The 922,746-nt window shown below is 32.7% G+C and carries 772 protein-coding genes, 6 tRNA genes, 1 pseudogene and 1 riboswitch (2 of these 780 running past the window's edge); of the genes and pseudogenes, 371 read left to right on the top strand and 408 right to left on the bottom strand.

Annotated features, from left to right (window positions below; translation table 11 throughout):
• Nucleotides 1–315 carry the 5' end (the start) of an ABC transporter ATP-binding protein gene (locus AB3G33_RS08705; protein WP_367768303.1) on the bottom strand. It extends 1,446 nt beyond the left edge of the window, so 315 of the gene's 1,761 nt are visible here — the first part of the coding sequence; the start codon lies at nucleotides 313–315; its stop codon lies beyond the left edge, outside the window.
• Nucleotides 316–518: 203 nt separating this feature from the next.
• On the opposite strand from AB3G33_RS08705, the gene AB3G33_RS08710 reads away from it, so the two are divergent.
• From AB3G33_RS08710 to yajC, 3 genes are all read left to right on the top strand, one after another.
• Nucleotides 519–1,625 (top strand): Glu/Leu/Phe/Val dehydrogenase, encoded by a 1,107-nt coding sequence (locus AB3G33_RS08710; RefSeq protein ID WP_367768306.1) that lies wholly within the window; start codon nucleotides 519–521, stop codon nucleotides 1,623–1,625.
• Between the two features lie 198 nt (nucleotides 1,626–1,823).
• Complete coding sequence (gene nusB / locus AB3G33_RS08715) at nucleotides 1,824–2,735, top strand: transcription antitermination factor NusB (RefSeq protein WP_367774126.1); 912 nt, start codon at nucleotides 1,824–1,826, stop codon at nucleotides 2,733–2,735.
• 30 nt (nucleotides 2,736–2,765) lie between these two features.
• Nucleotides 2,766–3,038, top strand: a complete 273-nt coding sequence (gene yajC, locus AB3G33_RS08720) for a preprotein translocase subunit YajC (RefSeq protein WP_367768308.1) — start codon at nucleotides 2,766–2,768, stop codon at nucleotides 3,036–3,038.
• A 74-nt stretch (nucleotides 3,039–3,112) separates the two neighbouring features.
• Here yajC and AB3G33_RS08725 read toward each other — a convergent pair whose 3' ends face one another.
• The 3 genes from AB3G33_RS08725 to pepT all read right to left on the bottom strand — a co-directional run bounded on the left by AB3G33_RS08725 (nucleotide 3,113) and on the right by pepT (nucleotide 5,580).
• Nucleotides 3,113–3,529, bottom strand: a complete 417-nt coding sequence (locus tag AB3G33_RS08725; protein WP_367768310.1) for a hypothetical protein — start codon at nucleotides 3,527–3,529, stop codon at nucleotides 3,113–3,115.
• A gap of 191 nt (nucleotides 3,530–3,720) precedes the next feature.
• Entirely contained in the window at nucleotides 3,721–4,308 is a 588-nt protein-coding gene (locus tag AB3G33_RS08730) for a YdeI family protein (RefSeq protein WP_367768312.1), read from the bottom strand.
• On the bottom strand, nucleotides 4,309–5,580 hold the full coding sequence (gene pepT, locus AB3G33_RS08735; RefSeq protein WP_367768314.1) for a peptidase T: 1,272 nt from the start codon (nucleotides 5,578–5,580) through the stop codon (nucleotides 4,309–4,311).
• Between the two features lie 282 nt (nucleotides 5,581–5,862).
• On the opposite strand from pepT, the gene AB3G33_RS08740 reads away from it, so the two are divergent.
• Together AB3G33_RS08740 and AB3G33_RS08745 are read left to right on the top strand one after the other, a co-directional pair.
• A complete protein-coding gene (locus AB3G33_RS08740) occupies nucleotides 5,863–6,384 on the top strand; it encodes a DUF6799 domain-containing protein (RefSeq protein ID WP_367768317.1) in 522 nt (173 codons plus the stop codon).
• Between the two features lie 211 nt (nucleotides 6,385–6,595).
• The gene (locus AB3G33_RS08745) at nucleotides 6,596–7,618 is read left to right on the top strand and encodes a quinone-dependent dihydroorotate dehydrogenase (protein WP_367768320.1); all 1,023 of its coding nucleotides are present in this window, start codon (nucleotides 6,596–6,598) and stop codon (nucleotides 7,616–7,618) included.
• 64 nt (nucleotides 7,619–7,682) lie between these two features.
• Here the strand turns inward: AB3G33_RS08745 and AB3G33_RS08750 are convergent.
• Nucleotides 7,683–7,826 (bottom strand): annotated as a pseudogene (locus AB3G33_RS08750) (DUF3307 domain-containing protein); the annotation flags it as partial.
• Nucleotides 7,827–8,007: 181 nt separating this feature from the next.
• Between AB3G33_RS08750 and AB3G33_RS08755 the strand changes: the two are divergent.
• The 4 genes from AB3G33_RS08755 to guaB all read left to right on the top strand — a co-directional run bounded on the left by AB3G33_RS08755 (nucleotide 8,008) and on the right by guaB (nucleotide 12,546).
• A complete protein-coding gene (locus tag AB3G33_RS08755) occupies nucleotides 8,008–8,871 on the top strand; it encodes a hydroxymethylglutaryl-CoA lyase (protein ID WP_367768323.1) in 864 nt (287 codons plus the stop codon).
• 83 nt (nucleotides 8,872–8,954) lie between these two features.
• Nucleotides 8,955–9,518 (top strand): hypothetical protein, encoded by a 564-nt coding sequence (locus tag AB3G33_RS08760; RefSeq protein WP_367768325.1) that lies wholly within the window; start codon nucleotides 8,955–8,957, stop codon nucleotides 9,516–9,518.
• Complete coding sequence (locus AB3G33_RS08765; RefSeq protein ID WP_367768328.1) at nucleotides 9,515–10,903, top strand: DUF5723 family protein; 1,389 nt, start codon at nucleotides 9,515–9,517, stop codon at nucleotides 10,901–10,903. The genes AB3G33_RS08760 and AB3G33_RS08765 overlap by 4 nt, the downstream gene beginning before the upstream one ends.
• 170 nt (nucleotides 10,904–11,073) lie before the next feature.
• Complete coding sequence (gene guaB / locus AB3G33_RS08770) at nucleotides 11,074–12,546, top strand: IMP dehydrogenase (RefSeq protein ID WP_367768331.1); 1,473 nt, start codon at nucleotides 11,074–11,076, stop codon at nucleotides 12,544–12,546.
• Nucleotides 12,547–12,607: 61 nt separating this feature from the next.
• On the opposite strand, the gene AB3G33_RS08775 is transcribed toward guaB, so the two are convergent.
• The 3 genes from AB3G33_RS08775 to AB3G33_RS08785 form a co-directional block, all read right to left on the bottom strand.
• A complete protein-coding gene (locus AB3G33_RS08775) occupies nucleotides 12,608–14,845 on the bottom strand; it encodes a cation:proton antiporter (protein ID WP_367768334.1) in 2,238 nt (745 codons plus the stop codon).
• 332 nt (nucleotides 14,846–15,177) lie between these two features.
• Nucleotides 15,178–16,524 carry an adenylosuccinate lyase gene (gene purB, locus AB3G33_RS08780; protein ID WP_367768337.1) on the bottom strand — a complete coding sequence of 449 codons (1,347 nt, stop codon included), beginning with the start codon at nucleotides 16,522–16,524 and terminating at the stop codon, nucleotides 15,178–15,180.
• Between the two features lie 67 nt (nucleotides 16,525–16,591).
• Nucleotides 16,592–17,284 carry an NAD-dependent deacylase gene (locus AB3G33_RS08785; protein WP_367774128.1) on the bottom strand — a complete coding sequence of 231 codons (693 nt, stop codon included), beginning with the start codon at nucleotides 17,282–17,284 and terminating at the stop codon, nucleotides 16,592–16,594.
• Between the two features lie 303 nt (nucleotides 17,285–17,587).
• Here AB3G33_RS08785 and AB3G33_RS08790 point away from each other — a divergent pair, with 303 nt between their 5' ends.
• Nucleotides 17,588–18,250: a TrmH family RNA methyltransferase gene (locus AB3G33_RS08790; protein WP_367768340.1), complete on the top strand. Its 663-nt coding sequence runs from the start codon at nucleotides 17,588–17,590 to the stop codon at nucleotides 18,248–18,250.
• Nucleotides 18,251–18,844: 594 nt separating this feature from the next.
• Here the strand turns inward: AB3G33_RS08790 and secA are convergent.
• The 5 genes from secA to AB3G33_RS08815 form a co-directional block, all read right to left on the bottom strand.
• A complete protein-coding gene (gene secA / locus AB3G33_RS08795) occupies nucleotides 18,845–22,189 on the bottom strand; it encodes a preprotein translocase subunit SecA (protein WP_367768343.1) in 3,345 nt (1,114 codons plus the stop codon).
• Between the two features lie 87 nt (nucleotides 22,190–22,276).
• On the bottom strand, nucleotides 22,277–22,498 hold the full coding sequence (locus AB3G33_RS08800; RefSeq protein ID WP_007138072.1) for a DUF2795 domain-containing protein: 222 nt from the start codon (nucleotides 22,496–22,498) through the stop codon (nucleotides 22,277–22,279).
• 142 nt (nucleotides 22,499–22,640) lie between these two features.
• Nucleotides 22,641–23,210, bottom strand: a complete 570-nt coding sequence (locus AB3G33_RS08805) for a cob(I)yrinic acid a,c-diamide adenosyltransferase (protein WP_367768346.1) — start codon at nucleotides 23,208–23,210, stop codon at nucleotides 22,641–22,643.
• Between the two features lie 54 nt (nucleotides 23,211–23,264).
• On the bottom strand, nucleotides 23,265–24,122 hold the full coding sequence (locus AB3G33_RS08810) for a RimK family alpha-L-glutamate ligase (protein WP_367751891.1): 858 nt from the start codon (nucleotides 24,120–24,122) through the stop codon (nucleotides 23,265–23,267).
• 58 nt (nucleotides 24,123–24,180) lie between these two features.
• A complete protein-coding gene (locus AB3G33_RS08815; RefSeq protein ID WP_367751893.1) occupies nucleotides 24,181–24,867 on the bottom strand; it encodes an ABC transporter ATP-binding protein in 687 nt (228 codons plus the stop codon).
• Nucleotides 24,868–25,203: 336 nt separating this feature from the next.
• On the opposite strand from AB3G33_RS08815, the gene AB3G33_RS08820 reads away from it, so the two are divergent.
• Nucleotides 25,204–25,863: a DUF6565 domain-containing protein gene (locus AB3G33_RS08820; protein WP_367751895.1), complete on the top strand. Its 660-nt coding sequence runs from the start codon at nucleotides 25,204–25,206 to the stop codon at nucleotides 25,861–25,863.
• Nucleotides 25,864–25,943: 80 nt separating this feature from the next.
• Here AB3G33_RS08820 and AB3G33_RS08825 read toward each other — a convergent pair whose 3' ends face one another.
• Both AB3G33_RS08825 and AB3G33_RS08830 read right to left on the bottom strand, forming a co-directional pair.
• Nucleotides 25,944–26,573, bottom strand: coding sequence for a carbonic anhydrase (locus tag AB3G33_RS08825; RefSeq protein ID WP_367768348.1), 630 nt, complete (start codon nucleotides 26,571–26,573; stop codon nucleotides 25,944–25,946).
• 31 nt (nucleotides 26,574–26,604) lie between these two features.
• The gene (locus AB3G33_RS08830; RefSeq protein ID WP_367768352.1) at nucleotides 26,605–27,384 is read right to left on the bottom strand and encodes an O-methyltransferase; all 780 of its coding nucleotides are present in this window, start codon (nucleotides 27,382–27,384) and stop codon (nucleotides 26,605–26,607) included.
• Between the two features lie 159 nt (nucleotides 27,385–27,543).
• Here AB3G33_RS08830 and AB3G33_RS08835 point away from each other — a divergent pair, with 159 nt between their 5' ends.
• Both AB3G33_RS08835 and katG read left to right on the top strand, forming a co-directional pair.
• Nucleotides 27,544–29,091, top strand: coding sequence for an SDR family oxidoreductase (locus AB3G33_RS08835; RefSeq protein WP_367774131.1), 1,548 nt, complete (start codon nucleotides 27,544–27,546; stop codon nucleotides 29,089–29,091).
• A 203-nt stretch (nucleotides 29,092–29,294) separates the two neighbouring features.
• Complete coding sequence (katG, locus tag AB3G33_RS08840) at nucleotides 29,295–31,511, top strand: catalase/peroxidase HPI (protein WP_367768355.1); 2,217 nt, start codon at nucleotides 29,295–29,297, stop codon at nucleotides 31,509–31,511.
• A 143-nt stretch (nucleotides 31,512–31,654) separates the two neighbouring features.
• Here the strand turns inward: katG and AB3G33_RS08845 are convergent, their stop codons facing one another.
• A complete protein-coding gene (locus tag AB3G33_RS08845; RefSeq protein WP_367768358.1) occupies nucleotides 31,655–32,812 on the bottom strand; it encodes a GAF domain-containing protein in 1,158 nt (385 codons plus the stop codon).
• Between the two features lie 530 nt (nucleotides 32,813–33,342).
• Between AB3G33_RS08845 and AB3G33_RS08850 the strand changes: the two genes are divergently transcribed.
• Nucleotides 33,343–33,648 (top strand): hypothetical protein, encoded by a 306-nt coding sequence (locus tag AB3G33_RS08850; RefSeq protein ID WP_367768360.1) that lies wholly within the window; start codon nucleotides 33,343–33,345, stop codon nucleotides 33,646–33,648.
• Between the two features lie 133 nt (nucleotides 33,649–33,781).
• Here the strand turns inward: AB3G33_RS08850 and AB3G33_RS08855 are convergent, their stop codons facing one another.
• Complete coding sequence (locus AB3G33_RS08855; RefSeq protein ID WP_367751905.1) at nucleotides 33,782–35,644, bottom strand: ABC-F family ATP-binding cassette domain-containing protein; 1,863 nt, start codon at nucleotides 35,642–35,644, stop codon at nucleotides 33,782–33,784.
• An 81-nt stretch (nucleotides 35,645–35,725) separates the two neighbouring features.
• Nucleotides 35,726–36,691, bottom strand: a complete 966-nt coding sequence (locus AB3G33_RS08860; RefSeq protein WP_367768363.1) for a T9SS C-terminal target domain-containing protein — start codon at nucleotides 36,689–36,691, stop codon at nucleotides 35,726–35,728.
• A gap of 204 nt (nucleotides 36,692–36,895) precedes the next feature.
• Here AB3G33_RS08860 and AB3G33_RS08865 point away from each other — a divergent pair, with 204 nt between their 5' ends.
• From AB3G33_RS08865 to AB3G33_RS08940, 16 genes are all read left to right on the top strand, one after another.
• Nucleotides 36,896–38,059 carry a glycosyltransferase family 2 protein gene (locus AB3G33_RS08865; RefSeq protein ID WP_367768366.1) on the top strand — a complete coding sequence of 388 codons (1,164 nt, stop codon included), beginning with the start codon at nucleotides 36,896–36,898 and terminating at the stop codon, nucleotides 38,057–38,059.
• Between the two features lie 84 nt (nucleotides 38,060–38,143).
• Nucleotides 38,144–39,451, top strand: coding sequence for a dihydrolipoamide acetyltransferase family protein (locus AB3G33_RS08870; protein ID WP_367768368.1), 1,308 nt, complete (start codon nucleotides 38,144–38,146; stop codon nucleotides 39,449–39,451).
• Nucleotides 39,452–39,569: 118 nt separating this feature from the next.
• Nucleotides 39,570–40,340: an exonuclease domain-containing protein gene (locus AB3G33_RS08875; protein ID WP_367768370.1), complete on the top strand. Its 771-nt coding sequence runs from the start codon at nucleotides 39,570–39,572 to the stop codon at nucleotides 40,338–40,340.
• A 76-nt stretch (nucleotides 40,341–40,416) separates the two neighbouring features.
• On the top strand, nucleotides 40,417–41,028 hold the full coding sequence (locus tag AB3G33_RS08880) for a fumarylacetoacetate hydrolase family protein (protein ID WP_367768372.1): 612 nt from the start codon (nucleotides 40,417–40,419) through the stop codon (nucleotides 41,026–41,028).
• A complete protein-coding gene (locus AB3G33_RS08885) occupies nucleotides 41,028–41,372 on the top strand; it encodes an Hpt domain-containing protein (RefSeq protein WP_367751916.1) in 345 nt (114 codons plus the stop codon). Before AB3G33_RS08880 ends, AB3G33_RS08885 begins: the two co-directional genes overlap by 1 nt.
• Before the next feature lie 92 nt (nucleotides 41,373–41,464).
• Nucleotides 41,465–42,718, top strand: coding sequence for a CinA family nicotinamide mononucleotide deamidase-related protein (locus tag AB3G33_RS08890; protein WP_367768374.1), 1,254 nt, complete (start codon nucleotides 41,465–41,467; stop codon nucleotides 42,716–42,718).
• A 71-nt stretch (nucleotides 42,719–42,789) separates the two neighbouring features.
• Nucleotides 42,790–43,026: a 50S ribosomal protein L28 gene (gene rpmB / locus AB3G33_RS08895; protein WP_072941276.1), complete on the top strand. Its 237-nt coding sequence runs from the start codon at nucleotides 42,790–42,792 to the stop codon at nucleotides 43,024–43,026.
• A 31-nt stretch (nucleotides 43,027–43,057) separates the two neighbouring features.
• The gene (gene rpmG / locus AB3G33_RS08900) at nucleotides 43,058–43,240 is read left to right on the top strand and encodes a 50S ribosomal protein L33 (RefSeq protein WP_108740707.1); all 183 of its coding nucleotides are present in this window, start codon (nucleotides 43,058–43,060) and stop codon (nucleotides 43,238–43,240) included.
• 72 nt (nucleotides 43,241–43,312) lie between these two features.
• The gene (locus AB3G33_RS08905) at nucleotides 43,313–43,465 is read left to right on the top strand and encodes a DUF4295 domain-containing protein (protein ID WP_073370281.1); all 153 of its coding nucleotides are present in this window, start codon (nucleotides 43,313–43,315) and stop codon (nucleotides 43,463–43,465) included.
• A gap of 129 nt (nucleotides 43,466–43,594) precedes the next feature.
• The gene (gene ftsY, locus AB3G33_RS08910) at nucleotides 43,595–44,548 is read left to right on the top strand and encodes a signal recognition particle-docking protein FtsY (RefSeq protein ID WP_367768377.1); all 954 of its coding nucleotides are present in this window, start codon (nucleotides 43,595–43,597) and stop codon (nucleotides 44,546–44,548) included.
• A gap of 256 nt (nucleotides 44,549–44,804) precedes the next feature.
• Entirely contained in the window at nucleotides 44,805–45,902 is a 1,098-nt protein-coding gene (locus AB3G33_RS08915) for a sensor histidine kinase (RefSeq protein WP_367768379.1), read from the top strand.
• Nucleotides 45,902–47,239: a sigma-54-dependent transcriptional regulator gene (locus AB3G33_RS08920; RefSeq protein WP_367768382.1), complete on the top strand. Its 1,338-nt coding sequence runs from the start codon at nucleotides 45,902–45,904 to the stop codon at nucleotides 47,237–47,239. The genes AB3G33_RS08915 and AB3G33_RS08920 overlap by 1 nt, the downstream gene beginning before the upstream one ends.
• 202 nt (nucleotides 47,240–47,441) lie before the next feature.
• Nucleotides 47,442–47,666, top strand: coding sequence for a hypothetical protein (locus AB3G33_RS08925; protein WP_367768385.1), 225 nt, complete (start codon nucleotides 47,442–47,444; stop codon nucleotides 47,664–47,666).
• A gap of 6 nt (nucleotides 47,667–47,672) precedes the next feature.
• On the top strand, nucleotides 47,673–48,953 hold the full coding sequence (locus tag AB3G33_RS08930) for a Glu/Leu/Phe/Val dehydrogenase (RefSeq protein WP_367768388.1): 1,281 nt from the start codon (nucleotides 47,673–47,675) through the stop codon (nucleotides 48,951–48,953).
• A 90-nt stretch (nucleotides 48,954–49,043) separates the two neighbouring features.
• On the top strand, nucleotides 49,044–49,469 hold the full coding sequence (locus AB3G33_RS08935) for a GreA/GreB family elongation factor (protein WP_367768390.1): 426 nt from the start codon (nucleotides 49,044–49,046) through the stop codon (nucleotides 49,467–49,469).
• On the top strand, nucleotides 49,457–49,876 hold the full coding sequence (locus AB3G33_RS08940) for a hypothetical protein (RefSeq protein ID WP_367768392.1): 420 nt from the start codon (nucleotides 49,457–49,459) through the stop codon (nucleotides 49,874–49,876). Before AB3G33_RS08935 ends, AB3G33_RS08940 begins: the two co-directional genes overlap by 13 nt.
• Before the next feature lie 61 nt (nucleotides 49,877–49,937).
• Here the strand turns inward: AB3G33_RS08940 and AB3G33_RS08945 are convergent, their stop codons facing one another.
• Nucleotides 49,938–51,014 (bottom strand): serine hydrolase domain-containing protein, encoded by a 1,077-nt coding sequence (locus AB3G33_RS08945; protein ID WP_367768395.1) that lies wholly within the window; start codon nucleotides 51,012–51,014, stop codon nucleotides 49,938–49,940.
• Here AB3G33_RS08945 and AB3G33_RS08950 point away from each other — a divergent pair.
• From AB3G33_RS08950 to AB3G33_RS08960, 3 genes are read left to right on the top strand one after another with little or no spacing between them, the layout of a single operon-like run.
• Complete coding sequence (locus AB3G33_RS08950; RefSeq protein ID WP_367768398.1) at nucleotides 50,998–51,225, top strand: hypothetical protein; 228 nt, start codon at nucleotides 50,998–51,000, stop codon at nucleotides 51,223–51,225. The two genes, AB3G33_RS08945 and AB3G33_RS08950, sit on opposite strands and share 17 nt — an antisense overlap.
• A 4-nt stretch (nucleotides 51,226–51,229) precedes the next feature.
• Nucleotides 51,230–51,670 (top strand): lipocalin family protein, encoded by a 441-nt coding sequence (locus AB3G33_RS08955; protein ID WP_367768401.1) that lies wholly within the window; start codon nucleotides 51,230–51,232, stop codon nucleotides 51,668–51,670.
• On the top strand, nucleotides 51,651–51,947 hold the full coding sequence (locus AB3G33_RS08960) for a DUF721 domain-containing protein (protein ID WP_367768404.1): 297 nt from the start codon (nucleotides 51,651–51,653) through the stop codon (nucleotides 51,945–51,947). Before AB3G33_RS08955 ends, AB3G33_RS08960 begins: the two co-directional genes overlap by 20 nt.
• Nucleotides 51,948–52,104: 157 nt before the next feature.
• Here AB3G33_RS08960 and AB3G33_RS08965 read toward each other — a convergent pair whose 3' ends face one another.
• Nucleotides 52,105–52,524, bottom strand: coding sequence for a nucleoside-diphosphate kinase (locus AB3G33_RS08965; protein WP_367768408.1), 420 nt, complete (start codon nucleotides 52,522–52,524; stop codon nucleotides 52,105–52,107).
• A gap of 84 nt (nucleotides 52,525–52,608) precedes the next feature.
• A complete protein-coding gene (bshC, locus tag AB3G33_RS08970) occupies nucleotides 52,609–54,198 on the bottom strand; it encodes a bacillithiol biosynthesis cysteine-adding enzyme BshC (RefSeq protein WP_367768411.1) in 1,590 nt (529 codons plus the stop codon).
• 104 nt (nucleotides 54,199–54,302) lie between these two features.
• Here bshC and AB3G33_RS08975 point away from each other — a divergent pair, with 104 nt between their 5' ends.
• Entirely contained in the window at nucleotides 54,303–55,586 is a 1,284-nt protein-coding gene (locus AB3G33_RS08975) for an MFS transporter (RefSeq protein ID WP_367768413.1), read from the top strand.
• Between the two features lie 5 nt (nucleotides 55,587–55,591).
• On the opposite strand, the gene AB3G33_RS08980 is transcribed toward AB3G33_RS08975, so the two are convergent.
• Both AB3G33_RS08980 and AB3G33_RS08985 read right to left on the bottom strand, forming a co-directional pair.
• Entirely contained in the window at nucleotides 55,592–57,685 is a 2,094-nt protein-coding gene (locus AB3G33_RS08980; protein WP_367768416.1) for a T9SS type B sorting domain-containing protein, read from the bottom strand.
• Between the two features lie 63 nt (nucleotides 57,686–57,748).
• The gene (locus AB3G33_RS08985; protein ID WP_367768418.1) at nucleotides 57,749–61,816 is read right to left on the bottom strand and encodes a T9SS type B sorting domain-containing protein; all 4,068 of its coding nucleotides are present in this window, start codon (nucleotides 61,814–61,816) and stop codon (nucleotides 57,749–57,751) included.
• A 168-nt stretch (nucleotides 61,817–61,984) separates the two neighbouring features.
• Between AB3G33_RS08985 and AB3G33_RS08990 the strand changes: the two genes are divergently transcribed.
• The 4 genes from AB3G33_RS08990 (at nucleotide 61,985) to AB3G33_RS09005 (ending at nucleotide 67,933) form a co-directional block, all read left to right on the top strand.
• On the top strand, nucleotides 61,985–64,213 hold the full coding sequence (locus AB3G33_RS08990; RefSeq protein ID WP_367768420.1) for a radical SAM protein: 2,229 nt from the start codon (nucleotides 61,985–61,987) through the stop codon (nucleotides 64,211–64,213).
• A gap of 101 nt (nucleotides 64,214–64,314) precedes the next feature.
• Complete coding sequence (locus AB3G33_RS08995) at nucleotides 64,315–64,800, top strand: acetyl-CoA carboxylase biotin carboxyl carrier protein subunit (protein ID WP_367768424.1); 486 nt, start codon at nucleotides 64,315–64,317, stop codon at nucleotides 64,798–64,800.
• Between the two features lie 100 nt (nucleotides 64,801–64,900).
• Nucleotides 64,901–66,340: an acetyl-CoA carboxylase biotin carboxylase subunit gene (accC, locus tag AB3G33_RS09000; RefSeq protein ID WP_367751941.1), complete on the top strand. Its 1,440-nt coding sequence runs from the start codon at nucleotides 64,901–64,903 to the stop codon at nucleotides 66,338–66,340.
• A 51-nt stretch (nucleotides 66,341–66,391) separates the two neighbouring features.
• Nucleotides 66,392–67,933, top strand: coding sequence for an acyl-CoA carboxylase subunit beta (locus tag AB3G33_RS09005; protein ID WP_367768428.1), 1,542 nt, complete (start codon nucleotides 66,392–66,394; stop codon nucleotides 67,931–67,933).
• A 51-nt stretch (nucleotides 67,934–67,984) separates the two neighbouring features.
• Here AB3G33_RS09005 and AB3G33_RS09010 read toward each other — a convergent pair whose 3' ends face one another.
• The gene (locus AB3G33_RS09010; protein ID WP_367768431.1) at nucleotides 67,985–68,479 is read right to left on the bottom strand and encodes a nuclear transport factor 2 family protein; all 495 of its coding nucleotides are present in this window, start codon (nucleotides 68,477–68,479) and stop codon (nucleotides 67,985–67,987) included.
• 51 nt (nucleotides 68,480–68,530) lie between these two features.
• The gene (locus tag AB3G33_RS09015) at nucleotides 68,531–68,983 is read right to left on the bottom strand and encodes a DUF3291 domain-containing protein (RefSeq protein WP_367768434.1); all 453 of its coding nucleotides are present in this window, start codon (nucleotides 68,981–68,983) and stop codon (nucleotides 68,531–68,533) included.
• Nucleotides 68,984–69,293: 310 nt separating this feature from the next.
• Between AB3G33_RS09015 and AB3G33_RS09020 the strand changes: the two genes are divergently transcribed.
• From AB3G33_RS09020 to AB3G33_RS09035, 4 genes are all read left to right on the top strand, one after another.
• On the top strand, nucleotides 69,294–70,388 hold the full coding sequence (locus tag AB3G33_RS09020; RefSeq protein WP_367768436.1) for a GDSL-type esterase/lipase family protein: 1,095 nt from the start codon (nucleotides 69,294–69,296) through the stop codon (nucleotides 70,386–70,388).
• Nucleotides 70,378–71,757: a sialate O-acetylesterase gene (locus tag AB3G33_RS09025; RefSeq protein WP_367768439.1), complete on the top strand. Its 1,380-nt coding sequence runs from the start codon at nucleotides 70,378–70,380 to the stop codon at nucleotides 71,755–71,757. The genes AB3G33_RS09020 and AB3G33_RS09025 overlap by 11 nt, the downstream gene beginning before the upstream one ends.
• Nucleotides 71,758–71,917: 160 nt before the next feature.
• Nucleotides 71,918–74,212 carry a beta-glucosidase BglX gene (gene bglX / locus AB3G33_RS09030; protein ID WP_367768442.1) on the top strand — a complete coding sequence of 765 codons (2,295 nt, stop codon included), beginning with the start codon at nucleotides 71,918–71,920 and terminating at the stop codon, nucleotides 74,210–74,212.
• Between the two features lie 126 nt (nucleotides 74,213–74,338).
• On the top strand, nucleotides 74,339–75,295 hold the full coding sequence (locus AB3G33_RS09035; RefSeq protein WP_367768444.1) for an aldo/keto reductase: 957 nt from the start codon (nucleotides 74,339–74,341) through the stop codon (nucleotides 75,293–75,295).
• Between the two features lie 57 nt (nucleotides 75,296–75,352).
• On the opposite strand, the gene AB3G33_RS09040 is transcribed toward AB3G33_RS09035, so the two are convergent.
• From AB3G33_RS09040 to AB3G33_RS09065, 6 genes are all read right to left on the bottom strand, one after another.
• Nucleotides 75,353–76,912, bottom strand: coding sequence for a glycoside hydrolase family 28 protein (locus AB3G33_RS09040; RefSeq protein WP_367768447.1), 1,560 nt, complete (start codon nucleotides 76,910–76,912; stop codon nucleotides 75,353–75,355).
• A gap of 91 nt (nucleotides 76,913–77,003) precedes the next feature.
• A complete protein-coding gene (locus AB3G33_RS09045; protein ID WP_367768450.1) occupies nucleotides 77,004–78,293 on the bottom strand; it encodes a cellulase family glycosylhydrolase in 1,290 nt (429 codons plus the stop codon).
• Nucleotides 78,294–78,466: 173 nt separating this feature from the next.
• Nucleotides 78,467–79,669, bottom strand: coding sequence for an AGE family epimerase/isomerase (locus AB3G33_RS09050; protein ID WP_367768453.1), 1,203 nt, complete (start codon nucleotides 79,667–79,669; stop codon nucleotides 78,467–78,469).
• A gap of 2 nt (nucleotides 79,670–79,671) precedes the next feature.
• Nucleotides 79,672–80,868: a glycosidase gene (locus tag AB3G33_RS09055; RefSeq protein ID WP_367768456.1), complete on the bottom strand. Its 1,197-nt coding sequence runs from the start codon at nucleotides 80,866–80,868 to the stop codon at nucleotides 79,672–79,674.
• A gap of 23 nt (nucleotides 80,869–80,891) precedes the next feature.
• Nucleotides 80,892–82,283 carry an MFS transporter gene (locus tag AB3G33_RS09060; RefSeq protein WP_367768459.1) on the bottom strand — a complete coding sequence of 464 codons (1,392 nt, stop codon included), beginning with the start codon at nucleotides 82,281–82,283 and terminating at the stop codon, nucleotides 80,892–80,894.
• A 29-nt stretch (nucleotides 82,284–82,312) separates the two neighbouring features.
• Nucleotides 82,313–83,461 (bottom strand): glycoside hydrolase family 26 protein, encoded by a 1,149-nt coding sequence (locus AB3G33_RS09065; RefSeq protein WP_367768461.1) that lies wholly within the window; start codon nucleotides 83,459–83,461, stop codon nucleotides 82,313–82,315.
• Nucleotides 83,462–83,736: 275 nt separating this feature from the next.
• Between AB3G33_RS09065 and AB3G33_RS09070 the strand changes: the two genes are divergently transcribed.
• From AB3G33_RS09070 to AB3G33_RS09100, 7 genes are all read left to right on the top strand, one after another.
• Entirely contained in the window at nucleotides 83,737–84,615 is an 879-nt protein-coding gene (locus AB3G33_RS09070; protein WP_367768463.1) for an AraC family transcriptional regulator, read from the top strand.
• Between the two features lie 391 nt (nucleotides 84,616–85,006).
• Complete coding sequence (locus AB3G33_RS09075; RefSeq protein ID WP_367768466.1) at nucleotides 85,007–88,198, top strand: SusC/RagA family TonB-linked outer membrane protein; 3,192 nt, start codon at nucleotides 85,007–85,009, stop codon at nucleotides 88,196–88,198.
• A 19-nt stretch (nucleotides 88,199–88,217) separates the two neighbouring features.
• A complete protein-coding gene (locus tag AB3G33_RS09080; RefSeq protein WP_367768468.1) occupies nucleotides 88,218–89,810 on the top strand; it encodes a RagB/SusD family nutrient uptake outer membrane protein in 1,593 nt (530 codons plus the stop codon).
• 18 nt (nucleotides 89,811–89,828) lie between these two features.
• Nucleotides 89,829–90,869 carry an IPT/TIG domain-containing protein gene (locus AB3G33_RS09085; protein WP_367768471.1) on the top strand — a complete coding sequence of 347 codons (1,041 nt, stop codon included), beginning with the start codon at nucleotides 89,829–89,831 and terminating at the stop codon, nucleotides 90,867–90,869.
• A gap of 86 nt (nucleotides 90,870–90,955) precedes the next feature.
• Nucleotides 90,956–92,194, top strand: coding sequence for a glycoside hydrolase family 27 protein (locus tag AB3G33_RS09090; RefSeq protein WP_367768474.1), 1,239 nt, complete (start codon nucleotides 90,956–90,958; stop codon nucleotides 92,192–92,194).
• Between the two features lie 9 nt (nucleotides 92,195–92,203).
• Entirely contained in the window at nucleotides 92,204–93,166 is a 963-nt protein-coding gene (locus AB3G33_RS09095) for a glycoside hydrolase family 5 protein (protein WP_367768476.1), read from the top strand.
• Nucleotides 93,167–93,600: 434 nt separating this feature from the next.
• Nucleotides 93,601–94,626, top strand: a complete 1,026-nt coding sequence (locus AB3G33_RS09100) for an outer membrane beta-barrel protein (RefSeq protein ID WP_367768479.1) — start codon at nucleotides 93,601–93,603, stop codon at nucleotides 94,624–94,626.
• Between the two features lie 197 nt (nucleotides 94,627–94,823).
• On the opposite strand, the gene AB3G33_RS09105 is transcribed toward AB3G33_RS09100, so the two are convergent.
• The 5 genes from AB3G33_RS09105 to AB3G33_RS09125 all read right to left on the bottom strand — a co-directional run bounded on the left by AB3G33_RS09105 (nucleotide 94,824) and on the right by AB3G33_RS09125 (nucleotide 100,402).
• Nucleotides 94,824–95,726 carry an N-acetylmuramoyl-L-alanine amidase gene (locus AB3G33_RS09105; protein WP_367768482.1) on the bottom strand — a complete coding sequence of 301 codons (903 nt, stop codon included), beginning with the start codon at nucleotides 95,724–95,726 and terminating at the stop codon, nucleotides 94,824–94,826.
• A gap of 36 nt (nucleotides 95,727–95,762) precedes the next feature.
• Complete coding sequence (locus tag AB3G33_RS09110) at nucleotides 95,763–96,242, bottom strand: hypothetical protein (RefSeq protein ID WP_367751987.1); 480 nt, start codon at nucleotides 96,240–96,242, stop codon at nucleotides 95,763–95,765.
• Between the two features lie 46 nt (nucleotides 96,243–96,288).
• Nucleotides 96,289–97,602, bottom strand: a complete 1,314-nt coding sequence (gene rimO / locus AB3G33_RS09115) for a 30S ribosomal protein S12 methylthiotransferase RimO (RefSeq protein ID WP_367768485.1) — start codon at nucleotides 97,600–97,602, stop codon at nucleotides 96,289–96,291.
• Between the two features lie 255 nt (nucleotides 97,603–97,857).
• Entirely contained in the window at nucleotides 97,858–99,360 is a 1,503-nt protein-coding gene (locus AB3G33_RS09120) for an OmpP1/FadL family transporter (RefSeq protein ID WP_367768488.1), read from the bottom strand.
• Between the two features lie 31 nt (nucleotides 99,361–99,391).
• Entirely contained in the window at nucleotides 99,392–100,402 is a 1,011-nt protein-coding gene (locus AB3G33_RS09125) for a hypothetical protein (protein ID WP_367768491.1), read from the bottom strand.
• A 101-nt stretch (nucleotides 100,403–100,503) separates the two neighbouring features.
• Between AB3G33_RS09125 and proS the strand changes: the two genes are divergently transcribed.
• The 5 genes from proS (at nucleotide 100,504) to rpsT (ending at nucleotide 102,648) form a co-directional block, all read left to right on the top strand.
• Nucleotides 100,504–101,982, top strand: coding sequence for a proline--tRNA ligase (gene proS, locus AB3G33_RS09130; protein ID WP_367768494.1), 1,479 nt, complete (start codon nucleotides 100,504–100,506; stop codon nucleotides 101,980–101,982).
• Nucleotides 101,983–102,059: 77 nt separating this feature from the next.
• Nucleotides 102,060–102,131: transfer RNA gene (locus AB3G33_RS09135), tRNA-Glu, on the top strand.
• A gap of 47 nt (nucleotides 102,132–102,178) precedes the next feature.
• A tRNA-Glu gene (locus AB3G33_RS09140) sits at nucleotides 102,179–102,250 on the top strand.
• A gap of 39 nt (nucleotides 102,251–102,289) precedes the next feature.
• Nucleotides 102,290–102,361: transfer RNA gene (locus tag AB3G33_RS09145), tRNA-Glu, on the top strand.
• Between the two features lie 35 nt (nucleotides 102,362–102,396).
• Nucleotides 102,397–102,648 carry a 30S ribosomal protein S20 gene (gene rpsT / locus AB3G33_RS09150; protein WP_072941373.1) on the top strand — a complete coding sequence of 84 codons (252 nt, stop codon included), beginning with the start codon at nucleotides 102,397–102,399 and terminating at the stop codon, nucleotides 102,646–102,648.
• A 98-nt stretch (nucleotides 102,649–102,746) separates the two neighbouring features.
• On the opposite strand, the gene AB3G33_RS09155 is transcribed toward rpsT, so the two are convergent.
• Both AB3G33_RS09155 and AB3G33_RS09160 read right to left on the bottom strand, forming a co-directional pair.
• Nucleotides 102,747–103,157 carry a response regulator gene (locus tag AB3G33_RS09155; protein ID WP_367768496.1) on the bottom strand — a complete coding sequence of 137 codons (411 nt, stop codon included), beginning with the start codon at nucleotides 103,155–103,157 and terminating at the stop codon, nucleotides 102,747–102,749.
• Between the two features lie 3 nt (nucleotides 103,158–103,160).
• Nucleotides 103,161–104,873 carry a PAS domain-containing protein gene (locus tag AB3G33_RS09160; RefSeq protein ID WP_367768497.1) on the bottom strand — a complete coding sequence of 571 codons (1,713 nt, stop codon included), beginning with the start codon at nucleotides 104,871–104,873 and terminating at the stop codon, nucleotides 103,161–103,163.
• Between the two features lie 171 nt (nucleotides 104,874–105,044).
• Here AB3G33_RS09160 and typA point away from each other — a divergent pair, with 171 nt between their 5' ends.
• Entirely contained in the window at nucleotides 105,045–106,841 is a 1,797-nt protein-coding gene (gene typA, locus AB3G33_RS09165; RefSeq protein ID WP_367752001.1) for a translational GTPase TypA, read from the top strand.
• Nucleotides 106,842–106,934: 93 nt separating this feature from the next.
• Here typA and AB3G33_RS09170 read toward each other — a convergent pair whose 3' ends face one another.
• The 7 genes from AB3G33_RS09170 to AB3G33_RS09200 form a co-directional block, all read right to left on the bottom strand.
• A complete protein-coding gene (locus tag AB3G33_RS09170; protein ID WP_367768499.1) occupies nucleotides 106,935–109,721 on the bottom strand; it encodes a T9SS type B sorting domain-containing protein in 2,787 nt (928 codons plus the stop codon).
• A 95-nt stretch (nucleotides 109,722–109,816) separates the two neighbouring features.
• Nucleotides 109,817–114,301 (bottom strand): T9SS type B sorting domain-containing protein, encoded by a 4,485-nt coding sequence (locus tag AB3G33_RS09175; protein WP_367768502.1) that lies wholly within the window; start codon nucleotides 114,299–114,301, stop codon nucleotides 109,817–109,819.
• Between the two features lie 23 nt (nucleotides 114,302–114,324).
• Nucleotides 114,325–116,658, bottom strand: coding sequence for a choice-of-anchor L domain-containing protein (locus tag AB3G33_RS09180; protein WP_367768504.1), 2,334 nt, complete (start codon nucleotides 116,656–116,658; stop codon nucleotides 114,325–114,327).
• Nucleotides 116,659–116,673: 15 nt separating this feature from the next.
• Nucleotides 116,674–117,510, bottom strand: a complete 837-nt coding sequence (locus tag AB3G33_RS09185; RefSeq protein WP_367752008.1) for an ABC transporter permease — start codon at nucleotides 117,508–117,510, stop codon at nucleotides 116,674–116,676.
• Nucleotides 117,511–117,515: 5 nt separating this feature from the next.
• On the bottom strand, nucleotides 117,516–118,430 hold the full coding sequence (locus AB3G33_RS09190; RefSeq protein WP_367768506.1) for an ABC transporter ATP-binding protein: 915 nt from the start codon (nucleotides 118,428–118,430) through the stop codon (nucleotides 117,516–117,518).
• Nucleotides 118,431–118,502: 72 nt separating this feature from the next.
• Nucleotides 118,503–118,892 (bottom strand): response regulator, encoded by a 390-nt coding sequence (locus tag AB3G33_RS09195; RefSeq protein ID WP_367768508.1) that lies wholly within the window; start codon nucleotides 118,890–118,892, stop codon nucleotides 118,503–118,505.
• Complete coding sequence (locus AB3G33_RS09200; RefSeq protein ID WP_367768510.1) at nucleotides 118,882–120,711, bottom strand: PAS domain S-box protein; 1,830 nt, start codon at nucleotides 120,709–120,711, stop codon at nucleotides 118,882–118,884. The genes AB3G33_RS09195 and AB3G33_RS09200 overlap by 11 nt, the downstream gene beginning before the upstream one ends.
• A 299-nt stretch (nucleotides 120,712–121,010) precedes the next feature.
• Between AB3G33_RS09200 and AB3G33_RS09205 the strand changes: the two genes are divergently transcribed.
• Nucleotides 121,011–122,075, top strand: coding sequence for a hypothetical protein (locus AB3G33_RS09205; protein ID WP_367752016.1), 1,065 nt, complete (start codon nucleotides 121,011–121,013; stop codon nucleotides 122,073–122,075).
• A gap of 51 nt (nucleotides 122,076–122,126) precedes the next feature.
• Nucleotides 122,127–123,011 carry an SdiA-regulated domain-containing protein gene (locus AB3G33_RS09210; RefSeq protein WP_367768512.1) on the top strand — a complete coding sequence of 295 codons (885 nt, stop codon included), beginning with the start codon at nucleotides 122,127–122,129 and terminating at the stop codon, nucleotides 123,009–123,011.
• Here AB3G33_RS09210 and AB3G33_RS09215 read toward each other — a convergent pair.
• The gene (locus AB3G33_RS09215; RefSeq protein WP_367768515.1) at nucleotides 122,994–126,722 is read right to left on the bottom strand and encodes a metallophosphoesterase; all 3,729 of its coding nucleotides are present in this window, start codon (nucleotides 126,720–126,722) and stop codon (nucleotides 122,994–122,996) included. The genes AB3G33_RS09210 and AB3G33_RS09215 overlap by 18 nt on opposite strands.
• A 23-nt stretch (nucleotides 126,723–126,745) precedes the next feature.
• Between AB3G33_RS09215 and AB3G33_RS09220 the strand changes: the two genes are divergently transcribed.
• Nucleotides 126,746–127,936: a Pycsar system effector family protein gene (locus tag AB3G33_RS09220; protein WP_367768518.1), complete on the top strand. Its 1,191-nt coding sequence runs from the start codon at nucleotides 126,746–126,748 to the stop codon at nucleotides 127,934–127,936.
• On the opposite strand, the gene AB3G33_RS09225 is transcribed toward AB3G33_RS09220, so the two are convergent.
• The 10 genes from AB3G33_RS09225 to AB3G33_RS09270 form a co-directional block, all read right to left on the bottom strand.
• Nucleotides 127,933–130,296: a GAF domain-containing protein gene (locus AB3G33_RS09225; RefSeq protein WP_367768521.1), complete on the bottom strand. Its 2,364-nt coding sequence runs from the start codon at nucleotides 130,294–130,296 to the stop codon at nucleotides 127,933–127,935. The genes AB3G33_RS09220 and AB3G33_RS09225 overlap by 4 nt on opposite strands.
• 160 nt (nucleotides 130,297–130,456) lie before the next feature.
• Nucleotides 130,457–130,696, bottom strand: a complete 240-nt coding sequence (locus tag AB3G33_RS09230) for a hypothetical protein (RefSeq protein WP_367768523.1) — start codon at nucleotides 130,694–130,696, stop codon at nucleotides 130,457–130,459.
• 788 nt (nucleotides 130,697–131,484) lie between these two features.
• A complete protein-coding gene (locus AB3G33_RS09235; protein WP_367768525.1) occupies nucleotides 131,485–132,543 on the bottom strand; it encodes a nucleoid-associated protein in 1,059 nt (352 codons plus the stop codon).
• 62 nt (nucleotides 132,544–132,605) lie between these two features.
• Entirely contained in the window at nucleotides 132,606–132,965 is a 360-nt protein-coding gene (locus AB3G33_RS09240; RefSeq protein WP_367768527.1) for a four helix bundle protein, read from the bottom strand.
• A 63-nt stretch (nucleotides 132,966–133,028) separates the two neighbouring features.
• Nucleotides 133,029–133,568, bottom strand: a complete 540-nt coding sequence (locus AB3G33_RS09245; protein WP_367752029.1) for a hypothetical protein — start codon at nucleotides 133,566–133,568, stop codon at nucleotides 133,029–133,031.
• Nucleotides 133,569–133,674: 106 nt separating this feature from the next.
• The gene (locus tag AB3G33_RS09250) at nucleotides 133,675–134,277 is read right to left on the bottom strand and encodes an HPP family protein (RefSeq protein ID WP_367768530.1); all 603 of its coding nucleotides are present in this window, start codon (nucleotides 134,275–134,277) and stop codon (nucleotides 133,675–133,677) included.
• A 6-nt stretch (nucleotides 134,278–134,283) separates the two neighbouring features.
• Entirely contained in the window at nucleotides 134,284–135,564 is a 1,281-nt protein-coding gene (locus AB3G33_RS09255) for a chloride channel protein (RefSeq protein ID WP_367768533.1), read from the bottom strand.
• Between the two features lie 151 nt (nucleotides 135,565–135,715).
• The gene (locus AB3G33_RS09260) at nucleotides 135,716–136,105 is read right to left on the bottom strand and encodes a VOC family protein (RefSeq protein ID WP_367768535.1); all 390 of its coding nucleotides are present in this window, start codon (nucleotides 136,103–136,105) and stop codon (nucleotides 135,716–135,718) included.
• A 1-nt stretch (nucleotide 136,106) separates the two neighbouring features.
• Nucleotides 136,107–136,367 carry a hypothetical protein gene (locus AB3G33_RS09265; protein WP_367752037.1) on the bottom strand — a complete coding sequence of 87 codons (261 nt, stop codon included), beginning with the start codon at nucleotides 136,365–136,367 and terminating at the stop codon, nucleotides 136,107–136,109.
• A gap of 3 nt (nucleotides 136,368–136,370) precedes the next feature.
• Entirely contained in the window at nucleotides 136,371–136,928 is a 558-nt protein-coding gene (locus tag AB3G33_RS09270; protein ID WP_367768538.1) for a sugar O-acetyltransferase, read from the bottom strand.
• A 270-nt stretch (nucleotides 136,929–137,198) separates the two neighbouring features.
• On the opposite strand from AB3G33_RS09270, the gene AB3G33_RS09275 reads away from it, so the two are divergent.
• The 9 genes from AB3G33_RS09275 (at nucleotide 137,199) to AB3G33_RS09315 (ending at nucleotide 146,371) form a co-directional block, all read left to right on the top strand.
• A complete protein-coding gene (locus AB3G33_RS09275; protein ID WP_367768541.1) occupies nucleotides 137,199–139,358 on the top strand; it encodes a TonB-dependent receptor in 2,160 nt (719 codons plus the stop codon).
• 252 nt (nucleotides 139,359–139,610) lie between these two features.
• Nucleotides 139,611–140,261: a hypothetical protein gene (locus AB3G33_RS09280; protein WP_367768544.1), complete on the top strand. Its 651-nt coding sequence runs from the start codon at nucleotides 139,611–139,613 to the stop codon at nucleotides 140,259–140,261.
• A gap of 46 nt (nucleotides 140,262–140,307) precedes the next feature.
• Nucleotides 140,308–141,645 (top strand): histidine kinase, encoded by a 1,338-nt coding sequence (locus AB3G33_RS09285; protein WP_367768546.1) that lies wholly within the window; start codon nucleotides 140,308–140,310, stop codon nucleotides 141,643–141,645.
• 221 nt (nucleotides 141,646–141,866) lie between these two features.
• The gene (locus AB3G33_RS09290) at nucleotides 141,867–142,766 is read left to right on the top strand and encodes an alpha/beta hydrolase family protein (RefSeq protein ID WP_367768548.1); all 900 of its coding nucleotides are present in this window, start codon (nucleotides 141,867–141,869) and stop codon (nucleotides 142,764–142,766) included.
• Nucleotides 142,767–143,015: 249 nt separating this feature from the next.
• Nucleotides 143,016–143,327, top strand: coding sequence for a 2TM domain-containing protein (locus AB3G33_RS09295; RefSeq protein ID WP_367752048.1), 312 nt, complete (start codon nucleotides 143,016–143,018; stop codon nucleotides 143,325–143,327).
• 17 nt (nucleotides 143,328–143,344) lie between these two features.
• Nucleotides 143,345–143,650: a 2TM domain-containing protein gene (locus AB3G33_RS09300; protein ID WP_367768551.1), complete on the top strand. Its 306-nt coding sequence runs from the start codon at nucleotides 143,345–143,347 to the stop codon at nucleotides 143,648–143,650.
• A 17-nt stretch (nucleotides 143,651–143,667) separates the two neighbouring features.
• Nucleotides 143,668–144,021, top strand: a complete 354-nt coding sequence (locus AB3G33_RS09305) for a 2TM domain-containing protein (protein ID WP_367768554.1) — start codon at nucleotides 143,668–143,670, stop codon at nucleotides 144,019–144,021.
• 58 nt (nucleotides 144,022–144,079) lie between these two features.
• Nucleotides 144,080–145,570: an ArnT family glycosyltransferase gene (locus tag AB3G33_RS09310; protein ID WP_367768557.1), complete on the top strand. Its 1,491-nt coding sequence runs from the start codon at nucleotides 144,080–144,082 to the stop codon at nucleotides 145,568–145,570.
• Nucleotides 145,571–145,615: 45 nt separating this feature from the next.
• Entirely contained in the window at nucleotides 145,616–146,371 is a 756-nt protein-coding gene (locus AB3G33_RS09315) for a LytR/AlgR family response regulator transcription factor (RefSeq protein ID WP_367768560.1), read from the top strand.
• A gap of 91 nt (nucleotides 146,372–146,462) precedes the next feature.
• Here the strand turns inward: AB3G33_RS09315 and AB3G33_RS09320 are convergent, their stop codons facing one another.
• The 9 genes from AB3G33_RS09320 to AB3G33_RS09360 form a co-directional block, all read right to left on the bottom strand.
• Nucleotides 146,463–147,236: a CDP-alcohol phosphatidyltransferase family protein gene (locus AB3G33_RS09320; RefSeq protein WP_367768563.1), complete on the bottom strand. Its 774-nt coding sequence runs from the start codon at nucleotides 147,234–147,236 to the stop codon at nucleotides 146,463–146,465.
• A 63-nt stretch (nucleotides 147,237–147,299) separates the two neighbouring features.
• Complete coding sequence (locus AB3G33_RS09325; RefSeq protein ID WP_367768566.1) at nucleotides 147,300–148,322, bottom strand: COX15/CtaA family protein; 1,023 nt, start codon at nucleotides 148,320–148,322, stop codon at nucleotides 147,300–147,302.
• Nucleotides 148,323–148,371: 49 nt separating this feature from the next.
• Nucleotides 148,372–149,793, bottom strand: a complete 1,422-nt coding sequence (locus AB3G33_RS09330; RefSeq protein WP_367768569.1) for a CCA tRNA nucleotidyltransferase — start codon at nucleotides 149,791–149,793, stop codon at nucleotides 148,372–148,374.
• A 29-nt stretch (nucleotides 149,794–149,822) separates the two neighbouring features.
• Nucleotides 149,823–150,206 (bottom strand): GxxExxY protein, encoded by a 384-nt coding sequence (locus AB3G33_RS09335; RefSeq protein ID WP_367752062.1) that lies wholly within the window; start codon nucleotides 150,204–150,206, stop codon nucleotides 149,823–149,825.
• A gap of 58 nt (nucleotides 150,207–150,264) precedes the next feature.
• On the bottom strand, nucleotides 150,265–150,831 hold the full coding sequence (locus tag AB3G33_RS09340) for an L-threonylcarbamoyladenylate synthase (RefSeq protein WP_367768571.1): 567 nt from the start codon (nucleotides 150,829–150,831) through the stop codon (nucleotides 150,265–150,267).
• A gap of 145 nt (nucleotides 150,832–150,976) precedes the next feature.
• A complete protein-coding gene (locus tag AB3G33_RS09345) occupies nucleotides 150,977–151,750 on the bottom strand; it encodes a glycosyltransferase family 2 protein (protein ID WP_367768574.1) in 774 nt (257 codons plus the stop codon).
• A 40-nt stretch (nucleotides 151,751–151,790) separates the two neighbouring features.
• Nucleotides 151,791–152,855, bottom strand: coding sequence for a glycosyltransferase family 9 protein (locus AB3G33_RS09350; protein ID WP_367768576.1), 1,065 nt, complete (start codon nucleotides 152,853–152,855; stop codon nucleotides 151,791–151,793).
• A gap of 19 nt (nucleotides 152,856–152,874) precedes the next feature.
• Nucleotides 152,875–153,855, bottom strand: coding sequence for a glycosyltransferase family 2 protein (locus AB3G33_RS09355; protein ID WP_367768579.1), 981 nt, complete (start codon nucleotides 153,853–153,855; stop codon nucleotides 152,875–152,877).
• A gap of 33 nt (nucleotides 153,856–153,888) precedes the next feature.
• Entirely contained in the window at nucleotides 153,889–154,704 is an 816-nt protein-coding gene (locus tag AB3G33_RS09360; protein WP_367752071.1) for a 2,3,4,5-tetrahydropyridine-2,6-dicarboxylate N-succinyltransferase, read from the bottom strand.
• Nucleotides 154,705–155,048: 344 nt separating this feature from the next.
• Between AB3G33_RS09360 and AB3G33_RS09365 the strand changes: the two genes are divergently transcribed.
• From AB3G33_RS09365 to AB3G33_RS09380, 4 genes are all read left to right on the top strand, one after another.
• Nucleotides 155,049–155,282, top strand: a complete 234-nt coding sequence (locus tag AB3G33_RS09365; protein ID WP_367752073.1) for a hypothetical protein — start codon at nucleotides 155,049–155,051, stop codon at nucleotides 155,280–155,282.
• Nucleotides 155,272–155,553, top strand: a complete 282-nt coding sequence (locus tag AB3G33_RS09370; protein ID WP_367752075.1) for a type II toxin-antitoxin system RelE/ParE family toxin — start codon at nucleotides 155,272–155,274, stop codon at nucleotides 155,551–155,553. The genes AB3G33_RS09365 and AB3G33_RS09370 overlap by 11 nt, the downstream gene beginning before the upstream one ends.
• 1 nt (nucleotide 155,554) lies before the next feature.
• Entirely contained in the window at nucleotides 155,555–155,971 is a 417-nt protein-coding gene (gene ruvX, locus AB3G33_RS09375; RefSeq protein WP_367768583.1) for a Holliday junction resolvase RuvX, read from the top strand.
• Nucleotides 155,972–156,090: 119 nt separating this feature from the next.
• A complete protein-coding gene (locus AB3G33_RS09380; RefSeq protein ID WP_367768586.1) occupies nucleotides 156,091–157,590 on the top strand; it encodes a malate:quinone oxidoreductase in 1,500 nt (499 codons plus the stop codon).
• Nucleotides 157,591–157,630: 40 nt separating this feature from the next.
• Here the strand turns inward: AB3G33_RS09380 and AB3G33_RS09385 are convergent, their stop codons facing one another.
• On the bottom strand, nucleotides 157,631–159,862 hold the full coding sequence (locus tag AB3G33_RS09385; protein WP_367768588.1) for an FUSC family membrane protein: 2,232 nt from the start codon (nucleotides 159,860–159,862) through the stop codon (nucleotides 157,631–157,633).
• 201 nt (nucleotides 159,863–160,063) lie between these two features.
• Here AB3G33_RS09385 and def point away from each other — a divergent pair, with 201 nt between their 5' ends.
• From def to mazG, 3 genes are all read left to right on the top strand, one after another.
• The gene (gene def / locus AB3G33_RS09390) at nucleotides 160,064–160,651 is read left to right on the top strand and encodes a peptide deformylase (RefSeq protein ID WP_367768590.1); all 588 of its coding nucleotides are present in this window, start codon (nucleotides 160,064–160,066) and stop codon (nucleotides 160,649–160,651) included.
• Between the two features lie 89 nt (nucleotides 160,652–160,740).
• Nucleotides 160,741–161,214, top strand: coding sequence for a DUF5606 domain-containing protein (locus AB3G33_RS09395; RefSeq protein ID WP_367752085.1), 474 nt, complete (start codon nucleotides 160,741–160,743; stop codon nucleotides 161,212–161,214).
• An 84-nt stretch (nucleotides 161,215–161,298) separates the two neighbouring features.
• Complete coding sequence (gene mazG / locus AB3G33_RS09400; protein ID WP_367768593.1) at nucleotides 161,299–162,081, top strand: nucleoside triphosphate pyrophosphohydrolase; 783 nt, start codon at nucleotides 161,299–161,301, stop codon at nucleotides 162,079–162,081.
• Between the two features lie 209 nt (nucleotides 162,082–162,290).
• On the opposite strand, the gene AB3G33_RS09405 is transcribed toward mazG, so the two are convergent.
• Nucleotides 162,291–162,971 carry a Crp/Fnr family transcriptional regulator gene (locus AB3G33_RS09405; protein WP_367768595.1) on the bottom strand — a complete coding sequence of 227 codons (681 nt, stop codon included), beginning with the start codon at nucleotides 162,969–162,971 and terminating at the stop codon, nucleotides 162,291–162,293.
• A 106-nt stretch (nucleotides 162,972–163,077) separates the two neighbouring features.
• Here AB3G33_RS09405 and AB3G33_RS09410 point away from each other — a divergent pair, with 106 nt between their 5' ends.
• The 9 genes from AB3G33_RS09410 to AB3G33_RS09450 all read left to right on the top strand — a co-directional run bounded on the left by AB3G33_RS09410 (nucleotide 163,078) and on the right by AB3G33_RS09450 (nucleotide 172,155).
• A complete protein-coding gene (locus AB3G33_RS09410; protein ID WP_367768598.1) occupies nucleotides 163,078–165,480 on the top strand; it encodes a heavy metal translocating P-type ATPase metal-binding domain-containing protein in 2,403 nt (800 codons plus the stop codon).
• A gap of 69 nt (nucleotides 165,481–165,549) precedes the next feature.
• Nucleotides 165,550–165,741 (top strand): cbb3-type cytochrome oxidase assembly protein CcoS, encoded by a 192-nt coding sequence (gene ccoS / locus AB3G33_RS09415; protein ID WP_367768600.1) that lies wholly within the window; start codon nucleotides 165,550–165,552, stop codon nucleotides 165,739–165,741.
• Nucleotides 165,742–165,743: 2 nt separating this feature from the next.
• Nucleotides 165,744–167,927 (top strand): cytochrome-c oxidase, cbb3-type subunit I, encoded by a 2,184-nt coding sequence (gene ccoN / locus AB3G33_RS09420; protein ID WP_367752095.1) that lies wholly within the window; start codon nucleotides 165,744–165,746, stop codon nucleotides 167,925–167,927.
• Between the two features lie 83 nt (nucleotides 167,928–168,010).
• Nucleotides 168,011–168,181 (top strand): CcoQ/FixQ family Cbb3-type cytochrome c oxidase assembly chaperone, encoded by a 171-nt coding sequence (locus tag AB3G33_RS09425; protein WP_367752096.1) that lies wholly within the window; start codon nucleotides 168,011–168,013, stop codon nucleotides 168,179–168,181.
• A 25-nt stretch (nucleotides 168,182–168,206) separates the two neighbouring features.
• Nucleotides 168,207–169,106, top strand: a complete 900-nt coding sequence (locus tag AB3G33_RS09430) for a cbb3-type cytochrome c oxidase N-terminal domain-containing protein (protein ID WP_367752098.1) — start codon at nucleotides 168,207–168,209, stop codon at nucleotides 169,104–169,106.
• A 69-nt stretch (nucleotides 169,107–169,175) separates the two neighbouring features.
• Complete coding sequence (ccoG, locus tag AB3G33_RS09435; protein ID WP_367768603.1) at nucleotides 169,176–170,594, top strand: cytochrome c oxidase accessory protein CcoG; 1,419 nt, start codon at nucleotides 169,176–169,178, stop codon at nucleotides 170,592–170,594.
• Nucleotides 170,595–170,641: 47 nt separating this feature from the next.
• On the top strand, nucleotides 170,642–171,091 hold the full coding sequence (locus tag AB3G33_RS09440; protein ID WP_367768606.1) for a FixH family protein: 450 nt from the start codon (nucleotides 170,642–170,644) through the stop codon (nucleotides 171,089–171,091).
• An 84-nt stretch (nucleotides 171,092–171,175) separates the two neighbouring features.
• Nucleotides 171,176–171,877: a sulfite exporter TauE/SafE family protein gene (locus AB3G33_RS09445; protein ID WP_367768609.1), complete on the top strand. Its 702-nt coding sequence runs from the start codon at nucleotides 171,176–171,178 to the stop codon at nucleotides 171,875–171,877.
• Nucleotides 171,878–171,918: 41 nt separating this feature from the next.
• Nucleotides 171,919–172,155 carry a YdcH family protein gene (locus AB3G33_RS09450; protein WP_367752106.1) on the top strand — a complete coding sequence of 79 codons (237 nt, stop codon included), beginning with the start codon at nucleotides 171,919–171,921 and terminating at the stop codon, nucleotides 172,153–172,155.
• Nucleotides 172,156–172,285: 130 nt separating this feature from the next.
• Here AB3G33_RS09450 and hemN read toward each other — a convergent pair whose 3' ends face one another.
• The 6 genes from hemN to AB3G33_RS09480 all read right to left on the bottom strand — a co-directional run bounded on the left by hemN (nucleotide 172,286) and on the right by AB3G33_RS09480 (nucleotide 181,332).
• On the bottom strand, nucleotides 172,286–173,650 hold the full coding sequence (hemN, locus tag AB3G33_RS09455; RefSeq protein WP_367768612.1) for an oxygen-independent coproporphyrinogen III oxidase: 1,365 nt from the start codon (nucleotides 173,648–173,650) through the stop codon (nucleotides 172,286–172,288).
• 139 nt (nucleotides 173,651–173,789) lie between these two features.
• Nucleotides 173,790–175,796 (bottom strand): DUF349 domain-containing protein, encoded by a 2,007-nt coding sequence (locus AB3G33_RS09460; protein ID WP_367768615.1) that lies wholly within the window; start codon nucleotides 175,794–175,796, stop codon nucleotides 173,790–173,792.
• 354 nt (nucleotides 175,797–176,150) lie between these two features.
• Nucleotides 176,151–176,903 carry a shikimate dehydrogenase gene (locus AB3G33_RS09465; RefSeq protein ID WP_367768617.1) on the bottom strand — a complete coding sequence of 251 codons (753 nt, stop codon included), beginning with the start codon at nucleotides 176,901–176,903 and terminating at the stop codon, nucleotides 176,151–176,153.
• On the bottom strand, nucleotides 176,896–178,299 hold the full coding sequence (locus AB3G33_RS09470; RefSeq protein WP_367768619.1) for a tetratricopeptide repeat protein: 1,404 nt from the start codon (nucleotides 178,297–178,299) through the stop codon (nucleotides 176,896–176,898). The genes AB3G33_RS09465 and AB3G33_RS09470 overlap by 8 nt, the downstream gene beginning before the upstream one ends.
• Before the next feature lie 129 nt (nucleotides 178,300–178,428).
• A complete protein-coding gene (locus AB3G33_RS09475; protein ID WP_367768622.1) occupies nucleotides 178,429–179,625 on the bottom strand; it encodes an aspartate aminotransferase family protein in 1,197 nt (398 codons plus the stop codon).
• Nucleotides 179,626–179,700: 75 nt separating this feature from the next.
• Complete coding sequence (locus AB3G33_RS09480; protein WP_367768624.1) at nucleotides 179,701–181,332, bottom strand: OstA-like protein; 1,632 nt, start codon at nucleotides 181,330–181,332, stop codon at nucleotides 179,701–179,703.
• 260 nt (nucleotides 181,333–181,592) lie between these two features.
• Here AB3G33_RS09480 and AB3G33_RS09485 point away from each other — a divergent pair, with 260 nt between their 5' ends.
• Nucleotides 181,593–183,461 (top strand): alpha-amylase family protein, encoded by a 1,869-nt coding sequence (locus AB3G33_RS09485; RefSeq protein WP_367768627.1) that lies wholly within the window; start codon nucleotides 181,593–181,595, stop codon nucleotides 183,459–183,461.
• Nucleotides 183,462–183,546: 85 nt separating this feature from the next.
• Here AB3G33_RS09485 and AB3G33_RS09490 read toward each other — a convergent pair whose 3' ends face one another.
• From AB3G33_RS09490 to rsfS, 7 genes are all read right to left on the bottom strand, one after another.
• Nucleotides 183,547–184,323, bottom strand: a complete 777-nt coding sequence (locus tag AB3G33_RS09490) for a superoxide dismutase (protein ID WP_367752130.1) — start codon at nucleotides 184,321–184,323, stop codon at nucleotides 183,547–183,549.
• A gap of 7 nt (nucleotides 184,324–184,330) precedes the next feature.
• Nucleotides 184,331–184,600 (bottom strand): acyl-CoA-binding protein, encoded by a 270-nt coding sequence (locus tag AB3G33_RS09495; RefSeq protein WP_367752132.1) that lies wholly within the window; start codon nucleotides 184,598–184,600, stop codon nucleotides 184,331–184,333.
• The gene (locus tag AB3G33_RS09500; protein ID WP_367768629.1) at nucleotides 184,600–185,253 is read right to left on the bottom strand and encodes a phosphatidylserine decarboxylase family protein; all 654 of its coding nucleotides are present in this window, start codon (nucleotides 185,251–185,253) and stop codon (nucleotides 184,600–184,602) included. The genes AB3G33_RS09495 and AB3G33_RS09500 overlap by 1 nt, the downstream gene beginning before the upstream one ends.
• Nucleotides 185,243–186,088 (bottom strand): phosphatidate cytidylyltransferase, encoded by an 846-nt coding sequence (locus AB3G33_RS09505; protein ID WP_367768631.1) that lies wholly within the window; start codon nucleotides 186,086–186,088, stop codon nucleotides 185,243–185,245. Before AB3G33_RS09505 ends, AB3G33_RS09500 begins: the two co-directional genes overlap by 11 nt.
• A 1-nt stretch (nucleotide 186,089) precedes the next feature.
• Entirely contained in the window at nucleotides 186,090–186,692 is a 603-nt protein-coding gene (locus tag AB3G33_RS09510; protein ID WP_367752138.1) for a lactate utilization protein B/C, read from the bottom strand.
• Nucleotides 186,693–186,809: 117 nt separating this feature from the next.
• On the bottom strand, nucleotides 186,810–188,735 hold the full coding sequence (gene ftsH / locus AB3G33_RS09515) for an ATP-dependent zinc metalloprotease FtsH (protein WP_367752140.1): 1,926 nt from the start codon (nucleotides 188,733–188,735) through the stop codon (nucleotides 186,810–186,812).
• 15 nt (nucleotides 188,736–188,750) lie between these two features.
• Nucleotides 188,751–189,122 (bottom strand): ribosome silencing factor, encoded by a 372-nt coding sequence (rsfS, locus tag AB3G33_RS09520; RefSeq protein WP_187016767.1) that lies wholly within the window; start codon nucleotides 189,120–189,122, stop codon nucleotides 188,751–188,753.
• Between the two features lie 95 nt (nucleotides 189,123–189,217).
• On the opposite strand from rsfS, the gene AB3G33_RS09525 reads away from it, so the two are divergent.
• Entirely contained in the window at nucleotides 189,218–189,946 is a 729-nt protein-coding gene (locus AB3G33_RS09525) for a biotin--[acetyl-CoA-carboxylase] ligase (RefSeq protein ID WP_367768634.1), read from the top strand.
• Here AB3G33_RS09525 and AB3G33_RS09530 read toward each other — a convergent pair.
• From AB3G33_RS09530 to pyrE, 3 genes are all read right to left on the bottom strand, one after another.
• Nucleotides 189,940–190,461, bottom strand: coding sequence for a GNAT family N-acetyltransferase (locus AB3G33_RS09530; protein WP_367768638.1), 522 nt, complete (start codon nucleotides 190,459–190,461; stop codon nucleotides 189,940–189,942). The two genes, AB3G33_RS09525 and AB3G33_RS09530, sit on opposite strands and share 7 nt — an antisense overlap.
• A gap of 83 nt (nucleotides 190,462–190,544) precedes the next feature.
• Nucleotides 190,545–190,937 (bottom strand): SRPBCC family protein, encoded by a 393-nt coding sequence (locus AB3G33_RS09535; protein ID WP_367768641.1) that lies wholly within the window; start codon nucleotides 190,935–190,937, stop codon nucleotides 190,545–190,547.
• A gap of 12 nt (nucleotides 190,938–190,949) precedes the next feature.
• Entirely contained in the window at nucleotides 190,950–191,600 is a 651-nt protein-coding gene (pyrE, locus tag AB3G33_RS09540) for an orotate phosphoribosyltransferase (RefSeq protein WP_367768643.1), read from the bottom strand.
• A gap of 7 nt (nucleotides 191,601–191,607) precedes the next feature.
• Here pyrE and AB3G33_RS09545 point away from each other — a divergent pair, with 7 nt between their 5' ends.
• Both AB3G33_RS09545 and AB3G33_RS09550 read left to right on the top strand, forming a co-directional pair.
• The gene (locus AB3G33_RS09545; protein ID WP_367768645.1) at nucleotides 191,608–192,222 is read left to right on the top strand and encodes an NUDIX hydrolase; all 615 of its coding nucleotides are present in this window, start codon (nucleotides 191,608–191,610) and stop codon (nucleotides 192,220–192,222) included.
• A 187-nt stretch (nucleotides 192,223–192,409) separates the two neighbouring features.
• Nucleotides 192,410–193,756, top strand: coding sequence for a DEAD/DEAH box helicase (locus tag AB3G33_RS09550; protein ID WP_367768648.1), 1,347 nt, complete (start codon nucleotides 192,410–192,412; stop codon nucleotides 193,754–193,756).
• Nucleotides 193,757–193,840: 84 nt separating this feature from the next.
• Here the strand turns inward: AB3G33_RS09550 and eutC are convergent, their stop codons facing one another.
• From eutC to AB3G33_RS09570, 4 genes are all read right to left on the bottom strand, one after another.
• On the bottom strand, nucleotides 193,841–194,581 hold the full coding sequence (eutC, locus tag AB3G33_RS09555; RefSeq protein WP_367768651.1) for an ethanolamine ammonia-lyase subunit EutC: 741 nt from the start codon (nucleotides 194,579–194,581) through the stop codon (nucleotides 193,841–193,843).
• Nucleotides 194,582–194,596: 15 nt separating this feature from the next.
• Nucleotides 194,597–195,973 (bottom strand): ethanolamine ammonia-lyase subunit EutB, encoded by a 1,377-nt coding sequence (locus AB3G33_RS09560; RefSeq protein ID WP_367768654.1) that lies wholly within the window; start codon nucleotides 195,971–195,973, stop codon nucleotides 194,597–194,599.
• A gap of 44 nt (nucleotides 195,974–196,017) precedes the next feature.
• Nucleotides 196,018–197,322, bottom strand: coding sequence for an ethanolamine permease (gene eat, locus AB3G33_RS09565; protein ID WP_367768656.1), 1,305 nt, complete (start codon nucleotides 197,320–197,322; stop codon nucleotides 196,018–196,020).
• Nucleotides 197,323–197,542: 220 nt separating this feature from the next.
• A complete protein-coding gene (locus tag AB3G33_RS09570) occupies nucleotides 197,543–198,121 on the bottom strand; it encodes a PhnA domain-containing protein (protein WP_367768658.1) in 579 nt (192 codons plus the stop codon).
• 187 nt (nucleotides 198,122–198,308) lie between these two features.
• Here AB3G33_RS09570 and AB3G33_RS09575 point away from each other — a divergent pair, with 187 nt between their 5' ends.
• Nucleotides 198,309–198,839, top strand: coding sequence for a hypothetical protein (locus AB3G33_RS09575; protein ID WP_367768660.1), 531 nt, complete (start codon nucleotides 198,309–198,311; stop codon nucleotides 198,837–198,839).
• A 177-nt stretch (nucleotides 198,840–199,016) separates the two neighbouring features.
• Here the strand turns inward: AB3G33_RS09575 and coaD are convergent, their stop codons facing one another.
• On the bottom strand, nucleotides 199,017–199,478 hold the full coding sequence (coaD, locus tag AB3G33_RS09580) for a pantetheine-phosphate adenylyltransferase (protein WP_367768663.1): 462 nt from the start codon (nucleotides 199,476–199,478) through the stop codon (nucleotides 199,017–199,019).
• A 50-nt stretch (nucleotides 199,479–199,528) separates the two neighbouring features.
• Complete coding sequence (locus tag AB3G33_RS09585) at nucleotides 199,529–200,497, bottom strand: D-alanine--D-alanine ligase (protein WP_367768665.1); 969 nt, start codon at nucleotides 200,495–200,497, stop codon at nucleotides 199,529–199,531.
• Between the two features lie 228 nt (nucleotides 200,498–200,725).
• On the opposite strand from AB3G33_RS09585, the gene AB3G33_RS09590 reads away from it, so the two are divergent.
• Both AB3G33_RS09590 and AB3G33_RS09595 read left to right on the top strand, forming a co-directional pair.
• Complete coding sequence (locus AB3G33_RS09590) at nucleotides 200,726–201,343, top strand: PASTA domain-containing protein (protein ID WP_367768668.1); 618 nt, start codon at nucleotides 200,726–200,728, stop codon at nucleotides 201,341–201,343.
• Entirely contained in the window at nucleotides 201,333–202,373 is a 1,041-nt protein-coding gene (locus AB3G33_RS09595) for an RluA family pseudouridine synthase (protein ID WP_367768671.1), read from the top strand. The genes AB3G33_RS09590 and AB3G33_RS09595 overlap by 11 nt, the downstream gene beginning before the upstream one ends.
• Before the next feature lie 163 nt (nucleotides 202,374–202,536).
• Here the strand turns inward: AB3G33_RS09595 and AB3G33_RS09600 are convergent, their stop codons facing one another.
• From AB3G33_RS09600 to truA, 8 genes are all read right to left on the bottom strand, one after another.
• Nucleotides 202,537–202,797, bottom strand: a complete 261-nt coding sequence (locus tag AB3G33_RS09600) for a hypothetical protein (RefSeq protein WP_367768674.1) — start codon at nucleotides 202,795–202,797, stop codon at nucleotides 202,537–202,539.
• Nucleotides 202,798–203,072: 275 nt separating this feature from the next.
• Nucleotides 203,073–203,690 carry a trans-aconitate 2-methyltransferase gene (locus AB3G33_RS09605; protein ID WP_367768676.1) on the bottom strand — a complete coding sequence of 206 codons (618 nt, stop codon included), beginning with the start codon at nucleotides 203,688–203,690 and terminating at the stop codon, nucleotides 203,073–203,075.
• A gap of 122 nt (nucleotides 203,691–203,812) precedes the next feature.
• Nucleotides 203,813–204,019: a GDCCVxC domain-containing (seleno)protein gene (locus AB3G33_RS09610; protein WP_367768679.1), complete on the bottom strand. Its 207-nt coding sequence runs from the start codon at nucleotides 204,017–204,019 to the stop codon at nucleotides 203,813–203,815.
• A gap of 11 nt (nucleotides 204,020–204,030) precedes the next feature.
• Entirely contained in the window at nucleotides 204,031–205,200 is a 1,170-nt protein-coding gene (locus AB3G33_RS09615; protein ID WP_367768682.1) for a dipeptidase, read from the bottom strand.
• 356 nt (nucleotides 205,201–205,556) lie between these two features.
• Nucleotides 205,557–207,467, bottom strand: coding sequence for an SPFH domain-containing protein (locus AB3G33_RS09620; protein ID WP_367768685.1), 1,911 nt, complete (start codon nucleotides 207,465–207,467; stop codon nucleotides 205,557–205,559).
• A 326-nt stretch (nucleotides 207,468–207,793) separates the two neighbouring features.
• Nucleotides 207,794–209,182, bottom strand: coding sequence for a dihydrolipoyl dehydrogenase (gene lpdA, locus AB3G33_RS09625; protein ID WP_367768687.1), 1,389 nt, complete (start codon nucleotides 209,180–209,182; stop codon nucleotides 207,794–207,796).
• A gap of 219 nt (nucleotides 209,183–209,401) precedes the next feature.
• Nucleotides 209,402–211,156 (bottom strand): ABC transporter ATP-binding protein, encoded by a 1,755-nt coding sequence (locus AB3G33_RS09630; RefSeq protein WP_367768690.1) that lies wholly within the window; start codon nucleotides 211,154–211,156, stop codon nucleotides 209,402–209,404.
• Between the two features lie 109 nt (nucleotides 211,157–211,265).
• Nucleotides 211,266–212,006 carry a tRNA pseudouridine(38-40) synthase TruA gene (gene truA / locus AB3G33_RS09635; RefSeq protein ID WP_367768693.1) on the bottom strand — a complete coding sequence of 247 codons (741 nt, stop codon included), beginning with the start codon at nucleotides 212,004–212,006 and terminating at the stop codon, nucleotides 211,266–211,268.
• 159 nt (nucleotides 212,007–212,165) lie between these two features.
• On the opposite strand from truA, the gene AB3G33_RS09640 reads away from it, so the two are divergent.
• Nucleotides 212,166–212,663 (top strand): metallophosphoesterase, encoded by a 498-nt coding sequence (locus AB3G33_RS09640; RefSeq protein WP_367768695.1) that lies wholly within the window; start codon nucleotides 212,166–212,168, stop codon nucleotides 212,661–212,663.
• On the opposite strand, the gene AB3G33_RS09645 is transcribed toward AB3G33_RS09640, so the two are convergent.
• The 3 genes from AB3G33_RS09645 to AB3G33_RS09655 form a co-directional block, all read right to left on the bottom strand.
• Nucleotides 212,664–214,364 carry an ATP-binding protein gene (locus AB3G33_RS09645; protein WP_367768698.1) on the bottom strand — a complete coding sequence of 567 codons (1,701 nt, stop codon included), beginning with the start codon at nucleotides 214,362–214,364 and terminating at the stop codon, nucleotides 212,664–212,666.
• Nucleotides 214,365–214,432: 68 nt separating this feature from the next.
• Complete coding sequence (locus tag AB3G33_RS09650) at nucleotides 214,433–215,095, bottom strand: response regulator (RefSeq protein ID WP_367768701.1); 663 nt, start codon at nucleotides 215,093–215,095, stop codon at nucleotides 214,433–214,435.
• A 149-nt stretch (nucleotides 215,096–215,244) separates the two neighbouring features.
• Entirely contained in the window at nucleotides 215,245–215,658 is a 414-nt protein-coding gene (locus AB3G33_RS09655; RefSeq protein ID WP_367768704.1) for a DUF4293 domain-containing protein, read from the bottom strand.
• A 182-nt stretch (nucleotides 215,659–215,840) separates the two neighbouring features.
• Between AB3G33_RS09655 and rho the strand changes: the two genes are divergently transcribed.
• Nucleotides 215,841–217,595, top strand: coding sequence for a transcription termination factor Rho (gene rho / locus AB3G33_RS09660; RefSeq protein ID WP_367768707.1), 1,755 nt, complete (start codon nucleotides 215,841–215,843; stop codon nucleotides 217,593–217,595).
• A 141-nt stretch (nucleotides 217,596–217,736) separates the two neighbouring features.
• On the opposite strand, the gene AB3G33_RS09665 is transcribed toward rho, so the two are convergent.
• From AB3G33_RS09665 to AB3G33_RS09675, 3 genes are all read right to left on the bottom strand, one after another.
• Nucleotides 217,737–219,002, bottom strand: a complete 1,266-nt coding sequence (locus AB3G33_RS09665) for an RsmB/NOP family class I SAM-dependent RNA methyltransferase (protein WP_367768710.1) — start codon at nucleotides 219,000–219,002, stop codon at nucleotides 217,737–217,739.
• A gap of 139 nt (nucleotides 219,003–219,141) precedes the next feature.
• A complete protein-coding gene (locus AB3G33_RS09670) occupies nucleotides 219,142–221,103 on the bottom strand; it encodes a KUP/HAK/KT family potassium transporter (protein WP_367752193.1) in 1,962 nt (653 codons plus the stop codon).
• A gap of 126 nt (nucleotides 221,104–221,229) precedes the next feature.
• Nucleotides 221,230–222,540, bottom strand: a complete 1,311-nt coding sequence (locus AB3G33_RS09675) for a hypothetical protein (RefSeq protein WP_367768713.1) — start codon at nucleotides 222,538–222,540, stop codon at nucleotides 221,230–221,232.
• 144 nt (nucleotides 222,541–222,684) lie between these two features.
• Between AB3G33_RS09675 and AB3G33_RS09680 the strand changes: the two genes are divergently transcribed.
• The gene (locus tag AB3G33_RS09680; protein WP_367768716.1) at nucleotides 222,685–223,728 is read left to right on the top strand and encodes an oxidoreductase; all 1,044 of its coding nucleotides are present in this window, start codon (nucleotides 222,685–222,687) and stop codon (nucleotides 223,726–223,728) included.
• A 38-nt stretch (nucleotides 223,729–223,766) separates the two neighbouring features.
• Here the strand turns inward: AB3G33_RS09680 and AB3G33_RS09685 are convergent, their stop codons facing one another.
• The 5 genes from AB3G33_RS09685 to AB3G33_RS09705 form a co-directional block, all read right to left on the bottom strand.
• On the bottom strand, nucleotides 223,767–224,225 hold the full coding sequence (locus tag AB3G33_RS09685; RefSeq protein ID WP_367768719.1) for a sensor of ECF-type sigma factor: 459 nt from the start codon (nucleotides 224,223–224,225) through the stop codon (nucleotides 223,767–223,769).
• 48 nt (nucleotides 224,226–224,273) lie between these two features.
• Entirely contained in the window at nucleotides 224,274–224,690 is a 417-nt protein-coding gene (locus AB3G33_RS09690) for a hypothetical protein (RefSeq protein WP_367768721.1), read from the bottom strand.
• Nucleotides 224,691–224,723: 33 nt separating this feature from the next.
• Entirely contained in the window at nucleotides 224,724–225,266 is a 543-nt protein-coding gene (locus AB3G33_RS09695) for an RNA polymerase sigma factor (protein ID WP_367752202.1), read from the bottom strand.
• A gap of 64 nt (nucleotides 225,267–225,330) precedes the next feature.
• Nucleotides 225,331–226,527 carry an SRPBCC family protein gene (locus tag AB3G33_RS09700; protein ID WP_367768723.1) on the bottom strand — a complete coding sequence of 399 codons (1,197 nt, stop codon included), beginning with the start codon at nucleotides 226,525–226,527 and terminating at the stop codon, nucleotides 225,331–225,333.
• Between the two features lie 250 nt (nucleotides 226,528–226,777).
• On the bottom strand, nucleotides 226,778–226,966 hold the full coding sequence (locus tag AB3G33_RS09705; protein ID WP_367752206.1) for a hypothetical protein: 189 nt from the start codon (nucleotides 226,964–226,966) through the stop codon (nucleotides 226,778–226,780).
• An 81-nt stretch (nucleotides 226,967–227,047) separates the two neighbouring features.
• Between AB3G33_RS09705 and AB3G33_RS09710 the strand changes: the two genes are divergently transcribed.
• The gene (locus AB3G33_RS09710) at nucleotides 227,048–227,434 is read left to right on the top strand and encodes a hypothetical protein (RefSeq protein ID WP_367768726.1); all 387 of its coding nucleotides are present in this window, start codon (nucleotides 227,048–227,050) and stop codon (nucleotides 227,432–227,434) included.
• A gap of 111 nt (nucleotides 227,435–227,545) precedes the next feature.
• On the opposite strand, the gene AB3G33_RS09715 is transcribed toward AB3G33_RS09710, so the two are convergent.
• Entirely contained in the window at nucleotides 227,546–228,613 is a 1,068-nt protein-coding gene (locus tag AB3G33_RS09715; protein ID WP_367768729.1) for a branched-chain amino acid aminotransferase, read from the bottom strand.
• Nucleotides 228,614–228,921: 308 nt separating this feature from the next.
• Between AB3G33_RS09715 and mnmD the strand changes: the two genes are divergently transcribed.
• The 4 genes from mnmD (at nucleotide 228,922) to AB3G33_RS09735 (ending at nucleotide 230,722) form a co-directional block, all read left to right on the top strand.
• The gene (mnmD, locus tag AB3G33_RS09720) at nucleotides 228,922–229,587 is read left to right on the top strand and encodes a tRNA (5-methylaminomethyl-2-thiouridine)(34)-methyltransferase MnmD (RefSeq protein WP_367768731.1); all 666 of its coding nucleotides are present in this window, start codon (nucleotides 228,922–228,924) and stop codon (nucleotides 229,585–229,587) included.
• Nucleotides 229,588–229,727: 140 nt separating this feature from the next.
• Complete coding sequence (locus AB3G33_RS09725; RefSeq protein ID WP_367752214.1) at nucleotides 229,728–229,925, top strand: hypothetical protein; 198 nt, start codon at nucleotides 229,728–229,730, stop codon at nucleotides 229,923–229,925.
• 230 nt (nucleotides 229,926–230,155) lie between these two features.
• On the top strand, nucleotides 230,156–230,353 hold the full coding sequence (locus tag AB3G33_RS09730; RefSeq protein WP_367752216.1) for a hypothetical protein: 198 nt from the start codon (nucleotides 230,156–230,158) through the stop codon (nucleotides 230,351–230,353).
• Nucleotides 230,354–230,524: 171 nt separating this feature from the next.
• Nucleotides 230,525–230,722 (top strand): hypothetical protein, encoded by a 198-nt coding sequence (locus tag AB3G33_RS09735; protein WP_367752218.1) that lies wholly within the window; start codon nucleotides 230,525–230,527, stop codon nucleotides 230,720–230,722.
• 16 nt (nucleotides 230,723–230,738) lie between these two features.
• Here the strand turns inward: AB3G33_RS09735 and AB3G33_RS09740 are convergent, their stop codons facing one another.
• Entirely contained in the window at nucleotides 230,739–231,680 is a 942-nt protein-coding gene (locus tag AB3G33_RS09740) for a LysR substrate-binding domain-containing protein (protein WP_367752220.1), read from the bottom strand.
• A 96-nt stretch (nucleotides 231,681–231,776) separates the two neighbouring features.
• Between AB3G33_RS09740 and AB3G33_RS09745 the strand changes: the two genes are divergently transcribed.
• The 4 genes from AB3G33_RS09745 to can all read left to right on the top strand — a co-directional run bounded on the left by AB3G33_RS09745 (nucleotide 231,777) and on the right by can (nucleotide 235,127).
• Nucleotides 231,777–232,250: a Dps family protein gene (locus tag AB3G33_RS09745; RefSeq protein ID WP_367768733.1), complete on the top strand. Its 474-nt coding sequence runs from the start codon at nucleotides 231,777–231,779 to the stop codon at nucleotides 232,248–232,250.
• Between the two features lie 204 nt (nucleotides 232,251–232,454).
• Entirely contained in the window at nucleotides 232,455–232,670 is a 216-nt protein-coding gene (locus tag AB3G33_RS09750) for a hypothetical protein (protein ID WP_367768736.1), read from the top strand.
• An 81-nt stretch (nucleotides 232,671–232,751) separates the two neighbouring features.
• Nucleotides 232,752–234,407 (top strand): SulP family inorganic anion transporter, encoded by a 1,656-nt coding sequence (locus AB3G33_RS09755; protein ID WP_367768738.1) that lies wholly within the window; start codon nucleotides 232,752–232,754, stop codon nucleotides 234,405–234,407.
• Nucleotides 234,408–234,491: 84 nt separating this feature from the next.
• Entirely contained in the window at nucleotides 234,492–235,127 is a 636-nt protein-coding gene (gene can / locus AB3G33_RS09760) for a carbonate dehydratase (protein WP_367752228.1), read from the top strand.
• 34 nt (nucleotides 235,128–235,161) lie between these two features.
• Here can and AB3G33_RS09765 read toward each other — a convergent pair whose 3' ends face one another.
• The 8 genes from AB3G33_RS09765 to AB3G33_RS09800 all read right to left on the bottom strand — a co-directional run bounded on the left by AB3G33_RS09765 (nucleotide 235,162) and on the right by AB3G33_RS09800 (nucleotide 244,135).
• Nucleotides 235,162–236,361, bottom strand: a complete 1,200-nt coding sequence (locus AB3G33_RS09765) for an LETM1-related biofilm-associated protein (protein ID WP_367768740.1) — start codon at nucleotides 236,359–236,361, stop codon at nucleotides 235,162–235,164.
• 81 nt (nucleotides 236,362–236,442) lie between these two features.
• Nucleotides 236,443–237,012, bottom strand: coding sequence for a YdeI family protein (locus tag AB3G33_RS09770; protein ID WP_367768742.1), 570 nt, complete (start codon nucleotides 237,010–237,012; stop codon nucleotides 236,443–236,445).
• Nucleotides 237,013–237,036: 24 nt separating this feature from the next.
• Nucleotides 237,037–237,564 carry a superoxide dismutase family protein gene (locus AB3G33_RS09775; RefSeq protein ID WP_367768744.1) on the bottom strand — a complete coding sequence of 176 codons (528 nt, stop codon included), beginning with the start codon at nucleotides 237,562–237,564 and terminating at the stop codon, nucleotides 237,037–237,039.
• A gap of 132 nt (nucleotides 237,565–237,696) precedes the next feature.
• Nucleotides 237,697–239,487: an acyl-CoA dehydrogenase family protein gene (locus tag AB3G33_RS09780; RefSeq protein ID WP_367768747.1), complete on the bottom strand. Its 1,791-nt coding sequence runs from the start codon at nucleotides 239,485–239,487 to the stop codon at nucleotides 237,697–237,699.
• Between the two features lie 39 nt (nucleotides 239,488–239,526).
• On the bottom strand, nucleotides 239,527–239,880 hold the full coding sequence (locus AB3G33_RS09785) for a four helix bundle protein (protein WP_367768750.1): 354 nt from the start codon (nucleotides 239,878–239,880) through the stop codon (nucleotides 239,527–239,529).
• 36 nt (nucleotides 239,881–239,916) lie between these two features.
• The gene (locus AB3G33_RS09790; RefSeq protein WP_367752240.1) at nucleotides 239,917–241,098 is read right to left on the bottom strand and encodes an acetyl-CoA C-acyltransferase; all 1,182 of its coding nucleotides are present in this window, start codon (nucleotides 241,096–241,098) and stop codon (nucleotides 239,917–239,919) included.
• Between the two features lie 90 nt (nucleotides 241,099–241,188).
• On the bottom strand, nucleotides 241,189–243,579 hold the full coding sequence (locus tag AB3G33_RS09795) for a 3-hydroxyacyl-CoA dehydrogenase NAD-binding domain-containing protein (protein ID WP_367768754.1): 2,391 nt from the start codon (nucleotides 243,577–243,579) through the stop codon (nucleotides 241,189–241,191).
• Nucleotides 243,580–243,652: 73 nt separating this feature from the next.
• Entirely contained in the window at nucleotides 243,653–244,135 is a 483-nt protein-coding gene (locus tag AB3G33_RS09800; protein WP_367752244.1) for a MarR family winged helix-turn-helix transcriptional regulator, read from the bottom strand.
• Nucleotides 244,136–244,546: 411 nt separating this feature from the next.
• Here AB3G33_RS09800 and AB3G33_RS09805 point away from each other — a divergent pair, with 411 nt between their 5' ends.
• Nucleotides 244,547–245,095 (top strand): hypothetical protein, encoded by a 549-nt coding sequence (locus tag AB3G33_RS09805; protein ID WP_367768757.1) that lies wholly within the window; start codon nucleotides 244,547–244,549, stop codon nucleotides 245,093–245,095.
• Between the two features lie 154 nt (nucleotides 245,096–245,249).
• On the opposite strand, the gene AB3G33_RS09810 is transcribed toward AB3G33_RS09805, so the two are convergent.
• Nucleotides 245,250–245,507 carry a hypothetical protein gene (locus AB3G33_RS09810; protein ID WP_367768760.1) on the bottom strand — a complete coding sequence of 86 codons (258 nt, stop codon included), beginning with the start codon at nucleotides 245,505–245,507 and terminating at the stop codon, nucleotides 245,250–245,252.
• Nucleotides 245,508–245,630: 123 nt separating this feature from the next.
• On the opposite strand from AB3G33_RS09810, the gene AB3G33_RS09815 reads away from it, so the two are divergent.
• The 4 genes from AB3G33_RS09815 to AB3G33_RS09830 all read left to right on the top strand — a co-directional run bounded on the left by AB3G33_RS09815 (nucleotide 245,631) and on the right by AB3G33_RS09830 (nucleotide 249,297).
• Entirely contained in the window at nucleotides 245,631–246,719 is a 1,089-nt protein-coding gene (locus tag AB3G33_RS09815; RefSeq protein ID WP_367768763.1) for a DUF262 domain-containing protein, read from the top strand.
• A gap of 2 nt (nucleotides 246,720–246,721) precedes the next feature.
• A complete protein-coding gene (locus AB3G33_RS09820) occupies nucleotides 246,722–247,279 on the top strand; it encodes a hypothetical protein (protein ID WP_367768766.1) in 558 nt (185 codons plus the stop codon).
• Between the two features lie 185 nt (nucleotides 247,280–247,464).
• A complete protein-coding gene (locus AB3G33_RS09825; RefSeq protein ID WP_367768769.1) occupies nucleotides 247,465–248,103 on the top strand; it encodes a hypothetical protein in 639 nt (212 codons plus the stop codon).
• A gap of 249 nt (nucleotides 248,104–248,352) precedes the next feature.
• On the top strand, nucleotides 248,353–249,297 hold the full coding sequence (locus AB3G33_RS09830; RefSeq protein WP_367768771.1) for a hypothetical protein: 945 nt from the start codon (nucleotides 248,353–248,355) through the stop codon (nucleotides 249,295–249,297).
• Here the strand turns inward: AB3G33_RS09830 and AB3G33_RS09835 are convergent.
• A complete protein-coding gene (locus tag AB3G33_RS09835) occupies nucleotides 249,291–251,516 on the bottom strand; it encodes a DNA cytosine methyltransferase (protein WP_367768773.1) in 2,226 nt (741 codons plus the stop codon). The genes AB3G33_RS09830 and AB3G33_RS09835 overlap by 7 nt on opposite strands.
• A gap of 373 nt (nucleotides 251,517–251,889) precedes the next feature.
• On the opposite strand from AB3G33_RS09835, the gene AB3G33_RS09840 reads away from it, so the two are divergent.
• The 8 genes from AB3G33_RS09840 (at nucleotide 251,890) to AB3G33_RS09875 (ending at nucleotide 259,732) form a co-directional block, all read left to right on the top strand.
• Nucleotides 251,890–253,431: an IS1182 family transposase gene (locus AB3G33_RS09840; protein WP_367768776.1), complete on the top strand. Its 1,542-nt coding sequence runs from the start codon at nucleotides 251,890–251,892 to the stop codon at nucleotides 253,429–253,431.
• Nucleotides 253,432–253,638: 207 nt separating this feature from the next.
• Nucleotides 253,639–254,541, top strand: coding sequence for an NAD(P)H-binding protein (locus tag AB3G33_RS09845; RefSeq protein WP_367768779.1), 903 nt, complete (start codon nucleotides 253,639–253,641; stop codon nucleotides 254,539–254,541).
• A gap of 14 nt (nucleotides 254,542–254,555) precedes the next feature.
• A complete protein-coding gene (locus AB3G33_RS09850) occupies nucleotides 254,556–255,293 on the top strand; it encodes an SDR family oxidoreductase (protein WP_367768782.1) in 738 nt (245 codons plus the stop codon).
• Nucleotides 255,294–255,325: 32 nt separating this feature from the next.
• A complete protein-coding gene (locus AB3G33_RS09855) occupies nucleotides 255,326–256,237 on the top strand; it encodes a helix-turn-helix domain-containing protein (RefSeq protein WP_367768785.1) in 912 nt (303 codons plus the stop codon).
• Nucleotides 256,238–256,573: 336 nt separating this feature from the next.
• Nucleotides 256,574–257,023, top strand: coding sequence for a hypothetical protein (locus tag AB3G33_RS09860; RefSeq protein WP_367768788.1), 450 nt, complete (start codon nucleotides 256,574–256,576; stop codon nucleotides 257,021–257,023).
• 146 nt (nucleotides 257,024–257,169) lie between these two features.
• Entirely contained in the window at nucleotides 257,170–257,946 is a 777-nt protein-coding gene (locus tag AB3G33_RS09865) for a toll/interleukin-1 receptor domain-containing protein (RefSeq protein WP_367768790.1), read from the top strand.
• Between the two features lie 657 nt (nucleotides 257,947–258,603).
• Nucleotides 258,604–259,089: a hypothetical protein gene (locus tag AB3G33_RS09870; RefSeq protein ID WP_367768793.1), complete on the top strand. Its 486-nt coding sequence runs from the start codon at nucleotides 258,604–258,606 to the stop codon at nucleotides 259,087–259,089.
• 160 nt (nucleotides 259,090–259,249) lie between these two features.
• Nucleotides 259,250–259,732, top strand: a complete 483-nt coding sequence (locus AB3G33_RS09875; protein WP_367768796.1) for a hypothetical protein — start codon at nucleotides 259,250–259,252, stop codon at nucleotides 259,730–259,732.
• 224 nt (nucleotides 259,733–259,956) lie between these two features.
• Here the strand turns inward: AB3G33_RS09875 and AB3G33_RS09880 are convergent, their stop codons facing one another.
• The 7 genes from AB3G33_RS09880 to AB3G33_RS09910 all read right to left on the bottom strand — a co-directional run bounded on the left by AB3G33_RS09880 (nucleotide 259,957) and on the right by AB3G33_RS09910 (nucleotide 268,458).
• Nucleotides 259,957–261,009: a proline iminopeptidase-family hydrolase gene (locus tag AB3G33_RS09880; RefSeq protein WP_367768799.1), complete on the bottom strand. Its 1,053-nt coding sequence runs from the start codon at nucleotides 261,007–261,009 to the stop codon at nucleotides 259,957–259,959.
• Nucleotides 261,010–261,031: 22 nt separating this feature from the next.
• Nucleotides 261,032–262,807 (bottom strand): long-chain fatty acid--CoA ligase, encoded by a 1,776-nt coding sequence (locus tag AB3G33_RS09885; RefSeq protein ID WP_367768802.1) that lies wholly within the window; start codon nucleotides 262,805–262,807, stop codon nucleotides 261,032–261,034.
• A gap of 184 nt (nucleotides 262,808–262,991) precedes the next feature.
• Nucleotides 262,992–263,417 carry a hypothetical protein gene (locus AB3G33_RS09890; RefSeq protein ID WP_367768806.1) on the bottom strand — a complete coding sequence of 142 codons (426 nt, stop codon included), beginning with the start codon at nucleotides 263,415–263,417 and terminating at the stop codon, nucleotides 262,992–262,994.
• Between the two features lie 55 nt (nucleotides 263,418–263,472).
• Nucleotides 263,473–265,749 (bottom strand): GH92 family glycosyl hydrolase, encoded by a 2,277-nt coding sequence (locus AB3G33_RS09895; protein WP_367768809.1) that lies wholly within the window; start codon nucleotides 265,747–265,749, stop codon nucleotides 263,473–263,475.
• Between the two features lie 251 nt (nucleotides 265,750–266,000).
• Nucleotides 266,001–267,191 carry an NAD(P)/FAD-dependent oxidoreductase gene (locus AB3G33_RS09900; RefSeq protein WP_367768812.1) on the bottom strand — a complete coding sequence of 397 codons (1,191 nt, stop codon included), beginning with the start codon at nucleotides 267,189–267,191 and terminating at the stop codon, nucleotides 266,001–266,003.
• A 150-nt stretch (nucleotides 267,192–267,341) separates the two neighbouring features.
• Complete coding sequence (locus AB3G33_RS09905; protein ID WP_367752258.1) at nucleotides 267,342–267,854, bottom strand: hypothetical protein; 513 nt, start codon at nucleotides 267,852–267,854, stop codon at nucleotides 267,342–267,344.
• A 283-nt stretch (nucleotides 267,855–268,137) separates the two neighbouring features.
• A complete protein-coding gene (locus AB3G33_RS09910; protein ID WP_367768815.1) occupies nucleotides 268,138–268,458 on the bottom strand; it encodes a GYD domain-containing protein in 321 nt (106 codons plus the stop codon).
• 381 nt (nucleotides 268,459–268,839) lie between these two features.
• On the opposite strand from AB3G33_RS09910, the gene AB3G33_RS09915 reads away from it, so the two are divergent.
• Nucleotides 268,840–269,667: an alpha/beta hydrolase family protein gene (locus tag AB3G33_RS09915; RefSeq protein WP_367768818.1), complete on the top strand. Its 828-nt coding sequence runs from the start codon at nucleotides 268,840–268,842 to the stop codon at nucleotides 269,665–269,667.
• Between the two features lie 249 nt (nucleotides 269,668–269,916).
• On the opposite strand, the gene AB3G33_RS09920 is transcribed toward AB3G33_RS09915, so the two are convergent.
• The 3 genes from AB3G33_RS09920 to AB3G33_RS09930 form a co-directional block, all read right to left on the bottom strand.
• Nucleotides 269,917–273,192 carry a T9SS type B sorting domain-containing protein gene (locus AB3G33_RS09920; RefSeq protein WP_367768821.1) on the bottom strand — a complete coding sequence of 1,092 codons (3,276 nt, stop codon included), beginning with the start codon at nucleotides 273,190–273,192 and terminating at the stop codon, nucleotides 269,917–269,919.
• 221 nt (nucleotides 273,193–273,413) lie between these two features.
• On the bottom strand, nucleotides 273,414–277,067 hold the full coding sequence (gene purL, locus AB3G33_RS09925; protein WP_367768824.1) for a phosphoribosylformylglycinamidine synthase: 3,654 nt from the start codon (nucleotides 277,065–277,067) through the stop codon (nucleotides 273,414–273,416).
• A 140-nt stretch (nucleotides 277,068–277,207) separates the two neighbouring features.
• Nucleotides 277,208–278,722 (bottom strand): hypothetical protein, encoded by a 1,515-nt coding sequence (locus AB3G33_RS09930; RefSeq protein WP_367768827.1) that lies wholly within the window; start codon nucleotides 278,720–278,722, stop codon nucleotides 277,208–277,210.
• Nucleotides 278,723–278,859: 137 nt separating this feature from the next.
• Here AB3G33_RS09930 and AB3G33_RS09935 point away from each other — a divergent pair, with 137 nt between their 5' ends.
• From AB3G33_RS09935 to AB3G33_RS09950, 4 genes are all read left to right on the top strand, one after another.
• Nucleotides 278,860–279,297 (top strand): PaaI family thioesterase, encoded by a 438-nt coding sequence (locus AB3G33_RS09935; RefSeq protein ID WP_367752270.1) that lies wholly within the window; start codon nucleotides 278,860–278,862, stop codon nucleotides 279,295–279,297.
• Nucleotides 279,297–280,382, top strand: a complete 1,086-nt coding sequence (locus AB3G33_RS09940) for an isochorismate synthase (protein WP_367768829.1) — start codon at nucleotides 279,297–279,299, stop codon at nucleotides 280,380–280,382. Before AB3G33_RS09935 ends, AB3G33_RS09940 begins: the two co-directional genes overlap by 1 nt.
• Nucleotides 280,383–280,437: 55 nt before the next feature.
• A complete protein-coding gene (gene bshB1, locus AB3G33_RS09945) occupies nucleotides 280,438–281,154 on the top strand; it encodes a bacillithiol biosynthesis deacetylase BshB1 (protein ID WP_367768832.1) in 717 nt (238 codons plus the stop codon).
• A 74-nt stretch (nucleotides 281,155–281,228) separates the two neighbouring features.
• A tRNA-His gene (locus AB3G33_RS09950) sits at nucleotides 281,229–281,304 on the top strand.
• A 146-nt stretch (nucleotides 281,305–281,450) separates the two neighbouring features.
• On the opposite strand, the gene AB3G33_RS09955 is transcribed toward AB3G33_RS09950, so the two are convergent.
• From AB3G33_RS09955 to AB3G33_RS09965, 3 genes are all read right to left on the bottom strand, one after another.
• Nucleotides 281,451–282,467, bottom strand: a complete 1,017-nt coding sequence (locus AB3G33_RS09955) for a M28 family peptidase (protein WP_367768835.1) — start codon at nucleotides 282,465–282,467, stop codon at nucleotides 281,451–281,453.
• 20 nt (nucleotides 282,468–282,487) lie between these two features.
• Nucleotides 282,488–283,261: a dienelactone hydrolase family protein gene (locus AB3G33_RS09960; RefSeq protein ID WP_367768838.1), complete on the bottom strand. Its 774-nt coding sequence runs from the start codon at nucleotides 283,259–283,261 to the stop codon at nucleotides 282,488–282,490.
• 96 nt (nucleotides 283,262–283,357) lie between these two features.
• Nucleotides 283,358–283,810 (bottom strand): Lrp/AsnC family transcriptional regulator, encoded by a 453-nt coding sequence (locus tag AB3G33_RS09965; protein WP_367752280.1) that lies wholly within the window; start codon nucleotides 283,808–283,810, stop codon nucleotides 283,358–283,360.
• Between the two features lie 226 nt (nucleotides 283,811–284,036).
• On the opposite strand from AB3G33_RS09965, the gene rocD reads away from it, so the two are divergent.
• From rocD to AB3G33_RS10070, 21 genes are all read left to right on the top strand, one after another.
• Nucleotides 284,037–285,287 (top strand): ornithine--oxo-acid transaminase, encoded by a 1,251-nt coding sequence (rocD, locus tag AB3G33_RS09970; protein WP_367768840.1) that lies wholly within the window; start codon nucleotides 284,037–284,039, stop codon nucleotides 285,285–285,287.
• Nucleotides 285,288–285,297: 10 nt separating this feature from the next.
• Complete coding sequence (locus AB3G33_RS09975) at nucleotides 285,298–286,260, top strand: arginase (protein WP_367752284.1); 963 nt, start codon at nucleotides 285,298–285,300, stop codon at nucleotides 286,258–286,260.
• A 416-nt stretch (nucleotides 286,261–286,676) separates the two neighbouring features.
• On the top strand, nucleotides 286,677–287,849 hold the full coding sequence (gene glp / locus AB3G33_RS09980; RefSeq protein WP_367752286.1) for a gephyrin-like molybdotransferase Glp: 1,173 nt from the start codon (nucleotides 286,677–286,679) through the stop codon (nucleotides 287,847–287,849).
• An 8-nt stretch (nucleotides 287,850–287,857) separates the two neighbouring features.
• Nucleotides 287,858–288,604 carry a sulfite exporter TauE/SafE family protein gene (locus tag AB3G33_RS09985; RefSeq protein ID WP_367768842.1) on the top strand — a complete coding sequence of 249 codons (747 nt, stop codon included), beginning with the start codon at nucleotides 287,858–287,860 and terminating at the stop codon, nucleotides 288,602–288,604.
• 327 nt (nucleotides 288,605–288,931) lie between these two features.
• Complete coding sequence (locus AB3G33_RS09990) at nucleotides 288,932–289,504, top strand: molybdenum cofactor guanylyltransferase (RefSeq protein WP_367768844.1); 573 nt, start codon at nucleotides 288,932–288,934, stop codon at nucleotides 289,502–289,504.
• 6 nt (nucleotides 289,505–289,510) lie between these two features.
• Nucleotides 289,511–290,308 (top strand): uroporphyrinogen-III C-methyltransferase, encoded by a 798-nt coding sequence (cobA, locus tag AB3G33_RS09995; protein ID WP_367768846.1) that lies wholly within the window; start codon nucleotides 289,511–289,513, stop codon nucleotides 290,306–290,308.
• A complete protein-coding gene (locus AB3G33_RS10000) occupies nucleotides 290,305–290,541 on the top strand; it encodes a MoaD/ThiS family protein (RefSeq protein WP_367768849.1) in 237 nt (78 codons plus the stop codon). Before cobA ends, AB3G33_RS10000 begins: the two co-directional genes overlap by 4 nt.
• 14 nt (nucleotides 290,542–290,555) lie before the next feature.
• The gene (gene moeB, locus AB3G33_RS10005; protein ID WP_367768851.1) at nucleotides 290,556–291,635 is read left to right on the top strand and encodes a molybdopterin-synthase adenylyltransferase MoeB; all 1,080 of its coding nucleotides are present in this window, start codon (nucleotides 290,556–290,558) and stop codon (nucleotides 291,633–291,635) included.
• Nucleotides 291,636–291,646: 11 nt separating this feature from the next.
• Nucleotides 291,647–292,084, top strand: a complete 438-nt coding sequence (locus tag AB3G33_RS10010; protein WP_367752298.1) for a molybdenum cofactor biosynthesis protein MoaE — start codon at nucleotides 291,647–291,649, stop codon at nucleotides 292,082–292,084.
• 73 nt (nucleotides 292,085–292,157) lie between these two features.
• Entirely contained in the window at nucleotides 292,158–293,075 is a 918-nt protein-coding gene (gene moaCB / locus AB3G33_RS10015) for a bifunctional molybdenum cofactor biosynthesis protein MoaC/MoaB (protein ID WP_367768854.1), read from the top strand.
• The gene (gene moaA, locus AB3G33_RS10020) at nucleotides 293,062–294,069 is read left to right on the top strand and encodes a GTP 3',8-cyclase MoaA (RefSeq protein WP_367768857.1); all 1,008 of its coding nucleotides are present in this window, start codon (nucleotides 293,062–293,064) and stop codon (nucleotides 294,067–294,069) included. Before moaCB ends, moaA begins: the two co-directional genes overlap by 14 nt.
• A gap of 406 nt (nucleotides 294,070–294,475) precedes the next feature.
• Nucleotides 294,476–294,781 (top strand): hypothetical protein, encoded by a 306-nt coding sequence (locus tag AB3G33_RS10025; RefSeq protein ID WP_367768859.1) that lies wholly within the window; start codon nucleotides 294,476–294,478, stop codon nucleotides 294,779–294,781.
• On the top strand, nucleotides 294,738–295,490 hold the full coding sequence (locus AB3G33_RS10030) for a hypothetical protein (protein WP_367768862.1): 753 nt from the start codon (nucleotides 294,738–294,740) through the stop codon (nucleotides 295,488–295,490). Before AB3G33_RS10025 ends, AB3G33_RS10030 begins: the two co-directional genes overlap by 44 nt.
• Nucleotides 295,487–297,091, top strand: a complete 1,605-nt coding sequence (locus AB3G33_RS10035; protein ID WP_367768864.1) for a hypothetical protein — start codon at nucleotides 295,487–295,489, stop codon at nucleotides 297,089–297,091. Before AB3G33_RS10030 ends, AB3G33_RS10035 begins: the two co-directional genes overlap by 4 nt.
• A 305-nt stretch (nucleotides 297,092–297,396) precedes the next feature.
• The gene (locus tag AB3G33_RS10040) at nucleotides 297,397–297,810 is read left to right on the top strand and encodes a transposase (protein ID WP_367768866.1); all 414 of its coding nucleotides are present in this window, start codon (nucleotides 297,397–297,399) and stop codon (nucleotides 297,808–297,810) included.
• A complete protein-coding gene (locus tag AB3G33_RS10045) occupies nucleotides 297,792–297,962 on the top strand; it encodes a hypothetical protein (protein WP_367768869.1) in 171 nt (56 codons plus the stop codon). Before AB3G33_RS10040 ends, AB3G33_RS10045 begins: the two co-directional genes overlap by 19 nt.
• A 674-nt stretch (nucleotides 297,963–298,636) precedes the next feature.
• On the top strand, nucleotides 298,637–299,050 hold the full coding sequence (locus tag AB3G33_RS10050; RefSeq protein ID WP_367768866.1) for a transposase: 414 nt from the start codon (nucleotides 298,637–298,639) through the stop codon (nucleotides 299,048–299,050).
• Nucleotides 299,032–299,202 (top strand): hypothetical protein, encoded by a 171-nt coding sequence (locus tag AB3G33_RS10055; RefSeq protein WP_367768870.1) that lies wholly within the window; start codon nucleotides 299,032–299,034, stop codon nucleotides 299,200–299,202. Before AB3G33_RS10050 ends, AB3G33_RS10055 begins: the two co-directional genes overlap by 19 nt.
• Before the next feature lie 599 nt (nucleotides 299,203–299,801).
• On the top strand, nucleotides 299,802–300,062 hold the full coding sequence (locus tag AB3G33_RS10060; RefSeq protein ID WP_367768873.1) for a hypothetical protein: 261 nt from the start codon (nucleotides 299,802–299,804) through the stop codon (nucleotides 300,060–300,062).
• A 153-nt stretch (nucleotides 300,063–300,215) separates the two neighbouring features.
• Nucleotides 300,216–300,977 carry a DUF4382 domain-containing protein gene (locus AB3G33_RS10065; protein WP_367768876.1) on the top strand — a complete coding sequence of 254 codons (762 nt, stop codon included), beginning with the start codon at nucleotides 300,216–300,218 and terminating at the stop codon, nucleotides 300,975–300,977.
• Between the two features lie 368 nt (nucleotides 300,978–301,345).
• Complete coding sequence (locus tag AB3G33_RS10070) at nucleotides 301,346–302,404, top strand: two-component regulator propeller domain-containing protein (protein WP_367768879.1); 1,059 nt, start codon at nucleotides 301,346–301,348, stop codon at nucleotides 302,402–302,404.
• Between the two features lie 427 nt (nucleotides 302,405–302,831).
• Here the strand turns inward: AB3G33_RS10070 and AB3G33_RS10075 are convergent, their stop codons facing one another.
• Complete coding sequence (locus AB3G33_RS10075) at nucleotides 302,832–303,260, bottom strand: MarR family winged helix-turn-helix transcriptional regulator (RefSeq protein ID WP_367768882.1); 429 nt, start codon at nucleotides 303,258–303,260, stop codon at nucleotides 302,832–302,834.
• Nucleotides 303,261–303,343: 83 nt separating this feature from the next.
• Here AB3G33_RS10075 and AB3G33_RS10080 point away from each other — a divergent pair, with 83 nt between their 5' ends.
• Both AB3G33_RS10080 and AB3G33_RS10085 read left to right on the top strand, forming a co-directional pair.
• Nucleotides 303,344–303,820 (top strand): GNAT family N-acetyltransferase, encoded by a 477-nt coding sequence (locus tag AB3G33_RS10080; RefSeq protein ID WP_367768885.1) that lies wholly within the window; start codon nucleotides 303,344–303,346, stop codon nucleotides 303,818–303,820.
• A gap of 451 nt (nucleotides 303,821–304,271) precedes the next feature.
• Nucleotides 304,272–305,576, top strand: a complete 1,305-nt coding sequence (locus tag AB3G33_RS10085) for a M28 family peptidase (RefSeq protein WP_367768888.1) — start codon at nucleotides 304,272–304,274, stop codon at nucleotides 305,574–305,576.
• Nucleotides 305,577–305,817: 241 nt separating this feature from the next.
• On the opposite strand, the gene AB3G33_RS10090 is transcribed toward AB3G33_RS10085, so the two are convergent.
• The 19 genes from AB3G33_RS10090 to AB3G33_RS10180 all read right to left on the bottom strand — a co-directional run bounded on the left by AB3G33_RS10090 (nucleotide 305,818) and on the right by AB3G33_RS10180 (nucleotide 329,702).
• Nucleotides 305,818–306,366 (bottom strand): acyl-CoA thioesterase, encoded by a 549-nt coding sequence (locus tag AB3G33_RS10090; protein ID WP_367768890.1) that lies wholly within the window; start codon nucleotides 306,364–306,366, stop codon nucleotides 305,818–305,820.
• Between the two features lie 196 nt (nucleotides 306,367–306,562).
• Nucleotides 306,563–308,005, bottom strand: a complete 1,443-nt coding sequence (locus AB3G33_RS10095; protein ID WP_367768893.1) for a rubredoxin — start codon at nucleotides 308,003–308,005, stop codon at nucleotides 306,563–306,565.
• A gap of 59 nt (nucleotides 308,006–308,064) precedes the next feature.
• Nucleotides 308,065–311,577 (bottom strand): molybdopterin-dependent oxidoreductase, encoded by a 3,513-nt coding sequence (locus tag AB3G33_RS10100; protein WP_367768896.1) that lies wholly within the window; start codon nucleotides 311,575–311,577, stop codon nucleotides 308,065–308,067.
• A gap of 362 nt (nucleotides 311,578–311,939) precedes the next feature.
• Nucleotides 311,940–312,761: an ABC transporter ATP-binding protein gene (locus AB3G33_RS10105; RefSeq protein ID WP_367768899.1), complete on the bottom strand. Its 822-nt coding sequence runs from the start codon at nucleotides 312,759–312,761 to the stop codon at nucleotides 311,940–311,942.
• A 38-nt stretch (nucleotides 312,762–312,799) separates the two neighbouring features.
• The gene (locus AB3G33_RS10110; RefSeq protein ID WP_367768902.1) at nucleotides 312,800–313,639 is read right to left on the bottom strand and encodes an ABC transporter ATP-binding protein; all 840 of its coding nucleotides are present in this window, start codon (nucleotides 313,637–313,639) and stop codon (nucleotides 312,800–312,802) included.
• Between the two features lie 129 nt (nucleotides 313,640–313,768).
• Entirely contained in the window at nucleotides 313,769–314,857 is a 1,089-nt protein-coding gene (locus AB3G33_RS10115; protein WP_367768905.1) for an ABC transporter permease, read from the bottom strand.
• A gap of 171 nt (nucleotides 314,858–315,028) precedes the next feature.
• Nucleotides 315,029–316,402, bottom strand: coding sequence for a CmpA/NrtA family ABC transporter substrate-binding protein (locus AB3G33_RS10120; RefSeq protein WP_367752318.1), 1,374 nt, complete (start codon nucleotides 316,400–316,402; stop codon nucleotides 315,029–315,031).
• Nucleotides 316,403–316,429: 27 nt separating this feature from the next.
• Nucleotides 316,430–317,689 carry an alginate export family protein gene (locus tag AB3G33_RS10125; protein ID WP_367768908.1) on the bottom strand — a complete coding sequence of 420 codons (1,260 nt, stop codon included), beginning with the start codon at nucleotides 317,687–317,689 and terminating at the stop codon, nucleotides 316,430–316,432.
• 319 nt (nucleotides 317,690–318,008) lie between these two features.
• Nucleotides 318,009–318,707 (bottom strand): Crp/Fnr family transcriptional regulator, encoded by a 699-nt coding sequence (locus tag AB3G33_RS10130; protein ID WP_367752321.1) that lies wholly within the window; start codon nucleotides 318,705–318,707, stop codon nucleotides 318,009–318,011.
• A 121-nt stretch (nucleotides 318,708–318,828) separates the two neighbouring features.
• Entirely contained in the window at nucleotides 318,829–320,310 is a 1,482-nt protein-coding gene (locus AB3G33_RS10135) for a nitrate/nitrite transporter (RefSeq protein ID WP_367768911.1), read from the bottom strand.
• A gap of 284 nt (nucleotides 320,311–320,594) precedes the next feature.
• Nucleotides 320,595–321,254, bottom strand: a complete 660-nt coding sequence (locus AB3G33_RS10140; protein ID WP_367752325.1) for a response regulator — start codon at nucleotides 321,252–321,254, stop codon at nucleotides 320,595–320,597.
• A gap of 94 nt (nucleotides 321,255–321,348) precedes the next feature.
• Nucleotides 321,349–323,157, bottom strand: a complete 1,809-nt coding sequence (locus tag AB3G33_RS10145) for an ATP-binding protein (protein ID WP_367768914.1) — start codon at nucleotides 323,155–323,157, stop codon at nucleotides 321,349–321,351.
• 12 nt (nucleotides 323,158–323,169) lie between these two features.
• Nucleotides 323,170–323,757 (bottom strand): DUF4202 domain-containing protein, encoded by a 588-nt coding sequence (locus tag AB3G33_RS10150; protein ID WP_367752329.1) that lies wholly within the window; start codon nucleotides 323,755–323,757, stop codon nucleotides 323,170–323,172.
• Between the two features lie 30 nt (nucleotides 323,758–323,787).
• The gene (gene nirD, locus AB3G33_RS10155) at nucleotides 323,788–324,165 is read right to left on the bottom strand and encodes a nitrite reductase small subunit NirD (RefSeq protein WP_367768917.1); all 378 of its coding nucleotides are present in this window, start codon (nucleotides 324,163–324,165) and stop codon (nucleotides 323,788–323,790) included.
• A gap of 75 nt (nucleotides 324,166–324,240) precedes the next feature.
• The gene (nirB, locus tag AB3G33_RS10160; protein ID WP_367768920.1) at nucleotides 324,241–326,748 is read right to left on the bottom strand and encodes a nitrite reductase large subunit NirB; all 2,508 of its coding nucleotides are present in this window, start codon (nucleotides 326,746–326,748) and stop codon (nucleotides 324,241–324,243) included.
• Between the two features lie 325 nt (nucleotides 326,749–327,073).
• Entirely contained in the window at nucleotides 327,074–328,144 is a 1,071-nt protein-coding gene (arsB, locus tag AB3G33_RS10165; RefSeq protein ID WP_367768922.1) for an ACR3 family arsenite efflux transporter, read from the bottom strand.
• Nucleotides 328,145–328,146: 2 nt separating this feature from the next.
• The gene (locus tag AB3G33_RS10170) at nucleotides 328,147–328,779 is read right to left on the bottom strand and encodes a low molecular weight phosphatase family protein (RefSeq protein WP_367768925.1); all 633 of its coding nucleotides are present in this window, start codon (nucleotides 328,777–328,779) and stop codon (nucleotides 328,147–328,149) included.
• Between the two features lie 19 nt (nucleotides 328,780–328,798).
• Complete coding sequence (locus tag AB3G33_RS10175) at nucleotides 328,799–329,269, bottom strand: DUF6428 family protein (protein ID WP_367768929.1); 471 nt, start codon at nucleotides 329,267–329,269, stop codon at nucleotides 328,799–328,801.
• Between the two features lie 100 nt (nucleotides 329,270–329,369).
• Nucleotides 329,370–329,702 (bottom strand): ArsR/SmtB family transcription factor, encoded by a 333-nt coding sequence (locus AB3G33_RS10180; RefSeq protein WP_367768932.1) that lies wholly within the window; start codon nucleotides 329,700–329,702, stop codon nucleotides 329,370–329,372.
• 178 nt (nucleotides 329,703–329,880) lie between these two features.
• On the opposite strand from AB3G33_RS10180, the gene AB3G33_RS10185 reads away from it, so the two are divergent.
• The 4 genes from AB3G33_RS10185 to AB3G33_RS10200 all read left to right on the top strand — a co-directional run bounded on the left by AB3G33_RS10185 (nucleotide 329,881) and on the right by AB3G33_RS10200 (nucleotide 336,134).
• Nucleotides 329,881–331,416, top strand: coding sequence for an FAD-dependent oxidoreductase (locus AB3G33_RS10185; protein WP_367768934.1), 1,536 nt, complete (start codon nucleotides 329,881–329,883; stop codon nucleotides 331,414–331,416).
• 6 nt (nucleotides 331,417–331,422) lie between these two features.
• Nucleotides 331,423–332,241, top strand: coding sequence for an SDR family oxidoreductase (locus AB3G33_RS10190; RefSeq protein WP_367768937.1), 819 nt, complete (start codon nucleotides 331,423–331,425; stop codon nucleotides 332,239–332,241).
• A 32-nt stretch (nucleotides 332,242–332,273) separates the two neighbouring features.
• Nucleotides 332,274–334,901 (top strand): glucosidase, encoded by a 2,628-nt coding sequence (locus AB3G33_RS10195; RefSeq protein WP_367768939.1) that lies wholly within the window; start codon nucleotides 332,274–332,276, stop codon nucleotides 334,899–334,901.
• A gap of 66 nt (nucleotides 334,902–334,967) precedes the next feature.
• Nucleotides 334,968–336,134, top strand: a complete 1,167-nt coding sequence (locus AB3G33_RS10200; RefSeq protein WP_367768941.1) for a sugar MFS transporter — start codon at nucleotides 334,968–334,970, stop codon at nucleotides 336,132–336,134.
• A gap of 17 nt (nucleotides 336,135–336,151) precedes the next feature.
• Here the strand turns inward: AB3G33_RS10200 and AB3G33_RS10205 are convergent, their stop codons facing one another.
• A complete protein-coding gene (locus AB3G33_RS10205) occupies nucleotides 336,152–336,412 on the bottom strand; it encodes a heavy metal-associated domain-containing protein (RefSeq protein ID WP_367768943.1) in 261 nt (86 codons plus the stop codon).
• Nucleotides 336,413–336,581: 169 nt separating this feature from the next.
• On the opposite strand from AB3G33_RS10205, the gene AB3G33_RS10210 reads away from it, so the two are divergent.
• Nucleotides 336,582–336,938 carry a hypothetical protein gene (locus tag AB3G33_RS10210; protein WP_367768946.1) on the top strand — a complete coding sequence of 119 codons (357 nt, stop codon included), beginning with the start codon at nucleotides 336,582–336,584 and terminating at the stop codon, nucleotides 336,936–336,938.
• Between the two features lie 48 nt (nucleotides 336,939–336,986).
• On the opposite strand, the gene AB3G33_RS10215 is transcribed toward AB3G33_RS10210, so the two are convergent.
• The 7 genes from AB3G33_RS10215 to AB3G33_RS10245 form a co-directional block, all read right to left on the bottom strand.
• Nucleotides 336,987–337,817, bottom strand: a complete 831-nt coding sequence (locus AB3G33_RS10215; protein ID WP_367768949.1) for a protein-glutamine glutaminase family protein — start codon at nucleotides 337,815–337,817, stop codon at nucleotides 336,987–336,989.
• A gap of 102 nt (nucleotides 337,818–337,919) precedes the next feature.
• Nucleotides 337,920–338,789 carry a transglutaminase N-terminal domain-containing protein gene (locus AB3G33_RS10220; protein WP_367768952.1) on the bottom strand — a complete coding sequence of 290 codons (870 nt, stop codon included), beginning with the start codon at nucleotides 338,787–338,789 and terminating at the stop codon, nucleotides 337,920–337,922.
• Nucleotides 338,779–341,370, bottom strand: coding sequence for a circularly permuted type 2 ATP-grasp protein (locus AB3G33_RS10225; RefSeq protein ID WP_367768954.1), 2,592 nt, complete (start codon nucleotides 341,368–341,370; stop codon nucleotides 338,779–338,781). Before AB3G33_RS10225 ends, AB3G33_RS10220 begins: the two co-directional genes overlap by 11 nt.
• 77 nt (nucleotides 341,371–341,447) lie before the next feature.
• Nucleotides 341,448–344,864 (bottom strand): DUF2126 domain-containing protein, encoded by a 3,417-nt coding sequence (locus AB3G33_RS10230; RefSeq protein ID WP_367768956.1) that lies wholly within the window; start codon nucleotides 344,862–344,864, stop codon nucleotides 341,448–341,450.
• 261 nt (nucleotides 344,865–345,125) lie between these two features.
• A complete protein-coding gene (locus AB3G33_RS10235) occupies nucleotides 345,126–346,211 on the bottom strand; it encodes a DUF3667 domain-containing protein (protein WP_367768959.1) in 1,086 nt (361 codons plus the stop codon).
• 370 nt (nucleotides 346,212–346,581) lie between these two features.
• Complete coding sequence (locus AB3G33_RS10240; RefSeq protein ID WP_367752360.1) at nucleotides 346,582–347,787, bottom strand: ammonium transporter; 1,206 nt, start codon at nucleotides 347,785–347,787, stop codon at nucleotides 346,582–346,584.
• Nucleotides 347,788–347,822: 35 nt separating this feature from the next.
• Entirely contained in the window at nucleotides 347,823–348,161 is a 339-nt protein-coding gene (locus AB3G33_RS10245; RefSeq protein ID WP_367768961.1) for a P-II family nitrogen regulator, read from the bottom strand.
• A gap of 848 nt (nucleotides 348,162–349,009) precedes the next feature.
• On the opposite strand from AB3G33_RS10245, the gene gnd reads away from it, so the two are divergent.
• The 14 genes from gnd (at nucleotide 349,010) to AB3G33_RS10315 (ending at nucleotide 366,362) form a co-directional block, all read left to right on the top strand.
• Nucleotides 349,010–349,909 carry a phosphogluconate dehydrogenase (NAD(+)-dependent, decarboxylating) gene (gene gnd, locus AB3G33_RS10250; protein WP_367768964.1) on the top strand — a complete coding sequence of 300 codons (900 nt, stop codon included), beginning with the start codon at nucleotides 349,010–349,012 and terminating at the stop codon, nucleotides 349,907–349,909.
• A 53-nt stretch (nucleotides 349,910–349,962) separates the two neighbouring features.
• Nucleotides 349,963–351,282 carry a gluconate:H+ symporter gene (locus AB3G33_RS10255; RefSeq protein WP_367768967.1) on the top strand — a complete coding sequence of 440 codons (1,320 nt, stop codon included), beginning with the start codon at nucleotides 349,963–349,965 and terminating at the stop codon, nucleotides 351,280–351,282.
• Nucleotides 351,283–351,295: 13 nt separating this feature from the next.
• Nucleotides 351,296–352,723 (top strand): gluconokinase, encoded by a 1,428-nt coding sequence (locus AB3G33_RS10260; RefSeq protein WP_367768969.1) that lies wholly within the window; start codon nucleotides 351,296–351,298, stop codon nucleotides 352,721–352,723.
• 124 nt (nucleotides 352,724–352,847) lie between these two features.
• Nucleotides 352,848–353,786: a nuclear transport factor 2 family protein gene (locus AB3G33_RS10265; protein WP_367752370.1), complete on the top strand. Its 939-nt coding sequence runs from the start codon at nucleotides 352,848–352,850 to the stop codon at nucleotides 353,784–353,786.
• 338 nt (nucleotides 353,787–354,124) lie between these two features.
• Nucleotides 354,125–354,805 (top strand): response regulator transcription factor, encoded by a 681-nt coding sequence (locus tag AB3G33_RS10270; protein WP_367752372.1) that lies wholly within the window; start codon nucleotides 354,125–354,127, stop codon nucleotides 354,803–354,805.
• Entirely contained in the window at nucleotides 354,802–356,076 is a 1,275-nt protein-coding gene (locus AB3G33_RS10275) for a sensor histidine kinase (protein WP_367768971.1), read from the top strand. Before AB3G33_RS10270 ends, AB3G33_RS10275 begins: the two co-directional genes overlap by 4 nt.
• 48 nt (nucleotides 356,077–356,124) lie before the next feature.
• Nucleotides 356,125–357,237, top strand: a complete 1,113-nt coding sequence (locus tag AB3G33_RS10280) for a serine hydrolase domain-containing protein (protein WP_367768974.1) — start codon at nucleotides 356,125–356,127, stop codon at nucleotides 357,235–357,237.
• Between the two features lie 105 nt (nucleotides 357,238–357,342).
• Nucleotides 357,343–357,762 carry a PepSY-like domain-containing protein gene (locus AB3G33_RS10285; protein WP_367768977.1) on the top strand — a complete coding sequence of 140 codons (420 nt, stop codon included), beginning with the start codon at nucleotides 357,343–357,345 and terminating at the stop codon, nucleotides 357,760–357,762.
• Between the two features lie 129 nt (nucleotides 357,763–357,891).
• Entirely contained in the window at nucleotides 357,892–358,605 is a 714-nt protein-coding gene (locus tag AB3G33_RS10290; protein WP_367774134.1) for a phosphatase PAP2 family protein, read from the top strand.
• A gap of 38 nt (nucleotides 358,606–358,643) precedes the next feature.
• On the top strand, nucleotides 358,644–359,663 hold the full coding sequence (locus tag AB3G33_RS10295) for a YncE family protein (protein WP_367768980.1): 1,020 nt from the start codon (nucleotides 358,644–358,646) through the stop codon (nucleotides 359,661–359,663).
• Between the two features lie 32 nt (nucleotides 359,664–359,695).
• A complete protein-coding gene (locus AB3G33_RS10300; protein WP_367768982.1) occupies nucleotides 359,696–360,934 on the top strand; it encodes a TolC family protein in 1,239 nt (412 codons plus the stop codon).
• Nucleotides 360,903–361,853 (top strand): efflux RND transporter periplasmic adaptor subunit, encoded by a 951-nt coding sequence (locus AB3G33_RS10305; RefSeq protein WP_367768985.1) that lies wholly within the window; start codon nucleotides 360,903–360,905, stop codon nucleotides 361,851–361,853. Before AB3G33_RS10300 ends, AB3G33_RS10305 begins: the two co-directional genes overlap by 32 nt.
• A gap of 84 nt (nucleotides 361,854–361,937) precedes the next feature.
• A complete protein-coding gene (locus AB3G33_RS10310; RefSeq protein WP_367768988.1) occupies nucleotides 361,938–364,991 on the top strand; it encodes an efflux RND transporter permease subunit in 3,054 nt (1,017 codons plus the stop codon).
• Nucleotides 364,992–365,189: 198 nt separating this feature from the next.
• Nucleotides 365,190–366,362 carry an acyl-CoA dehydrogenase family protein gene (locus tag AB3G33_RS10315; RefSeq protein WP_367768991.1) on the top strand — a complete coding sequence of 391 codons (1,173 nt, stop codon included), beginning with the start codon at nucleotides 365,190–365,192 and terminating at the stop codon, nucleotides 366,360–366,362.
• On the opposite strand, the gene AB3G33_RS10320 is transcribed toward AB3G33_RS10315, so the two are convergent.
• From AB3G33_RS10320 to AB3G33_RS10340, 5 genes are all read right to left on the bottom strand, one after another.
• On the bottom strand, nucleotides 366,354–366,914 hold the full coding sequence (locus AB3G33_RS10320) for a 2'-5' RNA ligase family protein (protein ID WP_367768994.1): 561 nt from the start codon (nucleotides 366,912–366,914) through the stop codon (nucleotides 366,354–366,356). The genes AB3G33_RS10315 and AB3G33_RS10320 overlap by 9 nt on opposite strands.
• Nucleotides 366,915–366,968: 54 nt before the next feature.
• Nucleotides 366,969–367,529 (bottom strand): DUF6642 family protein, encoded by a 561-nt coding sequence (locus AB3G33_RS10325; RefSeq protein WP_367752390.1) that lies wholly within the window; start codon nucleotides 367,527–367,529, stop codon nucleotides 366,969–366,971.
• Between the two features lie 205 nt (nucleotides 367,530–367,734).
• Nucleotides 367,735–368,793 (bottom strand): NAD(P)-dependent alcohol dehydrogenase, encoded by a 1,059-nt coding sequence (locus tag AB3G33_RS10330; protein WP_367768997.1) that lies wholly within the window; start codon nucleotides 368,791–368,793, stop codon nucleotides 367,735–367,737.
• A 10-nt stretch (nucleotides 368,794–368,803) separates the two neighbouring features.
• Nucleotides 368,804–369,976 carry a carboxymuconolactone decarboxylase family protein gene (locus AB3G33_RS10335; RefSeq protein ID WP_367769000.1) on the bottom strand — a complete coding sequence of 391 codons (1,173 nt, stop codon included), beginning with the start codon at nucleotides 369,974–369,976 and terminating at the stop codon, nucleotides 368,804–368,806.
• A gap of 65 nt (nucleotides 369,977–370,041) precedes the next feature.
• Nucleotides 370,042–370,881, bottom strand: coding sequence for an SDR family oxidoreductase (locus AB3G33_RS10340; RefSeq protein ID WP_367769003.1), 840 nt, complete (start codon nucleotides 370,879–370,881; stop codon nucleotides 370,042–370,044).
• Between the two features lie 176 nt (nucleotides 370,882–371,057).
• Here AB3G33_RS10340 and AB3G33_RS10345 point away from each other — a divergent pair, with 176 nt between their 5' ends.
• The 3 genes from AB3G33_RS10345 (at nucleotide 371,058) to AB3G33_RS10355 (ending at nucleotide 372,565) form a co-directional block, all read left to right on the top strand.
• Entirely contained in the window at nucleotides 371,058–371,954 is an 897-nt protein-coding gene (locus tag AB3G33_RS10345; protein ID WP_367769006.1) for a helix-turn-helix domain-containing protein, read from the top strand.
• A 129-nt stretch (nucleotides 371,955–372,083) separates the two neighbouring features.
• Nucleotides 372,084–372,332: a hypothetical protein gene (locus tag AB3G33_RS10350; protein WP_367769009.1), complete on the top strand. Its 249-nt coding sequence runs from the start codon at nucleotides 372,084–372,086 to the stop codon at nucleotides 372,330–372,332.
• Entirely contained in the window at nucleotides 372,308–372,565 is a 258-nt protein-coding gene (locus AB3G33_RS10355) for a hypothetical protein (protein WP_367769012.1), read from the top strand. Before AB3G33_RS10350 ends, AB3G33_RS10355 begins: the two co-directional genes overlap by 25 nt.
• A 206-nt stretch (nucleotides 372,566–372,771) precedes the next feature.
• Here the strand turns inward: AB3G33_RS10355 and nagB are convergent, their stop codons facing one another.
• From nagB to AB3G33_RS10380, 5 genes are all read right to left on the bottom strand, one after another.
• The gene (gene nagB, locus AB3G33_RS10360; protein ID WP_367769015.1) at nucleotides 372,772–374,709 is read right to left on the bottom strand and encodes a glucosamine-6-phosphate deaminase; all 1,938 of its coding nucleotides are present in this window, start codon (nucleotides 374,707–374,709) and stop codon (nucleotides 372,772–372,774) included.
• A 63-nt stretch (nucleotides 374,710–374,772) separates the two neighbouring features.
• Complete coding sequence (locus AB3G33_RS10365; RefSeq protein WP_367774136.1) at nucleotides 374,773–375,360, bottom strand: amidohydrolase family protein; 588 nt, start codon at nucleotides 375,358–375,360, stop codon at nucleotides 374,773–374,775.
• Nucleotides 375,361–375,373: 13 nt separating this feature from the next.
• Nucleotides 375,374–376,519, bottom strand: coding sequence for an alpha/beta fold hydrolase (locus AB3G33_RS10370; protein ID WP_367769016.1), 1,146 nt, complete (start codon nucleotides 376,517–376,519; stop codon nucleotides 375,374–375,376).
• Between the two features lie 244 nt (nucleotides 376,520–376,763).
• The gene (locus AB3G33_RS10375; protein WP_367769019.1) at nucleotides 376,764–377,369 is read right to left on the bottom strand and encodes a TetR/AcrR family transcriptional regulator; all 606 of its coding nucleotides are present in this window, start codon (nucleotides 377,367–377,369) and stop codon (nucleotides 376,764–376,766) included.
• 335 nt (nucleotides 377,370–377,704) lie between these two features.
• Nucleotides 377,705–378,946 (bottom strand): site-specific integrase, encoded by a 1,242-nt coding sequence (locus AB3G33_RS10380; protein ID WP_367769022.1) that lies wholly within the window; start codon nucleotides 378,944–378,946, stop codon nucleotides 377,705–377,707.
• 996 nt (nucleotides 378,947–379,942) lie between these two features.
• Between AB3G33_RS10380 and AB3G33_RS10385 the strand changes: the two genes are divergently transcribed.
• Genes AB3G33_RS10385 through AB3G33_RS10400 form a run of 4 tightly spaced genes read left to right on the top strand, consistent with a single transcriptional unit; the run spans nucleotide 379,943 to nucleotide 381,551 of the window.
• Entirely contained in the window at nucleotides 379,943–380,698 is a 756-nt protein-coding gene (locus tag AB3G33_RS10385; protein ID WP_367769025.1) for a hypothetical protein, read from the top strand.
• A gap of 1 nt (nucleotide 380,699) precedes the next feature.
• Nucleotides 380,700–381,119 carry a DUF5675 family protein gene (locus tag AB3G33_RS10390; protein WP_367769028.1) on the top strand — a complete coding sequence of 140 codons (420 nt, stop codon included), beginning with the start codon at nucleotides 380,700–380,702 and terminating at the stop codon, nucleotides 381,117–381,119.
• A gap of 32 nt (nucleotides 381,120–381,151) precedes the next feature.
• The gene (locus AB3G33_RS10395; RefSeq protein ID WP_367769031.1) at nucleotides 381,152–381,385 is read left to right on the top strand and encodes a hypothetical protein; all 234 of its coding nucleotides are present in this window, start codon (nucleotides 381,152–381,154) and stop codon (nucleotides 381,383–381,385) included.
• A complete protein-coding gene (locus AB3G33_RS10400; protein WP_367769034.1) occupies nucleotides 381,375–381,551 on the top strand; it encodes a hypothetical protein in 177 nt (58 codons plus the stop codon). The genes AB3G33_RS10395 and AB3G33_RS10400 overlap by 11 nt, the downstream gene beginning before the upstream one ends.
• Before the next feature lie 67 nt (nucleotides 381,552–381,618).
• Here the strand turns inward: AB3G33_RS10400 and AB3G33_RS10405 are convergent, their stop codons facing one another.
• The 24 genes from AB3G33_RS10405 to AB3G33_RS10520 all read right to left on the bottom strand — a co-directional run bounded on the left by AB3G33_RS10405 (nucleotide 381,619) and on the right by AB3G33_RS10520 (nucleotide 424,850).
• Nucleotides 381,619–383,874, bottom strand: coding sequence for a hypothetical protein (locus AB3G33_RS10405; protein ID WP_367769036.1), 2,256 nt, complete (start codon nucleotides 383,872–383,874; stop codon nucleotides 381,619–381,621).
• 34 nt (nucleotides 383,875–383,908) lie between these two features.
• Nucleotides 383,909–384,328 carry a hypothetical protein gene (locus AB3G33_RS10410; RefSeq protein ID WP_367769039.1) on the bottom strand — a complete coding sequence of 140 codons (420 nt, stop codon included), beginning with the start codon at nucleotides 384,326–384,328 and terminating at the stop codon, nucleotides 383,909–383,911.
• 802 nt (nucleotides 384,329–385,130) lie between these two features.
• On the bottom strand, nucleotides 385,131–385,421 hold the full coding sequence (locus AB3G33_RS10415; protein ID WP_367769042.1) for a helix-turn-helix domain-containing protein: 291 nt from the start codon (nucleotides 385,419–385,421) through the stop codon (nucleotides 385,131–385,133).
• Nucleotides 385,422–385,476: 55 nt separating this feature from the next.
• On the bottom strand, nucleotides 385,477–385,728 hold the full coding sequence (locus tag AB3G33_RS10420; protein ID WP_367769045.1) for a helix-turn-helix domain-containing protein: 252 nt from the start codon (nucleotides 385,726–385,728) through the stop codon (nucleotides 385,477–385,479).
• A 127-nt stretch (nucleotides 385,729–385,855) separates the two neighbouring features.
• Complete coding sequence (locus AB3G33_RS10425) at nucleotides 385,856–386,998, bottom strand: hypothetical protein (RefSeq protein ID WP_367769047.1); 1,143 nt, start codon at nucleotides 386,996–386,998, stop codon at nucleotides 385,856–385,858.
• Between the two features lie 273 nt (nucleotides 386,999–387,271).
• Nucleotides 387,272–387,697: a hypothetical protein gene (locus tag AB3G33_RS10430; RefSeq protein WP_367769050.1), complete on the bottom strand. Its 426-nt coding sequence runs from the start codon at nucleotides 387,695–387,697 to the stop codon at nucleotides 387,272–387,274.
• Nucleotides 387,698–387,699: 2 nt separating this feature from the next.
• Nucleotides 387,700–388,122 (bottom strand): multiprotein-bridging factor 1 family protein, encoded by a 423-nt coding sequence (locus AB3G33_RS10435; protein WP_367769052.1) that lies wholly within the window; start codon nucleotides 388,120–388,122, stop codon nucleotides 387,700–387,702.
• Nucleotides 388,112–388,612: a hypothetical protein gene (locus tag AB3G33_RS10440; protein WP_367769054.1), complete on the bottom strand. Its 501-nt coding sequence runs from the start codon at nucleotides 388,610–388,612 to the stop codon at nucleotides 388,112–388,114. Before AB3G33_RS10440 ends, AB3G33_RS10435 begins: the two co-directional genes overlap by 11 nt.
• A gap of 342 nt (nucleotides 388,613–388,954) precedes the next feature.
• Entirely contained in the window at nucleotides 388,955–389,524 is a 570-nt protein-coding gene (locus tag AB3G33_RS10445) for a hypothetical protein (RefSeq protein ID WP_367769056.1), read from the bottom strand.
• Nucleotides 389,525–389,641: 117 nt separating this feature from the next.
• Nucleotides 389,642–391,735: a UvrD-helicase domain-containing protein gene (locus tag AB3G33_RS10450; RefSeq protein WP_367769059.1), complete on the bottom strand. Its 2,094-nt coding sequence runs from the start codon at nucleotides 391,733–391,735 to the stop codon at nucleotides 389,642–389,644.
• Nucleotides 391,732–398,055, bottom strand: coding sequence for a DEAD/DEAH box helicase (locus AB3G33_RS10455; protein ID WP_367769061.1), 6,324 nt, complete (start codon nucleotides 398,053–398,055; stop codon nucleotides 391,732–391,734). Before AB3G33_RS10455 ends, AB3G33_RS10450 begins: the two co-directional genes overlap by 4 nt.
• Nucleotides 398,056–398,158: 103 nt before the next feature.
• Nucleotides 398,159–402,847, bottom strand: a complete 4,689-nt coding sequence (locus AB3G33_RS10460) for a DUF3883 domain-containing protein (RefSeq protein ID WP_367769064.1) — start codon at nucleotides 402,845–402,847, stop codon at nucleotides 398,159–398,161.
• A 27-nt stretch (nucleotides 402,848–402,874) separates the two neighbouring features.
• Complete coding sequence (locus AB3G33_RS10465; RefSeq protein ID WP_367769066.1) at nucleotides 402,875–404,671, bottom strand: AAA domain-containing protein; 1,797 nt, start codon at nucleotides 404,669–404,671, stop codon at nucleotides 402,875–402,877.
• 3 nt (nucleotides 404,672–404,674) lie between these two features.
• A complete protein-coding gene (locus tag AB3G33_RS10470; protein WP_367769068.1) occupies nucleotides 404,675–410,041 on the bottom strand; it encodes an ATP-binding protein in 5,367 nt (1,788 codons plus the stop codon).
• Between the two features lie 16 nt (nucleotides 410,042–410,057).
• On the bottom strand, nucleotides 410,058–410,768 hold the full coding sequence (locus tag AB3G33_RS10475; RefSeq protein WP_367769071.1) for a hypothetical protein: 711 nt from the start codon (nucleotides 410,766–410,768) through the stop codon (nucleotides 410,058–410,060).
• A gap of 3 nt (nucleotides 410,769–410,771) precedes the next feature.
• The gene (locus AB3G33_RS10480; RefSeq protein WP_367769074.1) at nucleotides 410,772–411,524 is read right to left on the bottom strand and encodes an HNH endonuclease; all 753 of its coding nucleotides are present in this window, start codon (nucleotides 411,522–411,524) and stop codon (nucleotides 410,772–410,774) included.
• A gap of 3 nt (nucleotides 411,525–411,527) precedes the next feature.
• Nucleotides 411,528–416,369, bottom strand: a complete 4,842-nt coding sequence (locus tag AB3G33_RS10485; protein WP_367769077.1) for a hypothetical protein — start codon at nucleotides 416,367–416,369, stop codon at nucleotides 411,528–411,530.
• 8 nt (nucleotides 416,370–416,377) lie between these two features.
• Nucleotides 416,378–419,260, bottom strand: a complete 2,883-nt coding sequence (locus AB3G33_RS10490; protein ID WP_367769080.1) for a helicase-related protein — start codon at nucleotides 419,258–419,260, stop codon at nucleotides 416,378–416,380.
• A gap of 381 nt (nucleotides 419,261–419,641) precedes the next feature.
• Nucleotides 419,642–420,277: a hypothetical protein gene (locus tag AB3G33_RS10495; protein ID WP_367769083.1), complete on the bottom strand. Its 636-nt coding sequence runs from the start codon at nucleotides 420,275–420,277 to the stop codon at nucleotides 419,642–419,644.
• Between the two features lie 89 nt (nucleotides 420,278–420,366).
• Nucleotides 420,367–421,026, bottom strand: a complete 660-nt coding sequence (locus AB3G33_RS10500; RefSeq protein WP_367769086.1) for an ATPase — start codon at nucleotides 421,024–421,026, stop codon at nucleotides 420,367–420,369.
• Entirely contained in the window at nucleotides 421,010–421,960 is a 951-nt protein-coding gene (locus AB3G33_RS10505) for a transcriptional regulator (RefSeq protein WP_367769089.1), read from the bottom strand. Before AB3G33_RS10505 ends, AB3G33_RS10500 begins: the two co-directional genes overlap by 17 nt.
• Before the next feature lie 99 nt (nucleotides 421,961–422,059).
• Complete coding sequence (locus AB3G33_RS10510; protein WP_367769093.1) at nucleotides 422,060–422,362, bottom strand: helix-turn-helix domain-containing protein; 303 nt, start codon at nucleotides 422,360–422,362, stop codon at nucleotides 422,060–422,062.
• A gap of 301 nt (nucleotides 422,363–422,663) precedes the next feature.
• Nucleotides 422,664–423,503 (bottom strand): RteC domain-containing protein, encoded by an 840-nt coding sequence (locus AB3G33_RS10515; RefSeq protein WP_367769096.1) that lies wholly within the window; start codon nucleotides 423,501–423,503, stop codon nucleotides 422,664–422,666.
• Nucleotides 423,504–423,602: 99 nt separating this feature from the next.
• Nucleotides 423,603–424,850, bottom strand: a complete 1,248-nt coding sequence (locus tag AB3G33_RS10520; protein WP_367769098.1) for a site-specific integrase — start codon at nucleotides 424,848–424,850, stop codon at nucleotides 423,603–423,605.
• A gap of 1,005 nt (nucleotides 424,851–425,855) precedes the next feature.
• Between AB3G33_RS10520 and AB3G33_RS10525 the strand changes: the two genes are divergently transcribed.
• From AB3G33_RS10525 to AB3G33_RS10540, 4 genes are read left to right on the top strand one after another with little or no spacing between them, the layout of a single operon-like run.
• On the top strand, nucleotides 425,856–426,611 hold the full coding sequence (locus AB3G33_RS10525; RefSeq protein ID WP_367769101.1) for a hypothetical protein: 756 nt from the start codon (nucleotides 425,856–425,858) through the stop codon (nucleotides 426,609–426,611).
• A gap of 1 nt (nucleotide 426,612) precedes the next feature.
• Nucleotides 426,613–427,038: a DUF5675 family protein gene (locus AB3G33_RS10530; protein ID WP_367769104.1), complete on the top strand. Its 426-nt coding sequence runs from the start codon at nucleotides 426,613–426,615 to the stop codon at nucleotides 427,036–427,038.
• 15 nt (nucleotides 427,039–427,053) lie between these two features.
• Entirely contained in the window at nucleotides 427,054–427,332 is a 279-nt protein-coding gene (locus AB3G33_RS10535) for a hypothetical protein (protein ID WP_367769107.1), read from the top strand.
• Nucleotides 427,319–427,495, top strand: coding sequence for a hypothetical protein (locus tag AB3G33_RS10540; RefSeq protein ID WP_170066898.1), 177 nt, complete (start codon nucleotides 427,319–427,321; stop codon nucleotides 427,493–427,495). Before AB3G33_RS10535 ends, AB3G33_RS10540 begins: the two co-directional genes overlap by 14 nt.
• A 71-nt stretch (nucleotides 427,496–427,566) precedes the next feature.
• On the opposite strand, the gene AB3G33_RS10545 is transcribed toward AB3G33_RS10540, so the two are convergent.
• The 14 genes from AB3G33_RS10545 to AB3G33_RS10610 all read right to left on the bottom strand — a co-directional run bounded on the left by AB3G33_RS10545 (nucleotide 427,567) and on the right by AB3G33_RS10610 (nucleotide 452,913).
• Nucleotides 427,567–427,986, bottom strand: coding sequence for a hypothetical protein (locus AB3G33_RS10545; protein ID WP_367769110.1), 420 nt, complete (start codon nucleotides 427,984–427,986; stop codon nucleotides 427,567–427,569).
• Between the two features lie 1,056 nt (nucleotides 427,987–429,042).
• Complete coding sequence (locus AB3G33_RS10550; RefSeq protein ID WP_367769113.1) at nucleotides 429,043–430,422, bottom strand: ATP-binding protein; 1,380 nt, start codon at nucleotides 430,420–430,422, stop codon at nucleotides 429,043–429,045.
• Between the two features lie 8 nt (nucleotides 430,423–430,430).
• Nucleotides 430,431–434,873: an NACHT domain-containing NTPase gene (locus AB3G33_RS10555; RefSeq protein ID WP_367769115.1), complete on the bottom strand. Its 4,443-nt coding sequence runs from the start codon at nucleotides 434,871–434,873 to the stop codon at nucleotides 430,431–430,433.
• A gap of 12 nt (nucleotides 434,874–434,885) precedes the next feature.
• A complete protein-coding gene (locus tag AB3G33_RS10560; protein WP_367769118.1) occupies nucleotides 434,886–438,047 on the bottom strand; it encodes a TaqI-like C-terminal specificity domain-containing protein in 3,162 nt (1,053 codons plus the stop codon).
• A 161-nt stretch (nucleotides 438,048–438,208) separates the two neighbouring features.
• Nucleotides 438,209–440,227 carry a heavy metal translocating P-type ATPase gene (locus tag AB3G33_RS10565; RefSeq protein ID WP_367769121.1) on the bottom strand — a complete coding sequence of 673 codons (2,019 nt, stop codon included), beginning with the start codon at nucleotides 440,225–440,227 and terminating at the stop codon, nucleotides 438,209–438,211.
• 18 nt (nucleotides 440,228–440,245) lie between these two features.
• Nucleotides 440,246–441,472 (bottom strand): efflux RND transporter periplasmic adaptor subunit, encoded by a 1,227-nt coding sequence (locus tag AB3G33_RS10570; RefSeq protein ID WP_367769123.1) that lies wholly within the window; start codon nucleotides 441,470–441,472, stop codon nucleotides 440,246–440,248.
• An 11-nt stretch (nucleotides 441,473–441,483) separates the two neighbouring features.
• Nucleotides 441,484–445,806 (bottom strand): CusA/CzcA family heavy metal efflux RND transporter, encoded by a 4,323-nt coding sequence (locus AB3G33_RS10575; protein WP_367769126.1) that lies wholly within the window; start codon nucleotides 445,804–445,806, stop codon nucleotides 441,484–441,486.
• A gap of 147 nt (nucleotides 445,807–445,953) precedes the next feature.
• Nucleotides 445,954–446,220 (bottom strand): hypothetical protein, encoded by a 267-nt coding sequence (locus tag AB3G33_RS10580; RefSeq protein WP_367769129.1) that lies wholly within the window; start codon nucleotides 446,218–446,220, stop codon nucleotides 445,954–445,956.
• Nucleotides 446,221–446,449: 229 nt separating this feature from the next.
• Complete coding sequence (locus AB3G33_RS10585; RefSeq protein ID WP_367769131.1) at nucleotides 446,450–447,091, bottom strand: hypothetical protein; 642 nt, start codon at nucleotides 447,089–447,091, stop codon at nucleotides 446,450–446,452.
• A gap of 101 nt (nucleotides 447,092–447,192) precedes the next feature.
• Nucleotides 447,193–447,678, bottom strand: coding sequence for an ATPase (locus AB3G33_RS10590; RefSeq protein ID WP_367769134.1), 486 nt, complete (start codon nucleotides 447,676–447,678; stop codon nucleotides 447,193–447,195).
• A gap of 160 nt (nucleotides 447,679–447,838) precedes the next feature.
• The gene (locus AB3G33_RS10595) at nucleotides 447,839–448,759 is read right to left on the bottom strand and encodes a transcriptional regulator (protein ID WP_367769136.1); all 921 of its coding nucleotides are present in this window, start codon (nucleotides 448,757–448,759) and stop codon (nucleotides 447,839–447,841) included.
• Between the two features lie 69 nt (nucleotides 448,760–448,828).
• The gene (locus tag AB3G33_RS10600) at nucleotides 448,829–449,119 is read right to left on the bottom strand and encodes a helix-turn-helix domain-containing protein (RefSeq protein WP_367769139.1); all 291 of its coding nucleotides are present in this window, start codon (nucleotides 449,117–449,119) and stop codon (nucleotides 448,829–448,831) included.
• A gap of 391 nt (nucleotides 449,120–449,510) precedes the next feature.
• Entirely contained in the window at nucleotides 449,511–450,344 is an 834-nt protein-coding gene (locus AB3G33_RS10605) for an RteC domain-containing protein (RefSeq protein WP_367769142.1), read from the bottom strand.
• 121 nt (nucleotides 450,345–450,465) lie between these two features.
• Complete coding sequence (locus AB3G33_RS10610) at nucleotides 450,466–452,913, bottom strand: aminotransferase class I/II-fold pyridoxal phosphate-dependent enzyme (RefSeq protein ID WP_367769144.1); 2,448 nt, start codon at nucleotides 452,911–452,913, stop codon at nucleotides 450,466–450,468.
• 257 nt (nucleotides 452,914–453,170) lie between these two features.
• Here AB3G33_RS10610 and AB3G33_RS10615 point away from each other — a divergent pair, with 257 nt between their 5' ends.
• From AB3G33_RS10615 to AB3G33_RS10630, 4 genes are all read left to right on the top strand, one after another.
• Nucleotides 453,171–453,548, top strand: coding sequence for a hypothetical protein (locus AB3G33_RS10615; RefSeq protein ID WP_367769146.1), 378 nt, complete (start codon nucleotides 453,171–453,173; stop codon nucleotides 453,546–453,548).
• 37 nt (nucleotides 453,549–453,585) lie between these two features.
• Nucleotides 453,586–454,497 (top strand): helix-turn-helix domain-containing protein, encoded by a 912-nt coding sequence (locus AB3G33_RS10620; protein ID WP_367769149.1) that lies wholly within the window; start codon nucleotides 453,586–453,588, stop codon nucleotides 454,495–454,497.
• Nucleotides 454,498–454,664: 167 nt separating this feature from the next.
• A complete protein-coding gene (locus AB3G33_RS10625) occupies nucleotides 454,665–456,206 on the top strand; it encodes a MauE/DoxX family redox-associated membrane protein (RefSeq protein ID WP_367769151.1) in 1,542 nt (513 codons plus the stop codon).
• Between the two features lie 78 nt (nucleotides 456,207–456,284).
• Nucleotides 456,285–456,551 (top strand): DUF6520 family protein, encoded by a 267-nt coding sequence (locus tag AB3G33_RS10630; protein ID WP_074722541.1) that lies wholly within the window; start codon nucleotides 456,285–456,287, stop codon nucleotides 456,549–456,551.
• Between the two features lie 305 nt (nucleotides 456,552–456,856).
• On the opposite strand, the gene AB3G33_RS10635 is transcribed toward AB3G33_RS10630, so the two are convergent.
• The 3 genes from AB3G33_RS10635 to AB3G33_RS10645 are packed head-to-tail and all read right to left on the bottom strand — an operon-like array spanning nucleotide 456,857 to nucleotide 463,930.
• Nucleotides 456,857–459,481 carry a prolyl oligopeptidase family serine peptidase gene (locus AB3G33_RS10635; RefSeq protein WP_367769154.1) on the bottom strand — a complete coding sequence of 875 codons (2,625 nt, stop codon included), beginning with the start codon at nucleotides 459,479–459,481 and terminating at the stop codon, nucleotides 456,857–456,859.
• A gap of 1 nt (nucleotide 459,482) precedes the next feature.
• Nucleotides 459,483–460,874, bottom strand: coding sequence for a RagB/SusD family nutrient uptake outer membrane protein (locus tag AB3G33_RS10640; RefSeq protein ID WP_367769157.1), 1,392 nt, complete (start codon nucleotides 460,872–460,874; stop codon nucleotides 459,483–459,485).
• 20 nt (nucleotides 460,875–460,894) lie between these two features.
• On the bottom strand, nucleotides 460,895–463,930 hold the full coding sequence (locus tag AB3G33_RS10645; protein ID WP_367769160.1) for a SusC/RagA family TonB-linked outer membrane protein: 3,036 nt from the start codon (nucleotides 463,928–463,930) through the stop codon (nucleotides 460,895–460,897).
• Between the two features lie 1,527 nt (nucleotides 463,931–465,457).
• Here AB3G33_RS10645 and AB3G33_RS10650 point away from each other — a divergent pair.
• Both AB3G33_RS10650 and AB3G33_RS10655 read left to right on the top strand, forming a co-directional pair.
• The gene (locus tag AB3G33_RS10650) at nucleotides 465,458–466,135 is read left to right on the top strand and encodes a hypothetical protein (protein ID WP_367769163.1); all 678 of its coding nucleotides are present in this window, start codon (nucleotides 465,458–465,460) and stop codon (nucleotides 466,133–466,135) included.
• A 182-nt stretch (nucleotides 466,136–466,317) separates the two neighbouring features.
• Complete coding sequence (locus AB3G33_RS10655; protein ID WP_367769165.1) at nucleotides 466,318–467,196, top strand: hypothetical protein; 879 nt, start codon at nucleotides 466,318–466,320, stop codon at nucleotides 467,194–467,196.
• A gap of 263 nt (nucleotides 467,197–467,459) precedes the next feature.
• On the opposite strand, the gene AB3G33_RS10660 is transcribed toward AB3G33_RS10655, so the two are convergent.
• Together AB3G33_RS10660 and AB3G33_RS10665 are read right to left on the bottom strand one after the other, a co-directional pair.
• Nucleotides 467,460–469,307 (bottom strand): UvrD-helicase domain-containing protein, encoded by a 1,848-nt coding sequence (locus tag AB3G33_RS10660; protein WP_367769167.1) that lies wholly within the window; start codon nucleotides 469,305–469,307, stop codon nucleotides 467,460–467,462.
• Nucleotides 469,300–471,300, bottom strand: coding sequence for an ATP-dependent endonuclease (locus AB3G33_RS10665; RefSeq protein ID WP_367769169.1), 2,001 nt, complete (start codon nucleotides 471,298–471,300; stop codon nucleotides 469,300–469,302). The genes AB3G33_RS10660 and AB3G33_RS10665 overlap by 8 nt, the downstream gene beginning before the upstream one ends.
• Before the next feature lie 757 nt (nucleotides 471,301–472,057).
• On the opposite strand from AB3G33_RS10665, the gene AB3G33_RS10670 reads away from it, so the two are divergent.
• The 9 genes from AB3G33_RS10670 (at nucleotide 472,058) to AB3G33_RS10710 (ending at nucleotide 480,694) form a co-directional block, all read left to right on the top strand.
• Nucleotides 472,058–473,116 carry a DUF4917 family protein gene (locus tag AB3G33_RS10670; protein WP_367769171.1) on the top strand — a complete coding sequence of 353 codons (1,059 nt, stop codon included), beginning with the start codon at nucleotides 472,058–472,060 and terminating at the stop codon, nucleotides 473,114–473,116.
• Between the two features lie 3 nt (nucleotides 473,117–473,119).
• Nucleotides 473,120–473,407 (top strand): DUF6150 family protein, encoded by a 288-nt coding sequence (locus tag AB3G33_RS10675; RefSeq protein ID WP_367769173.1) that lies wholly within the window; start codon nucleotides 473,120–473,122, stop codon nucleotides 473,405–473,407.
• A gap of 12 nt (nucleotides 473,408–473,419) precedes the next feature.
• Nucleotides 473,420–473,692: a CRISPR-associated protein Cas2 gene (locus AB3G33_RS10680; RefSeq protein ID WP_367769176.1), complete on the top strand. Its 273-nt coding sequence runs from the start codon at nucleotides 473,420–473,422 to the stop codon at nucleotides 473,690–473,692.
• 231 nt (nucleotides 473,693–473,923) lie between these two features.
• Nucleotides 473,924–474,499, top strand: coding sequence for a hypothetical protein (locus tag AB3G33_RS10685; RefSeq protein WP_367769179.1), 576 nt, complete (start codon nucleotides 473,924–473,926; stop codon nucleotides 474,497–474,499).
• A 181-nt stretch (nucleotides 474,500–474,680) separates the two neighbouring features.
• A complete protein-coding gene (locus AB3G33_RS10690; RefSeq protein ID WP_367769181.1) occupies nucleotides 474,681–475,640 on the top strand; it encodes a hypothetical protein in 960 nt (319 codons plus the stop codon).
• A gap of 211 nt (nucleotides 475,641–475,851) precedes the next feature.
• Nucleotides 475,852–476,895 carry a hypothetical protein gene (locus AB3G33_RS10695; RefSeq protein WP_367769184.1) on the top strand — a complete coding sequence of 348 codons (1,044 nt, stop codon included), beginning with the start codon at nucleotides 475,852–475,854 and terminating at the stop codon, nucleotides 476,893–476,895.
• 597 nt (nucleotides 476,896–477,492) lie between these two features.
• Nucleotides 477,493–478,110 carry a hypothetical protein gene (locus AB3G33_RS10700; RefSeq protein ID WP_367769187.1) on the top strand — a complete coding sequence of 206 codons (618 nt, stop codon included), beginning with the start codon at nucleotides 477,493–477,495 and terminating at the stop codon, nucleotides 478,108–478,110.
• A 236-nt stretch (nucleotides 478,111–478,346) separates the two neighbouring features.
• Nucleotides 478,347–479,912, top strand: a complete 1,566-nt coding sequence (locus AB3G33_RS10705; protein ID WP_367769190.1) for an SIR2 family protein — start codon at nucleotides 478,347–478,349, stop codon at nucleotides 479,910–479,912.
• A gap of 44 nt (nucleotides 479,913–479,956) precedes the next feature.
• Nucleotides 479,957–480,694, top strand: coding sequence for a hypothetical protein (locus AB3G33_RS10710; protein WP_367769194.1), 738 nt, complete (start codon nucleotides 479,957–479,959; stop codon nucleotides 480,692–480,694).
• A gap of 81 nt (nucleotides 480,695–480,775) precedes the next feature.
• On the opposite strand, the gene AB3G33_RS10715 is transcribed toward AB3G33_RS10710, so the two are convergent.
• The 16 genes from AB3G33_RS10715 to AB3G33_RS10790 all read right to left on the bottom strand — a co-directional run bounded on the left by AB3G33_RS10715 (nucleotide 480,776) and on the right by AB3G33_RS10790 (nucleotide 497,566).
• Nucleotides 480,776–480,901: a hypothetical protein gene (locus AB3G33_RS10715; protein ID WP_367769197.1), complete on the bottom strand. Its 126-nt coding sequence runs from the start codon at nucleotides 480,899–480,901 to the stop codon at nucleotides 480,776–480,778.
• Between the two features lie 225 nt (nucleotides 480,902–481,126).
• Entirely contained in the window at nucleotides 481,127–482,374 is a 1,248-nt protein-coding gene (locus AB3G33_RS10720) for a site-specific integrase (RefSeq protein WP_367769199.1), read from the bottom strand.
• Between the two features lie 258 nt (nucleotides 482,375–482,632).
• A tRNA-Ser gene (locus tag AB3G33_RS10725) sits at nucleotides 482,633–482,720 on the bottom strand.
• 166 nt (nucleotides 482,721–482,886) lie between these two features.
• Complete coding sequence (ribB, locus tag AB3G33_RS10730; RefSeq protein ID WP_367769201.1) at nucleotides 482,887–484,020, bottom strand: 3,4-dihydroxy-2-butanone-4-phosphate synthase; 1,134 nt, start codon at nucleotides 484,018–484,020, stop codon at nucleotides 482,887–482,889.
• A 9-nt stretch (nucleotides 484,021–484,029) separates the two neighbouring features.
• A complete protein-coding gene (locus tag AB3G33_RS10735; protein ID WP_367769203.1) occupies nucleotides 484,030–485,469 on the bottom strand; it encodes an LptF/LptG family permease in 1,440 nt (479 codons plus the stop codon).
• Between the two features lie 8 nt (nucleotides 485,470–485,477).
• Nucleotides 485,478–486,119, bottom strand: coding sequence for an outer membrane lipoprotein carrier protein LolA (locus AB3G33_RS10740; protein WP_367752519.1), 642 nt, complete (start codon nucleotides 486,117–486,119; stop codon nucleotides 485,478–485,480).
• Nucleotides 486,120–486,123: 4 nt separating this feature from the next.
• Nucleotides 486,124–488,559, bottom strand: a complete 2,436-nt coding sequence (locus AB3G33_RS10745; RefSeq protein ID WP_367769206.1) for a DNA translocase FtsK — start codon at nucleotides 488,557–488,559, stop codon at nucleotides 486,124–486,126.
• A 17-nt stretch (nucleotides 488,560–488,576) separates the two neighbouring features.
• Complete coding sequence (locus AB3G33_RS10750; protein WP_367769209.1) at nucleotides 488,577–488,951, bottom strand: diacylglycerol kinase family protein; 375 nt, start codon at nucleotides 488,949–488,951, stop codon at nucleotides 488,577–488,579.
• A 10-nt stretch (nucleotides 488,952–488,961) separates the two neighbouring features.
• Nucleotides 488,962–489,459 carry a thiol peroxidase gene (gene tpx / locus AB3G33_RS10755; protein ID WP_367769211.1) on the bottom strand — a complete coding sequence of 166 codons (498 nt, stop codon included), beginning with the start codon at nucleotides 489,457–489,459 and terminating at the stop codon, nucleotides 488,962–488,964.
• Nucleotides 489,460–489,645: 186 nt separating this feature from the next.
• A complete protein-coding gene (locus tag AB3G33_RS10760; RefSeq protein ID WP_367752527.1) occupies nucleotides 489,646–489,903 on the bottom strand; it encodes a hypothetical protein in 258 nt (85 codons plus the stop codon).
• A 125-nt stretch (nucleotides 489,904–490,028) separates the two neighbouring features.
• Nucleotides 490,029–490,337, bottom strand: a complete 309-nt coding sequence (locus AB3G33_RS10765) for a thioredoxin family protein (RefSeq protein WP_367769214.1) — start codon at nucleotides 490,335–490,337, stop codon at nucleotides 490,029–490,031.
• Between the two features lie 158 nt (nucleotides 490,338–490,495).
• Nucleotides 490,496–491,134, bottom strand: coding sequence for a peroxiredoxin (locus tag AB3G33_RS10770; protein WP_367752531.1), 639 nt, complete (start codon nucleotides 491,132–491,134; stop codon nucleotides 490,496–490,498).
• 192 nt (nucleotides 491,135–491,326) lie between these two features.
• Nucleotides 491,327–492,784, bottom strand: a complete 1,458-nt coding sequence (nhaC, locus tag AB3G33_RS10775) for a Na+/H+ antiporter NhaC (RefSeq protein ID WP_367769217.1) — start codon at nucleotides 492,782–492,784, stop codon at nucleotides 491,327–491,329.
• Between the two features lie 211 nt (nucleotides 492,785–492,995).
• Nucleotides 492,996–494,594: a glycoside hydrolase family 3 protein gene (locus AB3G33_RS10780; RefSeq protein WP_367769220.1), complete on the bottom strand. Its 1,599-nt coding sequence runs from the start codon at nucleotides 494,592–494,594 to the stop codon at nucleotides 492,996–492,998.
• 145 nt (nucleotides 494,595–494,739) lie between these two features.
• Nucleotides 494,740–496,005, bottom strand: coding sequence for an MFS transporter (locus tag AB3G33_RS10785; protein ID WP_367769223.1), 1,266 nt, complete (start codon nucleotides 496,003–496,005; stop codon nucleotides 494,740–494,742).
• Complete coding sequence (locus AB3G33_RS10790) at nucleotides 495,992–497,566, bottom strand: glycoside hydrolase family 10 protein (protein ID WP_367769226.1); 1,575 nt, start codon at nucleotides 497,564–497,566, stop codon at nucleotides 495,992–495,994. The genes AB3G33_RS10785 and AB3G33_RS10790 overlap by 14 nt, the downstream gene beginning before the upstream one ends.
• A 376-nt stretch (nucleotides 497,567–497,942) precedes the next feature.
• Between AB3G33_RS10790 and AB3G33_RS10795 the strand changes: the two genes are divergently transcribed.
• Together AB3G33_RS10795 and AB3G33_RS10800 are read left to right on the top strand one after the other, a co-directional pair.
• Nucleotides 497,943–500,858, top strand: coding sequence for an FAD-binding and (Fe-S)-binding domain-containing protein (locus AB3G33_RS10795; protein WP_367769229.1), 2,916 nt, complete (start codon nucleotides 497,943–497,945; stop codon nucleotides 500,856–500,858).
• 271 nt (nucleotides 500,859–501,129) lie between these two features.
• Nucleotides 501,130–503,088, top strand: a complete 1,959-nt coding sequence (locus AB3G33_RS10800) for an amino acid permease (protein ID WP_367769232.1) — start codon at nucleotides 501,130–501,132, stop codon at nucleotides 503,086–503,088.
• Between the two features lie 169 nt (nucleotides 503,089–503,257).
• Here AB3G33_RS10800 and AB3G33_RS10805 read toward each other — a convergent pair whose 3' ends face one another.
• Nucleotides 503,258–504,460 (bottom strand): aminotransferase class I/II-fold pyridoxal phosphate-dependent enzyme, encoded by a 1,203-nt coding sequence (locus tag AB3G33_RS10805; protein ID WP_367769234.1) that lies wholly within the window; start codon nucleotides 504,458–504,460, stop codon nucleotides 503,258–503,260.
• Nucleotides 504,461–504,759: 299 nt separating this feature from the next.
• Here AB3G33_RS10805 and AB3G33_RS10810 point away from each other — a divergent pair, with 299 nt between their 5' ends.
• The 3 genes from AB3G33_RS10810 to AB3G33_RS10820 all read left to right on the top strand — a co-directional run bounded on the left by AB3G33_RS10810 (nucleotide 504,760) and on the right by AB3G33_RS10820 (nucleotide 507,454).
• Nucleotides 504,760–505,218 carry an Lrp/AsnC family transcriptional regulator gene (locus AB3G33_RS10810; protein WP_367769237.1) on the top strand — a complete coding sequence of 153 codons (459 nt, stop codon included), beginning with the start codon at nucleotides 504,760–504,762 and terminating at the stop codon, nucleotides 505,216–505,218.
• 150 nt (nucleotides 505,219–505,368) lie between these two features.
• Nucleotides 505,369–506,772, top strand: a complete 1,404-nt coding sequence (gene lpdA, locus AB3G33_RS10815; protein WP_367769241.1) for a dihydrolipoyl dehydrogenase — start codon at nucleotides 505,369–505,371, stop codon at nucleotides 506,770–506,772.
• A gap of 148 nt (nucleotides 506,773–506,920) precedes the next feature.
• Nucleotides 506,921–507,454, top strand: coding sequence for a lipocalin family protein (locus tag AB3G33_RS10820; protein ID WP_367769243.1), 534 nt, complete (start codon nucleotides 506,921–506,923; stop codon nucleotides 507,452–507,454).
• A 71-nt stretch (nucleotides 507,455–507,525) separates the two neighbouring features.
• On the opposite strand, the gene AB3G33_RS10825 is transcribed toward AB3G33_RS10820, so the two are convergent.
• Together AB3G33_RS10825 and AB3G33_RS10830 are read right to left on the bottom strand one after the other, a co-directional pair.
• On the bottom strand, nucleotides 507,526–507,903 hold the full coding sequence (locus AB3G33_RS10825) for a DoxX family membrane protein (RefSeq protein ID WP_367769246.1): 378 nt from the start codon (nucleotides 507,901–507,903) through the stop codon (nucleotides 507,526–507,528).
• A 37-nt stretch (nucleotides 507,904–507,940) separates the two neighbouring features.
• Nucleotides 507,941–508,345 (bottom strand): VOC family protein, encoded by a 405-nt coding sequence (locus tag AB3G33_RS10830; protein WP_367769249.1) that lies wholly within the window; start codon nucleotides 508,343–508,345, stop codon nucleotides 507,941–507,943.
• A 132-nt stretch (nucleotides 508,346–508,477) separates the two neighbouring features.
• Between AB3G33_RS10830 and AB3G33_RS10835 the strand changes: the two genes are divergently transcribed.
• Genes AB3G33_RS10835 through AB3G33_RS10845 form a run of 3 tightly spaced genes read left to right on the top strand, consistent with a single transcriptional unit; the run spans nucleotide 508,478 to nucleotide 513,158 of the window.
• Complete coding sequence (locus AB3G33_RS10835) at nucleotides 508,478–509,764, top strand: anthranilate synthase component I family protein (RefSeq protein WP_367769252.1); 1,287 nt, start codon at nucleotides 508,478–508,480, stop codon at nucleotides 509,762–509,764.
• 47 nt (nucleotides 509,765–509,811) lie between these two features.
• A complete protein-coding gene (gene tilS, locus AB3G33_RS10840; RefSeq protein WP_367769254.1) occupies nucleotides 509,812–511,122 on the top strand; it encodes a tRNA lysidine(34) synthetase TilS in 1,311 nt (436 codons plus the stop codon).
• Nucleotides 511,122–513,158, top strand: coding sequence for a protein-disulfide reductase DsbD family protein (locus AB3G33_RS10845; RefSeq protein WP_367769257.1), 2,037 nt, complete (start codon nucleotides 511,122–511,124; stop codon nucleotides 513,156–513,158). The genes tilS and AB3G33_RS10845 overlap by 1 nt, the downstream gene beginning before the upstream one ends.
• Before the next feature lie 143 nt (nucleotides 513,159–513,301).
• Here AB3G33_RS10845 and AB3G33_RS10850 read toward each other — a convergent pair whose 3' ends face one another.
• The 5 genes from AB3G33_RS10850 to tsaD all read right to left on the bottom strand — a co-directional run bounded on the left by AB3G33_RS10850 (nucleotide 513,302) and on the right by tsaD (nucleotide 518,473).
• Nucleotides 513,302–514,252, bottom strand: coding sequence for a zinc metalloprotease (locus tag AB3G33_RS10850; protein WP_367769259.1), 951 nt, complete (start codon nucleotides 514,250–514,252; stop codon nucleotides 513,302–513,304).
• 350 nt (nucleotides 514,253–514,602) lie between these two features.
• Nucleotides 514,603–515,553 carry a zinc metalloprotease gene (locus AB3G33_RS10855; RefSeq protein ID WP_367752569.1) on the bottom strand — a complete coding sequence of 317 codons (951 nt, stop codon included), beginning with the start codon at nucleotides 515,551–515,553 and terminating at the stop codon, nucleotides 514,603–514,605.
• Nucleotides 515,554–516,086: 533 nt separating this feature from the next.
• On the bottom strand, nucleotides 516,087–516,725 hold the full coding sequence (locus tag AB3G33_RS10860; RefSeq protein WP_367769262.1) for a DUF4159 domain-containing protein: 639 nt from the start codon (nucleotides 516,723–516,725) through the stop codon (nucleotides 516,087–516,089).
• Nucleotides 516,726–516,739: 14 nt separating this feature from the next.
• Nucleotides 516,740–517,447, bottom strand: a complete 708-nt coding sequence (locus AB3G33_RS10865; protein ID WP_367769265.1) for a 16S rRNA (uracil(1498)-N(3))-methyltransferase — start codon at nucleotides 517,445–517,447, stop codon at nucleotides 516,740–516,742.
• A 3-nt stretch (nucleotides 517,448–517,450) separates the two neighbouring features.
• Nucleotides 517,451–518,473, bottom strand: coding sequence for a tRNA (adenosine(37)-N6)-threonylcarbamoyltransferase complex transferase subunit TsaD (gene tsaD / locus AB3G33_RS10870; protein ID WP_367752575.1), 1,023 nt, complete (start codon nucleotides 518,471–518,473; stop codon nucleotides 517,451–517,453).
• A 185-nt stretch (nucleotides 518,474–518,658) separates the two neighbouring features.
• Here tsaD and AB3G33_RS10875 point away from each other — a divergent pair, with 185 nt between their 5' ends.
• From AB3G33_RS10875 to AB3G33_RS10895, 5 genes are all read left to right on the top strand, one after another.
• Nucleotides 518,659–523,110, top strand: a complete 4,452-nt coding sequence (locus tag AB3G33_RS10875; RefSeq protein ID WP_367769267.1) for a translocation/assembly module TamB domain-containing protein — start codon at nucleotides 518,659–518,661, stop codon at nucleotides 523,108–523,110.
• 402 nt (nucleotides 523,111–523,512) lie between these two features.
• On the top strand, nucleotides 523,513–524,499 hold the full coding sequence (pfkA, locus tag AB3G33_RS10880; protein WP_367752579.1) for a 6-phosphofructokinase: 987 nt from the start codon (nucleotides 523,513–523,515) through the stop codon (nucleotides 524,497–524,499).
• Nucleotides 524,500–524,573: 74 nt separating this feature from the next.
• Nucleotides 524,574–525,578: a type I glyceraldehyde-3-phosphate dehydrogenase gene (gene gap / locus AB3G33_RS10885; protein ID WP_367769269.1), complete on the top strand. Its 1,005-nt coding sequence runs from the start codon at nucleotides 524,574–524,576 to the stop codon at nucleotides 525,576–525,578.
• A 134-nt stretch (nucleotides 525,579–525,712) separates the two neighbouring features.
• Complete coding sequence (locus AB3G33_RS10890; protein WP_367769272.1) at nucleotides 525,713–526,564, top strand: N-acetylglucosamine kinase; 852 nt, start codon at nucleotides 525,713–525,715, stop codon at nucleotides 526,562–526,564.
• 12 nt (nucleotides 526,565–526,576) lie between these two features.
• Nucleotides 526,577–526,951 carry a methylglyoxal synthase gene (locus AB3G33_RS10895; protein ID WP_367769275.1) on the top strand — a complete coding sequence of 125 codons (375 nt, stop codon included), beginning with the start codon at nucleotides 526,577–526,579 and terminating at the stop codon, nucleotides 526,949–526,951.
• A gap of 144 nt (nucleotides 526,952–527,095) precedes the next feature.
• Here the strand turns inward: AB3G33_RS10895 and AB3G33_RS10900 are convergent, their stop codons facing one another.
• A complete protein-coding gene (locus AB3G33_RS10900) occupies nucleotides 527,096–527,476 on the bottom strand; it encodes a RidA family protein (protein WP_367769278.1) in 381 nt (126 codons plus the stop codon).
• A 116-nt stretch (nucleotides 527,477–527,592) separates the two neighbouring features.
• Nucleotides 527,593–530,343 (bottom strand): putative LPS assembly protein LptD, encoded by a 2,751-nt coding sequence (locus AB3G33_RS10905; protein ID WP_367769281.1) that lies wholly within the window; start codon nucleotides 530,341–530,343, stop codon nucleotides 527,593–527,595.
• An 82-nt stretch (nucleotides 530,344–530,425) separates the two neighbouring features.
• Here AB3G33_RS10905 and AB3G33_RS10910 point away from each other — a divergent pair, with 82 nt between their 5' ends.
• The 8 genes from AB3G33_RS10910 (at nucleotide 530,426) to AB3G33_RS10945 (ending at nucleotide 540,223) form a co-directional block, all read left to right on the top strand.
• Nucleotides 530,426–531,589 (top strand): N-acetylmuramoyl-L-alanine amidase, encoded by a 1,164-nt coding sequence (locus AB3G33_RS10910; RefSeq protein ID WP_367769283.1) that lies wholly within the window; start codon nucleotides 530,426–530,428, stop codon nucleotides 531,587–531,589.
• A gap of 48 nt (nucleotides 531,590–531,637) precedes the next feature.
• A complete protein-coding gene (locus AB3G33_RS10915; RefSeq protein ID WP_367769286.1) occupies nucleotides 531,638–532,597 on the top strand; it encodes an MlaD family protein in 960 nt (319 codons plus the stop codon).
• Nucleotides 532,598–532,608: 11 nt separating this feature from the next.
• Complete coding sequence (locus AB3G33_RS10920) at nucleotides 532,609–533,946, top strand: 4Fe-4S dicluster domain-containing protein (RefSeq protein WP_367769288.1); 1,338 nt, start codon at nucleotides 532,609–532,611, stop codon at nucleotides 533,944–533,946.
• A gap of 87 nt (nucleotides 533,947–534,033) precedes the next feature.
• Nucleotides 534,034–534,825 (top strand): (Fe-S)-binding protein, encoded by a 792-nt coding sequence (locus AB3G33_RS10925; protein WP_367752597.1) that lies wholly within the window; start codon nucleotides 534,034–534,036, stop codon nucleotides 534,823–534,825.
• A 173-nt stretch (nucleotides 534,826–534,998) separates the two neighbouring features.
• Nucleotides 534,999–535,481, top strand: a complete 483-nt coding sequence (locus AB3G33_RS10930) for an ABC transporter ATPase (protein WP_367769291.1) — start codon at nucleotides 534,999–535,001, stop codon at nucleotides 535,479–535,481.
• Nucleotides 535,482–535,496: 15 nt separating this feature from the next.
• Nucleotides 535,497–538,490 carry a glycoside hydrolase family 3 N-terminal domain-containing protein gene (locus tag AB3G33_RS10935; RefSeq protein WP_367769294.1) on the top strand — a complete coding sequence of 998 codons (2,994 nt, stop codon included), beginning with the start codon at nucleotides 535,497–535,499 and terminating at the stop codon, nucleotides 538,488–538,490.
• 111 nt (nucleotides 538,491–538,601) lie between these two features.
• Entirely contained in the window at nucleotides 538,602–539,771 is a 1,170-nt protein-coding gene (bshA, locus tag AB3G33_RS10940; RefSeq protein WP_367769296.1) for an N-acetyl-alpha-D-glucosaminyl L-malate synthase BshA, read from the top strand.
• 23 nt (nucleotides 539,772–539,794) lie between these two features.
• Nucleotides 539,795–540,223 (top strand): protease complex subunit PrcB family protein, encoded by a 429-nt coding sequence (locus AB3G33_RS10945; RefSeq protein WP_367769299.1) that lies wholly within the window; start codon nucleotides 539,795–539,797, stop codon nucleotides 540,221–540,223.
• Nucleotides 540,224–540,272: 49 nt separating this feature from the next.
• Here AB3G33_RS10945 and AB3G33_RS10950 read toward each other — a convergent pair whose 3' ends face one another.
• Both AB3G33_RS10950 and AB3G33_RS10955 read right to left on the bottom strand, forming a co-directional pair.
• Nucleotides 540,273–540,776, bottom strand: coding sequence for a hypothetical protein (locus AB3G33_RS10950; RefSeq protein ID WP_367752607.1), 504 nt, complete (start codon nucleotides 540,774–540,776; stop codon nucleotides 540,273–540,275).
• Nucleotides 540,777–540,963: 187 nt separating this feature from the next.
• Nucleotides 540,964–541,788 (bottom strand): UDP-2,3-diacylglucosamine diphosphatase, encoded by an 825-nt coding sequence (locus AB3G33_RS10955; RefSeq protein WP_367769301.1) that lies wholly within the window; start codon nucleotides 541,786–541,788, stop codon nucleotides 540,964–540,966.
• A 183-nt stretch (nucleotides 541,789–541,971) separates the two neighbouring features.
• On the opposite strand from AB3G33_RS10955, the gene aroC reads away from it, so the two are divergent.
• The 3 genes from aroC to AB3G33_RS10970 all read left to right on the top strand — a co-directional run bounded on the left by aroC (nucleotide 541,972) and on the right by AB3G33_RS10970 (nucleotide 546,839).
• On the top strand, nucleotides 541,972–543,030 hold the full coding sequence (gene aroC / locus AB3G33_RS10960; RefSeq protein ID WP_367752611.1) for a chorismate synthase: 1,059 nt from the start codon (nucleotides 541,972–541,974) through the stop codon (nucleotides 543,028–543,030).
• Between the two features lie 104 nt (nucleotides 543,031–543,134).
• Entirely contained in the window at nucleotides 543,135–544,421 is a 1,287-nt protein-coding gene (locus AB3G33_RS10965; RefSeq protein ID WP_367769304.1) for a dicarboxylate/amino acid:cation symporter, read from the top strand.
• A gap of 204 nt (nucleotides 544,422–544,625) precedes the next feature.
• Nucleotides 544,626–546,839 carry a response regulator gene (locus AB3G33_RS10970; protein ID WP_367769307.1) on the top strand — a complete coding sequence of 738 codons (2,214 nt, stop codon included), beginning with the start codon at nucleotides 544,626–544,628 and terminating at the stop codon, nucleotides 546,837–546,839.
• 70 nt (nucleotides 546,840–546,909) lie between these two features.
• Here the strand turns inward: AB3G33_RS10970 and AB3G33_RS10975 are convergent, their stop codons facing one another.
• The 3 genes from AB3G33_RS10975 to AB3G33_RS10985 form a co-directional block, all read right to left on the bottom strand.
• Nucleotides 546,910–547,386 (bottom strand): Hsp20/alpha crystallin family protein, encoded by a 477-nt coding sequence (locus tag AB3G33_RS10975; RefSeq protein WP_367769311.1) that lies wholly within the window; start codon nucleotides 547,384–547,386, stop codon nucleotides 546,910–546,912.
• 170 nt (nucleotides 547,387–547,556) lie between these two features.
• Complete coding sequence (locus AB3G33_RS10980; RefSeq protein ID WP_367769313.1) at nucleotides 547,557–548,816, bottom strand: DEAD/DEAH box helicase; 1,260 nt, start codon at nucleotides 548,814–548,816, stop codon at nucleotides 547,557–547,559.
• A 121-nt stretch (nucleotides 548,817–548,937) separates the two neighbouring features.
• Nucleotides 548,938–549,966: a formimidoylglutamase gene (locus tag AB3G33_RS10985; protein ID WP_367769316.1), complete on the bottom strand. Its 1,029-nt coding sequence runs from the start codon at nucleotides 549,964–549,966 to the stop codon at nucleotides 548,938–548,940.
• Nucleotides 549,967–550,059: 93 nt separating this feature from the next.
• On the opposite strand from AB3G33_RS10985, the gene AB3G33_RS10990 reads away from it, so the two are divergent.
• Complete coding sequence (locus AB3G33_RS10990; protein WP_367752623.1) at nucleotides 550,060–550,944, top strand: hypothetical protein; 885 nt, start codon at nucleotides 550,060–550,062, stop codon at nucleotides 550,942–550,944.
• A gap of 299 nt (nucleotides 550,945–551,243) precedes the next feature.
• On the opposite strand, the gene AB3G33_RS10995 is transcribed toward AB3G33_RS10990, so the two are convergent.
• The 6 genes from AB3G33_RS10995 to AB3G33_RS11020 form a co-directional block, all read right to left on the bottom strand.
• Nucleotides 551,244–552,548: an ammonium transporter gene (locus AB3G33_RS10995; protein WP_367769319.1), complete on the bottom strand. Its 1,305-nt coding sequence runs from the start codon at nucleotides 552,546–552,548 to the stop codon at nucleotides 551,244–551,246.
• Nucleotides 552,549–552,857: 309 nt separating this feature from the next.
• Complete coding sequence (locus AB3G33_RS11000) at nucleotides 552,858–553,931, bottom strand: alanine/ornithine racemase family PLP-dependent enzyme (RefSeq protein ID WP_367769322.1); 1,074 nt, start codon at nucleotides 553,929–553,931, stop codon at nucleotides 552,858–552,860.
• Nucleotides 553,931–555,082 carry an alanine racemase gene (gene alr / locus AB3G33_RS11005; RefSeq protein WP_367769325.1) on the bottom strand — a complete coding sequence of 384 codons (1,152 nt, stop codon included), beginning with the start codon at nucleotides 555,080–555,082 and terminating at the stop codon, nucleotides 553,931–553,933. Before alr ends, AB3G33_RS11000 begins: the two co-directional genes overlap by 1 nt.
• Entirely contained in the window at nucleotides 555,072–556,223 is a 1,152-nt protein-coding gene (locus AB3G33_RS11010; protein WP_367769328.1) for an amidohydrolase, read from the bottom strand. The genes alr and AB3G33_RS11010 overlap by 11 nt, the downstream gene beginning before the upstream one ends.
• Nucleotides 556,224–556,229: 6 nt before the next feature.
• Complete coding sequence (locus AB3G33_RS11015; RefSeq protein ID WP_367769331.1) at nucleotides 556,230–556,664, bottom strand: GNAT family N-acetyltransferase; 435 nt, start codon at nucleotides 556,662–556,664, stop codon at nucleotides 556,230–556,232.
• On the bottom strand, nucleotides 556,645–558,114 hold the full coding sequence (locus AB3G33_RS11020; protein ID WP_367769334.1) for a sodium:solute symporter: 1,470 nt from the start codon (nucleotides 558,112–558,114) through the stop codon (nucleotides 556,645–556,647). Before AB3G33_RS11020 ends, AB3G33_RS11015 begins: the two co-directional genes overlap by 20 nt.
• Nucleotides 558,115–558,552: 438 nt before the next feature.
• Between AB3G33_RS11020 and AB3G33_RS11025 the strand changes: the two genes are divergently transcribed.
• Complete coding sequence (locus tag AB3G33_RS11025; RefSeq protein WP_367769336.1) at nucleotides 558,553–560,088, top strand: YifB family Mg chelatase-like AAA ATPase; 1,536 nt, start codon at nucleotides 558,553–558,555, stop codon at nucleotides 560,086–560,088.
• Between the two features lie 224 nt (nucleotides 560,089–560,312).
• Entirely contained in the window at nucleotides 560,313–561,011 is a 699-nt protein-coding gene (locus tag AB3G33_RS11030; protein WP_367769339.1) for a pseudouridine synthase, read from the top strand.
• A gap of 484 nt (nucleotides 561,012–561,495) precedes the next feature.
• Here the strand turns inward: AB3G33_RS11030 and AB3G33_RS11035 are convergent, their stop codons facing one another.
• From AB3G33_RS11035 to AB3G33_RS11090, 12 genes are all read right to left on the bottom strand, one after another.
• Nucleotides 561,496–562,785: a DEAD/DEAH box helicase gene (locus AB3G33_RS11035; protein ID WP_367769341.1), complete on the bottom strand. Its 1,290-nt coding sequence runs from the start codon at nucleotides 562,783–562,785 to the stop codon at nucleotides 561,496–561,498.
• A 214-nt stretch (nucleotides 562,786–562,999) separates the two neighbouring features.
• Complete coding sequence (locus tag AB3G33_RS11040) at nucleotides 563,000–563,365, bottom strand: hypothetical protein (protein WP_367769344.1); 366 nt, start codon at nucleotides 563,363–563,365, stop codon at nucleotides 563,000–563,002.
• Between the two features lie 205 nt (nucleotides 563,366–563,570).
• Nucleotides 563,571–564,431, bottom strand: coding sequence for a neutral zinc metallopeptidase (locus tag AB3G33_RS11045; RefSeq protein WP_367769347.1), 861 nt, complete (start codon nucleotides 564,429–564,431; stop codon nucleotides 563,571–563,573).
• Between the two features lie 43 nt (nucleotides 564,432–564,474).
• Nucleotides 564,475–567,762 (bottom strand): PAS domain S-box protein, encoded by a 3,288-nt coding sequence (locus tag AB3G33_RS11050; RefSeq protein ID WP_367769350.1) that lies wholly within the window; start codon nucleotides 567,760–567,762, stop codon nucleotides 564,475–564,477.
• A gap of 883 nt (nucleotides 567,763–568,645) precedes the next feature.
• Nucleotides 568,646–569,428: a hypothetical protein gene (locus AB3G33_RS11055; RefSeq protein ID WP_367769353.1), complete on the bottom strand. Its 783-nt coding sequence runs from the start codon at nucleotides 569,426–569,428 to the stop codon at nucleotides 568,646–568,648.
• Between the two features lie 37 nt (nucleotides 569,429–569,465).
• Nucleotides 569,466–570,203 (bottom strand): nitroreductase family protein, encoded by a 738-nt coding sequence (locus tag AB3G33_RS11060; RefSeq protein WP_367769355.1) that lies wholly within the window; start codon nucleotides 570,201–570,203, stop codon nucleotides 569,466–569,468.
• The gene (locus AB3G33_RS11065; RefSeq protein WP_367769358.1) at nucleotides 570,194–571,522 is read right to left on the bottom strand and encodes an aldehyde dehydrogenase; all 1,329 of its coding nucleotides are present in this window, start codon (nucleotides 571,520–571,522) and stop codon (nucleotides 570,194–570,196) included. The genes AB3G33_RS11060 and AB3G33_RS11065 overlap by 10 nt, the downstream gene beginning before the upstream one ends.
• A gap of 72 nt (nucleotides 571,523–571,594) precedes the next feature.
• Nucleotides 571,595–572,284 (bottom strand): RluA family pseudouridine synthase, encoded by a 690-nt coding sequence (locus tag AB3G33_RS11070; RefSeq protein ID WP_367769361.1) that lies wholly within the window; start codon nucleotides 572,282–572,284, stop codon nucleotides 571,595–571,597.
• A 17-nt stretch (nucleotides 572,285–572,301) separates the two neighbouring features.
• Nucleotides 572,302–573,720 carry an ArnT family glycosyltransferase gene (locus AB3G33_RS11075; protein ID WP_367769364.1) on the bottom strand — a complete coding sequence of 473 codons (1,419 nt, stop codon included), beginning with the start codon at nucleotides 573,718–573,720 and terminating at the stop codon, nucleotides 572,302–572,304.
• Between the two features lie 16 nt (nucleotides 573,721–573,736).
• Complete coding sequence (locus AB3G33_RS11080) at nucleotides 573,737–574,495, bottom strand: glycosyltransferase (protein WP_367769367.1); 759 nt, start codon at nucleotides 574,493–574,495, stop codon at nucleotides 573,737–573,739.
• Between the two features lie 60 nt (nucleotides 574,496–574,555).
• The gene (gene panB / locus AB3G33_RS11085; RefSeq protein WP_367752660.1) at nucleotides 574,556–575,374 is read right to left on the bottom strand and encodes a 3-methyl-2-oxobutanoate hydroxymethyltransferase; all 819 of its coding nucleotides are present in this window, start codon (nucleotides 575,372–575,374) and stop codon (nucleotides 574,556–574,558) included.
• Between the two features lie 134 nt (nucleotides 575,375–575,508).
• A complete protein-coding gene (locus AB3G33_RS11090; RefSeq protein WP_367769370.1) occupies nucleotides 575,509–577,974 on the bottom strand; it encodes a glycoside hydrolase family 3 N-terminal domain-containing protein in 2,466 nt (821 codons plus the stop codon).
• A gap of 157 nt (nucleotides 577,975–578,131) precedes the next feature.
• Here AB3G33_RS11090 and AB3G33_RS11095 point away from each other — a divergent pair, with 157 nt between their 5' ends.
• Entirely contained in the window at nucleotides 578,132–578,878 is a 747-nt protein-coding gene (locus AB3G33_RS11095) for an NUDIX domain-containing protein (protein ID WP_367769373.1), read from the top strand.
• A gap of 101 nt (nucleotides 578,879–578,979) precedes the next feature.
• On the opposite strand, the gene AB3G33_RS11100 is transcribed toward AB3G33_RS11095, so the two are convergent.
• From AB3G33_RS11100 to AB3G33_RS11130, 7 genes are all read right to left on the bottom strand, one after another.
• Nucleotides 578,980–579,447 (bottom strand): hypothetical protein, encoded by a 468-nt coding sequence (locus AB3G33_RS11100; RefSeq protein ID WP_367769376.1) that lies wholly within the window; start codon nucleotides 579,445–579,447, stop codon nucleotides 578,980–578,982.
• A gap of 214 nt (nucleotides 579,448–579,661) precedes the next feature.
• Nucleotides 579,662–580,018: a type II toxin-antitoxin system HigA family antitoxin gene (locus AB3G33_RS11105; RefSeq protein WP_367769379.1), complete on the bottom strand. Its 357-nt coding sequence runs from the start codon at nucleotides 580,016–580,018 to the stop codon at nucleotides 579,662–579,664.
• 5 nt (nucleotides 580,019–580,023) lie between these two features.
• Entirely contained in the window at nucleotides 580,024–580,317 is a 294-nt protein-coding gene (locus AB3G33_RS11110) for a type II toxin-antitoxin system HigB family toxin (protein ID WP_367769382.1), read from the bottom strand.
• 303 nt (nucleotides 580,318–580,620) lie between these two features.
• A complete protein-coding gene (locus AB3G33_RS11115; RefSeq protein WP_367769384.1) occupies nucleotides 580,621–581,220 on the bottom strand; it encodes a hypothetical protein in 600 nt (199 codons plus the stop codon).
• A gap of 340 nt (nucleotides 581,221–581,560) precedes the next feature.
• On the bottom strand, nucleotides 581,561–581,986 hold the full coding sequence (locus tag AB3G33_RS11120) for a hypothetical protein (protein WP_367769386.1): 426 nt from the start codon (nucleotides 581,984–581,986) through the stop codon (nucleotides 581,561–581,563).
• 165 nt (nucleotides 581,987–582,151) lie between these two features.
• On the bottom strand, nucleotides 582,152–582,673 hold the full coding sequence (locus AB3G33_RS11125; protein WP_367769389.1) for a hypothetical protein: 522 nt from the start codon (nucleotides 582,671–582,673) through the stop codon (nucleotides 582,152–582,154).
• Between the two features lie 158 nt (nucleotides 582,674–582,831).
• Nucleotides 582,832–583,650, bottom strand: coding sequence for a hypothetical protein (locus AB3G33_RS11130; RefSeq protein WP_367769391.1), 819 nt, complete (start codon nucleotides 583,648–583,650; stop codon nucleotides 582,832–582,834).
• Nucleotides 583,651–583,760: 110 nt separating this feature from the next.
• Between AB3G33_RS11130 and AB3G33_RS11135 the strand changes: the two genes are divergently transcribed.
• A complete protein-coding gene (locus tag AB3G33_RS11135) occupies nucleotides 583,761–585,299 on the top strand; it encodes an IS1182 family transposase (protein ID WP_367769393.1) in 1,539 nt (512 codons plus the stop codon).
• Nucleotides 585,300–585,548: 249 nt separating this feature from the next.
• Here AB3G33_RS11135 and AB3G33_RS11140 read toward each other — a convergent pair whose 3' ends face one another.
• The 4 genes from AB3G33_RS11140 to AB3G33_RS11155 form a co-directional block, all read right to left on the bottom strand.
• The gene (locus tag AB3G33_RS11140) at nucleotides 585,549–586,082 is read right to left on the bottom strand and encodes a YbbC/YhhH family protein (RefSeq protein WP_367769396.1); all 534 of its coding nucleotides are present in this window, start codon (nucleotides 586,080–586,082) and stop codon (nucleotides 585,549–585,551) included.
• Nucleotides 586,083–586,135: 53 nt separating this feature from the next.
• Nucleotides 586,136–587,038: a helix-turn-helix domain-containing protein gene (locus AB3G33_RS11145; RefSeq protein WP_367769399.1), complete on the bottom strand. Its 903-nt coding sequence runs from the start codon at nucleotides 587,036–587,038 to the stop codon at nucleotides 586,136–586,138.
• A 23-nt stretch (nucleotides 587,039–587,061) separates the two neighbouring features.
• Entirely contained in the window at nucleotides 587,062–587,961 is a 900-nt protein-coding gene (locus AB3G33_RS11150; RefSeq protein ID WP_367769401.1) for an NmrA family NAD(P)-binding protein, read from the bottom strand.
• A gap of 261 nt (nucleotides 587,962–588,222) precedes the next feature.
• The gene (locus tag AB3G33_RS11155) at nucleotides 588,223–589,674 is read right to left on the bottom strand and encodes a caspase domain-containing protein (RefSeq protein WP_367769404.1); all 1,452 of its coding nucleotides are present in this window, start codon (nucleotides 589,672–589,674) and stop codon (nucleotides 588,223–588,225) included.
• Nucleotides 589,675–589,809: 135 nt separating this feature from the next.
• On the opposite strand from AB3G33_RS11155, the gene AB3G33_RS11160 reads away from it, so the two are divergent.
• Nucleotides 589,810–591,348, top strand: coding sequence for an IS1182 family transposase (locus AB3G33_RS11160; protein ID WP_367769407.1), 1,539 nt, complete (start codon nucleotides 589,810–589,812; stop codon nucleotides 591,346–591,348).
• 230 nt (nucleotides 591,349–591,578) lie between these two features.
• Here AB3G33_RS11160 and AB3G33_RS11165 read toward each other — a convergent pair whose 3' ends face one another.
• Both AB3G33_RS11165 and AB3G33_RS11170 read right to left on the bottom strand, forming a co-directional pair.
• Nucleotides 591,579–592,634, bottom strand: a complete 1,056-nt coding sequence (locus AB3G33_RS11165) for a serine hydrolase domain-containing protein (RefSeq protein WP_367769410.1) — start codon at nucleotides 592,632–592,634, stop codon at nucleotides 591,579–591,581.
• A gap of 140 nt (nucleotides 592,635–592,774) precedes the next feature.
• Nucleotides 592,775–593,911 carry a helix-turn-helix domain-containing protein gene (locus AB3G33_RS11170; RefSeq protein ID WP_367769413.1) on the bottom strand — a complete coding sequence of 379 codons (1,137 nt, stop codon included), beginning with the start codon at nucleotides 593,909–593,911 and terminating at the stop codon, nucleotides 592,775–592,777.
• Nucleotides 593,912–594,065: 154 nt separating this feature from the next.
• On the opposite strand from AB3G33_RS11170, the gene AB3G33_RS11175 reads away from it, so the two are divergent.
• Nucleotides 594,066–595,604, top strand: coding sequence for an IS1182 family transposase (locus tag AB3G33_RS11175; protein ID WP_367769393.1), 1,539 nt, complete (start codon nucleotides 594,066–594,068; stop codon nucleotides 595,602–595,604).
• Nucleotides 595,605–595,796: 192 nt separating this feature from the next.
• On the opposite strand, the gene AB3G33_RS11180 is transcribed toward AB3G33_RS11175, so the two are convergent.
• A complete protein-coding gene (locus tag AB3G33_RS11180) occupies nucleotides 595,797–596,333 on the bottom strand; it encodes a hypothetical protein (protein ID WP_367769416.1) in 537 nt (178 codons plus the stop codon).
• Between the two features lie 130 nt (nucleotides 596,334–596,463).
• Here AB3G33_RS11180 and AB3G33_RS11185 point away from each other — a divergent pair, with 130 nt between their 5' ends.
• Nucleotides 596,464–597,228, top strand: a complete 765-nt coding sequence (locus AB3G33_RS11185; protein ID WP_367769420.1) for a site-specific DNA-methyltransferase — start codon at nucleotides 596,464–596,466, stop codon at nucleotides 597,226–597,228.
• Nucleotides 597,229–597,362: 134 nt separating this feature from the next.
• Here the strand turns inward: AB3G33_RS11185 and AB3G33_RS11190 are convergent, their stop codons facing one another.
• The 23 genes from AB3G33_RS11190 to AB3G33_RS11300 form a co-directional block, all read right to left on the bottom strand.
• The gene (locus AB3G33_RS11190) at nucleotides 597,363–598,607 is read right to left on the bottom strand and encodes a DUF1036 domain-containing protein (RefSeq protein ID WP_367769423.1); all 1,245 of its coding nucleotides are present in this window, start codon (nucleotides 598,605–598,607) and stop codon (nucleotides 597,363–597,365) included.
• Nucleotides 598,608–598,804: 197 nt separating this feature from the next.
• Nucleotides 598,805–599,305 carry a hypothetical protein gene (locus AB3G33_RS11195; protein WP_367769426.1) on the bottom strand — a complete coding sequence of 167 codons (501 nt, stop codon included), beginning with the start codon at nucleotides 599,303–599,305 and terminating at the stop codon, nucleotides 598,805–598,807.
• Nucleotides 599,306–599,376: 71 nt separating this feature from the next.
• On the bottom strand, nucleotides 599,377–601,131 hold the full coding sequence (locus tag AB3G33_RS11200; protein WP_367769429.1) for a tyrosine-type recombinase/integrase: 1,755 nt from the start codon (nucleotides 601,129–601,131) through the stop codon (nucleotides 599,377–599,379).
• A 535-nt stretch (nucleotides 601,132–601,666) separates the two neighbouring features.
• A complete protein-coding gene (locus tag AB3G33_RS11205; RefSeq protein WP_367769432.1) occupies nucleotides 601,667–603,094 on the bottom strand; it encodes an L-serine ammonia-lyase in 1,428 nt (475 codons plus the stop codon).
• A 175-nt stretch (nucleotides 603,095–603,269) separates the two neighbouring features.
• Nucleotides 603,270–605,585: a BamA/TamA family outer membrane protein gene (locus tag AB3G33_RS11210; RefSeq protein WP_367769435.1), complete on the bottom strand. Its 2,316-nt coding sequence runs from the start codon at nucleotides 605,583–605,585 to the stop codon at nucleotides 603,270–603,272.
• Nucleotides 605,585–610,549 (bottom strand): translocation/assembly module TamB domain-containing protein, encoded by a 4,965-nt coding sequence (locus AB3G33_RS11215; protein ID WP_367769437.1) that lies wholly within the window; start codon nucleotides 610,547–610,549, stop codon nucleotides 605,585–605,587. The genes AB3G33_RS11210 and AB3G33_RS11215 overlap by 1 nt, the downstream gene beginning before the upstream one ends.
• Before the next feature lie 166 nt (nucleotides 610,550–610,715).
• Nucleotides 610,716–612,398, bottom strand: coding sequence for a Na/Pi cotransporter family protein (locus tag AB3G33_RS11220; RefSeq protein ID WP_367769439.1), 1,683 nt, complete (start codon nucleotides 612,396–612,398; stop codon nucleotides 610,716–610,718).
• A gap of 102 nt (nucleotides 612,399–612,500) precedes the next feature.
• Nucleotides 612,501–612,875 (bottom strand): group 1 truncated hemoglobin, encoded by a 375-nt coding sequence (locus AB3G33_RS11225; protein WP_367769442.1) that lies wholly within the window; start codon nucleotides 612,873–612,875, stop codon nucleotides 612,501–612,503.
• A gap of 301 nt (nucleotides 612,876–613,176) precedes the next feature.
• Nucleotides 613,177–613,476, bottom strand: a complete 300-nt coding sequence (locus AB3G33_RS11230) for an HPF/RaiA family ribosome-associated protein (protein ID WP_367769445.1) — start codon at nucleotides 613,474–613,476, stop codon at nucleotides 613,177–613,179.
• A gap of 273 nt (nucleotides 613,477–613,749) precedes the next feature.
• Nucleotides 613,750–614,544: an NIPSNAP family protein gene (locus AB3G33_RS11235; protein ID WP_367769448.1), complete on the bottom strand. Its 795-nt coding sequence runs from the start codon at nucleotides 614,542–614,544 to the stop codon at nucleotides 613,750–613,752.
• Nucleotides 614,545–614,608: 64 nt separating this feature from the next.
• The gene (locus AB3G33_RS11240; protein WP_367769451.1) at nucleotides 614,609–615,298 is read right to left on the bottom strand and encodes an aspartate/glutamate racemase family protein; all 690 of its coding nucleotides are present in this window, start codon (nucleotides 615,296–615,298) and stop codon (nucleotides 614,609–614,611) included.
• 120 nt (nucleotides 615,299–615,418) lie between these two features.
• Nucleotides 615,419–615,976, bottom strand: a complete 558-nt coding sequence (locus AB3G33_RS11245; protein WP_367769454.1) for a hypothetical protein — start codon at nucleotides 615,974–615,976, stop codon at nucleotides 615,419–615,421.
• Between the two features lie 81 nt (nucleotides 615,977–616,057).
• Nucleotides 616,058–616,978 carry a helix-turn-helix domain-containing protein gene (locus tag AB3G33_RS11250; protein ID WP_367752698.1) on the bottom strand — a complete coding sequence of 307 codons (921 nt, stop codon included), beginning with the start codon at nucleotides 616,976–616,978 and terminating at the stop codon, nucleotides 616,058–616,060.
• A 68-nt stretch (nucleotides 616,979–617,046) separates the two neighbouring features.
• Nucleotides 617,047–618,057 (bottom strand): aldo/keto reductase, encoded by a 1,011-nt coding sequence (locus tag AB3G33_RS11255; RefSeq protein WP_367769456.1) that lies wholly within the window; start codon nucleotides 618,055–618,057, stop codon nucleotides 617,047–617,049.
• 126 nt (nucleotides 618,058–618,183) lie between these two features.
• Nucleotides 618,184–618,621: an acyl-CoA thioesterase gene (locus AB3G33_RS11260; protein WP_367769459.1), complete on the bottom strand. Its 438-nt coding sequence runs from the start codon at nucleotides 618,619–618,621 to the stop codon at nucleotides 618,184–618,186.
• 87 nt (nucleotides 618,622–618,708) lie between these two features.
• Nucleotides 618,709–619,080, bottom strand: coding sequence for a glyoxalase (locus AB3G33_RS11265; protein ID WP_367774139.1), 372 nt, complete (start codon nucleotides 619,078–619,080; stop codon nucleotides 618,709–618,711).
• 28 nt (nucleotides 619,081–619,108) lie between these two features.
• Nucleotides 619,109–620,578, bottom strand: coding sequence for a serine hydrolase (locus AB3G33_RS11270; RefSeq protein WP_367769462.1), 1,470 nt, complete (start codon nucleotides 620,576–620,578; stop codon nucleotides 619,109–619,111).
• Nucleotides 620,579–620,640: 62 nt separating this feature from the next.
• Nucleotides 620,641–621,030, bottom strand: coding sequence for a DUF1398 domain-containing protein (locus AB3G33_RS11275; RefSeq protein ID WP_367769464.1), 390 nt, complete (start codon nucleotides 621,028–621,030; stop codon nucleotides 620,641–620,643).
• Nucleotides 621,031–621,236: 206 nt separating this feature from the next.
• Nucleotides 621,237–621,737: a hypothetical protein gene (locus AB3G33_RS11280; RefSeq protein ID WP_367769467.1), complete on the bottom strand. Its 501-nt coding sequence runs from the start codon at nucleotides 621,735–621,737 to the stop codon at nucleotides 621,237–621,239.
• 233 nt (nucleotides 621,738–621,970) lie between these two features.
• Nucleotides 621,971–623,569: a hypothetical protein gene (locus tag AB3G33_RS11285; protein WP_367769470.1), complete on the bottom strand. Its 1,599-nt coding sequence runs from the start codon at nucleotides 623,567–623,569 to the stop codon at nucleotides 621,971–621,973.
• 599 nt (nucleotides 623,570–624,168) lie between these two features.
• Nucleotides 624,169–624,906: a hypothetical protein gene (locus tag AB3G33_RS11290; protein ID WP_367769472.1), complete on the bottom strand. Its 738-nt coding sequence runs from the start codon at nucleotides 624,904–624,906 to the stop codon at nucleotides 624,169–624,171.
• Between the two features lie 277 nt (nucleotides 624,907–625,183).
• Nucleotides 625,184–626,086 carry a GyrI-like domain-containing protein gene (locus tag AB3G33_RS11295; protein WP_367769474.1) on the bottom strand — a complete coding sequence of 301 codons (903 nt, stop codon included), beginning with the start codon at nucleotides 626,084–626,086 and terminating at the stop codon, nucleotides 625,184–625,186.
• Entirely contained in the window at nucleotides 626,083–626,772 is a 690-nt protein-coding gene (locus AB3G33_RS11300) for a DUF2461 domain-containing protein (protein ID WP_367769476.1), read from the bottom strand. Before AB3G33_RS11300 ends, AB3G33_RS11295 begins: the two co-directional genes overlap by 4 nt.
• A gap of 162 nt (nucleotides 626,773–626,934) precedes the next feature.
• On the opposite strand from AB3G33_RS11300, the gene AB3G33_RS11305 reads away from it, so the two are divergent.
• The 15 genes from AB3G33_RS11305 to AB3G33_RS11375 all read left to right on the top strand — a co-directional run bounded on the left by AB3G33_RS11305 (nucleotide 626,935) and on the right by AB3G33_RS11375 (nucleotide 651,785).
• Nucleotides 626,935–627,402 (top strand): transcriptional regulator, encoded by a 468-nt coding sequence (locus AB3G33_RS11305; RefSeq protein ID WP_367769479.1) that lies wholly within the window; start codon nucleotides 626,935–626,937, stop codon nucleotides 627,400–627,402.
• A gap of 3 nt (nucleotides 627,403–627,405) precedes the next feature.
• Nucleotides 627,406–628,038, top strand: coding sequence for a nucleotidyl transferase AbiEii/AbiGii toxin family protein (locus tag AB3G33_RS11310; RefSeq protein ID WP_367769481.1), 633 nt, complete (start codon nucleotides 627,406–627,408; stop codon nucleotides 628,036–628,038).
• Between the two features lie 345 nt (nucleotides 628,039–628,383).
• Nucleotides 628,384–630,267, top strand: coding sequence for a molecular chaperone DnaK (dnaK, locus tag AB3G33_RS11315; RefSeq protein ID WP_367769484.1), 1,884 nt, complete (start codon nucleotides 628,384–628,386; stop codon nucleotides 630,265–630,267).
• A gap of 239 nt (nucleotides 630,268–630,506) precedes the next feature.
• Nucleotides 630,507–631,577, top strand: coding sequence for a magnesium/cobalt transporter CorA (corA, locus tag AB3G33_RS11320; RefSeq protein WP_367769488.1), 1,071 nt, complete (start codon nucleotides 630,507–630,509; stop codon nucleotides 631,575–631,577).
• A 134-nt stretch (nucleotides 631,578–631,711) separates the two neighbouring features.
• Nucleotides 631,712–633,805, top strand: coding sequence for a phosphate acetyltransferase (gene pta, locus AB3G33_RS11325; protein ID WP_367769491.1), 2,094 nt, complete (start codon nucleotides 631,712–631,714; stop codon nucleotides 633,803–633,805).
• A gap of 117 nt (nucleotides 633,806–633,922) precedes the next feature.
• Nucleotides 633,923–635,107, top strand: a complete 1,185-nt coding sequence (locus AB3G33_RS11330) for an acetate/propionate family kinase (RefSeq protein ID WP_367769493.1) — start codon at nucleotides 633,923–633,925, stop codon at nucleotides 635,105–635,107.
• 101 nt (nucleotides 635,108–635,208) lie between these two features.
• On the top strand, nucleotides 635,209–637,953 hold the full coding sequence (locus AB3G33_RS11335; protein ID WP_367769496.1) for a LuxR C-terminal-related transcriptional regulator: 2,745 nt from the start codon (nucleotides 635,209–635,211) through the stop codon (nucleotides 637,951–637,953).
• Between the two features lie 241 nt (nucleotides 637,954–638,194).
• The gene (locus tag AB3G33_RS11340) at nucleotides 638,195–641,182 is read left to right on the top strand and encodes a SusC/RagA family TonB-linked outer membrane protein (protein ID WP_367769498.1); all 2,988 of its coding nucleotides are present in this window, start codon (nucleotides 638,195–638,197) and stop codon (nucleotides 641,180–641,182) included.
• A gap of 4 nt (nucleotides 641,183–641,186) precedes the next feature.
• Nucleotides 641,187–642,641 (top strand): RagB/SusD family nutrient uptake outer membrane protein, encoded by a 1,455-nt coding sequence (locus AB3G33_RS11345; RefSeq protein WP_367769501.1) that lies wholly within the window; start codon nucleotides 641,187–641,189, stop codon nucleotides 642,639–642,641.
• Nucleotides 642,642–642,659: 18 nt separating this feature from the next.
• Complete coding sequence (locus tag AB3G33_RS11350) at nucleotides 642,660–643,637, top strand: LamG-like jellyroll fold domain-containing protein (RefSeq protein WP_367769504.1); 978 nt, start codon at nucleotides 642,660–642,662, stop codon at nucleotides 643,635–643,637.
• 66 nt (nucleotides 643,638–643,703) lie between these two features.
• On the top strand, nucleotides 643,704–645,092 hold the full coding sequence (locus tag AB3G33_RS11355) for a glucoamylase family protein (protein WP_367769507.1): 1,389 nt from the start codon (nucleotides 643,704–643,706) through the stop codon (nucleotides 645,090–645,092).
• A gap of 6 nt (nucleotides 645,093–645,098) precedes the next feature.
• Entirely contained in the window at nucleotides 645,099–645,800 is a 702-nt protein-coding gene (locus AB3G33_RS11360; protein WP_367769510.1) for a prolyl oligopeptidase family serine peptidase, read from the top strand.
• A gap of 3 nt (nucleotides 645,801–645,803) precedes the next feature.
• Entirely contained in the window at nucleotides 645,804–648,101 is a 2,298-nt protein-coding gene (gene bglX / locus AB3G33_RS11365; RefSeq protein ID WP_367769511.1) for a beta-glucosidase BglX, read from the top strand.
• A 133-nt stretch (nucleotides 648,102–648,234) separates the two neighbouring features.
• Complete coding sequence (locus tag AB3G33_RS11370; protein ID WP_367769514.1) at nucleotides 648,235–650,331, top strand: glycoside hydrolase family 97 protein; 2,097 nt, start codon at nucleotides 648,235–648,237, stop codon at nucleotides 650,329–650,331.
• Between the two features lie 74 nt (nucleotides 650,332–650,405).
• Nucleotides 650,406–651,785 carry a M28 family peptidase gene (locus AB3G33_RS11375; protein ID WP_367769517.1) on the top strand — a complete coding sequence of 460 codons (1,380 nt, stop codon included), beginning with the start codon at nucleotides 650,406–650,408 and terminating at the stop codon, nucleotides 651,783–651,785.
• Nucleotides 651,786–651,851: 66 nt separating this feature from the next.
• Here AB3G33_RS11375 and AB3G33_RS11380 read toward each other — a convergent pair whose 3' ends face one another.
• The 5 genes from AB3G33_RS11380 to AB3G33_RS11400 form a co-directional block, all read right to left on the bottom strand.
• Nucleotides 651,852–652,940, bottom strand: a complete 1,089-nt coding sequence (locus tag AB3G33_RS11380; RefSeq protein ID WP_367769520.1) for an AI-2E family transporter — start codon at nucleotides 652,938–652,940, stop codon at nucleotides 651,852–651,854.
• Nucleotides 652,941–653,026: 86 nt separating this feature from the next.
• Nucleotides 653,027–654,127: a PAS domain S-box protein gene (locus AB3G33_RS11385; RefSeq protein WP_367769523.1), complete on the bottom strand. Its 1,101-nt coding sequence runs from the start codon at nucleotides 654,125–654,127 to the stop codon at nucleotides 653,027–653,029.
• A gap of 225 nt (nucleotides 654,128–654,352) precedes the next feature.
• Nucleotides 654,353–655,198 (bottom strand): hypothetical protein, encoded by an 846-nt coding sequence (locus AB3G33_RS11390; RefSeq protein ID WP_367769526.1) that lies wholly within the window; start codon nucleotides 655,196–655,198, stop codon nucleotides 654,353–654,355.
• Between the two features lie 17 nt (nucleotides 655,199–655,215).
• A complete protein-coding gene (gene kdsA / locus AB3G33_RS11395; protein ID WP_367752755.1) occupies nucleotides 655,216–656,034 on the bottom strand; it encodes a 3-deoxy-8-phosphooctulonate synthase in 819 nt (272 codons plus the stop codon).
• A gap of 182 nt (nucleotides 656,035–656,216) precedes the next feature.
• Entirely contained in the window at nucleotides 656,217–656,675 is a 459-nt protein-coding gene (locus AB3G33_RS11400) for a 2-dehydro-3-deoxyphosphooctonate aldolase (protein WP_367769529.1), read from the bottom strand.
• 152 nt (nucleotides 656,676–656,827) lie between these two features.
• Between AB3G33_RS11400 and AB3G33_RS11405 the strand changes: the two genes are divergently transcribed.
• Nucleotides 656,828–657,385: a YeeE/YedE family protein gene (locus AB3G33_RS11405; protein WP_367769531.1), complete on the top strand. Its 558-nt coding sequence runs from the start codon at nucleotides 656,828–656,830 to the stop codon at nucleotides 657,383–657,385.
• Between the two features lie 3 nt (nucleotides 657,386–657,388).
• Entirely contained in the window at nucleotides 657,389–657,802 is a 414-nt protein-coding gene (locus AB3G33_RS11410; RefSeq protein WP_367769533.1) for a DUF6691 family protein, read from the top strand.
• 33 nt (nucleotides 657,803–657,835) lie between these two features.
• On the opposite strand, the gene AB3G33_RS11415 is transcribed toward AB3G33_RS11410, so the two are convergent.
• From AB3G33_RS11415 to AB3G33_RS11455, 9 genes are all read right to left on the bottom strand, one after another.
• Nucleotides 657,836–658,522, bottom strand: coding sequence for a lysoplasmalogenase (locus AB3G33_RS11415; protein ID WP_367769535.1), 687 nt, complete (start codon nucleotides 658,520–658,522; stop codon nucleotides 657,836–657,838).
• Nucleotides 658,523–658,531: 9 nt separating this feature from the next.
• On the bottom strand, nucleotides 658,532–659,803 hold the full coding sequence (locus AB3G33_RS11420) for a sterol desaturase family protein (RefSeq protein WP_367769538.1): 1,272 nt from the start codon (nucleotides 659,801–659,803) through the stop codon (nucleotides 658,532–658,534).
• Between the two features lie 99 nt (nucleotides 659,804–659,902).
• On the bottom strand, nucleotides 659,903–660,178 hold the full coding sequence (locus AB3G33_RS11425; protein ID WP_367752767.1) for an ATP-dependent Clp protease adaptor ClpS: 276 nt from the start codon (nucleotides 660,176–660,178) through the stop codon (nucleotides 659,903–659,905).
• 40 nt (nucleotides 660,179–660,218) lie between these two features.
• On the bottom strand, nucleotides 660,219–661,052 hold the full coding sequence (gene prmA, locus AB3G33_RS11430) for a 50S ribosomal protein L11 methyltransferase (RefSeq protein ID WP_367769541.1): 834 nt from the start codon (nucleotides 661,050–661,052) through the stop codon (nucleotides 660,219–660,221).
• A gap of 106 nt (nucleotides 661,053–661,158) precedes the next feature.
• Complete coding sequence (gene tpiA / locus AB3G33_RS11435; RefSeq protein ID WP_367752771.1) at nucleotides 661,159–661,911, bottom strand: triose-phosphate isomerase; 753 nt, start codon at nucleotides 661,909–661,911, stop codon at nucleotides 661,159–661,161.
• Between the two features lie 53 nt (nucleotides 661,912–661,964).
• Complete coding sequence (locus AB3G33_RS11440) at nucleotides 661,965–662,459, bottom strand: TlpA family protein disulfide reductase (protein WP_367769544.1); 495 nt, start codon at nucleotides 662,457–662,459, stop codon at nucleotides 661,965–661,967.
• Nucleotides 662,460–662,657: 198 nt separating this feature from the next.
• A complete protein-coding gene (locus tag AB3G33_RS11445; protein WP_367769547.1) occupies nucleotides 662,658–663,113 on the bottom strand; it encodes a hypothetical protein in 456 nt (151 codons plus the stop codon).
• A 53-nt stretch (nucleotides 663,114–663,166) separates the two neighbouring features.
• Nucleotides 663,167–664,267, bottom strand: coding sequence for a BT_3928 family protein (locus AB3G33_RS11450; protein WP_367769550.1), 1,101 nt, complete (start codon nucleotides 664,265–664,267; stop codon nucleotides 663,167–663,169).
• Entirely contained in the window at nucleotides 664,267–664,812 is a 546-nt protein-coding gene (locus AB3G33_RS11455) for a DUF1599 domain-containing protein (RefSeq protein ID WP_367752779.1), read from the bottom strand. Before AB3G33_RS11455 ends, AB3G33_RS11450 begins: the two co-directional genes overlap by 1 nt.
• A gap of 148 nt (nucleotides 664,813–664,960) precedes the next feature.
• Here AB3G33_RS11455 and folP point away from each other — a divergent pair, with 148 nt between their 5' ends.
• Together folP and AB3G33_RS11465 are read left to right on the top strand one after the other, a co-directional pair.
• Nucleotides 664,961–665,785, top strand: a complete 825-nt coding sequence (folP, locus tag AB3G33_RS11460; protein ID WP_367769553.1) for a dihydropteroate synthase — start codon at nucleotides 664,961–664,963, stop codon at nucleotides 665,783–665,785.
• 2 nt (nucleotides 665,786–665,787) lie between these two features.
• Nucleotides 665,788–666,417, top strand: a complete 630-nt coding sequence (locus tag AB3G33_RS11465; RefSeq protein ID WP_367769555.1) for a hypothetical protein — start codon at nucleotides 665,788–665,790, stop codon at nucleotides 666,415–666,417.
• A 38-nt stretch (nucleotides 666,418–666,455) separates the two neighbouring features.
• On the opposite strand, the gene rlmH is transcribed toward AB3G33_RS11465, so the two are convergent.
• The 5 genes from rlmH to AB3G33_RS11490 form a co-directional block, all read right to left on the bottom strand.
• A complete protein-coding gene (gene rlmH, locus AB3G33_RS11470; RefSeq protein WP_367769557.1) occupies nucleotides 666,456–666,929 on the bottom strand; it encodes a 23S rRNA (pseudouridine(1915)-N(3))-methyltransferase RlmH in 474 nt (157 codons plus the stop codon).
• Nucleotides 666,930–666,977: 48 nt separating this feature from the next.
• Nucleotides 666,978–667,286, bottom strand: coding sequence for an antibiotic biosynthesis monooxygenase (locus tag AB3G33_RS11475; RefSeq protein ID WP_367769560.1), 309 nt, complete (start codon nucleotides 667,284–667,286; stop codon nucleotides 666,978–666,980).
• Between the two features lie 7 nt (nucleotides 667,287–667,293).
• Nucleotides 667,294–668,715 (bottom strand): adenosine deaminase, encoded by a 1,422-nt coding sequence (locus AB3G33_RS11480; RefSeq protein ID WP_367769563.1) that lies wholly within the window; start codon nucleotides 668,713–668,715, stop codon nucleotides 667,294–667,296.
• Between the two features lie 219 nt (nucleotides 668,716–668,934).
• Nucleotides 668,935–670,842, bottom strand: a complete 1,908-nt coding sequence (locus tag AB3G33_RS11485) for a mechanosensitive ion channel family protein (RefSeq protein WP_367769565.1) — start codon at nucleotides 670,840–670,842, stop codon at nucleotides 668,935–668,937.
• Between the two features lie 29 nt (nucleotides 670,843–670,871).
• Nucleotides 670,872–672,122: a DUF2254 domain-containing protein gene (locus AB3G33_RS11490; protein WP_367769567.1), complete on the bottom strand. Its 1,251-nt coding sequence runs from the start codon at nucleotides 672,120–672,122 to the stop codon at nucleotides 670,872–670,874.
• A gap of 503 nt (nucleotides 672,123–672,625) precedes the next feature.
• Between AB3G33_RS11490 and nadC the strand changes: the two genes are divergently transcribed.
• The 4 genes from nadC (at nucleotide 672,626) to priA (ending at nucleotide 677,526) form a co-directional block, all read left to right on the top strand.
• Nucleotides 672,626–673,483 carry a carboxylating nicotinate-nucleotide diphosphorylase gene (gene nadC / locus AB3G33_RS11495; protein WP_367769570.1) on the top strand — a complete coding sequence of 286 codons (858 nt, stop codon included), beginning with the start codon at nucleotides 672,626–672,628 and terminating at the stop codon, nucleotides 673,481–673,483.
• Nucleotides 673,484–673,533: 50 nt separating this feature from the next.
• Nucleotides 673,534–674,469, top strand: a complete 936-nt coding sequence (locus AB3G33_RS11500) for a YihY/virulence factor BrkB family protein (RefSeq protein ID WP_367752797.1) — start codon at nucleotides 673,534–673,536, stop codon at nucleotides 674,467–674,469.
• Between the two features lie 108 nt (nucleotides 674,470–674,577).
• Nucleotides 674,578–675,006, top strand: a complete 429-nt coding sequence (locus AB3G33_RS11505; protein ID WP_367769572.1) for a DUF2147 domain-containing protein — start codon at nucleotides 674,578–674,580, stop codon at nucleotides 675,004–675,006.
• A gap of 36 nt (nucleotides 675,007–675,042) precedes the next feature.
• Nucleotides 675,043–677,526, top strand: coding sequence for a primosomal protein N' (gene priA, locus AB3G33_RS11510; RefSeq protein ID WP_367769575.1), 2,484 nt, complete (start codon nucleotides 675,043–675,045; stop codon nucleotides 677,524–677,526).
• Nucleotides 677,527–677,535: 9 nt separating this feature from the next.
• On the opposite strand, the gene AB3G33_RS11515 is transcribed toward priA, so the two are convergent.
• The gene (locus AB3G33_RS11515; RefSeq protein WP_367752803.1) at nucleotides 677,536–678,231 is read right to left on the bottom strand and encodes a LytR/AlgR family response regulator transcription factor; all 696 of its coding nucleotides are present in this window, start codon (nucleotides 678,229–678,231) and stop codon (nucleotides 677,536–677,538) included.
• 165 nt (nucleotides 678,232–678,396) lie between these two features.
• Between AB3G33_RS11515 and rpsF the strand changes: the two genes are divergently transcribed.
• The 5 genes from rpsF (at nucleotide 678,397) to AB3G33_RS11540 (ending at nucleotide 683,557) form a co-directional block, all read left to right on the top strand.
• A complete protein-coding gene (gene rpsF, locus AB3G33_RS11520; RefSeq protein WP_072944700.1) occupies nucleotides 678,397–678,738 on the top strand; it encodes a 30S ribosomal protein S6 in 342 nt (113 codons plus the stop codon).
• A gap of 5 nt (nucleotides 678,739–678,743) precedes the next feature.
• A complete protein-coding gene (rpsR, locus tag AB3G33_RS11525) occupies nucleotides 678,744–679,040 on the top strand; it encodes a 30S ribosomal protein S18 (RefSeq protein ID WP_066077030.1) in 297 nt (98 codons plus the stop codon).
• Between the two features lie 66 nt (nucleotides 679,041–679,106).
• The gene (rplI, locus tag AB3G33_RS11530) at nucleotides 679,107–679,544 is read left to right on the top strand and encodes a 50S ribosomal protein L9 (protein ID WP_367769578.1); all 438 of its coding nucleotides are present in this window, start codon (nucleotides 679,107–679,109) and stop codon (nucleotides 679,542–679,544) included.
• A 99-nt stretch (nucleotides 679,545–679,643) separates the two neighbouring features.
• A complete protein-coding gene (locus AB3G33_RS11535) occupies nucleotides 679,644–682,802 on the top strand; it encodes a carboxypeptidase regulatory-like domain-containing protein (protein WP_367769581.1) in 3,159 nt (1,052 codons plus the stop codon).
• Nucleotides 682,803–683,002: 200 nt separating this feature from the next.
• Complete coding sequence (locus AB3G33_RS11540; protein ID WP_367769584.1) at nucleotides 683,003–683,557, top strand: fasciclin domain-containing protein; 555 nt, start codon at nucleotides 683,003–683,005, stop codon at nucleotides 683,555–683,557.
• Between the two features lie 120 nt (nucleotides 683,558–683,677).
• Here the strand turns inward: AB3G33_RS11540 and pheT are convergent, their stop codons facing one another.
• The gene (gene pheT, locus AB3G33_RS11545; protein WP_367769587.1) at nucleotides 683,678–686,098 is read right to left on the bottom strand and encodes a phenylalanine--tRNA ligase subunit beta; all 2,421 of its coding nucleotides are present in this window, start codon (nucleotides 686,096–686,098) and stop codon (nucleotides 683,678–683,680) included.
• Nucleotides 686,099–686,362: 264 nt separating this feature from the next.
• Between pheT and AB3G33_RS11550 the strand changes: the two genes are divergently transcribed.
• Both AB3G33_RS11550 and AB3G33_RS11555 read left to right on the top strand, forming a co-directional pair.
• A complete protein-coding gene (locus AB3G33_RS11550; RefSeq protein ID WP_367752814.1) occupies nucleotides 686,363–687,868 on the top strand; it encodes an aldehyde dehydrogenase family protein in 1,506 nt (501 codons plus the stop codon).
• A 74-nt stretch (nucleotides 687,869–687,942) separates the two neighbouring features.
• Nucleotides 687,943–688,317, top strand: a complete 375-nt coding sequence (locus AB3G33_RS11555; protein ID WP_367769590.1) for a DUF779 domain-containing protein — start codon at nucleotides 687,943–687,945, stop codon at nucleotides 688,315–688,317.
• Nucleotide 688,318: 1 nt separating this feature from the next.
• On the opposite strand, the gene AB3G33_RS11560 is transcribed toward AB3G33_RS11555, so the two are convergent.
• The 10 genes from AB3G33_RS11560 to recG form a co-directional block, all read right to left on the bottom strand.
• Nucleotides 688,319–689,236: an AraC family transcriptional regulator N-terminal domain-containing protein gene (locus AB3G33_RS11560; protein ID WP_367769593.1), complete on the bottom strand. Its 918-nt coding sequence runs from the start codon at nucleotides 689,234–689,236 to the stop codon at nucleotides 688,319–688,321.
• A 483-nt stretch (nucleotides 689,237–689,719) separates the two neighbouring features.
• On the bottom strand, nucleotides 689,720–691,561 hold the full coding sequence (locus tag AB3G33_RS11565) for a cystathionine beta-synthase (protein ID WP_367769595.1): 1,842 nt from the start codon (nucleotides 691,559–691,561) through the stop codon (nucleotides 689,720–689,722).
• A 201-nt stretch (nucleotides 691,562–691,762) separates the two neighbouring features.
• The gene (locus AB3G33_RS11570; RefSeq protein ID WP_367769598.1) at nucleotides 691,763–692,410 is read right to left on the bottom strand and encodes an HAD family hydrolase; all 648 of its coding nucleotides are present in this window, start codon (nucleotides 692,408–692,410) and stop codon (nucleotides 691,763–691,765) included.
• Nucleotides 692,411–692,558: 148 nt separating this feature from the next.
• A complete protein-coding gene (locus AB3G33_RS11575) occupies nucleotides 692,559–693,356 on the bottom strand; it encodes a DUF1853 family protein (protein ID WP_367769601.1) in 798 nt (265 codons plus the stop codon).
• A gap of 65 nt (nucleotides 693,357–693,421) precedes the next feature.
• Nucleotides 693,422–694,879 carry an FAD-dependent oxidoreductase gene (locus tag AB3G33_RS11580; protein WP_367769603.1) on the bottom strand — a complete coding sequence of 486 codons (1,458 nt, stop codon included), beginning with the start codon at nucleotides 694,877–694,879 and terminating at the stop codon, nucleotides 693,422–693,424.
• A 710-nt stretch (nucleotides 694,880–695,589) separates the two neighbouring features.
• Entirely contained in the window at nucleotides 695,590–696,447 is an 858-nt protein-coding gene (locus AB3G33_RS11585) for a bestrophin family protein (RefSeq protein ID WP_367769606.1), read from the bottom strand.
• 156 nt (nucleotides 696,448–696,603) lie between these two features.
• Nucleotides 696,604–697,908 carry a TolC family protein gene (locus AB3G33_RS11590; RefSeq protein WP_367769609.1) on the bottom strand — a complete coding sequence of 435 codons (1,305 nt, stop codon included), beginning with the start codon at nucleotides 697,906–697,908 and terminating at the stop codon, nucleotides 696,604–696,606.
• 10 nt (nucleotides 697,909–697,918) lie between these two features.
• Nucleotides 697,919–701,014 carry an efflux RND transporter permease subunit gene (locus tag AB3G33_RS11595; protein WP_367769612.1) on the bottom strand — a complete coding sequence of 1,032 codons (3,096 nt, stop codon included), beginning with the start codon at nucleotides 701,012–701,014 and terminating at the stop codon, nucleotides 697,919–697,921.
• A 69-nt stretch (nucleotides 701,015–701,083) separates the two neighbouring features.
• Nucleotides 701,084–702,142 carry an efflux RND transporter periplasmic adaptor subunit gene (locus AB3G33_RS11600; RefSeq protein WP_367769614.1) on the bottom strand — a complete coding sequence of 353 codons (1,059 nt, stop codon included), beginning with the start codon at nucleotides 702,140–702,142 and terminating at the stop codon, nucleotides 701,084–701,086.
• A 279-nt stretch (nucleotides 702,143–702,421) separates the two neighbouring features.
• Nucleotides 702,422–704,527 carry an ATP-dependent DNA helicase RecG gene (recG, locus tag AB3G33_RS11605; protein WP_367769616.1) on the bottom strand — a complete coding sequence of 702 codons (2,106 nt, stop codon included), beginning with the start codon at nucleotides 704,525–704,527 and terminating at the stop codon, nucleotides 702,422–702,424.
• Between the two features lie 181 nt (nucleotides 704,528–704,708).
• Between recG and AB3G33_RS11610 the strand changes: the two genes are divergently transcribed.
• The 9 genes from AB3G33_RS11610 to AB3G33_RS11650 all read left to right on the top strand — a co-directional run bounded on the left by AB3G33_RS11610 (nucleotide 704,709) and on the right by AB3G33_RS11650 (nucleotide 712,493).
• The gene (locus tag AB3G33_RS11610) at nucleotides 704,709–705,203 is read left to right on the top strand and encodes a TlpA family protein disulfide reductase (RefSeq protein ID WP_367769619.1); all 495 of its coding nucleotides are present in this window, start codon (nucleotides 704,709–704,711) and stop codon (nucleotides 705,201–705,203) included.
• 125 nt (nucleotides 705,204–705,328) lie between these two features.
• Entirely contained in the window at nucleotides 705,329–705,799 is a 471-nt protein-coding gene (locus tag AB3G33_RS11615; protein ID WP_367769621.1) for a hypothetical protein, read from the top strand.
• A 14-nt stretch (nucleotides 705,800–705,813) separates the two neighbouring features.
• Complete coding sequence (locus AB3G33_RS11620; RefSeq protein ID WP_367769624.1) at nucleotides 705,814–706,443, top strand: hypothetical protein; 630 nt, start codon at nucleotides 705,814–705,816, stop codon at nucleotides 706,441–706,443.
• A gap of 93 nt (nucleotides 706,444–706,536) precedes the next feature.
• A complete protein-coding gene (locus AB3G33_RS11625) occupies nucleotides 706,537–708,255 on the top strand; it encodes a serine hydrolase (RefSeq protein ID WP_367769627.1) in 1,719 nt (572 codons plus the stop codon).
• Nucleotides 708,256–708,311: 56 nt separating this feature from the next.
• Nucleotides 708,312–709,049, top strand: a complete 738-nt coding sequence (gene bla, locus AB3G33_RS11630) for a BlaB/IND/MUS family subclass B1 metallo-beta-lactamase (RefSeq protein WP_367752846.1) — start codon at nucleotides 708,312–708,314, stop codon at nucleotides 709,047–709,049.
• A 148-nt stretch (nucleotides 709,050–709,197) separates the two neighbouring features.
• Nucleotides 709,198–709,644, top strand: coding sequence for a YhcH/YjgK/YiaL family protein (locus AB3G33_RS11635; protein WP_367769629.1), 447 nt, complete (start codon nucleotides 709,198–709,200; stop codon nucleotides 709,642–709,644).
• Between the two features lie 150 nt (nucleotides 709,645–709,794).
• A complete protein-coding gene (locus AB3G33_RS11640) occupies nucleotides 709,795–710,340 on the top strand; it encodes a DUF1697 domain-containing protein (protein WP_367752849.1) in 546 nt (181 codons plus the stop codon).
• Nucleotides 710,341–710,418: 78 nt separating this feature from the next.
• A complete protein-coding gene (locus AB3G33_RS11645) occupies nucleotides 710,419–710,847 on the top strand; it encodes a hypothetical protein (RefSeq protein ID WP_367769632.1) in 429 nt (142 codons plus the stop codon).
• 161 nt (nucleotides 710,848–711,008) lie between these two features.
• Entirely contained in the window at nucleotides 711,009–712,493 is a 1,485-nt protein-coding gene (locus AB3G33_RS11650) for an aminopeptidase P N-terminal domain-containing protein (protein ID WP_367769634.1), read from the top strand.
• A 59-nt stretch (nucleotides 712,494–712,552) separates the two neighbouring features.
• Here AB3G33_RS11650 and AB3G33_RS11655 read toward each other — a convergent pair whose 3' ends face one another.
• Nucleotides 712,553–713,290 carry a diphthine--ammonia ligase gene (locus AB3G33_RS11655; protein WP_367769637.1) on the bottom strand — a complete coding sequence of 246 codons (738 nt, stop codon included), beginning with the start codon at nucleotides 713,288–713,290 and terminating at the stop codon, nucleotides 712,553–712,555.
• Between the two features lie 101 nt (nucleotides 713,291–713,391).
• On the opposite strand from AB3G33_RS11655, the gene AB3G33_RS11660 reads away from it, so the two are divergent.
• Together AB3G33_RS11660 and AB3G33_RS11665 are read left to right on the top strand one after the other, a co-directional pair.
• Nucleotides 713,392–715,458 carry a M1 family metallopeptidase gene (locus tag AB3G33_RS11660; protein ID WP_367769640.1) on the top strand — a complete coding sequence of 689 codons (2,067 nt, stop codon included), beginning with the start codon at nucleotides 713,392–713,394 and terminating at the stop codon, nucleotides 715,456–715,458.
• Nucleotides 715,459–715,476: 18 nt separating this feature from the next.
• On the top strand, nucleotides 715,477–716,373 hold the full coding sequence (locus tag AB3G33_RS11665; RefSeq protein WP_367769642.1) for a patatin family protein: 897 nt from the start codon (nucleotides 715,477–715,479) through the stop codon (nucleotides 716,371–716,373).
• A gap of 4 nt (nucleotides 716,374–716,377) precedes the next feature.
• On the opposite strand, the gene AB3G33_RS11670 is transcribed toward AB3G33_RS11665, so the two are convergent.
• Complete coding sequence (locus AB3G33_RS11670) at nucleotides 716,378–716,899, bottom strand: hypothetical protein (protein ID WP_367769644.1); 522 nt, start codon at nucleotides 716,897–716,899, stop codon at nucleotides 716,378–716,380.
• A gap of 146 nt (nucleotides 716,900–717,045) precedes the next feature.
• On the opposite strand from AB3G33_RS11670, the gene AB3G33_RS11675 reads away from it, so the two are divergent.
• The 5 genes from AB3G33_RS11675 (at nucleotide 717,046) to AB3G33_RS11695 (ending at nucleotide 722,108) form a co-directional block, all read left to right on the top strand.
• On the top strand, nucleotides 717,046–717,816 hold the full coding sequence (locus AB3G33_RS11675) for a sulfite exporter TauE/SafE family protein (protein ID WP_367769646.1): 771 nt from the start codon (nucleotides 717,046–717,048) through the stop codon (nucleotides 717,814–717,816).
• 118 nt (nucleotides 717,817–717,934) lie between these two features.
• The gene (locus AB3G33_RS11680) at nucleotides 717,935–720,271 is read left to right on the top strand and encodes an ATP-dependent helicase (protein ID WP_367769649.1); all 2,337 of its coding nucleotides are present in this window, start codon (nucleotides 717,935–717,937) and stop codon (nucleotides 720,269–720,271) included.
• 70 nt (nucleotides 720,272–720,341) lie between these two features.
• Nucleotides 720,342–720,962, top strand: coding sequence for an L-threonylcarbamoyladenylate synthase (locus AB3G33_RS11685; RefSeq protein ID WP_367769652.1), 621 nt, complete (start codon nucleotides 720,342–720,344; stop codon nucleotides 720,960–720,962).
• A gap of 84 nt (nucleotides 720,963–721,046) precedes the next feature.
• Entirely contained in the window at nucleotides 721,047–721,289 is a 243-nt protein-coding gene (locus AB3G33_RS11690; protein WP_367769655.1) for a carboxypeptidase-like regulatory domain-containing protein, read from the top strand.
• A 33-nt stretch (nucleotides 721,290–721,322) separates the two neighbouring features.
• The gene (locus AB3G33_RS11695; protein WP_367769658.1) at nucleotides 721,323–722,108 is read left to right on the top strand and encodes a hypothetical protein; all 786 of its coding nucleotides are present in this window, start codon (nucleotides 721,323–721,325) and stop codon (nucleotides 722,106–722,108) included.
• Between the two features lie 370 nt (nucleotides 722,109–722,478).
• Here AB3G33_RS11695 and AB3G33_RS11700 read toward each other — a convergent pair whose 3' ends face one another.
• The 3 genes from AB3G33_RS11700 to AB3G33_RS11710 all read right to left on the bottom strand — a co-directional run bounded on the left by AB3G33_RS11700 (nucleotide 722,479) and on the right by AB3G33_RS11710 (nucleotide 724,833).
• Nucleotides 722,479–723,309: a flagellar motor protein MotB gene (locus AB3G33_RS11700; protein WP_367769660.1), complete on the bottom strand. Its 831-nt coding sequence runs from the start codon at nucleotides 723,307–723,309 to the stop codon at nucleotides 722,479–722,481.
• Between the two features lie 74 nt (nucleotides 723,310–723,383).
• Nucleotides 723,384–724,370: a glycosyltransferase family 2 protein gene (locus AB3G33_RS11705; protein ID WP_367769662.1), complete on the bottom strand. Its 987-nt coding sequence runs from the start codon at nucleotides 724,368–724,370 to the stop codon at nucleotides 723,384–723,386.
• A gap of 13 nt (nucleotides 724,371–724,383) precedes the next feature.
• On the bottom strand, nucleotides 724,384–724,833 hold the full coding sequence (locus tag AB3G33_RS11710; protein WP_367769664.1) for a type I restriction enzyme HsdR N-terminal domain-containing protein: 450 nt from the start codon (nucleotides 724,831–724,833) through the stop codon (nucleotides 724,384–724,386).
• 94 nt (nucleotides 724,834–724,927) lie between these two features.
• Here AB3G33_RS11710 and holA point away from each other — a divergent pair, with 94 nt between their 5' ends.
• The 7 genes from holA to ettA all read left to right on the top strand — a co-directional run bounded on the left by holA (nucleotide 724,928) and on the right by ettA (nucleotide 734,662).
• Nucleotides 724,928–725,932, top strand: a complete 1,005-nt coding sequence (holA, locus tag AB3G33_RS11715) for a DNA polymerase III subunit delta (protein ID WP_367769666.1) — start codon at nucleotides 724,928–724,930, stop codon at nucleotides 725,930–725,932.
• 43 nt (nucleotides 725,933–725,975) lie between these two features.
• Nucleotides 725,976–726,158: a CAL67264 family membrane protein gene (locus AB3G33_RS11720; protein WP_367752879.1), complete on the top strand. Its 183-nt coding sequence runs from the start codon at nucleotides 725,976–725,978 to the stop codon at nucleotides 726,156–726,158.
• A 93-nt stretch (nucleotides 726,159–726,251) separates the two neighbouring features.
• Nucleotides 726,252–730,307 (top strand): response regulator, encoded by a 4,056-nt coding sequence (locus AB3G33_RS11725; RefSeq protein WP_367769669.1) that lies wholly within the window; start codon nucleotides 726,252–726,254, stop codon nucleotides 730,305–730,307.
• Nucleotides 730,308–731,120, top strand: coding sequence for a protein-glutamate O-methyltransferase CheR (locus tag AB3G33_RS11730; RefSeq protein ID WP_367769672.1), 813 nt, complete (start codon nucleotides 730,308–730,310; stop codon nucleotides 731,118–731,120).
• Nucleotide 731,121: 1 nt separating this feature from the next.
• On the top strand, nucleotides 731,122–731,679 hold the full coding sequence (locus tag AB3G33_RS11735; protein WP_367769675.1) for a chemotaxis protein CheB: 558 nt from the start codon (nucleotides 731,122–731,124) through the stop codon (nucleotides 731,677–731,679).
• Nucleotides 731,669–732,772, top strand: coding sequence for a response regulator (locus AB3G33_RS11740; RefSeq protein ID WP_367769678.1), 1,104 nt, complete (start codon nucleotides 731,669–731,671; stop codon nucleotides 732,770–732,772). Before AB3G33_RS11735 ends, AB3G33_RS11740 begins: the two co-directional genes overlap by 11 nt.
• A 195-nt stretch (nucleotides 732,773–732,967) precedes the next feature.
• Entirely contained in the window at nucleotides 732,968–734,662 is a 1,695-nt protein-coding gene (ettA, locus tag AB3G33_RS11745) for an energy-dependent translational throttle protein EttA (protein ID WP_367769681.1), read from the top strand.
• 52 nt (nucleotides 734,663–734,714) lie between these two features.
• Here the strand turns inward: ettA and AB3G33_RS11750 are convergent, their stop codons facing one another.
• From AB3G33_RS11750 to AB3G33_RS11760, 3 genes are all read right to left on the bottom strand, one after another.
• A complete protein-coding gene (locus AB3G33_RS11750; protein ID WP_367752891.1) occupies nucleotides 734,715–734,843 on the bottom strand; it encodes a hypothetical protein in 129 nt (42 codons plus the stop codon).
• Between the two features lie 74 nt (nucleotides 734,844–734,917).
• Nucleotides 734,918–735,331, bottom strand: a complete 414-nt coding sequence (locus AB3G33_RS11755) for a thiol-disulfide oxidoreductase DCC family protein (protein ID WP_367769683.1) — start codon at nucleotides 735,329–735,331, stop codon at nucleotides 734,918–734,920.
• Between the two features lie 251 nt (nucleotides 735,332–735,582).
• The gene (locus tag AB3G33_RS11760) at nucleotides 735,583–737,751 is read right to left on the bottom strand and encodes a DNA mismatch repair protein MutS (protein ID WP_367769686.1); all 2,169 of its coding nucleotides are present in this window, start codon (nucleotides 737,749–737,751) and stop codon (nucleotides 735,583–735,585) included.
• A 70-nt stretch (nucleotides 737,752–737,821) separates the two neighbouring features.
• Between AB3G33_RS11760 and AB3G33_RS11765 the strand changes: the two genes are divergently transcribed.
• Genes AB3G33_RS11765 through ung form a run of 3 tightly spaced genes read left to right on the top strand, consistent with a single transcriptional unit; the run spans nucleotide 737,822 to nucleotide 739,143 of the window.
• Nucleotides 737,822–738,112: a nucleotidyltransferase family protein gene (locus AB3G33_RS11765; RefSeq protein WP_367752899.1), complete on the top strand. Its 291-nt coding sequence runs from the start codon at nucleotides 737,822–737,824 to the stop codon at nucleotides 738,110–738,112.
• On the top strand, nucleotides 738,105–738,470 hold the full coding sequence (locus tag AB3G33_RS11770; RefSeq protein WP_367752901.1) for a DUF86 domain-containing protein: 366 nt from the start codon (nucleotides 738,105–738,107) through the stop codon (nucleotides 738,468–738,470). The genes AB3G33_RS11765 and AB3G33_RS11770 overlap by 8 nt, the downstream gene beginning before the upstream one ends.
• A gap of 1 nt (nucleotide 738,471) precedes the next feature.
• Nucleotides 738,472–739,143, top strand: a complete 672-nt coding sequence (gene ung / locus AB3G33_RS11775) for a uracil-DNA glycosylase (protein ID WP_367769689.1) — start codon at nucleotides 738,472–738,474, stop codon at nucleotides 739,141–739,143.
• Between the two features lie 151 nt (nucleotides 739,144–739,294).
• On the opposite strand, the gene AB3G33_RS11780 is transcribed toward ung, so the two are convergent.
• The 5 genes from AB3G33_RS11780 to AB3G33_RS11800 all read right to left on the bottom strand — a co-directional run bounded on the left by AB3G33_RS11780 (nucleotide 739,295) and on the right by AB3G33_RS11800 (nucleotide 743,675).
• Nucleotides 739,295–739,669, bottom strand: a complete 375-nt coding sequence (locus AB3G33_RS11780; RefSeq protein WP_367769691.1) for a DUF4258 domain-containing protein — start codon at nucleotides 739,667–739,669, stop codon at nucleotides 739,295–739,297.
• A 37-nt stretch (nucleotides 739,670–739,706) separates the two neighbouring features.
• The gene (locus tag AB3G33_RS11785; RefSeq protein WP_367769694.1) at nucleotides 739,707–740,906 is read right to left on the bottom strand and encodes an alanine dehydrogenase; all 1,200 of its coding nucleotides are present in this window, start codon (nucleotides 740,904–740,906) and stop codon (nucleotides 739,707–739,709) included.
• Nucleotides 740,907–741,002: 96 nt separating this feature from the next.
• Nucleotides 741,003–741,476: a GNAT family N-acetyltransferase gene (locus tag AB3G33_RS11790; protein ID WP_367769697.1), complete on the bottom strand. Its 474-nt coding sequence runs from the start codon at nucleotides 741,474–741,476 to the stop codon at nucleotides 741,003–741,005.
• 10 nt (nucleotides 741,477–741,486) lie between these two features.
• Nucleotides 741,487–741,894, bottom strand: coding sequence for a tRNA (adenosine(37)-N6)-threonylcarbamoyltransferase complex ATPase subunit type 1 TsaE (tsaE, locus tag AB3G33_RS11795; protein ID WP_367769700.1), 408 nt, complete (start codon nucleotides 741,892–741,894; stop codon nucleotides 741,487–741,489).
• A 227-nt stretch (nucleotides 741,895–742,121) separates the two neighbouring features.
• On the bottom strand, nucleotides 742,122–743,675 hold the full coding sequence (locus AB3G33_RS11800; RefSeq protein WP_367769703.1) for a PglZ domain-containing protein: 1,554 nt from the start codon (nucleotides 743,673–743,675) through the stop codon (nucleotides 742,122–742,124).
• Between the two features lie 402 nt (nucleotides 743,676–744,077).
• Between AB3G33_RS11800 and AB3G33_RS11805 the strand changes: the two genes are divergently transcribed.
• The 16 genes from AB3G33_RS11805 (at nucleotide 744,078) to AB3G33_RS11880 (ending at nucleotide 760,560) form a co-directional block, all read left to right on the top strand.
• Nucleotides 744,078–745,148 carry a type I restriction endonuclease gene (locus AB3G33_RS11805; RefSeq protein WP_367769706.1) on the top strand — a complete coding sequence of 357 codons (1,071 nt, stop codon included), beginning with the start codon at nucleotides 744,078–744,080 and terminating at the stop codon, nucleotides 745,146–745,148.
• Nucleotides 745,149–745,469: 321 nt separating this feature from the next.
• Nucleotides 745,470–746,573 (top strand): DUF4236 domain-containing protein, encoded by a 1,104-nt coding sequence (locus AB3G33_RS11810; protein ID WP_367769708.1) that lies wholly within the window; start codon nucleotides 745,470–745,472, stop codon nucleotides 746,571–746,573.
• A gap of 302 nt (nucleotides 746,574–746,875) precedes the next feature.
• On the top strand, nucleotides 746,876–748,024 hold the full coding sequence (locus AB3G33_RS11815) for a hypothetical protein (protein ID WP_367769709.1): 1,149 nt from the start codon (nucleotides 746,876–746,878) through the stop codon (nucleotides 748,022–748,024).
• Nucleotides 748,025–748,240: 216 nt separating this feature from the next.
• Nucleotides 748,241–748,789, top strand: a complete 549-nt coding sequence (locus AB3G33_RS11820) for a transposase (protein WP_367769712.1) — start codon at nucleotides 748,241–748,243, stop codon at nucleotides 748,787–748,789.
• A 156-nt stretch (nucleotides 748,790–748,945) separates the two neighbouring features.
• A complete protein-coding gene (locus AB3G33_RS11825) occupies nucleotides 748,946–749,743 on the top strand; it encodes a prolyl oligopeptidase family serine peptidase (RefSeq protein WP_367769714.1) in 798 nt (265 codons plus the stop codon).
• Between the two features lie 93 nt (nucleotides 749,744–749,836).
• Nucleotides 749,837–751,396, top strand: coding sequence for a serine hydrolase (locus AB3G33_RS11830; protein WP_367769717.1), 1,560 nt, complete (start codon nucleotides 749,837–749,839; stop codon nucleotides 751,394–751,396).
• A gap of 377 nt (nucleotides 751,397–751,773) precedes the next feature.
• Nucleotides 751,774–752,619, top strand: coding sequence for a transglutaminase family protein (locus tag AB3G33_RS11835; RefSeq protein ID WP_367769719.1), 846 nt, complete (start codon nucleotides 751,774–751,776; stop codon nucleotides 752,617–752,619).
• A 185-nt stretch (nucleotides 752,620–752,804) separates the two neighbouring features.
• On the top strand, nucleotides 752,805–753,614 hold the full coding sequence (locus AB3G33_RS11840) for a helix-turn-helix domain-containing protein (RefSeq protein WP_367769722.1): 810 nt from the start codon (nucleotides 752,805–752,807) through the stop codon (nucleotides 753,612–753,614).
• 75 nt (nucleotides 753,615–753,689) lie between these two features.
• Entirely contained in the window at nucleotides 753,690–755,354 is a 1,665-nt protein-coding gene (locus tag AB3G33_RS11845; RefSeq protein WP_367769725.1) for a serine hydrolase domain-containing protein, read from the top strand.
• 277 nt (nucleotides 755,355–755,631) lie between these two features.
• The gene (locus AB3G33_RS11850) at nucleotides 755,632–756,051 is read left to right on the top strand and encodes a MarR family winged helix-turn-helix transcriptional regulator (RefSeq protein WP_367769728.1); all 420 of its coding nucleotides are present in this window, start codon (nucleotides 755,632–755,634) and stop codon (nucleotides 756,049–756,051) included.
• Between the two features lie 2 nt (nucleotides 756,052–756,053).
• Nucleotides 756,054–756,476: an organic hydroperoxide resistance protein gene (locus AB3G33_RS11855; RefSeq protein WP_367769731.1), complete on the top strand. Its 423-nt coding sequence runs from the start codon at nucleotides 756,054–756,056 to the stop codon at nucleotides 756,474–756,476.
• Between the two features lie 61 nt (nucleotides 756,477–756,537).
• Nucleotides 756,538–757,173 carry an NAD(P)H-dependent oxidoreductase gene (locus AB3G33_RS11860; RefSeq protein WP_367752942.1) on the top strand — a complete coding sequence of 212 codons (636 nt, stop codon included), beginning with the start codon at nucleotides 756,538–756,540 and terminating at the stop codon, nucleotides 757,171–757,173.
• A gap of 346 nt (nucleotides 757,174–757,519) precedes the next feature.
• Entirely contained in the window at nucleotides 757,520–757,792 is a 273-nt protein-coding gene (locus AB3G33_RS11865) for a DUF4242 domain-containing protein (protein ID WP_367769734.1), read from the top strand.
• A gap of 230 nt (nucleotides 757,793–758,022) precedes the next feature.
• Complete coding sequence (locus tag AB3G33_RS11870; protein ID WP_367769737.1) at nucleotides 758,023–759,123, top strand: Gfo/Idh/MocA family protein; 1,101 nt, start codon at nucleotides 758,023–758,025, stop codon at nucleotides 759,121–759,123.
• A gap of 4 nt (nucleotides 759,124–759,127) precedes the next feature.
• Nucleotides 759,128–759,610, top strand: coding sequence for a GNAT family N-acetyltransferase (locus AB3G33_RS11875; protein ID WP_367769739.1), 483 nt, complete (start codon nucleotides 759,128–759,130; stop codon nucleotides 759,608–759,610).
• A gap of 155 nt (nucleotides 759,611–759,765) precedes the next feature.
• On the top strand, nucleotides 759,766–760,560 hold the full coding sequence (locus AB3G33_RS11880) for a DUF1080 domain-containing protein (RefSeq protein WP_367752950.1): 795 nt from the start codon (nucleotides 759,766–759,768) through the stop codon (nucleotides 760,558–760,560).
• 94 nt (nucleotides 760,561–760,654) lie between these two features.
• Here the strand turns inward: AB3G33_RS11880 and AB3G33_RS11885 are convergent, their stop codons facing one another.
• Genes AB3G33_RS11885 through AB3G33_RS11900 form a run of 4 tightly spaced genes read right to left on the bottom strand, consistent with a single transcriptional unit; the run spans nucleotide 760,655 to nucleotide 766,880 of the window.
• Nucleotides 760,655–762,055: an efflux transporter outer membrane subunit gene (locus AB3G33_RS11885; RefSeq protein ID WP_367752952.1), complete on the bottom strand. Its 1,401-nt coding sequence runs from the start codon at nucleotides 762,053–762,055 to the stop codon at nucleotides 760,655–760,657.
• On the bottom strand, nucleotides 762,045–765,215 hold the full coding sequence (locus AB3G33_RS11890; protein ID WP_367769741.1) for an efflux RND transporter permease subunit: 3,171 nt from the start codon (nucleotides 765,213–765,215) through the stop codon (nucleotides 762,045–762,047). The genes AB3G33_RS11885 and AB3G33_RS11890 overlap by 11 nt, the downstream gene beginning before the upstream one ends.
• A gap of 33 nt (nucleotides 765,216–765,248) precedes the next feature.
• The gene (locus tag AB3G33_RS11895) at nucleotides 765,249–766,355 is read right to left on the bottom strand and encodes an efflux RND transporter periplasmic adaptor subunit (RefSeq protein ID WP_367769744.1); all 1,107 of its coding nucleotides are present in this window, start codon (nucleotides 766,353–766,355) and stop codon (nucleotides 765,249–765,251) included.
• Nucleotides 766,356–766,385: 30 nt separating this feature from the next.
• Nucleotides 766,386–766,880 (bottom strand): GbsR/MarR family transcriptional regulator, encoded by a 495-nt coding sequence (locus AB3G33_RS11900; protein WP_367769747.1) that lies wholly within the window; start codon nucleotides 766,878–766,880, stop codon nucleotides 766,386–766,388.
• A gap of 214 nt (nucleotides 766,881–767,094) precedes the next feature.
• Here AB3G33_RS11900 and AB3G33_RS11905 point away from each other — a divergent pair, with 214 nt between their 5' ends.
• The 14 genes from AB3G33_RS11905 (at nucleotide 767,095) to AB3G33_RS11970 (ending at nucleotide 781,790) form a co-directional block, all read left to right on the top strand.
• Nucleotides 767,095–768,324 carry an HD domain-containing protein gene (locus tag AB3G33_RS11905; RefSeq protein ID WP_367752960.1) on the top strand — a complete coding sequence of 410 codons (1,230 nt, stop codon included), beginning with the start codon at nucleotides 767,095–767,097 and terminating at the stop codon, nucleotides 768,322–768,324.
• Between the two features lie 39 nt (nucleotides 768,325–768,363).
• A complete protein-coding gene (gene lpxD / locus AB3G33_RS11910) occupies nucleotides 768,364–769,407 on the top strand; it encodes a UDP-3-O-(3-hydroxymyristoyl)glucosamine N-acyltransferase (RefSeq protein ID WP_367752962.1) in 1,044 nt (347 codons plus the stop codon).
• Complete coding sequence (locus AB3G33_RS11915) at nucleotides 769,400–770,788, top strand: bifunctional UDP-3-O-[3-hydroxymyristoyl] N-acetylglucosamine deacetylase/3-hydroxyacyl-ACP dehydratase (RefSeq protein ID WP_367769750.1); 1,389 nt, start codon at nucleotides 769,400–769,402, stop codon at nucleotides 770,786–770,788. Before lpxD ends, AB3G33_RS11915 begins: the two co-directional genes overlap by 8 nt.
• 78 nt (nucleotides 770,789–770,866) lie before the next feature.
• Nucleotides 770,867–771,652: an acyl-ACP--UDP-N-acetylglucosamine O-acyltransferase gene (gene lpxA, locus AB3G33_RS11920; protein WP_367752966.1), complete on the top strand. Its 786-nt coding sequence runs from the start codon at nucleotides 770,867–770,869 to the stop codon at nucleotides 771,650–771,652.
• A 120-nt stretch (nucleotides 771,653–771,772) separates the two neighbouring features.
• Nucleotides 771,773–772,339: an elongation factor P gene (efp, locus tag AB3G33_RS11925; RefSeq protein WP_367752968.1), complete on the top strand. Its 567-nt coding sequence runs from the start codon at nucleotides 771,773–771,775 to the stop codon at nucleotides 772,337–772,339.
• 78 nt (nucleotides 772,340–772,417) lie between these two features.
• Nucleotides 772,418–773,347 (top strand): UDP-3-O-(3-hydroxymyristoyl)glucosamine N-acyltransferase, encoded by a 930-nt coding sequence (locus tag AB3G33_RS11930; RefSeq protein WP_367769753.1) that lies wholly within the window; start codon nucleotides 772,418–772,420, stop codon nucleotides 773,345–773,347.
• Nucleotides 773,348–773,349: 2 nt separating this feature from the next.
• Complete coding sequence (locus AB3G33_RS11935; RefSeq protein ID WP_367769755.1) at nucleotides 773,350–773,712, top strand: nuclear transport factor 2 family protein; 363 nt, start codon at nucleotides 773,350–773,352, stop codon at nucleotides 773,710–773,712.
• Nucleotides 773,713–773,796: 84 nt separating this feature from the next.
• A complete protein-coding gene (sucD, locus tag AB3G33_RS11940; RefSeq protein WP_367752974.1) occupies nucleotides 773,797–774,669 on the top strand; it encodes a succinate--CoA ligase subunit alpha in 873 nt (290 codons plus the stop codon).
• A gap of 88 nt (nucleotides 774,670–774,757) precedes the next feature.
• On the top strand, nucleotides 774,758–775,180 hold the full coding sequence (locus AB3G33_RS11945) for a hypothetical protein (RefSeq protein ID WP_367769757.1): 423 nt from the start codon (nucleotides 774,758–774,760) through the stop codon (nucleotides 775,178–775,180).
• 122 nt (nucleotides 775,181–775,302) lie between these two features.
• A riboswitch (SAM-I-IV-variant riboswitch) is annotated at nucleotides 775,303–775,399 on the top strand.
• 59 nt (nucleotides 775,400–775,458) lie between these two features.
• Nucleotides 775,459–776,781: a Na+/H+ antiporter NhaC family protein gene (locus tag AB3G33_RS11950; RefSeq protein ID WP_367769759.1), complete on the top strand. Its 1,323-nt coding sequence runs from the start codon at nucleotides 775,459–775,461 to the stop codon at nucleotides 776,779–776,781.
• A gap of 185 nt (nucleotides 776,782–776,966) precedes the next feature.
• Nucleotides 776,967–777,713 (top strand): 3-oxoacyl-[acyl-carrier-protein] reductase, encoded by a 747-nt coding sequence (gene fabG / locus AB3G33_RS11955; protein ID WP_367752977.1) that lies wholly within the window; start codon nucleotides 776,967–776,969, stop codon nucleotides 777,711–777,713.
• Nucleotides 777,714–777,792: 79 nt separating this feature from the next.
• The gene (locus tag AB3G33_RS11960; RefSeq protein WP_367769761.1) at nucleotides 777,793–779,820 is read left to right on the top strand and encodes a hypothetical protein; all 2,028 of its coding nucleotides are present in this window, start codon (nucleotides 777,793–777,795) and stop codon (nucleotides 779,818–779,820) included.
• A gap of 20 nt (nucleotides 779,821–779,840) precedes the next feature.
• Nucleotides 779,841–780,740, top strand: a complete 900-nt coding sequence (locus AB3G33_RS11965) for a LysR family transcriptional regulator (RefSeq protein WP_367769764.1) — start codon at nucleotides 779,841–779,843, stop codon at nucleotides 780,738–780,740.
• 72 nt (nucleotides 780,741–780,812) lie between these two features.
• Entirely contained in the window at nucleotides 780,813–781,790 is a 978-nt protein-coding gene (locus tag AB3G33_RS11970) for a YeiH family protein (RefSeq protein ID WP_367769767.1), read from the top strand.
• On the opposite strand, the gene AB3G33_RS11975 is transcribed toward AB3G33_RS11970, so the two are convergent.
• Nucleotides 781,787–782,524 (bottom strand): YoaK family protein, encoded by a 738-nt coding sequence (locus tag AB3G33_RS11975; protein ID WP_367769770.1) that lies wholly within the window; start codon nucleotides 782,522–782,524, stop codon nucleotides 781,787–781,789. The genes AB3G33_RS11970 and AB3G33_RS11975 overlap by 4 nt on opposite strands.
• 97 nt (nucleotides 782,525–782,621) lie before the next feature.
• On the opposite strand from AB3G33_RS11975, the gene AB3G33_RS11980 reads away from it, so the two are divergent.
• Complete coding sequence (locus tag AB3G33_RS11980) at nucleotides 782,622–783,626, top strand: zinc dependent phospholipase C family protein (protein WP_367769773.1); 1,005 nt, start codon at nucleotides 782,622–782,624, stop codon at nucleotides 783,624–783,626.
• A gap of 54 nt (nucleotides 783,627–783,680) precedes the next feature.
• Here the strand turns inward: AB3G33_RS11980 and AB3G33_RS11985 are convergent, their stop codons facing one another.
• The gene (locus AB3G33_RS11985; RefSeq protein ID WP_367769776.1) at nucleotides 783,681–785,777 is read right to left on the bottom strand and encodes an LTA synthase family protein; all 2,097 of its coding nucleotides are present in this window, start codon (nucleotides 785,775–785,777) and stop codon (nucleotides 783,681–783,683) included.
• 204 nt (nucleotides 785,778–785,981) lie between these two features.
• On the opposite strand from AB3G33_RS11985, the gene AB3G33_RS11990 reads away from it, so the two are divergent.
• The 25 genes from AB3G33_RS11990 to AB3G33_RS12110 all read left to right on the top strand — a co-directional run bounded on the left by AB3G33_RS11990 (nucleotide 785,982) and on the right by AB3G33_RS12110 (nucleotide 813,598).
• Nucleotides 785,982–786,416: a thioredoxin family protein gene (locus tag AB3G33_RS11990; protein WP_367769779.1), complete on the top strand. Its 435-nt coding sequence runs from the start codon at nucleotides 785,982–785,984 to the stop codon at nucleotides 786,414–786,416.
• Nucleotides 786,417–786,421: 5 nt separating this feature from the next.
• Nucleotides 786,422–787,411, top strand: a complete 990-nt coding sequence (locus tag AB3G33_RS11995) for an FAD:protein FMN transferase (protein ID WP_367769781.1) — start codon at nucleotides 786,422–786,424, stop codon at nucleotides 787,409–787,411.
• Nucleotides 787,404–787,613, top strand: coding sequence for a DUF4266 domain-containing protein (locus AB3G33_RS12000; RefSeq protein WP_367769783.1), 210 nt, complete (start codon nucleotides 787,404–787,406; stop codon nucleotides 787,611–787,613). The genes AB3G33_RS11995 and AB3G33_RS12000 overlap by 8 nt, the downstream gene beginning before the upstream one ends.
• 10 nt (nucleotides 787,614–787,623) lie before the next feature.
• The gene (locus AB3G33_RS12005) at nucleotides 787,624–789,069 is read left to right on the top strand and encodes a DUF3570 domain-containing protein (protein WP_367769785.1); all 1,446 of its coding nucleotides are present in this window, start codon (nucleotides 787,624–787,626) and stop codon (nucleotides 789,067–789,069) included.
• Between the two features lie 13 nt (nucleotides 789,070–789,082).
• Nucleotides 789,083–789,745: a response regulator transcription factor gene (locus tag AB3G33_RS12010; protein ID WP_367769788.1), complete on the top strand. Its 663-nt coding sequence runs from the start codon at nucleotides 789,083–789,085 to the stop codon at nucleotides 789,743–789,745.
• 5 nt (nucleotides 789,746–789,750) lie between these two features.
• Nucleotides 789,751–791,130, top strand: a complete 1,380-nt coding sequence (locus tag AB3G33_RS12015; protein WP_367769791.1) for an ATP-binding protein — start codon at nucleotides 789,751–789,753, stop codon at nucleotides 791,128–791,130.
• An 84-nt stretch (nucleotides 791,131–791,214) separates the two neighbouring features.
• Entirely contained in the window at nucleotides 791,215–795,549 is a 4,335-nt protein-coding gene (locus AB3G33_RS12020) for a CusA/CzcA family heavy metal efflux RND transporter (protein WP_367769793.1), read from the top strand.
• A gap of 10 nt (nucleotides 795,550–795,559) precedes the next feature.
• On the top strand, nucleotides 795,560–796,678 hold the full coding sequence (locus AB3G33_RS12025) for an efflux RND transporter periplasmic adaptor subunit (protein WP_367769796.1): 1,119 nt from the start codon (nucleotides 795,560–795,562) through the stop codon (nucleotides 796,676–796,678).
• 9 nt (nucleotides 796,679–796,687) lie between these two features.
• Entirely contained in the window at nucleotides 796,688–797,806 is a 1,119-nt protein-coding gene (locus tag AB3G33_RS12030) for a VIT1/CCC1 transporter family protein (RefSeq protein ID WP_367753005.1), read from the top strand.
• 102 nt (nucleotides 797,807–797,908) lie between these two features.
• Nucleotides 797,909–798,430, top strand: coding sequence for a DUF2231 domain-containing protein (locus AB3G33_RS12035; RefSeq protein ID WP_367769799.1), 522 nt, complete (start codon nucleotides 797,909–797,911; stop codon nucleotides 798,428–798,430).
• Between the two features lie 280 nt (nucleotides 798,431–798,710).
• Complete coding sequence (gene hisG, locus AB3G33_RS12040) at nucleotides 798,711–799,568, top strand: ATP phosphoribosyltransferase (protein ID WP_367753009.1); 858 nt, start codon at nucleotides 798,711–798,713, stop codon at nucleotides 799,566–799,568.
• 112 nt (nucleotides 799,569–799,680) lie between these two features.
• Nucleotides 799,681–800,964 carry a histidinol dehydrogenase gene (gene hisD / locus AB3G33_RS12045; protein ID WP_367769802.1) on the top strand — a complete coding sequence of 428 codons (1,284 nt, stop codon included), beginning with the start codon at nucleotides 799,681–799,683 and terminating at the stop codon, nucleotides 800,962–800,964.
• A 103-nt stretch (nucleotides 800,965–801,067) separates the two neighbouring features.
• A complete protein-coding gene (gene hisC / locus AB3G33_RS12050) occupies nucleotides 801,068–802,117 on the top strand; it encodes a histidinol-phosphate transaminase (protein ID WP_367769805.1) in 1,050 nt (349 codons plus the stop codon).
• Nucleotides 802,118–802,146: 29 nt separating this feature from the next.
• Nucleotides 802,147–802,572, top strand: coding sequence for a DUF2846 domain-containing protein (locus AB3G33_RS12055; protein WP_367769807.1), 426 nt, complete (start codon nucleotides 802,147–802,149; stop codon nucleotides 802,570–802,572).
• Between the two features lie 187 nt (nucleotides 802,573–802,759).
• Nucleotides 802,760–803,896 carry a bifunctional histidinol-phosphatase/imidazoleglycerol-phosphate dehydratase HisB gene (gene hisB / locus AB3G33_RS12060; protein ID WP_367769810.1) on the top strand — a complete coding sequence of 379 codons (1,137 nt, stop codon included), beginning with the start codon at nucleotides 802,760–802,762 and terminating at the stop codon, nucleotides 803,894–803,896.
• Nucleotides 803,897–803,988: 92 nt separating this feature from the next.
• A complete protein-coding gene (gene hisH / locus AB3G33_RS12065; protein ID WP_367769813.1) occupies nucleotides 803,989–804,576 on the top strand; it encodes an imidazole glycerol phosphate synthase subunit HisH in 588 nt (195 codons plus the stop codon).
• 96 nt (nucleotides 804,577–804,672) lie between these two features.
• Nucleotides 804,673–805,404: a 1-(5-phosphoribosyl)-5-[(5-phosphoribosylamino)methylideneamino]imidazole-4-carboxamide isomerase gene (gene hisA / locus AB3G33_RS12070; RefSeq protein ID WP_367769816.1), complete on the top strand. Its 732-nt coding sequence runs from the start codon at nucleotides 804,673–804,675 to the stop codon at nucleotides 805,402–805,404.
• Between the two features lie 64 nt (nucleotides 805,405–805,468).
• Entirely contained in the window at nucleotides 805,469–805,780 is a 312-nt protein-coding gene (locus AB3G33_RS12075; protein ID WP_367774141.1) for a four helix bundle protein, read from the top strand.
• A 33-nt stretch (nucleotides 805,781–805,813) separates the two neighbouring features.
• A complete protein-coding gene (gene hisF / locus AB3G33_RS12080; protein ID WP_367769819.1) occupies nucleotides 805,814–806,569 on the top strand; it encodes an imidazole glycerol phosphate synthase subunit HisF in 756 nt (251 codons plus the stop codon).
• 63 nt (nucleotides 806,570–806,632) lie between these two features.
• Nucleotides 806,633–807,232 carry a bifunctional phosphoribosyl-AMP cyclohydrolase/phosphoribosyl-ATP diphosphatase HisIE gene (gene hisIE / locus AB3G33_RS12085; protein ID WP_367769822.1) on the top strand — a complete coding sequence of 200 codons (600 nt, stop codon included), beginning with the start codon at nucleotides 806,633–806,635 and terminating at the stop codon, nucleotides 807,230–807,232.
• A gap of 138 nt (nucleotides 807,233–807,370) precedes the next feature.
• Nucleotides 807,371–808,507 carry an alpha/beta hydrolase gene (locus tag AB3G33_RS12090; protein ID WP_367769825.1) on the top strand — a complete coding sequence of 379 codons (1,137 nt, stop codon included), beginning with the start codon at nucleotides 807,371–807,373 and terminating at the stop codon, nucleotides 808,505–808,507.
• A complete protein-coding gene (locus tag AB3G33_RS12095; protein ID WP_367769828.1) occupies nucleotides 808,508–809,938 on the top strand; it encodes a M17 family metallopeptidase in 1,431 nt (476 codons plus the stop codon).
• 5 nt (nucleotides 809,939–809,943) lie between these two features.
• A complete protein-coding gene (locus tag AB3G33_RS12100; protein WP_367769831.1) occupies nucleotides 809,944–811,158 on the top strand; it encodes an acetyl-CoA carboxylase biotin carboxylase subunit family protein in 1,215 nt (404 codons plus the stop codon).
• A 50-nt stretch (nucleotides 811,159–811,208) separates the two neighbouring features.
• Nucleotides 811,209–812,864 carry a M1 family metallopeptidase gene (locus tag AB3G33_RS12105; RefSeq protein WP_367769833.1) on the top strand — a complete coding sequence of 552 codons (1,656 nt, stop codon included), beginning with the start codon at nucleotides 811,209–811,211 and terminating at the stop codon, nucleotides 812,862–812,864.
• A 59-nt stretch (nucleotides 812,865–812,923) separates the two neighbouring features.
• Nucleotides 812,924–813,598 (top strand): DUF4240 domain-containing protein, encoded by a 675-nt coding sequence (locus AB3G33_RS12110; RefSeq protein ID WP_367769836.1) that lies wholly within the window; start codon nucleotides 812,924–812,926, stop codon nucleotides 813,596–813,598.
• Between the two features lie 12 nt (nucleotides 813,599–813,610).
• Here AB3G33_RS12110 and AB3G33_RS12115 read toward each other — a convergent pair whose 3' ends face one another.
• Nucleotides 813,611–814,447 carry an AraC family transcriptional regulator gene (locus AB3G33_RS12115; protein ID WP_367769839.1) on the bottom strand — a complete coding sequence of 279 codons (837 nt, stop codon included), beginning with the start codon at nucleotides 814,445–814,447 and terminating at the stop codon, nucleotides 813,611–813,613.
• Between the two features lie 157 nt (nucleotides 814,448–814,604).
• On the opposite strand from AB3G33_RS12115, the gene AB3G33_RS12120 reads away from it, so the two are divergent.
• Nucleotides 814,605–815,603 carry a phytanoyl-CoA dioxygenase family protein gene (locus AB3G33_RS12120; RefSeq protein WP_367769842.1) on the top strand — a complete coding sequence of 333 codons (999 nt, stop codon included), beginning with the start codon at nucleotides 814,605–814,607 and terminating at the stop codon, nucleotides 815,601–815,603.
• Between the two features lie 36 nt (nucleotides 815,604–815,639).
• Here AB3G33_RS12120 and AB3G33_RS12125 read toward each other — a convergent pair whose 3' ends face one another.
• The 15 genes from AB3G33_RS12125 to AB3G33_RS12195 all read right to left on the bottom strand — a co-directional run bounded on the left by AB3G33_RS12125 (nucleotide 815,640) and on the right by AB3G33_RS12195 (nucleotide 831,664).
• Nucleotides 815,640–816,515 (bottom strand): sugar phosphate isomerase/epimerase family protein, encoded by an 876-nt coding sequence (locus AB3G33_RS12125; RefSeq protein ID WP_367769845.1) that lies wholly within the window; start codon nucleotides 816,513–816,515, stop codon nucleotides 815,640–815,642.
• 18 nt (nucleotides 816,516–816,533) lie between these two features.
• Nucleotides 816,534–817,430: a hydroxypyruvate isomerase family protein gene (locus tag AB3G33_RS12130; RefSeq protein WP_367769848.1), complete on the bottom strand. Its 897-nt coding sequence runs from the start codon at nucleotides 817,428–817,430 to the stop codon at nucleotides 816,534–816,536.
• Nucleotides 817,431–817,441: 11 nt separating this feature from the next.
• Nucleotides 817,442–818,677, bottom strand: coding sequence for an MFS transporter (locus AB3G33_RS12135; RefSeq protein WP_367769850.1), 1,236 nt, complete (start codon nucleotides 818,675–818,677; stop codon nucleotides 817,442–817,444).
• Between the two features lie 61 nt (nucleotides 818,678–818,738).
• Nucleotides 818,739–819,422 carry a DUF1080 domain-containing protein gene (locus tag AB3G33_RS12140; protein ID WP_367769852.1) on the bottom strand — a complete coding sequence of 228 codons (684 nt, stop codon included), beginning with the start codon at nucleotides 819,420–819,422 and terminating at the stop codon, nucleotides 818,739–818,741.
• Nucleotides 819,423–819,432: 10 nt separating this feature from the next.
• Nucleotides 819,433–820,902: a Gfo/Idh/MocA family protein gene (locus tag AB3G33_RS12145; RefSeq protein ID WP_367769855.1), complete on the bottom strand. Its 1,470-nt coding sequence runs from the start codon at nucleotides 820,900–820,902 to the stop codon at nucleotides 819,433–819,435.
• 43 nt (nucleotides 820,903–820,945) lie between these two features.
• On the bottom strand, nucleotides 820,946–821,998 hold the full coding sequence (locus AB3G33_RS12150; protein WP_367769858.1) for a sugar phosphate isomerase/epimerase family protein: 1,053 nt from the start codon (nucleotides 821,996–821,998) through the stop codon (nucleotides 820,946–820,948).
• Between the two features lie 27 nt (nucleotides 821,999–822,025).
• Nucleotides 822,026–823,192, bottom strand: coding sequence for a Gfo/Idh/MocA family protein (locus AB3G33_RS12155; RefSeq protein ID WP_367769861.1), 1,167 nt, complete (start codon nucleotides 823,190–823,192; stop codon nucleotides 822,026–822,028).
• A gap of 8 nt (nucleotides 823,193–823,200) precedes the next feature.
• Nucleotides 823,201–824,904 carry a GMC oxidoreductase gene (locus AB3G33_RS12160; protein WP_367753053.1) on the bottom strand — a complete coding sequence of 568 codons (1,704 nt, stop codon included), beginning with the start codon at nucleotides 824,902–824,904 and terminating at the stop codon, nucleotides 823,201–823,203.
• Nucleotides 824,905–825,006: 102 nt separating this feature from the next.
• A complete protein-coding gene (locus tag AB3G33_RS12165) occupies nucleotides 825,007–825,567 on the bottom strand; it encodes a gluconate 2-dehydrogenase subunit 3 family protein (RefSeq protein ID WP_367769864.1) in 561 nt (186 codons plus the stop codon).
• Between the two features lie 489 nt (nucleotides 825,568–826,056).
• On the bottom strand, nucleotides 826,057–827,250 hold the full coding sequence (locus tag AB3G33_RS12170; protein WP_367769867.1) for a hypothetical protein: 1,194 nt from the start codon (nucleotides 827,248–827,250) through the stop codon (nucleotides 826,057–826,059).
• A 14-nt stretch (nucleotides 827,251–827,264) separates the two neighbouring features.
• Nucleotides 827,265–828,095 carry a type 1 glutamine amidotransferase gene (locus tag AB3G33_RS12175; RefSeq protein ID WP_367769870.1) on the bottom strand — a complete coding sequence of 277 codons (831 nt, stop codon included), beginning with the start codon at nucleotides 828,093–828,095 and terminating at the stop codon, nucleotides 827,265–827,267.
• A 42-nt stretch (nucleotides 828,096–828,137) separates the two neighbouring features.
• A complete protein-coding gene (locus AB3G33_RS12180; RefSeq protein WP_367753061.1) occupies nucleotides 828,138–829,244 on the bottom strand; it encodes a carboxylate-amine ligase in 1,107 nt (368 codons plus the stop codon).
• A 109-nt stretch (nucleotides 829,245–829,353) separates the two neighbouring features.
• The gene (locus AB3G33_RS12185) at nucleotides 829,354–830,301 is read right to left on the bottom strand and encodes a RimK family alpha-L-glutamate ligase (protein ID WP_367753063.1); all 948 of its coding nucleotides are present in this window, start codon (nucleotides 830,299–830,301) and stop codon (nucleotides 829,354–829,356) included.
• Between the two features lie 41 nt (nucleotides 830,302–830,342).
• Nucleotides 830,343–831,056 carry an esterase family protein gene (locus AB3G33_RS12190; RefSeq protein WP_367769872.1) on the bottom strand — a complete coding sequence of 238 codons (714 nt, stop codon included), beginning with the start codon at nucleotides 831,054–831,056 and terminating at the stop codon, nucleotides 830,343–830,345.
• A 212-nt stretch (nucleotides 831,057–831,268) separates the two neighbouring features.
• Entirely contained in the window at nucleotides 831,269–831,664 is a 396-nt protein-coding gene (locus AB3G33_RS12195; RefSeq protein ID WP_367769874.1) for a glyoxalase, read from the bottom strand.
• A gap of 68 nt (nucleotides 831,665–831,732) precedes the next feature.
• On the opposite strand from AB3G33_RS12195, the gene AB3G33_RS12200 reads away from it, so the two are divergent.
• Nucleotides 831,733–832,116 carry an acyl-CoA thioesterase gene (locus AB3G33_RS12200; RefSeq protein WP_367769876.1) on the top strand — a complete coding sequence of 128 codons (384 nt, stop codon included), beginning with the start codon at nucleotides 831,733–831,735 and terminating at the stop codon, nucleotides 832,114–832,116.
• A gap of 6 nt (nucleotides 832,117–832,122) precedes the next feature.
• Here AB3G33_RS12200 and AB3G33_RS12205 read toward each other — a convergent pair whose 3' ends face one another.
• From AB3G33_RS12205 to AB3G33_RS12220, 4 genes are all read right to left on the bottom strand, one after another.
• A complete protein-coding gene (locus AB3G33_RS12205; protein ID WP_367769879.1) occupies nucleotides 832,123–832,515 on the bottom strand; it encodes an ACT domain-containing protein in 393 nt (130 codons plus the stop codon).
• A 1-nt stretch (nucleotide 832,516) separates the two neighbouring features.
• Nucleotides 832,517–832,756, bottom strand: coding sequence for a hypothetical protein (locus tag AB3G33_RS12210; protein ID WP_367769882.1), 240 nt, complete (start codon nucleotides 832,754–832,756; stop codon nucleotides 832,517–832,519).
• Between the two features lie 166 nt (nucleotides 832,757–832,922).
• The gene (locus tag AB3G33_RS12215; protein WP_367769884.1) at nucleotides 832,923–834,179 is read right to left on the bottom strand and encodes a mechanosensitive ion channel family protein; all 1,257 of its coding nucleotides are present in this window, start codon (nucleotides 834,177–834,179) and stop codon (nucleotides 832,923–832,925) included.
• Nucleotides 834,172–834,456: a DUF3817 domain-containing protein gene (locus AB3G33_RS12220; RefSeq protein ID WP_367769887.1), complete on the bottom strand. Its 285-nt coding sequence runs from the start codon at nucleotides 834,454–834,456 to the stop codon at nucleotides 834,172–834,174. Before AB3G33_RS12220 ends, AB3G33_RS12215 begins: the two co-directional genes overlap by 8 nt.
• A gap of 102 nt (nucleotides 834,457–834,558) precedes the next feature.
• Between AB3G33_RS12220 and AB3G33_RS12225 the strand changes: the two genes are divergently transcribed.
• From AB3G33_RS12225 to AB3G33_RS12240, 4 genes are all read left to right on the top strand, one after another.
• Nucleotides 834,559–835,086: a DUF6155 family protein gene (locus AB3G33_RS12225; protein WP_367769890.1), complete on the top strand. Its 528-nt coding sequence runs from the start codon at nucleotides 834,559–834,561 to the stop codon at nucleotides 835,084–835,086.
• 95 nt (nucleotides 835,087–835,181) lie between these two features.
• Nucleotides 835,182–836,726 carry a DEAD/DEAH box helicase gene (locus tag AB3G33_RS12230; protein WP_367769893.1) on the top strand — a complete coding sequence of 515 codons (1,545 nt, stop codon included), beginning with the start codon at nucleotides 835,182–835,184 and terminating at the stop codon, nucleotides 836,724–836,726.
• A 131-nt stretch (nucleotides 836,727–836,857) separates the two neighbouring features.
• Entirely contained in the window at nucleotides 836,858–838,195 is a 1,338-nt protein-coding gene (locus AB3G33_RS12235) for a DEAD/DEAH box helicase (RefSeq protein WP_367769895.1), read from the top strand.
• A gap of 97 nt (nucleotides 838,196–838,292) precedes the next feature.
• Nucleotides 838,293–839,573 carry an NAD(P)/FAD-dependent oxidoreductase gene (locus tag AB3G33_RS12240; RefSeq protein WP_367769897.1) on the top strand — a complete coding sequence of 427 codons (1,281 nt, stop codon included), beginning with the start codon at nucleotides 838,293–838,295 and terminating at the stop codon, nucleotides 839,571–839,573.
• An 8-nt stretch (nucleotides 839,574–839,581) separates the two neighbouring features.
• On the opposite strand, the gene AB3G33_RS12245 is transcribed toward AB3G33_RS12240, so the two are convergent.
• Together AB3G33_RS12245 and AB3G33_RS12250 are read right to left on the bottom strand one after the other, a co-directional pair.
• Nucleotides 839,582–840,811, bottom strand: coding sequence for a multidrug effflux MFS transporter (locus AB3G33_RS12245; protein ID WP_367769899.1), 1,230 nt, complete (start codon nucleotides 840,809–840,811; stop codon nucleotides 839,582–839,584).
• Between the two features lie 87 nt (nucleotides 840,812–840,898).
• A complete protein-coding gene (locus tag AB3G33_RS12250; RefSeq protein ID WP_367769902.1) occupies nucleotides 840,899–841,636 on the bottom strand; it encodes an NUDIX hydrolase in 738 nt (245 codons plus the stop codon).
• A gap of 401 nt (nucleotides 841,637–842,037) precedes the next feature.
• On the opposite strand from AB3G33_RS12250, the gene AB3G33_RS12255 reads away from it, so the two are divergent.
• The 7 genes from AB3G33_RS12255 (at nucleotide 842,038) to AB3G33_RS12285 (ending at nucleotide 851,225) form a co-directional block, all read left to right on the top strand.
• The gene (locus tag AB3G33_RS12255) at nucleotides 842,038–843,420 is read left to right on the top strand and encodes a carbohydrate porin (protein WP_367769905.1); all 1,383 of its coding nucleotides are present in this window, start codon (nucleotides 842,038–842,040) and stop codon (nucleotides 843,418–843,420) included.
• Between the two features lie 32 nt (nucleotides 843,421–843,452).
• The gene (locus AB3G33_RS12260) at nucleotides 843,453–844,316 is read left to right on the top strand and encodes a sugar phosphate isomerase/epimerase family protein (protein ID WP_367769908.1); all 864 of its coding nucleotides are present in this window, start codon (nucleotides 843,453–843,455) and stop codon (nucleotides 844,314–844,316) included.
• Nucleotides 844,317–844,345: 29 nt separating this feature from the next.
• The gene (locus AB3G33_RS12265; RefSeq protein ID WP_367769910.1) at nucleotides 844,346–845,278 is read left to right on the top strand and encodes a carbohydrate kinase family protein; all 933 of its coding nucleotides are present in this window, start codon (nucleotides 844,346–844,348) and stop codon (nucleotides 845,276–845,278) included.
• Between the two features lie 16 nt (nucleotides 845,279–845,294).
• Nucleotides 845,295–846,620 (top strand): L-fucose:H+ symporter permease, encoded by a 1,326-nt coding sequence (fucP, locus tag AB3G33_RS12270; protein ID WP_367769913.1) that lies wholly within the window; start codon nucleotides 845,295–845,297, stop codon nucleotides 846,618–846,620.
• A gap of 185 nt (nucleotides 846,621–846,805) precedes the next feature.
• Nucleotides 846,806–848,173 carry an NAD-dependent succinate-semialdehyde dehydrogenase gene (locus tag AB3G33_RS12275; protein WP_367769916.1) on the top strand — a complete coding sequence of 456 codons (1,368 nt, stop codon included), beginning with the start codon at nucleotides 846,806–846,808 and terminating at the stop codon, nucleotides 848,171–848,173.
• Between the two features lie 536 nt (nucleotides 848,174–848,709).
• Nucleotides 848,710–850,626, top strand: a complete 1,917-nt coding sequence (locus tag AB3G33_RS12280) for a DUF294 nucleotidyltransferase-like domain-containing protein (RefSeq protein WP_367769919.1) — start codon at nucleotides 848,710–848,712, stop codon at nucleotides 850,624–850,626.
• Nucleotides 850,627–850,628: 2 nt separating this feature from the next.
• Nucleotides 850,629–851,225, top strand: a complete 597-nt coding sequence (locus tag AB3G33_RS12285) for a PolC-type DNA polymerase III (protein ID WP_367769922.1) — start codon at nucleotides 850,629–850,631, stop codon at nucleotides 851,223–851,225.
• Between the two features lie 6 nt (nucleotides 851,226–851,231).
• Here AB3G33_RS12285 and AB3G33_RS12290 read toward each other — a convergent pair whose 3' ends face one another.
• The 14 genes from AB3G33_RS12290 to AB3G33_RS12355 form a co-directional block, all read right to left on the bottom strand.
• Nucleotides 851,232–851,711, bottom strand: coding sequence for a 4'-phosphopantetheinyl transferase superfamily protein (locus AB3G33_RS12290; RefSeq protein WP_367769925.1), 480 nt, complete (start codon nucleotides 851,709–851,711; stop codon nucleotides 851,232–851,234).
• Nucleotides 851,708–851,962 (bottom strand): acyl carrier protein, encoded by a 255-nt coding sequence (locus AB3G33_RS12295; protein WP_367753101.1) that lies wholly within the window; start codon nucleotides 851,960–851,962, stop codon nucleotides 851,708–851,710. The genes AB3G33_RS12290 and AB3G33_RS12295 overlap by 4 nt, the downstream gene beginning before the upstream one ends.
• Nucleotides 851,963–851,972: 10 nt before the next feature.
• A complete protein-coding gene (locus tag AB3G33_RS12300; protein WP_367769928.1) occupies nucleotides 851,973–853,247 on the bottom strand; it encodes a beta-ketoacyl synthase in 1,275 nt (424 codons plus the stop codon).
• A 69-nt stretch (nucleotides 853,248–853,316) separates the two neighbouring features.
• Nucleotides 853,317–853,745 (bottom strand): 3-hydroxyacyl-ACP dehydratase FabZ family protein, encoded by a 429-nt coding sequence (locus tag AB3G33_RS12305; protein ID WP_367769931.1) that lies wholly within the window; start codon nucleotides 853,743–853,745, stop codon nucleotides 853,317–853,319.
• A 23-nt stretch (nucleotides 853,746–853,768) separates the two neighbouring features.
• Entirely contained in the window at nucleotides 853,769–854,821 is a 1,053-nt protein-coding gene (locus AB3G33_RS12310) for a type III polyketide synthase (RefSeq protein WP_367769934.1), read from the bottom strand.
• The gene (locus tag AB3G33_RS12315; RefSeq protein ID WP_367769936.1) at nucleotides 854,818–855,531 is read right to left on the bottom strand and encodes a methyltransferase domain-containing protein; all 714 of its coding nucleotides are present in this window, start codon (nucleotides 855,529–855,531) and stop codon (nucleotides 854,818–854,820) included. The genes AB3G33_RS12310 and AB3G33_RS12315 overlap by 4 nt, the downstream gene beginning before the upstream one ends.
• 8 nt (nucleotides 855,532–855,539) lie before the next feature.
• A complete protein-coding gene (locus tag AB3G33_RS12320; protein ID WP_367769939.1) occupies nucleotides 855,540–856,664 on the bottom strand; it encodes an NAD(P)/FAD-dependent oxidoreductase in 1,125 nt (374 codons plus the stop codon).
• A gap of 109 nt (nucleotides 856,665–856,773) precedes the next feature.
• A complete protein-coding gene (gene acs, locus AB3G33_RS12325; protein WP_367769943.1) occupies nucleotides 856,774–858,681 on the bottom strand; it encodes an acetate--CoA ligase in 1,908 nt (635 codons plus the stop codon).
• Nucleotides 858,682–859,206: 525 nt separating this feature from the next.
• Nucleotides 859,207–860,679 carry a ketol-acid reductoisomerase gene (gene ilvC, locus AB3G33_RS12330; protein ID WP_367769946.1) on the bottom strand — a complete coding sequence of 491 codons (1,473 nt, stop codon included), beginning with the start codon at nucleotides 860,677–860,679 and terminating at the stop codon, nucleotides 859,207–859,209.
• Between the two features lie 10 nt (nucleotides 860,680–860,689).
• Nucleotides 860,690–861,217 carry an acetolactate synthase small subunit gene (gene ilvN / locus AB3G33_RS12335; RefSeq protein WP_367753114.1) on the bottom strand — a complete coding sequence of 176 codons (528 nt, stop codon included), beginning with the start codon at nucleotides 861,215–861,217 and terminating at the stop codon, nucleotides 860,690–860,692.
• Between the two features lie 4 nt (nucleotides 861,218–861,221).
• A complete protein-coding gene (ilvB, locus tag AB3G33_RS12340) occupies nucleotides 861,222–862,916 on the bottom strand; it encodes a biosynthetic-type acetolactate synthase large subunit (RefSeq protein WP_367753116.1) in 1,695 nt (564 codons plus the stop codon).
• A gap of 72 nt (nucleotides 862,917–862,988) precedes the next feature.
• Complete coding sequence (gene ilvD / locus AB3G33_RS12345) at nucleotides 862,989–864,662, bottom strand: dihydroxy-acid dehydratase (protein WP_367769949.1); 1,674 nt, start codon at nucleotides 864,660–864,662, stop codon at nucleotides 862,989–862,991.
• Between the two features lie 46 nt (nucleotides 864,663–864,708).
• A complete protein-coding gene (gene leuB / locus AB3G33_RS12350) occupies nucleotides 864,709–865,824 on the bottom strand; it encodes a 3-isopropylmalate dehydrogenase (protein ID WP_367774143.1) in 1,116 nt (371 codons plus the stop codon).
• Nucleotides 865,825–865,847: 23 nt separating this feature from the next.
• On the bottom strand, nucleotides 865,848–867,023 hold the full coding sequence (locus tag AB3G33_RS12355) for a 2-isopropylmalate synthase (RefSeq protein WP_367753120.1): 1,176 nt from the start codon (nucleotides 867,021–867,023) through the stop codon (nucleotides 865,848–865,850).
• 154 nt (nucleotides 867,024–867,177) lie between these two features.
• On the opposite strand from AB3G33_RS12355, the gene AB3G33_RS12360 reads away from it, so the two are divergent.
• Nucleotides 867,178–868,722: a hypothetical protein gene (locus AB3G33_RS12360; RefSeq protein WP_367753122.1), complete on the top strand. Its 1,545-nt coding sequence runs from the start codon at nucleotides 867,178–867,180 to the stop codon at nucleotides 868,720–868,722.
• 65 nt (nucleotides 868,723–868,787) lie between these two features.
• Here AB3G33_RS12360 and AB3G33_RS12365 read toward each other — a convergent pair whose 3' ends face one another.
• Both AB3G33_RS12365 and AB3G33_RS12370 read right to left on the bottom strand, forming a co-directional pair.
• The gene (locus tag AB3G33_RS12365) at nucleotides 868,788–869,078 is read right to left on the bottom strand and encodes a putative quinol monooxygenase (RefSeq protein WP_367769952.1); all 291 of its coding nucleotides are present in this window, start codon (nucleotides 869,076–869,078) and stop codon (nucleotides 868,788–868,790) included.
• A 2-nt stretch (nucleotides 869,079–869,080) separates the two neighbouring features.
• A complete protein-coding gene (locus AB3G33_RS12370) occupies nucleotides 869,081–869,674 on the bottom strand; it encodes an NAD(P)H-dependent oxidoreductase (protein WP_367769954.1) in 594 nt (197 codons plus the stop codon).
• Between the two features lie 96 nt (nucleotides 869,675–869,770).
• Between AB3G33_RS12370 and AB3G33_RS12375 the strand changes: the two genes are divergently transcribed.
• Together AB3G33_RS12375 and AB3G33_RS12380 are read left to right on the top strand one after the other, a co-directional pair.
• A complete protein-coding gene (locus AB3G33_RS12375) occupies nucleotides 869,771–870,664 on the top strand; it encodes a LysR family transcriptional regulator (protein WP_367769957.1) in 894 nt (297 codons plus the stop codon).
• 94 nt (nucleotides 870,665–870,758) lie between these two features.
• Nucleotides 870,759–870,899, top strand: a complete 141-nt coding sequence (locus tag AB3G33_RS12380) for a hypothetical protein (protein WP_367757991.1) — start codon at nucleotides 870,759–870,761, stop codon at nucleotides 870,897–870,899.
• A 33-nt stretch (nucleotides 870,900–870,932) separates the two neighbouring features.
• Here the strand turns inward: AB3G33_RS12380 and AB3G33_RS12385 are convergent, their stop codons facing one another.
• A complete protein-coding gene (locus AB3G33_RS12385; RefSeq protein WP_367769959.1) occupies nucleotides 870,933–872,681 on the bottom strand; it encodes a DUF885 domain-containing protein in 1,749 nt (582 codons plus the stop codon).
• Between the two features lie 69 nt (nucleotides 872,682–872,750).
• Entirely contained in the window at nucleotides 872,751–874,727 is a 1,977-nt protein-coding gene (locus AB3G33_RS12390) for a thiamine pyrophosphate-dependent enzyme (RefSeq protein WP_367769962.1), read from the bottom strand.
• A gap of 174 nt (nucleotides 874,728–874,901) precedes the next feature.
• Between AB3G33_RS12390 and AB3G33_RS12395 the strand changes: the two genes are divergently transcribed.
• From AB3G33_RS12395 to AB3G33_RS12420, 6 genes are all read left to right on the top strand, one after another.
• Nucleotides 874,902–875,852 carry an isopenicillin N synthase family dioxygenase gene (locus AB3G33_RS12395; RefSeq protein ID WP_367753133.1) on the top strand — a complete coding sequence of 317 codons (951 nt, stop codon included), beginning with the start codon at nucleotides 874,902–874,904 and terminating at the stop codon, nucleotides 875,850–875,852.
• Between the two features lie 188 nt (nucleotides 875,853–876,040).
• Nucleotides 876,041–876,370, top strand: a complete 330-nt coding sequence (locus tag AB3G33_RS12400; RefSeq protein WP_367769964.1) for a translation initiation factor — start codon at nucleotides 876,041–876,043, stop codon at nucleotides 876,368–876,370.
• A gap of 68 nt (nucleotides 876,371–876,438) precedes the next feature.
• Nucleotides 876,439–877,308, top strand: coding sequence for a nucleoside phosphorylase (locus tag AB3G33_RS12405; protein ID WP_367769967.1), 870 nt, complete (start codon nucleotides 876,439–876,441; stop codon nucleotides 877,306–877,308).
• 98 nt (nucleotides 877,309–877,406) lie between these two features.
• Nucleotides 877,407–877,934: a GNAT family N-acetyltransferase gene (locus AB3G33_RS12410; RefSeq protein WP_367769969.1), complete on the top strand. Its 528-nt coding sequence runs from the start codon at nucleotides 877,407–877,409 to the stop codon at nucleotides 877,932–877,934.
• Between the two features lies 1 nt (nucleotide 877,935).
• Nucleotides 877,936–878,787 carry a substrate-binding domain-containing protein gene (locus AB3G33_RS12415; protein WP_367769972.1) on the top strand — a complete coding sequence of 284 codons (852 nt, stop codon included), beginning with the start codon at nucleotides 877,936–877,938 and terminating at the stop codon, nucleotides 878,785–878,787.
• 21 nt (nucleotides 878,788–878,808) lie between these two features.
• The gene (locus AB3G33_RS12420; RefSeq protein WP_367753141.1) at nucleotides 878,809–879,741 is read left to right on the top strand and encodes a transglutaminase; all 933 of its coding nucleotides are present in this window, start codon (nucleotides 878,809–878,811) and stop codon (nucleotides 879,739–879,741) included.
• 9 nt (nucleotides 879,742–879,750) lie between these two features.
• On the opposite strand, the gene AB3G33_RS12425 is transcribed toward AB3G33_RS12420, so the two are convergent.
• From AB3G33_RS12425 to AB3G33_RS12450, 6 genes are all read right to left on the bottom strand, one after another.
• Nucleotides 879,751–881,055 carry a TolC family protein gene (locus AB3G33_RS12425; protein ID WP_367769975.1) on the bottom strand — a complete coding sequence of 435 codons (1,305 nt, stop codon included), beginning with the start codon at nucleotides 881,053–881,055 and terminating at the stop codon, nucleotides 879,751–879,753.
• Nucleotides 881,048–883,468, bottom strand: coding sequence for an ABC transporter permease (locus AB3G33_RS12430; protein WP_367769978.1), 2,421 nt, complete (start codon nucleotides 883,466–883,468; stop codon nucleotides 881,048–881,050). Before AB3G33_RS12430 ends, AB3G33_RS12425 begins: the two co-directional genes overlap by 8 nt.
• 43 nt (nucleotides 883,469–883,511) lie before the next feature.
• Nucleotides 883,512–885,953 (bottom strand): ABC transporter permease, encoded by a 2,442-nt coding sequence (locus tag AB3G33_RS12435; RefSeq protein ID WP_367769982.1) that lies wholly within the window; start codon nucleotides 885,951–885,953, stop codon nucleotides 883,512–883,514.
• A gap of 2 nt (nucleotides 885,954–885,955) precedes the next feature.
• Nucleotides 885,956–888,379 carry an ABC transporter permease gene (locus tag AB3G33_RS12440; protein WP_367769985.1) on the bottom strand — a complete coding sequence of 808 codons (2,424 nt, stop codon included), beginning with the start codon at nucleotides 888,377–888,379 and terminating at the stop codon, nucleotides 885,956–885,958.
• 117 nt (nucleotides 888,380–888,496) lie between these two features.
• On the bottom strand, nucleotides 888,497–889,198 hold the full coding sequence (locus AB3G33_RS12445) for an ABC transporter ATP-binding protein (protein ID WP_367769988.1): 702 nt from the start codon (nucleotides 889,196–889,198) through the stop codon (nucleotides 888,497–888,499).
• 64 nt (nucleotides 889,199–889,262) lie between these two features.
• Nucleotides 889,263–890,501: an efflux RND transporter periplasmic adaptor subunit gene (locus tag AB3G33_RS12450; protein WP_367769990.1), complete on the bottom strand. Its 1,239-nt coding sequence runs from the start codon at nucleotides 890,499–890,501 to the stop codon at nucleotides 889,263–889,265.
• 140 nt (nucleotides 890,502–890,641) lie between these two features.
• Here AB3G33_RS12450 and AB3G33_RS12455 point away from each other — a divergent pair, with 140 nt between their 5' ends.
• Nucleotides 890,642–891,991 carry a sigma-54-dependent transcriptional regulator gene (locus AB3G33_RS12455; protein ID WP_367769993.1) on the top strand — a complete coding sequence of 450 codons (1,350 nt, stop codon included), beginning with the start codon at nucleotides 890,642–890,644 and terminating at the stop codon, nucleotides 891,989–891,991.
• A 151-nt stretch (nucleotides 891,992–892,142) separates the two neighbouring features.
• The gene (locus AB3G33_RS12460; RefSeq protein WP_367769996.1) at nucleotides 892,143–893,327 is read left to right on the top strand and encodes a PAS domain-containing sensor histidine kinase; all 1,185 of its coding nucleotides are present in this window, start codon (nucleotides 892,143–892,145) and stop codon (nucleotides 893,325–893,327) included.
• Nucleotides 893,328–893,390: 63 nt separating this feature from the next.
• Here AB3G33_RS12460 and AB3G33_RS12465 read toward each other — a convergent pair.
• Nucleotides 893,391–893,465, bottom strand: a tRNA-Val gene (locus tag AB3G33_RS12465).
• 216 nt (nucleotides 893,466–893,681) lie between these two features.
• On the opposite strand from AB3G33_RS12465, the gene AB3G33_RS12470 reads away from it, so the two are divergent.
• The gene (locus tag AB3G33_RS12470; RefSeq protein ID WP_367753158.1) at nucleotides 893,682–895,466 is read left to right on the top strand and encodes an ABC transporter ATP-binding protein; all 1,785 of its coding nucleotides are present in this window, start codon (nucleotides 893,682–893,684) and stop codon (nucleotides 895,464–895,466) included.
• A 101-nt stretch (nucleotides 895,467–895,567) separates the two neighbouring features.
• Here AB3G33_RS12470 and AB3G33_RS12475 read toward each other — a convergent pair whose 3' ends face one another.
• Nucleotides 895,568–896,737, bottom strand: a complete 1,170-nt coding sequence (locus AB3G33_RS12475) for a proline dehydrogenase family protein (protein ID WP_367769999.1) — start codon at nucleotides 896,735–896,737, stop codon at nucleotides 895,568–895,570.
• 163 nt (nucleotides 896,738–896,900) lie between these two features.
• Here AB3G33_RS12475 and AB3G33_RS12480 point away from each other — a divergent pair, with 163 nt between their 5' ends.
• From AB3G33_RS12480 to AB3G33_RS12510, 7 genes are all read left to right on the top strand, one after another.
• Nucleotides 896,901–899,297, top strand: a complete 2,397-nt coding sequence (locus AB3G33_RS12480; protein ID WP_367770002.1) for an O-antigen ligase family protein — start codon at nucleotides 896,901–896,903, stop codon at nucleotides 899,295–899,297.
• A gap of 10 nt (nucleotides 899,298–899,307) precedes the next feature.
• On the top strand, nucleotides 899,308–900,387 hold the full coding sequence (gene aroB, locus AB3G33_RS12485; RefSeq protein WP_367753163.1) for a 3-dehydroquinate synthase: 1,080 nt from the start codon (nucleotides 899,308–899,310) through the stop codon (nucleotides 900,385–900,387).
• 288 nt (nucleotides 900,388–900,675) lie between these two features.
• On the top strand, nucleotides 900,676–902,076 hold the full coding sequence (locus AB3G33_RS12490; RefSeq protein ID WP_367753165.1) for an arginine decarboxylase: 1,401 nt from the start codon (nucleotides 900,676–900,678) through the stop codon (nucleotides 902,074–902,076).
• Between the two features lie 95 nt (nucleotides 902,077–902,171).
• Nucleotides 902,172–903,143, top strand: a complete 972-nt coding sequence (locus tag AB3G33_RS12495) for a deoxyhypusine synthase family protein (protein ID WP_367753167.1) — start codon at nucleotides 902,172–902,174, stop codon at nucleotides 903,141–903,143.
• A gap of 9 nt (nucleotides 903,144–903,152) precedes the next feature.
• Nucleotides 903,153–903,554: a DNA primase gene (locus AB3G33_RS12500; protein ID WP_367753169.1), complete on the top strand. Its 402-nt coding sequence runs from the start codon at nucleotides 903,153–903,155 to the stop codon at nucleotides 903,552–903,554.
• A gap of 125 nt (nucleotides 903,555–903,679) precedes the next feature.
• Nucleotides 903,680–905,794 carry a DNA helicase RecQ gene (recQ, locus tag AB3G33_RS12505; RefSeq protein ID WP_367770005.1) on the top strand — a complete coding sequence of 705 codons (2,115 nt, stop codon included), beginning with the start codon at nucleotides 903,680–903,682 and terminating at the stop codon, nucleotides 905,792–905,794.
• 7 nt (nucleotides 905,795–905,801) lie between these two features.
• Nucleotides 905,802–906,275, top strand: a complete 474-nt coding sequence (locus AB3G33_RS12510) for a DNA-deoxyinosine glycosylase (RefSeq protein WP_367770008.1) — start codon at nucleotides 905,802–905,804, stop codon at nucleotides 906,273–906,275.
• A 3-nt stretch (nucleotides 906,276–906,278) separates the two neighbouring features.
• Here AB3G33_RS12510 and AB3G33_RS12515 read toward each other — a convergent pair whose 3' ends face one another.
• From AB3G33_RS12515 to AB3G33_RS12530, 4 genes are all read right to left on the bottom strand, one after another.
• The gene (locus AB3G33_RS12515) at nucleotides 906,279–906,794 is read right to left on the bottom strand and encodes a DinB family protein (protein WP_367770012.1); all 516 of its coding nucleotides are present in this window, start codon (nucleotides 906,792–906,794) and stop codon (nucleotides 906,279–906,281) included.
• A gap of 11 nt (nucleotides 906,795–906,805) precedes the next feature.
• Nucleotides 906,806–909,391, bottom strand: a complete 2,586-nt coding sequence (locus tag AB3G33_RS12520; protein WP_367770014.1) for a phosphoenolpyruvate carboxylase — start codon at nucleotides 909,389–909,391, stop codon at nucleotides 906,806–906,808.
• Between the two features lie 101 nt (nucleotides 909,392–909,492).
• A complete protein-coding gene (locus tag AB3G33_RS12525) occupies nucleotides 909,493–909,972 on the bottom strand; it encodes an Lrp/AsnC family transcriptional regulator (RefSeq protein WP_007139244.1) in 480 nt (159 codons plus the stop codon).
• 77 nt (nucleotides 909,973–910,049) lie between these two features.
• Entirely contained in the window at nucleotides 910,050–911,204 is a 1,155-nt protein-coding gene (locus tag AB3G33_RS12530; protein ID WP_367770016.1) for a M14 metallopeptidase family protein, read from the bottom strand.
• Nucleotides 911,205–911,514: 310 nt separating this feature from the next.
• Between AB3G33_RS12530 and AB3G33_RS12535 the strand changes: the two genes are divergently transcribed.
• On the top strand, nucleotides 911,515–911,964 hold the full coding sequence (locus tag AB3G33_RS12535) for a helix-turn-helix domain-containing protein (protein ID WP_367770018.1): 450 nt from the start codon (nucleotides 911,515–911,517) through the stop codon (nucleotides 911,962–911,964).
• 34 nt (nucleotides 911,965–911,998) lie between these two features.
• On the opposite strand, the gene AB3G33_RS12540 is transcribed toward AB3G33_RS12535, so the two are convergent.
• Complete coding sequence (locus tag AB3G33_RS12540; RefSeq protein WP_367770021.1) at nucleotides 911,999–912,550, bottom strand: 1-acyl-sn-glycerol-3-phosphate acyltransferase; 552 nt, start codon at nucleotides 912,548–912,550, stop codon at nucleotides 911,999–912,001.
• A 61-nt stretch (nucleotides 912,551–912,611) separates the two neighbouring features.
• Here AB3G33_RS12540 and AB3G33_RS12545 point away from each other — a divergent pair, with 61 nt between their 5' ends.
• From AB3G33_RS12545 to AB3G33_RS12555, 3 genes are all read left to right on the top strand, one after another.
• Nucleotides 912,612–913,277, top strand: coding sequence for a spermidine synthase (locus AB3G33_RS12545; protein ID WP_367770023.1), 666 nt, complete (start codon nucleotides 912,612–912,614; stop codon nucleotides 913,275–913,277).
• Nucleotides 913,278–913,403: 126 nt separating this feature from the next.
• On the top strand, nucleotides 913,404–915,281 hold the full coding sequence (locus AB3G33_RS12550) for a glycoside hydrolase family 3 protein (protein WP_367770025.1): 1,878 nt from the start codon (nucleotides 913,404–913,406) through the stop codon (nucleotides 915,279–915,281).
• 149 nt (nucleotides 915,282–915,430) lie between these two features.
• Nucleotides 915,431–916,141, top strand: coding sequence for a potassium channel family protein (locus AB3G33_RS12555; protein WP_367753189.1), 711 nt, complete (start codon nucleotides 915,431–915,433; stop codon nucleotides 916,139–916,141).
• On the opposite strand, the gene kdsB is transcribed toward AB3G33_RS12555, so the two are convergent.
• From kdsB to AB3G33_RS12570, 3 genes are all read right to left on the bottom strand, one after another.
• Nucleotides 916,142–916,867, bottom strand: a complete 726-nt coding sequence (gene kdsB / locus AB3G33_RS12560; protein WP_367770028.1) for a 3-deoxy-manno-octulosonate cytidylyltransferase — start codon at nucleotides 916,865–916,867, stop codon at nucleotides 916,142–916,144.
• Between the two features lie 70 nt (nucleotides 916,868–916,937).
• Nucleotides 916,938–917,768 (bottom strand): 4,5-DOPA dioxygenase extradiol, encoded by an 831-nt coding sequence (ygiD, locus tag AB3G33_RS12565; RefSeq protein ID WP_367770031.1) that lies wholly within the window; start codon nucleotides 917,766–917,768, stop codon nucleotides 916,938–916,940.
• Nucleotides 917,769–917,889: 121 nt separating this feature from the next.
• Nucleotides 917,890–918,768, bottom strand: coding sequence for an SDR family oxidoreductase (locus AB3G33_RS12570; protein WP_367770034.1), 879 nt, complete (start codon nucleotides 918,766–918,768; stop codon nucleotides 917,890–917,892).
• 118 nt (nucleotides 918,769–918,886) lie between these two features.
• On the opposite strand from AB3G33_RS12570, the gene AB3G33_RS12575 reads away from it, so the two are divergent.
• On the top strand, nucleotides 918,887–919,249 hold the full coding sequence (locus AB3G33_RS12575) for a winged helix-turn-helix transcriptional regulator (protein WP_367753196.1): 363 nt from the start codon (nucleotides 918,887–918,889) through the stop codon (nucleotides 919,247–919,249).
• A 13-nt stretch (nucleotides 919,250–919,262) separates the two neighbouring features.
• Here the strand turns inward: AB3G33_RS12575 and AB3G33_RS12580 are convergent, their stop codons facing one another.
• Nucleotides 919,263–920,684, bottom strand: coding sequence for an ATP-dependent RecD-like DNA helicase (locus AB3G33_RS12580; protein WP_367770037.1), 1,422 nt, complete (start codon nucleotides 920,682–920,684; stop codon nucleotides 919,263–919,265).
• A gap of 153 nt (nucleotides 920,685–920,837) precedes the next feature.
• Between AB3G33_RS12580 and AB3G33_RS12585 the strand changes: the two genes are divergently transcribed.
• Together AB3G33_RS12585 and AB3G33_RS12590 are read left to right on the top strand one after the other, a co-directional pair.
• Nucleotides 920,838–921,659 carry a DUF3822 family protein gene (locus AB3G33_RS12585; RefSeq protein WP_367770040.1) on the top strand — a complete coding sequence of 274 codons (822 nt, stop codon included), beginning with the start codon at nucleotides 920,838–920,840 and terminating at the stop codon, nucleotides 921,657–921,659.
• Complete coding sequence (locus AB3G33_RS12590) at nucleotides 921,656–922,249, top strand: RsmD family RNA methyltransferase (RefSeq protein WP_367770043.1); 594 nt, start codon at nucleotides 921,656–921,658, stop codon at nucleotides 922,247–922,249. Before AB3G33_RS12585 ends, AB3G33_RS12590 begins: the two co-directional genes overlap by 4 nt.
• Before the next feature lie 74 nt (nucleotides 922,250–922,323).
• Here AB3G33_RS12590 and AB3G33_RS12595 read toward each other — a convergent pair whose 3' ends face one another.
• On the bottom strand, nucleotides 922,324–922,746 hold the 3' end of the coding sequence (locus tag AB3G33_RS12595) for a ketopantoate reductase family protein (protein WP_367770046.1). The gene runs 516 nt beyond the window's last position; the window shows 423 of its 939 coding nt (coding positions 517–939); its start codon lies beyond the right edge, outside the window; the stop codon is at nucleotides 922,324–922,326.

A 922,746-nucleotide genomic window follows, 5' to 3' on the forward strand; every position in this document is an offset into this window, starting at 1 on the left:
AAAAACTTCATTTTTTAAATCAAATTCAATGTGTCTTGACATTACGATTAAGGTTTGCCTCATTAAAAAGGTAAGAAAACCAGCAATTATGGTGGTGGCAATTATCAATAAAACATTAGAAATTAACTCTTGACGTATTACTTCGGAAGCAACGGTTTTGTCTTTTGAAAATTCTTCAATCGCCTTAAATGATTTGCTTATCAGTTTAGGTGTGAATAACATGAAGATTTGTGCGATTATTGTGAACAAAATTCCCAGTGAAAAACTGTATTTGTATTTTATAAAATATTTGTTTAAATAACTTAATTCTTTCATTTTTTTATGATATTCGGTATTATGATTCTCTTATTTTTTGATTAATTGTTGTTGTATTGTTAATTTTAGAAAAGTGATTAAAAGTAGTAAACATGTGAATTGCTTATTTTTTTTATAAAAAAATGAAATTTATTCATTTTTTATGTAAATTTGACTTGTCTTTTTGACAAATTCATAATTTTATCACTATAAAAATTAACGCTATGGATGCAACTTTCACAACAGGAAAGGAACTTCAAAAAATGGATCCCGTTTTTGGACAATTATCATTTGATGATCACGAACAAATTGTATTTTGCAATGACAAAGATACAGGTTTAAAAGCAATTATTGGTATTCATAATTCGGTAATGGGACCTGCTTTAGGTGGGACTCGAATGTTTGATTATGCAAACGAGTGGGAAGCCTTAAATGATGTATTGCGTTTGTCACGTGGTATGACGTATAAAGCGGCTATTACAGGATTGAATATTGGTGGAGGAAAAGCCGTTATTATGGGCGATGCTAAAACCAAGAAAACGCCTGAATTGATGCGTAAATTTGGAGAATTTGTACATTCATTAAGCGGAAGATATATTACTGCTGAGGATGTGGGAATGGAAACTAGAGATATGGACATTGTAAGAGACGTTACTCCTTATGTTACCGGAATATCTGAAGAAAGAGGAGGAGCCGGGAATCCTTCGCCAGTTACTGCTTTTGGAGTATATATGGGAATGAAAGCAGCTGCAAAACATAAATTTGGTTCTGATTCTCTTGCTGGAAAGAAAGTATTGGTTCAAGGGATCGGTCATGTTGGTGAAACATTAGTTGACTATTTAACTAAAGAAGGTGCTATTGTTACTATTGCTGACATCAATGAAGAAAAACTATACGAAGTAGGGACAAAATATAATGCAACTATTTATACAGGAGCTGATTTATATACTGCTGATGTTGATATCTACGCACCTTGTGCTATGGGAGCAACTATTAATGATACTACAGTTAATAAAATCAAAGCAAAAGTAATTGCTGGTGCTGCTAATAATCAATTGGCTAATGAAGATATTCATGGTGCTATTTTACAAGAAAGAGGTGTTTTATATGCGCCAGATTTTTTGATTAATGCTGGTGGAATTATCAATGTTTATGCTGAACTTGCTCATTATGGTAAAGCTGAAATTATGAGTAAAACAGAAAATATCTACAATACTACTTTGGAGATTTTTGATTATGCTGTTGCAAATAATATCACCACACACCATGCTGCACTTAGAATTGCTCAAAACCGCATTGATCAAAGAAAAATAGAAAACAGTAAAAAATAGGTTTTTAGTACTGTGAATTATTCCGTGTTGCGTTTTTTTTTGATAGTTAATTATCAATTATATAAAAACGGAACACGGAATACTTTTAAAATAAGCAATTATATATTTTATTATAAACAATGAAATACTTATTTTTGCACCCTAATTAATAAAAGTTCTTACAAGGTGGTAAACAGAAGACACATTCGCGTTAAAGTAATGCAATCCATTTATGCGATGCATCAAAACGGTTCTGATAATCTAGAGAAGGAAGAAAAATTTCTTTTTTATAGTATCGATAATATTCAAGATTTATACCTTACCATGATTTCTTCCTTAATGGAAATTGGTAAAAAAGAAGCTGAATTCTTGCATAAATCAAGTCTTAAACATCTTGCAACTCCACAAGAGCGTAAACCAAACGAAAAATTTATTAAGAATAGTATTTTCCAAATTCTTGCCGAAAACAATTCTTTAAGCATTGCTTTAGAAAATCGCAAAATTGATGCTTGGACTCTTAATGATGATTATATTGTGTTATTACTAAATGCTATAAAAGCGAGTAATCATTATATAACTTATATGGATAATCCTGAAAGTTCTTTTGAAGAGGATCGAAAGCTTATTGTTGATCTGTTTATGGATGTAATTGTACCTAATGAAAAATTGTACGAATATTTAGAAGACGATAAATTGACTTGGATTGATGATATTCCATTAGTAAATACACATATTATTAAGCAATTGAAATCCATGAAGCCTATTATGGACGATAATTTTACTGTTCCTAAGGTATATAAGGATGCTGAAGATAAAGCTTTTGTTAAAGATTTATTTAGAAAAACAGTTTTAAACGAGGTTGAATTAGCTAAAGAATTTGTTGATAAAACACCCAACTGGGATAGTGATCGAATTGCTGAGGTAGATACAATTATTTTAAAAATGGCGATTTGCGAGTTTTTAAAATTCCCTTCCATTCCTGTTAAAGTAACTTTAAATGAATATTTAGAACTGGCGAAAGAGTATTCTACTCCAAAAAGTAGTATTTTTATCAACGGAATTTTGGACAATTTAGTTAAAGAACTAGAAACCAATAAAAAAATGATTAAAGCCGGTCGCGGTTTAATGTAATAGTAATAAATAAAAAAAGAATTCAAAATTATGGAACAATTAACTCAATTTGCACCGTTTTTATTAATGTTTGTCGTAATCTATTTCTTTATGATTAGACCACAACAAAAAAGAGCTAAAAACGAAAAAGAATTTGAAAGCAGTCTTAAAGTTGGTGATAAAATCATTACAAAAAGTGGTCTTCACGGTAAAGTTTCTGAACTTGCTACAACTACGGTTATTGTAGAGACAATGTCTGGAAAATTAAAAATGGAGCGTTCTGCAATTTCTATGGAAATGAGTGCAGCTTTAGCAAAAAAATAATCCTTATTTTTAAGGTTATAAAAAAGTCCCAATCGAAATTTTCGTTTGGGACTTTTTTAGTTTTATGAAAAGTTTTATTTCTTTTTCTTTTTATTTTTCTTTGCTTTTTTAGCTTTCGCCTTTGCTTTTTTATCCTTAATTTTCGCTTTGGCCCTAGCTTTTTTCGCTTTGTCTTTTTTCGCTTTCTTGGCCTTTGCTTTTTTCGCTTTTGCTTTTAGTTTGGCGACTTCTTTGACAACTAGTTTTTTTATTAGTCCCTTTTCTTTCTGTTTTTCCTTCTTCAGTTTGTCTTTTTCTTTTTTCTTTTCATCCTTAGTTTCGTCAAGAGTAGTTCCTTTTGGCGTTTCACTTGTTTTCTTTTCTGTAATTGCTTTGGGAATAACTTCGGCAACAGGTTTGGCAACTTTGGGTTTTCTGGATTTAGCGGGTGCTTCTTTTTTATTTGTAACTGCTGTTTCTGGAGTGGTTACCTCTTCTTTCTTCTCATCCATAATACTATATTTAGGTTATTAATATTTTGCTTTTATTGGGTTGTAATGAATTTATTAGCAAGGTATTAGTAAATATACTAAATAAAAGAACAAGATAATGTTAAGCTTTTGCCTACAAGTTTAATTTATTCTGGGTAAGAAAAATAAAAGTGGGTATTAAAATAAGAAAAGCCCCATGATTGGGGCTTTTCTTATTTGTATTTATCATTCAAACTAATATTGGCTAGAATCATTGGTGTTATTTTTTCAATTCTCGAAAGTTTTGTGGGCTCTCGTTTTGCTTCTTCAATGTATTCGTGGAATTCCCGTTGTTTGGCTAATGAAAATTTTTGAAAGGCTTCCGCCAATATACTACTGGAATCTATTGCGAGTTGTAATTCTGTCGATACAAGTGTTTCTTTTGCTGTAGCTTTAATTACTTTTCCTTTTTTTTCATTTTCAATTGCTTCCAAGATATAAGTTAATACTTCTTTATCATTAACCTCTTCTTTTGAATTAAAACGCCATTGTCGTAAAGCTTTTGTTATGCCTTCTTGAGCATTTACTAATACTTTTTTTTCATCTTTAAGAAAAACACCATTAAAGAACCAAATTCCAAAATAACTCTTAAATCCACCAATACCAATCACATTTTTATTGTTCAAAACATAAACAGGACCACCCCATTTTGTAGTTTCAATCAATTCAGTTTGGGCAAGAATTTCTTTCAGTAGATGTAACTCTTCTGTCCAGTTATTATTCTTGTCCCAAGTATGTTTTTTTGGTGTGGATGTGTCCAATTATTTTCTCTTTTTAGATAGTTCTAATCCAAAGTTAGGCATTGAAGTTAGTTCAGCGATTTTTACAATTACGTCAACCGCTTTCTGCATGCTTTCAACAGGAACATATTCATATTTTCCATGAAAGTTGTGTCCTCCTGCAAAAATATTAGGACAAGGTAATCCCATATAGGATAATTGACAACCATCAGTTCCCCCACGAATAGGTTTAATCAATGGTTTGATTTCTAGTTCTTTCATTGCTTTTTCGGCAATGTCAACAATATGTTTTACGGGAACCACTTTTTCTTTCATATTGTAATACTGGTCTTTGATCTCAGCAATCACAATGTCTTCCCCAAATTGTTTCGCAAATTTCTTATTGATTTTGCGACTTATTTTTTCAATTTTTTCTTTTCGTTTTTCGAATTTTATCTTGTTATGATCTCTAATGATTAATTCCAAGACAGTTTCCTCAATGCTCCCTGTTAAATGGTGTACATGATAAAAACCCTCATATCCTTTTGTCTCTTGTGGCGTTTCATCAGAAGGCAAAGCATTGATAAAATCATTGGCAATCAACATGGAGTTGATCATTTTTCCTTTGGCATAACCTGGATGCACACTTTTTCCTTTAAAAGTAATTTTGGCTCCAGCCGCATTAAAATTCTCATATTCTAATTCACCTATTTGACTTCCATCCATTGTGTAAGCCCAGTCAGCACCAAATTTATCTACATCAAAATGATGTGCTCCGCGACCAATTTCTTCGTCAGGTGTAAACCCAACTCTAATTTTCCCGTGATTGATGTCTGGATTTTTGATTAGGAATTCCATTGCAGTTACTATTTCAGTAATTCCCGCTTTATCATCTGCTCCTAAAAGGGTTGTTCCGTCAGTTGTAATTAATGTTTGTCCTTTGTATTGTAATAAATCCTTGAAATAGCTTGGAGATAAAATGATGTTTTGTTCTGCATTTAAAACAATGTCTTTACCGTCATAATTTTTTATGATTTGTGGGTTTACATTGGCTCCAGTAAAATCTGGTGTGGTGTCAAAATGAGAGATAAATCCAATAGTTGGTACCTCATGATCGACATTGCTTGGTAAAGTTGCCATGATATATGCTTTATCATCTATGGTTACTTCTTGCATACCAATTGCTTTTAATTCGGCTACTAATTTATTGGCTAAGTCCCATTGTTTTGCAGTACTTGGAGTTGTGTCTGAACTTGCGTCAGATTCGGTGTCAATCGTTACATAACTAATGAAACGGTCAATGATATGTTGCATAAAAGTATATTTATATATGAGGGACAAATATACAGTTTATTTACAAACTGAATTCGTAAGATGGCTTTGGTCTTTTGTTAATTAGGTATAATAAAGAAAGAGAAGCCTATTTACAATTGTTTTGTTTTTTAGCAGAAGGATAAAATTATACAGTAAAATTAGATTTTATTTAAAGTATGTTTCGTTAAACTTAAAAAGCGTTAAAAAAAACGGATTGACCACTTTTTTTTGTAAATTTAATAGTCGTTAGAATAAACGTATAATATTAAAAATCAAATCATTATGAAAAATTTATTATTATTTATCATCGCTGTGTTATTTTGTTCAGGAGTAGAAGCCCAAGATAATAAAATGCAAAAAGAAAAGATGCATGATGCTAAAATGGCACAAATGAAAGAGTATTTGAAAATGAAGGACGGTAAGGTAATGATGATGAAAGAGGGTAAGATGATGATGATGAATAAAGAGATGACATTGTCTAACGGTACTGTGGTTGCTCCAAATGGAATGATGAAAATGAAAAATGGCCAGTCTATGATGATGAAAAATGGCGAAATGATGAATATGCAAGGCATGATGATGAAAAATTATGTAAAAATGAAAGATGGTAAAATGATGATGATGAAAGAGGGCAATATGATGATGATGGATAAAGAAATGAAAATGTCTAACGGTGCAATGGTCTCTCCAAACGGAATGGTTAAAATGAAAAATGGGAAAACCATGATGATGAAAAATGGGGAGAAAATGGATATGGACGGTATGATGATGGAGAAAATGGAAATGAAAAAAGACAAAAAATAAAACGCTTTGAAGTTCAGTTTTTGATTAAAAAAAAACAGTTAAAGTGGTAGTTTTTACAACCGAAGCCTATTATTAGGCTTCGGTTTTTTTATTTCATTTAAAACTCTAGCCTATAGAACCCTTTAATTTTAGTTGAATAATAAATTTTAGTTTACAAATATTTATTTATCGACTATATAATTCTATTTTTGCACAACACAACTAAATATACATGTACAAACTTCTTATTCGTCCGCTATTTTTCTTATTTGATCCTGAAAAAATACATTATTTCACTTTCTCGCTGGTTCGCATTACTTCTAAAATTCCTGGTTTTTCGGCAATTTATCGTTCGCTTTATCTGGTAAATGATAAGCGTTTAGAAACCGAAGTTTTTGGATTGAAATTTAAAAACCCAGTAGGTCTTGCCGCTGGTTTTGATAAGGATGCCAAGCTGTATAAAGAGTTGTCGAACTTTGGTTTTGGATTTATAGAAATTGGTACTTTAACACCAAAAGGACAAGATGGAAACCCTAAAAAGCGTTTATTTCGTTTGAAAGAAGATTCGGCAATTATTAACCGAATGGGTTTTAATAATGGAGGAGTTCTGGAAGCAGTAGATCGATTGAAAGCAAATAATGGCGTTTTAATTGGTGGAAACATTGGTAAAAATAAATTGACACCAAATGAAGAAGCGACATCTGATTACGAAATATGTTTTGATGCTTTGTATGATTATGTTGATTATTTTGTAGTGAATGTAAGTTCGCCAAACACACCAAATTTGCGTGCGCTGCAAGATAAAGAGCCATTGACTCAGTTGTTGCAAACACTTCAAAATAAAAATTTGGCAAAACCAAAACAAAAGCCTGTCCTTTTAAAAATTGCTCCTGATTTAACAGATGAACAGTTATTAGATATTATTGATATTGTGGCTGAAACTAAAATTGCGGGTGTAATTGCAACCAATACAACTATCTCGCGTGAGGGATTGCAATCAGTCAATAAATCCGAAATGGGGGGATTGTCTGGGAAACCATTAACAAAACGTTCGACAGAAGTAATCCGATTTTTATCTGAAAAAAGCAATAAAGCTTTCCCTATTATTGGAGTAGGAGGAATCCATTCTGCTGATGATGCTATAGAAAAACTAGAGGCTGGAGCAAGCTTGATACAGTTGTATACCGGTTTTATTTATGAAGGACCAGCATTAGTAAAAGCGATAAATAAAAAGATTTTGGAACGATTGAAATAATTCGTTTCTCAATATATATATAGAAGTCCGTTAGAAAGTTTCTATCGGACTTTTTTATTTTCTATTAGGAGAGAATTTGTACAATAAGTCCTGTAAGTAGAGCAATTCTGAAACTTAATAAAGTACCTATTAATACATATTCGGTTAATTTTTGGTCTTTGGCCTCTTTCAAATCTCCAAAACGAAAAATAGATTTGGCTGCCAATAAAATGGAATCGCTTATAAAGGGTTGCGATAATAAAGCTAAAATAAATAAGTGACCTAATATTTAATATTACCAAATTATGTAATATTTATTTGTATTACCAAAATACAGAATACGTTAAAGTTCTTAAAATTTAAAAGGCATCATTTAGAAATCCTAATTGTTTTTCTATCTTTGAAACTATATGAAGCAAGTGAAAATTATAGAATGTCCTCGTGATGCTATGCAAGGCATTAAACCTTTTATTCCTACAGATAGGAAGGTGGCCTACTTACAATCTTTATTGCGTGTTGGGTTTGATTCCATTGATTTTGGAAGTTTTGTTTCTCCAAAAGCGATTCCGCAAATGGTGGACACTGCCGAAGTTTTAGCACAACTAGATCTTTCGGAAACCACCAGTAAACTCTTAGCCATCATTGCAAATACAAGAGGTGCTGAAATGGCTTCTAAGCATGCTGAAATACAATATTTAGGGTTTCCTTTCTCGATTTCCGAGAATTTTCAAATGAGGAATACACATAAAACTATAGCCGAATCTTTAGTTACACTTACCGAAATTTTAGAAATTGCGGATCAAACCAATAAAGAAGTGGTTGCTTATTTATCAATGGGATTTGGTAATCCATACGGTGATCCATGGAATGTAGATATAGTAGGAGAGTGGACGGAAAAAATGTCTAACATGGGAGTTAAAATACTATCCCTTTCTGATACTGTGGGTAGTTCTACTCCTGATGTGATTAGCTACTTATTCTCCAATTTAATTCCAAAATATCCTGAGATTGAATTTGGTGCTCATTTGCATACCACTCCTGATAAATGGTTTGAAAAAATTGATGCGGCTTATAAAGCGGGATGTACTCGTTTTGATGGTGCTATTCAAGGTTTTGGTGGTTGCCCAATGGCCAAAGATGATTTAACGGGTAATATGCCAACTGAGAAATTATTATCTTATTTTACTGCAAATAAAGTAGAAACCAACTTGAATCCGTTGAGTTTTGAAAGCGCGTATAATGAAGCGTCCAAGCTATTTGGTAAATTCCATTAATTCATAAATAAAGACACAAAAGTTAATAATAAGTATACATAGAAAGCGTTAATACTATTCTAAATAGATTTACTTTTATATTTATGATTTTTAGAATAAAAAAATACTGCAATCTTACTGTTTTAGTTACAGTATTATTTACTTTTTTTTCGGTTTCTTGCTCCAGTGATTTAGATTTTAATCAAGCGAATAACCTTAAATTAGAACCTGTTATTGTTGCTAATTTAACTTATTTTGATATTTCTGAAAATGGATTTATTGATAATGGAATTGAGCAAAAAGTAGCTTTTGATGCCCAAGATTTTGATGTTTTTCGGGACTCTTTCTTTCGAGATAATTTAAAAAGGGCTGACTTTTTTTTTGAAATCAATAACACTGTAAATAGAATGTTTACAATAAATATTGTGCTTTTAGATGGAAATGACCAGCCACTTTATTTCATTCCTTTTACTGTACCAGCCTATAATGGTACTCCTAATACCATAACTAAAACGGAAGTTTTTGAAAATTTAAATTTGGAGTTACTTAAGAGCACTAAAAGAATGGGCTTTGTAATTGCTATGGCTCCTGGTGCACCATTGGATGGTAGTGGTCAAGGAAGTTTAAAACTACGCTCAAGTGCAACTGTTTATTTTGAAATAAAATGAGGAAAGTATATTTATTAGGCTTACTATTCCTTTCTATTAGTAGTTTTAGTCAAAACAAACAAATTCTATATAATTTTACTTCGGTGCCTCAATCTTTAATGAGTAACCCTGGCGCTGATGTTAAGTACAAATATTATTTTGGAGTTCCTCTGTTATCTGGAATTTCAGCTAATATAGGTTCGTCAGGATTTTCAGCTTATGATTTATTTGCAAATGACGGAGTCGATTTTAATACCAAGTTGCAAAATGTTGTATTGTCTACTTCAAGAAATGATAAAATTGCTTTAAATGAACAAATAGAATTGTTTACTGGAGGTTTTCAAGTGGGTAATTGGGAGAGTAAAGGATATGTTTCTTTTGGAATGTATCAAGAATTCGATTTCTGGTCTTACTTGCCACAAGATTTGGCTACACTTGCCCTGTACGGAAACAAAGATTATATAGGCAAAGTGTTTAATTTGGGAGATCTAAGTATAAAATCTGAATTGCTTTCAGTATTGCATATTGGTTTCCATAAAAATATAAAGGAGAATCTTATTATTGGAGGAAGAGCCAAATTGTATTCGAGTGCTTTTAATGCAAGGTCTACAAATAACTCGGGATATATTTATACTATTCCTTCAACGACCACTGTTTATGAACAAGTCATTTATTCCGATTTGCAACTCAATACTTCTGGTATTTCTAAATATTTAGAAAAAGGATATCAAGGAAATATCGGTAGTGATATGCAAAAGAAAGCATTATTTGGTGGTGATATGGGATTGGGATTCGATTTAGGATTTACATACTATCCAGAAAAAAACATTCAAGTTACAGCAAGTGTAATTGATGTAGGATTTATAAAACATAGCAAAGATGTTGAAACATTTACATATAAAGGTTCTTATAAATATGAAGGGATAAATCCAAAGTTTGACGGGAATGCTAATCCTAAAAATGTGTTTGAAGAATTTCAAGCGGCCATTCCTCGAGATACACTTTATGCAGGATATACAACTTTGCGTCCAGTTAAATTCAACGCATCGTATCAATATTCATTTAATGATTCAAGAGGAGGAGACTGTAATTGTAGTGGTGAAGAATCGGAATATAAAAACGCAGTAGGTGGTCAATTGTTTATGATGACTACACCAAGAGCGCCAATAGTTGCTTTGACAGGTTATTACAGACGAAATGTTTTACAAAATTTACAAATGAAGGCAACGTATACTGTAGATACTTTCTCGTATACTAATATTGGTTTAGGACTTTCTGGAAATTTAGGAAAGTTTAATTTGTATTTTTTGGCTGATAATCTCTTGGAATATCGGGATCTGGCTAAAGCCAATAGTTTGTCTTTTCAATTCGGATTTAATTTTATTTTTAAAGAAAGTGATGACTAATTAGTATAGTAACAAGGAACTATTTGATTTTATAATTGCAATACTCTTTCGAAAAAGATCTATGCTAATTTTTAATGATTAAAAATAACTTGAATATTATTCACTAGTTTTTCAAACATTTAATCAAATAATTCACTATATTTGCACGCAATTCAACTAGAAATTGCACCATGATAGCACACAACTCCAAGATTATCGGCGAAGGTTTAACTTACGATGATGTATTATTAGTTCCTAATTACTCGAATGTGCTTCCTCGCGAAGTGAGTATCCAATCAAAATTTTCAAGAAATATAACGCTAAATGTTCCTATTGTATCCGCAGCTATGGATACCGTTACTGAAAGTGCTATGGCTATTGCTATGGCTCAAGAAGGAGGGATAGGTGTATTACATAAAAACATGACTATCGAGCAGCAAGCAGCTAAAGTTCGTAAAGTGAAACGTGCTGAATCAGGTATGATCATTGATCCAGTAACTTTACCGCTTACTTCTACTGTTGCTGATGCTAAAAATGCGATGAAAGAATACGGTATCGGTGGAATTCCTATTGTAGGGGTAAACCAAATACTTAAAGGAATTGTTACTAATAGAGATTTACGTTTTGAAAAAAACAATGCAAGACCTATTATTGAAGTAATGACAAGCGAAAATTTAATTACTGTTGCCGAAGGAACTTCTCTTGAGCAAGCTGAAGTAGTGTTACAAGGTCACAAAATAGAAAAACTTCCAGTAGTAAACGCAGCTAATAAATTAGTGGGTTTAATTACTTTTAGAGATATCACTAAACTAACTCAAAAACCTATTGCTAACAAAGATGTTTTCGGACGTTTGCGTGTAGCGGCAGCTATTGGTGTGACAGGAGATGCAATAGATAGAGCTGAAGCTTTAGTAAATGCGGGTGTAGATGCTATCATTATTGATACTGCACACGGACATACACAAGGTGTAGTGAATACATTAAAAGAGGTGAAAACTAAATTTCCTCAAATCGATGTTATCGTTGGTAACATTGCGACCCCTGAAGCCGCTAAATTTTTAGTTGAAAATGGTGCAGATGGAGTAAAAGTTGGAATTGGGCCTGGTTCAATTTGTACTACTCGTATCGTTGCAGGTGTTGGTTTTCCTCAGTTTTCTGCAGTGTTAGAAGTAGCTGCTGCATTAAAAGGAACAGGTGTGCCCGTTATTGCTGATGGAGGGATTCGTTACACAGGAGATATTCCTAAAGCTATCGCTGCAGGTGCTGATTGTGTGATGTTAGGATCACTTCTTGCAGGTACAAAAGAATCTCCTGGTGAAACAATCATTTTCGAAGGTAGAAAATTTAAGTCGTACCGAGGAATGGGTTCTGTAGAAGCAATGGAAACGGGTTCTAAAGACCGTTATTTCCAAGATGTTGAAGATGATGTGAAAAAATTAGTTCCTGAAGGAATTGTAGGTCGTGTACCGTACAAAGGAGAGTTAAACGAAAGCATGTTACAATTCATTGGTGGTCTTCGTGCCGGAATGGGGTACTGTGGTTCTAAAGACATTCCTACTTTGCAAGAAACAGGACGTTTTGTTCGTATCACTGCTAGCGGAATCAATGAAAGTCACCCACATAATGTTACTATTACAAAAGAAGCTCCTAATTATTCAAGATAATTAAGTAATTCTATAGTTATAAAAAAAAGGCAAAAGTGTTTCACTTTTGCCTTTTTTGTTTCTATTCAGGGAATAAAGAATTCATTAATTTATTGTTTCCTACGATCCATAAAATATCATCTTTTTGAAGTACAATATTGGATTCAGGATTTAGTATTCGTTGTCCATTACGTTCAATTCCTACCAGTAAACCATTCGTTCGTTCCCTAAGTTTTGATTGTCCTACGCTTATTCCAATGAATTCGGCGTTATTCAATTCGATCTGTTTTAAAACAAGGTTATTGTCTACTTTTGTAGGTTCTTTAATTTCATTTTCCTTCAAATAATTAGAAAATTGTTCTACTTGTTCATCGGTACCAATGACGCAAATCTCGTCACCTGGAAACAGACGTTCTAGTTTGTTTGGAATTTGAATGGTCAATTCACCACGTTTTATAAAAGCAATATTGATCCCCAGATCTTCTCGAACTTGCAATTCACGCAACGTTTTTCCTGCCAAATTAGATTCGGCTGCAATTTCAAATGTTGACATATGCCCGTCCCAAGGCGTTAAATTTGCATGGCGGCGGTCTACTTTTTTTATTTCTCTGTTGTTGAGGTTTTTCAAAAAGTGATTTTCAATTTTATGATACTGTGCATGCAGTTGCTTTGGAAAAAAGAAATACAACGTAACCGATGCTACCAAAGCAAAGAATGCAATAATAGGGGAGAAGAAAATATTCAATAAAAATCCAATGTAAAACAAAGCAAGCCCCATTCTAAAAAAGATCATCATCAATATAGGTCCACGGTATTTACGTTCTTTATATAGCGCATCTACTTGCTCTACTGCAACACGACGCAACGATAATGCCCATAAAAATGGCGAAATAACAATAATAGTAATTAAGGCGGCAATCGCGTTTCCAAATTTATTATCAGCCACTAAGGGTAAAACGTAATTTGCCGATAGTAAAATGATCGATGTGATAATGATCGTGTTTAAAATAATTTGCATTAAGTATGCACGTATGACAATTTGCCAAGTACTAACGGCTCGTATAGCTTGCGCATTAGTACTATATCTAGCAATGTTTTTCAACCATTTTTTAGGCAATTTTCTTTCTAATATTTCCGAAAAAGGTACTGCCATCTTCACCATGAAAGGTGTTGTAAATGTTGTAATTGCAGATACCGCCACAACGATAGGGTATAAAAACGAACTCGTCACATTCATTGACATTCCTAGAGTCGCAATAATAAAGGAGAACTCCCCAATTTGCGACAAACTCATTCCTGTTTGTACCGATTGTTTCAAAGGTTGCCCTGATATTAAAGCACCAATAGTCGAACTGATCGATTGACCAAAAATGGTCACAAAAGTCAGGATCATTACTGGTACAGCATGTTCGTACAATGTAACAGGATCAATTAACATCCCAACAGATACAAAAAATATAGCACCAAATAAATCTTTTACGGGTTTTACTAGATGTTCAATATGCTCGGCTTGCGTGGTTTCGGCAATGATGGATCCCATGATAAAAGCACCCAAAGCAGGTGAAAAACCAACATTTGAAGCCAGCATTACCATCATCAAGCAAAGCGCAAGCGAGATAATCAATAGCATTTCATCGGTTAATAAGTCTTTTGCTTTTTTTAATAATGAAGGAATAAAGAAGATTCCACCAATGAACCAAGCGGTCAAAAAGAATACAAGTTTTAAAACCGACATTAATAATTCGGTTCCTGAAAATTTCTGACTCACCGCTACAGTAGATAGTAAAACCATCATTAAAATGGCAACAATATCTTGAACAATCAGCGATCCAATTACGATTCCGGCAAACTTCTTTGCTTTTACGCCCAGTTCGTCAAAGGTTTTGAGGATGATCGTTGTCGAGGAAATCGAGAGGATCACTCCTAGAAAAATCGAGTCCATTTGGCCCCAGCCCATCCATTTCCCTACAAGAAAACCCATTAAAACCATCGTGACAATTTGTGTGACGGCAGTAATAGAGGCAGTTCCGCCCACCTTCATTAGTTTCTTAAAACTAAATTCGAGCCCTAGGCTAAACAGTAAAATAATAACCCCAATCTCGGCCCAAACCTCGACACTCTTGATGTCCTTAACTGATGGGAAAAAGTCAAAGTGATTTCCAGCCAAAAAACCCGCAATAAGATACCCCAAAACCAATGGTTGTTTCAGTTTCTTAAATATTAAAACGGCAATCCCTGCCGTCATCAGGATCAATCCTAAGTCGGTAATAAGTGGTTCAAGATGCGTGCTCGTTTCGGCTACTGTTGCTGCGGTACTCATAATATATTGTTGTAGCTATTCCAGCTTTTCATTTCAAGCTATTGGTCACAAAACTTTTTTATTAGGCATGGTCAGGAGTTTCCTTTGGTCACTCTGCCCACTGCCATAAAAATAGTTTTCTTCCCGCTAGGCTTTCCATTACAATCTGGGCTAGTTATGATTGTATTTATTAATTTCGTTTTTTGAACCTCAAAAGGAGCAATTCAAAAAAAAAGCTATCGATAAAGATAGCTTTTTTCAAAGATTATTTTTCTATAATTTGAACGTTTTGGCCAGTTTTGCCATATTCAAAAAAATAGAAACCTAGAATTTGCAATTTTGCGCATTCTCTTTTAGATTCCTAAGAAATTACTTGGTGTAATTTTCATTAATTCAGCTTTTATTTCTTCAGAAACATCAAGTGTTGCTATAAAACCATGAATCGCTTTTTTATCAATTGCTTCATTAGTTCTTGTCAATCCTTTTAATGCTTCGTATGGATTTGGATACCCCTCACGACGTAAAATCGTCTGGATTGCCTCAGCAACTACTGCCCAGTTTTTCTCTAAATCCTCGTGAAATTTAGATTCGTTCAATAGTAATTTGTTCAATCCTTTCAAAGTAGCTTCAAAGCCTATGATGGTGTGACCAATTGGCACACCTACGTTTCTTAAAACAGTACTATCTGTTAAATCACGTTGCAATCTTGACAACGGTAATTTTGCCGAAAGGTGCTCAAAAATAGCGTTTGCTATTCCTAAATTTCCTTCTGAGTTTTCAAAGTCAATTGGATTCACTTTATGTGGCATAGCCGATGAACCAATTTCTCCTGCTTTGATTTTTTGCTTGAAATATTCCATTGAAACATACGTCCAAATATCTCTATCTAAGTCAATTATTATGGTGTTGATCCTTTTTAAAGCGTCAAAAAACGCTGCAAAGTGATCGTAATGTTCTATTTGTGTGGTTGGGAAGGAGTGGTGTAAACCTAAGATGTCTTCAACAAATTTACCTCCAAATTGTTTCCAGTCAATCTGTGGGTAGGCTACATGATGTGCATTGTAATTTCCTGTTGCTCCACCAAATTTAGCGGCAAACGGAATATTAAATAACAAACGCATTTGCTCTTCAAGACGCTCTACAAAAACACCAATTTCTTTACCCAAACGAGTAGGGGAAGCCGGTTGTCCGTGTGTACGTGCTAGCATAGGAATGTCTTTCCATTCTACACTTAAGTCTTTCAACTTTGAAGTTAAAGTAATTAAGGATGGCATGTATACTTTTTCAAACGCTTCCTTTGTAGAAAGTGGAATCGCAGTATTATTGATATCTTGAGAAGTCAACCCAAAGTGGATGAACTCTTTATATTGAGACAAACCTAATTTTTCAAAAGCATCTTTGATAAAGTACTCTACCGCTTTAACATCGTGGTTGGTTACTTTTTCCGTTTCTTTGATCCAAAGTGCATCTACAGTAGAAAAGTTTTTATAGATGTTACGTAAGCTTTCAAATAAATCTGGGTTTACTCCTTTAAGTTGTGGCAAAGGAATTTCGCACAAAGCAATGAAATACTCGATTTCAACTAATACGCGGTATTTGATTAATGCTTCTTCTGAGAAAAAAGGAGCTAAAGAAAGAGTCTTGTTTCTATATCTTCCGTCGATTGGAGAAATAGCATTCAATTCGTTTAAAGTAGTCATTGTTTTGTTGTTTGTTCGAAAGGCACAAATATAAACTTTTCGTGACAAAATAGAAAACGAATGGTTTTTAAATAAGGTCGATTAGCTTCTTTTTTAATATTTTCATTCCTTCAGAAGCCACTTCTGGAATCACTTCCAGTGGATTTCTCAAATTCGGGATTTTAATGGGTTTTGGATCGATGTAAAAAAGAGGCGTTTCTGGATGTGTAAAATCGATTAATCCTGCGGCGGGATAAACTTGTAATGAGGTACCAATAACAGCAAAATAATCGGCGATTTCAGTAATACGTATCGCCTCTTCCAGTGCGGGAACATCTTCCCCAAACCAAACAATATGAGGTCGTAATTGATTTTGATTGCTATCTAAATCACCAAAATTCAAATCTTCGGTCCAATCTAGGATGTAATTTACGTTTTTTGTACTTCGTACTTTTAATAACTCGCCATGTAAATGCAAAACATTGGTGCTTCCAGCGCGTTCATGTAAATCATCTACGTTTTGTGTAATAATATATACCTCAAATTCATTTTCTAATTCAGCCAGAATTTGATGGCCTAAATTCGGTTGTACTTCTTTGAGTTGTTTTCGTCTTTGGTTATAAAAATCCAGTATTAAGGCAGGATTTTTATGCCAGCCTTCGGGAGTCGCCACATCCATCACGTTATGTCCTTCCCAGAGGCTGTCGCTGTCACGGAAAGTCTTGATGCCACTTTCGGCACTAATTCCTGCTCCCGTTAAAACCACTAATTTCTTTTTCATCATTATTATGAAGTTTTGTCACTAATCCACAAATTTACTATAAATCTGTTTTCAAACTGCCGTTTAATAATGTTGTTTAAAAAAATGGAACGCAGATGACTCGGATTTAAACGGATTGTTCTAAATTTTTGATTTCAATAAAAAAAAGTAATCTGTGAATCCGTGGCTATTTTTCTTTAACTAATAAATTTGCGAATTTGCGGTTAGTTTTCTCGACACAGTTTTTAAAGAATTAGTTAAATATAAATCTGTGAATTCGTGGCTATTTTTTCTTTTTACTATTTTTGCAAAAAAAACTTCTCCATGGTTGATATCGATTACCTTAATTTTCTTGAAAATATCCTGACTGATAACCGCAAAGAGAAATTCCTGAAAGTATTAGAAAACAGAACCAATCATTTTACTATAGCTGTTGAAGATATTTTTCAAATGCACAATACCAGTGCAGTAATGCGCAGTTGTGAAGTTTTTGGAATTCAAGAACTCAATGTTATTGAGCAACGGTACGGGAAAAGTATCGATAAGGAAATTGCGATGGGAGCTCAAAAATGGGTGGATATCAATACCTATGATAGTATAACAGACTGTGTGGATACGTTAAAAAACAAAGGCTACCAAATCATTGCCACGACTCCTCATGACAATGATTGCTTGATGGATGATTTTGATATAACAAAACCCAGTGCCTTATTTTTTGGAACTGAAAGAGACGGACTATCCGAAGAAATTTTAAAACGTGCCGATGGTTTTCTTAAAATTCCTATGGTAGGTTTTACGGAGAGTTTGAATATCTCGGTTTCGGCTTCAATAATCATTCAAAACTTAACCAATAGATTGCGTAATTCCAACATAGATTGGCATCTTTCCGAAGAGGAAATTTTGGTAAAAAGATTGGCTTGGGCCAAAAACTCCATTAAAGATATCAAAAGAATTGAAGCTAGGTATTTTGAGGAAAACCCAATCTAGTATATCAAACACTTAAAAGAGCTTTTAACCGTTAGCTGAGTCATTGCGAGGAACGAAGCAATCGCATCCCGTTTTTCGACAAAGTATGTAATGAGCTTAAGTAAGTAAATAAAGTTTTTTATCATAAACCGCGTTGCAAACGCTACGATTTGTTTTCTAATTTAGGCAGGGTCATTACGAGGAACTAAGCAATCTCATCTAGTATATTCGTAGCAAAAGATTTTGATTGTAGATATGTTTTAGTGGGATAGCTTCGTTCCTCGCTATGACTTTAATTGTGGTGAACTGTTTAGTTTTTGGAATTTTTATTATCGATATTCTTTGTATTTATGGATTGAAAATCCGCGCTATCGTGTTATTAACATTTTGAAATTCATTGTAATCAAATATATATTCTTAAATTGTACTATCCTTACGGGAAACCTCATTCACGTACTTAAATATACAAAACCTCTAGCCCCGATAGCAGTGGAAATCCTCTGGTATTGTGCTAACAAACACCAGAGATTGCAACGAATAGCGGGATTAGCTCAAAAAAAAATCCCCAACTACTTTCGTAATTGAGGAATTTAATTTTATAAAGAAATGAAGTTATTATCCGTTTACAATAACCCATTGACCTGATGCGATTAAGCTTTCAGCTTTTTTGTATTTCATTTCTTGTGTTTGTCCGTTGGCCACGTTTTGAATGGTAACGTTGTCATTGCGATTGATTTTTGGCATATCTCTCACGATAGTCTCTGTAACTTGACGTTGCTGAGTTTGTCCCGCTTCTTGATTGGCCGCTTCGCTATTTGGAATTTCGTCTTTACTTAATTTGTAATCTTCTTTTTGACGTACTTCTACTGCTTCTTGAATTTGCTGATTTTGTTGTGCAGGTAAGTCACCTTTGAACAAGAACGAAATTACTTCTTTATTGATACCATTCAACATAGCATTAAATAAGTTGAAGGCTTCAAATTTATAGATAAGCAATGGATCTTTTTGTTCGTGAACGGCTAGTTGAACCGATTGTTTCAATTCGTCCATTTTGCGTAAGTGCTTTTTCCAAGCTTCATCCACAATTGATAAGGTGATGTTTTTCTCGAAATCAGCGACTAATTGCTTTCCTTCTGTTTCATATGCTTTTTTCAAATCAGTTACTACGTTTAGTGATTTCACACCATCCGTAAATGGAACTACGATACGCTCAAACTGATTGTTTTTGTCTTCGTATACTTCCTTGATGATAGGGAAGGCTTCTCTTGCGCTACGGTCTGTTTTTTCGTTGTAATATTTTAAAGCTTCTTTGTATACTTTTCCTGTTAACTCAATATCAGTTAATTTTACGAAATCACTTTCGCTAACTGGAGAAGTTATAGAGAAATAACGAATTAAATCAAACTCGAAATTTTTGAAATCATTAGATGGTTTTGTATCCTGAATGATCAACTCACAAGTGTCATACAACATGTTAGCAATATCCAGTTTTAGACGTTCTCCAAACAAGGCATGACGACGACGCTTGTACACTACTTCACGTTGTGCATTCATTACATCATCATACTCCAATAAACGCTTACGAACACCAAAGTTGTTTTCTTCTACTTTTTTCTGTGCACGCTCGATTGATTTAGTCATCATCGAATGTTGGATTACTTCTCCTTCTTCTAATCCCATTCTGTCCATTACTTTAGCTACTCTTTCAGAACCAAATAAACGCATTAAGTTATCTTCAAGAGAAACATAAAATTGAGAACTTCCCACATCTCCTTGACGACCAGCACGACCTCTTAACTGACGGTCAACACGACGTGAGTCATGACGTTCCGTACCGATGATTGCCAATCCACCAGCGGCTTTCACTTCGGCAGATAATTTAATATCCGTTCCACGACCTGCCATATTGGTTGCAATGGTTACGATACCAGGTTTTCCAGCTTCTTCAACGATTTGTGCTTCTTGCTTGTGCATTTTGGCATTCAATACATTGTGCGCAACCCCTCTCATTTTTAGCATTCTACTCAATAATTCAGAAATATCAACTGAGGTTGTACCAATAAGAACTGGTCTTCCTGCTTGTGATAAGGCAGTTACATCTTCGATTACTGCATTGAATTTTTCACGAGTTGTTTTGTAGATAAAATCTTCTTTGTCAAGTCGAGCCATTGGTCTATTAGTAGGAATTTCTACTACATCCAATTTATATATTTCCCATAATTCTCCTGCTTCTGTAACCGCCGTTCCAGTCATACCCGCTAATTTGCTGTACATTCTGAAATAGTTTTGTAGTGTTACCGTTGCAAAAGTTTGAGTAGCCGCTTCGATTTTCACATTCTCTTTGGCTTCAATCGCTTGGTGTAGTCCGTCAGAGTAACGACGACCATCCATAATACGACCTGTTTGCTCATCTACAATCATGATTTTGTTATCCATGATTACGTATTCTACATCTTTTTCAAATAAAGAGTACGCTTTTAATAGTTGAGTCAACGTATGAATACGCTCGCTTTTAATAGCAAAATCTTGAAATAATTTTTCTTTTTCTTCTGCTTCAGCGTCTTTGTCTAATTTTTTCTTCTCGATAATTGCAATCTCAGTTCCAATATCTGGAAGAACGAAAAAGTCAGTATCAGTATCTCCTGATAGGTATTTGATACCATTATCAGTCAATTCAACTTGGTTATTTTTTTCTTCAATTACAAAGTACAATGCTTCATCAATCTTGTGCATTTCACGGTTGTTGTCCTGCATGTATTGATTCTCCGTTTTTTGAAGTAGTTGTCTGATTCCTTCTTCACTTAAAAACTTAATCAAAGCTTTGTTTTTAGGTAAACTTCTATAGGCTCTTAAAAGTAAAACACCACCTTCTTTAGTATTTCCTTCTTTGATTAATTTTTTGGCTTCTGATAAAAAGTTGTTGGCCAATTGACGTTGTAAACTTACTAAGTTTTCAATTTTTGGCTTCAATTCATTGAACTCATGACGATCTCCTTGTGGTACTGGACCAGAAATAATTAATGGTGTTCTTGCATCATCAATTAATACAGAATCGACCTCATCGACAATAGCATAATTGTGCTTTCTTTGAACCAAATCATTTGGAGAATGGGTCATGTTATCTCTTAGGTAATCAAAACCAAATTCATTATTAGTTCCGTAAGTGATATCAGCATCATATGCTTTTTTTCTAGCTTCTGTACTTGGTTGGTGATTGTCAATACAATCTACAGTCATACCATGGAATTCAAATAAAGGGGCTTTCCAAGTACTATCACGTTTTGCTAAGTAATCATTTACCGTTACTAAATGCACACCGTTACCAGTCAAAGCATTCAAGTAAAGAGGTAAGGTTGCTACTAATGTTTTTCCTTCTCCCGTTTGCATTTCGGCAATTTTACCTTCGTGCAATACCATTCCACCAATCAGCTGAACATCATAATGAATCATATCCCAAGTAATTTCTTTACCTGCTGCATTCCATTTATTTTGCCATACTGCATTTTCTCCAACAATTGAAACGTAAGGCTTAGCTCCAGAGAATTCTCTGTCTTTGGCTGTAGCAGTAACTGTAATTTCTGAATTGTCTTTGAAACGTCTTGCTGTTTCTTTTACTACTGCAAAAGCTTCAGGAAGAATTTCAAGTAATGTTTTCTCCGATAAATCGTAAGCTTCTTTTTCTAAAGCGTCGATAGCTAAATAAAGGTCTTCTTTTTTATCAATGTCTTCAATGCCTTCAACTTCTTGTTTAAGTGTAGCAATTTTACCGTCAATACCTGCACGAGCTTGTTTTAGCTGGTCTTTGAAAAAGTAGGTACGTGCTCTTAATTCATCATGAGATAATGAAATTAAATTGCTTTCGAAAGTTTTTATTTTATTTAAATAAGGTTGTAAAGCTTTTACATCTTTATCAGATTTGTCTCCAACAAAGGCTTTAATAATGCTGTTTATGAAACTCATAATTATATCGTATTTCTAATTTTATTTTATCGTGTAAATTTAACCAAAAAAAAAGCCTCTTTTGAGACTTTTTCTTTTGTTTATTCTTTAATATTCATCCTCATTCCAAAGATAATCTTCGTCAGTAGGGTAATCAGGCCAAATTTCTTCCATTGACTCGTATATCTCGCCTTCATCTTCAATAGACTGTAGGTTTTCTACTACTTCTAAAGGAGCACCAGCACGTATAGCGTAATCAATAAGTTCATCCTTGTTAGCAGGCCACGGCGCATCACTAAGATAGGATGCTAATTCTAATGTCCAATACATCTTTTGTCGATTTAGTTTTGTGCAAAAATAATTTTTTTACTGAAAAAGACAAGTAAAAAATCATTTATTTTATAAAAAAGTTAAGAACGTGTTTTTTAGTTTAAAGTTTCAGTCTTAAAGTTTTAAGTTTTTGACCAGAAATTTACTTCCTTGGAATCCATTTAACTTCCTCGGCGTTCAAATCTAGAGACAACTTTCGTGCCAACACAAAAAGGTAGTCAGAAAGTCGGTTGAGGTACTTAATTGCGATATCAGCGACAGGCTCATTATGGCTTAAATGCACTGCCAAGCGTTCTGCGCGACGGCAAACACATCGGGCTATATGACAATATGACACTGTAGTATGTCCTCCAGGCAATACAAAATGAGTCATTTGTGGAAGCGCTTCTTCCATGCTGTCAATTTCATTTTCTAATAATTCGATATCACTCTCCACGATTCCTAATTTTTGTAATCGCAGTTCTCCGTTTTTCATTACCTCTTTTTCTTGTGGTGTGGCGAGAATCGCACCCACAGTAAACAAACGATCTTGAATTTCGGCTAATATTTCTTTATAATGAATGTTCATTTCTTGGTCACGAACAAGTCCTATATGAGAGTTTAATTCGTCTACAGTTCCGTAACTTTCAATTCTAATATGATCTTTTGGGACTCTAGTTCCTCCAAAGAGGGCTGTAGTTCCTTTATCACCAGTTTTAGTATATACTTTCATTTTGAGGATATTTGTTTATGCGTGGATTTGTTTCGTTTTTTGTAAAAAACAAAATTACTGTATTAATTCGAGTACTGCATTAACATATCTGGTCAATGCACCTTGAGATAAATTGAAATACAAATCAGGTTCTATACATTCTACTTCCATAAGATGCAATTCGTTTTCAATGATAATTCCGTCTACGCGAGCATACAATAAATTATTAGGAAAAGTATTTACTATTTTTTGCGCTTTTTCGATTAGCTCTTGCGATGGTTCAATCAATTTGTATTTTCCACCAAACTGAACTTGAATTCTAAAATCACCATCTACAGGTTTTTTATTAACTGCATGCGAGAATTTTTTATTGAAAAAGATAAAGGAAGTTTCGCCCAAAGTTTGGATTTCAGGCATGAATTCTTGCAGTAGCAATTCTTTTTCGGAAGCAATGGCTTTGTATTGCGTATTGATTTTTTCAATATCCTTCAGTTCAAAAACTTCAGTTTGATAAGATCCAGCAGAAAAAGCAGGTTTCAATACCATTTTTTTCCAATGTGTAGGAATTATTTTGGAAAGATTTAAATCCTTTGTTTTTTCTAAGAAAACAGTGGGCAGGATTATAATCCCTTTCTTTTCCATTTCACGCAAATAGAACTTGTGCTTGTTGTTTTTTATGATATCAATTGAATTGAGGGTTTTGATTCCCAATTGTTCAATATGGTCTAACCAATTGTTGAATGCGGTTTCTTTCTCGAAATAATCCCAAGTATTACGGAAAATTAAATAATCAAAATCACTCCATTGAATGCTTTTATCATCCCAAATAGCAGCGGTAGCAGTAATGTTGTGTTTGGCTAATTCGGGTAATAATAATTGGTCTTCTGGGGTTAATTCAGGAAGTTTTTCACAAGTCAATATGCCAATTTTCATTTTGTTTTATGGGTTTTATATCATTCGAATGTGGTGCGCGACTGACTTAATAAATACTTTATTTTGTAGTGTCACTTTCTACCATTCCATCTCGCAACCTAATGATGCGATGAGCATATTCAGCAATTTCCTCTTCGTGAGTAACTAAGATGACAGTGTTACCATTAGCATGAATCTCATTAAAAAGCTTCATGATTTCTAATGATGTTTTACTGTCTAAGTTTCCTGTAGGTTCATCAGCAAGTATTATCGAAGGGCTATTTACCAATGCTCTAGCAACCGCTACACGCTGTCTTTGTCCACCAGAAAGTTGGTTGGGATGGTGATCCATTCTATCTGATAATCCAACTTGAGTCAATACTTCTTGTGCTCTAGCTCTTCTATCTGTTTTTGAAAACCCTGCATAAATCATGGGTAAAGCCACATTGTCTAGAGCTGTTGTTCTAGGCAAAAGGTTAAAAGTTTGAAAGACAAAGCCAATCTCTTTATTGCGAATTTCGGCTAATTCATCGTCTTTCATTTTACTAACATCTTTACCGTTAAGAATATAATTTCCAGACGTTGGTGTGTCTAAGCAGCCTAAAAGATTCATTAAGGTCGATTTTCCAGAACCCGAAGGTCCCATAAGTGCAACGTATTCTCCTTTATTAATTTGTAAATCTATGCCTTTTAAAACATTTACAATTTCTTCTCCAAGTACAAAATCTCTTTTGATATTGGTTATTTTTATTAATGGGTTTGCCATTGCTGTCTACTATTGATGAATTATGGTTTCTAGGTTTTAAAAGTACAAAAGACTTTCGAATTAAATATAAGTTGTCCAAAATACATTTTTGTTACAAAATAAGTTAGATATAATATGAGGAAGTTGCAATCAGTAGTTTTTTGTTTTTCGAAAGAAATACTATCATAAAACACTAAGGAAAAAGTGTTATATAATTTTGTGTCATTGTTATGTAATTCACACTTTTTTTAAAATTTATCACAATTTTATTAATTATTTACAACATTCACATATTTGTATTGAATATAATGCAAAGGTAGGTACATTTGTTGAGTAATAATTAATAAATCAGAAATTATGAAAAGTAGAAATTTAGTATTAGGAATGGCGGTTATCGCACTAGGGTTTACATCTTGTAAAGATGAGAAGAAAGAAGCAGCAGAAAAAACAGTTGATACCTATGTTGTTTATGTTGATTCATTAGGTAATGTTGCAAAAGAAGATGCTAAAGCAAACTGGCAAGCTATTGAAGCAACTTATGAATTAAAAAGTAGTCAAGCAGAAACTGCGTTGTCAGATCTTAAAGAAGATATGAAAGCGAAAGAAAAAATAGAAGCTAGTAAAGCTAAATATGAAGCATTGAAAGCAATGATGATGGCTGATATGGAAGCTTCAAAGCCAAATCCTAAACAACAAATGAGAAATGCTTTGTTTGGTGAAGGAAAAGTAGGAACAGATATGAATTTTGATTGGGTAAATGCAGGAAATATTCACAGTGTGTACCAACAATTTGTTCATACAGTTGAAGATAATAAAGATAGCTATTCTCGAGAAGATTGGGATGAAATCAAATTGATGTATGAAGCATTAGACAGTAGAAAAAATACAGTAGAAAAAGAAGGTCTTTCATCTGAAGATAATAGAAAAATTGCTGGTTTAAAATTGAAATTTGCACCAATGTATACTTTAAATAGGATGGGAGCAAAATCAGAAGAAATGGAAAAAGCTAAACAATAATAATTGGTTATTTTTGTTAAAAAAAGACAGTCAGAAATGGCTGTCTTTTTTGTTTCTTAATTTTTTCTCTAGTAAGGTCTCTAGTTTGTTATTTTATAGATTGCCATAATGTCTTTTAATATTTCATCAAAATTGATATTAAGATCTATTAATTTTCCAGTATGAATATCAAATATCCAACCATATACTTTTAAATTTCGTTCCGTATTTGCTTTTTGAACCTCGGCCGTTTTGATAACATTGATACATTGTTCTTGTACATTTAACTCTACTAATCGTTTGTATTTTTCTTCTTCATTAGTGATAGCTTCTAATTCTTTTCTATGAATTCGATATACATCACGAATATTTCGAAGCCAAGGATTTAAAATTCCTAAGTCAGACTGTTGCATCGCAGCATGTACTCCTCCGCAACCATAATGACCACAAACAACAATATGATTTACTTTGAGATGCATGACTGCATAATTAATTACTGACATCGAATTGAGATCAGTATTGGGAACCATATTCGCAATGTTGCGATGTACAAAGACATCTCCTGGTTGCAGTCCCATAAGTTCTTCCGCAGAAACTCGACTATCTGAGCAGCCAATGTATAAGAATTCAGGAGATTGTCCTGCACCAAGTTTGTCAAAATAATTTTCGTCTGTTTGAAGTTGTTTAGCAATCCACTTGCTATTGTTTTCGAAAATTTGTTTTATATCCATAAATTGATTTTTTAGGATTAAAGATATTTATCTATGTTCTAATTGTAAAATGTTCTTTGGGCTGTTCTCTTCTAAAGAATATGAATCCCCACTGAAAAGTATCTATCGTTACGGTTACTTTTGGATGTGTTTTTATGATTTTCCAAGCATCTTCCATACCGGCTGACCAATGAATATCGTCAAAAATCCAAACGGTATCATTTGTTACAGTGGGCAGTAATTGTTCAAAATAAGCTAAAGTGGCTTTTTTCGAATGATTCCCGTCGAAAAAAATCAGTTTAAAGTTTAAAGTTTCTATTTTCAAGTCGTCCAAATAACGTTCAAATGGAGTCACAACAGAAGTTATATTGGTTAATTCAAATTCTTGAAATTGATTTTGAGCAATATTTGCTGTTTCGGGGCAACCCTCTAGCGTGGTTAATTTTGCATTTTTACTTCCCAATGCCATAGCAGCTGTAGCGAGACCTAATGAAGTTCCTATTTCTAGTATTGATTCTGACTGAAAATAATTGGTAATTCTAAATAATAATTCAGCTCGTTTTGAAGTAATTCCTGCTGTTTTGACAATTTGGGCTATTGCCCTAGTGTTCGATTTGAAAACTTTGGATCCCGCGCCAAAGTCGGTTACTTCTATGGTATTCGGATTTGCTAAAAGTGATTTTCTATAATTATTCAAAACCGTGTATTCTGGTTTTGGTTTTCGATCATAAAAACATTTGGTGATTAAATTAAATACAAAAGGCGAATGAACTGCATGCTCATTTTTAGAATGCCAAAGGAATTGTAAGTACGATTTTATTTGGAAAAACATATTTTTATAAGCTTCAAAGTAGCAAAGGTACAAAGATTATGAGTGATACTGAGTTGGGTTTTTAAGTTTAAATATACTTATCACTTCAAAAATTAAGTCATTTCAAAAAAAACTATATTTGCGCTCTTAAAATCAATAGCCATACAATTTCAGAAGATGATGAACGAAGAACAAATACATGGAGGAGTAATCACATCGGAAGAAATTAACCGTTGTATTGCGATTCTCGCTCAATTAAATATGGATACTGATCAAATATTTGATATCCCAAAAGAACAAAGAACGGCTTTAATAAAAGCGGCAGGTCAATTCTCGAGACCAGATCGAGACGAGCTTTCTCGTAGAAAAAAAGACGGAAAAGCAGTTGCAAAACGTAAAAAAGAAAAGCAAGATAGAACGGCACGTAAAGAAACTGGAATTAGATATGCGCGTGAAGCAAGTGTTTTTGTTGCGCCAAAATTACTGGCTTTTAATGATTTAGAAAGCAAAGAGCAGTTAGAGTTAGAAACGTCTAGGAATTGCTATGTATGTAAAACGTCGTTTACTAAAATGCATCACTTTTATGATACTATGTGTACTGATTGTGGCGATTTTAATTATGCCAAACGTTTTCAAAGTGCTGATGTAAAAGGACAAGTAGCTGTTATTACCGGTTCTCGATTAAAAATTGGGTATCATATTACATTGATGCTACTACGAGGAGGAGCAACGGTTATTGCAACGACACGTTTTCCAGTTGATTCAGCTTTGCGTTTTGGGAAAGAACCTGATTTTATGGATTGGGGACACCGTTTAAAAATCCATGGATTGGATTTAAGACATATTCCTAGTGTTGAGATTTTTTGCAATTTCATAGAGCAGAAATACGAGCGATTGGATATTTTGATTAATAATGCGGCGCAAACTGTTCGACGTCCTGCTGGGTTTTATACCCACATGATGGAGAATGAAGAGCGTCCAATTCATACTTTGCCTAAACAAGCACAAGAATTATTACTAGATCATATTAATTGTTTGGATGAATTAAAAGTACTGACTTCGGGAGCTTCTTCGACTGAAAATATGCCAGTAACTTGGCATGGTCCAGAACCGGGAATTGGTTTGCGGGCTTCCGCCAAATTATCTCAGATCCCTTATTCATTTGACAACGCACTTGTCGCTAACGAGGTCTTTCCTGAAGGAGAACTCGATGCCGACTTGCAACAAGTAGATTTAAGAAAGACGAATAGCTGGCGTTTAAAGTTGGGCCAAATAGAAACTACCGAAATGATTGAAGTACAATTGGTGAATTCAGTTGCACCGTTTGTATTATGTAATCGTCTTTCGGAAGTAATGAAAAAAGACAATACGGGACAAAAGCATATTATTAATGTCTCAGCTATGGAAGGGAAGTTCCATCGTTTTTTTAAAGAAGCCCGACATCCACATACTAATATGGCTAAAGCTGCTTTGAATATGCTTACGCATACCGCTGCTGGTGAATTGGCGAAAGCCGGAATATTTATGAATGCCGTAGATACGGGTTGGGTGACTGATGAAGATCCTGCCGAATTAGCCAAGAAGAAACAAGAACTCGAAGATTTTCAACCCCCTTTAGATATTGTGGATGGTGCGGCTAGGGTTATGGATCCGTTATTTGATGGTATTAATACTGGAAAACATTGGTGTGGGAAGTTCTTGAAAGACTACAACCCGATTCCTTGGTAAAAGCATGTCCCCCTTCAATAGGGAATTCTAATAATTTATAAAATAGAGCCACAACAGAATATAATTTTGTTGTGGTTTTTTGTTGCTACTTATTACGTGCATAGAATATATTCATAGTTTTTATCTATTGAAAAAATATTTTTGATAATAAATTTTATGTAAATTAGCATAGAAACTTTATAGAACAAAAATCATATATAATTATGGAAAACAACAATAATCCAAACGGTGAAAGTAAATGTCCGTTTTCAGGAAGTGCTACAAAGCAAAGTGCAGGTTCAGGGACAAGAAACAATGATTGGTGGCCAAATCAGTTAAAATTAAGCATCCTACGTCAGCATGCTGATCTGTCTAACCCAATGGGTGAGGCGTTCAACTATGCAGAAGAGTTTAAAAGTCTTGATTTAGCAGCCCTTAAGGAAGATATTTTTGAATTAATGACAAACTCTCAAGAATGGTGGCCTGCCGATTATGGTCATTATGGCCCATTTTTTATTCGAATGGCATGGCATAGCGCAGGAACGTATCGTATCGCTGATGGTCGTGGTGGAGCGGGTTTTGGAACACAACGATTTGCACCGCTGAACAGTTGGCCAGATAATGTGAATTTAGATAAAGCACGTTTGTTATTATGGCCAATTAAACAGAAATATGGTAAGAAAATTTCTTGGGCCGATTTGATGGTGCTTACTGGTAACTGTGCTTTAGAATCAATGGGGTTAAAGACTTTTGGTTTTGCCGGTGGACGTGCTGATGTATGGGAACCAGCTGAAGATATTTATTGGGGTTCTGAAGGGAAATGGTTGGATGACAAGCGTTATACAGGAGATCGTGAATTAGAAAATCCATTGGCTGCTGTTCAAATGGGACTTATTTACGTAAACCCAGAAGGACCTAATGGAAATCCTGACCCATTGGCTTCAGCTCGTGATATTAGAGAAACTTTTGCTCGTATGGCAATGAATGATGAAGAAACTGTGGCGCTTATTGCAGGTGGGCATACTTTTGGGAAAACGCACGGAGCTGCTGATCCAAACGAATATGTAGGTCCAGAACCCGCAGCTGCACCTATTGAACAACAGGGACTTGGGTGGAAAAACACTTTTGGTACTGGAAATGGAGAATATACAATAGGAAGCGGTCTAGAGGGTGCTTGGACAACAACACCAACAAAATGGAGTAACAACTATTTTGAAAACTTATTCGGATTTGAATGGGAGTTAGCAAAGAGTCCAGCAGGCGCTCATCAATGGAAGCCAAAAGCGGGAGCAGGTTCAGGTACAGTACCAGATGCTCATAATCCATCAAAAAGTCATGCGCCAACCATGCTTACTGCTGATCTTGCCTTGAGAGCTGATCCTATTTATGAGACTATTTCAAGACATTTCTTTGAAAACCCGGATGAATTTGCGGATGCATTTTCTCGAGCATGGTTTAAATTGACGCACCGTGATATGGGGCCAATAGAACGTTACCTTGGACCAGAAGTACCGCAAGAAGAATTGATCTGGCAAGATCCAGTTCCAGCGGTTAACCATGAGCTAATCGATGCAAATGACATCGTTGCTCTTAAAAGTAAAATATTGGATTCAGGACTTTCGGTATCTCAATTGGTGTCTACTGCTTGGGCTTCGGCATCAACATTTCGTGGTTCTGATAAAAGAGGTGGGGCTAACGGAGCGCGTATTCAACTCGCGCCACAAAAAGATTGGCAAGTAAATAACCCTGCTCAGTTAGAGAAAGTATTAGAAACACTTAAAGGAATTCAAGCAGCGTTTAATAATGCACAAGCAGGAGGAAAAAAAGTGTCTCTAGCGGATTTAATTGTTTTGGCTGGTTGTGCAGGTGTTGAAAAGGCAGGAGCAAATTCAGGTCATAATGTTACAGTTCCATTTACTCCAGGAAGAACAGATGCTTCGCAAGAACAAACAGATATTGAATCATTTGCAGTTCTAGAGCCAGAAGCAGATGGATTCCGAAATTATATGAAGGCAAAATACACCACATCAGCTGAAGAAATGTTAGTGGATAAAGCACAACTGTTGACTTTAACAGTACCAGAGATGACCGTATTAGTAGGTGGACTGCGTGTTCTTAATACTAATTTTGATCATTCAAAAAAAGGGGTATTCACTAGTCGTCCAGAGGTGTTAACTAATGATTACTTTTTAAATCTTTTGGATTTAGGTACAACATGGAAAGCAGCTTCTGATTCTCAAGACGTTTTTGAAGGTCGTGATCGCAAGACAGGAGAATTAAAATGGACTGGAACACGTGTCGATTTGATATTTGGATCTAACTCTGAGCTTAGAGCAATTGCTGAGGTTTATGGGTGTGAAGATTCTCACGAGAAGTTCTTAAATGACTTTGTTGCAGTTTGGAATAAAGTGATGAATTTAGGGCGTTATGACTTAGTTTAATCAGTCTAAAAAGACTAAAGAGATTGTGTTATTTTATAAAACCACAGCGGAATCTAGGATTCTGTTGTGGTTTTTTTTCTTTATATTTTATAATTAGTAATTTTGTCGAGTTAATTTAAAATATACTTTCAATTAATAGCAGTTTAATCTTGACTATTAATTATTGCTGTATTTATATTATTCCGTCTTTTTAAGTTATAATCAACAATGTTAACCCATTTGTTATGGTAAGTAGAATTAAGATCTTTTGTAAACCTGTTCAATTCTTCTGAAACGATTTCAATATATTCCGCATAAGTTTTTAGATCTAGTTCACTTAAGTTTTGTTCTTCTTTTATTAAAGCCGATAGACCCATTAAGTTGGCAACAGGTTTTCTAAGCACGTGCGAAATGTCAAATGAAATTTGTTCCATTGTTTTTTCGTAGGCAATGTGGCTGCTGATTTCATGATACATACCATACCAAACGACTTCATTATTAGGTAATCTTTCAGGCTCAGCTTTCACCATATACCATTTGGTTACATTATCTATTTCAATTTTATATTCAAAATACCAAGTAGTAAGTGTTTTGTATGATGTCTCTAAGGCTTTTTTGAATTTAGTTTGGTAATCTTTGTGAATTAAATTAAATCCATCAAATGGTTCTAAAACTTTTTTATCTTCATCAAGATTTTTAGGTAATTTAAAATCGCCTAAACTTAGAAAGTCGTATATAAATTCCCCATTAGATCTTCTTCTTAATTGAAAAATAGTAGAAGGAATGTTATCTGTAAGTTTTATTAGGTTCTCAGCACTTTTGGCAATGTAATTTCTTTGTTCAAGCATTAGCTTTCTAATATTCAAAAAATCCATTGTCTTTTTTGCCAATATTTGTAATGCTTTTTTTTGATTCTCGGTAATAAACCTTGGTTTACTATCAAGAACACATAAAGTACCTAATACATTTCCTTCTGGTGTCACTAATGGGGCTCCTGCATAAAACCGAATGTTAAGTGGACCAGTTACAGTAGGATTATTTGCAAATCGTTTATCTGTATAAGTATCTTCAATAACAAGTACTTCATTTGGTTTCGTTAAGGTATACTTACAAAAGGAATACTCTCTTTTAGTTTGTTGTTGATGGACTCCCTTCCTGGCTTTAAACCATTGCCTGTCTTTATCAACCATTGTTATTAAAGAAATTGGCATGTCAAACACCAGGGAAACTAATTCAGTTATTTCATTTAATTCCTCCTCAGGATCTGTGTCTAAAATGGCATAACTTAACAAATCTTCAACACGATTTTTGTATTTCTTCACGGTTCTTTAAATAGGTTAGTTAGTTTTAATAAAAATACTAATATTATTAAAAAAAAACAATTCCATTTAACGCCACTTTTTTACTATTCATCTATATAAAATGGCTTTTTTAGATATAATCAAAAAAATTAACAGCTTTAAATGAATATCTAATCGTTAAAATTTATTAATTCCACTTATTTAATTGTTTTATGTTTTTATTAATTATAGTAAGTTTTAATGCTACCAAATAGATTATTTCAATGAATTACTTTTGGAGCCATTAAAATGCGGTTTTATACTATTTATTATGAAAAATCAGGGTTGTTTTTTATAACATTAATTGTAGCTAAATAGAATCGTTTTATTGTAGGATAGTTGTGTATTTGAATATTAGGTAAAGTAAAAGTTTATTTAGTATTATTAAATTTGTAAATTATTCTTAATTTTTTACTTCTGTTTTATTTTTTTACTAATTTTACAACTCAATAAAGAGAATATAATAATAAGACTTTCAATTTTAGTTTAACTGCATTTTAAAAATTAAAAATATGGTAGTACAATATCAAGGACAACAAAAAGGAATTCCGACAAAATTTACGGTAAGAATCAACCGAAATAATATATTGAAAAATGGGTCAAAATACCGAATGGATTTATTGGTAGGAGAAAAGCAATTACCCTCTTTTAAGACATTAAATCATAAAAGTCTATCTGATTGTTTAAAAGAAATGTACCTGTTCAGAAAATTCAACAATATAGAGTTAGAAGCTTCTTCAGAAAAAGTTGAACCTACTTTTATTCCTTCGGATTCGATTTTATACAACAACTATAAGCAGACTTTATTTATGGCATAATACCATTTATAAGTTATAAAATCAAAAAGCCACAATAGAATTAATTTCTATTATGGCTTTTTACTATTCAAATATGTGGACAAGAATAAAAATTTGGGAGGCTCTATTCTTTCTCTTTCTGATATAATTAATATCATCCTTCCATCTTGGCACTCAATTCAAACCATCGTTCTTCTTTAGCTTCCATTTTATTGATAAGGTTTTGTAATTCTTTAGCTTTTTTCTCAATATCGGTATCAGCTACTTTTCCTTCAGAAAATAAAAGCTCAATCTTGGCTTTTTGTTCTTCTAAATCTTTGATTTCGCGTTCTGTTTTTTGGAATTCTTTTTGCTCGTTGAAAGTTAAGTTTCCAGTTGGATTGTTTTGTTTCCAGTCTTTTTTCTCCGCTTTGTTTTCTTCTTTTTGTGCCACATCAGCACTGTCTTCATAGGCTCTAAAATCAGAATAGTTTCCAGGAAAATCTTCTACAACACCATCACCTCTAAAGATAAATAAGTGATCTACAATTTTATCCATGAAATACCTATCGTGAGAAACCACTAATAAACATCCAGGATAATCTAGAAGGAAACTTTCTAGCACATTCAAAGTCACAATGTCTAAATCATTCGTTGGTTCATCCAGAATCAGGAAGTTAGGATTCTGAATCAAAACTGTACACAAGTACAAACGTTTCAACTCTCCACCACTTAAACGATCTACAAAATCGTATTGTTTTTTTGAGTCAAATAAGAAACGCTCTAATAATTGAGAAGCCGAAATTAATTTCCCTTTCATCAACGGAATAAATTCTCCATATTCTTTAATGACATCTATTACTCGTTGTCCTGGTTTTGGGTTGATTCCACTTTGGGTGTAATAACCCACTTTTATGGTTTCACCCACAATTACTTTTCCTCCATCAAGTGGTAAAGTTCCTGTCAATAAATTCAAGAAAGTCGATTTTCCAGTTCCGTTTTTACCAATGATTCCAATGCGTTCTCCACGTTGAAAGTCAAAACTAAAGTTGTCCATGATGACATGGTCCTTGAATTTTTTGGAAATTTTGTGAAGCTCAATAATTTTGCTTCCCATGCGTTCCATATTAATTTCAAGCTCTACTTTATTTTCACGACGGCGACTTTGTGCTTTTTCTTTGATGTCGTAAAAGTCATCCTGACGCGATTTAGATTTGGTTGTTCTCGCTTTTGGTTGGCGACGCATCCATTCTAATTCTTTTACAAATAAATTCTGTGCTTTATCAACACTCGAATTTTCTGAGGCAATACGCTCTTCTTTTTTTTCTAAGTAATAAGAGTAATTTCCTTTGTATTGGTATAATTTTCCGTTGTCTAGTTCAATGATTTCATTACAAACACGTTCTAAGAAGAAACGGTCGTGCGTCACCATAAACAACGTAATGTTTTCTTTGGCAAAATAACTTTCTAACCATTCGATCATCTCTAAATCCAAGTGATTCGTAGGTTCATCTAGAATCAATAAATCAGGACGGTTAATCAAAATAATAGCAAGTGATAATCTTTTTTTCTGTCCACCAGAAAGATTTTTCACTTTCAATTTGAAATTTTCTAACTTCAGTTTGAACAAAATTTGTTTGTACTGTGTTTCAAAATCCCATGCATTGTGTTGATCCATTCCATCAAAAGCTTTTTGATACGCTTCTTCATCTTCTGGATTTTCTAATGCTTTTTCATAGGCTTCAATCACTTTCAAAGTCTCATTATCCGATGCGAAAATACTTTCCTCAATCGTCAATTCTTCTTGCAAATTATTGTTTTGCGACAAGAATGCCATTTTGATCCCTTTTCTTAAAACTACTTGACCAGTATCCGACTCTTCTAAGCCGTTAATGATACTCATTATAGTAGTTTTTCCAGAGCCATTTTTGGCAATAAAAGCGATTTTTTGGTCTTTATTTATTCCAAACGAAATGTTGTCAAATAAGGTTCTTTCACCAAATGATTTCGAGATATTTTCTACAGAAAGGTAATTCACAAGTCTAAATTTTTTGCAAAAGTAAACTTTTAAATGTCGATTTACGAATTGTTTAACTTATTCTAAGTTTTTTGAGCTTAATTATTTTATCAGATACAAAGACAAATAAGCACTTAAGTCAAATTGATGTAATTTTTGGGGAGAATTTACAAATGGTTTTCTAGTAAAATTTTCATTGGTTAAATAATAATGCAACCCGTCTGCAGTCGCAATTCCTTCAACTTGATGAAAAGGAAGTTGGAGTTTTATTTTTCGCTTATTTCCATTAAAAAAACTGGTTTTAGTGTAATTATAAAGCAGGTAAATAAAAGGGTGTAAAGTTTTGCTGTAACCACATAAAGCAATACTGTTTTGTGAAGGTAAATAGGTTGCTCCTGTGACCAATCCTTTTATTTTAAAGGTCTCTTTGTATTGTGCAATATAATTTCCGGGTGTTTTTGGTAAAGAGTAAACGCTGGTGTTTTGTTTATTCCATTTTTTGGTAAACAAATAAATACTGTCGTTTGTAACAATAAAAGCTTCACAGTCAAAATTGGTAGTATTGGGTTGTAAGGGAGTGAAATCAGTTTGGTCAGAGTACGAAAAAGAAATAGTATCTATTTTTTGGTTGAGTGATTTTAGCGACTTTTTTTCTACTTTTAAAATGTGTAAGTCCTTTCGGTTCCCAGATACATTATTCCCAAAATCACCAATGTAAAAATAAGAACTGTCTTGTGAAATTTCTTCCCAGTCTTTATTGGATACGTTTTTTAGCACCACTTTTTGTTTGATATTTCCTGAAGTATCTAGCGCATAAAGTGCAGTATCGGTATCGTCATTAATAGTCCATAACAGCGAATTACTTTGGGTTAAACCCGAACTTTCATTTAAATTTTTAGGAAGAGAAGCAGAATAAACTGGCTTAATTTTCGTAGAACGATAGCGACAACTGCCGTCATTTATTGTGGCTAATGAATTGTAATTTATAGAAAGTGGATCAGTACAACCCGAAATTTGGGCATATGTTGCCGTTATAAAAAGGAAAAAGAATAGGAGTACTGTTTTCATATTTTCAAAAGTAATCGTTTCTAAATGATTATTTTAATAATTTGGAGCGAATCATTAGGCATTATTTGCAGGCAAAGTTCCTGCTTTCACCTTTATCTTTGCTCGTTCCTCGCAAAGGATATCGGTTCTATCAGGGCTAAATTGGAAATAGTGTTTTTAATTTGAAACTTTGTGTCTTTGATTCATTAGATATATCTTTGATTCATGCAATTATCAGTAATCATCCTTAATTATAATGTCCGCTATTTTTTAGAACTCTGTGTTTTAAGTGTGCAAAGTGCGCTTACAAATATTGATAGCGAAATTATTGTAATTGACAATAACTCGGATGACGGTAGTTGTGAGATGATTAAAGCACTATTTCCCCATGTCAAACTCGTTCAAAATAAAGAGAATGTAGGTTTTTCTAAAGGAAATAATATTGGAGTAGCAGAAGCAAAAGGAGAATTTATATGTATTCTTAATCCAGATACAGTAGTTGCGGAAGATACTTTTGTTAAAATTTTAGCTTTCGCTAAAGGTCAAGACAACCTAGGAATTGTGGGGTGTCGATTTATTGATGGTTCAGGGAATTTCTTGCCAGAATGTAAACGAGGAGTTCCAACACCATGGGTTGCTTTTACCAAAATCGCAGGTTTGTATAAAATTTTTCCTAGATCAAGAATTTTCGGGAAATATTACGCCCAACAGCTATCGAAAAATGAAAATGGAAAAGTGGATATTTTAGTTGGTGCTTTTATGGTAATGAAAAGAGGATTCTATCAGGAGCTTGGTGGATTTGACGAAGATTGTTTTATGTATTCCGATGATATTGATTTATCTTATAGAGCTTTGAAAAAGGGTAGTTTTAATTATTATTTTCATGAGACCACTATTATCCATTATAAAGGAGAGAGTACTTTAAAAGATGAAATCTACATGAAACGATTTCAGGAAGCCATGCAGTTTTTTTATAAAAAGCATTTCAAAGTTGCCCCGCTATTTACACTTTTTATGAACATAGGTAGTTATTTTTTTTCTTTCGCAAAAAGAATACAGGGGCATTCTATAATTAAAAAAGCTCCAAAATCGTATCTGCTTTATTCTTCAGATGAAGAATTGGCAAATAAGCTGACTTTAATTTTGCAAAAAAAAGTGGTGTTTCACAATTTGAAAACAGAAAAAATGGTAATTTCGTCTTCTTATAGAAGCGCTAAAGCGGTCGAAATTATTCTAGATAATGAATTTATTTCTTTTAAAGAATGTATAGCAATTATTGAATCTTCTAAAAGTAAGGAGCTTACCTTTAAAATGCGCCCTAAAAAAGCTAATTTTTTGATAGGAAGCAATAATAGTAATGAAAGAGGTGAGATTATAAAAATCGAATGAAAAATTACACTTAATGTAATTTATATATAAAATATTTAGTAATTTCGCAAACTGTAAAACAAAATCACCTTTTAGGTTAACAATATGGCAAGATTTGAATTAAAACTTCCTAAAATGGGAGAAAGTGTAGCAGAAGCAACCATTACAAATTGGTTGAAAGAAGTAGGTGATGCAATCGAAGCAGATGAGGCGGTGCTCGAAATTGCTACTGATAAGGTAGACAGCGAAGTGCCTAGTGAAGTTTCTGGGATTCTAGTTGAAAAATTGTTTGGAAAAGACGATTTAGTTCAAGTGGGACAAACAATCGCTATCATTGAAACGGAAGGTGGAGATGTAACTCCTGTTGTTAGTGAAGCTGAAGCTCCGGCTGAGGTGGCAGCAGTGGAAAAAACGGTGGACGCAGCTAAAGAAAGTGTTGCAACCTCTGATTATTCAGAATCTGATAAATTCTTTTCTCCATTGGTCAAGAATATTGCTAAAGAAGAAGGCGTTTCTGTAGCGGAATTAGAATTGATTGCAGGGACAGGCAAAGATGGAAGAGTTACAAAAAGTGATATTTTAGAATACGTTAAAAATAAAGGAAATCAATCAGTAGCTGCTCCAGTAAAAGCGATAGAAACTCCTGATTCAGTTCAAACTTCTGCACCAGTTGCACAAAAAGCAGCACCAGTTTCTTTAAGTGGTGGTGATGAAATTGTCGAGATGGACAGGATGCGTAAGTTGATTGCGGGTTATATGGTTGCTTCAGTGCAAACGTCAGCCCATGTACAATCATTCATTGAAGTTGATGTGACAAACATCGTAAAATGGAGAGAGAAAAATAAATTGGCTTTCGAAAAGAGAGAAGGAGAGAAGTTGACTTATACTCCTATATTTATGGAAGCAGTTGCAAAAGCGATAAAAGATTACCCTGGAATGAATATTTCTGTGGATGGTGATTTTATAATCAAAAAGAAAAATATTAACCTTGGTATGGCTGCTTCATTGCCAAACGGGAATTTAATTGTTCCTGTTATTAAAAATGCAGATCAGCTGAATCTAGTAGGAATGGCAAAGGCAGTAAATGATTTAGGCGGACGTGCTAAAGCAGGAAAATTAAAACCAGACGATACACAAGGCGGAACGTATACGGTGACGAATGTGGGGACTTTTGGAAGTGTTTTTGGAACGCCAATTTTGAATCAACCACAAGTAGGGATTCTAGCACTTGGTGCTATCAGAAAAATGCCGGCAGTTATTGAAACTCCAGAAGGAGATTTTATAGGTATTCGTCAAAAGATGTTTTTGTCACACAGTTACGATCATCGTGTTGTAGATGGAGCTCTTGGAGGTAGTTTTGTAAAAAGAGTTGCTGAGTATCTTGAAGCATTTGATGTAAATAGAGATGTTTAATTCACACAATAATTAAGAAGGAACCCGATAAATTTTATATTTATCGGGTTTTCTTTTTTAATGTTATACCGAATTTTGAACCCAATTTTCTATATTTGTAGACACACAAAATTAAAAAATGGAACTTAAACTCAGTAAACCAATTTGCTTTTTCGATCTTGAAACTACAGGAATTGATATTGGAAAAGACAGAATTGTAGAAATATCAATATTCAAAGTTTTTCCAAACGGAAATAAAGAAAGTAAAACTTGGTTAGTGAATCCTACGATTCCTATTCCTCCACAAACTACTGCGGTTCATGGAATCACTGATGAGAAGGTGGCAAATGAACCCACATTTAACGAGTTGGCTGCGGCGGTTTATAATATGATCAAAGACAGTGATTTGGCAGGGTTTAATTCTGATCGATTCGATATTCCATTATTAGCGGAAGAAATGTTGCGAGCGGGAGTTGATTTTGACATGAAAAATCGTGTTTCAGTTGATGTTCAAACTATTTTCCACAAAAAAGAAGAACGTACTTTAAGTGCTGCTTTGAAGTTTTACTGTGGAACAGATTTAGAAAATGCGCATTCAGCAGAAGCAGATACTATGGCGACCTATGAAATTCTTAAAGCACAATTAGAACGTTATCCAGATTTAGATAATGATATGAAATTATTGTCTGAATTTTCTACTAGAAAAAAAATAGCTGATTTTGCTGGAATGATATCTTTTGATAAAGAAGGGAATGAAATATTTTCTTTTGGAAAACATAAAGGAGTAAAAGTAGATACTATTTTAGAGAAGGAACCAGGCTATTTTAGCTGGATTCAAAATGCTGATTTTCCTTTATATACTAAAAAAGTTTTAACGGCAATCAAACTTAGAAAATTGAATACTAAATAGGTATAAGGTTGTCGGTATTGGGTGTTAGGTATTCTCAAAACCCAGAACTGATAAGCTAATAATAAAAAACCAAGATATGAAAATCATCTGCATTGGTAGGAATTATGTCGACCATATAGAAGAATTGCAAAATGAGCGTCCTGCGGAACCCGTAGTTTTCATGAAGCCTGATTCAGCAATTTTATTAAAACAACATCCGTTTGTGATTCCTGAATTTTCGGAAGATATACATCACGAAATCGAAATTATTGTAAAAATAAATAAGGTTGGAAAGTATATTGAGTCAAAGTTTGCTCATAAGTATTATGATGAAATTAGTGTTGGAATCGATTTTACGGCTAGGGACTTACAACAGTCTTTAAAAGCAAAAGGATTGCCTTGGGAGAAAGCTAAAGCATTCGATGGGTCAGCAGTTATAGGAGATTTTTTACCAAAAGAGCAATTTAGTTCGTTAGAAAATATTACTTTTGAACTAACTAATAATGACAAATCAGTTCAAATAGGAGATTCTAGTTTAATGTTATGGAATATTGACGAGCTTATTTCTCATGTTTCTCAATATTTTACATTAAAAATAGGGGATATTATTTTTACGGGAACGCCAGCAGGAGTTGCTGCCGTAAAACCAGATGATGTATTAGAAGGATTTTTAGAAGGACATAAACTATTTAGAATACAGGTAAAATAATGGCTTTAAATTACAACCTTTCAAAAGTGTACGCACTTTCAGATAACGATTCAGAATTTGTAAATGAAATTCTGACCTTGTTCGTAACCGAAGTTCCAGATGATTTATTGCAAATCAAAGAAGGAATTAAAAAGAAAGACCATAAGCATGCGTATGCTTATGCGCATAAAATAAAACCAACTCTAGATCTTTTAGGGTTGAATGTTGCTTTTGAAGAAATTCTTCAATTGGAAGCTTGGACAAAAACGGAAGGAAAAAAGAAAGATATTGAAGATACTTTTAAAAGTATTAAAACACAAGTTAATGACGCTATAAAAGAAATAAAGAAAGACTTTGATCTTTAGTTTATTAGTCTTTTTTAAGTAATATAAATCAACATTCATTTTTAATGAATGTTGATTTTATTTATACAGCAAATCCTAAATTCATATCGATAATGAAAGCAACCATAGTTACTATAGGTGATGAAATTTTAATAGGGCAAATTGTAGATACTAATTCTGCTTTTATTGCTAAATCCTTAGATAGGATAGGAGTAGAAATTAATGAAATGGTTTCTATAAGTGATGATAAAAATCATATTTTGGATACGTTTTCAGCACTTCAAAATAAAGTTGATCTAGTTATTATAACAGGTGGATTAGGGCCTACAAAAGATGATGTGACCAAAAAAACTTTTTGTGATTATTTTGAAGATGAATTGGTTGTAAATCAAGAGGTTTTAGCTCATGTTACTCAGTTAATTGAGGGCTTCTATAAACGAGAAATAACGCAAATCAATAAAGACCAAGCGCTTGTTCCTTCAAAATGTACTGTGCTTCATAATCAAGTAGGTACAGCTCCAGGAATGTGGATGAAAAAAGAAAACACTGTTTTTATTTCGCTACCTGGTGTGCCTTATGAAATGAAATACTTGGTTGAAAATGAAATTATTCCAAAAGTTGTAAAAGAATACAAACGACCTTATATAATCCATAAAACAATTCTTACCTATGGACAAGGAGAAAGTATGGTTTCGGAACGAATTGAAAACTGGGAAAACAGTCTTCCTGAATTTTTGAAGCTAGCTTATTTACCAAGTCCAGGAAGAGTAAGATTGCGTCTTTCGGCACGTGGTACAAATAAAGAATTGTTAGAGAATGTAATCGAAGAATATATCGTTTCACTAGATGCAATTATTCATGATATTATTGTAGGATTTGAAGAGGAGGAAACAATTGAGGTAATCATAGGGCAAATGCTCAAGAAACAGGGTAAAACGATAGCTACTGCCGAAAGTTGTACAGGTGGTTCGATTGCAGCGCTACTGACATCTGTTCCTGGAGCATCAAATTATTTCAAAGGGAGTGTGGTTTCGTATGCTACAGAAACTAAAATTGCTGTTTTAGGTATCTCAGAAGAGCTGATAATGGAGCATTCTGTAGTGAGTAGTGAAGTAGTTTCGGCAATGGCTTTGAGTGTAAAAAGATTGATGAAAACAGATTATGCAATTGCGACAACAGGAAACGCTGGACCAACAAAAGGAGATGGAAATGCTGAAATTGGGTCGGTTTTTATTGCATTGGCAACTCCAAGCGAAGTAATTGTTGAAGAACATAATTTTGGCCAACCACGTGAAAAAGTGATAGATAGAGCAGTGTTTAAGAGTTTAGAATTATTAAGGAAAGAAATTTTAAAAAATGTGCTGTAATTTTTTGCTTCATCCGTTTATTTTTCTTTTCTTTGCACCCTGATTTTGAATAACGATAAAAGATAAGTATAATGTCAAGAGTTTGTGACCTTACAGGTAAAAGAGCGATGGTAGGAAATAACGTTTCTCACGCTATGAATAAAACTAAGAGAAAATTTTCTGTTAACTTAGTGAAAAAGCGTTTTTATCTTCCAGAAGAAGATAGATGGATTACTCTTAGAGTAGCAGCATCTACGATAAAAACAATTAACAAAAATGGAATTGCAGCTGTTTTGAAAAAAGCACAGTCACAAGGATTTATTAAATAATCTTTAAATTCCAATATAAAAAAATAGCAAGATGGCAAAGAAAGGTAATAGAATCCAAGTAATTTTAGAATGTACTGAGCACAAAACAACTGGTGTTGCTGGAACTTCAAGATACATTACAACTAAGAACAAAAAAAATACTCCAGATAGATTAGAGATTAAAAAATTTAATCCAGTTTTGAAAAGAGTAACTGTTCACAAAGAAATTAAATAATAATAGCATTTTGATTATAATCTAAAATGATAACATTATAGATTTTTTTTAAAATATAAATAACATTGAATCATGGCAAAGAAAACCGTAGCATCGTTACAGACATCTTCTAAGAGATTATCAAAAGCCATCAAAATGGTGAAATCTCCTAAAACAGGTGCATATACATTCGTAGAATCTATTATGGCTCCTGAAGCAGTTGATGAATTCTTGAAAAAGAAATAATTCATAAAAGCATTATATAGAAAAGCTACTTTCATTCGGAAGTAGCTTTTTTATTTTCTATCTTTACCGATTAGGAAATCGTATTAGTTCATTGTACCTAATGATTCATTTTTAATACTGTATAATACCATGAGTTTTTTTAAAAGAATATTTTCATCTGAAAAAAAAGAGACCTTAGATAAAGGTCTTGAAAAATCAAAAACAACTTTTTTTAGTAAATTAAGTAAAGCTGTTGCAGGGAAATCTAAAGTAGATGATGCTGTTTTAGACAATTTGGAAGAAATACTCGTTTCTTCTGATGTGGGAGTTGATACTACCTTAAAAATAATTACACGTATTGAAAATCGTGTAGCTTCAGATAAATACCTTGGTATAGAAGAACTCAATCAAATTTTACAAGAAGAAATTGCTGCTTTATTATCAGAAACAAATACTGGTGAAGCAACTGAATTTGTTATTCCTATACAAACTAAACCATATGTTTTAATGGTAGTAGGTGTAAATGGAGTAGGAAAAACGACTACTATAGGTAAATTAGCTTACCAATTCAAAAAACAAGGTTACAATGTTGTTCTAGGTGCTGCGGATACGTTTCGTGCCGCGGCAATTGATCAATTGCAAATTTGGGCAGATAGAGTAGGAGTTCCTATTGTAAGACAGAATATGGGAAGTGATCCAGCTTCTGTTGCGTTTGATACGTTACAGTCGGCTGTTGCTCAAGGAGCAGATATTGTTATTATTGATACAGCGGGACGTTTGCATAATAAAGTGAACTTGATGAATGAGTTGACCAAAGTGAAACGTGTGATGCAAAAAGTGGTAGCTGATGCTCCACATGATGTTTTATTGGTTTTGGATGGTTCAACTGGTCAAAATGCTTTTGAGCAAGCCAAGCAGTTTACTGCAGCTACTGAGGTTACTTCACTAGCGATTACTAAATTAGATGGTACTGCCAAAGGTGGTGTTGTCATTGGCATCTCAGATCAATTTAAAATTCCTGTGAAATATATTGGAGTTGGTGAAGGGATTGAAGATTTACAAGTCTTTAATAAATTTGAATTTGTAGATAGTTTTTTCAAATAAAAGGACCCCATGAATTTTTCTTCAATAAAAAAATTAAGTGCTATTTATCTTTATTTAATTAGTGTTGTTTGCTTTGTGATAGCTAATGTTATCCGTGAATATAATATTATTTTGTATTATATTTTACTAGTATTAGGTGTTGGTTTTTTTGTTATTGGTTTTACCAAGAGGTTAAAAAAGCAATAGGCCTATTTAAAGAAATAATTTGAAAAGCTATAGTTTGTTTTATTTTTCAATAATTAGCACATTATGAGTTATGGATTTTATATCTACCGAAGAAATTCTTAAAGAAAGGATTAAAGAATTATCTTGTTTATATGATGTTTCTTCAGTAATAATGCAACATGAAGATTCTGTTACAAATATTTTAGATAAAATTTGTTCCATCTTAAAATGCGCTTGGCGATTTTCTAATGATTCAATCGTAGAGTTAGAGTTGGATTCTTATTACCATACTACGGCTACAATTCCAGAACATACCGTTTTTCAAAAATCTTCCATTTCTATTTTTAATGAGAAAAAAGGGTATATTAAAGTGCATTATCCATCCGGACAATTTTCTAAAAAACATTTTTTGGGTGATGAAGAAAAGCTACTTAATAAAGTGTCTTCAGATATTAGTGTTTTTTATGAGAGACATTTAAATAAAGACAAAGAAGAGCTTTTAAAGAGAAGTGCCGAGCGTGTCGATCGACTTTCTATTCTTGGTGAAATAACTGCAGGAATAGCTCATGAATTGAATACTCCACTTGGTAATATTCTTGGTTTTGCGGAATTTATTAAAGAAAGAACTACAGAAAAACAATCACAAATGGATAGTGCAAAGATTATTAAAGCAGCTATTTATTCTAGGGAGGTTGTGAAAAAACTGATGTTTTTTTCTTGTGAGATGCCACAAAACATGAAATTTGTAAAAATTACGCCCATAGTTACAGATGCTTTGAGCTTATTAGGACCTAATTTTAAAAAAGCAGGTCTAAGTTATGAAGTCGATTTTAAGGATTTAGAATTAGAAGCGCAACTTGATCCCATTCAACTTACTCAAGTTTTATTTAATATCTTGATAAATTCGATCTATGTCTCCCCACTGAATACAGTAATTAAAGTTAGTGTATATACTGTCGAAGATCATTTTGTTATCGAAATAGGAGACCAAGGTCCTGGGATCAATAATGCTTATAAGTCTAAGATTTTTGAACCTTTCTTTACTACTAAGCCTATAGGCGAAGGTTCGGGATTAGGTTTGAGCGTGGTCCACGGGATTGTTAAAAGCCATAAAGGAGATATTTCTACCAGGGACAATCATCCTAATGGAACTATTTTTCAAGTTAGATTACCTTTAAAAATGTCTTAATGAAATTAAAGAAAGAAAATATTTTAATAGTAGATGATAACTATGATATGCTTGAGTTGCTTCATCGCAATTTAAAAGCTCAAAATTTTCATACTTATAAGGCATCTTCGGTAACAGAGGCAATTGAAATTTTAAAATTAAGTACTATTGATTTATTGATTACGGATTTACAGATGCCTGGTATAAATGGAATTGAGTTAATCAAATATGTTAGAGAGCATTTTCCCTTGATTCCAAAACTTGTAATTACAGGATTTCCTTCTGTTGACAGTGCTGTTGAAGCAGTTAAGTCTGGAGCCATAGACTATTTAGCCAAACCATTTACTAATGAGGAACTCAAAAAAGCGGTGCAAAATTTGATTGATTCTAAAGAAAAAATCAATAATAGTATTGCAGTAGTTAAAAGCCTTAGTGTCGATACTAATATGGAATATGCTGGTATCGTCGGTCAGTCCCAGCAAATTGTTGAGTTAGTTGATTTAATTCAACGTGTAAAGGATAATCGAGCAACGATACTTATCCAAGGAGAAAGCGGTACTGGAAAGGAATTGGTAGCTAGAGCAATTCATTATAAAGGAATATTTTCTTCAAAACCTTTTATTGCTGTCAATTGTGGTGCAATACCTGAGAATTTAATGGAGTCGGAGCTTTTTGGTTATGTAAAAGGAGCTTTTACGGGTGCTAATGAAACTAGAGGAGGTTTTTTTCAAGCTGCAGATGGTGGCACTATTTTTTTAGATGAAATTGGTACAGCACCGTTGAATGTTCAAACTCGATTGTTGCGAGTTTTACAAGAAAAAGAAGTGTGTATGATAGGCTCTCAAAAAGCACAAAAAGTGGAATTGAGAATAATCACTGCTACAAATAATGATCTTTATGAAATGTCTAATAACGGGAGTTTTCGTGAAGACCTTTACTATAGATTAAATGTTGTTAATATTGAAACTCCACCTTTAAGACTAAGAAAAGATGATATAAAGCTGCTCTTGACCACTTTTCTTACAAAATATGGTAATGAATATAATAAACCAAATATTACAATTTCTGATAAAGTAATAAAGGTTTTATTGCGTCATTCTTGGCCGGGAAATGTCAGGGAGCTTGAAAATGTTGTTCAAAGAATGATCATCATGAGTAATGAGCAAATTGAGGTTAGTGATGTTCCAGAATATTTAAAATATCCGATGCCTTTTGAAAAAGAAGAGTTGAAGTCGCTAAAAGACATTGAGAAAGCACATATTCTTAAAGTGCTTTTGGCAGTTGATAATAATAAAACACGAGCGGCAGAGATTCTTCAAATTGATCGAAAAACGCTTCGTCAAAAATTAGATAACTAGCTTTTTTTTAGCGGGTAAATTCTCCTATATCGGGTAATTTCTCCTCAGTTATTTTTCACATAATATCATTTTATTTTTCTTAAACCCCTTAATTTTAAGGGGTTTGTTGTTTTTGGTATGCGCTAAATATTCGATTGGCATATCATTTGTCTATTGTTAGGGAAAACAACTGTTTTTATATAAACAAGAATTAAAATTATAAATGATGAACGCATTAAGTAAACAAGGAATTGATCATGTTCCTATAGTCATCGATTCAAAAATTAGAGAGGACAAAAGAATTATTGATGTTAATTTCTCTTTTATTACAGAAGGAAAATTGGTTTCAGCAAATGATGTGATTAGAGGGTTGTGCATTAATTGTGATAAAAAAGCGCATTGTGCGTGGCAAGGAAATAATAAAGTGTTTTGTGAACATTATAAATAAGAGAAAATGATAGATATAAAAGAGGTAGCTAAAAAAAGTATGTTAGATAATGTAATGTATCAGTTTAATAAAACGGCTGATGCCATTAAATTAAATCCAAATATTAGAAATATTTTATCAATAACAAACAATGAAATTATTCTTCATTTTCCTGTAAAAATGGACACAGGTGAAGTTAAGATTTTTACAGGATATCGTGTACAGCATAATAATGCATTAGGACCATATAAGGGAGGGTTGCGTTACCATCCAACTGTAGATGTTGAAGACGCGAAGGCGCTAGCTATGTGGATGACATGGAAAACTTCATTGGCAGGATTACCTTATGGTGGTGCCAAAGGTGGAATTCAAATTGATCCAAGAGACTATTCTATAGGGGAACTAGAGCGAATAACAAGACGTTTTACTTATGCCCTAGGTGAAAATATAGGTCCCGATCATGATATTCCAGCTCCAGATGTTAATACAAATGAGCAAACGATGGCATGGATGGCAGATACTTTTATGTCTACTAAATCAACTTCGGAACGCTCTCGTAATCAACATGTAGTTACAGGAAAGCCAGTGGGATCTGGTGGGTTAGAAGGAAGAAATCGTTCTACTGGTTATGGAGTGTATTTAACTATTAAATTATTGTATAAAAGTAAGGGGGAAAACTTGAAAGGAAAACGATTTATTGTTCAAGGTTTTGGTAATGTGGGATACTGGACTTCTCATTTTTTAACAAGTGAAGGAGCAATTTTACTTGCTGTACAAGATGCTCACGCCACTATTATTAATGAAAATGGAATTACGGTCGAAGATTTATTTGAACATTCAAAACCAAGAAAAGGATCAATCAAGGGATTCGCAGGAGCTGAGGAAATTAATCCTGAATTGTTTTTTGGGCTTCCATGTGATATCCTTATTCCCGCAGCATTAGGAAACCAAATTACGGAGGAAAATGCTTATTTAGTAAAAGCGGATGTTGTGGCTGAAGGGGCAAATGGACCAATCGATATGGAAGGTGAAAAAATATTATTGCAAAATGGGATTACCATTATACCAGATATTCTATGTAATTCAGGAGGAGTGATAGGAAGTTATTTTGAGTGGTTGCAAAATAAGAATGGAGAACTTTGGCAATTGGAAGAAGTGATGCAAAAGATTGATAAAAAACTCACAGAGGTATTCTACAAAGTTGAGGGACTAGTAATAGAGGGAAAAATTGATTGGAGAACGGCGGCATATATTTTAGCGATTACTAGGATTGAAACTGCTTACATTCAAAGAGGTATATTTCCATAATCGATTTTTAATTTGTTAAATTTAAATAGGGCCTTTATAGTTGCTCTTCATTACTATAAAGGTTTATTGTTACTATAACATGAATAAATTATGAAATACGGTCAATTAATAATAGATGAAAAGGAGTACGGTTTATTGATGCAAAGTATAGCGAATTCACGGAGTCACGAAGATCAGATTTATAGAGATTCAATCAAAAAATTGAAAGCCGAAATGTTGACGGCTAAGTTAATGAATTATAACACCATTCCGGAAGACGTGATAAGGTATAATTCAATTGTTAAGATCAAGACTCCATTTAATGTGGAATGCTGTTATCAAATTGTAACTCCAGAAAAGAGTAATATTAAACAAAATAAAATTTCGATTTTATCCCCAATGGCATTAGCACTTTTTGGTTACGCCAATGGAGATACAATTATTTGGAAATTCCCTACAGGTATTAATACGATAGAAATTATTTCAGTTTCACAAGAAAATTGCCTATTAAATAAAGAAATCATATGGAAGATTTAATTTATAAACACGAGACGGTTGAGGAGATTCAGATGAAGTTTATGGATAAAGATATTGAACTTTGGAAAGAAGACATTTCTATTATTAGGGTAGAAATTCTTTTTTTTAAAAGAATGTTGACTTCATCTATTTTTAAAAATTTGAATCCCAATCAACAAGGAAAAGATGATTTAATTAATGACTTGACGTATGTTAAAGAAATAAATGAATCCTATTACAATTTATTATTGGATTTTGTAAATAAGTTGAGTAAAATAAAGGAATGTGATGATGTTCAATGCGAAACATTCTATTTGAATAATCATACAAAGTTTAGAAAAGATATTGAGAGTCATTTTTCGGCTTATCGATTTTATAAGATGAATATTATTTTGTTTTTTGACAATTGTCTCGACGATAAAATATAAAAAAAGTTTGTGGTTTACTTTTGGTTGAAAACACATTTGGAGTAAATTCAAATGTGTTTTTTTATTGGTATAAAGCACTTATTTTTTGCCAAAGTACATCGTCAAAATCAGATAAAGCGAGATTGACATTATCTGCAGCATCTCCCATTCTGATGACTACCATATTCTTGCTAGGGATGATGTATATTTTTTGATCATTTTTACCTAATGCCATAAACATATCGTTGGGTGCAGAAGGAATTATACTTCCAGAGAACTGTAATTGTGATTGCGGTAAATGGTAGCTACTTTTTCCGTTCAACCACCATAAATAGCCGTAACCTAAATTGATGTTTTGTGAAGTGTTTGTGGTAGCATTAAAATAGTTTTCGTTTAGGATTGTAGTATTATCCCATTTTCCTTTATTGGCCATTAAAAGTCCGAAACGAGCCATACTTCGTGTTGTACTGGCATAAACGGAATTATTACCTGATTGAAACCAAGTGCCATCCATTCCTATTTTATCTCTTAATCTTGTATTGAAATAAGTGTTCCAAGTTTGATTTGATGCTTTAGCAATTACATCTTGTAGTTTTACGTATACATTGTGATAAGCCCAGCGGGTTCCTGCATCTGCTTTGTAAGTAAGACTTGCTGGATCTACTGCGTCGCCGTTGTCAATATCTTCTATTCCAGAAGTCATGGTTAGTAAATGTTTATTAGTAATCAAGTTTTCTTTGGATATAGGCAAACTAGTCCATCCTATGCCAATATAATCAGATACTTTATTATTAATGTTTAAGTAGCCTTCTTGTTCTGCGATTCCAGTGAGTGTTGAAGTTAATGTTTTTCCAGCACTTGCCCAGTACCAATTAGTTGTTGCTGAATGTCCGTTGAAATAGTTTTCCATTACAATTCGTCCGTTGACAAGGATGATGAAAGATTTTGAGTTTTTTAGTGCTAAATAGTCTAGTAATGGTTTAACTGCTGTTTGTTTCCAGTTTAAGCTGGCTATTGATTTTGTTTCCCAAGTTGTTCCAGTAGTTGGGGGAAAATAAGTAGTTTCGGTTGGTGCAGGTGTAGGAGTCGTTGTAGGTTCTGAGCTACAACCGATACACAAAAAAAGGATAAACAAACTAGAAATGGCTTTTGATATCATAGCAGGATACGTTTTTTGTAAGACCAAAAATATGCAAAATAGTTTAATGTGTTTTGCAATTTTTCTTTTGTTTGAGTTTTTTAAAGTTAACTTTGTAGTATTAAAAAAAAATAGAATTTATTTCCATAAATCCATAGCCCTGATGGAAGCGGCATCCCTCGCTTTTTTGCGAGGATACAGCGGACAGCAGGAAAAAGCTCCTAAAAAATAATTATATGAAAAACACGTTTAGAATTCTGTTACTATCTCTTTTTTTTGTGGGTTGTCAACAAAAGATTCAGCCTACTGATATTGTAAAAATCAATGGATATTGGGAAATTGAAAAAGTGGTTTTTGACAAAGGGGAAGACAAGGACTATAAGATGAATGAAAGCTACGACTATTTTGAAATAGCGAATAATAAGGGGATTCGAAAGAAAGTAATGCCACAGTTGAACGGAACATTTTTAGTTAATGATACGGATGAAAAGGTAAATGTGCGTTTTGATAAAGACAAAGTATATTTGGATTATGGGACTGATTATGCAAAATGGAGTGAGGAACTAATTGCATTGTCAGATAAAGAATTAGTGTTGAAAAATACAGAGAATAAGGAATATCATTATAAAAAAACGGGACCGATAAACTTGACAGGAGATGGCGAAAAGACTAAATAATCAGAGTACAGTAGGGGATGTTTTGAAACAAATAATCCAAGTGAATAAACTGCAACCAGGAATGGACCAAATTGATGTTAAAGACGCTTGGAGTAACTTGATGGGAAATGGGGTCAATAGCTATACCCGAAATGTAGTTTTGAAAGGAAGCACTTTGTATGTGGAGTTAACGTCATCCGTATTGCGTGAAGAGTTGAGTCATGGAAAGGCTAAGATTGTGAAAATGATCAATGAAGAGCTTCGGAGAGAAGTGGTAACGACTGTTGTTTTAAGATAATGATTTGCGATTGTTGATTAACAATTTCAGATTTCAGATTTTTCTGATTGTAAATAAAAAAATCCCGTCTCGATTTATTGAGACGGGATTTTATATTTTTTTGATGATTTTTAGTATCCAATCAGCGATTGAGTTCTAAAAACCGTAAAACTGAGTACTAGAATTGCTCTCTTCCTGCAAAATGGAAAGCACCTTCGATAGCTGCATTCTCATCACTGTCAGAACCGTGAACTGCGTTTTCTCCAATTGAAGTGGCGTATGCTTTACGGATAGTTCCTTCAGCAGCTTCAGCTGGATTAGTAGCACCAATTAGAGTTCTGAAATCTTCAACAGCGTTATCTTTTTCTAAAATAGCAGCAACGATTGGTCCTCTTGACATAAATTCAACTAATTCACCATAAAAAGGTCTTGCAGCGTGAACAGCATAAAATGCTTGAGCATCAGCAACCGTAAGTTGAGTTAATTTTAAAGAAACGATTTTGAAACCTGCATTAGTAATCATTGCAAGTATGTTTCCGATGTGTCCGTTAGAAACAGCATCAGGCTTAATCATTGTAAATGTTCTATTAGTAGCCATTTTTTATTTTTTAAATTTTGTGCAAAAATAGTTTATTTTGTTTAATAATGTTGCAATTTTCGCATTATAGTGCGCTAATTATATCTATAATGTAACAATTTCAAATGTTTGATCTAACGGATGCAACTGTGAAATTAATTTTGGGATTAAATTGGGTCCATTCTCGAGGTAAAATTCAGAAAAATTAATCTGGCGTTCCTGTAAACTTTTGTTAGGAAATAATTCGTTTTGTAATTCGGTTGCTCGTTCTATAAGTTCGCTGTATTTCCTTTTTTGTGCTTTAAGGAGCCTTTTTTCAAGGTTTTCTAATCCTTTTATTTGTTTTACTTCTTGTGCTTTCACTGCTCCCACAAATGATTTATCGGTTTGTTTTGCTAGTTCAAATAAATCAGCAAATTGCTTGTGCAGCAGTTCTTTTTGAGGAGTTAAATCAATAGGAAATTCAGAATTTTTCAGGGTAATGGTATTTATTAGTTCTGATTGTTTTGAAAATAAATCACTCCATTCTAAATTTAATTTATCTATTTTTTTGATTTGTTTTTCTGTAGCTAATAGAACTGAATTTCGTACCAAAAGTATTGGAAAAGTAATGTTTACCGCATTAAAGAATGATTTTAATTCTAACCAATAGGCTATTTCTCCGCCTCCGCCTATGTAGCAAAGGTTTGGTAAAATAACTTCCTGATACAATGGCCTCATGATCACGTTTGGGCTAAACATTTCTGGATTAGAATCAAGTGATTTTAAGATTTCATCTTCAGTAAATTCAATTTTGGTATGGTTTACTTTGTAAATATCATTTTCAAAAACGATACGTTGGCGTAAATGATCTTCGATATAAAACAAATTGATTTCTCGAGGATTTACTTGAACGGTATAATCTTTTAGTTTTTCGACTGTTTCAAGTACTAATTTATGAGATTTTTGATGAAGTAATTCTTCTTTTATATATGGAATAAAAGTCCTTTTGAGGTCCTTATCATCTGCATCAAGAATTACTAAACCATAAGTACCAAAAAGAACATTTGCTAAATGCCGCGTTGCATTGGCTAGATTGTCATGTTGCAAGTACGCTTCTTTAAATAGTTTTTTTATCGCAGTTGCATTAGTACTTGTTCCTAATTCCTGTTCATAGATTTCAAAAAAGGCATCAAGACCTTCAGTAGATAATCGGCCTACAGGTCCCGTACTTTCGGTATTCCATCTGAATTTTTTGCCTTTGAAATTAAAATAATTGATTTCTTCAAAATCATGATCTTCGGTTGCCATCCAGTAAATTGGGACAAAATTATAGGCTGGATATTTTATTTTTAATTCCTCAGTAAGATTGATGGTAGAAATAATTTTGTACAAAAAATACAAAGGCCCACTGAATAAATTGAGTTGATGACCAGTTGTGACTGTAAATGTATTATTAACTTTTAAGGCTTCAATATTTTGTGTTGTTAATTGAGAAGTGGTAAGAGAAGCATATTGTTTTTCAATAACGGAAACCAATGTAGCTCTCATAGTATTGTCAAAATTGGCTTGTTTTTCTATGATTTGCCCTTCAAAATTTTCAAGTTTAGGAAAGCGGTTATATAATGGTTGTAAATTTGATTTTTCGTCTAAATAATCATTCATTAAAGAAGAAAAATACCCAGAAGTTTTATAGCTGATACAGTCGGTAGGCATAAGATAATTTATTTGATGTAAAAATACCGAAAAATTTTGGAACAAAATATATTTGTTACTTACGAAAAATAGTATCAATTTTATCGAAATTTTTTAACGTACTTATGAAAGATAATTTAAGTTCTAAGAAAGAAAACTCATTAAAACATGTTCTTTTTGGCAGTTTAATTGGTACAACAATTGAGTTTTTTGATTTCTATATTTATGCCAATGCCGCGGTTTTGGTTTTTCCACAATTATTTTTTCCGTCTTCGGATAGTACCAATTCGGTTTTACTGTCGTTAGCCACTTTTTCAATAGCTTTTCTTTCTCGACCATTAGGTTCAGCGGTATTTGGCCATTATGGCGATAAGATAGGTCGCAAAACAACTTTAGTAATTGCTTTATTGACAATGGGAATTTCTACAGTGAGTATTGGTTTTTTACCTAGTTATGCCAGTATTGGGATTGCGGCTCCCTTGTTGTTAATGTTGTGTCGCTTTGGTCAAGGTGTTGGTTTAGGTGGCGAATGGGGTGGAGCGGTGTTATTGGCAATTGAAAATGCACCCTCTGATAAACGGGCTTGGTATGGTATGTTTCCGCAATTAGGAGCACCAATAGGTTTATTGCTTTCGGGAGGGACTTTTTTGATTTTGACAGATATACTTAGTCCCGAATCTTTCCTTGATTATGGATGGAGAATTCCGTTTATAGCCAGTTCTTTATTGGTTGTAGTTGGTTTTTACATCCGATTAAAAATTACTGAAACCCCAGCTTTCGAAAATGCTAAAATAGAACAAGAGGAAGTGAAAATTCCATTTTTTACTTTATTAAAATTTTATAAAAACCAATTGATTTTTGGGACATTTGCGGCTATTACTACCTTTTTGGTATTTTATTTAATGACGGTATTTACTTTGAGTTGGGCAACCTCAGATTTGGGTTATTCCAAAAGAGATTTTTTATTGATGCAGTTGTTTTCAGTATTGTTTTTTGCCCTTTTTATACCTATTTCGGCTTTAATTGCGGATCGAATTGGGCGTAGAAAAATGCTTATTTATTCCACAATCGCAATTGCAATTTTTGGTTTTATATTTTCTTTTTTCATGAATTCAGGAAATCCCGTTCTCGTGACTTTATTTTTATGTGTTGGAATGACTTTAATGGGATTTACGTATGGCCCTTTGGGAACTTTTTTATCGGAATTGTTTCCAACCAATGTACGTTATTCGGGGACATCTTTAGCATTCAATATGGCAGGAATTATCGGGGCCGCTTTTGCACCTATGATTGCGATTTGGCTGGCGACACATTATAGTTTGACTTATGTTGGTTTCTATTTAAGTGCAGCCGCTTGTATCTCTTTATTTTCGTTGTTAATGATTAGTAAAAAAGAGCATAAGTTTTAGTTGAATTAGCGTTTTAAGCTAAAATGCCCTCGGTATTCTATGCCATTTGCTCTAGTTACCACAAACCAATAATCGGTTGAGGGAAGTTCATGTCCGTTGAATGTTCCGTCCCAAGCGTTGCTGTGCGTTAATTCTTTGATGAGTTTACCATAACGGTCAAATATTTTTACGCTTAATCCTATCTCATCTGCTGAAAATTTAACTTTCCATGTATCGTTAAATCCATCTTCGTTTGGGGTGAAGAATTTAGGATACGTTATTGATGAATCAATGTCAGTTACTGGTTGACAATTTGCATCTGCTAAAATTCGGGTATTTATTACAATACGACTGCTTTCACAATTATTTATAGTTTGTGACGCATAATAATTTATTCCGTTTTTTAGTAAAGTTGTTTCAAGTAATTCAGTACCCCCAGTTTGTGAATCATACCATTTTATATTGTCACCGCTAATAATTACATTACTTAAAGTTGCATTTTGTTGTGTACAAAATTCCTGTGGAGAATTTGCTGTTGGTACTGTTTCAATGTTTATCACAACAGTAGCTGACTTCTTATCATCGCATCCACCAGTTCCTGTTATACTACAAGTGTATTGACCACTTTGTGATGCATTTGCATTTAATATGGATGGATTTTGTTCTAATGAATTAAAACCATTTGGTCCAGTCCAAGCATAATTAGTCCCGCCAGATGCAGATAGCTGTATGGAATTGCCCTCACAAATTGGAGAATTACTGGTAGCAGAAAGGTTTTGAGAGCACAATTGGAGTTTAACCACCCAAAAATCCTGTAGCCCACTTTTATTTTCTGTTTTATCTCCAGATATATTAGACTGTGACCAGCCTAACGCAACATAACCTCCATCTTTGGCTTGTACTATAGATTGTGTTTGGTCAAGACTATCACCGCCTACAGTTTTATCCCATTCAAATTGACCAGCTGCATCGAGTTTTACAATCCAATAATCACGGTCTCCCCTTGAAGCTTCAGTTTTGTAGCCTGAAATTCCCGAGTAGGACATGATGCCTAGAATAAAACCATTATCCGAGGTCATTCGGATATCTGCAAATACTTCAGTATCATTTGCTCCAATATTTTTTTGCCATAAAATTTGCCCAAAATCATTTAATTTGAGAATCCAAACATCATTAGAATTATTCAATGTATTTTCTGTTTTATCTCCAGAAATGTTGGAGAAAGAATCACCTCCTAAAATGTAATTGCCATCTGAGGTCGCTATTATAGATTTTAAATAATCTCCATTATTTCCTCCAATAGTTTTTTGCCAGACAATAGTACCTAAACTATCGATTTTTAAAACCCAGTAATCTCCTCCTCCTCTTGAATTTTGGGTTTTATCACCAGAAATATTTGAGTTTGAAGAGCCAGCTAATAGATAACCTCCATCAGCTGTTTTTAGTAGAGATTGAACCCAATCAGAATTGTCTCCTCCAAATGTTTTTTGCCACATTATATTCCCGGATGCATCAATTTTAATAATCCACATATCTAGATTCCCCTTTGAATTTTCAGTTTTATCTCCTGAAATGTTAGAGTCTGAAGAACCTCCCATAAGATAACCACCATCCACAGTTTGAATTATTGATGTCAATCGATCTACACCACTTCCACCATAGGTTTTGTCCCAAATAATATTCCGGTTTTTATCTAATTTTACAACCCAATAGTCATCTTGTCCCCTTGAATTTTGAGTTTTTTCTCCTGATATTCCTGAAGAACTGTAGCCACCAAGGATGTAACCGCCATCCTTCGTTTCTTTTGCTGAAGTTAAATGATCAAAACTGTTTCCGCCAATAGTTTTTTGCCATAATAAATTACCAGAAGTGTCATCAATTTTAATTAACCAATAATCACCTTCTCCTCTTGAATTTTCAGTTTTATCATCAGATATATTAGAGTAAGAATATCCACCCAAAATATAATTTCCATCATTAGACAGTTCTATAAAATCACTCCAATCATAATCATTACCTCCAATAGTATTTTCCCATTGTATGGTTTGGGAACTCATTCGGACAGAAAAAAAGATTGAAATGATTAGTGAGAGGGCAATGAGTTTTATATTTTTTATCATTAATTTTAAGGTTAGTGATTTGGAAAAGGATTGTTTTTGTTGACTAAAATGCTGTTTTCGGGATTATCTTTTTAAACTAAAATGACCGCGATATTCTGTGCCATTTGCTCTAGTTACCACAAACCAATAATCGGTTGCGGGAAGTTCTTGTCCATTGAGTCTTCCGTCCCAATCGTTATTATGCGTTAATTCTTTGATGAGTTTACCATATCGGTCAAATATTTTTACGCTTAACCCAATCTCAACATTTGAAAATTTGATTTTCCATGTGTCGTTAAATCCGTCGCCATTTGGAGTAAAAAACTTTGGATACATCAATAAATACACTTCATCAGTTACGGTTCCACAACCGTTTTTGTCTCGTACATGAACCGTATATTGTCCACTGATGATGTTTGTAAACTGAGGCTCATCTTGAAAATGAATGCCGTCGATGGAATATTCAAAATCACCAGCACCAGTTGCATACACTGTTATTGTATTTTGATTGTCGGTCCAGTCTTGTGTGTCAATTGAAGTTATTGTGGCGATATTGGATTGTCGTACTTCAAAATTCTTTGTACTTGAACATGAAATAGTAGAGTAATTATTAGTGACAGTAACAGAATAATTACCCGGATTATCCACATTTATGCTCGATGATGTTTCACCAGTTGACCATAAGTAAGTATCGTAATCCAAGCCTGCGTCAATAGTAATGGTATTGTTTTCACAAATAGGAACTACATCTGGGATTGTTATTTTAGGTTTCGACAAAAGAGTTAGTTTTAATTCGGAAATAGCATAACAAGGTGTATTAGAATTAATACGAACGTAGATTTTATTATCTCCTAAAGATAAATTAAAATTAGAAAAATTAGTAATTTGACTACTTACCAATTGATTTTCGGCAGCTGAATAATTTGAATAATACGAAAAAGTATATCCAGCAGTATTGGATATTAACTTTGAATTATAATCAGACAAATCCACTTTTTCAGAACCATCATTTAAATCATCACAAAACAATTCTGCATAATCATTTGCCGGTAAAGTACTGATAAGCGAAATTATAATGGCTAATTTATTTGTGCTCTCACAACCGTTTTCTGTTTGCGAAGCATAATAGGTTATACCGTCTTGCAAAGCGGTTGAATTGGATAAAAGAGTTCCACCAATATCATACCATTGTATAGCAGTTCCAGAAGCTACAATAGTATCTAAAGTTGGATTTTGACTTTTACAAAATGTTTGATTTGCACTTCCTGTTGGAGTGGGAGTATTTTGAATATTTATTAAAACAGAAATTCTATCACTTTCACAACCATCAATCGTTTGTGAAGCGTAATAGGTAATTCCGTTTTGTAAAGGAGTCGTATTTGCTAATAAATTACCATTAGTCAAAGCATCATACCATTTGATGTTTTGACCTGTTATTTTTATTTCGTTTATTGTGGCATTTTGTTGGATGCAAAAAGTTTGTGTAGATGGAGCAGTTGGTAATGGCTGAGCAATTATTGTAATAGTTTGATTTTGTGTTGATGTGTTTCCGTTTCCATCATTATATTCCCAAATAACGGTATAGTTGCCAGGCAAGCTGTACGAAAGCGGACTGGTGGTAGTCGCTGTAATAGTGCCTGCACATACATCAGTAGCAGTTGGAATTGTATTTATGATAGTTTTGCAATCTCCAGTTATTGTTGGAAGAAATGCAAGATTAGGAATGGGAGCCTCAATATCTCCAATGATTACATCCACTTTTTTTGTGTCATCACAACCTCCACTTCCAGTAATACTACAAGTGTATTGCCCACCATTTGAAGCTGTTGCATTAGGTATAGTAGGGTTTTGTATGGTAGATGTAAATCCGTTTGGACCTGTCCATACATAATCTGTTCCTCCAGATGCTTTTAGTTCTAAAGTGTTGCCAATACATATTGGGGAGTTACTAGTTACTAAAGCGCTTGATTCACAATCTTTAAACTTTATTAGATAGGCATCATTACCAGAATTATAAAGATTTGTTTGATGAGTATTTGGTGTTGCAATGTAATCTGAGCTACTTGTTGTCCCAGCTAGATAAATATTGCCATTGTTGTCGGTTGCAGATACATTTCCCGTACTTCCACCATAGTTTCCACCATAAAATGTGCCCCATTTTCTTTTTCCATTGTTATCAAAATTTTCTAAGTAAGCTTGAGCCCGTCCGTTATTATCTTCTTGATAAGCATTTGGAGTGGATATTGAAGGAATATTTATACTAGTAGTGCCGGTAAAATAAAGGTCACCATTTTTTGAAACAGATCCTTTTAGAGTTTCCGAAAAAAAATAAGTTCCCCAAATTTTATCGCCGTCTGAATTAAACTTAAAGATACAACCATTATTATCCGTAGCCCAAAATGAATCATTATATACTTCTTGAAAAACACCTGGGGTTGAAATGTTTGATAAACTTTGAGTCCAACCAAAAGTGTAGAGATAATTATTAGAATCAATTCCTAAAGAGAATGCATAGTCGTGTTTTTCGCCTCCAAAATAAGTACCCCAAATTCTATTTCCATTGGGACTAAATTTTATTAAAAAACTATCTGCATTAGAGTGACTAGGAGTATTTGTTGTATTTATTGAAGCGATATTATTTGAACTTGAGGTAATTCCTGAAAAATATAGAAATCCGTTGGAATCGATTTGAGAATCAGAAATGTAGTCGTCATCTAGTCCTCCATAATAAGTTCCCCATTCTTTATCTCCATCTGAATTAAATTTAGCAATGAATCCATCACTAAAATAGCCGTAAATAGGATTTAAACTAGGGTTGTCAATATTAATTTGATGTGCATTTGGAGTAGATATTTTTTTATCAGCAAATGTTGCTCCTGATATGTATATTTTTTCGGAAGAATCAATAGATAAGTTACTAATGCTACCCCAATAATATGTACCCCATTTTCTTTCACCATTAGTATCAAATTTCACAAAAAAGCCTGCCAGTTTTTGCCTTCCATCCTGAATAATTGAGTCGAAATTAGGTTCGAAACTATTAGGTGTAGAAATGTTATTGTCACTTAGTGTTTCCCCTACAATATATACATTTTGATTGTTTGAGACTTTTACTTGAAATATAATGTCCGCTTTTCTCCCCCCATAATAAGTACTCCAAACTCTTGTTCCATTACTGTTGAATTTCACTAAGAAGCTGTCATAGTCGCTAATTGAGGCATAATAGAATGTGTTTGCTCCAGCACTAGCAATATTATCGGTGCTAGTGGTTGTACCGGTTAAATAGATATAATCGTCTTTGCAAAAAAGAGATGTAGGAGTTTCTCCATTTTCTCCCCCAAAATAAGTTCCCCACAGCCTCACTGGAACAGGATCAATAATTACCGTTTTATTCGAGATAGCATTTGCTGTTTTAAATCCATACACATCTTTTTTAATTTTTGAATAAGCAACATTTATTGACTTTTTACTCATTCCGTCTTCGGTCCAACTGGCGGGAAGAGTTTCTTCCATTTCACCAAAACGAACTTGCATTTTGATTTTATTGTCAACTAATTCTGTTTTAGCACCATTAAATTTCAATTGTATATCTGATATGTTCCCTTTTGGATGTACCACAAAATTATATTCTACGGTTTTAAGCGTGTCTTTAGGGATGGAGAATACAACATCAATATTAGGGTAAATATTCTTGTAAGTGATTTGTTGGTATTGATGTACATTGATAACACCTTCTGGTTTATTGGGTATATTATAATAATTATCATAATCAGTAGATGCTTTGTTAGTTACTAATTCAACATTAGGATTTGAATTTACAAAATCAATATCTACTCTATGAAAAACGTATTCTAAAGTATAATCAGGTACTTTTTTATCATTATTTTTTAATGAAGGGAATGCTCTTTTTTCTTCTAAACGTTCTTTTATAGGATGTTTTTTCGTTTCATATATGTCATACGAAAATCCATCCTTTCTCAGTTGAACATTTAATCCTCTAGTGTTTAATAGGTATTTAACTGTATTATTTGGTTTGCCATTTTGGTCAATAATTTGCCCTTTGTTTTCTTTAAAACCAATTGTTTGACTACTCTTTTGGGCAAAAGAAGCTAGAGTTATTAATAAAAAAAGAAAGAGTAATTTTTGTTTCATTTTTACAATTTGGCAATTGTAAATGTAATTAAATATCTACAAATTTTGCAACTATTTAATTTAGATAGGGTTTCATTTTTTGAATTGAATTACCAATACAATTAGTAGTAGCATCTTTTCGTGGAAAGAACACAAATAACCCTTATTTTTGCACAAAACTTATTTCCTTTGAAAACTAAACTTTTCCTCATTACCCCGCCGTTTACCCAACTGAATACACCATATCCGGCAACGGCATATATAAAAGGGTTTCTGAATACTAAAAATATTGATTCAGTTCAGGCAGATTTAGGTATTGAGGTTATTTTAAAATTGTTTTCGAAAGAAGGATTGCAAAGTTTATTTGAAGTTGCAAGTTTAAAGTTTGCTACGCCAGTTCGACTTTCAGTCTCGGGTGAAGTTAGAGAAATTTCAGATAATTCCAAACGTATTTGCGCATTAAAGGAGGAATATATTAAAACAATCGATTCGGTAATTGCTTTTCTACAAGGTAAAAATCCAACCTTAGCTTTGCAAATTTGCCAAGAAGATTATTTGCCAGAAGCTTCTCGTTTTGCACAATTAGAAGAACTCGATTGGGCTTTTGGGACCATGGGAACACAAGATAAAGCGAAACATTTGGCTACTTTGTATCTCGAAGATATCTCCGATTTTATAGTGGAATGTGTGGATGCAAATTTTGGTTTCAGTCGTTATGCAGAACGTTTAGGAAGATCGGCAAATTCTTTTGATGAATTGTACGAGGCTTTACAACAAGAACCTACTTATATTGACACTGTTTTACTTTCGATTTTGCAAGAAAGAATTGAAACCATACAGCCCACATTATTCTTGATTTCAGTTCCCTTTCCAGGGAATTTATATAGTGCCTTTAGATCTGCACAATGGGTAAAAAAACACCATCCCGAAATTAAGGTTTCGATGGGAGGCGGTTTCCCCAATACCGAATTACGTTCGTTATCTGATGCTCGAGTTTTTGAATTTATTGATTTTATTACTTTGGATGATGGCGAAGCTCCTGTTGAGGAATTGATTGCCAATATTGAAGAACCCAATTACAAGTCTTTTAAAAGAACGTTTCTTCTTGAAAACGGAAAAGTAGTTTACAAAAATAATTCTACCAAAAGTGATTACAAACAATCCCAAGTAGGAACGCCAGATTATTCCGATTTGCCTTTGGATAAATACATTTCGGTTATCGAAATCGTAAACCCAATGCACCGCATGTGGTCTGATGGTCGCTGGAATAAATTGACTATGGCACATGGTTGTTACTGGGGAAAATGTACATTTTGTGATATATCATTAGATTACATTAAAATTTACGAACCAGTAGCTGCTAGTTTACTTTGTGATCGAATGGAGGAAATGATTGCGCAAACAGGTGAAAATGGTTTTCATTATGTTGATGAAGCAGCACCACCTGCATTGATGCGTGCCTTGGCTCTTGAAATATTGAGAAGAAAATTATCTGTGACTTGGTGGACCAACATTCGTTTCGAAAAAAGCTTTACTAAAGATTTATGTTTGTTGGTGAAAGCTTCCGGTTGTATCGCTGTTTCTGGTGGACTTGAAGTAGCTTCGGATCGTTTGTTAAAATTAATAGATAAAGGCGTAACTGTTGAACAAGTGGCTAAAGTCACTCGAAACTTTACGGAAGCCGGCGTAATGGTTCATGCGTATTTGATGTACGGTTATCCTACACAAACAATTCAAGAAACGGTGGATAGTCTTGAAATGGTACGCCAATTGTTTGAAGTAGGCGTATTGCAATCAGGGTTTTGGCACCAATTTGCCATGACAGCACACAGTCCAGTGGGATTGTATCCTGAGAAATTTGGAGTTGTAAAAGAAACCGAAGTTATTGGGACTTTTGCTAATAACGATATTAATTATATCGACTCAACAGGAATCGACCATGACAAATTCAGTTTTGGATTAAAGAAATCGTTGTTCAACTTCATGCACGGTATCTGTTTTGATTATGAGTTGCAAGATTGGTTTGAATTTAAAATTCCGAAAACTAAAATCTCTCCCGATTTTATTTTTGATGCACTTCAAGAAAACGATGGTTTTAATATCAAACCTACAGCCAAAATTGTTTGGTTAGGTGGAACCCCTTTTGTAGACTATTTTACTAAAACTAAAAAAGGAAATTCTTGGGAAATGATGAGTTTGACTTTTCATGATAAAAAAGAAAGTTTTACAATTCAAACCAACAAGGAAGAGGGCGAATGGCTTGCAGAAATACTTTTAAAAATAGCTGTTTCTAATGCTAAAATTTATTCTTTCCAAGAAATTAAATCTGATTTTGAAACTCATTTTGAAGACTTTGAATTATTTTGGTATTCAAAACCTATTAATTCATTAAGAGAATTTGGATTATTGGTGTTGTAGATTAATTTTTGATAGCTATACTAATTTAGCATAAAACTTTTCTTTTTCTTTTACGAAAACGTTTTCTTTTACTTATTTTTACCACCATAAAAATAATACTAATGAGTGATAGTTATAAAGTAAAAGTAAATGATTCTTTTTCATTTGATATTAATAAAGAAGAAGTTTCAAAACTCGATGCTGTAAATTTGGATTCCAATTCTGTCCATATTTTACATAAAAACAACCCTTATAAAGCAGAAATTGTAAGTTCTGACTTTCTTCAAAAAACGTATACTGTAAAGGTCAATAACAACTCTTATGTTGTGGCAATCTCTAATCCGTTGGATGTTTTGATTAAAGATATGGGATTTGAAGTTGGACTCACTAAACAAGTCAATTTCATCAAAGCACCTATGCCTGGACTAATTCTAGAAATCAGTGTAGTGGTTGGACAAGCGGTACTTGAAAATGATAATTTAATCATTTTAGGTGCTATGAAAATGGAAAATAGTTTCCTGTCTCCTCGTGATGGTGTTATAAAAACAATTTCGGTTGTGTTAGGAGATGCTGTTGATAAAGGGCAGTTGTTAATTGAATTTGAATAAAGTTGTAAGAAACAAGAAGAAAGAGGCAAGAAAATAGTTAGAGAGGATTTATATTGAATCTAGCAGCGTAGCGGTCTTTCGTCTTTTATCTAAAAAAAATATGAAAAAAATATTAGTTGCCAATAGAGGGGAAATTGCTATTAGAGTAATGAAAACCGCCCGTAAAATGGGGATTAAAACAGTTGCAGTATATTCAACTGTAGATAGAAATGCACCACATGTAAAATTTGCTGATGAAGCGGTTTGTATTGGAGGAGCTCCTTCTAGTGAATCCTATTTGTTAGGAAGTAAAATCATCGAAGTGGCCAAATCTTTAAACGTGGATGCGATTCACCCAGGGTATGGATTCTTGAGTGAAAATGCTGATTTTGCCGAAGAGGCCGAAAAAAACAATATCATCTTTATTGGTCCCAAGTCGAAAGCAATTCATATCATGGGAAGTAAGCTAGCAGCCAAAGAGGCTGTTAAAAAATACAATATTCCAATGGTTCCTGGTTATGATAAAGCCATTACCGATGTGGAAAAAGCCAAAGTTGTAGCTAAAGAAATAGGTTTTCCAATTCTAATAAAAGCGTCAGCTGGTGGTGGAGGTAAAGGAATGCGTGTAGTAGAAAACGAAGCCGAATTTGAATCTCAAATGGATCGTGCAATTAGCGAAGCTATTTCTGCTTTTGGAGATGGTGCTGTTTTTATAGAAAAATATGTGGGTTCGCCAAGGCATATAGAAATCCAAATAATGGCTGACAGTCATGGAAATATTTTGTATTTATTCGAAAGAGAATGTAGTATACAAAGACGTCACCAAAAAGTTATCGAAGAAGCACCTTCCTCTGTTTTAACACCAGAATTGCGAAAAGAGATGGGTGAAGCTGCCGTTTTAGTAGCTAAATCTTGTGATTATCTTGGAGCAGGAACGGTGGAGTTTTTATTGGACGAAAATAATAATTTTTACTTCTTAGAGATGAACACCCGCTTGCAAGTAGAGCACCCAGTTACTGAATTAATCACAGGAACTGATTTAGTCGAACTACAAATTAGAGTCGCTAGAGGAGAAGAATTATCAATCAAACAAGAAGACCTGAAAATAAAAGGACATGCGATGGAATTGCGTGTCTATGCCGAAGATCCTATGAATGATTTTCTACCTAGTGTAGGTCATTTGGATGTTTACCAATTGCCTGTTGGCAAAGGAATTCGTGTAGATAATGGTTTTGAGCAAGGAATGGATATTCCTATTTATTATGATCCAATGCTAGCAAAGTTGATTACCTATGGAGAAACACGTGAGGAAGCTATTCAAATTATGCTAGAAGCCATAGATGGTTATCAAGTAGAAGGAGTAGAAACAACATTACCTTTTGGGAAATTTGTCTTTGATCATGAGGCGTTTCGTTCTGGAAATTTTGACACCCATTTTGTAAAAAAATATTACAACGCGGATTTGTTGAAAAACCAATTGGCTCAGGAAGCTGAAATTGCTGCTATGGTAGCATTAAAACACTATTTTGAAGATCAAAAAATCGTAAGATTACCAAATTGATTTTTAAAGAGTTACAAATAAAATTTGCGAATTAGCGGTAAAAAAAACAGTATGCAAGACAAAATAAATACATTAAAAGATAAAATTGCTCAAGCTCATTTGGGCGGAGGCACAAAGAGGATAGCAAAACAACATTCGAATAAAAAATTAACGGCAAGAGAGCGTGTTAATTATTTAATGGACGAAGGTTCATTTGAAGAAATTGGAATGTTGGTAACACACCGAACTACCGATTTTGGAATGGAAAAGGAAATGTATTACGGGGATGGTGTCATCACCGGGTACGGAACAATAAATGGACGATTGGTTTATATTTTTGCACAAGATTTCACCGTTTTTGGAGGTTCGTTATCCGAAACACATGCCGAGAAAATTTGTAAAGTTATGGACATGGCAGTCAAAATGGGTGCGCCTATGATTGGACTGAATGATTCCGGTGGAGCTCGTATTCAAGAAGGGGTTCGTTCTCTAGGAGGTTATGCTGATATTTTTTATAGAAATGTGCAAGCTTCGGGTGTTATTCCACAAATTTCGGCTATCATGGGACCCTGTGCTGGTGGAGCGGTATATTCGCCAGCAATGACGGATTTTACGATGATGGTCGAAGACACCAGTTATATGTTTGTAACAGGTCCTAATGTGGTAAAAACGGTAACTAATGAAACGGTAACTTCGGAAGAATTAGGAGGTGCGAGTTCGCATTCAACTAAATCGGGTGTGGCGCACATCACTTCTACAAATGATGTCGAATGCCTAGAAGATTTGAAACGTTTGTTGAGTTATTTGCCACAAAGCAATAAAGAAAAAGCACATAATTTACCTTATGAATTAAAGGATGAGGTTCGTACTAAATTAGCAACTATTATTCCCGAAAATCCCAATAAACCGTACGATATGCACGAGGTGATTGGTGGAATAATCGACGAAGATTCATTTTATGAAATTCATAAAAATTATGCCGAAAATATCTTGGTGGGTTTCGCTCGACTAGGAGGTAAAAGCATTGGAATTATAGCCAATCAACCGATGGTTTTAGCAGGTTGTCTGGATGTGAATAGTTCAAAAAAAGCGGCTCGATTTACCCGTTTTTGCGATGCATTTAATATTCCATTATTGGTTTTGGTAGATGTACCAGGATTTTTACCAGGAACAGATCAAGAGTGGAATGGAATTATAGTTCATGGAGCCAAATTATTATATGCTTTAAGCGAAGCGACGGTGCCTAGAGTTACTGTGATTACTCGTAAAGCCTATGGTGGAGCTTATGATGTGATGAATTCCAAACACATTGGTGCCGACATGAATTTTGCTTGGCCTACTGCAGAAATTGCGGTTATGGGGGCAAAAGGAGCCTCGGAAATTATCTTCAAGAAAGAAATTCACGATGCCAAAGACCATGAAGCTAAATTGTTGGAAAAAGAAGCGGAGTATGCTGATTTGTTTGCCAATCCATATACAGCAGCACAACGTGGTTTTGTAGATGAGGTAATCCTACCGCAAGATACTAGACGAAAATTGATAAAAGCGTTTAGTATGCTCGAAAATAAAGTAAGCGTAACTCCCGATAGAAAACACGGGAATATTCCTTTGTAAAAGAATGATAAGAATAGAAAAAACCATTCGCCACGGCGAATGGTTTTTTGTTTAATGTAAACTAACCACTTTTGTTATAGTCCATACATTATTATCATTTTTCCAAAAAATGATAAATTTACTAGCATGTGATGGCGTTCCTTCTTTCTCCCTATTATTATGAAATTTATGCAGTCCCATTTCTATTGCTCCAAAATCTTTGATGGGATAAACCTCAATGCTTCCTTTTACTAATTCCCGCGTTACTTTACCGCAAATATTTTTTTTAGTACCATCAATTAGTTCTTGTTTAACAGTGCTTAATCCCCCTTTGTCATGGTAAAACTCAATATTGTCCGCGTATATTGCTGCCTGCTTATCTAGATCACAGGTATTGTACGCTTGGAAAAATGTACTATCCATGGCAACTATGGTATTGTAGAGTTCTAGATTGTCTGGAATGTATTGGTATGCTGGTTCTTTAGTAGTGTACTTTTGAGCAGAACATACAGCTGTTGTAATTCCAAATAAGAAAATTAAAAAACAGGGTAGGCTATAGTTTTTCATAATTTATTTTAAATATTTGTAAGTGAATAAATAAGGCTTTTTAAATACGACTTAAAAAGGTTTTGTAAATTTTTTTCTAAAATCAAAAACGATTTCCGAAGCTCCATTTTCCTGCAAATAATCTAATTTTTCTTTTGCATTATATAGCGTTGGGAATTCCCCTTTTTTGATCCACCACATTGCAGTATATACTTTGCCAAAAGTTTGAAACCATTCTTTTCTTCTTTTCAAAAACTCAGTATGGAAAGTTTTATAAACGAAATTTTCCAATGATTCTAGGTTTTCCCAAACGGAAACATTTACAATAATTTGTTCGTCATTATACGGGTTCAATGAAGTCGCATTATTTGTATCATCTTTTAGTCTCCAAACAAATCCGGCACTGCTTTCAGCCAGTTCATTAACGGAATCTAAATTATCGACAAACTCTTTCATTATTGGGTCATTAATTGCAACTCCCTTCATTTTTGCAATATTAATCTCTGCAATTTGGTATTCTGCCATAGAATTATTTTTTCGTTATTTTTTTTGTTGATAATGTGATTGATTGGAGACTAAATTATGCATTTATTTTTGAATTTTATCTAATGATTTAGATATATAACTATTTGTATTTTTATTATTTTAATAAGAAAATCGATAACTTTAAAATTAATTACGCGTTTTTTTTACCAAAAAGGAGTGACAAAGAAGGAGTCTTTGTGTAGAAACTACATAATGATATTTTTACATTGCTATTTGACATTTTAGTATCTTTAATAAATAGACAAAATAGATAAGTTTGTGACATATGTTTTTATTTAACCCATAAATTATGATTTTGAAAAAATGTAGGTTTTTAATTTTATTCTTATCAGTTTCTGTTTTTTCTATGGCGCAAGATGCCAAGGTGAAATCTAGTTTTTATCACTATTCAGGGAGAGTCGAATTACAAGACAATAATAAAGTAATCTTGATTAGTGCAGCTTCATCTGTTTCCTTTGATTTTGTTGGAAAGACGTGTGAAATATTTTTACAAAATGTAACAGACCAACATAGTTTTATTGCCTTAGAATTGGATGGGAATTATATAGGCCGAATTCGAATCGAAAAAGGGATAGCTCAGACATTTCCTGTAAAAGTTACTACCAATAAAAAAACACACCACCTTGCCATTTATAAAGCAACCGAAGCTTCAACAGGTGGGGTTATGTTCATAGGAACTACTGCAAAATTGATAAAAAGCACCACGCCAAACCGAAATAAAATTGAATATATAGGTGATTCTATTACCTCTGGATTTGGAAACGACACGGCCGAAATTCCTTGTGGGACGGGAGGTTGGTTTGATCAGCATAATGGATATTGGGCCTATGGAGCTATAGTTGCTCGTAGTTTAAATGTAGATTATGTATTGAGTTCTGTTTCTGGGTATGGGATGTATCGCAACTGGAATGACGATCATAAAGAGGAGCCTAATATTCCTGATGTATATGAAAATTTGAATTTGGATACCAATACTTCAAAGCCTTATGATTTTGCTTTCCAGCCTGATTTAGTGAGTATTTGTTTGGGAACAAATGACCTCTCAGATGGTGATGGTAAAAAAGAAAGGTTACCATTTAGTGAAGATAAATACGTTTCAAATTATATCGCTTTTATCAAAACGGTATATCAACATACACCTAATACTAGAATTGTATTGTTGAACAGCCCTATGGTTTCTGGAGATAGAAATGTAGTATTAGTACGTTGTTTGAAAAAAGTAATTCAAGCTTTTGAAAATGATGCAGAACATAAAACCATTGCTTTATTTGAATTTCAATCGATGCAACCAAACGGTTGTGGTTCACATCCTGATATTGCCGATGACAAAATCATGGCAAGCCAATTGACTCCATTTTTAAAAAAAATACTAGATGAAAAATAATGTAATTGCTTTTATACTTTTTCTAACGCTTTCTTCTCCTGCTTTTGCAAATGTGACGCTACCCAATTTGTTTTCGGATAATATGGTGTTGCAACGCAATACCGAAGTTGCCATTTGGGGTTGGGCGAATCCACAGGAAGAAGTAGTTATCAGTCCAAGTTGGAATAATGAGGTGTATAAAGTTAAAGCTTCAAATCAAGCAAAATGGGAAATTAAAATACCTACTCCAAAAGAAGGTGGACCTTATACTATTTCCATAAAAGGATACAATGAGATTGTATTGAAGAATATTTTGATAGGCGAAGTTTGGATTTGTTCTGGACAATCCAATATGGAGATGTCAGCAGCTTGGGGAATTGAGAATGGTGATGAAGCAGTAAAAAAGGCAATGAATCCCAATATCCGATTTTTTTCGATACCTAAATTGACAGCTACTGCACCACAAAATAATGTGTCTGGTAATTGGACGGAATGTACGCCAGAGACCATGAAAAATTTTAGCGCTACAGGTTATTTCTTTGCCAAACGCTTACAAGAAGATTTAAAAAATGTGCCAATAGGTTTGATTTCGTCTAACTGGGGAGGTACGCCAGCGGAGATTTGGACACCGGAAGAAGTCATTCAAAAAGATGCCGTTTTACTTGAAAGTGCTAAAACTAGAAAAGAAGAAACCTATGGGCCAAACCAACCGGGACGCGCTTTTAATGCCATGATTTATCCTTTGGCTGGATTCAAAATTGCAGGTGTGATTTGGTATCAAGGAGAATCAAATGTAGGTTCATCGGTTTATGACAAAACCTTTTCGGCTTTGATTACTTCTTGGAGAAAGTTATGGAATTACGAGTTTCCTTTTTATTACGTGCAAATAGCTCCTTATCAATATGGAGAAGATCATTTTGGCGGAGTTGAAATTAGAAATGCGCAACGCAAAGTGTTGCAAGAAGTTGCTAATACAGGAATGGTATTAACAACAGATATTTCAACAATTGAAGACATACACCCAAAAGACAAGAAATCGGTAGGAACTCGATTGGCGAATTTAGCCTTAGTGAAAACCTATAAAACCAATACGGATTTGGTAAACGGACCACTATATAAAGACATTAAAATAGAAGGGAATAAAGTTATTGTTGCTTTTGATTATGCTGAAGGATTGCATTTTACAAATAAAAAATCAAATCAATTTGAGATTGCAGGTGCGGATAATGTGTTTTATACTGCAGAGGCTAGCATAAAAAACAATACGGTTATTCTAAAATCAAATAAAGTACCGCATCCTGTAAAAGTTCGTTTTGCATGGACAAATATTGCACAATCGAACTTATTTAATAAAGCCAATTTGCCTGCTTCGTCATTTTTGAGTGAATAATGGAAGTGATTATTGACAAAAAAACGCAGCTTAATTACGCAGATGCTGCGTGAGGGATAGTAGGTGATATCCTCGTAGCGCAGCGGAGAGATAAAGCCGAATAGCCCGACCCGAAGTTTTTACGAAGGGTCACGCCCAAAAAAGAAAACCAAAACAAACTATGAATACTAAAAGAATAATTACAACGGGGATTTTTGCCCTGATTACTATTGGAACTATGAATGCACAGAAAAAATCTTATTTAGATAATACAAAACCTACTGAGGAACGTATTAATTTGTTAATGAAACAAATGACACTGGAGGAAAAAGTAGGGCAAATGAATCAATACAACGGTTTTTGGGAAGTAACAGGACCGGCTCCAACAGGAGGGAATGCAGAACTAAAATACAAGCATTTGCGCGCTGGGTTAGTTGGATCTATGTTATCCGTTCGTGGAGTGAAGGAAGTAAAAGCAGTGCAAAAAATTGCTGTGGAAGAAACGCGTTTAGGGATTCCGTTAATCATAGGCTTTGATGTAATTCACGGGTATAAAACCTTGAGTCCAATTCCGCTTGCTGAAGCAGCGAGTTGGGATATGGAAGCGATAAAAAAATCGGCTCAGGTGGCTGCAGCCGAAGCATCGGCAGTGGGAATCAACTGGACTTTTGGACCAAATGTAGATGTATCTCATGATGCGCGTTGGGGGCGCGTAATGGAAGGAGCGGGTGAAGATGCCTATTTAGGAAGTAAAATAGCGATTGCTAGAGTTACCGGTTTTCAAGGCGATACTAGAGCTGATTTGTTAAGAGTAAACACAATTGCGGCTTGTGCCAAGCATTTTGCGGCTTATGGTTTTGCCGAAGCAGGGAAGGAATACAATACAGTAGATATTAGTAATTCAAGATTGTATAATGAAGTTTTGCCTCCGTTTCATGCGGCTACAGAAGCGGGAGTTCGTACGTTTATGAACTCCTTTAATATCCTGAATGGAATTCCTGCAACGGGAAACAGTTTTTTGCAAAGAGACATCCTGAAAGGGAAATGGAATTTTGATGGTTTTGTAGTTTCAGATTGGGCATCGGTAAAAGAAATGATAGTTCATGGTTTTGCCAAAGATGGTGCTGAAGCAACCGAGAAGGCGGTAAATGCGGGATCAGATATGGATATGGAATCGTATATGTATGTGGTTGAATTGGCTAATTTGGTAAGAGCTGGTAAGGTACAAGAAGTTTTAGTTGATGATGCGGTTCGAAGAATTCTCAGAGTGAAATTTGAGTTGGGATTGTTTGATGATCCGTATAAATATTGTGACGAAAAACGCGAGAAAGAAACTATAGGAAGCAAGGCTAATAATGATGGTGTTCTCGACATGGCAAAGAAATCCATTGTCTTGTTGAAGAATGAAAATAACCTACTTCCGTTACCAAAATCAGGACAAAAAATTGCTTTAATCGGTGCTTTGGCAAATGATAAAAACAGCCCATTGGGAAGTTGGAGAATTGCTTCAGATGATAATACCGCAGTTTCCGTTTTGGAAGGAATGCAACAATACAAAGGGAATCAATTGACTTTTGAAAAAGGAGCGGATTTGACGGTTGGGAAAACAGCTTTTGTAGATGAATTGGTTTTTAATACAACTGATAAAAGTGGATTTGATGCGGCCAAAAAAGCAGCAGCTACTGCCGATGTGGTAGTAATGGTGTTGGGAGAACATGGTTTTCAATCGGGGGAAGGACGTAGTAGAACGAATCTTGATTTGCCGGGTTTACAACAAGAATTATTAGAGGAAATATATAAAGTAAATCCCAATATTGTTTTGGTTTTAAATAATGGTAGACCTTTAGCTTTGCCTTGGGCAGCAGCACATATTCCAGCAATTGTAGAAGCTTGGCATCTGGGAACCCAAACCGGAAATGCCGTAGCGCAAGTTTTGTACGGAGATTATAACCCAAGTGGTAAATTACCGATGTCGTTTCCAAGAAACGTAGGGCAATGCCCTATTTATTATAACAATTACAGTACAGGAAGACCTACTAATGGAGAAGGAAATGTGTTTTGGTCTCATTATACTGATGTAGAGAAAACGCCACAGTTCCCTTTTGGTTTCGGATTAAGTTATACTACTTTTGAGTATAAAAACTTAAAATTAGATAAAACTGCTATTGCTTTAGGAGAAGAAGTAAAAGTATCTGTAGATGTTACTAATACAGGGGATTATGATGGTAAAGAAGTCGTGCAATTATACATTCATGATGATGTTGCTAGTTTAGCGAGACCGGTAAAAGAATTGAAAGGATTTGAATTAGTGGACTTGAAAAAAGGGGAAACTAAAACGGTAACCTTACCATTGACTGATAAAGAATTGGGTTTCTTTGATAATGATGGTAATTATCTGGTAGAACCAGGAACTTTTAAAATCATGGTAGGAGGAAGCTCAGACAAAGGGTTGGAAAGTGCTTTTGAAATAAAATAAAATTTTTAAAATACTATTAATAAACCCGACAGCTTAAAAAACAGGTCGGGTTTATTTGTATTATAAACATATGAATGCGAATTTTACGAATTATAAAATTGAAAATCAAATCTTTAAATTAATACAATGGAATACAATAGATGCGGAAAAAGTGGTTTATTACTGCCACAGATTTCTTTAGGATTATGGCATAACTTCGGTTCAGTAGATATTTTTGAAAACGGAGAAAATATTGTCAAAGAAGCTTTTGATAAAGGAATAACTCATTTTGATTTAGCCAACAATTACGGACCAATACCGGGTTCTGCAGAAACTAATTTTGGTAGAATTTTAAAGAATAATTTCCAAGGAAATTTACGTGACGAAATGGTGATTGCTACAAAGGCAGGATACAAAATGTGGGAAGGTCCTTATGGAGAATGGGGTTCAAGGAAATACTTAATATCAAGTTTGAATCAAAGTTTAAAGCGAATGAACCTCGATTATGTAGATATCTTTTATTCACATCGTTTTGATCCAAATACACCACTTGAAGAGACTATGATGGCATTAGATTATGCAGTACGAAGCGGAAAAGCTTTGTATGCAGGAATTTCTAATTATCCAGCGGAGCAAACGAAACAAGCAACTGAAATTCTGAAACAATTAGGAACACCTTGTTTAATTCACCAAGAAAAATATTCGATGTTTGTGCGCACCTGTGAGGAAGGGTTGCTGGACGTTCTAGAAGAAAAAGGAGTTGGTTGTATTGCTTTCTCACCATTGGCACAAGGATTACTTACCGATAAGTATCTAAAAGGGATTCCTGAAAATTCAAGGGCTTTTAATCCTAATGGACATTTGCAATCAGAAGAAGTATCTGAAGCTAAAGTTCAAAAGATAATAACGTTGAATGAAATAGCGAAAGAACGAAATCAATCTTTGGCACAAATGGCTTTGGCTTGGTTGTTAAAAGACAATAGAATCACTTCTGTTTTGATTGGCGCGAGTTCTGTGGGACAATTAAATAATAATATAGACAGTTTGCAGAATTTGGATTTCTCCGCAGCAGAATTAGCTGAGATTGAAAGTATTTTGGGATAATATATATAAAAAAGAGACGCACAATTGCGTCTCTTTATTTGATGTAATTTTAAAAGGTTAATTTTTTACGTTAATCTTTTTTGCAATAATTTTTTTATCTAAAACTAAGTCGGCATTTGTACCATTTTCAAGCAAAACAGGAACAGCCATTTTGTTTATTGGAGATGCGGATCCTTTAAAATTTGCAATACGTACATCGTTGAAATTATTAATTTCGATACCATTGGTAAAGTAAGGCATTCTGGTACCTGTCCAAGTTAATTTGAAGTCTTCAATAGTTAAGTTGTCAACATATTGTCCGTAAATTCCCGGAATGTCACGTTGAAAAAGCTGTTGTTTTTCATCCAGACATCCTCTTAAATCGATATTTCCGCCAGCTACATCGTTTAGTTTGCTGTCTACAAAATCAAAAGTTACATTTTTGAAATTGATGTTTTGAAGTCGGCTTTCTTCAGAACCATATACTAAAATTCCGTTTTCGGCTTTACAGTTTACGTTGCTAAAAGTCACGTTTTTGATTATGCCTAATTTTTCTGTTTCTGTACCAGCTACTTTTACTTTTCCGCGAACTGCCGAAATATGAATTGGTTCTCCATTTCCCCACCAATCGCCAGTTCTAAGCTTGGTTTCTATATTTACATTCGATACATTTATGTTTTCTAAGGAACCTTGATCTCTCAGAAATATCCCAATTCCTCTAGTTGAATTCGTAATATTACAATTGGAAATATTGATATTTCGAACCGAATTATGATCGAAATAACCTATTCTAATAGCACTTGAAGCAGATTGAAGATTACAATTTATAATATTAATATTTTCTGAAGAATGACGTAAATCTTTAAAACCGGGAACTTCAAAATGCGAAGCATACCCCACAACAATAATTGCATCGTCTCCTGTGCGAACATCACAATTACTAATCGTGATATTTTTTCCTGAAGTAATATCAATTCCATCTGCATTTGGCGCCAGCATATTGGTCCAAAGACGTATTCCGTCAATTAAAACACTGTCGCAATCGGCTATCAAAATAGTCCAGAAAGTAGATTGTGTTATGAAAACATCTTTTATAGTGACTCTTTTGCAATTACTGAAAATGATGGTTTGATAAGGTCTTTCTTTTGGTACAATTGGCCCGTCACCAATACTGCCATCCACCACTTTTCTGAAATTTTCTTTCTGGCGAGTGCCAGTAACGCCGCCCCATTCAATTTTTTTAGCTTTAGTTGCATCAAAAAATACACCGCCATTTGCATCAATATTTCCACTTCCAGAAATCGTAATATTTTCTGAATTCTCAGTAAAAAACATGCCGTAATGCACTCCGCTTACAGGAAGATAATCATTAATGTCAGCACTTCCTCTTAAAATTGCACCGCTTTCAAGATGCAGATTTACATTGCTTTTTAAGTTTACCGTTCCCATCATAAAAATACCTGCAGGCACATAAACGGTTCCTCCACCGTTTTTAAAACAAGTGTCGATTGTATTTTGGATAGCTTTGGTATTTATAGTTTTGGCATCGCCAATTGCTCCGTACTTTGTAATATCAAAAGTTTGTGCATTGGTTGAAAATGCAAAGCTGATGAATAGTAATATGATAATTTTTTTCATTTGATTTAATTTTAAAAAGTAACGGATTTAGTTGCAACTCAAAAGTTGTAATAGTACACTGCAGTACTTCTTTACATATAGAATTAAAAAGTTATTTCAATTTCAAATTGTACATTTTTACCAATTCCAATGTCAATTTATCCGAAGAAAAAACAGTATTCAAACCTTGTGGTTCTTGTGGAGGATCTGCAGTAAAAGTGTCTCCGATATTCCATTTTCCTGTAGCGTTAACGGCTTTTCCTTCGCCACCAAAGCCCCAGAAATTAATCCCTTGTAATGCCTCATTATTGTTGTGACTTTTCAGTAATCTTTCGAAGAAAGCTTTGTAAAATGTATTTCTATCCACTACGTAGGAATTTGGCAATAGACTTTCATTGGCTCTTGGTAATCCAAATTCTTCAATTACAATAGGTTTTCCTAATTTTTTTGCCACCGCAATATGGTCATTAATATATTGTGTGGCTTTTTCAATCGCAACTGGTAAAGTAGTTTTCGCATCATCAGCTTTGAACCAACCCCAGTTTTTCGGCCAAATATGCATCGTCAAATAGTCAATTTTTGGATTGTTATGGGTACGCTCAAAAGTAGCCAAATCATCATTCGAGCCTGCTTTTCCTTCAGAACCTGTCGAAATCAAATGGTTGGGGTCTAAACGGTCAATCAAATCAACAGTTTTATTCAGCCAAATTGTAAATTTTCCTTCATTTTCAATACTTTGTACACGAGGTTCATTACCTACTTGCCAAGCCATAATCGCATTGTCCTGGGTATATTTTTTATTATTATAGGCATTTGTTCGTCCCAAAATATACTTGATATGATTCTCAAAAGCCACCATACACGGTTCACAACTGTGGTATTGCTTTATATAATCCATAAATTGAGGCCAAGTGTTGGGTTTAATGTTCGGATTTGGAATTTTTCCGTAGCCATTCCATTCTAAATATTGTGACATACCGCCTGACCATTCCCAGTTGTTATTCAAATATAAAACCGCATACATGTTGCGTTTTCCCATTTCTGCAATCAAGAAATCCAAGCCATCCAATAAATCGGCATTGTATTTTCCTTGTTCGTATTGCAAAGCCGGACTAACGGTATAATCATACGTTCCGCCATCAGCTCCTACTAAAATTCGAAGATTGTCTATTCCGTTTTTTTTCATTAAATCCAGTTCGCGAAGCAATCGTTTACGATCACCCACTTTTTTGGAACCCAGTAAACTGCCATACCAATAATTGGTGCCAACATACGAATACGGTTTATCACCTTTGTAAAATTGCGTCCCTTTTACGGTTATTGGCGCTTGTTTTTGTGCCGAACAAACAGTTGCCGAAACACAAATAGCGAGCAGCATTATTTTTGAAACTAAATTCTTCATATTTTTTTATTTAGGAGCTATTTCCAGCTATACGTTGCAATCTTTTATTTTTTAAAGAAAAAAATAAAAGGATTTCCACTACTATCTGGGCTAGGGCTATTGTTATAACGGAACGATTATCTTGTCCATTTGTCTTTCTGATAAAGGAGTGATTAGACTCAAAATGGTTCTATCTATGTATTCTCGATTTTTTTAATTCGGTTAATGACTTCAATACAGGCCCGACCATTATGATAGGGACATTTCCAAAAACCGGCTTTGTCTTTTTCTATTAAAGAATAATCGGCATTTACACCCCAGTGCCATTCCCCGTTTTCTGTATCAAGAAGGTATTTCTTTATAAATTCCCAATTCTTTAAGACTACATCTAAATAGCTTTTATCTCCGGTTAATTCATAGGCATTAAAAAAACCAATCATCAATTCTGCTTGAGGCCACCAGTGTTTTTCGACAATTAATTCATTTCTTTCGGGATCCAATTCATACCATAAACCACCATCTTCATCAATTCCTTCATTGGTGACATCCGTAAGTTGAATAGCGTGTTTTTTATAACGTGCTATTAATTTTTCATTTCCAGAAATTTCTGCACATTGTAATAAAAGCCATGCAGCTTCTATGTCGTGTCCATAGGATATTACATCTGGGTTTTCGATCCAGTTTTCATCAAAAAATAGTTTTAAATGACCTGTTTCTTCATTAATAAAATGAGCATCAATTACCTCGAGCAATTCAACAATGTCATTAAGTAAGGTTTCCTCTTTCCAAACGGTATACAAATTGGCATATGCTTCCACAATATGCAAATGCGTATTCATTGTTTTCTTTTCGTTAGCGTCTTTATCACTCAAGCGCAAATCGTCAATGTTTTGCCAATGGCGTGTAAAAGCTTCTAGATACCCTTTGTTTATTGGATCGTAACTGTGCTCTTGAATTTTTTGGTACAAATGAATAGCGAGTTCTAATGCTTTTTCTTCTTTGGAAATAGCATAATATTCCGTCAATCCATAGATTACAAATGCGATCGCATAAATTTGGTTTTTGGTATCTTTTGGTGTTCCATCAGCATGTAAACTCCAAAAAATACCGCCAAATTCCGTATCATAAAAATGATCAGCGATATAGTCAAAAGCACGTTTGGCAATTTTTTTGTGCTCTTCGTATTTTGTTTGTTTGTAAGCTGCTGAGAACGTCCAAAGAATGCGAGCATTCAATACCGAACCTTTTTCTGCTTCGGTATAAATTACCTCGTTGGCATCAATTTGGCCTACAAAACCATTATTAACTGTATCCAATGAAAACGCCGACCAATATCCTAAAATAGAATCGAGTTCTGCTGTTAGTTCAAATTTTAATTTTTTTAATTGTAAGGACACGTTTATGAAATTGCTTTATTTTTATTTACTAATTCAATAATTGTATGCACTGATCCTGCTGATGTAAAGGTGTCTTCAGGAGTATTGGTTACGTAATCTACTAGTTTTTCAACAGATGAAACCGCTACATGCATTCTCGTATCTGATGAAGCGTAATAGATAAAAACAGTTCCATCTTCATCCTCAATCCATCCATTAGAGAACAAGACATTAGATACATCACCCACTCTTTCAATTCCTTCTGGCCCCATAAAATGTCCAGCAGGTTTGTGGGTTACTTTTGAAATATCATCTAAAGCTGTCATAAACATGTACAAAGTATATCGCAATCCTGCAGCGGTATTTCTTACACCATGTGCTAAATGCAACCAACCCTTTGTAGTTTTAATTGGTGCTGGACCTAAACCGTTTTTAAGTTCGTAAACCGTATGATATTGCTTTCCGTAAATGATAGTCTCGTTTTGCACCACTGGATTTGTAATGTCATCGATATAACCTAATCCTACACCACCACCATTTCCTATGTCAATAAATCCGTCTTGTGGACGCGTATAAACTGCATATTTTCCGTTTACAAATTCAGGATGAAATACTACATTTCTTTGTTGACCTGTATTCGAAATTAAATCAGGCAAACGTTCCCAAGTTATTAAATCTTTGGTTCGTACGATTCCTGCATTTGCAATAGCAGAACTAGTATCTCCTTTTGGAGCATTTGGATCTTTTCTTTCGGTACAAAATATACCATAAATCCATCCGTCTTCGTGGTTTACTAAACGCATATCGTACACATTAGTGTCAGGATTCCCTTCGATTTGAGGCAATACACATGGTTTCTCCCAAAATTCGAAATTATCAACACCATTTGGACTTTCAGCAATAGCAATAAATGATTTACGATCAAAACCTTCTACACGAACAGCAAGAATATATTTATTATTCCATTTAATGGCACCAGAATTCAAAGTTGCATTTACCCCAATGCGTTCTAATAATAATGGATTAGTAGCTGGATTTAAATCAAATCTCCACTCAATAGGAGCGTGACTAGCTGTTATAATTGGATTTTTGTAACGTGTGAAGATACCGTTTCCAACAGTGTTTTTAGGTTCGTTTTTTTGTGCTATTAAAATTTGAAATTCGTTTTGAATATCAGTTTTTCTATTTTGGAAATCAGTGATCATATTTTTTGTATTCATAATTTAGAGTTCTAATTCAGGTATTATTTATTTAAATTTCGTTTGTTATCAAGTTCTTGTTCTATGATTTGTAGTTTTTCTTCATTCAATGGATAAAATAGAATAAAGAGTACTGAGATTGCTGCGGCAATAGCAGGAAGAATACTTAGCATGAGTTGGATTCCGTTTTGTGTCAAGGCGGTTTGTTCAATATTCGCCTGAAAACCATAAAATGCAAGAAGCCATCCTGTTGCAGCCCCACCAATTGTCCAACCAAATTTTTGTGACATAGAAGAAGCAGAGAATACTAATCCTGTTGCTCTACGACCTTGTTTCCATTCAGAGTAATCAGCACTGTCAGCATACATCGACCAGATTAAAGGAAAGATGCAACCCGCACAAATACTTATTAATATTTGGAAAACCATAATTAGTAAAACATCTTCTTTTCCAAAAAAGTAAAAAACAACGCTTAAAATTGCGGCTAAGGTCATCGCTCCAAAAAAGGTGTTTTTTTTACCAATTTTGTTTGCAATAGGAGTGGCGGCAATTACTCCAATAATATTCGCAGCTTGTCCTAGAACTAAGTATAATGAGGTTGGTGTCATTGCAAAAGTCTCTCCAAATACATTAAAACTGTAGTTTACTGTATTGCTTACGTAATATTTAAAGTAATAAACGGCTGCACCATCTCGGATTGAATTGAATACTAATGCACCAATTCCCGCACCAAGTAAAATCCACCATGGTTTGTTTTCCCATAGATCTTTAAGGTCTTCTTTTAAATTTGTTTTTTCATCAGAAATGGGTTTAACGCGCTCTTTGGTTAGAAAAAAACAGCCCCAAAAAAAGAGGGTCGTGATAATTCCAAATACGATGATGGTATATAACCAACCCGTTTTTGAATTCATATTTCCTCCAAAATGATTTACCAAAGGTTCTATTAACCAAAGTGCCAATAAGCTTCCAGCAAATGCAAAAACCATACGATAAGAAGATAGGGTTGTGCGTTCTTTTCTATCCGATGACATTACTCCAAGTAGTGAAGCGTAAGGAACATTGATTATGGAATACACCATCATCATTAAAGAATAAGTAATGTAAGCATAGATTATTTTGCCTTTTTCATCAAAATCAGGAGTATAAAATGTTAAGATACCTATTACGGCAAATGGAATTGCAGTCCATAATAAATAAGGTCTAAACTTACCCCAACGTGTTTTAGTACGATCAGCAATTATTCCTACAATGGGATCAAAACAAGAATCCCAGATTCTAGTTATTAAGAACATAGTTCCAACTACGGCTGGAGCTAGACCGAAAACATCGGTGTAAAAAAACATAAGATACATGCTGAATATTTTCCAAAACATAGAGGAGGCAGCATCTCCTAAGCCGTAACCAACTTTTTCTTTTATACTTATTTTATGGTGCATTTTTGGTTGTTTAAAGGTCTAAATGTTAATTAATTATTTTTATATAGGTTTTCTTTTTTCGCTTCTTTTTCGAATAGAATTTTATCAAGTTTATAAAAATTGATAAAGTCTTTTTCGCTTATTTGCCCTTTATAGGGTGCGTAATAATGCATTTTTTGTTCTTTCTCTTGCCATCCGTGGTTTCTCCATACTAATAGATAGGAAATTTTATAATCACCAATCGCTTTTATTAATGTATCAGTCCACCATTTATCATAAGGAATAGCTTCATAACCCGTTTCGGCAAAAGCCATAATTTTATTTTGTTCTTTGGTTACTTCATCCATGATTTTAAATTGTCTTTGGCAATTTTCTATAAAAGAATTATCTTTCGTAGGGTCACTGTATTGGTATTTATCAAAACTTAAAATATCAGCATAATCACTTCCAGGATAATATTCTAGAAACTCTTCTTTGGTATTAAAGTCGGCAGTATTGTAAACATATATTAAATTATGTACTCCTTTTTGCTGAAAATAATTAATAGTAAATTTCCATAATGCTTTAAACTCTTCTGGACTTCCATTGTTTTTGCACCACCAAAACCAGTTTCCTGTAAGTTCATGGTAGGGTCGGTATACCATAGGAATAGGTTTTCCATTTTCATCTTTTATAGATAAAATAAAGCGTATTCCTTCATCTAACCAAGATTTGAATTTTTTATGATTGACACCACCAGGTAGCGCTGATGCTAGAGAATTTGGAGTAATGTCCCAAGCGTTTTTATTTGTTAAAGGATTATCAATATGCCAGCTAAGAGTAGTAATACCTCCTCTTTTATGTGATTCTTTGATGTACTGTCTCATTTTATCAAATGGTACACCGTCTATATTTGTTTTTGATTTTTTTTCTAGTCCTGCAAGATCCCATCCATATACCGCAGGATAGTCTCCAGTGAGTTCTTTTACATCACTTCTTCCAGCTTCATATTTCCAATTTACACCGTAGGCTAAATCATCTTGGTGACCAAAAAAGATTCCAATATCAATTGATTTTTTTAAATTATTGTATAATTGTTGAGTTTCTATAGTTGATTTTGTATCAGAAAGAGATGATTTAGTATCATTAGGTTGTTTTTTTGAGGCGCAAGAGATAAAAAGGCAAAAAAGAGTGAATAGTGCAATAGTGTTTTTTTTCATTTTTGGGAGTTGATTTGAGTGCATGTTTTTTAGTACTCTACTTTTTTAAATTGATGCTAAAATAGTTTTTTATGTAATAAAAAAAACAAACGATTTAAGGAATGAAATTATTAAAACAATAAAAATAATGGATAATAAAAATGATTTGTATTTAATATGAATGTAGTTTTTAAAATAATGATAAATGTATTTTTCAAAGATAATTGGATGACTCGCTTCTAATTAATATTATTTTATCAATTATATATCATATTATTGCAAATAAAAAAGTTAATATGAGCAATCTGAAAAATTTTTACAGAGAAATACCCCCTCTTTCTTCGGGAGACAGTTTTTTGGTTTTTGACAGAGTCAAAGATAATTTTGACTTTCCAGTTCACTATCATCCTGAATTTGAGATCAATTTCATTCAAAATGGTAAAGGAGTGAAGCGTGTTGTGGGTGATAATATTGAAGAAATTGAAGATATTGAGCTGGTACTAATAGGACCTAATTTATATCATGGATGGGAACTTAATAGATGTAAAAACAATCAAATTCATGAAATTACGATTCAGTTTCATAATGATTTATTTGATGACACCTTGTTGTCTAGACGTATAATGAATCCTATTAAGGATATGTTTAATCGCTCAATTCATGGTATTTTATTTTCTAGAAAAACTGCTGAAGAGCTTGCTTCTCGTCTTGTTAAAATCTCAAAACTGGATGGTATAGATTATTTTTTAGAGATCATTTCAATTTTATATGACTTAGCTAACTCTAGGAATCAGAGGCTTTTATCTACTTTTACTGTTGATCATGATACGTTTGAAGATTATGATAAAATGAAATTGGTTTATGAATATGTGCAAAATAATTTTGCCGAAAAAATAACTTTGGATGAGGTTTCCAGTGTGGCGAGCATGTCGAGTATTTCATTTAATCGATTTATAAAAAAGAGGACTGGTAAAACTTTTGTCAATTATATAAATGATATTAGAATTGGGTATGCTGCAAGATGGCTAGTTGAAAAGGATCTGAGTATATCTGAAGTTGCATTCAAATCTGGGTTTAATAATATTGCTAATTTTAATAGAAGTTTTAAGACTATTAAAAAATGTACTCCAAGTCAGTATAGAGAAGATTTTTCGGGGTTAAAAAGAATTTTATAACATTTTTTCTTAATTGATTCTATTTGTTTTCACTGTACTTTAGAACCTTTTTTGCGAAAACAGCATAGTCTTCTTTTTTTTTGTAAGACAATTTTATATAGCCTTTAATTATTAAAGGCTATTTTTTTTTACTCCATTTCATTTCATTTTATCGTATTTTTTTTATCAATTAATTATACAATACGTAATTAAAAATGTGTTTTTTTTTCAAATACATATAGTTATTGAGTATAAAGTAAAAATATTATCATTAAATGATATAATACTATTAATAAGATGTTTGCTTGTGTTATAGATTTGTTAATTATAAATAATTAAAATTAACCTGTATTCTAATTTCTAATTTTTTCCCTTTTAGAAATTAGTATTCTTAACTAACCAAACATTTATTATGAAAAAATTATTGTCTAATTTGATTCATTGGAAAATCAATCATCGTCTGTTTCCTTTGATGTTATTTTTATTACTAACAAGTACTTTTGTTACTGCTCAAACCAAAATTTCGGGAGTGATAAAAGATGCGAATGGGCTTACTATCCCAGGAGCTAATATTGCAATTGTTGGGTCTAGTAAAGTCGTATCAACAGATATTGACGGTAAATATGAAATTGATGCGCCATCAACTGCGACATTATCATTTTCCTTTATTGGATTTGACACTCAAAAAATTGCTGTAAAAAGCAGGTCAAAAATCAATGTAACTTTATTAAGTGATTCACAAGCTTTAAATGAAGTTGTAGTTATTGGATATGGAACTCAAAAAAGGGGAGATATCAATAGTTCAATATCATCTGTTAAAGCAAAGGATTTAGAGAACATTAAGCAAGTCAACATTGATCAAATGTTGCAAGGTAAAGCTGCAGGTGTTTCTATAACAAATAACTCTGGATCTCCTGGTGGAGCGGCTTCGGTTAGGATCAGAGGAACAACTTCTATATCTGGGACTAATGAACCTTTATATATTATTGATGGTATTCCTATTTCTGGTGATGCTACAGGCAAATCTACAAGTGGACAAGCTCTAGCAGGAAAAGATGGTTTTTCATCAACTGGTGGGGGTGGTAATAGCGCTGTAAGTCCTTTGTCAATGATAAATCCAAATGATATTGAATCTATTGATATTTTAAAAGACGCTTCTGCGACAGCTATTTATGGTTCAAGAGGAGCAAATGGTGTAATTATTATTACTACTAAATCGGGTAAAAAAGGTGCAGGTAAAATTACTTATGATACGTACTCTTCTTTTATAGCAAATTCTAAATCTCTTGATGTAATGAATTTGCAACAATTCGCAAAAAACAAAACAGATTTAGCAAATTTATACGGATACGAAGTTAGACCAGAGTTTGCCCATCCTGAATTATTGGGATTAGGAACAAATTGGCAAGATGAGGTGTATAGAACAGCATTGGCTAAAAGCCATCAATTATCATTTTCTGGAGCCAAAGAAGGAACAAGTTATTATTTGTCTGGAGGATATTTAGATCAAGAAGGAACTATTATTGGTTCGGGTTATAAGAGATACACGGTAAGGTTAAATGTAGATTCAAAAGTTAAAGACTGGTTGAAAGTGGGGTCAAATTTGACTTCTGGAATAACGAATGAAAAAATTACTGTGAATCAAAGTTTTCAAGGTTTGATTAGTAATACACTACTACAATCTCCTGATATACCAGTAAGGAATATTGATGGAACTTTTGCAGGACCTCCTAATAAAGACCAAAGTGTTACTTATTATAATCCTGTTGCTGAAGCATTAACAAGAGAGAATTCATTAGTAAGAAAAAACTTTTTGGGGAATATCTATGCCGAGATTGACATTGTTAAAGGTTTGAAATACCGTGCTGAAGTTTCGGCAAATACCGAGTTTTCTGAAAACAATGATTTTAGACCTTCTTATAAATGGGGGTCTCAAGTAAATCTTTTGGCAGATTTAAACATGAGAAGACAAAATTGGTATTCAACAAATATTAAAAACTTGTTGACGTATGACAAACAGATAAATAAACATAAGTTTACTGTTCTAGTAGGTCAAGAAGCAAATGATAGTCATTGGGAAGGATTAGTAACTTCATCAGAAGGGTTTCAGACTAATGAAAACCATACTATAAATTTAGCCAATGTTGATAATAACACAGTAACAGGTTACAAAGGTAGTGCATCGTTATATTCCCTCTTTGGGCGTGTTATTTATGATTTTGATAATAGATTTAGTTTAAATGCCTCAATAAGAGCTGATAAGTCTTCAAAATTTGACCCTGCAAATGGGGATAAACAATGGGGCGTTTTTAGAGCGGTTTCTGGATCTTGGAAATTGTCTAACGAGGCTTTTATGGAAAGTACTCGTGACTATATCGATAATATTAAATTTAGATTAGGATATGGTGAAACGGGGAATCAACAAATTGAAAACAATAGGTACACTGCTTTATTAGGACAACAAAGCTCTGGTTTAGGTAGTGGGTTTTTAGTGTCAAACTCTCCAAATCCGGATTTAACTTGGGAATCACTTAATCAAAAAAATGTAGGACTTGATTTTACACTATTTAATTCAAGATTATCTGCAAGTGTTGATTTTTATGAAAAAATTTCAAAAGACTTTTTGTTTCAAGTGCCATTGCCAATATACTTGACAGGTGGGGGAGGTCAATACGGAGGGATTTCTGCTCCTTATTCTAATCTTGGAACCATGAGTAATAAAGGATATGATATTACTTTAGGCTATAATACAAAAGGAAGTGGTTTTAATTGGAGTTCCTCATTAGTTTTTTCTCATTATGTAAACAAACTGGTAGATATTCAAAATGGTATTATTTTGACACAACAAGTAAATACAAATGGATACCAACCAGTCGTGGCAACAAATACCGTAGTAGGACAGCCAATAGGGATGTTTTATGGCTATGTTTCTGAGGGGATTTTTAAAGATATGGCAACACTAAATGCAGCGCCATTACAATTTGGTCAAACTGTTGGGACTGGTGCTGGACAAACGTATTTAGGAGATGTTAAATACAAAGATGTGAATGGCGATGGCGTAATTGATCCATTAGACAAAACGTTAATAGGTAGTCCACATCCAGATTTTACTTTCGGATTTACCAATAATTTTAATTACAAAAATTTTGATCTTTCTGTTTTCTTACAAGGTTCATATGGTAATGATATCTTGAATTTAACTAAAAGAGCAGGTACAACTAATGCTTCATTATATGAAAATCAATTGGTAGAGGCAGCAAATTATTGGACTCCAACAAATACAAATACGGATATTCCAAGACCTATTGCAAATTCATCAAATACGAATCTTGTGATTTCAAGTCGTTATCTAGAAGATGGTTCTTATATGAGAATTCAAAATCTAACTTTTGGATATTCATTGCCTCAAGATGCTATTTCAAAATTAAAAATGTCAAGATTAAGATTTTATGGTTCTGTACAAAACTTGTACACTTTTACAAAATATTCAGGTTACGATCCAGAGATTGGTTCTTTTAATCAGAATCCTCTTTTGTCAGGTATTGATAATGGAAGGTACCCATCTCCAAGAACATTCACAGTTGGAGTAAATGTTGAATTTTAAAAAATAATAAATTAGAAAGATGAAATATAAAACTTTTTTTAACACCTATAGATTGCTTAGTGTAGCAATTGTATTTTTAGTTTTTGGGTCTTGTCAGGAAGACTTCACAAACAGACCTCCAGAGGATGCAATAAGTTTAGATTCTTATTACAGTACTAATGAGCAGGTAGCATCGGCTACTAATGGGATGTACAGTAGAACTTGGTTTCAAATGTATAATAAGTTCTATTGGGCTCTAGAAGTAGGATCAGGTAACATGTATTCAGGTTCACCAGATGTAAGTGGTTTAAGAACATTTTCTTTAAACGGGAGTGATCCTGAATTGGAAAATGGTTGGGCGTCACTTTGGGCTAATGTCGCTCAAGCTAATGCAATAATTAATTTCTTGGAATCAAGAGTTGGTTCAGCAGTTAATCCAGCTGTTGTTCAAAACACAATTGGAGAAGCTTATTTTATGAGAGCGACTGCCTATTTTGATTTAGTGAGAATATGGGGAGCTGTACCTATTATAGAAAACAATTTAGATTTCTCTAGTAATCCTAATGTTAATACTAATTCAGTTGAAGATATCTATAAGTTAATCACTATGGATTATCTCCAAGCGATTGATCGATTAGCTGATAGAACTAGAGGGGCTAATTATGGGGTTAATGGACATGTTTCAAAAGGATCTGCAAAAGCTTTTTTAGCTAAAGTTTACTTATACCAAAAAGATTATCCTAATGCTAAATTGATGGCAGAGAGTGTAATTAATAGTGGGGAGTTTAAACTTCTTGGAGGCGATCAATTACCAGATAAAAGTTTTGCTGATTTATTTTTGTATAAAAACAACAATAATGAAGAATCAATATTTGCATTACAATGGAAAGGGGATGGGAATTACGGTTCAGGAAACAATTGCAATACACAATTTGGTATAAGTTCATCTACAGTTTCTACTTCAAATGCTTCCTATGGAGGTGTGTTTGGTCCTTCTCAAGAAGTGATGTCTTTATATGTTACTGGAGATAAAAGAAAACATGAAACTGTAATGACTCCTGGAGATGTATATCCTAATATGAACACTACAACAGGGATTGGTTTTACTGTTCCTGATGAAAATAATGCTCAAGGTTCTGGGGGAGGAATTAAGAAATATTGCATTGGTGTAAAATCTGATGCAACTGGACCAACAGATGCCTGGGCGATGATGGATAATAATAGCTATGTGATGCGTTATGCTGAGTTGCTATTGATACACGCTGAGGCTATTTTAGCAGGTGGATCAAGTACAGGTGATGCAGCAGCATTACGTTCATTTAATGCTGTTAGAAATAGAGCAGGATTAGCCAGTAAAACATCAATTACTTTTGATGATATTTTTAAAGAAAGAAGGTTAGAGTTATGTTTTGAAGGAGATTATTGGTTTGATTTAGGGAGAATTGATAAAACAAAAGCAATAGCAATTATGGCTGCTCAAAATAGAGGAGATAAGAATGGTTCTGCCTATTTTACTCCAATTTATGACCCGGTAAATAGACAGGCTAATGACTTTTTAATGCCTTACCCAGATAATGATGTTGCTAAAAATCCAAAATTATTGGAAGCTCCAGTTCCTTATACTTTCAAATAATATTAAAAAATAATGATTATGAAAAAATTAAAAATAAAATATTTATTGAGCTTTCTGATGATGGCTACAATATTTATTAGTGTACTATCTTCATGTTCAAATGACGATAATGGGACTGCATCATCAGCTTTGACAATTGAAAGCGTGAGTAAGTCAGAAGCTGGGGATTTAGTACCTACAGCTGTTGGTTTTGCAAATAATGTGTATATCATAAAAGGGTCTGGTTTTAGTACTGTTGAAAAAATATATTTTAATGATACGGATACTTATTTTAACCCAACTTTAGTAACGGATACAGCAATTTTTGTAACTATTGATTTGAATACTCCATATGCAAACTCATCTAATGAGTTAAAGATTGTTACTAAAAATGGGACTGTAACTTATCCATTTGTTGTGGCTCCGCCAGCCCCTGTTTTATTATTTGGATTTAATCCAATCAATGCTGTTGAGGGCGATATTATTACAATATACGGGAACTTTTTTCTTGACCCTGTGGTGACTATCGGTACAACTGCTACTCCAGTAATTTCGTCTTCATTAACAGAGATTAAAGTAAAAATTCCTGCAAATTCAGATGGTAAATATGTAAATGTAACCACTATTTCAGGTACGATTAAATCTGCTGCTGCTATTGGTTCGGCACTTTATGATGATGCTTTGCAAGGAGATGCGGGGCATTGGATGTGGAATGGGGCTGATACTTTTAATACCGATTACACTTCGGATAAGGCTCAAGGGTTAAAAAGTATAAAATTTATTTTTGGTGGATGGAATGGTGCTGATATGAAGTTTGCTTCCAGAGATGTAACAAAATATAAAGCATTTAGAGTTCGTGTTAAAAGCATTTCTACTAATGCAGATGCCAGTGTTATATTTGTTTTTGGAGGATGGGCATTTCAAATTAAAAAGGCACTATCAACTGATTGGACCTATATCGAGATTCCTTTTTCTGAAATTGGCAATCCTACTACATTTGATCAGTTGACTTTACAAGAGTCAGGTAGTTTTGGAGGAAATACAATCCTTATGGACGATATGGGATTTGTCTTAAAATAATATTTTGTTTAAGTGAGTTTGGTTGAGCAATTCCCTAATTTAAAAATTAGGGAATTCTTTTTTTTAATCTATGTTAATAATTAAATATGAAAAAAATAACAATAAGTTTTTTAACATTACTAACCTCTTTTGTAGGCTTTAGCCAAGGAAATAAAGTGAATCAAACTGGTGGAAAATTTGAAGGTCTTGCTATGGCTCCACCAATGGGTTGGAATTCTTGGAATACATTTGAAACCAATATAAATGAAAAACTAGTAAAAGAAACTGCCGATATTATGGTAAGTACAGGAATGGCAGCCGCTGGTTATAAATATATTGTCCTAGATGATGGATGGATGACTAGAGAAAGAGATGCTAATGGAGATTTAGTTCCGGATCCTATTAAATTTCCAAGTGGAATGAAAGCCTTAATTGATTATGTTCATTCTAAAGGTTTGAAATTTGGACTATACAATTGTGCAGGAACACAAACTTGTGCAGGGTATCCAGGTACACGAGGATATGAATATCAAGATGCACGATTTTACGCTAGCCTAGAAATAGATTATCTAAAGTATGATTGGTGTAATACAGCAGGAATTAATGCTCCCGAAGCGTATGCAACGATGAGTAACGCGCTTAAAAAAGCGGGAAGACCTATTGTTTTTAGTCTTTGTGAATGGGGAGATAATAAACCTTGGGAATGGGGGGAACCGATTGGGAATCTTTGGAGAATTTCGGGAGATATTTATCCTTGTTTTGATTGTGAATTTCACCATGAAGAAGGAAACTGGTCTTCTTGGGGATTTATGAAAATTGCCGAAATGCGTAAAGACATTCGTAAATATTCAGGACCTGACCATTGGAATGATTTTGATATGATGGAAGTGGGTGATGGAATGACAAATACTGAAGATAAAACCCATTTTACGATGTGGTCCATGTTAGCTTCACCATTAATAGCAGGTAATGATTTCAGAAAAATGTCTAAAGAAACCTTGGCGATTTTAACTAATAAGGCATTAATTGCAGTCAATCAGGATAAATTAGGGATTCAAGGGTTTAAACTTTCAGCAGTAGATGGATTAGAAGTATGGGTGAAGCCATTATCTGATGGAAACTGGGCAGTTACATTTTTAAACAGAACAGAAGTAGCTAAAAATATTAATTTTGATTGGAAAAAGAACCCAATTAAAGACCCTGACTTTGGCTTTGAAGCCGATTTCAATAAAACAATATTCAAGTTGAAAGACCTTTGGAATAACAAGGATATAGGTACTACCAACAAGAATTTTATGGTTACTATTGCTTCTCATGATGTAATTACTTTGAAACTAATTAAATAAAAATAAACTATGAGTATAATTTATAAGATTATTATAATGTTGCTTTTAATGTGTTCCAGTCTAATGACTGCTCAATTTGTAAAAAAGCACGGGCAGTTAAAAGTAGCAGGTACACAACTTGTGGATGTTAATAATGAACCTATAGTATTGAGAGGGATGAGCTTTGGTTGGCATAGTATGTGGCCACGGTTTTATAATGAAGATGCAGTAAGTTGGTTAAAGAAAGATTTTAAATGTACTGTTGTCCGAGTAGCTATGGGTGTTGAAGCTGGAGAAAGTCCTTACATTAAGAAGCCTGAATTCTCAAAAGAAAAAATTGAAGCAGTAGTAAAAGGAGCCATCAAATCGGATATTTATGTGATTATTGATTGGCATAGCCATAATATTAATTTGGAAGAGTCTAAAGTATTTTTTGATGAGATGTCAAAAAAATACGGAAAGTATCCTAATATTATATATGAAGTTTTTAATGAACCAGATTACGAAACTTGGCCCGAAGTAAAAGCTTATGCTGAAGAAGTAATAAAGGTAATACGAACTAACGATCCTAACAACGTAATTTTAGTAGGGAGTCCTCGCTGGGATCAAGATGTTAACCTTCCTGCAGAGGATCCTATAAAAGGATATAAGAATCTAATGTATACCATGCATTTTTATGCAGCGACTCATCAAAAAGTATTGCGAGACAGAACAGATAAAGCGATAAAATCTGGTTTACCCATTTTTGTTTCAGAGTCTGCTGGTATGGAAGCCACTGGAGATGGACCATTAGACTATAAGGCTTGGCAAGAATATATTGATTGGATGGAATCAAAAAAAATAAGTTGGATTACATGGTCGGTTTCTGATAAAGACGAAACCTGTTCAATTCTAAAAAAATCGGCAAAGTCAAATGGAAATTGGAAAAAGATAGATTTGAAAGAATCTGGAATTAAGGTGCGAGAATTATTACGGAAATATAATAAAGAATAGTGTGATAAAATAGACTGTAAAAATAACAGTGTAGTTTTTTAATAGTGAAATTTGTTTTTTTTTTCTTTGTAGTTTATATGGGTGCCCCTATTTTTTAATAGGGGTATTTGTGTTTTTAGCATGTTTTTTATTGTTTTTAATCGTTTTTTATTTTGTTTTGACTATTTATTGTTTGAAAAACAAGGGGGTTTGACTGAGAAACGCGTTATGAATATTTTGTTTTTACATCGTCAAAAATGAGGAATACTTATTTTTTTAAAGTGTTTTTTTGTAATTAATAATTCTAACGGTTTTAAGTTAAAAATTCGGATTTTATTTATTTATCTTAAATAAAAGTTAATAAATTCGTCCCCAGAACAAGGAAAAATTCCTTCTTTAACATTTTTTATCATTAAAAAACGATTAAAAAAGTAACTAACTAAAACTAAATTAATATGAAAAAAGTAGTAATTATGTTGGCTTTTGTGCTGACGGGAACTATGACATTTGCTCAAGATGCACCAACATCAACACCATTAGAAATTTCAGGTTCGGGAGATCTTTATTATAAATATGACTTTTCTAAAACAGCAAACATCCCAACAAGCTTTGCTTCAGATCAAAACTCTGTTTCTTTAGGAATGATCGATATCGCATTGAAAAAAACAACTGGTAAAACCTCTTTTGTAGGTGAGATTTCTTTTGGTCCTAGAGGGCAATTTCAATCTATCTTAAATTCCGATGGTACTTACGATGAGTTAGGCGCTAACTCTTTCCATATTCAAAACTTGTATGCTACTTATGCAGCAACTGATAAATTAAGTTTTACCGCTGGTTTTATGGGAACATTTATAGGATATGAAGTGATTTCTCCTTTAGCTAATTTCCATTATTCAACTTCTTATTTGTTTACTAATGGACCATTCCAAAATGCAGGTGTTAAAGCTAACTACGCCATAACTGATAAAGTAGGTTTAATGGTAGGTGCATTTAATGATGCTTGGAATTCTTATCAAGCAGATGCATTTAAAGGATTAAACGCTTTTGGAGCTCAATTGTCTTTAGCTCCAACTGAAGGGGTAAATGCTTACATCAACTTTATGGATGGTTCAGTAAGTGGTACAATCGTTGACTTAACTGCAACATTCAAACTTTCTGATAAATTTTTATTAGGTCTTAATGCTGCTGATTACTCTAACGATGGTGATGTTGGTTATACAGGTGTTGCTTTGTACCCATCTTATGCAATCTCTGATAACTTTGGCTTAGGTTTACGTGGGGAGTATTTTGATTATAAAAAAGGTTCTGGAGATACTTCAGTTACTGCATTAACATTTTCAGCCAATTTAAAATCAGGAGGATTAACATTTATTCCGGAGTTTAGAATAGATAATTCATCTGATGAAGTATTTGTTGACTCTAATATGGCTGCAACAAAATCTGCTGCACAGTTTGCTTTTGGAGTTGTATATGGTTTCTAACCATAAACCATAAAAGAATTTTAGATTATATATTTGTAATAATAACTTATAATTTTTTTTTTTGACTGTCAAAATAACTCTAGTATTTTGGCAGTTTTTTTATGATGTATTGTCTCGATAGTGCTTCATAAAATAAGACTATAAAAAAAGAGTTTTCCATATGGAAAACTCTTTTTTTATAGTCTATAAACTACTAGCTATTGTTTTTTGTATATGGAATAAATAGTGTTTATTGTATTTTCATCTAGTATATCACTTACATCTGTTTGAATAAAATGGCGTTTGAAAGCTATAATTGCAGCTGAAAGATTTTTTGTGTTATATCCTATAATTCGTAACCCTTGCTCTGGATTAAAATTTACTGGAGCTGTTTCTAAAAGATCATCTTTCCATATTCCAAATCCATTTTCGGCCAATGTTTTCCAAGGGAATAGGGTACTTGGATCATTTTTTCGAGTAGGAGCAATATCGGAATGGCCAATAATATTTTGAGCAGGAATGTTGTATTCTCTTTTTAATTTACTCAATAACGCCATTAAACTAGTTATCTGAGCTTCTGAAAAGGGCTCTGTGCCATTATTGTCTAATTCAATTCCTATTGAAGCCGAATTTACATCTGTATTTTTCCCCCATGATCCACTGCCAGCATGCCAGGCGCGTAAGTAGTCATTTAGCATTTGTACTACACTTCCATCATCTCCTATCACATAATGTGCACTTACTTGTGTTCTTGTAAGAGTAAATGTTTTGATAGTTTGTTGAATCGAGTCTTGTGCGGTATGGTGTATGATAATAAAATTTGGTTTACGTAAATTAAAATTTACAGTTCCAATCCATTCCGTTTTTATACCATTTCCTATTGGGGTAGACCCCATTTTAGATATTGTATCTTTAAAAGTATATAATTGTTTTGTGTACACATTATCAATACTAATTATAGTTTTTGTGACAATAGGTAATGCTTCTGGTTCTTTACTTGAAATTGTTTCTTTAAAAGATTTTAGTTTGCTATCATATTCCTTTTCACTTGCCTTATATGGATTTGTGGAGCAGGATGTAATAACAATTGTAAGAATGAAGTAATAAAAATATTTTTTCATAGTATTAACAAGGGGCTTATTGTTGATCAATAATTTTTATCTATTTCTTCTTGATCTTTTTTTGCTGTTGCTTTCTTCGTTTAGTGCTTTGTATTTTACTTTTTGGTCTTCATTCAAAAATTCGTTAATTTTTCTGTCAGTAGTTTCAGAAAGCGCTTTTATTTCCTCTATTTTTTGCTCTTGACTGGTCTCTCCCTTTATTAAAATTCCTTGAGAGCGAATGCTTTCAATTAAAACATTTGATATAGCAATCTCTTGTAAAGCGTCAAGATCAAGTTCAAGTTTTAGTTTTTCCATTATTTTACCTACGGTTACTTCTACAGGTATTTCCTTAGGTTTATCATGACTTGGGCCTTGATTCAATTGACTCATTTGCCCCATTCGTCCTCCACCATAACCACCTCCGCCATATCCATTACCATAACCACCATACCCATTATTTCCATATTGAGCCGAAACAGAATTAATTGATAATAACACAAGTGTCAAAACTAGTAAAGAGTGAATTGTTTTCATGTTTATTTTTTTAGTGATTTATAATGTGGAATAAGATAATATAAAATTAGGCTGGCTCTCCGTATAAGTCAAATTCAGTTGCTTCAATAATCTTAATCATAGCAAAATCACCAGTTTTCAAATAAAATTTAGAAGCATCAATAAGAACTTCGTTATCTACATCAGGACTGTCAAATTCAGTTCTTCCTACAAAATGACCGCCTTCTTTTCTGTCGATAATACATTTGAATGTTTTACCTAGTTTTAATTGGTTTAAATCCCATGAAATTTGTGATTGCAGTTCCATTATTTCGTTTGCACGGTCTTGTTTTACATCAGCTGGAACATCGTCTTCTAATAAGTAAGCGTGTGTGTTTTCTTCATGAGAATAAGCAAAACAACCCATTCTGTCAAATTTAATTTCTTGAACCCAGTCTTTTAAGATGTTAAAATCTTCTTGTGTTTCTCCTGGATATCCTACGATTAAAGTCGTACGAATCGCCATTTCTGGAACTGCTGCACGGAAATCTTTCAGTAATTTAGTTGTTTTCTCTTGTGTTGTTCCACGACGCATTGATTTCAATATAGAATCTGAAATATGTTGTAATGGAATATCAATATAATTACAAATTTTTGGTTCACGTTTCATGATTTCCAAAACATCCATTGGAAAACCAGTAGGGAAGGCGTAATGCAAACGAATCCATTCAATACCTTCTACTTTAACTAGTGCTTCTAATAATTCACCAAGATTACGTTTTTTGTAAATATCAAGACCATAATAAGTTAAATCTTGAGCAATTAAAATTAATTCTTTTACACCATCTCTTGCTAGACCTTCTGCTTCTTTTACTAGTTTTTCAATAGTTTGAGAAACGTGTTTTCCACGCATAATTGGAATAGCACAAAAACTACATGGTCTATCGCAACCTTCAGCAATTTTTAAGTAGGCATAATTTTTTGGAGTAGTAGTCAAACGTTCCCCAAGTAATTCATGTTTATAGTCCGCTCCTAAGGCTTTTAATAACGCAGGTAATTCAGTTGTTCCAAAGAATTGATCCACATTTGGAATTTCTTTCTCTAAATCAGGTCTGTAACGTTCAGATAAACAACCTGTAACGAAAACTTTGTCAACCAATCCTCTTTCTTTCTTATCGGCATATTCTAAAATCATATTTACTGATTCTGCTTTGGCATTATCAATAAATCCACACGTATTAATAACAATAATGTTACCTTCTGTTTCTGCTGGAGCCTCGTGTTCAACCTCTTTTCCGTTGGCACGAAGTTGCCCCATTAAAACTTCGCTATCGTATATGTTTTTTGAACACCCAAGGGTGATCACGTTGATTTTATTCTTTTTTAAAGACTTGGTTCTCATAGATTTGTAAATTGGAGTGCAAAATTACGCTTTTTTATTCAAACAGAACTTGTTTCCCTTCTTTTTAGCTATTTTTTATGGAGCTATTCCTGCTATCCGATACAAACGAAGTTCACTGAACTCCTTTCTAAATAAAGATTTAGTGAAGTAATCTCCTGAGAAAAATCGGGAGGATTTTCACTGCTATTAAGGCTAGAAAAAAACCGTCTTGTTAAAATTAGAACGAGACGGTTTGTAATTGTTTCTTCGTATTATTTACAATTCAAATAATAGGGTGAAAGTAATGTTGTTGTTAATGGAGTTGATTTTGGCTCCATCAGTTAACCCTTGACTAAAAAATCCTTGTTGTGAATCTCTTTTGGCGTAAGAATAAGCTAAATCCGCTTTAGTAGATCCAAAGTTGTAGCCTAAACCGCCTGAATATCCAGTTAAGTCTCCTATTGTTGTTCCGTTTTTGTAAGGACTTTGTTCATATCGATATCCTCCTCTTAAACTTATTTTTTCAATTTTATATTCGGCACCAATTCTTAGCTCGCCAGTATTGTTAAGAGTGTTACTCATAGTGTTATTTAATCCACTGAAATAGGCATCATTCTCTGGCTTGAATTTAGTTTTGCTATAATCTTTTATCGCATAATCAATGCTTATTAATCCTGATTTTCCAAAAATATAAGCAAAACTCCCTGTTAATTTACTTGGTGTTTGTAAATTGTACGGTGCATAAACATTAGTAATTCTTGGGTCAACTACATCCGATGGTAAAGAGCCGTCAACATTGCTACTTACAGCAACAAGTTTTTGAGAAAGTTCGTCACTTAAATGATACCATGTTGATGATTCATAGGCTAGTCCTAATCGCATTTCATTGGTCACTTTAGCGATGGCGCCTAATTGGAATGAAAATCCTGTTCCATAAGTGTATAATTCATTATTAAACTGTGCTTTAGTAACTTTGTAATTAGAGTCTAAAGCGTTGTTGTTGTCTTCATAAAAAACAGAAGACTGTCTGAAATCTGCAAAGTGTGAATTAAGATTTATTCCTAGGTATAATTTATCTTTATATGAAGTAGAAGCATTAAAAGAAAGTTTTCCATTATAACCAGTAGTGTAGACGCTATTTTCTTGGTAGTAATTTCCACCTGGAGCAACATTTGAATTGTATTGGGTGTTGTTAGCGTCAGTCGTTTCAGGATTTATGACGTACCCTTGGTATCCAAAATAAGCTTGTTGCGTTCCGTGGTCTAAACTACCGTAATTTGAATTTTCAAGTGTATTTAAAGGAACTCCATTTGCATAACTTAAAAAGTAATTGGCGATGGAATTCGTTGGGTTGGTTCCTGCAGAAAATACAGAATTATTATAATTATTGGTATTTTCATAATCGATACCTACAGCAATTTTGCTCCAATTACTACTTGGGTTTTGGTTTTTGAAAACAAAAACTCCTCCAGCTTGACTTAAGTCAAATGAATTCTTATTATCGGTTGTTGTAGTTCCAAAATAGGTTGAATTATTTTTAATATCATTATTGCTTAACGTAACTGCGATTTGATTGTTTATAAATACAGCTGAACCAGCTGGATTAACACTTAGAGAAGATAGGTCGCCTCCAAGAGCGCCAAAAGCACCGCTCATTGCTTTGAATCGTGCGGTACCGTTTAAGTTGTCTTGTGAAAAGCGTAATGCATCGGTTACCTCTTGTGATTGTACGACACCGAAAGTTAAGCCTGTCATTATTAAAAATATATATTTTTTCATTTTGATGATTTTTTATAAATATGAATTGTTATTATCTTCTTCCTCCACCAGATGATGATCTTCCTCCACCAGATGAAGATCCGCCTCCGCCAGATGAGGATCTTCCACTATTGCTATTGTTTCCACCGCTATTGTAAGAACTGTTAGATCTTGATGGAGAATAGCTGTCATTTCTTGAGCTATTTGAATTTGTTTGTCTACTAGTATTTGTATTGACTCTTCGAGTTGGAGTGTTGTAAGATTGGTTTTGTGATTCACTTCTTCTAGTAAAAGTTGGACTTGTTCTTGAGGTATTAAAATTTGTATTGTTTCTTCTATAGTCTACTGTATTGCTACTTCTATTAGTGCTTGTTCTGTTTGGAGAATAGTTTCTTGAGCTATAGTTTCGGTTTGTATTTGCTGTATTAGAATAGTAAGAAGAAGAACCTCTTCTACTTGGATTGTATGAATAATTGCGATTGTTATAATAATTGTATCCATAATTAGAATAACCATAATATGGATAGCCATAGCCATAATAAGGATAACCCCATCCAAAGTTAGAATACCCATACCCGTAATAAGGGTAACCCCATCCGTAATTAGAATATGCCCAACTGTTATAAGGATAACCCCAACCGTAATTAGCGTAGCCTAATCCATATGATGAATAGCCCATTCCGTAACCAAAGCCGATTCCCCAATTGTTTGGTTGTATTGTAATATCTGTTCTTGAATAATTATTTCCCCAGTCAGCATAATTGGAGTTTGATTGTTGTAAACTATCATTTACAGCATCGTAATCACTGTATTCATCAATATTCGTAAAAATCTCAGTTGATTGATTCTCATCTTGGAGAGAACTGAAATAGTCTTTGTAGTGATTGTTTTCATTACTTTGTGGAGCTCTCTCAGTTCTGCTAGAAGTGCTTCCGCCGTAAATTCCATCACGTTCATAATAGGAGCTATTTTGATAGGATCCACATGAAGTGAATAAGAGACTCAAAAATACAATAATAGAATAAATTGGCGTATTTTGGGATGAAAAAATATTAGTTTTCATATCTGTATGGTTTTTTATTGTTGCACATTACAAAAATAGTTAGTTTTGTGGAACTATTTAGTTAAATAAAACAAAACAAAATTTGTGCCAAACTATTCAATATGAGTAAGAACCTTACTACAAGATCAGAAGATTATTCAAAATGGTATAACGAGCTGGTTGTAAAAGCGGATTTAGCCGAAAATTCAGGAGTTAGAGGCTGTATGGTTATCAAACCTTACGGTTATGCCATTTGGGAAAAAATGCAAGCAGAACTAGACAGAATGTTTAAAGAAACAGGGCATCAAAACGCCTATTTTCCTTTATTTGTTCCAAAGAGCATGTTTGAAGCCGAAGAAAAAAACGCAGAAGGATTTGCTAAAGAATGCGCTATTGTAACGCATTACAGACTGAAAAATGATCCAGATAAACCTGGGAAATTGATGGTTGACCCTAATGCTAAATTAGAAGAAGAACTTATTGTTCGACCAACAAGTGAAGCGATTATTTGGTCAACTTATAAAGGATGGGTTCAGTCTTATCGTGATTTGCCTTTATTGATTAATCAATGGGCTAATGTAGTTCGATGGGAAATGAGAACGCGTTTATTCTTGAGAACAGCTGAGTTTTTATGGCAAGAAGGGCACACAGCTCATGCAACAAGAAATGAAGCTATTGAAGAATCGGAAAAAATGATGAACGTTTATGCTGAATTTGCCGAAAATTTCATGGCTATTCCTGTTGTAAAAGGAATAAAAACAGAAACAGAACGGTTTGCTGGTGCTGAGGAAACGTATTGTATCGAAGCATTGATGCAAGACGGAAAAGCATTGCAAGCAGGAACGTCTCACTTTCTTGGTCAGAATTTTGCGAAAGCTTTTGATGTAAAATTTGCTAATGCCGAAGGAAAGCAAGAATTTGTGTGGGGAACTTCATGGGGAGTTTCAACTCGATTGATGGGTGCTTTAGTAATGACGCATTCAGATGATAAAGGATTGGTTTTACCTCCTAATTTGGCTCCTATTCAAGTGGTTATTGTGCCTATTTATAAAACGGACGAACAACTTGATGAAATTACAGTTGAAGTAAATGTATTGATAGATGCATTGAAAAAAAGGAATGTTTCAGTGAAATATGATAACAGAACTACTCAAAAACCAGGATTTAAATTTGCTGAATGGGAATTAAAAGGGGTTCCAGTGCGAATTGCTGTTGGTCCCAAAGATTTAGAAAACGGAACTTTTGAAGTAGCAAGAAGAGATACTTTAACAAAAGAAGTGCAACCTAAAGATGGAATTGCGACTTATATCAGTGATTTATTAGCTACAATTCAAGAAGATTTATTTAATAAGGCATTAAATTATCGTAACACTCATATCACTGAAGTAAATAGTTTTGATGAGTTTAAGGAAGTTTTGGATACTAAAGGAGGCTTTGTATCAGCTCATTGGGACGGAACGGCTGCTACTGAAGAGAAGATAAAAGATTTGACCAAAGCTACTATAAGATGTGTGCCTTTGGATGCGATAGAAGAGTCGGGAAACTGCGTGTTTACTGGGAATCCTTCTGGTAAAAGAGTTCTTTTTGCAAAGGCATATTAATTTTTTTAAATTTTTTCAAGTCTGCTATTGCACTTCTCAAAAATAGTTGTATTTTTGCATCCGCATTAGAGAAGCAGGGCCCGTTCGTCTATCGGTTAGGACGCATGGTTTTCATCCATGTAAGAGCGGTTCGATTCCGCTACGGGCTACTATTTTTTTTGCAGGTTAAAGTAATCCCAAACTTAGAGGGAAAAATGGCCCGTTCGTCTATCGGTTAGGACGCATGGTTTTCATCCATGTAAGAGCGGTTCGATTCCGCTACGGGCTACAATTTCAATTTAGATTGATAAAAACTTAGGAGGATAATGGTCCGTTCGTCTAGGGGTTAGGACGCCAAGATTTCGTCTTGGTAACAGGGGTTCGATTCCCTTACGGACTACAAAAAAGAATAGTAAAAGATAAAAACATAATAAAATGGCAAATCATAAGTCAGCTCTAAAGAGAATCAGAAGTAACGAAAAGAGAAGAGTATTAAATAGATACCAACACAAAACTACTCGTAATGCTATCAAAGCGTTAAGAATAGCTACTGATAAAGTAGATGCTACTTCTAAATTGTCAAATGTAATATCTATGATTGACAAATTAGCTAAAAAGAATATCATTCATGATAACAAAGCTTCTAATTTAAAATCTAAATTAACGAAATTTGTTGCTAAATTGTAATACATTCAATTTATCGATTATATAAAAAAAGCTCCTTTTTAAGGAGCTTTTTTTATATGCTTTATTTTTTAATAATGACTTATTTATGTTGTTGAATATTAGATTTTGTTTGAGAGGTAATCAAGCATTGATAAGGTGATGGGTTTAGATAGGAAGTCTATAACCATTGGATAAGTGCTTGCTTTTTGCAGGTCTTCTGGGTCTATTGTTGAGGAAAGAACGACTACTTTAATAGTGTTGAAATTAGAATAATCTGAACTACTAAAACAGTCTAGAAACTCCCATCCTCCCATTACAGGCATGTTTAAGTCTAGAAAAATTAATTGTGGGAGTGGTGTAGATTTGTTATTAACTTCAAAGTCGTTTTTTATTGCATCAAAATAGGAGAGTGCTTCTTCTCCATTTTGGGCTGTAATTATCTTATTTGAAAATGTTGTTTTTCCGATTACTTTTTTGCATAACATAAGTGTTATGGGGTCATCATCAACACATAAAATTAGATCTAGCATTGGTTATTTGTTTTTGAATATTAATGTAAAAGTAGTCCCTTTATTTACCGTACTTTCAATTTGAATCGTTCCTCCCATCGCTTCTACTTGTGATTTTACAAGATAGAGTCCAAGTCCTTTGCTGTCTGGGTAATTATGAAACCTTTGGTAAAGACCAAAGACTTTATCTCGATTTCTTTCTAAATCAATTCCAATTCCATTGTCTTTGAATAGTAATGTTATGGTATCGTTAACTTGGTTTGCAGTTATTGTGATTTTTAATTTTTGATTTTCAGACTTGTATTTTATAGAATTAGTCAAAAGATTGAGTAATATGCTTTCAATATAAGACTTGTTTATATTTAATACAGAAACTTTTTCGAAATCAATTTTTAAGATAGGCTTATGAGTGTCTATTTGAAAGGTAAGTTGGCTAAAAACATTTTCAAAAACTTCTTTTAATGAGACTTCTTCTTTTTGAATTGAAGGGTTGTCTTTTATTATCATGATTTTGGTCAAATCATTGACAGTCTCGTTAAGTAAGTGGGTAGATTTATTAAAGCCATATAAGATTTCTTTTAATTCAGGGTCTTTAATAGTTATATCTTCGATTAGGTTTAAAAGGCCTGTTAAATTAGATATTGGAGCTCTTAAATTATGAGAAGTAATATAAGAGAATTGCTTGAGATCTTTATTTGTTTGAGTTAATTCAAGTATAAGTTGTTCTTTTTCTTTTTCTTGTTTTTTCTCATCAGAAATATCTCGTTGCATGGAGACCCAGTGAGATAATTCATTATCTGAATTATAAATTGGAATAATAGAAAAGCGTAGCCAAAATTCTTGGTTGTTTTTTTTGTAGCATATCATTTCTATTACACATTCTTCTCTGTTTCTTATAGAAGAGATTATTTTTTTTATTTCTTTTTTATCAGAATTTGGCCCTTTTAATAAATCGGGTGATTCTCCTATAACCTCATTAGAAGAATATCCGGTCATAATTGAAAATGCAGGGTTCACATAAATAATCTTTGGTAGTTTTCTTTTATTAAAGTCAGCTTCAGTAATAATTATAGAGTCTTTAGTTTGCACGATTACTGTTTCTAATAATCTAAGTCTAAGTTCTTCTTCTTTTTGTTTCGTTATATCTTGAATAGCTCCAATCATTCTGACAGCTTTGCCACTTTCGTCTTTTAAAAGGAAGCCTCTGTCAAGTACATATTTATAAGAGTTGTCGGCGCATTTGAAACGATATTCATCTTGCCATTTTTCTGTTTTTTGCTCAATAAACGAGTATAGTTTAACAGACATTCTTATACTGTCTTCTGGGTGGATTTTGTCAAACCACCATGTTGAACTTTCGCCTACTTGGTCCTCATTATATCCAAAAATACCTTTTATTCCTTTGCTCCAAAGCAGTTTGTCATCTTGTATTTTCCAGTCCCAAATAGTGTCGCTTGTTGCTTTTGCTACAATGTCATATTTTTCATTTGACTCTTTAATTTCGTCATTTGTGTTCTTGAGTTTCTCAAAGACGGCTTTATTTCGATTGTCATTTTTGGATAAAATATACCTGTAAATTAGCCCTGTAAATAGTACTAAGAATAGGTCTTTTGTGAAGTTGAAAATTTCGTAATTTTCTACTTTTGAATAGATTAAGGATAGTTTATGAAAAACTATAGCCGTAAACATAGCGATGAGCAGATAAATTACGGTTATTTGATTCGTTTTGTTTTTCATTACTCAAATGTAATTAATTAAAATGAAATATAAAATTTCATTTTAAAGTTATTTATTTGAAAATTTTTGACGTTAATTTTAGATTGTAATGCGTTAACAATATGTAAAGTATTAGGTATTTATTTTTTTTATCAAAAAAAAGTGTACCTTTGCACCCATTAAAAATCACAGATGGAATCTATAAGAAACATTGCAATTATTGCCCACGTCGATCACGGTAAAACAACTTTGGTTGATAAAATTATGTATCACTGTCAGTTATTTCGTGACAACGAAAACACAGGTGATCTAATCCTTGATAACAACGACTTAGAGCGCGAAAGAGGTATTACCATTACTTCCAAGAATGTTTCTGTTCAGTATAAAGGAACAAAAATTAACATTATTGATACTCCTGGTCACGCCGATTTTGGTGGTGAGGTAGAACGAGTATTAAACATGGCTGATGGAGTTTGTCTACTAGTAGATGCTTTTGAAGGACCTATGCCACAAACGCGATTTGTATTGCAAAAAGCGCTTGACCTTGGTTTGAAACCATGTGTTGTTATAAATAAAGTTGATAAGGAAAACTGTACTCCTGAAGAAGTTCATGAGAAAGTTTTTGACTTAATGTTTGAATTAGGAGCTACTGAAGAGCAGTTGGATTTTCCAACAGTTTATGGTTCTGCTAAGAATAACTGGATGTCTGACCATTGGGAAAACGTAACTGATAATGTTGAAGCATTATTAGATATGGTTATTGAAAATGTACCAGCACCTAAAGTTTCTGAAGGAACTCCACAGATGTTAATTACATCTTTAGACTTTTCTGCTTTTACGGGTCGTATCGCTATTGGACGTCTTGAAAGAGGTGTCTTAAAAGAAGGAATGCCAATTTCTTTAGTAAAAAGAGATGGTACTGTTTCTAAATCAAGAATTAAAGAATTACATACTTTTGAAGGACTTGGTCGTAAAAAAGTAACAGAAGTAATTGCTGGAGATATTTGCGCTATTATTGGTGTTGAAGGTTTTGAAATTGGGGATACTATTGCTGATTTTGAAAACCCTGAAGCATTAGCGTCTATTGCTATTGACGAGCCTACAATGAGTATGTTGTTTACAATTAATGACTCACCTTTCTTTGGTAAAGAGGGTAAATTTGTAACTTCACGTCATATTAGAGACCGTTTGACAAAAGAATTAGAAAAAAACTTAGCAATGAAATTGGGTGAAACTGATTCAGCTGATAAGTTCATGGTTTTTGGTCGTGGTGTACTTCATTTATCTGTTCTTATTGAAACAATGAGAAGAGAAGGGTATGAGTTGCAAATCGGTCAGCCACAAGTTATCATCAAAGAAATTGATGGTAAAAAATGTGAGCCTATCGAGGAGTTAACTATCGACTTACCAGAATCACTTTCAGGTAGAGCAGTTGAATTTGTTACTATGCGTAAAGGTGAGATGCTTTCTATGGAAACTAAAGGGGAGCGTATGATTGTGAAATTTAATATTCCATCACGTGGAATTATTGGATTACGTAATCAATTACTTACTGCTACAGCTGGTGAGGCTATTATGGCACACCGATTCATAGGATATGAACCTTACAAAGGTGAAATTGCTGGACGTAACAAAGGTTCGTTAATTTCTATGGAAAAAGGAAAAGCTATTCCTTATTCTATCGATAAGTTACAAGATCGTGGTAAGTTTTTTGTTGAACCAAATGCTGAAATCTACGAAGGTCAAGTAATTGGAGAAAACTCTCGTGGTGATGATATGTGTGTAAACGTAACTAAAGAGAAAAAACAATCTAACGTACGTTCTTCTGGGAATGATGAAAAAGCGAGAATTATCCCGCCAATCATTTTCTCTCTTGAAGAAGCATTAGAATACATTCAAAAAGATGAATATGTAGAGTGTACTCCAAAATCTATTCGTTTAAGAAAAATTTATTTGACAGAAACTGATAGAAAAAGATTTAAAATCTAATTTTATTATTATAGAAAATGAAAGCCATTCGTAAGAATGGCTTTTTTTATGTCTTTACTTTTAGAATTTCAGTCTTTAATGGTTTGTGTTTAGTTACCTTTTTAAACTAAAATGGCCTTTCGCTTTTCTACCATCTTCGAGTTCAATAGTAAACCAATAATCATCTGAAGGAAGTGGGCCTCCGTTGTAATTTCCATCCCAACCAGGGCTTGAGGGATTTAATTGCTTTAACAGCTTTCCATATCTGTCAAATATAAATATTTTTGCATTTTTATAAACACTCCCATTTAGTCCTTTTAAATTCCAGTTGTCATTTGCCCCATCTCCATTAGGTGTAAAGAAAGGTGCAGCTTCTAATACGGCAAAATTTCTTTTTACAAGGCCACATCCATTTATGTTTTCAATTATCAATTCATGAAATCCACCAGGTATATTTTTAAAATTTGGATTATCCTGAAATACTGTAGATAATCCATTTTCAAAATGAATCATATATCTATAGTCTTCTGGATTTGTAAGTTCAACTGTAACTTGATTAATTGGAGCTAAATCTTGTACATCGATATTTTGTATTTTTGCTAAATATGACATTATTACACTGCAGGTCCTAGTTTCACTGCAACCAGATTTATTCTTTACAATAACTTTATAATCTCCTTCTTTAGTTACTGTAATCGAAGGAGTCGTTTCTCCTGTTGACCATAAAAAAGTATAATCACTTGATAAAGCTTGTGGACCTAACCCTGAATTGATTGTAATAGTTGGGTTTTCGCTTTCACAAAGAATGCTTTTTTCAAAAGTGTTTATTTTTGGTGTTGGCTCTACAATTAAATCAAATTGTCCCGTTCCATAACATCCTTCTTTGTTCTCAGCTCTAATAAATATAGTTTTTGAATTTGAAGAATATTCTTTTTCAAGTTCATTGGTGCTTAATGACGCATCTTGTTCAGTAGGGTAAAAAAACAAAAGAATATCTGGCGTTAACCCCAGCTCGTTCCTAATTGCGTCTTTTTTTTCTTCTAAATTAAATACGCCTATTCCATCTCCCTTGTCACATTCATGCAAAGGTTCTGGAAGTATAGAATTGTTTTTATTTGCATGTAAAATTACTGTGCCAATTCTGTAACAAGATGAATTAGGTTGTGTTACTTTAAGGTATATATATTCGTCAGGAATAGTGTTTCTGTAGATAGGGTTGATAGAATTTAGATTGTCGACATCATTTTCTGCATCATTGATAGTGTGATAATAAAATACATCATATTCTTTATTTCCGAAGGTGATTTTATCATTTGCAGCTTCCAAATTAAAAGTAGCAAGACCATCTAAAGGATTTGAATCTTGTGTATCACATTGAACAAGTGTATAGGGATCCGTTGAAATAATGGGACTTTCATATATTGTAATGGTCTTTTCAATAGGCTCTCTATTTTCTCCATTTATAGTTTTTATTAATGTTACTTTATAATCACCGGGGTTTTTGTAAATATGATAAGCATCAATAGCATTTGATGTTGTACCATCCCCAAAATCCCATTGCACGGAGTCAATTTTTTCAATAGTGTTTAAAAAGAAATGAGTTGAATCTCCTAAGCAGTTAAATTCATATTCAAAAGTATATAGAAATAAGGAAGTAATAAATGGGGGTAATCCTAACTGTGATATTCCTCCATTTAAGCTAATAGCATTTTGTAGAAAATTACAACTTGTTCCATTTAATTCTGGATTGTTTATTACGGACATTTTATCAATATATCCTCCGCCATTGGGGTAACCAACACGGTATATTTTTTCATCAATGGCTAATTGTAGCGCACCCGCTACATAATTCGAATTATTAACAATTGTATTTGTAGATGGAATGTTTGGATTTTTTAAATCAAATTGAATTAAATTACTTCCCAAAGACATTCTTCCAGTTTGATCAAATAAGTTTACGGTAACATATAGTTTTTTTGATTTTGCCGAGAATTCAACTCCATAAGGATTGGCATTATTTAATAATGTAATACCATTACTAATTTTACCTGTTCCTGCATCAAAGTCGTATAATAAAACATTTCCTGTATTTCTTCTTACCTCTCCTTTTGGACCCAAGTCATTGGTAAGTCTTATCGCCGTATTTGCCATGGCAATTTTTTTTCCATTAGGAGAAATTTTTAAGTAACCAATAGCATTAGAGATATAGCCACTAGTGGGAACATCTAGAGGAGTAGTTGTTTGAATGGGTTTTTGATTTAGCCCTTGAGTACTAATTTTAAAGGAGTAGAAAGTGTTTTTAAAATGTGTGACTACCCATATTGAAATACCATCTAAATGTTGAACTGCAGTAATTTTTTCAGAACATTTAAATTTTACATCTTCTGCATCATTTGGATTGTAGGTAATAAGATGTATGTTTTTTTCAGTACTTATGATGTCACCCAGTCCATTATTTAATCTTAAATCTACTACTGAATAGTTTAAACCATCATTTGGAGGATCTTCATCATTTGTTAAATCATCATCCACATTATCGGGATTAGGTTGGTCTACTGTGAAAATATAATAGATATTAGGATTTTTTGGTTTGGGAACAATTATTGCCGATTGAGTACTTGATTTATGACCAAGAAGTCCATAACCATTTGGCATTACTTGATGTGTTTTGTCGTATACAATTGAGCCGTCAGTATAAAATAATATGTTTCCATTTTTATCTGATATACTAGCGCAGCCTTCATTTGTGACCAATTTTCCATTATTTAATGCAACTGGACTTCCTGAGTTAAAGTCTAATCCAGCATTACCTCCAAAGTACCATATTGCAGCTTCTTTTTGTGCAAATAAAGGAGTTATTAATAATGAAAAAACCAAAACAAAAAAAATATTTATTTTCATGACCTATCTGAATATATCAAATGTACTAATTTTCAGAATTATAACAGAATTATAACAAAACAATTAAAATTTAATATTTAAAATAATTGAGCTTCTTATCTTTTGATACTAAAATGTCCTTTTACCTCTCTACTGTCTTCTAGTTTTATTGTATACCAGTAATCATCGGCAGGTAATGGTAGTCCATTAAAAGTTCCATCCCAACCTATACTATTGGGATTTAATTGTTTGAGAAGTTTTCCATAACGATCAAAGATGTAAATTATTGATTTTGAATTGAGATTAGTATTTACGCCTTTTAAATTCCAATAGTCGTTAAATCCATCGCCATTAGGTGTGAAAAATTTGGGAACCCCTATAACAGCAATCGTTTTTTGGATGATGCCACATCCATTGGTGTCATTTATAAATACTTCGTGAATCCCTGCTGAAACATTGTCAAAGAAATTAGAGGACTGGAAGGGGCCAGAAATGGCATCTAAACTATATTCATAATTCCCTTGTCCAGTAGCGTTCACTGTAATAGTATTGTTTTCAACTAAGTCTAAAACTAATATTGTTTCAATATGTGCTACATCAGAAGCAGTTACATTAATGGTCCTAATTCTGCTACAACCTGAGGCATTAGTAACCGTAACTGAATAATTTCCTGTTGCATTCACATCTAATGTATATGCCGTATTTTCTGCTAGAACTTGATTGTCCTTCGACCAAACATAAGTGTAGTTTTCTGTTGGCGAACTATCATGAACTCCAGCATTTAATTTTACAAAAAAGGAAGCGAGATTCGAACACACTAATGCATCATCGGTATGATCCTCATTTGTATTTATATTAGGTTTTGCATTTACTTTAAGTTTTATATGTGGTCCAAGCCCATAACAAGAGTTGTCTAATGTACTTTCTACTCGGACCCAAATTTCTTGGAAGTAAGGTGAATTTGTATTTCTGTAAGTAGTTGTGTTCGTTATTTCATTTAATTCAGATAAAGCATCCAATTCATTGTTGTAATATTTTATAGCATATAATGTACTTGGGGAAGGTAGAATTGCTTTAATATCTAAAGTGGTGGAACTAAAATCAAATGTACTTACCCCATCCATATCATCATGAGTGGAATCTATATAGTCGTCACAAGTTTCATAGGTGCGACTAAAAGTTGTTGGAATTTGTGTTGATGACACAACTAAATTTAACTGAGATATACTAAAACATCCATTTGCATTTTCTACTCGGGTCCAAATAGTATTTGTTTTACTTTTGTAATTAATAGGATTAACAATTTGAACGAATTGATTTTTTGCTTTTGCTCCATCAAAAGTGGTATAATAAGTGAAAATTTCTTTGGATGAATTAGTAGAAATGGAACTATTTTGTTCAGTAATATTAAAAGTTGAAAAACCATCTAAATCATCATCACATTGTATTAATTCAATAGGTGTTACCACTATTGGTAGGGGGTAAACAGTAAGAATTGCTGCGTTAGAAATAAGTCCACAGGAATTTCCAACTTTACTTAAAAGTACTCTATAGTGATAACCATTCATATTATTAGTTACGCTTTTTATTATTATTTGATCTGTAGTTACTCCTGAATAAGTTGGACCATTAACAATATCATTCCAAGCAGTTCCATCTATTGATACCTGCCATTGATAGGCAGTTACGGCATTAGTTTGGATAGTAAATGAAGTTGCTTGTAATTCGCATTCTGATTGACTTTTGGGTTGTTCAGTGATACTAATAGGTGCTGCTACGAGGTAATTACTGTTAGGGAGCATATAACCATTAATTCGGCTAGTAACGATTCCAAAAGCATTAATTGTAACTGGATTATTTCCTAAAACGCCGTCATTATTGTTATCTGTAAAACCTGCTTCAGTAACATCAAAACAAGAATCATTATCACTGTCTAAATCTATATAATTAAAGCTACCGTCATTATCCGTATCTTCAATAGGTTTTTTTAAAATGCCACTGTCGGGAGTTGTTTCAAGATTGTCATAAAGGCCATTATTTCCAAAAGAGGAAGGCGGTCCATCGATTATTCCATCATTATTCGTGTCCGGAGCGCTACTTCCAGATTCAACCAAATCATAAATTCCATCATTATCACTATCTAAGTCGATGATATCGTATTTTTTTATAATAGAATCAAAGAGATCATTATCAGTGTTGATTTTGTTTATTCCTGGTTCAAAGGCATTATCTAATCCATTATTGTTGTCATCAATTCCGGAATAAATTTTAAATCCTTTTCCTTGTGCTTCAATAGTATCAGGAATTCCATCATTGTCACTATCTAAATCTAATAAATCTGGAATTCCATCTGAATCCGTATCATAGGTTTCAGTATGAGTAATCATAAATGTCGCTTTATTTATGTTGGTTTCGGATAAATTATTATGAATTAAAGTAATTGAATTTGTAAGGTAGGTCGAAAATGTAAAGCTGCCAGTTCCAGGAAGCAATGGAGTAGTGCTCTTTAATCTAAATCTTATTTCAAATGAGGAAAATGTAGTAATGCCACTTTCGTAAATGCCGTCGAAGTTAGTGTCTACTAATAATTGATTTTGAGGATCACTCAAAGTAATAGTCTTGTCCGAAGGCACGCGTAATATAAAATCACCCTCAGAATTTAAATACTCAGAAATAGCTGTCGCTTGCGACGGACTATCTTGTGTAATATAATTTATTGAAAGGCTTTGAGGCGTCGTTAAATTAATGGTATAAGATGTGTTATTTGCTTTTCCAGCAGGAACTTCTGATACAAAACCATAAATAGGTTTGCCTATTATTGTACCATTGCCACTGATTACAGCATTAAAATCGGTGCTAGTAGTTGGATTAGATTGGTTAATAAGAGAGACGTAAGCTTCATCACTATTCAATATCCCGTCGTTATCAAGATCAATATCAATGTTGTTATTTACCGTGTCATTATCAGTATCTAACGGACAGTCGCTAACTGGAATTTTATCTGATTCTAAAGTTGTGCCACAAGAAGCAATAGTTGCTTTAACATGGTAATATCCAGGTTCTTTTGGAAATAATACGTTTGTAGTTGCACTAGGAATTGCTACATTGTTATAATACCATTGGAAAGTATCAAAACCTGTAATTTCGCTTACGAAAAGACGTGTATTTGAGACACAACCAGTCTGGGCAATATTTATTTTGTCAAAAGTTATTTGTGGTTTAAAAGTAAATCCAGAATAAAAACCGCCATAAGTCGCCGCTCCATCTGAACCGTAGGAAGCAAGATATAATTGTCCCGAAGAATAAGCAGATACGTTACCAGAAAGTCCCGTTATCGTATAGGTTTCATAATTTGAATTTCCTGTGACTAATTTTGGTCCATCCACTGTAGCAGGTAAATCAGATAGCGAGAACGGTGTTCCATTGATTGCAAATGTTAGTGTTGCATTTTTCTCGGTAACGATTGTTACACGACCCGTAAATGTTCTGGAACCTATCTGGTTTAGATTAGGAATATTGTCAATTAACTTTGGAGTTTCACAACTTAATGGAGGGACGAAAAATAATTCTTGATTGGCTTGGTCGCTTCTAGAATTATCGCCAACACTTTGATAGATAAAAGTGTTTTTTGAAGTTCTAATATACAAATTACCAGCTACACTATAATTTGATCCATTCAAAGCAATGTATTCGCCAGCATTTAAAACTTTCGATGGACTTAAATTATCATTTAAATATATTTCGGTATTGTCTTCATTTGCGACAATAAGAACTCTTTCGACTAAATTTTGTCCTGTACTCTTTATTAATATATAATCCTTACCAGTTCTTTCCGCAGAAACAATCTGATCAAAACCTAAGTCGACATTTTGGAGTATATCACCATTTGTTCCAGCGTAAGATCCACAATTTACTGCAATAGGTTTATCTGAACTCACTAGTGAACCTATTAAGCCATCTCTGTTGGCATTGTTAGGTCCTTTAACAGCCAAAACATAACTTTCGCCACTATTTAGTGTAATATTTGCGGGAGTTGCTCCACCACCATTATTTATTAAAGAAACGCCTGTTTTAATTCCGCTAAATTTTATTAGTGTATTGTTCTCTGTAGCTAAGATTGATATGAAAGTAAGATGATTTACACTTAGACTACTAATATCTGTGTTTGTAAACGCACCAATCCGAAACTGAGTTCCTAAAGCGGCTAATCCTTTGGAAACTAATGCTCCTGCCTGATTACCATTTCCGGCTATTACCCTAACGGTTACATATACAACGTCCTCGGCTTCTATAACATATCCTTTGTTGTTTAAAACAGTACTTATTAAACTTTCTTTTACGTGAAGTTGAGTGTCATTTCCATAACCAACATTAAAAATATAGGGGCTACTTTGTGATACAATTCCTGTTACTATTGTTCCTCCTAGTTGAATTATTTTGAAATTTATGGGTGTAGTACTTGGAGTTGAGATATAAATATATTGCTCTTCGGCAGCAACATTACTTGAACCACTTAAAGGTGGTATGTAGTGGGTTTTGCTAAATTGTGCAAAACAGTTTATGGATAAGAATAAAAAGAAAAGAGCAGTTATCTTTTTCATTTGCTAAAAATATAAAAAAGATATTATCTTTTTAACGAAAAATGCCCTTTAATCATTTTCCCATCGGCAAAGGTTAATTGAAACCAATAATCGTCTGCAGGTAATTCGTACCCATTGAAAGTACCATTCCATCCTGTACTTTTTGACCCCAACTCTTTTAATAATTTACCATAACGATCAAATATTGTCAAAGTAGATTTTGATAATAAATCAAGATTTTTAATGTTCCATAAATCATTAAATCCATCCCCATTAGGAGTGAAATAACGAGGATAATCTAAAACATATAGGAGAAATGGATTTGATAAACCACATCCGTTTTTGTCACGTGCATAGGCTAAATAATTACCAGAAGCTATTCCATTAAAAATGGGGTTATCTTGAAAATAAGACCCATCTAATGAAAACTCATAATTTCCTGTACCAGTATATTCCAGTTCAACTGAATTTTCATTCCCTGCAAAATCATTTATTGTTGCTCCAGTTATTGTTGCTATACCAGAGGCTGTGATGTGGAAGTTCTTTGTTGCCTCACAACCATTTGTATCAGTAACGACTACTGAATAATCTCCTGCCGTATTGACCAAAATAGAATTTGAAGTTGCGCCTGTATTCCATAAATAACTGGAATATATGTTGTTTACAGCTATAGTAAGAGCACTTCCTTCGCATAAAGGAATGTTTTCATCTTCAAAGTTTGGAGGATTAAATGTATTTATAAAAAGTGTAATTTGAGTAATCGCATAACAATCAGATCCGTTAAGTACTCTTACAAATAGAGTTTGTTGGTAGGGAATCGTATTTTTGAATAAGAAAGGTAATTCGTTTTTTTCAAGATATGCATCTGTTGGGTTTGAATAAAAAGTAACAAAAATATTATTTCCTATACCTGAAAATTGACCAGAAGTCGCTACAGCCATTAAATCAAATTGATGTATTCCATCACTGACTACATCATCATCACAAACTGTTACTGGATCTAGTGGAGCTATAGTTTTATTCGAAATGGATAGTGTCAATTCTGCGGAGTTAGAACAGCCATAATTGTCCGAAACTTTGGCAATTACAATTTGATTATTTGCTTTGTTCGTATAATTAGTTGGATTTATAATTTGATTTTGATTGTTTTGAGCATCAAAACTATTTTCGTAAAAAAACATTTGTTTTAGATTACTATTATTGTTTTTTATGATTGCTTCAGCTTTTGTTAAATTAAAAATGGCTATTCCATCTCCATTTTCATCACATTGAAATAAAGAGGTATTTTTTAATACAATTTCGGGTGTGTATTCAACTTTTAGTTCACTTGTAGCTATACATATTGTAGGACTTAAAATGACTTCGACTTTGTAGGTTCCTGCATCTTTAACGGTATAAGAAGGGCTAATTTCTCCTATTAATAAGACATTGTTTTTATACCATTTATATATATAACTGGCAGGAAGTTTAGTGTCAATTACATAATTTTCACCAAAACAAATTCCATTATTAGTTGCTAATAACCGATCGGCTCCTAATTCTACTTTGGTTGTAAAACTTCCTGCTTGTAGAAAAACTGCCGAATCATAATACTCAAATTCATCATCAGCAAGTACTAATTTAATATGATATGAATTTCCCGCAACAACATTAGTTTGTGCATTTAATACAACCGTTTGTCCACTATAATTAATAGGGCTTGTATTTGCTGGGCTTGTATTTATTTGTCCAAAATAAGATTCGTTTTTTGCTGCACAGCCTGATGTACTTCCAGTAGTATTAGTAAAACTGATAGTAGGATGAACATTTTCAGAGGAAACAGGAGTAATGTTATCGGGTAAAACAGCTAAATTTTTATAAACACCTGTTGGTCCATTTTCTTTAATTAAAAAAGCAAAACCATCTGAAAACCGACAAGGGAAATCATCTTGATATTCATTTGAAGCAAAAATATAATTGAAATTAACAAAATTGGTTAAGGGCGTAAAATCAAATTCTAATACTGTTGCATTTATGGACTTAATTCCTAAGGCTTGATCTAAATCGGTATCTCCTTTCCAAGACGAACTTCCGCCACCTTGATTTCGTATAAAGGGACCAACTGAATTAGTGCTACTCCAAGTACTTAATAATACTCCTTCGGTAAAAGGAAAGTTACTTGTTCCTGAATTAAAATAACTATAACTATTTTTTATTCCAGAAAAAGTATCCCCAGTTACACTAGGATTAGAGGTGTTAGCGCAAGGACTTTTATTTGTTAATAAATCAACCAAGTTTTGTGCTGTGTAGCTATCATTTACAGTAATATATTGAGCCTTTCCTATTGTAGTGCAAAAGGAAAAAAGGATACAAAGTGAAATTGTTTTTAAACATCTCATAGCCTTGTAAAGGTACTACAAATCTCTGTTTTTTAATAATCTATAAGATAATAACATAAAAAGTAATGACCAAGTTAGTACAATTAGTATAGCGCTAAAGTGTACACTATAATCTATTGTGCTATTAACTCCAATTTGCGTCCCAATATTTTTTATGACCGATAGCCTTCTAAAGGGCATAACAATTAAATTAGACATAGATTCTAAAGGGAAAAATTGTGTTATAGAATCGGCGGTATCACTATCTGGAAATATTTTAAAAGTTAAAATTCCTTTCGTAATCCATTCCCCTATTGTCCAAACTAAAAGAAAACCTAATGCAAAAGCGGAGCGTTTAACGAGTATCCCCAAAAACAAACAAAAGGAGAAAAACCCAACTAATTTCACGAAAAATGCCACTAGATATTCTAAATCACTAAATACGATACTTATTTCTGTATAAGATGAAAAGCTGTACCCTAATAATAAACTCATCAAGAAAACAAAAACAGTTGAAACCAATGCAAATAGAAGTACAGTCAAGAATTTAGAAATGATTAATTCTTTTTTACTCATTCCGTCAATCAAGTTTTGTTTTAACGTACCATAGCTGTATTCATTTGCCATCATTGAAACAATAACAATAGCTAAAAAGAATTTTAACCAAGCAGCTATATAGGTATTGAAATGCCATATAATTGGAAAGTTAAAAATCCCCATTTCGGCAAGATCTAACTTAAAAAATCCAATATCAAATTTTATTGATGCTATTAATGCAATAAAGGAAAGAAGAATGAAATAAGTAAGTGTAAGTATTCTACTGGCTTTATTCATCCAGATTTTTTGTAATTCTATAGATAGTAATCGTTTCATAGCGGCTAGTTTAATGTTGTTGGTGTAACTGTACTGGTCAATTCTAAAAACTGTTCTTCAAGGCTATTTTTACGTTTTACCAAATGACTTAAACATATGTTTTTTTCAAAAAGGAATTTGTTTAATTCAGCCGCTTCTAATGCATTTTTTAAATAAACAAAAACTTTTCCCTCTTCTGTTTTTACACTTTCTACAGCTGGATGTGTTTTTAAAACGGAAATTAAATTAGTGTTGTCATCAGCTTGTAGCTCAAAGAATCCTTCATTTGCAGTCATGCCATCAACAGAACCAGAATATAAAACAGTTCCTTTTCTTAAAACCAATACATGGGTGCATACTTTTTCGACTTCATCGAGTAAATGAGAAGCAAGTAATATGGTTGTTCCTTGTGCAGCGATTTGCTTGATAATATCTCTAATTTGGTGAATTCCTTGTGGATCTAATCCATTGGTAGGTTCATCAAGAATAAGGATTTCTGGATCATTCAGTAGGGCAGAAGCAATGGCTAGGCGCTGTTTCATTCCTAAAGAAAAAGTACTGAACTTACTATTTTTTCTTTCATCTAAACCTACTAATTCTAGTTTTTCCTGAATTTTAGTATAGTTGATATTCTTAATTTTACAAACTAACTTTAGATTTTCTTCCGCCGTCATGTAAGGATAAAAGTTAGGTCTTTCAATAATAGCCCCTACTTTTTTCAAAGCTTCATGAGTTTCCATTTTACCATCAAACCAAAAGTATTCTCCGGATGTTTTATTTACTACATTCAAAACAATTCCCAATGTGGTTGATTTTCCACTTCCATTAGGTCCTAAAATTCCGTATACATGCCCTTTTTTTATTTCAAAAGAGACATCTTTTAGGGCTTGTAAACTGCTATAGCGTTTATTGAGATTTTTAATCGAAAGAATGGTTTCCAAAATGTTCGTTTTTTAGTTTTTAATAGGACGAACAAAGTATGAAATTGTTACTATTATATTTCAAATTATGAATTAAATTAATTTTGAGGCTTCTTCTAATTTTTTTGCGTTGATAGGTTTCATAATATAGCTTTTTACCATATCATATTTTTTTGCCATTTCAATATCTGAAGGATCAATGGAAGAGGTAACAATAAAAATTGAAATATCTTTTTTTATTGGTAAAAGGATAAATTCGTCCAAAAATTGCCAACCATCTAGTATTGGCATATTTAAATCAAGTAAGATAACATCAGGCAAATTATCAGGATCTGTAGCGTTTTTTTTTAAGTTTTCTAATGCAACTTGGGGGTTAAAAAACGGAATAATCTCTTCACAAAAATGATTTTTTGTAATTAACATACTCATTAATTTTATAGATAATTTATCATCATCAATAATATAAGTAATTTTATTTTTCATTTAAGTGAATTTTAAAAGTTGACCCAACACCTTCTTCACTTTCTACTTCAATTTTACCTTTCATCGCTTCTAATTGGTTTTTGGTAATAAAGAGTCCAATACCTCTTGCGTCATCATTGCCATGAAAAGTTTTGTACATTCCAAATAATTTATGACCGTTTTTATTTAGATTTATTCCTAATCCATTGTCTTTAAAGCTTATTATGGTATAATGTTCATTAATTTCGTAACCTATTTCTAAAGTAGCTTTTCTTTTCGTGGATTTGTATTTGATAGCATTTGTAAATAAATTAAGTAGAATGCTGTCCAGATAGGCAGGAATTACACTTACAACAAGGTTGTCAGGAATAGAATGTGTTATTTCTATGCAACTTTCAACGATTGATTGACTTAATGCCATCTTTACTTTTTCTATTTCATCTTTTAAACAAATGTGTTTTTTATCAATATTTGTGTTTTTTTGAATGGTTATGATTTCGTTTAAATACTCAATCGTTTCGGATAATTTATCAGTTCCTTCTTTAAACATTTCTATATAAGACAATTTTTCATCAGTATCATCCGCACTTTCCATAACATCTAAAATCATAGATAAATTACTGGCATGCGAGCGGATATTGTGTGAAACGATATGAGCAAAATTAAAAAGTTTGTCATTTTGATCATTGGTAACATCTAATATTCTTCGGAGTTCTAGTTCTTTTTCTTTAGCTACGGTAACGTCTCTACCTACACAAATAAATTTGGTGCAATTTCCTAGATTGTCAAAAACAGGTGTTGTACTTGACTCATACCAAAATTTTTCTTTTTGTTTGTTATAATTAAGGATTGTGGTTTTTATATTTTTTTTAAAATGAAGGGCATCATTAATGTTACTAATAGTTTGTAAATCGGTTTCCGGACCATTTAAAAAGGCACGAGGTTTTTTACCAATGATTTCATTTAGAGAAAAACCAGTCAATTTTAGAAAAGCATTGTTTGCCCATACAGTCTCACCTTCTGGATTTGCAATTATAATTGCATCAGATGTTTCGGATGCTACTAGAGATAGCATGTTAAGGTTGTCTTCTACATTTTTACGTTCACTTATATCTCTAAAAAAACAAACTAAAAAAGTACGATTGCCGACGATGAATTTTTTTCCTGATGCGACTTCAACTGGGATTATAGCACCCAAGTTTGTCTTTATAAAAGTCTCATTTACAAAGTAGTTGTCTTTATCTTTATTATTGGCTAGAAACAATCGGATTTCAATTCTTTTCTCAATTGGGAACAACTTTGAGTTGTGTATACCTAGTAATTCAGATGATTTATATCCCGTAAGCTCATAAGCTCTCGAATTACAATCCGTAATTATTCCAGTAGAATAATCAATAATAATTATGGCATCATTAGCACTGGAAAAAATAGAAGAAAATTTCTTAACGTTTAATTCAAGTTCATTAATTAAATTTTGCTCTTTTGTAATATCTTGAAAAGTACCTAATAGTCTAATTACTTTATTGTTTTTCAATTCCGTCCGACAAATACATTCAACATATTTTATGTTATTTTTTGCTGTGGTAATTTGAAATTTATCATTAAATGAGATACCATCGCTAATTGCTTTTTCTATTAAAGCTACAATTCTTTCTCTGTTTTCACCGGGGCTATAAAATTTAATTCCGTCACCATTTATCGGTTGAAAGTCTTCAGGGACTTCAAGAATACATTTTGTAATGGAATCCCAATATACAGAATTGGTCTCTAAATTCGATTCCCAGATACCAATTTTTGCAGATTCGGCTGCCTTGATATAAATATCATGCTTATTCGTCATAGTAGGTTTTAAGATAATGGTATATTATGTCTTGGGGACTTTCAAATTTAAAATAAATTATTCTCTGAATCGTTTTTTTTGTATTTAATATTTTATTTTTTGAAGTTAAAAAATGTTTATTTTCTAATTGCTTGATAATCAGAAATATTTTTTAGCTGGTTAAAATATTTTTTTTAGTAGATTAAATATTGCATGAATTAACTGATACTGATGCATTCCGCTTTTTTAAAACTAAGAAGTTTATCTTTTATTGCCAATACGGATCAAATTAATGTAAATTTGCATTAAATTTTATCCAAATGAGCGAAGGCGAAATTCTATTTAAAAAACCAACTTATCCTGTAAATAAACCGTTATTTGACTATTTAGAGCGTTTTGACCGTATTTCAAAAGTTCAAATTTGTTATGATGATTTACTGCGTTTTTCTGGTTCAATAAATGTGTATGATAAGCAGGACCAGGACACTTTATGGGCACGTGTTTTTTATAATGAATTTGAAAGAAATGAAATAGACTTGAATTTAAAAAAAATCTATTCTCTTTTGCACTCAGATGGAAACAATGATATTATAAAATTTTTAAATGTAGATGCAATTGATTTTTGCACTTTTGGAAATTCTAAACCTTTTAGGATAAAAGTCAGAAATATTTTAAATGATAATTATGTACATTTTTACATTAAAAAAGCAGATGCTTCCCGTATATATGGACTGGAATTGGAACATATATTATCACCTGATAAAATAAATTTTTTAGTATACGATGATACTTTAATTGAAGAGCATATTATTGGGATTCCAGGTGATGTATTCATTGAAACACTATTAAATGACTGTACGGAGACTGAAAAATCTCAAATTGCAAAAGAATTTGTAAAATTTAATGAACGTTGTATGATTCGCCTTTTGGGTGACATGAGAGCGTATAATTATGTAATCATCCCAATTCATGATTTTGATCAAGTTGTTTATAGAATTCGTCCTATCGATTTTGATCAACAATGTTATGAGGGTAATTTTAAAATTTATCGTCCCCAATTCTTTAAGGAAAACTATCCGATGGTAAAATTGGTTAAAGAAAAATTGCAAGAAAGTTCTATTGAGCAATATAAAAATGAAGAACGTGCAGCCTTAGCCAAAAGAATTCTTTCGGCAGAAACACGTATCAAAAGAATATTGAAAATTATGGGGAACGATATGATTGCCCCAGACGAACATGTACAACAATTAAAATTGGACCTTTATAAATACACCAACGACTTGAATTTTAAAAATGCAAAACGAATGGGTAATGTATTGAGTGCTGCATTCAAATTTGTTACAAGGAATTTTAAAAATGCCAACTTATTTAAACCTGGTTTCTAGTTTGTTTTTTTGATTATCTTCTTTTTTATTTATGTGATATCGGTATAATTTATGAAAAATTATTTTTTGTTTTTTTCGGTCGGTTTCTTTTTATTTTCATGTCAACAAGATTCAGGTTTACTATCTCCCCTTTATAAATTACCGGACAATTTAAAGGAGGTTTCTGGTATTAGTTACGCACCAGAAAATCATTTAGTTTGGGTAATTGAAGATAGTGGCAATAAGAATAAAATCTATGCTTTAGATCAAAAAGGGAATGTTGCGAATAGTCTAACAATAAAGAAGACAAAAAATATTGATTGGGAAGAGATTACTAAAGATGGAGATGGGAACTTATATATAGGTGATTTTGGGAACAATGAGAATGTCAGAAAGGATTTATGCATTTATAAAATTGCAAAAGCAGCATTAGATAATAAGACAACTGCACCCATTTATAAAGTGTCTTTTTCTTATCCAGAACAAAATGAATTTCCTCCAAAAAAGAAAGAATTACTTTTTGATGTTGAAAGTTTTTTTGAACTAAAGGGTAATTTTTATTTGTTTACTAAAAACAGAAGTAAGGGATTTGATGGTACTACATTATTGTATCGAATCCCAAATAAAGAAGGATTCCATCAAGCGAAGTTATTAGGTAAATATAAAACAGGGAATGATTTTGATAATTATGCAATAACAAGTGCAGCTATTAGTCCAGATCAATCAAAAGTAGTCTTGTTGAGTCATAGCAGAATTTGGTTATTTGAGAATTTTAAAGAGGACGATTTTTCCTCGGGAAAAATGTGTGAATTTAATTTAAAGCATAATTCTCAAAAAGAAGGGATTTGTTTTAAAGATAATGATAAATTACTAATTGTCGACGAAAAAACAAAGGGTAATGGGGGAATGGTTTATGAAGTTTCCATAAATAACCTTAAACTAAAATCCAAACCCTAATCCAAAAGTGATTCGTCCTTCATCATCTGGGCTCTTAAAATAAGTAAGCCTAGCAGTGATTACATTTAAACCATTAAGCCATAAACCTCCACCAAAGGATTGATGCCACTTGTTTGATTTCTCTCCGTCTAACCAAACTCTTCCATAATCAAAACCTCCTAAAACACCATAAGTCATTGGAACAATACTTTCGCGTATTTTTCCAATATTCCATCTTAAATCACTACTTTGAAAAAAGGATTGCTTGCCTAAAAAGCGTTCATTTCTAAAACCTCTTAAATCATAATCACCGCCTAAAGTTGCACCTTGATAGAATTCAAAATTATTATTTAATACTGCTTTTCCTTTTAACAGTGTTGCTAAAACAAACTTACCATTAGAGTCAATTTTGTGATTAAAATTAAGTTTTGATTCAATTGTTGGAAAATTACGATTTAGATCACCTAGGTTTACTTTCCAGCTTCCTGAAATCGAAAACCCCATTCCAATGCTTGGTAATGAAGGGTTGTCGTAATTTTCATAACTATATTTTAAAGTGGTTCCTGCAAATTGTTGATTTTCAAAAACGTTAGGGTTTACAGTATTTACAGTGGTTATAAAACGATTTACAGTCCTGTCAATTTCTATATTTTCAAAAATAGATTGAATAGTTATTGTACTACCATTAAGGCCTGCTTTTTTTAATTGTGGAGCTGCTTTAATAATTCGAATACGAACACGGTTGTAATCCATTCCTTCGATATCATCATTATTGTGGGTTTCGTTTCCATAGCCAAAATAATTGATTGCAAAATTGGGACTTGTAAACTGTGTATCTAAATTAAAATCCCATGAACCAATAACTTTTGGCGCTGATAAATTATAAAGCAATTCAAAACCTTCAGTAGCAAAATAATAATTAGCTTTAAATATATGTTTTCTAGTGTATGGATTTTGCTTGAAACGATTAACGGTATAGTTGACATTTATACCAAATTTTATTCCATCATCAGGGTTAAAGCCTATTGTAGGATATCCTGAAAAGGCATTGTATTTTGGCTTTTTGTAATTATATAAGTTAGTTTCATAATTGTCGCTCAATTTTTTTTGAGTTTTAGAATCGATATTGAAAGTGTTGTTTTTAGAATCAAAATCTAAGATTTTAATTTTATCTCCGTTTTCTACGGTATAGGTATCGTTATTTTGACCACCAATTAGTCTAATTTTTGTTTTTGAATAATAATTCCCTTTTACTTCAAATTCATCATCATCATCTAACCCATAGATCCATATGTTTTTAGTTTTAGAACCATTATAACTAATGCTATGGATTAATTGTTCTCCTTCTTTTTTTAATCTATAAACAGAAACTTCAATATTGTTTTTTGAGATGTGATTGATGACAAATTTGTCTTTTTTATTGGTACCAACAATCAAAACTGTTTTTTGTAAAACGGTGGAATAATTAGAAGCATAATTAGCTAGTTTTGCTCTTCTAGATTTTAACTTTTCCTTAATTTCGGCAATTGTTTTATCCTGAACCTCTTTTGGTAAACTAGTAAAAGCATTATCAATCGCTTCATCTGTAAGGTTTTCTTGAATGTATCGTGCTTCTTTAATCCAATCTTTTTTTGTTGCCGTTTTTAAAAAAGCCACGTCTAATGGATAGGCTTCACGATTAAACCACTTGACATTTTTTATATCATCTTTAAAACTTTGCATATGTCGCAATGCGGGAATATTCATTAAAATAGAAAGCAAAGCACCATCGTATTTTGAAAATGCTTGGTCTCTATCTCTAGGAATCGGTTTGTAAATTATTTTCCCATCCTCCTTATATTCGCCCCAACGCCATTGATCATAATGCCTGTCCCAATCTCCAATTAACATGTCAAATAAACGGGCTTTTATATATTCGTTTTCATCAATACTATATTTCTCGTCTTTTACTAGATTTTCTAATACTTCTTCGGTTCCTATTATATCCTTTGGAGTACCAAAACTTTTTAATTTTTTTTGACTTTCCGAAGGCCTTTCTTCAACTAAATACAATTCATCACCAAAATTGGTGTTAAATTCTTCCAAGCCATTTTGCTTTGGGATGTAAAATAATTTTGGATTAGTGTGAGATACCCCAATTTTATCTGCTAAAGCACCAACAGCTAAGGGAGTGTATGGATGTGCAGTGGTATAAAAATCATATAAAAAGTCTTCAGCAAATGTATTTTCAAATTCGTTTTCTACATATTGATCTTTAAATGCAACACTTTGCAAAAATCGGGAGACACTCTTTTTAACTGCACGCATTACATATTCCTTACCGTCTTTATCAACAAGTCGTAATGATTTTGATTGATGACCCCCACCTGCAATATCTGGTTTTAAACCTCCATACAAGGTATCTAGAATGGCAGTTTTGGCTTCTATAAGTACACCATAATAATTTCTATAATGTGTTCCTAAAAATAAATTATGTGCTTTACTTTTATGAATCATGTCTGGAGTATAAACAGCCGATTTTGTTGTTAGAGAAAATTTATTTGGATATTCTAAAACTACTTCGTTTTTGGGAAATAAGACAGTTTTCTCAAAAAGGAGCTTGTTTTTATTGTTTTCTTGACCAAAAAAGGAAACGATTGTTTTTCCATTACGATAGACTTTTAAAGTAGCAAAACCATTTTTACCGTAAGAGAAATCATTTTGATAGATCGCTCTGGCTGCTTCCGACTTTGATCCAGCACCGCTTATTATTTGTTTTATATTTTGATGATCAATGTATTGTAAATTATGATCGTGTCCAGAAACGACTATAACATTGTCATGTCCTTGTAAAAGGGTTTTTATTCTTTTCGAAAAAGCGGTATATTGTTTGTTTTGAATGTCTTGAGGGCTTATTCCGGATGTTTTTCGAATAAAGTTAATTAAAGAGCCTATTACTGGAAGCGGGATTTTTTGTTCCAAGGGAAAAAGCTGTTTTTTTAATGAAAACTGACCACCATGACTACCGTTGCTCATTAATGGATGGTGTAATGCGAGTATTACGGTTTTCTCTTTGTTCTTAGTTAATAAACTTTCCAGTTCCTCAAAAAAGCCTTCTCGAGATTTAATATCACAATCGTCATTTATTGTTGGAGTCTTGTCCCAGTCCTCCAAGAACCATTGACTATCAATTGTAATTAGTGTTGTGAAATCATTAATTTTTAAATCATCTATGGGACAACCTTTTCCTGGTAAAAATGATTTTTTATCATTTAAGTAATCAGTAACAATTTCTTCTTGACGCTTTAAACCATTTATTCCATTATACCAATCATGATTTCCAGGTATAAAAAGCGTTTTACCTTTAAACTCTTTAGAAAGTGCTAACTGGTTTAATAGTTTGTTTTTTGCCAAATCATAACTGGATTTGTCTTCTTTATTTGGCATTCCTTTCGGGTAAATATTGTCTCCCAAAAAAAGTAACGTAGCATTTTTATCTGATTTTAGTAATGCTTCATTAAGTTGGTTTAGCGTTTTTTTTGAATTATCTTCGTCACTATTACCAGCGTCACCAATTAAAAAAAAAGTATGAGCAATTTTAGAAGTATCATCTGCGTTTGTTGTTAAACTAGCTGTAATTTTATTTCCATATTGTGCTTGATGAGTTGAACAAGAATGCAATATGAATATTGATAAAAATAAGTATGCGGGTATTTTATATTTTATAAAATGATTATCTGAAAACAATTTCATAATTTAGTATTATAAAAATTTTTATGAATCTTATAGAACAAGCCGAAAATTTTGTAATTAAATTACTCAAAGATAGACTTTCTATTTCATTTACATATCATAATGTTAAGCACACAATGGATGTGGTTAAGGCGGTTGAAGTCCTTAGTGAGAAAGAGTCTTTAAGTCAATTAGATAGGGAAATAGTTTTAATAGCGGCTTGGTTTCATGATACAGGTTACATTCAAGGTTGTGATCATCATGAGCTTTCTAGTGTAACGATAGCCACTGATTTCCTAAAAGAAAAAGACAAATCTACAGAATACATTGAAAAAGTGGCTAGTACAATTCAAGCTACTACATTCGATTATGCACCTAATACGGTTCTGGAAAAAATCATAAGAGATGCTGATTATTCTCATTTTGCGAGTCCTGATTATTTAAGTATTTGTGAATCGTTAAGAACGGAATGGGAAAATACACTGCAAAAATTCTATAATGATTTTGAATGGGATAGCGAGAATTATAGAATACTAACACAATGTCATCAATATTATACTGATTTTGCAATTGCTAATTGGACTCCGTTAAAGGAAAAAAACATACTCTTGGTTCAAGATAAAATAAAAAAAATAGAAGCCAAAATGGAAGAAATGCCTAAGAAAATAAAAAATAAAAAGAAAACGGAGAAAAACAAAAAAGCGGATCGTGGTGTTGACACTTTGTTTCGAATCACATTAAGTAATCACACGAGATTAAGTGGTATTGCTGACAGTAAAGCCAATATTCTACTTTCAGTAAATGCAATTATTATTTCTATTGCGCTTTCGTCAATTATTCCAAAATTAGATAGTGCAAATAACGCGCATTTGGTTATGCCAACATTTATTATGCTTATGTTTAGTGTGATTTCAATAATTTTTGCCATCCTATCTACACGCCCAAAAGTTACCAGTGGTATTTTTACGCGAAAAGACATTGAGGATAGAAAAGTAAATTTGTTGTTTTTTGGTAATTTTTATAAAATGCCTTTAGAAGAATATGAATGGGCTGTAAATGAAATGATGAAAGACAACGAATACTTATATAATTCTTTAATTAAAGATTTATATTATTTAGGCTTAGTACTTGAAAAAAAATATAGATTGTTAAGGATTACTTATAATATTTTTATGATCGGAATTATTATTTCGGTGATTGCATTTGTACTGGCTTTTTATTCTGTTAGAGCTTAATTTATTTCACTTAATAATTCCTGATAAGAATATTTATCATTAGAAGACTCTGTATTAACCACTTTTATTCGTAAAGCTTTTAAACCTGAAACGCCCTGTAGCTCTTCAATGTCAAATTGTTCTATAGTAGGTTCTAGAATTTTTTTGAATTGCAAAAATTTAATGTATTTCAAATATTCAGTTTCCTCATAGCTATGAGAATATACGATTGTTATTTTTTCTTTTTGAGTTATTCTTTCTTGCGTACCTTTAATATTTGCTTTGTCAATGCGTTTTTTTACTACTTCATAGCGGGCATTATATGTTCCATCTACGTCAAAACGTTTTTCGTCCATTCTAAATCGTATGGAAAGTGGGGAGCTAAATACTAAAATTAATGAAGTCACATCTAACTCATATGGTAAGGCTTTTTTTAATCGATGGTGTTCTAATTCCATTTTGCATAAAGTTTGTAATTGCCATAATCTCAGGTTGCTAAGATACATGATGTCAAAAGGTTGTGAAGGTGTGATAGAGGCTCCAATATATAAATTATGTTCTACTCCATCAGTTTTAAATCGTTCAAAATAATGAGGAAAAATGGTTTGAGCATCAAGTTGTTCCTTATCTAGAATGGAAGCCATTTTTTTATTGATAATGGACATTGCATCATCAAACTTTTTTCTAGAATGATAAAACAAAGCTGTTTTAGGATCTAATTCTTCAAAATATTGGTTAATTATTAATTGACACGTATTGTCAATCTTAGAGTTATTTAAAATAGGATGTATTTCTTTTTGAATATAGTTTTGAATTTGTTGCTCAGTATCTGCTTTTAATTCCTTTTCAAGTTCTTTAAAATAGGTTTGCATTTCAAATTTTCGTTGTTCCAATAATGTGAGTGAGCTATTAGATTTCAAGCTCTCAAAAATAGTTAACAATGTTTTTAATTGATTTTTAAGATCCTCTTTAACAGTGTCATTTCTATGCTGTGAAGAGCCTTTAATGTCTATTTGACCATATAAAGGATATACTTCTTTAAATACAATTTCTTTAAAGATATAGTCTTTATTTGGGCTGTTCGTTTGGTAGTATTTTTCAGCTTCGTTCTTAAATTTCCAATATACACTGGAATGGATTGCAGTATATTCTCTTTGAATTACTGCCTCTATTTGGTTTTGTAAATCGACATTGTAGCGTTCCAAAGAATCAATTACATATGGCAGTAGAAGGTCTAAATTGTTAGCATTGATACTGTTAAGTTCTCTTGTTTTGGAAGATACTAGCTCTATAATACCAAGTAGTTTGCCGTTTTTTAAGACAGGAGCCAGAATACAACTTTTTATATTTTGTTTCAATAAATGGTTTCCTAAAGTCTCATTTCCTAAGATTGTAGAGAATTTTTCAACATTTGAAATTATAAATGGTTTTTTTTCATTTAAAAGAGTAATTTGAGAACATCCAAAAAAGGCTTTGTTACAATCGACCATTTCATCCTGTTCAAAAAGAATGTAACTTTTTATTTTGTTATTGAATGGCGGCTTTATGAATTTATCTTGTTTTTCATCATAAAAGATTAAACCTACTTTTAAATCGGGAATTTTAAAGATGGACCTAAATATAGTTTCAAAATTTTCTTGATTTCCGGCATCGGTTTCAGACTTTAATAAGTTACTTTTTAAATTAGAAATTGCACTTTCTGTGGTAGCATCAAAAAGAGTTACGATACCAAAACCCTTAAATATCCAACTTTCTATTGGAAATTTTTGTTTCCATAACGAGATGTCATCATAATTATCCATTAATTGATCAATATCTTCTGGGGTTAATGCAATTGATTTTTTAGTTGGAGTTATTTCTAAAAAATCAGCATTATAAAGAATACGATAATGTTTTAGTATACCATTTGAATCAGGAATATCATAAAATAAAGGTTTATTGATTTCAAAGTGTTGTTGGTAAACCGTATTCAAGATGAGTATACAACTTACAATGTATAACTGATCCCCGTCAAGGTCTCTAATGGACATGTCAAAAGTACCGCCTGCCTCTTTTAGAATTTTACTAAATCGTTCCGAAAAATTAAAGGTCAAGTTTTGAAAGGGAATTGTAACCGCCTTGATTTCATTTTTTGTCAATGCAGTTGGAAATAAATCAGCCAGTAAGTATTTTATGAGTGTTTTATTATCCTCAATAATAGATATATCTTCAATACCAGTACTAAACTCAGGAATATGTTCAATTTCTTTTAATAATGCTTTGGCATAATTGGAGCGATAATCAATTTCAGACAAAGCTATTTCCTCCAAAGATTCAATCAGTTTATGAAATGAAATTAAGGTTTTAAATGGACTTTCTTTGAAAAAATTAATGTTTCCCATAAAATATGATATAGGGTACAAATCTACAAAAAACTAAAATTAAAAGTACATTTTGATAACTTATTGTGTTCTTTTTGTCAATCTTTTCCTATTGGCCTTTTGTGTCTTATTTACACTAAAACAGGGAAAAGTAAGGATGTTTTTTTGAGCGTACTATAGGTTATGCTTTATGGAGTTTTTTTTTATAAAATTGGATTAAAGTTTCGTTGATTTCTTTTAATTCAGGAGTGAGGTTGGTTCTATTACCTTCATCATCATTTGTTAATTCTAAATCACAGATTGAACATTTATATTCATTGATGTGATTGGTAATTCTTCTTGATAGGATGATTTTATGACCAATAATTTTGCAAATCATTTTTTTACTTAGAAAAATGTCTTTGATTTCTACTTTGGTCATAATTAGGTTGTTTAGGTAGATTTGGGGATAATAAACTTATTAAATTATCGTTAATATCGCTAAATTTATCGATTAAATGCGTGTTTATTTATTTTTAACAAGGTATTACGTATATTTTGTAACAATAATAAATTAAAATATAAAAAAAATCTCTAATTACTGAAAGTAATTAGAGATTAAAAATTTGGGGCAAAATTTTTTAAAATAAAAATTATAGGACTAACTCATAATTTAGATTTATTTTATAATTCAAGACTAATCAATAATAATTAGACATAAATTAATTCTTTTCTATTCGAATAACTTGAACCTCGTAAAACCTTTTTTTTATTGTTTGTAAACAATGTATGATTAATAGTATCAGCATCTCTTTAATTTAAGTTTTGAACAATTATTATATCTAGATCAAATCTAAGGAGTTATTTTTTTAATAAATAACTCTCTTTTTATTTTATTGACAATTAAATGTCATTAAATAAAGGGGCTTATTCTATCTAATATTCATTAGATTTTAAAAATATTTGATTTCTTAATTATGTAAAACAATAGGCTAATTAATTTGTCTCATAATAATAATTGTTTAGGTAGGTTTGGGAACTGTAAATATAGAATTAATCCGTTAAAACGATTAAAAAAATAGATGAAATACATAAATTTAGTTTATTTATAGTAAATACCTTATGATTATAGGTCAATACTATATTTGTTACTTTCTGCTTACGGCATCAAAAAACCCTCAACTATATTATAATTGAGGGTTTTTTAGGTCTTAATTTATGATTTACGGTTTATGATTTCTCTTCTTTGTTGAAATAAACCAAGTAATAATACATTTGCTTTTCTTCGTCCCAACCTTTTTCAACAAATTTCTCTGCACTTTCAGGATTAATGAAATCCATTTTTATTTGAATGTGTGTATCTAGATTGATTACATTTTTGATTGACTTACGTGCATCAGTAACTGCTGCATTAGCAATAGGGAATGAGGTTACATCTTCAATACTGTATTTTTCTCCTTTATCAACTTTGTAATTCTTGAATTCAGGAATTAAGTCTGGGTTGTCAAGAACTTCATTTAAAAAATTAGTCTCTTCAAACTGATCGTTTTTGGCGAAATAATTTACAGAACGATTCATGAACATGACTTCTTCTTTTTTGTCTTCTGCTGGAAAAACAACATCTTTGGCAAAACTTTGACAGAATTTCAAATATTTCTTAGTAATGAAATTCTCATCTTCAAATGCATCAACTGATAAGAAATGCTCTAACCAGTAACGAGCATCATAACGGTTGCTGTCAACTGTAAGTATTTTATATCCTTCTTCTTTTTTATGATTAAAAATAATACATCCTTTATCTAATTTACTTAGGTTGATACCTTGTTGTAAAATCATTTCTAGATGTGTTCCTTTTTCTTCAAATTGTAAAAAGTCCGATTGTAATTCACTTTTAAAAATTCCAATGGCGTCCACTACATTATTATCAATATTTACATTGGTCAAATACGTAACATAAACCTCACCATTCTTAATGTGTGGATGGTTTGATTGATCAAATAGATGTTGTGTGATTTTTTTAGAACCTTCGTGTAAACTGCTAGGGTTGTCAAATATTTCCGAAGCATATTTATACATGTCGTTGTAATCCAAATCTACTTCATGGGCAAACTGGAAATAGTTCTCCTCTTTTTCTCTAAATGGTTTTAGAAAAAATTCTTTTATAAGAGGTACAATTTCGTCTTGAAGGCTAAATGGTTGCTCCGATAAGAAAATAGCTTCATTGCGACTTTTATTTCCTACTCTGTGAATAGAAAGTGTCTCAATATGTGTGTTAAATAAGTTGATCATTGGCTATGAGTTTCAAAGTTTCAGAGTTTCAGAGTTTCAAAGTATTTCGAACAAAAAAGCGATTATAAATCAGTTTTAATTTTTCGACAAAAAGCACTTATCATTCTTTCTACTTCTCTGCTATCTTCGTATGTTTTGTTAAATTGTAATTGGTTAATATATTTTAAATTAAAAGCAATTTCGAGTTGTGTTTGCAATTCAAATAATGATGCAACAGCAATATTTAAAAATTTCAAATAATCTTTGTTTCCGTTTCTACCGTAACCTTCAGCAATATTGCTAGGGATCGATATAGCACTTCTTCTTAATTGAGAGGTAAGGGCATAAATTTCTTCTTTTGGGAAATTATTAGACAAAGTGTAAATTTCAGTAACGAGTACCATTGATTTTTGCCATATTAATAAATCTCTAAATGTTCCCATATTTTTTATAACGGCTAAAAGTCTTTGTCACTCTGAAACTATGCAGCTTTGTCACTCAAAAAACTAATTCCAATTCTCTTCAAATCCAAAATCTTCAAAGCTATCATCTCCTCCAAACATATCTAGATCATCTTCATCTAAATCATCTTCAAATTCGCTGGCAAAATCATCAGCATTGTCTGCTTCAAAGTTTTTTTCCATAGCTTCATCTGGCATTTCACCATGTGAAAATAAGGTCTCAGGATATAAATTCCCTGCTTCTTGCTCTTCAATTGCAGCTAGTTCTACAAGGAATGTCCACATATTGATGAAGTCATAAACATAGATAATCTTAGTGTTTTCGTCATCCAATAAATCGGATAAAACATAATCACTCATGATTTTTTGCTCCCCTGGAACATCTCCAGTATCAAAAAGTGAAATTTCATCCTCTTGATTCCAAGTTTCATCACAAGTATAGAAAGAGGCTACTTCCATGCCGTCAAAACCAAATGAATTGAAGATAGCGTTGTGTAAATCTTCTAAAGTATCATCAGCAAGTATTGCTATATCTCTAAATATATCTTCTTCAGCATCTAGAATTACTCTGAATTTGTAAACCATAATCTTTGTTTTTTATTGAAAGGTCAAAGGTAAAATTTAATTTCAGATATCTTTTTAAGAAACTTGATTTGTTAATAAGATTTCAATATTGTTATAAGTACTATGCCTACAGCTTTTTAATAATTCGTTTTTTAAAAGTATGGTACTTCTTGTGGTATCTGTTATTGCTTGGGTAACTTCGATTTTCAGTTATATTATTGACTACTAATGCAACTAATAGAAGTATAAGTACACCAATAAGGACTGGGCTCAATACATACCAATAACCTAGCTCTTTTATTTTAGAAGAACCAATTACGGCAATCAATGCAGTGGCTCCTCCAGGTGGATGTAAAGTTTTTGTAATTTGCATGAGAACGATGGAAATTGACACCGCTAATGCTGCGGCTAACCAAATGATTTCTGGAAATAATAAGTGGATTGTCACGCCAATTATTGCAGAAATAAAATGTCCTCCAACCAAGTTTTTGGGTTGTGAAAACGGGCTTTGAATATTGCCATAAATTAAAACGCTTGACGCCCCAAAAGATCCAATGAGATAAACATTATCGGAATCAACAAAATGATGAGAATTAAAATAAGCAATAGCTCCAATGCCAATAAACGAACCAACAAAAGCCCAAAAATGTTCCTTAAAGTCAATCAATGTTTCTTTATAAAGGATATATCTAGTTTTGCGATATCCTTTTTTAATTTTTTGAATAGGCATGTTTTTTTATTTTGATAGACTAGCTGAATAGGAATATACGGAATGTGGATAAATCATCTTTGCTGTATATTTTGAAATAAGACAAACGACTAAAATGGGAAAAAACAAAGTGTAATCATTGGTTAAACCACAAATTAAGAATATCGCTGTAAAAGGAGCATGAATACTAGCACTTAAAACAGCTGCCATTCCTAATACCATAAAGTTAACAGGAATTATATTAGCTTTAAAATAAGTATTTAAAATTTGCGCTACAAATAAACCTAAAAATGCACCGATGAATATACTTGGAGCAAAAACCCCTCCGTCTCCACCAGAAAATAACGTGGCTGATGTGACAATAGGTTTTAAAAGAATAACTCCTAAAAGGGTATATAGTAAGTTAAAAGATATTTTCACTTCATTTGGATTTATAAAAATCATTTTGATGGCATGATAACCTTCTCCATAAAGTTGCGGGAAGAAAAATAGAGAAAAACTTAATATTACAGATCCAATTATAATTTTGTAATAATGACTTTTTATTTGGGTTAAATTATTTTTGAAAAATAAAACACAACGGGTAAGGTAAACAGAATTAATTCCAGCCAAAATTCCCAAAAGAATAAAAAACGGAATTGCTCTTAAATTCCAAGTGGTAATGTCAACCGTAAATAATGGTTTTTCGTCAATTAAATAGACAAGTCCAAAAGAAACAGTAACAGCAATAATAGTACTAATTAAAAAAGTGCGTGTTACTTTTCTAGAAATGACTTCAAACACAAAAAAGATTCCCGCAAAAGGACTATTAAACAAAGCTGTAATTCCTGCCGCTACTCCAGCACAAATTAATTCGGTTTTGTACTCTTTAAAAATATTTTGTTTCCTTTGCGCAACTGATCCTATTGTAGCCGTAGCCACAACAGTAGAAACCTCAATTCCTGTAGATCCTCCAAAAACAACAGTCAATAAACCATTAATAAAATGAGATGCAATCTTAGATTTAGGTAAGTTTTTGGTTTTTGAGCCTGTACTTTCAAATATTTCGTTAATTCCTTTATTTTCTTTTTTATTAAATACGTACTGCCTTAAAAAGTAGATGACCGAAAACCCGAAAACAGGAAAAACAAAAATAAAAATAGGATGTATGGATGCCTGGCTGAAGAATATTTCTTCATAGTATTCTGTTAATTTTTTTAAAGTTATTCCTAAAAAAGCAGAAAGAAAGCCAATCAAAATGGAAACAATAACTATTTTTTGGAATTTAATAAATTGAATATTTTTTTTAATGTGCGCTATATTACTCATCTAAATGTATATTACAAGCCTTAATTTTTTTTAAGGTTTTTTAAGTTTTGCAAATATAAAGAAATAAAAGGGAGTACGATTTATTACGAATGGATAATGAGCTTTTTTTAAGAAACCTTTATAATTAGGATCATTTTAATAAGCCAATAATTTATTTTTCATAAAACTCTAACGGCAAACCATCAGGATCAGCAATAAAGAAAAATCGTTTTTGAGTATAGGCATCTACTCGAATTTCTTCAGAAGAAATGTTATTTGTAATTAAAAAAGCTCTTGTTTTTTCAATATCATTTACTTCAAAAGCCAAATGACGCAAACCACAGGATTCTGGAGTCGAAGGCCTTTGAGGTGGATTTGGGAAAGAAAAAAGTTCGACAACAAAGTTTCCGTTTAAAGACAAATCTAATTTATAAGATTCTCTTTCTTCGCGATAAATTTCTTGAATGATTTTTAATCCTAAAATTTCAGTATAAAAATCCTTTGACTTTTGATAATCAGAACAGATAATGGCGATGTGGTGTATTTTGTTAAGTTCTAGCATTTTATTGTAAATAAATCATGGTGGGTAAATTAGCTTCGGGATTTTCCACTAAAGCTTGTGCGTGTAATTTGTTGATGAGTACTTTTGTTTTTTCGATAGAATCAATTTTAAACAAAAAGAAAACTTCGGTATCGTTATCTGTGTTTTGCCAAATGTTTTCTAAATACATTCCTTGGGAGGCATGAAATTCCTTGTCTTTTTCTAGGATTTCTTTAATAACTGCAATTGGAACATTGTTGAGTTTAGCTAATACATGTGACATAGTTTATTGATTTAGTTTTCGTATGACTTTCGCTGGATTTCCAACTGCCAGTGAATTATCGGGCATGTCTTTAGTAACTACTGATCCAGCACCTATAACACAACCTTTACCAATAGTGATTCCTGGGCAAATAACGGAGTTTCCACCAATCCAGCAATCGTCTCCAATGGTTATTGGTAGAGCACTTTCAAGAGTTTTTCTTAATTCAGCTTCCAGTGGATGCGTAGCAGTATACAATTGAACTCCGGGTGCAAAAAACACATTCGAACCTATTGTTACTTTTGCACAATCCAGCACCACACAGTTGACATTAAAATAAACGTTTTCTCCACATAATATATTGTATCCATAATCGCAATGAAAAGGAGGTTCAATATAAAGATTTACTCCAGCATTCGGAATCAATTCTGCTATAATCTCACGTGCTTTTTTGGTCACTCGATATTGAGTAACATTCAAGCTATGTAGCAAGTTTTTTGCCTTTCTTCGCCCTTTAACTAAAACAGGATCTCCAGCCAAGTAATACTCACCATCAATCATTTTTTCTTGTTCCGTTTTCATTTACTATAAATCTTTGTTTCTAAATATTTCTTGGGCATGCCCTCCGCAAAAGCTTCGGTCGGGCTGTTCGTTGCAATCTCCCATGAAAAATGGGAGGATTTCCACTGCCATCCCTCATGCAAATCGCCATTGTAAATCCTTACGATTTGATGTAAATATAACAGAAAATCAAATCGACTACAACTCATCCCTGAAAATTGACAGTTCAGTTAGTTTAAGTTTTTAAAAAGAGACAATCAAAATACATTTGGAGAATCAAAATCAAACCAAATGAAATCAATCACTACATTAATTACTTTATTTTTTACCACTTTACTATTTGCACAAGCTACTATTTCAGGAAAAGTGATAGATGAAAAAGGAAAACCAATCGTTGGCGCTAATGTTTTTATCGAAGGAACTTACGACGGAGCAACATCTAATGAAATGGGGGATTTCTCATTTGTAACGGACGAAAAAGGAAATCAAACATTAGTAGTTAGTTTTTTAATTTACGAAACTTCAAAAACTCAAATTGATGTTGCTAATTTTCAGGGAAAAACCATCAAACTAAAAGAGAATTTAAATGCTTTGGACGCGGTTGTGATTACAGCTGGCACAATGGAATCAGGTGAGAAAGCACGGGTTTCAGTTTTAAAACCGTTAGATATTGTAACCACAGCAGGTTCGGCTGGGAATATTATTGCTGCTTTACAAACCTTGCCTGGGACACAAAGTGTGGGTGAAGACGGTCGTTTGTTTGTTCGCGGAGGAGAAGCTAATGAAACTCAAACTTTTGTCGACGGTATTCGTGTGGCACAACCGTATGGCGCAACAACTAATAATTTGCCTACTCGTGGTCGGTTTTCTCCATTTTTATTCAATGGTATTGCTTTCTCTACTGGAGGGTATTCTGCCGAATATGGGGAAGCGTTATCGAGCGTATTGCTTTTAAATACGGAGGACAATCCGGATCAAAACAAAACCGAAATTTCACTAATGACTGTTGGCTTAGGGCTTGGAAATACTCAAAAATGGGAAAAGAGCTCACTGAGTGTAAATGCTTCGTATATCAATTTAGCTCCTTACCAAGCAGCAATTCCACAAAATGTGGACTGGAATAGTCCTTTTCAATCTTTGTCGGGAGAAACGGTGTATCGCTATAATTTTAATAACGGAATTCTGAAATTGTATGCTGCTTTTGATTCTTCTAAATTTGATATTAATCAGGAAAATATAAACAGTCCAGAGAAAATAAGGGTGAATCTAAACAATGATAATTTTTATTTGAATACTTCATACAAAGGCGGTTTTGGGACTAATTGGCAAATTACTACTGGTATGAGTTATGGGTATAGTAAAAATAAAATAGGATTGGATTTAGATCAAGTTGATAATGATGAAAATGCTGCCCATTTAAAATTGAAATTGAAGAAAAGCTTTTCTAATTATTTTAAATTGTCTTTTGGAGGGGATTATTTTAGTACCAAATTCAATGAAGATTTCAAACCTAATCTTGGAACAACGAATACAAATGGGTACAACTCGAATATTGCAGCAGTCTTCACGGAAGCCGATGTTTTATTTTCGAAAAAGTTTGCCGCCAAAATTGGGTTAAGAGCTTCGTACAATGATTTACTTGATGAAACTGCCCTTGCTCCAAGACTTTCATTAGCATACAAAGTAGCTAAAAATAGTCAGTTCTCATTGGCTTACGGAGATTTCTCTCAAAGTCCATCTGTTGATTATATAAAATATTCTAAATACCATCAGTTTGAAAGTGAGAAAGCGGCTCATTATATTTTGAATTTTCAATATGCTAAAGACAGTAAAACCTTTAGAGCCGAAGCCTATTATAAAGACTACAATAATCTAGTAAAATACGATACTCAGGATATTGCTTATAATTCGGTTTTTAATAATACGGGTTCAGCATACGCTAAAGGGTTGGATTTATTCTGGAGGGATGGAAAAACAATTAAAAATCTAGAATATTGGATTTCCTATTCTTATATCGATACCAAAAGAGATTATAAAAATTTCCCAGTAGCCGCAACCCCCAGTTTTGTCGCTGATCATAGTTTGTCTATTGTAACTAAATATTGGATATCAGACTGGAGATCACAAATTGGATTTACGAATTCTTTTAGCTCAGGACGTCCCTATAATAATCCAAATGAAACCCAATTCATGAATGGAAAAACGAAATCGTATAATAGTTTAAGTTTTAACTGGGCGTATTTAATAAGTGCTCAAAAGATATTATATATCTCCGTTTCAAATGTATTAGGAACACAAAATGTTTTTGGATATGATTATGCTAAAGACCCAAATGCAGCGGGTTATTATAACCGAAAAACCATCACGCCCACAGCAGATCGGTTCTTCTTTGTTGGTTTCTTTTGGACCATTAGCAAAGACAAAAAAGACAATCAGTTGAAGAATCTGTAATTTGTCTTAAAGTTATAAAGTTGAAAGTTTAAAAGGAAGAATGATTTGGATTTTCAAAGACTTAAAGTATTTCCGCAAACAATGTGACTTTCGACTTTATGACTTTCAACTAATTTACCGATTCATCCTTAAAATTCAACAGTTCAGTAATTATAAATTTTTACAACCGTATTTCTGAAATACTTTTGAAATATAAATTAACAACGTTTCAATCATCAATAAAAAATTAATCAATCTTAAAAACTAGAAATCATGACCAAATTAATTACCACTTTCGCACTATTTGTTATTACATTATTATCGGCTCAAGGACAACAAAGCACTATGGAGTCAACAGGAGGGAAGTTTGAACAAGGAATGGGAAAAGCCTTTGGACTTTGGGGAGAAGGGAAAACTACAGAAGCTTCTGATTTATTCGAAAGAATTGCCGCTGCTGAACCTACGAACTGGTTGCCTAATTACTATGTGGCTTTAGTAAATACTACAACTGCTTTTGGAACTAAAGATAAAGAAAAAATAAATTTATTACTTTCGAAAGCACAAAACGCTTTAGATGTAGAAATGGGTAAAGATCAAAATAATGCCGAATTGTATGTGATGCAGGCTATGATTAATACTGCTTGGATTGTTTTCGACCCTATGACGAACGGACAAAAACTATCTGGACCTACTATGGGATTGTACGCAAAAGCTGAAGCAATTGCACCTAATAATCCGAGAGTAGTTTATTCAAAAGCAGAATTTGAAATAGGCGGAGCCAAGTTTTGGGGAAAAGATACCAAACCGATGTGTGCTCAAATTGATAAAGCCATTGAACTTTTTGCTACTTTTAAACCTGAAACACCTTTTTCTCCTAAATGGGGATTAGACAGAGCTTTAGAAGCACAGAAAAACTGTAAATAGGATAATTAATCAAATTCAATTTTCCTATTACTTAATTTAAAATAATATGTATAAAATTAATAAAGAAATACCTAAAGTATTTGTACTCTCATTTATTATCTTTTTTATAGCTCAATTTTTGAACTTGATTTTAGGGAATACAATACGATTTGATCTAAGTTTATTAATTAGTTTTGGATTTACCTTGTTGTACACGTTATCACTGTATGTGTCTAATATGTATCTTTTTAACTCCCTAGATTTGTATTTTAAAAAGGATAGGTTTTCTCTAAAAAGGATTGTAATTGGATTTTTTGGAGCATTTTTACTTTCTTTATTCGTTATTTTTTTACTGCGTATTTTTGAAGAAGTTTTAGTCAATGGGATGACATTTCAAGAGTTTTTATCAGCTGAAAAGCCATCCAATTATTTGTTTTCAATTAGTATTACTTTTTTTGTAACACTATCGTTATATACTTTTTATTTCTACAAATTATACAACGAAAACAAAGTAAAAGAACAGAAAATCATCGCTGGAACTGCCAATGCGAAATTCGAAAGTTTAAAGAATCAAATAGACCCACATTTTTTATTCAATAGTCTGAATGTATTGAGTTCTTTGATCGAAGAAAATCCGGATAATGCACAGCGATTCACGACTTCCTTGTCGAAGATTTACAGGTATGTATTAGAACAAAAAGACAAAGAATTAGTTTCTGTTGAAGAAGAATTGGCTTTCGCCAAAACGTATATGAACTTGCTTAAAATGCGTTTTGAGAATAGTTTGTTTTATGAATTACCAAATTCAATAATTGATCCAGAAGCTAAGGTCGTCCCGCTTTCCTTGCAGTTGTTGTTAGAAAACACAGTAAAACACAATGTGGTAAGTGAAAAAAGACCTTTGCATATTCGAATTAGCATTCAAGGAAGTTATTTAGTAGTTGAAAATGATTTTCAAAAGAAAGAAGTATTACAAGACCGTCAAGGAGTTGGTCTTCAAAATATAATTAATCGATACGGAATTATCACCGATAGGAAAGTATTGATAGCACAAAATGAAAAAGTATTTTCGGTCAAAATACCAATTTTGACCAAACAAATTACAGTTATGGAAACGACAAAAGAATACGATGAAAACAATGCCTACTACAGAGCAAAAAAGCGTGTAGAAGAATTGAAGGGTTTTTATGGAAATTTAATTTCTTATTGCTGTGTAATTCCTTTTTTAATTTTTATTAATCTAAGGTATTCGCCAGAATTTCAATGGTTTTGGTTTTCAGCAGGTGGTTGGGGATTTGGTTTAATCATGCATGCTTTGAAAGTTTTTGGGTATAGCTCGAATTGGGAAGAACGAAAAATCCAGGAAATATTGAGTAAAGAAGATGCAAAACAAACATGGAAATAGTCATGGAGAATAAATATCAAGAAGAAGATTGCTATTCTAAGGCAAAAAAAAGATTCAATAAAATCAAAGCATTTTAGTTGCATTTGTTCATCTATTTTAGTGTAACTCGTACTATATTTTTATTAACTAGAAATTCACTCCTGAATTACAATGGTGTTCATATTCAGTAGTTGTGGGCAATGCTAAAAACACTTAAAAACAAATTTTTACATTAAACAAAAATGAACATTAACTCTTTTTCAAACTTATTTATTTGGTTAGTATTAATAACTTTACCAGAAATTGTATTTTCTCAATCAACGGAATTTACAATTCAAGATGTAAAATTCGAAAGTCAGGGCGTCACTCTTTCAGGCTCAATTTTAACGCCAAAAAAAACATTTGCAGCTGTTGTAATTGTTCATGGGTCTGACCCTGTAAAAAGAGAATTGGAGTTTGCAAAACGTCTTGCCAAAGAAGGCATTGCTGTATTCACATATGATAAACGAGGAGTTGGGGAATCAGGCGGTGTATATGTGGGACCATCTGTTGGTACTAATAATATTGACACAACTAATCTTAGTTTATTATCTCACGATGCAAATACAGCAGTAAATACATTTAGAACTTATTTGAAGGATAAAAAGATACCTATTGGATTAGTTGGCTTTAGTCAAGCAGGGTGGATAATCCCAATTACTACAAGTAAAAATCCGAAAATAGAATTTATGGTTTTGTTTAGTTGCCCAACAATTACAACTCTGGAACAACTAAGGTTTCAGTTTTATACCAATGGAAACAACAATTTTTGGGAAACTCATTCAGAAGCGGATGCTCGTGAACATGTCAAAAATGATGCTGACCGCTATCAATTTACGGCTACTGATCCCAAAAACGCTCTAAATAAAGTTTCAATTCCGGGACTTTGGCTTTTTGGTGAGAAAGATATACAGATCCCGGTAAAGATGTGTATCGAGCAATTAAACACATTGAAAGTTCTAGGTAGACCTTTCGAATATACTTTGTTTTCTAACTTAGGACACAATACTTCTTCTGACAATGATGCTGAACCTGTTGATATTTCAATTCAATGGATAAAACAGAAAGCTTTGAGTATTCAAAAGTCTAAAGTATCAAAATAAAGAAATGCCTACAATTGTATAGAAATATTAAGAATTTTCTTATAAATTTATGTTTGCGTTCCGTGGGAAATTTTATCTTAGCTGAAAGATCACTGCCAAGAATTTCGAAACCTTGCAAAGCCGCATTCCAAGAACGTTAGTAGAGGAATTCGTTTATTAATACATGCCTGTAAAATTTAATATATTTACCGATTAGTGAGAAGAAAGAAAAATTCAAGAGATTTTAATTAAAGAAGATAATAAACAAACATGGAAATAATCATGGAGAATAAATATCAAAACGAAGAACGTTATTTTAAGGCTAAAAAGCGAGTAGAGGAAATTAAAGGATTTTACGGAAACTTGATCTCTTATATTGTTGTAAACACGGGGCTTTTAGTACTTAATTTGGTTACCTCACCAGAATATTTATGGTTTTTTTGGCCGCTATTAGGTTGGGGAATGGGTGTGTTTTTTCACGGGATGAAGGTTTTTAATTACATGCCATTTCTAGGTAAAGATTGGGAAGAGCAAAAAATCAAAGAATTTATGGAGAAGGAAAAAATGCAGAAATGGAAATAATATTTTAAATCAATAAAATGGAAAATAATTATCAAGAGGAGAAACGCTATTATGAAGCGCAAAAAAAAGTAAAAGAAATTAAAAGTTTTTATGTGCATCTTACAGTATATCTTCTGACAAATCCAATTGTAATTGCAGTAAATCTGATTACTTCTCCAGAATACTTGTGGTGTTTGTGGTGCTTGTTGGGCTGGGCAATACCAATAGTTTTACATGGTTTAATCGCTTTTGATTACCCTCCTTTTTTTAATAAAGAATGGGAAAAAAGAAAAATAAAAGAGTTTATAGATAAAGAAGAACAATCCAGAAATAATTGGGAATAATTTAAATTTTTATAAAAATGGGAAGATTTAGACGAAGAATGTATGAAAATTATACGTCAGGGAATGATAGTCCTGATGCGCGTTATGATATTGCTTATAGAAGAGTAAAAAGAATAAAAGGGTTTTATGTTCATTTATTAGTTTACGTTTTAGTTAATGCCTTTATAGTGCTTTCTACTTTTAATAGAAGCTTGCTCGGAAGTGAAGTCTTTTGGAAATGGGAGACATGGAGTACGGCTTTATTCTGGGGAATTGGTTTGCTATCACATGGATTATCAGTTTTTGGAAGAGAGTTGTTTTTTGGATCCGATTGGGAAGAGAAGAAAATTCAAGAATTAATGGATAAGGATAAAAATAATAAATGGGAGTAAAATGAATTTTTAGATTTGATTCTTTATTATTTAACCGTAAACTAGAAAGCTAGCTACCTTGAAAAAATATGTACCAGTTATTGCCGTTTTAGCCTTTATAAAACTTATAATTCATTTAATTGGAAATCAAAATTATGGTTTCCATCGTGATGAATTATTGCACCTATCAGTAAGTGAACACTTGGATTGGGGTTATTTTGAATTTCCACCTTTTATTGCTTTCGTAGGTAAAGTGGCTCATTTCGTTTTTGGATACTCTTTATCAGGAATTCGTTTTTTTTCTACTTTAGCTGGAATTGGAATACTTATAATCTGTTGTTTCATTGCCAAAGAATTGGGCGGAAAGAGAAATGCCGTTTTGTTAGCAGGAATTTCAGTTTTGGCATTCTTACCCTTTTACCGCAACCATTTATTATTTCAGCCAGTAGCTTTTGATCAGTTTTTCTGGACTTTAGGATTCTATTTTTTAATTAAATACTTCAATACCAAACAAATTAAATTTCTGGTGCTTCTAGGAATTACTTTTGGTATTGGCTTGATGAATAAATACACCATTCTAGTTTGGGGATTTGGAGTTTTTATTGGATTGATGTTTTACGATAAAGGGAAATTATTCAAAAATAAATGGTTGTATATTTCAGGAATTATTTCTTTTTTAATTTTTCTCCCCAATATTATTTGGCAAGTAAACCACCATTTTCCTCTCATTTTGCACTTAAAGAAATTAAAAGAAACTCAATTAGATGCTAATGGTACATTTGATTTTGTTATCGAACAAATCAAACACCCTTTCACATTTACGATTAGCCTCATTGGTCTAGTTGCTTATTTTTTGGATACCAATTTAAAAAAGTATAAAATTTTTGGAGTTGCCACGCTTGTCATCTTTGGAACCCTATGGATTATGGAATCCAAAGCCTATTATTTCTTTGCCATTTATCCAATACTGTTTGCAGCAGGTGCCGTGAAAATCGAAAAATTATTGGAGAATAAGCCTAAATGGATTTATGTTGTGGCTGCGGTACTATTACTTCCGGGTCTTCCTTTTTTGCCTTTAGCAATACCTATTTTGCCTATCACGGATTATGTGGAATATGCTGATGCAAAAAAGCTACAGGACGGTAGAGTCGAATTAACATCGGATTATGCGGATATGTTTGGTTGGGAAGAACAAGTGAAATTAGTAGATAGTTTATATCAATCCTTACCGTTAAAAGAGAAAGAGAATTGTATGATTTGGGCCGAGAATTATGGTGAAGCTGGTGCATTAGAAATTTTAGGAAAAAAGTATCATTTGCCTAATCCAGTTTGTTCACATGGGAGTTTTTGGACTTGGGGAACGGGAAGTACAGATGGCACTTTTTGTATCAGTATTGGGAACGAAAAAGTAGCCGTTGATCGTGTTTTTCAGGAGGTGAAATTGGTTAAAATAATCAAGCATAAATATGCCATTGATGAAGAAAATAATATTCCCGTTTACCTTTGTAGAAAACCCAAAATTAACCTGAAGAAAAAATGGCCTTTGTTAGAAAAATATGTTTTTGAATAACATGTTTTTTACACTCATTAATTTAGATTTTAAAAACAATATTTTATGACAATCATAATAATCGAAGATGAAAAACCGGCAGCAAGATTGTTGCAACGTAAATTAGAAAAGCTGAATCTGGAGGTAGGAGTAATGCTTCATTCTGTTGAAGAATCTATTGAATGGTTTTCGAATAATGAACATCCAGATTTGATATTTTTGGACATCCAATTATCGGATGGATTGTCCTTTGAGATATTTGAAAAAATCGAAATTAAGAGCGCAATTATTTTTACAACTGCCTACGATGAATATGCTTTGAGAGCATTTAAATTGAACAGTATTGACTATCTTTTAAAGCCTATTGACGAAGATGATTTAGAAATTGCAATTGCAAAATTTAAGGACCGTTTACCTAAAAAGGAAAAGCTTCAAATTGATTTTGAAGAGATCAAAAAAATGCTTTCAAATCCGTTTGAAAAAAATTACAAAAAACGGTTTACAGTAAAAATAGGGCAGCATCTAAAAGTTATTTCTACTGATGAAATAGAGTGTTTTTATAGCGAAAATAAGGGGACTTATATTCATACTTTTGACAATAGAAATTATCTTGTCGAAACTACTTTAGAAGTATTGGAGCAAGAATTAGATCGTTCTGCTTTTTATCGAGTGAGCCGTAAATTCATTATTCCAATGAAGGCAATAAAGGAAATTATTGTCTATAGTAATTCTCGTTTAAAAGTAATTTTGCCGTCGTATACCACCGATGAGGTTGTTGTAAGTAGAGAAAAAGTTTCTGATTTTAAAAATTGGATTGCTTAATTATTGGTTAAACTATGAGTTTATAATAAATATCTTAACTATCTCGTATTTAATTTTTTAAATACCGACAATAGATTATCTCTATTGGGTCTTAATGTCTAAAATATCGCTTTCTTATTCCTATTAGGATAAAAATAAAAATGGAATACACTATAAAAAATGGAGCAATGTATTCAATGTAATCTAAGGCCAACATCAGCGCTATTATTAATAGTTGGAAACCCAATCCATATATAGATACAAAAGTCATAAACCAATTTGGTAATGTTTTGACTCTATAAGCATCCCTGTCGAAGGTGTGAATTATTTTATCAAAACCACCATAAACAAGGGTATAAATTTCGAATAAAATTGCTACTGATTTTTGACTTTCTCCAGGTAAAGCTTTAGGCATTTTGTACTCAAAAACTTTGCTTGTGGAGTCACCTCCAATTGATTTGTTTCTTAAAATTACATAGTAATAATTGTATAATGTTCCCTGTAATTGGATGCAAAAGAAAGCCAATAATGCGACCCAAAAAGGCGTTGCTGAAACGTAGCAAATTGCCGATAAAAAGAAAAAATTTAGAAAAATATCAAAGACACTGTCAAGGTATCTTCCAGTGTAGGATGGTCTTTTTTTTAAGCGTGCCAGTTCCCCATCAGCGGCATCAATTATCGATTTTAAAATAATAAAAACACCTGCTAAATAGTATTGATTTTGCACTATAAAATAGACAGCAATAAGACCTGATAGGCCAAAAAGCAGCGTAACATGTATAGGGGTAAATCGAGTGTTTTTTAATCGTTTTGCAAATAATTTTCCAGGTGATCTTCCGTAATCTGATAAATCGAAGAACTTATCCTGAGCAGCAAGTTTAGACATTTTTGTTTAAGATGAACAAAGAAATGTGACAATATAGTCAAATGTAAATATAGCTAAAAGTTGTTATTTAGACAATCGGTGCAAGGTAAATGTCATGGCTGATAAAAGGAAAAAAGCATTGATTTGGTGGATTAATCCTAGCCATAATGGGACACCATAAAGTAATGTAAAAACACCTAAAGCAAACTGTAAAAAAACAAGAATTACAAGCAAATTAACACCGTATTTTTGTCCATTGTCCAATGCGTATTTTTTGCTTTTAAAATAAAGTAAAAGCATCATAGCAACTACAAAATAAGCTAATGTTCTATGTATAAACTGCACGCCACTTTTTCCTTCGGTAAAGCTTAAAAACAGGTTTTTTTGCTCTAAAAATACCGAGTCATGAATGAATTGTCCATCACTCATTAATGGCCAATGGTTGTGAATTAAACCTGCATTTAAACCTGCGACAAATCCTCCGTAGATGATTTGCAATAATAAAAAAGCAAGTGCATATTTAGCGATAGTTTGTAACGATTTTTGAGCAGCTCTTTTGTCTGGATAAATTAGGTCTAACGCTACCCAAAAAGTGTAAGCAAAGGTAATAAAGGCAGTTGTTAAGTGTAAGGCAAGTCTAAAATGGCTCACATCAGGATTATCAATTAATCCGCTTCGAACCATAAACCAACCAAAAAAGCCTTGTAAACCACCAAGCCCTAATAGTATGATGCATTTTTTAATTGTGCTTTTGTCTAGTTGTTTTCGAATTAAAAAATAGATAAATGGAAGCATAAATACCATTCCAATGGCACGACCTATAAAACGGTGAAACCATTCCCAGAAATAAATAAATTTATAATCAGAAAGGGTAAAATCATTATGGATATTGATTTTTTGATATTCAGGAAATTGTTTGTATTGGTCAAATACTTCTTGCCATTTTGCTTCTGTTAATGGGGGTAGAGTATCTGTTATCAAGTGCCAATCAGTCATCGATAGACCTGAATTTGTCAATCGGGTGATTCCACCCACGACTACCATTATAAAAATTAATAAACAACCGGATAACAACCAAATTATAACTGATTTATTCTGTTTTTTCATTTTGAAACTAATTTTGGCAAAGATATTTTATAAACAATTAATTCTTAATTCAACAAGCGTTAATCTTTAATCCTATTTTTTGAGCCCTTTTTAACATAAAGTCGTAAGCAGCTTGGTACTCGTTGGCGATTTCACCTTCTAATATAGCTTCTTTTATCGCTTCTTTCAGCATACCTATTTCTTTGGAAGGCTTTATGTTAAAAAGCTCCATAATTTCCTCTCCTGTTATTGGAGGTTGAAAATTACGTACTTGATCGCGTTCTTCTACTTCCACAATTTTCTTTCGAACAATTTCAAAATTACTATGGTATTTCTTGAATTTATTTGGGTTTTTGGTGGTAATGTCAGCTTCACAAAGTGTCATTAAGTCTTCTACATCTTCACCAGCGTCAAAAACCAATCGGCGTACTGCTGAGTCCGTAACTGTGTCTTGCGAAAGTACAATAGGACGGGAGCTCATCATGACCATTTTTTGAACAAATTTCATTTTTTGATTCAAAGGCATATGCAAACGTTCAAATAATTTTTTGACCATTTTTCCTCCGAGAAATTCATGTCCGTGAAAGGTCCAGCCTTGTTTTTTATTAAATCGTTTGGTTGGTGCTTTCCCAATATCATGTAGTAAAGCAGACCAACGAAGCCATACATCATCGGTGTTTGGACAAATATTATCTACGACTTCAAGCGTATGGTAGAAATTGTTTTTGTGTGTTTGCCCTTCAATTTCTTCTACGTTGTTTAAAGCGGTCAATTCTGGTAAAAGAATGTCTAGAAGTCCAGTTTTGTAAAGCAGTAAAAAGCCAATTGATGGTTTATCAGTCGAAAGAATCTTATTTAATTCATCTACAATTCGTTCTCCTGAGATGATTTTAATTCGTTCTGCATTTTTAGTAATTGACAGTAACGAATTCTCTTCAATTTCAAAATTCAACTGATTTGCAAAACGAATGGCGCGCATCATGCGCAACGGGTCGTCAGAATAGGTGATATCTGGATCAAGAGGCGTTCTTAAAACCTTATTTTCCATATCTTTTAAACCATCAAAAGGATCTGATAATTCCCCGTAATTTTTTGAGTTTAAAGAAATAGCCAATGCGTTGATGGTAAAATCACGACGGTCTTGGTCATCTTTTAACGTTCCGTTTTCTACAACTGGGTTGCGACTTTCAAAATGGTACGACTCTTTTCTAGCACCAACAAATTCGATTTCAGTATCTTCAAAACGCAACATGGCAGTACCATAAGTTTTGAAAACCTGAACTTTTGGTTTGTTAGGTAGTAATTTAGATACTTTTAAAGCCAATTCGATTCCGCTGCCAACAGCAACGATATCAATGTCTTTTTTAAAATCTCTTTTTAAAATCAAATCTCTCACAAAACCACCAATAACATAACTATCAACGTTAAGTTCTAGGGAAGCCTGAGAGATGACTTGGAATATTTTGTTATGTAATGCTTCTTTGTAATTCATAAGATTCTACCGCAGATTCGCAGATTTTTTTATTTTTTTGTGCGAACAATTCGTTTGTATTCTAAAGAAATAGAATTGAAATTCACCAATAATGCAAGTTCATTATCTGACACTTTTAGATAATTTAAGCATTGATTATAATGGCTATTATTAAAACAATCTACAGTTTTAATTTCTAAAATTATTGACTTATAAAGTACGAAATCTGCATAAAACTGATGCTTTAAAATTGTGTTTTTATAGTTTACTGAGTATTCTTTTTCACGTTCATAAGGGATGTTGTTTTCGTTAAACTCAAATTCTAAAGCGTCTTTATATACAATTTCTGAAAAACCTTTTCCTAAAGTTTTATGAACTTCAAATAGAATTCCAATTATTTTGTAGGTCTCATCTGCGGATAAATATTCCTCCATAAATTAAAATTTTAATCTGCGAATCTGCGGTTGTACTTTAATAATCTGCTATTAAAAACTATTTACGTATCACTTTTACCTGAGAGTCATTTGTCAACTTTATAATTGTCGATGGTTTTCCCCCAATTTTATCGCGGTGCAAATTTACAACATAGTCTACACCTTTAATAATCTCAGGACTAATTTCTTTGAAACTTTTTGGTGTGGGTTGCCCTGATATGTTGGCCGAAGTGGAAACTAATGGTTTTTTCATTCGCTCCAATAGTTTAAAGCAAAAAGGTTGTTTTACGATTCGGATTCCTAAAGTTTTGTCGGTGGCAATTAAGTTAGCAGCAATGTTTCTAGGATTATCAAGAATTAAAGTAGTGGGGTTTTCGGATAAATCCATGATTTGCCAAGCTACTTCTGGGATTTCTTTGAAAACATTGTACATCATTTTTTCGCCATTCATCAAAACGATCATGCTTTGCGTTTCGGCTCTTTGTTTGAGTTTGTATATTTTGGCTACAGCCTCAGCATTAGTTGCGTCACAACCTATTCCCCAAACGGTATCTGTAGGATAAAGGATAATTCCACCTTCTTTGATCACTTCAAGTGCTTTAATTACTTCTTCGTTAAGATCCATAGTTATATAAAAAAAATAAATTTGACTGCAAAAATAACTATTCTAAATGTTATAACTCTTTATTTGAGTTTCTAATAACTTAAAATACTGTTTTTTTATACTTATTACCCGTGGTTTTTTGAAATATAGTTTAGTAAATCGCCCTTTAATTTAGTGTCATTTTAAGGATTCTTAATCGTTTGTAACGAATAAAAACACTGTACGCATTTAGATAGCAAATAGTGATTCCTTTTTTTCCGTCGAGAAACCCCAATCGTACAATATAATTAAAAAGGAAGTTATAGGCAGGGTGGAGGTATTGGAACAAAATGGAAGGAAAGTCATTTTGCATAAACTTTTCCTGTGCTTTCAATTCTCCGTAACGTATTATTTTTGCTTTATAAGAACCATAATTAGGATAGGAGTAATGAATGAGTTTGTTTTTGAATACCGCCGTTTTTCCATTCGTAATTAATTTTTCATGGACTAATTTTTCAGTTGCGTAAGTAGCAAATCCTTTATGGAAAAGGCGAAAAATTTTATCATTTTGACAGCCACTAAAATGAAGAACCTTATGTTTGAACATAAATTTTCTACGAAACTGAAAAGCAATAGAAGTTGTTTTTTGTTGTGTCGTTTCTAGAATTTCTGACTTTAATTCAGGAGTTAGCCTTTCATCAGCATCAAGGAAAAGAATCCAATCATTTTGGGCTAATGAAATCGCATAATTTCTTTGTGCTGGATAATTTTTAAAAGTGTTTTGAAAGAATTTTACTTTTGGAAATGATTTACAAATTGCTTCCGTTTTATCTGTACTAAATGAATCGACAACAATAATTTCGTCCGCAAAATCCAAATCAGCCAAAAGCGCCTGCATTTGATTTTCCTCGTTTAATGTAATTATTAAAACGGATATATTTGTATTAGACGATTCAATCATAAATTATGGGCAGTTTGAAAATAAGTTCTTTCTTTTGGGTTTAGCGAGAATGTGTATTTAAAAAAGTTTGCAACGAAGGGAATAATAGTTCAGGTTGAAACTCATTATAAAATAATTTAGTTTCTTTTTTTACAATTTTAGCTGACTTTCCTTCAAATAATTCGGGTTTAAATTCATTTAAATGTAAAGAAATATGATTGATTCCGTCTTCAAATGTGGCCCAGCCTTTTTTGTCAATCCAAGGAGAAAAAACAATGTAGGAAGGTTTGTGGAGTGCTTTAGCCATATTGATTGCTCCACCATCATTACCAATAATCATATCACATTGGTTCATTATGGCGATGAATTCTCGAATATTCTTTCCTAAAACCGAAAAGTGAATTTTTTGTTTTGTACTCTCTTTGCATCCATTGAAGATCGTTTTAGCTTCTTCAATTTGCTTTGGAAAATAATTAAAAAGGATATTACAGTTATCATTGTCACCAATGAAATCAACTAATTCTGACATGTATTTCAATGGATAGGTTTTGTCGGGACTGCTTCCAATTATACTGAGCATAATCGTTTTTTTGGATCGATCTAGACCATGAGAATCCAAAAGGGAAGAGGCGAAATCATTTTCCTCCTTTGTTACATAAATTTCTGGAAATGTAATCAAATCGATGTTGAGCTGCAATGGATCTAGCAATGCTAATCGTTGTTCAATTATTAAGCCTAAATTACTAGTAGGTGTTTGCTGTCTTATTATATTATCTGTATAAAGGAATGTTCTCCCTTTTTTTAGATAAGATATTTTTTTTGATGCTCCTGAAAATAATACTACGAGCCAACTTTCTAATTTGGAATAAGCATCTATAACAATATCGTATTTTTCTTTACGAATCGTTTTTAGGAATTTATAAAGTTCCCATTTACTCTTTTGATGTTTTTCCTTAAAAAGGATAAGATTATCAAAGCTAGTATTTCCCTGTAAAACAGCAATCGTCGATTCATAAACCATGTAATCAATTTGAGCGTTGGGGTATGCTTTGCGCAAATTATCACATAATAAAGAGCTTATTAAGACATCTCCAATCATTTTTTGTTGAATTACAAGTATTTTCATTTGATTTGGATTTGAAAAGTTATGCTTTTATTTTCAAGTAATTCATGGCTCTAGGACTAATCCAGGTTTGCTTTTGTATGGCATTAAAATAATAAACGGATAGATTTTTAAGCATCAACCGATTCACTTTTAATTTTGGAATAAAAAATAAAAATAGACTAATAACAGATAATATTATTTTTTCTAATAGTACTCCAATAATCAACAAGCTATGTAAATAGATTTGTATTCCAAAAGTAAATTGATTGCTAATATAAGTGTGTTTTGAAATAATAACTTCTGTTTTTGTGAGTGCTTTTGTTTTGATATTCAATCGGGAAGCACCACCATGTTGATGAAAAATCGTTGCTTTTCTAGTAACGCCCACTTTTCCACCTATATCGGTTATTTTTTTACAAAGATCAACATCTTCAAAGTACAACCAGTAATCTTCGTTCCAGCCGTTAATTTTGGTGTACCAATCTCTGCTTATAAAAATAACTGCACCAGTGACCCAATCTGGGTAAAACAAATCGGTAGTAGTGTTAAAGCGTTTTTCTAGTTTGGCTTTGTTCCATTTTCTAAACAGCGCTCGCGAAATTCCGAAAAAGCGTCCCAAAGCAGGAAATAAGTTGTTTTGCTTATAGAAAATAGCATTCTCATTGATTTGTAAACACGATAGAATTCCAATTTCAGGATGTGAAACGGCAGTTTGTAAAAGTATTTCTAATGCTTCAATAGTAAGTTTGGTATCTGGATTTAAAAAAAGGAAATGGTTTCCCGTAGCCATGCTTGCACCAACGTTGCAACCATTTGAGAAACCATTATTTCCAGAATTTTCTATTATTGTAAACTTGGAATATTTTTCTTTAAAAATAGAGAATTGTCCATCGTTAGAGAAATTATCAATTACGATAACCTCAAAGGAAATTGTTTTTGAAACAATTGTAGCAATAGATTCTAAACATTCGTCTAATGCTTTCCAGCCACGATAATTAACGATAATTATAGATATATCCAATAGGTCTTTTATAAAGTGGGTTAACGAATCGGATTATACCGCTACGTCATATTCGCGTAAAGCATCATTCAATGAAGTTTTCAAATCAGTTGAAGGTTTACGTGTCCCAATGATTAATGCACATGGTACTTGAAATTCACCAGCAGCGAATTTTTTAGTATAACTACCAGGAATCACTACAGAACGAGCAGGTACAAAACCTTTCATTTCAACCGGAGTTTCACCAGTAACATCAATGATTTTTGTAGAGGCAGTCAAACAAACATTAGCACCAAGAACTGCTTCTTTACCAACATGAACTCCTTCAACAACAATACAACGAGAACCTACAAAAGCGCCGTCTTCAATAATTACCGGAGCCGCTTGCAAAGGTTCAAGAACACCACCAATACCAACACCACCACTTAAATGTACATTTTTACCAATTTGAGCACAGCTTCCTACAGTTGCCCAAGTATCAACCATGGTTCCTTCATCTACATAAGCACCAATGTTTACATAACTTGGCATCATGATTACACCACTTGAAATATAAGCACCATAACGAGCTGATGCTCCAGGAACTACACGAACTCCTTTGGCAGCATAATCTCTTTTTAGCAACATTTTATCGTTGTATTCAAAAATACCGGCTTCCCAAGTTTCCATTTTTTGAATAGGGAAGTACATTACAACCGCTTTCTTTACCCATTCATTTACCTGCCATCCTTCACCTACTGGTTCAGCAACACGTAATTTTCCTGCGTCTAATAATTCAATAACTTCTCTGATAGCATCAGTTGTTGTAGTTTCTTGTAACAAAGCACGGTTTTCCCAAGCTTGTTCTATAATTGTCTGTAATGGATTCATTTTTGTTAGATTTTTTACAAAGATATACTTTTTAACCAAAAGCAAAAAGTGAAAATTTTTCCAAAATGTTAGTTTTTTCATATGATTTCTTTGGGCATGACCCTACGTAAAAACTTCGGGTCGGGCTTTTCGTTCTCGCTTTTTTATTACTGGTCAAAAAATCCAGCAATAAAAAGAGCTTCACTACAATCCCTCACGCAGCCCTCTTTAATGACAAGATTTTGATTTTAAATTTGTTTTAAAAATCATATGAAAACAGACAAGATATTTGGTGTGATGGAGAAACGAATACAAAAAACAACTTATCATGAAATGTTTTATCTTTGTATTTTAAAATCAAGATTATGGAAACCATTAGATTAGAATTTCAACCCAATATCAAAGCCAAAATTTTAGAATTATTGAGTTCATTCTCTTCGGATGAGTTGAAAATAGTTCAAGAAGATGCACAATTGGATAGTAATAAAAGAAAGGTAGATATTGCTTATGCTAAACTAAAAAGTGGTGCTGAAAAAATGCATACTGTTGAAGAAGCAGATGCTATTTTAGATCAAACCTTTTCAGAATATGACAGTTAGTGTCTCCAATGAATTTTTGGAATTACTTACAAATCAAGTTCGTTTTATTTACAAAGACAAACCCAAAGCGGCATTAAAATTCAGAAAAGAATTACTTAGAAACATTAAAAAAGACCTAAAACATCCCTTTCATTTTAAAGTATCTAGATATTTTGAAAATGAAAACATAAGAGATTATGTTTTTAAAGGATATATAGCTGTTTATGAAGTTGATGTTGAGAAAGAAATGGTTTCTGTTTTTGCTTTCATAAAATATAAAGACTCCCTATAAAATGCCAAGAATACTTTCCATAGACTACGGTCAAAAACGCACCGGAATTGCTGTTACAGACGAAATGCAAATCATCGCCTCGGGATTAACTACTATTCCCTCTGCTACAGCTATTGCTTTTTTGAAAGATTATTTTACCAAAGAAAAGGTGGAGGCAGTTTTAATTGGGGAACCTAAACAAATGAATGGTCAACCATCCGAAAGTGCCTCAATAATAAAAGGCTTTGTGACTCATTTTACCAACCATTTTCCAGACATGAAAGTCATACGAATGGATGAACGTTTTACCTCAAAAATGGCTTTTCAAACTATGATCGATAGTGGACTCAATAAGAAACAACGTCAAAATAAAGGCCTAATTGATGAAATTTCGGCTACAATTATGCTTCAAGATTACCTGATTCAAAAAAAGTTTTAAGTAGTCATTTTGAATCAACTATAAAGACTAGAACGTTTTCGTAATTTCTAACTTTTCCACCTTAATTTATTATAATTTTTTTAATTATATAAAGTATCTTTGCATTTTAAAATTTTGATATGCTTGATACAAAAACCATTCGTTCAAATACTGAAGTAGTACTTATAGGAGCTGGAATTATGAGCGCCACGCTTGGCTTAATTCTAAAAGAACTACAACCTGATATAAAAATTCAAATTTTTGAGAGATTAGACATTGCGGCTGCCGAAAGTTCTGATGCATGGAATAATGCTGGAACTGGACATTCTGCTTTTTGTGAGCTGAACTATACCCCAGAAGGAGCAGATGGTTCTATTGATCCTAAAAAAGCAATTAGTATAGCTGAATCATTTGAAGTATCAAGACAATTTTGGTCTTATTTAGTGGAACAAAATAAATTACCTTCTCCAGAAAATTTTATCAAAAGTATTCCGCACATGAGCTTTGTGTGGGGTGAAAAAAATGTTGCCTATTTAAAGAAACGTTTTGAGGTGTTACAAGCCAATCCGCTTTTTAAGGATATGGTTTTCAGTACTGATTTTTCTCAATTGAAAGAGTGGATGCCTTTAGTAATGGAAGGTAGAGATGAGTCTGAGAAAGTGGCTGCCACTTCTATGGCTATAGGAACGGACGTTAACTTTGGTGAATTAACTAGAAATATCTTTGGTTATTTATCAAATTTAGATGGAGTTACGATTCATTATAACCATGAAGTTTCTAAGATAAAAAGACGTGATGATGGTAAATGGAGATTAAAAATCACGGATTTGGTTACGGGTCAAAAAATGAAGGTGTATACTAAGTTTTTATTTATTGGTGCAGGTGGAGGTTCTTTACCATTATTAGAAAAAGCCGATGTTCCTGAAGGAGAAGGGTACGGTGGCTTTCCAGTAAGTGGGCAATGGCTTAAATGTACGAATCCAGAGGTAATTGCTAAACATAAAGTGAAAGTATACGGAAAAGCTAGTGTAGGTGCGCCTCCTATGTCTGTTCCTCATATCGATTCTAGAATGATTAATGGAGAAAAACAATTACTATTTGGACCTTTTGCTGGTTTTTCTACTCGTTTTTTGAAAAATGGTTCTTATTCTGATTTGCCATTATCGATCACTACAGATAATATTTTTCCAATGATTTCTGCAGGAATAAAAAACATTCCACTAACAAAATATTTAATAGAGCAAGTACGTCAATCGCCAGAAGATAGAATGAATGCCTTAAGAGAATATGTGCCTGGAGCAGAATCGAAAGACTGGGTTATAGAAAGAGCAGGGCAAAGAGTTCAGGTGATAAAAAGAGATAAAAAAGAAGGAGGAATACTTGAATTTGGTACTGAGGTGATTACTACTGCCGATGGGTCTTTATCAGTATTATTAGGCGCTTCACCAGGCGCTTCAACGGCGGTTTCCATTATGGTAGATCTAATAGGTAGATGTTTTAAAGACAAATTGGCAACATCAGAATGGCAAGAAAAATTGAAAATAATGATACCCTCTTTTGGCCAGCAATTAAATGAGAATCCTGCACTTTCAGCTGAAATAAGAAAACACACTGCTGAAGTTTTAAAACTGAATAATTAAGTTTTAAAAATAGAATTGCAATTATAAAAAAAAATGAATCCTATCTAATGGATTCATTTTTTGTTTGGATCAATATTTTTGTTGTTTTTACAATATTTTCAGATAAGTTTATTAACCAAATCAATTGTTCAATCACAAGTTGTGCCTCTTGCATTTTTTGTTGAAACACTGCGTCATTACTATTATTTACTTGTTTTAGTTCTTTTTCACGAATCTTTTTTAACTCCGTAAATCGTGTATTGAATTCTTCATTATTGTTTTCTTCTTTTTGTTCTAAAGCAGTATTTCCTAAAAGTACTATAGCGTAATCTAAATTTTTTATTACTTGATTTACAACCACATTAAAGGCTTCAGAAGCTTCCGTTGTTTTGTGTGATTGAATGTAGGTTCCTAATGAGGCTTCGGATGACAGTAAGGCATGGTTCAGCACCGTTAATTTATACACTTGAGCTAGTTTGTTTTGCTTAGATTTAGGTTCTTGCAACATCCTTTGGAAAGAAGCCATAAGGTTTCCAATTTCAATAAATGCTTGTTTTCTGGCAAGGCGGTAAGAGGTAGAAACGATTCCTTTTTCATTGTAGAAAATCGATATTTGTTGTAAATAATTTCTGTTGGCTTTAATGGATTTTTCCAAATGGATTGGAATACTCAAAAATTCCCAAGAAGGCCATAAAAAATAATTAGCTAAAAAGGATAATGTAGCACCCACTAGGGTATCTAATATTCGAAATTGGATTACATCTTGAATATTAGGTGTTAAAATTCCATAAATAAAAACCACATATAAAGTGACAAATGTGGCTCCAATTTTATAATTAGTGGGAGTAAATGAAAATCCAAAAAGCATTGCAATAATAGCTAAACCCCCTATTATGTTTTTATCATGAACAATTGATAAAATCCCAAAGGCAATTAATCCACCTAAAAGAGTACCAAAAATTCTTTGATAAGTGCGTTGTTTTGTTAAGCCGTATTCTTGTCGCATGATAACTATAATGGTAAGTAATATCCAATATACATTCTGAAACGGAAGTAGTTGCCCAATAATAAAACCAATTAATATTGTAATTGTTAAACGCAGAGAATGTCTAAATACGGTCGATGAAAAACTCAAATTTTCTAGAAATGTACTTATTGGGTAATATAATGGCGTTATAAATTTTTCTAAATCTTTGTCTCTTTCTTTAAAGTCATGTAAGTCAACGGTTGAAGTATAAGCACGTTCTAGTGTTTTTATTTTTTCAACTTGCTTTTCAGCATAGTGCAACATAGTTGTAAGCATAAAAACGCCTTCAGTCGCACGTGTTTTTCCTATCTCAATTTCATAGTCAGAAATAGCTATTTCAAATTCGTGTAAATCGGTTATTAAATTATGTTTCGAATTGTATTTGCTTTTGTCTTCAATGCTTTTTGATATTTCTTTTAAGACCTTGGACAGGTTATATGCTAAGTTTTGATATGTCAATAAAACATTGGGATGGTTATCAAATTTTTGATGTAATTTATTATGATCAAATGAAGTTGATATGGCGAGTTCCATTATTTCTACAAGTGAAATAAAAAGAATAAGCATTTTACGATTTTGATTTGAAGAACCTGAATTGGTACGATTTCGTATTAAAATTTCTCGAATATTTTCATGAATAGCATTCAGTTTTACTTGTAATAGTAACTGTTTTTTTGTGATTGCTTTTCTATCCGAATTTATTTTCCAAAGATCACCTCTTAATTTTAAGTAACTGGAAGTTAATTGAATGCATTCGGCGATCTGTAGTTCTACATATCTATGAGGTCTAATGTAAAAAAAAAGCAATGAAATTAGTAAATAAAATAATCCTCCTATAAGTAGAAGTCCGGAATGCAATACCATTTCCCAGCCCGAATTAATATGAGCAAACGCCAAAGAAATAGACAGTAATGCTGAAAATGAAACCATAATCGCACGTTGTCCGTAAACGGAGATCATGGATAATATAAAAATTAATATTGCTAATAATGGATAAAAAATCCATGGGTAGGGATGGATAAGATTTATTAATAAATTCACTCCAGAAACAATTAATGTAGCTACTAGAATTCCAATTACTTTGTGTTTTAAGTTACTGGGAATGTCACTTGGGTACGTGAAAAATGCACCAAGAGCTATTGTAAAGCCAATAGAATAATCACCTAAATAGGTAAATAACAAAACAGGAATTACTGCGGAAATAGTTACTTTTAATGCATTTGTAAAATTGGTACTGTCTGTAAATTTTTTTATTGTAGAAATCATAAATAATATCGCTTACTCACAAAGATAAGGATTGTATGATTTAAGCCTATCATAATGAATGACCATTTAATACAATAGTATAAAAAAATATTATTTATCAATTTGGAATTATTCATTGTCTAATTTTTTACTATTTTTGCAAACTGCAGTTAAGGAATGTTGATTCTGGATTTGTGGTTGATAATATTTAATACAAGAACAATGATTTTACCAATTGTAGGATATGGACATCCTGTTTTGAGAAAGGTAGGGGAGGATATTACGGAGGAGCACCCAGACTTGAAACAAACTATCGCGGATATGTATGAAACGATGTATAATGCTTATGGTGTTGGCCTTGCGGCTCCACAAATAGGGAAAGCGATTCGTTTGTTTATAATTGATACAACTCCCTTTAGCGAGGATGAGGATTTAGAAGCATCGGCACAAAAAGAATTAAAAGGCTTTAAAAGAACTTTTATTAATGCGAAAATTCTAGTGGAAGATGGAGAAGAATGGTGTTTTAACGAAGGTTGCCTAAGTATTCCTGACGTTCGTGAGGACGTTTATAGAAACGAAAGAATTACTATTGAATACTGTGAAGAGGATTTTGTAATGAAAACGGAAGTGTTTGACGGTTTAATTGCAAGAGTAATTCAACACGAATACGATCATATTGAAGGAATCTTGTTTACAGATAAAATTTCATCTCTAAAAAAACGATTGATACAAAAAAAATTAAAAAACATTACTGAAGGAAAAACGTTTCAAGATTATAGAATGCGTTTTATTGCGAAAAAAGGAAGATAATATTATTTTTCATTTCTTATTTTGGTATGGTCTTTGGTCGTGACAAAAAATATAATACAAATTGAATTCTTAATAATAATTAAAAAAGCATGAGTTTAGAAAAAATATTATCCATTTCAGGGAAGCCAGGTTTATACGTACTTAAAGTACAAACGCGTACTGGTTTTGTAGCTGAATCATTAGCAGATGGAAAAAAAATCACGGTAAATTTAAAAAGCAATGTAAGTTTATTATCTGAGATTTCAGTTTATACTTATGAAGGAGAACAACCGTTAGGCGAAATAATGAAACGTATTGGGGCTAAGGAAAGTAATGGTCCAGCAATCTCTCATAAAGAAGATAATGCCACATTAGCAGCTTATTTTAAAGAAATTTTGCCAGATTACGATGAAGAAAGAGTGTATCCATCTGACATCAAGAAAATTTTGAATTGGTACAATACGATTCAAGCAAAAGGGCTAATTGTAGATGAGGCTCCAGCTGAATCTACTGAAGTAGAAACTACTGTTGAAGCAGAAGCAGTTGTTGAAAAACCAAAAAAAGAAAAAAAAGTTAAGGAATAATTAATTCCTTATGTTTATAAATTAATCCTGTAATCTTCTTTATTAGATTACAGGATTTCTTATTTTTACACAAAACCGTACGCTATGAATGCAAGACAAATTCAACTTCAAGCTTTTGAAAGATTATTAAATATTATGGATGATCTAAGGGAAAAATGCCCTTGGGATAAAAAACAAACTCTTCAAACATTACGTCACCTTACTATTGAAGAAACCTATGAATTGGGGGATGCTATTTTGGATAATGATTTAAATGAAGTAAAGAAGGAATTAGGTGACTTACTATTACATATTGTTTTTTATGCCAAAATAGGCAGTGAAACTAATGATTTTGACATTGCGGATGTGTGTAATGAAATTTGTGAAAAATTGATTCACCGTCATCCTCATATTTATAGTGATACGGTAGTAAAAGATGAAGAAGAAGTCAAGCAAAATTGGGAAAAATTAAAATTGAAAGAAGGTAAAAAATCGGTTCTTGAAGGAGTTCCTAAAAGTTTACCTGCTTTAGTAAAAGCAAGTAGAATTCAAGATAAAGTAAAAGGGGTAGGATTTGACTGGGAAGAATCACATCAAGTTTGGGACAAGGTGCAAGAAGAATTGGAGGAATTACAGGTTGAGGTTAAAGCAGGAGACCAAGATAAAATAGAATCCGAGTTTGGCGATGTTTTATTTTCAATGATTAATTACGCTCGCTTTTTAAATGTAAATCCCGAAGATGCTTTAGAACGCACTAACAAAAAATTCATTAAACGTTTTCAATATTTAGAAAGTAAAGCAGGAGAATTAGGAAAACCACTAATGGACATGACTTTGGCTGAAATGGATGTTTTTTGGGAAGAAGCGAAGCGGTTACCCCAAAAATAGGAATTTAAAATCTCGGATTTTCACATACTTCAATTTTGGGAAGAAGCGAAGCGGTTACCCCAAAAATAGGAATTTAAAATCTCTGATTTTCACATACTTCAATTTTGGGAAGAAGCGAAGCGGTTACCCCAAAAACAGGAATTTAAAATCTCTGATTTTCACATACTTCAATTTTTGGAGGAAGCGAAGAAAGTATTATAACAAAATAATTATTCTGCTATTCTTTTTAATTTATTGATGTCAATAAGTGTGATTTTTTTACCAGTTAATTCAATTAACCCCAATTTTTTGAAATCAGAAAGTAATCGTATACAACTTTCGGTGGCAGTACCAATCATACTGGCTAACTCTTCTCTAGATAACTGAACTTTTAAGCTACTATCTTCATTTATGCCAAAAGTAGCTTGTAAGTACAATAGTGTTTCTGCAAGTCTTTCTTTTACTGTTTTTTGAGCCATATCAACCATATGTCCATCAGCTTCTTTAAGATCGCCACAAATTACTTTCATGACATTCATTGAAAACTGATTGTTTTTATCAAAAAACCCCATTACTTCACTTTTGGGAATAAAGCAAACTTCCATATCCTCCAGTGCTATAGCACTTAAGTTTACAGGTTCTTCACTGATTAAAGAACGTTGACCCAATAATTCTCCTTTTGAAACTAGTTTAACTATTTGGTCTTTACCGTTTGGACTTAATTTTGATAGTTTACAAACACCATCTTTTATACAAAAGATTCCATTTACATTTTCTCCTTCTTCAAAAATGACTTCTCCTTTTTTTATGATGCGTGATGTTTTACAATCAGCAAGTTTAACTAGTTCATCTTTGTTAAGGGCTTTTAGTGAGCTAAATTCCCTAACGATACATTGTTCGCATTTACTCATCTTGAAATAGTTTGTTTTTATGTAAAAATACGTTTTAATATGACATATATCATATTTTTATTAACATTCGTTTAAGAGCTTTGCATCAGGTAAAATGAGCAAATTTATGGACACACAAAACTGTTTCCATTGTGGGTTAGATATTATAAGAGCAGAAGAAATTATTTTTGACAATAAAGAGTTTTGTTGCAACGGTTGTAAAACGGTGTACGAAATCTTTAGTGTCAATGATTTGACTTGCTATTATGATTTTGAAAAATCCCCTGGAGCAACACCATTAGATATTAAAGGTAAATATGAATTTTTAGAAAATGAAAATATCATTTCAAAATTATTGGATTTTCAAGAAACTGCAACCGCTATTGTTTCACTTAGTATTCCTCATATTCATTGTAGCTCGTGTATTTGGATTTTGGAAAATTTACAGCGTCTTCAAAAAGGAATAAGTACTTCTCAGGTTAATTTTCCAGAAAAAAAAGTCCGAATTACCTATAATCCTGAAGAAGTTTCGCTTAGTGAAATTGCTTATTTATTGAGTTCTATTGGCTATGAGCCCTATATTAGTTTAGAAAACTATGAAACCGGAAGTAATAGTGTGGATCGAAGTTTAACTTATAAATTGGGAGTCGCTTTCTTTTGTTTTGGAAATATTATGTTGTTATCCTTTCCAGAGTATTTTGAAGTAAGGGAATATTGGTTGGACGCGTACCGCCCTTTTTTTAGATGGTTAATCTTCGCTCTTTCGTTACCCGCTTTCTTTTATTCAGCTAGTAGTTATTATGTTTCGGCTTATAAAAGCATCAAATCGAGAATGTTGAATATTGATATTCCTATTGCTTTAGGGATTATAGTAATGTTCGTTCGCAGTACCGTAGATATTGTTTTTGATTATGGGTCCGGTTTTTTTGACAGTTTGACTGGGTTGATTTTCTTTATGCTTTTAGGTAAAATGTTCCAAATTAAAACATACAGTTTTTTGAGTTTCGAAAGGGATTTTAAATCGTATTTTCCAATAGCGATTACTAGAATTAATCCTGATGCAACAGAGGAAAGTGTACCTGTCTATGATATTATAAAAGGCGACCGACTACTTATAAGAAATCAAGAGTTAATTCCCGTAGATGGAATTTTGATTAGTGATAGCGCTTCTATTGATTACAGTTTTGTAACTGGAGAAGCTGTACCTATTACTAAAAATTCTGGTGATAAAATATTTGCAGGAGGTAAACAAATAGGTAAAGTGATTGAAATGGATGTTTTACAGTCTACTTCACAAAGTTATTTAACGCAATTGTGGAGCAATGATGTTTTTCAAAAAAATGTAGAGCAAAAACACAAAAACATCACGGATACGATTAGTCATTATTTTACTCCAATTTTACTCGTGATTGCTTTTGTTTCGTTTGGATATTGGATTTTCATCGATACCATTACAGCTTTCAATGTTTTTGCTTCCATATTAATTGTGGCTTGCCCTTGTGCCTTAGCCTTAACTGCACCGTTTACAATGGGGAATGTATTGCGAATTTTAGGTAAACAGAAATTTTACCTGAAAAATGCTTTGGTAATAGAACAATTGGCAAAAGTAGATACCATTGTTTTTGATAAAACGGGTACTATAACGACCAATAAAAAATCAAGTATTTCCTATCAGGGTAATCCTATTTCTGATATAGATAGCCTTTGGATTAAGAATTTACTTCGTGCGTCCAACCATCCTTTGAGTCGTATGTTATATGATTATTTACCAGAGATGCAAAAAATATCTATTGCTGATTTTGAAGAAATTAATGGGAAAGGGATTCAGGGCACAATAGATGGGAAACAAATTAAAATTGGTTCTGCTTCATTTGTTGGAAAAATAGAAGGCAATGCTTTGTTACGAACCGTTGTTCATATTAGAATTGATGGCGTTTATTATGGGAAATATATTTTCAATAATCAATATCGAGAAGGTTTAGATAGCCTTTTTAAAGGATTAAATGATGATTATCAAATCAAAGTCTTATCTGGAGATAATGATGGTGAAAGAAGAGCCTTAGAGACCATTTTACCTCAAGGAACCGAATTGATTTTTAATCAAAATCCAGAACAAAAATTGGAGTTTATCAAAAAACTACAAGAACAAGGTCGCAATGTGATGATGGTAGGGGATGGATTGAATGATGCAGGAGCATTGGCACAAAGTAATATAGGTATTTCAATATCAGAAAATGTAAATGTTTTTTCACCTGCGTGTGATGCTATTTTAGAAGCCAATGAATTTCAAAAACTGCATTATTTTTTAAAACTTTCTAAAAAAGCGATGACCACAATTAAGTTGAGTTTTGCTTTATCACTGCTTTATAATGTAGTAGGGTTATCATTTGCCATTAGTGGGAATTTACGACCGCTTGTTGCGGCAATTATTATGCCTTTAAGTACCATTACAATTGTCAGTTTTGTTACCGTTATGAGTAATTATTATGCAAGAAAGTTAAAATATTTTAATAAGAATTTTAACAAATAAACGAAGTATGATAAATGTCATATTTTATAAAAAGAGAGCAGGCTAACTTTGTTAACACAAATTTAAGGTATGAGTGTCATTTATTTATTAATCTCCATTAGCATATTCGTTGCGGTTGGCTTTTTTATTGCTTTTATAGTAGCGGTAAAAAGTGGTCAATATGATGACGATTATACGCCATCTGTCAGAATGCTTTTTGACGATGAAATCAAAAAAACACCCCAAAAACAAATACAAACAACAGAAGAAAAACAAAATTAATTATGGAAATGCAGCAGTTTTACTATGACAACAAAATTGTAAAAAAGTTTATTTACGCTACCATTGTTTTTGGCGTAGTCGGAATGGCCGTCGGACTTTTATTAGCAACATTTTTTTTATTCCCAAACCTTACTGACGGGGTTTCGTGGTTGAGTTTTGGTCGATTAAGACCTTTACATACCAATGCCGTTATTTTTGCCTTTGTAGGTAATGCTATGTTTGCTGGAGTATATTATTCTTTGCAACGATTATTGAAAGCAAGGATGTATAGTGATTTTTTAAGTAACCTTAATTTTTGGGGTTGGCAATTGATTATTGTGGCAGCAGCCATTTCTTTGCCAATGGGATATACCTCTTCTAAAGAATATGCTGAACTAGAATGGCCTATTGATATTGCAATTGCCTTAATTTGGGTTGTTTTTGGGGTCAATATGATTGGTACGATTTTAAAAAGAAGAGAACGTCATTTATATGTCGCCATTTGGTTTTACTTAGCGACTTTCGTGACAGTTGCAGTATTGCATATTTTTAATAGTTTGGCTATTCCTGTTTCTGCAATGAAAAGTTACTCTGTTTATGCAGGAGTACAAGATGCATTAGTACAATGGTGGTATGGTCATAATGCGGTTGCCTTTTTCTTGACAACACCATTTTTAGGATTAATGTATTATTTTGTTCCTAAAGCGGCAAATCGTCCGGTATATTCTTATAGATTATCTATTGTTCACTTTTGGTCATTAATATTTTTATACATCTGGGCTGGACCGCACCATTTATTATATTCTGCTTTGCCTAACTGGGCACAGAATCTAGGAGTTGTTTTCTCAATCATGTTAATTGCACCTTCTTGGGGAGGTATGATTAATGGATTGTTGACTTTGCGTGGAGCATGGGATAAAGTGCGTGTAGATCCTGTTTTGAAATTTTTCGTAGTAGCTATTACTGGATACGGTATGGCAACTTTTGAAGGACCGATGCTATCATTAAAAAATGTAAATGCAATAGCGCATTTTACAGATTGGATTATTGCACACGTTCACGTAGGAGCGTTAGCATGGAATGGATTTATGGCTTTTGGTATGATTTATTGGTTGGTTCCAAGAATGTCAAAAGGACCTTTATTCTCTGCTAAACTAGCTAATTTCCACTTTTGGATTGGAACATTAGGGATTATACTTTATACGCTTCCTATGTATGTAGCTGGATTTTTACAAGCTTCTATGTGGAAACAATTTAATCCTGATGGAACATTAACATATGGTAATTTCCTTGAAACGGTAACGCAAATTATGCCAATGTATTGGATGCGTGCTGCTGGAGGAACATTATATATTATTGGAATGTTTGTCTTGGTATACAATATTACTAAAACTATAAGAGCTAATGCTGCAATTGAAGATGAATTAGCCGAAGCACCAGAATTACAAAAAATAAGTAGTGGTAGAACTAAAGGTGAAAAATTTCACCCTTGGTTAGAAAGAAAACCAATTCAGTTAACTATTCTGGCTACTGTAGCGATTTTAATTGGAGGTGTTATTCAAATTGTACCTACAATTATGGTAAAATCTAATATCCCAACAATTGCCAGTGTAAAACCGTATTCACCATTGGAATTAGAAGGTCGTGATTTGTACATCCGTGAGGGTTGTGTAGGATGTCACTCTCAAATGGTTAGACCATTCCGTTCTGAAGTAGAACGTTACGGACCACAATCAAAAGCGGGAGAATTTGTGTATGATCACCCATTCCTTTGGGGTTCAAAACGTACAGGACCGGATTTATTAAGAGTAGGTGGTAAGTACAACGACAATTGGCATTTCAATCACATGTGGAGTCCACAAAGTGTATCTTCTGGATCTATAATGCCTGGGTACAAATGGTTATTTGATAATAGCGCTTTGGATATTTCTGACATTGAAAAGAAAATGCAAGTGATGAAAACACTTGGGGTTCCTTATACAGATGCTGAAATTGCCAATGCTAAAAATGCAATCAAAGTACAATCTCAAAAAATTGAAGACAATCTGCATGCTGACCCTGACTTTGTGAAAAGTTATGAAAATAGCAAGAAAAAAGCCGAAGCAAAAGGAGAGAAATTTGTGCCAATGCATCAGAGAGAGATTGTAGCACTGATTGCTTACATCCAAAGATTAGGTACAGACATTAAAGTAAAAGATAAAAAGTAACTAAGTATCAAAGTAGCATAGTTAGAAAGTGTCGAAAAACAAATTTTTAACTGTGCAACTTTGAAACTCAAAACTATAAAAAAATGTTCGAACAAATAAAACACAACATGGAAACGATTGCAGGTGTTGCAATTTATCCGATACTATCGTTATTGATTTTCTTTTTCTTCTTTGTGGGGCTTGGTATATGGGTTGCATCCTATAAAAAAGAGAAGATCAATGAATTGAGCCAAATTCCATTAAACGACAATTAATCAGTATAATTTCAAATTACATAAAATGAAAAAATTAATCCCAGCATACGTAAGAGTACCCGTAATTTTCTTTCTCGTGTTTGGCGCTATGGAATATTTTATAGATTCTGGCGATCGTGCAGCATTTATAAAATATCCAATGGTTTCGGTATTTCTATTTGTTTTTCTATTTCTTTTAATAGCGATTGAAATCACCGTAAGTGCTATTGATAATATTACGTATCAAATGCTTACAGAAGAACAAAAAGCAAAATTAGAAGAAGTTAGTGCTATAAGTTATAAAGAGAGCGAGTGGTTTAAAAAGTTAATGCAAAAACTGACTAAAACCGAGCCTATTGAAAATGAAGCTAATTTATTGTTGAGTCATGATTATGATGGAATCAGGGAATTAGATAATAATTTACCACCATGGTGGGTATATTTATTCTACGGTTGTATCGCTTTTGCAGCAATATATTTAGTTCGTTTTGAGATTATGGGTGGCGATAATCAGGAAATGGAATTGAAGAAAGAATTGGCTCAAGCCAAAATAGATGTGGCAGAATATATGAAAACGGCTCCAGACTTAATGGATGAAAAAACGGTAACCTTACTGACTGATCCAGCTGATTTAGCCATAGGAAAAACCATTTTTACAACTAATTGCGCCGCTTGTCATAGAGCGGATGCGGGTGGACAAATTGGTCCTAACCTAACAGATGATCATTGGATTCTGGGTGGTGGAATTAAAAATCTTTTCCATACTGTAACTAATGGGGGTCGTGATGGTAAAGGAATGATTTCATGGAAAGGAACTTTAAAACCAAAAGAAATTCAAAAAGTAACTAGTTATATATTGTCATTACAGGGAAGTAACCCAAAAGATCCAAAAGCACCAGATGGTGAAGTTTGGGTTGATGATGCTGTAGCACCTGCAGCAAAATAAAAACACTGATTTACTAAGTTTTTAAAAGTGTAAAATAGCTTAAAACTTAGAATTATAAATTAAAACAAAATGTCAAAATTACCAGACGAAGCTTTTAGAGATACAATTGGAACCATTGATATTGAAGGAAAAAGGAAATTTATTTTTCCAAAAAAACCTTCTGGAAAATTCTATGACTATAGAAAATGGGTGAGTTATATTTTGTTGATCATTTTAGTTGCAAACCCATTTATTAAGATTAATGGGAACCAATTTATGATGTTCAATGTGTTAGAACGTCGTTTTAATATTTTTGGATTCCCGTTTTGGCCACAAGATTTTTATCTTTTTGTGCTGTTTATGATAGTAGGAGTCGTATTTGTAATCTTATTTACGGTAATTTTTGGACGAATATTTTGTGGCTGGATTTGCCCTCAAACTATTTTCTTAGAAATGGTTTTTAGAAGAATTGAATATTGGATAGAAGGAGATCGTGGAGCCCAAATCCGATTAGAAAAACAAGAATGGAATAACGAGAAAATAAGAAAGAAAGGAATTAAGTGGTTTATATTTTTACTCATTTCTTTTGCTATTGCAAATGTGTTTTTGGCGTACCTAATTGGTAGTGATGAATTGATTCAAATGATTGAAGACGGACCAGAGACCCATTTCAGTACACTAATTGCATTGTCCATTTTTACAGGAGTTTTCTACTTCATCTTTGTATGGTTTAGAGAACAAGTGTGCATCATAGCTTGTCCATATGGTAGACTTCAAGGGGTATTATTGGACAATAAATCAATTAATGTTGCCTACGATTTTGTTCGTGGTGAAAAAGAATTGGGTAGAGCCAAATTCAATAAGCAAGAAGATAGAGCTGTTTCTGGAAAAGGAGACTGCATTGATTGTAAACAATGTGTAAATGTTTGTCCTACCGGTATTGATATTCGTAATGGAACGCAATTGGAATGTGTGAACTGTACCGCATGTATTGATGAGTGTGATATAATCATGGATAGCGTAGGTTTACCCAAAGGATTAATTCGATATGCATCTGAAGATGAAATAGAGAAAAAAGCGCCTTTTAAATTCACTGCTAGAATGAAAGGCTATTCCGCTATTTTGTTGATTTTAGTTGGTATTTTAATTGGATTATTATTTTTACGAACCGAAGTAGAAGCAACCATTTTGCGATTACCAGGACAACTGTTTCAACATAAAGGAGATAATATAAGTAATGTATTTACCTATAAAATTATCAATAAAACCAACAATGATTTTAATGATATTCATTTCAAATTGGTAGGAATAAAAGGAAATTTGAATTTAGTGGGGAAACAACATTTCAAAGTAAAAAAACAAGGAATGAATGAAGGAACTTTATTTGTTGAAATCAATCAGTATACATTAGAGAGTGATAAAACAAAATTAAAAATAGAAGTGTACGAGGGCAATAAAAAAATTGAAACCAGTACAACCAGTTTTTTAAGCCCACGAAGTTTCGATTAGCATAATAATGTATTGAAGGAGTTTACTTCAAAAAAATAATAGAAAAGATGAAAATAAATTGGGGAACCGGAATCGTCATAGCAATAGCTTTGTTCATGAGTTTTATTTTATATTTTGTGATTAAAGTACAATCTAATTCTAAATATGATAATGAATTGGTTGTTGAAGAATATTACAAACACGATGCCCGTTTTGGGGAGGAAATGACTCGTGTACAAAATGCACAAGATCTTACTCAAAAACCGATTATTACCAAAACTAGGGATGGAGTTACCATTGTTTTTCCAAATGAATTTATTCCTAATAAGATAAAAGGGAATGTGTCCCTATATAGACCGTCTAACAAAAAATTAGATTTTGAAATTCCAATTTCATTATCTAATCCAACTTTGCTCATACCTAAATCAAAATTGGTAGGCGGTCGATGGGACATTAATATGGAATGGCAATATGATGGAAAATCGTATTTAACCAAAGATGTGATTTATATTGATTAGAAAGAACATGTTGAAGTTGTAAAACGCGAAGTGGTAATGATTTATTTCTTTGGGCTTTCGACCTTTGACTTTTAAACTAAATTTATGCTTTATACAGCCTTTATTTTTGGATTGATCAGCAGCTTTCATTGCATAGGAATGTGTGGTCCTATTGCTATGATGTTGCCTGTAGACAGAAATAATCCAGCGAAAAAAGTCACTCAAATAATGATATATCATATAGGTCGATTAACAGCTTATGGGACAATAGGATTACTTTTTGGATTGGTAGGGAAAGGTTTTTTTATGGCTGGAATGCAACAAAAATTATCTATCTTTATAGGAGTGCTGATGTTACTTGTTATTTTGATTCCTCAAAAAGTGGTCGCCCGTTATAATTTTTCAAAGCCTATTTTCAAAATAATTTCAAAAGTAAAACAACAGCTAGGGAGTCAATTTAAAAACAAGAGTTACAAATCATTATTTACAATAGGTTTACTAAATGGTTTTTTGCCTTGTGGCATGGTGTATGTCGCTTTATTTGGAGCAATGGCTATGCAATCTGCCAGTTTTGGAATTATATACATGCTCTTATTTGGATTAGGAACTGTTCCCATGATGAGTAGTATTATATATTTGAATTCCTTTATTACGATTTCTTTTCGAAATAAAATTCAGAAAGTGGTTCCTTACGTTGCCGTTCTTATTGCATTACTATTTATTTTAAGAGGTTTAGGGTTAGGCATACCTTATGTCTCACCATCTAATATGAGTTTGTTTATTCAAGCTACCCCAAATTGCCATTAATTGATTTGACATCATTTAAATATTCTATAAAATTAAACACAATGGAAAGACACGATTTAATACACGAATTTCCTGAATACGAGGAAAAAATACATCAACTAAAAGTTGACGACAGTCATTTTAGAGAACTCTTTGACGAGTACCATGAATTAGAACATGAAATTCACCGCATAAATACGGATATTGAAGTAGTTACTGATGAACATGCCCATGAATTGAAAGCGAAGCTATTATTCATTAAAGATGAATTATATAGTATTTTAACTAAGGATGAATAAACTGCATTTCTAATAATTGAATTACGATATTTTTTAGAAAAAATCACCGCAAATTTGCAAATGATCAACACAATATAAGTGTTTCAACTTGCGAATTTGCGGTTTATATTTTAACTCAAAGGCGAGTTTTTTATACAGTCATTGAAAATAATTTTGTATCAGGTGTTTTTCGTTTTAATAGTAAGTCAAATGCCATACATATATTGCGAACATGTGCTTTACCCGATTCCGTAACTTTTATTCCACTAGCGCTTAGTAGTAGCAAACCATCTTTTTCCATTTCTTGCAATTGGGTAACAACTTCAGGAATTTCTTCAAAATAATCACTTTTGTTTTCCCAAGAAGTTTCAAATTGGCACATTAAATTCAAGATGTGTTTTCGAATAATTAAATCTTCAGCTGTCAATAAATGACCTCGGTAAATGGGTAATTTATTCCATTCTAATATTTGATAATAGTCTTCCAAGTTTTTTTCGTTCTGAGCAAAACTGTACCAACTATCACTAATAGATGAAACACCGAGTCCAATCATTAATTTTGTTTTAGAAGAGCTGTACCCCATGAAATTACGATGTAATTTCTCATTTTGAAAAGCTTCGTATAAGGAGTCCGTTTTTAAAGCAAAATGATCCATTCCTATTTCATGATATCCATTTTCTAACAATAATTCTTTACCTATTTGGTATAGCATTCTTTTCTCTTGATCTTTTGGGATGTCTTCATCCTTGAAACCACGTTGTCCGTTTCCTTTTATCCAGGGAACATGGGCGTAACTGTAAAAAGCCAATCGATCTGGTTGTAATGATTTTGTTTTTTCTATAGTATCAATCACATCTTCTATTTCTTGAAAAGGCAAACCAAAAATGATATCATGTCCAATAGAGGTATATCCAATTTCTCTAGCCCAAAAAGTGACTTTGGCTACATTGTGAAAAGGTTGTTCTCTATGAATGGCTTTTTGTACTTTTTCAGAATAATCCTGAACGCCAAAACTTACTCTTCTGAAACCTAAATCATATAGTTTTTGTAAATGTTGGTATGTTGTATTGTTAGGATGTCCTTCAAAACTGAATTCATAATCGGGAGCTTTCTTTGCATAACAAAAAATCCCATTGATTAAATCTTCTAAGTTTTTAGTCGAGAAAAATGTAGGTGTTCCGCCACCCAGATGAATCTCTTTTACGATAGGTTGTTTCCCTAGAATTTCACAATATAATTTCCACTCCTTGAGCAATGCTTCAATGTAAGGGTGCTCTACTTCATGGTTTTTGGTTATACGTTTATTACATCCACAAAAAGTGCACATACTTTCACAAAAGGGGAGGTGTATATATAAACTAATTCCTTCTTTTGAATTACTTTCTATAAATGATTTTTGTAAAGTTGCAATCCAATCCTCATATAAAAAATCGGTTTCATTCCAATACGGAACGGTGGGATAGCTAGTATATCTAGGACCGGGAACATTATATTTTTGAATTAGTGTACTTTTCATTTCTAGGAAATTTATCTTAAATCAAAAGTACAAGGAATGATCAAAATTTAAAATGATAATTATCATGCTTCATTTTTTATAATAAAAAAACCTCATACTATTTCTAGGATGAGGTTAATAAGTATCAGAATTAAAGGTTTTATTCTTGATTTATATTTCTTAGTTGTTTTAATTTTTCTTTCCAAACATCTAAGCTTTCTTTATGGATAGCAATGTTTTTTCGAACTTCTAGAACAATAGAATTTTCTTTTTTAGCATTTCTAGTATTCGTAAAAAACTGAATGTTGTTTTCCAATTGGAAAATTTCATTTTGCACTTCATCAATTTTACGCATGATGAAAATCTTTTCGTTTTCTAGTTTACGAGTATCGTTATTCTCTGATAAATGATCCATTCTGTTAGCAAAACGCAACATATCAGTGTCTTTTTTACTCAAACTTAATTTATCAAACAGCGCATCAAGGATTTTATTGAATTTTCCTTCAATATGTCTTCTTGGAAAAGGAACTTTACCCAAGTTTTTCCAATTTTCGATGTGTAATTTGATAGCATCCAAATCCGTTTTGTGATCTCCCGTTAATTGGAATTCTCTCAACGTTTCTAAATAGGCTTTTTTATTATCAAAAGAAGCCACTTCTTCACCATTTTCCTCATTCTTTTGCTCTTTTAATTTGTCAAAATAATGGTTACAGGCATCTTTAAATTCTTTCCAAACTTTATCGGAATATTTTCTTGGCACATGTCCTATTTGTTTCCACTCGTCTTGAATACGCTTCATGATTGGAGTAGTCACAGCAAAGTCGGTGCTGTCTTGCAATTCAATTGCTTTGGCAACAAGTGCATTTTTTTTATTTAAATTTTCAGTTTGGTCTCTCTTAATATCTTTGTAGAAAGAATTTTTGAAAGAGTTGAAATTTCGAACTGCTGTTTTGAACGCAGCCCAAGTTTCTTCATTCACTTCCGAAGGCACTTTTCCAGCCGAAAAAAAAGCAGTTCTTAACGCTTCTACTTTTTCAATTTGGCCAAGCCATTGAGAATGAGCATTTACTTTCACAGATGCTAATTCTTCAATTTTAGAAATAATTTCTTTTTTCTTTTCTAAATTTTCAACTTCTGTACCTCTCAGTTTCTCAAATAAAACCTCACGTTTGTCGTGCATTTTTTTTGTCAAATCACTGAACAGATTCCAAATTTCATCACGATTTTCCTTAGAAACAGGACCTATGTCCTCTTTCCACATTCTATGTAAATCCTGCAGTTCTCTAAAAGCTTTATTCACATCTTCTTCATGCAATAATTCCTCAACACGCAAAATAATTTTTTGCTTTTGCTCAAGATTGTGCTTGAAGTCTAAGTCTCTGGCCTCTCTGTCAAGATGCAAATAATCATAGAAATTTTCTACATGAAAATGATAATTATTCCATACATGATTGTATTTGTCTTTTGGAATTGGTCCTGCATTTTTCCAACGTTCTCTTAATTCATTAAAATGTTTTAAGGTGTCTTTGATGTTTTCCTGCGGATTAATTAGCTCTTTTAATTCTTCAACGATAGCTAATCTATTTTCTAAATTCGATTTCAAGTTCGTTTGTAAACTCTTGAAATGAACATTTTTATTGTTTTTATATTGCGTGTAAAATTGGTCAAATTTCACTTTCAACGGAGAATGGTATTGAAAATCTTCAGTACTATCAGGATTTTCTGCTTGGAATTCTTCTTTTTTCTCTTCTATGAAGTGATTGAATTTTGCCAAAAAAGCTTTCTTGATTTCATCAACATGATCCTTTACTGACATTACTTTATCAGTACCAACAAGGTTTTCTAACTCATCAACAAGCTGCTCCATAGACAAAGTATCATAATCTTGCATCGGGATGTGATGACGCTCCTTCAAGGTCTCATCTTCACTTTCCTCAGCATTAGAATCGTCTATTGAATTTAGTGCTTTTTGATTTTCGTTTTCAATTACCGTATCTGTAACCAAAACTTTTTCGGTTGCAGGTTCAACAGTGTTTTCTTCTGCGGGTACAACTGTCTCTTCCGCTACAGTTTCTAGGTTCTCTGTAGTTTCTGGAGTTGATTCAATAGAATCAGTTGTTAACGTTCCATCTGCATTTTGCAGGTTATCATTCTTTTCTTCTAACATTTGTTCAATGTGTAAGGTTTCTATTTATTGAACACGAAAGATAGTAAAGCAGTATTGAAATACAAAACAATTATCTAATTTAGAGTCGTTTTAGGTTAAAATGTAGGGTTTTTTTGTAGCAATTTCCTGCTATTCGCTCTATCTTTTATAGCTTAAAAAAAGCTACAAAAGGATGCCGCTACTATCAGGGCTAGGCAAATGGAGTGGAAGGTGAATTTTATGGTAAAACAAGCTACTTATAAGGTTTAAGGTAGTTCCTTTTATAAAAAAAAACGTCTTGATATAAAATTGGATTGCCCACGCGAGTAGACAAATTTTATATCAAGACGATTCTATTTTTTATTAAATTTAGATCTATTTATTCCAAATCTTCCAAGCTTTCTCTGCCTGAAAAACGAGCATATCTAATCCGTTTTTAATTTGTGCTCCTTGCGCTTTTGCCTTTTTAAGGAAAGTAGTTTCGGCAGGATTATAAATTAAATCAAAGGCAATGTGTTTTGGGCTAAAGAACTCGTAAGGTAGTAATGGCGCTGCCTCAATATTAGGGCTAGTTCCTACCGGACTGGAGTTAATTATAATTTGATACTCATCAAATGTTTTGGAATCAATTTGATCATAGCCAATTGCATTTTCATTTGAGGTTCTAGATACAAAATCATATCTAATTCCCAATTCATCAAGAGCATAAGCCACGCCTTTTGATGCGCCTCCAGTTCCTAAAATGAGTGCTTTTTTATGATGGGGTTGCAATAAAGGTTTTAAGGATTTTTTGAATCCATAATAATCCGTGTTGTACCCTTTTAATTTTCCTTTTTTGGTAAATTTAATGGTGTTTACAGCACCTATCAATGCTGCTTTTTTGGATAATTTATCCAAATAAGGCATCACAACTTCCTTGTAAGGAATGGTAACATTCATCCCATTTATTTCCTGATGATTTTCTTTTATGATGGTAGTAAAACCTTCTATTTCAGGAATATCAAAATTTTCATAAGTGTAGCCTACAAAGTGCTCTGTCTCAAATTTTTCTGTAAAATATCCTTTCGAAAAAGAATAACTAATATTTTTACCTAGTAAGCCAAAACGTTTTTTTTCAATATTAGTCATTATTCTTTTTATGTTTGTCAATGTAATTCCGAACTGTCTTTTTGGTCCAAACTACAGGAAATAGATCTTCAATTAAGATGTAATTATCAAATTTTAAACGCAAGCCATTACTTAAATGGAATTTTGCTTTTGTTGTATCTTGAATCATAAAATACAAACCAGCTAGGCGGTATTCTACTTCGTTTTCTTCAGGGTAGAACTCTGATGCTTGTAATAATGTTTGAATAGCACTTTCAAATTCACCTAAAAATTGTAAAATATCAACCCAAAACAACCAAGTATCCAGTTCCGTATCTCCAAATTCTACTGCTTTTCGATATCCAAATTCTGCTTCTTCAAAGAAGTTCATCTGTTTGTTTATCGTAGCATATCGTTTCCAGTACAAACGGTTTTGGTTGTCAATTGCTAATGCTTTGTTTACATAAAACAACGCTTTTTGAAAGTTTTTTTGACGAACATAAAAATCAGTAATGGCAATCCATCCTTTGTCTAGTAAAGGATCTTCATGTACGGTTTCGTTATAAAATTTAAGTGCTAGAATGGTATTGCCTAATTTTTCATGACATTTTCCTATTCGAAGTAAAGCATAGGAGGTAGCGTCATCTAATTCAATGGTTCTACTGTAACTTTCTATTGCTTCTTCGTATCGATTCAATCGTTCAAAGGCTTTTGCTTTTTCCATAAAAGCACCTAAGAATTCATCATCGATTAGGGTGGCATAATCAAAAGCACGAATAGCATTTTCATACTCTTTTATTCCATAATATAAACGCCCCATTTGATGCCAGGCAATTTCACTGTATGGATTTTTGTCAATGTATTTGTTTAAATAAGCAATAGCTTCCAAATTTTGGTCTAGAAATTCAAAACAATACACTACATTATACAATGCCGATTGATCCTCAAGATCTTCTTCAAGGCATTTGATGAAGCTTTCTTTGGCTAGTTCTAGATTATCCATAAATAGATATTCCATTCCGATTAAATTATAGACATCAGCATAATCATCGGTAAATTGTAAAGCAATTTTTAATAATTCAACCGCTTTTTCATGTTGATCCCTTTTGGAACAAATGTTAGCTTTTTGAATGTAAATTTCTTCATTATTAGGTTCAATAGCATATAGCTCATTGAGTAGTTTCTCGGCTATATCTAGTTTGTCGTCATACACCAGCATCTCTACTTGAACCAACTTCAATCCTGTCGATTTAGGGTGTTGGTCTAATGCAAGTTTGAGTGCTTTTTTTGCCAAAGCGGCCTTACCCATATCAAGATAATGAAGGATAATTTCTTCAAACTCTTCGGAGTCAAAAAAGAGTACTTTGTTGGTTTTCAACATAGACTCAAATTTGGATAGTGATAAGTTATAGTCTTCTTCTTCGTTGCTTAATTGCATACTTTATTTTTTTGAATTTGGCCTAATTAAAGTTAGGCATCCATATTATTGTTGTGAAGAAAAACCTGAATTGTTGTGAACAATTTAATTAACAATAAGATATTATTAAATTAGAGTTGTATTTTATGCTTATTTAGGGTCCATTTCAACCTGAATTTTATTTAGTACTTCTAGCATTATGGCACAACCTTCACGAATTTCCTCTTCAGAAATAGTTAACGGTGGCGTAATTCTAATCGCACATCCTTCAAATAGTAACCAGAATAATATTAATCCTCTGTCTTGGCATTTTAAAATCACTTCATTCGTTATTGCTGCACTACGTGTCATTGCGGCAAGCATTAACCCTTTTCCTCGGATTTCTTGTATCAAAGGGTGTACCAAAAGCGATTTAAATAAGTTTTCTTTTTCTAAAGCACTGGACATTAGATCAGTTTCAGTAATTTCCTGCAAAGTGGCCAAACAGGCTGCCGCTATGACAGGATGACCGCCAAAAGTAGTAATATGCCCTAGCTTTGGGTTATCACTTAATAAATCCATCATTGCTGCCGATGCCGTAAAAGCACCTACTGGCATTCCGCCTCCCATTCCTTTTCCCATAACTAAGATATCTGGAACTACATCATAATTTTCAAAGCCAAAAAGAGTACCTGTTCGGCCAAAACCAGGTTGGATTTCATCCAAAATTAATAAGGCTCCAACTTCAACACATCTGGCTTTTACCTTTTTCAAAAAACCGTTTTCTGGTTGGATAAATCCTGCACCTCCCTGAATTGTTTCTAGTAGTACACCAGCAGTTTTGGTGGTTATTTTTTGTAAATCGGCCTCATTGTTGAAAGTGATAAAATCAACATCAGGAATCAAAGGACGAAAAACTTGTTTGCGCTCTTCAAAGCCCATAACACTCATAGATCCCATCGTATTTCCATGATACGCATTATGACAAGAAATCAACTGACTTCTTCCTGTAGTTCGTCTAGCTAATTTCAAGGCGCCTTCTATTGCTTCTGTACCTGAATTTACTAAATAGGTTTTGTCTAATGGAGCGGGAAGGAGTGAGGCTAATAGTTTGCAATATTCCACAGCCGGACTTTGTGAATATTCTCCATATACCATTACGTGTGAATATTTGTCTAACTGGTCTTTAATGGCTTGATTGACTCTTGGTGGTTGGTGTCCTAACGTACAAGCAGAAACTCCAGCGACAAAGTCTAAATATTTTTTATTATTTGTATCGAAAATGTAAGAGCCAATAGCATGTGAAACTTCCATTCCTAGTGGGTATGGAGAGGTTTGAGCTTGGTATTTTATGAAATCAGTATTCACGGAATTTTGTTTTATTTTTTAATTGGGCATCCATTAATTAAGGAAAAGTAGAATAAAATAACTGATACGGACCACTTATTTCTTTCCTTTCTTCTTGTCATAGTTCAATGTTTCCTTTCGGATTTTCATAGGGACGTCTTTCTTTGCTTCTTCTGCTTTGGTTGCATTACTTATTTTATCATTATCCTCATTTTCATCTGGAGGAAAAATATCGTCTTTAGACTTTATTCGTTCCTCACCACGCCATACTAAACCTCGAAGTTTCCGAGCATTTTCTGGTAAATCTTTTTCTGGATAAATATCACCATCCACTTGCTGGAAAAAAGTGATGGTCTCAATGGTTTTTTCATCAAAAATGATATTGATCTTACTACTTACGTTTTTATTGATTCCAATGAGTTCTTTGTCGTCATTTCGCATGTAATAAATCACCTCTGTATTTTTTATAATGTCTACATCATGTAATTTTCCTTCTTCAAATTTCCCAAAGAGATTTTGCCCTTTTACCTGATTAAAACCTGTTCCCAGCGTATCTTTCGAGACGAGGAAGGTATTATTAAGCACTTTGAGCGAGTCGAGTTCTTTAGTATTGTTGTTGCCAATTAGGTGCATTACATCTCCTGTAATTTGATTTTCACCATTCCAGAGTATTGGATTTCCCATTAGTTTTGTTAATGCAGTTTTGGAACTGGAATGAATGGAATCACATTTACCACTCATATCCGTTTTGAAAAAACGAACATTATTAAAAGCTCTTATGATGCGGTTTCCTTCTTTTCCTGTTACCATTAATTTTTTTCCATGAATGTAAACCGAGTCATTTTCGACAAAATTCACTGCAACAGCTCTTTTAGTTACAAACATAGAGTCTTGTTTTTTGTAAATTTCAGCATAATTTCCTTTCACAATCCCACGGTTAATGGAATCCGTTATTTTTACATTTCGTGTGGCCGATGCAAATTCTCTATTTCGATCATAATATAAACTGTCTCCTTTTATAACCCGATCATCATATCTGATATAGGATTTATTGAGAAAATGAGCCAGATTTTTTTTAGTGTCATAAAATCCTTTTTCGGTATAAATATAATTGGCTTTACTGGTAATTGTTGAAGGACCTAAAAGGTACGAATGACCTGAATTAGTATAATAATCCAAATGATTTGTTTTGATAACATAAGTGGGATTTGTAATAGTTACCGCGGTTAGGAACTGAAATTTCTTTTCGGCAACGTAGTATTTTCCTGATTTACTTTTTAAAGTATTGTCTTTATTAACAATAGTTCCCAGTGAATTATAGTAGGCTTCTTGCGTGTTTCTATCAAAATTAATCGTGTCAGTAGCCAATGTTGCATCTGGAGAACTCATAACAGCATTTCCTGTTGCGTATGCCTTTTTTAAATTTCCATTGTATTCAGCATATTTACTGTTTAAAAATAAAGTATCTCCCTGAACCAATTGTACATTTCCAAAGGCTTTTAAATAGTTCTCTTTTTGAAAAAAATAAGCTTTATTGCAAGTCAAAACAGCTCCGTCATGGTTTACTCGAACATTTCCTGTAAGTAGAACGGCATCAGGAATTTCAACTTGATTGACATCAAAATAATCAGAATGCTCTACAACAATTTTTTTAGGGGCTTGCGCCAAAATGAAATTAGTACAAATCAATAACAAACAATAACGAAGGAAAAATTGTGATTTCTTCAATGGATTTATTTTTTGACAAATTTATGAAAAAGGAGACAATCCTAATCCATATTAGGAATTATTTATAATTCACAAAAAAGGCATTGAAAATGCTTTATTTTGTTTTGAAAGTTATCAACTAATTAAGCTACTGTTTCGTTGTAGTTTTTGTTTTTAAATTATAATTTATTTTATTTGAAACGATAGCTTTTTCATTAGTTTAAAATAGATTAATTTAGGAAATTGATAAAAAGAGCGTAAATCAGGATAAAAAATTTTGTATGATAAAAAAAATAACTATTGTTGCAAGCATAAGTACAATGCTATTGGCCACAGCTTGCAAGACAAAAGATTTAAAAATGGAAAACGGAAATAAAGAGATAGCCTCAAATAAAAAAGAAGTACTATATCAAGTATTTACAAGATTGTTTGGAAATAAAACGACAACTAATAAACCTTGGGGTACACTTGAGGAAAATGGAGTAGGGAAATTTAATGATTTTACGGATACTGCTCTTAAAGAAATAAAAGATTTAGGTGTTACCTATATTTGGTACACCGGAGTTCCCCATCATGCTTTAATCCGAGATTATACTGATATTGGAATTTCTAATGATGATCCTGAAGTGGTAAAAGGGCGAGCTGGTTCTCCATATGCAGTGAAAGACTATTATAATGTTAATCCAGATCTAGCTGTAAATCCTGCGCATCGTTTAGAAGAATTTGAAGCCTTAATTGCTAGAACTCATAAAGCGGGTTTAAAGGTTATTATTGATATTGTGCCCAATCATATCGCTCGTAAATACGAAGGAAAAAACAATCCAAAAGGAGTTCGGGATTTTGGTGCAGATGATGATGTATCCGTAGAATATAAAAGAGATAATAATTTCTACTATATACCCAATACGCAGTTTGAAATTCCAGATGCAGATGTGCCATTAAATGGAGAAAGTAACCCGTTAATTGATGGGAAATTCAATGAATTTCCCGCAAAGTGGACAGGAAACGGTTCTCGTAAAGCTAAACCAGATCGCAATGACTGGTATGAAACGGTTAAGGTAAATTATGGTATTCGCCCAGATGGTTCTAAAGATTTCCCTGAACTTCCATATGGGTTTGATACTAAATCATACCAAGAACATTTTGATTTCTGGAAAGATAAAGACGTTCCTAATTCTTGGATCAAATTTAGAGACATTGCATTGTACTGGACGGCCAAAGGAGTGGATGGTTTTCGATATGATATGGCCGAAATGGTACCATTTGAGTTTTGGAGTTACATGAACTCCGCTATAAAAGTGAAGAATCCGAATGCCTTTTTATTAGCTGAAGTGTATAACCCAAATGAATATAGAAATTATATCCGTTTAGGGAAAATGGATTATTTGTACGATAAAGTAGAAACTTATGATAAATTAAAAGATGTTATTCGTGGTCATTCATGGCCTGATGGTTTATCAGATATCCAGCACGGTATGGCCGATATCGAACATCATATGCTTAAGTTTTTAGATAATCATGACGAACAACGATTAGCAAGTCCTGAATTTGCTGGTACACCTGAAAAAGGAAAACCTTTAATGGTTGTTTCAACCACTATAAGTACGGCGCCAACTATGATTTATTTTGGACAAGAAGTAGGAGAGGCTGCGAATGAAAATGCTGGCTTTGGAACCCATTCTAGAACTTCCATTTTCGATTATATTGGTGTTCCTAGTCATCAGCGTTGGATGAATTGTGGAAAATTTGACGGTGGGCAACTCACAGAAAAGGAAGCATTACTTCGCGACTTTTATAGGCGATTGCTTAATTTTTCTCTTAACAGTTCTGCTTTAATGGGTAAATTTCAAGAGATTCAATCAGTTAATCGTGATGCAACTTCGGGTTATGCAACTGGAATTTACTCATTTGTTAGGTGGTCTGAAAATGAAAAATTGATTGTTGTCGTTAATTTTTGGTCTGAAGAAGGGTATGAATTTGAATTAAAAATACCTTCAGATATTATTCAAAAATGGAACTTAAAAGAGGGCAATTATACTATAGAAGATCAATTGTATAAAAAGAGTAAATTGGAAATGCGAGTTGAAAATGGAGAAGGAAAAATACATGTCAAGATTGGGCCTTCGGAATCTTTTATTTATCAATTATAGGGTTCTGTTCAATTGCTGTAGACAAATAAAAAAGCTGATGTATACTTTTAGTAGACGTCAGCTTTTTTATTTTTAGGTAGCTATTTTAGTATCTTTTCCTTTGAGAAGCTTCGTAGTTTTCGTTTATTTTTTTCCAATTAATGACATTAAAAAACGAATCAATATAGTTTCTTCTTCGGTATTGATAGCCTAGATAATAGGCATGTTCCCATAAATCTAATGCTAATATAGGAGTTCCTGGAATTACTGCATTTCTCATTAATGGATTATCTTGATTTTGCGTACTGGTTACTTTTAATTTTCCATACTTGTCTACAATTAACCAAGTCCAAGCTGATCCAAATTGATTTGTTGCTTCAGCTTTAAAACTAGCAACAAAGTTTTCATACGAACCAAAATCTCTATTAATTAATGAAGCTATTGTGTCTGTTGGTTTTCCGCCAGTATCAGGAGCCATAGATTTCCAATATAGACTATGATTGTAATACCCTCCAGCATTATTTCTTAAATCGGCATTGTTTATGTCTAATTTAGATAAAATATTCTCAATGGATTGATTCTCATATTCAGTTCCAGCAATCAGTTTGTTTAGATTATTGGTATACGTCAAATAATGTTTAGAATAGTGCGTTTCTAATGTTAATGGGGAAACAGTTGGTGCTAATGCATCATATGGATAAGGTAATTTTTCTAGTTGGAATGAACCAGGTGCAGCTTTTACATCCTCAGGAAATCCAATAGTGACCTTTTCTTGTGCTGTGGGTAATGGTACTTCGACAACTTCAGTAAGCTTTTTATTTTTACATGAAATTAAAAGTGAAATTAGCAGCAGGTTTGTTATTATAAAATAATATTTTTTCATTAGTGCATTATTTTTTCAATAGGGAATTGATGATTTCGATATACTGTTCTTTTGCCTCAGTTGAAGAAAGATGACTTATTTGCATCCAAGCATTAGTCTTAAATGCATCCCTTAAATGATAGGTAGACGTTTGTCTTGGTTCTAATGTGCCAAAAGTAGCTTGTTTGTAAAAGGCATAAAGGCGTAGCTGCACATCTTGTGGTAAAGATGCTTGAGTCATTTCGGAAGCGGATTGAACTGCTTCCTGAAACCTAGTATCTAAATCTTTTTCAATCATTATCCTTTTGTTGCAATAACGGTTTTTCCTCCAATAGCTTTTTGATTAAGCACTACGTTGATAGGTGTGCCTAAAGGTAAAAAAATGTCTACTCTTGATCCAAATTTAATAAAACCGGCATCTGTTCCTTGAACGACTTGCATACCTTCTTCGGCATAGTTTACAATTCGTCTTGCTAATGCTCCAGCAATTTGACGGTATAAAATAGCGCCAAAAGTTTCGTTTTCTACAACTATAGTTGTTCTTTCATTTTCTTCACTTGCTTTAGGATGCCAAGCAACTAAAAACTTACCAGGGTGGTATTTACTAAATTTCACAATACCACTCAATCCATAACGAGTAACGTGTACATTGATAGGTGACATGAAAATAGAGATTTGCAAGCGTTTATCTTTAAAATATTCTCCTTCAAAAACCTCTTCAATCACAACTACTTTTCCGTCTACTGGTGCTAGTATTTGATTTTCATTTACAATTACGGTTCTTTTTGGGTTTCTAAAAAACTGTAATATAATAATCAAAATTAAAAATGCACTTAGCTGAATTACCATTTTAATCCAGTTGATGTCGATGAATTTATCAGATAGTAATAGCACAGTTGCTGTGAAAATAATTCCTAATAAAATGGTTTTGGTTCCTTCTTTATGAAACATAATTTAAAATTTGATAAAATAAAAATATAATTGGTGCTACAAATATAACACTATCTAGACGATCTAGTACACCTCCGTGGCCAGGCATTATTTTTCCGCTGTCTTTTACTCCAGCAATACGTTTAAATTTAGATTCGATTAAATCACCAATAGTTCCAAAAGTGCCAACTATCGTGGCTATGATTAGCCAAATGTAAATTTTACCTTCAGCTATTTGTATGTAATATTTAGCAATTAGATAGCTAGCAATAACAGCAAATACAACTCCTCCAAAAAAACCTTCAATAGTTTTCTTAGGCGATATTCTTTCAAATAATTTAGTTCTACCAATTGATTTCCCAACGATATAAGCAAAAGTATCATTTGTCCATATCAATATAAAGATACTAATAAGAATTTTAGGATTGTATCCATCTTTACCAAAAGGAATTTTTGTAATAATGACAAAAGGAAGTATGATGTATCCTATTAGATATACATATTTTGAAAAGGAATCAATTTTAAGTGTTTTATTATCAAATAGAAAATGAATACATTTCATAAATACAAAAAGAGTTGCAAATAAAACGGCCAGATCAAATGTTTTACTGAATCGTAAGGTATAGAATAGTCCATCAGTAGCAAAGGTTATTTTGTAAAATAACAAATACGAAAGGATAGCAAATAAAAATGGAAATATTTTTTGAATTTGAACTAAATTACAGAATTCCAATGTAGCGATGAGGAGAAATATCCCAAAGAGGATAAAAAAACTTTCGGTAGAATATAATATGCAGAATATTAATAAAATAATATAAACAGCACCAGATATTGCTCTCTTTAAGGTTTCATTCATCTTAAAGATCTTCTAATAGCAACAAATAAAGGTTTTTTGCCGAACTGCCATATTGAGTAAAGTCTTCTTCTTTGGCTTTTTCAAAATATTTAATTGCGGTAATATTTGTTGGATAATCTCTTTCGTACTTCTTCTTTATTGCGCTAAGTCCATCGCTTTTCACTCCAAGAATCTGACTTGTAGTTGCAAAAACTATAATGTTTGTTGGTAGTTCGTTTGGTTTATGCTGTTTTATTTGCTTTGAAGAGAATAATATTGATCCTTCTTCGGCAATTAAATTTTCGCAAGTAGAAAATAGGAATTTTGGATTAGCTGCCTTTTCATAAGTAAGTTTATTTTCTTGCAAAATGTTGAAAAGGGAAGAGTCGTAACACAATACTTCACTTTCATACCAGTCATTCTCTTCTAAAATATTCTCAAACTGTTCTTTTACTTCTTCAGAATTCTCACAGTATAAAAATTTACCTCCATTTTTTTTAAAATTGAATATAAACTGTTCGTCTATTGACATACTGCTGTCAGAAAAAGAGCTGTTATTTTCTTTCTCTTTTTCCTCTTCTGAAGCCGAAATACTAGAACCAAAAATTTTTCTAAAAAGACTCATATTTTGTTAAGGTACTTTATATGTTATTTGAAAACGTCCAAAGATAAAAAAATCTTAATTCAAAAGCGGGTTTTGAATTAAGATTTTAAAAATAATTAAATTTTTGGGTAATTTATGTTATGAAACTACTTCCTCAAGATTTTTGTCAAAAGTTCTTTTTCCGAAAATAGCTTCTAGATCATCTTTGAAGATTACTTCTTTTTCAATAAGTATATCTGCCAGTTGATTTAGTTTGTCTTTGTTCTCTTCTAGAATTTTTATTGCTCTTTGGTATTGGCTTTCAATTAATAATGAAATTTCAGTGTCAATTATTTTAGCTGTTTCTTCAGAGTATGGTTTAGAGAAATTATATTCACTTTGGCCAGTTGAATCATAATAGGTAACATTTCCTATTTTGTCGTTTAGTCCATAAATGGTAACCATCGCGCGAGCTTGTTTGGTTACTTTTTCTAAATCACTTAATGCTCCAGTTGAAATTCGATCAAAAGTAACTCTTTCAGCAGCTCTTCCTCCCATTGTTGCACACATTTCGTCTAACATTTGGTCTGGGCGAACAATTAAGCGCTCTTCTGGTAAATACCAAGCAGCACCTAAACTTTGTCCTCTAGGAACAATAGTTACTTTTATAAGCGGTGCTGCATGTTCCAGCATCCAACTTACCGTTGCATGTCCTGCTTCGTGAATAGCAATAGCTTTCTTTTCTTCAGGTGTAACAATTTTATTTTTCTTTTCTAATCCACCAACAATTCTATCTACTGCATCCAAGAAATCTTGTTTGTCAACTGCCGTTTTATTATAACGTGCAGCAATTAATGCAGCTTCGTTACATACATTGGCAATATCTGCTCCAGAAAATCCTGGAGTTTGTTTTGCTAAAAAGTCTAAATCTAGCCCCTCTACTTTTTTCAAAGGAGCAAGGTGTACTTTAAAAATTTCAGCACGTTCACGAATATCAGGTAAGTCAACAAATATTTGTCTATCAAAACGACCAGCACGCATTAAGGCTTTGTCAAGAACATCAGCTCTATTCGTAGCCGCTAAAACAATTACATTTGAATTGGTTCCAAAACCGTCCATTTCAGTTAGCAATTGATTCAGTGTGTTTTCTCTTTCGTCATTTCCACCTGACATATTACTTTTTCCTCTTGCTCTACCTACAGCATCTATTTCATCAATGAAAATGATAGCAGGTGATTTTTCTTTGGCTTGTTTAAACAAATCACGTACACGTGAAGCTCCAACACCAACAAACATTTCAACAAAATCAGATCCTGATAAAGAGAAAAAGGGAACTTGTGCTTCACCAGCTACGGCTTTTGCTAATAAAGTTTTACCAGTTCCAGGAGGCCCTACAAGCAAAGCACCTTTGGGAATTTTACCACCTAGATTGGTGTATTTTTCGGGGTTCTTTAAGAATTCTACAATTTCTTGTATTTCTTCTTTGGCTCCTTCAAGTCCTGCAACATCTTTGAATGTTGTTTTTACATCTGTTTTTTCATCAAAAAGTTTTGCTTTTGATTTTCCAATGTTGAAAATTTGTCCACCTCCACCACCGGCTCCACCAGACATTTTTCTCATAATGAAAATCCAAACTCCAATAATGATAATAATTGGAAGCAAGCTGATAAGGATATCGGTCCAGTTGCTTTTTTGAGCAAATTTAAAATCTTTTAATTTTCCTTCAGCAATGGCTTTTTCTAATTTGGATTGGAATATTTGATCGTTACCTATCTCAAAAGTATATTGAGGACCTTTGCTGACATTACCCAGCATGTCTTTAGCTACTTTTTCATGTTCTTTCAATTTTAAAGCATCTGCAGTTAAATACACTTCTGCTTCTGTTTTATTTGAAACTATTACCTTTTGAACTTGGCCTTTTTCTAATATAACATCAAAATTAGGCGGAGTTAATGGTGCAGGTTCTTGAAAATTAGAACTACCAGTTATAAAACTGATAAATAAGAAAATAAGAAGTATGGCAGTGTAAACTAACCATGGACTTACTTTAAATTTATTAGGGTTTGGATTATTATCTTTTGCCATTTTAAGTGTCTTTCTTTAGTATTTGTTTGCTATTGTAGTAATTTTTGCATCTCCCCACAAACTTTCAATATTGTAATATTCTCTAATTTGTTTTTGAAAAACATGAACTACAATGTTAACATAATCCATAAGAACCCATTCAGCATTGTCTGAACCTTCAACATGCCAAGGTTTATCTTTTAATTCTTTTGAAACTGTTTTTTGAATAGAGTTAACGATAGCGTTAACTTGTGTGTTTGAATTTCCGTTGCAAACAACAAAATAATCACAAACTGCGGTATCAATTTCTCTTAAGTCGAGAATATCTATATCATTTCCTTTTACTTCTTCGATTCCTTTAATGATGTTTGCTAATAAATCATCATTGTTTATTGTCTTTTTTGCCATGAAAAATTTTTATATAAGTTTGTAAAGTTACCATTTTTTGTGATTATTTTTGAACCTTAACATAATATTAAATTCTCTCCCACAAATAATAACTAATGAAACTAATCAAACTCGATGCCATAGATTCAACTAATGAGTTTCTAAAAGGGTTGTCAAGTAAACAAAAACTGGAAAACTTTACAGTTGTAACGGCAGAAAATCAAACTAAAGGTAAAGGGCAAATGGGGTCAGTCTGGTCCTCTGAAGCGGGTAAGAATCTAATAATGAGTGTTTTTATTAAAGATTCTTTATCTGATGTTAATCAGATTTATAACCTTAATATAGCGATAGCATTAGCAATTATTCAAAGTTTGGAAACATTTAATATTCCTAATTTAAGCATTAAATGGCCAAACGACATTATGTCATATAATTTCAAAATTGGCGGTCTTTTAATTGAAAATAGCATTAAAAGTGACGGGAATTTGAGTTCAATTGTAGGTTTAGGGCTCAATATTAATCAAACAAATTTTGATAACTTGCCTAAAGCGTCTTCAATTGCTAAAATTTGCGAGGCTTCATTTGATAAAGAAAAAGTTCTTTATTCTATAATTGACAAAATAAAGCAAAATACCGACAAGCTAAAAAATGATTCTGATTCTATGTGGGAGGAATATGTCAATTTACTTTTCAAAAAAGGTGTTCCAATGCCTTTCAAAGACGGTTTAGGTAAAAATTTTATGGGTATTATCCAAGGGGTTTCTACCTCTGGTAATCTTCAAGTTCTTTTAGAGGATGATAGTATTGCCGAGTATAGCCTTAAGGAGATACAAATGCTTTATTGAGCTATAGGGAATTCTAGCAAGGCTAATTTTATATTTCTATGTTGAACGGGTAGATTATTGGTGTTTGGCGTGGTGAAATTATTTAAAAAATTAAAGCCAAAACTGCAGTAATACTTGATGATAATAGGATTGTCCGCCCAAGTATCCATACGTAAATAATCTATATTTTTTTGTAAACAATATTTTTTTGCCCATTCAAATATTTTTGCAAATTGTTGTTTTCCCTTGTGTTTCGGGTTCACCACAATACGATGCAAGTAGATGGCTGAATCCTTATCTTTTTCTTCCCAAATAATTGGGTCATTACTACATGTCGAAAAGATGCAGGCAATTTCGTTGTGAATTATAATTTTATATTGAATTTTTTCTTTGATATCATTTTTGATCACATCAACATCATAACCATTCCAAACAGGAAATTTATTTTTTTGTTGGTACAGTATGGCTTCGTCAAACATCCAGCAGATAAATGGAATATCATGTTCTGTGGTGTTTGTTATGGTAAATGGTTCCATTTTTATGATAGTGTGTAATTGATGTAAAAAGACACCCTTTTTGTTTTCACTAAAAGGGTGTCTTTTTTATATAAAATCTGAATTTATAACTTGCCCATATTCGAAGCAAGAGTTTCAATAAATTTACCAATAGGTCCTTTTATCATCATAGCCATCATCGGGTTAAAATCACCTTCGAAATCCAATTTTACAGCACTTGAACTGTCAGAAACAGTATCAATATTAGCTGTAAGTGTAAAAGGAAGTTTGTCACTTGCAGCACCTAAAACTACTTTGTTTGGTGCTACTTTTTCTTTCATTTTAAGTTTGATTTCAGGCATCCCTTTTAATCCAAAAATAAAAGCATCTTCTCCAATAACTTCAAATTTAGCAATGTTTTCAGGCATTAACTTTTCGAAACTTTTCACATCAGTCAATAAATCAAATAATTCTTGTGCCGATTTCCCTACAGTAACTTTTGGACTTTCTAAGTTCATTTTTTTTATTTTTTATTTTTTTTCCACATCCCAAGTAGATGGAATAGTGCTCCATTCTCTCAATGTTTTTTCTTCTTTTTCAGTGATATAACTTTTTGCAACAGCTAAATTAAGTAAGTTTTGGTAATTACTCAAGGTGTATAAATCCAGTTTGGCGTCTTTAAAGTTTTGTTCAGCAACATCAAAACCATAGGTAAAAATGGCAGCCATCCCTTTAATATTCGCACCAGCAGCACGCAAAGCTTCAACAGCATTCAAACTGCTGTTACCTGTACTGATCAAATCCTCGACCACAACTACATTTTGCCCTTTTTGTAAAAAACCTTCCACTTGGTTCTGGCGACCATGTTTCTTGGCTTCTGGACGCACATATACGAACGGGAGTCCCATGCTTTCAGCAACCAGCATACCAATTCCTATCGCTCCAGTGGCCACACCGGCAATAACATCTGGCTTGCCAAATTGTTTTTCAATATGTTTAGAAAATTCATCTCTAACATAATTTCTTATAGTTGGAAATGAGAGTATTAGCCTGTTATCACAATAAATAGGTGATTTCCATCCAGAAGCCCATGTAAAAGGATTTCCTGGATTCAATTTAATTGCATTTATTTGTAAAAGCAATTCGGCTGTTTTTTCGGCAGTATCTTTATTAAAAATCATAATACAAATGTATAAAGTTTTTGTTAACGACAAACCACTTTTTTTGACAAATAAAATCTCAAAAGAGACAGATTTTCAATTATTTCTTCTTGAAAGCATTGATATAAAACAACTTATAGTCAAAATTTTTCAAAATAAAATTCAAAAAGCCTATCTATATCATCCTGATGAAAAGGAGATTATGAAGACTTTGAAAACAAAAATCCCTGTAAATAAAGCAGGTGGAGGATTAGTTTACAATAAAAAAGGGGAGGTGCTCTTCATTTTTAGGAACGGAAAATGGGATTTACCCAAAGGCGGAACTGAAAAAGGAGAGGATATGGAACAAACTGCCATGCGTGAAGTCGAAGAAGAGACTGGTGTGAATTTATTGAGGGTTACACACAAACTTCAAAAGACCTATCACGTCTTTAAACGCAATGGTGTTTATAAGCTAAAAATCACTCATTGGTTCGAAATGCAGTCCGATTTTGAAGGTATTCCGCAGGGCCAATTGGAGGAAGGAATCGAAAAAGTGGCTTGGTTTAGCCCAGATGAGATACCTGACGCATTAAAAAATTCTTATGAGAACATTAAATTATTGTTTGAACAAGAAAAAAGTATTCACCCTAATTCATTGTGATTTGGGCATATCACCATTAAAAGAAAGAGGCCAATCAGCATTACGGTGATTGGCCTCTTTTTTTAATGCTGTCAGGCTATTCGCGCTACTTCGGTAGCCAGCTTCTATCCTTTATGCAAAAAAAGAGCTAAGTCAGTTCGTTATTCTTGTTCAATCAATTTTAACTACCTTTGCGCAAATTATAAAAATGAACAAGAAACACCATTCTAACAATATACTATTGAATTTAGGCATCGAGAGCCTAAATGAAATGCAGGAAGTAGCTCAAGACGCTATTTTAAACGATAATAATGTCTTACTATTATCACCAACAGGTTCTGGAAAAACATTAGCTTTTTTATTGCCTATTTTAGAAATGTTACAACCTGAGATTCTATCGGTTCAATGTTTAATTCTGGTTCCGTCACGTGAATTAGGATTGCAAATTGAACAAGTTTGGAAAAAAATGGGAACTGATTATAAAGTGAATGTTTGTTACGGCGGACATTCAATCGATACTGAAATCAAGAATTTAAGTAATCCACCAGCAGTTTTAATAGGAACGCCAGGACGTATTGCGGATCATATTGATAGAGGAACTTTTCGAGTAGATAAAATCCAAACGTTGATTCTAGATGAATTTGATAAATCATTGCAGTTGGGATTCCATGAGCAAATGTCATTTATCATTGGGAAATTGACCAAACTAAATAAAAGAGTTTTGGTTTCGGCGACTTCGGATATTGAAATTCCTAAATACACTAGAGTAGTTAATCCTACAATTCTTGATTTTATTCCGGAACATGAAGTAGAGACCAATCTTTCAATGAAATTGGTAGTTTCTAAAGAGAAAGACAAAATAGGAAGTTTATTCAACCTGATTTGTTCTTTGAAATCAGAGTCGGCTATTGTTTTTTGTAATCATCGTGATGCAGCAGAGCGCATTAGTGATACTTTAAACGAAAAAGGAATTTACGCTACGTATTATCACGGAGGAATGGATCAGGACGAACGGGAGCGTGCCTTAATTCAATTTCGTAATGGAAGTGTTAGTTATTTAATCACAACGGATCTAGCAGCACGTGGATTAGATATTCCTGAAATGAATCATGTTATTCATTATCACCTGCCATCTAAGGAAGATGAATTTACGCATAGAAACGGTCGTACAGCTCGTATGACAGCTTCAGGAACTGCGTATGTTGTGGCGCATGAAAGTGAGAAAAAAATGGATTATATCGATTATGGAATGAACGTTTTTCCAATTGATAATGCTACTACTTTGCCTAAACCGCCACAATTTCAAACTATTTATATCAGTGGAGGAAAGAAGAACAAACTAAACAAAATTGATATTGTTGGTTTCTTTTCTCAAAAAGGAAAACTGGAAAAAGGAGATTTAGGACTAATTGAAGTAAAAGATTTCATTTCTTTTGCAGCAGTGAAATTTAATAAAGTAAAAGATTTATTGCACAACATTAAGGATGAAAAAATGAAAGGTAAAAAGTTCAAAATTGAAGTCGCTAGAAAAGTAATTAAGAAAGAAGAGGAATAGATTTTTTTTAAATCCAACTATATTTTAAAACTACAACTTGAAGCGTTTAAAGGCGTTTAAAGTTGTAGTTTTCTTTTTTTGTAATTATTCCTCTAGGTAATAATCAGTAAAATCATCTTTCAAGGCGACTCCTGAAATTTGTCTGCTAATCATTTGTTCTAATAAATAGGCTAATTTTTGAGCCGCAAACTCATAAGATAGTCCATCAGGCTGAATGTTGGATACACAATTTCTTTTTTCATCAGTATTTCCTTTTTTGGGATTCCAAGTGATATAAGCACCCATACTTGTAGGCGAACTTAAACCAGGTCTTTCGCCAATTAATATCAAAGCAATTTTAGCATCTAATAATTCACCTATTTCATCCGAAATAGCCACTCGGCCATATTTTACAATAACTATGGGGGCAAGGTTTTTTATTTTTAATTTCGGAATTAACAATTCAATTAGCTTCATCGCATGAAGATTAACGGCTTCTGCCGAAAGGCCATCTGCGATAATGATGCATAAATCAGCTTTCTTTTTGGGATAATCGTCTAGTTGCGTACTGCTTTGATCATGGAGTAATCGTCCTTTATTTGGATTTCTAAGGTATTCGCTGGTATTTGCTATTTGACTTTGTGCAAAAATCGTTGTTAATCCTATGTTTTTTGCGTCAGCTTTTATATTTAGCACATCTAGTTCAGTACTTATCGCATCTTTTGCAAGGGCATGTGCCATTCTTAACTGTAACACTTCATTGGTAGGTAGCGCATTTCCAGCTCTACCAAGTGCAATTCTTGCATTGGTGAATTCTCTTAATTGGTGCCAGTTGTCTAATTCCATATTTTTAAATTAGGATTACCTTTTGATTAATTCTAATAATTTATTTTGATTTTGAGCTTTTAAGAGTTCTTTTTTGCTGTTCATAATTCCCATTTTGATGAGCCATTCTTCAAATTCGGGTGCAGGTTTTAAGCCCAGTAATTTTCGTATATACAAAGCATCATGAAACGACGTACTTTGATAATTGAGCATGATATCATCTGAGCCTGGGATTCCCATAATAAAATTGCAACCTGCGGTTCCCAATAGTGTTAGTAGAACATCCATATCGTCTTGATCTGCTTCGGCATGATTGGTATAGCAAATATCGCAACCCATAGGTAATCCCATTATTTTAGCACAAAAATGATCTTCTAGACCTGCTCTAATAATTTGTTTACCATCATATAAATATTCGGGTCCAATAAAACCTACCACTGAATTTACTAAAAAAGGATCAAAGGCACGCGCCACAGCATAAGAGCGCGCTTCGAGTGTTTGTTGGTCAATACCATAATTGGAATTCGAAGAAAGGGAACTGCCTTGTCCTGTTTCAAAATACATTACATTTTTACCAATAGTTCCACGGGATAATGATTGTGCGGCTTCATATCCTTCTTTTAATAACCCTAAATTGATTCCGAAACTGGCATTTGTTTTTTCGGTTCCACCTATAGATTGAAAAACTAAATCTACGGGAGCACCTTGTTCTATTGCCATTATGGTATTGGTAATATGACTTAAAATACACATTTGCGTCGGAATTTGATATTGCATTCGCATATCGTCGAGCATTTTTAACAAATTAATTTGTGTGGTGATATTATCAAATGCAGGATTAATTCCTATAAGTGCATCGCCATTTCCATAAAATAAGCCATCAATAACTGAGGCTAAGATTCCTTTGACATCATCTGTTGGGTGATTGGGTTGAAGGCGAGTAGATAGATGTCCTTTGAGTCCTACTGTACTTCTGAATTTTGTAATTACCTCACATTTTGAACTCACCAATATCAAATCTTGGAGGCTCATAATCTTTGAAACGGCAGCAGCTATTTCAGGAGTTATGGCTTTTTGTAAAGCAGTTAATTCTTGTTTTTGTATTTTATTATCGAGTAAATAATTGCGAAAATCACCTACTGTAAGATGTGATATGTTTTTAAAAGCTTCTTGATCGTGCGTGTCAATAATCAAGCGGGTCACTTCATCAATTTCGTACGGAATTAATGGCTTGTTCAAGAACTCACTTATGGGTAACTCAGCCAATGCCATTTGGGCTGCCACTCGTTCTTGGTAGGATTGTGCTGCGATTCCAGCCAGTTGATCACCAGAGCGCAGCGGAGTTGCTTTGGCCATTAATTCAGCTAAAGAATCGAAAACAAAAACAGTATTGTTGACAGTATGTTTATACATTTTTTATTCGTGCTTGTACTTATTGATGTTGGAATCAGTGCAAATTATTTTTCTCCTTTATAGAAAATTTTGAACAATGCAAAGCCCAAAACGATCGCTCCAAAATACCATAACGCCAAAATGGGATTGTAATAACTCATGGCTATCAACGAAAACAATCCAATTAATAGTGCTGTAATAGTGAGAACTGGATATAAAGGTACAACAAATGGGCGTTCTAAATTGGGTTCTGATTTTCTTAATTGCAGTAGCGACATCATGGAAAGAATATATAATGTAAGCGCTCCAAAAACCGCTATAGTTATTATTTCGCCTGTTTTATTGGTAAATAAGGTGGCAATTCCTAAACCTGTATTTACAATAAGTGCATTGGCGGGAGTTAAAAATTTAGTATGTACTTTGCCTAGGAATTTTGGTGCAAAATCTATTTTTCCAAATTCCATTGTTGCTCTTCCTCCCGCAAGAATGAGTCCGTGGAAAGAGGCAATTAAACCAAAAAGACCCACGCCTATCAATAAATGATACATCATGCTATCAGTAGAAACTGCCATTCCCATTGCCATTGGCAAAGGAGAATCGGATAAACTACCGTCTGCTTTATACACCACTTTTTCCCAACCACCTACACCAATGGTTGCTACGAAAACCATGATACACAATATAACGAGTGTAAGTATGGCGCTTCCAAAACCTTTTGTAATGTCTTTTTGTGGATTTATGGTTTCTTCGGCAACATTCGCGACGCCTTCGATACCAAGGAAAAACCAAATTGCAAATGGGATGGCCGCAAAAATTCCTTCCCAACCATTTGTACTTGCATTAAGCGTTAGTTTTTCTGAAGAAAAATGCGGAATAGTTACCCCAAAAAACAATAGCAACTCGGCAACAGCTAAGATGGTAATAAACAATTCGAATGTTGCGGCTATTTTTACCCCAAAAATATTGAGGGCTGTAAATAATAAATAAGCTCCAATTGCCGCTGGTAAAATAGGGATTTGAGGAAAGGAGAGATTCAAGTACGCGCCTATTGCGATTGCGATGGCTGGCGGAGCAAATACAAATTCTATAATTTGTGCAAGTCCTGTAATAAAACCAATGTCTTTACCAAAGGCTCTGTTCGCATAATCAAAACCGCCACCTGCTTTAGGAATCGCACAGGATAATTCACAATACGAAAAACTAAAACAAACATACATGATAATGATGATAAAAGTGGCAATGGCCATGCCAAGCGTGCCTCCTTTTTCTAATCCTAAATTCCACCCAAAATACATTCCTGAAATCACATAACCTACTCCAAGTCCCCAAAGCAAAAGAGGAGAAAGTGTTTTTTTTAGATGTGCACTCATAAATTTAGAATTTGAATTATTTGTAGTTAAAAAGTTAAAACTATAAATATTATTTCAAATAAATTTATTTTAAGGGATTATTGTTGTGGTATTTTCTTCTAATTGATAAATATTTTATTTTTTAACTTTTGAATAGAGATATAATAATTGATTTGAGTATAAAACAAAAAAAACGTCTTGAATAGTCAAGACGTTTTTAATATAAACCCATTTTGGTAAATTATGTTTTCTTTACATATTGTGTAATAATCACGATAGTTTGACCATCTACTTTTCCTTCAATATATTCAGCGTTTTCGTGGTCTAAACGAATGTTTCGAACCGCAGTTCCTTGCTTAGCGACCATACTAGAACCTTTCACTTTAAGGTCTTTTATCAAAACAACCGAGTCTCCATGTTCTAGGATTACGCCGTTGCTGTCGCGGTGTATTATTTTATTTTCATCATCTTCACCTTCCCCCGTTGCTTGAGCCCAAGCAAGGGTGTCCTCGTCAAAATACATTTGGTCGATTAATTCTTGGGGCCAACCTGCTGCGCGTAAACGGCTTAACATTCTCCAAGAAACGACTTGTACAGCGGTATGCTCGCTCCACATGCTATCATTCAGGCATCTCCAGTGATTAAGGTCTTCATGACCTGGGTTTTCAATTTGGTCGATACAGGTACTACACGCCATTATAGCTTCGTCTATTCCCCCTTTTTTAGTGGGTAAAACCTCGTATACCTTTAGGTTTTCTGTTGCGGCACATAATTCGCATTGTGATCCACTGCGTTTGCTTAATTCTCTTTCGATACTCATTGTTGGCTTTTATTTTATTTTATGCAAAAATAGGGTTAAATAATGTTTTTTACAACAAACATATTTTTTAGATAAAATCTTATAAATAGTTTTAAATAGCTATTAATTAGTGTTTTAAGTAGGGATTAAATTGCTTACTGAATTAAATTATTTAAATTTAAGTAAGTAACAATTAAATTATAAAGCTATGAAAACTAAATCATTACTATTTGCAGGTTTTATTTTTATTTTATTCGTATCCTGTGATTCGACTTCTATTGATGGATCAGAACAAATTGCCGCATCTTTAAGTGCAAGTGCAAAAAGTGTTAACGCGAAACCAGTTGAAAAGGATGTGTCCATTTCACTAGTGGGTATAGACAATTCTACTGGAACTGGATCTAATTTCGTAGGTACAATGACACATTTAGGAGAGGTACATGGAGCTACGTCCACCACTCTTTTCCAAGATAATGGTGATGGCACTTTTAATTATGGATCGAGTGATATCCTTTATGCCGCAAATGGAGATGAATTATATACGGAAACAAAAATTGTTTTGACTTTTAGTTCAGCAACAGCTGCAACGTATGTTGGAGGATTTATTGTAACAGGAGGGAATGGTAGATTCCTTGGAGCAACAGGGTCTTTCTCTATTGCCAATGGTGTTTATATCATTAATGAGTCTACAGGCTTAGGTACGTCAACCCATAATGCAATTGGAAAAATTACGTATTAATGAAATGATTTGGAGTTTTTAAATTTGATCAAGTATGTGCAATAAAAGTTTTACTATGGTATAATACTAAACTTTTATTGCAGATACTTTTTTAAGTATCATGTAAAGTGAACCTTTTAAATAATTAAAAGAATCTTAAATTAAATAATATTTTTTTAGATTAATTAAAATATAAAATCATTTAGAACTTACTCTAACTGCCTCCGGCACTAGCATTTCGTACTCTCCTCCATTGCGGATGACATCTCTTACAATACTAGAACTAATGTAAGAAGTTCTTGCAGCAGTCAGCAAGAAAACCGTTTCTATTTTGGATAAATGTCTGTTAGTGTGTGCAATTGCTTTTTCAAACTCAAAATCGGCTGGATTTCGCAATCCACGTAAAATGAAGTCCGCATTTACTTTTTTACATAAGTCAATTGTAAGTCCTTCATAATTAATAACGCTAACTTTTGGTTCATCCTTAAACGTTTCTTCAATAAAGCGTTTCCTTTCTTCTAGGGTAAACATGTATTTTTTTTCGGCATTAACACCAATTGCTATGACAATTTCATCAAATAAAGGAATTGCCCTTTTAATAATATCTTCATGTCCTAGTGTAATGGGATCAAAAGATCCTGGAAATATAGCTTTTCTCATTTATGTTAGAGTTTCAAGTTTGAGGTTTCAAGTTTAAATCTGTAATAACTTTATAAAGATAACTCGATTGCATTAGTAAATAACTCAGTTAGTGAAATTCCTGCAGCTTTGGCTTGTTGAGGAATCAAACTTTCAGTAGTTAAACCAGGAATGGTATTCATTTCTAGCATATAAGGCTCATTGTTTACGATAATGAACTCAGAGCGAGAAAATCCTTTCATACGTAGTATTTCATAAGCACGTTTAGCAATGTTTCCTACTTTTTGAGTCATTTCATCACAGATTCTAGCAGGAGTGATTTCTTGTGATTTTCCTAAATATTTGGCTTCATAGTCGAAGAAGTCATTTTCGGATACGATTTCTGTGATGGGTAAAACGGTTGTTTTTCCTTGGTAATTAATTACCCCTACAGAAACTTCGGTTCCGTCTAGGAAACTTTCGATGATGATTTCGTTGTCTTCTTTGTAAGCGACTTCGATGGCAATTGGCAATTCGGCTTCCGTTTTTACTTTAGAAATGCCAAAGCTAGAACCTGCTTTGTTTGGTTTTACAAAACAAGGTAAACCTACTTTACTTACAATTGCTGCAGTGTCAATATGTTCTCCTTTGTTTAAGTAATATGATATAGCACTTTTTATTCCGTATGGTTTTAATACCGATAAAAGATCTCTTTTATTGAAGGTTAAAGCGGCTTGGTAATAATCACATGAAGTATGTGGCAGATCAATTAACTCGAAGTAAGCTTGCATGAGTCCGTCTTCACCTGGAGTACCATGAATGGCGTTGAAGACACAGTCAAATGTGATTTTGTTACCGTTAAGAGTTATAGAAAAATCATTTTTATCAATTGGGAATTCGGTGTCATTATCATCAACATAGACCCATTTTTCTTTAAAAATGTGAATTCGAAATCCATTGTATTTTGTTTTGTCCAAAAATTGGTATACTACGTTTCCGCTTATTAGTGAAATTTTGTATTCGCTGGAATAGCCGCCCATGATAATGGCAATATTTTTCATTTTATATTGTTTAATGTTGGAACACAAATTGTGTTTTGTAGTTCGAATCGTTTTATTTTCTAGCCCTGATAGCAGCGGTATCCTTTTCTTTTTTTCTTTAAAAAAGAAAAGATACAAGCGTATAGCGGGAAATAGCTCCAAATATACAAGGGTATTTTTTGCTTAAACAAAATTATCATTTTTTTTGAAACGAAATAGCTATATCTTTGCCCATATAAAAAATAATTTATGAGTTTACGTAAATACCTTACCAGCCGTGTGTTTTTTCTACAAGTATTTATCGCGGTTTTGATAATTGCCGTTTTGGGATATCTTTTTATGCATTGGTTGACTTTTACTACTAATCATGGAAATGAGATTGCTGTTCCTAATTTAAGTAAACTAACAGAAGAGCAAGTGGAGGAAAAACTAGATGATTTAGACTTAGATTACGTTTTACTTGATAGTGTGGATTATAGAAATGATTATCCTAAATACAGTGTGGTACAACAAGATCCCTTGCCTGGAGCCAAAGTGAAAGAGGGTAGAAAGGTGTATATTAAAATTAATTCATCGGGATTTTCATCAGTGAAAGTGCCTGATTTAATTGAAAAAACATACCGTGAAGCAGTACCTACGCTAAAAGCGTTAGGTCTTGAAGAAGGGACAATTACTTATATACCAAATCTTGGAAAAGACATGGTATTAGAAATGCGTTATAAAGGTAGAAATATCAAAGCGGGAGATAAAGTATTGAAATCGTCTAAAATTGATCTAGTTTTAGGAGATGGAAAAGCGAGTTATGAAGAAGATATAAGAACGGATAGCATTCCTAATCCAACACAAGAAATGCCTAATGAACAATAATGTAGAGTCGATTGACTTAGAAGAAGAATTATACGAACATTTTAAATTTGAAGTTCCAAAAGGAATAACACCTATACGAATTGATAAATATTTAATGGGATTGATTCAAAATGCAACCCGAAATAAATTACAAATAGCAGCTACTGAAGGGAATATTTTTGTGAATGATGCGACTGTGAAGTCAAATTATAAAGTAAAAGCTTTTGATGTAGTTCGTGTGATGTTGACGCATCCACCCTACGAAAACCATATTATCGCGGAGAATATTCCGCTAAACATTGTTTATGAGGATGATGCTTTGTTGTTAATCAATAAAGAACCAGGAATGGTGGTTCACCCTGGACATGGAAACTATACAGGAACATTAGTGCATGCCTTGGCCTATCATTTTGATAATTTGCCAATGAATAGCAGTGAGCGACCAGGATTAGTACATCGTATTGATAAAGATACTTCAGGCTTACTTGTAATTGCCAAAACGGAAGCGGCAATGACCCATTTAGCCAAACAATTTGAGGCTAAAACTTCTGAAAGAGAGTATATAGCGTTAGTTTGGGGGAATGTAGCGGAGGAAAGCGGAACGATTGAAGGAAACTTAGCACGTCACTTGAAAGACCGCATGCAAATGGCTGTTTTTGCTGATCCAGAGATTGGGAAACCAGCGATTACTCATTATAAAGTTTTGGAACGTTTTGGTTATGTGACTTTGATTTCATGCCAATTAGAAACGGGGCGTACACACCAGATTCGTGCCCATTTAAAACATATAGGACATCCTTTATTTAATGACGAACGTTATGGTGGTCATTTGATTTTAAAAGGAACTACGTTTACAAAATATAAGCAGTTTATAGACAATTGCTTTAAAGCATTGCCAAGGCAAGCATTGCATGCTAAAACACTTGGTTTTGTGCATCCTACCACTAAAGAATTGATGCGTTTTGATACTGAATTACCACAAGATTTTCAAGATTGTATTGAAAAATGGAGAGGGTATTCTAAATCACATTTAACAGAGGAAGAGGAGTAGAGTTTCAAAGTTACAGAGTTTCAAAGTTTCGGAGGTTTAAAGTTGCTTAGCTTTGAGGATTTGAAAATCTAGATAAATAATAAAAATCCCTTTTGAAAAAGTCAAAAGGGATTTTTGGTTAAAAATGGTTTTTGGATTATAATGCTATATTTTTAGTCTAAAGCTATTTCACTTTTTTCAAAGCTACCTTTTTGTTGTCTACAAATAAGCGGCAACTAGTAGAGAAAAACCCAGAAATATTTGTTTTTACAGCTAATTTCTCTCCTTTTTTGGTTGTTATAATTCCTGTCATAGCACTAGGAGTAATAAAATTTAATTGTTCATCCTGTAGTTCATTATTAATGAAAAGTTTTTCACCTGTAAACCAGTTATTAGTGATTTTTATTTCTTCATTTTCATAATTGGCAATCCATTCGCTTCTCATTGTAGTTTGGTTTTTAAAGTTGAATTCATAAAGTTTGGCTACAAAATAGGAAGCTAAATCAAAACTTTTGGACTCTCATAATTTAACTGTAAATTGACAATATTTAGAATACAATTACAATACCCACTTTTAGTGATATTTGAAAGAATATTTTGACAATTTTAAAAATAGAAAAGAATAAATTCTCATTAGTTATCTCAAAAGATTAGCTGTAAATATTTATAATTTAAGGAAGTTATTGTGTCATTTCGATTCCTTATGAATTTGTCTTATATTTAATTTAGTTTTCGTTTGAAACTACAAAATACAAAATGCTGTTGTGTGTCAAATGGTGTAGTATGGTTTTCATAAATGCATTTCAATTTTTCAAAACTATTTCCCATTTTTGTGGTTAAAGTTTCTTCATTATATTGTTTTATTTCCAAACCACTACATTTTTTAGGACCATTTTCAGAGAATGTTCCAATGACCAAATACCCTGTAAGGGCTTTTTTAGCTATGGTTAAATATTTTTCTATTTGCTCATTAGTAGTTAAGAAATGAAATGTAGCTCTGTCATGCCAAACATCATAGACTTCATCGGGTTTGAATTCGGTTATATCGCTTACAATCCAATTGACTTTCTCGGCTTTTTTTCCTAATCTTTCTTTTGCTTTTTCAATTGCATTAGCTGAGATGTCTAAAACTGTAATGTTTTCATATCCTTCTTTGATTAAATAATCTACCAGGTTACTATCCCCACCCCCAATATCTATAATTTTCGAGTTTTTTGGTAAATGAAATGAATGAATATAATCCAATGCTGTTTTTGGAATTTCTTGAGTCCAACTAACTTCATCTGGATTTTTAGTTTCATATACTGTTTCCCAATGATTTTTATTATTTGATTCCATAGTATTTGCTTTATTTTATTGGGTAATTAAAATTTGTGCCAATAATTAGTAATATCTTTTAAAAAACTAACCAAAATTATCTATTTCTAGTTTTCTTTTTGATACTTTGATATAATTACTTTTTAACAACATTTTTTGTCTTGTTGAATTGGTGGGCAAGGAACACTCCCATAACTGCAATAAACACAACAGTCCCCTTCTTTTGGTTTTAGTACCGCTTTACATTTTTCGCATTCGTAAAAAAACTGACAAGCATCTGAAGGCATCGTCTCTTCTTTTTTATGTCCACAGTTAGGGCAGGTGATTGTTGATTGTAATATGATTTTCATTTTTTTATTCATTATTTGGATTCGTTTGCTTTTAATACCCTTAATATATTACCACCAAGAATTTTAATTATATCTTTTTTACTATATCCTTTTTCAACCAGTGCTTTTGTAATTAATGGATATGTTGTTACATCGTCCAGCTGTTGTGGTGTTAAATTAATTCCATCAAAGTCGGAGCCCAATCCTACATAATCAGCACCCACTAAATTAATGATGTACTCGATATGTTGAATTACATTTGATAGTGGTGGTCGCATTGCCTGAGCTTCCTCATGATATTTGTTATAAAGGTAATCTTGTGCATAAAAATCTATCATTCCTGTTTTCATGAGGGAGTCGTTTTCAACGGCATGTTTTTGAAGGAAAGCAAGTTCTTTAGCATCAAAAGTGGGATCAATAAATCCGGGATTAAAATTTATTTGGATGACACCACCATTTTTTGCGATGGCTTTTATTTGGTCGTCTTTTAAATTGCGACGGTGTGGGACGAGACTATATACGGAACTATGAGAAGCAATAATAGGTTTAGTTGTGGTTTTCATTACATCCCAAAAAGTTTGGTCGCCGGAGTGGCTTACATCTACAATCATTCCTATTTGGTTCATGTGTTGCACTACTTGTATTCCAAAATCAGTGAGTCCTTTGTGAGTCAAGTTAGGATTGGTAACTTCCTCCATAGCGCTTGTAGCCCATGTGGGAGCTACGTTATGTGTTAAGGTAAGGTAGCGTGCCCCACGATTGTAAAGACTGTCTAATTTATTGAGGTCGTTTTCTATCATATGTCCCCCCTCGACACCAAATAGTGCCGCAATTTTATTTTGATGTACGGTTTTTAGGAGTTTTGCATAATTACTCACTTTTACAATTTTGTTTGGATTACGGGCTATTACAGCATCTAGACTGTCCATTTCTCTATTGGCATAAGCAAAGGGATTTTTTAAATCGCCCTCACAAAACACAGAAAAAAATTGAACATCTAGCCCTCCTTTTTTCAATCGTTCTAGGTCGCTGTGTGTTTTTCCTTTTAGATCTTGGTCAAAAACAATTCCTATATCGGCAGCTTTCATGAGGATGTCATTATGAGTATCGACCACAATGGCTTCATGATGTATTTTTTTGTAGGATTGAGCGAAGGTTTGACTCGTTATTAGAATACTAAGTAATACTAATTTTATTTTCATAGTACAGCTTTGGTTTGATGTTGGGTCACTTAATTGAAATTGAGAATACCGAAATAAAAACGATTTCTAAAATAGAGGTTGTTAGTGAACTAAAGTACTGTTTTATTTGGAATAATCGAGCGTAATTTGTTGGTTTTTAGTGCGTAAAAATAATATTTATGGCTTGTATCGGGGTTGTCCTAGTTTTAATTTACCGCTCTTTTATAAACTAGGCTGCATAAAGGATAGCAGCGGAAATCCTCCCTTTTTGGGAGATTGTAGCGAATAGCCTGACGCTACTGTAACGGAGTGGAAGTAGGGGTACGCCATAAAAAAAAATCCGACTTGCTTACGCAAATCGGATTCTGGTGTTAGAGTTATTTATTTTTCTTGTTGTTATCAGTGGAACTGTCCATCATTTCCATGAGTTTCAGTCCTAATAATCCACTAATTCCTCCTTCGGAACCATTAGTTCCTGTGATTAAAACATCAGGAATTACTTTTATATTTCCTTTTCCAATCTCTTCGGTGATTTTATACTTAGTAAAGTTATCACCACCCATAGCAGAGACTTGAAGTTGGTAGGCCTCAGCAGTCGATTTACCAATAGCCATAATTTTTTCGGCTTCGGCAAGACCTGTTTTCGAGATCTTCTCGGCTTCGGCACTTGCATTTAATTTGGTTGCTTCAGCTTGTGCACCCGCTCTCGCTTTTGTTGCTTCGGCTTCTGCATTGGCACGCATTTTTGTAGCTTCGGCTTCTGCATTTACGTTAAGTTTCAAACTCGTAGCATCTCCTTCGGCTTTTTTTACCGTTGCATCAGCAGTACGTTGCGCAATCTCGACACTTTGTGATGCTTTTACAATTTCTTTTTGCATATCAGCAATAGCGGTTTCTTTCTCTACACCTTGACGTTGTTCTTGCGCCATTCTTTGTGTTTGATAGGTTTTTTGCTCTTCTTCGGCAATTTTCCTGTCAGTTAATGTTTTCATCAATGAATCAGGTGGTACGATGTCACCAATCAATGTATCTACCGCATTTACATTGTACTCGTCCAAAACGGTTTTGATATGCGTCTTAGCCGATTCTTGACGCTCTTTTCGAGTGCTTAAAAATGAAATTACGTCACTGTCTTGAGCCGAGTTTCTAAAATAGTTACCAATGGTAGGTTCTAATACTTGTGAAACCAAGTTAGTCATACTACCAAAACGTGCAATTACCTTAGGTGCTTCATTGGCTGGAACGTGAATAATTTGTGCAACATCTAGATTGAACGGGAAACCATCTTTAGATCGTACCGTGATTGTTGATAGGTTTTTGTCTAAATCATGGGATTCGCTTCTAGCATTGGCCCAGTTCAAAACTAAGTTTGTTGTAGGAACAGGTTCTAGCTTTGTTGTGTATTTGTTTAAAGCATATTTCCCTGGTCCTAGGGGTTCCATCCAAACGCCACGCTGTCCTTTTGAAACAATATTTCCGTGTTTAAAAGTATCACCTGTTACATCTTTTCCGTCTTCTCCAATATAGGAGATCACTACTCCTACATAACCAATAGGTACATCAGTCATTGGGTTTTGTTCAATTTGAATTCCCCATGTATTGATATAATAGGATCCTGCAAGCATCACTTGAGGTTGTAAACCGCGATTTCCGCCATTATCAAGAAAGGCGTCAAAATCTTGAAAGTTATTGTGTCCGTCAATGTTTTTACCCGCAATTTGTCCTTGGGGTATAGGCTCTCCGTCAAGCGCTGTTACAATACCAATCATGTTTTCATAAATCTTGATTTGTTCTACAATCACAATTTCGAATAGAAAGGTATTAATACGATAGGATCCAGTGGTGATAAAGGCCGTTTGACGCCCTTTTTGACCACCATTGTTTAAGAATGCAGTTGCATCCTGAAAATTATCTGATGTTACCTTGCGGGCAAGAATTCGACCTGTTGGGATTTCTTGTCCATCTCTACTTAGAATCAAACCAATTTGACCTTCTGGAATGATTGTAAATCCAGTCATATCAACAGAGTATTGCCATATCCACATCATCCAATATAATCCTGGAGCCAGTGTTCGTGCTTGATACCCGGCTTCGCCTTTAGTAGCTATAATTCTACCATCGGGTAACGACTTATCAGCGCCGAAGAGTACAAATTTTTTGGTCACTAAACCAATTTTATTCTCGGGAACAATAACCATCCCAAAGAAAACACGCAAAACGAATTTGTAAAAAATGATGGAAAAAACTACCGGGAGTATCCACCAAAAAGAGGCCATTAAAGTTGTCATATTTGATTATTTAGACTACTAAATTACTGTTAATTTTTCCTGTTAAAATAAAAATCGTAAAAAATTAACATTTGCTAAATTTTGCACTTTTGCAGTAAAAAAATCGCTTTTCTAAGGTCGGAAATTGTCATTCTACGACACGATTTTTCGGTTTGTCAACTATGTTTGGTATTTTGGATTTTAACAATTTTAAAACGAATTTTATGAAAAAGGGCTAGTTCTTACTATTTTTATCTGAGTATAAAACAAAAAAAATCCGACTTGCTTTCGCAAATCGGATTGTGTATTTATTATAATCGTATTTTAATATAGTCTCAACTTACAATTTACAAGTGAATAACTTCACCGTAAGCGTCGGCTACCGCTTCCATCACAGCTTCACTCATTGTTGGGTGAGGATGGATCGATTTTAGGATTTCGTGTCCTGTAGTTTCTAGTTTACGTGCTACAACTGCCTCAGCAATCATATCCGTAACACCAGCTCCAATCATGTGACAACCTAACCATTCGCCGTATTTGGCATCAAAAATTACTTTTACAAAACCATCCGAATTTCCTGAAGCTTGTGCCTTTCCAGAAGCTGAAAATGGGAATTTACCAATTTTCAATTCATATCCTTTTTCTAGGGCTTGTTTTTCAGTTAATCCTACTGAAGCAATTTCTGGTGTAGCATACGTACAACCAGGAACGTTTCCGTAATCGATTGGCTCTACATGTAATCCAGCAATTTTTTCAACACAGTTGATTCCTTCTGCAGAGGCAACGTGTGCCAAAGCTTGTCCTGGAGTTACATCCCCTATAGCGTAATATCCGGGGATATTTGTTTGGTTGTAAGCATCCACTATTATTTTGTCTCTATCAGTAGCAATTCCTACTTCTTCTAGACCAATGTTTTCAATATTTGTTTTGATTCCAACAGCCGAAAGTAAAATATCAGCTTCAAGAACTACTTCTCCTTTAGCCGTTTTTACAAATGCTTTCACTCCAGCTCCAGTAGTGTCAATGCGTTCTACTGATGAGTTAGTCATTACTGTAATTCCAGATTTTTTCAAAGATTTTTCCATTTGTTTAGAAATATCTTCGTCTTCTACAGGAACTACGTTTGGCATAAATTCTACAATAGTCACTTCCGTTCCCATTGAGTTATAGAAATGAGCAAATTCTACTCCAATTGCACCTGAACCAACGATAATCATTTTTTTAGGTTGGCTTGGTAAACTCATTGCTTGGCGGTAACCAATTACTTTTTCTCCATCTTGAGGTAAGTTTGGTAACTCACGTGAACGTGCGCCCGTTGCAACAATAATATGATCAGCACTATATTCAGTTACTTTATTGTCTTTATCAGTTACATCAATTTTTTTACCAGGTTTTACTTTTCCAAAACCATTGATCACGTCAATTTTATTTTTTTTCATCAAGAAAGTAACCCCTTTGCTCATTCCTTGTGCAACCCCACGGCTACGTTGAATAACAGCAGGAAAATCCTTATCGAATGAAGAAACAGTCAATCCATAATCGGAAGCATGTTTTAGATAATCAAAAACCTGAGCTGATTTTAGTAATGCTTTCGTTGGGATACATCCCCAATTCAAACATACACCACCTAAGCTTTCTTTTTCAATTACGGCAACTTTAAACCCTAATTGAGATGCTCTAATGGCAGTAACATATCCACCCGGACCACTTCCTAAAACTATGATATCGTATTTCATTTTTATAAGTTTTCTAAATTAATTGATTTGGCGAATTTAAGGATTTATTCTGTTTTGGAAAAATTTAAAGATTCAATTATTTAAAGATTTGTTAGGAATCATGAAAATAATAAGTGAATACTTAATTGGCATCAAAAGATCCTCTTAAATTATTTAAGTAGTTAGTAAATAAAATTTGTAGGTAAGTATTAAGATTGTCAAATTACAATTTAGTTTTTACTAGTTAGCTACAGAAAATTGAGAATCATATAAATTCTTATAATACCCACTTTCACGATTGATTAATTCTTGATGGGTTCCTCGTTCTACAATTAAGCCTTTGTCCATCACCACAATTTTATCGGCATTGACAATAGTAGCCAGTCTGTGCGCAATTACAATCGAAGTTCTACCTAAGGTAATTGTTTCTGTAGCACGTTGAATCAATTCTTCGGAATACGTATCAATAGATGATGTAGCTTCGTCTAGAATAAGTATACTTGGATTACTTACATAAGCTCTCAAAAAAGCAATCAATTGGCGTTGACCAGAAGATAGCATTACCCCACGTTCTTTCACATCAAAATCATAATTATCAGGTAAACTCATAATGAATTCATGAACGCCAATTTCTTGGGCTGCAGCCAAAACATCTTCTCTAGTGATGTCAGGGTTATTTAAGGTAATATTATTATAAATAGTATCAGCAAAAAGAAAAACATCTTGTAAAACGACTGCAATTTGTTTACGCAATGACCCTAATGTATAATTCTCAATATTAGTATCGTCAATAAAAATGGTTCCGCTATTGATTTCGTAAAAACGATTCAATAAATTAATAATTGTCGATTTTCCAGCACCTGTTGAACCCACAATTGCAATGGTTTCACCTGCTTTTACTTCTAAATCGATTCCCTTTATCACCTCTTCATCGGCGATATAACTAAAGTGCACCGCTTTGAATTCAATGTTTCCTAAAAACACGGGAGCTTCAATTTCTCCCGTATCCTGAATTTGATCTTGAGTGTCAATAATTTCAAAAACACGATTCGCAGCAATCATTCCTAGTTGCATCTCGTTGAATTTATCTGCAATCTGACGCAAGGGATTAAATAACATTCCTATAAACATGGTGTAGGAAAACAAATCTCCAAATGTCGTGAAATGATCCCCATTCAATATTTTAATACCACCGTAAAGTACTATAAATCCTAGTGTTAGAGATGAAATGATATCAGCAATAGGGAAGAAGATGGAGTTGTATAAAATGGTTTTTATCCAAGCTTTTTTATGTTTATCATTGATTTCTTTGAATTTTTCTGCTTCAATTTCTTCTCGATTAAACAATTGAACAATTTTCATTCCTGTTACCCGTTCCTGAACAAATGAGTTCATATTGGCAATTTGAGCGCGCACTTCTTCGAAAGCGACCTGCATTTTACGTTGAAAGATTCGGGTTATAAAAACCAAAATCGGCATGGCAACAATTACAATCCATGTTAATTTCCAGTTCATATAGAACATGAAAATAAGGACCACAAACATTTTCATCAAGTCACTGATAATCATAAACAGTCCCTGACTAAAAATACGTGCAATAGATTCGATATCCGAAACGGAACGTGTAACTAGTTGTCCTACGGGCACCAAATCAAAATATTTCATTCTAAAACTCAAGATGTGTTTAAAGAGTTTAGTACGAATGTCTTTCACAATGTCTTGCCCTAGCCAGTTGGCCCAAAAAACAAAATAAAACTGTGAAAAAACCTCACATAAAAGAACGATTCCCATCAAAGTGATGTAAAACAAAAGCCCCTTAGCATCTTCAGTTTGAATGTAATCATCCACTGTTTGCTTCAATAAATAAGGACGCAAAGCCGCAAAAATAGATAAAGAAACCGCAAAGGCAATAACGCCATTAAAGCGCCATTGATACGGTTTAGTATATTGTAATATTCTTTTAAATAATCGAGTGTCGAATGCTTTTGCTTTCATTTTTTTTACCTGAATTTAGTTCAGTTATTTGGAGCTAATTCCTGCTTTTCGCTTCAATATTTTTATTTTTTAAAGAAAAAAATAAAAATGATTTCCACTTCAATCAGGGCTATTTAGTTATGTAATCGTAATCTATTTCGGTTAAATACAATCCGTGGGCCGGTACCGAAAACCCAGCTTTGTCTCTGTTCTTGCTTTCAATGATAGTATTAAAATCATCCAGCGTTATTTTATGTAACCCGATATTAACAAGCGTTCCTACAATAGAACGCACCATATTTCTTAAAAACCTATTGGCCGATATTGTAAAAATTAGTTTGTTGTTTTCCACTTTCCAATCTGCTTTGTAAATCGTACAATCAAACGTATTTACATCTGTATTGACCTTAGAGAAACATTGAAAATCAGTATGGTTGAATAGCAATTTTGCGGCTTCATTCATTAAATTAAGATCTAATTTTTGATGAAAGTACCAACTTTGTTCTTGCAAAAAGGCGTCTTTAAACGTGTTGATATGATATTCATAGGTTCTTTTTGTCGCATCAAATCGAACATGCGCTTCTTGGTGAACTGAAATAATATCATAAACAACAATGTCTTTGGGCAAGTAAGAGTTGAGTTTGTGAATCAATTTAGCGATATCAAACGAAGTCTCAAAATCAAAATGGGCATACATCACTTTAGCATGAACGCCTGTATCTGTTCGACCGGCGCCCATTAGATTGATGTCTGAATTAAGTAATACCGAAAATGCTTTGTTTAACGTTTCCTGAACAGAGGAGGCATTTGGTTGGTATTGCCAGCCATGATAAAGAGTTCCGTTATACGCTAATTTTATAAAATATCTCAATTTAATGTGGTCGCAAAGTTTCAAAGAAGCAAAGATACAAAGTTTTTATGTTGAGAAAAGGTTAAATGTGTAAGTTCTGATTGTAAGGATTTATTTTCTTCTTTTTAAAGAAACAAACTACCTTTGTAGCTACTAATTTATCGAAATAGTTCATTCTGAATGAAAAAAATACTCCTCCTATCTGATACACACAGCCATATAGACGATACAATCTTAAAATATGTTGCTCAAGCCGATGAAGTTTGGCATGCAGGAGATATTGGTGATTTGATGGTAACAGATACTTTAAAAAAACTCAAACCATTGCGAGCTGTTTACGGTAATATTGATGATGACAAAGCTCGTTTAGAATTTCAACTTCATAATCGTTTTATGTGTGAAGGAGTTGACGTGTGGATTACGCATATTGGTGGTTATCCAGGTAAATACAATCCCAATATTAAAGCGGAAATAGTAGCAAACCCTCCAAAATTATTTATTTGCGGGCATTCTCATATTTTAAAAGTAATCTTCGACAAGAAGAATAATCTTTTACATATGAATCCAGGAGCATGTGGAAAAAGCGGTTTTCATCAAGTGCGAACTATGCTGCGATTTGTAATTGATGGAGATAAAATAAAAGACTTAGAAATTATAGAAATAGAAAAAAGGGTGTAACTATACCTTGTAAGTAATAGGAACATTGATATAGATTGATGTTCCCGATTTTATTTTTGAATGGATTGTTACTTCTCCATCAATATTATTTACTCTAGCTTTAATTTGGTTAAGCCCAAACCCTTCAATTTCTTTATACTCACCAGCAGTGTTAAAACCTTTTCCATTATCTCTTACATGAATGAACAATGAATTATCTCTTTCATCAATGCTTACAAAAGCATTTTTAGCTTTACTATGTTTTATAATATTATTCAATAACTCCATAATTATAAAATACATTTTCATTTCAAAATCTCCATTGTAACGTGTTGTAGTCTCCATTGTACTAGCGTATTCAAAACTAATACTTGAATTTGAATTCTTTTCACATAAATCATTAAGTGCATAAAACAATCCAAAACGAGCCAATAAAGAGGGCAGCAGTTGATGCGAAAGGTCACGTACTTTATCATGAGCCTCATTCAATATTTTTTTTGTTTTAATAATTTCTTCCGACTCAATTTTATTTATGCTACTAAAAACACTCAAGTGTAATCCTGCTGAAGAAAGCAGGGCACTAATATTGTCATGTAAAAATGCAGCTATTTTTTTTCGCTCTATTTCTTGACCGCTAATGGAGGCATTGATAATGTTTTGCTGAATTTTACTTTGGATGTCTTTCAGCTTATTTTTTTCTTTTAATCTATTATTTTGGAAGAAAAAGTAAAAAAGAATAAGAATTAAAAGTAGTATTGAAATGATTATAATACTAATTCGTTTATTTTTAGATTGTTTCTCTAATAGGATTTGTTGCTTAGTCTTATATTTAGTTTCAATATTGTCAATTTCTCTTTTGTATTCATCTATTTGGAGATTTATTCCAGCTACATTTACTTTTTTTAACTTTTCTTGATTGTTGATTTCAACCGTAATTGTATTATAAAGATCTAAATTTTCATAAGCTTTTTTATAATCCCCATTTTTCAATAAAAACCTGGAATATTCTTGATAAGCGAAAGATAAATCTGATTTTTCATTTTCTAATGTTTCAAATTGGATTGCTTTTTTAAAAAAATAATCTGCTTTTTGAGGATCATTTATAGAATTGTAATACATACCATTAAGCATGTTTAGAACTCCTGATAAAGATTTATCACCATATTTAGGATGGTATTTATTAATGAAATTTAAATAGGGTAGGCCTTCGGAAAAATTCCCAATATCAAAATAAGCCCATGTTATGTTTAGTTTTGTAAAAACAATTTCAGCTGAATCTTTTATTCTGGTACTATACTCAAGAGATTTCTTATAATAAGAAATTCCTTTTTGATACTCTTTTTTATCAAAACAATAAATGTTACCAAGATTATTATTCAACCAATTCTTGAGCTGATTGTTATTGGTTCTATTAGCATATAAAATTCCTTTTTGATAATAAAAAAAGGCTTTTTCAAATTCAGCTAGTTCATCAAAATTTGCTGCAATAGTATTGTAGCAAGTAGCAATTAGATTGTCATCTTTGATGGCAATTGCATATTTTAAAGCAATCCTTGATTTGATTAATGATTTTTCATATTTTTCATTTTTCATCAAAGAAGTTGCTTCTTTGGTCATTTTTGTAATTTCATTTTTGGAAGGAAATGTCTCTTGAGAAAATACAATTGTACTGAAAGAAGTTTGCAATAGTAAAAACAATAAAATAAATCTGTTTTGAAACATAAATAAGTTGTGTCGATTAATATAGCATAGTGTTTAAATAAAGATAGAGAAGCTGTTCTAATTAAATTTCACGATTTAATTAATTTGTTTTTAATGGCAAATTTAACTAGGCTAATGGTGTTTTTTGCTTTTAGTTTTTTCATGATATTTTTACGATGTGTTTCAACCGTATTTGAACTGATAAATAATTGTTCGCTTATCTCTTTTCCACTATATTCTAATGCAATTAAGGTTATAATTTCAATTTCTCTACCAGTTAATAGCAAGTCGATAGTAGGTTTGTATTTATTAAGTTTTGAGATATTTTTGGTAGCTGAATTGAATATTTTTTCTCTAACAGTAGTACAAAAATAATCCTCACCGTTTGAAACTGCCTGAATGGCTTCGACTATATTTTCGCCAGCACATTGCTTTGTTAGATACCCACTAACACCAAGCTTCATCACTTCTTGTATAATTTTTAAATCATCATAACTAGATAGAATAATTACTTTACAAGGAAACCCTTTTTTAGCAAATTCCTTGACAACCTCTATGCCGTCTTTTTTAGGCATACTGATGTCTAAGATTAGAATAGTTGTATTGTTGTTAGTGACGTCATCATATAGCGTGCTTCCATCCAAAGAAAAACCTACAACCTCAAAATTTGAGATTGTATTTAATAAAGTTCTCATCCCATCAATGAGAACTTGATGGTCGTCAGCAAGGTGTATCCTTATTTTTTTTGTCATATTATAGTTAAACTGTATTCAAATTTAGGAAAAAAAAACTACTTATCATTTATAAGATTTTATTTATTAAATGCTTCTTTTTGAAGCACAAAAAAACCCGAACTGTTACATTCGGGTTTCCTTCGCACTAATAAACTAAGTTTATAGGTTTACCTCAATCTGTCCACAGATTTTACAAGATCTTCATCCTTTTTGATGGCCTTATTAGCCAAGACTAATAATACGATAGCAATAATAGGTAGAAACATCCCAATACCTTTCTCAGAAACAACAGCTGTTTCTCCAGATACATTTAATGAACGATATACAAATAATCCTAATAAAATTAAATTTAATATCATATTCAATCTGCCAACGACAAATTGATTCTGTCTTTTTTTATACGAAACAATACTTAATACAGTAAGTGTTGTACTTAATCCCAATAAAATTACATAAATCTGGTTTTGCATAAAGAAATATTCCTTTCCGTCATTCATTGTCCATAAAGGAAATAAAAAAGGTAAAATCCCAGTAACTACAAAAGCTAGAATTAAATAAATCGTCTGAATTCTCTGTATCATTGTTTCAATTTGTTTTACAAAAATATATTTTCTTTTTTTAAAATACTATTGTATCATTAAATTTTATTCGTATTATTGCATAACAATACCGTAAGCACTTCATACTGCGGTCAATTCAAAATAAAATATTTACTACCTATCTTTTATAGTATTACCAAATTAATTAAACTCATAGAACATTCATGTTTGATATTTCTGCATTAAAAGAAATGAAGCTTTCTGAGCTTCAAGAAATCGCTAAGTCAGCTAAAACCATAAAGTTTAATGGTGTTAAAAAAGAGACCTTGATTGGGTCGATTTTAGAACATCAAAACAATACTGTTGATTCAACATTAGATAAAAATTCGGATGCTCCAGTTGAGGATAATAAACCTAAAAGAGCCCGTATTCTACCAGTTAAGAAGGTAGCTATTCAAAAAACTACAAATAAAACTATTTTTAAAGAAGTAGCTCCTGTTGAAGCTGATCTTCAGATTAAAGTAGAAATGCCTGCGGATGTAATTGCACAAGTTGATGCAGTTAATTCGCAAACCGAAGATGAAAAAGAGAATGTAATTCCAGAAAAGAAAGTAGGTAAGGTTATTAAGTTTAATAAATCAGCTTACGAAAAGAAAATAGCTTTAAAAAAGGATAAAGAAGAAACAAAAGAAGTAGTTGTTAAAGACGAAAATAAAGAAGTAGTTGAAGAAAATGTTTCAAAAACAGATGCTACTGAAGTTGCTCCTCCTGCTAAAAAAATAAATCCAAATCAATTAAATAAACAAAATCAAAACCCTAATTTTAAAAATAAAAAAAATAATTTTAGAGATTCAGATTTTGAATTTGACGGAATAATTGAAAGTGAGGGAGTATTAGAAATGATGCCTGATGGCTATGGTTTCTTACGTTCTTCCGATTATAATTACCTAGCTTCACCGGATGATATTTATTTATCAACTTCACAAATTAGATTGTTTGGTCTAAAAACTGGAGATACGGTTAAAGGGGTGGTACGTCCTCCAAAAGAAGGAGAAAAGTTTTTTCCTTTAGTTCGTGTGTTAAAAATTAATGGGCATGATCCACAAGTGGTTCGTGATCGAGTTTCATTCGAACATTTAACGCCTGTTTTTCCGTCAGAAAAATTCAATTTAGCCGAAAGACAAAGCACCATTTCTACTCGTATTATCGATTTATTTTCTCCTATAGGAAAAGGACAACGTGGTATGATTGTCGCACAGCCAAAAACGGGTAAAACCATGTTGTTGAAAGAAATTGCAAATGCAATTGCTGCCAATCATCCCGAAGTATATTTAATTGTTTTACTAATAGACGAACGTCCAGAAGAGGTTACGGATATGCAACGTAGTGTACGTGGTGAAGTAATTGCTTCTACATTTGATAGAGAGCCACAAGAACACGTTAAAATTGCTAATATTGTACTTGAAAAAGCAAAACGATTAGTAGAATGTGGACATGATGTCGTGATTCTATTAGATTCCATTACCCGTTTAGCAAGAGCATATAACACAGTACAACCTGCTTCAGGTAAAGTATTGAGTGGAGGAGTAGATGCTAATGCTTTACAGAAACCAAAACGTTTCTTTGGAGCCGCCCGTAATGTAGAAAATGGAGGTTCATTAAGTATCATTGCAACTGCTTTGACTGAAACTGGTTCAAAAATGGATGAAGTTATCTTCGAAGAATTTAAAGGTACTGGTAATATGGAATTGCAGTTGGATAGAAAAATTGCTAATAAACGTATCTTCCCAGCCATTGATTTAACTTCTTCAAGTACAAGACGTGATGATATGTTGTTAGATGAGAAAACGTTGCAAAGAATGTGGATCATGAGAAAATACCTTTCTGATATGAATCCTGTTGAAGCAATGAGTTTTATAAACGATCGTTTTAGACAAACGAAAAACAATGAAGAGTTTTTAATTTCAATGAATGATTAAATTCAGATTAAAGAGAATAGAATAAAAAAGATATAAAAAAAGTCCTCGAAATTTTCGAGGACTTTTTTGTTTTTGCTTCTTTTTACAATAAAAAATGCCTTCATTATGAAGGCATTTTTTGTTATTTAGAAGGAAATAATATTAGGCTTTTGCTTCTTTTATTTCTTTTACTTTAACTTCTTTTGGTGTTACATCTTCTTTTCTTTCTAAAAGAGCCATGTAAAAACCGTCAAATCCAGATTCATGAGCTAGAATTTTTTGGTCTTTTATAAAGTTAAATTCTTTTCCTATATCCGTTGTTAAAAATTTAGCTACTTGCTCTTGATTTTCTGAGGGTAAAACAGAGCATGTTGCATATACCAGTTTTCCACCTGGTTTTACAATTTTAGAATAACTTTCTAAAACTTCTGCTTGTACCTTGCGGATATTGTCAATAAATTCAGGTTGTAATTTCCATTTCGCATCAGGATTTCTTTTAAGAACTCCTAATCCACTACAAGGGGCATCGATCAATACTCGATCTGCTCTTTGGTGTAATTTCTTGATCACTTTAGTAGTATCAATGATACGGTATTCAATATTGAAAGCACCATCGCGTTTTGCTCTAATTTTTAATTGCTTTAATTTACTTTCATATAAATCCATAGCAATCAATTGTCCTTTGTTTTCCATCAAAGCAGCAATATGCAATGTTTTTCCTCCTGCACCCGCACAAGTATCTACAACACGCATTCCTGGCTTAACATCAAGAAAAGCAGCAACAAGTTGTGAATTGGCATCTTGAACTTCAAAAAAGCCTTGTTTAAATGCATCAGTCATGAAAACATTAGCTCTTTCTTTTAATACTAAAGCATCTGGTTGGTCTTTAAGGACATCGGTATCAATGTCTAAATCCATTAAGATCGCTCTTAATTCTGTTTTAGTAGTTTTTAGAGTGTTTACTCTTAGAATAACTTTAGCAGGTTGATTTTGAGCTGTGATTTCTTTTGACCACACTTTTTCACCTAATTCTTTTACTCCCATTTCATCCATCCAGTCAGGAATAGATTCTTTAAGGGCTCTTACTTTTGATAATTCATCAAAACGACCTTTTATTTTTCTCTCAGGAGTTCCTTCCAGTTGACGCCAATCAGGAATTGGGTATCCTCTTAATACTGCCCATACTGAAAACATTCTCCAAATATTATCTCTGTCAAATGGCTCTTTTACTTCTGCAATTTCTGCATATAATCGTTTCCATCGAACTACTTCGTAGATCGTTTCAGCAACAAATTTTCTATCTGAGCTTCCCCAACGTTTGTCTTTTTTTAAGGCTCTGGCAACTACTTTATCCGCATATTCTCCTTCGTTAAATATTGCATTTAAGGAATCTATAGTAGTGTAAACTAAATTTCTGTGTAATCTCATTTTTATTAATTGAGGTGCAAAGGTAGTATTAATTGATCGAAAGTTAAATTTTAAATAATGAATGTTGATTTTATATTTTAAACAGCAAAAAAAACACTGTTTAAAGACAGTGTTTTTTAAAATTCAATATAAATTGATCTTATTTAACTCGAGTTAACCCGATGTTTTCTGGAGCATGAAGCACCATTGGGAATTTTTCTATTTTAACGGAGCTACTGTCTAGTCCAAAAGCACTTTCTTCAGATAGACTTAGTTTTTTGATTAAGAAATAAGAATTCATAATCAATTTTTCATGCCATAATAAATCACTGTCATTTGAAAGGAATTTTTCAGATAATACAAATTTGAAATCCCCGATAATGTTATTCTTATTTAAAGATTCATATCTACTAGTGATATCTACTTCTCCTTTTTTAACCATATCCTTAATTACTTCCTTGAACATAAGGCTGATTTTAGTAGGTTCTCTAAATCCTAAATTAAAATCTACACGGTATAAATCATCTTTAATAATTTCGCTTACTTTGTATTCTGTTTTATAAGGCTCTGTCAAGATGTTTACATGGACAAACCAATAGATATCAGCTCTTTTTGGTCTTTTTTGCAAAATAGAATACATCACTTTTTCTTCAATCTCATCCACACGATTTGCATTAGTCATATACACTAAGTGTGTTGCATATTTTGGAATGGATAAATCAGCGCTTAATTCCTTCAACACTTTTTTGTAATCATCTATTTTTACAATTTTAGTGTAGTTTTTATTAATTTTTTTAGCCAAGTACCAAATGGTCATAATTGAAATCAGTACCATAGCAATGATTAAAGTTACATAGCCACCTTCAGAAAACTTTGTTATGTTTGCTGCTAAAAAGCTTAATTCAATTAATAGATAGATGGTTATCAATGGTACTATAAAATATAATTTTACTCTTTTCATAATTAAATAGAAATTAAGTAAAATAGTAGTCATAATCATACATAAAATTATCGCTAATCCATAAGCATGCTCCATATTGCTGGACTCTTCAAAATGCAAAACTATTCCAACACAACCAAAAAACAACAACCAGTTTATAGAAGGGATATACAGTTGACCTTTTAATTCAGTAGGATACTTTATTTTTACTTTTGGCCAAAAATTCAATCTCATCGCTTCATTTATTAAAGTAAATGAACCGCTAATAAGGGCCTGAGAAGCAATAACAGCTGCTAATGTTGCAATTACAATTCCAATAGGTTGAAACCAATCGGCCATGATAAGATAAAATGGATTTCCATTAGATCCTCCTAGACTTTGTAATGTTTGTCCTTCATGGTGAATGAGATAAGCTGCTTGTCCAAAATAGTTAAGTACTAAAGTTGTTTTCACAAAAATCCAACTTATTCGGATATTTTTTCGTCCACAGTGGCCCATATCTGAATAAAGTGCTTCAGCTCCTGTGGTACATAGGAATACAAACCCCAAAACAAAAAATCCGTCTGGATGAATGGATAGTAAATGATATGCATAGTAGGGATTAAAAGCTTTGAATACTTCAGGGTGTTTCGTAATTTGGATTAATCCAAGAATTCCAAGCATGCTGAACCAAATAAGCATCATAGGGGCAAAAAACTTTCCTACTAATTTGGTACCGAATTGCTGAATAGTGAAAAGGACAAATAAAATTCCGATTACAATTGGTATGGTGTTTATTTCTGGATAGTACGTTCTAATACCTTCTACAGCAGAAGAAACAGAAATGGGCGGGGTAATTATTCCATCAGCCAGTAGTGCGCTTCCACCGATAATAGCGGGGACTATGAGCCATTGTATTTTGGTTTTTTTGACTAAAGCATATAAAGCAAAAATTCCTCCCTCACCATGATTGTCTGCGCTTAATGTAATAATTACATATTTTATCGTCGTTTGTAATGTCAGGGTCCAAAAAACACATGATATGCCTCCTAAAACTACATCTGCATTAATAATATGATCTCCAAGAATGGCTTTCATTACATATAACGGGGAGGTCCCAATATCGCCATATATAATACCTAATGTAATTAATAAACCTCCTAAAGTTAATTTTGAATGTAAATTTTTATGCGAAGTGCTCATGTATTATTTTTAAAAAACACGACAAATTTACTCTTTTTAAATAAATTAGGGCTTTTTTTTTCGAAAAAGACATAAAAAAACACGGTGTTAAAGCACCGTGTTTATAATTTTGAAGAAGTGTTCTTTTTAAGACCTTCTATTGTTTCCTCTTGAAGAATTGTCTCTTTGTGATTCTGTTCTTTGTGGAGCTGATTGTCTTGAAGAATTCCCTCTGTTTTGAGAAAAATCCCTTTGGGGTGCGGCTTCTCTTGAACTATTACCTCTCGAAGAATTGTCTCTTTGCGGTGCTGTTCTTTGCGGAGCAGATTCTCTTGAAGAATTGTCCCTTTGTGGCACTGTTCTTTGCGGAGCAGATTCTCTTGAAGAGTTGTCTCTTTGGGGTGCGGTTCTTTGTGGAGTTGCTTCACTAGAACTATTTCCTCTTGATGAATTATCTCTTTGTGGCGCTGTTCTTTGTGGAGTAGCTTCCCTTGAAGTGTTTCCTCTGTTTTGTGAATAATCTCTTTGTGGAGTAGTTTCTCTAGTGCTATTTCCTCTTGATGAATTATCTCTTTGAGTTTCTGTTCTTCTTTGTGGACTAGCATCTCTTGAAATGTTTCCTCTGTTTTGAGAATAGTCTCTATCTGTATTTGTTCTTCTACCGGAGTTTTCTCTAGATGAAGTAGTACTATTTCTAGAACTGGTATTTCTAGTTCCTCTTCTTTGATCTAGTTCATAACGATTCGTCACATTTGAATTTCTTCTATTAAAAGCATAGTCAGGATGTTGTCTTTCATATCCGTTTGAACGTCTTGAGCTATATAATACAGCAGCTTGATTACTTCTTCTATAGTTTACGTAGTTATAGTTATTATTGAAGTTTAATGAAATTTGAATATTGTTTCTATATCTGTATACTGGATATGGATTCCATGCATAATAATAAGAAGGATAAAAATTCCAATACCAATTTGATACATAAGGACGGTAGTTGTAGGACCAAAAAGAAGCATATATTGTTGGCGTGCTATAATATACTGGTTCGTAAATGTAATTTGGACCATACATGTATTCATTTCCTACAACTTGTAAATGCACATTGTTGTATCTGTCTTTTTCTACTTCAATTGTAGCTACATCTTGATAAACATCACGATCAAGTACTGATTGAATGATTACAACGTGAGTTCTACCTTCTACGGTTTCAATGACACGCAAGTAATCAACTTCGTTATCATTATTTAAATCTAAATTTGAAATTTGAAGCTCAGGATCATTTAACTGTCTCTCAAAATCTTGAAGATCTCTTGAGTCACCAAAAATATCGGCAACAGCTCTCAAATCTAAATTATCGCTAATTTCATTATTCATGGCATTAACTCGCGCTCTATTTTGAGCTTGCATTTGCATTGCAAATAGGGAAGTTAATAGGGTTACTATTAGTATTTTAGTTTTCATAACAAGTTTATTTAAGTATTATTTTTTTAATTATTCAATTACTGTGCCAATAAAATTTTAGTGCAATTGCTATTCCTATAATTAATTGTATTTTAGCTTTTATATAATTCGATTATAATGAGAAATGTGTTTTTTATTTTTACAATGTTTTTATTATTAAATTCTTGTAAAACAGTAGGTTATGATATAGAAAGTAAGGATAAGACTATTTATACTTCCATAAAGATTGATACTTTATTTCAAGACAATATCAGTATTCGATCCGTAATTATTGATGCAAATAAAATTTGGTATTCCGCTAATAATTCCAGATTTGGTTTCTATGATTTGAAGAAAAAAGCAAAGTTTGAAAAGAAGATTGCCAACGATTCTTTAATGTTAGAATTTAGGAGTGGAGCCCAAACTCAAAAAAACATATTTTTATTGACGGTTTCTAATCCCGCTTTGCTTTATAAAGTATCAAAAACGGAATTAAAAACAACATTAGTTTATCAGGAGAACCACAAAAAAGTATTTTACGATAGTATGCAGTTTTGGAATAACCAAGAAGGAATTGCTATAGGAGATCCTATTGATGACTGTCTTTCCATAATTATAACTAGAGATGGTGGTAATACTTGGAGTAAGTTAAACTGTAATCAACTCCCTAATGTGGCGGAAGGAGAGGCTGCTTTTGCTGCTAGTAATACTAATATTGTTATTAAGGGAAATGCTACTTGGATAGTGACTGGTGGTAAAAAGGCAAGAGTTTTATTCTCTAATGACAAAGGGTTAAGTTGGAAAATTTATGAAACACCTATTGTACAAGGGAAGGCAATGGCTGGAATTTTTACTGCAGATTTTTACGATAGTAAGAATGGTTTTATTTCAGGAGGGGATTATGAGTCTCTGAATCAAAATTATGGAAATAAATCAAGAACATCTGACGGAGGTAAAACATGGAATTTAGTAGCTGAAAACCAAGGTTTTGGTTATGCTTCTTGCATTCAGTATGTACCACATAGCAAAGGGAAATCATTGGTGAGCGTTGGTGCATCAGGAATTTATTACTCCTATGATAGTGGAAATTCATGGAAACAACTAGCATCTGATCCATCGTTATTTACTATTCGATTTATCGATAACCATACGGCAATTGCAGCTGGAAAAGATAAGATGATCCGAATTAAATTTATAAAAAAAACCTAAACAGTAATGTTTAGGGTTTTAAATAAAGTAGTAAATTATTAATTTCTATTACCTCTATCTCTATATTGGTGTAGCAGTTTTCTATTAAAATTCTCTTCTGATTTTCGAAGTTTTAGAATCTTAACTGCTGGAAGAATCTCTTTTAAATCTCTAACAAATTTTTTGCGTAATAGATATAATTCTTCATCAGTGCCCTCCATTTTGTTTAATAAATTTAAGGCTTCTTTTTCGCTGATCTTATCTAAAGCTGCATCATTAATTTGATGCATATAGGATTTCATTTTTTGATGTCTTATTTCAAATTGGGCGTCATCATAGGTGTTGTAAACAGGCCAGAATTTTTGAGCTTCTTTGGTCGTTAAATCTAGTTCAGTAGTTAGAAAAGCTACTTTTAAGGCTTTTATTTGCTCTTTTTTTTCTTTCATATCTGCACTTTGAGCATAAAAGTGAAATGAAGTAAAGAGTAGGAGTATTGGGAGGATTTTTTTAAAGTTCATTTTTTTTAATTTTATATTATAATTTGCATTTTATTGTAGCATTTCAAGCTACTCAATTATAAAATGTTCTAAGTTAGCATTATCAACAAGAATGTCTTCTATGGTTTTTTCTTCTAATGCGACTGGAGCATCTATTTTATCAATATCTTTTGCATCCAATATATTTATTAGATCATATTGATTAACATTTGTTTGGTAGCTTAAGTAATTTTCTAACGTTGTTTCATCTAGCTCTGTCATCGTATTTACTTGTGTTGTATTTAGTATCGGAATCATTAAAGCAATTACAAATAAAGCCGCAACCAACATAAAAATAGTATTTCGTCTTTTGAAAAAAGGAATTACTTTTGGTTCATTATGTGGTAATTTCAGTAATAATTCAGCTGAAAATTTTTCAAAGTAATGGTCTGGAGTTTTAAAACCCGTTTCAATCTTAGTACTATTTTCTAATTTAAATTCTTTCATGATATACGTTAGACTTAATTTAATTCAAAAGGTTTAATTGCTTTTTACAAAGGATTCAATTTTCTTAACTGCATGATGATATGATGCTTTTAATGCTCCCACTGAGGTGCCTATTATTTCTGATATTTCTTCGTATTTTAGTTCTTCAAAATATTTCATTTTAAATACTAATTGTTGCTTTTCGGGAAGGGTAGCTATCGCTTTTTGTAATTTTATCTGAATTTCATCGCCATCAAAATAGACATCTGCTTGTAAATTGTCAATGACTTTATTTTGTAACGCTTCGGATGTGATTCCGTTTTTTTTAGCCTTTTGATTTAGAAAAGTGAGAGCCTCATTAGTTGCAATTCGGTAGATCCATGAAAATAGTTTGCTATCTCCTTTAAAGTTTTTTAAATTTTTGAAAACTTTTATAAATGTATTTTGCAAAACATCATCCGTATCATCATGGTTTAAAACGATATTTCTGATATGGTTATAAAGTGGTTTTTGGTATGTTAACAAGAGTTTTTGAAATGCTTCATTTTGCATTTTTGGGTTTAATAACTGTTGTATAAATTCCTGTTCTTCGGGCAAAATAACTATTTATAGTATTAGAATAGAATTTAGCCAAAAGGTTTAATCCATTTCTTTAAAAAAATTAAAATTCAGATTTTTCTTCTTCTTTAGTTTTTAGAACAGGTACCTTTTTTGGTTCTGTATTTTTAACTGCAGGTTTATTGATTTTTACCGGTTCTACAGTATTATTAGATACAGCTGTTGTAGTTTCATCTGGAGTAGAATTTACTGGTGCTTGGTAATACGTTTTTTTAGGTTCTTCTTTAGGGATAAATGGAATGTAAATTTCTGTAATCCATTTTGAAGGATTTTTAATCTCCGTTTTATTGATAGTATAAATTTCGATATGCGAAATTGCTGGATTTGGGGTAAGTTGGTTTTTATTTAGAAATTCAACTGCTTTATCATATCCTTTTTTAACATGCGATATATCACCAGTTAATGTCGTTTTTACTGCATCAAAAGGGTCCAGTTTTCCGGATACAATATCGCTTCCTTGACTTATAAATATTTCTTTTTTAATGGGAACACAAATCGATATTTTTGTCAACTGGCTTACTAAATCATAAGTATGGTAAATTATAAAAGGCTTGCCATTCACGGGGATATCATTTTGCTCACAAAAAGCAATTATTTTAGGGATTACAATTTTAAAATTTTTATTCACTTTAGCGATTTCACTTGTGAAACTTTGACTCAAATAAAATAGTTCTGGTTTTTTTGTTAATCCATCGACTTTTATCGAAAAAGTATTTATTTCATAGTCAAGTGCTTTGTCTAAGTTTACTAGACTTTTTTCATACATGGTGCCTATAACTTTATCAATTCCTCCGTTTAAGGCGGTGTATATTTTGAAAAGGAAACTCATTTTTCCTTCACTTTTCCAAGTTACTTTAGTTCCACCTATAGTATCTTTAAAATTCCAATAAATAGAAGATTTGGTTCCGTTAAAGTCCATTTTTTGAAAAATACTGTCATTTTCTTTTGCATAAAGCGTTTGCATGGACCCATTTCCATCTTTTCCTTCCCATGTATACGAAGCACCATTACCAATTGTATTTTGAGGATACTGTAGTTTCATTTCTGGATCTTCGGCAATCCATGAACCAAAATCAGCCCAGTTTCTATAATCATTTACATAAGTAAACACAGCCGCTTTTGGAGCATTAATAATTTTACTCCTTTCAACAGAAAAATCACCTTTTTGGGTGGCAATAAAAATCGACAATGCTACAAAACTAAGTAATAGTAAAAGAAATATATATTTTAAAATCCTCATAATAAATTGATTGTTTTCTGATGTAAAGTTAGATATTTTATTAATATGCTATACTAATTATGAATATATTATACTATGTCCTATTTTATTTATTTAAATAGGAGGCAAAATTACGAATAATTGTAATTTGTTACTTAAATCTTACAAGTATTTATATTGCTATAAAAATACTTGGAAATTTTGCTTTCAATTTGAAAACAAAAAATGCCTGCAAATTAGCAAGCATTTTTTATATTTCTTAAAAAAGATATTATCGTTTGAAAAATACTTTTATAGCAAATAAAATTCCAATAAAAATTAGAAAACCAATTAAGATTTTATAATTTCCTTTGTAATATACTTTATGCAACTTTAAATCTTTTCTATACGCATAGATCATTGCAATAACAAAAGCAACAAAAAATAGGCCTGCAAATACTAATTGTCCTTGACTAAACATAGTTTAAATTATTTTGGACAAAAATAGTTAATTGTTTAAGAATTGTTACTAATTTGCCTTTTCATTTGTAAAATAAAAATCATGCAGAAACAAATTGATTCAGTTAAGGAATTTCATACAGCATTTAAAATTGGACATAGTGAATTACCAATTGCCGATTTGGGTGAAGTGAAAAATACACTTCGCTATCATTTAATGAAAGAAGAGAATGAAGAATACTTAGAAGCAGTTCAAAATAATGATTTAGTAGAAATTGCTGATGCTTTGGGAGATATGATGTATATCCTTTGCGGAACTATTATTGAGCATGGATTACAACACAAGATTGAAGCCGTTTTTGATGAAATTCAACGTTCTAATATGAGTAAATTAGGAGAAGATGGAAACCCTATTTATCGTGAGGACGGAAAAGTGATGAAGGGACCAAATTATTTTAAACCAGATTTTTCAAAAATTCTGGGTAAGTAATAGTAAAGTTATTCCAGTTTAGAAGTTCAATTCTACTTATTAGAATTTAAAATAGAAAAAAAGCGCTTTTCAATTAATGAAAAGCGCTTTTTTAGTGCTATGGTTTTGGTTTTATACTTTAACGGTCCAACCAAATGTGTCTTCAGCTAATTTGTGCTGAATGTTAGTTAATTTATCCTTCAGTTGAGAAGCATATGAATTTTCTATTTTAGGCAATTCATAATATTCATCACGATATGAAAACCCGATGATTGGGTTTACAACTGCTGCAGTTCCAGCGCCAAATATTTCTTTTAAAGTACCATTTTTTGAAGCTTCAACAAGTTCCGAAACAAGAACAGGACGTACATCAACTGTAATACCTTCTTTTTGTGCTAAATCGATAAGACTTTTTCTAGTGATACCATCAAGAATTCTTTCGCTTATAGGAGCAGTAAGTAAAGTGTCATTTATTCTAAAAAACACATTCATTGTTCCTGCTTCTTCCAGTTTAGTATGTGTTGCATCATCTGTCCAGATTACCTGTTGGAAACCCTCTTTATTAGCTAAACTTGTTGGGTAAAATTGGGCAGCATAATTACCAGCAGCTTTAGCAGCACCAATACCACCATTAGCAGCTCTACTGAAATGTTCAGCAATAAGTACTTTTACTTCTCCTGAATAATATGATTTAGCAGGAGATAAAATAATCATAAACTTATAATCATCAGATGGGTTTGCAATTACCCCTTCTCCTGTGGCAATCATAAATGGTCTGATGTATAATGTATTTCCTTTTCCGGATTTTATCCAAGCTTTATCTAATTTCAATAATTCGTTAAGACCATCCATGAAAACTTCTTCTGGAACTTCTGGCATTGCCATTCTTGAAGCAGAGTGATTGAAACGGTTGTAATTTTCATCAGGTCTAAAAAGCCAAATGGCATCATTATCATCTTTGTACGCTTTCATACCTTCAAAAATAGCCTGACCATAATGGAAGACTCTTGCAGAAGGATCTAGTAAAAAAGGAGCATAAGGCTTAATTACAGGTTTTTGCCATTCTCCATTTTTAAAATCACATTCTAGTAAATGATCCGTGAATACAGATCCAAAGCTTAAATTTTCAAAATCTACTTCGTTTATTTTTGAAGTTTGTGCTTTAATTATTTCAATTTTGTTAGTTTGAGTGGTACTCATAATTATGTTTTTATTTTATTATATTTTTGAATGCAAATTATTAATTGAGTTAAAAGAATCAATTAATCGTAGTTTCAACTTTATTTGATGCAAAATTAAATAAAAATCAATTAATTACTTGCTAAAATAACATTAATTGTCGCTTTTAATTGTGATTTATTTATTTATAAAAAAACCGAAATAAAAAGCTCCTATTTCTATTAATTATGTAACAAACAGTAGCGTTTATAAACTAACTTTCTTAGTTTTTGATTAATTTTGGCAAAAGTAAATCACATAAATTATTTAATAATATCAAAAACAATATTTTGAATAGAGAAATTATAAAAACTTTAGATGGTTCTACTACCATACACATAAAAGAATGGGATGAATGTTATCATTCAAAGCATGGAGCAATTCAAGAAGCGCAACATGTTTTTATAAAAAATGGTCTTTCGTTGTTTCAAAATAATAATGTATCAATTTTAGAAATTGGTTTTGGAACAGGTCTTAATGCTTTCATTACTTTTTTGGAAAGTAAAAAAATGAATCAAACAATTGACTATGTTGGAGTAGAAGGGTATCCAATATCTTCTGAGGAGTTACTTTCTATGAATTATGTAGAGGAGCTTAATGCCAGTTTAGATAAGTCTGTTTTTGAAAAAATGCATCAGAGTAAATGGGAAGAAAAAACGGTTTTAGATACCCATTTTTCGTTAGTTAAAAGGCAACAATTTTTTACGGATATAGAGGATCAAGACAAATATGATTTAATTTATTTTGATGCTTTTGGATATAGGGTGCAGCCCGAATTATGGAGTACAGCTGTTTTTAAAAAAATGTATGATGCTCTTAAAAATAATGGTGTTTTAGTTACTTATGCGGCTCGAGGAGTTGTAAAAAGGAGTATGATTGAAGTAGGTTTCACTGTTGAAAAACTGGAAGGACCCCCTGGAAAAAGAGAAATGTTTCGTGCTAGAAAGTCAGAATAAGAATATTTTAATAAATTAACATAAATTTTAAACATGAAATAATATTCAAAAATATACGTTAATATTAAAAGTTATATTTATAAAAAATGTACTTTTACAATAAGTTAAATAATAATCTAACCTAAAATTCTTAATTAATTATGTCGAAAATCATGTTTGATTACACAAAATCAATATTAGAAAGAGTAAGTTTTGATCCAATGCTTTTTTGCAAAGAATTAGAAAAAGCAATTAAAACATTGTTACCATACGAAATGGAGCAATTGCGAGAATGGTTATTTAATTTTATAATAGAAAAACCGGAACTAAAACAATGTTTACTAATCGTAAACCAATAAATAGTAAAAAGGAGCCTAATAGGCTCCTTTTTTTATGGTTTTAGTTTTTATTATTTTATTTAATTTGTTTGTTATTTTTTTCACATTGTAAGTTTTTTAATAAAAATAAATGACAATTATGTATTTAGACGATGTTTAATGTATTTTGTCGTTATTTTTGGTTTAATTCAATTTCGTATTCTTTATATTTACAGTATGTTTATTTGATAACTTTATAAATCTTATTTGTTATGTCTAGAATGATTTACGATTACACAAAAGAGGTACTTGAAAGAGTAAGTTTCAATACAGAGCTATTCATCAAAGAGCTTAAAAAAGCGGTTAGAAACTTATTGCCTTATGAAATAGAGCATTTAAAGAAATGGCTAGATTTTTTCACTTTTGAAAAACCAGAATTACAAAAATGTTTGTTTATAGTAAATGAATAAAAAAAAGGAATCCATTTTAATGGATTCCTTTTTTTAGTTTTTGAAATAAGTAAATGTTTTGAAGTAGCTATGATTTTATCCAAACATAGTGCACTTTGGCCTGTCTTTTGTATTAAAGGAAGTATAGATTTTTTTATCAAATGAAATCAGTCACTCTTTAAACAATTTACCATGTCTAGATTAATCTACTTTTATACTAAAGATTCTCTTGAAAAAGTCAGCCTAAACCCTGATTTGTTTACTAAAGAATTAAAAAAGGCGTTAAAAAATTTATTGCCTTATGAAATGGAACATTTAAGAAACTGGCTTAAGTTTTATACGAATATGAAGCCAGAATTGATAAAATGCGTTGCTATAGTTTGCGAATAAAAGGGGTTACTATTGTCTATTTCTTTTGAATTGGACTAATAATTTCAACATTTTGAAAAACAATTGCCCCTTTTATTACTCCTGCAATGGTGCTTCTTAATGCATCAATTATTTGAATTTTTAATTCGCTTTTTGGATATATTAAACTCACTTCGCGTGCCGGCTTTGGTTCTTTAAATTGGCGGAGTTTTATTTTATCTGAATCTTTTAGATCTAATGTATGCAAATAGGGAAGTAGTGTTGTTCCTAAACCTTCATCCGCTAATTTTATCAAGGTCTCAAAACTCCCACTTTCAATTTGGAAATGATTGAATTCATTTTTAGCGGTATGTTTACATAAATTTAATATTCCTTCTCTAAAACAATGCCCGTCTTGCAATAACAATATTTCGTCTAAATTTAAATCTGAAACTTCAATTTCTTCTTTTTGAAAATGGTGATGACTTTCAGGAATGTAAGCGACAAATGGTTCAAAGTATAAAACAATTTCTTTGATTTTTTCTTCCATTAATGGAGTCGCTGCAATAGCCGCATCTAGATGGCCATTATTTAGTTTGGTAATTATTTCCTCCGTATTAAGCTCTTCTATAATAAGTTTTACTTTTGGATATTTTTTTATAAAATTGTTTAAAAACATAGGTAGTAAAGTGGGCATTATCGTTGGGATGATTCCCAATCTAAATTCCCCGCCAATAAATCCTTTTTGTTGTTCTACAATGTCCTGAATTCGATCGGCTTCATTAACAATGTTTTTAGCTTGATTGACAATTTTTTGTCCAATATCAGTAAGCTGAATTGGTTTTTTTGTTCTATCAAAGATCTGAATACTTAATTCTTCTTCTATTTTTTGGATTTGCATACTCAAAGTAGGTTGGGTAACAAAACATTTTTCAGCAGCCAAAGTAAAATTTTTATGTTCGGCTACTGCAAGGACGTATTTTAATTGTGTAATTGTCATCTATAGTATTTTATGATGCAAATATAAAAACAATCAATTTAAGTTATAGTATTTTTTTCTGTTTTATAAGGTAAATTTGGATAAAATTAAAAAATTATGAAAATGAATATTTTAGGTTTACCAATTAAAGAGTCACAACTAATAGTAAAAGAATTAAATGTATTACTTTCTAATTTTCAAGTTTATTATCAAAATTTAAGAGGGATTCATTGGAACATTAAAGGAAAGCGTTTTTTTGATTTGCATATTAAATTTGAAGAATTGTATAATGACTCCCAATTAAAAATAGATATGATTGCAGAGCGTGTCCTTACACTAGGGGGAGCACCTCTACATACATTTGAAGATTATATAAATAATAATCAACTTATTGTGGGGAAAAATATTTCCAATGATGAAAAAGCGATTCACTTAATAGTGGATTCTTTATCTCATTTACTAAAAATTGAAAGAGAAATTCTCAACAAAACGGGTGAAATTAATGATGAAGGAACGAATGCTATGATGAGTGATTTCATTTCTGAACAAGAAAAAACAATTTGGATGATGCAAGCTTGGCTAGAAGAATAGATTAGTATATATTGAATGATAAACGCCCAGTTTTAAACAAATTAATAACTGGGCGTTTTTTTTATTATGTTAAAATTTTATAAATTTTTTTGCACATAGTTTTTATTTTATAAGTTATGCCTTATTTTTGCAACCATGAAGTTAATAGCTCGTTTATTATTATTCTTATTTATTGCTTTTCTATCCACTCCTACTATAGTTAGGATGATAGAGAAATCTTGTGATACCTCAGTAATTTTTAGTATGACCGAAGAGGAACATGCTAAAAAAGAATTTAAAGTGTTTGATTACTATAGTGAATTACAAGATGTATCTTTATTAAGTAATTATAATAAATCTAGTTTGATACTTTCTGAAAACTTGTCAAAGCATGATAAAATTAGTGCTAGTATCTTTTCCCCTCCGCCTGATTTGGCATAATATTTCCGATTAAATTTTAAAAAATTAACTGCTTTACATTTTACATGTATAGTCTGTTTATGTATCATTTATTGTACTATTATGACAAAAAAAATCAATCTTTTTGCTAACCTTAAATCAGATTTTGCTTCTGGTTTAGTGGTTTTTTTGGTGGCGCTTCCCTTGTGTTTAGGAATTGCAATGGCTTCAGGAGCCCCTTTATTTTCAGGAATTATTTCAGGTGTTATTGGCGGAATTGTAGTAGGGTATTTAAGTAAATCGCATTTAAGTGTATCTGGACCAGCAGCTGGTTTAACAGCTATTATATTAACAGCAATCACTGATTTTGGTGCTTTTGATATCTTTTTGACAGCAGTCTTGATTGCGGGATTTATTCAACTTGCTTTAGGCTTTATAAAAGCGGGTAGTATTTCAAATTATTTTCCAACTAACGTTATTGAAGGAATGCTTGCCGGTATTGGAATTATTATTATTCTAAAACAATTGCCACATGCCTTTGGATATGATGCCGATTTTGAAGGAGATCAATCGTTTGTACAAAGAAACGGAGACAACTCGTTCTCCTCCCTATTTGAAGTGTTTAATCACGTTCAATTAGGTGCAATTGTAATTACAGTTGTGTCATTAATTATCCTAATTTCTTGGGATAAAGTACCGTTCTTAAAGAAACTAAAATTAGTTCCGGGGGCCTTAATTGCAGTAGTTTCAGGAATTGTTTTAAATGAAATTTTTATAGCATCTGGAAGTTCATTAGCAATATCAAATCAGCATTTAGTTTCGTTACCCGTTCCTACTTCTTTTGAGGAGTTAAAAGGGATTATCGTTACCCCAAACTTTTCAGGTATTACAAATCCTAAAGTATGGGTAGTAGGTTTGACTATTGCTATAGTTGCTTCAATTGAGACATTGTTATGTATTGAAGCATCAGATAGAATGGACGAACAAAAAAGATATACAGATACTAATGTGGAGTTAAAAGCACAAGGTATTGGTAATATTGTAAGTGCATTACTTGGTGGTTTGCCTATGACTTCAGTTGTTGTGCGTACTTCAGCTAATAATGCAGCTGGTGCAAAATCTAAAATGTCAGCTATCATTCATGGTATTTTGCTATTAATTAGTGTATTGGTTATTCCTGTTATACTTAATAAAATTCCGTTAGCGACACTTGCTACTATATTAATTTTAGTGGGATATAAATTAGCTAAACCAGCAACATTCAAACACTTTTGGGAAAAAGGGAAGTACCAATTTATACCTTTTGTTGCCACCTTAGTTGCTGTGGTAACAACTGATTTACTTAAAGGAGTTGCTTTAGGAATTGTTATTAGTATCATTTTTATCTTAAAAGGAAATCTTAAAAGAGCCTATAGCTTTAAAAAAGAAGAGTATTTAGATGGTGATATTATTCACATTGATCTAGCACAAGAGGTTTCGTTTTTAAATAAAGCGGCAATAAAAAGCACTTTAAATGATATCCCTGAAAATTCTAAAGTAATTATAAATGCCAATGATACGGTGTATATTGCTCATGATATTTTAGATTTGATACGTGAATTTAAAAATACTCGTGCTATAGATGAAAATATAAAAGTGAAGTTAAAAGGGTTTAAAAAAGCGTATGATTTAGAAAATAGCCCTGATTTAGCCAATCATGTTACATTTGAACATTATTATGATGTTGCGAAAAGACAAATGGTAAAAAAAGAAGTAACCGAAGCGTCTTTTAAAAATTAACTACATAAAATAAATTATTTGTACTTTAACCGTGAATTTTGATGATTGGTTAATTTGGAATATTAAATATTAAAACTGAAAAAAATGAGTGATTTTTATAAAAAAATATTAGATAATAATAAGGAGTGGGTTGAAACAGCTTTAGCAAAAGACCCAAATTTTTTTGCTGATTTAGCCAAAGGACAAACGCCACCATTGTTATGGATTGGTTGTTCAGACAGTCGTGTTCCTGCGAACGAAATCATTGGTGCTAAACCAGGAGAAGTTTTTGTTCATAGAAATATCGCCAATATGGTGGTACATTCTGATATGAACATGTTAAGTGTGCTTGATTATGCAGTTAATGTATTAAAAGTTAAGCATGTAATCGTATGTGGTCACTATGGTTGTGGTGGTGTTAAAGCCGCAATGGGGAATCAGTCGATTGGAATTATTGACAACTGGATTCGTCATATTAAAGATGTATATCGTTTGCATAATACTTATTTAGATTCTATAGAAGACGAAACGGAACGTTTTAATGCTTTTGTTGAAATAAATATTAAAGAACAAGTTTTTGATTTATCTAAAACTTCTATCGTTCAAGCGGCTTGGAAAAACGGTCAAGATTTAAGTATTCACGGTTGGGTTTACGGATTAAATTCTGGTTTTGTAACCGACTTAAAAGTAAATATTAGTTCGAATAAAGATTTAGATGAAGTATTTCAACTTAAATTTTAATAAAAAAAAGTCGCTTTTTAAAGCGACTTTTTTTTTATTCTACATCTAAGTTTTCATTAAAAGCTGATGGTAGTAGCTTTGGGATAAACTTGATTAATATAGGTAACAATAAACTTCCTCCCGGCAATAAAAAAATAGTTAATGAAGGAACAGATTTACAGATATCCAACAACTGTTTTTTTACCTTTTTCTTTTCTTTTTCATCCAAATCTCTTCTTGTAGAAGTTGCTAATAGAATCATTAATTCTTTACTTTCAACAATTTCTTTAACCAGTCTGTTTTTATTTCGACTGATTAACGTGATAACACTTTGTGTCGTTTGATCATAAAAATGTTTAACGGGATTCGAATAATTAAAATAGGGGATGTCCTTTTTATTTTTGTTTATGAAGTCATCGGTACTTTTAATACTATCCGTAACAAAGGCATCGGGAACTTTTAATAACTCCCCCAATTTATGTAAAAAATAGACTTCTTCATTTTCAATTTGGCCATCACTCCACAACGCCATTCCGGCCATGTCAATCAAGTAATATTTTTCTAACTCACTGCTAAAGTAATCCAAATTCAATTCTTCTAGATTTTGGACATTTACTTTCGAGAATTTACTGTAACGTACAGATGCTTCAAAAAGTTTAATTAATAAATCATCATAATTAGATTTGTTTAACTTGGTTTTTAAAGCAAGTGAGACAAGGCTATTGATAGTTTCTTCAATTTTCTTTAAATACTTTTCGGGTATTTGTTCGTGAAGTAAATATTGGCGAAAAGCCAAAACATCGACAAATAATAGTGCATTGGTCACAATATGAGAAAAGTTCTTATTGATAATGTCAATATTGGTTTGAACTCTTTCGTCTATTATTTTTTCTAAATTTAAAGAGGGACCACTGTTTGGTAACACTTTTTTAAATAAACTGAAACCTTTCGGGTTCATTTCATTATAAAAAGACAGCGCTTTAGTAATAAAATTTTCCGGATTGTTATCTTGGGTTGTTAACGAATAAATAGCATGTAAAGTGTTTAATAGAGCCACTTTTGGTACTTCGTTTTGTACCCATCCTTTAGTGTTAATTGGCACTGCAGTTTCAAAGGAGACAATGTGTCCGTATATAAAACCAGTTTTTCTGATTTTTTGATAGAATAAATCAGAACTCGTTGAAACGTTTTCTTCCTTGAGTTTTTGTTTACTAAAATATTTGTCTATCCAACCTGGAGCCGAAGGGTTAATCATGGTTTTATTTTAAAGCTGTAAAGCTAAAGTTTATTTATTAATTTATAAAAAAGCAATCTTCAATTAATAATTAAATTAGTATTAATTTCTAGATTTCATATTCTTCTCACAACAACTGATTATTTCGGTAATTCTGTTGTTTCTTGTTTCTTCCCGTTTTGCTTGATTGAGCCAATATAGGTAGCTTTTTCTATAGGAAGGACTAAAGTTGAGATAATTTTGATAGGCTTTACTATTTTTATTAAATGCGTTTTCTAAGTCAGTAGGCATTATCAAATCCTCCACTTTATCAAGACTAGTCCAAGATCCATTTTTTTTAGCAGTTTCAATTTTTGCCAAACCACTTTCGTGAATTAAATTAGCATGGAGCAATTTTTCAATATAGGATTTATTGAGTTTGCTCCATACACTTTTATCTTTTCTAGGGGAGAATGCTTGCCTTCTTCTTTCGGAATCTAATTTTTTGACAGTAGAATCAATCCATCCATAACAAATCGCAACTTGAACTGCTTCTTCCCACCGCATGCTTTCAACAGCACTGTCTACTTTATAAAAAATCAAATAAACACCATTGGAGTTGGTATGGTTTTCATGAAGCCAATTGCGCCATTCTACTGCATTCTTAAAATAATGATGTTCTTTTTCTTCCAAAATGGGGTATTTTCCTTAGCTGATTTATTTTATAATTGCTGAACAAGCGACTCTTGCACCTGCATTTCCTGAGGGCTGTGAGGTGAAATCATCAGTTCCTTGGTGTACAATTAAACCTTTACCTAGAATATCTTTTGTTTGATCTCCACATCCAATGCACCATTCGTCTGTAGTTAAAGTGATGGTTCCATTTCCATTTGCATCAGCTGTAAAGTTTCCAATATCCCCTTTGTGGTATTCTCCAACGCCCCATTTTCCATGTTTTTTAAATGTTGGATTCCAGTGTCCACCTGCTGAACTACCATCTGCTGCTGAGCAATCTGATTTTTCGTGGATATGGATGGCATGAACGCCAGGTTGTAAACCGGCTAACTTAGCTACAAAAGTTACTTTCCCGTTTTTTTCGGTAAAAGTGGCCGTACCTGAAACTTTGCTATTGCTTTTTGGTTCAAATGCAATGACTAATTTCTTAGCATCACTAGAACTACTGTTGGTTTTACATCCAATTATAACAGCAATAATAAGGGCAATTGATAATACTATTTTTTTCATTTTTTTAGATTTTAATTATTATATAAAGTTACTTAAATAAGTAGTATCTAAAATAAAAAAAAACCGCAATGTGTTTTTACTACAATTGCGGTTTTTTGACAAATAAATTCAACTAAAAACTATCTTCTTTGCTTAAAAGCAATATTCATTTTCTGCAACTAATTTGGTTGTAATTGTTTCTCTTAAACCTACAATATTTGGCATATTTGTATATTTAGTAAAACGTCTTAATCCCATAAGCATCATTCTTTGTTCGTCTCCTTCAACAAAAGAAATTACGCTTTCTTTTCCCTTTTGAGTAACTACATCTACTGCTTGGTACAAATATAATTTAGCCATGGCAATTTGCTCTTGTACTTTATCTTCTCCTTCTTTTTTGGCTAATTTTTCCGTTCTAAGAATCGTACTTTCCGCCATGTAGATTTCAATCAACATATCTGATGCTGCCATCAATAATTGTTGGTGTGCGTCTAAATCTGGACCAAATTTTTGAACGGCACTTCCAGCAACCATTAGGAATGCTTTTTTCAATTTAACGACCATTTCTTTTTCTTCTGCAAATAATTCAGAATAATCAGGAGTTTCAAAAGAAGGAATACCAACTAATTCTTCCGCTACTTTCATAGCTGGTCCTAGTAAATCAACATGACCTTTCATTGCTTTTTTAATCAACATTCCTACTGATAGCATTCTGTTGATTTCATTCGTACCTTCATAGATACGAGCAATTCTAGCATCTCTCCAAGCACTTTCCATCGGAGTGTCTTCAGAGAATCCCATTCCACCAAAAATTTGAATTCCTTCATCAGCACAATTTTGAACGTCTTCAGAAACCGCCACTTTTAGAATCGAACACTCAATAGCATATTCTTCCACTCCTTTTAATTCGGCATCTTGATGCGTAGCACCTTCTGCTTCACGTGCAATAATTCTGTTTTCAATGTCTTTTGCTGCTCTGTATGAAGCACTTTCTCCTGCATAACAGCTTGTTGCCATTTCAGCTAATTTGGAACGAATAGCACCAAACTTCGAAATAGGAGTGTTGAACTGTATTCTTTCATTAGCATATTTTACGGAACCGGAGATTACTCTTCTTTGAGCGTCTAGACAAGCTGCTGCCAATTTGATACGCCCTACATTCAACGCATTCATGGCTATTTTAAAGCCATTTCCTCTTTCCGAAAGCATGTTTTCTACGGGAACTTTAGTTTCACTAAAGAAAACTTGGCGAGTTGAAGAAGCACGAATTCCTAATTTATGTTCTTCTTCACCCATTGTGATTCCATTATTTGGATCATTTTCTACAATGAAACCAGTAATGTTTTTGTCATCTCCAATACGAGCAAAAACAATAAATAAACTACAGAAACCGGCATTAGAAATCCACATTTTTCCTCCAGTGATTTTATAATGTGTTCCGTCTTCCGATAAAACTGCTTTTGTTTTTCCTGAATTTGCATCTGATCCAGCACCTGGCTCTGTCAAACAATACGCTCCAAACCACTCACCAGAAGCCAATTTAGGAACGTATTTTTGTTTTTGTTCCTCTGTTCCATAAAGTGTAATTGGCATCGTTCCAATCCCTGTATGTGCTCCAAAAGCTGTAGAGAAAGATCCCGTAGCTCCAGAGATGTAATCACAAACAAGCATTGTAGATACAAATCCCATTCCTAATCCGCCATACGCTTCAGGAACAGCAACACCTAGAAGCCCTAAGTCTCCCGCTTTTTTCATACACTCTTGTGTATACGCGTAGTCTTTTTTCTCAAAGCGATCTTTGTGTGCCCATAATTCTTTGTCTACAAACTCTTTTACAGAGTCACGCATCATTAATTGCTCTTCCGAAAAATCTTCTGGTGTAAAGATATCTTCGCATTTTGTTTCTTTTACTAGGAATTGACCTCCTCTGGTTACGTCGCTCATGACTTTATTATTTTAAATTTTGAATTATAAATTTTTAAATTATTTTGTATTGTCTTCCTGAGAAGTTTTTATAATTTTTGTTATTATATTTATTATGTGTTCAATTTCAATTAAATAATTTTTCATTGAAATTGATGTAAGATTTGATTTGTCTAATAGGCGCAACCAATATTTGGTTTCTCTCGCTTCTTTTGAGGCGATAGCCATTTTATGAATAAAATCTTTTCTTGATTGGGCAGCTATTGCTTCTTCAACGTTTGCTCCAATACTAGTGGCGGATCTTAGAATTTGTTTTGAAATAATGAATTCATTTTCTTTTTTTAATTCGATAAAAAGTTGAACTATAGTTAATGCAAAATCAAAAGTTTTTGTAGCAATTATGTTCTCTTTCATCCCATTCAAAATTTAAAATTCATCATTTAAAATAAATTAAAGCAACTCATAAACCCCTGCAGTCCCTTGTCCAGTTCCCACACACATCGTTACGATTCCGTATTTGTCACCTCTGCGTTTCATTTCGTCAAATAATTGTACAGACAATTTTGCACCAGTACATCCCAGTGGGTGACCTAATGCAATCGCTCCTCCATTTACGTTTACGATATCGGGATTTAATCCTAATTCACGAATTACAGCGATCGACTGAGAAGCAAATGCTTCGTTTAATTCAATCAAACCGATATCATTCAATGATAATCCCGCTTGTTTCAATGCTTTTGGAATTGCTTTTACTGGTCCGATGCCCATTATTCTTGGTTCCACACCTGCGGAAGCAAAGTTTACTAATCTTGCGATAGGCTCTAAGTTCAATTCTTTTACCATTTCTTCGCTCATAACAAGTACAAAGGCAGCACCATCACTCATTTGTGAAGAGTTACCCGCTGTTACACTTCCACCAGCTTCAAAAACAGGTCTTAAACCTGCTAAAGCTTCCTTAGAAGTTCCTGCTCTAGGTCCTTCGTCTTTATTTACAACGTATGACTTCGTTTCTTTTTTACCGTTTTCATTAAGGAACGTTTGTTCGATAGTGATAGGAACGATTTGTTTGTCAAATTTTCCTTCTGCTTGTGCTTTCAAAGCTTTCATATGAGAGTTGAATGCAAACTCATCTTGATCTTCTCTAGACACTTTAAACTGTTGTGCTACTGCTTCTGCAGTTAAACCCATACCCCAGTAGTAGTCCTCGTTTCCTGCTTTTGCAACAGCATAATCCGGAGTAGGTTTGTATCCTCCCATCGGAATAAAACTCATGCTCTCTGCACCACCTGCAATAATACAGTGCGCCATTCCTGACTGGATTTTAGCAGTCGCCATTCCAATGGTTTCAATTCCAGAGGCACAGTAACGGTTTACAGTTACACCAGGAACATCCTCAATTTTTAATCCCATTAAGGAGATTAAACGAGCTACGTTTAGACCTTGTTCTGCTTCAGGCATGGCGTTTCCTACCATCACATCATCAATACGAGTTTTATCAAAATCAGGCAGTTCGTTCATCATAAATTCGATGGTTTCCGCGGCTAATTCATCAGGTCTTTTAAATCTAAAAACTCCTTTTGGTGCTTTACCAACTGCAGTTCTGTATGCTTTTACTATATAGGCTGTTTTCATTTTCTTTTTTTTAGAGATTTTTAGAAGAAAGAGACAAGAGAAAAGAACAAAAGATTAAAATCTTGCCTCTTTCATCTTGCTTCTATTTTCTTAATTACGTAGCGGTTTCCCTTTGGTTAGCATAAATTGAATTCTTTCTAGTGTTTTTCTTTCGGTACATAAGGACAAGAAAGCTTCACGTTCTAGATCTAATAAGTATTGTTCGCTTACCAATGTTGGTTCCGATAAGTCACCACCAGCCATTACATAAGCCAGTTTGTTAGCAATTTTCTTATCGTGTTCAGATATGTATTTACCCGCTTCCATTTGGTCCGTTCCTACTAAGAACATTCCTAAAGCTTGTTTTCCTAATACTTTCACATCCGTTCTGCGTATTGGTTGCGTGTAACCAGCTTCAGCCATTAGTAAAGCATGTTTCTTTGCTTCAGCAATTTGACGGTCTTTGTTCACTACGATAATATCTTTACCGTGTTGTAGTAATCCAGTGTCAAAAGCTTCGTAACCGGAAGTAGATACTTTTGCCATAGCAATAGTCAAGAAATACTCTTGCAATACATTCAGCTCCACGTCATTTTTATGGAATAAATCAGATGCTCTTAAGGCTAGTTCTTTAGAACCTCCACCGCCAGGAATCACCCCAACACCAAATTCTACTAATCCCATATAGGTTTCTGCTGCGGCAACCACTTTATCCGCGTGCAAACTCATCTCGCAACCCCCACCAAAAGTCATTCCGTGAGGTGCAACCACTACTGGAATTCCAGAGTAACGCACGCGCATCATCGTGTCTTGGAACATTTTGATCGCCATATTCAACTCATCGTATTCTTGCTCCACGGCCATCATGAAAATCATTCCGATATTGGCACCAACAGAGAAATTCGCTGCTTGATTCCCAATCACTAATCCTTGGTATTCTTTTTCTGATAAGTCAATTGCTTTATTGATGGCTTGTAAAACATCACCACCTATCGTATTCATTTTAGATTGGAACTCTAAGTTCAAGATTCCATCTCCTAAGTCTTGGATGATCGCACCGCTATTCGCCCATACTTTTTTGCTTTCGCGAATGTTGTTCAGAATGATAAACGCATCTTGTCCTGGAACTTTTACTTGCGCGTTTGTCGGGATATTGTAGAAAAACGTAGCCCCTTCTTTAATAGAGTAGAAGCTTTTGCTTCCTGAAGCTAGCATTTCATTAACCCAAGCAGCAGGCTCAAGACCTTCGGCTTTCATGATTTCGATTCCTTTTTCAACACCAATGGCATCCCAAATTTCAAATGGTCCATTTTCCCAGCCAAAACCGGCTTTCATGGCATCGTCAATTTTATATAATTCGTCTGAGATTTCAGGAATTCTGTTCGATACATATGCAAACATACCTGCAAAACTCTTGCGGTAAAATTCACCAGCTTTGTCTTTTCCTTTTACCAGAACTTTAAAACGATTGATGGGTTTATCAATTGATTTAGTCAATTCTAAAGTAGCAAATGACGCTTTCTTAGCAGCGCGGTATTCCATAGTATCCAAATCCAAAGTCAGAATGTCCTTTCCTTCTTTTTTATAGAAACCTTGTCCCGTTTTGCTACCTAGCCATTTGTTTTCCATCATTTTATTGACGAAATCCGGCAATTTAAACAACTCATGTTGTTCGTCAGTAGGGCAGTTGTCATAGATTCCATTAGCAACATGTACTAAAGTATCTAGTCCTACTACGTCTACGGTTCTAAAAGTAGCCGACTTTGGACGACCAATAACCGGTCCAGTCAATTTATCGACTTCTTCAATCGTCAATCCCATTTCTTTTACCAAGTGGAACAAACTTTGGATTCCGTAAATACCAATACGGTTTCCTATAAACGCAGGAGTATCCTTAGCCACAACCGAAGTTTTACCTAAGAATTTTTCTCCGTATGTTGTAAGGAAGTCCAACACTTCAGTTGAAGTTTGTGGTCCAGGAATAATTTCAAATAATTTTAAGTAACGCGCAGGGTTAAAAAAGTGAGTTCCACAAAAGTGTTTTTGGAAATCTTCACTTCGTCCTTCACTCATAAAGTGAATAGGAATTCCTGAGGTATTAGACGTAATTAAAGTTCCCGGCTTGCGGTATTTCTCCACTTGCTCAAAAACTAATTTTTTAATATCCAGTCTTTCCACAACCACTTCAATAATCCAGTCTACATCAGCAATTTTAGCCATGTCATCCGTCGTATTTCCAGTGGTGATTCGGCTAGCAAATTTCTGACTGTAAATAGGAGAGGGCTTCGATTTCAAAGCATTCATTAAATGCTCATTCACCAATCGGTTTCTTACAATTTTGCTCTCTAAGGTTAGCCCTTTTTTAGTTTCCAGTTCGGTAAGTTCTCTAGGAACAATATCGAGTAGTAACACTTCGACACCAATGTTGGCAAAATGACAAGCAATCCCCGAACCCATGATTCCGGATCCAATTACTGCGACTTTTTTAATTGTGCGTTTCATACTTTTTTTATTTTTTTTATAGGAAAAGAAGATCGTTCAGCGGTATTATTTTACGATAGTACCTCCTAACGATTTAATTTTCTGTGTTTTCCGATTGTTGCGTCATTTCACTGACACTTGAGTTATTAAATATATTTTTATCTTGAATTAATTCATTGATGGTTTCAGCCACTTCAATGAAATGTTGGAGTTTTTCTTCTGAGATGTTCAGTTTCACCGCCTCGTTGAATTTCAAAACCGTACTTTTAGACAAAGCTCTTTTCTCTTTTCCAAATTCAGTCAGGTAAATCAAAACACCACGGCCGTCATCAGGATTCTTCTTCCGAATAATCAATCCTTTTTCTTCCATAGACTTTAAGGTTCGGGTCAAGCTAGTGGCTTCCATACCCATTTTTGGTCCCAAAGCCGTCGATGGAGTGCCGCCTTCTTTATCGATACTCAACAAGGCAAAACCGGTTGCCATGCTCGCATCGTATTTAGATGCTTCTTCGTTATACATTCTTGCTACAGCTTGCCAAGTAGCGCGAAGGATGTAATCTATTGTTTTGTCTTTCATAAGGAACTATATCGATTTCAAATATAATAAAAAAATACTATGCATGCATAATAAATTCAATTATTTTTTGTTAAAAAGTACTAAATATAAAAAAACACTACTGAATAAGAGCTAATTGATTGATTTTTTAACGTATTTTTTGGGCATGTCCCTTCGTAAAAACTACGGGTCGGGCTGTCCGTTGTATCTTTTATGTAGTCCCGATCCCTCGGGACTACATAAAAGGATGCCACTTCCATCCCTCATGCAACTCGTGATTAAAGAAAATACGATTGTAAAATGGAAGAAAAAAATTACAATACTTATATAAGTGGAAGAAAAGATGTATATATTTGATTATATATACAAGTTGTGCGACATTTTGCAAAACGATGAAGAAATCGATGAAAAAATACTTAAAGAAAATTGACTGTGGAAATATTAAAAACTGAAAAAAATATCGAAATAATTGTGCCGGTAACTAAATATTGGATGCATCTTTTTTTATTTGGTATTACTTCTATAATTATGGTTCCTTTATTTATTTTCGTAATACTAAAAATAATAATAACTCTTAATTTTAATTTTCCACAAGAATTATATGGATTACTAATATGTACGCCAATATTTGCAAATTATGCACTTTGGTTGTATAAAGGAAAAGAAATATTATCAATTGAAAATGATTTAATTGAATACATACGTACAAATGGAATTATAACAATTCGTAAAAAATACGAAATCCAAAAAATAAAAAACATAACTACGAAAGAAAAGAAGTTTAAATCAGACAGCTTTATAGACACTAAAAGAGAATTAATTAAAGAAATGCAACGAGCCTTTCCATTTTGGATAAATATGGGAAAAATAAATTTTCAATATCAAGAGAAAAACATTAATATTTTAAATGGAATAAATAATTCAGAAATGTCAGAAGTTTGTGAGTTATTGATAAATGAAATTGAAAAACGAACTAAATAAAAAAACGTCGCACAACAGCGGTTTCAAGAAATGGCGAGGCACGGGATTTATCAGAAATTGGAAAGGTTATTAATTAAAAGTTTTTTCTATATTTGTGAAGGCTTGGTCTTGGTTCATCGCCACTTCATGAAGCCGCGAAACGTTATCGATAATTTTAAATAGCGTTTAGTGTAACGATATGATTAAAGCTATCTCCATCTCCTTTTGCATCCAAAGCATATCTTTGTCCATCTATAATTATTTCGGCATAAGAACCATCTTGAAACATTATTTTAGCACCATGTAATAAATGATTGTCTAAATAATCATTCATTGTAATTTCGTTATCGTGATGATATTCTTCTGTTGACCAAGAAAAACTATCGATAACAGCGTTTTTTAGCAAGTGGTCATTTGTGTTTAATTTAGTCATTGTTTCTTATTTTTAAATATTAGTTATTAATTTACACATTTGGCAAGTTTTTCCACCTGCTCAAAGACGCAGGACGTTGTAGGTAATGCTATCGCAGAATTACGTAAATAAAAAAAAACAAAAATGACAGATATAAAAGACACTAAAGCATACAGCATAAACGATTTCCTAAATTGGTATGACAATGACGAATTAATACTATCTCCAAAATATCAAAGAAATGCTGTTTGGGGGAATAATGCTAAATCCTATTTAATTGATACAATAATAAGAGGTTTTCCAATTCCTCAAATATTTTTAAGACAAAGTATTGATACAAATACAAGAAAAACTACAAGAGAAATAATTGATGGTCAACAAAGAATTAGAAGCATAATTGAATTTACTGAAAATAGATTTTCTATTTTACCTTCACATAATGCTGAATTTGGAAAGAAATTTTATAATGAATTATCAGATGAAGTAAAAGAAAAGATTTTACATTATAACATTGGAGTGGAAATTATTAAGCTTAAAGATGATGCGAAAATTTATGAAATGTTCGCAAGGCTTAATACAAATAATATGGCATTAAATAAACAAGAATTAAGAAACGCTCAATTTACAGGAGAATTTAAAGTTTTTGTTTATCGTAAATCTTCAGAATTTAAAAGTTTTCTAATAAACAATAATACTTTTAAGGATAAGGAATTTTCAAGAATGATTGATGTAGATTTTTTCAATTCTTTAATCACTCATCTTTTGGAAGGAATTGTTAATGATACTGCATCTAAATTTGATAAAAACTATAAACAATATGACAAAGTATTTGAGCGAGTAGATGAAATAGAAGAAAGACTTAATGTTATATTTTATGTTTTAAATGAAATCTTTGTAAATCCATTATTTGAAACTAAAATATATCATAGAAAGAATTACTTATTTACTCTTTTTTGTGCTTTAAACTTTCAAATTTCTCAAATTCAACATGAAGATATTATAGTTTGTGATGATTTTTCAAATCAAAATATTCATAACAATATCAATATACTTGTTTCAAAACTTATGAATTTTGAAGCTCAATTACTACACACTCTTTCGGAAAAAGAATTTTTAGATGAAAATGATATTAGTAAATATTTAAACTTTGAAAAATATCACAAAACACGAACAACAAGCGTTGCAGAAAGAACCGAAAGAATAAAAATTTTGTGTAACGTAATGTGTGAATAATTATGGATAATTCATTAGTAATTGATGAAATTGAATATTGGAATGAAATATTAGCAACATCTGACAATCCAAAATTATTAGAGATGGCTTTTTTTAAAATATATATAAAATTCGAAAAATTTACATCAGATTTATTTATCTATTATTGCACAGGTCAAAATAGTTCATTTGATTTTTGTCCAGAAAGAAAATTACCATTTATAGATGACAATCATTTAAACGGTGTAATAGGAACTAAAAATAAAGCATATATAAATTATTATGAAAATATAATTGAACTTTCAGAACATATTTTTGTGGAAAATCCTTTTGAAATAATTACAAGAGACGTAAACTATTTCAACGAATTCAATAATATGAAGATTTTGAGAAATTATATTGCTCATGAAAGTTTATCATCTAGAAAAAAGTATGTTCAAAGTTTATTAGGAAATCGTGATTTTATTGAACCTTTTGAATTTTTGAGAAAAATTAGAAGAACAACAGGAAAATCAAATCTAACAACGTACAATGAAATTATATTGAATTCAACAAATTATTTAATCGCACGACCAGTATAAAAGCACTACCTACAACAGCGGTTTTGCAAGATTGCGAATTTTGTGGTTAATTCACGTTTTCGTTTCGCAAGAAATTTTATCTTTAACAGAAAATAATCGGTTACGAAGTTCGCAACCTCGCAAAGCCGCGAAACGTTGGGCGTCAGTTTGGCGAAACGCACAGAAAATCTAAAATAATTACAAATATGTCAGATTGGTATCGTAGAAAAACTTGGACAGAAAATGACGAAATTGAATTTTACGCTAAACTGAATCGAGCGAGAAAAGATGGTAGAGCGCAATATTTGAAAATTCAAGCAATCGAATTAATAGAAACTAAAAAAGAAAATCTGATAGACGTTGCGGAAAGCTTACTCAATAAATACTTATATGAATTTCCAGAAGATAATTTTAATAGAAGTAGTTGTTTAGGAAAACTCGGCGAAATATATTTATTAAGAAACTCTCCTATAAAAGCACTTGAAAATTTTAAAAAAGCAATAGAATTTGAGAAAATTTATCCCAACGTAATAACCCAAGCAACAATTAAGTTTTCAGAAATTGTAATCGAAAATAATATTGAAGCGGAATATAAATACGTAGAAGAAATTTTAATGAACAAAATTAATTCAGAAAATGGATTAACTTTCAATAATGAAAAATATACCGTCTATTCAATTTTGTCAATAATCAATAAGGAAAACGGAAATAACAAAATAGCAAAAGAATATGCGGAAATTGCTGAACAAAGTGCAAACTTAGAAAGTTCAGGTTTTACATATCATAAAAAGTTAGGAATAGTGACAAAAAGAAATTCTATTTTAGATGAAAAAGTTAATAAATAAAAAACCGAACGCCCAACAGCTGTTTTGAGCTAGCTGGAATTTAGTGGAATTATCGTTACGCATCACATTTTCGTTAAGCCGAAAATTGAGCGATTACGAACTTCCAGCCATCTCAAAGCAGCGACACGTTACAAGCAACCCTAAGAGAACTGCATATAAGAAAATTATTGCTAAAATTTAATTTTTATCATAAGTCGAATATGTAAACTAAATTTTACGATATTTACCAAAATATAAGATTTAACAAAAATGTACAATACTGTCCCAGAACAACTAAGAAAATTAGCAATTGAAAATGTTTTTAGTACACCTACTTATAAAAATTGTTGGAAAATTTGGCAACCAGAAATTATAAGACTCTTAGGAAATAACTATTCTGAAAATGAAATTTTAAATCTAGGTGACAATCTTTCAGATATATTCAAGTCAACTGGAGGTGGCGGAAGAGGTCAAGGGGAATTATCAGCAAGCGGAACTGCTTGGGAATCTTTAGTTTGTTGGTATATTAATCTTTGTACAGCAGGAAGCAGAGTTGTCGCTATAAAAAAAATGAGTATTGTTCCTAAAGCAATACAAGATGCAATAACGGTGAATTATGGTAATTTTGCTTGTAATACCGAATCTGATATAACAATTATTGTCTTTCCTGATTTACCCGAGTATAATACTGATATAAATCAATTAAATATTTTAAATAGTAGCGGAAATCAAATTTTGCCAATTTTAAAAAACAAATTTAATCTTGAACTAACAAATCATTTAGCAGAAAGAGATTTCAATCAATTTGAAATCGGAATTATTCAATGCAAAACAAACTGGAATGACAACGCTCAAATACCAATGTTATGGGATATGATTTATTCTGCTGGCGGTTTTCGTGGCAGAAATATAACAATAGGTAGAAATGGTTATAATATTCAAAATGCACAAAGTTTTAGTTATTCGTTTGTAACAGTTCCATCAAACGCAAATACTATTTACAAACCTGATGGAGTAGCAGTTAAGCGAGTTACTAATTTATCTGGAGGGAACTATTGGGGCAATCCAAGTGTACAAAATGTTGCCAAATCATTAAAAGAAATTTTTACCAATAATTTCAATTCTGGCTCAAGAACTGGATTGAGAACTGACATACGAACAGCAATTCCTGAGTTGACAGCAAACAATCCATTGTCTTATTTTGGGCTTTATTGAATATTCTTTAAAATCTCTAATGCGACAGCTCTTGCCATTAGTGGAGGAACTGCATTCCCTACTAATGTAAATTGAGGAACTTCAAATTTACGTTTATTTCCGCCTGTTGAGCGTTTTCCTTGAAAAACAAATGAATCGTCAAACGACTGAAGTCTTGCCATTTCACGAACAGTTAATGCTCTTGGATTTGAATAATGAATATAATCGTCAGCAATCGTCATAATTGTTGAACTTTGTCCTTCAGGTTTTAAAACTGTGTAACTTCTCTTATCCGATTCTAAACCAATTTCTTTCAAATTAGATTTTGCAGATTCATAATTACCAGATTTCAGAATAACATTTAATCTTTTAATTACATCTTCATTTTGCTTACTAGTTTTATGATTCTGTAAAGGAGCAACAAGGTGCGTTAAAGCATTTTCAAGTTCTTCAAAATTCTTTACATAAAAAGGATTTTTCGCATTAACAAATCTTCCATTTAATCGACCCTTTTTTGACCATTCTGAATAACTTAATCCATCATTTTCATTTGGCTTCCCGTCAATATTTCTCTTTTTAATTAATGATTTCATTTTTTCAGTAGAACCATTATATTGTGCTTTCAAATTGATTTTTTCATAATCAAATCTTTCATCATTATTTCCGATAAAATCTAAATCATAAATCGCTTCAAAAACATTTACTTTATCATTGTGATTTACTGTTGAAGGAACATCATTAATCAACTTTTGATCTTTTCTACAACCAATAAACAAAACTCTTTCGCGATTTTGAGGAACTCCATAATTTGACGCTAATGCCACAAATGGTTTCTCAATGTTATATAACCTTATTTTAGACAAAATAGTTTCAAATTCTCTTTCTCTGTTAGCTTTAACAACAAATGAGTTCAATCCTTTAACACATTCGTCAAAAGAATAATCAAATATTTCGAGTGCAGTAATAATTTGATTTACTTCTTCTATATAAATATCATTAGGTTTTAAATTATTGAAGGAAATATGAATTTTTTCAATAATATTTTCAGGTTCAATTGAAGTTAGAAAATCATCAAAATTATCAGCAAAAAAATCATTATCCAAATTAGAAAATGCTTTTTCATTAATCACTTTTTTTCTAATATATTCAAGTTCTTTAACTCTTTTCAAGAGATTAAACCCGTGACGAATTGTACTAATATTTTTATCGGTTTTGCTTGTTTTATAGTTAACTATTTTTGGAGTTAAAAGACGAAACTTATTTTCTAAATTATGAATATATGTATTCTTTAAATTATCTAACTCTTTATCTGTTGACTTCTCAAATTGTAAACGTAAATTATAACATTCTAAAATAAATAAATCTTTTATTTCGCTTTTTTTCAGTTGAGAAACAAAAAATATAAGTTGATTAAATTCTTTTAAATCAACAATTGACCTGATTTCTTGTAAAATCATTTCTTTAATTTTGCCTTGTTCTTTTGTTAAAATTCCTTTGACATTTTCCATTACAAAATATTTAGGTCGTAATTGTCTAATTACTTTTAAATAATGAGCAAATAAATCATCTTTCTTATCAAATTTCTTTCTTTTCCCTGCTAAACTAAAACTTTGACAAGGTGGTCCACCACAAACAATATCAATTTCTTTATCTCCTATTTTTTTGAGAAAATTATCTAAAAAATCAGGTTCAGTAATATCTTGGCGAAGGAATTCAGCATCAAGTCCGAGTTGATAATTATATCTAGCCAAATGTGTAAGTTCACAGTTTTCATTAATGTCACTTGCTAACCTAAAATCATAATACTTATCTCCATATTCTGCTTGTAGAAATCCTTCACTAAAACCACCAGCACCAGCAAATAAATCAACAAAAGTTACTTTTGATTTTGTTTGATATTCAGTTGGCGGTTCAGAAACTATATTAATATCTGTATTCTCTCTTCTACTACTTACTAAAGAGGCTATTTTCTCTTTAATTTTTTTATCCGTAAAATTAGAATGTGGCTCTGTTTCAAAATATTTCTCAACTTCTTGTTTTAAGAAATTTAAGAACTTATTAATTGATTTGTGAGAATAATCAGAATCCTTTACAAGTTGATTTGTATTATCCCAATCTTTTTTCAGTATCTTCTCTCCAGTAGCAACTTTGATTTGAAAATCTTTTTGACGTAAAACAAGATGAATTGGAAATCTTTTGCTTTTATCAGCTTTGTCTAGGTAGAATTTTACATTTATCATATTACGGACGTTTTTACGGATACGGACAAAACTACGGACAAATTTTTAATTGACAATGAAAAAATGAAAATAAATTTTGAGAAGAAAGATTTATATACAAAATGGAAATAAGGGCAGCTTGTAACAGCCGTTTGGCAAGATTGCGAATTTTGTGGTAAATTCACGTTCACGTTTCGCAAGAAATTATATCTTTAACAGAAAATAATCGGTTACGAAGTTCGCAACCTCGCCAAGCGGCAAAACGTCAAACTGTCTAAAAAACCCCTACTCCCTTATTTTAATATTTGTATTAAAAATCCTTCAAAATATTTTGATAACTCATTGGTTTTATCTATCTTTAAGTATGTTTTTATACCGCTAAAAAAGATAGCTTATGAGTAAATTCATCACTGGGACCAATAGAAACCAACTCCCGCTTTTTGCCTCATCCATCGATGATGCCATTGCACAAGACAATCAAGTCAGGCTAATCGATCTTTTTGTCGATAGTCTTAAGTTAGCCGATTTTGGATTTGATTTCCAATTTGTCGAAAACGGAAGACCCGCCTATCATCCTTCAGATTTATTAAAACTCTTTATCTACGGTTACCTCAATCGCATGCGTTCCTCCAGAACTCTAGAGAAAGAATCCGGTCGTAACATTGAACTGATGTGGCTCATGAAAGGATTAGCTCCAGATCATAATACTATTGCCAATTTCAGAAAAGACAATCCAAAAGCCATTGCTCGCGTTTTTCGCGCAACGGTTAAACTGGCAGCCCATTTTGAACTCATTGGCGGAAGTCTTGTGGCGGGAGACAGCACCAAACTCAGGGCCCAAAACTCCAAGAAAAACAACTTCAATCCAGGTAAAATAGAACGTCATATCGCTTACATCGATGCCCGATTGGAAGAGTACAATGCGGCTCTAGCCAAAGAAGATGGCGATGAAGGAGAGAAAGAAACCATTGCAAAGAAGGTTAAAAAACATACTGTTCAAAAACAAAAATATATCGAATATCAAAAGACTATTGATACCACTGGCGTAACTCAAATCTCGACTTCGGATCCTGATAGTCGTCAGATTATGACTCGTAACAACATCTCTGAAGTCGCATATACCGTACAAACCACAGTAGATGCGTTGCACAACATTCCGATTGATTTTAAGGTGACCAATGAAAACGATTCTAAAGCTATGGGAGGCATGTTACGCCGTAGCAAGACTATTTTAGGACACAACGATTTTACTGCTATTTACGACAAAGGCTATCACACTGGAAGCGAATTTGATTATGCAAACAGACTTGGAGTTGATGTCTTGGTGGCCATTCCAGGAGTGTCGGCACATGCGCCTGATCTGGCTTTTGATGTAGAACACTTTAAATACAACAAAGAAACCGACACTTATATTTGTCCAGCAAATGAAATTCTGAGCTCAAACGGAAATTGGTACAATAAGACAAACGGAAAATCAATCACTAAAATGAAGCATTACAAAACCAATGCTTGCCTGAGTTGTAACCTTTTTACTAAATGCACCAAAAACAAAAAAGGGAGACTCATAGAACGCTCCCAATATGCCGATTTGATTTATGAAAACAAAGTGAGAATCGAGAATAATTACCAAATCTACCGCAGACGACAAGCCATTGTGGAACATCCTTACGGAGTAATCAAACGCCAATGGGATTTCTATTATATTATGACCAAGAAAACCATTAAACATGCCTCCGCTGATGTAGGACTCATCTTCACAGCCTACAACCTCAAGAGAATATTCAACTTAATTGACCAAAATGAATTAAAACAGTACCTAAAAACTGTGGCTTTATTTTTTGTTGTAATAAAGCCACTTTTTAAAGCTTTTTACGGTTCTTTTATAGTATTACCAATCCAATTCCTTTTTTACAAAAAGAAGCTAATTGTAATCTAAATCGTCTATATTTACTTTATAATTAATACAAAACAACGTTGTTTGCAGGTTATTAGACGAACTGACGTTAGCGGTAATGGTGTGAAACCCAGACCACCCTTGACATTTTAAATGTATTCTCATTTCGACTACATAAATCCTCAATTAGCCTACATTCAGAAAATTCAACAATGCGACCTTTGTATTTCAAAATGTAAATAAAGAAATATGAAAATTGTATTAACAGGCTCATTGGGTCGTATTGGGAAACCACTCACAAAAAATTTAGTAAAAAACGGACATTCGGTAACTGTAATCAGCAGTAAAACCGAGAGAAAGGCAGAGATTGAATCACTTGGAGCAGAAGCTGCAATCGGTAGTATGCAAGATGTTGATTTTTTGACCACAACATTTAAAAATGCCGATGCAGTTTATCTGATGGTTGCTTGGGATGCCATAGGTAACGTCTTCGATAAAGAAATTGATTTCCCTACAGAATTTCTTAAAATAGCCAGCATATACAAACAAGCGGTAGAGCAATCGGGTGTGAAAAAAGTGGTGCATTTAAGTAGTATTGGCGCTCATACAAACAAAAGTATTGGTAGCCTTTCCATTTATCACGGAGTAGAAAAAATAATGAATGAATTATCTTCTAATGTGTCAATTAAATTTATGCGACCTGTTGCATTTTACCCTAACATTTTCAGATTTATGCCAAGTATGAAAATCGATAATGCTATTATTCAGAGTTATGGTGGCGAAACAAAAGAACCCTGGGTTTCAACAGTAGATATTGCAGATGCTATTGTAGAAGAAATGGAAAAACCTTTTGAGGGCAGAACTTATCGCTACATCGCAAGTGATGAAGTTTCCCCAAACGAAGTGGCATCCATTTTAGGCGAAGCAATAGGTAACCAAGATATAAAATGGCAGATAGTTGATGCTGACCAATTACTGAACGGTGTGTTGGCATCGGGTATGAATGAGTGGGTGGCCAAAGGTTTTATAGAAATGCAAGCCGCACAAGAAAATGGCAGTTTGTACGAAGATTTCTATAAAAACAAGCCAAACTTAGGTAAGGTAAAATTGACTGATTTCGCCAAAGAATTCGCAGTAGTTTATAATCAATAAAAATTTAGAAGAAGATGAAAAAAGTATTAATTACAGGTGCGAATAAAAGTATTGGCTTTGAAACAGCAAAAGTTTTACTAAAAAACGGATACTATGTTTATTTAGGTAGTCGTAGTGTTGAAAGAGGAAATATTGCCGTCGAAAAACTGAAAAGTGAAGGGCTTACTAATGTAGAATTTATTGAAATTGATGTCAACGATTCTGTTTCTGTAAATGAAGCAAGATTGGAGATGGGTAAAAAAACCGATGTGTTGGATGTATTAATAAACAATGCAGGAATCAATGGCGGTATGCCACAAGGAGCATTAACTACTAACATAGAACAATTGCAAAATGTATTCAACACGAACTTGTATGGCGTAGTGAGAACCACTCAGGCATTTATAGATTTACTGCGAAAATCAACCCATCCTCGTATTGTAAATGTATCATCAAGTGGTTGTTCATTAGCGTTGCATAGTGATCCAACTTGGAAATATTATGATCATAAATCAGCAGTATATGCACCTTCAAAGGCAGCTATGAATATGTACACCATTGCTTTGGCATATGAATTAAAAGATGCAAATTTTAAAGTAAATGCAGTTTGCCCAGGATTTGTAGCAACAGATTTTAATGGACATCGTGGCACAGGCACTGTAAAAGAAGCGTCTGTTCGTATATCCAAATATGCTATGATTGATGATAACGGACCAACAGGAAAGTTTTTTGCTGAGGAATACAATCCAGAAACAGGAGCATGTCCTTGGTAATATTTCACATAACAATTGAGTAAATTTGCAATATGAGAAAAGTAGAAACTACTTCACGAATATTTGAATCGTTAACCGACTTTCATCGGGTGCTTGGCTTACCAAAGCCTTTGCACCCATTGATAAGTTTTATAGACATTAAAGATATCAACATTCCGGCAGAAGAATTAGGCAATTCATTTATACTCAACTTTTACAAAATTTCGTATAAGTCCAATCTTTGCGGCCAAGCAAGATATGGACAACATTATTATGACTTTGGCGAAGGCGGGTTGGTTTACACAGCACCTAATCAAATTTTTGAGGTCCATAAAACGGAAAGCACAGGATATCAATTATTGATACATCCTGACTTTTTATTATCCTATCCACTAGCAAAGAAAATCACACAGTTTGGTTTTTTCTCTTATTCAGCTAATGAAGCCTTACACCTATCTGATAAGGAAAAGCTAACGATATTTTCAATTTTCAAAATTATTGATGATGAATTACAAAGCAGAATAGACGATTTTAGCCAAGATGTAATTATTTCACAAGTAGAATTATTATTGAATTATAGCAATCGTTATTACAAACGACAATTCATCACTCGCAAAGCAGTAAACAATGATTTGCTGCAAAAAATGGAAGATATTTTGAGCGATTATTTTAGTAATGAAAAAAAATTGAATCAAGGAATACCAACAGTTCAATTTCTTTCTGACAAGTTAAACATTTCGCCAAGTTATTTAAGTGATATGTTGCGTTCATTGACAGGACAAAACGCACAACAACACATTCATAATAAGTTAATTGAAATTGCAAAAGTAAAATTATCGAGCACCAGTTTGTCTGTCAGCGAAATTGCCTATGAATTAGGCTTTGAACATCCACAATCTTTTAGTAAACTTTTTAAGACAAAAACCAATCTTTCACCTTTGGAATTTAGACAAACTTTTAACTAAAAAACAGCGGACAAACAAAGCCACTACCGCTAACATCAGTTTGGCAAAATGGCGGGTTTAGTGCAAGGTTCAACAGTTGTTCTTTAGTTCAACAGTTGTGAAAAGTTGAAGTTTTGTGCTTCGATTTCCGCCACTTCGCCAAGCTGAAAAACGTTGTGCGTCAGCTTGGAAATCGTAGTAGAAGAATAAATTAATTAAGAAACAGTGGAAGTATTATTTCATTTAGTATTTGAACTTATAAAAATCTCGATTTTGGGATGTTTATACGCAACAATTATAATTTGTCTTTTAAAGTTGATTTCGAAATTTAAGCCGAATATTTATATTGAGAGAATATTGTATCGAAAAAAAAGAGCTTGGTTTGTAATTGGATTTTTGGTTTCAATTAGCTTATTCATATTTTTATTTTCCTATTGGGGAAATCACGAACTTGGTGATAGCGCAAGAATTCCCATCGGTTATGACAAAGAAATTTCAAATATTAATTGGACAAAATACGCGAATTTTGATGGTGCAAAAAGTCTAGATGGTAATGACATTTATACTACCGAATTTAAAATTGACGGAAATATACTCTGCGGAAATTACGACAGTGATTTTTACGATTATAAAAATAGTTACTTCGTTTATAATTTGGAATCAAATCAACTAACCGAATTTAAAAACGAAGCAGAATATAATGCTTATGCGGTAAAAAATAGAATACCAAAAACAAGTCATTTCCTTACTTTTGAAGATAATTATGCGAATTATTGGAATGGTTGGAGATTTTGGTTACTAGCATAAAAGCCGCACGCACAACAGCTGCTTTGATATAGCTGGAGTTTAGTGGAATTATCGTTTCGCAAGAAATTTTATCTTCAGCAGAAAATAATCGGTCACGAAGTTCGCAAACTAAAGGCAAAACGTTAACTGTAATTTAAGCCCAAAATATGAACGAGGAGAAAATAATTAGGAAAGAAGCTGAAGATTTCTATGAAAGGAAACTTAACACTTCTAACAGTTACAAAGTAATTAATGATTTTAATAATTTAAAAATAAGACTTGATGATTTTTATACGGAAGATTACAAAGCAATATTTTTAGAGGAAATAGAAAATAGTTTAACTTACGACTTAAAGAAACATAGAGATGAAAAACATGGTGGTTTGGCAAGTGAAACTTGTGGTTACGAAATCTATGCGGAAAAGTTTCTTTTTTATTTAAAACAGGAATTATCTACTTTGCCAGCAATTGCAAGGCAAAAATTTGATGCCGACAATGAAGTGATTAAAGAAAAAGTTTTTATTAGTTATAGTCATTCAGACAACTCTTTTTTGACAGAGATACAAAGACATTTTAAACCCTTTCTAAACAAAATTGACTATTGGGATGATTCAAAGATATTACCTGGTCAAAAATGGAAAGAAGAAATTGAAAATGCTTTGAAACAAACAAAAGTTGCAATATTATTAATTAGCACAGATTTTCTAGGTTCGGATTTTGTTATGAATCATGAGTTACCAAAATTACTTCATTCAGCAGAAAAAGACGGTACGGTCATTTTATCTGTGATATTAAAACCATGTTTGTTTGAAGAATTTGAAGACTTAAACAAATTTCAAGCTATGAATCCGCCGAGTAGACCAATTTCGAGAATGTCAGAAGATGAAAGAGATGATATTCTTGTAAATTTAGTTCGACAAACGAAGAGAATATTGAATAAATAAACTACAGTTAACATAGATGCTTTGATATAGCTGGAATTTAGTGGAATTATCGTTTCGTATCAAGTTTTCGTTAAGCCGAAAATTGAGCGGTTACGAATTTCCAGCCACCTCAAAGTGGCATAACGTTAGCAAACATATTAACAAACATTCGTAAAAGAAATGACAACAGTGATGACAACTTACATTTATACTATTCTCATTCCTATCGTTATTCTTTTTGTAAGTTATTTTATAGAAGGCAAGCCAAGCAAAGAACGAAAGATTGTAAATTTTTTATTTAATGTTTTCAAAAATTATATTTTCTATGCCCTATTGCTTTACTATTTAGGCGGTGAACATTTTGTTAATGTAGGTTTATCTTTTGTTACAGTAATAATGTTCGCTATTCCTTTTGGTATAATAATTATTCCTTTCAAATTATATTACTTCTTTAAAAAAGAGAAGTGAAAAGTTTATGGCAATTTGTAAACTCGAAAAAATACAATACGTTTGCTAACAGCCGTTTCTCGCAATTGCGAGTTTTGTGGTAAGTTCACGTTCACGTTTCGCAAGAATTTTTATCTTTAACAGAAAATAATTCGTTTACGAAGTTCGCAAACTAAAGGCAAAACGTTAGTAGCCATTATAGAAAAAACTGAAGAATTTAACCACATTAATATGACTAAAAAAATTGTATTTTATCTTTTAATTTTTCTTTCTTTTAGCTGTAAAAAGGAAACAAACCAAGAACCACCAACAGAAAATAAAATAATTAGATTGCCGCCAAAAATTATAATTGACGAAAATACTGTTATTGGATTTGCTTGCTACAACTCTGGAAAAAAATCAGAGCCAGTGAAAAAATTTTCAGAAATTCTAATAGAAAAAAAATATCCAATTATCTTAAAAGAGCTTAACTCCATAAATATTGCTGACAAATATTTGGCGACAGCTATATGCGAAAAATTATCAAAAAAGAAATTAATCAATTTGACCGAAAAAGAAATCAATCAAATAAAAAAGAATAAAAATAGTAACGAAAGTGTTAATACTTGTGCTGGCTGTACTAATCAAGAAAAAATGACACTTAAAGAACTTTTTTCTGCGGAAAAGAATTACATAGCCGAAGAGACTGAAGATTGGCTATACGAAATGATAAAATAACGGCTACTAACAGCTGTTTTGATATAGCTGGAATTTAGTGGAATTACCGTTTTTATCGTATTTTCGTTTAGTCATAAAAACTCGTTTTCAAAACCTTACAAATAGCTTAAGGCTTGCAAACATTATAGGAGACTTGTACTGAAACTAAACAGCATATTAAATGAAAATAGATTTTAAAGAAGAACAAAAGTTTACGCAATGGTGGCTTTGGATACTTTTAATAGGAATTGGGTTTTTACCAGTTTTTGGAATTTACAAGCAATTAGTTATCGGAGAGAAATTTGGAGATAAACCAATGTCTGATTTAGGGCTTATCCTTTTTGGCTTTTTTATTTTTGGATTGATTGTTCTATTTTACTTTATGCGATTAAGTACAGAGATCGACAAAAATGAAATTCGGATGCGTTTTTATCCTTTTGTTAAAAAACGCGTAAGTTGGGGAGAAATTAAAAGTGCTGAAGTAGTCAATTATGGATTTGTTGGTGGTTGGGGAATTCGTCTTTGGACAAAATTTGGAACAGTTTATAATATTAAAGGAAGCAAAGGATTGGCTATCGAGCTCTTAAATGGTAAAAAATTTTTAATTGGAACACAAAAAGAAAATGAATTGGATAAAATAGTCAAAGGAATCAAAGAAAACTAGACTTTGATTTCTATAAAATATCGCTTTAACTGCTGCAAATCACTATATAGTTAAGTAGTTTAATGAGATGCTTGCTTCGTCAGCATGCCAAGATGGGCGATAAGACACTCCCCGAAATGGTGTAAATAACTAAAATGTAGCATGGTGTCTCCATTCACTTTCGAACAAAACCATAAAAAAACCACGAACAGCAATTCGTGTTTTTTTGTTATAATAAATATTTCTTATCCCTTCTTAAACTCCCCGCTATCGACATCTTTCAAGAATTTGATCACGCCTGGAAAATAGGTTTTAGGATCATCGTATTGCGAAAGGTGGCTTCCGTTAGGGCAAAATAGAAAGCGTCCGTTTTGTACTTCGTTAGCAATCCATTTCATGTGTTCAGGATCCATCGTGTCGTATTTAGAACCTATGGATAGGGTAGGGACAGTCAATGTTTTTAATTGATCCTTGACATCCCAATTTTTTAAAGATGCATTTCCTGTGATGCCAAATTCACTGTGCCCTTGCATAAACACATACACCTCTGGATTGATGTGCTTGAAACAACGGTTGATGCTTTCTGGCCAGTCTTCCAGTGGCATTCTTAAAATGTGTTGGGTATAATAGTATTTAAAAAGCAGTTCGCTGTATTTTGGATTGTCAAAATCGTTGTTGCTTTCCATATCCTGCAATTGCTTTAGGATTTTTGGGTCCATTTGTGGTGCCAATACGTTTTTTGCGTACGCATTATATTCAGGAGCGCTTGCCATCATATTAGAGATAATCAAGCCTTTTAAGTTTTTTTGGTATTTCAAGGCGTATTCCATCGCTAGAATTCCACCCCAAGATTGTCCCATCAAGTAAAAATTAGTATTGTCTAATTTTAGTGCTTTACGTACTTGTTCTACTTCTTCTACAAAGCGCTCATTCGTCCATAAACTGGTGTCACTGGGTTGGTCACTGTAATACGAACCGAGCTGGTCGTAGTAAATGTATTCAATGCTTTCGTTAGGGAAATAACCGTCAAAGGATTCATACAGTTCATGGGTTAATCCAGGACCGCCGTGCAACAGCAAGACTTTTATTTTAGGATTGTTACCCACCGTTTTTGTCCAAACCTTAAAAGTACCTTTTGGAGTTTGTATCGGAATCATTTTGATGCCGCCAGTCAGCTGATCGTCTCGTTTGGAAAAATCCAAATAATTTGCTTTTATCGCATCTTCTTTTGGTTTTTCTTGGCAATTAGAAAAAAAGAATATACTTATAACGGAGCAAATTAGGACTTTTAGTTTCATAACGAGATCGTTTTACAAAAGGTTAGTTGTAGATTTTGTCAAATAATGGTTTGTACATCTGCATGACTATTTTTCTTTTCAATTTTAGCGTTGGAGTCAGTTGTCCGCCTTCCACTGACCAAACATCGGGTGTTAATTCAAAACGTTTTATTTTTTCCCAATTTCCAAACTTTTCATTCAATGTATCAATTTCTTCTTGTATGCGTGCAATGACATGCGCGTTAGAAATAATTTCTTCGTTTGTTGTTCCAACATTTATTTTATGAATAGCAGCCCATTCTTTTACAAAATCAAAATTAGGTTGAATGAAAGCGCCTGGCATTTTTTGCCCATCTCCAATCACCATTATTTGATCAATGAAACGTGATTGCTTCATCGTGTTTTCAATAATTTGTGGTGCAATATATTTTCCTCCAGAGGTTTTAAACATTTCTTTTTTACGGTCAGTAATGCGTAAGAAACCGTCTTGGTCAAACTCACCAATATCACCTGTATGGAAATACCCATCAACGATAACCTCATTAGTCAGTTTTTCATCTTTGTAATAACCTATCATCACGTTTGGACCTTTGCAAAGGATTTCTCCATCTTCGGCAATTTTTACGTCTACATGGTCAATTACTTTACCTACAGTTCCTACTCTGAAACCATGATTTCTCATGTCATTTACGGAAATTACAGGAGAAGTTTCAGTCAATCCGTATCCTTCCATCACGGGGATTTCGGCAGCAGCAAAAATGCGGGCCAATCGGGTTTGTAAAGCAGCACTTCCTGAAACCATTAAATCTAGATTTCCACCCAAACCTTCTTTCCATTTGCTGAAAATTAATTTGCGGGCAATCTTCAGTTGGAACTCATACCAAGCGCCATTGGCGCCATACGGTTCAAAACGCAATCCTAAATCAATTGCCCAGAAGAACAATTTCTTTTTGATTCCGGTAAGTTCTGATCCTTTGGCATATATTTTATCGTACACTTTTTCCAATAGTCTTGGAACTGCAGTGATTACTGTAGGTTGTACTTCTTTAAGGTTGTCACTAATTTTGTCAATCGCTTCACCAAAATAAACTGAAACACCATAATATTGATACAAATACAAAATCATGCGTTCAAAAATATGGCAAATAGGCAAGAAGCTTAACGCCCGACTTTTCCCAGCTTCAAACGGAATTCTTGAAGCGCTATCCAGCACATTTGAAACAATGTTTTGGTGCGAAAGCATCACCCCTTTAGGTCTTCCAGTTGTACCAGAAGTATAAATTATAGTAGCTAAATCAGTAGTCTTTACGTTGTTTTTGCAAATTTCAACTTCGTCTTGATTGCCTTGGTCTTCGCCAATTTTCAGTAATTCATTCCAGTTTTTACAACCTTCAATTTCGTTAAAAGAATACACTTCTTTTAGATGGGTTACTTTGTCCTTGATTAAATTTACTTTATGAAGCACTTCTGCATCAGATACAAAACAATATGTGGCTTCAGAATGATTTAAGATGTATTCATAATCATCTTCGGAAATCGTTGGGTAAATAGGAACAGTTTGTGCACCCGTTTGTAAAACTCCAATATCAAGTATATTCCATTCGGTCCTATTATTCGAAGAAATAATAGCAATTTTATCGTCTTTTTTAACTCCTAATTTTAGTAATGCTCTTGATATACTATTGGCTTTGGCAATGTATTCTTGTGTAGACGTTTTTACCCAAACTCCATTTTGCTTTGTTACTAAAGCATCTGGAATTGAAGTGTATTTATCTTGCTGATAATAAGGAAAATCAAAGAGTCTGGTTATAGAAGTCATTAATAAAATTATTGAATTGATTCGCAAATTAAATAAAAAAACAGTATAATTTTTGTTTTTAAATAATTAATTAGGAAAAATAAATTAGAATTATCAAATTTAGCGAAATCGTTTTCTTAAAATGCGATTTAAGCTGTTGATTTAGAGTTGTAAAGTCGTTTTTGGAGGTTTTGTCCAATAAAGATTAATCTACATAATCTTTACTACGATCTCCTAAAATGAACATTTTCTTCTTTTGAAAATGGATAGAAAAGTGCGCATATGTCCAATTTCCATCTGTTTCTGCTTTGTTTTTATACCATAGCGAATACACGGCATAATTAAATCCCTTCTGGTATTTGGGCGTTCCATTTTCAAAACATTCCATTCCCCAATCCATATTAATTTTGGATAAATCACTCAATTGAAAAACCCCAGTTCCATCCGGATTTAATTGCACCGAAGGCTCCGCATCTCCATTTAAAAGGTAAGTTCCTGTTATGGGATAATCAATATTTGTAGTGATGTAATGCGCACCGCCTTTCGCCATTATTTTTTCGACTTTTTGAGCAAATGTAGGAGTTGCAAATAAGAGTATTGATAGGAGTAATAAGTTCGCTGATTTTGCCATTTTAGGAATTTGTTTAAAGTGGTATTATTATTATTATTATTATTATTATTTATTTCTAAGGCTTTGAACCCATGTAAAAAGTAAGTGTCCCTCCATCGGTAATTGATTTGTGTTTTAGCACAAAATCTGTTACTGTTTTTCCGTCTAAAAGTACTTTTTGAACATATACATTTTTTGGACTTTGATTGATCACATTCACCTTGAATTGGTTTCCGTTTTCCAAAGTTAGAACGGCATTGTTTACTAATGGAGAACCAATAGCATACTCATCAGAACCTGGAGCTACAGGATAAAAACCTAGTGAAGAGAAGATATACCAAGCACTCATTTGTCCGCAATCGTCATTACCGCCTAAACCATCTGGACTAGGTTTGTATTGCATATCGAGAATTTTTCGAACTTGAGCTTGCGTTTTCCATGGTTGGTTTGCCCAATTGTAAAAGTAAGCAACATGATGTGCGGGTTCATTTCCATGGACATAACCTCCTATGATACCTTCTCTTGTAATATCTTCGGTATGTTCGAAAAAAGAATCGGGTAAATGCATGCTGAATAAAGTGTCTAATCGAGCAGCAAATGTTTTTTTACCGCCCATTTTATTTACTAAAGTTGTGGGATCTTGCGGAGCAAAAAAGCTATAATTCCAGCTGTTTCCTTCTATAAATCCTTGCCCTTCGGTACTCAAAGGATCAAATTCTTTTTTAAAGGTTCCATCGGCCATTTTGGGTTGCATGAATCCAGTAGCGGCATTGTAATTGTTTTTCCAGTTTTCAGAGCGTTTTATAAACTCATCGTAGACCGCTGTTTTATTCAGTTTTTTTGCAATTTGTGCAATACACCAATCGTCATAAGCATATTCTAAAGTGTTGGAAACCGATACCCCGCTTTTTTCGGCAGGAATATAACCCAGATCCATATAATAGCCAATTCCTTCATAATTGCGGTGTTTTGCTGTTGTAATACAGGCTTCAAGAGCTTTGTTTTCATCTCCATTATAAACGCCTTTTATAATAGCATCAGCAATTACGGATACACTATGGTAGCCACTCATACACCAATTGTCATTGGAATAATGAGACCAAATAGGCAACATATGCAAAGCACTTTGGTCGTAATGTGCTACCATCGATTTAACCATATCGTTATTTCTTGATGGCTGAATAATATTGAAAAAAGGATGCAACGCTCTATAAGTATCCCATAACGAGAATGTACTATAATTAGTAAAACCATTCGCTTGATGCACATCTTGATCGAGTCCTTTGTATTGTCCGTTTACATCCGTATAAACTGTTGGGTTGATGAACGTATGATACATGGCAGTGTAAAAATTCACCTTAGTGTCCTCGGATGCAGTGATGGTTATTTTGTTTAATTCTTTGTTCCAACTGGTCTGCGCTTGTGCTTTTACTTTTTCAAAATTCCAATCTTTGATTTCAGCTTGCATGTTTTGCAATGCATTTTCTTGACTCACTGAAGATAAGGCAAACTTGATTTTGATTTTTTCGGCTTCTTCGGTTTTGAAATCAAAATACATTCTTATTTTTTTTCCAGCTATTTCAGGGAAATTTTTTGATTGATCGAATTTTCTCCAAAAGCCTCTGTACGCTTGTTTGTCATCATAATTTTTTTGCCCGTATTCGGTAAACGGTTTAGAAAACGACATCGCAAAATAAACAGTACGCGTTCTTGCCCAACCATTGGTTTGGCGATATCCCGTAATCAAAGTATCGTTTACCACACGTACGTACGTCCAAACGTCTTTCTCGTCGTAATTGTAAATTCCTGCCATCAAATCCAGTATAATATGACTTTCATCCGATTTTGGAAACGTATATTGATGCATTCCCACTCGCGTAGTAGCGGTCATTTCGGCCAGAATGTTATCATCGTCTAATTTTACTTTATAATAACCTGCTTCTGCTATTTCATTAGCATGTGAATAGGAGGAACGATAGCCACTTTTAGGATTAGCAGCAGTTCCTGGATTCAATTGTAGTTTTCCTTGAGTTGGCATGATTAAAAAATCCCCTAAATCCGAATGTCCTGTTCCGCTCAAATGCGTATGGCTAAAACCAACAATAGTTTTGTCTTCGTATTTGTAACCCGCACAATATTTATACACATCACCATTGTATTTTCCGTTTATTTCGTAGGAGATAGTATCCGTTTCTGGACTTAATTGTACTGCTCCAAAAGGAACCGTAGCACCAGGGTAGGTGTGTCCCATTTTCTCGGTACCGATAATTGGTTTTACATATTGAATTAAATTTTGTTGGGCTTGGGAGACAAAAGAAAGGATTAATATGGAGAAAAGAAATGTCTTTTTCATAGTCTATTTTCTTGGTTGAATTGAGGTCGTTTTTTGTAAATATGGGATTCTTTTCAAATCTAGGGAATCCTATTTTTTTGAGCAACTATTAGCGTATAAAAAAAGACTTCAAAGCAGAACGACTTTTCCAATCTTCCGTCTATGGCCAACGAAATGGTGCACGAGTTTGATATCCATTGATTAGTATTAAGAATGGTGTTACTAAACAAATTTTATTTATAGTGTAAAAAAGCGCTATAAATGTATTGAAATTAAGGAATAGCATTGAGGTGACGGGCAAGATGTACACCCATGCTAAAACAAGATTGAAGGAGATAGCCTCCAGTAGGAGCATCCAAGTCTAGCATTTCTCCAATGCAATAATGATTTTTCATCATTTTCAATTGAAAATTTTCATCTAAGGCATTCAATTTAATGCCACCCGTGGTAGAAATGGCTTCGTCCAATAGGGCAGAACCAGTGATTTCTATAGGAAGTTTTTTGATGTTTTGTGCCAAAAGTTCTGGATTCAGGTAGGTTTCTTTTGACAAATAGATTTTCAACAGCCCAATTTGTGCAGGGTTCAATTTGAGCTCTTTTTGTAATTTTTGGCTCGTCTTTTTTAAGGTTGATTTTTTGATCTTCTGAAGCACTTCATCATAAGTTAATGTTGGTTTTAAATCCAGAAATACAGTAGCCTTTTGCTGATTATTAAGCTCATTGCGAATTTGCGGACTGATTGCATAAATGGCATTGCCCTCTAAACCGAAACGGGTAATTACCATTTCACCTTTTTGACGTTTATCGCCACAGCTAATAGCTATATTTTTAAGGGGATGCCCTTCAAAGGCAGTGATGAAATCGAAATTCCAGTTGACTTGGTACGCACAATTGGAGGCTTTAAAAGGGACAACTTCAACGTCTTTTTTATGGAATAAATCCAGCCAGATGCCATCAGATCCAGTTATTTTCCAGCTGCCACCACCCATTGCAAAAACGGAATGCTCAGACTGGACTGCTGTGTCAACATTGAAAACAAGATCGTGGTTGGTATTCCAGCCCGTCCAATTTTGTTGATACTGAATGGCAACGCCTCGTTTATTGAGGACATCCATAATGGCATTAAGTACGGCAATTGGTTTAATTCCGCTTTCAGGATATACGCGTTTGCTGCTCCCAATGTAGGTGGGAATTCCCATAAGATCGATCCATTTTTGAAAATCGGCATTGTCAAAATCGAGTAGGGCTTCCTCTATAAAATGGGATGGAGTGTAGCGTTCTACCAGTTGCGCAATGGGTTCCGAATGAGTAAGGTTAAATCCGCCTTTTCCAGCTACAAGAAATTTTCTTCCAAGGGTTTTGTTTTTCTCGTAAATGGTAACATTGAATTTCTGGGGATCGAGGAATGCGGCGAGTAAAAATGCGGCGGGTCCTCCTCCAATAATTGAGACTGATTTCTTCACCCTGCAAAAATACTCTTTGTGAAAGGATTAAAGACGTTTTCCTTTTTTTATTAGTTACAGCCAAACCAAAACGGGAATTAAACTAGTGCGATTTCGTTTGTATGTAGTACAGTTAATTCAGAATTGTATGCTACACCTGCACTACTTTAGTTACTTTTTCTTTTCTTCATTGACAATCAATTTCAAAGAGTTAATATAATCAGTGTCAAATTCTATAACTCTTATTTTGTTTAGCTTAAAACTCATTTCACCATCAAATTTCCCTTCAGTTCCCAAAAAATCGATGATCAGTTCTTTTTCGTCTATTTCAATAAGTTTACCTAGATAAACTGCTTTATTAGATTTTTTTGAAATTTGGAAAATCTCGTGCTTAATTGCTAGATAATTTATAATTGAAGGTAAGTCATTAAGTGGAATTATTTCCTCAGCACTTGTTTTTAAACCTTTAAGCTTAATTACCCTTTCTGTGAATTCATAATCCTCATCTTGAATAATGGACTTGACGTTTTTATTTTTCAAAATAGTGTACCCATCAATTATAAAATCAAAAGGATTGTTCTTGAGCAGTATCCAATCTTCAGTCCAGTCAATTAAAAAACCAGTAAAGATTTCTTTTTGATCTTCAAAAACTATTGAAATTAATTGACGCAAATATTTTTCCATAATGTTTATTAAGTTTCTAGAGTATGTAACTATCAACGATACCGAACCACTATCCGCTTTTGGCCTTACAAAGAGGAGTGTTTTTTGGTTAAACGAAAATACGATAAAAAACGGTAATTCCACAAAATTTCCAAATGGCTTAAGAGAAGCCGGATTCAATACAATACTTTTTTAACAAATCGGTTTACGAGCGCCACACCCTCTTTTCAAAAGGAAGCTGGTCCTCATTGCAAATGAGAACCAGAGGGATACTTTTTAAAATTCGGAAAAATTAATGTGAATATCAGGTACCAGGAGAAATATAGCTCACAGATATTTTTGTTGCTTTATCCACTTCTTCTGGAGTAATCAGAATTGTAGTGGAAGTAGATACCAATCCAGAAGAGTTTATATTTAATGAAACTGCAGTAGCAACCGTGGTATCAGGCATGTCTGCAATTACATAAACATCCGTGTCGCCAAAGGCAAAATAAAAGGCTTCCATTTTTCCTCCTAAGTCAGTAATCATTTTTTCAATGACTTGCTTTCTATTGGTACCACCTACCTTGAGTAATCCTTTGACTCCTGCTGAAGTATAAGATGCTTTAATTAAAATCTTTTTCATTTTATTGTATTTTAGTCTTCCTACTCATTTGGCTTTTCGGTTCCGCCCCGTTTTTTTAGCGGTTTCTGGACTCCACTTTTTTTATTTTAACTAGCATAATAAAATGATTTGAGGTGTGTTTTTTAATCTTGTTTATAGCGGAACTGTGTCTTTTTGTGTTTTTAAGTTGTTGATAATCAATATCTTGCTATATACTAAAATACGATAAAAAAACGGTAACTTCTACGAAATTATAAATAGTTTAAGATGTGATTGTAGTTCGGTTAGTATATTGGTTTTCTTGATACTGAATATAAAATCCTAGTACTTGATTGTAGTATCTTTGTGGCTTTCTATCAAAAAATTTCGAACCATATGCTACTTTTATAAAAGGATTGACTTATGAAACAGGAAGGGACATATACAGGCGCCGAAGGTAAATTAGCGGGCTACGATATTCAATATACACCAAACCAAAAGCGACCTCTGATTGTGTTTTGCCATGGATTCAATGGATTTAAAGATTGGGGCGCATTCAACTTGATGGCGGATTACTTTTTGCAAAAGGGATTTCAATTTGTAAAATTGAATTTTTCTCATAATGGAACATCTCCTGCTCATCCTTTGGATTTTGTGGATTTAGAAGCTTTTGGGACTAATAACTTCGAAAAAGAACTCGAAGATATTGGGTCTTTGTTAGTCCATCTAAAAAAGGAAAGTTTTGCAGATAGCATCGATTTTGATAAACTGTTTTTGATTGGTCATTCTAAAGGTGGAGCAACGGCTTTGGCTTATACTTTATCCCATCCTGAAATTGTTTCTTGTGCCACCTTAGCAGCAGTGCTCGACCCAGTAGCGCGCTATGGAAAGAAGAATGATAAGCTGTGGAAAGAAAACGGTGTAAAATTTGTCGTTAACGGAAGAACAAAACAAAAAATGCCACTGTATTATCAATTGGTTGAAAACACACAGAAAATAAAAGAGAAACTGGATCTCCGAAATTTGCTGAAAGGGGATAAGCGAAAATTTTTATTTGTCCATGGTGTAAAAGACGAAGCGGTTCCTGTAACAGAAACTAATTTGGTAAAAAACCTGCCCAATTGTACCGTCTCCATTATTGAAGATACCAATCATGTTTTTGGTGCTTCGCATCCATATACAAGTATCAATTTACCTACTGATTTACAAAATGCCCTGAGTCAAATCGCAAAATTCTTTGAATCAGTGTGATGGTTTTGAATCAGAGGTTTTACAAGCAAACTTGTCATTCAAAAGAAGGAGGTATCACATCAAGTAGCTCCAAACACCTTAGATTTATGTAGTCAAGTAGATGAATTATACACAGTATATGAAACTGTGCTGTTGGTAAATTATCTGCGTTGCAACGCTCTGTTTTGTTGTTTAATTGAAGTAATTATTCGATTCAATCGAACGATAGATTAATTGAGTAAGCTAATAAACTGGCTTTTTTAAAACAGATTATCTTTTTAGTGAAAAATGGCCTTTAAAATTCCTGCCATTTCCCAATTCAACTGTAAACCAATAATCTGAAGCAATCAAATTTTCTCCATTGAAAGTGCCGTCCCATCCCATATCACTATATTGTAGCCTCTTTAGTAATTTTCCGTATCGATCAAAAATACTTGTAATTGAATTAGGGAATTTTTCAATTCCTAATATACTCCAATAATCATTATATCCATCATTGTTTGGAGTGAAAAATTTTGGATAATCTACTAGTATAGCTTCTCGTTCATCAACACCACAACCTTGTTTATCTCTAACTTTTACTACATATACTCCTCCTGATATGTTATGAAAAGTGTTGCTGTCTTGAAAATTATTTCCATCAATTGCATATTCAAAGTCACCATTTGTAGAAGTTATTATTTCGATAAAATTCTTATCTGAAAGATCTTGAATTTTAATTTCGGTAATTTTTGGTAAAATGGAACGAATTAGATTAAACGAAAATGAATTTTCACAAGATATTCCATTACTTATTTTAGAAACTCGTAAAGTATATTTTCCAGCTTCTACTAGATTAGCCTCAAAGGAATTAGAAATTATAGAGTTATCTTGAAAACTCCATTCCCAAGAATCGAAATTTAAATCAGTTGTTATCTTTAATGACGGTTCTAAATCACATAAAAAATATTCTTTTTCTAAATTTATTTGTGGTAACTCATTTACAACAAATTTAAAATTTGTTTCTGAAAAGCATAATGAATTTAATTGATTCTCAATTCTAGCAGTAATAGTTTGAGACCATGGAACAGTATTTTTATAATCTATAGGTAATGGGCTTGGTAATTTATTTCCATTTTCATCTAAATAGGATATAAGTAAATTAGGTTGATTTCCTATGAGTTCACTTTCAATTGTTGAAGTGTCAAAATGTGAAAAACCGTTACCTTCATCGCAAGCGTATAAAGTATTAGGTTGAATAATAGTTGGTTTAGTTGAAGTGATTAAATTTAAAAATGTCTCTGAATAACAATTTGTTTGAGGATTTGTGACTCTTACCGTTATAGTTTCTTGATTTGGTTTACTGTTAGTAAATGGATTTACTAATGGACTTGGAAGTTGATTTCCATTAGTATCAAAATAAGTTACTTTCATTCCAGTTTGATTTCCTAAAACAGTTGATTCTATATTTGAAGTATCAAAATATTCTGAAATGCCGTCATTATTATCATCACATCCAGTTATTTCTTTTAATGAATTTGCTATTGGTAATGGGTTTACAATTAAATTAAAGGTAGATTCATTATAGCAATTCGTATCGGTATTAATTGCTTTTACTTTTATGGATTCCTCATTAGCAATTAAATTACTAATTGCATTTAAAGGAGATTGTATTTGCTGACCATTTTCATGATAAAATTCAACTTTTATATTGGTAGCAGTTCCTATAATAGAATTCTTTAATTGTTGTAAATTAAATGTAGCAAGACCATCAGTGTCATTATCACACACAATTAAGTTTAAAGCTTCTGATAAATCTGGTAATGGATTTACAATTAAATCGAAAGTGGTTTCAGAGTAGCAACAAAAGTTGTCTTTATGAGATACTCTTACTGTTATTGTTTCTCTATTTTTAGTGGTGTTTGTAAATGGATTTGGTAGTGTATTGTATTTAGTACCTTTGCCATCTATGAAAGTAACAACTTTATCAATTTGTCCTCCTAAAACTTGCTGCGTAACTAGCGAAGTATCAAAAGAAGTTGAAAATCCAAGGTTATTGCTTTCCTCACAGGCATGTATATTATTAATTCCATATGCTTTTGGAGGTTCTTTAGCATCAATTATTTCCGTTAAAACTTCCACTGTTCCGTCATTACCAATAACTGTCGCGGTAATAGTATATTTTCCATCAGTGGAAAAATCATGAAAAGGAGATAAGTCTATAGAGGTATTATTAATTCCTGAAGCAGGATCTCCAAAATCCCAACTAATTGACGCAATTTTAGACTGATCATCAACACTGAATTCCTTTAAAAATTCCGAGCAAATATTTGAGAAATTCATTTCAAAATTATTCGTAACATGATTTACATTTCCAGTGACGTTTATGTAAAAGTTAGCTTTTGGAAATCCGAAGTCAGCAGTAGAAACATATTTATCTCCAGCTCCAGATAAAGAAGAACAACCTCTTTGCCATGATACATCATTATCTTGTGCAGATCCTGCAATAAAAGCTACACCATCTCCATATTCAATTCCTTTTTTAACTTCAACCAAAATCCGTTCTACATCTTTTGGAATAACAATTGGTGTATCAAAATCTACTTGTATAATTTGAGAATTACGCGGTATGTAAGGATCAAGGGCTTGAGATTGACTACTTCCTATCAAATCTGCTTCAGAAAAAGAAGCAGGGAAAGAATCATCTATTTTATAAATATTAAATGAAACATTTGCTAGCCAGCCCGTTTTATTAATTCCAACTTGCCCTGATTTAATTACGAATTCTTCATTATTCGATATACCAAAATCTTTTAAAGTAAAAGCCCGTGCCCAATATATATAAGTTGAGTTACAAGAATAGATATCAGTTTCAACTAGATCATCACATACGTTATGAGAAAGCCTCGTGATTGAACCTGAACTTTTAACATTAAAAACTTCTCCTGTTACATTGATGTAAAAATTCGCATTTGGAACGGGAATGGTTAAATCAGTAGTTGGTGCTAAACCATGATTTGGATCACATCCAAAATACCAGGATTCGCCAGTGTCTTTTTCAGTACCAGCTATATAGACAGCTCCTGTAGCTGGATTATAAATGTCTTTATACTTTTCTACTGAGACCATAATTCTTTTAACTCCGGCAGGAACAATAATGGGTTCATCAAAATTTACTTCAACAATTTCAGGAGCACCAGTAATTAATGGCGATTGTGCAATACCACGTCTTCCAAGTATCGTGGTAGGATAAATAGAATAGGAATAATTGGGAAAATCTTCATCCAGACTGTAAACAATACATTGTAAAGTAGATCCAATATCAGATTTACTTAGTCCAACTTGTAATGATTTAATCATAAATTGCTCATTTGCCGCTATTCCAAAATCAGATAGTGTAAATACTCGTGACCAACTCTCATCTCTATCACAAGAATACATATCTGTCTTAACAAGTGTTGTTCCAATATTATTAGTTAATTTTATTTGGGCTTCAATAGATTGAAAAGACAAAAAAAGTAGAAGTAAAGCTACAGTATTAAATGTTTTTATGTGAATTATTGTCATTCCTATTTTTGTTGTTTTTTAGCTTGTCTGTAATTAGTATATATTAATTATTTTATAGAGTGTTTACAACCATAATTGAGTAGATCTTCTTTGATAATTAGCGTATTTAAAGTAAATATATAAATAATATTTTTATTACAAATTATCAAAATAACTTTTAAATTTGTTCATAAAAAAAGCGCTCCTTTTCAGGAACGCTTTCTATATAATTAATCAAAAGATTATTTTTTCTCAATCCACAATCTTGCATTGACAAACGCTTCATGCCAAGGAGAAACTTCATCGTTTCTACCTGCTGGATAATTTGCCCAGTTCCATTGAAAGTTAGAACGCTCAATATGTGGCATCATCACAAGGTGACGACCAGTTGTGTCACATAGCATTGCGGTATTGTAATCAGATCCATTTGGATTCGCTGGATATCCTTCGTATCCGTATTTACCCACGATTTGATATTGGTCTTCGGATAATGGTAAGTTGAATTTTCCTTCTCCATGTGAAACCCAAACTCCAAGTGTTGCTCCAGCAAGGGTAGACAACATCACTGATTTGTTTTCTTGAACCGTTACGGATGTAAAAATACTTTCGTGTTTATGACTGTCGTTATGAAGCATTTTTCCATGCACTTCATGCTCTGGATTAATTACTTCTAATTCCATAAACAACTGGCAACCATTACAAATTCCAACGGATAAAGTGTCTTCTCTTTTGAAGAAGTTTTTCAAGGCTGTATTTGCTTTCTCATTGTATAAAAATGCTCCTGCCCAACCTTTGGCTGAACCTAAAACATCCGAGTTTGAAAAACCACCCACGGCGCCTATAAATTGAATGTCTTCTAGCGTTTCACGTCCCGAAATCAAATCGGTCATGTGAACGTCTTTTACATCAAAACCGGCAAGGTACATTGCATTGGCTACCTCACGCTCTGAGTTACTTCCTTTTTCACGGATAATAGCCGCTTTTGGACGTGGTTTTGAATCATCGATTACTGGTTTCTTTCCTGTAAAATGAACAGGGAAGGTAAACTGTAACGCTTGGTTCTTATAGTTATCGAAACGCGCTTGAGCCGTTCCGTTCTTCGATTGTTTTTGGTCTAATAAAAAAGAAGTTTTAAACCAAATGTCTCTGTATTTTGGAATGCTTAATCCACATGGACCAAAGTCCAACGTTTCCTCTGCAGTTACTGTTCCTAATTTATAGAAAGCAACTCCATTAGCATTTAATTTATTTTCTAAAGTAGCATCGTCTTTGGCTTGGAATACAAGACCAATATTCTCCGCAAAAAGGTATTTGATAATGTCTTTTTCTTCGAAAACAGAGAAGTCAATTTTAGCACCTAAATTCACATCGGCAAAACACATTTCTAGTAAAGTAGTAATCAAACCACCACTTCCGATGTCATGTCCAGCCAAAATTTGATTGTCAAGAATTAATTCTTGCATCGTATTGAAGGCATTTTTGAAAAAAGCAGCATCTTTAATCGTTGGTGCGTCTTTTCCAATAGTGTTCAATGTTTGTGCAAACGAGGAACCACCTAATTTAAATTCGTCTTGTGATAAATTGATATAATAAATAGAACCACCGTCTCTTTGTAAAACAGGCTCTACTACTTTTCTAATGTCAGTACAATTTCCACCTGCCGAAATAATTACCGTTCCTGGTGCAATTACTTCTTCGTTTGGATAACGTTGCTTCATCGAAAGCGAATCTTTTCCTGTTGGAATGTTGATTCCCAATTCGATTGCAAAATTTGAACAACTTTTTACAGCCGCGTACAAACGAGCGTCTTCCCCTTCGTTTTTACAAGCCCACATCCAGTTAGCTGAAAGTGAAATTCCGTCCAAACCATTTTTGATAGGAGCCCAAATAATATTCGACAAAGCCTCGGCAATTGCGGTTCTAGTTCCTGCAACAGGATCGATTAATGACGCAACTGGAGAGTGTCCTATTGAAGTAGCAACACCTTCTTTTCCGTTATAATCTAATGCCATTACACCACAGTTATTCAATGGCAATTGCAAGGGTCCAGCAGTTTGTTGTTTGGCTACTTTTCCACCTACACAACGGTCTACTTTGTTAGTCAACCAGTCTTTACAAGCTACTGCTTCTAATTGCAGTACTTGCTCTAAATAAGTGGAGATATTTTTAATGCTGTATTCTAAATCAGTATAGTTTCTGTCGATGTTTTTATCCGTCATCACTACTTTTGGAGAACTGCCAAAAAAGTCTTCCAAAGCATAATCCATAGGTTTAGCACCCGTAGTTTTTGATTCGAAAGTAAAACGATGATCCCCCGTTACATCACCTACTTGGTACATTGGAGAACGCTCTCTGTCAGCAATGCGTTGTAAGATGTCGATGTTTTCTTTAGCAATAACTAATCCCATTCTTTCTTGAGACTCGTTACCAATGATTTCCTTTGCCGAAAGGGTAGGGTCACCTACAGGTAATTTATCTAAATCAATTAATCCTCCAGTTTCTTCCACTAATTCCGAAAGGCAGTTTAAGTGTCCACCTGCTCCGTGATCGTGAATAGAAACAATAGGGTTGATATCGCTTTCTACTAATCCACGAATGGCATTAGCAGCACGTTTTTGCATTTCTGGGTTCGAACGTTGGATGGCATTCAATTCAATTCCTGAACTAAAAGCACCAGTATCAGCAGAAGAAACTGCCGCTCCACCCATTCCAATTCTATAATTTTCACCTCCTAGGATAACAATTTTGTCTCCCGGTTGTGGCTTTTTCTTGATGGCTTGATCCAGTTTTCCGTAACCAATTCCACCGGCTTGCATGATCACTTTGTCGAAACCTAATTTACGAGCGTCTTCTTCGTGTTCGAAAGTAAGGATAGAACCAGTAATTAACGGTTGTCCGAATTTGTTTCCAAAATCAGATGCTCCATTTGAAGCTTTGATTAGAATGTCCATTGGCGTTTGATACAACCATTTTCTTTCGGTCATGGCGTTTTCCCAAGGTCTGTTTTCTTCTAGACGTGAATACGAAGTCATGTAAACTGCAGTTCCTGCTAATGGCAACGAACCTTGTCCACCTGCTAAACGGTCGCGAATTTCTCCTCCTGCACCAGTCGCCGCTCCATTGAAAGGTTCTACTGTTGTTGGGAAATTATGCGTTTCTGCTTTTAAGGAGATAACCGAATCAAAGTCTTTTAGTTCGTAGAAATCAGGTTTGTCAGCGCTTTTTGGCGCAAACTGTTGTACACGTGGTCCTTTTACAAAAGCCACATTATCTTTATAAGCCGAAACGATATCGTTCGGGTTTTCTTGAGATGTTTTCTTGATTAATTTAAATAAAGAAGAAGGCATTTCTTCACCATCAATTACAAAAGTCCCGTTGAAAATTTTGTGACGGCAGTGCTCTGAATTGGCTTGTGAGAAAGCAAAAACTTCAGAATCGGTTAATTTTCTACCTATTTTAATAGCTAGATTGTCCAAATATTCTACTTCTTCTGGACTTAAAGCCAAACCTTCGGACTGGTTGTATGCCGCAATATCATCAATTTCCAAAATTGCTTCTGGCTCGATATTGATCGTAAAAATAGCTTGATTTAACTCGGCGTATTTTTGCGAAAGCATAGGATCAAAATCAGAAAAATCAGACGTAGCATGATGAAATTCTTCGATTCTAATGATTCCAGAAACACCCATATTTTGAGTAATTTCTACTGCATTAGTGCTCCAAGGCGTAATCATAGTGGCGCGTGGACCAACAAAAAAATCCGTCAATACGGATTTTTCTATTTTATTTGAATTGGCAAAAAGCCAGTTTAATTTTGAAATGTCTTGAGCCGAAATTTCGTTTTGCGTTTGTACTGCAAAAACAGTTTTGCTTTGGTTTTCAAAGAAATGGATCATTGTTGTGTAGTTTGTTGTATTACGGTGCAAATTTAGTTTAAAAAAGTAGTAAGAGCAAATGTGAAATACAAAGTATTTCATAAAATACCACAATTCATAAAATGCCTAAAATCTATTGTTTTAAATTTCTAAATAACCTTTTATTTAGGAAAAGACATAGATTGAAAAGCACCTAAATCTGGCGGAGTAGTTCTTGTATTTCCAATGATATCCAGCGGAATCAAATAGGCCGAATTCCCTTTTGCGAAAGCGCTAGAAGATTCGTCAATATTGAGTTTGTTAAGATTAACATTGAAAAACTTTGGACTTTGATTCAAAATAATTCCATTGTAATGCACAGGATCGGTTGCAAAGTGGTAAAGTGAATTGGTATTAGAACTGTCAAATTTTACTAAGCAATTATTGAATTGATACTCAAATGTTCCTGTACCGCTTTTATTTATAGCGATTTCATTAGTATAAGAACCATAGATGATACAGTTGTTAAAAGTGGCTTGGGTGAGGTCTTTCGTTTCTGGCGTTGCTCCCGAAATAGAATTGTCTATTGTGACTGCCAGCTGAGAGGAACTATTCCAATTGTTGTTAAATGTGGAATGTGTAAATTTATAATCTCCACCATAGGAGCAGGCCAAACTAGCTAAACCAGCTGAGTTGATCACTATATTTTCACCTACTATTTTCCCTGTTTGTGCCAAAATACCATAGGTAGAGGAGTCGTAAATTTGGGTATTTTTGATAGAAGTAGTTGTTCCATCATTGTTTTGTATCAGTAATCCAATCGTAGCATTTTTAATTGTTAGATGGTTTATCAGATTGTTTGTGCTTCCACTACTGAGCCAAATAGTACCCCATTGACCAGGTACATCATCATATTGGGGTTCCAATCGGTCGCCTTCAAATACCACTTCTTTTTCTAAGTTGGCCGTAGTCGATTTTCCTCCGTTAATATTAATCGAAGCATTGTTGGCGACTATTAAACCAGAATTAGCATGAAAATAAACCCTGCTTCCCGCATCAAAAACGGCGGTTTTACCAGTTGGAACGGCCGCATAACCATAAATAACGTAGGGCTTTTTATTGGTAAAAATGAGTTCATTTCCATTTATAGGATTGTTTTCATCGAGGTAAAACCCTTCTATTTGTTGATCTCCTATAGGCAGTGTTTCGGTAGTTCCATCAGCAAGACGTTTGGGATATAGAAAAACCGCATCTTGGATTAGCGTAACGAGTGCTACTTTTTGTGCATTTTCGCCACTATCAAATTGAATTTGGTCAGTGTATAAAAAATCAGTTGGATTTGCATCAGCAATTGCCGCTGTTGTTTCGATGAAAATATACAAACTGTCTTTGGCTAAAAGGGTCACATCAGTAAAAAGCTTTCCGTTTGTTCCTTGCATTCCGTCTACGGTCAAGCGGTATTTTGAACTTAGTCCTTTGCCTAGTTGTATGGTAGGAATATTAATATCGTTTTTGCTGTGGTTGTATACTTTAAGTCGGTAGGTACTAGAACCAATGTTTGTAAAAACGGTATCCAGATAAATGGTGTCCTTTGAAAATGCTAAATCTCCTGTACTTAGAACGGTCTCAAAATCGGATCGACAGGAACAGATGGAGATGAATATTCCAATAAAAAACAAGAATTTGATGGGACGCATTGTGATTAATTTTTGTAAAAATAGGGAAAATCTTATTTGTATGTTGTGGCTTTTTCAAATTTGAATTTAGAATAACAACTGCATTTGTTATTTTATGACTCATCTTTTATTTAATTTTACATTTTAAAGCTAAGAATATGACCTTCGATAAAGATAAAATCCTAAATTATTGCAATCAAATTTCCGAAAACACTTTGATGAGCACTTTAAATATCACTTATACAGATGCTGGTGAAGATTATCTAGTTGCCACAATGCCAGTAAATCCATCAGTACACCAACCAATGGGATTGTTACATGGTGGAGCATCAGTGGCATTGGCTGAAAGTGTGGGAAGTGCTGCTTCGATGTTATACGTAAATGCGGATGTAAGCGAAGTGCGCGGAATAGAAATTTCCGCCAATCATTTGAAAGCAAAACGAGACGGAATGGTGACGGCAACTGCAAAAATAGTTCATAAGGGACGTAGCATTCATCTTTGGGAAATACGCATTACAGATGAAAGTGATAACTTGATTTCGCTTTGTAAATTGACAAATATGATTTTGCCAAAAAGAAAAATGGAAGGTAAATAATGGAATTAATTTTAGATAAAGCCAAGCGTCAATTCACACAAAAACTACCTTTTGTACTCTATTGCAAACCCAATTCAGATACCGTAATTGGGCTTTTTCAGCAAAATGATGATTTGTATAAACTCAATGATTTTAACGAAAAGGGATTCGTTTTTGCTTCTTTTGAAGGCAATCAAAACTATTTGATTCCAGAAAATCAGTCCAAAAGAGAAAGTGTTATTTGGGAGAAAAAAAGAGCGATTGTTGCTGAAGTTATAGGTAATAATGTGGATGAAGAAGCTAAAAATAACTTTGAAAAGGTAGTATGCAAAGGAATCCAAGCTATAGAAAGGGATGAATTTAAAAAAGTGGTTTTGTCTCGAAAAGAGATTCTGGAGCTAGACGATTTTCAATTTGAAACTGTTTTCGAAAATTTAGTGCAGCTATATCCTTCTACTTTTGTGTATTGTTTTTACCATCCAAAAGTAGGCATGTGGCTTGGTGCTACCCCCGAACAATTATTGAAAGCCAATAAAAATAGTTTTGAGACGATCGCTTTGGCAGGTACTCAAAAAGACATGGGTTTGGCTGAGATTGTATGGGAGAATAAAGAAAAGGAAGAACAACAAATTGTGACCGATTATATCGTTAATAAATTAGAAAATGTAGCTACAGAAGTTATAGTTTCAAAACCTTATAGTATAAAAGCGGGAAGCATCTGGCATATAAAAACAGATATTTCAGGCGTATTGAATGCTGATTTTAGTTTGCAGCAAGTAGTTTGTTTACTGCATCCTACACCGGCAGTTTGTGGTTTGCCCAAAGAAAAAGCAAAAGCCTTTATTTTGGAAAATGAAAACTATGATAGGGATTTTTATACAGGATATTTGGGAGAATTGAATTGTAGTTTTGCTACTGATTCGGGAAGCACCGATTTATTTGTTAATTTGCGATGCATGCAAGTAGAAGTGGATTCAAAGAAAAAAGAGACTAGGGCTTATTTGTATATGGGTTGCGGTATCACAAAAGATAGCGTGCCTGAGAAGGAATGGAATGAAAGTATCAATAAATCAATGACGATGAAGAAAGTGTTGATTAGAAATTAGAAGGGTGTATGGGAAACTTTAAACCTGAAACAAAAGAAACTTTAAACAAAAAAAAATGAAACTAGATATATTAGCTTTTGGAGCGCATCCAGATGATGTTGAATTGGGTTGTGCAGGAACGATATTAAAAGAAATTTCCTTAGGGAAAACAGTTGGGATAATTGATTTGACAAGAGGAGAACTAGGAACCAGAGGTTCTGCGGAAATTAGAGATAGTGAAGCGAATGCAGCAGGAAAAATTTTAGGAGTTTCAGTTCGTGAAAATCTTGAAATGCGTGATGGTTTTTTTGTCAATGATGAAAAGCATCAATTAGAAATCATAAAAATGATTCGCAAGTACAAACCAGAAATTGTATTGTGTAATGCGATTGATGATCGCCACATCGACCATGGAAAAGGAAGTAAGCTGGTTTCTGATGCTTGTTTTTTATCGGGACTTATGAAGATAGAAACAGTTATTGATAACGAAAAGCAAACAGCTTGGAGACCTAAGTTAGTCTATCATTATATTCAATGGAAAAATATCGAGCCTGACTTTGTAGTGGACATAACTGGATTTACCGATAAAAAAATCGAATCCATTTTAGCGTACCGTTCCCAATTTTATGATCCAGATTCTAATGAACCCGAATCTCCAATTACGTCCAAAAACTTCTTAGAAAGCTTGAATTACCGCTCTAGAGATTTAGGGAGACTTGCAGGGGTAGATCATGCTGAAGGTTTTACTGTAGAAAGATATTTGGCAGTCAATAGCTTAGGAGATTTGAAGTAAATTTGCTGTAAATTTTTAAAAAAAACTTTTGCAGAAGTAAACTTTAGTTGTATATTTGCCACCGCTAAGCAAATGGTGGTTGTAGCTCAGTTGGTTAGAGCATCGGTTTGTGGTACCGAGGGTCGCGGGTTCGAGCCCCGTCTCCCACCCAGAAAGCAAAAGCCTTGAAGAAATTCAAGGCTTTTTTTGTGGAATAAAGGCAACGAAAAGAGCTTTGAATTTCTTCAAAGCTCTTTTCTATTTAGCACAAGTACTTAGCTCACTGTAACGCTAGTATAAGCGAGGATAGGTACTACTTATTTTTTATCTACAACAGGTCGGTTTTCACGATTTGCAAGATCCCAAGCGATAGTAAATGCCAGTTGGGTTCTTTTGGCTAAAGCATCGTATTCAATCTTGTCAGGAGTATCTGTTTTTTTATGGTAATCAGCATGAACACCATTGAAAATAAATACAGATGGAATGCCATGTTTAGCAAAGTTATAATGATCTGAGCGCTCGTAGAAATGATTTGGATCAGCAAGATCATTGTATTTGTAATCGATATCCATTTTAGTGTATTTAGCGTTTGCCAAAGTACAAATGGCATCCAAATCACTTGATAAACGATCTGCACCTATTAAATAGACATAGTTATTTGTGTTTGCATGTTCAACATCACGACGTCCAATCATATCAATATTAATATCGGTAATCGTGTTCTCAAAAGGGAATAAAGGATGTTCAGAATAATAACTGGAACCTAGTAATCCGTGCTCTTCACCAGTTGCATGAAAAAACAGAATAGATCGCTTAGGTCCGTGTCCTTCTTTTTTGGCTATTTCGAATGCTTGTGCGATTTCTAATAAGGCAACTGTTCCAGAGCCATCATCGTCGGCACCATTGTACACATCACCATTTTTAACCCCTACGTGGTCGTAATGTGCTGAGACTACAATCACCTCGTCTGGTTTCTCAGAACCTTCGATAAAAGCCCAGATATTTTCAGAACTGTTTAATTTGTCACCGTATCTTTTGTTTAAGGCTTCAGCAGGTACATTTTGAAAAAAGCTAGTTGCACCTTTGGGGAAAGAAATGTTATTTTTTTTGTATTGACTGATTAGGTATTGACCGGCTTTCTTTTGTCCTGTAGACCCCGTTTCTCGTCCTTCCATAGAATCGGCAGCTACGATGTAAAGATGTGTTTTTAATTCAGATGCCGTAATAGTATTCATGTATTTTGTAGGGTTGCTGTTGTCTTGTTCAACAGCTGTTTTTGCACTGGAGCATGAGAATGCTACAGCTAATGCAAAAAAAGAAATTACTTTTTTCATTTATGAAATATTGGTTGTTATTATTTTTTTAGGACTTCGTTTAGGAAAAGTTTCAAATGTTCGAAAGAACGTTTGGCCGCTTTTTCATTGTAAGCTGCTCCTTTAGAATTATCATTTCCATATTCAGGATTGGTAAAACCGTGCACAGCATTAGCATAATAAATCATTTGCCAGTCGGCTTTCGTATCACGCATTTCTTGTTGGAATGCAGTAATTTCTGCTGCAGATTCATAAGGATCATCTGCACCATGACAAACTAAAACTTTGGCAGTAATAGGCTCAGTAGGTCTAGCCGCATCTTTTGCTAATCCGCCGTGGAAAGACACGACACCTTTTACATTGATATGTCCGCGAGCCGCTTCCAATGCACCTGTACCACCAAAACAATATCCTATAACTACTATATTATCTGGGTTTGCACCCGCTTTAATAAGTTGGTTTAAGGCTAGTGTAATTCTTTTTTGGTATTCGGTGTAGTTGGTTTTGTAATAACCGGCACTTTTTCCCGCTTCAGCATTGTCTTTAGGATAATTTCCTTCTCCATAGATATCAGCAATAAAGGCATAGTACCCTAAGCTTCCTAAACTAGTGGCGATGTCTTTGGATGCTTTATCGATTCCTTTCCAAGCGGGAAGAATCAGAATTCCTGGTTTTTGAATGCTTTTTTTTGAAGGTGCGATTTCAAAACCATTTAAAATTTGTGCTCCATCTTTATAAGTCACTGCTTTTAACTGGGCAAAAGCACCATTAGAATAAATTAAGATTCCTAAAACTAAAAACTTTATATTTTTCATAGTTGTTATATTTTACACAAATATCTGAATTTATTTGTTATTTTTTTAAATTAGGAACTCATTTTCAACTTTTAGGGCAATCTATTTTTATTATGATTAAAGGCTTATGTTTCTTTTGAATGCACAACCCAGTTCTATCATGGAATCTGTTTTTGCAATTCCTTGAATGGTGTCGATTTTTTCATACAGTAATTTTCTCATGTGTTCATGATCAGTAGCAATCATTTTTATGTATAAAGTAAAAGAACCAGTAATGTAATAACATTCAGTTACTTCAGGTATTTTTTTTAACTCTTCAATAACTCTGCTGGAATCCTCGTCTTTATTTAGTGTGATTCCGGTGAATGCACCCCAATCGTAACCAATTTTTTTTTCGTTTATGATGGGTTTGATTCCGGTTATTATCCCTTGATCGAATAAACGGTTGATGCGCTGATGAACCATTGTATTTGAGATTTTTAAAGCTGTAGCAATTGCAGAATAGGCCATTCGCCCATCTTTTTCTAACTCTTTGATGATTTTTATGTCGAATTCATCTAATACATCCATGGAATTTATTTTTTTGATTATAAATGCGTATTTTTATGGGTCTAAATGTAGTTATTATTTTTTATAAATCAATAAATGTAGATTTGTTATAATGACTTTTTTAATATCATTATTAATTAAAATTAACTTTAATACCTATATATTAAGTCAAATTTACGTTTTTATTATTGTTTAATAAAAAAAATATTTGTAGATTTGTGCTTTAAGAACGCAAAAAAAAGACATCATGGAACAAACGAATCAAACACTTTCTTCAAAATCGGAAGCATTAATAGAAAAAGAAAATAAATACGGGGCTCATAATTATCACCCTTTACCAGTTGTTCTTGACAGAGGAGAAGGCGTTTTTGTTTGGGATGTAGATGGAAAAAAATATTTTGATTTTTTATCTGCTTATTCAGCAGTAAATCAAGGGCATTGTCATCCGAAAATTGTGGGAGCTATGGTGAAACAAGCGCAAACATTGACGTTGACTTCACGTGCTTTTCATAATGATCAATTGGGAGTTTATGAAGAATATATAACTAAATACTTTGGTTTTGACAAAGTGTTACCAATGAATACGGGAGCCGAAGCGGTAGAAACGGCTTTGAAATTATGTAGAAAATGGGCATATGAAGTAAAAGGAATTCCAGAAAATCAAGCACAAATTATTGTTTGTGAAAACAATTTCCACGGAAGAACTACTACCATTATTTCTTTCTCTAATGATGAAGGAGCACGTAAGAATTTTGGTCCTTTTACAGCAGGATTTATAAAAATACCATATGATGATACTGATGCATTAGAAAAAGCATTAAAATCAAGTACTAATATTGCTGGATTCTTAGTTGAGCCGATTCAAGGAGAAGCGGGTGTTTATGTACCAACAGATGGTTATTTGGCAAAAGCCAAAGCACTTTGTGAAGCGCATAATGTATTGTTTATTGCGGATGAGGTGCAAACAGGAATTGCACGTACTGGAAGGTTACTTGCTGTGAACCATGAAGACGTACAACCAGATATTCTTATTTTAGGAAAAGCAATTTCTGGAGGTGTTTATCCAGTATCTGCTGTTTTGGCTAATAATGAAATAATGAATGTAATTAAACCAGGTCAACATGGATCTACTTTTGGTGGTAATCCAGTTGCAGCTGCTGTTGCTATTGCTGCTCTTGAAGTGGTACGTGAAGAAAACTTGGCACAAAATGCTGCCTTTTTAGGAATTCTTTTAAGAACTGGTTTGAATGAAATTGCTGCTAGAAACCCATTGATTACATTGGTTCGTGGTAAGGGATTGCTAAATGCTATTGTGATTGATTGTGATGAAGAATCAGATTTAGCTTGGCAAATTTGCTTGAAATTTAGAGATTATGGTTTATTGGCTAAGCCAACACATGGTAACAAAATTAGATTGGCACCGCCATTAGTGATCACCGAATCACAAATTCATGAGTGTCTTGCTATTATCGAACAAGCATTAAACGATTTCAGATAATCTAACTATAATGGAAAGAGCTATAAAATTAATTAAAAATCGTTCTGATATTGGAGCTGGAACTCGTGGCTCTGACTTAGGAGTGGATGCCATTGAAATTGCTGCTATCAATAAAAATAGTGATTATTTTAATCGGTTTCCTTTTGAAGATGTTAAGACTCACAATGAGAGTATTTACGATAAGAATAAAAATGATTTTGCCAAAAGAATCGAGCATGTTGTAGAACAATGCACGAGGGTGAGTTATGCTGTAAAACATAATTTAGAAGCCAATTATTTCCCCATCGTTTTGTCTGGAGATCACTCCTCGGCACTAGGTACAATAAGTGGTATTAAAGCGGTTTATCCTAAAAAAACGATAGGTGTTATTTGGATTGATGCGCATGCCGACTTGCATTCTCCCTATACTTCTCCTTCAGGAAATATTCATGGAATGCCTTTGTCTGCTGCACTTTCAGATGATAATTTAGATTGTCAAATCAATGAGATTTCTTCGGAAACCAAAAAACATTGGGAGGACATGAAAAATATTGGTTGCCCTGGTGCTAAAATTGATGCAGGGAACCTTATCTATTTTGGTGTTCGCGATACCGAAGAAGCAGAGGAAAAACAAATAGAGAAGTTGAAAATTAGGAACTATATGGTTGCTGAAGTGCGTTACAGAGGTTTGCAAACTTGTGTAAAAGAAGCCTTGGCTAAATTAGCTAATTGTGACATGATTTACATTTCTTTTGATGTGGATTCCATGGACTGTGATATGATTTCTTATGGTACAGGAACTCCAGTATCTAAAGGTTTTGATCAATATGAAGTGATTGAAATCATCAATCAAATTGTGAAAAGTAAAAAAGTCGTTTGTTTAGAAGTCGTTGAGGTAAATCCTTTATTGGATACCAAAGGAAATAAAATGGCGGAGACTGCATTTGAAGTATTAGAACAAGTCACAGAAACAATTGATTTGTGGATTGCATAAATTTTTAATTATAAATATATAAATCCCCAAAGTCTAGTTGTAGATTTTGGGGATTTTTTATGCTCTTTAGCCACGGATTCGTAAATTAATTTATTGGTATTATGAGTTTTACTGCAAATTATTTGTTGGTCATTAATTTACCGCTTCTTTATATAGTTAAATGAAAAACTGTAAAAAAGGTGGCTTTTAACTTTTAGCCATGGATTCGCTAATTATTTGTTTCTAATAGTATTCATTTTTCTTTATTAAAGATTTGCCAGCATCAAGAGCACTATATTCCCTTTTTCGTAATTTAAACGATATAAATTGCTCTTAATTCATTTCGCTGTATTTAAAAGTTAATTCCTATTTTAGCTTAACAGATTTATATATATTTGTAGTAAGTATTTTTACGTAGTTTTTAAAATTTAGTTTTTATGATTCAAGTAGATCACGCCTTGTCGATTATAGCAGAGAACAGTAGTAAAATGCCTGTCAAGAAAATTAAAGTGGGTAAGTCACTAGGGTTTATTTTGGCGGAAGCCATTTATTCTCCTATAGATATGCCGCCCTTCCGACAATCGGCAATGGATGGATATGCGTTTGTACATAGTGAATTGTCGACATTTTCTGTGGTTAGTAGTTCGCAAGCAGGAGATTATTCTAATTTAAAACTAGGACTAAACGAAGCAATTAGAATATTTACGGGAGCTTATGTTCCGGATGATGCTAATACGGTGGTAATGCAAGAGCATACCACTGCAACTAAAGATTCAATCCATATTGACAAATTACCAGTTCCCTTCTCAAATGTTAGAAATAAGGGGGAACAAATAGAAAAGGGGAAATTAGTTTTAGATAAAAATACAATTATAACACCTGCTGCAATTGGTTTTTTTGCTTGCTTGGGCATTTCGGAAATCAAAGTGTATTCGAAACCAAAAATAGCGATTTTGGTCACAGGTAATGAACTGGTAAAAGTGGGTAAGAAATTACCTAAAGGAAAAATATACGAAAGTAATTCGGTGATGCTAGAAGCAGCATTAAAAGAAGTTGGAATAAAGAAAACAACCATTTTTAGAGTAAAAGACAATTTAAAGGCGACGTCAAAAATGGTCGAAAGTTGTTTGGCTCATTTTGATGTGATTCTTATTTCTGGTGGAATATCCGTTGGAGATTATGATTTTGTCAAAGAAGCTCTGTTGCAAAATGGAGTAGAGGAGTTGTTTTATAAAATAAATCAAAAACCGGGAAAACCTTTGTTTTTTGGTAAAAAAGAAGAAAAATTAGTTTTTGCCTTGCCGGGAAATCCTGCTTCTTCTTTAACTTGTTTTTATGTGTATGCGTTACCAGCGTTAAAAAAGCGTTTGGGATTCACGGATATTCATTTGCCAAAAATGAACCGAAAAATAACGACCAATTTTCAGAATAATACAGGCAAGACATTATTTTTAAAAGGATTTTACGATGATGATTGTGTGACTGTTTTAGAAAGTCAGAGTTCAGCGATGTTGAACACTTTTGCGGTTGCCAATTGTTTTATTTATGTGCCGCATACGGTGGTAGATATTCAAGAAAATCACGAAGTACAAATTATTCCCTTTAATTAATTTAAGAAATGGATTTAATAGCAACAGATCATTTACTTTTATTTTGTATCGCTCTTGCGGTTATCGCCTTTCTGTATTCTAGTGTGGGTCATGGTGGAGCATCGGGTTATTTGGCACTAATGGCTCTTTTTGCAGTACCTATTGTGGTGATGAAACCATCGGCTTTGCTGTTGAATTTATTTGTTTCTAGTATATCGTTTTTATTTTATTATAAAATGGATTTCTTTCGACCTAAACTCTTTTATCCTTTTGCGATAGCATCCGTTCCTGCCGCATTTTTGGGAGGTTATATAACATTAGACAGTGCCATTTATAAAGTGATATTGGGAGTTGTACTTGTTTTTGCTGCCTTTCGATTATTAGGGTTTTTCTCTTCGAAAGAAAAAGAACTGACTGCAATAAATATTCCATTGGCTTTGGCTTGTGGAGCCACAATCGGACTATTATCAGGAATGTTGGGGATAGGGGGCGGAATTATTTTAAGTCCGATTCTTTTATTACTAGGATGGGCAACGATAAAAGAAGCGGCAGCAATTTCTAGCTTATTCATTTTTGTAAATTCATTGGCGGGGATTTCGGGTTATGTTTTTGGAGGAAAATCGTTTCCTGTTGAAAGTTTTTATTTTGTTCCTATAGCGATTCTTGGCGGAATCTTAGGGGCCTATTATGGAAGTGGGTGTTTTTCGAATAAAACGTTGAAATATGTTTTAGGTACGGTGATTTTGTTAGCAAGTGTGAAGTTGATTTTTCCGTGAGATAGGATGAAAGAGACAAGATGAAAGAGACAAGATGAAAGAGACAAGATGAAAGAGGCAAGATGAAAGAGGCAAGATGAAAGTGGCAAGATGAAAGAGGCAAGATGAAAGAGGCAAGATGAAAGAGACAAGATGAAAGAGGCAAGATGAAAGAGACAAGATGAAAGAGGCAAGATGAAAGAGGCAAGATGAAAGAGACAAGATGAAAGAGACAAGATGAAAGAGGCAAGATGAAAGAGACAAGAGAATAGAAGGTTTGAATATCTATAAACTATGGAATAAAGAATAAGAATAGAAATAAAAAAAGTTAAAGTGAATATTTAAAAAATGAAAACAATAGTAGTATCAATTCTTTGTGGTGGCAAAAGTAGCCGAATGCAGTCCGAAAAAGGATTGGCACTTTATCAAGGGATTCCTTTTATTGAGCACATTATAAAAGCGGTTTTGCCCATTGCAACCGAGATACAATTGATTACCAATACTGCTGATTATGATTATTTGGAGTATAAAAAAATAAAAGATATTGAATTGGACAAAGGGCCAATTGGCGGAATTTATTCGGCTTTGACACATTCTAGTTCCGAATTAAATTTGATAGTTAGCTGTGATGTTCCTTTAATTTCAACGGAGTTGTTACTAGAGTTGCTGGAAAAACACCAAGAGAATGCAACAGTTACAGTATTTGCCGACAGGGAGCGCATTCATCCTTTGATAGGGATTTATTCTAAAAAAGTACTACCAATTTTAAAAGACGCTATTGTCAATTCTAATTTAAGAATGATGGAAATGATACACAATGTAGACGCTCAAATTATTAAAGTGGGCGATGATAAAAGCAATCAATTTCGAAATATAAATACGATTACCGAATTAAATGAACTGAATACCAATTTATCCTAGAGCAAAATGAAAAAAGTACATACACCAAAGTTAACCATCGTAGGGGCTGGGCCTGGAGATGTAGATTTGATTACAATAAAAGCCTTAAAAGCATTAGAAACTGCCGATGTAGTTTTGTATGATGCGCTGGTGAACGAAGAATTATTAAGTTATGCTCCGCAAGCTGAAGCTGTTTTTGTAGGCAAGCGTTTTGGATGTCATGCGTACAGTCAAGATCAAATCAACGACCTGATTGTTGTCATGGCGAAAAAACACGGACATGTAGTGCGCTTGAAAGGGGGCGATCCATTCGTTTTTGGAAGAGGAAGTGAAGAAATAGAATACGCACAGCAATTTGGTTTAGAAACGGCTATTGTACCTGGAATTTCATCCGCATTGGGTGTGCCTGCTTCTAATGGAATTAGTTTAACGCAACGTAAAGTATCCGAAAGTTTTTGGGTAATTACAGGAACAACATCCGATCATAAGTTGTCTAAGGATGTGAGCTTGGCTTCTCAATCGTCTGCTACAGTTGTTATCTTGATGGGGATGCATAAACTAAATGAAATTGTAACTTTATACCAAAAGAATAGAACCGATGATTTGCCTATTGCTATTATTCAAAACGGAACTACCGCTTCACAAAAAAAAGTAAGCGGAAAAATAAGCTCTATTTTGGAATTAGTTAAAGAACAAGAATTGGCTTCGCCAGCGATAATTATCATTGGAGAAGTGGTGGGACATACGTCAAAATTGACTTCCTTTGTTAAAGAAGAAGAGATGGAAGACGAGTTCATTTTGCAAAATTTAAATGAAATAGCATGATTACGATAAAATATTTTGGTGCCATTGCCGAGAAAGCAAAAACCGAAGGAGAAGCACTTTCTTTTTCGAATCAATCGTTGCAGGATGTAATAAACACATTAGATCAAAAACACGAATTGAGCACGCTTTCTTATAGCATTGCAGTGAACCAAAAAATAATTCAAGATACCCAATCGTATCTTTTAGAAAGCAATGATATTGTTGCTTTATTGCCTCCTTTTGCGGGTGGTTGATTAAACTGAATTATATGGAAACAACACGATACAACCGACAACTCATTCTTCCTGAAGTAGGCGAAAACGGACAGGAAAAATTACAGCAAGCCAAAGTTTTGATTATTGGACTTGGTGGTTTAGGCGCGGCAGTTTTACCGTATTTGGCCGCAGCAGGAATTGGCGAAATAGGATTGATTGATGAAGATGTAATTGAAGTAAGTAACTTGCAACGCCAAGTGATTTATAAAACCGCTTCGGTAGGAAATAGCAAAGTGGAGGAAGCAAAAAATAGGGCTTTGGAGCTGAATCCAACCTTAAAAATAAATGCGATTGTAGAAAGAGTAAATGGTAAAAACGCACTTTCTTTATTCGAGCAGTATGATATTATTGTCGATGGAACGGATAATTTAAGTAGTAAATATTTAATCAATGATGCTTGTTGCGTTACCAAGAAACCATTTGTTTATGGTTCTGTTTATAAATTTGAAGGGCAGGTTTCCGTATTTAATTATCAAAATGGACCCACGTATCGTTGTGTATTCCCAGAGGAAAATGCCGCGGTGAGGAACTGTAATGAAGCCGGGGTGATGGGAATATCCGTTGGAATCATAGGAATGTTTCAAGCCAACGAGGTTTTAAAAATGGTTTTAGGGATAGGAGAAGTGTTAGCAGGTAAATTACTGGTTTACAATATGCTTAATAGCGATCAACAAAAATTTGAATTTTCAAAAAAACAAATTGTAAAGACTGACAAAACGACTTTCGATCATAAATACAACGTAGCAACTACTCGAAATTTTGAAATTCCTACTTCGGTAGCAATGGAGCAAATCAATCAGCCCGAAGTTGTTTTTCTAGATGTTCGTAATCTAGAAGAATCTCCAAAATTAGCACAATCCAATTGTATCCAAATTCCGTTAAGTGAACTGGAGCAGGAATTACATCAATTGAATCCCCAAAGTAAAATAATTGTTTTTTGCCAATCAGGAATTCGATCTAAAACTGCAGTAACGCTGCTAAGAAAAAATCAGTTCATTTCGGCCTTTAGTATAATGGGCGGAATGAATGCAATGACCAAATTTGAACCTAACGAAACGCTTTTTGTTTCTTAAAATAATAGACCATGGGAAAGAAAACCGTATTTATAGAAGGCCCTATTTCGGCTGAATTTATAGGGCAATCCATAGCCAAACATCAAAGCAAGCACACGATTGGTGCACACAATATTTTTCTGGGACAAGTACGTGCAGATGTGCATGGCGATACAGCGGTAAAAGCAATCGAGTACACCGCTTATGAAGAAATGGCCAATGAAAAGCTAGACGCCATCCGCGAAAAAGCATTCGAAAAATACGATTTAATTTGCATGCATATTTACCATAGTTTGGGCGTGGTGCAAGCTGGCGAAGTTTGTTTGTTTGTATTCGTATCAGCCACAAGAAGAAAACAAGTATATGAAGCTACCGAATCGATTGTCAATTGGATAAAAGAAGACGTACCCATCTTTGGCAAAGAAATATTCGAAAACGAAGCATTCACTTGGAAAACAAATACGAAGTAGTCGTTGATCGATGTTCGAAATTCGTTGACCGATGTTCGAAAAACGAATAAACCTGAAACTTTAAACAAAAAAAATGGTAGACATTACGCATAAAATAAGTACATTACGTTCGGCAACTGCGACTGCTACGGTATTGGTGAGTCATCAAGACACCATTGATGCCATTGTAAATAACACCGTTCCCAAAGGCAATGTGCTCGAAATGGCCAAAACGGCGGGTTTATTTGCGGTAAAAAACACCCATTTATCCATACCAGATTGCCATCCGCTTCCTATTGAATTTACTTCGGTAGAATATGAAATTAGCGGACTCACCATCGCCATTATTTTCAAAGTAAAAACCGTTTATAAAACAGGTGTTGAGGTCGAGGCCATGCACGGCGCGTCTATTGTGGCGTTGACCATGTACGATATGCTGAAACCGATCGATAAAAACATCGAAATTTCGACTATTAAACTAGTGGAGAAAAAAGGCGGAAAATCGTCTTTCAAAAATAAATTCCCCAATCCAATCAAAGCGGCGGTTTTTGTCTGTTCCGATTCTATTTTTGCAGGCCAAAAAGAAGATCGCTCGGGTAAAATTATTGTCGAAAAATTAGATTCGTATGGTATAGAAACCACCCATTACGAAATCATTCCGGATGAGATCGATTACATCCAAGAGCGCACCACACGATTTGCGCAGGACGAATACCAATTGATTATTTTCACAGGCGGAACCGGACTTTCGCCACGCGATGTCACGCCCGAGGCATTGGAGCCCTTGCTAGAATCTCGCATTCCAGGTATCGAGGAAGCCATTCGATCCTATGGGCAACAACGCATGCCTTATGCTATGCTTTCGCGCTCTATGGTGGGCACGATAGGCAATACTTTGGTGCTGGCTTTACCAGGATCTACTAATGGTGCTAGAGAATCCATGGATGCTGTTTTCCCGCATGCACTGCACGTTTTTCACGTATTAAAAGGCAACAATCATGACGCCAAATAAAAACCTCTTAACGGATGATTTTGGGCGCACCCACAACTATTTGCGTATTTCGTTGATCGAAAAATGCAACCTGCGTTGTACCTATTGCATGCCTGCCGATGGAATCGCATTGTCTCCAAAAGCGGATATAATGACCGCACAAGAGATTTATGCCATCGCCAAAACATTCGTCCATCATGGGGTTAATAAAATACGATTAACAGGTGGTGAGCCACTATTACGAAAAGACTTTCCCGAAATAATCACCCAACTCGCCACACTAGGCACCGAGATTTCGATTACCACAAATGGTATTTTAATCGATAGGCATCTTGAAGTTTTAAAGGCCAATAAAGTCACCAAAATCAATTTGAGTCTCGATACATTGGTAGCAACCAAGTTCAATGCCATCACACTGCGCAATCAGTTTCAAGGCGTGATCGACAATTTGCATCTTTTGCTCCACAACGGCTTTCAAGTCAAGGTCAATGTGGTCTTGATAAAAGGATTCAATGACAACGAAATCATCGATTTTATAAACCTCACCCAGCATTTACCGCTATCGATTCGCTTTATAGAATTCATGCCTTTTGCCGGTAATGAGTGGGATAGGAGCAAAATGGTGTCACAGCAAGAGATTCTAGATCTGGTGCATACTGCTTTCCCGCCCGCCGATGTCGAGAAATTAATAGACGATAAAAACTTTACTTCAAGAGATTTCAAAATCAAGAATTATGCGGGCAGTTTTGGCATCATTAGTTCCATCACCAATCCTTTTTGTGATGGTTGCAACCGCATTCGATTGACTGCCAATGGCAAAATAAAAAACTGCCTGTTCTCTAACCACGAGACCGATTTACTTACCGCTTACCGCTCTGGCGAAGCCCTCGAAACCGTCATTGCCACCGCCATTCAAACCAAAATGAAAGTAAGAGCCGGCATGACCTCCATAGACGAAATAAACGATCCCGCCTTGCACCAAGACAACCGTTCCATGATTAGTATTGGGGGCTAAAATTATTATTATTTACAGCTGTTCCCGTCATTCGTTACAACCCATTGGGTTTCAAACCGGTTTACTAGGTGCCGGCAGGAGCTTCCTGCGGTCGCTCTGCCATCACCAGTAAACCCCGTTTTCTACCTGCATGGGGTTTTCACTGCTACCGGGGCTAGGGGATTGGTGCTTTAATTCGCATGAATGTGGTTTCCCGTAAAGTTTAGAGTTGAGAAGGAATTATATTTGAAAATGAGTGTGCTGTTTATTCAGAATTTTCGGTGATTAAATGGTATATTTGGAAAAGAAGTAAAACGAAACTTCGCTAATCTACCTAAAGTGGGGTGTATATACTAAGGTTTATCTCTTATATATAAGTTAGGCGCAAGCTTAACCAAATGAAACTAAAAAAACAATCATATAATTAATGAGTTACACTTTTAAAAACACAGAAATTAATAATAAAAAAGCTTCAGATTTTGAAACAAAATCTCTGTTATATTTAATAAGTCGTAAGAAAGAAATTGAATATGTTACTTTCGATTGCTTTAATGATGTAAGTGGTGTAAATAAAAATCATGACAAAATTTGGGATGTACAATCCAAAAATGAAAAATCATTAACTCCAAAAAAAATTGGCAAATATCTCTTCACTTTGTTTGACAATTATACTTCAACTTTTTCATTTCATGAATTTATTTTTTTTTTCTCCAATCTTAAACGAGGATTATAAAATAAATTCAAAATTAAATATTTATAATCTTGACAATATTGAGGAGAAAACCTTAAAACGAATATTGAATGGTTTAACGGAGGAAGTTGAAAGAGTAAAAGGAATTACAGTTGACTATTCAGAAGAAATTGAAAAATTCTTGAAAAAAGTTTTCATTATAGAAGACAATAGTACAGAAAACGAATATATAAAATCAGTAACAAAATTTAAGAAAGTTGGAATAAAATCTGATGATTTTTACACAAGTATATTTACAGATTTAAGAAATATACAAAGTGCAAAAAAAAATACTTATATTGAAAATGAAATAATTTCAGAAATCCGTGACGTATTAACTTTTAATCGCCATTTAACGACGAAGGACATTGAAATTTTAATTATTAGTCGAATTATTGGCGTAGAAATTTTTAATTATTCTTCAATTCCAATAACGTTTTTTCCAATAATTAAAAGTTTGGATAATGAGGAGATAAAAGATATTCTTCAAGAATGTAATTCTAATCTTTCCCGTGCGTTTTTCAACAAAAACAGTAATAGAGTATTTTGGAATGTTTGTGAAAAAATAATAATGTTTTTAAATGATAATAAATCTAGCGACGTTGAATATATTTATTCTGAAACGTTTAAAGATTATACTTTCCGAATTTCATATTTAAAAGATTTTACAATAAAATATTTAATATCAATAATAATAGAAGGAACGAAATGATAGTAAAAGAAGTAGCGTTTGGAAACTTAAATGAAGCTTTCATTGAGAAACGATTTGAAAATAAAACAAATATAATTTTTAGTAATGATAATAATAGAGGAAAAACTTTGCTAATGCAAAGTTTAATTTATTCTATCGGTTATGAATCAATATTTCCAAATAGTTTCAATCCAAAGAAATATTATTTTTATTCAAAAATAGAATTTAACAATTCAATTTTTGAATTCTTAAGAAAAGGAAATTCTATTTTAGTAATAAATAATGAAAATTTTAATGTCTTTAGTTCAATAAGTGAATTTAAATATTTTTTCGATAAAGAAATATTTAAACTTCCTAAAATTGATAAAAATGGTGAACAAAAATTAGTTGATTTAAGTCTTTTCTATGAATTGTTTTTTCTTGGTCAAGACAATAGAAATACTTCAAATCTGATAGTTAAAGGCCAAAATAATAAAGTCGATTTTTTAAATATGATTTATTCACTTTTAGGTGTTTCAATTTCAACAAGTAATAAATATGATATTGAAAATCTAAAAAAAGAAAAAGCAATTGTTGAAATTAAAATAAAAGCTGAAACAAGAAAAATAAAAGTCATTAAACAAAATCCTCAAATTGCATCTTTTATTAGTTCTGCATCTAATAATTTGGATTTTAAAAACACTTCTAATCAATTAAAAGAATTACACTTAAATATTGCTGAATTAAGGAAACAGAGAAATAGAGAAGAAAACAGAAAAATAAAATTAGAGAATTTAATAACTGAATTATCTTCACTTAACAGAACCTTAAATGAAGGAAAAGTTAAATGTCTTGATTGTGGTAGTAATAAAATTATTTTCTCAAATGAAGATTTTGAATTTGAAGTGAGTAATAATTACGTTAAAAAAAATATTATTGAATCAATTAAAAATAACATTTCAATAAAATTTGAAATAATAGATGAATTAAATCAAAACATTCATCGAGAACAAATTCAAATAAATAAATTATTAGAAACTTCAACTCCTGATATTAAAAACTACATTCTCTTTCAAGACGAAATTACAGACTCAAAAGATGTAGATAAAATAATAGCTGAACTTCAAAAAGAATTGGATGAAATAACTAATAAAATTCAAAACAACGAGATTAAAACTTCATCAAATAAAGATTTACAAAAAGATATTTTATCAAATATTATTATACAAATAAAAAATTATTATTCGACAATTGATCCACAGGGATTATTAATATTTGAAGATTTATTTACAAAAACAGGTGAAACATATTCGGGAAGTGAAGGACAAGAATATTATTTCAGTAAAATATTATCTCTAAACAAAATTTTGCAACATAAATTTCCAATAATAATTGATTCTTTCAGAGAAGGAGAATTATCATCTTCAAAAGAACTCTTAATGTTAAATGAATTCATAAAATTAAATAAACAAGTAATATTAACTTCTACACTTAAGGACGAAGAATATGACGCTGATAAATATTATGATATTGAAAACTTAAATGTTATTGATTATTCTATGTTAGCAGATAGTAAAATATTACAAAGTGATTTTGTGCCTGAATTTAAAAAAATAATCGACAAATTTAACGTGGAAAAATAACCCTGCTACCGTACGAATCATTTCGTTTGGTAAGTGAGAAATATTCAAAAACTATATGTATGCAGTGGTTAAGAAACTTTTGTTTTTTTGCGAAAAAAGATGAACAAATTTCAAATTTTATTGAGGAAGTGAAATTTAATAAATATTTAGATACTGAATTTATAAATTTAATATATTTTAAGTGTGAAGATTCAAAGTTTCCCCGCTACCGCACGAATCCTTTCGTGTGGTACGTGAAGTTTAGCACTAACCTAAAAACTAAAACTAAACTTACTATATTTACTTAAACCTTAAAAGCAGTAACTATGAGTAGAAATTATAAATTCCATAATCCAGAGGGTTTGTATTTTATAAGTTTTGCAGTTGTAGGTTGGTTAGATGTATTTACTCGTAATGAATACAAAGATTTATTTCTTGAAAGTGTAGCATTTTGTCAAAAAAACAAAGGATTAGAAATTCATGCTTGGTGCATTATGAGTAATCATGTGCATTTAGTTTTTAGAAGTATAAACGATCAAAATCCTGAGTTATTAATTGGGGATTTAAAACGGTTTACTAGTCGTTCGATTGTAAAAAGTATACAAGAAAATCCGAGGGAGAGCAGGAAAGAATTCTTGTTGGACTTTTTTAAAAAAGAAGCAGAGAAAAGTTCCAATGTCAAACATCATCAATTCTGGCGACACGACAACAAACCAATAGATTGTGGAGCAATAAAGTAATTCAACAAAAGATAGATTATGTACATAATAATCCTGTAGAAGAAGGTTTAGTTTATAAGCCGGAAGACTATGTATATAGCAGTGCCATTGATTATGCAGGCGAAAAAGGACTAATTGACGATGTAGTTGTTTTTAGAATGTTTTATATTTAACAAACAACGAACCACACGAAGGGATTCGTGCGGCAGCGGAGGAGATGTAGTTGTTTTTAGAATGTTTGGTATTTAATGACAACGAATCACACGAAAGGATTCGTGCGGTAGCAGAGGGTAAATACTTTTAAAACGGAATAGCTGTATTTTAATAGCATCATCAATTTTATAAATAAAATAGCATTAGGATTGTAGTTAATCATAGTGTGATTGCTTCGTTCCTCGCAATGACAATAGTGGAATAAAGTTAGTATGAGGATTAATTGTTTAATGATATTGAACCACAGCAAGGGATTCGGTAGCGGAGACTAATTGACGATGTAGTTATTTTTAGAATGTTTGGTATTTAACGACAACGAACCACACGAAGGGATTTGTGCGGTAGTGGTGATTAATTGAGCATGTAGTTGTTTTTAGAATGTTTGATATTTAACGACAACGAACCACACGAAAGGATTGACTTCGTCGAATTTCATTTCGTGCGGTAGCGGAGTAGATGTAGTTTTTTTTAGAATGTTTGGTATTTAATGACAACGAACCACACGAAAGGATAGACTTCGTCGAATTTCCCCCCGCTACCGCACGAATCCTTTCGTGTGGTACGTGAAGTTTAGAACTAACCTAAAAACTAAAACTAAACATACTATATTTACTTAAACCTTAAAAACAACACTATGAGTAGAAATTATAAATTCCATAATCCGGAGGGTTTGTATTTTATAAGTTTTGCAGTTGTAGGTTGGTTAGATGTATTTACTCGTAATGAATACAAAGATTTATTTCTTGAAAGTGTAGCATTTTGTCAAAAAAACAAAGGATTAGAAATTCATGCTTGGTGCATTATGAGTAATCATGTGCATTTAGTTTTTAGAAGTATAAACGATCAAAATCCTGAGTTATTAATTGGGGATTTAAAACGGTTTACTAGTCGTTCGATTGTAAAAAGTATACAAGAAAATCCGAGGGAGAGCAGGAAAGAATTCTTGTTGGACTTTTTTAAAAAAGAAGCAGAGAAAAGTTCCAATGTCAAACATCATCAATTCTGGCGACACGACAACAAACCAATAGATTGTGGAGCAATAAAGTAATTCAACAAAAGATAGATTATGTACATAATAATCCTGTAGAAGAAGGTTTAGTTTATAAGCCGGAAGACTATGTATATAGCAGTGCCATTGATTATGCAGGCGAAAAAGGACTAATTGACGATGTAGTTGTTTTTAGAATGTTTGATATTTAACAAACAACGAACCACACGAAGGGATTCGTGCGGCAGCGGAGGAGATGTAGTTGTTTTTAGAATGTTTGGTATTTAATGACAACGAATCACACGAAAGGATTCGTGCGGTAGCAGAGGGTAAATACTTTTAAAACGGAATAGCTGTATTTTAATAGCATCATCAATTTTATAAATAAAATAGCATTAGGATTGTAGTTAATCATAGTGTGATTGTTTCGTTCCTCGCAATGACAATAGTGGAATAAAGTTAGTATGAGGATTAATTGTTTAATGATATTGAACCACAGCAAGGGATTCGGTAGCGGAGCGGTGATTAATTGAGCATGTAGTTATTTTTAGAATGTTTGATATTTAACGACAACGAACCACACGAAAGGATTGACTTCGTCGAATTTCATTTCGTGCGGTAGCGGAGGTTTTGTGGTTTATTTCAAGCGAATGTGGTTTCCCGTAAAGTTTAGAGTGGAGAAGGAGTTATTTTTGAAAATGAGTTGATTATCGAATGATTTATTCAGAATTTTAGTTGATTAAAATGGGAATGTTTTCGTTAGATTAAAATACTGTAGGATGATTGGTAAATAATACTTAAACGAATTTTTATGATAAATAGCTTAGAAAGAAAGAACAGGCTATATGCCGCGGACCTCGCTAGAAAATATTTTAGTGGGCAAATATCAATGCATCAGTTTTTGAACAACCTACTGGATTATCAAAATGACATTAAAATTAGATTTCTTATTGACAAGGTTGGAAAAAGACCCAAAAAAGGTTGGTTTTTTGATGTTTCTAGAGAAAGAAATACAGCTTACATTAAAGAGGTTTTTATAATTATTGAAGATTTGGAAAATAGCGATGTCTAATATTTAACGATAACAAGTCGTAAAAAGAATCACTATGAATTAATTAGATGGAAATTATACAACCTTTAGTTATTATTTTATAACAGTTTTTAAATCATTAGTAATCAACTTTGTAATGTTGTAAAAATTAAATTACAGCTTAACAATTTGATTATGAAAAAGATACTTTTAATTGCTACGTTTATTGTATTTGGAATTACAGTGAACTCTTGTAGCAGCGATTCTACTTCTGGCACTTATGCCTACAATGTTCGTATGACAGATGCTCCTGGACCTTATGAAAAGGTAAACATTGATTTAAAAGCGGTGGAAGTTACAGGAAACAATGGGCAAACGGTACTATTAAACACTACAGCTGGTATTTATAACCTTTTAGAGTTTTCGAATGGTTTGAGTACACTAATTGCTACGAGTGAATTGAGTGATGCTAACGTATCACAAATTAGGTTGATACTTGGGTCTAACAACACAGTGGTTGTGGGAGGTGTTACTTATCCTTTAGACACGCCAAGTGCGGAACAATCAGGTTTGAAATTACAAGTACACCAAACCTTGCTTGCGGATATTCAAAATGAGATCCTACTTGATTTTGATGCCAATGCTTCTATTGTAAAAACGGGAAATGGAACGTACAAACTAAAACCAGTGGTTAGAACTATAGTTACCGCTATTACTGGAAATATCAAAGGAAGTATTACGCCTATTGGTACTTTGGCAGTGGCAACAGCTACCTCTGTTGATGCTGTAGAATACTCTAGTAGTGTGAATGCGTTAGGTCAGTTTCAAATATCAGGGCTTTTACCTGGAATCTACACTTTTACTATAACGCCTTTATTGCCATTACTGCCTGTAACCCAAACAAATGTGGTGGTAACAGCAGGTGTAAACACTAATGTGGGTGTGATAGCGCTATAATTTATTGCTTTTTGCCTTAAATTTTTATTTAAAAACCACGAGTTAGTTCTCGTGGTTTTTTTATGCCCTGAAGCGAACTATTAACTTAACCATAAGTTACAGTAGCCGCACCCAAATATAAAGTTAGAAAGTTGCCATAGTAATTTTTCGGTAGCGCAGGATTAATTGACGATGTAGTTGTCTTTAGAATATTTGGTATTTAATTTTAACGCACCACACAAAGGGATTGGTGCGGTAGCGGAAACTATGTGTTTGGTATTTAATGAAAACAAACTACACGAAACAATTCGTCCCTTTACTTTGTATTGAGTAAAATGGACTACATTTATTCAATGGAAAACAGAGGATAACTTATTCAATACTACAAAATGAAAAAACGCTTACAATTATTTGTTCTATTCTTAGTGTCAGTGTTTATCACTTCTTGTAAACAAAATCAAACAAACGTAGCTAAAGATAGTATCACGGCAGATGGCAAAGATTTTGTTACTATGTACGGGCCAACCACAATGGTTCGTAATGTAAAGCAAGATAAAAAAGGAAACATTTTGATTGCTGCATCATTAGCTGGTGTATTTCGATACGATGGAAAATCGTTTACTAATCTCACAACTAAGTTAGGTTCGCTCAGATTCTGGGATGTTCTAGAAGATCGACACGGAAACCTTTGGTTTGCTACTACTGATTCTGGTGTTTACTATTACAATGGGAAATCATTTCAACATTTTACTACCAAGGATGGACTTGTTAATAATCGGGTGATGTCTATTTATGAAGATAAAGCTGGCGTTATTTGGTTTGGGACAGGTGGTGGAGTAAGCCGTTATGATGGGAATTCTTTTCAAAATTTCACAACTAAAGAAGGGCTTTCTAGTAACGACATTACAACTATTATGGGAGATAAGACAGGGAAGTTATGGTTTGGAACCAGAGGCGAGGCCTGTTTTTATGATGGAAAAACATTTACGATTTTCAAAAACAAAGAGGGTAAAGCCTTTAACAACGTTTGGTCGATAATGGAAGATAAGCAAGGCACTATTTGGTTTGGTGGATCCATAATCGAAGATAAAAAAGGTGATACTGTGGTCGTTTCAGTTGGTCTTTGGCGCTATAACGGCAATACTTTTACTAAGGTAACAAACAGAGGTGCTTCTGCGATAATCGAAGATAGAAAAGGAAACATCTGGACTACTGGTGCAGTAAATCCAAATGGGACTGGAGGTTGGACACTTTCCCGTTATGATAAAAAGTCATTGTACAGTAAAAAGCCCACTGTAACCGAAATAATGTCAATAAGTGGAACAGGAATGCTTTGTGGCATATTGGAAGCTAATGATGGAAGTATTTGGTTTGGATCTTTTAGTGGAGTGTATCGTTATGATGGAAAGACAATTACGGACTTTAAAGAAAAGAAGAGTAAGAAATAAGGTGTATAGCTTACAATTTTAAAACGGAATAGTACTTACGGTGATGCAATTTTTGTCATAGAACGCAGTAGCGAAAACTATTTAGTTGTTTTTAGAATGTTTGGTATTTAACGACAATGAAGCACACGAAAGGATTTGTACTGTATCGCGGGTAAATACTTTTTAAACTAAATAGCTGTATTTTAATTGTATCATCGATTTTATAAATAAAATAGGATTAGGATTGTAGCTAATCATAGTGTGATTGCTTCGTTCCTCGCAATGACAATAGTGGAATAAAGTTATTATGGGGATTAATCGTTATTCCTCTTGAAGCACACGAAAGGATTTGTGCGGTAGCGGAGAATTAATATTGATTCCTTGATTTGATTGTTCTATAATAAACAACCATTTGTCACTTGTATTCCAAATCTAAAATAGAAATTCACTACTGTTTTTTCAGTAATAATTGCACTCTATCTAATAGTGCGACAAGCTCTAATTGCTCTTCTTGCTTTAAATGATCGATATTTGCAATTACCATTTGGGAGGAAAGAATATCCAATTTTTGATATTCAGTTTTTCCTTTATCAGTGGGATTAATGACGTAAACTCTTTTATCAGTTAGCGATTGTTTTTTGGTAATCAACGATTTCGAAATCAACCGTTTTATAACTCTACTCAAATATCCTTCATCTAGCTTTAATTCCTTATTTATGCTTGTTGCGGTCGAATTAGGTTGAGAGGTGACTTCATTTAAAATATGCGCTTCGGTTAGGGAATAGCCAGTATTCAAAATCGTGTTTTCTAATAATCCTATCGTCCTCACGTAGTTTCTATTGAAGCTTCTAATTTGGTGTACTATTTTTTCATCCATAATTCAAATTTATAAAAAATATTTGCTTCTGGCAACTATTTTTATTTATATTTGCCTAAGGCAACTATTAAATAAGGATAATTATGACAACAGCAATTACTAATAAATTAGAAATTATAAAATTTCGAGAAGAGTTTAAAGATGCTTTTAAAGCCATCAATTACGAATGGATCGAGAAATACTTTGAAGTTACGGAACTGGACAAGCAGGCTTTTAATAACCCCACGGAAGCAATACTAGATAAAGAAGGTTTTATCTACCTGGCATTGTATGAAAACACCATAATTGGGTCGGTTGCTTTGGAGAGGATTACCCAGAAGCAATACGCACTTACTAGAATGGGGGTACAACCGGGTTTTCAAGGGATGAAAGTAGGACAATCACTAATGGATGCGGCAATTGACAAATGCAAAGAAATGGAATTGGAAAGTGTAGTTTTATATACCAATCATGTATTAATCAATGCTTTGAATTTGTATATAAAAAATGGTTTTAAATTTGTGACTTTAGATGATGTGCCTTACAAAAGAGCAAAGATAAAAATGGAATTAAAATTCTAGTGAGCGCTCAAAACAAATGTTCGTTAAAATTATAGTAAGTCTATTTTGGCTCCTTTCCCTTATTACCACACGGATTTTTTTGTGTGGTTTTTTTATATTTGATTTTGATTAATTGGAGGAAGTATTCTAGTGTGATTGCTTCGTTCCTCGCAATGACTTTTTTGGGTAGTTTTATTATGAAAATTACGCGTGTTTCCTAGCCCTGATGGTAGCGGCATCTCCCGATATAGAAAACAAGGCTTTTTAGCCGTAGTTTTTATTATTCGGGAATACAGCGAACAGCAGGAGGGGAGCTTCTTGAAAACGGCTAGCCATCTTGCTCCCAAAAGAAAAATTAGAGGGCTATGCCGTTACTTACTAGCTACTACTTATATTTTTTCTATTTTTACTGTAACAGATTATAATAATCGCACTCTTATTGTAGAATCGTTTATTATTTAAAATTAGAGATATGAAAAGAATTGTTTTAAGCGGACTGGTACTTTGTTCTGGTTTGATGGTGCAGGCGCAGTCTATCGATAAAATCATTTGCACAGATAAAGTGACTGAGATTGAAAAAGTACTTTCGGCAGATGATATGCAAGGGCGTAGAGCTTTTACACCTGGGATTGATAAGGCATCGGCCTATATTGAGTCTCAATTCAAGAAAATAGGGCTACAAACCTTTAATGGAGCCAAGGATTACAGACAGGAATTTACAATGACGGAGTCTAAAAGGAAAAGTCTGGAAGTAACGATTGATGATAAAGCGATTGATGCGGGGTCGATGATTTCATTTTCGTACCAACCTCAGGTTTCCTTGACAGAGGCGAGTCCTGTTACTGTGGTAAGCATTGGTTCTGGAGATAATTTTGGACCTAAGTTTTATGAGTATTACCGAAGCGATAAAAATTTATTGGTTTTAGTTGATGCGTCGTTTAAAGCCAAACTTCAAAATATGCAACATATTGGTCAAATGGCTGCTAAACCAGGGAAGAATACGGTAGTATTTGTTTTTGGACCTACAACTGCTACACGTTTCAAAATTGAAGCAACCAATACTATTACTACTAAAAAACTGAATAATGTAGTGGGGATGTTGAAAGGAAAAACGAAACCAAATGAATATGTAATATTTTCAGGTCATTACGATCATCTAGGTGTGGGCTCGCCAGAAGAAGGAGTGCCACATGATGCCACAGATTCTATCTACAATGGAGCCAATGATGATGCGGCAGGAACAACTGCGGTGATTGTGCTTGCTGAATATTTCAAGAAAATAAATAATAATGATCGTTCTATCATTTTTTCGACTTTTGTAGCAGAAGAATTGGGAGGTTATGGAGCTAAATATTTTTCGGAACAAATGAATCCAGAGCAAGTAATGGCCATGTTCAATATTGAAATGATTGGTACCGATTCTAAATGGGGGGAAAACTCGGCTTACATCACTGGATTTAATAAAACGAATATGGGTGAAATTTTGCAGAAAAACTTAGAAGGATCACAATTTAAATTCCATCCAGATCCCTACCCAGAACAACAATTATTCTATAGATCTGACAATGCTACGCTGGCAAGACAAGGAGTTCCGGCGCATACAATTTCGACATCAAAAATGGATAACGAACCTAATTATCATAAAGCGAGTGATGAGATAGGAACATTAGACATGGACAACATGACCGAAATTATTAAAGCAATCGCAATTAGTTCGTCATCTATTATCAGCGGGAAAGACACGCCAACGAGAGTGGATACTACGAAGTTGAAATAAGTGATTTTTTAAGTTATAGAAAAAGTTTTACTACTGTAAAATACTTTTTTTTGAACCATTTAGAGATTAAGAAAATTAAGGATATACACTTAATGAGCCTTAATCTCTAAATGGTTTTTTAGTTTTATTATTTAGAGGTTGGTTGTAAATAAATTTAACCATTAAGGTATTTAGCAGATTAAGGATAGCGACTTAATAAACGGTAATTTCTAAAGGGTTTGTAATATTTCACAAAAATGGACTAATTGAATTCGACTTGTACTTTATATTTATTAGAACTTACAATAGATTCTATAGATCCAAATGAGGCAATACTTTGATGTTCTTCTCTTTCTTTTCTCATAGAAATTTGCTTTAACGCATTTTGAAACCGACTTACTTCTTTTAAAGTAGTCAGTATAAGTCCTGGAACAGCGGCATTTTTACCAGCAATGTCTTTAGAAACCATCGTGAAATAAGAGGAATTACAATGATTGACAGTTCCTGTTTGAATATTTTCCGACTCTACTCGGATGCCCACAATCATAGAACTGTTTCCCACATAGTTCACACTGGCTTTCATAGTAACTAATTCGCCTACTTCAATAGGTTTCAAGAAATTCACCGTATCCACAGAGGCCGTTACACAATAATTTCCGCAAAATTTAGACCCACATGCAAAGGCAATCTGGTCCATAAGTGACAAAATATAACCACCATGAATTTTTCCGCTAAAGTTGGTGTGGGAAGGCAGCATTAACTCGGATATAGTGATGTGCGACGAGCTTACCGTTTTGAAAGTAGTATTCATATTGTAATGATTTATAATAAAAAGAGATTTTGAACGGCCAAAAATAGATAATTTTTTTGAAGTAAAAGCAGGCAATTAAATTTCAAGTTTTTTAACCATTAAGAGATTAAGAATCTTTAGTATTGAGTCTTAATGAGTCTTACTTTCTTAATGGTTTTTATTGCAAAATTTAATCAAGAATGTTATTTAAATTGAATTAAATCGCATCCAGTTTTTCAAGATTTAACGTGATAAAATTGGATTTTGGTGCTTCACATAAAGAACAACAATAATTCACAGGTAAATCCTTAAATAAAGTTCCTTTTTCAATGCCTTGTTCTATATCTCCGTATTCGGCATTATAAACCGTTAAGCATTCTTTACATTGATGTACATCGAGTTCTTTTTTTTCTTTTTTGACTGCTGTTGCCGTATCAATTTCAGACACAGAGTTGCCTAACTCTTCAAAATATTTCCTACTTAATTCTATCAAAATCGTAGGCAATTCCAGTTTGTCTACATCTTGTGCATGAACAATATACGTGCGACTATTAGGATCAAAATTTTTGGCGTAAAGCACATTATACGTATCTCTGATTTTTATGGAAGCTAGATCTTTAGGCATCTCATTTTTTTCTACGACAATAGAAGTGAAGTAATGACCCTCTCGGTTGTAATCGGAGATTCCAAAAGTAAGTCCATACGTACTAATATCAAATTGATCTAAAGTACGAACTAAGAACGTTTTTAGATTCAACGCCCAATCCATCGCTACTGGTAAATGCCAGTTGAGTTCTAATAACGAATGACGGACATTGATTCCTTTCTTTCCTAAGAATTTTTCCCAGTCTAATTTGCGGTCTTTTGGGATTCCTTTTACCACAAATGATTTCCAAGGTGTAATACATATTTTTCCTATTTTACAGTCAAAACACAAATCACACATTTCTTTTAAGAACTCTAAATCGTATAAGTTGTTTCTCCAATACAAACCCAACCAATATTGATCTATACCCAATCGATTCATTCCTTCATAGTAAGGAAACGGATAAAAGGGTATGTTTAAAGGTTTGTCAATGGTTCTATTATTGGTATCCAAAGCTTCACTCACCAAACTAAAAATCATGTCAATTCCGCAAGATTCTTCGCTTACAATGCGTTCTATTTCATAATAAAATTTTGAAATATCCCAGCTGTAAATTAATACTGGATACACTTCCATGCGCTCCCAATTGGGCAAGCGAATGTATAGAAACCAGTAATCTTCATGCTCTGAAGCTATAAAGTTAATATGTCCTGTAAACAAAGGAACCAACTGCTGCTTAGGGTCGGTAATGTTCACTTTTAATACAGGATGTTCTTTGAATTGTTCTAATATATAAAGGAATTTGTTTCCTGTAAGCCAATTTGTATTTCTAAAAATATCGGTAGAGACATAAGAAGAAACAATGTTATTCCCGCTTTTTTGATCTGGAAAAATAACTTGATGTCCTTCTTTTGTATCCGTATATAAATTATTAAATCCTTTTGGAAAAATAATATCTTGTCTGGATCCAAAAGAAAAATCTTTGAGCCCTTGTTCCAAGCCCATATTTACAATGTTTCGTAATTCACCAGGTGAAATAACGCCTCCTTTTACTATTAATCTCGTTAGTTCCATAATTTTATAGTTTCAAGTTTACCGTTTCAAGTTTATGTCTATATAATTGAAACAAAAAACTATTTTATTTTTGATAATATTTCCTTTACTTCTGTTTTACAACTTCCGCAGCCTAAACCAGCTCCGGTACTTCTACATAATTCTGTAAAATTAGTAGTTCCACTTTTTATGGCTTCTTCAATATTGCCACTTCCTACTTGACTGCAAGAACAAACGAGTTTTCCTAAAACAGGCTTTGCATTGGAGCTTCCTCGCAATAAGGAGTTTCTCTTGTCGGATAATTCGATTTTGCTTTCAATCATGCTTTTGAACTCGGCAAATTCATTTTTATCGCCCATCAAAATAGCGCCTACTAATAAATCATTTTTAACGATGCATTTTTTATAGTAGCGTTGTTTCAAGTCGGCAAAAACAATTTCTTCATAGGAATCATCATTTTCGGGGATTTCGATTTCACCAATACTACAAAGATTGATGTCTTCTAGTTTTAAGATATTCATTAAAACAGAACCTTTATAAAAACTGCTAATATCTCCAGCTAAATAATTGGCTAAAATATCAGCTTGTTCTTCTGCCGCTGAGGTAATTCCGAACAAACGATTGTTGAATTCGGCTATTTCACCAATGGCATAGATATCAGGATTAGACGATTGCAAGTACTGATTTACTTTTACACCGCGTCCGCAATTAATCCCAGATTCTTTGGCTATTTCAATATTTGGGATAGTTCCAATAGTATATACGATAGCATTTGCGGTAAGAATTCGTCCACTTTTTAAAGCGATTTCAATTTCATTTTCATTATCAGTTTCAAATACGGTACTCACTTCATTATCAAAATAGATTTGTATGTCTCTAATTTGCACTTCTTCGGCTAATAATTTACTGGAAATACGATCCAGTTGGCGTTCCATTAAACGGGATGCTCTTTGGATAATAGTAATCTTGACTTTTTTATGTTTCAGTGCAGCGGCTAATTCTAAACCTAATAAACCACCTCCTACAATCACTACGTGTTGCTCTTCGGGAGCTAATTTAGTATTGTCTAGATAGTTTTTCAGTCGGTCTGCATCTTCTTTTTTTCTTATGGTAAAGCGGCCAGGTAAATGCAATTGTGCGTTTTCTGGAATAAAAGGGCGACTTCCTGTGGCTAGTATTAAATTGTCAAAAGTATGTGTGATGCCTTGGCTATCCACCACTGTTTTATCAGAAGTATTAATAGCATTTATCCCAATGCCAGACTTCATCGTGATATTCAATTTGCCTAAAGCGTCATCTTTTATTTTTAATAATTTATCCCAAGACAACTCAGCAGTGACATATTCAGGTAATAAAACACGGTTGTAAAACGGGTTAATTTCATTAGAGAATATTATTATTTCATCAGTAGTGTTGATTTCTCTATAATTCTGTATGAATCGAAAGGCAGCTGCTCCAGCGCCAATAATAGCAATTTTTTGGAACGGTTTAATGTATTTAGCTACGGATACCGTGGTATATTTAAAATCAGGCTCTTTAGAAATGGGATCAACAAGAGTATTCGTTAAATTATTGGTACGATTCAAATCGTTTTCTAATTGTTTTCCCCAATGCATCGGTAAAAACACCACGGTTTCTTTAATGCTGTCCGTCACTTTTGCTTTTACGCGTACAGCACCATTTTTACTGGTAACCATAACGATATCTCCATTTTTAATGGACGCTTTAAAAGCATCAATAGGATTTATTTCTAGAAAAGGACTCGGAATATGCGTCATTAAGCGCGACACTTTTCCTGTCTTGGTCATTGTATGCCATTGATCTCTTACACGTCCTGTTGTAAGTATAAAGGGGAACTGGTCATTGGGTTGCTCTGACGTATTTTCAATAGCTGTTGGGAGATTGAAAATTGCTTTTTGCGAAGGCGTAAAGAATTTTTTATCAGTAAATAGGCGAGGGGTTCCAGGATGTCCATAATCAGGAACGGGCCATTGAAAAGTACCTTCGTTTTTTAATCGGTTGTAATTTAAATAAGAAATATCAATATTAGTGTTTTTTGTCATTTGACAATATTCCTTGTATACTTCTTCGGTATTATTGAAATTGAAGCCATTGAAATTCATTTTTTTAGCAAAACGAAGTAGGATGTCAATATCTGATAAAGCTTCACCAGGTGCATTAATTCCTTTTGGTAAGTAAGAAATTCGTCGCTCCGAGTTGGTCATAGTCCCTTCTTTTTCTAGCCAAGCTGCTGCTGGTAAAAGTAAGTCGGCATGTTTAGCCGTATCTGCATTGTGTGATATTTCTTGAACGACTACAAATTTGGCTTTCGCCAAAGCTTTCTCTACTCTTCGAGAATCAGGTAAACTCACCAAAGGATTGGTGCAAATTACCCAGATGGCTTTCATTTTTCCAGATTCAAGCGCTTCAAACATTTCGGTTGCCGTAAATCCTGGTTTTTCGGATATGGAGTCTACTCCCCAAAAATCAGCTACTTCTTGTCGGTGCACAGGATTTGCTAAATCTTTATGAACTGCTAATAAATTAGCCATTCCACCTACTTCACGACCTCCCATAGCATTGGGCTGGCCCGTTAATGAAAAGGGACCAGACCCAGGTTTTCCTACATGACCGGTTAACAGTGAAATATTCAATAAGGCAGTGTTTTTATCGACTCCAATCGCGCTTTGATTCAATCCCATGGCCCAAAGCGAAAGAAATCCTTCTGCTTTACCTATTAAATCAGCTGCTAGTTTAATATCACTAACAGAAATTCCACAAAGTTTAGATGCTTTTTCTAATGAGGTAGATAAAACAAGCGCTCTGTATGCTAGGTAATTTTCGGTATTGTTTTTTATAAAATCAGCATCCGTATAGCCTCTTTCTATAATGCATTTAGCTAAGGCATGGTATAAAATAATATCAGATCCTGGAATAATTTGAAGATGTAGATCGGCAGTTGCTGCAGTATCTGTTCTTCTTGGGTCTATAACAATTATTTTTACCTTAGGATTTTTCTCTTTATGCTGTTCAAGTCTTCTAAAAAGAATAGGGTGACACCAAGCTGGATTAGCACCTGTGATTAAAAAAGTATCCGCCAGTTCAATATCGTCATAGGCAATAGGAACGGAGTCTTCTCCAAATGTTTTTTTGTATCCCACAACTGCTGAGCTCATGCACAAGCGGGAGTTAGTATCTATATTATTGGTTTTTAGAAATCCTTTTACCAGTTTATTTACTAAGTAATATTCTTCAGTAAGGCATTGCCCAGAGATGTAAAAACCAACACTATCTGGACCGTGTTTTTTTATTATGGAAGAAAAAACCGCTGCCGCACGATCCATCGCCGCATCCCAACTCACTCTTTCCATGGGATGGGATTTACTCCATCGCATTTCTGGGTACAGGATTCTATCCGAAGTATCATTGGCTACATAATGCAAGTTCATCCCCTTAGAACAAAGCATTCCTCTATTTACAGGATGATTTTCATCTCCACGAACGGTTACGCCATTTTTAGAATCATTGGTTACAATAATCCCACAGCCTACACCACAATACGAACAAGTTGTTTTAATTTCTGGATTTTGCATTTGTAATCTTCTGTATTAAATAGTAAAACTGTCGAAGAAATAGAATATTCGATTCTGAGATCTTTATAACAAAAGTAAGTATTAATACGTAATAATACGTAATTTTAAATTTGTTTTTTCTAAGTTTTATCAATTTAGAGAATCAGATGCTTCTGAAACTTGAATTTATTGCAAAAAGCGGGGTTTAATTATAACATTAATAAATTTTGTTTTGAAACAAAAAAAGATTGAAGCATTTTAGACTTCAATCTTTTAAGGTTTAATTTTATGAATTCTATTTTTTTTAGCCGCAGATTAAAATCATTTCACAGATTTTCTATTTGTGAAAATTTTGTCTGAGTTACTTATTGGAACTAGTTGTTTTAATGTTCTAAGAAATTAATTAGATGTTCACGGTTGTCATAATAGGTGGGATGTTCTAATATGGCTTTTCTATTTCGAGGTCTTTCATAGGTAATGTCTAGAATATCTCCTATTTGTGCTTTAGGTCCTGAGGTCATCATAATCACTCTGTCTGCCAAGAAAATGGACTCATCGACATCATGGGTAATCATTATTCCAGTTGTTTTTTCTTTGTTTAATACCTCTAACAATACATCTTGAAGTTCCCCTCTAGTTAAAGAATCAAGCATTCCGAAAGGTTCATCTAAAAGTAAAATTTGCGGTTTTAAAGCCAATGCTCTTGCAATTCCAACTCTTTGCTTCATTCCTTGCGATAGGTCTTTTGCTTTTTTGTCAAAGGAGCCATCGAGACCTACTTTACTTAGGTAATATTTACAAATGTCTAAGCGTTGTTTTTTGGTTGCATTTGCAAAAACTTTTTCTACACCTAGTAAAACATTTTCTAGGGCACTCATCCAGGGCAATAAACTAGGAGATTGAAAGATTACTCCTCTATCTGGTCCAGGACCTGTAATTGGGGAGCCATTTAATATAATTTGGCCTCCTGATATTGGATTTAAACCTGCAATCATAGAAAGCAATGTTGTTTTTCCGCAACCAGAGTGCCCAATTATAGAAACAAATTCACCTTCTTTAATTTTTAAATTTAGATTCTCCAATACTATAAAATCACCATTTGGAGTAGGATAAATTTTGGTTAAATTAGATAACTCCAACATGTATTTTTCAAATCCCAATGGATCACGATTTATTATATCTTTTTCTAATATGGACTCTTTCATGGTATCTATCTCTTTAAATTTTAATTATATAATGAATTCTAGTTGAATTTCATTGGTACTAAATCAGGCAATTCGTAGTGCGTAATTTCTAGTCCTGCCGTTCTTTCCTGTCCAATTTCCATCAGATATTCAATAATACCATTTCTTAATTTTTTAAAACTGTCTAAATGGTTCAAGGCAATTTTATTGCGAGGTCGCTCAATTTCAATTTCAAATTGGGGTCCTAGAGTGGCTTTTGGACCTGGACGTAAAGGTATCACGCGATCAGCCATGAAAACGCCTTCATCCACATCATTGGTTATTAGCAAAGCGGTACGTTTGTCCTCACTCCAGATAGAAAGTATTTCTTCTTGCAGGTTCCCTCTTGTCAACGCATCCAATGCTCCCAAAGGTTCATCCATTAAAATTAATTCTGGTTTCATAGCTAATGTTCGGGCTACCGCTACACGTTGACGCATACCGCCTGAAAGTTCTTTTGGTTTTTTGTGTGAAGCATGAGAAAGATGTACTTTTTCAATAAAATTATTGACATGATCCTCTATTTCTTTTTTAGTCCAGTCTTTAAAAACGGATTTTACCGCCATTTCAATATTATAATACACAGTAAGCCAAGGCAGTAAAGAATAATTTTGAAAGATAATTCCACGTTCGTGACTGGTTCCTTGGATTGGTTTGCCTTTGAATAATATTTCACCTGAATCCGGTTCTATTAATCCTGCGATTAGATTGACTAAAGTGGTTTTTCCACTTCCTGTAAATCCTACAATAGCCACAAATTCTCCTTCTTCTATTTTTAAGTTGATGTTTGATAATACTTCGGTTTTGTTTTTTCCTTCACCATACGATTTACAAACATTTTTTAGTTCTAAATATGCCATGATTATTTTGTTTAAAAGAGTTTAAAGTTTTAAAAGTCGATTATAGAAAGTCAATTTGGTTTATTTTAAATGTCATTATTCTCAAAAGTAGGACTTTATGACTTTCGACTTTATGACCTTAAAACTTCCTCAATCCGTAAACGTTAGTAATTTTTGAAAAATCATCATTACACGATCCAGCATGAATCCTATTATTCCTATTACAAACATGGCTACAATAATTTTAGAATTAGAATCACTAGAACCATTTTGGAATTCTTCCCAAACAAAAGATCCTAAACCTGGACTTTGGGCTAACAATTCGATTGCAATTAATACCATCCAAGCCACAGAAAGAGTAATTCTCAATCCAGTAAAAATCATTGGGAAAGAGGAGGGAAGGATTATTTTAAAAACCTTGCTAAAGGTTCCTAATTGCAACACTTTAGCTACGTTAATATAATCTTTATCTACAGATGAAACTCCAACGCTGGTATTAACAAGAGTGGCCCACATAGAACACAGTCCTACACTTATAAAGGAAATCACAAATGATTTTTCGATATCAACATTGGTCAAAAGTGTTTTTATAATCATGGATACTAATAATAGCCAAACAACAGGAGATACTGGTTTGAATATTTGAACAATCCAGTTGAAAGAAGTTCTTAGTGTTGTACTTAGTCCTAATACAATACCTGTAGGAACGGCAATAATTATAGAGAGTAAGAAACCGGCAAAAACGGTTTTTAAACTCGTCATTATTTGATCTACAAATGAAGGACGGCCAGTGTACACAATTTCAATTTGGCCTTTGGCTTTACGATCGGCATTTATAGCTTCGTATTTGTCTATAAATTCTTGTTTTTTGGCGGTCATTATTTTATGATCATCCCATAATTTTCCTAAGGCAGTATAAACCATAGCAGGAGAAGGCAAGGAATTAGGTCTGCAGCTTATGTCTCCAGATGCGATACAAGCTTCTAGTTTTTTGGCGGCTTCTGGTCCTTGGTCTTTAAGTGCTTTTTCAATTTTTATTTCGGACTCAACATTATTTAAATAATTAGAAAAGGATTGCCATAAAAGGATAAATAATACTACTGATAAAATAGGGAAGAGGATTCTTTTGAATGCATCTTTTCCATTTTTTTTCAAATCTTCTCCAGTTAGTAATCTAATGAGAGGTTCTAAGTAACCCAGTCCAATAAATTGTACAGTTTTTATTATTTTAGTCTTCATGTTTCTTTTTTTATATATTTAAAATTGGTTGTAAGGATTATCATTAGTTTTGATTTTGAACTAATTATCTTCTAAGTAAGAAACCATTCTAAGGTAATGTTGTATTTTTTAGTTTTTAAATAAGTAGTTGAGGATGAAACTACAACACCCCCAACTACATCATTTTATGAATTAGTTTTTATTACCAATTTTTAAGCTTTTAATGTATTCCAATGGCATTTTACCATCGTATTTTACACCGTCAATAAAGTCAGTTGTTGCTGGTTTGTAACCATCAGTTGTTGGAATATCTTCGGCAACTAAATTTCCTTCTTTCAATAAAAGTTGTGCTGCTTTGGTCCAAATTTCAGGCTTGTAAACCTCTTTGATTTTTGATGCATACCATTCAGCTGGTTTTGATTCTGTAATTTGTCCCCAACGTCTCATTTGAGTCATGAACCAAATTCCATCAGAATAGTAAGGATACGTTGCATTGTCTTTAAAGAATACATTGAAATCAGCTGCATCGCGTTTGTCTCCTTTTTCGTACTCAAATGTTCCAGTCATTGAGTTTTTTAATACATTCTCATCGGCACCTACATAAGCAGGGCTAGATAAAATTTTAACTGCTTCCAATCTATTTTTTGGATCGTCTAACCATTTTCCTGCTCTAATCAAAGCTTTAGTGATCGCAATAGCAGTATTTGGGTTTTTGTCGATAAAAGCTTGAGTCATAACAAATACTTTTTCTGGGTGGTTTTTCCAAATGTCACGGCTTGTGATAACTGGTACTCCAATTCCTTTGCTTACCGCTTGTTGATTCCAAGGTTCCCCAACACAATATCCATTGATTGTTCCTGCTTCTAGTGTAGCTGGCATTTGCGGAGGAGGAGTAACTGATAATAATACATCAGCATTGATCATTCCTTGTGCATTGTCTTTTGTGTATTGTCCAGGGTTAATTCCTCCTGCAGCTAACCAGTAACGCAGTTGGTAGTTATGTGTTGATACCGGGAATACCATACCCATTTTAAATGGTTTATTAGCATTTTTGTATTCTTTAATAACTGGTAATAAGGCACTAGCACTAATAGGGTGAATGGGTTTTCCATCTTTCATAGGCAATCCTGGTTTCATTTTTGACCAAACATCGTTAGAAACAGTGATAGCATTACCATTTAAATCCATAGAGAAAGTAGTCACTAATTTCGCTTGTCTTCCAAAACCTACTGCAGCAGCTATAGGTTGTCCTGCTAGCATATGAGATCCGTCAATTTGTTCGTCAATTACACGGTCTAAAACATTTTTCCAGTTGGATTGTGCTTCTAAGGTTACAAATAAACCTTCGTCTTCAAAGAAGCCTTTTTCTTTGGCTATAGCCAAAGGAGCCATATCAGTTAGTTTTATAAATCCTAAAGTTACCTGTGGTTTCTCCAGCGTTAATTTTTCGGTTTTTGAAGTAGAGGCAACTTCAGTCGTAGCCTCTTTCTTTTCTTCTTTTTTACAGCTCAAAACGCTCAAAGAGGCAATGGCTAGTACTGATAATCTAAAAACTAATTTTTTCATGTTATACTTTTTTAAAATAGTTGATTATTATTTTTTTGTTGAAAATATTTGTGGGTTGATGTTGATCATTACCCAAGCCCAATTGTTTGTTTTGCTCGCGTCTCCAGTTTTTAAAGTCTCTAATGTTGAAGAACCGAACATTTGTGAATATCCTGCAACAGCCATGATGTCTTTGTGAATTTTATATCCTGCAGTTAGGTCTACTTCAGTACCTAGGTAAGAGTCTTTTTCAACTCCTGCAGCGATTACTTTATTTGGAGCATAAAAAACGTGCGGTGTCAAGGAGAACTTTACTTTTTTGATTCCAAAATCCAGTTTTAAATAAGCATCTTGTAATCCAACACTGTTTTTGTGATTTCCTACGTAGAAATAATCCATAAATCCGTTGAAAGCATGGTTGGTACCAAATAGGGGAGTAAATGATTTTATTTTGGTATCAGTATCGTTTTGATCTTTTCCAGAAAGGAATTCATATCCTACTGTAGCTTTGAATTTTTCGCTTACAGTATACCCTAAATTTGCTCCTGCATCAAAAGCACTTAAATCAGTACCACTACTTTTACCAGATTGTCCGTAAAGGCTTAAGTCAGCGTCCCATTTCTTACCTTTATACGTCAAGTAAGTACCGTATGTTTGAATGTAATCCGTTTTTAAATCGGTAGGTGTTTTCAGGTATTGGTACCCCGCATTTAATAATAAGAAGCTCGCATTTATTTTTTTAATAGCAGTGTGGTACCAAGCATATTGCATTTCCTTGTAGTTCGTGCCATAGGCTGTTGTAGGTGCGATTAGGTTTTCGGCGGAGGCATTATGAGCAAAACCCAAATCCAATTGATTTTTGGCACTTTTATAAGTTAGTAATGCTGCATCATGACTTTGACCTTGTTGAATCCAATCGATTCCACCCATGATACGTTGATTGTCATAATTTAATACTTGACGACCTAGGCGTGCGCTCCATTTATCATCAAAGTTATATTCAGCATACGCTTCAAAAACGGCTACTCCATTTTTATCTGCAGTAGTTGTAGTAGCTGCATCTCCCCAAGTGCGGATATTTTGTAAAGACAGTTTTAATTTTAATTTATCTTGTTTAAAGTTTAGGTTTAAACGAGAACGTTGTGATATAAATGATGTTGGACTATCTCCTGCTTTCAATAAGCTTTTAAATCCATTTCTATATTCATAACGTGGTCTAAGTTGTATGTTGGCATCGAAGTCTTGTGCATACGAAGCGGTACTGATAACCCCTATAAATGACAAGCATATTGTTTTAAGTAATTTCATAGTTAATAGTTTTAGTTAATGTTTGGTTTTCGTTTTACTTATTTACTTAGCAAATATACGTACGTAGTTTTACTTATTTATTGAAGTTTTTACAATGAATTTTAGCTTTTTTAACCATGATTTAACGGCTATTCTGCTTATTAAAACAGGTGAAAACACAGATTTTCAACATAATGTACTATTATACAACATGTTATAAAAGTAAGTAGTGTGTTATATTGGATTTAAAACACGTATTAGAATACGTAAATCTGATTTTTCTGCATAAAAAAAGCCCAAAACTATTGGGCCTTTATATTGTTCTACTTAGAATAAAAATCTATCGGTGTTCTGCGATTTCCTGCTTCATTTTTTCGACTTGCAACAAGCTTATTTTCTTGCCTACAATTTTTATCAGTCCTTCTTTTTTTAGACTGGAGAAGATACGGGTAACTTGTTCGTCCGTTGTTCCAGCAAAATCGGCAATTTCTTTCCGAGATAAATTGATATCTATTAAATGATTAGTTTGACCAAACTTTTTAAGTAAATATAAAAGAGTGTCAATAACACGTTCTCTTACATTCATTTGGGCAATTTTCTTTACATTATTTTCACTTTTATTGAGTTCTTCGGCGTAAAACAGCATCATATCATAAGTGAATTCAGGTATAGTTTTAAGGATGTCTTGCATTACTTTGTTGCTGAAATTACATAAGACAGTATCTTCAATTGCAGATGCACCTATCAAATACCTATTACTGGTTCCAAATCCTCGAAAGCCAACTGTATCTCCCTCTTGTGTTAATCGAACAATATGTTCCTTGCCGTAGATTCCTGTTTTTAACACTTTTACTTTTCCCTTATTAATAAAATACAAACCTTGCATTGGTGCACCTTCAAACATGAATTGCTGTCCTTTTTTGCAAGCAAAATTTGTTTTTTGCATTACAAAATCTTGCATTTTTTCTAGATCCAAATGTTTCTTTATAAAACAATTAGTATTGATACAAATAGAGCAATCGGCATTTATTTTTTTCATTTTGTATCTTTTTAAAGGTTAGTTTCAGATTCTATTTTGATTAATCAAAAAGAGCATTTAAGTTGTATGGAATAGGAAAAGTTTTTGATGTATAATTTTTTAAAATTAATTTAGCCTTCTTTTAACTTTTTCGATCCATCTCTTTGGACATAATAGGATGTTTTTCATTCATCATACTCGTTATTGTAACATGCATCCAGATGAGACAAATTGCAGAAAACAATAGTACAAAAATCCATGAACTGGACCAGAAACCTGTAAAGTTTAATAAATAACTAAAGATAATTGGTCCAAAGAATCCACCTAAACCTCCTAGTAATCCTACCATTCCACCCACAACTCCTATTTCGGTAGGGAAATATTCTGGAATGTGTTTGTAAACTGCTGCTTTACCAATTCCCCAGGAAATACCAATCATAATAACTAAAATGAGGTAGACCCACATGTTAGCATCAAATGTTATTCTTGTTACTCCTTTTGCTAATAATTCCTTTTTACTTACACTTTGATTTTGAGTAACTATTACTTTTTGCCAAGAAGATTTTGTTGGAAAAATATTTCCAGTTGTCGTGCTTTCTGGTTTAGAGTCAATAGGAAAATCTTTATTATCTATTCTTACATTTGTTGGGCTTACTTGGGTAACAATTCCAGTTTTTCCTGCCATTACTCCGGGACCTGCTGTTTTTATTTCCATTTTAGGAATCATTAATAATGCACTTAATATTACAGAAGAACTCAATACCCAGTACATTACTTTTCTAGCGCCAAATTTATCTGATAAATAACCACCAAAGGCTCGTATTACGCCAGACGGCAAACTAAACATAGTGGCAAACATACCACCCATTACTAAACTCGTTTGGTATACATTCATAAAATTAGGTAACAACCATTGTGAATACGCTACGAAACACCCAAAAACTAAGAAATAGTACGCCCCAAAACGCCAAACTCTTGGGCTTTTTAAGGTAGATAACATTTGCGGAATTGTTTTGGTAGACTTTTCCATTTTTTTGTTTTTGGCAAAAACTAAAAATAGTATTCCAATAATTAGCAATGCTGCACCGTATATAATGGGTAATATTTTCCATCCATTTTGAGGATCTTCTACTGAAAAATGATTCAACAACGAAGGTGCCATAAAAGTAGTGATAGCAGCCCCTGCATTTCCCATTCCAAATATTCCTAAAGCTCGTCCTTGCCATTCTTTTGGATAGAAAATAGAAGTGTACCCAATACCAACGGCAAAACTAGTACCTACCATACCGAATAGAAAACTAAGTACGGCAAACATGAAAAAACTATTGGCTAATGGAAGTAAAAATAAAGGGATGGAACATAGTAAAAGCAAGATAGAAAACACTGATTTTCCGCCATATTTGTCGGTAAGGATACCTATAGGTAATCGCATGATAGAACCGGTTAGTATAGGGATTCCTAATAGCCATCCAATTTGTACTACGCTCCAGTTAAAAATGCCTTTGTCGACTAAATAGGTAACTAATACACCATTTAGTGTCCAGCAAGCAAAACAAACAGTAAAGGCCAGCGTGTTTAAAAATAACATGCTGTGAGATTGGGCTAATGAAGTTGATTTTTCCATTGTACTTATATTTTTTATACAAATATAAGTACAATAACGTATTATAAATATTAAAATTAAGTATAAATACGTATTTATCTAAAGATTTTGGACATCTATTTTTAAAACTCTTTTTATTACTAATTTGCTAAAAAAGAGAAACCTTTTTTCATTTTTTGAATGATTTTAAACTTTAAGTACCATGATATAAAAGCATAATTCATTTCATTTGAAGTACATAATTAGGCTTCAGATGGAATTTAAATTCAATTAATATTTTGGTTTTTTCTTTTTAGTGAAGAAGATTATATTAAAGCATACTCATTTGCTTTATTGGACAGCTCCATAAGATTTTTTACTTTAAGTTTTTTCATCAGGTTAAAGCGGTGCACTTCAGCGGTGCGTTTACTAATTTCTAATGCCTCTGCAATTTCTTTATTGCCTTTTCCTGATAATAAAAGTTTTAAGATTTCTTTTTCCCTTTTGGTGATAACCAAATCATCAGCTAATGGTTGCTTAGAATCTAATGTATTTACATTATTTTTGAGTTGATCAATAAGAATAGAGGAGATGTCACCACTGAAATATTTTCCGCCATTAGAAACGGTATGTAATGCTTTTAAAAATTCTTCTTTACTAGATCCTTTCAATAAATACCCATCGGCACCAGCCTTAATAGACTTAAGTACATATTCTTCTGATTCGTGCATCGATAGCACAATTATTTTGACGGGATTATTTTGATTTCGCAATTTTTCAACAACTTCGATACCTGTAAAATGAGGCATACGTATATCCACAATCAATAAGTCCGGTTTGCTTGACTCTACTGTGTCCAATGCTTCTTGACCATCTGTAGCTTCCCCTACAACAATAATATTGTCTTCGGTTTCTAATAATGATTTTATTCCATCTCTTACAAAAACATGGTCATCAGCCAGTACAACTCGGATTGTATTATTCATATCTTACTTAATTTTGAATCATTTTTTTTAAGTATATTCAACTAATTGGAGGGCTAATATACGTAATCTATCTAAATAATTTAGAATCTTACTTTTAAATGGGGATATTGAAGGTGATTCTAGTTCCTTCACCAGGTATGGAGTTAATAAAAACACGTCCGTTAATGTATTGTATTCTTTCTTTCATGAAAAGCAATCCCATTCCTGATTCACTATTTCTTTTTTTCTCCACTTCGGTAGCATCAAATCCCTTTCCGTTATCATCAATTATAATACTTAAAATGGAGTCACTATGGGATAATTGTACCACAATATCAGAAGATTCGGCATATTTTATGGCATTATTAATGGCTTCTTGAGTGAGGCGGTATATATTTATTTCAATTAAGGAATCCAATCTTTTATCAAAAGCTGTTTTGTTATAAAAATGAACATTTTTCCCAGTGAGTTTTGAAAGTTCCTGCGTTAGTTTTGAAAGGGAGGAAACAATTCCATGATCGCTCAATTCAGGAGGCATTAAATTAAAAGTAGCGGTACGCACTCCTTTAATAATGTCAAGGGATAATTTTTTTAGGTATTCTATTTTTTGGGCTGATTTTACTTTGTCATCTAAGTTGATGCTTTCTAAACTAAATTTCAATCCAGTAAGCATTTGTCCAATTCCGTCATGAATTTCTCTTGCAATTCTATTTTGTTCGTTTTCTTGATTTTCAACAATTTTGCTTGAAATTATTTTCTGCTGGTTTACTTTATCATTAATATTTTCAGTATTCAACCGATCTACTTCTTGTTCTGCTTTTTTTCGTTCGGTAATGTCAAAGCAAATAATCAACAATTCAGATTCCTCTTTTTTTATAGTTACAGGCACCATTGATAGGTCTAGCCAAATGGATTCTTTATTTCTATTGGTAATATTTATTTCTCCCTGCCATCCACTTCTTTGTTTTTCAGTAATGATTCTATCAATTACTAGTTGTTCTTTTTCAATTGGTGTCAGTGCCTCTGAGAACGTTTTGTCATTTATAAACGGATTGTATTGCAATAGTTTTGAAAATTTTTCTCCAATATGTATAATACTTCCGTCAGGTGCTATACGGCAATACAATAAAGTATTTTCCATAGCATAATTGAGCGATTTTAATTCTTTGACCGAGTTTTCTTTTATTTCGCTAATCACTTCGGTATCATGCGCTAGCTTTATCGCTTTTCTTTCAGAGACTAGAAGTTTTGAAATTAATAGCTCAATTCTTTTGTTAGTGGGCTTAAAAATAAAAAGAAATTCTAAAAATAAAACTAGTAGTGTAAATCCTAAAATAGCATATTCAGTATTTCGTTGAAGGGTTACTTTTTTTAGTGCTTCCACTTCATATTGACTCACTATTTTATTCATTTTAGAAAGGAATATCCCTTCGTTATCTAGAATAGTTTGTACTATTTTTTGATTTTTATTTGAGTTTATAAATCCAATATGATTTTTTAAAAGTAGGGTAGTTACATGGTCTATACTGTCAAAATTAGGTTTTATTTCTGCAAATAATTGGGTCAATATCTTACTTTTTGCTTTTGGAAAGTGAAGACTGTCATTTCCGTTTTCTAATGCATAATGAGTGAATTTCCAAAGGGATACGGTTTCATTAATTTTAGAAATTTCCTCTTGCCTTTTTAGAGTATCAGAGACTAAGTTTAAGATCAACACTTCTTTTACCAACTTCTGGCTCAACATCCGTTGTTTTCCTGAAATGTTTATTAATCGTGAATCATTCAATTGGCGATTCAAGTTGTATTGAATGAGTAATTGACTAAGCAGTACCGTTATAGCAATAGTGATCAAAGCAAAAAGATACATTTGCTTTAATTTTATGAAATTAAGATTTTCGGTAGATTGTTTGGTCTTGTTTTTCATATCAAAATCAAATTACAATCCAATAGCTTCTTTAATTAATTGAAGATTTGTATCGCTATAGTTGATTTTTAAGGCTTCCTGATGTCCTTTTTCAGACATTTTATTCCACGTTTTCAGAATGATATTTTTCATTTTTTCCCTGTCATGCTTGTGAACAAAAGGGTCCAAATAAAATTCTAAAAACACCAAACAAATTACATCTTCAAGGAGTTGTGTTTCATCGTCTTTTTTAAGTAATTTCTTTTCAATTAAAAAAGAAACTCGAGCAATAAAATGAGAGTCATATCCCACCTTTTCTAAAATTTCTGCTGTCGTTTTAGCATGGAATTTTTTCAAGTCTTCTCTCCATTTTAAATAGCCTACACGATCCATTGGATAGGTTTCTCGTGCTATTTTCCATCTGCAAATGTGTTGCGCTTTAGATGCGATTTGAATTGCTTCTGAAGCATTAGGATGAAATTCCATTAGTTTTTTATACATTCTATTCGAATATAATAATTCTTTTGGATAACTTTTAGATTGATATATTTCGCTGTTTGGATCTTGTGCGTTTTCAGCATCAATTAACTCACTTGCGTTATAAAATGGTGTTTTTGTCATTTGAAAAGGGATATCATCAAAGATACATATTTATTCTAAAAAGCCAACAAATACCTCTTCATCAACGATTTTTATTGGATAAGTGGCTATTTTTAAATCATCACCACTAAGGTTGCTACCGTCTTTTAATGAAAATGTCTTTTTGTGAATGGGACAAGCAATTTTTGGAATCTCATCTGCTGACCCAATCATACCTCTTGAGAGGACCATTTCCATTTTATGAGGACATAAGTTTTGACAGGCATACCATTCGTTTCTTCGTTCAAAATTGATAATGGCAATTTGTTTGTTTTTGTATTTGATGCATCCACCACCATCAGCGGGGAAGTCTTTAGTTGAACCTGCTTTGAACCACACTTTTACCTCCTCAGGAGTTACTGTTGCGTATTGATTTAATATCTCTTCCATGATTTGTATTTTTTTTTTAGCTAATTTTGAATCTATAAAACTTTGAAACTTTGTGTCTTTGTTACTCTTAAAAACTTACCAAGCTTTAGGCATTTTTTGATCTCTAAGTGGCGTAAAAACAATGTTTTCATCCGTTTCATCAGAATTAGTAAAATGACTAAAACGTTTCATCATTTCAGGATCTTCAATAGCTTGTTTCCATTCGCATTCAAAGGTGTCTACAAGTCCTTGCATTTCGGTTTCTAATGCTTCAGCTATTCCTAGACTATCTTCAATTACTACTTCTTTTAAGTAATCTAAACCCCCATCTAGTTTTTCTAACCAAGTAGAAGTACGAACTAAAGGTCCTGCTGTACGGATGTAAAACATCAAGAATCGATCTAAGTATTTAATACAAGTGGCCCTGTCAATTTGTTCTGCTAATAGCACTGCATGTTTAGGATTAGCTCCACCATTTCCAGAAACGTATAAGTTCCAACCCCCTTCTACGGCAATCAATCCAAAATCTTTTCCTCTTGCTTCGGCACACTCTCTGATACAAGCGGATACGCCACCTTTTATTTTATGAGGAGATCGAAGTCCTTTGTATCTGTTTTCTAATTCAATGGCAAAACCAGCACTTTCATCCATTCCATAACGGCACCAAGCATTACCGACACAACTTTTTACTGTTCGCAGTGATTTTCCATAAGCATGACCACTTTCAAAACCATTATCAATTAATTTTTTCCAAATAGCGGGTAAGTCATTCAGATGCGCACCAAATAAATCAATACGTTGTCCGCCTGTTATTTTAGTATATAAATCATATTCTTTGGCTACTTCACCAATAACTATAAGTTTGTCAGCGGTGATTTCTCCACCAGCAATTCGAGGCACTACAGAGTAGGTACCATTTCGTTGAATGTTAGCTAAGAAACGGTCATTAGAATCTTGTGCAGGGATATGTTTATTAGCAGTATCATTGTAGATACTAGAGAAAATGGAAGATAACACTGGTTTACAAACTTCGCATCCATCTCCTTTTCCTACAACACCTAATACTTCATTATGTGAAGTAAATTTGTTGATTTTTATAATATCATATAATTCTTGTCTGTTGTATGCAAAGTGCTCGCAAATAACATCTTTAACTTCTTTTCCTAATGATTTTTGAGTCGCTTTTACTAAATCAACGACCATTGGTTTACAACCACCACAACCTGTTGTTGCTTTTGTTAATTTAACAACATCAGATAACGTAGCACAAGTTTCATCAACAATAGAACAGCAAATAGCTCCTTTAGTCACATTCTCACAGGAGCAAATTACAGCAGTATCAGGAAGATCCATAGCGCTTCCTAAAGTCGATGCTTCTCCACCTCTTGAACCTAGAATTAAATCTTCTGGGTTTTTTGGCAAAGCCATAGCATTGCTATAAATTTGGAATAAACCATTATAATCACTAGAATCACCAACTAAAATCCCACCTAATAAAGTTTTTCCATCTTTGGTTACGTTAATCCTTTTGTAAATTCCGCTAAATTTATTTTCATAAACGATAGCAGTAACATTTTCGTTTTCTATAAAGGGATCTCCAAAACTCGCCACTTCAACGCCAATTAATTTTAATTGGGTTGACATGTCAATGGTTTCTCTCATTGTTTTTTCACCTTGCATAATTTGCTCGGCAGCCACATCGGCCATTTCGTATCCTGGAGCGACTAATCCATAAATCAAATGGTTATAAAGTGCCACTTCACCGATCGCATAAATGAAAGGATCAGATGTTTGCATTTTATTATTTACGGTAATACCACCACGTACACCAACTTCAAGTCCTGAAACTCTTCCTAGCTCGTCACGTGGTTTGATACCTGCAGATATAACCAACATATCAACTTTTAACAATTCTTGTTCTGTAAACATCATCCCAGTGATGCAATGTTCACCTGCAATATATTCAGTGGATTTATTCAGATGTATACCAATGTTTAATTCTTCTATTTTTGATTGCAACATATCACTCGCACCCTTATCCAATTGTCTTGGCATTAAGCGAGGTGCAAACTCAACTACGTGTGGGTTTAAACCTAAATCGCGAACTGCTTTGGCTGCTTCCAGACCTAATAATCCGCCTCCAAGTACAGCGGCTTCAGTAGCACCATTTTGTTTTATTTTTTTGGCGTAAGCCATAATTGCATCAAGATCTTCGATGGTACGGTACACAAAAACCCCTTCTTTATCTACTCCCTCTATAGGAGGCACAAAAGCAGATGAACCAGTAGCTAATACAATATAATCATAGGAATAGGTTTTTTCTAGATGTGTATGTATTGTTTTATGATCTCTATTAATATCGGTAATTAACTCGGATGTATTAAGGATAATATTATTTTCAGCATACCAATCTAAAGTAGACATCGATAAATCATCAGCGCTTTTACCCGCAAAATATTCACTTAAATGAACACGGTCGTAAGCGTGTCTTGGTTCTTCTCCAAATACAGTAATTTGATATTTCTCTTGTCCTGGTTTCGATATGAATTTTTCACAAAATTTGAAACCTACCATGCCGTTTCCGACTACTATTATATTAATCATACTAGCTTGAATTAAGTATTACGTAACAAATATACGTATAAGTACTTAATTTATATACTTAATTTCTGTTTTTGGAAATTAATTGGAATATCTTGAAAATGGAAGGGGTAAAATATATTATTAGTAAAAAATGATGAAAAATATAGGAAAAACGAAATCGTATTATTCTATTTTGGAGGTAGAAAAGTAGTGTTTGATTTTAATACGATTGTGGAATTAAATAAAAATACCGCAAATTCTCAAATTAAATATCGCATTGCTACTTTATAATTTGGGAATTTGAGGTCTTAATTTTTTAAACGACTTTAAAGTTATTTAATACAACCTATGTCGCTGATGTGTAGTATTTTTTTCTAAACCAAAAGGCAACATTAACCAAAGCTATTAAAGCTGGAACCTCTACTAATGGACCGATAACTCCAGCAAATGCTTGTCCGCTATTGATACCAAAAACACCAATGGCCACTGCAATAGCTAATTCGAAGTTATTACCTGTTGCTGTAAATGCAATAGCAGTACTTTTTGAATAATCAGCACCGAAATATTTCCCAATGAAAAAACTCACAACAAACATGATTGTAAAGTAAATCACTAGTGGAATTGCAATGCGAACCACATCCATCGGAATTTGAACTATCAATTCCCCTTTTAGACTAAACATAATTACAATAGTAAATAATAAAGAGATTAAAGTAATTGGTGAAATAAAAGGCACATATTTATTTTGGAACCAGTCTTCTCCTTTTATAGCTATTAATGCGTAACGACTTATAATGCCCAATGCAAAAGGAAGACCTAGGTAAATACCAACACTCTCGGCAATTTGACCAATGCTAATGTTGACTTCAAAACCGGTATAACCAAAATAGGGAGGAAGAATCGTTATAAAAATATAGGCATAAACACTATATAACAATACTTGAAAAATACTGTTTAAAGCAATCAATCCTGCCGCATATTCTCTATCTCCATCAGCAAGATCATTCCAAACGACCACCATGGCGATACATCGTGCCAGACCAATAAGGATAACGCCTATCATGTATTCAGGATAACCGTTTAGGAATATTAAAGCTAGGAAAAACATTAAGATAGGACCTACAATCCAATTTAGGAAAAGGGAAGCACCTAGTACTTTTGTGTTTTTAAATACTTGACCTATTTGCTCGTACTTTACTTTGGCCAATGGTGGATACATCATTAAAATTAAACCAATAGCCAACGGAATATTTGTAGTTCCACTTGAAAAAGAGTTGATAAAATTACTGCTCGAAGGAATAAAATAGCCAACAGCTACACCTATAGCCATAGCTAAGAATATCCAAAGGGTTAAATAACTATCAAGAAATCCTAATTTTTTTCGGTTTGCTACTGGAGCACAATTATTTGCCGACATATTTATTTTTTAATTTGTGAGAATACATAAAAAAGTTCAGTAGCAATTTGCATACTTCTTTCATGGTATTTTTCTGCTTGTTGTGGTGTGTTATCAAATGCTTTTGGATCTTCAAAAGTGATGGGAATTCTTTTTTCGGCACCAGCAATAAATGGGCAACCATTGTCAGCACTAGAGCAAGTTAAAATGGCAGCAAACTCCGCTTGAGGATTGAAGTCGTCATCATAGGTTTTTGAAAAACCAATAATTGGATGCTCATTGTCCGTGTATTTTATGCTGTAAACAGGGTTGTTTCCCTCAGAAAGTGTTTTTACTTTGAATCCAGATTTAGATAAAGTTGCTGCTGCCATAGGGAATAGAGCAGTAGCCTCAGTTCCTCCAGAATAACTGAACACATTGCTAAAATTAAAATAAGACGCTGCAGTTTGTGCCCAAACTTGGGATAAATGGCTTCTTCTGGAATTGTGTGTACATATAAAGTTGAGCCTTATTTCCTCTTGATTGCTCACTTTAATTTGAATAAAATCAATTAAAGGTTGTAAAATTGTTCTACGTTCTTGCGAAATATTTTCTGGATGAAAAGATAGAATTTCCTTTTCGATTGCGGGAAAAATTTGTGTTTTTGATGGCATCATTTTCAGTAGTATATTTGGATTAGCAACAACCTCCACCAGGAGTACAGCTGTTGTTTTGAACTGGAATTTCAGAGATTTTAATTTTTTGTTTTTCTTGAGGAATTCCACATTGATCTTCTGCTAAACAAGCAGTAAGCTTATTTAACAAAGTGAAATCATTTCCATTGAAACCTAAATCGTATTTACCAATAGTTTCCGACTGGTATTCAACTTCAATTTCATAATCTTCGATGCCTAATACTTTTTCAGATAGTTCAATAATATCTAATAATTTTTTTGGTTTCAAGCGGTGTTCAAAATCATTGGCATCCCATAATTGAAAGTTCACTACGGTTTCTTTTCTTACTTTTCCACCACAATCAATAAAGTTTTTAGTGATTAAACCCACTTCTGTTACATGGAAATGTTCAGGAACATAAGTTCCGTTTGGCAATACAAAAGTTACGTTTTCTAACGTACTTAGCTGTTTTTTAATTTCAGATAGTTTCATATGAATATAATATTTGTTTTTTAAAAGAATATGGTATCGCCATTACTAAAATTATATTGTTTTTGAGTCATGGCAATTTCATGATTGGTATTTTTAAAAATTAACAACATTGATTTTTTTTATTTTCTAAATAGGTATTGATGTTTTCGAAAAAGCCTTTTATTTTTTCAAAACCTTCTTCGTTAAGACAATAACAGATTGCATTTCCTTCGAAATTTCCCTTTATTAGACCAGCATTTTTTAACTCTTTTAAGTGTTGCGAAACAGTGGGCTGTGCAAGCGGAAGTTCATTTACAATTTCGCCACAAACACAGCTATTCACTTTTATGAGGTGCTGTATTATAGCAATACGCGCCGGATGACCAATTGCTTTAGCTAAAATGGCCAATTCGTTTTGCTCCTCTGTAAAATGTTCTGATTTAGTAATTCCCATCGTTATATATTTATATTGCAATATTACGATAATAAAAAATAAGAATAAAATATTTTTTATTTTTTTATAAAAAGTATTGAAAGTGCCTTTTGAAATGAAATACTAATTAAATATTAAATAAAATTTTCTCTTTAGTAATATGCGTATTTTTATAGTAATTATCTTAAAAAAATATAAGATGAAACACTATGATATTATTATTGTAGGCTCAGGTGCTGGCGGATCGACTTTAGCTTACAAATTGGCAGATTCTGGAAAAAATATTTTAATAATTGAACGAGGCGATTTTATACCAATAGAAAAAGAAAACTGGGATAGTGAAGCAGTTTTTGTAAAAAACAAATACACAACTACCGAGCGATGGCTTGATAAAGAGGACAAAGAATTTCAACCGGGACAACATTACAATGTAGGCGGGAATACTAAATTATATGGAGCGGCACTATTTAGAATGCGAGAAAATGACTTTAATGAAGTGAAGCATTATGGCGGAATTTCTCCAAAATGGCCCATATCCTATTATGATCTTAAAAAATATTATTTAGAAGCTGAAAGATTGTATGCTGTTCATGGCGAAAGAGGGGCAGACCCCACAGAACCCGAAGAAGAAAACCCTTATTTATACCCACCTTTAAAACACGAACCGCGAATCCAACAGGTTTTTGATGAATTGAAAAATGCTGGCTTACATCCGTTTCCATTACCTATAGGCTTGAATCCTGATGATAAGAATAAAGCAAGCGCTCCTTTTATTTTAGATCGTTTTGATGGATTTCCAGACCCTACAGAACATAAGGCAGATGCTCATATCAATGCACTTAGAAAAGCGCTACAGCAAGACAATGTAAGTTTAATGACTAATGCTCAAGTCACCAAACTTTATACTAATAATTCAGGCACAGCCATTTCTAAAATGGATGTTCTTTACAATGGTGAAGTTGTAACCCTCACCGCTGATTTAGTAATTTTATCCTGCGGTGCAATTAATTCGGCCGTATTACTTTTAAAAAGTGCTAATACTATCTATCCCGCTGGCTTGGCGAATTCTTCAGGAATTGTTGGTAGGAATTATATGTTTCATAATAATTCAGCTATGATTGCTTTATCAACTACGGCAAACGATTCCAAGTTTGGGAAAACCTTTGGAATTAATGACTATTATCATAAGAGTGATGAATTTGAATTTCCCCTTGGACACATTCAAATGCTAGGCAAATCAGATAAGACACAAATTAGTGCCGATAGCCCAATTCCAGCGCCAGGATTTACATTTGAAATGATGGCCAAACATTCCGTTGACTTTTGGTTGGCTTCTGAAGATTTGCCTGATCCAAATAACAGGATAACTTTGGAAAGCCAAAAAATAAAAATAAATTACACACCCAATAATTTGAAAGGACATCATCTTTTAATGGATAAACTGAAATACAGTTTAGAACATTCGGGGAGCTTTTCTCATTTTATTCCTAAGAATATTTATTTTGGAAAAGACATGGATATAGCAGCAGTGGCACATCAAAATGGAACCATTCGTTTTGGTACTGATCCCAAATTATCTGCTTTAGATACTTTTTGTAGATCTCATGATGTAAAAAATTTGTTTGTTGTAGACGGAAGTTTTTTTGTTTCCAGCTCTGCAGTAAATCCAGCTTTAACCATAATGGCTATGGCATTACGAGTGGGAGATTATATTAAAAATGAACTACTAAATTAAAAGAATATGCAAAAACCAAATGAACGACTAGCAGGTCAAACTTGCATAGTAACTGGAGCGAATTCAGGAATTGGAGAAGCGGTGGCTATCGCAATGGGTAGAGACGGTGCTAATGTAGTGGTCAATTACGTTTCGAATCCAGAAATTGCCGAAGAGATTGCACATAAAATTTCGATGGATAACCTTTGTGGAGATGCAATAGCTATAAAATGTGATGTCAGTAAGGAAGAGGAAGTAATCGCTATGTTTAAACAAACAGTAAACCATTTTGGAACGGTTGATATTTGTGTACCTAATGCAGGTTTACAGCGTGATGCCCCAATGCACCAAATGACACTAGCCCAATGGCAACTGGTTATTGATGTGAATCTTACAGGGCAGTTTCTTTGTGCTCGTGAATCGATTCGGGAATTTTTACGAAGAGGAATGCGTCCAGATGTTTCTAAGTCATTAGGTAAAATTATTCAAATGAGTTCAGTACATCAAATTATTCCTTGGGCTGGCCATGCTAATTATGCTGCTTCCAAAGGAGGAATTGTGATGTTAATGGAAACAATTTGTCAAGAATACGCTCCCCATAAAATACGATGCAACAGTATTGCTCCTGGCGCCATAAAAACACCTATAAATAAGGAAGCTTGGGATACACCAGAGGCTTTAAACGAATTGAATAAACTAATTCCGTATAAACGAATTGGTATTCCTGAGGATATAGGAAGTACAGCAGTTTGGTTGGCTTCTGATGAGTCGGAGTACATAAATGGAACAACCATTTTTGTGGATGGAGGGATGACTTGCTATCCAGGTTTTACTACAAATGGTTAAAAAAACAGTTGGTTAAAAAAACAGTGAAATAAATGGTATCGAAAGAACAGCTGAGGATTAACGAAAATTATGCTAAAGAAAAAGATTGGCTTCATTGGGGACCATATCTTAGTGAGCGTCAATGGGGAACTGTAAGAGAAGATTATAGCGCGTCAGGTGATGCTTGGAACTATTTTACACACGACCATGCTCGAAGTAGAACCTATCGATGGGGAGAAGATGGAATTGCAGGTTTTTCGGATAAATATTGTAATATCTGTTTTGGTATAGGCCTTTGGAATGGGAAAGATGCTATTTTAAAAGAGCGCCTTTTTGGTCTAACTGGTCCAGAAGGAAATCATGGAGAAGATGTTAAGGAACTGTATTATTATCTTGAAAATACGCCATCTCATTCCTACATGAAACATTTGTATAAATATCCTCAAAACGAATTTCCTTATGATCAATTGGTTGCTGAAAATAAGAAGCGAAATCAAAATGAGTTAGAGTACAAATTGTTGGATACAGGAATATTTGATAATAATGACTATTTTGACATAATTACGGAATATGCCAAAGCCGACGCCGAAGATATTTTAATTAAAATCACCATCAACAATAGAAGTGCCAGTGCTGCTTCGCTTACTCTATTACCCACTTTATGGATTCGTAATTTTTGGAGTTTCAAAAAGGATATTGTAAAACCAGTCATCAAAAAAGAAGTAGCAGGAAATAAAACATTTGTATCCATTGTTCATCCTTTTGTAGGGAATTATAATTTTTATTTTGATGATGCTTCCAAGCTTCTGTTTACTGAAAATGAAACTAATGAAGAAGTAATTTTTGATAGTCCAAATGATCATCAATTTAAAAAAGATTTATTTCATGATGCAGTGATAAAGGATGATTTTTCATTGGCAGAAAAAAATAGTGAAGGAACAAAATTCAGTCCTTTGTATCAGCTTCATTTAGAAGCAGGAGCATCGTATTCCGTGCGATTGCGTATTTCAAAACAAGAAATAGAAAATCCTTTTGATGAGAATTTCGAGCAAATTGTTACTGAAAGACAAACGGAATGTTCGGAATTTTATGATGGAATAGCAGGAAACGACACCAAGGTTGAACCTGCAATTCAGCGTCAGGCATTTGCAGGATTATTATGGTCAAAGCAGTATTATAATTATGAAATAGAGACTTGGTTAGAGGGAGATGCCAAAGAACCTACACCTCCTGCAGCAAGATGGAATGGTCGAAATAGTGATTGGACCACGCTTCGGAATCACGATGTTATTTCGATGCCAGATGCCTGGGAATATCCTTGGTATGCCTCATGGGATTTGGCTTTTCATTGTGCCACTTTTGCATTAATAGATCCCGAGTTTGCAAAGCAACAGTTGCTGCTCTTTACCAGAGAATGGTATATGGCACCCAATGGTCAAATTCCAGCTTATGAATGGTCTTTTAGTGATGTAAATCCTCCTGTGCAAGCTTGGGCCGCTTTACAAGTTTTTAAAACTGACAAAAAGAAAAATGGAGTAGGGGATATTAAATTTTTGAAACGCATATTTAACAAATTGGCACTTAATTTCACTTGGTGGGTAAACCGATTGGACACTAATGAAAATAACGTTTTTGAAGGCGGTTTTTTAGGATTAGATAATATTGGGGTTTTTGATAGAAGTCATGGAATTCCGGGTAACGGACATTTAGAACAAGTAGATGGAACTTCTTGGATGGCTTTATACTGCTTGAATATGCTTGAAATGAGTTTAGAAATAGCCATGGAAGACGATTCATATGAAGATATGGCTACCAAGTACTTTGGACATTTTGTCTTTATTGCTGAGGCTTTAAACAAAATGAGTATTGAATTTATAGGGACTTGGGATGAGGAACAAGGCTTTTTTTATGATAAATTGGTCTTCCCTAATGGCGAGTTTATGCCAATTAAAGTGCGTTCCATAGCAGGATTATTATCTATGACAGCCGTTTTTTGCATCAAGAAAGAAACACTGGAGCGTTTACCCATTTTTAGAAAAAGTGTTTTGTGGTTTGAAAAATTTCGAAATGATAGTTTAAAATATCCCGTGATAACAGAACATACAGATGGAGGTGATTTGTTATTGTCATTGGTACCCAAAGATCGTTTACAAATATTAATGAAAGCGCTATTGGATGAAAATGAATTTTTAAGTCCACACGGAATACGGTCTTTATCTAAAGTGCATGAAGCCCCATATTGTATCAATATCGAAGGAGTGAATTACAGCATTAATTATGAACCAGCTGAATCAACTACGACACTTTTTGGAGGTAATTCAAATTGGCGTGGCCCAGTTTGGATGCCTTTAAATTATTTGTTTATTCAATCTTTAAAAGAATATTATTCCTATTGTGGAGATACTGTAAAGCTTGAATTTCCAACTGGTTCTAATAATGAAATGGATTTGCAGCAAATAACAAATGAGCTTAGTAAACGACTGATTTTAATTTTCGAAAAAGATGCAGAAGGAAATCGCCCTGTTCATGCCTTACATGCTATAAAGTACAAAGAGGCAGACTTTGAGAATTTAATTCTTTTTTACGAATATTTTCATGGAGATACTGGTAGGGGTGTGGGTGCTGCTCATCAAACGGGGTGGACTGCTTTAATAGCCAATTTAATTCATGAAACCCAATAATTAGTTTAAGGCAAAAATCACTTTTGTACGAAAGATGGATTCTAATTATTTAAAGATTATATTATAATGGAAAGCAAAGTACTTAAAACGGTTGTAGTTTATCTCGGAGGATTGTTAACCGGATTATCCTTGATTATTTATCCTGCTCTAGGGCCTATTTTTACTGACTCTGCTCATTTTGGATTCAGTAGCAATCAGTTCAGTAGTATTTTTATACCACAAACTATTTTGGCTATTTTTTCGGCTTTGTTGACTCCTTTTTTTGTTTCAAAATGGGGCGTGAAAAATGTTTTGCTCCAAGGGTGCATATCACTGGCTTTTACCCTGTTTTTATTATTCATGAGCCATTTTTTTATACATGAAAAAACAAAAGCTTTATTTTTAATTTATTCTGGCACTTGTTTTTTGGGTCTTGGTTTCGGATTGGTAATAACGGTGCTCAATCCGCTAGCTTTTCAGCTTTTTCCAAATAACGAATTGGCATCTATTTCCGGACTCCATTTTTCATTAGGATTGGGTACTGCAGGCGCACCACTGCTCGTTAGTATGTTACATAACCCCAATTTGTGGTGGTATTTACCCCTAATAGTTTTTGCATTAGTACTAATCTTATTGGTGTTTGTGTTATTTTTAAATTTAAATAAGCAGGAGAATACTTTGCAGGCCAGTACTTTAAAAATCCCATTGCGTTTATGGGGATTTGTCCTTATTGTTATTCTTTATGGAATTTGTGAGGGTACTTTAGGTAGTTACGGTGCCGTTTTCCTCAAGAACCAAGGTTTTTCAATTAAAACAGCTGCAGTAGGACTCGCTTTGTTTTGGGGTGGATTGGCTTTTGGGAGAATTGTTTTTGGACTCTTATCAGCTCGTTTTAAAATGAAAGGCATTACATTACTATCGGCTTTGTTAATCGTTTTTATGTTTTACTTGATTCCAATGAGCACAGTTGAAAATTGGAGTCTTTTAGGAATGGCATTAGTAGGAATTTTGATGTCTTCCTTATTTCCTTCTTCAGTAAATTGGGCTACACAAGAAAATACAAGCCAAGCTATAATGGTATCTGGTTTGATGGTAGCATCACTTCAGTTTGGAACTGGCATCAGTACTAATTTTCTTGGATTTTTAAGTGCAATTTATCCATTAGCATTATTGTTTAAATGGATGGGGCTCATCGCTTTTGGAATGGTTGGATTAATGTGGTACATGCAAAAAAAATCTAAAAGCAAAAGTTGATATCTACTTATTAATTTTTAAAGTATAAAGGTGTCTTTTGGTATGGCATGAAACCCTATTTGTTTTACTTTGTTTTCAATATCAGTAATATTCACTATCTTATTAGTGTGAACAGTAAATTCTCGCGGGAATATTTCTAAATTGACGATAACATTTTTTATACCTTCAAGTTCCAATAAATTTTTTTTGATTTCTAGTAAATCAGTCTCTTCCATGGCATTTGTTCCAAAAACTTTACCATGATTATCTGGGATGACATTGTTTGTTAGGAGGCTCATATTTTTTATATAAAATGGTTAATACTTATCTAAGAAGTTACTATAAATTTAAGCATTTATGTTCTATTATTTTTTATTTAATTGATTATTATGTTTAATAATAGGAAAGCTATTAAATATTAAATGATTAACTTAGTGTTTAGTAGTCAACTAGTTAAAACGAAAAAAAATGAAAAATTCAGATAAAAATTCAGATTCTTTAAAAAAAAGTAAAGAAGATAAAAACAAACTCCCAGATTCTCTTAATTATCCTCCAAGTGAAGATATTTACAATCAATTTCATAAAGAGAGTGATATTAACCCAGATGATATTACCAAAAAGAAAATCCCAGTAGAAATAAATAATCGTACTAAGTTGAATGAAAAAGACTTTGAAGAAGATATGTCTGGTGGTGATTTAGATATTCCTGGTTCCGAGTTGGATGATGCTCAGGAAAATGTTGGAAGTGAAGATGAAGAAAACAATCATTACAGTATAGGTGGTGACAACCACAATGATTTAGAGGAAAATAACGGCAATCAATAGACTCATTTTTATAAATATGCTATTGAAAATCGATTCTATTAATGTCTTTTATTCAAATTGTTTTGAATCTATTATATTCTTTAAGTTAGCAACACTAAGTCCCCATTTTATAAGATTATTGTTGTAGATCTCACGGTATTTATTAATTATGGTGTAATATTGGTTTTGAAAATCGGTAGTCATATCATAATTCCACCTGTTGTCTCTAAATACGGTTTCAAAATTGAATACGTTTCCCACTAAATTTTTATAATCATTGATTAATTGTGCCTGATTATTTAATTTTAATAATGGTGCTATTTCTTCAGTATAGAATTCAACGGCCGTTGCATTGATCGCTAATCCTTTTTCTAGCCATTGATTTTGTAAAGAATCATCGGTGTATTTATAAAAATCATCTATCAACTTATCTGAAAATGTTTCGGGAAGAATAATGTTTTTTAATTTTGAATTTAGCATACCATTTGCGTCATATTTCAATTGAGAATTAGGAATCATAGTGGAATTAAACAAATACCATTCAAAATCCAGCATTAATGAAATTAGCTTTTTTGTTTTAAGTTTATCTAACCATGTTTTATAATGAACTAGACCTTTTGGAAAAAGCTCTAAATCAATTACCATTTGGTGTGTTTCTATACCATCGTTTACATGTAATACTGTGGCAACATGATATCCCCAATCAATTGTTCCATTAGGAGAGAGCTCTTTTTTATCAATAAATGTGATTAATTGTGAATTTGAATTGGAATAAATACCAGGAGAAAAAGCCCAAATTTTAGATGTTATAATCCCTTTTGATTCTAATAGCAAGCTTATATAATGCGACAAATTATGACAATTTGCTTGCTGATACCCTACAGGCAATGATGCCTTCAATATATCCTTGAATACTTTTTTAGCAGTATCTTGATCTACAATTGAAGCTTTTGCAGGGGTTAATATTTGATGTTTTGATTTAATGATTTTTTTTTTTTAGTATTAAACTACTGGAATTACATCTACTTCCACTTTGACTTTATGTTCTCCTGAACTAAATATTATTCCTCTAAGTGGAGAAACATCAGCGAAATCTCTACCGTATGCAGTAACAATATGCCTTTGTTGTGGAATCATATTGTTAGTAGGATCAAATTCACACCACCCCATTTCAGGAATATAAACAGATATCCAAGCATGTGATGCATCAGAACCTTCTAACTTTATTTTACCTTTTGGTGGTAAAGTTTCAATATAACCGCTTACATAGCGTGCTGGAATACCTGCACTTCTTAGGCAAGCGATAGCCAAATGAGAAAAATCTTGGCAAACCCCTTTTTTTTCTTTCAGTACTGTACTGATTGGTGTATTTACATTTGTTGATCCTGATCTAAAGTCAAAATCGGTAAATATTTTTTTTGTTAAATTCATAACACATTCAAAAAGCGGGGCTTCTGGAATAAGGCAACTTTGAGCAAAGGCAATTATATTGTCATCCCAATTGATAAATTGACTAGGTAATTGATAAATTAAAAGGTCCGCTTTAAGGACAGGATTGGCATTGATTTTTAATGTAGTTTCTTCACAGGAAATGGTGCTCCAGGGTTGAACTACATTTTTTAAAACTTCTATTTCACTAGACACAATAACATTCAATTTGGTGTGTGACTCGTGTAAAGAAAAATAATGTTGAATATTTCCAAAATAATCCTTTCTACTATAAATTTTAGAAGGTTTTGGCTCTATTTCTATTTTAAAATTGGTACAAATTTGTCTGGCTGAACTTTGCGGTTGTAAACACAATACGCTTTGGTAATTGTGAACAGCATTCACATAAGTGTAAAGGGTTTTGTGTTTTAGTTTATATTTCATCAGAATTCATATTGTCTAAGGTGTCTAAAATGGAGTGTTGGATAACAGAATGATTAAAGTATAAACTAGCCAAGTTAGTTGACACATTCGAAATTAGATCAAAAACATCTGAAAGTGTTTGGTCTAGTTCAGGTCGAAAAAGAGTATCGCTATCCGCTTGTATTAAACGATTAGCATCAATTAATTTTATAATTGTACTTGCTTCCAAAACTGATTTTTCAGCAAGACTTAATCGATTTGGTTCTATTGTTTTTGGCAATTTAGAAAGATAAGAAGAAAGCGTATCGAGTAAAAAAGTAAGTGTATACGGTAGGTTTTGCTCTAAAAAAACCATATTAATAACAGCTTTCAAGCTTAAATGAGACTTATAAATGTTTCTGTATTGGGCTAATAAATGATGGTTTTCTAAAATAGCTTCCATTAAAACACTTTCTTCTTCTTCAACTTTTTTATAATTGAAAGTATATTTGAAAACAGAAATCAATGATAAAATGCGCTCTACATTTTTCCCTATTTCCAATAGGTAGAAGCCATTATCTCTAGGTAATGTTTCATAAACATTTCCATAAAAAGAGAAAAGACGAATATGTAATTTATCAAGACCGTGATTTACTTGGTTGATATTACTCGTGTTTGAACTTTTTAGCGCAACAAGACTGTCTTCTACTAAATTAATAATTCGGCGGGTATCGTGATTCCATTTTTCACTTACTTGATTTAAGGTATTTAACAACGCCTGAATATTATAAGTAACAGATCCAGGTTTTTTTGAATCACTAATTAAAAGAAGTAATTCAGGAATTGGATTAGCAATGGTATCGTCAATGTTTACTTCTGGATCACTTTCCTTTTCTTTTCCTACAAATCCTGGATAGGTATGAGTAAGATGAGTAAGAGATTTGAGAAGTACTATTAAAAAAGCAGGTTGCTCATTTTCTTTATTAGTAACATTTTCATTAAGGCGACTCAAGATTATTTTTAAAAAACTTCTCAAAGCCATTGTTCTTTCACACAGGCGCCCTACCCAAAATAAATTTTCGGCATTTCTACTTGTTAATGAATTGTTTAGATGATTTGTTAGGTTTCTACGTTCTACATAACTTTCATTATATTCATTTGGGGTATCAGTTATAATCCAAGTATCTTTAGACAAACCTCCTAAACGGTTGGACACCTCAAACTTTCCTTTTATTGCAGAGCTGCGGGTTAATCCACCTTGCATAACTCTATACTCGTTTCCATCAGAAATTAAAAAAGCTCTCATTGCAGCAAATCTGGGTACAATTTCTCCATCAATAAATGATGGGGTAGTAGATAAACTAACCTCTTGTTGTGCTACAAAATCCTTTGGATTTTTACGAATCATGATTCTCAAGTCTTCCAATTGCTGTTTATCAAGAAGACGTCCATAAATGGATCTAAAACCTTGTTTCCGATTTGTTTTTTTAATAATTAGTTTGGGTAAATTGTCAAGAACATAATTCAGTTCTTTTTTTTGACCGCACCACCATGTAGCTATAGAACTTAATATTAAAGGTTCTTTTAATAAATATTTACAGGCATTTTGCATAAAAGCCATCAAACCATGATTTTCTAAAACACTGGTTCCAGGCGGATTTATAACAGCGACATTACCTAAACGGATTACTTGCAGTAAACCAGGAATTCCTATTAATGAATTTCTTTTTAATTCTAATGGATCACACCATTCATCATCGACTCTTTTAATAATGACATCTACACGTTCTAGTTGGTCAATAGACTTCAACCATACATAGCCATCTCTAACTACTAAATCGCTTCCTTGCACAAGTGTATAACCTAAATGTGAGGACAAATATACGTGTTCAAAATAGGTTTCATTTCCAGGTCCAGGTGTTAAAAAAACTACATTTGGATTTTCGTTAGTGTTGTTTCCAAGTGCATCAACAGTTTGTTGCAGGTCATTAAAATAAGGAGAAAGTCTGCTTCTAAACATTTTTTTGTTCAGTTCAGGAAAAACTTTACTCATTACAATTCGGTTTTCTAGCGCATATCCTGAACCTGATGGTGACTGAGTTCTATTATCCAATAACCACATTTTTCCGTCCGGCCCTCTAGCTAAATCACAGGCATAATTAAGTAATTGTATGTCTAGTTTTTGTCTAATATCAAAACAAGGCAATAGAAAACCAGAATTATCAAAAATTAATTCAGCTGGAATAATTGAATTTTTTATTAATAATTGTGGTCCATAAATATCTTTTAGAATTAAATCGTAAAGATGTGCTCTTTGTCTTAACCCTTTTTCAATGGTTTCCCATTCTGATTTATGGATTAAAAACGGAATTGGATCTAGTTTCCACGCACGATTAGGTTCATTATTATTGTCATAAACATTATAAGTAACTCCGTTTTCTCTTAGTTTTTTTATAATTTCTTGATTACGTAATTCTAATTCTTCAAGACCTATAGATTCTAAAGTATCAAAAAGCTTTTGCCAATACGGTTTTACTTGACCGTTTTTGTCAAGTACTTCATCGTACGTATTTATTTTCTCTTTATAAGATTGGAGTAATCCCAATGAAATATCTTGAATCATTTGTTAATTGTAAATGAATTGCGTTTTTTATAATTGGCAAAATAAAGGTTTTTAAAGCGAACAACAATGCAATTATTCTATTCTTTTGCTTTCCAATAATGTCTTAAATCTAATGTGTAAGGGTATTCAGGGTTAATAAGTTCAATGGGAGTATCAAGTTTAAGTTCGGATTTAGACTCTACTAAAAAGCGAGAAGTTGCACTATTATTTATTATAATTTCTTTCTCGTTTTCCATGTCATTATGTACTGAAGATGGTGTATGACCAAAATCCCAAAAGCGACTTATCTTTCTTGATTCTGCTTCAAAACTATTCACAGGCATAGTTTCAAAACTTCTTCCGCCTGGATGTGTTACAAAATAGGTACAGCCACCGATTACTTTATTATTCCAAGTATCTACAATATCAAAAACCAATGGAACATCTACACCTATATTTGGGTGTAAAGCGGATGGTGGATTCCATGCTTTATATCGTATTCCTGCTACATATTCTCCTTTTGTACCAGTACTTCTTAAAGGAATTCGGCAGCCTTTACATAGTAAAATATGGCGTTCTGGTACAATTCCAGAAACTTTTACTTGTAAACGTTCTAATGAGGAATCTACAAAACGAGAGGTTCCAGAGCCTGAGAGTTCTTCACCAAGTACGTGCCATGGTTCAATACCTAATCGAATTTCTAATTGGATATTATCAATAGTCACATTACCATGGTGAGGATATCTAAATTCGAAAAAAGGATCAAACCATGAAATGTCAAAATTATATCCAGCATCTTTTAAATCATTAACTACATCAATCATGTCCAAATAGGCAAAATGAGGCAACAAAAACTTATCATGTAGTTCAGTTCCCCAACGGACTAATTTTTTCTCATATGGGTTTTTCCAAAATTTTGCAACCAAGGCACGAACTAATAAATTTTGAACTAAATTCATGTGTTTGTGAGGTGGCATATCAAAAGCTCTTAACTCTAATATTCCCAAACGTCCTGTTGATGAATCAGGAGAATATAATTTATCGATACAAAATTCTGAACGGTGCGTATTTCCAGTGATATCAGTTAATAGGTTTCTGAAAATTCTGTCCACCATCCAAAAAGGAACTTCTTTGTCTTTTGGGATTTGATCAAAAGCAATTTCCATTTCGTAGAGACGCTCATCACGACCTTCATCAATACGCGGTGCTTGACTTGTTGGTCCAATAAAGGGTCCAGCAAAAAGGTAACTTAAAACGGGATGGTGTTGCCAATAGGTGATTAAGCTTCGCAATAAATCAGGTCTTCTCAATAGGGGACTATCCTCAGGCTTTTCAGCTCCTAATGTTACATGGTTCCCTCCTCCAGTTCCAGTATGACGACCGTCTACCATAAACTTATCGGTGCCTAAACGAGATAGAAATGCCTCTTCATATAGCGCCGTTGTGTTGTCTACAATTTCTTGCCAAGATTTGGCTGGATGTACATTTACTTCAATTACACCTGGATCTGGGGTTACCATCATTTTTTCGACTCTGTAGTCCGACTTTGGTTGATATCCTTCAATTCTTACTGGCATTTGTAATTTTTCTGCAGTAATTTCTATCGAAGTAATTAAATCTACATAGTCTTCTAAATAATCAGTTGGAGGAAGAAAAATGTACAACATTCCATCGCGCTCTTGTATACACATGGCGGTAATAAAAGTGTCTACTTCAAATAATAAAGATTCTTCTTCTTTTTTTTCTTCTTTTTTAGATAATACTTTTTTGACAGACTGAATGAGTTTTGAAATGGTCCCATAACGTTTGTTTATTTTTTCTGAATAATCACCTAAAGCGGGTAAGTCTTCAAATAAACTTCTATCTACAACTGTTTCTCTCTTATTTTTAGAAATTTTTGGTAAGGAATCCAATGGTAAACGCAATCCAATTGGAGAATTTCCAGGAATTAAAAAGCAATTGCCTCTTCTAAATTCCCAAGCACAACTTTCCCAATTATCATTATTGTGATTTTTTTGTATTGGCAAAACAAATCCTGCTGGATTATTCAAGCCTTTTTCTAATACCTTTGCCAAATTATGACGTTCCATAGAATCTTTTAAATTCACTTTCAATGGATCTAAATTCATTGGAAGTTTACCTTCTTCTAGAGCCCAATAGATTGGATCTTCGTAAGTTGGTAATATGTTTTTAGTGTCAATACCTAAAAATTTGGTCAATTCGACAGCAAATTTTTCAGCATCGTGAAAAGTAAATTGAGTTTCACCTTCTTTTGCTACTAGCGCATCATTTTTCCACAAAGGGAATCCGTCTTTTCTCCAGTATAGTCCATATTGCCAACGTGGGAATAACTCTCCAGGGTACCATTTTCCTTGTCCAAAATGCAGCAAGCCTCCATGAGCAAATCGTTTTTTTAAACGAAGGGCTAAATCATAAGCTAGTTTACGTTTCAATGGTCCATCGGCTGCAGTATTCCATTCGGCTCCCTCAAAATCATCAATAGAAATAAAGGTGGGTTCTCCACCCATTGTTAAACGCACATCACCTTCAATTAAATCCTTCTCCACTACATTTCCTACCGCCATGATGTCTTCCCATTGACAGTCAGAATAGGGTTTAGTTACCCTTGGGTCTTCATGAATGCGAGTTACTTTATTTTCAAATTCAAAACTTACTTCACATTTTTCTGTTGCACCTGTAACTGGCGCTGCACTTTCATAATGGGGAGTACAACATAATGGTATATGACCTTCACTTGCAAAAAGTCCAGACGTAGGATCCAGTCCAATCCATCCTGCTCCAGGAAGATAAACTTCGGCCCAAGCGTGTAAATCAGTAAAATCGTTTTCTGGTCCAGAAGGGCCATCAAGTGATTTTATGTCGGGTGCTAATTGCACAATATAGCCAGAAACAAATCGTGCAGCTAAACCAAAGTGACGTAAAACATGAATTAATAGCCATGCAAAATCTCTGCAAGAGCCACTTTTTATTCGTAATGTTTCTTCTGGTGTTTGTACTCCTGCCTCCATTCGTAGATTATAAGAAAGCGTTTTGTAAACTTCTTGGTTCAGATAAACTAAAAAATCATTTATTTCTATGGAATCATTTAGTTTTATTTTTTCAATAAATTTTAAGAATATGGGACTTTCTTCACTCAATTTTAAATAAGGAATTAATTCTTGTTCCAGTATAGTATCATATTTAAAGGGATACTTTTGAGCATATTCTTCTACAAAATAATCAAAAGGGTTGATGACTTGAAGTTTTGCAATAACTTCGACTTCGACTTTTAATTCTTTAATTTTTTCAGGAAAAATAACTCTAGCTTGATAATTCCCAAAAGGGTCTTGTTGCCAATTGATAAAATGATCCTCAGGACTTATTTTAAAAGAGTATCCTTCTATAGCCGTTCTAGAATGTACAGCTGGACGAAGTCTAAAAACATGAGGGAATAATTTAACGCTTCGGTCAAATTTGTAAGTTGTTTTGTGTGAAATAGCGATTTTTATTGACATAATTTAGGCGTGTTATCTTTGAATAGTAGTAGTATAACAAATATTGCAAAAAAATCATAGTTTATGCTTTTTTTATGATAATAATCGACCTAATTTTTTGCTATGATTGCTTTTTTTACATTTTATAATTGCGAATTATGTAACAAGAATTAAATTATTCAAATTCTAAATCCTATCGTTTATATCAATTATGGGTAGATTTTTTTTAAACCTATTTTTAAAAAAAGAAAGGGGAACCTTTTGTAATTTGTTAAATAGTTCTTAGTGAATATTGATGTAGGTGTATAGTGCGAAAAGCACCATTAGAATAATTATAATGATAACATTTATCAGTAAAATTACACTACTTTTTAATAAAGAAATCATGATTTTTTCTCCATAAAATCTTCGGTGTGCAGGAAAAAAGTAATACAGCATCCAAAAAATGCCAATCGATTTGAGACCAAAATGAACCCAAGTCAAAATAGGATTTTCACCAAACAACAGAAAGAGTTTGTCTATAAAGAACAGGGTTAAAATCAATAAGAGTAGAAACGAAAAATAATGCAAAGTAAAAATACCATTATCAAAGTAGTACCATTTTTTTTTGTCATGAAAAACCCATAGTATAAAAGCAAAAACAGGCATATACATAAACAGTACCTTTGGGAGGTTATGCGTAAATGATTCACTGAATTTCTCAATGATTTCCTCATTTGTATTTTCTTCTTTTACAGCAAGCCATTTTTTTAGGAACCAATATTCGGTTTTGCTTACTTTTGCTTTTTCTGCCCCATTTTTTTGTATTGAGTCTAGTTCATTAATAGATTTATAACCAAAATCAGCCACTTCTTTTTTGTTTATTTTAGTAGTGTCAATTTTAGTAGTTTGTAGTAAAATCTTTTTAATAGTATCATTATTTTTTTGAGATAATATTCCAACTTTTGTTAATCCATCGACGCTTTTTTCTTCAATATGTAATGAATCAATTGAGGGGATATTTACTTGAGTTTTTTCTATAGTAATTGGAATTGTTACTTCTTTTGTGTCGCTAGTTGGGAATAAGGATAGTAATAAAAAGGTAACGAAACTAATAAAAATATAAAGACGTACAGGCGCTAGAAATGATAATCTTTTTCCAGAAAGATAAGCTTTAGTTAATGCTGCAGGTTTGAAAAATAAATAAAAAATGGTTCTCCAAAATGCATTGTCGTAATGGGTTAAATCTTCAAAAAAATGAATAAAGATATGATGAAAAGACTTAGTGCTTATCGTGTTTTCTTGACCGCAATTGGGACAGTAACGTTGGTCAACAACATAATTACAATTAAGGCATGTTTTATCTATTCGTAACTTTTCTTTTGACATAAGCAGTGTTGTAAATGAAATCTATTTTGGTAAATCTATTATTTTTTTATTTGATTTATAATTGCTGTCCTATAGTTTTAATGTTTAATTAACTAGTATGTTTTTATTTGCGACTTACTTTTATAGTGGTTGCATTTAATCTAATTTAAAAAGGTTAAGTTAAATTTTTTTTTTTAATGTAAATGTATATTCAATAAAAAAAGCCTACAACAAAATCATTTTGTTGTAGGCTTTATGTTTTAGGTATTTAAAATGATGCTTAAAAAATAATTTTTGATTGCCAACCGCAATTCTTTTAGAAAACACATGAGGGTGTGTTTATAAAAAGGAAGCATCACTGTAAATAAACTTTTATTATAATTTTAATTGTTTAGTCATTATAAACATTAGTTCCATGCTCATGAATATCTAAACCATCAATCTCTTCTTCTTTGGTAACTCTTAGTCCCATAGTTTTCTTTAATATAAATAATACGATAAAAGAAGCTCCCATTGCCCATGCTACAATTGCTGCAACACCTGTGATTTGTACAATTAATTTATCAAAACCACCACCATAGAATAAACCACCATCAGTAGCAAAAAATCCAACTAATATAGTTCCTAATGCACCACAAACTCCATGAACTGAAACCGCTCCAACTGGATCGTCAATTTTTAATTTTTTGTCGATAAATTCAATTGAAAATACAACTACAACCCCACAAATTAATCCAATAATTAGAGCTCCTAATGGGCTTACAGCTGCACAACCTGCTGTCACACCAACTAATCCAGCCAAAACTCCATTTAAAGTCATTGAAATATCTGGTTTTTTGTAAAATATCCAAGTTAAAAACATAGCTGCTAACGCACCTGCAGCACCTGCTAAATTTGTTGTAATAAATATAGCTGCTACTTTAAAAGCGTTATCACCAGATATTGCAAGTTGAGATCCTGGGTTGAACCCAAACCATCCTAACCAAAGTATAAATACCCCTAAAGCTCCTAGCATTAAACTATGACCTTGTATAGCATTTGATTTTCCATCTGTGTATTTTCCAATTCTAGGGCCTACCATAGCAGCAGCTACTAAAGAAGCAGCTCCACCAACAGCATGTACTACAGTTGATCCAGCGAAATCAGTAAATCCCATTTTAGCTAGCCATCCACCTGCATTCCATACCCAGCTACCAGAAATAGGGTAGATTATTAATGTCATTAATAAAGAGAAGATTAAATAAGTAGTAAATTTTGTTCTTTCAGCAATCGCTCCAGAAACTATAGTTGCTGCAGTTGCTGCAAATACAGTTTGAAAAAATAAACTATGCATGTCTGGAAGACTATCAAAAAAAGCATATTGCTTCATATCTCCAACCAATCCTCCAATAGAATCTCCGTACATTAACGAATATCCTACTGCCCAGAAAGCAAGACTTCCAATACAGAAATCCATTAAATTTTTCATTATAATATTTCCAGTATTTTTTGATCTAGTAAAACCAGTTTCTACAAGTGTAAAACCGGCTTGCATAAAAAACACTAAACTTCCGGCGATTAACACCCACATTAAGTCCATTGCAGCATTCGTATCCATAATATATATTTTTATTAGTTAGTTTTAAAAGTGATTTAGTTAACAGCGTCTGTTCCTTTTTCTTTGGTTCTTATTCTATACGTTTCTTGTACATCAGAAACAAATACTTTACCATCGCCCACCATTCCGGTAGCGGCTGCATTCAAAATAGCGTCAACTGTTTTTTCTAGAAAAGGATCCGAAACTACAATGGAAATGTATCTTCTTTGTATATCTGTTGTACTGTAAGTAATACCTCTATACACGTGTCCTTCTTTCTCGTTACCAACTCCAGTAACGTCCCAATACGTAAAAAAATTAACTTCTATTTTGTGTAAAGCTTCTTTAACTTCATCAAATTTTGATTTTCGAATAATGGCTTCGATTTTTTTCATAATTAAGTGGATTTTATAATTGATTTATTTTGTTTAAGTATTTTTCCTTGATTTTTTTTGTGATTTTCTAATCAGAAAATAAGCAAATAATTTTTGGGAATTAGAAATTTTGATAGTGTTTGTTTTTTTGTGATTAATTTAGTATTTGATTTATATACAGTGAATTTGTATTTAATTAGTGTATTATTCAATAATAACAATGATTTATTGTTTATTATCTGTTAAAATCTATTTTTTTTCAGTGACGAATTTATTAACTTTTATTTAAGAATTATAAATAAGAACTGAGTTTTTGGATAAAAAAAGGTAGAATTATTAATTACAAAATATCCTTTCAAAATAATAAAGAATATTCATTATAGATTTAAATAATTGCACTATTCACAATTAAATTTTTTAACTATACCCCCATTTTTTTGAGTTATTTTTAAATATTACAGGATAAATATTCTTAATGTTTCATCTTTTTATAGGTGAATTTTTAATTTTAAGTAAAATAAAGGGGGGTGTAGTCTTAATTTTATTTTATAACAAAAGTTATTTATGATTATTGAACAGTTTTAATAGTAGTAAGAAATCTATAGTAATAACAAATGTTTAAAAATTGTTTTAGACACGATATAAAAGGCCTTTATCTAGATGAGCGATAATTATAAAATGGACATCAATCTTTTTTGATTTATTAACCTCATTCTTGGTGACATAATTAAAAAATAAATGGGTATATTTCATTATATAAAAAAAAAGAGGACTATTTTTCTGATAAACTGTATATTAGAAAATTAAAACTGATATTTTTACAGTTGATAAAAAAAATAATTTCAAACGATACTTAAATACGAGATACAATGCAAATAGGACTGATAGGATTAGGAAAAATGGGCTTTAACCTAGCCTTAAACTTGCAAAGAAATGGGTATGATGTGGTAGCCAATGATGTTAATACCGACTTTGTAGCTAAAATAGAGAAAGAAGGAATAGATACGGCTAATTCAGTTGCTGTATTAACCGAAAAATTAACCGAGCGAAGAGTGATTTGGATTATGGTTCCCGCAGGAGAAATTGTAGATAAAGTTATTTTTTCTTTAATCCCTTTTTTAAATAAAAACGATATTGTCATCGATGGAGGAAATTCTAATTTCAAAGATTCAAAACGCAGGTATAAAATTTTAAAAGAAAATGGGTTTTGCTATTTGGACTGTGGTACATCTGGAGGAACTTCTGGTGCATTAAATGGCGCTTGTACGATGGTGGGAGGAGATAAAGAAGTATTTGATTATGTAGCAGAAGTTTTTGAGAATATTTCAGTTCCTAATGGATCTTTATATACAGGTGCTTCTGGGAGTGGCCATTATACTAAAATGGTTCATAATGGAATTGAATATGGAATGATGCAATCAATTGCAGAAGGATTCGAAGTGTTTGAACATTCTGAATTTGATATTGATTTCGAAAAAACAGCAAAACTGTTCAATCATGGTTCTGTAGTACGCGGTTGGTTAATGGAATTGACTCAAAATGCTTTCTCAAAAGATCCTAAACTCGAGGGTATAAAGGGAGTTATGCATTCCTCAGGAGAAGGAAAATGGACACTTGAAGAAGCATTGGATTTAGGCGTGCCAACACCTGTTATAGCGTTATCGATAATGATGCGTTATCGTTCTCAAATGCAAGATACATTCTCTGGTAAAGTAGTTGCGGCCCTCCGAAATGAATTTGGTGGTCATGCTGTAGAAAAAAACGAATAATTTTCCACAATTCGCTAGAAAACTAAAAGAGTGTAAAATTTAAATTCTAACTTATGTCCATACTGATTTTAATTGCAAGTATCCTTTTGTTGCTATTTTTAATAACCGTTCTAAAATTTAATGCATTTATCTCTTTACTATTGGCTTCTTTTTTTGTTGGTATAGTAAAGCTAATGCCTTTTGGAACAATTGTTAATTCCATCCAAAACGGAATAGGTAGTACTTTAGGATCTTTGGTCTTAATTTTGGCTTTTGGAGTCATGCTTGGAAGTTTACTATCCGAGAGTGGTGCAGCACAACGAATCAGTACTGTTTTAATCAATTCCTTTGGTGTGAATCAAGTAAAATGGGCCGTTTTAGTTACTGGTTTTGCTGTAGGAATTGCCATGTTTTATAATGCTGGTTTTGTTATTTTGATTCCAATGGTTTTTGCCATTGCGGCCAATACGAAACAACCCTTTATTTATCTAGGTATTACCATGGCATCGGCCTTATCAATTACACATGGTTTTTTACCTCCACATCCTGGACCAACTGCAATAGCAGTAATTTTCAAGGCAGATATTGGTAAAACATTATTATATGGAATTTTAGTTTCTATTCCTGCTTTGCTAGCTGCAGGAATTATTTTTCCTGAATTTATAAAAAAAATTGTAACGAATCCGCCTAAAGGATTATTCGAAAGTAAAACTTTTACTGAAGGAGAAATGCCTTCTTTCTTGACAAGTTTCATGATTGCACTCACTCCCGTTATTTTAATGGGGATAGGGACTTTGAGTGCTTTTATTTTACCAGAAGGATCGGATTTGCGGACCACATTAGAGTTTATAGGAAATCCAACTACTTCGATGTTGATTACAGTATTATTTGGTATTGTTTTTTTAGGGATAAAACGAGGGCAAAAGATGATGGACATTATGGATAAATTTAGTACTTCTATGAGTTCTGTCACTATGATAATTTTAATAATTGGTGCTGGTGGTGCTTTTAAACAACTATTGATTGATAGTGGAATTGGATCTGATTTAGCTACTTTTTTTGATGGCTCTACACTTTCACCCTTATTTTTGGGTTGGCTTATTGCTACTATTATACGCATTGCATTAGGATCGGCCACGGTTGCAGGATTAACTGCTGCAGGTATTGTTCAACCCTTAGTGATAAGTTCTGGGGTCAGTCCTGAATTGATGGTTTTATCAATAGGAGCAGGAAGTTTAATGTGCTCTCACGTAAATGATACTGGTTTCTGGATGTTTAAAGAGTATTTTGGAATCAGTATTAAGGATACTTTTCGTTCATGGACAGCAATGGAAACTATAGTTGGTGTTACAGGGTTAGTAGGGGTGTTAGTTCTTAATTTATTTGTAGGTTAATAAGAACGAAATCATGGATGATAAAAAAATGTATGTTGGTATCGATATAGGAACGACAGCAACAAAAGCGGTATGTTTCAATAGATCAGGTAAAGTAATTTATGAGTATTCAAAAGAATATCCATTGTATCACCCAGAATTCGATCAAAGTATTCAAAAACCAAATGAAGTTCTTGTTGCAGTTTTAGCTTGCATTAATCAAATTACAAAGGAATATCAGCCTGAGTTTATCAGTTTTAGTTCGGCAATGCAAAGTGTTTTAATCATTGATGAATTAGGAAATCCATTAACAGATGCTATTATTTGGGCAGACAATCGTGCACATGAATTTGCAGAATCGCTTAAAGTAACAGATGTAGGAAAGAGGTTCTATCAAAAAACGGGAATCCCTATTCATACTTTTTCACCAATGACCAAAATCGCTTGGTTGAAAGAACATAAAAAAGGAGTCTTTTCTAAAGCATTTAAATTTATTAGTTTAAAAGAATATGTATGGCATCAGCTTACTGGAGAATATGCAATAGATTCTTCCATGGCATCGGGTACCGGAATAATGAATATTCATAATTTAGAATGGGATCCTGAGATTTTAAAATTTCTAGATATTCATTCGAATCAATTATCAAAAATTGTAAAACCCACCCATTTTTGTAAAGGATTAAATGATCAATTGTTATATGTTATAGGAGGGGGAGATGGAGCTTTGGCCAATTTAGGTACTGGAGCAATGGAACCTGGAAAAGTGGCGTTAACAATAGGAACAAGTGGAGCAGTACGCTTACCAATCGAGAAACCTTTTATAGATTCCCAAATGCGAACGCAATGTTATCATTTGATAGATAATCAATATTTAACACTAGGAGCGGTTAGTAATGGTGCCATTGTTTTACAGTGGTTAAAAGAATCTATTTTGAAAACTGAAGATTCATTTGAAACTCTTTTTAAGCAAGCAGCTAACGTTTCCTCAGGATCAGATGGATTACTTTTTGTACCCTATTTATTAGGAGAAAGAGCTCCTATTTGGGATGCTTCCGCAAAAGGTACTCTTCTAGGAATCAAAATTATTCATACCCAAGCCCATTTTATTCGGGCCACAATGGAGGGGATTTTATTTGGACTTTTGAATGTTTTAGAAATTCTATTGCCTAATGAAGAGACTAGAGAACAACATACTATTATGGCAAGTGGAGGATTTGCAAAAAGTGAATTTTGGTTGCAAATGACTGCCGATGTTTTTCAAATGAAAGTTAGAATTGCTGAAACAGTCGAAGCTTCGGCTTGGGGAGCAGTATTGATTGGTTTTAAAGCAAATGGGATTGATTTTGATATTGAGACTTCAAATGGGAAAGTATTTTTACCCAATAAAAAGCATAAAATCATTTACGAGCAAAGTTTTACTAAATTCAAACGTGTTTATCCTTTACTAAAAGAATTAGAATAAATATTTTTTTCAAAATCTGTAATAAAGCAGTTACAAAACAATAAATATTTTTAACATAATATACTGATTATCAGTATTTATGATTAAATTTAAAGGTGTTTTTAACTAAAAATCTTATTTAATTATGAAAAAAAGTATTCTAATTGTATTGTTGATGATTACTTGCATCACATACGCACAAAAAAAATCAAATGGAACTATTTATGTAGAACATCCTGCAATCAATACAGTAGAGGATATGGTTCAGGCATTTGTTAAAGGAGATACTGACAAAGTATCTAGTTATTTAGCAGAAGATTTTAAATCATATAACGGTACGAGCATTGACAAAAGAGATAAAGGAGAAGACAAAGCTTCTTTTTTAAAAGGAATGAAATTCTGGAAAGACAATATTGATTATTTTAGTATTAAACGATCTGCAGGTGCTTATCCAGATGCATTAGAATACAAAGATGCTAACAACAAAGATGTGGTTTGGGTTCAAACTTGGGAAGACCTAAAAGGAGTACATAATAAATCTGGAGTAAAGATAGATATGCCCATTCATCGATTATTTATTGTTGACAAAAATAATAAGATAAAAACCATCATCAATTACATGAATAGTAGCATTCCTGATGAAATTGGTAATAGTTCTACTGATAGACAAAATGGTATGATTTACAATCATCATGAATATATCAACACTATTCGAAAAATGATTTATGCATTTGAAAATAATGACCTTGATAAAGCGTATAGTTTTTATGATGATAAAGCGCGGTTTTTAGATGAAAATAATTCAGAAAGAAAAAGTATTTCATTAGCTGAATTAAAGGCCAATGACAAAAAATTTCTAGATAAATTTGAAGTTAACAGTATAGACGTATCCGGATATCCAGATTATTTGCATTATGAAATGGGAAATACAAAAGTGGTGCAATCCTGGTGGAATTATAATTTGACTAGAAAATCAGATAAAAAGAAAATTATTTTACCCGTATTTTTTATAGATGATTTTAATGATGATGGAAAAATAGTTTTTGAACATGCTTATTACAGTGAAAAAGTGTTAGAGCAATAAAATAACAAAATAGATACTAATTAAAGGCCGAAATAGATGTTTCGGCTTTTTTTGTGGAGAAATTGAGGTTCTTTATATCAATTGATAACCTTTATTCTTTTAGATGATAAAAGGGTTGTTTTATCATAAACATAGAATTCAAATAGAATTAATTTCTAAAATTGTACTGTATCTATTTAGTAAAAGCAGAGAAATTTGGTGTAAAGCTACATTCGAAAAATAATAGCACCTGAAGTTTTTTATATTGTTACTGTAGTATCAAGATAACAATGATTAAATTTAAGTAAATTTATATTTTATTGATTAGCCAAAATCAACACGAATCAAAATAAATAAGCATGAAAATTTTATTAATCGAAGATGAACCTGAATTGCAAAAAAGTATCAAACAATATTTTGAAGTAGAAGGGAATGTGGTTGAAATAGCTTCGGATTTTAGTAAGGCACAACAGAAAATTGCGATCTATGATTATGATTGTATTTTGGTTGATATTACGTTGCCAAATGGTTCTGGTTTGGATTTGATTACCGAAATTAAATTAAAAAAATCAAAAGCGGGAATCATTATTATTTCTGCAAAAAACTCACTGGATGATAAAATTTTTGGTTTGGATCTTGGTGCCGATGATTATTTACCAAAACCGTTTCATTTATCGGAACTTAATTCGAGAATAAAAGCGTTGATTAGACGAAAAAATTTTGATGGAAGTCTAGAAATTGTTGTCAATGAAATTAGAATCCTTCCAGCAGATCGAAGCGTTTATGTAAATAATGCAACTGTTACTTTAACCTCAAAAGAATATGATTTATTACTGTATTTCATCGCCAATAAAAACCGCGTAGTGAGTAAAAATGCCTTGGCCGAGCATTTGTGGGGAGACGATGCAGATCGATTGGATAACTATGATTTTATATACAACCATGTAAAAAACTTGCGCAAAAAATTATTAGAAAAAAAATGCGAAGATTATTTACAAACTGTCTACGGTCTAGGTTATAATTTTAAATTACAAGAATGAAACTAATTACAAAGACCAGTTTATATTACTTATTGTTAAGTATCCCGATCTTGATTCTGTCGGGTTTTATTTGTTTTCATATATTAACACATAAAGTACGGCATGCTAATGATGAGGTTTTGGTGAATCGCATCAAATTGATTGAGCAATATTTAGTAGAAAACGACACCGTTTCGTTGCAGTTTTTAGTCAAAACTAAGGAAGCGGAAATCAACAAAACATTAAAAAATAATTTTAGTAACGGGAATAAAACAATTTTTTCGGACACATTAATTCTAGATGAGGCGGAAAATGAAATGGACCCAAATAGGATGGTTTCGTCGATTGTAAGGGTTAAAAAAGCTAATTATCTAATAAAAATTTGGCGTAGTAGCATAGAAAATGAAGAGTTAATCAAAGGTATTTTGTTTTTACTTGTCTGGATTTTATTGGCATTATTTTTAATTTCAATGATTCTTAATTTTTGGATTTCAAAAAAAATGTGGAAACCGTTTTATACTTCGGTCTCCAACTTGGAGAAATTTAGAGCTAGTGATAACGAAATACCACCATTTGAGGATTCAACCATTAAAGAATTTACAGCTTTAAATAAATCGCTTGCTAGTATGATGAGTAAAATGATTGCGGATTATAATGCCCAAAAGAAATTTACAGAGAATGCATCTCATGAAATTCAAACTCCTTTGGCAGTCATAAAATCAAAGGTTGATTTACTTATTCAATCTGAAAATTTAGATCCAATTGATGTTGAATTAATTGTTGCAATTGATGATGCATGTTCTAAACTGAATCGCTTAAATAAGTCATTATTATTGCTTACAAAAATTGAAAATAGACAGTTTAAAACCATTGAAAAAGTGTCTGTCGAAAAAGTATTGGATTCGTCTTTATTGCTTTTTGAAGATTATATAAAAGAGAAGGAAATAACTATTGTAAAAAATATTGAAACTGAATTTTGGATTAATATGAACCCTGATTTAGGGTTAGTATTCATTAATAATTTAATTCAAAATGCGATCAGACATAATGTTGATGAGGGGAGTATACATATTAGGATCAAGTTTAATAAAATTATCATTGAAAATACTGGAGCAATAGAACCGCTAAATTTGGACCATCTATTTAAACGTTTTCAAAAAAATTCAACGTCTCATTTATCAATTGGACTTGGTTTAGCAATAGCAAATGAAATTGCTGAAGTCAGTGGATTAGTTTTAAAATATAAATTTATAAACAACAAACATCGCTTTATTTTGAAAGAAAGGGATTAAAAAACAATTACTATGCTTGTTTTAAAAATTCAAAAAATAATAATTTTTATGATATTTTTTATCTGTTGTAGTTCTTGTAATGTATTTCGTTCCTTGAGGTACGGCGGGATTCCCAGCCAATCAGATTACAAGCATTTCGCACAACGCGTTATTGCTAATGAAGCGCCTGTTTATTATTTTCATAAACCTATCAAAGACTCTCATTTAGGAACTAAAATAGGACTTGTCAATCGGGATTTTAACGGTACAAATGTTAGTTTAGATAGCTTTACTACATTACATAAAACGATCTCTTTTTTAATTATTCGTAACGATACAATTGTTTACGAAAGATACAACAAAGGATATACTTCAAATTCATTTGTTTCTTCCTTCTCTATGGTGAAACCATTTGTTTCTACTTTAATTGGAATTGCAATTGATGAAGGAAAAATAAAAAGTGAAAATGACCTCATTATTGATTATTTACCTGAATTTAAAAATAAAATTGGTTGGGATAAAATTACCATAAAAAATTTATTACAACACACCTCAGGTATTCGATTTACTGATAACAAACTAAATCCAGTATCTGATAATGCTGAATTTTATTGGGGAGATAATTTAAGAGAAAAGATGCTCAATTTAAAACTAGAATACCCACCCAACACAAAATTTAAATACAGTAGTGAAAACACAATGCTTTTAGGATATATTATTGAAAAAGTAAGTGGCGGAACCATTTCTAACTATTTAGAAGATAAAATATGGAAACCATTAGGAATGGAGGCACCGGCAACATGGAGTTTGGATCGAGATGATGATAAAGCAATCGAAAAAACATTTTGTTGTTTACAAGCTAGAGCAATTGATTTTGCAAAGTTTGGCAGACTTTATCTTAATGGAGGGAATTGGAATGGAAAGCAAATTGTGTCAAAAAGATGGGTAGAGTTGTCTACACATTCGGATCCATCAGGAAATAACAAACATTTTTATAATAATAATTGGGGAATAGGGCCTCTGAAATACGGGAGTTATTTTGCTGTAGGGTTGTTTGGGCAATATCTCTATATCTATCCTGAAAAAAAAATGATTATAGTGCGTTTTGGAGATGCCGAAACGTCGTATCATCCTAATTATTGGCAGGAAGTTTTTTTGCAAATAATTGACCAAATGAAATAAATAATTTCTTTGTTTATAAAACGCAATAATAGAAATAGCAGCATAGATTTAAAATAGATTTGTAATCTAAGTTTGTGTTAGAATTAATTTTTAAATCTAAAAAAAATGAAAAAATTAGTAATGTTATTGTCAATTGTATTGGTATCCAGTTTTGCATTTGCAGGTACACCACCTGAAGCAGTAAAAAAAGCTTTCGCTAAAAAATTCCCTACTGCTACCAAAGTGAGTTGGGGAAAAGAAGCGCCAAAGGAGTGGGAAGCAGACTTTATTTTTGAAGGAAATTCCATTTCGGCTAATTTTTTGCAAGATGGAACTTGGCTTGAGACTGAAAAAGAGATTAAAGCGATGAACTTACCAAAAGCCGTTTTAGCCACTGTAAAATCAAATTATTTGGATTGGAAAATAGCAGAGGCTGATCTAACCGAAACTGCTAAGAATGGAACCATATACGAAGTAGAGCTAAAAAAAGGGTTAAAGCGAAAAAGTTTAGCTTTCAAAGCAAATGGAACTTTAGTAAAAGAATAATTTTCGAACTAAATATTCAATTAATATATGATGTTAGAAAATTTTAAATTCCAGTTTACATATCCTGCGACTAAAATTATTAAAAATGGTTCTTGTTTTTTGATCCTACTATTTTTAAATACTGGAATAATGGCACAAGGGCTTAGTAGCCAAGACAGTATTAAGGGTGCCAAAAATGGTAATTTAAGTTTCAATTACAAGCAATTGATTATACCAACGGTACTTGTTGGATACGGTATAATTGGTATGGAAAATAAAAATTTAAAAGACTTGAACTTAGAAATCAAAGAGGAAGTCACCGAAAATATTGATAGAAAAATTAGTGTAGACGATTTCTCCCAATACGTTCCAGCATTAGCGGTTTACGGTCTGAATTTAGGAGGTATTAAAGGAAAAAATAATTTACGAGATCGAAGTATAATTTTTGCAACTTCTTATCTTATTATGGGAAGTACGGTTTATGCTTTGAAAAAAACAACCCATGTTTTAAGACCAGACGGAAGTAGTAATAATTCTTTTCCATCGGGACATACTGCTACTGCATTTGCTGGTGCCGAATTTTTATGGCAAGAGTACAAGGATGTTTCTATTTGGTACGGGATTTCAGGTTATATAGTAGCTACAGGAACAGGTTTTTTTAGAATCTATAATAATCGACATTGGTTTACTGATGTAACTATGGGGGCAGGAATAGGAATTTTAAGCACAAAAGTGGCCTATTGGATGTTTCCTTATATCAATAATAAGATTTTTAAATCGAATAAGAATAATTCTTCAGTAATGGTTGCTCCCTTTTATAACGGAAGACAAATGGGACTCGGAATGGTCTTAAATCTACATTAAGCACAACTTAGATTTTAATAAATTAAATATATAACACAATGAAAAAAATAGTTGCATTAGTAATTCTTGGTTTTTCAATTGCAAATTGTAATAGCCAAACTTTCAAAGTTTCTGAGAAAATAAAATTACCTGGGAATGATGGCTGGGATTATCTTGCCGTTGATGATGTGAATCAACATTTATTTATTTCACACGGAAGTGAGGTAAATGTAATAGATTTAAAATCAAATGCCTTAATTACTACAATTCCTGATACAAAAGGGGTTCATGGTATTGCTATTGCAAATGATTTAAACAAAGCATTCATTTCTAATGGGAAAGACAATTCAGTATCAATTGTCAATTTAACCACTTTTGAATTGATCGAAAAAGTAGCTATTTCAGGTAAAAATCCAGATGCCATTTTATATGATGCATTTTCCAAAAAAGTATTTACTTACAATGGGAAATCTAATAATGCTACAGTTTTAGACGCGATCACAAATAAAGAGATAAAATCGATAGCTTTGGGTGGAAAACCAGAATTTTCAGTAACGAATACCAAAGGGTTGATTTTTGTAAATATCGAAGATAAAAACGAAATTAAAACCATCGATGCCACTAAACTGGCTGTAAAAGCTACTTGGAGCATTGCACCAGGAGACGAACCTTCAGGATTAGCAATTGATTTAGAATCGAATCGATTATTTGCAGTGTGTGGTAATAAGTTAATGGTGGTTGTAAATGCTATAAATGGTAAGGTTGTTAAAACTTTACCTATTGGTGATGGTTGCGATGGTGTTACTTTTAATCCTAAAAATAAACTTATTTTTAGTTCTAATGGAGAAGGAACAATTACAGTTGTTAAGGAAAAAAGCCCTGCAGTTTTTGCAGTACTACAAACAGTAAAAACCCCAAAAGGAGCACGAACAATTACTTTGAATAAAACTACAAATCAATTGTATTTATCTACTGCAAATTTTGGAGAAAAACCAAAACCTACCGCCGAAATTCCTAATCCAAGACCAAGTATTATTCCTAACTCTTTTACTATTTTAGTAGTTGATGATAAAAAATAAATAAACTACTTATTTTTGAATAAATTTATCCAATGAGATCATTCCTTATCATTCTTATTTTTTTAATTACGGCTTCGTCCTTTTCACAGGAAAAGGACTTGGTTTTTTATATAGAAAAAGCCCAAACTAATTCCCCTTTACTAAAAGACATATCGAATCAAATTCAATCCAATACAATTGATAGTTTGCTTATTAGAGCTACTTACAAGCCGCTGGTTGCCGCAAATATAAATGGGTATATTGCTCCTAATTATAACGGTTTTGGTTATGATACTGCTTTGAGCAACGGTCAATCCATAACAGGATTGGTAGGAATTAATAAAAAAATAATTGGTAAAAGTATAATTAATTCGCAAGCAGAAACCTTCAAAATCATTAAAGAGGGTTTAGTTTTAAATAAAAAAATTGCGGTTAAAGATTTGCATAAAGCTATTATAGCGCAATACATCACGACTTACGGTAGTGCAGAGCAAATGGTTTACAACCAAAATATGGCTGCATTACTGAAAAATGAAGCCGTGATTTTGAAAAAACTCACCCAAAATTCCATTTATAGGCAAACGGATTATTTGATTTTTATTTCAACCTTAAAGCAGCAAGAATTACAGGTTTTGCAATTGAAACAACAATATCAAAATGATTTGGGGTTACTCAATTATTTATCAGGAGAAACGGATACTACTTTTGTCAATTTAAAAAAACCAACAATTGCTTTAAAAAGTATACAAAATGAAAAGACTACTGTTTTTGAAAAGCAATTCGAAACCGATAGCTTGAAAATTATCAATCAAAATAAATTAATAGATAACAGCTATAAACCTTCTCTTTCGTTACTTGGTGATGCGGGTTATATGTCTAGTTTTATCAGTCAAGGATATAAAAATTTCGGCTTTAGTGTTGGTTTAGGATTATCTATTCCTATTTACGATGGAAATCAGAAAACCTTGTTGCATCAAAAAAACAAAACTGCGTTGGCTACTAATTTAGCGTATAAAAACAATTTTAATAAACAATATCAGCAACAATTATTGATGTTAAATCAGCAATTAAAACAAACCTTTGAAATTCAAAATCAGTTGCAATCTCAACTTCAAATAAGTGATGCGCTTATCGATGCCAATAAAAAACTGTTACTTTCTGGAGATGCTCAAATTACTGATTTTATGATTGCTATAGGAAATGTTATCAATATCAATAATACGATTTCGCAAAACAAAATAAATACGCTTCAACTGATTAATGAAATCAATTATTGGAGTTCTAATGACTAATACTATGAATAAATTTATCTTTTTTTTGGTGCTAATTCCGGTCTGTTTTACCGCATGTAAGGACAATTCAGTAACCGAGAAACCTATTGATGCTAGTATTCCTGTAACGATTACTTCTATTGATACAACTGGTATTGAAAATTATATGGAATTGAATGCTACAGCAACTTATTTAGTTAAAAATAATATTAAAGCGAATGCTACTGGGTACTTGAGTTCCGTTAATGTAGCAATAAATGATTTTGTAAACAACGGTTCCACCTTGTTTTCGATTAAAACAAGAGAATCTAAAGTGCTGGGTAATACGATAAATAAAATTGACCCTAGTTTGAATTTTGGCGGAGCTATTCAAGTGCATTCTAACACGAGTGGAATAGTAACAATGGTAAATGTGCAACAAGGAGATTATGTGCAAGATGGTGATCCATTGGTAACAATAAATGACGCTAATAGTTTTGCATTGGTGTTAAGTTTGCCTTATGAATTAAAAAAATTCGTTACAGCTGGACAACATTTGAATGTTAGTTTGCCTGATGGGAGTGATAGAATTGCAACAGTTCAAAAGTTTTCACCTACAGTGGATGCCACTTCGCAAACCCAAAATGTAATTTTGAAAATAAATGGGAAACAAGATATTCCTGAAAATTTAATTGTAAAAGTTAGAATTAATAAAAGCTCAAATTCTAAAACTATTTCGTTACCCAAAGGGGCCGTATTAAGTGATGAAACCGAAACTGATTTTTGGATTATGAAAATGATAAATTCTAACACAGCTATTAAAATTCCAATAGAAAAGGGAATTCAGACAGATGATAGAATCCAAATTTTAGCACCACAATTAACGGCTAAAGATAAAATTTTAGTTACGGGTAATTATGGAGTGAGCGATACGATTAAGGTTAAAGTAATCGGAAAATAAAAAGGTTTACCACAGATTTAAAAGATTAAAAAATTTTTATAAATCTGTAAAAATCGGTCTAATCAGTGGCTAAAAAAATAAATAATGAACAACTTCTTCGTAAAACATAAAAATGGTTTAAGCGCCATAATCTTCCTAATTATTTTAGGAGGTTTTTTTGCCTATTCAGAGATGCAAACAGGCTTGTTTCCTGAAATAACTTTTCCCAAAATAAAAATCATTGCCGATGCAGGACAACAACCTGTTGATAAAATGATGATTACGGTTACCAAACCGTTAGAAAATGCCATTAAAAAAGTTCAAGATTTAAAAACCATTAGAAGTACAACCAGTCGCGGAAGTTGTGAAATATCCGCTTTTATGGATTGGAAAGCAGATATTGATTTGAGTAAAACGCGTATTGAAGAACAAATCAACCAAATCAAAAATAATCTACCTCCTGATACTCAAATCACGGTAGAAAAAATGAATCCGTCCATTCTTCCTGTAATTGGGTATGCTATCGAAGGCAAAGGAATGTCGGCAATTGAGTTAAAAAAAATAGCCAATTTTACTATAAAACCATTTCTTTCTCAAATAGATGGTGTATCGGAAATTAGAATTATTGGCGGTAAAGAAAAAGAATATTGGTTGTCCTTAGATTTTAATAAAATGACTGCACTAGGTATTACACCAGATGCCATTTCCCAGGTTTTAAGTCAGACCAATTTTATAAAATCAAATGGTTATTTGTCTGATTATCGCTATTTGTATTTAACCATTACGGATGCCCAAGTTGACAAAAAAGAAGAGTTGGAAAATTTGATTATCAGTAATAATGGGAAAGGAATTGTTACACTAAAAGACATTGCTGCTGTTGAAATTAAAGAAGCTAAAGAATACATAAAAGTAAATGCTAATGGGAAAGAAAGTATTTTGGTTGCTGTCATTAAGCAGCCCAATTCTAATTTAATTTCTCTTTCGGATGCCATGAGTCAAAAGCTGCAGGATTTAAAAACAATCCTTCCCAAAGGCATCACGATTAAACCATTTTATGAGCAAGCCCGTTTTGTAAATGATGCGGTAAAAAGTGTTACAGACAGTTTATTAATTGGATTATTATTGGCCATAATTGTCGCAGTTTTGTTTTTGAAATCTGCCAAAGCCAGTGCTACTATATTAATTATTATTCCTGTAACACTGGGATTAACATTGGTTGTTTTATACCTCACAGGGCAAACGTTCAATATTATGACTTTGGGGGCAATAGCGGCTGCTTTAGGGCTAATTATTGATGATGCCATCGTTGTGGTAGAACAAATTCACCGTACACATGAAGAACATCCTGACGAGCCTACGGTTTCGCTTTTGCAAAAAGCAATTCATTATTTATTTCCAGCCATGTTGGGATCATCCATCAGTACAATTGTAATTTTTATTCCTTTTGTTTTAATGAGCGGAGTTGCAGGTTCCTATTTCAAAGTACTTACGGATACGATGATTATCACTTTGGTTTGTTCCTTTTTTGTTACTTGGTTGTTGCTTCCGGTTGTCTATTTATTGCTTTCCAAGAAAGACAGAGGGATAGCTGAAACAGAAAAAGTCTCTGAAATTCATGAAGTGAAAACTCAAAATTGGGTGTCTTATTTTATTGGAAAACCTATTATAAGTATTACTTTTTGCCTTGTTTTAATACTTTCAATAGTTATTATTCTACCTAATTTAGAAACTGGTTTTTTACCCGAAATGGATGAAGGAAGTATTATTTTAGATTATGAAAGTCCGCCAGGAACTTCACTTGAAGAAACGGATAGAATGCTGAACGAAGTAGAGAAAATTATTATAAAAGTTCCAGAAGTTGAAGCCTACAGTCGCAGGACAGGTACCCAAATGGGATTTTTTATTACGGAACCAAATCGAGGGGATTATTTAATCCAATTGAAGAAAGACAGAAATAAAACCAGTAATGATGTAATTGATGAAATTCGTGCCAAAGTAGAGGCTACGCAGCCTGCTTTGCGTATCGATTTTGGGCAAGTAATTGGAGATATGTTGGGGGATTTAATGAGTTCCGTTTCACCAATTGAAGTCAAAGTCTATGGAAATGATCAGGCACAATTACAAAAAACGGCAAAACAGGTTGCTGCTATTGTTGAAAAAGTAAAAGGAACCGCCGATGTTTTTGATGGTATTGTTTTGGCTGGACCAGTAATTAATATTCATCCTAATTACATTCAATTGGCACAATACGGAATCACTCCATCGGACTTACAGTTTCAAATGCAAACCGCTTTAGAAGGAAATGTAGTAGGAAGCTTGTTAGAAAATGAAAAACAAACTCCCATAAGATTAATTTATGCCAATGGGAAAAAAAGAAGTTTGGAAGACATTAAACAACTAAAAATATTTTTACCTAATGGACAAGCTATTCCGATTACCAGTTTAGTAACGATTTCAATCGAAAAAGGAGTAGCTGAAATCGAGCGCGAAAATCTACAAATGATGAGTGTAGTAACTGGACGATTAGATAATCGAGATTTAGGAAGTGTGATGAAGGAAATTCAAACTAAAGTCACCTCTCAAATTAAATTGCCAAGCGGTTATTATATTGAATATGCGGGAGCTTATAAAGACCAGCAACAATCGTTCAAAGAGTTATTGATGATTTTAATCGCTTCTTCTTTATTGGTTTTTGGTGTTATTCTATTCCTTTTTAGAGATTTTAGAGTAGCGTTTGTCATTTTATTAATCTCTGTTTTAGGAATTGCAGGAAGTTATCTTTTGCTTTTTATTACAGCCACTCCACTTAATGTAGGGAGTTACACTGGAATTATAATGATTGTGGGTATTATTGCCGAAAATGCCATTTTTACTTTTCTACAATTTAGAGAAACCTTTAAGTTAACAAGAAACGTCAATGAATCCATTGTATATTCGATTTCTACTCGATTACGACCAAAACTAATGACGGCGTTAGGAGCTATTATTGCGCTTTTACCTTTAGCGATTGGAATAGGTACGGGATCTGAGTTGCATCAGCCATTAGCTATTGCAGTGATTGGAGGATTCCTGATTGCGATGCCTTTATTACTGATTGTGTTACCAAGTTTGCTAGCGCGAGTCTATAAAAACGAAAAAGAATTTAAACATTTTCAATAGTTTTTGTAAAATGATTATGGTGTAAATGAAATGAAATTACAAGCCGAAACAACCCGTTTCGGCTTTTTATATTTGGATAATTAGCAATTTAGAATGTCTTTTGAAACAGAATAAAATAAAAAAATCTTAACTTTAGAAAAGAATAAATTTTAATCCAAAGTGATATAATAAATACCTCCTCAAATAAAAATGGTACCCATGCTACAAAACATACTTATCGAAAGAAAAATTTATGCCACAGAAGAACATAAAATGATGCAATCCATGATCCAAGAATTCATTGCAAATGAAATTATGGGACAGTTAGATCATTGGGAAAAACAAGGAATGGTTTCTCGTGAAATTTGGAAAAGAGCAGGAGAGTTAGGGCTACTATGTTTAGATATTCCAGAAATATATGGAGGTGGAGGATTGGATTTTACTTTTAATGCGCTACTTATTGAGGAGTTTGCTAAAAAAGGAATTACAGGTCCAGGATTTTCACTTCATTCAGATATTGTAGCGCCTTATTTGCTGCATTATGGAACCGAATTACAAAAACAAAAGTATTTACCTCTAATGGCAAAAGGGGAGCTTATTACCGCTATAGGTATGACCGAACCCAATTGTGGGAGTGATTTAAAAGCATTGGGAACTACTGCAGAAGACAAAGGCGATCATTATTTAGTAAATGGTCAAAAAACGTTTATAACCAATGGTTTTATGTGTGATATGGCTATAGTTGCTGTAAAAACAAATGCTAAAACTGAGGATGAAGGGGTAACTTTACTCATTTTAGAGTCGGAAATGGAGGGTTTTAATAAAGGAAATCCACTCAGAAAAATAGGGATGAAATCGCAGGATACAGCCGAGTTGTTTTTTGACAATGTGAAAGTTCCAAAAGAAAACCGACTTGGGGACGAAAAAATGGGCTTTAAAATTATGATGAAAGAATTAGCACGCGAGCGACTAACTGTGGGAATTATGGCGGTTGCCACCGCTGAGGGTGCTATTGAAGACACGATTAAATATACTACTGAACGCACTGCTTTTGGATCTCCAATTGCTGGGTTTCAAAATACCCAGTTTAAAATTGCCGAATGCGCTACTCAAATGCAAATACATCAGGCCTTTTTAGATCGTTGTATTGAGTTAATGAGTACACATAAATTATCGAGTGAGAGTGCTTCCATGATCAAATATTCGGCCACGGATATGTGTGGTAAATTAGTGGACGAATGTTTGCAATTGTTTGGAGGATACGGATACATGTGGGACTACCCAATTGCACGAATGTATGCTGACAATAGAGTTACCCGAATTTATGCTGGCACGAATGAAATCATGAAAATATTAATTGCCCGTGCCTTATTTAAAGATGTATTAAAATAAAGAAGTCTGTATAAATTCTTGTTTTGTATTCCCGTTAAACGGAAAATGGGCTATGATTTTAAATTGTTTTACTGCAGCATCAAAGCGTCTTAAAACGACATCTTCACAACGGTATTCTAATTCAATATTTGGAAACATACGGAAAGCCATTTCTAAATTTTCAGCAGATAGTTTTCGGGCTATAGATAAGTGAGGATCCGTGCTTTTATGTACAATTGGGAAACGGATTTCTTTATGAAAACGTTTCATAATAGGAATTAGTTCTTCTTTCGAATTTGGATTTGGTGCAATAAAAAAAGCGCCATTTGGATAACTACCAAAATGATCTAAAACTACTTTTAGGGGTTGGATGGAATCGCCTATTTTGGCGAGTTGTTTTTTGATATTTTCTAATTGTATGTCAGTTGCGGTAAATTCACCAATGGTAATATGCGCCAATGAGTTTTTACTGTTAAACCAGCCTATTTTTTCTGACAGAGTTTCCTTCATCATTTTAATTTTAGAAATAATATCTTCTGATGGGTGTAAAACAATGGAGTAGGTATTGGGCATTTTTTAATTTTGATAAAAATTAGTACAGAATTTAAATGGATAAAATTCAGTTTTTTAATAGTACAATCTAAAGTCAAGTAACTTACAAAGTGCATAATGTTTTTGATGCAATTCTTCTACTATTTCAACTACGTCATCGATTTCTTGACACAAGCTAAAGAAGGCTTTATCGATAGCAATACTAGGTAGTTTATACGACACTTCTCCATAGCCAGACACCGCACTTGCTCCAGTAATATCTAGAAAATATTGCGCTTCTTCGGCGCTTAAGTCTAAAACTTTTGCATTAGAAAAATGAATAATTTTGCCTTTCATTTTCCCTTCAAATAGTTCGGCTATTTCTTCAAAACTATAATAGTAATCATTGAGACAGATATTATTTCGTTCTCCAGGCATCACTAAATAGATAATCTCATAATCCTTAAAATTATGATCGTGATAAAGTAAAGCACTTAAACTTTCTTCTAATCCTTCAATCGTATCGCAGGTTTTATATATGCTAGAAATCCCTTCTTCAAGGGCCAATTGTTCTAAGTTTTTAACTACTTCAGTAGCAGTTGTAATTTCTACATCTCGAACTCCTTCGAGGCAGAAAATAAATTTATCCTGATCCATTGTTGTTTTTTAAGGAGGTAGTTTATCTAAAAGCAAAGATATGTTTTTATGGAGAAAAAAGAGACTAGAAGTGTGGCTTTAGGAGCCTTAATTTTTACTTGTTTTATTAAATAAAAATATCTTTTTTGATACAATTTTAAAAATAATAATCCCAAACACAATAAAAAAATAGTGTTTGGGATTATTAATAAAAATAGGATCGATATTATGCTTTCAAAGAAGCCATATCAATCACAAAACGATATTTTATATCACTTTTTAACATTCTTTCATACGCTTTGTTGATATCTTGCATTTTGATAATTTCAATTTCAGATACAATGTTGTGTTCTCCACAAAAATCTAACATTTCTTGTGTTTCGGCAATTCCACCAATTAAAGAACCCGCGATTGATTTTCTTCCCATGATCATTGGAACCGTATTTAAAAAAGGATCTAATGGTCCTAAATAACCAACTAAAACTATAGTTCCACTATAATTCAAAGTAGCAACATAAGGATTAATATCATGAATGTTAGGGACAGTATCAATAATTAAATCAAATTCGCCGGTTACAGCATTCATTTGGTCTTCATCGGTTGAGATGACAACATTATGGGCTCCTAAATCTTTTGCATCTTGTATTTTATCTAGAGTTCTTGAAAACAAGGTTACTTCTGCTCCTAAACCTTTAGCTAATTTTACAGCCATGTGTCCAAGTCCACCTAAACCTACAACGGCAACTTTACTTCCTTTACCTACTTTCCAATGTTTTAATGGTGACCAAGTGGTAATTCCGGCACAAAGTAATGGCGCAACGGCAGCCAAGTCTAGGTTAGCTGGTACTTTTAATACAAAGTGTTCATCTACAACCACTTTTTCAGAATAACCACCAAAAGTATGACCTCCCAAATGTTTGTCAGGACCGTTGTAAGTTCCAACCCAGCCATTAGAACAATATTGCTCTAAATCATTTTTACAACTATCACAAGTGCTGCAAGAACCTACAAGGCAACCAACACCTGCTAAATCGCCTACTTTTAATTTAGTCACTTCACTACCTACTTTGGTAATTCTTCCTACTATTTCGTGACCAGGTACTGCGGGATATAGTGTTCCTCCCCAGTCGTTTCGAGCGGTATGCAAATCGGAGTGGCAAACCCCACAATATAATATTTCTATTTCTATATCTTTTTCAGAAACTGCTCTTCGGTTAATGTTTAATTCTTTTAAGTCCGCATCTTTATCTGCAGCACCATAAGCTTTAACTTGAGTTGTGTTCATATCTTGTGTTTTAATTATTATTTATAGGTAAAATTTCATTCAAACAATTAATGGCATTTAATGTACGTGGATAGCCCACATAGGGCAATAATTGTGTCATTAGATTAATAAGGATATTCCTGTCATTCCCAACATTAATATTCCCAGTAATATGCCCCTTTATTTGGTTTTCACTGCCTCCTAATGCAATAAGAAAAGAAAGTGTTATCATTTCTCGAGTTTTAATATCCAAACCATCTCTAGTGATATAATCGCCAAAACAATTGGCAGATAAATAGTGTTGAATGTGTAATAAATCTTTGGGCGAGTTTTTATACATCTTATCTATTTGGTCGCCGAAAATTTCCTTTTGTTTGGCCAATCCTTTTTCCAGTCTATTTTCTGGAGTAGTGGTAGATTGACTTTCTAAAGGTAAAGAAATATTCCGTTCGATAAAAATTTCATTGGTAGCATTTATAAAATCAATCACCTTAGAAATACCTACATAGGGAACAGATTGATATAGAACTTCTTTTATTTCAATTGGAGATATACCAACATTCAAGGCTGCATTTAGATGCAAACGGTACTCAGTCAAGGCATGGCTACCTATTGTAGAAGCCATAATCATCAGTACTCTTGTTTTGACATCGATCGTATCGTGGTTAATGACTTCGTCAAAAGCAAAATTGTCAAATATCTCAATCAAATCTGGATCCGTTTCTTTTACCTTCGAAATATGATTAGGCCATAATTCTTCATGATTCATTATAGCGGCTGGTGTTAATTTGTTTTCTACTTCATAAACAGGGGCTTTAAAAGTATTATACTCTTCATTACTTACGGCTTGTAGCCAGTCTGTTGTATCTTTATCAAATTCTGGAACTAGTGCAATATGACGCATCGCACTGTTATGAGAAGCTCCGTGCCAATGTGTTATATTTTTTGGAATTTTGACAACATCTCCTTTTTGGATTAGTTGAATGGGTTTGCCGAGCTCTTGATAGTATCCAATACCTTCAATAACAAACAATATTTGGCCGCTGGTATGGCTGTGCCAATTGGTTCTTGCTTTCTTTTCAAAAGATATTGTTCCCATATTAATGTTATATCCTTCATCGGGTATTACATTCATATTGACCCAAACGGTTCCAGTGAAATAGTCCTTTGGAGCAGCTACTCCTTTATCTATAAATGTTGTCATTTTATTTATTTGTTTTCTGTTTAGGGATGATTACAACAATAGTTTAATCTAATGTAAAAAGAAAATTATTCTGGTTTAGGAGCCAATTCACCATACCAATAGGCAGAAGTTACACCACCATCCATTAAGAAATCACTTCCTGTGATAAAAGCACCGTCTCTCCCCATCAATAAAGCGCCTACTACGCCCACTTCATCTGGTGTACCGGCTCTTCCGGCAGGCGAAATTGCTAGCATTTTTCGATAGCCCTCTCCGCGAGGTCCATTCAATTCGTCGTTTGCAAGTGGTGTAATAATTATTCCCGGACTGATTGTATTGATCCGGGCTCCTCGTTTTCCCCAACGTACGGCTTCGGCCTTTACTCGTAATAAATTTCCTCTTTTGGATAATTGGTAAGCAAATAAGGAACTATCTACAGCATCTGATTGTAAAAATGGAAGCGATAGCAATTCCTCTGTTGGGGTGGTTGCCAATGCTTTATCTTGTTCAGGGGTTAATGATGGCAATCGATGTCCTGATTGGGAAGCAATTACTACTCCTGAACCTCCATCTTCAATTACATGACCAAATTCTTCCAAGATTAATGCTGTTCCATATAAATCTACTTTGAATATAGTGACAGGTGAGGCTTGCGATGGAGAAACTCCTGCAGCATGTATCAGTCCTGTAACGCCACCAATTGCTGTTGCAGTTTCAACAAGGTCTTGAACCGATTTTCTGGAGGATACATCAACAATTGTCGTGCTCACAACAAAGCCTGCTTCGCTTAGAACTTTAGCGGCTGTTTCATTATTTTCTTGATATAAGTCAGCTAGTAAAATATGATTTCCAGCACCTACACGTCTCGCAATGGCTTGACCAATAGAGCCTGCACCAATAACTACAATTACGTTAACTTTTTTCATTTTTAAAGATTTAACTCCACTCTCTTTAATTGAAATTGGCTTTACAAATATCATTTAATATGAGGATCAATTAAGCATATAAATTACTGCTGTTATAACCATTATTACTGTTATTGCTTTTTTTGAAGTGCATTTTTATACCGTCTGTGTTATATTTGTATAAAGAATCAATAGCTATGGACACCATTATAAAACTTGAAAACGTTAGTCAATATAATGCATTAAAGGATATAGAAACAAAACATCCATTGATTAGTGTTTTTGATAATAAAAATACTAAAAACTTACCCAATCATTGTAAAATGCATTTTGGTTTTTATGCTATTTTTTTAAAAGCTGGGAATTGTGGGGAATTGAGATATGGTAGAAACACCTATGATTATGATGATGGCACACTGATTTTTATTAGTCCAGGGCAAGTTCTTGAAATCAATAATGAAGAAAATTATCAACCTTCAGGTTTAACACTACTTTTTCATCCTGATTTGATAAAAGGAACTGCTCTTGGTAAGAAAATGAATCATTATTCCTTTTTTTCGTATGATTCGAATGAGGCTTTACATTTATCTTTGAAAGAACAACAAATCATTAAAGATTTATTTAGTAAACTGGAGTATGAATTAGATCAATCCATTGATAAACATAGTAAAAGTATTATTACCAATAATATCGAGTTGCTATTAAACTATTGCATTCGATTTTATGATAGGCAATTCATCACCAGAGAAAATATAAACACTGATATTTTATCAAAATTCGAAAACCTATTAAACGATTATTTCCAGTCAGAAACTACACAAGAATTAGGGTTGCCTTCTGTTGGGTATTTTGCAGATCGTTTGCATCTTTCTCCCAACTATTTTGGGGATTTAATTAAAAAAGAAACGGGAAAATCGGCGCAGGAACACATGCAACTAAAATTGATTGATGTGGCCAAGGAAAAGATTTTTGATACTGAAAAATCAATTAGTCAAATCGCTTTTGAACTCGGTTTTAAATACCCTCAGCATTTTAATCGTATGTTTAAAAAAAGTACTGGCTTTACGCCAAATGAATATAGAATGATGAATTAATGGTGTGCTCCTTACGTACTAATTTTTGTTAGTTTCATTTTATTGTTTGCCAATAACTATTTTACTTAAAATTATTTATTTGTAAGTTAGCACTGGCAATTACCACATTATTTATTAAATCTTACTATTATGAAAAATTCGGGTCTGTTTTGTTTGTTGTTGACTTGTATTGCACTCGGAAGCTGTAAAAACAATCAAAGCGAAAATGGTGGAGAAGGCAGTCAAGTAAAGGCTGAAAAACCTATAAGTGTAACCACTTATAGAGCAGTATATGAACAAGATACAATTGACTTGAAAGTGAATACTTTGAAAAGTGGAAAAATAACAGGCGATATGGAAATGAAAATTTTAATATGCCAAAAAAAACAGGAAAAATAGCGGGCGAATTCCGTGGAGATACTTTATTTGCTAGCTATACTTTTTATCAAGGTGGATATGAAAAAAAAACATACAAGAATCCTATGGCTTTTCTTAAAAATAAAGAAGAACTTATTTTAGGTAACGGAAAAATTGAAACTACGATGGGAGCTTCTTATTTTATTAAAGGAGAACCAATAGATTTTGAACGCGTAAAATACAAATTTGCTAAGTTGGAAGATGTCAAAATTTAACCATTAAATAGAGGGGGAGTTCCCTATTTTTAATTTGGACTCTGTTACAAACTATTTAAATATTCAATATAGGATTGAGAAAATCAAAGAAAATCATTCAGGTTTTATTTGATGATCTTTTTCCAAATTAAAATAATGCCTGATCCGTTTGGAACAGGCATTTTTATTAATGTCTCACTTTGAGAAATAATTACAATTTACTTAAATTAATAATCAAAACGTTTAAACGCTTCAATGGCTTCGTATTCAGCTAAACCTAAATCATCATAAAGTTTTGCAGTATTTTTGTTGCGATCTTCGGCTCGTACCCAAAATTCTCTTGAGTCGTTTCCTTGAAACATTACTCTGTCTTTTTGGGATTGATGGTATAAAATCGCATGTCTTTTTAATAAAACTTCATCAGGACTTAGTGGAACAGCCATATCTATTTCGTGGATATCCCATTCATGCCAAGCACCTCGGTACAACCATAACCAACAGTCATTCATAAATGGTTTTGTTTTTAGAACTGCCATAGCGGCAAATATTGCATTCAAACAAACTTCATGAGTACCATGCGGATCCGCTAAATCTCCAGCAGCAAAAACTTGATGTGGTTTAATTTTTTCGATGATGCCCATAACAATAGTAATATCTTCAGCACCCAATGGATTTTTCTTTACTCGGCCAGTTTCATAAAAAGGAAGGTCTAAAAAGTGTGTGTTTTCATCTTTTAAACCAATGTATCTAGTTGCTGCATAGGATTCACGACGTCTGATAAGCCCTTTTAACTTTCTAACTTCAATAGAATCAATTTCATTTTCAGTTTTGTTATTAATGAAATTAATTACCGCTGGAAAGTCAATATTACAATCGCTTCCTCCAATGAAATCATTGCAAACTTCTGCAAATTTCAATGCTTCGTCATCAGTAACCGCTATATTTCCAGATGTTTGATATACAACATGAACATCATGACCTTGTTTTATCAGTTTAGAAAAAGTTCCACCCATTGAAATTACATCATCATCTGGATGTGGACTAAAAAGGATGATTCTTTTTTTGGCAGGATTAGCTCTTTCGGGTCTGTGAGAATCATCAGTATTTGGTTTTCCCCCTGGCCACCCAGTTATTGTATGTTGCAATACATTGAACATATTTATATTCAAATCATAAGCAGAACCTTCTTGTGCCAAAAGATCCGACATTCCATTGTTGTTGTAATCTCTGTCAGTCAGTTTTAATATAGATTGTTTTGTTTCTTGGCAAAGCCAAACAATTGCTTTATTTCTTAATTCTGTTGTCCAAATGCATTCTCCAACTAACCAAGGCGTTTTAAAACGAGTTAATTCAGAGGCAGCTGGTTGGTCTAAAACGAAAGTCGCATTAACATGATTTTGCAAAAATGTAGCAGGAATTTCGGAACTAATATCTCCTTGAATAGTTCTCTTAATGATGGAGGCTTTGTTTTGACCCCAAGCCATTAATACAATTCTTTTGGATCTTAAAATTGTAGAAACTCCCATTGTAATCGCTCTTTTAGGAACGTTATCAATCCCATTAAAATCAGATGAAGCATCTATTCGTGTGATATGATCTAAAGTAATGATTCGAGTTCCTGAATTGATATGGGATCCTGGTTCATTGAAACCAACGTGTCCTGTACGACCAATTCCCAATAATTGAAAATCAAGCCCTCCGGCATTTTTAATTTTCATTTCATAATCAACACAATATTGATTCAACTCATCAATGGCTACCGTTCCGTCCGGAACATTTATATTCTCTGGTCTAATATCAACATGATTAAAAAGATGTTGATGCATGAAATAGTGGTAACTGTTGTTGTTTTCTTTTTTCATTGGATAATATTCATCCAAATTGAAAGTCACTACATTATTAAAGCTAAGTCCTTCTTCTTTATACATTCGAACCAATTCTTCATAGACTTTTATAGGAGAAGAACCAGTAGCTAGGCCAAGTACACAGGATTTATTTTCGGCTTGTTTGGATCTAATTAATGTTGCTATTTCTTGTGCAACAATTTTTGATGCTTCAACTGAATTTTTAAAAATCTCATTGTGGATTTTCTCGAATCTAGTTTCTTCAAATTTTCCAACACTTTTATAGCTGATGTCAGGTTTAATTTCTAAAATACTTTTCATTTTTTTTTATTTTGAGTTAGTTATGTAGTTACTTTTTTTATTAACATCTTTGATATTAAAGTGTTAAATCAGATTATAATTTAATGTTTCTATTATTGACAGATTATCATTAAATGTGACAAAACTTGCTGGAAATCCAGATTTGATTTTACCCACATGATCCTCCATATTAATAGCGCTTGCTACACGGCACGTAGCCATTTTGATAGCCTCGTCAGCAGATACATGAAGATGATTAAATGCATTTTGCACGGCTTCTTCCATCGAAATGCTTGCGCCGGCCAAATTACCTTCTTCATTTCCATAAAAACCATTGTCGAGATGGGCATCAAAACTATCCCATTTAAAATTGGCAACTTTTCGCCCTAAAAAGGCAGCATCGCTAATTAGAAAGAATTTATCCTTCTTTAATTTGTAAGCCACACTTGCTGCGGCATAATCACAATGGGCACCATCTAAAATAATCGGAGCATAGACAGCTTCGTTTTCAAAAGTTGCACCAACCAAGCCCGGTTCCCGATGACCAAACTGGGTCATGGCATTGTATAAATGAGTTACCAGCTTAATCCCTTTTGAAAAATAATATTGTGCCTCTTTATAAGTCATAGTCGAGTGACCAGCCGAGATAACAATACCACTTTCTAATAGCATATCCAATTGCTCATCAGTAAAACATTCCGGGGCAATTGTGTTGCAAAAAATCAACAATCAATTCGACAAGTTGTTCAGGTTGTTCCTGTTGCACCCAGTGACCTGCACGTTCAATGATGTGAAAGCTTTGCATTTTTGTACAAGCCTTGCGCTGCATCTGCTCCAATGCGCCTACAGGACGAAATCTTGCCCAATCGGCAATCCCTGAAATAAAGCAAGAAGGCACATCTATTGTGTGACCCGAAAAAAGTTCGAGGTCAGACCTGTTTAATCCGTTGGTAGTACAACGGTACCAGTTTAATCCTCCCTGGAAACCGGTACGTTTAAACTCCTGGGTATAGAAATCAAGGTCGTTATCCGAAAGCCATTTGGCGGCGGTTATTTCATCCTGTGAGGGCATGTAGGGAGCAACTGACTCAGGCATTGTTTTATCAAGATCCAGAACATAATAAGTCGGAAGTTTGGCGAATTCTTCCGCCGTGCCCGAGGTAAGTGCAAATGGTTTATTCGGACTCCAGTCGGCACTCTTTACATGAAAGTAAGCCCGCTGAAAATTGTGCAGACCCTGTTTGGAATTCAGCATGTCATTATTGGCACTTCTTGTTGAGAAATAAGTGGTACTGTCCTTACGGGGTCTTGCTAATAATTTAAGTGGATCTTGAGCTGGTGGCGCTGTTTGTAGATTCGTTGAAGCTTGAACGCCAACGCCAAAGGGTAAAGGTGGCACTCCACCGAATGGGCAACTTAGAATAACAACTGACCGAAAAAAATCTGGTCTAACAAGAGCGCAATAAGCCGCTACTGTCGCACCCACATCGTGTCCGACTACAGCGTAAACCGAATCATGCCCCATAGCCATCATCAAACCGAGAGCATCTCGGGAGAGTTCATGCGTCCTGAAAGAGGCGAAATTGCCATCATAATTGTCATCCCAACCTGTTGTGCGTCCATACCCCCGCAAATCGGGAGCGATTACATGGTAACCCGCAGCAGCCAGTGGAAGCATTACTTTCCTCCAACTGAAGGCAAGTTCTGGAAATCCGTGCAGCAGAAGTAAAGCAGGGCGTTTTGGTGTTTCAAAACCAGCTTCCAGTACATGCACTGTCAGTCCATTAACTCCGGTAACATATCGTTCGCGTATTCCTTCCGGCAGGTTCATGTCCTTTATTGAATCTTGTGTTTACAAAGGATCTGTTTTCACAGGATCTAATTTTTTTTCCGCTAATACCTCCAATGGGTTGATCAAAACTGCGCCCAAAGCTGTTAGCACAATGTTTTCTACAAAGTTTCTACGTTTCATATCTGATAGTTATTTAGTTGATATAATTAAAAGACTTTTTAGTCTTATTTTGATTGTAAAAAAATGGTTTTCCTGATTCTATCATTTAAACCATATCTCTCATTTATGCTTGCTTGATCTCAAAAGATTTTAACTCAGATTTAAGCACTTTTATGACTGTCTGCATCGGCTTAACGTTATCGGTTACTCTCGAAACCAAAGTTGCTCCTTCCAGCATTACTAGTACTTTTAAACAATACTCTTCCGGGTTCAGCTTATCTGATAATTCTCCAGTTTCTATACCTTTTTTTAAAATATCAATAAAAAGTGTCATAGAGCCTTCGATCATTGCCTTTACCTTTTTTTTGACTGTTGGATTTGTGTTATCCGAGTCTACACCGAAATTTAAAATAGGACATCCGCCTTCAATAAACGGAACCAAAGGATTTTTACGAAGATCTATGAATGCAAACAGCTTTTTAATCGCTGTTTTTTCTTTTGAAATTACGGAATATGTTTTAGTCGAGACTTTACTGAAAATAAAATCTACAGTAGCGATAGAAATCGCCTCTTTGTTTTCAAAATTTCCATATATTCCTCCTTTCGCCATCTTTGTGGCCGCCAGTATATCATCTATTGTCGTTCCGGCTATTCCTTTCGAATTGAATATTGGTGCAGATTGTTCAATGATAAACTGCTTAGTTCTTTCCGCTTTTCCTTTAACATTCATTTTATATTCATCTTAACGATTCAAAATTAGACTAAAAAGTCTTATTTATAAATGATGAATTTAAAAATTTAACAAAATTATAACATTTTAAGATTAGGGCTCTTATTTTCCTAAATAATTAATGTTTCTTTGATATGGAAAACAGTATTTTACAATCTGTGTAAAATGTAATGATATGTATACAAACGGAAATAATTTTCATCTTCGCTGTACCAAATGTGAAACGATTGAATACCTGCCAATACGGGTAGAGTTTATAATTCCTGAAAAATATGTGTCTCAACAAATGAACTTTATACTCGTTGGAATTTGTAAAGATTGTTCGTAGTTATCTTTTATTTAACTTGGTATATTGGCATTTCTACAGATGCAAACTTATCTCTCAAAACCTGCATATCCTCACTTACTTTTTTATCGAGAACCTTTGCATAATGTTGAGTGGTTCTCAAATTTTTGTGTCCAAGCATTTTGCTTACTGATTCAATAGGAACCCCATTTGTAAGCGTTACAGTCGTTGCAAAAGTGTGTCGGGCTATGTGAAAGGTTAATTCTTTTTCAATCTCACAAACGCCAGCTATTTCTTTTAGATAGGCATTCATTTTTTGGTTTGTCAAAATCGGCAGTAGTCTATCTTCATTATTGCTTTTTGGATGGTCTGCATATTTATCAATAATCATTTGGGTAACCAGAAGGATTGGTATTTTAGAAGCGGTTTCTGTTTTCTGTCTGTGAGTAAATATCCATTTCTCGCCATCAATTTCAATGCTTATATGCGATTTTGTCAAGTTTTTGACATCTATGTATGCCAAACCAGTAAAGCAGCTAAAAAGGAAGATATCGCGAACAAGAGATAATCTTTCTGTTTTGAAATCTTTATTGATAATGTTTTGAATTTCTTCTTCAGATAAATAAACTCGCTCGACTTCTTTGACTTTGGATTTATAGTTCGCAAATGGATTTTTGTCTAACCAGTCATTGGCCAGACAAAGTTTGATTATCTTACTGAAATTCTTGATGTATTTAACAGCTGTATTGTTGGCACAATTTCTAACACTTCGTAACCAAAATTCATAATCGGTTACAAAAGCGTGATCTATTTTGTTTATCTCGATATCGGAAACTTTGTATTTCCATTGCAAGAACTCGATGGTATGGCTCAACGAAGTTTTGTAACGTTCTAATGTTCCTGGTGCATATTCTTTGCCAACCAGTTCTTTAATTTTATTATTATGGTCTTGGAAGATTGGGATAAGCATTCGTTGGCGTTGTTCGGTTCCTAATAGTTTTTCTTTGAAATTTTCAATCGTTAAGTTTTCGTTACGGTGCATTAATTCCATTTGTGCATTAAAAACTTTCGTTTTCATCAAATCAAGGTAACTATTTATTGAACGTGCTTCTTCGGTTGTGCCTTTCATTTTCGACAGTTCGGATGACCATTTGGAGGTTTCGACAAACTTCTTGGTGCTGAACTCTAATCGTTTTCCGTCAACTGTCAAGCGTACATAAATTGGGAGTTGTCCTGCTGCATTGGCTTTTGTGCTTTTGGCATAAAAATGCAAAGTGATTTTTGTTTTCATAGTGGTAACCTTTTAATTAATATTCAATTTAGTTTCAAAATCCATATTAAACAAGATGTTCAAATAGTAAACTTGTTGATGAACAAGTGATTGAACTGGTTGTTTGAAATTCTTAAGGGATTTAGCGAGACCCTAATTTTTGAAAATTCTAGGGTCTCGATTTTATCTCTTTAGTAATAAGATTAAATGAATATTTTGAATAGTGCATAAAAGAAAAAACCCCGTAAATCATAAGATTTACGAGGTTTTGATTGCCTTTGTTTTTCAACTGGCGGAGAAAGAGGGATTGACTTATCCTTTCTATGTGGTTGATATATAGCGTTCTATATATGTTTTTATTTCAAGTGCCCCTATTAGTGCCCCTTCAAATTACTGCAGTTTTTCATCTAAGTTGATAGATCAAATTTACGAATAAAACTTCAAGAAATCATACTTAAATTACTAAAATTTGTACGGGTAGCATACTATTTATTGAACTGGTTAAGTTCAAATTTCGAACACCTAAAACATAATTTTTATCCAATTATCAATGGTTCAACCTTTTCATATTTCAGGCTGGTGTATTGGCAGAACTCTTCTATGCTTACAAACTCATTTACGTGCTTATTAAGCTCCATTCTTATCTTTAGCATTAATCTCACACTTTGACGATAACTCTTTCCGGTAATGCGTTGTATGTCCTTTGGGTAGATACACAACCTCTTTTTTTCGATTTTCATACTCTATCTATAGCTTTGACTAGGCTTTGAGTGGCGTTATAGTGCTACTCAAGTAACTCTTTGCAGGTTATAAAATTAGTGAATATTACCTTTCCTTTTTGAGGGACATTTATGTTTATAAATGCCATTTATACCACTGTAGGACATATGGAACAGTAGCTTGTTTTAAATGATTAGTTTAAGTTTAATCTTTGTTCCGAATTCAATCGAAAGGTGTTGCAACAGGATGATGATTGAGGAAATTTGAAACATTTATTAATTTAAAATTGTAGAAATTATGGCAAGGCAAAAAGGCATAATTAAGTTGAAAGGTACTATCGGAGATATTACTTTTTACAAAACACAGGACGGGCATTTGGCTCGTGAAAAAGGCGGAATTGACGCCAGCAGAATCAAAAATGATCCTGCATTCCAAAGAACACGTGAAAACGGTTCCGAGTTTGGTAGAGCAGGTAAGGCCGGGAAGATTTTGAGAACTTCCTTGAGAGCTTTGCTCATCAATACTGCCGATGGCAGAATGGTGAGTAGATTGACCCAGAAAATGGTTGAGGTGATCCAGGCTGATGTAACCAGCGTGAGAGGGTTACGAAATGTAATTGATGGTGAAGCGGAATTGCTTTCCGGCTTTGAATTCAACATCAGAGGAAAACTGGGCACCAGTTTATTTGCTCCATTTGTGGGAGCAATTGACCGTGCGACAGGCGAAATTACAGTTGATCTGGCGGAATTTATTCCTGCTAATATGATTGCGGCGCCATCGGGAAGCACTCATTACAAAATCATTTCGGCTGGTGCTGAGATTGATTTTGAAGCAGAAACCTTTATTGAATCCCATTCGGAAACTGCAATTTTACCTTGGGATAATATTCCAACGGTAGCGATCAGTCACACGAATATGGTTACACCAGCGAGTGTCAAACCGTTATTTTTGGCTTTGGGATTGGAGTTTTACCAAGAGGTCAACGGACAAATGTACGCATTGAAAAATGGGGCATACAATCCATTGGCATTGGTTCAGGTGAGCGGATTGTAGGATGGTCCTGGTGTTGAAACGGACGTATTTTCCGGAGGGAACGCAAGGGGTTTTGGAATGGAACGGCACAATAGTTTGTTATACCATCGAGTTGCCCTGGTTGGGAAACCAAAGGCGTATTTCTTGCATTCCCGAGGGAGAATATATCTTGCAGAGGCGATTTAGCCCAAAATTCAAATGGCACTTGCATTTGATGAATGTTCCGGGTCGAGATTTGATATTAATCCATCCCGCCAATGACGCCAAAAAAGAGTTATTGGGCTGCATTGCTCCTGTAACCAAACACACCGGAATAGGTAAGGGGAGCTCCTCCCGAAAAGCGTTGGAAAAGCTGAAAACAATAGTTTGTGCAGCTTTTGATCGAAATGAGGAAGTTAAAATAAGTATTCTTGATTCCCGTTTCCCGCCTTCGCGGGAATGACAAACGGGAATGACAATTAAAAAAGAGATAGTATGAAAATAGTAGAAAGAATAAAAGAACCAATCCCAAAGTTTTTCAAGATTTTGAGAAGTATTGGTTTGGTTTTGATGGCCATCAGTGGAGCAGTTGTGGCTGCGCCCATTGTTTTGCCCGTAACGGTGGTAACTATTGCTGGTTATATAGCGGTGGCAGGTGGAGTTATCTCAGCGGTTAGTCAAATGACTGTTGTTGAAGAGAACCTAAATAAGCCTAGAGATGGAGACTAATATTTCTCTCCGAGCAGGAACCGCATCTGGAACTTTTTTGAGCATTATGCCCAATATTCTTTCGGAAGATATTGCAAAAACAATTATCTTAGCGGTCGTAGGAGCCACTGCCAGTTTTATGGTTTCGCTCCTTTTAAAATGGTTGACAAAATCTAAAAATAAATAGTCCGGTTATGATTGGTAACCTTTTCCGGACTAACTAAGAAAGCCAAATCGTGAGATCTGGCTTTTTTTTATGAATTAAAAGGTTTTACATCATCAATTTTACTTTCTTTTCTTTTCTCATCATATGAATCTTTTACATAGATTTGGTTCATTTTTATTCCTTTTTTCCATTTAAATAATATCTTAAACATAATAGCTTGTAAAACAGATTTTGTTAAATTTTCATTATTAGAGTTTTTATCTTTCTCTAGTTCCGTTCGTAATTTTGTGTTTTTGTTTAAATCTGAAACGGTTGCGTAAATATTGAATTCCGTGTTAATTCTCTCCAATTCGTATAATTCTACAATTTCATTGTTTAACTCAATATAATCTACAAATGGCATATCTTCTTTATTTAATATAAATATTGAATTACTTAGTCCATAAGATCTTCCGGAATAATATCTTATTTCTACATCGTTAAATTTTTCTCTTGAAAGATTTTCAATCTTTAGGTTTTCTATATAATATTCAATGTTGATAAATCCAAATACAACAATCAAATTAATATCTGAATTTAACTTCATTTTTGAAATTGCAGTAAAAACGTTTTCTTGTTCAAATACAAATTTTGTTGTTGCTTTTGAGTTAAAAATTTGAAAATAACCATCGGAAATTTTTTTTGAAATACTTTCCGCAATGAAAGTATGGAAATTTAAATGATCGATGCCAACATCTAAAAAAGTATTTTTGCTAGTTATATCACTCAAACCTTGAATGTTGAATATATCAATTTCTTCTTCAACAGGTAATTCACCTTTGTTGCTTATTTCTTTGTATTGTGAAAATATACTTTCTAGAATATAATTTGAACTTTCATAGAATAGTTGAACTTTTTCTGTTACCGGCTCATTCGCTTGTTCTTGAACACTATAATCTTCTATTATTTTTTCTTCGAATTGTATCGCTTTTTCTTGATAAATTATTTTTTCTTCATTGAAGCTAAATGTTTTTAAAATATCATCGTCCATTTTTAGTACGATATCAATATAATTTTTAAAGTATTTAATATTTTCTGCCCAAAGTCTTTTTTCCGCAAGATTATTTGGTAAATTATATAATTCTAACGGATCATAATTCATATAATGACTTGTGATATTTAACTGTCTAATAAATAATAAACTCAAATATTTACAAATCCACTCTTTTATTTCTCTATCTGCATTCAAACCTTCTAATCCGGGAAAATAATATTTATGAGTTATCCAAGGATATTCTCTATCATAAGGGTCATAAAACTTCATAAATGATTGATAGATTTCTATCATTTGTTTTGGCAAAAGCACATAGTCTGGAGGAATACTTGTGGTGTAGTTAAAAATCTTTTTAAGTAGATCAAATTTTTGTTTGAATAATAATAAACCTCCTAATGCAATATGAAACTCAAAAAAACTATCTCTCAAAGTATTTCTTTCATCAATTTCAATCTGATTTATGATAATATATTTTCCATCTTCAAATTCATATTCGGGTGAAATATAGTCAAAATTGAATTTGTAAAATTGATGTGAATTTTTCCAAAAATCAAAAATTAAATCGTCTTTATCTTTATTGGCCATTAAAACTAGATTTAACCATAACCATCTGTAACTTTCTTCACTAATCTTCGTTGTATTTGAATATTCCCCTAATATCCAAATACCACTAACTGCTCTATGTTCTATAACGTGTAAAACATTTTTATCAGTATTTACGATCTTTTCAATTGTATTATAAATCATTAAGTAAAACTTATCTGGAAAAATTAGTGCTTGTTTATCGCTATACTTTTCTCGATATTTTTGAAAAATATCGTAAAAATAATTTGACAACTGTTTTGAAGCATTTACATCTTGATTTTGAATTGACCAGTATAATAAATCAGCTAGGCATTCAAATGTTTCAAAATTATTGTCTTCAATTACTTTATTCTTATATTTTGATAAATATTTTATTAATGCTGAAGTTCGATAAAAAGTTTGAACTTTTAGAACTAGCCGGATAAAGTTAATTATCAGAAGAACTGTCAATATGAAAATAATTATTAAAGCAGAATTCTCGAAAAGAATATTAATATTATTAGTTTTACATTTAAAAATAGGAGGTAATTTTAATAGATAAATTCCAATAAATATTAGAACTAAAATTAAATTTGGTAGAAAAACTTTTTTTTCAAGTTTATTATCAAACAAATTCAAAATTGCTTCAGAAGAATATTTGTCATTTGAGGTGATTTGAATGATAATGGGATAGGCTATACCCAGTAATGCTGATACAATGGTAATACATACACTGAAAGTGTCCATAGGAATAATTTTTTATAAAAATAGTGATAATATTTTATTTACAATAACGTTGTAAAATCACTCTTCTCATTTCGTTTATGAGTAGGATGTTTTTATGCAATTGATTTTCTTTTTGTTCCAGCAACCTCAGAGCCTGCGCTTGTCTTTGGTGCAGCTCGTGTTCTTGCATCATTTCGTTGACTTTAGAATCAAAATCTTTCTTGAAATCATTGATTCGCAAAAATGGAATTACGGACCCGATTAAAAATTGGTGCCAGAAGTTGGATTTCCATAGGCTATAGGCAAGCCAGTAGACTGTTTCGGCATCTTTTTCGTCGGGACATAGGATAACAAAGCTGTTGGTAAAAGGTTCTTTTTGAGGTTTTCCGGAATTCATTCCTTTGTTAAGGATAAAGATTTGGTTTCCCTTATAGGCAGTGTCTTTTTGGTGGGTCTTGATGATGAAATTTGGCATAGTGCTGTCGGTTTAAAAATTCGACTTAATTTTTTTGAAAAGAAAAAAGAGAAAAAAAGAAAGCCATATAATCAGCAGAAATGACGAACGGGAATGGAGGAAGGCACGACCGACTGGAAGTGAGGAATGGATGCTAAATTTGCTGGATTTTTTTCTCTTTCTTTTCAAGAAAATGTACTATAGTTGTCGTGGATGATTTTAACACCCCCAAGCACCACAGAAAAAAGATAATTGTAGCGATAGCGGAAATTATTGTTTTTTCGAGGAGCGCAGAGGCGGTGTTGCGGCAATCGAACCGCCACCACAGACACGGGAACGAGCATAGGAACGGAGCGAGAGAAGTGGATGTGAGCGTGAAACGGCGGGGAAAAAATATAAGTCAGCCTTTGGCGTACCTTGATTTAGGGCAAAGTGAAGTTTTTACTGAACGGAGCCAACCCCGATGGCTGTGCGAAAGAGCAACCGCTGAAAAAACTGAGGGCGGCAGACATAATACGGCTGGAATGCAGTGAAACGAATGAGAGAGCTTTTAGCGGAATGAAATGGAGCGTTAAGCGAACGAATGACTGTAACGGAATGAAGCGGTATTGTGGATGCATAAGCCCGACCGAACGCAGGAAGAGAACGTGTGAAGATGAGGAACGAACAGCGGAAAAAATAAGGTTGCCTATTTTTTGGCTGCCTTATTTTTTTGTGCTGTGAAGTGTCTGTGGAACGGAGGAAGGCACGACCGACTGGAACAGCCGAACGGAACAAAGGGAACGACCGAAGAGAGACCGCTTGATTGCCCGTGATGTTATGATTATTGGTTAGTTTTTTTTAGAATTAACATACTCTTTAGTATATCATCTTTTTTATAATACCGTCTAGCACCAATACCATAACAAGTAATTTTTCCTTTATTAGTCCAACTCCAAAGTGTACTGCTGTCAATTTTTAGAAATTCGCAGGTTTCTGATCTGGTTAACAAGATGTCCGATGATTTAATTTCCAGATTCTTTTTAAAATCCATAAATTCTTCTTTTATAACTTCTTTGATTAATTGCTTTAGTTCATCTGGTGAAATACAGGATAGTAAAATTTGTTTTTCCATTTTGAATGATTTTAAAATTAATAAAAATACAATTGAAGTTTTGGATTCCCTTTTTTTAATTTATACGAGTTAAACTTTTCAACACTTCCTCTTTTTTATAAAACACCCTATTGCCAATGCCGTAACTTTTTAGCTTACCACTTTTTGTATGCTTCCAAAGAGAAGAAAAGTTTATTTTGAGTAATTCGCAGGCTTCTTTTCTTGAAAGTAGCGTTTCTGATTCATTCTTTGGATGAGAATTGAGTTTTTCAATCGCAATTTCAATTCGCTCCAATTTTTCTAAAATAAGTTCAAAAGGATTTTCCATTTTTAGTATAAAAATAATAAAGGATAGTATAATAATTTTGCTTGAAGACTATTAAATCCAAACAATATGGAGCTCGAGGAAGCTTTGTGATGTTCTAGAATTATACAACACCAGAAGTATTTTTTTTCTATCTGTAATAACAGTTTGTTTTCTTAGGATTAACTATTTCATCTAGATCATTGTTTTCTAATAATTCATCCTTTTTCATAATTAAGGGGTCATACCAATCGATTTTGTCTTTTGCCCATTTTAACCAGTTGTTAAATTCTTCTGTGATTGAATTGTTGGTTTTCGATTTTTTTTCGAGACTATTGATATAATTTCTAAGTTTTATGGATTTATCAAATCTTTCGGAAGCGGATAGCAGGTTTTTAAACTTAGTTAATTCTAATTGTTTTCTTCGTAATAGATCCTCCTTAATTTTTTCTTCTTGCTGTTTTTTTATTCTCTCAATTCTTGATTGTTCTTGCCATTCTAATTCTTTTTGAGCCGCTAATTCCATATGTGCAACTATTTTGGCTAACTGTTGTTCCAGTTTTAAAGGGCCATCTTTCCATTCTTTGCAATTCCATCTTATTTCAATTTTTAAAACATAAATTCCAGTAAAAAGATAGGTTGGGCTTTCAAATTGCTTTTTAGCCGGTATTCGTTTTCTCACCTCCCTCAAATGGAAGGGAAATTCAACATCGTTTATCATACAAATTTGCCCCCAGTTATTTTTATCACTTTTGAAAATATGTCCTCTATATTTTAATAGTTTAATAAATACATCCATCAGCCGTAAAGCCCTATCTCTATTGTCATAATCAACATTTATATTTAATCGATCTTCTCTTTTAATTTTATCCCAATTCCTTTTTTCAACATTCTTTAAATATTCATTTGTTTGTGTTATTAAAATATCTGGGTTCGTGAGTTTGTCAGATACCAATAAAGGGGCTTTTTTGTCACTTTCAATTTGTTTTGTTAGATCGTCAAGAGATGATTTATCGGAATTAATTGTAGTGTCTTTTTCTCTTAATATTAATTTTATGGATTTTTCACTGGAAAGCTCAGGAAGTTTTATACGATTATAGGGTTTATTGAATTTTAATTTACTCCAATAATCCTTTTGTGGTATTGGAATATGATTGTTTTTGCAAAACTTTTTGAGTTCATCAAAGCTTATAACATATTTCTTTGATAAAGAACTTAACGATTCTGTCCATACAAGGTCGTAAAGTTGTTGGCGTGTTAATGTTATCGTTTCCATTTTATTTTTTTTATTCAAATTGATTTTTAACAACTAAAATTACTATTTGAAAAGGAAAAATAAAAATAGTACTTCATAAAATTTATGATAGAGCAGTCGAATGATTTTCGATGTTATCATATTGGGTTAAGATTATGAGATTGCTTTGAAAGTTTTTTCATTTCGGTCAAAGTTAAAATCGGGCGAGGCAATTGTAAGGAGATTAATTTATATACGGTGGCCATTTGTAATAAAAAAAATCTCTAAAGACTAAAGACTTTAGAGATTAATTGATTTTAATAAATGAATCTACTATTTATTTATATTAAATGATTTTGGATCTATAATAGGCAAAAATGCATTATGTAAATAGGTTCCTTTAAATGTAGAAAACATAATACCGCGAATCGTTGAAATTGAAATTGAGTTTATTGCAATTATGATGTCAGTTGGCAATTTTACTTCATTGTCTATTACAAAACTTGGTAAGTTTTCAAATTCAAATATTAAACTCGCAGAGAGCCCACCTAAAATAGTTTTATTATTATTCTCCTCAATAAATATTTCAACAATTGGTTTAATAGCAATCACATTTTCATTTAGGTTAACTAAATGTTCTATATTAATATTAAATTTAAATATAGTATCATTTGTTATTGAATCACTAACTACTGATAAACTTGACTGTGAAAGTTCAATATTTTTTAATCTAAAACTAATATTTTTTTGTTCTTCCATTATTAAACTGTTAATGAATACGAATTAGTATAATCAGGTTTTGAAAAGTCAAACAAGCTTAAAAAATTAAAATTGATTTTAGATTCTTTAGTAGATACTACTTCCAAATGTAAATTCTTTAAAGCAATAGTTTCATTTATTTCTGAATCTACTAATTTAATAGGCAATTCACTTTCTAACAATAAAAGAGTGTCGGTAGTAAAATTATGTGTACCGCTCAGCCATTTACTTATTTCTGAATTGTTTTTATTTATTTTTTTTGCAAATTGAGATTTATTTAAACCTGTGGTCCTTATGGCTTCTGCAATTTTAATTGCCAATCTCATTTTGCCTTCTGTAATATCAAGTTCTTCTTTTGAAATGTTTGATAAAATACTTTCTACAATAGGGCTATTGTATACTCTTGCTTTTTTGTTAGTTTTCATAATCGTCAAAATTAAAGGTTAAATCTCCTTCAAAATCTTTAAAATCGGGTTTAGTAATATCTTTGTCTTTGAGTCTTTGTGTAATTTCTTTTGAAAGATCTCTTAAAAAGTAATTTTCTGTTTCTAGTTTTTTATCTTGTTGTAAAGCTCTTATCGTTTTAGGTTTAAATCCACCGCCACCTAAAATTACAATATCGTTACCATATCTTATACAATATAATCTTAACTTAGAATTAGGGTCATCATATAGTGCACAAACACCATCTCCCGGAGCACCTTCATTTATTTTAAAAAAATGTTCTCTTGCACCTGTTTTTTTTCCTATGGTATGAAGTCTTTGAACGATATTATTTATTTCAAGCTTATACTCTGTGGTATTCTCTTCAATGAATTTGTCAAATAGTGTTTTATTTTCATCAACAATTAATACAGAATAGATGGAAGTTTGTTCTCCACTAAAATTACCAAGTTTTACTAATTCACATTCCATATTTCATTGAGGGTACAAATATATGCATTTATTTCACTTATAAGTGAAATATTAACATAATGTTCTAATTTGTGTTTAATTGAATTGTTTATTAATCATTTTTCTATTGTATAATTTATATGTGCTCTAACATTTATAACAGAATATGACATTTACAAAACTAATCTATTAAGATATCTTTTTAGAGTAAATCTCTTTAACTTATCAAAATAAATAATATAATAAATGTGAATATATTTACATTTATTATAGATACCAGATAAAAGAATTGATTTTTATTTTATCGTTTTAGGTAATTAAAAGTGTTCAATTAAATTATGATGTAGCTCCAGTTTTATATAACTATTTGACATCTATTTTTTTTTGCACCAGTTCCTCAATTTCTTTGATTTTTACTCCATAAACTTTTAATATATCCGAAGTATTTTTGATATTCACTTTCAAATTTCTCTTTGCAACATAAATTTGATGTTCCAATTTGTTAAACCCTATTTCTTCTGGCGTGAACCCTTTATTTTCTAATTGCAATAAATGTAAATCAGAGTAATTAATAGGTAAATTGATGCTTCTCAAAATACTGTCGTTCTCAAAAAAAGTAGATTGTGCCCTTACTGAAGTTACTCCCAATTTGATTGCATCATCAAGAATAATACATTCTACTTCTAATTTATTCCAAGTGTTTATTATATCCCTAAAATAAAATAAGCCTAATGTAGCTTTTGCTGTGCTTTTTGTTTCGCATTTTACTTCTAAGCTTACTCCTGGAATGACTAATGTTAATAAACCATCTGTAATAGTTAATTCCAATTCAGTATATCTATTCCATTTTGAAATAGGACCAAGCGCTTTAGTGATTTTTTTGATTTCAAGTAAAAGCTTTGATTTTTTTATTTTGAAGCTGGCTTGGTTCATACTATTGATTATTTATGTTTAAATTAAATGTATGCATAAATCATTACCATTGGCTAGGTCTTAGATGAAAGAATATTTTTTTATAGTATAGGTTCATTATTACTAGTTTTAATATAATTAAATATTTATTAATTCCGATTTTATCCCTGTTCCGGCTATTTTCAAAACGCTTATTGCCCTTGTCATCGCAACATATAAAAGTGATTTCTCGCTGTTTAAATAGTCTTCCTTTTCTTGTTGTTCCATGGTGTCCATTTTTTGGATCATTAGTGGTACTGTTCTGTTGTTTACGTCACAAAGTATTACCGCCTTAAATTCTAATCCCTTTAGACCATGGAATGTTGATAGTATAATTCCTGAATTACTGTTTCCTACTGCTGCATTATCAGTAAAAGGAATTTTACTTTTATGTAATGCTGTTTTTACCTCTTTTAAAGCCTCTTTTGTTCTAAAAGCCAATACTATATCGTTCAACTTAAAGCCTTTTTCTTTTAACTCACCAATATGATTAATGATAGCATTAATTTCATCGGATTTGGTTTTATATACCTCATAGGTTGGTTGTTCTCCATGAAATAAGGATAAATAACCATTTAACTTTTCAGTTTCTCCATCAAAATCATCATAGTTTATACCTTTAACTGCGGTCACCGCTAGACGTTTTATCTCTTCTGAAGTTCTATAATTTATTTTTAATTGTTTGCTACGGTTTCCTCTAATAGAAATACCTGCAGCTGTGAAATTTATTTTACGTGCATAAATTTTTTGATACGGATCTCCTACCAAAAACAAATCATTAGCTTTTTCTTCTACTAATGCTCTTAGAAATCGAAGCTCGATATTAGATAAATCCTGAACTTCATCAGTAATTACGTTTTTGAACGGTCTTTCAGTAGCTGATTTTAAGTGGTTTGTTACCAAATTAAATAATTCAGCTCTGTCAACATAACTCTCCTTTTTCTTTTTGTGAATGTACTTTTCAACTAATTCCCAAACCTCCATTTTTATTTTTCTGGAAATTGGTTTACCGCGACCTATTCTGCTTACTTTTAGGTAATCTTCCAAGTTTTTAATATCATTAAACAAGATTACGTTTTGATACTCTTTCGTTAGGAATAAGGTGTCAAATTCGGTTAAATTTTGTTCGAGGAAATCATCCCAAAGGTCATAACTTGATTTTGAATTATAGAAATCTAATATTCTAACATTTTTATCAACCAGATTATATTCTTTTGCTAAATCTCTGACTAATGTATCAATATTGGTTATTACTATTTTACTTTTATCTATAGATAATTTATCAGCTAGAAGCGTTAAGTTTTGCGTTAGTGCATTTGTGAAAGTTGTGAATAAAACTTTTCTGTCATCACTATCAATTAGGATTGAAGTTAGTTTTTTTAATCTGTGAAGGGCAACTACAGTTTTTCCTGTACCAGCACCACCAGTTACTCTTACTGATCCTTTAAAATCAGGTTCCACTAATTTACGTTGTGAAGGGTGCAGGTATATTTGCCATTTGCTTAAATCTCCATTAATGATTTCGGACATTAAGTCGTCATCAACTTCAACAAAATTTCTCTTGTTATTAATGCTGTTCGCTTTTGCCTCTATTTCTTCGGCAATAGATTTTCCTTCATTAATTTCAGCAATTAAAAGTTCAATATTAAGTCCTTCCGTTATGTAGAATAGATTTTCAAAAGCGTCATTAGGAATGTATTTTTCACTATCCCCTAATTCATTTAAATCTTTTAAACTGCGAACCAAAATTAATGTTTGCGATGGTACCCCAATATGTAGTAACTGTTCGTCTGAATAGCCATCAAATAAGTGCGGTGTTTTTATTGAATCGTGTACTTTTTGTTTTACAATATTTGTTTCTGGAGCCGTAAATATTTGGGCAGAATCGGTGTTGTCATTCCAATAAAAGACTTTGTTTTTTGCCCAGTCCATCGCTTCATCATGATTGTCAACCCAAAGTAAATAGTAGTTATCTCCTGTTTCTGGAGCTTTTACAATCGCTCTGTATTTATCATCAATTCTTGCTGTTCTTAATTGCTGGTCCTTGAAAGTTGAAATTGCTTCAAAATTAATTGCACTCGACTTCGAGTTTTCTCTAAATTTTCTTTGAAATTCAAGGACCTTTTTTTGTACGGGTTTTGGTAATGCAAATAATTGCTCCATACATTTATCGTGAATAAAAAGCTTCATCATATTATTTCGCTTATTTTAAATTCATTACTATTTATTTCTTTGTAACCAGCTGCTTTAAATACTTTTCTATCCTCATTAGAAAGCGGTTGAATTACTATTTTTTGATTTTCAAATCCAAACATAGCTTCAGCATAGATACCTTCATATTCTATAAAAAAACCTCCTTCTTCATTAAATGGAATATTGTTGTCAATCAATTGTTTTACAATTTCGTGCAAGTCCTCTTCGTGGTATTTTAAGCAATCATATTTACCAATCTGATCTATCGGATTAATTGATTGTATTACCTCGTCGTTAGTTTCGTTAACGAGTATACAATCTTGCTGAATTAAATTATAAAGTTGCCAAAACTTCTCCCAGTTTTCTTTTTCGAGATTTTCTTGCAACTCAGTAACACTAAATGCACCTTTGATTTTTAGATCATTTAATCTAATACCAAAAACTAAACTTGCAAAATCATAATTTAAGTGATGATCTGGAAGGTTATAGAAATTTCCTTGGTTTTTATTTGCAGCCTGAATTGTTTGATCAATTATAACTGATGGCTTATTTAAAATGGCATTTAGTTCATTTTCTTCAGTTGATGGAGTAGCAAATGTGGTTTGTTGTACTTCTAGAACTAAAGCTATTTTTTGTTTTGTAAACTGTTCTTCCAATGGATTAGCAAGTAACCAGCATAATCGTTCCATTGAGTTCTTGGTTAACATAAAATCACTATTGTATTTACTCCAGTAGGGTATTCTTTTGTAAATGTCAATTGTAGTATTATACTTTGTACTATCAACCGATAAAGTATCTCTTTTGAATTGTTTCGAAAGCGGATCATTTACTTTTTCGATAGCATCGAATTTTTCTATATCTGACCATGAAAGCGACCATGTAATTTTATCTCCAGATTCTACTATTGCATTTCGTTTTTGCAAATCATTATAAAAACGGCAATTTTCTTTTGTGGCGTGGTAGGTATATCCATCGAGATAGACCGCAATATTCTTTACACTAGAAACTTTTTCTTCACTCAAAGAAACGCCATCTTTTTCAACACATGTCAAAGAAATATAAAAATCAGAACGTGTTTTGTATTTTACTCCTTCAGCTGGTCCTAATTCAAATTGTGGTCTTATGACATAGTAGAAACTATAATCTCCATTAACTACTTTTAATTTATAATTTATAATAGCATCCTCTATATAGTTTTCTAGTATAAAACCTTGTTCTTGACTTTTTACACAGTAATTCCTTAAACTTCTGATAAATCGTTCTTCAAGTTCGCTTTCTTCAATTTGCCCATTACCGGATAATGAACCTAAACCAGTTGTGTAGGGTTCCCAACCACTTGAATTATCCACTATTTTTTTGAATAATAATTCAGCATTATTCCTACTTAAGTCATTTTGAATAAATTGATTGGAGTAGGTGTAAATACAACGATAGCAGCCATCTTTCCCCTTGTGTTGGCAACTGCATTGCTTGATTGCGTCGTAAGCCTTTTTAATTACTTCCGTAAATTCTGAAGGATTGAAAAGCTTTTCTAAATACCCAGTACCTCCTGGAATATTGTCTAGAATAACAAGATATTTATCAAAACGGCTGTTTTGTTTATTGAATTCTGAATAGTTTACAATATTGAGATGTTGCGGATTTCCTTTGTAATATTTTTTTAAACCTAATTCTAAACCTGCTTTAAACATATTTACTTGCGCTTCACTTTCTAGATCCTGGACAGGGAGTAATACTTTTAAAGCTTCTGTATTCATCTCTCTAAACAGGAAAACTTCCTCAAAAACATCATCCGTTTTGCCTTGGTAGTCAGAGTCTTTATGTTTGCAGTATCCATAATGGAATTTGAAGTTTCTATCAAATTTTATTTTGTGAGGGGTTGAGCTGCTTTTTCCACAATGTTTGCAGGTCACAAACCCATGATTCGGAATCTCTTCTTGTTGATTTATGGTAATTTTATTTGCATCCGTCACTGATGATAGGCCTAAATTAATTTCTGTAACTTTTACATTTTTAACATATTCAATACCAAATGGAATATTTTTCATCCCCCAAGCCCCTTGGAAAGAGTTGTAGTCAAAATTAATATGTTTCGATAATTTATAGCGGATCACATCTCTGTCATCACTACTATCATCTAAAGAGGCATTTTCTCTTGTATTGACTGATTTCACCCCACTAATTTTCACGAAAATATGTTGGTTTTTCGCAGAAGACCAAGAGTTATCGCCGCATTTGGGGCAATTAGTTTCCGTTGCAGTGGCATTTTCAGCAATATGGTCACAATTGGAACAAAAGCGTTTTTTTACCAATACTCCAGGGTCTTTCCAGTCGAAGGTATTTAATCCTGAAATGGCTAATTTATAACCCTGGGAATAAAATAAATTATCAGGTGCTAATTCTCTGATAGCTACATTTGATGACCTGATTATCTCGAACTGTTTATTCGTAGGCAAACTATTACTAGCTTTAGCACTGTTTGCATTCACCCAAGCGTTTAGTGTTACACCAGTTTCAGGAAATGCATAGTTAGGCAATAAGCCAACATTAGTCATGTGCTCCAGAATAGCACGTTTTTCAATAATTTTACGTAATCCAGCTAATGCTTTTTTATCTCCTTCTAAAAGCTTTCTTTCTTCGTCGGTTTCGGGTAAATTATTTTTTTTGATGATTTCATCAATTTCTTTTCTCTTCTTTTGAATACTGATTAGTTCTTCTTTTACTTTTTTGAATACACTTTTTATCCTTTCGTAAAACGTATCTTCTGCTAAAAAAGATTTTAGATTTTCCAATACTTTGCTATCTTCATTGATATCAGGTTTGTAAAAGTCGATAAATCGATTCACTAAAGCCTGTTCATTCGATTTGATGTATGAAATAATTCTGTTGATAATAAATTCAGATGTTGTTAGATCCGCATTTGAAAGTCGCAATGCTATAATTTTACCAGGAATGGTATTGTTTATAGGATCTGTAGATGCCCAATTGTCGAGGCAAAATGCTAAAAAGTGTCTATATAAAATTTCTTTTGCTTCAAGATAACAGCCTGGTGTCGCTATTTCACCTTCCATCATATCTGAAGGTTCCTCAAAATAGAAAAGATCGTGTGCTTTACTTTGTGCAAATGTAACAATCATAGCCGTTCCAGAAGACCTTCCAGCACGCCCAACTCTTTGTAGAAAATTAGATGTCATCGGTGGTACAGCATTGTTTATTGCGGTATTTAATGTTCCTATATCAATACCCATCTCTAATGTTGAAGTAGCAACAATGGCGTTTAAAGAGTTGAAATTAGGTCGCTCTTTGAAATCAATTTCTTTGTTTTCACGGTCTTTTCTTTCCAAAATTCCAGTGTGTTCTGCAGCATAGATTCTAGGAGAACGATTACGGTTGTATACTAACTGGTAATAATTTGGTTTTTGTTTTGTGTCTGGCTCATATACCCCTTTAGCACAGGTGTAATCTAAGCATTTGGTACCTTTCGTTGTAGTGTCTGATGCAGCCACATTTAAAAAAGAACCACAGTCAATACATAAGTGTTTTTGAACTTTATTTTCAATAATGATGGCATTGGTAAGTATCGTGTAGTTGTTATTACCATCCAATTCTATTTTATCCATTATTTTAGCCTCTACTAAGCATCCCAGTAATTTGGTATAGAACTCGTTAGTAATAGCTTGATAATCTGATGCCGTATGGAACGATTTTCTGAAATAACTTCTGTACCAATTATTGGTGTTGGTAAAAGTAGTGTCAATAATTTCACCAGATTGTTTATTTGCTGATATGACTTTAGGAAACCTAGATCTTTTGCCAAACATTTTATTTAGGAAATGTCTAGGATCTTTTATCCAATTAAGTTCATAACTAGTTAATCTGCCTGTTCTGGATTTGTTTAAATATTCGTGATTTATACCACCACGTATTCGAATACGATGTAAAATTCCATTAATGAATGGCAATAAGTCTTCTTCGGTTATGGTTAATAAATTATTTTGACTTAGCCAGTCTTGCATTAATGGAAAAATTAATTGTATTTTTTCTTCATCAAATTTCACAGCCGAAGCTCCCGATTTTTCAAGTGTTCGCCCAATAATGGCATTGTATCCATATTCTGCAACGATTTCCCAACGCATACGTTCATCAAACTCTTTTTTAAAATCTTCTGTGAACTGGCTACCTATCCTATAGTCTTTATCAATATCTGCCTTATTTTTATAGTCTTCTGGAAAAAAGCGATAGTAATAAGCTAAATCGTTATTTTCATTTGTTTCATCTGAATTTTTCTTCCAATAGCTAATAAATTCTTTTTGAAGGTCCTCTAAAGTAATCGGTTTATTGAGTTCATTAATCACTTTTTGAAGAGATGAACGAAAAGTGAAACGATAGTTTCTTGCTTCCACGAAACCCGCTTGGTGTGCCGCGTCTTGAACGCTATTGGTAAATGCCAGGATTTTACGGTACTTATCTATTCGAGGGTCAAGATCTGATGACAGTACTTGGCTTACTGTAATCGATGATAGTGTGGCTATCTTGGTACCAATAATACTCAGGGTGTTTTCAGAATTGCATTCTGGACAAAAATGTTTTGAATAGTTGTTGTTTATTTTTCTAACAGCTTGAATTTTAAAGGCATTTATTCCCTCTTTTTCTTGAAGTTGTAATGTTTTTGATCCTACATAATCGTTTATAGTATTAGTTGGTTCATATTCATCAATGTGTTTGTGATTAGTTGTATTGATGAAATAGATGTTTTTATGGTTTCCAAAAAAGTTTTCATACACTTTTAGGATGTCTAAATCAAATTGATTTTTATTATCATCTTTATTACCTATCCAACCGCTAGAACCACAATCTCTGCAGAAATAAGCTGGTAATGCACTAGGATCATTTTCACCTGCAACCTTGTCTTTCCAAGTAAATTTTGGAGTTTCCGTTGTTTCTCTGAGGACACCGCTAAGTTCTCGTATCCATATTTGTATTTGAATGAATAACAGCGGAAATTTTTTTTCTTTTCCTATTTTAGCTTCACTGATTAAAGCCACAATAGAATTGATAACTTCTTCACGCGGATTTAACTCGTTTGCTTCATCCCATTCGGCGAGGGTTTTGAATTCAGCATTTGCATCTGATAGGTCGTATAATAATTGACTTAATGATTTAATATTTGTACTCGTTAAAGCGATTAAATCTTTTACAATTTTTAATTTTTTAAGTTCTTTTCCCAGTGTAACAGCATCGATAGATTCGGGTAATTGCCATAATCTTTTTTGACGATTGATGTAGTTTTCGTAAGTTTCATTTTCTTGTAATCTACTTTCTAGTAACGCAATTTGACGCGGTATAAATATTTCAAGTTTGTCGGCTGTTACTTCAAAGAAATCATCGACTGTAACTCTGTTTTCTGTAATAATTGCTTCTTCTTTAAACTCTTCCCCAAATACTTTCTCGGCATATTCGCAAAGTAGTCTTTTGGAGTCGTCACCTGATCCAATTGTTGCCGATGTTCCTACAGCGCATATTTGACCTTTAGCTATGTTTAGTTTTAGCTTTAATCGTCTTATTAAGTTGGCCACATCTGTTCCTTGCGCCCCATCGTAAGTATGTAATTCATCCAATACCAAGAATTGCAATAGGGAAGGGTCTTCCAAGTTATAACTCCAAAGGTTATGGAATTTTGCACGCATTAAAGCATAATCCAACATTTTAAAGTTAGTTAATAAAATATCCGGTGGACTATCCAAGATACTATCCCGGTTTTCGATGATATGGTCTTTTCCCATGCTAGTGGGGTATTTAGCCTTGTCTTTTCCTTCTCCAATAAATAAGCCTGCAGTTATTTTTCCTTTTAGCAATGGGTCACTATATATAGCTTCTGCCAGACGTTTCGCCTGATCCGTTGCTAAGGCATTCATTGGATATAAAATGACCACTTTTATACCTGGACGGTGATTATTTTTATGACAAAAATCAAGTATTGGATATAAAAAACATTCCGTTTTACCAGATGAAGTTCCAGTTGTAATTAATGTTGATTTTGGGATGTTATCATTTATTGTATTTAGTCTTTGGAAGGACTTGTATTGATGGTCGTAGGGCGGAAAATTGGGTTTTATGTCTAATGGAATTATATCCTCACTATTAGCCGTAACGAAAGGTAATTTTATGGATACATAAGGGCCCTTGAAAATTCCTTCTTCTTCCTGAGTAATAAAATCATAAAATGCTTTGTGCACCACTTTGTCCTTAAAACTAAATGTCGCTTTAAGGTATTCCAGAATGGAGTGTTTTACTTCGTAGGCTTGTTGTAATGGTAACATAGCTAAAGGTTAGTTTTAGATGGGTTAGGTAAATGCCAGTTAAATACAAATATGGGGAAAAATATAATTTTTTGGTTCATCCTTTTTTGAGTTATTCGATTCCTTATACTATTTCTTGTACTATTTCTTTGTCACAATCATTTATGACATCTTCAATTTTAACCTCAGATTTACGATTAGTTTTTGGTGTATTATAAAACACCTCATAATCAAGAGGTCGAATAGAAGCACTATTTCTTAAAGCATTGAATTCTGCTAATCTAGTTTCGTTTAAGAAAAAATCCTCAACAAAATTTATATTTAAACCATTCACTAATGCCAAATGGTAGTTTTGTTTATTTTCAATACCAACAGCTACTTCATTCGCACTTATTATAAAACTATGTCCTGAAGAGCTAGATTTTACTTCCAGGTATTTCCAATGTTCATCAGTTTTATTTTTTTTATAACTAATGTCGAAACCTTTACTATCATCTAATTTTAAACTATTGTCTTCGGAGTTTCCGGATATCCATCTAATTTCTCCCTCTGGATATAATTCTCGTAATTTATCACGAACTAATTTTTCAGCTCTTTTTCCTGCTTTCTTGTTTTGTAATTCCTTTTTTTGAGAATGTGTCCCACCTTTTTTATTGCCCAAGCCTATATTAGCTTTGTTTGCAGGAGCATTACCCATACCAATAGAAGTTATTATTGCAACTACTGATTCCATTGTAACTGGTTCGGCATTAGCATTTTCGTTCGTTTCCGTTTCTTGTTTAATTAGTTCAGCAAATTTAGTTTTTAACACTTCTTCATGTCCTTCAAAAAACAGTAAACTTTTGAGATCAGAATTTAACTCTTCAGTATTAATATTATTTTGGGATAGTATTTCTTGGTATTTATACTCCAAGTTGATATCGGCTAATTTTTCTTTTTGAATACTAATGTTAAATTCTGATGACAAATTATTGATTAATATCTCGTCATAATCTACTACATTAGTCCAGCTATGCTGTTCTGCTAATTTTTCGATTAGCCCTTGCCTTTTTTGTAAATAAAGATTTCTTTTATTTTCAAATGTTACTTGTTCTTCTATTGGTTTAACTGAAAGTTCTAACCAGCAAGCTTTATTCCAATATATTTCTAAATCTATGGCTGTTTGTTTAAATCTTTCTAAGTGATAATTCTTTAATGCAGGAAAACCATCAAGCCTGGTTTTGATTACGGTTAGTGAAATATTTTGTGAAGTGCAGATGTCATTAATGAAATTAAATGATTGTTGGTTATTGAATGTGTCGAAATTCACTGCATTATAATAATCAGGTAATTCATAATCTAATGCTAAAGTAATAATGCTTTGTAGTTGATAAGTATTTGAAATTATCTCTGGGAAATTATTGATTTTTCCTTCTGTTATAGCTTTCCAAAAAAGCATTTCATTTTTTGATAATCCCAATAGTTGGCATGCTTCCTCATATTTATCTAAAAGCATTTTTGTTTCAATTAGATACTTGGTATCTTTCAAGTGTTCTTTATCCTTGAAAATAGCTCTAAAGTCATCTTTATTTTCATTTACTTCAAACAATACACACAAAATTTCAGAAAATGCTTCACAGAATGCCGGCGTATCTTTTAATTGTTCCAGATTTAGATTTGAATCTGCACCAATATAAAAAACATGTTTATCATTATTTATAAATTCATTAGGAAGTAACGCCTTAGAATCACTACCATTAATTGTATAATCTAGTGACGAAACAATTTTGATTGAACAATTTTTGATTGCATTTACAGCGGTATTAGTTAATTCTATGATCTTAATATTATTTAAGCGATAGGTTATTAAATAGGGTTTAATTTTATCGAACCAAGCATTGAATTCTTCTACTTTTGTATGGTATAAAATATTTTTTTCTTGTATTTCGATATTAATGTCTTTAAACGTTTTAATACCAAAATATTCAGCCAATTGTTTTTCACCGCTTCGTTTAGGAAAATCAAATATCCAGAAATCTTCGATGATTTTAGAAGGTAGCGTTGTATTGTCGCTGTAATAAACTTCTTGTGTAGGTTTGTATTCTCTTTTATCGTTTTTTACTGCTAGTAAATGCGTTTGTTTTTTTAATAATTGATAATCTATTTCTTTATTGTTTCTAAAATAGCTAAATGCTTGTTGGTATACTTTACGTGCATTTTTGGACTCAATATTTTTTGCTTTTAAACTGTCCAGAAGCATATACACTGCTTCATTAGTTAGATCGTTAAAGGACATTTTTGCTCCTAACTTTTTTAGCGTATCCATGACGGTAGTGTCAGCTATACCCAATTCTACAAATGTTGAATGTTTTGGATTAACTGATTTTAAACCTAAAAAGTCGGCATACTCAAAATCCACAAATACATTTTCAAATACTTTAGCTTTAGTTATTTGATAAAGAAAGTAGGAAGGTTTTGAAACAATTGGTCGTGTTATGTTACCATAAGAATAGGTGAATGTTTCATTATTGATTTCATAATCTATTTTAGCAAGTAGTTTTTTATCTAGTATTATCCAAGCTATTACTTTTTCAAGATTCATTTTTTTTGAGATTAAATCATCAAAAAAATCAACTTGTTCTACTTCATATTTTATTGTGGTATAAAATTCTGGTGCTCCAATTTTTATTAAAACGAATTTAGAAAAAGCATCAAAACCACCCCATTGATTAACTGTTTGTATGTTTTTTTTAAGTTTAGAATATTTAATTACACCTAACCATAAAAAAAAACTATCCAAGTAATCTGCACTTTGATGTTCAATATCTAAATTCCAAAATTCATTTCCAATAAGGTAATTATTATCTTCAAAAATACCTTCGAATAAGTTTTCAGTTATTTTACCATATTGGTATTCATTACCCAAAAAAACATCTGAACATAACACTAAATTACCATTTCTATTTATAACTTGAATGTTGTCTACGGTTGTCTTTTCACCGTCTTTTTTTTGTTTGAATATTTGGAATAATGAATTGATAAATGGTTTTACCAATTCTTGCGCATTAGATGCATCCTCTTCAACTTTATTATTAAATGCTCGAGTAATATTTCTAACGACATCGGTTATATCATTCGAACCAAAATTTACAATAGTAGAAATAATTTTCTTTAAAGCCCTAGATTTATGTTCGGTAGGATTAGCTCTACCTTTTTCAATTTCATCATTAAATGCATTTTCTAATTTAGAATAAAAAGCAGCATCAATAAATGCAATTTTTACATAATCCTGAATTTGGTATGAGTCTGTGTCTGCTTTTTTTAGGATATAGGTTTCAAAATCACTAGAAACAGGTTTTTCTTTATCGTCTAATAAAAGGGGTAAATAATAACCGTGAAGATCTTTAAATGTATCTGCAGTCAAAAGCTTAATTAATTTAACCCTTTCGTCAATGCTCACTATTTTGTGTGTAACGATTTCGAATATTGATTTCCATTCTTCCAGTGTATATTTAGAAGTAATTTTGTACTTTATTGCTGTTCTATTTGAATGAACAGGCAATAATAAATCTGGAAAATATATTTCTAGTTTATTTTCTATAACCCATTCAGAAAAATCATTCCCATAAAATTTCACCTCATTTATTTTTTTGTAAAACCCATTAACTGTAGGGTAAATAGCTAATTCGGATTTGGCACTTTCAATATTTTGAAAAAAAGCGTCTAATAGCAAGTTTTCACTTTTTCCATCTACTGTTAAGAAGTCTAAGGCTCTCCAATCGGGATTGTCTTTGTTTACAATTTCGGTACTGGCAATTTCCTTAAGTGATTCTGCAATTTGAATTAATATATAGTCATTGTCATCACTTTTGTTTAAATGATTACGAGATGGATCTAAGTCGAATGTGGCGTGGATTAAATACGGTAAATGCGTTGCCACCTGGGTTGGGAAATACGTTGCAAAGCGCGTTTCTTTATCACTTAAATCGTTTTGCCAAGCAATTTTGTATTTATAAAATTTTTCTAAGTTGTTGGGTAAATTTAGCTCTCCACTATCAAAAAGGTTCCAGGTGATATAATTAACGGTTAATGTTCTATCTACTTTGTCTCTTGAAGGTGTAAGGACTAATTCTTTGTCAATAGAACCAGCACCAGCAATTTGGATATTGGTTGTATGATTAAGAAACAGTAACACCTCAGGAGTAATGGTTTTTAGTTGTTCGAGAATTTTACCTTCTTCGTCTTTTTTGTATTTAAGTTCTACAATTGTTTCCCAAACTTGAGTTTCAATATTTTCTTTAAAATCGGGTATAGCTAACACTGCAAATGGTACATCACCTATAGGTAAATCTTTTTCATTCTCAATGATTTGCTTACGTGCGTTACTATCAGGAATTAATTGTTCGAATTGTTTTCTAGCAATTTCTTTAGAAAACTCTAAAACACATTCTTTGGTTTTGATTTTAACAACTTCAACCCAATTTAATATAGAACGAAATCCTAACCCTTTGTTACCTATAAAATCTCTTTTGTTTTTTGGACTATTATTGGCCAACATTAAAGAACCTAATCCTTTTATGTCAAAAGGAATTCCATTATTCGCAATAGTTAAAATGGTGTTTTCTGTATCTAAATGTAAAAGCACTTTATCTGTTTGGGCATCATCGGCATTTTGTAACATTTCCAATAATTGACGACCATTATAAGCTTCTGTCAATCCTTTTTCACCACGATAATCACTAGTTATTCTGCTTGGGCTTTTATACGTGTTGTAATTTTCATCAATTAATTGTTTGATGTTTATGATATTTAAATCTAAATTAGTTTTAATCATTTCTATGTAATATATATTATTTGATGGTTAAGCAATAATGTCCTTTGATAATCTTTTTACAAACACTTCCTTAAACCTTACACTCACATCATTACAGCTTTTAATAAACTGTTTTGTTTCTATTGAAGCAGCACTAGCTAGATCAATGTGCTCATAGGTAATTATCAAAGTTCCTTTTGTAGCGCGGCTTGTCGCTACATTAAATAGGTTCTCATTTAAGTCGAAAGGAGGGAGATTAAGGGGTAAATATAAAATGGTTAAATCGGAAGTTAATCCCTGAATTTTGTGCACGGTGCTTATCGTAATATTCTTGTAATCATGCGAAAGTTTACTGTATTGTGTATACAAACTTGATTCAACATCCTTATAAGGTGTTAAGACTGCAATTTCAAATTTAGGATTGTTTTCCAAGATCTCTTTTGATAATTGACAAATGAAATTTAGCAACTCTTTTTCTGTAAAACCAGATTTGGAAGTTGATAGTTTAGCAATAGTTACTCCACCGTTATTGTGAAATAGGGAATTATACATTGATTTAAAATCAGTTTTACCTTCTATATCTGAAATGCTTTCAAGAATATTATTATAATACATACCAGTTAATCTTGAAGCGTCAGATGTTAATCTTCTTGTTTTAGTTAAACGATATGAAAGTTCACTGTTATTAAAAGCATAGGTTTGAAGCCCATTAATGACCCCTTCAATTTTAGGATGTATTAATTTTGCATCTTCTGTTTTTTTTGCAATTGGTGTAAGCTGTTTATGGTCACCAATTATTATTACTTTTGATGCTATAGTGCTAAACATGCCAATTGTTGCTAAAAAAGCCTGTGATGCTTCTTCAATTATCATTAAGTCAAATCGCTCACCATCTTCTATTAGTTTCGCTTGTTTTTGTGCTAATTTATAATAAGTAGATAAAAGAAGTTCTCCTCGATGTGGTAAAAACGATTCTGCTTTTCGGAGCTTGGGTATTTCTTTTTGTTCATCTCCTGTTAGGTTAGTCTTGTATACTTTACCATAATTTAGGGGGCTGTATAAACCGTTTTTTGATGCAATCTCCATTAAAGCTTTATTGGTTAGGGCCGTTATGCAAATTGATTTACCTTTATTTAGGTAATAATCGCATAGTTCGGCAGCTAAATAGGATTTACCCGTACCAGGAGGACCTTGTATTAATGTTGTTTTCTGTTTGTCAACTAATTTAATGACTTGTGATGTAATGTTATTTGCATTGTCCAGATTCGTTGGTTGCCACATTTCCTCACAAACCGCTAAATTTAAGTTTAGTATCTCATCTTCGTCCTTCGTTGCCACATACTCCTTCAACTTGATTAAATAATCAACCGGAGGGTCTGTTTCTGCGATTACAATCAATGGATGTATTTTATTATTTAAATATTTTTCTTTTATGATATTTAACAAACCCACTTCGAAACCTGAAACAATAATGTAGGACCAGTTTTCTTCTGTTTTCCAATAAGAAACAGTATAAATATCTGCGTTAATACCGGAGTAATATCGTGGTTGCATTGACTCTCGAAAAGTTTTATAAGAGTAGTTCCATAACAGGGGATTTGGAGAAGAGTCTGCTCCTACAAGTCCTAAGAAGTAAGGTTGCTTTATTCGTGGAACCTGGCCTTCTTTAAACCGTAATATAATATTACCTTGATTTTCTTGAATACCCCAAATTCTTCCAATGAATACTCTTTTTTCTTGTATGAGATTATTCATTGCTGTATCAGCATATCTGCGCCATTCATCTTCTTCGGCTTTGATTTGCTGTTCATAGAACTTGATATGTTTTTCTTGTGAAATTTTCATTGGTTAATATTCTGAGTCTTCATAAGTATTTACATTTTCGTAATCAGGAGTGTTTTCATTTTCTCTTATTCCTCCACCAAAAATGGAGTTATAGTCTCTATTTTCTTTCATTTTAAAAATAAGCAATACTTTATTCTTATCGAAAGTACCATTTAAAATAGAGTCCGTATTTGTTGCAGTAGAATTTGCTGCCACTCTAAAAACCTGAAAGTTTGTATCACTAACATTTAAAAGCTCTTGCTTATTATTGAATAAATGATGGTTTTGTTCCCTCTTACCAGTCGAAACAAAAAGCTTAATATCATCAGAGGCTAATCTTTCCCAGGCATTTGCAGTAAGATATAATAAACCTGTTTTAGCTGAACGCCCCATAACAGTATAATTCTCAGTTTTATCAGATGAATATACAGGACTTAGTTGAGAATATATATGAGAATCTTTTAAGTTGTTTTCTGCTTCTGTAACGTCGAAACCATTTTTTGCTAGATAAATAAGAGCAGATATTAAAGCAGCTATATTCAAATCTTTATGAAAATTTTTAGGTATTTCATCTCCAAAAAGTCTATTTAGTGCCTCTGTTTCTTCGTCTGTATATTCTACATCAAATTCTTTTTTCTTTTTCTTTTCGATATACCTTTGTCGTTCTGCTCCCAAAGATCTCAAGATACTTAGATCTAATACACCGGTGAATGATAAAAAAAGATATTCTATATTATTTTCAATTACATAATATATTCCATTTATATATGCGACGAATTTATCTTCAACGGTCTTTATAATCGATTCATTATATTTTATTACGTAAGGTAGGTGAGAACCCTTGTATATTACTATTTTGTATTTATCTTTCAACTCCCATTCTAGATAGTAATCTTCATCAAACGGATAGGAATTGTTTTGTAATTTTATGATGTCAGCCTCGCTTACAAATTTCTGTACTACGATTTTCCAAGAAATACGGTATGTTGGAGGAACTACATCATCTGTAACCTTATTTTCGCCTGTTAAACTCGAAAAGATATCTTGCTTGTATTCGCCCCAACCTTCGTGAATTAAATGAAGTATTGCATTTTCTTGTAACTGAATTAATGTATAATTATCAACATTTAAAATTGTTATCGATGGGAATGGTAATCCAATAACAGGAATTTTTTTGTTCTCCAATTTTTTATACAGTGGCTGTAAAATTTCTTTTTTTAGTACTAAGTTATTTTTTGTTTGCTGCTCTGAAAGCCAAGTTAGCGTGTTTATCAAAAGGAAATTATTTTCAATACTTTCCCTGTTTAAATTAATAACTTCCAGATCAGATTCTTTTATTGCTTTACGAAACAAGACAACTGGTTTTGAATCATCATTTATCCCCAACAGTTTTATATATGTTAATTTATTTTCCGGATCTGATGTATTGACCCAATCTAAAAGCCAAAGTGGAGGTTTTTCTGACTCAATAGCATATTCTTCGTTTAGAATATAATTAGTTGGGTTAAAATCAGGTATAACATTATGTTTAATAAATCCAATATAGTTATCCTCATTCAAGCATATATCAAGAAATTCACAAATGTCTTTTTCATATTGTGGTTGATTTGTTAGCCCATTTACTGAAAATGGAATTTTGTCTTTAAATACTTCTTCAGCAGGGTAATGTGATTTGTAAAAAGAAAGAAAGAAAGTTTGGATGGGGTTGTAATATGCTGGTTTTAATAAGCATAGTTCATTATAAATGATTTTTACTGATTTACCTTGAGCTTTAAACAGTATTATAAGGTTTCTATCATCTTTAAAATTAATAAATCTATTAATTATATCAGTTACAGAGTAAACCTTGTCTTTATAAGATTTTAATATTTCCTTGAGCTTAATATTAAGTTCAATTGTTTTACCTTCTTTTTGATATAACCGAACATCATCTGAAATAGCTTTTTCTAACAATGGAATGTCATCAATGGTTATTTTTTCACGAAATGATTTGAGTTTTTCTTCATCAGCAACTACATTTAGGACAGCCAGTTTAATTATTTTAAATTCGTCCGATTCTGAATTATACGTCTTGGTTGTGTCAATATTAAAGGTTTCCAATAATGATAAATAGTGCAAACTTAATTCAGCATTGTTTGCTTTATAAATAAACTTGGCAAAAGATGGAATTGCCATTCCATTTTCGAATCCATATTTTAATAAATCAGTACCTTGTAATAAGCCTATTTTTTTTCTATCTTCAGCATAAACCTCCGTTGGTAGTAATACCAACTTTGTATTTAAAGATGAAGATTCGATAAAGGTCACTAAATCCTGATTATCTGTGTAATATTGTACTATTGCTGAGGGAGCAATAGTGTATTGCTCTGCTGTTTTTATAATAGAAAACTTTGTGAAAAAAGTCTTTTCCCCTTCTGATTGCAACCAATCCAGAAAATGATTTATTGGCAGTACATCAAATGTACTGGGTTTACTAAATGTAGTAGAAATATTGACTGCCTTGCTTCCCAATCCGAAAGGCACTTTTAATTGCATAGCAGCATAATGAGGTAAAACTTCAGTAGAAAGAGTCTCAATGGCTGCTTTCACACTTACATAGCTTTCTGCTGATAATTTAGCCATACTATCAGGCCAATAAACAGTCGTAGGCAGAACAAATGAATTAGTACCTAGTGTGAAAACCCAAGGAATTTGCGAAAAGTCTATTTTGCTCTCTTCGGGTTTTTCTTTGTAGAGTTTAAAAATGTAAGTATAAAAATCCTCTATGTTTTCTGTATTAATGCCCGTAATAATTTCATTGAAAGTAGCAAGGTTGCAGAATACTTTTTCTAAAACATCTTCCTGTTTTAGTAGGTTCTTTTTAAATACTTCAGATAAGGCATTCTGTTCTTTTTGGTCGATTACAAAGTTGGACAACCAAATCGGGATATTGACACAAGTATTTGAAATCAATGAGTTGAGGGGGTTTAAAACGCCTCCCATTTTTTTTGATTCAAATAAAGCCAATGACTTTGCATATCTAGCTGCACCAACATCAAATAAACCTTCCAAAAAAGTTAATAGAGCATTCTTTTCCTCGGCAGTTAATTTACCCAATCCTTTTGCTGCAGCAATATGCTCGTATAATTTTAAATCCGTTTTTAAGTATGAATCCTGAGTTAAAATAGCTGCATAAATATGCTTGTAATCATCAGCATTACTATAAAATTCGGATAGTTTAAACCCTATTTTTACAAGTAAACTTTCAATGCTTTTCGTTTTACTTGTTTTAAAAATAAAATCGGCAACATTCAATGCTTCATTTAGTGATAGCAACTCATTACCTATTCTAATAAATGGTAATGCTAGAATCCAATTTGAATCAGTATAATTTTTTTTACAGAAGTTGTCCAGCCATTTTAAAAAGGATAAGTAATTGTCCTGTTTTAAATTTTGAATAGCAATTGAAAGTAATTCTTTGTTTTCGTCTGCATTTAGTACTTCAATTAATTCATCTGAATTAAATTTTTCAATTTCCAAATAATCATATAGTAGATAATGGGAATTAATCTCACTATTTGGTAAATGTTTTTCAGTATTAGCGATAGAATAGAAAAATTCTGAACCTAATAAATTTGAAATACCCGTTGTATCTATTACAATTTCTGATATTTTGCAAAGTGAGTCCTTATCATTTATAATAAAATCTACCTCATCAATTGATTTTCTGTAAGTTGAATTGTATTTTTCAATTAGCATTCTGATTGTAAAGTCATCAGGAAGCATTTCTTTTAGTAATAATGATAAATATTCGGGTTGCTTTATCTTTGTTTTGATGCAATCTTCCGCAATTTCTTTTAACCATCTTAAATGATTAAAAGCTATTTTAGAAATAATATATTCATTCCATTCATTATCTCCTTGCAATGACTCTCTGTCGGCGGATGGAACGAAATCAGCATTTATTAAAAATGGTAATGAAATTCTCATTTCCTTCATCGGTAAAAAAGTATAAAAGCTTGAGAATGATTTACCAGAAATATAGTTTGGTTCCGCTTTTATTATTCCGTTTACTACTGGTGCGGCAAATGTTATTGAAGTTTCATCAAAAGCTGCTAATTTTGGAGGAATAGATTCTAGTGGCTTTTCACCTTCTATATCAGAGCTGAAGTAATGTGATATTTCTCCATATTCATTTTCCTTTTGTCTTTTAAAAATAATTACTCCTTCTTCTGCGAGTGCTTCATCATTTACTTTAATGTCATCTATTTCTTTTTTAAAGTAGGTTAGTTTTGTATTAATTCCAACCTGTGCAATTCTTTCAATTATTACTGGATTTTCGCCTGATTTTCGAATTGTAATTGCATTCTTAAAAGATTTGAATGTATTCACGTGTCTCAAAAATAACATAAAATGAGGACTATCAGCAAAATTTGCAACTGCTTCAAGATACTCTTCCACTTTTTCTCTTCCAAATTTAATAGCAAAACCAACATTATTATTATAAGTTGCCAATCTTGAGTTTTCTAAAGATTTTGGAAGCTCTTCAGACCATACAGGAATTAATTGCCAAGGGATGTCAGTATTCCCGTTAAATGATTTTCTTTGTTTGGCATATTTTAGTTTGTCTTCATCCAACAATAGTGGATAATCAATATATCTTTTCTTGCCAAAATAAAAAGAATCAAAATTTTTATAGGCAGGATGATTTCTTTTGAAAACAAATAGAAAACCACCTGATTTTATTAATACTTCTTCACTATCCGTAAAAACCGATTTGAAACCAATTCCCTTGTAACCTGTTTTTTTTCTGTCATTACGTTTTGTGCTTTCTGCAGCACTTGTTATTGCTTCGACATCATCTTGATTAAAAGGTAATCCATTATGCATTATGAGTAAATAATCGTAGTATGCATCAATATGGAAACTAACTTCATTCCCTGCAGGTGTATCATCAGCATTTTGCAATAATTCAAAAATCATTCGCTGTTTTGAAGAATATAGACCCTTGCCAATTTCTCTCATTAAATTAGCAATCATTTTATTGGCTTCAGGATTATCAAGCCTTTCATAACGAAGTCTTACAATTTCTTGATAAGGGTCTATGCTAATTTCAATAGGAGGCGAAATTTTATGGTCAATCACAACTACCACTTCTTTTTTTGACTGTTCAACAGGTATATAAATACTAAATTCATAGAATTTATTTGCTTCAAAAAACGTATTTTCTTTTCCAGTAAATAGCTGAAGTCTATCACCATCCTCGCGAAGCAAAAGATTTCCCTCTTCTTTGGATAAAATATCACCAACAACTAAAAAACCATTTTCTGTAGGTATACATTTACCATAGAATCTATTAGTTCTTATGTTATTATTTTTTAAATATTCTTCTATTCGTTGTTTAGCTGTCATTATTGAAATGCAATATTTATATTATGGACTGTTCGTAAAATTCAATCAATTGTTCTTTATCCCAAATGATTTCATCTTGGTAAAAAACACAAACAAATAAGTTTTCAGGACAAGGTTTAGTTTCATCCGAAAGATGTTTCCCTAAATAATGTTTTGCTAATTCAAAGATTTTTTTGTCTTTACATCCAACTACTGCTAGAAACGCAATATTATCATTGTTACTTTCCTTATACTTTTCAATTCTAATGTTTTCCAGTTTGGCTGGAATAAGTTTATCTCTTAACTTTAAATAATCTTCTTGTCCAAATTGATTTGCTTTCTGTATATCTCGAATAAACTTTAATTCAATTGCTATGCAAGGTCCATCATAAGCAAATCCTTTACTTGTATATTGTTCGAAAAGTTCAATATTTTTAACTTCCATTTTACTTGGATCACCAATAGTAATATCTACTTCAAAACCTGATTTTTTATCTATTTTAAACCACGTAACTTGAGAATGCACGTAACTTGTTTTAAGTTCAGAACTTCTTTGAGTATTAAAAATAGTGTCATTTTTACAGCGATGATAGTCTTTCAATCCTTCTTCTTGAAGTAGTTTATTAAAAGTATGACATTCTAAATCGCCTTCTGTTAAAAGCATTCCTCTATTTTGTTTGTATTCCTTTTGAAGCTTGTTTATTGCTTTTTCGACAGCTTTCATCCAAGTTAATGTAGGTTCAATCATAACTTATCTCTCTAAATTTTCTTTAATAATTCCTTTCAACTCCTCGATACTCAATAGTTCTTTTCCTCGGTGTAACATTCTGTGGCAATTGGCACAAACTGGTCGTAAATCTTCTACGCTGGTTTTTCTTGCGCCTTCGGCAATAGGGTAGAGGTGGTGCATCTCTATAAATCCTTCGCCGTGGGAACCGTATGTTTTTGCAAAATCAAAATCACAAACAGCGCAATTGGTACCGTGATGTTCTTTGGCCAATGCTACTATTTTTTTGTTTCTATACTTTACTTCTTTATAGATTTGATACAAGAAACCTTCGTCTAAAAGTTGCTGATTGGATTTTACTTTCGGCACAAATTTATCCTGTTCATTTAGCAATGATTTATGGACTAATAGTTCAAATCGTTTGCTGGCTTTTTGGTCTCGTTCAAACTTTTCGAGTATTGGATATTTATCTGCTTTTTTTGCCCAATTTATAAAAGCATTCAGAATTGTTTCTCTTGAGTTTTTATCCTTTATATCTAATACATTGATGAAGCCCAAACTGTACAATCGTTGTTTGGCCGTTCCTCCATGGTCATGATATTCGCCATCTGCACCCACACTTTTGCCGAATGTCCAATGTTTTAAATTGGGTGTGGCAATGTAGTTTTTTGCTGCTGACAATTCTTTTTTCCATTGGTCACCTTGCTCAATAATAAAATTACTATTTGTCTTGATGGCTTTGTAAATAGCTTTGTTTATTGTATCAATTTCTGTCATACCCTAATTTTTAAATAACTCTTCAAAATGTTCCCAAGCCACTTTATAATCTGCAACTCTGTCACATTTATCAAAAGGCGCGTAATAGGTCATTTTTTGCCCTTTGTAGAGTTCACTTTTTATAGTATGTTCGTAGTTTTGACCTGCTTTTAGTTCTTTAATCGTGTCCCAAACCGGACGGTCTAGACCAACACCCGTTAAGCCTTTACTACAGGTAAATACAATATTCCCTTTGGTGTCGTACCAAGTGTCGTCTTCGTTTTGTTGCAGTACCGGGAATTGTACGTTGTAAATTAAGCTTAACTCCTCTAGCGTTAAATCCAACGCCATAGCGGTAATTACATCTATTTCTACTAATGCTTGGCGACGTTCAAACCAGTTGCGTAAAGGTGTGCTCCATTGCCATTCTTGGGTTAAGGTGTCAAACGGTTTTAAGCGAGTATCGTTTTTACTCCATTGGTCTTGAACAAAACTATCTTGCCAATTGTCTTGCCATAATGGTGCATAATACTTGTTCAAGCAATTGAGCTGTAAGGTGCGATTGAAAATTTGATCAATATATATGTTGTTTATTGCAATAGGGAAAGTTTTTAATGTCTCATCATATAAATTATTTTTTCCTGTAATTTTAATATAAAAATCATAGACTATTGATGAAGCTAATGCACATAAAATAATTACTTCACTTTCTTTTTCTGTAACTACAGAAATAATACTGTTTACATGAGAAACATTTGGAGTGATTAAAGCAGATTGTAATGTTCTTTCACCAGGCTGGTTTAGCATTTTTCCAAAGATGACTCTATACTTAGCATACCAGTTAAACCCACTACCAATTTCTTTAATTTTAGACAAATTATTTGGTAAATAATTTGTCCTAGGACGATAATTGATTGGAATTTCAAGATGATCTATATTATCATAGTCAGATCTCAGTTTACAGGCTTTCTTAGGGCATTTATAAAATGGATTTCCTAGATAAAAATGTGGTCCACTCATTACAAAATCTACATCTTTATCTTCAAGGTATTTAGTTTCTCTTTTAATAATTTCGTCTTTAACCGCATTTGTTTCGTTCAAACCATCAGTTGAAAAATACTTAACATCACCTAATCTTTTTCTTGAAAAAGATAATTTTTCATAAACATCAATCAACTGTTTTGAGTAAGTGCTCACAAAAACAGATTCATTCCATACTGGTCTATCTTCAAATAAACTATTAATTAATCTGATTTCTTTTTCTGTTATGAACATTAAACGATTTCTATTTGAAGATACATTCCATTCAAAGCTATTATTCTTCTTAACTTTGATTCCTTTTGGTGTACTTAAATCATTACTAATAAAACAACCATCTATTGTGTTAGGTAGCAATAACTCACTAATAGCAAAAAAACCTATAGCTGATTTATTCCCTGAATATACATTTATACTAAAAAACATTTGATCATGAACTTCAGCAAATAACTTCAATCCATTACGAAAGTGAAAGTGATATTTGAGATGATAATAGATTTCTTTTCTTAAATTACCTGCTCTTGGATCATCAAATATTCCTTCAGGATGAACTAATCCTATAAAACCATTTTTATTACTTAATAATAAAGAATTTGAAACGATACATTTATATAAATTATTTCTTTGACCAATTAATAATGGATAATTTTGTTCTGCTCCAATAAAAGATTTTGTTGAATCAGCCCAAATGAACTCATTTATATAAAGTGATTTTAACCAATCATCATTATCCAAGATTGATTCTGATTTTTTTTTAATTTGTGGTGCAGAATAATCTCTTATAGATATTTCTGGGTTTTTTTCAGAGAGAACTCCAGCTTCATCAAGTTCAATATTTACCCAGGGAGGGTTACCAGCAATCAAATCAAAACCACCACGTTCCCAAAACACTTCCAAAAACTCCAGTTGCGGGTGAAAGAAAAAGTATTGTTTGGCGAGTTGGCTTACCAAAACCAGTCGTTGGTTTTTGTCAAACAAGTCTTGTTGCTGGGTGCTGTCCACAACTACATCGGTAAAAGCTTGGTTTTCGGCAGCAGAGGTTCCAGGTTCCAATACCATACTCATTTGCACACCAGTTTCAAACATGTTTTGTTGTCCTCGACGGTCTTCCATACCTTCAACAGCTTTATTTACATTTAGTTTCAGGATTTCTTCAATATCTTGCCAATATTGCCTACGGTTGGGTATAGTAGCTGCTTCACGCACATCCCAAAACCACAAACTACACCAATAGTCCATCACCATTTTTAGTTTAAAATAAGGTGCGTTGTGGCGGTTGCGCTGGTCGGCCAGGCGTTCTTTTTCGTCATAGCTACGCATTTCGGCCGTAAGCTGCTGTACCGGTACGCCAAAAATATGTTGTTTGGTTGCAGTGGCTTGGTTAATGGAGCGTTGAAATTTGTAATAGTCGATAAGCAGTTCGTCTATTTTGTTGCTGATTTTTTTAAGAATTTCCACTTCTGATTTGGTGAGTTGTTTGCACCATTCTGCCTTCCATTTGGAAACCGCTTTGCTTTCGGCTTCATAATCGACTTTCAGCATTTTAATTCCTGCCGAAGCCAACATGTTCTTATCAGGCAACAAGAAATGATAAATTTCATCAGCTTTGCGATCGTGGTTTATCTTGACGTAATTGGTAGAAGGTTTGAATTCCAATAGGCGAGGGGCCTTGTTCCACCATTCTTTTTTAACTGGAACTCTTTTGCTTTTCCCTTTGCTGTCTTTAATTAATTCGTATTCTTCTTCAACATCTTTGGCGGCATAGACTTTTAACCATGCTCCCACCACGGCATTACCCACTGCTAAACGGTTGCTAAAGAAAGGGGTTTCCATATCTTTATGAATCACGTTGAGCCACAAAGAAAGTTTACCCAATTCAATCGCTGTAGGGTTTAAATCGACTCCGTAGGTATTGTTAGTAGCAATATAGGCTTTTACACGTTGTAGCTCTTCCAGGTATTTATCGGGAGCCACACGCCATTCTTTTCTTCCACTATCGCGAAGTTCTTTTTGACGATAAGTGAGATAGGCATCAGCGACCTGATTGATCATTTCGTTGTGAAAAGCAGCGGCACCCATAGCTGGTTCCAAAAGCTTTAGATCTAGTAGTTCTATGGCTTTCATTTCGCCTTTTTCCAGCTTTTCCAAGATGGGTTTTAGGGTGTATTTTACGGTAGATTTTGTCAGTACCTCAGGCGTATAGTAAGAAGCTGATTTTTGACGGTCACGACCACTCAGGCGATACACAAAAGCACCTTTTTTGGTAATGATATCCTGATCAACACTGTCTTTGAGGATTTCATTTTCTTTGAAATCGTCACGGCGCGAACGAGGTACCATATAAGTGCCTTCTTTAGGTTTACCCGCTTTGTGGACTTCAATATAATCCTGTTCCGCATAGAAACCACGAAACGCCAATAAACTTTCGTACACGCTTCCCAATTGGTTAATACCTAGATTGGCATACGATATACGGCCACGGGTTTTGTTCTTTTGTTGCTTAGAAAGGGACAATTGACAAATGATGTCTTGCCAGGTTTTATTTCTAAATTTTACTTTGTGTAAATGATAAAGTTTACGGTCATCAAAAATAGGGGAGTCGATATGACGTACCCTAAAGCTTTTGTTGTTCCCATTTTCACTTTCACGATAGCCGGAGCTTAAAACATAAAATAATTTACTCAGTGATTCATGAAAGAAATAGCCATTGATACTGCTTTCAGAGTATAATGGCACTTGTTCCAGGTCGCGCAGCATCTCAAGTGAATAGCCTTTGTTGTAAATAGAGTCATTGCTAGGCAAGATATCTAAATCTTCGCGGCTTTCGGCATAGAAAATAAAGAGTAAACGGTAAATGAAGCGCAAACAATCGTCTTTGATTTCTTGCTCGAAGGTATCGTCGGTTTCATCAAGGTTTTCTTTTATTTGTACTTTGTTGTGATGGTACCAAATGGCCTCGTTTGCCAAGGCTTCCACCGCATTGATGATTCCTTCCTTTAGATCTTTGGTAACTTCATAAGCACTTTTATGGCTGTCTTCATCCAATTGATCTAGTAAGACCATATTACTGTCTGGTGCCAAAGTTTCTTTACCTAAAAGGAAATAGAACAGTGCATAGTAATTGGCATTCCTGTTGGCTGTGGCTTCTGTGAAAAGTTCCTCCAAATCAATTTCCAAATAACTACCACGGAACCATTTCTCCTGCTCTAGAAGAAACACTACGTTTCCAGCCAAAAGCATGATGTATTTTGGGCGGTTGTGTTGTTCTAAAAGGAACAATTCAGAAATTGCTTTATTGATAATTACAGGCGAAATAGTTACTCCTGCTGGCGTAGTAAAAACCCTGTCCCATTGACTGCGGTGATAACGTTGTGGTGGAGAAGCCAATTCCTCTTCGGCTACATTGTACTGTTGTTCAAACAAGCCATCTGGTTCTGTGTCGTCTTCTCTGATCAAGGCCTGCATTTCCATAATCATCAGGTGCGGTTGGACACCACGATAGAGTATATGACGCACAGGAATTACATCCTTTTCTGTCAGATGGAACAAATTTTTGTATTGATGGTGATCGCCGTCATATCCTAGCACGTTTAAAAGATAGGAATGAAACTTATGGGTTTCTTCAATTTTATCTTTGGTACGTAATTTGCCTTCAATGAATAGTTGTTTGAAACGGTAAAAACGGTCTTTTAAAGGCGTGATTTTTTTATTGAATTCTTTGATATCTTCTGCAGCATATCCTGTTTTAGATAGCACTTTGGAAGTGAAATCTTCATCAAAATAATTGGAAGAGAAATAATCACCGGTATTTTTTAGAAATTTAAGCATGGATTTGATTATGAATTATAAAAAACGGCAATTACTTTTAAATAAGGTTCCCCCTGTAAAGAGGTTAAATCTTTAAAGTACTGGCTTGAACTGCTCAAAATAGTTTCGATTTCGCGTTGTTTGTTGTCTTTCATTTTAGCCCAATAATTGCCGACATTTTTTTCATTAAAATCGATTTCTAATTGTTCGATGGCAGCGGAATGCCAGTTTTCTATCTTGGTTTGGTAAGCGCTCATTTTACTTTCCATGTTTCCTTCTAACACTTGTTGTTCCTCTTGCATATGACTATGAGCCCATTCTACAGCATCGGGTAAAATGCTTTGCAGGTTCGCAATATGCTGCTCTGTGATGGTCTCAGTAAACATTTTTTCTGTTAGCTTAAATTCAGAAATAAACTGATTTAAATCGAGAGTTTTTCTATGAATTGTTCCATCGTCATTTAACCCCACTACATAGAAATCGGATAAAATAGGCTGTCCTAAATTATTAGCAATTTGTCCTTGAAAAATGTACCAAGCCGTTTGAGCTGGAAAGATTTTAGACTTGGCTACCAAAGCCACATCTTTGTCTACGCTTGCTTCTAACTTAGTCATATAATACCGAACTACTGGATGCAAATCATAGAGCACTTGAAATTCAGCCCAAGCCCCTTTTTTCTTCCTAGCATCTTCAATGGATTTTTGAACTAAATCTTTATCCAATGATAATTTGTATAAACCACCGATGGCAGGTTTTGATTCTGGCGGTAGGTCGAATAGTATTTGGTTTAGGTCTTTGGTGTTAACTATTTCTATATAATCTTCACTTACTTCAACCTCTTTGTGTTTTAGTTGTTGGGCAGAATCTAATTGCTCGAATAACGCTTGGTAATATTTAAAATCAGAAGAGTAGATTGAGGTTGGCTGTTCATAAGGATCGTCTGTTACCACAACTTCTGTTTTGTCATCGTCACTGCCAAAAAGCGTAGAGAAATCAAAATCTTTCATGGCTTTATCAGTAGTGTCTAAGAAATTTTCATTTTGAGTTAAAAAAGCTTTTTCAATAAATTTCTCTTCCTTATCTGTATCGTACAACTTCATTACAGAACCTGCATCTCCTAATGTTTTATAAACTTCTTCTTCTTTCTTAGTCAAACGATCAACGATGTGTAAATCAGTTTTCAATCCTTCAATATCCGATTCGGCAATGATGTAATGAATAAATGGTGTTTTCTTTTGACCATAACGATCAATACGACCGTTGCGTTGTTCAAGAGTAATCAGTGACCAAGGAATATCGTAATTGAACATTCGGTTACAGAAGTAATGAAGGTTTACCCCCTGAGAACCTGCATCAGAACATAGCAGTATTTTTACAGCACTATCCTGTTTCCCAAAATCTTCAATAATATTTTGTTGCTCACTATCAGATAGGCCGCCATGAAAATAAGCAATGGCTTCATCGCTAATTTTAAAATCATTTTTCAGATTTCCTTTAAGGTATTCCAAAGTGTTTATTCGCTCTGCAAAAATCACATAACGGTCGTCTTGTTTTTTTCCAGACCAACCTAAACCTAAAAGGGTTTCTTTTAGTTTTTTATATTTAGTATCTGATTTGCTAGATATAATTTTTTCAAGTTTTACTTTTAAGGTTTGTAGGATTTCCACATTATCCTCAAAACTAGAATCGGAACTGTTTTTAACTTTGACTTTTTCTAATCTTCGTTTTACACTTTCTAAAGCTGCTAAAGGTGAAGACATAAATGCTTTGAATAATCCTATAGAGAATAGAAAGTCATTTTTTGATTTTTGTTCTTTACCTTCCTTTATTTTCTCAATAGCTTTGAATTTGAGCTCTTGTTGGTATTGCAAAAAATCAATTTCATCGGCACTTAATGTAGCAGAAACTCGCTCTATTTTTCGTTCTTGAAAATTGGCTCTAACGGTTTCGTCTACAATATCATTTTTAAATCTACGCACATAGTAAGGTGCTACATGGCTTTTGTCGTATTCCCCGCTCTTGGGAATAGCTGTTGGCTCAATCATGTTAATCAGGTTGGCAAAATTTTCTTTTTTACCATTATGTGGTGTCGCTGAGGTAAGTATTAACGACTCACATTTTTTGGCAATGAATTGCGCTAAATCTCCTTTTTGGCTTCTATCATTGGCCACAGTATGACATTCGTCAATGACCACCACATCCCATCTTGATTTTTCTAAATAATGTCTGAACTTAGCATTTTGTTTCAATGTGTCAATTGAAATTATAGTTTTATCATAGTATTCAAAAGGGTTTTTATTGGCAGGTAATTGTGATTTTATCTTAGCAATTCCATCCGAGTCTAAACGTACTAATGGAATGGCAAAACGGTTCCACAATTCTTGTTGGAATTGTGCTAATATTGATTTTGGAGCCAATACCATAATCCGTTTTCCTTTACCTCTTTTGATCATTTCTGCTAAGAAGATACCCACTTCTATCGTTTTTCCTAATCCAACACCATCAGCGATTAATAGACGAGGTCTTGGCAGTTGGAGTGCTTTTAGGGTAGGAGTCAATTGGTATTCTGCTGCATTGATAGCGGCTTTAGTAGCAATTGTTATTTTATCTGAAAATATAGCCGAGTTCCGTATTTGGGTTTCCAGAAATAATTTTGTTTTTCTGTAACCACTATCAGTATCCGGAATAAGTGTTGTAAAGTTAGGATCAATGGGCTTTATGTCGGTATCTAAATTGGTATCAAAAGAAAATCGTTTTCCTTTTACCAATTCACTAATACCTTCGGCTTCCAGTAACTGTGAACCATCATGATTTGTGTTCGTCCCCGTGACAATAAAATCTTCTCCTCTGGTAGATATTCTTTGTCCTATGGTTAGATTGTAGTTTTGAAGGGCTGCTTGGTCTAAATTCATTTAGTGCTATATTGCTTATTTTGGTTTGATTGCAATTAGAATATTTACATTGCGTCAATATGTAAATCTAATTTTTTTTAGCAGATAAACCTATTCAAATAATGAACTGGTAATAATGTTATTTTAAAATATTCTATTGGTACTTCTACCATTTATTAATCAAAATCAAAAGTATTGATTGTGTTCTGATTATTTTTACGGTTTCCCACATTTGTAGAGTTTAAGTCCTTGTTTAGTGGTTCATTTTAGTAGAATTTATATCAAATTATAGTCCTTTAGTTGTATTTGTGTAAATGAACGATATTTTGTAGGATTTTACTATACCCACTTTTAGTGATATTTAATTTTATTAGCATATTTTTCGTGTCTAGTCATAAACTGTTATTTTTTAGCAATTTGTTTTAGATTGAAGCTGTCTAAAACCTCTTGCATTTCATGTAAATGTATCAATACCATTTCCTGTTCAAAGCTTTGTGACAATTGAAGCAAATGTAATGGATCAAACAAAATTGGACTTAGAGAAAATTTTTCCAAAATAAAGAATATTGCCTGATCAAGTGTTTTGTTACTGCAGAGGATAGTGTTGTTTTTGAGATGGATGTGAATGGTCTGTTTTTTACCATGTTCCTCCAAATTAATTGGAATGAATTTTACCTGATATTCTTTGAGATTGATATCCTGAATAATGAAAGGAGTGTCTAGTTTGTTTATCCTTTTTTCAATGGTTTCTTTTGAGTCTATAAAGGCCGTGAATCTCCATGTTTTTAATACTGGAGCATTGTCCGCCAGGTCAATAACTTGTTTGAATAATTTGTGATTGCCATTGGAGGTAATTATGAATTCGAATTGATCCGTTGAGCTTTTTGGAAAAACGATGATAAAGTCTAATTTCCTGCAATAGTAGTTGAGGTTTTGTTTGATCCAATAGCAGATTGTTTCTTGATTTTCAGCCGAATGATTTAGAAGATTTTTGATGATATGGTGGTTGTCGAGGAACCAGTTCCAGAAGTTTTTCATAGTTAATTAGTGGTAAGTAGTGAATAGTGAAAAGGTGTTGGGTTTTGGTGAATGGTGTCCCTCGACTGCGCTCGGGATGACAGTTTGGGTTAGCGTTTGTCATTTGATTTTATATTAAAACTGATGAGGTTAAACATATTCCTCATTCTAGAACGGAGTCGATTGCCGTAAAGCATTTCTATTTCGGAGGCGGATAGGTTAGAGGTGAGGTGGGTAATGGAGTTATTTTCTACAAATTGCTCATAACGACTGATCAATACCTCAGCCATTACATTGCAATCGTTTCCGAAATGTTTTATTTGTTGTTCGGCACCCAAATCATCAAAGCAATAGCCGGAAAGGCGGGATTGGAAATTTTGTTTTAGGGTGTATTTGTTGATGGCGTCAAAACCATTTTTGGCAAATTCGAAGGATAGTTCCCGGCAGGTTTTAATTTTATAATCGGACAAAGGATTTGCAAAAGGTCTTATGAGGTGCATTATTGAGGTTTTCCCGCATCCAATTGGACCAGACAATAAAATACCTTTTGAAAGATCGATTTGTTCTTTTAAAGCTGTGTTTTGGTCTTTGATCATGTAGATTATTAATTTGTAAATTGTTGGAATATCGAGGATGTTTATTTTAAAGGATTGACCGTAATGGGTTTTACCTTGGGATTCGACAAATGCTATGCATTTGTTGAAATCATAAACTTTGTGGCCATTTTGAATTTCGAAAGTGTCGGTTATTAATTTACAATGGTTCGGCATAATTCTTATAGTTTGAAATTTGCAGGTGATTGGGTTTTGGTCCTTCGCCAAGCTCAGGATGGCGGTTTGATTTTGTTTGGAATTTGTTTTGGTTCATTATCCAGTTTCTTGCTGAAGCTTTCCAATCTTTCATTTTAGTTTTTCCGCCTACTAACCATCCAATGCTAGAATAGTAATTGAAAAACTTGTTGGCTTCTGTTTCAGAACTTTCTTTAAAAGCGAAATACTCCAGTATCATTTCAACAGAAGGGATGATTCCGTTTTTGTTTGCTTCTTCTTTTTTGGCGCAACTTTTTTCTTTTTCTTGAATTTCTTCAAGAGCTGTATTTGAATTTTTAGAATTTAAAATTTCAGATTTGCTATATATATCTTTGTTTATATTGTTTGTATATGTTTTATTATTATATATATATACCTGTTCATCAACCTGTTCAATATGCTGTTCATTTTTTAGCCTGGTTTTATTTTGAACGGGTTGTCCGTTTTGCTTTTGGTTTATATTTAATTTTAAAGTGTTAATTTTTAATGTATTATGGTTATTTACTTTGTCAACAACTTGTTCGCTTTTTGAATTGGTCAAATTTTGAACGGGTTTGTTTTTTGAACTAGTAAGGGGTTCAAATTTTGGTCTGTTATTTAAGTCGTCAGAGAAATTTACCATAATGACATTAGAACAGGAATGTGGGTTGAATGTGGGTAGATATTCCATAAAACCAAGTGCTTGCAATTCTTTCATACACTTATGATAGGTTGCTTTGGAATTTATTTTGCTGGCTTTCATAATTTCTTCGCGTGAAATACCAGTTGGATTTTTGAACCTGTTGACGTTCCAACATTGAAAGAGTGCCAAATAGAGCGAAATGTGTGTTGGATTTATTGCGTTTTCATTATTGATTTTATTGAAAAATCCGGTGAGGTGTTTGATGTAATTCATTGTCTGAGTATTAAGATGGTTGTATTAAGAATTAAGACTTTTATTTTGCAGTCGCAGACTTCACAAGTTCCGTTGCAGTTGTTATCGGTTGTTTTCATCTTATTTATCGAGCATTTTTTTTAAGTCGTCGTATTTGTAATAGAGGATGCCACCGATACGGTTGAAGTTTAGTGTTCCGTTGATGCGAAGATTCTGTAATGTGCCTGGAGAAATTTTCAAGAGCTTTCGTACTTCGGAAGATTTGAGCCATTGGGCAGGTTGTTCTGCTGCTGGCATAGCTGATTGAATTTCGTGCAGTAGCGCATTGCCAAAGTTGAGGAGATCTCTTTTTGTCACTACTTGGTGGTTTAACAACTCAAAGTTGTCGATTTCCGGGAAGAGTTTTTTTGGATGTAAGTTCATAATGAAAGTGTTTGATTTGTTATAGTACAAAACAACTTCATTTGATTCTTTTTTAAACCCAAGGTGTACCCAAGTTGGGTTGTATTTTCCTTAAAAAAGTATGTAATCCCTTTATTTACGGGGTTTGTTTTTCAAACTTTAACATAAATGGTTAATTTCTCCGTTTTTAATTTGTTGGAAGTCTCAATGAAAATATGGGCTTGACGAAGGAAACCTAAGTTGAACCCAAGTTGGGTTCTAAATTCTTACAAAAGGAATTTTAGTGATAAAAAAACCAAGTCGAAGACTTGGTTATGAAAGGTTAAAAATCCTCCCCTCTAAATTTATTGTTTGCGACATCAGAGAGATTTTGAAGAAATATTGCGTTAAGGGGATATCTCTTTTTGATGTCTTGCAGACATCGATAAAGCGCTTTTTCATCTAAATCAATATTAAATGCATTGCTAAACCCTCTAGCAATTTCTTTTATGTCAATGTTGCCGCCATTCAACATTTTTTTATAATATAAACCATAGATCATCTCTGCAAATTCCACTTTAGTCCCTGTCCAAGTAATTTTGTTATTCGTTGGATTGTATTTTGTTTTGATATTACCATTCAACTCATCCAGCTTGTTTTCTAAATGACCGGATAACATATCGTTTGCTATAATAGTTGCTACATTAAAATCATGTGAGGTGCTAAGCTTTGAATCGTAATTAATAAGATAACAATCGTACTTGAAGATATCTTTGTAACTGCGTCTTACAAAAAGATCTTCATCTCTGACTGATGTTCTCGAACGATAGTATCCATAAAAGTCTTTATTGTTTACAACATATTTATGAATTCTGGTCAGTGATTCCTCGTAATGCTTTCTTTTATGTTTTTTGTTTGGAGGTAATGAAGTTTCTACTTTTAACAACTCTTTATAGAACAGCAGTTTTGAAACCATTCTTGGTTTTAATTCTTTGAAAAAATAGATTTCTTCTTGTAAGGTTTTAAAAACATGTTTTTTTAGCCATTTGAAAATTTCCTTTAATTTATTTTCAATGTATTGTATTATTTCTATTGCAATAACCAAAATGTCATCCGAAGTGTTTCTAAGGCTTTCATATTCTTTTTCAAATTCGGTAAAATAGCTGATATAATTGAGTTCCATAAAATACAAAATGGTTTAAATTGAGAGTATCAAAATAAACCATTTTGTATTGATAATATGTCATACTATTCGCTATAAAGTTATTAACAGCACCTAAGCCTAACGAATGCTTAACTTTTTATCGTTTAGTGCCTTGGAAGCGAATTTTGATTTTAAAATCATCATATCCTCACTGATTTTTTTGTCCAAGATTTTAGCGTAGTGCTGCGTGGTTTTAAGGCTGGTGTGCCCCAACATTTTGCTGACTGTTTCCAATGGAACGCCGTTAGAAAGTGTTATGGTTGTGGCAAAAGTGTGGCGGGCAATATGAAAGGTCAAATCTTTTTTGATTTCGCATACATCAGCAATTTCTTTGAGATAGGCATTCATTTTTTGATTACTTAAAATAGGGAGGAGGCGTTTCTCGTTTTTGCAAACCGGATAATCTGCATATTTGTCGATGATATCTTTTGCCGTTGGCAATAATGGAATTTTAGAAGCGGTATCGGTTTTTTGGCGGTTCTTGAAAATCCATTTATCACCATCTATTCCTAAGGAAATATTATCCAGTGTTAATTGTTTGACATCTATGTAAGCCAAGCCTGTAAAGCAGCTAAAAACGAATATGTCGCGAACGAGTTCCAATCGCTCGGAAACAAATTCTTTGTTCATCATTTGCTCTATTTCAGTCTCAGATAGGAACTCTCGAACTACTTCTTTGACTTTTGCTTTGTAATTGGCGAAAGGATCCTTGTTGAGCCATCCATTGGCCAAACACTGGTTGATGATTTTGTGGAAGTTCTTGATGTACTTTACAGCAGTGTTATTAGCGCATTTTCGTTCGCTACGTAGATAGAATTCATATTCCATGATAAATGCATGATCAATTTTTTCGATATTGATATCCGTCAGATTGTATTTCCAGAAAATAAAATTTTTGGTGTGCTTCAACGAGGTTTCGTAGCGTTCCAAAGTTCCAGCTGCATAGTCCTGCCCAACCAGTTCTTTGATTTTGCGATTGTGTTCCAGGAAAATGGGGATTAACATTCGTTCCCGTTCTTTTTTGCCGGATAACTCATTCCTGTAGGAGTCAAAGGTTATTGGGATGTCTTTTTTGATTAAATTTTTCTCCACATTTAAAATCTTTGATTTTAAATTGTCAAGATGTCCATTGATTGAACGAGCTTCTTCCGAAGTCCCTCTCATTTTAGACATTTCGGAGTGCCATTTGTCGGGGTCTACAAATTTGCCAGTGCTGTTGTCCAGTCGTCTGCCATTGACTGTAATTCTTTGAAAAATTGGAGCCAAACCTTGAGCATTGACTTTGGCTCTTTTTAAATAAAAAAGGATTGAAATTGTTGTGTCCATAATTGGTAACCTTTAAGTTAATAGAAATTTAGAAAAACTATCAACTCAAAACAAGATGTTCAATGAATGAACCTCTTATTTTAAAAGGGTTTACAAAGGTAGGGGCACAATGTTTTTGAAATTTTAAAGTGCACCGAATTGTACCCCTTTAGAATGAGAAACTATGAATAATTTGGATAGGGAGTAAATTAAAAAACCCTCTAAATCATACGATTTAAAGGGTTTTAGTTGGTTTTTTGAAATAACCAGCGGAGAAAGAGGGAGTTGTTTGTTTTTCTAAAGCGCCGTAAAATAAGGCTTCGCAAAGCTTTTATTTTAAGTGACACCTCAACTGACACCTCTCAATATGTTAGCAAATTGTTCTAAATTCCAATTACCAAATATAAGTGTTTTTTTGCTGGAATTAATGATTAATTGTCATAATTTGAACTGGTTAACCATTTTTTTTAAACAGGCATTGGTTCAAAATTTAGTTACCTAAAATATAATTTCTACCCAATTATCAAAGGTTCAACTTGTTCAATTTTTAAGCTGGTATATTGGCAAAACTCCTCGACAGATACAAACTCATTTTGGAGCTTGTTGAGCTCCTTTCTTATTTTTTGAAGTAGTCTAATACTTTGGCGATAACTCTTTCCGGTTATGCGTTGTATATCCTTAGGGTATATACATAATCTATTGTTTTTGGCTCTCATACTCTATCTATGACTTTGATTGGGCTTTGCCTAGCTTGAAACCTATATGGTTCAAGTTCTGGCATTCCATAAAAATAGTAAATAATTCCTTTGGTTTAGAAGCGGAAATCTACTCCCGTCAATGTTGGTTGTAAAAGGGTATTTAGGTCATTTTATGCCATTTGTGTCACAAAGTGACATATGGGATAGGGGAGTCTTTTTTATGTGATTTAATTGGCTAAAATTTGTTTCATAATCAATCGAAAAGTGTTGCAACAGGATGATGATTGAAAGAGTTTTAATTGAATAATTAATCTAAATTTTAGGAATTATGGCAAGACAGAAAGGCATAATTAAATTGAAGGGTACTATCGGAGATATTACCTTTTACAAAACCAAAGATGGGCATTTGGCCCGTGAAAAAGGTGGTGTTGATGCGAGCAGAATTAAAAGTGATCCTGCATTTCAAAGAACCCGTGAAAACGGGGCCGAATTTGGAAGGGCAGGTAAAGCCGGTAAAACGCTCAGAACAGCTTTGAGAACTTTGCTTATTAATTCTGCTGATAGTAGAATGGTGAGCCGTTTAACCCAGTCTATGGTCAAAGTGATTCAAGCGGATTTAGTGAACGACAGAGGGTTGCGTAATGTAATTGATGGAGAAGCGGAATTGCTTGTGGGTTTTGATTTTAATATCACTGGAAAATTAGGGACTACTTTATTTGTTCCTTTTGTAGGTACAATTGATAGAGTGGCTGGTGAGATTTCGGTTGCGGTGGATCCTTTTGTACCTGCCAATATGATTGCTGCTCCAGGTGGAACAACTCACTATAAAATTATTTCAGCGGGAGCCGAAATTAATTTTGAGGCGGAAACTTTCGTTGTTTCTAGTTCTGAAACAGTCATCCAACCGTGGGATTCAACTCCAGTAGTAGCCATTAATCAATTGAATGCAGTGACTCCAAACAGTGTAAGTCCGTTGTTTTTAGCTTTAGGTCTGGAGTTTTATCAGGAGGTAAATGGAAAAATGTATCCATTGAAAAATGGGGCTTACAATCCGTTGTCATTGGTACAGGTAAGCGGTCTGTAAGATGGTTTTAGTGTTGAATAGAAGCTATTTTCCCGAGGGAACACAAGGATTTTTGGAATGGAACGGCACTTTAGTTTGTTATACCATCGAGTTGCCTTGGTTGCAAAACCAACAACGAGTTTCTTGTATTCCCGAAGGAGAATACGTTTTACAGAAGCGTTTTAGCCCAAAATTCAAATGGCATTTGCATTTAAAAAATGTTCCAGGTCGAGATTTTATATTAATCCATCCTGCTAATGATGCTAAAAAAGAACTGTTGGGCTGTATCGCTCCCGTAACGATACAAACCGGAATAGGGAAGGGCAGCGGCTCTCGAATAGCGTTGGAGAAGTTGAAAGCTCTTGTTTATAAAGCTTTGGCAAACAACGAAGAAGTGAAAATAAAGATCCAATCTAATCCTTCGACTCCGCTCAGGATGGCAAGGTAAAAAAGTAAAGTAATTATGAATATAGTTGAACGTGCGAAAGCACCAACCCCAAAGTTTTTTAAGGTTTTGAGAAGTATTGGAATGGCCCTATTGGCTATCAGCGGGATTATAATTGCGGCTCCGGTAGTTTTACCTGTAGCCGTTGTCAGTATTGCCGGATATGCAGCCCTTGCGGGAGGTGTTATTTCGGTAATCAGTCAAATTACGGTTGATGATGAGGCAAACCGAGAGCGGTCCATAGTGAACCGGTTGAAAAAAGACAATCAAAATTTACCCCGAGATGGAATCAAATAACAGCTTGCAAATCGGAACCGCATCCGGAACTTTATTAAGTGTGATGCCAAATATTGTTTCTGAAGATATTCTAAAAACGATTATCTTAGCGGTAATTGGAGCTATTATTAGTTTCATTATTTCGCTCCTTTTAAAAGGATTGACAAAATTTAAAAAGAAATAATTCGGGTTTGGATTGGTAACCTTTTCCCGAATTTACATGAGAGCCTGATCGAGAGATCAGGCTTTTTTTTGTTATTTACAATACCTCAATAATATCACTCTTTTCATTTCACTGATAAGGACAATATTCTTCTTTAATTGGTCCTCTTTTTGTTCCAATAACCTCAACGCCTGGATTTGTTTTTTATGCAGTTCGTGTTCTTGTAGCATTTCGTTAACTTTTGACATAAAATCCTTTTTAAAATCAGCAATTCTTAAAAATGGAATTACGGACCCCAATAATGATTGGTGCCAGAATTTTGCTTTCCATAAACTATAAGCTAACCAATACACTGTTTCGGCATCTTCATCGTTTTGAAATAGGATTACAAAGCTATTGGTAAATGGTTCTTTTTGAGGCTTGCCACTGTTCATTCCTTTGTTCAGAATAAAGATTTGGTTTGCTCTGTAAACAGCATTTTTTTGGTGTGTTTTGATGATGAAATTCGGCATAGCGCTTTGGTGTTAAAGATTCGACCTTAATTTTTCGGAAAAGAAAAAAGAGAAAAAAAGAAAGCCGTTATAACAGCAGAAATGACGAACGAAAATGGAGGGAAGAATGACCGACTGAAAGTGAGGAATGAATGCTATTCTTGCTGGATTTTTTTCTTTTTCTTTTCAGAAAAATGCACTATCGTACTGGTTGATGTTTCTCAGGGGAGTTCTTGAAGAAACGGCAATTAACACCCCCAAGCACCGCAAGGAGCAAAAAAAGTGGTGCCCCTTTTGAGGGCAAGGAATTTTTTTTTGCGGATGAGGAGCGCCGTGGCGGGGTTGCGGCAATCGAACAGCCACCATAGACGCGAGAGTTGAGCGGAGGTACGGAGCGAAACGTAGCGGCTATGAGCGTGAAACGGCGGGTAAAAAATAGAAGACAACCGCCTTTGTGGCGGTGTACCTTGATTAAGGGCAAAGCTACCGAGCCAACTGATAATTGATAGTGGATAATTGATAATTGAAAATGGAGGCTTCTAAGATAACGCAAGTGAGGTAAGCGGAGCCAAGCCCGATGGCTGTGCGAAGGAGCAACCGCTGAAAAAACGGAGGGCTGCAGACATAATATGGCTGGAATGCAGTGAAACGTACCCGCGGCGGCGGGGGAGTGTAACGAAATGAAGCGGTATTGTGGATGCATAAGCCCGACCGAACGTAGGAAGTGAACGTGTGAAGATGAGGAACAAGCAGTGCAAAAAAAAAACAGCTGCTTATTTTCAAGCTGCTGTTTTTATTGTGACTGCGCCGTGCCTGTGGAACGGAGGGAAACCTGAATATTAAATTGAAATAATAAATAGACTATTTACCAAAAGGGCTCTTATGAAAATGGCGGGTTGACCGACTGGAACAGCCGAACGGAACAAAGGGAACGACCGAAGAGAGACCTCTTGATTGCTCGTGATGTTGATTTCCTAAATTGTCTTATGAAATAGGATTCAATCATTCTTATAAATTCCAATGGTGGATTAATGATCCTAATTTGTTCTAGGTTTTCTACCCACCTTTTCTACCCACCTACGGTAATTTGAACTTGATCATCCATTCACCACCTTTTGCGCCACCTTCTCTTTCCAGTAAGCCTAATTCTTTTAGCGCTTCTATGTTGTTGTCAATAGCAGTGCCACTTAAGCCGATATTTGATTCGAGTTTCTTTTTTGAGATTTTACTGTTGTAATGAATAGCCTTTAATATTTCTATTCTGTTTTCGGATAGTTTTTCTACCCACTTATCTACCCACTTATCGAAATCAAATGGTCTTCGGAATGTTACTGTAAACATTCCATCAATATTAAATTCTGGTGGAGTTAATCCTTCTTCAAGCATCAAGTCTCTCATTCTGCTAATACCAGAACCTATTTGTTCCACCATTCGCATTCTTTCGAATAACCCAAAAATTAGAGGATTACGGCTTAAGCTTCTTTTACCAAATTCATTTCGGGGAATAGCACTAACTAATCCGCCAGGATTACTAATTTCTACACGATCATCAAACAATTCTATTGTAATTCTACCGCCTTTATCATAGTAATCACGATGTGCTAATGAGTTTATGATTGCTTCCTTGAAAACAGTTTCCGGAATTTCCCATAACTCTTTTCTTGGTTTGGAACCTTCTCCCTCAATTTCATAGCGGATATCAAGTTTAGAGTGAAGCCAATACATGCTTTTTAGAAATTGTTGATACAGTGCACCGGTCATTATTTTATCATCAATAATGTACCTTTTGTCTGTTCCGTCAAATGCGATACATCGTATAACTGCTTTTTCAAAAAAGTGTTCCGGTTCTTTGGCAAAGAATAACACCCCGCCATTTTTTAAATATCCTTCTTTTGTAGTTAATCTCAAATTGCGGAATATTTGTTCATCAGAAATAGTGTTGTTTAATCCTGCCTCTGTTCTAAATACGGCTATATTGTCTTTGTCAAGGTCAGTTACTATGTTTACTTCTGTGCATGGCGCTTCGTCAAAATAAATTCTGTCCGCTTGTTGAAAAAAGTCTCTCATTTCTTCGACAGTAGTTAGCTTTTGTGAATTTGGACCTTGTCGTACATAAATTGCACCCGACAAAACATAAGGTTTGTTTGCACCCGATGGCACTTCAATGGCCGTAATTTGTTTACCTTCTATTTCAATACTATAGGTTTCACATTGTAGCGATGGAGATATTTCGTTTATTGAGTTTTGAATTGCAGAACGTTTTGCATTGTCAATAGTTACTCCTTGTATTAAATTATTATCATCTACACCAATAAGAACTACACCACCGGAGGCATTTGCAAAAGCACATACCTCTTCTGTAATATCTTTTACCTTGCTAGGGAGACTTACTTTGAATTCTGCATTATATCCTTCTCCTGAGCTTATGATTGATTGTATCTCTTTGACTGACAGCATATTTTTTATTATTTTAAAGAATCAATTGCTTTGTTCGACGACAATCTTAAATGTTCGAGTTTAAGCATTTCGTCAAAAATAACTAATACTTGCTCAATCTGTTTCTTATTGTCTTTAAAATTATTATTTAAACTACTATAAATAGAAAGTACCAATTGAACCGGTTCGGTATCATAATGTCCTCTATTTTGAATGTTTGGAACCCTGTTAAATTTCATGCTTTTTACTAATTCTAAACATTCAATAGGGTAGTCTTTTGTATTCTTCAATAGATATTGTAAAAAATATCTGGGATCTTTCCGGAACAGATCAGATTTTGCATAAACTTTCATAAAAGAAAATAAAACGTTAAAGTTTGAAGAATTAAACTTTCGAAGTATTAAACCTGAATATGAACTAGCAAAATCATCTTCTTTTTCATCAAGAAATTGAAATAATATTTCGATACATTTATTGTCTAATATACCATCTTTAAATAAATTTTTTTCAGCAATATGTATTGACTTTAATCTGGCAGTTTTGCTTTTCGAAATTAATCTATTATAATATTCTTTCTTCTTATCATAGCCTAGGAGCCAGCTATGAACAATTAAAACACTACCATTATTATGTAATTCTTCATTATCAATAATTTTATTGAATAACGGTTTCATTTCCTGATAAAATTCATTCTTTAAATAACTGGCCGCCAGAAAAGAATTTTTTAAAAGCGTTAGGTCATCAGTATCTGTTAATTTGATGAAAATTTTAAAAGTTCTATCTAAATCTAAGTGATTCAAATAAGCCAATTCAAATAAAACTGCCACCCTTACTGAAAGCTGCGGGTCATTTATTACTTGTTCAGCTGTACTGAAAATGATTTCCTTAAACCCCGGATTGTAGGAACACTTTATTAGTTTATGGATGGCAGCACCTCTAACAGAATTTAAACTATCGTGTAAAGGATCATTCGGATTAAGAGGCTTTTCTGGATTTGGATGATTTAAAGCCAAATTAGCTAAATAATTTAATATTTCTAAATCGACAGCCTTATTCCCAATGAAATAATCCACATTCCAAACAGAATAAAGAGTGTTAGTTTGGTTAAGATTTCCATTTATGAGTTTTAAATAAAATTTCTTTACTTTTAAAACATCATATTTTGCCTTTATTAAACCAGATATACCTGAAAATAAATAATCTATTGATATATTTTCAGTTTCAAATAATTCGATAATTAATGGATAAAACCTATCGGCATCATTACTTACCTCTTCTTCAAAAGACCTAGAATGCTCTAATTTCCCCCCTTTTGAGTTGCCACTAAATCTATCTTTTTGATAATCATCCCCAAATACTAAAATACTATTTTTCCAATCTGCATTGTTCATTTTCTTGTAAGCTTTACTAGAAAGAGGAGGCCCAATACAACTCCAACTAACATTACTTCCATCTAACTGTTTTTCATTAACTTCGCCAAACTTCCTTTCTAATTCTTGATGTGCTTTTTTTAATATTGGAATATCATAAACTTCTTCTTTTGGCAAAGCATCAATAAATAAATATTTTTTTTTACCATAAAAACTAAGTGCAGGTTTTCTTTTATTGTTTGCATCGGTATAGAAATAAAAATCAGCGGGGTGTTTTATCGATAATAGAATTTGAGAAATTTTAATTTTATCTTCTGCAGAATAGATATAAAAACTTTTGCTAATAAGATTTCTTAGATATAACTGAAATTTATCATCAATTCCATTAAATCCATTTTTTACATATATAATATTAATAAGTTCAAGGATTTCATTTTTATATAATAATGGGATTTCGGATAATCCCAAAATCAAAATTTTAAGATGCGATACAGAATTTGATTTTGAATTTTCTTTAAAAAAAGCTTTTAAATATTTCTTATCCCTTGCTTTAGATTTGATATATTCAGTTAATAAATTCTCTATAAAATCATCGGCATTTTCCTTAATATCACTTTCAAATAATTCTGAAAATTTAGAACTTTCATATAAGGGGCTATTAATTTCATCGTGGCTACCGGTATACTTAGTATCCTCAATAATTTCATCAAATATCATAAAGAAGAAGATGAAAGTTTCATCAGGATTCAATTCATTCATCTTTTCAAACAAGCTTACTTGGTCATGACTGAAGTTAATTGTAAAAGAATTTTCGTCGAAGCATTTTAAAATAATTGGCTTAAGCTTTTCAAAAACATACTCTGGATGTTTTTTGAAAATCTTTTCTAAAATCTGATAATGCCAGAAATCATCTTTCTTTTTATCAGATTGACTAAAAGGAAAATAAGTGTCAAATAGCTTAAGTAATTTGCTGTTTTCCCATTCTTCAACATTCGTTAGAAATCTATTTATAAAATATTGTTTTTCAGAAAAATCAGGAACTTTATCAAAATAATCCATAATGATATCTAAGCCTTTATGTGTATTATTTATATAAAGTCGCAAAATTAAATTTAATCTGATGTCCTTTTGTTTTGCATAATTGTATTTTGGAGCATTTTCAGGGTTAATAATTTTTTTGGTTATTAAGTTTTCATGGAGATTGTTTTTCCATTTTTTCTCATAAGTGAAATATGTTAATGGTATATTTTTATTGAGTATAAACGCTAGCCATCCTTTTGAGAAAATTGAACTAATAAAAATTTCGGTATATTTAAAATTGGTTAAAATTAGTTTTGAAACAATCATTTTCTCCTCTTCAGAAGGATTGTTTACCTCTCCTAAACTTGTAATTACTAATGTCTTTATATGGAATCTATATCTTGAAGATTTTATTAATTTGCTTATTGTATTAGAATATTCTTTGGGATTAAATTCTCTGTAATATTCGACAACCATTTTTACAGTTGATCTTACATACAAGCTTTGATTATTTTCTTGAATGTATTTTTCTAAAGATTTTCTGTTTTCTACAAATTGTCTGGAAAACGTATAATCATAAAATGTTTGATGGAAGAATTGCAATTCATCATTATTTTCGACAAGTAAATGATTGCTCTTTAAATAATTAATTTCCTGGAAATTTTCATTGTCAAATATATTCTTAATTGTGATTTGCTGATCTTCATACATTTTATCAGCAATCTTATATAAAATTGATTTTAAATCTAATCCCTGTTTACTAGATATTAATTGTTTCCATAGCGAATCATATAAATCCTTCAAGGAAGTTAATGAATCAAGATTTAATTTTTGCTTATTAGGTAATTTGCAAAATATATCCAGATGATTAGGGACAGTCAATAACTCTAAAAGCTCTTCAGAAGTATTATTAATTCCATACTTTGATAAAACCTCTTTGACTTTTTCTTTCGAAATTGATGTTATTTTAACTTTTGAATATTTGTCTGATTTATATATGCTTAACTCTGCATCATAATTTAAATCATAACTTCTAGTAGATATAATTATTCTTATGTTTTTATGATATGATAGATCAGCAATTAATCTATTATAAGTTTGAATATATTCCCTGTTTGAAGAAAGAGATTGAGAAAGGGCATCTAGTTGGTCAACAATAATGACTAAATTTTTATTTTTATCATTATATAGTTTTGCTATAGCTTCTATTGAAATATTTTCTTTTTGAAATATCTTTTTTTCTAACTCAATTCTATCAGCAGCAAAGTATTTGTCTGCTTTTATTCCCAAAACATCTATTTCATCTTTTTTAAGTTTTAATAATAAGTCTTTTAGAACAACTGTTTTTCCATATCCTTTTTCGCCCTCTAGTATAAAAACATTTTTTTCATTAACTTTTAAAACATTTTTTATCCAATTATAAATTTTTGGGGTTTCTTCTCTTTCAATGTGCGTTTCAATATTTTCTCCAAAAAAATGCGGTGCGCTTTCAAGATAAAAATTTGCTTTTTCCAATTCAATTTTAGCATCTTCAAAGGAAATTATATTAAAAGCTTTATTGCTGATATCATCAATTTTTTTATCAATTGTATCTAATTTTAAAGAGTCTTCTAATTTAAATACTTGATTGAAAAGTTTATGTTCTTTAAATAAATCGATTAAATCATTACCGTCCTTTAAATTAATAAATTCATGATCTAAAGAATAAGTTAATTTTGTTTTATCTACCCAATTACTCCACCATATGCTTTGTTTTAAATCAAGAATTCTTGGAATACAAAGAATCCATTCTTTCATTTCATAATCACTCGATATAATTGCTGTTTTGAATGATTCTCTAATTTGCTGTTGTTGTGAATTGCCAAACTCCTCCAGAAAGAATTTACATTGAATTACTATAATAGGTTCGATGCCAATCTCACCAATAAAAACATCAATACCACCATCTCCTTGTGAAACTTTTACAGTTTTTACATTTTTGTTTGGATAAATAGTATTAAAAAGTGTAGCACAATCTTTCTCAAATGCAGCTCTAGCTCCTTCAATATTTGTATTTCTAACTTTGTAGTCTTGCCAATCCATGGTTTACTATACTTAATTACTTTCCACAATCTCTATCTCTTCCTCACTCAAACCATACAACTCATACACCATTTTATCAATAGCTTTTTCGGTTGTTTCTATTTGTGATTTGAGGTTTTGGGCTTTGGTTTTGTTTTCTTCAAATAGATCCAGCCATTCAAACTCGTCTTTTTTCGTGAGGGGAGTTTGTCCAGCTGTTTTAATCGCTTTGTTGAGTTCTGTGATGAAATCAGCAAATGATAATTCGCTCCAGTTTTCAAGTTTTTTTGAATTTAAATTTAAAATATTGAATTTTGAATTAAGAAAACTTAAAAACTTAACTCTAGATTGTTCTTCTTTTAAGTTTATTTCTAATAATTTATCAATATTTGTTGAAATCAAATTTTCATTAATTAATATTGGAATTGGAAGCCATTCAATATTTATTTTTTTAACTTGAGGATAAACTTTACCTCCTTCGTCTAACTTCCAAGAGTATAAATATTTAAATAATTTTGAATTTAAAATCCCAAGTAAAAATTTCAAAGTAGCAACTTTATCATTTGCTTCAATTTTTAAATTTAAAGTGTGTAAAGTGTCAAGTGAGTAATAATTATCATTATCAAAAACTCCTATTATATGACTTGCAGTTTGTCTAATTAATATTTTTGGCTCATTAAAGTCTCTTTCATCTCTTGCCCAATGTAGACAATACCAAGGCAAATTGCCTTGTGCAGTTTCTCTTTTTTCAGACAACTTATTTTTAAATTGTTCTAATAATACCGATATCTTATTTTGAGTGTCTAGGTCAGTCTTTTTTGTAGAGTATAAGATATAGTCGTCATCAAAAAGAATTTTATTTCTGTGTATTGATTTCCCTTTTAATACTTTTTTAAAAATAGTTTCTGGTATTCCATTTTCAATAAAATAGTTTTTCTTTCCAATAAAAAAATCATTTCCTCCAGTTGTTATTCCTTGAGTTATTTTTAAAATATCACTTAATTTATGAGGACAATTTTTTATAAGCTTTTTAATATCAAAATTCCCAGTTGATTTTAAAATGAATCCATTTGAACTTAAGTTTTCGGAACTTAATAAAGGTATAATTGAACTCTCTAAAGATGTTATTTTCTCTTTTATATTTATTCCTCTAAAGTTTTCATCTTGGGCTTTAAATTTTGTTAAAATAATGATTGCAGTATCTACAATTGCATCTTCAAAAACATTTGTAAGACTAATTAACTGTTCTATATTATTTCCTTTTAAGAGCAGCTTTCTTAAGCTTGAAAATTGAGCGTAATCTATAAACGTATTAGGTGTTATATAACATAGTTTTCCTTCTGACTTAATTAAGTTTAAAGCTACTTCAAAAAACATAATGTACATATCAAATGTCCCCGAAAATGAGGCTTCGAATTTTTTAAGTAAATATGTTTTTTCGGTTGAATTAAAGTAATCACCATAAGGCGGATTCCCAATAATCACATCAAAACCTCCTTTGGCAAATACTTCTGGGAATTGTTCCTTCCAGTTGAAAGCTTTTTCACCCGCAATGGCTTTGCTGTCAATAAGCGAGTTACCGCATTTAATGTTGTTGTTTAAGCTCGTGAGTTTTCGTTTGGGTTGGGCAGTACGCAACCACAAAGAGAGTTTTGCAATTTCTATGCTTTCTTCGTTGAGGTCGACCCCATAGATGTTGTGTTCCAGGATTTGGTTTTCGATATCGGGAAAGACAAAGAAACCTCCAAAGAGTTGTTTGTTGAGTTCGTCTAGGTAGGCGTGTTCCTTGATCAAGAAATCTAAGGCTTGGTTCAGGAAAGCTCCCGAGCCACAAGCTGGGTCACAGATAGTGAGTTCCAATAGCCATTCTCGGTAATCCTTGAGTTGGTTGTCCAGTTTTATGATGGTGGTGGTTTGACGGTTCTTGCGGCCTTTGGCGTATTCTTCGTCAATTATTCCTAGTTCTTGTTTTTTCTCAGTACAAAGTTTACCAATGGTGTTGTCGACTATGTATTTGGTAATGTATTTCGGGGTGTAGAAAACACCGTCTTTCTTGCGTTTGGTTTTTTGTTTGTCAAAATCGGTTCCTTCAATTTCGGCATTTACACTTTCGATTTCATTAAGTGAATGTTCGAAAATGTGCCCCAGAATGTTGACATCTACCTGACTTTCGAAATCATAAGTAGAAAGTTTTAAGGTATGGCGGTAGAGTAGTTCATTGTCTATGATCACGGCATCGAGAATCGCATCGGGTTGGAAGAGTCCACCGTTATAAGCAAAGATTTCTTCTTTCTTGTCGGTGCCTTTTCGACCTGTATCGAGATAGCCAAAGTATTGTTTGTAGCGATCGTAAAGTGGCATTTCGACATCCAAATCAGCCAAAGCTTTCCATTCTTTTAGCACGGTATTGATGGAGTTTGGAGCCAATAATCCTCGGTCTTCTGCAAAGAGGATAAACAGAAAACGGTCAATCAATTTTTGTGATTTTTGGAAAAGAATCAGTTTAGTAGTCTTTTCGGGTAAATCATTAAGTAAGATGTTAGATCGATTTTGTTTGACTAAATCCCGGTACAATTCGCGTTTGAATACGGAATAATCCCCATAGAATTTTTTAGTAATATTTTCTTCTTCTACTACTGAAGCTTCTTTTATGCTGAGTGGTCTGTTAGCCAAGATATTTTCTTTGGCCAGACAGAGGTAGAAGATTTCAAATGCGGCGTGGGTTAGGGTAAATAAGTTGAATTCTTCATAGTCTACGGCATTGTTGATGTAGAACCTCAACTTCTCGAAATTGGAGGTAATGACATAGATACAGCCTGTTTGGTTGGCTTTGTAATCAAAGGCTTGTTGGCGGATGCTTTCGAGGTCTTTGGTGTTGGTTCCCTTAAGTTCAATTACTGCTAGGGCATTTCCGTCTTTGAGGATGGCGCCGTCCACTTTTTTGGCTCCCTTTATGTTTTTAAGTTCCGTTGTCAGGTTGAAGCTTGGTGCTGGATTGAGTGTATAACCCAAAATATCCACAAACAATTCGCGTAAAAATCCTTCCTGGAATTGCTCTTCCTTACTGTTTCGAATGTTTTCTTGAATAACAGCGTTGTGAAAATACCTAGTGTATTTTTTATAGGCTTTCTGGACTAGAGCAGTATCTTGTTGACTCAAATATTTTTTGAGTACGGAGGGCTGAAATAATGACATTGGTAACGCTTTTGTTAGCTTACTAATGTAAGAATTTATTTTAGGATAAAGTAGGACGTCTGGAATGAGTTCTTAACAGAGTTATGCTATGCGTTTATTCAAAAAAAGGATGCTTGTATTTACAACAAACATCCTTTTTTGAATTAAATAACTAACTTAATTTAAAACTTCATTCGCTGTATTCTTACAGCGTTTAAAATAGCCAATAAAGCCACTCCAACATCAGCAAAAACGGCTTCCCACATAGTAGCTAAACCACTAGCACCAAGTACCAAAACAATTGCTTTTACGGCAAACGCTAAACCAATGTTTTGATACACGATTTGTTTGGTTTTTTTACCGATATTTATGGCTGTAAAAATCTTTGTAGGCTGGTCGTTTTGAATAACGATGTCAGCAGTTTCGATAGTGGCATCACTTCCTAAGCCACCCATTGCAATTCCGGCATCGGCAAGGGCAACGACAGGGGCATCATTAACACCATCGCCTACAAAGGCTATTTTTAGGTTTTGGGATATTAGTCCTTCAACTTTTTCAACTTTGTTTTCGGGCAACAAATCGCCATAGGCTTGATCAATATTTAATTCTTTGGCAACAGCATCAACAACGGCTTGTTTATCGCCTGAAAGCATTACAGTTTTGATATTTAACTTGTGTAAACTTTCGATAGCTTCTTTAGCATCTTCTTTAATTTCATCGGCAATTAAAAAGTATCCCGCATATTTTTGATTGATTGCTATAACGATTATTGTAAATGGCGTATTTTCGATTTCGGTATCATAACTAATGTTGAATTTCTTCATCAGTTTTATATTTCCTGCCAAGATTTCGTTTCCATCCACTTTTCCTTTAAGTCCGTGTCCTGCAATTTCTTCTACATCAGTAACGGTTGTATTTTTTTCTGACCCTTTGGCATATTCGATAATGGCAGTTCCGACCGGATGGGTAGATTTGGTTTCGAGTGCTGCTGTATATTTTACTAAATCATCTTCAGAAATACCTACTGCTACTACTTTTTGAACTTTAAAAACGCCCTTGGTCAATGTTCCTGTTTTGTCCATAACGACTACTTTAATAGTTGCCATTATATCAAGAAAATTGGATCCTTTGAACAAAATTCCGTTTTTGCTTGCTGCTCCAATACCACCAAAATAACCTAATGGAATGGAAATAACCAATGCACAAGGACAGGAGATAACTAAGAAAATTAATGCCCTGTACAACCAATCGTTGAAATTATAGTTTTCGACAAATAGCATTGGGAGTAAACAAATTCCGATTGCCAATACTACAACTATTGGCGTATATATTTTGGCGAATTTTCTAATGAATAATTCGGTTGGTGCTTTTTTAGCCGTAGCATCCTGAACCATTTGTAATATTTGGGACAATTTGCTGTCTGTGTATGCTGTGGTAACTTCGACGAGTACAACTTTGTTCAGATTAATCATACCTGCAAGTACAATTTCTCCTTTTTGTTTGGTATCCGGTTTACTTTCTCCTGTTAAAGCTGCTGTATTTAATGACGCATTGTCTGAAAGTAATTTTCCGTCTAAAGCTAGTTTTTCACCAGGTCTTAATTGGATAATTTCTCCAATAGTAATTTCTGATGCTTTTTTAGAAATTGTATTTTCCCCTTCCATTACCGTTGCTGTGTCGGGTCTTTGATCTAACAGCGATTTGATGTTCTTTTTAGCTCTTTGAACTGCCAATGTTTGAAAAATTTCGCCAATAGCATAAAATAACATTACTGCAACACCTTCTGCATATTCGCCAATGGCAAAAGCTCCAATGGTAGCAATTCCCATTAGAAAAAACTCTGAAAATATTTCTCCTTTCCGGATACTTTCATACGCTTCTTTCAGTACTGGGTAACCTACTAATAAGTAGGCTATTAAGTACCAGGATAAGCTTACGTAACCAACAAACCAGGTTGGTGTAAAATAGTTGTCTAAACCTATTGCAACAATTAAAAATATAAAACTTATGATTGCAGGCAAGAACATTTGAAATGTAGTGCGGTCGTCTCCTGAATGGTCGTGTCCATCATCATCAGCATGTTCAGATTTATAGTCAACGGTGCAACATCCCGCTTGATTATTTGTTTTACGATTTATTTTTTCTTCAAGTGTGCAACAAAGCTGCTTGCCGTTTGCATCATATTTGTGATTATGTTCCATTTTTAGAGTGATTAAAGTTTATTCTTCTCCTTTATTAGTCAATTTTGCATTTACAAAAAAGGCACCTTTGGTCACAATCTTTGCATTTGCAGGTATGTCTTTTACTAATGTTATAGCCGTGTAACCCATATTGGAAACACCTTTTGCAACTTCAATTTTTTCAAAGTTGACATTTTTCGCTTCGTTTTCCTTTTTTACTTCAACATCTTCGGGTTTTTCCTCTGCTGCCTGTTTGTTAGTAACAACAAAAATATAGTCTTTGCCATCTGTACTGACTATAGCCTCGTTTGGAATTGCAGTTGTTGTAACATCATTTAGACTTACAATGGCCGTTATGTTCATTCCGTCTATTAATCCTGATTTATTGCCTTGAACGGTGGCGTGTACAGGAATACTTTTGCTGTCATTCTCAAATGCTGCACCTATTGAATATACCTTAGCGTTGTAGTCTTGTCCCGAATTATTGGTAATTCTAAAATGAATAATTTGGCCTACTTTTAGCATTGGTAAATCTTTTTCAAACACATTTAAATCCAAATGCAATTGTGAGTTATCTACAATTTCGGCAACTGGTGAAGAGACATCAACATAACTTCCAATTTTAGAAAACACATTACTAATTGTGCCACTTATTGGACTTGTTACGGATAATGACGAACGTAAATTACTATTATTTAAATTATTAGGATTGATTCCCATTAATTGGATTTGTTGTTGTAAAGAGGCTCTGCGAGTTCGCATTGATTTTAGTTCCGCATTAGCACTCTGGTAATTTTTTAATGCTCCTGCATTTCCTTCGTTAAGCTCTTTTTGTCGTACTACTTCTTGTTCGGCAAAGATTATTTTACTGGAAGTGCTTAAATATTCTTCTTGTAATTGTATAAATTGTGGATTAGCGATTGTAGCGATTAGTTGTCCTTTTTTTACATAATCACCTAATTGTACATTTATGGTTTTTATAACGCCACCATACAACGAAGTTGCATTGGCTTTGTTATTGTTAGGCACTCGCAATGCCCCATTGGCTTGGAGTGTAGCTGTTAATTGTTTTTGTTCAATTGTTCCGTATTGTATACCCACCGTTTTAATTTGCTCGGCAGTGAGCGAGGCAATTGAAGGGGCGGCTTCTTCCGTTGTTGCTTTTTGTTCTTCTTGAGGTTTAGTTTCAGTTTTGCCGCAAGAAATTAGAACGAGACAAGAGGCAATTAACAAAAGATAATTCTTATATGTTTTTAAAGATTTCATTTTTTTTTATTTTATTTATTTGTGAAATAATTGTAATCAATAATGGCTTGGTTGTACGCATTTAGATTGTCTAAATAATTTTTTCGTATTTCTATTGCTTGGCTTAAATATAATGAAAAATCAGCGTAACTTATTTCTCCTGCACGATAGGACTGATCAGCGGCTTTTATAATTTCATCAGCTTGTTGTAAACCCGAAGTTTCGTAAAATTGTAAACCCGAAATGCTTTTTTCTACTTCAGTCTGGTGTTGCATTAAAGAAGATTTTAGAATTTGCGTTTGATATTGCAACTTTTGTTCTTGTACTTCTTTTTCGGTTTTAGCCGCTCTTATTTTATTTTTATTGGCTCCAGTACCAAAAATCGGAAATGAAGTTCCAAAAGAAAAACCACTTAAAGGGTCATCTACGCCATAGAGTTTTTGTGAAAAAACCCGACCAGAAAACTCTGGCAAGCGATTGCTTTTTTGGATTGCAATTTCACTATTGGCAATCACTACATTTTGCTGTAATAAAAGAAGATTCGGATGGGTTTCGGATGTGTTTGGTAATCCATAGTCTAGTTTTTCCAACGAATTAGAAAGTGGCAAAATGGCTTCTGTACTATTGAGTAATTGCATTAAAAGCTGCTGCTGCACTACTATTTCTTTTTGAAGTTGCGTGATGTTGGTTTCAATTTCATTTAATTTTACATTGGCCGAAATTTTTTCGATACCGGCACTCTCTCCTGTCTTTACTTTTACAATAGTCGTTTTTAACAGTCCAATATAAATAGTGTCTAATCGCTGGTATAAAGCGGCTTTATCTTGTAAATACCACATTTGATAATATACAGAACGAATGTTTTTTTTCAATTCTGCATCGATTACTTCTTTGTTGAATTCATAATATTTGGTTTGTTCTCGATAAAAGTTTTTCTTGGCTTGATTTACTTGTGGCAAAAAGAAACTTTGTTGCAAACCAATTTTCCAAACGCCTATTTTATCCGAAGGACGCAAATCTTCATTTTCTACAAAAATGCCTGTTTTAGGAAATTCCTTGTTTCCTTTTATCAATAGCTGATTTTTTGAGATTTGCGACTGGTTGATACTGTATTGTAAATTATCTTTTAGACCTAGATTCAAAACTTCATCAATGGATTTTCGTGATTGTGCTTGACCATTAGTAAATGAAAGAAACAATCCAATAACTAAAATAGTTACAATTGATTTCACTTTTGGTTTTCTTTTTAAATTCATTTTTGTGTTGAATATAATGTAAAGCAAAGGCAATACAAATAAGGTTAAAAACGTAGCTGAAAGTAATCCTCCAATTACGACAGTTGCTAATGGTTTTTGTACTTCGGCACCTGCACTATGTGATAATGCCATTGGTAAAAACCCCAACGAAGCTACGGTAGCCGTCATCAAGACAGGTCGCAATCGTATTTTTGTTCCTTCGATAACTCGTTTTATAACATCATCCCACCCTTCTTTTTCGAGTTGGTTGAATGTGCCGACCAGTACAATTCCGTTTAATACGGCTACTCCAAACAAAGCAATAAAACCAATTCCGGCCGAAATACTAAAAGGCATTCCACGAAGAAGTAATGCAAATACGCCTCCTATAGCACTCATTGGAATTGCAGTAAAGATTAAACTGGCTTGTTTCATTGAATTGAAAGTAAAATACAAAAGCATAAAAATTAGCAGTAGCGATACTGGTACAGCGATCATCAAACGATTGGATGCTTTTTGTAAATTTTCAAATGTTCCTCCATAGGTAAAATAATAGCCCGAAGGCAATTTTACTTCTGTAGCTAATTTGCCTTGAATTTCATGTACGATACTTTTTACATCTCTATCCTGTACATTAAAACCAACAACAATTCTACGTTTCCCTTCTTCTCGGCTTATTTGTGCCGGACCCAATTTAAAATCCACTTTCGCCACTTGTGATAAAGGAATCTGGCTTCCATTAGCTATTGGTATCAATAGATTACTTACATCATCGATACTTCTTCTTGAGGCGCTATCTAATCGTACCACTAGATCAAATTTTCGTTCGTCTTCATAAACTACCCCTGCTGCTTTTCCCGCAAAGGCGGTACTCACGATACTGTTGATATCCTCAATATTTAAACCATAATTTGCAATACGTAAGCGGTCGTATTCAATATTGATTTGAGGTAATCCATCTACTTGTTCTACTTGAGGAGCAGAAACGCCTTGTACGTTTGTGATTACACTTTTTACTTTTTGTGCATATACGGAGAGACTATCCAAGTTTTCTCCAAATATCTTTATCGCAACATCTTGTTTAATTCCTGTCATTAATTCATTGAAACGCATTTGAATAGGTTGACTTTTTTCGATAAAAACCCCTGGAATCACGCTTAATTTTTCTTCAATAGCGTCACCCAATTCATCATAGGATCTGCCTGATTTCCATTCGTCTTGCGGTTTCAGAATTATCATCATATCAGTCGCTCCGGGTGGCATTGGATCTGTAGGTACTTCTCCAGCGCCAGTTTTACCAACTACAATTTTTACTTCATCGAATTGTTTTACAATTCTTGCGCCTTGCATCGAGGTTTCGATACTTTGGGATAAAGAGGTTTCAATCGGCATTTTAAATTCAAATGCATAATCTCCTTCGGCTAATGTGGGAATAAATTCACCTCCCATTTTGCTGAAAATAAAAAGTGTGACCAATAACAAAGCGACAGTAATACTAACGACTTTGTATTTTATAGCAATAAATTTCTCTAAAAGAGGTTGGTATTTACTGTACAAGAAATCCATCATTTTATCTGAAAATGTCTTTTTATGGCTGATCTGTTTCGGCAAAAACAAGGCACTCATCATAGGGATGTAGGTTAATGAAAGTATCATTGCACCAATAATTGCAAAGGAAACCGTTTTTGCCATCGGACCAAACATCTTTCCTTCAATACCTACTAAAGACAGGATAGGAAAGTACACTATCATAATGATGATTTGACCAAAGGCAGCGCTACTCATCATTTTTTTAGCACTGTTTTCAACCGCAACATCCATTTGGATTTGAGTGAGTTTCGTTTTGCTTTTATTGTGTTCCAGGAAATACAGAGAGGCTTCCACAATAATTACGGCTCCATCTACAATTAAGCCGAAATCAATTGCGCCCAAACTCATTAAGTTTGCACTTACTCCAAAAACTTTCATCAATCCCAATGCAAATAACATTGAAAGCGGTATAGCAGAAGCTACAATCAGTCCAGCTCGAAGGTTTCCGAGAAACAAAACCAATACAAAAATCACAATTAAGGCACCTTCAACTAGGTTCTTTTCTACTGTAGAAATGGCGCGGTTTACAAAAGTACTTCTATCTATAAACGGTTCAACGATGACATCATCAGGTAATGATTTTTGAATGATTGCCATTTTGTCTTTTACCCTTTGTACTACTTCATTACTATTAGCTCCTTTAAGCATCATCACAATACCACCTACGGCATCCACTTTTCCGTTATAGGTCATTGCTCCATAGCGAACAGCACTACCAAATTTCACTTCTGCAACATCTTTTATGAAAATAGGGACGCTGTTTGGATTACTTTTAACAACAATATTTTCTACGTCTTCCAAGGAAGTAACTAGACCTACGCCACGAATAAAATAGGCTGTTGGTTTTTTGTCAATATAAGCCCCACCTGTATTTTGATTATTTTTTTCTAAAGCCGTAAAAATTTCGGGAATCGTTACCCCCATTGCCCTTAAACGATTAGGGTTAACGGCAACTTCATATTGTTTTAGTTTGCCACCAAAACTATTTATTTCGGCAATTCCCGGAGTTCCTAGGAGTTGTCTCGCTACTATCCAGTCTTGCATGGTACGCAAATCCATAGCGGAGTATTTCTTTTCGCTACCTTTTTTTGGGTGTAGAATGTATTGATATATTTCGCCAAGCCCTGTGCTTACCGGACCTAATTCAGGTGTTCCGATGCCTTGAGGTATTTGGCTAACAGCTCCTTTTAGTCGTTCACTAATGAGTTGTCGTGCAAAATAAATATTGACATCATCATCAAAAACTACTGTGATTACCGATAAACCAAAACGGGAAATACTTCTGGTTTCTTCTAAATCAGGAAGATTTGCAATACTTTGTTCTATTGGAAACGTTACTAACTGTTCTACTTCTTGTCCTGCCAAAGTAGGGCAAAGCGTAATGATTTGTACCTGATTGTTTGTAATATCTGGTACTGCATCGATGGGCAATTTGGATGCACTCCAAACTCCCCAAATAATGAGGAATAAAGTCATCAAACCAATGATGAATTTATTATTTATACTAAAATGGATGATTTTGTCTAACACTATTGTAAAGGATTAATGTTTAATATTGATTTATAAATCACAGCATTTGAATTTATCAAATACGGTAAAGTAATTAATGAAAAAGACTAGTTCGATTAATGTACAAGTCATTAATCGCTATTCATTTAATCATTAATAAAAAAAAAATTAAACATTAATTTGTGGCGGTTGCCAAATACTTCCGAAGAAATTGGAAGTGAAAATTGATTTGTATTCTGGTACTTTTTTGTCAATTATTGTTTTGACAGAAAAGAGATTATATACATAAATTGAATTGTAATCGAAGCCTTGGCAACCACAGCAGCTACAAATACATAAAGGTGAGCAAGCATCTTTATCTTGATGTTGGCTTGACTGCATACTAATTGTTGCTTTATTATATGAAGTTACTGTTTCCATATCTGCGCAAGGCATACAGGAAAGAATCAGAATAATAATTGATAATATGGCGTTTGTAAGTTTCAAGATTGTAAAAGTAATAATAAAATTTATAAATTTTAGATTTATCTATTTTGATTTGCTTAAGATTTAATATAGTAAGGCCAAATCCTTGTGTCAATTTGTTCGTGGAAAGCGGTACAAAAATTATTAATCTTACGGTATTCATCAATTGCAAAAGTGAAAAATTAGAAATGAAAATTAGTTATTTTTTTGCTTTTTTCAACAAATTTAAATCATAACTATACAATTGAGAATCATACAAATATACTATTCCGTCTTCATTGTCATCCGTTTGTGCCAATTGAACAAAATTAACGTTTTTCTTCATTGAATAATGTTCTAATACATCTGTAATAATAAAAATTGCTTGTTCCAAAGTTTTATTGCTGCAATGTAAAGTGTAATTGTTTAGATATACAATGAGATCCAGTTTTGATTTTTCATCATCATAATCCAGAGCTAAAAATTTGAGGTCACTTGTTTTTAAAATAATATCCTGGAAAATATAAGGTTTATCAAGATCATTCATAATTTCCTCAATTCTTTCGGTTGGCTGGATGAAGGCGGTGAATTTCCAGTTTCTTAATTGTGGAGCATTATCGACTAAATTAATTACTGGGCTGAAATAATCAGGGTTACCATTGGCGGTTATAATGAGTTCGGATTTTGTATTACCCTTTTTTGGAAAAACAATCAGAAAGTCAATTTCCTTGCAATAGTAGCTGAGGTTTTTGCTTATCCAAAAACTGATGTGTTTTTGGTTTAAAGGGGTTTCGTTGATAAGGTTTTTGATGGTTTGATTGTTGTCTTGGAACCAGTTCCAGAAGGTGTTGATTTTTCTCATGATGAAAAAGTTTAAAGTTTAAGATTTGAAAAGTTTAAAGTTGGTTTTCGATACCAATTTTTACTCAAAGTGATGCCATTGCTTCGATCCTCGCAATGAATTTATCTTTTGTCTGTGGTGTTTTTATCGAATGTGATTAGGTTAAACATGGCTCTCATTCTGGAGCGGAGGCGGTTGCCGTAGTTGTTTTCGATTTCGGAGGCGGAAAGATTAGTGGTAATGTGCGTGACAGATTTGTTTTCGACAAACTGTTCGTAGCGGCTGATCAGTACCTCAGCCATGACGTTGCAGTCGTTACCGAAGTGCTTGATTTGCTGTTCAGCACCCAAATCGTCAAAGCAATAACCCGTTAGTCGCGATTGATTGACTTGCTTTAACGTGTAGCAATTGATGGCCTCAAAGCCATTTTTGGCAAATTCAAAGGAGACTTCCCTGCATGTTTTGATTTTATAGTCGGAGCTTTGATATGCAAAAGGTCGTATTAGATGCATTAGCGACGTTTTTCCGCAACCAATTGCTCCAGAGACCAGAATACCTTTTGACAGATCGATTTTTAGTTTTAAGGCTGTTTTCTCGTCTTGAATCATATAAATCAACAATTTGTAGATGGTAGGATAATCCGCTTCGCTAATTTGAAATGAATTTCCGTAGGTCGTTTTTCCTTCGTTTTCGAGGTATAGTAGACATTTTTGAAAATTATATACTTTGAAACCTTTATGTATGACGAAGGTTTCACGGACGGATGATTTACAATGGTTCGTCATAGTTTTTTTGTGTTGCCGTGTGCAGGTGCATCGGTTTTGGTTGGGAATTGTAATCGGATTGTGGAGCATTTACAGCAAACTTAGCAGTGTTGAGCATCCAGTTTCGTGCTGCTGCTTTCCAATCTTTCATTTTTGTTTTTCCGCCTACGAGCCAACCGATGCTAGAGTAGTAGTTGAAAAACTTGTTGGCTTCCGTTAAGGAACTTTCCTTGAAAGAGAAGTATTCCAGTATCATTTCGAGTGAAGGCTTCTCGACTTCGCTCGAAGTGACAATTTTGTGCAAACTGTTTTCGGTTTGATTTTCAGTGATAGTGTCAAAAATTAAATCGAGTTCAATCGGTTTTTCTTTTTTCACGCAACTTTTTTCTTTCTCCTTTTTTTCTTTAGGATTTATTAATGGATTCAAATTTTGAACAAGTTGATTTATTGAATTTTTTTTTATATCTATTTTTATATTGTTTAAAATGTTTTTAGATGTTTGTTTTTTATTATATATATATACCTGTTCATTTACCTGTTCAATGACTTGTTCATTTTTTGTTTTGGTCAAATTGTGAACGGGTTCATTTTTTGAATGGGTTGGTATAGCTAATTTTGAGTTTGTTTTTACTTCTTCAGAGAAATTTGTCATAATGATGTTGGAACAGGAATGGGGGTTAAATGTTGGGTTGTATACCATAAATCCTAAGAGCTCCAACTCTTTCATGCACTTGTGATAGGTCGCTTTTGAATTGATCTTGCTGGCTTTCATAATCTCTTCCCGCGATATGCCTGTTGGGTTCTTAAACCTATTCACGTTCCAACATTGGAAAAGTGCTAAATAGAGCGAAATGTGGGTTGGATTTAGGTTGGTTTCATAACTGATTTTATTGAAAAAACCAGTGAGGTGTTTGATGTAGTTCATTTTTTGAGAAGTACTAAGATTGAAGTATTAGGAATTAAGATCTCTGGGTCTGGATTATTGATTGATGAATTATTTAAATAAATTGGGAATTGAGTTTACTTTGTTGCTTTCCAGTACTTTGTCAATGTCTTGATTGGCGTAATAGATAGTGCCACCGATTTTGGTATAGGCAAGTGTTCCGTTGATGCGGAGGTTTTGGAGGGTTCCGGGAGAAATGTTTAGTAGTTTACGTACTTCTGTGGATTTTAGCCACTTTTTGGTTTGCGTAGTAGTTTGCGATTGAAATATTTTTTTGATTTCCTCTAATAAATCAATTTTGAAGTCTCTAAGATCTTCGACTGTGATAATTGTTGCTGCCATTTGAAAGTAATTTGATTTTGTATCTATTATGTTTTTTAGTGATACAAAATTGACTGCTTTTATTTGCTTTCTATCCCCATACGCTTCGTAGTACCGAAGAAATTTAACATTTCAATATTATTTAAAGCCTGTTTTGGGGGGTATTGGTATCTTCTAGCTGTTCTTTTTTTTAGCTGTTAAAGTTTATTATTTCCAGTTGCACTTTTTATAATGAAAAATGCCCCAATGTACTGGGGCATTAATATCTCGATTGCTCTCGATATGACATGGAAACGAATACTATTTATAAAGTTTAGAAATACTCGAAGTCCCATTACGTAAGGTGTAACAATCAATTCTAGGGCTGTATTTCTCTAGTGTATTTTTCGTACTACCGATTGGATACCGATTTTTAAAATTCGTCTTCTTTGTGGATTTTTTGTTGCAGGTTCATCATCAGTTCTTCCAGGAATTTTGTTTTGCTACTTTTACGGTCCTTAATCTCTGAATAGGTTTTATATATATTATCTATTTTAATATTGAAAAAATCTTCAAAAGAAGCCGCAATAGTATTTATATCGGCTCCCCCATGGTTCAACGCCCCATTAGAGTATAAAGCATAGATTAATTCTGTTAGTGCTGTTTTGGGTGCTGTCCAAAGCAGTACTTTGTGTTTTTTTTCGTCAAATAGCATTGAGTTTCCAGCATTGAGTTTTTGCATTGCTTCGCGGATGTAATGAATGAAACGGTACATTGCCTTTATTTTCGCCCAGAGCATGTCATGTGAAGAGGAAAATTCGGGGTATTGGTAATAATCCGTCATTGGAGTGAAAGGAAAACTATTACCTGGGTTTCTTGTGAAAAATTGATGATCAATATAGGTGTATCCTTGCTCCATATAATTAACAAAGTCCAGATTGCGAGAAAAGAACTTATTGATTTTTCGCATTTCCTTTTCGAAAAATTCTATTTGATAGGACGTGCCTGCTTTAGGTTTGCGGAGTTCGCAAGAACGCAGTTCTGTAAAATAGATAAGGTAACTCATTGGAAGGGGTTTGATATTTTTAAAAAAATCAATCTCGTCAGGTGTCGTTTCAAAATCGTTTTGCTCGACTTTCTCTTTCATGTCAGCTAGTGTTTTGTTACATAAATGAATACCATCAGTTGCTTTTTTAAGATGATTTTCGTCAGAATTAATTATCAATTTAAGTTTTTCATCAAACTCTTCTACAGTAATTTTTAGCATAGGTTTTTGGTTTATCCTTTCCCCAGCCCCTCCGAAGGAGGGGAGTGAGAAAAAGAGGAGGGGAAAATTGGATTGATTTTTGTTTTTTAGTTGTTTTGCAATAAGTTGAAAAACTCAAATTTTATTTAGTTTTTGAATGTGTTTTATCTTCGTTTTGAATTGTACCCATTAATTCCATGGAAAAATTATCTCGGGCTTGAATATAGGCTACTTTTGGAATTATCGTGGCTCCCAGTTTTCTTTTCTCGAAAGTGGCGGATACCCCAAAATCGATTTTACTTAAGTTTAAGTACCGAGCTCGTTTGATTGCCTGAAAAAGTAGTTGTCGGTAGAGTTGGAATTCTTTTGCATAGGAATAGTCCATTCCTATTAAAGCAGGAACATAGGTATGTTCTGTGTTTTTATAACAAAATAGAATTCCGATTAATGGGTTTGTGATTTCTTCTTTTTCTTTATTTTTGAGATATAACAATATAAATTCCCATTGCCGATTACTCTCCATTTTTTTAAATACGTCTATTGGATAGGTAAATGTATTTATAGCATGATTGTTATTTTTTACATTCTGATACAGATAATATGCTTGTTCTAATTCTTCATCTGATAATTGATCTTTTATTACAATATCGAAAGCTTGTTCAAAAGGTACTATCTCTTTAAAGAAATGCTTTCTGGAGCGGGAGGAAAGGGTCGCCGAAAATTCTTCGGTACTATTCCATTTACTATTTTGTATAATGCAGGTTTCCGGCATGCTTATTTTTAAGAAGCCTTGATTGTGAAAAATACGATTCAATTGTTGGTCTTCTTCGAAATCTCTTAAGACGAGCATGTCAGCATCTAATTTATGGTATACTAATTCCACTTGTTCCAGCAAAAGTACTATTGCTTCTTCTGCTAAGGGGTGTGTTTTATTGATGTAACAGTGATTGCCTTCTGTGAATAAGGAACCCATTCCCAAGACTTTTGAAGTCAGGTATAATGGATTTTGTTTTCTTTTTTCTTCTAGTTGAAGTGAAATCGATTCAGGTGCCAGCATATCGTCCTTCCAAAGTCCATAAGTAAAAAAAGTTGCTAGTATGGGAATTTCATTTTTGTCTTTTATTACATAATAATGAAATTCCCAATTATTTTCAGGGGACTTTGTATTTGAAAAAGCATTTTCCAAAAAAGATAATCCTTCCCAGTCGAATGTGCTTTGTTTTCCTAAAAGGTTATTCCAGTTTTGCTTGTCTATTTTTTTTATGGATGTTTCGTACTGTACTATTAAGTTAGATTTTGGCTCTTCATTTTCTATTTGAGGCATTGTTTCAGGGATGCCAAATGCCTTTTTTACTTTGTGAAGGCTATTACCTGATTCTTCCAAGGCTTTAGGAAAATGGAATTCCATTGCTTCTACTAGTGCTTTTATTTCTTCTTTTTGATTGTGGCGGGAAAGGGTAATACGAATACCCGTGTTTTTGATTGGTACTGCGGGGTATATTGCGGGATTTACATAAAAACCTTCATTAAAGAGTCTTTGTACCATTTTATAAGCGGTCAACGGCATAGCGGTACCTAAGAAAAATACTGGTGAGTTATTCAGATCAATCATTGGAAGGGTGGTTTTTTCCAATAATGATTTGAAATATTCTATCTTTTCTGATAAATCGCACTGTAAGCTCGTGATTTCGGTCGAAAGATGAATGTCAGCCGAAGCAATTGCGGCTGCTACAGAAGCGGGTTCCAGTTGTGCAGAAAAAGTAAGTGGTCCACCAAAGTTTTTAATTTTTTCACGCAGTCGATTATCTGTGCAAAGTAAAGTCGCTCCACTGGCACCAAATGTTTTGCTCAAAGTACCGAACAGTAAAACATTGTCTGGTAAATTTTTTAAAACATCCAATACGTACCCAGTGCCATTTTTTCCTCTCCAGCTCATGCCATGTACATCATCAAAGTACAGGTGTAGCTGCGGGTATTTTTTACACAGTTCCATCAAATTAGGTATTGGAGCGAAATCGCCAAACATGGAATATACCCCATCAGCCATATACCATATTTTATTGCATCGTGTAGCGAGGTATTTAATTTTATCTTCAAGCATATTCAAATTATTATGTCTAATCATTTCTACCGGGATGCCTCTTATTTTTAATAGTTGACAGGCATTTTGAACACTCCAATGTACCTGGTGGTCTAAAATTACTCCGTCTTCATCTCTTACCACTGTTGGAATTACTGCCAAATGACCTAGTGTACTGTTTTTAGTTATTATAGGTGGGATTCCATACATCGTTTCAATTTTTGATTCCAGCTCATTGTATAATGGATTGGAAATGTAAGTTTTGGATAGGGGGAATTGTGTACCATAATTTTGAATAGCTGCTATTGCTGCGTCTTTGAGCCGGATGTCTTGTTCTAGCCCCAAATACCCTGTCGTGCCAAAATGAAACATTTTTTGCCCTTTTATCTGTAGGGTACGTCCATTCAAAATTTGATCTTCAGCATAAAGGTGAAGTACGCCTTCTTTTTTTGCTCCAGCGATCACCTCATCGACGGTGTCAATGAAGCTGTTGTGTTTGATTTTTGCCATATTATTTTGGTTTTAGTTGTTTAAAAATATAACCACCTGAATATCTCTTACAAGTTTGATATTTGTGGCGTAAAACTCTGAATAAAAAGCTAATGAGATTCAATGAATTATAAAAAAATCCTTTTATGACAACAGATACTCCCGATTTGATAACATTTGTGATTATTTGTATCAAATTGTGTGTGTTTAATTTAAATTGTATTATTTTTAATATTTTTTTTGCTAAATTGTGGCGTTTTATTTAATTTTTTTAAAAAATGATGCATACTTTTCAGGATAATGAATTTGCTCAATTTTGGATTCATAACGAGATTCTTTTCTTTAAATACAAGCCTAATGTTGTCATTAATTTAACAGCAGCCCAACGCATCGTTGGTGATCGAATTCAGTTACAAAATGAAATGGCTTATCCTATTTTTTGTGATATTAGAGGGATTGTAGATTCTGACAAAGCTGCAAGGGACTATTTGGCGCAATCGGGTTCTATTCTTACCAAGGCAGTAAGTCTGGTAGGGCACCAAAGTGTTTCCTTAAGTATGATCTCATTTTATCTCAAAATATGTAAGCCAAGTGTTCCGACTAAGATTTTTACTGATGAAGCAGCTGCTTTAGTTTTTTTGGAAAAGTATGTCTAGTGGGCGGATATTTATTTATGACTAATATTTACACATTATGAATCAAGAAATTAATCTGCAGCGTATGCGCAGTATGTCTCAAATGCTTCTTGAAATGGCAGGAGGTAATTTTAGTAATCGAATTCAAAGAACAGAAGAGGATGATGAACTAGAAGGATTAGTTGTGCTTATGAATATGGTTGCCGAGGAAATGAAGGAGTCTGTTTTTCACGCGGGTTTTATAAATCCTCATCATTCCTACAGGAATCTAGTTCAAAGTACTTTTATCTTAGATGAGTGTTTTGTCATTAAAAGTTATAATTCCGAAGCCTCTGTTTTATTAAACTTAACTCCTGATTTGTTATATGATACGTTATTTAAGAATTTGTTATCCGAAGATTCATTGTGTTTTTGGAATCGTTTAGAAGAAGAAATATTGTTAGACCCTGACTATCATGCTACAGTGCAATTAATTTATATTGCGCAAAATAAATTATTAGTTCCTGTGTATTGTACTATTTCAAGGCTAATGAACTGCTCAAAAATTTTAATTAGTTTCGTAACTACCGTAGTAGAAGAAACTATTTCGAAATCTGCTATGATTACTCCAGAAAGTAAAGATCTACCGATTTTCTTAAGTAGACCTTCGGATATATTAATAATTCAAAATGTTTATGATTATATTTTAGAACATTTGGATAGTCCGTTACCTTCTGTTAAGGAACTCTCTTATATTTTTGGTACGAATGAAAATAAATTAAAATACGGATTTAAGCAACTCTTTCGGACGAGCATCTACCAATTTTATATCATTGAGCGGTTGAAAAAAGCGCATCTTTTAATTCAGCAGACCAAAATTCCTTTAAAAAGTATTGCTACTATGACAGGCTTTAACACTTATCCTAATTTTTCGAAAGGTTTTAAAAAGCATTTTGGGTATACTCCGATGGATATTAAAAGAAAATTTTGACAGCAGGAGGAAAGAGGAAAGAATAAAGAAAATAGAGAAAAGAATAAAGAGGAAAAAAGTATAATGTAGAAAAACTCCTTTTTTGACAAGTTATACTCCCGATTTGCTTCACTTTATTTATTTGTTTTTTGGAATTTTATATCGGATTAAATTTAAAGTTTAGCGATATGAAATTATCTTCCTCCACAGAAAGTATTATTGTCAAAGGTGTTAGCTTGCTGTATGCTGTATTGTTTGTTTACGCAGCAGTTAGTAAACTACTTGATTTTGAGAATTTTCAGGTTCAGCTAGGGCAATCACCCTTACTAAGTGCTTTTGCGAGTTGGGTTTCATGGGCTGTCCCAATTATTGAATTGCTTATTTCCTTACTTCTGATTTTTCCAAAATATCGACTTATTGGATTCTTTTCCGCTTTTAGTTTGATGATTCTATTTACTACTTATATCATCATTATTTTAAATTTCAGTTCTTTTGTTCCCTGTTCCTGTGGGGGTATTCTTGAAAAGATGAATTGGACTCAACATCTTATTTTTAATATTGTTTTTGTTTTGTTAGCTTTAGTTGGGATTCTAATACTAGGGCAAAATGAAATAACGGCACAAGTCAAAAAATGGAAACCTATTTTTATAGCTCTTCCAATCGTATTTGTTTGCAGCATTTCCGTTGTGATTTTACTTTTTATAGTATCAGAAGATATTATTCATCATCGCAACAATTTTATTCGTCGTTTTCCTCACCACCCAATATTAAAAACACATGAAAAGGATATTCATTTTAATTCTTATTATATAGCGGGAATAGCTGATGGGAAAATATATTTAGGTAATATTACTGCCCCGTTAAATATACTTGTTTTAGATACAAGCTTGCAACATCAAGAGCGATTCGTGATACAGCTTAAAAATGAAAATATTGCTTTTCGAAGAATTGCTCTAAAGGTTAAACCTCCTTATTTCTATGTTTTTGATGGAACAGTCCCAACTATTTTGAGTGGAAGTATCAAAGATTGGAAAGCATCACAATTAATGAAAGGCAAAGCTTATTTTTCTTTATCTGAGCCCATTAATTCGAAAACTTTTGTTTTTCGAGCTGTAAGCAGTACAATGCATAATTCTATTTTAGGACTTTTAAGGATTAGTGATACCATTCAAGTAAGATTAGCTCCTCATTTATTGCAAAAACAAATTGATGGACTTTTCGATACAGACGGGATGCTTTTGTATAACGAACAACTTCAGAAAGTTATTTATACCTACTATTATCGCAATCAATATCTTGTCATAGATACTAATTTAAAGCTGAATTATATAGGACATACAATTGATACGACTAGTCGTGCTCGTATTAAAGTAGCTTACATTCATTCTAGAAATCAAAGCAAACTTTCAGCCCCTCCGTTATTAGTTAACAAAGGCACTTCAACTTATGGGAATTACCTTTTTGTGAATGCTGGTTTAATGGGATTGTATGAGCCGGAAGAAATGTGGCGAACTGCTTCTATTATTGATGTTTATGATTTTAGGCATAAACGTTATGATTTCAGCTTTTATATTAATAATGAAGAGCAACATAAGATGGAACATTTTCAGGTTGTGGATAATTTAGTAGTTGCATTAATCGGTCATAAAATTGTTACGTATCGTTTGTATAATAAAGGGTTTCATCCGGCAAATTTTAAATCAAAAATGGGAAATACAATAGGCCTATAAAAACATACTGCGCGGTGTCAGGAAATCGATCGAAAACCTGTAAAAAAGAGTAGATCAAAAACTTTTAATTTAAATATTATGAAAACACGTATTGTACAAAAGGCGTTGCCTTTTGCAGCTATTGTTTTAGCAGTAGCAGGGGCTTTTGCAGCCAACATTTCCAGAACCAATGTCAGCACTTACGCTGATGTTAACGGACGAATTCCTTCCACTTGTGCCGAAACAAGTGTTGTTTGTTCGGATAATTTTAATCCACAAATGTGTACTAATGGTGCTCAACAGTTGTACAAACTAAATGCAGCAGGTACAGCTTGTCCTCAGGCTCTTTACAAAAAGATTCAGTAGGACTTCAACAACCCTATATTAATTAGGGGAAATGGCAATGCCGAACTTGAAAATTTCAGGTTCGGCATTGTTTTTTACCCTCTCACAGACCATTCAATAGTAGGGAGTGAACAAGTGTACGTATCATTTTCGTTTTACCCTGTCCCTAAAGGGAGTTGAAAATATTGCGCTTTATCTTTTTAAACTCCCTTTTTAGTTTTGACAAAGTGCATTGATTATTTTCGTTTTGCCCCGTCCCTAAAGGGAATCGAAAATTTGGAGTTTTTCATAATAAAAGAGGAATTTAGTAAGTAGCAATCCGTTGTTTAGATTCTTTTTGTGGAAAAAGGGATTCCTTTAAGATACAAATCGAACCATTCTTTTACTCTTGTATCGAGGTCTATTTGTGATTCGGGTTTACCAATGGCATGGCCTTGGCCGGGATATACCAGAAACGTATGTGGTTTTTGCAGTCTTTGTAACGCTAAATGTAGTTCGATGCTTTGCGTCCAATTCACGTTAGGGTCTTGCTGGCCCGTCCAAATCAACACTGGTGTATTTATGGAGGAAGCGTGTGCTATAGGTGAGTTTTCAATATATCCTTTGTAATTGTCAAACAAAGAGGCACCCATTCGCAATTGTGCGGATTCATAGCGCCACATATGGGAGCGCTCGCCACTGGATTCCATACTTAAATAATTACTGACTAGATCTGTACAGGCGGCACCCACGACTGCTGTTGCAAACCTATTAGTTTGTGAAATAATATAAGCAGTCTCATATCCTCCAAAGGAACCGCCTATCAAACCAATGTGATTGGATTCTACGATGCCCTTCGCTAGAACAGTATCAATAGCTTCTTGTACGCATGAAACGGCAGATTGTCCTGGTGTTCCTACTTCATAGGCAATGTCTGGATAGAATACTAAATAGTCATCGAATGTATAATTAGTTGGATTAAACCCATCCGAATTGTATTGTGTAGGATTAATATAGTGATGCATCATTCCCGATTGTCTTTCGTATAGGTGAACAATCATAGGATATTTTTTACTAGATTGAAAACCTGCAGGATAAAATAGTACTCCTTTCAAGGGTTGTCCTTTTTGGTTTGTATAAGAAATCAGTTCAGCATGTCCCCAGGAGAATTTATCCTGCTGCGGATTTGTTTTCAATACCAGCTGCTCTTTTTTCATGATTTTGCTCCAAAGCTGTAATTTTGGTGAACTCTCAAACGACTCTTCTTTATACAGATATTTTTCACTTTGCTTTGCCTTTTTCAGCATGCTGATTCTTGCCTTTTTATATACCATCACATTGCACTGACCATTGCTTTCCAAGTAATAATATCCTGAGGCTTTATTATCGCCCAAGGCTTCAAGTATCGTTCCTTTAGTAAAGTTAAAAGTACGGGTTGGTAAATTAGATGAGGTATTTATGATGTCATTTTCATTTTGGTAGATTCTGAAACGAATTTTTTGCTCCCGACCTTGGGTTAGTCTTTTGGCGTTTTCCCCATCTGGAGTTACTGTCCAAATATCATACTGGTCGTACACAATAAGCTTACCGTCCTGTGTCCAACCCGGACTACCATAAGGTGGCGTTGCTCCTGGCTGATCGAATTCCAAGTTATAAACGGCTGAGGGAATTAGTGTTGTAACATTGGTCTGTTTTTTCAATATAGGATCGTATATCCACCATTTTTTATCTTTAAAGTAATTGATATACCTGCCCTGTGGTGGTGCTCCTATATTTCCAATGGAATGGAGCTGTTTCTTTACTACTAAACTGCTTTTTCCTGTATTTAAATCGGTCAGGTAGAAGTCGGGTATTGCCTCAAATTCATATTGAGGTTCATATGCTTGATTATTAAATGTCAATGCATAGTTTTGATTCCCAGTTAACAATACGTTTGGCAAATCATCTGTTCCTATTTGGACTATTTTATTTTCCTCTGGCCACCATACTGCCAATTTAGGAATATGGGAAGGGTCTAGCTGTTGACCATGATGTACGCCTGTTACAACACTACTCCATATTTGCACTATTTCGTTTTCTTCCTTTTGAGGAACTGCAGCAGCTAGGTAAAAGAAGATTCGTTTGCCATCTTCTGAAATTTCAAGCGGCACGCGAGCAAAGGGAATTACAATATGTTTGTCTTTAAAGAAATCTGTCGACAATAATGGGTCTAAAACTACTATTTTAGGTTTTTGTTCTAATTGGGTTATGTAGTATAGCTTGTGGTTTTTTAGTTTAGCGGTCACGATATTAGATTCCTGTAAAAAGGAGAGTACATCGCCTTTACTATTCCACGTAAGGTATTTAAAATCCCCTTCTTTTTCTTGAACTAATGTCGCACTATTAAAATTGGAATTCATTCGAATCAGCTTCACTGTATTTTCTTTTGGTGTTACGTAGGCTAAAAGAGTACCATCCCCATTAAAACGATATTCTGAAACTCCATTGATCGTCTGTTCTTTACCCGTTTGTAAATGGAGTATGTGGAGAGACTCTTCCTTCTGTGATTCCTGTTTCGTTAGAACTACATATTTTCCTCCAGCTACAAACTCATATTTGGAAATGTTTTGAATCCATTGCAGTACACCCGATTTTAAGTTTAGTAATGCCATTCCTTTCTTTGAATCTTGCGCAATCCACCATTTACTGTCTGGACTAAAAAGTCCATTTTCTGCTGTTGGAAAATACTTTTTCTTCGCAGTTTGTGTGTTTTGTACAAATAATGTGTCCTGTGCTGAATGATAATTCAGTTTGTAGCTTATCCAATTTCCATCTTCTGAAATTTTTTCATCTGAGAGGGTACTCCATAATGGATAGTCTGCGGGTTTAAGTTGCCTTTTTGAAAAGGATTGGCTCCAAGAAGAGCCAATCCCAAGTATCAAAAGGAGAAAAATCCAGTTCGTATTCCCTTTTAAATTCATCCTCTTATTCATTTTAATATCCTGGATTTTGATGTAGGTTTTTGTTCAGTAGTAATTCTGTTTGAGGAATGGGTAACCATTTATCGGTACTTTTCCATCCGGGCTTTAAAGGACTTAAAATCCCATCTGCTTGTTCTGTTCTTTTTAAGTCAAACCAGCGTTGCCCTAATTCAGTAAATAATTCGACCCTGCGTTCTTGTTGAATAGCCAGCAACACGTTTTGGGGAGTGTTGGCCGCCGTATCTGCTAATCCTGCTCGGTTTCGAATTAGGTTTAAATCAGCTAAAGCACCAATCCAATTATTTTGATGAGCCCTAGCTTCTGCACGGATGAGGTATTGTTCTTCTAATCGCAATATAATTGCAAATTCCTGAGAGCTTCCTGTATTGGCGATTTGTTTGTATTTGTATGAGTAGTACCATGTTTGTGTACCGTCCGTCACATTCCCCAACCAATGTTGCTTTCTTTGATCTCCAGTTTCGAATGCGTTTAGTAAATGGGTACTTATAACAGTAATTGGAGGAGGGCCGCTGCTAAAAATAAAAGTATGCGCATCATGCGTGTTCAGCCCCGAAATACCTGGGTGCAATTGCCAAATTGTTGAGGGATTTTCCTTTAGAAATACCTTATCTAGATCCGCTTCCAACTGGTATGTATTCGTATTAATTACTTGGGACGCTTCCTCTTCGGCTAGTTGCCACGCTCCTCTGTAAAGGTACACTCGTGCTAGTACTGCTGTAGCTGTGCCTTTATTTGGCCGAATACGTTCTGCAGTACCATAACTGTCGTTTAATATGCTTTTAGATAGCATTAAGTCGGTTGTAATTTTATCATATACTTCGTCTTCGGACATTCTCGAAACGGTGCTGTTCTTTTTATAATCCGTTGTATCGATGTAAGGAATATCTCCAAATAGATTTAATAAATAAAAGTGAATAAATGCTCTAAGAAACAAGCCTTCTCCTTTTAAGATATTACGCTCCTCTGTGGGAATTGTGGTTGATTTTTCAAGACCTTCTAAAAGTGCGTTTATTGCATAAATTTGACTGTAACTGCTATTCCATAAAGAACTAACCATAGGATTTGAGGAGAGTACGGTATGATTGTAAAAGTCTTCTAAAGGCGCACTGGGACTTCCATAATAGGTTAATTCATCCGAATAGTTTCCCAGTCCATTCGAAAGGCCATCTTGGTTTCCAGAAAGTATGCCGTTTTCTCTTAGTTGTGAATAGCAATTTGAAAGTGCTGCATTTGCTGTTGTAACATCTTCGAACACTGCAGTACCAGTAAGCTGTGATTGTGGCAAATCTACCTCCGTAAAACTTTCGCAGCCATTCAGCCACAAGCAAAGGAGTACTATTAATGCTATTATTAGCATTGACTGTATTAATTTATAGTATTTCATATCGCAATATTTATTGATTTTTAAAAGCTAAGGTTTAGTCCAAAAGTAAATTGACGTAAAGGAGGGGAGTAGAAAGCGGATTGATTTTCAGGATCGGCACCTTTGTACTTGGTCCATGTGAGGAGGTTTTGTCCTTGTAAATAGATTTTTGCTGTCCCCCCTTTTGTAACTTCTTTTGGAATCGTATATGAAATACTGATGCTTTTCAATCGGATGTAGGAAGCATCACTTATGGTTGCGTTACTGTTGCTGTATAAAAAATAGGCATCCAATGCTGCTGCATTAGCTCCTGTTGTATATTGCTGAATTTCGGCATCGGTACCATTTTGTGGCCAGTGATTCAAAACCGCTTGTGGCTGATTGGAGAAATCTCCTATCCAAGAAGCCGTGTATAAGTAATTACGCCCTTTTTGTTTTACGCCCTGAAATAGAAAATCCAGTACCCAATTTTTATAGCTGAGTTGGTTGCCAAATCCTCCAAATAATTGAGGTGCTGTATCTTCAATCCATTGGCGGTCTTCTGGTCCCGTAATTTTTCCGTCACCATTGTAGTCCTCAAATTGATAAACACCTGTAACTGGATCAATTCCTGTGTAGTGGTATGTTTTTTGGATACTCAATGATTTACCTATTACCAGCGAATTGGCGTAAGTAGACCCCTCTAAATCAGGGAATTCCAAGAGTTTGTTTTTAGGTAGGGTCAGGTTTAATGTAGTCGTCCAATTGAACGCTGTCTTTCTAAAATTAACCGTTCGCAATTCCAGTTCTAAACCTGTATTTTGAACTGTTGCATTTAAATTAGCTTGTAAAGAAGAAAAACCTGTAGTTCCTGGTTGTGGCACACCCACAAGTTGATTAGAAGAACGGTTGCAAAAATAGGCTGTAGTTAAGAAAATACGATCGTTGAGAAAACCAAGGTCGATTGCGGCTTCCTTTTTTTTATTGGTTTCCCAACCAAAGGAAGGATTGAAAAGACGAGTAGGTTTTATCCCAATAGTACCATTGTAATTGTTGCCAGTAATCTCATAAGTGTCTAAGAATTGGTAATCACCAATCTGGTCATTTCCACTGGTACCATAACTGATGCGTAATTTTCCGAAACTTAAGAAACTATTATTATTTATGAACGCCTCCTTTGAGAATATCCAGGCTGCACCTATAGCTCCGAAATTAGCAAAGCGATTGCCAGGGCCAAAACGACTGGAACCATCTCTTCTTCCTGTTAAGTTAATGATGTATTTACTTTTCCAATTGTAATTAATTCTACCAAAGAACGCTTGGTATTTGTAAATGGTCAACTGATCGTCAGTAATGGTCAAATAGGAAGCTGCAGCTATATTGTGCAGTAAACTGTTACTTGCAAAACCTGATCCGATTTGCGCCAATTGTTGCCCGGTTTGCTTCTGGAAAGTTGTGCCTGCCAATAGCATTAATTCTGAATTGCCTACTGTTTTCTTCCAATTGATCTGAGGTTCAATAATCCAAGAGCTACGTTTGGCATTGTTTATAATAAGTGTGGAAACTTCACTGCCCAGTCCATACGCTGGATTGTACATGGTAGAAGGAAATGTGCGGTTTTCGGAGATATGATAGTCTGTATACCCTAGATTTGTTTTTATTTCTAAGTTTTCCAATATGTTGTATGAAAGGACAGTATTAGCAATTAGGTTGGTAGTATTTGCTGCATATTTGCCTTCCAAATAGCTTAACGGATTGTTCCAAGTGCCATTTTCCCAATTTAAGTTTCCTAGGGCATCGTATAGAGCTGGGGCATTTGGCGCTAGAATTGTAGCTTGGTACATCAAGTCGTTTGCGGGTAGGCTATTCTTATCAGTAGCATAGTCTGCTGTAAAGCTCATTTTAAAACGATTGTCAATCGAGCGATGCGTTAGGCTGTTGTGAAACGCTAATTTTTCATATTTTGCATCCCCAGGGAAAACGGTTGTTTCGTTACGGTAGGTGCCACTTAACAAAAATTGAGTTTCGGCATTTCCACCAGAGACCGTAGTTTGAATATTGTTCGTATTTGCAGTACCTCCCAGTAATTCTTTTTGCCAATTGGTGTAGCGGTTTTGATCCCAAGTACCATTTACATCATAGGCGTACCCTGGATAGTCTGTAATTCCGTCATTGGCAAAGGCTTCCCTACGCATGGATAAATATTGTGCTGTATTTAGTAAATTCATGGTACGAGTTAGTTTTCCAAAACTGGAATACGTATTCATATCGAATTTGGTTTTTCCTTGTTTTCCTTTTTTGGTCGTTATGAGCACGACACCGTTGGATCCTCTTGAACCGTAGATTGCAGTAGCATCAGCATCTTTTAGTACTTCCATACTCTCAATATCTGATGGGTTAATATTGTTGAGAGGGCTTGCTGATCCTGCCAAAATATTGCCCGATGTCATTACTGAGCCTAATGATTGTGAACTGTAAGGTACCCCATCCACAATATATAGCGGTGCATTACCATCAGTGCGAATGCTGTTTATCCCTCTGATCTGTATGTCGAAACCACCACCAGGAGTTCCAGTGGCTTGTGTTATTGTTACGCCAGACATTCTTCCTTGCATTGCTGCTAACGGATTATTTATAGGTTGTTTTTCTATATCCTTTGCAGTGATTTTCGCAATACTTCCTGTGCGTTCACTTTCTTTAACGGAGTAGTAGCCTGCGTTGACACGGACTTCTTGCAAGGAGGTGATGTCCTCCAGTAATTGTATATTGATAGTTGTACGACCGTTTATGAAAATTGTTGCCGTTTTGAATCCTATGAAAGTGACCACTAGCGTATCAATTGGGTTCGCTTTTATGGTGTATTTTCCATCAAAGTCAGAAATAACGGTTGATTTTGCTTTTCCTTTTATGGAAATAGTAACACCAGTTAAGGGGTTGATTCCATCCGTAATGGTACCGTTTATTTGTATTTGTTGCGGTAAGGAGTGGTTTTGCCTCAGTAGCTTGTTGGCTAGAGCAGGGGTATAGGATAATGAGAACCCGATAATAATCAGGTACCAAAATGCCGATCCACCCTTGTAAAATGAATTTTTTTTCATAATATTGGGTTAGTTAATTGAAACGTTAGTTTTGTTAGCGATGGTCCTCTATTCGTCCGCCAAGAAGAGTTAGAGGGCCTTTTTTTTGATTTAAAGTTTAAATCTTGGTGTCGAAAAGTGACTATTTCCGACATGAGATGGTGTTTTTTATAGCATAGGCAATTGGTTTTAAAGGTTATGTAAGAAAAGCGTACTACCGTTGTTTGTTGCAGCCAAACGCAGGTAGTGCCTTTCCCAACTAATTCAATAATTATTGGTATTGCGAGACTAATAAGAAGAGGCAGTGCTAAGAATAGAAGTTGAGTTTTGCCTAAATAATTGGCATAAAAAATGGCATGGAACTCAGCTTATCGTATCAGAGGTACTGGTATACCGGGGAACAATAAGTGAGCCCACGCCATGGGACGTGAGCATCTTACTTATCTTCTCGTTCCTATAAATTACCAGTTTTCTGATACGAGATTCTAAGCGAATGCTTCAAATATTTTAAATGAAGAAACGCAAATATATAAATTCAAAAACAAATATAAAACAAATATTTGAATTGCGCACTATCGTGTGCAAAATAACCGTAGATATTATATTCTTTTGCTCTAATGACTAATGATAACTCACAAAGTAACAAATCTAAAGATAAGAAGCCTGTAAAGGTTTTTCTTATAGACAGGTATGTTTGTAATTTTATATGCGAGAAGTGGATGAGTGATGATGTATCTAATAGGTCTTTTGGAAAATCTCATGGTATACATGAAGGAATTGTTAGAAAAATAAAAGAAGTAGACGGATATAAGATACCGGTATCTACACTTACTACTATATGTTTCTATAAAGGGATGAAATTGTCAGAGTTTTTTAAATTAATAGAAGAAACATATGGCGAGTTAAATGATAACTTTGAAACCGTCTTTAAGTAATTAACGGCAAACAAGATTGGTGAAGAATATTGAAATGTAGATGCTGAGAAGCATCTTTTTCTATTTTATAACTAAACGGAGCACTTGTCAATTCGGGATTATTAGTTGTCAAAAAAGGAGTAATTGACTTCAACATAAAAAAGGAAATCTTATACCTTCTATATTAGAGGTATGGAATGGTATGAGATACTAATAGTGATTGTGATTATCCCGCTGGGAGCATATATAAGAGGGAAGATCTATGACTTCAAGAGGGATTATGATAAAATGGTAGTTGGAGGAGTAGGGGAAAGGGATAGAAAGATGCTGATGAGGTGTCATTTTTTGTTTTATGGTGGCACAAATTACAAAACTGGCTACTTTGCATTGGTTGATACATCATTTACTAGAAAGCGGTACCGATCTTAAATATATACTAGAATTATTAGGGCATAGCAGCAGTAAAACTACAGAAATTCAGACCCACGTAAGTACGAAAAGTATGCTACAAATAAAAAGCTCACTTGATGATTTGTAAGAAATAAAGCAATATATTTGATTGCTAATAAAGTGTGATAAAACAAGACCTATATACAAGTTAGGCAACATTTCACAACCACGTAACAAATAACTAATGGATTATAGACCAGAACCAAATTTCTATTTTGACGGAGGCGATCTATTCTATGTAGAACTTTCAATAATTTCATTTAGGAATTATATTTTATTGGTTGAAAAGAGTTTCGATGAACAGAAAAAAAATCTTTCTGAAAAATATGCTGAACATTACAAAAACCTTGATAATTCTGATTTATTCTTACATACTACAACTTCAGAACTTCTAGAAATTGAACAAGAATTTATACAACGGTTTAGAAAATCAATTGTAATTCAAATATTTTCCTATTTAGAAAGTGAGCTTAAAAGCATTTGCAATACGCATTCTGATTCAACAAAAAGCATTTATACAGTTAACGATTTAAAAGGAAATAGTGATTTAGATAAAGTCAAAAAATATTTGACAAAATCCATGAAAATTGAAGTTGGTAAATTTGATCTATGGCCATTCATAAATAATCTAAGAATATTGAGAAATAAAATTGTACATGAAAATTCAACAATTCAAATTAATGATGGGGATTTGAAAGCAATAAAAACATTTTCAAATAACAAATTTTTACTCGAGTCAGAAAATCCAAATTCTGAGTTCTACAATATTGTATTTAATAATCAAGATTTTCTAGACGAATGCTTAAATAAGATCGAATCATTTATTCAAGAAATTATGAAAGATTACAGACCATTTTATTAATAGAAAAGTGACCTTAACATTGGTTTTCTGCGATTGGAAGACTTTTTTTTATTTAGAAAATTCTCTGAATCTTCTAAGTTTTTTTCTTGCACTGGTAATCTTTTGTGATAAATTTACGTAACCATCATAAAGCCTGCGGGACATAAGGGAACATTATAACAACCAAATAAATAAACAATAAAATGGCATTTCAACGTTGGGAATCAGAAGATGAATATACTCATGCTTTTAGAATTTTTAATAGTCATCACACTTACATGAATTCATTATATTGGTCTCATGTTCCTGCCTCAACTTTTGTTCAGGCAACCTATCGTAAAAATGCGAATTCAGGACAAACAACTAACCAAGTATTTAATTTATCCGGACCTGATTCAAATAGAGTTGCACAATCATTAGAAGACTATAGTAAACATTTAAAAGAGTTTGACAATTGGGTAAGATTAAATACATTGGTTTCTGTACTAGGATACTTTGAAATTTATTTAGGTTCGATAATCTCACTTTCTGTAGAATCAGATCCTGGAATTTTATTTTCAATTACAAGAAAAATTGACGGCGTAAGTGTATTAAAACATAGCACGTCGGAACAATATTCATTTTATGAAAAATCAGACGAAATTACAAAAGGAGAATGGTCGACAAGAGTTGCGAACTATGGCAAAATATTTGGCTTAATTCCTATAGATTTGGGCAAAAACATTACAGCTTTAGACAAAATGAGAAAAATAAGGAATAATGTGGCGCATGCTTTTGGTCGCGATATTAATTTATCTCGTGCTCGCTCAACTTGGAAAATGTTAGAAATTGAAAGGCTTTCGGAAGATCGATTAAAGCGTTATATGGAAATTATCCGAAAAGTGGCCAGAGGTATTGACGCCCATTTATTAGAGAAACATATAGGAAGCTACGAAATGCTTCATTTCTATCACACCAACATAAAGAATTTTGATCCTTCAAAAAATCTATTTGATTTTAAAGTTGAAATTAATTCTTTAAATGTGAAAAATAAAGGAATTACATATTGTAAAGATTTGGTTAGCTATTATAATTCAATATAGTAACGTTGCCTAACACTTGCCACAAGAGATTTGGGCATTTGGCTCAATTTGAAAATAGTCTTGTATTTGGAATGATTAGGCAAATCCGAAAATAAGGCTTAATTTAACCCCAAACCTCTTGTAGCAAGGGAACGTTGGTGGCTATAATCAAAAGCAGAAACACCATCCCCAAAAATTCCGAAGAGTAATTACATGGCTAGATAACTTCTGCATTGGGATTTCATTCTAGGTTGTTTCAGCTCGCATTTTATCAAAAGTTCTCGTTATTGGAAACTGTCCTGGGAAAAAGTGTTATCATCAGTGCCAAATTTTTCATGGAGTATGGACCAAAAAGGCGATGGACTCTTATTAAATCGGTAATGCTTATCATATTTATATACGTTGTTGATGCTAGAGTACAAAAGAATACAGGTTTTCTTAGCCCGACTGACGCAAACATAGCATAATCGGGAGTCTTCTGCCAAAGCGATTTCGTCATCTTTATGCAAATAGAAAGGGAAATTACCGTCCTCCATTCCTAACATTATTACGACTTCAAATTCTAAGCCCTTACAGCTGTGTCTGGTACTTATTGTAACTTCGTCATTCGGCGTTCTAAGATTTGCCAACCGACTTAGCGGTGCACCCTTTAAATTTCGTAGCCTCGCTTCATCAAGAAGAATGTCAAGATTTGCTATTTCGTCAGGATATAGCTCAGAAGTGGCTAAAGTTGCTTTAATATCAAGTTGGTCAATGAGGAAAGTACACCAATCAAAAACTGTTGCTTTTGTAATCGACTTGGTCAAAACTTTATGAAGTTTAACCTTGAGTTCTATATCGGGAAGGAAACGTCTATCGTCTTCATGCGTGTAAAGGAGTTTTCTCCAAAAATTAAAAAGCTCTTCGAAGGATATTTGTTCGTGTTGAATGCACCAACCAGCACATTTTTGTAACCATATAAGAACTTCACTGTTTTCGAAATCCCATTTTGCAATGAAGAACGGGATTTGTCTGGTTTGGAGTGACTGCGCCATTTCGGCTACATTTTGATTCCACCCCACGATGATACCGATTTCATTCAAAGAAACTCCTTTTTCAGTAAGTTTTGGAATAATTTTTTGGGATACCGTTCGATATTGGTCATCCATATCTTCTTTACAGGTAACAAAAACGAAATCCGCTGCCTCATCAGTTAAGTTCTTGGAAGAATAATTTGGCAAAGGAGGCTTTAGCTGAAGCGTACCTAGTGAAGCTTCGATAATATACGGGGAACTACGGTAGTTAGCTTCTAATTCCACTAGATGGATATCATCGTTGTTTTTCAGTTCCTCCAGAAAATCCGGATACCCACCGGTGAATCCATAAATCGATTGATTTACATCTCCAACTGCGTACAACTTTATACCTGCATTGAAAGTAAGCTCTAGAACCATTTCATGTAAAGGTTTGCCGAGATCCTGATACTCGTCAACCAAAAGCCATGGGAATTTACTTCGTAATGACTTCCTAACGAATTCTTGCTCTCTGATTAATGTCGCAGAAAGGTTTATGATACTAGTGAAGTCGAGGAAGTCAGATTCCATTAATAGTTCTTCGAAACGGCTTGCTGCTTGCTGTATCGTTTCTGTCGATGTGATGGTCACGCCACTTATCCCTTCCAGACTTAAAGCTCTGCATCTATTTATCTCAACTAGGGGTAGCCTTTTTGGATCCTCGATTCCCATTTCTTGCAATACCGTATTGTAAATCTTTCGCTGATTATCAGAGTCGATTATTTTAATTGGATATTTAACTTGATATTGCGGGTATAGGTGGGCGAAAGGTTGTATAACATGTACCAAACTGAAGCCGTGTACGGTTCCAATAAAATCACGTTTGTTAGGAACATAGCCATAGCTCTTCAATCGGCTTTCCAGCTCTCTAACAGATTCCCTACTAAAACTAATGCAAGCCAAACCCGATGGTTCATTTATGTGCATTTTGGACAAAGCCATAGCTTTCAAAGAAAGCACCCTAGTCTTGCCGCTTCCCGGCCCGGCAATAACAACTGTGTTAGCCATCGAATTGTAGGCTTCAAATTGCTGATCGTCTTTTTTTATCAGACCCAGATCATGATAAAAGTTGCTATTCATACTGTTCCTTTACAATTGTTATCGCTCTTGCAATTCCATCAGATATGTATCCAGGTATCATATCTTCTGTCATTTCACTAGCGAGACGTTGAGCAAACCTCCCTTTGCTGATACTCGCTTCTATTTTCGACAATGCGGCCCAATAATCTTTACCGTCCAAAGCATCATTGAAATTTTTAAGTTTTTTGGGCCCACCGTTTGTCAACTCTTGATACATTTTTTTAATTGTCGTAAGATCATCAGTATCCATTTCTTTGAACATATCGACTTCCATTGTGTAATTTCCTACGAAACAGCCATTCTCTCTAAAAATGTCTTCTTGATCGGGAATAGTATCGGGAATCTTTAAAATAATGCCTAAATCCGATAATATTGCCCCTACGTTTTCGTTACCAGCATAACCGAGATCATCTCCGTCTTCATGCATCCTATGGTATTCGCGAGTTGTTTTGGTTTTGCCGTCGACAGTCAGCGTCACTTTTCGGTAATAATCACCATCCGTGAATAATATCCATGGAATTTCTAAGGTTTCTAAAAGCTGAATGTACGGTTTGAAATTCGTTGAATTTACGTTACACACTATTATACCATAATCGTCAAGCGGTGTGCCAAGCTTATTAGCCGCTGCCGGAATAATGTATTCTTCAGCAATACCTTCGACCAAGAGGATTAATTTGCCGAAATAAATTTCTCCCCTTTTGGCATCTACATAACGTTCTATATCTTTTTTATCCCAATCACTTAATCCCAATTCAACTGTAGAAAAGGCCTGACTTCCATCACCGACTTTCCGAATATGAACAATGTAGTTCAATGGCGAAATCGAGGTGATGAAAGTAGAATGGGATGTGAAAATGACGGATGTACCGCTTTTGTGCAAAACCTCCCTGTAAATTAGCCTTTGAAGAAGTGGATGTAAATGAGCCTCAGGCTCCTCGACGGCAAGAATTGTAAAAGCTTGGAATTTGTAATTGTTCTCATCCATGAATTCGTATAATGCCTTATACTGTTCGGGTTCAATGTTATTCTTCAGGATAAATTTACCGCTTTCACTCACTTCGTAAGATTTAACTAAGACATCTGCACCCTCCAAAGCTTCGAGCTCGGCATATCTTTCGGCTTTCAGGACTGGTGTAACGGTTCGATCTTTCAATAAAAGAAGCATAAGGGAGATGTATAGGATGTTCGCTAATCCTAGGCTCAGTTCCGATATCGGCCTTTTTTCAAGGCCCATATAAACTTGGAGAGCATATAATAGTCTTTCAGTATCGACATCAAAAGTTTGCAACGAAATCTCGGTGTCCACCTGAAGACCTGAGAGCGTGTTGAAGCGCGACTGCAATGCCACTTTAATATGGACGATTTCGTCAAGTTCTAGAATTTTATCCGCCGCATCCTGCATTTCGGATGATATCTCTTCCAGGTCCTCTTTTGAAATATCATAGGTCTTTACGAGCTGATATAGCGTTGACCCTTTACCAGCCCTCAACTCTCTTTCAACATCCCGGAGCGCTCTGATAACATGTATATTTATGTAGTTGCGGTCGTCGTGCGAAAAATTCTTGTTATCACCATTACCTTTATAGATAGCATAAGTATATCTTACAATTTGGCCTTTGTCATTCCTTTCCGGAAAAAACCTGTACCGGAATTGCAAAGTCGGTGGATCAGAATCGACGGCTGCATCGTCGAATTGTGCTAAAAGTTTATTGCTGTGCTCGTAACCTCTAATTTGGAGAGTAATCTCAATTTCGTCCCCATTCACCATCGGGTCTTCCAAGCTATCATGAAAATCCTTTTCAGTTAGCGTGCGGTCTTGGTCCGAAAAATCCCTGTCCAAAATAAGTTGGATAGCGCGCAAAAAATTTGTTTTCCCAACATTGTTCTCGCCCAGAACTACCTGTTTGTGGTCAAGTTTGACGTCTAAGTCAAGAAAATTCCTAAAGTTTTTGATTTGAACCCTTGAGATATACGGATTGTATTGATTTGCCATTTAGTTTAATATTAAGCTTTGGTGGAGTCTGCTAATGTACATATTATTAGTATTTTTACCTCATTCAATCAAGCAATTCGCAGTTTTTTTAATAATACTGAGACAGTTATGTACCCAACAAATTGTATTGCTATACGCACGGCTTCAGCTATATCAACTTCAGTAGGTAGTATGGATTTGCTCTATATCTGAGAGGGAAGCTTTATTAATATTTAAAGGATTAGTATTACAATGATAGTTGGAAGAGTTGGGAAAGGTTGATGAAAATACTGATTAGGTGTCTTTTTTTGTTTTATAGCAATATGTAGCACTTGTCAATTCGGGATTATTAGTTGTCAAAAAAGGAGTTTTTGATTTCTTGCTAAAAAAGAAAATCTTATACTTTCTATATTTGAGGTATGGAGTGGTCTGAGATACTAATAGTGATTGTGATTGTCCCACTGGGAGCATATATAAGAGGGAAGATCTATGACTTCAAGAGGGATTATGATAAAAATGGTAGTTGGAGGAGTAGGGGAAAGGGGTGAAAAGATGCTGATGAGGTGTCTTTTTTTGTTTTTATATATAAATGTATCTGAAGAAAGTTTTCTATCGTGGTTTAATTTAAATCAAATATCACTAAAAGTGGGTATTGTAACAATACTTAAAAAAGTCTTTATTTACGAACTAGGATATATAGCTTAATTTATGGTAAAACTTTGAAAAAGGGTTATTTATTGATGTTATATGCTAGTTGTATGCAATTAAAACCAACCGAATGGAAATAGAAAAACTAATGACTTACCAAGAAGTTGTCGCTTCTTTGAACAAGAAAAAAAGGAAAAAGCATTTACTATTTGGGAATGGTTTTAGTATGGCTTTTGACAACAATATATTCTCATATAATGCATTAAGCAAATTTATCGAAGATAGTGGCGATCCAATGGTTACAAAACTTTTTGAAAGACTTAATACAAAGAATTTTGAATTAATAATGCAACAACTCGATAACTTTTGTGAAATAGCGGACTTATTTAGTAATGACAAAACTTTAGTTCCAAAAATAAAATCAGTTACGGAACAGTTAAAGAACAGCTTAATAGATGCCGTAAAAGAATTGCATCCTGAACACGTCTTCAAAATTCCTGATGAAAAGAGTGAGTCTTGTATGAAGTTTTTACAGGAATACATATCTCGTGATGGGTTAGTTTTTTCAACTAATTATGATTTACTTTTATATTGGGTTTTAATAAGAAATCAAGTAAAAAATGCAATCGATGGATTTGGACGAGATTTAGAAACCGATTTGGATAGTGGAGAATACATTCCGCCAGAGGATTTTGAGTATTCCGAATTGAGATGGGGAAAATATAAAAAAGAGATGACCGTATTTCATCTACACGGAACTTTACCAATATTCGATACTGGAATAAATATAGTAAAAGTGGAATATGACAACGCTCATTATTTACTTGAGAATGTCAAGGAAAGAATTGACAACAAAGAATACCCAATTTTTGTTACTGCTGGAAACGGGCAAGAAAAACTGAACCATATTATGCACAATAAATATCTAACTCATTGTTATGACCAATTGTGTACTATCGAGGGCTCGCTAGTAACCTTCGGATTTAATTTCGGAGAATATGACCATCACATTATTGATGCTGTAAATAAAGCAGCTAAAATGGGACAAAAAGTGAAAGACAAACTTTGGAGTGTTTACATCGGAGTATACTCAGATGAGAATTTAGAGTATATAAATGAAATTAAGGACAAGTTTAAATGTAAAGTAACACCTTACAATGCACGGACAGCTAACATTTGGAATAATTAAAATATGGCACTAATTAAAATAAAAGAATCTCGTAGCGCATCTGACATTTTAGTATGCGAAGTTACATCTAGAAGTGTTGCAGACCTATTAGTTTGTAAAGTGGAATCAAGAAGTGTAGCAAGAGGAAATGACCATTTATGGTGTTTTGTTGAGTCATCTTCGGTAGCCGACTCTAAAATTTGTTTTGTAAATTCTAGGTCTGTTGCTGATTTGTTAATCTGTTACGTAAACTCAAGAAGTGTAGCGGGATGGAAAAAAGAACATCCGTTAAAAGGAAAAATAGGAAATTAAACACTTTAAATTATGAAGAAAAGTTATTTAATTGGTTATGATTTAAACAAATCAGGTCAAGATTATGCAACCCTAATTGACGAAATTAAAAAATTAGGAACTTGGTGGCATTGTTTAGATAGTACTTTTATTGTTAAATCTTCGTCAACAGCAGCTTTAATTCGAGACCATTTGAAAAAATTTATTGATTCAAATGATGAACTTTTAGTAGTTTGCTTAACTGGAGAAGGAGCTTGGACTGGATTTAGTAAAGATTGTTCCGACTGGCTAAAAAATAATCTATAAAAACTGCATACAATCGAGTAGACGGCTCCGCCAGAAACTGACGGAGTGCGCCTCTCACATCACCGTACGTACGTGTCTCGTATACGGCGGTTCGCAAAGTGAAGGGTTGAGTTCCATTCTTAAAATAAGAATAATCTTCAATTATGTCTGTATTTTGCTATATTTGAGGGTAGTAACAGTGGTTTTTCAGAGACTGACGTTATAAGCCATTTTACAAAACTGGATATCCAAATGAACCAAGAATATAAAATATGGTTTCCTCATGAAGTTTTTTATATAGAAAGCTTACTTTCAATAACACGAACAGTACTTTCTGAAAAAAATGTAGTTATAACTATATTAGAAGAGGTTGAAAGTGGAAATAACGAAAACGGAAAAATTCTAGTTGATGCAGTTCAGAATATTTGTATTCAAGCTGCACAAATCTCAAAATTTTTCTGGCCAATAAATAATAATAAAATTCACAAAAAGCGTGGCCAAAGGTTGCGCGAAGTTTACGAAATAGATGAATCAAATTGTCTTAAAAACAAAGATGTAAGAAATTTTATTGAACACTTTGATGAAAAGCTTGATCTGTATTTAAATCAATTTATAGCTGGAACTATTATTCCTTTTTATGTTGGACCACGAATTGAAATGGAAGCTAGACAAATATTTCGTGGTTATTTTACAAACGAAGCTGTTTTTAAAATCTTACAATTGGAATATGAAGTAATTCCAATTGTTGAAGAAATTGAAAGAATACATATCTTATTGGAACAAGACGTTACAGACGGTCGATTTAGAAGTAATAAAAACGGCTTATAACCGCCATTTGAGCTAGCTGTAATTTAGTAGAACTATCGTTTCGCATCAAGTTTTCGTTAAGCCGAAAACTCAAAGGTTACGAACTTCTAGCCATCTCAAAATGGCATAATGCTAACTACAATTTTACCGTATAATACTAAAATTAAACAACTTAACATAAATACTTTTAAATTTTTAATTAATGGATAAAGCAAGAATTAAGGATACTGATGAAATTGTTATGGCAGACACTATACTTGATCTTTATCCAAATTATAATGAGCTAGAATTTGTATGTATTGATGAAATATGTTCTGTTCGTATGTCTCCAACTTGTATTAAAAAGACAGAACGTAAAAAACCACATTTTAAAAAATACAGAAATAGAGAACATATAGAAACCTGTGAATACGCCACTTTAAGTAAATTATACCAAAAAGGAGGAAATGAAAAATTAAATAAAATAGAAATTAGTAAAATTGGTTACCCATCTGTTTTTATTTTAAATGATGATGAAGAAGATTTTAAAAAAATCACTAAAGCCAGACTTGATAGTAAAGACGAAGGAGTTACTGGCCGTGGTAATGCAATATCAAAAGTTTACGAATTTGATGATGAAAATGTCAAGTTTGATAGAAAAAATAGAGTTCAAAGTATTGATAGAATTGTAAATTGGTATTTAGGTTTTCCACACAATAGAGATGTTGAGATAGAAATAAATTCTATAAAAATCGCATATAGATACTTTTTCAAACAAATAAAATATTTCACAGATCCTATAAAATTGCAAAATGAGAGAATATTTTATGGTAAGCTTATATTATCAAAAACAAACAAAAATGTATTTGATAAATATACTGATTGCGTTTATTTTAATTTATTGGCTTATAAAGATGAATCCAAAAAAAAATCTAATTATTCTGTTAAAATTGATAAAAAGTTAATATCAAAACATAGTTTATCTAGGTTGAAAAATAAGTATGACAAATTATTTGACAAAGCATTTACGGAATTAGAAGAAGGAACAAACGAACCTAATTTCGGTCTGTATGTTTTCGTTTATGGGACAATTGACGAGAATAATGATACCATTATGAATGTCAAACAAAATCATATTACTTTCAGATATGATGAAGTTAGAAAAACAATTATTGAAGTTTAAAATAATTACTAAACAGTTTTATGAATATTTAATATAATGAAAATAAAACCTGTAGTAAACAGCTAGAGTTTCGTTGGGCTTGAAAAGCCAACAACGAAGCCTGCGTTCTACGGAAATTAGAGGCAGTTTAAATACTGTATATTTACTTCCTAATTAATAAAAATGAAGTTCGTTTGAAGGTTTTTAGACGAACAGACGTTGGCGACATTTTATGAAAAAACCTAAATGGCAAATAAATTTTAGAGATTTACCCGAAATACCAAAATCGAAATTATGGTTACCAGGTGGAAAAGAAACTTTAGAACATGTTATTTCGAAAAAGTTATTCATTGGAAAAGAAATAACAAAAGAAGAAAATGATATAATGATTAAATTGGGTTTATTCTATGGGATTTTATATAAGTCATTACAAGAATTAGATTATACCAACTTTACCGAAAAGGATTTTGAAAATTTTAAAAACTATATTTTTTATGCTTTTAACTATATCCTGCTTTTCACTAACCATCTAACTATTTATAAATTATATAGAGTTGTTATTAATGAGAACGTATCTGGCTCAAAAAAATCATTAACAAAAAAAGGGTTTTTAACATATCCTCCACAGCATATAGTAGCAAAAATAAATAAATATAATAGGGCTAATTCTCCAAAAACAACAATTTTTTACGGAAGCGAAACTATAGATACTGCGCTTAATGAAATTAAACCAAAAATTGGAGATGTAATTTCTGTTGGTGTATGGAAACCATTAAATCTAAATTTGGAATTCATTAGTTATCCGATATCACACAGCGAGCGAGGTTATGGAATTAACGAACATTCAACTAGTGCTTTGAATGCTTTTTATGATTTAAAAATGAACCAAAATGAAACTTTAAAAAAATTTTTAGAACCATATTTGTATATCTTAGGTTACGAATTTTCTAAACCCATAAAACATCATTATGAGTATTTTTTAAGTTCTCTATTTTCTGAAAAAATATTAAAAAAAGCAGAAAACAGAAACGAGAGATTCAAAATGGAATGTATAATTTATCCAAGTGTTGGCAATAAGTTTTTAAAGAGTAACGTGGCTGTACGAAAAGATATATTTAGACACAAATTTGAATTAACAAAAGTGATTGAATTTGAAGTTACAGAAACAAATTTCGATTACATCCAAAATCAGAAAGATACAGAAAGTATAAATCTAGTGAAGTTTAAAAATTTAAAAGAAACCAAAAATATTCAGGGAAATAATATTACTTGGTAAAAAAATGTCTGCCAACAGCTAAGTTTTCTTGCTTGAGCAGCACCAACAATGAAGCCTGTGTTGAACGGAACCGATTACATGCCGTCAACACTATAGAGTTATCGTAAAATTTTTACAGACATTTCAAGAGGCCATTGTGCCTCTTTTTTTATACTTGTCTATTCGGGATTACTACTTGTCCAAACGGGAGTAAATGGTTTAGGAACACGAACACTCCAATAGTTCTGTTCTATTTTTGATAAATGGAATTGTATGAAATTATAGTGTTTATTGCGGTATGGCCTATGGGACTTTATCTGAGAATGAAGATGGATAAGTTCAGGAAGGATTATCATAAGAATGATGGCTGGAAGGATAGGGGGAGAGGTTGAAAAAAATACTGATGAAGTGTCTATTTCTGGTTGCTGGACGTACTAAATCTAGAGAAATCTGTATAATTCAAACCAAATATCACTAAAAGTGGGTATTGTATTAATAATTTTAAAAGCTTTTATTTACGGGCGAAGATAAAATAGCGCAAATCGGGGTGGAACTTTGAAAAAGGGATGGTGTTTGATGTTGTTTAGGAGTTAGCGGCCATATTAATAAACTAAAAATATGCATTACAAATTAACTGAAGAAATAATTTCACTTAGCGATTCTCAAACTTGGGATTTTGCCAAACTTGAATGGGATTTTGAATTTGCATATTATGCAGAGGATTTGCAAACTTGTTTATGTGGACATTATCCAATTAAGAATATCTGTGTAATACGAAATAAAAGAAATTCAAATCAAACCGAAGTCGGAAATTGTTGCATAAATAAGTTTTTAGGAATTGAGGATGGAAATAAAATATTTGTTTCAATAAAAAAGCTTAAAAATGATAATTCTAAAAGTATGAGTGCAGAAGTGATAGATTACATTTACAACAAAAAAGCTATTTCAGATTTTGAATATAAATTTTACCTAGATATACACCGGAAAAGAAATTTATCATTTAAACAACTTGAAGTAAAGGAACGTATAAACGCTAAATTCTTAGCGTTTACAAGTTATGAAACTAATTCACATTTTAATCGAATAAAGCTTGTCTTGAAATGGGCTGAAAATAATTCGTGGTTTGATAAAAACTTTGTATTGTCTCTAAAAAAGAGTTGTGAAAAGAATGGCAAGTTATCCGAAAATCAAAAATCTGCTCTGGAAAATATCATTACAAAGCTTAAAATCGAATAGAAATACGGCTGTTAACAGCCTAGAGGTTTTGTTGGGGTTGTGCAGCCAACAATGAAGTGAAGTTCACGGCCATCAAAACAAAATATATACCACCCGTAAACTCGTTTTTAATGGAACTGGTTACATGCCGTTCCAACTATGGAGTTGTCGTAGAGCGTAAAAAAAATAAGGAAATCTGTCAGGTTTATTATGTAACAATATAATGAAAATGGATTTTGAAAAAAAAGTAAATAAAAATGAATATTAAAGAATTTGTAGGGAAATTCAAAAGTCACCCTGTGCTTTTTATTGGAACTGGAGTAAGTTTAAGATACTTGAACAATTCATACAGCTGGGATAGTTTGCTTAAGAGTATTTGTAAAATAATATATTCAAATGAAGAAAAATATTTAGATATTAAAGCTAAATATATAATAGATAATGGTGTATTTGATTTTCCTAAAATTGGATTTGATATAGAAGAAGATTTTAATCAATTTCTTATGGATAACAGAAATGGAGATTATAAGCAAATTAATGACCAATATTATGAATCTATAGCAAATGGAAAACCAATCAGTAGATTCAAATTATACATTTCGTATCTATTAAAAGATCTTGATTTTGACCCATCTAAGAAAGATGAAATTGAGCTTTTAAAGCAACTTAAGAATAACATCTCTTCCGTCATAACTACTAATTACGATACACTTCTAGAAAGTGTAATCGGATTCAAACCTTTAATTGGTAATGATATATTATTATCAAATCCTTACGGAGCGCTTTACAAAATACATGGCTGTGTATCAGATCCTTCTAAGATAATTATTTCAGAAGGAGATTATCAAAAATCAAAAAGTCAGGATGAATTAATAAGAGCTCAATTACTTTCTCTTTTTATTCATAATCCAGTGATTTTTTTAGGCTACGGGGCCCAAGATGAAAACGTTAATAACATTTTAAAAACGGTATTTAAATATACAGAATACAATACAGAAGCTTTTAAAAAAATTAAAGAAAATTTTTTAATAGTAGAATATGTGGCAGATTCAAATAATCAAGAGATATCCGATTATCATTTAAAAATTGAAGACATTCCAATACAAATAAAAAAACTTCAAACAGATAATTACTCCGCTCTTTTTAAAGAACTTATAGAAGCAAAATATCCTATTTCAGCAATCGATATTAGAAAAGTACAAAATATTATGTACGAAATAATAGATACTGCAAGGTCATCAGATAAAAAATCAGTTCGCGAAGTCGTAGTCGTAGAATCTAATGAACAATTAAATAATGAAGACAGAGTACTGGTTATAACATATGGGAATAGAGATACAGCAAAAACAATAAAGCAAACTGTGTTTAAGGAAAAGTTGATTCCCGAACATATGTCCGTAAATGATTTTATCATTAATTATTTTGAAATAATTGATGAAAAAAACAAAGAAAGAATAAAAGTTATCGATCACTTAATTATTGCTAAAAATATATATTTCCCAATATTAGGTTTTAAAAAAATATACTTTAAGTTAAAAAATGCAGAAAAAATAGAACAAATTCAAAAGCAAATTCTAGATAGGTTCACTAATAAATTTAGTGAAAAGCCAAAGAAATTTAAAAAACATTCATCCATCGATGAGATTTATAAAGATTCAACAATTGTAACTTCCAACAAACACTTATCTATTGTTTTCAATGTATGGAATAATAATATTCCATTAGAAGATATTGAAAAATTTTTAAGAAATTACAATGAAGATAAATCAGATTCAAAGTACAGAAGACTTATAACATTGTACGATTACAAAAAGTATAAATAGACAGCTCGATAGATATCGGGCGTACTGACGTTAGCAATTTTCTTATGAAAAACACAGAATATAGATTTTTTTTCAAGATTAAAGAACAAGTTTTGTATGGCGGTAGCATTAGAGCAAGTCATGAAAAAGTTGAGTTGTTTTTCCATTATCCTTATGGGAGTAATGTTCAAAGTGAAGTGGAAATTCTTGATACAGGAATAATTGACGATGGTTATCTTCCTGATCATATTTCATTTCATACTGATGGAAATATTCACTCGAAAGCAAGAGACGGCAAAAAAAAGAAGATATATTTCAACACGTTAAATCCTGGTCTAAATGTTTGCAATTTAGAAAGAGCTAATTATCTTCCTTTTTTTCTTGAAAGTATTAATGTTTCTGAAGCTAGATTTTTAGAAAAGAGATTTAAGGAAAATGTAACTTTTGACCCAAAAAAAGATATTCTTTATGATGTAACTTCACTGAATTCTTTCAGTATATTGTTGGTTAGTAAATGTGAAAGATTAAATCCTAAATTCATTGTAGAAAATGAACATTTGAAACGGTTAAAATATATTGGAGCTGACGTAATTTCAGGAGTGTTTACTAAAGAAGATAAAGAACAAATTTTCGAAATAAATTCAAGTTTTAATACAGACTTGGTCATTTTGTTGGTTGAAAATGTATGGGAAAGATTCCCAGCAATCATACATCATAAAAACAATGATGAAGGAATAAGATTTACGACTACTGTTTGCATGCCTCCAGTAGAATTATTAGGAAAAATGATAAACCTGAATTAAAGACAATTGCTAAGAGTTAGGGTTCGTTGCCTGCACAGTACGAGTAATGAAGACTCAGTTGAACAGAACCGCTTATAGGTTTTATTTCTCTGATTTGATCTCTTTTATCTTACGCTCGAGTTTTTCTCGCTGTTCTTTTGCTTTTTCATCATATGCCTTTTGCCTTTTTTCAAAAATGATTTGTTTCTGATAAAGTTCTTTTTCCACAGACAAAGTTTTATTATAACTATAAATCAAGAGAGCGAATAACAATGCAATACTGCAGAAATAAAAACGATATTCCAATAGTAAGTACTTTAGTCTTTCAATTGTTTTTGATAACATGATTATTAAGAATTTAAAATGTTCCTTTGAAAAAATTCACAAACTAAGATAAATGTATTACAAATTACTGATTTGAACTATCTATTTTGTCAAATTCAAGTAGAAATTTTAATTAGCATTTTTGATAATTTTATCATTGTTGCAGTTTAACATTTTGTTCCTTAAAATCATCATATCTTCACTCACTTTTTTATCCAATATCTTAGCATAGTGCTGTGTAGTTCTGATATTTTTGTGTCCTAACATTTTGCTCACGCTTTCAATGGGAACACCATTTGTGAGTGTTACAGTCGTTGCAAAAGTATGTCTGGCAATGTGGAAGGTTAATTCTTTTTCGATTTCACAAACACCCGCTATTTCTTTTAAATACGCATTCATTTTTTGATTGCTCAAAATAGGAAGTAGTTTGTTTTGGTTATTGCATTCCGGATGGTCCTCATATTTATCAATAATCATTTGTGTTATTGGAAGGATTGGAATTTTTGAAGCCGATTCGGTTTTCTGACGGTGAGTGAATATCCATTTCTCTCCGTCGATTCCAAGGCTTATGTGCGACTTTGTTAGGTTTTTGACATCAATGTAGGCTAAGCCTGTAAAACAGCTGAAAAGGAAGATATCGCGCACTAGCGATAATCGTTCCGTTTTGAAATCTTTGTTGAGTATATTTTGGATTTCGTCTTCGGATAGATAGACTCTTTCTACTTCTTTAACTTTCACTTTGTAGTTAGCAAATGGATTTCTTTCTATCCAATGATTGGCCAAACAGATCTTGATTATTTTGCTGAAGTTCTTGATGTATTTTACGGCAGTGTTATTGGCGCAATTGCGAACGCTTCTTAGATAGAATTCATAATCTGTAATGAAGGCATGATCTATTTTAGTGATTTCGATATCGGATATGTTGTATTTCCATTTGAGAAATTCGAGAGTATGCTTTAGAGAGGTGGTATAGCGCTCTAATGTTCCTGGTGCATATTCTTTACCAACCAATTCTTTGATTTTGTTGTTGTGATCCTTGAAAATGGGGATAAGCATTCGTTGGTTGTCGTGGAGATCAAAAATTTCATTCTTTAGATTTTCAGAAGTTATAATAATATCCTTTTTGTATAATTTTTTCTCAGCTTCTAAAATTTTAGATTTTAAATATTCAAGGTGACTGTTTATTGAACGAGTCTCTTCATTGTTTCCTTTCACTTTAGATCCTTCATTTGACCATTTCTCAGGATTAACAAATTTGTTGCTACTAAATTCAAATCGTTTAGATTGTACTGTGACACGTACATAAATAGGGCAGATGCCATCATTATTGACTTTTGATCTCTTTATATAAAAGAGAACGGATACGGCTGTGTTCATGGTTGGTGACCTTTTAGTTATTATTAAATTTAAACTTTGTACTACTTCCAAACAAGATGTTCAAATAGTGAAAAGGTATTTGAACAACTGTTGAACTGGTAACTTTTGAGATAGGTGTCACTTGAGAAATATAATTTCAGTGACACCTCAAAAGACACCTAAGTTTTGAGATTTAATGAATAATTTGATTTGCCGTAAATGAAAAAACCCTTCTAAATCATAAGATTTAGAAGGGTTTGCTTCGTTTAGTATTTCTACTGGCGGAGAAAGAGGGATTCGAACCCCCGGACCTGTTACAGTCAACAGTTTTCAAGACTGCCGCATTCGACCGCTCTGCCATTTCTCCAGTCTGTGCTATCATTTGCTGATTGCGAGTGCAAATATAAGCACTCTTTTCGGTTTACAAAAACAATTTTGATAAAAATTTTAGTTGTTTTTGAAAGTATTTTTTAATTGTTTCATTTCCTTTGATTTAGAGAAAAATTATTTTTCAGAAATAAAACAAATAAACACTAATAGCTGACGTATTCTGTTATTTCAAGACCGTAACCAATCATTCCAACACGTTTTCCTTGCTCGGTATTAGAGACCAAACGAATCTTAGAAATGTCTATATCGTGAAGAATTTGTGCTCCAATACCAAAATCTTTGCTGTCAATCTTAATTTTTGGTGCTTTTATTTCTCCTGTTGCTTGTAATGTTTTTAACTCAGCCAAACGATTTAATAAATTTACCGATTGCATATCCTGATTAATAAAGATTACAGCGCCTTTTCCTTGCTCGTTAATGACTTTAAACATATCATCCAATTGTTGGTCTGCATTATTAGTCAAAGTGCCTAATAAGTCATTATTTACTTGAGACGAATTGATTCTTGTTAAAACAGCCTCGCCTAAATTCCAATTCCCTTTTGTCAAAGCAATATGAATTTGTTTGTTGGTAGTTTGTTCGTAAGCGCGTAGACGGAAAGTTCCAAAACGGGTTTGGATATCAAAATCATCTTTTTTCACAATCAAACTGTCATGTTGCATTCTGTATGCAACAAGTGCCTCAATAGAAACTAATTTCAAATCAAATTTTTTCGCCACTTTTACTAATTGTGGTAATCTTGCCATTGTACCATCTTCATTCATGATCTCTACGATAACTCCAGCCGATTTAAATCCGGCTAGTCTAGCAAAATCAATTGCAGCTTCAGTATGACCAGTTCGTCTTAGTACACCACCTTGTTTTGCAATTAAAGGGAATATATGACCGGGTCTTGCTAAATCATGTGGTTTTGTATTAGAATCGATAAGTGATAAAACGGTTTTGGCTCTATCTGCAGCAGATATTCCTGTAGTTACGCCGTTTCCTCTTAAATCTACTGAAACAGTAAAGGCCGTTTCCATTGGATCCGTATTATTGGTAACCATTACATGCAATCCTAATTCTTTACAACGACTTTCGGTTAATGGAGCGCATATTAATCCACGTCCATGTGTAGCCATAAAGTTGATCATTTCTGGAGTTACCTTTTCGGCAGCAGCCAAGAAATCACCTTCATTTTCTCTGTCTTCATCATCAACAACAATGATTATTTTTCCTTGACGGATATCTTCAATTGCTTCTTCAATTGTATTGAGGTGTATTTTATTTTTGACCATGATTGGTTTTTATTTTTTAGAGGGAAATAATTTTTTAAATATTTTTTGAATGGGGGATAATATCACATCCATGTTTATTAATCCAATATCATTTGTGGCCCTATAGGTTAATAATATGGCTAATGGGGTAAGAATAAAGGACGACATCCAGGCTCCCATAAAAGGAGACATTCCGTTTTCTTGGGCTATTCTTTTTCCAAAAGTATTTATAAAGTGAAAGGATATGAATATTAATACAGCAAAGATGATTGGAAGTCCAAGTCCCCCTTTTCTGATGATGGCACCTAGTGGAGCACCTATAAAAAACATCATCAAACAGGCGTATGCAATTACAAACTTATCATAGAATGCCAGCACGTGATTGTTGATGTTTTTTTGTTTGTTTTCCAAATTTACTTTGGTAGCATCAATTGAATAATTGGTGCTAACGACATTGCTGCTTGCAATTTTTAAAATTTCTGATTTTTGTTCATTGGTATACAAGGACAAAATGTTATCAGGTATTTTTTTGCTTTTTGGCTCCGCTTTATCATTATAAATGTTATTACTTGATATTCCAGTTCTTAGATTTATATTTTCAGAATAAGAAATAATCTCCGTTTTATAATTTTTTTTCAAAGAATCCAAAGTATAGTTTAACTCACTTAAAGTCAACATCGTATTTGTGTTGGCGATATTGTTTTCGTCAACGTTAACCTTGTTCAATTGTGATAAATCAATATTGATGGTGTATTTTTTAAAAGAGCTTTTCGCAAATGGTAATTTGTTTCGATCTTCATATTTTTTAGGAATCAGATCTTCATAATAATTTCCGTTGTTGAGTACCAGTTGTAGAATACTGGATTTTTCGCTACTAATCAGTTCACCATCTCTTGCCTTGATTACGGTTTTGCTACCATCACCAATATTTGATTTTTTATGAATAGTAATTCCCGTTAAAGTATTTCCGTCTTTCCCTGATTTTTTATTTACCTTAATGTTGTAAAAACCAACATCGCTAAACTGGCCTTCAGTAATTGCCATTGCAGGTTTTACTTGTGCAATGTTTTTTCTAAAGTTTATGAATTTATATTCGGCATACGGAATCACATTATTAGCAAAAAAGAAGGCAACCACACTGAGTAACAAAATAAAAATAGTCAAGCCTCTCATGGCTCTTTGTAGTGAAATCCCTGAAGATTTCATTGCAGCAAATTCATAATTTTCGGCTAGGTTTCCGAAACTCATGATAGACGCTAGCAAAATAGATAAGGGTAATACCAACGGTATGATTCGAGGCATCGAGAATAAAAGAAATTTTATAACTAATGCAAAATCCAAATCCTTACCAGCTAGTTCCGCTATGAATAGCCAAACTGTTTGCAGTATGAATATAAAAAACAAGATTACAAATACCGTAGCAAATGTAATCAAGAATGTTTTTAATAAGTATTTGTCAAGAATTTTCACCTAATAATTTAATCTAATTTATTGATGTAGTAATTTGGATATTTACTTTCGGCAAAGATAAATTGATTTTTTGACAAAGGTTGGTTGGTTTTAAAAGAATTAACGGTTAAAGTAGTTTTTGTTCCTTTTTTACCCATTTCAATCAAATTATAGATGTGTTTTGTTTGCACATCAATTCCCAATAGGATTTCTTTTCTTTGATCTCTTGAATTGGTAGGAATCAATTTGATATATTGAATTTTTCGTCCTCTTACATCTTGCAATGCATCCATTGAATACCTGTAGCCACTATTGAAAAAAGTAAGCATTTTTGAAGGAGTAATGGCACTATCGTCTTTTTCATTTACATTTGAAATAGTAATTTCTTCATCTTCAGGAACAATAGTATACGTTTTTCTTCCATCAAAAATCTTGGTAATTCCCATGAAATTCAATACATATTGGTTGTTTTTCATCGTTACATTTCCTTTACTGTCTTGATTGATATTTTCTTTTGCGTTATTTAAAGAATATTTAAAATCAATTACAATATTATCATAACTTTTTACTTTTGCAGTCACTTGATCTAAAAGGTCTTTTGCCTTTTTGTCTTGTGCTTGTATCGAAAAGCTAAAAAGAAATATAAATGCAATTTGAATAAATGTTTTCATAATTTTAATTGTTTTGTTCATTGTTAAAAAATTGATCAAGAGAACTCATGTCTAGAATGTTAACACTACGTGCTTTACTTCCTTCAAAGGGTCCTACAATTCCAGCTGCCTCAAGTTGATCAATTAATCGGCCGGCTCTGTTGTAACCCAATTTTAGTTTTCTTTGTAACAATGATGCTGAGCCTTGTTGTGCATTCACAATGATTTCGGCCGCTTCTCTAAACAAAGTATCTCTATCGGATATATCCATATCAAGATTAATGCCACTTTCCTCTCCCACAAACTCAGGAAGTAAATAAGCGGTAGCATATGCCTTTTGTGAACCTATAAAATCAGTTATTTTTTCTACTTCAGGTGTATCAATAAAAGCACACTGTACACGGACCACATCATTCCCATTGGTGTAAAGCATGTCTCCACGTCCAATCAATTGATCTGCTCCTTGTGTGTCCAAAATTGTTCTTGAATCTATCTTCGATGTTACTCGAAAAGCGATTCTAGCAGGAAAGTTGGCTTTTATCAAACCTGTAATTACATTTACTGACGGTCTTTGAGTGGCAATAATTAAATGGATTCCAATAGCACGTGCCAATTGAGCCAAACGGGCAATGGGAACTTCTACTTCTTTTCCTGCAGTCATTATCAAATCGGCAAACTCATCCACTACTAATATAATGTATGGTAAAAAGCGATGTCCATTTTCAGGATTTAGTTTTCTAGCCTTAAACTTATCGTTGTATTCTTTAATGTTTCTCACCATTGCATCTTTCAACAGTGAATAACGGTTGTCCATTTCCACACAAAGAGAGTTCAAAGTATTGACTACTTTAGCGTTGTCAGTAAGAATGGCGTCTTCGCTATCTGGAAGTTTGGCTAGATAGTGTCTTTCAATTTTATTAAAAAGAGTCAGCTCTACTTTTTTAGGATCTACCAAAACAAATTTAACTTCCGCAGGATGTTTCTTGTACAATAAAGAAGTAAGAACAGCATTTAAACCGACAGATTTTCCTTGTCCTGTAGCACCAGCCATCAGTAAGTGAGGCATTTTTGCTAAATCGACCACAAAGGTTTCATTCGAAATTGTTTTTCCCAATGCAATAGGTAGCTCCATTTCAGCTTCCTGAAACTTGGCTGAACCAATTACACTTTTCATGGAAACCATGGTAGGATTCTTATTAGGCACTTCAATACCAATCGTTCCTTTTCCAGGAATAGGAGCAATGATACGAATCCCTAATGCCGATAGTGATAAGGCAATATCGTCTTCTAGATTCTTGATTTTTGAAATTCTGATTCCTGCTTCCGGAACAATTTCATACAAAGTTACCGATGGACCAACAGTTGCTTTGATTTGTGCAATCTCAATTTTGTAATTGCGTAACGTATCTACAATTCGGTTTTTATTTTCTTCTAATTCTTCCTGGTTGATTGTGATTCCTCCAGTTGAATATTCTTTTAATAAATCGATTGTTGGGTATTTGTAATTGGATAAATCCAAAGTAGGATCAAATAGTCCAAAGTCAGAAACCAATCTTGAAGCTAGATTTTCTTCGATAAGATCTTCCTCTGGTGCTGTTTCAACAACAAAGGTATCTAAAGGTATTTCTTCAATAGGTTTGGGTTGTACTGGATTTGGTTTCAAAACAGGGTCCAAATTGATTTCGGAAGAATGTGAAATGGTTGGTTTCAATGCTTCTTTATTAATTTCGAATTGGGATGCTTTTGGTTTTAATTCGATATTTTCTAATCCATTTTCTTCAGCAACGGCAAACTCTTCTAGGTTGTAAGCACTTTCACCTTTAGTTGTTGGAGCTGTGTTTAAATCCGTTTTTATTTCTTTTTTGGTATTTTCAAAAAAGGACATGATTTTTTCAGGCGATAATTTAATTTTAAAAATCACATAAATAATCAGCCCAAAAAGTAAAGTAAGTAGGGTTCCTGTTTTTCCAATATAATCTTGTAAAAATAAATTCAATTCGTACCCTACTGTTCCTCCCAGTTCAGGTAATGATGTGGCAAAAAAACCAAATAATATAGAAACAATGATAAGGGCAAATAAATCCCAAAACCAAATTCCTTTCAATTTTCTAGCTGAGATACCTACAATTAAATAAATACCTGTTAAGAAAAACAAACGGACAAATAGGAAGGAAGCCAAACCAAAACCTCTATAAACAATAAAATCAGCTAAATAAGCACCAAATTTTCCTAACCAATTTTGGACAACTTCAGAGCGATCTGTCAGTTGAGAAACGGCACTTTGATCTTCTTGTCCATGGAGGTAAAAGGAAATAAAAGCAACTAGTAAAGCTATAGAAAATAATATAAGTAAACTCCCCAAAACAATTTTGTGTTGTTTCGTTAATTCCCATGATTTTCCAACTTTAGTTTTTGGATTACTCTTCTTGTCTACAGGTTCTTTTTTTGTTGTTTTTGCCATTCTGGGTTGTCTTATGCCTATAGAAATCGAGGCATGTATATGATTAAACCGATTATTATTGCTGTAATAGCTGCAAAAAATACAGCACCAGCAGCAATGTCTTTTATGAAACCAATTCTTTCATGATAATTAGGATGAATAAAATCTGCTATTTTTTCTACAGCAGTATTTAATCCTTCAATGCTCATTACTAAACCGATGGCCATAGTTTGAAAAAGCCATTCTGTTGATGAAATACCAAAGTAAAAACCAGCAACAGTCAACAAGATTCCAAGGGAAAATTGAACCATTATACTGTGTTCCGTACTAATTAATTTTACTGCTCCTTTGAAAGCATAAGTAACGCTTTTTAATCTTCCCGTAAAGAAAGTATTGTCTTTTTGAAACTCCATTAATTTCTTATTATAGTACTGCTAATGCAGCTTCGTAATTTGGTTCATCAGCAATTTCGCCAACTTGTTCTGTATGAAGGATAGTTCCATCAGCATCCGTTACTATAAGTGCTCTAGAGTGTAAACCAGCCAATGGACCGTCAACAATTTCTAAACCATTTGCTTTACCAAAATCTCCTGCTTGAAAGTCAGATAAGTTAACAACATTTTCAATTCCTTCAGCTCCACAAAAACGTTTTTGAGCAAATGGTAAATCTCTTGAAATACATAAAACAGCTGTGTTGTCTAATTTTGCTGCACTTTCGTTAAATTTTCTAACAGATGTTGCACAAGTTCCTGTATCTATACTAGGGAAAATATTAAAGACTAATTTTTTTCCAGCAAAACTACCTAATGAAGCTACTGAAAGGTCGTTTTGTATTAATTTGAAATCAGCTAATTTAGTTCCTACTTTTGGTAATTCACCTGATGTATGTATTGGATTTCCTCCTAATGTAATTGAAGCCATTTTTTTTGTTTTTTGTTAAGGTTCAAAAGTATGAAAATTATTTAAGAATTAGGTTTTAAGCGCTAAGATTTTAGAACAATTGCAAACTGTTGTACCCGAATGTCTTTTAGGGACAATATCTTTTAAACAAAAAAAACGCACTTATTTCTAAGTGCGTTTTTTTGATTATTTTGTAAAGAATTGATTTTATTTATCTATAGAACCTAGTACTCTTTTCATAAAAGTGTTTAGTGCTTCTTTTTTATCAGTCCCATTTTTAATCATTTTGTGTACTTCAATAGCGCCGTACATATTCGAAATTAGTTCTCCTATAACATCTAATTCTTCGTCTTTCAATGAAGGAATCTCTGTCATTGCTTCTAGAACATCAATCGTTTCTATGATATAATCTTGATCGTTATCTTCTATAAATTGGGTGAGATGCTTTATTACAGGTAATTTCATTTTTTTTCTTTTAGTTTAAGGTTTAAGGTTTTAAAAGTTTAAAGTTTTAGCTTGTTTGGAAATTGTCATTGTTAATAGTAAACAGGTTGACAAAATTAGGAAGCGATAAAATTTAAACAAAAAAATTAAACAATTTCATTCACTAATTCAATTAGTACTTCTTGTTTATTTGTTTGCGTTTCATTTACCAGTTTACCGTCAACAAAAGTTGCAAAAGTTGGTAAGTTACTCACGTTAGCTAGTTTTCTTGATTCTGGTGAATTTTCGGCATCTACTAGTACAAAAGTGATTGCTTCATTTTCAGTCGCTAATTTTTTAAATTTTGGTTTCATGATTCGGCAATTACCACACCATGAAGCCGAAAATTGCACAACAACTTTATTGTTTTGGTTTACTAAATCAGCTAAAGTATCTTCGGTTAAATCGATTAACATATGTTTTTTTTTAGGTTCAAAGTTGCAGAGATGCAAAGTTGCAAAGGTTTTTATTGAGTCTGAAAGTTGAATAGTTACAAAGTCTCAAAGTTTTAGAAACTTTGTAACTCAGCTACTCAAGAGCTTTGCAACTTTGAGACTTTGTAACTCCTAAGAAATTAGTTTAAGCTTAAGTATTCAGCAGTACTTTTTCTGTCAGCACTCATTGCTTCTTTACCAGCTTCCCAGTTTGCAGGGCAAACTTCACCTTTTTCTTGAATATGAGTATAGGCATCAACCATACGTAAGTATTCGTTTACGTTACGACCTAATGGCATATCGTTAACACTTTCGTGGAAAATTTTCCCAGTTTCGTCAATTAAGTACGTCGCTCTAAAAGTAACATTAGATCCTTCGATCATAACTGAATCAGTTTCTTCACTATATTCAGTTGAATCAATATCAAGGATACCTAAGATGTTAGATAAGTTTCTGTTAGTATCTGCAAGAATTGGGTAAGTAACACCTTCAATTCCACCGTTGTTTTTTGGAGTATTTAACCAAGCAAAGTGTACTTCGTTTGTATCACATGAAGCACCAATTACAATTGTATTTCTTTTTTCAAATTCAGGCAAAGCCGCTTGAAAAGCGTGTAGTTCTGTTGGGCAAACAAAAGTAAAGTCTTTTGGGTACCAAAATAATAATACTTTTTTGTTGTTTTTTGTAGCTTCTTCGAAAATGTTGATTTTCATGTTGTCTCCCATTTCTGAGATAGCATCAACTGCAATACTTGGGAATTTTTTTCCTACTAATGACATAATTCTATTTTTATTATTAATTTTTTGATGGTGCAAAAGTAGGGAATAACAGAGGTTATGAGTAATCAATTTCAATTATAAATTTTTATATAGTAATAGTTTTTGATTATTAATATAAACCAAAAAACCATAACTAATAGTTAGTCATGGTTTTAGTGTTTTTTATATTAAAATAGTTAAAGTGTTTTTTTACTAATTTTTTTTATCAGTTGCTAATTGTCTAATTTTAATATTGAAAGCGGCAAAAATTAAGGTCATAAAAGGGCTTAGAATATTAAAGAAAGCATACGGTAAATAATCAAACGTTGAAACACCTAATGTTCCTGATTGATAGGCACCGCAAGTATTCCACGGGATTAATACGGATGTAACAGTACCAGAATCTTCTAGTGTTCTACTTAAATTTTCGGGTGCTAAACCTTTATTTTTATACGCTTTCGCAAACATTTTTCCAGGAACTACAATAGCTAAATATTGATCGGAAGCAGTGATGTTCAGTGCCAAACAACTTCCTACAGTGGAGGCAAAAAGTCCAAACGTTGTATGTGCTAATTTCAATAAGGTCTGACTAATTCTGGCCAAAGCGCCAATTGCATCCATGATTCCGCCAAAAACCATAGCACAAAGAATCAACCAGATGGTTCCTAACATTTTTTGCATGCCACCTGAGGTAAATAAATCAGCCAAAGTTTTATTCTCCGTAGGGATAATTATTTTGCCAGTAATGGCATCCATCACAGCTTTGTATGCTGATTTAAATGTCATAGCTTCCACACCCGCAATTTGATTTAAAATATGTGGTTGAAAGATAATTGCAAAGACTGCGGCCAATAATGTTCCTGCCAAAAGCGCAATTAACGGCTCTGTTTTTTTAATGATTAGTCCAATAACAATAGCAGGAACTAAAAATAACCATGCCGATACGGTAAAAGTACTTTCAATATCATTTAATAGGCTAGCAATATTTACATCTCCTTTAATATCAACAGTTAGTCCTAAAATAATGAATAGAATTAAGGTGATAATGTAAGTTGGAATAGTAGTTAATGTCATGTATCGAATGTGAGTAAACAAATCGGTTCCAGCCATTGCAGGGGCAAGGTTAGTTGTATCTGACATGGGGGAAAGCTTGTCTCCAAAATAAGCTCCTGAAATTACTGCACCAGCCACCATTCCTAAATCAAAACCTAAGGCACCACCCACGCCTATTAAAGCAATACCCACAGTGGCACTGGTGGTCCAAGAACTTCCTGTGGCAATAGATATAATGGAACAAATAATTAAAGTAGCAGGTAAAAAGATAGCAGGACTTAATATTTGTAAACCATAATAAATCATAGAGGGGATAATACCACTCACGAGCCATGTTCCTGCCAATGCACCAACCATAAGTAATATGAGGATAGCACCTACCGTAGATTTAATATTCTCGGCAACTTCCTCCATCATTTTTTGATAGGTCACTTTATTGAAAAAACCAACAATAGCAGCAACGGCAGCACCTAATAATAAAACAAATTGATTGCTTCCGCTTAAGGCTTCGTCACCATAAACCGATACATTATAACCCAAAAGTAAGATAAGAGCAAGAACTGGAATTAAGGCTTCTGTTATTGATAATTCTTTGTTTCTAATGATTTTTGTATCCATTCTATAGTGTTTGAGTTTGCAATATAGATAAAAAAAGAGGCATTAACCTAACTTCACTTTTTGTGGATAACATGGTTTTGAGGATATCAATGTTGTTTTTTAATAATCAAAAAACAACATTGATTTTGTTTTAATACGGATGATTTTAATTCAATTTTATTCTAATAATTCATTGTAAAAAAGCAGATTTTATTTGATTCTAAAAATCAAACTAAATTCCTTCAATATGCACTGGTAGAGTTCCTTTACAGTCTAGATTCTCTATTAATTGTATTGCTGCGCTTTCTTGAAATTCTTTAAAATCTTGGTAGACTTGCACAAGTCCAATCGCTGAAGATATATTTTGAATTACTTGCATTGAATACGGGTTTCCAAAGACATATAATATGCATTTTTTGGACATGAATATTTTTTCTAAAAATTCCAAAACGGCCTTATCAATATCAAAATTATTCATCGGTTTTGCTTTTGGAACAAATAATGCAATAAGTAAAGTATCGTAATCACTTAGTTTTTTTTCTAATGCTAATAGCGCTTCTTCTGTGCCTATTTCTATCGCAAATTCTGATGAAGGAATAGAAGTACTTAAAGTCTTAAAAAAGACATTGTCGATAGGTCTATAAAGACTGATTTTAGCTAATTTTCCTTTTTTGGATGCATCCAAAACAATTTCGGTATTGTTGCTGTCTTTGATTTTTGTAATGCTATATTGTGCTATTTTTCGATTTAAAACTGCAGCAGTTTCAAAATCTAAAGTGGTATTAATTTCAGAATTTGAATTTAATATTCCCACTTTTTCTTTGCATTGCATCAGTCGGTTATAACTGGCTTCAATGCGTTCTGGACTAGCATTTTTTAGGATTTCTTGAATTCCTTCGGGAACATTTTCGGCAAAACACAATACATCATTTCCAGCATTAAAGGCTTCCCATTCCAGTTGACCTTTTTTGTCGTACAATTTTGAAACAGAGTGCATGTTCAAGGCATCCGAAATCACTAAGCCATCATATCCTAAACGCTTTCGTAAAAGTTCCTCGATTATGTTTTTCGATAAAGTGGCCGAAGTATCTTTTCCATCATTCAAAGCAGGCATCGCCAAATGACCAATCATGATTGAGTCTACTTGGTTTTCAATTCCTTTAATGAAAGGATATAGTTCATTTTCCAATAATTCATCTAAACTTTCCTTTAAAACGGGTAATCCCAAGTGCGAATCTACATTAGTATTTCCATGACCGGGGAAATGTTTAAGGCAACCTAGTACACCTACATCATTCATTCCACGCAGGTATTCAAGAGCAAAATGAGCTACTTTTTCTTTGTTTTCACCAAAAGAACGGTAGCCAATTACGGGATTATTTGGGTTGTTATTGATGTCCGCTAAAGGTGCTAGATTATAATGAATTCCTACTGATTTTAAATCCAATCCAATTTGTTTTCCTACTTCATAAACCAAGTGTGATTCACTTTCCGGTAAAGCTCCTAAAGTTATAGCATAAGGATATTGTGGAGTTTTCTCTACACGCATGGCTAGTCCCCATTCGGCATCAATACTCATTAAAAGTGGCGTAGGAGCGCATTTTTGGTAACGAACAATTAAGTCTTTTAAACGTTGGTAACTATCGTCATTAAAAACAATTTTTTTCTTCGTTTCATAGTTGGTTGCTGCACTGGCTCTACTATGAAAAAAAGTCAATCCACCAATGTTGTACTTTGTAATGAGTTGTTCCATTGCCTGAATGTTTTCTTCGGTGTCATTGATGAAAACGGCAGGAAAAAAGAATTGCCCTATTTTTTGTTCTAAAGTCATTTATGAAAATATTTGCTGTTATTTCTTGCCACAGATTCACTGATTTTTTAAAACTAATTAATATTAAAATCAGTGAATTAGTGGCTATTTTTTAAAATCGGCATTTTACCGGGTCTTATGAAGTAAATCCGTTTCATCCATAAACTTATGCTGATTTCTTTCCGTATTCTTTTGGGAATATCAAGAAACGAGATAAAATTAATCCTGGAATTGTAGCTAAGAAAACCCAAATAAAGAAGTTTCCATATCCTAAATATTCTTGTATGTATCCACTAATCATTCCAGGTAACATCATTCCTAACGCCATGAACCCAGTTGCAATAGAGTAGTGGGAGGTTTTTGATTCGCCATCGGCAACATAGATTAAGTACATCATAAAAGCAGCAAATCCAAAACCGTAACCAAACTGTTCTGCAATAACGGTGGCATAAATATAATACACTGATGCAGGATGAAAATGTGCAAGGAGTATAAAACCAATGATTGGTAAGTGCATGGCTAGAAACATGGGTAACATCCATTTACCAAGACCGTCTCTCGAAATTACAATTCCGCCAATAATTCCGCCAATCGTTAATGATAGCACACCAAAAGTCCCGTAAATAATCCCTACATTTTGGGTAGTTAAACCGAGTCCGCCTGCATTGATATCATCAATTAAGAAAGGAGTTAACATTTTTAATAATTGGGATTCGCCTAATCTAAATAATAAGATAAAAGCTAATACAATACCGATTTGTTTCTTTTGAAAAAAGCTAGAAAATACGCTAGAAAAACTTGCTTTTTTAGCTTCTACTGAATTTTTTACAATCGCTTTTTCGGTTCTTGGTGTAGCAAAATAATTGTAGATAGTAATTAAAGTCATTAGTAATCCAACGATAATCATCGTATAGGACCACGCTTTTTGTTTGTCTCCATATTCTTGTTCTAGATAGCCACCAATAATTACAATTAAGCCATTTCCAGTAAGCATAGAAAGGCGATAAAAAGTACTGCGTATTCCTAGAAAAAAAGATTGTTGGTCTTTCTCCAGAGCCAATAAATAAAAACCATCACTAGCCACATCATTGGATGCTGATGCAAAAGCAGCGACCCAAAAAACAGCCAAACTAATTAAGAAAAAATGATTCATGGGAATGGATAATCCTACGATTAAAAAGGCAATTGAGATGAGCAATTGCATAGCCAAAAACCATTTTCTTTTGGTAGAATACAAATCGATAAAGGGGCTCCATAATGGTTTTATAACCCAAGGAAGATATAAAAGACTGGTGTAAATTCCAATATCTTCATTACTGATTCCCAGATTCTTGTACATGATTACCGAAACCGAAATAATAATAGCGTATGGTAGTCCCGAGGCAAAGTTTAAAATAGGTATCCAATACCAAGGTCTATTATTTACTTCCATTATTCATTGCGCTTTGGTTTGATTTTTTATCCGTTTTGGTGCTTACTTGTGTAGCCTTACTTTCATTACCAAAAAAATCAATAAAGGATACAGCATAAGTAGTATTTTTATCCTCAGTAGTCTTTGGAATAACTATAGAAATAGTATCTTTTTTTTCTTTGAAAGCAATTTTATCAATAATTTGACTAGGGTCATTAAGATCTAATTTGGCACCATTTTTAGCTTCATAAACCATAACGTAACGAATCTTGCTATTCAATGGATAATTGAGTGTATAGGTAGAACAACTACTATTACTAGTTGCATTACATACAGTGGGGATGTCAATTACTATTTTTTTAGAATTAGGGACTACATACGGAAGCGCTGGATATTTGTATTGATTTTCCAATAATAAATCGGTAACAGCTTTATTTCTGTTCACAAATGATTTCGCACTAAAAAAAGCGTTTCCATTGATGTTTTTATACGATCTAGTTACATCAATCTGGTTTGGAATTTCTGTTGGATTAAACCATCTTCGGTCTGAATCGGTATTGATTTTATAACTACCATTTCCGATGTAGACTGCGGTATTTTTTGAGTTCTCAGACCACCATTTTAATAGTTTGGTATACGAAGCGGTTTTATGATCCATACTCCAATATAATTGAGGCAAGATATAATCAACCCAGCTGTTTTCCATCCAAGCCATTGGATCAGCAAATAAATCATCATAGTTGGTTTGTCCCGATTGTGTGTCAGATCCTTTTGGATCTACTGATTTATTACGCCAAACTCCAAATGGACTGATACCAAATTGTACCCATGGTTTTCTCGTTTTTATAGCATAAGACGTATATTTTACAAAATTGTTGACATTCAATCGTCGCCAATCTTCTAAGCTTAATCCATTTCCGTATTTTTTATATGAGGCTGTGTCATTGAAATTTTCTCCTGCTATTTTGTAGGGATAAAAATAATCATCAAAATGTATTGCATCAATATCGTAGTTTTTTACTACTTCATCGACAACTGCTACTAAATGGGTTTGTACTTCGGGTAGCGCCGGATTATAATAGTATTTTCCGCCGTATTTAATCATCCATTCCGGATGTTTGTAAAAGTCATGTGTTGGACTCAAATTTGCTGTATTCAAATCCATTGTTGCACGGTATGGGTTAAGCCATGCATGAAATTCAAATCCTCTATTGTGCGTTTCGGTTATCATCCATTCCAAAGGATCAAAATTATTAGCAGGTGCTTTTCCTTCTTTTCCAGTTAAGTATTTTGACCAAGGAGCTAGTTTTGTAGGATAGAAAGCATCACCAACACTTCTAATTTGGACAATTACAGCATTGTAATTTAGTTTTTTATAGGTATCTAAAATTTCAAGAAAATCGGCTTTTTGCTTTTCAATTGGATCTGTACTCGTTTTGGGCCAGTCAATATTTGCTACGGTAGCAATCCAAACTGCTCTGAACTCATTTTTTGGGTTGAGAGTTGTTTCTTGCGCATTTCCTATTGAAAATGCTAAGAGAAAGCTAGATAGAAGAAGAAAGAAAGATTTTTTAAGGTTCATTTGGAAGGCTTTTTTATAAGTATCAAAAATAGTTTTTTTGGCGAATTATAGTTGCTAAATTACTATAAAATTATATGTAAAATAGTGTTGCAATTTCTTTGCCAAAGAATTACGATATCATTTTATTTGTTCATGATACCCTAGCCCCAACAGAAGTGAAACCCCTTTGCAGGTCGAAAATTGCTTTTTTCTGGGGTGGGCAGAGCGACCAAAGGAAGCTCCTGAACACGCCTAGAAAAAGGATTTGAGACCCAAAAGGGTGCAGCGGATGGTGGGAATTGCTCCTGAAAATAAAAAACGAAAGGAGTGTTAGAATTTGTGATTAGGTAAAGGACTATTATTTATATTTGTACATTATCTAAAATACTGCCATTTCATGTCAATTTTGCAACAGTTCGAATCATTATCCCAATCGCTGGACGGTACCCTTTTATACGACACACTTCATAAAATTTTATACGCAACAGATGCATCGGCCTACCGAATCATGCCGGAAGCTGTGGCTTTGCCAAAAACAACCGAGGATATTGTAAAATTGATGCATTTTGCTTGGGAACATAAAATTTCGTTGACACCTAGAACAGCTGGAACTTCACTGGCTGGGCAAACGGTAGGTAGTGGAATTGTAGTTGATGTTTCCAAACATTTTACCAAAATTGTATCTTTTGATGTAGCAAAAAAAACAATAACAGTTCAGCCAGGAGTTATAAGGGATGAGCTGAATTTATATTTAAAACCGCACGGATTGTTTTTTGGTCCGAATACGTCCACTTCTAGTCGATGTATGATTGGTGGAATGGTGGGGAATAACTCATCAGGAACCACATCGATTCGATACGGAGTGACCCGCGATAAAATTGTAGAAATTAAAGCAGTTTTGAGTGATGGATCTCAAGTAGTTTTTGGAGAATTGAGTTCGGAGGCTTTTATCGAAAAAACCAAAGGTGATTCTTTGGAGAATGCTATTTATCGAAATTTATACGAAGAATTATCAGTCGAAGCGACCCAAGAAGAAATAAAAAAGGAATTTCCTAAACCAGAAATTCACCGTAGAAATACTGGTTATGCTGTAGATATATTATTGAAATCAGATTTATTTGGAGGAAATGAACCTACAATTAATGTGGGTAAATTACTTTGTGGTAGCGAAGGAACACTGGCTTTTACAACTGAGGTTACATTGAAAGTGGATGATTTGCCACCAACGAATAATGTGATGGTGGTGGCTCATTTTCATACGATTCAAGAAAGTTTAGAAGCTGTTGTGACAGCGATGAAACATCATTTATACACTTGTGAAATGATGGATGATACGATATTAAATTGTACAAAAACGAACAGAGAGCAAGCTAAGAACCGATTTTTTATTCAAGGAGATCCTAAGGCGGTGATTATGATGGAAGTGGGTTCGTATATAAGCATGGAAGATGCCGAGGCACAAGCCAATGCTTTGATAGTAGATTTAGAGTTGCATAATTTTGGGTATGCTTTGCCTAAAATTTATGGTAGTGATATTGATAAAATAAACGAATTGCGTAAAGCTGGTTTAGGACTTTTAGGCAGTATTGTAGGCGACAATAAAGCAGCTGATTCTATTGAAGATACTGCAGTAGAATTGAGTGATTTACCTAATTACATTGCTGATTTTTCGGCAATGATGGCACGCCACGGTCAAGAAGCGATTTACTATGCGCATGCAGGAGCAGGAGAAATTCACTTGCGTCCCGTTTTAAATTTAAAAACAAAGGAAGGCGTTTATCAATTTAGAAATATTGCTACCGAAGTAGCCGTTTTAGTAAAAAAATATAGAGGTTCCTTGAGTGGTGAACATGGAGACGGCATAGTGCGAGGAGAATTTCTTCCATTTATGATTGGTGATAAAAACTATGAATTACTAAAGCGCATTAAATTGGCATTCGACCCGTATTCGGTTTTAAATATGGGGAAAATTGTCAATGCTTTAAAAATGGATGAAAACCTTCGTTTTGAACCAGGAAGGGATGAGCCAGAAATTCAAACAATTCAAGATTTCTCCGACAGTATGGGAATTTTGAGACTGGCAGAAAAATGCAACGGTTCTGGAGACTGTAGAAAACCAGCCTCGGCAGGAGGGACTTTATGTCCGAGTTATCGGGCTACCAAAAATGAAAAAGACACCACGCGTGCTAGAGCCAATGCTTTACGGGAATATTTAACGCAATCAGAAAAAGATAATAAATTCAATCATAAGGAATTATATGAAGTTTTTGAACTGTGTGTAAGTTGTAAAGCTTGTGCTAGTGAATGCCCGTCTAATGTGGATGTAGCTTCGCTAAAAGCAGAGTTTTTATACCAATATCAAAAAGCAAATGGTTTTACTCTTCGAAATAAAATTTTTGCCAATAATGCCAAACTAAATAAGCTAGGAAGTGTATTTCCAACGTTGACTAATTTCATGGTCAATCAGCCTTTAGTGAAAAAAGGGATGGGAGTAGCTCCAAAAAGAGAAGTGCCTTTATTAGCTCCAAAATCGTTTAGAAAATGGTTAGAGAGCAATAAATCAAAAAATAATAATAATTCATTCGTAAACGGGAAAGTATTTTTGTTTTGCGATGAGTTCACGAATTATTATGATGTGCAAGTAGGTATAGATGCTTTTGAGTTATTGACACAATTGGGTTACGAAGTGCTTGTTGTTGACCACGAAGAAAGTGCTAGAGCGTATATTTCTAAAGGTTTTTTAGAAGAAGCGAAAGTGATCGCGAATAAAAACGTTTCGATTTTTAGTTCAATTGTTTCGGCTGAAATTCCATTGATTGGAATTGAACCTTCGGCAATATTGACTTTTAGAGATGAGTACTTACGACTAGCTGATGATAAAGCTGCAGCCGAAAAGTTGTCTAAAAACTGCTTGACCGTTGAAGAATTTTTTAAAAGAGAAATTGATGTTAATAAAATTCATTCAGATCAGTTTTCGAATGAAGGAAAGCAAATTAAAATTCACGGTCATTGCCATCAAAAGTCTTTAAGTACTATTGAAGCTACATTTGCGATGTTGAATATACCTAAAAACAATAAAGTGACCATTTACAACTCGGGTTGTTGCGGTATGGCGGGTTCTTTTGGGTATGAGAAAGAGCATTATGATATTAGTATGCAAATGGGGGAAGACACTTTATTTCCTAAAATTAGAGCTACAGCATCTAGTATAGCGATCGCAGCAGCAGGGACAAGTTGCCGTCATCAAATTTTTGATGGAACTAATAGAAAAGCACAGCATCCTGTTACTATATTGAGAAGTTGTTTGAGATAATTAGTATAGAAGCAGGACTTTTAAAAAGATAAAAAATAAGATGTTTCTTTTATTAGATTTTTATTGTCTTTTAAATAATAGTTATTGACTTTTTAATTCTGTTAAAAACATATTTTTGACTTATTTTGACTATATAATAAAAAATTTACTCTAAAATAACCGATAATTAAAATTGTTTTATACATTTGGATTTTGAATAAAACTTGCATTATTGTTAGAATAATGGCAAACAATTTACAAGATATTAATTTTTAATAAGAAATTACGACTTATGGCACTTTCCAGTTTGTTTAGAAAAAAAACAGTGCAAGATATCTTGGCACAGGTAGAAAAAAATAATGCTGACGGGCACAATGCATTAGGCAAACATCTTAAAGCAAGAGATTTGGCCGCTTTTGGTATCGCTGCAATAATTGGTGCGGGGATTTTTAGTACTATTGGTAAAGCTAGTTTTGATGGTGGTCCAGCTGTTATATTTTTATTTTTATTTACTGCAATAGCTTGTAGTTTTGCTGCTTTTGCTTATGCTGAATTTGCATCTATGGTTCCAGTTTCTGGTAGTGCATATACGTATTCGTATGTAGCTTTTGGTGAAATAATGGCATGGATAATTGGTTGGGCTTTGATTATGGAATATGCTGTAGGGAATATCACCGTCGCCATATCATGGAGTGATTACTTTACTAGTTTGATGGATAATATAATAAACAATCTCAATCATAATTACCATCTTAATTTACAAGTTCTAGCCGATTGGGCTCAAATGGATTATTTAACAGCTTCCAATGGCTTTAAAGATGCAACGGCATTGATGCAAGGAGGAAAATCTTTCGAAAATTTAAGTACAGGACTTAAATCTGCTTATACTGCTTGGACCACTGCGCCAACAATAGGTTCTTTCCATTTTGTTGCTGATTTGCCTGCTCTATTTATTATCGTTTTGATAACCGCTTTAGTATATCGCGGAATGAAAGAATCTCGTAATGCGAGTAATATGATGGTAATCGTAAAGCTGTGTATAATTCTATTGGTTATTGCGGTAGGTTCTTTTTATATCGATATTGATAATTGGACTCCTTTTGCTCCTAATGGTGTGAGTGGGGTTTTGAAAGGAGTTTCGGCTGTTTTCTTTGCTTATATTGGTTTTGATGCCATATCGACTACAGCTGAAGAATGTGAAAATCCCCAACGTGATTTACCAAAAGGAATGATGTGGGCGATAATTATTTGTACTGTTTTGTATATAATAATTGCTTTGGTATTAACAGGTATGGTGAATTATGCTGATTTGAATGTGGGTGATCCTTTACTTTTTGTTTTCAAAAAATTAGATTTGAAAATCATGTCGGCTATCATTGGTGTGAGTGCTGTAATTGCCATGGCAAGTGTATTGTTAGTTTTCCAAATGGGACAACCGCGTATCTGGATGAGTATGAGTCGTGATGGGCTGTTGCCAAAACGTTTCTCTAGAGTGCATCCAATATATAAAACTCCTTCTTACGCTACTGTTGTTACTGGATTTGTAGTGGCTATTCCTGCTTTGTTTTTGAATTTAACTATGGTAACTGACTTATGTAGTATAGGTACTTTATTTGCCTTCGTATTGGTTTGTGCTGGAGTTTTGGTTTTGCAAAATAAACCCAATATTCCAAGAGGGAAATTCAAAACACCTTATGTGAACTCTAAATATGTGGTTCCTTTTTTATTGGCTGCCGGAATATTCTATGCGTTGCAATTTAACCATAAAGGGACAATGGATTTTATTACTAATGAAACTCAAGTCAATAAAGCGGAAGATATTATTACTTCATTAAATAAAAAAGAATCCCAAAAAGTGTATGCTTATCTTGTAAGTTTAGACGCTGAAAATAATACTGTTGAAAAACCAGATTTAGAAAATTTATTAAGTAAATACCAAGATGATGAAGCTAAATATGCTACTGTAGTTGCTGGTTTACCAATTGATAATAGCTTGAAGTATGAAAGTGGTTTTAGTTTGTTCAAACATAAAATACCAATGTGGATTTTCCTAATCGCTTTGATTGGATTGACGATTTGGTCTTTCAAAGAAAATCTATCTTTAATCCCATTATTAGGATTAGTGAGCTGTTTGTATATGATGGCTGAATTAAGTGTTTGGAACTGGATCTACTTTACTATTTGGTTGCTAATAGGTTTGGTGATTTACTTTGGCTTCAGCCGAAAAAACAGTAAACTGAGTCATTTGTAGTTTTCTAAAACTAAGATCTTTTATAAAAACCGTTTTGATTTGTTCAAAGCGGTTTTTTTTGTGTCTAAAATGGAGTTTTGTTTTTTAAAGTCACATAGATCCTTAAAAAAAATCCGTCCAAGATTGCTCTCAAACGGATTTTAACCAAAGTAAACAACTAAAAAAAAAATTATAAAATTGAAAGTTCTTGCATGCAAGTTCTCATCATTTGGTATGTTCTTTCGATATCATTGTCTAAACCTATTGAAAACCGAATTAGACCATCCGTTAAGCCCATTTCGGCTTGTTCGTTCAGCGGGATTTCACTTGAGGTAGAAGTTCCAGGAGCACTAAATAAAGTTTTGTAAAACCCTAAGCTTACAGCTAAATATCCTAAATTACGGGATTGCATTAACTCCATTAATTCATTGGCTTTCGCCAAAGTTCCTACGTCTAGTGTCATCATTCCTCCAAAACCGTACTCTGGATTAATCATTGAAGCATATAGTTTATGACTTGGGTGACTTGCTAGACCTGGATAAACGGTTTTTAATCCATCTTTTTCAAAACGCTCTGCTAAGTAAGCCGCATTATAACTGTGTTGTTTTATTCTCAAATGCAGTGTGCGCATGTTTTTCATCACACTCGCTGAGCGCATGCTGTCCATCGTAGGTCCTAAAAGCATACTTGCACCACTATTTACATCCTTCAAACTATTGATAAATTCTTGCGATGCACAGGTTACTCCACCTACCGTATCACTACTTCCGTTTATGTATTTTGTCAAAGAGTGAATCACAATATCAGCACCTAGTTTTATTGGAGTTACTGATAAAGGCGAAAAGGTATTGTCCACAACTAATTTCAAATTGTGTTTCTTGGCAATTTTAGACAATCCAGCAATATCAGCCACTTCTAGTAAAGGATTACTTACTGTTTCGCAGTACAGCACTTTTGTCTCAGGGGTGATAGCAGCTTCAACTGCATCTAGTTTTGTAATGTCTATAAAAGCAGTTTTGATCCCTAATCGTGGAGCGAAATTCTTCAAGAAAGCATACGTTCCGCCATAAATTGTTCTACTTGAAACGATATGATCACCAGCACCACATAGTTGTAACAAGGTAGGCGTGATCGCTCCCATTCCTGATGCCGAAACATTGGCAGTTTCTGTTCCTTCCATTGCTGCAAGGGCTTTGTCTAAATACAAGTTGCTAGGAGAGGAGTGACGCGAGTACAAGTAGCACCCTTCCATATTACCTTCAAAAGTATCAAACATGGTTTTTGCTGATAAAAAGGTATAAGTCGATGAGTCAGAAATTGATGGGTTTACACCACCAAATTCGCCAAAATACTGTAAGTCTTGAATGTTGTCTGCGGGATTGAAATTATCCATTGTTATCTTTTTTAAATTGATTTAGGAGCTATTTCCAGCTATCCGTTTCAATCTTGACATTGCGAGCTTGCGAAGCAATCTCACTATGTCAAGGATTTTCACTGCTATCATGGCTAGGCGTTTTGAGTCCTCAATAAACCCAATTCAAAATAAGTTATTTATAGATTAATAATCAATCATAGGTATTAAATATAGTTTTATAAACTACTAATTTGTATTTTTACAGTTGTATTTTCTGTTTTAAATTAAATAATGCATTTTTTATAGATTATATTTCAATTCACAAATACTTTCACCAGATGACATTAGACTCAACCGATAAAAAACTACTCTTTTTATTACAAACCGATAGCAAAAGAACCAATAAAGAATTGTCTTTAAAACTCAATCTTTCCGTAACTGCCGTTTATGAGCGCATCAAAAAATTAGAGCGCGAAGGCATCATAGATAAATATGTAGTAGTGCTCAATAAATCCAAAGTAGAGAAGGGATTCGTAGTTTTTTGCCATTTAAAACTCATTCAACATTCGCATGAATTTCTAACGCATTTTGAAAGTGAAGTGGTAAAGCTTCATGAAGTGTTAGAATGCCACCATGTTAGCGGTGATTATGATTACATTTTAAAAATTGTGGTTAAGGACATGGAAGCTTATCGAGAATTTTTGGTAACCAAATTAACAACCCTTCAACATATAGGTAGTACACAAAGTACTTTTATGATAAATGAAGTAAAAAATACTACAGTAGTAACGATTTGATATTTTTTTCATAATAACACCAATTTTGAAGATAAATAATCAATGTTAGCCCAAAATCTTAACAAAAAAGCTCGAACTTTAAACTTTAAACAAAACTTAATTCCTTAATTTTGTAGCTCGAAAAATTAATATACATATAAAAAATATACTATGAGTTCATTTGACGTAGTCATTATAGGTTCTGGTCCAGGAGGATATGTGTCAGCAATTCGTTGTGCACAACTAGGTTTCAATACAGCAATTATCGAAAAATATTCCACTTTAGGCGGAACTTGTCTTAATGTAGGATGTATTCCTTCAAAAGCAATGTTAGCTTCTTCACACCATTATGCTGAAATAGCACATTTTGCTGATCATGGAATCGAACTTTCAGGAGAGGTAAAAGTAAATTTGGAAAAAATGATTGCTCGTAAACAAGCAGTTGTGGATCAAACTTCAGGAGGTGTAAAATACCTAATGGATAAAAACAAAATTACAGTATTAGAAGGTATGGGATCTTTTGTAGATGCAACTCATGTTGCTGTTGCAAAAGCAGATGGAACAACGGAAACAATTGAAGCTAAAAACATCATTATTGCTACAGGTTCTAAACCATCTTCTTTGCCATTTATTACAATTGATAAAGAAAGAATCATCACTTCTACCGAAGCATTAAAATTACCTGAGGTTCCTAAACATTTGGTGATTATTGGTGGTGGAGTTATTGGTATTGAATTAGGTCAAGTTTATTTACGTTTAGGAGCGCAAGTTTCTGTAGTAGAATATATGGATCGTATTATTCCAGGCATGGATAGTTCATTGTCTAAAGAATTGACTAAAGTATTAAAGAAACAAGGAATGAAATTCTACGTTTCTCATAAAGTAAAATCGGTTGAAAGAAATGGTGATGCCGTTACAGTTCAAGCCGAAAATGCTAAAGGAGAAACTATTAATCTTGAAGGAGATTATGCTTTAGTTTCTGTAGGGCGTCGTCCTTACACAGACGGATTAAATGCAGATAAAGCAGGAGTAAAAATTTCTGATAGAGGACAAGTAGAAGTAAACGATCATTTACAAACTAATATTTCTAATATCTACGCTATTGGTGATGTAGTTCGTGGAGCGATGTTAGCGCACAAAGCTGAGGAAGAAGGAACAATGGTTGCTGAAATTTTAGCTGGTCAAAAACCACACATTGATTACAACTTGATTCCAGGGGTGGTGTATACTTGGCCAGAAGTGGCTGCAGTAGGACAAACAGAAGAGCAATTAAAAGCTTCTGGAGTGGAATATAAAGTGGGGAATTTTCCTTTCAAAGCTTTAGGTCGTGCTAGAGCAAGTGGTGATTTAGATGGATTTGTAAAAATTCTTGCTGATGCAAAAACGGATGAAGTGCTAGGAGTTCACATGATTGGTGCTAGAACAGCTGATTTAATTGCTGAAGCAGTTACTGCAATGGAATTCAAAGCATCTGCCGAAGATATTTCAAGAATGTCACATGCACATCCTACATTTGCAGAAGCCATAAAAGAAGCAGCATTAGCTGCTACTGATAACAGAGCATTACACGTATAGTACTGTATTGTTTTTATAAAGTAAACCGTCAAATAATATTTGATGGTTTTTTTTTGCCTTAAAATAATTTTACAAACTTCGATTTTAATTATACAAAGTATTAATTAATTTAGGTTCGTACCTTTGTAATAACATAAAAGTAAGTGTTATGAAAAATAGATCTTTATTAGGTGGATTAGTTTTAATTGGAGTTTTATTTACGGCTTGTGGAGGTAAAACAATCCCTGATAAAGCGGAAGCCGTTCAAAATTTCAATAAAACTAAATATCTAGGAAAATGGTTTGAAATTGCAAGATTGGATTTTAAATTCGAAAAAGGTTTAAACAATACAACTGCTGAATATTCATTGAGAGAAGATGGAAAAATAAAAGTGGACAATAAAGGGTATAACTACAACAAAAAGGAGTGGGAGCAAAGTATAGGTAAAGCAAAGTTTGTTGATGCTGAAAATGTAGCAATGTTAAAAGTTTCTTTCTTTGGTCCGTTTTATGGAGGTTATAATGTAATTGCGATTGATGATGATTATAAATACGCACTAATTGCAGGTTCTAGTCTTAAGTATCTATGGATCTTATCTCGCGAAACATCAATCCCTGAAAATATTAAAAAAGAATATCTGAAAAAAGCAGAAGAAATTGGGTATAATACCGCTGATTTAATCTGGGTAGAACACAATAAATAAAGTACAGAAGAATTAAAAAACAAAAAACCGACTTTATTATAAAGTCGGTTTTTTGTTTGTATAAATAAGAATTATTCAGCTCTAAATAAACCTTTATAGTTTCCCCAATGGGTGAAAATTAAAAATATGTTACCTACAAACACAAAGATGGCAATAGGTAAATTATCAGGAGTTAAGAAATAGTTAATCAATAAAATATTCAAAGTTACTGGAAAAATCATAAGATTTGCCAAAGTCATATATTTACCAGTTACAAAAGAAAATCCACATAAAAACTCTACTGCTTTAGCCAATGGTAATAAATAAGTAGAAGCTATTAAGCCAACTTGAAAAGCTTTGAAATCGCCAGTGGTTGCAGGTTCTGGAGTAAGATGAAAAAAATAACTAACTGAAGTGTAAAGAAATAAAAGCCCAAGCATAGTCCGAATAATAATGGTAGCAATTTTCATAATATTTAGGTTTAATTGGTTAAATAATTAAAATGTATTATTGTGGAATCTCACTTTCATTCATATAAAACAGGTCCCATTGGTGCCCGTCTAAATCTGCAAAACTATGTCCGTACATCCATCCATAATCTTGCGGTTCCATATATTGCTTTCCACCAGCTTCAATTGCTTTTTTTACTAGTTCATCTACTTTTTCTCTACTTTCCACATCTATGGAAAGTAAGACTTCGGTATATTTTTGTGCATTACAAAGTTCTTTTTTGGTAAAGTCTTTAAAACGTTCTTCTTGTAGAAGCATTGTAAATATATTTTCTCCAACAATCATACAAGCTGATTTATCGTCAGTAAACTGAGGATTAAAAGTAAAACCTAGTTTGGAAAAAAAGTTCTTTGATGCTTCTAGGTTTTTAACAGCTATATTTATGAATATTTTACTAGCCATGATTCAATCCTTTTAAAGTAATTAAAATCAGTATCTTACTGTAAATTTACAAAAAAAATGAACTGATTTTTCTTATAATGACATATTAAAGCTTTTTTTTTATTGTAATTTTGAGTTTTAAAGAAAATATTTTTGAGAACATCAGTTTATAAGTCCATTTCTAATATAAAATTGTTTAAAAAACAACTTTTAATTTGGTCCCAACAATTCCGTGAAATTACTTTTATGGATAGTAATGATTATCCACAGGATTATTCTAATTACGACTGTATCATGGCTGTTGATGCGCTTACATCCATAAAAACGGATACTCATAATGCATTTGAAGATTTAAAACAATACCAACAAATAACCAAAGATTGGATTTTTGGATATTTGTCTTATGATTTAAAAAATGACGTAGAAGAATTGTATTCTAATAAATATGACGGATTGGGTTTTCCTGATTTATTTTTCTACCAACCCAAAAAAATATTTTTGTTAAAAGGAGATCAGCTTGAACTGCACTATCTCAATATGTGTGATGATGAATTTGAAGATGATTTTTCTGAAATCTTAGAAAGTGTAGCATTAGAAGATGAAAAAGAATCCACTTTAAATATACAACAACGCGTATCTAAAGAAGCGTATCTGAAAAAAGTCTCCAAAATGCTAGATTATATTCATCATGGAGATTTGTATGAGGCCAATTTTTGTATGGAGTTTTATGCCGAAAATGCTACTATTGATCCGTTAGAAAAGTTTTTAAAACTAAATGAAATTTCGCAACCTCCTTTTGCGGTTTTTTTTAAAAATAACACACAATTTTTACTATCTGCTTCACCTGAACGGTATTTGAAAAAAGAAAATGAAAACCTAATTTCTCAACCTATTAAGGGAACAGCGAAGCGTTTTTTGGATCCCAAAGAAGATGAGGTTTCCAAAAATAATTTGGCTTTGGATCCAAAAGAACGAGCCGAAAATATTATGATTACGGATCTGGTTCGGAATGATTTATCACATACAGCTCAAAAAGGTTCCGTGAATGTAAAAGAGCTTTGTGGTATGTATTCTTTTATGCAAGTACACCAAATGATTTCTACCGTTACTTCTAAATTAGATTTTCAATACTCAGCAATTGATGCAATTAAAACCACATTCCCAATGGGAAGTATGACGGGAGCTCCCAAAATAGCTGCAATGAAAATTATTGAAGAACTTGAGGAAACAAAACGAGGTTTATATAGTGGGGCAGTAGGGTATTTTACTCCAAATGGTGATTTTGATTTTAATGTGGTTATTCGGAGCATTTTATACAATCAAGAAAAAAAATACGTTTCCTTTTCAGTGGGAAGCGCCATTACTTCGCTATCAATTCCAGAATCTGAGTATGAGGAATGTTTGCTAAAAGCAAAAGCCATGCGCGAAGTTTTGGAATAAATGAAATTCATAAATCGATTTCAGACTTTAATCTTTATTTTTGAAACATGTTAGATAAACTTAAAAATCATATTGCTCAGCACTTTCCTTTTTTGGAGAATAAAAAACTTTTTCTGGCTACAAGTGGTGGTTTGGATAGTATGGTGATGGCTCATTTGTTTCATCAATTAGAATACAAAATAGCTTTGGCACACTGTAATTTTCAATTAAGAGGATTAGAGAGTTTTGGAGATCAAAAATTCGTTCAAGATTTTGCGGACTCAAATGGCATTCCCGTTTTTATAACACAATTTGATACGCAGGCTTTCGCCAAAGATTACAAACTATCAACTCAAGTAGCAGCAAGAGATTTAAGATACAATTGGTTCTACGAGCTTTTGGAAACTGAAAACTATGATTACATCCTTACAGCACATCATGCCGATGATAATATCGAAACCTTTCTGATTAATTTGAGCCGAGGAACAGGTTTAGAAGGACTAACAGGAATTCCAGCTGAAAACGGAAATATTATCCGCCCACTTCTTTTGTTTTCTAGAGAAGAAATTGCTCAATATGCAAAAGAGAACGGGATTGAATGGCGCGAGGACAGTAGCAATGCTTCAGATAAGTATTTGCGAAATAAGATTCGTCATGATTTAGTTCCTTTATTGAAAGAATTGAATCCGCATTTTATTGAATCCTTTCAAAAAACACAATCGTATTTACAAGAATCAGCCACTATGGTAGAAGATGCTTCCATTATGGTGTATCAGCAAGTAGTGCGGCAAGAGGAAGACGAAATGCATTTTAATTTAAGTCAGTTAAAGCGACTGCCTAATTACAAATCCTATTTGTACCAATGGTTGCATGAATTTGGTTTTTCGGCTTGGGATGATGTTTATGATTTGGTGGATAGCCAATCCGGAAAACAGATTTTCTCCCCAGAATTCCGATTATTGAAAGACAGAGATTATTTAATTTTAAGTCCAATCAATTTTGAAAGGGAAAAAGAAGAATATTTTATCGAAAAAGGAGTTCAAGACGTTAAGATTCCCTTAAATCTTACATTTTGTAAAGTAGATGACATTTCCATTAACTCAAATACGGCTATATTTGTTGATGAAGATAAATTAAACTACCCTCTAAGTATACGTAGGTGGAAACAAGGGGATAATTTTCAACCTTTTGGCATGGAAGGAAAGTCTAAAAAACTAAGTAAGTTTTTTAAAGATGAAAAGTTTTCCTTGTTAGAAAAAGAAAATGTTTGGATTTTATGTTCTGGTGATTCCATTGTTTGGGTTATCGGGTACAGACAAGATGAACGTTTTAGAATACATAGTACTACACAAAATATATTAAAAATAGATTTAGAATAATGAAGAAAATTATTTTTTTACTACTTACTGTTTTGGCTTTTGCCAATGTAAATGCTCAAATTTTGGATCCCGTTAAATGGACTACTAAAATTGAAAAAAAATCAGAGAATACTTATCTACTAACTTTTGATGGAGTCATAGAAAAAGAATGGCATATGTATTCGCAATTTACACCTGATGGAGGACCACTGCCACTAGAAGTTATTTTTAAAAATGCAAATGGTAATTTCAGTCTTGTTGGTAAAGCCAAAGAGAGTAAAACGAGAACAGCTTATAATGATATTTTTGAAGTCAATGAAACCTTTTTCGAACGAAAAGCGCAAATTCGACAAGAGATTAAGATAACAAATCCTAAAATCAATAAAGTTGAAGCCGAATTGAATTATCAAGTTTGTAAAGAAGTTTGTATCAATTTAGAGAAAAAATTCAGTTTTGTAATTCCTGCAAATGCTGTTGTAGCTGTAACAGAAACTCCAAAATTAGAAACAGTTGGAGTTCCTGCTGTATTAGATTCAGTAAAAGCTGATACTTTGACTCCAAGTCTTGGTGCTAGTAATGTTATGGAAGCGACTCCTGAAAAGGCTGTTGAAACAGTTCCAAAATCAGATTCTAAAAGAGGACTTTGGTCTATCTTTTTTATTGCTTTCCTTTCAGGTTTTGCAGCTTTATTGACTCCTTGTGTATTTCCTATGATTCCTATGACAGTTAGTTTTTTTACAAAACAAAGTAAAACAAAGGCAAAAGGAATTAGAAATGCTATTATTTACGGAATTGCTATTATTGTAATTTATGTAATGCTAGGATTTGTAGTAACTTGGGTTTTTGGTGCCGATGCGCTGAATGCTTTATCAACAAATGTTTGGTTTAATATTATATTCTTTGTTTTATTAGTTGTTTTTGCAGCTTCATTTCTGGGCGCTTTCGAAATTATGTTACCTAATTCATGGGCAAATAAAGTAGACAATCAAGCAGATAGAGGCGGAATGATAGGAATATTATTTATGGCGCTAGCATTAGCTATTGTATCATTTTCTTGTACTGGACCCATTGTAGGTACATTATTAGTTGAAGCAGCTTCAAAAGGGGGCATAGCACCAATTGTAGGGATGTTTGGATTCTCATTAGCTTTGGCATTGCCTTTTATGCTTTTTGCCATGTTTCCAGGATGGTTGCATTCTTTGCCAAAATCAGGTGGATGGTTGAATACTGTAAAAGTAGTTTTAGGATTTTTAGAATTGGCCTTGGCTTTTAAATTCTTATCGAATGCTGATCTAGTTTTACAATTGCATTTATTAGAAAGAGAAGTATTCTTGGCAATTTGGATAGCAATTTTTGGAATTTTGGCTTTTTATTTATTCGGGAAAATCACCTTACCACATGATAGTCCATTGCCACATATTTCCGTAGGAAGATTACTAATGGGATTGCTAGTTTTGAGTTTTACAATTTATTTAGTTCCTGGACTTTGGGGAGCTCCTTTAAAAATTATAAATGCTTTTCCACCTCCAATGGAATATAGTGAAAGTCCTTTTGGTGTAGGAGGTTCTAGTAGTGTTTCTACTGCAACTGTTTTGCCTGATGGTGCAAAAAGTGGTCCACATGGGATCGTAGTTTTTGATGATTACGAAAAAGGATTGGTTTATGCTAAATCAGTTAATAAACCCATAATGCTTGATTTTACAGGTTATGCTTGTGTGAATTGTCGAAAAATGGAAAACAATGTATGGTCGGATGCAGCAATTTTGCCCATTCTTAATAATGATATTGTACTAATTTCGTTATATGTAGATGACAAAAGAGATTTACCAAAAGACCAACAATTTGTATCGAAAACAACGGGTTCAACCATTGAAACAGTAGGAGATAAGTGGACAGATTTCATGATATCTAAGTACAAAACTAATACTCAACCTTTGTATGTTTTAACGGATTTAGAAGGAAATAGTTTGAACGAAATAACACCAACAATAAGTTATGTACCTGTTTCAGAATATGAAATTTGGTTAAAATCAGGGATTGAAAATTTTAAAAAATAATTGATTTGTTTAGAATTCAAATTAATTAACTAGCACTATAATTAGTAAAAGTATATTTTTAATTTATTAAAAGGAACACAAATAAAAAAGCCGTCTCAAAAAATATTTTTTGAAAAGGCTTTTTTATTTAATTATTTAAAAAATTAGATACGAAAACCAGATCTACTACCACCAGAAACAAATATAGCATCCATTCTTGATTTTTGTCCATTGGAAAACAGATACATTCCAGGATCATCAGTATAATCCATATAGTTCATAGTCATTTCAACTGGAGTTCCAGGACATGTACTATAATGTGGATATACAGGTACTCCATAATTTGCTGTATTGTGTGTAGGAGTATCAGATACCAAATCATCTCCACAAGTTGCGTCACCCCAAATATGACGTAGGTTCATCCAGTGACCTACTTCGTGAGTTGCAGTTCTTCCTAAGTTGTAAGGTGCATTTGCTGTACCTGACAAACCAAAGTAGTTTGGATCAATTACTACTCCATCAGTAGCGCTTTTACCTCCAGGGAATTGTGCGTAACCTAAAATTCCACCACCAATTGTACAAACCCACATATTAAGCTTGTTTGAAGGTGACGTAGGGTCTAATCCTCCTTTTTTCGTACTTTTCATAGCATCTCTAGTACCCCAAGAAGTTTTTTTAGTCGATTTTCTATTGATTGTTTCTAAGACAAATGAAATCCCTACATTCGCTTTGTCTCCAGAAAATAAAGCAGGAACATCATTATAGTCTGAATTTCCAGCATTAAAATCTGCATTCAAAACATCTATTTGGGATTGAATTTGTGCATCAGAAATATTTTCTTCTGCAGTTTTATACAATACATTAACTACTACTGGTATTTCAATTTTTCCGTTTACTAAACGACCTGTCAGCATAGTTTTTTGTATGGACTGTTCAATTTGATTCATCCTTAAAGCTAATGTTGGGTCAGCTGCTAATTGTGCTTCAAGTACATCTTGTGATGCACATTTACGCTGCGTAATTGCGTTTGTAGAAAGAGAACTTGCATCTGATGATTCATTTTGGCAAGAAAATAGCATCATACATGCCACGGCTGATAAAATAATTTTTTTCATAATGGTTTGTTATAAATTAATGATTTTGGTTAATAGAATAACAATTTTATAACATTTTTATCTAAAATAAAAATTATAGCTAATAAAAAAGTATTTTATTATTCATGCCGATTGTATTATTAAAAGTTTTTTTTAATTTTTAGATCTTTATTTCATTATTATAATGCAAATGTATATAGGTATTATAAAGATACAGCTTTTTTTAAACTTTAATGAACTTCTGATTTTCTCTAAAGTTACTTTCTTATACATTTTTAATTTAGTAATAGTATTCTTAAATCTTTTATTTTAAATTTTCCCAAAAAAAACTCGCTAACAAGTAGCGAGTTTTTTTTGGGAATGGTTAAATTCTAGATTCCAAAACCAGCTCTTGCTCCTCCAGAAACAAATAAAGCTGTCATTCTTGATTTTTGACCGTTTGTAAACATGTACATACCTCTATCATCAGTGTAATCCATGTAATTCATTGTCATTTCATTGTGAGCAGGTAAACAAGTGCTTACGTAAGGGTATGTTGGTACGCCAAAGTTTGAAGTTTTGTGAACAGGTGTATCAGCAACTAAGTCATTACCACAAGATGCATCACCCCAAATATGTCTTAAGTTCATCCAGTGACCAACTTCATGACTAGCTGTTCTTCCTAAGTTATAAGGATAACTAGCAGCGCTTGATAATCCAAAATAATTAGAATCAATAACAACTCCATCAGTAGCACTTGATCCACCTGGGAATTGAGCATATCCTAGAATACCTCCACCAATAGTACAAGCCCACATATTAAGTGTATTTGCTGGTGATGTAGGGTCTAATCCTCCTTTTTTTGTGCTTTTCATTGCATCTCTTGTACCCCAAGAGGTTTTCGTAGTTGATTTTCTTTTGATTTGAACTAATTCAAATGTAATACCAACATTTGCCGCAACTCCTGCAAACTCAGCTGGAGTACTACTGAAGTCAGCATTAGTTGCTGTATAATCTTCATTTAAGACATCAATTTGTGATTGTATTTGGGCATCTGAAATATTCTCAGCAGCTGTTCTGTATAATACATTTACAACAACAGGAATTACAATTTTACCATTTACTAGACGGTTGGTTAACATCGCTTTTTGGGTAAAAGCCTCAATTTGATTCATTCTTAAAGCTAATGTAGGGTCAGCTTTTAATTGTTCAGCAAGTACATCTTGTGAAGCACATGCTCTTTTTGCCATTGCGTTTGTAGCTGCAACAGTCGATTCTGTTTGGTCATTTTGGCAAGAAAATAGCATTAAGAATGCCATTGCGGATAAAATTACTTTTTTCATAATAATAATTGGTTTTGTTATAAAAAATTGATTTTGGTTAATAATACCGCAATTCTATAACAAAATAATTAAATAAAAAAATTTTTTAAAATAAATAAATTAACAAGAATTTAAGAGTGCTTATTTGACGGGCTTTTTTGAATAAAACATTCAAAATATAAAATAAAAAAATAGGATTAATCTTACTAAATATAAAACACAAACGTCTTTAATCGGCTTTATCGAACACTTTGACTGTTATGAATTGTTGTTATAAAGTATTTATTCAAACATATTATGGAACAATTCAACATATTTTCATGAAAATCATCCATTTATTTTAATTTTGTACTGGATTTTTTTAAGGAGTTCATTTAATTTTTATGCTAAAAAAAATAAATTTTAACTAGGAGTACTTATTTTTAAGTAGCAGAAGAATTATCTCTTTATATTTTAAAAATAATTTTTAGAAAACAGAATTTGTTTTATGTTGTAAATAGGTTGTAGTTTTAAATGTAATTCTCTTTTTAGGAGATTTATGCAGTATATAGTTATCAATTATTAAAAATATAATTGATAATATTGGCACCCATTTTTAATGCTTTTTCACGTACAGGAATTGGATCATTGTGCACTTCTGGATCCTCCCATCCATCTCCTAAATCACATTCATAGCTATAAAGTAAAACAAGTTTATTTTCTATAAAAATGCCAAATGCTTGTGGACGTTTTCCATCATGTTCATGAATTTTAGGTAATCCATTGGGAAACGAAAATGGTTTTTGAAAAATGGGATGAGTAGAGGGAATTTCTATTAATTCGTTATTTGGAAATATTTTTTTTATTTCTTTTCTGATATATTGATCCATTCCATAATTATCATCAATATGGATAAAACCTCCTGCACTTAAATATTTTTTAAGATTACTAACTTCAGCGTCATTAAAAATGACATTTCCATGGCCAGTCATATGAAGGAAAGGATAGGAGAAAATAGTAGGACTTCCAGGCTCAACTGTAGCTGGTTTTGGATTTATTTTTGTGTCGATTGTAGCATTACAGTATTTAATTAAATTGGGTAAAGAAGTGGGGTTTGCATACCAATCCCCACCGCCATTGTATTTAATTAATGCGATTTCTTGAGAAAATGAAGAAATAGAGATTAACAGTAAAACTGAATATATTTTTTTCATAATTCTTCAAAAATTTAATCTTCATTAAAGAATGCAACACTATGACAAGCTACAATAGCAGCCGTTTCGGTTCTTAATCGAGTAGTTCCTAAGGTAACGGGTATAAACTCACTGGCTATTGCTAATGCAATTTCTTTTTCGGAAAAATCACCTTCAGGTCCTATTAGTATAGTAAGGTTTTCATTAGGCTTTAATACCGATTTCAATGATTTTTTATCTGTTTCTTCACAGTGCGCTATCAATTGTAACCCTTCGTTTTTTTGTTTAACAAATTCTTTAAAAGTAATGGCATTATTTAATTTTGGGAGATACAGTTCATTTGATTGTTTCATCGCGGCCAAAATAATTTTCTCAAATCGTTCTTGATTAACTACTTTTCGCTCCGAGTGATCACAAATGATTGGAGTTATTTCTTGAACACCAATTTCAGTTGCTTTTTCCAGAAACCATTCGTATCGATCATTCATTTTTGTAGGAGCTACAGCTAAATGTAAATGTACTTTTGAAGGTGCTTTTTTTGTAGCAGATATTATTTTAACAGTACATTTGTTATCAGAAGCTAATGTGATTTCTGTTTCAAATAAATCCCCTAAACCATTTGTAACATATAATATATCAGTGTCTTTTTTTCGTAAAACTTTTATGATATGTTTGCTTTCTTCTTTGTCAAAAGAGAAGTTTTCAGTAGTTGCGTCAATATTTGGATTGTAAAATAATTGCATAGTTTAAAATTGTATTCGTGCTTTTGAAACTACAGATGAAGTTTCGAATTTTTGTGATAAAAACTTTTGATAACCTACAATTCCAATCATTGCAGCATTATCGGTTGTGTATTCAAATTTAGGAACAAAGGTTTTCCAACCGTATTTTTGTTCGGCTTCTTTCAAAGTATTTCTAATTCCAGAATTGGCCGAAACGCCACCACCAATTGCAATTTGTTTTATTCCGGTTTCTTTTACGGCTAATTTTAGTTTATCCATCAAAATTTCAATGATGGTATATTGTATGGAGGCACAAATATCATTCAGATTTTCGGATATAAAATCAGGGTTTTCTAATTTTTTCTTTTGAATAAAATATAAAATTGCTGTTTTCAATCCAGAAAAGCTAAAATCGAGTCCAGGAACTTTTGGTTTTGTAAAAGCAAATGCTTTAGGATTTCCTAATTGTGCATGTTTGTCAACTAAAGGACCGCCTGGATAAGGAAGGCCCAGTATTTTTGCACTTTTGTCAAAAGCTTCTCCAACTGCATCGTCCGTTGTTTCTCCAATAATTTGCATATCAAAGAAATCATTGACTTTTACGATTTGTGTATGTCCACCACTAATTGTTAAAGCTAAAAATGGGAAACTTGGTTTATCGTAATTTTCTTCTGCTATAAAATGGGCTAAAATATGGGCATGCATATGGTTTACAGCAACTAAAGGAATTTGTAATGCCAATGCCATAGATTTAGCAAATGAACTGCCAACAAGTAATGACCCCATTAATCCGGGACCTTGGGTGAACGCAATTGCTGAAAGTTGTTCTTTTTTAATATTTGCTTTTTGTAGTGCGGCATCAATTACTGGTACTATATTTTGTTGATGAGCACGTGAAGCTAATTCAGGAACTACACCTCCATATTGGGTATGAATCAATTGATTTGCTACAACATTTGACAGTACTTTGTCGTTATGTAATACAGCAGCAGCTGTGTCGTCACAGGAGCTTTCGATAGCAAGAATAAAAACCTCGGAATTTTGCATAAAAAGGCACAAATTTTGGATTATATTTGACAAACCGATTTTATTTTTTTTATTTTTACGGCGCAGCCAAAATTAAAGAATTTTTATTAAAGGTGCCGCTCTTTCCTAGGGCAAAATAATTATTTAGAAAAAATATAATAACAAAAGGTATCAAAAAATTCATTAAAATAATTTTCCGCATAATTTTGGGGCTAATTCTATTGCTGTTAGTGCTTGGTATTGCTCTTTCTTTGCCTTTTGTCCAAACTAAAATTGCACAATATTTTACCAATTCGATCAATAAAGATTATGGAACTAATATTGCTATAGATGAAGTTAGAGTTTCTGTTTTTGGTGGGGTGAAATTCAAAAAAGTCATCATTCTGGATCACCATAAAGATACTTTGATTTATTCAAAAATAGTTAATACCAATATTCTTGAAGGAAAAAAAATATTAGATGGAGATTTAATTTTTAAAGATATTCATTTAGAGGGATTGTTATTTAAGCTGAAAACGTATAAAAATGAAAAAGAAAGTAATATTGATAATTTCATCAATGCCTTTAATACAGGAAAACCTTCTGGTAAACATTTTTTGCTAAAAGCAAATAATGCCTATATTACTGATGGGCATTTTATCTTAACAGATGAAAATAAAAGCACACCTAAACAACTTGATTTTACTAAACTAAATACAACTTTAAGTGATTTTTTATTATATGGTCCAGCTGTTAAAACTATAATTAATAAAATGTCATTTTTAGATCATCGTGGTCTATATGTTGCCAACTTAAGTTCTAAGTTTAGTTATACAAAAAAGAACATAAAACTTGAAGAGCTAAAAATTGAAACAAAAGAGTCAAAAATTGATGCTGATGTTTATCTGAATTATAAAATTGAAGATTTTTCTAGTTTTACAGATAAAGTTCAATTTGACGTAAAAATCAATTCAGCCAAATTGGCTTCTAATGACATTAGAATTTTTTATGATGAGCTCGGTAAAAATCAATATTTTAATATTAAAGCCAATATTAAAGGAGCTTTAAATAATTTAAAGATTACACGATTGAACCTTATTGATTCCAAAAAAACAAAAATGATTGGAGCGATTAATTTCAAAAATATTTTTGGAGCAGAAGATCAGAAGTTTTTAATGGATGCACAGCTTACTTCTTTTTCAAGTAGTTATGATAACTTAGTGTCTATTCTCCCTAATATTTTAGGAAAGAAATTACCAATAGAAATTAAGAAATTAGGTTATTTCAATGTTATTGGAAATACTCAATTGACTAGTACGGCAATTGATGCGGATATTTCAATGACTTCAGATTTAGGGAAACTGCAATCTGTTTTAAGTATGAAAAGAATTGATTTTATCGATAAAGCATCTTATTCAGGTAATGTGGTTTTAGAAGATTTTGATGTAGGCGATTTGCTTGAACGCAAAGACCTTGGTAAAATAAGTATGAATATTGATGTTGATGGAGTAGGTTTTACTGAAAAATATTTAAATACTTCCCTCAAAGGCGATATAATAAAAATTGATTTTAATAATTATACCTATACTAATGTTGTCGTAAACGGTAAATTTAAGGCGCCAAATTACAAAGGCCAAATTTCTGTAAATGACCCAAATTTAAGTATGAATTTTGATGGCTTATTGGACTTAAGTAAAAAAGACAATAAGTATGATTTTCATATAAATGTTGAAAATGCAGACTTACATAAATTAAAACTAGTAAAGGATTCTGTTTCTATTTTTAAAGGGGATGTCATTGTTCAAGTAACAGGAAATACAATTGAAAATCTTCAAGGGAATGTATATATTAAAAAAACATCATATCAGAATGTCAAAGACACTTATGTTTTTAATGATTTTAATATTTATTCTAGTTTTGATAATGAAAGAATACGCACAATAACTGTAAATTCACCAGATATTGTTGAAGGTGAGATTGTTGGAAAATTTCAATTTAGTCAATTAGGAAATTTAGTCAAGAATTCTTTAGGAAGTTTATATACTAATTTCAAACCCAACAAGGTAAACAAAGGACAATTTCTAAAGTTTAATTTTACCATATATAATAAAATTATAGAAATTTTTTATCCCGAAATTGCAATTGCCGCTAATACAATTGTAAAAGGGAATATTAAGTCGGATATTCAAGAGTTCAAGCTTAACTTTAACTCACCGCAAATTGTAGCATCTAATAATATTTTTGATAACATCAGAGTTGCAATAGATAATAAAAACCCGCTATATAATGCCTATATAGAATTAGATAGTATTAAAACAAAATATTATAAAATTCGAGATTTTAGTTTAATTAATGTTACTATGAAAGACACGTTGTTCTTTCGTTCTGAATTCAAAGGAGGTGTTAAAGGGGAAGATTATTTCAATCTGAATTTATACCATACCATTAATAAGAATAATGATAATGTTGTTGGGATTAGTAAATCAGAGATGAAATTTAAAGATTATCTATGGTATTTAAATGAAAAAGACGCTCCTAACAATCAGATCGTTTTTGACAAGTCCTTTAAGAATTTCAATATTGATGATATTATATTGTCTCATGAAAATCAGGCTATTTCACTAAAAGGAAAAATTAAGGACGATACAAATAAGGATTTGAAACTTAGTTTTAAGGATGTTGATTTGTTTAAAATAACACCCGAAAATGATAAATTTGTTTTTAACGGAAATATAAATGGAGAGGTTGATTTTAAGCAGAATAATGCTATTTATAAACCCACGGCTTCATTAGTAATTGATCATTTAAACATAAACAAAACGGATTTAGGGGTTTTGAATTTTGATATTGAAGGGGATCAGAATTTAGAAAAATTTTCTATTAATTCCTTTTTAGAAAATGAGAATTTAGAGTCTTTTAATGCGTATGGAAATTTTGAAATAATAAACAAGGAAACAGTTCTAGATTTAAAATTAAAATTTGACAAATTCAATTTAGGCGTCTTAAGTTCGATAGGTGGGGAAGTAATGACAAATATTAGAGGGTTAATATCAGGAAATGCTTCTATTGGAGGAAACTTGACTAAACCTAAAATAAACGGTCGTCTTTATGCTGATAATACAGGAATGACAATTCCTTATTTGAATGTAGATTATGTATTAAATGATAGGTCAATAATTGATTTAGTAGATGAGAAATTCTTGTTTAGAAATAATACAATCACAGATTCTAAATTTGATACAAAAGGTACTTTGAATGGTAGTATTGAACACAATAATTTTGCCGATTGGAAACTGGATTTAGCGGTAAATACGAAAAGGTTACTTGTTCTAGATACGCAAGATAGAGAAGATGCAGCGTATTATGGTACTGCATTTATAGATGGTGATGCTACAATAAAAGGGCCTACCAATGGATTGTTTATAAAAGTTAATGCAAGATCGGAAAAGGGTACTGCGGTTAAAATACCTATTAATGATGCAGAAAGCGTCAGCGATAATAATTTTGTTCATTTTTTGACTGCCAAAGAGAAATATAATATTGAAAGAGGTATTGTCGATTATGGTAGAAAATACAAAGGGTTAGAGTTAGAGTTTGATTTGGATATTACACCCGATGCAGAAGTTGAAGTGATATTAGATAGGAATTCTGGTCATGGTATGAAAGGGAAAGGGTATGGGTCATTATTATTTAAGATAAATACGTTAGGTAAATTTAATATGTGGGGGGATTTTCAGCCGTATGAAGGAAGTTATAATTTCAAATATGGGGGACTTATCGATAAAAAATTTGATGTTAAAAAAGGAGGTTCTATTTCGTGGGAAGGAAATCCAATGAAAGCACAATTAAATTTAGAAGCTGTCTATAAAACAATTGCCAATCCTGCTGTGTTATTAGAAAATTCCTCTTTTAACAGGAAAGTACCTGTAGAAGTTATCATTGGTATTAGAGGAGATTTAGCTAGTCCTGAACCTGATTTTAATATCGAATTCCCTACGGTTAGTAATGTATTAAAATCCGAGATACAATATAAATTGAATGATAAAGATGTGAGGCAAACGCAGGCATTATACCTATTATCTTCTGGTGGATTTTTAAGTCCTGAAGGAGTTAATCAATCTGATTTTTCAGGAAGTTTATTTGAAACAGCATCCAGTTTATTAGGTGGAATTATAAAATCTGAGAATGAAAAATTTAAAGTTGGACTTAATTACATTTCTGCTGACAAAAGAATTGGTAGAGAGACTGACGGTCGTTTTGTAGCGACAATTTCCTCAAAAATTAATGAAAGAATTACTATAAACGGAAAAGTAGGGGTACCATTTGGAGGAATTAACGAATCTGCTATTGTTGGGGATTTAGAAGTTCAATATAGAGTAAATGAAGATGGAACGCTTAATTTACGCCTCTTTAATAGAGAGAATGATATTAATTACATAGGACAGGGGATTGGCTATACTCAAGGTTTAGGGGTTTCTTATGAAGTAGATTTTGATACTTTTAAAGAGTTAGTGAACAAGATATTTAAGAATCATAAATTAGGAACTACAAATTCTTCAAATGATGTTTATCAAGACTCAAACTTGGCGCCAGAATATATTAATTTTTCTAAGCCGAAGGAATCTAAAAAAGAAGAGCTAAATAAAAATCAAGACGCAATCATTCCAGAGGAAGATTAATTTTTTTAGTTTGTAAACAGTAGTTGATTTTTATAAAAGTCTCTTTGTGATGTCTTTTTCCTTTTTATTAATTTTGAAAATTAATAACACTTCCTTTTAAATATTTTTAAGATTGTATAGCCACAATTGAATTTTATAAAAATTTGGTAAAATTCTAACTAATTTTAATAATTCAGATGTTTGCTTTTATATTCTTTAAAATAGCGAGAAGTGCTTTTTTATGGTTAATTATCAAATAATAATTGAAAAATTTAACTTTTGTTGAAAAAAAACGGTTTTTTTTTGTTTTTTTGAAAACTTATTAACGAAAACGTTTGAATTTAGAGCACTTAACTAATTTAATATAAACATAACGCTTTAAGTGCTTTATGTTTGCTAATTTTACACTTTAATACTTAAATAATGCCAAAAACAATAAAAAAAATAGGGGTTTTAACTTCGGGTGGTGATTCACCTGGAATGAATGCTGCTATTCGATCAGTAGTTCGAACTTGCGCTTATCATAACATTGAATGTATAGGGATTTATAGAGGATATCAAGGAATGATTGAAGGAGACTTCAAAGAAATGGGTCCTCGTTCTGTAAATAATATCGTAAATAAAGGAGGGACGGTATTGAAATCAGCTCGTTCTCTTGAATTTAGAACACCAGAAGGAAGAAAAAAAGCACACGATCATCTTGTAAAAGCAGGGATTGATGCTTTAGTAGTAATTGGGGGAGATGGAACTTTTACAGGTGGCTTACTATTCAACACTGAATTTGATTTTCCAGTAATGGGAATTCCAGGAACCATTGATAATGACATATTTGGAACAAGTCATACCTTAGGTTACGATACTGCCTTAAACACTGTTGTAGATGTAATTGATAAAATTAGAGATACAGCTAGCTCACATAACAGATTATTTTTCGTAGAAGTTATGGGTAGAGATGCAGGTCATATTGCATTGAATGCTGGAATTGGTGCTGGTGCCGAAGAAATTCTTATTCCTGAAGAAGATTTAGGTTTGGATCGATTATTAGATTCTCTACAAAAAAGTAAAGCTTCTGGAAAATCATCGAGTATCGTTGTGATTGCCGAAGGGGATAAAATTGGTAAAAACGTTTTTGAATTAAAGGACTACGTTGAAGCAAATTTACCTGAGTATGATGTTAGAGTTTCTGTTTTAGGACATATGCAACGTGGTGGTTCACCATCTTGTTTTGACAGAGTTTTAGCAAGTAGATTAGGAGTGAAAGCTGTAGAATCCTTGTTAGAAGGAAAATCGAATTATATGGTAGGTTTACAAAATGACAAAGTAAATCTTACTCCATTAGAGCAAGCTATAAAAGGAAAATCAGAAATTGATAGAGAGTTATTAAGAGTTTCTGATATCATGTCAACTTAGAGTTATAAAATGGAACTGTGTAACTACAGCATCTGTTTTTTTTAAATGAATAATAAACAATAAATAATAAAGAAATGTCAAAAGTAAAATTAGGAATAAACGGTTTTGGTAGAATTGGAAGAATTGTTTTTAGAGAATCTTTCAATAGAGACAATGTAGAAGTAGTAGCAATAAATGATTTATTAGATGTAGATCACTTAGCTTACTTATTAAAATACGATTCAGTTCACGGACGTTTTAATGGAACAGTTGAAGTAAAAGAAGGAAAACTTTTTGTAAACGGAAAAAACATTCGTATTACTGCTGAAAGAAATCCTGCTGACTTGAAATGGAATGAAGTTGATGTTGATGTAGTTGCTGAATGTACTGGTTTCTTTACTACTGTTGAAACTGCAAATGAGCACATTAAAGGTGGAGCAAAAAAAGTAATTATTTCAGCTCCTTCGGCTGATGCACCTATGTTTGTAATGGGAGTTAATCATACTGAAGCTAAAGCTTCTGATTTGATTGTTTCTAATGCATCTTGTACTACTAACTGTTTAGCTCCTTTAGCTAAAGTTATTAATGATAATTTTGGAATTGTTGAAGCTTTAATGACTACAGTTCATGCTACAACTTCAACTCAAATGACAACTGATGGTCCTTCTAGAAAAGACTGGAGAGGTGGACGTGCTGCATCATGTAACATCATTCCTTCTTCTACAGGAGCTGCTAAAGCAGTAGGTAAAGTTATTCCTGAATTGAATGGAAAATTAACTGGTATGGCTTTCCGTGTTCCTACTACAGATGTTTCTGCAGTAGATTTAACAGTAAAAGTTGCTAAAGAGACTTCTTACGAAGAAATCATGGCTGTGTTGAAAAATGCTTCTGAAACTACTATGAAAGGTGTTTTAGGATTTACTGAAGACTTAGTTGTTTCACAAGATTTCGTTGGTGATTCTAGAACTTCTATCATTGATGCTAATGCTGGAATTGGATTAAACTCTACTTTCTTCAAAATCATTTCTTGGTATGATAACGAATATGGTTATTCAAGTAAATTGATTGATTTATCTGTACATATTTCTGGATTGAAATAATCTTTTATATATTTATAAATCCCGTTATTGTATTTTAACGGGATTTTTATTTTTTATTCTTATATTGTATCGGTTTATAGTAAATCAATTTTATATTAAACCAAAAGCAAAACCAAAACCCAAAAACTAAAAAAATGAGATTAATTGTTGATAGTGGATCTACGAAAGCCGATTGGATTGCGATAGATGATGATGGAAAAATATTATTTACTACACAAACTTTAGGATTAAATCCTGAAATACTTGAAAATGATGAAATTATTGAGCGATTAAACGATCGTTTTGATATTTTGCAAAACAAAAAAAACGCAACTCATTTATTCTTTTATGGAGCTGGTTGTGGAACTGATAGAATGAAATTGACTTTGTCTCAAGCTTTTCAAAGTTATTTTCCAAATGCTATTATTACAGTTGAAGAAGATACTTATGCCGCTGTATATGCCACTACTCCAAAAAATCAAAAAGCAATTGTTGCTATTCTAGGTACTGGATCAAACTGTAGTTATTTTGATGGTAAAGAATTGCATCAAAAGGTACAGTCATTGGGTTATATTGTCATGGATGATTGTAGTGGAAATGTTTTTGGTAAAGAATTAATCAGAAAATATTACTTTAATAAAATGCCAAAGGAATTAGCAGAAGCATTTGAAAAAGAATACAATGTAGATCCTGACTTTATCAAAAGTAAATTATATAAAGAAGCAAATCCAAATGCCTATTTAGCCACTTTTGCTAAGTTTTTAATTCAGCATAAAGAGAGTGAATTATGTAAAAAGATAATCATGAAAGGGATGAAGTCTTTTGTGAAAAATTACATAAGACAATATGATAATTGTAAAGAAGTTCCTGTTCATTTTGTGGGGTCAATTGCTTTTTATTTAAAAGAAGAATTACAACAAACTTTTGATAAATATGAATTGCAACTAGGTAATGTACTTAGAAGACCTATTGATGGATTGATTGCTTATCATATTGCAAATAAATAAAGAAGGCTATCGATGGAAATTGCAATTATTGCCCATGATGGAAAAAAAGTAGATATGGTTCAGTTTTTGAATAAAAATATCGACATTTTAAAAAATGAAAAAATTAAGCTTATTGCTACTGGAACAACTGGTGGCAAAGCGGAGAATGCAGGATTTAAAGTAAAAAAGATGCTTTCAGGACCTATGGGAGGTGATGCTCAAATTGCAGCAAGAGTTGCTGAAGGTAAAACTAAATTAGTTTTATTTTTTAAAGATCCCTTAGCAAGTCATGCTCATGAAGTAGACATTAATATGTTACTTCGAGTTTGTGACGTACACAATGTGCCTATCGCAACAAATGAAGCTTCAGCACAATTGTTGTTAAATGCAATTATAATGCAATTATAAAACTTATATATACTATATTTATTAAACCGTTTTCTTTTGAGACGGTTTTTTTTATTGATTTTGCTCCTGTTTCTATTAGAAATAAAAATGTCCCAACTTATAGTGGGACATTTTTAATTTTATAAAGGGTTTAGATTTTATAAACTATAGTATTGCAATCATTGAAATCTCTACATTTACATTCTTAGGTAAACAAGCTACTTGAACCGTTTCACGAGCTGGGGCTGTTTTTTCATTAAAATAAGTGGCATAGACTGAATTTATTTTGGCGAAATCATTCATGTCCATAATAAATATAGTTGTTTTCACTACATTTTCAAATGTCATTCCTGCTTCGTCAAGAACCGCTTTCATATTTTCCATAACTTGTTTCGTTTCAGTTTGGATGTTCTCTGTATTTAACTCACCCGTTTTTGGATCAATAGCTATTTGTCCAGAAGTATATAGTGTGTTTCCTTTTAATACGGCTTGATTGTATGGTCCAATTGGAGCCGGAGCTTTATCTGTAAAAATTATTTTTTTCATAATATATTGTTCTTAATGATTATTTTTTTGAATTAAAGCTTCGGTTGGAAGATAATTATTATTCGTATTTAATAGGAATATTAATTCTCAAGCGTTCATTTGCCTTCTTTCTTAATCTAACGGTTGATAGTGCTTCGTTTATTCCATTTAATATCACTTAAAACACCAGATTTTATACCTATAAAAAATCCCCAGTTCGCATTAGTCCCAAAAGGAGTCCAGTTGAAATCCATTCTCCAGCTTAGTAAATCTCGTTCAAATCTTAGTTGTGTAAAGGTAACTCCATTTTGAACAAAATCATATCCAGTTGATATTCCCGCTTTCCATTTTGGTGTCAAGTCGGCATTTGCTGAAATCATAATAGAGTTTCCAATGATTTGCTTTTCTCTATTGTTATTTCCATAGGTTAAGGAGTAGGCAAAAGTCATGTCCCAAGGTAATTTGGATCTAAAAAATTCAGATATTTTATCATCGCCTTCTTCTTCACTGCCGTCAAATTGACTTTTAGTATTGTCATTTACAATGGTGTTTTTTCCAAAAAGATCATCTTCTCGGCCACCATTTCTTTCGCTTTGGGTATTTTTATCTTTCTTAGTTTTGTCTTTTTCTTTACTTGAAATCGAATAATTTAATGTCATATTGGCACTAGTCATTCTAAATAAACTTCCTCCATTGTTAATGTTAAAAGTGTTTATTCTTGTTCCTGAATTATTAATGGCATAGGGGTCTAAAGTGGTACCAAAATTAACATTCATTTTATTATTTAAAAGCTGGGTTCCACCACTTAATCTAAAAGGAGCTAATGCTAGTGTATTGACTCCGTCAGCATCAAGATTGTAACTTGTTGAGATGTTTAAATTGTTAAGTAGCATCACTTTCTTTGCTTCTACCTTGGTACTGTCTTTATCGGTCACTTTTGCTTCAAAAGTATTGCTCAAATCAAAACCTAGTATATTTGAATTACTTAAACCTGGAGACCCAAAAATACCTCCTTCAAATCGAGTGTACTGTTTTGTAATTGTTCCAGTAGCATCAGAGGCATAGGTATCATAATATTTTTCAAAACTAGGGGTATATGCATAAGAAACTGAGGGTCTCATGACATGTCTAATCGATTGTATCTTTTTATCTTTACCAAAGTTAAAAGTTCCATAAATTGTAGTTCCTACGCTGGATGAAAAAGAATAGGTTCTATACGCATCAAAACCATTCACAATTTTATCAACCACTTTACTTTGGTCTGAATCATAGCTGCGGCTAATTGTTTTTGCATACCATACTTCTTCGTAGTTTAATGAAGTGGAAGCGCTAAAATATTTAAACAGTTTAAAATTAGTGCTTAAAGGAATACTGTGTTGTACTCCCATTTTTGCATCTTTAAACATTTGAGGTTTAAAAAAAAGCGAATCCGTTGTTGTAATACTATTTCGACCATTCAAGTTATATTGCAAATTGATGTTCTTAAAAAAACCTTTTTTTACTCCATCTTTCCCCACAAAAGGATAAATACGATCTACGCTTAGTTGAAGTGTAGGTAGTGTCATGTTTATAACTTCAGTCTGTGTATTTTGAGAATGAGTTGCTGATAGTGACATTCTTACCTGTGGGACAGAATTAAATGTTTTAGAATACGAAACAGATGAACTTAAAGTGTTGTTAAGATTAGATCCAATATTAGCTTGATTAATAGATTGTTGAAAATATTTGCTGCTTCCAAGATTGACAGAAGCTGAAAAACTGGAGTTAGGATTTGCTTTTGAATCTCTTGAATGTGACCATTGTATATTATAGATCTTTTGTTTAGCATAATCTGGATAGCCTCTTTCGCTAGAGATTAAGTTTTCATACCTAAAATTTAGATTTCCTCGGTAACTATATCGTTTTGCATAGGAGGACTCAAATCGCAAACCGTAACTTCCATTGGTGTAATAATCACCCAATACTGTTAAGTCGTAATTATTACTTAGTGCAAAATAATATCCCCCATTTTGTAATGAAAAACCTCTAGTATTGGAGTCATTGTAACTGGGTAATATTAGTCCCGAAATATTTGTTTCTTTGCTCATTGGAAAATAAGCAAATGGTAATGCGATGGGAGTAGGTACATTAGCGATTACCATATTAGTTAAACCAGTTATTACTTTTTTTCCAGGGATAAATTTTACTTTATTTGTTTGAAAATAATATTCAGGATTATCTACATCTTTTGAAGTGGTAAACCGAGCGCCTTTTAAAAAATAGACAGAATCATTTTCTTTTTTAGTTATCGAGGCTTTTATTTTAAACTCACCTTGGTCGGATCTGGAGTTCCATATTAAGGCTTTTTTAGTTTTGAAATTAAAACGAATAGAATCAGGCTCTACCTCATTAGACCCTTGTTTAAAATGAGGGTATTGCGTGTACTTTCCCGTTGAATCTTTAATTCTTCCGGCATAGACTTCATTTTTTTCATAATCCATAATAATTATACCCGAGGTTAATTCGACATCTTGATAGTATAATTCGGCTTTATCATATAAAGTTATTAGTTTTTTCTTTTGGTCAATTTTGGCATATTTTTCAGCCTTATATTTTACTTTTCCGTCAAGAAATGCTTTTTTTGGTTTTAAAGTGTCAATTCTAATTAAAGTGTCAGTCTCTTTTTTTTGTTCTAAAAGAGTTTGATTCGATTTTGTACTAACAGAAGAGGACGTATCTACTTGCTTCTTAGCAGGTATAGCGCTCGTTTTTTTTGAAATATCTTGCGAATACAGATGATTGCATCCGATTGTAAGGAAAAATGATAATAAAACGATATTAAATAAGTTTGTCTGCAAAGGTTTTAATGCTATTTTTGTAAAATTATGGCCTGTTTTTTGAAGTGTCAAACTTACAGATTATTTTTTGTCAAAAATAATCAAATAAAAAAAATTATAACCGTAGTCTTTCATATAAATTAACTTTAGATTTATGCATATATTTTATAAGATGAAAATCATTATTCCTTTTTTACTATTTATAGTCACTTTTACAGGCTATGGCCAATCAAACATTTTTAAAGTAACCCTAGATGCCGGACATGGAGATCATGATTTTGGTGCCGTTTATAATGGGCATGTTGAAAAAAATATTGCTTTAGCGGTAGTACTAAAAGTTGGAAAGTTATTAGAAGCTAATTCAAAGGTGGATGTAACGTACACTAGAAAGACTGATGTTTTTATAGATTTGGTCGAAAGAGCCAATATCGCCAATAGAGCTGATGCTAATATTTTTGTTTCTATTCATTGTAATGCCAATAGAAATACTGCAGCAGATGGTACAGAGACCTATGTAATGGGTATGAATAAAATCGCATCTAATTTAGAGGCGGCTAAGAAGGAAAACTCGGTTATTACTTTAGAGAAGGATTATAAACGAAAATATGAAGGATTTGATCCAAATTCTCCCGAAACAATGATTGGAATGACCTTAATGCAAGAAGAGTATTTAGATAATAGTATTACTCTTGCAAGTAAAATTGAAGAAGCATTTGGTGGTTTAGGAAAAAGAATTAGAGGTGGTGGTGTAAAGCAAGCTCCTTTTATGGTACTTCATAAAGCGTATATGCCAAGAGTGTTAATAGAGATGGGATTTATCTCTAATTTTACTGAAGGAAATTTATTAGATTCAGAGGATGGTCAAAATGAAATTGCCAAAGCTATTGCAAGTGCAATTATGAGTTATAAAAATGAGTATTATGGCAATGGTTCAACTGAAACCTATGAAGCAAGACCATCACAAAGGAGCATCGATAAGCCAGCTAAGGACACTGCTACTCCCGTTAAAACTAAAGTTGTTTTAGAATCTGTGGAGTTAAAAAAAACTGCCTCCAGCCGAAATAATGAAATTCTTTTTAAAGTTCAAATTTCAGCAAGTAGTAGAAAATTAGATTTGGAACCTAGAAATTTTAGAGGATTAAAAAATATATCTTTAGACTATGAAAATAGAGTTTATAAATACATGTACGGTGAAACGTCTGATTATAATGAATCTAAAAGTTTATTAGAAGAAGCTAAAGCAAAGGGTTATGAATCGGCTTTTTTAATAGCATTTAAAAATGGTGAAAAAATCAGCATTCAAGAAGCTATTAAATAACTATAAGTTCGAATTTTTTATATTAAATTTGTACAAAATACTTACATTTTGAAATTAACAAGAGAAATCAAGACAGCAATTTTAGTAATTGCTTCAATATTATTATTTATTTGGGGTTATAGTTTCTTAAAAGGGAGAGATCTTTTTACGAGTTATAAAACATTATATGTCGAATACCAATCAGTAGAAGGGTTAGCTAAATCAGCTCCAGTCACCTTAAATGGTTTAGTAATTGGTAAAGTAAACAGCATTACGATAAATGAAAATACAGGAAACTTATTAGTAGAATTACAAATCAAATCGGATTTTCCTATTTCTAAATCCAGTGTTGCCTCTATCTATGAACCAGGGTTAATTGCGGGCAAACAAATAGCAATTGAACCTAATTTTAAGGATAAGACCATTGCTCTTTCTGGTGAAAAGTTAACAGGGAATATTAAACTTGGACTTACTGATAAAGTAAGTGACCAGCTTGTCCCTCTCCAGGATAAATTAGAAAAAATAATGGATAATGCTGATAAGCTAATCAGTGGTGTCAATAACGTTTTAGATAAAAAAGCCCAAGATGATTTAAAGATTAGTTTAGCTGAATTAAGCAAAACAATGGAGCAATTTCATAAAGCATCTATCAGCATGAATACCATCTTGGATGATAATAAAACTCAAATAAAAGGAGTCGTTACCAATTTCAATAAAATTTCGGGAGATTTTTCTAAAATATCAGATTCATTGAATAAAGCTGATTTAGGAAAAACGGTTAAAAACCTTAATGCGACATTAGCAAAAGTGGATGGTATTATGGACGGAATAAAATCTGGAAAAGGGACAATGGGTAAATTAGTAACCGATGATGCTTTGTATTCTAATTTAGCAAAAACATCTAAAGAGTTAGAGCTATTGCTACAAGATGTTAGACTTTATCCTACTAGGTATGTAAATGTTTCTCTTTTTGGGAAGAAGAACAAGCCTTATAAGGCTCCAGTTGCAGATACAATTTCAAAAAAATAAAACAACTATTTATGAGTTATTTAGACAATATATTATTTGCTATTGTTTTGATTATCGGTTTTGGTTATTTTTTTAATAATATTAAAAAAATAATTAGGAACATTAATCTTGGTATTGATGTAGATAGAAAAGATAATCCTAGCTCTCGTTGGAAAAACATGGCAATGATAGCTCTTGGTCAATCTAAAATGGTCAAAAGACCCATTGCTGGTGCGCTTCATATTGTTGTTTATTTGGGATTCATAATAATCAATATTGAGCTTGTAGAAATAATTATTGACGGTTTATTTGGTACTCATAGAATATTTGCCTTTTTAGGAACTGCTTATAATGTTTTAATTGGTTCTTTTGAAATATTGGCATTTTTGGTTTTGGTTGCAGTTACTGTTTTTTGGATCAGAAGAAACATTGTGAGATTAAAACGATTCATGAATCCTGAAATGAAAGGATTTCCAAAAAGTGATGCAAATTACATCCTCTATTTCGAAATGGTATTGATGACCTTATTCCTTTTGATGAATGCTTCTGATCTGCATTTGCAAAATGTACCAGGAGGTTTCTCTCATTTTATTCAAGCGGGTTCGTTTCCAATAAGTCAATTCATTGAGCCTTTGTTTAATGGTATGTCAAATGAATTTGTGATGTTGTTGACTGAAATATTCTGGTGGCTACATATAGTAGGTATTTTAGTATTTATGAACTATTTGTATTTTTCAAAACACTTACACATACTATTAGCTTTCCCAAACACCTATTTTGCAAATTTAAAACCATTGGGACAATTTGATAATTTAGAAGCAGTTACTACAGAAGTAAAAATGATGATGGATCCTAATGCTGATCCATTTGCAGCAGCGCCAGCTCCAGTAGAAGGAGAATTGCCAGCTAAATTTGGAGCAAGCGATATTCAGGATTTAAACTGGGTACAATTGTTAAACGCCTATACCTGTACAGAATGTGGCCGTTGTACATCATCTTGTCCAGCAAATCAAACAGGGAAGAAATTATCTCCTCGTAAGATCATGATGGATACTAGAGATAGAATGGAAGAAGTAGGTAAAAATATTGATGCAAACAAAGGTGTTTTTATTCCGGATAATAAAACATTATTAAACGATTATATTACACCTGAGGAATTGTGGGCTTGTACATCTTGTAATGCATGTGTTGAAGAATGTCCAGTTAATATAAGTCCTCTTTCGATTATTATGGATATGCGTCGTTATTTAGTTATGGAGCAAAGTGCAGCACCAATGCCACTAAATGCAATGATGACAAATATTGAAAATAATGGGGCACCATGGCAGTTTAATCAACAAGATAGATTGAATTGGAAAAATGAAGATTAATATTTTAAGGTACTTTGTTAATAGCTTTTACTACTTTAAAATTATAAGATAACCGGTTAGTTTGAAAACTGAATAAAATAACACAAAATGTCAGAAAATTTAATAGTGCCAACTATGGCAGAGATGCTTGCTCAAGGAAAACAGCCAGAAGTGTTGTTTTGGGTAGGTTGCGCAGGAAGTTTTGATGATAGAGCAAAAAAAATTACTAAAGCATTTGTTCGAATTTTAAATCGTGCTAATGTACCTTTTGCTGTACTTGGTACAGAAGAAAGTTGCACAGGAGATCCTGCAAAAAGAGCAGGAAATGAATTTTTGTTTCAAATGCAGGCCATGATGAACATTGAAGTTTTGAATGGATATGAGGCAAAGAAAATAGTGACCGCCTGTCCGCATTGTTTTAATACTTTGAAAAATGAATACCCTGAATTAGGAGGTAAATACGAAGTAATTCACCATACTGAGTTTTTAAAATCATTATTAGATACTGGTAGACTGACTATTGAAGGAGGACAGTTTAAAGGAAAGAAAATTACTTTTCATGACCCGTGTTATTTAGGAAGAGCAAATAATGTGTATGAAGCTCCAAGAGATTTAATTTCAAAATTGGATGCTGAATTAGTTGAAATGAAACGTTCAAAAGTAAATGGACTTTGTTGTGGTGCTGGTGGTGCTCAAATGTTTAAAGATGCTGAACCTGGTAATAAGGAAGTAAATGTTTTAAGAACTGAAGATGCATTGGAAGTGCAACCAAACATTATTGCTACTGGATGTCCTTTTTGTAATACAATGATGACTGATGGTATTAAAAACAAAGAAAAAGAAGCTGATGTTAAAGTAATGGACATAGCGGAATTAATTGCAAATGCGCAAGATCTATAAGAGAGCATCATCATTATTAGTTTGTAGTTTTATTTTATTCTAGTTTAATACTATGAATTCCAAACTAGATTAGCTGTTTGCAAAAATGCTTTTTAATAATATTAATTATACTATAAAACGAGATTAGTTTTCATTCAGAAATCTAAAATCGTTTTTCTAAAATCATAAATCATATGTACGTACCATTTGAAAATTTACCCGAAGAATCCAGAATTTGGATTTACCAATCGAATAGAAAATTTTCGGATGCCGAGTTTTCCGAAATCGAAGTTGCTTTAAATACTTTTCTTGAAGGTTGGGCAGCACATGGAACTAGTTTAGAATCTTCGTACCAATTAAAATACAATAGATTTATTATTATTGCTGTGAATCAGGATGTTCAGGCGGCAACAGGATGTTCAATCGATTCATCAGTTGAATTTATTCAAAGTTTGGAGCAAAAATATTCAGTAGATTTATTGGATAAAATGAATGTTACTTTTAAACTAGGAGAACATATTGCTCATAAGCCATTAATAGATTTCAAAAAAATGGTTAAAGATAAAGCTGTTACTGAAAACACTATTGTTTTTAATAATTTAGTGAACAATATCGAGGAATATAATGAATCATGGGAAGTTCCAGCTTTAGACAGTTGGCACAGTCGATTTTTCTAAAATAAAAATACTTTAATGAAAAATATAGGCATCAGAAATTCTTTTCTTTATGTCTTATTTTTTTTTGTAGCCAGTTGTATTGGTACAAAAAATAATAAGCCGAAAGTCGTTTTTTCTCATATTCCAACAGAGGTTAGTGATTTTAAAATTGATAAATCCAAAGAAGAGACCTCCCTTTTTAAGTTGTCTCGTGATGGGAATAAATGGGTTGACAGTATATATAGCGGGCTCTCATTTGATGAAAAATTAGGGCAGTTATTTATGGTAGCGGCTTATTCAAATAAAGATGCTGCTCATGAAAATGCGATTGATAAACTAATTACAGAAAACAAAATTGGAGGATTAATATTCTTTCAAGGCGGTCCTGTTCGTCAAGCAAAATTGACCAATCGGTATCAGTCTAAATCCAAAACACCTTTATTTATAGGAAATGATGCGGAGTGGGGTTTAAGTATGCGACTGGATTCTACCTATAGTTATCCTTATAATATGACTTTGGGTGCTGTTCAGGATATTAAGTTGATTGAAAAAATGGGTGAACAAATTGGGGATCAAAGTAAAAGATTGGGACTTCAGTTCAACTTTGCTCCAGTACTTGACATCAATACCAATCCCAATAATCCTATTATTGGATTTCGTTCTTTTGGAGAAGATAAATACAATGTCACCGAAAGAGCTATTGCACTCATGAAAGGGTTTCAAAGTAAAGGAATATTTGCAACAGGAAAACATTTTCCAGGTCATGGTGATACGGAAACAGATTCTCATAAAGGGTTACCTACTGTGAATTTTTCAAAAGAAAGACTCGAAATCATGGAGTTTTGGCCTTATAAAAAAGCTTTTGAAGAAGGATTGTCTTCTGTTATGGTGGCACATCTAAATGTTCCAAGTTTAGAATCAAGACCCAATTATCCATCTTCGATTTCCTATAATGTTGTAACTAATGTTCTTCAAAAAGAATTAGGATTTAAAGGTCTAATTTTTACTGATGCACTGAATATGAAAGCAGTGAGCAATTATAAAAAGCCAGGTGAAGTGGATTTAGATGCTTTTTTGGCTGGAAATGATATTTTATTATTTCCTGAAGATGTTCCAGTGGCTTTAGAAACATTAAAAAAAGCGTATCAGGATTCTTTGTTTACCGCAGAAAGATTGGATTTCTCGGTTAAGAAAATTTTAAAATTTAAATATTTGGCAGGCTTGAATTCATATAAGCCTATTGAGATTTCAAATTTGTACCAAGATCTTAATTCGTCAAAAAATGATGCATTGCAATATGAATTGTATGAAAATGCAATTACAGTTTTAAAAAATGAAACATCTATTTTGCCTATTAAGAATTTAGAAAATCAAAAGATTGCGTATGTAAAAATGGGTGATGCTACAAACAGTACTTTTGTTTCAACATTAAAAAAATATACAGAGGTTACTGAGATTACGGATACCAACATAGATAGTTTGCAATCTAAATTAAAACAGTTTAATACCGTAATTATAGGATATCATAAATCGGATGCTGCTTTTAAGAACCATGATTTTAAACCATCGGAATTAGTAAAATTGGCTTCATTGGCCAAAAATAATAATGTAATTCTGGATGTTTTTGCATCTCCATATTCATTAATTCCTGTGACCGATTTTAATGATTTTAAAGGGATTATAGTTTCCTATCAAAACAGTGCAATTGCACAAGAAGTTTCGGCTGAATTGATTTTTGGTGCCATAAGCGCTAAAGGAAAATTGCCAGTTTCAATTTCTAATAGTTTTAATGCCAATTTTGGTTTAACTACTGAAAAATTAAATGTATTAGGTTTCACTGCTCCTGAAAACGTGGGAATGAACCCTTTAGTTTTAGCAAAAATTGACAACCTAGCACGCAAAGCAATAAATGGTAAAATGACGCCTGGATTACAGATTTTGGTGGCTAGAAAAGGGAAAGTAATTTATCAAAAATCATTTGGAAGTCCAACCTATGATTCTGCTGTAAAAGTTACTAATTCAGATGTTTACGATGTGGCTTCATTGACCAAAATACTATCTACATTGCCCAATGTGATGGTACAATACGATCAGCAGAAGATAAACATGGAAACTAGATTGGATTCGATGTTGCCTATTTTTAAAAACTCAAATAAAGCTGATATTCATTTTAAAGAGTTATTATCCCATTATGCTAGATTGCAACCTTGGATTCCTTTTTATAAGGCTACAATTGATAAAAATGGAAATCCATTGGATAAATATTACAAGAAAGTTCAGGAACCTAATTTTGCTGTAAAAATTGCTGACAGCCTGTTTTTAAGATCGGATTATAATGATACGATTATGAAATTGATTGTTGACAGTAAATTATTATCCCAAAAAAAATACAAATACAGTGATTTTACGTTTATGATTTTGAAGGAATATTTGGAAAAAGCAACAGGAAAAAAATTAGATGTTCTAAGTACGGAGAATTTTTATAAACCACTGGGTACTAATAATACGATGTACAATCCGCTTGGAAAAATCAATAAAAATAGAATAATACCAACAGAAATTGATACGTATTTCCGTCATCAAATAATCCAAGGTTATGTTCATGATATGGGAGCAGCTATGGAAGGTGGCGTTGGAGGCCATGCTGGTATTTTTTCAAATAGTATGGATGTTGCCAAAATAATGCAGTTGTACCTTCAAAAAGGGAATTATGGCAATCATCAATATTTTTCTGAAAAGACATTTAATGACTTTAACACCTGCTATTTTTGTTCTGAAGGGAATAGGAGGGGAGTAGGGTTTGATAAACCACAACTAGGAACTAGCGGTCCAACTTGTGGTTGTGCTTCGATGACTAGTTTTGGACATACAGGATTTACGGGAACAATGGCTTGGGCTGATCCCGAAACTGATATCGTTTATATCTTTTTATCGAATAGGACATTTCCAGCTGAATCAGCCAATAAATTATCAAAAGAAAATATACGCGAAGACATTCAAGAATTAATATATCAGGCTATTGAAAATTGATTATTATAATTAAATTATTTTTTATTAATTAGGAATCATTAGTAGCATTTTTTGATTAAAAACAGAATGGCATCGCAATTTTCCTTAAATTCGTTTTATTAAAATATACCCATGAAAATTGCAATAGTTTGTTATCCTACATTTGGAGGAAGTGGCGTTGTAGCTACAGAGTTAGGGCTTGAATTAGCTAGACTAGGACATGAAATCCATTTTATTACTTATAGTCAACCAGTACGTTTGGCATTATTGAATCCCAATGTTCATTATCACGAAGTGAATGTACCGGAATATCCTTTATTTCATTATCAACCCTATGAATTGGCTTTATCTAGTAAGCTAGTTGACATGGTGAAACTACATAAAATTGAAATATTGCACGTGCATTATGCCATTCCACATGCTTATGCAGGATATATGGCTAAACAAATGCTTAAGGACGAAGGTATTGAGATCCCTATGGTGACTACGCTTCATGGAACTGATATTACTTTAGTAGGGAATCACCCATTTTATAAACCAGCAGTTAGTTTTAGCATCAATAAATCGGATGTGGTAACTTCTGTCTCCCAAAGTTTAAAGGATGATACTTATAAATTATTCAATATTAAAAGAGACATACATGTTATACCCAATTTTATTGAATTAGATAAAAATAATACTGATCCTAGTATTGCTTGTCACCGTTCCGTAATGGCAAAACCAACGGAGCGTATTATTACTCACATCAGTAATTTTAGAAAAGTAAAAAGAATACCTGATGTAATTAAAATATTTTATAAAATTCAACAAAAAATTCCTGCTAAATTAATGATGGTGGGAGATGGTCCTGAAAAGGAAAAGGCCGAATATTTATGTCAAGAACTAGGTATTTTGGATAAAGTAATCTTTTTTGGGAATAGCAATGAGATCGATAAAATATTAAGCTATACCGATTTGTTCTTATTACCCTCTGAAACAGAGAGTTTTGGACTTGCAGCACTTGAAGCCATGGCTTGGAGTGTTCCTGTAATTTCAAGTAATTCGGGTGGTTTATCTGAAGTTAATTTTGACGGAATTTCAGGGTATCTAAGTGATGTAGGAAATACTGATGAAATGGCTGAGAATGCATTGAAAATTTTAAGTGATGAAGAAATACTTTTAAAATTTAAAGAAAATGCGTTATCAGTTGCAAAAAAATTCGATATCAAAAACATTTTGCCACTCTATGTTGAATTGTACCAAAAGGCAATAAAGAAATATTCGAAAAAAAATAAATTTCTAAGAGAAGCCAAAAAAGAATAATTCTTTAGAATTAAGATAAAAAAATGAAAAAAACAGCAATAGCATTATTTACTTTGACTTTGTTTTCCTGTGGGACTACTGTAACAAAGAGTACAGGAAAAAAAGCTTTATATGAGGTCTTAACTCAGCAGTCAGATGGTGGTGGAAACATTCATTTCTTTGAAATTCTTACGGAACCAAATGAAATTAGGATGTTGCAGAATGATAAAATGCTGAAAAATAAAATTAGCCCAACTGATGTTCAAAAATCAAATTTTGTCATTTTAAATATGGGAGAGAAAACTACAGGTGGATTTAAAATAACAGTTGAAAATGTAGTTGAAACGGATAAAAATGTAATTGTTACTGTAAAAGAAACTGAACCTAAAGCTGGGACAATAGTCACTCAAGGTTTTACTTATCCTTTTTGTGTAGTAAAAATAAATTCTAAAAAAGAAATTATAATTAAATAAAAAAATGCCACTATTTCTAGTGGCATTTTTTATATAATAAAACTAAGTTTTAGAATTGGTATCTAACACTTAATGCGATGTCTGAACCATAATTGTTTTTGTAATATCCGTTTCCACCAAATTCTGGTCTGAAATCCAAAGATACTAACAAAGGAATGTCAAAGTTGTATTCTAATCCTACATCCCCTGCAGCAAAAGCAAAAGTATCATTGTAGTGATTTCCACCGTTGTCATAACTATAACTACCTAATCCACCACCTACACCAGCATACCAGTTGAAACCACCATCAATGTTCCAAACCCATTGGTACAAACCAGCTAATTTTATAGCATTGTCATCATAACCATTGTGATTAAAATCACTTCTGTTTCTCCAACCTAAATCTAATTCTAATCTATTGTTGCTTGATAAAGCTCTTTGGTAAGAAAGTTCTCCTCCAAATCCACCATTGTCACCAAAACGAAGTCCTAATGCATTTTTAGAGATATCTTGTGCCTGTGCGCTAAATGCTAAACCGATTAGCATAAAAGCAGATAAAATAATTTTTTTCATAAGTCAATTTTTGTTTTTACAAATGTACATAGCAATACAAACGATTCTTTTATACTATAATTCTTAATTGTTATATAATTTACATGTTTGTGAAAAGATTAGCACTGACCAAGTTCATTATACTAATAATTATCGCTATCAATTATGAGCTTAGTGCATTTTAATAAATGAAATACTAAACTGGAAGTTATTTCGATAAAAGGATTGAATTGACCAGTTCATTACTCAAAAGATCTTCCATTTCAAATAAATTTTCTTCTTCTGTATAATTAGTATCCTTATAATAATGTAGCTTCCATCGTTTTTTATTGTATTCCAAAGCGGTTAAATTCTCCACCCAATCACCAGAATTTAAATATAATGTCTTACCATTTTTATTTTCTTTTTTTATGATTTTTGGCTCATGTATATGTCCGCAAATTACATAATCGTATTTTTTTTCTATTGCAATATCAGTAGCCGTTTCTTCAAAATCCGATATGTGCTTTACTGCTTTCTTGACGCTTGCTTTGATTTTTTTAGAAAAAGAATAGGGTTCTTTTCCAAATCGTTTTAAACACCAATTAACAAAACGGTTTATTAGAATCAGATAGTCATAACCTAATCCACCTAGTTTTGCAATCCATTTAGCATGATGTACAGAAGCATCAAATACATCGCCATGAAATATCCACGCTTTTTTGTCGTCTAGTTCCAATACTAATTTATCAACCAAGGCAAAATTACCCATATTCATGTCACTGAATTTCCGTAGCATTTCATCGTGATTTCCAGTGATATAATACACTTTTGTACCTTTTGAAGCAAAGCTTATTATTTTTTGAATGACTTTTAGATGTGTTTTTGGAAAATACGATTTTCTAAATTGCCAGATATCAATAATATCTCCATTTAAAACTAGAATTTTAGGCTTTATGGAAGATAAATATTTATTGAGTTCAATGGCATGGCTTCCAAAAGTTCCAAGATGAACATCAGATATAACAACCAATTCCACTTTTCTTTTTTTCAATTGTATTTAATTTGAAGTTTAACAAATGAATTCAATTAATCGCAATTGTATTTAACGATAAGGTTAATAATTTAGCTTTAATATTAATTAAAAGTCAATAAATGCTATTTGATTCTTAAAAGTTTAAACTTTTAATTTTTAAACTTTAAACTAAAATGCTACTTTTGTTCAAAACATATAATAATGGCAGGAAATAGCTACGGAACACTATTTAGAATAACCACTTTTGGTGAATCACATGGAGAAGCATTAGGTGGAATTATAGATGGTTGCCCATCAGGAATACAATTAGATTTAGAGGCAATTCAACTTGAAATGTCTAGAAGAAAACCAGGCCAATCGGCAATTGTTACGCAACGAAAAGAACCAGATGATGTTCAATTTTTATCAGGAATCTTTGAAGGTAAAACAACTGGAACACCAATAGGTTTTATTATTCCAAATACAAACCAAAAATCGGATGATTACTCCCATATAAAAGATAATTATAGACCTAGTCATGCTGATTATGTTTATGATCAAAAATATGGTTTTAGAGACTATAGAGGAGGAGGAAGAAGTTCTGCTCGTGAAACAGCAAGCAGAGTTGTTGCAGGTGCAATTGCAAAACAAATGTTGCCCGAAATAAAAATCAATGCTTATGTTTCTTCGGTAGGCCCCATATTTTTAGAAAAACCGTATCAAGATTTAGATTTTTCAAAAATAGAAAGTAATCCAGTACGTTGCCCAGATGAAGAAATGGCAGTTGTAATGGAAGATTATATTCGTGAAATTCGTAAAGAAGGGAATACTGTAGGTGGTACTGTAACTTGTGTGATACAAAATGTTCCCGTAGGATTAGGGGAACCAGTTTTTGATAAACTTCATGCTGAACTAGGTAAAGCAATGCTTTCCATAAATGCGGTAAAAGGATTTGAATATGGAAGTGGTTTCTGTGGTGCAAAGATGAAAGGAAGTGAACACAATGATTTATACAATACGGACGGAACTACCAAAACAAATCTTTCTGGAGGAATTCAAGGAGGAATTAGTAATGGAATGGATATTTATTTCAGAGTAGCATTTAAACCAGTTGCTACTATTATGCAAAAACAAGAATCATTAGATAATAAAGGTAATATTACCGAAATGACTGGTAAAGGTCGCCATGATCCTTGTGTTGTTCCACGTGCTGTTCCTATTGTTGAAGCAATGGCTGCCATTGTATTAGCTGATTTTTACTTGATCAATAAGACGTATTAATACGCACTATTTTTTTTCCGTTTAAAAAGAATTTAAAATATTTCTTATAATAGATTAAACCTGGGTTCAAATCCCAAACTAACCATTAAATAAAAAACCACTAGATGAATTCTACAGAAACAAAAAAGCCGTCAATCTTATCAAATTTGACTACACAAATACTTATTGCAATGATTTTAGGAATTGCTTTAGGTATCGTAATTCATAATACAATTTCAGAAGAAGGCGCTTTGGAGTTTAGTGATAAAATAAAAATTCTTGCTACCGTTTTTATTAGATTGGTACAAATGATTATTTCTCCACTAGTATTTACAACACTGGTAGTTGGTATTGCAAAATTAGGTAATGTGAGTGCAGTTGGAAGAATTGGAGGAAAAGCTTTGGCTTGGTTTTTTACGGCTTCATTTATTTCATTACTATTGGGAATGTTTTTTGTAAACACACTTAAACCTGGAGAGGGGCTTAACTTGTCAAATATTGATTTAGGTTCAGCATCAGAAGTGGCGGAAAATTCTAAAAGTATATCTTTTGATAATTTTATTGCCCATATAGTTCCCAAGAGTATTTTTGAAGCAATGGCAACAAATGAGATCCTTCAAATTGTGGTTTTTTCTATTTTCTTTGGTTTGGCAGCTGCCGCAATAGGAGATTATGTAAAACCGGTTGTTAATGGTTTAGACAAAATGTCACATATTATTCTAAAAATGGTGAATTATGTTATGAACTTTGCACCAATTGGAGTTTTTGGAGCTATCGCAGGAGTTTTTGCTGTTAGAGATTTTCAAGAACTAGCTATCACTTATTTTAAATTTTTCGGATCTTTTTTAATAGGAATTTCATCCCTTTGGGTTGTATTAATAGCGGTTGGTTATATTTTTCTAAAAAGCAGAATGACCGTTTTGCTTAAAAGAATTGTTAGCCCATTGATTATAGCTTTTGGAACAACAAGTAGTGAAGCCGTTTTTCCTAAATTGACTGAAGAGCTAGAACGTTTTGGAGTAAAAGACAAAATTGTTTCCTTCATGTTACCTTTAGGATATTCATTTAATCTTGATGGAAGTATGATGTATATGACTTTTGCTAGTATTTTTATTGCTCAAGCTTATGGAGTTCATTTAGATTTAGGAACTCAAATGACGATGCTTTTAGTTTTAATGCTTACAAGCAAAGGAATTGCAGGTGTGCCTAGAGCAAGTTTAGTAGTTGTTGCTGCTACTTGTGGTATGTTTGATATTCCAATTGAAGGTATTGCATTAATATTACCAATTGATCATTTTTGTGATATGTTTAGAAGTGCTACTAATGTATTAGGAAATGCATTGGCAACATCAGTAGTAGGAAGCTGGGAAAACGATGATGATTTAGAAGCGGTTCCAGTTGATCTCAATTAATTAGTTATCATTTTATTTAAAATAAAAAAGCAGTTACAAGGCATTCTTGTAACTGCTTTTTTTATAGTTTTATTTTTTAAGAATATTCTTTCAGTAAAATTTATTTTTTTTTAAATATTTTTACTTATCAAGTCTATTCTCTTTTTAAATTATTGATACTTAATGTTTAAATAAAAATGTATATTTGATAAAATTAAAATTTCTATGCTCCAATCAAGAATTATTTTTTTTATTTTCTTTTCATTAAATCTTTTTAGCAGCAATTCTGTTACCGATAAAATAAAACCATCAAGAAAGGAAATTGTTAATCTTACTAATAAGGCCTCACAATACTTGCAAGAGTTTAATTATGAAAAATCATTTGCTACTGCAAGAAAAGCATTAAAACACTCTATAGATGCTAAGGATGATATCTTAATTGCAAAATCCTATAATACAATTGCAGGTAATTATGATGAATTATCAGAGTATGATAAAGCTATATTTTTCTATAAAAAAGGGCTGTTTTATGCCAATAAAACAAGTAATGATACTGTTAAGAATAGTATAAATAATAATCTAGGGAACATTTATTGTTTTGAAGTTAATCAACTTGCAAAAGGGTTAAATTATTATAAAAAATCACTAGACTATAGTTTAAAAATAGCCGACTCAAGTCAAATTTACATAACTAAAATGAATATTGCTTGGGCCTATTTTTATATTGGTAATTTTAAAAATGGAAAGCCGTATTTAGATTTTATTACTAAATACAAAAATAGGTTGGGTGATAATACTACAATTGTTGCTTTAAACATGTTAAATGGAATGTATTATACGAGTACATCAGACTATGATAAAGCAAATTCCTTTTTTATTGATGCTATTAAGCTTGGTAATAGTGGAATTGAAAAATCGGATTTGTCTTATTCGCATGAAGAATATGCCAAATTATTATTAAAAACAGGTAAATATAAAGAAGCATACGAAAACTTGGCCTTGTTTAATAAAATAAGAAAAGAACTTGAGCAATCAGATAAATTGAAGAGGGCAGAAGTTATAGGAGTGAACTTAGAGCTAGATGAATATAAGAGAAAAGTTGATAAAATTGAAAATGAAAAAGATTTACAATATCAAAGTTTGAAAAAATCTAGAATTATAGTTTTTCTATTCATAATTGCTTTTAGTGTTGTATTGCTACTACTTTATACCGTTTATAAAAATTATAATTTTAAGAAAAAAAAGAATGCCGAACTTGTTATAGCCAATGAAGAGTTAAGTATTGCAAAAGAAAAAGCGGAAGTTGCTTCTCAACTTAAATCACAATTTGTTTCAACAATAAGTCATGAATTACGAACTCCATTATACGGTGTAGTTGGAATTACAAATATGTTATTGGATGAACACAAAGAACTAGCGGATAGTCCTCATTTAAGTTCTCTTAAATTTTCTGCTCGTTATCTATTATCACTCGTTAATGATGTATTGCAAATTAATAAAATTGAAGAAAATCGAATTGTTCTTGAAAGTTTAACTTTTAATATTACTGATGAGATAAATATGATTAAAAATTCTTTGTCTTTTATTGCGAAGAATCATAATAATGAAATTAATGTTACTATTGACCCTGCGATTCCGGAGTATTTAATTGGAGATAAACTTCGTTTTTCTCAAATAATAATAAATTTAGTCAGTAATGCATTGAAATTTACTGATAATGGAAAGGTTGACATTTCGGCTAACTTGATTAAAGTAGAAAATAAATTTAATTATATTGAATTTAAAATTCAAGATAATGGTGTTGGAATAGCGATCGAAGATCAGGAAAAAATATTTGAAAAATTTGTACAAGTTGGAAGGAAAGAGATTGATTATCAAGGTACAGGTTTAGGGCTATCTATCGTAAAACGATTGTTAGAACTGTTTAATAGTGCTATATCACTTCAAAGTGAAATAGGAAAAGGAACTACTTTTATCTTTGAAATTGCATTTGAATGTGATCCGGCGAAGACTGTTGAAATTATTAATAAAATTCATGTTGACTTGACATCAAGTGAAATTTTTTCAGTTCTTGTAGTAGATGATAACACAATTAATCAACTGATTACAAAAAAAATAATTGAAAAAAACAACTATAAATGCAGCGTTGTAAGCTCTGGTTTTTTGGCTTTAGAGATTCTCGAAAAAGAAACTTTTGATGTCATTTTAATGGATATTAATATGCCTTTAATGAATGGGTTTGAAACCACAAGGCGCGTTCGTAATATGGGAATAAAAACACCTATTGTTGCATTGACAGCATTTGATAAAGATGAAATTATTGAAGAGTCATTATCAGCTGGATTTAATGATATAATTGTGAAACCCTTCGAGTCAGTTATATTATTTAAAACAATAAATAATCTTATTTACAAAGAAAAAGAATCTTGTTTAATATGATTTAACAAAAAAAAAACACCTAAAGTATAATTTTAGATGTTTTTTGAAAGAGATGAAATTTCCTTTTATCTTATTTTATAGCTATGTTTTTAGCCATTTTTTTCGTACTTCCTTCTTTTTTTGCAATTTCTACATGAAGTATGCCGTCTTTATAATTAGCATTAATGTTGTTTTCATCGGCATAATCAGGAAGGCTAAAGGTTCTACAGAAAGATTGATAGTTAAACTCTTTTCTGTAATAATTTCCTTTTTTTCTAGTTTCTTCTTTTTCTTCCTCTTTTTCTGAAGAAATGGAAAGAATGTTATTATCGATTTCAACTTTAAAGTCTTCTTTTTTTAAACCTGGAGCAGCAAGTTCAACTTCAATTTTTTTATCTGTTTCTTTTAAATTGACAGAGGGCAAACTACTACCTACAGTCGAAAAATTCTTATCGGTCCAATCCATAATATCTCTTGATAAAATATCATCAAAAAAGGGATTTAGAGTTGGTAACAAACTAGAACTTACTAACGGCGAATAACTATTTCTTTTTACAAGTGCTTCCATAATTTATTTAGTTTTAAATGATTATTAATTAATTCTAAAATTAAATAAAAATCAAATCTAAAACAAAACTATAACAGTTAATTAACTGCTTATCAAGTATTTACTCATAAAAAAACCATTTACAATTGTTGTAAATGGTTTTTTTATTATGCCTAAATATAGTATGGTTTTTAATACCATCGTTTTTTATTCTGTTTTGAAGCATCAGATTTTCTTGATTTGTGAGCACCGCCACTTCGATTTGAATTTTTTGGTTTGTTAGATGTTCCTGGAGCAGTTTCAGGACTACCTGAGTGCCATGGATAGGGATGATCACTAACCGTTTTTACATCTACTTTAATTAATTTTTGAATATCCTTCCAATACCCATGTTCGTCTTTACTGCAAAAAGAAATTGATATCCCACCATTTCCTGCGCGTCCTGTTCTACCAATACGGTGAACATAAGTTTCTGGTATATTGGGCAAGTCAAAATTAATAACATAGGGCAATTGATCAATATCAATACCGCGAGCAGCAATGTCAGTAGCTACAAGCACTCCAACTTCTTTATTTTTGAATGCTTCTAAAACGCGTTGTCTCGCATTTTGAGATTTATCACCATGTATGGCTTCAGCTGCAATATTATTTTTTCGTAATGCTTTTACAACATTATCTGCACCGTGTTTTGTCCTTGAAAAAACTAAAACATCTGACAAGTCTTGATTTTTAATCAAGTGATATAACAAGTTTCTTTTTTCCGTTTTTTCAACAAAGTAAACATGTTGTTCTACATTTTCAGCTGTTGATGACACTGGGGAAACTGTTACTGTTTCAGGATTTGTTAAAAACATTTCGGCCAATTCTCGAATAGCCATTGGCATAGTGGCAGAGAAAAATAAGGTTTGTCTATTTTTAGGTGTTAGTTTGACGATTTTTTTCACATCATTTACAAATCCCATGTCAAGCATTTGGTCTGCTTCATCAAGAACTAATGTATGTAAATGGTCTAAGTCAATAAAACCTTGTTTATGTAAATCAAGTAACCTTCCAGGTGTAGCAATTAAAATGTCAATACCATTTTTTAATGTATCGACTTGTGGGTTTTGCGAAACTCCTCCAAAAATGGTAAGCTGAGTTAAATTGGTATATTTAGCATAAGTATCAAAACTTTGCCCTATTTGAACTGCTAGCTCTCTTGTAGGTGTGACCACTAGCGCACGAATTTGTTTAGCTTTTTTAGAAGAGCCAACAATACGATGTAATTGATGTATAATGGGGATTGCAAATGCTGCTGTTTTTCCAGTTCCTGTTTGTGCACAGCCGATCATATCTTTTCCAGCCAAAACTAGCGGAATAGATTGCTCTTGAATAGGAGTGGGATTGATATAGCCTTGTTCAAATACGGCTTTTTGTATACTTTTTGAAAGTGATAAATCTTCGAATAACATATTTTTGAAATTAAATATCTTGTATTATGTACATAGATAGATTTGCAAAGATAGTGTTATTTATCGATTCGCTTAATTTGGTGTCTATTTTACAGATTGAAAACTCTTATAAAAGAGTTATTTATTGACTTGACTTGATAAAATCAGTAATTAAATAACCTATTAATTTACCAATTAAATGATTGTTTTTCTCTTCGCCTAAATCGGGAGCACCTTCACAAATATGTAAATAGGCAGCATTCTTGTGTTTTCCAAAAAAAGAAATGAATTGTCTTAATTCTTCAACGGAGAAACCACTTAAAGTCATTGCACTACTTGCTATATTTGGTATGGCATCTAAATCTATTTCAATTCCAAAAGTATCAGTCTTAATAAATTCTAATGCTATATTCATTTCTTCATTAAAATTTTTTTCTTGTCTAATTTTTAGGCTGTCATAAGTATTATACCGTACACGATCCTCCGTTTTTTTTATAATGTCCAAAACGCTTTTGGAGGTGTAATTTTCATGTAAGCCAAAAACAAAATATTTTTTCAAAAAACCTTCTTCGTATGCATATGAAAAACCATTCCCACTATGACGACCTTCAAGAATTCTAAAATCGGAATGTGCATCAAAATTGATGGCATTTATAGGTTTCCCTTTTGCTAAAGCAGTTCCTTTAATATTGCCGTATGAATTATTATGACCTCCACCAATAATTATAGGTGTTTTTCCAGCTTTTATAATATTAAAGATAATATGAGAAACGTCTTTGTCTATTTTTTCAACTAATTGACTCAATTTGGAACGATCATCAATATCATTAAAATCTAAATGTTCGACCTCCTTCATTTCTTCACAAACATTCATTTGACCAAGGATAATTATTTGATTTCCTTTGCAAAAGCGATTGTGTTGAATGTTAGCAATATTTTTTATAGCAATCTCCCATGCCGATGCAGCGCCTGGTCTTCCAAAATTGGCTCTAATACCAATATCTTCTGGGATTCCCAATAAAACATATTTAGCTTCTGATGTTTTTAAAAATGAAAGTGGGTCAGTTCCTTTTGGTACAGTAATCATCTTTTCTCCAAATTTTATTTCACCACTTCTATGGTTAGTAATTTTTGCAAGATCATTCGTAGTAAAAGGTAGAATTTTTTCCATAAAAAAATATTTTTTTCCAAAAATACTATAATTGTGTTAACTTACGTTATAACTTAAATATATATTATTAAATTTGGAAAAAAATATTTAAACATGGAAAATCAAAAAAGCAGTTCAAGTCTTAAGGCAGTTATTGCTGTATTAGCAGTTTTATTAGTAGGTAGTTTAGTGTATATTTTTAAAATGAGTTCTGATGTTGAAACAGTTCAAACAGAATTGAAAACTACTATGACTGAAAAAGAATCGGTTATGAAAGATTTGCAAGAATTAAAAGCTACTTATGACGCAGCTATTTCTGAAAATACCTCTATGTCGGATGAGTTAATTCAAGAAAGAGATAAAGTAGTTAATTTAATGGCTGATTTAAATAAGTCAAAAGGGGATGTAGCTTCATTAGCAAAATATAGAACTCAATTTATTGCTTTGCAAAACAATATGAAAGTTTTAATGACAGAAAATGAAGGATTGAAAAAAGCAAATACTACATTAACTACACAACGTGATAGTACAGTAGTAGTATTAGGTGAATCTAAAAAATATAATGAAGTTTTAGTTGGACAAAATGAAGAATTGTCTAAAGCTGTTGAGAAAGGTTCAAAATTAACAGTTTTGAACATGAAAACATCTGCTTACAAACTAAGAAGTTCAGGAAAACAAGTTGAAACGGATAAAGCAAGTAGAGCTGATGTTCTTAAAATTAGTTTTACAATTGCTGAAAACCAAATTGCTAAATCTGGAGATAAAACATATTATGTACAAGTAATTGATAGTAAAAATAATGTTTTAGGTGATAAAAAGACTGAAAATTTTGGAGATGCTTCGTTAGTATATAGTTTTATAACTAATGTAAAATATGAAAACAAAACTGTTCAAGTAACAGAAGATTTACCTGGTAAAGACTTTGCAAAAGGGACGTACTTCGTAAATGTTTTTGATAAAAATGAATTGGTTTCAAAAACGAGTTTTACTTTAAAATAAAATAAGATATTTCATAAAGAATAGCCGTCTCAAATTATTTTGAGACGGCTATTTTTTTGTATATAGTTTGGTGATTTTAAGTTGATTTTATTCCTATACAAGTTTGCATTGTTTGTGTGAAACTTAGCTTATCAATGGACAAAAGATGCTTTGATGTATAAAAAGAATACCAGAAATAGTTTTGATCTTTCTATAAATAGATTGCGAATAAAATGAAATTCAGTGTGTTTTATAGCCATAAAAAAAACTCCCTGAAAACTTAATTTCAGGGAGTTTTATTTTATTTATTAAAGCGTTTACTACAAAAACTCTCCGTGTTGAGAAATATCTAAACCTAACTCTTCTTTGTCTTCAGTTACTCTTAAAGGAGTGATTTTATTTACAATAAAGAAAAGGAAATAAGAAACAGAAAAAGCAAATACAGATACAATTACTAAAGCCGTTAATTGGTGTATAAATAAAGTTGTTTCACCAAAAATTAGTCCTTGGTCTGTAACTGCTGGATTTATTGCTTTTGATGCAAAAACACCAGTTAATAACATTCCAGTCATACCACCAACACCATGACAAGCAAATACATCTAATGCATCATCAATTTTACCTTTAGGAAATTTACTTACTACAATATTACTTACTAAACTACTAAATACACCTATGAAAATTGCATTGGGAATACTAACGAATCCTGCTGCAGGAGTAATAGCTACAAGTCCTACTACTGCACCAATACAAGCACCCATTGCAGATACTTTATGTCCAAGAATTTTATCAAAGAAAACCCAAGCCATACCAGCAGCAGCTGCAGCAACTGTTGTAGTTCCTAAAGCTTGCACTGCTAATCCGTTTGCAGCAAGAGCAGAACCAGCATTAAATCCGAACCAACCAAACCATAACAATCCTGTTCCTAATAATACATAAGTAATACGAGCAGGATTTGATTTTTGACCTTTTCTTTTTCCTAAAAACATTGCTCCAGCTAAAGCAGCCCATCCAGCACTCATGTGTACTACAGTTCCTCCAGCGAAATCCAATACTCCCATTTTATAGAAAAAACCATCTGCATGCCAAGTCATATGACATAATGGAGCATATACAAAAATGATAAATAAAACCATGAACAACATATAAGCCCAAAAACGAATTCTCTCAGCAAATGCACCAGTTATTAAGGCTGGAGTGATAATTGCAAATTTTGCTTGAAATAAAGCAAAAAGCATAAATGGAATGGTTCCCCAAGCTGTTGTAATCCCAACATTTTTAAACATGAAATAATCTGTAGGGTTACCTATGAAGCCTCCTATTGAAGTTCCAAAAGATAAACTGAATCCAACGATTACCCAAAGTACAGTAACAATTATCATTGCCATGAAGCTTTGTAACATGGTGCTAATGACATTCTTTTTTCCTACCATTCCTCCGTAGAAGAAACCTAGTCCAGGAGTCATTATTAATACAAGTGCAGTTGCAACAATCATCCAAGCTGTATCTCCAGTGTCAAATTTTACTGCATCTAATGGAATTGGATTTTCGGACAACATGAAATTGGTACAGAGTGATAAGACCAATAGAGCGATAAGAATTACGCTTAAAATAATTTTTCTCATTGTTTTTAGGTTTAGTTTTTACGGTAAAAATATAAAATGAATCAATATCCCTATTGAAATAGGGTGATATTATGCTATTTTTATTGAATTTCTAATTTAACCCCTATTATTTTAAGGGTTATCTGAGAATACACCTCTGTAATTTACAATTTGTTAATATGAGTATTTAAATTGGATAATAATTATTGCCTGAAATGTAATAGTAATTTACAAAAAAAAATCAGATAATAGTTTATCTGATTTTTTTTAGGAAAGTGGGATTTATTATTTTAAATGAATTTTATTAGTAATTAGTTTTTTAAGGCTAATTTATCCGATTCTCTTTTCAATATAATCTGAATTTAAAAGATAGAGTGCTCCCATATATTGTATTTTAAAGGAAACTAAATCTCCAATTTTATATTTCTTTTTTGAATTTGAAATATCTATTACAAGCATATCTGAACTTGCGTCGATAATTTTAATATCACTATCCTCGGCTTCAATATATTGTGGTTGCATGTCAAGTAAACCAATGTCTAAAATGGCTCTTAAAGAAGTTTCTCCTAAATCATCAGTATCACTTGGTACATAACTAGTTCCAACACCACTTTCGCCTAGTTCTCCAATGGGGGCATCAGGTTTCTCCGTAATTTCAATTATTTCTGAGTACAGCTTAAACACATCATTGTGCATCCCCGCGATGGTATCGCCTGTAAAAAGATCTTTTCCAAAAAACAATGCTTCTCCAACTCTAAAATGGTTTACCGCCATAGGACGTGCATTTTTTAGCATTAATGGAATAGCTACCGATGTTCCACCAGAAACCCATGGAATAGTGATGTTAAATTTGGCTTCAATGAGTTGTTTGTACAGACTTAACTGAATTAATTTATCTTGTGTTGGCATGATTCCACTTAAACAATTAAGATTGGTACCTATACCACGAATTTCAATATTGGGTAATTTTAAAATAGTACCATAAAATTCAACCAGTTCTTCACCCATTACACCTTCACGTAAATCACCCATTTCAATCATGATTATGATTTTATGAGTTTTGTTCTGTTTTTGTGCTTCTTTAGAAAGCAGTTGTATGGTATAAATTTCTGTGTTAAAACTTACATCAGCATAGCGAACGATATTTTCTATACTTTGTTTTGCAGGAGGTTTTATATATACCGTTTGAATAGTAGGGTCTAATGATTTTATTTTTCTTAAATTACTTACGCGAGAATCATGAATTTCTCGTACTCCAAGTGCAATTAATTCTTTAAGATATATTTTATTACCACACAAAAGTTTGGATACAACACCCCATTGTATGTTTCTAGATTTGAAGATAGTATCAAGAAATGTGTAGTTTTCTTCTAATTTCTTTCTATATAATTTTATAAAGGCCATTATTCTATTATTTTACGTGGAATCGTTTTTGAAATTCGGGTTAGTAATTCATAATTTAGTTGATTACTGAAATCACTAAAAGAAGCTACAGATACGGTAAGATCTTCTTGTGTGCCAATTAAAACGACCTCATCTTCTTTTTTTACAGTTTCGATGTCAGTCACATCAACTGTCATCATATTCATGTTGACTGAGCCTACAACAATACAACGTTGTCCATTAATTAAAACTCTTCCTTGATTACTCAATGATCTACTGTATCCATGAGAATAACCTATTGGAACAACTGCAATTTTCATCTTTCTTTCTGCGAGAAAACTAGTGCCATATCCTATAAAATCGCCAATATTCACTTTTTTCACACTCATGATACTGCTTTTCCAAGTAATGACACGATGCAATGGATCAATTTTACTTTTTTTAGTATTTAAATAATTTACAAAAACTTCAGGGCTTGGCCACAAGCCATATTGCATGATACCAATTCGAACCATATCCATTCTTGTTTCCGGAAACATTATAGAAGCCGCTGAACAAGCAGAATGTTTCATCTCAGGTTTTAGGTCATTATCCCAAAGGTATTGATAAATTTCGTCAAATCGTTTGATTTGTTTCTCCACTCTATAATAGTTTGCAATGCTTTCAGCTCCGGCATAATGAGTGCATAGCCCTTTAAATATAAGGTATTCCTTTTCTTTTTTTAGAAAAGCGATAACGTTATTGAGTTCTTTTTTTTCAAAACCAGTTCGGTTCATTCCTGTTTCTACCTCAATATGTAATATTGCCTTTTTATGCAGTTTTTTTGCAACTCTGGTGGCTTTTGTAAGTCGGCTTTTATCGAATACAAAAAACTCAACATCATTAGCAACAACCCACTCCATGTCTTCATCTTGAACCAATCCCATCACCATAATGAAGGCTTTATCAGCAAGTGTGGCTTTTACTATTTTGGCTTCTTCGACATCAAAAACTGAAAAATGTGTAACACCACATTCATACGCCATGAGTACAAATTCCTTTATACCATGACCGTATGCATTTCCTTTTACAACTGAAGAAAGTAGTACTTTTTTTCCAAAAGTATTTTTTAGAAAGCTAATATTTTTTTGGTACGCTTTTTTGTTTAGTTCTATAATCGAATTAGTATGCATCCGTAATTTGTTTGCTTATTTGTAAAAAAGTGGCTACTCCAGTTGTTATGATTTCATCTGGGAAATCATAATCTGGATTGTGTAGGGCGGGAGTATTCATTCCTGATCCTAATCCAAACATTGCTCCTGGAAATTGCTGGGTAAGTAGACCAAAATCTTCTCCCCATGTAAATGGCATTTCTTTTTCTAACAGATCAAAATCATTGATTTTCACTGCATTTTTTATGTGATTTACTGCTTCTACATTGTTTTCATTGGCTTGAAAACTCTGCGTCCAAGATATCTTGCATTTCAATTGGAATTCTTCGGCTATTGATTTTGCTAGTTTTTCCAATTTACTTTCAATGGCTTGCATTTCCGAATTACTATCGCTTCTTACTGTAAAATGAATTTCTGCCGCACCCGCTGAAACACCATACGCCTTCTTACCCATTTTCGAATAAATAGGTGTAATCAAACAATATTTTGCTGCAGCAATATCGGCTTGTATGAGCTGGTTAAATTGGGTAGTTATTTTAGCTAATGCCAATGCTGGATTGATTCCTTTATGAGGTTCTCCTGCATGAGATGTGATTCCTTTTAGTTTGATAATTAAGCTGTTTACGGCACAACTAAAAGTATCGTTTTTAACAACAATTTGATTTTTTTTATACCCTGGAATATTGTGCAGTGCGAATACAAAGTCAGGTTTATAAATAAATTTAGGGTCATTAAAAACTTTTTCAGCACCAGTGCCATCTTCTTCCGCAGGCTGGAAGAGTAAAATAACAGTTCCTGTTTTAGGTCTTTTATAGTGCAATTCAATGGCTAAACCACACATAATTGCCATGTGTCCATCGTGTCCGCATTTATGGGAAACTCCGTTGGTTAAAGAACGATGTTCAAAAGTATTTATTTCTTCAATGGGTAATGCATCTAGTTCACAACGAAATAAAACCGTTTTTCCAACGGTTTTTCCTTTATAAATAGCTAGAATTCCAGTTGTCCCAACCTCGGTAACAATTTCATCAGGAGGATAATTTTCAAGAAATGAAAGAATCATTTTTGCAGTATGTACTTCTTTTCCTGAAACCTCTGGATTTTTATGTAATTCCTTTCGCAATAGCGTAAGTGTTGCTATACGTTGGTTTAAGTTTTGCATTTTGGATTATTTGATGAGACGCATTTCTAGGTATTTATTTGTAAATCCTAGTTTTTCGTATAATTTTTTGGCAGGATTATCAGGTTCCACATGAAGTGCAATATTTCCTTCGGCAATTGAGATGGCTTTTTGCATCAATTGTTTTCCATATCCCTTACCACGTTGGCTATTGTCTACTGCAATATAAACCAAAATATTTTCAGGGATAAAGTCTTTCATACCTGTGTTGTTTAAAATAACAACACCTACAATTTTATTTTCATCTAAACCTACAACTATATTTCCTCCTTTATCTGGATTCATTACGTAAGCGATGCATTTTAGAATATCGTCTACTTTATCGCCATATTCCTCTAAATGAGTGAAAAGAAATTGAGCAATTATTTGATTAGTATATGTGATGTCTTCTCCTGAAGTTGAATTAATTATTTTGAATTCCATTTTGTTTTTCTTTTTTATAATGATAAATTGATATTGTATAAAATAAAATAAGCGAAATACTGATACCATAAATGTTGGCATCAAGATGCTCGGGTAGTTTTATTCCTAAAGGTAATTTATTTTTAGTGATTATGAGTAAAATTGTTGCTCCTCCTCCAAAAAGCATGCTCCAAAAAGCGGCAATGGGATGGCTTTTCTTCCAAAATAAAGCGCCTAGTACTGGTATAAATAGTCCTGAAACCATAAAGGCATAGGAGTAGAGCATGAGTTCTAAAACATTTTGCATTTGGGAAGCCAATAGAATGGCAAAAACACCAATTGCTAAGGTTACTATTTGTGAAAGTTGTAATTCTTGTTTGTGGGTTAATTCTTTTTTAGAAAATTTAGCGAGAATATCGGTTACTATATTACCAGAGGCCGCCATCAAGCAGCTATCTGCAGTGGAAAGGATAGCCGAAAAATAGGAGGAAAGCATCAATCCCATTAATCCAACAGGAAGAATGGTTGCTAATAAAATAGGTAATCCCATTTCACTATCCATCGATGCAGCATCAGTAATTCCTTTAAACATCCCATTAGTAGCAGCAACTTTAGCAAGCATTCCCAGAATTACTCCCATAAATGCCATGATAGGCCATTCAAAAACTCCAGCAATTAGCCATGCTTTTTTTGCTTCTTTTTCTCCTTTACTGGCATAAATTCTTTGGTACAATGTCATTCCTACAAACCAAATAGGAATAATAGTAATGGACCAGTTTAAAATTTGGTACCACTTCACATTAGTTAATGACAAATATTCAGGGGCTAATGTTGCTTTAATAACATCATATCCTCCAACAGCAGTATAGGCAATAGGAATTCCAATAAAAACCAATCCACCAATTAAGATTAGCCATTGAATCGTATCGGTATAAATTACCGCCTTTAGACCTCCAATTGCGGTATAAATAACAGCAATTGCACCCATAACAATAAGTGCGGTTTGAATGTTTAATCCTTCTATGGTTGCCGAAGCTAATTTGGCTCCAGCCAAAACTTGAGAACTTGTAAACCCAATGTATCCAATAGCTGAAATAATACCGGCTAATAAAGCTACTTTACTGTTATAAAAATGCTCAAATATTTGTGGGAAAGTAAAAAACTTATGTTTATGGCCCAAATGACTCACTTTTGGAATGAGATAAACAGCACTAAGCCACGCACCGAGTAAACCTGTAAATAACATCCAAGAACCTGATATTCCCATCGTAAAACCAAGCCCTCCTAAACCGATGGAGAATCCTCCACCCACATCAGTAGCCACTACAGATAAACCGATGTGCCAACTACTCATGTTTCGACCACTTACGTAAAAGTCTTCAGCTGTTTTGTTTTTATTAAAAAAATACACGCCAACACCAAGCATAGCGAGCATATAAACGACAAAGATTAGATAATCTATCCAGTGCATTTTTGATTAATTTTTGATTATTTATTAGCCTGTAAATGGAATTTTTCCAAAAGGCAAAAGATGTAGCGAACTACAAAAAAGAATGATTTTTAGATTGATTTCATGAAATAGAAATCATAGAATGGTTGTTGTTAAAAATGTATAAAAAAACGTTTTTCAACCCTAAAAATCAAATAAATCTCGGCAAATATAGGAAATTATATCCAAAAATGGAACAAATTGGGCGTAAGGTCTAATGCTTAAGTTTTGAAACTTCATTTTTTTGTAAGCAAATAATAAGTGACATAATAAATCAAATTTAGATTTCATGATTCTATAATCCATCTCTTTTTTAAAAATTAGAGTAGTAAAATAGTATTGCTAATGTGTTATTATTTAGTAAGATAAATCTATAGTTTGGTATGTTAAAATTCGTTATTTTTAAAAAAAATATACGCCATGTTAGTTAAAGTTTTTGGAAGTGCCGTTTTTGGTGTTGAAGCCACAACAATTACTGTTGAAGTAAATATTGATAAAGGAATTGGATATCATTTAGTAGGGTTGCCTGATAACGCAATTAAAGAAAGTAGTTATAGAATTGCTGCTGCTCTCAAAAACACAGGCTACCACATGCCGGGTAAAAAGATCACAATCAATATGGCACCTGCTGATTTGCGAAAAGAAGGTTCAGCCTATGATTTAACTTTAACCATAGGAATCTTGGTTGCTTCTCAGCAAATTGAAGCCAAAGAATTGGAGAAATATATAATTATGGGAGAACTTTCTCTCGATGGAAGTTTGCAACCTATTCGTGGTGCTTTGCCAATTGCTATAAAAGCAAAAGAAGAAGGATTTAAAGGTTTTTTTCTGCCAAAACAAAATGTAAAAGAAGCTGCAATAGTAGCTGGATTGGATGTTTATGGAGTTGAAAATGTACAGGAAGTCATTGATTTTCTAGAAGGGAAAGGCAATCTAGAACCCACAACAATTGATACGAGAGCCGAATTTTATAAAGATTTAGATTTTCCTGAATTTGATTTTAGCGATGTGAAAGGGCAGGAGTCTATAAAAAGATGTATGGAAATAGCGGCTGCTGGAGGACATAATATTATTTTGATTGGGCCGCCAGGTGCTGGAAAAACAATGCTTGCCAAACGTTTACCAAGTATTTTACCACCAATGACGTTACGAGAAGCCTTAGAAACAACTAAAATCCATAGCGTAGCAGGAAAGTTGAAAGAAGTAGGTTTGATGAATCAGCGGCCTTTCAGGAGCCCACACCATACTATATCTAACGTAGCACTCGTTGGTGGGGGGAGTTATCCCCAACCAGGAGAGATTTCGATGGCACACAATGGGGTTTTATTTCTGGATGAGTTACCCGAATTTAAGCGTGATGTTCTCGAAGTGATGCGTCAACCACTAGAAGATAGGGAAGTAACCATTTCCAGAGCCAAGTTTACCGTTACCTATCCATCTTCTTTTATGTTGGTTGCGAGTATGAATCCAAGTCCAAGTGGTTTTTTTAACGATCCCGATTCACCGCAAACGTCTTCACCACACGAAATGCAACGGTATTTAAGTAAAATTTCAGGGCCTTTATTGGATCGAATTGACATCCATATCGAAGTAACTCCCGTTCCGTTTGAAAAATTATCGGAAGATCAAAAAGCAGAGAGCAGCGTCGATATAAGAAAAAGAGTGACTGCAGCGCGAGAATTACAATCGGCACGTTTTGAGCAAATGGAAAACATCCATTACAATGCGCAAATGAATACCAAACACATTAGAGAATATTGTGCTCTTGATGATACATCCAAATTACTTTTGAAAACAGCCATGGAACGATTGAATCTTTCTGCTAGGGCCTACGATCGTATTTTGAAGGTAGCTAGAACTATCGCTGATCTTGATGCTGCTCCTACCGTAGTTTCGTCACATATTGCCGAAGCAATTCAGTATAGAAGTTTGGATCGAGATGGTTGGTTGGGATAAATTAGATTTCAGATTTTTGATTGCAGATATTTAAACTATGCTAGGCAAACTCTTCAACTTTGAGGAAGTGACTTTATAAAAGAGCATTGGGATACAATTTAAATAACAGTTTTAGCAATTGTAATCTTCTATTTTGTTTTTCGAGCTAAAATGAAAAAAGAAAAGTATAGAAATAAATAAGTCAAAAAAGAGAGTTCTATCAAAATCTCTTTTATTTTTGCCAAATGTTAGAAATTCTTTACCAAGACGAATATATTATAGCAATTAATAAACCAAGTGGATTGTTAGTCCACAAATCATTTTACGCGCGCGATGCAAAAGTTTTTGCTATTCAAGAATTGAGAAATCAAATAGGAGGGCGACACGTTTATCCTATTCATCGGTTAGATCGCAAAACATCTGGTGTCTTGTTATTTGCATTGGATAAAGATGCTTTAAAAATTATGAATGATCGTTTTGCCACACGCGAAGTAGAAAAAAAATATTTAGCAATTTTACGTGGTTGGTCACCCCAAGAACTAACGATTGATTATGATTTAACCAATGATGATGGCATTGTACAAAATGCAATAACATACTTTCATCGATTGCAAAGTACCGAAATTGAGTTAGAATTTAACAATAAACCAACGTCACGATATTGTTTAGTAGAAGCGATTCCTGAAACTGGACGTATGCATCAATTACGAAAACATTTCAAACATATTTTTCATCCCATTTTAGGAAGTCGCCCTCATGGTTGTAACAAACAAAATAAATTATGGTTGGAGAATTTTGAACTGAAAGGAATGATGCTTCATGCACATCAGTTAATTTTTAATCATCCAATAACAAATGAACAACTTATCTTGAATGCAAAGATTAATGAAGAGTTTAGCAGAGTAGGTTCTATTCTTAATCTAGATTTGAAGACCTATGAATAGCATGCTAATTTGTAAATTTACGCTTTAAATTAGTGTAGTATTTGGAAATAATAGTTTTCAGTATAAAGAGGAACAGATTTTAGGACAAAACATTAAGGATAAATACACACTTTTTGTCATTCCGAAGAATGAGGAATCCCATTATTTACTAACGTTATGGAATTTATTATTGGAGTGGGCAAGGATTGCAAATCCGCGCTATCGTCGTCGGCAAGAAATTATGGTAATGATGACCAGACCGTTTTATAGATAGATATAAATTGATTTAGATTGTGTTCACGAGCGGACGCTCGCGCCAGCCGGTGATTTGTCCGATGAATTTACAAAATGGTATTATTGAAAATAAAAATGCCCTAAATAGCCCCGATAGAAACGAAAATCCCTGTGTGGGCTAGCGTTTAGCCCTCACAAGGATTGTAGTGTATAGCGGGAGATAACGTTTATAAAAACGAAATCGTTCTGCTCCTAAAAATTTAAAAATGTATTATCTATTTGGGCGTCTTTCATTATTTTGACTAGGACGTCTAGGACCAAAACTGTTATTACTACTACGGTTTGTAGTATCTGTTTTTGGTTTCCTTGGAGTTGAATTGCGTTGTTGTCGCCCTTGCCCTTGTTTGATAGGTTCGGTTGAAGCGTTTGGATCTGGTTCAAACCCTTTAATATTTTCTTTTGGCAATTTCATGCCAATCAATTTCTCGATATCACGTAGAAAAACGGTTTCATCTGGGCTAAATAAAGAAATCGCTTCTCCATTGGCACCAGCTCTCCCAGTACGACCAATACGGTGTACATAATCTTCGGGAATATTAGGTAATTCAAAATTGACAACATGAGGTAATAATGGGATGTCTAATCCTCTAGCCGCAATATCAGTAGCTACTAATGCCGTTAAGCTTCCGTTTTTAAAGCCTGCCAAAGCTTTGGTTCTGGCTCCTTGTCCTTTATTACCGTGAATGGCTGCTGCTTGAATTCCAGCACTAATCATACTTTCAGTTAATTTATTGGCACCTTGTTTGGTACGGGTAAATACCAAAATCTGTTTCCAATTTCCTTCGGTAATCAGTTTGATCACTAATTCGGTTTTTTTCTCTTTTGCAACTGGATATACTTTTTGAGTAATAGCATCGACAGTCGTATTTTCAGGTGTTGCCTCCACTTGAACGGGATGGTTTAAGATACCCATTGCTAATTTTTTAATGTCTTTTGAGAATGTAGCTGAAAACATTAGGTTTTGCCTTTTTGTTGGCAATACTTTCATGATGCGCTCAATATCTCTTAAAAACCCCATGTCTAACATGCGATCCGCTTCATCCAAAACTAAAATTTCTACTTTGTTTAGTGTGATTAATCCTTGATTTTGTAGGTCAATCAATCTACCTGGAGTTGCAACTAAAATATCTATACCTTGACGCAATTGTGCTACTTGTGGTTTTTGATTAACACCTCCAAAAATCACCGTACTGCGTAAATCTAAAAATTCACCGTATTCTTTTATATTGGCTAATATTTGTGCCGCTAATTCACGTGTTGGTGTTAAGATCAAAGCACGAATGGGTCTGTGACTTAAATGTTTTCCTTGTGATAAGATTTGTAATATAGGTAGTGTAAAACCAGCTGTTTTTCCTGTTCCTGTTTGTGCAGATGCCAATACATCTTTGCCTTCTAAGATTGGTGGAATTGATTTTTGTTGTATTGGAGAAGGAGTTGTATATCCTTTTTTGCTGATGGCTTTTAATAAAGCATCAGATAAGCCTAATGAGTTGAATGACATAAATTGTGTTTATGAAGTAAACACTATTATTTTGAGTACTTCTTTAATTTGGCGCGAAGGTACTGCTAAATTGTCCGATCTGCTTTTTAATGATTGATTTTGTTTGAATTTATCATTTCGTTGTACTTCAACTTATTAGAGTACAATGATTTAGTACTTTTGGTTATGCGAAGTCAAAAAGGGGATTTAATGGGTAGGACTATAAAATTTATTACTACGGAACGAAATATTCATTGATAAAAGCATGTTGTTGATTAACATTCATTGTATCTGTTTCTTTTATTTCTATTTTCATTTTTACAAAGCGTTCATCTTCGCTTAGGATGTCAAAAAAGTCAACCTTTGTATTTGAGGGACCAAAAAGGATTATTTTATCATAATTAATTATTGCTTCGGCAATTCTATTGTAATACCTATAAACGTTTTTAATAGATGTATTCTTTTCAAGTTTAGATGTCGCTTTATCTTCCAAGTGAAATTCATGTATAATCGTTTGAATTTCAAAAGGTTTTGTAGTAAATTCCATTAAATAGGCAAGAGAATGATCCATCCATATACCTAGTTGCTTCGTTTTTTTCATTTTGTTTACCCATTTATTTCGAGTAAAATTATCGATATAAAGGAGTGTAATTATTTATTTTAGTTAAGAGGTATTTGATATAAGATGAGTTGCAATAAAGTGTCGATGAATTGAATTTAGAATAAAAAAATAATGGCTTAATAAATGTTAGGGACAAAAAAAATCGGGCAATTAGCCCGATTTTAAATACTGTTTTTAATTTTTTTTATTTTAATTCAGCAAAAGTATTTCCTTGCTTGATATCTCCCGTTTTATATCCTTTCATGAACCAGTATTTCCTTTGTTCGGATGTACCGTGAGTAAATGATTCAGGAACAATATGTCCTTGCATTTTTGATTGTATAGCATCATCACCAACTGCATGTGCAGCACTTAATGCTTCATCAAGATCTCCTTCTTCAAGAATGTTATTCATCTTTTGGTTGTAATGTGTCCATACACCAGCATAAAAATCGGCTTGTAACTCTAAGGCTACGGATAATTTATTAGCTTCTGCTTTACTTTTACCTTGTTGCATTTCGCGCATTTTTTCTGATGTGCCTAATAAGGTTTGAACATGATGCCCAATTTCGTGGGCAATAACATAAGCAGTGGCAAAATCACCTCCTTGCGCACCAAAACGGGTTTTTAGTTCTTCAAAGAACGTTAAGTCCATATAGACTTTTTGATCTCCAGGGCAATAAAATGGGCCGGAATCAGAAGTTGCATTTCCACACGCAGTTTCTACAGCTCCGCTAAACAAAACAATATTTGGCTTTTTATAATTGAGATTATTTTCATTGAATATTTTTGTCCAAACATCTTCATTATCTGCTAATAGTGTTTTTACAAAATCTTGTTCTTCAAGCTCTTTTGCTGTTAGATCTCTTTGTTCGGTGGGAGTACTTTGACCTTGATTCATTTGTTCTAGTATTGGCGTAAGCATTTGAGCATTTTCACCACCAAAAACATTTAAAAGTAAAATAATAATTCCTATTATTCCGCCACCTACAATTGTTTTACCACCGGAGGACATGCCTCTTCTGTCTTCGACATTGTCACTTTTTCGTCTACCTTGCCATTTCATATATTATTATTATTAGTTATTTCAAATACAAATTTAATTACTATTACAAGATCCACTTAACAATTGTTTCTTCTATAATTCGTTTAATTATTGGTTTCGATATATAATCATTCATTCCTGCTGAAAGACACTTTTCTTTTATTTCAATTTCTGTGCCAGCTGTAATTGCAATAATAGGAATTGTTTTGCCTAATTCTGACTTTCTAATTGCTTTTGTAGCCTCATAGCCATTCATTATAGGCATTTGGATATCCATGAATATAATATCTGGATTTATATTTTCAAATTGTATTAAAGCTTCGGCCCCATTAACAATTTCAAAAAATTCTGGTTCAAAAAGAACATTTTTAATAATTGTTTTAAGTAGTAGCATATTGATTTTATTATCTTCAACAAGCATGACTTTAAGGTTTCTTAATTTATCATTTGTTTTAAAAATATGCTCCATATTTGTAAAATCCTCTTCAACTGTTTTTGAAAATAGGTCTTCAATATAATCATTACTAGTTTTTAAATCCAGATCAAAATAAAAAACACTACCAAGCCCGATCTCGCTTTCAAGATTTAAACGACTTTTCATTAGTCCAAGTAGTTTATTTGAAATAGTAAGACCTAAACCTGTTCCTCCAAATTTTTTGGTTGTAGAACCATCCTCTTGAGAAAAAGCTTTGAATATTTTTTTCTTATTTTTTTCCAAAATTCCAATTCCAGAATCGACAACTGAAAAGCGTATTTTGGTTTTTGAGTCACTAATTTTTTTAATTATCGAAATATCTAGTTTTATAGTTCCTTTTTCAGTGAATTTTACAGCATTAGCCAAAAGGTTAATCAAAATTTGTTTTAATCGAACAATATCAATCCAGAAATAATTAGGAATATCTGGTGCTATGTTAAGTTCTAGATTTAATTTTTTTTGATTTGATTCATATAGAATTAAATCAATAATTTGACTCATAATTTCCTTAATATCATGTTTTTCTATGTGCAAGTCTAATTTTCCAGCTTCAATTTTTGAAAAGTCAAGAATATCATTTACGATACCCAATAAGGAATGTGCAGATTGGTTTACCGTGATCATATGTTTTTTTTGCACTTCGCCTAGCTCGGTTTTCATTAATAGATCCGTAAAACCAATGATACCATTTAAAGGGGTTCTAATTTCATGACTCATATTAGCTAAAAATTCCGATTTGGCTCTGTTTGCTGCTTCTGCGTATTCACGACCTTTTATCGCTTCCTCAGCCTCTTTTCTTTTTGTAATATCAAGCATGATGCCTTCGATATAAGTTATTTTTCCATTTTTTATAACGGCATCACCAAATTCTTCTACCCAAACAATTTCATTATTTTTTTTAATAATTCGATAGGTAAAATGAAACGGTTCAGATTTAGATAATTTATACGAAGATTCATCTAACACTTTTTTTACATCTTCAGGATGTATCAAATCAGTATAAAAAATTTTCTTATCTAAGAAATCAGATTTTTTAAAGCCAGTAAGTTTTTCTATTTCATCATTAAGATAAATTTTGGTAAACTTATTATCATTCTCTGATAAGTACACTGTTCCAGGTATATTGTTAGCTAAAAGTCTAAATTTTTCTTCGCTTTCATAAATTGCCGTTTCGGTTTCGATTCGGTCAATTGATGATGCTATATTTCTAGCCAAAGTTTGAAGGATATTTACTTCATCTTCGGACCAACTTCTTTCTTCGTTTGTATCATCAAAACCTAAAAAACCATGAAATCTATTCTTTATAAAAATGGGGAATAGTATTAATGAAATTACATCAACATTTAATAATTTATTTTTTAAAGATTCATTTTTAATTTGTGAAACAACAGCTTCATAAATTTTGTTATTTAATAATGGATCTATTAATTCTTCAAAATAGTCATAGGGAATATTTTGAAGTTTTGGATTGTTTTGTGTTAATGTATTGTTGCCCTTTATCCATCTGTATTTTTGGCTAATTAAATTAGTGTCATTATTTTTTTCATAATAATAGGCGCGATGTGATTTTGTCGCTTTCCCCATTATAATAAGGACATCAGCAAAAATATCATTTATGTTTTTACTGTTTAAAAACTTCTCAGTACACAACGTCATTGCTGCTAAAAGTTCACTTTTATATGTTAGTTTTTTTTCAATTTCGAATCTCATTTTTGATTCATAGGCTATAGCTATAATATCCGAAACTGATCTTGCAAAGTTAATATCTTCATTATCCCAATGTTTTATTTCTTCACTCGCTTCAAAACTAATGATTCCTTTTAAATCACCATCGATAAAAACGGGAGTATCGAGTATGGAGTAAATATTATTAGTATTGGTATAATCATTTTCTAATTCATATGTAGTATTGTTTTTAGAAACATCGGAAATAACTACTTGTAATTCATTTTCAATTATTGTAAAATAGTTTGGATATTGTTTTTTTGTTATTTCTTTTCCTGATGTAAATTCATTTTTATTTAACTGATATAATACAAGGCAATCTATTTTATCTGGATAATAATTCCAGTAACTAGCTCTGTTAACCCCAATTTTTTCTGCTGTTATTTTTAAAATCGTTTTTAATTTTGATTCTAAACTTTCATTGCTGGAGTAACTTTTTTCAGTAAATGCTTTTAAAGCGTTGCTGTATTTTTGAATTTTTAATTGTCTTTCTGTTTTTTCTTTTTCAATGTTTTTATAATATGTTACATCTCTTGCAATTACAGAATATCCTTTAATATTATTGTATTGGTCTCTAATAATTGATACTTTTTGTGAAACCCAGATTTCTTCGCCATTTTTCCTGACAATAGGAAATTCTAATATGGGAAAATTAGTCATTTCGGGTGTCGCAGCCGAATAGAAATCTAATACTTTTTGGATATAATCTTCTCTGATTAAAGAATTAAATTTTGAGTTAAACAGTTCTTTCAAACTAAAACCAGTAATCTTTTCTGTACTTTTATTTATAAAAAGGTAATCTCCTTTCCTGTTTAATTCATAAATAATATCATAAGCAGACTCTACAAGATTTTCATATCTTTTTTGAGTTTTAATTTCATTAGTTACATCTTGACCTATTCCAATAATTAAATCATCCGAAAATCGTTTGTCATTCCATTGAATGTATTTATAGTTTCCATTTTTACATTTTAATTTCCTTGTAAACGTTCTTTCAATGATTTCGTTATTATGAAATTCTTCCCCAATAAACTCGGGGTCTTCCGTTACTTTCCAAAATCCTAAGCCCATAACTTCCTCTGAAGTATAACCTAAAATTGACTTTATCGTTTCACTACAAAATTGCACTTCCCCTTTCTTATTAGTAGCCATAATAAGCGAGTTTCCGTTGTTTACAATCTCATTTGAAAACCGAAACTTATCTTTGATATTTAATGATGTTATAAAACTTATATAATTTATTATAAACACTAAAATGGAAAAATTTAATAATATTATAGCAGTTTTATCTGGGATAAGATTAAAAGCACTTGTAGCTGCAATATAAAAAAAGGCAAAAGACATAAAATACCAAAAAATCTTGATAGGCTTGAGTATTGTAAATGAAAAGAAAAAACTAATAATAAAAGTGATTATAGGAACTAATTCTAAGGGGAATAGAATAATACTTCTACAAATTAAAATAAAATAGACAATATAAATTGTAATAAAAATGTGTTTTATATATTGAAAAACTATTGCCTTTTTAGTGCTGATAAAGTAGATTAATAATAGGAAAACACCAATCATTAAGTTTTGATATAACAAGCTTTTTGGTCTTTCTGAAAAGAAATAAAGGTTGATTTCGGTTATAGGGCTTATGATCCCAAAAAATAACAAATAGGTTTGATATTCCTTATTTCTTATATATTCTTCATTATTTACTTTTATGAATGTATTAGTTAATCTAGATTTAATTTTAAAAAAATTAAAAAACAACATGCAATAACAAATAATTAAAATAGGTAGTAAAACCCATTTTAAATTTGGCGTGTTGTTAATATAATGATAGGGGGGGATTATTTCCATTGCAAATAGATTAATCTCAATTGAGCTAATTATATTTACGATAGTTGAAAATAAAAAGTTTAGGAACAAGATCATTTATTTTTTTAATTCTTAACGTGTTAAATATTCAACAATTTAATGAATATTTTGCAATATAAAGGATATCATTTTAAAAAATCTAAAAGTTGTTTTTATTATTATATTGAATTTAAAATGGATTGGATTCTGTTTTTTCTTCTGTTTCAAAACCTATGATTTCACTATATATGGCATAGTACATAGAATATAAGAAAGGAAGAGTAAAAAAGATTCCAATGTAAAATACTAAAAAGCCAATTACTGATACTATATAGCCAACTAAAATTAATCCTAAAAGGAGAAAAGGTTTTTTGAAAAAAATAATGACACTTGTTTTTATTGCATCTATGGCTTTTAAATCGCTAAAAATAATAAGTGGAATTGTAAGAAATGTCAAAAATAGTATGGCATATGAAACTAAATTCATGACTATCTCAAGTTCAGGTTGATCTAACAACACGGGTAATCCAGTATTGACAATCGAAATTAACAAAGTTGCAATAACGAGTTCTTTAAAATAAGAACTATTGTAGTATTCAAAAATAGTTGAAACATGGAATTCTTCATCTCTTTCTGCACAATAAGCCATTTTAATAAAACCTGCCATAAATGGGCTCAATATTGTAGAAAAGATGATACTACCTACTATGAACGCTATTCTTGAATTTCCAGTTAGATGATCTGGGTTTAAATTTTCAGGTTTTAAAATTTCAGTAAGTTGATTAGCACCAAATTTATAAATTAGTATTGCAGAAACAAATACTGCCATTAAAACCGCAAACACAAAAAATAGAAGTCCTGCATATATGACGATTTTCTTATAGTTTTTGAAAGCCAAATTAAATACGCTTTCAAAACTTAATGTATACCCGTTTTTTTTTATTTCTTCAATTCTATTTTTTTTTGAAAACATGCTGATTTTTGTTTTTGGTAATTTTTAAAATTTGGATTTATAGTTTAAAATAAACCTCTTCAAACGGTATTCTGAATCGATCTCCATATACACCGGTTTCTTCGCGAATTCCACAACCAATAATCATATTAATTTCAGATGATGGTGAAAGGTTTATTATTTTTTTTACGCGCAAGGAATCAAAGCCTTCCATAGGACAAGTATCATAATTGATGGCAGCCATACTAATCATGAAGTTTTGTGCCGCTAATGCAGCACTTTTTTGAGCTACAATTCGCATATCACTTTTTCGCGTTTGTCTATAGGTAGGTTTGAATAAGCCTATGAGTTGGAAGATCAAAAATTTGAATGCACCTGCTATTCCAATAAAATCAAAATAAAGTGTGGGCACTATTTTTTGATAATAGTTTAGGGCGAATTTTTCTCTTTTAGTATAATCAGCTTCTGGTTTCTCTCCGTATTGAGATTTTAAGTAATCTACATTAGATTGTACTCTCTTTTTCCACAAATCTTTTCGAGAAACAATTACGACCATTTGTTTTGCCGTTTTTGCTGCATTTTGACCTAAACAAGCTTCCGTAAGTTGTTCTAGAATTTTAGGAGAGGTAATATGATAGAATTCCCAAAGTTGCATGTTACTACTTGTAGGAGCAAGAGAGGCTAAACGAATGCATTCTTTTACTTTGTCGTCTTCAATGTTTTCATTTTTAAAAACCCGAACGGAGCGCCTATATTGTATTGCTTCACTAACCGTTTTTTCCGTTATTAGACCCATTTTAGCAATTTCTTGATTGTAGTTAATTTATCTTTATAAGGGGCGTAACGCATTGGTAAATCTAACCAATAGGCTTTTTTGACAATTGCTTTTTTATGAGAAAAAGTATCAAAACTTAGTTTCCCATGATACGCTCCAATACCGCTATGACCTACGCCTCCAAAAGGCAGTCTTTTATTAGAAAAATGGATGACCGTATCGTTTATACATCCGCCACCAAAGGAATAATCCTGTATTATTTTTTCAGCAAATGCGTTGTTTTTGGTAAATACATATAGCGATAATGGCTTTTCATATCTAGAAATGATGGTATGCAAGTCGGCATCACTTTTATAAGAAAGAATAGGTAATAACGGACCAAAAATCTCCTCTTTCATGATAGGAGTATCCAGCTCTGTTTCCTCAATTAAGGTAGGAGCGATGTACTGTGTAGTTTCATTCGTTTGCCCTCCGAAAATCACTTTCTCTGGTTCAATCATCTGTACTAATCGATTCCAATTTTTTGAATTAATAATTCGAGCAAAATCAGGAGAGGCTTCTGGTTTTGCACTATATGCTAAAGTAATTTCTTTTTTTAAAAATTCGACAAACTCCGTTTTTATATCATTATGGACTAATAAATAATCGGGTGCAATACAAGTTTGTCCAGCATTTATAAATTTTCCCCAAACGATTCTTTTAGCTGCCAGTTTTAAATTGGCAGTTTCATGAATAATACAAGGATTTTTCCCACCAAGTTCAAGTGTTACAGGAGTTAGGTTTGCGGCGGCTGCTTTAGCTACTATTTTTCCAACTGGAACACTACCCGTAAAAAATATATAATCCCAGCGCTGTGTTAGTAAACTTTGTGAAACTTCAGCACCACCTTCGATGACTTCCACATGATTCACTTCAAAGGTTTTAGTTATAATTTTGGTTATCACTGCCGATGTGTGAGGCGTTAACTCAGAGGGTTTAAGAACTACTTGATTTCCAGCGGCTATTGCAGAGACCAAAGGACATAGTGCCAATTGAAAGGGATAATTCCAAGGAGCAATTATCAATACTTTACCATATGGTTCTTTATAAATATAGTCAATGGATGGAAAATTAACTATCGAAGGAAGCACCATTTTGGGTTTCCCCCATTTTTTTATATTCTTTATGGTGTCTTTTAATTCTGTAATTACATAATTTGTTTCTGTCAGAACCGCTTCAAAAGCAGGTTTTTTAAAATCATCATATAAAGCTTGAATTATTTCATTTTCATGAATTATAATAATATTGAGCAGTTTTTTTAAAACTTCTTTTCGGTATTTTATATTTGTTTTATAATTCATCTTAAAATTAAATATTTTAATGGCTATGCAAGATAATTTAAATTTTTAATTCTAATTTTTATCAAATTAAAATCATATTGCATTCCAAATAACTTCATTTGGAACAGGTGCAATTATCTTGATTTCTTCTTTAGAGACTGGGTGAATAAAAACTAATTTTCGAGCATGTAAATGAATACCACCATCCGGATTAGAACGATCAAATCCATATTTCAAATCTCCTTTTATAGGTGAGCCAATGGATGCCAATTGTGCTCGAATTTGATGATGTCTTCCAGTATGTAAATTAATTTCTAAAGCAAAATAATTGTTAAGTTCTTTGAAAACAGTGTAATCTAAACTGGCTATTTTACTATCAGGAACTTCTTTTAAATGTGCTTTCGAAGTATTGTTTTTTTCATTTCTTTTGATAAAATGAATTAATTTATCTTCTTTTTTTAGAGGTTTATTTTTTACAATCGCCCAATATGTTTTTTGAGTTTCTCTATTTTTAAATAATTCATTCAATCGTGTCAGTGCTTTGCTTGTTCTTGCAAATACAACTATTCCGGTTGTGGGCCTGTCAAGACGATGTACAACACCCAGAAATACTTCACCAGGTTTATTGTATTTGTTTTTAATGTATTCTTTTACCACCTCACTAAGTGGCTTGTCTCCCGTTTTATCACCTTGCACGAGATCTCCTACACGTTTGTTTACCACTATGATATGGTTGTCTTCATGAAGTACTTGAAGGTTATTTTTATTGGATAGCTCTTTCATTACTAAATTTTAGTCTCTTATTTTGTTACAAAAATAGCTGTTTTATAATTGCTTTCGGTTAAAACCATTTGTTTCCTATATTTTTCTGGAATTTCATTTTCAGTTTTCTTAAGAGTTACTAAAAATATTTTTTTATGTAATTTAAAAACAGAATCAAATTGGGTAGCATTTTTTATTAATTGTGCTTTTCCATTGGTATAAAATTGACCAGAATAATTTTTCTCTTTCCAATAATATAGTGGTATATCTTTGTTCTCGTTTTTCTCCATAAGATGTTCCAAGATGTACTTATCAGTATTCATTTTGTCATCAAAAATTCCAGTTGCAAGAACGGTATACGCTATAACTGCAATTATTGGAAAAATTAAAGCAACTCGGATGAGTTTCTTTTTACTTTCAAAGTCATCCCACCAATACACCATCAAAAACATGATAGGAAGTGTTACAGGAAGCATATACGTATGGAGTATATTCTTAGATAAAGTAAAGAAAATAGGGGTCCAGAATAACCATAAAACCAAGAAGGAAATCCAGTCGTTTTTCCATATTGATTTTCTATTTTTCCATATTTTATAAAAAACAATTTGCACCCATGGAAGTCCAAAACCAAGCATAAAAAGCCAAATCATTCCTTTTGGTTGTGAGTGACCACTACCATATAAATCTCCTTGCCAGCCGGGTTCAATAAAACGCTTGAAGTGTTCTCCAATTATAAAGTAATCTAGAAAACCAGGTGATTGTTGTTCAGCAAAATAATACCAAGGTAGTCCAATTAGGGCTGTAATTAGAATCCCAATTATAACTGAAAACTTAGAAAACAATTCGCGAAATCTTCTTGTATCCAAGCAACACCATATAAATAATGGGGGAAAAGTAAGCACTATAATAAGTGGTCCTTTGGCCAATAGTCCCAATCCTAAAGCAACAAAAAACAGATAATTCCAATAGGTTTTTTTATCACTTTTCATGGTTTTCCAAAAAGAAATCATCATGATAGCTACACAAAATTCTAAAGCAGTATCAGTTGAAACTACGCCTGTATGTATTAAAAACTCAGGCATCGTTAATAAAATAAAACCGGGTAAATAGAACGAAGCTCCGCTTTTTTTAACCATTTTACCTGCTATAATCACTAATAATATGCTAAGTAAAAAAGATGGAAATCTTGAAGCAAACTCATTTACGCCAAAAATAACATAACTAAAAGCAGACAACCAAGTTGATAATGGGGGTTTTGCCCAAAAAGGAATACCGTAATCAATTTGAGGGACAACCCATTGATTGGTTTCTTGCATAATTCTTGCAATTTCAGCATATCTGGCTTCCGTTTTATCTAGTAAAGGAATTGCTGCAGTCAACAATAATCTAAATAAAGCGATAAGAATTACGGAGATAGATAGAACATAAGAGTTACTTTTAAATTTCTCTGCAATCATTTTTTTAGAGTTTAGGTTAGATTAATTTGGTAGTGTTGTTTTTGTATTTTTTTCTAATTTGGAATAAATCGATCCAAAGTTTAAAAAAGTAGCTTGGTTTAACTTTAGAATTTCCTTTTTCAATCCAAGATTTAAGCGGAACTTCATACATTTTTTGAATGGCTCTTTCTTTTCCAAAAAGGATAATCATTCTAAAGAAGAGCTCAACATCAAACAGCCATTTTGAAATAAATTCTTTTTTAAACAATCGAATCGAAATTTCTCTTGTAAAAACTTTGCAACCACATTGTGTATCGTAAACTTTAATGCCCAATACATGTGAAATAAAAGTCGCAATAACACGACCAATCAAAAAGCGACTATTTTGACGCTCAATTGTGGAACCTATTTTTCTAATTCGGGAACCAAAACAAAATACAATTTCATCCTTTATGTATTTTTGGATTTCCATGAATTCCTCTAGTGTTGTAGCAAGATCAGCATCTAAATACCCAATAAACTGGTGGTCAAAATTTTGATTACAATAGATGATTCCTTCTCTAACTGCTGCTGCTTTACCCGCATTTTTTAATAAAGAAACAATATACACTTGATTCGTATATTGTTTCTTTAAAATATTTAGTAAAGCAAGGGTACTATCAGTTGATCCATCATTTACAAAACAAATCTTTGCGTGATGATAATTATCTAGAAACCTTGAATATTCTTTAATTGTAATTCCTTTTTCCTCATTATAACAAGGAATTACAATAAATGTATTAGGTGGTTCAAGCATAGTAATATTTATTTAGGGTAAATATACAACCATGAATGTTAAAACACCTTTAATAAAAGATTAATACTGTTCTTTTTCATTTGGGAAGTCGCTAGATTTTACATCAGCAACATATTGACTAATGGCTTTAGTCATTCCGTCGTATAAATCCATATAACGACGTAAAAAGCGAGGACTAAATTCATTATTCATTCCTAACATGTCATGAATGACTAGTACTTGACCGTCAACACCACCTCCAGCACCAATTCCAATGACAGGAATAGAAATACTTTTAGCGACTTTTTCAGCTAGATGAGCAGGTATTTTTTCCAAAACTAAAGCGAAACATCCAAGCCTTTCTAATAATTTAGCATCTTCCACTAATTTATCAGCTTCATCTTCTTCTTTTGCCCTTACGGTATAAGTTCCAAATTTATAAATGGATTGTGGGGTCAAGCCCAAATGTCCCATAACTGGAATTCCAGCATTCAATATTTTTTTAATTGATTCTTTAATTTCTTTTCCTCCTTCTAATTTTACCGCATGTCCACCGCTTTCTTTCATGATTCTGATAGAAGAACGCAAGGCTTCTTTGGGATCCGATTGGTAACTTCCAAAAGGTAAATCAACAACAACTAGTGCTCTTTCGATAGCTCGTACCACAGAGGAGGCATGATAAATCATTTGGTCTAATGTAATAGGCAACGTAGTTTCATGTCCCGCCATTACGTTTGAAGCCGAATCTCCAACTAGAATAACATCAATACCGGCTGTATCAACAATCTTTGCCATAGAATAATCATAGGCAGTAAGCATGGAGATTTTTTCTCCATTGGCTTTCATTTCAATTAATGATTTTGTAGTTATTCTTTTATAATCTTTTTTTGCTACAGACATGGAATTGTTACTTTTTGTCCCGTTTTAAGGTGACAGGTTATAGGTTGTAAAAGTAGTAAAACAAATTCTTTAGAAACAAAAAAATGGGTTCGAAAAATCGAACCCATTTTAAAGAATTATTATAAATTAGTATACTAATGTTTTAAATCAGTAAATTTTAAGTCAGAAGCAAAGGAAGAATTTGTTTTTTCAACAATTGTTTCTTTTGCTAATGTGAATGTAGCCGTATGTTTTGTGTCCAATGAGGAAGTTGCAATTGCTACTTTATAAGTACCTGCTTCAGCAATCCATGCATTTTTGCTTGTAATAAATGAAGCTAAATCTTTAGGATTTAATGTTAGCGTTATTGTTTGACTTTCTCCAGGTTGTAATAAATTGGTTTTACCAAAAGCTTTTAACTCTGAAATTGGTTTGTCAATGCTTTTTGATGGAGCAGAAAGGTATAATTGTACTACTTCTTTACCTGCTACTTTACCTGTATTTTTTACAGTTACTGTAAAATCCATTTTGTTTGTAAATGCTTTTGAGCTCATTTTTAAATTTGAAATATCAAATGTAGTATATGATAATCCGTAACCAAACTCGTAAGATGGTTTTACATGAAAAGTGTTGAAATAACGATATCCAACATAAACTCCCTCTTCATAAGTTACATCAGTAGGGTTTTCTGGAGGTGTTCCAATCCAGTTTTTAGCCGATGGTGTATCTTCGTATTTTACAGGGAAAGTCATTGTTAATTTTCCAGAAGGAGTTACTTTTCCAGAGAAAACATCTGCAACAGAATTTCCTCCTTCTTGACCCGGTTGCCAAGGTAAAAGAATAGCATCCACTTTGTCTTTCCAGCTAGCCGTTTCGATTACACCACCGATGTTTAAAACAACCACTACCTTTTTGCCTTGAGCATGAAAAGCTGCCGAAACGGTATTGATTAAATTGATTTCATCTTGTGCTAAGTTAAAATCTTCTTCAACTTTACGATCATCCCCTTCACCTGCATTTCTACCAATTGTGATTAATGCCAGTTCAGAAGTTTTAGCTTTATTTTGAACGATTTCTGCATTTAATTCTAATTCTGGAAGTCTTTTTGGTGTTGCCAATAAACCTTCTTTTTCACGTCTTTTAGCTTCAATTTCTTTTTGAGCAACCATAAATGGTTTGTATAGTCCTTCTAATTCGGTATCAATTGAAAAACCAGTATTTGTTAAACCTTCAATTAAGGAAATAGAATAGGCTTCATTTACATCACCACTTCCAGTTCCACCAGAAATAAAATCATAAGAAGTAACACCAAAAACAGCTAGTGGAGCTGATTTTGAAGTAAATGGCAATACATTACCTTCGTTTTTCAATAAAACTACCCCTTCTGCAGCAGCATCTCTAGTTACTTGTGCATTTTCTTTTAAGTTTGGTTTATTTGAATAATGGTAATTGTTCATTGCAGGCGATCTCATTACTAGTTCTAAGACTCTTCTTAAATTAATGTTGATGTCTTCTTGAGATAATTTACCATTTTTTATATTTTCAATAATTGCATTTTTTTGAGCAGGTAGACCTGGCATCAATAAATCATTTCCAGCAGTTAGTTGTTTGGTAACATCACTAACAAAATCTTTATTCATTATAGCCCCAAATCCATTGTATCCACCAAACCAGTCAGTCATTACTAACCCTTTAAAACCCCATTCATTACGAAGTACAGTGGTTAATAAATCTTTACGTGCCGATGTATAGGTACCATTCAAAAAGTTATATGAAGACATTACAGTCCACGGTTGTGCCTCTTTTACTGCAATTTCAAAACCTCTTAGGTATATTTCACGTAAAGCTCTCTCGCTAACATGTGCATTAACACCCATTCGGTTTCTTTCCTGGTTATTTGCAGCAAAGTGTTTTATCGAAGTTCCTACACCATTAGATTGTATACCATTTACCATTGCTGCTGCAATTTTTCCAGCGATTAATGGATCCTCTGAATAGTATTCAAAGTTTCTTCCACACAATGGATTTCTGTGAATATTCATTCCAGGACCTAATAGTACATCTATACCATATTCTTTTACTTCATTTCCCATTGCTTTACCAACTGAATTGATAAGTGCTTCATTCCAAGTAGAGGCTAATGCTGTTCCTACTGGAAAAGCTGTAGCATAATAAGTGTTCGCATCGTCTTCTCTAATTGGTTTAATACGCACACCTGCAGGACCATCAGATACAATTACCGATGGAATTCCTAATCTGGAAATTTCAGTTGTACCACCTGCTGAACCAGGAACTTTTGCTGTTTCTTTCCCTGTTGTGAATTGCATTTTTTCCCAATCAAAACCAGGCATTCCGATTCCAATAAGCATACTCGCTTTTTCTTCGTCGGTCATTTGATTAATTAGATCTTGAATTCGATCTTGGGTAGAAAGTCGATAGTCTTCATATTTATCTAATTTTCCGTTTTTATTTAAATCTGAAAAAGTAAAACCATTTATAGTAATGATTGGACTATTTTTCGGGTCATTTATTTCTGGTTTTTTTGTCCAAGAAATCCCAGAAACAACTAACGCTGATAGCAGCGAAGTTTTTACGATTTGTGAAATTGTGTTGTTTTTCATGTGGTTTATTTAATAAATAGTTTTTATTGCTTCAATATGAAGCAATATTAATTATTTTTTTTTAATATTTGTAAAAAAAAGGAGTTTATTTTTTGATTATCAGTTTTTAAAGTAAAAATTATAATCTATTTCGTATTTTCGCAACCAACTTGAAAAAATGGAATTTAATAAAATAATAGAAGAGAAGTCAAATGAAGCTTGGGATATTTATATTCCAAATTTATCTGTTGATTGTGTCGTTTTTGGATTTCATGATGGCATCTTAAAAGTATTGCTTACAAGATTGAAAGAAAAAGATCTTTGGGCGCTTCCTGGGGGATATGTTTTAAAAACAGAAAATTTGAAACAAGCAGCCAATAGAATCCTTTTTAGTAGAACAGGTGCTGAAAACATTTACTTACAGGAATTTAAAGTTTTTAGTGATCTAAATCGGTCAGCTGGTATTTTTGACGAATTTCCAGATACACTATGGAATAAACAGCGATTTCTTTCGGTAGGATTTTATGCTTTAGTCGATTTTCACCAAGTCAATTTGGTTATGGACGATATTTCCGATGCTTGTGAATGGAAAGCAATTGAGGAATTACCCCTTTTTATGATGGATCACAGAAGTATTTTTGATAAAGCATTGGAAACACTTCGCCGACAATTAAATCATAAACCTATTGGTCATAGTTTACTGCCTGAAAAATTTACCATGCCTGAACTTCAAAAGTTGTATGAGATTATTTTAAGTAAAAAATTAAATCGGGGTAATTTTTATCGAAAAATGTTGCGTTATGATATCCTTGAAAAACTAGACGAAAGTAGAAAAGGAGGGGCCCACAAAGCACCCGATTTGTATAAATTTGATTTAGATAAATACCAGTTGGCACTAAAAAATGGATTTAATGAAGGCTGGTAACTTAAACCGTATCTATCTTAACTTGTATTCAATTTCAGTGTGATTTAAATAGGTAATTCCACTAAATTCCAGCTCGCTCAAATGGCGGTTATAGACAGTGGTTATTTTTCCGTATATCTTTGTAAAACATTCCGTTTCGAATTGACTTCTTTCCACATTTCAATTTTATAGTAATCGCTTGGATTTTCATCAAAAGCTGTTTCCAAATTTAACGAATAAACACGTATTCTGTATGCGCCATTTTCAATTTCTACTTCAATTTCAATTTCGGAATTTGGGCAGTCCAATACTTGTAAAATTCCAGAATGAATATTTATACTAGCTTCTACTACGTGGTCAAATTCGGCAAAATCTTTAATTAAACTTTCAGAATCTAAAATTTCAAATTCACAATTTACTATTCCTTCATCATTCGCAATTCCAACGCCAATTATTCCATCTTCTATTGCAAGTCTGTCGGTGAATGCTTCGTCAGTCCAAAACTTTTCGGAACCAGTATTTCCTTTCGCATTTTTGTCAGCAATATAGAACTGTCCGTAATCAGTTATAAATTTTAGTTCAAATTTCATTTCAATCTATTTCAGGATTCTGCATTTTTTTCGCATTGGCTATAACGTCAGTTCGTCTAAGAACCTAAATAAACTCTCTAAGAATTCCATATTTTATATTTTTCAAAGATAGGAATCCGAGAACAAAAACTCAAAACTGAGGTTTTTAGACAGTTTGAAGTTATGCCACTTCTCGTCAGTTGCGAGAAACAGCTGTTAGCCGACGTGCTTTATTTCAATATGTTTGAATTAGCACATCTGTTGGAATATTCAATCTCTCATGAAGTTGACGAATCATTTCTAATGAAAGTTTTCTTTTTCGGTTTAAGATTTCGCTTGCTCGACTTTTCAATCCAACAATCTTTGCCAAATCATTTTGATTATAACCCATTTGTTCCATTCTGAATTTTATCGCTTCGATTGGATCTGGTAAACCAATTGGAAAACGTTCATTTTCATATTGATTGATAAGAATTCCCAATACTTCAAGTTCATCGCCTTCTGCTGAACCGAATTTTGCATCAAAGATTGTTTCCAATCTTTCCAAAGCTTGATTATAATCTTTTTCTGTTTTTATAGGTTTAATTTCCATAGCTTTTAAATTTCGTTTGCGTTAATCTTATCATACTCTGCATGCGTTCCAATAAATCGAATCCAAATCATTTGGTAATTATAATTTATCCTTACAATCAATCTGTAATTATTTCCTTTGATATTGAAAACAAAGCGATTATCATTTAAAATACTCGCGCTTGGATATTCTTTTTTTACTTCGTTTGGATTTTTCCATTCAGCGTTGCTGGTTTCCTGAAACCAGGATTTGAGTTGCTGTTCTGAATTTGCATGAACTTCCCAAAAATCTCGCAATATCTTTTTCGAAATTATTCTCAATGTTTAATTTTTTTTTCAAAGATAAACAAAAGTTCCCAATACGGGAAATGCTTATAAGATTTTTGTTATGCACAAAATGCTTCACTTTAATTAAACCAAAGTATTTTCCGCTTTGCTATTTCGCTATATTCTTTTTCGTCGCAAACGATTGCAAAATCATTTACTGCAACGTTTTGCCTTTAGTTTGCGAACTTCGTAACCGCTCAATTTTCGGTTTAACGAAAACTTGATGCGAAACGGTAATTCTACTAAACTCCAGCTAGCTCAAAATGGTTGTTACAGGTAGTGCTTATTTTGTGTAATTTAATGTAGAACAAAAAAAAGTACTATTATTATAATCCAAATTGGAACACGTGGATCAACTTCATCAAAAAACTTCGGTTTTTTGGTGAAACAATATACTCCACCTGTCATTATAGTCACTGAAAATAAGATTATATATACGTTTTCTGAATCTTTATTTTCCTTTTTGTTTCTGCATTCAATGTCTATATATTCTTTTTTATTTTTCACAAGCGAATGAATTTCACAAGTTGCTTCAGTATCAAAATTTTCTATATCATCTTTTAAAATCTGAATTGAAATTGTATCACCAAAATTTATTTCATTTATTACTTCATCATCGTTGACGCACCTATAATCAAAATCAGCAATTTTGAAAGTAGATTTGTTTTCAATACATTTAAATTCGATCCATTTTCTACCGTGTTTCCCAGTAATTTCTTCAAATTTGGGTTTGTCGGAAGCTATTAAATTTTCAATAGTTTTAAGGTCTGATGATTTAATTACGTAACTATCACTATGAACACTAATGAATAAATACGCTCCAATAATAAAACAAATTATAGCTACTGATAAGTAACCTTTTCGTTTTTTATCCCAATCGTCTAGATTATCATCCATAAATTTTTGGTTGAAATATTCCGTTTATTTTCCCCTGTCAGCGGATGCATTACCTGTAACGTTTTGCCACTTTGAGATGGCTGGAAAATCGTAACCGTTCAATTTTCGGCTTAACGAAAACGTGATGCGAAACGATAATTCCACTAAACTCCAGCTAGCTCAAAACAGCGGTTATGCCTTCGGTTTTTGTGCTATTCCAATTTTAACGTTTCAATTTTCACGTTTCAATTTTCACGTTTCAATTTTCGGTTTCGCTTCCGCACCGTTTTTAAGTCGGAAACAATTTTAAAACTATTTTTTATGTTAGAATTTAAACATTTAAAAACTCCAGAAATTATATTTATTGACGATTGCCGTGTTCAATGTAATTTCCGTAAGCTATTACAAAGTCTGAGTTATCGTCGGAAAGTTCGATTTTATTTAATTCGGATTTGTCTTTTAGTTTTATTTTTTCTTTTAATGTATGGAATCCAGCGACTCCTTTAGGAGACATACAATCAGCAAAAACATCAAAACATTTATCTAAATCCATTTGGTAATTCATAAATCCAATGTTAACCGTTTTTAAATCCCAACTTATGTTAAAAGAAACAACGTATTTTCCACTAGTAAACATTCCTGAAGGCAATTCAGTTGTTTTTGGCGTTTCACTTAATATTTTTTCAAAACTTAAATTATGGACCGCTAAAATATATTCAGCTTTTTTGATGTCGGTAGTAAAACCTCCTAAATCAAATTCTTCAATCTTATCAATGAATAATGTCATATTATTTTCGGTGTTTCGGTTTTCTAAACTGAGGCATAACGTTTCCTCGCTTTGCCGTGTTTGGGAGTTTTGAAAACGAGTATTTTCGGCTAAACGAAAATACGAATTAAAACGGTAATTCCACTAAAGTCCCAAATACGGCAAAACGAGTGTTGGTGGCTGTATTTATTTTTCTACTTTCTTTAAGTACATTTTTTTATAGTAATATTTTGGGCCAAATAAAATATATTTTCTTTTGTCTGAATATTTTTTTGCTTTTCTAACGATTTTGTTTGTTTGGATATTATAAACAAATAATTTTCCGTTTGATCTTCTGTATTTTAAATGATATTCAATTTCCTTATCTTTTTTAAGTTCATAAGAATGTGAATTTGATAGTTTTTCAAAATCTACAATAGTATCATTTTTGGCAATTTTAATTGCGTCTTTTTCCGTTTCTCCTTTTAGCTTGTTAAAACGTAAATAAAGGTCGTTTTTTTCGATTCTGTATATTCCGTCAAGTTCGGTATGCTGTAAATCTCCTGAAAATTCATAGTGAAAAGTATTATCCGGTTTCAATTCAATTTTGGTTATAAAGAATCCCATTTCAGCAAAGTTAGAACGATATTTTCCAACTACGCTTTTGTTCGAATTACACGAAGTTAATAACACAAACAAAATGATATTTATTATAATTCTGAATTTCATCGTCATTTCTGTTTTCTAATATAGCCACCAACGTTTTGCCACTTTGAGATGGCTGGAAGTTCGTAACCGCTCAATTTTCGGCTTAACGAAAACTTGATGCGAAACGGTAATTCCACTAAATCCCAGCTAGCTCAAAATGGCTGTTAGTGGCTGGCATTTTATGTTTTATTTTTCGGTTTCGGTTTTTGAGTTTCAATATGTTCAAAATATTTTCCGTTAAATTGATAAAGTATATAACGGTTAGTTACTTTTCCGTCTTCAACAACAATTGGTATATATATAATTTTCTTTTCCTTGTCATATTTAATAAGACGAAGAGGCCTTTCTGGTCTTTCAGCAACACTAAAAAAATCAAAATATACATCAATTGAACTAACCAATCCTTTTTTTGTTTTTATTAATTTTACATTATTGTTTAAAGTGTCATTTTCAATTGTAAAAATTTGGATAGACTGACTGCAATCTTTTGTTGAATATATTCCATTGTAAACAGCAAGATAATATGTTTTAGTATTTGATTTAAGAGTAAATATTTCGGAATAGAATGGTGTATAATAATCATATTTATTGATTTCGGGTTCTGTATCATTCGGAATCGCACAAACTATGTCATTTAATTTGTATTGAAAAACGTTTCCAAAATCTCTCATTGTTCCTCCAAGCCAAGTTTCCCAACTATATATCCTAAATAGCTTATCTTCTGAACTTACAATATCAATTTTCTCTTTTTTTAGTGAATCAAAAGAATATGTCAAAGTTGATGGATAATTTGAAGTGTAATTAATTATTTTTTCTCTAAATATTTTATTTTCACTTTCTAACAAACCCCAATTAATTGTGTCGGTTTCAATTCTGTTTAATAAAATCTTCTTGTAGGTTTTCTGTAAGTCTTTTTCAACTTCATCTAACGTCAATTTTTGACTAAATAAATTAGTTGTAAGGAAAATAAAAGATATTATTAGGATTGATTTTCTCATTTTTTTTGATGCTTGCCACTAACGTCAGTCTGTGAAAAAACTTTCGTTTGATTCTCAATCAAATATAGCAAAATACTAGAATAAAAAGAGGAATTTTCGTATTTTTAGTCATGCAACACATCACAGGAATTTCCCGCCACCAAATGCGTTTTTCGAGTTTAGAAGACGCCATAAGTACAGATAATCAGGTACGCTTTATCGATGCCTTCGTTGGACATATTGATCTGAGCAAGCTTGGTTTCGCTGTAAAAACGCTTAAGACCGAAGGTCGGCCCAGTTTCAATAGCCAAGTCTTTCTAAAAATCTACTTATACGGTTATCTCAACGGGTTCAGAAGTGGTCGTGACTTAGAAAAAGAATGTTCAAGAAATATAGAAATGCAATGGCTTTTAGAAAATATTCGTCCCAATTACCATAGTATCACTGATTTTAGAAAGAATAATCCTTTGGCTTTAAAAAACACCTTTAAGCTATTTGTTTCCTTTTTAAAAGATTCCGACTTAATAGGCGGTGAAACCATAGCCATTGATGGCACAAAAAGTCGAGCTCATAATAGTAAGAAAGCCAATTTCAACCAAAAGAAAATTGACAAACACCTCGAGTATATTGAATTCAAAACCCAAGAATACTTAACTGCTTTGGATGAAAATGATGTTAAAGAAAGTGCTACTAAAATACAGCACATCCAACAAAAAATAGAACGATTAAAGGGGAATAAATTGCGTTATGAACTACTGGAAGAAAAACTAAAAGCCAGCGGAGAACCACAGATAAGCACCACCGATAGCGATGCTAGAGCGTTATTAGTTCAAGGGCAAGTGGTCGAGATTTCCTTCAATATCCAAGCTGCAGTTGATTCCAAACATAATCTTGTGGTTGCAACTCACACCATTAATCGTAATGATCGCAGTGCATTATCAGCAATCGCTTTGGAAGCCAAAGAAAACTTAGGCATTGAGACTTATACGGCTTTGGTAGACAAAGGTTATCATAATGGCAAACAAATAGAAATTTGCCAGCAAGCCAATATCACTACCATAGTAGCTCAACCTGAACAAGGAAAAAGCAATGAAAATGGAACAACCGCAGCCTATTTAGTTTCCCAATTCCAATACGATAAAACCACCGACAGCTATACTTGTCCAAAGGGCGAAGTATTAAAAACGACAGGTAGTTGGCACAAGAAAAGCAAAGATAGAGATAGTTATAATTTTAAAAAATACCGAACCCCCAAATGCAAAGGATGTTCGGTAAAACATTTATGCACAAGTCGAGCAGGAGGCAGGGAAATAGACCGCAGTCAATATGGGGATGCTGTAGAAGCAAACAATAAACGCTATCACGCAAATGCACAACTCTACCGCAAACGACAGGAGATAAACGAACACATCTTTGGAACCATCAAGCGGCAATGGGGTTACAATCATACCAATTTAACAGGATTGGAAAAAGTAAACGGCGAACACAGCTTAATAATGCTAGTTTATAACATCAAACGCAGTATCAACATCCTGGGCGTTCCTGATTTGATTACCAAACTAAAAAAATGGAACTCACCCTACAAGGCAAAAGTCTTGCTTTGGTTAAAAACGAACTATTTAAGACTGAAATTAGCCTTCGTATCATATAAAACTAAATTAGCAGCGTAAAAAATTAGCCTTCTTACAAGGCTTTATTAGTAGTGTTGCGATATGAAAATTGAGTGATTTTGAGGAAAAAAGGAGGTTTTTTCACAGCCTGACGTTTTGGCGCTTGGCGAAGAAGCGGATTTCGAAGCACTAAACTGTCTGCCAGTACTAAACTTGATATGAAGCACGAAACTTCTTTTAAGCACTGAACCCGCTTTTTTGCCAAACGCCTGTTAGCACCAGTGGTTCGTTCGTGTCGGTCTTTCGTTGTCATTTTCCGTGAGTTATTCTAATTATTTTACAGTCTCTTGAGTCAATGATTATTAAAAATGTCCCACCTAAATATTCTTTTGGAAGTGTTCCACCAATTACCCAATAACTGTCAATGAAGTAAATTTCATATGGTCGCTGTTTAGTAATGTTGTCTTTGCCGTAAATGCTGAAAAGAATTGGTTCTGCTATGTTTATTGCAGTCAAACTGTCTTTAATAATTGAAGTCTTGTTATCAATTACGTTGTGTTGGGATTTGTCGGTAAGTGCCGATTTAAGTTCTTGTTCAGCGTATGATTTTCCAAGTATAGTTCTGTCACTTTTTGTCTGTCCACACGCAGTTAATGTGAAAGTCAAAAGTGTCAAAAAGTAAATTGCTTTTATGTTTTTCATTGGTCTGTTTTTATGTCGTCCTACCATTGGTGCTAACGGTTTACGGCTTGGCGATGTGGCGGAAATCGAAGCACAAATGTTCAGTTCTGTACAAAAGTTCAATCGAAAAACTGAACTTGAATTTAGCACTTCAGCCGCCATATTGCCAAACCGATGTTAGCGGTAGTGGTTTGTCTCGAAGTCTTATATTTCTGTCAATTAAATGTTTGCCTGAACGCTAAAGGTGATAAACTTGTCTTTGTTTTAAATAAATTGCTGAATGATTGGGGATAGTCAAACCCTAACTGATATGCAATTTCACTAACCGATAGGTCTGTTGTTGACAATATTTCTTTTGCCTTGTCAATCAATTTATCTTGTATGTGTTGTTGCGTGCTTTTGCCTGTCAATACTTTTAGTAAACTGCTTAGATAATTAGGCGTTAAGTTTAATGTTTTAGCGATGTCTTGCACGGAAGGAATTCCAGTATTTAGCGATGCATCAGTATTAAAATAATTGGTAAGCAAATCTTCTAAACGAATTAATATTTGATGATTTGCTTTTTTTCGGGTAAGGAATTGGCGATTGTAAAATCGCTCAGAATAATTGAATAATAATTCCAACTGGGCTATAATTACATTATCGCTAAACTTGTCAAGATTTGAGTGATATTCCAGTTCAATAGATTGCAGGATATTGATAATCATTGTTTCTTCCTTTTGTGAAAGATGCAAGGCTTCATTTGCCGAATAATCAAAAAAATCGTATTCTTTGATGGTCTTAGCCAATGGGGTGTTCCATAAAAAGTCTGGATGGATTGATAAAATCCATCCAGATGGCTTTGTCTTAATTTCGCTAACCTCTCTGCTCAAAACCTGTCCTGGCTTCATAAATAGCATTACACCTTCATCAAAATCAAATTCTTGCTGGCCGTATTTAAACTTTGTGTTTAAGGCTCTTTTGACAGAAACAGTGTAAAAATCAAAAATTAAACTTATAGACTCTTTAATAGGCTCAAGATGGTCTAAATTAATCAGGCTTATTAACGGGTGTTCAGGTTTAGGTATTCCCAATGCCTGATGATATTGGCTTATTGTTTTAATTTTTTGTATTCTCATGATTTGCCAATTGAAAGTAATTTCTATTTATTGTAAGCCGCTGCAAATTCCTTTGCAAAATCTTTCATTTTAGTTTTCCCCAAAGCTGGTCGATTTCGGTAATATTCTACATACAGTTCACCACTGTGTATACTTGAAAACATTTCTACAAAGCCTTTTGCGATGTGAAGGTTCATCCCAAACTTAACCATCCCGTCCAGAACCTGCTCATCAGAAATAAGTTTCCATTTTAAATCCGGTTTGCCAATGGCAGCACCTAAAATTCCTGCGACATCATTTCCAGAAAGTTCCTCACTCACTACATACCGGATTTTTATTCTTTCAAATGGGGCTTCCATTTCTTCCGCAATAGCAGTAGCAATGTCTAATGGTGATACCCAGAGAACAACATCATCAGCACCATAGTTAGATGTTATTACCCCTTGATTTTTTATAGCTGGTATAAAACTTAATAAATGGTAGTAAAAACCACCTGGTCGCATAAACGTAATGGAAACGTCATCAGGCAATTGCCGTAAAATATTTTCTACATTATAGTGTATGCGTAGGTTACCATTGCCCTTGTTAGTATGTGCACCGTTAGTGCTTAAATATACCACACGCTTTACACCCGACAGTTCAATTGCTTGTTTATAATTATTGCCAATTCGGGAATAATATGCTACCAAATCAAAATGTGGGTCAAAAAAGTCTTTACTGTCATTTGTTATCATACAATAAACAATATCAGCTTTTTTAAAAACTGTCGATAGAAATTCCACATTTTCCATTGTGCCAATAGCTGCTTTTGCACCCAAAGCCTCAATTTCGTCTTTTCGTTCGACTTTACTACTGATAACTGTAACCGAATGCCCCTTTTGTATCAACTCTTTTGCTAGTTGCTTACTGATGTGTCCTAATGAACCTGTAACTATTATATTCATTTTCTATTTTTATTTAATGCAAAATTCGGCATCGAAGAAACAACAGAAATAAGCGTATCTACTTTTGTCGTATGAAAATGTAAGGTTTTTAATGATTGTGAACATTGAAGTGGGTCGTAACCATTACCGCTAACGTTTTGCCACTTTGAGATGGCTGGAAGTTCGTAACCGCTCAATTTTCGGCTTAACGAAAACTTGACGCGGAACGTTAATTCCACTAAATTCCAGCTATATCAAAATGGCTGTTACCTGCTGGCATTTTTACCATTTTATTAAATCTTCTTCTTCCAATACTTTTCTGATTGCTACTTTATTTAGTTGCAAATTTGAATTTATATTGATTAGTTCAATTGGACAAGATAGAAAATTTGAAAAAATTTGTTTTAATCCTAATTCATTCTTTCCGTGAAAATCATAATTTGCAATTTCATTCGTGATATCTATTGAATTACAAGAAATTTTATTTATAACTTGATATTCGATATCATCACCAACAAAATTTTTAATATTTTGATTTGTACAGACTATATCAATATCGATTATTTCATCTACCGCTTTGGGCAGATAAATTAAAGGATAATCATTGCTGATTAGTAGATTAATTATAAAATCAAATGATTTTTTAAATTCTGGGAGTTTGCGTAATTTAATAATGTTTTCAAAGAAATGTTTTTTTGTTTTTTCTTTTCTAAAGTCACCATGTGCATTGAAATAAATTTCAAATAAAACACCATTTAAAACATCATTTTCACCATCTATTTTTGTGTATTTCTGTAGTTTATTCTGAATATCTTCCATAAACTCACCTGCATTAAATGCGGCACCACTTGTTTGAAGTATATTTCTTCCTAAAATAAATTCTTGATTTCTATCTAAATCATCTTTAGGTAAATTCAATAGTTTTTCAATGGCTGGATTTTGTTTGTTCCAATTATAAGATTTTAATTCTTGAATTAGAATTCCAAAACTGTCATTACTATTATATTTAATATCTTTAACCACATCTTCAGAATAAGGTAAAGCTAAAGAATAAACTAATTGTCCCGTATTAAAATAAAAATCACCAATTAAAGATGTATGTTCCCAAGTAGTTTGTTTTCCAGCGCTCAATGCATAAACTGTTTTCCTAACTTTCTTGAATAATTCTTCAACAGATAATCTTTCTCTACCAATATATTTTAATAAAGCTCCTGTGAAAACACTATTTCCTTCAAATCCTTCATCACTTGCGCCATCATTTGGAGAAGTCGAGAAAGCAATAAAAGTTCCTTTTGGAGCACGAAATGGTGATGTTGCAATTACGCTTCCTCTTCCAAATCCTCTTCTACAAGCGTCTAAAATTAATATATTTATTTTGTTAGTATTGTTACTATATATTTTCAATAAATCAGATACTTGAATGCAAGTTTGTTTGCAATGATACGAATTCGGATCTCCAATCTGACATTCAGTGAATGCTAAATAATTTTCACCGTCTTGCTCAAAACCATGACCTGCAAAAAAGAATATAGTTGCATCGTAATCTTTGATTCGATCTTCAAATTCGGTTAATATTTCAACAATGTTTTTTGAATTTCCATCTGTTAAAAACATTATATCATAACCAAGTTTTTCAAATTCGTTTTTTAAACTAGTAGCATCGTTGACAGCATTTCCAAGTTTATGACCTTCATAATATTCATTGTTTCCAATGATTAGAGCTAATGTTTTCATTTTTTAAGTTGTTATATTTTCGTCATTTTAGGTATGCTTGCAGGTAACGTCAGTCTGTGAAAAAACTTTCGTTTGATTCTCAATCAAATATAGCAAAATACTAGAATAAAAAGAGGAATTTTCGTATTTTTAGTCATGCAACACATCACAGGAATTTCCCGCCACCAAATGCGTTTTTCGAGTTTAGAAGACGCCATAAGTACAGATAATCAGGTACGCTTTATCGATGCCTTCGTTGGACATATTGATCTGAGCAAGCTTGGTTTCGCTGTAAAAACGCTTAAGACCGAAGGTCGGCCCAGTTTCAATAGCCAAGTCTTTCTAAAAATCTACTTATACGGTTATCTCAACGGGTTCAGAAGTGGTCGTGACTTAGAAAAAGAATGTTCAAGAAATATAGAAATGCAATGGCTTTTAGAAAATATTCGTCCCAATTACCATAGTATCACTGATTTTAGAAAGAATAATCCTTTGGCTTTAAAAAACACCTTTAAGCTATTTGTTTCCTTTTTAAAAGATTCCGACTTAATAGGCGGTGAAACCATAGCCATTGATGGCACAAAAAGTCGAGCTCATAATAGTAAGAAAGCCAATTTCAACCAAAAGAAAATTGACAAACACCTCGAGTATATTGAATCCAAAACCCAAGAATACTTAACTGCTTTGGATGAAAATGATGTTAAAGAAAGTGCTACTAAAATACAGCACATCCAACAAAAAATAGAACGATTAAAGGGGAATAAATTGCGTTATGAACTACTGGAAGAAAAACTAAAAGCCAGCGGAGAACCACAGATAAGCACCACCGATAGCGATGCTAGAGCGTTATTAGTTCAAGGGCAAGTGGTCGAGATTTCCTTCAATATCCAAGCTGCAGTTGATTCCAAACATAATCTTGTGGTTGCAACTCACACCATTAATCGTAATGATCGCAGTGCATTATCAGCAATCGCTTTGGAAGCCAAAGAAAACTTAGGCATTGAGACTTATACGGCTTTGGTAGACAAAGGTTATCATAATGGCAGACAAATAGAAATTTGCCAGCAAGCCAATATCACTACCATAGTAGCTCAACCTGAACAAGGAAAAAGCAATGAAAATGGAACAACCGCAGCCTATTTAGTTTCCCAATTCCAATACGATAAAACCACCGACAGCTATACTTGTCCAAAGGGCGAAGTATTAAAAACGACAGGTAGTTGGCACAAGAAAAGCAAAGATAGAGATAGTTATAATTTTAAAAAATACCGAACCCCCAAATGCAAAGGATGTTCGGTAAAACATTTATGCACAAGTCGAGCAGGAGGCAGGGAAATAGACCGCAGTCAATATGGGGATGCTGTAGAAGCAAACAATAAACGCTATCACGCAAATGCACAACTCTACCGCAAACGACAGGAGATAAACGAACACATCTTTGGAACCATCAAGCGGCAATGGGGTTACAATTATACCAATTTAACAGGATTGGAAAAAGTAAACGGCGAACACAGCTTAATAATGCTAGTTTATAACATCAAACGCAGTATCAACATCCTGGGCGTTCCTGATTTGATTACCAAACTAAAAAAATGGAACTCACCCTACAAGGCAAAAGTCTTGCTTTGGTTAAAAACGAACTATTTAAGACTGAAATTAGCCTTCGTATCATATAAAACTAAATTAGCAGCGTAAAAAATTAGCCTTCTTACAAGGCTTTATTAGTAGTGTTGCGATATGAAAATTGAGTGATTTTGAGGAAAAAAGGAGGTTTTTTCACAGCCTGACGTTTTGCGGCTTTGCGAGGTTACGAAGTTCGTAACCGAGATTTTTCTGCTAAGATAAAATTTCTTGCGATAGATAAACGTGAATTTACCACATATTTCGCAATCTCGCAAAACCGCTGTTACCTGCTGGCTTTTTATTTATTTCAAAATGGTGTTATAAATTTCATTCAATAGTTTATTTCTAATTTCTGAGTTTCTTTGGTTTATCAATATAATAATTCCCCAATTTTTGGCTCTATTATAGCATATAAGTGAAGATTGCCCCATTAAATCACCAGATTTTTGATAAAGTGTGTTTTTTTCATCTTTCATTATGTTTGTACCTAAACCTAATTGTCTTTTTTCATCTTTATAGAAGATTTCTTCTGTCATCATAGCGGCTTTACCAATTGCCGTTTCATTATTTAAGACCGCTTTCAGGTATTTAACCATATCAGAAGCATTAGATTTTATTAATCCTGATGGTGCAGTGATATTCCAATTAAATAATTCTTGAGCACCTCCATCAGGGTTGTAACCAACAACTCTGTTTTTCACATCGAAGTTTATAGTTAAGGTATTAGTCATTTTTAATGGATTTATTATGTTGCTTTTGATAATTTTATCATAACTTTTGCCATACACTTTTTCTAGAATTAGTCCCAGTAAAGTATAGCCAATGGTAGAGTAACGGTATTTACCATAATCTTTTAACTCTGTACAATTATTGATTATCGTAGTCAATGTTTCTTCCGTTATGCTGCTTACTGGCTGTTGCGGATCAATCTCAATTAACTTTGCAAAATCAATATCAGGCAAACCAGATTGATGAGAAGCCAAGTCAGAAATTTTGATTTTGTTTTTGAGATTTTTATTTAAAACATAGGCTTTCGGAATATAGTTATCAATGTAATCTTCTAATTTTATTCTATTCTCAATAACTGCCTGTGCAATTAAATTTGAAGTTAAGATTTTAGTAATAGAGGCAATTTCGAATAGAGTATTTTTGTCAACTTTAGTCTGACTATCCTTACTCAAATTACCATACGCTGTAAAATATTCTACATTATTGCTAACGAAACCAACGCTAATGCTAACGTCAGGATTTTTTTGATAATTCGCATTTATTATAGAATCAATCTTTTTAGAAATGTCTTGTGCAAAAGAAAAGTTGCTTACTAAAAGCGCTGCTAAAATTTTTAATGAAGTTCTCATTGTATCGTTTATTTTGTGTTAATAAATTATTTCGATACAAATTTGTGGAAGAATTGAAACTTATGCGACCGAATGGATGTACTCGACCACATTTCTGAAAAAAAATTGGTACGAATAGTTAAAGTAAAAAGTACGAGTAATTACAAGTGTTTGTTTTTTAGTCTTTTACGATAAGAAGTTGGCGTATTTCCTGTGTGTTTTTTAAAAGCAGTATTAAAAGAAGATTTAGAATTAAAACCAACTTCATACAAAATCTCAAGAACTGTGACTTTACTTTTTGATGAATCTTTCAAAATTTCAATTGTATTTTCGATCCGGTAAGTGTTCACGAAATCATAAAAATGCTGACCCAACTGATGATTAATTAAAACTGATAATTCACGAACTGGAATATCTAAAGAATTTGAAATATCCTGAATCGTCAAAGCAGGATCAAGAAATGGCTTTTCATCAGCCATATATTTCTTTAATCTCAAAAGATCTTCGTTTAAAGTTTCAGGTTCGATTTTTTTCTCTTCAGAGATAATATCAGAAACCAGTTTTAATTTTGAATCAATATTCCTGAATAAACTGGGATTATTTAATGCTTTATATAAATACCAAAAAATGATGAAGAATTCAAATACCAGAAGTCCAATTTTTAACCCTTCGGAGATGTTAAGATACACTGTAAACTTAAATATGTTTTTTACTAGCGCAATGAAGTAAAAGGCTGACAATGCAAAGGTAAATTGAAATAACCAATTAAGTGATTCGATACTTGCTCCTGCATAATTTTCAAGATAAATTTTCCTTGCTTTTCTCAATATCATAAAAGCTGCAACGATGTATAACAGCATTTGAATGTGCATTAAAATATGATTAAACTGTATTTCTGGTATACTACTACTTTTTTCGAGCAAACGAATTTTTGAAGGCAAATCGACAGTATAAAAGTGGGGTAATAAGATTAAATTTGCTATTAAAAAAGCAACACTATGAATTAAATGTTTTTGCTTGAGCTTAAAATCAGAATAGCAAACGGATAAGACATATAAATAAAAAGTAGGAAGTTGTAAGAAAAAAAATGAACTTATAAAAACTCTAACATTCAACGAAATATAAAACAAAGAGTTTATATTTCCAATCATGTCAATTGCAGTTAAAACCAAAAAAAAGGCAAAAAGACTATTACTTAATTTATGTTCTGTTTTGACTGTAACCAAAAATAATGCTAGAAATAATGAAATGAACATTGTTATTACAGAGATTGTAACCAATAAATTAATTTTATCCATTAATCTTTTTTTTATTTTTCATTTTGTTTCTTGAATTTTCCACATTTTTTTTAAGCTTGCAGGTAACGTCAGTCTGTGAAAAAACTTTCGTTTGATTCTCAATCAAATATAGCAAAATACTAGAATAAAAAGAGGAATTTTCGTATTTTTAGTCATGCAACACATCACAGGAATTTCCCGCCACCAAATGCGTTTTTCGAGTTTAGAAGACGCCATAAGTACAGATAATCAGGTACGCTTTATCGATGCCTTCGTTGGACATATTGATCTGAGCAAGCTTGGTTTCGCTGTAAAAACGCTTAAGACCGAAGGTCGGCCCAGTTTCAATAGCCAAGTCTTTCTAAAAATCTACTTATACGGTTATCTCAACGGGTTCAGAAGTGGTCGTGACTTAGAAAAAGAATGTTCAAGAAATATAGAAATGCAATGGCTTTTAGAAAATATTCGTCCCAATTACCATAGTATCACTGATTTTAGAAAGAATAATCCTTTGGCTTTAAAAAACACCTTTAAGCTATTTGTTTCCTTTTTAAAAGATTCCGACTTAATAGGCGGTGAAACCATAGCCATTGATGGCACAAAAAGTCGAGCTCATAATAGTAAGAAAGCCAATTTCAACCAAAAGAAAATTGACAAACACCTCGAGTATATTGAATTCAAAACCCAAGAATACTTAACTGCTTTGGATGAAAATGATGTTAAAGAAAGTGCTACTAAAATACAGCACATCCAACAAAAAATAGAACGATTAAAGGGGAATAAATTGCGTTATGAACTACTGGAAGAAAAACTAAAAGCCAGCGGAGAACCACAGATAAGCACCACCGATAGCGATGCTAGAGCGTTATTAGTTCAAGGGCAAGTGGTCGAGATTTCCTTCAATATCCAAGCTGCAGTTGATTCCAAACATAATCTTGTGGTTGCAACTCACACCATTAATCGTAATGATCGCAGTGCATTATCAGCAATCGCTTTGGAAGCCAAAGAAAACTTAGGCATTGAGACTTATACGGCTTTGGTAGACAAAGGTTATCATAATGGCAAACAAATAGAAATTTGCCAGCAAGCCAATATCACTACCATAGTAGCTCAACCTGAACAAGGAAAAAGCAATGAAAATGGAACAACCGCAGCCTATTTAGTTTCCCAATTCCAATACGATAAAACCACCGACAGCTATACTTGTCCAAAGGGCGAAGTATTAAAAACGACAGGTAGTTGGCACAAGAAAAGCAAAGATAGAGATAGTTATAATTTTAAAAAATACCGAACCCCCAAATGCAAAGGATGTTCGGTAAAACATTTATGCACAAGTCGAGCAGGAGGCAGGGAAATAGACCGCAGTCAATATGGGGATGCTGTAGAAGCAAACAATAAACGCTATCACGCAAATGCACAACTCTACCGCAAACGACAGGAGATAAACGAACACATCTTTGGAACCATCAAGCGGCAATGGGGTTACAATCATACCAATTTAACAGGATTGGAAAAAGTAAACGGCGAACACAGCTTAATAATGCTAGTTTATAACATCAAACGCAGTATCAACATCCTGGGCGTTCCTGATTTGATTACCAAACTAAAAAAATGGAACTCACCCTACAAGGCAAAAGTCTTGCTTTGGTTAAAAACGAACTATTTAAGACTGAAATTAGCCTTCGTATCATATAAAACTAAATTAGCAGCGTAAAAAATTAGCCTTCTTACAAGGCTTTATTAGTAGTGTTGCGATATGAAAATTGAGTGATTTTGAGGAAAAAAGGAGGTTTTTTCACAGCCTGACGTTCTCGCGCTTCTAGATGTTTGCAACTTACGAAGACGAGTATTTTCGGCTGAACGAAGATATGATAAAAAACGGTAATTCCACTAAAATTGCAAATATCTAGAAACGTGTGTTGGTGGCTGGTTCTATTTTCCGCTCTACAAATTCAACAACTTTTAAAAATTCTGCTTTTCCAATTTCGCTTTCTGATAAAGTATAATAACTTCCATTTTCTTTGAAACCAAAGAAAAGAGTATTGTCTACAACTTCAGAATATTTTACAGTTTCCCAATTAATTTTATAATCTCCACCATAAAATTTAAATCTAAAAAAATCATCTTCAAACTCCCAAATACTTATTGGATTATTATTCCAAATTTGGATATTTTCAATCATTATATTTTCCGTTGCTTTTTTTGCTTTTAAGTATTTCTGTAAACGATATAAAAAAACAATACCTGCTAATATTCCAAGGATTATAAATAAATTCCCGATATCACCATTTCCACATAAAATAATAATTCCAAGTAAAATGAAAATAAATGCAATAATTGCGAGTTTTTTATTTTCTGTTTTCGATTTTGACCAAGAACGATTAAACGTTAATTCTATCTGTTTTTTAAAAATGTTTTCGTCAAATTTTATTTCAAATTTCATATTTACGTTCTGTTTTTTTGAACTTGCCACCAACGGTTCGCTTGTTTATTTCAGTTGTGGACTTGACAAGCGGAATCTATCGGAAATAACAAATTAAACCAAATATTACTAATCATTAAATTAAAGAATTATGCCACAATTGAATAAACAAGCTGTTAGTAACAGTACTTTATTTTTTAACGACTGCTTTGACGTTTTCCCGATAATAAAAGATAAAAGTATTGATATGATATTTTGTGATTTACCTTATGGAACAACTAACTGCAGTTGGGATTCTGTTTTAGATTTGCCTAAATTATGGAAGGAATACGAAAGGGTTATAAAAGATAATGGTGCAATAATATTAACAGCACAAACGCCATTTGACAAGGTATTAGGAGTTAGTAATCTAAAGTTATTGAGGTATGAATGGATATGGGAAAAAACAACAGCAACTGGACATTATAACGCAAAAAAAATGCCTATGAAAGCACACGAAAATGTACTTATATTTTACAAAAATCTACCAACGTACAACCCAATAAAAACGCAAGGACACAAACCTGTAAACTCATTTACAAAATATATCGAAACTCAAAACGGAACGGAAATATATGGAAAATCAAATAAAGAGGTTTCAGGAGGAGGAAATACTGACAGATACCCAAGAAGTGTACAGATATTTGCATCTGATAAACAAAAATTAAAACTACATAGTACACAAAAGCCTGCAGCTTTGACTGATTATTTTATAGAAACTTACTCAAACGAGGGTGATGTGATTTTAGATAACTGTATGGGTAGTGGAACAACAGGAGATTCTTGTGAAAGATTAAATAGAAAATTTATAGGAATAGAAAATCTAAAAGTTCATTTTGACACTGCAGTTAATCGCATCACGCAGTATTGTTACTAACGTTTCGCGGCTTCAAGAAGTGGCGAACTTCGTAACCGCATATTTTCCACTAAGATAATATTTCTTGCGAAAGAAATACATCAATTTAGCACATTTCTCGCCATTTCTTGAAACCGCTGTTGTGCGATCGCTTTTTATATTTTTGATACGATTGCAACAATTTGAATTGATACGTTTATTCCAAAAGTCATATCATTATTTTTTATTCCTATTCGTGGATTTTTTAATGGAAAATTTCTAATTTGTACAATTCCTGATTTAAAATTTTGCCTTGTTCCAATTGGAAAATGGTTAAACGTAGTTCCGTTTAAAAATTGATTGTAATATTCATTTTCAAATAAATATACATCACAAACATCATTTCCTGGTGGAGATGAAAACATATTAATTGAAGCATTTAGTAAACCAGAAGTGTCAATTAAGGAAGTCAATTGTTTCGCTAAACTAAATTGTTGAACATTTGATTGAACCAATTCTTTATTTCTTGATGAAGTATATTCGTAATACCATTCTACAGTTCCTTCTGGAAGTTCTACTGGAATTATTGATTTTGAATTTCCACCTTTCCAATAAGCATTACTTGTACTATTTAGATATAGGTTTTGAATAGGTAACTTAACAACTTCATATTGTGCTTTTTTTGTAATTATTTCTCCATTATTTATTGTAGAAGTTTCACTTAAAGCGGTTCCATTTTTATATTCAATTTCTTTTTCCAAACTTCCGTCTTTTTTGTACCAAGAACATTTTCCATCATATTTAAATGGGAGAAAACTTAAAAGTTTATATTCTGATTTTAATGTTCCGTCAGGATAATAATCTTTACACCAACCAATTGGAATGTCATTTGTAAAACTTATTTCTCTGTAAAATCTAATATCTTCTTTTAATTCTGCAAAATTACCTTCCTTGTCTAAACCCATTTTCCATTTACCTTGTTTTTTATTGTAACAAGTCAAGTTATTAGGTTCTATTTTTATTGTATTACTTTCTAAAGTATTAATTTTTGTTTCTATAAATTTATATTTTAAAATTAATGAATTATTATAATTTACATTATTATCAGCATTCGCAATTGTAAAAGCATCTTGTTTATTCACGTATAAACTTGTATTCCCGAAAAAACCTTTGTCACATTTTTCTATTGTTGCACAATAATAAAATTTTTCACTACCAAATAGCTTTGGAGTATATAAATTTTGCTCTTCGTTTGGTTCAATTGGAAACCAACCTTTTGTTGTCCAACCAGTATTTTTTTCGTAAAACCCAATGGCAACAAATATTTTACTTGAACCTGTATTTTTGAAAATAACTTGGCTAAATGATTTAGTAAAAAGTAAGAAAGTAATAATTATTAATTGGTATTTTTTTATTTTCATATTATTTTAATTTCGTTCTATTTCGTTCTATTTCGTTCAGTTTTTCCAAAGTGTCGCACAACGTCCCCGCGCTACACGCAGTTTGGGACTAAATTAAGCCCATTCTTCGGATTTGCCAAATCTTCCAAATACAAAACCAATTTTTCATTTAAGCCAAATTCCCAAATTGCTTGTAGCGTGTGTTATGCGTAGTAATTTTATAGATAATCATTATCTGATTCTGCTAAATTCAGCACTTGTTCTTTCTTGTATATAATTTCCCATATCATTTTATAAAATTCCAAAAAAGGTTTCGCTCTTTGATCATTTAAATCACTTGTAAAACCTGTTTTATAAGAGACAAATTTTTTTTCTCCATTAGAATAGATAATTACACTCCTTTGAAAACTAGGATTTTTAATTGTTATGATTTTTTCTTTCGGTTTAAATTGATTAGGCATTTTATGAAAACTTATTTTTTTCATGAATGAATAAATTCTTTCTTTTTCATCTTTTGTTAATTCTACTTTAATAGTCGCAACGCTATCTATGTATGTTCTGTAAAAGTTGTTGTATAGAGAATTGTAAGCATTATTTCCGCCGTCACTAATTTCAAAATGGAAGTCAGTTGGGATTTCATTCAGCAATTGTTTTTTTTGACTGAAACAGTAAAAACTAAAAAGTGAGAATATTAAAACTATATATTTTATTTTTTTCATACGCTTCGTTTTATTATTACGCATAACTTGTATATAACATCAAATATATACATCTTTTTGGATGTTTTTGATCAATCTTTCAGTTTTTTCTTGTTATTTTCATCTACCAAGCGATCTAATGGACTGAGTATCTTATCAGTTGCCATCTTCGAAACATGCGTGTATATTGTAGTCGTTTTAATACTAGCATGACCTAAGAATTTTTGAATGTATCTAATGTCTGTGCCACTTTCTAATAGATGGGTGGCAAAACTATGGCGTAAGGTATGTACAGTAGCACTTTTCGATAATCCGGATTTTTTTAGTGCTTGTCGCATTACTGATTGCGCACTACCAATGCTGTAGGGTTCCCCTGCATATTGCCCTTCAAAAACATATTTATTGGGTTCGTATAATGTCTTATAAAGCTCCAGTGAACTTACAATAGAGTAGGGCAACATCACCAGGCGGTCTTTCTTGCCCTTGGCATTTTTAATATGAATTTTATGCTCGGCAAATAATATATCGCGCCACTCTAGAGTTACAATCTCACTTACACGTAGGCCTGCACCATAGCCTATTAACAATAATAATTTGTGTTTTGGGTTGTCTACAGCTCTGAAAATTTGTAGACATTCTTCCATGGTTAATACTGCCGGTAATTTTTTTTCACTTTTTGGTCGAGGAATTTTTAGTTCAAAGCCTTTTTGATGTTCAATTTGCTGATAATAAAATAATAAAGCATTTACCATATTGTGTCCGGAGGAGGCTGATAAACCGCGCTCCATAATGGAAGCCAAGTATTTTATGATTTCTTTTTGTGTAATGGTGTGAGGATCTCTAAACTGGTGATCCCGCAGGAATTTTAAAAAGGAACTGGTATACGTTCGCATCGTGGAACTACTGTAATTAAGCGCCAATATAGTGTCTACCATTAACGTAATATAGTCATGTGCTGCATCAGGAACTTGGTTGAATAGTTGCGCTTTGGTTTTACTTAAATCGAGTTGTTTCCTGTTAGGTAAGTTTTGTTTCAATAAATACCCTTTAGGAAGCCGGTTGTTAATTAGTACTTTATGAGGCTCAAATTGCATTCCCATGGCCTCATATACACTAGGTGCGGCAGGAAGTAAATAACAGTCTTTGATGGTACTAAAACGAGCCATAGAGAACCGTTTTATTTTTTCTCGCAATACAAGAAATGGTGGTACATACACTTCCATCCATTTCGGGTCTTCTGGATGTGGTTTTACTATAATCGATTCAGATGTAAAGACCGTTTCGCTTTTGTAAGAATCATTTTCAGGAAAAAAAGAGGATGCGCCAAGTATTTTTTCAACTTGCAATTTTACATTAGTGTTCCTTAGCACCATGTAAACCTTATAATTGGCATTCCAATAGACTCCTTTTGTGGCCAATAATTGCCTGCTTATTGCCTGATAATACTGCATCTTGAAAACCCAATACTTACCTAAATTAGGCAGTAATTCTAAACGCATGTTGGGTGCTAACGAATTTGTTTTCGCTATATGTTCAGGGTTATTCAGCATTAGTGCCGAATCTAACTGAAGGTTGGCTGTGGCTATGGCTGGAAGGTCACGGCCTATGGTAAGGCCGGCCAGCGGTTGCGTTTTAGTCTTTTTTGGGTTGTCAATAACCAAATCATCAAAGGTTTGACTTATGAGCTTGTAATTTACAGCATTGTAATCAAAATACCAACAACGGAGCGACTGGCTATAGATTCCTCCCAATTTTTTTAATTGAGAAATAGTCCCACTATCATAGGTAAAAAAAAGTCCGATTCGATCTGCATCGCGATGCCATATCTTTTTTACAATTATTTGCATAAGGCGTATATGAAGTAACTAAAATACTACTTTATTTTAAATAATATCATATAATTTATTGATTTTGAATGGTCTATGATGAATTTTATTTCGAATAGTTAAAAATGCCTGTTTTCGCTGTCGCAAAAGGGGATCTTGCGTGAAGGATCAAAGTGGAAATCCTCCCGATTTTTTTCGGGAGATTGTAGCGTAGAGCCTGACGCTGCTGCAACGGAGTGGAAGCTGGGGCACGCCCAAAAATAGGGAATCGTGAAAGTCGTTTTCCGTTGATCGTTTATCGAACTACGAACATCGAACTACGAACATCGAACAACGTGCATCGAACAACGAAAACCGTCCATCGCAAGATAGATCATCTACTAACGAACAACGGTCAACGAAAACCGTCCACCGTTTACCGTCCATCGCAAGATAGATCAACTACTAACGAACAACGGTCAACGAATAACGGTCAACGAACAACGAACAACGAACAACGTGCATCGAACAACGGTCAACGAACATCGGTCAACGAACATCGGTCAACGAACAACGATTAACAATCGGCCATATTAACCGCGATTGCTAATCCACCCTCCGAAGTTTCTTTGTACTTATTGTTCATATCCTTAGCGGTTTGCCACATAGTATCGACTACTTTGTCCAATGGTACTTTGGCGTTTTTTGGGTCGGTTTCAAGGGCGAGTTCGGCGGCATTGATGGCTTTTATAGCACCCATCGTATTGCGTTCGATACATGGAATTTGGACTAAACCACCTATAGGGTCACAGGTCAATCCTAAATGGTGCTCCATGGCAATTTCGGCGGCCATCAATACTTGTTCGGGTGTTCCACCCATCAGTTCACAAAGTGCCGCTGCAGCCATAGAGGAGGAAACGCCTATTTCGGCTTGGCAACCACCCATAGCGGCTGATATGGTTGAACCTTTCTTGAAAATACTGCCTATTTCTCCTGCTACGAGTAAGAATTGTTTGATTTCTTTTGGGCCCGCATTGTGGTTTTCAATTACCAAATAATACATTAAAACGGATGGAATTACTCCAGCACTACCATTTGTAGGTGCGGTTACAATGCGGCCTAGTGCTGCATTGACTTCGTTTACGGCCAAGGCAAAACAGCTTACCCATTTTAGGATTTGGCGAAACTTCACTTCGGTCAAGCGTATTTGTTCTAACCAAGTTTGTGGATTACTATAATTAGACAATCCTATTAAATTTTGATGCATATCAAACGCTCTTCGGCGTACATTTAATCCACCCGGAAGGATTCCTGAAGTATGACATCCTATGTACATACATTCGAGCATGGTGTTCCAAATGCGCATCAATTCATGATCGATTACTTCCTCCGTGCGCATGGATTTTTCGTTTTCATAAACAATCTCCGAAATGCTTTTATTTTCGCTTTTGCAAAAGGCTAATAGCTCAGCCGCATTATTGATCATGTAAGGGAAAGCACATTTTATTTTGATTTTTTCCTTGGCGTTAATGCGTTCTTCTTTTACTACAAATCCACCACCGATGGAGTAGTAGGTAGCCTCATATGCAATCTCGTTTCCAATAAAAGCAGTAAATGTCATCCCATTAGAATGAAAAGGAAGAAACTCTTTATTGAACGTAATATCATCAGCGAACTGATAGGGTATTGGATATTGATTTCCTAAATTGATTAGGTGGGTATCTTTAATGATTTTTATAATTCCATCGATGTTTTCCACCGGAATATATTCTGGGTCTTGACCGCTAAGTCCTAGCATCACTGCCAAGTCAGTCGCATGCCCTTTGCCTGTTAACGACAAGGAGCCATATAAGTCGGTTTTAATTCGCGTAACAGTAGGTAAAAGGTTTTCCTCTTTCAATTCTTGCAAGAAGCGTTCAGCGGCACGCCATGGGCCTAAAGTATGAGAACTTGATGGTCCAATACCAATTTTAAGCATGTCAAAAACTGAAATACACTCTTCCATATGTTGCGAATTTTTTTAAACAAATATAATTGAAATTAGCAATGAATTACCTTTAACAGCAACAAAGATGTAATAATTATTGTGTTTTAAGGTTTTATTATGATTATTCTTTAATAAATCAAATAAAAAAATAGTATTGTAAATTTTGAAGCTATTGGTAATTAAAGTAATAGGTCTAAAATGGATATCCAATAGCCAGATTAAATACTAAATTGTCATTTCGCCAAGATCCACTTCCAAAATTTACTTTGTCCAATACCCAGCGTTGACCATCGGGCAAGTACGGTTTACGTATAGGAAAAGCAAGATCCGTTCTCAGGACCAGAAACGAGAAATCAAATCGCAATCCAGCACCTACACCCACAGCGAGTTCGTTTAAAAAGTCTTTAGAGAATTTGGCGCCCGGTTTGTCTATGTTGTCTTTTAAAAGCCATATATTTCCGGCATCCATGAACAAAGCTCCTTTAACCAATCCGTAAATTTTTGCTCTATACTCTGTATTGAATTCAAGTTTTAAATCTCCTGATTGATCCGGTAAAAAGGTATTGGCATTCGTTGATCCATCAAAGGTTCCAGGACCAATAGAGCGTGCTCTAAAGGCTCTAATACTATTCGTACCACCATTAAAAAATTGTTTGATGAATGGCATTTCATTTGAGTTGCCATAAGCAAAACCTGCTCCCACGATAATTCTACTAGCGAGTTGTGATTCGGCACCTAATTTTAGGTAATGCCTGAATTCATTTTCTACTTTTATAAATTGACTAAATGGTACCTTAAATACTTTAACGGTATCTCCTGATTTTATATTAGCACCGGATAGTAATCCTGTTATATTCCCAGCGAGGTCAATACTTCCCTTGTAATAAAAGGTATTCTTTTTTCTTTTCTCCATGGTATTAGTATACGTATAGGAGTAAGTAGGACCAAAAATCAATTGTTTTTCGATTACTTTTCCAAGTGATGCATTGGCAGCAATTTGTTCGCGATACAAAGCCGTAACATTTTGTGGACTGGCAAAGGTGATCTCAGTGACATTCAACAAGTGTTCTTTGCGTTCATTCTCTTTCCATAAATATCCAAAAGAACCTTTGAAGGTTTGCAAGGAATATAATTTGGTTCTGTTTTGAAACTCATATCCTAGTGTTGCTTTTGTTTTTGGAACAAAACCACTGGAAGATTGAAATTTAAAAGGAGCAATAAGGCGCGGCCAAATTAAATTAGCCTCTGTTCCAAAACGGTATACATTAAACCCATTATTTTGTCCAGATACCTGTACTTCAACGCCACCAAATGCTGATATTGTAAGCTGTTCCGCACCTTTCCATAAATTACGATTGCTCCAGTTTACATTGAGTTCTGTTCCAGTATAATTAGCTGAATTGGTTTTGGCCAACACTTCTACACGAATGGATTTCTTAGGCAAAGGAGTCAAATAATAATAGGCATCGAGATAATTACTTATCGTATCTGCTACTTTAAACTGGTTTTTTACAAACTTGAAAGTGCCTAAATTGACTAATCGATTTAAAGATAAATTGTGGTTGGTGCGGTTGTAATAATCCCCTTTTTTAAAATAAAGCGTTCGGTCAAAAATGCTGGGATTAAATAAATGTTCGTTATCTATAATCGTAAAATCCTTGTAATGAACAATTGAATCACTGTTGCTGGAGGCATTATCTGTATTAATGGAATAATTAGGATACACGACCACTTTATTGATCTTGTATTGCTCTTTGGACAGTTGGGGCGCATCTGTTTTTATCTTCACGATCAAATCTACTTGATGATCGGCTACTGTACTGTCTACCTGTACGAGCAAATAATCAGGATTGAAATAATAGAATCCTTTTTCTTTGAGTCGGGTATCAATTCGTTCTCTTTCGGTTTTAATAACTTCTAAACTGTATCCTTCTCCTTTTTTTAATAAAGAGCGTCTTTGTGTTTTACGCACTGCTGCAGCCACAGCCGATGAATCTTCGGGAAATTTTACGTCTCTAATAAAGTAACGTTTGTTTGGTGTAACAGTATACGTCGCTTTTGCTTTTTTTCCCGTTCTCGTGGAATCAGCAGTGGATTTTACATTGAAATACCCTTTGTTTTCACTATAGTTTTGTAAAACACTTTTGTTGTATTCTAGATCTACTTTACTGTATAAAACAGGTGCTTCCCCTAGTTTGGTTTTGATCCAGTAGCGAATTCCTTTTTCTTTTTTTGGCTGTCCCGCCAAATTATAAAAGAACAGTTTGGGCCTCATCCCTAGAAAGGAAGAATTGGGTTTTGGCCTTACCAAAAGCTCTAATTCTGATTTTAGTGCTTTGCGTTCCTTTTTAGCAGGTTCATTTCCTTCTATTTTAATTTTTGCACCTGTATAAAGCAGTTCTCCTTCGGGTAAATATTTAGTACCACTGCATCCAGATAGGAACAAGATGACAAAAAGGAAATAGAGTAGTGGCGCTTTGTTTTTCATAATGCTATAGGTAGGATTCATTATTTCTTTTTGTTTTTCTCTTTTTGAGTTTTACTTTTTTGAAATAATTCTTTAAAATGATTGTAATCTAAAGTGATAATAAAAGCAATTCCTGTTTCTATTACTTGTCCTTGCAGTGCCACTTGGTATTTGTTTAAACGGTAGGCTTTTAACTTGTATCGTCCATCTTTAGACAATTGATATTCAACAGATACGTCACCCGCAATGTTATTGTTAGTTTCATTGGTTTGTTGTGGCCCTTCCAGCCCAAAACTGCTCCCAACGGTTACTTTCAATCGATCGTTCAGTAATTTTTTAGAAATCCCTACATTCAAATCGGTTTTATTTTCAAGTTGTCCCGTGGTATAATCTTCGGTTGAATTTAAATCAAAATTCAATTCGACACCGCTAATTAAGTTTCCGGCCAAATTGTTCAGTTGTTGCGATAGGATTTTACTGGCACTTTGTCGCGCTATGGATGTCAAAGAACTACCACCAGCTTCACTAGCAAAAGGATTTTCACCTATAAAACGATTCAATAGCAGTAACGCAAATACTTGCTTGTTGAGTTCGTCTGGTTGCTGACGCAATTGCGTTAATTTAGCTTGAGTTGTATTGATAATTTCGGTGGATACACTATTGTTTCCATCGGGCAAAATAATATCAAAACTGATGACGGGTTTCATTAGCTCCCCAGTCATTTTTAATTCGGTTTCAAAAGGGATTTTTTGTTTGTAGGTATTTCTTACTTCTGCCGAAACATTAGCCAATTGGTCATCAATAAGATCAATAGGAGCAGCCTGATTTTTGTAAACAGCAGTTATATTAATATCTGCCGATGTTGGTTCGCCTGTCCATAGAATATAACTACCGCTCTTAATATCGAATTTTCGTTTGATAAAATTAAAATTCATTTCATAAGCTCCTTCTTTTAGCTCATATCTTCCTGTTAAGGTCGTTTTTCCTGAAGGATCAATTCCACCATTTAACTGCGCTTCTCCTTTTAATTTTAAAAAGTCACCATTGGATTTGTCAATTACAATAGATAATTCGGCCTCTTTATCGACTTCTATATTGACCGATGCATTGATTCCTTTTATTTCTGTTTTACTTAAATTTTCATCTACAGCAATGGTTTCAATCATCGAAGGATTGTCTTGGTCAATAAATTCCACAATTCCTTCTCGATCCGCGATGGATGGATCCGATTGTGGCATTACAATAGTCAGTTTGGTGTCTTTATTTACTTTTATATCTCCATCTACAATAGGATTATTGAAATCTCCTTTTATTCTTAAATGGTTGTCTAAATATACTTCTCCATAATACAAAGGATTGTCTTTCTCTTTGGAATTTAAGGCTTTGAAATTTGTGGCATCTAATGTTAGATCAAAACCGAAATTATTGAAATTTGCACTATTGATTTTTCCGTTAATAACTAAATCATTGTCTTTCTCATCTTTAATGGTAAAATGATCAAATAGAATGGCATCATTGGTAAACGAAACGGCATCATTCATGGACTTAAATGTGGCGTTGAGTGGCGTTACTTTGAATCCGATATCATTCAATTTTAAGTCACCAATCATTTTAGGTTGATCTGTAGTTCCTGTTATTTTAAATTTACCATTAAAAAAACCAGTACTTTCTTTTAGGTTATCCAATGTAAATCCTTGAATGCTTTTCAGATTTAGTTTTACAATATCCAGGTTGAAGTCCATTGCACCATTTCCTATTTTGTAAGTTCCATCTAAATTCACTTGATTGTCCTGACCTGTTATAGCTACTTTTGCATTATAACTGTTGGCAACGATATTATCCACTTGAATATTGATTGTCCCAACGGTGTCTTTTTTAAATGCAAAATCAGAAATGGTAAGATTAGAAGTAAAAACAGGCGTTTGATTTAAATTTTTTAGTAGAACCGCACCATTTGTAGTTCCACTAATGGTTAAGTCACTTTTTTCGGCAATGCTAGTCAGCGTCTCTAGTTTAAAATCTTTGAAATTAATAGCCAGTGGCGCATTTGTTTTTTGAGATTCAGATTGCAATTCAATGCTACTCCCGTCTTTGCTTAGTTTAAGCTGGTTAGCATACAATCCTTTAGGACCAAAACGGATTACATTATCAGGATCTATATTCCAGGATTCGTAATTAAGCAATAGGTTTTTTGGATCAAAATGAAGGTCATTATTTCCATTTTTAGCCTCAACTGTACCAGCAATCAAATACCTTTCTTTGTCTTTTAAGTCTTTTAATTGTAAAACATAATTGGCAGTATTGTTTTGTATTTTACCAGTTAGGGAAGTGTACGGCAGTTGAAATTGAGTGTTTTGTAAATCATCAACCATTAAGTTGTATACCAAAGAATTGTCTTTAGTATCTATTTTAAAAACGGCATTTGTCACTGTGTTTCCTCCATAAATAACTTTTGGAATGGCGGCATTCAAAACAATAGAATCATTTATGGTATTGTATCTTCCAGAAATAGCTATAGGTTCCAGGCTCTTTAAATTAGGAATTAATTTCACTAAAAGCGGACTGTCAGCAATTCCAATTTTGAATTCCAATTGCTGCTTTTCAACTGCTTTAGTTTTCGAATATGAATCTGTTGAATAATATTTTGAAATAGACTGAGACAAGGCAGCACCAATTTTAGATAGTTTGTATTTTCCGTTTACGCTAGCAGTCATAAATGGAGATTTTAAATCCAAAGTATTTTTATCAGCAGTAGAAGTGGCAATTAAAGTAATGGAATCGGTGACATATTGCGTTGCCTCATCAGCAACGGTTAAGTTTAAAACAGTAAATTTACCATTGAGGTAATCCAGATCAGCTGATTGAATATCAGCTTGTACAGTTCCTCTTATTTTTAGTGGACCAGCGTGCAGGTTTAACTTTTCAAGGTCAGCAATATCAATATTAAGGTTAATGGTACCAGCGGGATATTTATCTTTAAAACTACCGCTGCTCACTAAGTCAAAAGTAAGATTGGGATCAGGGCTGCTTGCATTTATTTTATATAAACCATTATGAATGGCGCCTTTTAAATCCAAGTTTTGATAGGTATATTTATTGTAATATAGTTTTTGAATGGTCCCGCTTATGGATGTATTTGCTGTTTTGGGATCAAAACCTGTTCCTTTAATAGTAGCATTTAAACTGATTTTACCAATATCACTATTTTTTATCAATTTGCCTAAATCAAAATTAGTCAGTTCTGTATCTAGATTGTACTTTTCTTTGTTTTTAATTTGTTGGTTGTACTGCCCCTTAACGGTAGCATTTCCATAACTACTCCCTAAAACGAGATCGGTATAGAAATCATTTAGCGTTCCTTTAAATTTTCCTACGGCATTAAATACGGCCGGAAGTGCAATGGTATTAGGAATCGTTTCTTTTGGAATAAATTCGTTTATATCTTTAGAAGTGGTTTTGAATTCATTGATGACCAAATCAAAATGCGCTTTATTGACATCAGGTAAACCTGTTATTGTACCACTGGCATTTACTTTAGTCGTTCCCAAGCCACTTACTTCTAGTTTTGGTATTTTGATGTTATTGAGCTTTCCACTGACTTTACTGTCAATAAGAAGGATGGCGTTAGGATTACTATCAAACGGCTTTGTAGTGGATAATGTAGGAACAAAAATTAAAATGTCTTTAAAACCAATACTGCTTTTTTTCAAATTGGCAATCAGACTTAGATCACCTAAATTTTTCGAAATATTTGCTATGGATTCATAGCCAATTTGGATTTCGTTTTGTAATTGGGTTTGGGGAGTTTTGAGATATAAATTTTTAAAGAAAGCATTCTTTCTTCCGTAGAACACATCCGATTTTAAAGCGAGTATATTTAACCCACTTTTTTCCTTCCCTTTGAATGAGTCAATATTTGCAGAAATACTGATGGGGCTATAACGGAAGTTTTTGGCTTCGGTACTTAAGGATGAAAATTTCAGATGGTTGTAATCAATCCCTTTTTCTAGGACAGTAGCATTATAATTGTCATAAATAAAACCCACTCTTTTTAAACTAAGTTCCCTTATTTTTACTTCCCAATTATTAGAATCAGTAGCTGTTGTACTAGTAGCAACTATTTCTTTTAGCTTTCCAAATGCTAAATTTCCTTCGGCATCGGCTAGCGAAACTTTATCAATTAATAAAAATTGGTTGTTGATATCTGTTTTATCAAATTTTACCAATAGTTTTTTTAAGGAAAGGGTAGTGGTTAATTTACTTTTTTCATCTTGGTAGTCAATGGCAATTTTAGACAAATCTACTTCTCCTAGTCCAATGTTGAAATTCGATTTAGATGCTGTACTATTTGCTACACTGGTAATTTCTTTTGGAATTCCTTGTTTTAGCTTTAGCTTCAATCCTTTGATTTTGATTTTTGGAACCTCAAAATTCATTTGCTCCAAATCAAAAGTTTTGATTCTCGTTTCTAAATGCCTTAGTTTTAGTGTTAAATCATTTTTAGAAAATGCATCAGTATATTTTAGGTTTATGGTGTCTAGATTGACTTCATCCAATGAAAAAATCATTGGTGTGCTGTCTTTGGGTTGTTTATCTGGGGACGCAAAAGCTTTGATTATATAATCGAAATTAAAATCTCCTGTTGCATTTCGGTTTATATTTGCCGTGATTCCATTTAAATCAATAGAATTAATAGCAACCGTATTATTTATTAGTTGCCACATACTAATATCAACTGCTATTTTTTTACCAGCCAAAAGCGTATCTTTTTTTTGACCTTCAAAATAAATGCCTTCCAGGATGATTTTTTTGGGAAACTCAATTTTTAAATGGTTTATGGAAACTTTAGTTTGAATTTTTTCTTGGATATAGGATACCACTTTTTGTTTCGCAACGTTTTGTACCGAAGGAATTTGTATGAGGATTAGAAGTATTAAAAACAAGCTAAAGATTGTTCCTACTATCCAAATAAATAACCTTAAACTCTTTTGTAAGTATTTTTTCAACTGTTGTTGTTTTAGATTTAAAATTGTCAGAATAAACTGAAAACCTCTTTTTAAATTTAAAATTGAATTTTACACAAAGATGAAAATTAATATTCATATTGGCTTATAAAATTTAGAGTAAATCTTATAAAATTTTTTGAATTTAATTTTCTATATACAAGTAGTTTTAAGTTTTATACACGGGAATTTCATTAAAGTCTTCAGCTAGTTTTTCTTTCAGTAGAAAATCTTTTATAGCCATAAACATAGCTTTATTTGAAGTGAAAAGTTCTCTGTTGAAATTGATAACTGTGGTAATATCTATATCTTCAATTGGCGCATTTTGTACCTCTGAATAAAAAGTGTTTAGTGCCGATGTATAATTGATTTGTATGGAATTAAATAAGCTTTGTAATTTTTCAAATGTAATTTGATTTTTTTCCGTTAAATAGGAGTTCAACTCCATATAAAGGATTTTAGTTTCTTCTTTATGATGGATAAAAAATTGGTACTTGATATCTTTAGAAGAATGACTTAGATTCGAAATATTAGTTCCAATATCCTTAACGCTTTTTACAGCATGCATTGCAGATCGCACTGCTGATATTAATTGGTTGATTTCGGAATATTCTTCTGTCTGTAATTTGGGTCTTAATTTCAAATAAAAAATTTGTAGTTCCCCTTGCAATTGTTTTAAGAAATCATATTGATCTTCTTTAGTTTTAGAGAAAAATTTATGTTTATCATTGATGCTTTTAAATACAGCATTTTCCCGAAAATCGTGAGTGTCAATTTTGAACAATTCCATATTGAATAGCATGGAATTATGTATAAAATAGTTGGTTTCTCTTCTAAATAAATCCAATGCTGTTATGGGCTCAACAATCGAGGCATGAGTAATAAAAGCAGCGGTATTTCCATTAAGATCTTTGAAAAACCGTTCTAGAAATTGCGCAAAATTATCAAGGAAAGGAAGGAAAAAAAGGATAGAAAATAAGTTGATTAGACTTGAAAAAGTGACTAAACCAATCAGTGGATTTTTAATATTGAAAACATCCGTAATAAGACTCAAAATAGGTTTTAACAAGATAAAAGCAAACACAGTAACAAAAACATTGAATAGAAAATTACCCAAAACAACTCGCTTTTTAGAAGCATTACCGCCAATAGCTCCTAACACAATTTTTATGGTTGTCCCTGTTTCTGATCCCAATACAATAGCGGCAGCAATTGGAAAACTTAACGCTCCAGCATGAAGAGCACTAAGAGTTAATGCCATAGTAACTGAGCTAGATTGAACTAGCATGGTTATAATAAATCCAATAACTAAGAAAATGATTAATGGCATTTCGGCATATTTTGAGAAATCAAAAATCTTAACTTGCGCTTCCATTGCCGTTTTCATAAAAGAAAGTCCAATGAACAATAATCCAAATCCGAAAAGAAAAAAAGCAATGTATTTAATGGTTTTCCGGTTACCCAATAGGATTAAAAGTAAACCACCCACACAAACGGCGGGATAAGCTACTACTTCAATATCAGTTTTAAAACCTAATGTAGCTACTAACCAGCTATCGAGCGTGGTTCCAAGATTAGCACCCAAAATTATAGCCATCGCATTTTTCATCGTAAATACACCTGCACCTACGAAGGCCAAAACCATAAAGGAAACCATAGAACTACTTTGAAGAATGGCTGTTACTATTGCTCCACCAGTTACAGCTCCAATCTTATTTTTTGTAATGCGTTGTAGAAATAGTTTGAAACTACGACCCGACAAATTTTTGAGAGATTCTTCTAGCAAGTACATGGCAAAAAGGAATAATCCTACACCAGCAGCAAGTTTAAAGAAATGGTTGAGCGTATCCATAAGACATAAATAGACTTAAAGATAAGAATAAAATTATTGAAAACTGTTCTTAAGGTTGGATTTAAGCGGACTTGAAATGCTTTATTATGCAAGCGGGAATTACTATTTAGAAATAATCATTCCCTTTAATGACCAAAGAATTGCTAACACCTCTTTTTTTGAATCTTCATCAATATTATGTTTATCTAAAACACGAAAGATATCCTCCATGACATGCATGTACTCTCCTCGATTTACATTCATGCCAGTGTGGGCTGTACTCATATCTTTGCCACTATAAGTTGCGGGACCTCCGCTACCTGCGCTAAAAAATTCAATAGTGTGCTTTTTAATGTTTGCCAATTCTTCTGGATGGTCCCTAAAGGGTATAAATCGAGCATTTATTGCAGGATTATTCATGTGTTCTTCAACCACATCATTGACAATTTGTGTAATTCCAGAATTTCCTCCTAAGCGATCGTAAAGTAAAGTCGTCATAATAGTATTTTTTATGATTAAACAATAGAACAATAGTAGTTTTGATATTTGAAATAAGATAGTAGTATTCTTGGGGAGAAGTTAAAGCGCTATTTTAGCTTTACTAAGTTACTCATTTTTTTAAGTAATAGAGTATTTTAAATAAAAATATAATTATAGAATTCTGATAATTAATTATTTAACTGTTGTAGTGCTATTTTTATTTCGGTTGTAGGCCTATGGCATACTTTATCTTTACAAATATAAATAGTGGTCTGTTTTGGGGTTAATTTCTCCTCTAATAATGCTAATTGAAATAGAACTAATGCAATTGTCTTTCACTCTTGCGTTTGTTTAATTGTACAGTTAAATCTTTTATGGTTTCTGCTACTGCAGCTTCTAAAGTTTCCTCGTTAGAAGAGGCAAAAATTGGAGGTCCAGGACAGCTAATAGTAACATCGCACAATTTCCCTTTTCCATTTGTGTCTTTTTCCTCTTTGAAAAATACTTTTGCTCGAATAATCCAGTCAAAGTGTTTGTATAATTGGTCCAGTTTTTCCAATACAAGATTTTCTGCAATTTTGTTTTTTTCTGTATTAACAAATTGAATCGTAGTTTCCATACTATTTATTTTTAGGATTAAACAATAAAATTAATAGGTATTGAGGCAAAACAAACGGAATAATTACAGATGTGTTTTTAGTTGTATTTGAAAAAAGGTTTTGCCTTTAAATGTAGTATTCAAATTTACGATTTTAATTTGCAGAAATAAAGGATATAACACTTTAATACGCTAATAATAAGTGGATTTTCATGTTTTTGGTAATGATCAAAAAAAGAACCACAACGTTTATAGTTGTGGTTTCTTACTATTGATTTATCAATAGGCTTATCCTTAATAATCAGAATACTCTGTTGGATATAAAAAGGTAATATCCATATGGGATATATTATTTTTGTACTTTTCCATAGCTATCAATTCTTTCCATTCTGGTGATGCTGAAAAAGCTTTCCAGTGGGCATCACGACTTTCTTGATCTGCAAAAGTGGTCATGTACATCAAGTTGGGCATCTTGGCTCCTGAAAGTACTTGGCCATAAAAAACAGCATTAAATTGAAGGCGGTTAAAAAGTTTAACTTCACCACCAGCATTAAACATGTCCACTTTATTGGCATGAATAGCTTCAGTAGGAGATTCGTAACTTCTTAATTCATACACTCGTTTGTCTCTAGGACTGTCAAGTGCTGGAGTAATTAAAAAAGGGTGATCTGTAAAAGCTTTTAATAAAACTGATTCAATGCGTAGGTAAGGGGTCTGCTTATAATTGGCATTTAAATAGGCTGCTCCCGCCGATAAATAGATTTTGTCTTTGGATAATTTCTCATCAAGATTTAGAAATTGATCCATTGATTTAAAAGGAATTACGACAATTATTTTTTTTAGGGTATCTGTATCAGTAGCATTTGCTTTCGGTTTAAAAACGCCAATATTCTTAATTCCCAGTCTTTTTAAACCAGGCAAATAGGCTTCTTTCAAGAATTTATCGGTAGCTTGAACTTGCTCATCTGAATGTAAGATATACGTTTTGAGCTGGTAGAATTCTCGTGATTGGTTTGTTTTGTTAATTGATTTAAAACTTGTTATTGCAAAAGCAAGAACCACAAGAAATAGTATTTTGGTTGTTTTCATAATAAATTTGATTAATTTTTAAACGGTATTATTTTTTAGTAATAGAATAGTATGAGGATTCTTTTCAGCTTAAAGCAAATTTTACAGCAGCAGCCGAATGTATTATTGCGGTGTCAAAAACAGGAACAGTGACATCTTCTTGTTGAATTAACAATGGAATTTCAGTACACCCTAGAATAATTCCTTCAGCACCATTTTCTATTAATTTATTGATAATAGCAATGTAGCGCTTTTTAGAATTGGGGTTAATGATACCTTTTCCCAATTCATTGTAAATGATATCCTGAATAAAATCTCGATCTTCCGCATCTGGGATAATAGCTTCAATATTTTGGTCGTTGAGTTTTGAACTAAAAAAATTAAGTTCCATGGTGAACTTAGTACCTAGAAGTCCCACTTTGGATAAATGGTGTTTTTTTATTTTTTTTGCCGTTTCAGTAGCAATATGGATAACGGGAATGTTTATTTTTTGCTCAATTCGGTCCGCAAGGAGGTGCATTGTATTTGCACATAAAAGAATCGCTTCCGCACCGCTTTGTTGTAAGTTTTCACATGCTTCGGATAGCATGATAAAAGTTGATTCCCAATCGTTATTATTGTTGTTTCTTACAATATCGGCATAGTTAAAGGAATGGATGATGCATTTGGCAAAATTGATACCACCCAGTTCTTTGTTAATGCCTTCATTTATAAGTTTATAATAATCAGCAGTTGAAACCCAGCTAATTCCACCGATAAGACCTAATGTTTTCATCTCTTTTAGTTATATTTTATTATCCCTTTTCATAAATCAGGACTTGAGTTGTTTTTTTATAAAAGTATAAAAAAAACTATAACTTTTTGGGTTATAGTTTTTGGGTAATTTTTTATGGTTTTATTCTAAAATTTTTCTAACAGTTAGGTGGTTTTCTTCCCCCATTTTCCATAATTCCCCAAATAAATTAACCGTTTCTCCAATTTTAAATAAGCGATATTTTTCGGGACTTCCTAGATTTGGAATACTGATTGTAGCAAAATAAAGCAGTCCATTTGTTGTTTTTATTTTGGCTGTATAGCCATCTTTTCCTCTTTCGATACTTTGAATTATACCAGTGATTTTTGCTTCGGCGCTATCTTTCTTTTTTAGTTCAAGTATTTCTTCAACTTTAATGTGTTTTTCTGTTCCCATTTTCCAAACTTCCCCTTTTACAACTATAGTATCCCCAACGGATGCTTGTTTGAATAAATGTGGATTACTCAAATTGGGAATGCTAATTGTTCCCAGATACATTTTGTTTCTTTCGTTTTTAATTGTCGCTGTGTATCCGTCTTTTCCAGATTGAATATCTGTGATTTTACCACTAACAGTCGCTGTTTTTACTGTTGAGCATGACCCCAAACTTACTAGGATAATAAGGCTTAAAATTCGTTTTTTTATTGAGAATATTTTCATGTTTCTATTTTTAATAACTATGTAATAAACGATAAAGATATGATTTGTTATTAGAAATAGGATCTACTATTAGAAATGTATTTAATTGAATGAACTTCGATACTCCAAAGGGGAAACATTGGTTCTGTTTTTGAATAATTTACTAAAAGACTGTGGATATTCATAACCCAATAGGTATGCAATTTCACTAACGGATAAAGAGGTTGTAGTCAAGATTTCTTTGGCTTTTTCAATTAACTTATCTTGGATGTGTTGTTGCGTACTTTGTCCTGTAAGAGAACGAAGCATATCACTTAAATAATTGGGTGAAACATGCAATTGCTCTGAGATGTATTGAACAGTTGGAAGGCCTAATTCGGCTACTTTATTAGTGTTAAAATAATCGGTAAGTAGTTTTTCCAGTGCAGTCAATAGGTCATTACTAGCATTTTTACGGGTGATAAACTGACGGTTATAAAATCTGTTGGAATAATTAAGCAATAATTCAATTTGTGAGATTATCACATCCTGACTAAAACCATCAATTACAGAACAATATTCAATATAAATACTTTGCATAATATCAGTAATCATTATTTCTTCTTCATCCGAAAGGTGTAACGCTTCATGTGTGGCATAAGAGAAAAAACCAAAGTCTTTAATGTTTTTTGCCAAAGAATAATTTTGAATAAAATCGGGATGTATAACTAACCATCTGCCGGATAAAACAATATCTTCTTTAACAGCGGTAGATATTACCTGACCTGGAGAAAAAAAAGTCATTATACCTTCGTCAAAATCGTAATAATTTTGTCCGTATTTCAATTTACCTTTAAAATCATTTTTGGTACAAACCGAATAAAAATTGTAAATAAAATTATTTATTTTATCATCAAAATCACATTTAATTTCATTCAAATTAATAACGGATACTAAAGGGTGCTTTGGTTTAGGTAATTCTAATAAACGATGCAACTCAGAAATGGAATTGATCACATGCGGAGCATTAGTTTCTTTTTTCATGGTACGAATTATAAATACAATAGGAAAAACCAATGGTCAAGATAGTTTTTCCTACTGTATAATTTGTTTTATTGATCGATGGCTTGCATGTTTGCAGCGTCATAACGAGCGCCGGTTATGGTTCCTAAAGGGATGGTAGTTTCTAAACGGTTTATTTCTTCAGTGCTTAATTTAATTTCTGCTGCGGCATTATTTTCTTCAATATATTTCACTCGTTTTGTTCCTGGTATGGGTATTATCCCTTTTGAAACAATCCAAGCAATAGCCAATTGCGAAGGTGTAATTTCTTTTTCATTGGCCAATGTTTTTATTTCATTTACCAACGTAATGTTTTTGTAAAATTGTTCGCCTTGAAAACGAGGTAAACTTTTTCTAAAATCATTTTCAGGAAAATCATCAATGCTTTTAATATCCCCAGATAAAAAACCTCTACCTAACGGAGAGTAAGCTACAAACCCAATTCCAAGGTCTCGAATTGTTTTTAGAATCCCAGCTTCTTCAATGCCACGCTCAAACAAAGAATATTCAGTTTGTACTGCGGTTAAAGGATAAACATTGTGTGCTTTTTTGATGGTTTCTGATGAAACTTCTGAAAGACCAATATGACCAATTTTCCCTTCTTTTACTAACTCAGCCATTGCCTGAACCGTTTCTTCAATTGGCGTATTCGGATCTAAACGGTGCAAGTAATACAAATCAATATAATCAGTTCCTAAGTTTTTAAGGGAACGTTCTACTGCTTTTTTTACATAATCCTTTTTACCATTGAATTGCCAAGTCAGTTGCTCATTGTCATCGATTTCATAGCCAAATTTAGTAGCAATAGTATATTGGTTTCTATTTCCTTTGATCGCTTTGGCGACAAGCCTTTCATTTAATAATGGGCCATATAAATCAGCAGTATCTAAAAAGTTATATCCTAGTTCTAGTGAGCGGTGAATGGTAGCTATAGATTCAGCTTCATCCGCTTTTCCATAAATATCCATTCCTGCAATTTGGGTCATTCCCATACAACCTAATCCTACTTTTGGAACATAAAGTCCTTGACTTCCCAGTTCGATTTTTTTATTGGTATTCATACTTTTTATTTAATTGTTTAATTAACAATACAAATGTCAGTCGAATACTAAATTTATAATTATCCCAATCTCTAATAATTGTATCCAAAATGAGAATCAAGGATAATTATTTGTTTCAAATCTCTTTTAAAGGCTTACAAAATCATCACTTTTAGGAAAACTACTTAACGCTTTCACAGCCATTTCTGGAGTTGGGTTGGCAATTTTTCTAAGTTTAGTATCCATCCATGCTCCATCAACTGTAATTGTAGCACATATTTGGCTTTCTTCATTCATGAATTCATGAACAATGGACCAGCGAGAAGCATCTGCTTTCATTTTGGATACTTTAGTTTGCATAAAGATGATATCAGAAAGTTTGATTTCTTTTCTAAAAACGCATTCTTCTCTAAAGAGAATTGGTCCAAAATGATTGGTTTGTAATACTTTCATGGTCAAGCCAAGGTTTTCCAAAATCTCAATACGATGTTGTGCTCCAAAATCATAATATGCACTATGACGAACATGAAAATTAGGATCTAAATCAGACCAACGAAAGGATAATTGTTTTCTAAAAGATGTCATAAATTATTTTACTATTATTATTATTATTATTATTATTATTATTTAAAAAGGATACTCCAACACAATTAAATTATTTTTTTTCCAAAATTATTTTTCAGCTTTAAATGCGCCAAAATGCCATAGAATACCCGATGGATCATGTAGGTAACATTCACTTCCCCATAGTTGCTCACGTATTGGGATTAATTTTACACCAATGTATTTAGCAGTAAGATCAAGTGCTAATAGGTTATTGTAAAATTGCGGAACATCTTCTACCTCCATAAAAATCATGGTGTTGTCAACCCAATCTTTGACATAAGCATCCTGTAAATAGAACCCTAAATTATCCAATTTGAAATAGGACATATTAGTAGCTAAAATAATCTCTTGAAATCCGAGGTCTTGATAGAATTGACGCGATATGGCATAGTTTTTTGCTCCTATGAATGGACGAATAGATTTGCCTTTATGTTCCATATTGATGGTATTATTACTTTGCACTTTCTTATTTTGTGATTTCTTCCAGCACTTTTTTTCCATTTTGATTATTAGGATCCAATTCTACTGATTTTTTATAATTTAAAATGGCACCTTTTTTATCACCGTCTTTTAAATAGGCTTCTCCTAAACTATCATATGTATTTCCTGATTTTGGAAATGATTCAACATTGAGTTTAAAAATAGCGATGGCTTCTTTTACTTTTCCCGTTTGTAAAAATTGGTATCCTTCATTATTCATTTCACTTTCATTTAGGGCATAGGTATCTGATTTTTTATTTTCGTTAAAAAAAGTAAGTCCAGATACAATTCCCCTTTCTAAAATAATAGCTACGAGCTCGCTCGCCAATGATTTTTTAGGTAAACTATATGGCGTATTGTAAAGTATGTTTCTAATGGCTGTACTTATTTCGTTTAACTTTGCACCGCCCGTATTGTTTAGTAAAACAACTAAATTTTTATCAGATGGAATTCGAGAAACTATAGTGTTAAAGCCATTTATTCCACCGCTATGCTCCACCACCGTTAAGCTGTCTTTACTTTCGCCATTAGGCACCTTATTGATAAACCAACCATAACCATAAAACCCTGGTCCTGCGGGGATATAAGAATTAAATAATAGCTCTCGGTTTTTTGTTGAAAGTAACTGTTCTGTATATAATGCTTGATCCCATAAATAGAGATCCTCAACTGTTGAATATAAGGAACCCGCAGCGTAAGGGATAGACATATCTAGATAATTGGCATTACTATAGTCTTTCCCTTTTTTCTCATAACCAGATGCTCTGTTTTTTAGAATAGTTTCTAGGTGATCATATCCTGTATTATTCATTTTAAGTGGTGTGAGAATATTATCTTGTAAACACTGTTCATAGCTTTTTCCAGAAACTTTTTCAATGATATAACCTAATAAAAAATAACCCGAATTACTGTATGCAAATTTTTCACCTGGAGTAAATTCCAATGGCAAATTAGCGAATGTTTTTACAAATGCTTCTGGACTGTACAGGTTGATGCTTACTTCTTTTACGAAATTTGGGAACGACGTATAATTTGGAATTCCAGAGGTGTGGGTGAGTAATTGATGAATAGTGATTTGATCTCCTGATTTTTTAGGATAATCAGGTAGGTACGTAGTAATAGGAGAGTCCAACTTTATCTTTCCTTGTTCCACTAATTGCAGAATTAGCATGGAAGTAAATTGTTTAGTAACGGAACCTAATCTATGCTTTGTGTCCGTTTGATTGGGAATATTCCATTCCATATTTGCCATTCCAAATCCTTTTTTATAAATCACTTTGCCTCCATCGGCCACTAGCACGGAACCATTAAACTGCCCGTAACCCGAATATAAACTCATTAATTGATCGATTTTTTCGGCTTTAGTTTGTCCATTGGAAACTGTTACGGTTGCCAGTTGAACGAAGAGAACAATAAGGAGTGTCTTGCATACAAAGTACTTGGAATGTTGATTCATGAATGGATAGTTTAAATGATTAATTCTTTGATTGATAATTTAATTTGATGATTTAGATTGTATTAAGTAGGAATTTTTTCGATGATAAGTGCATCCCCTGCAGTTGTTAAATAGGTACATGTCATTTCAATAATATCAATACGCCACTTAGCAATTCCGCATTGAGCAGCCTGTTGGCAAAAGGTAAAATAATCTGTTTGACCACTTTCATGCTTCACAAGACATTCAATAAAACGCTCTTTATTACCAGTGGGTGTGATGTATAATGGTTCGTATTTTTTATCGGTACTTACTTCGTAATCGGTATCGCTGTAATAAACAACTCTGCTATCGCTTACGATAGTATCATATCCTTTAATCCCTAAATGAATTAATTCTTGAATGTAAATTGCAAAATCAGATTCTGTTTGGACTTTATCGTACGCTTGTTTGATTTGTTCTAGAGTAAACATATATTTATTATTATTATTATTATTATTATTTAAGTTTTTCTTATTGATGAGATCCTTTTTTATTTTTTTCTCCTCGCTTTACAATTGATTTATTTCCATGGATAAAGTTAGTCAACTATTTTTAGTACGCAAACAGAAAATGTAAGGCAAAAAAAAAGAGAGTTTCATATTGAAACTCTCTTTTGCATTTAAATAAATGTAATGAATTAACGTCTGTTATTGTTTTCGTATTTATCACGCCCGTTTTGGTTGCGATCATTTGAAGCATATCTATTGTCTTTCCAATCTTTAGACTTGTTTTTATTATACTCTTTACGATTGTCTTTACGATTCTCTACAAATCTATGATTCTCTCCTCTGTATCCTTCATAATATCTAGTTCTGTCATTATTGAAGTTGTTGTACGGTTGGTTTCCATGATAGTCATTCAATGCTACTTTATAACCATTTCTGGTATCATAGTTTCTATATTGATTAGGTAAGTATCTTGAACGTTCCCAGTTCCCTCTTTCCAAATAAATATATTGATTAGCGCGAACATCGTAATAGGATTGAATGTCTGGCAAATAATAATATCCTACAGCTACATTTGCTGAATTTTGATATACAGGGGCAGTCCCTATGTTTAGACTAATTGAAATTTGTGCATTTGATGTGCTTGATACAAGTAGAATTATTCCAACGGCAATTAATTTTAAGGTTTTCATATTTTCTATATTTTAGAATTATATTTAATTTTTTTTTATTCGTTTCGTATATACATTTTCTGTAAATCCAACAACTGTGCCACAGTATTTTTTTAACATTATATTGGGCTGAAGCAGCTGAGTTGTATTACGAATTTTAGTATAATAAAATGCTGAATATAAATAAGTTGCGACTTATTTATATTCAGCATTTTAATTTATAGAAAATATTTTTTTTAATGCCTAACGGGTCATTAAACTTGAGTAAGTAATTTATTTTTATGATTTTTTTTCCGAATGTAGCTAATCTTAGGAGACGCTACACCTCTAATTTGTAATTGATGTTGTTCCGTTTGGTATTTATTAAAGTTGTCCCATTTTGGAGGGAAATCTGTTTTTTGTCCGCACATCGCGTCGACACATACATTGTTGTCTTTGTACTTCGTGTGTAGCACTGCTACAATTTTAAAGAAAAATTCATCAAGCAGTACGATGGTATCAAATTCTGCCTTAAGCGTATTACAATTTGCATCTGAAGGATTGATTAGCTGTAATAAATCCAATACTTCTTCCTTTTCTTCGGGGTTAATTTCTGTTAAATAACCATATTTTAAGGTTTTAAAAACCAAATTATTCCAAGCTTCACTATCGTGTCCCCATTTAACATCGGGAAGGTTTAAAGCATGTTCACAGATTAAGATAATAGAAAAAAGAACATCATTTAAGTAGGTTGCTGGGAATTCGTCAAGGCTTCTAAATTCAAAACCACTTTGGTACATTTTTTCCTGATTAAAATCAAGACCTACTTCAGGAAGTAATTCATATTCCATTTCCTTTTCGATTTGATCTCTCCACCAAATGTTGTCTTCTTTTTTAAATTGTAAAAGGGCTCTAAAATCATCAACTTTGTAGGTTAAGATTTTTCCTTTTGGCATTGATTTATTATAAGTACCAACTCCAATATAACGAGACATGGCATTTCGCATAGAACCTAAAGTGTAGTTTTTGTCTAAATCATGAGTATTACTAATCACTCCCATAATATCTGGGCTTCCTAGTGTGGCAATAAAAAAAGGCTCAAACCATTGCAGTAAGTAAATTGCGTTAGCATGTGTTTTATCAAAAGCAGGGTAATCAACAATTCTACTGTTTTCTGTTAGAGTAGGTAATGTGATATGGAAATGGTAGGTTCCATTATTAAACAAAACAAGATTTTCTTGATTGGTCATAAACATATTAAGACCAGTATTATAATCTGGAAAACTCAACTTTTCTTTTAGTACCGATGATTCGTTGATTTTGTCAAGGAATAACTTTTTGGTTGCTTTCAATTCATTGCAAGAATCAACGATAGTTCTATTTTCAAAATATTTAGTTACAAATTCGATAGAATCACCATCAAAATGTACAGATCCCATCGTTTTTTCTCTTTGAGTAATCATACTTTGAATATTGTACGGTTGCTTCTCTAGAAAACGTTCCATAATAGACTGCCCAATATATTCGGGATTGTCTATGGATTGCGGTTTTCCATCAGCAGCTTGATCACTATTCGTTACTGCATTTATTGCTGGTATTGTTTTGTGTTGGAAGTTGATGTCAAGCTTTTCTAAGGAATGACTATTCATCATTCGGCTCACTTTATAATTTTTGTCTGAGCTAAAAGCAGTTACTAATAAAGGCGCTATGCTTTCTGGTTTATAACATTTTCTATAATCAATACTGTATTTCTCAAAACCAATTTTTTCTTGTATAAAATCACCAGATACTATTAAGGGGTCTTCAAATTGCATGTAGGTTTCGTTTTCTAATCCAATTCCCCAATAATATTTTGTTGTCTGATTTTCTTTCATTTATACGAGTTCTTTTTTTTATGGTTAATGATTATATAATTTTTTTATAGGTGTACAAAATCGTATTAGTTGTCAATCATTTTAATGCCGTTTTGCTGCATTAGAAATAAGTATTTACAACCATTTAATCGCTTTTTACTTTTAAATTACAGGAATTTAATTTCAGTCTCAGAAAGTTTGTGTTTGTATCGACTGAATGATTGATAAGAATCCAAATTTTATAATGTTATTGTAAAATTTGAACTGCTTTTAATTTATTTTATATCAATGATTTATGTAGATAAATAGCTAAATTTTAATTTTGCCATTTTTGTGATTTTCCAAGTTGCAAAAGTACTTTATTATTATGTCATTTCCAACTAGATATTGGAATGAAAATTATGAAAAAAGAAGGAAGTTTAATTTTAAAAAAGGAAGAGTAATTTATTTAAAAAAGAAAGGCTTTAATGTGTTGATTGTGAATATTTTAATATTAAATTAAATAAAATTTTAATTATGCCAATTAGTATAGTTGAAAACTCTTTTTTTTAATTGAAAGTATTGGTCTATTTTAAGATGCCTATAAGTGTTCCTTTAATGGTATTATGTAGAACTTAAATTTAGTCATGATAGTAAAATACAAAGGAAGAATATAACGGATCATTCCACCAATCTTTTTTAACTTCAGAGAAGTAATTGTAGTTCAGTTTTCCAGCTTGTGATTGCAATGGATATAGAACTACGCCATTTTCTCGGTATGCTTTATTTGTGTCTGTTTCGGGTACAACGGGAACGATGTGTCCTGAGAGTCCTTTTTGTTTTCTTTTGGCACAAATAATGGCAACACCTCCATTGGTATTTACTTTATTTTGCATTTCTTCGACGCTAAATATTCTTTTCCAGCCAAAACTGCTTCCCCATTTCAAAAACCAATCATGGATCGCACTAGAATAAATTGTTTTTACAGTTTCATTATAAATAGCTTCTACTTCTTGTCCATCCAATATTTTTTGGATTGCTTCATCTGTCCACCAAACAGTAGGGATATAAACATTAGAAAAATAACAATAATCATAAGAATAAACATTGCAATAGGTGTCTTCTACTGTCCTTTTATAGCGAATGTTTTTAGTAACATCTAGTTTGTCGATCAGGCGAGCAATGCTCTCACGTTTTGTTGTGGGGTTTGTTAAGTCTCTAAACGGGATGCTGGAGTCACAAATGGGTTTGTACTTCATCACTGTGGAATCTAAACGGGATTGAGGATCGGGTAAAAAACCAGCAATTTTTATTCTGGGATCTGGAATTGCATCTTCAACTATTGATTTATTTGGATTGGTAGTGGTATCATTCTTCATTTTGACTAATTTGATGTACTCTAAACTTGATTTTTAGGAGTTACAGTTAAACCTAGTTTTCTATTAAAGTAACTTTTCTAAGTTTAGAATTCTTATAGTTTTCAAAAACTCCTTAGCATATATTTCTCTAAAATTTAAATGTAATAAAAAAAACTAAAAAAGGAAATGAAATTAAGTTATAAATATAAAACGGAGTTGAAAAAGAATAGGGGTCATTTGATTTTACTATCATTAGAAAAAAAAAAAACAATATAAGCTACCGTTTAGGATGTTTTTTTTATTCTATTGGAATACACAAATCAACAATGCTTAATTTTTCAGGGTGTTCATTAAAATTATTATAATAGATTTCATAAGGATTTCGGTCTGCTTTTTTATATCCATTTTCATTCATCCAAATAAATAAACTACTCCATGATTTTTCGAATTCGTGTAATGCAATTTCAAAATGTCCAACGATACATTTTCCTTTTTCAATTGTTGTTAGCCCAATTTCGCCACTAACTTCAACTTTTTGGTTCAATGAAATGCAAGCACTCATTCTTACTTTCTCAGGCTCTGTTATTTTAAAGCTATCGTGATAAATTGTAACTATTTTTAAATTTTCATTTTGTAATAGTCCTTTTGGTATTGCCCATTTAATTAATTTGTCGTAGGTCTTTTCCATTCCAATGTGGCCAATTTGTGTAATAAAGGCTAGATGCAGTTGAGGCATTTCTTTAATTTCAGTTTTTGCTTTCATTTTAATCCAATTTTGATGATTATTAATGTTGCAAATATATTGTTCAAATGTTTCCTTTTCTTGTCCATTCTTGCTTTCAATTGTACTAATCTTGCTATATTTATTAGGATTTGACTTTCTGAATGCGGTAGGACTTAATCCGTAAAATTTTTTAAAAGTTCTGGTAAATGAAGAATTGCTATTGAACCCATACTGTAAAGAAAGCGTAGTAACTGTAGTTTCTGGTTTATGTAAAAGAATTGAGGCCGTTTTTTCAATTCTTTTACGAGTAATATATTCGTTTAAAGTTTCATTGGTTATTGCTTTGAAAATTCGGTGCAGATGAAATGGAGAATAAAACCCAACTTTTGCTAAAGTTTCCAAATTTAATTCTCGGTCTAAATTTTCGTCGATAAACAAGAATATGTTATTGATTCTTTTTACATAATCGTCTTTCATATTTTAATTTCTCCATTTAAATCAGTCCTAAGAACTAAACTCAGATGATCAAAAAACGGGCGTACGGTTTTGAAGATGTCGTTTACTTTGTTAGCAAATGCGGAGTCAAGTATTTCTTCATCTGTAAAATTATGTCGCAGTATAAATTGTTTGTGTCTGATTAAATCTATGGCTTCATGGTCTTTAGGGAATCCTTTTGGGAAAGTAGGAACTTTATTTCCGGCCAATGCAACAAAATTATCTTTGATTGGTTTTGCATTTAAAATTTTATACCAAACTGCTGGGTTCAACTCAATATCTTTTCGGATTCTTTTTAAGTCCTCTGGGTTAGGAGAGAAAAAACCACAGGCTAAGAAATTATTACCGGGTTGAATATTCATATAATAACCGCCTCTTTTTAGTTTAGTAGCTCGTTGTAAGCTAAAAGCAAATCGAGGTTTATAAGGTGCTTTGTCTTTACTAAAACGGACATCGTTATAAATGCGATATAAACTTTTTTTAGCTGAAGTATTTTCAATAGCGTCGTGGCTATTCATAAGCACGATGAGCTGATCTACAAAAGCGATCATATTACTTTGCGCTTCAATGTAGGTTTCCTTGTTATCGTTAAACCAATCTCTATTGTTGTTTATTGCTAAGTTATTCAAAAAAGAAATGCTGCTTGGGAGTATAGAGGAATCTTTCATTTAAAATTGATGTCAAGTTTGTTTTTCATTTGGATGTTAAAGTAGAACTTGTACTTCACAAGAAGTTTTCAAGTCTAAAAACATAATTTGTAAATATAATCAAACTTTATTTCATCTAGACATCCATTGGATGATGTAAACAATTTTGTTTACATTTGTAGAATGAAAACGATAGATATCATAAAAGGGATTCATCCAGGAAAAATGGTTGAGCGAGAATTGAAGAAAAGGAATATCAATAAAAGACAATTTGCTCTTTCTATTGGTGAATACCCTCAAATATTAGGTGCCATTATCAAGGGAACGAGACGAATGAATGTTGATTTGTCGCTTAAAATAGAAGAGAAACTGGAATTAGAAGAAGGTTTCTTGATGACACTTCAAGTTTTTTATGATATCAAAGAAGCAAAGAAAGACAGTAATTATAAACCGGATCTTTCAAAATTTAGAAAAGGTATATTTTGGGATACTGATTTTGATAAAATTGACTGGAAATTGATGAAGGTTTCAATAGTGAAACGTGTTTTTGCTTATGGGAATAAAATAGAACAGGGGGAAATCATTCGTTTTTATGGAAAAGAGGAAGTTTCTAAAATTAATTTGTTGCATCCTGAATTTTTAACTAGATAACTTATGTATTGGAATACAGTTTCCCGCTTGCTTAAACAAGTTTTAAATGATTTGATGAAAGAAGAATTATTCTCTCCTTTCAGATTGGTTGGTGGAACGTCTCTGAGTTTGCAAATAGGCCATAGAATGTCTGTTGATATTGATTTGTTTACAGCGGCTGAATATGGCTCGATTGATTTTAAGGCGATAAAAATTTTTCTTGAGAATAAATACCCATATTGTAGCTCTAGAAATCTTGAGAATGTTGCTTTTGGAACTTATTTTGAAGTTGGAAATTCAAGAGAAGACTTTGTAAAAGTTGATTTATATTATACGGATAATTTTATTTTTGATATAGTTTATATAGATAGAGTTCGTATGGCTTCTGAAAATGAAATTATAGCTATGAAACTGGATGTTATTTTGAGAGGTGGTAGAAAAAAAGATTTTTGGGATTTACATTATTACCTAAATAAAGTAACTATTGATCAAATGATTTTATTTTACGAGGAACGTTATCCTTATAAGGATTGCTCCACTTTGAAAAGTCAATTTGTAAATTTTGATTTGGCTGATGCCGATTTTGATCCAATATGTTTATTAGATAAATCATGGGAACTAATAAAATTAGATTTCTTTGAAAGTCTTAATAAATAAAATATTGATTCCACTAAACAGGTTTAAAGCCATAGATCCCATAGCCCCGATTGGAGCGACATCTCTCATTTAGAAAAACAAGGCTTTTTTCAAGCTGTAGTTTTTTTATTGGGAATACAGCGGATAGTGGGAAATAGCTTCTTATTATTATGTAATGAAACTGTCATCCTGATTATAGTGTTTTCTCAATGACAGTCCGCCTAAAATGTCATCTTGTCAGATTTATTTCCGCCAATTTTAACAAAAACTGACAATTTCCTATGACCATAAGCATTGGCACAAAGATTGACTTATGCACCTTGAGTTAATAAAATTAGTATACATTATAATTAAATATAAATAAAAATGGGTAAAATAATCGGAATTGATTTAGGTACGACAAACTCTTGTGTTTCTGTAATGGAAGGTAACGAGGCAGTTGTTATTCCTAACGCAGAAGGAAAAAGAACAACGCCATCTATCATCGCTTTTGTAGAAGGTGGAGAAATTAAAGTGGGAGATCCTGCAAAAAGACAAGCAGTAACTAATCCAACTAAGACTATTGCTTCTATTAAACGTTTTATGGGACATTCTTTTGCTGAGATTACAAACGAAGCAAAAAGAGTTTCTTACAAAGTAGTAAAAGGGGACAACAATACACCACGTGTGGATATTGATGGTCGTTTATACTCTGCTCAAGAATTGTCAGCAATGACTCTTCAAAAAATGAAAAAAACAGCTGAAGACTATTTAGGTCAAACAGTTACTGAAGCGGTTATTACTGTTCCTGCTTACTTTAATGATGCACAACGTCAAGCGACTAAAGAAGCTGGTGAAATTGCAGGTCTTAAAGTAATGCGTATCATCAATGAGCCAACTGCTGCGGCACTTGCTTACGGATTAGATAAAAAAGGAACAGATCAAAAAATTGCAGTTTACGATTTAGGTGGAGGTACTTTTGATATCTCTGTTCTTGAATTAGGAGACGGAGTTTTTGAAGTATTGTCTACAAATGGTGATACTCACTTAGGTGGAGATGATTTTGACCACGAAATTATTGACTGGTTAGCTGACGAATTTAAAACTGAAGAAGGTATTGACTTACGTCTTGACCCAATGTCATTGCAACGTTTAAAAGAAGCTGCTGAAAAAGCAAAAATTGAATTGTCATCTTCTGCTGAAACTGAAATCAACTTACCTTATGTAACTGCTACAGCTTCAGGACCAAAACACTTAGTGAAAAAATTAACTAGAGCTAAATTTGAGCAATTAACTGATTCATTAGTTAAACGTTCTATGGCACCAGTTGCTAAAGCACTTAAAGATGCAGGTTTATCTGTTTCTGATATTGACGAAGTTATTCTTGTAGGAGGTTCTACTCGTATGCCAAGAATTGCTGACGAAGTGGAGAAATTCTTTGGTAAAAAAGCGTCTAAAGGAGTTAACCCTGATGAGGTTGTTGCAATTGGAGCAGCTATTCAAGGTGGAGTTCTTTCTGGAGATGTAAAAGATGTATTGTTACTTGACGTTACACCTTTATCTTTAGGTATCGAAACTATGGGTGGAGTTATGACTACATTAATTGAGTCTAACACAACTATCCCAACTAAAAAATCTCAAGTTTTCTCTACAGCTGCAGATTCTCAACCAACAGTTGAAATCCACGTTTTACAAGGAGCTAGAGCAATGGCTGCTGATAACAAAACTATCGGTCGTTTCCATTTAGATGGTATTCCACCAGCACCAAGAGGTGTTCCACAAATTGAAGTAACTTTTGATATTGATGCTAATGGTATCATCAAAGTTTCGGCAACTGATAAAGGAACTGGAAAATCTCATGATATTCGTATCGAAGCTTCTTCTGGATTAACAGCTGAAGAAATCGAAAGAATGAAAAAAGATGCTGAAGCAAATGCTGATGCTGACAAAATTGCAAGAGAAAGAGCTGAAAAATTGAATGAAGCAGATGGAATGATCTTCCAAACTGAAACTCAATTGAAAGACCTTGGAGCAAAATTATCTGATGAAAACAAAGTTGCTGTAGAATATGCATTGACTGAATTGAGAATGGCGCACCAATCTCAAGACATTCCAGCTATTCAAACTGCACTTGATAACATCAATGCTGCTTGGAAAACTGCTACTGAAGCAATGTACGCTCAAGGAGAACAAGGTCAAGCAGATGCACAGCCACAAGCTGAAGCTGAAGGAGACAATGTTCAAGATGTAGATTACGAAGAAGTAAAATAATTATTTCCTGTAGAGATGCACTGCTGTGCATCTCTTACATCATATAGAAACCGTTCACTACTAGTGAACGGTTTTTTTTGTTTTAAAACGAAACATGATTTTTCTCATAGAAAAAGATTAGGGTTGTCATTACTTTTGTTTGGTATTAAAATAAATACATAAAATAGTATTTCAAATATGTTAAGGGATAATAGATTCCTAAAAGTTTTTTGTAATATTACTGTATATACCATTTTTGCATGAGAAAAATTAAATTTAAAAAAATCCGTAAATCACAAACTAATCCTTTAGTGTATACTGGTAAGCATAAAAAGTTTGAGTCTGAAATGCAATTATTTGTATATGATGATTTAGAGGTTACGGAATATGATGATTTTGAAATTGAAGATTTAAAAAAATGTGTTTTTAAAGACAAAATTAATTGGCTCAATTTGCATGGTTTAAATGAAATTGTAATTATTGAAGCGATTGGTTCCTTTTTTAAAATTGATAATTTCCTTATTTCGGATATTTTAAATACAACTAGAAGAACAAAATTAGAAGAGTCTTCAGATAATCTTTTTTTTAATATAAAGTCTTTATTACCAACAGAAAACTCAGATAATATAAGTGCTGAACAGATTAGTTTTTTAATTCAAGACGGGGTGTTAATTTCTTTTCAGGAAAAGCGTTCTGATTTTTTTACTCATATAAGAGAGCGAATAAGAGACCATGCAGGTTTGGTACGATTAAAAAAAGCAGATTTTTTACTATATATGCTTCTGGATGCAATTATGGAAAATTTCTATGTAACCATAGAGAATGAGGAAGATAAAGTAGAAGAGTTAATCAATATATCAAAAAGCAGTGCAGATCCAGAAATATTAGTCCGAATCGAAAAACACCGTGATAATTTTAATTTTTTGAAGCGATCTATTATTCCACTTAGGGATTCATTATTTGCAATAAAAAGTTTAAAAGAGGATGAGGATTTTAAGATAATAGAGCAGGAAACCTTTCGTTATTTTTCTAGATTACATCAAAAAACGTTGGAGTTATTGGAACAAATAGATTCTGATATGGGAATGCTGGAAAGTGCTTCTAATTTCTTTTTTTCATCACAATCGCATAAGATGAATGAGATTATGAAAACGCTTACGATTGTATCGGCAATTTTTATTCCTTTGACCTTTATTGTTGGTGTTTATGGAATGAATTTTGAACACATGCCAGAATTAAAATACGAAAACGGATATTATGCTGTAATAGGAGTGATGGTCTTGATTGGGCTTATTATGATTTTCTATTTTAAAAGAAGGCGTTGGTTTTGAGTTTACTGAATTGGAGAAGATGAGAAAGAAGAAAGAAGAAAGAAGAAAGACTAAAAGGGAAGAGAATTAGTAGTTTAGGAATGAGTTGGGATTTTTATAATTGGAATTCAAAATAATAATATAAAATAAATAGAATGAACAAGGCTGTATATATTGCAACTAGTGAACACAATAGCGGGAAGTCTATCGTAACTCTTGGTTTAATGAGTATGTTGATAGGTAAAACGGCCAAAGTGGGTTATTTTAGGCCTATAATTGAAGATTTTGAAGATGGAAAATTAGATAATCACATCGAGACTGTGATTTCGCATTTTGGATTGGATATCGATTTTGAGGATGCTTTTGCTATTACCAAAAGCAAATTAATCAAAAAAAAGAACAAAGGCAAGATAGGCGAGGTACTGGATTTGATTATTGAAAAATATAAAAAACTGGAAGAACAGTTTGATTTTGTTCTCGTAGAAGGAACTAGTTTTAGTGGTGAAGGAACCGTTATTGAACTCGATATGAACGTTCTTATTGCTAAAAACCTTGGAATACCCACAATTATTGTGGGTTCGGGTGTTGGTAAAACCTTAGAAGAATTAATTGATAGTTTGTATTTGGCTTACGATTCTTTCAAAGTAAAAGAGGTAGAAGTTTTGGCTGTTATCGCCAATAAAGTGCAACCAGAGAATGTCAAACTAGTTACTGATGGTTTGAAATCAAATTTACCAAAAGAAGTATTAGTAAATGCAATTCCGATTATTTCCAGTTTAAATAACCCAACTATTAAAGAGATTGTAGATGTTCTAGAAGCAAAAGTCCTTTTTGGAAAAGAGTTTTTAAATAATGAAATAGGAAACTTTAGTGTGGGTGCTATGCAATTGCATAATTATTTATTGCACTTGAAAGAAAATGCATTGGTTATTACTCCGGGAGATAGAGCAGATATTATTTTGGGTGCTTTGCAAGCTAATGAATCGGCTAATTATCCAGCTATTTCAGGAATAGTATTAACAGGAAACATTATCCCAGAAGATAGTATTTTAAAATTGATTGAAGGATTGACTAGTATAGTCCCTATAATATCTGTAGTAGGAGGAACATATAGTATTACGAACAGAATAGGTAATATAAAATCTCAAATCTATGCTGATAATACACATAAGATAGAAACATCGATAAATACCTTTGAGAAATTTGTTGATGTGGATGATTTATCTGCTAAATTGAGTGCTTTTCACGCAGATGGAATGACTCCAAAAATGTTTCAATACAATCTAGTAAAGAGAGCTCAAAAACATAGAAAACACATTGTTTTACCAGAAGGGAATGATGAACGTATCATTATTGCGGCCTCTCGTTTATTGGCAATGGATGTAGTCGATATTTCCATTATTGGTAATAAAAAGCAAATTGAGCACAAAGTAGCAGAGTTGGGTATTGCTTTTGATTTTTCAAAAGTGGATATTATCAATCCAATTGAGTCTGAGAAATATGAAGATTATGTAAACACCTACTATGAGTTGCGTAAGAACAAAAACGTAACTATAACTATGGCCAAAGATTTAATGGAAGATGTATCCTATTTTGGTACCATGATGGTGTATAAAGGAGATGCTGACGGAATGGTTTCTGGTGCAGCACATACTACACAACATACCATTTTACCCGCTTTACAATTCATCAAGACAAAACCAAATACTTGTATTGTTTCCTCTATATTTTTCATGTGTTTAGAGGATCGAGTTTCTGTTTTTGGAGATTGTGCCATTAACCCAAATCCTACTGCAGAACAATTGGCTGAAATTGCGATTTCTTCAGCCGATTCAAGTGCGGCATTTGGTATCGAACCTAAAATCGCCATGTTATCTTATTCTTCAGGAGCTTCTGGAAAAGGAGATGAAGTAGATAAAGTAAGAAAAGCAACAGAAATTGTAAGAGAAAAACGTCCCGACTTAAAAATTGAAGGGCCTATACAATATGATGCTGCCGTAGATATGGAAATTGGTCAAAGTAAAATGCCAAATTCAGAAGTAGCAGGACAAGCCAGTGTGCTTATTTTTCCTGATTTGAACACAGGAAACAATACTTATAAAGCGGTTCAAAGAGAAACAGGAGCTTTGGCTATAGGACCAATGTTACAAGGTTTAAACAAGCCTGTAAATGATTTAAGCCGTGGTTGTACTGTAGATGATATTATAAATACAGTTGTGATTACAGCGATTCAAGCACAAGGTTTGTAAAAAATGGTTTAAAGTTTAAAGTTTCAGGTTGAAAAAAGTATAATAAAGACAAAGTAATTCTATCCAGTCAGTTTTTCTTTTGGAGAGGGCTGGGGAGAGGAAATAAATATAAGTTTAATGAAAATAGTCATAATAAATTCAGGTAGTTCATCTATAAAATACCAACTAATAAACATGCCATCAAAGGAAGTAATTTGTAATGGTATGATTGATCGAATAGGATTGGAAACTTCTAATTTTACTTATAAAACGGATAAAGACAGTTTAGAAGAAATTTTGCCAATTGCCAATCATAAAATTGGATTAGAGAAAATTGCTCAGTTGTTGATGGATGACAAAGTAGGAGTGATAAGGAGTACAAAAGAAATTGATGCAGTTGGACATCGGGTAGTGCATGGAGGAGCTAGTTTTTCGGATACTGTAATTATCGATACTGATGTAAAAGAAAAAATAAAACAACTTTTTGATTTAGCACCGTTGCATAATCCAGCCAATTTAGAAGGGATTATTGTCGCCGAGGAAATTTTTGGAACGGCAAAACAAGTAGCTGTTTTTGATACTGCTTTTCATCAAACGATTCCTGTTTTGGCACACAAATATGCGTTACCAAATTATCTTTTGACCGAAAATAAGATTAGGGTCTATGGATTTCATGGAACGAGTCATAAATATGTTTCGGAAAAAGCGATTGATTATTTAGAGAAAACCTCAAAAATAATTACAATTCATTTAGGTAATGGTTGCAGTATGACTGCCATTAAAGACGGGAAAAGTATCGATCATACGCTTGGTTTTGGACCTATGAATGGGCTAATTATGGGGACGCGTTCTGGTGATGTTGATCAATCAGTAATTTTTTATCTGGTTAATTCATTAGGCTATTCATTGGATTCAGTGAATACAATGTTGCAAAAACAAAGTGGGATGTTAGGTCTTACTGGATATAGTGATTTACGGGATATTGAAGATAATGCTGAAAAAGGGAATTTAGATTGCCAGTTAGCATTAGCAATGAATGCCTATCGAATTAAAAAATACATTGGTTCTTATGCTGCTGTTTTGAACGGTCTGGATGCGATAATATTTACGGCAGGAATTGGAGAAAATTCTTCTTATATTAGAAAATTAGTGTGTACGGATATGGATTATTTTGGAATAGAAATAGACATAGAAAAGAATGAAACCCGTTCCAAAGAAATTCGGGAAATCAACACTTTAGATTCAAAAACTAAAATTATGGTGATTCCAACTAACGAAGAAATAGAAATTGCAAATCAAGTTTATCATTTACTTTTGAGTTAAAACTAATCCTGTTTTGTAAAAAGCTTCTCGGTTGAGGAGCTTTTTTTATGCCTAAAAATCGAATAAATCTGATTATATTTGAAAATAAAAACTTCCCAAAATTGAAAGCTAAGACAATACCATTATTCTTTTTCTTTTTTCTATCTATTCAACTATGCGCTCAGGATTTACTGCCTTTTGTAGAAAATTACAGCAAATCCAATTACCAAGGCGACAACCAAATTTGGAATGTAGCTCAAGGAACTGATGATGCCATGTATTTTGCTAATAATTATAACTTGTTGCGTTATGATGGTGTAAAATGGGAAAAATATTCTTTGCCAAACAAAACAATTATTCGATCTATAATGGTAGACGGAGACCGAATATATTCAGGTTCTTATAAAGAATTTGGGTATTGGTTTCGTAAAGGCGGGAAGATGCAATATGTTTCACTATCGAAAGGAAACAAAGTATTTGATGACAAGAATAATGAAGAAATTTGGAAGATAATTAAATTTAAAGGACAAATTTATTTTCAGTCATTTAATAGTCTTTTCCTTTTTGACGGAAAAGCAATCAAGCAAATAAAATTTCCTTTTTTAGCTTCTTATTGCTTTGTTGTAGACAATCAACTATTGATAGCATCAGTAGAGAAAGGGATTTATAAAATGAATCAAGGGATTATTCAAAAAGTGAATGAATGGTCCATTTTAGAAAATAATGTAATCCATGCCATTCAAAAACACGACGGCAAGATCTATTTTTTTACTAAAAAAAATGGAGTTTATGTATTAGAAAATAATACTCTTATTCCATGGAAAAATGCATTAAACACGATGCTGAAATCAGCAAATATAAATGTGGCTGAATTCATTAAAAATAATAAATTAGTAATTGGTACGGCAAGTAAAGGAGTTTTTATTTTTGATTTAAATGATGGTTCTTATACAAACATCAATAGAAATAATGTATTGATGAATAATTCTATTTTGAGTATTGGCCACGATAAAGAAGATGATCTTTGGTTAGGCTTGGATAATGGAATTGCACATATCGAAGTCAACTCACCTGTATCTATTTTTTATGACAGCTCCGGTATTCTAGGATCGGTTTATTCTGTTGCCAGTATTCCAAAAGGGTATTTAATGGCTTCTAATCACGGGGTATACAAATATGTTGACAAACAGTTATCGCTAATTCCCAATTCAGAAGGTCAAGCATGGAATATTAGTAAAATCAATAATAAATTCCTTATTGGTCATAATGAGGGGACTTTTATTTATGAAAATGATTCCTTTTATAAATTGAGTTCTATAAATGGAGGTTGGAATATGACCAAGAGTAGCATCAATAATTCTTTTATTCAAGCTACTTATAGCGGTGTGGTAATTTACAATGATGTTAACGATTTAAGCAAACATATTGTAGTGAAGGGAGTATTGAAACCAATTAAATATGTTGCGCAGAATAGAAAAAATGAAATATGGGCCGCTGATAATAACAGAGGTCTTTATCGAATAGTCTATAATGATGCATATGAAACACTAAGTGTAGATAATGTAACACAACTGAGTAAGATAACGAATGATTTTGGGGTTAAAATAGTGGAATTCCGTAATGAAATTCTTTTTTTAATACATCATACTTGGTATACGTACAATTCAATTACTAATCAATTAGAAGAAAATGAATTATTTAATGTGAATTTTAAAAACGTTTCCGATATAGTGACTATTGATGAAAATCATTTTATGGTGCTTAAAGATGGCCTTTTGTATCACATTTTTGCTAATAAAAATAAGTTTATTTGGAATATAGTTCAAGAAAAATATTACAAAGGTAAAATCATTAATGACAATTTGAATGTGTTCAAGAGTAATGATAATTATCTATTAAATTTAGATGATGGTTTTATAAAATTGCAACTAAAATACAATAATAAACCGATCCCAAAAATCAAGGTAGAAGCATTTAATGTAGATCAATTAGTAGTCAATAAATCAAAGATTGATTATAACTCAGAATTAAAACTGCATGTAATTTCAGGTATATATGGAGCAAATAAGCCTAGTCTATTTTATAAAATTAATGATTCAAAAGAATTTTTAGGTGTAAAAGAAGGAACGATCGTTCTTAATAATTTGGATAGTGGTGATTATGAAGTTTCTGTTTATAATCATGACGGTTTAAATTATAATAAAGTGGCTGAGTTTAATTATGAAGTAGCTAAGCCATGGTATTATTCTTTTTGGATGATTCTACTCTACCTTATTGTAATTAGTGTCATTTTATATGTGTATTATAGATGGAATAAAATTAGATACATTCAAAAATTGGCTTTAAGAGAAGAAGAGTTAAAGCATCAAAAGAAAATTCTTGAAATGGAATTGAAAGCGGAGAATGAGCTAAACAGTCAAGAGTATGAAAAACACATTCTAGAATTAGAATTGCAATCTAAATCATCAGAAGTTGCTGGAAAATCACTTTCGATAGCTAAGCAAAGTGAGATGATTGAAAAAATTCAAGGGATTTTAAATACGGAAACCGATATTAATAAATTAACGAGTGAGATTAAAAAGGCGATAAAAATTAACGCAGTTAATAAACATGAATGGGAAACTTTTGAAACTAATCTTAATCAGATTCATAATGAGTTTATAATAAATCTTTCTAAAAAGTTTCCAATTCTGACACCTAAAGATATCAAGCTTTGCATTTACTTAAAAATGAACCTTTCTTCAAAAGAGATCGCTCCCATGATGAATATTTCATATAGAGGGGTTGAATTACACCGTTACCGTCTTAGAAAGAAATTGAACCTTGTTCAGGATGAAAATCTATCCAAATTTTTATTAATGATATAAAAACAACTCTATTTTTATAGATAGTTTATTATTTACATTATTTTTTTACGGAATTACAACTCATCATTACTACATCATAACGATGTAGTCGAGTACTCATTTTCCTTGACAGCCTCTTTATAGCGTTGATTTGTTAGTTGTTTCTTTTCATTTGATGTGGCTATGTAGTAATTCCTTTATAGTTACTATAACGTTGTAATTATCTAATTTGGCTCCACTAACTTTAACAAATTATTAATACATGAGAAATTTTATTTTGAGCTTTATAGCACTCATCCTACTTCCAGCTTATATGTCTGGTCAAGTAATTAAGGGAAAAGTATTAGATAAAAATGGAATGGGAATACCAGGAGCAATTGTGGTATCTTCAAGTTCAAATACTGATACTGATTTTGACGGAAATTTTAATATCAATGCCAAAGTAGGCGAGACATTAAAAGTGACCATGTTGGGTTTTGAAGCTGTTTCTATAACTGCTACAGCTGCCCCAATGACTATAACACTGTTGGATTCCAAAGACACTGCACTAAAAGAGGTAGTAGTAATTGGGTATGGAACTAGAAAAAGATCCGATAATACTTCGGCAACTACTTCAATAAAGGCAGAAGAAATTTCGAAAACTAAAGTATTGAATGCATCACAAGCTATTCAAGGTAAAGCAGCAGGGGTGCAAGTTATTGCTTCTGATTTGCCTGGTTCAACTCCAACGGTTGTGATTAGAGGTTTAGGAACTGCTTTAGGAGGAAGATCTCCTTTGTATGTTGTTGACGGAATGCCAGTAGAAAACATAAATAATATCAATACAAATGATATTACTTCTTACGATATTTTGAAAGATGCATCTGCATTAGCAATTTATGGTAATAGAGCAGCAAATGGGGTAATTTTAATTACAACAAAAAAAGGGAGTGGAGAGAAAGCAACTGTTGAATTTGAATCGTATGCCGGTTTTAGAAATGCATTAAAGAATGTAAAAATGGCGGGTAGCAACAAGTATTCTTATTATTCTAATGTAGCTTTGGGAAATACTACTTTCTCACAAGACCAACCAACTAATACGGATTGGTACAAAGCAATTACTAGAACAGGATCATACACACAAAATAATGTTTCAGTTTCAGGTTCATCTGAAAATGTAAAATACTTTTTTAGCTTGGGTCACTATGATGAAAAAGGAATTTTGGATGGATTGGATTATAATAGGTTGACTTTAAGAAGTAACAATGATTTCAAAATTTCTAAAAGAATCAATTTATCTCAAAATTTCAGTGTAGGATTTACGCATTCAACTCCAAAACCGTTATCAGCATTTACAAATGCGTATAAGCAATCACCAATCGTTCCCGTGTATTTTCCTTCTGGACAATATGGTGTACCATTTGTTGGTTCAAACGGCTTTGCTTCTACAAGCGGATCTGCATTTAATAATGTAGGTAATCCAGTTGCTCAATTAAACTTTTTTGATGAACAACAAAAAAGTATCACCATGCAAGGTGGTTTAAAACTGGATGTAGAGTTACTTAAAGGATTGAAATTTACTTCTCAGTTTAATGCGGAATATTATACTTGGAAAAATTACAATTATGAAGACACTCAAAAAATTTGGTTGGCTGCTGATCCAACACGAGTATCAAGTACGTATTCTTCTACGGCAAATATTAATTTATTGACTAAAGAAAATGAAGATTATTTCAATTGGAATTTATCAAATTATTTAGTGTATAATAAAGTAATTGGAGAACATGATATCGAATTAATGGCTGGTGTGGAGCAATCATCAAAAGGCGCAAGAGAACACATAAAAATATCAAGAAAAAATGTGAATGCAAATGAAAACTATTGGTCTTTATCCGGAGTTGATTATGCAGCTAACGTAACTAGTTTGACTGATGTTGTCAATAATGAAAGAAGTTTGTCTTCTTATTTTGGTCGTTTCCAATATAAATTGATGGATAAATATTTAATAACAGGTACAATAAGAAGAGATGGTTCTTCACAATTTGCCAAAGATTATCGTTGGGGAACTTTCCCATCCGTAGGATTAGGTTGGATTATATCTAAAGAAAGTTTTTTAGCTGATGTTAAAGGAATTGACATGTTAAAATTACGTGGAGGTTGGGGTAAATTAGGAAACCAAAATGTTCCATTGAATAATCAATCTTTTGCTTCTGGTTTAGACAGTTATTTAGGAGGTTCTATTTTATATCCAGGTGTAAGTGTTGATTCTCAAGTTGACCCTAGTTTATCTTGGGAAATTACGGAGGAAAAAACAATAGGTTTAGATTTTGAGTTTATGGACCGCAGATTAAAAGGAGCCATTGATTTATATGATAAAAAAACTAACAATGTAATTTTAGATACTAAACCTTATTTAACAGCAGGTGTAGGTTCTACCTCTCCAGCACATGTAGGTGCGGTTTCAAACAAAGGGTATGAATTATCATTACGTTGGGATGACAAAATAAATGATAATGTATCGTATTGGATTGGTGGTAACTTCTCAAATAATAAAAATGAGTTGACTAGTTTAAGTAATCCTAATTTACCTGATAAAATTGGTGGAGGTTTAGGAAATGGACAATGGACAAAATTATTGAATAATTCTTCAATAGGACAACCATTAGGTAGTTTCTTCTTGTATGAATATGCTGGTTATGATGCTAATGGACAAATGCAATATTTAAAAGCCGATGGTTCAATTGTTAGCCAAGGATTATTAAGTATTGAAGACAGAAAATACGTTGGTTCAATATTACCAAAATCGACCTACGGAATTTCATTGGGTGTAAATTATAGAAACTTTGATTTCTCAGTTGATGGATACGGAACTAATGGAAGTAAAGTATACAATGGTAAAAAAGCACAACGTTTTTCTGGTGAAAACATTGAAAATGTTTTGGCAACAGATTTCTTTACTGTTAATAATACTGCAGCTGTAAATCCAGCTCCTTTCAATCAAGTACCAGTAGCTTCTACTTACTATATGGAATCAGGTGATTTCTTCAGAGTAAATAATATTACTTTAGGATACAAACTACCTATAAAAAGTGAGTTTATTAATTCAGCCAGAATTTACTGCAATGCAATAAATCCTTTTATCACTCAAAAATTCTCAGGATTTTCACCTGAATTGAATGGTGATGGAGATCCTTACGGTTCGCAAGGCGTTGAACTAGATGCTTATCCTGTTTTGAGATCTTTTGTAATAGGTGCTAATTTAAAATTTTAATAAAATGAAAAAGATATATATATCAGCATTTGTCCTTTCGGCATTAATTTTCTCTGGATGTACTAATGATTTTTTAGATACAAAGCAAACAGAAACCATATCAACTACAGATTTAGCCTTGTTTAATAATGATGCTGGAGCTCAAGGTTTTGTCACGGCTATTTACAGTAAATTCACAGATTGGAACATGAGTTCTTTCTCATGGATAGGGCTATCAAGTATCACATCTGATGATGCGGACAAAGGTTCTTCTCCAGGAGATACAGGATCAGATAAAGATTTAATGGATGCATTAACTTACAACTCATCAAGTGGTTCAGTTGAAGAAGTGTTTACAGCTAATTATCAAGGTATTAATAAATGCAACCAGGCTTTATCCTTTCTTCCTCAATTAGACCAAGCCGATGCTAATTTGAGAGCTCGATTAATGGGTGAAGCCAAGTTTTTAAGAGCATTTATGTACTTTACTTTAGTAAAAACATACGGAGGTGTTCCAATTGTGGATCATTTACCAAATCCTTCTTCAGAGGAAGATAGAGTAATGCAGTTAACTCGTCGTAGTACAACAGAAGTTTATGCTTTTATTGTGAGTGATTTAACGGATGCTATTGCTGTTTTGCCTGCAAAAGGGACCTATAGTGCTTCTGAAAAAGGAAGAGCTTCTATAGGGGCTGCTTATGCTTTGTTATCTAAAGTGTATTTGTACCAAAAAGAATGGCAAAAAGCTTTGGAAAATGCAAATTTAGTTGTGGGATATAGCTTGGCAACAGATTATGCTTCACAATATAAAATCACAGGAGAAAATGATTCGGAATCTATTTTTGAAATTCAAGGAACTGGTTCGACTCCAGCCAAAGGAATTCAAGGTTATTCTGCTACCCAAGGCGCTCGTGGTGCTGGTGGATGGGGTTGGGGATTCAACACGCCTTCAATGAGTTTAGTGAATGCTTATGAAGTAGGTGATGTTAGAAAAAATGCAACAATCATTTTTGCAGGAACCACTTTGTATGATGGTAGAGTAGTGCCACTAACCGTTGAAAATCCAAGATACAATTACAAAGCGTATTCTTCGGCTTATACTGATGCTTGGGATTCTGATGTAAATATTAAATACTTAAGATATGCCGAAGTTTTATTAATAAAGGCAGAGGCTATGAATGAATTGGGGCAAACGGCGACTGCAATTCCAATTTTAAACCAAATTAGAAATAGAGCAGGTTTAGCTAATACTACTGCCGTTTCTCAAGCAGATGTTAGAACTGCTATTTGGAAAGAAAGAAGAGTTGAGTTGGCTTTTGAACATGATAGATTCTATGATCTTGTAAGAACAGGTCAAGCAGCAGCTGCATTTGCTATTGATGGGAAAACATTTACTGTAGGTAAAAATGAACTTTTCCCAATGCCTCAAAAATTTATTAGTGAAGCAAATGGTTTATCGACTCAAAATCCTGGGTACTAATTTTTTAAAATTGTAATTATGAAAAAAAATAAATTTATATATTTTCTTGCCTCAATTGTTGCAGCTCCATTTTTTGTAAGCTGTGCTGGAGATAGCTTAGATACAGTTAATAGCCCAATTGCCTATGAAGCAATTGGTGGCTATGATAACTCAGATGATATTGCTGCAAGTAACTTACTTGTCAAATTAAGTTTTGATGATAATTTAACTGATAGTAAAAACAATATTACTGGATTAGTTGGTAAAAACGTTGGGTACACTCAAGGAATAAAAGGGAATGCCTATAATGGTTCAAGCTCTGAAGAGCGTTATGCAATTGGAAATGCTACAACTGCAATTACATCTTTAAACAATTATACAATTTCATTTTGGATGAATACGGCTAATACTGTTGATCCTGGAACTCCAGGTCAAGGTAAAGGGGCACAAGGTATTTTTTCTATTGTAAGACCACTTGAATTTTGGGGTGGAATTAATGTTTTTATGGAAAATCCTGATGGCGCTTTCCCAAACAGAATCAGATTAAAATTAGGTGTTGAGAATGGAAGAGCTGGAGTTGCTTGGAGAGGGCAAGGCGCTATCATGAATTTAGACAATAGTTTGAACCAATGGGTCCATGTTGTATTTAGTTATAATGCTACAAATAGTACAATTTCGGCCTATGTAAACGGTGAATTAGCTACTAATTTATCTGGTTTTGCTTATGCGCCTTCGGCTGGTGTTGCAGGTGTTGCTACATGGTATGCTGATAATCCAGGAAGTTTGGACAATATGAATAATGCTCCTAAATACGGAAATTTTGAAATGGCAGGCACCAATGGTAAAGTTGTTTTTGGAACACACCAATTTGAAACTACGCCTGCACTTAATAATGGTTCACAACAAGATTGGGCTACTAGTTATGCAGGATTAATGGATGAATTCAGAATTTATAATGTTTCCCTTTCTAATAATGATGTGAAAGCATTGTACTTGTTAGAAAAAGACAATAGATAAAAAATCAGATAAACCTCTAGTTTTTTAAACTAGAGGTTTAATTATTAATCCTATTATTTTATTACGATGAAGATTTCATTATGTTTAGTAGCCCTGATTAGTCTTTTTAATTCTTGCTCGTCTTCTAGCCCAGATACAAAAGGTGGTACGGGAACTCCATTACCTACTACTCCTACAGCACCTATAACTGCTTTAACAGATACGGAAGTTTTAGACCAAGTTCAAAAAGATGCCATAAAGTATTTTTGGGATTATGCTGAACCCAACTCAAAATTAGGAAGAGAACGATATCATACAGACAATCCTAGTTTCGAAGCAAACAAAGTCACAACTGGAGGTTCTGGTTTTGGGTTAATGTCATTGATTGTTGGAATTGATAGAGGTTTTATTCCAAGAGTTGAAGCCGTAACTAGAATGACTACTGCAATGGATTTTCTTGATAAAGCGGATCGTTTTCATGGAGCTTGGGCACATTGGATGGATGGAGCAACTGGTCACGCAATTTCATTTGGTAATAAAGATGATGGTGGTGATATCGTTGAAACAGCTTTCCTGTGTCAAGGATTGATTGCTGTAAGAGAATATTTTAAAAACGGAAATACCCAAGAAATGGCATTATCGGCCAAAGCTGATAATTTATGGAAAGGGGTAGAATGGAGTTGGTATACTAATGGAGAAAACGCCATGTATTGGCATTGGTCTCCTACGTATCAATGGGAAATGAAATTCAAATTAGAAGGGTATAACGAATGTTTGATTGCTTATATTCTAGGAGCAGCTTCACCTACTCATCCAATTCCTGCCGCGGCATATCATGAAGGATGGGCAAGAAGCGGAACTATTGTAACTGGAAAAACACAATATGGAATTCCTTTAATCTTTAAATACAATACGGTTTCTGGAAATGCAGGTCCTTTGTTTTGGGCACAATATTCTTACTTAGGATTAGATCCTTCTCAATTATCGGATCAATATGCAAACTATTGGGATTTGACTCAAAATCAAGCTAAAATTATTTATACTCATTGTGTTACTAATCCAAAAGGATGGAAAGGGTATTCAGATAAATGCTGGGGGCTTACCGCTAGTTATTCTCGAAATGCCGATGGAACAACTGGGTATTCAGCTCATGATACTGATAATGATTTAGGAGTGATAACACCAACAGCAGCGCTTTCATCATTTCCTTATACTCCAACAGAATCCATGAAGTTTCTACATTATTTATATGATGAGAAAAAATCAGATTACGTAGGAATTGCAGGACCTTATGATGCATTTTCACCGAATTACAACTGGGTTACACCGCGTTATTTAGCGATTGATCAAGGAACGATTGCTCCCATGATTGAAAATTACCGTTCGGGTTTAATTTGGAAATTATTTATGAATGCTCCAGAAGTAAAACCCGGCTTAGAAAAATTAGGATTTCATTCGACTAAATATAATTTTTAAAGAATTATGAAATATAAAATTGTATTAATTGCCCTTTTATTTTCTTTTATAACGTATGCCCAAAAAGATATAAATGGAATACTAAAAACCGAAATCGTGCAAAAACACGAAATGGGTTACGCCTTACATATTCCAGTGAATACAAAAGAGAAAAAACCATTAATCATTTTTCTTCATGGTTCAGGTGAAAAAGGAACGGACATTGAAAAAGTAAAAATTCATGGGCCTTTTAAATATTTAAAAACACATGATTTAGACGCCTATGTTTTAGCTCCGCAATGTCCTGAAAATGAAGAATGGGACAATGAAGTATTGTATCGATTGATTTTAAAAATTGAAAAAGAAAACAATATTGATCCAAACCGAATATACCTTACGGGATTAAGTTTAGGTGGTTGGGGATCTTATAATCTCGCGTTTGCACATCCTAATCTATTTGCTGCTCTAGTTCCAATTTCGGGTTTTGTCGATTTAATTCAATTAGAACAGGCTTGCACGATTGCAACTATTCCCACTCATATTTTTCACGGTTTAATGGATGATGTTGTAAATCTAGATTATGCAATTGCAATTTATAAAGAACTAAAAAAATGCAATGGAAATGTAGAGCTAACCATTTTTGATGATTCAGGACATGATAGTTGGTCTCGAGTATATGACAACAAAGAAATTTATGATTGGATGTTCCAACAAATAAAAAAACAATAAGAAATGAATAACAAATTTATCATAGTGTTTTTGTGTTTTTCAGTCTTTGGCTTCAGCCAAAAAAAGGGAAATAAAAAAGCAGAAATTATTAAACCAAAAGCAGAGTTTGTTGCCGAATTAATGGCAAAGATGACTTTGGATGAAAAAATAGGGCAATTAAACTTACCCACTTCAGGCGATATTACTACTGGTGCGGCCAATAGTTCCAATGTTGCTAAAAATATTGAAGAAGGTAAAGTAGGCGGTTTATTTAATATAAAATCGGTTCAAAAAATCAAAGAAGTTCAAAAGATTGCTGTTGAAAAAAGCCGACTAAAAATTCCATTGCTTTTTGGAATGGACGTTATTCACGGGTACGAAACCACTTTTCCTATTCCACTTGGATTGTCTTGTACTTGGGACATGAAGTTGATTGAAAGAAGTGCTCAAATTGCAGCACAAGAAGCAAGCGCCGATGGGATTAACTGGACTTTTTCACCAATGGTTGATATTTCACGCGATCCACGTTGGGGAAGAGTTTCTGAAGGTTCTGGTGAAGACCCATTTTTAGGAAGTGCTATTGCAAAAGCAATGGTGCAGGGATACCAAGGAAATAATTTAGCAAACAACAATACAATTTTGTCATGTGTAAAACATTTTGCATTATATGGGGCTCCAGAAGCGGGTCGTGATTACAATACGGTCGATATGAGCCGAATCAAAATGTACAATGATTATTTTCCTCCTTACAAAGCGGCGATTGATGCTGGTGTAGGTTCTGTAATGGCTTCTTTCAACGAGATTGATGGAATTCCAGCTACAGGGAATAAATGGTTGATGACAGATGTGTTGAGAAAACAATGGGGCTTTAAAGGTTTTGTAGTTACTGATTTTACAGGAATTCCAGAAATGATTCAGCATGGTATGGGTGATTTACAAACCGTATCAGCACTAGCACTAAATGCTGGAATTGAAATGGACATGGTAGGAGAAGGTTTTTTAACTACTTTGAAAAAATCATTAGACGAAAAGAAAGTAAGTTTAGCACAAATTGACAACGCCGTTAAATTGATTCTTGATGCAAAATATGATTTAGGTTTGTTCCAAGATCCTTATAAATATTGTGATGTAAATAGAGCAAAAACAGAAATTTTTACAAAAGATCACAGAGCCGAAGCTAGAAATACAGCGGCACAATCCTTGGTTTTGCTTAAAAATCAAAATCAATTACTTCCATTAAAAAAGACTGGAACTATTGCTGTGATTGGCCCTTTGGCTGATGCTAAAGAAAATATGGCAGGAACTTGGAGTGTAGCTACCAATATGGATAAATCTATTTCTCTTTTGGCAGGAATTAAGGAAGTAACAGGAAATGCGAATGTGCTTTATGCCAAAGGAAGTAATCTAGATTATGATGCTGTTTTTGAACAAAACGCAACCATGTTTGGCAAAACTTTACACCGAGATAATAGAACAAGTGCGGAGTTATTAGTGGAAGCGTTAAAAATAGCTAGTCAATCGGATGTGATTGTTGCGGCTCTAGGAGAATCTGCTGAAATGAGTGGAGAAAGCAGTAGCCGTACTAAACTGGAAATTCCGCAAGCTCAAAAAGACTTATTGCAAGAATTACTTAAAACTGGAAAACCAGTTGTTCTGGTATTGTTTACAGGACGTCCATTGGTTTTAGTACAAGAAAACGAAACTGTTCCAGCAATATTGAATACTTGGTTTGCGGGTAGCGAAGCTGGTTCAGCAATTGCCGATGTTTTATTTGGTGATGTAAATCCTTCGGGTAAATTATCAGCAACATTTCCTAGAAGTGTAGGACAAGTGCCTATTTATTACAATCAAAAAAATACAGGAAGACCTCTTGGTAATAAAGAAGGAAAGTTTGAAAAATTCAGATCAAATTATATTGATGAAAGAAACGAACCTTTATATCCTTTTGGTTTTGGATTGAGTTATACCACATTTAAATATTCAAATTTAAAAATCTCATCGGAGAAAATGAACGTCAATGATACGGTAAAAGTAAGTGTTGACGTTACTAATGACGGAAATTACGATGGAAAAGAAGTAGTTCAATTGTACATTAGAGATTTAGTGGGTTCAGTTACCAGACCCATAAAAGAGTTAAAAGGATTTCAAAAAATATTCCTTAAAAAAGGAGAAACACAAATAGTGACTTTTGAAATATCAGAAGAAACATTAAAATTTTATAATTCCGAATTGCAATTTGCTGCTGAGCCGGGTGCTTTTGAGGCTTTTGTAGGTACAAATTCTGATACGGATATGAAAGTTGTTTTTGAGTTGAATAAATAGTTTGGTTTTTATTTTACTTGGTTTACCCTTCAGTTTAAGTACTGGAGGGTTTTTTTATGTAAAATTGTATGCTACTATCTGTTACTTATAAGGTAAGAATTTGCTATTTTAGCAATTCTAAAAACGTTACTAAATGAAATACTATTTCTCTTTTTTCCTTCTGTTTGCGATGAGTTTACTTCACGCACAAAGTATTCAATCTCCTTCCAATAAAATAACTTTAAATTTTAAACTTGCTGGAAATGGACAACCTGCTTACTCCGTTAATTATAAAAATAAGACAGTTATTCTTGAAAGTATTCTTGGAATAAAATTAAAAGAAAAACCAGCTTTAGACGCTAATTTTGAAATTACAACATCTACAAAAGCAACATTCAATGAGACTTGGCAACCCGTTTTAGGAGAACAAGCCAATATCGTTAATCATTACAACGAACTTACAATAGCACTAACTCAAAAAGGAACCAATGTAAAAATGAATATCATTTTTCGAGTTTTTGATGAAGGAGTCGCTTTTAGATATGATTTTCCAAGACAAAAAGAATTGAATTATTTCATCATTTCTGATGAAGAAACACAGTTTAATTTAACTGACGACAATAAAGTTTTTTGGATTCCTGGCGATTTTGACAGTAATGAATACGAATATAATGAAACCAAATTATCTGAAATTGATAATACCAAAATTAATATGAATAATGGAATTGGTGTAAAATCTATTCCAGGGAAATATATGGTTCAAACGCCATTGATGATGAAATCTCCGGCAGGATTATATCTCAATATTTTTGAAGCAGCAGTAGTGAATTATCCTGTGATGCATTTAAATGTGGGTGTAAACAATTATAAATTAACATCTCAATTAGTTCCTAATGCGATTGGAGATAAAGCCTATTTACAAACGCCATGTGTATCGCCTTGGAGAACGATTATGGTGAGTGACGATGCAAGAGATATTGTGAGTTCCAAAATGATTTTAAACTTAAACGAGCCTTCAAAAATTGAAGATACTTCATGGATCAAACCAATGAAATATGTTGGAATTTGGTGGGAAATGCATGTTGGTAAATCAACTTGGGATTATGCAGGTTCTCAAAATGCTACTAATTTTGCCGATGCTCCCAAAGCGTCAGGAAAACATGGAGCGACTACTGAAAATACAAAAAGATATATTGATTTTGCTGCTAAAAACGGTTTTGATGGCGTTCTGGTAGAAGGATGGAATGTAGGTTGGGAAGATTGGAATGGAAACTGGAAAGAGGAAGTTTTTGATTTCACTACGCCTTATCCCGATTTTGATATAGCTGCTATTTCGGCTTACGCCAAATCAAAAAACGTGAAAATGATTATGCACAATGAAACTTCGGGTTCTGTTGCTAATTTTGAGCGTCATTTAGATCGTAATTTTGAGAACATGGTGAAATACGGTTATCCAGCGACCAAAACGGGTTATGTGGGTAAAATTATTCCTCGCGGAGAATTTCACGACGGACAAACCATGGTGAATCATTTTAATTATGTTGCACGACGTGCTGCCGATTATAAATTAATGGTCAATTCACATGAATCATCACATCCTACAGGTTATGGTAGAACCTATCCTAATTATGTGGCTGCCGAAGCCGCTCGTGGAACGGAGTTCAATGCGTGGAGTATTGGAAATCCTCCAATGCATGAAACAATTTTACCATTTACAAGACTTCTAGGAGGTCCAATGGATTATACTCCAGGAATTTTTGAAATAAAAATGAGTTATTATGACAAAAATAAAACGGAACAAGTGCATACAACATTAGCAAAACAATTGGCTTTGTATGTGACTATGTATTCTCCAATTCAAATGGCAGCCGATTTGCCAGAGAATTATGAAAAATATCCCGATGCTTTTCAGTTCATCAAAGATGTCGCTGTAGATTGGGATGAAAGCAAATACCTTGAAGCAGAACCGGGTGATTATTTAACGGTAGTCAGAAAAGCAAAAGGGAAAGAATCATGGTTTCTAGGTGCAATTACTGATGAAAACGCTAGAAAATCAACAATTAAACTTGATTTCTTGACTCCAGGACAAAAATACAAAGCAACAATCTACGAAGACGCAAAAGATGCCGATTGGAAAAAAAATCCAATTGCTTACAAAATAAAAACAATGGAAGTTACGAGTAAATCTAATATCAATTTGAACTTGGCTCCAGGTGGAGGAACTGCTATTAGTTTTGAACCAATAAAATAAAAAAAAACCTGCAATATTTAAAGTAATCAGGATTTTAAAATGCGGAACCTATTTTGAAATTAACTTAACTATTTATGAAAAAAACAACTTTATTAGCGCTATTATTAATTGGAAGTTCGGCTCTATATGCTCAAAAAACGGATGAACAAGTTCTAAAAGAAATTTACAAATCAGCATTAACAAATTCTACATGTTATTCTTGGTTGGATCATTTGTCTAACTCAATTGGTTCCCGTTTATCAGGATCTGCAAATGCTGAGAAAGCAGTTTTGTATACTAAAGGGGAAATGGAAAAAATAGGTTTTGACAAAGTCTATTTGCAAGAAGTAATGGTCCCTAAATGGGTAAGAGGCGAAAAAGAAACCGCTTATATTTTAGATAATAAAACAAAAACTACGGTGCCTATTTGTGCTTTGGGTGGTTCTATAGCTACTGCTTCAAATGGACTAACTGCAGAAGTGATTGAAGTACATTCTTTGGAAGAATTAAAAACATTGGGAACAGAAAAAATAAAGGGCAAAATTGTATTTTTCAACAGACCCATGGATAACGAACAAATAGAATCGTTTCATGCGTATTCTGGTGCTGTAGATCAAAGGTACGCGGGAGCTAAAGAGGCTTCAAATTTTGGTGCTGTTGGAACCATCGTACGCTCCATGAATTTGAGATTAGATGATTTTCCACATACAGGAGCTCAGAGTTATGGTGATATTCCAAAAGCGCAATACATTCCAACCGCTGCAATAAGTACAAATGGAGCTGAATTATTAAGCAAAACACTGAAGAATAACCCAAAACTACAATTTCACTTTAAACAATCTTGTAAGCAGTATGATGATGTTTTGTCGTATAATGTAGTAGGAGAAATTACCGGTATGGAGCATCCAGAAAACATTATGGTTGTTGGAGGTCATTTAGATTCTTGGGATTTAGCTGACGGTTCTCATGATGATGGAGCAGGAGTAGTGCAAAGTATGGAAGTGATGAATATTTTTAAAAATCTAGGATATAAACCAAAAAACACGATGCGTGTTGTTCTTTTCATGAATGAAGAAAATGGTTTACGAGGAGGAAATAAATATGAAGAATTAGCTCAGAAAAACAAAGAAAACCACATATTTGCTTTAGAAAGTGATTCTGGAGGATTTAGCCCAAGAGGTTTTTCATTAGAATGTGATGCCGTAAATTTTAAAAAAATCGCCAGTTTCACTACTTTATTCGAACCATACTTAATTCATAGTTTTGTAGAAGGACATAGTGGATCTGACATTGGTCCATTAACTTCTAAAAAAATAGTAAAAGCAGGTTTAAAACCAGACTCACAACGTTATTTTGATTACCATCATGCAGCAAATGATAAATTTGATGCAGTAGATAAAAGAGAATTGGAATTGGGAGCAGCAACAATGGCCTCTTTGATTTATTTAGTAGATCAAAATGGAATTGTAGAATAATTAAAATTGTAATACTATTAAAAACCACAAGTTGATTCTTGTGGTTTTTTTATGTTTTAAAATAAATTAAGTTTTTTCTTTTTTGTGAATGCCATCCCCTAATAAAATAGAGAGAGTTTTTAGGCTCTCAGTACGTTCAGCAATTAGTTTTATTATACTGATGAACGGAATAAACAAAATCATTCCCGCAGCGCCCCATAAAATGCCACCAGCTGTAATCATTATAATGATAACAAGTGTATTTATTTTTAAACGGCTGCCTACGGCAAAAGGGAATATTACATAGGCTTCCAAAATTTGAACTATCGAAAAAACAAGAATAACACCTAATGGATACCAAATAGAGTTAAAGGTAATCCATGAAATCGCTATTGGTAATAGTGACGAAATCATTATGCCGATATAGGGGATAAAAGTAAGAATAGAGGCTATGAAACCAAACACGAAAGGGTGAGGGATTCCAATAATTGCAAGCCCAATACTGTTTAAAAGCCCAACGATTAGATAAACTAATGCCATTCCTTTTATAAAATTATAGTAAGCATTGATGGTTTCAACTAGGACTTCATGAACAGTTTCTTTTTTGTCAGATGGAAAAATTTGGTATAATACTTCAGCTAACATGCTACGATGATATAGAATAAGGGCTGAAAAAACGGGTATTATTAAAATAAAAAAAGCATACCCTGATAAGGAATATAAAATAGTTTTGAATGCTGAAAAAGTTTCTGATCCAGAATTATTTATTGCGTTTTTAAAAAAAATAGTCTGTTCTTCTGTAGTGATGCCGAAATGTTCAGAGGTGTAAACACTAACTTGAGCTAATGCTTCTAGTAACTTTATTTTAAACGGCTCCCATTCGGTTAAAAATTCATTTATTTGTAAAAAAAGCAGGTATAAAATGCCACTGCTTATAAAGAGCACCATAAAGATTGCGATTAGGATAGCAATCGTTTGACTCATTCCCTTATGTTCCATCCATTTACAAACGGGATAAAGAATGAAACTAATCAATAATGAAAAACTAAGGGGAATGAATAGTGTTTTACCAAAATAAAGAATAACACAAACGAGTACAACGGATTGTAATATCTTGGTTGTAGAAAATTTCCAACTGGTAGATCCTGTATTTGGTATTTTTGGAATTAGTATCATAAAAACACTTGAATTTTAAAGTTAGAGTTTCTTTTTTCACACAATTCCGTTTTTATAATTACTAAGAATAGTACAATATACTGCTATTAATTAGGAAAAGTTATAATAAATTTGGCTCCTTCATCTATTTTACTTTCTAAAGCGATATGACCACCTAGACTTGTTATATGGTTGTAAACTAAATATAATCCTATACCATTACTGTCAAGATTTGTATGAAATTTTTGGTGCAAGCCAAAAATCTTATCTTTTACTTTATCCATGTCAAAACCTATTCCATTATCTGTAATAATCAATTGTTTTACTCCATTGTCTAAATTAGAAGAGATAGTAATAACTGGTGATTTATCTCTTTTACCATATTTTATAGAGTTGGTAATTAAGTTCAAAAAAATGCTTTTTAAATAGGCTTTATTAAAATTAACTGTTTCAAAATTTGAAAAATCAATATTTATTAATGTCAATGAATTTTGAATTAATGAATTAATGGAAAGCAGTACTTCTTGTAAAGAGTCATTTAAATTTATTTTTTCAATTTTGGCAATGAGATCATTTTTTTTGTCCAAAATTTTAACATAATCATTTAGGGTATTTTTTAACCCATCGGATGTTGTTTTTAGTATTGAAATTAATTCAAGTGTTTCGGAATCTGTTATTTGTGAAGTATCCAAAAGTTCAAAAACGGAAAGTAAATTATTTACAGGTGATCTTAAATCATGCGCAGAGGTATAAGTAAGCTGTTTGTAATCTTCATTGATTTTTGTTAGTTCTGCAATATGGAGGTTTCGTTCATGTTCAATTTCTTTTTTGTAAGTTATGTTTTTTGCTATTGCATAAACTAATTGATCATGGTCTATAGGTAAAGACGTCCATAACAACCAAACGATTGTCCCATTTTTAGTTAAATACCTGTTTTCAAAATTGAATAATGGAATTTTCTTTTTTAGCTCATTTCGAGCCGATTCAGTACTGTTTTTGTCATCAGTGTATACAAAATCATTAATAGGTCTTGACAGTAATTCTTCTTCAGTATATCCTAGTAATTTAGAAACGGCAGGGTTTATCCTCTTAAAAAAACCATCATAACCAGCGACACATAATAAATCAGGAGACGTATCGAAAAAAATCTCAAAATTTTTGAATGTTTCTGGGTCATGATTTACCGCTTTTCCTTCAGCTCGTATCATTTGTTTAATTTTTTATTTTACTGAATTTTATAAATTAAAACTAAAACCATCTTTTAATATTACTAAAGTAACAATTATAAATTAAATAGCACCCAATTTATGAGCCAAAACTATTATAAAATAAGGGTTTTTGCTTATTTTAGAGTATAAATACCTATAGATTTAAAATAAAAAAGGAGATTGTTAGAATTAACAATCTCCTTTTTTTAAGCTAAACAACTTTAATTATATTTTAAAAATCCCTCCAAAAGCAATTAGTCTTTGAAAAAAGAAAAAGTCTTGTGAAGCACGATCTTCGGCACTTTGTGTTGTACGAATATCTTGCATATTTATATAACCACCTTTTAATTCTCCCTGAACATAAAAATGTTTGAAAAAAGTGACATTTAAACCTGCTTTCAATGAAGTTCCATATCCTGAAACATGAAAATCATCGTGGCGTTCTTTACCTAATAGTGTTGTATTCGTTTTGGGATATAATAAACCTAAACCAACACCTTCAGTTAAATTTACTTGGATTTTATCAGTATTCCCTATTTTAAATAATGATGAAATATCATCATGTCTTGAAAATTCAGTGTTCACATAATTCAAACCATCTGTATGTTCATACATCAAGAATTTTTCAGTCATTACTGTTGGAGTATTGTTGTACGTCCCATCAAACTCTGATCCAGTTGCGATTGTTCCAGTCACATTTACGGTTTGATCTTGTGTCATAACATACTTCATATGGTCCACACCAAGAGCAATGCTATAATGGTCATTAATGAAATACCCCATTCTGAAATTCGTTTGAGGAATAGTCATTCTTGTAGGATTTATATAGTCCACATGCCATCCTTTTGGTTTGTCATGTGCAGTCATGTTATCCAAAGTAAAATTGTAATCTTTACCACGAAAATTCACATCCGATTTGGTGTAGCTTTCTCTATTTCCTCCCCATGACACAAAGAATTTTCCTTTGTTGTGAGCAGTATATTTATCTTGTATTTTAATTTCTTCTTGAGCGTTTGCTATATTACAAAGGCATAAAGCTAAGAATGCTGTATATAAAAATATCTTTTTCAATGCGTGTATTATAAAAATTAAAATTTATTAACCGTTTGTCTAATAGCGACTAACTTGGTCATTAAAGCTTCAAAATAATCTAAATGTAACATGTTAGCACCATCACTTTTTGCATTTGCTGGATCAAAATGAGTTTCAATAAAAATACCATCTACACCTACAGCAATTCCTGCTTTGGCAATCGTTTCAATCATGTCTGGTCTTCCACCAGTTACACCAGCAGTTTGATTGGGTTGTTGTAAAGAATGTGTTACATCTAGTACTGTCGAAGCATAATGTTGCATAGTAGGAATTCCTCTAAAATCAACAATCATGTCTTGGTAGCCAAACATAGTTCCACGATCTGTAACCATTACGTTCTCATTATTGCAATCCAATACTTTTTGTACTGCATGTTTCATGCTTTCTGGACTCATGAATTGTCCTTTTTTCAAGTTGACTACTTTACCAGTATTGGCAGCAGCCACAACTAAATCCGTTTGACGTACTAAAAAAGCTGGGATTTGTAAAATATCTACATACTGAGCTGCCATTGCCGCATCCTCATTTGTATGAATATCAGTCACAGTTGGAACTCCAAAAGTTTCCGAAACTTTTCTTAAAATTTTTAAAGCTTTTTCATCACCAATTCCTGAAAAACTATCAATTCTAGAGCGATTTGCTTTCTTAAAGGATCCTTTAAAAACATAAGGAATTTGTAATTTATCAGTAATACCAATCAATTTTTCAGCAATTCTCATTGCCATTTCTTCACCTTCAATGGCGCAAGGACCAGCTAATAAAAAGAAATTTCCGCTGTCAGTATGTTTAATTTGTGGGATATGTTGTATGTTCATTTGAGTATGATTTTTTAAAGTGCAAAGGTAGTTATGATTTACGATTTAGTCTTTACTTATTAACATTTTTTATAGAGAATAATAGTATGTTTTGGAGCTATTTCCTGCTATACGCTTGTATCTTCTTGTTTTTAAAGAAAAAACAAGAAGGATACCGCTTCTATCAGGGCTAGGGGAGTTGTTTATTGATTATTTTTCTTCAATCCAAAGCCAACTGGAACTTTCAAAATTCCTTTTTCATAAATGTTCATATACAATAGAATAGGTTTTTTTAAACCATCCCATTTTACTTCATATACATCAAGAAATCCTGCACCCATTTCGCTTCTTTTTGTTGGGAATGGACAACAACTTTCTAATTTACTAAAGCTTATTTTTTCCCCTTTTGGTCCAGTTAAGGCATTCAAAAAACGTTCTTGATTGATGGTTTCATTTCGCGTGCTATAATAAAATACATTGATCGGATAATCTTTATCATATCCGTATTTTTTGTCTTTACTATACTCGGTAATTACAAAAGTATTATCAGAGGTTAATTTTGGAATTGGGGCATTATCATCAACGTTTTTCAAAGTTGACTTGGTACTTACACATGAAATGGCAAATGATACTAATGCAAAATAAAGCAGGACTTTTTTCATGATTGTGATGAAATTAGATTCTTTTAAATTTATTGTAGTACAAATATACTGAGAACTATATAGGGGATTACTACTACAATAAATATTTGTGATGAAATTCTTAGAATTGTAAATAGTAGAATCCTTACTTTTGCATCAAAATAGAATTAATTATGGGTATCTTTTTTCAAACTTGGCCTTGGTACATATCTGGTTTTTTAATTGGATTGATCATGCTATGTTTAACTTATTTTGGTAAATCGTTCGGAATGTCATCTAATCTTCGGTCAATGTGTACGATATTAGGGGCAGGGAAGCGCACTGCTTTTTTTGACTTTGACTGGAAATCACAGCGATGGAATTTAGTTGTAGTTTTAGGTGCTATGTTAGGTGGTTTTGTAGCAGTACATTTCATGAGTGATCCATCAAATGTTTCAATTAACCCTAAGACTATTGAGCAATTAGCTCAACTAGGAATTGATGCTCCAAATGGGAAGTTAGTTCCTGATTCACTCTTTGGCCCTCAAGTTTTTCAATCACCCAAAAGTATCCTGATTCTTCTTATTGGTGGTCTACTTATTGGTTTTGGTACTAGATATGCCGGTGGATGTACCTCTGGGCATGCTATTTCGGGATTGAGTAATTTACAAATTCCTTCTTTAAAAGCAGTTATTGGTTTTTTTGTTGGTGGTTTAATTATGGCTTATTTTATATTCCCATTAATTTTTTAGAAAATGAAAGTATTAAAATATTTATTAGTTGGTTTTGTATTCGGAATTGTATTAACAAAGTCGGAAGCCGTTTCTTGGTACCGAATTTATGAAATGTTTCAGTTTCAATCTTTCCATATGTACGGAATCATTATGGTCGCAATTGGTACGGGTGTTATTGGTATCCAAATTATAAAAAGAAAAAACATTAAAGACATAAAAGGGAGGCCAATTGAAATTGTAGATAAAGAACCGGGATCAATCCGCTACTGGGTTGGTGGTATTTTATTTGGATTGGGTTGGGCATTAGTTGGTGCTTGTCCAGGACCTATTTATATATTATTAGGAGCTGGTTTTTGGAGTATTCTTATTGTGCTTTTTGGCGCTTTATTTGGAACGTATTTGTATGGCGTTTTTAAAGATAAATTACCTCATTAACATTTATTATAATTGCATTATTGATAGCATTTTCTATAAAAAGGGAATGCTATTTTTTTTATTTAATTTTAAAATTCCCACTACAATCAAATATTGAGCAATTAGATAGGTTATCATAATGAAAAATGAACTCATTACTATAGGGGTATAAAACTTATTGAACGCCAAAATACTATCTGAAGTTACAAAAGCGATTGCACCAATCAAAATGTACCAGTTGCCTGGTTCTTCCCAGTTCAAAAAACCTTTATAGGCAAATAAAAGCATGGTAGAAATAACTAGAGCATACACAAATACAGGTATTGTTAAATCACCTAGATTGGGTAGTAGAATAGAAATCATAATGATTAAGTACATTATAATTGTAGTAACTCCAATCCAGAATACCGCTTTATTTTTTCTGTTTTTATATCTTAATTGTTTATTAAATAGTAATATATAGATAATATGTGAGATTAAAAAAGCAATTAATCCTACTATGAAAAATAGTTCGTCACGATCTGCAAAAAGGAGAATGATGTCTCCAAACCATGAAAAAGTTAATGCTGCTAAAAGGTATTTTTTAGAAGAAAACGCTCCACTAAAATAAACTCCTAAAATAAGAAACGGAAGCAAAAGGGGTTTCATAAACCAAGCAATTGATTCTTGATCAACAAGGAGAAGGAGTAAATAAACAATACTTAAACCCAAATATCCAATTAATAATTTATTATTTTTCATGTTATGAGTTTATAAGTTAACAGATACAGCACTTTTTATTTTGAAATCAAATAGCGTAAAATAAATTGCTATTCCCAATGAAAATAGGAGGTAAGTAATTATTATATAATTACCCATAGGTAAAATAGAATTTAGTCCAAACCAATCTCCAAAGTAAATTAAAATCCCAAGACCAAATAACAATCGGAAGGTTTCCCAATAGATTGAAAATCTATTTTTATCCATTAATTCCGTATAGCTGAAAATAGTTATAAAAATAAAAAATCCATAAATAAAGATATTGGGCAAACCTATTTGGGCTATATTGTTAAATAAATAGCTAACAAATAGTAAAGTAATCAGTGCTTGAATAATAGACCAACTAATTAATTTAGTTGAGTTCTCGGCACCATATTTTTTAAAATTATAAACATCTGATATTTTTTTTACTGGATATTTTTCTTCAAAATGCTCTGGTCGCCAGCCAGTGGGTTTAAACCAAATTGTCAATTTGTCTTTCCAGCTTTCGGTACGCCAAGCATCCATAATTAATAGTCCTAAATGTTGATAATTTATTCGAATAGGGTTCCAAGTTCCGGCTGGTCTAGTTATTCCAAAAACGGGTGGTACTTCGTCTAATTCTTCTTGAAAAGTACCAAACCATTTGTCCCAAATAATAAAAATTTGTGAATGATTTTTATCAAGATATTCTGGATTTATAGCGTGATGAACTCGATGATGTGATGGAGTTACAAGGACATGCTCTAAAAACCCCATTTTTTTAATATGTTTTGTGTGGTACCAAAATTGTAAAAATAGTTGAATAGGTAGTGTTATTGCAATTACTTTAGCAGGAACGCCCAGAAGTGCTGCTGGAATAAGTATAAAAGTAAATAGATTAATAAAACTGGAAACCGTTTGACGTAAAGCACAAGCTAGGTTAAACTCCTCACTACTATGATGTATAGCATGTTTATTCCAGAAAAAATTTACTTGATGGGACAATCGATGGGTCCAGTATCCATAAAAATCGATGACAATAAAAGCTACTAAATAGGTTGCAATAGTATTTTCAATATGATAAATAGCTATTTTTGAAACGATCCATTCATAAGAAATAAAAGTAATACTAAGTCCTAATACATCTTTAACTGCGTTTGTAATTCCGGAACTAATACTGGAAACGCTGTCCATTAATGGAACATGATTCTCCCCTTTGTATAAATCATACATTTTTTCAATAATAATTAGTACCAAAAAAAGAGGCATCGCAATGATTAATATTTTACCATATTCTTCCATAAAAAAAAACGTTCTATTTTATTCAAATATAGAATAAAATAGAACGTTTAATGAATTATCGTTAAATAAAAAGCTATTTAATTGCCTTATTGTTTGAAATCAAACAATTTCAGCACTTAATCCTGCTTCTAGTAATTGTGTACATTGTGGTTTCAATTTATCAATAGGTCCTGTTTTCACAGTACATTTCCCATTATAATGTACAATTAAAGAACATTGTTCCGCTTGTTCAGGTGTATGTTCACAAACACGCATTAGAGTGTCGATTACATGGTCAAAAGTATTTACATCATCATTATACACGATAATTTCGTTGTTTAATGTAGGTGCTTCTTTTCGACTTACTTTTTCTCTTATTTTTTCTTTAGTACTCATTTTGTAGGTTTTTGTACTTTCGTTATTAATAAAACTAATACTAATTTACGTATTTTAATGAAACCCAGTTATTTCTTTCAAATTTTTTAACATAAGTTAACCCTTTTTCTGTACATGAAGCATCTATAAAAGGGATGTCTTCCGTGTAAAAACCACTTAAAAGAAGGGTTCCTTTTGGATTTAGACAATCTACGTACGCTTGCATATCGTTCAACAAAATATTTCGATTGATATTGGCAATGATTAAATCATATTTTTTTCCTTCTAATAATGAAGCTTCACCTTCATAAACTGTAATGTGTTTGCAGTGGTTGCGCTCTGCATTTTCAATAGAATTCAAGTAACACCAGTTATCGATATCTATTGCATCGATAGGTTGCGCCCCTTTCATTTCAGCAAGAATTGCTAAAATAGCAGTTCCACATCCCATATCTAGGGTTTTCATACCAGTTACGTCAATTTCTAATAAATGTTGAATCATCATATGTGTAGTTTCATGATGACCTGTACCAAAACTCATTTTTGGTTCAATTAAGATATCAAATTCAGCATCCGTTTTTGGGTGAAAAGGTGCACGTACATGACAGTTTCCTTCTACATCGATAGGTTCAAAATTCTTTTCCCATTCCTCATTCCAGTTAACTTGATCTATTTCTTCAAAGGTATAGTCAATTTCAAATTCTTCCGATTTTAAAATATTGATGTTCTCCAGAATCATTTCATCCCATAAATCTTTTTGTACAAAAGCGGATATACCAGATTCAGTTTCAGTAAAACTTTCAAAAGCAGTTTCACCTAACTCTGCAATTAATATTTCTGAACCCAATTCTTTTGGTTCAATTGTAAAATGGTATCCTATATAAATATTTGACATGTTTAATTTTTTTGCAAAGGTAGTATTTCTCTTTTTATGGAATTATATAAAAATAAAAAAAGCGGTAAAATACATTTTACCGCTTTTTTAATATGTTAATTTTATTTTAGATTGCATTTACAATTGCAACAAAATCATCAGCTTTTAATGCAGCACCACCAATAAGACCACCGTCTACATCTGGTTTAGAGAAAATTTCTTTTGCATTTTCTGGTTTAACGCTACCTCCATAAAGGATTGAAACATCTTCAGCAATATCACTTCCGAAAGCTTTGCGAACCGTTTCTCTAATGAATTCATGCATTTCTTGTGCTTGTTCTGGTGAAGCAGTTTCTCCAGTTCCTATTGCCCATACTGGCTCATAAGCCAAAACAACATGTTCCCAATCTTTTGCTTCGATTTGGAACAATCCATCTCTTAGTTGGTTTTCAACAATGTTGAAATGGTTTTGAGATTGACGATCTTTCAATTCTTCTCCAAAACAGAAAATAACCATCATGTCATGCTCTAAAGCAGTATTTACTTTACTTGCAATTAAAGCATCCGTTTCATTGAAAATAGCTCTACGCTCAGAGTGTCCAAGTATAACAATATCTACACCAACACTTTTTAACATATCTGCTGAAATTTCACCTGTAAAAGCGCCACTTTCTGCTTGATGTACATTTTGTGCAGCAACGTCGATATTAGTAAACTGTAAATGATCAACTGCTGAAGCTAGATTTACGAATGTAGGAGCTACAATAACTTTAGCATCTGTATCAGTAGGTATTTTAGCAATTAATTCATTCAATAAATCTTCTGTTTGCTCTGCATTTTTATGCATTTTCCAGTTTCCTGCAACTATCTTTTTTCTCATTTTAGTTTGTATTATATTTCAATATTTGTTTTTAGTTCTTTATTGTGTAACGTTTATTTTAATTTAGCTAATGTGGCATTGATTTTATCAAAATCAGTTTCAATTGCTCGGTATAAAACTATTTTTCCTGTTTTGTCAAGGATAATATATCTTGGAATCCAATCTAAATCAATAGCATTTCCAAAAACACCTTTCATTTGATCATTAGCCATATAATGATCCCCTTTAAGTTCGTGTTTTTCAATTCCTGCGATCCATTTATCAGCTGTTTTGTCCATTGAAATGAATATGTAGGCTACATCAGGATTTTTGGCTTGTAATTCTTTTATTTTTGGCATTGCTTTTACACAGTCACCACACCAGGAAGCCCAAATTTCAATAACTACCGTTTTTCCTTCCGCTTTTTTGATTATATCTTGAAAAGCTACTTGGTTTCCTTCTGGAGTTAATAATGTTTCAGATAATGCTTCTTTTGTAAATTCCGTTTTTTGTGCATTTGAACATGAAAATGTAGCGAATGCAACGAATAGAGCCAGTATTTTTTTCATTAAATAAAAATTTTAGTAAAGTTAAACAAACAATTGGAAAGTAATATATAGAATATCATTTTTTGAAAATAGAATTTGAAATTACAAAAACAATATCGATATAGTTAGTAAAAATAACAAAATAGACACAAAACGATTGAAAAAAGCCACGATGATTTGAGTTCATACGTGGCTTATTCGTTTTTTTTTCAGAATTAGTTACGGAACAAAAATTTTATAAATTCCTGTATTTTGATTGAATTCAAAATCAGAATTCTTTATGGCAACTTCATTAAATTCGGTGTAACTACAACCATCACTTATTCTGGATGCATCTACATATAAACTAAAAAGTGCTTTTTCTTGTATTGTAATAGAATAATTTATTTTTTCTGTTTTCCAACCAATAGTATGGATACTGATGATGTTTTGTCCGTTTTCCGCAATAAATGTAAAAGGCACTTTGCTATTGTTTGATAAGTCAATTATTGTAATTTGATTGGATTGATACGTTCCATTTGTGAATAGATTTTCTCCTGAAGTTTTATTTACAATTTCAAAATTAAAACCACTTGGTGGAGTGAAACATAATTTTCGATTTGATTCTAATTGATTGGTACATCCTACAAATACAACTATTAAGACTAGCAATAAAATTTTAAATAAATTTTGCATAAATTATTTTTTTTAAAGAATCAAATTAATAGCAATTTGTAAAACCTATATTATTACAACTTTAAATCTTTAATATCATTATAATGCACTTTTTGTTTGATAGTTCCTTTTTCAAGAATTACAATACTAGGATTTGCTCTTTCAATTGTTTTTAAGGCTATTGCGTCACATGTATAAAAGTCAAATTGAAGTCCGTATTTTTTCTTTGCTTTAGCAATTTCTTCTAAAGAGGAGTTCGTCATCCCTATTACTTTATATCCTTTAGCAGTAGCTTCTTGATTTAACTTTTCTAGTTTTACCATACCACCTTCTTCAGCTGTAATTAAATCATAAGTAACAATCATCAATAATTTAGGTTCTTGTAACAATTCTTCTTTATAGTCTGAATCGTCTTTCATCATCGTAAAATCATGAATAGGAGGAACGTAACCTTCAGTGATAACTTTGTCTTTTCTATCAACAAATTCAGCTCCTTCAGGCAGATTCATCAAATCATTTTCTGAGAATTCTTTGTCAACACCATTCACTTTGTATATAAAAGTCATTTCCACAACGGATTTTGGAGCGCCTTCTGGAATTTCCATTCCTTTTTCAATATTGTTTCCTACTTTATAAGGTCGGAAATCAATAATAGGCAAGTGATTTAGTACCCAAACCGCCATCAGCATGCATAAAAGAATACTTGCATAGGCAATAATATTTTGTATGCTATTTTGAAATAAAGGTTTTACTAGTCGTTTGTTGATGAATAAAATTAATATAAAAAACAATAAAACAATATCCTTAGCAAATGATTGCCATGGAGTTAAGTGTAGTGCGTCACCAAAACAACCACAATCCTTCACCACATCATAATAAGCAGAATAGAATGTTAAAAAAGTAAAAAACACAATCATAAGAAGCAAACTCCAAATAGTAAACTTTGATTTATATCCAATGAGTAACATGACACCCAAAACCACTTCTACAATTACTAGAAACAAGGCCAAACCTAAAGCAAATGGCACTAAAAAAGGCATGTTAAATACAGGTTCACTAAAATATTCGGCTAATTTATAAGAGAAACCTACAGGGTCATTTAGTTTTATTAATCCTGAAATAATAAATAGTAATCCTACGAAAATCCTAGAGAATTGAGTAATTAAGTTTTTCATTATTTTCCTTTAAAATTCATTAATATAAGTGCAAAAATCGAATAGTTAATCATATCTTGATAATTGGCATCAATTCCTTCAGATACGATGGTTTTCCCTTTATTATCTTCTATTTGTTTTACTCGAAGTAATTTTTGTAAAATTAAATCGGTCAAAGAACTCACACGCATTTCACGCCAAGCTTCACCGTAGTCATGATTTTTGGCTTCCATTAATTCTTTGGTTAATTTAATTTGGGCATCATATAATTCGGTAGCTTTTTCAACATTCAAATCAGGTTGGTCGACTACGCCCAATTCTAATTGAATTAATGCCATTATCGAATAGTTGATAATTCCTATGAATTCACCGGTTTCATCTTCGTCGACTTTACGGATTTCATTTTCTTGTAAACTTCTAATTCTTTGTGCTTTGATGAAAATTTGATCGGTTAATGATGGCAGTCTTAATATGCGCCAAGCACTTCCATAATCTTTCATTTTATTGATAAATAGTGATCGACAAATTGCGACTATGTTATCATATTCTTGAGAAGTATTCTTCATTATTGATGTATATTTGTCTAAAATTTTCTCAAAAATAGGGATAAAATTTAAAAAAAATTAGCGTTTAAAGTTTAAAGTTGCAGGAATGCATCCGTTTTATTGGTCAAGATCATTAAACTTTAAACTAGAAACTTTAAATAAAGAAGTAATGACAATAAATTGTAAAGGGCAACTGATTGATTTAGCGCATCCAAAAGTGATGGGAATTTTAAATGTAACGCCTAACTCTTTTTTTGACGGAGGAAAGTACAATGATGAAAATGAAATACTTTCTCAGGTTAAGAAAATGCTAAATGAGGGGGCTACTTTTATAGATATTGGTGCCTATTCTAGTAAGCCTAATGCGGAGTTTGTTACTGAAGAAGAGGAAATTGCCCGAATTGTTCCTGTCATTCAATTAATTTTAAAACAGTATCCAGAAACGTTACTTTCTATTGATACTTTTAGAGCTGGAGTTGCAAAGGCTTCTCTAGAAAATGGTGCTGCACTTATTAATGATATTGCCGCAGGCAACCTAGATGAAAAAATGTTTGAAGTTGTAGCAGAGTATAATGTTCCTTACATCATGATGCAAATGAGAGGTACACCTAAAACGATGCAAACCATGACAAGTTATAATGATATTGTCAAAGAAATGCTTTTTTATTTTTCTGAAAAAATTGCCAAAGCTAGAAGTTTTGGAATTAATGATTTAATTATTGATCCAGGTTTTGGTTTTGCTAAAACATTGGAGCAAAATTATGAGGTGATGAAAAAAATGGAATTATTTCAAATGTTAGATTTGCCATTATTGGTAGGAATTTCTAGAAAATCTATGATTTATAAAGTATTAGAAACAACTGCTAATGAAGCTCTAAATGGAACCACTTTTCTAAATACAATTGGACTGACAAAAGGTGCAAATATATTGAGAGTTCATGACGTAAAAGAAGCGGTTGAGTGTGTGAAATTATATGAAAAATTGAATTTTTAAATATGAAATATTTAAGCCTGATTGTTGTGTTTTTATTTCTTTCGTGCGGAAACAAAGAGGATATCTTATTGCCAAAATCGAATGTTACGATCGTAAAGTATGTGCAAGATCATTCACCTATTTATATTTTTTTTAGAACTAAAGATAAAGACACTCTAGCCGAGGTCAATAGAAAAAACAGTATTATCACTACCAATTGGATTCTGAATATAGACAAGCGTTTGCCTTTACGAATCGTGATTCCGGAGGTTATGAAACTACAAGACAAAAAACGCAAAGAAAAAGCACATAAAAATGAAAAAGCCGAAAACTACTATTCCTATGCAGATAGTATAGGTAAAAATATGGCTTTTATTCCTTTTACAAATGTGTATTATAAAATAACGAAGCCTTTGAATGGAGGTTTAATATTGAATTTTAAAAAGCAATCAGATTCTATCTTAATTGATAATCTTATAATGAAAACAAATGAAGTTGTAGATTATATACATAGTATTAATTACGCAGTAAATCCAAAAATTATTTTAGTTTTCGATAAAAACATGAGTTTTGAAGAATATTTACAAATTAAGATTTTGATAAAAGAATTAGACACTTTTAATAAAGAAGTGCCCCAAGAATTCATCTACTAAACTTCAAACTTTAAACAAAGAAAACTTGAAACTAAAAACTACTGATGATGATACGGTTCATTTCTTAAAATCGTAAACCCACGGTACAATTGTTCGATAAAAAACAAACGAACCATTTGATGAGAAAAAGTCATTTGCGAAAGCGAGATTTTACCTTTTGCAGAAGCATAAACGGTATCCGAAAAACCATAAGGTCCTCCAATAACAAAAACTAATGTTTTTACACCAGAATTCATTTTCTTTTGCAATTCCTCTGAAAAACCCACACTAGAGAAGTTTTTTCCATTTTCATCCAATAAAATAAGTTGGTCTGTTGGTGCAATTTTGGACAAAATTAATTCCCCTTCTTTTTCTTTCTGTTGGCTTTCCGATAAATTTTTTACATTCTTGATATCCGGAATAATATCTAAATCAAACTTGATGTAAAAAGACAAACGTTTCGTGTAATCGTCAATTAAAGATTGTAATGCTTTGTTATCGGTTTTGCCAATGGCGATGAGTTTGATGTTCATTTTTGATTTTTTACAGGATTACAAAAGTAATCAATCAAGATTTTTGAGTTAAGCTAGTTTTATTTTTTCTAAAATGATTTCATAATGTTCCACTATAGGGAAAGGATCATAATAATGATGTAGTAGCTTTTTCCATTCTAAATATTGTTCAGATTGTCTAAAAGCAATAGTATGGTCTTCTAGTTTCTCCCAATCTACCAGTAGTAAATATTTATTTTCTTGTTCGATACATTTTCTTAAACTGTGTCCAAGATAGCCATCTATTGCGCTAATGTATTGACCTGCAATTTTGAAATCATGTTCAAATTGTTTTTCTTCTCCTTTTTTTACATAAAGAATTGCCGTTTCTAAAATCATATTTTATTTAATTAGAAGGAAAATTAGCTTCAAAGGTTTTAAATCGTAAATCTAAATCTGATATTAATTGTTTTTTTAATTGCTCGTCTTTTATAAAACTATAATAGATACTGTTATATACATATTGTTTGATATTGACATACGAAACTTGCTTGTAACGTTTGGCAAGTAACACATATTGTTCCGTCATGTTTGTTCGAAGAATACCAGCATCGTCAGTACTGATTACAATTGGAACTCCAAATTCTTTATACAATGTTATAGGATGGCGACTGTCTTTTACTTTTAAAATAAATTCATTGCTCACTAAGTTAATTTCGATCGCAATGTTATTTTTAGCCATATATCGTAAAAGTTCATATGATTTTTCTTCATAGGCCATATCTACACCATGACCTATGCGGTAGGCTCCCGCTGTATATACAGCATCTCGAATATGCCAAGTTAAATCTTCAGGTTGAACTAATCCTAAGGTAAGTTCACCTGCATGCATGGAGTATTTTACTGTTGGGAATTGAGAATGACAATACTTAAACATCACCATGTGCAACCAATAATCTTTCATTGCTGTTTCGCCATCTTCAGGTGAAACGATATTTACACCTGCCATTAGCGAACTCGTATCAGCTGAAATGAAAGCAACTACTAAATTTTTAAAAAGGTCAACGGGTTCCATAAAGCGCAATACAAAGTTTTGGTAACGCATGGTGAAACGATCATCGTCAATTTTAAGATCATTATGCAATTTAGCGACAAAATTGGTGTTGAAATCTTCGGCATAAACGGCAGCGTCCCTTTGTAATAAAGTTCCATAAATGGAATCGAGTAGTTGGGTAACTCCAGCTTCATCTCTATTTATAGCCAGTGCTCTTAATTTAGCATTAAAATCAGTTAGATCGTCCGTGTTTATATTGGAAGGAATAGTTGAAAGTTGGGTTTCAATATAACTTACATTTTCAGTAATAGCTCTATTTTTTAGTTCTAATAATCCTTGTCCAAAATTACCTACTATTGCGGGACTAAATTTACCGAAAGATTCAAAAAATAATTTATCAGAAGGGTAGTCAACATGATTGTAGTCCTTCACGGACCATTTTTCCATTATTTTTTGTTTGTAGCTATTCAATTCTCCGCGACTTTTTAGTGTAGAAAAAAGTTCCCAGTTTCCAGTTGTAGGCTTTTCTTTTAGAACTTGCATAGTTGCTGTATTTAAGTAAAAATCAGCTGATATGGCATCTTCTAATAAGGGTTCGGCATAAATTGAGCCACTATAATGGTGATGTAAATCCCCACCTTTTGGCATCTGAGAAAAGAAAGCGGTCAATGCGGCTTCATTGTTTCTAATTTTTTCGAAGTATTGATTTACTGAAGATTGTGAATATCCAATATTAAGTATAACTGAAAAAATTAATGTATATAATAACTTCATAGCGTTTTTTTAAGATATAACCTTGATTTATATATTAACAAACTAGAAACTCATTGTTTTTAGTTTACTTTTTTTGTTCAAAATTGAGACAAATATAAGTTATAAATAGAATAAAAAAAACCGCTGATAAATACATGTTAGCAGTACATTTTGTTTTATTAAAAGAATAAAACAAAATGTTTCTAGCTATTTTAAAGTTTAAAAATTTAAAATGAAACGTTAAATAGTGTTGTCATTTTTAAAATTCACATTAAAAGGGGGTGTTTTATAATTTTTATCCAAATAGTTTTCTGGAATTGTGGTTTTATTCCCGTCTCTTGCTGCACGATAATGTGGAGACATAATTTCAATGTTTCTTTCATTGCAAACATCTTGAATGTTTTGGTGCAAATTAGAATAGATAACTGCTTGTTTATTAGGTTCTTTTATGTATGCATTGATTTCATACGAGACATAAAAATCATCTAAACTAGTTTGTAATACAAAAGGTTTTGGTTCTTGTAATACAAACTCTGTTTTAGAGGCAGCATCTATTAAAGCTTGATGCATCTCTTTCCAGAGTACATCATAACCGATGGTAACAGTCGAGTGGATAATCAATCCTTTTTCAGGAGCATCACTACTGTAATTTATAGTATGACTACTCATTACAGTTGAGTTTGGAATAGAAATAATTTCATTTTTTATGGTTCTAATTCGGGTTACCAACAATGATTTTTCGATAATATCCCCCACGACTTCGCCAATTTTAACTCGGTCTCCAATTTTAAATAATCGCATATAAGTAAGGATTAAACCAGCAATGATATTCGAAAGCGATCCTGCTGAACCAAAAGTAAATAAGAAACCTAGAAAAACGGAAACCCCTTGAAAAACGGGAGAATCACTACCAGGCAAGTACGGGAAAATTACCACTACCATAAAAGCAAAAACGATTACTCGTACAATTTGATACGTAGGGTTTGCCCAATCGGCATAAAAACCAGGTAGTTCTAAATTTCCTTTTTCGATTTCATTTTTTAGAAAATGAATTCCTTTTAAAACATATCTAAATACAAAAATGATAACTAGTATAGTAATTAAATTAGGAAGATAATTCCAAAAACCTAAAGCTATTTTTTTAAGAGGATTTAGTATATAACCAAAAAGAGTAGCTGCGAAATCTTTTGTCCAAGGAAAAATTCCAAAAAGTATAGGTAAAGCAATATAAACTAATAATAAGATGAGAACCCATTTTAAAGTGGTGTTAACGTTCAATAAAGCATTTACTTGCTGTTTAGCATCAAATAGAGTGAAGTTTCGGATCTTAATTCCTTGAATGCGTTTGTTTTCTTCGTGTTCTATTTTTTGTGCAGTCCAGCGAAAAAACCTTCTTAAATTTGATATTAAAAAAAACATTATTACTAAAACTAAAAGTGCCAATCCAATTTCTTTTGCTAAAGTCGACACACTAGTTTCACTTTTATACAGAGCTAAAGCTTTCTTGATAATGTCTTGATATTTTTTTGCCAATTCTAATTTGGTACTGTTATTCCAAATCGCATCATTTTCAGAAACGCTAATAATAATACCTTCTTTATATACTAGATCTATAGTGGTTTCGGCATCAACAATTTTTATTGAGTCACCCTTAAATCTAAATTGATCAGAGAGATTTTTAATTCGAACACTTATGGCATCTGCTCTGTCTTTTGCCGAAAAGCTTCCCAATTTACTATAAATAGTGAATAAGGTATCGTTGAAAAATCCAGTTACTGGGTATCCTTTTGCGGTTAAGCGCAAAGAATCAATTTGAGCTTTTTTTTCGGCAAGCCTTTTATATTCTTTCGTATTTAATACTTCTAATTCTTTTTGTAGCGCTTCTTTTTTTAAATTATCGGTTGTTTTTAATGATAAAAGCTGTGTCTCTAATTCTGATTTTTTAATGGAATCACTGACACGCTGTCCTTCAATTATTGCCAGTTTTTCATTGAAATTTTTAATTATGGAAGTGTTTAACGAATCATTCTTTTTATTGATACTATCTTGTTGTGCTACTGTTTTTTGAGTAAAAAGAACCACAAAAAAACTTAGAATAAGAGTTTTTACGGTGATGGATAGTGCTATTTTTTTTTTAGATCGAAACATAAAATAATTTGATTGGAAAGTTATGACTTTTATACAAATAAACAGTTTTCTTTTAAAAGTAGTATATCAGCTTCAAGTTTCATTTCCATTTTTGCTCTTTCAAATGCTTGTTTAGAATTATAAAAACTAGATTTTTGAATCGCTGTATTGCTATTTTTAGAAAGAATTTGAAAACATTTTTGGAGTCTGATCATTACTTCAATGTTTGATGCACCATCGCGGGCTATAGGTCTAAACGCATCTTCAAATAAATCGGATAGTTCTAATTGAGGAACAGCAATACGATCAAAAAGGTCTTCTTTAACTGGAATTGTTTCTTTAACGGAATTCCATAAGGAGAACAGTCTAATGTGGCTACTTATGATTTGAATTGCCGTTCCTGGATCATTGACAGCAGGTGAAAGAGCTCGACTAGCAATCTCAGTTAAGGTGATTAAACCAAAACGGGGGTCTTGGTCAAAATAACGCATATTACCAACCGTAAATGCATTTTTTATAGTATTGTAGTCTATTTTTTCCTCTTTGTTTTTTAAAGCAATAAATAACAAGGGCTGATCTATGGAAACGAGTTTTCCAGGGATCGCATTTATAGTAAAAACGGCGTCCATCTTTTTGGCTATTTTTTGCAATTCAGACATGTTAATTTGTTGAATGTAGCCTGTTAGATCGCTATACAAGGCTTCCCCTTTATTTTTTGAAGGATGGACTGCAATTCCGTTTAGAGTAGGTGATTCTAAGCGATTTTGAATGGCATTTGTAGTTGCGTCTTCAACTAATTGAATTGTATGTCCCATTCTGCCCAATTTAGATATTCGCTCTACCCATCGTAAGAAAGTTAGAATTACTAAACTAAAAAATAAGAGTGTAAAAATAAATAGTGTGAAATAACCTGCTCTGCCGTAATAACCATTTTTAAGCGCTACTAGAGCAACAATGCTAAATATAAAAGAGCCAATAAAAACAGATAATGCATTCTGAGAAACATCATCTGCGATAATTAATTTAAAAGAGCGGGGTGTAGCAGTATTGCTTGCTGCAGCAAATGCGGATATCATTGATCCTACAGTAAAAATGGCAATCACAAGCATGCTTGCTGAAATTATATTGAGTAACTCAGATAGTGATTCGGTTTTAATATCCGGAACAATTTCATGTAGTCTTGTACTATCGGCAATTTGAGCAATTAAAGCAGCTAAAATCGAAACAAAACAAAAAATTGAGGGTCTGAACCATAATTTTTCTTTTATACGTTGCATGACAAAGAGTACGTTTTCTTTCATAAATATAGCTTTGGGACTAAATTAACACCTTTTTATTTAAATAGCTAAAAATTGTTACGCGTTGTATTTACTTAAAACGCCTAATCCTTTTGTAGTTTTGAGTATTAGTGTGACTTTCAAGCTTTACTGACACCAATTTTTTAATTAACAAGTTTACTGTAATCGTACCTAGCATTTATGAGATCTATTTCATCTTTGATAGAAATTAGAAGAGTACTAACTTATTAAAAAGAAATGGAGCGCGTAGGTTATTCAAGTTTCATTTTCAATAGTCTAAAGTTTCATTTTAAAGAAAAATAGTCTAATGTAAATTCAAACATTATTTTCAGGTTTAATGAATGTAAATCCTACTGCCACCACGTTGCTCTATTAAAGTACTTATTTTTAATGATTTATTAAAATGATAGTACAGAAGTTGTAATTTATTAGAAAAGGGTTTTATAACAAGTTTTTCAATCCACAAAAAAACTACTACATTAGCAGTAAATATAATTTTTTGAAAAATGATTAGTGAAACACAATTTCAAGACGAGTTACAAATACTAATATCTAATGCTATCCGCGAAGATGTAGGGGATGGTGACCATAGTTCATTGGCTTGTATTCCAGTAGAAGCACATGGTAATGCAAAACTTTTAGTTAAAGACAATGGAATCATAGCAGGAGTTGCATTTGCGAAAATGATTTTTAATTATGTTGATCCAAACATGAAAGTTGAAACTTTTATTGAAGATGGTACTCCTGTCAAATATGGAGACATAGTTTTTCATGTTTCAGGAAGTTCACAATCTATTTTAAAGGCAGAACGAATGGTATTAAATTCGATGCAAAGAATGTCAGCTATTGCTACTAAGACAAATAGTTACGTAAAATTGTTAGATGGAACCAATACAAAAATACTAGACACTCGTAAAACAACACCTGGTTTTCGGGTAGCCGAAAAATGGGCTGTAAAAATAGGAGGTGGAGAGAATCATCGTTTTGCTCTGTATGATATGATTATGCTTAAGGACAATCATATTGATTTTGCAGGTGGAATTACTTTAGCAATAGCTAAAACAAAAGAGTATCTTAAGAAAGAGAACCGTGATTTGAAAATTATAGTGGAGGCCAGAAATATAGAGGAAGTAAAAGAAATATTGGACTGTAAAGGGGTGTATAGAATTCTACTAGATAACTTTGATTATGAAACAACTAGAAAAGCGGTAACTTTGATAGGAGATTCCTGTCTAACAGAATCCTCGGGAAATATTAATGAAGATACGATTCGTAGTTATGCACAATGTGGTGTTGATTATATTTCATCAGGAGCATTAACTCATTCTATTTATAACATGGATTTAAGTTTAAAAGCGATTTAAATAGAATTGCAACTAATAAAAGAACTTAATTTTAAAGTGATTTATATTTAATGTCAGCAGAAATAGAAGAAAGTATTCAAAGAATACCAGTACTTAGGGATTTAGCCAGCTATCTAAAAAAGGTAAAATTACCTTGGCTAGAAGGATTGACGCTTTATGACTTATTAGAGCTGTATGGAATTGGTATTGCCGAAGGAGCTTTGTCTAATCGTGCAGGTTCTATTGCGTTTAGTTTTTTTATGGCCTTATTTCCTTTTACATTATTTATTTTAAATCTTATTCCTTATATTCCTATTGAAGGATTTCAAGAAGATTTTTTGAAATTTGTTTCTGAAGGAGTTCCTCCAAATACCTATTATGCAATTGCGAATATTATTGATGATATTCTTCACAACAGTCATTCAGGATTGCTGTCATGGGGTTTTTTATTATCTATTTTATTGATGGCAAATGGATTGAATGCAATTTTAGGAGGTTTTGAAAATTCTCGTCATGTATTAGTGAAAAGAGGTTTTTTTCAACAGTATTTTGTAGCAGTGGGTATGTCAGTATTACTGTCCATTTTATTGATTCTTACTGTTGCAATAATTGTTGTTTTTGAGTTTTTTATTCAAAAACTGAACGCACATCAAGTTTTAAATGATCAGATTCCATTGATAGTTATGGGTAGATATGGCTTTTTAATTCTAATGATTTTAATTACAACTTCTATCTTGTTTAAGTTTGGAACAAAACACGATAAAACAAGGGCGTTTATATCAATAGGCTCCGTTTTTACCACTATATTAACGATAATTATTTCTTATTTTTTCGGAATTTGGGTAATACGGTTTTCACAATACAACCAGCTTTATGGATCAATAGGAACCTTGTTAATTGTAATGTTTTATATTTGGATTAACTGTATGATATTATTACTAGGTTTCGAATTGAATGCAGCAATAAGTAAATTAAAAAAGAAAAATGAAATTAATAAAACAGCATAAATAATTTAGCTAATTTTATAGTACGGGTAATTAAAGATATGTTTGTATATTGCTTTATATCTGTTGTTTATAGGTTAATTACCATTCATTTTATTAAAAAATAAAATCATGAAAAATACAATTACAATTATAGCACTGTTTATCACTACAGTTTTTTATGCTCAAAATCATAGTGTTACGGGTAAATGGAAAACGATAGATGATGAAACGGGTGAAGCCAAATCAATTATAGAAATTTACGAAAAATCAGGAAAGGTTTATGGTAAAGTAATCGATATTCTAGATAAAGAACATAGAAAAGATCTTTGCCATGACTGCGGTGGAGAGGATGCTAATAAACCGATTATCGGCATGACTATCTTAAAAGGACTGTTGAAAGATGGTAATGAATATAATTCGGGGAAAATTATGGACCCAAAAAACGGAAAAGTTTATAAATGTTATATTGTTTTAGAGAGTAATGATAAACTTAAAATTCGAGGTTACATTGGATTTGCATTATTAGGAAGAACACAATACTGGTATAGAGTTAAGTAGTTTTTCTTTTTTTTAATCATACAACATCTTTATTGAATGCTTTTTTTTGTCGAAGTTATTTTACCGCTTTCTCTTGCTAAAACCTTTACGTATTGCGTTTCGGAATCAGAGTATCATTATATCAAAAAAGGAATGCGTGTCGCTGTTCCTTTTGGTAAAAACAAAATATATACCGCTCTGATTATTGATAAACATCAAGAGAAGCCAACTCTTTATGAGGCGAAAGAAATACATCAAATCCTTGATGAAAACCCTATAGTTACTGAAATACAAATTGCGCATTGGCAATGGATTGCTGCTTATTATATGTGCGCTATTGGTGATGTATATCGTGGTGCTATGCCTAGCGCTCTATTATTAGAAAGCGAAACCGTAATTTCCCAAAGAACAACTGATTTTATTGATGAAAGTTTGCTTTCTGATGAGGAGTACTTAATTTTCCAAGCATTACAATTGCAATCGTCGCTTAAAATAAATGATATTGTAGCCATTTTAAATAAGAAGAATATCTTTCCTGTTATCCAAAAATTAATTGACAATGGAGTTATCGTACTTCAAGAAGAAATGCTGGAAAACTATAAGCCAAAATTAGTTCGATATATTCGGTTGAAATCCAAATATGAATCTAATAATGGGCTAGGGGAACTGTTAGAAAAGCTTAAAAATGCAAATAAACAAAAACAAATTGTCCTCACTTATTTTCAATTACTTGCAACTGAAAAGACACCAAGCAATGCTGAAGGGAGCGTAGCTAAACCTATTACGGTGAAGAAATTAGTAGATGCTTCCAATTCTACTTCTGCAATTATAAAAGCATTGATTGACAAAGAAATATTTGAAGATTATTATTTGCAAGAAGACAGAGTGAGTTTTTTAGGGAATGGTAAGGAGGATCAGTTGCAATTGAGCGAAATTCAACAAAAAGGTTTTGATGAAATTACAGCATCTTTTAATAAAAAAGAGGTGTGTCTTTTGCATGGTGTAACTTCAAGTGGTAAAACAGAAATTTATATAAAATTGATTGAAGAGTATCTTCTTTCAGGAAAACAAGTTTTGTATTTGTTACCAGAGATCGCGCTTACCACACAATTAGTAAGTAGACTGAGTGCTCATTTTGGAAATAAAGTGGCTGTTTTTCATTCGAAATATAATAATAACGAACGTATTGAGGTTTGGAATCAAGTATTGCAAAATTCAGAAAAAGCACAGATAGTGATAGGAGCGAGATCGGCATTATTCTTGCCTTTTCTTAATTTAGGGTTCATCATTGTAGATGAAGAACATGAGCAAACTTTTAAGCAAATGGATCCTGCTCCTAGGTATCATGCGCGTGATGCTGCAATTGTTTTAGCCAATTTTCATAAAGCTAAAGTTTTGTTGGGTTCAGCAACACCAAGTATCGAAACCTATTTTAATGCGAAGTCAGAAAAGTATGGATTAGTTGAAATCACAAAACGATATGGGAATGTCATGATGCCTGATATTGAACTGGTTGATTTAAAAGATAAATATTTTAGAAAACGAATGAATGGACATTTTAGCGATGTCTTAATTGAAAGTATAACTAATGCCGTATCGATTGGGGAGCAGGTAATATTGTTTCAAAATAGAAGAGGATATTCCCCTTTATTAGAATGTTTGACTTGCGGCCATGTGCCACAATGCCAGCAATGTGATGTGAGTTTAACGTATCACAAGCATAAAAATCAATTGCGTTGTCACTATTGTGGGTATTCTATCGCAAAACCTACACATTGTCATAGTTGTTCTAGTGTTCATTTGACCACTAAAGGTTTTGGAACAGAGCAAATTCAGCAAGAATTGACGATTTTATTTCCCGATTATAAAATCGGGAGAATGGATCAGGATACTACGAGAGGAAAATTTGGTTTCGAAAAAATTATTGATAGTTTTAAAAATAGGGAAGTAGATATTTTGGTAGGGACACAAATGTTGGCCAAAGGATTGGACTTTGACAATGTGAGTTTAGTTGGAATCATGAACGCAGATAATATGTTGTATCATCCAGATTTTAGAGCCTTTGAAAGAAGTTTTCAAATGATGATGCAGGTTTCAGGGAGATCAGGACGATCTGGTAAGCAAGGAAAAGTAATTATTCAAACTTATAATCCGGATCATAATACCATACAGCAAGTTACTAAGAATGATTATATAGGGATGTATAATGAGCAATTGTATGATAGGCAAATTTATAAATATCCACCTTATTTTAGAATTATAAAAGTCACCTTAAAACATCGTGATTTTGATAAATTAAAAGAAGGTGCAATGTGGTTGTATCAAGTTATAAGTCAAAATTTGAATGTACCTGTACTTGGACCAGAAGAGCCAGCAATAAACAGAATTAGGAATGAGTATATCAGAACTATAATTATTAAAATTCCACAAAACTCGTCTATAGTAAACACAAAAAAAACTATTCAAAAGATGTTGAATAGTTTTGATGCAGTTGCTCAATACAGAGCTATAAAAGTTATGATAAATGTAGATTTTTATTAAAAGTAGTTTTTATGCAAATGATAAGGCTTTTACTAGATCTTCTTTTTTGTTTCTACTCAAAGGTATTTTAGTAACGCCAATTTCAGCAAACTTACTATTGAAACGTTCTACCTTATCAATATTAATAATATATGACTTATGAACTCTTACAAATTTCTTTTTAGAAAGATCATTCTCAAAAGATTTCATTGTAGAAAGAACTAAATTACTATCATCTTCAGTAACGACTCTTACATAATCACCAAAAGCTTCAATCCATTTTATTTTAGCAGTGAAAACTTTTAGTTTTTTTAAATTACTTTTAATGAATATGTGTTCTCCTTCTTCTTCTTTAATATCCTTTTTATATAGATGCACATCTACAGCTCTTTTAACAGAAGCGTTGAAACGATCTATTGCAATAGGTTTTTGAAGATAGTCGGTAGCATCATAATCAAAAGCTTTCATAGCGTATTCCGCTTTGGAAGTAATGAAAATGATTTGTGGTTTAATTTTTAATCCATCCAAAAAATCAAAACCACTTATAACAGGCATTTCAATATCAAGAAATATTAGGTCTACATTATGTATAGACATACAACTTCTTGCCTCAATAGCATTAGAAAAGTCTCCTATTAAGTGTAAGTTTGGATGATTATTGACTAACTTTGCGATGATCATTCTTTGTATAGAACTATCATCGACAACGACACAGTTTAGTTTCATAATTTCATAATTTAAGATTTGGAATAGTAAATATAATTTAAAATTTTAAAATATTTATACTTTATCTTGTTTTTTTTACCTTTTAACGATTAAATAGAAAAAACATTAGGTTATTCAGAAATAAAGACTACTTTTGCACCCAAAATAACAAATAAATATATATTTATGAATCATTATGAAACTGTTTTCATTTTAAATCCCGTTTTATCTGATGTTCAGGTAAAGGAAACAGTAAGCAAATTTGAAGATTTTCTTACTAGTAGAGGAGCAGAAATGGTATCTAAAGAAGACTGGGGTCTTAAAAAGATGGCTTACGAAATCCAAAACAAGAAAAGTGGTTTTTACCATTTGTTCGAATTTAAAGTATCAGGTGAAGTTCTTATTGCTTTTGAAACTGAATTTAGACGTGACGAAAGAGTTATGCGTTTCTTAACTGTAAGTCTTGACAAACATGCTATCTCTTGGGCTGAAAGAAGAAGAGCAAAACTTAAATCTCAAAAAGCTTAATTATCATGGCAACATTACAACAATCTGCTTCAGGAAAAAAAGACGGGGATATCAGATATCTTACACCTTTAAACATAGAAACTAACAAACAAAAGAAATACTGTCGTTTCAAAAAATCAGGTATTAAATATATCGATTATAAAGATGCTGATTTCTTATTGAAATTCGTAAACGAACAAGGAAAAATTCTTCCTCGTCGTTTAACAGGAACTTCATTAAAATACCAAAGAAAAGTGTCAGTTGCTGTTAAAAGAGCACGTCACTTAGCTTTAATGCCATACGTGGCTGATTTACTTAAATAATATTAAAAATAAAGTTTGTTGTCCCGATAACTATCGGGACTAACTTCTATAATAAAGGACAACAACATGGAATTGATTTTAAAACAAGACGTTCAAAATTTAGGTTTTAAAGATGATGTGGTAACGGTAAAAAATGGTTACGGTCGTAACTTTTTAATTCCTCAAGGTCACGCACAATTAGCAACTGCTTCTGCAAAGAAAGTATTGGCTGAAAACCTAAAACAAAGAGCACATAAAGAAGCTAAAGTAGTAGCAGATGCAAATGCATTAGCTGAAACTATTAAAGCTATCGAAATTAAAATTACTGCTAAAGCAGGTGGAGAAAAATTATTTGGTTCAATCACGAATATTGACATCGCTGAAGCTTTATCAAAAGGTGGTCAAGTAATTGACAGAAAATTCATCACTAGCGGTATCGTTAAACGTACTGGTAAATACACTGCAAGTGTTCGTTTACATAGAGATGTAATTGTTGAATTACCTTATGAAATTATCGCAGAATAATAACAGTTTGTTAACTGTTTGTTAATAAAATGTAAAAATCACTCTTCGGAGTGATTTTTTTTTGTCTAATTTTGCGGTAAATAACACAAAATATAACAAATGAAAAAAATTATTACTTTTTTGGTTCTGGTTTTTGGTCTGCATTCCATGATAGCCCAAACTACTACGTCGAGTATAAAGGGAACTGTAAAAAGTTCTGAAACAGAGTCACTTCCAGGAGCAACTGTGCTTGCAATTCATATTCCAACAGGATCTAAGTATTCTTCATTATCAAATGAAGACGGAAGATATAATATGTTGAATATGAGAGTGGGAGGCCCTTACAAAGTTATTGTGACTTTTATTGGTTTTCAAACTCAGGAATTTAATGATATTTTCTTAGAATTAGGAAAACCATTTAATTTAAATGTTCTTCTGAAAGATGAAAGTCAGCAACTAAATGAAGTTAAAATTACAGGATCTAAGAACAAAGTTTTTCAAAGTGGAAAAACCGGTGCTGAAACTACAATTGGTAGAAGAGAATTGTCGGCCTTGCCTACGATTTCTAGATCAGCTGATGATTTTACTCGTTTAGAGCCTTCTGCAAGTGGTGGTTCTTTTGGTGGGAGAAATAACAAATACAACAATTACTCTTTGAACGGTGCCGTGTTTAATAATCCTTTTGGGTTAGACGCTGCTACTCCAGGAGGGCAAACAGGTTCTCAACCTATTTCTCTTGATGCAATTGATCAAATTCAAGTGGCTACGGCACCATATGATGTAACATTATCTGGATTTACAGGGGCTTCTGTAAATGCCGTTACCAAGTCAGGAACGAATGAATTTCATGGAACAGCTTATGCTTTCTATAGAAATCAAGATTTAACGGGTAATAAAATAAAAGGAGAAAAAATATTTGTTCCTTCATTAGAGCAAACTCAAGCCGGTTTTAGCATTGGTGGACCAATTGTTAAAAACAAATTATTTTTCTTTGCAAATTATGAAATAGATCAAAGAAGTGATTTAGGTTCTAATTTTGTTGCTAACGATGGAAATGGAACTACAGATGTAAATGAGTCAAGAGTGCTAGCTACTGATTTAATGCATGTTTCTACAGAGTTGGGTAAATTAGGTTATGATACTGGTGCTTATCAAGGTTTTACTCATAATTCTAATTCAAATAAAGGAATTATCAAGTTTGATTGGAATATTAATGACAATCATAAGTTAGCATTTATCTATAATTTTTTAGATGCATCTAAAGACAAGCCAGCACACCCTACTGCAATTTTACGTAGAGGACCTGATGCTAATACATTGCAATTTCAAAATTCAGGATATCAAATAAATAATCAAATTAGTTCTTTTTTGGTTGAATTGAATTCAAAATTCAGTGAAACAGTTTCTAATAAACTACAAGCGGGTTATACGCATTTCAATGACTTTAGAGACCCGTTTTCTGCTCCAGCTCCAGTAATTAATATAACAAAAGATGGTTCTCCATATATTATTGCTGGACATGAACCATTTTCTATCAACAATAAATTGGATCAAAAAGTAATTCAAATTACAAACAATTTAAATTTTGTAAAGGGTAATCATATTTTTACAGCTGGTTTCTCTTTTGAAAAATTCAGTTTTAAAAACTCTTTTAACCTTAAAGGATATGGTTTTGATGTGTTTGGTAGTACTGATATGGCTGGTTTTGATGCTAACATTGCAAGTGGATATTACGCGTCTGCAATTGCTGATGCGCAAGCAACCTACGATACAAAAAACAAACTTCCTGATGGTTCAAATGGTGGTTGGAATTTAGCTGAACTGAATGTAGGTCAATTGGCTTTTTATGCTCAAGATGAATGGAATATTAATGACAACTTCAAATTGATTTACGGTTTAAGAGCTGATAAGCCTTTATACTTTAATACTTCAAAATTAATTCAAAAATTTATTGACACAGATAATTCAGAAGGATATGTTCCAAATATTGAATATTACAATCCAAATGACGGTAGTGTTAAGAAATTTGATTCAACAAAATTACCTGGAAATGCTTTATTGTGGTCTCCTAGATTAGGTTTTAATTGGGATGTGAATGGAGATAAAACGACACAGTTAAGAGGAGGTACTGGTATTTTTACTGGTAAACTACCATTTGTGTGGATAGGTAATCAAGTAGGTGGTACTGATCCATTTTTCTATGAAGTGGTTGATGAAAACTTTAAATTCCCTCAAGTTTGGAGAACAAGCATAGGAGTTGATCATAAATTTGACAATAACTTTATTGTTACAGTTGATATGTCATACAATAAAGATATAAATGGAGTACACATTCAAAACTGGGGATTGAAAAAACCAACTAGTACTTTAGCAGGTGCTGATAACAGAGCTATATATGGCGATTCTGACTATGGTGTTTGGACTGATTATGGTTTTCCAGCAAGAACTAATGGATATGTATTAACAAATACAAATAAAGGAAGTGCTTTTAATACGTCAGTAAAAGTTCAAAAAACATTTGACAATGGTTTATTTGCTAGTTTGGCATATAACTATTTAAAATCAAAAGATGTGAACTCGATTGAAGCAGAAATTACAGGTGATGCTTTTTCATTTAATCCAGCTTTAGGAAATGTGAATGATGCTGTTTTAGCAAATTCTAAATATGGAGATACACACCGTTTTATTGGAGTGGCTTCTAAAGTATGGAAATACGGTAATGACAAATGGGCAACTACAGTTTCTACATTTTTTGAATATGCTCAAGGTGGACGTTTTAACTATACTTACGGAGGAGATATCAATAATGATGGAGCATCTGGAAATGATTTAATTTATATTCCAACTACTGCTCAAATTAGTACAATGATTTTCTCTGGGGCTGGACAAGGTGTGGCTTTTGATAAATTCATCAGTCAAGATAGTTATTTAAGCGGAAGAAGAGGTCAGTATGCAGAACGCTATGGTGCTTTGTCTCCATGGAGAGGAAAATGGGATCTTAAATTAATGCAAGATTATAACTTTAAACCTTCTTCTAGTTCTAACAAAACGAATACAATTCAACTTAGTTTAGACGTGTTGAACTTAGGGAATTTAATTAATTCTGACTGGGGATTAGTTCAAGTTCCAACAAGTGTGCAGCCAATAGGTGTTTCTGTTGATCCAACAACAAAAATTCCAACATATACATTTAGTGGTAGTCAAACTAAAACATTCAATTATGACGCTAGTTTGTTGTCTAGATGGCAAGCTCAATTTGGAATTAGATATATTTTCTAAATTTAAATAAATAATAAAATAAAAAAGCGTTCCTGCAAAGGAGCGCTTTTTTATTTTATACGATTAAATGAGATTTTATTCTTAGATAAATTTGTTTTCATAGTATTGATTAGATGGTGTTTAAAAAAAAAATATTTTTTTTTAAAACCATATCCGTTTTCTTAGCGTAAATGCTTTTATATAACTTAATAAATAGATTTATGAAAACTAGAAAATTTTTATCAGTAGCATTATTTGCATTAGTATTTGGAGCAACATCTTTCGCTCAAAAAACAGTTATGGTTGGTGGAGCAGCTATGTATCCTTCGAAAAATATTATCGAAAATGCAGTTAATTCTAAAGACCATACTACATTAGTTGCCGCAGTAAAAGCAGCAGATCTTGTTGAAACGCTACAAGGAAAAGGACCGTTTACTGTTTTTGCACCAACAAACGAAGCATTTGCTAAATTGCCAATGGGTACTGTAGAAACGCTATTGAAACCAGAGAATAAAAAAATGTTGCAAACGATACTTACGTATCATGTAGTTGCAGGAAAAATGAATTCTTCAGATATTGCTATGGCGATTAAGAAAGGTCATGGTAAAGCCATGTTGAAAACCGTTAGTGGTGGTACATTGACTGCTTGGATGAAAGGTAAAAAATTATACATCACTGATGAAAAAGGAGGTATGTCTCAAGTTACAATTGCTGATGTTAATCAATCAAATGGTGTAATTCACGTTGTAGATGCGGTTTTATTGCCTAAAAACTAATTGATCTTAAAAGGTTGGTTTTTTAATTGAAAAGTCTTGATTTAGTCAAGACTTTTTCAATTAAAAAAAATCCCAATTCTATTTTTAGAATTGGGATTTTTATTTTACAAATAGTTTAACTTATCTTAAGATTGCTCCAAGTTCAGATTCAAAATTATGTTGCAGTTTGCCCATGATTTTATCAATTTGTGCATCAGTCAATGTTTTTGTACTATCTTGAATGATAAAGCTTAAAGCATAGGATTTTTTACCTTCTGGAAGATTTTGCCCTTCGTAAACATCAAATAAATTAATGTCTTTTAAAAGTGTTTTTTCTGTTTTTCTAGCAATAGCATAAATGTTATCATAAGTAACACTTTGATCAATTAGTAAAGCTAAGTCTCTTCGAACTTCAGGATATTTTGGAATTTCAACAAATTTGATTTTACTTGAAATCATTTTTATAATTACATCCCAATTAAAATCAGCATAAAACACTTCCTGTTTAATGCCAAAATGTTTTAGTATTGATTTTTTAACTACTCCAAATTCAACCAAAGCATTGTGTCCAGTTCCTATTGCTATTCCTTCTGAGAATACATCTGATGTTACTGGGCTGTTTTGTGTCTTTTGTATTCCAAATCGGGCAAGAATTGCATCTACGTATCCTTTAAATAAAAAGAAATCAGATGGTTTTTGAGCACTTGTCCAGCTTTCTTGATTTCTATTTCCTGTAAGAAATAAAGTTAAATGCTTGTGTTCTTCAAATCCAGAAAGGAATTTATGGTATGTTTTTCCAAATTCAAAAAGTTTTAAATCACTATTTTTACGATTGATATTGTATGATAAAGCTTCTAATCCAGAAAACAATAATGATTGTCTTAAAGTAGCTAAATCATTACTCAATGGATTCAACATAGTCACATTGTATTCTTCTTTCAACATATCCGAAAGTTGAACATAAGACGCAGTTGTCAATGAGTTGGCCATCATTTCATTAAATCCTTGAGAATTTAATTGTGTAGCAATTATATTTTGTAATTTATAATCTTCATTTCTTGGTGAATTAGAAACAGTGGCATTGAATTTTTTAGAAAAGCTAATGTTATTGTATCCATACACTCTAAGAATTTCTTCAATAACGTCAATTTCTCTTTGTACATCTACACGGTAAGAAGGAATTGTTAATCCTAATCCTGCCTCTGAAACGCTATTTACTTTTATTTCTAGAGAAACTAAAATTTGTTTAATTGTATCTTTTGGAATTTCTTGACCAATAATTTTTGCCACATTAGCAAAATTTAGAAACACTGAAAAATCTTCAATTTTCTTTTGATATACATCACTTACATCCGATGTGATTTCTCCACCTGCCATTTCTTGAATTAAAATAGCAGCGCGTTTTAAGGCATATGCCGTAATGGTTGGGTCGATTCCTCTTTCAAATCTAAAAGAAGCATCGGTATTCAATTGATGTCTTTTGGCTGTTTTTCGAATACTAACAGGATTGAAATAAGCACTTTCTAAGAAAATAGAAGTAGTATGTTCAGATACTCCTGAATTTTTCCCTCCAAAAACTCCTGCAATACACAAAGGTCCTTTTTCGTCACAAATCATTAAATCTTCCTCATGTAACGTTCTTTCTACATCATCAAGAGTTGTAAACTTGGTTCCTGCAGGTACTGTTTTTACAATAATTTTCCCGTTTATTTTTGATGCATCAAAAGCGTGAAGCGGTTGTCCCAATTCATGTAAAACATAATTAGTAACATCGACAATATTATTTTTTGGATTGATTCCAATCGCTTTTAAACGATCTTGCAACCAACTAGGTGATGGTTTTACTGTAATTCCAGAAATAGTCACACCACAATATCTAGGAGCTAATGTTGTCTCTTCAATAATAGTATCTATTTTTAAGGTTCTCATGTCCACTCTAAAATTACTAACAGAAGGCGTAATCAATTCAACGTTTACACCACTTTGTAATAATCCAGCTCTTAAATCTCTGGCCGTACCTAAATGACTCATCGCATCCGCACGATTGGGCGTTAATCCAATTTCGAATACTTCATCATTTTCTATTTTAAAAACTTCAGATGCTTTTGTTCCAGGAACTAAAGACGCATCAAGAATCATGATTCCATCATGGCTTGTTCCAAGGCCTAATTCATCTTCGGCACATATCATTCCATGACTTTCTTGTCCGCGTATCTTCCCTTTTTTAATAGTAAAAGCAACTCCTTCTTTGTCATATAAAACGGTTCCTATAGTTGCAACGGGTACTTTTTGCCCAGCATCTACATTAGCAGCTCCACATACTATTTGTATAGGTGTGCCAGTTCCAAGATCAACTGTTGTTAATTTTAGTCTGTCAGCATCTGGATGGGGAACACAAGTAAGTACATGCCCTACTACAATACCTTCTAAACCTCCTTTTACGGATTGGTATTTTTCAACTACTTCTACTTCTAAACCTAGATCAGTAAGTAAAGCTGCTGTTTCTTCGGAATTCCAATCTGTTTTAAGGAACTGTTTTAACCAGTTGTAAGATATTTTCATCTGTCATTTTTAATAAGGTTGCAAATATAAGGATTGCAGTTTGTAGTAAGAAACAATTTTTTTGGTTTTTTGGTACATTATTTTAATGTCTATAATGACTTTAAAATAGAAATAGTGTAATTTTAATCTAAATTATTTACGAATAAATTATTAATATTATGTTAAATAAACGAATATGTAAATTTTATGCTATTAACTGAATGAATAATGCTACATAAATAGAAATGGTAAAGGTAAATTTGATAAAATTAAAATCGATATAGTATGAGCAACATAGCAAAAAGACCTGAATTTAAGGCAACTTATGATAATTACATTGGAGGAAAATTTGTAGCACCAATCGGAGGTCAATATTTTGATGTAGTTTCTCCTATTGATGGAAAAGTATTTACTAGAGCAGCACATTCAACCAAAGCAGATTTGGATGTAGCTGTGGATGCAGCACATGAAGCGTTTCAAACTTGGGGTAAAACCTCTGTGACGGAACGTAGTAATTTATTAAATAAAATTGCTCAAGTAATAGAAGATAACTTAGAATATATTGCTACAGTAGAAACGGTTGACAACGGTAAAGCGATTCGCGAAACATTAGCTGCCGATATTCCTTTGGCAATTGACCATTTCAGGTATTTTGCAGGAGTAATTAGAGCTGAGGAAAGTTCGATAGCCGAACTGGATTCACAAACAGTTTCAATTGCATTAAGTGAACCATTAGGAGTAATAGCACAAATTATACCTTGGAATTTTCCAATTTTAATGGCCGTTTGGAAATTAGCTCCAGCATTGGCTGCTGGAAATACAGTAGTTTTAAAACCTGCTGAAAGTACACCAATTTCAATACTTGTATTAATGGAATTGATAGGGGATATATTACCTCCAGGAGTGATTAATATAGTAAATGGTTTTGGTGCTGAGCTAGGTAGAGCCTTGGTAACTAATAAAAAAGTATCTAAAGCTGCTTTTACAGGATCTACAACGACAGGACGTTTAGTAATGCAATACGCTACTGAAAATATAATTCCAGTAACGCTGGAACTAGGAGGGAAGTCTCCTAATATTTTTATGAAATCAGTAGGTGATGCTGATGATGATTTCTTTGACAAAGCGGTTGAAGGTGCAGTAATGTTTGCTTTAAATCAAGGAGAAATTTGTACTTGTCCTTCTCGATTATTAGTGCATGAAGATATTTATGAAAAATTCATAGCTAGAGTAATTGAAAGAACGGCAGCAATCAAAGTAGGTAATCCACTAGATAGAACGACTATGATGGGAGCACAAGCTTCATTGGTTCAAAAAGAAAAAATCATGTCTTATATAAAACTAGGTAAAGAAGAAGGTGCCGAGTTATTAATAGGTGGGGATGCCAATCATTTTGGAGGTGACCTAGAAGGTGGATATTACATTCAGCCAACACTTTTTAAAGGAAATAATAAAATGAGGATTTTTCAAGAAGAAATTTTCGGACCAGTATTAGCCGTTACTACTTTCAAAACAACTGAGGAAGCTATCGCTATTGCAAATGATACTATGTATGGATTAGGTGCAGGAGTTTGGACACGTGATGCACATGAAATTTATCAAGTACCAAGAGCCATTCAAGCGGGTCGTGTTTGGATCAATCAATACCATTCTTATCCAGCAGGCGCTCCTTTTGGAGGATACAAACAATCAGGCATTGGACGTGAAAACCATAAAATGATGTTAGGTCATTACCGTCAAACAAAAAATATGCTGATTTCTTACGATAAAAAGAAATTAGGTTTCTTTTAGTAGATTGAGATTATTGTTAATGATAAACCTGACAGATTGTATGATTTGTCAGGTTTTATTTTAAATATAGAAAAATGATAAAAAGAATTGATGCCACAGAAAACGCGATAGAATTAATCAAAATACTCAAAGAAAAACATGGTGATTTAATGTTTTATCAAGCAGGTGGCTGTTGTGAAGGAACGCAACCACAGTGTTTTGAAAAAGGAGGTTTTTATCAAAGAATGGGCGACGTATGTATTGGAACCATTGAAGAAACCGAATTCTGGGTAGATAAAGATTTATTTGAATACTGGAAACATGCGCATTTTACTTTAAAAGTAATTGATGCATTTGGAGTAGGTGGATTTTCACTAGAAACACCTTTGAAGAAAACCTTTCAAATTGAATATCGGATTTTTACTCCTGAAGAAGAACTCACTTTAGAACCCGTAAAATATATTGAATAAATTAATTTACATACAATAACTGGTATTGTTTAGGGGTAATTCCTTCGTGTTTTTTAAACAATCTAATGAAGTAATTGCTGTCTTCAAAACCCGATAAATGGCAAACTTCATTAATTTGTATGCTTGGATTTTTTAGTAATTTCTTAGCACAACGAATTTTTTCATTGATAACAAATTCAATCGGACTCATTCCTAACTCTTTTTTAAAGAAACGATAGAATGAAGTGGTGCTCATGCAGGCTTTTTCGCTTAAATTTTTAAGACTGATGTTCTCTCTTAAATTCAATCGGATGTAGTCGATTACGGGAGTTATCGGAGAGTTTGGATCAGCATATAAACCATCATCAATGGATTTTGCCGTTTGGGTTTGAATAATTCGAATCAACAATTCTTGTAAAGTCAAGTCGGCCAAAACATCTTTCGTTACTGATGTACTCATGCATTCCTTGATTAATTTATTGATGGTTGTCGCCAGTTCTACGTTATTATAGAAATAGTAATTTTGATAATTTAAATGCCAAAACTGCTTGTTTCCCTCCTTAGGATAACGCTCGTTCAAGAAATCCAAAGTATCTGTAATTTTTTGTTGATCAATTGCCAGTGCTAAACATTGTGTAGGATTATGTATTGAAGCCTCAGGAAAATCAATTTTCATTTCTACATTCGAAGGAATCATTACCGTTTCTCCAGGTAAATATTCAAAACCTGGATCGTCAAAAAGATGCATTACTTTTTTACCTCTCAACATACTCGTCACCACTAAATCATTAAATTTCAAAGGAACCAATTCGGATGCTTTATACGTCTCAAAAAGATTCAATTCACAATGATTTAAATTGTAAACCGTTCTGTTCTCTACTAAGGTTTTTAGTGATTTTTCATTCGATAAATGAGGAGGAGTAATGTAGGTACGATTCATTGTTAGCGTTTGTAATCAGGATTTATAAACTTACTGAAAATAAATGTATTAACGAAATGCTTTTTTGTTAAAAAGAATATAATTATGATTTAATGAATACAATAATAATAACCTTTAATCCTAGTGTTTTTTGGAGCAAAACGAATCAACATTTAAGAACGGCAATTCCTGCTGTACGCTATATTCCCGATTACAAAAACTACGGCTAAAAAGCCTTGTTTTTCTATATCGGGAGATGCCGCTACCATCAGGGCTAGGGGAGAACGCATCTTTTTCAATAGAACTATAAAAAAGACGCCACTAATTATTTTAAGTAATTGTGTTTTCTACAATCTCGTCTTCCCACAGAGAGCGAAATGGTATAAAATAATTAATTTAATAACTATATATACTTTATTTACAAGTTTTTAAGTGGCTTTATTTAACTAATTTGTAAATGTATTAATTGATAAAAAAAGGAGGCTATTAAGCCTCCCAAAATATTTAAATTGTTTTAACAAAATCCAAAAATACTTTTTTGTGCAATTCCAAATCCATATTTGGAGAAAGGGAGGCACGAACAATATAATCTTTGTCTCCTTCTTTAGTCGTTCCTTGAGTAGAAGTTGCAGGTATCGTCCAGTAACAGCCTTTTAACTGTCCATAACTCACGCAAAACTTACTTTCATTAGGAATTTTAGTAATCATTAAGTTAATAAGTTTAAGATTCAAGGCTCTTTTATTCGCTTCTCTTTCCTCATCCGTATTCCCTTTAGTAGGAAGGTCTAATGAAAAAACAGAAGGTGTAAATCCTTGTTGTGCTAATTCTTCTGAAACAAAATTGATTTTCGCAGCTGGTAATACTTCATGGATAAAGTTTACAAATTCACGGGTATTGATATAAGCATCAGTAATCCTTTGATTCATCGATGGTAATTGTTTTGCTAATATTTCATATTGTAGTGCTGTAGCTTCGTTATCGCAAAGGAGTAAGTGCTTTTCTATTTTCTCCATCAAAGCTTCTGTTTTTTTATTTCCTACACAGTAGCCAGCAGTACATTGCCCGCCACTTGGAAATTTTGATCCACTTGCAAATGAAATAGTTCTAACCGCTGATAGTACTTCGCCTTCACCCAAAAAGTGAACGTTAGGACAAAAAGTTTGATCTAAAATAAAAACAGGATCGATCGCCATTGCACCATTAGCAGTGGTACGTGCTTTACTTAAAACAGCTTTTAACTGCATTAAATCTGGTACTTCTACTCTTGGGTTTGTTGGAATTTCAGCAATGATATATGGTACAGCATCCTCGTTAGCCATTTTTGCTAAAACAGAATCAATGCTTTGAACCATATCGTTACCACCATCAACAGCTAAATCCACAATTTCTACATTAGCAACACTTGCAGCAACGCGTCTAGCTTGGTCATTTGTTCCACCATAACAATTGGGAGGAACGATAATTTTAATCGCTTTTCCTTTGTGTTTTTCTAGCGCATCGTCAATAAGCCCCATCAAAATCGCATATTGAATTGATAGTCCACTAGAAGCAACTAATGGTTTAGTAGATGTACCAGTAATTTCTCTAATTGAATGTAAGACTAATGGTTTATTTGTCTCGACATTACTTTTTGTAGTATCTAAAGCGGATTTATCTACTAGCAATTGTAAAGCAGTAAGACAATTGGCAGGTGTCATGGCGATGGTCTCTCTTCGTCTTACATGCTGAATGTCTGAGATATAAGGTTCATTTCCCTTGTTCACTACTAATATACTTCCAAGGTCAGCATAAAGATTGATATAAAAATCAATATTTGGATTGAGATCAATAGCATTCATTTCATCGTGTTCTGAAACGAAAATAGTACTTCCTTCAAAGACTGGAATCGTCTCGGAGTTTTCAACATGTTTTAAATCAAATTGATATCCATAAACGTGTTTTAGAACTTCCGCATCAAAAAAAGCGGGTAATTTCCCAGTATAAAGAATTTGAGTGTTTTTATGGTCTAATGCATTTTTTCTTAGAATGGCCAAAACAGGAACTGTCTTTGATGAAAAACTAATTGTATTTTCTGACTTTAGCTGTTGCAACTTAGCCATTGCCCATTCTAGAACACAAGATAAGGGGTGACCTAACCGAATATAGTCGTAAGCAGTAGGTAATTCACTTAGTGCTGCTGATGTTGCATTATTGTTATTAAATAAGGTTTCAAATTGGTCTAAAAATTGAGTTTTAGCCAATTTTTCATCATAAATATCTAGTCGATGGGTTGTGATATTCAACCAGCCAGCAGGTTTGTTTTTTAAAACTTCTTTTATATAATTAAGCATTTTATTGACTTCCATAATTTCATTTTTGAATAGAGTAGCAAGGTACATGAATTCCATTTATTCTAAAAATGGAACAAGATGTTTTTATAGCAGTTTGTCTAAAGTCTCCTTAACTTTAGATGTGGTTAAAATGCGTTTATTTGTTCATATCAATTAAAGTGGAGCTGTGGATTATTTTTTGTGTAAAGGAAGTATAATATTGAAAAGCAATACATCTTATAAAATCGAAATTAAATCTAAGGGATGATCTAAAACTTTTTTGGCACCATTGGATAGCAATTCTTCTTTTGGTCTATAGCCCCAAGATACACCTACGGCATACATATTAGCATTAGTAGCTGTTTGCATATCTATTCCTGAATCGCCTACAAAAATAATTTCTTCGGGTTTCAGTTCTAAATTTTGGCTTATTGCTGTAGCTTTAAATGGATTGGGTTTTTTAAGAGGCTCCGTTGTTAAACCTATAACTGGATTAAAATAATTAGGAAATAGGGCGGTAGTGATTTCTTGAGTCAAATCCTCAGCTTTATTTGAAAAAATACTCAGTTTAATTCCACGCTCAATCAGTTGATCCAGTAATTCAAAAACACCATCATACTGTTTTGTTTTACGCGTACAAATAGTACGATATTCCTTTACCATCAATTGGTAATAACAATCAATTTGGTTCTCATCCTTATGGTTCTCGGGCATGGCTTTACTAACCAAATTGCGGAGACCACTACCTATAAAATATTGATAATCGTCATAACTATGAGTAGCGAAGTCTAGGCTTTGTAGCACATTATTCATCGCATCAGCAATGTCTTCAAGTGAATTAACTAATGTTCCATCTAAATCAAAAATTACTCCTTTAAATCTCATTTGTTATTGTTTTATTTAATCGAAAGGACATGCATTTCAATTATATTTGGAAATGTCCCAAAGATAGGAATATTGTTATTTTTAGTTCTGCCTTTTTTAATATTATTGTTGCTTTTAAGTACCGTGGCATTGGAATAATTTATACAAACTACCACCAAACAATAAAAAAAGACAAATGGTCTTCCTTATATTTTTGCCAGCACAATACCGATTGTTTTTCTTTTAGGCTTGTATTCATTTGATTTTCGATGCTTTTATAATCATTCCAAATTTCATTTTCAGAAGGACTTATTCCCCATTCCTTTTTTGATGGTAAATAATATTGTTTTTCTGGATTGTCAATGCTATTGAAAGTCTCTAAATTGAAGTAATATCCTTTTACTGCTTTCTGATAGGCAGGGGGTAGTTTTGTGTTAAATTCATAAGGAATAAACAAACTCACTAGCAAGCATAAAGCTTGCGAAATAGTGTTTATGTCAATGGTGCTAAATTTCGATTTTGCACAGCTATGGTATAATAGAGGGAATTGTTTACTTTTTAATTTATCTAATTTTTGGTGTAAAGAATCGTTTCTGTTGGGACCAATCCAGTTGTTTATGAATTCCGAAGAAATACTTGGATCAAGCAAATAAAATTTATAAGCTAATTCCATGTGAATTAACTTCTTATCTATGCTGTTCTCTACTATAAAATCAATTTCGCCTATGGTTTTTTGGTCTTCAATTATTTGAGAATTTTCATATAATACCTTATAGTTTGTAGACAATTTTATTAATTCAGAAACAATTTTTTCGGCTAAATGGCCCAATCTCACATTGGTTGGTAATTGGAAATCTTGGTCGTTTTGAAGGATTAATTCTGACAAATAAAAAGTAGGCATACCAGTAACCGCACTGTCTAAACAATCTGCTTTTAGAATTGAAGCTATCCTAGATTTAGTTTTCATTAAAATGCATTCAAGTTTTTTATACTACAATGAGTCTCCCGCTAAAATATTGAGCAGCTTAATTGTTAACTATCTTTTTTCTTTAAAATTCTACCTCTAGGCTCATCACCTTCATGGAGGACTATTTCAGAATGCAGGAACTCTGCAGCCGAGGCTGAATCTTTGACTTTGATGGAAGAACGTTCCAGCATTTCGAACTCGAATTCTTTTAATACACTTTCTCTCAATCCTACTTTTCTCCATTGAGAAAAAGGTTGACATCCACTATAGATTCTCTTAGCTAAAGAAAGCGCATCCAGTAGTGCTTGATTTGCTCCTTGTCCTTTGAATGGACTCATTGGGTGTGCTGCATCGCCTATCACGGTTACATTTCCTGCCTTTTCTAATAATACTGTTTCTAGTAATTTTCGGTCGTACACGGGATAGCCAGAAACATGACTTTCTGGAGTCGCCGCTAAAATCTGTGGAATAGGATCGTGCCATTGCGTCCTGCGACAGGCTTCTTCCTTCAGTGCTCGTGGTCCTTGAGAACTTAATTCCTTCGCCTCTTTTTCTGACATGGGGAAACTCAATTGCCACATTACCGAGTCTGTTTTATAAGGCATCATGTAAATTCGTTCATGGCCATTGGCAGTTTGAAATACGGTGGCCGAGTCCAGCAAAGAACTATTTAGTCCTTCAAGATCCGCCAAAGGACAAATACCCAAAATCACAATACAATCTAGATAACGCAAGGGAGTACTGTTTTCACCAATCAGCAACTTCCTAACGGAACTACGAATACCATCGGCACCAACCACAAGATCTGCTGTTGCCTTTTTCTTCTCTCCATTTACCTCAAAGGTGAGATGAACACCACTCTCTTTTGATTCTTTAATATGGACCAACTGATGTCCCCATTGTACCGAATCATTTCCGCCAAGTTGCTCCAAGAGCGCTAAGCGCAAAGACTGTCTTGCGATGTGTACGTTGGTCCGTTTTGAAGATGTTTTCTCATCATTCTGCATCCGTTTTCTAATTCCCCACTCTCCAATCACTTTTCCTTCTTGAGTATGAACGAGATGTCTTGTTGAAAGTACTCCTTCTTTTAATGAGAAAATCCCCAATCCTTCGATCGCTTTGCTAGCTTGCTGCAATGTAAGTCCATAACCCTGAGATCGAGCATCAAAGTTGGTATCGCGTTCATAAAGGGTAAAAGGGATTCCGCGGTGCAAGCAAGCCACAGCTAGAGCAACTCCACCTATACCACCACCAATAATAGCAACGTGTGGAAAGTTTTCTTTATCAGCAATAGGAGGGCTGTCAGAAGCAATCAAGCCAGACCCATTGCAGTTCATGCAGGTATATAAGTGCCCTTTTGGAGGAATAGGCGCTACTCCTTTACCATTTGTTTTTTCAAATAGATCAATTGCTATCTGGTAGCGGTCTCGCAATTTCTTAGATAGTCCCCGACTTTTTTTGCCGCGACCTCTACAATCGGGACACAAAGTCCAGCTTGTTGCTGTATTTTCTACCTTTTTCAATTTCTCTTTATTTCACTTGATTTTAACCCAAATGGGTATTTATTTTCAACTACTTTCTCCAGCCTCTAGCCAATTTAGAACTTATGAAAACGAGTGTTTTCAGTGGTACGAAAATACGATTAAAAACGATATTTCCAATAAGTATGTTACTGGATAGGGACTGCTGTTGCCTTTTTATAAATCTATATGACGATAATCTAGTTGCACGGTTTTAGTACTTAGGCAGGGGAATTTTATACACTTTGTCACTGCGAGGAACGAAGCAATCTCATCTAGTATTTCCGTTGCAATAGTTTTTTAGTTTTATTGTTATGTTTGAGTGAGATAGCTTCGTTCCTCGCTACGACTTTAAGTCTGGTATAATATTGGTTTCTCACTATATTTCTACAATATTGTCATTCCGAAGAATTAGGAATCTCATCCAGTATTTTCGTTGCAATAGTTTTTTATTTTTTTGTTGATGTTTTAGTGAGATAGCTTCGTTCCTCTCTATGACTTTGATTAAGGGAAACCGTAAACGTCATTATTTAGCATAGGTTTAATAGCCACGGTAGTAGTGAAAGGTTTTGCAGGGAGAAAACCACTTTTTTCTGGTTGAGGCAGAGCGACCAAAGGAAGCTCCTGCAACAGCCTAGAAAAAGGGTTTTATTACAAAAAGACTGTAACGAATGACGGGATAAGCTCCTAAAAAAAACTAAAATGTATTTAATTTACAGCAATTCTTCGACGTGGCGCTTGATGTTTTCGGCAATTTTTTTGGTAGGTAAATCATTGTCGTCATGGCCAAAAGGATCTTCGATTTCTTCGGCAATTAACTCTAAGCTTGCCAAAACGTAGAATATGAAAACTACTACAGGAATCACATAATACCCCAAATTAAATACGTACCCAAATGGTAAGGTCATCACGTAAAAGAAAATGAATTTCTTGATAAAAGCACTGTAAGAATAGGGGATGGGCGTATTCTTGATTCTTTCGCAAGCACCACAAATATCAGTCAAAGACTGGATCTCGTGGTTCAAAATAATGAGTTGGTCACCCGTTATTTTCTTAGAATTATAAAGGTCATTGATCTTGTGAAATAAAATTTTGGCCACTTGATTGGGTCTGTGTTTGTGGTGCTCGATGATGATATCTTCAAAAAGTTGCTTGCTGGTTTCTTCGTCTTTTAAATGTTTGTTCAGGATAGAAGCATAGCTAGGAATTAGCTTTCTAAAAAAAGCACGATCTGATTCTTCCTTTAAAATCACAGAAAGTTTTATAGCTAGATTTCGAGAGTTATTCACCAAACTTCCCCATATTTTACGTCCTTCCCACCAGCGATCGTAAGCGGTATTAGTCCTGAAAACGAGCAATAATGAAATCACAAATCCCAGCATGCCATGCATGATAGAAATGTTCTTGACATGACTGTTTTCTGGCAATTCCCAATATTCGATTTCAAGATAGGCAATCCCAGCTGAATAGGTACCTATGAAAATCATCATGGGAATCAGCTGCCGAAAAGTGTCGGCTTTGTGAAAACGAAAAATAAACGTAATCCAGTCTTTTGGGTTGTATGAAATCATTTTAGTAAGTCGAAAGTTAAAAAGTCCTAAAGTCGTAAAGTCTGAGGATTGCACTTAGAAGTTATTTACCGAAAACCAGATGATTACTTTATCTAATTTCAAGAATTCTTTTTATAATGTCTATGTTCTATTCCTCAGATTTGCTACAAATCTAATTTAAAATTGGATAGCTCCCGCTAATTCTTTCAACGCAATTTCGGATAATTTTGCCTGAAACTGGGCATCGCTATAACGGACTTTAGCATTGACATAATTCAATTGCGCCGTTCTAAATTCGAGTGTGGTAATAGTACCAATATGGAATTTATCTAAGGTTATATCTAAATTTTGTTTGGCAATCGCTTCATTTGTCTCTTCCAAATCAATCAATTCTAAATTGGTTAAATAGGTTTGGTAGGAAGTAGCCAATTGCGTGTTTAAGGCTTGATTTTGTTGCTCTATTTGCAGGGTTGAATTTTCAATTTCAATGTTGGCAATGGTCTCATTTCTTTTTTGCGCAAAGCCATCAAACAAGTTCAAAGAAGCACTAAAACCATAATTTAATCCACGTGCCGATGATTGCGTAGTAAAACCAAGACTGGAATGACTTTCGGCAAAATTATAACCAGTATTCACTTTTACAGTAGGGTAGCGCCCTGATTTTACTTGTTTTAATTCGAGTTCAGCTACTTTTTTACTGATGACTAAAGCTTCTATTTGTGGGTTTTGCTTTTCGGCTAATGCCTTTAATTCGGCAAATTCCAGTTTGCTTTCCATCGTAAAATCTGAAACGACTTTAAAATCAATTTGGGTATCTCTAGCCAAAAGCTGATTGAGTGCGATCTTAGAATTTTTATATAATTCTTGTTGTCTTAGCAAAGTCACTTTATCCGTATTGATGTCTACCTGCGCGTTTAAAACCTCCAGTTTAGATGCTTTACCAATTGTAAACCGATTTTTGGCCAGATTCACTCTTTGATTCGAAATAACAATAGTAGTGTCTAAAGCTGCCAATTGTTGCTGTTGCTGTACCAAATTGTAATAAGCGGTTTGCACATCGCTTATTTTTGTAATAATGGTGAGTTTCAACTGGGTTTCACCTAGTTTTTGTAATTCTTGCAATTGATCTTTTCTAGCAAACATTTTAAAGCCATCAAAAATAGTCCAATCCAGACCCACGCCATAATTTAAACTGTTGCTTTTGGCATTATTCAAACTGGTTGAAGTACCATCAGTACGGGTTTGTGACAAATTTTGCAGGTTGTTGTTTTGCGTTATAGAGGCAGTGGCTTTGGGTAACATTCCCGCATTTCCTGCTGTCACATTCGTTTGATCTATTTTTAAATCGTTTTTGGCAATCTTAATTTCGTAATTGTTTTCTAAGGCTATTTTTACAGCATCTTCTAATGATAATACTTCCTGTGCATTTCCTTTAATGAAACAGAAGAACAGCAATAGTACACTTTTGAATATTATTTTCATGTTCGTCTTTTTATTTACTTTCGTTTTCATATTCCTCAATGTGTTCAAATTCTGGGTAATGCTTGCGGGCTTTAGACCACATAAAATAAAGTGCTGGAATTACAAATAAGGTTAATACCAATGAGAAAATAGTTCCTCCTACAATTACAACTCCCATTCCAATTCTACTTGTCGAAGCGGCACCAAGCGACATAGCGATTGGTAAAGCTCCCAAGGAAATCGCTAAACTTGTCATTAAAATAGGTCTCAATCGTGCCTCCGAAGCTTCTAGAATGGCTTGTAGTTTTGGTTTGCCTTGTTCCCGAAGCTGATTCGCAAATTCGACAATTAAGATTCCGTTTTTGGTTACTAAACCTATTAGCATTACAGTTCCAATTTGGCTAAAAATATTCCAAGTTTGGTCAAATAACCATAAGGAAAATAAGGCTCCTGCCACGGCCATAGGAACGGTAAGTATAATGATAAACGGATCAATGAAACTTTCAAATTGTGCCGCCAAGATTAAAAATATTAATAGTAAAGCCAATCCAAAAGCAAAAGAAGTATTCGAACTACTCTCTACAAAATCCCTAGATTCTCCACCTAAATCGGTAGTAAAAGTATCGTCAAGTACTTTGGCTCTAATTTGTTCCATAGCTTCAATTCCATCATTGATACTTTTGCCTGGAGCGAGCGCCGCAGAAACAGTAGCCGACATGAATCGATTGTTATGATACAACTGTGGCGGTTTACTTTGTTCCTCGATACTCACAATATTATCCATTTGGATTAAATCCCCTTTGTTGTTTTTAACATACATTGAGGTTAAATCCAATGGTTTCGAACGGTCTTTTTGGTCAAATTGTCCAATAACTTGGTATTGTTTTCCTTTTTTCATGAAATAGCCAAAACGCTGTCCGCTTAAGGATAATTGCAAAGTTTGTGCAATATCAATTACTGAAATACCTAAACTCTCCGCTTTTTCACGGTCAATAGTTACGTTGATTTCGGGTTTGTTGAATTTCAAATTCACATCGGTCATGGCAAAAGTAGGATTGTTGGCCGCTTCCTCCATAAATAATGGAATTTTCTCTTCTAACTTAGCAAAACTTTGGGTTTGAATGATGTATTGAATAGGCAAACCACCACGTCTATTTACGGCGATGGTAGGCTGTTGTGTCACTGATGTTTTGGCATCCGGATATTGTTTGGTCCATTTGGTTAATTTTTCGGCAATTTCATCTTGGGATAGTTTTCTTTCACTTGGTTCTTTTAACGAAAGACGCATAAAACCACTATTCACTGAGGAAGATCCAAAACCAGGGGAAGTCACGACCAAACTTACTTTTTTCTCTGGAATAGAGTCATCTACCAATTGGGCGATTTCTTGCATGAATCGGTCCGTATATTCATAACTCGCGCCTTCAGGAGCAGTCATTCTTAGAATTAAAGAACTACGGTCATCATAAGGTGCAGTTTCTTTTTGGATCAAATTATAAAAAACAAAAATCAAAGCAAAGCAAGCAAATAAGATGGGGAAACTCCACCATTTTTTAGCCATAAAACGACTTAGCGCATCGGCATAATTAGTGTTTAATTTTTGGAAATACGGTTCGGTTAAAACGTAGAATTTTGATTTTTTTTGTTCGCCACCTTTCATTAAATAGGCATTCAACATGGGTGTAAGAGTTAACGATACAAAGGCCGAAATTAAAACCGCCGCACCAATAACGACACCAAACTCTCGAAAGAGTCGGCCCACAAATCCTTCCAGAAATATTACAGGTAAGAATACTGCAGCTAAGGTGATTGAAATAGAGATTACTGCAAAAAAGATTTCGTTAGACCCTTTAATAGCTGCCTCGATAGGCGTCATACCTTCTTCTACTTTTTTGAAAATATTTTCGGTGACAACAATTCCGTCATCAACTACTAATCCTGTTGCTAAAACAATGGCTAATAAGGTCAAAACATTGATTGAAAAACCAAACAACCACATGATGAAAAAGGTTGCAATCAAAGAAACTGGGATGTCAATTAAAGGTCTAAAAGCAATAGCCCAATCTCTAAAAAATAAGTAGATAATTAAAATTACCAAAAGAATAGAAATCCCCAAGGTTTCGGCCACTTCCAGTACTGATTTTTTTACAAAAATGGTATTGTCAAGCGCAATGTTTAATTTGATATCCTTTGGCAAATCCTTCTTTAACGCTTCGAATTGCTCATAAAAAGATTTCGAAATATCTAGATAATTTGCGCCTGGACGAGGAACAATCGCAAGACCAATCAATGGTAAACCCGACTGACTTAATTTGGTTTCGATATTTTCAGGACCTAATTCAGCTCTTCCCACATCACTTAAACGGACAATTTTATCACCATTCGTTCGGATGATGATGTTATTGAATTCTTCGGCTGTTGCTAAGTTTCCAACCGTTTTTACGGTCAACTCCGTATTATCACCCGTTAATTTTCCTGAAGGCAATTCGACATTTTGTGCATTCAATGCGGTGCGCACTTCGGCTACTGTCAATCCGTAGGAAGCTAGTTTTACAGGATCAATCCAAAGTCGCATGGCGTAGCGCTTTTGACCCCAAATTTGAACACCACTTACCCCAGGAATGGTTTCTAAACGTTGTGAAATTACATTTTCCGCATAATCACTTAATTCTAGTGGACTACGAGTGTCACTTTGTACGGTCATCGAAATAATTGCATCACTATTGGCATCAGCCTTAGAAACTACAGGTGGCGCATCAATATCTTGTGGTAAGCTTCGAATGGCTTGAGATACTTTGTCACGAACATCATTGGCGGCTTCTTCTAAGTCTTTATCTAAGTTAAATTCTACCGTGATATTGCTACTTCCTTGTGCACTGGAAGAAGTGATATTTCTAATTCCGTCAATCGAGTTGATTGCTTTTTCAAGTGGTTCCGTAATTTGTGACTCTATAATATCACTATTAGCACCAGTATAATTGGTACGAATAGAAACTTGAGCGGGATCTATAGAAGGAAATTCTCGAACGCCAAGGTAGGTATATCCTATAATCCCAAATAATACTATTGTTAAATTCATAACAATAGTCATCACGGGTCTTTTAATACTTAGTGTAGATAAACTCATTTAGATTTTTTATTTTTTTATTGCTGATTTGAAGGCTAAGATGTCGACTTTGAATCGGATACCCTAAATCTATTTAACGGTTACTTTAACAGGAGCATCATTTTTTAATGCCATTACACCAGTTGTAATTACAGTATCACCCGCTTTTAATCCCGATAAAATTAATAGAGAAGCATCCGTTCTAGTGGCAGTTTCCACCATTATTTCTTTGGCTTTTCCCATATCAGAAATGAACACTTTTTTACCGTTTTGCACTGGAATCACTGCTTGGCTAGGAACAACAATGGCATCTTTAATGACATCTAGTGGTAATTCGACATTAGCAAAAGTTCCAGGTAACAATTTCCCATCTTTATTATCTGTAATCGCACGAACTTGTAATGTTCTGGTAGCAATTTCTACAGCTGGCTCTATAGCATATACTTTGGCTGAATACGTATCAGAAGATCCCGCCACTGTAAAATTCAGATTAGTGTTATTTTTTATTTGATTGGCATATTTTTCAGGAATCGAAAAGGTGATTTTTAATTGACCAATGTTCACGAGTTTGGCTACTAAAACTGTAGGAGTAATATAGGTTCCTTTGGAAATCGAACGCAAACCAATTCTACCTGAAAACGGAGCTCTTACTGCTGTTTTAGCAATTTGGGCTTTAATCAATTGGCTTTGCGCGCGAGTGGATGCATATTCAGCTCTTGCTACATCATACTCTTCCTGGCTGATGGCTTCTTTTTGTAATAAAAGTTTAGCTCTTCGCTCGTTTTCAGAGGCTAAACTTTCTTTAGTATTGGCTTGACTCAGTTGTGCTCTTAATTCGGTGTCATTGACTTTAAAAAGTAATTGTCCTTTACTGACACTACTTCCTTCTTGAAAATTAATACTTTCTACAATTCCCGATACTTCGGAACGTATTTCCACCTGTTCATTGGCCTCAATAGAACCAGATAGTGATAAATTGTTGTCAAATGTTTGTGGTTGGACCACAATTCCAGACAAACGCATCGCTTTTGGATTTCCTGATTTATCATTTCCTACTTCCGATTTTTCTTTATTTTCCATAATTCGATACGTGATAAAAGCACCGAAACCAACAATTATTAAAGTGTATATAAAGTATTTTATTTTCATAGTTATTGGTTAAAGAAAGATTAGGTATTTATAATTTTATGTTAAAAAAACAAATTTAGGTTTTCATATCGGAATCAGCAATTTGTTAATTTTTATTTAACACTTGTCTATACAAATATTTTAATAAATGGAAAAAAATGAATGAATCCTCAGAAATAGTAATGAAGAGGCCCATTTTTAAAATTCAGAAAAACAATTGATATCATTCTTAAATGGTAATAGGACGTTAAAATGGTTAAAAGGTTTAAAGGAAAAGGGAAAAATATTTTAAAAAAAATACTAACTGATATAGTTCCAAATATTTTTCTTTTTGGTCAATTCAATATAAACTGCTCTTAGGGAAGCATGTTCTGGTTTTTGCAACGGAGCATCTTCTTTTAATATTTTCATGGCATGGTTTCTGGCTAACGCCAAAATGTCTCTGTCTTTTACAATATCAGCAATTTGAAGATTAAGTACACCACTTTGCTGCGTTCCCATTAAGTTTCCAGGACCACGAAGTTTAAGGTCGACTTCGGCAATTTCAAAACCATCGTTAGTACTCACCATGGTTTCCATTCGGGTTTTACTATCCGAACTCAATTTATGACTCGTCATCAAGATGCAATAACTTTGGTCGGCACCACGCCCTACGCGACCTCGTAACTGGTGTAGTTGTGAAAGGCCAAAACGTTCCGCACTTTCTATAATCATTACTGAAGCATTGGGTACATTAACACCCACCTCTATTACAGTAGTTGCGACCATTATATTGGTTTTACCTTCGGAGAAGCGTTTCATTTCAGCATCTTTATCGGCAGGTTTCATTTTTCCGTGTAAAATTGAAATGGCATATTGGGGTAGCGGAAAATCACGAGAAATACTCTCATAACCGTCCATTAAATCTTTGAAATCCATTTTCTCCGATTCTTGAATCAGCGGATAAACAATGTAAATTTGGCGTCCTATCGCAATTTCATCGCGTATGAATTTCCAAACTTTTAAGCGGTTGCTATCAAAACGATGTACCGTTTGAATGGGTTTTCTTCCCGGAGGCAATTCATCAATCACAGAGATATCTAGATCGCCATACAAACTCATCGCCAGTGTTCTTGGAATAGGAGTTGCGGTCATCACTAAAACATGTGGTGGAATCACGTTTTTCTTCCACAATTTAGAGCGCTGCTCCACACCAAAACGGTGTTGCTCATCAATTACTGCTAATCCTAAATTTTTGAATTTCACCTTGTCTTCTAGCAATGCATGTGTGCCAATCAGGATTTGCAAAGTCCCATTTTCTAGTTCTTCGTGAATGATTCTTCGTGCTGCAGTCTTACTTGAACCAGTGAGTAGTTTAATGTTAATATTCAGTTCCTTAGCTAATTCTGATAATCCTATAAAATGCTGATTTGCCAAGATTTCGGTAGGTGCCATCAAGCAGGCTTGAAAACCATTATCAAGCGCCAATAACATCGTCATAAATGCCACAATCGTTTTTCCAGAACCTACGTCACCTTGTAATAATCGGTTCATTTGGGCATTGCTACCCATGTCCGTTCTTATTTCTTTAATCACTCTTTTTTGTGCTCCCGTGAGTTCAAAAGGCAGGTGATTTTGATAAAATTCATTGAAAAATTCACCTACAACAGTAAAAGGATGCCCTTTGATTTTATGTTTCTGAATCAGGTTTTTAGTAATTAACTGCAACTGAATAAAAAACAATTCTTCAAATTTTAATCGAAATTGGGCTTTCGCCAAAGCTTCGGTGCTTTTAGGAAAATGGATATTGATTAAAGCGTCTTTTTTAGAAATCAGCTTTAGTTCAGCAATGAGATAATCCGGAAGCGTTTCGGTAAACAAAGTATGCGTTTCAAGAAACAACTGTTGCATGATTTTGTTAATCGTACGGTTTGAAATACCTCGATTTGTGAGTGTTTCTGTCGAAGGATAAACGGGTTGCATGGCGGAGCGTAAACTTTTTTCATGTTCGCTCAATAATTCAATTTCAGGATGTGACATATTGTACATACCATTGAACGACGTGCATTTTCCAAAAATAACGCAAACCTCATTGATTTTGAGTGATTCACGAACCCATTTATGTCCTTGAAACCATACTAGTTCCATTTGTCCAGTATCGTCGACAAACGTTGCTACTAATCGTTTCCTGCCTTTACCAAACTCCACCGTTTTGACATTGATAATTTTACCAATGATTTGAACTTCGGCTACATTATTTTGCAATTCATTGATTTTGTAATAACGGGTGCGATCAATGTAACGGTTGGGGTAAAAATTGATTAAATCGGCATACTTATGAATCCCCAATTCCTTGCGTAGCAATTCGCCCCGACTGGGACCAACGCCTTTCAAATATTCAATGGGAGTAAGTAGGAGGTTATTCATTTGACTGTATTGGACGCGGGTAACACGGATTTGCAAATGCAAAACACAGATTAATGCGGATTTTTATTTTGATGAAGCGAAGATAGTTTTTTGTTTGGAAATTTGGAAATGGGACGGATGGAATGTGATGTAGGAAAAAAGTGTATATTTGAAATATGATTTTAGAAATAAAAAAAATAAAATGAAAAAAATAGTATTACTCTTCACATTTTTGTTTGTTTTGAATGTTTTCTCACAGCAAAAAAAAATGTGGGCTAAATCAATTATTAATCAAAAGGCGCCAAAAATCACTGTTGAAAAATGGCTTTCTGATAAGCCTAATACAAAAGGAAAATTTATCTTAATAGATTTTTGGGCAACTTGGTGTGGTCCGTGTAAAAGAGCTATTCCAGAATTGAATAAGTTTAAAACAGAATTTGAAAATGATCTTGTAGTAATAGGTATTAGCGATGAAACAAAAGAGGAAGTAAATAAACTTATTGACCCTAAAATTGAGTATTATAGTGCAATTGATACCAATAGAAAAATGTATGATTTTCTAGGGATAGCTGCTATTCCACATTGTATTTTAATAGATCCTGATGGGATTATACGTTGGGAAGGTTACCCGATATTAAGAGGATATGAATTAACATCTGAAGTTATAAAAAAGATCATTGGGGAATATAAAAAATAAAATATTTTCACTAAAACACTTTTAAAGGATTTAAAGATTTTTTAATTTTTGGTATAATAATTACGATGCAAAGAATAATTTTAGAAAGGAATCTTGATTTTAAACAATTTCAAAATTTATTTATTTTGACATTTAGTTGCTTAATTACATTATTTGCAATGTTGTATTCATTGCGATCTAATGAATTTATTTACATTAAATTAGGATTGTTTGCTTTTAGCCTCATTTTCATATTAGTGATGTTTACCAAGAAAGGGTTGGTGGTTAAAAAGAATGAATTGTATAATGGAGTTTTTTTATTTGAAAAATTGACTTATAAAAAAGCAATTAAATGTGATTTTAAAATAGTAACCGTTTTTAAAGGAAGGTTATCTACTAACTATAATTACTCCTATGACATTAAAGAATTTCACAATTGGGAGCCTGATTTAAACACTACTGTAGTAAGTTTTACTTTAAATTTGCTTAATCAAAATCATACAAAAAAAATCAAAGTGATTACATTAACAAAAGTGGATAAAACAAAAATAGCTGTTGATTTTATACTAGCCAATACTTCTTTAAAATATGAAATTTTTAATCCAGTCTTTAACTAATTCAAAATATTAGTATGATAAAAATTGTTACTTCTTTTATTTTGTTGATCTCAATTTCCGTTTACAGTCAGGATTTTGAAGGTAAAATTGAATATAAATTATCGTATTATCAAACGGATAGTAAAGCGATTATTGATTCTCCTGAAATTATAAAATTTCTGGGAGGTACATCTACATTTATAACCAAGAAAGGATTTTATAAACAAATTACGAACTCGCAATATATGGCTTTTCAACTGTATGATCCCAAGGAAAATAGGTTGTACATGAAGAGTAAAATAGATTCGGATACGTTATTTTATATCGTTGCTTCAAAAATTAAAAACACCAAGTTCGAGTATGAAATTATTAAAAATGCCGATACTATCTTGGGACATGTTTGTGATAAATTAAGTGTTCGAGACAGTGTAGGAAAACAAGACTATTATTTTGCAAATGATTTGAAAGTAAGTCCAGAATATTTTCAAAATTTCACCGCTTTTAATAAAAATAAAATTACTGATATTATGAAATCAGTATTTCTTAGAGTTGATTATTATTTTATCGATTTTATTGCAAGAATGGAAGCTACAGCTATTATCGAAACTAAAGAAAATAATGAAGAGTTTCTTTTACCTCCATATAAAATTTTACTTGAAAAATAAATACTTTTTATTTAAAGAAACTTATAAATTTACTACTTGAAAAAACTTTTCAACCTTCAAATTATTAAAATATAAATTCAGACAAATCCCAAAATGAAGAAAACAACAACCCCATTTTTATTCAAATTAGTATTTCTAATTTTCACTATTCTATTGATTAGTTTACCACATGCTGTAGCGCAAAATAAAACGGCAGAACTAGATAAATTAATGAATCAAGCTCATGCAAGTGGTGTATTTAATGGGACTGTTTTAGTTGCTGAAAATGGAAAAGTGATTTATCGCAAAGCTTTTGGCTATGCCAATAAAGAAACAAAACAGTTATTAAAACCAGAATTTTGTTTTGATTTGGCATCTGTTTCTAAGCAATTCACTGCTATGGGAATAATGATTTTAAAAGAAAGAAATAAGCTTTCGTACGATGATAAAATCACCAAGTATTTCCCTGAATTCCCTGTTTATGGGAAGGATATTACAATACGGAATTTACTAAATCAAACATCGGGTATGCCATTATATCAGCCATTCGCTAAGAAATATAACCTGACGAATGCTGAAATTTTAAAAATAATAGAAGAAAGAGAAGCGTTGGACGCTGGCATTGGAGAGCGCTATGTGTATAATAATGCTGGTTACGTTATGTTGGGTTTAATTGTAGAAAAAGTTTCGAATAAGTCCTTAGCAGCATTTTTGAAAGAAAATATTTTTAAGCCATTAAAAATGAAAAATACTTTGGTTGGGGATACACCAAAAATTGATTTAAAAAATAGAGCTATTGGTTATACTGTTATTGGTGAACTTGACGATTATGTAGTTTCACACACGGGTTCTACAAGTATGTTTTCAAATGTTGATGATTTGTTTTTATGGGATCAAGCTTTATATACTGAAAAGTTAGTTTCTAAAAAAACTATGCAAGAAGCGTTTACTCCTGTTGTTTTAAATGATGGTTCAGTATCTAATTACGGTTTTGGATGGTTTGTTACTCCAGAAAAAAAATCAGTTAACCACTCAGGAAGTGATTTTGGTTACCGTGCGTTTATCATGAGGGATTTAGAGAAAAAAAGCACTTATATCTGGCTTACGAATGCTGGAAATGCTATTAATAAAGATGAGATGAATGTGGCGATAGAAAACATATTAGCGTCTAAACCTTATGAAATTCCTAAGATTACCGTTTTTTCAGAATTACAAAAAGCATTAGAAGTAAACTCGGTAGATGATGCTATTGCAAAAACGACTAAATCTATACAATCGAAGCCAAATGAGTATGCAATGGACGATGCTGCTATTAATGAATTGGGTTACAAATTCCTTAACGAAAAGAAATTATCGGAAGCCTTTTCGATATTTAAATTTAATGTTCTAATAAATCCAAACTCTTCAAATGTTTATGATAGTTTAGGAGAGGCTTATCTATTGCAAAAAGACACCGCAAATGCTGTCGAAAATTATAAAAAATCAGTGGCACTAAATCCAGATAATGCAAATGCAAAAAACGTTTTAAAAAAATTAGGGATTGCAACAACTGATTTAATTACTGATGTTACAGTTGCTCCAGAAGTTCTTAAAAGCTATTTGGGTAGATATCAGTTAAATGAAAATTATTTTTTTACAGTAACCGAGGATAAAGGGCAATTATATATTCAAGGAACTAACGAAAAAATTACAACTGTATATCCAATGGCGCAAAATAGATTTTATAGTAAAATAATTACAGCTCAGTTTACTTTTAATAGCGATAAAAATGGACATGTTGATAGCTTGACATTAAATATGGGAAAAGATATGAATGCTAAAAAAGTGGAATAAGTCACTATTAAAATATTTGTCTTAGAACTTTTAATAAATCATCGATAGCAATACTAATGAAAAAACACATTCTTCTAACAACCTTATTTTTAATAGTCAGTTCTACTTTTTCTTTTGGTCAAACCGTAAAAAACGAATTAAAAATTAGCCCAATTACGACTAATTTTTATGTTTACACTACCTATAAAATGTTTGGCGCTAAAAAACAAGATGCCAATGCGATGTATGTGGTTACTCCAGCTGGTGTTATTCTTTTTGATTCCCCTTGGGATGATTTTCCATATCAATTGTTATTGGATAGTATTGAAGCAAAACATCATAAAAAAGTAGTTTTGGCACTATCCACACATTCTCATGAAGATAGAACTTCAGGAATTGATTTCTACAAACAACATGGAATAAAAACCTATACCACTAAGAAAACAGATAAAATTTCGAAAGAAAATAAAAGACCAAGGGCTGAATTCCTAATGACTAAAGATTCTGTTTTCAATATTGGTGGATTTAAGTTTGAAACCTTTTATGGCGGTGAAGGGCATACAAAAGATAATATTGTAGTTTGGTTTGATCAACAGAAAGTGCTTTATGGGGGATGCTTAGTAAAGAGCATAGATGCTACAGACTTAGAATATGTTGGAGAAGCTAATATAAAGCAATGGCCAAATACAATTAAACGGGTGCAAGCTAGATTCAAAAACCCAAAATACATTATTACAGGACATCATGATTGGACAAGTACAAATGCTTTAAGTCATACTTTAGATTTATTGGAAGAAAATAAAAAAACAAAGTGATCCATGATTGATCTTAATTATTTCGACAATTTCTAACCCTATTTTAGAAAAGCAATAAAATAAAAAAAAGTTGATTTTTGAATTAGAATATTATATTTCCTCAAATTTGCAAAAGCATTACAACAAAATTAAACATAAAATATAAAAAATGATAATTGATAAAATTGAAAATTATGGCCTTTACGCTAACCTAACCGAAAGATTAGCTAGAGGATTTGAATTTATTAAAAATACTGATTTGGTTTCAATAGAAGCAGGGACCTATGAAATTGAGGATAAAGTCGTATTTGCTATTGTTCAGGAATACGATACAAAAGAAATCAAAGATTGTGTACTCGAAGGTCATACAAAATATATCGATATTCAATATGTGATTGAAGGGTCTGAATTAATTGGGGTAAGTACCAAAAATGATCAAAAAGTAGTGACTAGTGATTTAGATAAAGATTACACTTTTTATGAAGGGGAAACAACATATTTAAAACTGGAGGCAGGAATGTTTACGGTGTTTTTTCCAGATGATTTGCACAGACCAAGTGTAAAAGATGGAGAAAGCACCAGAGTTAAAAAAGTAGTTGTCAAGGTTTTGATTTAAAAAGTAAAAATTAAAAGTTACTTATCCGAAAGTGCTATCACTTTCGGATTTTTTTTGCGCTTAAAACTAAACAGTATTTTCTAATTTAATAAAATTGTGAATTCTACTTTAAACACAATATCTTTGGAACAATAACAAAAACTGTAAAAAATGACAACGCATCTCGCACTCCTTCGTGGTATCAATGTTTCTGGACATAATATGATGAAAATGGATTTATTAAAAACGACTTTGGAGAAAATAGGTTTTACCAATGTGGCTACCTATATTCAATCAGGTAATGTTTTTGTAGATTCTGAAGAAGAAAGTGCTGCCAAAGTTGGTTTCATCATCAAACAAGAAATTTTTAAAGCATTTGGACATGATGTACCAACGATTGTAATAGGAATAGAAGATTTAAAAAAATGTTTTACCAACAATCCTTTTTTGAAAGAGAAAGAATTGGACATCAAAAAAATATATGTGGCTTTTGTTTCTAAAGAATTGCGTTCTGAAAATATCAATGATTTAAAAATTAGTCAGTTTAAACCAGATGAAGCCCAAATTGACGGCAACAGAATCTTTATTAAATATGCCGTAGGTGCAGGAAAAACTCGATTAGACCAAAAATACATTGAGAAAAAATTAAGTCTTACTGCAACGATTAGAAATTGGAATACAGTAACGCAGTTGTTGAAAATGTATGAAGAACGATAAAAGAATTTAAAAATGATTAAATTGAAGCAACCTTTACTATCAAATAGCATCTTGTAAGAAATTTAAACGTTGATAAAAATGAAAAAATCAATTATTTTTTGTGCTTTGCTAGCCCTTTTTTGTTCTTGTTCCAATGACAATATAAAAGCGATCACAACCGCGTATCATGGAAAATGGGAATTATACAAAATGTCTGGAAACTTGCCAAATTCTGAAACTACTGGTACAGGAATGGAGTGGCAAGAGAGTTACACTTTCAAAACTGATGGTAGCTTTACTAAATCCAGAACTAGAAATGGAGAAAAAACGGAACTGTCAGGAACCTATGTTTTTTCAAAAGTGCAAGAGGAGTCTTTTCTGGAATTAACCTATAAAATCGATAGTGATATAATAGGGAGTTGTTATGGAAATAATAAGGAAGAGCTTTATATCCTGCCCAATTCAATTTTGTCAAGTACTTGGAGAAATTGTGATGGTCCAGGATTAGAATATAAAAAAGTAAACTAGGAAGTTGTTTTAATACGAAGCTACTATTGTTTAAAGATAAAAAGAACTTCTCTTTTAATCTTTAAACAATATTTTTTTTTGCAAAAATAAATCGGTTATATTTACTACTTAATACTAATTTTCATACCGTTTCTTTAAGCTCATTTTATATTATAAAAATTATGTCTTTAAAACTATCCGTTATTATCAGTTTGTTTTTTGCCTCATTTGCATTTGCACAAACAGGAACTCCCACAGATTATCTATCATCACAATTTCATAAAGAACGAAGAGCAGCACTACGTACTAAAATGCCCAATAATAGTGTGGCGGTTTTTTTTGGAAATCCAGTTCGCAACCGCGCTAATGATGTTGATTATGTGTACCATCAAGATCCTGATTTTTATTACTTAACGGGATATAAAGAACCCAATTCAGTTTTAGTAATTTTTTCGAATGATCAGACCAATAAAGAGGGTAAAACCTACAACGAAATGTTATATGTGCAGGAAAAAAATCCAAAAGCAGAGCAGTGGACAGGTATTCGTTTGGGCACTGATGGAGCCAAAAAAGAACTGGGGTTTGATGTAGCTTTTAATGGAAAAGATTTTTTGAATTCAGGGATTGACTATGCTAGTTTTTCGACAGTGCAATCCAAGGAATTTAATGATGACTATAGAAATTCAAAAAAAGAAGAGGCCGATTTATACAAGTTGGTTGCGGCATTTAAAAGTCAGGTTGGATATGATGTGAAGACTGTACCACAAACAGATTCTAAATTACAAACAGAATTGGGCTTAAAGAAAAATATAACAACAAAGAAAGCCATTTTAGATACTGAGTCTATTAAAACGTACATGGCTAGTTTGCGTGAGAAAAAAACCAAAGAGGAAATGGTTTTACTTACGAAGGCAGTGCGTATTTCAGCTATGGGACAGCGTGAAGTTATGAAAGCCATGCATCCTGGAATGTCAGAAACTGAGATTCAGGGACTTCATGAGTTTGTCTATAAAAAATACGGAAGTGAGTTTGAAGGATATCCTTCTATCGTGGGTGCTGGAAACAATGGATGTGTGTTGCATTATATTGAAAACAGCAAAACAAAAGTGGAAAACGAGTTAATTTTAATGGATTTAGGAGCGGAGTATCACGGCTACAGTGCCGATGTAACGCGAACTATTCCAGCAAATGGTAAATTCTCTCCTGAGCAAAGAGTGATATACGACTTGGTTTATGATGCACAAGAAGCGGGTATTGCTACAGCTGTGATTGGAAATAGTATTAGTGCTCCAGATGGTGCAGCTCGTAAAATTATAAGTCAAGGTTTAGTAAAATTAGGAATTATAAAAACAGAAGGAGATTCCAGAAAATATTTTCCACATGGTACTTCACATCATATTGGTTTAGATGTTCATGATCCGGGCTTGTATAATAACTTTGAAGAAGATATGGTTCTTACTGTTGAGCCAGGAATTTATATCCCTGTTGGAAGTGACTGTGATAAAAAATGGTGGGGAATTGCGGTACGCATCGAAGATGATATTTTAATCACTAAAAATGGTCCTGTAAATTTATCGGCTGAAGCGCCTAGAAAATCTTCAGAAATTGAAGCATTAATGAAAGAGAAAAGTGTTTTTGATACCTTATCACTGCCTAATCTAGATTGATATTTTATTTTTAGAATATAAAAAGCTCCGAAATGATAATTTCGGAGCTTTTTGTTTTATTATTTGCTGAGTAAATCACAGTACCAAAAACCAAAATCAAATGCATCTGGTGCACTTGTATCGCAGGCTGTGTCAGAGGACTCTTCTTTTTCGGGTCTTTCATATTTACGGTACACAATTTCACCAATTTCAAAATCAATAGGTTTACTAAATAAGGGACCATCAAAAGTAAAAGTATGAAATTCTCCATTTTCACCACATACATCCACATTTTCAGGCAAATCATTGATAAAATCTTGGTCAATTACCCGACCTACAAAGCTTTTATCTAAATAGCGTTCGTTCACGCAAACTACAATCGTTTTAAAACCTAAATGGATGAACTCTTGAATCAAATCTTGTGTTGGGACTTTCCATAGTGGAAAAACGCCTTTAAAGCCTATTTCGGCTAATTTATCTTCCCGGTATTTACGCAAATCTTCTAGAAATATGTCTCCAAAAACAGAATGGGTTACTCCTTGACTTTTCAATTTCTCCAATGTTTCCTGCATTACCTTTTCGTACACTTCCATAGTTGGCATTTCGGGAATTTGCATTATTTCTAATGGTAATCCCATGCTACTTGCTTGTTGTTGTAGTAATTCCACTCGAACACCATGCATCGAGATACGTTGGAATTGTTGATTAACACTAGTGAGCAAGCAACTAATTTCAAAATTAGGATCTTGCAGTATTTTGTATAAGGCCAAAGCAGAATCTTTACCGCTGCTCCAGTTAAATAGGGCTTTCTTTTTCAATGAGATTGTATTGTTTTTTCAGGTAGTAAACTTACAAAATTAGTTCTATTAGTTCGAGAAACCTTCGTAACTTTGAAAGATAGATGCATTAATTTTTTAAAATGAAATACCTTTTATTATTTATATCCACATTTGCTTTTGCACAACAAACTAAATCCGTTGACTTTAAAATAGTTCAAGGTCAAATTACGGTTAATCCTATTGAAAAATCAGTTTCAGGTGCAGTCAGTTACTGGTTTGAGATTTTAAAACCTATTGATACCATTAAAATTGATGCACAAAATATGGAATTTTCTGAAGTAGAATTAAATCAAAAAGGAATCCAATTTATTAATACCAAAAAACAAATTGTATTGATTGCCGATTTCAAAAAAGGAAAAAATAACATTAGTTTTAATTATACAGCTAAGCCAAAGCAGGCGTTGTATTTTATAGGTTCAGAAGAAAAAGATAATGTGCAAATTTGGACACAAGGGCAAGGAAGATACACCAGTAATTGGTTTCCAAGTTTTGATGATGTAAGCGAGAAAGTTATTTTTAATCTGGAAGTGGTTGTGGATTCTAAATATCAAGTAGTCGCTAACGGAGTTTTGACCAGTAAAATCAATAACGATTCAATGACCTATTGGAGATTCAACATGCAAAAACCAATGAGTTCCTATTTGCTAATGATGGCTATAGGTAAATTTGAAAAGCAAACCCTATATTCCAATTCAGGAATCCCTTTAGATTTGTATTTTGAGTCCAAAGACAAATCTAAGTGGGAACCAACTTATCCTTATTCGAAGGAACTATTTGATTTTTTAGAAAATGAAATAGGAGTGAAGTACCCTTGGAGAATATACAGGCAAATTCCTGTTCGAGATTTCTTGTATGCAGGTATGGAGAATACATCGGCTACTTTGTTTTCCAGCAGGTATGTAGTAGATTCTATCGGTTTTTCAGATCGTTCCTATACCAATGTCAATGCACATGAACTAGCACATCAATGGTTCGGAGATTTGATAACTGCCGAAAGTGGAAAGCATCATTGGTTACAGGAAGGATTTGCGACTTATTATGCGTTATTAGCGGAACGAAAAATATATGGCGACGATTATTTCTATTCCAAATTATATGAATCAGCCCAACAAATAAAATATGCGTCCAGAACAGATACGATTCCGGTTTTGAATGCCAAAGCAAGTTCTTTGAGTTTTTATCAAAAAGGAGCTTGGGCACTTTTTGTTTTGCATGAATCTGTTGGGGATAAAGCCTTCAAAAAAGCAGTTTGCAGTTATTTAAATACCTATGGATATAAGACGGTAACAACCGAAAATTTCCTTGATGAAATTCATAAATTTTCACATTTCGACACAACTAAATTTAGTAAAGTATGGCTAGAATCAACTGTTTTTAACACTCAAGAAGCTAATGAGTTACTGTTAAAAAACAAAACAGTTCAGTTGTTGTTTGAAGTCGAAAAAGTAAAGAAAAATGCATTGGCAGATAAAAAAGAATTCTTTGCTAAAACACTTCAATCAGATGCCTATTATACGGTAAAAGCAGCAATTGTCAACCAATTGAAAAATGAAATTTTTGAAAATAAAAAAGGATTATTGGAAATGGCTTTAGCTACAAATAATGTTCAAGTTCGACAAGAAGTTGCTGTTTCATTGCCTAAAATTCCTGAAGAATTTAGAGAAGAATATGAAACACTATTAAATGATAAATCCTATCAGACTCAAGAAATTGCATTGTATTATTTATGGAATTCCTTCCCTGAATATCGTATTAAATATTTAGATTTATCAAAGGATTGGATTGGTTTTAATGACTATAATTTAAGAACATTATGGTTGTCATTGGCTTTGTCAACTCTAGATTATTCAGTCGATAAAAAGGCTTTAATTGAGGAATTAATCAATTATTCTTCTACCAATTATGAAGCCATTACAAGGCAAAATGCATTAGAAAAACTGATTGCTTTTCAATTATTAAATGATGATGATGTATTAAAAAATTTAATCAATTCAACAACACATCATATGTGGCAATTTTCTAAATTTGGAAGAGATAATATTCGATTACTACTTAAAAACCCAAAAATGAGAACTTCATTTGAAAAGGTTTTACCAAGTTTAAATGAAAGCGAGTATTTTCAGTTGAACAGGTTGTTAATAGAGTAATATATAAAACAGTTTCCTATGAGAGCATTAGTAATTTCAGGAGGAGGAAGTAAAGGCGCATTCGCAGGTGGTGTTGCTGAGTATTTATTGGATAAAGAAAAAAATAAATATGACATTTTTATTGGAACATCTACCGGAAGTTTGCTGGTTACTCATTTGGCTTTAGATAAAATTGATGCAATAAAAAAGGTATATACATCAGTTACGGAGGAGAATATATTTAACAGATGCCCATTTAAAATAAAAAATAAAAATGGCGTTGATATTATAAAAATAAACCATTTTAATGTTTTAATTAATTTTCTAAGAGGTTCAAATACATTTGGAGAAAGTTTTAACTTAAAAAAGTTGATAAAAAAAACGATTACAAAAGAGGATTTTTATCAATTAAAAAGCGGTAATAAAATTGTTGTTGTTACTGTAACGAATTTAAGTAGTAACAAAGTAGAATACAAAGCCCTTTCTGATTTTGAATACGATGATTTTTGTGATTGGATTTGGATTTCTTGTAATTATATTCCTTTTATGAGTCTTGTTATTAAAAACAATAGCGAATATGGTGATGGAGGGTTTACTAGTTTGGTACCTATTCGAGAAGCTATTAATCGTGGAGCAACTGAAATAGATGCCATTATTCTGGAGACAGAAGTTCATATTTCACCCAAATTCACTGGGAAAAACCCATTTTCATTATTAGTAAATCTTTTCGGAACATTACTCGAACAAGTTCAAAAAAACGATATTACTATAGGGAAATTAACTGCAATTAATGAAAATGTAAAACTCAATTTATATTATACACCCACACAGTTAACAAGTAATGCACTGGTTTTCAATAAAATTCAAATGGAAAAATGGTGGAAACAAGGATACGAAACCGCTAAGGAACGGAATGGAACCAACAAAGAAAATTAACTTTTTACCATAACTGACTCACTTCATTTCTAAGATAAGCTAATGCAGTACTACTTGGAGAAGCTTTTTGTAATAAATCTGAGATTACTAATTCACGTAAACTATCGGCATTTGTTACTTTTTCATGTTGTGCTGCCAAGCGAATCATTTGGATAGTCGCATTTTTGGCGGTTACTATGACAGACCAACCTTCATTAGAAATATAAATTTGTTGTGCTAAATTGTGTTCAAACTCTTGTTCAATTTGGGCAATTACAAAATTTCTGTATTCATTTTTATCTTCAGAAATTGGATTGATACGAACCATTAACTGTGATGGATTGATGCGTTCCATAAACAAAGTCATACGTTCATAAGCTTGCAAACGAATTGGTAATGATGCTGATTGATTGTCTTTTTGCAATAACCATCGTCTGGTGTTTTGTTGGTCTTTGAAGTGCGCATCAAACAAATAGTAAGCCACCGCTCCAGTAATAAGTGAAGGAAGTGTAAAAGCAATTATTTCAGTGATTGTAGTCGAATCCATTATTAGTATTTTATGATACGCAAAAATATACTTTTTGATTATAATTACCCTTCAATTATGGTGTAATAAATCCAAGGTAGTAGTATTTTTACAAAAAATATTAAAAACGAAAGTACGATTGTCTTACCTATAACTACTGCTACTAAATGGAAACATACATTATTATTTTACTTTGTGTAGCTGCATTTGCTGCTGGGTTTATTGATGCAATTGTGGGTGGCGGTGGCTTGATTCAAACGCCAGCAGGATTAATATTATTGCCAAATTTACCGGTTTCAACTGTTATTGGAACCTTAAAAATACCTGCTTTTAGTGGAACCTCTTTTGCGGCTTATCAATATTTAAAAAAGGTAACTATGAACTGGAAGTTATTGCTGATAATGATGGGATTGGCTTTACCTTCGGCTTTTTTGGGTTCCACATTATTGACATATATGAGTAATGATTTTATGAAACCATTATTGCTTTTTATATTGTCATTATTAGCAATTTATACGTATGCTAAGAAAAATTTCGGGCAATTAGTCGAAAAAAATATTTCTGAAAGAACTCAAATTCTTAATGCAATGCTGATTAGTTTTATCGTTGGTTTCTATGATGGTTTTATAGGTCCTGGAACGGGTAGTTTTCTTGTAGTCGCTTTTATTGCATTAATGGGTTTTGATTTTCTTCATGCTTCCGCAAATGCTAAAATGGTCAATTTAGCAACTAATTTTGGTTCGATTTGTCTGTTTGCTTTAAAAGGAAAAATCATTTGGGCAATCGCTTTGCCAATGGCTGCCTGCAATGCCTTTGGAGGCTGGTTAGGTGCAAAACTAGCAATCAATAAAGGAAATGGCTTCATTCGTATTTTCTTTTTAGTGGTTGTGGTTGGTACTTTAATTCGTTTTGCCTATGATGTTTTTTGGAAAAAATAAATGGAGTTCTTTTCTCAAATGTCATTTTTCAAGTACTTTACTTTAGTCCTTTAAAATTGTAGTACTTGCAACAGTATTAAATCTTAAATTCTTATTTTTGCATAAATAGAAAATTTTCATGCAAAAATACATTTCCCAACTTAACGAAGCACAACGCGAACCTGTTTTACAAAAAGAAGGCCCAATGATTATTATTGCTGGTGCTGGTTCTGGTAAAACACGTGTTTTGACGATAAGAATTGCCTATTTAATGAGTCAAGGTGTTGATTCATTTAATATTTTGTCGCTGACATTTACCAATAAAGCGGCACGTGAAATGAAAAAACGGATCTCGGATATTGTAGGTTCTGGTGAAGCTAAAAATCTTTGGATGGGAACATTTCACTCGGTTTTTGCTCGAATTCTGCGCTCTGAAGCTGATAAATTAGGTTATCCTTCAAATTTTACTATTTATGATTCTCAAGATTCATTGCGATGTATATCAGGTATTATAAAAGAAATGCAGCTAGATAGAGATATCTATAAACCAAAACAGGTTTTAGGCCGAATTTCGAACTTTAAAAATAGTTTAATAACTGTCAAAGCCTACTTCAACGATCCTGATTTGATGGAGGCTGATGCTATGGCCAAGAAACCAAGGATGGGGGAGTTGTACCAAAAGTATGTAGAAAAATGTTTCAAGTCGGGAGCAATGGATTTTGATGATTTATTGTTAAAAACCAATGAATTATTAACCCGTTTTCCTGAAGTATTGGCCAAATATCAAAACCGTTTTCGTTATATCATGGTGGATGAGTATCAAGATACGAATCATTCCCAGTATTTGATTGTTAGAGCATTATCGGATAAATTCCAAAATATATGTGTAGTTGGTGATGATGCACAAAGTATTTATGCTTTTCGTGGGGCAAATATCAATAACATCTTGAATTTTCAGAAAGATTATGAAGGAGTAAAAACATTCAAATTAGAACAAAATTATCGTTCGACAAAAAATATTGTTGAAGCGGCAAACACGATTATAGACAATAATAAAACCAAACTGGATAAAATAGTTTGGACAGCCAATGATTTTGGTCCAAAGATCAAAGTACATCGTTCTATGACCGATGCCGAAGAAGGGCGTTTTGTAGCGAGTACCATTTTTGAACAAAAGATGCAAAACCAAATGAATAATGGTCAATTTGCTATTTTATATCGTACCAATGCACAATCACGTGCTATGGAAGATGCGTTGAGAAAAAGAGATATTCCGTACCGAATTTATGGCGGCTTGTCTTTTTATCAAAGGAAAGAAATTAAAGATGTTTTGTGTTACTTGCGTTTGGTGATTAATCCAAAAGACGAAGAGGCATTAATGCGAGTAATTAATTATCCGGCAAGAGGTATTGGGGATACTACAGTTGAAAAATTGACTGTTGCGGCCAATCATTATAAGCGTTCGATTTTTGAAGTGATGCAAAATATTGATAAAATTGATTTGAAATTAAATTCAGGTACAAAACAACGACTTAGTGATTTTGTCACTATGATTCAAAGTTTCCAAGTGATCAATGAAAATCAAGATGCTTTTTATATTACCGATCATGTCTCTAAGAAAACCGGATTAGTACAAGAATTAAAAAAAGATGCTACGCCGGAAGGAATGGCTAAAATCCAGAATATAGAAGAATTATTAAACGGTATTAAAGATTTTACCGAGGGTCAAAAAGAGATTGATGGTGCACGTGGCGCTTTATCAGAGTTTATGGAAGATGTGGCCTTGGCTACGGATTTAGATAAAGATACGAGTGATGAAGATCGGGTAGCGTTGATGACGATTCACCTAGCCAAAGGTTTGGAGTTCCCGCATGTATTTGTGGTAGGAATGGAAGAGGATTTATTTCCAAGTGCGATGAGTATGAGTACTAGAAGTGAGCTGGAGGAAGAACGACGTTTATTTTACGTAGCCTTAACAAGGGCGGAACATCAAGCGTATCTTACGTATGCGCAGTCTCGTTACCGCTGGGGAAAATTAACGGATAGTGAGCCTTCACGATTTATTGAGGAAATAAATTCACAATATTTAGAGTATCTTACACCTGCAGAAAGTAATTATCGTTACAAATCTATGATTGATAAGGATATTTTTGGAGATGTGGATAAATCAAAAATGCGTTTAGCTAAGCCGTCGAATGGAACTCCACCTGTTAATTATACTAATAGTAGTGTAAATAAACCAGAGATAAATGTTCGTAAATTAAAACCTGTTTCTGGAAATGTTCCCTCAGGGGGTGCTAATTTATTTGATAATAAATTAGTTCAAGGAAATTTGGTCATGCACGAGCGTTTTGGTAGAGGGCAAGTTGTGAATATTGAAGGAGTGGGAGCTGATAAAAAAGCCGAAATTAAGTTTGAGGTAGGTGGAATTAAGAAATTATTATTGCGTTTTGCAAAGTTGGATATTATTGGATAAAAAAATTAAAGTTTCAGGTTTAAAGTTGTTTAAACCTGAAACTTTAAACCTGAAACTTTAAACTAAAAAAATGGCTCAATTTATAAAAATATACCCTGATAACCCTAATGAAGCGGCTATTGCCAAAGTAGTGAAGGTTTTAAAGGATGGCGGATTGGTAATTTATCCTACAGATACTGTGTATGGGTTGGGATGTGATATTACCAATACAAAAGCACTAGAACGCATTGCGAAGATTAAAGGAATTAAATTAGACAAAGCTAATTTTTCATTTATTTGTCATGACTTAAGCAATATTTCTGATTATGTAAGGCAAATTGAGACTTCGACTTTTAAGCTTTTAAAAAGAGCTTTGCCAGGTCCCTATACTTTTATTTTACCAGGTAATAATAACTTACCTAAAGAATTCAAGAAGAAAACAACAGTGGGTATTCGTGTTCCTGATAATTCGATTGCACTTGAGATTGTTCGTCAATTAGGAAATCCTATTGTTTCTACATCCATTCATGATGATGATGATGTAATTGAATATACTACTGACCCGGAGCTAATTTTTGAGAAATGGCAAAACCTAGTAGATATGGTAATTGATGGTGGTTATGGAGATAACGTAGGGTCAACAATTATTGACTTGTCTGGTGATGAGCCTGTTATAATTAGAGAAGGAAAAGGGAGTTTGGATATTTTATAAAAAAAATAGTACAAAATAATTGAAATTGTTAAGAATAATGGTCTAAATTAGATTGTAATAATTAGTTTTTAATCAATTCAATTTATGAAAAATGTAATGGTTTTGTTTTTTTTGACAGTCGCTTTAAATTGTTTTTCTCAAAATAGTATTAGAGGAAAAGTACTCAATAAAGCAAAAGTACCATTGTCGGGTGTGAATATTTATATCGATGGCACTACAATAGCTACTATATCAGATGAGAACGGAAATTTTGATTTGCATTATGAACCTAAAACAAATAGTATTTTAGTAATAAGCTTTATGGGGTATCAAACTGAATATCTTTAAGGACTTGATGTTACAAAAGAGCTAACTATTACTTTGACTCCTTCGTTAAATTCTCTAAAAGGAGTAGTTGTAAAAAGGAAAGATCAATTTACTAGAAAGCAAAAATTACAAATATTTAGAGACTGTTTTTTAGGGCAAACACATAATAGTAAACTATTAAAAATACAAAATGAAGATGATATTTATTTCAGATATGACAAAGTAAATTTTGTTTTAAAGGCATTCTCAGATAAGCCATTACTAATTTCAAACCCTTCCTTAGGATATAAAATAGATTACGAATTAACCAATTTTGAAGCCACTTTTAGTAAATTAAGTGTAACCAAAGAGGATTTAGTTGAAAGCTATTATAGTGGATTAAGCCGGTTTGAAGAAATTGATAATTCGAATGAAATTCTAGCACTTCGAAAAAAAGCGTACGAAGGTTCTCAAGTTCATTTTTTTTTAAATTTGGCTAATAATATTTGGGATAAAGAGCAATTTTTAATTATTCACAATAAGAATGTTCTTGACCCTAAGAACTGCTTTAAAATTGAAAGGGAAAAAGATTTTGTAAAAGTAGAAGTGCTGGCAAAGGAATATAAAAAGGAGAACATAAATGAGGTCGCATCTTATGATCTAATATTTAATAAAAATGAGCATTCAGGAATTATTTTTGAAACGGATGTTTTTTATGTTTATCCAGATGGTAATAATTCTAAAATAGAAAACATTGTTTTTTCGGGGAAACTTTCAGAAGAAAAAGTGGGAGATAGGCTACCTTTAAATTATGTTTATGTTCCCGAAAATGAAATATACAATACAGGTATTTTAAAATAAATTTTTGACTGTGTTTAAATGGAGAAATCTGATTTATCTGGTGATGAGCCCGTTATAATTAGAGAAGGAAAAGGGAGTTTGTAAATTTTATAAAAAAATTAAATAAAACTGCAAAAAAACGAATTGTGTTGAATTAATATTTACATTTGTATAAGAATGATGAAGATTTACTAAGTATAAGCATGTTATTCTTAATTATATTTAATTGGTTATTAAAAAAGGTTAAGGATACATTAAGGCAGGTCTAACGACCTGCTTTTTCTATTTTTCATACTTTTTCTATTTTAAACATACAAAAATAAATTCCATAAAAAAGCGCCTTGATATTTCAAGGCGCTTTGTCTATGTTTTAAAAGAATTTTTTATAAAACTATTGTTGTTTTTTCATTTCTTTTTCAATCATTTCGTAGAACTGATCAATTTTAGGTAAAACTACAATACGAGTTCTTCTGTTACGAGCTCTGTTTTCTGCAGTATCATTAGCAACTAATGGTACGTAAGAACTTCTACCTGCTGCAATTAATTGTTCTGGTTTAACACCCAATTGATTTGTTAATACACGAATAATTGAAGTAGAACGTTTCACACTTAAATCCCAGTTGTCAAGTAAAATACCGTTTCCAATGTAAGGAACGCTATCAGTATGTCCTTCAACCATACATTCGAAATCTGGTTTGTCATTTACTACTTTAGCTACTTTAGCTAAAACTCCTTTTGCTTTATCAGTAACTTCGTAGCTTCCTGATTTAAATAATAATTTATCAGCAATTGAAATGAATACAACCCCTTTTTCAACATTTATTTCGATGTCTGGATCAGAAATTCCAACGGCACTTTTTAAACTAGTAACAACAGCTAGTGTAACACTGTCTTTTTTAGTTAATGCATCTTGCATTCTACTAATTTTTAAATCTTTTTCTTTAATTGACTCTAAAGCTTTTTCAATATTTTCAGCTCCTTTAGTAGTCAAAATCGTCATGTCCTTAGACGTATTGATCAAAGTTTGATTGTGATCTTTTAAACCAGCAACCGTAGCTGTTAAACCTGCTTTTTCTTCTAGGCAAGAGTTTAATTTAACGGTACAAGAATTTAATAGATCTTGAGTCTCTTTGTTACGAGCTTCTAAATCGGCATATTTCTTCTTAGACACACAAGATGTTAAAAGAGCTAGAACGGATAATGCAATTACGATTTTTTTCATAAAATTTTTAATTAGGGTTCAATTACAAAGTTAGTTTTTAATGATTAGATATTATATATAAAATAGTGTTAAAATTAGCTTACAAATACCTTGCCACCATTTACATAATAGTTGTAAACGATACTTTGGCATGTATAGTATTTTTTTAACTGGAAATCGCTTCTTTTTTTGTAAGTATTTGAAAATAAACGATAAAAGGAAAAATGAGCTTTTAAAATAGCGGTAAAATGTGAAAACTGACCTTTAAAAATAAATTGTATCCCTGCTAATCCATCTAATAGCATACGGTAAAAGAGTATAGAATATAACTTTTCTTTGGGCAAATTTTTTGTTAACATTAACAATGAATTTCTGAAATTCAAGAAAGTTTTCCTCGGATTTCCTTGTTGCAAGGTAGCTCCTCCCACGTGATAAACCACCGATTTGTAGTTGTAGACCATTTTATATCCCTTATTAAACGCACGCCAACACAAGTCAATTTCTTCTTGATGTGCAAAAAAATCAGCGTCAAATCCATTTAATTCATGGTAAACGGAACTACGAATAAAAAAACAAGCACCTGAAGCCCAGAATATTTCACATTCGTCATCGTATTGACCGTAGTCTTTTTCAATCGTCTCAAAGATGCGTCCCCGACAATAAGGATAGCCATATTGATCAATAAAACCGCCAGCAGCGCCTGCATATTCAAAATTCTCTTTATTCTTGTAATCTAAAATTTTAGGTTGAATAATTGCTGTTCTTTGTTCCTTTTCGAAAGTTTCAATAATGGGTTTTAACCAATTTTCAGTTACCTCAATATCTGAATTGATAAGAGCATAAATTGGCGCGTCAATCTGTTTTAAAGCTTCGTTATACCCTCCAGCAAAACCCAAATTGCTATCATTTTTTATGATTTTTACAGTAGGGAAATGGGCCATTACAAATGAAATAGAATCATCCGTAGATGCATTATCAGCTACATAAACAGTCGCTTCGGGTGAGTTTTTCACCACTGAAGGTAAAAATTGTTCTAATAATTGTACTCCGTTCCAATTGAGTATGACAACAGCTATTTTCATTTAAAGAGTTTGATTATTGGACTATATACATGGGTAATTCGGATAAAAACTGATATTTTTCATTTTCAAAATCCATTTGGCAAAAGTAATGATTCAATCCATTAGTTACCATTAAATATTGGGCTTTCATCGTCATGTTATAACGGGCAATTTGGTCAAAAGTAGCTTGTGCTATTTTTATTTCAGGGGCTTTGCATTCAATTAAAATGAAAATAGAACCATCAGTATTAAAAACAACCACATCGTATCTTTTTCGTAAGCCATTGACCATTAATACTTTTTCAACGTTTATTAATGATTTCGGGTATTTTTTTTCTTCTAGTAAAAACTGTACCACATGTTGTCGAACCCATTCTTCGGGAGTAAGAATGATAAATTTTTTCCTGACTTCATCAAAAATGGAGACTTTATTTTCGCTATTTTTGAACCGAAAGTTATAAAGTTGAAAATTTAGTTTTTGCATGAAGCAAAAATAGTTATTTAGTTTAAAGTTTAAGGTTTAAAGTTGTACACGATACGACAAACTTTAAACCTTAAACTTTAAACCCAAAAAAAGCATGGACGAGGTTGTAAAAATTGTAAATGATATAAAAGCAGGAAACATCAAGCCAATTTATTTTTTGATGGGGGAAGAACCGTATTATATAGATAAACTCTCCGATTATATAGAAAAGAATATCCTCACGGAAGAAGAAAAAGGATTTAATCAAACGGTTTTATATGGTAGAGATGTTTCTATAGAAGATATTGTATCTACTGCTAAGCGTTACCCTATGATGGCAGATCGTCAAGTTGTGATTGTAAAGGAAGCACAAGAGTTAAGTCGTACTATTGATAAATTAGAAAGTTATGCCGAAAACCCCATGCCTTCCACAGTATTGGTTATCTGTTATAAATATAAAACACTGGATAAACGAAAGAAAGCCACCAAATTATTAGCGAAAGCAGGAATTGTTTATGAGAGTAAAAAATTATATGAGAACCAAGTTGGTGACTGGATTAAGCGCGTTTTAGCAGGAAAAAAATATAATATTGAGCCTAAAGCTTCGGCTATGCTAGTCGAGTTTTTAGGAACAGATTTAAGTAAAATCAATAACGAACTTGAAAAGCTGCAGATTATTTTGCCAAAAGGCAGTACAATTTCACCAAAAGATATTGAGGAGAATATTGGATTTAGTAAAGATTTTAATGTATTTGAATTGAGAAAAGCAATAGGGGAGCGCAACCAACTGAAGGCGTATACAATTGCTGAAAATTTTGCAAACAACCCAAAGGAAAATCCAATGGTTGTAACTACAAGTTTAGTTTTTGGTTTTTTTATTCAATTATTAAAATACCATGGTTTAAAGGATCGAAATCCCAAAAATGTCGCTACAGTTTTGGGTGTTAATCCCTTTTTCTTAAAAGAGTATGATTTAGCCATAAAGAACTATCCGATGCGAAAAGTAAGTCAAATAGTAGCCTCGTTGCGAGATATTGACGTAAAAAGTAAAGGAGTTGGTGCAAATGCGATGTCAAATTCTGATTTATTAAAAGAAATGCTTTATAATATATTTAATTAGCCGCTAAAATTCACGATATTTGTTTTTTAAATATACCACAATTATGGGAATGAATAAGAATACCATCCTAGGATGGGCAACTTTAATTATGATAGTAATGGGATTACTTTTAATAGGTCTTGGCGCCTTTAGATACCGCGATGTTTCGGGCTGGGGTTTTGCCGCTGTTGGAGTTGGGTTTTTAGCAAACGCTTGGGTTTTTAGTTCATTAAAAGGGAGGTTGTAATTAGGGATACTATATAAAGACAAAAAAAACACTATGTAAATAGTGTTTTTTTATTTATAATAATATATTTATAAAATAAAATTAGAAGTAGCTATGTGGAATAAATTATCAATCAAATCTCAGTTAATATTAATTCTATTAATTCCTTTTTCAGGGTTAATTTATACTACTGTTTCAAATATAAACTTCTCTTTAGAACACTATAAAAACATAGATGAAAGTTTAGATAACATCAAAAACATCGCTACACTTTCGGAAGGAATTGAGCTGATTGGTACCGAAAGGGGGTTGCATAATTATTCCCTTTTTGATGCATCTATTAAAAAAAAATATTTAGAAAGTAAGCAAAAAACAAATGAGTGGTTTTTTAAAAATAATTTTAAAGACACTTTAATATCGAATGATTTTAAAAAATTATATACAACAATAATAAATCTTCATGAGAGTATTGAAAACAAAAAGGAAACTCCTATAACATCCTTTGTGAAATATACTATTATCAATGAAAATCTAATAAATTTAATTGATAGAGAAGTGGTGTATTGTAAATATCCTAAGATTACTACTTTGGCCAATAATTATACTAATTATGTGCTATTAAAAAGGGCAGCTTTATTAAAAAGAGGGGTCGTTATACAGAGTTTAATTGATAAAAAAAATGATGACACCTTATTAGATTTGTACTTTCAATCAAAAGTATATGTACGAAGTGTTGAGTTTAAATTATCAAACTATAGATTGGATTCAATTAATAAAGATCTTTTAAAATTTCAAAAATCCAATTCCTATACTACTTTCAGTGGTAATGCACAAAATGTAATAGATAATAAATTAAAACTTTCACCTAGGGAATGGTGGATTAATTCTACTTTAATAGTAAAAAACATAGCGAAATTAGAAAAACAAAATTTAAATTATATTGTAAAATTTGCTAGTAAAGAAAAAGCGGACGCATTAAAAAGTGTACTAATTTTAGTTTCAATTCTTTTACTGTTTTTGACAATCACTTTTATTTTATTATATAAATTAGTTAATCAATTATCTGGTTCTCTAAATGTTATGTCTAATACGATTAAGAAAATATCGCAAGGTAAAATTATACGTAACCCTGCTTTTTTTGGAAATTCAGAATTTGTAGATATTAGTAATTCTTTCAATCAGTTATTGGAAGGGATGAAAGAACAGTTTCATTTGGCCTCTAAAATAAGTTCTGGAGAATATGGGACAAAAATTAACTTAAGAAGCCCAAATGACACTCTTAATAAGTCAATGAATGCAATGTCTCTTGAATTGAAGCGGATGGAGGATGAAACATCGGAGATTAATAAAATGAAAGAAAGTATTAGTGCAATAAATTATTCTATTTTAGATTCAAAAGATTTAAATGAGTTTGGAAGGAATATTTGCCTTACACTTGTGGAACAGACCAAAGGATGTCAAGCTAATTTTTATATTATTAATTCAGCTGAGGATAACAAACAATTGAATAAAATAGGAGGATATGCAGACAACAAGAATACTCCTGAAATTATTATGTTTGGAGAAGGTTTAGTTGGCGAAGTGGCTCAAATAAACAAACAGAGATGCTTGAATAACTTGCCTAATAATTATTCTTATTTGGCCTCTTCTTTAGGGGAATCGCCATTTTTTAATGTTTTAATCACACCTATTTCTTATAGAAACGAAGTGATTGGAGTAATAGAAATAGGATCTCTTACAAATTTTAGTGAAGATCATGAAACTTTTCTGAACACTGTTTCAGAATCTATGGGAAGTGCCATTGAAGTTTATATTCGTAACGAAGAATTGAAAGTTTCTGTTAATGAAATTAAACTTAAAAATAATATTTTACAAGTTCAAGAAGAAGAACTTCGACAAAGTAATGAGGAGTTGAACAAACAGTCTATGTTGTTACAGCAATCTGAGGAAGAACTTAGAAATCAAGCTTCTGAATTAGAACAAACGAATGCGTATCTTGAAGAGAAAGGGCGTGAACTTGAAAATAAAAACCATGAAGTTCTAATTAAAAATGAAGAATTGGTTATTGCTCAAGAAGAATTAAGTATTAAAGCGGATGAAATTGAACAGGCAAGTAAATACAAGTCGGAGTTTTTGGCTAATATGTCGCATGAATTACGAACTCCTTTGAATAGTATTTTAATACTTTCGGATCTTTTAAAAGAAAATAATTTAGGCAATTTAACAGATCCACAAATTGATAACCTTTCAGTAATCAACTCTTCAGGTAAAGATTTATTGAACCTGATCACTGATATTTTAGATATTTCTAAAATTGAAGCTGGTAAAGTCGAGATTTATTCTGAGGACTCTATCGTTGAACGAGTTTATTCGGATATGGATGGCTTGTTTAGAGCTCAAATGGAAAAGAAAAAAATAGAATTTATAACAACCATTACTGAAGATTGCCCCAGAAAATTGCATACAGATATTGGAAAGCTAGAACAAATTCTTAAAAACTTTTTGTCCAATGCATTAAAGTTTACACCTGACAGCGGGACCGTTTCTTTGCGCTTTTCATCAGGTTCAAATAAGACTGATTTTACTTCTGAAATATTGGCTAAATTGAAACAAGATGAAATTTTGTCAATCTATATTGAAGATAATGGAATTGGAATTTCAGAAGAAAACAAAAAGAAATTATTTCAAACATTTCAACAAGCGGATAGTTCTACCAGTAGAAAATATGGTGGTACAGGTTTAGGATTGTTTATATCTAAAGAATTAGCATTATTACTAGGAGGGGAAGTAGCATTTGAAAGTGAGCTAAACAACGGAAGTGTTTTTAGTGTTCATATTCCAGTTACTTTTCAAGATAATAAAGTGGAACGTATAGAACCAGTACCTATTACTGATCCTAAAACAGAATCGAAAAGAGTAGAAACTTCTCGACCTTTGGAAGCAGTTTTAGATTTATCAGAAAATCTTAATGATGATCGAAATTTTGTTTCGGTAGATGACAAGACTATATTGATTATTGAGGACGACGCTTCATTTGCGGATGTATTGTTACAAGTAGCTCATGACAATGGTTTTAAAGCAATTGTTGCCTATCAAGGAGAAACAGGTTATCAATATGCCAAAAAATACAAGCCCAAAGCAATTATTCTAGATATGAAATTACCTGGAATTGATGGCTGGACTGTTTTAAAATGGCTAAAAGAAGATAAAGAATTACAACACATTCCTGTTCATGTGATGTCCGGAATGAATAGAGAGAAATTAGCCAAAGAAATGGGAGCTTTTGATTTCTTAATTAAACCTATAACTACGGATAAATTAAAAAGTGCTTTTGAGTCAATCGATATTCAAATAAATAAAGTATTTAAAAAAGTATTGATTTTAGAAGATGACGTGAGCCTTAATTATTCAATTAAAGAATTAATTCATAATTGCGACAGAAACGTAATTTGTGTTCAGGCACATACTTTTAAAGAAGCGGAGCATATCTTAATGAATGATGATATTGATTGTGCGATTATGGATATCGGTTTGCCTGATTCTAAGAACATAGCAAATATAGCTGCGCTTAGAAAAATATCTAAAAATGATCAGATTAATATAATCGTAAATACAGGACAATCTTTAACAGATGAAGAGCAATTAGAACTGCAAAATAGCGCAGATGGAGTCGTAATAAAAACCAGCAATGTTACAGAGAGATTAAAAGATGAATTACTGTTATTTCTTGATACTGTGGAGACTTCTAATAAAAAGGTAAATAAAACAGTCCAAAATTTATTAGGAGGTGAAGTGCTTAAGGATAAAACAATTTTGATTGTTGATGATGATATTCGAAATATTTATGCCCTTTCGAGTGCATTAACTACTAAGGGAGCTTCTATTTTAACTGCTTTTAATGGTATTGAAGCACTTGAGGTTTTAAAGAACAACGCAACTATAGATATTGTCCTAATGGATATTATGATGCCTGAGATGGATGGTTTTGAAGCAACTAAAAAAATACGAGAAAATCCTAAATGGAAAAACCTTCCTATTATTGCACTAACAGCAAAGGCAATGAAAGGAGATCGTGAAGAGATATTAAATGCAGGAGCATCTGATTATCAATCGAAACCAATTGATATACAACAGCTTATTTCTTTAATTAGTATATGGGTATATAAATAAATGATAGAATTTAGCGACATAGATGAAATAGTTTTTTTAATAAAAAAACAATATGGTTACGACTTTGAAGGGTATTCTAGAGCTTCCCTTTTGAGACGTATCAATCGATTTATGGAACTATCTGGCTTGGTTACAATCGTTCATTTAAAGAATGAATTAGTGAACAATCCTGAAAATTTTAATACTTTCATAAATGAAATTGTTGTGAATGTAAGTGAGTTTTTTAGAGATCCAGACTTTTTCAAATCCTTAATAAATAATGTGTTTCCTTATTTAGAGAGTTACCCTAAAATCAATATATGGAGTGCAGGTTGTTCTTTTGGTGAAGAAACGTACTCTTTGGCTATTCTGTTGAAAGAAATGAATTTACTGTGTAAATCAAGATTATACGCCACTGATATCAGTACAAATGCTTTAGACAAATCAAAAAAAGGAATTTATTCTAATAAGGATTTCAAAGAATACTCAAAGAATTATTTTTCATGTGGAGGTAAAGAATCTTTGAATCAATATTTTGTTTCTGATGGACAGAAATCGATAATAAATGCCGAACTAAAAAAAGACATTTTGTTTTCTCGACACAATTTAGTGACCGATGGTGTTTTCAAAGAATGTCAGCTTATTTTATGCCGTAATGTTTTAATTTATTTCAATGACGAATTACAAAATAAAGTTTTAAAACTGTTTTATGATAGTTTACCTGTTCATGGGTTTTTGGCACTTGGAAATAAAGAAACACTACGATTCAGCACGATTCAAGATAAATTTAGAATTATTGATGGCAAGGAAAAAATTTATCAAAAAATAAAATGATATGAAAACGATAATTATTGGGGGATCAGCAGGTTCTTTTAATCTTATATTATCCATTCTAAAAGGATTGGATAAGGAGATGAATATACCTATCGTCATTATTTTACATAGACTGAAAAATACAAAAACTATTTTAGAAGATTACTTACAATTAGAATCACATTATATAGTAAAAGAGGGAGAGGATAAAGAATTTATAAAAGCTGGATATATTTATACGGCACCATCCGATTATCATTTGTTATTAAATGAAAACTTAAGTTTCTCATTGGATGCTTCAGAAGAAATTAATTATAGCAGGCCATCAATAGATGTCAGTTTTGAGTCTTTTTCTTGTGTTTTAAAAGAAAATTGTTGTGGAATACTTTTATCAGGAGCAAATCAAGATGGAGCAAAGGGATTGAAAATAATTGCAGAGAATAGGGGAGAGACAATTGTTCAAGATTGTAATGAAGCCGAATTTGAATCCATGCCCCGAGCGGCAATTGAAATATATAAAAATCATACAGTGTGCACACTTAACACTATTATTAAAAAAATGAATAGCTATGCCAAATAAAAAACATACTCTTTTATTAATTGATGACAAACCCGAAAATTTGATGGCTTTAAAGAGTATTCTAGATCTTCCGGAAAGAGAAATTATATGTTGTTTGTCTGGAAATGAAGCTTTACAAATATTACTTAAGAAAAAGGTTTCTTTAATTCTTGTTGATGTTCAAATGCCTGATATGGATGGGTATGAGTTTGTGGAAATTATAAAAAGTCATCCAGATACAGCGTTTATTCCTACTATTTTTGTCACAGCAATTAGCAATGAACATAAATATATTACTAAGGCCTATGACTTAGGGGCTATAGATTTTTTATTTAAACCTTTAAATACAGAGATTACTCGAAAAAAAGTAGAATCATTTTTAAAAATTTGGGATTATGATCAAGAACTAAAAAGGTTAAATGAAACACTAGCTCAAAAGAATGAAGAGTTAGAACAATTTGCACATATCATTGCTCATGATTTAAAAACTCCTTTGGGGAATATTCAAGCATTAATTAATCTAATTGAGGAAGACCATATCATTAATGTTGATGGTGAAGTTGCTGAATTGTTTGATATGGTAAAAACTTCGTCAAAAAGTATGTCTAAACTTATTGAAGATTTATTGTATTACAGTAAAAATGTGCAAAATAATGAAGGAAAAGAAGAAGTCAATATTGCATTGGCACTCGATGAAGTTTTAAAACTCATAAATCCACCAGAAAATGTTCAAATTGAGAAAGTAAATTTAAATCATGATATTCTATTTCAACCGATTGCTTTTCATCAAATTATTTCAAATATAGTTTCGAATGCTATTAAATATAATAATAAAGAAATTTCAAAAATTAGCATTAGTTTAGATAGTGAGAATTCCACTTTGTCAATTAAAGATAATGGTCCAGGAATAGCGGACAAGTATCATAATAAAATTTTCGAAATGTTTCAAACTTTAGGTAATAGTTCTAATGGTGAAAGTAGTACAGGAATTGGATTAAACTTAGTTAAGAAACTAGTGGAGAGAAATAATGTTACTATCGATGTTAAAAATAATTCAGATGTAGGATGTGAGTTTGTGATTTCTAATATTGAGATTACAAGTAAGAATGCATAATTCATATTAATTGTTGTGTAATCAATATTTAGCGATGCGATTATTCATTCTAGTTTAAAGGGATTTTGTTGACAAAAATATAATACCTTTGCACTTTAAAAATTTACTAATTTTGTGTGTTATAATAGTGATTGAATAGGGTTCTAAATACTATTTCAATGACATTATAACTTTAAAACAATTAAATAATAATTTATGTCAGACGATAAAAAAGTAATTTTCTCAATGTCAAAATTGAGTAAAACTTATACAGGAGCAGATAAACCCGTTCTTAAAAATATCTATTTAAGTTTTTTCTACGGTGCCAAAATTGGTATTTTAGGTCTTAACGGATCAGGTAAATCTTCTTTATTAAAAATTATTGCAGGAGTAGATAAAAACTACCAAGGAGATGTAGTTTTTGCTCCTGGATATACAGTAGGTTATTTAGAACAAGAGCCTATTTTGGACGACAGTAAAACCGTAATCGAAATTGTTCGTGAAGGGGTTGCTGAAACGATGCAAGTGCTTGAAGAATACAATAAAATCAACGACTTATTTGGTCTTCCAGAAAATTATGAAGATGCAGACAAGATGGACAAATTGATGGATCGTCAAGCAGCGCTTCAAGATAAAATTGACGCATTGGGTGCTTGGGAAATTGATACTAAATTAGAGATTGCCATGGATGCTTTGCGTACTCCAGATGGTGATACTCCAATCAAAAATCTTTCCGGTGGAGAGCGTCGTCGTGTCGCTTTATGTCGTTTGTTATTACAACAACCTGATGTATTGCTTTTAGATGAGCCTACGAATCACTTGGATGCCGAAAGTGTCCTTTGGTTAGAACAACATTTAGCACAATATGCAGGAACAGTAATCGCTGTAACGCACGATAGATACTTCTTAGATAATGTTGCAGGTTGGATTCTTGAGTTGGATAGAGGTGAAGGTATTCCATGGAAAGGGAATTATTCTTCTTGGTTAGACCAAAAGTCAAGCCGAATGGCATTAGAAGAAAAAGTAGCTTCTAAGCGTAGAAAAAACTTAGAACGTGAGTTGGACTGGGTTCGTCAAGGAGCTAAAGGACGTCAAACAAAACAAAAAGCACGTTTACAGAACTACGATAAGTTATTGAACGAAGACCAAAAAGCATTAGATGAAAAATTAGAAATTTATATCCCGAATGGTCCCCGCTTAGGTACCAATGTAATTGAAGCCAAAGGTGTTGCTAAGGCATATGGAGATAAGTTATTGTATGATAATTTGAATTTTACTTTGCCGCAAGCAGGAATTGTTGGAATCATCGGGCCCAATGGTGCTGGTAAATCTACTATTTTCAGAATGATAATGGGTGAGGAGAAACCAGATGCTGGAGAGTTTGCTATTGGAGACACAGTTAAGATTGCTTATGTCGATCAAGCACACTCTAATATTGATCCTAATAAATCAATTTGGGAAAACTTCTGCGATGGGCAAGAATTAATTATGATGGGTGGACGCCAAGTGAATTCACGTGCTTATTTAAGCCGTTTCAATTTTGGTGGAAGCGATCAAAACAAAAAAGTGTCTACACTTTCGGGAGGTGAACGTAACCGTTTGCACCTTGCTATGACTTTGAAAGAAGAAGGAAATGTATTGTTATTGGATGAGCCTACTAATGATTTGGACATTAATACACTACGTGCATTAGAGGAAGGATTGGATAGTTTTGCAGGTTGTGCAGTAGTAATTTCTCACGACAGGTGGTTCTTAGATAGAATTTGTACGCACATTCTAGCTTTTGAAGGAGATTCTGATGTGTATTATTTTGAAGGTGGTTTCTCTGAATACGAAGAGAACAAGAAAAAACGTTTAGGTGGTGATTTAACTCCAAAACGTTTGAAATACAGAAAATTAATTAGAGGATAATTAGTCTAATAATCTATATTAAAAAGGATATCTAAATTTAGATATCCTTTTTTTATTTCTTTTTCTTATCGTTTTTCATTAGTAAAAGTACTGTGGCCACCAAAGCAATGCAAACAAACCCAAAGACAAAAACGATAATAATGGAACCACTATCCCAAGTAATAAGTGCTATATTTTTCATGTTTCTTTATTTTAAATCAAAAATAGAAATTGAGACTTTAATTTAATATGATAAAAGTCATAAACCAACAATAGTTATAAAAATTTTGATTTCAATTCGGGGGTAGGGATCATGCAGCTGTCTTTTTTGCCAAACCATTGGTATCTATTTTTAGCAATGTAATCGTATATATTGTTCGTTAGAGAAGTAGGAAGAGCCTTAAAAATGGATAGTATTGCCATTCCACCACTTAGGTGTTTTGCTATTTCTAAAGCCGCTTCCCCTTTGATGTAATAGGCGATTCCAGGTTCGTAAAGAACAATACTATCTGTTTTTTGGATGTCAACACCAATATGTTTCATAATTTCTTGTCCAATTTCCGATTGCAAAGCCACAAAACGGAAACGGTCTTTTTTGTCATGCCTTATAATAAACTGCACCGCTGTATTACACAGATTGCATGCCCCATCAAAGATGATAATTTTTCTATTTTGTGGGAGTTCAATCATAAGCTATTTTTACAATTTGTCTTGTTGAGTAATTTTATTTATAGTTTTTATTAATGGGACTCGATTACTTGAGTCATTGCGAGGAACGAAGCAATCTCATCAAGTATTTCCGTTCCAATAAGTTTTAATTTGTACGTCGACGTATTTTAGTGTGATTGCTTCGTTCCTCACAAAGACTCTGTTTGTATTTTCTGTTTGTCGACGTATTTTAGTGTGATTGCTTCGTTCCTCGCAATGACCCTATTTATCGATTACTTCTTCTTCATTGCTTCAACTAGTTCTAGTTCGTCCATACTTACTTTGGAAGTAAACATACCGTAATTCACCGTTGCTTTATTTTTCTCAATACTGTCAATTGTTCCAACTGCTTTACCGTCGAGCATGCGCACTCGGTCGCCTAAGCGTATAATAGCTTTGGGTTTTTCTATTATGGGTTTTAGTTTCTTTTCCTTTTTTTCTTTGCGAATTTCCTCTACATGAACTGTAACCTCCTCAATGACTTCTTTTTTCTTGGCTACAATAGCTTTGGCTTCTTTTGGCGTTGCTTTCTTGCGCTTCGAATTTTCTATTTCTATAATTTTCAAAAATTCCCCTATCAGGTCTTTTTTGTTTTTGTTATTGAAATACTTCTCGGCAATATCTTCTATTTTCTGGCCAATGTAAATGGTCTTTTGATTGCTGTCATACAATTCTTGATAGCTCTCTAATTTTTGTTTTATTTTGACATTGATCGTCTCCATTTTCTTGCCTTCTTCACGCGCTTTAGTCTCTTCTTCCTTTAGCGTTTGAGACGTTTTTTCCATCTTAGAACGTTCTTTTTGAAGAGTAGCAATCGTTTTGTCAAAACGTACTTTGCCCACTTCAATTTTCTTTTTGGCTCTATTGATTAAACTAAACGGAATTCCGTTTTTCAAAGCGACTTCAAAAGTGAACGAACTTCCTGCTTGACCTAAAGCCAATTTATACATGGGTTCCAATGACTTTTCGTCAAACATCATATTAGCATTAGTAGCATAAGGCAACTCGTTGGCAAGGATTTTCAAGTTGGAATAATGCGTTGTAATAATTCCAAAGGCTTCTCTATGGTAAAACTCTTCCAAGAAAATTTCAGCCAATGCACCTCCTAATTCAGGATCAGAACCGGTACCAAATTCGTCAATCAAGAACATCGTTTTGCGATTGCACTTCTTGAGAAAGTAGTTCATGTTCTTAAGTCGGTAACTGTAGGTACTAAGTTGATTTTCAATAGATTGGTTATCACCAATATCAGTAAGTATTCTATCGAATAAAAAGGTTTCTGAACGCTCGTGAACCGGAATCAACATCCCTGATTGTAGCATTAATTGCAATAAACCAACTGTTTTTAAAGAGATGGTTTTACCACCTGCATTAGGTCCAGATATGACAATAATTCTGTTTTCCTGTTGCAGCTCGATAGTTTGCGGATGCGTGATTTCCCTTTTCTGTTTGTTATTCAAATACAAAATAGGATGATACGCATCTCTAAAAAAGAGTCGGCGATTGTCAGTGATTTGAGGCATGATTCCGTTGATTCTATCGGCGTATTTTGCTTTGGCAGCAATCACATCGATATCACTAAGGAAATCTTGGTATTGTTTTAATAACGGTAAATACGGACGAATATCATTTGATAATTGTTTTAGAATCCGAGTGATTTCTTCCTTTTCTTCATATTCCAGATTACTTAGTTCCCGTGAATATTGTAAAGTAGCCTCAGGTTCGATATAAGCAATACTTCCTGTTTTAGAACTTCCAAGTATTGATCCTTTTACTTTACGGCGGTACATGGCTAAAACAGCCAAAACGCGGCGGTTTTGTACAAAACTCTCTTTGATGTCGTCTAGGTAGCCTAAACTATTGTATTGCGTTAATGCTGATCCAAAACTTTGATTTACTTTTCCGCGTACGGAATTCATACTTCTACGAACATCTAGTAATACGGGGGAAGCATTGTCTTTTATCTCTCCATATTTATCAACGATTTGATCAATTTGAGTGATAATATCTTTAGTCAATTCTACTTGATTGGCTCTGGTGTTTAAATGCGGGTAATAATCATCAAACTTTTTAAAAAAATTCAATAAAAAATTCACTGTAGAAGAAAGCGTTGCTATCTTTCTAAAACTTCCTACTTCTAGAAAACTATCCTCAATGGCTAGAAATTTAATTTCGTGTGTGATGGCATCAAAACCATGATTGGGAATTGCATTATTATTTTGAAAAGACGAAACATACTCTGAAGTTTGCATTAAAGCCTGCATCAAAGTTTCTTTATCTTTAAAGGGAGTTATTTCTAAAGCTTTTTGTTTTCCAATGTCAGTATTGCAGATCGTTGAAATCGTTTCTAGAACAGTTGGAAATTGTAAATCTTGTAATGTTTTTTCGGTAATGGATATCATTTTTTGAGATAAGTTGCAAAGTCACAAAGTTACAAAGTAATTTGAATGTATTATTTTTTATCTTTGTTTAATGAAAAAAGATGAAATTATTAACGTCCTTCAAAAAGACAAGCAGTACCTAAAAGAAAATTATGGTGTTGTGACGATTGCTTTGTTTGGTTCTTATGCTAAAGGATTAGAAAATCCGGAGAGTGACGTTGATTTTTTTGTTGAATTTAATAAACCCTCTTACAGTATTTTAATGGGGTTGTATTCTTACTTAGAGGATAAATTAAATTCTAAAATTGAAATTGTTAGAAAGGGGCCACATATTTCGGACCGTTTTTTTAATAGTATTGAAAAAGATTTAATTTATGTATGATGACGTTTATAAATATTCGTTAGAAACTATTTTAGAACACATCACTATTTGTAATAAAAGATTTACTGAAATCAATGTGGCATCCGATTTTGTAGCTACTGAATACGGTAAAATTTTATTAGACGCAATTGTAACCCGACTTCAAGCAATAGGAGAGAACGTTAAAAACAGTTCGAGAAAACATAATTTATTACAGGATAATTATCCAGAAATAGAATGGAATAAAATTATTCGATTTCGTGATTTTATCTCCCATCATTATGAAATGCTGGATTTTGAGGTGATTTATGAAATAGGTGAAAATTATTTACCACAATTAGAAGTAGCAATTAAAACCGAATTAGGGAAATTCAAATAATATGCAAATTAATCTTAATCCGGAGTGGGAGAGCATTGTATCGGAAGAAACGCAGCAACCGTATTTTAAAGAATTACTTTTGAATGTGGAGCAAGAATATCAAAATAGCGTTTGTTATCCACCACAAGAGTTGATTTTTGCCGCTTTTGACTATTGTAGTTTTGATGATTTAAAAGTGGTTATCATTGGTCAAGACCCGTATCATGGGGAAGGAGAAGCAAATGGATTGTGTTTTTCGGTAAATGATGCCGTTCGAATTCCACCATCGTTGCGCAATATCTATCGGGAAATTAATGATGATTTGGATTCGATTTTCATGCCTAATTCAGGGAATTTAGAGTCTTGGGCTAGGCAAGGCGTATTGCTTTTAAATGCTTCGCTAACCGTGAGAAAAGACACGCCCAATAGTCACAAACATTTAAAATGGAATTTGTTTACAGATGCTGTTATTCAAAAAATATCAGAAGAAAAGGAAGGAATTGTTTTTTTACTTTGGGGTGCATTTGCACATAAAAAAGGATTGAAAATTGATCGTACAAAACATTTGGTTTTAGAATCGGGGCATCCATCACCTATGAGTGCCAATCAGGGGAAGTGGTTTGGGAACAAACATTTTAGCCAAGTAAATGCGTATTTAGAAAAAGCGGGAAAGACTGTAATTTCTTGGTTTTAGAATAGATGCTAGTCGATTGCAGTTTGCGTGAGGGATAATAGCTAGCTACCAAGTAGCGCGGATAGCCCGACACCACTAAAAAAAGAGGCTCATTACCGTACTGATAATGAGCCTCTTTTTTTAGTGGTGGCACGCCCAAATAAGGAACGTACTAGTTTTTTATAATTTCCTCTAAGGTAGCTTTGTCCTCGCGGTTGCTGATTTTAAGTGTTATAGGAATATTTTTCATTGTCTTTCCTTCAATAACGTATAGTTTAGCTTTATGAAACTCCGTATTGCTTTTATCAAAGTCAACATCTCCGTATTGCAAAGTGTTTTTGATATCAATGGTGTCAATCCAGCCTTCGGCTAAAACTTTGGACGCTTTTTCGGAATAATCGAAAGGTTTGTTTCTTAAGTCGTTTAAAACTCTAGAATTTGGAAAATAATTACAACGGGTGTCTTTACCGCTAAAAACTAAGGCTACGAAAAACAGACCCATAACTAATCCCACTAAATAGTAGGCAAAACGTTGTGCAAACTTCATGAATTATTTTTTTTGGCAAAGGTAAAGGAAAGATTTCTTAAAACACAATTAAATTGATGTCGTTATTGGGTAAATCGAACCAGTCTCCAATGGCTTTATTGGTCAGAATTCCATGGTACAAATAAACGCCATGTTTCAAGCCCATATCACAACGAATGGCGCTTTCAAGTCCGCCATCTTCGGCAATTTGCATTAAAAAGGGAGTGATAATATTGCTGATAGAAAGCGAAGCCGTTTTAGAATAGCGAGATGGAATATTGGGTACGCAATAATGCAAAACGTTGCTTTTTATGAAAGTAGGTCTTTCATGCGAAGTTACTTCAGAGGTTTCAAAACAACCGCCTGTATCAATGCTTACATCTACAATTACAGCTCCTTTTTTCATGTGTTCCACCATGGTTTCACTAACAATAACGGGACAGCGATCGATACCCCGCATAGCACCAATGGCTACATCACAACGTCTAAGGGCTTTTAATAACCCTTTGGTTTGTATGGTGGAAGTAAATATTCGTTGGTTCAAACTGTTTTGCAAACGGCGCAATTTTGTGATTGAATTGTCAAAAACTTTTACCGTTGCACCAAGACCTAAAGCCGTTTTTGCAGCAAATTCACCTACTGTTCCAGCACCTATAATCACCACTTCAGTAGGGGCGACTCCAGTAATATTACCAAACAACAATCCTTTTCCAAATTCATTGGTAATCATTAATTCGGCAGCGATTAATATGGAAGCAGTACCTGCAATTTCACTCGAGGAACGTACTGCAGGGTAAGAACCGTCTTGGTCTTTTATGTATTCAAAAGCGAGAGCCGTTATTTTTTTCTTGGTTAACGCTTCAAAATAGGCCTTGCTTTTTGTTTTTAATTGGATAGACGAAATCAAGATGGTTTGTGGATTCATCATTTCAATTTCTGCTAGTGTAGGCGTTCCTACTTTTAGAATCATAGGGCAACCAAATACTTTTCGGGTATCATTGGTTATTTCTGCTCCAGCGTCACTGTATTCTTTATCCGAGTAACTGGAGTTTTCTCCAGCTCCTGCTTCAATCATTACACGATGTCCTTGAAAAGTCAAGGAATTTACAGCATCGGGCGTAAGGCAAATGCGACGCTCTTGGTAACTGGTTTCGTTAGGAATACCAATAAAAAGATCGCTCTTGCGTCTTGCTACCTCCAGTTTTTCTTCCTGTGGTAAAAGTTCTGCTTTCGTGAATGGATAAAAAGATATTGACATTGTTGTTGTGATGATTAAAGAGTAAAATTACATAAAAAAGTTTAAAAAAAAACTGATTTTTATCAATTAGCAATCAATAAAAAAGGTTAGTAGTAATTAATCCATAATTCGTTCCATTTTTATATCAGCTCTTTCGTACACGCCATCTTCTAGGGCGACTTCAACAAATCCATACTTTTCATACAAATGTATTGCTGGAATCAATTTTCTGTTTGAATATAAAATTAGCTTTTTCATTTGTTGCTCGCTAGCCACTTGGATGCAGTGATCTAATAGCTTTTTTCCTATTCCTAAACCTTGAACACCATCCGTAACTGCCATTTTGCTTAATTCAAAGTCGGTTTCATTGATTTTTATAAGCGAGACTGTACCCACAATTTTATTGTTGTACTGCGCATAAAAAATCATTCCACCTGGTTCGATGATGTATTTTTGTGGATTGGAGAGTACTTGCTCGTCTTTGGGCTCTATTTTAAAATAACGCTTCAGCCATTCCTCATTCAAGGTTTTTATGGCTTCCTTTAATTCATCCGAAAAAGGAATAATAAAAACAGTATTTTCTGAACTCATTGTAGTGGTATTAGCTTAAATGCAATAGACGTTTGCCATCAGGAAGGACTTCAATTTTAATAACGGAATGTTCCTCCGGAATCAAATTCGGAATCTGTTCTGCCCATTCGATAAAACACCAATTTCCAGAATAGAAATAATCATCGGCTCCCATGTCCAGCGCTTCCGTTTCATTCTTCAATCTATAAAAATCAAAATGGTAAACAATTTGATTGTCAACAGTATGGTATTCGTTAACTAAAGAAAAGGTTGGACTGCTTGTCGCTTCTGTAACGCCCAGCGTTTTGCACAATTGTTTGATAAAAGTCGTTTTTCCAGCACCCATTTCTCCATGAAAAAGAATTACTTTTTTTGGGTTTTGAGCCACTACTATTTCCGCTACGGAGGCGATGTCTTCTAATGAAAAAATAAATTCCATTTTTTATTATTATTTTAAATTCTGAATTATAAATTTTGAATTCAATTCTCTCTTCTATTACAATAGTATAAACCTGAAACCTTTTTTATATCCACAATCAAGGCAACCATAAACTTGAAACAAAAGAAACCTTAAACTATATTTTCAAACTACGTCAAACCTGAAACTTTTTTTATTACTACAATCAAGGCAACCTTACACAAAAAAAACTTTAAACAAAGTTTTTTCTACTTCGGATTAAACACCAAACAAGGAATAATCATTTCTTCTAGCGAAATCCCTCCATGTTGGTACGTATTCTTATAGTAACTCACATAATGATTGTAATTGTTGACATACGCCAAGAACAAATCATTTTTTGCAAAAATATAAGAACTACTCATATTTATGGCAGGCAATCCTATTTTTTTTGGTTCTTTTACAGCATATACATCTTTGTACTCGTAGGTTAAGCTGCGACCGGTTTTGTAACGCAAGTTCAAACTCGTGTTTTTATCACCCACCACTTTCGATGGATTTTTCACATTGATTGTTCCGTGATCCGTAGTTAGAATCAGTTTAAAACCCAGTTTTTGTGCCTGTTGAATGATTTCTAACAAAGGAGAATTCTTGAACCAACTCAGCGTTAGCGAGCGATACGCCTTATCATCGGAGGCTAATTCTTTTACCACATCCATTTCGGTTTTCGCGTGAGAAAGCATATCTACAAAGTTATATACTACGGTAACTAGGTCGTTGTCTTTTAGTCCCTTGAAATTCTCTACCAGTTTTTTACCCGAAGCCAAATTCGTGATTTTAAAATAATCCTCTTTGATTTTCAATCCCAATCGCTTCAATTGAGCCGACAGGAACTCGGCCTCATACAAGTTTTTTCCACCTTCCTCAGGATCATTTTTCCAGTATTGCGGAAACTGTTTTTCCATTTCCAGAGGCAATAAACCAGAGAAAATCGCATTTCGAGCATACTGCGTCGCCGTAGGCAAAATAGAGTAGTAGGGCACCTCTTTTTCTAGTTTATAATGTTCAGCGACTACGCTTTCAAAGGTTTTCCATTGGTCGTAACGCAAATTATCAATTACGACAAACAGCACTGGTTTGTCTTTTTTAACCAACTCCGGAACCACTAATTCTCTAAATAACGTATGGGATTGCACGGGTTTATCAGCTTTTGGCAAAAACCAATCTTCGTAATTGCGTTCTATAAATTTCCCAAACTGCGAGTTGGCTTCTGCTTTTTGAGATTCCAGTATTTCCACCATGCTTTGGTCGTTGATGGTTTCCAACTGCAGTTCCCAAAATATCAATTTTTTGTACAACTCAATCCAGTCTTCATAGGAGTTCACCATCGCCATTTCCATCGTAATTTTTCTAAACTCTTTCTGGTAATCCAGCGTTGTTTTTTGCGAAATCAAGCGCGAGTGATCCAAGTTCTTTTTCAAACTCAGCAAAATCTGGTTGGGGTTCACCGGTTTTATTAGGTAATCGGCAATTTTAGACCCTATGGCTTCCTCCATAATATACTCTTCCTCACTTTTGGTAATCATAATCATGGGAACCATACTCTTTTTCTCCTTCATTTCCGACAGCGTTTCCAGCCCGCTCATACCCGGCATATTCTCATCCAGAAAAACGATATCAAAATTCTCATTTTCAAAAATATCAATCGCATCCCGACCGTTATTACAAGTCGTCACACTATAATTTTTTTGTTCCAAGAAAAGGATGTGTGGTTTCAAGTAATCAATCTCATCATCCACCCAAAGTATTTTTATCTTATCCATATCGTTATTTATCAAGAATTAAATGCGCTAGCAAGATGCCAAATTACATTTTTTTAAAAGGTCTAGATATTAATATTATTATAAAATTTACTGTTAAAACGCTATTGGGTGCGGATTAGTACTTTTTTCTGGGCGTGCCCTCCGCCAAAGCTCCGGTCGGGCAGTCCACTGCAAGTCCTCGCCCCGCCAAAAAAAGCGGGGCTGTGGGCTTTCCGTTTCCGTCCCTCACGCAGGATTGGGATTGCTAGAATGATTTGTTCTCCTAATTACGGGCAAAATGAGGAAAACCGTAAAGAGATTGATTTTCTACAACTTACATTTGGAATATTGGTATTTTAATAGTTTTGGCTATCCGAAAAAACACCATAACAAAAGTACTTCACAACATAAACAACAACAGAAATGGAAGATTTAAAATTAAAATTGCAACAGTTACATCAAAGAGTTGACTCTCTAAAAGACCAAATAAATACAGAAGAAGCAACTAAAAATGCATTTGTAATGCCTTTTATTCAAATTCTTGGATATGATATTTTTAATCCAACAGAAGTAATTCCTGAATTTGTTTGTGATATTGGAACTAAAAAAGGAGAAAAAATAGATTATGTAATTAAAAAAGATGGGGAACCCATTTTAATAATTGAATGTAAAAATTGGAAAGAAAATGTTGATGCTCATAATTCTCAACTTCATAGATATTATCACGTTTCAAAATCACGCTTTGGAGTTTTGACAAACGGTCATATTTATAATTTTTATGCAGATTTAGAGAAACCTAATATAATGGATGAAAAACCATTTTTTACTTTAGACATATCAAACTTAAAAGATACAAGCTTAAAAATTCTAGAAAATTTTTCTAAAAACGGATACAACCTTGAAGAAATTTTAGATTCAGCAGAAGGATTAAAATATATAAAGGCTATTAGAAACGAATTTGAAAAAGAAATACAAGAACCTTCGGATGAAATAGTTCGTCTTTTAGTAAACAGATTTTTCAACAAACCTTTAACAGCTCCAAGATTAGTTGCATTCAAAGAATATACTAAAAAAGCATTCTCAAACTCAATAAATGAATCAATAAACTTCAGATTGACAAATGCTTTAAATATAACTGAAACCGTTCCATCAAAGACTAATGAACCAACTATAGCTATTGATGAAAATGTTGAAACTCCAAAATTCATTACAACGGAAGAAGAGATTGAAGGTTCTCAAATAGTAAAAGCCATTTTAAGAGAAATTTTGCCAGCGTCTCGCATTGCATTTAGAGATACTCAATCATATTTTGGTATTTTATTAGATGACAATAATAGAAAGCCAATTTGTCGCTTACATTTTAATTCAGCAAATAAATATGTTGAACTTTTCAACAATGGAAAAGAGAATGGAGAGAAAAAATTAATTTCTTCCTTAGACGATATTTATAATTATAAAACTGAATTATTAACTACAATAAAAAACTACGAATAACATAAGAAGTAAAATAGCAATGACTAGCCAACTGCTAATACGAATTGTTCTCCTAATTACGGGCAAAATGAGGAAAACCGTAAAGAGATTGATTTTCTATAACTTACATTTGGGTATTGGTATTTTAATAAAAAAAATCATACATTTGAAAACCACGTAAAAACAAAATTAATCCACAATAAGATGAAAGTACACTTTCCTTTTGTTGTGGATTTTTGTTTCGAGTATCGTGAGAGAGAATTTAATTAAAAGAAGTATAAAATTTAGGTTATATACTAGTTGGGGGCAATGCTAAAAAAAACAGAAAAAACATACTAAAATATGAGATTTAGAAAAAGAGTAAAAGTTTTCCCCGGATTCCATTTGAATCTTTCAAAATCGGGAATAAGTTCAACACTAGGTGTGAATGGAGCAAGTGTAAACTTCACTAAAAAAGGAAGTTATTTAAACACTGGAATTCCCGGAACAGGGTTGTATGACCGAAAAAAAATTGGAACAAAACAGAATTCAAATTTCACTGATTCTACAGAAAATATTGAACATAAAAGTAATAGTACACAAGTAATTGTTGGTGAAATTAAAAGTGCAGAAGCTGATAAATTAACAAGCGCAAATCTTATTGAGCTAAAAGAAACACTTGAAGAAGTTTATAAAGACAGAATTGAACTTAATCAAGAAATTATACAAACGAAAAAAGAAATTAAATCTGCAAAAACTATACGTATAGTAGCATCTATTTTTGTTGTCGGACTGTTCGTTAAAACGTTTAAGAATAAAATTCTCGATAAAGAGGAATATTTGCGTGATTTAGAACATCAATTAGAAAATAGTTTCATAAATATTGATGTAGAATTTGACAAATCTTTTGAAGAAAAATACAATGGTTTACTAAATTCTTATAATGAACTCTTAACAACCGAAGTAATTTGGGACATTACTTCAAGCATACAACAGGATATGAAAACTACAAGAAGTGCTGCATCAAGTGTTGTAACTCGTAAACCTGTTAAATTTAAATTCGATAATATTGATATTATAAAATCAACTTATCCAGCATTTCATTTTGAAAATAAAAATGGTGGAGATTTATACATATATCCTGCATTCATAATTTTCACTACAAGCAATAATAAATTTGCACTAATTGATATTAAAGATTTAGAATTAACTTTTTCACAACAAAGATTTTTAGAAGAAGAAAAAATCCCTTCAGACACAAAAATAATTGATAAAACTTGGGCGAAAGTAAATAAGAATGGATCACCAGACAAAAGATTCAAAGGCAATTATGAAATACCAATTGTAAGTTATGGAAAACTTGAAATTAAAACTTCTTTCGGTCTAAATGAATTATATTCCTTTAGTAACTTTGAAAAATCAGGACAGTTTTCAGAAACTTTTTTGGACTATAAAAAAGCTCTTTAATTAAAGCACAGCCCCTAACAGCAGTTACAAAATACACAAGGCTTTTGTGGAATTTCCGTTTCGCAACATGTTTACGTTTAGCGGAAAATACTCGGGTTTCCGAATCCTTGTGCATCGTGTAGCTACGAAACGTCAAACTGTCTAAAAACCTCAGTTTTGAGTTTTTGTTCTCGGATTCCTATCTTTTAAAAATATAAAATATGGAATTTTTAGAGAGTTTATTTAGGTTATTAGACGAACTGACGTTGTAGGCAATGATACCGAACTTTGCGCGTAAACCCTCACCATAAACCAAAATAGTAATGAATATTGAAAGTATACTAAGTAAAATAAAACTTTTTGAAGAATTAGTAATCGATTCAGGACTTAAACGTGATTTGGTAGATTACATTGGTGCGATAGCTCAATCACAAAATAGGAATCTTATCTTTATGAAAGATATATCAGAAAAAGTGAAAACTTATTTTTTTGTAATAGAAAATAATTCTCTTGCTTCTGAGTTAAAACATATTTTGAAAGATTCTGAACCATTTACATCTTTAGATATTATTAATCAAATTGATGAAATTAACAACGACCCAGTTTTAACCGCTGAAGAATACTTTCAAAAATTTTATGCTCTATTAGAGAAGTTGAATTTAAAAATTGACGAAAATCTAAATGAAATTAAAGTCGCCGAAAAAATATTTACTAAATATGCTACAAGTGATAATCTTGTCGAAGGGCAAGCTGAACAAGCATTAGTTTCATTAGTTTTTAAAGATTTACAATCTACAGGAAGTTTAAAAGAATTTTCAAAAGCATTGAATCGCTGGAACAGGACTCTTTTAATCTATCATACTTTATTAAAATCAAAATCGCCAGAAGAAATTTCTTTAGTAGAAATCCAAAATGGCTCAATAGATGTAATTTTTAACATTGATTTTGACATTGCAATAGACTTAACGGAACTAATAACTTTCGGATTGAAGGCATATGGTGCTTATTTATTATTGAAATCAAAAGTTGCTAAGGAATTTTTATCAACCTATATTGGAAATAAGAAGTTGTTGAAGCTGGAAGAAGATAGAGAAATCTTAATGCTTGATAATATAAAAGAGTCAATCAAAACTAAGGCTTTAGAACAACATAAAAGGAAACTTAAAGAAGACAAAGCTATTGAAAAAACTGGTGTTGAAAAAAAGATAGACGAAATTAGCAATGTAATTACAGACCACATTATTAAAGGTAATGAAATAAAGTTACTTAATGCACACGAAGAAGTTACCGAAGATGGCGAAGAGAAAATTTCCGTTGTCTTACGAGAAGAAACTGCTATTGTGAGAGAAAGATTCAAACAATTAGATGATGCTAATAAACAATTGCTTTTAGATAAATTTACAATTATAGACGAAGAGCCTGAAAATAAAATCCCAGCTAGCGCGAGCGTCTCGCTCGTGCCCACAAAGTAAATAAAACCAAAGTTGTATGAAAAAATATACATGTAGTTTTCTATTATAGCAGTTTATTTTGATAATTTATTTATAAAATAGTTCATTAATAAAAATATCAAAAATAATGGTTTACTTTATTTTAAATTTATTTTGATAATGGGCACGAGCGAGACGTTCGCGCTAGCGGTCTTTAGCTACGATGAGCTTAACCATAAAGCAAATACTGTAATAAATATGAGTACAAAATATAAATTTGGTGAAAGTACAGGTGCTTATTTTGTAAGTTTTGCAACCATTAATTGGATTGATGTATTTACACGAGATACTTATTTTGAGAATATCATTGAATCCTTAGATTTTTGTAGAAAAAATAAAGGAATGGAAATTTATGGTTATTGCATTATGCCAAGTCATGTTCATTTAATTTTTCGTTCAAGTAATGGAGATCCTTCAGGTTTGATGAGAGATTTTAAAGGTTTTACATCTAAAAAAATGCTCAAAACAATTGAAGAAAATGTTCAAGAAAGTAGAAGAGAATGGATGCTTTGGATGATGGAACGTGCAAGGAAAAAGAATAGCAATGTAAAACACAGACAGTTTTGGCAACAAGACAATCATCCAATTGAAATTTGGTCTTTAAAAGTTTTTGAACAAAAACTTAAATATATTCATCAAAACCCTGTAGAATCTGGTTTTGTAACTGATTCAATTGATTGGAAATACAGTTCAGCTAGAAACTATGGAAATAATGATCATACAATTTTAGAAATAGATATGAATTGATTTTTATTGTGGGCACGAGTGAGATGCTTGTGCTAGCAGTGGGCTCGTGAAAAACAAAACCAATTACCTACATTTATAATCCCAGAATGTTATACTTTATTTTAGAAAAACAATATGTATAAAAGAAATTTAAAAGAAAATCTAACAATAATTTTTTTGATTTTAATTGCAAATTCCACTTTTGCACAGAAAAAAGAATTCCGAGAAGCGGTTGTTGATAGTTTAGCTTTCGTAAATAACAGAAAAATAGTAAACAGCCTAAATACGGATGTCTATCTAAAAAAAACATTTAGTAAAGAAAATATACAAATTCCGTATCGGCTTCTAAAGCCAAAAAATAATAGTAATAACCAAAAATATCCTTTAGTAATTACCTTCCACAACTCTACCCGAATTGGAAATGATAATGAAAATCAACTTGAACCATTTGCAAAAATTTGGTTAAGACCTGAAATTTATAATAAATATCAATGTTATGTAATTGCACCACAATTCAGCAAGCGTTCTTCAAATTATGAAAAGAATATTGATGGTATTCAAATTTCAAAATCTTCAAAAGATGTTTTTGCGGTATTGGAATTAATTAAAAATGTTGAAAAAGAATATCCAAACATTGATAAAAATAGGATTTACTTAATTGGTTATTCTATGGGGGCATCAACTGCACAAAACGTACTGAATATTGCGCCAAACATATTTGCGGCTACCGTTTCTGTTGCAGCCGTTCCTGATTTTTCAAATCTTAAAAAATTAAGCAAGAAAAATTTATGGCTTATACATGGGGAAAAAGATGACGAGAATCCCTATATCGGAAGTGTTGAATTGTTTAATAAATTACTTTCAAACAAAAATTTGATTTTTACGACTTTTAATAACCTCAATCATAATACTATTGTCATTCCTTTTTTAATAACCGAGGAAATTCCTAAATGGTTATTTGATAAGCATAAATAAAAAACATCTCTTACCTACATTTATAATCCATAGTCACCATAAAATTGGAAAACTAAAAAACTATAATTATCGAAATCTAAATCACAAATCAATATGAAAAAAAGGTCAAAATCATTTTTAGCAGTACTATTTATTTGTTTAACATCAACCGCAAGTTTTGCTCAATTGTCATCAACCAAAATTGACTCTTTGATGCAAGAGGCATTACAAAAGTTTAAGGTAGCAGGTGCTGCCATCGCTATTGTTAAAGACGGCAAAATTATCCATCAAAAAGGATATGGAGTTAATTCTATTGTTACCAAGCAAGTGGTCAATGAAAATACTAATTTCCAAATTGCCTCCAATACTAAAGCATTTACAACGGCTGCTTTGGCTATTTTAGAAGACGAAGGCAAATTAAAATGGACCGATAAAGTGATTGACCATATTCCCGAATTTAAAATGTATAACGATTATGTTACTGCCAATTTTACCATCCTAGATTTATTAACACACCGCAGTGGCCTTGGTTTGGGTGTTGGGGATTTAATGTTTTTTCCTGATGGTTCTAACTTTACTGTGAACGATGTGGTGACTAGCTTTCAACATTTTAAAGCGGTTTCGCCCTTTAGAACGCAATATGATTATGATAATTTACTGTATATCGTTGCAGGAGAGGTTATCGCTAGAGAGAGTGGCATGAGTTATGAGCAATTTGTGCAACAACGCATCATCACTCAATTAGAAATGAACCGTACTTATGTGGGGAGCTTACTGAAAGACAAGAGTAATCTAGCGGTTTCGCACTCATCAGAATCAGGGACTATAAAAACCATTGAATCGTATGCTATTAGTACAGCAAGTGCAGCGGGAGGTGTATACTCAAATGTAGCCGACTTGTCAAAATGGATGATGACACAGATGAATAAAGGAAAATATGGTGTTGATATGCAATCTACTTTGTTTTCTGAAAAAAATCATAACGAAATGTGGCGCATACATACCGTAGAGCAGGCCAATCCAGACCCAAGATATAATTCTCATTTTGCGGGTTACGGTTTAGGATTTGAATTAGGGGATAGCAAAGGGAATTTTAAAGTTTCTCATACAGGCGGTCTGCCAGGCATGTTATCTATAATTACGATGTATCCTGACATGAACTTAGGAATTGTTATTTTGACCAATACGGAGAATGGTGGAGCTGGTTTATTTAGTGCAGTTACCCAAACGATAAGCGACAGTTATTTAGGTTTAGACGATTTTGGGTGGACCGATAAAATGGTGGGATGGATGAATGAAGGTAGAAATCAAGGTGATGATGTAACCAAGGAAGTTTGGAAAAAAGTAGAAGCTGTAAAAAACACCAAAATCAAAAATCAAGATTTTATAGGTGTTTATGAGGACAACTGGTTTGGAAAAGTGGAAGTATTTTTAAAAGACAAGAAATTGTGGATGAAATGTTTACGTTCGCCAAAATTAAATGGTCCTTTGGCTTTTTATGATGCCAATACATTTGCCATAAAATGGGAATATCAAGCGATGAATTGTGATGCGATGGCCACTTTTACCGCAGACGAAACCGGAAAAGCACAATCGATAAAGATGAAAGGAATTTCACCAAATATTGACTTTAGTTTTGACTTTCAAGATTTAGACCTAAAAAGAGTAAACTAGTAAACCAATAAGAATAAATCCAACTTAATTAGTGCAAGTCTGTTGATCATTTCCAAAAGAATTCTTGACAGACTAGTTGCGCTAACAATTCTCTTAAAATAGTAGTTTTTTTACCAATAATTCTATCGAAAATCCTTCCCATACCAATAGAACATAAGTCTAAAGAGGTTTGGAATGCTATTTTTCTATACAACAAGTTGAAGAAATTAAGAATCCACATTTTAACTAACTAACAATTATATAATATTTGTCTTTATTTATATAAGTCTTACCATTACTTTCTTCCTACATTTATCATCAGAAAAACGGAAAAGTAGTTGTGGCGATTCCCGACACATAAATAACTACCAAAACGAATAAATTAAAAAATAATTGATATGAATTTCAATGTAAACTGTTCGCTTTCGTATGTTGTAAATGGTCCTACCACTTTCATCTTTAATATTCAAGCCTTAAATACCTATAGTCAAAAAGTCTTGCAAGAAAATATTCAGGTAGATCCACCAATGTATTTAGAACAATATACTGCCCACGACGGTAGTTCTAGGTTTATTCGTCTTAAGGTTCTGCAACCCACTACTTTCACCTTAACATATTCAGCAGTTGTAGATATGAACTATAAAATCATAGATGAAAGTGCCTCTGCCAATGTCGTCGATGTAGTAGAATTAGACAGTTATATTGCTTCATTTCTGTATCCAAGTAGGTACTGTCAATCCGATCTAGTTATAGAATTCGCATACAATCAATTCGGGCAATATAATTCGGTTTACGAAACCGTTGTGGCTATAACTGAATGGATTTATAACAATATTAGTTATACCAGCGGAAGCACAAATTCACAAACTTCGGCTATCGATACTTTAAATGATAGAGTAGGGGTATGTCGTGATTTTGCACACTTGGGAATAGCGCTGTGTAGAGCTTTAACAATTCCTGCGAGATACTTCACAGGATATGCGTATCAATTAAATCCACCCGATTTTCATGCTTGTATGGAAGTATATATAGATGGAAACTGGATTGTATTTGATTCAACTAAATTAGCACCACTCAACGGATTAATAAAAATTGCTAACGGAAGGGATGCTGCAGATGCTGCTGTTGCCAGTATTTTTGGTGACGCTTATGGTACAAACGTAATTGTTGACTGCCAAGTAGTCGATCCATCATTTCAACCTTATAAATATGACGGAAATTATAAAGGTTTGTCTTTTCAATAAAAAGGAATACCTAATTGTCATTTTGAATAAGTAAATAACAATCTTTGCCCTTTCTATGTGATTTCTCTCTAGAGTGGAAATGATAAATAATTGAATTCTAGCAAGTAACTGTAATCTAAAACCAAAAATAAGTTGTTAATTTATATGTTATTTTCAAAAAGCGAAATGCTAATTAGAATCAAATAATGAAACAATCACAAAGAGGAGAATTTTATGGGCAAACGAACAAAACGATTCATTTAGATGGAATTACGTTGACCGATACCGTTTATACACACGATAAAGTAGATTGGCATTATCACGAAAATGCCTATTTTACTTTTATTTTGGAAGGAAATGTGATTGAAGGAAATAAAAAGGAGATATACAACTGCTCCGCAGGGAGTTTGCTATTTCACAATTGGCAAGAGCCACACTACAATATCAAACCCAAAGGATTTACAAGAGGTTTTCATATTGAAATAGAAAAAAAATGGTTTGATGATTTAGAATTTGATGCGAATAATTTAGAAGGGAGTATCAATATTGCCAACTCTGATTTGAAATTTTTAATGTATAAAATTTTTAGAGAAACCAAAATGGACGATACCACAAGTCCGCTTTCTATTCAAACTTTATTATTAGAATCCTTAGCCAAAATGTTAATTGATAAGCAAACTAAGGCGAATATTAAGCCTACTTGGGTTTCGGAAATCAATATGATATTGAATGAACAATTTACAGATGCACTTACCTTAGACTATTTGTCAAAAACGGTAAACATTCATCCTGTGCATTTATCAAGAGACTTTTCTAAATACTTTCATTCTAGTTTTGGAGAATACATTCGAAAATTAAAAGTCGAAAAATCATTGCGACTCATCTCTCAGAAAAAATTAAGTTTGACCACCATAGCCTTAGATTGTGGCTTTGCAGATCAAAGTCATTTTACCCGTTGCTTTAAAGAAATCAATGGAATTAATCCTTCTGAATATAGAAAAATTCTTTTCAGTTAATTTTACCAATGTTAATTCTGTTCTATTTTTTAACTCATTTGGGTTATAGTTTTGTGCCTAAATAAGTAACCAATTATGAAAAAGTTTTTCGCCACCATTTTAGTTAACTTGGTTTTTCTAACCAGTTTTGGACAAATAAAAAATGTAGTAGCCACCGAAGGCATTACAACCGATTTGCACAAAGCGAATGTTGGAAAAATTACTTTCATGAATGGTAATATTCCATTAGTTCAATATAAAGAATCGGATTTCTTAACTTCCTTTAATTTAACTCGAAAATCAGACTTGAATATCCGGGTTTTCATGAATAATTCGGTTACCAATTATCTGCATCAATTGGCTCCCGATTTACCAATTGAAGAATTACTAAATGTAGGAAATCTTCAATTTTTATTTTACATTGATGGCAAATTTATTTACAAAGAAAACATTCATCATGGTTGCAGTTTTGGATCTGGCGGTACTAAAAATGCGTCTACCACTTTCAGAGTGCCATTGACGAGTTCTAAAGGCGAAGATTGGTGGGCGATGTATCTTTGGGATCGATTTAAAACTAAGGGTGGAGAAAAAGCATTGACTGAAGGCAAACACCAACTCAAAATGGAGATTAGACCCTATGTGAAAAGAGAAGAGGGTAGCGACGCAATAGTTGGTGATTTAATTGCTGCAGGTCAAGTACAACTTGTAATTAAAACACCTAAAATAACGGCCGAACAAATGGCGATTCAAGCCATTCAACCCAATAGCGGTTGGGAGATTTCCAAATTGCCTTTTGACAAAACCAAAATTGAAATGCTCAATTCGGAAATTGCCAAGTACAATTTGAAAGAAATCACCAGTATTGTAGTCATTAGAGAGGGAAAACTAATGCTGGAAGAATACTTTAATGATGCCGATAGAAATACATTGCACGACACGAGATCCGCAGGAAAGTCATTTACATCCACTTTAATGGGTATGGCGATTCGTGATGGATACATTAAAAATGAAAATGAAACATTGAATTCTTTCTATGATTTAAAGCAATTTGATAATTATGAACCAATGAAAGACAGTATCACGATAAAGGATTTATTGACCATGAGTTCCGCACTTAATGGCTCAGATGCAGACGGTAATTCGCCAGGAAATGAGGAGAATATGTATCCTACAGCTAATTGGGTAAAATTTACCTTAGACTTGCCTATGGATCATTCGAAAATAAATGGAGGGAAATGGGATTATTTTACAGCCGGAGTTGTCGTATTAGGTGACATTTTAGACAAAAAAATTACCGGAGGATTAGAAAAATATGCCAGTGAAAAACTATTTAAACCTTTGAATATTACAAATTACCAATGGCAATATACGCCACAAAAAGTAGTGAATACGGCAGGAAGTTTGCAAATGAGGTCTTTGGATTATGCTAAATATGCTCAATTATATAAAAACAAAGGCGTATGGAATGGAAAACAAATACTACCAAAAGAGTGGGTAGAAAAAACGTTCACACACCAAATTCAAATTCCCGAAAGAGACAATCAGTTTTACAGTTATTTGTTCTGGAACAAATCGGTTTTCTATAAAGGTAAAAATTATGAAACCTATTATTGTGCAGGAAATGGAGGCAATGAATTTATTATGTTTAAAGACCTTCCCATTACTATTATTATCACTTCCAAAGCATATAATAAACCCTATGCACATGCGCAAGCAGATACAATTGTAAAAGATTATATTTTGCCAGCGATAATTAAATAAAAGAAATAATGAAATTGTAAAAAAGAATATACCTAGAATGAAAACCATTTTTGTTCTAGGTTTTTTGTTTATCATAAAGTCGTTTAAGTTTGAAATATATGGAGTAGGAGTACTTCAATATGTTGTATTAAGTATTGTTGTCTAATAAAAGCCAACAATAAATGAAATGGATAATAGATTTTCATATTGTAACAGTTGTTAAAATAATAATAATCTTTCACAATTAAATTGTACACAATTTAATTGTGAACTATATTTGTACCATCAAAAAGTAAAGATGAAAGACCAATTAAATATTAGCGAGCAAGTTTGTTTTCCTGTGTACGTATTTGCAAAGGAAATTATAAATCAATATCGTCCTTTGTTAGAAGAGTTACAACTTACTTATCCGCAATATTTGGTGATGCTTGTACTTTGGGAATACAAAGAACAGACTGTAAATCAACTTGGAGAAAAATTAAAACTAGATAGTGGTACGTTAACCCCTTTGCTAAAAAGAATGGAGCAAAAAGAATTTGTTTCAAGAATTAGAAGTACGGTTGATGAACGATTGGTTAATATTTCACTAACCGAAAAAGGACTAGCATTAAAAGAAAAAGCATCCTGTATTCCGGGTCAATTAATGGAATCTATGAATGTTTCAGCAGAAGATTTGTTAAGCTTAAAAAATATAATAACTAAGATATTAAAGAAATAAAAATGAAAGCAATTTATACAATTAATGCTACCGCAACTGGTGGTAGAAATGGACAAGTTAAAAGTGAAAATGGAATTATCGATTTAGAAGTGAGATATCCCAAATCTTTAGGTGGAGCAAATGATGAATATGCAAATCCGGAAATGCTTTTTGCAGCGGGTTATTCAGCTTGTTTTGATAGTGCACTCAACTTGATCATAAAAAAAGAAAAAATACAAACAGGTGAAACTTCGGTAACTGCCCAAGTAAGTATTGGACAAATTGAAAATGGTGGTTTTGGATTAGAAGCGGAACTGCATGCTAATATTCCTGGAGTATCCATGGATGAAGCACAATCATTAATTGAAAAAGCACATCAAGTTTGTCCCTATTCTAATGCAACTAGAGGTAATATGCTAGTGAAGTTGACTGTTTCAAACAATTAAATTGACAATAAGTTTCGTACTAATTTCCATCACATATTACCTATAAATACAATAAAAAAAAATGACACTATTAGAAAATTTAAACTGGAGACATGCCGTAAAAGCATATGATCCAACCAAAAAAGTAAGTGCAGCAGACATTGATAAAATTGTAGAAGCGGCACGTTTAGCGCCAACTTCGTCAGGATTGCAAGCATTCCAAGTGATTGTTGTTGAAAATCAAGAATTAAAAGAAAAATTAGTAAAAGGAGCTTTGAATCCAGAATGTATGAGAGATTGTTCTCATGTGGTCGTTTTTGCTGGATGGGATCGTTATACTGCTGAACGAATTGATAAAGTTTATAATCATACAACTGATGTTCGTGGATTACCAAGAGGGCGTTTTGATAGCTATACTGATATGTTGAAGAAAATCTACCTAGCACAATCTGCCGAAGAGAATTTTGCTCATATCGCCAGACAAACGTATATTGCACTTGGTCTTTCTTTGGCGCAAGCCGCTGAACTAAAAGTAGATAGTACACCAGTCGAAGGTTTTAACAACACTGTAGTTGATGAAATCTTAGAATTAGACAAAAGAGGATTAAAAAGTGTTTCTTTGATGTATGTAGGTTATGCTGACACACCAAACGACTGGATTGCTCCCATGAAAAAAGTAAGAACCCCTAAAGAAGAATTTGTAATAGAGTTGAAATAAATAGTTCAATTAGAATATTCCAGCTTAGATTCTAGATTTATAAAAGTAAATTATTCAATTAAAACCTAGTCCAAAACCCAGTTTTGTTCTAGGTTTTTTGCGTTTTTAGTAAGAGCTTTAAAATCAATTTGTATTCCTCTTTTTTTTGTAATCTATAAAAAACACAAACAATGGTTTATTATTTCGCTACAAAAAAAAAGTATTTAAATCTATGATAATTAAGTACTTGTGATAATTCCATAAATATTTTTATTAACTTTAAGATGCAAATGAATAATGGAAGCAGATACCATTTTAAAAAACGGCTTGGTACTGAATTTAATTTAGTGTCACAAAAATAAAGACGATGCCAAAATATGTAATTGAAAGAGAAATTCCTGGAGCTGGTAAACTTACCCCACAACAACTAAAAGATATCTCGCAAACCTCTTGTAATGTGTTGGATAAAATGGGTTCCGAAATAAAATGGCACAATAGCTTTGTAGCCAAAGATAAAATTTATTGTGTATACACTGCGCCTAATGAAGATATGGTGCGTGAACATGCTAAACTAGGTGGTTTTCCAGCTAATGCAGTTAGTGAAGTATTTGCCGAAATAAATCCAAATACCGCACAATAAAATATCCTATTTATTTCAAAAAAATGGAAGCTACACTTTTAGGTAAGGTGTAGTTTTTTTGTGCTTGGAGTAGGCAAATAACTGCTTCAAATCCTTTGTTTCTAAAAATGGATTGTCATTTATAAAAAAGAAAAAGGAAATTCAATGAAAGGCATTTAACGTTATCTAGTTTATTTTTTTAAATTCGTAAGTGAAAATTAGTACAGATAATAAAAATAAAACATCCATATATGAAAGTTAAAAATATTTTCACCGTCTTTATAGCCATTCTAACCATAAATTGCATTGCACAACAAAAAGTACTTAAAGTAGGAATTATTGGTCTTACACACACTCATGTTCATGGGATTTTGGGAATTAAAGACCGGGGAGATATTGATATTGTGGGTATTGTGGAAACGAATCGAGAGTTAGCGCAACGTTATGCTGATCAATATCATTTCTCCATGGATTTAGTTTATAATACGATGGATGAAATGATTGCTAAAAAACATCCAGAGGCAGTTACCGCTTTTGGAAGTATTTATGAGCATTTAGGCGTTGTAGCCACTTGTGCACCAAAAGGCATTCATGTAATGGTAGAAAAACCATTGGCAGTAAGTTTGGAGGATGCCAAAAAAATGGAGGTTCTTGCAAAGAAATACAAGATTAAATTATTGACGAATTATGAGACCACTTGGTATCCGTCAAATAAGGAATCCTATGATTTAGTGAAGGCAGGAAAAATTGGAGACTTACGTAAAGTGGTGGTGCATGATGGACACAGAGGACCTAAAAAAATTGGAGTGAATTCGGAGTTTTTAGATTGGTTAACGGATCCTGTACTGAATGGAGGAGGGGCTATAACTGATTTTGGTTGTTATGGAGTTAATTTAATGACTTGGTTAATGGAAGGTAAGAAACCCAAAACGGTTACAGCCATTACGCAACAATTACAAAAAGAAAACAATCCAAAAGTAGATGATGAATCTACTATATTATTGACTTATGATACTGCAAATGCTACGATTCAAGGTTCGTGGAACTGGCCAATAGGAAGAAAGGATATGGAAATTTACGGCTTAACTGGAGCTATTTATGCCGATAATAAAAATGACATACGAGTAAGAATGGCAGAAGGGTATGACGGTTTTACTGAAGATGGGCATAAAGCTACCGCACTTCAAGCTCCTTATAATGATCCATTTGCTTTTTTTGCAGCGGTGATACGAGATGAAATTACTTTAAAGCCTTACGACCTTTCTTCTTTGGAAAATAATATGATTGTTATGGAAATCCTTGATGCTGCTATAAAAAGCAGCAAAACAAACCGTACGATTGAAATAAAATAAAATAATGAAAGAATTACAAATTGCTACTTACGAACCCAAATACCATAAAGAATATAAAAGACTTTCTATAGAATGGTTAGAGAAATATGGTTTATTAGAACCCGCAGATATGCCGATGCTTGACTTTCCAAAAGAAGAAATTCTAGATAAAGGTGGTTCAATTTTTCTGGCTCATTATGACAATACTATTGTGGGAACTATTTCGATAATAAAAGAAGGGAGAAATAATTTTGAGATACTAAAATTAGGAGTTAATTCAGACTATCAAGGATTAGGGATTGGACGAAAACTGATGGTACATTGTCTTGATATTTGCAAAAAGAGTAATGCTGAAGCCATTATTTTGGAAACCAATACTAAATTGTTGAGCGCCATTGCACTTTATAAAAGCTTAGGTTTTAAAGAAATTCCTTTAACGGATTTAATGTATCAAACCGCCGATTATAAAATGGAGTTGATCCTTGCAGATTGGATTTTGACAAATTAAAAAGAATCAAATAACAGGATTAAATAGATTGCTAGAATTCGGTTATTTTTAACAACATAATAATTAAAGCTTATTTTTTTTTTAGTTATGATGCAAAAAGATAGCTATTTTATTATAAATTTATACTTTGTCCAATAAAATTAATTTAGTCAGTTATGAAATTTAAAAAAGTTAGCAGTTATTTATTATTAGTTGTTTTATTTTCAACTACAATTGCAATGGCACAACATACGGTGATTAATACGCCACCAGATGTATCTCCTATGCCAATGAAACCAGAAATGACCGAAATTTGGGAGCCCCAAGTTAGTGTAGTTACACCTGCAAAAAAGTTAGGGGATGCACCTTCTGACGCGATTATATTATTTGACGGTAAAAATATGGATCAATGGGTAAGTCAAAAAGACGTTACCAAACCTGCGGCCTGGAAAATTGTGAATAACGATTATATGGAAGTAGTTCCTGATGCTGGAGGAATTCAAACTAAAATGCAGTTTGGCGATTGTCAATTGCATATTGAATGGAGTGCCCCTGATGTTGTGATTGATGGAGGACAATGGAGAGGAAATAGCGGTGTGTTTTTCCAAAATAGATACGAACTACAAGTATTAGATTCGTATAACAACAGAACCTATAGTAATGGACAAGCGGGAAGTATTTATAAAGATCACCCACCATTAGTAAATGCAATGAAAACACCTTTGGAATGGAATACCTATGATGTAGTTTATACAGCACCTCGCTTTAAAGCGAATGGTCTCATTGATGCACCAGCAAGAATTACTGTTTTTCACAATGGGGTTTTGGTACAAAACAATACAACCATAAATGGTTTAACATTGTATTCTGGTTTGCATAATTATCCTTCTTCTCATGGAGATGATGTGATTTCGTTACAAGAACACGGTTGTAAAACACAGTTTAGAAATATCTGGCTTAGAAAATTGTAAAAACTCAATTTTATAAAAGCATATAAAAAAGCCACTAAGTACAGTACTTAGTGGCTTTTTCGGAATTAGTAAACATTGTATTTTAGAAATTCTATTATTGCCATCCGCCTCCAAGGGCTTTGTACAATTGAATTACAGCTTTATATTGTTGGAACTTATTATCTACTAAACTTAATTTAGCATTTAAAGCATCATTTTTAGAGGTTAATACTTCTAAATAATTGGCTAAACCATAGGTCAATAATTCATCAGAGAAAGTGGCCGCTTTTGTTAATGCATCCGCTTGTTTCTCACGAACCGTAATTTTATAAGTTTCATTGTTGTACTGTGCCAGTGCATCCGAAACTTCTTTACCAGCCGTAAGTAGGGATTGTTCAAATTGCAAATAGGCTTTTTCCTGATTGGCTTTAGCTATTTCAAACTTAGTTCTAACTTGTCTTTGATTGAAAATAGGTTGGGTTAATCCCGTTACAATATTGGCAAAGATAGAATTGGCACTGAACCATTCTTTTAAATCGATACTTTGAAGTCCGCCTATAGCAGTAATTTTTAAGGTAGGATAAAAACCGCTTTTGGCCACATTGGTCAACTCAAAATTACTAATCAAGTTGTACTCAGCAGCAATAACATCAGGTCTATTTCTCAATAAATTAGCAGGAACACCAGTAGTAATGCTAGGTTGCATTTTTTGAGATTCAAAAGTAGATCGTTCAATTTTACCCGAAGCTTCTCCTAAAAGTGCGCTCATTGTATTTTCTAAAATAATGATGCTATTTTTTAAATCAGCAATAATAATTTCGGTCGCATATTTTTGAGCTTCTGTTTGTTTTACCCCCACTTCTGTTACATTCCCCGATTTTTTCAATGCTAAAATGGTTTCGATACTTTTGTTTCTATTGATTAAAGTTTCTTCAGCCACTTTTATCTGTGCATCAACTGAAAGCAGTTGGTAATAAGTAGAAGCTATATCAGCAATTAATTGCGTTTTTATGGCTTGATTGGCTGCCGTTGTTTGTAAGTAGACAGCATTAGTTGCTCTTTTATTACTTCTTATTTTTCCCCAAATATCAGCTTCCCAGGATAGATTTCCAGTCAATTGGTATTGATCGGTATTTAAATCTGTTAAGAAAGATCCATTCTGACTGTTTTTAGAAATTTTGTTGTGTGTCCAATCTGTCCCAGCAGATAGAGTAGGGAAGTAACCTGCTTGTCCTTGCTTCATTGTAGCTTGTGCGGCAGCAAGATTTTGCAAGGCAATCCGAATGTTTAAATTGTTTTCTAACCCTTTTTTAATATAACCCTGCAAAAGAGGATCAGTAAAAATTTTATCCCAAGAAACATTCGCTAGTGAAGCAGTGTCCGTAGACACCACTTCATTTCTATACAAGTTTTCTGTTTTCAATTCTGGACGTTTGTAATCTTTAGCAACAAAACACGATTGCATTAGTGCTGCCGTCACTCCTAAGAGTGCGATTCTATATATATTATTTTTCATTTTTTTCATCTAAAAGTGCAACATCTGTTCCCTGATTCTCTATAGGAAGCGGTTTTGTAGAAATTTTTTCCTGTAATGTTTGGAAAACGATAAACAATACTGGTATCACAAATACTCCAAAAATAGTTCCTATTAACATTCCTCCAATTGCTCCAGTTCCAATAGCATTATTTCCTACGGCTCCAGCTCCTTTAGCTAACATAAGTGGCATTAGTCCAAAGATAAATGCAAATGATGTCATTAAAATAGGTCGTAAACGAGCAACAGCGCCATGAATTGCTGCTTGAGCAATAGTCATTCCTTTTCTTCTTGAATCAACCGAAAACTCTACTATCAAAATGGCGTTCTTAGCGAGCAATCCAATAAGCATAATGAGCGTAATTTGCAAGTAGATGTTATTACTTACATTGAATAAATAAGCAAATAAGTAAGCACCTGCTAAACCAATCGGTAGTGATATTAATACTGCAAATGGCAACATATAACTCTCATATTGAGCGGCAAGTAAGAAGTAAACAAAGATTAGACACAGCATGAAAATATACAAGGTTTGTCCACCTGCACTAATTTCTTCACGCGTCATTCCTGAAAATTCATAACCATATCCAACAGGTAGGTTTTGACTAGCTACTTCTTCAACTGCTTTAATAGCATCACCAGTACTGAAACCATCATTTGGCGCTCCAGTTACTTTAACAGAAGTAAATAAATTGAAACGGTCTATAGCTTGAGGTCCAAACACTTTTACTAAAGTCACAAATTGTGAAATAGGAGCCATTCGTCCACTACTATTTCTAACTAAAACTTTGTTTAGCGATTCAGGATTGTTTCTGAATTCGGGATCTGATTGGTATACTACTCGGTATTGTTTTCCAAACTTGTTGAAATTAGAAGCATATACACCACCATAATACCCTTGCATTGTTCCTAAAACATCAGTGACTGTAAGTCCCGATTTTTTTATAAGCGGAACATTTAAATCAATTCGGTATTGCGGGTAATTTGGAGAAAATGAGGTAGCTGCATATTTAATTTCTGGTCGACTGTTTAATGCTGCCAAAAATTTATTGTTTACTTCGCTTAACTCTTGTATAGATCCTCCTTTTTGATCTTGTAGTTGAAATTCAAATCCATTGGTAAAACCAAAACCAACAAGTGTCGGACGAGCAAAATAGAGTACTTTCGCATCTTTTACGGCAGCTGTTCGCTTAAATAATTCCGCAACAACTGCAGTTATTTCTTGATTAGCATCTTTACGTTCCGCCCATGGTTTCAATTTTACAATTACCATTCCGTAGTTGCTACCCGTACCACTGATTAAACTTCGACCAGAGATTCTAAGTACCTCTTTTATTTCAGGAATATCTTTTACTTTATTTTCAATTTGTAATAACACTTCTTCTGTTCTTTGTAAAGAAGTACCCGGTGGAAGAGAAACATCAGAAAGAATAGCTCCTGTATCCTCACCAGGGACAAAAGCCTTTGGTGTGATATTTAATAATAAGATTAAAATTCCGGCAAAAACAGCAATTCCTAAAAAAGCCAACCATTTGCGTTTTATAAAAAACTCTACAGATCTTTTGTATTTAGCTGTCGTCGTTTCAAATCCGGCGTTAAATGCGGTATAAAAACGTTCCATGAAACCTTTTTTCTTTGCACTTTTATCGTGTTCTTTTAAGAAAATAGCACATAATGCAGGAGAAAGTGTTAGTGCGTTAATAGCTGACAATACAATTGAAACCGCTAGCGTTAATCCAAACTGTTTGTAGAAAACTCCAGCAGAACCACTAATAAAAGAAACAGGAATAAATACAGCCGACATTACCAGTGTAATGGATATAATTGCACTACTAATATCTTGCATGGCGCTGTGAGCTGCTTTTTTAGGATTGTGCTCACCCGCTTCCATTTTGGCATGCACGGCTTCCACCACTACAATAGCATCATCCACTACAATTCCGACCGCAAGTACTAAGGCAAATAACGTTAATAAGTTAATGGTAAAGCCAAATAAATTAAGGAAAAAGAACGTTCCTAAAATAGCTACTGGTACGGAAATCGCAGGAATAAGAGTCGATCTCCAATCTTGTAAAAAGATAAAAACGACAATAAATACTAGTAAAAATGCCTCAATTAGTGTATGAATCACTTTTGTGATTGACTCATCTAGGAAATCATTGGCATTAATTAATGTAGCATATTTTACTCCTTTTGGAAAATTCAGTTCGGCTTGATTCAGTACTTTTAATGACCCTTCAATTACTTCTTGAGCATTAGACCCTGCGGTTTGTGCAATGGCAATAGCTATTGATTTATTGCCGTTTGTATAGGCATCACTCGCATAATTAACAGCACCCAATTCAATTCTTGCTACATCACCTAATTTAAGGATTTCTCCATTTTCAGTTGAACGAACAATAATTTCTTCAAATTCTTTTATATTTTGTAAACGTCCTTTGTATTTTAAGGTATATTGAAAAGATTGGTCGCTATTTTCACCCAATTGTCCTGGAGCGGCTTCAATATTTTGTTCCGCTAATAGCGCCGTAATATCCGATGGTACTAGACCGTAAGCCCCCATAACGTCAGGTTTTAACCAAATACGCATAGAATAGTCTTTTTGACCAAAAATCATAGCTTCTCCAACTCCCGCTACACGTTTAATTTTAGGTAAAATATTAATGTTGGCGTAATTTTGAAGAAATGTATCATCATAATCAGGATTTTCACTATAAAGCGAGAAAATCAAAATATTATCACTTTGTCTTTTTGATGTTGTAACACCCGCTCGAGTAACTTCTTGGGGTAGTAGTGACGTTGCACGTGATACGCGATTTTGCACATTCACCGCTGCCAAATCAGGATTAGTACCTAATTTAAAATAGATACTAATAGATGCTGAACCATCATTATTTGATGTTGAAGTCATGTAAGTCATGTCTTCAACACCATTAATTTGTTCTTCTAAAGGAATTACTACCGAGTTCATTACAACTTCGGCACTTGCTCCTTGATAATTTGCCGCTACAGTTACAGTAGGTGGTGCTATTTCTGGATATTGTGAAACTGGAAGCGAGATTAACCCTAAAACCCCCAAAATTACGATGATAATAGATATCACTGTTGACAATACCGGTCTGTCAATGAATTTTGAAAACATATTTTGTTATTTATTCAATAGTTAGTTTGTCAATTATTTTTTTGTTGGATTGATTATAGTATTAAAATCTACTACCTCAGGTTTGATAAGTGTTCCTTCAGTAACTATTCCAACTCCCTCAACAAGGACTTTATCATTTACATTTAATCCACTGTCTACTACAAAAAATTTACCTCCAGGAATGGCACGAACTTCAATAGGCACTGCTTTCACTTTGTTATCTTTATCTACAATAAGAGCAATGCGTTTGTCTTGTAATTCTAATGAAGCATTTTGTGGGATTATAATAATATCCTTTAAATTTGTTGGGATTTGGACAATTCCACTGCCACCTGACCGCAATAATTTGTTTCCATTTGGAAAACTGGCTCTTACATTAAAGGAACCTGTTTGCATATTGGCTTGTCCACTAAAAGTTTCAATTTTACCCTTTTGCTCATATGGCATACCATTACTCAAAATCAAATTTACCTTTTCCATTTTGTTGATTTTTTCTTGAAATGTTTTACCTTCAGCATTCATCATGATGTCTAATTGTTGTTTTTCATTTACTGAAAAATAAGCATAAATAGTACTAATATCTGAAATACGAGTTAATGGCTCTGCTGTTTGGCTACTTACATAACTTCCTAAACGTAAAGGTAAAGTGCCCACTATTCCATTAACTGGGCTTTTTATAGTTGCATAATTAATTCTGGCAATTATACTTTGGTAGGTACTTTTTTCACTTGCCAAATTTGCTTTGGCAGTTTCTAGTTGTACATCACTAATTATATTACGATCAACTAATGGTTTTAAACGGCTTACTTCAACTTGTGCAGCAGCAACTTTAGCCTTTGCAGCCCCAGCTTCTTGGGTAGCAGTTTGTGTTTCTAGTTTAAAAAGTAATTGCCCTTTTTTAACTTCTTGTCCTTCTTGTACATATATTTTTTCAATATATCCATCTACTTTTGCACGAATATCTATATCTGTAATCCCTTCTAGACTTGCGGGGTATTCTGCTAATAAAGAAGTGTCAGATTTACCAATTTCAACTACCTTATAAGGCATAACTGATGGAGCTGTTTGAGTGGTTTCTTTTTTACAGGAGAGCAAACTTATGGATAACAAAACGGCACTTATAAAATATTTTTTTTTCATCTGTGAATATTTACTGATTTGGATTAATTATTATTGATTGATTATATTTTTGGTTTCTTTTGTTTTAAATTCTTCAATTGTTTTTTTAAGCGATATTTCAACCTCATTTAAATGAATTTTATAGGCTTTTGTATTTTCCAGATTGCATCTCTCAGCTGGACAAGATGCGGTATGTTCTCTATAAATAATCATTCGGTTTACAATGGTCATTTCAGAATCAATTAATCTCAGATAGTTTTCTAAGCGCTTACTTAAATTAGCAGCCTTAAAGTACTTTTTACGATCTCCCGTTATGGTGAAATAGGTGATCTTTTCCATTTTTAAGAGTAAATTTAAATTAGTTGAAATCGAACTTTTACTAGCGCACATTGTTTCAACAAGAGTCTCAAATGTAAGTCCAGATTTACAGCCATCAATTATGAGTGTACCAAGAATGCGTGATGCCAAAGGTGGAATGTTATAAAGTTTTTCAAAATGAACACCAAACATTTCTTTTAGTTCATTTTTTTCTTTCTGAATATCCATGTTAATTTTTTTACAAATGTAATATTGGTTCATAAAACACCGAACTAATCGAACTTAAAATTATGTTAATTTTAATACACTATTTTTATGTTGTTAATTTAGATGGAAATAAATACGAAATTGATAATTTATAGGGTTATAAAGTATGTATCTATAGGCTGTAAATTATAAAATCTAATTTACTTATATTTGTTCCTTAAAAAATTAACTTCTAGTGAGTCAAATCAATAAACTAAAGATATTCAATGATCCCATTTATGGTTTCATTAGCATACCCAACGCATTAATTTACGATTTAATACAGCACCCTTATTTTCAAAGACTTCGACGCATCTCTCAAATGGGATTATCCTATTTAGTCTATCCAGGAGCCAATCATACCCGTTTTCATCATGCTTTAGGTTGTATGCATTTGATGCAAAAAGCAGTTGATGTATTGCGTTTTAAAGGAGTTTCTATATCTCAAGAAGAAGAAAATGCATTATATATTGCAATCTTATTACATGATATTGGGCATGGTCCTTTTTCACATGCTATGGAAAGAAGCATTGTTGAAGATGTGCATCATGAAGAAATTTCATTGTTATTTATGCACCAATTAAATAGTGAGTTTAAAGGTCAGTTGAGTTTAGCTATTCAAGTTTTTGAAGGGGATTATCATAGAAAATTCATGTTGCAGCTTATTTCAAGCCAATTAGACATGGATCGAATGGATTATTTAAAACGTGATAGCTTTTATTCTGGTGTTGCCGAAGGAAATGTGAATTCGGAGCGATTGATCCAAATGATGAATGTAGTGGATGATGTTTTGGTAATCGAAGAAAAAGGAATTTACTCGGTGGAAAAATTCTTAATGTCCCGACGTTTAATGTATTGGCAAGCCTATTTGCATAAAACCAGTTTGGTAGCTGAGTTAATTTTAACTAAAATTTTAAAGAGAGCCAAAGAATTAACTTTAAAAGGAACTATATTGCCTTGTAGTAAACCCTTGCAGTTTTTTCTTCAAAATAAAATTACATTAGATGCATTTGATACTGAAATTTTGAATTTATTTTCACAGCTCGATGATTTTGATATAATAAGTGCACTAAAGGCATGGCAACATGAGGATGATTTTATTTTGTCTTCTTTGAGTAAAATGATTATCAATAGGGATTTATTGAAAATAAAATTAACAAGTGAAAAAGTGCCTACTGAAGATTTACACCCTTTAAAAGAGCGCTTTGCATTGGAAAACAACATTAGTTTGTTAGAAACTAATTATTTTATTTTTAAAGGTAAAATAAAAAATCAAGCATATAGCAAAGAAGCAGAACCCATACGAATTTTGAAAAAAGATCGAACAGTTGAAGATGTAATTGAATCATCTGACCAGTTGAATTTAAAATCATTATCGAAATCAGTTACTAAATATTACATCTGTTTCCCAAAACAACTGATGTAAATGAACATTTAAAATCTATTTTTTTATATTTTTGTCGCAATGAAATTTACAGCAGAACAAATAGCGGGAATTTTGGAAGGTGAAGTTATTGGCAATCTCAATGCTCAAGTATCTGAGTTATCTAAGATAGAAGAAGGTAAAGAAGGTTCTTTAACTTTTTTGGCAAATCCAAAATATAATAATTATATTTATACCACAGAGGCAACCATTACCATAGTAAACAAATCCTTTATTCCAGAATCGGAATTAAAAACTACCTTAATAAAAGTAGACGATGCCTACTTATCTTTTTCAAAATTATTAGAATTTTATGCTGAAGCAAAAGGCAATAAAATAGGAGTGGAGCAACCTTCAGTACTGCCAGAAAACACTAAATATGGTGAAAACTTATATTTGGGAAGTTTTAGTTATATAGGAGCTAATGTTACTCTAGGGACTAATGTGAAAATTTATCCTAATTGTTTTATCGGAGATAATGTTGTCATTAAAGATAATGTCACTATTTTTGCTGGTGCAAAAATATATTCGGAAACTGAAATTGGTAATAATTGCACCATTCATTCAGGAGTAATTATTGGAGCAGATGGATTTGGATTTGCTCCAAATACAGATGGAACTTTTAAGAAGATACCTCAAATAGGCAACGTAATTATTGAGGATGATGTTGATATAGGTTCTTGTACAACAATTGATAGAGCGACAATGGGTTCTACAATTATAAGAAAAGGAGTTAAACTAGACAATCAAATTCAAGTTGCCCATAATGTAGAAATAGGAGAGAATACCGTAATTGCCGCTCAAACGGGAATTGCAGGTTCTACCAAAATCGGAAAAAACGGAATGATTGGTGGGCAAGTAGGGATTGTAGGGCATTTAACCATTGGTGATAATGTTCGCATTCAAGCTCAAGCAGGTGTAGGAAGAAATATAAAAGACAATGAGGTTTTGCAGGGAAGTCCAGCATTTGGATACAATGATTTTAGTAAATCATATGTACATTTCAGAAATTTACCGAAAATTGTTGCAGAAATAGAAGAGTTAAAAAAACAAATATTAAACCAAAAAAATGGAAACAATGGTTAAACAAAAAACCATCAAAACAGAAATCTCGCTAACTGGAGTTGGATTACACACAGGGAAAGAAGTCAAAATGACCTTTAAACCTGCTCCAGTTAATAATGGTTTTACTTTTGTTAGAGTAGATCTAGAAGGACAGCCAGTTGTTGAAGCAGATGCTAATTATGTAGTTAATACACAAAGAGGTACTAATTTAGAGAAACTTGGAGTTAAAGTTCAAACACCTGAGCATGTATTGGCGGCATTAGTTGGTTGTGATTTGGATAATGTAATAATTGAACTAAACGCTTCAGAACTTCCTATTATGGATGGGTCGTCTAAGTATTTTGTTGAAGCTCTCGAAAAAGCGGGAATTGAAGAACAAAATTCTAGGCGAAACATTTATGTGGTAAAAGAAGTTATTTCTTTCACTGACGAAGAATCGGGTAGTGAGATTTTGATTATGCCAAGTGATCACTATAGTGTTACAACAATGGTAGATTTTGGGACTAAAATTTTAGGAACCCAAAATGCCAACATGAAAAATATTTCTGATTTTAAAACAGAAATATCGGAATCAAGAACTTTTAGTTTTTTACATGAACTAGAGGCTTTGTTGGATAATGGACTAATTAAAGGTGGTGATTTGAATAATGCTATTGTGTACGTTGATAAAGAAATATCTGCGGCTACGATGGAAAATTTAAAAATAGCATTTGGAAAAGACGTTATAAATGTTAAACCAAATGGTATACTAGATAATCTTACCTTGCATTATCCAAATGAAGCAGCAAGACATAAACTACTTGACGTTGTTGGTGATTTAGCTTTAATTGGAACAAAAATTCAAGGTAAAGTAATTGCAAATAAGCCAGGACATTTTGTAAACACTCAGTTTGCTAAAAAAATGGCTAAAATTATAAAAATAGAACAAAGAAATTATGTTCCTGTATATGATTTAAATTTGGAGCCTTTGATGGATATCCATAAAATCATGGCAGTACTTCCTCACAGACCTCCCTTTTTATTGATTGATAGAATTATAGAAATGTCTGAGAGTCATGTGGTAGGTATGAAAAATGTTACAATGAACGAGAATTTTTTCGTTGGACATTTTCCAGAAGCTCCTGTAATGCCAGGGGTTTTAATAGTGGAAGCTATGGCACAAACAGGAGGAATATTAGTTTTAAGTACTGTTCCTGATCCTGAAAATTATTTGACTTATTTTATGAAAATAGATAATGTTAAATTCAAACATAAGGTATTACCAGGTGACACTTTGATTTTCAAATGTGATTTAATCACACCGATTAGAAGAGGGATTTGTCATATGCAAGCCAATGCTTATGCAAATGGAAAATTAGTTGCAGAAGCAGAATTAATGGCTCAGATTGCCAAAAAGCAATAAAAATTAAATTAGAATAAACACTCTAAGTCAATTATCTGGAGTTTATTATTCTGAAAATACTAATATAAAAAAAAGCAGATGAATCAACCCTTAGCATATGTTCATCCTGGCGCTAAAATCGCCAAAAATGTTGTAATAGAGCCTTTTACAACCATTCACAATAATGTTGTTATTGGTGATGGAACTTGGATAGGTTCTAATGTTACCATTATGGAAGGCGCAAGAATAGGAAAAAATTGCAATATATTTCCTGGTGCAGTAATATCTGCAGTACCGCAGGATTTAAAATTTGGTGGAGAAGAATCTTTAGCAATAATAGGTGATAATTGTACTATAAGAGAATGTGTCACCATTAATAGAGGAACAATTGCTTCAGGTCAAACAACCCTTGGGAACAATTGTTTAGTTATGGCTACAGCACATATTGCGCATGATTGTCACATTGGCGATAATGCAATTATCGTTAACGGTGTTGCATTAGCTGGACATGTTACGGTTGGGAAATTTGCCGTTATAGGTGGTTTAGCTGCTATTCATCAGTTTATTCATATTGGAGATCATGCGATGATTTCGGGTGGTTCATTAGTGAGGAAAGATGTTCCTCCTTTTACAAAAGCTGCTAAAGAACCTTTATCTTATGTTGGAATAAACTCAGTTGGGTTAAGAAGAAGAGGTTTTACAACGGAGAAAATTAAAGAGATTCAAGATATTTATAGAATTTTATATCAAAAAAACTATAATACAACCCAAGCAATTGGAATTATTGAAGCGGAAATGGAAGCAACTCCTGAGCGTGATGAAATATTAGATTTTATCAGAAATTCGTCTCGTGGTGTTATGAAAGGATATACCGGGAATTATTAAGGCCTAGTCCTCCCACTAGTTTGTGGAGGTATAGATAAAAATATAACAATAAGTAACACACTTCCATCCAGCTTCCCTTCACTTAAGAAAGGGCTGAAATGGAGAAAAAACAAAAATAAAATGGCATCTACATCAGACATCAAAAACGGATTATGTATTAAGTACAATAATGATATTTACAAAATCATTGAATTTCTTCATGTTAAACCAGGTAAAGGACCTGCATTTGTAAGAACCAAATTGAGAAGTTTGAGTAATGGAAAAGTATTGGATAATACATTTTCTGCAGGACATAAAATTGAAGAAGTACGTGTTGAAAATCATAAATTTCAATATTTATATCCAGAAGGAGATGACTTTCACTTTATGAATACAGAGACATTCGAACAAATATCTTTGAATAAAAACATCTTGGATTCACCAGATTTATTGAAAGAAGGTGAAAGCGTAATGGTTAGTATTAATACTGAAACTGACTTGCCTCTTTCAGTAGATATGCCTGCATCTGTAGTACTTGAAGTAACATATGCTGAACCAGGAATTAAAGGAAATACAGCTACAAATGCTACAAAATCGGCTACGGTAGAAACTGGAGCGACAGTAAATGTACCTTTATTCATTAACGAAGGAGATAAAATTAAAATAGATACAGCTTCAGGTTCATACATGGAGCGTGTTAAGGAATAATTTTTATACGTTTTTAGTTTTCAATCACTAGTAATTCTATTTTATTAGTGATTGAAAGCAAAGACTAAAAATAAATAAATGAAATTTACACAAGCACAATCTTTACTTGAAATTGCAAATTTGCTACAATGCGAATATGTTGGCAATGACAATTTTGAAGTTTTAGGAATGAATGAAATTCATGTTGTTGAACGCGGTGATATTGTTTTTGTTGATCATCCTAAGTATTATGATAAAGCATTAAATTCAGCAGCAACTATCATTTTAATAAATAAAAAAGTAGATTGTCCTCCTGGAAAAGCATTGTTAATTTCTGATGACCCGTTTAGAGATTTTAATACTTTAACAAAACATTTCAAACCTTTTCAATTTTCAAACGCTTCGATTTCTACTTCAGCTATAATAGGGCAAAATACTATTATACAGCCAAATAGTTTTGTAGGTAATCATGTGAAAATTGGGAAAAACTGCTTGATTCATTCTAATGTTTCGATTTACGATCATACAGTTATTGGCGACAATGTAATTATTCACGCAGGTACAATTTTGGGAGCTGACGCTTTTTACTATAAGAAACGTGAAGATGGTTTTGATCAATTACTTTCGGGTGGTAGAGTTGTAATTAAAGACAATGTTGGTATAGGTGCACTTTGTACAATTGACAAGGGGGTTACAGGTGATACAATCATTGGAGAAGGAACAAAAATTGACAATCAGGTACATGTTGGCCATGATACCGTGATTGGAAAAAAATGTCTTATCGCTTCACAAACTGGAATTGCAGGATGTGTAATTATTAAAGATGAAGTTACGATTTGGGGACAAGTAGGAACCACTAGCGGCATCACAATTGGAGAAAAAGCAGTAATTTTAGGGCAAACTGGAGTGACTAAATCGGTAGAAGGGGGTAAGACTTATTTCGGTACACCAATTGAAGAATCTAGAGAGAAGTTGAAACAACTGGCCAATATTAAAAGAATACCTGAGATACTCAATAAATTGAAATAATTATGTCGGCAAAAGAAATTATTCAAAAGTTTTACAAATCAGATGCGCTAATTGATAGTGACATTTTGAAAGATTATTTGCATTCTGATATCATTGTAGATTGGAATAGTAGTAAAGGATTTATTCAATTGGATTATGATTCTTTAGTGAGTCTCTCTAATGATTTGAGTAAAGCTTATGTTCGTTCGAAAGTAAGAATAAGTCATATCGTTTCAGAAAATGATATGGTTACGGTTCGTTATTCGCATTTTGTAAAAACAATAGAGAACCCTAGAGAAGAAATGTTATTGGCCCATTTTATTGCAATTTGGCAAATAAAAGACAATAAATTATATAGAGGTTATCAAATGAGTCAATTATCCTAATTTATTTGATAATAAAGGGCTAAAAATAATTTTCAAAACCTTACTTTTGCATCACAATTTTAAAAATCACATAAAATATATATCATGAGTGTTTTAGTTAATAAAGATTCCAAAATAATTGTTCAAGGATTTACAGGAAGCGAAGGAACTTTCCATGCTTCTCAAATGATTGAGTACGGTACAAACGTAGTTGGTGGTGTTACTCCAGGTAAAGGAGGATCAACTCATCTAGACAGACCTGTTTTCAATACTGTAAAAGACGCAGTTGAACAAGCTGGTGCTGACACAACAATCATTTTTGTACCACCTGCTTTTGCTGCGGACGCAATTATGGAAGCTGCTGATGCTGGAATAAAAGTAATTATCGCTATTACAGAAGGAATTCCTGTAGCTGATATGATCAAAGCAAATGCTTACGTAAAAGAAAGAAATGCTAGGTTAATAGGTCCTAACTGTCCTGGTATCATTACTCCAGGTGAAGCTAAAGTTGGTATTATGCCAGGTTTTGTATTTAAAAAAGGAACTGTAGGTATTGTTTCTAAATCAGGAACATTAACATATGAAGCGGCTGACCAAGTTGTAAAACAAGGATTAGGAATCACTACTGCAATTGGTATTGGTGGAGACCCAATCATTGGAACTACTACTAAAGAGGCAGTTGAATTATTGATGAATGACCCAGAAACAGAATGTATCGTTATGATAGGTGAGATAGGTGGTCAATTAGAAGCTGATGCTGCACATTGGATTAAAGCTGATGGTAACCGTAAGCCAGTTGTTGGTTTCATTGCAGGAGTTACTGCTCCAGCGGGTCGTACAATGGGTCACGCAGGTGCTATTGTTGGTGGATCAGATGATACTGCTGAAGCTAAAAAACAAATCATGAGAGAATGTGGAATTCACGTTGTAGATTCTCCAGCAGAAATTGGTAAAAAAGTTAAAGAAGTTATCGGATAATTGAAAAATTAGTGGTGATTTCAAGTCATTATAAAAATGCCTCACTTTTTTTGTGAGGCATTTTATTTAATATTAATACAAAAGAAAGATGTACAAAGAATTAAAAAAGTTTAAGGTAAGCGATAGCTTCACTTTTACAGCAGATGATAGCTTAGAGCAAGTATGCAACGCTTCTGAAGGAAGTGGTGTATTTTTAGTTTATGCAGTTGCAGATGAAAAAGAGTTAATCATGGTGGGTTCTACAGGAACTGTTCAAAACGATGGGTCTTTGAAAATCAAAAATGGTGGTTTGAAAGAAAAGATTGTTGAAGGACACCAGTTTGCAAAAACAGGAAGAAAATATTCTTGGCCAACACAAATGGTAAAAGAAGATATTAGCACTTTAGAAGTGGTTTGGTACGAAACTTTCAACGAGAATTCTAAGGGGATTCCAACATTCGTAGAAGGACAAGTGTTACAAAACTTCTTAGATGAAAATGGAAGATTACCAAAATGGAATGTGGCTTTCTAGTCAGTTTCAAAAATTATAATTTATTTATAAAAAGCTTTACTTCGGTAAGGCTTTTTTTTTGGTTTTAAATTATAAAATCTACTTTACTATTGCTTTTTATATAAAATAATAATTACTTTTGCAGCCGTTATCACGAATCTCATAATGAGATAGCAACCTGCAACAACGAGCAAGGTGCTAAAACGATAAGCCAAATCCTTTGGAAAAAATGTTGTTTTACATTCCCATTTTTTTTGCTTTAGTTTTCGTCATAATACTATCATTTTTAAAACTGATTTATGACTCATTTATTGAAAAAAAAGGGAAGTGTTTATGCTTTAATTCCTTTATTGATTTTTATTTTTACTTTTTTAGGAGCCGGAATTTGGCTTGATGACTTTTATGCTTTACCTGCTCCAATAGCGGTTTTAATTGGAATTATTGCTGCTTTTTTACTGTTCAAAGGTACAGCTGATGAAAAAGTAACCACCTTGATTGCAGGTTGCGGAGAGAGTAAAATTATGACCATGTGTTTGATTTATCTATTAGCAGGTGCTTTTGCAGTGGTTAGTAAAGCAATGGGAGGTGTTGATGCCGTGGTAAGTCTTGGAATTAATACTGTAGATGTGGCTTACTTTCCGTTGGGGATCTTTTTGATAGCCGCTTTTTTATCAACTGCTACAGGAACTTCTGTAGGTGCAATTGTGGCAATTGGGCCAATTGCGGTTGATTTGGCTAATTCTAGTGGCGCTTCATTGCCTTTGATTGCAGGTGCTTTGCTAGGTGGTTCGATGCTTGGAGATAATCTATCTATGATTTCGGATACTACAATTGCTGCGACACAATCCTTAGGTTGTGAATTGAAAGATAAATTTAAAATCAATTTATTCATTGCTTTTCCAGCTGCTATTATTACAATCGCAGTATTCTTTTATTTGGGATTGAATTCTGATATTACTGCAGTAGCTATTCCTAAAACAAGTTTTGAATGGTTTGCAATTGTGCCTTATATTTTAGTAATTGTACTTGCATTGATTGGTGTTGATGTATTTTCTACCTTGATTATTGGAACTATATTGGCTGGATTAATTGGGTATTTTGGAAATCATTTTACGTTAATGGAATTTGCGCGAAAAATTTATGAAGGATTCACCAGTATGACCGAAATCTTTTTGCTATCGATGCTGACTGGAGGTTTAGCCGCTATGGTGGATAAGGCTGGAGGTATTGATTTTTTATTGTACCAAATAAAAAAACGCATTAAGAGTAAAAAATCAGCCCAAGCGGGGATAGGTGCTTTGGTGGGTTTTACTAATGTAGCTATTGCTAATAATACCGTTTCTATTGTTATTACTGGAGGAATTGCCAAGGAAATTAACGACGAATACAATTTAAGTTCCAAAAAAACAGCCGCCATTCTTGATATTTTTTCCTGTGTTATTCAAGGAATTTTGCCTTATGGTGCGCAAGTACTTTTGATTTTAAGTTTTGCTAATGGGAAACTTGATTTTATGGATTTGCTTGGGAATGCATGGTATCATCTATTTTTATTTATTTTTACTTTGGTAGCGATTTATAGTTCATTTTGGGATAAATTAGTAAAACGATTTTTAGATATTTAAAATCGGCTCGATTTATAATGTTATTGAATTTGAAATTTTTTTTAAAAAAGGAATTATTCTATATTTGACGACTCTAAGATAGCCCTGATAGTAGTGGAAATCCTTTTATGTTTTTCTTTAAAACATAAAAGATTGAAGCGAATAGCGGGAATAGCTTCAAATAAAAATTAAACTAATTTTCGAATATGAAATTACTAGAAGGAAAAGTGGCCATTATAACAGGCGCAAGTCGTGGAATTGGAAAAGGAATTGCAGAGGTTTTTGCAAAACACGGTGCAAATGTTGCGTTTACTTACAGTTCATCTGTAGAATCGGCTTTAGCATTAGAAAATGAATTGAATGCTTTGGGAATAAAAGCGAAAGGATACCAATCAAATGCCGCTGATTTTAATGAAGCGCAAACTATGGTTGAAGCTGTAATTGCTGAATTTGGTACTGTTGATATTTTAATCAATAACGCTGGAATTACAAAGGATAATTTGCTAATGCGTATGTCTGAAGAGGATTTTGACAAAGTAATTGATGTGAATTTGAAGTCGGTTTTCAATATGACTAAGGCAGTTCAAAAAACATTCTTGAAAAAACGTGCAGGTTCTATCATCAATATGAGTAGTGTAGTAGGGGTAAAAGGAAATGCTGGACAAACGAATTATGCGGCTTCTAAGGCTGGAGTTATTGGTTTTACTAAATCAGTAGCATTAGAATTAGGTTCTCGTAACATTCGTTGTAATGCGATTGCACCTGGATTTATTGAAACTGAAATGACTGCAAAATTGAACGACGATGTGGTTCAAGGATGGAGAGATGGAATTCCGTTAAAACGTGGTGGTACTACTGAAGATGTTGCTAATGCATGTCTATTCTTAGCTTCAGATATGAGTTCTTATATCTCTGGGCAAGTATTGAATGTATGTGGAGGAATGCTTACGTAAAGAAATTATAAATTTTAAATGATGAATTTTAAATTATTGAAATCTTTCCATTTAAAATTCATCATTTAAAATAAAAAGAATGACTACAAACACGATCTTACTAATTCTACTTTCAATAGTAATTGCAGGCGGTTTGTCATTTTTTCAATATTTTTATAAAGCCAAAAACAAATCAAAGCTGAATTTGTTTTTGGCTTTATTGCGTTTTGCTTCCATTTTCGGGATATTATTGTTGCTGATAAATCCAGTTATAAAAACTAATACCTTAGAGATAGTAAAAACACCTTTACCTATTGTAGTAGATAATTCGAGTTCAATTGTGGCGCTTAAAGCGAATAATAAAGCGCAAGAATTATATACAGCTTTAGTTTCGAATACCGATTTACAAGATAAATTTGATATTCAGTCCTATCGATTTGATGCTAATTTTGAACCATCGGAAAAATTTGATTTTAAAGGATATCAAACGAATTTAGATGCAATAGCTAAAGATTTAAGAAGCATCAATAAAAATGCAGTTTTTCCAACCGTTATTATCACAGACGGAAACCAAACCAATGGTAATGAATATGTGTACAGTTTTGATGCAAATAATAAAGTTTTCCCATTAGTTGTAGGAGATACTGCAAAAGTGATGGATTTAAAAATCACGCAGCTGAATGTCAATAAATATGCATTTTATAAAAATAAATTTCCTGTAGAAGTATTTTTTCAATATTCAGGGGATAAAAATACTATAGCTGATTTCAGCATTTCGCAAGGAAACACGATTTTAAGTAAACAAAATATTTCCTTTTCGGCTACTAAAAAAACAGCAGTTGCTACTGTATTATTGCCTGCCAATAGAATAGGTTCTCAAGTGTTTAAAGCGACACTTTCGTCAAAAGAAAAAGAGGTGAATACCTATAACAATACGAAGAAATTTGCAGTAGAAGTAATTGATCAAAAGACCAATATCGCTATAATTACAGCAATCAATCATCCTGATGTTGCAGCATTTAAAAGAGCAATTGAATCTAATTCACAACGTAAAGTAACGGTGGTTAATCCTAAAGAAATCAATTCGTTACGTGATTTTACTATTTTAATGTTATACCAGCCAACAGCTGCATTTAAAAAAGTATTTGATGAAAATAAATTAGCTGGAATCAATACTTTTATTATCACAGGAACGCATACTGATTTTGCTTTTTTAAATCAACAGCAAAGCAATTTTGATTTTAAAATGAGTAGCCAAAAAGAAGATTATTTGGCTAGCTTTAATTCCCAATTCAATCTCTTTGCGACAGATGATATTGGATTTGAAAATTTCCCTCCCTTGGAAAATGCCTATGGAAAAGTTACTGTGAACGGACTGGTTTCGGTATTACTTTCTTCAAAAATAAGAAACATTGAAACAAACGCTCCTTTATTGGCGTTCTCTGAAAATCAAGGAAAACGCTCGGCCTACTTATTGGGTGAAAATAGTTGGAAATGGAGATTACAAAGTCACGTAGATAGCGACTCATTTGACAAATACGATCTTTTTATTGATAAGGTAATTCAGTTTTTGGCATCTAATAATTCTAAGAAATCATTGGTTGTTAATCATGAAACTTTTTATAATTCAGGAGAATCCATTGAAATTACTGCTCAGTACTTTAATAAGAATTATGAATTTGACGATAAAGCACGTTTAACAATTGCATTGGAGAACACAAAAACGAAGCAAACTAAAAACTATGATTTATTGAAAAGCAATAATGCCTATAAAGTAAATCTAGACGGACTGGCAGCAGGCAACTATAATTTTAGAGTAACTGAACTGAATTCTAAAACAAGTTATTCCAGTCATTTTGAAATATTAGATTTTGATATTGAAAAACAATTTGTCAATCCTGATGTAGATAAGTTGCAGCAATTAGCTGCGAACACAAAGGGACAAGCCTATTTTTCGGATCAAGTGAATCAATTAATAAAGTCACTTCTTGCAGATGAAAGTTATAAATCCATTCAAAAAAATAATGTGACGCGTTCTCCTTTAATTGATTGGTATTGGATGTTGGTTTTGATTGTAATTTTTCTATCTACCGAATGGTTTGTTAGGAAATACAATGGTTTATTGTAAATTAATAATAAAAAACGAGTATGGATTTTAGACTCAAAGTATTTTATACTGTTGCAAACCGTTTGAGTTTTACTAAAGCTGCACTAGAGTTGTTTATCACTCAACCTGCTGTTTCAAAGCACATACAGGAATTAGAAGAACAATATCAAATTAAACTTTTTGATAGAAATGGAAATAAAGTTTCCCTGACACTTGCTGGTCAAACGTTGTTGAGTCATACTAATAAAATTCTTGAAATTTATAGAGATGTTGATTTTGATATGAGTTCGTTAATCAATCAACAACGAGGATTGTTGCGAATAGGAGCGAGCACCACTATTTCTCAATATATCATTCCGCCTTTGTTAGCGCGTTTTCATCAAAAATTGAAGGATGTTAAAGTGAATTTGAGAAATGGAAACACAGAGCAAATTGAAAATGCATTACTAAATAAAGAAATTGAGATTGGTATTGTAGAGGGACAATCGAAGAACAAATTAATTAAATACACTCCTTATTTAAAAGATGAACTGGTTTTGGTTTGTAATTTAAATAATCCTTTAGTTTCTAAAACTGAAATAACAAAAGATGATCTTTTGAATATGCGTTTTTTAATGCGGGAACAAGGTTCTGGAACACTAGAAGTAATTGAATATGCTTTAAAACCATTAGATATTAATTTATCTCAATTGCTAATTGAGATGGAATTGGGCAGTACTGAAAGTATTAAATCTTATTTAATGAATTCAGATTGTGTTGCTTTTATTTCGATACATGCGATAGAAAAAGAGCTGAAAAATCAAGAATTAGTAATTCTAGATATAAAAAATTTAACAATAGAAAGGTTTTTCTATATTATCAGTTTACAAGGAAAAACCGACGCACTTTCGGAATTATTTATAAAAAATATCGCAGGTTATTATAACTTGAAGTTATGGTAGATTATTAAATACGATTGGCAATTACTGTTTAATCGTTAGATCTTTGTAAAGTAATAATACAATTACTTTACGATGGAAAATCAATCTTATCTAGTTTCAAATAAATCTACTTTTCTTTTTGAAATTAAGAAGTGGCAACAGCAAATGTTTTTTATTTTTCTGATACTAATTTGCCTGTCGGGTTTTATTTCTCCTCCAATTGCCCTTTTATTAGGTTTAGTTGTAGCTAATTTGGCAGGGCATCCGTTTTTACATTTAAATCATAAAGCAACTACTATTTTACTGCAAGTTTCTGTTGTAGGATTGGGGTTTGGCATGAATGTAAACAGTGCTTTATCTGCTGGGAAAGAAGGTTTTTTATTTACTATAGCCTCAATTTTTAGTACATTAACTTTAGGCTTTTTCATTGGTAAATGGTTTAGTATTGAAAAGAAAACGTCCCATTTAATTTCATGTGGAACTGCCATTTGTGGCGGAAGTGCCATTGCAGCAATTGCTCCTGTCATTAAATCTGATGAGAAACAAACTTCGGTGGCTTTAGGAGTCATTTTTATTTTGAATTCAGTTGCTTTGTTTCTTTTTCCTGCCGTTGGACATTGGTTGCATTTAACACAACATGAATTTGGTTTGTGGTGTGCCATTGCGATTCATGATACCAGCTCAGTAGTTGGAGCAGCTAATAAATATGGTGCAGAGGCTTTACAAATCGCTACAACAGTAAAATTAGCGAGAGCATTATGGATTATTCCAGTGGCATTAATTACATCTTACTTATTTAAAAATAAAAAAAGTAAAATCAAAATCCCTTATTTTATTGGGTTATTTATCTTAGCGATGCTCTGTAACACATTTGTTTCACAAACAGCTCTTGTAGCGCCTTATTTAGTTTCAATTGCCAAAACGGGTCTTACAGTTACTTTATTTCTAATAGGGGCGGGTTTAAATTGGAAAATTTTAAAAACAGTAGGTATTAAACCATTATTGCAAGGGGTTTTACTTTGGGGTTTTATTGCTATTGCAGCTTTAGTATCTATTATCTATTTAAGTTAGTGCTTTGTAGTAAGCTTTTTTCTTTTGACAGCTAAAAAACGCAAGCGAATAGAATCATACATAAGCGCAATGAAAAGAAAAAAGACACCAACTAATAGTGTTTTTATTTTAAAAAAAGTATAGATATAACCTCCAGAAATACAACCAATAAAGAAAAAAGTTATGATAGATAATCGCAAAGAAATGCTAGCATTTAATCTCTTTTTTTCATTTTGTTTTTTATAAAAAAACAATTGAGACAGTTCAATACCTAAATCAGTGAAAAGCCCCGTAAGATGAGTAGTTCTTACCGTCGATTGAGATATTTTTGTTACCAAAGAATTTTGTATTCCCATAGCAAAAAGCATTGCAAAAGCAATCATTTTTCCTTCTAAAGTGTATAAATCGGCTTGAATACCGAAAAACCCCACTAAAGTTAAAATAGCTATCTCCATTGAAATAGGTATGATATGTAATAAATGGGGATGTTTTATTGAAACCCATTCTGCCATAAAATTAGAAGTAAAAGCCCCCATTAGGAAGAAAATAGTAAATACAAAAAAAGTAATTGCAGCAGTATAATTGTGTTTTATCACTTCTTCGGCAAAAAAAGCAAAATGACCAGTCACATTAGTAGTCAGTGTCTTTACTGCCAAAACTCCAGTTATATTTACTATTCCAGCAACAAATGAAAGTAAAGTAGCCAAACGCAAATTGTGAATAAATGTTCTGTTTTTTCCTTGATGCCGAAACATAATTAATACTGTTTTGTTAATTGTTGTAATCTTAAACTGATATTTTTTTTAATTGTATAAAAATAAAATACATTTGTAACTCATATAAATAAATGTAATGAAAAATATCAAGTTTAAGCCTACGGTAGTGACGTTAACTGCAGTAGTTATTTGTTTCTTAACTGTTTCTTGGGGAATTGTAGGACATGAAAGAATTAATAAAGCAGCAGTGATGGCTTTACCAAAGTCACTTCAGGTTTTCTTTTATAACCACATCGATTTTATTACGCAAGAATCGACTGTTCCTGATTTAAGGAAATATATTTTACAAGATAAGGCCGAAGGACCTAGACATTATTTTGACATGGAGAATTTTGGTTCGGTAGATAGTTTTCCAAAAACTATGGCTGAAGCCAAAAAGAAATACGATGATAAATTTTTGTCTAAAAACGGAACTTTGCCTTGGCACATTCAAGAAATGATGGGAAAGTTAACTCAAGCTTTTAAAGACAAAAGAAAATCAGAAATCTTATTTATTGCAGCTGATTTAGGTCATTATATAGCAGATGCTCACATGCCGTTGCATACTTCAGATAACCACGACGGTCAATTTACGGATCAAAAAGGAATTCATGCTTTGTGGGAAAGTAGATTGCCAGAATTATTTGTTAAAAACTATAAATTTACGGTTGCTCCTGCCCATTATTATGAAGATGTAAACAAAGCGACTTGGGACTTGATTAAGGACACCCATAGCTTAGTACCAGCATTATTAGCTGCAGATAAAGGATTGAGAACTTCATTACCAACAAATCAAATTTTTGTTACAGATACAGAGGGAAATATTGTAAAAAATAAATACAACGGAGTAAAATATACCGATGAATATGCAGGGAAATTCAATACTGCTTTAAACGGTATGGTGGAAAGCCAAATGAAGAAAGCAGTTACCGCTACAGCTAGTTTTTGGTATACGGCTTGGGTAAATGCAGGAAAACCAGATTTAAGTAATTTAGATGCTTCCTCACTGACAAAACGTAATGCTAAGTGTTTGAAAAAAGACAATCAACTTTTCAAAAAAGGAGATTTATTTGGAATAGAAAGTGATAAAGACGCTGAATAAATAATTTTAATAATAACAAAAAAGCCTGTGATTTTCACAGGCTTTTTTGTTAAATTAATTCTTCTGATATTTCTTTTTCTTTAGCATATCTGATGCGGTTTGATAGAATGAAATAGTTTCATTTACTAAATCCATTCGGCTTTTATCTAGTGGTTTCTCATCATAATAAATTTGAAAATCGGCACCAACTCCAGGCTTTGGCAATAGTGTCAATTGGTATTGCTTATAGGCTTGTTTAGGTGAAATAATGGTCAAAACATTATCTTTTATCAATCCTAAATCTTGATAAGTAGCAATTAATGCTCTAGGTTTATAATCTGGTTTTAAAACATCCTGACCATAAAACTTAGATTGATAATTAAAATTCAAAAGACCAAAAACGGTAGGCATAATGTCTATTTGTGACATTAGTTTATTATACTGTTGTGGCTGTATAAATCCTGGGCTATAAATCATAGCTGGAATTCTATATTTGTCCAAAGGCATTTCGGTTTTTCCAGCACTTGAAGCACAATGATCGGCAAGAATTACAAAAACCGTATTGGCGAACCAAGGCTGTTTTTTTGCTTTTTCAAAGAAATTTTTCATAGCAAAATCAGTGTATTTTACACCTCCATCACGTGATTTAGCATCTCCAGGAATGTCAATTTTGTTGTTTGGATAAGTAAAGGGTCTGTGATTACTTACCGTCATAATATGATTAAAGAAAGGTTTGTTTTCATTTGCTTCAGCGTTCATGACCTTTATGGCTTTGTTGTACATGTCTTCATCACAAACTCCCCACACGTTCGAAAAAGTGATTTCTTCAGGTTTAAACGTCTTTTTGTCTACGATATCATATCCATTTCCTGAAAAGAAATCTTCCATATTATCAAAAAAGGAATCTCCTCCATACAAGTATTTTACATTATATCCTTTTTGCTTAAATAAACTTCCTGTTGTAAATTTGTCTTTATTGTCTTTTCTTTTCACTACACTTTCACCTGCAGTAGGAGGTAAGCATAGTGTTACGGCTTCCAATCCACGAACAGTTCTGTTTCCAGAAGCATAAAAATTGGTAAACAGCAAACTTTGTTTTGCTAAACTATCTAGAAAAGGAGTGATTTTTTTATCGCTTCCATAAGCTTCCATAAAGTCAGCACTATAGCTTTCAATTGTAATTAACACTACATTTTTATGCATTTCAGCAGCAGCACTTTTGATATCTCTTAAAGTAGATTCATTTGAAATACCTGGAATTTGTTGAGAAAGTAAGGTATATGCTTCTTTTTCTGGTAGTGTTTTATAGAATTTAAAATAATCCAATTCACTATTCATGAAAGCCAAATAAAACTTATAAATCCCGTTTGCTTGCAATTCATTAGCAAATATATTTTGAGAATTTTCTTGATTTGCCAATGAAGGAATAACAAATAAGGAACTTACAAATAAAACTAAATATAATCCTGATATTTTAATTTTCTCTACAAATGTTGGAATGTTGTCAATATAGTTTTTTGATTTACCAACAATAAAATAGGTAACGATTCCAGCAATAAGGAATAATCCTGAAAATAATGGAATGACAGGATAGGATTCCATGATATTTCCAATTACTTCATTAGTATAAACTAAATAATTTACAGCAATAAAATTATATTTCACTCCAAATTCATTCCAGAAAAAATATTCACTTATGGCATTTTGTAAAATCAAAACAACAAATAGAAACATAACAAAACTAAAAAGCCAAAATCGAATCTTATCTCTGTGTTTTGGCAAAAAAAGCAATAAACCAAACAAGCCTGTTTTGATTCCTACAAATGCCAAACCTATTTCGGGTAAAGCACCACCATACTCATTAAGTATTGATTTTCCTGAAAGAATGTATAAAAACAAAGCAATTAATAGCCCAAAAAAAATATAGCCATATGGTTTTAAATATTTTGCATTGGATATAAAAATAAGATACAGCCATAAAAAACCACTTGCCAATATAAAAACAAAAATATCCGAGACAAAACCTAATGTAAATATTTTGATTGCGTCTATTCCTTTGAAAGAGGCTTGTGTAATAGGATGAAAAAGTAAAACGATTCTTAATATAAAACTTACTAAAACGTAAAACAGGGTAAGGTTATAAAAAGGGGATAATTTTTTAAAAAAAGACATAGCTAGTTAGTTTTATGCAAAAATATGCAATTTGGTACATATTAGTACTAAATTTTTTATGGTATTGTATTCTTAATTTTGGCTTAAGAACTCTTTAGGATAACAATAATCACTTTGTTTTTGAGTTAAGTTTGTAAAATATTATATTCCATAAGTTTATAAGAATATTTTCAATCAATAATGCTCACAAAATAAAAATATAAAATGAAAAAAAACATGCTATTACTATTGTTTTTTATTGGAACAATAGGATATTCACAAGATTGGAAAACGGATATTAATCTTGCAAAACAAGAAGCAGTTGCACAAAACAAACCCATTTTACTTGTTTTCTCTGGTTCTGATTGGTGTGCACCTTGCATAAAGTTAGATAAAACGATTTGGCAATCTGCAGAATTCAAGAAATATGCAACTGAACATTTGGTTTTAGAACGTGCCGATTTTCCAAAGAAAAAGCAAAATCAATTAGAAGCACAAATCAAGAAACAAAATCAAGATCTTGCTGAAATATATAATAAGGATGGAATTTTTCCTTTGGTTGTTGTATTAGATGCTACTGGAAAAGTATTGGGCACTACAAGTTATAAAAATATTTCTCCAACGGAATATATTGGGTTGCTTAATTCATTTTTAAAATAATGACAATGCGACAATTATCTTCCTGTATTTTCTTTTTTGTAGTATTTGCAACTTCGGCTCAGGTTACCCAAAAAAGAACTTTATCGATGTTAGGAAGCCCGTTTGAAATGATTGTTGTAGCTAAAGATATTCCAGAAGCCGATGGATATATTGATATGGCTGTAGCGGAAGTCTCTCGAATTGAACATTTAATTTCCGACTGGATTCCAACAACACCAATATCCGAAGTCAATAGAAATGCAGGAATTAAACCAGTAAAAGTACCTCAAGAGGTATTTGATTTGGTTGGGAGAGCGATGAAAATATCAGAGTTAACTTCAGGAGCATTTGATATTAGTTATGCTTCAATGGATAAAATTTGGAAATTTGACGGAAGCATGACAAGGATGCCAACAACTGAAGAGATTAAAAATTCGGTTAGTAAAGTAGGATATAAAAATATCATATTAGATCCAAAAAACACAACTATTTTTCTTAAAAATGAAGGAATGAAATTGGGTTTAGGAGGTATTGGTCAGGGCTTTATTGCTGATAAAATTAAAACTATGCTCATCGGCAAAGGGGTAGTTGCTGGAATAGTGAATATCTCTGGAGATATCAATACTTGGGGTAAACAACTCGATGGAGAGAAATGGAAAGTGGGAATTAAAAACCCAATGAATAAGGATAAAATTTTCGCTACTTTTCCACTCGAAGATAGTTCTGTTGAAACATCAGGGAGTTATGAAAAGTATGTTACATTCAATGGTAAACGCTATTCTCATATCATTGACACCAGAACGGGTTATCCAGCATCAGGTGTGATTAGTGTCTCTGTTTTTGCTAAATCAACCGAATTAGCAGATGCACTAGCCACAGGTATTTTTGTACTTGGAGTTGATGTTGGTTTAGATTTGGTGAATCAACTGCCCGGAATTGGCTGTATTTATGTTGACGATAAAGGAAAAATATCCACCTCAAAAAATATTGATTTAAAAAATTATAAAAATGAATAAATGGCCCTTTTTTTTAGTTTTAGTCCTAGCAATGCAATCTTGTGTCGCTGTGAAAGAATATGATAAATTATATATCAATGATCCCGACATGAAGTTAGCTGCAAAGCCAGCTGAAAAATACGAGACTACTTTTCAAGTATACCGTGAAGCTGCCGCAGGTGCAAACGGAGGAAAAACAGGTGGTGGTTGCGGATGCAATTAATTTATTAAAGATGAAAAAAATATTAATTGCAATTGTTGTATTGATTAATTTCACTGCTTTTGCACAAGAAAAAGAAACTGCTACTACTTTTAAAAAGAGGGTTTTAGAAAATACAGAAGTGGATTTTTTATTGAGTTATTACAATCAAGATGGGACACATTCACCAGTTAACGGAGGTATCGGTTCCGAAAAATTAACAGATGTTGCCTCCAATATTGTTATAGCAGTGCCGATTAATGATGATGATGTATTAACATTCGATGTTGGAATCTCTACTTATACATCAGCGTCTTCCAGTAATATTAATCCTTTTAATTCCAATAAAAGTTCTACATCAACATCTTCTGGCGCTTCGGGGAAAACGACTTCTACAACAGTAAGTTCTGCACCTTACGGAACACCTTGGCAAGCTTCTTCTGGAGCTTCGAAGAGTGATCAATTGGCTTCAGTTTCGGCAAATTACAGTCATAGTTCAGACAATAGAAATAATTTGTGGAATGCTGATATTGCTGTATCAAATGAATTTGATTATACTTCGTTTGGGTTTGGTGGTGGGTACACTAAATTATTCAATGAAAAAAACACAGAGATTAGTTTGAAAGCGAATGCTTATCTGGATCAATGGAGACCCATTTATCCAACTGAATTGCATGAATATGCAACTTATGGTGCTAATTTTCAGAACCAAGGATATTTAACTGGTGTTACAATTATGGATCGATATGGTAATAAATCAACGAATTATTTGCCGTCTGCTTTTACACCTTATACTAATTCAAATAGAAATTCGTATTCTGCTTCGATTTCCTTTTCACAAATCATGACTAAAAAGATTCAATTATCAATATTTATGGATCTTTTGAAGCAAGAAGGATTATTAGCTACACCGTATCAAAGGGTTTATTTTGCTGATAAAGCCAACTATTATATTGGACAATCACAATATATTCCAGTGTATGGGTCTTATGAAAATAAAGGTGTGTACCAATTGGCAGATGATAAAGAAAGGTTACCTAGTACTCGATTTAAAATTCCTATTGGCGCTCGTCTAAATTTTTACATCAATGAATATGTGGTTGCACGTGCATATTATAGATATTATCAGGACAATTGGGGGATTCAAGCACATACGGCATCAATAGAGTTGCCTATAAAAATAAATTCAAAATTTACGGCGTATCCAATGTATCGCTACTATACGCAAACAGCATCTGATTATTTTGCACCTTATGAACAGCACCTTTCAACCGAAAAATATTATACCTCCGATTATGATTTATCTAAATTTGTAAGCAATCAATATGGGCTTGGTTTTACGTATACGGATATATTTGCTAGAGCAAGAATCTTTGTTTTAGGTTTAAAATCAATAGATTTGCGATTGAATCATTATCAAAGGAGTGATGGTTTATCTGCAAATATTGCTTCTTTTGGGTTTAAATTTGAAGTACAATAAAACAATTTAATAAATGCATGTATTAATAGTTGAAGATGAATTAGGTATTATTCAATTTTTGCAACAAGGTTTGGAAGAAGAAGGGTATAACATCACTTGTGCATCCGATGGTTTACAAGGGTTTGAATTAATTCAAAAGAACAACTTTGATTTAATTTTATTAGATTGGATGTTGCCTAAAATGAGTGGTTTGGATTTGTGTAAAGCCATCAGAATCAAAGATACCAAAGTGCCTATTCTTTTTTTAACAGCTAAAGATACGATTCAGGAAACGATAGAAGGGTTGAAAGCGGGAGCCAATGATTATATAAAAAAACCTTTTAGTTTTGAAGAATTGGTAGAGCGAATCAAGATTCACTTTCGAAACCTAAATAAAGAAGAAATTCTGAATTTAGGGACTATTGAAATCAATAGAACAAAGCACATCGTATCAGTTAAACAAGAAGAAGTTTCATTGACACAGCGTGAATTTGAGTTGTTGTATTATCTCATTAAAAACAAAGGTAAAGTATGTACAAGAAATCAAATAATTGAAGATGTTTGGGACATCCATTTTGAATACGATACCGGTGTAATTGATGTTTTTATCAATGCCATTCGTAAAAAATTAAACCTAAAAATCGAAGAAGATTATATTAAAACAGTTCGTGGTGTAGGTTACATAGCTAATGACTAATGAATATGCAACAACTTTCTTTTAAAAATAGAATTGCTTCTAATTATATAATCACAACTGCACTTTTAATTTTTGTGGTGTTTTTTGCTATACATTCTATCGTAAAATTTAGTGTTTATAATCACGTAAATACTGATATTTCAAAAGAGGTCAACAACCATTTGAATGAAATAGAAATTAAAAACAACTCTTTTTTCCTAATCCATATGGAAGAATGGAAAGAAAGAGAGCACAATACGGTTGATGTAAATCCTGTATTTATTGAATTTTTGGATGCAAATGGGGATGTTCTTGAAAAATCACCTAATTTAAAGAATCAAATTTTATATTTTAATAAATCTGTTCCAGACAATGAATTGTTTGACTCAAAAATTTTAAAAAATAAAATTCGTCAAATTCAAGTTCCTATCTATCAAAATGAAAAAGTAATTGGTTATTTAATAATTGCTATGTCGCTTGAAGATGCTTCCATGGTACTTCAAAATTTATCCGAAATATTAATTATTGCTTATCCTTTAATTCTATTAATACTTTTTCTTATCGCTCGATTTATTGCAGGTAGAAGTATAAAACCAATCAGTTCTATTATAGAAACCTCAAATATTATTACAAAGGATAATTTAAAGTCCAGAATTCCATTGCCACAAAAAAAAGACGAATTATACATTTTATCAAAAACGATAAATCATCTTTTAGATCGAATAGAAACAGCAGTTGAAAGAGAAAGACAATTTACCTCAGATGCTTCTCATGAATTACGAACACCTTTAACAGTCATTAAAGGAACATTAGAAGTTTTAATACGAAAACCGCGTAATCAAGAAGAGTATCATGATAAAGTTAATTATTGTATTACTGAAGTAAATCGCTTAAATAATATTGTTGACCAACTACTTTTACTGGCAAGATATGAGAATCAAAATCAATCTATTAAAATAGAAAATGTTTGTTTGAATGCCATATTATTAGATACTATTTCTAGATTTTCTACTTTAATTCAGTCTAATAATATTCAGGTTAATACACAATTTACAAATGAAATATATGTAAAAAGTGACCGCTACTTAGTGTCCATTATTATTAATAATATTGTCTCGAACGCAATTAAATATTCAAATTATGATGGTCAGTTGGCAATTGTATTAACTGAATTAGAAGGAAAAGTGACATGTCACATATCTGATTCAGGGATTGGAATTCCAAAAGAAGATTTACAAAAAATATTTAACCCTTTTTTTCGTTCTCAATCTACAGATCATCCAGATATTAAAGGGACTGGTTTAGGACTTTCGATTGTTAGTAGATTATGTAAATTACTGAACATTAAAGTTACTATTTCTAGTCAAGAAAATGAGGGAACACAAGTGGAACTTAACTTTCATTAAGTATTCTTTAAGTATCCCTTAAGACTATCTTAAGTTAATCCCTATCTTTATATTTTACTTTTGAAGGATCAAAATAAAATATTTATGTTAGAAAAAATTATAGCTTTTAGTCTAAAAAACAAACTCATTGTTTTATTATTCACTCTTTGTATTTTAGGATTTGGCGTTTTTTCTATATTCCAAATTTCTATTGGTGCTGTTCCAGACGTAACCAATAATCAAGTTCAAGTAATCACTACTTCACGTAATCTTTCAACCCAAGACATTGAGCAATATATTACATATCCTGTTGAAATTGAAATGGCTAATTTACCAGGAGTAAAGGAAATTCGTTCCATTTCAAAATTTGGATTATCAGTTGTCACCATTGTTTTTGAGGATGATTTAGGTACTTATTTACCAAGACAATTAATTGCTGAAAAAATTAAATCGGCTTCTGAGAAAATACCAGCCGGTTTTGGTACTCCTGAAATGGGGCCAATAACCACTGGACTTGGTGAAATTTACCAATATACACTTGAAGTACAACCCGAATTTAAAAATAACTATTCCGTTACTGATTTAAGAACGATCCAAGATTGGGTAGTAAAAAGGCAATTGTCAGGAATTAAAGGTGTTGTTGAAATTAATACTTGGGGAGGGTTTTTAAAACAATATGAAATTGCTATTAATCCATCCCAGTTGAAAGCAATGAATATTGCTACAACGGATGTTTTTACAGCTCTTGAAAAAAATAACAGTATTGCAGGTGGTGCTTATATTGAGAAGATAAATCAAAGTTATTTTATTCGTGCCGAAGGAAAAGTTAAAAACTTGGAAGACATTGAAAACATTGTTGTTAAAAACAGTAATGGTTTCCCTGTTTATATAAAGAATGTGGCTGATGTTCGTTTTGGTCATGCCAATCGTTTTGGAGCAATTACTGGTAATGGTGAAGGAGAGAAGGTACTTGGACAAGTGATGATGCTTAAAGGCGCCAATTCAAAACAAGTCATCAATGATGTGAAAGATAGAATTGCAATCATTCAAAAATCACTGCCCGAAGGCGTTTATATCAATGGATTCTTAGAACGTAGCGAATTAGTTGGTAAAACCACTTTTACAGTGGCCGAAAATCTTACTCTAGGCTGTTTAATCGTGATTTTTGTTGTAGTATTATTATTAGGAAATTGGCGTTCAGGATTAGTTGTAGCTTCAGTCATACCATTGTGTTTGTTATTTGCAATTTCACTGATGAATATTTTTGGAATAGACGCTAATTTAATGAGTTTAGGTGCCATCGATTTTGGAATAATAATTGACGGTGCGGTTATTATTGTTGAATTCATTGCATTCCAAATAGCCAGTAAATCAGCACAGTTAGGGCCACTTTCCAAAGAAGACCGACAGTTAGAAATTGATCAAATTACGTATAAGAGCGCTTCTAAAATGATGAATTCGGCTATTTTTGGCCAACTTATTATTTTGATTGTTTTTATTCCAATTCTTTCTCTTTCAGGAATCGAAGGTAAAATGTTCAAACCCATGGCGATGACTTTTAGTTTTGCTTTGGTGGGGGCTATGATCTTCTGCTTTACCTATGTTCCAGTGGTTTCTTCGTTGTTTTTAAAACCAACCGTAGAAAATCCAAAATCGTTATCTAGTAAATTAATTCGAAAGCTAAATTCTTGGTATTTACCTCTTATAACTTGGGCTTTGGTTAATACTAAAAAAGTATTGTATGGTGCTTTTGGATTATTAGTTATGGCGATCGTTTTATTTACCACTATGGGAGGGGAGTTCATTCCAACACTTGACGAAGGGGATTTTGTCATTCAACCTGTTCTTAAAACGGGAACTACATTAACAAAAACGATAGCTACTACTACCAAAATCGAAAAAATAATACTCAAGAATTTCCCCGAAGTGGAGCAAGTGGTTAGTAGAATAGGTGCTGCCGAAGTTCCTACAGACCCAATGAGTATGGAAGAAAGTGATGTAATTGTAAAATTGAAACCAAAATCAGAATGGGTATCGGCATCCAGTAAAGATGAATTAGCTGATAAAATTAAAACGGCTATCGAAAAACAAATTCCCAATATGGAAATCGAGTTTACACAGCCGATTGAAATGCGTTTTAATGAATTGATTTCAGGCACACGTTCAGATGTGGCGGTGAAGATTTTTGGTGAAGATTTAAATGTTTTGGCTCGAAAAGCCCATGAAATTAAAAAAGCTATTGCAAAAGTAGAAGGAGCTTCGGATATAATAATTGAAAAAACCGAAGGATTACCGCAAATGACAGTAAAATATGATCGTTCAAAAATTGCTCGATATGGTTTGAATATCTCCGATTTAAATGAAATGATAGCGCTTGGTTTTGCAGGAAAAACGGTTGGAAATGTGTTTGAAGGCGAGAAACGATTTGACATGGTTATCCGTTTAGATCAGTCCAATAGAACGGGTATAAATGACTTAAAAAACCTTTATATCACCACTTCGTCTGGAGAGCAAATTCCGTTGCAGGAGTTAGCAAGCATAGATTATACCGAAGGTCCTGCTAAAATTTCAAGAGACAATACGAATAGAAGAATTGTTGTAGGAATCAATGTGCGAAATAGAGATTTACAAAGTGTAGTAACTGATATTCAGAAAATTGTAGATACTCAAATAAAGTTACCTACGGGCTACTATGTGCAATACGGGGGGCAATTTGAAAACCTCCAAAGCGCCAAAGCCAGACTGATGATTGCAGTTCCAATTGCGCTATTTTTAATATTTATATTATTGTATTTTGCTTTTGGTTCAGTAAAAGAGGCCTTGATGGTATATTCGGCCATACCACTTTCGGCAGTTGGAGGGGTATTGTTTTTATGGATTCGAGGATTGCCTTTTAGTATTTCTGCAGGAGTTGGATTTATTGCGCTGTTTGGAATTGCTGTGCTAAACGGAATCGTATTAATTGAGCATTTTAAAGAATTAAAACACCAGGGAATGAAAAATATTGATGAACTTATTTTAAAAGGAACTACTGATCGATTGCGTCCCGTGCTATTAACTGCTGCCGCTGCCGCTCTAGGTTTCTTACCAATGGCAATTTCATCATCAGCAGGAGCAGAGGTGCAACGCCCTTTAGCAACCGTAGTGATTGGAGGTTTGTTTACAGCAACCATCTTAACGATGATTGTATTGCCTATTTTATATAAACTTTTTGAAGGGAAAGAATTTAGAAAACCAAGATTTAAAAAACATCATAGTGCTACTTATATCATATTTTTAATATTAAGCAGTTCTTATAGTTTTGCACAAAATACTACTACTGAATTAGATAGTTTGATTTCAAAAGGGATAAGTAACAACAAAGGATTAAAAGCGCATCAATTGCAAGTAGATAAATTCCAGGCAAATATAAATAGCGCTTTTGCATTCGATAAAACAAATATCTACTACAATTATGACCAAAATAATGTTGCCTATAATAATGAACCTTTAAAAATATTCGGGATTCAACAACGCTTTTCTTTTCCTACCGTTTATGGTGCTCAGAAAAAAGTAAATACAACAGAATTTGAAAAAGAAAAGGCTAGTTTTGAGATTCAAAAAAACAAAACTTCCTTAATGATTTCTAAGGTTTATTATCAAATCGTGTACTTACAACATGAAGAAAAACTGTATCAATATTTAGATAGTTTGTATCAAAATTTTTCTAAAGCAAGTGATAGACGATTTGAATTAGGGGAGACGAATTATCTCGAAAAAATCACTGCAGAAGCCAAATTCAGACAGATAAAAACAAAACTTTCTCAAATAAAAAATGAAAAGCAAGCGGAGTATGAAACATTACAAGCATTAGTACAATCAGAGGATAAAATAGTAATTAAAAGCATAAAAATAATACCGTTAAATGTCTTAACAAATGAATTAAGTAAATTTACCTATAATTATTATTTAGAAAGTGTTAGTAAAAATTATGAAAGTCAAATATACCTTCAAAAACAAAATTGGTTTCCAGATTTGCACTTAGACTATTTTAGAGGTTCTAACAAAGGAATTTCGCAATCTTTGAATGGTTTTCAAATTGGAATTGCAGTTCCTATTTTATATACTGCGAATATTTCAAAATCAAAAGTGGCACAACTTGAACTACAAAGTTGGGAGCAACAAAAGCAAAATGAAACCCAAAAAATGGATAGTTATTTAAATCAAAAAAAGAATGAATTAGCAAAATACCAAGATGCTTTAAATTATTACAATCAATACGGTAAAAAACTTTCGAACGAAATTATTAAAGTAGGAAATTTGAGTTTCAAACATGGAGAGATAGATTTTTTTCAATACATCCAAAGTTTAGAAAACGCGACCATTATTCAAGTAGATTATTTAGATAATGTACTTCAATTCAATAAAACACAACTTGACATTCAATTCCTTAATTACTAAAATATTTAAAATGAAAAAAACACTATATATATTTACTCTTTCCATTCTATTTGTTTCTTGTAAAGAGACAAAATCAGAAGAAGTCATTGATAAAAATGACAATCTAATATCAGTTACAACAGCGCAATTTAAGTCGGGTGCAATGGAAATTTCAGCTCCTGTTGAGGAAGATTTTGACGTAACGGTAAAAACATCGGGAAAAATTGATGTACCGCCACAAAATAGAGCTCAGATCACTTCGTTTATAGGTGGATATGTGAAATCTACAACACTTCTAGTAGGTGATAAAGTGAGTAAAGGACAAGCTTTATTGACATTAGAAAACACAGAATTTTTAGATATTCAAAAAGAATATTTAGATGTTGCAGAGCAAATTAAGTATCTAAAGTCGGAGTATGAACGTCAGAAAACATTATTCGATGAAAAAATCACTTCTCAAAAAAATTATTTAAAAGCAGAGAGTGACTATCGCAGAGCAAAAGGGATGTACCAAAGCTTAAAAGCAAAATTATTGATGCTTAATATTAGCCCTGCAAATGTTGAAAAAGGAAATTTAACTTCTGTAATAACCATTTATGCCCCGATATCTGGTGATATTGTTGTAATGAATGCCAATGTTGGTATGCACGTTTCTCCATCGGATGTAATATTAGATATTATTCAAACTTCTCATTTACATTTGGAATTAAATGTTTTTGAAAAAGATATATTGAATGTAAAAGAAGGACAAAAAATTAAATTTACTGTTCCAGAGGCTTCAAAAGATGTTTTTAACGCCGAAGTTCATTTAGTAGGAAAATCGATAGAAGGAAGTGATAGAACAATCAATGTTCATGGCCATTTAGACGAAACCATGAAACAAAAATTAATAACAGGAATGTTTGTAGAAGCTGCTATTATAGTGGATTCAAAGAAAGGTTTAGCAATTCCTACCGAAGCATTAATAACAGAAAATAATAAATACTTTGTACTTTTATTGAAAGAAGATAAAAACAACAGTTATTTCTTTAAAAAAGTGGCAGTTAAAGTTGGCGAACGTTCTGAAAAATTTATTGAAATTCTTCCGGATACTCATATTAATTCATCTTCAAAAATTTTGGTAAAAGGTGTTTTTGATGTTACTAATTAATCGATAATTATGGATTTAAAAAAATTAAAAGAGCAATTACAAGTAGAAGTAGATACTGCATTTTTGTACGAAAGTATTGCTGCTATTCAAACGGATGATAATTTAGTTCGTGTTTTACAAAGTTTAGGTGAAATTGAAAAGGGGCATGCTAAACATATGTTTGACAAAGTCATTTCATTTGAGTCTAATTATAAAATGCCACTGCCTTCTTCTAGAGCAAAATTTCAATTAAAACTTGGTAAGTTTTTTGGCTACGGATCGATAATCAGTAGTTTATCCAATATTGAAAAGCAATTTGCGGTTAACGCTATTAAAAATAAATTACAAAGTGGTGAAAAACCAACAGGTTTTGAGCACAATCATCTTAAAATAATTGAAGCAGTAAATGATAATGCTGCGTTGAATGTTTCGGGAGGTTTTCTATCTAAATTTGAAAGCCGACATAAATCAGTGGGAGGTAATGCCTTGCGCGCTGCTGTATTAGGTTCGAATGATGGCTTGGTTTCCAATATGAGTTTAGTAATGGGAGTTGCAGGTGCCGCCGTTTCTAATAATACTATTTTACTAACTGGAATTGCAGGGTTAATGGCAGGAGCAATTTCAATGGCATTGGGAGAATGGTTGTCCGTACAAAGTTCGAGAGAATTGAACCAACGCCAAATTGATTTAGAAACAGAAGAACTAGAAGCTTCGCCAGAAGAAGAGAAAAAAGAGCTTGTTTTATTATATCAAGCTAAAGGAATGAATATGGAAGAGGCTAAAAAATTAGCCGATAAAGCATTTGAAACTCCTGAAACTGCAATTGATGCAATAATTAAAGAAGAACTAGGAATAGATAAAGAAGAATTAGGTGGTTCCGCTTGGGAAGCTGCAATTGCCTCTTTTGTCCTTTTTTCAATAGGAGCCATAATACCATTATATCCTTTTATGATTTTAGACGGAATGAATGCCATTTATTTAAGTATTGGCAGCAGTGTAATAGGGCTTTTTGGAATTGGTGCTGCAATAACGTTACTAACAGGGAAAAGTATATTATTTTCAGGTTTTAGACAAGTATTTTTTGGCTTAGCGGCAGCGGCCGTCACCTATGGAATTGGATCATTGATAGGCGTATCCTTAGCAGCTTAGAATTCAAAAGGAATTTTCTTATTAAATCAAAAAATAAAGTAAATTATAATCAAATTAAAATGTTATTTTTAATTTTTAAAATGAAACCATAAAATTTAAAATATGAATGATGCTCATTTACACTTAGTAGTTAACCATTTTCCAATTATTGGATCTATATTGGGCCTTGGGGTTTTAATTGCTGGACTATTTTTAAAAAATAATTCGGTTAAGAATACAGGTTTTTTTCTACTTATTATTGCAGCTGTTTTCGCGTTGGCAAGCATGGCGACAGGTGATGGCGCTGAAGAAATGGTAAAAGATATGCCTACAATTGGAGAAAAAATTATTCATGAACATGAGCAAATAGCCGAGAAATTTGCTTTGGTGTTATATGCAACTGGTATTTTCAGTATTGTATCACTTTATGCAACTCAAAAAAGAAATAAATTTGCAAAAATAGTAACATACATCACTTTGATTCTGGCGTTAATTGCTGCTGGACTATCAACGTTCGTAGGAACATCTGGTGGAGAAATTCGTCATACTGAAATTAGAGATAACAATGACACTTTGGTTTCTAAAAATATAAATAGTGTCCGTCCCGGTTTTAATGATACGCTAAAAAGGAAAGTCGACGAATAAGATATTTAACAATAAAATAGCAATTAGTTAAATTTAAAATAGCGTTTTAATTAAAATATGATTTATATTTGCATCAGAAATTAAAGTTCTAAAACAATAACACAATTATGTTTACAAAACAATTACATCATCATCATTTTCATTATTGCTCTCAAGCGATGTGTTAATGAAATGGGTGTAAGTCATCATATTTTAAAACCCGTTTGAGTACATCAAACGGGTTTTTTATTGCCTAACTTTTGTACTCTGACACAATACTAACAAAATTAAATTCAAAAAAATGAGTACATTAAAAATTGCAATTCAAAAATCAGGACGTTTAAACGAAGACAGTATCCAAATTCTAAAAGATTGCGGAATCTCTATTAACAATGGAATTGATCAATTAAAAGCAGAAGCTTCAAATTTCCCTTTAGAAGTTTTATACTTAAGAAACTCTGATATTCCTCAATACTTAATTGATGGTGTGGTAGATATTGCCATTGTAGGAGACAATTTATTGGTTGAAAAAGGGAAAGGGATTCAAGTGATTCAAAAGCTTGGTTTTTCTAAATGTAAAGTTTCAGTTGCTGTACCCAAAACATTCGAATACAATTCTATTCAAGATTTAGATGGATTGCGTATTGCGACTTCTTACCCAAATACGGTAATCGAATATTTCAATTCTTTTGGAGTAAATGTAGATATTCACCAAATTTCTGGTTCGGTTGAGATCGCTCCAAATATTGGTCTAGCCGATGCCATTGTTGATATTGTTTCAAGCGGAAGTACGTTGTTTAAAAACAATTTAAAGGAAGTTGAAATTATTTATAAAAGTGAAGCGGTATTGGCAGTTTCTCCAAAAGTAACTCCAGATGTTCAAAAATTAATTGACACCTTAAAATTTAGAATTGAATCCGTTTTAAGAGCGCGAAAATCAAAATATATTTTGATGAACGTGCCTAATGATAAAATTGAAGAAGTAGGTAAAATTCTTCCAGTATTGCGTAGTTTAACAGTTTTGCCATTGGCGCAAGAAGGATGGAGCAGTGTACACTCTGTAATTGATAAAGATACTTTCTGGCAAGTAATCGATCAATTGAAAGACGCTGGTGCCGAAGGAATTTTGATATGCCCAATTGAAAAAATGGTGCTGTAAATAATTATAAATTATTAAGTATGAATTATAAAGTTGAGTAAAACTTAAATAGTTGATACTTTGCAAACTTTGCGAAAAACCTTTGCGAACTTTGCGGTTAAAACACAATACGATGAATAAAATATACGACCCAAAACCCAATACCTGGTCAGCAATTCTAGAACGACCTACTAAGACTATCGACGACATCGAACTTACTGTAAAAGAAATTTTTAAGGAAGTTCAGAAAAAAGGAGATACCGCTGTGGCCAAATATACTTCGATTTTTGACGGAGTAAATTTTGAAAATCTAGAAGTATCTATACAAGAAATCGAAACTGCTGTTGCTACCGTTCCTAACGAATTGAAAGATGCGATTCAATTGGCTAAAAGCAATATTGAAAAATTCCATACAGCTCAAAAAACGGCAAAAGTAGAAGTAGAAACAGTAGAAGGAGTACAATGTTGGCAAGAGAAAAGACCGATTCAAAAGATTGGTTTGTATATACCAGGAGGAACTGCTCCCTTATTTTCAACTGTTTTGATGCTTGCCGTTCCTGCTCGAATTGCAGGTTGTAATGAAATTGTTTTATGTTCTCCTCCTGATAAAAAAGGAGTTATAAATCCAGCCATTTTATACGCAGCACAATTATGTGGTGTTACTAAAATTTTAAAAGTAGGTGGTATTCAGGCAATTGCAGGAATGACTTTTGGTACCCAAACGATCCCTAAAGTGTATAAAATTTTTGGACCTGGAAACCAATTCGTTACTGTTGCCAAGCAATTAGCAACTCAATTTGGTGTAGCAATTGACATGCCTGCTGGACCTTCTGAATTACTTGTTGTTGCCGATGATACTGCTATTCCATCTTTTGTAGCTTCTGATTTATTGTCTCAAGCAGAGCACGGTACAGACAGTCAGGTTATTTTGGTGTCAACTTCAAAAAAACTGATTGACGCCGTTGAAGCCGAAATTCAAATTCAACTAGAGCAATTACCTAGAAAAGCGATTGCCGAAAAAGCGATTGCCAACTCAAAGTTAATTTATGTAGAAAATGATAAAACTGCTTTAGAATTAATCAATGAATATGGACCGGAACATTTCATAGTTTGTACTGCAAACGATGATTTTTTTATCGACGGAATCGAAAATGCAGGTTCGGTTTTTATTGGGAATTATACCCCTGAAAGCGCTGGAGACTATGCTTCGGGTACTAATCATACCTTACCAACAAATGGTTATGCTAAAAATTATAGCGGAGTAAACCTAGATAGTTTTACTAAATCAATGACTTTTCAAAAAATCTCTGAAAAGGGAATTCAAAATATTGGTAACGCCATTGAAATTATGGCAGAAGCCGAAGGGCTGCAAGCGCATAAGAATGCGGTGACACTAAGGTTGAAGAGTTTAGAATAAGAGACAAGAAGCAAGAAACAAGATATTAGAGAAGGAGGCACAGTATAAAAGTCTTTTCTCTTGACTCTTGATTCTAATTTCTTTCCTCTAAAAACAAAAGAAAATGGAAAATTTCGATTTAAATAATTTAGTTCGTGAGAACGTCAAAACCATGAAGCCGTATTCATCGGCTCGTGATGAGTTTAAAGATTTTGATGTGGCTCAAATGATATTTTTGGATGCCAATGAAAATCCGTATCAAAATGGTGTAAACAGGTATCCCGATCCACAACAAAGCAGCGTGAAAGCAGTTTTAGCCAAACAAAGAAACCTAAAAATCGATCAAGTTTTATTAGGAAACGGAAGTGATGAAGTATTGGATTTGCTATTTAGAGCTTTTTGTGAGCCTAAAGAAGATAATGTAATTACTTTACCGCCTACATATGGAATGTATGGGGTTTTAGCCAATATTAATGCGGTAACCAATAAAGAAGTATTACTTTCTACTGATTTCCAACCAGAGATAGATTCCATTCTAGATACTGTAGATGCTAATACTAAAATAATCTTTTTATGTTCGCCAAACAACCCAACAGGAAACTCTTTTTCTGATGAAAGTATAGTGACATTACTTCAAAATTTTAATGGATTAGTAGTTATCGATGAAGCGTATATCGACTTTTCAAAAAAACAAAGTTGGTTGAATGAATTAGATGAATATCCAAATTTAATCATTACACAAACACTTTCAAAAGCCTATGGTTTGGCAGGAATTCGTTTAGGTATTTGTTATGCTTCAGCTGGAATAATTTCGGTTTTAAACAAAATAAAACCTCCGTATAATGTGAATGAATTAACGCAACAAAGAGCATTAGAAAGATTAGCTGATATAGAAAAAATTCAACTTGAAATAGACTCTATTATAATACAAAGAGATGATTTACTTAAAGTATTAAAAGAAGTTAAATTTGTTTCTAAAATATACCCAACCGAAGCTAATTTTGTGTTGATTAAAGTGGATGATGCGACTAAACGCTATAATGAATTAATCGCAAAAGGGATTGTTATTCGAAACAGAACTACCCAACCACTGTGTGAAAACACGTTGCGTTTAACCATTGGAACAGCAGAAGAAAATAAAAAATTAATGGAAGCACTATTAGCGATAAGCTAATTTTAAATAATCAAACTAAAAATAACAACATGTGTAAAAAACTAATCATTGTACTTTTAATGTCATTAAGTTTTAATATTGCGATGCGAGCTCAAGAAAGTAAGACCACGGAAACGGGTAAAATTTATTTTCTACGCTCTACTGGTTTTCAAGGGTCAGCAGTTGCTTTTAAAACTTTTATTGATGGAGAATTTGTTTGTAAACTAAATAATAAAAAATATTCTATACACGAAGTTCCTGTTGGTAAACATGAATGCTCCGTACAATTTGGAGGAAAAAAATCTAAAGAGAAAGCGGAGAAGTTTGAAGTCCAAGTTGAAGCAGGCAAAATTACCTATGTACAATTGGTATTTGAAACGGGATTATTTATTAATAACATTTATTGTGAAGAAGTAACCGAAAATACGGCAACGCAAAAAATGAAAATAATGGAAGAAGATACTAAGTGTCTTTAATTCCAAGGTTTTAAAAATAAAATAAATTGGATTGAAAGTGCGTGAGGGATAGTAGTGAAGCTCTTTTTTATCTTGTTTTTTCAAGATAAAAAAAGCGGGAACGAATAGCCCGACCCGCAGGGACACGCCAAAAACAATAAAACAAACACAACTAGCTAAAAGCTAACAGTTAAAAGCTTATATAAAAATGAAAAAAGTACTTTTTATCGATCGTGATGGAACGATTGTTTTAGAACCAGAAGGATACCAATTAGATAGTTTAGATAAATTAGAATTTTATCCAAAATCATTTCAATATTTGGCTAAAATTGCGAAAGAATTGGATTATGAGTTAGTGATGGTAACTAACCAAGATGGGTTAGGGACGGACAGTTTTCCGGAAGATACTTTTTGGCCTACACAAAATTTCATTTTGAGAGCTTTTGAAAACGAAGGTGTTTTATTTGACGATATTTTTGTAGATCGGTCTTTTCCAGAAGACAATGCACCAACACGCAAGCCAAGGACAGGAATGCTAACAAAGTATATTGATAATCCAGCCTATGATTTAGCAAATTCCTTCGTATTAGGAGATCGATTGACTGATGTAGAACTGGCTAAAAATCTAGGTGCAAAAGCGATTTTTATGAACACCAGCGAAGGGGCAGGAAGTGGTGAGATTGCTTCGAAACGTGAGGAGTTGGATGACATTATTACATTACAATCCACTGATTGGAAAGTAATTTATGAGTTTTTGAAACTCGAAGCGCGCTCCGCTACAATATCAAGAAAAACAAATGAAACGGATATTTACATTAATTTGAATCTGGATGGTACGGGGAAAAGCAAAATCGAAACTGGAATTGCCTTTTTTGATCATATGTTAGACCAAATTGCGCGTCACGGCCAAATGGACTTGGAAATTCTTGTAAAAGGAGATTTGGAAGTAGATGAGCACCATACCATTGAAGACACGGCAATTGCACTAGGCGAGGTTTTTGCGAAAGCATTAGGAAACAAGTTGGGTATTGAGCGTTACGGTTTTTGTTTACCAATGGACGACTGCTTAGCGCAAGTTGCTATTGACTTTGGAGGAAGAAACTGGTTGGTTTGGGAAACGGAATTTAAACGTGAAATGGTTGGGAAAATGCCAACAGAGATGTTCTTGCATTTCTTTAAATCTTTTTCAGATGGAGCTAAAGCAAATATCAACATCAAAGCCGAAGGACAAAACGAGCACCATAAAATTGAGGCTATTTTTAAGGCTTTCGCCAAAGCGATAAAAGTTGCCGTAAAACGCGACACCGAAAAAATGATTTTGCCATCGACAAAGGGGATGTTGTAAAAATTTGTTTAAAGTTTAAAGTTTCAGGTTCTATGTAGAACTTTAAACCTTAAACCTTAAACCTTAAACTTTAAACTTGAAACAAAAAAACAATGAAAATAGTAATCATAAATTACGGAGCAGGAAACATTCAAAGCATTATGTTTGCCATCGAAAGATTGGGATTTAAAGCGGTTTTGAGTAATAATCCTGAGGAAATTAAAGCTGCCGATAAAGTAATTTTTCCAGGTGTTGGTGAAGCAAGTTCAGCGATGAAAATGTTGTTAGCAAGTGGCTTAGAAACCTTAATTCCTACTTTGACTCAACCCGTATTGGGAATTTGTTTGGGAATGCAATTGATGTGTAATAAATCGGAGGAAGGAAATACAAAGGGATTAGGGATTTTTGATGTGGATGTATTAAAATTTTCTCCAAAAGTTAAAGTGCCACAAATGGGATGGAATACTATTTACAACCTGAAGTCCCCTTTATTTAATGAAATTGCAGAAAATGAATATATGTATTTAGTACACAGTTTTTATGCCCCTGACTGCGTTGAATCCATTGCAACAACTAATTATGAAGTTGAATATGCCTCGGCATTACAAAAAAACAATTTTTACGGTACTCAATTTCATCCTGAAAAAAGCGGTGATGTAGGAGAGCAAATTCTAGAGAATTTTCTAAAATTAAATGATTGAAAGATGTAATGATTAAGCAATTCTGGATGGAGTAGTTCTACGTTCAAAATTGCTAATCTTTAAATTATTCAATTTTAAATCTTTAAATTATAAAAAATGCGAATTATACCAGCTATAGATATCATCGAAGGAAAATGTGTTCGTTTATCAAAAGGCGATTACAATACTAAAATCATATACAATGAAAACCCGCTAGAGGTTGCAAAATCATTCGAAGCACATGGAATAGAATATTTACATTTGGTTGATTTAGATGGAGCCAAATCGAGTAAAATTGTCAACTATAAAATATTAGAACAAATTGCAACTCAAACTAGTTTGAAAATTGATTTTGGTGGTGGATTGAAATCGGATGCCGATTTAAAAATTGCTTTCGAAAGTGGTGCTAACCAGATTACAGGAGGAAGTATCGCTGTAAAAAATAGAGCTATTTTCGAAAAATGGATTGCAGAGTATGGTGCGGATAAAATCATTCTTGGAGCAGATGCCAATAACGAAAAAGTAGCAGTTTCTGGTTGGTTAGAAGATTCTAATGAAGATTTGGTTCCATTCATTCAGGACTATCAAAATAAAGGGATTCAGTACGTTATATGTACGGATATTGCAAAAGATGGCATGCTAGAAGGTCCGAGTTTTGATCTGTATGCAAAAATTTTAGCAGAAGCCAAAGGAATAAAATTGATTGCGTCTGGTGGAATTTCTACCTTTGATGAATTACCTAAATTAGCCGAATTGGGTTGCGAAGGAACTATTATTGGGAAAGCGATTTATGAAGGTCGAATTAGTTTGAAACAATTGGAGAACTACGTTATAAGTAGTAAGTCATAAGGATTAAGTTGTAAGTATGGGAGAAGATATAATCAAGGTAAAGAGTTTTTCATTTGCGATTAGAATGGTCAACCTCTACAAGACTTTAGTTTCTAGAAATGAATATGTCATGAGCAAACAAGTTTTGCGCTCTGGTACTTCAATAGGTGCAAACATTCGCGAAGCTAAAAATGCGGAAAGTAGAGCTGATTTCATTCATAAAATGGGAATTTCTCAAAAAGAGGCAGACGAAACTTTATACTGGTTAGAACTTTTACAAGCAACAAAATACCTTTCACAAGAAGAATTTGAGAGTTTACATAACGATGGCGTTGAAGTTTTAAAACTGATAAAAAGCATTATCATCTCTGCTAAAAATAATCAGAAGAAAACTTAATACTTCATCCTTATTAATTAATACTTACTATACATGTTAACAAAAAGAATAATACCTTGTCTCGATATTAAAAATGGAAGAACCGTAAAAGGCGTCAATTTCGTTGACTTACGCGATGCCGGTGATCCAGTGGAATTAGCCAAAATCTATTCAGATGAAGGTGCTGATGAATTGGTTTTTCTTGATATTTCTGCAACTGAAGAACGAAGAAAAACATTGGTTGATTTAGTTCGCAAAGTAGCTTCGACTATTAATATTCCGTTTACTGTTGGTGGGGGAATTTCATCTGTTGAAGATGTTGAAATATTATTGCAAAATGGTGCTGATAAAGTATCTATTAATTCATCTGCGGTAAAAAATCCGCAACTAATCAATGATTTAGCACAAAGATTTGGAAGTCAGTGTGTTGTTGTTGCCATTGATGCAAAACAAATTGACGGGCAATGGATTGTACATTTAGTAGGTGGAAAAGTGCCTACTGAATTGAATTTATTTGATTGGGCTACCGAAGTTGCCGAGAGAGGTGCAGGAGAAATACTGTTTACCTCAATGGATAATGATGGAACTAAAAATGGATTTGCTAATGTAGCTTTGTCTAAATTATCTACCTTGGTTAATATTCCTATTATTGCATCAGGAGGCGCAGGAAACATACAGCATTTTGTGGACAGTTTTATAGAAGGAAAAGCAGATGCAGCATTGGCAGCAAGCGTTTTTCATTTTAAAGAAATTGAAATCCGAACTTTGAAGCAAGAACTTCAAAAACACAACATCGAAGTAAGATTATAAAAGAAAGAGAAAAGACGTCAGATTTGATAATCTTTTAATTTTTCAATCAATAAATAAAATAACATGAACATAGATTTTTCAAAAAGTGCACACGGATTAATTCCAGCCATTATACAAGACAGTGAAACTAAAGCCGTTTTAATGTTGGGTTACATGAATGAGGAAGCGTATCAAAAAACAATTGAAACTCAAAAAGTAACTTTTTTCAGTCGTTCAAAGCAGAGACTTTGGACAAAAGGAGAAGAAAGTGGTAACTTTTTAAATTTGGTTGATATAAAAAATGACTGTGATGGTGATACTTTACTAGTTCAAGCAAAACCTGTGGGACCTACCTGTCATACTGGTGCAGATACCTGCTGGCAAACCGAAAACAAAGCGGATTATGGATTTATTTCAAATTTAGAAGAAACGATTAAAACACGTCGTGAAAATGCTGATTCAGAGAAAAGCTATGTAGCTTCATTGTTCAAATTAGGAATGAACAAAATTGCTCAAAAAGTAGGTGAGGAAGCAATAGAAGTTGTTATAGAGGCAAAAGATGATAATGATGATTTGTTCTTGAGTGAAAGTGCTGATTTACTTTTTCACTATTTAATACTACTGCAAGCCAAAGGATTTCAACTCAATGATGTTGTTGAAGTATTGAAAAGTCGTCAAAAATAGAGCAGTTTTTCTTATTAATTTAAATATAATAAAACCCAATAATGAAGCGATTCATTATTGGGTTTTCTTTTTTCTTTTTTTTGATTATGCAATCCACTATATTTACTTTTATTTAAAAGAAATACCACATTACATATTATGAATTTTGAAAATACAATAGAAACTGAAGACTTAAATCATACTATTATAAAAACTGGTTTACATATCATATTAACTACTGACGAAGATGATTCGCGACCAGTATATATTTCAGGTAATTTTAATAATTGGCTTACCCAAGACAAAGAGTTTTTGATGGAGAAAATAGGTAATGGATTATATCATTATAAGTTTACTCATGATTATAATTATCCTGAAAAACTTCTATATAAATTTACAAAAGGAGATTGGAGTGAAGTAGAAATTGACCTAAGCGGAAATCGTACAGAAAATAGAGAGACTAATAAACATACTGGAATTCAGAACGAACATGTAATTAGATGGAGGAAAAACTGGCTTCCATTTAAACAAAATTATTTACCGCAAGTTGTTTTAATATCGGATGAATTTGAAATTCCTCAGTTAAATAAAACGAGAAAAATATGGGCATTATTGCCACATGATTACGATAATTCAAGTGAAAGTTACCCCGTAATGTATTTGCAGGATGCTCAAAATTTATTTAATGAAGAGGCAGAATATGGCAATTGGGAAATAGATAAAAAGTTGGCTGTAATGTCCGAATATAAAATTGGGAAAATCATTATTATTGCTATTGAACACGCTGAAGAAGATCGTATTAAAGAATACAATGTAGGTAAAACCGTTTTAGGAAAAGGACAAGGAAAAAAATATATAAAATTTCTAATAGAAACTTTAAAACCATTTGTTGATACCAATTTTAGAACAAAAAAAGACCGCAAAAATACAGGAATAGGAGGAAGCTCTATGGGCGGACTAATTAGTATTTTTAGTGGATTAAGATATCCAGATGTATTTGGTCGCTTAATGATTTTCTCTCCTTCCTTATGGGTTAAACCAGACTTAAAAATTAAAGTTGATGATGAAAATAATTCAGATACAAAAATATACTTGTATGCTGGTGGAGATGAAAGTGAAACAATGGTTTCTCATGTAAAAAATTTCAAAGAGCGCATCATCGCTAGTGAATTTGTTAAGGATAAAATGAAAATTAATTTAAGTATTAATAAACAAGGGAAACATAACGAAATTTATTGGAGTGATGAATTTCCTAAAGCTATTGAGTGGCTATTTTTTAAAACAAAAGAAAATTAAATGAAAACAAAGAAAATTGCTAGTTTAGAAAATTTTGTAGGATCGGTGTTAATACCTGTCTTTGAAACCAATCCGAAAAATCTAATTCCAATCCAATTTGGTGATTTATCCATTTCATCTAAAGTTTTTTATGGTAAAAAAGATACGCATTATCTGGCAGAGAAAAACGATACTACTTTTATTTTTATTGGGCTAGGAAAATCAATTGATTATAAATCTTTAAAGACCACTTTTCGTAGAATTGCAGTTAAAGAAAAAGAATCTTTTTCTAAACAAGTTGCTTTAAATATTCCAGAAGAATTCAGCGACGAACAAGTAGAAGCAGTAGTATCTGGATTACTTTTAGGTACATATAACTTAGGACACTATAAAAAACAAGTAGATCATCCGTTTTTGGATACTAATTTTGAATTGGAAATTGTATCGACCAAGGATTTTTCAGATGTGATAAATAAAGCAATAAAAATCGCTAAAGCACAATTAGAAACATTAGCTCTAGTAGATCTACCTCCAAATAAAGTAACTCCAAAATATTTAGCTAGTTGGGCGCAAGATAAAGGGACTAAATATGGATTTGATATTAAAGTGCTGGGTCTAGAAGCTTCAAAAATTGAAGGTTTAGGTGCTTTTTTGGCTGTTGGAAAAGGAAGTCAAAATGAACCACAGTTTGTCATTATGAGCTACACTCCAAAGAAAAATGCAGAAAAGTTAAAACACGTTGGATTAGTAGGAAAGGGAATCACTTTTGATACAGGGGGATTAAATATTAAAACGGCAGGAATGGTCCATATGAAATGTGATATGGCAGGTGGAGCTGCTGTATTTGGCGCCATGCAGTTGATAGCCGATTTGCAATTACCAGTTCAAGTTACTGCAATTGTACCATGTGCTGAAAATTCAGTAGATAAGACTTCTTTTTTACCTAGTGATGTGATTCAAAGTTATAGCGGGAATTCAATTGAAATTATTGATACAGATGCTGAAGGCCGACTTATATTAGCAGATGGTTTATCCTATTTAATCAAAAATTACCAACCCGAGTATATTGTAGATGTTGCGACTCTTACCGGTAGTAGTGTGGGTACTTTAGGGTATGAATGTGGTGCTTTATTTACCAATAACGAAGTTGTTTCTAAAAAAATACAAGAAGCAGGAGATGCTGTAGGAGAGCGTTTATGGCCATTGCCACTTTGGGATGTGTATAAACAAGATATTGAAAGCGACATCGCTGACGTTAAAAATTATAGTGGAAAACCAGTAGCAGGTGCGATCAGTGCTGCCAAATTTTTGGAATTTTTTACTCAAGAACACCCAGCGTGGGCGCATCTCGATGTTGCTGGAGTTGCATTTGGGGATGATGAATTTGCAAAAAGTAAACATGCTACTGCTTATGGTGTTCATTTATTAACTAAATTCATTGAAAATTTATAAAGCTTATGGAAAATGCTAAAACCTTCATTTGTATTTCGAACTATTTCAAAGGAGCCGATTTTTTGACTCATTTAAAAAGTCTTGGAAATAAAGTATACCTAATTACCAGTGAAAAATTAAGAGATAAACCTTGGCCACATGAAGCTATAGAAGAAACTTTTTATATGCAGGGCCAAGATACCGATTGGAATTTAGAGCATTTATTATTAGGTGTTGGTAATTTAATGAAATCCAATAAAATAGATGCCATAGTTGCTTTGGATGATTATGATGTTGAGAAAGCAACATATCTTAGGGAAAACTTGCGTATTGATGGGATGGGTCAAACTACGGGACGCTATTTTAGAGACAAACTAGCTATGCGTATGAGAGCAAAAAGTTGTGGAATACCAAATCCCGCATTTTGTTCTTTATTCAATGATCATGATATCAATACATTTGTGGATACTGTTCCAGCTCCGTGGGTCTTAAAGCCACGTTCAGAAGCTTCAGCTTCAGGGATAATTAAAGTATATGACAAAGAAACTTTATGGATACATATCAACGAAATGGGTAATAATCGTTTCAAATATTTATTAGAACAATTTAAACCTGGAGATGTATACCATTGTGACAGTTTAATTTTAGATAAAAAAGTAATATTTAGCATAACATCTAAATATTTAGCTACACCCATGGAAATTTCACAAGGTGGAGGTGTATTTAGAAGTTCAAATATCCCGTATGGTTCTGATGATGATGTAGCAATTAAAGAAGTAAATGAACAAGTCATGAAAGGTTTTGGTTTAAAACATGGTGCTGCACATACTGAATTTATAAAATGCAATGAAGATGGTGAAATCTACTTTTTAGAAACGTCATCTAGAGTAGGAGGTGCCCATTTAGCAGAAATGGTTGCTGCAGCTTCTAATATTAATTTATGGAAAGAGTGGGCGGCAATTGAGGACGCTTTGGTAAAAGGAAAAAAATATAAATTACCAAAAGTAAAAAAAGAATATGCTGGTATCGTTTTGACTTTATCAAAATATCAGCACCCTGATTTATCTTCTTTTTCAGACCCCGAAGTTTGTTTTAAAGTTCCTTTAGAGTATCATGCCGGTTTAATTGTACAATCTGATAAAAATGAAAGAATATTGGAGTTACTAAATGACTATGTTGATCGCTTATTAGCTGATTTTTCAGTAGTCCTAAAACAAGAAAAAATAGTCAAACTTCATTAATTCTCAGTTTTTAAAAACTACAAAAAAAATATTTATATCCTCACAATTTCATGAAAAAGTATTTCGCATCCATTTTTTTATTTTTACTGTTTTTACAAAATAGTACGGCTCAAGGTCTTTTATCAAAGTCTGAATTACAATTTACTAGACAGGATACTTTACGAGGAAGTATTACAAAAGAGAGAGCGTGGTGGGATGTGAAAAAGTATCATTTAGATATTAAAGTTAATCCTTCAGATAGCACAATTACAGGGTCTAACACTATTACATATAAAGTATTAGAAGAGTATAATAAGATGCAGGTAGATTTACAAAATCCAATGGAAATCTATAAAGTAATTCAAGATGGCAAAACGCTAAAATATACCCAAGAAGGAAATGCCTTTTTTATTGATTTAGTTTCACCACAAATTATTGGTGCCACAAAAGAACTTATTGTTTTTTACGGAGGAAAACCAAAAGTTGCAGTAAATCCACCTTGGGATGGAGGAATCACTTGGAAAAAAGATTCTAACAATAATTTATTTATAGCTTCGTCTTGTCAAGGATTGGGAGCCAGTGTTTGGTGGCCCAATAAAGATCATATGTATGACGAAGTGGAAAATATGCTGATTAGCGTAAATGTGCCAGGAAATTTGATGGATGTTTCCAATGGTCGTTTGCTAAGCGTAAAAAAATTAAAAGATGGAACAAAAACGTACAATTGGTATGTTTCAAACCCTATTAATAATTATGGAGTCAACATAAACATTGGGGATTATGTTACTTTTTCTGAAAAATACAAAGGAGAAAAAGGAGATCTAGATTGCAGTTATTATGTACTGAGAGATAATTTGGCTAAAGCCAAAGAGCAATTCAAAGACGTTCCGCGCATGCTTAAAGCTTTTGAACATTGGTTTGGCCCTTATCCTTTTTATGAAGATAGTTATAAACTTGTTGAAGCGCCTTATTTAGGAATGGAACATCAAAGTTCCGTTACATATGGTAATGGTTTTAAAAATGGATATCGAGGTCGAGATTTAAGTGGAACTGGCTGGGGTCTAAAATTTGATTTTATAATTATTCATGAATCGGGACACGAATGGTTTGCTAATAATATAACATATCGAGATATTGCTGATATGTGGATCCATGAAAGCTTTACCAATTATGCAGAAAGTCTTTTTGTAGAATATTATTATGGAAAAGAAGCGGGAGCCGAGTATGTTAGAGGTACAAGAAAAGGAATTAAGAATGATAAGCCAATCATTGGAAATTACGATGTAAACAATGAAGGTTCTGGCGATATGTATCCTAAGGGAGGAAATATGTTACATACAATTCGCCAAATTGTAAATAATGATGAAAAATGGCGTTCTATCCTTAGAGGATTAAACAGTACTTTTTACCATCAAACAGTAACTACAAAACAAATTGAAGATTATTTGACAACAGCAGTTGGAATTGACTTATCAACCGTTTTTAATCAATACTTAAGAGATACTCATATTCCAACTTTAGAATATTATTTCAAAGAAAACAAATTGGGTTTTCGTTGGACAAATTGTGTAAAAGGATTTAATATGCCAGTAAAAGTTTTAATTGATGGAAAAGAAAAATGGTTAAAACCTAATACTGGATGGAGTACTGAAACTGCTGAATTCAAAATAAAAAAATTACAAATAGACAAGGATTTTTATGTAGCAGGATTTGATATTTCAGAATAAATTTTGCTAATTTTACCTCAGTTTTTTAAAATAATCAACTGTAAAATACTTTTCAAATCATGAAAAATTCAGCCATAAAATTGTTTTCTTTATTATTTGTTAGTCATTTTGCAATGGGTCAAACTAATGTTAAGAATCAAGATCTAGCAATTGCGAACACCAGTACTTTGGGTGATACAATAGCAATCGCTAAGTCAAGTGAAATGCTTAATGAGGATTTATATTGGACAATAGTTGAAAACTCAATAAAACAAACTACAAACCAAGAGGACCAAGAGCTTTTTTTAATTTCAGAAATTGAAAAGTTAAGCCCAAAAGAAATGATTGGTTTTCGTTTAAGAACTGACAAACTTCTTTTTGACACTTATAATGAAAATTTATGGTGTGCAGCATATATTATCAACGGTGGTTGTTCTGATGGTGGTTTTGAATATTTTAGATGTTGGTTAATTGCTAAGGGAAAAGATGCATTCTATAAAGTAAAAGATAATCCTGATGCCCTAATTAATTTAGTAACAAAAGGGCAGGAGAACTATGAGTTTGAAGGTTTTTGGTATGTGGCGATGAATGCTTTTAAAAACAAAACCGATAAAGAATTATTCTCTTATATAGATTACGATAGATTTGTTACAAATGATGAAAATTACCCTGTTTTGAAATTTTCATGGAATGTCGACGAACCTAATACTATGGGAGTAATTTGCCCTATTTTATTTAAAAATCTTTGGAAATAAAATAACAAACAATTATTTTTTCTTAAATTGAATAGGGTTTTTACCAACTACCTTTTTAAAAATTCGATTAAAATAAGATAAACTTTCAAATCCACATTCATAACAGGTCTCTGTCACATTTTTATCGCTTTTTAACAGCCTTTTAGCTTGCTCGATTCGATACTGATTAAGGAATTCTATAAAAGTTAATTGCGTCATTTTTTTAAAATAGCGACAAAAAGCAGCTTTAGATAAATTCGTTTTTTCGGCTATTTCTTCTAATGAAATGGGTCTTTGAAAGTTTTCTTCAATAAATTCGTAAACAATTTTCAATCGCAATTGCTCTTTGTTATTATACATGTTTTCAAAGGGAACATCATGTAAAAGTGTCATTTCAGTAGAATTTGCAAGTAATTGAAATAGACTCAGTACTTCTATAAATTGCTCGAAATGAGATAATAAATGTAACTTTTGGAGTCTTTTACCAACTGTTTCTTTGATTTTCCCATTAAAACAAATCACTCTTTTAGAATTCTCAAAGAATTGATAAATTGATGCTAACTCAGGAGTAACTGCCAAATCATTTTTGAAAAAATCTTCGTTTACTTGTAAAACTACTTTTTCATATTCTGTTTTTATTCCATAATCGAAATTCAAATGTGGAATATTAGATCCTATAAAGACCAAGTCACTTCCTTCAAAATTACCCACATGATTTCCTACACGTCTTGTTCCACTTGGGGCAACGATAAAAGTTAGTTCAAATTCAGGGTGAAAATGCCAATAATAGAAATCGTTCAATTTTGGATTTACTAATATTCGGAATGAGCTTCCTGCTAATCTTTTTATGTCTTCAAAAACTATTTTCATTTTTATTTAAAACTATTAATTGTTCAAAAATATACATAATAACGATTAAAAGTAGTAAATAAATCAATATTGTACAAATAGAAGAGAATTTTGTAGAAATTAATGGCATTCATTTTTTATAATTTTGAATTATTAATAATAACTAAATATTCAAATAATGGAAAATAAGGAAAAAACAATGACACCAAATATGGTGCCTACGATGGCAAATAATAATGCTCATAAAGACATTCCTGGAAATCCTTCAACGGCAAAATCGAGTACTTTAAAATTGAATGATCGTTCTGATGGGAAGCCCTTACGTTTATTAACAGAAGATGATTGGATATTTTGGAAAGTCAACGGATATATTGTGATAAAAAATGCTGTTCCAAAAGAGAATGCTAAAAAGATGGCTGACTTTTTATGGGAATTTGAAGAAAAAAATCAAAATGACCCCGAAACTTGGTACGCTCCACCAAGAGCCGAAATGCAAATGAAAGAACTTACTAATAGTGGTATGGTCGAAGTGTACAATCACCAATACCAGTGGGATAATAGACAAATGCAGAAAGTATATGACGCATTTGTTGATATCTGGGGAACTGAGAAATTATGGGTGACTATTGATAGAGCTAATCTCAATTTGCCAATCAGACCTGGTTTTGATTTTAAAGGATTTATTCATTGGGATTATGATCCTGACACCAAGCCACAAAACGTTCAAGGAGTTCTTGCCTTAGCTGATCAAACGGATGAAAATATGGGAGGTTTTCAATGTATTCCTGATTTATATCGCAATTATGATACCTGGAAATTAACACAACCCGAAGATCGTAACCGTTTTAAACCAGATGTAACAGGATTAGAAGATAAATTTGTAAAAGTAAAAATGGAAGCTGGGGATTTATTAATTTTCAATAGTACACAGCCACATGGGATACGGCCTAATATAACAAAGGATAAAGTGAGAATGGCACAATATATTTCTATGATGCCAGCAGAAGAAGATAATGAAGAGCTTAAACAATGGCGTATTAATTCTTGGAAAAATAGGGTGGCACCTGAAGGATATGCTTTTCCGGGAGATCCACGCAAATGGGAACAAACTAAATATGAAACTGCAGAGTTGACCGATTTAGGTAAAAAATTATTAGGACTTGATAAATGGGAATAAAAAAAGGGATACGAAAAGTATCCCTTTTTTGTGGCTTTATATTAAGTTGTTCTTTATATAATTATAACTAGCAGCTGCAGATTCTATTGGATTAGGAATGTAGTTACTTTCATGTTCCAAAAAGAAACGTTTCATTCCAGAAAGTTCCGATTGAGCAAAAATAGATTTAAAGTCAATAGTTCCAGTTCCTATCACAGCATTAAATTCATGATTGGCTTTATCCATATCTTTTACATGCCACATTTTAAAACGGCCTGGATGTTCTTTAAATAATTGCAATGGATCATGGCCTGCACGTACTACCCAATATAAATCCATTTCAAAATCAACTAATTTTTTATCAGTTTCATTTAGTAAAATTTCATAACCATTAGTTGCTCCGAATTTAGTAAATTCAAAATCATGATTGTGATATGCTAATTTTAAACCAGCGGCCTTGCAAATTTCGGCTGCTTTATTAACTTTTAAGGCTAATTTTTTATAATCATCCCCAGTTTTACCTCTTAAGTTCTCCACAACATAAGGAACAGTAATGTATTCACTACCTAATATATTAGCTGCTTCAGTGTAGGACTTAATTACATCTGTATTACCATTTTCTATATAACCATTAAAATCAAAATGATTACTCGTTGCTTTTAAATCATTGTCACAAAGCATTTTTTTGAAATCCTTAACTGATGTCCCAAAAAAACCTTTTGTGGGAGAAAAACCAAAAGTTTCCACTTCGTTAAATCCTATTTTTCCAACTTGAGCCAATACTTCTTTAACATCTTTTGGAAAAGTATCTCTCAATGTCCATAATTGAATTCCAATCGCTTTCTTTTTTGCAGCAAATGCAAAGGAAGGGGCAATGGCTAATGCACTTAGCGCCAAGCCACTATTTATTAAAAAATCTCTTCTTTTTATCATGAGTTTGTTTTTAGTTTATTAGATATCACAAATTAGAATCGCTTTTCTCAAAGATTCTAATTTGTTAGCATTTTTAGGTATAAATTCTTGACCAATGAATCCCTTATAACCAGTTGCTGCGATTGCTTTCATAATTGCAACATAATTTAGCTCCTGAGTCTCGTCAATTTCATGTCGGCCGGGAACACCAGCAGTGTGAAAATGAGCAATATATTGATGATTATCAGTAATATTTCTAATTACATCACCTTCATCAATTTGCATATGGTAGATGTCATAAAGTAATTTGAAGTTTTCTGTATTTAATCGTTTAGCCAATTCTACTCCCCATGATGTTCTGTCACATTGGTAATCATGATGGTCAATTTTACTATTTAAAAGCTCCATCACTAAGGTAACATTGTGTTTTTCGGCCAGCGGAATTAACTTTTGTAAACCAGTAACACAATTTTGCCAACCTTCTTCATCCGTTTTACCTCTTCGGCTTCCACTGAAACAAATTAGATTTTTATATCCTGCATCAGCAACTAACGGAATCATTTCAGTATAATTCTTAATAAGCGCTTCATGAAATTGCAAATCGTTAAAACCATCTACTAAATTGAGTTCAGCACCATTACACATTGTTGAAACTAGATTATGTTTTTTCAATATTGGCCAATCTTTAGGGCCCACTAAATCAATTCCGGTGATTCCCATTTTTTTTACTTCAGTACAAAGCGTTTCAATATCAAAATCATTAAAGCACCAACGGGCAACAGAATGATTTAATTTTCCTTTTAATATACCAGATGTCATATTACTTACTTCCTCTTTAGTATTGGCCATAGCAGAAAAGCCAGATGGAAATCCTAATACTGCAGTTCCAGCAAGGATTCCTTTTATTACAGATCTTCTATTTATTTGATTACTCATAAAAATTATATTTAGGCTGCTTCAACTTTATTTTTACTTTTTTCATTGAATAAAGCAGCAAAAAATAAAAATACACCAAAAGCAATTGCAGCAGGAATAATCCAAACCATTTGCCAGTTAATTGCACCATCAATCATTTTGTAATTATCTGTAATCCATCCTGCAACTGCAAAACCAATTAACATACCAACTCCATAAGTAGCAAGAGTTATTAAGCCTTGTGCAGCACTTTTATATTTTTCTCCCGCTTTTGAGTTGGTATAAATTTGTCCAGCCACAAAGAAGAAATCATAACAAATACCATGCAATGCAATCCCAATAATAAGCATAAAACTCAAGTTATCCCCATTACCATAAGCAAACAAAGCATAACGAATTGCCCAAGCAAGCATTCCTAACAAAATTGTTTTCTTGAATCCGAATCTTGTAAAAAACACTGGAAGCAAAAGCAATAATAAAGTCTCAGACACTTGACCTATAGCCATTTTCCCTGTTGGATTATCAATTCCTGCTGCAGTCAAAAAAGGATGCGCATTTTGATAATAAAACGCCAATGGAATACAGATAAGAATTGAAGAAATAAAGAATACAGCAAAGTTTTTATCTTTTAATAATTTTAAGGCGTCAAACCCTAATAAATCACCAATTTTAATTTTCTCAGTAGAAGCAACCTTTGGAGGTGTTTTTGGTAACACAAAACTAAAAATACCTAATACTAATGATACTATTCCTGCAAGTAAAAATGTATTTTTTAGCATTCCACTAGAAACCCCTTCTACAGAATCCCAATGAAACAAATAACTAATTGATAAACCTGCTAAGATCCATCCAATTGTTCCCCAAACTCTAATGTTTGAAAATTCTTTTTCAGGATCAGTCATTTGATTAAACGATACTGAATTTACTAGGGCCAATGTTGGCATAAATAGTATCATATATCCTAAAACAAAATAATAAAATACACTAACATCATCCGACATATACATTTGATACATTAAAAATGCACCCACAAGGTGAAGAATTCCTAATATTTTCTCAGCATTAAAATAGCGGTCAGCTATCAATCCGATAATAAACGGTGCTATGATTGCACCCCACGACTGTGTTGAAAAAACTGCAGCTGAATCAGCTCCAGAGGCTTTTAAATTACTTGCTAAAAAGGTTCCTAATGTTACGAACCACGCACCCCAGATAAAAAATTCTAGGAACATCATTATTGATAGTTTTATTCGTATTGTAGTATTCATTGATTATTGGTTAGTTTATATATTTTGTTTTTAGTTTCTTACTCTTTAAATCCATTCCGGATTATAATTCTTTTATTTCAATATTTTTGAACCAGACGTTTTCACCATGATCTTGCAAAGCAATTTTTCCAGTTTTAAATGTTCCAAAATCACTCCAAGCTTTAAATTTACTTCCAGCAACTAGTTTTTTCCAGTTGTCATCCCATAACATAGTTTTTACAACAGTCACTCCATTTAATATTAGAGTAAGTTTCCCTTTGTTGCAAATTACTTCAGCTGTATTCCATTCTCCAACAGCTTTTACAGGTTCAATATCATTTTTAATCAAATCATATAAGTTTCCAGCTCTATGCTTGTCAATTTTTCCATCAGGATGACCCTCGTTATCCAAAACCTGCATTTCTAAACCTGTTTCGTATGTATTCTTGTATTTTGCAGGATCTTCATGGATGAAAAATATAATTCCGCTATTTGATTTAGGAGCTACTTTCCAATCTAACTTTAAATGAAAATTAGAATATTCCTTATTCGTAACAAGATCTCCTCCTTGACCATTTTCAGCAGCTGAAGGATCAAAATGTAGAACCCCTTTATCCACTTTCCATGCAGCACCTGCGTTTGTTTTTCCATAAGAATGCCATCCATTTGTTGTTTTACCATCAAACAGGCGAGTGAATTTTTTTTGGGCTTGAGTATTTTGCATAATGAAGATTAAGCCTAGTGATAATACTATTTTCTTTATCATAATGGGATATTTACAAAGTTAGATTGTTCCAACCTTGACGGTATTCTCTTTTTACAAATTGATTCACATCATCAAAATTGGTGATTCTCATGGCATCATTATCCCAAAGTAATTTTACAGAACGTCCTGGATATTTAGTTTTTCCACCTACTTCTTTTTGCACATCATAGCCTCTTATGGCTAAATTTGCCATCAATAAGGCTTCTGTCAAAGGGCCTGCAATTTCAAAAGGAGAACTTAACTCTTTTTTTCCGTGACCCGCAATTGCTGCTTCAATCCATTGTTTATAATGCCCTTCTGAACCGTCAACAACTCTAGAGTATTTTTGAGCGATATTTAAATTTTCATTTTTGGTTAATGGAAGTAATCTCGGATTTCTACCATATGTATCGCACATCATTTTTCCTTTAGTCCCAACAAATAAAGTACCATTTCCACCATCTCCAAAAATCTCATTTGGTTCTAATTCTAATGGTCTTTCAGGTTGAATACCACCATCCATCCAATGCAGAGTAACGTCTCCATTGGTTTTATTGGTTTTAGGAAATGTTAATGTAACATGACTTGATGGAGGACAACTTTCAGGGAAATACCCTCTTTTAAACTCATCTACATATACTGATCCAACACTACATTGAACATCTTTGGCGTATTTTAAATTTAAAACACTAAATGGAGCTTCAATTAAATGACAACCCATATCACCCAAAGCACCCGTTCCATAATCCCACCATCCTCTCCAGTTGAAAGGAACCAGTTTATCTACATAATTTTTTTGAGGAGCAGTACCCAACCATAAATCCCAATCTAATTCTTTTGGAATCTCAGTTTTACTAGTAGGCCAGGGGATACCTTGAGGCCAAACAGGACGGTCAGTCCAAGCATAAACAGTATGGACGTCTCCAATCAAATCTGCGTCATACCACTCTTTCATTATACGAGTACCATCATTTGAAGCACCTTGATTTCCCATTTGAGTAACTACATTGTATTTCGCTGCAGCTTGAGTTAGAATTCTAGCTTCATAGATATCATGAGTTAACGGTTTTTGAACATAGACATGCTTTCCTAACTGCATTGCTGCAAGGGTTTGAATAGCATGGTTATGATCTGGTGTTGCTACTGAAACAGCATCAAAATTTTTGTGTTCTTTATCAAACATTTCTCTCCAGTCTTTATAATATTTGGCTTTTGGAAACGCATTAACCGTTTTTGCTGCCCTTCTATCATCAACATCACAAAGAAAAGAAATTGAAGCTTTACCACTTTTATCGAACATGGCAATATCTGACTGTCCTTTACCGCCTACACCAATACTCGCAATTAATAAGCGATCACTAGGAGCAACAAATCCTCTTCCTAAAACATGTCTAGGAACAATCATAAATGCCGCTGCGGCTAAAGCACTGGTTTTTATAAAATCACGTCGATTATTTATGATTTTACTTTCTTCAATTTTTTTAACTTTTTCTTTTTTCATGCTGATCGAAAGATTTTAATTATTGATTGAATAAATGAGAAATTTAAAGCCCTAATATTTTTCTGTTAAATTCTTGACTACTATTTACCGAAGCAAAATCATCAAAGGCCTTATCAGTAACCTTAATTATATTATTCTTTATAAACTCAGCACCTTCACGAGCACCATCTTCTTGATTTTTTATACAGCATTCCCATTCCATTACAGCCCAACCTTTAAAATCATATTGAGAAAGTTTGCTGAAAATAGTTTTAAAATCAACTTGACCATCTCCCGGAGAACGATAACGCCCTGCACGGTTGGCCCAACTTTGATATCCACCAAATGTTCCTTGCTTCCCAGTTGGATTAAATTCGGCATCTTTTACATGAAATGCTTTTATTCTTTCATGATAAAAATCAATGTATTGGATATAGTCTAATTGTTGAAGTACAAAATGAGAAGGATCATATAAAATACATGCTCTTGAATGGTTGTTGACCGCCTTCAAGAACATTTCGTAGGTTTCTCCATCAAATAAATCTTCACCAGGATGAATCTCATAACAAAGATCCACACCATTTTGATCAAATTCATTTAAAATAGGCAACCAACGTTTTGCTAATTCAGCAAATCCTTCTTCAACTAAACCTGCTGGTCTTTGCGGCCAAGGGTGAAAATATTGCCAAAGCAAAGAACCACTAAAAGTGGCATGAGCATTTAAACCTAAATTTTGAGATGCTTTTGCAGCATATTTTAATTGCTGCACTGCCCATTCTTGTCTTGCTTTTGGTTTTCCATGCACATTTGCTGGAGCAAATGCATCAAATAAATCATCATAAGCAGGGTGAACAGCAACAAGTTGCCCTTGTAAATGTGTAGATAATTCGGTTATTTCTAAACCGTAGGAAGCAATTTTTCCTTTTAATTCATCTGCATATATTTTGCTTTCGGCAGCTTTTTGTAGATCAATAAACCGAGTATCTAACGTAGGCATTTGGATGCCTTTAAAACCTAAATCTGCAGCCCATTTACAAATTCCGTCTAAAGAATTAAAAGGGGCTTCATCACTGATAAACTGTGCTAAAAATACTGCTGGACCTTGTATTGTTGTCATTTTTTATTCTTTTTGTCTACTTAGATTTTATAATATATAAGGCGACCATTTTTTATCTGAATTAGCAGATGCTACTACACTATCAATAAATGCCATTCCTCGCAATCCATCTTCAATAGAAGGAAAATCTAACATTTCTGGGGTAGGTTCTATACCGTCTAATTTGCAGCATAATGTTAAGGCAAAATTGCGATAGATATTTGCAAATGCTTCCAAATATCCTTCTGGATGTCCGCCTGGAGTTCGGCAGTTATGAGTCGCAAATGATGATAGATGACCATAATTAGAACCCGCTCTTAAAATTTGAGTAGGTTCATCAAGCCATTTTACAATCAAAGTATTGGGATCATGTTGCAACCATTCAATTCCGCCTTTTTCACCATAGACTCTAATTTTTAAAGCATTTTCTTCACCAGCAGCTACTTGAGAAGCCATTAAAACTCCTTTAGCTCCATTATCAAATTTCAACATTACAGCTCCGTCATCATCCATTACACGTCCTTCGACAAGTGTATTTAATTCAGCGCAGATGTCTGTAATCTTTGAACCAGTAATGTATTCAGCTAGATGTGCAGCATGAGTTCCAATGTCTCCCATTACAGAACTTTTTCCTGCTTTTTTTGGATCTGTTCGCCAAGCAGCTTGTGCATTTCCTTCTCTTTCAGATAATTTACTTAACCATCCTTGAGGGTATTCTACCCAAACTTTTCTGATTTTTCCTAGTTTACCTTCTTTAAGCATTGCTTTAGCTTGCTTTACCATTGGATACCCTGAGTAGGTATGTGTCAAGCATAGAATTAATCCCGTTTCTTCCAATTTTTGTTCCAATAGTTTTGCTTCTTCCAAAGAAAAAGTAATTGGTTTTTCGATTACAACATTAAAACCATAATCTAGTGCCATCATTGCAGGAGCAAAATGAGCAAAATTAGGAGTAACAATAGTAACAAAATCCATGCGCTCACCAACTGGTAAGTTGGCTTCCGCTTTGATCATTTCTTCATAAGAAGTATAGGTTCTGGATTCGGGAAGGAATAACGCTTTACCAGAAGCAATTGCTGTTTCGGGTGTTATGCTTAATGCTCCACAACTTAATTCAATAAGACCGTCCATATTGGCTGCTAAGCGGTGTATTGCGCCTATAAAAGCATCTTGGCCACCGCCGATCATACCCATTTTTAATTTTCTATTCATCATTTATAATCCTAAATGTTTCCTTTATTTAATTCTTTAACTGCATAATCACAAGCACGTGCTGTTAATGCCATGAATGTTAATGATGGATTTTGACATGCAATAGAAGGCATACAAGAACCATCTGTTACAAATACATTACTTACTTCATGCATTTGATTCCATTTGTTTAAAACGGATGTTTTAGGGTCATTACCCATTCTCGCAGTTCCCATTTCATGTATTGCCATTCCAGGGTAACAATCGTTATCATAAGTTTGAACATTTTTAATTCCTGAAGCTTCAAGCATTTCTGCAGCATCATTCATCATGTCAATTCTCATTTTTTTCTCGTTCTCTTTGTATTCACAATCAATAGCTAAAACAGGTTGGCCCCATTTGTCTTTTTTATCATGATTGATATATACTTTGTTTTCGTAGTAAGGTAACATTTCTCCAAAACCACCTAATCCCATATTCCATGTATTCGCAGGAAGACTTAATTTGTCTTTGAAATCACCACCAAATGATAATTCAGCAACCTCTTCATGCCAAGGGTTTCTACTAGCACCACCTTGATAACCAAAACCTCTTAAATAATCTCTTTTATCATTACCTACATTTTGATATCTAGGTACATAAACACCATTGGCTCTACGTCCATAAGTGTATTTATCCTCAAAACCTTCGGCAGTTCCTGAAGCTCCACAACGAAAATGGTGATCCATTAAGTTGTGACCTAATTGTCCACTAGCATTTCCTAAACCTTCTGGATGTGCTTCAGAAGTAGAATTTAATAAGATAAAAGTAGAACCTAATGTAGAACCGTTTACAAAAACAATTTTAGCATAAAACTCCATTGTCTCATTAGTTTCTGCATCAATAACCATTACTCCTTTTGCTTTTTTAGTGTCTTTATCATAAATAATATGATTTACAATAGAGTAAGGTCTAACCGTTAATCTGTTAGTAGCCATCGCTGCAGGTAGAGTAGAGGACTGTGTGCTAAAGTAAGCACCAAAAGGACATCCACGACTACATAAATTTCTATATTGACAGCTTCCACGTCCATTATGAGGAACAGTTAAATTAGCAGTACGTCCAATAGTTAAGATTCTAGTTCTATTGTAATGTTTTTCCATTCTTTCTTTAACAGACTTCTCCACACAATTTAAATCCATTGGAGGTAAAAAATGCCCATCAGGTAGTAAAGGCCAATTTTCATTTTGACCACTTATCCCTGCAAATTTCTCTGCATAATCGTACCATGGAGAAATATCTTTATAACGAATAGGCCAGTCATTACCATGACCGTCTTTCGCATTATCTTCAAAATTGTGATCACTAAAACGGTAGCTTTGACGTCCCCACATTAAAGATTTTCCACCAACGTGAAACCCTCTATACCAATCAAATCTTTTGTCTTCAGTATATGGGCATTCTAAATCATTAACCCACCATTTTTCATTCGCTTCCTGGTATGGATAATCTCTAATTTGTACTGGATGTGTTCTTTTTTCTTCTTCTGTATGTTTTCCCGCATGCTTAAACTCCCATGGGTTTTTCATTGCAGAATCGTAATCTTTGATGTGTTCGATGTTCATTCCGCGTTCTAACATCAAAACTCTTAATCCTTTTTCGGTTAGTTCTTTTGCAGCCCAACCACCGCTTATACCTGAACCTACAACAATTGCGTCATAAGTATTCTCTTCTTTTAAATTTGTATTTATATTCATTCCAGCGCTATTAAATTTGATTAATGTGAAGATTATTTTTTTAAAAAGTACTATTTTGTATCCTCCATATAATGGATACGAAATTTATTTTTGAAAGGTTTACTATGTTGCCCAAGCTTTTTGCCCAGGTTTGTATTCAGCACTTCCATCATATCTTCCAGGAACAGCCAAATATTCACGTGCTTGAGTACACCCAATTTCTGATGAAAAATATCCTAAAATGGTTAAATCTCTAGCGATAATAAAAAAGCTTGGTTTATTAATATCAACTAATGACTCTTTTCTTGTTTCTTCAACAATTTTAGTACGGTCTTCTATTGATAGCGATTTAAAGTCTTTATTAAATTGACTCATGCATTTATCTTGCATTTCTTTCATACCTGTTGCAAAAGTTTGTTGCAAATCGGCTGGATAACAATCATTAATCATCATAGGAATAAACGCACCCAAACCTGCTGCTTTCGCTCCAGGCGAAGCTTTAGTTGTTGGTATCAATAAGTCAGCGAATTCAGATAGAAAATCTTCATCTGTTGCTGAAAAAGAGAATTTTTTGTCGTCATTTTCAGGAATAACAAAATCCTTAATTAAAATCCCCACTGTTGTAGCAGAGATGACACCTCCAAGTACAAGTGCCAAGTTTTTTATTGCTTTACGTCTATCCATTTGCTGATTTTTTAATAGTAATTAGTATTGTTGATTATCATGAGTTTATCAAAGCTATACAATAATAAAGAAAAAAAAAGAAGCATCATTTTTTTTATGTTAAAATATTAAAGAATTAAAGTATTTTCAAAATAATTGTTTAAACACTAAAAAATAACTATTAAATAGTAAATGAAATTGATTTATGTAGCAGTAAATGCATTATTATTGAACAAATGAAATCTTCGAAAACGATGTAATATCCAATTTAAGACTATTTTTGACTGTTTTTAAAATCAAAAAAGGTCTGTTTTTGGATTTTCATGGATTTCATTGCGTTAAAATGACATTTAAAGTAAATTATTAAGCAGTAAAATCTTCCAGTTTTTTTACGAATATAAAAATACATAAAAATAGGGTTAATTTAGTTAGATAAAAAAGATTTTTTTTTAAAAAAACAACAACAAAATAATAGATAATTAAACAGATTGTAGTAGCTAAAGGTTAACATTATTCCTTTTCAAATAGTCCAATAGTACCACCAACCCAATTCTTATCTTTATTGAATTTTACGCCAATCATTTCTCCACGACTTAATCGAACCAAATTGCAAAGTAGAGTAGGTGCAACATCATTTTTTTTCCAGGTGCAAAGAACACGGACTTCCGCCTTTACTTTTCCTTCTGGTGATTGAACAATGGGCATGTAATTTACTTTTTTCTGAAGTATATAAAGTTCTTTTTCGACCACAGCTTCAATATCTTCTTTTTTCACATGAAAAATCACTCCAGATCCAGAAAAAGAGAATAATGGTTTTAAAACATAATTTTCTAAATCCTCTGGTATTTCAGTTAATTCACTTAAGAGTGTAGTCTCTATAAAGTATTTCCCTTTTAAGAAAGGCAAGATAAACTTACTTATTCTAAAAAACCAATTGGGATGTCCTGCCCATTCTACATCAAGATCGTCTGAAAAATGGAAATTTAATTTTAAATCAGTGCGCAAATCCAATTCATCAAAAATCACTCGATTGTAAATTCTTCTTACAAGAATCTCATTACCTTCTTTATTTTTATAAAAAAGTTGCTTTCCTTTTTTAATCAGTTCCGTAACGCAAACTATAGGTATACCTAAATCTCTTTTGCAATAATAAAAGTCGATTTTAGTGTTTTGCTTTTCAGGTTCAATTTCAAGCAGAATAACATTTTCTTTAGGGTAATTATTACAAATTACTTCTTCGAGATTTTGCATGTATTCTTCTTCAGTAATTCCAGTAATAAATGGAGTTAGTTCATTTATAAATGGATAGTGTTTCTTAAATTTATTAAATAAATTAACTTGATAATTAAACAAAGATGGGAATCCTTGTACTTCTATCAATTTAGGAATAATGATTCCATCTTCTTCACAAATTCCGAAATCAATCGCTAAAAAAGTCGTGTGATTATCTTCATTTGGAACTTTATGATTTAGTTCTAATGATTTATCAGTTAGCTTTTTAAAGTCTTTACTCTGAATTAAAGCTATAACTTCATTCGAGCCTTCGATTAATTGTTTTTTTAAATCTTTAGATATAAAAAAAGGAGTTTCTCCTAATCGAAAAGTAGGTTCGTAATCAAAATCAGAGGCAATATCATCTTTAAATTCCTGATATTTTTTATCTGTAAATTGTTCATTAAATAATTTTCGATACTTTGGAATCATAAGATTTGGGGTGATTAATTAGACATGATTTTTTTTGTTTTTATCAAGTCGTTTATTGCAGTTCGAAGAAAATTTGGAATCAAGGTTTCGTTTGTTCTGTATATTTTATCGTCATCCATTAGGTCTTCAAGCATATTTCTAAACTTTCTTTTCCCTTTCATATTTCTAATTTTATCCTTCGCTTCTTTATTTCTTAAGTGGGAAACAAAACTAATAGGATCGGCCTCTGGATGGAATTGTGTTCCTACAAAATAATCTGTAAAACGTACTGCCATTATAGCACGTTCATATTGAACATGATCTCTAATTTTTTCTAATGAAATTATCTTTGCTCCTTTTTTCTTAAATACACTTAGCTTAGGTTGAACTACTTGATAATCTCTAGAATCAATTGCATAAAAAGGATCGCTTAATCCTTCAAAAAGCGGGTCTAAAAGGCCTTCTTTAGTTTTATGAATCGTCATTACGCCAAATGAAGTATCGTTCCTTTTTGTTATTTCGGCCAAACCAAAATGTTTACAAGCCATTTGAAAAGAGTGACAAATAAACAAAACATGTTTTTTTATCTCATTTTCGGTATTCCACTTGGTTAAAGCATCAATGAATTCATAGTATTTCGTATCCCAAGTTCCATCACCAATTAACGGATTTCCCGGACCACCAGTAGAAATATAAATATCAAACAGGTTGATTTCAGGTAATTCACATTTTCCCCTTACATCAAATATTTTAAAGTCTACAATAGGGTTAAATCTACTAATAACATCAATAATACAACGCATGCCTTGATTGGGCTCGCCATTATACATGTCTAAAAGTGCTATTGTTATCTTTTTCTTGCTCATTTTTAAATCTTTATAAATAATCCGCAAAGTTAATCTATTATTTTATAATCCTTTTGTGAATTCTCCGGTTATAAAATCAACCACTTTTGTCAAGTCATTTGTTTTTTCGAAAACGGCCAACTGTTTTGCGGCGCCAGTTCCATTTTTTAGAATTTCATGAACATAATTAATGTGATCACGGCTTCCTAATTCATCAACTACATCGTCAACAAATTCAAGTAATTCTAAAATTAGCATTCTTGTTTCAACTTCTTTTTGAAGTCCAAAATCAATCATATGTCCTTCAATTCCATAACGAGCAGCACGAAATTTATTTTCTTTTATTAGCGCTAATCTATAAATATTAAAACTCATGTTGTGTAAGTTTAATTTATACAATTTAGCAACAACAGCTTGAATTACAGAAACTATACACATCGTCTCCTCAACTGTTAAACTCATATCACAAATACGAAATTCAATGGTATCATAGAAAGGATGCAAGCGTAAATCCCACCAAATTTTCTTTGGATTATCAATGCAATTAGTTTTTACTAAAGTCTCCAAAAAGTTATCATAAGAGGCAACCGAATCAAAATATTCTGGTAAACCGGTTCGTGGAAATTTATCAAAAACTTTTGTTCGAAACGATTTATACCCTGTTTGTCGACCTTCCCAAAAAGGGGAGTTAGTTGATAGCGCAAAAATATGCGGAAGAAAATAGCAAGCCTGATTCATTAATTGCAATCCAATCTCTCTGTTTTCGATACCTACATGACAATGCATTCCAAAGATTAAATTGGATCGAGCAGCATCTTGTAATTCATTAACAATCGTGTGATAACGGGGATCATCTGTAATGGGTTGGTCTTGCCATTTAGAAAAAGGATGGGTTCCAGCACCACCAACAATCAAATTTTGCTTATCGGCTAATTCAACAATTTTAGTTCTTAAAAACTTAATCTCTTTCTCCGCTTCATCAACATTTTTGCAAATATTAGTCCCTACTTCCACAACAGATTGATGCATTTCTGCTTTTACCTGTTCATTTAGTATAATTTTAGCTCCATCAACAATTTTTGATAGATGGGAGCGTAAGTCTCTTGTTTCGGGATCTATAATTTGATATTCTTCTTCAACACCAAGTGTAAAAACAGGTAATTTTTTCATTTCTATTTTTTTAGGAGCATTTTCCAGCTATTCGATACAATCCATCTCGTGAAAAACGAGATGGGATTTTCTCTTCTATCTGGGCTAGGGAATTGGATTTAATGGAATACTATTTTATTGCAACAGCTTCCTTCATAAAAGTTCCCCAAGTCAAATTCATTTTTCCTGGCTTTTGTTTTTTTGCGGCAGCAATAGCCATTTTTGCTGATTCTTCAACCACCCATTCAAAATTTTCAGCACCAACTGATGTTAGTTCTGCATCAGGAGCTGGATTACCAAAATCAATTGCATAAGGAATTCCATCACGTACAGCAAATTCAACCGTATTAAAATCATAACCTAATCCTTTACAAAGTCTTAATGTATAATCTTTTATGGTTGCTAGAAGTTTTTTATCTACTGGTGGACCATCAATTACATAACGCAAATGATGCGGATTTCTAGGTTCATATTGCATAATGCGCACTGCTTTGCAGCCTAGGCAATAGACTCTAAAATATTCAGTAAAAACAATTTCTTCTTGAAGCATCATTACGAGTTGCCCTGTTTCCTGATGTTTCTCCCAAAATTCTTCTTTATTTTCTAATCGATACACATTTTTCCAGCCACCACCAGCATACGGTTTCATATAAGCAGGAAATTTTATGTAATCAAAAATAGCTTCCCAGTTCATTGGGTATTTCAAATTTCTAAATGATTTTCCTGTAGTGTCTGTAGGATGTTCTGCCGAAGGAAGGAGTACTGTATTAGGTAAAGGTACACCAAGAGTATCGGCTAATGAATTATTGAAAAATTTATCATCTGCGCTCCACCAGAATGGATTATTAATCACATTTGTTCCAGTTAAAGCAGCGTTTTTTAGATACGCTCTATAAAAAGGAACATCTTGTGAAATTCGGTCTATTATTACTGCGTATTCACCGTCTTTATTTTGAACGACCATATCTATACCAACCGCTTCAGCTATAATATCTTTTTCGTTTTTTGAATTAACTCTGTCAATAAATGCTTGAGGAAAGGTATCTTCCATTCCAAATAAAATTCCGATTTTTTTCATTTTGATATATTTTTTCTTGATTAGTTAATTTAGTAGTAGGACTAATAAAATTTTATTCTTGATAAATAATGTGGAAACATTTCTTTCCAAACTGGCCAATCATGCTGTCTATCTGGGCGAACATCCAGCCAATGATGCACATTTCTATCACTAAGTACTTTACTTAATTTTAGATTAGCATCATAACAGATATCCCAATTTGAAGTCCCTAAAACAATATCCATGTTCCATAATTCATAATCTTCTAGACCGTATAAGTAATCTAAAGGACTATTGTAAAATACATCGTCATTATGAAATCCGTCCATAAAACTTTTAATGTCAAAAGCGCCACTCATAGAAAATAAATGACTTACATATCCTGGATGTCTAAAAGCAAAATTTGCTGCATGATAACCACCAAAACTGCAACCAGCAACTACCACTTTACCTGATGGAGTGTTGTTTTTTACTTTTTCCACAATTTCATGACAAATCATTTTGTCATACCAAACATGATTTTCTATGCGATGCACTGGGTGAATTTGTTTATTGTAAAAACTGTCTTTATCAATACTGTCCGGACAATAAATTTGAATTAATCCCTGTTCAATAAACCATTTTGCCGATTCGATGAGTCCCATATCTTTGTTCTCATGAAAACTTCCCATAGATGTTGGAAATAAAATCACTGGATAGCCCGAATGACCAAATACTAACATTTCAATCTCTCTATTTAGGTTTGGAGAATACCATTTGAAATATTCCTCTTTCATAACTTTGTTTTAACAATTATAATGAAAAAAAATGTAAAATAGACATAAATAAAGTGTCAAATTTTAATTTTATTATAAAAAACAGAACGAATAATGAAAACAAAGAATCCAATAGCAACAGACTCCTAAAAGCTGTTTTTTTTAAATAATATGTAATTAATAAATCTATAGTGAATTTATTAACTAGAACTATATTGGGTTAGTCTTGCCTTTTAAGGTTGTTCAAATAATTGTATTTGACTCTTTAATCTTTCCACAAGCATTCCCATCATTCTTTTATTAAGACTCGATGAGTTTTTTATGTATATTACATATTCATCAATAGTAAACAACCCAATAACCATCCCTTTTAAGGCATTGCGATACTTGATGTCTTTTTGAATAGCATTTTCTATTTGTGCTAATTTCTTCTCTGTTGACTGGGAGTAGAAATCATTTTTATATTTAGTGATATAATTCTTAAAAGAAGCGATGAATAAATCATTTTGTAATTTCAAAATAGGGCGTAGCACCTGATTTTGAAACACTTCGTCAGAAGAGGAGCTTAAACCCACTGTTCCTATTGTTTCTCCTCGTAATTCCTTTAAAAAAATTGCTCTTTCGTTCATCTTTTTTTCTTTAAAATTAAATAAAAATAAGCATGGAAATGTTACTTTAGCATTATTAAATAAAAAACATGCGATTTCATACCAGAAAATGGGTAAAACCCGAAGACTTAAATCCAAATGGAACATTATTTGGAGGTCAATTATTAGCTTGGATTGATGAAGAATTAGCTTTATACACCATCATACAACTAGAAAACTCAAGAGTAGTTACAAAACATATGTCTGAAATCAATTTTAGAAGTTCAGCAAAACAAGGAGATATTATTGAAATTGGAATTGACGTGGTGAAATTTGGTCATACATCACTTACCTTAAAATGTGAAGCTAGAAATATGATGACTCGGGAGACAATCATTTCAATAGATAGTACTACAATGGTCAATTTAGGCAGTGATGGAAAACCAGCAGCTCACGGAAAAAAAGAGATTGAATTTGTAAAAGATCGTCTTTAATATTCTTTAACGGGAAAAATGATTTAAAATTTCCATGGCTTTATGTATGTCCTTTTGGTCGACAAATATATGGTCATGATAAAATGCAGCAACAACATTACAACTAATGCCATCTTGTGCGAGTACACTTGAAAAAGCAGCTGTTAATCCTACCGCTTCTAAAGAAGAGTGTACTGTCAAGGTAATCCAAGAAGCAATAAATGAATAGTCTAAATTTAATCGATCAGCGAGCTCTTTTTTTATAATTACGGTGGTTCCTTCTTGCTCTTTGAATATTAAAATTATTTCTTCTAGGTTAATTTTTTTAAGATCATCAGTGATACAAAATACATAGTCCCCAATATTATGTTGGGGCTTCATGCTTTTTAGTAATGTTTCTAAATTTTTTTCTCCTGCCATTTTATTTTTTTCTAAAGTAGTGTAATAAACCATATGCTGATACTAACGTCCAAGAACCTTCTAAAATAATAAAAGGCAAATAATGCAATAATAAAGAAGCAAAACAAGCAATCCCTGCACCTACGAAATTCAAAGAAAGATAAATTATGCTTTCTTTTTTTATAGTGTCATTTAGATTTAAAAAGAAAGCGATTAATAGAATTGTTACTCCAATAAATCCAACCCAATCTGTGGTAGTCATAGTATTTTTTTTAGCTAAGCGATTTCCTTTTATCTGTTTCTAAGAGGGAGTATTCAAAATTATCGGACCATCCTGTTTTTAATGGTAAAACTTGTCGTCCACGTCCTTCTCGTATCATTCCTGCTTTTCTTCCTGCTCATGTGCTGAAATTAGAGGAAAGTCGCAACTATTTATTAATCTTATTATCCAAATTAAATTCAGACAATTCTAAATCAAAAAATTTAACTGAAGAGAATATATGATCAAAAATATCCGACATTGCATATTCATAGCTTTCCCATCTTTTATCACTTGAAAAAACATAAATTTCTATAGGCACTCCTTGTGCTGTGGATTGCAATTGACGACACATTAAAAGCATCTCTTGATTCAACGCAGGATGGTTGCGTAAATACTGTGTTATGTATTTTCTAAATAGTCCTAAATTGGTCAAGTTTCTACCATTTATTATAGTTGATTTATCAATTGAATTAGTAGCATTGAAGCTATCAATATCTCTTTTTTGGGTGTCAATATAATTACTGATAAGTGAAATACTTTTTAAATCATTTAGTTCGTCATCACCTAAAAAACGAATGCTACTTGCTTTTATAAGAATATGCCTCTTAATACGCCTTCCATCTGAATTTAGCATCCCACGCCAGTTCTGGAAAGAGTCAGAACTTAAACTATATGTAGGGATAGTTGTGGTAGTATTATCAAAATTTCGAACTTTTACAGTAGTTAAATTAATTTCAATTACATCTCCATCGGCTCCAAATTTATCCATCGTAATCCAATCTCCTATCCGAATCATATCGTTTATAGATACTTGAACACTAGCAACAAATCCCAAAATAATATCTCGAAAAATCAAAATAATTAAAGCAGAAACAGCTCCCAAAGTGGTAAATAATTCCGAGATTTTAAAATCAAATAATTTTGATATGATTACGGTAATACCAACCATCCAAAGTATAATCATAATAACCTGAATGAAACTATCAATAGGTTTATCGCTGTATCTAGGCTTCAGTTTTAAATAATCTCTTAAAGCATTAAAAATGGTTCGTATAATCCATAAAATCAGAAATACGATATAAATTCCAACTAGTTTTCCAAAAACACTTTCCCAATATTCATATTTATCAAGAATAATTGGAACTGATTTATAGATAAACAATAACGGAATTAAATGCGCTATGTATTTAGCTGTTTTATTAGATACTAATAAATCGTCAAATTGGGTTTTTGTCTTCTGGGCAATAAAAACCATTATAGTAACTAAAACCAACCTGAAAACCACATAGATACTATATGCCAAAAAGCATAATAATGCAATATTAAAAATTAAACTTATGTACGATGCAAATGTATAGTTCATGCCCCATTTTCGAAAAATAGGGTAGAGTAATTGAAATATTTTTTCTATAAATTTATACATTTTCCAAGTATTTCTTTTCTACATAAAAAGTACCAAAAGGAATTAAAGAAGCAATTAATATAATGATAAAAGTTTTTAAATCCCATTTTTGAGACTTTTTTAATAAAATTGCCAATAAAATATAACCAATAAATAGGATTCCATGACTCATTCCTACTGGATATAAAAGCGTATGATACAGTTCAAAATGGTTCGGCTTGATAAAAAGCATATTAGAAAATAAAGTCAAATAGGATATCCCTTCTAGAATGGCTGTAATCTTAAAAATCTTGAACATTTAAATAATTTTAATTTATATCAGGCAAAATTAAGTAATAACATCGATTTACACCCTAATCAATCACAAAGTAATTTACTTTTGTATTCTTAAACTTTGATAATGAGTAAACGTGATTTAAAAAAATACCTAAACGAATTAAATAAAGAACAACTCGAAGAGCAAATTATCGAGTTGTACGAAAAGTTCTCTCCTGTAAAAGTCTATTATAATTTTGTTTTTAACCCCAAAGAAGATACCCTCTTGCAGGAATGTAAACTCAAAATTTCCAATGAATACTTCCCTGTAAAAACTTCTGGAAGGGGTAAGAAGCCAAAAATGAGGCGTTCAGTAGCTCAAAAATACATCAAACACTTTATTATTCTAGGTGTTGATCCCTACGTGATTGCCGATGTAATGCTTTATAATATTGAAATTGCGCAAGCATTTTCAGCAGAACATCTCATAAAACAAGAATTATTCTTTAAAAGTATGCTTAATTCGTATGAACAAGCAGTGGTATTTTTGATTGCTAATGGTATACTAGCCGATTTTATGGGAAGAATTAAAGCTATTCATAATGAAACCGTAGCCCAACGATGGAAAAATCAAGCCGAATTTAACGCAATAGTAGAGCGTTTTGAATACTAATACACCTTATAATTAAACATCCTATTATATTTTAAAGAATATTTGACGAAAAAACTGTTTTTTAGGTGTATTTTTGCAAAAACCCAACAAAAACAATGTTTGAAAATACTATAGAAATAGAAAAAGAAGACAAAAAAGAACTTTATGCATATCAACAAGGCGATATTGACGCTATTTTTGAACGCATAGATAATGCCCCAAAACAACATCACTTGTTATATCAATTGCCTACTGGTGGTGGTAAAACAGTGGTTTTCTCTGAAATTGTACGTCGTTATTTGACAAAACATGAGAAAAAAGTAGTTGTTTTAACGCATCGAATTGAGTTGTGTAAACAAACTTCAAAAATGTTAAAAGGTTTTGGAGTTAAAAACAAAATAATCAATAGTAAAGTAAAAGAACTTCCTGATCAAAATGAGTATTCTTGTTTTGTTGCCATGGTTGAAACTTTAAAAAACCGTATTAATGATGAAAAACTACACCTTGACAATGTAGGTTTAGTAATTATTGATGAGGCCCATTACAACTCTTTCCGTAAATTATTGAGTTCATTCACAAATGCATTTATATTAGGAGTTACCGCAACTCCATTGAGTTCTAATATAAAATTACCCATGCATGAAAGCTACGATGAATTAATCGTAGGAGATACAATCAGTTCGCTAATTGAGAATGGATTTTTGGCGAAAGCCATAACCTACAGCTATGATGTTGGTTTAACATCTTTAAAAGTAGGAATCAATGGAGATTACACCGTAAAATCATCCGATGATTTATATACGAATATGGCCATGCAAGAAAAATTACTGCATGCTTATACTGAGAAATCTTTAGGTAAGAAAACACTAATTTTCAATAATGGAATCAATACCTCTTTATATGTTTATGAAACATTTAGAGAAGCAGGATACCCTATACGCCATCTGGATAACACCAGCAATACCGAAGAACGTAAAGATATTTTACATTGGTTCAAGCATACACCGGACGCTATTTTAACCTCTGTGGGAATTTTGACTACAGGTTTTGATGAGCCTACAGTTGAAACCATAATCTTAAACAGAGCGACTAAATCACTGACGTTATATTATCAAATGATTGGTCGTGGTTCTAGAAAACTGCCTAATAAAGATATGTTTACCGTTATTGATTTAGGGAATAATGCGGCCCGTTTTGGATTGTGGAGTGAACCTGTAAACTGGCAACATATTTTTAAATCACCTGAATTCTATCTTGAAAATCTTCGTGATGATACGGAAATCGAATTGTATTTCAAATATGCAATGCCCCCAGAATTACGTGCTAAATTCAGTAAAACTGCCGAAGTAACTTTTGATGTTGATGAAGAACACAAACTAATTATTTCTCAAAATTTACGTTCTAAAGTCGTTTTGGATAAATCACTCGAGCAACATGCTGGGATGTGTGTCGACAATACAGAGACTTTACAAGAAGCCAAATCATTATCAAGAGAGTTAGATGAAGATATCGATTGCCGTATCAAGCGCTATTCTAAATGTTTAAGTCAGTGTAGTAAAAACTACCGCGAATGGCTTGTTGATGATTATAAGCTAAAAATGACTTTATTAATTGGGAAAAAGTATCGTGAGAAAATCATGAACGAACCTGATGAAGATTAATATAAGGAGCTAATCCTGCTGTACACTTTATCTGTAGTGGCGAACCCCGCCACTACAGGATATCGTTCCCATCAGGGCTAGAAACTAGATTACAAAACAACTATTTTTTATAAAATAACAAATCCAAAAAAATGTCAAAACAATTCTCTGATTTAGGAATTTCGGCACCTATTTTAAAAGCGCTTACCGAATTGAAAATTGTTGAACCAACAGAAATTCAGCTAAAATCAATTCCGTTACTATTATCAAACACTACTGATTTAGTTGGACTAGCAAAAACGGGAACTGGAAAAACGGCCGCTTTTGGATTGCCTATTTTACAATTAATAGAAACTGCTTCTCCAGTAGTACAGGCCGTAATACTTGCACCAACACGAGAGCTAGGTCACCAAATTTTTAAAAACTTAGAGGCTTTTGCTCAATTCCTACCCGAAGTTTCTATTGCAGCAACCTGTGGAGGAATTCCAATCAAGCCACAAATAGAACGACTTTCTCAGCCTACACATATTGTTGTGGCTACTCCAGGTCGTTTAATTGATTTGATTCAGCGCAAAGCGGTTAACTTACAGGAAACAAAATTTCTTGTTCTTGATGAAGCCGATGAAATGGTAACCATCTTAAAAGAAAGCCTAGACGAAATTATTGCCGAATTACCTAAAAGTCATAAGACACTTTTATTCTCTGCAACCATGCCAGGTACTATCAAGCAATTGATTCAGAACTATTTAAATAAAAACGTAGTTCAAGTAAGTGCCAATATGGAAACTATTGGTAATCAAGGTATCGATCATGAATACATTGTGGTAGATCCAATTGAAAAACTGGATGTTTTAATGCATTTCTTGAATTCAAAAGAAGGAGAACGCGGAATCATATTTTGCAAGACCAAAGCAGCCGTGAATAAATTAGCTAAAAATTTAGCGATCAATCGCTTTTCATCAGGAGCATTGCACGGAAGTCTATCTCAAGGAATCAGAGACCGAATCATGGAGCAATTTCGTGAAGGACACATTAATATATTAGTAGCAACTGACTTGGCTGCAAGGGGTATCGATGTAAAAGAAGTTTCCTATGTAGTAAATTACCACTTACCAGATGTTTACGAAGCGTATGTTCATCGTTCTGGTAGAACCGCAAGAGCAGGAGCAAAAGGACTTTCTTTAACCGTATTACAACCGGAAGAAGAAAAAGAAATAGTTGATTTTGAAAAAGAACTCGGAATAAAATTTACCAAATTTAAAAAACCGAGTACGCTTAGTATCGAAGAAAACAATACATTGTTATGGGCGAAACAAATTTTTAAAACCAAACCCAATCATGAGGTTGATTCGGAATTAAAGACCAAAATCAAAACGGTGTTTCATCATTTAACTAAGGATGAATTGATTGAGAAATTATTAGCAAATTATTTGTTACAAAACAAAAATCAAATTCAAGAGAAACCTGTTAAAAAACTAAAAAGAATATAAAAATCACATTGTTTTTTTCAGATTTATACCTTCATAAACACCCATAAATTGCTTAATTTTATGGGTGTTTTTTATTATAAATAATATACAAGTATAAATGGAAATTGTAATAATTGGAGGAGGTTTTGCAGGATTGAATCTTGCTAAAGAACTATTGAATCATAAAGATATTAATGTCACATTAGTAGATAAAAATAATTATAATTTTTTTCCGCCACTAATCTATCAGGTTGCTACCGCTTTTTTGGAACCATCAAGTATCAGTTACCCTTTTAGAAAGTTTTTTGCAGGAAAAAAAAATCTAAAGTTTCGCTTAGGAAATTTACTTAAAGTAGTTCCAGCTGAGAAAAAAATTATTCTCAATAATGGAGAACTAAACTATGATTACCTAGTTTTTGCAACAGGAGCAGAAACGAGTTATTTTGGAATGGAAAATGTCAAAAAAAATGCCATTCCAATGAAAACTTTGAATGATGCCATTGTAATGCGCAATACCTTATTGAAAAATCTAGAGAAAGCGGCCATTTGCAAAGACATGCGTGAGCGTAGAAAATTATTAACTATAGTAGTTGCAGGAGGTGGTCCCACTGGTGTTGAAGTTTCGGGTATGTTTGCTGAGATGCGAAAAAATATTTTATTAAAAGAATATCCTGAATTAAGTACTACAGCCAGTAATATTTATTTAGTTGATGGATCTAATGCTGTATTATCGCCCATGAGTAAAGCCTCACAGGAAGACACACTAGATGCACTTACAAAATTAGGTGTGGTTGTAAAACTTAATACAACTGTTGTAGATTATGTTGACGACACCGTATATTTTGGCAATGGAGAAACAATTCAAACTAAAAATTTAATTTGGGCGGCAGGAGTTTCTGCCAAAGTTTTTGAAGGAATGCCGGCTGAAAGTTATGGTCGTGGAAGAAGAATGGCAACTGATGCTTTTAATAAAGTAAATGCTACAGATGCTATTTATGCCATTGGAGACACCTGCATTCAATTAACCGATATTAATTTTCCCGCTGGTCATCCTCAAGTAGCACAAGTTGCTATTCAACAGGGATTAAACTTAGCTGCCAATTTCAAATTAATGTTAAACAAAAAGATGCTAATTCCTTTCAAATACAATGATAAGGGCTCGATGGCTATCATTGGAAAGAACAAAGCAGTGGTTGATTTACCCAAGCCAAAAATGCATTTCAAGGGATTCTTTGCTTGGATAATCTGGTTGTTTATCCATCTTATTTCTTTGATAACCTACCGCAATAGAGTAAAGACATTCTTCAACTGGATGATTGCTTATTTTGCAAAAGACCATTCGCTACGTATGATCATTAGACCCGATAAAAAAATTAAAGTAGATAAAAAGGAAATCTAGAATCCCAATTAATGAATTATTGCAATTTCTTCATTAGGAGAAGTTGCAATGGTTTTTTTAATGTTTCTTTTTCCTACCATCAAAATTAAAAAGGCAGCAATAGTTGTTGAAGCCATTATTACGACCATAGGCGTAATTGAATCTTTTACAAAAACACCCACTGCAAAAGAAGCCAAAGCCCCTAACCCCAGTTGGATGGCACCCATTAATGCCGATGCACTTCCAGCATTTCTTGAAAAAGGAGCAAGTGTAAGACCTGCTGTATTTGGGTTAGATATCCCTAAACAGGCTAAGAATAAAAATAACATTGCAATTGTTGTATATAATCCTAAAAGACCATTTATTGCCAAAAGAAGGAATACAACGCTAATTATTGATTGTGTAATCAATGCGCCAAAAATCATTTGCTCACTTGAAAATTTCCTTAATAGCAATGAGTTCAGTTGACTTGCACCTATAAAACTCAATGACATAAATGCAAATATCCAACCGTATGTTTTGGCATCCACATTAAAAATATCCATGAATAAAATAGGAGAAGCAGCTACATAAGTAAACAATCCAGAAAAAGCAATTGCACCAGTAAAAGCATAGGTATAAAACTGAGGCTCTTTTACAATACTTATGAAATTAGTAATAATAGGCTTTGGTTTTAATGAGATAGAGGTATCTGGTTCATATGTATTTGGCAAGCCTATCTGTGAGGCCAAAAGAATTAATATTCCCATACACATTAATATAAAAAAGACAGTATGCCAACTATAATACGCTGTAACATAACCTCCAATTGTAGGTGCTAGCATTGGCGATAGCCCAACTACTAACATCAATAAAGAAAAAACTTTAGGTATATCTTTCACAGGAAATAAATCCCGAACCATCGAAACAGAAGCAACTGTAGCAGCACAACTTCCTATCGCTTGAATGAATCGTAAACCAATAAAAGTGTCAATATTAGTGACATAAACACAATCTAATGATGCTAATATGTAAACCAATAATCCAATAAACAATGGTTTTTTTCTCCCAAAACGATCTAATAAAGGACCATAAAGCAATTGCCCTGCTGAAATTCCTATAAAATAACTGGACAAGGTCATGGAAACATTGGCTACTGTAGTATTCAAATCTTTTGCGATACCAGAAAATCCTGGTAGATACATGTCTATAGAAAAGGGTCCCAATGCAGTAAGAGAACCTAAAATTAGAATTAATTTGAAATAACGAGCTTTAGACATAAAAAGAGCTTTAATTTTTTGCAAAGGTAAATAATTATTGCCCTAAAATTGATACGTTTTAAAGTATTAAAATAACTACCAATTTATTTAAATGTTTATTAAATAACTCTCAGTATAAGCTTTTTGATAAATTGCCTCACTAAACATAAATAGATTCGATGGCTTTTTAGATGTACCAACTTGTTTTTCGTCTAATTTAACAATGAATTTTTTTGTAATTAGTTTTCGTCTAAAATTACGATTGTCAATCTCAGTACCTAATATAGATTCGTATGTATCTTGTAACTCTTTAATAGTAAATTTATCTGGAAGCAATTCAAAAATAATAGGTTTGTACATCGATTTCTCTTTCAAATCAGCATAAGCCTCATTAATTATCGTTTTATGATCAAATCCAAGTGCGGGTAAATTATTTATGGGAAACCATTGTACTTTAAGCTTAGTAGTCTCTAAATTAACTTCATGTGTTTGTAATAAAAAATAATAAGCAATAGTTATAGTTCGTTGATTAAAATTTTGATTTTTTGCCCAAATAATATCTCTTTCATTCATTAAACGGTTTGGGTCACCAAAAACTTTAAACTGTTTTTTATAAAGATTGTCAAGCCCCGTTAGCTCCTTTAATACTCTTGATGCAGTTTCATCTATAGTTTCATTTTCAAGTGTATGATATCCAGTTAGAACATAATCATTTACAAGTGGTTCTTTACTGACTTCCGATTTTAAAAAACGTTCAATCAATAATACGTTTAAGGATTTAGTATTAAAGTCAAAGCCAAAAATGACACAGTCAACTGATATATTGGGAATTATTTGGGGTTGCATAAGTAGAAAAATAAAAATGGTTTGTACGTTTTTTAATAAAATTAAAATACTTCAAAAAACAAATTTAAGGATTTTATTATGAATATAGATAGGAATGGATAAGTCTATCTATATTTATACAAACGTCATTAGTACGTTATATCTATAATTTGAAATTTAGATATATTTATATGCGATATATACATATAAAACCTAATTAATTTAAATAATAGCAAAATATAAGTATTTTTTTTTAGCATATATAATAATTTAAATATACTTTTGAAAAATAATAGTCATTTTGACGTTTAATACAAATGTTAAAACTATTTCGATTTAGTATTGCTAATAAATAAAAACTAATTGTAGCCGAAAAACTGAAGCGAACACAAAAAAATAAACAAATATTCAAGCCCTAAGTCATGAAAAAAACCGTTGCTACATTTTTATTATCCTTTTCTGCTATGTTATCGTATTCACAAGTTGTAATAACAAATTCCAACTTTTCTATGGGAACTACAGGTCGAATTGGTGTTGGGCTTTCGCCAAATGGGGAAGGGAACCAATGGAGACCATTAAATCTTTCGGGCCAAGGCTCTTTGGGCGGTCGAATGGAGCAAACTGACTATATCGATATTTTACCTGCATTTCACTTTACACCTAAACTAGTAGGGAAAGAAAGTACCAATGTTACTTTTCAAATGCGTTTAGGAATGTACTCTAATAATGGACAATTTATTGGAAATACAAGCACTCAAACTAAAAACGGACTAACTTTCATTCTTCCTGAGGCTTATGTAGAAGCAACTAATATTATGGGAAGTAAATGGTCTGCTTGGGCAGGATCCCGTTTTCGTCGTTATGATGATATACACATCAGTGATTATTTTTATTTTGATGATCATTCTTCACAAGGTTTTGGTGTAAGCCATAAAACCACAGAACTGACTATGTTAATGCCTGCTTCTTCGAATACAGGTTCTATTTATCCTTATAACTATGAAGTTACTGTCGCGGGTGCTACAAATGCAGCTATTCGTCAAAGAATGGTTTGGATTGGGGAACACAGTTTTAAATTTAAAAACGACAATACCATAAAGCTTTTGGGTGAATTTCACTATGCATCAGCTAGTTCTAATGAAGCCAGTATTAAATATGCGTCGGATAACGGTTTTGTAGCTGGAATTAAATACAACAGTCCGTTTAAAACCGCTATGCCTGGTTCTTTCAATCAAATATCGGCACGTTATGGTACCGGGATTGCGAATGGTGGTGATAACGGAAACACTTTTACTTGGGCTACTTATGGAGCTCCAGATGCGGCAGGGAAATACAATGGTGCATATTCATTTACAATGGTGGAACATTTTTTATTAAATATTTCTAAAAAATTTAGCATCAATGGGTATGGTGTTTTCACAAGAAGTAAAGGTGGGTCTAGTAGTACTGATAAAGACACCTATTTCGATGGGACACAATTGTACAATCAAAAAACCGACTTGGTAGTTGGAATGCGTAATTTTTATTATGTGACCGATTGGTTTCACATTCTTCAAGAATTACATTATGCTGTTAGAAAAGACGGAGATAATCCAGAAGCAAGCATGTGGAAATTTTCTCTCGCACCTACAATTGTGCCTTTAGGACAGCGGGATCCATGGAGTCGTCCGCACATTCGTTTGGTTTATACAGTGGCCAGATACAATGATTTTGCAAGAGACCATAATTACTCCTCTTTTTTACTGGTAAATCAAAAACGATGGGGTTCTTATTTAGGGGTAAAAACAGAGTGGTGGTTGTTTTAATTCAATAGAAAAATAATTTAAAATAGATACATATGCCAATTTTTGGAACTAGTATTTTATCATTCATTCCCGGATGGACTGCTGAAGGAGGAACATTTGCCATACAAAAAACAGCAGAATATGGCTTTGACATGCTTGAAATTTCTTTGCCATCATCATTAGATTTTGATGCCATAGCAACTAAGAAGCAACTGGATGAACATGGAATTCAAGGACGTTTGTCTCTGAATCTGCCCAAAGCTTCCCATATTCCATTATACCCAGAAAATGCTTTGGCTTTGATTACAAAAGCATTGGATAAAGTAGGGGAGCTGGAAGGTGATTTTTTAGGTGGTGTCTTACATTCGGCCATTGGGACCTTTACAGGAAAACAATGTACAGTTGATGAAAAAGTCATTATTCGTCAAGTTTTTACTGAATTGGCAGTTTACGCCAAGAAGCAAAATATAACGTTAGCGATTGAACCGATTAATCGTTACGAAAGCTATGTCTTTACTGCGGCTCATGAAGTGTTGCAAATGATTGAAGAAATCAATACTACTAATATTGGTTTGCATTTGGACACTTTTCATATGAACATAGAAGAAATGAATTTTTACGATCCTATTATTGTTGCAGGTGACCGCTTGAAACACGTTCATATTACCGAAAGCGATCGTGGAATGACAGGAGAAGGAAATGTACATTGGGATGATTTTTTTAAGGCATTAGCCAAAATCAATTACCAAGGACCATTAGTTCTAGAAAATTTCTCATCAGAAATCACTGCTTTAGTAGGACCTACTTCTTTGTGGAGGCCTTCAAAATACAATTCAGAAGATCTTGCCAAAGGCAGTCTGCTATTTATGAAAGAAAAAGTAGCCCTCTGGTACAATGAAAATCAATTAATTCAATAAAAAATAAAAATAAATAAAAAATAAATAAAATGGAAAAAAGGCTAAAAGGAGTTTGTTTTGGTGAAGTACTTTTTGATGTTTTTTTGGAACACAAAAAAATTGGGGGAGCCCCATTAAATGTTGCTTCAAGATTAAACTCACTAGGTGGAGAAATCGCTATGATAAGTGCCGTTGGGAATGATGCCAATGGAATAATAGTAGTGGATTATTTGAATGGAGTAGGAGTAAATACTGAAAGCGTTCAAGTAAAAGAAAATTACGCTACGGGAGTGGTAAATGTAATTTTGAACGAAAAAGGAAATGCATCTTATGATATTAATTATCCTGCTGCTTGGGATAAAATCGAAGTTTCAACTACAAGTACACAACTGGTTGAAGGTGCTGATTTTTTTGTCTATGGAAGTTTATCTTCAAGAGATTCTGTATCCAATAATACTTTAAAAGAATTATTAAAAGTAGCCAAATATAGCGTTTTTGATGTCAATTTAAGGGTGCCACATTATACTAAATCGAATGTTTTAGAATTATTGCAAGTAGCTGATTTTATTAAGTTTAACGATGATGAGTTAAATGAAATTTGTCAAGACTTACAATCAGATAAAAAATCATTAGAGCAAAACATCTTATTCATTGCGAAGAAAACCAATACGAAAACCATTTGTGTGACTTTAGGATCACACGGAGCCGTTTTGTATTGCAACAATAAATTTTATCACAACTGTGGTTTCAAGGTGAATGTAGTAGATACGGTAGGTTCAGGAGATTCATTCTTAGCCGCTTTAATTATTAAATTATTGAATGGTGAAGATCCACAACACGCTATTAATTTTGCTAGTGCCATTGGAGCCATCGTTGCTCAAAATGAAGGAGCAAACCCTGTAATTTCTCCAACAGAAATTGATGTTTTCTTGTCTGGATTTGAGCAAGTAAACCGTTTTGCTAAAACATCAACTACCAATTAACTATATAAACCGACCAATGAATTTAACAAAAAAAATACCCGTAGTAAGTAAAGAATTAATTTTTCAATTTGTAATTATAACCATATTATTTGCGCTGTGGGGAATTGCTAATGATTTGACAACTCCCATGGTTTCTACTTTCAAAAAAGTAATGCCTGAACTTTCTAATACGCAGGCGTCATTAGTGCAATTTGCATTTTATTTTGGGTATTTCTTTATGGCATTGCCAGCTGCATTATTCATTAGAAAATACAGCTATAAATCAGGTATCATATTAGGACTAATCCTTTATGCAACAGGTGCTTTTTTATTCTATCCAGCAGCTCATTACCAGAGCTATACTTTTTTTCTTATTTCATTATGGGTAATTACCTGTGGTTTAGCTTTTCTTGAAACCACTTCAAACCCATTAATCTTATTCCTGGGTAATAAAGAAACAGCAACCCAACGTTTAAATTTAGCGCAAGCCTTCAATCCTATTGGTGCTATAACGGGATTAATTATGGCCCAGTTTTTAGTAATCAAAGAAATAAAATCTGATGATTACACCCAGGAAGCGTATCATGCTTTATCTTCAACTGAGTTAGCTAGTATTCGTGAAAATGATTTGAGTGTAATCAGTATTCCTTATATTGGTTTAGGACTTTTTGTTTTGATCATCTTAATCATTATCATTTTTACTAAAATGCCTACCACAGCTCACGAAGATAAAATGTCAGTATCTGAATCATTCAAAAAATTATTTGCCAATAAAAATTACAAACACGGCGTTTTAGCACAAGCATTTTACGTTGGAGCGCAAATCATGTGTTGGACATTTATTTTTCAATATGTTGATAATATCAATCATACCTTTGGATTACATTTAACAGCAACCTATTACAATATTGCTGCAATGCTTTTATTTTTATCGGGACGATGGATTGGAACGGCTTTAATGAAAACTTTAAACCCATCCAAAATATTGATGGTATTTGGCATTGGAGGAGTAATTTGTGCAGCAGGCGCTATTGTACTACAAGGAATGCCTGGATTAATTTCGCTAATTTGTATTTCCATATTCATGTCAATTATGTTCCCTACCATCTATGGAATCGCATTAAAAGATATGGGAGACGAAGCCAAAATTGGTTCTGCAGGTTTAGTAATGGCCATTGTTGGTGGTGCTTTGATGCCCGTTTTACAAGGATCTATGCTAGATATGGGAGGTCCTGGATTTGCAGATATCAAACTGTTTGGATTCATTCCTGAAGTGAATTTTTCTTTTATTCTACCCCTAATTTGTTTAGCTGTAGTGGCTCATTACGGATACAGTACGTATCAATTATCAAAAAAGGTATAGTAATTCATCCGTTTATTTACTAATTAAAAACCCGAAACAGACTATAAGGCTATTTCGGGTTTTTTGTTTTGTATTATCAAATATTGGGAATTAATTATCATAACAGTCTCTTTTTTTGGAGTGCTTTTCTTTATTTTTATACTTTAGTTTAGAATAATAATTAAGGAATCTCAAAAATAAAAATAATGGCAACTACTATAACTATAAATCCATCTACTGGAGAAAAAATAGCGGAGTATAATCGCATCACAATAAATGAAGCTAAAGAAAAAATTACCCAATCAAAAAAAACATTCGATAGTTGGAAGCAAAAAAATTTTGAAGAACGCGCCCAATTGATGCATAAATTGGCTGCAATTCTAGAGGGAAATAAGGAAGAATATGCGCAATTAGCTACTAGAGAAATGGGTAAAACAATTGGTCAATCTCGTAAAGAAATAGAAAAATGTGCATTAGTATGCCGTTACTATGCGGATCATTCTAAAGAGTTGTTGGCAGATGAAATCGTAAAGACAGAAGCTACTAAGAGTTATGTTACTTTTAAGCCCATCGGTGTAATTTTAGCTGTTATGCCTTGGAATTTCCCATTTTATCAAGTCATACGATTTGCAGTTCCAGCTTTGATGGCAGGAAATACAGGTGTTTTAAAACATGCCTCAAATGTTCAAGGTTGTGCATTTGCGCTGGAAGATGCATTTGTAAAATCAGGATTTCCTACAGGCACATTTACCAACTTAAACATCGATTCAAAATTGGTAAAAGATATTATTGAAAACAAAAATATAATGGCTGTGACGCTTACTGGAAGCGAACCAGCAGGTCGTTCTGTTGCTTCGATTGCTGGACAAAATTTAAAGAAAACAGTGATGGAATTAGGAGGTAGTGATGCTTATATTATTCTTGATGATGTTGACATGGAAGAAGCGACTGATATGGCTACTTTAGGAAGATTACAAAATAACGGACAAACCTGTATTGCTGCTAAAAGATTTGTTGTCCTTGATGAAATCTATGATGAATTTCTAGCCTTATTCACAAAGAAAATGAAAGCTGCAAAAATGGGCGAACCTACGGATGAAACTACGTATTACGGCCCGATGGCTAGAACAGACTTGCGTGATCAACTTCACGAACAAGTTCTAAAAACTGTAGCTCAAGGAGGCCGATTGGTATTAGGTGGTGAAATTCCAGATAGAAATGGAGCGTATTATCCAGCCACTATTTTGGCAGATTTAGAGCCAGGAATGGAAGGTTTTGATAATGAGTTATTTGGTCCTGTAGCATCTGTAATACGAGCAAAAGATGATGCTCATGCGGTTGAATTAGCTAACAATTCTGTTTTTGGTCTGGGATCGGGTGTGTTTACTGGCAATAAAGAAAGAGGGGAAAGGCTTGCATTGCAATTGGAGGCTGGAAGTAGTTTTGTAAATAAATTAGTTGTTTCTGATCCAAGATTACCCTTTGGTGGTATAAAAAACAGTGGCTATGGGAGAGAACTTGCTGCGTATGGAATTCGTGAATTTGTGAATACCAAAACGATTTGGATAAATTAAAGTGATACCTTTTTAAACAGTATGGTGTAATCAATTTTTTGATAGAAATTAAATCCTTATAAATATATAGAATTAAAATTTCCGGTTTTACATTTTATTCTAATAATATACAATCGCTGAGAATCGCGTATTTGAAAATTTATTGAACATGGCACGGAATATCAAAAAATAAATGAAGCAATTTACGAAGAGAATTAAGTTGCTGCAGTGCATTGTTCTATAAAACAATTAGAATCATTCAAATTGGTGACAGCCTATACTATTTATGGATAATAGAAAACGAACTATAATTTATATTATGTAAAATAGAAAATATACAAACTTCCCATTCTGCAAGATTCCTCAGTAAAACTACTTGTGCCAATTGATATAATTAAAAAGTACAATTTTGACTTAGTCTTCTCCTTTTAGTACATAATTCATTAATTAAATTAAACCAAAGTACAAATTCACAAAATTTAATATATAACCTAGATTTACGCTGTTATTTGCATCATTAATTTATTAATTTTGCTAAATATAATTATTCAAAAAATATGAATTCAATTGCAGAACACATTGCTGATTTTTTAAAAGAATACGCTCCATTTGATGCACTCACGTTTCAAGAGTTATCAGAGATTTCTGCAAATATTCGAGTAGTCAATTTAGAAATTAATAAAACCTTATTTCAAATTGATGAAGCTTTACATGATAGTTTTTATGTGGTGGCTTCCGGTTTAATTAATTTATCTGTAATTGCCGATGCCGAAGAAACAATTTTGAATAAATGTCATGAAGGTGCTATTTTTGGTTTGCGTCCCTTTTTTGCAAAAAACAATTATATGATGACTGCAAAAGCACGTGAAGAAAGTATTGTTTACGCTATACCGATAGCTGTTTTTAGACCTTTTGTAGCTAATAATTCAGATGTTTTAAATTTTTTACTAGAGAATTTTGCAGTCAATTCAAGAAGCACAAATACTAAGGAAAATGCACATAGAAACCTAATTTCTGATACTAGTTTCTCTTCAGTACAACAGTCTGAAATGCAATATTTCCAGACTTTATCTTATAACAGCTCTCCATTAATTACTGCTCCATACAATATTGTCAAAGATGTTGCTCAGTTAATGGCTGAAATGAGAATCAATAATGCTGTAATTTGTGAAAATAATATTCCTATTGGTATTGTTACTGATATGGATATGTCATCTAAAATTGCTACAGGAAGATATCCTATAACTATTTCTGTTGATAAAGTAATGTCATCCCCTGTAATTACGGTTCTTGAAAATGTATCCTTGGCAGAAGCACAATTATTAATGTTAAAAAATAACGTCACTCATTTATGCGTAACACTGGATGGTTCAAACAAATCAATTGTAAAAGGAGTGATTTCGGAACATGATTTAGTGGTAGCCCAAGCCAATAATCCTGGGGTTTTAATCAAAGAGATAAAACGTTCCCAAACAGCTAAAGAACTAAAACAAATCAGATTAAGACTGGACGACATTGTTCAGACATCGATTCAAAAAAACATTCCACTTACGCATATTTCAAATATTGCCAGCGAAATCAATTTTGCTATTTTAAAACGCGCTGTGGAGCAATCAATTTTAGATTTGGGCTCCCCTCCTGCTCGTTTTGCCTGGTTAAGCATTGGTAGTCAAGGAAGAAAAGAGCAATTATTACCCACAGATCAGGACAGTATTTTAATTTTTGAAGATGTTGCTCCTGAAAAATATAGAGCCGTAAAAGACTATTTCCTTAATTTAGCAAAAAAAGCTACTTTAATTTTAGAAAAAGTAGGATATCAATTGTGTCCAAATGGACATATGGCTAGCAATATGCTTTGGTGTAAGTCCCTTTCAGATTGGACAAAACAATACAACAGTTGGATGAATACTACAGCCGAAAACAGTAGTGATTTAAGCAGTATATTTTTTGATTATGAAATTGTTTTTGGCGAACAAAAAATTGAAGATGCAATTAATAATGTAGTATATAAAAATGCTGAAAATAATGTTTTATTTTATGACTTTTTAGGGAATGATGCTTTAAGAAACAATTCTCCATTGACCTTTTTTAAGAAATTTAATGTAGAAGAAGAAGGTCCTAATAAAGATAAATTTGATATTAAGACACGTGCATTAATGCCACTAATTGATGGCGCCCGTTTATTTACATTAAGTCATAATATCAAAGGAATTAATAATACATACATTCGTTTTAAACAATTAGCTATTACCAATCCTAAACATGCTGAAATTTATCTAGAATGTGCCGAAGCTTTCTTAGTTTTGTCTAAATTTAGAGCATTAGAAGGTTTGAAAAATGATAATTCTGGACAGTATATCAACTTAGAAGAATTGTCAAAAACAGATAGAGAAAAACTTAAAAATGCATTAGCTCCAATGAAAGAATTGGAGGACTTGATTAAAGACACATTTCAAATGACTCAATTTTCATAAATATGCTAGACTGGATTAAAAATATCAATAAAGAATTTCCTGAATTTTGGAAAACATACCTTTCAAAGTTTGTTAAGAAATCAAATCGATATGTGATTTTTTCTACCGAAACTTCTGGATTAAATTTACATGATGATGTGATTTTAACAATTGGTGCTTTCGCTGTAATTGATGATAGTGTTCATATTGGGGACAGCTTTGAAAATGTATTATTACAATACAAATATTTTCATGACAACAAACTTTCAAATGAGTTTATTGTTGAGAGTAAAATGCCGAAATTAGGAGAATCTGATGCTATTAAATCCTTTATTGAATATATTGAGAATGCTGTATTAGTAGGACATCACATTGATTTTGATGTAGAAATGATCAATGTTGCGTTAGAAAGACTAGGTTGTGGCCGATTAAAAAATGAAGCCTTAGACATTGATATTATGCATCGAAAACTGCATGATATTACTGATAAAAAATCTTCTTTGGATGAATTATCCCATTTTTATAAAATTCCAAAAAGTGATCGAATTTCCTCTTCAGAAGATGCCTATAAAATTGCATTATTATTTTTAAAATTAAAATCAAGACTTAAAATTAAGTAACCAGTTTTATAGTGAAATGATAGCTTTATAGCGCCCGTGATGGCTTATTGAAACGGGTTTTATGATATCTTCATCAGTAAAAAAAGGAATGCCATTTATTTTATCCAATTGATTGTTCGGTTCTAAATATACAATCTGGTTGAAAAACAACTTTTGGGCAACGGCAATAGTATGAATTTTATCCCCTATAATTTGTGTTTTTGTATAATAAGTATTCCCTTTACAAATTACTCTTCCCAAAGTAGCATTCTCATAAATACATTCTAATTGAGTAGGAATATAGGCTCTGATACCCGTTTCGCGATTATAAATTTTATATGCTGCCTCTTTTCTACTCCATAAATTCCAAACCATTTTCTCCGAATTTTGGGCATTATGTATCAAAAGTTGTTCCTTTAACGTAAATATTTTTTGCAAAAATCCAGGCCGTTTCCAGTTACTTTCTTTTTGGGCTAAAGCCAAATCTACGATGTCATTACCAATCATTTTTCTGATAATTTTGTTCTAATAATTTCTAATGTTGATTTTACATCAAGCATTTTTTCCATAGATTCATTATCAATTTGAATGTCAAATGCATCTTCTACATCTAAAATAATATCAACTAAATTAGCTGAATTGATATTCAAATCCTTTATAAAATCAGTGTCTTCCGAAAAAGAATCAAATGCTTCCTCATTGTTTACAAAAGGCATAATGATTTTTTTTAATTGTTCTAAAATTGCTGCTTCGTTCATATATAATTTTTTAAGTACTGTATTTTTTTAAAATGATACAACCATTAACATCCCCAAATCCAAAACTTGCTTTTGCAATGACATTCAGTTCAGTAGTTATTAATTGTTGTGGAATTCTGGAGGAATCAATTAGGTCTATTATCTCAGGATGTAAATCGTCACAGTTTATATTTGGAAAAACAAAACCTTGATGCAATTGTAAAACAGTAGCTACACTTTCTATACTTCCTGCTCCAGATAGACAATGACCAACCATTGATTTTAAAGAGTTTATATAAGGAAAATCTACTCCATTTCTTCCTAAGGCTTCACTCCAATTTTGAATTTCTAAACTGTCTTTAGAAGTTGCCGTCAAATGACCATTTAAAGCATCAATTTCATTTGGTTCAATTCCTGCATTTTTGATCGCTGTTGTAATGCATTTTTTAACCGCTATTGGATTAGGAGCCGTCATTGTTCCTAAACCACGTTGCCCACCTGAATTAATATTCCCGCCTATTATTTCTGCATAAATTTTTGCACCTCGTGTTAAAGCAGTTTCTAAATCTTCTATCACTAATGCTCCTGCTCCACTGCCAGGAACAAAACCTGAAGCACTAGCACTCATTGGACGCGATCCTTTTTCTGGGCTGTCATTGTGTTTAAAAGTGCAAACACGCATCGCGTCAAAACCTCCCCAAATATAGGGTCCGGAATCACTTGTACTTCCTGCAACTATTCGTTTTGCTTGACCCGATTTTATTCGGTCATAGGCCATCATGATGCTCTCAGTCCCAGTAGTACATGCCGACGAATTAGTTGTTACTTGGTTTCCAAGGCCTAATTTTCCTCCTAGATAAGCACTGATTCCACTGTTCATCGTTTGTGCAACAGCAGTACTGCCTAATCTACGAGTCTGAAAAGCATCAATTTTATAGATGCTTTCTCTAAACTTTTCAATTCCAGAAGTTCCAGTTCCAAAAATAGTACCGCTATCCCAATCGGGATCTTCATTCGTTTGTATTTCTAAACCAGCATCTTTCCATGCATCTATCCCCGCTATAACACCATATAAAATTCCTGAAGAATTAAAATTTCGCAATTCTAATTCTGTAAAATAATTCAATGCCAAATCGGTTGTAATCTCCGGTTTTCCAGAAATCTGACACGAAAATTGTAGGCGTTCTAATTCTGCATCTTTTTTGATTCCAGAAATTCCATTTTTGATGGCATGAGTAAACGCTTCAAGTCCTACTCCATTTGGAGCAACAACACCAAGACCCGTAATGACAACTCTCCTACTCATTTTATATCTATTTATAGCGTTTTATTTAGTTTTATAAAAACTGCATTATATAATTATTTACTTAGGCAATTAGGTGATCATTCCGGCAATCTCTCCCATGCAAACAAGGTCTCCATTCTCATTCTTCATTTTTACTTTGCATTTTAATTTTCCAAATCTAAAGTATATTTTTTCTGAAATAACGGTGACTTTTTCTTTAGGAAAAACAGGTTTTAAAAATTCTATATTACTTGAAGTTAAAGCAATTGAAGTGTTTTTATTAAAGTTTAAGTCTAATAAAAAAACACCTAAACAAACCAATCCTATTTGCGCCATAACCTCCGTTAAAATTACACCGGGAGTAACAGGAAAATTGTTGAAATGCCCTTTGTAAAAATCAAGATTTTCATCAAATGTATAACAACCCTCTACTCCATTTTCATTAACAGACGATAATTCGTCTACAAATAAAAAGGGATTTGAATAGGGCAATTTTGATATAATTTCCTGATTTGTCATTACTAATTCTTTTAATGAATTTTCTAAAATTGCAGTAAAACACGTTGTGCCGAAAACCCTGGGCCAAAACTCAACATTAATCCTTTTTCTCCTTTTGCTGGCTTATTATCCATAAATCGCTCCAAAACATACAATACAGTGGCGCTAGACATGTTTCCATACAATCGCAGTACTTCTTTAGTGTCATCGATGTTTTTGCCTAAGCTAGAGAATAAATCTTCCACTGTTTGCACAATTTTTTTTCCTCCAGGATGAAATATTAAATGATTAATATCATCAATTTTTAAGTTGTTTTTTTCTAAAAACGGATGAATGATTGCAGGAAAATGAGAAGCAATTGTATTAGGAACTTCAATATCCAATACCATTTGCAAACCTGAATTGGTTAACTTAAACCCCATCATGTGTTCATTATTATAAAAATGATACATTTCTTCCGCCACAATTTCAGGTCCCTCATCCTCTTCAAATGATGAAAGCAGCACACAAGCAGCACCGTCACCAAAAATGGCAGCACTTACGATATTTGCCATAGAGAAATCATCCAATTGAAAAGTAGCCGTTGGACTTTCCACGGCAATAACTGCTGCTCTTTTACCGGGATTTGCCTGAAGAAAATTTTTGGCATAAATAATTCCCGAAATTCCTGCAGCACAACCCATTTCAGTAACAGGAAGCCGAACAATATCTTGACGCAGTTTCAATTTATTAATTAAATAGGCATCGAGAGACGGTATCATAATTCCAGTGCAACTCACCGTAATGATATAATCTAAATCTTCTGGTTTCCACTTGGATTTCAACAATGCTTTTTCGAGTACTTTTTCACCTAGATCAATGACTTCGCGAGTATAGATATCATTTCTTTCCTCAAATGATGTTTTAGTAAAAACCTCTATCGGATCCATAATTGAATAGCGGGTATCAACTGCTGCTCCTTCAAATATTTTTTTTACTTTTCGAATAAAACGTTCGTCTTGTCCTGTCAACCAATTGTCTAGAAATGGTATAATTTCTTCCGTTGTTCTTGAATATTTTGGAAGTTGCTTAGCAACGGTATGTATTTTAACACTCATATTTTTAAAATTATCCATTGGTAACGAAAAGCCCATTTCCACTGAATGGTATAGTTTCTGAAATTTAATTTTTTTGAAAATCCAATTAAGTCTTCTTTTTTAAAACCCCTTAGTATTGAAATTAATCCATCTTCTCTTGACATTTCATTTAATTGAAATGTCGCACACAATAATTGAAATAATCTATAAGAAATTCTGCTTCTGTGTAAATCATTTATAACGATTCCCAAATCAGCATTGGCATAAAACACAGGAAGTATTTTTTCAATTTCTTCTTTTTTAAAATGATGTAATGTCAAAGTGCACAAAACAATATCATATTTTAATTCATTAAAAACTTCGCCAAAAATATCTTCACAAATAAAACTTATATTAGGATAATTAACTGATAAATTGATTGCATGATTGATGGTGAAATTATTAGCATCAACACCAATTAATTTAAAATTTAAATTGTTTTTTTTAGCATATTGAGCCAATGTTCGTAACATGTCTCCATTGCCACACCCCACATCTACAATTGTAATTTCTTTGTCAGTAACAAGGCTAGAGAGTAATTTTTCAACTCCAAGTAAAGTTAGCGTGTTTCCGCCCAATAGCTGGTTTATTTTTGCGATTTTATCTAATGCTTCACGCAAAATTTCCCCTTCCATGGTGAAATCATCCATTATCTCTTCCTTATCAGTTCGGTGCTTAGTGTTTAAAAACATTTATTCATTTATAAAATAGGTTTGCCATGAGTTTTCTTAATAATTATGGTTAAAAGAAAAGGAAATTCAACTAATATACGCAGTAGCATATCAGATAGTTTTTGTTGTTGCAAAATTGCAGATAAAAATCGCCCTGCTTTCAATCTTGCTTTAAAATTGGTAGTCCATTGCTTCAGATATTTTTGCTCTAATTCATCTCTAGATTTAATTTCTTTAGTTAAATATTTAATAACCAATTCAGATGCGATTTTTGCACTATGAATAGCCATTGCCATTCCATTTCCACACAAAGGATGGATTAACCCAGCAGTATCTCCAATCATTAAAATATGATTTTCAACTGCCTTTTTTTTATCAAATGAAACTTGGCTTATCGTTAGCGGTTTCTCAAAAAGAAGGGTACTCGTACCAAAAATATTTTTTAAAAAAGGGTTCTTTGCGATTACATTATTTTGATAGTCTTCGGTGTTTTTGTATTTTTTAAATGTTTCATAATTACATAAATAACAAATATTAATCTGATTATTTTCTACTTTTGAAACACCACAATAGCCTCCTTCAAAATTATGTAAACCTACTAAGTCCTCCCGAAAACTACCCAAATAATGTCCTTTTACGGCTAGCCAAGAAGATTTTTTTTGAATAAAATTCCTGTTTAATTTTTGATCAATTAGGGATCGTTTCCCAAAAGCCCCTATAACAATATCTGCTTTTAAAATAGTATTATTTACTGTCGAAACTGTAAATTGATTTTCTTTAAAAATAATATCTTGGACACTATCTTGAATAACCAAGCAACCATTTACTACTGCTTTTTTATATAAAAATTCATCTAAAGCAAACCTGCTAATTCCAAAACCTCCCAGCGGTAACTCACAAGAAATCATAGTTCCGCTGGAAGTCGAAAACTGTAATTTATTGATCGCGGTTGGATTCAATTCTGAAATAGTTATACCAAGCCAATTTAAATAGGGTAAGACTTCATTGGAAATGTATTCGCCACATACTTTATGTTTTGGATATTCATTTTTTTCAACTAAGATAACTTCTACTCCTATTTTAGACAAATGAATGGCAGCAGTAAGCCCTGCTAATCCACCACCAACAATAATTACAGCAGAATTTGTTTTCATATCCATGCTAATTTAGGTTATTTCTTGCAAATACTAATTTTTATTAAATAAAAAAACTGTTTCATATATTGAAACAGTTTTAATAATTTTAAAAAATAAAATCTATATTTTATTTTATTTCATTTATAATTTCTTCTACAATTTCAGGATTTAATAATGTAGAGGTGTCACCGAAATTAGTAAAATCACCAGCAGCTATTTTTCTAAGAATTCGACGCATAATTTTACCAGAACGAGTTTTTGGCAAACCAGAAACAAATTGTATTTTATCCAATTTGGCAATTGGTCCTACGTGATCTGAAATGTGTTGATTGATTTCTTTGAAAAGGTTTTCTTTATTTCTAATTTCTCCTGTTTCTTTCAAAATAACATAACCACATAAAGCATTCCCTTTTACATCATGTGGAAATCCTACTATAGCACTTTCTGCCACTGCAGGATGCTCATTAATGGCATCTTCAATAGGAGCTGTCCCTAGATTGTGTCCCGAAACAATAACTACATCATCAACACGGCCTGTAATTCTATAATACCCTACTTCATCACGTAAAGCGCCGTCACCAGTGAAAAAGTTACCTGGGTATTCCGAGAAATAAGTGTCTATATATCGTTGATGATTACCCCATATTGTTCGTGCAATTCCTGGCCATGGAAACTTGATACATAAACTTCCAACTACTTGGTTTCCTTCAATTTCATTTCGCTTGTCATCCATTAATACCGGCTGAATTCCTGGTAATGGAAGTGTAGCATAGGTTGGTTTTGTAGGAGTAACAAATGCCAAAGGAGAAATCATGATTCCGCCTGTTTCAGTTTGCCACCAAGTGTCTACGATAGGACAACGTTTCCCACCTACATGATCATTAAACCAATGCCAAGCTTCTTCGTTTATGGGTTCACCGACAGAACCAATCACTTTTAATGTATCTAAATCATATTTTTGAACGTATTCTAGACTCTCTTTTGCCAAAGAGCGAATGGCAGTTGGAGCGGTATAAAATTGTGTTACTTTGTGTTTTTTTATTGTTTCCCAATAGCGACTAAAATCAGGATAAGATGGAATTCCTTCAAAAATAACTGTTGTAGCACCGTTTAAAAGTGGTCCATAAAGGATGTAAGAATGTCCCGTAATCCAACCTATATCAGCTGTACACCAAAAAACATCATTTTCTTCGTAATTAAAAACATTTTTAAAAGTATAGGCTGTATGAACCATATAACCAGCGGTTGTATGGACCATCCCTTTTGGTTTTCCAGTAGAACCAGAAGTATATAGAATAAATAAAGGATCTTCGGAATCCATTATTTCTGCAACACAATTATCAGAGGCAATATCCAACAAGGGTTGCAACCAAATGTCTCTACCTTGTTTCATTTTAATTTCAGTATTTGTTCTTTGAACAACCAATACCGTATCTACAGAGGGACAATTTTCTAATGCTTCATCAATTATTCCTTTTAATTCAATAGTTTTATTTCCACGGTAACCTCCATCAGAAGTAATAACCATTTTACTTTCACTATCAATTATTCTATTTGCTACTGCAGAAGATGAAAATCCTGCAAAAATAACTGAATGGATAGCACCAATTCTTGCACAAGCTAAAACTGAAACTGCTAATTCAGGAATCATTGGTAAATAGATACAAACCCGATCCCCTTTTTTTATTCCTTGTTCACGCAAAACATTTGCCATTTTACAAACACGTTGATGCAATTCATTATAGGTTATGTGCAATGCCTCTTCATCGGGGTTATTGGGTTCAAAAATTATAGCAGTTTTTTCTCCTCTTTTATTTAGGTGTCTATCGATACAATTTTTGGTCATATTTAGCTTTGCTTCAGTAAACCATTTTATATCTGCTTCGGCCATATTAAATTCCACAACTTTATCCCATTGTTGATACCATGTAAAATTCTCTTCCGCTATCTTACCCCAAAATTTTCGGGGTTCTCGAACAGATTTGTTATAATGTTTGAAGTATTGCTCTAAATTTTCGATCTTATAATAACTCATGGGATATATTTTTTTATAAAAGTATTAAATCTCACTCTATTCCAAAAATTTTTTATTTGATTAATTATCAGGGTAAATTACACATAAATAATTAAAACAGGTGTTTTTTTAAAGATACCTTAAAAACTGTACAATTCCAATAAAACAGTAAACGCAAAAAAGACGAAGTAAATAGTTTACTTCGCCTTTTTTTAATTAACAATAATTGTAACAATTAAATTAATAATACAAAAATATGTTGCATTTATAACATTCCACTATTCAAAATAATTAAATATAATACACCACTTTCGCTACTATAATCTTTGAATCAATCAATTTTAAATTGATTTAAATCTTTATTTTTTTAATTAAAAAGGAATTACTCCACTTAACTAATTATCAAACCAGTTAAGTGAATGTAATAAGCAACCATATTGATCATTAAGTTTTAATAAGTTGTTTACTAATTCAAAATACATGAAAAATAAATGATACAGTGCCAATCCCAACACACCCTCATGTGCGGCAATTCCTAATTTTAATCTATACTATTTTTTTCATAGCCGTCATTGATTCTCTTAACCAAGCTCCTACTTCTTCAACTGGATGATTTCTAATTATGCTATTAACTTCGATTAATTGTTTGTTATCAACTCCGTTGTTTCCATCGTTGAATGGGCGACCCACTAAGTTAGATGGTGCATTTTTTACGTAATCAGCTATTAATGGCTTACAAGCGTGATCAAATAAATAACATCCGTACTCAGCTGTATCAGAAATTACACGGTTCATTTCGAATAATTTCTTTCTTGCAATAGTATTAGCTATTAATGGAGTTTCGTGTAATGACTCATAATATGCAGACTCTTCAATAATTCCTGAATCAGTCATAGCCTCAAATGCTAATTCTACTCCTGCTTTAACCATTGCTACCATTAATACTCCATTATCATAGTATTCTTGTTCAGAGATTACAATGTCTCCAGCTGGTGTTTTTTCAAAGTTTGTATCTCCTGTAGCTGCTCTCCAAGCTAACAAGTTTTTATCATCATTATCCCAGTCTTCCATCATTGTTTTAGAAAAGTGACCAGAGATAATATCATCCATGTGTTTTTGAAACAATGGACGCATAATATCTTTTAATTCTTCTGACGCATTGAAAGCAGCAATTTTAGCTGGATTAGATAATCTATCCATCATGTTTGTAATTCCACCATATTTCAATCCTTCAGTAATTGTTTCCCATCCGTACTGAATTAATTTTGAAGCATATCCTGCATCAATTCCTTCAGCTACCATTTTATCAAAACATAAAATAGAACCCGTTTGTAACAATCCACATAGAATAGTTTGTTCTCCCATTAAGTCTGATTTTACTTCAGCTACAAATGATGAACGCAATACTCCTGCTCTGTTTCCACCTGTAGCAACAGCATAAGCCTTAGCTTGATCTAAACCAAAACCGTTTGGGTCATTCTCAGGATGAACAGCAATTAATGTTGGAACACCAAAACCTCTTTTATATTCTTCACGCACTTCTGAACCTGGACATTTTGGAGCACACATAATAACCGTAATGTCTTTACGAATTTGCATTCCTTCTTCTACGATATTAAAACCATGAGAATAGGCTAAAGTGGAACCTTGTTTCATCAATGGCATGATAGCAGTTACAACTGCAGTATGTTGTTTATCTGGAGTAAGATTACAAACTAAATCAGCAGTTGGGATTAATTCTTCATATGTCCCTACGTTAAAACCGTTATCAGCAGCATTCATGAAAGAAGCTCTTTTTTGAGCAATAGCTTCTGCACGTAATGCATATGAAATATCTAAACCTGAATCTCTCATGTTCAAACCTTGATTTAAACCTTGAGCTCCACAACCAACAATAACTACTTTTTTACCTTTTAAAGCTTCGATTCCATTAGCAAATTCTGATTGATCCATGAATTCGCAAACGCCTAATTGTTCTAATTGTAATCTAAGTGGTAATGAATTGAAATAATTTGCCATTTTTTAATTTTTATTTTTGTTTTAATTCTTCTAATAATGCTGAAATTTCCATTTTTTCTTTGGAAATCGATATTCTTCCTGAACGCACAAACTGCATGATTCCGAAAGGTTTTAAATTTTGATATAACTCTTCAATTTCAGAACGTTTTCCTGATTTTGAAATCACAAAAAAGTCTCTTGAAACTGTAACTATTTCAGAATTACTATCTTTTATAATATTTTGAATTTGTCTTTCGTCAAATAATAAACTAGATTCTATTTTAAACAAAGCATTTTCTAAGAAAATAGTTTCTTCATCAATGTGATAAAATGCTTTAATAACTTCAATTTGCTTCTCTATTTGACCTACAATATTCTGAACCCACTTTTCAGTAGTATTGACTACAATAATAAATCGAGATACAGATTCAATTTCTGATTCTGAAACATTTAAACTCAATATATTAATATGGCGCTTTAAGAATATCCCTGATATTCTATTTAATAGCCCAACGTTATTTTCTGAATAAACAGAAATAGTGAATGTTTGATTTTCCATAATATTAACTTAATCTGATATCAGAAACAGAAGCTCCTGTTGGAATCATTGGGAATACATTATTTTCTTTTTCTACCATAACTTCAAGGAAGTACGATTCTTTTGAAGCCATCATTTCGGCTACAGCTGCATCTAAATCTTCTCTTTTAGTTACTTTTTTTGCTTTGATATAATACCCTTCTGCAATAGCTATAAAATTAGGATTTATCATTTCTGTAGAAGCATATCTTTTATCAAAGAACAATTGTTGCCATTGACGAACCATTCCTAAGAATTCATTGTTCAAGACTACAATTTTCACAGGAACTTTCGTTTGAAAAATAGTTCCTAATTCTTGAATTGTCATTTGAAAACCACCATCTCCTATAATTGCTACTACTTCACGTTCTGGCATTCCCATTTTAGCACCAATTGCCGCAGGTAGTGCAAATCCCATTGTTCCTAATCCACCTGAATTAATAATACTTTTAGAATTATTAAATTTAGCGTAACGACAAGCAAACATTTGATGCTGACCTACGTCTGGAACTATAATTGCATCTCCTTTAGAATGTTTATTTATCATTTCAATAGTTTCTCCCATAGAAATTCCTTCTTTCTTTGGTTTTAACTCATCATTGATTACGGTATCTAATTCTATTTGATATAATTTTTTGAATTCATTATGCCAAGACTCATGTTTTTTCTCTTCAATTAAAGGTAGAATTGCAGCCAAAGATTCTTTGATATCAGCTAAAACAGCTACTTCAGTTTTTACATTTTTGTCAATTTCAGCAGGATCAATATCAAAGTGAATTACTTTTGCTTGTTTAGCATACGTTTCTAAATTTCCAGTTACACGATCATCAAATCGCATCCCTAGAGCAATTAAAACATCGCATTCGTTAGTCAATACATTTGGACCATAATTTCCATGCATTCCTAACATACCCACATTCAATGCATGATCGGTAGGTAAAGCTGAAAGACCTAGAATAGTCCAAGCAGCAGGAATCCCTGATTTTTCAATAAATGCTTTTAACAACTCTTCGGCTTGACCAAGAATAATTCCTTGACCAAAAACGATAAATGGTTTTTTAGCACTATTAATTAAAGCAGCAGCAGCTTCCACTTTTTTTAATTTTAATTTTGGAACAGCAACATAACTTCTAATTCCGGTACATTTTTTATAACTGAATTCAAATTCATCGAATTGAGCATTTTTTGTAATGTCTATTAAAACAGGTCCTGGACGCCCAGATCTAGCAATATAAAATGCTTTTGCCATGATTTCTGGAATCTCAGAGGCTTCAGTAATTTGGTAATTCCATTTAGTTACCGGAGTCGAAATCCCAATAATATCTGTTTCTTGAAAAGCATCTGAACCCAATAAATGTTTTCCAACTTGACCTGTAATACACACCATAGGTGTTGAATCAATTTGAGCATCGGCAATTCCTGTTACCAAGTTTGTCGCTCCTGGTCCTGAAGTTGCAATAGCAACACCCACTTTTCCAGTAGCTCTTGCAAAACCTTGAGCAGCATGAGTAGCACCTTGTTCATGACGAACTAAAACGTGATGTAATTGATCTTTAAATTTATATAATTCGTCATAAACTGGCATTATAGCACCACCTGGGTAACCATAAACCAAATCTACTCCTTCTTCTAATAAGCATCTAATAACGGCTTCGGCGCCTGATATTTTATTTGTTCCCATTGGTTATATATATTGTTTTCGAAGTGAAATGAGAGATAGTAAATTCAAACTATTCCACTTTTTTTTTGTAAATTATTTATCAGTAACACATCCTTCAGATGCACTTGAAACTGATCGTATATATTTCAGTAAAACTCCCTTATTCACTTTTAAAGCAGGTTGAACCCAACTTGCTTTTCGAGCTGCAAACTCATCCTCTGTTATTTTTAGATTAATAGTGTTTTTCACAGCATCGATAGTAATAGTATCACCGTCCTTGACGAGAGCTATACCTCCACCCTCAAAAGCTTCGGGAGTAACATGTCCTACAACAAAACCATGTGAACCACCAGAGAATCTACCATCAGTAATTAAAGCAACTGAACTTCCTAAACCAGCTCCCATAATCGCTGATGTTGGTTTAAGCATTTCTGACATTCCAGGGCCTCCTTTTGGACCACAATACCTAATGACGACTACATTACCCGGTTTAACTTCTCCAGCTTGTACCCCTGTAATTACATCGAATTCATTTTCATAAACTATCGCTGTTCCTTGAAAATATTCTCCTTCTTTACCACTAATTTTGGCTACACAACCCTCTTCTGCAAGATTTCCGTATAAAATTTGAATATTTCCTGTTGGTTTTAATGCTTTATGAATTTCATGTATTACATCTTGACCATCATTTAAATTAGGGACTGATGCTAAATTCTCCGCTATAGTTTTCCCTGTTACTGTCAAACAGTCACCATGTAAGAAACCTTCTTTCAATAAATATTTCATTACTGCTGGAACACCACCTACATTATGTAAGTCTTCCATTAAATATTTACCACTTGGTTTTAAATCAGCTAGCAATGGAGTTTTATCACTAATATCTTGGAAATCTTTTAAAGTAATTTCAATATCAACTGAATGCGCCATTGCAATTAAATGCATTACCGCATTTGTAGAACCTCCTAAAACAGCAACTATTGTAATAGCATTTTCAAATGCTTTACGAGTCATGATGTCTCTAGGCTTAATATCTTTTTCTAATAATATTCTGATGGCGCGACCAGCATCAGCACATTCTTGTTTCTTTTCTGGACTCAAAGCAGGATTAGAAGAACTATATGGCAAACTCATTCCTAAAGCTTCTATTGCTGATGACATCGTGTTTGCAGTATACATACCACCACATGCACCTGCACCTGGACAAGCATTTTGAATTACTCCTTTAAAATCTTCTGGTGTAATGGTGTTGCTGAATTTTTTCCCTAATGCTTCAAAAGCCGAAACAATATTCAAATCTTCTCCTTTCCACTTTCCTGGATGAATTGATCCACCGTAAACCATAATAGAAGGGCGATTTACTCTACCCATAGCCATTAAAGCGCCTGGCATATTTTTATCGCAACCAGGAACTGCAATCATACCATCGTACCATTGTGCCCCCATAACTGTTTCAATAGAATCAGCAATTACATCTCTAGAAACCAATGAAAAACGCATTCCTTCATTACCATTAGAGATACCATCACTTACACCAATAGTATTAAAAATCAAACCAACTAAATCAGCTGCCCAAACCCCTGTTTTTATATCTTTAGCCAAATCGTTTAGGTGCATATTACAGGTATTTCCTTCATACCCCATACTTACAATTCCAACTTGTGCTTTCTTTAAATCTTCTTCTGTTAAACCTATTCCATACAACATAGCTTGAGAAGCTGGTTGCGTTTCATCTTGAGTTATGGTTTTACTATATTTATTTAATTCCATTATATATGTCTATTTGTATATGTATTTTTTAATTTAATTTTTAAAGCTATACAATTGTTGATTGCCCTAAATTCACATTATCCATTTTAAAATATAAATCACCTTTACTAAGTATGTAATTTGCGATATAATCACCCACTTCATTAGTACCAAATTTAGAATTCACTTTTAAATCAATTGTAACAATTTGATTAACTATTGCTTTTTCTACTGCTTCAAAAACAGCTACTGATTCTTTTACAAGTCCAAAATGTTCTAATAACATTCCAGCTGATAATATTGAAGCAATTGGATTGGCACAATTTTTATTTTTTACTTCATTATAACTTCCGTGAATCGGTTCAAAAAGCGAATATTTTTCACCTACTGATGCAGATGACATAAGACCCTTAGAACCTGCAATTACACTAGCTTCATCTGATAATATATCACCAAACAAATTATCAGTTAGTAAAACATCAAATTGTCTCGGGTTTAAGATTAATTGCATTGCAGCATTATCTACATACAAAAACTCTAGAGTTACATCTGGATATTCTTTTGCAATTCTTTGAACTACTTTTCTCCATAAACGGGATGTTTCTAATACGTTAGCTTTATCAACTAATGTTACTTTTTTGCGTCTTTCTTGAGCCGATTTGAAGGCTAGATGTGTTATTTTAGAAATTTCATCTTCATTATATTCACAAAGATCAGAAGCATATGTTCCCTCTTCATTTGTTTTCTTTTCACCAAAATACATTCCTCCATTTAATTCTCTATAAATGACAAAATCCGTTCCCTGAAGAATTTCTTTTTTAATAGGAGATGCATCCATTAATTTTGGATATGCTTTTATAGGCCTAATATTCGCATATAAACCCAATTCCTTACGCAGTTTTAATAAACCTTGCTCAGGACGTATTTTAGATTCTGGATTATTATCATACATAGGATCGCCAATGGCACCAAACAAAATTGAATCTGTATTTTTACACAAATTTAAAGTTTGATCTGGTAATGGTTTTCCAGTTCTCTCAATAGCAACGGCCCCAATTAAAGCATCTTCAAAAGTGAATTCATGACCAAATACTAAAGCAATAGCACCTAATGCCTTTTTGGCTTGTAAAATTACCTCTGGTCCTATACCATCACCAGCTAATACGGCTATTTTTAATTTTATCATATGATTAGGTATAAAGATTATTAATTTCTGATTAAATCACTTTGTATTTTACACGCTTCAATAATTTGATGAATATCATCATCTAAAACTTCTTTTTTAATATCAGCAAATTTTAAAAATTCGATATATATAATATCCAATTGCACTTTAGTAAGTTCATAACCTACTTTTTTTGCTCTATAAGCTAATGCTGCTCTTCCACTTCTGGCAGTCAATACAATTGAAGATTCATTTACACCAACTTCAAGTGGATCCATGATTTCATATGTTGCTCTGTTCTTAATCACACCATCTTGATGAATTCCAGAACTGTGAGCAAAAGCATTGGCTCCTACAATCGCTTTATTCGGCTGAACAATCATACCCATACTTTCAGAAACTAAACGACTCATTTCGTTTAATTGTTTTGTGTCAATATCAGTATATAAATTTAAGTAAGGATGTTGTTTAAAAATCATTACCACTTCTTCAAGCGCTGTGTTTCCAGCTCTTTCCCCAATTCCATTTATAGTACATTCAATTTGTCTAGCTCCATTTATTGCTCCCGAAATAGAGTTTGCTGTTGCCATTCCTAAGTCATTATGACAATGACAGGACAGAATTACATTTTCAATTCCTTTAACATTCTCTCTTAAATATTTTATTTTAGCACCATATTCTTCTGGTAAGCAATATCCTGTTGTATCCGGAATATTCAATACAGTAGCACCGGATTTAATCACTTCCTCACAGACTCGAGCTAAGAAATCATTGTCCGTTCTACCTGCATCCTCAGCGTAAAACTCAACATCTTCTACATATGATTTAGCATGAGAAACTGCAAATTTTGCTCTTATAATAATATCTTCTCTTGTTGTATTGAGTTTATGGATTATATGTGAATTCGATGTACCAATACCAGTATGGATACGAGGTTTTTTTGCATGTTTTAAAGCCGCTGCAGCAACATCAATATCATTCTTAACAGCTCTAGTTAATCCACAAACAGTAGCGTTTTTAACAACTTTACTGATTTCAGAAACAGATAAAAAATCACCTGGGCTTGAAACAGGAAACCCAGCTTCTATAATATCAACACCCATTTCATCTAATCTATTTGCTATAATTAGTTTTTGATTGGTGTCTAATTTACATCCAGGGACTTGTTCTCCATCTCTTAAAGTGGTATCAAAAATTTGAACTTTCTCTCTATTCATTTTCATTTATTTAATGTAATTTCACATCTCGATAACAAAAATAGATTTCATTACTTTAAAATAAAACTCAATTTAATGAAATATACTGCTTATAAAGCATATAAATACTTTGTAAGTAACTGAAAAACAACTAATTAAGCTTCTATATTTTACAATGGCTAACCATCAAAAAGATTTCTTATTTGTACTAATAAAATCCCTTTCTAAGTCTGAAAAAAGACAATTTAAGATATTTGCTAGCAGACTTGAGACGAGTTCAAATACAAAGTTCATAGAATTATTTAACATTTTAGACAAATCTGAAGTCTATGATGAGAAACTTATTTTGAAAAGTGGGATTATTAAAAAAGTACAATTATCAAATCTCAAGTCCTATTTATATAAGCAAATTTTAGTAAGCATTAGACTGAACATCCCTAGCCAAAACATTCGTTATCAATTAAGGGAGCAAATTGATTTCGCTGCAATTCTTTACAACAAAGGACTTTACAAACAAAGTCTAAAAATATTAGATAAAACAAAACAACAAGCCATTGAAAATGATGAAAAATACATGGCTTTTGAAATTGTTGAATTTGAGAAACTAATCGAATCCCAATATATCACCCGAAGTATTCAAGGACGTGCAGATGAATTAGTAATTCAAGCTAAAGAACTGAATTATCGCAATACTATTTCCAGTAAATTGTCTAATTTATCTTTGCAACTCTATGGTATCATGCTTAAAACTGGATACGTGAAAAGTGATGAAGAATACAAATATATAGACGATTATTTTAATAAACACATTTCTAAATTTGATGAAAACAAATTTGGCTTTCGTGAAAAATATTGGTTTTACAATGCGAATCTATGGCGTAGTTTTTTAGTTCAAGATTTTTTAGCCAGTTATAAATATGCTTATAAATGGGTAACTCTTTTCTACGACAATCCCAATATGATTTTTTTAAATCCTGTCTTTTTCCTAAAAGGAAACCATTATTTATTAGAATCATTTTTCATGTTGAAATACAAATCAAAGTTTAAAAAATACCTTGATTTATTAGAAGAAACAATTCATGATTCTCGTTTTCCAGTAAATGACAATATTGCTTCTCTTTCTTTTTTATATTTATATAATAATAAATTAAACTATCATATTCTAGAAGGTACATTTGATGAAAGTGAATACTTAATTCCAGAGATTTTGGAAAAAATTCAAATTCACAATGAACACCTTGATGAACATCACGAAATGATGTTTTATTATAAAATTGCTTGTATTTATTTTGGTACAGAAAAGTATGCAGAATCAATTTACTATTTGGAAAAAATAATAAACAATAAGAATCTTATCATGCGTGAAGATTTGATGTGCTTTGCGCGTTTGCTTTATTTGATAGTTCATTATGAAATGGGTAAAGACTTTAATTTAGAAACTCAATTAAAATCAACTTATAAATTCTTATTAAAAATGAATGATTTGCATGAAGTGCAAAAAGAAATTATTCGATTTTTGAAGAATTTAAATTCATTATATCCAGGTGATATTAAAAAAGAATTTATAAAAATGAGAGAACGTTTTATTGAATTGGAGAAAAATACTTATGAAAAAAGAGCCTTTCTCTACTTAGATATTATTTCTTGGCTAGAAAGCAAAATTGAAAATAGAAAAATAGCTGATATTATGAAAGAAAAAGCCAAATTAATCAATCGTTAATTAAAATTTTCTCCATGAAAAAAGCACTTCTGAATACGTTTCAAAAGTGCTTTTTTTTTAATTACCTACTCTACCCTTGAAGTACTATGAACAATAGGCGTATCTTGTAAAAGTGTTTTTGATATTGCAAAAAAATCTCTAATGTAACTTTGGTTATTATGAATGTCTAATCCTGCCTGATCTTCCCAAATTTCATGAAAAATAAATACTGAAGGATCTTTTTTACTTTGATGTAAATCATATTGCAAACAAGCCACTTCCTTATTTGATTGAATAACCAATTCTTTCAATTTACTTTTTAATTCTTCAATGTTTTCTGCTTTACTTTTAAGTAGTACTGTTAAATGTATTTTCATAATTAATTTAAAAATAGTTTAGTTAAATGTTCTTGATACAAATTTAGATCTTTTTCAATATCGGCATTTTTTTCAACATCATGAAAATGAATACTTTGTAAGGGTTTCATTCCTGTAAAAGCGTTCATTCTATGAAAACCAAATAAAACTCCATCGTCAACACTTTGTTGATTAAAAAATTCTCCAGGCAAAGTAAAGGCTTCTTTAGGTGCATTCCAAGAGCTAGTAACCATGTATTTTTTACCATCAAGCATTCCACCAGTTCCGTAGTTTATTGTTGGGTTTTCTGATGATCGTCCATCACTTCTATAAATTCCTTTGGCATGTCCAGCGGTAAAAACAACATCTATATACTTTTTAAACCCATGAGGCAATTGAAACCACCATATTGGGGTATGATATATAATAGCATCCGCCCAAACGAAGTTTTCAACTTCGATTGCAGGATTATATTCCTCATTAATATTAGTAGTTCTTATTTCAAAATCCGAATGATTTTGAAAAAACGAAGCCGTTTCATTTGCAATTGTTTCATTAAATCGACCTCCTGAATGACCAAATTTTTGACCACCATTTATTATAAATATTTTTCTCATAATTTTGTTGAATAATTTATGATGCAAATTTAAAGCAGTCATAACTATTATAAAAATAACTTAATTCATACCTTTGTATTATAATTATAATAGAATATGATCAATTTAGAATGGTACCGTACTTTTAAAGCAATATATAAAACTGGAACTTTGACCCATGCAGCCGAAGTTTTGTTTATTTCGCAACCTGGCGTAAGCTTACATTTAAGTTCTCTTGAAAATTATGTAGGTTACAAATTGTTTGACAGGACTGGAAGAAAAATGATTCCTACCGAAAAAGGAAAAGTCCTTTATAATTTTATAATAGATGCGCTAACAAAACTCGAAGAAGCAGAAAAAAATTTTCAAAGAAGTACCGAAAAAAACACACCAACAATTAGTGTAGGAATGTGTTTTGAAACATTTCAAATTACACTAGAGCAGTACATCTCAGCGCTACCTTTTAATGTTATTATCCAATTCGGTGAATATCCTGAAATGGTAGAAAATCTTGAAAAAGGAATTTTAGATTTAATAATTACCCCCCAAATGGTTATTAAAAATACGATTGAATACCAAGCATTTTCATCTGAAACGATTGTTCTTGTAGGCGGAAATGAAATTGATAACGAGGAATTCAAAGAAATTGAACAAAATCAAAGTATTGAAAACTTGGAACTTTGGCTAAAACAACAAAAATGGTATGGAACTACTGGAGACATGGAGCATTTACGCCGTTTTTGGCAGTTAAATTTCAATAAATACCCTGATTTTAGACCAAATTATATTGTTCCAAACATAAACTCGATAGTCCGTTGTTTAAGCAGTGGTAAAGGATTGGCTGTGGTTCCCGATTTTCTATGTCGTAAAGAAATAGAAAATGGTTCCGTAAAGCTTATCTGGGAAGGAAAAACCCCTTTAAAAAACATTCTTTATTTTGCTACCAGAAAGAAAACGATCTATGAAGAAGAGATTAATTTGATAAAGAAAATTTTTATGGAATTAGAATAAACCAATATAATTCCCTGTTTCTTTTATATAAATTTAGCTATTTGTTTCAATATTTACTGTTCTTCTTTTTTGTATTCAATAAATTATTAATTTTATGAAAACATTAAAACTAAAAGATATGAATGGCTTTTTTAAAACAATTTTAGCTGGCTATGGTGCCAAGAAATTAGGTGGTGGTTGCTTTGGAACTATTCTTTTATTTATAATTCTATATTGGATTTTAGGTAAGTTTTAGAATTCTAAAACTTACCTACATATCATAAATGAGTTATTTTTTAAGGTCTTTTAGCATCAGTTCTTTTATGAATTTTACAGGAGCACTGCCATAGCTCAGAAATTTTTCATGGAAATTTTTTAGATTAAAGTGAGCTCCTTGTTCTTTTTTTAGCATCTCCCTAAATTCATATATTTCAGTATACCCTGTAAAATAAGAACATAATTGAACTTGCGATAAACTTACACGATTCCACTTCCCTTCTGCTTCTGCTTGTTGTTGAAAAGCGTCTACTACTAACAAATGCATTGCTTCTTCCTTGCTCATGTTTTTAGTATGTACACTATAGTCCAAAATTAAATTACAAGTTGTTCTTAAATTCCATTTGTAATACATCAACCACATTTCATCTGAGTTTTTATAGCCATTTTCTAACATCATCAGTTCTGCATATACAGCCCAACCTTCAATCATAGCTCCATTACCCAGAATAGATTTAATCAAACTTGGGGATTGATTGCTATAGACCAGTTGCGTATAATGCCCCGGAATGGCTTCATGAATGTTTAGAATTTGCAATACATAATCATTGTATTCCCTTAAGTAGCTTTCAGATTTATCAGCGCTCCAACCAGACATACTTCCCACATTGTAATAGGTATTTGCATTTTTATCATATGGTCCTGGTGCCGAAATGGAAGCGCCAGCAACTCCGGCCATATAAGCAGGTTCTTTGCGCACTAGTAAAGGTTTTGACGGATCTATATAAAGTAAATCTTTTTCTTTTACAAAAGCCATCAGTTCTGGAATTTGCTTCTCTATAGCCGACTGAAACTTAGCAGGTGTAGTATGTTGTAACGAAATCTTATCTATTACCGTTTTTATAAGAAATAAACTATCAGTTGGCTTCGGAGTTTCTTTCATGTATTTTACCCATAATTTGTCGGCCAAAGCATACATTTTTTGATGCAACTCCTTTTTATGATCCACTGCTTTTTTAAAAATGGTATCCGCCTTATAACTCGATTGAATGTCTAATTCAAATTTCTCTTTGTACAAATCAGCTCCCAATCTAAAAGAACGAGGTGTTTTATTATCTAAATCTTTCAACCAATCCGTATAGGTAACAATTGCGTTAACCGCTACTTTAGCCTTGTCTTTTATTTCTTTCTTCTCTGAATCTCCTAATTTGCTTTTGCTTAAAGCGGTATTTAAATCCTTTTCAAAAATAGAAATTCCTCCTAGATTTTGAGCAATGGCAAGTGCTGTATGTTCTAAAGTTGGATTTTTAATATTTATTTTGGCCGCTTCATAATAGGCCGTAATTCCATTCATTTTTAAATTAAAATTATGTAATCGAGACTCCAATGAATCGTATTTCCCACTTAATATCGATGCAAAGGCACTACATACATTATATTCAGAGGGATCCCATTGATAGGATTTAAGTTTGTCTATTTTAAAAATAGTGCTTTGTAGCTGATTTTTGATAATATAATAATCAATTATATTAGGATCTGAAAGATTTTCTAGTGGATAATTTTGAATGGAATCTAGTTGTGAATGAGCAAAGTCTAACTGCTTTTTTAAGTAAACCGAATCTGAAGCGACCAATACGCTATCTAATTTATGATACCCTTGACTAGATGCCCAATCTGGATAAACATCCCATAAAGTGGTTACATATCCTTTTTTATAATGCTCGAATTTCTCATTTAAGTTGATTCCTTCTGTTGTTTTTGGCTTTTTATTACAGGAAAACACGAGAAGAAGTGATAGAATTGGGAAAAGTATTTTTTTCATATTAAGTCATTTCAAAAAAATAAAGATATAAAAAATGCCGTTCAATGAACGGCATTTTGTATTCTAATATTAATAAGCTAAAAGCGCTACTAACTCTTTTTCGAATCGGCCTTTCGGCAAATAATGATCTTCCAGTATTTTTGTAAACGGAATTGGCGTGTCTAAACTTGCTACTCGCCTCACAGGAGCATCCAAGTATTTAAAACATTCCTCGATTATCATTGCCGAAATATCACTAGCAATACCTCCAAACATAGAATCCTCTTGATAAATAATGACTCTTCCCGTTTTCTTCACTGATTTGAAAATAGCTTCAGTATCCAGTGGTTGTAGCGTTCTTAGATCCAATAAATCAGCTGAAATAGTTGGATTTTTCTCTAATGTATCCAAAGCCCAATGTACTGCAGCTCCAAAAGATATAACAGTCACTTCATTTCCTTCTTTCAATAAAGCTGCTTTCCCTAATGGCAGAGTGTAATAGTCTGTAGGTACTTCTTGGTAAACGGAACGATACAGTTGTTTGTGCTCAAAAAACATAACTGGATTTGGATCGTTGATTGAAGAATTTAATAATCCCTTAGCATCATAAGGAAAAGCAGGATATACCACTTTCAATCCTGGTGTTTTAGTAAACCAAGCTTCATTCGTTTGGGAGTGAAACGGTCCAGCTTGGGTTCCACCACCACATGGCATACGCACCACAACATCGGCTTTTTCTAACCAGCGGTAATGCGATTTAGCTAACAAATTTACAATTGGATTAAATCCAGTCGAAACAAAATCGGCAAATTGCATCTCTACAATTGCTTTGTGTCCATTGATTGATAATCCCATTCCAGCCGAAACTATAGCGCTTTCACAAATAGGCGTATTGATTACGCGTTCTTTTCCAAACTGTGCTACAAATCCATCTGTTATTTTAAAAGCTCCACCATATTCAGCAATATCTTGCCCCATAATAACCAAGTTATCATGACGCTCCATAGAATGCTTTAAACTGCTTGAAATCGCATCTATAAAGCGTATTTTTTCTTTTTGTTCAGAATGTTTAATTTGCTCATATACAAATGGTTTGTATATATCATTTAATTCTTCACTTTCTGAATATTCTATTTCTGGTTCAGCATTGGCCAAAGCCAAACTTTCATCAATATCTTTCTTGATTTCGGAACGTAAAGTTTCGTCAAAATCATCATTTAGGATTCCATTTTCTTTTAAATATTTTCGGTAATTTTCAACAGGATCTTTAATTGCCCAATGATCCATTAATTCTTGTGGTACATATTTAGTTCCACTTGCCTCTTCATGCCCTCTCATTCTAAAGGTTTTGAATTCTAGCAAAATGGGACGTGGATTTATTTTCATGGAAGCTTTCAATTCAGACAATAAATTATACACTTCAAGTATATTATTCCCATCCACAATATGGCTTTCCATGCCGTATCCAATCCCTTTATCAGCCAGGTTTTCACAGCGGTATTGCTCATTAGTAGGAGTCGAAAGTCCGTATCCATTGTTTTCAATGACAAATAGAACGGGTAATTCCCAAACTGAAGCAATATTCAAAGCTTCATGAAAATCTCCTTCTGAGGTTGCTCCTTCTCCTGTAAAAACGGCAGTAACTTTTCCGTTTTTCTTTAGTTTATTGGCTAAGGCGATTCCATCAGCAATTCCTAGCTGTGGCCCTAAATGGGAAATCATTCCAATAATCTTGTATTGTTGCGTCCCAAAGTGAAAACTTCGATCCCTACCTTTAGTAAATCCATTTGCTTTTCCTTGCCATTGCGAGAATAAACGATATAAAGGGATGTTTCTACCGGTAAATACACCTAGATTTCGATGCATTGGTAAAATGTATTCATCAGGGTCCAAAACGGCAGTAACTCCTACCGATATAGCTTCTTGTCCAATTCCTGAAAACCATTTAGATACTTTTCCTTGACGAATGAGAATAAGCATTTTCTCCTCAATAAGTCGTGGTTTAAGTATTCTTTTGTATAAATCTAATAAGGTTTCGTCAGTAAGGTTTTGTCTATCAAAGTTCATTTTTATAGTTTTATTAGGCAATTCAAAGATAGAAAAATATAACAGTTTTGATTAAATTTGTTATATTATTTTATTTTGTTTATAACTTTTGAAATTCTTTTCTAAAATTATTCAATACCTTTGTGGTAGTTAGGCTTTTGAAGCCTTCTAAGTTATTAAAAAATATTTTAAAGTATGCAAAACATTCCTAGTGTTGACTTGCGTGATTTCCTGTCGGATGACCCGGCACGTAAACAAAAATTTGTAAATGAAATCGGAAGTGCATTTGAAGATATTGGCTTCGTAGCACTAAAAGGTCATTTTTTAAATGATCAATTGGTAGAAGAATTGTATGGTGAAATTAGAAATTTTTTCTCTTTACCCTTAGAAACGAAACGCAGTTATGAGATTCCAGGTATTGGAGGTCAGCGTGGTTACGTTTCTTTTGGTACAGAACATGCAAAAGGAAGAAAAGAAGGAGATTTGAAAGAATTTTGGCATTTCGGTCAGTATGTGAGTGAAAATTCAAAATATGCTTCAGAATATCCTGAAAATGTCGAAGTAAAAGAATTACCTCGATTTAATGTTGTAGGTAAAGAAGCGTATCAAATGCTGGAAAAAACGGGAGTTTACGTTTTGAGAGCATTAGCATTGCGATTGGGTTTAGACGAATTCTATTTTGACAATTATGCCAAAGATGGAAATTCAATCTTACGACCTATTCATTACCCACCTATTACTACAGAACCTGCAAATGCTATTCGCGCTGCTGCTCATGGTGATATCAACTTGATCACCTTATTAATGGGAGCGCAAGGAAAAGGACTTCAAGTTCAAAACCACAACGGAGATTGGATTGATGCCATCGCTGAACCAGATGAATTAGTAATAAATGTAGGTGATATGTTGTCTCGTCACACGAATAACAAATTGAAATCTACCATTCACCAAGTGGTGAATCCACCTAGAGAATTATGGGGAACTTCAAGATATTCGGTGCCATTTTTTATGCACCCTGTGAGTGATATGCCATTGAATTGTTTAGAAAACTGTATTGATGCAGAACATCCAAAGCAATTTGAAGATATTACTGCTGGTGATTACTTGTACGAACGTCTAGTAGATTTAGGATTAATCAAAAAATAATTCCTAATTTTACTTCTAGTAATAAAAGACATTGAGTTTACTTAATGTCTTTTTTCTTTTTATAAATATTAAATTAAAAGAAATAGAACGCGGATAACGCAGCTTTAAACGGATTTAAGCGAATTAATTATATTCCTTAAAGATTTTTCTAAATCTTCAATTATCCAATTTCAATTAAAAAATAAAATATGGACTTACAAGACCAATTAAAAAACCTTTTCCCTAATCACGAACCTGGCCCAGAAGAAAAAATAGAAGAAGTGCCACATGAATTATATGTTCAAAAAGAACCAATGATTTGTAAATTCGAAAAAAGAAAAGGCAAAGCCACCACAATAATCGAAGGTTATGAAGGAACCGATGAGGATTTTAAAATCTTAGCTAAAGAAATTAAAACAAAACTGAGCGTTGGTGGTACTTTTAAAGACGATTCTATCATTATTCAAGGAGATTACCGTGATAAAATAATGGAAATATTGAAATTAAAAGGCTTCAAAGTAAAACGTGTTGGGGGCTAAAAAAAGGATTCAGTAATTTAGTGCTCAGTTGAGCAACTTGAAACCTTAAACTTTAAACAAAAATCTTAATGATACAATCATCAGAATTAATATTAAATCCAGATGGAAGTGTCTATCACTTGAATCTGAAACCAGAACATATCGCACATGATATAATCTTTGTAGGGGATCAAAACCGGGTAGAGAAAATTACTCAGTTTTTTGACAGCATTGAATTTTCTACCCAAAAAAGAGAATTCAAAACCCAAACTGGTATTTTCAAAGGCAAAAGAATTACTGTAATGTCAACCGGAATCGGTCCAGATAATATAGATATCGTAATTAACGAATTAGATGCCCTAGTCAATATCGATTTAGAAACGCGCAAACCAAAAGACCATTTAACTACACTAAATATTATCCGTATTGGGACTTCGGGTTCTTTACAGGCAGATATTCCAGTAGATAGTTTTGTGATGTCTAAGTTTGGTTTAGGTCTGGACAACATGCTCCGCTCCTACTTGATTGACGAAGTTTCTAATAAAACCATGGAAGATGCTTTTGTAAGTCATACGAATTGGGATTTACGCAAGGGAAAACCGTATGTAATTGCCTGTTCTGAGGTATTAGAAAAAATAATTGAAAGCGACAAAATACACAAAGGAATCACAGCAACAGCTGGTGGTTTCTATGGACCGCAAGGACGTGTATTGCGTTTAAACATTCAAGATGAAGAGCTAAATTCTAAAATGGATAATTTTAAATTTGAAGAAAATAGGATTACCAACTTAGAGATGGAAACCGCTGCAATATATGGTCTTTCGGCGCTTTTAGGACACAATGCCCTATCGCTAAATGCTATAATTGCTAATCGCGCTTCGGGAACTTTTAGCGAAGATCCTTACAAAGCAGTCGATGAATTGATTGCTTATACTTTAGATAAAATCGCTACCCTATAATTTTTTAGGAGCTAGTACCTGCTATCCGCTATATCTCTTGTGTCCGCTACGCTACCACAAGAGGATATCGCTCCTATCAGGGCTAAAAAAGAGTACACATGAACATTTGTATTGAAACCGAGAGATTAATATTAAGAGAATTACTCCCTTCAGATGCTGAAGGAATGTTCGCTTTAGACAGGAATCCTAAGGTACATGAGTTTCTAGGTAATAATCCTGTGGTTTCAATTGAAGAAAGTAGAAAATATATTGAGAATATTCGAAATCAATACCTTGAAAACGGAATTGGTCGTTATGCAGTAATTCTGAAAGAGACAAATCAATTTATTGGTTGGTCGGGAATTAAGTACATCACAGAACCCGAAAATGGTCATGTTAATTTTTACGAAATTGGGTACCGATTTATAGAACAGTATTGGGGAAAAGGATATGCATATGAATCGGCCAAAGCTTGGCTAGATTATGGGTTCATTACTATGAATATAAAAACTATGTATGCATCGGCTCATATTGACAATGCCGCTTCTCGTAGCATTCTTGAAAAAATAGGAATGCAACTAAAAAATGAATTCGATTGGAATGGAATTTCTTGCGTTTGGTACAAATTAGATAAAAAAAACAATTAAAATGACAACAATAAAAATAGCTGGAGTACCAGAACATTTCAATTTACCTTGGCATTTAGCCATCGATAACAGCGAATTTGAAGCTCAAAACATTAACTTAAAATGGACAGATGTTCCTGAAGGGACTGGTAAAATGTGTCAAATGCTTAGATCAGGAGAAACCGATATTGCTGTTATTTTAACGGAAGGAATCGTCAAAGATATTGTTGCAGGAAATCCATCCAAAATTGTTCAAGTTTATGTAGCATCACCATTAATTTGGGGAATACATGTAGCTGCGAATTCTATATATAAAACTGTTTCTGATTTAGAGAATACTAAAGTAGCAATTTCAAGATTAGGTTCTGGCTCACAACTAATGGCATATGTAAATGCCAATAATCAAGGTTGGAAAACCAATGATTTACAATTTGAAATCATCAATACCATCGATGGTGCTGTTGAAGCTTTAACAGCTGGTGCTGCTGATTATTTTATGTGGGAACGGTTTATGACCAAACCATTGGTAGATTCAGGGGTTTTTAGACGTGTTGGAGACTGCCCTACTCCTTGGCCTTGTTTCGTTATTGCTGTACGTGATGAAATTCTAGAAAAACAACCTGAAATTATTAAATCGATTCTCGAAGTCATCAATAAAAAAACTGAAGGGTTTAAAAACATCTCTAATATTGATAAAACTTTGGCAACAAAATACCATCAAAAAACGGCTGACATTCAAGAATGGTTATCCTTAACTGAATGGTCTCAAAACGCATTACCAAAAAATTTGTTAAACAATATTCAAAATCAATTATTTCAACTTAAAATCATTGATAAAAAAGGTACTTTTGATGAAATTGTAAAAGCAATCTAGTTTTTACACTTTGTGGTTGCTATGATAAACATTAAAAATATTTCTTTACAAAATATAAAACAAAAACTTAAGGTTAAGAAGCCTTGGGATGATGTAATTATTTTTGTCTTAAATATTTTGATTGCTGTTCCTCTATTTATAATTGCTCATCAGAATTTAATTGAACTCAGTTGGGCCTATAATATTGATCGAATTTTACTTTTCTTAGTCATTATCATTCTTATACAACTCATATTGAGATTGTTAAGAACCATAATTATCGTATGCATTTTTCTCTATATTTTAGTTTTATTTTATGGAACTGCTTCAGGGAACTATGGATTTAATAGTGTTTATGAGGATTATGACTCGATGATTTACACCATGTCAGACAATCCAAATCCACAAGACATCATTATTTCTAAACTCCTCCCATTTCCCAATAAATCAAAGATTATCAATGCAATAGAATACAAAAATCCTAAAGTTCGTAATTTTGCCATCATGGCGACATCAAAATACTTTAAAAATGTAAATGGATATTCTGATTATAGAACGATTATACAATGCTTTGCTGTTTTTAAGGAAATAAATGGCCGCTGGAACTATGTAAGTGACCCAAAAGATGGCGATTACATTGCTACAGCCAGTGAATCATTAGATTACTTTTCAGGTGATTGTGACGACCACTCCATTCTTATGGCTGCGGCTGTAAGAGCTATTGGTGGCACACCAAGATTGATTCATACCAAAGGGCATATCTATCCCGAAATATTAATTGGGACTATGAATGATTTAGAAACCGTAAATTATTTGATAAAAAATATTTTGTTTAAAAAAGAAAGCTATAAAAAGCAGCTTCATTACCATATTGATGAACGGGGCCAAGTATGGCTCAACCTTGACTACACTGCTAAATATCCAGGAGGACCTTTCCTATCCGAAGAAATATTGGGTGCGTTGACATTGAATTAGTTGATTAGTTTAAATAACATTATTCTTCAAGAGATTAATTTTTAAGTGGATATATTGAATTTGAAGATTGTTTTTCAGCACATCATATTCAGCTCTTAAAAATTGATTTTTAACCGAAGAATAAACGATAGCTTCAACTCTACCATTTGTAAATTTTGCTTGCATCGTTGTAAACGAAGCTTTTGCATATTTTTGTCTCTCTTTTAATTTTTCTTCTAGTTGTAAATAGTTGTTTTTGTTTTTTTCTTCTAGTGTAACTTGTTTATCCAACTCTTGCTTTTCTTGTTCGATAACCAATTTTGATTTTTGACTTTCAATTTTAGAAGCTATTATTCTTTTGTTATTTCTGAATCCGTTAAAAATTGGAATTGCTAATTGCATGCCCACTTGCTGGCTTTTATTATCAGCCAATTGATTCGAAAAAGAATCTGTTAAACCATTTGCATCCTTGATGTTTTTGTAATAAAAAGTTGAATAGCCGTAATAAGCCGAAAGAACTGGTAAATTATTGGCTCTTTGTAAACTAATCGATTTTAAGTTGTTTTCGTGCTGAAACTCGGCTCTTTTAATTTTTGGATTATAATTCGTGTTTGCAACAACATCAGAATTGTTTTCATCAAAATAGACTTCCAGAACAACAGTTTCTGTTTCCACATTTAAAACATTCATTAACTGAAACAATTGCAGTTTTTGTATTCCGTACAATTGTTGAGATGTGATATAACTATTTTCTTCTTCCGAAAAACTCAATTGCATATCGTACAAATCACTTTGAGGCTTGCTTCCTATTGCGACTTCTTTAGTAATTCGGTCTAAATTGAAAGAAGCTTGATGCAATTGTTCTTTCTGAATTTTCAATAATTCTTGCGTATAAAGTGCTTGATAATAACTTTCTAAAAGCTGCAATTTATATTCGTTTTCAACGACTTCTTTTTCTGCTTTTGCGATTTCAATACTAATTTTATCTTTTTTAGCATTTGCAAAAGCACTGAAATCAATCAAATTTGTTTTAGCATTCAAATAAAAATTATCATTCTGAATGTTCGAACTTACTCTTCCGTTTGTAGAAGGATCAATGGTAGAACCAAAATTATAACTCTGTTCTCCATACAAATTAACCGACGGCAACATGCGGTTTAAAACCGAGTTTTGTGTCTTTTGAGTCCTTTTTACTTCGAGTAATCTAATTTTTATTTCGATATTATTTTGCAAAGCCGTTTCTATGCATTTGGTAAGCGGCCAAGAATTTTCCTGACCACTTACTAAAGCAAAAACTAAAAAAAGGGCTAACGTTAAAAATGGTATCTTATTCATATTTTAAATATTTTAAAACATCTGTTTTAGTTGCTTGATAGGCTCTTGAAAGCACTATCAAAAGTGTAAGAAGTAGCAATATGACAAATCCAAACACAAATGGGAATAGGCTAATATCAATTCTGAAAGCAAAGTTCTCCAACCATTTGTTTAGTAAATAATAAACGGGAAATACTGCGATTGCGAAACCGATGATGCAATACAAAATGTACTGTTTAGAGAGTTCTTTCAATAATAAATTGGTTTCGGCTCCAAGGGTTTTTCTGATAGCAATTTCTTTCATTCTCCTTTGTATCGAATACGAAGCCAAAGCGAACAATCCGAAAAGTGCAATTAGAATTACAACTACATTCAGCAAGGAAAATAGATTCTTTTGCTTCACGTAGGATTCATAGGTTCGGGCGTATTGTTTATCTACAAAATCATATTTAAAAGGATATTCTGTATCGACATTGCTCCATAAATTTTCAATATCAGCAATTGTATTTTCAATATTATCCGATTTTAGTTTTATGTAAACTTTATCTACATTCTCTGCAATACCAGTAGTTTTAACATGATAAAATACCATTGGTGGGACTTCGACTTCGGGACTTAATAGATTGAAATCTTTAACAACTCCTATTATTTTTAAATCGCGATTTCTAGTATGAATCGGTTGGTCGATAGGATTTTTAATCTTCATCAGTTTCTGAGCCGTTTCGTTTATGATTACTGAACTAATTGTATCCGAAGCGTATTTTTCATCAAAACTTCTACCTTTCAAAACTTTGATTTTCATTAACTCCAACATACCGAAGTCTAAAGCACAGGTTCTCTCTTTATAAAGTTCATCTTTATACATTACTGGAGCAACTGACTTGTCTGAACCATCAAAAGATATAAGACCTGTTGAAACACTCTCTACCCCTCTTATTTTGGCTACTTTTTGTTTAATAATCGTGTATTGGCTGTAAATATTTTGCCCCGGATTTTCTACATCATAGGCGGAGGTAGGGAAATGCAATGGAATTGTAATTACTTGATCTCCTTTGAATCCTAAATCTTTGTTATTTAAATAATTTACTTGTTGGTATACAATATGAGATCCTATGATAAAAAAAGTGGCAATCGCAAATTGAAAAACTAGCATTCCATTACGTAACCAAATTCCGCTTTTACTTCTTCCAAAATTTCCTTTCAATACTTTCAACGTTTCAAAATTAGCCACATAAACGGCTGGAAGTATTCCTGCAAACACGATTGTAATACTAAAAATCAGAATTAATTGTAAGTAGAATTGACTGCCAATTATTCGTAAACTTTTGTTCAAAAAAGCATTATAATAGGGTAAACTCAATTCGACAATTACTAAAGCTAGCAAAATAGATAACAAACTTATTAGAACAGTTTCAAAAATAAATTGAATGATAATAGTACTTTTTGAAGCACCTACAATTTTACGAATACCAACTTCTTTAGCACGTTTAACCGCATTGGCTGTAGCCAAGTTGATATAATTTACAATCGAAAGAATGAGAATTAAAACGGATAATCCCGCCATAATTAGTAAAAACTGATAATTACCGCGACCTTCCGGGTATCCATCTACGACCGAATGTAATCTTGCTTTGGATAAAGGTTCCATAAAAACTGAAAAATGTCCAATTTTCTTTTCCATTTCTTCGGGAGTAAAGCCAGCTTCTTTTGCGTTTTTAACAATCCACTCATCGTAATATACTTTTTCAAGCATCTTTCGGGTAGCCTCCACTTTTGAAGGATCTTTTAGTTTTAAAAGGATTTTTAATGAAAAAAGACCGTATTGGTTTTCTAAATCCATTATATTTTTCAAAGTGTTTACCACGACATCTGGAGCAATTGAAGAATTCCCTGGTATACGATATACAGCACGAACCGTAAACATGGCATCCAAGCATTTTATTTGTTTCCCAATTGGATTTTCGTCTCCAAAAACTCTTTTAGCAAGTTCTTCGGAAATGGCAATTCCTGAATCATCTTTTAATGCTGAAATTGCATTTCCTTGAATTATTTTAAAAGGAAAAAGAGAAAAGAAATTACGCTCCGTATTGATGATTTTGTCAACCAATACTTTTTTTCCATTATAAATAATTTTATTCTTTTGATACCAATCATCAGCAAAAACAATGGTTTCAACATTCGCATCCTTTTCTAGATGTGGTTTTAATCTAGCTGGATGTTCTGCCATTACAGGCATATCTGTCAGTTGGACCAAAACCTGATATACGTTGTCTTTTTCAGGATTCCAAGCATCATAACTTTGTTCGTCATTCCAATACAGTAATGCGAAAATCAATCCTGCAATACCAATGGCTAATCCGAAAACGTTTAGAAATGAAAACAGTTTGTTTTGCTTTAAATGATAAATGAATATTTTTAGATAATTTAATAACATTATTTAGGTTTTGGTTAGTTATAAAAGATGGTAGCCTTTTTCATTATTCGTATTTTAAGTATTTTAAAATATCCAGTTTGGTTACTTGATAGGCTTTCGCTAAAACAACTACTAAAGTCAAAAACAATAAAGAAACAAAAGCAATCGCAAAAGGTAAAAACTGAATATCAATACGATATGCAAAATCATCTAGCCATTTTTGTAACAGAAAGTAGGCTGGAACCACTCCGATAACAAAACCAATCGAACAAAAAACTACATACTGTTTTGATAATTCCTTAAGTAAAATAGTCGTTTCAGCACCCAAGGTTATTCTAATAGCGATTTCTCTTAATCTTCGCTCCATAGAGAATGAAGCTAATGCAAACAATCCGAAAATGGCAATAAGAACAACTACAAGATTCAGTAACGAGAAGAGATTTTTTTGTTTGACATATTCCTTATAAGAACGTGCGTATTTCTTATCGACAAACTCATATGAAAACGGATATTCGGTATCGACTTTAGTAGTCCAAAATTGCTCAATATCGCTCATCGTGATTTCAATATTATCTGTATTTACTTTTACAAAAATTGAATTTACGCCTTGTGACATCAATGGCATTGTCTTTAAATGCATGAACACCATTGGCGAGTTTTTTTCTTGCGGCCCTCTTAAATTAAAATCTTTTACAACGCTTATTATTTTGAATTTATCTCCATCACCAGAAATAATTTCTTTTCCTATTGGTTGTTTAATCCCTAATAATTTTACTGCCGTTTCATTAACCATTACATTATTAATGGTATCCGAAGCGTATCTAGTACTCAAATATCGTCCTTCTGTTAGTTTGATGTTCATCATTTCCATCATCCCAAAATCAACGGCCATATTCAAGCCTTGAATGTTGGCATTTTGGTACAAATAATCTCGTGAAGATCGCGCGCCATTTCCAAAAGAAAAATTTGCTGTAGCTACCTGATTAACACCTTTCATTCTGGTCAATTGCTCTTTTGCCTTCAAATAATCCTGAAAAAACTCTTTTTTATAAATTGCTTCAGATTGTGTATCAAACTTTTTCAGATAATCAATTTCAATTACTTGATCACCTTTAAAACCTAGATTTTTATTGGTTAAATGATTTACTTGTTGATAAACAATGGTCGAACCAACAATAAAAAAAACAGCGATAGCAAATTGAAAAACCAACATACTGTTGCGTAACCATATTCCTGTTTTACTTCTGTTGAAGTTTCCTTTTAAAACTTTTTGCGTTTCAAAACTTGAGATATAAAGCGCAGGGAAAAATCCGCCAAGGAAAACGACAATTCCGAAAATAAAGATCAATTGTAAATAAAATTCACCTCCATAAATTTTCAAATCTTTCTCTAAAAATTCATTGTAATAGGGTAAAGAAATCTCAACAATTACTAATGCTAATAGAATAGATACTATAACAATTACAATTGTTTCAGAAATAAATTGAACGATAATATTTCTTTTACTTGCGCCCAATACTTTTCGCATACCGACTTCCTTGGCTCTTTTAATGGCTCCTGCAGTAGCTAAATTGACATAGTTAATAATGGAAAGAATCATTATCAGAATGGACAACCCTATCATTATCATTAAGTATTGGTAATTTCCTATTCCTTCAGGATAACCCCAATTTTCATTTAATACCGAATTAAGGCGCGCATCTATCAAGGGTTCTAAATGTATGGCTACAATTCCGTGTTCCTTTATTTGTTGTTCTAAAGTAATATTGGCCTCTTTTGCTTCTTGTGTAATTACGTTATCAATAAAAAGCTTTTCTATCTTACGTTCAACAACTTCCTTTTTAGCATTATCTTTAAGCTTAAGGAGTAAGCAAAAATTAAAAAGCTCCCATTTGTCCAAATTTGGGGTAATAACTTTTTTAAAATTATCCGTAAGTACCACATCAGGTGCAAATGAACTTTTCATTTCATTTTGGTACACACCACTTATAGTGTAGTAGTTTTTTCCAAATTTAATTTGCTTTCCTACAGGATTTTCATTGTTGAAAAAAGCTTTGTAAATTTTCTCCGAAATAGCAATTGAGGATTCATCCTTCAGAGCATTTTTAGCATTTCCATAAAGGAATGGAAAAGGAAAATAGTCAAAAAACTTATTTTGAGTATTAAACGCTTTTTCAATTTTTCGCTTTTTACCGTTATAGCTAAACAAGTCTGAATCGTACCAATTATAGCTATAATTATAACTTTCAATATTGGGATCGTTGTCTAGATATTGCCCGATAGCGGCAACCGTATAGGGCCATTTTTCATTGTTCAGGGTATTTATAACCATATGAACATTGTCCTTTTCAGGATTCCATTGATTATAACTATGCTCGTCATTCCAGTATAGGGTTGCAAAAATTAATCCTGCAATTCCAATACTCAAACCTAAAATATTCAAAGCTGTAAAAAGCTTGTTGTTTTTAGTTTGATTTAAAAATATATTTATCCAACTCTTTAGCATGATTATTCGTATTTTAAATATTTCAAGACATCTACTCTTGTCGCCTGATAGGCTCTAGAAAGAACCACAAGTAGGGTCAATGACAATAAGGCAATAAAGCCAATAATAAATGGATAGATTGAAATGTCAATTCGATAAGCGAAATTCTCTAACCATTTATTGAGCAAATAATAAGTTGGAAAAAGTATAATTAGAAAGCCAACAACACAGAAAACAATGTATTGTTTGGATAATTCTTTAAGTAAAATAGTAGTTTCGGCTCCAAGCGTTTTTCGGATAGCGATTGCTTTCATACGTCTTTCTATTGAAAATGAAGCTAGACAGAACAATCCAAAAAGTGCAATGAGGATAACCACAACATTTAATAATGAGAACATATTTTTTTGTTTTACAAAACTGCTGTAAGACCTTTTATATTCTTTATCTACAAAATCATACGAAAATGGATAATCTGGATCGACTTTCTTCAACCAAAACTTCTCAATATCCGCAAGCGTTTTATCCATCGTTTTTGAATCTGCATCAACATAAATATTATTTAAGGCAAACGTTGTCCATGAATTTGTTTTAAAATGAAACAATGACACTGGAGGAATCGCTTCGCTAGGATTACCTATGTTAAAATCCTTTACAACTCCAACGATAGTTATCTCTTTACCATTCCAATTCACCTTTTTTCCAATTGGGTTTTTCTCTTTTAATAGTCTAGTGGCAGTTTCATTTATTAACATCGTATTAATAGTATCCTGAGCAAATTTTGGACTCAAGTACCTCCCCTTTACAATTTTTATTTGCATCATTTCTAACATTCCAAAATCAATCGGAATATTGTCTCCATCCACACTTAAATCTTTATATTGATACGATATTGTTGATTTTGCAGATCCTCCAAAAGCAAAGCCAGCTGATGCAACTTGTTTTACCCCCGGAATGCGTAATAATTCATTTTTGATTGTTGAGTAACGGTCAAATCTAAAATCATCTGTTATCTCCTCTCCATAAACATTACTATACGATATACTTAAAATTTGATTGGCTTTAAAACCTAAATCTTTTCTATTCATATAATCTATTTGCTGATAAACAATATAGGAACCGATGATGAAAAAGGTTGCAATTGAAAATTGAAAAATCAACATTCCGTTTCGTAACCATACGCCACTTTTACTTCTTCCAAAATTGCCTTTCAACACCTTTAAAGTTTCAAAATTAGAAACATATATTGCTGGAAAAACTCCTGCCAAACAAACTGTAATACTAAATATTATAATAAGTTGTACATAAAATTGACTGCCTTGTACAATGATAGTTTTATTTAAAAAATCATTATAATAAGGTAACGACAGCTCAACAATTACAAGAGCAAATAAAATTGAAAACAACGATAGTATTCCTGTTTCAAAAACAAATTGCTGGATTATATTACTTTTTGAAGAGCCCATAACTTTTCTTACACCAACTTCTTTAGCACGTTTTATTGCATTTGCTGTTGCAGAATTGATATAATTTACAATTGAAAGAAGAAGTATTAAAACTGATAATCCAACCATAATCATCAAAAACTGAAAATTGCCATTTTCCTCAATTAATCCACCCGTTTTAGTATGTAGTCGAACAGTAGATAAAGGCTCTAAAAAGGGTTTGGTAGTTCCATATTTTTCAATGTATTGCGCTGGAGTAATTCCATTTTCTTTTGCATAACGAACCGTCATGTTATCATAATAAAGTTTCTTTAAATCATTTTCTATAAGTGAAACTTTATCCGGATTTTTAACTTTAAGAAATAATACAAACTGAAAATTCCCCCATTGGTCAATTGTTTTTCTAATTCTTAAATCAATGAAATTGACTACACAGGAAGGATTATAAGAAGATTTTTTATCCATTTTATAAACGCTTCTTACTATCAATTTCTTATTCTGAAAGAGAACTTCTTTTCCTAGAGCAGTTTCCTTTCCAAAAATCTGCAAAGCTAAATCATCTGAGAGACTGATACTATTTTCATCTGGCAATGCTGATTCTTGACTTCCTTCTACAAATTCAAAAGGAAAAAATTCAAAAAAATTCTTTTGTGCTGATACGATTTTACTCGTTTGCACTTTTTTATTTTTAAAGCGAATTATGTCACTTTCATAATTTCCACTTAAATAACAATACGATGCTACTTCTAAACTTTTCTCTTTTATTGCAGCTCCTATTGGTGCTGAACTCGATGCCCAAAATGAATTTTCGCTCATTTGATTAGCTACCAAAAAAACGTTGTCTTTGTCAGGATTCCATGCATCATAACTTTGCTCGTCATTCCAGTATAAAGTAGCGAAAATCACTCCTGCAATACCAATACTCAATCCTAAAACGTTGAGAAAAGAAAACAGTTTGTTTTGCTTTAAATGATAAATAAATATTTTTATCCAGTTGATTATCATGTGATTTTGATTATATTGATTTTGATTTGATGATATGTTTTTAAGCTACTTACAATAGTATTTTGCAAAGCAACTCACAAACAAAAGTGATGATTGAAATTAGGATAGTTATCATGATTATACTTTAAAAACATCTACATTCCTTTGATTGTGCTTTTCAGAAGAGACAACACCATCTTTCATTAAAATCGTTCTTTGTGAAAAAGAAGCATCATAATCGGAGTGAGTAACCATCAAAATTGTAGCACCGTTTGCGTGTAAATCGGTTAACAATTCCATTACTTCATTTCCGTTTTTACTATCTAAGTTTCCTGTAGGTTCATCGGCAAGAATAATTTTTGGATCATTTATCAAAGCTCTGGCAACTGCTACACGTTGTTGCTGACCTCCTGAAAGTTGTTGCGGAAAATGTTTCAAACGATGCGAAATCCCTAATTTATTGGCAATTGCTTCTACTTTTTGTTTTCTGTCAGACGAAGGAACTTTATTATAAATTAATGGCAATTCGATATTATCATACACTGATAATTCGTCAATCAAGTTGAAATTCTGGAATATAAAACCAATATTTTCTTTTCTGGCTTTCGATTTTTCTTTCTCTTTGAGACCAATCATCTCTTGGTTCAACAATTGATAACTTCCTCCTGAACCACTATCAAGCAATCCTACAATATTCAACAATGTTGATTTTCCGCTTCCTGACGGCCCCATAATAGACACAAAATCACCTTGATTAATGGTTAATGAAACTTCGCTCAATGCCATCGTTTCTACTTCTTCGGTTCTAAATACTTTTGAAAGGTTTTTAATTTGAATCATAATATTATTCGTTTTTTGATTGATGTTTGTTTTTATTTTTATTCTTGTCTATTTGTCGCCTACTCTATTCTAAATTCAAAACTTCTACTTGTTTATAATCTTTATACGATGATGTAATTACTTTTTCACCAGCTTTTAATCCGTCTAAAACTTCATAATACAACGGATTTTCTCGACCTAATTTGATGGTTCTCTTTTCCGCTTGATTTCCTTTGACCACAAAAATCCATTTTCCACTAGTATCTTCGTTAAAGCTACCTTTAGAAAGCACTAAACTTTTCGTTTTTTCAGATAAATTTAATTTCACTCCAAAACTTAACCCTTGTTTTAAATCTAATTTTTCCGAAGATACAAAGTCTAATTCTAATTGAAACCTTCCTCCTTTTACCTCAGGAATCACTTTTGTTATTTTAACCTCAACCTCTTTATTATCAAAACTTACCGTTCCTTTTTGTCCTTCTGAAATGCGATCTAAATAAAATTCGTCGACATCAGCAACCAGTTTATATCCTTTTTGATCATCAATAAAACCAATACTTGTATTTTGTGCATAGGTTTTTCCTAAAATCGGTTCAAAAGAAGAAAGTCTTCCGGAAATAGGTGCTGTAACAAGGAAATTCTTTTTATTGGTTCTTAAAATATCCAAACTCTTATTCATGAAATCTATGGATTGATTGAGTTGTCCTATTTGAACCTGATTGGCTTGTCTTTCCTTACTAACACTTTGTTTTATAATGTTCATTCGTTCTTTTTGAAAACGAAAATTTTCCTTCGTTTTCTCCCATTCACTCTTAGCAAGGATTTCTTGCTCGAAAAGATTCTTATTTACATCATACAAATTTTTAGCATCTTGAAAATCGTGTTCAATTGATAACAAATCCTTTCCTAAATTTAGTTCTTGATTACGTAAATCGAGTTTTGCTTTATTCAAATTATTAATTTGCTCTATAATTGCTGTTTCTTGCTGCATATAAGCCAACTCTGAGTTGGGATTGTACAAACGTGCTAATGATTGCCCTTTAGTCACAAAATCACCGTTTTCAACAAATATTTCCTGAACGGCTCCACCTTCTATAATATTAATCAGCATCGAATTGATAGGAACGGCCTTAGCTTGAAAAGACATGAAATCTTCAAAAAAATCATTTTCGACTGTTTTTATGCTAATTTCGCTTTTCTTCACATTCAAACTTCTTTTCTTAGTTACGGAAGTAAAGACCACATATCCTAAAACTAAGATAATAGGTAATGCGATTAATAGCTGTTTTTTTTTGTTACTTTTACTTTTAATAATGGTGTCCATTGTTGCTAATTTGCTGAACGTAAAGAGATTTTCGTGCCAAAAAGTTAAACTTTGTAACTCCCTTATTTTGAAGTTTTTATTTTAAATTGATTTTTTGAAGTGTTCATATCCGAACACTTTTTGTCCGAAACCGAACACTAATGAAGAAAACCAACGCCGCAATTCTAGTAATAGATGATCAAGAAGACATCCTTTTTGCTTCAAAAATGCTACTTAAAAAGCATTTTGAAGACATTTATACCCTCAGTAATCCCAAAAACGTAGTCGAATTATTAGCCAAAAATACGATAGACGTTGTTTTATTGGACATGAATTACCGAATTGGTTTTGAAGATGGTAAAGAAGGATTGTATTTATTGAAAGAAATAAAAACGCTTTCGCCAAAAACAGTTGTGATTTTAATGACTGCTTTTGGTAAGGTAGAAACAGCTGTTGAAGGCTTAAAAGCCGGGGCGTTTGATTATATTTTGAAACCTTGGGAAAACCAAAAACTACTTGAAGTAGTAAAACAAGCCGTTGATAAATCCCGAAAAGAGAAAAAGAAACCTACTCCAATTGAAATGGATACCGATTATTTCATTGGAAATTCTGAAGCTATCAAAAAAGCGTATGCTGTAGCTGATAAAGTCGCTAAAACAGATGCTAACGTTCTGATTTTAGGAGAAAATGGAACAGGAAAATTTGTGTTATCACATCATATCTTTAGTCAATCAGAACGAAAAATCAATCCGTTCATTCACGTTGATTTGGGTTCTTTAAATTCAAATATTTTCGAAAGTGAACTTTTTGGTTATGCAAAAGGCGCTTTTACAGATGCGAAAGTGGATACTGCTGGACGTTTTGAAATGGCTCAAAACGGAACTATCTTTTTAGATGAAATCGGGAATGTTCCTTTGCATTTACAGTCGAAACTTTTACAAGTTATTCAAACTAAAACCGTAACCCGTTTAGGCGAATCAAAAGCAAGACTGTTGAATGTGCGTATTATTACGGCTACCAATTTAAATCTAAAACAAGAAGTCGCTGATAAAAACTTTAGAGAAGATTTATACTATCGCATCAATACTATGGAAATCATACTTCCACCTTTGCGAGAACGTGATGAAGATAAAATTCCGCTAGCCAATTATCTTTTACAGAAAATGATTAAAAAATACCAACGTGACGAAATTATTTTTAATTCTAAAGTAATAGAACAAATTCAGAAACACGCCTGGAACGGTAACATTCGTGAAATGGAAAACCGAATTGAGCGTGCCGTTATTCTTTGTGAAAACAATACAATAACTGTTTCTGATCTTGATTTATACGAAATTACTCAGTACGAAAATAGTCCTGAAGACGTCCAACTCTCTTCAATAGAAAAAGCAACTGTTGAAAAAGTATTGCTGAAAAATGATAATAATATTTCTAAAGCCGCTGAGGAATTAGGATTATCAAGAGCTGCTTTATACCGTCGTTTAGAAAAATATAACATCAGTACTCATTAATATGTTCCAATCTTCAAAAACATATCAACTCTTATTTTTGCGTTTATTAATCATCCTAGCCTGTTCAGTCTTTTTGATTTGGCTACTGCATAATGATTTACTATTTACGTCTTTATTTACGGTTGTTTTAATACTGTTACTACTTGTTGAAATGTATTTTTACATTAAAAATGCTTTTTCACTTTATGACAGAACCATTACTTCTATTCTTCAAAATGATTTTACAGCTGATTTTTCAAAACATAAATCACATAACAATTATATCAAATTATTTGAATTGTATGAAAAGCTAAAATCGGATAAAAAGGAACAAATATCGAAAGATATGGTTTACCGCTCCATTTTAAATACGGTTGAAACTGGAATTATAATACTGCAAAAACAAGAAACAGAATGGGACATTTTTTTGATGAATGACTATTTTTCTAAACATTTTAGTGTTCCCAAAGTTTCTAAATGGAAATACCTCAAGAATCAATTAGCTTCTTTATGTGAAATTATTGAAGAGCACCATTTTCAAGAAATCAAGACTTCACTAGAAATACGGGTAAACCAACAAGATACACAAACGTTCGTTCTGCAAACCTCTAGAAGTGAAATTTACAACCAAGATTATTTCATCATTTTACTGGATTCTATCCAGAATGTAGTGGAGAAAAAAGAAAAAGAAGCTTGGGGGAATTTGATGAAAGTGATATCGCATGAATTATTAAACTCCATTACTCCAATTCGCTCGCTTTCGCAAAATTTACACGAGTTAGTACAACAAGAAAGCATTTCTTCGGATGATCTTGAAGACATGAAAACCAGTGTAGCAACGATGTTACGCCGTAGTGACCATTTGCAACAATTTGTAGAAAGTTACCGTAAACTTGCCATGTTGCCATCACCTAAAAAGGAACAGATAAGACTGCAACAACTCATTGCAAATAGTTTTGAAATTATGACTCCTTTATTCATAAAAGAAGGAATTGAAGTTGTAAATACTATTACTATTAATCATTGGTTAGAAGCAGATTCAAAACAAATGGAACAAGTATTTATCAATCTATTCACCAATTGTATTTATGCCTTAAAAGAAATAGCACAAAAACGGATATTTATTTCGGCTGAAGCCAAAGAAAACAGGACATTCATAACAATATCAGACAATGGAAAAGGCATTGAACCCGAAATAGAAAATAAAATTTTCCTCCCTTTTTTCACTACAAGAAAAGAAGGCGCTGGAATTGGATTAACCTTATCCAAAAATATTATCGAATCTCATGGTGGCTATCTAGCTTATAAAAATGAGGAAGAAAAAACTACTTTTGTTATTTGTCTTATTACAGATTGATTATAATTTTTCGACAAACGTTAAAGCAAAAAAAAAAACTTCTCAATTTCTTGAGAAGTTTTGTGGGCGATGAGGGGTTCGAACCCCCGACCCCCTCGGTGTAAACGAGGTGCTCTGAACCAGCTGAGCTAATCGCCCTATTTTTACAATTAGAATGATTTCTTATTCGTTATTGCGTGTGCAAATATACATCTAGAATTTGTATTTGCAAGCAAAATTTAAAAATAAATGAATAAAAAATAAGCAATAAATCCTTTAGTACTCTATTACAACATATTAATACTATTTTCTAAGGCTACAATTTTTTTGTAATGAAACGCTATAGTATTACATTTGTGTCATAAACAATATATAATGGCAAGGTTCAAAGAAAATGATTTACCCAAATCAAAAATTACAGCAAGTTCTCTCAATAAAGCAACCCTTATATTTCGATATGCTGGTAACCATCGTTGGAAATTTTATGTTGGATTAGTCTTTTTACTTCTTACTGGAGCAACTGCCTTAGCTTTCCCAAAATTAATGGGATTGTTAATTGATTGTGTGAAAAATAAAGACAACGCTCAAGCTAATACCATTGCACTATTTTTAATAGGTATTCTTTTTATGCAATCTATATTTTCATTTTTTAGATTGTCATTGTTTATCAATTTCACTGAACATACTTTGGCTAACCTTCGTTTGTCATTATATAGTAATTTGGTAAAGTTACCTATGTCTTTCTTTTCTCAAAAACGTGTTGGGGAATTGAATAGTAGAATTAGCTCAGATATCACACAAATTCAAGATACGCTAACTTCAACTATTGCAGAGTTTTTAAGGCAATTCATTTTAATAATAGGTGGTGTTGCTCTATTGGCGACTGAAAGTTTTAAACTAACCTTATTGATGTTATCAGTAGTACCATTAGTTGCTGTTGCTGCAGTAATTTTTGGTCGGTTTATTCGAAAATTTTCTAAAAACGTACAAGATCAAGTAGCCGAAAGTCAGGTGATTGTTGAAGAAACCATGCAAGGTATTAGTATTGTTAAGGCTTTTGCCAATGAATGGTATGAAATTGCCCGTTATGACGGAAAAATAAAAGAAGTAGTAAAATTAGCCATTAAAGGCGGAAAATATAGAGGGTATTTTGCTTCATTTATAATTTTCTGTTTGTTTGGTGCTATTGTAGCCGTAGTATGGTTTGGTGTTCGGTTGAGTATTAGTGGCGAGATGAGTGTGGGACAGTTAATTTCATTTGTCCTCTATTCTACTTTTGTAGGAGCTTCTTTTGGAGGTATTGCTGAATTGTATGCACAAATACAAAAAGCAATTGGTGCCACGGAGCGTGTGTTTGAATTATTGGAGGAAACTCCTGAAAAAATTAATTCCGTACAAAATGCTGTAAAAAACAAAATTAAAGGAAATGTCACCTTCAAAAATGTGGCTTTCAGTTATCCATCAAGAAAAGAAATAAATGTTTTAAAAAATGTTAATTTCACTGCTGAATTTGGACAAAAGATCGCTATTGTTGGCCCTAGTGGAACAGGTAAATCAACTATTGCTTCCTTATTATTACGTTTTTACGATATTGATAGTGGCGAAATTATAATTGACGGTAAAAATATATACGATTACGATTTAGAAAATCTTCGTGGAAATATGAGTATTGTTCCTCAAGATGTCATATTATTTGGAGGAACCATTAGAGAAAATATAGCCTACGGAAAACCTGATGCAAGTGAAGATGAAATTCTATTAGCTGCTAAACAAGCGAATGCTTTTAATTTTATCGAAGGTTTCCCAGAGAAATTTGAAACATTAGTAGGAGAAAGAGGAATCAAACTTTCCGGTGGTCAAAGACAGCGTATTGCTATTGCTAGAGCTTTACTTAAAAATCCAAGTATATTGATTCTTGATGAAGCCACTTCTTCATTAGACAGCGAAAGTGAAAAGCTTGTTCAAGAAGCTTTAGAAATATTAATGGAAGGTAGAACAAGCATCATTATTGCGCACCGACTTTCTACTATTCGTAGTGCCAATCAAATTCTGGTACTTGATAACGGAATCATCTCAGAACAAGGAACGCACCTAGAACTAATTTCTCTAGAAAACGGTAAATATAAAAACTTAAGTAACTTACAGTTTAGTAATTCTTAGTTAAGATTGATGATAAAAAAAACCATTTGCTAAAACAAATGGTTTTTTTTATAAAATTGGGTGTGTGTTTTTAAAATGAAAAAGCTACAGTGAAATATAATTTATTTTCCTTTTCTTCTTTTACGTTCCGCTTTTATCATCTCTAATTCGCGGCTCGTTTGTCCAGCCACAGAAGTATTCTCTTCAGCACGACGAATTAAATACGGCATAACATCTTTCACAGGTCCAAAAGGCAAATATTTGGCAACATTATAACCATGGTCTGCGAGATTATAACTGATATTATCACTCATCCCATAAAGTTGACCAAACCAAACTCTATTGTCATTTGTCTTAATTCCTTTCTCGTTCATTAGTTCCATCAACGTATACGTACTCGATTCATTATGAGTTCCAGCAAAAATTGACATGGTATCTAAATGATTAATCATATAGTGTACTGCAGCATCATAATTGACATCCGAAGCTTCTTTTGTGGCGCATATTGGTGATGGATATTCTTTTTCTTCAGCACGAACATTTTCTTTTTCCATGTAAGCACCACGAACTAATTTCATTCCAATAAAAAAACCTTCTTTATCCGCCTGCTCTTTTAATTTCATCAAATAATCCAATCGATCCCAACGGTACATTTGCAATGTATTGAAAACAATAGCCTTTTCTTTATTGTATTTACGCATCATTTCAGTCACTAATGCATCAGCAGCATCTTGCATCCAACTTTCCTCTGCATCAATTAATAAGGCAACATCTTTTTTATGTCCTTCACTACAAACCAAATCAAAACGAGCTACTACTCTATCCCACTCCTCTTGTTCATCAGGAGTCAGTGGTAGCTTCTCCCCTATTTTTTCATACAATTCAAAACGACCAAGACCCGTAGGTTTAAAAACTGCAAATGGAATAGCTTGACGTTCTTTAGCAAAATCAATTGTTTTCAAGGTCATTTTTAAAGCGGCATCAAACTGATCCTCTTCCTCTTTTCCTTCAACAGAATAATCCAATACTGAAGAAACTCCTTTTGTATACATTTTATCTACAACAGAAAGGCAGTCTTCCTCATTTACACCACCACAAAAATGGTCAAAAACAGTAGCTCTTATTAATCCTTCAACAGGAAGATTTGCTTTTAAAGCAAAATTAGTAACTGCAGTTCCTATGCGTACTAAAGGCTGATTTGCAATCATTTTGAAAAGAAAATAAGCTCTATCCAGTTCGGTATCGCTTTTTAATGAAAAGGCAACTTGTGTATTATTGAATATTTTTTCCATATGCTGATATTTTTGCACAAATATAGATATAGTTTGATTTTTCTTTGTCAATTTCTCATTAAATTAATCATAATTGTTTTTTATGATAATTTTCCTAAATAAGTACTTCAAGAAAAAATATTCAATAAATTTGAAAAACGTAAACTTATATAAAAAACAGTAAATGACTAAGCCAATCAAACCTAGTTCTGAAAATCGGGAAAACATTGAATTTAATACAGACAATAAAGTTTATTACGAAACCATCTTACTCCTATTTATTGTAAGTTTTTTAATTATTGACTTTTTTCCACAATTTGGAAGTGTCGAAATTATAGCCCCTCAATTTTTATATCTTTCTGTCATCAATATAATTACAAGCTTATTTTTTTATAAAAATCAAGATTTAATTTCAAACGGATTAGCAGCAGTATTTAAAAAAAGTATCCTTTTTAAGACTTATATCGGCTTCTTAGTATTATGTAGTATTTCATTAGTTTCTGCTAATAATTTTTCATTAGCGGTTGTCAACTTTATGCAAATTATTACCGTTTTTAGTTTATTTATAAACCTCTCTGTGTTACTTTACAATAATTTTGATTTAATTTACAAAATTGCTTTATTAGTTGCAATTAGTGTTTTTGCACAAGCATATTTAGCATTAAGTGATTTTATAGGAACATCCAAATCAACTGATATTACAAATGGTTTATCCATGTTGAAAGGAAATACAGGTAATATCAATATTTTTGCCGCAAGTCTAGCAGGCAAAATCCCATTTATACTATTAGCGATTACGCACTTCACAAAATGGAAAAAATGGCTTTTGGTTTTGAGTTTGTTTTTGGCAACAATACTAATTTTCTTAACCGCTTCGAGAGCTTCTTATATTAGTTTGTTTGTTGAAATTATTCTTTTTATTATAGTTTTTCTAAAAATTAATAATCAAAAAAAGCAAAATTATATAAATTACATAAGTATTATTCTTCCTCTTCTTATTGCCTTTTTTGTTGCGAATATTATTTTCGAAAAAAGCAATAACAATGACAGATATAAGTCGGTTACAAATCGTGTTTTGCAAATTAGTTCTTCAAAAGAAAAAGATGCTTCAAAAAATGCAAGGTTAACCTATTGGGGAAATGCTTTTGAAATCATCAAAAAAAATCCTGTTTTAGGAATAGGACTCGGAAATTGGAAAATTGAATCAATTGCTTACGAAAAAACTCAGACAAATGATTTGCAAATTTCCGCTCATCCACACAATGATTTTCTTGAAATTGCTGCCGAAACCGGAATTTTGAATTCAATTGTCTACTTATTTATTTTCATTTTTGGACTGTTATTAAACCTAAAAAATATTTTTAATGAAAAGGAAAAAGAAGCACAAATTATAGCTTCCCTTGCTTTGTTATTAATGGTCAGTTATGGAATCGACGCCTTATTTAATTTTCCTTTGTACAGGCCTACTATGCAAATTAATTTTTGCTTTTTTCTAGCATTGACAATCTTAAATGCAAATCCAATAGCTACAATTAAAGAATTTCACTTTAAGAAAATAGTTACTATTACTCTAATATTACTAAGCACTAGTACATTATACTTTTCTTATAGCTCTTTTAAAGCCTATCGATTAGAAAACGAAACTCGAATTGATTTGAGTCAAGAGGAAACAAAATATCAATTTACAGCAAGTGAAATAGCCAACAGAATCCCTTTGTTTCCAAACGTAGCAACAACTTCAGAACCTTATATTGAATTAGCTGGAATTTATTCTTTAAAGGAAAAAAAGTATGAAGAAGCTTTAAAATATTTCAATAATTCACAAAGAATTAATCCTCATACAGGACGTACGGAATGGTATAAATATAGAATCTATAAAGAATTAGGTAATACAGATAGCGCTTATATTTATGCAAAAAAAGCATTTGAAATTAGACCTCGAAGTGAAGACTATTATTTAACAGCAATAGTGGTAGAAACAATTAAAAAAGATACAGCTGCAATTTTGCAAATCCACAATCAATTTACAAAGTACATTCAAAAACCAAATATTTGGATTAATACTTCTAGTGCATTGGCACAATCACAATATTCAAACAAAGCATTAATCCAATTTATTGATTCAGGATTATTGGTATTTCCTAACGACACAACGTTATTGAACCGAAAAAAATCATTTCAAAATGATGGATTAAGGACTAATACTATATCATCAAAACCAGTTAAAAATGAAGCCGTTAAACCTAATAACATCACTATTGCCAATCAATATGGGACCGAATCTAAATATGACAAAGCTATAGTATATTATAAAAAAGCATTACTAGATGATCCGAAAAATATAATAATTACACAGAATATAGGAATTTGTTATTTTAAGTTAAATCAGTTTAAAACTGCCATAATTTATTTAGAAAAAACCTTAAATTCGCCAACTCTAACTGATGGGAAAACTGAGTTTTTACTTGGAGCGTCTTATTTGAACACAAAAAATAGAGAAAAAGGCTGTCAAAATTTAAAATTGGCAGAGAACAAAAATTATCCTGGAGCTGCAGCATTAGTAGTCCAGTATTGTAACTAAATTAATTAATATGCCGAATTCGTTAAAAACCATAGAAGCAAGCAATCACCCCATTCATTTCAATGAAAAAGGGTACGAAGCTTTAAACTTACATTTAAAACAAAGTAAATATTCAACCATATTCATTATAGTTGACAGTAATACTAATGAATTTTGTTTGCCTAAATTCTTACCTTATTTAGAAACCAATTTAACGATTGAAATAATTGAATTTGAAAATGGAGAGATCAATAAAAATATCGACACTTGTGTTCAAATTTGGAATGTATTGACTGAACTAGGAGGAGATAGAAAAAGTCTTGTTATTAACGTTGGTGGTGGTGTTGTTACCGACTTAGGTGGGTTTGTCGCTTCTACTTTTAAAAGAGGTGTTGATTTCATTAATGTTCCTACAACGCTACTTTCAATGGTAGATGCCTCTGTAGGAGGTAAAAACGGTATTGATCTTGGAAATATTAAAAACCAAATAGGGGTTTTCAATTTACCTATAATGGTACTTATTGACACAGCCTATCTAGAAACGGTTCCACAAAACGAAATGCGTTCTGGTCTCGCAGAAATGTTAAAACACGGTTTGATTTATGACAAAAAATATTGGGAACAATTCCTAGATTTAAAAGCTATTAATTATGCTGATTTAGACGAATTAATTTACCGTTCTGTTGAAATTAAAAATGAAATTGTAACATTAGACCCAACGGAGAAAAACCTTAGAAAATCACTAAACTTTGGGCATACTTTAGGGCATGCCATCGAAAGTTATTTTTTGGAAAATGAACAAAAAACTACTTTATTACATGGAGAAGCAATTGCTGTAGGGATGATTTTAGAAAGTTATATCTCATTTGTAAAAAAATTAGTTACCTTAGAAGAATACAACCAAATAAAAACAGCCATTAAAGCGATCTTTGATGACATTGAATTTCATGAAAATGACATTGAACCTATACTAGAATTGCTCATTCATGACAAAAAAAATGAGTATGGAACTATTCAGTTTGCTTTAATAGAAGGAATTGGAAAAATCAAAATCAATCAATCTGTTGAAAATGAATTAATTCTTAGTGCATTTAATGATTATAAATCATAATTATTTTTTACCAAAAAGGATTGCATTACGTATAAATTATTTTTTACATTTGCCCCAATGAAAACAAATCAAAACAGAATAAATTTTAGTAAAAATTGGAGTGGAAACAATATTTCTTTTTTAAGAATGTTGAAGCGTTTCAATTCTATTAAAGGAAACTTTAGTTTTGATCTATTTCAGTATTTAAAAGTTGATCACGAAAAATTACAAATCATTTATGCCAATATAAGAGTTTGAATTATAGATTAATTTCGTTTCAATTTAATCTCATAATTTACTCAAAAACAAATGAATACAAAGTATACAGACTTAATTAATCAAACCTATTATTTCCCGCAAGAAGAATTTACTTTAAACAAAGATAATCTTCAGTTTCATAATATCGATTTAATGAAATTGGTGGAACAATATGGAACACCATTAAAATTCACCTACTTACCTCAAATTTCAAATAACATCAACAAAGCCAAAAGCTGGTTTCGTAAATCGATGGAAAAGAATAAATATGAGGCTAAATATTATTATTGCTATTGTACTAAAAGCTCTCACTTTGAGTTCATCATGAATGAAGCTTTTAAAAACAATATTCATATTGAAACTTCATCTGCCTTTGATATTAATATTGTAGAAAATTTAATGGCAAATGGTAAAATAAATAAAAGCACCTATGTTATTTGTAATGGTTTTAAGAGAGATCAATATATAGAAAACATTGCCCGTTTAATCAATAACGGACATAAAAATACGATTCCTATTATTGACAATTTTGAAGAATTAGATTTGCTTCAAGCGGAAATTAAAGGGAAATTTAAGATTGGAATTCGTATTGCTGCAGAGGAAGAACCAAAATTTGAGTTTTATACTTCTAGACTAGGAATTGGTTATAAAAATATTGTGAACTTTTATAAAAAACAAATTCAAGAAAACGATAAGTTAGAACTGAAAATGTTGCACTTTTTTATCAATACAGGGATTAATGATAATGCCTATTATTGGAATGAATTAGTAAAATGTATAAAAGTTTATATTGCCCTAAAGAAAGAATGTCCAACATTGGACGGATTAAATATTGGTGGTGGTTTTCCAATAAAAAACTCATTGGCATTTGAATACGATTATCAATATATGATTGATGAAATTATCAATCAAATTAAAATTGCTTGTGATGAAGCCGAGGTTGATGTTCCAAATATTTTTACTGAATTTGGTTCGTTTACAGTAGGTGAAAGTGGTGGTGCCATTTATCAAATTTTGTATCAAAAACAACAAAATGATAGAGAAAAATGGAATATGATCGATTCTTCATTCATAACTACGCTTCCAGATACTTGGGCAATTAACAAACGTTTCATTATGTTAGCGGTTAACCGTTGGAATGAAACTTATGAAAGAGTTTTACTAGGTGGATTGACATGTGATAGTGATGATTATTACAATTCAGAACAAAACATGAATGCCATTTATTTACCAAAATACAATAAAGAAAAACCATTATATATTGGTTTCTTTAATACTGGAGCTTATCAAGAAACCATTGGTGGGTACGGAGGTTTACATCACTGTCTTATCCCTCAACCCAAACATATTTTAATTGATAGGGATGAAAATGGAATTTTGGCAACAGAAGTTTTTTCAGAACAACAAACTTCAGATGATGTTTTAAAAATTTTAGGTTACGATAAAAAATAAATATTAAATACAATTAGTCAATTTAAAAATTTCTTATATTTGGATAACTACATTTTTTTCAAGTATCTGATTTTTAAATATTTAAAACCAACACAATGAGTAAAGGACCTATAAGTCAGTTTATAGAAAAACATTATTTGCATTTCAATTCTGCATCTTTAGTAGATGCTGCTAAGGCATACGAACAACAATTAGCAAATGGTGCCAAAATGATGGTGAGTATGGCGGGTGCAATGAGTACAGCCGAAATTGGAAAAATCTTCGCTGAAATTATTCGACAAGATAAAGTACAAATCATTTCTTGTACAGGAGCAAACCTAGAGGAAGATGTTATGAATTTAGTAGCTCATTCACATTATGAAAGAGTACCTAATTACCGTGATTTGACACCACAAGACGAATGGGACTTATTAGAAAGAGGATTAAATAGAGTTACTGACACTTGTATCCCTGAACATGAAGCTTTCCGTCGTTTACAAAAACATATTTATAAAATATGGAAAGATGCTGATGACAAAGGAGAAAGATATTTCCCACACGAATTTATGTACAAAATGTTGCTTTCAGGAGTATTAGAAGAATACTATGAAATTGACTTAAAAGACAGCTGGATGTATGCTGCCGCTGAGAAAAATTTACCTATTATTGTGCCAGGTTGGGAAGACAGTACTATGGGGAACATTTTTGCATCTTACGTAATAAAAGGAGACTTAAAAGCTTCTACAATGAAATCAGGAATTGAGTATATGGTCTATCTATCAGACTGGTACCCAAAAAACAGTGCCAAAGGAATTGGCTTTTTCCAAATTGGTGGTGGAATTGCTGGAGATTTTCCAATATGCGTAGTACCAATGTTGTATCAAGATATGGAAATGCATGATATTCCTTTTTGGAGTTATTTCTGCCAAATTTCAGATTCAACAACAAGTTACGGTTCTTATTCAGGAGCTGTACCAAACGAAAAAATAACTTGGGGTAAACTAGATATTAATACTCCAAAGTTCATTATTGAGTCAGATGCTACTATTGTAGCGCCTTTAATTTTCGCTTATTTATTAGACTTATAGAATATTATTATGAAAAGAGTAATTGTTGATTACGCAAAATTGACCAATGAAATCTTAAATCTTTTAGTAGAACGATTTCCCGATGGTTATGATGACTCCGATATAATCCGTTTTAGAAATGCTAAAAACGAATTAATTGAAGCTGTAGAAGTGCGTACTGAGGACACTATTTATTTAGTTAAAGTAAGTATGAAACTTGCTGATAGAATTGAAAATTATGACGAAGATGACGAAATCGATGACGAAATCGAACCAATCATCCCAATAAAAGGGCTTGATTTAGACGATGATGATGATGACGATGATGACGACGCTGTCGATAAACCTGAAACTGAGGACGATGAGGACGACGAAGATTCAGATAAAAAAGATTATTCTGATGAAGACGACGATGATGATGATGAAGATTAATTCATTATAAAATACTAAAGGAACTCTTATTTGAGTTCCTTTTTTTTTATTAATCGAATACTATTTAATTCAAATGTAAGATTCCATTATTACTAAATTCATTACATTCTTGTTTACTCATTATTATGATTACATCACAGATACTACACGATACGCTTAAAGAAAATTTTGGTTTTGAAAAATTTAGACCCAATCAGGAAAAAATTATTAATTCAATCATTTCCGGTCAAGATACATTGGCAATTATGCCTACTGGAGGCGGAAAATCTATTTGCTTTCAATTACCCGCACTTTTGTTTACAGGAATTACAATAGTTATTTCTCCGCTAATTGCCTTGATGAAAGATCAAGTTGATAGTTTAAAAACTAACGGAATTCAAGCTTGCTACATCAATAGTAGCCAAACAGATGGAGAACAACAATTACATATCCAGAATCTTAAAGACAACAAAGTAAAAATTGTTTATGTAGCTCCTGAGAGTTTATCGTATTTAGAAAATGCATTTAGTCAAATAACCATTAGCTTAATTGCAATTGATGAAGCACACTGTATTTCTTCATGGGGACATGATTTTCGTCCAGCATATACCAATTTAGGATACTTAAAAAATCGCTTCCCTTCTACTCCAATCTTAGCTTTAACTGCGACTGCAGATAAAGCTACACGTAAAGACATTAGCACACAATTAAACCTAAATAATGCCAAGTTATTCATATCCTCTTTCGATAGAAAAAACTTGAGTTTAGAAGTTCGACCAGCACTAGACAGAGTCAAACAAATTATTGAGTTCATTAGCGAAAAGCCATCTGAATCAGGAATTATTTATTGCTTAAGCCGAAAAACAACCGAGGAATTAGCCGAAAAACTTCAAAAAGTTGGTGTAAATGCTAAAGCCTATCATGCTGGTTTAGAAAACACAATTCGATCAAAAACGCAAGATGAATTCATAAATGATGATTGCCAAGTAGTTTGCGCAACTATTGCTTTTGGTATGGGAATCGATAAGTCAAATGTCCGCTGGGTCATTCATTATAATCTACCTAAAAATATTGAAGGGTACTACCAAGAAATTGGACGTGCAGGACGAGATGGACTACCTTCGGAAACCATTTTATTCGAAAGTTACGGCGATGTAATCCAATTACAGAAATTTGCATCTCAAGGCTTAAACGCCGAAGTGCAACTCGCAAAACTGGAAAGAATGAAGCAATACGCAGATGCTTTAAGTTGTCGAAGAAAAATATTGCTTTCCTATTTTGGGGAACTCGTAACTGAAAATTGTGGAAATTGTGATATTTGTAAAAACCCACCCGAATTTTTTGACGGAACGATTATCGCTCAAAAAGCATTATCAGCCATTATGAGATTAAAAGAGTCAGAGCCACTTCCCGTTATAGTTGACTTTTTAAGAGGTTCAAAAAATGCTTATATTTTCGAAAAAGAGTATCAGAATTTAAAAACGTATGCCGTCGGTAGTGATATTTCCTGGTATGACTGGAATCAATACATTATTCAGTTAATCAATCAAGGCTATTGTGAAATAGCTTTTCATCAACAAAACAAAATTAGATTAACCTCTTTGGCACGTGAGGTTTTATTTGAAGGTGATAAAGTACAATTAACTATAGTTGTAAAGGCAAATACAGAAAAAATTGCAGTCAATGAACCAAAAACAAAGTTCAGTGCTAATTCTCTTTTTGAAAAATTAAAAAAATTGCGATACGAAATTTCAAAAGACGAAAGTGTTCCTGCTTATGTGATTTTTAGTGATGCGGCTTTACGCCAAATGGAAACTTTAAGACCCATGAGCGATGAAGAACTTATTGCAATTGATGGTGTAGGTAAAGTAAAATTAGAAAAATATGGTGATGTATTTATAAAAGCTATCATTGACTTCCATAAAAACAAAGAGGTAAAAACAAAGAAAGAATCTAACACCTATAAAGAAACGCTTGCCTTGTTTCAAAGCGGGTTACCGCCTGATGAAATAGCTTTAAAAAGAAATCTAGGATTAGGAACTATTATGTCGCACGTTGCTAAATTATACTTAGATGGTGCAAATATTGATTTATTTCAATTTGTATCTAAAGAAGAAGTAATTCTTGTAAAACAAGCCAAGACAAAACTAGAAAGCCCAGCTACCTTAAAACCATATTTTGATTTTTTTGAAGAAAAAATTGCTTACGATAAAATAAGACTCGCTTTAACAATCATCGAAAAAGAGAATCGTAATAAGTAAAACCTGTATGATAACTTCATTCTCCCCTTTTATCAATTCTGAAACTGAAATTTTAATTCTAGGAACCATGCCTGGAATTGCATCTCTTGAAAAACAAGAATATTATGCTCATCCAAGAAATCATTTTTGGAAAATAATGTACACACTTTTGGATAGTTTGCCGATTTCTGTTGTTTTCGAAGAAAAAATAAAATTATTACAGAATAACAAAATTGGATTGTGGGATGTTCTAGAAAATTGTGAAAGAAATGGAAGTTTAGATATTAACATAAAAAATCAAAAAGAAAATGATTTTGAGACACTATTTAAAAATTACCCAACAATTACTAAAATAATCTTTAACGGTAAAGAAAGTCACAAATACTTTCTTAAAAAATTTGGACAAATAAAAGGCATCACTTATTATGTGATGCCTTCCACTAGTACTGCCAATACAATGTCTTTTGAAAAAAAGCTTGAAATCTGGTCTACTTGTTTTTAAAAGCTATAAATATCTTTCTTGATAAACTTTTTGATGGTGTTTTTGATGACCAATAATAATAAAAGCTATCGCACGAACTGAAATAGATGTATTAGAAGCTGTACCAGTTCTCAGCAATTGTTCCTCTGAAAAACTTTTAAACAAAGACAACGTAGCCTGTCTTACTACAGCCATTTCTGTCAACAACCCTTGAAGGTTTCTTTCATTAGCATTTGTATTATCAACGTAATGATTTTCTTCAAAACCTGGCAACGGTGTTTTATCATTTCTGGAAATTCGTAAAGCACGATAGGCAAAAATTCGTTCTGTATCAATAATATGTTGAATAATATCTTTGATAGTCCACTTTCCTTCTGCATATCTGTAATCAAATTTATCCATTGGGATATTTTGTACAAAACGAATAAAATCATGAAGGCAAATTTCCAATTCTTCAATCATATCTACATTTCCTGCCGCCTTAATATAAGTTGCATTAAATTCCGAATATTCATTTACAAGCAATTGATCTGTTTTCATTTTTTTTTTAATTAAGCGGAGTTTCTACTTGCGTTAGTATTTCCAAAAAGCGAACGTGTTACAATTTTTTCGTACACTTTAATTAGCTTTTCATCAACAACACTTTCTTTATTTAATTCATTTATTCTAAGTAGAGCATATTGTTGTATTGTTAACAATGGCAATACAATACGTTCTCTTATTTGAATAGATGCTTTACCATCAGGATAGTTTTCCATTAACTCAGTATGACCTGCAATTTTTAGTAATAATCGTTTAGTTTCTAAAAACTCATCATAGATTATTTGCCAAAATTCACCAAACTGAGGGTCCTTTTTCATATATGCCGTTAACGGAAAGAAAGACTTAGCCAAGGACATCATACTATTTTCCAATAATGTTTTGAAAAATAATGAATTGTCATATAAATCTTGAACCTTTTCCCATTGATCTGTATCTTCATAATGTTTTAAAGCTGTACCTACTCCGTAAAATCCAGGGACATTTTGTTTCAGCTGACTCCAAGAACCAACAAAAGGAATTGCTCTTAAATCAGCAAAATCTAGTTGAGCAGACTTACTTCTTTTTGAAGGTCGGCTTCCAATATTTGTTTTAGCATAATATTTCAACGTACTCATTTGCTCTAAATACGGAATGAATTTTGGGTGATTTTTAAAACTCAGGTATTTTTGATATCCTAAGTTGGCCAGATGATCCATTACCTCTTTTTCTGAACTAGATAAAATATTTTTGTTTTTACTAAATACTTGATTCGTAACACCAGCACTTAATAAGTTTTCTAAATTATGACGACATGAATCTAAAGTCCCAAAATTTGAACTAATTGTTTGTCCTTGCACTGTAATTTGAATTTCTTTATTCTCAATGTTCGGACCTAAAGACGCGTAAAACTTATGTGTTTTTCCACCACCACGAGCAGGAGGTCCACCACGACCGTCAAAAAAGATAACGTCTACGCCATACTGTCTTGAAATAGCAGTTAGCGCTTCTTTGGCCTGATAAATACTCCAATTCGCCATTAAATACCCTCCATCTTTGGTTCCATCAGAAAAACCAAGCATTATAGTTTGCTTCATTCCTCTATCTACAAGATGTTTAGCATACATTGGATTAGTGTATAATTTTTCCATTACATTATGCGCGTCAAGTAAATCATCTACTGATTCAAACAAAGGAACAACATCTACTGTAGGAGTTTCCCAATTACTTAAACGAATCAAAGCGAATGTCTCCATTACATTAAGTGCGCTTTCATTGTTACTAATAATGTAACGATTAGCTCCAAATTCTCCGTTATTTTCTTGAATCACTTTGATTGCTTGAATAGATTCAATAGTTGATCTTGTAATTTCGTTTTCAAAATCATTCGGATTCAAATCTCCTTTTACATTAGATAAAACATCAAATTTTTCTATTTCTGTTAAATCGTAATAATTTTCAGGAAAAACTAAAGTATCCGATTTTAAATAGAAATCAAATACATCTTTAAATACAGCATCATGAATTCTACTGTTTTGACGGATATCTAATGTAGCAAAATGGAAACCGAACAAATTAACTTTAATAAGAAGCGCATCTAATTCATCTAAATACAAAGATTGATGTTGTTCAATAATAATAGCTTTAATCTTATTCAATTGTGCTTTAAATTCATCCAAAGTGATATAAATTTCCCCTTTAGAATAAAATACAGAACGGTAAAGCTTTTGTTCCAGTTCAGTAACTAAAACATCTACGTTAAAGAATGTTAGCTTCCTTTTTAAGTTTCTCATTTCAATGTAATAGCACTTCAAAATTGAGGTTCTTAAACGTTCCGCTACTTTCAATGTAATATCCGTAGTTACATAAGGATTACCATCACGATCACCACCTGGCCAAAAACCAAGTTTAATTAATGGATTCTGAATTGAAGTACCTTGAAACACATTTTTTTGAAGGTAATGAACCATATCTCCTGATGTATTATAAAATACATTCTCAAGATACCAAATCAAACTTACCGCTTCATCAAAGGGATTTGGTTTCTCATTTTTAATAAATGGAGTTTTTCCCAATTGAGCTAATAAATGTTTTATATTAAGTAATTTATTCTCACGAATAGCTTCCGTTAAATCATTAATAATACCTAAAACTGAACCTGGGTAAAACTGAGTTGGATGAGCGGTTAAAACAGTCCTTACATTGAAATTTTCAAGGAAATCTATCAGTTCTTCTTTCTTGCCCTTAGCATCTGCTTTTTCTTTAATATCTCTTAAAGACCCTCTCCCTTCCATATTATTAACAATAGGAAAAGCAGCATCTTCAACTGCATCAAATAATACAATTTGACGCTCGATATACTGGATAAAACGAAACATTAAGTCAATTTTATCGGCTTCAACTGAGCTATGTAAATATTTTTGAGAGAAAAATTCAATTATCTCTTTAGGAGTTTCTTGCTTTTTAAAACCTGTTTCACAAACTTCCGTAAATAAAGGAAGTAAAACTCCTGTATTATCAATAGAATCAAATGGTAAAGTGATAAAAACACTATTGTAAATGTTGTATTTTGAAAGAACATTTTGATTGAAACGTTCAATTTTAGGTAGTGTATACATAATTTTGTTATAGTTGGTTTGGTTTAATAGAAAATAGTTATAAAAAAATAACCCCAAGAACTAACTTGAGGTTATATTTAAAATATAGCATTCAAGTTTAATTACATATTTTTAAAAATAGTATGCATTAAGCGTTTTTTATCATTGATACTTTCTTCAAGTGAAATCATAGTTTCGGTTCTGTAAACACCATCAATATCGTCAATCATAAAAATAACATCTTTTGCATGCTTGGTATCTTTTGCTCTAATTTTGCAAAATATATTAAATTTTCCCGTAGTCACAGAAGCTACTGTAACAAATGGAATTTCATTGATACGTTGTAAAACAAACTTGGTCTGTGATGTATTATTAAGAAAAACACCTACATAAGCAATGAAAGAATAGCCTAATTTATCATAATCAAGTACTAATGAAGACCCCATTATAATTCCAGCGTCTTCCATCTTTTTTACCCTAACATGAACTGTTCCTGCAGAAATCAACAATTTTTTTGCAATATCTGTAAAAGGAACTCTTGTATTATCGATCAACATATCCAAAATCTGATGATCTACTTCATCTAAACGGAACTTACTCATATTTCTTTAATTAATATTATTACTCGCTATAACAAAGTATAAAAATATACATAAAAACAACAAAAAGACTAAAAATATTATTTTTTTATCAATCCGTTAACAAATTTCAAGCTTTTATCTAAATAAAAATCAGCTTTTTGATTTAATTTCGGAAAATTATCTAAATCATCTTTATACGCTGCACCTTTAGCATCATACTCAAAATGACCGTAATAACCTTTCAACTCGCCAATTTCTACAATATAAGCATTAAAATAAATTTTATTTTCAATTAATTCTTCTTTGTATTGTGCAGCAAAATTCGTTATTTTTTCAATACCATCATAATTTATTTTGACATTTTTATATATAAAATCATAAAAAACGGGTTTATTTTGAGGAATGTTCAAATAATTATTAATTCTATTGATAACTATATCGTTTTCGCAAAGTATCGTAAAACTCGAAAGTAACGCTATGAAAATGTATTTTCTAGTTTCTTCTCTATTATAATCATTGCTAAAATGCCCAGCTTCAAACAACAAAGTTGGAACTCCTAATGACTGAAACGTATCGCCAATGCAATTTATATTAAAAGAATCGTCGAATCTCCCTACTTGATTAGGTATATATTGTTGCAATACAGAATTAATACCTGCAATAAGATTAATTGCCTTAAGTCGAGAGTCATTTATATCTCGTTCTTCATTATAGGATGGTGCTAAAAAAGATACTGTAGCTACTTTACCCGTGTCACTTACTCCAAAAATTGTACGTTGATCATGAAGATTAAAACAATAGTCTGGCTTAAAAGACATAAATGCCTCTCTAAGCACCCTACTTTCTGGTTGGGAAAGATCTTGGGAATCTCTATTTAAATCAATTGAATTAGCATTTACACGTGTATACAACTTAGCACCATCAGGATTCAGAATAGGTATGGCATAAAAAGTAAAAGTAGAAAGCAATTTTTCAGCAAGATCAGTTCTGCTATTTAATAAGTTAAGAAAATCAAATAATGCCTTTGTAGTGGTACTTTCGTTTCCATGCATCTGAGACCATAGAAATATTTTGGTATCTCCATTTCCAATTTGGTATTTATAAATTGGTTTTTCAAGAACCGATTTTCCTATAATAGAAAGTTGGTTTTTCGAATTTAATTTATTTAATAAAGGCTCAATTGATTCTAAAGTCAGATACCTACCTTCAATAGATGCTTCTTTATTTTCAACGAATAATTGTTCTAAATCCATAGTATAATATTTAATTTACAAAAGTAAACAACTTTATTTTTACAAAAGTAAACTTGTGAATTCACCTTTATTTTATAATTGTAAACAGCTTTGTTGGTGTTTGATTCCTGATTTAATTGTCTATAATTAACATTTGTCACTTGTGTTAAATTTAAATTATACAAACTTATAATCAGTAATTTATACTAACTTATATAATGTATTAGTTTGCTTTTAAAATACAATTTATTACTATTTACATATGTAATATTGTCTTTTAGCTCTTTTTTATTTACATTTGTAATCCTACTAATTAGAACATGAATTTACAATGGTAAACACGGAAGATTTTGTTAAACGCTTAGAAATTATACTTGATTATTATAGTATTAATGCCTCCACATTTGCAGATAAAATTGGTGTACAGAGATCTAGTCTATCCCACCTTCTCTCAGGAAGAAACAAACCAAGTCTTGATTTTATTTTGAAAATTTTAGAAGTCTATCCTGATGTAGATTTGTATTGGATTTTAAATGGAAAAGGAAGTTTTCCAAAAAATGGAGATAAAGATCTAGTAGTTGAAAATAGCGCAACTTCAGAATTAAAGCTAAATAGTCCTACTCCAGCAACTGAATCTTCAATTCCTGAAAACTTATTTTCTCAAAATGAAAATGATAAAGAAAGTTTCCCAAATGTTGAAAGTGAAATCATTTCTGGAGATGTGGATAAAATCGTGTTTTTTTATAAAGATGGAACTTTTAAAATTTTCAAACCCCAATAAATAATTTGTATTTTGAAAATTACAAAAGCATCAATTACATTTTAAATCCATATTCTGGATTTTTCCCTTCTACTCCAATAAAGTGTGTTTTTAGAATTTCAATATCTACCTCTAAATTTCCTGTCGGCATCAATGGTAAGCCTAAATTGACTTCTTTTTTTCCAAAATCAAATGTGACTGGAATTATTGGAACATTTGCTTTTAAAGCTATATAATAAAAACCTGTTCTAAGTTCGCTTACTTTTTTACGTGTCCCTTCAGGAGCAACTGCTAATCGAAACGTTTTTCTTCTTTCAAAAATAGCAGCAATTGAATCAACTTTATTTAATCCTCCAGATCTGTCTAAAGGTTCCCCTCCCATATATCTAAAATAATAACCAAAAGGAAAACGAAATAATTCTTTCTTACCTACCCAATTCATATCTAAACCAGTTATTCCTCTTGTGAATATCCCTAAGTAAAAATCATGTGCGCTTGTATGTGGCATTACCATCATCACACACTTTTTTATATTTGCATCTATACTGCCAACAATTCTCCAGCCCATAAGCTTGAAAAATATCCATTTATATATTTGTTTCTTCATTCCTACGTAATTTTGTGCAAAGTATATAATTTTAAACTAATTTAGATAAAAACTGCAATTGATGCTGAAAAAAATATTGAGTTATATTATTCCTATAAAAATTCATACAAAAAAATCTCCCTTAAGCAAATCACTAGAAGTTACATGGGCTAATGGAGAATTAGTTTTAGATTCGAAAAACACAAACTATTCGTATGGAAGTTTACAGCGCATTTTAAGATTGGGCCTGAAAACAATTGGCTTTGACAACATAATTCCCATGGATCATGTGTTAGTTCTAGGCGTAGCTGGAGGTAGCGTTATAAAAACATTAGTTGATGAAATCGAATACAAAGGTAAAATTACAGGCGTCGAAATCGATTCGGATATAATTAATATAGCCAATCAATATTTTAACCTAGATAAAATTGACCAACTTGAAATCATTATTGATGATGCATTTGAATTTGTATTAAAAACAAAAAATAAATATGATTTGATTATTATTGACATCTTCCAAGATACAACAATGCCTAATTTTTTATTTGAATCTTTTTTTATTGATAGAATATGTTTCCTCTTAAACAGTAAAGGATTTGCTCTTTTCAATACAATGCTTTTAAACAAAAAAGATAACGTAAGAAATGAAAAGTACATTGCAGAATTTGATACTATTCATTTTAAAATCAAATCCATTCCTAGAGTAGAAAATCATAATGAATTAATTGTTATCGAGAAATTATTATAAGTTTTACTTTCTTTTTATTGATACATAAAAAAATTAATATTTTTTTTGTTATTATAATAATTAAATGTACTTTGCGTCATACTAACACATATAAATTAGTATAACTAAAAGTCAATTATTTGTGCCATGAAAAAAATAAATATTCAAAAATCTGTTTTGACATTAACAGTTTTATCTAGTATTTCATTAATGTCCTTTATTGATCCACCTAAATACCGTGATTTAAACAAAAACGGAAAAATGGATCCTTATGAAAATATAAAACTTCCTATCGAAAAAAGAATCAGTAATTTGATTTCTTTAATGAATATAGAAGAAAAAGCAGGGATGATGTTTATTAACGGAACGCTAATTAACACCGATGGTACTATTGATAAAAAAGAAGGTGCAACTGGTATGGCAGCTCGGCTTCCTTCTCCTCGTGAATTGATTGAAAATAAAAAAATGAATCACTTTAATTATTGGCAAGCACCCAATGTTAAAGAAATAGCTATGGGCTACAATGCCATTCAAAAAGTAGCCGAAGGTACTCGTCTTGGAATTCCAGTAACAATTGCATCAGATCCTCGTCATTATTTTAGTAATAATGTTTTCGCTATGGAAGCAAATGGATTTTCACAATGGCCTGAACAACTTGGTTTTGCAGCAATTAATGACACTCAATTAATGCAAAAGTTTGGTGATATTGCACGTCAAGAATACCTAGCTGTTGGAATTCGTGAAGCGTTACATCCTATGGCTGATTTAGCAACGGAACCGCGTTGGCCTCGTGTTAGTGGGACTTTTGGAGAAGATGCCAATCTTTCTGCTCGAATGATTAAAGCGTACATTTTGGGTTTTCAAGGAAACAAATTAGATGTAAACAGTGTAGCAACTATGACCAAGCACTTTTCTGGTGGAGGTCCTCAAAAAGAAGGACTTGATCCTCATTTTCAATATCAAAAAGGACAAGTATATCCAGGTAATAATTTCAATTATCATTTAATTCCATTCGAAGCGGCTTTCGATGCACATACAGCTGCAATTATGCCTTATTATGGTGTGCCAATGGAACAAACTTCTGAGAATGTAGGTTTCTCTTATAACAAAGACATTATTACACGACTTTTACGTGATAAATACAAATACGATGGTGTAGTTTGTACTGATTGGGGTTTAGTGACTGATACTCAAATGGGTCCTGTTGTATGGCCGGCACGTGCTTGGGGGGTTGAAAACCTTAGTGAAAAAGAACGGGTAAAAAAAATAATTGAAGCTGGTTGTGATCAATTTGGTGGAGAAAATTGCCCGCAATATATAGTTGAATTAGTTAAAGAAGGACAAATAAAAGAGTCTCGTATTGACCAATCTATCAGACGTTTGTTGAGACAAAAATTTACTTTAGGTTTATTTGATAATCCATACGTTGATGTAGAAAAAGCAACCCAAATTGTAGGTCGTGCCGATTTTAGAAAATTAGGTGACGAAACACAACGTCGTTCTATGACTTTATTAAAAAATGACATTAAACTTCCGTTAATTGCTGTGGCAAAATTGAAGATTTATGTAAAAAATATTGATCCTAAAATAGCTTCTAAATATGGACTTATTGTAGCACTTCCTGAACAAGCAGATGTTGCTATTATACGCTTGAATACTCCATGGGTACCATTAGAAACTGATAATCCTTTTGCCAAAGGGTTTCATCACGGAGATTTAGATTTTAAAGGAAAAGACCTAGAAGACGTAATTACACTTTGTAAAACAGTTCCTACTATTGTTGATATTTACTTAGATCGTCCTGCTGTTTTTCCTGAGATTAATGCTGCAGCCAAAGGTGTTTTTGGAAATTATGGCGCTAGCGATGCAGCCTTATTGGATGTGATTTTTGGAAATGCTAAACCCGAAGGAAAATTACCTTTTGAGCTTCCGTCTTCGATGGAAGCGGTAAGAAATCAAAAAGAAGATGTGCCTTATGACTCTAAAGATCCTTTATACCATTTTGGTTTTGGATTGAGTTATTAGATTTTTAATTGTTGTTAGTTAATTATGTTTCTAAAAAATGCTTCTCTATAAATATGAAGCATTTTTTTTGATTTTAATTCAACACGTTAAAGATGGAATCTAAACTAATTATTTTGTACTTTCGGTAGGAACAGTAAAACTAAATTTGGATGAAAAAAACGGTACGGAAACTACTTTTAGGAAATGTAGCCAAAATGGGAAAACCAAAATTTAATCCTATTCAAAAACGAATTCAAAATATAAATGCAATCTGGAACAACGACCATCAGGATGACAATGGAATTGAAAAAATTGTGCGCTTGTTTCTTTCCTCCTCTCAATTGTTTTTTCCTGGTATTTATATCAAATATTTAGTTTCTAAAAAAGGGGCTGAATATGAAGATTTGGCTGTTGATTTTTATGTTTTGCTTAAGGTAGCACTTCCTCTTACTATTTTAATGAATGAATGGCAAACGAACCCGTTACTTCTTGGCATTATGGTTTATGTAATGCTAGAAACCGTTTTGTATATCCCAACCTTGATTTTTGCTTCCGATTTATTTTCAAAACCGCGTTCTTACAAAAGATCAATGTTGTTACTTTTCTTTAATTATTTAGAAATGGTATTTGCTTTTGCCGTTTTATATACTTGCGATAATTATTTAAATAGACCTTTTCATCATTGGTTTGATGCTATTTATTTTAGTACTGTAACATCATCAACCATAGGATTTGGCGACTACTATCCTGTTAAAACCTTTGGTAAGTTTTTGGTGAGTATGCAATCTCTTTTGGTACTATTATATGTAGTACTATTTTTGAATTTTTTCTCTACTAAAATAAAGTCTAAAGGGTATTTTGACCAAGATAACGATGCCTAATTACAACATTTTCCTAGCTTTTTCTAAGTCTTCCAAGGTGTCAATACCAATTCCAACATGGGTAGTTTCTACCATTTTTATGCGTTTACCAAATTCCAAATAGCGAAGTTGTTCCAGTTTTTCAGATGCTTCTAATGCCATCATAGGTAAACTATAAAAATCTAACAACGCTTGTTTTCTAAAAGCATAAATTCCTATGTGTTGCATATAGCGCACACCTACATTTTTCTCTCTTGGATAAGGAATTACTGAACGCGAGAAGTACAAAGCAAATTGATTTTGATCGGTAACTACTTTTACATTATTGGGATTGTTAATTTCATCTTCAATAGTAATTTCGCGCATTAAGGATGCCAAATCTACTTTTTTATCCAAATCATTTTTAAATACTTCAATCACTTTTGCCAAAGGTTCCGCATCAATAAATGGTTCATCACCTTGCACATTTATTACGATATCTACATCTAGATTTTCAACAGCTTCAGCAATTCGATCACTCCCCGACTCGTGTTCATTGATACTACGAATCGCTTTACCGCCATGAGCAACAATTTCATCAAAAATTAAATCTGAATCGGTTACTACAAATACATCATCAAATAAATTGGTATTGATGGCTGCTTCATATGTTCTTAAAATTACCGTTTTGCCTCCCAAGTCCTGCATTAATTTAGCTGGAAATCGAGTTGACGCGTAACGGGCGGGAATGACTGCTATTATTTTCATTTTATTATTATTTTGCCATGAAGGCGCTAAAATACAAAGTTAATTTAGTGCGCCAAATATAAGTTTTATTTTATAAAATCTTAACCGAAGTCATACTCAACGAACCCGCTAAAAGTTTATTATTAAACAAACTTAATTCTTCGGTTTTTCCTTTTAGTCCTAAAGTATAAATCAAAGGCAAATAATGGTCTGGTGTAGGTATCGCTAATTGAAAGGCTTTGCTTTGTTTTTCAAAATCAATAAGCGGTTGAAAGTCTCCATCTAGCAAATAATCATTTATTGTAGCTCTTGCTTCAATCGCCCAATCGTAACCATAATCATCTCTATGGAAATTCTGAAAATCAACCAATCTTAAATTATGAACTATATTTCCACTTCCAATTATCAAAACGCCTTTAGTACGCAAAGCGCTGAGTTTTTGAGCCAATTCAAAATGATATTTCCCTGGTTTAGTATAATCAATACTCAACTGAATTACAGGAACATGAGCATCTGGATATAAATGTTTAATTACACTCCAAGCACCATGATCTAATCCCCAATGTTCGTCAAGTTCCACTTCGGTGGGAAGCAATAATTTGGTAGTTTCTACTGCTAGTTCAGGACTTCCTTTTGCAGGATACTGCACATCAAATAATGCTTGAGGGAAACCTCCAAAATCGTGAATTGTTCTTGGCATTTCCATTGCAGTAACCTTTGTGCCATTAGTAAACCAATGTGCCGAAATACACAAAATAGCATTGGGTTCTGGTAATGTTTTGGCTAAATTTCTAAAATTGGCTACAAACTCATTTTCTTCAATTGCATTCATTGGACTCCCGTGTCCTAAAAATAAGACAGGCATTTTTTCGGTATTCGAAAAAGAACTAGAAATTTTATGTAAGTCGTTTAAAGTATTCATATCAAGTAATTGTCCTAATAATCATTAAATGTAAAAATCTTTTCTTTTATAAAGATTCATTTTATAAAAAAATGGACAAATTAAATTGCCCATTTTTTATAAATCAAAAAAATCTATATTTTTATTTTGAATAAACTTGTTTCAAAAAAGCTTCTAATGTGATCGGTTTTCTTCCTAACAATTTTTCTAAGTCCGAAGATTCTGCTTGAAACTCACCTTGCTTTATCGCTTCGGCAAAACCTACAAACATTCCAATATATTCCCCTGGAACTCCTGCCTGAGTCAAAACAGCTTCGTAATCTTTAGGGTCAGGACTTATATAATTTACAGTAGTATTTGTAATTTTACTTAGAGTATCTGCAATTTCTTGCATCGAATAATTTTCGACATTATTCATCCCGTATTCTTTATTCTCATGACCCTCAGTTATTAAAACAGTAGCAACAGCTTCAGCTAAATCATTTCTAGATACATATGCAGCAGCAGTTTCACCTGCTGGAAAATAAATTCCAGTATCTAAAACTTTCTCACCTAAAAACATAGGTAAAACATCTAGGTATAAATTATTTCTAAAAATAGTATACTTCATTCCGCTTGCCTTAATAGCATTATCCGTATCAATATGTGATTTGGCCAAAAAGGCAATTGGAGAGCTATCAGATTCATTTTTACGTTCAAAACTAGTATACAAAATATGCTTCACTCCTGCTTCTTTGGCCGCTTTTACAGCAGCTAACTGTTGTTTACTACGATTAGCTAAATCAGTTCCTGAAACCAATAATAATTTATCAATTCCTTGAAATGCAGCTAACAACGATTCATAATTATCGTAATCCCCTATTTTTAATGTAATTCCTTTTGCTTTCAAATCAGCTGCTTTGCCTTCGTCTCTAACTAGGGCTGAAATATTGGAGACTGCAATTTCTTTTTTCAACAAAAAATCAATTGTTGTTTTTCCGAAATTACCTGTCGCTCCTGTGACCAAAATTTTTGTATTCATTATTTTTTGTATTTATATTATTTCTAATACAAAGATAACTACCTTTGCTTCTTAAAGTATAGTGATATACTAAAGTATATCGATATACTTTAGTATACTATCAGTAAAATAAGGAGCTATGGAAAATAAAATAAGCTTTAAAGATGTAAAAGCATGTCCAATTCAGTTTGTATTGGCTGTAAATGATACTTTGAATGTCATTAGTGGAAAATGGAAACTACCTATTATTGGGTCATTACTATTTGAAAAAAGACGATTTACTGATATACTGCGCAATATTCCTAAAATCACACCACGAATGTTATCTAAGGAATTGAAAGATCTAGAAATGAACGGAATGGTGAAACGTACTGTTTATGATACGATACCAATAGCAGTTGAATATGAATTAACAGAATCAGCTAAATCCTTAGGTGATGTTTTAGATAAAATGCTAGAATGGGGTTTGCAACATAGGGAAACAGTACTTGCGGAAAAGTAGACCTCAATATTATCTATTCGACAAAATTCTCATCTTTAAACCCAATCAAATACAACTTGCTCTTTGCTCTTGTAATTGCCGTATACAACCATCGAATGTAATCACTATCTATTCCATTAGGTAAATAAGGTTGTTCAATAAAAACCGTATCCCACTGCCCTCCTTGTGACTTATGGCAGGTTATGGCATATGAGAACTTTACTTGTAATCCGTTGAAATATTCATTGGCTTTTACTTTTTGGAACTGCTTGTATTTAGTTTCTCCTTCGTAATCTTTCAATACTTCTTGATACAATCTATTGGATTCCTCATACGTTAAAGATGGAGATTCGCTTTTTATAGTGTCTAATAATAAAACGGTTTCAAACGGAATTTGATTTGGGTAATCGACCATTCGTATTTTTACTTTGGCAAACTTAAAACCGTATAATTCTTGAATTTTAAAAATCTCCAGCACTTCAATAATATCACCATTGGCAATAAAACCAGCTTCATCTGAATCTTTTAGCCAAAAATAATTATTCTTTACTACCATTAAAAAGTCACCTGTAGACAACTCACTTTCCTTATCGAGAATTTTGGTTCGTATTTGTTCGTTGTATTGATTGGCCCTTTTATTCGACCGAACAATGAAAGCCGTATCTTCAATACTATAATTACTATATGCAGAATTAATGGCATCTTGAATGTCATATCCATCTGTTAACCGAACAATATCTTTGAATTTTTTGACATCAAATTTAAAATCGGTTATAAAAGAATCTTCCAATAAAGTACGAAGCTCCGTAGCATTATATAAAATACCGGAACCTTCTTCCTGACGCATTACTTCATTGAGTTCAATATGCTCGACTTCTTTATTGTAATTGATGCTTAAAGTATGAATGTCTAATGCGGGACTAATATCTAAATTTACCGGTGGCAATTGTGCGGTATCTCCCAAGAGTATCATTTTACAGTTGGCTCCTGAATAGACATAAGAAATCAAATCGTCTAGTAACGATCCGTTTTCATACATTTTAGAATCGGAATTCGTATCCGAAATCATAGAAGCTTCATCGACTATAAATATGGTGTTTTTATGTTTATTGGGTTGCAAAGTAAACGACACTCCACCTCCCGAAGATTTCTTTGGAAAATATATTTTTTTATGAATCGTAAAAGCAGGCTTGTTCGAATAATTAGCAATTACTTTGGCAGCACGACCTGTAGGCGCCAGTAAAACGTACTTTTTGTTAATTTCTAATAGGTTATTTACAATAGTAGAAATCACAGTCGTTTTTCCAGTTCCAGCATATCCTTTAAGTACAAAAATAGTGTCATTGTGCGTATCCGTTAAAAAAATGGCGATTTTTTGAAAAAAAATATCCTGATTGTATGTAGGAGCAAAAGGAAACTGTTTTCGTAAAAGGCTATAGAACAAGGAAGAATTCATCTGGGCTTTGTTATTGTAAAATGAACTTCAAATATAAGGATGAAATTCCGGTGAATCACATTAAATCCCATTAGAATCAAAAAAAATTGTAAGTTTGCAATTGCATTTAATCGATTCAAAATTCCATATTTAGATTGGGTTTCAAAAAAGTTTATGTCTACACAAAATACGAATATTACCGAAAAGAAATATAAAAAACTGTCTATTCAAGTTTCCTTGACTGGACTTTCTTTTTGTTGTTTTGATACATTAAACAATACCATAACTTCTTTTAATGAAGTTCATTTTGACAGTTTCCATAAAGGAATACAAATTGAAGATTTATTTTCGAATGCTTTTCAGGAATATCCTGAATTGAATGACAGCTATGATGATGTGCTCATTATACACAACAACAATCTTTCCACATTTGTTCCTGAACCCTTATTCGATGAGAATTTTATAGGTAGTTATTTACAGTATAATACAAAAGTTTTTAAAACTGATTTTTTCGCTTTCGATGAAATTAGCAATTATCAAATCAACTGTGTCTATATTCCTTATGTGAATATGAATAATTTTTTTATTGACAAATTTGGTGCTTTTGATTATAAGCATGCGAATAGTATTTTGATCACTACCCTTTTGGATGCATCCAAAAATATTGACGATAAAAAAATGACCGTTCATTTTAATAAAGGCCATTTTGAAATTATTGTTATTCAAAATCAAAAGATGTTATTATTCAACTCCTTTGATTACCAAACACCCGAAGATTTTATTTATTACGTTTTATTTACTGCAGAACAATTGAATATGAATCCAGAAAAATTCTTATTGGAATTAATAGGAGATATTGATACAGAAAGTGAATTTTTCAAAATAGCATATAAATATATCCGCAACGTTGCTTTAGTAGACGTTGAGGCTTTACGATGGAACAATTATTTTTCTGAGGCCGAAAACAGAAATCATTATATACTTTTCAACTCATGAGAATCATTTCAGGAAAATACAAAGGAAGACGCATAAATCCACCAAAAGGATTACCCGTTCGCCCTACAACCGATATGTCTAAGGAAGCTTTATTCAATGTTTTAAATAACCATTTTAGTTTTGAAGGATTGAAAGTATTGGACTTATTCGCTGGAACAGGTAATATAAGCTACGAATTTGCTTCTAGAGGAAGTTCCCCAATTACCTCAGTTGACGGGGATTTTGGTTGCGTGAAATTCATTAAACAAACAGCCGCTGAATACGATTTTAATATTGCAGCTACGAAAAGTGATGTCTTTAAATTTTTAGAAAGAAACAATGCCACTTTTGATATTATTTTTGCCGATCCACCTTATGCTTTAGACCAAGCTACATTCGATAGAATTGTGCTGCTTGTTTTTGAAAAAAACAGTTTGAATCAAGACGGAATGATGGTTATTGAGCATTCAAAATATACTAAACTAGATCATCTAATTCATTTTTCATTTAAGAAAAGTTATGGCGGATCTATTTTCAGTTTCTTCGAATTACCATCATCTGACGAGGAGTTAGACGAGGATTTATTTGAAAACGACGGGGAAGAAGAATAATCAGATAAGATTTACAAAAAGAAAATGCCTTGCAATTGCAAGGCATTTTCTTTTTTAGTATAGGAAAAAAAATCTTAAATATTAAAATCTAAAACTACCGATAATTTATCTAAAACCATTTTATAATTTGGTGTTTCTACTTCATATTTCAATCCTTGTTCCACTACAAATTGAGTCAAAGATGCCAATTCAAATTTACGTCCAGCCAATACATCACGATGCATCGAAGACGTAGCGCTATGTGGTGTTTTTTCTAATTTTAAAATAGTTTGCATAATAATGTCATTAGGTAATTCCAATCCTTTAACAGCGGCAATCAGCGTGATTTCATTGAGAAGACCAACATATAATTTTCGGCTAGAATCGGTACTTAGAATTTCACCTACATTTTGGTTCAAATAAGAAGTAGCTGATGCTAATGCGGATATGAAAATAAATTTTTCCCAAACCGTTTCTTCAATGTTGTCTACTAAATAACTCTCTATCGTTGCCTTTTT

Origin of the sequence: Flavobacterium sp. WC2421, assembly GCF_040822115.1 — a bacterium.
Taxonomy (GTDB): domain Bacteria; phylum Bacteroidota; class Bacteroidia; order Flavobacteriales; family Flavobacteriaceae; genus Flavobacterium.

What these genes read in the sequence shown, in the direction of transcription:
- AB3G33_RS08710 (WP_367768306.1), top strand. Translation starts at nt 519, where the DNA reads ATGGATGCAACTTTCACAACAGGAAAGGAACTTCAAAAAATGGATCCC.
- nusB (WP_367774126.1), top strand. Translation starts at nt 1,824, where the DNA reads ATGCAATCCATTTATGCGATGCATCAAAACGGTTCTGATAATCTAGAG.
- yajC (WP_367768308.1), top strand. Translation starts at nt 2,766, where the DNA reads ATGGAACAATTAACTCAATTTGCACCGTTTTTATTAATGTTTGTCGTA.
- AB3G33_RS08725 (WP_367768310.1), bottom strand. Translation starts at nt 3,529, where the DNA reads ATGGATGAGAAGAAAGAAGAGGTAACCACTCCAGAAACAGCAGTTACA.
- pepT (WP_367768314.1), bottom strand. Translation starts at nt 5,580, where the DNA reads ATGCAACATATCATTGACCGTTTCATTAGTTATGTAACGATTGACACC.
- AB3G33_RS08740 (WP_367768317.1), top strand. Translation starts at nt 5,863, where the DNA reads ATGAAAAATTTATTATTATTTATCATCGCTGTGTTATTTTGTTCAGGA.
- AB3G33_RS08745 (WP_367768320.1), top strand. Translation starts at nt 6,596, where the DNA reads ATGTACAAACTTCTTATTCGTCCGCTATTTTTCTTATTTGATCCTGAA.
- AB3G33_RS08755 (WP_367768323.1), top strand. Translation starts at nt 8,008, where the DNA reads ATGAAGCAAGTGAAAATTATAGAATGTCCTCGTGATGCTATGCAAGGC.
- AB3G33_RS08760 (WP_367768325.1), top strand. Translation starts at nt 8,955, where the DNA reads ATGATTTTTAGAATAAAAAAATACTGCAATCTTACTGTTTTAGTTACA.
- AB3G33_RS08765 (WP_367768328.1), top strand. Translation starts at nt 9,515, where the DNA reads ATGAGGAAAGTATATTTATTAGGCTTACTATTCCTTTCTATTAGTAGT.
- guaB (WP_367768331.1), top strand. Translation starts at nt 11,074, where the DNA reads ATGATAGCACACAACTCCAAGATTATCGGCGAAGGTTTAACTTACGAT.
- AB3G33_RS08775 (WP_367768334.1), bottom strand. Translation starts at nt 14,845, where the DNA reads ATGAGTACCGCAGCAACAGTAGCCGAAACGAGCACGCATCTTGAACCA.
- purB (WP_367768337.1), bottom strand. Translation starts at nt 16,524, where the DNA reads ATGACTACTTTAAACGAATTGAATGCTATTTCTCCAATCGACGGAAGA.
- AB3G33_RS08785 (WP_367774128.1), bottom strand. Translation starts at nt 17,284, where the DNA reads ATGAAAAAGAAATTAGTGGTTTTAACGGGAGCAGGAATTAGTGCCGAA.
- AB3G33_RS08790 (WP_367768340.1), top strand. Translation starts at nt 17,588, where the DNA reads ATGGTTGATATCGATTACCTTAATTTTCTTGAAAATATCCTGACTGAT.
- secA (WP_367768343.1), bottom strand. Translation starts at nt 22,189, where the DNA reads ATGAGTTTCATAAACAGCATTATTAAAGCCTTTGTTGGAGACAAATCT.
- AB3G33_RS08800 (WP_007138072.1), bottom strand. Translation starts at nt 22,498, where the DNA reads ATGTATTGGACATTAGAATTAGCATCCTATCTTAGTGATGCGCCGTGG.
- AB3G33_RS08805 (WP_367768346.1), bottom strand. Translation starts at nt 23,210, where the DNA reads ATGAAAGTATATACTAAAACTGGTGATAAAGGAACTACAGCCCTCTTT.
- AB3G33_RS08810 (WP_367751891.1), bottom strand. Translation starts at nt 24,122, where the DNA reads ATGAAAATTGGCATATTGACTTGTGAAAAACTTCCTGAATTAACCCCA.
- AB3G33_RS08815 (WP_367751893.1), bottom strand. Translation starts at nt 24,867, where the DNA reads ATGGCAAACCCATTAATAAAAATAACCAATATCAAAAGAGATTTTGTA.
- AB3G33_RS08820 (WP_367751895.1), top strand. Translation starts at nt 25,204, where the DNA reads ATGAAAAGTAGAAATTTAGTATTAGGAATGGCGGTTATCGCACTAGGG.
- AB3G33_RS08825 (WP_367768348.1), bottom strand. Translation starts at nt 26,573, where the DNA reads ATGGATATAAAACAAATTTTCGAAAACAATAGCAAGTGGATTGCTAAA.
- AB3G33_RS08830 (WP_367768352.1), bottom strand. Translation starts at nt 27,384, where the DNA reads ATGTTTTTCCAAATAAAATCGTACTTACAATTCCTTTGGCATTCTAAA.
- AB3G33_RS08835 (WP_367774131.1), top strand. Translation starts at nt 27,544, where the DNA reads ATGAACGAAGAACAAATACATGGAGGAGTAATCACATCGGAAGAAATT.
- katG (WP_367768355.1), top strand. Translation starts at nt 29,295, where the DNA reads ATGGAAAACAACAATAATCCAAACGGTGAAAGTAAATGTCCGTTTTCA.
- AB3G33_RS08850 (WP_367768360.1), top strand. Translation starts at nt 33,343, where the DNA reads ATGGTAGTACAATATCAAGGACAACAAAAAGGAATTCCGACAAAATTT.
- AB3G33_RS08860 (WP_367768363.1), bottom strand. Translation starts at nt 36,691, where the DNA reads ATGAAAACAGTACTCCTATTCTTTTTCCTTTTTATAACGGCAACATAT.
- AB3G33_RS08865 (WP_367768366.1), top strand. Translation starts at nt 36,896, where the DNA reads ATGCAATTATCAGTAATCATCCTTAATTATAATGTCCGCTATTTTTTA.
- AB3G33_RS08870 (WP_367768368.1), top strand. Translation starts at nt 38,144, where the DNA reads ATGGCAAGATTTGAATTAAAACTTCCTAAAATGGGAGAAAGTGTAGCA.
- AB3G33_RS08875 (WP_367768370.1), top strand. Translation starts at nt 39,570, where the DNA reads ATGGAACTTAAACTCAGTAAACCAATTTGCTTTTTCGATCTTGAAACT.
- AB3G33_RS08880 (WP_367768372.1), top strand. Translation starts at nt 40,417, where the DNA reads ATGAAAATCATCTGCATTGGTAGGAATTATGTCGACCATATAGAAGAA.
- AB3G33_RS08885 (WP_367751916.1), top strand. Translation starts at nt 41,028, where the DNA reads ATGGCTTTAAATTACAACCTTTCAAAAGTGTACGCACTTTCAGATAAC.
- AB3G33_RS08890 (WP_367768374.1), top strand. Translation starts at nt 41,465, where the DNA reads ATGAAAGCAACCATAGTTACTATAGGTGATGAAATTTTAATAGGGCAA.
- rpmB (WP_072941276.1), top strand. Translation starts at nt 42,790, where the DNA reads ATGTCAAGAGTTTGTGACCTTACAGGTAAAAGAGCGATGGTAGGAAAT.
- rpmG (WP_108740707.1), top strand. Translation starts at nt 43,058, where the DNA reads ATGGCAAAGAAAGGTAATAGAATCCAAGTAATTTTAGAATGTACTGAG.
- AB3G33_RS08905 (WP_073370281.1), top strand. Translation starts at nt 43,313, where the DNA reads ATGGCAAAGAAAACCGTAGCATCGTTACAGACATCTTCTAAGAGATTA.
- ftsY (WP_367768377.1), top strand. Translation starts at nt 43,595, where the DNA reads ATGAGTTTTTTTAAAAGAATATTTTCATCTGAAAAAAAAGAGACCTTA.
- AB3G33_RS08915 (WP_367768379.1), top strand. Translation starts at nt 44,805, where the DNA reads ATGGATTTTATATCTACCGAAGAAATTCTTAAAGAAAGGATTAAAGAA.
- AB3G33_RS08920 (WP_367768382.1), top strand. Translation starts at nt 45,902, where the DNA reads ATGAAATTAAAGAAAGAAAATATTTTAATAGTAGATGATAACTATGAT.
- AB3G33_RS08925 (WP_367768385.1), top strand. Translation starts at nt 47,442, where the DNA reads ATGATGAACGCATTAAGTAAACAAGGAATTGATCATGTTCCTATAGTC.
- AB3G33_RS08930 (WP_367768388.1), top strand. Translation starts at nt 47,673, where the DNA reads ATGATAGATATAAAAGAGGTAGCTAAAAAAAGTATGTTAGATAATGTA.
- AB3G33_RS08935 (WP_367768390.1), top strand. Translation starts at nt 49,044, where the DNA reads ATGAAATACGGTCAATTAATAATAGATGAAAAGGAGTACGGTTTATTG.
- AB3G33_RS08940 (WP_367768392.1), top strand. Translation starts at nt 49,457, where the DNA reads ATGGAAGATTTAATTTATAAACACGAGACGGTTGAGGAGATTCAGATG.
- AB3G33_RS08950 (WP_367768398.1), top strand. Translation starts at nt 50,998, where the DNA reads ATGGCTTTTGATATCATAGCAGGATACGTTTTTTGTAAGACCAAAAAT.
- AB3G33_RS08945 (WP_367768395.1), bottom strand. Translation starts at nt 51,014, where the DNA reads ATGATATCAAAAGCCATTTCTAGTTTGTTTATCCTTTTTTTGTGTATC.
- AB3G33_RS08955 (WP_367768401.1), top strand. Translation starts at nt 51,230, where the DNA reads ATGAAAAACACGTTTAGAATTCTGTTACTATCTCTTTTTTTTGTGGGT.
- AB3G33_RS08960 (WP_367768404.1), top strand. Translation starts at nt 51,651, where the DNA reads ATGGCGAAAAGACTAAATAATCAGAGTACAGTAGGGGATGTTTTGAAA.
- AB3G33_RS08965 (WP_367768408.1), bottom strand. Translation starts at nt 52,524, where the DNA reads ATGGCTACTAATAGAACATTTACAATGATTAAGCCTGATGCTGTTTCT.
- bshC (WP_367768411.1), bottom strand. Translation starts at nt 54,198, where the DNA reads ATGCCTACCGACTGTATCAGCTATAAAACTTCTGGGTATTTTTCTTCT.
- AB3G33_RS08975 (WP_367768413.1), top strand. Translation starts at nt 54,303, where the DNA reads ATGAAAGATAATTTAAGTTCTAAGAAAGAAAACTCATTAAAACATGTT.
- AB3G33_RS08980 (WP_367768416.1), bottom strand. Translation starts at nt 57,685, where the DNA reads ATGATAAAAAATATAAAACTCATTGCCCTCTCACTAATCATTTCAATC.
- AB3G33_RS08985 (WP_367768418.1), bottom strand. Translation starts at nt 61,816, where the DNA reads ATGAAACAAAAATTACTCTTTCTTTTTTTATTAATAACTCTAGCTTCT.
- AB3G33_RS08995 (WP_367768424.1), top strand. Translation starts at nt 64,315, where the DNA reads ATGAGTGATAGTTATAAAGTAAAAGTAAATGATTCTTTTTCATTTGAT.
- accC (WP_367751941.1), top strand. Translation starts at nt 64,901, where the DNA reads ATGAAAAAAATATTAGTTGCCAATAGAGGGGAAATTGCTATTAGAGTA.
- AB3G33_RS09005 (WP_367768428.1), top strand. Translation starts at nt 66,392, where the DNA reads ATGCAAGACAAAATAAATACATTAAAAGATAAAATTGCTCAAGCTCAT.
- AB3G33_RS09010 (WP_367768431.1), bottom strand. Translation starts at nt 68,479, where the DNA reads ATGAAAAACTATAGCCTACCCTGTTTTTTAATTTTCTTATTTGGAATT.
- AB3G33_RS09015 (WP_367768434.1), bottom strand. Translation starts at nt 68,983, where the DNA reads ATGGCAGAATACCAAATTGCAGAGATTAATATTGCAAAAATGAAGGGA.
- AB3G33_RS09020 (WP_367768436.1), top strand. Translation starts at nt 69,294, where the DNA reads ATGATTTTGAAAAAATGTAGGTTTTTAATTTTATTCTTATCAGTTTCT.
- AB3G33_RS09025 (WP_367768439.1), top strand. Translation starts at nt 70,378, where the DNA reads ATGAAAAATAATGTAATTGCTTTTATACTTTTTCTAACGCTTTCTTCT.
- bglX (WP_367768442.1), top strand. Translation starts at nt 71,918, where the DNA reads ATGAATACTAAAAGAATAATTACAACGGGGATTTTTGCCCTGATTACT.
- AB3G33_RS09035 (WP_367768444.1), top strand. Translation starts at nt 74,339, where the DNA reads ATGGAATACAATAGATGCGGAAAAAGTGGTTTATTACTGCCACAGATT.
- AB3G33_RS09040 (WP_367768447.1), bottom strand. Translation starts at nt 76,912, where the DNA reads ATGAAAAAAATTATCATATTACTATTCATCAGCTTTGCATTTTCAACC.
- AB3G33_RS09045 (WP_367768450.1), bottom strand. Translation starts at nt 78,293, where the DNA reads ATGAAGAATTTAGTTTCAAAAATAATGCTGCTCGCTATTTGTGTTTCG.
- AB3G33_RS09055 (WP_367768456.1), bottom strand. Translation starts at nt 80,868, where the DNA reads ATGAATACAAAAAATATGATCACTGATTTCCAAAATAGAAAAACTGAT.
- AB3G33_RS09060 (WP_367768459.1), bottom strand. Translation starts at nt 82,283, where the DNA reads ATGCACCATAAAATAAGTATAAAAGAAAAAGTTGGTTACGGCTTAGGA.
- AB3G33_RS09065 (WP_367768461.1), bottom strand. Translation starts at nt 83,461, where the DNA reads ATGAAAAAAAACACTATTGCACTATTCACTCTTTTTTGCCTTTTTATC.
- AB3G33_RS09070 (WP_367768463.1), top strand. Translation starts at nt 83,737, where the DNA reads ATGAGCAATCTGAAAAATTTTTACAGAGAAATACCCCCTCTTTCTTCG.
- AB3G33_RS09075 (WP_367768466.1), top strand. Translation starts at nt 85,007, where the DNA reads ATGAAAAAATTATTGTCTAATTTGATTCATTGGAAAATCAATCATCGT.
- AB3G33_RS09080 (WP_367768468.1), top strand. Translation starts at nt 88,218, where the DNA reads ATGAAATATAAAACTTTTTTTAACACCTATAGATTGCTTAGTGTAGCA.
- AB3G33_RS09085 (WP_367768471.1), top strand. Translation starts at nt 89,829, where the DNA reads ATGAAAAAATTAAAAATAAAATATTTATTGAGCTTTCTGATGATGGCT.
- AB3G33_RS09090 (WP_367768474.1), top strand. Translation starts at nt 90,956, where the DNA reads ATGAAAAAAATAACAATAAGTTTTTTAACATTACTAACCTCTTTTGTA.
- AB3G33_RS09095 (WP_367768476.1), top strand. Translation starts at nt 92,204, where the DNA reads ATGAGTATAATTTATAAGATTATTATAATGTTGCTTTTAATGTGTTCC.
- AB3G33_RS09100 (WP_367768479.1), top strand. Translation starts at nt 93,601, where the DNA reads ATGAAAAAAGTAGTAATTATGTTGGCTTTTGTGCTGACGGGAACTATG.
- AB3G33_RS09105 (WP_367768482.1), bottom strand. Translation starts at nt 95,726, where the DNA reads ATGAAAAAATATTTTTATTACTTCATTCTTACAATTGTTATTACATCC.
- AB3G33_RS09110 (WP_367751987.1), bottom strand. Translation starts at nt 96,242, where the DNA reads ATGAAAACAATTCACTCTTTACTAGTTTTGACACTTGTGTTATTATCA.
- rimO (WP_367768485.1), bottom strand. Translation starts at nt 97,602, where the DNA reads ATGAGAACCAAGTCTTTAAAAAAGAATAAAATCAACGTGATCACCCTT.
- AB3G33_RS09120 (WP_367768488.1), bottom strand. Translation starts at nt 99,360, where the DNA reads ATGAAAAAATATATATTTTTAATAATGACAGGCTTAACTTTCGGTGTC.
- AB3G33_RS09125 (WP_367768491.1), bottom strand. Translation starts at nt 100,402, where the DNA reads ATGAAAACTAATATTTTTTCATCCCAAAATACGCCAATTTATTCTATT.
- proS (WP_367768494.1), top strand. Translation starts at nt 100,504, where the DNA reads ATGAGTAAGAACCTTACTACAAGATCAGAAGATTATTCAAAATGGTAT.
- rpsT (WP_072941373.1), top strand. Translation starts at nt 102,397, where the DNA reads ATGGCAAATCATAAGTCAGCTCTAAAGAGAATCAGAAGTAACGAAAAG.
- AB3G33_RS09155 (WP_367768496.1), bottom strand. Translation starts at nt 103,157, where the DNA reads ATGCTAGATCTAATTTTATGTGTTGATGATGACCCCATAACACTTATG.
- AB3G33_RS09160 (WP_367768497.1), bottom strand. Translation starts at nt 104,873, where the DNA reads ATGAAAAACAAAACGAATCAAATAACCGTAATTTATCTGCTCATCGCT.
- typA (WP_367752001.1), top strand. Translation starts at nt 105,045, where the DNA reads ATGGAATCTATAAGAAACATTGCAATTATTGCCCACGTCGATCACGGT.
- AB3G33_RS09170 (WP_367768499.1), bottom strand. Translation starts at nt 109,721, where the DNA reads ATGAAAATAAATATTTTTTTTGTTTTGGTTTTTTCATTATTAATAACT.
- AB3G33_RS09175 (WP_367768502.1), bottom strand. Translation starts at nt 114,301, where the DNA reads ATGAAAAAGATAACTGCTCTTTTCTTTTTATTCTTATCCATAAACTGT.
- AB3G33_RS09180 (WP_367768504.1), bottom strand. Translation starts at nt 116,658, where the DNA reads ATGAGATGTTTAAAAACAATTTCACTTTGTATCCTTTTTTCCTTTTGC.
- AB3G33_RS09185 (WP_367752008.1), bottom strand. Translation starts at nt 117,510, where the DNA reads ATGAAACGATTACTATCTATAGAATTACAAAAAATCTGGATGAATAAA.
- AB3G33_RS09195 (WP_367768508.1), bottom strand. Translation starts at nt 118,892, where the DNA reads ATGAAAAATAAAATTACTTATATTATTGATGATGATAAATTATCTATA.
- AB3G33_RS09200 (WP_367768510.1), bottom strand. Translation starts at nt 120,711, where the DNA reads ATGACGAATAAGCATGATATTTATATCAAGGCAGCCGAATCTGCAAAA.
- AB3G33_RS09205 (WP_367752016.1), top strand. Translation starts at nt 121,011, where the DNA reads ATGAGCGAAGGCGAAATTCTATTTAAAAAACCAACTTATCCTGTAAAT.
- AB3G33_RS09210 (WP_367768512.1), top strand. Translation starts at nt 122,127, where the DNA reads ATGAAAAATTATTTTTTGTTTTTTTCGGTCGGTTTCTTTTTATTTTCA.
- AB3G33_RS09215 (WP_367768515.1), bottom strand. Translation starts at nt 126,722, where the DNA reads ATGAAATTGTTTTCAGATAATCATTTTATAAAATATAAAATACCCGCA.
- AB3G33_RS09220 (WP_367768518.1), top strand. Translation starts at nt 126,746, where the DNA reads ATGAATCTTATAGAACAAGCCGAAAATTTTGTAATTAAATTACTCAAA.
- AB3G33_RS09225 (WP_367768521.1), bottom strand. Translation starts at nt 130,296, where the DNA reads ATGGGAAACATTAATTTTTTCAAAGAAAGTCCATTTAAAACCTTAATT.
- AB3G33_RS09230 (WP_367768523.1), bottom strand. Translation starts at nt 130,696, where the DNA reads ATGACCAAAGTAGAAATCAAAGACATTTTTCTAAGTAAAAAAATGATT.
- AB3G33_RS09235 (WP_367768525.1), bottom strand. Translation starts at nt 132,543, where the DNA reads ATGATCAACTTATTTAACACACATATTGAGACACTTTCTATTCACAGA.
- AB3G33_RS09240 (WP_367768527.1), bottom strand. Translation starts at nt 132,965, where the DNA reads ATGGGAACATTTAGAGATTTATTAATATGGCAAAAATCAATGGTACTC.
- AB3G33_RS09245 (WP_367752029.1), bottom strand. Translation starts at nt 133,568, where the DNA reads ATGGTTTACAAATTCAGAGTAATTCTAGATGCTGAAGAAGATATATTT.
- AB3G33_RS09250 (WP_367768530.1), bottom strand. Translation starts at nt 134,277, where the DNA reads ATGCCTATTCAAAAAATTAAAAAAGGATATCGCAAAACTAGATATATC.
- AB3G33_RS09255 (WP_367768533.1), bottom strand. Translation starts at nt 135,564, where the DNA reads ATGAGTAATATAGCGCACATTAAAAAAAATATTCAATTTATTAAATTC.
- AB3G33_RS09260 (WP_367768535.1), bottom strand. Translation starts at nt 136,105, where the DNA reads ATGCTAGAACTTAACAAAATACACCACATCGCCATTATCTGTTCTGAT.
- AB3G33_RS09265 (WP_367752037.1), bottom strand. Translation starts at nt 136,367, where the DNA reads ATGTCACATGTATTAGCTAAACTCAACAATGTTCCAATTGCAGTTATT.
- AB3G33_RS09270 (WP_367768538.1), bottom strand. Translation starts at nt 136,928, where the DNA reads ATGAAAACGGAACAAGAAAAAATGATTGATGGTGAGTATTACTTGGCT.
- AB3G33_RS09275 (WP_367768541.1), top strand. Translation starts at nt 137,199, where the DNA reads ATGAAATCAATCACTACATTAATTACTTTATTTTTTACCACTTTACTA.
- AB3G33_RS09280 (WP_367768544.1), top strand. Translation starts at nt 139,611, where the DNA reads ATGACCAAATTAATTACCACTTTCGCACTATTTGTTATTACATTATTA.
- AB3G33_RS09285 (WP_367768546.1), top strand. Translation starts at nt 140,308, where the DNA reads ATGTATAAAATTAATAAAGAAATACCTAAAGTATTTGTACTCTCATTT.
- AB3G33_RS09290 (WP_367768548.1), top strand. Translation starts at nt 141,867, where the DNA reads ATGAACATTAACTCTTTTTCAAACTTATTTATTTGGTTAGTATTAATA.
- AB3G33_RS09295 (WP_367752048.1), top strand. Translation starts at nt 143,016, where the DNA reads ATGGAAATAATCATGGAGAATAAATATCAAAACGAAGAACGTTATTTT.
- AB3G33_RS09300 (WP_367768551.1), top strand. Translation starts at nt 143,345, where the DNA reads ATGGAAAATAATTATCAAGAGGAGAAACGCTATTATGAAGCGCAAAAA.
- AB3G33_RS09305 (WP_367768554.1), top strand. Translation starts at nt 143,668, where the DNA reads ATGGGAAGATTTAGACGAAGAATGTATGAAAATTATACGTCAGGGAAT.
- AB3G33_RS09315 (WP_367768560.1), top strand. Translation starts at nt 145,616, where the DNA reads ATGACAATCATAATAATCGAAGATGAAAAACCGGCAGCAAGATTGTTG.
- AB3G33_RS09320 (WP_367768563.1), bottom strand. Translation starts at nt 147,236, where the DNA reads ATGTCTAAACTTGCTGCTCAGGATAAGTTCTTCGATTTATCAGATTAC.
- AB3G33_RS09325 (WP_367768566.1), bottom strand. Translation starts at nt 148,322, where the DNA reads ATGAAAAAACAGAATAAATCAGTTATAATTTGGTTGTTATCCGGTTGT.
- AB3G33_RS09330 (WP_367768569.1), bottom strand. Translation starts at nt 149,793, where the DNA reads ATGAATTACAAAGAAGCATTACATAACAAAATATTCCAAGTCATCTCT.
- AB3G33_RS09335 (WP_367752062.1), bottom strand. Translation starts at nt 150,206, where the DNA reads ATGGAGGAATATTTATCCGCAGATGAGACCTACAAAATAATTGGAATT.
- AB3G33_RS09340 (WP_367768571.1), bottom strand. Translation starts at nt 150,831, where the DNA reads ATGGATCTTAACGAAGAAGTAATTAAAGCACTTGAAGTGATCAAAGAA.
- AB3G33_RS09345 (WP_367768574.1), bottom strand. Translation starts at nt 151,750, where the DNA reads ATGATTGAATCGTCTAATACAAATATATCCGTTTTAATAATTACATTA.
- AB3G33_RS09350 (WP_367768576.1), bottom strand. Translation starts at nt 152,855, where the DNA reads ATGAAAATACTTGTAATTCAACAAAAAATGATTGGAGATGTCTTAATA.
- AB3G33_RS09360 (WP_367752071.1), bottom strand. Translation starts at nt 154,704, where the DNA reads ATGAATCCATTACAGACAATTATAGAACAAGCTTGGGAAAACCGTGCT.
- AB3G33_RS09365 (WP_367752073.1), top strand. Translation starts at nt 155,049, where the DNA reads ATGGAAACCATTAGATTAGAATTTCAACCCAATATCAAAGCCAAAATT.
- AB3G33_RS09370 (WP_367752075.1), top strand. Translation starts at nt 155,272, where the DNA reads ATGACAGTTAGTGTCTCCAATGAATTTTTGGAATTACTTACAAATCAA.
- ruvX (WP_367768583.1), top strand. Translation starts at nt 155,555, where the DNA reads ATGCCAAGAATACTTTCCATAGACTACGGTCAAAAACGCACCGGAATT.
- AB3G33_RS09380 (WP_367768586.1), top strand. Translation starts at nt 156,091, where the DNA reads ATGCTTGATACAAAAACCATTCGTTCAAATACTGAAGTAGTACTTATA.
- AB3G33_RS09385 (WP_367768588.1), bottom strand. Translation starts at nt 159,862, where the DNA reads ATGATTTCTACAATAAAAAAATTTACAGACAGTACCAATTTTACAAAT.
- def (WP_367768590.1), top strand. Translation starts at nt 160,064, where the DNA reads ATGATTTTACCAATTGTAGGATATGGACATCCTGTTTTGAGAAAGGTA.
- AB3G33_RS09395 (WP_367752085.1), top strand. Translation starts at nt 160,741, where the DNA reads ATGAGTTTAGAAAAAATATTATCCATTTCAGGGAAGCCAGGTTTATAC.
- mazG (WP_367768593.1), top strand. Translation starts at nt 161,299, where the DNA reads ATGAATGCAAGACAAATTCAACTTCAAGCTTTTGAAAGATTATTAAAT.
- AB3G33_RS09405 (WP_367768595.1), bottom strand. Translation starts at nt 162,971, where the DNA reads ATGAGTAAATGCGAACAATGTATCGTTAGGGAATTTAGCTCACTAAAA.
- AB3G33_RS09410 (WP_367768598.1), top strand. Translation starts at nt 163,078, where the DNA reads ATGGACACACAAAACTGTTTCCATTGTGGGTTAGATATTATAAGAGCA.
- ccoS (WP_367768600.1), top strand. Translation starts at nt 165,550, where the DNA reads ATGAGTGTCATTTATTTATTAATCTCCATTAGCATATTCGTTGCGGTT.
- ccoN (WP_367752095.1), top strand. Translation starts at nt 165,744, where the DNA reads ATGGAAATGCAGCAGTTTTACTATGACAACAAAATTGTAAAAAAGTTT.
- AB3G33_RS09425 (WP_367752096.1), top strand. Translation starts at nt 168,011, where the DNA reads ATGTTCGAACAAATAAAACACAACATGGAAACGATTGCAGGTGTTGCA.
- AB3G33_RS09430 (WP_367752098.1), top strand. Translation starts at nt 168,207, where the DNA reads ATGAAAAAATTAATCCCAGCATACGTAAGAGTACCCGTAATTTTCTTT.
- ccoG (WP_367768603.1), top strand. Translation starts at nt 169,176, where the DNA reads ATGTCAAAATTACCAGACGAAGCTTTTAGAGATACAATTGGAACCATT.
- AB3G33_RS09440 (WP_367768606.1), top strand. Translation starts at nt 170,642, where the DNA reads ATGAAAATAAATTGGGGAACCGGAATCGTCATAGCAATAGCTTTGTTC.
- AB3G33_RS09445 (WP_367768609.1), top strand. Translation starts at nt 171,176, where the DNA reads ATGCTTTATACAGCCTTTATTTTTGGATTGATCAGCAGCTTTCATTGC.
- AB3G33_RS09450 (WP_367752106.1), top strand. Translation starts at nt 171,919, where the DNA reads ATGGAAAGACACGATTTAATACACGAATTTCCTGAATACGAGGAAAAA.
- hemN (WP_367768612.1), bottom strand. Translation starts at nt 173,650, where the DNA reads ATGAAAAGTACACTAATTCAAAAATATAATGTTCCCGGTCCTAGATAT.
- AB3G33_RS09460 (WP_367768615.1), bottom strand. Translation starts at nt 175,796, where the DNA reads ATGTTAGAAGAAAAGAATGATAACCTGCAAAATGCAGATGGAACGTTA.
- AB3G33_RS09465 (WP_367768617.1), bottom strand. Translation starts at nt 176,903, where the DNA reads ATGACTAATATTGAAAAAAAACGTTTTGGCTTACTAGGTAAAAATATT.
- AB3G33_RS09470 (WP_367768619.1), bottom strand. Translation starts at nt 178,299, where the DNA reads ATGCAATTAAGCAACGAAGAAGAAGACTATAACTTATCACTATCCAAA.
- AB3G33_RS09485 (WP_367768627.1), top strand. Translation starts at nt 181,593, where the DNA reads ATGATAAAAAAAATAACTATTGTTGCAAGCATAAGTACAATGCTATTG.
- AB3G33_RS09490 (WP_367752130.1), bottom strand. Translation starts at nt 184,323, where the DNA reads ATGAAAAAATATTATTTTATAATAACAAACCTGCTGCTAATTTCACTT.
- AB3G33_RS09495 (WP_367752132.1), bottom strand. Translation starts at nt 184,600, where the DNA reads ATGATTGAAAAAGATTTAGATACTAGGTTTCAGGAAGCAGTTCAATCC.
- AB3G33_RS09500 (WP_367768629.1), bottom strand. Translation starts at nt 185,253, where the DNA reads ATGTTTCATAAAGAAGGAACCAAAACCATTTTATTAGGAATTATTTTC.
- AB3G33_RS09505 (WP_367768631.1), bottom strand. Translation starts at nt 186,088, where the DNA reads ATGAATGAAACCTTAAAGAGAGCAATATCTGGTGCTGTTTATATTATT.
- AB3G33_RS09510 (WP_367752138.1), bottom strand. Translation starts at nt 186,692, where the DNA reads ATGAGTCTTTTTAGAAAAATTTTTGGTTCTAGTATTTCGGCTTCAGAA.
- ftsH (WP_367752140.1), bottom strand. Translation starts at nt 188,735, where the DNA reads ATGGCAAAAGATAATAATCCAAACCCTAATAAATTTAAAGTAAGTCCA.
- rsfS (WP_187016767.1), bottom strand. Translation starts at nt 189,122, where the DNA reads ATGGCAAAAAAGACAATAAACAATGATGATTTATTAGCAAACATCATT.
- AB3G33_RS09525 (WP_367768634.1), top strand. Translation starts at nt 189,218, where the DNA reads ATGAAACTAATCAAACTCGATGCCATAGATTCAACTAATGAGTTTCTA.
- AB3G33_RS09530 (WP_367768638.1), bottom strand. Translation starts at nt 190,461, where the DNA reads ATGGAACCATTTACCATAACAAACACCACAGAACATGATATTCCATTT.
- AB3G33_RS09535 (WP_367768641.1), bottom strand. Translation starts at nt 190,937, where the DNA reads ATGAACTTAGAAAGTCCAAAAGTTACTGTAGGGAAATCGGCACAAGAA.
- pyrE (WP_367768643.1), bottom strand. Translation starts at nt 191,600, where the DNA reads ATGATTTTTAATAAAGATACTGCCGAAAAAACAGCCGAATTGCTTTTA.
- AB3G33_RS09545 (WP_367768645.1), top strand. Translation starts at nt 191,608, where the DNA reads ATGTATAAAGTTTTTGTTAACGACAAACCACTTTTTTTGACAAATAAA.
- AB3G33_RS09550 (WP_367768648.1), top strand. Translation starts at nt 192,410, where the DNA reads ATGAACAAGAAACACCATTCTAACAATATACTATTGAATTTAGGCATC.
- eutC (WP_367768651.1), bottom strand. Translation starts at nt 194,581, where the DNA reads ATGGAATTAGACAACTGGCACCAATTAAGAGAATTCACCAATGCAAGA.
- AB3G33_RS09560 (WP_367768654.1), bottom strand. Translation starts at nt 195,973, where the DNA reads ATGTATAAACATACTGTCAACAATACTGTTTTTGTTTTCGATTCTTTA.
- eat (WP_367768656.1), bottom strand. Translation starts at nt 197,322, where the DNA reads ATGAGTGCACATCTAAAAAAAACACTTTCTCCTCTTTTGCTTTGGGGA.
- AB3G33_RS09570 (WP_367768658.1), bottom strand. Translation starts at nt 198,121, where the DNA reads ATGAGTATCGAAAGAGAATTAAGCAAACGCAGTGGATCACAATGCGAA.
- AB3G33_RS09575 (WP_367768660.1), top strand. Translation starts at nt 198,309, where the DNA reads ATGAAAACTAAATCATTACTATTTGCAGGTTTTATTTTTATTTTATTC.
- coaD (WP_367768663.1), bottom strand. Translation starts at nt 199,478, where the DNA reads ATGAGAAAAGCTATATTTCCAGGATCTTTTGATCCCATTACACTAGGA.
- AB3G33_RS09585 (WP_367768665.1), bottom strand. Translation starts at nt 200,497, where the DNA reads ATGAAAAATATTGCCATTATCATGGGCGGCTATTCCAGCGAATACAAA.
- AB3G33_RS09590 (WP_367768668.1), top strand. Translation starts at nt 200,726, where the DNA reads ATGAGTTTACGTAAATACCTTACCAGCCGTGTGTTTTTTCTACAAGTA.
- AB3G33_RS09595 (WP_367768671.1), top strand. Translation starts at nt 201,333, where the DNA reads ATGAACAATAATGTAGAGTCGATTGACTTAGAAGAAGAATTATACGAA.
- AB3G33_RS09600 (WP_367768674.1), bottom strand. Translation starts at nt 202,797, where the DNA reads ATGAGAAGCGAATGGATTGCCAATTATGAAAATGAAGAAATAAAAATC.
- AB3G33_RS09605 (WP_367768676.1), bottom strand. Translation starts at nt 203,690, where the DNA reads ATGGAATCAAATAATAAAAATCATTGGGAAACAGTATATGAAACTAAA.
- AB3G33_RS09610 (WP_367768679.1), bottom strand. Translation starts at nt 204,019, where the DNA reads ATGAAAATCATATTACAATCAACAATCACCTGCCCTAACTGTGGACAT.
- AB3G33_RS09615 (WP_367768682.1), bottom strand. Translation starts at nt 205,200, where the DNA reads ATGAAAATAAAATTAGTATTACTTAGTATTCTAATAACGAGTCAAACC.
- AB3G33_RS09620 (WP_367768685.1), bottom strand. Translation starts at nt 207,467, where the DNA reads ATGACAACTTTAATGGCCTCTTTTTGGTGGATACTCCCGGTAGTTTTT.
- lpdA (WP_367768687.1), bottom strand. Translation starts at nt 209,182, where the DNA reads ATGAAATACGATATCATAGTTTTAGGAAGTGGTCCGGGTGGATATGTT.
- AB3G33_RS09630 (WP_367768690.1), bottom strand. Translation starts at nt 211,156, where the DNA reads ATGAAAGCAAAAGCATTCGACACTCGATTATTTAAAAGAATATTACAA.
- AB3G33_RS09640 (WP_367768695.1), top strand. Translation starts at nt 212,166, where the DNA reads ATGAAAAAAATACTCCTCCTATCTGATACACACAGCCATATAGACGAT.
- AB3G33_RS09645 (WP_367768698.1), bottom strand. Translation starts at nt 214,364, where the DNA reads ATGTTTCAAAACAGATTTATTTTATTGTTTTTACTATTGCAAACTTCT.
- AB3G33_RS09650 (WP_367768701.1), bottom strand. Translation starts at nt 215,095, where the DNA reads ATGACAAAAAAAATAAGGATACACCTTGCTGACGACCATCAAGTTCTC.
- AB3G33_RS09655 (WP_367768704.1), bottom strand. Translation starts at nt 215,658, where the DNA reads ATGATACAGAGAATTCAGACGATTTATTTAATTCTAGCTTTTGTAGTT.
- rho (WP_367768707.1), top strand. Translation starts at nt 215,841, where the DNA reads ATGTTTGATATTTCTGCATTAAAAGAAATGAAGCTTTCTGAGCTTCAA.
- AB3G33_RS09665 (WP_367768710.1), bottom strand. Translation starts at nt 219,002, where the DNA reads ATGAGATTACACAGAAATTTAGTTTACACTACTATAGATTCCTTAAAT.
- AB3G33_RS09670 (WP_367752193.1), bottom strand. Translation starts at nt 221,103, where the DNA reads ATGAGCACTTCGCATAAAAATTTACATTCAAAATTAACTTTAGGAGGT.
- AB3G33_RS09675 (WP_367768713.1), bottom strand. Translation starts at nt 222,540, where the DNA reads ATGAAAACTAAAATACTAATAGTAACCCTATTAACTTCCCTATTTGCA.
- AB3G33_RS09680 (WP_367768716.1), top strand. Translation starts at nt 222,685, where the DNA reads ATGTTTTTATTATTAAATTCTTGTAAAACAGTAGGTTATGATATAGAA.
- AB3G33_RS09685 (WP_367768719.1), bottom strand. Translation starts at nt 224,225, where the DNA reads ATGAACTTTAAAAAAATCCTCCCAATACTCCTACTCTTTACTTCATTT.
- AB3G33_RS09690 (WP_367768721.1), bottom strand. Translation starts at nt 224,690, where the DNA reads ATGAAAGAATTTAAATTAGAAAATAGTACTAAGATTGAAACGGGTTTT.
- AB3G33_RS09700 (WP_367768723.1), bottom strand. Translation starts at nt 226,527, where the DNA reads ATGAGGATTTTAAAATATATATTTCTTTTACTATTACTTAGTTTTGTA.
- AB3G33_RS09705 (WP_367752206.1), bottom strand. Translation starts at nt 226,966, where the DNA reads ATGTTTAGTCAAGGACAATTAGTATTTGCAGGCCTATTTTTTGTTGCT.
- AB3G33_RS09710 (WP_367768726.1), top strand. Translation starts at nt 227,048, where the DNA reads ATGCAGAAACAAATTGATTCAGTTAAGGAATTTCATACAGCATTTAAA.
- AB3G33_RS09715 (WP_367768729.1), bottom strand. Translation starts at nt 228,613, where the DNA reads ATGAGTACCACTCAAACTAACAAAATTGAAATAATTAAAGCACAAACT.
- AB3G33_RS09725 (WP_367752214.1), top strand. Translation starts at nt 229,728, where the DNA reads ATGTCGAAAATCATGTTTGATTACACAAAATCAATATTAGAAAGAGTA.
- AB3G33_RS09730 (WP_367752216.1), top strand. Translation starts at nt 230,156, where the DNA reads ATGTCTAGAATGATTTACGATTACACAAAAGAGGTACTTGAAAGAGTA.
- AB3G33_RS09735 (WP_367752218.1), top strand. Translation starts at nt 230,525, where the DNA reads ATGTCTAGATTAATCTACTTTTATACTAAAGATTCTCTTGAAAAAGTC.
- AB3G33_RS09740 (WP_367752220.1), bottom strand. Translation starts at nt 231,680, where the DNA reads ATGACAATTACACAATTAAAATACGTCCTTGCAGTAGCCGAACATAAA.
- AB3G33_RS09745 (WP_367768733.1), top strand. Translation starts at nt 231,777, where the DNA reads ATGAAAATGAATATTTTAGGTTTACCAATTAAAGAGTCACAACTAATA.
- AB3G33_RS09750 (WP_367768736.1), top strand. Translation starts at nt 232,455, where the DNA reads ATGATAGAGAAATCTTGTGATACCTCAGTAATTTTTAGTATGACCGAA.
- AB3G33_RS09755 (WP_367768738.1), top strand. Translation starts at nt 232,752, where the DNA reads ATGACAAAAAAAATCAATCTTTTTGCTAACCTTAAATCAGATTTTGCT.
- can (WP_367752228.1), top strand. Translation starts at nt 234,492, where the DNA reads ATGAGTGATTTTTATAAAAAAATATTAGATAATAATAAGGAGTGGGTT.
- AB3G33_RS09765 (WP_367768740.1), bottom strand. Translation starts at nt 236,361, where the DNA reads ATGATTAACCCTTCGGCTCCAGGTTGGATAGACAAATATTTTAGTAAA.
- AB3G33_RS09775 (WP_367768744.1), bottom strand. Translation starts at nt 237,564, where the DNA reads ATGAAAAAAATAGTATTATCAATTGCCCTTATTATTGCTGTTATAATT.
- AB3G33_RS09780 (WP_367768747.1), bottom strand. Translation starts at nt 239,487, where the DNA reads ATGAGCGACGTAACCAGAGGAGGTCAATTCCTAGTAAAAGAAACAAAA.
- AB3G33_RS09785 (WP_367768750.1), bottom strand. Translation starts at nt 239,880, where the DNA reads ATGAAAGAGAACATAATTGCTACAAAAACTTTTGATTTTGCATTAACT.
- AB3G33_RS09790 (WP_367752240.1), bottom strand. Translation starts at nt 241,098, where the DNA reads ATGAAAACAGCCTATATAGTAAAAGCATACAGAACTGCAGTTGGTAAA.
- AB3G33_RS09795 (WP_367768754.1), bottom strand. Translation starts at nt 243,579, where the DNA reads ATGAAACGCACAATTAAAAAAGTCGCAGTAATTGGATCCGGAATCATG.
- AB3G33_RS09800 (WP_367752244.1), bottom strand. Translation starts at nt 244,135, where the DNA reads ATGAAAGACAAAACAATAGATTACATCCTTCGCGCTACTTGGCAAGCT.
- AB3G33_RS09810 (WP_367768760.1), bottom strand. Translation starts at nt 245,507, where the DNA reads ATGACTAAATTAAACACAAATGACCACTTGCTAAAAAACGCTGTTATC.
- AB3G33_RS09815 (WP_367768763.1), top strand. Translation starts at nt 245,631, where the DNA reads ATGACAGATATAAAAGACACTAAAGCATACAGCATAAACGATTTCCTA.
- AB3G33_RS09820 (WP_367768766.1), top strand. Translation starts at nt 246,722, where the DNA reads ATGGATAATTCATTAGTAATTGATGAAATTGAATATTGGAATGAAATA.
- AB3G33_RS09825 (WP_367768769.1), top strand. Translation starts at nt 247,465, where the DNA reads ATGTCAGATTGGTATCGTAGAAAAACTTGGACAGAAAATGACGAAATT.
- AB3G33_RS09830 (WP_367768771.1), top strand. Translation starts at nt 248,353, where the DNA reads ATGTACAATACTGTCCCAGAACAACTAAGAAAATTAGCAATTGAAAAT.
- AB3G33_RS09835 (WP_367768773.1), bottom strand. Translation starts at nt 251,516, where the DNA reads ATGATAAATGTAAAATTCTACCTAGACAAAGCTGATAAAAGCAAAAGA.
- AB3G33_RS09840 (WP_367768776.1), top strand. Translation starts at nt 251,890, where the DNA reads ATGAGTAAATTCATCACTGGGACCAATAGAAACCAACTCCCGCTTTTT.
- AB3G33_RS09845 (WP_367768779.1), top strand. Translation starts at nt 253,639, where the DNA reads ATGAAAATTGTATTAACAGGCTCATTGGGTCGTATTGGGAAACCACTC.
- AB3G33_RS09850 (WP_367768782.1), top strand. Translation starts at nt 254,556, where the DNA reads ATGAAAAAAGTATTAATTACAGGTGCGAATAAAAGTATTGGCTTTGAA.
- AB3G33_RS09855 (WP_367768785.1), top strand. Translation starts at nt 255,326, where the DNA reads ATGAGAAAAGTAGAAACTACTTCACGAATATTTGAATCGTTAACCGAC.
- AB3G33_RS09865 (WP_367768790.1), top strand. Translation starts at nt 257,170, where the DNA reads ATGAACGAGGAGAAAATAATTAGGAAAGAAGCTGAAGATTTCTATGAA.
- AB3G33_RS09870 (WP_367768793.1), top strand. Translation starts at nt 258,604, where the DNA reads ATGACTAAAAAAATTGTATTTTATCTTTTAATTTTTCTTTCTTTTAGC.
- AB3G33_RS09875 (WP_367768796.1), top strand. Translation starts at nt 259,250, where the DNA reads ATGAAAATAGATTTTAAAGAAGAACAAAAGTTTACGCAATGGTGGCTT.
- AB3G33_RS09880 (WP_367768799.1), bottom strand. Translation starts at nt 261,009, where the DNA reads ATGAAACTAAAAGTCCTAATTTGCTCCGTTATAAGTATATTCTTTTTT.
- AB3G33_RS09885 (WP_367768802.1), bottom strand. Translation starts at nt 262,807, where the DNA reads ATGACTTCTATAACCAGACTCTTTGATTTTCCTTATTATCAGCAAGAT.
- AB3G33_RS09890 (WP_367768806.1), bottom strand. Translation starts at nt 263,417, where the DNA reads ATGGCAAAATCAGCGAACTTATTACTCCTATCAATACTCTTATTTGCA.
- AB3G33_RS09895 (WP_367768809.1), bottom strand. Translation starts at nt 265,749, where the DNA reads ATGAAAAAGACATTTCTTTTCTCCATATTAATCCTTTCTTTTGTCTCC.
- AB3G33_RS09905 (WP_367752258.1), bottom strand. Translation starts at nt 267,854, where the DNA reads ATGGAAAAATATTTGCGTCAATTAATTTCAATAGTTTTTGAAGATCAA.
- AB3G33_RS09910 (WP_367768815.1), bottom strand. Translation starts at nt 268,458, where the DNA reads ATGAAAAAGATTTTAATTAAAGCATCTTATACTTCAGCAGGAGTCAAA.
- AB3G33_RS09915 (WP_367768818.1), top strand. Translation starts at nt 268,840, where the DNA reads ATGAAACAGGAAGGGACATATACAGGCGCCGAAGGTAAATTAGCGGGC.
- AB3G33_RS09920 (WP_367768821.1), bottom strand. Translation starts at nt 273,192, where the DNA reads ATGACAATAATTCACATAAAAACATTTAATACTGTAGCTTTACTTCTA.
- purL (WP_367768824.1), bottom strand. Translation starts at nt 277,067, where the DNA reads ATGATCCATTTCTTTGAAAACCAAAGCAAAACTGTTTTTGCAGTACAA.
- AB3G33_RS09930 (WP_367768827.1), bottom strand. Translation starts at nt 278,722, where the DNA reads ATGCGTCCCATCAAATTCTTGTTTTTTATTGGAATATTCATCTCCATC.
- AB3G33_RS09935 (WP_367752270.1), top strand. Translation starts at nt 278,860, where the DNA reads ATGACCTTCGATAAAGATAAAATCCTAAATTATTGCAATCAAATTTCC.
- AB3G33_RS09940 (WP_367768829.1), top strand. Translation starts at nt 279,297, where the DNA reads ATGGAATTAATTTTAGATAAAGCCAAGCGTCAATTCACACAAAAACTA.
- bshB1 (WP_367768832.1), top strand. Translation starts at nt 280,438, where the DNA reads ATGAAACTAGATATATTAGCTTTTGGAGCGCATCCAGATGATGTTGAA.
- AB3G33_RS09955 (WP_367768835.1), bottom strand. Translation starts at nt 282,467, where the DNA reads ATGAAAAAAGTAATTTCTTTTTTTGCATTAGCTGTAGCATTCTCATGC.
- AB3G33_RS09960 (WP_367768838.1), bottom strand. Translation starts at nt 283,261, where the DNA reads ATGAAAAATATAAAGTTTTTAGTTTTAGGAATCTTAATTTATTCTAAT.
- AB3G33_RS09965 (WP_367752280.1), bottom strand. Translation starts at nt 283,810, where the DNA reads ATGGATGTATTAGATGAATTCGACATAAAAATCATCAAAGAGTTAGAA.
- rocD (WP_367768840.1), top strand. Translation starts at nt 284,037, where the DNA reads ATGGAACAAACGAATCAAACACTTTCTTCAAAATCGGAAGCATTAATA.
- AB3G33_RS09975 (WP_367752284.1), top strand. Translation starts at nt 285,298, where the DNA reads ATGGAAAGAGCTATAAAATTAATTAAAAATCGTTCTGATATTGGAGCT.
- glp (WP_367752286.1), top strand. Translation starts at nt 286,677, where the DNA reads ATGATTCAAGTAGATCACGCCTTGTCGATTATAGCAGAGAACAGTAGT.
- AB3G33_RS09985 (WP_367768842.1), top strand. Translation starts at nt 287,858, where the DNA reads ATGGATTTAATAGCAACAGATCATTTACTTTTATTTTGTATCGCTCTT.
- AB3G33_RS09990 (WP_367768844.1), top strand. Translation starts at nt 288,932, where the DNA reads ATGAAAACAATAGTAGTATCAATTCTTTGTGGTGGCAAAAGTAGCCGA.
- cobA (WP_367768846.1), top strand. Translation starts at nt 289,511, where the DNA reads ATGAAAAAAGTACATACACCAAAGTTAACCATCGTAGGGGCTGGGCCT.
- AB3G33_RS10000 (WP_367768849.1), top strand. Translation starts at nt 290,305, where the DNA reads ATGATTACGATAAAATATTTTGGTGCCATTGCCGAGAAAGCAAAAACC.
- moeB (WP_367768851.1), top strand. Translation starts at nt 290,556, where the DNA reads ATGGAAACAACACGATACAACCGACAACTCATTCTTCCTGAAGTAGGC.
- AB3G33_RS10010 (WP_367752298.1), top strand. Translation starts at nt 291,647, where the DNA reads ATGGGAAAGAAAACCGTATTTATAGAAGGCCCTATTTCGGCTGAATTT.
- moaCB (WP_367768854.1), top strand. Translation starts at nt 292,158, where the DNA reads ATGGTAGACATTACGCATAAAATAAGTACATTACGTTCGGCAACTGCG.
- moaA (WP_367768857.1), top strand. Translation starts at nt 293,062, where the DNA reads ATGACGCCAAATAAAAACCTCTTAACGGATGATTTTGGGCGCACCCAC.
- AB3G33_RS10025 (WP_367768859.1), top strand. Translation starts at nt 294,476, where the DNA reads ATGAGTTACACTTTTAAAAACACAGAAATTAATAATAAAAAAGCTTCA.
- AB3G33_RS10030 (WP_367768862.1), top strand. Translation starts at nt 294,738, where the DNA reads ATGAATTTATTTTTTTTTTCTCCAATCTTAAACGAGGATTATAAAATA.
- AB3G33_RS10035 (WP_367768864.1), top strand. Translation starts at nt 295,487, where the DNA reads ATGATAGTAAAAGAAGTAGCGTTTGGAAACTTAAATGAAGCTTTCATT.
- AB3G33_RS10040 (WP_367768866.1), top strand. Translation starts at nt 297,397, where the DNA reads ATGAGTAGAAATTATAAATTCCATAATCCAGAGGGTTTGTATTTTATA.
- AB3G33_RS10050 (WP_367768866.1), top strand. Translation starts at nt 298,637, where the DNA reads ATGAGTAGAAATTATAAATTCCATAATCCGGAGGGTTTGTATTTTATA.
- AB3G33_RS10060 (WP_367768873.1), top strand. Translation starts at nt 299,802, where the DNA reads ATGATAAATAGCTTAGAAAGAAAGAACAGGCTATATGCCGCGGACCTC.
- AB3G33_RS10065 (WP_367768876.1), top strand. Translation starts at nt 300,216, where the DNA reads ATGAAAAAGATACTTTTAATTGCTACGTTTATTGTATTTGGAATTACA.
- AB3G33_RS10070 (WP_367768879.1), top strand. Translation starts at nt 301,346, where the DNA reads ATGAAAAAACGCTTACAATTATTTGTTCTATTCTTAGTGTCAGTGTTT.
- AB3G33_RS10075 (WP_367768882.1), bottom strand. Translation starts at nt 303,260, where the DNA reads ATGGATGAAAAAATAGTACACCAAATTAGAAGCTTCAATAGAAACTAC.
- AB3G33_RS10080 (WP_367768885.1), top strand. Translation starts at nt 303,344, where the DNA reads ATGACAACAGCAATTACTAATAAATTAGAAATTATAAAATTTCGAGAA.
- AB3G33_RS10085 (WP_367768888.1), top strand. Translation starts at nt 304,272, where the DNA reads ATGAAAAGAATTGTTTTAAGCGGACTGGTACTTTGTTCTGGTTTGATG.
- AB3G33_RS10090 (WP_367768890.1), bottom strand. Translation starts at nt 306,366, where the DNA reads ATGAATACTACTTTCAAAACGGTAAGCTCGTCGCACATCACTATATCC.
- AB3G33_RS10095 (WP_367768893.1), bottom strand. Translation starts at nt 308,005, where the DNA reads ATGGAACTAACGAGATTAATAGTAAAAGGAGGCGTTATTTCACCTGGT.
- AB3G33_RS10100 (WP_367768896.1), bottom strand. Translation starts at nt 311,577, where the DNA reads ATGCAAAATCCAGAAATTAAAACAACTTGTTCGTATTGTGGTGTAGGC.
- AB3G33_RS10105 (WP_367768899.1), bottom strand. Translation starts at nt 312,761, where the DNA reads ATGAAAGAGTCCATATTAGAAAAAGATATAATAAATCGTGATCCATTG.
- AB3G33_RS10110 (WP_367768902.1), bottom strand. Translation starts at nt 313,639, where the DNA reads ATGGCATATTTAGAACTAAAAAATGTTTGTAAATCGTATGGTGAAGGA.
- AB3G33_RS10115 (WP_367768905.1), bottom strand. Translation starts at nt 314,857, where the DNA reads ATGAAGACTAAAATAATAAAAACTGTACAATTTATTGGACTGGGTTAC.
- AB3G33_RS10120 (WP_367752318.1), bottom strand. Translation starts at nt 316,402, where the DNA reads ATGAAAAAATTAGTTTTTAGATTATCAGTACTAGCCATTGCCTCTTTG.
- AB3G33_RS10125 (WP_367768908.1), bottom strand. Translation starts at nt 317,689, where the DNA reads ATGAAATTACTTAAAACAATATGCTTGTCATTTATAGGGGTTATCAGT.
- AB3G33_RS10130 (WP_367752321.1), bottom strand. Translation starts at nt 318,707, where the DNA reads ATGAAAAAAATAAATGCCGATTGCTCTATTTGTATCAATACTAATTGT.
- AB3G33_RS10135 (WP_367768911.1), bottom strand. Translation starts at nt 320,310, where the DNA reads ATGGAAAAATCAACTTCATTAGCCCAATCTCACAGCATGTTATTTTTA.
- AB3G33_RS10140 (WP_367752325.1), bottom strand. Translation starts at nt 321,254, where the DNA reads ATGAATAATACAATCCGAGTTGTACTGGCTGATGACCATGTTTTTGTA.
- AB3G33_RS10145 (WP_367768914.1), bottom strand. Translation starts at nt 323,157, where the DNA reads ATGAAAAACAAGACCAAACAATCTACCGAAAATCTTAATTTCATAAAA.
- AB3G33_RS10150 (WP_367752329.1), bottom strand. Translation starts at nt 323,757, where the DNA reads ATGACAAAAACACCATTTTATAACGCAAGTGAGTTAATTGATGCTGAA.
- nirD (WP_367768917.1), bottom strand. Translation starts at nt 324,165, where the DNA reads ATGGAAGAGATATTAAATCAATACGCAACAGTAACTCCTGAGGAGGTA.
- nirB (WP_367768920.1), bottom strand. Translation starts at nt 326,748, where the DNA reads ATGATTAATATAATAGTAGTCGGAAACGGCATGGTAGGTTTCAAATTT.
- arsB (WP_367768922.1), bottom strand. Translation starts at nt 328,144, where the DNA reads ATGTCGGCAAATAATTGTGCTCCAGTAGCAAACCGAAAAAAATTAGGA.
- AB3G33_RS10170 (WP_367768925.1), bottom strand. Translation starts at nt 328,779, where the DNA reads ATGATGCCATCAAAAACACAAATTTTTCCCGCAATCGAAAAGGAAATT.
- AB3G33_RS10175 (WP_367768929.1), bottom strand. Translation starts at nt 329,269, where the DNA reads ATGAAACTATCTGAAATTAAAAAACAGCTAAGTACGTTAGAAAACGTA.
- AB3G33_RS10180 (WP_367768932.1), bottom strand. Translation starts at nt 329,702, where the DNA reads ATGGGAATTACTAAATCAGAACATTTTACAGAGGAGCAAAACGAATTG.
- AB3G33_RS10185 (WP_367768934.1), top strand. Translation starts at nt 329,881, where the DNA reads ATGAAACACTATGATATTATTATTGTAGGCTCAGGTGCTGGCGGATCG.
- AB3G33_RS10190 (WP_367768937.1), top strand. Translation starts at nt 331,423, where the DNA reads ATGCAAAAACCAAATGAACGACTAGCAGGTCAAACTTGCATAGTAACT.
- AB3G33_RS10195 (WP_367768939.1), top strand. Translation starts at nt 332,274, where the DNA reads ATGGTATCGAAAGAACAGCTGAGGATTAACGAAAATTATGCTAAAGAA.
- AB3G33_RS10200 (WP_367768941.1), top strand. Translation starts at nt 334,968, where the DNA reads ATGGAAAGCAAAGTACTTAAAACGGTTGTAGTTTATCTCGGAGGATTG.
- AB3G33_RS10205 (WP_367768943.1), bottom strand. Translation starts at nt 336,412, where the DNA reads ATGAGCCTCCTAACAAACAATGTCATCCCAGATAATCATGGTAAAGTT.
- AB3G33_RS10210 (WP_367768946.1), top strand. Translation starts at nt 336,582, where the DNA reads ATGAAAAATTCAGATAAAAATTCAGATTCTTTAAAAAAAAGTAAAGAA.
- AB3G33_RS10220 (WP_367768952.1), bottom strand. Translation starts at nt 338,789, where the DNA reads ATGAAATATAAACTAAAACACAAAACCCTTTACACTTATGTGAATGCT.
- AB3G33_RS10225 (WP_367768954.1), bottom strand. Translation starts at nt 341,370, where the DNA reads ATGATTCAAGATATTTCATTGGGATTACTCCAATCTTATAAAGAGAAA.
- AB3G33_RS10230 (WP_367768956.1), bottom strand. Translation starts at nt 344,864, where the DNA reads ATGTCAATAAAAATCGCTATTTCACACAAAACAACTTACAAATTTGAC.
- AB3G33_RS10235 (WP_367768959.1), bottom strand. Translation starts at nt 346,211, where the DNA reads ATGTCAAAAGAAAAGTTACGAATAGATAAAACATGCCTTAATTGTAAT.
- AB3G33_RS10240 (WP_367752360.1), bottom strand. Translation starts at nt 347,787, where the DNA reads ATGGATACGAATGCTGCAATGGACTTAATGTGGGTGTTAATCGCCGGA.
- AB3G33_RS10245 (WP_367768961.1), bottom strand. Translation starts at nt 348,161, where the DNA reads ATGAAAAAAATCGAAGCCATTATTCGAAAATCAAAATTTGATGAAGTT.
- gnd (WP_367768964.1), top strand. Translation starts at nt 349,010, where the DNA reads ATGCAAATAGGACTGATAGGATTAGGAAAAATGGGCTTTAACCTAGCC.
- AB3G33_RS10255 (WP_367768967.1), top strand. Translation starts at nt 349,963, where the DNA reads ATGTCCATACTGATTTTAATTGCAAGTATCCTTTTGTTGCTATTTTTA.
- AB3G33_RS10260 (WP_367768969.1), top strand. Translation starts at nt 351,296, where the DNA reads ATGGATGATAAAAAAATGTATGTTGGTATCGATATAGGAACGACAGCA.
- AB3G33_RS10265 (WP_367752370.1), top strand. Translation starts at nt 352,848, where the DNA reads ATGAAAAAAAGTATTCTAATTGTATTGTTGATGATTACTTGCATCACA.
- AB3G33_RS10270 (WP_367752372.1), top strand. Translation starts at nt 354,125, where the DNA reads ATGAAAATTTTATTAATCGAAGATGAACCTGAATTGCAAAAAAGTATC.
- AB3G33_RS10275 (WP_367768971.1), top strand. Translation starts at nt 354,802, where the DNA reads ATGAAACTAATTACAAAGACCAGTTTATATTACTTATTGTTAAGTATC.
- AB3G33_RS10280 (WP_367768974.1), top strand. Translation starts at nt 356,125, where the DNA reads ATGATATTTTTTATCTGTTGTAGTTCTTGTAATGTATTTCGTTCCTTG.
- AB3G33_RS10285 (WP_367768977.1), top strand. Translation starts at nt 357,343, where the DNA reads ATGAAAAAATTAGTAATGTTATTGTCAATTGTATTGGTATCCAGTTTT.
- AB3G33_RS10290 (WP_367774134.1), top strand. Translation starts at nt 357,892, where the DNA reads ATGGCACAAGGGCTTAGTAGCCAAGACAGTATTAAGGGTGCCAAAAAT.
- AB3G33_RS10295 (WP_367768980.1), top strand. Translation starts at nt 358,644, where the DNA reads ATGAAAAAAATAGTTGCATTAGTAATTCTTGGTTTTTCAATTGCAAAT.
- AB3G33_RS10300 (WP_367768982.1), top strand. Translation starts at nt 359,696, where the DNA reads ATGAGATCATTCCTTATCATTCTTATTTTTTTAATTACGGCTTCGTCC.
- AB3G33_RS10305 (WP_367768985.1), top strand. Translation starts at nt 360,903, where the DNA reads ATGAAATCAATTATTGGAGTTCTAATGACTAATACTATGAATAAATTT.
- AB3G33_RS10310 (WP_367768988.1), top strand. Translation starts at nt 361,938, where the DNA reads ATGAACAACTTCTTCGTAAAACATAAAAATGGTTTAAGCGCCATAATC.
- AB3G33_RS10315 (WP_367768991.1), top strand. Translation starts at nt 365,190, where the DNA reads ATGCTACAAAACATACTTATCGAAAGAAAAATTTATGCCACAGAAGAA.
- AB3G33_RS10320 (WP_367768994.1), bottom strand. Translation starts at nt 366,914, where the DNA reads ATGCCCAATACCTACTCCATTGTTTTACACCCATCAGAAGATATTATT.
- AB3G33_RS10325 (WP_367752390.1), bottom strand. Translation starts at nt 367,529, where the DNA reads ATGGATCAGGATAAATTTATTTTCTGCCTCGAAGGAGTTCGAGATGTA.
- AB3G33_RS10330 (WP_367768997.1), bottom strand. Translation starts at nt 368,793, where the DNA reads ATGAACACAACTCAAGTTAAAGCTTATGGTGCTGCAGATAAAGATGCG.
- AB3G33_RS10335 (WP_367769000.1), bottom strand. Translation starts at nt 369,976, where the DNA reads ATGACAACATTTATAGATAAAGGAGTAGCTGCTCCAAAGGACTATTTC.
- AB3G33_RS10340 (WP_367769003.1), bottom strand. Translation starts at nt 370,881, where the DNA reads ATGAAAAAAGTTAACGTAATTGTAGTTATTGGTGCAGGCTCTATTGGT.
- AB3G33_RS10345 (WP_367769006.1), top strand. Translation starts at nt 371,058, where the DNA reads ATGGACACCATTATAAAACTTGAAAACGTTAGTCAATATAATGCATTA.
- AB3G33_RS10350 (WP_367769009.1), top strand. Translation starts at nt 372,084, where the DNA reads ATGAAAAATTCGGGTCTGTTTTGTTTGTTGTTGACTTGTATTGCACTC.
- AB3G33_RS10355 (WP_367769012.1), top strand. Translation starts at nt 372,308, where the DNA reads ATGCCAAAAAAAACAGGAAAAATAGCGGGCGAATTCCGTGGAGATACT.
- nagB (WP_367769015.1), bottom strand. Translation starts at nt 374,709, where the DNA reads ATGAAAAGTATTTTAGAAATTAAACCTGACATCAGCTATAAAAGTGTT.
- AB3G33_RS10365 (WP_367774136.1), bottom strand. Translation starts at nt 375,360, where the DNA reads ATGCTATTAGAAAGTGGTATTGTTATCTCGGCTGGTCACTCGACTATG.
- AB3G33_RS10370 (WP_367769016.1), bottom strand. Translation starts at nt 376,519, where the DNA reads ATGAACCTGCCGGAAGGAATACGCGAACGATATGTTACCGGAGTTAAT.
- AB3G33_RS10375 (WP_367769019.1), bottom strand. Translation starts at nt 377,369, where the DNA reads ATGAATGTTAAAGGAAAAGCGGAAAGAACTAAGCAGTTTATCATTGAA.
- AB3G33_RS10380 (WP_367769022.1), bottom strand. Translation starts at nt 378,946, where the DNA reads ATGAAAACAAAAATCACTTTGCATTTTTATGCCAAAAGCACAAAAGCC.
- AB3G33_RS10385 (WP_367769025.1), top strand. Translation starts at nt 379,943, where the DNA reads ATGGCAAGGCAAAAAGGCATAATTAAGTTGAAAGGTACTATCGGAGAT.
- AB3G33_RS10390 (WP_367769028.1), top strand. Translation starts at nt 380,700, where the DNA reads ATGGTCCTGGTGTTGAAACGGACGTATTTTCCGGAGGGAACGCAAGGG.
- AB3G33_RS10395 (WP_367769031.1), top strand. Translation starts at nt 381,152, where the DNA reads ATGAAAATAGTAGAAAGAATAAAAGAACCAATCCCAAAGTTTTTCAAG.
- AB3G33_RS10400 (WP_367769034.1), top strand. Translation starts at nt 381,375, where the DNA reads ATGGAGACTAATATTTCTCTCCGAGCAGGAACCGCATCTGGAACTTTT.
- AB3G33_RS10405 (WP_367769036.1), bottom strand. Translation starts at nt 383,874, where the DNA reads ATGGACACTTTCAGTGTATGTATTACCATTGTATCAGCATTACTGGGT.
- AB3G33_RS10410 (WP_367769039.1), bottom strand. Translation starts at nt 384,328, where the DNA reads ATGCCAAATTTCATCATCAAGACCCACCAAAAAGACACTGCCTATAAG.
- AB3G33_RS10415 (WP_367769042.1), bottom strand. Translation starts at nt 385,421, where the DNA reads ATGGAAAAACAAATTTTACTATCCTGTATTTCACCAGATGAACTAAAG.
- AB3G33_RS10420 (WP_367769045.1), bottom strand. Translation starts at nt 385,728, where the DNA reads ATGGAAAATCCTTTTGAACTTATTTTAGAAAAATTGGAGCGAATTGAA.
- AB3G33_RS10430 (WP_367769050.1), bottom strand. Translation starts at nt 387,697, where the DNA reads ATGGAAGAACAAAAAAATATTAGTTTTAGATTAAAAAATATTGAACTT.
- AB3G33_RS10435 (WP_367769052.1), bottom strand. Translation starts at nt 388,122, where the DNA reads ATGAAAACTAACAAAAAAGCAAGAGTATACAATAGCCCTATTGTAGAA.
- AB3G33_RS10440 (WP_367769054.1), bottom strand. Translation starts at nt 388,612, where the DNA reads ATGGAATGTGAATTAGTAAAACTTGGTAATTTTAGTGGAGAACAAACT.
- AB3G33_RS10445 (WP_367769056.1), bottom strand. Translation starts at nt 389,524, where the DNA reads ATGAACCAAGCCAGCTTCAAAATAAAAAAATCAAAGCTTTTACTTGAA.
- AB3G33_RS10450 (WP_367769059.1), bottom strand. Translation starts at nt 391,735, where the DNA reads ATGATGAAGCTTTTTATTCACGATAAATGTATGGAGCAATTATTTGCA.
- AB3G33_RS10455 (WP_367769061.1), bottom strand. Translation starts at nt 398,055, where the DNA reads ATGTTACCATTACAACAAGCCTACGAAGTAAAACACTCCATTCTGGAA.
- AB3G33_RS10460 (WP_367769064.1), bottom strand. Translation starts at nt 402,847, where the DNA reads ATGATTAAAACTAATTTAGATTTAAATATCATAAACATCAAACAATTA.
- AB3G33_RS10465 (WP_367769066.1), bottom strand. Translation starts at nt 404,671, where the DNA reads ATGAAAATTTCACAAGAAAAACATATCAAGTTCTATGAACAGCAAATC.
- AB3G33_RS10470 (WP_367769068.1), bottom strand. Translation starts at nt 410,041, where the DNA reads ATGACAGCTAAACAACGAATAGAAGAATATTTAAAAAATAATAACATA.
- AB3G33_RS10475 (WP_367769071.1), bottom strand. Translation starts at nt 410,768, where the DNA reads ATGATTGAACCTACATTAACTTGGATGAAAGCTGTCGAAAAAGCAATA.
- AB3G33_RS10480 (WP_367769074.1), bottom strand. Translation starts at nt 411,524, where the DNA reads ATGACAGAAATTGATACAATAAACAAAGCTATTTACAAAGCCATCAAG.
- AB3G33_RS10485 (WP_367769077.1), bottom strand. Translation starts at nt 416,369, where the DNA reads ATGCTTAAATTTCTAAAAAATACCGGTGATTATTTCTCTTCCAATTAT.
- AB3G33_RS10490 (WP_367769080.1), bottom strand. Translation starts at nt 419,260, where the DNA reads ATGAATTTAGACCAAGCAGCCCTTCAAAACTACAATCTAACCATAGGA.
- AB3G33_RS10495 (WP_367769083.1), bottom strand. Translation starts at nt 420,277, where the DNA reads ATGAAAAACTTCTGGAACTGGTTCCTCGACAACCACCATATCATCAAA.
- AB3G33_RS10500 (WP_367769086.1), bottom strand. Translation starts at nt 421,026, where the DNA reads ATGCCGAACCATTGTAAATTAATAACCGACACTTTCGAAATTCAAAAT.
- AB3G33_RS10505 (WP_367769089.1), bottom strand. Translation starts at nt 421,960, where the DNA reads ATGAATTACATCAAACACCTCACCGGATTTTTCAATAAAATCAATAAT.
- AB3G33_RS10510 (WP_367769093.1), bottom strand. Translation starts at nt 422,362, where the DNA reads ATGAACTTACATCCAAAAAAACTCTTCCCGGAAATCGACAACTTTGAG.
- AB3G33_RS10515 (WP_367769096.1), bottom strand. Translation starts at nt 423,503, where the DNA reads ATGGAACTCAATTATATCAGCTATTTTACCGAATTTGAAAAAGAATAT.
- AB3G33_RS10520 (WP_367769098.1), bottom strand. Translation starts at nt 424,850, where the DNA reads ATGGACACAACAATTTCAATCCTTTTTTATTTAAAAAGAGCCAAAGTC.
- AB3G33_RS10525 (WP_367769101.1), top strand. Translation starts at nt 425,856, where the DNA reads ATGGCAAGACAGAAAGGCATAATTAAATTGAAGGGTACTATCGGAGAT.
- AB3G33_RS10530 (WP_367769104.1), top strand. Translation starts at nt 426,613, where the DNA reads ATGGTTTTAGTGTTGAATAGAAGCTATTTTCCCGAGGGAACACAAGGA.
- AB3G33_RS10535 (WP_367769107.1), top strand. Translation starts at nt 427,054, where the DNA reads ATGAATATAGTTGAACGTGCGAAAGCACCAACCCCAAAGTTTTTTAAG.
- AB3G33_RS10540 (WP_170066898.1), top strand. Translation starts at nt 427,319, where the DNA reads ATGGAATCAAATAACAGCTTGCAAATCGGAACCGCATCCGGAACTTTA.
- AB3G33_RS10545 (WP_367769110.1), bottom strand. Translation starts at nt 427,986, where the DNA reads ATGCCGAATTTCATCATCAAAACACACCAAAAAAATGCTGTTTACAGA.
- AB3G33_RS10550 (WP_367769113.1), bottom strand. Translation starts at nt 430,422, where the DNA reads ATGCTGTCAGTCAAAGAGATACAATCAATCATAAGCTCAGGAGAAGGA.
- AB3G33_RS10555 (WP_367769115.1), bottom strand. Translation starts at nt 434,873, where the DNA reads ATGGATTGGCAAGACTACAAAGTTAGAAATACAAATATTGAAGGAGCT.
- AB3G33_RS10560 (WP_367769118.1), bottom strand. Translation starts at nt 438,047, where the DNA reads ATGTCATTATTTCAGCCCTCCGTACTCAAAAAATATTTGAGTCAACAA.
- AB3G33_RS10565 (WP_367769121.1), bottom strand. Translation starts at nt 440,227, where the DNA reads ATGGAACATAATCACAAATATGATGCAAACGGCAAGCAGCTTTGTTGC.
- AB3G33_RS10570 (WP_367769123.1), bottom strand. Translation starts at nt 441,472, where the DNA reads ATGAAATCTTTAAAAACATATAAGAATTATCTTTTGTTAATTGCCTCT.
- AB3G33_RS10580 (WP_367769129.1), bottom strand. Translation starts at nt 446,220, where the DNA reads ATGCCTTGCGCAGATATGGAAACAGTAACTTCATATAATAAAGCAACA.
- AB3G33_RS10585 (WP_367769131.1), bottom strand. Translation starts at nt 447,091, where the DNA reads ATGAGAAAAATCAACACCTTCTGGAACTGGTTCCAAGACAACAATCAA.
- AB3G33_RS10590 (WP_367769134.1), bottom strand. Translation starts at nt 447,678, where the DNA reads ATGATTCAAGACGAGAAAACAGCCTTAAAACTAAAAATCGATCTGTCA.
- AB3G33_RS10595 (WP_367769136.1), bottom strand. Translation starts at nt 448,759, where the DNA reads ATGAACTACATCAAACACCTCACTGGTTTTTTCAATAAAATCAGTTAT.
- AB3G33_RS10600 (WP_367769139.1), bottom strand. Translation starts at nt 449,119, where the DNA reads ATGGCAGCAACAATTATCACAGTCGAAGATCTTAGAGACTTCAAAATT.
- AB3G33_RS10605 (WP_367769142.1), bottom strand. Translation starts at nt 450,344, where the DNA reads ATGCTAAAAATTACTGTAGAAGAGTTTGATGAAAAACTTAAATTGATA.
- AB3G33_RS10610 (WP_367769144.1), bottom strand. Translation starts at nt 452,913, where the DNA reads ATGGCAAAAATCAAACACAACAGCTTCATTGACACCGTCGATGAGGTG.
- AB3G33_RS10615 (WP_367769146.1), top strand. Translation starts at nt 453,171, where the DNA reads ATGATGCATACTTTTCAGGATAATGAATTTGCTCAATTTTGGATTCAT.
- AB3G33_RS10620 (WP_367769149.1), top strand. Translation starts at nt 453,586, where the DNA reads ATGAATCAAGAAATTAATCTGCAGCGTATGCGCAGTATGTCTCAAATG.
- AB3G33_RS10625 (WP_367769151.1), top strand. Translation starts at nt 454,665, where the DNA reads ATGAAATTATCTTCCTCCACAGAAAGTATTATTGTCAAAGGTGTTAGC.
- AB3G33_RS10630 (WP_074722541.1), top strand. Translation starts at nt 456,285, where the DNA reads ATGAAAACACGTATTGTACAAAAGGCGTTGCCTTTTGCAGCTATTGTT.
- AB3G33_RS10635 (WP_367769154.1), bottom strand. Translation starts at nt 459,481, where the DNA reads ATGAATAAGAGGATGAATTTAAAAGGGAATACGAACTGGATTTTTCTC.
- AB3G33_RS10640 (WP_367769157.1), bottom strand. Translation starts at nt 460,874, where the DNA reads ATGAAATACTATAAATTAATACAGTCAATGCTAATAATAGCATTAATA.
- AB3G33_RS10645 (WP_367769160.1), bottom strand. Translation starts at nt 463,930, where the DNA reads ATGAAAAAAAATTCATTTTACAAGGGTGGATCGGCATTTTGGTACCTG.
- AB3G33_RS10650 (WP_367769163.1), top strand. Translation starts at nt 465,458, where the DNA reads ATGGATTATAGACCAGAACCAAATTTCTATTTTGACGGAGGCGATCTA.
- AB3G33_RS10655 (WP_367769165.1), top strand. Translation starts at nt 466,318, where the DNA reads ATGGCATTTCAACGTTGGGAATCAGAAGATGAATATACTCATGCTTTT.
- AB3G33_RS10660 (WP_367769167.1), bottom strand. Translation starts at nt 469,307, where the DNA reads ATGAATAGCAACTTTTATCATGATCTGGGTCTGATAAAAAAAGACGAT.
- AB3G33_RS10665 (WP_367769169.1), bottom strand. Translation starts at nt 471,300, where the DNA reads ATGGCAAATCAATACAATCCGTATATCTCAAGGGTTCAAATCAAAAAC.
- AB3G33_RS10670 (WP_367769171.1), top strand. Translation starts at nt 472,058, where the DNA reads ATGGAAATAGAAAAACTAATGACTTACCAAGAAGTTGTCGCTTCTTTG.
- AB3G33_RS10675 (WP_367769173.1), top strand. Translation starts at nt 473,120, where the DNA reads ATGGCACTAATTAAAATAAAAGAATCTCGTAGCGCATCTGACATTTTA.
- AB3G33_RS10680 (WP_367769176.1), top strand. Translation starts at nt 473,420, where the DNA reads ATGAAGAAAAGTTATTTAATTGGTTATGATTTAAACAAATCAGGTCAA.
- AB3G33_RS10685 (WP_367769179.1), top strand. Translation starts at nt 473,924, where the DNA reads ATGAACCAAGAATATAAAATATGGTTTCCTCATGAAGTTTTTTATATA.
- AB3G33_RS10690 (WP_367769181.1), top strand. Translation starts at nt 474,681, where the DNA reads ATGGATAAAGCAAGAATTAAGGATACTGATGAAATTGTTATGGCAGAC.
- AB3G33_RS10695 (WP_367769184.1), top strand. Translation starts at nt 475,852, where the DNA reads ATGAAAAAACCTAAATGGCAAATAAATTTTAGAGATTTACCCGAAATA.
- AB3G33_RS10700 (WP_367769187.1), top strand. Translation starts at nt 477,493, where the DNA reads ATGCATTACAAATTAACTGAAGAAATAATTTCACTTAGCGATTCTCAA.
- AB3G33_RS10705 (WP_367769190.1), top strand. Translation starts at nt 478,347, where the DNA reads ATGAATATTAAAGAATTTGTAGGGAAATTCAAAAGTCACCCTGTGCTT.
- AB3G33_RS10710 (WP_367769194.1), top strand. Translation starts at nt 479,957, where the DNA reads ATGAAAAACACAGAATATAGATTTTTTTTCAAGATTAAAGAACAAGTT.
- AB3G33_RS10720 (WP_367769199.1), bottom strand. Translation starts at nt 482,374, where the DNA reads ATGAACACAGCCGTATCCGTTCTCTTTTATATAAAGAGATCAAAAGTC.
- ribB (WP_367769201.1), bottom strand. Translation starts at nt 484,020, where the DNA reads ATGGTCAAAAATAAAATACACCTCAATACAATTGAAGAAGCAATTGAA.
- AB3G33_RS10740 (WP_367752519.1), bottom strand. Translation starts at nt 486,119, where the DNA reads ATGAAAACATTTATTCAAATTGCATTTATATTTCTTTTTAGCTTTTCG.
- AB3G33_RS10745 (WP_367769206.1), bottom strand. Translation starts at nt 488,559, where the DNA reads ATGGCAAAAACAACAAAAAAAGAACCTGTAGACAAGAAGAGTAATCCA.
- AB3G33_RS10750 (WP_367769209.1), bottom strand. Translation starts at nt 488,951, where the DNA reads ATGGAGTTTCAAAAAGACAATACTTTCTTTACGGGAAGATTAAAAAGC.
- tpx (WP_367769211.1), bottom strand. Translation starts at nt 489,459, where the DNA reads ATGGCTTCAATTACATTAGGAGGAAATCCAATACATACATCAGGTGAA.
- AB3G33_RS10760 (WP_367752527.1), bottom strand. Translation starts at nt 489,903, where the DNA reads ATGAAATTACCTGTAATAAAGCATCTCACCCAATTTATAGAAGATAAC.
- AB3G33_RS10765 (WP_367769214.1), bottom strand. Translation starts at nt 490,337, where the DNA reads ATGTTAATCGATTTAACCGAAGATACTTTAGCTGATTTAGTAAACCAA.
- AB3G33_RS10770 (WP_367752531.1), bottom strand. Translation starts at nt 491,134, where the DNA reads ATGTCATTAGTAGGAAAAAAATTCCCAAGTATTGCAGTTGATGCTATC.
- nhaC (WP_367769217.1), bottom strand. Translation starts at nt 492,784, where the DNA reads ATGGATACAAAAATCATTAGAAACAAAGAATTATCAATAACAGAAGCC.
- AB3G33_RS10780 (WP_367769220.1), bottom strand. Translation starts at nt 494,594, where the DNA reads ATGACTTTAGAACAAAAAATAGGGCAATTCTTTTTTCCTGCCGTTTTC.
- AB3G33_RS10785 (WP_367769223.1), bottom strand. Translation starts at nt 496,005, where the DNA reads ATGGAAGTAAATAATAGACCTTGGTATTGGATACCTATTTTAAACTTT.
- AB3G33_RS10790 (WP_367769226.1), bottom strand. Translation starts at nt 497,566, where the DNA reads ATGAACCTTAAAAAATCTTTCTTTCTTCTTCTATCTAGCTTTCTCTTA.
- AB3G33_RS10795 (WP_367769229.1), top strand. Translation starts at nt 497,943, where the DNA reads ATGTCAATTTTGCAACAGTTCGAATCATTATCCCAATCGCTGGACGGT.
- AB3G33_RS10800 (WP_367769232.1), top strand. Translation starts at nt 501,130, where the DNA reads ATGGCACTTTCCAGTTTGTTTAGAAAAAAAACAGTGCAAGATATCTTG.
- AB3G33_RS10805 (WP_367769234.1), bottom strand. Translation starts at nt 504,460, where the DNA reads ATGGATAATTTCAATCCCGCAGACAACATTCAAGACTTACAGTATTTT.
- AB3G33_RS10810 (WP_367769237.1), top strand. Translation starts at nt 504,760, where the DNA reads ATGACATTAGACTCAACCGATAAAAAACTACTCTTTTTATTACAAACC.
- lpdA (WP_367769241.1), top strand. Translation starts at nt 505,369, where the DNA reads ATGAGTTCATTTGACGTAGTCATTATAGGTTCTGGTCCAGGAGGATAT.
- AB3G33_RS10820 (WP_367769243.1), top strand. Translation starts at nt 506,921, where the DNA reads ATGAAAAATAGATCTTTATTAGGTGGATTAGTTTTAATTGGAGTTTTA.
- AB3G33_RS10825 (WP_367769246.1), bottom strand. Translation starts at nt 507,903, where the DNA reads ATGAAAATTGCTACCATTATTATTCGGACTATGCTTGGGCTTTTATTT.
- AB3G33_RS10830 (WP_367769249.1), bottom strand. Translation starts at nt 508,345, where the DNA reads ATGGCTAGTAAAATATTCATAAATATAGCTGTTAAAAACCTAGAAGCA.
- tilS (WP_367769254.1), top strand. Translation starts at nt 509,812, where the DNA reads ATGTTAGATAAACTTAAAAATCATATTGCTCAGCACTTTCCTTTTTTG.
- AB3G33_RS10845 (WP_367769257.1), top strand. Translation starts at nt 511,122, where the DNA reads ATGAAGAAAATTATTTTTTTACTACTTACTGTTTTGGCTTTTGCCAAT.
- AB3G33_RS10850 (WP_367769259.1), bottom strand. Translation starts at nt 514,252, where the DNA reads ATGAAAAAAATTATTTTATCAGCCGTGGCATGTATGATGCTATTTTCT.
- AB3G33_RS10855 (WP_367752569.1), bottom strand. Translation starts at nt 515,553, where the DNA reads ATGAAAAAAGTAATTTTATCCGCAATGGCATTCTTAATGCTATTTTCT.
- AB3G33_RS10860 (WP_367769262.1), bottom strand. Translation starts at nt 516,725, where the DNA reads ATGAAAAAAATATATTCAGTTTTACTGTTAATCTCTATTTCTTCATTT.
- AB3G33_RS10865 (WP_367769265.1), bottom strand. Translation starts at nt 517,447, where the DNA reads ATGCAATTATTTTACAATCCAAATATTGACGCAACTACTGAAAACTTC.
- tsaD (WP_367752575.1), bottom strand. Translation starts at nt 518,473, where the DNA reads ATGCAAAATTCCGAGGTTTTTATTCTTGCTATCGAAAGCTCCTGTGAC.
- pfkA (WP_367752579.1), top strand. Translation starts at nt 523,513, where the DNA reads ATGCCAAAAACAATAAAAAAAATAGGGGTTTTAACTTCGGGTGGTGAT.
- gap (WP_367769269.1), top strand. Translation starts at nt 524,574, where the DNA reads ATGTCAAAAGTAAAATTAGGAATAAACGGTTTTGGTAGAATTGGAAGA.
- AB3G33_RS10890 (WP_367769272.1), top strand. Translation starts at nt 525,713, where the DNA reads ATGAGATTAATTGTTGATAGTGGATCTACGAAAGCCGATTGGATTGCG.
- AB3G33_RS10895 (WP_367769275.1), top strand. Translation starts at nt 526,577, where the DNA reads ATGGAAATTGCAATTATTGCCCATGATGGAAAAAAAGTAGATATGGTT.
- AB3G33_RS10900 (WP_367769278.1), bottom strand. Translation starts at nt 527,476, where the DNA reads ATGAAAAAAATAATTTTTACAGATAAAGCTCCGGCTCCAATTGGACCA.
- AB3G33_RS10910 (WP_367769283.1), top strand. Translation starts at nt 530,426, where the DNA reads ATGCATATATTTTATAAGATGAAAATCATTATTCCTTTTTTACTATTT.
- AB3G33_RS10920 (WP_367769288.1), top strand. Translation starts at nt 532,609, where the DNA reads ATGAGTTATTTAGACAATATATTATTTGCTATTGTTTTGATTATCGGT.
- AB3G33_RS10925 (WP_367752597.1), top strand. Translation starts at nt 534,034, where the DNA reads ATGTCAGAAAATTTAATAGTGCCAACTATGGCAGAGATGCTTGCTCAA.
- AB3G33_RS10930 (WP_367769291.1), top strand. Translation starts at nt 534,999, where the DNA reads ATGTACGTACCATTTGAAAATTTACCCGAAGAATCCAGAATTTGGATT.
- AB3G33_RS10935 (WP_367769294.1), top strand. Translation starts at nt 535,497, where the DNA reads ATGAAAAATATAGGCATCAGAAATTCTTTTCTTTATGTCTTATTTTTT.
- bshA (WP_367769296.1), top strand. Translation starts at nt 538,602, where the DNA reads ATGAAAATTGCAATAGTTTGTTATCCTACATTTGGAGGAAGTGGCGTT.
- AB3G33_RS10945 (WP_367769299.1), top strand. Translation starts at nt 539,795, where the DNA reads ATGAAAAAAACAGCAATAGCATTATTTACTTTGACTTTGTTTTCCTGT.
- AB3G33_RS10950 (WP_367752607.1), bottom strand. Translation starts at nt 540,776, where the DNA reads ATGAAAAAAATTATTTTATCTGCTTTTATGCTAATCGGTTTAGCATTT.
- aroC (WP_367752611.1), top strand. Translation starts at nt 541,972, where the DNA reads ATGGCAGGAAATAGCTACGGAACACTATTTAGAATAACCACTTTTGGT.
- AB3G33_RS10965 (WP_367769304.1), top strand. Translation starts at nt 543,135, where the DNA reads ATGAATTCTACAGAAACAAAAAAGCCGTCAATCTTATCAAATTTGACT.
- AB3G33_RS10970 (WP_367769307.1), top strand. Translation starts at nt 544,626, where the DNA reads ATGCTCCAATCAAGAATTATTTTTTTTATTTTCTTTTCATTAAATCTT.
- AB3G33_RS10975 (WP_367769311.1), bottom strand. Translation starts at nt 547,386, where the DNA reads ATGGAAGCACTTGTAAAAAGAAATAGTTATTCGCCGTTAGTAAGTTCT.
- AB3G33_RS10980 (WP_367769313.1), bottom strand. Translation starts at nt 548,816, where the DNA reads ATGTTATTCGAAGATTTATCACTTTCAAAAAGTATACAAAAAGCCGTA.
- AB3G33_RS10985 (WP_367769316.1), bottom strand. Translation starts at nt 549,966, where the DNA reads ATGGAAAAAATTCTACCTTTTACTACGAATGATCTTGCAAAAATTACT.
- AB3G33_RS10990 (WP_367752623.1), top strand. Translation starts at nt 550,060, where the DNA reads ATGGAAAATCAAAAAAGCAGTTCAAGTCTTAAGGCAGTTATTGCTGTA.
- AB3G33_RS10995 (WP_367769319.1), bottom strand. Translation starts at nt 552,548, where the DNA reads ATGAGAAAAATTATTTTAAGCGTAATTCTTATCGCTCTATTGGTCTTA.
- AB3G33_RS11000 (WP_367769322.1), bottom strand. Translation starts at nt 553,931, where the DNA reads ATGGCCTTTATAAAATTATATAGAAAGAAATTAGAAGAAAACTACACA.
- alr (WP_367769325.1), bottom strand. Translation starts at nt 555,082, where the DNA reads ATGCATACTAATTCGATTATAGAACTAAACAAAAAAGCGTACCAAAAA.
- AB3G33_RS11010 (WP_367769328.1), bottom strand. Translation starts at nt 556,223, where the DNA reads ATGCAAAACTTAAACCAACGTATAGCAACACTTACGCTATTGCGAAAG.
- AB3G33_RS11015 (WP_367769331.1), bottom strand. Translation starts at nt 556,664, where the DNA reads ATGGAATTCAAAATAATTAATTCAACTTCAGGAGAAGACATCACATAT.
- AB3G33_RS11020 (WP_367769334.1), bottom strand. Translation starts at nt 558,114, where the DNA reads ATGCACTGGATAGATTATCTAATCTTTGTCGTTTATATGCTCGCTATG.
- AB3G33_RS11025 (WP_367769336.1), top strand. Translation starts at nt 558,553, where the DNA reads ATGTTAGTTAAAGTTTTTGGAAGTGCCGTTTTTGGTGTTGAAGCCACA.
- AB3G33_RS11030 (WP_367769339.1), top strand. Translation starts at nt 560,313, where the DNA reads ATGTTAGAAATTCTTTACCAAGACGAATATATTATAGCAATTAATAAA.
- AB3G33_RS11035 (WP_367769341.1), bottom strand. Translation starts at nt 562,785, where the DNA reads ATGTCATTCAACTCATTAGGCTTATCTGATGCTTTATTAAAAGCCATC.
- AB3G33_RS11040 (WP_367769344.1), bottom strand. Translation starts at nt 563,365, where the DNA reads ATGAAAAAAACGAAGCAACTAGGTATATGGATGGATCATTCTCTTGCC.
- AB3G33_RS11045 (WP_367769347.1), bottom strand. Translation starts at nt 564,431, where the DNA reads ATGAAATGGCAAGGTAGACGAAAAAGTGACAATGTCGAAGACAGAAGA.
- AB3G33_RS11050 (WP_367769350.1), bottom strand. Translation starts at nt 567,762, where the DNA reads ATGGCTACTAATAAGAAAGGGGAAGTGCAATTTTGTAGTGAAACGATA.
- AB3G33_RS11055 (WP_367769353.1), bottom strand. Translation starts at nt 569,428, where the DNA reads ATGTTTTCAAAAAAAAATAGAATTGAAGAAATAAAAAAAAACGGGTAT.
- AB3G33_RS11060 (WP_367769355.1), bottom strand. Translation starts at nt 570,203, where the DNA reads ATGGGTCTAATAACGGAAAAAACGGTTAGTGAAGCAATACAATATAGG.
- AB3G33_RS11065 (WP_367769358.1), bottom strand. Translation starts at nt 571,522, where the DNA reads ATGAATTATAAAACAAATATAAAATACCGAAAAGAAGTTTTAAAAAAA.
- AB3G33_RS11070 (WP_367769361.1), bottom strand. Translation starts at nt 572,284, where the DNA reads ATGAAAGAGCTATCCAATAAAAATAACCTTCAAGTACTTCATGAAGAC.
- AB3G33_RS11075 (WP_367769364.1), bottom strand. Translation starts at nt 573,720, where the DNA reads ATGATTGCAGAGAAATTTAAAAGTAACTCTTATGTTCTATCTATCTCC.
- AB3G33_RS11080 (WP_367769367.1), bottom strand. Translation starts at nt 574,495, where the DNA reads ATGCTTGAACCACCTAATACATTTATTGTAATTCCTTGTTATAATGAG.
- panB (WP_367752660.1), bottom strand. Translation starts at nt 575,374, where the DNA reads ATGTCTGTAGCAAAAAAAGATTATAAAAGAATAACTACAAAATCATTA.
- AB3G33_RS11090 (WP_367769370.1), bottom strand. Translation starts at nt 577,974, where the DNA reads ATGAAAAACAACACAATTTCACAAATCGTAAAAACTTCGCTGCTATCA.
- AB3G33_RS11095 (WP_367769373.1), top strand. Translation starts at nt 578,132, where the DNA reads ATGGAATTTAATAAAATAATAGAAGAGAAGTCAAATGAAGCTTGGGAT.
- AB3G33_RS11100 (WP_367769376.1), bottom strand. Translation starts at nt 579,447, where the DNA reads ATGAAATTTGAACTAAAATTTATAACTGATTACGGACAGTTCTATATT.
- AB3G33_RS11105 (WP_367769379.1), bottom strand. Translation starts at nt 580,018, where the DNA reads ATGGAAATTAAACCTATAAAAACAGAAAAAGATTATAATCAAGCTTTG.
- AB3G33_RS11115 (WP_367769384.1), bottom strand. Translation starts at nt 581,220, where the DNA reads ATGGATGATAATCTAGACGATTGGGATAAAAAACGAAAAGGTTACTTA.
- AB3G33_RS11120 (WP_367769386.1), bottom strand. Translation starts at nt 581,986, where the DNA reads ATGACATTATTCATTGATAAGATTGAAGAATTTGATTTAGGAGGTTTT.
- AB3G33_RS11125 (WP_367769389.1), bottom strand. Translation starts at nt 582,673, where the DNA reads ATGAAATTCAGAATTATAATAAATATCATTTTGTTTGTGTTATTAACT.
- AB3G33_RS11130 (WP_367769391.1), bottom strand. Translation starts at nt 583,650, where the DNA reads ATGAGAAAATCAATCCTAATAATATCTTTTATTTTCCTTACAACTAAT.
- AB3G33_RS11135 (WP_367769393.1), top strand. Translation starts at nt 583,761, where the DNA reads ATGCAACACATCACAGGAATTTCCCGCCACCAAATGCGTTTTTCGAGT.
- AB3G33_RS11140 (WP_367769396.1), bottom strand. Translation starts at nt 586,082, where the DNA reads ATGGCGGCTGAAGTGCTAAATTCAAGTTCAGTTTTTCGATTGAACTTT.
- AB3G33_RS11145 (WP_367769399.1), bottom strand. Translation starts at nt 587,038, where the DNA reads ATGAGAATACAAAAAATTAAAACAATAAGCCAATATCATCAGGCATTG.
- AB3G33_RS11150 (WP_367769401.1), bottom strand. Translation starts at nt 587,961, where the DNA reads ATGAATATAATAGTTACAGGTTCATTAGGACACATCAGTAAGCAACTA.
- AB3G33_RS11155 (WP_367769404.1), bottom strand. Translation starts at nt 589,674, where the DNA reads ATGAAAACATTAGCTCTAATCATTGGAAACAATGAATATTATGAAGGT.
- AB3G33_RS11160 (WP_367769407.1), top strand. Translation starts at nt 589,810, where the DNA reads ATGCAACACATCACAGGAATTTCCCGCCACCAAATGCGTTTTTCGAGT.
- AB3G33_RS11165 (WP_367769410.1), bottom strand. Translation starts at nt 592,634, where the DNA reads ATGAGAACTTCATTAAAAATTTTAGCAGCGCTTTTAGTAAGCAACTTT.
- AB3G33_RS11170 (WP_367769413.1), bottom strand. Translation starts at nt 593,911, where the DNA reads ATGGATAAAATTAATTTATTGGTTACAATCTCTGTAATAACAATGTTC.
- AB3G33_RS11175 (WP_367769393.1), top strand. Translation starts at nt 594,066, where the DNA reads ATGCAACACATCACAGGAATTTCCCGCCACCAAATGCGTTTTTCGAGT.
- AB3G33_RS11180 (WP_367769416.1), bottom strand. Translation starts at nt 596,333, where the DNA reads ATGAAATTTGAAATAAAATTTGACGAAAACATTTTTAAAAAACAGATA.
- AB3G33_RS11185 (WP_367769420.1), top strand. Translation starts at nt 596,464, where the DNA reads ATGCCACAATTGAATAAACAAGCTGTTAGTAACAGTACTTTATTTTTT.
- AB3G33_RS11190 (WP_367769423.1), bottom strand. Translation starts at nt 598,607, where the DNA reads ATGAAAATAAAAAAATACCAATTAATAATTATTACTTTCTTACTTTTT.
- AB3G33_RS11195 (WP_367769426.1), bottom strand. Translation starts at nt 599,305, where the DNA reads ATGAAAAAAATAAAATATATAGTTTTAATATTCTCACTTTTTAGTTTT.
- AB3G33_RS11200 (WP_367769429.1), bottom strand. Translation starts at nt 601,131, where the DNA reads ATGCAAATAATTGTAAAAAAGATATGGCATCGCGATGCAGATCGAATC.
- AB3G33_RS11205 (WP_367769432.1), bottom strand. Translation starts at nt 603,094, where the DNA reads ATGGAAGAGTGTATTTCAGTTTTTGACATGCTTAAAATTGGTATTGGA.
- AB3G33_RS11210 (WP_367769435.1), bottom strand. Translation starts at nt 605,585, where the DNA reads ATGAATCCTACCTATAGCATTATGAAAAACAAAGCGCCACTACTCTAT.
- AB3G33_RS11220 (WP_367769439.1), bottom strand. Translation starts at nt 612,398, where the DNA reads ATGGATACGCTCAACCATTTCTTTAAACTTGCTGCTGGTGTAGGATTA.
- AB3G33_RS11225 (WP_367769442.1), bottom strand. Translation starts at nt 612,875, where the DNA reads ATGACGACTTTACTTTACGATCGCTTAGGAGGAAATTCTGGAATTACA.
- AB3G33_RS11230 (WP_367769445.1), bottom strand. Translation starts at nt 613,476, where the DNA reads ATGGAAACTACGATTCAATTTGTTAATACAGAAAAAAACAAAATTGCA.
- AB3G33_RS11235 (WP_367769448.1), bottom strand. Translation starts at nt 614,544, where the DNA reads ATGAAAACAACCAAAATACTATTTCTTGTGGTTCTTGCTTTTGCAATA.
- AB3G33_RS11240 (WP_367769451.1), bottom strand. Translation starts at nt 615,298, where the DNA reads ATGAAAACATTAGGTCTTATCGGTGGAATTAGCTGGGTTTCAACTGCT.
- AB3G33_RS11245 (WP_367769454.1), bottom strand. Translation starts at nt 615,976, where the DNA reads ATGAAAATATTCTCAATAAAAAAACGAATTTTAAGCCTTATTATCCTA.
- AB3G33_RS11250 (WP_367752698.1), bottom strand. Translation starts at nt 616,978, where the DNA reads ATGAAAAAAGAAACTAATGCTCCGCATGTGATCAATTCCATTTCTGAG.
- AB3G33_RS11255 (WP_367769456.1), bottom strand. Translation starts at nt 618,057, where the DNA reads ATGAATACCAATAAAAAAATCGAACTGGGAAGTCAAGGACTTTATGTT.
- AB3G33_RS11260 (WP_367769459.1), bottom strand. Translation starts at nt 618,621, where the DNA reads ATGACATCTTTTAGAAAACAATTATCCTTTCGTTGGTCTGATTTAGAT.
- AB3G33_RS11265 (WP_367774139.1), bottom strand. Translation starts at nt 619,080, where the DNA reads ATGGAACATAAAGGCAAATCTATTCGTCCATTCATAGGAGCAAAAAAC.
- AB3G33_RS11270 (WP_367769462.1), bottom strand. Translation starts at nt 620,578, where the DNA reads ATGAATCAACATTCCAAGTACTTTGTATGCAAGACACTCCTTATTGTT.
- AB3G33_RS11275 (WP_367769464.1), bottom strand. Translation starts at nt 621,030, where the DNA reads ATGTTTACTCTAGAACAAATCAAACAAGCGTACGATAAAGTCCAAACA.
- AB3G33_RS11280 (WP_367769467.1), bottom strand. Translation starts at nt 621,737, where the DNA reads ATGAAAACCTTAAAATTAATTGCCGTTGGAATAATTCTACTTGTATCA.
- AB3G33_RS11285 (WP_367769470.1), bottom strand. Translation starts at nt 623,569, where the DNA reads ATGAAAGAAAATCAGACAACAAAATATTATTGGGGAATTGGATTAGAA.
- AB3G33_RS11290 (WP_367769472.1), bottom strand. Translation starts at nt 624,906, where the DNA reads ATGAAGAATGATACCACTACCAATCCAAATAAATCAATAGTTGAAGAT.
- AB3G33_RS11295 (WP_367769474.1), bottom strand. Translation starts at nt 626,086, where the DNA reads ATGAAAGACGATTATGTAAAAAGAATCAATAACATATTCTTGTTTATC.
- AB3G33_RS11300 (WP_367769476.1), bottom strand. Translation starts at nt 626,772, where the DNA reads ATGAAAGATTCCTCTATACTCCCAAGCAGCATTTCTTTTTTGAATAAC.
- AB3G33_RS11305 (WP_367769479.1), top strand. Translation starts at nt 626,935, where the DNA reads ATGAAAACGATAGATATCATAAAAGGGATTCATCCAGGAAAAATGGTT.
- AB3G33_RS11310 (WP_367769481.1), top strand. Translation starts at nt 627,406, where the DNA reads ATGTATTGGAATACAGTTTCCCGCTTGCTTAAACAAGTTTTAAATGAT.
- dnaK (WP_367769484.1), top strand. Translation starts at nt 628,384, where the DNA reads ATGGGTAAAATAATCGGAATTGATTTAGGTACGACAAACTCTTGTGTT.
- corA (WP_367769488.1), top strand. Translation starts at nt 630,507, where the DNA reads ATGAGAAAAATTAAATTTAAAAAAATCCGTAAATCACAAACTAATCCT.
- pta (WP_367769491.1), top strand. Translation starts at nt 631,712, where the DNA reads ATGAACAAGGCTGTATATATTGCAACTAGTGAACACAATAGCGGGAAG.
- AB3G33_RS11330 (WP_367769493.1), top strand. Translation starts at nt 633,923, where the DNA reads ATGAAAATAGTCATAATAAATTCAGGTAGTTCATCTATAAAATACCAA.
- AB3G33_RS11340 (WP_367769498.1), top strand. Translation starts at nt 638,195, where the DNA reads ATGAGAAATTTTATTTTGAGCTTTATAGCACTCATCCTACTTCCAGCT.
- AB3G33_RS11345 (WP_367769501.1), top strand. Translation starts at nt 641,187, where the DNA reads ATGAAAAAGATATATATATCAGCATTTGTCCTTTCGGCATTAATTTTC.
- AB3G33_RS11350 (WP_367769504.1), top strand. Translation starts at nt 642,660, where the DNA reads ATGAAAAAAAATAAATTTATATATTTTCTTGCCTCAATTGTTGCAGCT.
- AB3G33_RS11355 (WP_367769507.1), top strand. Translation starts at nt 643,704, where the DNA reads ATGAAGATTTCATTATGTTTAGTAGCCCTGATTAGTCTTTTTAATTCT.
- AB3G33_RS11360 (WP_367769510.1), top strand. Translation starts at nt 645,099, where the DNA reads ATGAAATATAAAATTGTATTAATTGCCCTTTTATTTTCTTTTATAACG.
- bglX (WP_367769511.1), top strand. Translation starts at nt 645,804, where the DNA reads ATGAATAACAAATTTATCATAGTGTTTTTGTGTTTTTCAGTCTTTGGC.
- AB3G33_RS11370 (WP_367769514.1), top strand. Translation starts at nt 648,235, where the DNA reads ATGAAATACTATTTCTCTTTTTTCCTTCTGTTTGCGATGAGTTTACTT.
- AB3G33_RS11375 (WP_367769517.1), top strand. Translation starts at nt 650,406, where the DNA reads ATGAAAAAAACAACTTTATTAGCGCTATTATTAATTGGAAGTTCGGCT.
- AB3G33_RS11380 (WP_367769520.1), bottom strand. Translation starts at nt 652,940, where the DNA reads ATGATACTAATTCCAAAAATACCAAATACAGGATCTACCAGTTGGAAA.
- AB3G33_RS11385 (WP_367769523.1), bottom strand. Translation starts at nt 654,127, where the DNA reads ATGATACGAGCTGAAGGAAAAGCGGTAAATCATGACCCAGAAACATTC.
- kdsA (WP_367752755.1), bottom strand. Translation starts at nt 656,034, where the DNA reads ATGAACATACAACATATCCCACAAATTAAACATACTGACAGCGGAAAT.
- AB3G33_RS11400 (WP_367769529.1), bottom strand. Translation starts at nt 656,675, where the DNA reads ATGAAAAAAGTCCTGCTTTATTTTGCATTAGTATCATTTGCCATTTCA.
- AB3G33_RS11405 (WP_367769531.1), top strand. Translation starts at nt 656,828, where the DNA reads ATGGGTATCTTTTTTCAAACTTGGCCTTGGTACATATCTGGTTTTTTA.
- AB3G33_RS11410 (WP_367769533.1), top strand. Translation starts at nt 657,389, where the DNA reads ATGAAAGTATTAAAATATTTATTAGTTGGTTTTGTATTCGGAATTGTA.
- AB3G33_RS11415 (WP_367769535.1), bottom strand. Translation starts at nt 658,522, where the DNA reads ATGAAAAATAATAAATTATTAATTGGATATTTGGGTTTAAGTATTGTT.
- AB3G33_RS11420 (WP_367769538.1), bottom strand. Translation starts at nt 659,803, where the DNA reads ATGGAAGAATATGGTAAAATATTAATCATTGCGATGCCTCTTTTTTTG.
- AB3G33_RS11425 (WP_367752767.1), bottom strand. Translation starts at nt 660,178, where the DNA reads ATGAGTACTAAAGAAAAAATAAGAGAAAAAGTAAGTCGAAAAGAAGCA.
- prmA (WP_367769541.1), bottom strand. Translation starts at nt 661,052, where the DNA reads ATGTCAAATATTTATATAGGATACCATTTTACAATTGAACCAAAAGAA.
- tpiA (WP_367752771.1), bottom strand. Translation starts at nt 661,911, where the DNA reads ATGAGAAAAAAGATAGTTGCAGGAAACTGGAAAATGCATAAAAATGCA.
- AB3G33_RS11440 (WP_367769544.1), bottom strand. Translation starts at nt 662,459, where the DNA reads ATGAAAAAAATACTGGCTCTATTCGTTGCATTCGCTACATTTTCATGT.
- AB3G33_RS11445 (WP_367769547.1), bottom strand. Translation starts at nt 663,113, where the DNA reads ATGCAAAATTTATTTAAAATTTTATTGCTAGTCTTAATAGTTGTATTT.
- AB3G33_RS11450 (WP_367769550.1), bottom strand. Translation starts at nt 664,267, where the DNA reads ATGAAAAACTTAATTACTCAATTCTCTAGGATTTTCGTAGGATTACTA.
- AB3G33_RS11455 (WP_367752779.1), bottom strand. Translation starts at nt 664,812, where the DNA reads ATGAAGAATACTTCTCAAGAATATGATAACATAGTCGCAATTTGTCGA.
- folP (WP_367769553.1), top strand. Translation starts at nt 664,961, where the DNA reads ATGACAATAAATTGTAAAGGGCAACTGATTGATTTAGCGCATCCAAAA.
- AB3G33_RS11465 (WP_367769555.1), top strand. Translation starts at nt 665,788, where the DNA reads ATGAAATATTTAAGCCTGATTGTTGTGTTTTTATTTCTTTCGTGCGGA.
- rlmH (WP_367769557.1), bottom strand. Translation starts at nt 666,929, where the DNA reads ATGAACATCAAACTCATCGCCATTGGCAAAACCGATAACAAAGCATTA.
- AB3G33_RS11475 (WP_367769560.1), bottom strand. Translation starts at nt 667,286, where the DNA reads ATGATTTTAGAAACGGCAATTCTTTATGTAAAAAAAGGAGAAGAAAAA.
- AB3G33_RS11480 (WP_367769563.1), bottom strand. Translation starts at nt 668,715, where the DNA reads ATGAAGTTATTATATACATTAATTTTTTCAGTTATACTTAATATTGGA.
- AB3G33_RS11485 (WP_367769565.1), bottom strand. Translation starts at nt 670,842, where the DNA reads ATGTTTCGATCTAAAAAAAAAATAGCACTATCCATCACCGTAAAAACT.
- AB3G33_RS11490 (WP_367769567.1), bottom strand. Translation starts at nt 672,122, where the DNA reads ATGAAAGAAAACGTACTCTTTGTCATGCAACGTATAAAAGAAAAATTA.
- nadC (WP_367769570.1), top strand. Translation starts at nt 672,626, where the DNA reads ATGATTAGTGAAACACAATTTCAAGACGAGTTACAAATACTAATATCT.
- AB3G33_RS11500 (WP_367752797.1), top strand. Translation starts at nt 673,534, where the DNA reads ATGTCAGCAGAAATAGAAGAAAGTATTCAAAGAATACCAGTACTTAGG.
- AB3G33_RS11505 (WP_367769572.1), top strand. Translation starts at nt 674,578, where the DNA reads ATGAAAAATACAATTACAATTATAGCACTGTTTATCACTACAGTTTTT.
- priA (WP_367769575.1), top strand. Translation starts at nt 675,043, where the DNA reads ATGCTTTTTTTTGTCGAAGTTATTTTACCGCTTTCTCTTGCTAAAACC.
- AB3G33_RS11515 (WP_367752803.1), bottom strand. Translation starts at nt 678,231, where the DNA reads ATGAAACTAAACTGTGTCGTTGTCGATGATAGTTCTATACAAAGAATG.
- rpsF (WP_072944700.1), top strand. Translation starts at nt 678,397, where the DNA reads ATGAATCATTATGAAACTGTTTTCATTTTAAATCCCGTTTTATCTGAT.
- rpsR (WP_066077030.1), top strand. Translation starts at nt 678,744, where the DNA reads ATGGCAACATTACAACAATCTGCTTCAGGAAAAAAAGACGGGGATATC.
- rplI (WP_367769578.1), top strand. Translation starts at nt 679,107, where the DNA reads ATGGAATTGATTTTAAAACAAGACGTTCAAAATTTAGGTTTTAAAGAT.
- AB3G33_RS11535 (WP_367769581.1), top strand. Translation starts at nt 679,644, where the DNA reads ATGAAAAAAATTATTACTTTTTTGGTTCTGGTTTTTGGTCTGCATTCC.
- AB3G33_RS11540 (WP_367769584.1), top strand. Translation starts at nt 683,003, where the DNA reads ATGAAAACTAGAAAATTTTTATCAGTAGCATTATTTGCATTAGTATTT.
- pheT (WP_367769587.1), bottom strand. Translation starts at nt 686,098, where the DNA reads ATGAAAATATCTTACAACTGGTTAAAACAGTTCCTTAAAACAGATTGG.
- AB3G33_RS11550 (WP_367752814.1), top strand. Translation starts at nt 686,363, where the DNA reads ATGAGCAACATAGCAAAAAGACCTGAATTTAAGGCAACTTATGATAAT.
- AB3G33_RS11555 (WP_367769590.1), top strand. Translation starts at nt 687,943, where the DNA reads ATGATAAAAAGAATTGATGCCACAGAAAACGCGATAGAATTAATCAAA.
- AB3G33_RS11560 (WP_367769593.1), bottom strand. Translation starts at nt 689,236, where the DNA reads ATGAATCGTACCTACATTACTCCTCCTCATTTATCGAATGAAAAATCA.
- AB3G33_RS11565 (WP_367769595.1), bottom strand. Translation starts at nt 691,561, where the DNA reads ATGGAAGTCAATAAAATGCTTAATTATATAAAAGAAGTTTTAAAAAAC.
- AB3G33_RS11570 (WP_367769598.1), bottom strand. Translation starts at nt 692,410, where the DNA reads ATGAGATTTAAAGGAGTAATTTTTGATTTAGATGGAACATTAGTTAAT.
- AB3G33_RS11575 (WP_367769601.1), bottom strand. Translation starts at nt 693,356, where the DNA reads ATGAAAACTAAATCTAGGATAGCTTCAATTCTAAAAGCAGATTGTTTA.
- AB3G33_RS11585 (WP_367769606.1), bottom strand. Translation starts at nt 696,447, where the DNA reads ATGATTTCATACAACCCAAAAGACTGGATTACGTTTATTTTTCGTTTT.
- AB3G33_RS11590 (WP_367769609.1), bottom strand. Translation starts at nt 697,908, where the DNA reads ATGAAAATAATATTCAAAAGTGTACTATTGCTGTTCTTCTGTTTCATT.
- AB3G33_RS11595 (WP_367769612.1), bottom strand. Translation starts at nt 701,014, where the DNA reads ATGAGTTTATCTACACTAAGTATTAAAAGACCCGTGATGACTATTGTT.
- AB3G33_RS11600 (WP_367769614.1), bottom strand. Translation starts at nt 702,142, where the DNA reads ATGAAAATAAAATACTTTATATACACTTTAATAATTGTTGGTTTCGGT.
- recG (WP_367769616.1), bottom strand. Translation starts at nt 704,527, where the DNA reads ATGAATAACCTCCTACTTACTCCCATTGAATATTTGAAAGGCGTTGGT.
- AB3G33_RS11610 (WP_367769619.1), top strand. Translation starts at nt 704,709, where the DNA reads ATGAAAAAAATAGTATTACTCTTCACATTTTTGTTTGTTTTGAATGTT.
- AB3G33_RS11620 (WP_367769624.1), top strand. Translation starts at nt 705,814, where the DNA reads ATGATAAAAATTGTTACTTCTTTTATTTTGTTGATCTCAATTTCCGTT.
- AB3G33_RS11625 (WP_367769627.1), top strand. Translation starts at nt 706,537, where the DNA reads ATGAAGAAAACAACAACCCCATTTTTATTCAAATTAGTATTTCTAATT.
- bla (WP_367752846.1), top strand. Translation starts at nt 708,312, where the DNA reads ATGAAAAAACACATTCTTCTAACAACCTTATTTTTAATAGTCAGTTCT.
- AB3G33_RS11635 (WP_367769629.1), top strand. Translation starts at nt 709,198, where the DNA reads ATGATAATTGATAAAATTGAAAATTATGGCCTTTACGCTAACCTAACC.
- AB3G33_RS11640 (WP_367752849.1), top strand. Translation starts at nt 709,795, where the DNA reads ATGACAACGCATCTCGCACTCCTTCGTGGTATCAATGTTTCTGGACAT.
- AB3G33_RS11645 (WP_367769632.1), top strand. Translation starts at nt 710,419, where the DNA reads ATGAAAAAATCAATTATTTTTTGTGCTTTGCTAGCCCTTTTTTGTTCT.
- AB3G33_RS11650 (WP_367769634.1), top strand. Translation starts at nt 711,009, where the DNA reads ATGTCTTTAAAACTATCCGTTATTATCAGTTTGTTTTTTGCCTCATTT.
- AB3G33_RS11660 (WP_367769640.1), top strand. Translation starts at nt 713,392, where the DNA reads ATGAAATACCTTTTATTATTTATATCCACATTTGCTTTTGCACAACAA.
- AB3G33_RS11665 (WP_367769642.1), top strand. Translation starts at nt 715,477, where the DNA reads ATGAGAGCATTAGTAATTTCAGGAGGAGGAAGTAAAGGCGCATTCGCA.
- AB3G33_RS11670 (WP_367769644.1), bottom strand. Translation starts at nt 716,899, where the DNA reads ATGGATTCGACTACAATCACTGAAATAATTGCTTTTACACTTCCTTCA.
- AB3G33_RS11675 (WP_367769646.1), top strand. Translation starts at nt 717,046, where the DNA reads ATGGAAACATACATTATTATTTTACTTTGTGTAGCTGCATTTGCTGCT.
- AB3G33_RS11680 (WP_367769649.1), top strand. Translation starts at nt 717,935, where the DNA reads ATGCAAAAATACATTTCCCAACTTAACGAAGCACAACGCGAACCTGTT.
- AB3G33_RS11685 (WP_367769652.1), top strand. Translation starts at nt 720,342, where the DNA reads ATGGCTCAATTTATAAAAATATACCCTGATAACCCTAATGAAGCGGCT.
- AB3G33_RS11690 (WP_367769655.1), top strand. Translation starts at nt 721,047, where the DNA reads ATGAAAAATGTAATGGTTTTGTTTTTTTTGACAGTCGCTTTAAATTGT.
- AB3G33_RS11700 (WP_367769660.1), bottom strand. Translation starts at nt 723,309, where the DNA reads ATGAAAAAAATCGTAATTGCATTATCCGTTCTAGCTCTTTTAACATCT.
- AB3G33_RS11705 (WP_367769662.1), bottom strand. Translation starts at nt 724,370, where the DNA reads ATGAAAATAGCTGTTGTCATACTCAATTGGAACGGAGTACAATTATTA.
- AB3G33_RS11710 (WP_367769664.1), bottom strand. Translation starts at nt 724,833, where the DNA reads ATGCAAAAACTAAATTTTCAACTTTATAACTTTCGGTTCAAAAATAGC.
- holA (WP_367769666.1), top strand. Translation starts at nt 724,928, where the DNA reads ATGGACGAGGTTGTAAAAATTGTAAATGATATAAAAGCAGGAAACATC.
- AB3G33_RS11720 (WP_367752879.1), top strand. Translation starts at nt 725,976, where the DNA reads ATGGGAATGAATAAGAATACCATCCTAGGATGGGCAACTTTAATTATG.
- AB3G33_RS11725 (WP_367769669.1), top strand. Translation starts at nt 726,252, where the DNA reads ATGTGGAATAAATTATCAATCAAATCTCAGTTAATATTAATTCTATTA.
- AB3G33_RS11730 (WP_367769672.1), top strand. Translation starts at nt 730,308, where the DNA reads ATGATAGAATTTAGCGACATAGATGAAATAGTTTTTTTAATAAAAAAA.
- AB3G33_RS11735 (WP_367769675.1), top strand. Translation starts at nt 731,122, where the DNA reads ATGAAAACGATAATTATTGGGGGATCAGCAGGTTCTTTTAATCTTATA.
- AB3G33_RS11740 (WP_367769678.1), top strand. Translation starts at nt 731,669, where the DNA reads ATGCCAAATAAAAAACATACTCTTTTATTAATTGATGACAAACCCGAA.
- ettA (WP_367769681.1), top strand. Translation starts at nt 732,968, where the DNA reads ATGTCAGACGATAAAAAAGTAATTTTCTCAATGTCAAAATTGAGTAAA.
- AB3G33_RS11750 (WP_367752891.1), bottom strand. Translation starts at nt 734,843, where the DNA reads ATGAAAAATATAGCACTTATTACTTGGGATAGTGGTTCCATTATTATC.
- AB3G33_RS11755 (WP_367769683.1), bottom strand. Translation starts at nt 735,331, where the DNA reads ATGATTGAACTCCCACAAAATAGAAAAATTATCATCTTTGATGGGGCA.
- AB3G33_RS11760 (WP_367769686.1), bottom strand. Translation starts at nt 737,751, where the DNA reads ATGATATCCATTACCGAAAAAACATTACAAGATTTACAATTTCCAACT.
- AB3G33_RS11765 (WP_367752899.1), top strand. Translation starts at nt 737,822, where the DNA reads ATGAAAAAAGATGAAATTATTAACGTCCTTCAAAAAGACAAGCAGTAC.
- AB3G33_RS11770 (WP_367752901.1), top strand. Translation starts at nt 738,105, where the DNA reads ATGTATGATGACGTTTATAAATATTCGTTAGAAACTATTTTAGAACAC.
- ung (WP_367769689.1), top strand. Translation starts at nt 738,472, where the DNA reads ATGCAAATTAATCTTAATCCGGAGTGGGAGAGCATTGTATCGGAAGAA.
- AB3G33_RS11780 (WP_367769691.1), bottom strand. Translation starts at nt 739,669, where the DNA reads ATGAAGTTTGCACAACGTTTTGCCTACTATTTAGTGGGATTAGTTATG.
- AB3G33_RS11785 (WP_367769694.1), bottom strand. Translation starts at nt 740,906, where the DNA reads ATGTCAATATCTTTTTATCCATTCACGAAAGCAGAACTTTTACCACAG.
- AB3G33_RS11790 (WP_367769697.1), bottom strand. Translation starts at nt 741,476, where the DNA reads ATGAGTTCAGAAAATACTGTTTTTATTATTCCTTTTTCGGATGAATTA.
- tsaE (WP_367769700.1), bottom strand. Translation starts at nt 741,894, where the DNA reads ATGGAATTTATTTTTTCATTAGAAGACATCGCCTCCGTAGCGGAAATA.
- AB3G33_RS11800 (WP_367769703.1), bottom strand. Translation starts at nt 743,675, where the DNA reads ATGGATAAGATAAAAATACTTTGGGTGGATGATGAGATTGATTACTTG.
- AB3G33_RS11805 (WP_367769706.1), top strand. Translation starts at nt 744,078, where the DNA reads ATGGAAGATTTAAAATTAAAATTGCAACAGTTACATCAAAGAGTTGAC.
- AB3G33_RS11810 (WP_367769708.1), top strand. Translation starts at nt 745,470, where the DNA reads ATGAGATTTAGAAAAAGAGTAAAAGTTTTCCCCGGATTCCATTTGAAT.
- AB3G33_RS11815 (WP_367769709.1), top strand. Translation starts at nt 746,876, where the DNA reads ATGAATATTGAAAGTATACTAAGTAAAATAAAACTTTTTGAAGAATTA.
- AB3G33_RS11820 (WP_367769712.1), top strand. Translation starts at nt 748,241, where the DNA reads ATGAGTACAAAATATAAATTTGGTGAAAGTACAGGTGCTTATTTTGTA.
- AB3G33_RS11830 (WP_367769717.1), top strand. Translation starts at nt 749,837, where the DNA reads ATGAAAAAAAGGTCAAAATCATTTTTAGCAGTACTATTTATTTGTTTA.
- AB3G33_RS11835 (WP_367769719.1), top strand. Translation starts at nt 751,774, where the DNA reads ATGAATTTCAATGTAAACTGTTCGCTTTCGTATGTTGTAAATGGTCCT.
- AB3G33_RS11840 (WP_367769722.1), top strand. Translation starts at nt 752,805, where the DNA reads ATGAAACAATCACAAAGAGGAGAATTTTATGGGCAAACGAACAAAACG.
- AB3G33_RS11845 (WP_367769725.1), top strand. Translation starts at nt 753,690, where the DNA reads ATGAAAAAGTTTTTCGCCACCATTTTAGTTAACTTGGTTTTTCTAACC.
- AB3G33_RS11850 (WP_367769728.1), top strand. Translation starts at nt 755,632, where the DNA reads ATGAAAGACCAATTAAATATTAGCGAGCAAGTTTGTTTTCCTGTGTAC.
- AB3G33_RS11855 (WP_367769731.1), top strand. Translation starts at nt 756,054, where the DNA reads ATGAAAGCAATTTATACAATTAATGCTACCGCAACTGGTGGTAGAAAT.
- AB3G33_RS11860 (WP_367752942.1), top strand. Translation starts at nt 756,538, where the DNA reads ATGACACTATTAGAAAATTTAAACTGGAGACATGCCGTAAAAGCATAT.
- AB3G33_RS11865 (WP_367769734.1), top strand. Translation starts at nt 757,520, where the DNA reads ATGCCAAAATATGTAATTGAAAGAGAAATTCCTGGAGCTGGTAAACTT.
- AB3G33_RS11870 (WP_367769737.1), top strand. Translation starts at nt 758,023, where the DNA reads ATGAAAGTTAAAAATATTTTCACCGTCTTTATAGCCATTCTAACCATA.
- AB3G33_RS11875 (WP_367769739.1), top strand. Translation starts at nt 759,128, where the DNA reads ATGAAAGAATTACAAATTGCTACTTACGAACCCAAATACCATAAAGAA.
- AB3G33_RS11880 (WP_367752950.1), top strand. Translation starts at nt 759,766, where the DNA reads ATGAAATTTAAAAAAGTTAGCAGTTATTTATTATTAGTTGTTTTATTT.
- AB3G33_RS11885 (WP_367752952.1), bottom strand. Translation starts at nt 762,055, where the DNA reads ATGAAAAATAATATATATAGAATCGCACTCTTAGGAGTGACGGCAGCA.
- AB3G33_RS11890 (WP_367769741.1), bottom strand. Translation starts at nt 765,215, where the DNA reads ATGTTTTCAAAATTCATTGACAGACCGGTATTGTCAACAGTGATATCT.
- AB3G33_RS11895 (WP_367769744.1), bottom strand. Translation starts at nt 766,355, where the DNA reads ATGAAAAAAAAATATTTTATAAGTGCCGTTTTGTTATCCATAAGTTTG.
- AB3G33_RS11900 (WP_367769747.1), bottom strand. Translation starts at nt 766,880, where the DNA reads ATGGATATTCAGAAAGAAAAAAATGAACTAAAAGAAATGTTTGGTGTT.
- lpxD (WP_367752962.1), top strand. Translation starts at nt 768,364, where the DNA reads ATGAAATTTACAGCAGAACAAATAGCGGGAATTTTGGAAGGTGAAGTT.
- AB3G33_RS11915 (WP_367769750.1), top strand. Translation starts at nt 769,400, where the DNA reads ATGGTTAAACAAAAAACCATCAAAACAGAAATCTCGCTAACTGGAGTT.
- lpxA (WP_367752966.1), top strand. Translation starts at nt 770,867, where the DNA reads ATGAATCAACCCTTAGCATATGTTCATCCTGGCGCTAAAATCGCCAAA.
- efp (WP_367752968.1), top strand. Translation starts at nt 771,773, where the DNA reads ATGGCATCTACATCAGACATCAAAAACGGATTATGTATTAAGTACAAT.
- AB3G33_RS11930 (WP_367769753.1), top strand. Translation starts at nt 772,418, where the DNA reads ATGAAATTTACACAAGCACAATCTTTACTTGAAATTGCAAATTTGCTA.
- AB3G33_RS11935 (WP_367769755.1), top strand. Translation starts at nt 773,350, where the DNA reads ATGTCGGCAAAAGAAATTATTCAAAAGTTTTACAAATCAGATGCGCTA.
- sucD (WP_367752974.1), top strand. Translation starts at nt 773,797, where the DNA reads ATGAGTGTTTTAGTTAATAAAGATTCCAAAATAATTGTTCAAGGATTT.
- AB3G33_RS11945 (WP_367769757.1), top strand. Translation starts at nt 774,758, where the DNA reads ATGTACAAAGAATTAAAAAAGTTTAAGGTAAGCGATAGCTTCACTTTT.
- AB3G33_RS11950 (WP_367769759.1), top strand. Translation starts at nt 775,459, where the DNA reads ATGACTCATTTATTGAAAAAAAAGGGAAGTGTTTATGCTTTAATTCCT.
- fabG (WP_367752977.1), top strand. Translation starts at nt 776,967, where the DNA reads ATGAAATTACTAGAAGGAAAAGTGGCCATTATAACAGGCGCAAGTCGT.
- AB3G33_RS11960 (WP_367769761.1), top strand. Translation starts at nt 777,793, where the DNA reads ATGACTACAAACACGATCTTACTAATTCTACTTTCAATAGTAATTGCA.
- AB3G33_RS11965 (WP_367769764.1), top strand. Translation starts at nt 779,841, where the DNA reads ATGGATTTTAGACTCAAAGTATTTTATACTGTTGCAAACCGTTTGAGT.
- AB3G33_RS11970 (WP_367769767.1), top strand. Translation starts at nt 780,813, where the DNA reads ATGGAAAATCAATCTTATCTAGTTTCAAATAAATCTACTTTTCTTTTT.
- AB3G33_RS11975 (WP_367769770.1), bottom strand. Translation starts at nt 782,524, where the DNA reads ATGTTTCGGCATCAAGGAAAAAACAGAACATTTATTCACAATTTGCGT.
- AB3G33_RS11980 (WP_367769773.1), top strand. Translation starts at nt 782,622, where the DNA reads ATGAAAAATATCAAGTTTAAGCCTACGGTAGTGACGTTAACTGCAGTA.
- AB3G33_RS11985 (WP_367769776.1), bottom strand. Translation starts at nt 785,777, where the DNA reads ATGTCTTTTTTTAAAAAATTATCCCCTTTTTATAACCTTACCCTGTTT.
- AB3G33_RS11990 (WP_367769779.1), top strand. Translation starts at nt 785,982, where the DNA reads ATGAAAAAAAACATGCTATTACTATTGTTTTTTATTGGAACAATAGGA.
- AB3G33_RS11995 (WP_367769781.1), top strand. Translation starts at nt 786,422, where the DNA reads ATGCGACAATTATCTTCCTGTATTTTCTTTTTTGTAGTATTTGCAACT.
- AB3G33_RS12000 (WP_367769783.1), top strand. Translation starts at nt 787,404, where the DNA reads ATGAATAAATGGCCCTTTTTTTTAGTTTTAGTCCTAGCAATGCAATCT.
- AB3G33_RS12005 (WP_367769785.1), top strand. Translation starts at nt 787,624, where the DNA reads ATGAAAAAAATATTAATTGCAATTGTTGTATTGATTAATTTCACTGCT.
- AB3G33_RS12010 (WP_367769788.1), top strand. Translation starts at nt 789,083, where the DNA reads ATGCATGTATTAATAGTTGAAGATGAATTAGGTATTATTCAATTTTTG.
- AB3G33_RS12015 (WP_367769791.1), top strand. Translation starts at nt 789,751, where the DNA reads ATGCAACAACTTTCTTTTAAAAATAGAATTGCTTCTAATTATATAATC.
- AB3G33_RS12020 (WP_367769793.1), top strand. Translation starts at nt 791,215, where the DNA reads ATGTTAGAAAAAATTATAGCTTTTAGTCTAAAAAACAAACTCATTGTT.
- AB3G33_RS12025 (WP_367769796.1), top strand. Translation starts at nt 795,560, where the DNA reads ATGAAAAAAACACTATATATATTTACTCTTTCCATTCTATTTGTTTCT.
- AB3G33_RS12030 (WP_367753005.1), top strand. Translation starts at nt 796,688, where the DNA reads ATGGATTTAAAAAAATTAAAAGAGCAATTACAAGTAGAAGTAGATACT.
- AB3G33_RS12035 (WP_367769799.1), top strand. Translation starts at nt 797,909, where the DNA reads ATGAATGATGCTCATTTACACTTAGTAGTTAACCATTTTCCAATTATT.
- hisG (WP_367753009.1), top strand. Translation starts at nt 798,711, where the DNA reads ATGAGTACATTAAAAATTGCAATTCAAAAATCAGGACGTTTAAACGAA.
- hisD (WP_367769802.1), top strand. Translation starts at nt 799,681, where the DNA reads ATGAATAAAATATACGACCCAAAACCCAATACCTGGTCAGCAATTCTA.
- hisC (WP_367769805.1), top strand. Translation starts at nt 801,068, where the DNA reads ATGGAAAATTTCGATTTAAATAATTTAGTTCGTGAGAACGTCAAAACC.
- AB3G33_RS12055 (WP_367769807.1), top strand. Translation starts at nt 802,147, where the DNA reads ATGTGTAAAAAACTAATCATTGTACTTTTAATGTCATTAAGTTTTAAT.
- hisB (WP_367769810.1), top strand. Translation starts at nt 802,760, where the DNA reads ATGAAAAAAGTACTTTTTATCGATCGTGATGGAACGATTGTTTTAGAA.
- hisH (WP_367769813.1), top strand. Translation starts at nt 803,989, where the DNA reads ATGAAAATAGTAATCATAAATTACGGAGCAGGAAACATTCAAAGCATT.
- hisA (WP_367769816.1), top strand. Translation starts at nt 804,673, where the DNA reads ATGCGAATTATACCAGCTATAGATATCATCGAAGGAAAATGTGTTCGT.
- AB3G33_RS12075 (WP_367774141.1), top strand. Translation starts at nt 805,469, where the DNA reads ATGGTCAACCTCTACAAGACTTTAGTTTCTAGAAATGAATATGTCATG.
- hisF (WP_367769819.1), top strand. Translation starts at nt 805,814, where the DNA reads ATGTTAACAAAAAGAATAATACCTTGTCTCGATATTAAAAATGGAAGA.
- hisIE (WP_367769822.1), top strand. Translation starts at nt 806,633, where the DNA reads ATGAACATAGATTTTTCAAAAAGTGCACACGGATTAATTCCAGCCATT.
- AB3G33_RS12090 (WP_367769825.1), top strand. Translation starts at nt 807,371, where the DNA reads ATGAATTTTGAAAATACAATAGAAACTGAAGACTTAAATCATACTATT.
- AB3G33_RS12095 (WP_367769828.1), top strand. Translation starts at nt 808,508, where the DNA reads ATGAAAACAAAGAAAATTGCTAGTTTAGAAAATTTTGTAGGATCGGTG.
- AB3G33_RS12100 (WP_367769831.1), top strand. Translation starts at nt 809,944, where the DNA reads ATGGAAAATGCTAAAACCTTCATTTGTATTTCGAACTATTTCAAAGGA.
- AB3G33_RS12105 (WP_367769833.1), top strand. Translation starts at nt 811,209, where the DNA reads ATGAAAAAGTATTTCGCATCCATTTTTTTATTTTTACTGTTTTTACAA.
- AB3G33_RS12110 (WP_367769836.1), top strand. Translation starts at nt 812,924, where the DNA reads ATGAAAAATTCAGCCATAAAATTGTTTTCTTTATTATTTGTTAGTCAT.
- AB3G33_RS12115 (WP_367769839.1), bottom strand. Translation starts at nt 814,447, where the DNA reads ATGAAAATAGTTTTTGAAGACATAAAAAGATTAGCAGGAAGCTCATTC.
- AB3G33_RS12120 (WP_367769842.1), top strand. Translation starts at nt 814,605, where the DNA reads ATGGAAAATAAGGAAAAAACAATGACACCAAATATGGTGCCTACGATG.
- AB3G33_RS12125 (WP_367769845.1), bottom strand. Translation starts at nt 816,515, where the DNA reads ATGATAAAAAGAAGAGATTTTTTAATAAATAGTGGCTTGGCGCTAAGT.
- AB3G33_RS12130 (WP_367769848.1), bottom strand. Translation starts at nt 817,430, where the DNA reads ATGAGTAATCAAATAAATAGAAGATCTGTAATAAAAGGAATCCTTGCT.
- AB3G33_RS12135 (WP_367769850.1), bottom strand. Translation starts at nt 818,677, where the DNA reads ATGAATACTACAATACGAATAAAACTATCAATAATGATGTTCCTAGAA.
- AB3G33_RS12140 (WP_367769852.1), bottom strand. Translation starts at nt 819,422, where the DNA reads ATGATAAAGAAAATAGTATTATCACTAGGCTTAATCTTCATTATGCAA.
- AB3G33_RS12145 (WP_367769855.1), bottom strand. Translation starts at nt 820,902, where the DNA reads ATGAAAAAAGAAAAAGTTAAAAAAATTGAAGAAAGTAAAATCATAAAT.
- AB3G33_RS12150 (WP_367769858.1), bottom strand. Translation starts at nt 821,998, where the DNA reads ATGACAACAATACAAGGTCCAGCAGTATTTTTAGCACAGTTTATCAGT.
- AB3G33_RS12155 (WP_367769861.1), bottom strand. Translation starts at nt 823,192, where the DNA reads ATGATGAATAGAAAATTAAAAATGGGTATGATCGGCGGTGGCCAAGAT.
- AB3G33_RS12160 (WP_367753053.1), bottom strand. Translation starts at nt 824,904, where the DNA reads ATGAATATAAATACAAATTTAAAAGAAGAGAATACTTATGACGCAATT.
- AB3G33_RS12165 (WP_367769864.1), bottom strand. Translation starts at nt 825,567, where the DNA reads ATGGATAGACGTAAAGCAATAAAAAACTTGGCACTTGTACTTGGAGGT.
- AB3G33_RS12170 (WP_367769867.1), bottom strand. Translation starts at nt 827,250, where the DNA reads ATGATTCCAAAGTATCGAAAATTATTTAATGAACAATTTACAGATAAA.
- AB3G33_RS12175 (WP_367769870.1), bottom strand. Translation starts at nt 828,095, where the DNA reads ATGAGCAAGAAAAAGATAACAATAGCACTTTTAGACATGTATAATGGC.
- AB3G33_RS12180 (WP_367753061.1), bottom strand. Translation starts at nt 829,244, where the DNA reads ATGAAAAAATTACCTGTTTTTACACTTGGTGTTGAAGAAGAATATCAA.
- AB3G33_RS12185 (WP_367753063.1), bottom strand. Translation starts at nt 830,301, where the DNA reads ATGAAAAAAATCGGAATTTTATTTGGAATGGAAGATACCTTTCCTCAA.
- AB3G33_RS12190 (WP_367769872.1), bottom strand. Translation starts at nt 831,056, where the DNA reads ATGAAAGAGGAATATTTCAAATGGTATTCTCCAAACCTAAATAGAGAG.
- AB3G33_RS12195 (WP_367769874.1), bottom strand. Translation starts at nt 831,664, where the DNA reads ATGAACGAAAGAGCAATTTTTTTAAAGGAATTACGAGGAGAAACAATA.
- AB3G33_RS12200 (WP_367769876.1), top strand. Translation starts at nt 831,733, where the DNA reads ATGCGATTTCATACCAGAAAATGGGTAAAACCCGAAGACTTAAATCCA.
- AB3G33_RS12205 (WP_367769879.1), bottom strand. Translation starts at nt 832,515, where the DNA reads ATGGCAGGAGAAAAAAATTTAGAAACATTACTAAAAAGCATGAAGCCC.
- AB3G33_RS12210 (WP_367769882.1), bottom strand. Translation starts at nt 832,756, where the DNA reads ATGACTACCACAGATTGGGTTGGATTTATTGGAGTAACAATTCTATTA.
- AB3G33_RS12215 (WP_367769884.1), bottom strand. Translation starts at nt 834,179, where the DNA reads ATGTATAAATTTATAGAAAAAATATTTCAATTACTCTACCCTATTTTT.
- AB3G33_RS12220 (WP_367769887.1), bottom strand. Translation starts at nt 834,456, where the DNA reads ATGTTCAAGATTTTTAAGATTACAGCCATTCTAGAAGGGATATCCTAT.
- AB3G33_RS12225 (WP_367769890.1), top strand. Translation starts at nt 834,559, where the DNA reads ATGAGTAAACGTGATTTAAAAAAATACCTAAACGAATTAAATAAAGAA.
- AB3G33_RS12230 (WP_367769893.1), top strand. Translation starts at nt 835,182, where the DNA reads ATGTTTGAAAATACTATAGAAATAGAAAAAGAAGACAAAAAAGAACTT.
- AB3G33_RS12235 (WP_367769895.1), top strand. Translation starts at nt 836,858, where the DNA reads ATGTCAAAACAATTCTCTGATTTAGGAATTTCGGCACCTATTTTAAAA.
- AB3G33_RS12240 (WP_367769897.1), top strand. Translation starts at nt 838,293, where the DNA reads ATGGAAATTGTAATAATTGGAGGAGGTTTTGCAGGATTGAATCTTGCT.
- AB3G33_RS12245 (WP_367769899.1), bottom strand. Translation starts at nt 840,811, where the DNA reads ATGTCTAAAGCTCGTTATTTCAAATTAATTCTAATTTTAGGTTCTCTT.
- AB3G33_RS12250 (WP_367769902.1), bottom strand. Translation starts at nt 841,636, where the DNA reads ATGCAACCCCAAATAATTCCCAATATATCAGTTGACTGTGTCATTTTT.
- AB3G33_RS12255 (WP_367769905.1), top strand. Translation starts at nt 842,038, where the DNA reads ATGAAAAAAACCGTTGCTACATTTTTATTATCCTTTTCTGCTATGTTA.
- AB3G33_RS12260 (WP_367769908.1), top strand. Translation starts at nt 843,453, where the DNA reads ATGCCAATTTTTGGAACTAGTATTTTATCATTCATTCCCGGATGGACT.
- AB3G33_RS12265 (WP_367769910.1), top strand. Translation starts at nt 844,346, where the DNA reads ATGGAAAAAAGGCTAAAAGGAGTTTGTTTTGGTGAAGTACTTTTTGAT.
- fucP (WP_367769913.1), top strand. Translation starts at nt 845,295, where the DNA reads ATGAATTTAACAAAAAAAATACCCGTAGTAAGTAAAGAATTAATTTTT.
- AB3G33_RS12275 (WP_367769916.1), top strand. Translation starts at nt 846,806, where the DNA reads ATGGCAACTACTATAACTATAAATCCATCTACTGGAGAAAAAATAGCG.
- AB3G33_RS12280 (WP_367769919.1), top strand. Translation starts at nt 848,710, where the DNA reads ATGAATTCAATTGCAGAACACATTGCTGATTTTTTAAAAGAATACGCT.
- AB3G33_RS12285 (WP_367769922.1), top strand. Translation starts at nt 850,629, where the DNA reads ATGCTAGACTGGATTAAAAATATCAATAAAGAATTTCCTGAATTTTGG.
- AB3G33_RS12290 (WP_367769925.1), bottom strand. Translation starts at nt 851,711, where the DNA reads ATGATTGGTAATGACATCGTAGATTTGGCTTTAGCCCAAAAAGAAAGT.
- AB3G33_RS12295 (WP_367753101.1), bottom strand. Translation starts at nt 851,962, where the DNA reads ATGAACGAAGCAGCAATTTTAGAACAATTAAAAAAAATCATTATGCCT.
- AB3G33_RS12300 (WP_367769928.1), bottom strand. Translation starts at nt 853,247, where the DNA reads ATGAGTAGGAGAGTTGTCATTACGGGTCTTGGTGTTGTTGCTCCAAAT.
- AB3G33_RS12305 (WP_367769931.1), bottom strand. Translation starts at nt 853,745, where the DNA reads ATGACAAATCAGGAAATTATATCAAAATTGCCCTATTCAAATCCCTTT.
- AB3G33_RS12310 (WP_367769934.1), bottom strand. Translation starts at nt 854,821, where the DNA reads ATGAGTGTTAAAATACATACCGTTGCTAAGCAACTTCCAAAATATTCA.
- AB3G33_RS12315 (WP_367769936.1), bottom strand. Translation starts at nt 855,531, where the DNA reads ATGTTTTTAAACACTAAGCACCGAACTGATAAGGAAGAGATAATGGAT.
- AB3G33_RS12320 (WP_367769939.1), bottom strand. Translation starts at nt 856,664, where the DNA reads ATGAAAACAAATTCTGCTGTAATTATTGTTGGTGGTGGATTAGCAGGG.
- acs (WP_367769943.1), bottom strand. Translation starts at nt 858,681, where the DNA reads ATGAGTTATTATAAGATCGAAAATTTAGAGCAATACTTCAAACATTAT.
- ilvC (WP_367769946.1), bottom strand. Translation starts at nt 860,679, where the DNA reads ATGGCAAATTATTTCAATTCATTACCACTTAGATTACAATTAGAACAA.
- ilvN (WP_367753114.1), bottom strand. Translation starts at nt 861,217, where the DNA reads ATGGAAAATCAAACATTCACTATTTCTGTTTATTCAGAAAATAACGTT.
- ilvB (WP_367753116.1), bottom strand. Translation starts at nt 862,916, where the DNA reads ATGGGAACAAATAAAATATCAGGCGCCGAAGCCGTTATTAGATGCTTA.
- ilvD (WP_367769949.1), bottom strand. Translation starts at nt 864,662, where the DNA reads ATGGAATTAAATAAATATAGTAAAACCATAACTCAAGATGAAACGCAA.
- AB3G33_RS12355 (WP_367753120.1), bottom strand. Translation starts at nt 867,023, where the DNA reads ATGAATAGAGAGAAAGTTCAAATTTTTGATACCACTTTAAGAGATGGA.
- AB3G33_RS12360 (WP_367753122.1), top strand. Translation starts at nt 867,178, where the DNA reads ATGGCTAACCATCAAAAAGATTTCTTATTTGTACTAATAAAATCCCTT.
- AB3G33_RS12365 (WP_367769952.1), bottom strand. Translation starts at nt 869,078, where the DNA reads ATGAAAATACATTTAACAGTACTACTTAAAAGTAAAGCAGAAAACATT.
- AB3G33_RS12370 (WP_367769954.1), bottom strand. Translation starts at nt 869,674, where the DNA reads ATGAGAAAAATATTTATAATAAATGGTGGTCAAAAATTTGGTCATTCA.
- AB3G33_RS12375 (WP_367769957.1), top strand. Translation starts at nt 869,771, where the DNA reads ATGATCAATTTAGAATGGTACCGTACTTTTAAAGCAATATATAAAACT.
- AB3G33_RS12380 (WP_367757991.1), top strand. Translation starts at nt 870,759, where the DNA reads ATGAAAACATTAAAACTAAAAGATATGAATGGCTTTTTTAAAACAATT.
- AB3G33_RS12385 (WP_367769959.1), bottom strand. Translation starts at nt 872,681, where the DNA reads ATGAAAAAAATACTTTTCCCAATTCTATCACTTCTTCTCGTGTTTTCC.
- AB3G33_RS12390 (WP_367769962.1), bottom strand. Translation starts at nt 874,727, where the DNA reads ATGAACTTTGATAGACAAAACCTTACTGACGAAACCTTATTAGATTTA.
- AB3G33_RS12395 (WP_367753133.1), top strand. Translation starts at nt 874,902, where the DNA reads ATGCAAAACATTCCTAGTGTTGACTTGCGTGATTTCCTGTCGGATGAC.
- AB3G33_RS12400 (WP_367769964.1), top strand. Translation starts at nt 876,041, where the DNA reads ATGGACTTACAAGACCAATTAAAAAACCTTTTCCCTAATCACGAACCT.
- AB3G33_RS12405 (WP_367769967.1), top strand. Translation starts at nt 876,439, where the DNA reads ATGATACAATCATCAGAATTAATATTAAATCCAGATGGAAGTGTCTAT.
- AB3G33_RS12410 (WP_367769969.1), top strand. Translation starts at nt 877,407, where the DNA reads ATGAACATTTGTATTGAAACCGAGAGATTAATATTAAGAGAATTACTC.
- AB3G33_RS12415 (WP_367769972.1), top strand. Translation starts at nt 877,936, where the DNA reads ATGACAACAATAAAAATAGCTGGAGTACCAGAACATTTCAATTTACCT.
- AB3G33_RS12420 (WP_367753141.1), top strand. Translation starts at nt 878,809, where the DNA reads ATGATAAACATTAAAAATATTTCTTTACAAAATATAAAACAAAAACTT.
- AB3G33_RS12425 (WP_367769975.1), bottom strand. Translation starts at nt 881,055, where the DNA reads ATGAATAAGATACCATTTTTAACGTTAGCCCTTTTTTTAGTTTTTGCT.
- AB3G33_RS12430 (WP_367769978.1), bottom strand. Translation starts at nt 883,468, where the DNA reads ATGTTATTAAATTATCTAAAAATATTCATTTATCATTTAAAGCAAAAC.
- AB3G33_RS12435 (WP_367769982.1), bottom strand. Translation starts at nt 885,953, where the DNA reads ATGCTAAAGAGTTGGATAAATATATTTTTAAATCAAACTAAAAACAAC.
- AB3G33_RS12440 (WP_367769985.1), bottom strand. Translation starts at nt 888,379, where the DNA reads ATGATAATCAACTGGATAAAAATATTTATTTATCATTTAAAGCAAAAC.
- AB3G33_RS12445 (WP_367769988.1), bottom strand. Translation starts at nt 889,198, where the DNA reads ATGATTCAAATTAAAAACCTTTCAAAAGTATTTAGAACCGAAGAAGTA.
- AB3G33_RS12450 (WP_367769990.1), bottom strand. Translation starts at nt 890,501, where the DNA reads ATGGACACCATTATTAAAAGTAAAAGTAACAAAAAAAAACAGCTATTA.
- AB3G33_RS12455 (WP_367769993.1), top strand. Translation starts at nt 890,642, where the DNA reads ATGAAGAAAACCAACGCCGCAATTCTAGTAATAGATGATCAAGAAGAC.
- AB3G33_RS12460 (WP_367769996.1), top strand. Translation starts at nt 892,143, where the DNA reads ATGTATTTTTACATTAAAAATGCTTTTTCACTTTATGACAGAACCATT.
- AB3G33_RS12470 (WP_367753158.1), top strand. Translation starts at nt 893,682, where the DNA reads ATGGCAAGGTTCAAAGAAAATGATTTACCCAAATCAAAAATTACAGCA.
- AB3G33_RS12475 (WP_367769999.1), bottom strand. Translation starts at nt 896,737, where the DNA reads ATGGAAAAAATATTCAATAATACACAAGTTGCCTTTTCATTAAAAAGC.
- AB3G33_RS12480 (WP_367770002.1), top strand. Translation starts at nt 896,901, where the DNA reads ATGACTAAGCCAATCAAACCTAGTTCTGAAAATCGGGAAAACATTGAA.
- aroB (WP_367753163.1), top strand. Translation starts at nt 899,308, where the DNA reads ATGCCGAATTCGTTAAAAACCATAGAAGCAAGCAATCACCCCATTCAT.
- AB3G33_RS12490 (WP_367753165.1), top strand. Translation starts at nt 900,676, where the DNA reads ATGAATACAAAGTATACAGACTTAATTAATCAAACCTATTATTTCCCG.
- AB3G33_RS12495 (WP_367753167.1), top strand. Translation starts at nt 902,172, where the DNA reads ATGAGTAAAGGACCTATAAGTCAGTTTATAGAAAAACATTATTTGCAT.
- AB3G33_RS12500 (WP_367753169.1), top strand. Translation starts at nt 903,153, where the DNA reads ATGAAAAGAGTAATTGTTGATTACGCAAAATTGACCAATGAAATCTTA.
- recQ (WP_367770005.1), top strand. Translation starts at nt 903,680, where the DNA reads ATGATTACATCACAGATACTACACGATACGCTTAAAGAAAATTTTGGT.
- AB3G33_RS12510 (WP_367770008.1), top strand. Translation starts at nt 905,802, where the DNA reads ATGATAACTTCATTCTCCCCTTTTATCAATTCTGAAACTGAAATTTTA.
- AB3G33_RS12515 (WP_367770012.1), bottom strand. Translation starts at nt 906,794, where the DNA reads ATGAAAACAGATCAATTGCTTGTAAATGAATATTCGGAATTTAATGCA.
- AB3G33_RS12520 (WP_367770014.1), bottom strand. Translation starts at nt 909,391, where the DNA reads ATGTATACACTACCTAAAATTGAACGTTTCAATCAAAATGTTCTTTCA.
- AB3G33_RS12525 (WP_007139244.1), bottom strand. Translation starts at nt 909,972, where the DNA reads ATGAGTAAGTTCCGTTTAGATGAAGTAGATCATCAGATTTTGGATATG.
- AB3G33_RS12530 (WP_367770016.1), bottom strand. Translation starts at nt 911,204, where the DNA reads ATGGATTTAGAACAATTATTCGTTGAAAATAAAGAAGCATCTATTGAA.
- AB3G33_RS12535 (WP_367770018.1), top strand. Translation starts at nt 911,515, where the DNA reads ATGGTAAACACGGAAGATTTTGTTAAACGCTTAGAAATTATACTTGAT.
- AB3G33_RS12540 (WP_367770021.1), bottom strand. Translation starts at nt 912,550, where the DNA reads ATGAAGAAACAAATATATAAATGGATATTTTTCAAGCTTATGGGCTGG.
- AB3G33_RS12545 (WP_367770023.1), top strand. Translation starts at nt 912,612, where the DNA reads ATGCTGAAAAAAATATTGAGTTATATTATTCCTATAAAAATTCATACA.
- AB3G33_RS12550 (WP_367770025.1), top strand. Translation starts at nt 913,404, where the DNA reads ATGAAAAAAATAAATATTCAAAAATCTGTTTTGACATTAACAGTTTTA.
- AB3G33_RS12555 (WP_367753189.1), top strand. Translation starts at nt 915,431, where the DNA reads ATGAAAAAAACGGTACGGAAACTACTTTTAGGAAATGTAGCCAAAATG.
- kdsB (WP_367770028.1), bottom strand. Translation starts at nt 916,867, where the DNA reads ATGAAAATAATAGCAGTCATTCCCGCCCGTTACGCGTCAACTCGATTT.
- ygiD (WP_367770031.1), bottom strand. Translation starts at nt 917,768, where the DNA reads ATGAATACTTTAAACGACTTACATAAAATTTCTAGTTCTTTTTCGAAT.
- AB3G33_RS12570 (WP_367770034.1), bottom strand. Translation starts at nt 918,768, where the DNA reads ATGAATACAAAAATTTTGGTCACAGGAGCGACAGGTAATTTCGGAAAA.
- AB3G33_RS12575 (WP_367753196.1), top strand. Translation starts at nt 918,887, where the DNA reads ATGGAAAATAAAATAAGCTTTAAAGATGTAAAAGCATGTCCAATTCAG.
- AB3G33_RS12580 (WP_367770037.1), bottom strand. Translation starts at nt 920,684, where the DNA reads ATGAATTCTTCCTTGTTCTATAGCCTTTTACGAAAACAGTTTCCTTTT.
- AB3G33_RS12585 (WP_367770040.1), top strand. Translation starts at nt 920,838, where the DNA reads ATGTCTACACAAAATACGAATATTACCGAAAAGAAATATAAAAAACTG.
- AB3G33_RS12590 (WP_367770043.1), top strand. Translation starts at nt 921,656, where the DNA reads ATGAGAATCATTTCAGGAAAATACAAAGGAAGACGCATAAATCCACCA.